Below are 912,901 nucleotides of genomic sequence, written 5' to 3'. Positions count from 1 at the left end.
CATGATCACCAGGTTAACATCATTGTCGGTGAGCACCTGATGCATTTCAGCGCCGTCGGTTGCCTCATAGACGACATAACCTTCCGCCTCAAAAATACTTTTGAGGGTGTTACGCGTGACCAGTTCGTCTTCAACGATAAGAATGTGTGGGGTCTGCATATTTCGCTACCTAAAATTTGCCAACAAATCGAAAACAGGGCGTACGCGGGTATTCAGGCTCGCTAAAAAGCGCGGTGAGTGGCGCTTAACCGTTGTACGAAATTATGTTCTTGATACACCATCTATCAACGTCAACAACAGTGTTAGCTCAGCCAGTCAGAATGAATATTGCCTGCCCCAGGAGAGAATCTTTTGGCGCATATCCTAACCGTATTAACAGCAACCTAACAGCACCAACAACAACCGATAAGCATAAAAACAACGCTTCGTTGACTTATATCAAATGCAATTGTAGCACGTTAACACTTATGTGAAAAACTTCTCTTGTAATGCCAGCTTAGCTCACAAAAAATATCAATTTCGCTACATTTTTACATTATGTATACGCAAATGATAATTGCACAGCGCCCGGTGCTATTAAGCTGATTAAAAACATCTTTAACCTTTTAATTTGCTTTAATGCCGCGTTGGCGCCCATTTCCGATGCATAAAGTTATTTATTAAAATTTAACATCGTTAACAACTTCTTTTCGGTTCTGGCAGGATCCCGGCGTCGGTAGCGGCGCGTGTTACTATAAGGCGCGATTTCTAAACACAGATGGAATAATGATGCGTTTTCCCCTCATTCTGGTTTCCCCCGCCCGGCCGGAAAATATCGGCGCAGCGGCGCGCGCCATGAAAACCATGGGCTTTAGCGAGCTGCGCATTGTCGCCAGCGACGCCTGGCAGGATCCCGCCGCCCGTCGCGTGGCGCACGGCGCTGGCGAGATCCTCGATAATCTGCGCACCTGTGCGACGCTGCAGGAGGCGCTGGCGGATATCGACTTCTCCGTGGCAACCACCGCGCGCAGCCGCGCAAAGTTCCGCTACTACGCCACGCCGCAGCAGGTCGAGACGCAGCTGCTGGAGAAGCGGCAGTGGGTCAACAGCATGGCGCTGGTCTTTGGGCGCGAGGATAGCGGCCTGACCAATGAAGAGCTGGAGCAGGTGGATCTGCTGACCGGCATCCCGATGGCGCAGGATTATCCCTCGCTCAACCTCGGTCAGGCGGTGATGGTCTACTGCTATCAGCTTGCCGCGCTCAATCGCGTGGCGCCGTCCGCCGCCGCGCCGGCCGACGCGCAGCAGCTGGACGCGCTGCGCCAGCGCTTCGAACGCCTGCTGCAGCGGCTTGAGGTCAGCGACGATCGCAAGATGGCTGACTGGATCGATCAGCGTATCGGCCTGCTGGAGCAGCGCGATAGCGCCATGCTGCATCGGCTGCTGCACGACGTAGAAAAAAAACTTATAGATAAATCTTCCTGAAAAAGCGGTTTTTGCAGCGGCTGATCGTACAAAGCAGGCAGCAGGCAAACGATCCGGCGAGAATTCCCCTGGCCAGCACGCAGCAGTGCGCAGCGGCGAGAAATTCGCCGCCGGACAAATTCGTTGACTTGACCGGCGCTTTGCTTTACTTCTGGAAGGCAGACAGACTTAAAAAGACAGACAGAAAAAATCTCAATGCGTAACTCAACCAGCCTGAACATCACCATTATTACCACCACCATTACCACCGGTAAGGGTGCGGGCTGACGCATACAGGAAAAAAAAGAAAAAGCCCGCACCTAAACAGTGCGGGCTTTTTTTTCGGCAAAAATTCAGGAGAGCTTTAACATGCGAGTGCTGAAATTTGGTGGGACCTCGGTAGCGAATGCGGAACGTTTTCTGCGTGTCGCTGACATTCTGGAAAGTAATGCGCAGCAGGGACAGGTTGCCACCGTACTCTCTGCACCAGCGAAGATCACCAACCACCTGGTGGCGATGATTGAGAAGACCATCAGCGGCCAGGACGCGCTGCCGAACATCCGCGACGCCGAGCGTATTTTCGACGAGCTGCTGCAGGGGCTGGCAGCGGCGCAGCCGGGCTTCGACTACGACGGCCAGAAAACCCGCGTCGATCTGGAGTTCGCGCAGCTGAAACAGGTGCTGCACGGCATCAGCCTGCTCGGCCAGTGCCCGGACAGCGTCAACGCCGCCATTATCTGCCGCGGCGAAAAGCTCTCTATTGCCATTATGGAAGCGCTGCTGCTGGCGCGCGGTCATGAGGTCACGGTGATCGATCCGGTAGAGAAACTGCTGGCCGTCGGCCACTATCTTGAATCGACCGTTGATATCGCCGAATCGACGCGCCGCATCGCCGCCAGCCAGATCCCACCGCAAAACATGATCCTGATGGCCGGCTTTACCGCAGGCAATGAGAAGGGCGAGCTGGTGGTGCTGGGCCGCAACGGCTCCGACTACTCCGCCGCGGTGCTGGCCGCCTGTCTGCGCGCCGACTGCTGCGAAATCTGGACCGATGTCGACGGCGTCTATACCTGCGATCCGCGCCAGGTGCCCGACGCGCGCCTGCTGAAGTCGATGTCCTATCAGGAGGCGATGGAACTCTCCTACTTCGGCGCCAAAGTGCTGCATCCGCGCACCATCGCGCCTATCGCCCAGTTCCAGATCCCGTGCCTGATTAAAAACACCGCCAACCCGCAGGCGCCCGGCACGCTGATCGGCGGCGAAAGCGAGCAGGATGAGAATCCGGTCAAAGGCATTACCAATCTCAACAATATGGCGATGTTCAACGTCTCCGGCCCCGGCATGAAAGGCATGGTCGGCATGGCGGCGCGCGTGTTCGCCGCCATGTCGCGCACCGGCATTTCCGTGGTGCTCATCACTCAGTCCTCCTCGGAATACAGCATCAGCTTCTGCGTGCCGCAGAATGAGCAGGCGCGCGCGCGCCGCGTGCTGGAAGAGGAGTTCTATCTGGAGCTGAAAGATGGCCTGCTCGATCCGCTGGAGGTGATGGAGCAGCTGGCGGTGATCTCGGTGGTCGGCGACGGCATGCGCACGCTGCGCGGCATCTCCGCCAAATTCTTCTCTGCGCTGGCGCGCGCCAATATCAATATCGTCGCCATCGCCCAGGGCTCCTCTGAGCGCTCGATCTCGGTGGTGGTCAGCAACGACGACGCCACCACCGGCGTGCGCGTGGTGCACCAGATGCTGTTTGCCACCGATCAGGTGATTGAGGTATTCGTGGTAGGCGTCGGCGGCGTCGGCGGCGCGCTGCTGGATCAGCTCTATCGCCAGCAGGCCTGGCTGAAGCAGAAGCATATCGATCTGCGCGTCTGCGGCATCGCCAACTCGCGCGCGCTGCTGACCAACGTGCACGGCATCGACCTGAGCAACTGGAAAGCGGCGCTGAGCGAAGCAAAAGAGCCGTTTGACCCCGCCCGTCTGAGCCGGCTGGTGAAAGAGTACCATATGCTTAACCCGGTGATCGTCGACTGCACCTCCAGCCAGACGGTGGCCGATCGCTACGCCGACTTCCTTGGCGACGGCTTCCACGTGGTGACGCCGAATAAAAAGGCCAACACCTCGTCATGGAACTACTACCAGCAGATGCGCGCCGCCGCCGCGAAGTCGCGCCGCAAATTCCTCTACGACACCAACGTTGGCGCGGGCCTGCCGGTGATTGAAAACCTGCAAAACCTGCTGAACGCCGGCGATGAGCTGATTAAATTCTCCGGTATCCTCTCCGGCTCGCTCTCCTTTATTTTCGGCAAGCTGGATGAAGGGGTGTCGCTCTCTGAGGCGACGAAGATGGCGCGTGAGATGGGCTTTACCGAGCCGGATCCGCGTGACGATCTCTCCGGCATGGATGTGGCGCGCAAGCTGCTGATCCTGGCGCGCGAAGCGGGCCATCAGCTGGAGCTAGGCGACATTGAGATCGAGCCGCTGTTGCCCGCCAGCCTGACGGAAATCGCCGACGTCGAGACCTTTATGCAGCGTTTGCCGGAGCTGGATAACGCCTTCGCCGCGCGCGTTGCCAGCGCGCGCGACGAGGGGAAAGTGTTACGCTTCGTCGGCGCGATTGAAGAGGGTGGCGTCTGCAAAGTGAAAATCGACGCGGTCGACGGCAACGATCCGCTCTATAAAGTGAAAAACGGCGAAAACGCGCTGGCGTTTTACAGCCGTTATTATCAGCCGATCCCGCTGGTGCTGCGCGGATACGGCGCGGGAAATGATGTGACGGCGGCGGGCGTTTTCGCCGATCTGCTGCGCACTCTGTCGTGGAAGTTGGGAGTTTGATGATGGTAAAAATTTACGCGCCGGCCTCGATTGGTAATGTCAGCGTCGGCTTTGATGTGCTGGGCGCGGCGGTGTCGCCGGTGGACGGCACGCTGCTGGGTGACTGCGTCTCGGTAGAGGCGGCGCCGCGCTTTTCGCTGCAGAACAGCGGACGCTTCGTCAGCAAGCTGCCGGACGATCCCAAAGAGAATATCGTTTACCAGTGCTGGCAGCGCTTTTGCGAGGCGATCGGCGAAGAGGTGCCGGTGGCGATGACGCTGGAAAAAAATATGCCGATCGGCTCTGGTCTCGGCTCCAGCGCTTGTTCGGTGGTGGCCGGCCTGATGGCGATGAACGAGTTTTGCGGCAGGCCGCTCAGCGATACGCAGCTGCTGACGCTGATGGGCGAGCTGGAAGGGCGCATTTCCGGCAGCGTGCACTATGACAACGTCGCGCCGTGCTTCCTCGGCGGCATTCAGCTGATGCTGGAAGAGAACGGCGTTATCAGCCAGCCGGTGCCGGGCTTCGACGACTGGCTGTGGGTAATGGCCTATCCCGGTATCAAGGTCTCTACCGCCGAAGCGCGCGCCATCCTGCCGGCGCAGTATCGCAAAGAGGATGTGATTAAGCATGGCCGCCTGCTGGCAGGCTTTATTCATGCCTGCCACACGCGCCAGCCGCTGCTGGCCGCTAAACTGATGCAGGATGTGATTGCTGAGCCTTACCGCACCCGACTGCTGCCGGGCTTTGCCGAAGCGCGTCAGGCCGCCGTGGATATCGGCGCGCTGGCCTGCGGCATTTCCGGCTCCGGCCCCACGCTTTTCGCCGTTTGCAATCAGATGGAAACGGCGCAGCGGATGGCAGACTGGCTGCGCCAGCACTATCTGCAGAATGATGAAGGCTTCGTCCATATTTGCCGCCTTGATACGGCTGGCGCACGTAAACTGGGATAACGCATGAAACTCTACAACCTTAAGGATCATAACGAGCAGGTGAGCTTTTCGCAGGCGGTGAAACAGGGCCTCGGATCGCAGCAGGGGCTTTTCTTCCCGCTGGAGCTGCCGGAATTCGAGCTGACCGACATCGACGCGATGCTGGAGATGGATTTCGTCAGCCGCAGCAGCAAAATTCTGTCTGCCTACATCGGCGACGAAATCGCGCCGCACCAGCTGGCCGAGCGTGTTAAAACTGCCTTCGCCTTCCCGGCGCCGGTGGTGAAGGTGAGCGACGATATCTCATGTCTGGAGCTGTTTCACGGCCCAACGCTGGCGTTTAAGGATTTCGGCGGCCGCTTTATGGCGCAGATGCTCTCCTACGTGTCAGGCGCGGACGAGCAGATCACTATTCTGACCGCGACCTCCGGCGACACCGGCGCGGCGGTGGCCCACGCTTTTTACGGCATGGAAAACGTGCGCGTGGTGATCCTCTATCCGCAGGGCAAAATCAGTCCGCTGCAGGAGAAGCTGTTCTGCACGCTGGGCGGCAATATCGAGACCATCGCCATCGACGGCGACTTCGACGCCTGTCAGGCGCTGGTAAAACAGGCGTTTGACGACGAGGAGCTGAAGAAGGCGATCGGCCTGAACTCCGCCAACTCCATCAATATCAGCCGCCTGCTGGCGCAGATCTGCTACTACTTCGAAGCGGTGGCGCAGCTGCCGCAGGAGAAACGCAATCAGCTGGTGGTGTCGGTGCCGAGCGGCAACTTCGGCGATCTCACTGCCGGCCTGCTGGCAAAATCGCTGGGGCTGCCGATTAAGCGTTTTATCGCCGCCACCAACGCCAACGACACCGTGCCGCGCTTTCTGCAGGGCGGCAGCTGGACGCCCAACGCCACGGTCGCCACGCTGTCGAACGCCATGGACGTCAGTCAGCCCAACAACTGGCCGCGCGTTGAGGAGCTGTTCCGCCGCAAAACCTGGCGTTTAACCGATCTTGCCTACGGCGCGGTCAGCGACGACACCACCGAAGCGACGATGCGCGAGCTGGCGGAAATCGGCTATATCTCCGAACCGCACGCGGCCATCGCCTATCGCTTGCTGCGCGATCAGCTGCAGGAAGGGGAGTTTGGTCTGTTCCTCGGCACGGCGCACCCGGCGAAGTTTAAGGAGAGCGTGGAAGCGATTCTGGGGCAGGCGCTGCCGCTGCCGCAGGAGCTGGCGGACCGCGCCGGGCTGCCGCTGCTGTCGCACACCATGCCGGCGGATTTCGCGCCGCTGCGCGCGTTTTTACTTAAGGCCTGACAAGGTGCTGACGCGGGTGACAAGGTCCGATCGCAAAGACGCAAAAATAGCCATCCATGGCGGCTCGGCTCGCGCAGTCCCTTGCGCGAGACGCTTTGCTCTTCGGCCCATGTCACCCGCGTTTTAAGTTTGCCAGTCGCCGGTCGGCCGCCCTGAGCGTTACTTCTGCTCGTAACGCTTAAACACCAGCTCGTTCTCGCTGCTGCTCGCCTCGTCATAGAAATAGCCGTCGACATCAAACCCTTTCAGCGCCTCAGGATCGGTCAGGCGATGCTGAATGATGTAGCGGCTCATCAGCCCGCGCGCCTTTTTGGCGTAGAAGCTGATCACCTTAAACGCGCCATTTTTCTCATCGAGGAACACCGGCTTCACCAGCCGCGCCTCTAGCTGCTTCGGCTTGATCGCCCGGAAATACTCGTCCGACGCCAGATTGATCAGCACCGCATCGCCCTGCGCGCGCAGCGCGTCGTTAAGCTGCTGCGTCAGCAGATCGCCCCAGAAGCTGTAGAGATCGTTGCCGGCCGGCGTGGCGAACTTAATGCCCATCTCCAGACGATAGGGCTGCATCAGGTCGAGCGGACGCAGCACGCCGTAGAGGCCAGAGAGCATGCGCAGATGCTGCTGCGCGAAGTCGAAATCCGCCTCGCTGAAGCTCTCCGCCTGCAGGCCGGTGTAGACGTCGCCCTTAAACGCCAGGATCGCCTGACGCGCGTTGTCCGGCGTGAACTCGGGCTGCCAGCTGTTAAAGCGTTCGGCGTTCAGCAGCGCCAGCTTGTCGCTGATGCTCATCAGCGAAGCGATTTGCGCCGGTGAGAGATCGCGCGCCACCTCGATCAGCTGCTGTGATTTTTCTAACAGCGCAGGCTGGGTAAAACGCTGGGTCGCCAGCGGGCTGCTAAAATCGAGCGTTTTGGCGGGTGAGATCACCATTAACATAGTCGCTTCCTCGTTTATCCCTTGTCGCTACAGGGAAGGGGCTAATAATCAGGCTGCCGAGTGTAGCAAAAAAGGCGCCGCGCGCGGCAAATCGCAGCCATTCGTTTGCGCTATCGTAAACGGCATCTGGCGACCTTGCGCCTCGGTTGCCGCATGATATTATCGCAACAGCCTTTTTCACCCTGACATTACACAAGAGACAAGAGACATGACGGACAAACTGACCTCCCTGCGTCAACTCACCACCGTTGTCGCCGACACCGGCGATATCGCAGCGATGAAGCTCTACCAGCCGCAAGATGCCACCACCAACCCTTCTCTGATCCTGAACGCCGCGCAGATCCCGGAATACCGCAAGCTGATCGACGAAGCGATTAGCTGGGCGCGCGAGCAGAACGGCAGCAAAGATGAGCTGATCTCGCTGGTGTCGGACAAACTGGCCGTCAACATCGGTCTGGAGATCCTGAAGCTGATCCCGGGCCGCATCTCCACCGAAGTCGACGCGCGTCTCTCTTACGACACCGAAGGCAGCATTGCCAAAGCGCGCAGCCTAATCAAACTCTACAACGACGCGGGCATCAGCAATGACCGTATCCTGATCAAGCTGGCGTCAACCTGGCAGGGCATCCGCGCGGCGGAGCAGCTGGAAAAAGAGGGCATCAACTGTAACCTGACGCTGCTCTTCTCCTTCGCCCAGGCACGCGCCTGCGCGGAAGCGGGCGTGTTCCTGATCTCCCCGTTCGTCGGCCGTATCCTCGACTGGTACAAAAACAACACTGACAAGAAAGAGTACGCGCCGCACGAAGATCCGGGCGTGGTGTCGGTGTCTGAAATCTACAGCTACTACAAGCAGCACGGCTATGAAACCGTGGTGATGGGCGCGAGCTTCCGTAACGTCGGCGAGATCCTCGAGCTGGCGGGCTGCGATCGCCTGACCATCTCTCCGGCGCTGCTGAAAGAGCTGGCGGAGAGCGAAGGCGCGGTTGAGCGCAAGCTGAGCTACAGCGGCGACGTCAAAGCGCGTCCGGCGAAAATGACCGAGTCGGAGTTCCTGTGGCAGCACAACCAGGATCCGATGGCGGTGGCGAAACTGGCGGAAGGCATCCGCAACTTCGCCGTCGACCAGGGCAAGCTTGAGAAAATGATCGCCGACCTGCTGTAATCTGTGGCCGTGGCGGCCTGGCCGCCACGGTTTTCGCTTTGCCCTACTTTCTATTATCCTTCCTGCTATTCCTCTTTTGTCTTACCGCTTTGCGGTCAACCCGGGTAACAACATCATGGATACTTTACGCATTGGCCTGATCTCCGTTTCCGATCGCGCCGCGAACGGCATTTATCAGGATCAGGGCATTCCGGCGCTGGAAGCCTGGCTAAGCCGCGCGCTGGCGACTCCTTTTACCACCGAAACCCGCCTGGTGCCGGACGAGCAGCCGCTGATCGAACAGGCGATCTGCGAGCTGGTGGACGAGCGCTTCTGTCATCTGGTGCTGACCACCGGCGGCACCGGTCCGGCGCGCCGCGACGTCACGCCCGACGCCACGCTGGCGGTCGCCGACCGCGAGATGCCGGGCTTTGGCGAGCAGATGCGCCAGATCAGCCTGCGGTTCGTGCCGACGGCGATTTTGTCGCGTCAGGTCGGGGTGATCCGCAAGCAGTCGCTGGTGATTAACCTGCCAGGCCAGCCAAAATCGATTCAGGAGACGCTGGAGGGGCTGAAGGATGGCGAAGGCAAGGTTTCGGTGCCGGGCATTTTCGCTGCCGTACCTTATTGTTTACAGCTGCTGGAAGGGCCCTACGTCGACACGCATCGCGACGTGGTAGCAGCTTTTCGCCCTAAAAGCGCGATAAAGGAGATAAATAACTAAAAATTCGTCATTTCAGGCATAGCCTCTGGCAGCGCTGGTGTAGTGAAAGATGGACGGTATAGTAAGCGTAAATTTACAACCGTCTCTTTGACTCTGGGAACCTCTACGCTCATGGATTCACCTGCTGCCCATCGCCTGAAAGGTCAGGATTATAAAACGCTGTCGCTGGCCGCGCTCGGCGGCGCGCTGGAGTTCTACGACTTTATTATCTTCGTGTTTTTCGCTGCGGTGATTGGCGAACGCTTCTTTCCGGCCGATATCCCTGACTGGCTGCGTCAGCTGCAAACCTTCGCCATTTTCGCCGCCGGCTATCTGGCGCGCCCGCTCGGCGGGCTGATTATGGCGCACTTCGGCGATAAGGTCGGGCGCAAGAAAATGTTCAGCCTGAGCATTCTGCTGATGGCGCTGCCGACGCTGGCGATGGGCCTGCTGCCGACCTATGAGACGGCGGGGATCGTCGCGCCGCTGCTGATGCTGCTGCTGCGCCTGCTGCAGGGCGCGGCGATTGGCGGCGAGGTGCCGGGCGCCTGGGTGTTCGTGGCGGAGCACGTGCCGGAAAAGCGCGTGGGTTTCGCCTGCGGCACGCTGACCGCGGGCCTGACGGCCGGCATCCTGCTCGGATCGCTGGTGGCGACCGCCATCAACAGCAGCATGACGCCGCAAACGGTCGCCAGCATCGGCTGGCGCATTCCTTTCTTTCTTGGCGGCCTGTTCGGCCTGCTGGCGATGTATCTGCGTCGCTGGCTGCATGAAACGCCGGTGTTTCAGGAGATGCAGCAGCGTAAGACGCTGGCCGACGCGCTGCCGTTGAAAACCGTCCTGACCCACCATAAAGGCGCTGTTCTGCTCTCGATGCTGCTCACCTGGCTGCTCTCTGCCTGTATCGTGGTGGTGATCCTGATGGCGCCGGCGCTGATGCAGAAGCAGCACGGCATCAGCGCGGCGCTGAGCCTGCAGGCTAACTGCCTGGCGACGGTGATGCTGCTGGTGGGCTGCGTGATCGCCGGCTGGCTGGTGGACTGGCTGGGCGCGGCGAAAACCTTAACCGGCGGCTCGCTGCTGCTGGCGGCTGCCAGCTGGCATTTCTTCGCCGCGCAGACGCCTGACGCCAGCAACCTGTTCTTCAACTATGGGCTGGCCGGACTGAGCGTCGGGGTGGTGGGCGTGGTGCCCTTTCTGATGGTGCGCGCCTTTCCGGCGGCGGTGCGTTTTACCGGCATCTCTTTTTCCTATAACGTCGCCTACGCCATTTTTGGCGGCCTGACGCCGATTTTCGTTACGCTGATCCTGCGCGTCACGCCGCTGGCGCCCGCCTGGTATGTGCTGGCGCTGGCGCTGATCGGTCTGCTGATCGGGGGATGGCTGCACTATGCCGAACGACAGGGCGCGCTGGCGAGCGAAACGCGCCTGTAACAGGCGCGCTGGCAGCGGTCAGTCGGCGGCGGGGCGCTTCTGCATTATCGCGGCGCGCTTCATCAGCGGCGCGGTCAGCAGATAGACGACACAGGCGACGATAATCGAGTTAAACACCGGCACGCCGCGCTCAACCAGCAGCCCGGTGGCGCCACCAGCCACGCTGGCGATCAGCGCGGGCCAGCCGATCGGCTGCGAAGAGGGCGGCAGCGCGTTGCTGTCGCGGCTCTGCGCCAGCGTCTGGCGGTCCGTCTTCAGCAGATAGTAATCCACAATCATTACCCCCAGCACCGGCGGGAAGATTACGCCCAGCAGTTCAAGAAAATCAACGAACCGGTCGAGAATGCCCAGCACCGAGCAGAGGGTGCCGAGAAAACCCAGCAGCAGCGTAATCACGCTGTAGCGCGGTTTAAAGCCGGTCAGCCCTTCCGTGGCGTTGGCGACCCCCAGCGTCGAGGAGTAGAGATTGAGATCGTTGACGCGCAGGGTAGAGAAGACCACGGCGAACAGCCCCAGCGTGGCGGTGGTCTGAGTAATGATGGCGATGATGTCGGCGGTGTGCAGCGCCTTCGCAATCAGGATGGCCAGCCCGTTGACGCCATATTCCCCTACCAGAATCGTCAGCAGGGTGATGGCGAAAACGTCTTTGCCGCTGCGGGAAAAACGCGTCAGATCCGGCGTCATCAGGCTGGCGAGAATGGCGCCGCCGATCACCATGGTAATGGCGGCGCTCAGGGTGATGGTCTCGCTAGCGGCGAGCGGCGGAAGGCTGTTTGCCGCCGGACCGTGAAACGCATGCCAGAAAATCCAGCCCATCAGCGCAATAAACAGCGGCACCGCGACGCGCGCGGTAAAGCGCAGCGCCTTAAAACCAAATGCCACCAGCAGCGTCAGCACGGCGCCTGACAGCGAGGCGGCCTGAGCGAAGCTCAGCCTGCCGTCCAGGGCGTAGCTCAGCGAACGGGCGAACACCGCGTTCTGGATGCCGAACCAGCCCAGCAGGCTGACGGCGACCAGCAGGCCGATCAGCACCGAGCCGTGACGGCCGAAGCCGCACCAGCGCGCCAGCAGCGTGCCGGATAAGCCTTCGCGCATGCCGGCGTAGCCGAGGGCGAAGGTGATAAAGCCAAACAGCAGGCTGGCGAGGGTAATGGCAGTAAAGGCGGCGCCGAGCGTCATGCCGTTGCCCAGCACGGCGCCGAGCATAAACTGATCGAGCGCGGTCAGCATACCCATATGCACAAGGGCGACGCTAAACAGCGAAAGCCTTTCGCCCGCAGGCACCCGGCTCAACGGGTAGTCATCAAATTTACTCACAACAGGTTTTCCTTACCGGTTTAAATAAAAGCGACGCCCTTGCTGAGCAGTTTCTCTGGCAGATAGTTCTCCAGCGACTCAGCGCGGCAGTATTGTTCGAACTGTTGCAGCGAGTGCACGCCCGCTTTCTGATAAAGGGTGGCGATGCGGTTGCCGATGGTTTTCACGCTGAGGTTATAGATGCGCGCGATCTCTTTTGCGCTAAAGCGGCGCAGCAGCAGAAAGATCACATCCAGTTCGGCGGGCGTGAAAAGGGGATGCTCAAGCTGCGTGGTGAGCACCGAGGTTTTGCGGGGATTGATAAAGTTAAGCGCGCCGATGTTGTCGAGCGGGCGCGCGTTCCAGATGCAGCCGAGGAACTGATTGCGGCTGTCGAACACCGGATATTTTTCGCTGACGAAAGGGGTCAGGTAATCTTTGCCATACCAGTAATGGGTCTCTATTACCGCTACGCTGCTTTTCAGGGCCCTGGCTTGTTCGTCGTGCTCGCAGAATTCATCGGCGCAGTCGCTCCAGCGCGTGGGAAATTCGTTATCTTTTTTCCCTTCCAGCGAATAGTTCTTCGGCGTAGCGGTATATAAGCGAGCCGCGGTATTCATATAAAGATGTTGTGAGGCCGCGTCTTTAAAACCCCACGGCGTCGGTAACAGATCCATCGTGGTGGCAAACGCGGCAAGAAAATCGTCGATACTGCGATATGGGCTGCCCATAACGCCTCGCTGAATGAAAGCAGGTTATAATCTTTTCGCCAGATAATAACGGGAAAAGCGCTGCGCATAGCCATCCTGTTCGCCGTAGACGCGATAGCCGAGTTTTTCGTAAAACCCGCGCGCCTGAAAGCTGAGGGTATCGACGACCGCCATATGGCAGCCGCGGCTGCGCGCCTCTTCTTCCGCCTGTTGCATCAGCTGACGCCCGGTGCCGTGCTGGCGATGCGCCTCATCTATCCATAAATAGTGAATATCCAGCGTGCCGAACCAGGTGTGCGCCAGCAGTCCGCCCTGAATATGCTGCTCATCATCATACAATATAACGTTCAGCGGCTTCATATTGATCTCGGCGAAGCGGCTATTATGCTGCCAGAGCTGCTGAATGATATATTCCTCAGCCTGAGGATCCTTAATATGGCTGACCTTTATTTCCATATAGCAATGTCCATATGATAAAAATATGAATAGAAAGAGGGGATTTTAATATTTCGGAATTTCCATTATTAGCATGGCGCCTGGCCGGGCGCAAGGGCAAATATTCCTCCTGCGGCGTCAGGCCGGTAATATTAAGATAGCGCCGGTTGTTTGACGAGCAGACAGGTTCGCTCGTTCGCCAACATCAGGGAAAACAGAAAATAAGTTCAGTTTGCAATAATAACGATAATATATTTTCCGCAGCCCGTTTACTGGGCCTGCAGGGTCACACAGCTTCCCGTTATACTGCGTTCGTCAGGCCGCCCTTTTCGCGGCCTTTTTCTTTGGGCGCGCCGCGACCACGCGTGCCTGCATCGCCGAATGCGCGGATCTGAAAAAAAATTTTCTTTTAACCCTTGATGCGCTTCGAAGCGGCCCCATTTAGTTGTCATCGAGCGTTGTGAGCCCGGGAAAAAAAGCGAGTAATGGCGGTTGAAAGCCAACAAAGCGCCCGCATTAAAGGTTCACAACCCAAATTGACAAAGAATTTAAGTGGGAGACGTTTAGATGGGTAAGATTATTGGTATTGACCTGGGTACAACCAACTCTTGTGTTGCGATCATGGACGGCGGTAAAGCGCGCGTGCTGGAGAATGCCGAGGGCGACCGCACCACGCCTTCAATTATTGCTTATACGCAGGATGGCGAAACTCTGGTGGGTCAACCGGCTAAACGTCAGGCGGTGACCAACCCGCAGAATACGCTGTTTGCTATCAAGCGTCTGATCGGCCGTCGTTTCCAGGACGAAGAAGTGCAGCGTGACATCAAAATCATGCCGTACAAAATCACCTCTTCCGACAACGGCGACGCCTGGCTGGAAGTGAAAGGCCAGAAAATGGCGCCGCCGCAGATCTCTGCGGAAGTGCTGAAAAAAATGAAGAAAACCGCTGAAGACTACCTCGGCGAGCCGGTGACCGAAGCGGTCATCACCGTTCCGGCCTACTTTAACGATGCGCAGCGTCAGGCGACCAAAGACGCCGGCCGTATCGCGGGTCTGGAAGTGAAACGTATCATCAACGAACCGACTGCAGCGGCGCTGGCCTACGGCCTGGATAAAGGTCAGGGCAACCGCACCATCGCGGTATACGACCTGGGCGGCGGTACCTTCGATATCTCTATTATCGAAATCGACGAAGTTGACGGCGAAAAAACCTTTGAAGTGCTGGCCACCAACGGTGATACCCACCTGGGCGGTGAAGACTTCGACAGCCGTCTGATCAACTATCTGGTCGCGGAATTCAAGAAAGATCAGGGCATCGATCTGCACAACGATCCGCTGGCGATGCAGCGTCTGAAAGAAGCCGCCGAGAAAGCGAAAATCGAGCTCTCCTCTGCGCAGCAGACCGACGTTAACCTGCCGTACATCACGGCGGACGCGACCGGTCCGAAACACCTGAACATCAAAGTGACCCGTGCGAAGCTCGAGTCTCTGGTAGAAGATCTGGTCAGCCGCTCTATCGAGCCGCTGAAAGTGGCGCTGCAGGATGCGGGACTCTCTGTGTCCGACATCAACGACGTCATCCTGGTGGGCGGTCAGACCCGTATGCCGATGGTGCAGTCCAAAGTGGCGGAGTTCTTCGGCAAAGAGCCGCGTAAAGACGTTAACCCGGACGAAGCGGTTGCTGTCGGCGCGGCAGTACAGGGCGGCGTGCTGGCAGGCGACGTGAAAGACGTGCTGCTGCTGGACGTGACCCCGCTGTCGCTGGGTATCGAAACCATGGGTGGCGTGATGACCTCGCTGATCAGCAAGAACACCACTATCCCGACCAAGCACAGCCAGGTCTTCTCTACCGCTGAAGACAACCAGTCTGCCGTGACCATTCACGTGCTGCAGGGTGAGCGTAAGCGCTCCAGCGATAACAAATCGCTGGGTCAGTTCAACCTGGACGGCATTCAGCCGGCGCCGCGCGGCATGCCGCAGATCGAAGTCACCTTCGATATCGATGCGGACGGCATCCTGCACGTTTCGGCGAAAGACAAGAACAGCGGCAAAGAGCAGAAGATCACCATTAAAGCCTCTTCCGGCCTGAACGAGGACGAGATCGAAAAAATGGTTCGCGACGCGGAAGCGAACGCTGAATCGGATCGTAAGTTCGAAGAGCTGGTGCAGACGCGCAACCAGGGCGACCAGATTGCGCACAGCACCCGTAAGCAGCTGGACGAAGCGGGCGATAAACTCTCCGCTGAGGACAAAGCGCCAATCGAGTCCGCGCTGAGCGAACTGGAAACCGCGCTGAAAGGCGAAGACAAAGAGGCGATCGACGCTAAAATGCAGGCCCTGATGCAGGTTTCCAGCAAGCTGATGGAAGCGGCACAGCAGCAGGGACAGGCAGGCGGCGCGGACGCAGCCGACGCTTCTGCGAAGAAAGATGACGACGTGGTCGACGCTGAATTCGAAGAAGTGAAAGACAACAAAAAATAATTGCCCCTGACCGGGCGCGACGGTTGGCCTGACAGCCGTTGAAACCAGCACGGGCGTAGGAGATCTCTCCACGCCCGTGCGAGCATGTTAAGGGCTAAAAATGGCGAAGAGTGACTACTACGAGATTTTAGGCGTCTCCAAATCCGCAGACGAACGTGAAATTAAAAAGGCGTATAAACGCCTGGCGATGAAATTTCACCCCGATCGCAATCCGGGTGATAAAGAGGCGGAAGCCAAATTCAAAGAGGTCAAGGAAGCCTACGAAATCCTGACCGACGCGCAGAAGCGCGCGGCCTACGATCAATATGGTCATGCGGCGTTTGAACAGGGCGGCATGGGCGGTGGCGGATTCGGCGGCGGCGGCTTTGGTGGCGGCGGCGCGGACTTCAGCGATATCTTTGGCGACGTCTTCGGCGACATCTTTGGCGGCGGTCGTCGTCAGCGCGCAGCGCGCGGCGCCGATTTACGCTACAACATGGAGCTGACGCTGGAAGAAGCGGTGCGCGGCGTGACCAAAGAGATCCGCATCCCGACGCTGCAGGAGTGTGAGGTTTGCCACGGCAGCGGCGCGAAATCAGGCACCCAGCCGCAGACCTGTCCTACCTGTCACGGCGCGGGCCAGGTGCAGATGCGCCAGGGTTTCTTCACCGTGCAGCAGGCCTGTCCGACCTGTCATGGTCGCGGCTCGGTGATTAAAGATCCGTGCAACGCCTGTCACGGCCACGGCCGCGTCGAGAAGTCGAAAACCCTGTCGGTGAAAATTCCCGCAGGCGTCGACACCGGCGACCGTATCCGTCTCAGCGGCGAAGGCGAAGCTGGCGAGCAGGGCGCGCCAGCGGGCGATCTCTACGTTCAGGTGTCGGTGAAGAAACACCCGATCTTCGAACGTGAAGATAACAACCTCTACTGCGAAGTGCCGATCAACTTTGCCATGGCGGCACTGGGCGGTGAGATCGAAGTGCCGACGCTGGATGGACGCGTGAAGCTGAAAGTCCCGGCGGAAACCCAGACCGGCAAGCTGTTCCGCATGCGCGGCAAAGGCGTGAAGTCGGTGCGCGGCGGCGCGGTTGGCGATCTGCTGTGCCGCGTGGTGGTGGAAACCCCGGTCAATCTGAACGAGAAGCAGAAAAAGCTGCTGCGCGATCTGGAAGAGAGCTTCGGCGGTCCGACTGGCGACAACAACAGCCCGCGTTCGAAAAGCTTTTTCGACGGCGTGAAAAAATTCTTCGACGACCTGACCCGCTAATGGTTATTCGGTGAAATAAAGCCAGCGCCTTGTCGCTGGCTTTTTTTTTGCCTGCTTTTAGCGCACAGCGCTTAAAGTTCCGTAAATACGTGTGTTACTAGCCGAATCGCTGTTTGTTAACCGTTATGATAGCCGCTGCTCTGGGATAGCACAGGTCAATCACTCAGGAGAAAATGTGAATATCAGGCTTAAAAAATGGCTACAGAACGATGCGACCAGCGGCATAGTGCTGATTGTCGCCGCCGCGCTGGCGATGTTCCTCGCGAACAGCGCCGCCACGCAGCAGGGCTATCAGAACCTGCTGGCGATACCGGTGGAATTCCGCTTCGGCGCGCTCGATATCAGTAAGAATCTGCTGCTGTGGATCAACGACGCGCTGATGGCGGTGTTCTTTCTGATGGTGGGATTAGAAGTAAAGCGCGAAATGGTAATGGGCGCGCTGGCAAAGCGTGAACAGGCGATCTTCCCGCTGATTGCCGCGCTGGGCGGCATGCTGGCGCCGGGCCTGCTGTTTCTGGCCTTTAACGGCGCGGACCCCGCTACGCGCAGCGGCTGGGCCATTCCCACCGCCACCGATATCGCTTTTGCCCTTGGCATCCTCGCGCTGCTCGGCAGCCGCGTGCCGCCAGCGCTAAAAATCTTCCTGATGGCGCTGGCGATCATCGACGATCTCGGCGCCATTGTGATTATCGCGCTGTTCTACACCAGCGATCTGTCGATAGCCGCGCTGGGCGTCGCCGCGCTGGCGATTGTGGTGCTGGCGGCGATGAATCTGCTGAACGTGCGCAACACCGGGCTCTATCTGCTGGTCGGCATGGTGCTCTGGACCGCCGTGTTGAAATCGGGCGTGCATGCGACGCTGGCGGGCGTGGTGGTGGGCTTTTTAATCCCGCTGAAGAAGCAGGAGGGCCACTCGCCGGCGATTCACCTGGAGCACGCGCTGCATCCCTGGGTGCGCTGGCTGATCCTGCCGCTGTTCGCCTTCGCCAATGCGGGCGTGTCGCTGGACGGCGTGCACGCGGCGGATATCGTTTCGCTGCTGCCGCTGGGCATTATGGTGGGACTGCTGATCGGCAAGCCGCTGGGGATCACGCTCTTCTGCTGGCTGGCGGTGAAGTTCAGGCTGGCGACGCTGCCGCACAATACCCGCCTGGCGGATATCGCCGCGGTCGGCGTGCTGTGCGGCATCGGCTTTACCATGTCGATCTTCATCGCCTCGCTCGCCTACGGTGAGAGCAATCCGCAGCTGATTACGCTGGCGAAGCTGGGCATTTTGCTGGGGTCGATTCTGTCGGCGGTGGCGGGCTATCTGATCCTGAGGCGACGTCTGGCGGCGTAACCAGGACGAAAAAAAACCGGCTAAGCGCCGGTTCTTTTTTACAAAGCGATGAACAAAGGCTTACGCCATTTTGTTGATCTGAGCAGTCAGGTTTGCTTTATGACGTGCAGCTTTGTTTTTGTGGATCAGACCTTTAGCAGCCTGACGGTCCACGATCGGTTGCATTTCGTTAAATGCGTTCTGCGCAGCAGCTTTGTCGCCAGCTGCGATCGCCGCGTATACTTTCTTCACGAAAGTACGCATCATAGAACGACGGCTCGCGTTATGCTTGCGACGTTTTTCAGATGTTACGGCGCGTTTCTTAGCTGATTTGATATTAGCCAAGGTCCAACTCCCAAATGTGTTCTATATGGACAAATCAAAGGCCGAGGACTATGCCTTTTGAGCCTTCTTTTGTCAATGGATTTGTGCAAATAAGCGTCGTTTTACAAACCACGCCCGGTTACGTAATTGATGGCGCAAGATTCTACCAGCTTCCCCTCGTCAGATACAGCCTTTCACAACAAAATTCTCACAGAGCCGCGCCGCGCGCGCCAGGCCCTGATAAATGGCGCGTTCTGCGCAGGAAAGGTGTGGCGACGGGTTAACCTTCGCCGCTTTCAAGGGTATAATCCGCCGATTTCCACCGGTTTGAGTCAGCCATGAAGTTTATCCGCGGTATTCATAATCTAAACGAGCAGCATCGCGGCTGCGTCCTGACCATTGGTAACTTCGACGGCGTGCATCGCGGCCATCAGGCGCTGATGGCGCGCCTGTGCGAAGAGGGACGAAAACGCCAGCTTCCGGTGATGGTGATGCTGTTTGAGCCGCAGCCGCTTGAGCTGTTCGCCGGAGACAAAGCCCCGGCGCGCCTGACGCGCCTGCGGGAAAAGCTGAAGTTCCTGGCGGAAGCGGGCGTCGATCGGGTGCTGTGCGTGCGCTTCGACCGCCGCTTTGCCGCGCAGTCGGCGCAGTGCTTTATCACCGATCTGCTGGTGGATAAGCTGGACGTCAAATACCTGGCGGTGGGGGATGATTTCCGCTTTGGCGCTGGTCGCCAGGGCGATTTCCTGTTATTACAGAAGGCCGGTGCCGAGTACGGCTTTGACGTTGTCAGCACCGAAACCTTCTGCGACGGCGGCAAGCGTATCAGCAGCACCGCCGTGCGTCAGGCGCTGGCCAGTGACGACTTAGCGCTGGCGCAAACGCTGCTGGGCCACCCTTTCAGTATCTCTGGCCGCGTCGTGCACGGCGATGCGCTGGGACGCACCATCGGTTTCCCCACCGCGAACCTTCCTTTGCGCCGCATCGTCTCGCCGGTGAAAGGCGTGTATGCGGTGGAGGTGCTCGGTCTGGGGGCGCCTGTTCCCGGCGTGGCGAATATCGGCACGCGACCAACGGTAAAAGGATTGCGCCAGCAGCTTGAAGTTCACCTGCTTGACATCAATATCAATCTGTATGGAAAGCACATTGATGTGGTGCTGAAGCATAAGATACGTAACGAGCAGCGCTTTGCCTCACTGGAGGCGTTGAAAGAACAAATTGCGAAAGATGTGGTAACCGCCCGGCGCTTCTTTGGGCTTTAACCCCGCAAAAAACGGAAACGAGAATCTGATGAGTGACTATAAATCTACCCTGAATTTGCCCGAAACGGGGTTCCCGATGCGCGGCGATCTTGCCAAACGCGAACCGGGAATGCTGCAACGCTGGTATGATGACAACCTGTACGGCATCATCCGCGAAGCCAAAAAAGGGAAAAAAACCTTTATTCTGCATGACGGCCCTCCCTATGCGAACGGCAGCATCCATATTGGTCACTCAGTTAACAAGATTCTGAAAGACATTATCGTCAAGTCGAAAGGCATGGCGGGCTTCGACTCGCCTTACGTGCCGGGCTGGGACTGCCACGGCCTGCCGATCGAGCATAAGGTCGAGCAGATGATCGGCAAGCCGGGCGAGAAGGTGACGCCGGCTGAGTTCCGCGAAGCGTGCCGCAAATACGCCGCCGAGCAGGTCGAAGGGCAGAAGGCGGACTTTATCCGTCTTGGCGTGCTGGGCGACTGGGATCGTCCCTACCTGACAATGAACTTCCAGACCGAAGCCAACATCATCCGCGCGCTGGGCAAAATCATCGGCAATGGCCACCTGCACAAGGGCGCGAAGCCGGTGCACTGGTGCCTGGACTGCCGTTCGGCGCTGGCGGAAGCGGAAGTGGAATACTACGACAAAACCTCGCCCTCTATCGACGTGATGTTTAACGCGGTAGACCGCGACGCGGTGCGCGCAAAATTCGGCGACGCGCCGGCTAACGGCCCGATCTCGTTGGTGATCTGGACCACGACGCCCTGGACCATGCCGGCCAACCGCGCCATCTCGCTGCATCCGGAGTTTGACTATCAGCTGGTGCAGATCGACGGCCGCGCGCTGATCCTGGCGAAAGAGCTGGTAGAGAGCGTGCTGAAGCGCGCCGGCGTCGCCGAGTGGACCGTGCTGGGCGAATGCAAAGGCGCGGCGCTGGAGCGTCTGACGTTCCAGCATCCTTTCCTGGTGAACATTCAGTCGCCGGTGGTGCTGGGCGAGCACGTAACGCTTGAAGCGGGTACCGGCGCCGTGCATACCGCGCCGGGCCACGGTCCGGACGACTATGTTATCGGCCAGAAATATGGCATTGAAGTGGCGAACCCGGTTGGTCCGGACGGCACCTATCTGCCAGGCACCTATCCGACGCTGGACGGTCTGAACGTCTTCAAGGCCAACGACGTCATCGTTGAGCTGCTGAAAGAGAAGGGCGCGCTGCTGCACGTGGAAAAACTGCTGCACAGCTACCCGCACTGCTGGCGTCACAAAACGCCGATCATCTTCCGCGCCACGCCGCAGTGGTTCATCAGCATGGATCAGAAAGGCCTGCGCGCGCAATCGCTGAAAGAGATCAAAGGCGTGCAGTGGATCCCGGACTGGGGCCAGGCGCGTATCGAAGCGATGGTGGCGAACCGTCCCGACTGGTGCATCTCGCGTCAGCGCACCTGGGGCGTGCCGATGGCGCTGTTCGTGCACAAAGAGACCGAGCAGCTGCATCCCGACACGCTGGCGCTGATGGAGAAAGTGGCGCAGCGCGTTGAGCAGGATGGTATTCAGGCGTGGTGGGATCTCGACCCGCGCGAGCTGATGGGCGATGACGCCGACAGCTACGTGAAGGTGCCGGATACGCTGGACGTCTGGTTCGACTCCGGCTCCACCAGCTATGCGGTGGTCGACGCGCGTCCGGAATTTGGCGGCCACACGCCCGATATGTATCTGGAAGGTTCCGACCAGCATCGCGGCTGGTTTATGTCCTCGCTGATGATCTCGACCGCGATGAAGGGCAAAGCGCCCTATCGCCAGGTGCTGACCCACGGCTTCACCGTCGATGGTCAGGGCCGCAAGATGTCCAAATCGATCGGCAACACCGTTTCGCCGCAGGACGTGATGAACAAGCTGGGCGCGGATATTCTGCGCCTGTGGGTCGCCTCGACCGACTATTCCGGCGAGATGGCGGTTTCCGACGAGATCCTGAAGCGCTCCGCCGACGCCTATCGTCGTATCCGCAACACCGCGCGCTTCCTGCTGGCGAACCTTAACGGCTTCAACCCGGAAACCGATAGGGTCAAGCCGGAAGAGATGGTGGTGGTGGATCGCTGGGCGGTCGGCCGCGCGCAGGCGGCGCAGGCGGATATCGTCGCCTCCTACGACAACTACGATTTCCACGAAGTTATCCAGCGCCTGATGCAGTTCTGCTCGGTGGAGATGGGCTCGTTCTATCTCGATATCATTAAAGATCGCCAGTACACCGCGAAACGCGACAGCCTGGCGCGTCGCAGCTGTCAGACCGCGCTGTGGCACATCGTCGAGGCGCTGGTGCGCTGGATGGCGCCGATCATGTCCTTTACCGCCGACGAAATCTGGGGCTATCTGCCAGGCGAGCGCGCGCAGTACGTCTTTACCGAAGAGTGGTATAGCGACCTGTTTGGTCTTTCGCAGGGCGAAGCGCTGAACGACGACTACTGGGCGGAGCTGCTGAAAGTGCGCGGCGAAGTCAACAAGGCGATCGAGCAGGCGCGCAGCGACAAGCGTATCGGCGGCGCGCTGGAAGCGACCGTCACGCTCTATGCGGACGCGGCGCTGGCGGCGAAGCTGCAGGCGCTGGGCGACGAGCTGCGCTTTGTGCTGCTGACCTCGGGCGCGACGGTGGCGGACTATGCGCTGGCAAGCGAAGAAGCGCAGCAGAGCGAGCTGGTGAAAGGTCTGAAAATCGCGCTGCACAAGGCAGAAGGCGAGAAATGCCCGCGCTGCTGGCACTACACTACTGACGTCGGCCAGAACCCGGAGCATCTTGCGGTGTGCGGTCGTTGTTACACCAACCTGGCCGGCAACGGCGAAGAGCGTAAATTTGCCTGATGCGTAAACCTATTCTCTCAACCGGCTTACGCTGGGTATGGCTGGTGCTGGCGGTGATCCTGATCGATTTCGCCAGCAAGCAGTGGGTGATGAACAACATGATGCTGCATGAAACGCAGCCGCTAATGCCGTTCTTCAACCTGTTCTACGCGCACAACTACGGCGCGGCGTTCAGCTTCCTGGCGGACAAAGGCGGCTGGCAGCGCTGGTTCTTCGCCGGCATCGCCATCGCCATCGTGGTGGCGCTGCTGGTGATGATGTACCGCAGCCGCGCCAGCCAGAAGATCGTTAATATCGCCTACGCGCTGATTATCGGCGGCGCGGCAGGCAACCTGTTCGATCGTGCTTATCACGGATTCGTAGTCGACTTTATCGACTTCTATATCGGTGACTGGCACTTCGCCACCTTTAATATCGCTGACTGCGGCATCTGTATCGGCGCCGCGTTAGTGGTGCTGGAGGGCTTTTTCAGCCCTTCCGGCAAACAGGCAAAACAAGGGTAAGTCATGACAGTCTCTGTAGAGCGCGACAGCGCGGTGCTGCTGCATTTCACGCTGAAGCTGGAGGATGGCTCCGTCGCGGAGTCTACCTCCGCCTCTGGCAAACCGGCGCTGTTCCGCCTCGGCGACGGCAGCCTTTCCGACGCGCTGGAGCAGGAGCTGCTGGGACTGAAGGCGGGCGACAAGCACGCCTTTACGCTGGCGCCGGAAGCGGCGTTCGGCGCCGTCAGCCCGGATCTGATCCAGTACTTCTCGCGCCGCGACTTTATTCACGCGGGCGAGCCGGAAATCGGCGCCATCATGCTGTTTACCGGCATGGGCGGCAGCGAGATGCCGGGCGTGATCCGCGAAATCTCCGGCGATTCCATCACGGTGGACTTTAACCATCCGCTGGCCGGTCATCAGGTTCATTTCGATATCGACGTGCTGGAAGTCAATCCGGTACTGGAGGCAAACGATGCAAATCCTGCTGGCTAACCCGCGCGGCTTCTGCGCCGGTGTCGATCGCGCCATCAGCATTGTCGAGCGTGCGCTGGAGATGTACGGCGCGCCGATCTACGTGCGCCATGAGGTGGTGCATAACCGCTACGTGGTCAACAGCCTGCGCGAGCGCGGCGCGATCTTTATCGAAGAGATCGGCGAAGTGCCGGATAACGCCATCCTGATTTTCTCGGCGCACGGCGTGTCGCAGGCGGTGCGCGCCGAAGCCAAAGCGCGCAGCCTGACCATGCTGTTCGACGCCACCTGTCCGCTGGTGACCAAGGTGCATATGGAAGTGGCGCGCGCCAGCCGTAAAGGCGTGGAGGCGATCCTGATCGGCCATGCGGGCCATCCCGAAGTCGAGGGCACCATGGGCCAGTACAGCAACCCGAACGGCGGCATGTATCTGGTGGAGTCGCCCGAGGACGTGTTTAAGCTGCAGGTAAAGGATGAGAGCAATCTCTGCTTTATGACGCAGACCACGCTGTCGGTTGACGACACCTCTGAGGTGATCGACGCGCTGCGCGCGCGGTTCCCGGCGATTATTGGCCCGCGCAAGGATGACATCTGCTACGCCACCACCAACCGTCAGGAAGCGGTGCGTGTGCTGGCGCGCGACGCGGAGGTGGTGCTGGTGGTCGGCTCGAAGAACTCGTCAAACTCCAATCGTCTGGCGGAGCTGGCGCAGCGCGCCGGCAAGCTGGCGAAGCTGATCGACTCGGCGGACGATATCCAGGAAGAGTGGGTGAAGGGCGTCGAGTGCATCGGCGTCACCGCAGGCGCTTCGGCGCCCGATATTCTGGTGCAGCAGGTGATCCAGCGGCTGCGCGAGCTGGGCGGCGACGCGGCGATCGAGCTGATTGGGCGCGAAGAGAATATCGTGTTCGAGGTGCCGAAAGAGCTGCGCGTCGAGGTACGCAACGTGCAGTAACCGCGCATTATCCCTTGCAGACAGGCCGACATCAGTCTTAATGCTTGTCAGTTAAAGTCATGTTCAGGTAAGGCCGCGTTTTTCTCAAAACGGCGGCCTTTGTTTTATGCGTGTGCCGGTGCGGGCCAGCGCGCCTCCTCTGCTGCCGGGTCGTCCTCGCGCCGCTGCGCGGTGCCTTCGGCTGCAACGTCGCGCCGGCCGGACCGTTCGGGTACGGCCATCCAGGCCTACCCGAACTGCCTGTCGCATCCCTGCGACCGGCTCCGGGCACAACGTCTCCGCCTCAGCGCTGCGAATAGCCCTCTACAGCAGAGGAGGCGCACTGGCCTTAGATACAGTGCCCTTTGCAATACCGCCTGCACGCTTATGCCCTTTCCAGCAGCGCACACGGAAGCTGGCCAGCAGGCTGGAGCCGCTCAGGGACGGGCATTTCGCAGCGCTGAACAGAGTGAGTCTGCCAGGAGAGCCCGCAGGGATGCGGGCGAAAGGTGGGGCTGGAACAGGGAGGTTCCATCCCCGCCGGTCCGTCAGGCAGACGAATGACGTGAAGGTACCGCGTCAGCGGCGCGAGGACCGCCAGTCCCTGAGCGGTACCAGACTGCGTTATCACCCCATGCTTAACTGACAAGCATTACGACATAAGTCGGCCTTTTTCATGGGCAAAAAGGTTGAGTTCCAGCCAGCGGAATTGCTTTTACTGATAATCACTAAGCGCTACCCTGAAATTCTAATTATCCCGCATTAGTAGTGGCGTGACTGTTAACTGACCGTTAACCTGATTGCGCTTTGCATGCATAGTTTTGTATCAGGAATGAATAAATATGAAGAATTACCGCATTGCCATCGTGGGCGCGCCGGGCCGTATGGGGCGTAATCTGATTGAGGCGACGCAGCAGGCGGAGGGCGTTGAACTCGGCGCCGCGCTGGTGCGTCCCGGATCTTCGCTGGTGGGCAGCGACGCAGGCGAGCTGGCCGGAACGGGCAAAAACGGGGTGATCATCACCGACGATTTACGCAGCGTGATGGATGATTTCGACGTGCTGGTGGATTTCACCCGTCCCGAAGGCACGCTGCACTATCTGGCGCTGTGCCGTGAATATAAAAAAGCGATGGTGATCGGCACCACCGGCTTCGATGAGGCGGGCAAAGCGGCTATTCAGGCGGCCTCGACCGAGATCCCCATCGTCTTTGCCGCTAATTTTAGCATCGGCGTCAACCTGGTGCTGAAGCTGCTGGAGAAGGCGGCGAAGGTAATGGGCGACTACGCCGATATCGAAATCGTCGAAGCGCACCATCGACACAAAGTCGATGCCCCTTCCGGCACCGCGCTGGCGATGGGCGAAGCGATCGCCGACGCCATGAACTGGAATTTAAACCAGCACGCCGTCTACGCGCGCGAAGGGCACACCGGCGAGCGTCAGCCGCAGACCATTGGTTTCGCCACGGTGCGCGCGGGTGATATCGTCGGCGAGCATACCGCGATGTTTGCGGATATCGGCGAGCGCGTTGAGATTACCCACAAGGCCTCAAGTCGTATGACCTTTGCAAAAGGCGCAGTTAAGTCTGCATTCTGGCTGAAAGAGAAGAAAAGCGGACTTTATGATATGCGAGATGTGCTGGATCTCTCGATGTTGTGAGTGTTGTGAACCATTGTGATGTGGTTATTTCAATCGGTAACAGATTGATTGAACAGGGCGATAGCGTTATCGCCCTTTATTTTTATCTAAAATAAGCCTTTGCTTGGTTAATTCATGCCAGGCTGGTAAAAGAATGATTTCTGGCTGCCGTTGCGGTTAAAAAAAGAGCTTTTTTGACCATTTGGTCAAAAATAGCAGCCTGCGGGCCGCACTTTTATTTTATTTCACCCAGGCAACCGTTTATTCCCGCCGCTAATCTCGCTTTTTTGCGACTTATTCCTGGTTTTATCCGTCAGTGACGCGAAAACAGCTAAAAAATCGTCTTGCAGGGTAGACAAGCCGCAGGGGGATCATTAGAATGCGCGCAATTTGCCAAAAATCGACCACTCAGGCGGTTTTTGCCTTGATTCAGGGCCAAATTTTGAATTAATATGCAAATATTGTGACTGTTTATTCCCTGGAGGATGTTTTGATTAAGTCAGCGCTCTTGGTTCTGGAAGACGGAACCCAATTCCACGGTCGGGCCATCGGGGCAACGGGATCGGCAGTGGGGGAGGTCGTTTTCAATACGTCAATGACCGGTTATCAAGAAATACTCACTGATCCCTCCTATTCCCGCCAGATCGTCACCCTCACTTATCCCCATATCGGCAATGTCGGCGTCAACGCCGCTGACGCAGAATCGACCCAAATTCACGCGCAAGGCCTGGTCATTCGCGACCTGCCGCTGATTGTCAGCAACTTCCGCAGCGAAGAGAGCCTGTCAGCCTACCTGCAGCGCAATAACGTGGTGGGCATCGCCGATATCGACACCCGCAAGCTGACGCGTCTGCTGCGTGAAAAAGGGGCGCAGAACGGCTGCATCATCGCGGGCGACAACCCGGACGCGGCGCTGGCGCTGCAGAAAGCGCAGGCGTTTCCGGGGCTGAAAGGGATGGATCTGGCGAAAGAGGTCACAACGGCGGAAACCTATAGCTGGCAGCAGGGCTCCTGGACGCTGAACGAGGGCCTGCCGCAGCCGAAGAGCGCGGAAGCGCTGCCGTACCACGTCGTGGCCTACGACTACGGCGTCAAGTTCAACATCTTCCGCATGCTGGTGGATCGCGGCTGTCGCCTGACGGTGGTGCCGGCGCAGACGCCTGCCGAAGAGGTGCTGAAGCTCAATCCAGACGGCATTTTCCTCTCCAACGGCCCAGGCGACCCGGAGCCGTGCGATTACGCCATCAGCGCCATTAAGGCGTTCCTCGACACCGACATCCCGGTGTTCGGCATCTGCCTCGGCCATCAGCTGCTGGCGCTGGCGAGCGGCGCGAAAACCGTGAAAATGAAGCTCGGCCACCACGGCGGCAACCATCCGGTGCAGGATCTCGACAACAATACGGTGATGATCACCGCGCAGAACCACGGCTTCGCCGTCGATGACGCCAGCCTGCCGGCAAATCTGCGCGTGACGCACATTTCACTGTTCGACAAAACGGTGCAGGGCATTCACCGCACCGACAAACCGGCGTTCAGCTTCCAGGGACATCCGGAAGCGAGTCCGGGTCCGCACGACGCCGCGCCGCTGTTCGATCACTTTATTGAACTGATCGACGCCTATCGTTCGAAAGCTAAGTAATCAGGAGCCTGAAAATGCCAAAACGTACTGATATAAAATCCATCCTGATCCTTGGCGCAGGCCCGATTGTTATCGGCCAGGCCTGTGAGTTCGACTACTCTGGCGCGCAGGCGTGTAAAGCGCTGCGCGAAGAGGGCTACCGCGTCATTCTGGTCAACTCTAATCCGGCGACCATCATGACCGACCCGGAAATGGCCGATGCGACCTATATCGAGCCGATTCACTGGGAAGTGGTGCGCAAAATTATTGAAAAAGAGCGTCCGGACGCGGTGCTGCCAACCATGGGCGGCCAGACGGCGCTGAACTGCGCGCTGGAGCTGGAGCGTCAGGGCGTGCTGGAAGAGTTCGGCGTCACCATGATTGGCGCCACCGCCGATGCCATCGATAAAGCAGAAGATCGTCGTCGCTTCGACGTGGCGATGAAAAGCATCGGACTGGATACGGCGCGTTCAGGCATCGCCCATACCATGGAAGAGGCGCTGGCCGTGGCGGAAGATGTCGGCTTCCCGTGCATTATCCGTCCCTCGTTCACCATGGGCGGCACCGGCGGCGGCATCGCCTACAACCGCGAAGAGTTTGAAGAGATCTGCGAGCGCGGTCTGGATCTCTCGCCGACCAACGAGCTGCTGATCGATGAGTCGCTGATTGGCTGGAAAGAGTATGAGATGGAGGTGGTGCGCGACAAGAACGACAACTGCATCATTGTCTGCTCTATCGAAAACTTTGACGCCATGGGCATCCACACCGGCGACTCCATTACCGTCGCCCCGGCGCAGACGCTGACCGATAAAGAGTATCAGATCATGCGTAACGCCTCGCTGGCGGTGCTGCGTGAAATCGGCGTGGAAACCGGCGGCTCTAACGTGCAGTTCTCGGTTAACCCGAAGGACGGGCGCCTGATCGTTATCGAGATGAACCCGCGCGTATCGCGCTCCTCGGCGCTCGCCTCTAAGGCGACCGGCTTCCCGATCGCCAAAGTGGCGGCCAAGCTGGCGGTCGGCTTTACCCTCGACGAGCTGATGAACGATATCACCGGCGGCCTGACCCCGGCGTCGTTCGAACCCTCAATCGACTACGTTGTCACCAAGATCCCGCGCTTTAACTTCGAGAAATTCGCCGGTGCCAACGACCGTCTCACCACGCAGATGAAGTCGGTAGGCGAAGTCATGGCGATTGGCCGCACCTTCCAGGAGTCGATGCAGAAAGCGCTGCGCGGTCTGGAAGTAGGCGCCAACGGCTTTGACCCGAAAGTGCATCTCGACGACGCCGACGCGCTGACCCGCATTCGCCGCGAGCTGAAAGATGCCGGCGCTGAGCGTATCTGGTACATCGCCGACGCGTTCCGTGCCGGCATGTCGGTCGACGGCGTCTTTAACCTGACCAACATCGACCGCTGGTTCCTGGTGCAGATCGAAGAGCTGGTGCGTCTGGAAGAGCAGGTGGCGCGCGAAGGCGTCAACGGCCTGAGCCAGCCGTTCCTGCGCGCGCTGAAGCGTAAAGGCTTTGCCGACGCGCGTCTGGCAGCGCTGGCGGGCGTCTCAGAAGGCGAGATCCGCAAGCTGCGTCAGCAGTACAACCTGCACCCGGTTTACAAGCGCGTCGACACCTGCGCCGCCGAGTTCGCCACCGATACCGCCTACATGTACTCCACCTATGAAGAGGAGTGCGAGGCGAACCCGAACCAGGATCGCGACAAGATCATGGTGCTGGGCGGCGGACCGAACCGTATCGGCCAGGGCATTGAGTTCGACTACTGCTGCGTGCACGCCGCGCTGGCGCTGCGCGAAGACGGCTTCGAAACCATTATGGTGAACTGCAACCCGGAAACCGTCTCCACCGACTACGACACCTCTGACCGTCTCTACTTTGAGCCGGTGACGCTGGAAGACGTGCTGGAGATCGTGCGCATCGAGCAGCCGAAAGGGGTAATCGTGCAGTACGGCGGTCAGACGCCGTTGAAGCTGGCGCGCGCGCTGGAAGCCGCGGGCGTGCCGGTTATCGGCACCAGCCCGGACGCCATTGACCGCGCTGAAGACCGCGAGCGCTTCCAGCAGGCGGTCGACCGCCTCAACCTGAAGCAGCCGGCTAACGCCACCGTCACCACGCTGGAGCAGGCGGTCGAGAAAGCGGCCAGCCTCGGCTATCCGCTGGTGGTGCGCCCCTCCTACGTGCTGGGCGGCCGCGCCATGGAGATCGTCTATGACGAGATCGACCTCAAGCGCTACTTCCAGACCGCCGTCTCCGTCTCTAACGACGCGCCGGTGCTGCTGGATCGCTTCCTGGACGACGCGGTGGAAGTGGACGTCGACGCCATCTGCGACGGCGAGCGCGTGCTGATTGGCGGCATCATGGAGCATATCGAGCAGGCTGGCGTGCACTCAGGCGACTCCGCCTGTTCGCTGCCGGCCTACACGCTGAGCCAGGAGATCCAGAACGTGATGCGCCAGCAGGTCGAGCGCCTGGCGTTCGAACTCAACGTGCGCGGCCTGATGAACGTGCAGTTCGCGGTGAAGGACAACGAGGTTTACCTGATTGAGGTCAACCCGCGCGCCGCCCGTACCGTGCCGTTTGTCTCCAAAGCCACCGGCGTACCGCTGGCGAAAGTCGCGGCGCGCGTGATGGCGGGCAAAACTCTGGCGGAGCAGGGCGTCACCAAAGAGGTGATCCCACCTTACTACTCGGTGAAAGAGGTGGTGCTGCCGTTTAACAAGTTCCAGGGCGTGGACCCAATCCTCGGCCCGGAAATGCGCTCCACCGGCGAAGTGATGGGCGTGGGACGCACCTTTGCCGAAGCCTTCTCTAAAGCGATGCTGGGCGCGCAGAGCAACATGAAGAAGAGCGGTCGCGCGCTGCTGTCGGTGCGCGAAGGGGACAAAAAGCGCATCGTCGATCTGGCGGCCAAGCTGCTGAAGTTCGGCTTTGAGCTGGACGCTACCCACGGCACCGCCGTGGTGCTGGGCGAGGCGGGTATCAATCCGCGTCTGGTGAATAAGGTGCACGAAGGTCGTCCGCATATTCAGGATCGCCTGAAGAACGGCGAATATACCTATATTGTCAACACCACCGCCGGCCGTCAGGCGATTGAAGACTCACGCGTCATCCGTCGCAGCGCGCTGCAGTATAAAGTGCACTACGACACTACGCTGAACGGCGGTTTCGCCACCGCCATGTCGCTGAATGCCGACCCGACAGAGCAGGTTATTTCCGTACAGGAAATGCACGCGCTGATTAACGGTTAATTTCGGTGCATAATTAAACGGCCCTGCGGGGCCGTTTTTTTTATTTTTTTAAACCGATCCTCAATAATAAATAACTAAAAACGATTAAAGTTTTGCAGGTTTGTCTTTAGGCTTAGCGCGGAATGCGGTAATTCTCATTTCCCCTAAAAACCGCACAAATTTATAAAGCGAAAGCGTATCGGCACGACGTAATATTTCGCCGCCTATTATTCCGGGCCAATCAGGAACCTATAAAAAAATGAAAATGCGTGCTTTCACACTGAGCGCCATCGCTGCATTAATGGCGGCTGCGCCATTTGCCAGCCAGGCCGAAATTACTCTGCTTAAACAAGATCCGCAGGCGGGCGATCCGCTGAGCCGACTGAACTTCACCGTTGGCGGCAGCATTCGTCCGCAGTTCGAACACCAGACCGGCGTCAACGACAAATCCTACAAGCGTAATGGCTTTGACGGCGGCACCCGTTTCCGCTTCGCCGCTGACTATTATCTGTTCGACGATATTAGCTGGGCGAGCTATTACGAAGTCGGCGTAAATATTCCCGCAGTATTCGACTGGGACAATCACTATAAAGATGGCGCGAACGACACCACGCGTCGCCAGCTTTACACCGGTCTGAAAAGCAAAACCTGGGGCGAAATCTATTTCGGCCAGCAGAACAGCGTATTCTATGATGTGGTCGGCGCGAAAACCGATATCTGGGATTACGACATGAAAGGCCAGGCGCCGGGCAACGGCATCAATGGCGACTACGACGGTTCATACCGCTCACGCAAACAGCTGAAGTATAAAAACAGCTTCGGCGCGGTCGACCTGTATGCCTCTTACCTGTTCAGCGACAACGAATACCTGCCGGGCAACGGCCTGCGCTACAAGCGCAAAGGCGGCGGCTCGCTGGGCGTGGATTATCACATCACCGACGACCTGACCTGGGGCACGGCGTGGAACTATACCCGCGCGGAGATGCGTAATCCGGGCAATGGCGACAGCGGCGACTACAACCAGAATATCTACGGCACCGCACTGAGCTGGAAGCCGGGCAACTGGACGCTCTCTGCTGGCGGCGGCTGGTATCAGAACTTCCTGCTGACCAAGCGCAGCAACGTCAACGACTACTTCGCCGACGACGCCTGGGGCCTGGAGTACTTCGCTGGCTATAAGATCCCGGTTAAGCAGTACGGCCTGAAAGCGATTCAGCCCTACGTGATGGGCGACCGTCTGGAGTACGTCAACGGTCGCAACTATCAGCGTATCGACAACGGCCTGGGTGTGACGCTGTTCCTCGACTACGGCTTCCGCGTCGATTACGAACACGTCTTTACCTCCAGCACCGACAACCTGGGCGATATCAACCTGGTGCGTCTGCGCTACGATTTCTAACGGTCTGAAGCGTGAAACGGCTCCTGCGGGAGCCGTTTTTTTTGGCCGACGCGCCGCAAATAAGCGCCGGTTTCCCGCCTTGTATCGGCTAACCGATTTTATCTGGCGGCTTGCGGGGTTGTGCCGGGAAAAAGCGGTTTAAAACTCTGCCCAACCCGCAAAAGGCGGTGGCAAAAGCCCTTTACGTAATAAGACTCTTCCCGCTATCGACGAAAGTTTCGCCTTTACGTATGATGGCGCCAATTTTTTACTGTGAGTCTCTTAACATGATTAGTCTGATCGCGGCATTAGCAGCGGATCGCGTCATTGGTATGGAAGGTGCCATGCCGTGGAACCTGCCTGCAGATTTGGCGTGGTTCAAACGCAACACCCTGAATAAACCGGTTATTATGGGTCGCCTGACCTTTGAATCCATCGGTCGTCCGCTGCCTGGACGGCTGAATATCGTCGTCAGCAGCCAGCCCGGCACGGCCGAAGGGGTCACCTGGGTGACGTCGCTGGATGACGCAATCGCCGCCGCTGGCGATGTGCCGGAGATCATGGTGATTGGCGGCGGGCGCATCTATGAGCAGATGCTCAAGCGCGCCGATCGTCTCTATCTCACCCATATCGATGCCGAAGTCGAAGGGGACACCCAGTTCCCGGACTACGAGCCGGATGAGTGGCAGTCGACCTTCAGCGAATTCCATGACGCTGACGAGCAGAACTCTCACAGCTACTGCTTCGAAATTCTCGATCGTCGCTAAGCACGAGAAAGTAAAAAGGCCTTGTCCGTGGACAAGGCCTTTTTTTATGCGTCGCTCAGGCGGACTGCTGCGGCGGCAGCGTTTCCGTCATCGACGGCTGGCGGCTGGACGGCTGGGTAAAGTAGCGCTGGCTTTCCCAGTGCAGCAGCGTCAGCACGCCGCCCCAGCAGCAGCCGGTATCCAGTCCGATCACGCCGGGCGGCGTGCCTTTGCCTTCCAGCGACGCCCAGTGGCCGAAGATTTGCGTGTAGCCTTCGGGCAGCCTGTTGGGAATGGCGAACCAGGGCTTCAGCGGCGGCGGCGCGGAATCGGGCGCCTCTTTGCAGATCATATCGAGCTGCCCGTTGGGAAAGCAGAGGCGCATGCGCGTCAGGGCGTTAGCGGAGAAGCGCAGGCGCGCCAGCCCGCTCAGCTCCGGCGTCCAGTTATTGGGCATGTCGCCATACATCGCGTCGAGAAACAGCGGGTAGCTGTCGCTAGAGAGCACCGCTTCCAGCTCGCGCGCGCAGGCTTGCGCCGTCTCCAGATCCCACTGCGGCGTGACGCCGGCGTGCGCCATCACCAGCTTCTTCTCTTCATCAACCTGCAACAGCGGCTGACGGCGCAGCCAGTTGATCAGCTCGTCGGCATCTTCTGCTTCCAGCAGCGGCGTCAGGCGATCCTTCGGCTTGTTGCGGCTAATGCCGGCAAAGACCGCCAGCAGATGCAGATCGTGATTGCCCAGCACCATACGCACGCTCTGGCCGAGGGATTTCACGTAGCGCAGCACCTCAAGCGAGCTCGGACCGCGCGCCACCAGATCGCCGGTCAGCCACAGCGTATCCTGTTCAGGCGAAAAATCGACCTGCTCCAGCAGCGCGCGCAGCTCATCGTAACAGCCGTGGATGTCGCCAATCAGATATGTGCTCATAGAGAAGTTATCCGCAATAAAAAACCGCGCCCGGCAGAGCCGGGCGAAGGGTAAAAAGATCAGTGTATATGGGTTTCCAGGGCGAGTCGGAACACCGGGATGTCGATGTTAAAGGTTTCACCCTCTTCATCCTGCATCACATAGTGGCCCTGCATGGTGCCCATCGGCGTTTCGATAATCGCGCCGCTGGTGTACTGAAATTCGCTGCCGGGCGCGATAAAGGGCTGCTCACCAACCACGCCTTCGCCCTGAACTTCGGTTTCGCGTCCGTTGCCGTTGGTGATCAGCCAGTAACGGCCCAGCAGTTGCACAGCGGTACGGCCCAGATTGCGGATGGTGATGGTATAAGCAAAGACGTAGCGCTCTTCTTCCGGCGAAGACTGAGAGGCGATATAGAGACTTTGTACCTGAATAGACATCCGGGCCGATTCACTCATGCATTACTCCAGCGGTTCAACGTTATGCGTCGCCAGCCAGTTGGCTAACTGACAGTATTGCGCCACCGACACGTTTTCCGCGCGGAGTCCTGCATCAATGCCCAGCTCATCCAGCGCGCCGACGGCGAACAGGTAGCCGAGGCTGTTGCGCAGCGTTTTGCGGCGCTTGCCGAACGCTTCGGTGGTGATGCGGCTCAGGACGCGAATATCGCTTACCGGATGCGGCGGCTCGACAAACGGCACCAGACGCACCACGGCCGAATCCACTTTAGGCGGCGGCGTAAAAGAGTGCGGCGGCACTTCCAGCACCGGGATCACCTGGCAGTAGTACTGCGCCATCACGCTGAGGCGGCCGTAGGCTTTGCTGCCAGGCCCGGCGACGAGGCGGTTGACCACCTCTTTCTGCAGCATGAAGTGCATATCTTTAATCGAACCAGTATAGCTGAAAAGGTGGAACATCAGCGGGGTCGAAATATTGTAGGGCAGGTTGCCAAATACGCGCAGCGGCTGCCCTTTTTCTTTGGCCAGCGCGGCGAAATCGAAGGTCATCGCATCCTGCTGATAGATCGTCAGCTTGGGGCCGAGGAACGGATGGGTCTGCAGACGCGCAGCCAGATCGCGGTCCAGCTCGACCACCGTTAAGGCGTCGAGGCGTTCGCCGACCGGTTCGGTCAGCGCGCCGAGGCCTGGGCCAATCTCCACCAGCGCTTCGCTGCGCTGCGGATGGATGGCGGAGACAATGCTGTCGATAATGTACTGATCGTTCAGGAAGTTCTGCCCGAAACGTTTACGGGCGTAGTGCCCCTGATGGACGCGATTATTCATTACTGCTCTTGATCATAGTGATGGCGAGGTTAAGCGCCGTAATAAAGCTGCCCGGCTCCGCCTGACCCAGACCGGCCAGTTCCAGCGCGGTGCCGTGGTCAACGGAGGTGCGGATAAAGGGCAGACCAAGCGTGATATTCACCGCGCGGCCAAACCCCTGAAATTTTAGCACCGGCAAACCCTGATCGTGATACATCGCCAGCACCGCATCGGCGTGCTGCAGATATTTCGGCTGGAACAGGGTGTCGGCGGGAAGCGGTCCGGTCAGCTGAATGCCCTGTTCGCGCAGGGAGTCGAGCGCCGGAATAATGGTATCGATCTCTTCGCGTCCCATATGGCCGCTTTCGCCCGCATGGGGATTTAGCCCGCAGACAAAGATATGCGGCTGCGCGATGGCGAACTTCTGCTGCAGGTCGCGGTGCAGAATGGTGATTACTTCGCGCAGGCTGGCGTGGGTAATCGCCGCAGAGACATCTTTCAGCGGCAGATGGGTGGTGGCCAGCGCCACGCGCAGTTCTTCGGTCGCCAGCATCATCACCACGCGATGACCGCCGGCGCGATCGGCAAAAAACTCGGTGTGGCCGGTAAAGGGGATGCCCGCATCGTTTATCACGCCTTTATGCACCGGTCCGGTGATCAGGGCGGCAAACTCGCCGTTCAGACAGCCGTCGCAGGCGCGCGCCAGCGTCGCCAGTACGTAGGGGCTGTTGGCCGGTTGAAGGACACCCGGCGTCACCGGCTGCGCGGTGTCGACGGGCAGCACCGTCAGCGTGCCCGCCTGCTGCGGCTGTGCCGCGACGCCAGGCTGATAGTCGCGCAGCGTCAGCGGCAGGCCGAGCAGGGCGGCGCGCTCGCGCAGCAGCTGCGGCGAGGCGCACACCACCAGTTCAACCGGCCAGCTCTGCTGAGCCAGTTGAATGGCGAGATCGGGACCAATCCCGGCGGGTTCGCCGGGGGTGATAACGACGCGAAAATTACTGCGCATTGCCGTCCAGAATCTTCACGTAGGCGCTGGCGCGCTGCTCCTGCATCCAGGTTTGCGCTTCTTCCGCAAACTTGCGGTTGAACAGCAGGCGATAGGCGCGCTCTTTTTGCGCCGCATCGGTCTTATCGACCTGGCGGGTGTCCAGCAACTGGATCAGGTGCCAGCCGAACGAAGAGTGAACCGGCTGGCTGGTCTGGCCTTTCTGCAGCTTCAGCAGCGCGTCGCGGAAGGCGGGATCGAACGCTTCCGGCGAAGACCAGCCCAGATCGCCGCCCTGGTTAGCGGAGCCTGGATCGTCAGAGAACTGTTTCGCCGCGGCGGCGAAGCTGGTTTTACCGCTGCGAATATCGGCGGCGATCTGTTCCAGCTTCGCGCGCGCCTGGTCGTCGGTGAGGATCGGCGACGGCTTCAGCAGAATATGGCGCGCGTGCACTTCGGTGACAGAGATGTTTTTGCTCTCGCCGCGCAGGTCGTTGACCTTCAGGATATGGAAGCCGACGCCGGAGCGGATCGGACCGACGATATCGCCTTTCTTCGCGGTGGAAAGCGCCTGGGCGAACAGGGTCGGCAGCTCTTCAATTTTGCCCCAGCCCATGTTGCCGCCTTTCAGCGCCTGTGGATCGGCGGAGTAGGTGACGGCCAGCTTGCCGAAATCTGCGCCGCCTTTCAGTTCGCCGACCAGCTGCTTAGCCAGCGCTTCCTGATCGTCGACCTGCTGCTGCGACGGGTTTTCCGGCAGCGGTAGCAGGATCTGGCTGACGTTGAGTTCGGTGCCCTGGCTGTTTTGCGCGCCGACCTGGGTGGCGAGCGTGTCGACTTCCTGCGGCAGAATGGTGACGCGACGACGAACTTCGTTGTTGCGCACCTCGGCGATCAGCATCTCTTTGCGGATCTGTCCGCGATAGTCGCTGTAGTTGACGCCGTCGTAGGCGAGACGGCTACGCAGCTGGTCGAGGCTCATATGGTTCTGCGCGGCGATATTGCCGATCGCCTGGTCGAGTTGCTGATCGTTGATCTGCAGGCCCGCTTTTTCGCCCATCTGCAGGATGATGTTGTCCATGATCTGGCGTTCAAGGATCTGGTGACGCAGGGTTTTGTCGTCCGGCAACTGCTGGCCAGCCTGTTGCGCCTGCGCCTTCACGGTGCGCAGCATATTATCTACGTCACTTTCGAGAACGACGCCGTTGTTAACAACGGCGGCGACTTTATCAACCACTTGTGGTGCTGCGAACGCGGTGTTGGCGGCGATCGCCACACCCAGAATCAGCATTCTCCAGTTCTTCATACTTTATCCATTGTTGTTTCCGCAGTGCGGGAATGACCAGTCAAACATCGCAACATCAGAAAGCGCGCTGGTAAGGGATAATGCCCTGACGCAGCATCTGGTCGGTGCCTAAGCCGTAACCGGAACTCAAACCACGCAGCTCAATGTTGAATGAGATTTGGTTGTCGTACTTACTGTCGTTATTTTCCCAACCGTTGATCTTGCGTTCGTAACCCACGCGGATCGCGTAGCAGCAAGAGCTGTACTGCAGACCAACTAGCTGCGAGGCCGGTTTTTTGTTGCGCGTATCGTAGTAATACGCGCCCACCACCGACCAGGCATCAGCAATCGGCCAGCTGGCGGTGCCGCCTACCTGAGAAATACCGTTTTTGTAGATCGGGTTGTTCACCAGATCGGAGTTGTTCAGCGCGCTGGCCACATATTCCGGGCTGCTGTAGCGGTAGCTCAGCTGCAGGACGCGGTCGGCATCGCGACGATACTCCAGGACGGTATTGCCCTGGGCGACGTTATTGAGACGGGTGTCATACTGCAGCCCGCCGCGCACGCCCCAGCGATCGCTCACTTTCCAGTAGGTGTCGCCGGCCCAAATCAGGCTGCCGGTGTCATCTTCTTTGTTGGTCTGGTTTACGCCGGTACGGGAAGGCGTAAACGAGTAGATTTGACCCACGGAAACGTTAAAACGTTCAACCAGATCCTGATCATAAATACGCGTGGTGACGCCGGTCGCCACTTCATTGGCGGACGCGATGCGATCCAGGCCGCTATAGGTACGGTCGCGGAACAGACCGGTGTAGTCGGTCTGTAGCAGCGTCGAGTCGTACGGATAGATATCGCTCTGGTTGCGATAGGGAATATAGAGGTACTGAACGCGCGGCTCCAGCGTCTGGGTATAGCCCTCCGCCCAGTCCATATCGCGATCGAAGACCAGACGGCCGTCGACCTTGAACTGCGGCATGGTGCGGTTTACCGAGCTTTTCAGCTGGCCGCTCTGGCTGTTGTCGGTGCCGGCTATATTCGCGTTGTAATACTCCAGCGAATCCTGCTGATAGTGCGTTGCCAGGAACTTCGCCTGGGTATCCAGGCTGGCCCAGCCGTTGGACAGCGGCAGATCGAGCGTCGGTTCGATATGCAAGCGCGTCGCTTCGGGATAGTTGTCGTTGACGTTGGTGAACTTCACCGCCTGCGCATAGATACGGCCGTCGAACGGACCCATATCGTTCTGGTAGAAGTTCAGGTCCAGCTGCGGCTGCGCGCGATAGACGTTGGTGTTGCTGGTGTCGCCGAAGACCTGGAAATCCCTGCTGGAGAGCGTGGCGTCCCAGTTGGTGTCGGCGTAGCCGATACTGAACTTCTGCGTCGCATAGCCGTCAGTCGAACTGTAATATTTCGAGTCGAGATCGTTGAAATAGTAAGGATCGCTGACCTTGGTGTAGTTGGCGTTGAAGCGCCAGTGCTGGTCATAGACGCCGGCGTGCTGCCAGTAGAAGAGCCAGCGGTCGTTGCTTTTATCCTCGGCGATGCCGCGCGCCGCTTTGTCTTTATCGTACTGATTATCAGACGGCAGATAGTCGAACTCCATCAGACCGGCGCCGAACTGCGTCAGATAGCGAAATTCGTTCTCGAGCTGCATGCCGCGCTTCGACATATAGTGCGGCGTAATGGTGGCATCCGCCTGCGGCGCGATGTTCCAGTAGTAGGGCAGAACAAATTCGAACCCTTTGCTGCTGCCATACTTCGCGTTCGGGATCAGGAAGCCGGAGCGGCGGCGATCGCCAATCGGCAGCTGCAGATAGGGGCTGTAGAAGATCGGCACCGCGCCGAGCTTAAAGCGCGCGTTCCAGATCTCCGCCACTTCTTCCTGGCGATCCTGGATCACTTCCGAGCCCACCACGCTCCAGCTGTTGTAGCCGGGCAGACAGGAGGTGAAGCTGCCGTTTTCCAGAATGGTGTAGCGGTTGTCAGCGCGCTGCTTCATCAGGTCGGCGTCGCCGCGGCCCTGACGGCCCACCATCTGGTAGTTGCCGTTCCAGACGTTGGTGTCTTTGGTATTCAGGTTGGACCAGGCTTTCGGACCTTTCAGGATGACCTGATTGTCGTCGTAGTGCACATTACCCAGCGCGTCGACGGTGCGAACCGGCGTGGTCTGCCCCTCTTGCTGGCGCTGATGCAGCTGCATCTCATCCGACTGCAGGCGGCTGTTGCCCTGCTGAACCTCTACATTGCCGGTGAATACCGCGTCGTCTGGATAGTTCCCTTTCGCCGCGTCGGAATGAATCGTCACCGGCAGCTGGTTCGTCTGGCCGGTGACCAGCGGACGATTATAGCTCGGTACGCCCAGCATACACTGCGACATAAGATCGTCGGCCAGAGCGGACTGGCTGGATATCGCTGCGCCAATCATGGTGGCCAGCAGGGTAGGTAGTCGTTTATTCATACGCGGTATCGAGAATTCCATGAAAACTGGCATCATGCCGACAATCGGCTCAGAGACTAACGTACTGCCCGGCGTTGTGCCAGTGTTAATCCGTGTCTGTCCGCGTTGCCGTTAGGCGCTGGGATAAATGACAGGTATGATAATGCAATTTTCAGCCGCAAGCATGGCGAATTGAGGAGTTTATGCGCTACTGGGGAAAAGTTATCGGGCTGGTGCTGGGGTTGCTTTCCGGCGCCGGTTTTTGGGGCATTGTATTCGGCCTGCTGATTGGCCATCTCGTTGACAAGGTGCGCAGTGCAAAAGGACAGGCCTGGTTTGCCAATAATCAAACCCGTCAGACGCTCTTTTTTCAGACCACGTTTCAGGTGATGGGCCACCTTACCAAATCAAAGGGGCGCGTGACCGAGGCCGATATTCAAATCGCTTCTTTATTAATGGATCGCATGCAGCTGCACGGCGACGCGCGCAGCGCGGCGCAGCGCGCCTTCCGCGAGGGCAAGCAGGGCGACTATCCGCTGCGCGCCAAGCTGCGCGAGCTGCGCAGCGCCTGTTTTGGCCGCTTCGATCTGATTCGGATGTTTCTGGAAATTCAGATACAGGCGGCGTTCGCCGACGGTTCGCTGCATCCCAACGAGCGTCAGGTGCTCTACGTCATCGCCGAAGAGCTGGGCATTTCGCGCGTTCAGTTCGATCAGTTTCTGCGCATGATGGAGGGCGGTCAGCAGTTTGGCGGCGGTCAGGGCGCAGGCTACGGCGGCTATCAGCAGGCGCAGCGCGGGCCGACGCTGGAGGATGCCTGCAGCGTGCTGGGCGTGAAGAGCAGCGATGACGCCACCACCATTAAACGCGCCTACCGCAAGCTGATGAGCGAGCATCATCCTGATAAGCTGGTGGCGAAAGGGCTGCCGCCGGAGATGATGGAGATGGCGAAGCAGAAGGCGCAGGAGATTCAGGCGGCGTACGATCTGATCCGCCGCGAGAAAGGCTTTAAGTAGCGGGCCCGCCCGCTTAAAAGTCCGCGGGCTGGCGGAAGGTCATGCTGTTGCCGAACGCCGGATGGGTGATGGTCAGCGACTCGGCATGTAGCAGCAGGCGCGGCGCGCGGGCTTTCGCCTCGGGATGGGCGTAAAAGCCGTCGCCTAAGATAGGATGGCCCAGCGCCAGCATATGCACGCGCAGCTGGTGCGAGCGGCCGGTGATCGGCTTCAGCGCCACGCGCGCGCTGTTGTCGTCCAGATACGCCAGCACTTCATATTCGGTCTGCGCCGCTTTGCCGGTTTCAAAGCAGACTTTCTGTTTCGGCCGGTTCGGCCAGTCGCAGATCAGCGGCAAATCGATGACCCCTTTTTCCGCCGCCGGATGGCCCCAGACGCGCGCCACGTAGCTTTTTGACGGCTCGCGCTCGCGGAACTGTCGCTTTAGCTCGCGCTCCGCCGCCTTGGTGAGCGCCACCACGATCACGCCGCTGGTGGCCATATCAAGGCGATGCACCGATTCCGCCTGCGGATAGTCGCGCTGCACGCGCGTCATCACGCTGTCTTTGTGCTCTTCCAGACGGCCAGGCACCGACAGCAGCCCGCTTGGCTTATTGACCACCATAATGTGCGCATCCTGATAGAGGATGTGCAGCCAGGGTTCGCGCGGCGGATTATAGGGTTCCATCATTTATTCGCTTTCTGTCTAAAGTAAAAGGGGCCAACGGCCCCGATAGATTACTGATGCGTCACCACGATCAGGCGCAGCGCGTCGAGACGCCAGTTCGCCTGGCTCAGACTCTCCAGCACCTGCTGACGGTTGCTCTCCAGCGCCTCGATCTCATCCTCGCGGATATTCGGGTTCACCGCTTTCAGCGCCTCCAGACGCGACAGCTCGGCGCCCAGCTTCTCGTCCGCTTCGGCGCGCGCCGCCGCGATCAGCGCCTGCGCTTCCGGCACCACTTTCTCTTCGGCCTGCACCAGAATGGCGTGCACATCCTGCTGCACCGCGTTGACCAGCTTGCTGCCGGTGTGGCGGTTCACCGCGTTAAGCTGGCGGTTGAAGCTCTCGAACTCCACCTTGCCCGCGAGGTTGGTGCCGTTGCGATCCAGCAGCATGCGGATCGGCGTCGGCGGCAGGAAGCGGGTCAGCTGCAGATGCTTCGGCGCCTGCGCCTCAACCACGTAGATCATCTCCACCAGCAGCGTGCCGACCGGCAGCGCCTTGTTTTTCAGCAGCGACAGCGCGCAGCTGCCGGTGTCGCCGGAGAGGATCAGATCCAGACCGTTGCGGATCAGCGGATGCTCCCAGGTGATGAACTGGGTATCTTCGCGCGACAGCGCCTGGTCGCGGTTAAAGGTGATGGTGCAGCCATCTTCCGGCAGCCCAGGGAAATCGGGCACCAGCATATGGTCGGACGGCGTCAGCACGATCAGGTTATCGCTACGATCCTCCTGATTAATGCCGACGATATCGAACAGGTTGAGCGCAAAGTTCACCAGCTCGGTGTCGTTGTCCTGCGCGGCGATCTCCGCCGCCAGCGCCTGCGCCGACTCGCCACCGTTGGAGTTCAGCTCCAGCAGGCGGTCGCGTCCGTTCTCCAGCTGCGCCTTCAGCGACTCGTGCTGCTTGCGGCAGTCGGCGATAAATTCATCCAGGCCTTCGCTGTTTTCCGGCGCGGCGAGGAAGTCGATCAGCGGCTGATGCACGCTGTCGTAGATGGTGCGGCCGGTCGGACAGGTGTGCTCGAAGGCGTCCAGCCCTTCGTGATACCAGCGCAGCAGCACCGCCTGGGCGGTTTTCTCCAGCCAGGGCACGAGGATTTGAATGTCGTGCGCCTGGCCGATGCGATCGAGACGGCCGATACGCTGCTCCAGCAGATCCGGATTAAACGGCAGATCGAACATCACCAGCCGGCTGGCGAACTGGAAGTTGCGTCCTTCTGAGCCGATCTCGGAGCAGAGCAGCACCTGTGCGCCGTTCTCTTCCGAGGCGAACCAGGCGGCGGCGCGGTCGCGTTCGATAATCGACAGCCCTTCATGGAACACCGCCGCGCGGATACCTTCACGCTCGCGCAGCACCTGCTCCAGCTGCAGCGCGGTGGCCGCTTTGGCGCAGATCACCAGCACCTTCTCTTTGCGATTGCTGGTCAGGTAGCCGAGCAGCCACTCGACGCGCGGATCGAAGTTCCACCAGGTGCCGGTGTCGCCTTCGAACTCCTGATAAATCTGCTCGGGGTAGAGCAGGTCGCGTGCGCGCTCCTCGGCGCTTTTGCGCGCGCCCATAATGCCGGAGACTTTGATCGCGGTCTGATACTGCGCGGGCAGCGGCAAGCGGATCTGATGCAGTTCGCGTTTCGGGAAGCCTTTCACGCCGTTGCGCGTGTTGCGGAACAGCACGCGGCTGGTGCCGTGGCGATCCATCAGCATGGCGATCAGCTCTTTGCGCGCGTCCAGCTTGCCGTCGCGATCGCTGTTGGCGACCTGCAGCAGCGGCTCGATATCCTGCTCGCCCACCAGGTCGTTGATGATGTTCATCTCATCCTGCGAGATGGCGTTGTCGGCCAGCAGCGAAGAGACCGCGTCGGCGACCGGACGATAGTGCTGCTGCTCGTCGACGAACTGCGCAAAGTCGTGGAAGCGGTTGGGATCGAGCAGGCGCAGACGGGCGAAATGGCTCTCCATGCCCAGCTGTTCCGGCGTCGCGGTCAGCAGCAGCACGCCGGGGATCTGCTCCGCCAGCTGCTCGATAACCGCATATTCGCGGCTCGGCGCGCCTTCGCTCCAGGCGAGATGGTGCGCTTCGTCGACCACCATCAGGTCCCACTCGGCGTCCGCCAGCTGCTCGAGGCGCTGCTTGTTGCGGCGCACGAAATCGAGCGAGCAGATAATTAACTGTTCGGTCTCAAAGGCGTTGTCGCTGTCGTGCTGCGCTTCGGCGTAGCGATCGTCGTCAAACAGCGCGAAACGCAGGTTAAAGCGGCGCAGCATCTCCACCAGCCACTGATGCTGCAGGGTTTCCGGCACGATGATCAGCACGCGCTCGGCGCGTCCGGCCAGCAGCTGCTGCTGGATAATCATGCCCGCCTCGATGGTTTTGCCGAGGCCCACTTCGTCCGCCAGCAGTACGCGCGGCGCGTGACGGCGGCCCACGTCGTGGGCGATATGCAGCTGGTGCGGGATCAGGTTGGTGCGCATGCCGCGCAGGCCGCTGACCGGCAGGCGATACTGGGCGCTCTGATATTTGCGCGCGCGAAAGCGCAGGGCGAAGCGATCCATGCGGTCGAGCTGGCCGGCGAACAGGCGATCCTGCGGTTTGCTGAACACCAGCTTGCTGTCGAGCATCACTTCCCGCAGCACGACGTCACTTTCTTCGGTATCAAGACGCGTGCCGATATAGGTCATCAGGTCATTTTCATTGCGGACTTCATCGACGCGCATTTGCCAGCCTTCGTGGCTGGTCACCGTATCGCCCGGATTAAAGATTACGCGGGTCACCGGGGAGTCGTTACGGGCGTACAGACGGTTTTCGCCTGTCGCCGGAAACAGCAGCGTAACCATGCGGGCGTCTGCCGCCACTACCGTACCCAGTCCCAGTTCACTTTCCGTATCACTAATCCAGCGTTGACCTAATGTAAAAACCATATCTTTTTAGCTCGAATTTTTAATGAATTTTTGGTGATGATCCCCGACCACAGGCAATACCTTTTCCCCAGACAAAGAGGCGTCTGGTCAGGTTATAAGAGCGGTGAGATGCAGGAAGGGCGCTATGGTACTGGAAGGCAGGCCGTTCGTCACCTGTCAAAAAAGCCCCAGCTGCCCAGTAATCAGTGTAGCAAAGTCGCCGTCGACGAAAGGCAAAATGCCGTCAGCCACCGGCTGCAGCTGCTTGCTGACGTAGTGATCGTAGTCCAGCGGCGTGACGCGCGCCTCCAGCGGCTCGGGGCCGGCCGTCGCCATTACGTAGCGAATGGAGCCGCCGTTCTGGTACTGCAGCGGCCGGTTCAGCTTGCGGTTCTGCTCGTCCGCCAGCCGCGCGGCGCGCACGTGCGGCGGCACGTTGCGCTCATAGTCGGCCAGCGGGCGGCGCAGCCGTTTTTTATACACCAGCTGGTCGTCCAGCTCGCCCGCCAGCAGGCGCGCCACGGTGTCGCGCACGTAATCCTGCCAGGGTTCGCCGCGAAAGATGCGGCCGTAGAGCGCCTGCTGAAACTGCTGCGCCAGCGGCGTCCAGTCGGTGCGCACCGACTCCAGCCCTTTGAACACCATGCGCTCGCTGGCGCCGTCGCGGATCAGCCCGGCGTAGCGCTTTTTACTGCCCTGTTCGGCGCCGCGAATGGTCGGCATCAGGAAGCGGCTGAAGTGGTTTTCATACTCCAGCTCCAGCGCGCTGGTCAGACCGTACTGCTGCTGCAGATGCTCGCGCCACCAGAGGTTGATCTGCTCCGCCAGCGCGCGGCCGATGGCGGCCGCCTCCGCCTCGCCGTGCGGCGCTTTCAGCCAGACGAAGGTTGAGTCGGTATCGCCGTAAATCACATCAAAGCCCTGCGCTTCAATGAGCTGGCGCGTCTGCTGCATAATGGCGTGGCCGCGCAGGGTGATTGAGGAGGCGAGGCGAGGATCGAAGAAGCGGCAGGCGCTGGTGCCAAGCACGCCGTAAAAGGCGTTCATGATGATCTTTAGCGCCTGCGACAGCGGCTGATTGCCCTGCTGTTTGGCCGCTTCGCGTCCCTGCCAGATCTGCTCAACAAGGGCGGGCAGACAGTGCGTTTGTCGCGAGAAGCGCGCCTCGCGGAAGCCAGGCACGGAATCGGCGTCGTCGGGATGCGCCAGCCCTTCCACCAGGCCAACCGGATCGATCAGGAAGCTGCGGATAATCGACGGATAGAGGCTTTTGTAGTCGAGCACCAGCACCGAGTCGTAGAGGCCGGGACGCGAATCCATCACATAGCCGCCTGGGCTCGCCTCCGGCGCGATCTCGCCGAGATTTGGCGCGACAAAGCCGGCGCGGTGCATGCGCGGAATATAAAGATGGTTAAAGGCCGCCACCGATCCGCCGTGACGATCCGCCGCCAAACCGTTCACCGACGCGCGCTCCAGCAGAAACGGCATAATCTCGGTTTTATGGAAGATGCGCGTGACCAGCTCGCAGTCTTTGAGGTTATAGCGCGCCAGCGCCGGCTTATCGTTGGCGAAGCGCCAGTTGATCTCCTCCATGCGGTGCCAGGGATTGTCGATCGCCTTGCCTTCGCCCAGCAGGGTTTGCGACACCGACTCAAGGCTAAAAGAGGGGAACATCCAGAAGGCGGATTTCAGCGCCTCGATGCCGTCGATAATCAGACGGCCCGGCGCGCCGGCGGCAAAGACGCCAGGCTTGAAGCCGTGCTCGCGCCACTCCAGCGGCGTATTCTGGCGGCCGAGGCGCAGCGGGATGCCGTAGCGATCGGCGTGCTTTTGCAGCACGCGCAGATCGAACTGAATGACGTTCCAGCCGATCAGCACGTCGGGATCGTGTTCGGCGAACCAGACGTTGAGCGCCTCCAGCAGCTGCGGGCGCGTATCGAGATAGGTCAGCTCGAAGTCGAGCGCGCTGGCGTCGCCGTTGGGCGGGCCCAGCATAAAGACCTGCCGCTGGCCGCAGCCCTCCAGCCCGATGCAGTAGAGTTCGCCGTGCTGGGTGGTTTCAATATCCAGCGACACCCACTTCAGCGGCGGACGGTAGTCGGGATGCGGCTTCAGGCGGGCGTTGACCAGCGCGTCGCCCTGCGGCTCGCCGCTGAACCAGACCGGCGCGGTGATAAAGCGCTCCATCAGGAAACGCTCCGGCGGCCGGATATCCGCTTCATAAACCGGAATACCCTGTTCGCGCAGCAGCTTCTCCAGCCGCTGCAGCTGGCGATGCTGGCGACAGTAGAGGCCGAATACCGGGCGGCGGCGAAAATCCCTCAGCGCCAGCGGCTGGAAGCGCACCTGGCGCTCGTCGCGCAGCAGCGCTTCCACCTGCGGCTGATAGTCGCGCGGAATAAAGGCCACCGCCTCCTGAGCGGGCAGCACCAGACGCTGCGCGCCGCTGTCGGTGGCCAGCCAGAAGATGATTTCAGTGCCCTGAGCGCTGTCGCGCCAGTGACGAGTAAGCAGGAATCCTGCGCGCGGCGTATTCACATCGGCTCCAGAGGAAAAAACAGCCAGAGTATATCATGGTTATTTATCCAGTGCGCGCGGGCGCGCTTTTGTCAATATCACCCTACAATTCTTACCTTGACGCTGCCGCGCCGCCTCTGGACAATCCAGCATCCGAAATCTGAGAAGGACGGTTATGGAAGCCTGGATTCAACATCTGTTTACGCAGTCGCTGGAGTACGCGCTGATCGCCGTTGCGCTGGTGACCTTTCTTGAATCGCTGGCCTTTGTCGGCCTGCTGCTGCCGGGCACCGTGATGATGGCGAGCCTGGGCGCGCTGGTGGGCAGCGGGCAGATTGGGCTCTATCCCGCCTGGGCGGCGGGCATTGTCGGTTGCCTGCTGGGCGACTGGCTCTCTTACGGCATCGGCTGGAAGTTTCAGGGGCCGCTGCACCGCTGGAAATACCTGCAAAAATACAAAGGGCTGCTGGATAAAACCGAGCACGCGCTGCATCAGCACAGCATGTTTACCATCCTGGTCGGGCGCTTTGTCGGGCCGACGCGTCCGCTGATCCCGCTGGCGGCGGGCATGCTCGAGCTGCCGGTGCGCAAATTTCTGCCGCCGAACCTGATCGGCTGCCTGCTGTGGCCGCCGCTCTATCTGCTGCCGGGCATTCTGGCGGGCGTGGCGATCGACGTGCCGAAGGACGCGCAGAGCGGCGCCTTTAAGTGGCTGCTGCTGCTGGTGGCGCTGCTGGTGTGGCTGGGCTGCTGGCTCGGCTGGCGCTGGTGGCGCAGCGGCAAAAGCCGCGACTGGGCGACGCCGTATCTGCCGCCTGCGCGCCTGCGCTGGCTGGCGCCGCTGGGCATGATCGTCGCGGTGGCCGCCTTCGCCGCCATCCAGTTCCATCCGATGATGCCGATGTTCCGTCGGCTGCTATGGCAGGTCTTTTTTGCCTGACGCGCGCGCGATGCCGAGCACCTCGGCTTCGCGCGTAGTGCCCGACAACAGCGCCTCGGTCGCGCCGTCCCAGTAGACGCGGCCGTCGACGATCACCAGACTGCGCGGCGCAATCTGCTGCGCATCCTCCAGGCTGTGCGACACCATCAACAGGGTGATCGCCCGCGCCTCGCAGACGCGCCGCACCAGCTGCAGCATCTCGTTACGCAGCGCCGGATCGAGCGCCGAAAAGGGCTCGTCGAGCAGCAGCACCGGGCGCTCGCGCAGCAGACAGCGCGCCAGCGCCGCGCGCTGCCGCTGACCGCCGGAGAGCTGGCCCGGCAGGCGCGTCAGCAGATCGCTTAACCCCACCTGATCGGCAATCTCCTCCAGCTGGCGCCGCTGCGCGGCGTTGAGCTTCAGCCCCGGATGCAGGCCCAGCGCCATATTCTGCTGCACGTTAAGGTGCGGAAACAGGTTGTTCTCCTGAAACAGCATCGACACCGGACGCTGCGACGGCACGCTGTGGGTGTGATCCGCGCCGTCGATGCGCAGCGCGCCCTGGCTGACCGGCAGAAAGCCGGCGATCAGGCTCAGCAGCGTGCTTTTGCCCGCGCCGCTTGGCCCCAGCACCGCCAGCCGTTCACCGCGCGCGGCGCTGAGGCTGAAACGCATCGGCAGATGTTGATAGAGATAGGTCAGATTAGTCAGTGTCAGCATGGCGGCCAGGAAGGGATTCCATCAGGGTAAACAGCAGCAAACAGAGCGCCAGCAGCAGCAGCGCGGTGACCGCGCCGTCTGCGCCGCGGTAGGCGCCGGTCTGCTGATAGAGGTAAAAGGGCAGGGTGCGGAAGTCGGCGCTGCCGAACAGTGCCACCACGCCGAAGTCGCCGATAGAGAGCACGCAGGCGAAGGCCAGCGCCTGCGCCAGCGGACGCTTCAGCGCGCGCAGTTCGATCAGCCGCAGCCGGTTCCAGCCGCTGACGCCCAGCGAGGCGCAGAGATGCGTATAGCGCTCGGCAAGATCGCGCATCGGATTTTCCAGCACCTTGAGCGCATAGGGCACGGCGAGCAGCGCGTTGGCGAAGATCACCAGCCCGTCGGGCGAGTCGGGCAGGCCGGTGGTGGCGTTGAACAGCAGAAAGAAGCCGGTCGCCAGCACGATGCCCGGCATCGCCAGGATCAGCATGCCGCTGGTTTCTATAAGCTGCGCAGGCAGCAGGCGCTGACGCAGGCGCAGCTCGCGGCTGCTCCACAGCAGCATCATGGTCAGCGTGACGCAGAGCACGCCGGCGCCGACAGCGATGCGCAGCGAGGTCAGGGTCGCCTGCCACAGCGCCGGCTGCGCCAGCGCGCCGCCCGACGCGCCGCGCAGCCCGTCAACCACCACCGCCAGCAGCGGCGGCAGCAGCAGCAAGAGGGCCAGCGTGATAATCAGCGCGTCGGCAAAGCGCGCGCGCCGCGAATCCTGCGGATCGCGCCAGCCGCGCAGCGGCGTGCTGCCCGCTGGGATCGCCTTGCTGAAGCGCTGGCTCAGCAGCACCAGCGTCAGGCAGAAGGCGAGCTGGATCAGCGCCAGCAGCGCGGCGCGGCCGGGATCGTAGTCGTAGCTCAGCGCCTGAAAGATCGCCAGCTCAACGGTGGTGGCCTGCGGGCCGCCGCCGAGCGACAGCACGGTGGCGAAGCTGGCGAAGCAGAGCATAAAAATCAGCGCGCCGGTCGGCAGCAGCTGACGGCGCAGCCAGGGCCACTCCAGCAGGTGGAACAGATGCCAGCCGCGCAGGCCGAGCTGGGCGGCGAGCTGACGCTGCTCGCCGGGAATGCTCTCCAGCGCCTGCAGCATCAGGCGCGTTGCCAGCGGCAGGTTGAAAAAAACGTGCGCCAGCAGAATGCCCTGTAGCCCATAGGGCGAAAAGCGGTAGTCAACGCCGAGCAGCTGGCAGAGCTGCGCCAGCCAGCCGACCCGGCCATAGACCGTCAGCAGGCCGAATACCGCCACCAGCACCGGCAGCACCAGCGTCATGGCGCAGAGGCGCAGCAGCAGCTGGCGGCCGGGAAAGCGGCGCCGGTAGAGCGCGCGCGCCAGCGGGATCGCCGGCAGCAGCGACAGCAGCGCGGAGAGCAGCGCCTGGGTAAAGGAGAAGCGCACCACATGGCGCAGATAGCTGTCGTGCAGCAGCCCACGCCAGTCGCCCGTCGGCGCGCTGAACCAGAGCGCGCCGAACGCCAGCAGCGCCACGGCGAGCAGCAGCAGCGCAGCAGCGCCGCCCGGCACCAGCCACAGCGGGATTAGCGGCTGACGGCGCGTTGCCATGCGCTAATCCAGCTGGCGCGCTGCTGCGCCACGTCCTGCGGGCTATAGTGCAGCGCGGTTTGCGGCACGCTCAGCGTCTGGAAACCGGCGGGCAGATCGCTTTTGATCACCGGATACATCCAGTTGCCGGTCGGGATGGCGTTCTGGAAGGCGGGCGTCAGCATAAACTGCATGAACTGCTGCGCCAGCTTCGGCTGCTTGCTGCTGGCGAGCTGCGCGGCGACTTCTACCTGCAGGTAGTGGCCTTCGGCGAACGGCGCGGCGGCGTAGTTCGCTTTCTTCTCTTCAATCAGGTGATAGGCGGGCGAGGTGGTGTAGCTCAGCACCAGATCCCCTTCGCCTTTCAGGAACAGTCCGTAGGCTTCGCTCCAGCCTTTGGTCACGGTGACGGTTTTCTGCGCCAGCTTCTGCCAGGCCTCGGGCGCCTTGTCGCCGTAGACCTTCTGCATCCAGAGCAGCAGGCCAAGGCCTGGGGTGCTGGTGCGCGGATCTTCATAGATGACACGCCACTTCTCCGGGCTTTCCACCAGTTCTTTCAGGCTGGTGGGCGGGTTTTTCAGGCGCGTTTTATCGTAGACGAAGGCGAAGTAGCCGTAGTCGAAGGGCACGAAGGTCTGATCCTGCCAGCCGCCTGGCAGCGTCAGGCTATGGAGATCGACCGTGCTTTTGGCGAACAGGCCGGTCTGCTGCGCCGCCTGCAGCAGATTGTTATCGAGGCCGAGCACCACGTCGGCCTTGCTGTTCTTGCCCTCCATGCGCACGCGGTTCAGCAGCGAGACGCCATCTTCCAGCGCCACATAGTTCAGCTCGCAGCCGCACTGCGCTTCAAACGCCTTTTTAACCGCCGGGCCGGGGCCCCATTCGGCGGAGAACGAGTCGTAGGTATAGACGGTCAGGGCAGGTTTGGCCGCCAGCGCCGGCACGGACAGCAATATCAGCAGAGGGAGAATCTGTTTAACCACTTTGCGCTCCAGGGGAGAGTTGTTATGAGTCGCAAAGGATCTGAGCGTAGCAGCCTCTCAAATCCCTACGTCGGTATTAACCGAATCAGGTTCGACGGGTTTATCTCAGCCTTTTGCAGGCACCCCGTTGAGAACGGCTCATTCTAGACATTTCGACGCCAGGGGGAAAGCGTCACAGCGTCGGCGGCGCGAACCAGGCGGATTTAAAGTCGAACCAGCCGAGGGTGTTAAGCCGCACGCCGCGCATGCTGCGCTGGCCTTCCAGCAGCAGCCAGTGATGGAACAGCGGATGCAAACCGCCCGCGTCCAGCAGCCGCTTGCTCCATTCGGCGAGCGGCAGCGCTTTGCGCCGCCAGCGCGCGGCGTCCTCTTCCCAGTCGAGCGGCAGACAGTGATGTAGCAGCGGGATCTCGTAGAGCTGGGCGAACAGCGCATACTCCAGCGGCAGAGTGAAGTTGACGCTGCCGAGCCAGACGTCGCTCTCCGCCTCGCCCTGATGCCAGGTTTCGTAGTCGACCTCGCGGGTAATCAGCTGCACCTGATGCTGCGCCAGCAGCGGACGCAGCGCGCTGGCGATGCCGTGATGTTCCACATGCTGGCTGTACCAGGTCAGCGTCAGGCGCTCCAGCCCCGCCGGCTTCTCCACCGGCGTCAGGTCGCGGCGGTGATGCCAGCGCGGCAGCAGGCCGTAGGCGGGATACCAGTAGCGCTGATAGCCCATCTCTGCATGGTTGAGCAGGGCGATGGGATTGAGCAAATAGCCGAGCCAGCGGCGGATGGCCGCGTCGCGACCTGTCGCGGAGCGCTGGTCGAACAAGAGGAAATAGCAGCCCTCTTCAAGGCGGCTCTCTTCTGATTTTTCATCCTCGCCGTCGCCCTGCAGCCGCACGCCGGAATAGACCAGCTCGTCGCTGATCTCCGGCAGCACCCAGATAGAGACGTCGTCGATCAGCGCGCGAAAGCCGAAGTAGTCGTCGAACGCTTCGATTTTCAGCTGGCTCTGCTGGTTGCGCACCACGCGATAGGGGCCAGTGCCGACGGGCTGGCGGGCAAAGTCGCGCATCTGCGGCCACTCGCGCGGCAGGATCATCGCGCTGACGCTGCCGAGCAGCCACGGCAGCCAGCTGTCCGGTTCGCTGAGGTGGATATCCAGCGTCCAGGGCGCGGGCGAATCAATCTCACGGATATGGGAGAAGAGCGGCTGCGGTCGCAGGCGCTCCAGGCTTGAAATCACGTCCGCCATCTCCAGCTCGCGGCCGTGGTGAAAGCGGATCGCCGGGCGCAGGTAGAAGCGCCAGTGCAGCGGCGAGATCGCCTGCCAGTGATGGGCGATATCCGCTTCGATTTCCCCGTTTTCCTCATTTATACGCGTCAGGCCGTTGAAAATTTGCCGCGCCAGATGGGTTTCCGAGCGACGCAGCGGCGAGCCAGGCAGCAGGTTGAGCAGCGGCCGGTAGTAGAGCACGCGCAAAATATGTTTGCCCTGACGAAAGCTGCGGCCAAGGTGGGCGCGGATCATCTGGCGCACCTCCGCCTTGTCGCCGACCAGCTGCACCAGCTGATCGATGCGATCCTGCGCCAGCAGATCTTCGGCGCGCTCCTGCTGCAGCGCCAGCCCGGTGTAGCAGAAGCTGAGCTGCGAGCGCTTGCCGCGTCCCGCCTCGGCCTGCCAGGTGAGCCAGCCCGCCTCCTGCATCGCATTGAGCAGGTTGCGCATATGGCGACGCGAACAGTGCAGCCGCTCGGCCAGCTCGCTCAGCGTGACCAGCTGGCTCTCGCCCTGACAGCTTTGCCACAGGCGGATGAACTGCTGCTTAAGGCGCGATGAGGACATAAAAGAGGAACTCCTTGTGAAAAGCGCTCAGTTTTTCCTGCCTCATATTACGGGCAAACTTAGCACTATTGGAAGAGCGGGAGGCATTCAGCACTGAATGGCGCTCGACCATGATGCCGCTGCGGCGGGATCTTTTCTGAGTAGGGTGCAATTACACCGCCAGCAGCGATTTTCTCTGCTGGCTTTTTTCTGTTGCGCTAGAATCCTTTCTCTTGTTTTTCCTGCTTTATCACCTGAAAGGGATGTCGCTATGAAGTCGCTGTTAACCCGGACGCGCCGTATCAATCCGGTCTTTCTCGCTTTTATGGCGGCCTCTTTTATGATCGGCGTCGCCGGCGCGCTGCAGGCGCCAACGCTGAGCCTGTTTCTGACGCGCGAGGTGCAGGCGCGCCCCTTCTGGGTCGGGCTGTTTTTCACCGTCAACGCCATTGCGGGCATTGCCGTCAGCATGCTGGTGGCGAAGCGCTCCGACAGCCGCGGCGATCGCCGCACGCTGATCCTCTTTTGCTGTGTGATGGCCTTTTGCAACGCGCTGCTGTTCGCCTTTACCCGCCACTATCTGACGCTGATCACCCTGGGCGTGCTGCTCTCGGCGCTGGCCAGCGTGTCAATGCCGCAGATCTTTGCGCTGGCGCGCGAGTATGCCGACCAGTCGGCGCGCGAAGCGGTGATGTTCAGTTCGGTGATGCGCGCGCAGCTGTCGCTCGCCTGGGTAATCGGTCCGCCGCTGTCGTTCGCCCTGGCGCTTAACTTCGGCTTCGTGACGCTGTTTCTGGTGGCGGCCGCGCTGTTTCTGGTCTGTATTGTGCTGATCAAATTCACCCTGCCGTCGGTGCCGCGCGCCCAGCCGCTGATGAGGAGCGGCGGCATGCCGCTGAGCGGCTGGCGCGACCGCGACGTGCGCCTACTGTTTATCGCCTCGGTGACGATGTGGACCTGCAACACCATGTATATCATCGATATGCCGCTCTACATCAGCGTGACGCTGGGGCTGCCGGAGAAGCTGGCGGGGCTGCTGATGGGCACCGCTGCCGGGCTGGAGATCCCGGTGATGCTGCTGGCCGGGCACTACGCGAAGCGCGTCGGCAAGCGCAATCTGATGCTGATCGCACTGGCGGCGGGCATTCTGTTTTATGCCGGGCTGGTGATGTTCGCCTCGCAGACCGCGCTGATGGCGCTGCAGCTGTTTAACGCGGTGTTTATCGGCATTATCGCCGGCATCGGCATGCTCTGGTTTCAGGATCTGATGCCGGGCAGGCCTGGGGCGGCGACCACGATGTTCACCAACTCGATTTCCACCGGGATGATTCTGGCAGGCGTGATTCAGGGCACGCTCAGCGAGCGCTTCGGGCATATTGCGGTGTACTGGCTGGCGCTGGGGCTGGCCGTCGCGGCGTTCGCCATGTCGGCGCGCGTGAAGAACGTATAAAAGAGAAGGGCGACGCGGTGGTCGCCCTTAAACAGGACCGGTGCTAACGAGGGTGGCATGGGCCGATCGCAAAGGCGCTCAAGGCATCCATGCTCGCTCGGCCCGCGACATCCCTGTCGCGGGACGCTTTGCTCTTCTGCCCATGCCACCCTCGTTTTGACTTTAGTGCTGTCTGGAAGTAAGCCTTAATTCAGAAACGCAGGCTGGCGCTGTTCGTAGTCGGTAATCGCCGCTTCGTGCTGCAGCGTCAGGCCGATGCTGTCGAGACCGTTCAGCATGCAGTGACGGCGGAAGCTGTCGATCTCAAACGAATAGACCTTGTCGCCCGCCGTCACCGTCTGCGCTTCCAGATCGACGGTAAAGCGGATGCCCGGCTGCGCCGCCACCAGCTGGAACATCTCGTCGACCTGCTCATCGCTGAGGCGCACCGGCAGCAGCTGGTTATTAAAACTGTTGCCGTAAAAAATGTCGGCGAAGCTCGGCGCAATCACCACGTGAAAACCGAAATCGGTCAGCGCCCAGGGCGCATGCTCGCGCGAGGAGCCGCAGCCGAAGTTTTCACGCGCCAGCAGAATGCTGGTGCCCTGAAATTCCGGCTTGTTCAGCACAAAGCTGGCGGTCGGCACGGTGCCAGCGTCATCGTCGAAACGCCAGTCGTGAAACAGGTGCGCGCCAAAGCCGGTGCGCGTCACCTTCTGCAGAAACTGTTTAGGAATAATGGCGTCGGTGTCGACGTTCGCCGCGTCCAGCGGGGCGACGATGCCGGTGTGCTGAGTAAATTTATTCGCCATGATCAAGCTCCTGTCAGTTCACGGATATCGGCAAAGTGGCCGGAAACAGCCGCTGCGGCGGCCATCGCCGGGCTAACCAGATGGGTGCGTCCGCCACGGCCCTGACGACCTTCAAAGTTACGGTTGCTGGTCGAGGCGCAGCGCTCGCCTGGATTCAGACGGTCATTATTCATCGCCAGACACATTGAGCAGCCCGGCAGGCGCCATTCGAAACCGGCTTCGAGGAAAATCTTGTCCAGACCTTCCGCTTCCGCCTGCGCTTTCACCGGACCGGAGCCTGGCACCACCATCGCCACCACGCCCGGCGCGACCTTGCGTCCTTTGGCGATGGCCGCTGCGGCGCGCAAATCTTCGATGCGCGAGTTGGTGCAGGAGCCGATAAACACCTTGTCGATCGCCACGTCGGTCAGGCGAATGCCCGGCTGCAGATTCATATAGGCCAGCGCCTTCTCGGCGGAGGCGCGCTCGACCGGATCGGCAAACGAGGCTGGATTGGGGATCAGCTGATCCACGGCGATCACCTGGCCCGGGTTGGTGCCCCAGGTCACCTGCGGCGCGATGTCGGCGGCGTTCAGCGTCACCACGGCGTCATAGTGCGCGCCTTCGTCCGACTTCAGGGTGCGCCAGTATTCCACCGCCTGCTCCCACTTCTCGCCCTGCGGCGCGAACTGACGACCTTTCAGGTAGTTAAAGGTGGTGTCGTCCGGCGCCACCAGGCCCGCTTTGGCGCCCATCTCGATAGCCATATTGCACAGCGTCATACGGCCTTCCATGCTCAGCGCTTCGATAGCCGGGCCGCAGAACTCCACTACGTGGCCGGTGCCGCCCGCGCTGCCGGTTTTACCGATAATCGCCAGCACGATATCTTTGGCGGTGATGCCCGTTGCGGCGTCGCCCAGCACTTCAATTTTCATGGTTTTGGCACGACCCTGCTTCAGCGTCTGGGTGGCGAAGACATGCTCCACTTCCGAGGTGCCGATGCCGAAGGCCAGCGAACCGAATGCGCCGTGGGTCGCGGTGTGCGAATCGCCGCAGACGATGGTCATGCCCGGCAGCGTCATGCCCTGCTCAGGCCCAATAACGTGCACGATGCCCTGGAACGGGTGGTTCAGGTCATAGAGCTGCACGCCGAACTCGGCGCAGTTCTTGATCAGCTCCTGCATCTGGATGCGCGCCATCTCGCCGGAGGCGTTGATGTCTTTGGTCTGGGTCGAGACGTTGTGATCCATGGTGGCGAAGGTCTTCGACGGCTGACGCACCTTGCGGCCGTGGGCGCGCAGACCGTCAAAGGCCTGCGGCGACGTCACCTCGTGGATCAGGTGACGATCGATATAGAGCAGCGGCGTCTCGTTGGGCGCTTCGTGAACGACATGTGCATCAAATAACTTCTGGTATAAAGTTTTCATTATTTTATTTTTCCTCGGCGATAAAGCGGGCAATGATGCTGCCCATCTCATCAGTGGAGACGGCAGGGCCGTCACCGGCCAAATCTCGGGTGCGATAGCCTTCTTCCAGCGCGCGGCTGATGGCGCGCTCGATGCTGTCGGCGGCGGCGTCGGCATTCAGGCTGTAGCGCAGCAGCAGCGACAGCGACAGGATCTGCGCCACCGGGTTAGCGATATTCTGCCCGGCGATGTCCGGCGCGGAGCCGCCTGCTGGCTCATACAGGCCAAAACCCTCTTCGTTCAGGCTGGCGGAGGGCAGCATGCCCATTGAGCCGGTGATCATCGCGCATTCGTCAGAGAGAATGTCGCCGAACAGATTGGAGCAGAGCAGCACGTCGAACTGCGACGGGTCTTTGATCAGCTGCATGGTGGCGTTGTCGATGTAGATATGGCTCAGCTGCACGTCGGGGTAATCTTTCGCCACTTCATTGACGATTTCGCGCCACATCACCGAGGTCTGCAGCACGTTGGCTTTGTCGACAGAGGTGACTTTATTGCGACGCTTGCGCGCCGACTCAAAGGCGATGCGGGCGATGCGCTCAATCTCAAAACGGTGGTAAACCTCGGTGTCGAAGGCGCGCTCGTGCGGACCGCTGCCTTCACGGCCTTTCGGCTGGCCGAAGTAAATGCCGCCGGTCAGCTCGCGCACGCACAGGATATCGAACCCTTTCGCGGCGATATCGGCGCGCAGCGGACAGAACGCTTCCAGACCCTGATAGAGCGCGGCCGGGCGCAGGTTGCTGAACAGTTTGAAATGCTTACGCAGCGGCAGCAGCGCGCCGCGCTCTGGCTGCGACGCGGGCGGCAGATGCTCCCATTTCGGACCGCCAACCGAGCCGAACAGAATGGCGTCGGCCTGCTCGCAGCCTGCGACGGTGGCAGGCGGCAGCGGTTCGCCGTGACGGTCGATGGCGATGCCGCCGACGTCATATTCGCTGGTGGTGATGCGCATATCAAAGCGGTGACGAATCGCGTCCAGCACCTTCATGGCCTGCGCCATCACTTCCGGGCCGATGCCGTCGCCAGGCAATACTGCGATATGAGAAGAGGTAGACATAGTTACACCGTTTCCTTCTGAAATTTGCGCTGCAGTTCTTTTTCAACTTCTTTGGCACGCCAGATATTGTTCAGGGCGTTCACCATCGCTTTGGCGGAGGACTCGACGATATCGGTCGCCAGGCCGACGCCGTGGAATTTGCGGCCGTTGTAGTTGACCACGATATCGACCTGGCCCAGCGCGTTCTCGCCGTGGCCTTTCGCCGTTAACTTGTAGTGCATCAGCTCAGCTTCAAAGCCGGTAATGCGGTTGATCGCCTGATAAACCGCGTCGACCGGACCGTTGCCGGTGGCGGCGTCCGCTTTGGTCTCTTCGCCGCAGCCCAGCTGCACCGAGGCAGTCGCCGTGACGCTGGTGCCGGTCTGCACGTTGAACTCGTTCAGCTGGAAATGCTCCGGCTCTTCATGCTGTTTGTTGATAAAGGCCAGCGCTTCCAGGTCGTAATCAAACACCTGGCCTTTTTTATCGGCCAGTTTCAGGAAGGCGTCATACAGCGCGTCCAGGCTGTAGTCGCTCTCTTTATAGCCCATCTCTTCCATACGATGTTTCACTGCGGCGCGGCCGGAACGCGAGGTCAGGTTCAGCTGGATTTTATGCAGGCCGATCGACTCCGGCGTCAGGATTTCATAGTTCTCGCGGTTCTTCAGCACGCCGTCCTGATGAATGCCGGAAGAGTGGGCGAAGGCGTTGGAGCCGACCACTGCCTTGTTGGCCGGGATCGGCATATTGCAGATCTGGCTCACCATCTGGCTGGTACGGTAAATTTCCTGATGCTGGATGTTGGTGTGCACGTTCAGGATCTGCTGGCGGGTTTTGATCGCCATGATCACCTCTTCCAGCGCGCAGTTGCCGGCGCGTTCGCCCAGGCCGTTCAGCGTGCCTTCGACCTGGCGCGCGCCGGCCTGCACGGCCGCCAGCGCGTTGCCGGTCGCCATGCCTAAATCGTCATGGGTGTGCACCGACAGGATCGCTTTGTCGATATTCGGCACACGGTTGATCAGCTGGCTGATGATGCTGGCGTACTCTCCGGGCAGGGTGTAACCCACGGTGTCAGGAATGTTGATGGTGGTGGCGCCGGCGTTGATCGCCGCTTCTACCACGCGACACAGGTCGTCGATCGGCGTGCGGCCGCCATCTTCGCAGGAAAATTCGACGTCGCTGGTATAGTTGCGCGCGCGCTTCACCATGTGCACCGCGCGTTCAATCACCTCAGGCAGGGTGCTGCGCAGTTTGGTGGCGATATGCATCGGCGAGGTGGCGATAAAGGTGTGGATACGATAGGCCTCCGCCACGCGCAGCGCTTCATAGGCGGCGTCGATATCTTTCTCGACGCAGCGCGCCAGTCCGCAGACCCGGCTGTTTTTAATGGTGCGCGCGATGGTCTGTACGGATTCGAAGTCGCCCGGCGATGAAACCGGAAAACCGACTTCCATCACGTCGACACCCATACGCTCCAGCGCCAGTGCGATCTGCAATTTTTCTTTCACACTCAGGCTGGCCTGTAATGCCTGCTCACCGTCGCGCAGAGTGGTATCGAAAATAATGACTTGCTGGCTCATCGTATTCATCCTTATGCGTTAACTTCACCGTGCAACGAGCATAAAAAAACCCGCGCAGGGCGCGGGTTTTTAACTTTCAGCAGGTTCGAATCAGTGTTTGATTCTGCCCACGAGTCTACCGCGCAAACTGAATGCGTTAAGTAGTAGACCGAGTAGGCGGAATGAATGAAACATGGATTCGAACCTCGTAAAATGTTGTGCTGCACATATTGGTACTGGAATCGGGTCGGGATGTCAACCATAAGTAAAAGGCTATTTTTGCCGGCGCATTAAGAAAAAAATCCTGTCATTTAGCGCTGCTCTGGTGAAACCGGCGAGGTTTGGCGACGCGCGCGGCGGCCAGCGTCGACCGCGACCGCAAAAGCGCAGGCTAAATATTTTATCTGTTTGAATTAAATGTGTTTATTTGATTGTTTTCACCTGATAGTAAAAAGCGTCGCGCGGTTTAGCGCGGAACAATATCGTGTGCTGGCTTTATTTCAGAGTTAATCACGCCAGAAATGAATCTCTCTGGCGGATTGTGAGCCAGCAGCAAAGAAATTAATTTTTTGTTATTTCTTATAACCCGCTAAAAATGTTTTCACCCCCAGCATTTTCTTCTACCTAAATCGCAGCGAATTAGATAAATCCTCGCGCAGATTTCTTATCGCGCAGAGCCTTTAAGGCCAGATTAGCGATAAGAGAGCCGTCTGACGTTTGCCTGCCAGGTTTTCTACGGTTATGGTAATCGACCAACTCTTAAAACAATCAACCAGACAGATTTCTCTGTATCTGGACAGCGTGAACCACCTTCGCTGTCTGCGCATAAACATAAGTTTTTGATATTAACTGGCGAATCAGAGCTGGATATCGGCGGCGCGCTGCAATGCGCAGGTTGCCGACCTCCGCTCCCCAAGCCTGGAGGCAGAAGATGGAGATGTTGTCAGGAGCCGAAATGGTCGTCCGTTCGTTAATCGATCAGGGCGTAAAGCAGGTGTTCGGTTATCCGGGCGGCGCGGTGCTGGATATTTACGACGCGCTGCAAACCGTGGGCGGAATTGATCACATACTGGTGCGCCACGAGCAGGGCGCCGTGCATATGGCCGACGGCCTGGCGCGCGCCACGGGCGAAGTCGGCGTGGTGCTGGTGACCTCGGGTCCCGGCGCGACCAACGCCATTACCGGGATCGCCACCGCCTATATGGACTCGATTCCGCTGGTGATCCTGTCGGGCCAGGTGCCTTCCTCGCTGATCGGCTACGACGCCTTTCAGGAGTGCGATATGGTGGGGATCTCCCGCCCGGTGGTGAAGCACAGTTTTCTGGTGAAGAGCACCGAAGAGATCCCGACGGTGCTGAAAAAAGCCTTCTGGCTGGCGGCCAGCGGGCGGCCAGGCCCGGTGGTTATCGATCTGCCGAAAGATATTCTCAATCCGGCCAACAAGCTACCCTACGTCTATCCGGACTCGGTGAGCATGCGCTCCTATAATCCGACCATTCAGGGGCATAAAGGACAGATCAAGCGCGCCTTAAACACGCTGCTGGCCGCGCACAAGCCGGTGATGTACGTTGGCGGCGGGGCGATCACCTCCTCATGCGAGGCGGAACTGCTGCAACTGGCTGAAACGCTGAACATCCCGGTGACCAGCTCGCTAATGGGGCTAGGGGCGTTTCCCGGCACCCATCGCCAGTCGGTGGGCATGCTCGGCATGCACGGCACCTATGAAGCCAATATGACGATGCACAACGCCGACCTGATCTTCGCTGTCGGCGTGCGCTTCGACGATCGCACCACCAACAATCTGGCCAAATATTGCCCGAACGCCACGGTGCTGCATATCGACATCGATCCGACCTCGATCTCGAAAACCGTCGCGGCGGACATTCCTATCGTCGGCGATGCGAAACAGACGCTGCAGCAGATGCTGGAGCTGCTGGCGCAGAGCGAGACAAAGCAGGAATTCGACAGCCTGCGCGACTGGTGGCAGAGCATCGAAGGCTGGCGCAGCCGTCAATGTCTGGCGTTCGACCGCAACAGCGACAAGATTAAGCCGCAGGCGGTGATCGAGACTATCTGGCGTCTGACCTATGGCGACGCGTATGTCACTTCGGATGTCGGTCAGCATCAGATGTTCGCGGCGCTCTACTATCCCTTTGATAAACCGCGCCGCTGGATCAACTCCGGCGGACTGGGCACCATGGGCTTCGGCCTGCCGGCCGCGCTGGGCGTCAAGATGGCGCTGCCGGAAGAGACGGTGATCTGCGTCACCGGCGACGGCAGCATCCAGATGAATATCCAGGAGCTCTCTACCGCGCTGCAGTACGATCTGCCGGTACTGGTGCTGAGCCTCAACAACCGCGTGCTCGGCATGGTGAAGCAGTGGCAGGATATGATCTATTCCGGCCGCCATTCGCAGTCTTATATGGAATCGCTGCCTGACTTCGTGCGCCTGGCCGAAGCGTACGGCCATGTCGGCATCGCGATTCAGCATCCTTCCGAACTGGAAGAGAAGCTGCAGCTGGCGCTGGACACGCTGGCGAAAGGGCGTCTGGTGTTCGTCGACGTTACCGTCGACGGCAGCGAGCACGTCTACCCAATGCAGATCCGCGGCGGGTCGATGGATGAGATGTGGTTGAGCAAAACGGAGAGGACTTAATTATGCGTCGTATTTTATCGGTTCTGCTGGAGAACGAATCCGGCGCATTGTCTCGCGTGGTGGGGCTGTTTTCCCAGCGCGGCTACAACATCGAGAGCCTGACCGTTGCGCCCACCGACGATCCAACGCTGTCGCGCATGACAATTCAGACCGTCGGCGACGAAAAAGTGCTGGAGCAGATTGAAAAGCAGCTGCACAAGCTGGTGGACGTGCTGCGCGTCAGTGAACTGGGGCAGGGCGCCTATGTCGAGCGCGAAATTATGCTGGTGAAGCTGCAGGCCACCGGCTATGGACGCGAAGAGGTGAAGCGCAGCGCTGAAATCTTCCGCGGTCAGATTATCGACGTGACGCCGACGCTGTACACGGTTCAGCTGGCGGGCACCAGCGACAAGCTCGACGCCTTCCTCAGTACGGTGCGTGAAGTAGCGGAAATCGTTGAAGTGGCGCGTTCCGGCATCGTCGGCGTGTCGCGCGGCGATCGCATTATGCGTTAATCACGCCAGGTGACTGTCTCTAACCCGGCGTAATGCCGGGTTTTTTTATTTTATGCGCTATGCAGGGATCGCTGTGAAAAGCGGTTGCTCGACGCACTATTCTGCTGTTAGATGTGACAAACGAGTTACCCTTAGCTTAGTTGCGGGCATCTGCCGCAGCTCGGCTTGCCGTGAAGTATGGAGTTATCGTGAAACTGGATGAAATCGCGCGTCTGGCAGGCGTGTCGCGCACCACGGCCAGTTATGTCATCAATGGCAAGGCGCGGCAGTATCGTGTCAGCGAAAAAACCGTCGAGAAAGTGATGGCGGTGGTGCGTGAACATAACTATCACCCTAATGCCGTGGCGGCGGGCCTGCGGGCCGGCCGCACGCGCTCTATCGGCCTGGTGATCCCCGATCTGGAGAACACCAGCTATACCCGCATCGCCAACTATCTGGAGCGGCAGGCGCGTCAGCGCGGCTATCAGCTGCTGATCGCCTGCTCGGAAGATCAGCCTGACAACGAGATGCGCTGTATCGAACATCTGCTGCAGCGTCAGGTGGATGCGATCATCGTCTCCACCTCGCTGCCGCCGGAGCATCCGTTCTATCAGCGCTGGATCCACGATCCGCTGCCGATTATCGCGCTGGACCGCGCGCTGGATCGTGAACACTTCACCAGCGTGGTTGGCGCCGATCAGGACGACTCTTTCACTCTGGCGGCTGAATTGCGTCAGCTTCCGGTGAAAAATGTGCTGTTTCTCGGCGCGCTGCCAGAGCTTTCCGTGAGTTTTCTGCGGGAAATGGGCTTCCGCGACGCCTGGAAAGCGGATCCGCGTCCTGTCGACTATATCTACTGCAACAGCTTCGAACGCACGGCGGCCGCGGCGCTGTTCGAAAAATATCTCGACGATCACGAGATGCCGGAGGCGCTTTTCACCACTTCGTTCGGCCTGCTGCAGGGCGTGATGGACGTGACGCTAAAACGTGACGGGCGCCTGCCAACCGACCTCGCGATCGCCACATTTGGCGACCACGAATTACTGGACTTTCTGGAGTGTCCGGTGCTGGCGGTTGGGCAGCGTCATCGCGACGTGGCGGAGCGCGTGCTGGAGTTAGTTCTGGCTTCGCTTGATGAACCGCGAAAACCGAAACCGGGATTAACCCGTATTCGACGTAATTTATTCCGTCGCGGTCAGCTGAGCCGCAAAGTTAAATAGCCAACAGGCAGCGACGCCGCTGCCCTTAAATTTTCTCGCATTAATGTTCGTCAATTTTTAGGGTAAAAAAGCGTAAATATGCGACACCTTACCTAACACATTAGCCGCGATGTGTTTGTAAAATGTCCAGATCTTGCGCTTGCTCACGGTGCTCGTCACGTAAGGTGCAGCGACGAGACGTTCAGAAATCCCCTAAAATGCAGCCCCTGTCTCAGAAACCGTGAAGAATATTCCCGCAGGCGGTCAGCTTTATTTTTAATCATTTTTTTAAGGCTTGCTGTTTTTATACCATTATTCATCAGGTTAATTTTTGAAATTGCCCTTTTCCCCGCTTTGTTGCTTTTCAATCAGCGAAATTACCCCTTGTAAATAGTTATATTCCCGCCGCGCTTCGGCTTGACAATGATTTCATCGCCTCCGTAAACTCGTGGCGTGGTAAAAAGTGGGATAAAGTGGTGAAAATGGGGAGCTGAGGGGAAGGCTGGCATGTTCCGTGGAGCAACGTTAGTCAATCTCGACAGCAAGGGGCGACTGGCCGTACCAACGCGCTATCGCGACCAGCTGATCGGGGAATCTCAAGGGCAGATGGTATGCACCATCGACCTTCATCAACCCTGCCTGCTCCTTTATCCCCTGCCCGAATGGGAAATCATTGAAAAAAAGCTGTCTCGCTTATCCAGCATGAACCCCGTCGAGCGTCGCGTTCAGCGACTGCTGTTAGGGCATGCCAGTGAGTGTCAGATGGATAACGCAGGCCGCTTACTGCTGGCGAATACCCTTCGTCAACACGCGCACCTGACGAAAGAAGTGATGCTGGTCGGCCAGTTCAACAAGTTTGAACTGTGGGATGAACAGACCTGGTATCAACAAGTTAAGGATGATATTGACGCAGAACAGTCGGCTCAGGAACCTTTATCTGAACGGTTGCAGGACTTGTCGCTATAGCTATGCAGGAAAATTTTAAACATACCACGGTGCTGCTGGACGAGGCGGTTAACGGCCTCAATATCAGGGAAGACGGCATCTACATCGACGGCACCTTTGGTCGCGGCGGACATTCGCGTTTGATTCTGTCGCAGCTGGGCGCGCAGGGACGGCTTATCGCCATCGATCGCGACCCGCAGGCTATCGCGGCCGCCGCCGAAATCACGGACCCGCGCTTCTCGATTGTGCATGGCCCTTTCTCCGCGCTGGCGGAGTATGTCGAGGCGCTGGAACTCAGCGGCAAAATTAACGGCATCCTGCTCGATTTAGGCGTCTCCTCGCCGCAGCTGGACGACGCGGAGCGCGGCTTCTCCTTTATGCGCGACGGACCGCTCGATATGCGTATGGATCCGACGCGCGGCCAGTCGGCGGCCGAGTGGCTGCTGCAGGCGGAAGAGGCGGATATCGCCTTTGTGCTGAAGACCTACGGCGAAGAGCGTTTCGCCAAACGCATCGCGCGCGCCATCGTTGAGCGCAATCGCGAGCAGCCGATGACGCGCACCAAAGAGCTGGCCGAAGTGATCGCCGCGGCGACGCCGGTGAAAGATAAATTCAAGCATCCGGCGACGCGCAGCTTTCAGGCGATCCGCATCTGGATCAACAGCGAGCTGGAAGAGATTGACACCGCGCTGAAAGGGGCGTTGTCGGCGCTGGCGCCGGAAGGGCGTCTGTCCGTCATCAGCTTCCACTCGCTGGAAGATCGCCTGGTGAAGCGTTTTATGCGCGACCAGAGCCGCGGCCCGCAGGTGCCGGCCGGCCTGCCGATGACTGAAGCGCAGCTGAAAGCGCTGGGCGGACGTCAGCTAAAGCTGCTCGGCAAAATGACGCCGGGCGAGGCGGAAGTGGCGGATAACCCGCGCGCGCGCAGTTCGGTATTGCGCATCGCTGAGAGAACCGACGCATGATCGGCAACGAACGTCACAGCCTGCCGGGCGTCATTGGTGGCGATCTGCTGCGCTTCGGCAAAATCCCGGTGATCCTGCTGATCGCCGTGCTGGTGTCGGCCGTGACGGTGGTCACCACGACGCACAAAACGCGTCTGCTGACCGCGCAGCGCGAGCAGCTGGTACTGGAGCGCGACGCGCTGGACATTGAATGGCGTAACCTGATCCTTGAAGAGAACGCGCTGGGCGATCATAGCCGGGTGGAGCGCATCGCCACCGAGAAGCTACAGCTGCAGCATGTTGATCCGTCACAGGAAAACATCGTGGTACAGAAATAAGGAACGCTAAATCGCAATGAGCGGCGCAAGCAAAACGCTGAAGGTGAGAAAACAGGAAGATAAAGCCAGCTTTGTAAGCTGGCGTTTTGCGTTGCTGTGCGGCTGTATTTTACTGGCGCTGGGCGGCCTGCTGTCGCGCGTCGCCTGGCTCCAGGTCATCAGCCCGGATAAGCTGGTGAAAGAGGGCGATCTGCGCTCTCTGCGCGTGCAGGCGATCCCAACCGCGCGCGGCATGATCAGCGATCGCGCCGGGCGTCCGCTGGCGGTCAGCGTGCCGGTCAACGCCATCTGGGCCGATCCGAAAGAGCTGCATGACGCGGGCGGCGTCACCCTCGACAGCCGCTGGAAAGCGCTCTCTGACGCGCTCTCTATCCCGCTCGATCAGCTGGCGACGCGCGTCAACGCCAACCCAAAAGGGCGCTTTATCTACCTGGCGCGCCAGGTCAGCCCCGCTATCAGCGACTACGTTAAAAAGCTCAAGCTGCCCGGCATCCATCTGCGCGAAGAGTCGCGCCGCTACTATCCGGCCGGTCAGGTGACCTCTCACCTGATCGGCTTTACTAATATCGACGGCCAGGGCATCGAAGGCATCGAGAAGAGCTTCGATAAGTGGCTGACCGGCGCGCCGGGCGAGCGTACGGTGCGTAAAGACCGCAACGGCCGCGTCATAGAAGATATCTCCTCTGTCGACAGCCGCGCCGCCCATAACCTGACGCTGAGCATCGACGAACGTCTGCAGGCGCTGGTCTATCGCGAACTCAATAACGCCGTCGCGTTCAACAAAGCTGAATCGGGCACGGCCGTGCTGGTGGACGTCAACACCGGCGAAGTGCTGGCGATGGCCAACAGCCCCGCCTACAACCCCAATAACCTCAGCAACACGCCGAAAGAGATGATGCGCAACCGCGCCATCACCGATATTTTCGAACCCGGCTCAACCGTGAAGCCGATGGTGGTGATGACGGCGCTGCAGCGCGGCGTGGTACGAGAGAACAGCGTCCTAAATACCGTGCCGTATCGCGTTAACGGTCATGAGATCAAAGACGTGGCGCGCTACAACGAACTGACCCTTACCGGGGTTCTGCAGAAGTCGAGTAACGTCGGTGTTTCACGACTGGCGTTAGCGATGCCCTCCTCAGCGCTGGTAGATACTTACGCGCGCTTTGGGTTGGGTAAACCGACCAATTTGGGGCTGGTCGGGGAAAGTAGTGGCTTATACCCTCAAAAACAACGGTGGTCTGACATAGAGAGGGCCACCTTCTCTTTCGGCTACGGGCTAATGGTAACGCCGTTACAGTTAGCGCGTGTCTACGCGACCATCGGCAGCTACGGCATTCATCGCCCGCTGTCGATCACCAAGGTCGATCCGCCCGTCGCGGGCGAGCGCGTTTTCCCGGAATCGCTGGTGAAAACCGTGGTGCATATGATGGAAAGCGTCGCGCTGCCAGGCGGCGGCGGCGTGAAAGCGGCGATTAAAGGCTACCGCATCGCGATCAAAACCGGCACGGCGAAAAAAGTCGGGCCGGACGGTCGTTACGTCAATAAATATATTGCTTACACCGCAGGCGTCGCGCCTGCCAGTCACCCTCGTTTTGCGCTGGTGGTGGTGATCAACGATCCCCAGGCCGGCAAATATTATGGCGGTGCGGTCTCCGCGCCGGTGTTCGGTGCCATCATGGGCGGCGTATTGCGCACCATGAACATCGAGCCGGACGCGTTGCCGACCAATGATAAAAACGAGCTGGCGACCAACAGAAGTGAGGAAAAAAGTGACAGATCGTAACCTGCGCGACCTGCTGGCCCCCTGGGTGCCAGGCGCGCCGGCGCGTCCCCTGGGAGACATGACACTGGACAGCCGTAAAGCGGCCGCCGGCGATCTGTTTGTGGCGGTCGCAGGCCACCACGCCGATGGACGGCGTTTTATTCCGCAGGCGATCGCGCAGGGCGTGGCTGCCGTGATTGCGGAAGCCGAAGGCGAAGCCAGCGATGGCGATATTCGCGAGATGCACGGCGTGCCGGTTATCTACCTGGCGCAGCTGCAGCAGCGGCTCTCCGCGCTGGCGGGACGTTTTTACGGCCAGCCGGGCGACAAACAGAAGCTGGTGGGCGTGACCGGCACCAACGGTAAAACCACCACGACGCAGCTGCTGGCGCAGTGGGCGCAGCTGCTGGGCGAAACCGGCGCGGTGATGGGCACGGTGGGCAATGGCCTGCTCGGACAGCTCAGCGCCACTGAAAATACCACTGGCTCGGCCGTCGACGTTCAGCATCTGCTGCACGAACTGGCGCAGCAGGGCGCGACGCTGACCGCGATGGAGGTCTCCTCCCACGGTCTGGTGCAGCACCGCGTGGCGGCGCTGCCGTTCGCCGCCGCGGTCTTTACCAACCTGAGCCGCGACCATCTCGACTATCACGGCGACATGCAGAGCTACGAATCGGCGAAAAAGCTGCTGTTCACCGAACATCAGGTCGGCGAAATGATCCTGAACGCCGATGACGAGGTGGGCCGCCGCTGGCTGGCAACGCTGCCCGACGCCGTCGCGGTGACCATGGAGAATAATCTCCAGCCGGGCTGCCACGGTCGCTGGGTGAAAGCCGAAGAGGTGACCTACCGCGACAACGGCGCGCATATTCGCTTTCGCTCCAGCTGGGGCGAAGGGGAGATTGAGAGTCGCCTGATGGGCGCCTTCAACGTCAGCAATCTGCTGCTCGCCTGCGCCACGCTGCTGGCGCTCGATTATCCGCTCGCCGATCTGGTGCGCACCGCGCCGCAGCTGCAGCCGGTGTGCGGCCGCATGGAAGTCTTCAGCGCGCCGGGCAAACCGACCGTGGTAGTGGATTACGCTCATACGCCGGACGCGCTGGAAAAAGCGCTGGAAGCCGCACGCCTGCACTGCAAAGGCAAGCTGTGGTGCCTGTTCGGCTGCGGCGGCGACCGTGATAAAGGCAAACGCCCGCTGATGGGCGCCATTGCCGAGCAGTTCGCCGACGTGGTGGTGATTACCGACGACAACCCGCGCAGCGAAGATCCGCAGGCTATCGTCAACGACATTCTGACCGGACTGCTTGAGCCGCATCGCGCGCGCGTCATGGCGGGTCGTGCGCAGGCGGTCACGCATGCCGTTTTGCAGGCGCAGCCTGACGACATCGTGCTGGTGGCGGGCAAAGGTCATGAAGATTATCAAATCGTGGGGCAGCGTCGTCTGGATTACTCCGACCGCGCCACGGTTGCCGCGTTATTAGGAGTCACGGCATGATCCCGGTTTCCCTTACCACTCTGGCTGAAATCAGCGGCGGCGCGCTGCACGGCAGCGACCTGACCCTGAACGACGTGACCACTGACACGCGCAAGGTGACGCAGGGCAGCCTGTTCGTCGCGCTGGTCGGCGAGCGCTTCGACGCCCATGACTTTGCCGCTGAGGCTATCGCCAGCGGCGCTCAGGCGCTGCTGGTGAGTAAGTATTTACCTGTCTCCGTGCCGCAGGTGGTGGTCGCCGACACGCGTATCGCCTTCGGCAAGCTGGCCGCCTGGGTGCGCCAGCAGGCGAAAGCGCGCGTGGTGGCGCTGACCGGCTCCTCCGGCAAAACCTCGGTCAAAGAGATGACCGCGGCCATTCTGCGCCAGTGCGGTGAGACGCTCTACACCGCGGGCAATCTCAACAACGACTTCGGCGTGCCGATGACGCTGCTGCGCCTGACGCCGCAGCATCAGTATGCGGTGATCGAGCTGGGCGCGAATCATCAGGGCGAGATCGCCTATACCACCGAGCTGACGCGTCCTGAGAGCGCGCTGGTGAATAACCTGGCGGCGGCGCATCTGGAAGGCTTCGGCTCGCTGGCGGGCGTGGCGAAGGCGAAAGGGGAGATCTTCAACGGTCTGCCGGCTAACGGCACCGCTATTCTTAACGCCGACAGCAACGACTGGCCGCACTGGCAGGCGAATCTGCACGGCAAACGCGTCTGGCGCTTTTCGCCGCAGGCCGCCGACAGCGACTTCGCCGCGCGCGATATCCGACTCAGCGTCGACGGCACCCATTTCACTATGCAAACGCCAGCGGGCGACATCGCCATTACGCTGCCGCTGCCGGGCCGCCACAATATCGCCAACGCGCTGGCCGCTGCGGCGCTGGCGCTCTCGGTGGATGCGCCGCTCAGCGCTATTCAAAGCGGCCTGAAAAACCTGCAGGCGGTGCCTGGCCGACTGTTCCCCATTCGCCTTGCCGAACATCAGCTGCTGCTTGACGACAGCTACAACGCCAACGTCGGCTCGATGACCGCCGCCGCGCAGGTGCTGGGCGAAATGCCTGGCTACCGCGTGATGGTGGTCGGTGATATGGCGGAGCTGGGCGAAGAGGCGGAGCAGTGTCATCGCGAAGTCGGCCTGGCGGCGAAAGCCGCAGGCGTCGATCGCGTGCTGAGCGTCGGCCTGCTGAGCGCGCTTATCAGCGAAAGCAGCGGCGTTGGCGAACATTTCAGCAACAAAACCGCGCTGACGGAACGTTTACGGACGCTGTTGTCCGAACATCGGGAATTAACCGTTTTGATTAAAGGTTCGCGGAGTGCTGCCATGGAGCAGGTCGTGCAGAACCTACAGGAGATGGGAACATGTTAGTCTGGCTGGCCGAACATCTGGTCGCTTTTTATTCCGGCTTCAACGTCTTTTCGTATTTGACGTTTCGCGCCATTGTCAGCCTGCTGACCGCGTTATTTATCTCTTTATGGATGGGGCCGCGCCTGATCGCCTGGCTGCAGAAGCTGCAGATCGGCCAGGTGGTGCGCAACGACGGCCCGGAGTCGCACTTCAGCAAGCGCGGCACGCCGACCATGGGCGGCATTATGATCCTCACCTCTATCACCGTGTCGGTGCTGATGTGGGCCTATCCTTCTAACCCCTATGTCTGGTGCGTGCTGGTGGTGCTGGTGGGCTTTGGCGTGATCGGCTTTGTCGACGACTACCGCAAAGTGGTGCGCAAAGACACCAAAGGGCTGATCGCGCGCTGGAAATATTTCTGGATGTCGGTGATCTCGCTGGGCGTGGCGTTCGCGCTCTACGCCGCCGGCAACGGCACGCCCGCCACGCAGCTGGTGGTGCCCTTCTTTAAAGACATCATGCCGCAGCTGGGGCTGTTTTACGTGGTGCTGGCCTACTTCGTGATTGTCGGCACCGGCAACGCGGTCAACCTGACCGACGGTCTTGACGGCCTGGCGATTATGCCGACCGTGTTTGTCGCGGCAGGCTTCGCGCTGGTCGCCTGGGCGACCGGCAACGTGAAGTTCGCTGAATACCTGCATATTCCCTATCTGCGCCACGCGGGCGAGCTGGTGATCGTCTGCACCGCCATCGTCGGGGCAGGGCTCGGCTTCCTGTGGTTCAACACCTATCCGGCGCAGGTCTTTATGGGCGACGTCGGATCGCTGGCGCTGGGCGGCGCGCTCGGCACGCTGGCGGTGCTGCTGCGTCAGGAGTTCCTGCTGGTGATCATGGGCGGCGTTTTTGTCGTTGAGACGCTGTCGGTGATCCTGCAGGTGGGATCGTTCAAGCTGCGCGGTCAGCGTATTTTCCGCATGGCGCCGATCCACCATCACTATGAACTGAAAGGCTGGCCGGAGCCGCGCGTCATCGTGCGCTTCTGGATTATTTCGCTGATGCTGGTGCTGATTGGCCTGGCTACGCTGAAGGTGCGCTAATTATGGCTGACTATCGGGGCAGAAAAGTCGTCATTATCGGGCTGGGCCTGACCGGTCTCTCCTGTGTTGATTTCTTTTTAGCGCAAGGCGTGACGCCGCGCGTGATGGATACCCGTGTGTCGCCGCCGGGGCTCGACAAGCTGCCTGCGCAGGTTGAGCGCTACACCGGCGGGCTGAACAGCGACTGGCTGCTGGCGGCGGATCTGATCGTTGCCAGCCCGGGCATGGCGCTGGCGCATCCCGCGCTCAGCGAGGCGGCGGACGCAGGCGTGGAGATCGTCGGCGACATCGAACTGTTCTGCCGCGAGGCACAGGCGCCGATCGTGGCGATCACCGGATCCAACGGTAAAAGCACGGTCACCACGTTAGTGGGCGAAATGGCGCGCGCCGCTGGCTGGCAGGTGGGCGTCGGCGGCAATATCGGTTTGCCGGCGCTGTCGCTGCTGAAGTCGCCCGCGCAGCTTTACGTGCTGGAGCTCTCCAGCTTCCAGCTGGAAACCACCTTTAGCCTGAAAGCGGCGGCGGCGACCATTCTCAACGTCACCGAAGATCATATGGATCGCTATCCGCTCGGCATGCAGCAGTATCGCGCCGCGAAGCTGCGCATCTATGAAAACGCGCGCGTCTGCGTGGTGAACGCCGACGATGGGATGACCATGCCGGTGCGCGGCGCCGACGCGCGCTGCGTCAGCTTCGGCGTCGATTTCGGCGACTACCACCTCAACCGCCAGCAGGGCGCGACCTGGCTGCGCGTGAAGGGTGAGAAGGTGCTGAACACCGATGAGATGAAGCTGGTGGGCCAGCATAACTACACCAACGCGCTGGCGGCACTGGCGCTGGCGGACGCCGTCGGGCTGCCGCGCGCCTCCAGCCTGGCGGCGCTGACCAGCTTTACCGGGCTGGCGCACCGTTTCCAGCTGGCGCACGAGGCCAACGGCGTTCGCTGGATCAACGACTCTAAAGCCACCAACGTCGGCAGCACCGAAGCGGCCCTGAACGGTCTGCAGGTGAACGGCCGACTCTGGCTGCTGCTGGGCGGCGACGGCAAATCCGCGGACTTCACTCCGCTGGCGCGCTACGTGCAGGACGAGAAGGTTCGTCTTTACTGCTTCGGCCGTGACGGCGACGCGCTGGCGGCGCTGCGCCCCGACAACGCCGTGCGCACCGAGACGATGGATCAGGCGATGGCGCTTATCGCGCCGCAGGTTCAGCCTGGCGATATGGTGCTGCTGTCACCCGCCTGCGCCAGCCTCGATCAGTTTCGCAATTTTGAACAGCGCGGCGACCGCTTCGCGCAGCTGGCGAAGGAGTTAGGCTGATGCGTATTCCTGGCGGCGGACTGATTGCCGGACTCTTCACCTTTATCGCCACGCGCCTGAAGGACTGGGTGATGGGCGCGCGCGAAAGCGACGACTCTGCGCTGGTGCTCTATGACCGCACGCTGCTGTGGCTCACCTTTGGCCTGGCGATCGTCGGCTTCGTGATGGTGACCTCGGCCTCGATGCCGGTCGGCCAGCGTCTCAACGACGATCCCTTCTACTTCGCCAAGCGCGACGCCTTTTATATTCTGCTGGGGCTCGGCATTGCGCTGGTCACGCTGCGCGTGCCGATGGATTTCTGGCAGCGCTACAGCAACGCAATGCTGCTGGCGACGGTGGTGATGCTGCTTATCGTGCTGGTGGTGGGCAGTTCGGTCAACGGCGCCTCGCGCTGGATCGCCCTCGGCCCGCTGCGTATTCAGCCTGCGGAGCTGTCGAAGCTGTCGCTCTTCTGCTATCTCGCCAGCTATCTGGTGCGAAAGGTGGAAGAGGTGCGCAACAACTTCTGGGGCTTCTGCAAACCGATGGGCGTGATGGTGGTGCTGGCAGTGCTGCTGCTGGCGCAGCCTGACCTCGGCACCGTGGTGGTGCTGTTCGTCACCACGCTGGCGATGCTCTTCCTGGCGGGCGCGAAGCTGTGGCAGTTCCTGGCGATCATCGGCTCCGGCATCTTCGCCGTGGTGCTGCTGATTATCGCCGAACCCTACCGTATGCGTCGCGTCACCTCGTTCTGGAATCCCTGGGAAGATCCCTTCGGCAGCGGTTACCAGCTGACCCAGTCGCTGATGGCCTTCGGCCGCGGCGAATTCTGGGGGCAGGGGCTCGGTAACTCGGTGCAAAAACTGGAGTATCTGCCGGAAGCGCACACCGACTTTATCTTCTCCATCATCGGCGAGGAACTGGGTTATATCGGTGTGGTTTTGGCTTTGTTGATGGTATTCTTCGTGGCTTTTCGTGCGATGTCGATTGGTCGCCGCGCACTGGAGATCGACCAGCGCTTTTCTGGCTTTCTCGCCTGCTCTATCGGCGTGTGGTTCAGCTTTCAGGCGCTGGTCAACGTCGGCGCGGCGGCGGGCATGCTGCCGACCAAAGGCCTGACGCTGCCGCTGATCAGTTACGGCGGCTCCAGTCTGCTGATTATGTCGACCGCCATCGTGTTTTTGCTGCGTATTGATTATGAAACGCGCCTGACCAAAGCGCAGGCGTTTACCCGAGGTGCCCGATGAGTGGGAAGCGTTTGATGGTGATGGCGGGCGGAACCGGCGGGCATGTTTTCCCCGGTCTGGCCGTTGCCCACTATCTGATGGAGCAGGGATGGCAGGTTCGCTGGCTCGGCACGGCCGACAGGATGGAAGCGGATCTGGTGCCGAAGCACGGCATCGACATTGAATTCATCCGCATTAGCGGGCTGCGCGGCAAAGGCGTTAAGGCGCTGCTGCTGGCGCCGATGCGTATTTTCAACGCCTGGCGGCAGGCGCGCGCCATTATGCGCGCCTGGCAGCCGGACGTGGTGCTGGGCATGGGCGGCTACGTGTCCGGTCCCGGCGGCCTGGCAGCCTGGAGCTGCGGCATCCCGGTGGTGCTGCACGAGCAGAACGGCATCGCCGGCCTGACCAACAAGTGGCTGGCAAAGATCGCCAGCAAGGTGATGCAGGCGTTTCCCGGCGCCTTTCCGCATGCGGACGTGGTGGGGAATCCGGTGCGCACCGACGTGCTGGCGCTGCCGCTGCCGGAGGCGCGTCTGACCAACCGCAGCGGTCCGATCCGCGTGCTGGTGGTCGGCGGCAGCCAGGGCGCGCGCGTGCTGAACCAGACGCTGCCGCAGGTGGCGGCCGCGCTGGGCGACAGCATTACGCTGTGGCATCAGACCGGCAAAGGCGCGCTGCAGGATGTGCTTAAGGCGTACCAGCAGGTCGGCCAGACGCAGCACAAGGTCACGGAGTTTATTGACGATATGGCCGCCGCCTACGCCTGGGCGGACGTGGTGGTTTGCCGCTCCGGCGCGCTGACCGTCAGCGAAATCGCCGCCGCCGGCCTGCCGGCGATTTTCGTGCCTTTTCAGCATAAAGATCGTCAGCAGTACTGGAATGCGCTGCCGCTGGAGAAAGCGGGCGCAGCCAAAATTTTTGAGCAGCCGCAGTTTACTGCGGATGCCGTGGCGGAGACGCTGCGCCGCTGGGATCGCCCAACGCTGTTGAGCATGGCGGAAAAAGCCCGCCAGGTGGCGATCCCCGATGCGACCGAACGGGTCGCGCGGGAAGTGGCGCGCGCCGCGAAATGAATAATCGGGTCAGCATGGCTGACCGGTGCCGCGAAGGGCACGCATTAAGATGACAGGTAACTGAGAACGATGAATACACAACAACTGGCAAAACTGCGCTCCATTGTGCCCGAGATGCGTCGCGTCCGGCACATTCACTTTGTCGGCATCGGCGGTGCTGGCATGGGCGGTATTGCCGAAGTGTTGGCGAATGAGGGTTACCACATCAGCGGCTCCGATCTGGCGCCGAACGCGGTAACGCAGCATCTGGCGGCGCTGGGCGCCACCATCTATTTCAACCATCGCCCGGAAAACGTCACCGACGCCAGCGTGGTGGTGGTCTCCAGCGCGGTGGCGCAGGACAACCCGGAACTGGTCGCGGCGCGCGAACAGCGTATTCCCGTGATCCGTCGCGCCGAAATGCTGGCGGAGCTGATGCGTTTTCGTCACGGCATCGCCATTGCCGGCACGCACGGCAAAACCACCACCACCGCGATGGTGTCGAGCATCTATGCCGAAGGCGGGCTCGATCCCACCTTCGTCAACGGCGGGCTGGTGAAGGCGGCGGGCACGCACGCGCGTCTCGGCAGCAGCCGCTACCTGATTGCGGAAGCGGACGAGAGCGACGCCTCTTTCCTGCATCTGCAGCCGATGGTGGCGGTGGTGACCAATATCGAAGCTGACCACATGGACACCTACCAGGGCGACTTCGAGAACCTGAAACAGACCTTTATCAATTTTCTGCACAACCTGCCGTTTTACGGTCGTGCGGTGATGTGCATCGACGACGTGGTGATCCGCGATCTGATCCCACGCGTGGGCCGTCACATCACCACCTACGGCTTCAGCGACGACGCCGACGTGCGCATTGAGCACTACGAGCAGCGCGGCGCGCAGGGGCACTTTACGCTGGTGCGTCACGACAGGCCGCGCCTGCAGGTGACGCTGAACGCGCCGGGCCGCCATAACGCGCTTAACGCCGCGGCGGCGGTGGCGGTGGCGAGCGAAGAGGGCATTGATGACAACGCCATCCTCGCCGCGCTGGAGAGCTTTCAGGGCACCGGACGCCGCTTCGACCTGCTGGGCGAATACCCGACCGAGCCGGTCAACGGCAATCCGGGCACGGCGATGCTGGTGGACGATTACGGCCATCATCCGACCGAGGTCGACGCCACCATCAAGGCGGCGCGCGCCGGCTGGCCGGATAAAAAACTGGTAATGGTGTTTCAGCCGCACCGCTACACGCGCACGCGCGATCTGTTCGACGACTTCGCCAACGTGCTGTCGCAGGTCGACGTCCTGCTGATGCTGGATGTCTACTCGGCGGGCGAAACGGCGATCCCCGGCGCGGACAGCCGTGCCTTGTGCCGCTCGATTCGCGGCCGCGGCAAGGTCGATCCGGTGCTGGTGCCGGAGCATGACGCGCTGCCGGAAATGCTGGCGCCGCTGCTGTCGGGCAACGACCTGATTCTGGTGCAGGGCGCGGGCAACGTCGGCAAAGTGGCGCGCAAGCTGGCGGAGTGCAAACTGCAGCCCGAGCGTAAAGCGGAGGATCGTCATGGCTAATAAAGTCGCCGTCCTGATGGGCGGCACCTCGGCGGAGCGCGACGTTTCGCTGATGTCCGGCAGCGCGGTGCTGGCCGGACTGCGCGAAGCCGGGATTAACGCGCACCCGATCGATACGCGCGACGTCTCGGTGCTGACGCTGAAAGAGCAGGGCTTCGACGCCGTGTTTATCGCGCTGCACGGGCGCGGCGGTGAAGATGGCACGCTGCAGGCAGTGCTGGAATTCTTACAGCTGCCCTATACCGGCAGCGGCGTGATGGCGTCGGCCATCACCATGGACAAGCTGCGCACCAAACTGCTGTGGCAGGGGCGTGGCCTGCCGTCAGGACGCTTTGTCTGGCTGACGCGTCAGCAGTATCAGGCGGGCCTGACGGCGGAAACGCGCGACGCCATTGCCGCGCTCGGCCTGCCGCTGTTCGTTAAGCCGAGCTGCGAAGGCTCCAGCGTCGGCATCAGCCGCGTCAACGCGGCGGAGGCATTGCCGGCCGCGCTGGACGAAGCCTTCCGTCATGACGACGACGTGCTGATCGAGGCGTTTCTTAGCGGCGCGGAGTACACGGTGGGCATTGTAGGCGATCAAATTCTGCCTGCAATACGCATTCAGACCGCCAGCGAGTTTTATGACTATGAAGCAAAATACATTTCTGACGATACTCAATACTTCTGCCCTGCAGGATTGAGCGCGGAACGAGAAGCGGAATTGCAGAGTCTGGTCTGGGATGCATGGCGTGCGCTGGGCTGTAGCGGATGGGGTCGCGTCGACGTGATGACCGACGGCGAGGGCAACTTCCAGCTGCTGGAGGTGAACACCTCGCCGGGTATGACCAGCCACAGCCTGGTGCCGATGGCGGCAAAGGAAGCGGGAATGCGCTTCTCCCAGCTGGTGGCGTGTATTCTGGAGCTGGCCGACTGATATGTCACAGGCGGCACTGAACGCACGGAACCGCGAACCCCAGGAGCGCACGCGCACGGGGCGCAGCAACGGGGCCAGACTTTTCGGCATCGTCTTTTTGCTGATGGTCATTGGCATTATGATTTTCGGCGGGCTGGTGGTGCTGAAGTGGATGAACGATGCGTCGCGCCTGCCGCTTTCCCGGCTGGTGGTGACGGGCGAAACCCACTACACCACGCACGATGATATTCGCCAGGCGATTCTGTCGCTGGGCGCGCCGGGCACCTTTATGTCGCAGGATGTCGACATTATCCAGCAGCAGATCGAACGGCTACCCTGGATTAAACAGGTCAGCGTGCGCAAGCAGTGGCCCGACGAGCTGAAGATCCATCTGGTGGAGTATGTGCCGGTGGCGCGCTGGAACGATCTCCATATGGTGGATGTGGACGGCGTCTCCTTCAGCGTGCCGGCCAGCCATATTGGCAAAGCGGCGATGCCGATGCTCTATGGACCAGAAGGCAGCGAGAAAGAGGTGTTGGCGGGTTACCACAGCATGAGCGACGTGCTGAAAGCCAACAAGTTTACCCTGAAGGTAGCGTCGATGACGGCGCGGCGGTCATGGCAGCTGGTCACCAGCGACGATGTGCGCATCGAACTGGGGCGCGGCGAGCCGATGAAACGTCTTAACCGATTTATTGAGCTCTATCCGGCGTTGCAGCAGCAGGGGCAGAACGAGCACAAACGTATCAGCTACGTCGATTTGCGGTACGACTCGGGCGCAGCCGTGGGCTGGACGCCGGAGCCGGTGGAGCTCCAGGACAGTAATCAGCAACAGAACCAGGCACAGGCTAAACAATGATCAAGGCAACGGACAGAAAACTGGTAGTTGGACTCGAAATTGGCACCGCGAAGGTTGCCGCCCTGGTTGGGGAAATTCTGCCCGATGGTATGGTCAACATTATCGGGGTGGGCAGCTGCCCGTCTCGTGGTATGGATAAAGGCGGCGTAAACGATCTGGAGTCGGTGGTGAAGTGCGTGCAGCGCGCCATCGACCAGGCCGAGCTGATGGCGGATTGCCAGATCTCCTCCGTCTATCTTGCCTTATCGGGCAAACATATCAGCTGTCAGAACGAAATCGGGATGGTTCCGATTTCCGAAGAGGAGGTGACTCAGGATGATGTGGAAAACGTCGTACACACTGCGAAATCAGTGCGCGTGCGTGACGAGCACCGCATCCTGCATGTTATTCCTCAGGAATACGCTATCGATTATCAGGAAGGCATTAAAAATCCGGTCGGTCTTTCCGGCGTGCGCATGCAGGCAAAAGTGCACCTGATCACATGTCACAACGATATGGCGAAAAATATCGTCAAAGCCGTTGAACGTTGCGGTCTGAAAGTTGACCAACTGATTTTTGCCGGCCTGGCGTCCAGTTTCGCCGTGCTGACGGAAGATGAACGTGAGCTTGGCGTCTGTGTTGTCGACGTCGGTGGCGGTACAATGGATATCGCGGTCTACACGGGCGGCGCGCTGCGCCACACTAAAGTGATCCCCTACGCGGGGAATGTGGTCACCAGCGATATCGCCTACGCTTTCGGCACGCCGCCGACCGACGCGGAGGCCATTAAGGTCCGCCACGGCTGCGCGCTGGGCTCTATCGTCGGCAAAGACGAAAATGTCGAAGTGCCGAGCGTAGGTGGGCGTCCACCGCGCAGTCTGCAGCGACAGACGCTGGCAGAGGTGATCGAGCCGCGTTACACCGAATTACTGAATCTGGTCAACGACGAGATTCTGCAGCTTCAGGAACAACTGCGTCAGCAGGGCGTTAAGCACCATCTGGCAGCCGGGATCGTGCTGACCGGGGGCGCGGCGCAGATTGAAGGGCTGGCCGCCTGCGCGCAGCGCGTTTTTCATACGCAGGTGCGTATCGGGCAGCCGCTCAATATCACAGGATTGACGGATTACGCGCAGGAACCTTATTACTCAACCGCAGTGGGACTGCTGCACTATGGCAAAGAGTCCCATATGAACGGCGATGCAGAGACGGAAAAACGCGCATCGGTGGGCAATTGGTTCAAGCGCATCAATAGCTGGTTGAAGAAAGAATTTTGATTTTAGAAAGGAGACCATGCTGGCACTGTTTATGGTCTCCAGGCGACAGGCACATAACGGAGAGAAATCATGTTTGAACCGATGGAATTAACCAATGACGCGGTGATTAAAGTCATCGGCGTCGGCGGTGGCGGCGGCAACGCCGTAGAGCACATGGTACGCGAGCGTATCGAAGGTGTGGAATTCTTCGCTGTGAACACCGACGCTCAGGCGTTGCGTAAAACAGCGGTTGGCCAGACGATCCAGATCGGTACCAATATCACTAAAGGTCTGGGCGCAGGGGCAAATCCGGAAGTGGGTCGGACCTCTGCAGAAGAAGATCGCGAAGCACTGCGTTCTGCGCTGGAGGGAGCAGACATGGTGTTTATCGCTGCGGGTATGGGCGGCGGTACCGGTACCGGCGCGGCACCTGTGGTGGCGGAAGTCGCTAAAGACCTGGGCATCCTGACCGTTGCGGTCGTGACCAAGCCGTTCAACTTCGAAGGCAAAAAGCGCATGGCCTTTGCCGAGCAGGGCATCGCCGAGCTGTCGAAGCACGTGGACTCGCTGATCACCATCCCGAACGACAAGCTGCTGAAAGTGCTGGGTCGCGGCATCTCTCTGCTCGACGCCTTTGGCGCGGCCAACGACGTGCTGAAAGGCGCGGTTCAGGGCATCGCCGAACTGATCACGCGTCCGGGCCTGATGAACGTCGACTTCGCCGACGTGCGCACCGTGATGTCTGAAATGGGCTACGCCATGATGGGTTCCGGCGTCGCCTGCGGTGAAGACCGCGCGGAAGAAGCGGCCGAAATGGCGATCTCCAGCCCGCTGCTGGAAGATATCGACCTCTCCGGCGCGCGCGGCGTGCTGGTCAACATCACGGCGGGCTTCGACCTGCGTCTGGATGAGTTCGAAACCGTGGGTAACACTATCCGCGCCTTCGCCTCTGACAACGCAACCGTGGTTATCGGCACCTCGCTGGATCCAGAAATGAATGACGAACTGCGCGTGACCGTGGTCGCCACCGGCATCGGCATGGATAAGCGTCCAGAAATCACCCTGGTCACCAACAAGCCAGCCAGCCAGCCAGTTATGGATCATCGCTACCAGCAGCACGGCATGTCGCCGCTGCCGCAGGAGCAGAAACCGGCAGCGAAAGTGGTCAACGACCAGAGCGCGCAGTCAAACAAAGAGCCCGATTACCTTGATATTCCAGCGTTTCTGCGTAAGCAGGCCGACTAGGAATAACCTGAGAATTGGGATTCTCCGCTCTTTGTGCTAAAGTGTTCGCCCGCCGGTAAAGTATACTGGCGGTCGGATGGGTAATATTGCGAGATAATACGATGATCAAACAAAGGACATTAAAACGTATTGTTCAGGCGACTGGCGTCGGTTTGCATACCGGCAAGAAAGTCACGCTGACATTACGCCCTGCGCCGGCGAATACCGGGGTCATCTATCGTCGCACTGACTTGAATCCACCGGTTGATTTCCCGGCTGATGCAAAATACGTGCGCGACACCATGCTGAGTACCTGCCTGGTGAATGATGAAGGCGTGCGTATTTCGACGGTTGAACACCTGAACGCCGCGCTGGCTGGCCTGGGTATCGACAACATTATTGTTGAAGTGGATGCGCCGGAAATCCCGATTATGGACGGCAGCGCCGCGCCCTTCATCTATCTGCTGATGGATGCAGGCATCGAACAGCTGAACAGCGCCAAGAAGTTCGTGCGCGTGAAACAGACTGTGCGCGTGGAAGATGGCGACAAGTGGGCCGAGATCAAGCCGTATAACGGTTTCTCTCTCGACTTCACCATCGACTTCAAGCATCCGGCGATCGACTCCAGCTCGCAGCGCTATCAGCTGAACTTCTCTGCCGACTCTTTTGTTCGTCAGATCAGCCGCGCCCGTACCTTCGGCTTTATGCGTGAAATCGAGTACCTGCAATCCAAAGGCCTGTGCCTGGGCGGTAGTCTGGATTGCGCCATTGGCCTCGACGATTTCCGCGTGCTGAATGAAGAAGGGCTGCGTTTTGAAGATGAATTTGTTCGTCACAAAATGCTCGACGCGATCGGCGACCTGTTTATGTGCGGCCACAATATTATCGGCGCGTTTACCGCGTTCAAATCAGGCCATGCACTGAACAACAAGCTGCTGCAGGCGGTTCTCGCTAAGCAGGAAGCCTGGGAATGGGCGACCTTCGAAGACGAAGCGCAACTGCCGCTGGCGTTCAAGGCACCGAATCTGGTTCTGGCTTAATTACCCCAGAACGTGAAACGGCTGGTTATGCTGACACCCCTCTCCGGTCAGCGGCGCCAGCCGTTTTTTATTGCCTCTCTTTCCGCCGCTAAAAATCTGCAAGCTGCCTCGCATTCATTTCTGCAACGTTGCTGAAACGCTGAACAAACAGGCGCGTTTTATTCCAGCACCACTTTAAACACTGATGTGGTCGTCCCACATTAGTGGTACTATCAGGCGCTCTGAAAAGCTGAGCGCCGCTGTTCAAAGACGAGCGGTAAACCCCTGACAACGACGCGATCGTTGATTCGCAATGGAAGAGTTGTGATCGGAATTTTTCTACGCTGGCGACAATTAGGCAGACGCTATTTCTGGCCTCATCTCCTGTTGGGGATGGTGGCGGCCAGCTTTGGCTTGCCTGTCTGCGCGCAGAGCGCGGAGCTTAACGCCTCATCCGAATCCTCTTCCAGCAGCCTGTTCGTCGGCAGCGCCGCGCGCTTCGACCAGCTAATCCGCCTGCAGGAAACGGCGCGGCGTCCCAGCTTTACTATCGATTACTGGCATCAGCATGCCATCCGCACCGTTATCCGCCATCTCTCCTTTACCCTGACGCCGCAGGCGGAAACGGCGGAAGCCCTGCCGCTGGCGGCGCATAAGCTGGCGCTGATCGATTCGCTTCAGGCGCTGCTCAACGCGCCTGGCGCTCTGCGTCAGCCGTCGCCACAGGCTGAGACGCCGCGCGATGCGCTGGCGCCTGCCACTTCGCTGACCAGCTGGCGCAGCAAAACCCATGCAATCCGCGCCGGACCGTCTACGCTGCTTGTCTGAAACACCGTTAAAATACCTTTATTTTATTATCGCAGCCCGCGTCAGGCGGCTGAATTGAGAAGTTTTTAATATGTTAATCAAACTGTTAACGAAAGTATTTGGCAGCAGCAACGATCGTACTCTGCGCCGTATGCGCAAAGCAGTAGACGTCATCAACAAGATGGAGCCGGATTTCGAGAAACTTTCAGACGATGAGCTGAAGGCGAAAACCGATGAGTTTCGCGAGCGCCTGAAAAAGGGCGAGACGCTGGAGAGCCTGATCCCGGAAGCGTTCGCCACCGTGCGTGAAGCGAGCAAGCGCGTCTTCGGCATGCGTCACTTCGACGTCCAGCTGATCGGCGGCATGGTGCTCAACGATCGCTGCATCGCCGAGATGCGTACCGGTGAAGGTAAAACCCTGACCGCCACCCTGCCAGCCTATCTCAACGCCCTGAGCGGCAAAGGCGTTCACGTGGTGACCGTCAACGACTATCTGGCGCAGCGCGATGCGGAAAATAACCGTCCGCTGTTCGAGTTCCTTGGCCTGAGCGTCGGCATTAACCTGCCGGGCATGCCCTCGGTGGCGAAGCGTGAAGCCTACGCGGCCGATATCACCTACGGCACCAACAACGAATATGGCTTCGACTACCTGCGCGATAACATGGCCTTCAGCCCGGAAGAGCGCGTACAGCGCAAGCTGAACTATGCGCTGGTGGATGAGGTGGACTCCATCCTGATCGATGAAGCGCGTACGCCGCTGATTATCTCCGGTCCGGCGGAAGACAGCTCCGAGATGTACACTAAGGTCAACAAAATCATCCCGAGCCTGGTGCGTCAGGAGAAAGAAGATTCCGACAATTTTCAGGGCGAAGGCGATTTCTGGGTCGACGAGAAAGCGCGTCAGGCGCATATGACCGAGCGCGGCCTGGTGAAGGTCGAAGAGCTGCTGGTGAGCCAGAACATCATGGAAGAGGGCGAGTCGCTCTACTCGCCGACCAACATCATGCTGATGCACCACGTGACCGCAGCGCTGCGCGCCCATGCGCTGTTTACCCGCGATGTGGACTACATCGTGAAAGATGGCGAAGTGGTGATCGTCGACGAACACACCGGCCGTACTATGCAGGGCCGCCGCTGGTCGGATGGTCTGCATCAGGCGATTGAAGCCAAAGAGGGCGTGGAGATCCAGAACGAGAACCAGACGCTGGCCTCCATCACCTTCCAGAACTACTTCCGTCTCTACGATAAGCTGGCCGGTATGACCGGTACGGCGGACACCGAGGCATTTGAGTTCAGCTCTATCTACAAACTCGACACCATCGTGGTGCCAACCAACCGTCCGATGGTGCGTAAAGATCTGCCCGATCTGGTCTATATGACCGAGAAAGAGAAGATCGACGCCATTATTGAAGATATTCGCGAGCGTACCGCCAACGGCCAGCCGGTGCTGGTGGGGACCATCTCCATTGAAAAATCGGAAGTGGTCTCTAACGAGCTGACGCGCGCGGGCATCAAGCACAACGTGCTGAACGCCAAATTCCACGCCCGCGAAGCGGATATCGTGGCGCAGGCGGGTCAGCCGGGTGCGGTTACCATCGCCACCAACATGGCAGGCCGCGGCACCGACATTATGCTGGGCGGCAGCTGGCACGCGGAAGTCGCCGAGCTGGAAGCGCCGACCGAGGCGCAGATCGAGGCGATCAAAGCGGCGTGGCAGCAGCGTCACGATGCGGTACTGGCATCGGGCGGCCTGCACATCATCGGCACCGAGCGCCACGAGTCGCGCCGTATCGATAACCAGCTGCGCGGTCGCGCCGGTCGTCAGGGCGACGCCGGTTCTTCGCGTTTCTATCTGTCGATGGAAGATGCGCTGATGCGTATTTTCGCCTCGGATCGCGTCTCTAACATGATGCGTAAACTGGGGATGAAGCCAGGGGAAGCGATTGAGCATCCGTGGGTGACCAAGGCGATTGCCAACGCGCAGCGCAAAGTTGAAAGCCGCAACTTCGATATCCGTAAGCAGCTGCTGGAGTATGACGACGTGGCGAACGACCAGCGTCGCGCCATCTACAGCCAGCGTAACGAACTGCTGGACGTCTCCGACGTGAGCGAAACCATCAACAGCATTCGCGAAGACGTGTTCAAAACCACCATCGACAGCTACATTCCGCCGCAGTCGCTGGAAGAGATGTGGGACGTGCCGGGCCTGGAAGAGCGCCTGCGCAACGACTTCGATCTCGATCTGCCGATCACCGAGTGGCTGGATAAAGAGCCGGATCTGCATGAAGAAACGCTGCGCGAGCGCATTATGACGCACGCCCGCGAAAGCTACGCCAGCAAAGAAGAGGTGGTCGGCGTCGAGATGATGCGCAACTTCGAAAAAGGCGTGATGCTGCAGACGCTGGACTCGCTGTGGAAAGAGCATCTGGCGGCGATGGACTACCTGCGTCAGGGCATCCACCTGCGCGGCTATGCGCAGAAAGATCCGAAGCAGGAGTACAAGCGCGAATCCTTTGCCATGTTCGCGGCGATGCTGGAGTCGCTGAAGTATGAAGTGGTCAGCACCCTGAGCAAGGTTCAGGTGCGCATGCCGGAAGAAGTCGAGGCGATGGAGCAGCAGCGTCGCGAAGAGGCGGAGCGTCTGGCGCAGCAGCAGCAGCTCAGCCACGTCGACGATGAAGCAGCGGCAGCGGCCTCGCTGGCGGCGCAGGGCGGCGAGCGTAAAGTGGGTCGCAACGATCCTTGCCCGTGCGGCTCCGGCAAAAAATATAAGCAGTGTCACGGTCGCCTGGCCTGACAAACCTGAGAAAAAGGAGCTTCGGCTCCTTTTTTCTTTCCCGCGGCGACAGATTAACTTTGCGCCGCCCATGCTTTAGAATCAGCGCTCATTTACCCATCCGACGTGGAACATATTTATGAAGCACCTGCAGGTTGCCGTAGGCATCATCCGTAACGCCGATAAACAGATCTTCCTGGCTCAGCGGCCAGCCTCGTCGCATATGGCGAATATGTGGGAGTTTCCTGGCGGCAAAATCGAAGCGGGCGAAAGCGCGGAAGAGGCGTTAACGCGCGAGCTACTGGAAGAGACCGGCATTGAGGTGACGCAGGCGACGGCAATCGGCGCGGCGGACCATACCTATGACGATCTGCGCGTCACGCTGAATTTCTTTCTGGTCGAGGGCTGGAAGGGCGAGCCGTGGGGACGTGAAGGTCAACCGCAGCGCTGGGTGGCGCAGCGCGCGCTGGTGGCGGAGGAGTTCCCGCCGGCTAACCATGCGCTGATTGCGCGCCTGGTCGCCGACGAGCTGTAACCTCAGGGGCGTGCGCCCCTGCTGTTAATGCTGCTCTTCGCTCCACTCGTCGCTGTCGCTCTGATCGCCCTCGCTGGGAATACGCTTCTCTTCATCCGCCCATTCGCCTAAATCAATCAGCTGGCAGCGCTTGCTGCAAAAAGGGCGCCACGGGCTGAGCTCATCCCAAATCACATCTTTGCCGCAGTGTGGACAGGGCACGGTAATCACTTCGTCTTGCATAGCTACCTCTAACAACAGGCCAGTTCAAAATTAAGTCGGGCAGGCACTTCGCCGCGTTCGCTGTCGAGCGGCAAAAAACGGATGGCATAACGACTTTTATGACCCGAAACCTGGGGATAAAGCGCGTCTTCCAGCTGCAGCTGCAGGCGTAGCAGATCGGCGCCTTCCGCATTGTCCTGATAAAAGCCGTTCAGGCTGGTCTGATGGCGAAACGCACCCGACTGACGGATCAGGTCGAGCACCATCGCCAGGCTCTGGTTGAGCGGCTCCAGCGTCTCCAGCCAGGCGGCGACGTGACTATCTCGCACCTCCTGCGGCTGATGCAGCCAGATATGCAGGCCTGGCAGATCGAAGCTGCAGCATCCGCCGGGAATGCTGAGGCGCTGGCGCACCAGCCCGATAAGGCGATCCTCACGCAGATGCTGACCCATGCGCGGCGCGGCGTTGAGCTGCACCGACTGCGCTCTGAGCTTCTCGCGCAGCGCGTCGACCAGCGCCATATCCACGCCGGGCACGTCGGCCCAGGCGCGCAGTTTCTGCTGCTGCCGCTCCAGCTCTTTCAGCAGTTCGGTGCGCATGTCGCCGCGCTCGAAAATATCCAGCAGTTCGCCGATGATGCGAAAAAAGGTCAGCGCTGACGACGTGCGGGTCACCGGCACGGTCTCATGCAGCTGCTGGATCAAAAACTCGACGCGCAGCCAGGTGCGCATTTTCTCATTCAGGGGATGTTCAAACAGAACGACTGTGCTCATAGCGTTAATCCTGTTGCGTTGCCGCCAGCGTCAGATAGCGCTGGTGCAGGGCGGCAACCTGCGGCAGCGCGTCTGCTGGCGCGCCGCTGTTATTAATAACGTCGTCGGCTACGGCGAGGCGCGCGCTGCGCGTCGCCTGAGCGGACAGAATATTTTTCGCCTGCTGAAGATCGATGCCGTCGCGCTGAATGGTGCGCGCAATCTGCGTCGCCTCATCGACGTCCACCACCAGCACGCGATCCGCCTGGCGCTGCAGGCCATTTTCCACCAGCAGCGGCACCACCCACAGTACGTAGGGCGCCGTGGTCAGCGCTTTAAGCTGCTGCGTGCGGGCGTTGATCAGGGGATGGAGCAGGTTATTCAGCCAGCTTTTTTCTTCGGGCGACTGGAAAATAATTTCTCTCAGTCGGGCGCGATTGAGCGCGCCTTGATCGGTCAGAATGTCGGGGCCGTGCCGCTCGACGATGCGCTGTAGCGCCGGCGATCCCGGCTCGACCACCTCGCGCGCGATGCGGTCCGCGTCGATGAGGGGCACACCAAGCGCCGCGAAAGCATTGGCAATCGTGCTTTTTCCACTGCCGATTCCACCGGTCAGCGCCACGGTATAGGGCATATCACTCTCTCAGGCGCGCATCACAGCAGGCAGGTCGAAGCGCGAAACTGTGTGCGCGATCACAATGAATATTCTCAGCTAAATTTATCGGATTGTAGCTTAAATAAAGTGAAATTCGCAGTCTTGTCGCGGCGCGTACGGCGCGTATGATGAGTTCACTGGAGCCGTGCGCGCTACCCGAACGGTGATTTGCTGCCACTTACCAGGACATATTTTGTATGCGTATTGAAGAAGATTTAAAGCTGGGTTTTAAAGACGTCTTGATCCGTCCGAAACGCTCCACGCTGAAAAGCCGCTCTCAGGTCGAACTTGAACGCAGCTTTACCTTTAAGCACTCAGGCCTGAACTGGCACGGCGTGCCGGTTATTGCCGCTAACATGGACACCGTCGGCACCTTCAGCATGGCGGAGGCGCTGGCCAGCTTCGACATTCTGACGGCGGTGCACAAGCACTACAGCGTGGAGGAGTGGCGCGCCTTTATCCAGCGCTCGTCGGTTGCAGTGCTACACCACATTATGGTGTCGACCGGCACCTCTGAAGCCGATCTGCAAAAGCTGACGGCGATTCTGGCGCTCTCCGCTGACCTCAAATTTATCTGTATCGACGTGGCGAACGGCTATTCCGAGCACTTTGTCACCTTCCTGCAGCGTGCGCGCGAGCTGTTTCCGGATCGCACTATCTGTGCAGGCAACGTGGTGACCGGCGAGATGGTGGAAGAGCTGATCCTCTCTGGCGCCGATATCGTTAAGGTTGGCATTGGGCCAGGCTCGGTCTGCACCACGCGCGTCAAAACCGGCGTCGGCTATCCCCAGCTCTCGGCGGTGATCGAGTGCGCGGATGCCGCACACGGTTTGGGCGGACAGATCGTCAGCGATGGCGGCTGCGCGGTGCCGGGCGATATCGCCAAGGCGTTCGGCGGCGGCGCCGATTTCGTGATGCTGGGCGGCATGCTGGCGGCGCACGATGAGTGCGAGGGCACCGTGGTCGAAGAGAACGGCGAGCAGTTTATGCTGTTTTATGGCATGAGTTCTGAATCGGCGATGAAGCGCCACGTCGGCGGCGTTGCACAGTACCGCGCGGCGGAAGGCAAGACGGTAAAACTGCCGCTGCGTGGGCCGGTGGAAGAGACGGCGCGCGACATTCTTGGCGGCCTGCGCTCAGCCTGCACCTATGTTGGCGCGGAGCGGCTGAAGGAGCTGACCAAGCGAACCACCTTTATCCGCGTTGCCGAGCAGGAAAACCGCGTTTTCAACCGCTAATCTGTTCTGCCATCAGGGTGCCTCGCGCACCCTAATGGATGGCGTCTCCCAGCCCAAATACCGGCAGATACATGGCGATCACCAGCGTGCCGACAATCGCGCCGATCACCACCATCATCGCCGGCTCCAGCGAGGCGGCAAGCGTATCGGCCAGCGCCAGGGTTTGCGCTTCGTGCCACTCCGCCAGGCGCGCCAGCATGGTATCCAGCGCGCCCGCCTCTTCCCCGACGTGCACCAGCTGCATACAGAGCGGCGTAAACAGCGGATGGTCTTGTAGCGCCAGATGCAGCGGCTGCCCCTGCGCGATATGACGCTGCAGCGCAACCAGGGCGTCGCGCCATAAGCGCGTCGTCAGCGTCGCCTCCGCCGCCTGCAGTCCCTGCAGCAGCGTAATGCCCGCCTGTTGCGTCAGCTGCAAAACGGCATAGATCTGGCTGAGCTGGCTGCCGCGCCACAGGTCGCAGAGCAGCGGCACGCGCAGCATCAGGCGCTGCTCCCACAATTGCCAGGCAGGCGAGCGTCGCCGCAGCGCTTGCCAGCCCGCCGCCGACAACGCCAGCAGGATAGCGAGCCAGCCACCCCAGCGCTGCAGCCCGGTTGACAGCGTCATCACCGCTGCCGTAAACGCGGGAAGCGGCGCATTGAACGAGGCGTAGACCGAGACGAACTCCGGCAGCACGAACAGCAGCATGCCGCCGCTGACGGCGATCGCCACCAGCAGAATAAACAGCGGATAGCGCAGCGCCTTCACCACCTTATTCCATAAATAACGCTGCCGCGCCTGCTGTTCGGCCAGCTGCGCGCAGCAGACGTCAAGCTGGCCGGTCAGCTCGCCGACCTGCATCAGGGCGCAGAAGAGCGGCGGGAAGATCTGCGGCCACTGGCCTAGCGCCTGCGAAAAAGGCACGCCGCTGACGACCCGCAGCCGCAGCGCGTGCAGCAGCAGGCGCCAGCCGGTATGCGGATGGCCCTGCGACAGCAGCGCCAGCCCTTGCGCCAGCGGCAGGCCCGCTTTCAGCAGCGTTGCCAGCTGCCGGACAAAATCGATCTTTTGCTGCCACTGCCAGTGGCGCGTGCGCCAGGTTCTGGCGCGTCGCCAGCTGACCGGCAGCAGATCCTGTTCAGCCAGCTGGCGCAGCACGCTCTCTTCATCCGCCGCCAGGCTCTCGCCCTCGTGCAGCTGCTGCTGACCGTCGACCGCCTGCCAGCGAAACAGGCTAAGCGTGGCCATCTTCCAGGCCCGTGACGCGCTGCATCTCCTCCAGCGACGTCTCGCCGCGGCTGACCGCCTCCAGCCCGGCGCTAAACAGCGTCCGCATGCCCTGTTTTTTCGCCAGCGCCAGCACGCTCTCGAGCGGCATCTCAGCGGCGATGGCGTTTTGCAGTTTCGCGCCCACCGGCAATATTTCAAACAGCGCCAGCCGCCCGAAATAGCCGGAAAAACAGTGATCGCAGCCGGGGGCGCGCCAGGTCTGCAGCGTGCCGGGCCAGATGTCCGGCGGAAAGTGCGCCACCGCCTGGGCGGGCTGACGGCAGTGAGGGCAAAGCCGCCGCACCAGCCGCTGCGCGACAATAAGCCGCAGCGCCGGGCCGAGCAGATAGCCGGGAATACCCATCTGACGCAGCCGCGTCAGGGTTTCCGCCGTGGAGTTAGTGTGCAGCGTCGAGAGCACCAGATGGCCGGTCTGCGCCGCTTTGACCGCTATCTCCGCCGTTTCCGCATCGCGGATTTCGCCCACCATAATAACGTCTGGATCCTGGCGCAGGAGGGCACGCAGCACGCGGTTGAAGTCGAGCCCGCATTTCGGGTTGATCTGCGTCTGGTTAATGCCAGCCAGCGGGATCTCCACCGGATCTTCCACGCTGCTGACGTTCATTTCCGGCCGGTTCAGCGTGCTCAGGCAGCTATAGAGCGTAAAGGTTTTGCCGCTGCCGGTCGGGCCGGTCACCAGGATAAGCCCCTGCGGCTGCGCCAGCGCGGCCGCCAGCAGGCGGCGCTGTGCGGCGGGCAAGCCCAGCTTATCCAGCGACAGAGTGCTGCTTTCGCTCTGCAGCAGGCGGATCACCGCTTTTTCACCATGCTGCACCGGCAGCGTGGAGAGCCGAAAAGCGGCGGGTTTCTCCTCCAGCGTCAGGGTAAACTGCCCGTCCTGGGGCAGCCGGCGCTCGGCGATATCCAGCCCGGCCAGAATTTTCAGCCTGGCGAGCAGCGCGGCGGGCGGCGCCTCGGTTAAGGCCGTAAAGGGCTGTAAAACGCCGTCGATGCGCAGCCGTATCCGCAGGCCGTCGCGCTGCGGTTCAATATGAATGTCGGAGGCGCGCCGGCGCAGCGCCTGGCGCAGCATCTGATCGACGGTTTCCACCGCCGATTCGGGCTGGAGGTCGCGCGGCGAGGACGCAGAGGCGCCGCCGTGCTGGTGAAGATCGAGCCGCGCCTGCGGCCAGCACTCCACCTCAATCTGACACTGGCTGGCGAACGCGAGCGCCTCGTGTAATCCCTCCGGCATCGGTTCCGCCACGGCGACGCGCAGCCGCGTCGCGTCATGATGCAGCAGGACGGCGCGGTAGCGCTGGCAGATGGCGTGGAGAGTGGCATCAGGCGTTGCCATTGTCGGCTCCTTTGTCGTCAAAGCGGAACTGTTCCAGACAGTTGTCGCGCAGGCTGCTGCTGCTGCTGGTACAGCTGCGCTGCCACTTCAGGCTGCCATCGCCGCTGTCCCACACCGGCGTCATTTCGACGCTCAGCCCGTTCAGGCTCTCCTGGCCGGTTAAGGTGATAGTGCCGTTGACGACGCTCAGCGCGGAGACATAACGCGAGCCTTTCGCCGGCGGTATCCCTTTCTCGCCCGCCTGACACGGCTCTGGACCGCCGCGCTCCATAGCGCACAGCTCGACGGCGGTTTTATAGGGCAGCATGGTTTGCAGCATATCGGTAAGCGCCGCGCGCTGGAGGTAGTTCTGATACGCCGGCAGACCAATGGCGCTGAGGATCGCCACGATCCCCACCACAATCATCAGCTCGACAAGGGTAAATCCCTGTTGATTCGTCATCTCGTTCTCCTCTCGGTAAACAGGAGAGGGCAGAGTAAAAAAGCGCAGAGGTGAAACCCAGCGGCGGATTTTAAGGCTGGAAAAGGCAACGCAGGAAAAAGGCGGGATTGCAGCGGGAACAACAACAAAGTGGAAGCGGGCGCGCAAAGCTGCCGTGCGCACGGCACGGCAGCTCGGTTCTACAGCGTGGTAAAGCGCATCGAGAGGTCGAGCGCGCGGACATGCTTGGTCAGCGCGCCGACAGAGACATAGTCGACGCCGGTTTGCGCAATCTGCGCCAGCGTCGCCTCGGTCACGTTGCCGGAGACCTCCAGCTGCGCGCGCCCCTGGGTACGCTGTACGGCGTCACGCATGTCGTCGAGGGTAAAGTTGTCCAGCATGACGATATCGGCGCCGGCGGCTAACGCCTGGTCCAGCTCCGCCAGTGATTCCACTTCTACTTCTACCGGTACATCCGGGTGCAGCCAGAACGCTTTTTCCACCGCCTGCTGAATCGAGCCGCTGGCGATAATATGGTTCTCTTTAATTAAAAAGGCGTCCGAGAGGCCGAGGCGATGGTTGGCACCGCCGCCGCACAGCACGGCATATTTCAGCGCCGTGCGCAGCCCCGGCACGGTTTTGCGCGTGTCCAGCAGCTGCGTATTACTGCCTTCCAGCAGCTTAACGTAGCGGCTGGTCTCGGTGGCGACGCCCGACAGCGTCTGCACAAAATTCAGCGCGGTGCGCTCTGCGGTCAGCAGGCAGCGAGAAGGGCCGCTGAGGGTAAACAGCGTTTGATCGGGCGACACGCGGTCGCCATCACTAACCTGCCAGCCCAGCGCTACATGGCCGCCAAGCTGGTTAAACACCTCTTCCACCCAGCGTTTACCACAGAAAACACCCGCTTCGCGCGTAATGACCTGCGCCTGCGCCTGGCTGTCAGCAGGCAGCAGTTGTGCAGTGATGTCGCGGTCGGCATCGATTTCGCCGCCGAGATCCTCCTGCAAAGCGCGGGCGACGGTGGCGGGAATATCCTGTTCAATGCGGGCAATCAGCGCCTTTCGGCGGCTGTCGGCATCATAACGGCGGGTTGGCATAGGGATTGCGCTCCAGATGGCCTGAACAAAGAGAGTGCCACAATAGATCGAAACCGGCGCGTTCGCCAGATGGAATGGCTATTTTGTTTAGTATCCTGAACATGGCGCGGGCGTTGCCACGCCTTCGCGGCATTAAGCTGCAAAAAATTATCATAAATCATGTTATTCTCAGCCCGACTCTGCCAGGGAAAAACAGTATGAAACTGCAACAGGGCTGGCTGACCGACATCCGTCAGGTGCCGTCGCCGCATTTTAATCAACGCCCCAGCGACGAGTCGCCCTCGCTGCTGGTGATCCACAATATCAGCCTGCCGCCGGGCGAATTCGGCGGGCCGTGGATCGATCGGCTGTTTACCGGCACCTTGCCGCCGGACGCGCATCCCTATTTCGCCGATATCGCCCATCTGCAGGTAGCGGCGCACTGCCTGATCCGCCGCGACGGCGAAATTGTGCAGTACGTCTCTTTCGACGATCGTGCCTGGCACGCTGGCGTTTCCTGCTATCAGGGGCGCGAAAACTGCAACGATTTTTCCATTGGCATTGAGCTCGAAGGCACCGACGAGCTGCCCTATACCGATGCGCAGTATCAGGCGCTGGCCACCGTCACGCAGCTGCTGCTGCAGCACTATCCCATTACGCCTTCACGCATTACCGGCCACAGCGATATCGCCCCGACGCGCAAAAGCGATCCGGGGCCCGCTTTTGACTGGCCGCACTATCAGCAACTGTTGGCGCAGACTTCATTTTGATTTCCCGGAGCGGGTATGACGTTGTTTTCCTTGTTACTGGTGTTAGGTTGGGAACGGCTGTTTAAACTGGGCGAGCACTGGCAGCTCGATCATCGGCTGGAGCCGCTGTTCCGCCGTCGCCGCCGTTTTTCGCTGCTGCGCACGCTGGGGATGACCCTGCTGGCGATGGCGATCGCCGCGCTGGTGATCTGGAGCCTGAAAGGCGTGCTGTTCGGCGTCGCGCAGCTGCTGCTGTGGATCCTGATCGGCCTGCTCTGCATCGGCGCCGGATCGGCGCGCCTGCACTATCACGCCTATCTGAAAGCGGCGAGCCATGACGATGTGGCGGCCCATCAGGCGATGGCGGCCGAGCTGACGCTGATCCACGGCGTGCCGGTGGAGTGCAGCGAACGCGAGTTTCTGCGCGAGCTGCAAAACGCGCTGATCTGGATTAACTTCCGCTTCTATCTGGCGCCGATGTTCTGGCTGGTGGTGGGCGGCCCATACGGGCCGGTGCTGCTGGTGGGCTACGCTTTTCTGCGCGCCTGGCAGAGCTGGCTGGCGAAGCATCAGTCGCCGCTGGCGCGCGCGCAGTCAGGCGTCGACGGCCTGCTGCACGTGGTCGACTGGATACCGGCGCGGCTGGCCGGCGTCGCCTATGCGCTGCTGGGTCACGGCGAAAAGGCGCTGCCCGCCTGGTTTGCCGCGCTGACCGATCGTCACCGTTCGCAGTATCAGGTGCTGACCAGCCTGGCGCAGTTTTCGCTGGAGCGCGATCCGCACATGGATAAAGTCGAAACGCCCCGCATCGCGGTGGCGCTGGCGAAACGCATCTCGCTGGTACTGGTTGTGGTGGTGGCGCTGCTGACCATTTACGGCACGCTGGTGTAATCCGCAGGCGGCACGCCGAAATCGGGCGTGCCGTCGTCGCGCCAGCTAAAGTTTTTCAGCCGCGTATGACGGTTAGGATCCCACAGCGGATCCCCTTCGATTTCCGTGTAGTTGCGGGCGTGATAGACCAGCAGGTCATCGCCGTTCTCATCCTGCGTAAAACAGTTGTGGCCCGGTCCGTACTGGTGATTATCCCAGTTTGAGGTAAAGACCGGCCGCGCCGATTTATGCCAGTTGGCGGGATTGAGCAGATCCTGCTCGTCGTCGATCGACAGCAGCCCCATGCAGTAGTTTTCGTCGGTGGCGCTGGCGGAATAGGTGACGAACAGCCGGTTGCCGTGCTTGATCACCGCCGGTCCCTCATTGACGCTAAAGCCAGCGCACTCCCACTCATACTCCGGCCGGCTCAGCATCGCCGGCGTGCCTTTCAGCGTCCAAGGATTAAGCAGCTCCGCCAGATAGAGGTTGGAGTTGCCTGGAATCGCCGGATCTTTCTGCGCCCACAGATACCAGTTTTTGCCCTGATGCACGAAGTGCGTGGCGTCGAGCGCGAAGCTGTCGAACTGGCTGAAGACCCGGCGCGGCGCCTGCCAGCGTCCGCTGAGCGGATCGGCGTCGTCGCACACCAGCGCGTACATGCGGTGCTGAAACAGGCCGTCTTTGATGTCGCGCGTCGGCGCGGCGGCGAAATAGATCACCCACTGGTCGTCGATGCGGTGCAGCTCCGGCGCCCAGATCAGCTCGCTGCAGGGGCCGGTTTCCGGCTTATGCCACACGGCGACCGGCTCGGCATGTCGCAGCCCCAGCAGCGTGCTGGCGCGACGCAGCTCCAGCCGGTCATAGGCGGGCACCGAGGCGATAAAGTAGTAGTGCTTCTCATGGCGCAGGATAAAGGGATCGGCCCGCTGTTCAATAAAAGGGTTCGGCCAGGCTGTGCTCATTTCGCTTCTCCGGGTTGGGTGACGGCGCCGTCGCGCTGACGAATATCATGCAGTTCGCGGAAGTTGGCGCGACGCAGCGCGAGATCGTCCTGAATGGTGCGCATCAGCGCGCGGTCCACCTTGAGCAGGCGCACAACGCCTGCGGTAATCAGATAGCCTACGCCAGGGATCACGGTGAACAGCAGCATAATGCCGTTCACCGCCTGCGGCGACTGCTGTTTCGCGCCCGCGTCGTAGCCGTAAATTGAGAGTAAAAAGCCGACCATCGCGCCCGCGACCGCCAGTCCCACCTTGAGGAAAAACAGGTTGCCGGAGAAGCTGATGCCGGTAATGCGCTTGCCGGTTTTCCACTCGCCGTAGTCATCGACGTCGGCCATCAGCGACCAGTGCAGCGGCGACGGGATCTGATGCAGGATGTTCAGCAGGAAGTAGGCGACGATCACCGCGACGGTGGCGTGGGGATCGATCCAGTAAAACCCGCAGGAGAAGAGGGCCAGCGCGATGTTGGTCCAGAAAAAGACCTTCAGCTTGCACCAGCGGTCGGTGAGCAGCTTCGCCAGCGTGCTGCCCAGCATCATGCCCACCACGCCGAGGCTGATAAACAGCGTGGCGAAGTGCGTGCTCTGGCCCATTACCCAGGTGACGTAGTACATGGTGGCGGCCATGCGGATAAAGCCGGGACAGACGTTGCAGAAGGTGAGCAGCAGAATGCGCACCCACTGGTCGTTTTTCCACACGTCGCGCAGGTCGTTTTTCAGGTCGTCATGGGTCGGTACCGCTGGCCGAATACGCTCGCGCACCATAGCGAAGCAGAAGAGAAACATCCCCAGCCCAATCAGCGCCAGCACGCTCATCGCCAGCTGATAGCCGCGCGCCTTGTCCGCGCCGCCGAACCACTCCGCCATCGGCAGCAGCGACAGCGAGAGGATCAGCGTGGCGATGCCAACCATAACAAAACGGTAGGACTGACAGGAGACGCGTTCGCCCGGATCGTTGGTGATCACGCCGCCGAGCGAACAGTAGGGGATATTGATGGCGGTATAGGTCAGCGACATCAGGAAATAGGTGATGAAAGCCCAAATCACTTTATTGTCGTAGCTCCAGTCCGGCGTGGTGAACATCAGCACGCTGAACAGCACGTAGGGCACCGACACCCACAGCAGCCAGGGACGGAAGCGGCCCCAGCGGCTCTGGGTGCGGTCAGCGATAGCGCCCATAATGGGATCGGTGACCGCATCCAGCACGCGCACCGAGAGCAGCAGCGTGCCCACCAGCGCAGGCGCCAGGCCAAAAACATCCGTATAAAAGTAATTAAGAAACAGCATGATGGCGCCGCCGATCATATTGCAGCCTGCATCGCCCATGCCGTAACCCAGCTTTTCGCGAAAAGAGAGGGCGGAATCCTTCATGGTGGTTATCCTGCGCGTTGGGTAAGAGCAGAGAATTATCGGTGCTGAATCAGCAGGATGGCTGGGAGCAAATAGTCAGTAAGATGGACAAAACAGGCGCGGCGGGAAAAGTGTGAGCTGGATCGAGAGGGAAAACAGCCCGCCGACCAGGTCGACGGGCTGAACGTCAGGCGCGCTGCGCCTTGTTTTTAACGGCGTAGCCGATGGCGAGGATAACCAGCCAGACCGGGATGAGCCAGACCGAGATCGCCATACCCGGCGTCATCAGCATAATCACCAGAATGGCCGCCATAAACGCCAGGCAGAGCCAGTTGCCGAAGGGGTAGAGCAGGGCTTTAAAGCGCGTTGTCACGCCCTGCTGATCTTTCTTACGGCGGAATTTCAGGTGCGCCATGCTGATCATCGCCCAGTTAATCACCAGCGCGGAGACCACCAGCGACATCAGCAGGCCAAAGGCATCGCCAGGCATCAGGTAGTTAATCAGCACGCAGAGCGCGGTCGCTGCGGCGGAAACCAGAATGGTGGCCACCGGCACACCGCGGCGGTCCACTTTCAGCAGCGCTTTCGGCGCGTTGCCCTGCTGCGCCAGGCCAAACAGCATACGGCTGTTGCAGTAAACGCAGCTGTTGTAGACCGATAGCGCGGCGGTCAGGATCACCACGTTCAGCGCGTTCGCCACCAGCGCGTCACCCAGCTCGTGGAAAATCAGCACGAAGGGGCTGGTGTCCGCGGTGACGCGCGTCCAGGGCATCAGCGACAGCAGCACCGCCAGCGAGCCGATATAGAAAATCAGGATGCGGTAGATCACCTGATTGGTGGCTTTGGGAATGCTCTGCTCCGGGTTATCCGCTTCTGCGGCGGTAATGCCGACCAGCTCCAGACCACCGAAAGAGAACATAATGATCGCCATCATCATCACCAGCCCGCTGAAGCCGTGCGGCAGAAAACCGCCCTGCGCCCAGAGGTTGGAGACGCTCGCCTGCGGGCCGCCTGTGCCGCTGAACAGCAGCCAGCCGCCGAACAGGATCATGCCGATAACCGCCACCACTTTGACGATTGAGAACCAGAACTCCATCTCGCCATAGACTTTGACGTTGGTCAGGTTGATGGCGTTGATCAGCACGAAGAACACGGCGGCGGTAATCCAGGTGGGCACGTCCGGCCACCAGAACTGAATATATTTGCCGACTGCGGTCAGCTCGGCCATCGCCACCAGCACGTAGAGCACCCAGTAGTTCCAGCCCGACGCGAAGCCGGCGAAGTTGCCCCAGTATTTGTAGGCGAAGTGGCTAAAGCTGCCGGCGACCGGCTCTTCGACCACCATCTCTCCCAGCTGACGCATAATCAGGAAGGCGATAAATCCGGCGATGGCGTAGCCGAGGATCACGCCCGGCCCGGCGGCCTGGATCACCGATGCGCTGCCCAGAAACAGGCCGGTACCTACCGCGCCGCCCAGCGCGATCAGCTGAATATGGCGGTTTTTCAACCCGCGCTTCAGCGTGTCGCCGTGCTGTTGTTCCATACAAACCTCATGTTGTTTTAATTCTTCTGTTGCAGCGCGATGGCTGTCAGGAAGTGGTTACAATAACGTACTGATTTATTTACGGTATCAGGCGCCTTCTCTGTCAGCGGATGCTACCCTGGCGACAAGAATAGTGATATGCGATGCGCTTTGCACCTGCTTTCGCTTTTCGTGCTAAGAAACAGCTGAAAAAGCATCGTCGCCGTCACACTGCCGCCTGCGCCTGTTCTGCCACGAATTAACGCGAAAGACGAATAAGGTTGTCTTATGGTCTGCTGGAGAGGTGCGCTTAACGCTGTGTAAGGTTTGGTAAAAGTAACGGGATTTAACACAGGGCGCGCGTGCTTGTTTCTGGTTTTCTGGCGGTGACTTAAGCGCGCGCAGCGCGCTGTATCACAAGGATTGTGACCGGCGTCATATAGACACAAGGTGAATACTTTGTTACTTTACGGCCAACTTTTTGGAATTGGTATTACCAATTTACTTCGGACAGCAGCTTGATAAGAAGGGAAGATGGCTTACAGTAAGATTCGCCAACCCAAGCTCTCTGATGCCATAGAGCAGCAGCTGGAATCTCTGATCATGGAAGGGACGCTACGTCCTGGCGAGAAGCTGCTTCCCGAACGTGAACTCGCTAAACAGTTCGATGTCTCACGTCCATCCCTTCGCGAAGCGATACAGCGTCTGGAAGCGAAAGGTTTGCTGCTGCGCCGTCAGGGCGGCGGCACTTTCGTCCAGCAGCATCTCTGGCAAAGCCTCAGCGATCCGCTCGTCAGCCTGCTTACCAAGCATCCGGAATCTCAGTTCGATCTGCTGGAAACGCGCCATGCCCTTGAGGGCATCGCGGCCTATTACGCGGCGCTGCGCGGCACGGAAGAGGATATCGAACGTATCCGCCACTGCCATGTGCAGATACAGCAGGCGCAGGAGAGCGGCGACCTCGACGCCGAGGCGAATGCAGTGATGCAGTATCAGATCGCTGTCACAGAAGCCGCCCATAATGTGGTGCTGCTGCATTTGCTGCGATCGATGGGGCCGATGCTGGAACAAAACGTTCGACAGAATTTTGAATTGCTCTACTCGCGCCGGGAAATGCTGGCGAAGGTGAGCGGTCACCGCGCCAGTATTTTCGAGGCGATTGTCGCTCGCGAGCCGGAACAGGCGCGCGAGGCTTCGCATCGTCACCTGGCGTTCATAGAGGAAATCTTGCTGGACAGAAGTCGGGAGCAAACTCGTCGTGAACGCTCCCTGCGTCGTTTACAGCAACGTAAGGAATAACGCGCGGCAACGAACGCGCGGACATTAACGACGGGCCTGTCTCCTTGTGCTTTGGCAGCAGAGTACAGGGAGACAGGCTCCTGACAATTCAACGTATTAGACACAGATAAGGAATACCCCCCATGTCAGAACGTTTACAGAATGACGTGGATCCGATCGAAACTCGTGACTGGCTACAGGCGATCGAATCGGTCATCCGTGAAGAAGGTGTTGAGCGTGCGCAGTATCTGATCGATCAGGTGCTGAGCGCGGCCCGCAAAGGCGGCGTTAAAGTGGCGGCAGGCGGTAACGCCGTCAGCAACTATATCAACTCTATTGCCGTTGAAGACGAGCCGGAGTATCCGGGCAACACGTCTCTGGAGCGTCGTATCCGTTCCGCGATCCGCTGGAACGCCATCGTATCGGTGCTGCGTGCCTCGAAGAAAGATCTGGAGCTGGGCGGTCATCTCTCCTCATTCCAGTCTTCCGCAACCATCTATGAAGTGTGCTTTAACCACTTCTTCCGCGCGCGCAGCGACAAAGACGGCGGCGATCTGGTTTACTTCCAGGGTCATATCTCTCCGGGTATCTACTCACGCGCCTTCCTGGAAGGCCGCCTGACCGAAGAGCAGATGAACAACTTCCGTCAGGAAGTGCACGGCAACGGCCTCTCATCTTATCCGCACCCGAAACTGATGCCGGACTTCTGGCAGTTCCCAACCGTTTCAATGGGTCTGGGTCCGTTGAACGCCATCTATCAGGCGAAGTTCCTGAAGTATCTGGAGCACCGCGGCCTGAAAGACACCTCTAACCAGACCGTTTACGCCTTCCTCGGCGACGGCGAGATGGACGAGCCGGAATCCAAAGGCGCGATCACCATCGCCACCCGCGAGAAGCTGGACAACCTGGTGTTCATCATCAACTGCAACCTGCAGCGTCTGGATGGACCGGTCACCGGCAACGGTAAGATCATCAACGAACTGGAAGGCATCTTCGCGGGCGCCGGCTGGAACGTGATCAAAGTGATCTGGGGCGGTCGCTGGGACGAGCTGCTGAAGAAAGACACCAGCGGCAAGCTGATCCAGTTGATGAACGAAACCGTTGACGGCGACTATCAGACCTTTAAATCCCGCGACGGCGCCTACGTGCGCGAGCACTTCTTCGGCAAATACCCGGAGACGGCGGAACTGGTCAAAGAGTGGTCAGACGAAGAGATCTTCGCCCTGAACCGCGGCGGCCACGATCCGAAGAAAATCTACGCGGCACTGAAGAAAGCGCAGGAGACCAAAGGTCAGCCGACGCTGATTCTGGCGCATACCATTAAAGGCTATGGTATGGGCGACACCGCGGAAGGCAAAAACATCGCGCACCAGGTCAAGAAGATGAACATGGATGGCGTTCGCTACATCCGCGATCGCTTCAACGTGCCGGTGGCCGACGAGAAAATCGAAGAGCTGCCGTACGTCACCTTCGAGAAAGGCTCCGAAGAGTACAACTACCTGCACGGCCAGCGCGAGAAGCTGGGCGGCTATCTGCCGACCCGTCAGGCGCAGTTCACTGAAAAACTGGAAATGCCGAAGCTGGAAGAGTTCAAGGCGCTGCTGGATGAGCAGAGCAAAGAGATCTCGACCACTATCGCCTTCGTGCGCGCCCTGAACGTGATGCTGAAAAACAAGTCGATCAAAGATCGTCTGGTGCCGATCCTCGCGGACGAAGCCCGCACCTTCGGTATGGAAGGTCTGTTCCGTCAGATCGGCATCTACAGCCCGAACGGTCAGCAGTACACGCCGCAGGACCGCGAGCAGGTTGCTTACTATAAAGAAGACGAGAAAGGCCAGATTCTGCAGGAAGGGATCAACGAGCTGGGCGCAGGTTCATCCTGGCTGGCGGCGGCGACCTCTTACAGCACCAACAACCTGCCGATGATTCCGTTCTACATCTACTACTCCATGTTCGGTTTCCAGCGTATCGGCGACCTGATGTGGCTGGCGGGCGATCAGCAGGCGCGCGGCTTCCTGGTCGGCGGCACCTCTGGCCGTACCACGCTGAACGGCGAAGGTCTGCAGCACGAAGATGGCCACAGCCATATTCAGTCGCTGACCATCCCGAACTGTATCTCTTACGATCCGGCGTACGCCTATGAAGTGGCGGTCATCATGCATGACGGTCTGGTGCGTATGTACGGCGAAGCGCAAGAGAACGTTTACTATTACATCACCACGCTGAACGAAAACTACCACATGCCAGCGATGCCGCAAGGCGCTGAAGAGGGTATCCGTAAGGGTATCTACAAGCTGGAAACCGTGGAAGGCAGCAAAGGCAAAGTGCAGCTGCTGGGCTCAGGCTCTATCCTGCGTCACGTGCGCGAAGCGGCGCAGATCCTGGCGACAGATTACGGCATCGGCTCCGACGTCTACAGCGTCACCTCGTTCACCGAACTGGCGCGCGACGGCCAGGACTGCGAGCGCTGGAACATGCTGCACCCGACCGAAGAAGCGCGCGTGCCGTACATCGCTCAGGTGATGAACGACGCGCCGGCGGTGGCATCGACCGACTACATGAAGCTGTTCGCTGAACAGGTTCGCAGCTATGTGCCAGCCAGCGACTACCGCGTGCTGGGCACCGACGGCTTCGGCCGCTCCGACAGCCGTGAGAACCTGCGTCACCACTTCGAAGTGGACGCCTCCTACGTGGTGGTGGCTGCGCTGGGCGAACTGGCTAAACGTGGCGAAATCGACAAGAAAGTGGTGGCGGACGCGATCGCTAAGTTCGACATCGATGCCGATAAAGTTAACCCGCGTCTGGCTTAAGAGGTAAGAGAGTAATGGCTACTGAAATTAAGGTACCGGATATCGGGTCTGATGAAGTTGAAGTCACCGAGATCCTGGTGAAGGTTGGCGACAAGGTGGAAGCCGAGCAGTCGCTGATCACCGTAGAAGGCGACAAAGCCTCTATGGAAGTCCCCTCGCCGCAGGCAGGCGTGGTGAAAGAGATCAAAATCGCGACCGGCGACAAAGTCGAAACCGGCTCGCTGATCATGATTTTTGACGCAGAGGGCGCGGCAGACGCGGCGCCAGCGGCGGAAGAGAAGAAAGCCGAAGTCGCTCCGGCGCCGGCGGCCGCCTCTACCGCAGCCAAAGAGGTTAACGTACCGGATATCGGCGGCGACGAAGTAGAAGTCACCGAGATCCTGGTGAAAGTCGGCGACAAAATCGAAGCCGAGCAGTCGCTGCTCGTGGTCGAAGGCGACAAAGCCTCAATGGAAGTGCCTGCGCCATTTGCGGGCACCGTCAAAGAGATCAAAATCGAAACCGGCGCGAAAGTCAGCACCGGCTCGCTGATCATGATCTTCGAAGCGGAAGGCGCAGCGCCGGCAGCGGCGGCGAAGCCGGAAGTGAAGGAAGCGGCGACCTCTGCACCGGCGGCAACCGCGGGCGCGAAAGAGGTCAACGTGCCGGATATCGGCGGCGACGAAGTGGAAGTCACCGAAGTGCTGGTGAAAGTCGGCGACAAAGTGGCAGCCGAGCAGTCGCTGATCGTGGTTGAAGGCGACAAAGCGTCAATGGAAGTGCCTGCGCCGTTCGCCGGCACCGTCAAAGAGCTGAAAGTCGCGACCGGCGATAAAGTGAGCACCGGCTCGCTGATCATGGTGTTCGAAGTGGAAGGCGCGGCGAAAGCCGAAGCGCCGAAGCAGGAAGCCGCGCCCGCGCAGGCACCGGCGAAAGCGGAAGCGCCTGCCGCGGCCGCCGCGCCGAAGGCTGACGCGAAAGGCGACTTCGCCGAGAACGACGCCTACGTGCACGCCACGCCGGTTATCCGTCGTCTGGCGCGCGAGTTCGGCGTTAACCTGGCGAAGGTCAAAGGCACCGGTCGCAAAGGCCGTATCCTGAAAGAAGACGTGCAGAGCTACGTGAAGGACGCGGTGAAACGCGCCGAAGCGGCACCTGCGGCCGCCGCCAGCGGCGGAAGCCTGCCAGGCCTGCTGCCGTGGCCGAAAGTGGACTTCAGCAAGTTCGGCGAAGTGGAAGAAGTCGAGCTGGGCCGCATCCAGAAAATCTCTGGCGCCAACCTGAGCCGTAACTGGGTGGTGATCCCGCACGTTACGCACTTCGACAAAACCGATATCACCGATCTCGAAGCGTTCCGCAAGCAGCAGAACGCCGAAGCGGAGAAGCGCAAGCTGGACGTGAAATTCACCCCGGTGGTGTTCATCATGAAAGCGGTCGCGGCCGCGCTGGAGCAGATGCCGCGCTTCAACAGCTCACTGTCGGAAGATGCGCAGCGCCTGACGCTGAAGAAGTACATCAACATCGGCGTGGCGGTCGATACGCCGAACGGCCTGGTGGTTCCGGTCTTTAAAGACGTGAACAAGAAAGGCATCACTGAGCTGTCTCGCGAGCTGATGGCGACCTCGAAGAAGGCGCGCGACGGCAAGCTGACCGCCAGCGACATGCAGGGCGGCTGCTTCACCATCTCCAGCCTGGGCGGCCTCGGCACCACGCACTTCGCGCCGATCGTCAACGCGCCGGAAGTGGCTATCCTCGGCGTCTCCAAGTCGGCGATGGAGCCGGTGTGGAACGGTAAAGAGTTCGTGCCGCGTCTGATGATGCCGATCTCGCTCTCCTTCGACCACCGCGTGATCGACGGAGCGGATGGTGCGCGTTTCATCACCATCATTGGCAATATGTTGTCCGATATTCGCCGTCTGGTGATGTAAGTACACTCAAGGCCGGCAATCGCCGGCCTTGTTGTAAAGATTCGTGGCATCGCGGTTTGCAGTTTATTAACAATTCTGTAAACTCTTGCGGTGAAAAATGTCCCGGTGGAGCAAAGGACATCGTGAGCCTGTTTCGTCAGGCGTAACTGACTCAGTCAGTTGTTGACGCCCAGCGCGCAGCACCCGCAGCGTACTTAAGATACGCGAGGCGTCGCGCACTGCCCGGATGCAAGTGGCCGACCAGCCTGATGAAAAACGCTCTACGTCTGACCCGCCGGATCACAACTAAGAGGTCATGATGAGTACAGAGATTAAAACCCAGGTCGTGGTACTTGGGGCTGGTCCTGCAGGTTACTCTGCAGCCTTCCGTTGCGCTGATTTAGGTCTGGAAACCGTACTGGTAGAGCGTTACAGCACCCTCGGCGGTGTCTGTCTGAACGTGGGCTGTATCCCGTCAAAAGCGCTGCTGCACGTTGCTAAAGTGATCGAAGAGGCGAAAGCCCTGGAAGAGCACGGCATCGTGTTTGGTCAGCCCTCTACGGACATCAACAAAGTCCGCACCTGGAAAGAAAAAGTCATTAACCAGCTGACCGGCGGCCTCGCAGGTATGGCGAAAGGGCGTAAAGTCAAAGTGGTTAACGGCCTGGGCAAATTCACCGGTGCCAATACTCTGGTTGTGGAAGGAGAAGGCGGCGCGACCACCATCAACTTCGACAACGCTATTATCGCGGCCGGCTCGCGTCCGATCACGCTGCCGTTTATTCCGCACGACGACCCGCGCGTGTGGGACTCTACCGATGCGCTGGAGCTGAAAGAAGTGCCGGAGCGCATGCTGGTGATGGGCGGCGGTATTATCGGTCTGGAAATGGGCACCGTTTACCACGCGCTGGGTTCGCAGATTGACGTGGTTGAGATGTTCGATCAGGTTATCCCGGCGGCTGATAAAGACGTGGTGAAAGTCTTCACCAAGCGTATCGCCAAACAGTTCAACCTGATGCTGGAAACTAAAGTCACCGCGGTCGAAGCCAAAGAAGACGGCATCTACGTGACGATGGAAGGCAAAAAAGCGCCGGCTGAACCGCAGCGTTACGACGCGGTGCTGGTGGCGATCGGCCGCGTGCCGAACGGTAAAGGTCTGGATGCGGGCAAAGCGGGCGTGGAAGTGGACGATCGCGGCTTTATCCGCGTCGACAAGCAGATGCGCACCAACGTGCCGCACATCTACGCTATCGGCGATATCGTCGGCCAGCCGATGCTGGCGCATAAAGGCGTGCACGAAGGCCACGTGGCGGCAGAAGTTATCGCCGGCATGAAGCACTACTTCGATCCGAAAGTGATCCCGTCTATCGCCTACACCGAGCCAGAAGTAGCATGGGTCGGCCTGACCGAGAAAGAAGCGAAAGAGAAGGGCATCAGCTACGAGACGGCAACCTTCCCGTGGGCAGCCTCTGGCCGCGCTATCGCCTCTGACTGCGCTGACGGCATGACCAAGCTGATCTTCGACAAAGAGACGCATCGCGTTATCGGCGGCGCGGTTGTCGGCACCAACGGCGGCGAGCTGCTGGGCGAAATCGGTCTGGCGATCGAGATGGGCTGCGACGCAGAAGATATCGCGCTGACTATCCACGCGCACCCGACGCTGCATGAGTCGGTTGGCCTGGCGGCTGAGATCTTCGAAGGCAGCATCACCGACCTGCCGAACGCGAAAGCGAAGAAGAAGTAAGTTTTTCGCTGTTCAGAGAAAGCCTCCGGAAGGGGGCTTTTTTTATGGGACCGCCAGTCGATAACCCATAACCCAGACAGCAACAGATGCAAATAATCGCATGCTAAAAGTTATACCTGCGCCGCAAAGGCTGCCGCGCCGCGCCTGTGCGTCCGCTATGCAAATCGCCGCTGTTGATCAAAGCGGCTCTGACACTATGCTCTCTCACCCCAGCTAGCCCAAAAACCGAAAAACCGCACTTTTTTACCCGGTTAATTATGTTGTGTTTTTGTAAACAGATTAACAAACAGCCTGAACCCTGCTATGCTGCCCCACGCGGAACCGGGCACCTTACCCTACTCATGGAATGCTGTTGTCACCAGGGTGCACCGGAAACCCATACAATGTGAGCGAGGAGAACGTCGTGCTAGTAGAATACCGTAAGCACGTTGCCGAGCGTGCTGCCCAGGGGATCGTACCTAAGCCGTTAGATGCTTCCCAGATGGCCGCGCTGGTTGAACTGCTGAAAAACCCGCCAGCGGGTGAAGAAGAATTCCTGACCGATCTGTTGGTCAACCGTGTCCCACCCGGCGTTGATGAAGCCGCCTACGTTAAAGCGGGTTTCCTTGCCGCAGTCGCTAAAGGCGAAACGACCTCTCCTCTGGTATCCCCCGAAAAAGCGATTGAACTGCTGGGCACCATGCAAGGCGGTTACAACATTCATCCGCTGATTGACGCGCTGGACGACGCGAAGCTGGCGCCGATTGCCGCCAAAGCGCTGTCGCACACGCTGCTGATGTTTGACAACTTCTACGACGTTGAAGAGAAAGCGAAAGCGGGCAATACCCATGCGCAGCAGGTAATGCAATCCTGGGCGAATGCCGAGTGGTACCTGTCACGCCCCGAGTTGGCAGAAAAAATCACCGTCACCGTGTTCAAAGTGACCGGCGAAACCAACACTGACGACCTCTCTCCGGCGCCGGATGCCTGGTCACGCCCGGATATTCCTCTGCACGCGCTGGCGATGCTAAAAAACGCCCGTGAAGGCATTCATCCGGATGAGCCGGGCAACGTCGGCCCGATCAAGCAGATTGAAGCGCTGCAGGCCAAAGGCTATCCGCTGGCTTACGTCGGTGACGTGGTCGGCACCGGCTCTTCCCGTAAATCCGCGACCAACTCCGTGCTGTGGTTCATGGGCGACGACATTCCGAACGTCCCGAACAAGAAAGGCGGCGGTCTGGTACTGGGCAGCAAAATCGCACCGATCTTCTTCAACACCATGGAAGATGCGGGCGCGCTGCCGATCGAAGTGGACGTGGGCGAGCTGAACATGGGCGACGTGATTGACGTCTACCCGTATAAAGGTGAAGTGCGCAACCACGAAACCGGCGAGCTGCTGGCCAGCTTTACCCTGAAAACCGACGTGCTGATCGACGAAGTGCGCGCCGGCGGCCGTATCCCGCTGATTATCGGTCGCGGCCTCACCAGCAAAGCGCGCGAATCGCTGGGCCTGCCGCACAGCGACGTGTTCCGTCAGGCGAAAGACGTGGCGGAAAGCGCACGCGGCTACTCGCTGGCGCAGAAAATGGTCGGTCGCGCCTGCGGCGTCGCGGGTGTTCGTCCGGGCGCGTACTGCGAACCGAAGATGACCTCGGTTGGCTCGCAGGACACCACCGGTCCGATGACGCGCGACGAGTTGAAAGATCTGGCGTGCCTTGGCTTCTCCGCCGATCTGGTGATGCAGTCGTTCTGCCACACCGCTGCCTATCCGAAGCCGGTCGACGTTAACACGCACCACACGCTGCCAGACTTTATTATGAACCGCGGCGGCGTTTCGCTGCGTCCGGGCGACGGCGTGATCCACTCGTGGCTGAACCGCATGCTGCTGCCGGACACCGTCGGCACCGGCGGCGACTCGCACACCCGCTTCCCGATCGGTATCTCGTTCCCGGCCGGCTCTGGTCTGGTGGCCTTCGCCGCCGCGACCGGCGTGATGCCGCTCGATATGCCGGAATCTGTGCTGGTGCGCTTTAAAGGCAAAATGCAGCCGGGTATCACCCTGCGCGATCTGGTGCACGCTATCCCGCTGTACGCCATCAAACAGGGTCTGCTGACCGTTGAGAAGAAAGGCAAAAAGAACATCTTCTCTGGCCGCATCCTGGAGATCGAAGGTCTGCCGGATCTGAAGGTCGAGCAGGCGTTCGAACTGACCGATGCCTCGGCCGAACGTTCAGCGGCGGGCTGCACCATCAAGCTGGATAAAGCGCCGATTATCGAATACCTCAGCTCCAACATCGTGCTGCTGAAGTGGATGATCGCAGAAGGCTACGGCGATCGCCGCACGCTGGAGCGTCGTATCCAGGGCATGGAAAAATGGCTGGCGGATCCGCAGCTGCTGGAAGCGGATGCCGACGCGGAGTACGCGGCGGTGATCGAGATCGATCTGGCGGACATTAAAGAGCCGATCCTTTGCGCGCCGAACGATCCAGACGACGCGCGTCTGCTCTCCGACGTGCAGGGCGAGAAGATCGACGAAGTGTTTATCGGTTCGTGCATGACCAACATTGGTCACTTCCGCGCGGCGGGTAAACTGCTCGACAGCCACAAAGGCCAGCTGCCGACCCGTCTGTGGGTGGCGCCGCCGACCAAGATGGACGCGGCGCAGCTGACCGAAGAGGGCTACTACAGCGTCTTCGGCAAGAGCGGCGCGCGCATCGAGATCCCGGGCTGTTCGCTCTGCATGGGTAACCAGGCGCGCGTACAGGACGGCGCGACGGTGGTCTCCACCTCGACCCGTAACTTCCCGAACCGTCTCGGCACCGGCGCCAACGTCTATCTGGCGTCGGCGGAACTGGCTGCGGTCTCTTCGCTGCTCGGCAAACTGCCGACGCCGGATGAGTACCAGCAGTTTATGGTGCAGGTGGATAAAACCGCCAGCGACACCTACCGCTACCTCAACTTTGATCAGCTGAATCAGTACACCGATAAAGCGGACAACGTGATTTTCCAGACAGCGGTCTGAGTTCTGCGCTAAAAACAAAGGGGCGATAATCGCCCCTTTTTCTTTTCTCGTTTCCCCGCAATAATGTCGCCCCGATCTCACATTAGCGTTGATGATGCGCACACACTCATTGGGTGCGGATCCACTCGCGTCATTAACCACAGGGTTACCCATGGAATACGAATTTTTACGCGACCTCACCGGGCAGGTGAAAGTCCGCATGTCGATGGATCATGAAGCGGTGGGCCACTGGTTCAACGAAGAAGTGAAAGAAAACCTGGCGCTGCTGGACGAAGTCGAAGCTGCGATGCGCGCAATCAAGGGCAGCGAGCGCCAGTGGCAGCGTATCGGCCACGAATATACGCTGTGGATGGACGATGAAGAGATCATGATCCGCGCCAACCATCTCGCCTTAGAGGATGACGGGCTGGAAGAGGGCATGAACTACTACGACGAAGAGAGCCTCTCTTTCTGCGGCGTTGAGGATTTTCTCGCCGTGATGAACGCCTACCGGCAGTTTTTGCAGGGGCGCTGAGTCAGGGCCATTCCCAGGGATTGAGCAGCTGCGCGCCCATGCCGGTAAAGTCCTTCAGGTTGCGCGTCACCAGCACCATATCGTGCTGCCAGGCGATCGCAGCGATTATGGCGTCATTTGCGGCGCGTTTATCCGGCACGTGCAGGCGTGCGCAGTAGCGCGCCGCGTCGACGTCGAAGGGAAGAATACGATCGTTAAACTCCCTCAGCACCGCCGTTTCAAACCACGTTCGCAGCCGGGCTGCCTGAGCAAGATCGCGGCGCGCCATCTGCGCGATGCCTTTCTCGATCTCCATAATGGTGATGACCGAAAGAAACATATCGCCGGCGTCGACGCTATCGGTCCAGGCGGAGACCGCAGGATCGATAGCGCGCGTACGCGCCTTGCGCAGTTCGGAAATCACGTTGGCGTCCAGCAAATATCTCATGAAAAATCGACGTCCCTGAAGCCCAGGTTGCCGCGTTCCGGCTCGAATTCAATTTCTGCCACGTCCGGCATCGCCAGCGCATCCTGAATATTGCGGCGCGTTCCGGTCAGCTTTTTATACGCCTCAAAGGTCAGCAGAACATGGGCGGGTTTGCCGCGATCGGTGATGTAGACCGGCCCTTCCTCCGCCGCTTTTTTGGCGTTCGACACCTGCTGGTTAAACTCTCTGCTCGACAGCGTGAAGATTTTCATCGCGCGCCTCCGCTTTTGTAGTGATGTTGCTACATTCTAGCAAGGGCTGCCGTTTTTTCAACCAGCGGGCAGCAAGAATATAGCGTCGCAAAAGGCGGTTAACGAATGTTTTGTTTAGGCTTTGCGTCGCGGCGCGCAAAAAGGCAAGCTGTGACCGACTTAAACATTACGGATGATCTTTATGCGTTTCATTACAACATGCATCACTATTACGTTTCTGCTGAATATGGTGGCCGCACAGGCGTCAGAGATGGATAACGCCCGCCTGGCGGCGGTCGCGCAGCAGGAAGAGCAGACGCTGAAGGCGCGTATCGGCGTCGCGGTGATCGACACCGGCGCGTCACAGGGCGCCAGCTACCGCGGCAACGAGCGTTTTCCGCTGAACAGTACTCATAAAGCGCTGCTGTGCGGCATGCTGCTTAACGAGCAGGAGAAAGGCAAACTGCGGCTTACAGAGCGCACCCAGTTCGATCGCGCCGCGCTGGTCACCTATTCGCCGGTTAGCGAAAAGTTTGTCGCGCCTGCCGATATGAGCTGGCAGCAGCTCTGCAGCGCGGCGATAAGCTACAGTGACAACACGGCGGCGAATCTGATTGCAGAAAAGCTGGGCGGACCGGCAGCGGTTACCCGGTTCTTCGCGCGCCTGGGCGACAAAGTCACGCGTCTGGATCGTCATGAGCCTGAGCTAAACAGCGCCATTCCCGGCGATGTGCGCGATACCACCACGCCGCTCGCCGTTAGCGAGACGCTGCGCAAGCTGACGCTGGGCGAGGTGCTGACGCCTGCGTCGCGCGCGCAGCTGCTGCAGTGGATGCATGATGACAAAGTGGCGGATGCGCTGCTGCGCTCGGTGTTACCGGCGGGATGGCGCATTGCCGACAAAACCGGCGCGGGCGAGTATGGATCGCGCTCGATCGTCAGCGTGGTGTGGCCGGAAAACGGCAAGCCGCTGATTGTGTCTGTCTATGTTACGCAAACAGAGGCAACGCTGGCGCAGAGCAACGCGGCGATTGCCCGCATCGGCAAGGCGATTTTCGCCGCCGTGCGTCAGTAGCAAAAAAGGCGCCTTATCCTCGGCGCCTTTTTTCAGCAACACCGTCAGACGCCGCTGGTTACCGCACGCGGCTCATGCACCTTCTCTTCATCGACGATCGGCTCCACTTTGCCCATCAGGAACAGGTAGTTGAGGATGCCGATCACCACCAGCACGGCGGAGAAGACCAGCGCCCAGGTGAAGTTGCCGGTGGCGCCGACAATCGCGCCGGTAATAATCGGGCCGACCGCGCCACCCATATTCGACACCGTGTTCTGCAAACCGGCGACGATCGAGACGCTGTTCTTCGGCGCGACATCGCCCGGCAGCGCCCAGACCTGCGAGGCGGCGACGGTGGTGCCTGACTTGGCGATACAGAGCAGCAGCACGGTCATAAACACCGATTCGGTAAAGGGCGCGAAGCCGATGCAGAGCGCCATCAGCAGGCCGATGGTCAGGAACAACTTGCGCGTGGCGGTCAGCGACAGCAGCTTTTTATGCACGATGCGATCCGACGCCCAGCCCGCCAGCACCTCGATCACCATGCCGCAGATCAGCGGCAGCGCGGCGACGAAGCCCATCTTGAGAAAGTCCATGCCTTTGTCTTTCACCAGATAGGTCGGCAGCCAGGTAATAAAGAAGTAAGAGGTGTAGTTAATGGTGAAAAAGCCGATGCACATCGCCCAGATGTTGCGGTAGCGCAGCAGCTTGTACCACTTCATTGGGCGCACGCCTTTCTCGCCGTGCTTCTGCGCCTGGCCGTCGCGGATCAGACGCACCTCGTTCCGATCGATCTTTTTATGATCTTCCGGGTTCTCGGCGTAGATAAAGTACCAGGCGATCACCCAGAACAGACCGATAGCGCCGATCACCAGGAAGGTAATGCGCCAGTCCACCATGGCGATCATCCAGACGATCAGCGGCATTGCCACCGCGCCGCCGAATTTCGAGGCGCTGTCAAACAGGCCTGAGACGGTGGCGCGTTCGCGATCCGGGAACCAGCGCGCGGCGATGCCCGCGTTGCTGGGATAGGCGGCCGCTTCGCCGACGCCCAGCGCCAGACGCAGCGCCAGCAGCGACTTAAAGCCGGTCGCCAGGCCCATCGCCATAGTGGCGATCGACCACCAGCCGACGGCGATGCCCAGCCCCTTTTTCTGGCCGAAGCGGTCGGCGAACCAGCCCGCCGGGATTTGCAGCAGCGCATAGGACCAGAAGAAGGCGGCCATAATCAGGCCCATCATCTCTGGGTTGATCTCCAGCTCGGTGATCAGATGCGGCGCGGCGGCGGAGAGCACGGTCCGGTCAATATAGTTAATGGCAACCGCCAGCCACATCAGGCCAGCGATCCACCAGCGAATTTTGGTCGAGCGCAGCGTAGGGTTCATCATTGTTTTCCACTCGAATCAGGTTGCAGGCGAGGGCGGCGCTTACGCCAGCCCGTTCATCACGTTGACCGGCCGCTCATGCTGTTGAACGCACTGCAGGATCTGCGATACGCAGCGTTCGCCGATGGCGCTGATGGCACCGTCGGTATAGCCGGCGATATGCGAGGTCGGGATAAAGTTGCTCAGGCTAAACAGCGGATGGGTGGTCAGCGGCTCCTGAACAAAGACGTCAGCCGCCGCGCCCGCAATCACGTTGTCCTGCAGCGCCTGGAAGAGATCCTCTTCATTCACCACGCCGCCGCGCGACACGTTGATCAAAAAGGCGCTTTTCTTCATGCGACGCAGGCGCGCGCCGTCGAACAGGTTGCGCGTCTGGTCGGTCAACGGCGTATGCAGGGTGATGAAATCGCTCTCTTCCGTCAGCCGATCGAGGCTGACGAAGGTGACGCCGTGCTCGGCGGCAAACGCCTCGTCGGGATAGAAATCAAAGGCGATGACGCGCATGTTGAAGCCTTTTGCGCGCAGCGCCACCTGCTTGCCGATATTGCCCAGCCCGATAATACCCAGGGTTTTGCCGTAGACGTCGGTGGCGAAAATGCGCGGCCAGCTTCCGGCGCGCGTTTCCGTCGCCGCCTGCGTCACCTGACGCGCGGCGTTGAGGATCAGCGCAAAGGCGAAGTCGGCGACGGCGTGCTTGTTGGCGTCCGGCACGTTGGTAACGTAGATGCCACGTGCGCGCGTGGCGTCAAGGTCGATATTGTCGACGCCGACACCGTGCTTGCAGACGATCTTCAGCTGCGGCGCCTGCGCCAGCAGCGCCTCGTTTACCTCGGTAAAGGCAACGATCATCGCCACCGTTTCCGGCAGGTGTGGCGCCAGCGCCTCAGGCGACGCGTCGGCGGGCAGGGTTACCAGCTCGAAGCCGTGCTGGTTGAGGATTTCAATCGGCGCCGCGTCATATTTTGCGAACGACGGCGAAGTGCAGATTACTTTCATCGCGTTTCCCGGTGTATAAGTCGAACAGGCAAGGGCAGCAACGGCTGCCCTGACGGCCATTACTTCAGGTACTGATTGACGACCTGACGGATTTTTTGCTCTTCGTCGGCGCTAAAGCGCACCGCGTAGCGGCTCTCGCCGACGTCGTAGCCGAGCAGCGCCACCGCTTTCTTCACCGCCGCCGGCGAGAAGCCGATGCTGTAAAGATCGGTGCGCAGGCCGGTCACGTTCTCCTGCGCCGCGCGCGAACCCTCGATATCGCCCGCGTTGAAGCGCGCCCAGATGGCGTTGATCTCATTTGGCGCGGCGTTGGCCAGACCGGAGATACAGGCGGAGCAGCCGTCGACGAAGCCCTGATGGATCAGCGAGTCGGGGCCGTTGAGCACGTCAAAGTTCTCGATGCCTTCCGCTGCCTTAATAAAGCCGCTCAGGCTCTCATAGCTGCCCGCCGAATCTTTGATGCCGATAATATTGGGATGCGACGCCAGCGCGCGCACGGTTTCCGGCTGCAGCGTGTTGCCGGTGCGCGCCGGAATGTTGTAGAGGAACAGCGGCACCTCAAGGGCGTCAGCCACCGTCTGGTAGTGGTAGATCAGCTCGTCCTGCTTGAGCGGCACAAAATAGGGAGTGATCACGGAAACGGCATCGACCCCCAGCTTCGCAATCTGTTTGCCGAGACGGATGGTCTCACGCGTCGAGATCTCGCCGATATGCGCCACGACCGGCGCGCGGCCGTTAACCTCATCGACGCAGGTTTCAGTCACCGCGACCTTCTCCTGCTCGTTCAGCACAAAGAATTCGCCGTTGGTGCCGCCGCAGAAGATGCCGTTGCCCGCATCCAGCTGGCGTTTTACCTGCTCGCGCTGGGCGGCCGGGTTAAAGGCGCCTTCCCGATCGAAACAGGTGACAATAGCGGTCAATACGCCGGTAATTTTCTGGCTCATACAATCCTCTTTATTCCTGGTGTGAAGGGAACAACGTCAGGTAGACGTCACGGACGTCATTCGCGCTGACGGCAGCGGGCACGTTCTTCATCAGACGCTGCACGTCGAGCGCCGCTTCCACTAAATAGGGCAGGTGATCCGGGCCGATGCCAAGCTCTTCAAGGCTGGCGGGCAGCCGCAGACGTTTAACCAGCGCGGTGAAGTAAGCCACCAGCGCGTGCGATTTCGCCTCGTCGTCCAGCGCGAGATCGGCGTCGGGCAGCAGATCGTAGGCCTGAGCGAATTTGCTCACCGCGGAGGGACGAACAAAGGTCATGCAGGGCGCCAGCAGAATGGCGTTGGCGACGCCGTGCGGCAGATGATATTTGCCACCCAGCGGATAGGACATGGCGTGCACCAGATGCGTGCCCGCGTGGGCGATGGCCGCGCCGCCGTAATAAGAGGCCCACAGCATATCCAGCCGCGCCTGCAGGTTATGTGGCTCGGCAACGGCGGTTTCGAGGCTGGCGAACAGCTTTTTCATGCCGATCAGCGCGTAGTTGTCGCTGACGGGATTCGACACCGTGGCGGTGAAGCATTCGATCAGATGGCACAGGGCGTCGATGCCGGTGGAAGAGGCGATATGCGCCGGCATGCTGGTGGTCAGCTCCGGCACCAGCGCCACGAAGTCGGGCAGCATTACCGGCGAGATAATGCCAACTTTGGTTTCGCGCTCCGGGATCGCCAGAATGGCGTTCGGCGTCGCTTCCGAGCCGGTGCCTGCGGTGGTCGGGATCAGCAGCGAGGTGGTGCGCGTCACCGGTTTTTCGCCCGCCAGCAGCGCCTCCAGCGACGGGGCGTGGTCGACGCAGAGCACCGACAGCAGCTTGGCGACATCCAGCACGCTGCCGCCGCCGACGCCAATCACCAGATCCACGTCACGCGTGGGCAGCGCCGCCAGGATTGCCGCGACGTCGTGCTGGCTCGGCTCTGGCGGCACGCTGTTGATCACGCTAACGCTGGCGATGTGCTGCTTCAGTTGGGCGATCAGCGCCTGCACCGCCGGAATGGTTTCAATATTCTTGTCGGTCACCAGCAGCGCGCTGGCCTTCTCTTTCAGCAGATAGCTAATGTCGTTCAGCGCCTGATAGCCGCTAATTACCGTGCTGTTGATGTTCATTTCATACCCTTATTACTGCGGTTCCAGACTGAATGATTGGTTTTGCTCACGTCAGTGCGATGTCTGTCACTTACTGTGCCTCAATTTATAGGGCATATTGATTTCGATTAATTTGATCTTGCTCACATATAATCAATCATGATTGAATATAATCATTCACAGCGGCACAGAGCCGAATCGGGAGAGAAAATGACGCAGAAGTCCTGGAAAACGCCGGTGATGGTGATCGCGGATGATTTTACCGGCGCCAACGACGCGGGCAGCGGACTGGCCCAGGCGGGGGCGCGCGTGCATGTGCTGTTCAGCAGCGAGACGCCGCTGGAGGCAGACGCCGCCGACGTCTGGGTGATCAGCACCGACAGCCGTGCCCTCAGCGCGCAAGAGGCGGCCGCGCGCACGGAAGCGGTGGTGCGTCGGCATCAGGCCTTTATTGCGCAGGGCTGGCTGTTTAAAAAGATCGACTCCACGCTGCGCGGCAACATCGGCGCAGAGGTGCGCGCCGCGCTGGCCGCCAGCGGCAAACAGCGGGCGCTGATTGTGCCTGCCGTGCCGCGGCTGGGGCGCGTCACGCTTGGCGGTGAAGTGCGGGTGAACGGCGTGCCGCTGCTCGAAACCGAATACGCCAGCGATCCGAAAACGCCGGTGATCAGCGCACGCGTCTTAACCCAGCTGGGGATCGACGGCAGTGAAATCGATCTCGCCACGCTGCGCAGCGATCGCTTTCCTGCGCGTCTGGCTGAGGCAGAGGGCGCGGTGGTGATCGATGCAGAGCACGAAAGCGATATCGCACGCATCCTGGCCGCTGCCGCGCAGCTTGACGACACCCCGCTGCTGGTCGGCGCAGCCGGTCTGAGCGACGCGCTCGGCGCGCAGCTTGCCGCACGTGACGCCGCGCCGGTGCTGGCGGCCATCGGATCGATGAGCGCCAGCGCGCAGCAGCAGATCGCCCGGCTGGCGGCACAGCGAGAGATTACGCTGGTGGAGGTGGATATCCGCCAGCTGTTTGACCTGCCGCGCTGGCCAGACGGCGAACAGTGGGCCGCGCAAGCCATCGCCGCGCTGCGCGACGGGCGTCATACGGTGCTCCGCACCTGTCAGCGCGCCGATCAGCGGCATGAGATCGACGCGCTTTGTCAGCAGCAGCAGATCACGCGTCAGCAGCTTGGTGAGGCGATTTGCCGGTTTTTAGGCGAGCTGATCCTGACCATCTGCCGCGCGCAGCGGCCTGCCGGGCTCTATCTTTCCGGCGGCGACGTGGCGATTGCGGTGGCGCAGGCGCTGGGCGCCAGCGGCTTTCAGATTCAGGGCATCGTGGCGGGCTGCGTGCCGCACGGCGTCCTGCTTAACAGTGAATTTACCCTGCCGGTGATGACCAAAGCGGGCGGTTTTGGCGACGAAAACACCCTGGTAGCAGCCATTCGTTTTATTGAGGAGAAGTCGAGTGAGTAAAATTATTGCGGTGACCATGGGCGATCCGGCGGGCATCAGCCCGGAGATCGTCATCAAAGCGCTGGCGGAAGGCGACCTTAACGGCGCGCCAGCGGTGGTGGTGGGATGCGCGGCGACGCTGCGTCGCATCCTTGCCCTGAATATTACGCCGCAGGTTGAGCTGCGCGTGCTGGATAGCGTAAAAGAGGCGCATTTTGCGCCGGGCATCATCAACGTGATCGATGAGCCGCTGGCCGATCCAGACACTCTGAAGCCCGGCGTGGTGCAGAAGCAGGCGGGCGATCTCGCCTGGCGCTGCGTTAAGCGCGCCACCGAGCTGGCGCTGGCGGGCGAAGTGCAGGCGATCGCCACCGCGCCGCTGAATAAAGAGGCGCTGCACTCGGCGGGTCATCTCTATCCCGGCCACACCGAACTGCTGGCGCATCTGACCGACACCAAAGATTACGCGATGGTGCTCTACACCGATAAGCTAAAGGTCATTCACGTCACCACCCATATCGCGTTGCGCAAATTCCTCGACACGCTGAACCAGACGCGCATTAAAACGGTGATCGGCATGGCGGACACCTTCCTGCGCCGCGTCGGCTTTGAAAAGCCGCGTATCGCGGTGGCGGGCGTCAACCCGCACGCCGGCGAAAACGGCCTGTTCGGCGACGAGGAGATCACCACCGTCGCGCCGGCGGTGAAGGCGATGAAGGAGCAGGGCATCGAGGTTTTCGGTCCCTGTCCGCCGGATACGGTGTTCCTGCAGTGTCAGGAAGGGCAGTATGATATTGTGGTGGCGATGTATCACGATCAGGGGCATATCCCGTTGAAACTTCTTGGTTTTTACGACGGTGTTAACATCACTGCCGGTTTGCCGTTTATCCGCACCTCTGCGGACCACGGTACCGCTTTTGATATCGCATGGACAGGAAAAGCGAAGTCTGAGAGCATGGCGATCTCCATTAAACTCGCGATGCAGCTAGCATAGGGAAATATGAAGGGACAAAGTCGCCTTGACCAGATTATGGACTATCTGAAAAGCCATAATCTGGTGACTGTTGATCAGCTGGTGAGTGCGATCTCCGCCTCGCCGGCAACCATTCGACGTGATTTGATTAAGCTGGATAAGGAAGGGGTGATTAGCCGTAGCCACGGCGGCGTCACGCTGAATCGCTTTATTCCGGCGCAGCCCACCACGCTGGAGAAGATGCAGCGCAATCTGGCGGAGAAGCAGGCGATTGCCCATCACGCCGCCACCTTTGTCCAGTCGGGTGACGCGGTGGTGCTGGACGCCGGCACCACCATGCTGGAGCTGGCGCGTCAGCTGACGCATCTGCCGCTGCGCGTGATCACCGCCGATCTGCATATCGCGCTGTTTCTGTCCGAATTCAAACAGATTGAAGTGACCATCATCGGCGGCCGCATCGACGACTCCAGCCAGTCCTGTATCGGCGAGCACGGGCGTCATCTGCTGCGCAGCATCAACCCCGATATCGCTTTCGTCAGCTGCAACTCCTGGAGCCTGGAGCGCGGCATTACCACGCCGACAGAAGAGAAGGCCGGGCTGAAGCGGGATCTGCTGGCAAATGCGGGGCGCCGTATCCTGCTGGCGGACAGCAGCAAATATGGCTCCTGGTCGCTGTTCTGCGCCGCGCCGGTGGATGAGCTGACCGATGTGGTGACCGACAGCCGCTTAGACGATGAGGTGTGCCGCACGCTGCGCGAGCGCGGCATTGCGCTGACGCTGACGGATTAGGTTTGCTGAACAGGCTGCGTCCTTTTTTCACTTGCTGGACTCAATAAGAGAGATGCGCGGAGAATATCGTGCGTCTGTTGGGTGTGGGTGGGGTTAAGCGCTGGCGCTGACACGTGCCATCCTACTTTTTTTTGCGAGAGTGAGAGGCATTTCCGCCTGGGCTTTTAGTCAGGAATACTTTTTCACACCCTTTTTTGGCGGTCGGATATAACTTATTGAAAAACAAGGCGTGGGAACATGTGCCAAATAAAAGGGTATAGCTTTAATATTGCTGTTTTTTATTGAGATATGAGTAGGTTAGTTTGGTAAGGTAGCAGTTCACTGACGTACAGGCAGCTTAGAAAAGCTGTGCGTGAAGCGCGGCCTGTGGTTCATGGTGCACTGCCGTACAGGCAGCTTAGAAATCAATCTCTTCCATTAGCACCCATAAACCTAAACTCCAATATAAAAAAGCGCGCGCCTGCCGTCATTATCTGGCATCGCGCGCTTAATAATCACACCGTCTTCAACCCCACTGCCGGGATATTGCGGCCGTAGTAAATCTCGCGCATCTCCTTCCACAGCAGGTCGGTAATCCGCTTATGCTCGGTCGGGCTGAGATCCTCCGGGCGGGTATTAAACAGGTAGTGCTTCAGATCGAACTCCTTCAGCAACATCTTGGTGTGAAAGATATTTTCCTGATAAACGTTTACGTCCACCATGTCATACATCGCCTTCATATCTTCCGACATAAAGTTCTGGATCGAATTAATCTCATGGTCGATAAAGTGTTTTACGCCGTTGACGTCGCGGGTAAAGCCGCGCACGCGATAGTCGACGGTGACAATATCGGACTCCAGCTGGTGGATCAGGTAGTTCAGCGCCTTCAGCGGAGAGATCACGCCGCAGGTGGAAACTTCGATATCGGCGCGGAAGGTGCAGAGGCCGCCTTCAGGATGGCTTTCCGGATAGGTGTGCACGCAAATATGGCTTTTATCGAGGTGCGCCACCACGGAATTAGGCAGCGGGCCGGGATGTTCCGAGTTGTCGATATCTTTGGGATCGATCGGCTCTTCGCTCACCAGAATGGTGACGCTGGCGCCCTGCGGTTCATAATCCTGGCGCGCGATATTCAGCACGTTCGCACCGATGATCGAGCAGGTCTCCGTCAGGATCTCCGTCAGACGATTGGCGTTGTACTGCTCGTCGATATAGGCGATATAGCCATCGCGCTCGGCTTCAGTATTCGCATAACAAATATCGTAAATACAAAAACTCAGGCTTTTGGTCAGGTTGTTGAAGCCATGCAGTTTAAGCTTTTGCAATTTGGTTCACCTCCTTATAAAGGGCGTTCAGCAGGTATTGCGGCAGCGCGAAACTGCCGACATGGATCGCTGGATTGTAGTAGCGGCACGGCAGGCCAGCCTCAGCGAAACGCGTCTGCAATGTGGCGAGATCGAGTTGACGCAGCGCCGCATTGTCGCTTGCCCAGGCGAAGGTCATAATGCCGCCGTAATAGGTGGGGATCGCCGCCTGATAAAAACTGACGTCGCTGAAATAGTGGCTCAGTTTGCGATGGCTGTTGACCGCCTCTTCCTGCTGCAGGAAGCAGACGCCGTTTTGCGCCACGAAAATTCCGCCGGGGTTCAGCGCCTTTTTACAGCCCACATAAAATTCCGAAGTGAACAGACTCTCGCCCGGACCGACAGGATCGGTGCAGTCGGAAATGATCACGTCGAATTTTTCCTGCGTCTGGCTGACGAAGTTTACGCCGTCGTCGATTACCAGATTGAGACGCGGATCGTTATACGCGCCCTGGCTATGGTTGGGGAGATATTGCTGGCAGAAGGTCACCACGCCGGCGTCAATCTCTACCATGGTAATGCTTTCCAGCTGCTGATGACGCGAAACCTCGCGCAGCATCGCGCCGTCGCCGCCGCCAATAATCAACACGCGCTTCGCCGCGCCGTGCGCCAGCAGCGGCACATGCGTCATCATTTCGTGATAGATGAATTCGTCGCGCTCGGTGGTCTGCACCACGCCGTCCAGCGCCATTACGCGGCCCATTTGCGCGTTTTCGAAGATGATCAAATCCTGATGCGCGGTCTTTTCCCGGTAAAGCTCGTTGTCGACCGTGAAATATTGTCCGAAACCGGCATGAAGGGTTTCATACCACATTTCTTTGTGCGCCATGGTGGGCTCCTCTCTGCTGACGTCGCCATGAAAAAGAGCGGCACATCATAACCAGGAGTGACCGTGCATGCACGGTCGAATGATCGGCAGAGAGGCGGGGCGCAGATTATTTAACGTAGGCGAGCAGGCTGAGGGAGTCACGCGCCAGCGACTTGCACTTCTTGTCGTTGGTGATGGCGATGCCGCTCAAATCTTTGTAGCTCGCTTCGCCGAGCGCCTTCATATTGTAGGTGGCGTAATTGCTCAAATCCCAGCGGTTCTGCTGGGCGAAAAACACCAGAGCTTTGCGGATTTGCGCATCAGGCAGGTCCTGATAGCCGCAATCATTTTTCAGATAAACGAACACCGCGGTGAGATCGGCCAGATCTTCTGCTTCGGATTCGCTCAGGGCAAAGCTGGTGGAGGAGAAGCCAAAGAGTCCTGCCAGTAACAGGATCCTGATGCTTTTCTTCATAATCATTCTCACTCATTAATCATCATGTGACGATAGCACAGAGTGACTGGCAGGATTCCGATTATTTTGCCGCTGCCGCCGGCGCCAGCACTTTTTTCAGGCGTTTCCGCTATCAAGGCTTGACCCTCCCGCAGGGGAAGGGTTTAGGCTGTAGGCTTCTTATCACACGGATGAATAAGCTATGCATCGTCGCCACTTTCTTAAACTGACCGCAGCGCTGAGCGCGGCCGGGGCGCTGCCGCTCTGGAGCCGCTCCCTGATGGCCGCCAGCCGTCCGCTGCTGCCGGTTCCTTCCCGGCTGGAGCCCGATCCGCGCGGGCAGATCCAGATCACCGCCATGACCGGCACCAGCCAGTGGCAGGGCAAGGATGTGCCGACATGGGGCTACAACGGCGCGCTGCTGGGGCCAGCCATCGTGCTGCGGCGCGGCAAACCGGCGACGGTCAATATCCTTAACCGACTGCCGGAAGCGACCACGCTGCACTGGCACGGGCTGGCGATCCCCGGCGACGTCGACGGCGGGCCGATGGCGCGTATCGAACCCGGTGCGACGCGACAGGTGAGTTTTACCCCGGATCAGCCCGCCGCCACCTGCTGGTTCCACCCGCATCTGCATGGCAAAACCGGGCATCAGGTGGCGCAGGGGCTGGCGGGGCTGATCCTACTGCAGGACGAGGAAACCGACAAGCTGCGGCTGCCGTCACAGTGGGGATCGGACGACGTGCCGCTGATTTTTCAGGACAAGCGACTGACGCAGGACGGCGGCCGCATTGACTACCAGCTCGACATCATGAGCGCCGCGGTAGGCTGGTTCGGCGACATGATGCTGACCAACGGCGTGCAGTATCCGCAGCAGGCGGTGCCGCGCGGCTGGCTGCGCCTGCGCCTGCTGAACGGCTGCAACGCGCGCTCGCTGCATATCGCCGCCAGCGACAACCGTCCGCTCTATGTGATCGGCAGCGACGGCGGCCTGCTGGCGGAGCCGGTCAAGGTCGCCTCGCTGCCGCTGCTGCCGGGCGAGCGCTTCGAGGTGATGGTCGATACCTCCGACGGCAAAAGCTTCGATATCGTCACGCTGCCGGTCGAGCAGATGGGCATGACGCTGGCACCGTTCGACCAGCCGCTGCCGCTGGTGCAGATCCTGCCGCTGCGCGTGATGGCGAGCGCCACGCTGCCGGATAGTCTGGTGACGCTGCCGCCGGTGCCCTCGGCGGAAGGCGCCAACGCGCGCTGGCTGCAGCTGATGATGGATCCGCAGCTCGATCAGCAGGGCATGGCCGCGCTGATGCAGCGCTACGGCGATAAAGCGATGGGCGCGTCGCACGGCGATCACGCCATGCCGTCAAACGGCGGCGACACCATGAATATGGCGGGCCACGATATGGCGGGGATGCATAGCGCGCACGGCGCAGGCTATGACTTCCACAACGGCAACAAGATCAACGGCCAGGCCTTTAACATGGCAAAGCCGATGTTCAACGTCACGCCCGGCCAGCTGGAAAAATGGACCATCTCTGGCGAAGGCGACAAGATGCTGCATCCTTTTCATATCCACGGCACGCAGTTCCGCATTCTGTCGGAAAACGGCAAGCCGCCTGCGCCGCACCGTCAGGGCTGGAAAGATATGGTCAATGTCGACGGCTGGCGCAGCGAAGTGCTGGTGCGCTTTGACCACCGCGCCGCCGCCGAACACGCCTATATGGCGCACTGCCATCTGCTGGAGCATGAAGACACCGGCATGATGCTGGGCTTCAGCGTCGGCTAATCAGGCCTGCGCCAGCGCCAGGCGAATGTCCTCTATCAGATCGCCGGCGTTCTCAATGCCGATGGAGAGGCGAATGGTGGCGTCGCTGATGCCGATGCGCTCTCTGACCGCCTCCGGCACGCCGGAATGGGTGGTGCTGCCGGGATGGCTGGCCAGCGACTCGGTGCCACCCAGGCTCACCGCCTGTTTAAACAGCGCCAGCGCGTTAAGGAAGCGGAACGCGGCGGGCTGTCCGCCGACGATATCGAACGAAAAGGTCGAGCCGGCGCCGCTACACTGCTGGCGGAAGGTGCGTCCTTCGGCGCTGTTTTCGTCGAGGTAGGGCAGCCACTGCAGCTTCGCCACCTTCTCATGGCCGCGTAAGAAGGCGGCCACCGCCTCGGCGTTCTGCCAGGCCTTCTCCATACGCAGCGACAGCGTCTCCAGCGAGCGGCCGATCATCCAGCTGGAGTGCGGATCGAGCTGGGTGCCGATGGCGCTGCGCAGCGAACGCACCTGGCTTATCAGCGCCTTGCTGCCCAGCGCCGCGCCGGCGATCAAATCGGAGTGGCCGCCGACATATTTGGTCAGCGAGTAGAGCGAGATATCGGCGCCAAAGTTCAGCGGACGCTGGAACAGCGGGCCGAGCAGCGTGTTGTCGCAGGCGACCACCGGGCGCGAACCCTGCTGCTGGCCGATCTCGTCGGCGATGCGCGCAATCAGCGCGATGTCCACCAGACTATTAGTGGGGTTGGCCGGGGTTTCAATCAGGATCAGCGCGACGCGGCCGAGGCTCAGCGCCTTCTGCGCGGCGGCGCGCACTTTCTCCTCATCGGTGCCGTCGCTGAAGCCCACCGGCTCGATATTCAGGTTGTGCAGGGTTTTGCTCAGCAGCGTCTCGGTGCCGCCGTAGAGCGGCTGCGAGTGCAGGATCACATCGCCGGGACGCGCAAAAGTCAGCAGCGTGGTGGAGATGGCCGACATGCCCGACGAGAAGAGGGCGCAGCTCTCCGCCTCTTCATAGATCGCCAGCCGATCTTCGACGATCTCGCTGTTGGGATGGTTGAAGCGCGAATAGACCAGGCCGCCGCTTTTGCCTTCCGGCGGCTCGCGACGTCCCGCCACGTAATCGAAGAAGTCGCGGCCCTCTTCGGCGCTGTTAAAGACAAAGGTTGAGGTCAGGAAGACGGGCGGTTTGACCGCGCCTTCCGACAGGCGCGGATCGTAGCCGTAGTTGAGCATCTGGGTTTCAGGATGCAGCTTGCGATCGCCAATATGGTTTTTTTTACTGGAGTTATGGGACATGGGATCTCCTGCTCAGGGCAGATGTAAGGTAAGGATATGTTGAGCACAGGCTAACACGTAGCGAATTGTTCTGTTAAAGGCCGGTAAGTTCTAAGTTTATACCTTCCGCTCACCCTGCGGTCGCCCGCGGCGTCGCGCTGCATCTCGCCGCGTCTGGCAAGCTGTGATACTCTCCTGCGAATCGCCCCGCTCAGGTCTGAGCGGGTTCTCTCTGTTCATCCGCTGCTGAGGATGAACGATCCCTTTAAAATCAACGAGAAGTACAGGTTTTGAAACATACTGTTGAAGTGATGATTTCCGAAGAGGCGATCGCGACGCGCATTGCCGAACTGGGTAAAGAGATTTCCGAGCGCTATCGCGACAGCGGCAGCGAGATGGTGCTGGTCGGGCTGCTGCGCGGCTCCTTTATGTTTATGGCCGATCTCTGCCGCGCCGTCGAGGTGCCCCACGAAGTCGATTTTATGACCGCCTCCAGCTATGGCAGCGGCATGTCCAGCTCGCGCGACGTGAAAATCCTTAAGGATCTCGACGAAGATATTCGCGGCAAAGATGTGCTGATTGTGGAAGATATCATCGACTCCGGCAACACGCTGAGCAAGGTGCGCGAGATCCTGCGCCTGCGCGAACCGAAGTCCCTTGCCATCTGCACGCTGCTGGATAAGCCCGAGCGACGCGAAGTCGAGGTGCAGGTGGAGTATGTCGGTTTCGCCATTCCTGACGAGTTCGTGGTCGGCTTCGGCATCGACTACGCCCAGCGCTATCGTCATCTGCCCTATATCGGCAAAGTGGTGCCGCTCGAATCCTGAGCCTGACCGCACAATCTTCCAAGGCTGACCGCGTCAGCCTGGTGTAGGCTGTGCTCCGATTCAGGAGTTCAGCCTTCACCTCCGCAAAAAAGTGCCCATCCAGGAAGATTTTACGCTCAGGGTGGCTCATCATAAGTAGCAACGTTGCGGCGACATCGCGTCAGCCAGCGGCTCGCTATGTCCATCGCGACACACCGACATTAAAACAGGATATGGATTCGGAATGACTTATGCACTGGAACTTTCCCGGCTGACCAAGACCTATTCCGGCGGCGTGCAGGCGCTGAAAGGCATAGATCTTAACGTCGAAGCCGGCGATTTTTATGCGCTGCTGGGACCAAACGGCGCGGGCAAATCGACCACCATCGGGATTATCAGTTCGCTGGTGAATAAATCAGGCGGCAGCGTGCGCGTGTTCGGCTACGACCTGGAGAAAGAGGTGGTCAACGCCAAACGCCAGCTGGGTCTGGTGCCGCAGGAGTTTAATTTCAACCCGTTCGAGACCGTGCTGCAGATCGTGGTTAACCAGGCGGGCTACTACGGCGTTGAGCGCCGCGACGCGCAGCAGCGCGCGGAGAAGTACCTGACGCAGCTCGATCTCTGGGGCAAGCGCAACGAGCGCGCGCGCATGCTCTCCGGCGGCATGAAGCGCCGTCTGATGATCGCGCGCGCGCTGATGCATGAGCCGAAGCTGCTGATCCTCGACGAACCGACGGCGGGAGTCGATATCGAGCTGCGCCGCTCGATGTGGACCTTCCTCAAAGAGCTGAACGAAAAGGGCACCACCATTATTCTGACCACGCACTATCTGGAAGAGGCGGAGATGCTGTGCCGCAACATCGGCATTATCCAGAGCGGCGAGCTGGTGGAGAACACCTCGATGAAGGGGCTGCTGGCCAAGCTGCAGTCGGAAACCTTTATTCTCGATCTCGCGCCGGGCAGCGCGCCGCCGACGCTGGAAGGGTTTCAGTATCGACTGGTGGATGGTGCGACGCTGGAAGTGGAAGTGATGCGCGAGCAGGGTCTGAACAGCGTGTTCGGCCAGCTCAGCGCGCAGGGCGTGCAGGTTCTGAGCATGCGTAATAAAGCGAACCGCCTGGAAGAGCTGTTTGTCAGCCTGGTGCAGGGCAAAGGAGTGAGAGCATGACGCATTTGTACTGGGTGGCGCTGAAGAGCATCTGGGCCAAAGAGATTAACCGTTTCGCCCGCATCTGGATCCAGACGCTGGTGCCGCCGGTGATCACCATGACGCTCTATTTTATTATTTTCGGCAATTTGATCGGCTCACGCATCGGCGATATGCACGGCTTTAGCTATATGCAGTTTATCGTGCCGGGTCTGATTATGATGGCGGTGATCACCAACGCCTACGCCAACGTCGCCTCGTCGTTCTTCAGCGCCAAGTTTCAGCGCAATATCGAAGAGCTGCTGGTGGCGCCGGTGCCGACGCATATCATTATCGCCGGCTATGTCGGCGGCGGCGTGGCGCGCGGTCTCTGCGTCGGGGTGCTGGTGACGGCGATTTCGCTGTTTTTCGTGCCGTTCCACGTCCACTCCTGGTCGATGGTGGCGCTGACGCTGCTGCTGACGGCGATCCTGTTTTCGCTGGCCGGGCTGCTGAACGCGGTGTTCGCCCGCACCTTTGACGACATCAGCCTGATCCCGACCTTCGTGCTGACGCCGCTGACCTATCTGGGCGGGGTATTCTACTCGCTGACGCTGCTGCCGCCGTTCTGGCAGGCGGTGTCAAAGCTGAATCCGATTGTTTATATGATCAGCGGTTTCCGCTTCGGCTTCCTCGGCATCAACGATGTGCCGCTGGTGTTTACCCTGTCGGTGCTGATCGCCTTTATCCTGGTGTTTTATATTCTGGTCTACACGCTGATCCAGCGCGGACGCGGCCTGCGCACCTGATAAAAAAAGCAGCCGGATGGCTGCTTTTTTTCAGACGGCTCAGTAGCCTGACAAGTGGGCGACGTGAACCGAAGAGCAAAGCGTCCCACGCCATGGAAGGCGTGGGCCGAGCGGGCAGGGATGCCGTCTTTTGCGTCTTTGCGATCGGTTCACGTCGCCCACGTAAGCACCTTACCCTCAGGCGACCTGCACCGGCAGCGCCTTCGCCAGACGCTTCATCTCGTTGTCACCCTCGAAATAGGCAACCTTCGGCTGCCACTGGCGCGCCTCTGCATCCTCTACCTGCACGTAAGAGCAGATAATCAGGATATCCCCTTCGCAGGCGCAGCGCGCGGCGGCGCCGTTCACCGAAATAATCTTCGATCCGCGTTCGGCGGCGATAGCGTAGGTAGAGAAACGCTGGCCGTTGGTGACGTTATAGATATCAATGGCTTCATACTGCAGGATGCCGGATGCGTCGAGGAAATCCTGATCGATGGCGCAGGAACCTTCATAGTGCAAATCCGCCTGGGTCACTTTCACGCGGTGCAGCTTGCCTTGTAAAACGGTACGAATCATAACCAGAAGACCTTGTTGTTCTGCCTGAAAACGACCCCGCTTACTGCGTCAGGTCGACCTGTTGATTATCAATAAGACGCGCCTTGCCCAGCCAGGCGGCCATCAGGATCACCGCGCGACGGCTCTCTACCGTCAGTGGCTCCAGCGTACTGGCGTCGCAAATCGCCAGCCCGTCCGGGCGCAACCCTTTCTCGCTAAGCTCCGCCTCGGCGGCCTCGATAATCTCTTCAATATGGCGTTCGCCGTTGGCAAGGCGCGCCGCCATGCCGTTCATCACCTGCGCCAGCACGGGCGCCAGCTGACGCTCTTCCGCGCTGAGATAGCCGTTGCGCGAGCTGAGGGCCAGACCATCTTTGGCACGCACCGTCGGCACGCCGACAATCTCGATATCGAATCCCATATCCGCCACCATTTTGCGGATAATCGCCAGCTGCTGAAAATCCTTTTCGCCGAAGCAGGCGATATCGGGCTGCACCAGATTAAACAGCTTGCTGACGATGGTGGCGACGCCGCGAAAATGGCCGGGACGGCTGGCGCCTTCCAGCAGCGACGAGAGGCCAGGCACCTCGACGAAGGTCTGGTTCTCCAGCCCCTGCGGATAGACTTCCGCAGGCGCCGGCGCGAACACCACGTCGACGCTGCGGCGATTTAGCTTCTCGCAATCCTCCTGCAGCGTGCGCGGATAGCGCGCCAGATCGTCGGGGCGATCGAACTGCATCGGGTTAACGAAAATAGAGACGACGACGATGTCGCCGCGTTCGCGCGCCTCGTCCACCAGCGTCAGATGACCGTCATGCAGATTGCCCATGGTCGGCACCAGCGCGATGCGTTTTCCTGCCTGCCGCCAGCGACGAATTTCACGGCGCAGCATCGGCAGCGTTTCAATGATCAGCACGGTAAGGCTCCCTTATTACTGGAAACTGTGTTCAGCCGCAGGATAGGTTCCCGCTTCGACTTCGGCGATATAGTGACGGATGGCGGCGCGGATGTCGCCCGCCTCGGCGAGAAAGTTTTTCGCGAATTTCGGGATATGGCCGCCGGTAATGCCGAAGGCGTCATGCATCACCAGAATCTGGCCGTCGGTGACGTTGCCCGCGCCGATGCCGATCACCGGAATGGTCAATGCCTGGGTGATGCGCTGCGCCAGCGAAACCGGCACGCACTCCAGCACCATCAGCTGCGCGCCTGCGGCTTCCAGCGCCAGCGCGTCGGCCAGCAGCCGTTCGGCGGCCGCCTCGTCGCGGCCCTGTACCTTATAGCCGCCGAAGATATTCACCGACTGCGGCGTCAGGCCAAGATGGCCGCACACCGGCACCGCGCGCTCGGTGAGCATGCGCACCGTCTCCGCCAGCCAGGCGCCGCCTTCAAGCTTCACCATATTGGCGCCGGCGCGCATCAGCTGCGCGGCGCTGTCGAAGGTTTGCTGCGGCGTGGCGTAGCTCATAAAGGGCAGGTCGGCCATCACCAGCGCCTGCGGCGCGCCGCGGCGCACGGCGGCGGTGTGATAGGCGATATCGGCGATGGTGACCGGCAGCGTCGACTCGTGGCCCTGCACGGTCATGCCGAGGGAATCACCGATCAGCATCACCTGAATGCCTTCGTCGGCGAACAGGCGGGCGAAGCTGAAATCGTAGGCGGTCAGGGTAGCGAACTTACGTCCGGCGGCTTTCCACTGACGCAGATGAGAAATAGTGGTGGGTTTCATTGCGCTCTCAACTCAGGTATTTCAGATGGGCGCAGTGTACTGGATAGCGCGGGAGAGCGGAATCTCCTGCGTATCAATCTGTGCGGCGTCAGCCGTGCCAGGGAGAGATGGCGCTGGCGTCGAGGCGCGCCAGCAGGTCGCGCAGCGGGCGGCCGTCTGGCAGCGTCACGTCGGGCGCAATGGCCAGCAGCGGCACCAGCATAAAGGCGCGGTTGTGCATATCGTAGTGCGGCACGGTCAGGCGCGGCGTGTTGATGATTTGCGCGCCGAACAGCAGGATATCGATATCGAGCGTGCGCGGTCCCCAGCGCTCCGCTTTGCGCACGCGGCCGTGCTCCAGCTCAATGCGCTGGGTGTGATCCAGCAGGGCTTCCGGCGTCAGCGCGGTCTCCAGCGCCACCGCCGCGTTCAGGTAATCCGGCTGATCCGGCGGACCGTAAGGCGGCGTGCGGTAGAAAGCGGAGGTGGCGACGCGCGCGGTGTCAGGCAGCGCGTCCAGCGCCCGCAGCGCTGCGTCGACCTGATGCAGCGGATCGGCAAGGTTGCTGCCGAGCGCCAGGTAGACGCGGGTCACGAGGCGTTCTGGCTGTCGCGGCGCGGCGCGGCGGGACGGCGGCGCGGACGACGCGTTTTGCGGCGCGGCGCCGGGTCGTCACCCAGCGTATTGAGCATGGTTTTCTGCTGGGTCGGCGCGGCAGCCTGGAACTCGCCCCACCAGTGGCTAAGGCGGATCAGCTCCGGGTTGTTCTCGACTTCAGCGCGCAGCGCCAGCAAATCGTAGGCGGCGCGGAACTTCGGATGCTCCATCAGCTTCCAGGCGCGTTTGCCGTGGCGGCGCGACATGCGCAGCTGCAGCTGCCAGATATCGCGGATCAGCGTGGTGATACGTTTCGGGATCGCCAGCGCGCGGCAGGCTTCATCCAGCGTATCGTTCATCGCCATGGCAAAGGCGTCGAAATAGGTCAGGCCGCTCTCTTGAGCAATGCGCTGCGCCGCTTCGAGCTGCGGATACCAGAACATCGCCGCGAACAGGAAGGCGGGATTGACGCGCATATCGTTATGGATGCGGGTGTCGGTGTTTTTCAGCACCTGCGCCACCATACGCTCCATAAAGCTGTCGCCCTCTTCGGTGAAGTTGCGCGTAATGGTGGGGAACAGCGGCTGGAACAGCTGGAATTCACGCAGCTTGATATAGGTGCTGTAGCCGTAGCCCGCCTGCAGCAGCTTCAGCGACTCTTCGAACAGGCGCGCCGGCGGAATGTCGCGCAGCAGCGTGGCGAGGCGCGGGATCGGCTCGGCGGTCTCTGCGGCGATCGACATCTCCAGCTTGGCGGCGAAGCGCACCACGCGCAGCATGCGCACCGGATCTTCGCGGTAGCGCGTTTCAGGATCGCCAATCAGGCGGATCACGCCCTGCTGCAGATCCTGCAGGCCGCCCACGTAGTCGCGCACCGTAAAGTCGGCGACGTTGTAGTAGAGGCTGTTAATGGTCAGGTCGCGACGCTGGGCGTCATCTTCGATGCTGCCGAAGATATTGTCGCGCAGCAGCATGCCGCTCTGGGCGCGCTGCGACTGATTGCGATCTTCTTCGGCATCCTCTTCGGCCTGATGATGGCCGCGGAAGGTGGCGACCTCAATCACTTCAGGGCCGAACATGACGTGCGCCAGACGGAAGCGACGCCCCACCAGACGGCAGTTGCGGAACAGCTTGCGCATTTGCTCTGGCGTGGCGTTGGTGGTGATGTCAAAGTCCTTGGGCTTTTTACCCAGCAGCAGGTCGCGAACGCCACCGCCCACCAGATAGGCTTCATAGCCTGCTTTGTTCAGGCGATAGAGTACCTTGAGGGCATTTTCGCTAATGTCTTTGCGCGAGATGTTATGGCTCTCACGAGGGATAATGGTCATCTGATGACGCTCAGCTTCAACCTCGACGGGCGCCTCCTCATCACGCATGAGGACTTTCCGGCAAAAATTAGCAACTCGGGTAAAAATGGGACACCTCGACAGCGACGTAAAGTGGTGTAAATAAAATCAGCGGCTAATCATAGCCTGTTGCGAATCATTTAGGAATGGTGTTGTCGGCTCTGCCGGTTTCAGGGCGTTCTCACGGGGTATCAAAGCGATATTCCACTGTGAGATGGCGCTTTCCAGCAGTTTCTCCTGCGTTTCGTCTTCCCATCCCGCCGCGACCGGCTGCCCGAGAAAGCGCAGCGCCTGCACCAGCAGCGGACGCGGGTCGCCTGCGGGCAGCGACGGCGCGTGATTCTGCTTCGACAGCTTATTGCTGTCGGCAGCGATCGCCAGCGGCAGATGCAGATATGCCGGCACCGGCCAGCCGAACTGCTGGTAGAGCGCGATCTGCCGCACCGTCGGCTCAATTAAGTCGGCGCCGCGCACGATCTCCGTGACGCCCTGAAAGTGATCGTCCACCACCACCGCCAGGTTATAGGCGAAGAGGCCGTCGCGACGATGAATAATAAAATCTTCCTGCGCCAGGCGCGCATCCACCGACAAATGACCGCGCAGCTGGTCGTCAAAGCTGAAAACCGGCGCATGCTGGCGCAAACGCAGCGCGGCGTTGTCCGCTGGCAGCTGGCGATCGCGGCAGTGGCCGTCGTAAAAGCCGCCGATCTGCTGGATGCGGCGACGCGTGCAGGTGCAGTAGTAGCTCTGGCGATGCGCCTGCAGCCAGGCGAGCGCCTCGCGGTAGGCTGCATGGCGCTGCGACTGCCACAAGACGTCGCCGTCCCAGTGCAGGCCATAGTGCTCCAGCTGATGCAGAATGCGCGTGGCGGCGCCGGCGACTTCACGCGGCGGATCGATATCCTCGATGCGCACCAGCCAGCGGCCGTGCTGCGCGCGCGCGCTAAGATAGCTGCCAAGGGCGGCAATCAGCGAGCCGAAATGCAGTTCGCCAGACGGAGAGGGGGCGAAACGCCCGATGCAGGGAAGCGTAGACATAGGCGGTAAAGTTCACCGCACAGCGGGGCGACAGCATGCTGTTCCGCAGTGCGGTGAGATCAGGCGTGGCCTTAGCCAGCCATCTGTTTCTCGCGGATTTCAGCCAGCGTTTTGCAGTCGATGCAGAGATCGGCGGTCGGACGCGCTTCGAGACGACGGATGCCGATCTCCACGCCGCAGGACTCGCAGTAGCCAAAGTCGTCATCTTCGACTTTCTTCAGCGTTTTCTCGATCTTCTTGATCAGCTTACGCTCGCGGTCGCGGTTACGCAGTTCGAGGCTGAATTCCTCTTCCTGCGCGGCGCGGTCAACCGGATCGGGGAAGTTCGCTGCTTCGTCCTGCATATGCGAGACGGTGCGGTCAACTTCATCACGCAGCTGATTGCGCCAGGCTTCCAGAATCTTGCGAAAATGTTGCAGCTGGGCTTCGTTCATATACTCTTCGCCCGGCTTCTCCTGGTATGGCTCCACCCCAGCGATGGCGAGAATACTCAGGGACGATGTTTTACGGTTTTGCCCTTCTTGCATGTTGTTTCTCCTGGATAACACGCACTATACCTTTTGTGGTTCAGCGACGGCGATGAGGCGTCAGGCGGTTGAGTGTAGTCAGTGCGCTACATTTTGCCTGGCAACTTTCGCCGCGTTGCCACAAATGGGTACATCGATCCCCCTACGGGGAAAAACAGGCCGCTATAAATAACAGAAGCAGTCAAGGTTGGCAATTATTGATGATCGCACCTTGACAAGCCTGTGAGGAACAGCGTATTTGGCGCCTCGCGTTAACCATTCATACCACAACAATTTGCAAAAGATATTACAAGGTTACGGTAACCGGCATTTTCAGAAACAGGCCTGCCGGCGATAAATCCGCGCGATACGCCAGGATCTCTACGCCATCCTGCTGCGCCTGGACCAGTTGGTCTGCGTAACGTGCGTCAATGTGGCGCGCGGGGGAAACGTCCTCAATCCCCGAGTGCAGAACCGCAAACAGCAAAACAGCCCGGTGGCCGGCAGCCGCGACGGCGCTTAGCTCGCGCAGGTGCTTCTGGCCTCGAACCGTCACCGCATCCGGAAAATAGCCTTTTCCTTGATGTAAAAGGGTCACGGACTTGACTTCAATATAGCAGTTGCGCCTGTCGGCTGCCTGAAGCAGAAAATCGATGCGGCTTTTCTCCGCGCCATATTTCACTTCCGCCTGGCAGCGTTGATAACCGGATAACGCCGGGATGAGATCCGCCGCCAGCGCCTCTTTCACCAGCTGGTTGGCGCGCAGCGTATTAACGCAGATCCAGTGGCCCTGCTGCGTTTCGGTCAGCTCCCAGCTGTGCGGGTATTTGCGCGTCAGGCTGTCCGAGGTGGAGTACCACACCCTGTCGCCCGGCGTGGCGCAGCCGGTCATGGCGCCGGTGTTGGCGCAGTGGATGGTCAGGGTTTCCCCTTCCGGCGTCACCACGTCGGCGAGGAAACGCTTATAGCGGGCAATCAGGCGGGCGGGCTTTAACGGCGGTGAAAACAGCATAGCGCTCCAGGGTCAGGTCAGCGGCCAGCTCGCCAGCGCCTGATAGCGCGTGCGGCCGCGCGCATAGTGCGACGAAAACAGCGAAAAGTGGTCGACGCGCAGGCGCCAGTGAAAGCCGCGCGGCGGCAGCGCGATGCGCGGCGCGGCGTCGCGCAGCAGCGTCACGTGCGGATGAAACGGCTGCGCGCTCTGGGCGCAGCCGTGACGCGCCGCCTGGGCGCGCAGCAGATCGGCGAGCTGCAGCAGGCCGCGCGGCGGCCGCTGACAGCCGAGCCACACCACGCCAGGGCGCGGCCAGTGTCCGGCGTCGTCCAGATCGAGATCGAAGGCGGGCTGTTCGATGCGCGCCGCCAGCTGCTGCAGCTTCTGTGCGGTCTCGCTTTTCACCTCGCCGAGAAAGGCGAGCGTCAGATGCAGGTTGGCCGCCGCGATGGGGCGACCGGCGTCGTCGGGAAAGCGATCGGCGCGCCAGCGCACCAGCTGCTGCTGCAGCGCGTCAGGCAGCCCGATGCCAAAAAACAGGCGTTGCGTCTCCATGGCGGTCTCCGGCAATCCTCGCGGATGAGTGCTACAATGCGCGCCATCTTAACACAGGCTGAACGGGAGTTTGCCGTGAGTGATTTACCGGTCAGCGCCGTGCTGCCCGACCTGCTTCAGGCGCTCGACGTCGCGCCGCAAATCCTGCTGGCGGCGCCAACCGGCGCGGGCAAATCAACCTGGCTGCCGCTGCAGCTGCTGCAACAGGCCAGTCTGCCGGGCCGCATTATTATGCTGGAGCCGCGTCGGCTGGCGGCGCGTAACGTGGCGCAGCGCCTGGCGGAGCAGCTTGGCGAGCAGCCCGGCGGCACCGTCGGCTATCGCATGCGCGGCGAAAACTGCGTCGGTCCCACTACCCGACTGGAAGTGGTGACGGAAGGGATGCTGACGCGCCAGCTGCAGCGCGACCCGGAACTCAGCGGCGTGTCGCTGGTGATCCTCGATGAGTTCCACGAGCGCAGCCTGCAGGCGGATCTGGCGCTGGCGCTGCTGCTCGACGTGCAGCAGGGGTTGCGGGACGATCTGAAAATTCTGCTGATGTCGGCGACGCTCGACAACGCGCGCCTCTCGGCGCTGCTGCCCGACGCGCCGCTGATCGTCTCCGAGGGCCGCAGCTTTCCCGTGACGCGGCGTTTCGCCTCGCTCAGCACCACGCTGCGCTTCGAAGAGGCGGTGGCGCGCGAAACGGCGCAGCTGCTGCGCGAAGAGAGCGGCTCGCTGCTGCTGTTTCTGCCCGGCGTGGCGGAAATCGAACGGGTGCGGCGCGAGCTGGAATCCCGCGTGGCGGAGGATGTCGACCTTACGCCGCTCTACGGCGCGCTGCCGCTGGCGGCGCAGCGCCGCGCCATCTTGCCCGCGCCGCCCGGCCGCCGCAAAGTGGTGCTCGCCACCAATATCGCCGAAACCAGCCTGACCATTGAAGGGATTCGGCTGGTGGTGGACAGCGCGCTGGAGCGCACCGCGCAGTTCGACGCGCGCAGCGGCGTGACGCGGCTGCTGACCCAGCGCATTAGCCAGGCGTCGATGACGCAGCGCGCTGGCCGCGCCGGACGACTGATGCCCGGCATCTGCCTGCATCTGATCCCCGAAGAGCAGGCGTCGCGCGCCGCCGCGCAGAGCGAGGCGGAAATGCTGCACAGCGATCTCGCCGCGCTCTGGATCGAGCTGCTGCAGTGGGGCTGCCGCCAGCCGGATCAGCTCACCTGGCTCGACGCGCCGCCGGAAAAACATCTGCACGCGGCGAGGCAGTTGCTCACGCAGCTTGGCGCGCTGGAAGAGAACGGTGGCCTGAGCGCGCTGGGACGCCGCATGGCACAGCTCGGCACCGATCCACGCCTCAGCGCCGTGCTCTGCGCCGCCGGACAGGACGCCGACGCGGTCGCCAGCGCCGCGCTGCTGGTGGCGATCCTTGAGGATCCGCCGCGCAGCGGCAGCCCGGACCTGCGCGACGCGCTGCACCGTCCGCAGCCGCAGTGGCAGCGGCGGGCGAAGCAGTGGCAGACGCGGCTCGGCGTCAGCGGCGGGCGCGTCGATGAAGATCGCTTTCCGGCACTGCTGGCGGCGGGCTTCGGCGACCGGCTGGCGCGGCGCCGCGACAATGGCGGCCGCTACCAGCTCGCCAACGGGCTGGGCGCGATGCTCGATGGGCAAGAGGGGCTGAACCGCTATGAATGGCTGATCGCGCCCGCGCTGCTGCAGGGCAGCGCGACGCCCGACGCGCGCATGCTGCTGGCGCTGCCGATCGATATTGACGCGCTGCGTCAGGCGATACCGGCGCTGGTCGAGGTGCGCGCCGAAGTGGAGTGGGACGAAGAGAAGGGCACGCTGCGCGCGCTGCGCCGCGAGCAGATCGGCGCGCTGGTGCTGAAGGCGCAGCCGATGGCGCGCCCGGAACCCGAGGTGCTGCACGCGGCGATGCTGCGCTGGATCGCGCAAAAAGGGCTGGCGGTGCTGGGCTGGAGCGAGGCGGCGCAGCAGCTGCGCGTGCGGCTGCAGTGCGCGGCGCAGTGGCTGCCGGAAGAGGGCTGGCCCGCGGTCGACGACGCGTCACTACTGGCGACGCTTGACCGCTGGCTGCTGCCTGAGATGGGCGCGGTGCGCGATCTCAAATCGCTGCAGGCGGTCAACCTTGTCAGCGCGCTATTACATTTGCTCACATGGTCACAACGTCAGCGGCTGGATAGTGCGCTGCCAACTCATTACACTGTGCCCACCGGAAGCCGGCTGCCGATTCGCTATCACGCCGATAAGCCGCCCGCGCTGGCGGTGCGCATTCAGGAGATGTTCGGCGAGGCGAGCAATCCTGCGGTGGCGGAAGGGCGCGTGCCGCTGGTGCTGGAGCTGTTGTCGCCCGCGCAGCGGCCGCTGCAGATCACCCGCGACCTGGCCGCCTTCTGGCGCGGCGCATACCCTGAAGTGCAGAAAGAGATGAAAGGGCGCTATCCCCGCCATCCCTGGCCTGACGATCCGGCCAGCGCCTTGCCCACAAGGCGCACGAAAAAATATTCCCCGCAAGGTTGAGCCCGCTGGATCGATTTAGGAGGGTTCCGCCATGCGGACGCGGTAAAAGTCGCTAGAGTATCGGCGCAGCCAACGTAATGCCTGGAGAATGAAACCAATGTCTGGGAACGATCGCGAACCCATTGGGCGCAAAGGAAAACAACCCAAGCCGCCGCGTAACGCTACGCGTCGGGGTCGCCGCAGGGATGAAGACGATTTTGAACAAGATGATTTTGACGATGAGGTCGAGGAGAAAGCGCCTGTGCCGCGTAAAAGTAAAGGAAAGCGTCCGCCGCGCGGGAAGCGCCGCTGGTTAGGCTGGTTGATCAAGCTGTTCCTCGTGTTTGTGGTGATTATGGCCGCCTGGGGCGTCTACCTCGACTCGGAGATCCGCGCCCGCATCGACGGCAAAGTGTGGCAGCTGCCCGCGACCGTCTACGGCCGCATGGTCAGCCTTGAGCCTGGCATGGCTTATAACAAGAAAGAGATGATCGCGCTGCTGGAAGGCACGCAGTATCGCGAGGTGTCGCGCATTACGCGTCCCGGCGAATTCTCGGTTAAAGGCAACACCATCGATCTGCTGCGCCGTCCGTTCGACTTCCCGGACAGCAAAGAGGGCCAGGTGCACGCGCAGATGGTGTTTGACGGCGACGAGCTGGGCGAGATTAAAAACCTCGACTCCGGCCGCGACTTCGGCTTCTTCCGCCTCGATCCGCGCCTGATCACCATGCTGCAGTCGCCGAACGGCGAACAGCGCCTGTTCGTGCCGCGCGCCGGCTTCCCGGATCTGCTGGTCGACACGCTGATCGCCACCGAAGACCGCCACTTCTACGAGCATGACGGCATTAGCCCCTACTCGATCGGCCGCGCCTTCCTCGCCAATATCACCGCCGGCAAAGCGGTGCAGGGCGGCAGTACGCTGACGCAGCAGCTGGTGAAAAACCTGTTCCTGACCAACGAGCGTTCGCTGTGGCGTAAAGCGCGCGAAGCCTATATGGCGGTCATTATGGACGCGCGCTACAGCAAGGATCGCATTCTGGAACTCTACCTGAACGAGGTTTACCTCGGCCAGGCGGGTAACGACCAGATCCGCGGCTTCCCGCTGGCGAGCCTCTACTACTTTGGCCGTCCGGTCGACGAGCTGAGCCTCGATCAGCAGGCGATGCTGGTGGGGATGGTGAAGGGCGCCTCGCTTTACAACCCGTGGCGTAATCCCAAGCTGGCGCTGGAGCGCCGTAACCTGGTGCTGCGTCTGCTGCAGCAGCAGAAGGTGATTGACCAGGAGCTGTACGACATGCTCTCGGCGCGTCCGCTCGGCGTGCAGCCGAAAGGCGGCGTGATCACCCCGCAGCCCGCCTTTATGCAGATGGTGCGCAGCGAGCTGCAGGCGAAGCTGGGCGACAAGGTCAAAGATCTTTCCGGCGTGAAGATCTTCACCACGCTCGATCCGGTGTCGCAGGATGCGGCGGAGAAGGCGGTGCTTGACGGCATTCCGGCGCTGAAAAAACAGCGCGGCCTGAAAGATCTGGAAACCGCGATGGTGGTGGTCGATCGCTTCAGCGGCGAAGTGCGCGCCATGGTCGGCGGCGCGGATCCGCAGTTCGCCGGCTATAACCGCGCGCTGCAGGCGCGTCGCTCTATCGGCTCGCTGGCGAAGCCGGCGACCTACCTGACCGCACTCAGCCAGCCGAACACCTATCGTCTTAACAGCTGGATCGCCGATGAGCCGATCGCGCTAAAACAGCCGAACGGCAGCGTCTGGAAGCCGATGAACGACGATCGTCGCTTCAGCGGCAAGGTGATGCTGGTGGACGCGCTGACCAACTCCATGAACGTGCCGACGGTTAACCTCGGCATGACGCTGGGACTGGACGCGGTGGTGGATACCTGGACCAAACTGGGCGTGCCGAAAGATCAGCTCAACCCGGTGCCCTCGATGCTGCTCGGTGCGCTTAACCTGACGCCGATCGAAGTGGCGCAGGCGTTCCAGTCGATTGCCAGCGGCGGCAACCGCGCTTCGCTGTCGGCGGTGCGCTCGGTAATTGCCGAAGACGGCAGCGTGCTTTACCAGAGCTATCCACAGGCGCAGCGCGTCGAGCCGGCGCAGGCCGCCTATCTGACGCTCTACACCATGCAGCAGGTTGCCGATCACGGCACGGCGCGTGCGCTGGGCGCGCGCTATCCGAAGGCGCATCTGGCGGGTAAAACCGGCACCACCAACGACCTGATCGACAGCTGGTTCGCCGGGGTTGACGGCAAGGAAGTCGCTATTACCTGGGTCGGCCGCGATAACAACCAGCCGAGCAAGCTCTACGGCGCCAGCGGCGCGATGCAGATCTATCGCCGCTACCTGGATAACCAGGCGCCGATGCCGCTGGTGCTGACGCCGCCGGAAGATGTCTCGATGATGAACGTCGACACCGCGGGCAACTTTGTCTGCGGCACCGGCAGCAGCACCTGGCGCTCGCTGCCGGTGTGGGCGCTCGATCCCGATGCGCTCTGTCAGCAGCAGCAGCAGCTGTTCCAGCAGCAGCAGCAACAACAGCAGCAGGAGATGCTGAACCAGCAGCAAAACCAGCAGCAGATGCAGCAGCAACCGCAGCAGCAGCCGGAGAAGAAAGAGGGCGACGGCGTCGCGGGCTGGATTAAAGATATGTTCGGCGGTAACTAAACCACCGGTTAAAAAGGGCGCTAAGGCGCCCTTTTTTTGTGCCCGATCAATACTGCGCGAATGCCCGCCAGACGGCGCTGCGCGCGGGATTATCGCTTGCGGAAAACGCGCAGTTTCGCCTAAAATCCATCCGGCATAATAATCATTCTCGTTTCCATTCGCCTGCCCACTACTTTATTCAAGAGACACTACTATGAATGCGCGAACGACTTTTCCTTGTTATCTGCGCGGCGCTTTTTCCCGCCGCCCGCTGGCTTTAAGCATTGCCGTAATTTTTGGCTCAGTAAGCGCCTCGGCGCTGGCTGAGGAGACGCTGGTGGTTTCCGCGGCAGGCGGCGCTGAGGCGGCGCAGGAGAGCGCATGGGGACCGGCGCCGACCATTGCCGCGAAAAAGAGCGCCACCGGCACCAAAACCGACACGCCGATTGAGAAAAACCCGCAGTCGGTGTCGGTGGTAACGCGCGAGGAGATGGAGACGCGGCAGATTGCCTCGGTGAAAGAGGCGTTTAACTACACGCCGGGCGTATTGACCGGCAACCGCGGCAGCTCCGGCGTTATCGACGCGCTGTCGATCCGGGGCTTTAGCGAAACCAACACCAACCAGTACCTTGACGGCCTGAAACTGCAGGGCGACAACTATTCCGAATTCGCCATCGATCCTTACTTCCTTGAGCGCGCCGAACTGCTGCGCGGGCCGGTGTCGGTGCTCTACGGCAAGAGCAATCCCGGCGGCGTAGTGGCGCTGGTAAGCAAGCGTCCGACGCAGGAGACGCTGCGCGAAGTGCAGTTCCAGATGGGCAGCGACAACCTCTTTTCCACCGGCTTCGATTTCGGTGGCGCGCTGGATGACGACGGCGTTTACAGCTATCGTCTGACCGGCCTCGCCCACAGCGCCGACGCGCAGCAGGAGATGAACAAAGAGAAGCGCTACACCATCGCGCCCGCCTTTAGCTGGCGTCCTGACGCCAACACCCGCATCGACCTGCTGACCTATTTCCAGAATGAGCCGCAAACCGGCTACTACGGCTGGCTGCCGCGTCAGGGCACGGTGGTGCCGATTACGCGCGCGGACGGCAGCGAATATAAGCTACCGACCAACTTCGACGAAGGCGAGCAGAGCAATAAGATCTCGCGCAATACCAAAATGATCGGCTACAGCGCCGAGCACAGCTTCAACGACACCTGGACGGTGCGTCAGAACCTGCGCTACGCCGATCTGCGCACTAACTACCGCAGCATCTACGGCAACGGCTTCGACGCGGCGACCCAGTCGATTACGCGCGGCTCGGCGGTGTCGGACGAGACGCTAAACCAGTTCGCCGTCGATACCCAGGCACAGGCGACATTCGCCACCGGCGCGCTGGATCATACGCTGCTGCTGGGCGTGGATTTCCAGCGCACGCGCAATGATATCAATGCGCAGTTTGGCTCGGCCAGTAGCCTGAACGCCATTGCTCCGCAGTATGGCGATGAGAGCGTCACGCCGTATGACCCGTATCAGCATCTCAATAAACAGCGCCAGACCGGCCTCTATGTTCAGGATCAGATGGAGTGGGACCGCTGGGTGCTGACGCTGGGCGGCCGCTACGATTACGCCATGACCTCGGTGTACGATCGCTATAACGGCACGCTGAGCCGCCAGAACGATCAGGCCTTTACCTGGCGCGGCGGGCTGAACTATGTATTCGACAACGGTATCGCCCCTTACTTCAGCTACAGCGAAGCCTTTATTCCTAATTCGGGTTCGACCTATGAAGGCCAGGCCTTCGATCCGTCGCGCGCTAAGCAGTATGAAGCGGGCGTGAAATATGTGCCGAAAGATCGTCCGATCACCATGACCGCTGCGGTTTATCAGCTGACGAAGACTAAAAACCTGACGGCGGATCCCGATACGGTAAACCATCCGTTCGCCAGCGTGCAGAGTGGCGAAATCCGTTCGCGCGGCGTCGAGCTGGAAGCCAAAGCGGCGGTAAACGCCAATATCGACCTGACGGCGTCCTACACCTACACCGACGCGGAGTACACCCACGACACGCAGCTGAAAGGCCGCACGCCGGTGCAGGTGCCGAAGCATATGGCGTCGCTGTGGGCGGACTATAGCTTCCATGAAACCGCGCTCTCTGGCGTCACCGTCGGCGCAGGCGTGCGCTACGTCGGGGAAAGCAAAGGGCTATACAGCACCGGCACGCAAACCAACCAGAACTTCGACGTTGCCGGTTACACCACGGTGGACGCGATGCTGAAATACGATCTTGGCCGTTTCGGCCTGCCGGGCTCCTCGGTGGGCGTCAACGTGAAAAACCTGTTTGACCGCGACTATGTCGCCAGCTGCTACCGCGACTACGCCTGCTACTGGGGCGCTGAGCGTCAAATCGTCGGCACCGCCACTTTCCGTTTCTGATGCAACCGGGCGCTGCGGCGCCCGTTTAACCTGGGATAACCATGCAGCCTCCGCACGACGCAGCCACTTTTACGCTGGAGGATGTCAGCTTTCACGTGCCCGGCCGCACGCTGCTGCATCCGCTCTCGCTCACCTTTCCGCCTGGCAAGGTTACCGCGCTTATCGGCCACAACGGCTCCGGCAAATCCACCCTGCTTAAGATGCTGGGCCGCCACCAGAACGCCAGCGAAGGCCGCGTGCTGCTTAACGGTAGTCCGGTCGAGGCGTGGAACGGCAAAGCCTTCGCGCGTGAGGTCGCCTATCTGCCGCAGCAGCTGCCCGCCGCCGAAGGCATGACGGTGCGCGAGCTGGTGGCGATTGGCCGCTATCCGTGGCACGGCGCGCTGGGCCGCTTTGGTCAGGAAGATCGCGTGCGGGTAGAGGAGGCGATCGCCCAGGTCGGGCTGAAGCCGCTGGCCGCGCGTCTGGTGGATAGCCTCTCCGGCGGCGAACGTCAGCGCGCCTGGCTGGCGATGCTGGTGGCGCAGAACAGCCGCTGCCTGCTGCTGGACGAGCCGACCTCGGCGCTGGATATCGCACATCAGGTTGAGGTGCTGGCGCTGATCCAGCGCCTCAGCCGCGAACGCGGCCTGACGGTGATCGCCGTGCTGCACGACATCAATATGGCGGCGCGCTATTGCGGCCATCTGGTGGCGCTGCGCGGCGGCGAAATGATCGCCGAAGGGGCGCCGGACGCCATTATGCAGGCCGAGGTGCTGGGCGCGATCTACGGCATTCCGATGGGCATCCTGCCGCATCCGCAGGGCGGCGCGCCGGTCAGCTTTGTCTACTAAGGACCCGATCATGGAAATCACTCGTCGTCGCCTGCTGGCGGCGCTGGCGCTGTCGCCGTGGCTGAGCGCCTGGCCGCTGCGCGCCGCGACCGCGCCCGAGCAGGCGCGCATTATCGCGCTGGAGTGGCTACCGACCGAACTGCTGCTGGCGCTCGGCGTCATGCCGCTGGCGGTCGCCGACACGCGCAACTACAACATCTGGGTCGGCGAGCCGCCGCTGCCGCCGCACACGCTGGACGTCGGCCTGCGCACTGAACCGAATCTTGAGCTGATGACGCAGCTGCAGCCGTCGCTGATCCTCTGCTCCAACGGCTACGGCCCGTCGCCGGATAAGCTGAGGCGCATCGCGCCGATCATGGGCTTCGACCTCAATCGCGGCGACGGCAGGCCGCTCTCTGCCGCGCGCGACTCGCTGCGTGCGCTGGCGGCGCGCATCGGCCGCGAAGCCGAAGCGGAGGCGCATCTGCAGATGCTGGATCGCGAGCTGGCCGCCGCGCGCCAGCGGCTGGCGCCCTGGGCCGCGCGTCCGATCCTGCTGATGTCGCTGATGGACAGCCGCCACGCGCTCGCCTTTGGCAAAAACAGTTTGTTTCTTGAGGTGATGGAGCATCTTGGCCTGACCAGTGCGTGGCAGGGCGAAACCAACTTCTGGGGCAGCGCGGTGATCGGCATCGAACGGCTGGCGCACCTGCGCGATGTCGAGGCGATCTGTTTCGATCACGACAACGACGCCGATATGGCGCAGCTGAGCCGCAGCCCGCTGTGGCAGGCGCTGCCGTTTGTTCGGGCCGGACGCTTTCAGCGCGTTCCGGCGGTGTGGTACTACGGCGCGACCCTGTCGGCGCTGCATTTTGTTCGCGTGCTGGAACGCGCGCTGGAGACGCGCTGATGCGCCATCGTTATTTCCCTGCCGCGCTGCTCAGCCTGCTGTTTCTACTGGCGCTGCTGCTGAGCCTGATTAATCTGCGCGCGGCGCTGCCGGCGGCACAGTGGCCGCAGGCGCTGCTGTCGCCGGATCTCGACAATATCGATCAGATGCTGTTTCACTACAGCCTGCTGCCGCGCCTTGGGCTGGCGCTGCTGGTCGGCGCCGGGCTCGGGCTGGCGGGGCTGCTGTTCCAGCAGACGCTGCGCAACCCGCTGGCGGAGCCGACCACGCTGGGCGTCTCCTCTGGTGCGCAGCTTGGCATCACCGTCGCCACGCTGTGGCAGCTGCCGGGCGGCGCGGCCACCACGCAGCTGGCGGCGCTGATCGGCGCGCTGGCGGTGGGCGCGGTGGTGTTCGGCATCGCCTGGGGCAAACGGCTGTCGCCGGTGACGCTGATCCTCTCCGGGCTGGTGCTGAGCCTCTACAGCGGCGCGGTGAACCAGATCTTCGCCATCTTCAATCACGACCAGCTGCAGACGATGTTTCTCTGGAGCACCGGCTCGCTGAACCAGATGGGCTGGGAGAACGTCAGCCTGCTGTGGCCGCGTCTGCTGCTCGCCTTTGCGCTGGCGCTGGCGCTGCTGCGTCCGCTGACGCTGATGGGGCTGGATGACGGCGTGGCGAAGAACCTCGGCATGGCGCTGACGCTGGCGCGCGTCGGCACGCTGGCGCTGGCGATTACGCTTAGCGCGCAGCTGGTGAGCGTGGCGGGCATTATCGGCTTTATCGGGCTCTTTGCGCCGCTGCTGGCGAAGCTGCTGGGCGCGCGTCGGCTGCTGAGCCGCATGCTGCTGGCGCCGCTAATCGGCGCGCTGCTGCTGTGGCTGGCGGATGCCTGCGTGCTGTGGCTGAGCGCGCACTGGCGCGAACTCTCTACCGGCACGCTGACCGCGCTGACCGGCGTGCCGCTGCTGCTCTGGCTGCTGCCGCGCCTGCGCACCGGCTCGGTGCCGCCCGCGCTTGATATGGGCGACAGGGTGCCGACGGAACGTCATGCGGTGCCGCGCTGGACGCTGCTGGGTCTGGCGCTGCTGGCGCTGCTGGTCTGGGCCGCGCTCGCCTTCGGCCGCGACGCGCACGGCTGGAACTGGTCGAGCGGCGATCTGTTACGCCAGCTGCTGCCGTGGCGCGCGCCGCGTCTGCTGGCGGCGCTGGCGGTGGGGCTGATGCTCGGCGTAGCCGGCTGTTTGATCCAGCGGCTGACCGGCAATCCGATGGCCAGCCCGGAAGTGCTGGGCATCAGCTCCGGCGCGGCGTTCGGCGTAGTGGTGATGCTGTTCTTTGTGCCGGGCGACGCGCTGGCGTTTCTGCTGCCGGCGGGCGCGCTCGGCGCGGCGGGAACGCTGCTGATTATTATGCTGGTGGCGAGCCGCGGCGGCTTTTCGCCGGAGCGTATGCTGCTGGCGGGCATGGCGCTTAACAGCGCGTTCGTCACGCTGCTGATGCTGCTGCTGGCAAGCGGCGATCCACGCATGGGCGGCCTGCTGAGCTGGATTTCCGGCTCGACCTACAACGTCAGCGAAAAGGCGGCGCTGCAGAGCGTCGGGCTGGCGCTGATCCTGTCGACGCTGGCGCCGCTCGCCAGCCGCTGGCTGACGCTGCTGCCGCTCGGTTCCGCCACGGCGCGCTCGGCGGGCATGGCGCTGAACGCCTCGCGTCTGGCGCTGCTGCTGCTGGCGGCCGCGCTGACCGCCGCGGCGACGCTGACGATTGGTCCGCTGAGCTTTGTCGGCTTAATGGCGCCGCATATTGCGCGCATGCTCGGTTTCCGCCGCGCGCTGCCGCAGATGGCGATGGCGGGGCTGTTCGGCGCAGGACTGATGCTGCTGGCCGACTGGTGCGGACGCATGCTGGCGTTTCCCGATCAGCTGCCAGCGGGACTGATGGCGACCTTTATCGGCGCGCCGTACTTTATCTGGCTGCTAAGACGCTCGCGGTAAAAAAAAGACCGGCAATATGCCGGTCTGAGGTTGTTGACTGCGAGCTCACGCGGATGACAGGGTCTGATTGCAAAGTCGCTCAAGGCCTCCCTGCTCGCTCGGCCCGCGTGGATACGCACCTCATTCCTGAGGTGCGCCCGTAAACGGGCCAACGCGCTGCGTTGTTCAAAAACGCTCCCGACGTTTTTGTCCTTGTCGCGGGACGCTTTGCTCTTCAGTCCCTGTCATCCGCTGTTTGACGGGGGAGCCGTCTGAATGAATAACGCGTTTACAGCTGCGCAAAACAGCGACGCGCGGCGTCGACGGTGCGGTCGATATCCTCGACGCTGTGCGCCAGCGACATAAAGCCCGCTTCGAAGGCGGAAGGCGCCAGGTAAACGCCTTCTTCCAGCATCAGATGGAAGAAACGCTTAAAGCGCTCGACGTCGCACTTCGTCACGTCGGCGTAGCAGGTCACGCTGTCAGCATCGGTGAAGAAAATGCCGAACATGCCGCCGACGTGATTCACCACCAGCGGGATATTTTCCGCCTGTGCCGCCGCCAGCAGACCCTGCGCCAGCTGCGTGGTGCGCTCGGTCAGCGTCTGATGGGTGCCCGGCTGGGCGATCTGCGTCAGGCAGGCGAAACCGGCTGCCATCGCGATCGGGTTGCCGGAAAGGGTGCCCGCCTGATAAACCGGACCGGTCGGCGCCAGCGCGTCCATCACCTCGCGGCGTCCGCCGAAGGCGCCCACCGGCATGCCGCCGCCGATGATCTTGCCGAGACAGGTCAGATCCGGCTTCACGTTGTAATACTCCTGTGCGCCGCCCAGCGCTACGCGGAAGCCGGTCATCACCTCGTCGATGATCAGCAGCGCGCCGAACTCGTCGCACAGCGCGCGCAGGCCCGGCAGAAAGTCCGGCAGCGGCGGAATGCAGTTCATATTGCCCGCCACCGGCTCGACGATAATACAGGCGATCTCTTCCGGGTACTGCTCGAAGGCGGCGCGCACTGAATCGAGATCGTTGTAGGTGCAGGTCAGAGTATGACGGGCGAAATCGGCCGGCACGCCAGGGGAGTTTGGCTGGCCCAGCGTCAGCGCGCCGGAGCCCGCTTTCACCAGCAGACAGTCGGCGTGACCGTGATAGCAGCCTTCAAACTTGATGATCTTGTCGCGGCGGGTAAAGCCGCGCGCCAGACGAATGGCGCTCATGGTCGCCTCGGTGCCGGAGTTCACCATGCGCACCATATCCATGCTCGGCACCAGCTCGCACACCAGCTGCGCCATCTTCACTTCCATTTCGGTGGGCGCGCCGAAGCTCAGGCCGCGTGCGGCGGCTTCAATCACCGCATTGCGGATCTCGGCATTGTTGTGGCCCAGCACCATCGGGCCCCATGAGCCAACGTAGTCGATATAGGCTTTGCCATCGGCGTCATACAGGTGGGCGCCGTCGGCGTGTTCGATGAACAGCGGCGTGCCGCCTACGCCGTTAAACGCGCGCACCGGCGAGTTAACGCCGCCGGGGATCAGACGCTGCGCTTCGGCAAACAGGTTTTCGGACTTACTCATTTATTCGGCTCCAGCGGTTCAGAAAAAAACTCGCGCCATTCTACGGGAAGAGCAGGGCATGACGAAAGGCCAGAAACGGCGCGCTATACTTACCTTAGCTGAAGGCCGGCGGCACGCAGTGCGAAGGGCAAAACTTGATTGCGCTAACGGGCTGGCAGATAATACGCCAATTGAGGTCGTTTTCTGACCTGGACGTTTACCGGAGTATAAGATGAGTGATGATGTTGCAGCACTGCCGTTACAGTTTACCGATGCGGCGGCCAGCAAGGTAAAAAACCTGATTGCCGACGAAGAGAATCCCGATCTGAAACTGCGCGTCTATATTACCGGCGGCGGATGCAGCGGCTTTCAGTACGGCTTCACCTTTGACGACAAAATGAATGACGGCGACATGACCATTGAGAAGCAGGGCGTGGCGCTGGTGGTCGATCCGATGAGCCTGCAGTATCTGGTCGGCGGCTCGGTGGACTACACCGAAGGCCTGGAAGGGTCACGTTTTATCGTCACCAACCCAAACGCCAAAACCACCTGCGGCTGCGGCTCCTCGTTCAGCATCTGATACAAAAAAGGCCGTCTTGCGACGGCCCTTTTTTTACCACTCGATCGTTATCAACTTCGCCGTTTCCCTACGCATCGCATCCTTCTCTAACAGACTTTCCGTCACGCGCGGCTGCGCGCTGGCGAGGCGACCGCAATCAATCTGCGGCATTGCCCGTTGCGGCTGGCTGTTAATTTCACAGCGCGAAAAGATCGTGAGCTGAACGCCAATCGTTCCCGTGGTCGACGCAGTCGCAAAAGGCGCGACGGCCGCGATCGCGATGGCCAGCAGCAAGGCTCTGGTCATGTATGATTCCTGGTGTAGTCAAAATGCGCGGGGCGCATAAAAGGACGCTGAGCTTACGTGGCGTCGGCGTCTCGTTTCTTGATTAACGGCAAAGTTAGCCGGATCTTTAATCGCTTTTTGCTGATTTATTGTTCCGGGTGCAGCGCAGCGCAGAGCTGCTTCGCCGCCAGCAGCATACGCGGACCGGGACGGCTGAGCCAGTCATCATTGATGGCGATAACCGGTACGTTGAGCTGCGGTTGCCAGAAGCGCGCGACGTTCTGCGCCTGGGCGGCGCTGCCGCCGATAATAATGGCCTGCGGATGGCGCATCAGCACCTGCTCGCGGCTGACCTGCGGCCAGCTGACGCGGCTGTCGGCAAAGATATTTTTGCCGGCGCACAGCGTGATGATGCTGTTTTGCAGGGTGTTGCGCGCGGCAGTAAACAGCGGCTGCTGGCCGAACTGAAGAAACACCGGCACGGGAGGCAGGGCGGCGTAGCGCGCGCGCAGGGCGTTTGCCTGCCGCTTCAGCTGCTGCGCGGCGTCGATCGCCTGCTGCGGCTGCGGGCTCCAGCGCTGCAGCGACGCCACGGCGTCCGCCATCTGCTCCAGCGAGTCCGGATCGATCCAGACGACGTTGACGCCGAACTGCCTGAGCTGATCGATCTGGCGCTGCGGGTTGCCGCCGCGCCAGGCGAGCACCACGTCCGGCTTCAGCGCCAGAATGCGCTCGACGTTAACGCCCTGCCAGTTGGCGACCTGCTCCAGCGCCTGCGCGGCGGGCGGATAGTCGGACCATGCGCTGACCGCTACCGGCGTAATGCCGGCGGCAAACGCCATTTCGGTGAGATGCGGGGAGAGGGTAATAACACGCGGCGCGGCGGCGAACAGGCTGCTGCAAAGCAGCAGCAGCCCGAGCAGCCAGCGGGGGTTAGCCACGCGCCAGACGCGCCAGCAGCTTCTCCACCAGCAGCGACGACTGCTGCGCCGCCACGGCGAGGAACTCTTCAAAGCTGAGATGCGACGCCTTGTCGGCCACGTCGGAGATGGCGCGCACCACGACGAATGGCACCTTGAACTGATGGCAGACGTGACCGATGGCGGTCGCCTCCATCTCCACGGCAATCGCCTGCGGGAAAGTCGCGCGGATGCGCGCCAGCGGCTCGGCGCCGTTGATAAAGGCGTCGCCGCTGACCACCAGACCGCGCACCGCGTTCAGGTTCAGCTCGCTGATGCACGCCTCTGCGGCGGCGATCAGCTGCGCGTCGGCGCGAAAGGCCGCCGGGCAGCCCGCCATCTGGCCTGGCTCGTAGCCAAAGGCGGTGACGTCGGCGTCATGGTAGCGCACTTCGTCAGAGACCACGATGTCGCCCACTGAGAGCGTCGGCGCCAGGCCGCCCGCCGAGCCGGTGTTGATCACCAGGTCCGGCTTGCACAGCTCCAGCAGCAGCGTGGTGCCGAGCGCCGCCGAGGTTTTACCGATGCCCGATTTCAGCAGAGCGACCTCAACGCCGTTAAGCGTGCCGGTGTAAATCTCGCAGCCGGCCAGCGTCAGGGTCTGGCGGTTCTCGATTTTGTCACGCAGCAGGGTCACTTCCTGCTCCATCGCGCCAATAATGCCTGCTTTCATAAATAGGTCTCGCTAATGTGGTGGAAGTGGTCGTAAAAATTAGGGCATAGTCTAGCATGGCTGGCAGGCGATTGATTCACGAAGGGGTAACGATGGCGACGGTTAATTTCAGGAAGAAGATCAGTTTCACCCGTCCTTATAACACGCGCAAAGATCCGGAAGGGGAATACTATATTACCCGCCACTTTGAGAGCGATCGCGGCCGTATTATCAACTCGGCGGCGATCCGCCGGCTGCAGCAAAAAACCCAGGTCTTTCCGCTGGAGCGCAACGCGGCGGTGCGCTCGCGCCTGACCCACTCGCTTGAGGTGCAGCAGACCGGACGCTATATCGCCAAAGAGATCCTGCAAACCCTGAAAAATCAGGGCGGACTGGCGCAGTACGGGCTGGATGAGATGGAAGGAGCGTTTGAAAGCCTGGTGGAGATGGCCTGCCTGCTGCACGACGTCGGCAATCCGCCGTTTGGCCACTTCGGTGAGGCCGCCATCAACGACTGGTTTGAAGAGCATCTTGCGCTGGAGCTGGTGGATCCGCTGGTGGCGGGCGTGGAAGGGGAGCAGCAGCGCGCCGATTTTAATCAGCTAAACGCGATGATCCGCCAGGACCTGTGCCATTTTGAAGGCAACGCGCAGGCGATCCGCATGGTGCATACGCTGCTGCAGCTGAATCTGAGCTACTCGCAGGTCGCGTGCATTTTGAAATATACCGCGCCCGCCTGGTGGCAGGGCGACAAGCCCGCGCAGTTTAGCGCGCTGATGAAAAAGCCCGGCTTTTATCTCTCTGAGCGCGACTATATTGCCGAGCTGCGCGCGGCCACCAGTCTGGAAGAGCATCATCGTTTTCCGCTGACCTATATTATGGAGGCGGCGGACGATATCTCCTACTGCATCGCCGATCTGGACGACGCGGTCGAAAAAGATATATTTAACATTGATGCGCTTTATGACTATTTATGTAAAAACTGGGGGCCGGTAAAAAATAACGACGCTTTCAGCCGAACGGTCGGCGATGCCTGGCGCGAAGCCTGTAACAAAAAGCGTCGCAGCAGAAGCGATCAGTTCTTTATGTCATTGCGCGTTAACGTCCAGAGCGTGCTGGTCAGCCATGCGGTAAAACGCTTTGTCGATAATTTACCCGCGATTTTTAACGGCGATTTTAATCATGCGCTATTAGAAGATGATGGTGAAGAGGGGCGTTTATTGCAGATGTTTAAAACGGTGGCGCGCCGTCATGTATTTAATCATGCCGAAGTAGAACAGCTGGAATTACAAGGTTATCGAGTCATTAAGGGATTGTTAGAAATATATCAACCACTGATGACATTGACCTTTGAAGCCTTTACCAGCCTGATTAATGACGATTTTCTGCGCGCGCATCCCATTGAAACCCGGCTGTTTCATAAGCTTTCCGGCAAACATCGCAAAGCCTATCAGCAAAAAATGCGCTCGCTGGTGGTGGAGCACAAATACCAGCGCCTGCTGTGGGAACGTTATTACCGCTTTCGTCTCATCCAGGACTATATTAGCGGCATGACCGATCTCTACGCCTGGGATGAGTACCGTCGCCTGATGGCGGTGGAATAACGCGAGTTTTGTAAAGAGCCAGAATAAATTTTTACCTTTAGCGCAAACTTTTGCTGGAACTTCGCGGTAAAAGATTAATCTCATAACTGACCACAGCAAGGGTCTGACGTTAATTACTGGATGAGACTCATACGAATGAAAAAAAACACCTTAACGTTGAGCGCGCTGGCGCTCAGTCTTGGCCTGGCGTTAAGCCCTGCCGCCGTTTTCGCCGCTGAATCCGCCTCTTCTACCAGCCAGCAGCTGCCAAGCCTGGCGCCGATGCTGGAAAAAGTGATGCCTTCGGTGGTCAGCATCAGTGTCGAAGGCAGCACCACGGTGAAAACGCCGCGTCTGCCGCAGCAGTTCCAGCAGTTCTTCGGCGATAATTCGCCGTTCTGCCAGGACGGTTCGCCTTTCCAGAGTTCGCCGATGTGTCAGGGCGGTGCGGGCGGCGGTGACGGCGCCAATACCCAACAGGAAAAATTCCGCGCGCTGGGCTCCGGCGTGGTGATTAACGCTGAGAAAGGCTATGTCGTCACCAACAACCACGTTGTCGACAACGCCACCAAAATTCAGGTGCAGCTCAGCGATGGCCGTCGCTACGACGGTAAGGTGATTGGCAAAGATCCCCGTTCCGATATTGCGCTGGTGCAGCTGATCGACGCGAAAAACCTGACGGCGATTAAAATCGCCGACTCCGACAATCTGCGCGTCGGCGACTACACCGTGGCGATCGGCAACCCGTACGGCCTGGGCGAAACCGTGACCTCGGGCATCGTGTCGGCGCTGGGACGCAGCGGCCTTAACGTCGAAAACTACGAAAACTTTATTCAGACCGATGCGGCGATTAACCGCGGCAACTCCGGCGGCGCGCTGGTGAACCTCAACGGCGAGCTGATCGGCATCAACACGGCGATCCTCGCGCCGGACGGCGGCAATATCGGCATCGGCTTCGCCATTCCGAGCAATATGGTGAAAAACCTTACCGGCCAGATGGTGGAGTTCGGCCAGGTGAAACGCGGCGAGCTGGGTATTCTTGGCGCTGAGCTGAACTCCGAGCTGGCGAAAGCGATGAAGGTTGACGCGCAGCGCGGCGCCTTTGTCAGCCAGGTGCTGCCGAACTCCGCCGCGGCGAAAGCGGGCGTGAAGGCGGGCGATGTGGTGGTGTCGATGAACGGCAAGCCGCTGAGCAGTTTTGCCGCGCTGCGTGCCGAAGTCGGCTCGCTGCCGATTGGCACCAAACTGCAGCTCGGCCTGCTGCGCGACGGCAAACCGGTTAGCGTCACCGTTGAGCTGCAGCAGAGCACCCAGGATAAAGTGCAATCGGCCACCATCTACACCGGCATTGAAGGCGCCGATCTCAGCAACGACAGCGGCAGCGACAAAGGCGTGCGCGTCGACAACGTGAACCCTGGCAGCGCGGCGGCGCGCATCGGCCTGAAAAAAGGCGATGTGATCCTCGGCGTCAACCAGCAGCGCGTCGCCAACCTCGGCGAGCTGCGTAAAATCCTCGACACCAAACCCTCGGTGCTGGCGCTGAACGTCAAGCGCGGCGACAGCAGCATCTATCTGCTGATGCAGTAACGCGTTTTATCCCTCAGGCGGACTGCGGTCCGCCTTTTTTTCGCCGCGGACAGAGTGTGACCCGCGCCGCAAAATCGGTAAATCCCGCCCTGGCTCTGTGCATTTGCACAATGCCTGGCTGCGCGGCCATGCGTATGCTGTAGCTTCCTCTCTCTGTCAGGATCAACAGATGGCAACCTATCATCTTGATGCGCGCCTTGCGCAGGATATCGTGGCGCGCACCATGAAGATTATTGACAGCAATGTCAACGTGATGGATGCGCGCGGCCGTATTATCGGCAGCGGCGATCGCGAGCGTATTGGCGAATTGCACGAAGGTGCGCTGCTGGTGCTGTCGCAGGGGCGCGTGGTGGACATCGACGAGGCGGTGGCGAAGCATCTGCACGGCGTGCGGCCGGGCATCAATCTGCCGCTGCGCATCGACGGTGAGATCGTCGGCGTCATTGGCCTCACCGGCGATCCGCTGGCGCTGCGCCACTACGGCGAGCTGGTCTGCATGACGGCGGAGATGATGCTGGAGCAGACCCGACTGCTGCATATGCTGGCGCAGGACAGCCGCCTGCGTGAGGAGCTGGTGCTCAATCTGATCCGCAGCGAGACCCTGACGCCGCAGCTGACCGAGTGGGCGCAGCGTCTCGGCATCGATCTGCATCAGCCGCGCGTGGTGGCGGTGGTAGAGGTGGACAGCGGGCAGCTCGGCGTCGACAGCGCCATGTCGGAGCTGCAGCAGCTGCAAACGCTGCTCACCACGCCAGAGCGCGACAACCTGATCGCCATTGTTTCCCTGACGGAGATGGTGGTGCTGAAGCCGGCGCTGAATGCGCACGGGCGCTACGATCAGGAGGATCACCGCAAGCGCGTTGACCAGTTATTACAGCGCATGAAGGAGAGCGGCCAGGTGCGGATGCGCATTGCGCTCGGCAACTATTTCACCGGGCCGGGCAGCATCGCGCGCTCCTATCGCACCGCGCGCACCACCATGATGGTCGGCAAGCAGCGCATGCCGGATCTGCGCAGCTATTTCTATCAGGATTTGGTGCTGCCGGTGCTGCTCGACAGCCTGCGCGGCGGCTGGCAGGCGAACGAGCTGGCGCGCCCGCTGGCGAAGCTGAAGAGCATGGATAACAACGGCCTGCTGCGGCGCACGCTGGTCGCCTGGTTTACCCACAATGTGCAGCCCAGCGCCACGGCGCGCGCGCTGTTTATTCACCGCAATACGCTGGAGTACCGGCTGAACCGCATTTCCGAGCTAACCGGGCTGAATCTCAGCCAGTTTGACGATCGCCTGCTGCTCTATGTGGCGCTGCAGCTGGACGAGCAGAGCTAGGGCAACAAAAAAGGCATGTAATGCTTGTCAGTTTAGCTTTGGAGATAACGCCGGCTGGGGCCCCTCAGGGGCTGGCGGTCCTCGCGCCGCTGACGCGGTACCTTCACGTCATTCGTCTGCCTGACGGACCGGCGGGGATGGAACATCCCTGTTCCAGCCCCACCTTTCGCCCGCCTCCCTGCGGGCTCACCTGGCAGACTCACTCTGTTCAGCGCTGCGAAATGCCAGACCCTGAGCGGCCCCAGCCTGCTGGCCAGCTTCCGTGTGCGCTGCTGGAAAGGGCCGCGGCCCGGCAGCAGAAAAGGTGCAGTGGCACTGGTGCCTTCTGTAGCAGGCAACACCAGGCGCGTTAGCGGTTATTGCGCGTCAGCTTGTCCAGATCGCCTTCAATCTCAGCAATTTTATTGGTCACCACGCTCTCCAGATGGCGCAGATCCGCCAGGATCTTACGCTTCAGATCCACTTCCACCTGATCGCGCTGGCAAATCTGATCCAGCTCGTCGATCACATAGCGCAGGTTAGGGCTGATCTCCTGCACCTCTTTGTATCCCTGATTAATGTTGTCGGCTACCACGGTCTTGCGCTGGCGCGGATATTTAAACTTCACGCTCTTGGCAAAGAACTCGCCTTTATCTTTGCGAAAGTAAATTTTCAGGATGTCGTTGTTGGCTTCCTGACGCAGGCTGTAGCGATCGATATCGTCGGGATTGTTAATGCCTAAGCTTTTGAGATTGTCATACATAGCGATTTTTCCACCAAAAAGAGAGAGGCGCGCAGCGGTGTTCACGGCACAAAAAATAACTGTAGACAACAAACGAGATGAACACGGCGCGACGGGAGATAACTGGCGCGGATTATGACCTGGGTAAAAAGTAAACGCACCTGTTAATTCGCCACGCGAATCAGGTCGGGATGAGGGGAAGTGTAAAGAAAAGATGACGGGCCGCAGCGGCCCGTCGAAAGGCGTTAGTCGATGGTGCGCAGCAGTTCGTTGATGCCCACTTTGCCGCGCGTTTTCGCGTCGACTTTCTTCACGATCACCGCGCAGTAGAGGCTGTAGCTGCCATCTTTCGACGGCAGGTTGCCGGAAACCACCACCGAGCCTGCCGGCACGCGGCCGTAGTGCACTTCACCGGTTTCACGGTCATAGATTTTGGTGCTCTGGCCGATATAGACGCCCATTGAGATCACCGCGCCTTCTTCCACGATCACGCCTTCCACGATCTCAGAACGCGCGCCGATAAAGCAGTTGTCTTCGATAATGGTCGGGTTGGCCTGCAGCGGCTCCAGCACGCCGCCGATGCCGACGCCGCCGGAGAGGTGCACGTTTTTACCGATCTGCGCGCAGGAGCCGACGGTCGCCCAGGTATCAACCATGCTGCCTTCGTCGACGTAAGCGCCGATATTGACATAGGAAGGCATCAGCACGGTATTGCGCGCGATGTAGGCGCCCTGGCGAACGGCGGCCGGCGGCACGACGCGGAAGCCGGCGGCTTTAAAGCGCGCGTCGTCCCAGCCGGCAAATTTCATCGGCACCTTGTCGTAAAAACGGGTTTCCGCGCCTTCCATCACCTGGTTGTCGTTGATGCGGAACGACAGCAGCACCGCCTTTTTCAGCCACTGATGCGTTACCCACTGGCCGTCGATCTTTTCAGATACGCGCAGCGCGCCGCTGTCCAGCTGAGCGATCACCTCGTTAATGGCTTCACGGGTCACGGTGTCCACGTTCGCTGGGGTGATCTCGGCGCGACGCTCGAAGGCCGCTTCAATAACGCTCTGTAACTGTTGCATAATTTTTTCCTGATCTCTCTGGTGCGTGTCGGGCCACATCCCGACAGCAAAAGTATGTAAATCGATTGCGGTCACACTTTATCGTTTGGATTAAGGGCTTCTGTCAACCGTTGTCGCAACGCTTTGCGCATTTCCGCATCAAGGGCGCGCCGCTCGCTGTTGGCGAGAATAAATAAATCCTCGACGCGTTCGCCAATGGTGCTGATGCGCGCGCCGTGCAGCGACACGCCCATATCGGCAAAGACTTCGCCGACGCGTGCCAGCAGGCCAGGCTGATCGAGCGCCACCAGCTCCAGATAGCTGCGGCGATCGGTATGGGTCGGCAAAAAGTTGACCTCGGTGTCGACGCTGAAGTGGCGCAGCTTCGCGGAGGCGCGGCGGGTGCGCGGCGGATTCCAGCTGGTCTGGGCTATCGCCTGCTCCAGCGCCTGGCGGATCATGGCGTGACGATCCGGTGCCAGCGGGCTGCCGTCCGGCTCCAGCACGATAAAGGTGTCCATCGCCATGCCGTCGCGGCTGGTGAAGATCTGCGCGTCGTGCACGCTGAGATTGCGGCGATCCAGTTCGCCCGCCACGGTGGCGAAGAGATAGGGGCGATCCGGGCTCCAGATAAAAATCTCGGTGCCGCCGCGCGTCGCCTGCGGGCTGACCAGCACCAGCGGCTGGCGCAGATCGTGCTCCATCAGATGGCGCGCGTGCCACGCCAGCTGGTTGGGCGTGTGGCGCAGAAAATAGTCGGCGCGGCAGCGGTTCCAGATATGGTGCAGTCGCTCTTCGTCGATATTGTCCATGCGCAGCAGCGCCAGCGCCTGCAGGCGGTGATGCCGCACGCGCTCGCGCAGATCCGGACTGTTCTCCATGCCGCGCCGCAGCTGCTTCTCGGTGGCGAAAAAGAGTTCGCGCAGCAGGCTCTGCTTCCAGCTGTTCCACAGGGTTTCGTTGGTGGCGCAGATATCGGCCACCGTCAGGCAGACCAGGTAACGCAGCCGGTTCTCGTTCTGCATCACCTCGGCGAACTGCTGTATCACGGTGGGATCCTGAATATCGCGGCGCTGCGCGGTCACCGACATCAGCAGATGATGGCGCACCAGCCAGGCGACCAGCTGCGTCTCGCGCGAGTTGAGGCCGTGCAGCTCGGCGAACTCCAGTGCGTCCTGCGCGCCGAGAATCGAGTGATCGCCGTGGCGCCCTTTGGCGATGTCGTGCAGCAGCGCCGCCATCAGCAGCAGCTCCTGCTGCGGCAGGCGCGGCCAGAGTTCGACGCAGAGCGGATGCATCGGGCGCGTCGCCTCGCTGGCGAAGCTCTCCAGCTTTTGCAGCACGCGAATGGTGTGCTCGTCGACGGTATAGGCGTGAAACAGGTCGAACTGCATCTGGCCAACGATATGCCCCCACAGCGGCGTATAGGCCCACAGCACGCTGTGGCGGTGCATCGGCAGCAGTGCGCGCTTCACCGCGCCGGGATGGCGCAGAATCGCCATAAACAGCTGGCGCGCCTCCGGGATCTGACACAGCGGCTGCTTGAGATGACGGCGCGCGTAGCGCAGCTGGCGCAGCGTGGTGGAGTAGATGCCGCGAATGTTTTCGTTGCGCACCATCACGTAGAACATGCGCAGGATCGCCTGCGGCTCGCGCTCGAACAGCGTTTCGTCGCGCAGGTCGATCAGGTTGCCGCGTAGCTGAAAGGTGTCGTCCAGCGGGCGCGGCTTTTCAGTGGTAGAGAGCGCCAGAATCGCTTCGTCGAACAGCTGCAGCAGCATCTGGTTAAGCTCGCCGATGCGGCGCGTGACGCGGAAGAAATCCTTCATCATGCGTTCGACCGGCTCGTTGCCTTCGCCCTGATAGTTGAGGCGCTGCGCGACGTTAAGCTGGCGATCGAACAGCAGCCGGTTGTCATAGCGCGTCAGCGTCAGGTGCAGGGCGAAGCGGATGCGCCAGAGAAACGCCTGGCACTCGTTAAGCTCGTTGCGCTCCGCCTCGGTAAGAAAGCCGAACCCGACCATTTCATCCAGCGTGGTGGCGCCGAAGTGGCGGCGCGCCACCCACTGCAGCGTATGAATATCGCGCAGGCCGCCTGGGCTGCTTTTGATATCGGGCTCCAGGTTGTAGCTGGTGCCGTGGTAGCGCTGATGGCGCGCCTGCTGCTCCTCGATCTTGGCGGCGTAGAAGGTGGCCGACGGCCAGAAGCCTTCGCTGAAGATGTTCTTCTGCATCTCGAGAAACAGCGCGACGTCGCCGGTCAGCATGCGCGACTCGATCAGGTTGGTGGCGACGGTCAGGTCGGCTAACCCTTCCAGCAAACACTCTTCCAGCGTGCGCACGCTGTGGCCCACTTCCAGCTTGAGATCCCACAGCAGCGTCAGCAGCTCGCTGGTTTGCTGCGCGTTGGCCTCGTCGAGCGCATCCCGGCTCAGGATCAAGATGTCGACGTCAGAGAGCGGATGCAGTTCGCCGCGGCCGTAGCCGCCCACCGCCACCAGCGCGATAGCGGGCTGCGCGTCGAAGCCGTAAAAGCGCCACAGCCGGCGCAGCAGCCGATCGATAAACAGGGTGCGCGCGTCAATCAGCGTTTCTGCCGATTCGCCAGCGTCGAACGCCGTGGAGAGAAAGGCGTTAAAGGTTTCCAGCTTCTGCTTCAGGGTGTCGCGGGTTAGCGCCGCGTCATCCCAGTGCGCCGGGGAGTCTTTCAGGCCGTCAATGACCTCATCCGTCAGGATCGCGCTCATACCGCTTCTCTCTTCTTGAGCCATAAAAAAACCGGCGCAGGGCCGGCTTTTTATCAGTGGGGGAGGATTACCCTTCGTTGACCAGCACCGCGTCGATGGTGTCATCGCTACGCAGGGTCAGGATTTCGCAGCCGTTATCGGTCACCACAATAGTATGCTCGTACTGCGCGGACAAGCTGCGATCTTTGGTTTTTACCGTCCAGCCATCTTTCATGGTGCGGATGCGGTAGTCGCCGGCGTTGACCATCGGCTCGACGGTAAAGGTCATGCCCGCCTGCAGCACCACGCCGCCGTCATCCGCGTCATAGTGCAGCACCTGCGGCTCTTCGTGGAAGCCTTTGCCGATGCCGTGGCCGCAGTACTCGCGCACCACGGAGAAGTCGTGAGATTCCACATACTTCTGGATAGCGCGGCCCAGCTCGCGCAGGCGGATGCCCGGCTTCACCAGACGCAGCGCCAGATAGAGGCTCTGCTGGGTGATCTGGCACAGGCGCTCGCCCTGGATGGTCGGCTTGCCGACGATAAACATCTTCGAGGTGTCGCCGTGGTACTCATCTTTGATCACGGTGACGTCGATGTTGATGATGTCGCCATCCTTCAGCAGGCGATCGTCGCTGGGAATGCCGTGACACACCACCTCGTTGACCGAGATGCAGACCGATTTCGGGAAGCCGTGATAGCCGAGGCAGGCGGAGATGGCGTGCTGCTCGTTGGTGATGTAATCGTGGCAGATGCGGTCCAGTTCGCCGGTTGACACGCCGGGTTTGACGTGCGGGGCGATCATCTCCAGCACCTCGGCGGCCAGGCGGCCGGCGACGCGCATTTTTTCGATTTCTTCAGGGGTTTTAATTGAAATTGCCATTAAATTAATCCGCAGTTGCCGAAAATTTCAGCAATAATGAACGATGTGCTGTCATGTTAGCAGCCGAAAACCAGGCAGCCAAACAGTTCGCGTCGCGCGGCCCTGCGCTGAACAAATTCTGGCTTCAGCAGCGGGGTTGTGGTATAAAGCGCGCCGACGATTCTCTGTCAGGCCGTTAAAGGTCGGCAAGAAACGCGAAAAACTCACTTTGTGTACTAAAACACACATGTATCGACACATACGCCGGGGTGCTTCGCAAGAGGTCGGTCGTATGGGATACATGGAGGCCCAACCCCAAACTTAATCTAGAGGTAATCATGGCAACTGTTTCCATGCGCGACATGCTCAAGGCTGGTGTTCACTTCGGTCACCAGACCCGTTACTGGAACCCGAAAATGAAGCCGTTCATCTTCGGTGCGCGTAACAAAGTTCACATCATCAACCTTGAGCAGACTGTACCGATGTTCAACAACGCTCTGGCTGAGCTGAACAAAATCTCTGCCCGTAAAGGCAAGATCCTGTTCGTCGGTACCAAGCGCGCTGCCAGCGAAGCGGTAAAAGAGTCTGCACTGAGCTGCGACCAGTTCTTCGTTAACCACCGCTGGCTGGGTGGTATGCTGACTAACTGGAAAACCGTTCGTCAGTCTATCAAACGTCTGAAAGATCTCGAGACTCAGTCTCAGGACGGCACCTTCGACAAACTGACCAAGAAAGAAGCGCTGATGCGCGGTCGCGAACTGGCCAAGCTGGAAAACAGCCTGGGCGGTATCAAAGACATGGGCGGTCTGCCGGACGCGCTGTTCGTTATCGATGCCGATCACGAGCACATTGCGATCAAAGAAGCAAACAACCTGGGTATCCCGGTATTTGCTATCGTTGATACCAACTCTGATCCAGACGGCGTTGACTTCGTTATCCCGGGTAACGACGATGCAATCCGTGCTGTAAGCCTGTACCTGACTGCCGTTGCCACTACCGTGCGCGAAGGCCGTTCACAGGATCTGGCTGAGCAGGCTGAAGAAGCGTCTTTAGAAAACGCTTAATAAGGTTCGCTCTGGCAAAGAGCCCTTAGACATCAGATGTAATCTGTTAAGGGGCCAGTCTTGGCCCCTTTATTTTATCTCCGTCTGTCACGCCTCCTTATCTGGCGGGCGGGACAGAGTAATTTTCCGCAACAGGTGCCCTGGTGCGCGAGCACAGGGGTACGAACCGAGGATTCTGGAATGGCTGAAATTACCGCTGCACTGGTAAAAGAACTGCGCGAGCGTACTGGCGCGGGCATGATGGACTGCAAAAAAGCGCTGACCGAAGCGAACGGCGACATCGAGCTGGCGATTGAGAACATGCGTAAGTCCGGCGCGATCAAAGCGGCGAAAAAAGCAGGCAACGTGGCTGCTGACGGCGTGATCAAAACCAAAATCGACGGCAACTACGGCGTGATCCTGGAAGTTAACTGCCAGACCGACTTCGTTGCGAAAGATGCCGGTTTCCAGGCCTTCGCTGACAAAGTGCTGGACGCGGCGACCGCTGAGCGCATCACCGACGTTGAAGCGCTGAAAGCCAAGTTCGAAGAAGAGCGCGTGGCGCTGGTCGCGAAAATCGGCGAGAACATCAACATCCGTCGTATCGCGGTGCTGGAAGGCGAGCAGCTGGGTTCATACCTGCACGGCGCGCGTATCGGCGTGCTGATCTCTGCGAAAGGCGCTAACGAAGAGCTGATCAAGCAGATCGCTATGCACGTTGCTGCCAGCAAGCCGGAATTCGTTAAGCCGGAAGACGTCTCTGCTGAAGTGGTTGAGAAAGAGTACCAGGTTCAGCTGGACATCGCGATGCAGTCTGGCAAGCCGAAAGAGATCGCAGAGAAGATGGTTGAAGGCCGCATGAAGAAATTCACCGGCGAAGTCTCTCTGACCGGTCAGGCTTTCGTTATCGATCCGAGCAAAACCGTTGGCCAGGCGCTGAAAGAGCAGGGCGCTGACGTCATCAACTTCATCCGCTTCGAAGTGGGTGAAGGCATTGAGAAAGTCGAAAGCGACTTCGCTGCTGAAGTAGCGGCAATGTCCAAACAGTCTTAATGCTGTAAAAGGAACCGCCAGAAGGCGGTTCTTTTTTGTCTGCTGCGCAAAGCAGACGCTTTTCAGTCTCATCCCAATAGTAATTTGCACTGGCTAAGCGGATGATCGATCAGATTTAATTTCTCCTTTTCAACTCTTCCAGGAAGAACCGACCATGGCGACCAACGCAAAACCTGTATATCAACGTATCCTGCTGAAACTGAGTGGCGAAGCACTGCAAGGTGCCGAAGGTTTTGGTATCGACGCGAGCGTGCTTGACCGCATGGCGCAAGAGGTGAAAGAACTGGTCGAGCTGGGCATTCAGGTGGGCGTGGTGATCGGCGGTGGCAACCTGTTCCGCGGCGCGGGCCTGGCGCAGGCGGGCATGAACCGCGTAGTCGGCGACCACATGGGCATGCTGGCGACCGTAATGAACGGCCTGGCGATGCGCGACGCACTGCACCGCGCCTATGTCAACGCGCGCCTGATGTCAGCTATCCCGCTGAACGGCGTGTGCGACAACTACAGCTGGGCGGAAGCGATCAGCCTGCTGCGCAACAACCGCGTGGTGATTTTCTCTGCCGGCACCGGCAACCCGTTCTTCACCACCGACTCGGCGGCCTGCCTGCGCGGCATCGAAATCGAAGCCGACGTGGTGCTGAAAGCCACCAAAGTCGATGGCGTCTATTCAGCTGACCCGGTGAAAAACCCGGATGCGACGCTGTACGATCAGCTCTCCTACGCCGAAGTGCTGGAAAAAGAGCTGAAAGTGATGGATCTGGCGGCCTTTACGCTGGCGCGTGACCACCAGCTGCCGATCCGCGTATTTAATATGAACAAACCTGGCGCGCTGCGTCGCGTGGTGATGGGTGAAAAAGAAGGCACCCTGATTACGCATTAATACCCGACGCAAGATAAAATAAGGTATATTCTGTCGGCGCGGTGAACGCCACCGCGCACCATTCAGGATTATCGCTCAACGGCGATACCGCTTCCGGCGCCGCCGGAATGGCCAGGTCAAACCGAATCCAAGGGTTTCAACGTGATTAACGACATCAAAAAAGATGCTGAAACGCGCATGGACAAATGCGTCGAAGCGTTTAAAAACACCATCAGCAAAGTGCGCACCGGTCGTGCTTCTCCTTCTCTGCTCGACGGTATCGTGGTCGAATACTACGGCACGCCGACGCCGCTGCGTCAGCTCGCGTCCGTGACGGTAGAAGACTCGCGCACGCTGAAAATCAACGTGTTCGACCGCTCAATGGGCCCGGCAGTGGAAAAAGCCATTATGGCTTCCGACCTCGGCCTGAACCCGAACTCAGCCGGCAGCGACATCCGCGTTCCGCTGCCTGCGCTGACCGAAGAGCGTCGTAAAGATCTGATCAAGATCGTGCGCGGCGAAGCCGAGCAGGGTCGCGTTTCCGTGCGCAACGTGCGCCGCGACGCCAACGACAAGATCAAAGCGTTGCTGAAAGACAAAGAGATCAGCGAAGACGACGAGCGTCGCACGCAGGACGAGATCCAGAAAATGACCGACGTGCGCATCAAAAACGTTGATGCGGCGCTGGCCGAAAAAGAGAAGGAGCTGATGGAGTTCTAATCCCGTCAGCTGCGCTCTATACTCAACCTCGTTGGGTATCAAACGCCGTTCAGAGCTGCGTTCATTGCGAATGCGCTCTGGCGGCGTTTTACATTATGCCTTCCGCGCTTGCGGAGTGATTCAGCGCCTTCACAGGGAGAGCGAAATGAAGCGATTAACCTTGCTGGGTTCCACCGGATCGATTGGCGCCAGCACGCTGGCGGTGGTGCGCGCCCATCCCGAGCTTTACCAGATCACCGCGCTGGTGGCCGGACAAAACGTCGCGCTGATGGCGGAGCAGTGCCAGACCTTCCAGCCGCGCTATGCCGCGATGGCAGACGAGGCGTCCGCGCAGGCGCTGCGTGAACGACTGAAAGCACTCAACGTGGCGACCGAAGTGCTCTCCGGCGTTCAGGCTGCCTGCGAGCTGGCCGCGCTGGACGAGGTCGATCAGGTGATGGCGGCGATCGTCGGCGCCTCGGGGCTGCTGCCGACGCTGGCGGCAATCCGCGCTGGCAAAAGTGTGCTGCTCGCCAATAAAGAGTCCCTTGTCACCTGCGGCCGTTTGTTTATGGAGGCGGTGCGTCACCATCAGGCGCAGCTGCTGCCCGTCGACAGCGAGCACAACGCCATTTTTCAGAGTTTGCCCGCTTCCATCCAGCATCAGTTAGGATACGCTGACCTGCGAGAAAATGGCATTGAGTCCATTATCCTTACGGGATCGGGTGGTCCTTTTCGTGACACGCCGCTGGCCGACCTCGCGACCATGTCGCCGGATCAGGCCTGCGCGCATCCGAACTGGTCGATGGGGCGTAAAATCTCCGTCGACTCGGCCACCATGATGAATAAAGGTCTCGAATACATTGAAGCCCGCTGGTTATTTAACGCCAGCGCAGCGCAAATGGAGGTGATCCTGCATCCGCAGTCGATGATCCACTCCATGGTGCGCTACTGCGACGGCAGCGTGCTGGCACAGCTCGGTTCACCGGATATGCGCACCCCCATTGCTCACTGCATGGCGTGGCCCGCGCGTATCACGGCAGGCGTGACGCCGCTGGACTTCACCCGCATGTCCGCGCTGACGTTCGCCGAACCCGACTTTGCCCGCTACCCTTGCCTGAAGCTGGCGATAGAAGCCTGCGAGGCGGGCCAGGCGGCGACCACTACGCTGAACGCGGCCAACGAGGTTGCGGTGGCGGCCTTTCTGGACAACCAGATTCGCTTTACCGACATCGCGGCGCTCAACAGCGAGGTGCTGGCGGCGCAGACGTTCGCAGAGCCAGAGTCCGTGGACGCCGTGCTGGATATCGACCGCGCCGCGCGCGCCCGAGCCACAGCGATGCTGCCGCGTTTCGCCTCCTCGCGTTAACGCGCGCCGCTATTTGTTCGCCTGTGGCGAAAATGGTATAGTCGCTCGCTCGCGTTTCCGGGTATAGCATCGTATCAGATGCGCCTCGCCCCTTTTTGGGCGAGAGAGTACCGGGCGCAATGTATTCAGAAACCACAGCATTTCTGACAACAGGAATTAATTACGCGTTATGTCGTCCAATAATCACAACAAAACCGATGACCAGCAGGGAACAGGCCCGCGTCACGTCGCTATCATCATGGATGGCAATGGTCGCTGGGCTAAAAATCAGGGAAAACTGCGTATTTCCGGCCATAAGGCGGGCGTAAAAGCGGTGCGCCGCTCCGTCAGCTTCGCCGTCAGCAACAATCTTGAAGCGCTGACGCTCTATGCCTTCAGCAGTGAAAACTGGAGCCGTCCGCCTCAGGAAGTGACGGCGCTGATGGAGCTGTTTGTCTGGGCGCTCGACAGTGAAGTGAAGAGCCTGCACAAGCACAACGTGCGTCTGCGCATTATCGGCGACGTGAGCCGTTTCAGTAACCGTATTCAGGAGCGTATTCGTCGCGCCGAGGAACTGACTCAGCAAAATAGTGGACTGACTCTCAATATTGCCGCGAACTATGGCGGACGTTGGGATATTATCCAGGGAGTAAAAAAACTCGCTGAGCAGGTTCAGGAAGGTTTGCTGCGTCCTGACCAGATCACCGAGGAGAACCTGTCTGCGCATCTCTGCATGCAGGGGCTGGCTCCAGTGGATTTAGTGATAAGGACCGGGGGAGAGCATCGGATTAGCAACTTCCTGCTGTGGCAGATCGCCTATGCTGAGTTTTATTTTACCGATGTTCTCTGGCCTGATTTTGATGAACACGTTTTTGAAGGTGCACTGAATGCATTCTCTCTGCGGGAGCGTCGTTTTGGCGGCGCTGCACCAGGCGGCGCCTGAGCAAACAGGGGGTAACCTTTGCTGAAGTCTCGTCTGATTACCGCGCTTATTCTTATTCCGCTGGTGATTGCTGCGCTTTTCTGGTTACCGCCTGTAGGTTTTGCGATGACGATGATCGTCATCTGCATGCTGGCCGCCTGGGAATGGGGTCAGTTTGCGGGCATGGCGTCGCGTCAGCAGCGCATCTGGCTCTCGGTTCTCTGCGGACTGCTGCTGTCAGCGATGCTTTTTACCCTTCCTCCTTATCAGCGCGACGTGCATCTGCCGCAGGTCGCCACGTCGCTCTGGGCGTCGCTGGCGTGGTGGATTGCCGCGCTGCTGCTGGTTCTGTCCTATCCCGCGTCGGCCGCGCTGTGGCGTCATTCGCGTCCGCTGCGTCTGCTGTTTGGCCTGCTTACGCTGGTTCCCTTTTTCTGGGGGATGGTGGCGCTGCGTCAGTATCACTACGACAGCGATCGCTTTGCCGGCTCCTGGTGGCTGCTGTTTGTGATGCTGCTGGTGTGGGGCGCGGATTCCGGTGCCTATATGTTCGGCCGACTGTTCGGCAAGCATAAGCTGGCGCCGAAAGTGTCGCCCGGCAAAACCTGGGAAGGCTTCTTTGGCGGACTGGTCTGTTCCGCGCTGATCGCCTGGCTGTTCGCCAGCCTTGCGCCGCTGAGCGTCTCTGCCGGCACGCTGGTTATCTGCGCCGTGCTGGCGACGCTCGCGTCGGTGCTGGGCGATTTAACGGAAAGCATGTTCAAACGCGAAGCGGGCATCAAAGACAGCGGCAACCTGATCCCCGGTCACGGCGGCATTCTCGATCGCATCGACAGCCTCACCGCTGCGGTGCCGGTTTTCGCCTGCTTGCTATTGCTGGTGTTCCGCACCCTCTGAGGACAGGCGTAGATGTTGAGTATATTGTGGAGTTTCGTCGCCTTTATCATCGCCCTCGGCGTGCTGATCACCGTTCACGAGTTTGGCCATTTCTGGGTGGCGCGCCGCTGCGGCGTGCGCGTTGAGCGCTTCTCGATTGGCTTCGGCAAGGCGCTCTGGCAGCGTCGCGATAAGCAGGGCACCGAATATGTCATCGCGCTGATCCCGCTCGGGGGCTATGTCAAAATGCTCGACGAGCGCGTGGAAAGCGTGCCCGCCGAACTGCGTCATCAGGCGTTTAACAACAAAGCCATCTGGCAGCGCGCGGCGATTATCGCCGCCGGTCCCGTCGCCAACTTCATCTTCGCCGTGTTCGCCTACTGGGTCGTGTTTATGCACGGCGTGCCTGGCGTGCGTCCGGTGGTCGGCGAAATAGTGAACGGTTCGGTGGCGGCGGAGGCGCAAATTGCCAGCGGAATGGAACTTAAAGCGGTAGACGGTATCGAAACGCCTGACTGGGATGCCGTGCGTATGGCGCTGATCGGCAAAATCGGTGACGCGCAAACGGTGCTGACCGTCTCGCGCTTCGGCGAAGAGGCGACGCAGCAGAAAGCGGTCGACCTGCGCAACTGGCAGTTCGAGCCAGACAAAGAGGATCCGGTTGTCGCGTTGGGCATTCGTCCGCGCGGGCCGCAAATCGAAACCACGCTGGCGGAGGTGCAGGCAAACTCACCCGCGAGCGTTGCCGGTTTGCAAGCGGGCGACAGGATCGTTAAAGTCGATGGTCAGCCGTTGACGCAATGGCAGGCTTTTGTCACGCAGGTGCGGGATAATCCCGGCACAGAGATGGTTCTGGACGTGGATCGCAACGGCGAAACGGTGCAGCTGCACCTGACGCCGGAAGCCAGACCAGGCGCGAAAGCAGAAGGTTTCGCCGGGGTGATCCCGCGCGTGATCCCGCTGCCGGAAGCCTATAAAACGGTAAGGCAGTATGGCGCGTTCGACGCTATTGGTGAGGCCAGCGCGAAGACCTGGCAACTGATGAAGCTGACGGTCTCCATGCTGGGCAAGTTAATTACCGGCGATGTGAAGCTGAACAACCTGAGCGGGCCGATTTCGATCGCGCAGGGCGCAGGTTTGTCAGCGGAATACGGGATGATTTACTACCTGATGTTTCTGGCGTTGATTAGCGTCAATCTCGGAATCATCAATCTCTTCCCACTGCCGGTGTTAGATGGTGGGCATTTGCTCTTTCTGGCGATCGAAAAGATCAAAGGTGGACCGGTGTCCGAGCGAGTTCAGGACTTCAGTTATCGCATTGGCTCAATCCTGCTGGTGTTGTTAATGGGGCTTGCACTTTTCAATGATTTCTCACGTCTGTAATCGCTGGAACGCAGACAGACGCGGGATGTGTTAGGAAAACGCATAATAACGATGGCGATGAAAAAGTTGCTCATAGCGTCGCTGCTGTTTAGCAGCGCCACCGTTTACGGTGCAGACGATTTCGTGGTGAAGGATATTCATTTCGAAGGGCTGCAGCGAGTCGCCGTCGGCGCGGCTCTGCTGAGCATGCCGGTACGAGTTGGCGATACGGTGAATGACGAAGATGTCAAAAACACCATTCGTTCCCTGTTCGCGACCGGCAACTTTGAGGATGTTCAGGTCCTGCGCGACGGAACCACGCTGATTGTTCAGGTTAAAGAACGTCCTACCATTGCCAGCATTACCTTTACCGGCAACAAAGCGGTGAAAGAGGATCAGCTCAAGCAGAACCTTGAGGCCTCTGGCGTGCGCGTAGGCGAAGCCCTGGACCGCACCACCCTCTCGTCGATCGAGAAAGGGCTGGAGGATTTCTACTACAGCGTGGGCAAATACACCGCCAACGTGAAGGCGGTGGTCACGCCGCTGCCGCGTAACCGCGTGGACCTGAAGCTGGTCTTCACTGAAGGCGTCTCCGCCAAAATTCAGCAGATCAACATCGTCGGCAATAAAGCCTTCAGCTCTGATGAGCTGATCTCCCGTTTCCAGCTGCGCGACGAAGTGCCGTGGTGGAACGTGGTCGGCGATCGCAAATATCAGAAGCAGAAACTGGCGGGCGACCTGGAAACCCTGCGCAGCTTCTACCTCGATCGCGGCTATGCGCGCTTCAATATCGATTCGACGCAGGTCAGCCTGACGCCGGATAAAAAAGGCATCTACATCACCGTTAACATCACCGAGGGCGATCAGTACAAAATCGCCGGCGTGATCGTCAACGGCAGCATGGCGGGCCACTCGGCAGAGATCGAACATCTGACGCAAATCCCATCGGGCGAGCTGTATAACGGCACCAAAGTCACCCAGATGGAAGATGACATCAAGAAGCTGCTGGGCCGCTACGGCTACGCCTATCCGCGCGTGATGACGCAGCCGGAGATCAACGACGCCGATAAAACGGTGAAGCTGCATATCAGCGTGGATGCCGGCAACCGTTACTACGTGCGTAAAGTGCGCTTTGAGGGCAATGACACCTCGAAAGACGCGGTGCTGCGCCGCGAAATGCGTCAGATGGAAGGCGCATGGCTGGGTAGCGACCTGGTCGAGCAGGGCAAAGAGCGCCTGAACCGTACCGGCTACTTTGAAACCGTGGACGTCGATACCCAGCGCGTATCGGGTTCGCCGGATCAGGTGGACGTGGTCTACAAGGTGAAAGAGCGCAACACCGGCACCTTTAACTTCGGCGTCGGCTACGGCACCGAAAGCGGCGTCAGCTTCCAGGTTGGCGTCACCCAGGATAACTGGCTGGGCACCGGCAACACGGTGAGCATCAGCGGCACCAAAAACGACTACCAGACCTATGCGGAATTCTCGCTGACCGATCCGTACTTTACGGTGGACGGCGTGAGCCTCGGCGGCCGCGTGTTCTACAACGACTTTAAAGCGGACGACGCGGATCTCTCCGACTACACCAACAAGAGTTATGGCGTAGACGGCACGCTCGGCTTCCCGGTCAACGAGAACAACACGCTGCGCGTCGGTCTGGGCTATGTGCATAACGACCTCTCCAACATGCAGCCGCAGGTGGCGATGTGGCGTTATCTCGACTCCGTTGGCAAGCCGCAGGAGCTGAACGACAAAGGCGACTTCTCCGCCGATGACTTCACCTTCAACTACGGCTGGACCTATAACACCCTCGATCGCGGCTTCTTCCCGACGGCGGGTAACCGTACCAACCTGAACGGCAAGGTCACCATTCCGGGCTCGGACAACAGCTTCTATAAAGCGACGCTGGACACGCAGCAGTACGTGCCGCTGAACCGCGATCGCACCTGGGTGCTGTTAGGCCGCGGCCGCGTCGGTTACGGCGACGGTCTGGGCGGCAAAGAGATGCCGTTCTACGAGAACTTCTATGCGGGCGGCTCCAGCACGGTGCGCGGTTTCCGCTCCAACACCATCGGTCCGAAAGCGGCTTACCTGAACGACGGCTCCTCAACCTGTACGCTGAGCGATCCGAACGGCATCTGTAAGTCGAGCGACGCGGTGGGCGGCAACGCGATGGCGGTGGCCAGCCTCGAGCTGATTACGCCGACGCCGTTCCTGAGCGAGAAGTACGCCAACTCGGTGCGCACCTCGCTGTTCGTCGATGCGGGCACCGTCTGGGACACCAAGTGGCAGAACACCGATGAAACCCGCGCTGCCGGCATCCCGGACTACAGCGATCCAAACAATATCCGCGTTTCAAGCGGTATCGCGCTGCAGTGGATGTCTCCGCTGGGACCGTTGGTCTTCTCCTATGCGCAGCCGGTCAAGAAAGTGGAAGGGGACAAATCAGAACAGTTCCAGTTTAACATTGGTAAAACCTGGTAAGGTTCTGAGCAAGGAAGCGTAAGCTGAAGTCTTGCTACCGAACCGCAGTCTCGATAGCGGTTCGGAGCAAACACTGTGTCGCTGACACAAACGTTGATGGTAAGGAGTTTATAGTGAAAAAGTTGTTGTGTGCCGCAGGACTGGGTCTTGCTTTAGCTGTTTCCGCAGGCGCTCAGGCTGCTGACAAAATCGCAGTGGTAAACGTGTCCAGCATTTTCCAACAGTTACCGCAGCGTGCGACCGTTGCTAAACAGCTGGAAAACGAGTTCAAGGGCCGTGCAACCGAGCTGCAGAGCCAGGAGCGCGACCTGCAGACCAAAATGCAGCGTCTGCAGCGTGACGGTTCAACCATGAAGGCCAGCGACCGCAGCCGCATGGAAAAAGACGTCATGTCGCAGCGCGAAGCCTTCTCCTCTAAAGCGCAGGCGTTTGAGCAGGACAACCGTCGTCGTCAGATGGAAGAGCGCAACAAGCTGCTGAGCCGTATTCAGGACGCCGTGAAGAAAGTGGCGAGCGATGAAGGTTATGACGTGGTGATCGACGCCAACGCCGTGGCTTACGCGGCTAACGCGAAAGACATTACCGCTGACGTGCTGAAACAGGTTAAATAATCGATGTCATCAATTCGACTGGCTGATTTAGCCCAGCAGTTGGATGCAGAATTGCACGGAGATGGCGACCTCGCCATCTCCGGCATTGCTTCTATGCAATCCGCCCAAACCGGCCAAATCACATTTCTTAGCAACAGCCGCTACCGCGAGCAGCTCGCCCAGTGTCAGGCATCGGCCGTGGTGCTGACGGAAGCGGATCTGGAGTGGTGTCACACGGCCGCGCTGGTGGTGAAGAATCCCTATCTGACCTATGCGCGCATGGCTCAGCTGCTGGATACCACCCCGCAGCCGGCGCAGAATATCGCGCCCAGCGCGGTGATCGATCCCCGCGCGACGCTGGGGCAGAACGTCTCGGTCGGCGCCAATGCGGTGATCGAATCGGACGTGGTGCTGGGCGACAACGTGGTGATTGGCGCGGGCTGCTTCGTCGGTAAAAAGACGCGCATCGGCAACAACAGCCGCCTGTGGGCCAACGTGACCATTTATCACGAAATCGAAATCGGTCAGGATTGTCTGATTCAGTCTGGCACCGTGATCGGCGCTGACGGCTTTGGCTACGCCAACGATCGCGGCAATTGGGTGAAAATCCCGCAGCTTGGCGCTGTTATTATCGGCGATCGGGTTGAAATCGGCGCCTGTACCACCATCGATCGTGGCGCGCTGGATAACACTCTGATCGGCAATGGTGTTATCATAGACAACCAGTGTCAGATCGCACACAACGTGGTTATTGGCGACAATACCGCGGTTGCGGGTGGTGTGATCATGGCGGGTAGTTTGAAAATTGGACGTTACTGTATGATTGGCGGTGCCAGCGTCATTAACGGCCATATGGAAATCTGTGACAAGGTGACCGTGACCGGAATGGGCATGGTGATGCGTCCTATCACAGAGCCTGGGGTATACTCCTCGGGCATTCCGCTACAACCCAACAAAACCTGGCGCAAAACTGCAGCGCTGGTGATGAACATCGATGACATGAGCAAGCGCTTAAAAGCCATCGAGCGGAAGGTCGGCAAAGACGACTAAACGCCATCCCACATGCGACCGGCTTGCTAATAAAAACTGCTAAGCAGGCAAGCCAGGCGCCATTGAACCGATTTCGGCCTGCGGAGGATCGTTTTGATCTGTGCAGGCCGTGTTATTGATGTCATCAGATTTTTAGGACAGGAAGAGTATTTTGACTACTGAAACTCATACTCTGAAAATTGAAGAAATTTTAGAGCTGCTGCCGCACCGCTACCCGTTTCTGCTGGTTGATCGCGTGCTGGAGTTTGAAGAGCACAAGTATCTGCGCGCGGTGAAGAACGTCTCCGTAAACGAACCGTTTTTCCAGGGGCACTTCCCTGGTAAACCGATTTTCCCAGGCGTTCTGATCCTCGAAGCGATGGCGCAGGCTACCGGCATCCTGGCGTTTAAAAGCGTCGGCAAGCTGGAGCCGGGCGAACTCTACTATTTCGCCGGCATCGACGAAGCCCGATTCAAGCGTCCGGTGGTACCGGGCGATCAAATGATCATGGAAGTGACTTTCGAGAAAACCCGCCGTGGTTTGACGCGCTTTAAAGGCGTTGCTACCGTTGACGGCAAGATTGTCTGTGAAGCGACCATGATGTGTGCCCGTAGCCGGGAGGCATAATCTGTGATTGATCCAACCGCCACCATCCATGCCAGTTCCGTCATCGAAGAGGGCGCCGTTATCGGCCCCAACGTGCATATCGGCCCGTTCTGCTTTATCGGCGCCCATGTCGAGATCGGTGAAGGCACGGTCCTGAAGTCGCATGTGGTTATCAACGGCCATACGCGCATCGGGAAAGATAACCAGATCTATCAGTTCGCCTCTATCGGCGAAGTGAACCAGGATCTCAAATACGCCGGCGAGCCGACGCGCGTTGAAGTAGGCGACCGCAACCGCATCCGCGAGAGCGTTACCATTCATCGCGGCACCGTGCAGGGCGGCGGCGTGACCACCATCGGCAGCGATAACCTGCTGATGGTGAACGCGCATATCGCCCATGACTGCGTGATCGGCAACCGCTGCATTTTCGCCAACAACGCCACGCTGGGCGGCCACGTCACCGTGGACGACTTTGCGATTATCGGCGGCATGACGGCGGTGCATCAGTGGTGCACTATCGGCGCGCACGTGATGGTGGGCGGGTGTTCAGGCGTGGCGCAGGATGTGCCGCCGTACGTTATCGCGCAGGGCAACCACGCGACGCCGTTCGGCATCAACATCGAAGGCCTGAAGCGCCGCGGCTTCAGCAAAGAGGCGCTGCACGCCATTCGCAACGCCTATAAAGTGCTCTACCGCAGCAATAAAACGCTGGACGAAGCGAAGCCGGAGATCGAAGCGCTGGCGAAGCAGCACAGCGAAGTGCAGCCCTTCTACGACTTCTTCGCCCGTTCAACGCGTGGGTTGATTCGTTAATTCATGTCAGTGCGTCCCCTTACGATAGCCCTGGTCGCCGGAGAAACCTCCGGCGATATTCTTGGCGCCGGCCTGATCCGCGCGCTCAAAGCGCGTCATCCCGATGCCCGATTCGTCGGCGTGGCTGGTCCGCGCATGCAGGCCGAAGGCTGCGAAGTCTGGTATGAGATGGAAGAGCTGGCGGTGATGGGCATCGTCGAAGTGCTGGGCCGTCTGCCGCGCCTGATGAAAATCGGCCGCGACCTGACGCAGCGCTTTACCGATCTCAGGCCCGACGTTTTCGTCGGCATCGACGCGCCCGATTTCAATATCCGGCTGGAAGGGCGGCTCAAGCGCAACAACATCCGCACCATTCACTACGTCAGTCCCTCGGTCTGGGCCTGGCGGCAAAAGCGCGTGTTTAAAATCGGCCGCAATACCGATCTGGTGCTCGCCTTCCTGCCGTTTGAAAAAGCCTTTTACGATCGCTTCAACGTGTCATGCCGCTTTATCGGCCATACCATGGCGGATGCGATGCCGCTGCAGCCGGACAAAGCGGCCGCGCGGCGCGAACTCGGCATTGCCGACGAGGCGATCTGCCTTGCGCTGCTGCCCGGCAGCCGCCATGCGGAAGTCGAGATGCTCAGCGCCGACTTTTTACGCGCGGCGCAGCTGCTGCGCGTGCGCTATCCGGCGCTGGAGATTGTGGTGCCGCTGGTCAATGCGAAACGTCGCGTGCAGTTCGAGCAGATCAAAGCCGAGGTTGCCCCAGAGCTGCCGATGCATCTGCTGGATGGCAGAGGGCGCGAGGCGATGATTGCGAGCGACGCCGCGATTCTGGCATCCGGCACCGCCGCGCTGGAGTGTATGCTGGCAAAATGTCCGATGGTGGTCGGCTACCGCATGAAGCCCTCAACCTTCTGGCTGGCGAAGCGGCTGGTGAAAACGCCTTACGTCTCGCTGCCGAACCTGCTGGCGGGACGCGAACTGGTGAAAGAGCTGCTGCAGGACGAGTGCGAACCGCACGCGCTGGCGGCGGCGCTCGATCCGCTGCTGCACGCCGGCCCAGAGCGCGATGCGCTGCTCGCGACCTTTAGCGAGCTGCATCAGCAGATCCGCTGGAACGCAGATGAACAGGCAGCGGACGCCGTACTGGAGATCGCCCATGGCTGAATTTATCTATCCCGCTGCCCGCCTGATCGCGGGCGTCGACGAAGTGGGCCGCGGCCCGCTGGTTGGCGCAGTGGTCACGGCAGCGGTGATCCTCGATCCCGCCAGGCCAATTCAGGGCCTTGCGGACTCGAAAAAACTGTCGGAAAAGCGCCGCCTGGCGTTATTCGACGAGATCAAGCAGAACGCGCTGGCGTGGAGCCTCGGCCGCGCCGAGCCGGACGAAATTGACCAGCTCAATATTTTGCACGCCACCATGCTGGCGATGCAGCGCGCGGTGGCGGGCCTGGCCCTGACGCCCGATTTCGTGCTGGTGGACGGCAACCGCTGCCCGGCGCTGCCGATGCCCTCGCAGGCGGTGGTGAAAGGCGACAGCCTGGTGGCTGAAATCAGCGCGGCGTCGATTATCGCCAAAGTAACGCGCGACCGCGAAATGGCGGCGCTGGATCGGCTGTTCCCGCAATATGGCTTCGCCCAGCATAAAGGCTATCCCACGGCGCTGCATATGGAAAAGCTGACGCAGCACGGCGCCACGCCGCATCATCGCCGCAGTTTTGCGCCGGTGCGCAACGCCCTGATCGACGCTGAAGTGCTGGCCGCTGGCCAGCCGGCACCGCTTTAATCGCCTGACGCTGTTTTAACCGGAAACCGATATGGCTGAACCCCGTTTTATACATCTGCGTGTCCACAGTGACTACTCCATGGTCGATGGTCTGGCGAAAACCGGGCCGCTGGTCAAAAAGGCGGCTGCGCTCGGCATGCCGGCTATCGCGATTACGGATTTCATGAACCTGTGCGGGCTGGTGCGCTTCTACGGCAGCGCGCACGGCGCGGGGATCAAACCGATTATCGGCGCGGACTTTAACGTCGCCAGCGAGCTGATGGGCGATGAGCTGACGCAGCTCACCGTGCTGGCCGCCAACAATACCGGCTATCAGAACCTGACGCTGCTGATCTCGCGCGCCTATCAGCGCGGCTACGGCATTGCCGGCCCGGTGATCGACCGCGACTGGCTGCTGGAGCTGGGCGAAGGCCTGATCCTGCTCTCCGGCGGCCGCTGCGGCGATGTCGGCCGCAGCCTGCTGCGCGGCAACAGCGCGCTGGTGGCGCAGTGCCTGAGCTTTTATCAGACCCATTTCCCCGATCGCTACTACCTTGAGCTGACGCGCACCGGCCGCGCCGACGAGGAGAGCTATCTGCATGCCGCAGTCGAACTCGCCATCGCCGAAGGCGTGCCGGTGGTCGCCACCAACGAGGTCTGTTTCCTCAATGAAGAGGATTTCGACGCCCATGAAATCCGCGTGGCGATCCATGGCGGCTACACGCTCGACGATCCCAAACGGCCGCGCAACTACAGCCCTCAGCAATATATGCGCAGCGAAGAGGAGATGTGCGAGCTGTTCTCGGACATCCCGGAAGCGCTGGAAAACAGCGTAGAGATTGCTAAGCGCTGCAACGTGACGGTGCGCCTCGGCGAATACTTCCTGCCGCAGTTCCCGACCGGCGACATGAGCACCGAAGATTTTCTGGTGATGAAGTCGCGCGAGGGGCTGGAAGAGCGCCTTGAGTTTCTCTTTCCCGATGCGGAAGAGCGCGCTCAGAAACGGCCGGAATATGACGAGCGTCTGGAGATCGAGCTTAACGTAATCAACCAGATGGGCTTCCCTGGCTACTTCCTGATCGTGATGGAGTTTATCCAGTGGTCGAAAGATAACGGCATTCCGGTCGGGCCGGGACGCGGCTCGGGCGCCGGCTCGCTGGTCGCCTACGCGCTGAAGATCACCGATCTCGATCCGCTGGAGTTCGACCTGCTGTTCGAACGCTTCCTTAACCCGGAGCGCGTCTCGATGCCTGACTTCGACGTCGACTTCTGTATGGAGAAGCGCGACCAGGTGATCGACCACGTCGCCGAGATGTACGGGCGCGAAGCGGTGTCGCAGATCATCACCTTCGGCACCATGGCGGCGAAAGCGGTGATCCGCGACGTCGGCCGCGTGCTCGGGCACCCCTACGGCTTCGTCGACCGCATCTCCAAACTGATCCCGCCCGATCCCGGCATGACGCTGGAAAAAGCCTTCGCCGTCGAGCCGCAGCTGCCGGAGATGTACGACGCGGACGAAGAGGTTAAGGCGCTGATCGACATGGCGCGCAAGCTGGAAGGCGTGACGCGCAACGCCGGCAAGCACGCCGGTGGCGTGGTGATCGCCCCGACGCAGATCACCGATTTCGCACCGCTCTACTGCGATGAAAACGGCAACCATCCGGTGACACAGTTCGATAAAAACGACGTCGAGTACGCCGGCCTGGTGAAGTTCGACTTCCTGGGGCTGCGCACCCTGACCATCATCGACTGGGCGCTGAAGATGATCAACCCGCGGCGGGAGAAGCAGGGCCTGCCGCCGATCGATATCGCCGCCATCCCGCTGGATGATAAAAAAAGCTTCGACATGCTGCAGCGCGCGGAAACCACGGCGGTGTTCCAGCTGGAATCGCGCGGCATGAAAGATCTGATCAAACGCCTGAAGCCGGACTGCTTCGAGGATATGATCGCGCTGGTGGCGCTGTTCCGTCCCGGCCCGCTGCAGTCGGGCATGGTGGATAACTTTATCGACCGTAAGCACGGCCGCGAGGCGATCTCCTATCCCGATATTCAGTGGCAGCACGAAAGCCTGAAGCCGGTGCTTGAACCCACCTACGGCATCATCCTCTATCAGGAGCAGGTGATGCAGATCGCTCAGGTGCTCTCTGGCTACACCCTGGGCGGCGCGGATATGCTGCGTCGCGCCATGGGTAAAAAGAAACCGGAAGAGATGGCCAAGCAGCGCTCGGTGTTTAAAGAGGGCGCGGAGAGTATGGGCATCGACGGCGAGCTGTCGATGAAGATCTTCGACCTGGTGGAGAAGTTCGCCGGCTACGGCTTCAACAAGTCGCACTCCGCCGCCTATGCGCTGGTCTCCTACCAGACGCTGTGGCTGAAGGCGCACTATCCGGCTGAGTTTATGGCGGCGGTGATGACCGCCGATATGGACAACACCGAGAAGGTGGTCGGCCTGGTGGATGAGTGCTGGCGCATGGGCCTGAAGGTGCTGCCGCCCGATATCAACTCCGGCCTCTACCAGTTTCACGTCAACGACGACAATGAGATCGTCTACGGCATCGGCGCCATCAAGGGCGTCGGCGAAGGCCCGATCGAGGCGATCCTCGAGGCGCGCAACCAGGACGGCTACTTCCGCGAGCTGTTCGATCTCTGCGCGCGCACCGACACCAAAAAGATCAACCGCCGCGTGATGGAGAAGCTGATCATGTCCGGCGCCTTCGATCGCCTCGGCCCGCATCGCGCGGCGCTGATGAGCTCGCTCGGCGACGCGCTGAAAGCGGCGGATCAGCACGCTAAAGCGGAGGCGATCGGCCAGGCCGACATGTTCGGCGTGCTGGCGGAAGAGCCAGAGCAGGTGGAGAAATCCTACGCCAGCGTCACGCCGTGGCCCGAGCAGGTGCAGCTGGACGGCGAGCGCGAAACGCTCGGCCTCTATCTCACCGGCCATCCGATCAATCAGTATCTGAAAGAGATCGAACGCTATGTAGGCGGCATGCGCCTGAAGGACATGCATCCTACCGAGCGTGGTAAAATTACCGTCGCCGCCGGTCTGGTGGTGGCGGCGCGCGTGATGGTGACCAAGCGCGGCAACCGAATTGGTATCTGTACTCTGGACGACCGTTCCGGCCGTCTGGAGGTGATGTTATTTACCGATGCGTTAGACAAATACCAGCAGCTGCTGGAGAAAGACCGTATCCTGATCGTCAGCGGACAGGTCAGCTTTGATGATTTTAGCGGCGGCCTTAAAATGACCGCCCGAGAAGTCATGGACATTGACGAAGCGCGCGAAAAATACGCGCGTGGACTTGCTATCTCGCTGACGGACAGGCAAATTGATGACCAGCTATTAAACCGGCTCCGCCAGTCCCTTGAGCCCCATCGCTCAGGGACGATTCCGGTGAATCTCTACTACCAGAGAGCCGACGCGCGAGCGAAGCTACGCTTTGGTGCAGCGTGGCGTATTTCGCCCAGCGATCGCCTGCTCAACGAGTTGCGCTCGTTGATAGGGTCGGAGCAGGTTGAACTGGAGTTTGACTAAAACAGGAACATTATGAGTCTTAATTACCTGGATTTTGAACAGCCAATCGCCGAACTTGAAGCGAAAATTGATTCGCTCACGTCGATTGGTCGTCAGGATGATAAACACATTAATCTGGACGAAGAAGTGCAGCGTCTGCGCGAGAAAAGCGTCGAGCTGACGCGCAAAATCTTCGCCGATTTAGGCGCATGGCAGGTCGCGCAGCTGGCGCGCCATCCGCTGCGTCCTTATACGCTGGACTATCTTCGCAACGCTTTTGACGACTTTGACGAGCTGGCTGGCGACCGCGCCTACGCCGACGACAAAGCGATCGTCGGCGGCATCGCCCGTCTCGACGGCCGCCCGGTGATGGTCATTGGTCATCAAAAAGGTCGCGAAACCAAAGAGAAAATCCGCCGCAACTTCGGCATGCCGGCGCCGGAAGGCTACCGTAAAGCGCTGCGTCTGATGGAGATGGCCGAGCGTTTTAAAATGCCGCTGATCACCTTTATCGACACGCCGGGCGCCTATCCGGGCGTTGGCGCGGAAGAGCGCGGCCAGTCGGAAGCGATCGCCCGCAACCTGCGTGAAATGTCCGGCCTGAAAATCCCGGTGATCTGCACCGTGATCGGCGAAGGCGGCTCAGGCGGCGCGCTGGCGATCGGCGTCGGCGACAAAGTGAATATGCTGCAGTACAGCACCTACTCGGTGATCTCGCCGGAAGGCTGCGCCTCGATTCTGTGGAAAAGCGCGGATAAAGCCCCGCTGGCGGCAGAAGCGATGGGCATCACGGCTAACCGTTTGAAAGAGCTGAAGCTGATCGACTCCATCATTCCGGAGCCGCTGGGCGGCGCGCATCGTCAGCCGGTGGATATGGCGCTGGCGCTGAAAAACCAGCTGCTGGCGGATCTCGCCGATCTCGACACCCTGAGCACCGAAGAGCTGCTCGACCGTCGCTATCAGCGTCTGATGAGCTATGGCTACGCGTAATCGCGCAGTAGCCTGAGAAAGCGGACTCCGGTCCGCTTTTTTTATGCCCGCGCGCGGCCGTCTGGACACAGAGAGGAGCATTCTGACAGCAGCCGACCGCCACTCTTCGCTATGCTTAGCAGTGCACATTAAAAGGGAGGTGCGCATTGAATATTCTGGCGATCATGGGCTCACACGGCGTTTTCTATAAAGACGAACCGCTGCGCGAGCTGGAGACGGCGCTGACGCAGCAGGGCTTTCAACCGGTTTACCCCAAAAATATCGACGACCTGCTGAAGCTGATAGAGCACAACCCGCGCGTCTGCGGCGTGATCTTCGACTGGGACGCGCACAACAGTCCGGCGCTGTGCGCCGACATCAACCAGCTCAACGAATACCTGCCGCTCTATGCCTTTATCAACACCCATTCGCAGATGGACGTCAGCATCAACGAGATGCGCATGGCGCTGCACTTCTTTGAATATGCGCTGAACGCCGCGGACGATATCGCGCTGCATATCCGCCAGTACACCGACGACTACATCGATCACATCACGCCGCCGCTGACCAAAGCGCTGTTTACCTATGTGAAAGAGGGGAAATATACCTTCTGCACGCCGGGCCACATGGGCGGCACCGCCTTTCAAAAAAGCCCGGTCGGCACGCTGTTCTACGACTTTTTCGGCGCCAACACCCTGAAGGCGGATATCTCTATCTCGGTCACCGAGCTGGGGTCGCTGCTCGATCACACCGGCCCGCATCTGGAGGCGGAAGAGTATGTGGCGCGCACCTTTGGCGCCGAGCAGAGCTACATGGTGACCAACGGCACCTCGACCTCGAATAAAATCGTCGGCATGTACGCCGCGCCGACGGGCAGCACGGTGTTGATCGACCGCAACTGCCACAAGTCGCTGACCCATCTGCTGATGATGAGCGATATCGTGCCGATCTGGCTGAAGCCGACGCGCAACGCGCTGGGCATTCTCGGCGGCATTCCGAAGCGGGAGTTTACCCGCGCCAGCATCGAGCAAAAAGTGGCGGCGACGCCGCGCGCCAGCTGGCCGGTGCACGCTGTGATCACCAACTCCACCTACGACGGCCTGCTCTACAACACGCAGTACATCAAGCAGACGCTGGAGGTGCCGTCGATCCATTTCGACTCCGCCTGGGTGCCCTATACCAACTTCCATCCCATCTATGCCGGCAAAAGCGGCATGAGCGGCGAGCGCACGCCTGGCAAGGTAATCTATGAAACCCAGTCGACCCACAAGCTGCTGGCTGCCTTCTCGCAGGCCTCGCTGATCCATATCAAAGGCGACTACGACGAGCACACCTTCAACGAAGCCTACATGATGCACACCACCACCTCGCCCAACTACGCGATTGTGTCGTCGATTGAAACCGCGGCGGCGATGCTGCGCGGCAATCCCGGCAGGCGGCTGATCAACCGCTCCGTCGAGCGCGCGCTGCATTTTCGCCGCGAGATCCAGCGGCTGCGCGAGGAGTCCGACAGCTGGTTCTTCGATATCTGGCAGCCGGAGCACGTCGATGAAGCGGAATGCTGGCCGATCCAGCCGGGCGAGGAAGCGTGGCACGGCTTTACCCAGGCGGACGCCGATCATATGTATCTCGATCCGATCAAGGTGACGATCCTGACGCCGGGCATGAGCGAGCTGGGCGAGATGGCGGATGAAGGGATCCCCGCGGCGCTGGTGGCAAAATTCCTCGACGAGCGCGGCATCGTGGTAGAGAAAACCGGCCCCTACAACCTGCTGTTTCTGTTTAGCATCGGCATCGACAAGACGCGGGCGATGAGCGTGCTGCGCGGCCTGACCGAGTTCAAGCGCGCCTACGATCTCAACCTGCGGGTCAAGAACATGCTGCCGGATCTCTACGCCGAAGATCCCGATTTCTACCGCAATATGCGCATCCAGACGCTGGCGCAGGGGATCCACCAGCTGATCCGCCAGCACGATCTGCCGCGCCTGATGCTGAAGGCGTTCGACGTGCTGCCGGAGATGAAGATGACGCCGCATCAGGCGTTTCAGCAGCAGGTGCAGGGCAAGGTGGAAACCGTGGATCTCAGGCAGCTGGTGGGCCGCGTCTCCGCCAATATGATCCTGCCTTATCCGCCTGGGGTGCCGCTGGTGATGCCGGGCGAGATGATCACCGAAGAGAGCCGCGCAGTGCTCGACTTCCTGCTGATGCTCTGCACCATCGGACGCCACTATCCCGGCTTTGAGACCGATATTCACGGCGCGACGCTGACGGAAGAGGGCGACTATCGCGTGCGCGTGCTGAAATAGGGGAAAAGGCAGCGGCTTCAGACAATTGCGCATTGCAAGCCGCTGCCGCACGCTTCAGGATAAGCAAAAAACCGTCATGGAGTCGTTATGCTGCAGTTATCTTCTGTCCACCACATCGCCGTTATCGCCACCGATTATGCGCGCAGTAAGGCCTTTTACTGCGACGTGCTCGGCTTTAGCCTGATGAGCGAGGTTTACCGCGAGGCGCGCGATTCGTGGAAAGGCGACCTGGCGCTGAACGGCCAGTACACCATCGAGCTGTTCTCTTTTCCTTCGCCGCCGGCGCGCGTCATTCATCCTGAAGCCTGCGGCCTGCGCCATCTCGCCTTTACCGTGCCGGACGTCGCGGCGGCGGTCGCCACGCTGGCGGAAAAAGGGGTGGTGTGCGAGCCGATCCGCATTGACGATCTGACCGGCAAGCAGTGCACCTTCTTTGCCGATCCAGATGGTTTGCCGCTGGAGCTTTATCAGGCGTAAAATAGCGCGCGCAGGGGCCGCATCCGGCGGCCCTGAATCTGGAACGCGTCATGTCTTTGTCTCATCTCGCCTCGCTGTTGCCCGCCGATGCCGCGCTGGTGGTGGCGTTCAGCGGCGGCCTCGATTCCACCGTATTGCTGCATCAGCTGCTGCGCTGGCAGCAGACGCACCCGCAAACGCGCCTGCGCGCGCTGCATGTTCATCATGGATTAAGCCCCAACGCCGATAGCTGGGCGGCGCACTGCATGGCGCTGTGCGCCGACTGGCAGCTGCGCTGCGAGGTGCTGCGCGTGCAGGTCGACGCGCGTGAGCAGGGCGTTGAGGGCGCGGCACGCGCGGCGCGCTACCAGGCGCTGACGGCGGCGATGCAGCCTGACGAGCTGCTGCTGACCGCGCAGCACCTCGACGACCAGTGCGAAACGCTGCTGCTGGCGCTGAAGCGCGGCAGCGGACCAGCCGGGCTGGCGGCGATGCCGCTGCGCCATACACGCTATGGCCGCGTGCTGCTGCGTCCGCTGCTCGGCCAGTCGCGCCAGCAGCTGGAAGCCTATGCGCGGCAGCATCAGCTGCGCTGGATAGAAGACGAAAGCAACCAGGACGCGCGCTACGACCGCAATTTTCTGCGCCAGCGCCTGCTGCCTGAGCTGCAGGCGCGCTGGCCGCACTTCGCTGAAGCCTGCGCGCGCAGCGCGGCGCTGTGCGGCGAGCAGGAGCAGCTGCTGGACGAGCTGCTGGCGGAGCAGCTAGCCGCGCTGACGCAGGCGGACGGCAGCCTCCATTTCCCGCCGCTTTTAACGATGAGCGAGACGCGCGCCAACGCGCTGCTGCGGCGCTGGATCGCCCGCCAGGGCGCGCCGATGGTGTCGCGCGCCGCGCTGCAGCGTCTGCGCCAGGAGGTGATGCTGAGCCGCGAGGACGCGCAGCCGCGCTTACGCTTTGGCGAGGCGGAGGCGCGCCGCTATCGCGATCGGCTTTACTGGGTGCCGCGCTGCGCGTCGCTAAAGGATCGGCTGCTGCCCTGGCCCGACCGGCGCGCGCCACTGCTGCTGCCGCAGCAGCTCGGCGTGCTGCTGGCGCACCGCGCGCCGTCGGCGCTGCGTCAGCCCGATGCGGATGAAGAGGTCAGCGTGCGTTTTCATGCGCAGGGCGAGGTGCATCTGGCCGGTCGCGCCGGGGGACGGGAGATAAAAAAAGTGTGGCAGGAACTGGCCATCCCGCCGTGGCAGCGCGAACGTATTCCGCTGATCTATTACAATCAGACGCTTGTCTGCGCGCCAGGCCTGTTCATTACCCGGCAGGGCGCCGCCGTTGACGAACACGGCTGGCAGGCGATCTGGCAAAAATAACGATAATGCTGGAGAGCAAAATGAAGAGAGTTATGGCCATGCTGTTGCTGGCGGCGGCGCTGCCGGCGCTGGCCGATGGCGATATCAACGCGGGCGCGCAGAAGTCCGCCGCCTGCACCGCCTGTCACGGCGCGCAGGGAAAAAGCAGCGTGCCGCTCTATCCCAACCTGGCGGGACAGAACGCCGCCTACCTGAACCATGCGCTGCAGGCGTACAAAAAAGGCGAGCGCAGCGGCGGACAGGCAGAGGTGATGAAGGCGTTTGTGGCGGGATTAAGCGATGAGGATATGGCGGATGTGTCGGCTTACTATGGGTCGCTAAAGCCGTAAGGGAAAGGGAAGGGGGCGGGAAAAATCCCGCCCGAGGCGTTGTCGTTACTCTTCGCTGACGACAACGGTGCCCAGCTCAGGATGGCTGAAGCTGGCGATGTGATCGAGGCGTAGCTCGCGCGTTTCACCAGAGAGATCGATCGTCAGGTATTCCACGTTTTTGCGTGAAACCATGTCGATGGCTTTCGCTTTCAGCGCCTCGCCGTTTTTCAGGGTCAGCTCAAGCGTCCAGTGTCTGGTGCAGGCGAGTTCGAGGTTGTCATAGTCATCGCAGTTGATGGGTCTGTAGGCTTCATTCGTCAACATAGTCGCTCACCAGTAAGTTTGCAGCGGCATAGGCTGCCTGTTCCCTGACAGAAGAGTTTAGCGCAGAATTAGCGGCAATATCATCGAGTGCCTGTAAAACGCAGCCGATCGCGTCGGGCACATATCCCAGATCGCCGCTGCCGATCTCGGCATACTTGCGACGAACCAATTCACAATATTTTTGCACGTTCACCTCCTCAGCAGAGCAAGAATACTCTGGTTGCCAGGAGGACTATATCACAGGCATTTCCAGGATTTCAGCCACGGCAAAGCAGGATCGCGTGGTCGAAAGCGGCTAAAGTGACAGAATACGCTGGTTAAGCAGCAGGAAACGCAAGCACAAAAGGTTAAGTCGATGAACGGGTTAAACAACGCATCAGGGTATCAGGTGACAAATGATTAAGGTTTCACGCACGATCGAACTGCCAGAGAGCGAGGTTGAGCTGAGCGCCATTCGCGCCCAGGGCGCTGGCGGCCAGCACGTTAATAAAACCAGCACCGCCATTCATCTGCGTTTCGATATCGCCACCTCGTCGCTGCCGCCGTTTCACAAGCAGCGCATGCTGGCGGCAAAGCACCATCTCATCACCCCGGAAGGCATGGTGATTATTAAAGCGCAGGAGTATCGCAGCCAGGAGATGAACCGCGAGGCGGCGGTGCAGCGGCTGGTGAATCTGATACAGGAGCTGACCCGCGTGGAGAAAGCCCGTCGCGCCACGCGGCCGACGCGCGCGTCGAAAGAGCGGCGGCTGGAGGGGAAAGCGCGGCGCAGCTCGACAAAATCGCTACGGGGAAAAGTGGTGTAAAAAAACGCCCCCGCAAGCGGGGGCGAGAGGACCATTACTTGTTGAGGGCCTTCAGCAGGAAGTCGACGATCTCGCTTTGCTTGATCATCTCTTTCTCGCCGGCGCGGCGCGCCTTGTACTCAATCTCTTCGTTATCGAGATTGCGGTCGCCGATAACGATGGTGTGCGGCACGCCAATCAGCTCCATATCGGCGAACATCACGCCCGGACGCTCTTTACGATCGTCGAGGATCACCTCGACGCCTTTCGCGCGCAGGGTGGTGTAAAGCTCTTCCGCCAGCTCTTTCACGCGGAAAGATTTGTGCATGTTCATTGGCAGGATCGCCACTTCGAACGGCGCCAGCGCCGCCGGCCAGATAATGCCGCGATCGTCGTGGTTCTGCTCAATCGCCGCTGCCACCACGCGCGTGATGCCGATGCCGTAGCAGCCCATGGTCATCACCTGGTTGCGGCCATCTTCGCCCTGAACCGCCGCTTTCATCGCTTCAGAGTATTTGGTGCCGAGCTGGAAAATATGGCCGACTTCAATACCGCGTTTGATCTGCAGCGTGCCTTTGCCATCCGGGCTCGGATCGCCTTCCACCACGTTGCGGATATCGGCAACGATCGCCTGCGGCAGATCGCGTTCCCAGTTAATGCCGACAAAGTGCTTGCCGTCGACGTTGGCGCCCGCGCTGAAGTCGCTCATCTTGTCGACGCTGCGATCGGCAATAATCGGCATCGCCAGACCGACCGGACCGAGCGAGCCTGGGCCTGCACCCACTTGAGCGCGGATCTCTTCCTCGGTGGCGAACACCAGCGGCGAGGCGACGACGTCGAGCTTCTCCGCTTTGATTTCGTTCAGCTCATGATCGCCGCGCACCAGCAGCGCCACCAGCGTATGGCCGCTCTCTTCGCTGGCTTTCACCATCAGCGTCTTCACGGTTTTCTCAATCGGCAGCTGGAACTGCTCGACCAGATCGGCAATGGTTTTGGCGTTCGGCGTGTCGATCTGCGTCATCGCCTGGGTCGGCTGCGGGCGATCGCCGGCCGGCGCCACCGCTTCGGCCATTTCAATGTTGGCGGCGTAGTCCGATTCGGTCGAGAAGATCACGTCATCTTCGCCGCTCTGCGCCAGCACCTGGAATTCGTGCGACGCGCTGCCGCCGATAGAGCCGGTATCCGCCTGCACCGCGCGGAAGTCGAGGCCCATGCGGCTAAAGCTGTTGCTGTAGGCGCGATACATCGCGTCGTAGGTTTCCTGCAGCGACTCCTGCGTGGTGTGGAAGGAGTAGGCGTCCTTCATGATGAACTCGCGCGAACGCATCACGCCGAAACGCGGGCGCACTTCATCGCGGAATTTGGTCTGGATCTGATAGAGGTTCAGCGGCAGCTGCTTGTAAGAACTCAGCTCGTTGCGGATCAGATCGGTCACCACTTCTTCATGCGTCGGGCCGAGCACGAAAGGGCGCTCGTGGCGATCGGCGATGCGCAGCAGCTCCGGGCCATACTGTTCCCAGCGACCGCTCTCCTGCCACAGATCGGCAGGCTGAACCACCGGCATGGAGATCTCAATCGCGCCCGCGTTGTTCATCTCTTCGCGCACGATGTTTTCGACTTTTTTCAGCACGCGTAAACCGGTCGGCAGCCAGGTATAGAGACCTGAAGCCAGTTTGCGGATCATCCCGGCGCGCAGCATCAGCTGGTGGCTGATCACTTCCGCGTCGGAGGGCGTCTCCTTCAGAGTGGAGAGCAAATATTGAGTAGTACGCATTGATTAAGATTCCAGTTAAACGGAAAGTCACTGACAAAAATGTGTTGGCGGCTAGTGTACCAGCGAGATCACGGGCCCAAAAGCGCGTTTTCACGCGGGTCGAGCGCGATGACTTCGGTGCCGGTGTCATCCACGCGCCAACGCACATTAAAATCGAGCAGCCAGACGGCATATTCCCGCGCCTGCGCGTCGCCTTTGCGGTAGGCGGGACGCGGATCCTGCGCCAGCACGTCGCGAATAAACCGCGCCAGATGGGGATAGCGCGACTGCTGCTGCGCCAGCTGCTGCTCAGCCTGCGGCGAGAAGCGCACCGGCATATCGGCGGCGGGCGCCTCCTGCGCGAACCCGGCGCGCGCCTGCGGCAGCGCCTCGGCAAAGGGGAGATAGGGCTTGATATCGACCACCGGCGTGCCGTCGACCAGATCCAGACTGCCGAGCTGCAGGATCACCTGATTTTTCTCGCAGCGGATGCCCTTCAGCTCGACCAGCGACATGCCGATGGGATTCGGGCGAAAGGTCGAACGGGTGGCGAACACGCCCATGCGCGCATTGCCGCCCAGGCGCGGCGGCCGCACCGTGGGACGCCAGCCGCCCGCCATGGTCTGATGAAACACGAACAGCACCCACAGATGGCTGAAGCTCTCCAGCCCGCGCACCGCCTCCGGCTGATTATAGGGCGCCGTCAGATGCAGTTCGCCCTGACCGTCCGGCACCAGGCCAGGCTGACGCGGAACGGCGAATTTCTCTCTCCACGGCGAACGGATCACGCCGATCTGCTCGAAGGCGAAGGCGCTCATTGATTCACTTTCAACGCCGATCCCTGACAGATCGCCTGACGATAGCAGCCCGGCGTGCTGCTGACGATTTCACACTTGTGCAGCAAAACGGCGTTGGCTTTCAGGTAGGAGGCTTTTACCTGCAGGCGCTTGCGTGCGGTGGCGAGGTTGGGCGGCGAATCCTGACGGCTGCTCTGGCAGTCGTCGCCAGCGACTTCGCCCAGGTCGCGGAACGGCTTGCTGACCAGGTCGGCGGCGTCGGTGTAGACTTTGACCGGTGCGGGACGCGGCGTCGGCTTACGCGCCGGCTCGCGGGATGGCTGCGAATGAACGGGTCCGCTGCTTATAGGGTGATATTCGTGAACGCACCCGGTCAGCATCAATGCCAACAAGCAGAGCGGTAATAAACGCATGGCAACATCCTCAAGGTTGTAAAAAGTGGCGTTATTGAAACAAGGACAAGGGGAAATAACAAGTCGCGCCGGGTGCGGCGCAAAAGAAAGGGCGGCTAAGCGCCGCCCTGACTGGAACCATTGGGAAAGGGATTACCAGCCTTTGACTGCGCCGCCGTTGAAGATCTTGTTCGCGGCTTCTGCCACTTCGTCAGACTGATAGGCCTGCACGAATTTCTTCACGTTTTCCGCGTCTTTGTTATCTTCGCGGCTGACGATCAGGTTCACGTAGGGTGAATCTTTGTCTTCGACGAAGATACCGTCTTTGGCCGGCGTCAGGCCGATCTGGCTGGCGTAGGTGGTGTTGATCACCGCTAGTGCGATCTGCTGGTCATCCAGCGAGCGCGGCAGCTGCGGCGCTTCCAGCTCGACGATCTTCAGGTTTTTCGGGTTCTCAACGATATCCAGCGAGGTCGGCAGCAGGCCAACGCCATCCTTCAGCTTGATCAGGCCCACTTTCTGCAGCAGCAGCAGCGAACGGCCGAGGTTGGTCGGATCGTTAGGAATAGCGACCTGCGCGCCGTTCTGCAGCTCGTCCAGCGATTTGATTTTTTTCGAGTAGCCCGCGATCGGATAAACAAAGGAGTTGCCGACCGGCACCAGCTTGTAGCCGCGATCTTTGATCTGCTGATCCAGATAAGGTTTGTGCTGGAAGGCGTTGGCGTCGATATCGCCTTTGCTCAGCGCTTCGTTCGGCAGCACGTAGTCGTTGAAGGTTACCAGTTCAACGTCGAGGCCATATTTATCCTTCGCCACTTTCTGCGCTGCTTCAGCAACCTGCTGCTCTGCGCCGACAATCACGCCCACTTTAATGTGGTTTGGATCTTTGGCTTTTTGATCGCATCCCGCCAGCGCAATCACGCCAAGCAGGGCACCCACAGCGGCAATCTTTTTGAATGTAAAAGTCATATCTCTTCCTTAATGGAGACGTAATGATATTGCTGACTTATTTATGGGACACGCCACGTACGATGCGGTCGCCACAAAACTGAATTAAATACACCAGAACCACCAGTAACACGAGCACCGTATTCATTACCGTGGCGTTATAGCCGATATAGCCGTACTGATAGCCAATCTGTCCCAGTCCGCCCGCGCCGACGGCGCCGCCCATAGCGGAGTAGCCCACCAGGGTAATCAGCGTGATGGTGGCGGCGTTGACCAGGCCTGGCAGCGCCTCCGGCAGCAGCACCTTGCGCACGATCTGCAGCGGCGTGGCGCCCATGGCGCGCGACGCTTCAATCAGGCCGGTTGGCAGCTCAAGCAGCGCATTCTCCACCATACGCGCGATAAACGGCGCGGCGCCGACGGTCAGCGGCACGATAGCCGCCTGCAGGCCGATAGAGGTGCCGACGATGGCGCGGGTAAAGGGGATCATCCATACCAGCAGAATAATGAAGGGGATAGAGCGGAAAATATTGACCAGCGCGGAGAGCACGCGATAGAGCGTTCTGTTCTCGCGGATCTGTCCCGGACGGGTAACGTAGAGCAACACGCCGACCGGCAGGCCCAGCACAAAGCCAAAGAAGCCGGAGACAAAGGTCATCATCAGCGTTTCCCAGACGCCGCGCGCCAGTAAAGCCATCATCGCCTCAGACATAACCCAGTACCTCTACTTTTACATGATTTTCTTGCAGCCACGCGATAGCGGCTTTGGCGTCGCTTTCCGCGCCGTCCATTTCTGCTAGCATAATGCCGAACTTCACGCCGCCGGCGTAATCCATCTGCGCGCTGATAATGTTGTTATTGACGTTAAAGCGGCGCGCAGCTTCCGAAAGCAGCGGCGCGTCAACGGATTTGCCGGTGAACTCGAGACGCAGCAGCGGCACGCGTTCGGCGGCGGGCTGCGGCGACAGGCGCTGCTGATAATCTTCTGGGATATCGAGGTGCAGCGTCGACTGAATAAACTGCTGCGCCAGCGGCGTTTTCGGATGGGAGAAGACTTCGCTGACGCTGTCTTTCTCGATCAGTTCGCCATTGCTGATCACCGCGACCTGATCGCAAATGCGCTTCACCACGTCCATCTCATGGGTGATCAGTAAAATGGTAAGGCCGAGACGACGGTTGATATCTTTCAGCAGCTCAAGGATAGAGCGGGTGGTAGCCGGATCGAGCGCGCTGGTGGCTTCGTCGCACAGCAGCACTTTCGGGTTGCTGGCCAGCGCGCGGGCGATGGCGACGCGCTGCTTCTGTCCGCCGGAGAGGTTGGCGGGCCAGGCGTCATGCTTATCGGCCAGGCCGACCAGCTCCAGTAATTCAGTGACGCGCTGCTTAATCTCGTCGCGCGACAGGCTGCCCAGCTCCAGCGGCAGCGCCACGTTACCGAAAACGGTGCGCGAGTTCATTAAGTTGAAGTGCTGGAAAATCATGCCGATTTGACGGCGCGCCTGCGTCAGCTGACGCTCGCTCAGCGCGGTCAGGTCGTGGCCATCGACCAGCACGCGGCCTGAGGTCGGGCGTTCCAGCAGGTTAACGCAGCGGATCAGCGTACTTTTACCTGCGCCAGACGAGCCAATCACGCCATAGATCTGTCCCGCCGGCACGTGCAGGCTAACGTCGGAGAGCGCCTGAATAGTACGTGAGCCTTGCTGGAACACTTTGGTAATATTTTCGAGTTTAATCATTAGTTTATTTATTATCGTCTTACGTTGTCCGTGGTGTGGAACCCTTCGCGCCGAACCAGAGTGCGAAAGCTGAGCGGATGTTAAGGCATCCAGACGTCTAAATCAATCAAAGTCATCTAAACTGCCATTCTCTCTTTTATTGCAATCATGCAATACTAGGCGGCAATTTTAGTAGCATCTTTAGTAGCAGGAGTTTCTCAGTGGCGAATAAAGTCCCGGCTGTTTTTCTTGATCGTGACGGCACCTTGAATGTCGATCACGGCTATGTCCATGAAATCGACAACTTCCAGTTTATCGACGGCACTATCGAGGCGCTGCAGGCGTTGAAGAAGATGGGATTCGCGCTGGTGGTCATTACCAATCAGTCCGGCATTGCCCGCGGTATGTTCACCGAAGATCAGTTTATGCAGCTGACCGAGTGGATGGACTGGTCGCTGGCGGACCGCGACGTCGATCTCGACGGCATCTATTTTTGTCCCCACTTGCCGGACGCGGCCGTTGAGGAGTATCGCCAGCAGTGCGACTGCCGTAAGCCTCAGCCCGGCATGCTGCTCTCGGCGCAGAAGCATCTTGATATCGATATGGCGGCTTCTTATATGGTGGGCGATAAAACGGAAGATATGCTGGCGGGCAAAGCGGCGGGCGTAGGCACCACGGTGCTGGTGCGCAGCGGTAAAGCGGTGACGGCGGAAGGGGAAGCGGCCGCTGACTGGGTGCTGGATAGCCTCGCCGACCTGCCTCAGGCAATTAAAAAGCGCTAAAAACGCGCGCTTTGCACAATATTCAGACGAACGACACAAAACTTTAAAAAAGCCTCTTGCGCTCTCTGAACGACTCCCTATAATGCGCCTCCATCGACACGGCACAACGGCTTACGAAATGTGGTGTTGAGGTGATGAAAATCACCGTCGGTTAAAGCGAAAATAAACGCTTGACTGACACAGAGAGTAGCGTAACATACGCCACCTCGCAGCAGCAGGCTCAGCCGCTGACTGCACCGCTCTTTAACAATTTATCAGACAATCTGTGTGGGCACTCGAGAGCAGATATCAAAGCCTCCGGGCTTAAAAAATATCAAGCCTCACGAGTGGACACATAATGACATTCATTATGACGTTTTACAGATGAGCACCGCTTAACTTGTTTAAGCAAATCAAACTTAAATTGAAGAGTTTGATCATGGCTCAGATTGAACGCTGGCGGCAGGCCTAACACATGCAAGTCGAACGGTAGCACAGAGAGCTTGCTCTTGGGTGACGAGTGGCGGACGGGTGAGTAATGTCTGGGAAACTGCCCGATGGAGGGGGATAACTACTGGAAACGGTAGCTAATACCGCATAACGTCGCAAGACCAAAGTGGGGGACCTTCGGGCCTCACACCATCGGATGTGCCCAGATGGGATTAGCTAGTAGGTGGGGTAACGGCTCACCTAGGCGACGATCCCTAGCTGGTCTGAGAGGATGACCAGCCACACTGGAACTGAGACACGGTCCAGACTCCTACGGGAGGCAGCAGTGGGGAATATTGCACAATGGGCGCAAGCCTGATGCAGCCATGCCGCGTGTATGAAGAAGGCCTTCGGGTTGTAAAGTACTTTCAGCGGGGAGGAAGGCGATGCGGTTAATAACCGCGTCGATTGACGTTACCCGCAGAAGAAGCACCGGCTAACTCCGTGCCAGCAGCCGCGGTAATACGGAGGGTGCAAGCGTTAATCGGAATTACTGGGCGTAAAGCGCACGCAGGCGGTCTGTCAAGTCGGATGTGAAATCCCCGGGCTTAACCTGGGAACTGCATTCGAAACTGGCAGGCTAGAGTCTTGTAGAGGGGGGTAGAATTCCAGGTGTAGCGGTGAAATGCGTAGAGATCTGGAGGAATACCGGTGGCGAAGGCGGCCCCCTGGACAAAGACTGACGCTCAGGTGCGAAAGCGTGGGGAGCAAACAGGATTAGATACCCTGGTAGTCCACGCCGTAAACGATGTCGACTTGGAGGCTGTTCCCTTGAGGAGTGGCTTCCGGAGCTAACGCGTTAAGTCGACCGCCTGGGGAGTACGGCCGCAAGGTTAAAACTCAAATGAATTGACGGGGGCCCGCACAAGCGGTGGAGCATGTGGTTTAATTCGATGCAACGCGAAGAACCTTACCTACTCTTGACATCCACGGAATTTGGCAGAGATGCCTTAGTGCCTTCGGGAACCGTGAGACAGGTGCTGCATGGCTGTCGTCAGCTCGTGTTGTGAAATGTTGGGTTAAGTCCCGCAACGAGCGCAACCCTTATCCTTTGTTGCCAGCGATTCGGTCGGGAACTCAAAGGAGACTGCCGGTGATAAACCGGAGGAAGGTGGGGATGACGTCAAGTCATCATGGCCCTTACGAGTAGGGCTACACACGTGCTACAATGGCGCATACAAAGAGAAGCGACCTCGCGAGAGCAAGCGGACCTCATAAAGTGCGTCGTAGTCCGGATCGGAGTCTGCAACTCGACTCCGTGAAGTCGGAATCGCTAGTAATCGTGGATCAGAATGCCACGGTGAATACGTTCCCGGGCCTTGTACACACCGCCCGTCACACCATGGGAGTGGGTTGCAAAAGAAGTAGGTAGCTTAACCTTCGGGAGGGCGCTTACCACTTTGTGATTCATGACTGGGGTGAAGTCGTAACAAGGTAACCGTAGGGGAACCTGCGGTTGGATCACCTCCTTACCTGAAGATACTGCCTTCGAAGTGCTCACACAGATTGTCTGATAGAAAGTAACGAGCAGAAAAACCTCTACAGGCTTGTAGCTCAGGTGGTTAGAGCGCACCCCTGATAAGGGTGAGGTCGGTGGTTCAAGTCCACTCAGGCCTACCAATTCGCACTCATGCTGCGTTATGTTTCCGTCTCGCATAGTTCACTATGCTTCGCGAAAACATGCCTTGCCTGAGCACGAATTCACGTTTCTCCTTAAGGGAAAGGTTGAGTGGTAGTAGACGGTCTCTGCAGTAACTGTATGGGGCTATAGCTCAGCTGGGAGAGCGCCTGCCTTGCACGCAGGAGGTCAGCGGTTCGATCCCGCTTAGCTCCACCATACTGTTTTCTGAAATAGTTCAGAGCGTACCGGAAACGGTGGGCTGTGAAGTATTATGCTCTTTAACAATCCGGAACAAGCTGAAAATTGAAACGACGCTTTGCGTTATTCCTCCGTAATAAGGAATAAAGGCAACGCGTTCGAGTCTCTCAATAATCACAACCGCGACGTCGCAAGACGCCTGTGGGTTGTGAGGTTAAGCGACTAAGCGTACACGGTGGATGCCCTGGCAGTCAGAGGCGATGAAGGACGTGCTAATCTGCGAAAAGCGCCGGCAAGGTGATATGAACCGCTACAGCCGGCGATGTCCGAATGGGGAAACCCAGTGTGTTTCGACACACTATCGCAACATGAATACATAGTGTTGCGAGGCGAACCGGGGGAACTGAAACATCTAAGTACCCCGAGGAAAAGAAATCAACCGAGATTCCCCCAGTAGCGGCGAGCGAACGGGGAGCAGCCCAGAGCCTGAATCAGCTTGTGTGTTAGTGGAAGCGTCTGGAAAGTCGCAGGGTACAGGGTGATACTCCCGTACACGAAAACACACAGGCTGTGAGCTCGATGAGTAGGGCGGGACACGTGGTATCCTGTCTGAATATGGGGGGACCATCCTCCAAGGCTAAATACTCCTGACTGACCGATAGTGAACCAGTACCGTGAGGGAAAGGCGAAAAGAACCCCGGCGAGGGGAGTGAAAAGAACCTGAAACCGTGTACGTACAAGCAGTGGGAGCCTCTTTTATGGGGTGACTGCGTACCTTTTGTATAATGGGTCAGCGACTTATATTCTGTAGCAAGGTTAACCGTATAGGGGAGCCGCAGGGAAACCGAGTCTTAACTGGGCGTTAAGTTGCAGGGTATAGACCCGAAACCCGGTGATCTAGCCATGGGCAGGTTGAAGGTTGGGTAACACTAACTGGAGGACCGAACCGACTAATGTTGAAAAATTAGCGGATGACCTGTGGCTGGGGGTGAAAGGCCAATCAAACCGGGAGATAGCTGGTTCTCCCCGAAAGCTATTTAGGTAGCGCCTCGTGAACTCATTCTCGGGGGTAGAGCACTGTTTCGGCTAGGGGGCCATCCCGGCTTACCAACCCGATGCAAACTGCGAATACCGAGAAATGTTATCACGGGAGACACACGGCGGGTGCTAACGTCCGTCGTGAAGAGGGAAACAACCCAGACCGCCAGCTAAGGTCCCAAAGTCATGGTTAAGTGGGAAACGATGTGGGAAGGCCCAGACAGCCAGGATGTTGGCTTAGAAGCAGCCATCATTTAAAGAAAGCGTAATAGCTCACTGGTCGAGTCGGCCTGCGCGGAAGATGTAACGGGGCTAAACCATGCACCGAAGCTGCGGCAGCAGTAGCGATACTGTTGGGTAGGGGAGCGTTCTGTAAGCCGTCGAAGGTGGCCTGTGAGGGCCGCTGGAGGTATCAGAAGTGCGAATGCTGACATAAGTAACGATAAAGCGGGTGAAAAGCCCGCTCGCCGGAAGACCAAGGGTTCCTGTCCAACGTTAATCGGGGCAGGGTGAGTCGACCCCTAAGGCGAGGCCGAAAGGCGTAGTCGATGGGAAACAGGTTAATATTCCTGTACTTGGTGTTGCTGCGAAGGGGGGACGGAGAAGGCTATGTTGGCCGGGCGACGGTTGTCCCGGTTTAAGCGTGTAGGCTGACTTTCCAGGCAAATCCGGAAAGTCAAGGCTGAGGCGTGACGACGAGGCACTACGGTGCTGAAGCAACAAATGCCCTGCTTCCAGGAAAAGCCTCTAAGCATCAGGCAACACGAAATCGTACCCCAAACCGACACAGGTGGTCAGGTAGAGAATACCAAGGCGCTTGAGAGAACTCGGGTGAAGGAACTAGGCAAAATGGTGCCGTAACTTCGGGAGAAGGCACGCTGGCGCGTAGGTGAGGGGACTTGCTCCCGGAGCCGAGGCCAGTCGAAGATACCAGCTGGCTGCAACTGTTTATTAAAAACACAGCACTGTGCAAACACGAAAGTGGACGTATACGGTGTGACGCCTGCCCGGTGCCGGAAGGTTAATTGATGGGGTTATCCGCAAGGAGAAGCTCTTGATCGAAGCCCCGGTAAACGGCGGCCGTAACTATAACGGTCCTAAGGTAGCGAAATTCCTTGTCGGGTAAGTTCCGACCTGCACGAATGGCGTAATGATGGCCAGGCTGTCTCCACCCGAGACTCAGTGAAATTGAAATCGCTGTGAAGATGCAGTGTACCCGCGGCAAGACGGAAAGACCCCGTGAACCTTTACTACAGCTTGACACTGAACACTGGTCCTTGATGTGTAGGATAGGTGGGAGGCTTCGAAGCGTGGACGCCAGTCTGCGTGGAGCCGTCCTTGAAATACCACCCTTTAATGGCTGGTGTTCTAACGTAGGCCCGTTATCCGGGCTGCGGACAGTGTCTGGTGGGTAGTTTGACTGGGGCGGTCTCCTCCCAAAGCGTAACGGAGGAGCACGAAGGTTGGCTAATCCTGGTCGGACATCAGGAGGTTAGTGCAATGGCATAAGCCAGCTTGACTGCGAGAGTGACGGCTCGAGCAGGTGCGAAAGCAGGTCATAGTGATCCGGTGGTTCTGAATGGAAGGGCCATCGCTCAACGGATAAAAGGTACTCCGGGGATAACAGGCTGATACCGCCCAAGAGTTCATATCGACGGCGGTGTTTGGCACCTCGATGTCGGCTCATCACATCCTGGGGCTGAAGTAGGTCCCAAGGGTACGGCTGTTCGCCGTTTAAAGTGGTACGCGAGCTGGGTTTAGAACGTCGTGAGACAGTTCGGTCCCTATCTGCCGTGGGCGCTGGAAAACTGAGGGGGGTTGCTCCTAGTACGAGAGGACCGGAGTGAACGCACCGCTGGTGTTCGGGTTGTCATGCCAATGGCACTGCCCGGTAGCTAAGTGCGGAAGAGATAAGTGCTGAAAGCATCTAAGCACGAAACTTGCCCCGAGATGAGTTTTCCCTGACCCCTTGAGGGTCCTGAAGGGACGTTGAAGACGACGACGTTGATAGGCCGGGTGTGTAAGCGCAGCGATGCGTTGAGCTAACCGGTACTAATGACCCGTGAGGCTTAACCTTACAACGCCAGAGGCGTTTTGTGAGACGCGAGATTTTCAGCTTGTTGACGGATACACCGTGCGGCCTTCGGGCGGTGCGGAAAACAGAATTTGCCTGGCGGCACTAGCGCGGCGGTCCCACCTGACCCCATGCCGAACTCAGAAGTGAAACGCCGTAGCGCCGATGGTAGTGTGGGGTCTCCCCATGCGAGAGTAGGGAACTGCCAGGCATCCAAATTGGTATGCACCCGCGAGGGTGACACCGGTTATCAGCGAGACCCCGCTGGTAGCAGCAGTATTCGGTGGTGCGGTAGTTCAGTCGGTTAGAATACCGGCCTGTCACGCCGGGGGTCGCGGGTTCGAGTCCCGTCCGCACCGCCACCTCATAGATAAGCCCTGACTGAAAAGTCAGGGCTTTTTCTTTTGCGTTAAAAAGCACTGTCAGCACACGATGATTCCGACAATTAAGAACAGCAATTGAAACCCCGGACTAAAATCCCTATAACAGAAAGGTGCAACGGGTACGGAAGAATTGGGCAATAACGTGCGAAAGAAAACTTATGCAATGCGATATGTCGCGGGACAACCGGTCGAACAGATCTTTCCGCCGGGCGCCATGCTACATCTCGGTCAGGCGCTCCCGCCTGGCGCGCCGCTGACGCCCGATGCGCACCTTAAAGTTCTGGTGTGGAATATCTTTAAACAGCAGCGCGCTGACTGGATGTCGGTATTACAGGGCTTCGGCAAAGATGCGCATCTGGTGCTGCTGCAAGAGGCGCAAACCACGCCGGAACTGGTGCAGTTTGCCACCAGCAACTATCTTGCCGCCGATCAGGTGCCCGCTTTTGTGCTGCCGCAGCACCCTTCAGGCGTGATGACGCTGGCCTCGGCCCATCCGGTCTACTGCTGCCCGCTACGCGAGCGAGAGCCGCTGCTGCGTCTGGCGAAATCTGCGCTGGTCACCGCCTATCCGCTGCCAACCGGCGAGATGCTCATGGTGGTCAATATCCATGCGGTCAATTTCAGCCTGGGCATTGATGTCTACAGCAAGCAGCTGGGACCGATAGGCGAGCAGATCGTGCATCACAACGGCCCGGTCATTATGGCGGGAGATTTCAACGCCTGGAGCCGTCAGCGCATCCATGCGCTCTACCGTTTTGCTCGCGAAATGGCGCTGAAAGAGGTGCGGTTCACCGACGATCATCGCCGCAAGGCGTTTGGCCGCCCGCTTGATTTCGTCTTCTACCGCGATATCAACGTCAGCAAGGCCTCAGTGCTGGTGACGCGCGCGTCGGACCATAACCCGCTGCTGGTTGAATTCAACGCCGCACGCTAAAGTCAGCGCGTCAGCAGGGCGATAGCGCGCACCGGCGACGCTGAGCCCTTCTCGATGCGCAGCGGCAGGGCGATAAAGGTGAAGCAGGGCGGCAGACGCGCCAGATTAGCCAGGTTTTCGATAATCAGCTTATCGTTGCCCAGCAGCAGCTGATGCACCGGGTTCGTTTCACTGCCGAAGGCGTCAAGCGACAGCGCATCCGTTCCGAATACGTTAACGCCTTTAGCAATCAGGCTGGCCGCGCCTTCAGCAGAAAGCCCAGGCCAGTCCGACAGAAAGGCGCCCTGGTCGGGGCGACGCGCCCATTTGGCATCCCAGCCGGTATGGAAGATAACGATATCGTCCTCACCAATGGCGCCATGCGCGCGCTCCCAGCGGCCAATCTCCTCAACGCCGAAGGTCGCCCTGGCAGCCACGTGGCGCACATCGATCAGCACGCCTCGACCAATTAGCTGACGCACATCCACCTGCTCAATCGTTTTGCCATCCGGTATAAAGTGAGAAGGGGAGTCGACGTGAGTGCCGCAGTGATCTCCCATAACCAGCTGACAGTTATAGTTGCCGTCTCCGCCCGCATAGCTTTCATTCTCGCCGAGTAAAAACGCAGGATGGGTCGGCCATACCGGCATCAGCGGCTGGTAAAGATGGTTCAGCTCGACGACGTCGCTGTTGCGTAATGCTGTCCAGAGTGCGGTCATCTTATCCTCGCTTAACGTTTACGGTTTCTTTAATCAGCAGCAGCGGCACACAGGAAAGCAGCAGCACCGCGACGATCACCGCATAGTGAATTCCGAATCCCCAGCTGTGAATAATCCAGCCGCTTACCGGCGCCACCAGAATGCCGGCAATCCCCACGGCGAGACCAATCATCAGGCCCATACTGGAGGCGGCGGCATGGGGCGCGGAATCGATCAGCAGCGCATAGGCGACAGGGTAGGGAGAGTTGCGAAACAGCCCCCAGAAAATCAGGATCCCCCAGGCCAGCGCGGCGGAATGGATAAAGGTGCAGAGCGCGCAGGCGACGATCCAGCCGGCAATGATAAAACCTAGCGACGATTTGCGTCCGCGCACGTCGGAGAAACTCCCCCACAGGATCTGTCCAATCCAGCCGGTAATGCCCGATGCGCCAGAAATAATCGCGGCGGTAGAGAGATCGAGCCCGACCTTGCGCGTCAGCTGCAGCGTCAGAAAGTTAGCAATGCCCATCTCCGCCCAGGTAAAGCCGAATACCAGCGCTATCGCCATCAGGCAGTTGCGATTTTTCAGGCAGCTAAAGGAAGAGGTCAGGCTGGACGACTGCGGCTGCGCCGCAATAGGGCGGGTGAGGCGATTATCATCGATCCAGCGGAATACCTTGTCGTGATTCTTTTTGGTGCCGAGCGCCAACTGCATCACCACAATGACCAGCCCGATCAGCGGAATAAACAGAAACGCCTGACGCCAGTCGCCAAACATCAGGATCGCGGCGATCAGCACCGGGCCAATAAACTGTCCCAGCGGAAAGCCGGTATGGTGGACGCCGATGGCGAACCCGCGATTCTCTTTTTGCCACCACTCTCCCAGCAGCGCCACGTTAATCGGCTCCGAGCCGCCGGTTCCCATACCCATAAAGACGCGCAGCAGCTGAAAGGCACTCAGCGTCTTGCAGAAGGCGGTGGCGACGCCGGAGACGATCTCCACCAGCACCGCCAGACACCAACTGTAGCAGCGGCGATAGCCGGTACCAATATAGTCAGACAGCAAACCGAACAGCACCGCGCCCGTCAGCGTGCCGATAAAGCTGAGCGAATTGATCCAGCCCGCCTCGACCTCACTAATATTGAAATCTTTCATAATGGCAGGCAGCAGCGTGGGCAGAATGATACGGTCAATGGAATTCATCAGTATTGCCAGCGTGGTGATCACCAGCATCCACCATGAAAGCGGATGGGCGCGCGGCAAAAAGCCGCGCTTCGCTGGAGGCGCGCTCTGCTGCTCCTCGCTCACCGGCTGCTGTGCTGTTTTTAACGGCTGATCCAGGCTATCGCTCATTACCTTACCCTGTCATGTTGGCCTCAAAGGCGAAAAGGGTGCCGCAGGCGGCATAGAGTAACCTTCGCGCAACCGCGCCAGAAGAAACATTTTGGCTACACGAAAATACAAGGTTGTTAACATGGATCGGCATTGTCTGCCATACAAGTATTTTGTGATTAATAATTGATCGCTGTCACGCGCTTTAACACGCAGGCTGTTGTGAAAGAGAAGGGGAAGAGAAGCGAACAGAAATGAAAAAGGCCAACAATTGTTGGCCTTTTCGACGCATCAGGTATCGGGCGATGCGCTATTATTTACAAAGAGCGTTAGCCTGTCGCCGGGCTGGATATCTTTAGTGCTGCTCAGGACCGTATTCCATCGCATCACGTCTTTGATATCAACGCCATGGCGGCGTGCAATGCTGGCAAGAGAATCACCTTTACGCACGCGATAGGTGATGCTGTTGCTATTATCAGCCAGGCTGGTGCCGCTGTCGCCGGCGGTCAGCGTCTGACCGGGACGAATGCTGGCGCCTTGCAGATGGTTCTGCTGTTTTAGCGTGGCTACGCTAACGCCCAGTTTGCTGGCGATGCCCGAAAGCGTATCGCCGCGTCGTACTTTATAGCTGCTGCCTGACGCGCTGTTTTTCGCCAGCTGCGTCGGCTGAACCGCTGCGATGTCGCCGGAAGCGAGCGAACTGCGCAGCTGCGCCACGTGGGACTTAGGCACTAAAATGTACTGTGGTCCGTTTGGCGCGGTGGCCCCTTTCTTATAGCCGGTATTGAAGCTCTTAAGCTTGCTGAGCGACATTCCCGCCATTTCGGCAGCCTGCGTTAACTGCATCTGCTGACCGACTTCGACACGCGCCAGCGCGCGGCTTTCGTCAGTGGTCGGCAGTTTAATACCGTAGCGCTTGTTGTTCTTGAGCAGCTCGCTTAAGGCCAACATTTTCGGCACGTAGACCGTGGTTTCGCGCGGCAGCGATAAATTCCAGAAGTCGGTCGGCTTACCGCGCGCCTTATTCTGTTTTATCGCTTTCAGCACACGCCCTTCACCGCTGTTATAGGCCGCGACGGTCAGTAACCAGTCGCCGTCAAACATCTTGTTCAGGCGTTGCATCATATCCAGCGCAACTTTGGTCGAGGCCACCACATCGCGGCGCCCGTCGTACCACTGGTTCTGTTTCAAACCATAATTTTTGCCCGTTGTTGCAACGATCTGCCAGATGCCGGCGGCATTGGCGGATGAGGTTGCATGGGGGTCAAAAGCGCTCTCCACTATGGGTAGCAGTACCAGTTCCATCGGCATTTTACGTTTATGTATCTGCTCGACTATCCAGTACATGTACGGCTCTGCCCGTAATGTTACATCGTGGAGATAGCTCTTATTTTTTAAGTACTTTTGTTTCTGTTCGCGGATCCGGCTGTTTTCCGGAATCCCCATCTTCAACTCGTCACTAATGAAACTCCAGAGATCGGTATCTTCTGCGAGGCCAGTTCCATCTTCCTGCCATCGCGGCGACAACATTCGATCACCGTACTTTCCATTTTCACCTTGACCAGCTGAAGACAGACTCTGGGCATGCTGTTCGGGGATATTGGCGTCATTCCGTGATGCCTGACATCCCACCAGCAAGACCGAGGCGAGTAATATCGCTTTAGCCTTCATGTGTGTGTCAATAGTTCGCTTAAAAGACGAGCAACTATACGTGACCCCCTGTCACAACACAACCCGTAAGATCAAAATTGGTCTTTCTTCTCACGTAACAGGGCAAATGGTTGCCATATATGCTCAGGTGTTAAATTTATGTTCAACGCCCTTTGTAAATCAGGGTCTTGCGTGCGGAGAAATAAATTTATTTGCCGTTCGTGCGCCAGTTTTGTGGGTAAAGTAATGCCATTTTTGGCACGTAAGTCCTTAATTTTCTGATATTCGGCCATAATTCCCGGGTCATGAGGCAGAATAGCCGCAGCAAACTTCAGGTTAGATAAAGTGTACTCATGCGCGCAGCAGACCAGTGTATCGCCGGAAAGCTGGTCAATCTTTTGAAAAGACTCATACATTTGCTCAGCGGTGCCCTCAAAAAGCCGTCCGCAGCCGCCTGAAAACATCGTGTCTCCACAGAAAAGATAAGGTGAACTGTAATATGAGATATGTCCTAAAGTATGACCAGGCGTGTGCAGCACGCTAAAGGTCAGGCCCAGCAAAGAGAAGGTGTCGCCTTCGCTGACGATCTCGGTTGCGCCCTTACTCTCGGTTTCCTGTGGACCGAAAACCGGGATCGCCGGGAATTTTTCCCGCAGGGTCGCCACACCGCCGACGTGATCCTGATGGTGGTGGGTTAATAAAATGGCGACGGGCGTCCAGCCGTTCGCGTAGACTTTTTCCAGCACCGGTTGCGCTTCGCCCGGATCGACAATCAGGCAGTTGCCCGCGTCGTCGTTCAGCGTCCAGATGTAGTTATCCTGCAGTGCAGGAATACTGGTAAGATTCATAATCACCTCTCGCAGGCCGTTAGAAAAGGAAGATGGTAAAGCATGAAGCCCGCTAAAACTCGCCAGATTCTGACCGCGCCGCACTCCTGGCGCGATATGCCGTGGGGAGACTATTTTCGCGACGCCCTGACTCAGCAACTCCAGCCTTACCTCGGAAAGCTATATGGCTTTCATATGCTTAAGATTGGCAACCTTAGTGCAGAAATCAATACCGAGCACTGCGCTATTTCGCATCAGGTGAATGTCGGCAGCGAAGGCGACCTGCTGCAGGTGCTGGCGCAGGCGACGCAGCTGCCGTTTGAGTCGAAGTCGATCGACGCCTGCCTGCTGGCGCATACGCTCGCCTGGAGCCAGGATCCGCACCGCGTGCTGCGCGAAGTGGATCGCGTGCTGATTGACGACGGCTGGATGATCATCAGCGGCTTCAACCCCTTTTCGCTGCTGGGCATCAGCAAAATGGTGCCCGGCATCCAGCGTAAAGCGCCGTGGAGCGGCCGCATGTTTAGCCAGATGCGCCTGCTGGACTGGCTAAACCTGCTTAATTACGAAGTGATGTTCCGCACCCGCTTTCAGGTGGTGCCCTGGCATCAGCAGGGCGGTAAGGTTATCAGCGCGCATCTGCCGGCGCTGGGCTGCCTGAATATCGTTGTGGCGCGCAAGCGCACTTTCCCGCTGACGCCGACCAAAGCGAAAAAGTCGCTGAGCAAGGCGCAGCTGCGTCCGGCGGTCAACGCCACGCGGCAGTTCCGTGCGAGCAACGATCAGGACGCGACCTGATAGCCGATATCCTCTGACTGCGGGCGCGACGCCGCGCTGCGCGCCAGCTCGTCGCAGCGCTCGTTTTCCGGATGGCCGGCGTGGCCTTTGACCCATTCCCACTGGATCTCATGCCCCGCCAGCGCGCTGTCGAGGCGCTGCCAGAGATCGACATTTTTCACCGGCTTTTTATCCGCGGTTTTCCAGCCGCGTTTTTTCCAGTTATGGATCCAGCTGGTAATGCCCTGGCGCACATACTGGCTGTCGGTGCTGAGCACCACATGGCACGGCTCTTTCAGCGCTTCCAGCGCCACGATTGCCGCCATCAGCTCCATACGGTTGTTGGTGGTGAGCCGATAGCCGGCGCTGAACAGCTTTTCGTGCTGACCGTAGCGCAGGATGGCACCGTAGCCGCCGGGACCGGGATTGCCGAGGCAGGATCCGTCGGTGAATATTTCTACCTGCTTGCGCATCTCTGGTAGACTCCCTTCTGATAAAAACGCCAAGTCTGACATAAAACGAATCCTATGAGCACTGCAAATAACCGCCAGATCGTTCTCGATACTGAAACCACCGGCATGAACATGATCGGTGTGCACTATGAAGGTCACCGCATCATTGAAATCGGTGCGGTGGAGGTGGTGAACCGTCGCCTGACCGGCAACAACTTCCATATGTATCTGCGACCCGATCGGCTGGTGGATCCAGAAGCGTTTGGCGTGCACGGCATCGCGGATGAGTTCCTGGCCGACAAGCCGACCTTTGCCGATATCGCCGATGAGTTCCTCGACTATATTCGCGGCGCCGAGCTGGTGATCCACAACGCCTCGTTCGATATCGGCTTTATGGACTACGAATTTTCCATGCTGAAGCGCGGCATTGAAAAGACGGAAACCTTCTGCCGCATCACCGATAGCCTGGCGATGGCGCGAAAAATGTTCCCCGGCAAGCGCAACAGCCTGGACGCGCTCTGCTCGCGCTACGAGATCGACAACAGCAAGCGAACGCTGCACGGCGCGCTGCTCGATGCGGAAATCCTGGCGGAAGTCTTCCTGACCATGACCGGCGGTCAGACGTCGCTGGCATTTTCGCTGGAGGGTGAGCGCTCGCAGCAGAACGCAGGCGAAACCATCCAGCGCATCGCGCGTCCCGCTTCCGCGCTGCGCGTGGTAGCGGCGTCGGACGAAGAGGTAATGGCGCATGAGTCGCGCCTCGACCTGGTGATGAAAAAGGGCGGCAGCTGTCTGTGGCGCGGCTGACAGGCGGTTTCGCCGGTTAAATCAGCGTTAAGCGTAAAAAAACAGCAAACGCGCGCGGCGGCGCTAAAAAGCGTTGACGGGGGTGCGGCAGCTCATTAATATGCGCCTCGTTCCCGACGGGGAACACAGCGCGGTGCGGTAGTTCAGTCGGTTAGAATACCGGCCTGTCACGCCGGGGGTCGCGGGTTCGAGTCCCGTCCGCACCGCCAACTCTTCAGAAAGGCCGATTCAGCAATGAATCGGCCTTTTGCTGTTTCCGCCCCTATTTTTCCTGCATTGCCACGCCGCCGGCGAAGCCGCGCGCCGCGTGCGTCTCGCGCTCATGACGCGCCAGATAGCGGTAGCATCCGCCGCCCAGCGCTGCGCCGATAAACCAGCTGAAGTTAGCGACCTCGTGCAGCGCGGGAATAAAGCTAATCAACAAGCCGATGGCGACCGATGGCAGCAGCGCGGCGATCGCCTTCGGGTTAAAGCCGCCGCGATACCAGTAGCGCCCCTGCGGCGTGGCATCGAACAGATCGTCGACAAACACGCGACTGCGCTTGATCAGATAGAAATCCGCCAGCAGGATGCCGAACAGCGGCCCGATAAAGGCGCCCAGCACGTCCAGCGTATAGTGGATCAGCTCCGGCGACTGAAACAGATTCCACGGCGTCAGCAGCACCGAGCCGACGGCGGCGATCATCCCGCCGGTGCGAAAGCTGATTTTCTGCGGCGAGCAGTTAGAGAAATCGAAGGCGGGCGAGACGAAGTTGGCTACGATATTGATGCCGATGGTGGCAGTGATCATGGTCAACAGCCCAATTGCCACCGCCAGATCGTTGCCGACCATGCTCACCGTCTCAATCGGATCGGTGATCATTTTGCCGAACAGCGACTGGGTGCCAGAGACGATCACCACCGTCACCACCGAGAAGAGCAAAAAGTTAAACGGCAGACCCCAGCGGTTGCCGCGGCGAATTTCGCCCATGCTTTTGCCGTAGCGCGAGAAGTCGCCGAAGTTAAGCAGCGGACCGGAAAAATAGGAGACCACCAGCGCGGTGGCGGTGATCATCTGCCAGCCCTGTTCTCCCGCCGTCAGCGACTTGCTCGCCAGGGTGAAGGAAATGCCATCGAAACCCGTCTTGTATACAATCCAGCCCGCCAGCGCCACCATCACCACATAAACAGCGGGGCCCGCCACGTCGATAAAGCGCTTGATGGCGGCCATGCCGTGCCAGAACACCATCGCCTGCAGCAGCCACATCACCCCAAAGCAACACCAGCCGAGCAGCGAAAGCCCCAGCCAGCTGGCGTGGGTCATCGACGCCAGTGACGGAAAGAATTTCAGCAGCACCAGCATCAGCGCATTCGCCGCCAGATAGGTCTGAATGCCATACCAGGCGAAGGCGATCAGACCGCGGATCACCGCCGGAATATTGGCGCCGAAGACGCCGAACGCCTGGCGGCAGATCACCGCATAGGGCACGCCCGCCATCTGGCTCGGCTTCGCCACCAGATTGGCGCAGATTTGCACAATGCAAATCCCCGCCAGCAGGCAAATCAGCACCTGCCAGCTCGCCAGCCCGAGGGTAAAAAAGCTGGCCGCCACCACGTAGCCGCCCATGCTGTGCACATCTGACATCCAGAAAGAGAAGATGTTGTACCAGCTCCAGTTTTGCTGGCGCGTCGGCGCCAGATCCGCATTAGTCAGCCGTGGGCTATAGCGCACCTCTGCGGAGGCAGAAGGGCTGTTAGATTGGTTTGGCATGAAACCTGCTCCTCATAACGACGTTTAGGGGTCAAAGCAACAGAGAGGCTGTTGCAGGATCCAGGCCAGAATCGAAATCTTGTATACAAAATTTTGCGTTCACGTATACGATGTGCGGAGAGAACGACCTGAGGGAGCCGATGATGAGAAGTGATACAGGCCACAGCATGGCCGTCGATGCCGGAGATAAAGACGAGCTTATCTACCAGGCGCTGATAGACGCCATTGTGGAGCATCAGCTGCCGCCGGGCAGCAAACTACCGGAAGAGGCGCTGGCGGAGGTGTTCGGCGTCAGCCGCACCGGCATTCGCAAAGTGCTGCAGCGCCTCGCCGCAGTGCAGATGGTGACGCTGTTGCCCAGGCGCGGTGCACAGGTGACCACGCCCGGCGTCGACGAAGCGCGCGATATCTTTCGCACCCGCGCGCTAATCGAGTGCGCCAATCTGCCGGCGGTGCTGGCGCATCTGCAGCCGCCGCATCTGGCGGCACTGACGCAGCGCATCGCGCAGGAGCAGCAGGCGCATGAGGATCGCGATGGCGCTGCGGCCATTCGCCTCTCTGCCGCCTTTCATATCGAACTGCAGGCGATTGCGGGCAACCAGGTGCTGACCGAGCTGGTGACGCGCCTGACGCAGCGCTCTTCGCTGGTGATCGCCGCCTGGGGCGCGCCCTGGCAGCAGGGCTGCCGCTGCGACGATCACGACCGGCTGGTGACCCATCTGCGCGAAGGCGATCTGGCGGCGCTCACCCAGGCGCTGCAGCACCACTTCGACCATATCGTCTCCAGCCTGCATTTTGAGCGCAGCGGCGAAACGCTGCCCGATTTCTCCCGGTTATTTGCCCGTCATAAAGAGGTGACATCATGAGCCAGATCCAGGTGATCAACCCCAACACCAGCCAGGCGATGACGGAAACCATCGGCGCGGCGGCGCGCGCGGCGGCGTCGCCAGGCACCGATATTATCGCGGTCTCGCCGTCGCAGGGCGTGCCCTCAATCGAGGGCCACTTCGACGAGGCTATCGCGGCGATTGGCGTGCTGGAGCAGGTTAAACGCGGCAGAGAGCAGGGCGTCAGCGGCCACGTCATCGCCTGCTTCGGCGATCCTGGCCTGCTGGCGGCGCGCGAACTGGCCACCGGGCCGGTGATCGGCATCGCCGAAGCGGCGATGCATACCGCGACGCTGGTGGCGACGCGCTTTTCTATTGTTACCACGCTGCCGCGCACGCTGATCATCGCGCGCCATCTGCTGCAGCAGTACGGCTTTACCCACCACTGCGCCGCGCTGCACGCCATCGATCTGCCGGTGCTGGCGCTGGAGGATGGTTCAGGCCTGGCGCAGGAAAAGGTGCGCGAAGAGTGTTTGCAGGCGAAGCAGCAGGATGGCAGCGGCGCGATTGTGCTGGGCTGCGGCGGCATGGCGACGCTGGCGCGCGAACTGACGCAGGAGCTGGGCATGCCGGTGATCGACGGCGTCAGTGCGGCGGTGAAGATGGTCGAGGCGCTGGTGGCGCTTGGCTTCGGCACCAGCAAGCATGGCGATCTCGCGCGGCCGATCGCCAAACTTCTCTCAGAGGCGTTTCAGCATCTAAACTAACCAAACCTTGCCTTAACCTCACAGGACTTTCTCAATGGATAGTGCAGAGAAGAAAGAGTACAGCTTCAACAAAAACTATCCGCGCGATCTGATCGGCTACGGCGCGACGCCGCCGCACGCCGCCTGGCCCAACAAGGCGCGGGTAGCGGTGCAGTTCGTGCTCAACTATGAAGAGGGCGCGGAGAACAACGTGCTGCACGGCGACGCCGGCTCCGAGCAGTTTCTTTCCGATATCATCGGCGCGGCAAGCTATCCCGATCGCCATATGTCGATGGATTCGCTGTATGAATATGGTTCGCGCGCCGGCTTCTGGCGCATTCACCGCGAGTTTCAGAAACGCGGCCTGCCGCTGACGGTGTTCGGCGTGGCGATGGCGCTGGCGCGTCATCCAGAAATTGTTGAGGCGATCAAACAGGCTGACTATGACGTGGTCAGTCACGGCTGGCGCTGGATCCACTATCAGGCGATGGACGCCAAAACCGAGCGCCAGCATATGCAGCAGGCGGTCGACGTGCTCACCGACCTGTTCGGCAAAGCGCCGACCGGCTGGTACACCGGACGCGACAGCCCTAACACGCGGCGGCTGGTGGTGGAGCAGGGCGGCTTCAGCTACGACAGCGATTACTACGGCGACGATCTGCCGTTCTGGACGCAGGTTACCCGTCAGGACGGCACGGTGAAGCCGCATCTGATCATCCCCTACACGCTGGAGTGCAACGATATGCGCTTCGCCACGCCGCAGGGCTTTAATACCGCCGAGCAGTTCTTCACCTACCTGCGCGACACCTTCGACGTGCTTTACGAAGAGGGCGAAACCCAGCCGAAGATGATGTCGGTGGGCATGCACTGCCGTTTGCTGGGACGACCGGGGAAATTCAAAGCCCTGCAGAACTTCCTTGATCATATCCAGCAGCATAGCGACGTCTGGATCTGCACGCGCCAGCAGATCGCCGATCACTGGATTGCCACCCATCCTGCGCCGCAACCCTGACAGCCAGACGCGCGGCTGCCGCCGCCGCGCGTCAGGGAAAACTGTAAGCGGTTATTGAGCAGGAAAATTAATGCATCCCCTCAACCGTTAGCCATTCGTGCGCGACGTAACCCCGCGTCTGGCGGCTTTTTTTAACAATGTTTAAATGAAATAAAAATATTTACGCAACAAAATTAATTAACCTGCGTGAGGTTCTGCACCGCTTAGCGCGCTGTTACATCTTGCCTGCCGCCGGGTTTGCGCTTTGCGCGTATAGATATTCCGGGTCAATCACGGAATAAGGAACCGCTTTGATGAGCAAACTCTCCAGAAGGCATTTTATGGCGTTCGCGGCCGGTGGCACAGTGGCGCTGGCGGCAGGCCAGGTGCACGCCCACGACGCCATCGCCTCATGGCCCGCCAACACGCCGCGCGATCCCGGCCCGCACGATGCCGCGCGCGAGGGGCAAAATCCCGATATCGTCAATCCGCCCGCCACCGACAGCGGCACGCTGCCCAACCTGCGCTTCTCGTTCAGCGACGCCCACGTGCGCAAGGGCAGCGGCGGCTGGACGCGTCAGGTGACGCAGCGCGAGCTGGGCATCTCCACTACCATCGCCGGTGTCGATATGCGCCTTAACGCCGGCGGCATCCGCGAGCTGCACTGGCATAAGGAGGGCGAATGGGCCTATATGACCTTCGGCAATGCGCGCGTGACCGCCTTTGACAGCGACGGCGGCTGGTTCGTTGACGATATCGGCGTCGGCGACCTCTGGTACTTTCCGCCGGGCATTCCGCATTCGATTCAGGGACTGGGGCCGGACGGCTGCGAGTTTTTGCTTGCCTTCGACAGCGGCGGCTTTGACGAAGACAGCACCTTCCTGCTGTCGGACTGGTTCAAACATATTCCGCCTGACATTCTGGCGAAAAACTTCAGCGTGCCGGTCTCAACCTTTGCAAAACTTCCGTCGCCGGACGATGAGTATATTTTCGCTGGCAAGGTGCCGGGTAGCCTGGCCTCGGACGCGATTCAGGGCGCGCCGAAATCGAAACGCCGCTTCACCCATCGTATGCTGGCGCAGGCGCCCATCAACGCGCCGGGCGGCACGGTGCGCATTACCGACTCTTCGACTTTTCCGGTGTCGAAAACCATTGCCGCCGCGCTGGTGGAGATTGCGCCAGGCGGCATGCGCGAACTGCACTGGCATCCCAATAACGACGAGTGGCAATACTATCTGGAAGGCGAGGGGCGCATGGGCGTGTTCGCCTCGTCGGGCCAGGCGAGAACCTTTGATTACCGGGCGGGCGACGTCGGCTATGTGCCTTTCGCCATGGGACACTATATCGAGAACACCGGCAGCGGGCCGCTGCGCTTTCTGGAGCTGTTCAAAAGCGATTACTACGCCGATATCTCCCTGAACCAGTGGCTTGCCAGCACGCCGCGCGAGCTGGTGGCGCAGCATCTGCAGCTCGACGAAACCTTTCTCTCAGCGCTGTCGCTGAAAAAAAATCCGGTCGTCAACTAGCCGGATGGGCTGGCCGCGCGCCAGCCCTGCGTATTATTCCGAATCCTCAACGTCGGCTAAAAGCGGCGGTTGTTCGCGCCAAATCAATCAGCGACAATCGCCGCTTCCATAATTTTTTCTTATGACTAAGCGTCGTGAACATGACTACATCGCCGCAGGCGAAAAGGAGAGGCGCGCTGCGCACGTTTCTTGCCCGCTTCTGGCCGCATCCGCTGCCGGTCGCGAAAAAACAGATAGTTATCGCCAGCGTCGGCGCCGGGTTTGGGCTGACCATCACCAGCCTGATCAGCCACTGGCTGCTGGGGCAGGTTAATCTCTGGTTTGTTGCGCCAATGGGCGCCTCTGCCGTGCTGCTGTTTGGCCTGCCCAACAGCCCGCTGGCCCAGCCCTGGTCGATTGTCGGCGGCAATATGGTGGCGGCGGCGATCGGCGTGACCGCCGCCATGACCATCCCCTATGCGCCGCTGGCCTGTGGCGTCGCCGCCTGCCTCGCCATCGCCGCGATGTTTCAGCTGCGCTGCCTGCATCCGCCCAGCGGCGCGGTGGCGCTAACCGCGATCCTCGGCGGCGGCAGCGTTCATCAGCTGGGCTACCACTATATTCTGACGCCGGTGCTGCTTAACTCCCTCTGCCTGGCGCTGCTGGCGATCCTCTTCAACAACCTGGCGGGGCGGCGCTATCCGCATCCGCTGGCCGCCACCGAGGCGAAGCCGGAGCCGGTCACGCTGGCGGTGCCGATTACCCGCGACGACCTGCATCAGGCGCTGGAAAGTGGCCAGCTGCTGGATATTGACGAAGACGATCTCCAGCAGCTGCTGCAGCAGGCTGAAACCATTGCGGCGCAGCGTCAGGCTAGCCTTCGCTCATCAAGCTGACCTGCGCGGCGACAATGCGCCAGCCCTGCGGCAGCCTGACCCAGCTCTGCTGCTGACGGCCGATTTTTGTCGTGCCGTCACGCGTGAACTCGGTGCTGCAAACCGCAAAGTCGTCGCCGAAGGTAGTGATAACGCTGTTGCGCAGGGTGCGCGCCAGCCCGGCGGCGGGACGCTGGGCGCGAAAGGCGCGGATCTGCTCGATGCCGTAGAGGTTCTCGCCCGCGCCGAGACGCACGGTGCGTTCGTCGTGCCAGAAGAGCGCGTCCAGCGTCTCGATATCATTGCTCACCAGCGCCTGCTCATAGCGATAAAAAGCGGCGGTCACCTCCGCCACCACGTGCGGCAGATTAATCTCTTCACTGTTCATTCGGTTTACCCAGAGAGGTTATACCCTGCTGCTCCAGCGCAAAGGCGACGCGCAGCGCAGCGGCTTCGTTAAAGGGCGCGGCGATCAGCTGTAGCCCAATCGGCAGACCGCTTTTCGTCGCCAGCGGCACGCTGCACACCGGCAGGCCGAGGAAGGAGATCGGCTGCGTCAGCATGCCCATACTGGCGCGCGTCGGCAGATGCGTGCCGTTGACCGCGATCGTTTCCTGGCCGATCAGCGGCGCGGCGCAGGGCGTCGCGGGGGCGATCAGCACGTCGAACCGACTGAACAGCGGCAGCACCTGCTGCTGAAAGTGGCGGCGGAAGCGCTGCGCCTGCACATACCAGGCGGCGGGCAGCATCGCGCCCGCCAGCAGCCGCTCGCGCGAGGCGGGTTCGAACCGCTCCGGCGAGGCGCGCAGCGCGGGCAGATAGTGGTTGCCGCCCTCGCAGGCGGTCAGGATAAAGGCCGCCGAGCGCGCCAGCTCCGCTTCCGGCAGCGTTACCTCATCCTGGATATCCAGCGCCCGCGCGGCCTGTGCCAGCGCGTCGCGCGCGTCGTCGTCGCACCAGGTAGAGAAAAAGCCGCCCAGCAGCGCACAGCGCTGGCCGCGCTCTTCCAGCCCGAGCTGCGCCGGATCGGCGGGGCGATTCGCCTGGAATGCGTCCTGCGGGTCATGCCCCTGCAGCATGTCATACACCAGCGCCAGATCCTCGACGCGGCGCGCGAAAGGGCCGATATGATCGAGGCTGGCGACAAAGGGATGGCTGCCGCTGCGCGACAGCCGGCCAAAGGTCGGCTTCAGGCCGAAGATGCCGCACAGCGACGCGGGCACGCGAATCGAGCCGTTGGTGTCGGTGCCGAGCGAGAAGTGCGCCAGCCCGGCCGCGACCGCCGCCGCAGAGCCGCCCGACGAGCCGCCGGCGACCCGCGTCATGTCATGCGGGTTGCGCGTGGCGCCGAAATGGCTGTTCTCGGTGGTGAATCCGTAGGCATAGGCGTCCATATTCAGCATGCCGGAGAGCAGCGCGCCGGCGCGGCTCAGGCGGCTGACCGCCCAGGCGTCCTGCGTCGCCGCCGGTCGATCCTGAAACAGGGCGGCGCCCGCCAGCGTGGTGTGGTCCGCCACGTCGAACAGGTTTTTCACCGCGTAGGGCACGCCCGCCAGCGGCGGCAGATCCTCGCCGCGTCGCCGCTGCGCGTCGATGGCGTCCGCCTCGCGCAGCATGCGTTCTGTGGTGATCTCGGTCCAGGCGTTAATCGCGCGCTGGCGCTCAATCCCTTGCAGGGTCAGCTGCGCCACCTCGCGCGCGCTGAGATCGCCGCGCTGAATCGCCTGCTGCAGCGCCTGGATAGAAAATTCGCTGAGGTTCATGGATGAAACACTCCCGCCACTTCCAGCCGGTCGTCAAGCGGGAAGGCCATCAGCGGCGCGGCCAGCGTGGCGATGCGCTCTAGCTGAATCACCAGTTCGGCGCGGCGCGCCTCGTCCAGCTCCAGCGCCAGCAGCTGCTCCATCTGCGCCAGATAGCGCGCCCAGTCTGTTGTCTGCTCCATCTTTTTTCTCCTGTCAGAAACCGCTCGCGCTGCCGTTGCTGCGCGGATCGCATGCGCCTTCCAGCATGCCGTTGTTGTGGCGCACGATGGCGCCGGCGTGTCCTACCGCTTCGCTGAAGTCGGGCAGCAGCTCGACCTCGTGCCCCAGCTGGCGCAGCCTGGCGACGCTCTCCGGCGCAAAGCGGCCCTCCAGCTTGAGCGAGTCGGAGGCGTTGCCCCAGGTGCGTCCCAGCAGCCAGCGCGGCGCGCTCACCGCCTGCTGCAGCGGCATGCCCTGAATCACATGGCGGGTAAAGATCGCCGCCTGGGTTTGCGGCTGGCCATCGCCGCCCATCGCGCCGTAAACCAGGGTGCGGCCATCTTTCAGGCGCGCGGCGGCGGGATTGAGGGTATGGAACGGCTGCTTGCCCGGCGCCAGCGCCAGCAGGTGATCTGCGTCGAGGCTGAAGGCCGCGCCGCGATTCTGCCAGGTAATCCCGGTGCCGGGGATCACCACGCCGCTGCCGAACTCGTGGTAGATGCTTTGAATAAAGGAGACGGCGAGGCCGCTGCTGTCCATCACGCCCATCCACACCGTGTCGCCGGGACCACGCCCGGTTCCCCAGGGCGCGGCCTGCGTCTCGCTCACCTGGCTCGCCAGCGTGGCGAAGTGATCCTGGGTCAGCAGCGACTGCGCCTCGCAGCGCATATCGCGCGGATCGGTGAGATGGGCGTCGCGCAGCGCAAAGGCTTTTTTCGTCGCCTCCACGATGCGGTGCACCGTCTGCGCTTCGTCAGCCTGCGCCATCGCCAGATGGTCGGTCACGCCGAGGATCGCCAGCGACACCAGCCCCTGCGTTGGCGGCGCGATATTCCACAGGTCGCCTTCGCTGTGCGCCACGTGCAGCGGCGTGCAGCGACGCGCGCGCTGCTGCTGCAGATCCGCCAGCGTCACCGGCATGCCGAGCGCCACCATTTCGCGCGCCAGATGGTTCGCCAGCTCGCCGCGATAAAAGCTGTCGAGGCCCTGCTCGCTCAGCAGGCTCAGCGTCTGCGCCAGCGCCGGCTGGGTAAAGCGGCTGCCGGGACGCGGCGCGTCGCCGTCCGGCAGAAAGGTGGCGGCGAAGCCGGGCTGATGCGCCAGCTCATGCTGCTTCGCGGTGGTGGCGGCCGCCTGCGAGGCGGTCACCGGAATACCGTCGGCGGCGTAGCGGATCGCGTCGCGCAGCAGGCGCGGCAGCGGCAGCGGCTCGCCGCCCAGCTCGCCGGAGAGCGTCAGCGCCTCCTGCCAGCCGCTGACCGTGCCGGCCACCGTCAGCGCGGCGGCCGGTCCGCGATGCGGAATGGCGCGTTCGCCGCGATAGAAATCGATAGTGGCCAGCGAGCCTGCCGCGCCGCTGGCGTCGATAGCAACCGGATCGCCGTTGGGCGGCAGCACCAGCCAGAAGCCGTCGCCGCCGAGACCGTTCATATGGGGATAGACCACGGCGATAGTGGCAGCGGCGGCGACCATCGCCTCAATCGCATTGCCGCCGTCGCGCAGCACCGCCAGCGCGCTCTCGCTCGCCAGGTGATGCGGCGCCACCGCCATGCCGAGCGGAGCCATATTGCTCTGGATCATAATCACTCTTTTCATCGGGTAGAGGAGGGAACTCTCAAGCAAGAGCCGTTCCAGTTTTTTGCGCGGGCGCGGTGCGGCGGTAACCTGGATCGAATTATGCTAGCTTCTGCTGAAACAAAAGTTACAGGACGACGCATGAAACAGCTTGATGAACGACTCAGAAGCCACTATCCGCAGCTGTCACCGCAGGAGCAGCGCATTGCGGATTTCGTCTTTGACCATTTCGACGATCTGATCAGCTATAACAGCGCCGAGCTGGCAAGGCTCAGCGGCGTGTCGAAGGCCACCGTCAGCCGCTTGTTCCGGCGGCTGGGCTACGACAAATATAAAGATATGCGCGACGAGCTGCGCACCCTGCGCCAGAGCGGCATGCCGCTGACCGACAATCGCGACGCGGTGCAGGGCAACACGCTGCTGGCGCGCCACTACAAGCAGGAGATGGCAAACCTGACGCAGTGGGTCAACACGCTCGACGCGCAGCAGTTTAGCGAGGCGGTGCAGCAGATGACGCAGGCGAAACGCATTTTCATTATCGGCATGCGCAACTCCTGGCCGCTGGCGCTGCACCTGCGCCAGCAGCTGCTGCAGGCGCGCCGCGACGTGATTATCCTGCCGCAGCCGGGACAGACGCTGGCGGAAGAGGTGGTGGATATCACCCCTGACGATATGGTGGTGGTGATGGCGTTTCGCCGCCGCACGCGCCTGATCCGACCGCTGATGCAGCTGCTGCAGCAGCGCCAGATCCCGCTGCTGATGCTGTGCGAGCCGCAGGCGCAGTCGGTGACTGGGCTGGCGCGCTGGCAGCTCTGCGCGCCGCTCGACAGCGTCTCCGCCTTCGACAGCTACGCCTCGGCGATGAGTTTGATTAACCTGCTGGCCAACGCGCTGCTGCATGAAATGCTGTCGCAGGGCCGCCAGCGCATTCATCAGATCGCCGATCTCTACCAGCAGCTGGACGAGCTGGAGCACCGCTAAAGAGCACCATTTTGGTGCTTTGCCTCATTATGATCTCTCGCTGCCGCCGCCGGGAAGCCGCCTGTAAGGCGAATAATCCCCTTTTTCCCGGCGCGCTTGCTAGCGCCGGGGTTGGCACATTAGTTGCAAATCACATAAACAAGAATCTTTTGTTTCAGGTCAACTTACCGGGGTGCATAATGAAAAAGACGTTAATGGCGGTCGCAGCGGCGGCGTTACTGATGGTTCAGACCGGCAGCGCGCTGGCGGATCAGCTGCAGGATATCGAGAAGCGCGGCGTGCTGCGCGTGGCGGTGCCGCAGGACTTTCCGCCGTTTGGATCGGTCGGCACCGATCTGCAGCCGCAGGGCTACGATATCGACACGGCGAAATACCTCGCGAAACAGATGAAACTTAAGTTGCAGCTGGTGCCGGTCACCAGCGCCAACCGCGTGCCCTATCTGCAAACCGATAAGGTCGATCTGGTGATCTCCAGCATGGGGAAAAACCCGGAGCGTGAAAAAGTGATCGACTTCAGCCGCGCCTATGCACCGTTCTTCCTCGGCGTCTTCGGCCCGAAAGGCGAGGCGTTGAAAGACGCGGCGGCGCTGAGCGGCAAGAGCATCGGCGTCACGCGCGGCGCGGTGGAAGATATGGTGCTGAGCAGCCTGGCGCCGAAAGAGGCGCAGGTGAAGCGCTACGAAGACAACAACACCACGCTGTCGGCCTACCTCTCTGGCCAGGTGCAGTACGTGGCGACCGGCAACCTGGTGGTGGCGGCGATTGCGCGGCAGAACCCGCAAAAAGCGCCGGTGGCGCAGTTTATGCTGAAGGATTCGCCCTGCTATATCGGCCTGAAAAAAGATGAGCCGGCGCTGAAGGCGAAGGTGGACGCGCTGATCGAGCAGGGCATCAAAGACGGCACGCTGAACAAGCTGTCGGAAGAGTGGCTGAAAGCGCCGCTGCCCGCCAGCCTCGGCGCATAAGGTCCAGCTATGCTCGGGCAACTTAACTTTCCTGCGCTCCTGCCCTACTGGCCGGAGCTGCTCGCCGGCCTGTGGGTCACGATTCAGCTGACGGTGCTGGCTACCGTCGGCGGCGTCGGGCTGGGGATCCTCGGTGCGGCGCTGCGCAGCGGCCAGCCGGGCTGGGCCAGTCGCCTCTGGGGGCTGTACGTGGAGATTATCCGCAACACCCCGTTCGTGGTGCAGCTCTTTTTTATCGTGTTCGGCCTGCCCAATCTGGGCCTGAAGCTGACGGCGGGCGAAGCGGCGCTGCTGGCGATGCTGATTAACCTCGGCGCCTACAGCACCGAAATTATCCGCGCCGGCATTCAGGTGACGCCGAAAGGGCAGTGGGAAGCGGGACGCGTGCTGGGGCTGACGCGCGCGCAAACCTTTCTGCGCGTGGTGCTGCCGCCATCGCTGCAGCGCATCTATCCGGCGCTAGTGAGCCAGTGCATTATCGTGATGCTCGGCTCGTCGGTGGTGTCGCAGGTCTCCTATGAAGAGCTGACCTTCGCCGCCAACCTGATCCAGTCGCGCACCTTTTTAAGCTTCGAGGTCTATCTGGTGACCACGCTGATCTATCTGCTGTTGTCGATCGCCATGCGCCAGGTGCTGCTGGCGGTGGGACGTAAATGGTTGGGAGCGCAGGCATGATGAGCACCTTTACCGACTGGGATATTCTGCGCAACCTGCTGCTGGCGGCGCGCTGGACGCTGCTGCTGTCGCTGACCGCCTTTGTCGGCGGCACGCTGGTGACGCTGCCGCTGCTCTTTCTGCGCCTGCTGCAGCGTAAGTGGCTGACGCGGCTGATCCGCGGCTACACCGAGCTGTTTCAGGGCACGCCGCTGCTGATGCAGCTGTTTCTCGCCTTTTTTGGTGTCGGGCTGTTCGGCATCGACGTCGCGCCCTGGACTGCGGCCTCGCTGGCGTTAACCTTCTACACCAGCGCCTTTCTGCTCGATATCTGGTTCGGCAGCATTCGCGCGCTGCCGAAAGGGCAGTGGGAGGCGTCGCGCTGCCTCGGCCTCAGCTTTGGCCAGACGCTGTGCCGGGTGATCGCGCCGCAGGCGATCCGCATCGCCATCGCGCCGACGGTGGGCTTCGCCGTACAGGTGATCAAAGGCACCGCGCTCGCCTCGATTATCGGCTTTATCGAACTGACCAAAGCCGGCACCATTTTGAACAACGTGACCTATCAGCCCTTTAAGGTGTTTGGCCTGGTCGCGCTGGGCTACTTCCTGATGTGTTATCCGCTGTCCCGCTACAGCCAGTATCTGGAGAAAAAATTCCATGCCGCTCATCACCATTAATCAGGTGCAGAAGTACTACGGCGATAATCACGTGCTGAAAGGCGTCGATCTCGATATCGAGATGGGCGAAGTGATCTCGATAATCGGCCGCAGTGGATCGGGCAAAAGCACGCTGCTGCGCTGCATGAACGGGCTGGAAGGCTATCAGGAAGGGAGCATCAAGCTGGGCGGCATGACCATCACCGACCGCGATTCTCAGGCGCGCGACATCAGCCGCTCGGTCGGCATGGTGTTCCAGAACTTCAACCTTTTTCCGCATATGACCGCGCTGGAAAACGTGATGCTGGCGCCGCGCCGCGTGCTGAAGAAAAGCGAGGCGGAGTGCCGCGCACTGGCGACGCAGATGCTGGAGAAAGTCGGCCTCGGCGAACGCCTCGACTACTCTCCGGCGAACCTCTCCGGCGGCCAGCAGCAGCGCGTCGCCATCGCCCGCGCGCTGGCGATGAACCCGAAGGTGCTGCTGTGCGACGAGATCACCTCGGCGCTTGACCCCGAACTGGTGGGCGAGGTGCTGAAAGTGCTGGAGCAGCTCGCCGCCGAAGGCATGACGCTGATCCTCGTCACCCATGAGATGAACTTCGCCCGCGACGTCGGCGACCGCGTGGTCTTTATGCATCAGGGGCGCGTCTGGGAGCAGGGCAGCAGCAAAACCCTGTTCGCCGCGCCGCAGACGCCGGAGCTGAAGCAGTTTATCTCCTCGGTGCGACTCTAATTTAGACAGGAAATCAACATGGAAAACCGCTACCCGCAAATCAATCCGCCGCAGCGTCTGCTGATGGGCCCTGGCCCGATCAACGCCGATCCGCGCGTGCTGCGCGCCATGTCCAGCCAGCTGATCGGCCAGTACGATCCGGCGATGACCCACTATATGAACGAGGTGATGGCGCTTTATCGCGGGGTCTTCCGCACCGAAAACCGCTGGACGCTGCTGATCGACGGCACCTCGCGCGCCGGGATCGAGGCGATCCTGCTGTCGGCGATCCGTCCTGGCGATCGGGTGCTGGTGCCGGTATTCGGCCGCTTTGGCCATCTGCTGTGTGAGATTGCCCGCCGCTGTCGCGCCGAGGTGCACACCATCGAGGTGCCCTGGGGCGAGGTGTTTACGCCGGATCAGATCGAGGACGCCATTAAGCGCGTGAAGCCGCGCCTGCTGCTGACGGTGCAGGGCGACACCTCGACCACCATGCTGCAGCCGCTGGCGGAGCTGGGCGCCATCTGCCAGAAGTACGGCGTGCTCTTCTACACCGACGCCACCGCGTCGCTCGGCGGCAACGCGCTGGAAACCGACGCCTGGGGGCTGGATGCGGTGTCGGCCGGGATGCAGAAATGCCTCGGCGGCCCCTCCGGCACCTCGCCGATCACCCTCAGCCCGCAGATGGAAGCGGCGATCCGCCGCCGCAAATGCGTGGAAGAGGGGATCCGCACCGCCGCGCATCAGGACGGCGACGAAGAGATGATCTACTCCAACTATTTCGATCTCGGCATGATCATGGACTACTGGGGGCCGGAGCGCCTTAACCACCATACCGAGGCGACCAGCGCGCTGTTCGGCGCGCGCGAGTGCGCGCGGCTGATCCTGCAGGAGGGCCTGGACGCAGGTATCGCGCGGCACAAGCTGCACGGCGAGGCGCTGCTGAAGGGCATTCAGGGCATGGGGCTGGAAACCTTCGGCGACCTGAAGCACAAGATGAACAACGTGCTCGGCGTGGTGATCCCGCAGGGCGTCAACGGCGACCAGGTGCGCGCGCTGATGCTGGAGGATTTCGGCATCGAGATCGGCACCTCATTCGGGCCGCTGCACGGCAAGGTATGGCGCATCGGTACCATGGGCTACAACGCGCGTAAAGATTGCGTGATGACCACGCTGGCGGCGCTGGAGGCGGTGCTGACGCACGTCGGCTTCCGCGCAACCCAGGGCGCGGCGATGCAGGCGGCCTGGGATCGCTACGGGAGCGAGGCATGATGATGAACGCCGTTGAGGCGCAGCTCGCCGCCGAACGGGTGATGGCGCGCTGTGACGCGCTGGCGGCGATCAGCGAATCGCCCGATCAGCTGACGCGCGTCTACCTCTCGCCGCAGCATCTGCGCGCCAACGCGCAGGTCGGCGAGTGGATGGCGCAGGCCGGCATGCGCGTCTGGCAGGATGAAGTCGGCAATATCTGCGGCCGCTACGACGGCGCAAGCGAGGGCGCGCCCGCGCTGCTGCTCGGCTCGCATCTCGATACGGTGCGCAACGCCGGTCGCTACGACGGCATGCTCGGCGTGCTGACCGCAATTGAAACCGTGCAGTGGCTGCATCAGAGGCGGCAGCGCCTGCCGCTGGCGGTGGAGATCGTCGGCTTCGGCGACGAAGAGGGCACGCGCTTCGGCATTACGCTGCTTGGCAGCCGCGGCATCGCCGGCAGCTGGCCAGAGAGCTGGACCACGCATCCAGACGGCAACGGCATCACCGTGGCGCAGGCGATGGCGGACGTGGGGCTGGACGCGGAAGCGATCCCGCGCGCGGCGCGTGACCTGAACGACATCGTCGCCTATCTTGAACTGCATATCGAACAGGGGCCCTGCCTGGAGCAGGAAGGGCTGGCGCTGGGTGTGGTCACCGCCATCAACGGCGCGCGCCGTCTTAGCTGCCGCTTCAGCGGCGAGGCGGGCCACGCGGGCACGGTGCCGATGGTCCACCGTAAAGACGCGCTGGCGGCGGCGGCGGAGTGGATGGTGTTTATCGAGGCGACCACGCGCGAGCAGGATCCGCAGCTGGTGGCCACGGTTGGCACGCTGAGCTGCGCGCCTGGTGCGGTCAACGTTATTCCTGGCGAGGTGACGCTGTCGCTCGACGTGCGCGGCCCGCAGGACCTGCCGCTGGAGCGGCTGCTGTCGAGCCTGCTGACTCAGGGCGAGGCGATCGCGCTGCGGCGCGGCCTGCGCTTCGAGGCGGAAGAGTATTACCGCATCAGCGCCACCGCCTGCGACAGCGATCTGCAGCAGGCGCTGAGCAGCGCGGTGGAGACGGTGCAGGGCCGCACGCTGGCGCTGCCGAGCGGCGCGGGCCATGACGCTATCGCCATCGCCGAGCGCTGGCCGGTCGGCATGCTGTTCGTGCGCAACGAACGCGGCATCAGCCACCATCCGGCGGAAGCGGTAATGACCGAGGACGTGGCGCTGGCGGTGCGCGCTTATCTGCACGCCGTGTGCCAGCTGGCGCAGCGAGGCGCGCCATGAACCTCGCGACCTTCAACGCGCTACCGGCGTCGGCGGCACAGGCGGCAATCGCCCACTGCGTGGCAATCCCGCGCTGGCAGCAGGCGCTGGCGGCCGCAAGGCCTTTCGCCTCGCTGGCGGCGCTGCTGGCGGAAGCGGAGCGGCTGACGCAGGCGTGGAGCCGCGACGATCTGGAGCAGGCGCTGCTGGCCCATCCGCGCATTGGCGAACGCGCCAGCGGCGCAGAGAAAGAGGCGGCACTGTCGCGGCAGGAGCAGTCCGCGATGGGCGACGCCGACGCGGCGCTGAAGCAGGCGATGCGGGCGGGCAATCAGGCCTATGAAGCGCGCTTCGGCCGCGTCTTCCTGATCCGCGCCAGCGGGCGCAGCGGCGAAGAGATGCTGGCGCAGCTTCAGCGTCGCCTGACACACGATGAACCCACTGAAACGCGCGAAGCGCTACAGCAGCTGCGGGAGATCACCCTGCTGCGTCTGAAGGAGAGACTGCTATGAGCACCATCACCACCCATATTCTCGACACCGCGCTGGGCAAACCGGCGGTCGGCGTCGCTATCTCCCTTGAGCAGAATAGCCCGGAGGGCTGGCTGCCGGTTGCCGACGGCGAGACGGACAGCGACGGGCGCATCGGCGACTTAACGCCGGAGCCGCTGACGCCGGGCCACTATCGCCTGACGGCCGAAATCGGCGACTACTTTGCCGCAGATGGCCGCGACGCGCTCTACGTCTCCGCGCAGATTGACTTCGTGATCGCCGCCGCGGGCAGCCATTTTCATCTGCCTTTTCTCATCTCGCCGTGGTCGTGGTCGACCTATCGCGGAAGCTAATTTTGAAAGCCTGCGGCTATCAAAACCGTTGGTGTATCCAGATAGTGTTTGGCGCAGTGTAACGCTATCGTAGCCGGGTAACCAAAAGCCAACGGAGCCGATAATGAGCACGCCCGAAGATAACAATAACGCCGCAGGTAAATGCCCTTTCCCTCATGGCGCGTCGCAAGAAAAAAATCAGAATGAGAGCGGCGCCGACGCCGGTAAATGTCCGTTTAACCACGGCGCCTCTGAAGAGAAAAGCGTGCTGGCGCGTGGCGCTGGCAGCGGCACCACCAACCGCGACTGGTGGCCTAACATGCTGCGCGTCGACCTGCTGAACCAGCACTCCAGCCGTTCCAATCCTCTCAGCGACGACTTCAACTACCGCGACGAATTCAGCAAGCTCGACTATTCGGCGCTGAAAGCGGACATTCGCGCGCTGCTGACTGACTCCCAATCCTGGTGGCCAGCCGACTGGGGCAGCTATATCGGCCTGTTTATCCGTATGGCATGGCACAGCGCAGGCACCTATCGCACCATCGACGGTCGCGGCGGCTCTGGCCGTGGTCAGCAGCGTTTCGCGCCGCTCAACTCCTGGCCGGACAACGTCAGCCTGGATAAAGCGCGTCGCCTGCTGTGGCCGGTGAAACAGAAGTATGGCCAGAAAATTTCCTGGGCCGATCTCTATATTCTCGCGGGCAACGTCTCGCTGGAAAACGCCGGCTTCCGCACCTTCGGCTTTGGTGCCGGACGTGAAGACGTGTGGGAACCGGATATGGATGTGGACTGGGGCCACGAGACCGAATGGCTGGCGCATCGTCATCCGGAAAGCCTCGCCAACGCGCCGCTCGGCGCCACCGAAATGGGCCTGATCTACGTCAACCCGGAAGGCCCGGAAGCGAGCGGCAACCCGGCCTCGGCCGCGCCAGCCATTCGCGCCACCTTTGGCAACATGGGCATGAACGACGAAGAGATCGTGGCGCTGATCGCCGGCGGCCATACGCTGGGTAAAACCCACGGCGCGGGCGCGGCCAGCCATCTTGATGTCGATCCGGAAGCCTCGCCGATTGAAGCGCAGGGCTTCGGCTGGCGCAGCAGCTACGGCAGCGGCGCAGGCGCAGACGCCATTACGTCGGGTCTGGAAGTGGTCTGGACGCAAACCCCGACCCAGTGGAGCAACTACTTCTTCGAGAACCTGTTCAAATATGAGTGGGTGCAGACGCACAGCCCGGCGGGCGCCATTCAGTTTGAGGCGAGCAACGCCGACGCGATTATTCCCGATCCGTTCGATCCAGAGAAAAAGCGCAAGCCGACCATGCTGGTGACCGACCTGACGCTGCGCTTCGACCCGGAGTTCGAAAAGATCTCCCGTCGCTTCCTTAACGATCCGCAGGCGTTTAACGAAGCCTTCGCCCGCGCCTGGTTCAAGCTGACCCACCGCGATATGGGGCCGAAAGCGCGCTACCTTGGCCCGGAAGTGCCGAAGGAAGATCTGCTGTGGCAGGATCCGCTGCCGGCGGCGATTTATCAGCCGAGCGAGAGCGACATCAGCGAGCTGAAGGCGAAAATCGCGGCATCTGGTCTGAGCGTCAGCCAGCTGGTTTCCGCTGCCTGGGCCTCTGCGTCGACCTTCCGCGGCGGCGACAAGCGCGGCGGCGCGAACGGTGCCCGTCTGGCGCTGGCGCCGCAGAGAGAGTGGGCGGTCAACGCCAGCGTGATCCGCGACGTGCTGCCGGTGCTGCAGGATATTCAGCACACCACAGGCAAAGCCTCGCTGGCGGACATTATCGTGCTGGCGGGCAACGTCGGTGTCGAAATGGCGGCCGCGGCGGCGGGCGTAGCGGTGCAGGTGCCCTTTACGCCGGGCCGCGTCGATGCGCGCCAGGATCAGACTGACGTCGACTCCTTTGCGCTGCTGCAGCCGCTGGCGGACGGTTTCCGCAACTATCGTCGTGTGCAGGGCGGTTCATCTACCGAAACCCTGCTGCTGGATAAAGCGCAGCAGCTGACCCTGAGCGCGCCGGAGTTGACGGTACTGCTGGGCGGTCTGCGCGTGCTGGGAACCAACTTCGACGGCAGCGACCGCGGCCTGTTCACCGAACGTCCCGGCGTGCTGAGCACCGACTTCTTCTCGAACCTGCTCGATATGCGTACCGCATGGCGCGCCACCGACGAGAGCGAGGAGCTGTTTGAAGGGCGCGACCGTCAGAGCGGCGAGGTGAAGTTCCACGCCACCCGCGCTGACCTGGTGTTTGGCTCAAATGCCATCCTGCGCGCGCTGGCGGAAGTTTACGCCAGCGGCGACGCCCACCAGAAGTTCGTTACCGACTTCGTGGCCGTCTGGACCAAAGTGATGAATCTGGATCGCTTCGATATCTAATCGGGTAAAAAAAGAGAAAGCCGCAGCCTGTCCGCTGCGGCTTTTTTTTGCCTGTTGCTAGCTCAGCGTAAAGGCATCGCCGTCGCGCCACGCCGGGAAGCGGGCGCGATAAGCATCCAGCGCCTCGCGCGACAGCGTCGCATCCAGCCGCGCCTGCGCACCGGGCTGGGCGGCGCTGAGGATCTCGCCCTGCGGCGAGATAATCTGGCTGTCGCCGCTGTAGTGATGCTGATTGCCGTCGCTGCCGACGCGGTTGCAGCCCGCGACATAGGCCTGATTCTCAATAGCGCGCGCCAGCAGCAGCGCCTGCCAGTGCAGGGCGCGCGGCGCCGGCCAGTTCGCCACGTAGAGCGCCAGATCGTAGTCGTCGCGGTTGCGGGAGAAGACCGGGAAGCGCAGGTCGTAGCAGATCTGCGGCAGGATGCGCCAGCCGCGCCACTGTAGCACCGCGCGCGTGTCGCCCGGCAGATAGTGATGATGCTCGTCCGCCATACGGAACAGGTGGCGCTTGTCATACTGATGCAGCGTGCCGTCCGGCTCCACCAGCAGGAAGCGATTCACCGCGCCTTTCTCGGTCTGGATCGCCGCGCTGCCGCCTACCAGCGCGTCGCTTGCCGCGGCGTGTTTATGCAGCCACTCCACCACCTGCGCCTGCGGCAGCGAGCGCTGCGCCGCCTCCATAGCGAAGCCGGTGGTGAACATCTCCGGCAGCAGGATCAGATCGCGGCCCGTAATGCCCTCAAGCACACCGTCGAAGTGGCGCAGGTTCGCCTCGCCGTCCATCCAGTGCAGGGTTTCCTGTAAAACCGTGATGTTTAAATCTGACATAAGCGCTCCGCAGCGGCGTCGAGCGTCGCCTCCTGTTTGGCGAAGCAGAGCCGGATCAGCTTATGCGGAAACGGCCCGGCGCAGAACACCGACAGCGGGATCGCCGCCACGCCCACCTCTTTTGTCAGCCACTGGCAGAAGCTGACGTCGTCGAGGTCGGAGATGGCGCTGTAGTCCGCCAGCAGAAAGTAGGTGCCTTCGCACGGCAGCACCTTGAAGCGGCTCCTCTCCAGCGCCTGCGCCAGCCGGTCACGGCGCGCGCGGTAAAAGGCGGAGAGTTCGCGGTAGTGCGCCGGCTCGTGGCGCAGCATATCGGCGATCGCCAGCTGGGCCGGGGTATTGACCGAGAAGGTCAGATACTGATGCACCTTGCGGATCTCGGCGCTGATAGCGGCGGGCGCAACGCTGTAGCCCACCTTCCAGCCGGTCATATGAAAGGTTTTGCCGAACGAGGAGACGGCGACGGCGCGCTGGCGCAGCTGCGGATGCGCCAGCACGCTGGCGTGGCCCGCCTCGTCGAAGCAGATATGCTCATAGACCTCGTCGCTCAGCACGTAGATCTCCTGGTCGGCGATCGCCTGCCACAGCGCGGCGAAATCGGCGCTGCGCCAGACGGTGGCAGAGGGGTTGTGCGGCGTATTGAGGATCACCAGGCGGGTTTTGCGGGAGAGCAGCGCGGCGAACGCCGTCCAGTCAACGCGAAAGCCCGGCGGCTGCAGCGCGATGCGTTTCAGCACGCCGCCCGACAGCTCCACGGCGGGCGCATAGCTGTCGTAGCTCGGGTCGAAGCAGATCACCTCGTCGCCCGGTCGCACCAGCGCGGTGATCGCCGCATAGAGCGCTTCGGTCGCGCCGGCGGTCACGGTGATGTCGCTGTTGACGTCGGGGCGATAGCCGTACAGCTCGGCGGTTTTCTCGGCGATCGCCTCGCGCAGCGGCAGCGCGCCGGTCATCGGCGCATACTGGTTCGCGCCCTCGCTAACGTGATGCGCCAGGCGCGCCTGCAGATAGCGCGGGCCGTCGAAATCGGGAAAGCCTTGTGACAGGTTGATGGCGTTATGCTGCTGCGCCAGTGCGCTCATCTGGGTAAAAATGGTGGTGCCGAGGGCGGGAAGCTTGCTCTCCGGCGTCAGGTTGGGCTGCGTCATGGTTAATGGCCTTAAGCGCGAATGTCATTGCGGAGTAACCCCTTGTTGAAGCCACTATAAACAGGATGTTAATATTTGGCAATCGAGACGCTTAGACGTCTAAAACCCACCTACAGGATGCCCGAAACGCTATGTCTGAACACTCTCCGCTCGACCAGCTGGTGGCGGCCTGCCACTGGATCGGCGCCAAAGGCTGGGCGCCCGCCACCGGCGGCAATATGTCGGTTCGCGAAGATGCCCGCTTCTGCCTGCTCAGCGAGTCGGGCAAGGATAAAGGCAGCCTGACGCGCGACGACTTTATTCAGGTGGAGATCGCCACCAGCCGCGCACCGTCCGGGCGCAAACCCTCGGCGGAAACCGGGCTGCACACGCTGATTTACCGGCTGTTTCCCGAAGCGGGCGCGGTGCTGCACACCCATACGGTCAACGCCACCGTGCTGTCACGCGTGGAAAAAGGCCGTGCGCTGCGGCTGGCGGGCTACGAGATGCAGAAGTCGCTGGCGGGCCAGCGCAGCCATCTCGACGCCGTGGCGATCCCGCTGTTCGATAACGACCAGGATATCGACGCGCTGGCGCGACGCATTGAGGCATACGCCGCGGAAACGCCGTTCCGCTACGGTTTTCTGCTGCGCGGCCACGGCTTAACCTGCTGGGGCCAGGACGTGAGCGAAGCGCGTCGCCATCTGGAAGGTCTGGAATTTTTATTTGAATGCGAACGTCAACGTCGCCTGCTGGAGGCCCAATGATCCGCGCCATTGTTACCGATATTGAAGGCACCACCAGCGATATTCGCTTTGTGCATGAGGTGCTTTTCCCCTACGCGCGCCAGCATCTCGCCGCGTTTATCCGCGCGCAGCAGCATCAGCCTGAGGTGGCCGCCGCGCTCGACGCGGTGCGCGCGGAGGCGCAGCAGCCCGACGCCGATCTCGCTGCGCTGACGCAGATCCTGCTGGGCTTTATGGATGAGGATCGTAAATCCACCGGCCTGAAAGCGCTGCAGGGGATGATCTGGCGCGACGGCTACGTCAACGGCCGTTTTACCGGCCATCTCTATCCTGACGTACTGCCCGCGCTGCGCGCCTGGCGCGAGCAGGGCATTCAGCTCTACGTCTATTCTTCCGGTTCGGTAGCGGCGCAAAAACTGTTATTTGGCTACAGTGATGAAGGTGATATTACGGACCTGTTTAGCGGCTATTTCGACACGCGCGTTGGCGCCAAGCGCGAGGTCGCTTCCTACCGCACTATCGCCGACCAAACCGGCCTGCCCGCTGAGCAGCTGCTGTTCCTCTCCGACATTCGTCAGGAGCTGGATGCGGCAGCGGAAGCCGGATGGAATACTGTGCAGTTAATTCGCGGCCCCGCAGACAGCGACAGCCGCCATCATCAGGTGAACACCTTTTCGGGAGTCGTTTTAGCATGAGTGCATTGACCATTTTTACCGATACCGAAGCCACGCTGCCGGTGTGGCACAGTACCGATGCGGAGATGATCCGCGAGCGGCTGAATGCAAAAAATGTGCGCTTTGAGCGCTGGGCGGCGGATCGCGACTTAGGCGACAATCCCCAGCCTGCCGACGTGATCGAGGCCTATCAGCACGCCATCGATCGGCTGGTGGCGGAGAAGGGCTATCAGAGCTGGGACGTGATCAGCATGCGCGCCGACCACCCGCAAAAAGAGACGCTGCGCGAGAAGTTTCTCTCCGAGCACACCCACGGCGAAGATGAGGTGCGGTTCTTTGTCGAAGGCGCGGGCCTGTTCTGCCTGCATCTCGACGGCCAGGTCTATCAGATCCTGTGTGAGAAAAACGATCTGATCTCGGTGCCGGCGGGCACGCCGCACTGGTTCGATATGGGATCCTCGCCGAACTTCACCGCCATCCGTATCTTCGATAATCAGGAGGGCTGGGTGGCGCACTTTACCGGCGACGCCATCGCCGACGCCTATCCGCGCCTGCCGTAATGCCATCAGGGCGCGCGTCGCGCGCCCGACTAAGGCTGAAACACGCCCGCCGCCACCGCTTCAGGCGTCACCACGCCGGTATCCAGCACCCAGCCGCTGATCAGCGCCGCAGGCGTCACGTCGAACGCCGGGTTGTAGACCTCCGCATTCTCCGGCGCCCACTGCACGCTGCCGAAGCTGCCCGCCACGGCGGTTACTTCGCTGGCGGCGCGCTGCTCGATAGGAATATCGCGGCCGCTGGCGCACTGGCGATCCAGCGTGGTGTGCGGCGCGGCGACGTAGAAGGGGATCTGATGGTAGCGCGCCAGCACCGCCAGGCTGTAGGTGCCGATTTTATTCGCCACGTCGCCGTTGGCCGCGATGCGGTCCGCGCCGACCCAGATGGCGTCGACCTGGCCGCTCGCCATCAGGCTGGCCGCCATCGAATCGGCGATCAGCCGATAGGGGATCGCCAGCTCGCCCAGCTCCCAGGCGGTTAACCGTCCGCCCTGCAGCAGCGGGCGCGTCTCATCCACCCAGACGCTCGCCACCTTGCCCTGCTGATGCGCGCGAGCAATGACCCCCAGCGCGGTGCCGACGCCCGCCGTCGCCAGCCCGCCGGTGTTGCAGTGGGTCAGCAGGCGGCTTTCGGGCTGCACCAGCGCGCTGCCCGCCTCGGCGATGCTGTCGCACAGCTGGCGATCTTCCTCTACCAGACGCAGCGCCTCCTGGCTGAGCGCGGCAACGAAATCGGGCTGCGCCAGCGCCAGCTTCATGCGGTCCAGGTTATTCATCAGGTTGACCGCCGTCGGACGCGCGGCGCGCAGCACCTCCAGCGCCTGGCTCAGCGCGTCGCGGCTGGCGCCCGCCTCGGCCAGCAGCGCCAGCAGCAGCGAGGCGGAAAGGCCAATCAGCGGCGCGCCGCGCACGCGCAGGGCGTGAATATGCCCAACCAGCTGCGCCACATCGTGCGCCGGCAGCCAGTTTTTTTGCTGCGGCAGCGCCTGCTGATCGAGGATCCAGAGCTGATTGTCACGAACCTGTAAGCTGGTGGTGCGGAGTGTTTGCATTGTCTGTGAAATCCCTGTTGCGTTGTTATTGCGTATTGTGCCAACATGCGGAACGGATGTATAGACGTCTGAACGGCTTGTTAGCCTGCCGTGGCGGGATTTTCGATTCAGAGACTTGTGTTGGAGAGAGGGCAATGTCGCAATACCGTACCTTCACCGCGGCGGACGCCGTTGAATATGCCCGCGCCTTTGGCGGCGTGGACGATCCCGCTGCGCTGGTCGAGGCGCAAGAGATTGGTGATGGCAATCTCAACCTGGTGTTTAAGATTTTCGATCGGCAGGGCCACAGCCGGGTTATCGTCAAGCAGGCGCTGCCTTACGTGCGCTGCGTCGGCGAGTCCTGGCCGCTGACGCTGGATCGCGCGCGGCTCGAGGCGCAAACCCTGGTCGAGCACTACAAATATTGTCCGCAGCACACCGTGAAGGTGACGCACTACGACGAGACGCTGGCGGTGATGGTGATGGAGGATCTCTCCAGCCACCGTATCTGGCGCGGCGAGCTGGTGAAGGGCGCGTACTATCCGCAGGCGGCGGCGCAGCTGGGCGAATATCTGGCGCAGACGCTGTTTCACACCTCTGATTTCGTGCTGCATCCGCATAAGAAAAAGGCGGAGGTGGCGCGCTTTATCAACCCGGAGATGTGCGAGATCACCGAAGATCTCTTCTTTAACGATCCCTATACCGACCACGAGCGCAACAGCTATCCGGCGGCGCTGGAGCCGCTGGTCGCCAGCCTGCGCGACGACGAGGCGCTGCGCGTCGCCGTCGCAGGGCTAAAGCACCGCTTTTTCGCCCACGCCGAAGCGCTGCTGCACGGCGATATTCACAGCGGCTCGATCTTCGTCGCCGACAACAGCCTGAAGGCGATCGACGCGGAGTTCGGCTATTTCGGTCCCATCGGTTTTGACGTCGGCACCGCGCTCGGCAACCTGCTGATCAACTACTGCGGTCTGCCGGGGCTGCTGGCCCCGCGCGAGGCGGCGGAAGGGCGCGAGCGTCGTCTTAACGACGTGCGCGAGGTGTGGAATACCTTTGCTGCGCGTTTCCTGGCGCTGGCGCAGGAGAAAACCACGGACGTGGCGCTGGCGTATCCCGGCTATGCGCAGGCGTTTCTGCGCAAGGTGTGGGCCGACACCATCGGCTACTGCGGCACCGAGCTGATCCGCCGCACCGTCGGCATGTCGCACGTGGCGGATATGAGGCTGATTAAGGATGAGGCGATGCGCACCGAGTGCATCCGCAGCTGCATTACGCTGGGACGCACGCTGATTCTGGCGGCGGATCATGTGGAGGATGCCGAGGCGCTGCTCGCGCGTATTCGGCAGGCAGGCTAAGGGTAATACGCGCCGGTTAACTCCGCGCGAACGCGGGTAGCATGGCCCGATCGCAAAGACGCAAAAAGCGGCATCCCTGCCAGCTCGGCCCACGCGTATACACCCCTCATCCCTGAGGGGCGCCCGTAAACGGGCCAACGCGCAGCGTTGTTCAAAAACGCTCCCGGCGTTTTTGTCCTTGTCGCGGGACGCTTTGCTCTTCGGTCCATGCTACCCGCTATCTGACTTTAGTGCGCGTTGTGGGTTAAAGCATACGTGCCTGTATCTTACGCCGCCTCGCTTTCCCGCGCCGCCTTCACCGCCGGCTGCTTCACCGGCACCGCCAGCGCATCCGCGGCAAACTCATCGACGTTAATGGCGCGCAGACGGCTCGCTTCGGCGCGCGTCAGCACCTCAGCCTCGGCGGCGTCAATCCAGCCCGCGCTCAGCGCCTGCTGTGCCAGCGCGTCCAGCCGGGTGAACGAGAAGTGCTGCTTCTGCTGTTTGCACAGGCGATCGTGGATCGCCTCCGCCGCCATCACCTCCTGCAACGCCTGCTCAAGCTGGCCCGCCGGATTATGCTCGCTCGGCGTCAGATACTGGCCGCGCCCCAGACGGGTACGGGTCGCGGAAGGAAGCTGCAGCAGCTTCGCCAGCTTGTGATCCAGCCGGTCGCTCGGCGCCGGGCAGTGCGTGCCGCCGGCAAAAATCATCATGCGCAGCGCGCCCGCCGCCAGCCGATTAGGGAAGTTGCGCAGCAGATCCTCAATCGCCTGCTCCGCCTGATGCAGCGCATCCTGCACGCTCCAGTGCACCAGCGGCAGATCGGCCTCGTGGCGTCCTTCGTCGTCATAGCGCTTCAGCGTCGCGGAGGCGAGATAGAGCTGGCTCAGCACATCGCCCAGACGCGCCGAAATACGCTCGCGTCGCTTCAGGCTGCCGCCCAGCACCGCCATCGAGACGTCAGACAGCAGCGCCAGGTTGGCGCTCAGGCGGTTGAGATGCTGGTAGTAGCGGCGCGTGGCGTCGCGCGTCGGCGCGGCGCTGCTGCGTCCCGCCGTCAGGCCGAGCCACAGGCTGCGCACCGCATTGCTGCCCACGTAGCCGATATGGCTGAACAGCGCGGCGTCAAAGGCATTGAGATCCTGGCTCGCCGCCGCCGCCATCTCTTTCAGCACGAACGGATGACAGCGGATCGCGCCCTGACCAAAGATAATCATGCTGCGCGTCAGAATATTGGCACCTTCCACCGTAATGGCGATCGGCGCGCCCTGATAGGCGCGGGCAAGGAAGTTATTGTTACCGAGCATAATGCCTTTACCGCCGGCGATATCCATGGCGTCCATAATGGCGCGCTGGCCGCGATGGGTGCAGTGATACTTCACAATTGCCGACAGCACTGCCGGTTTTTCCCCCTGCATAATGCCGGTGGTGATCAGCGTTGCCGCGGCGTCCATCACGTAGGCGTTGCCGGCGATGCGCGCCAGCGGCTCCTCAATGCCCTCCATCTTGCCGATAGAGACTTTGAACTGACGGCGAATATGCGCATAGGCGCCGGTGGCCAGCGCCACGCTCTTCAGGCTGCCGGTGGAGTTGGAGGGCAGGGTGATGCCGCGTCCCACTGACAAACACTCCACCAGCATCCGCCAGCCCTGGCCCGCCATCTGCGGCCCGCCGATAATAAAGTCGATCGGCACGAAAATATCCTTGCCGCGCGTCGGGCCGTTCTGGAACGGCACGTTAAGCGGGAAGTGACGCTTGCCGATTTCCACGCCCGGCGTGCTGGTGGGGATCAGCGCGCAGGTAATGCCCAGCGACTCGGTGTCGCCCAGCAGGCGATCGGGATCGGAGAGCTTAAAGGCGAGTCCCAGCACCGTCGCCACCGGCGCCAGCGTGATATAGCGTTTGTTCCAGGTCAGGCGCATGCCCAGCACCTGCTTGCCCTGCCACTCGCCCATGCAGACCACGCCGGTATCGGGGATGGCGCCGGCGTCGGAGCCCGCTTCAGGGCTGGTCAGGGCAAAACAGGGGATTTCGTCGCCGCGCGCCAGGCGCGGCAGATAGTGATCCTTCTGCTGGTCAGTGCCGTAGTGCTGCAGCAGTTCCCCGGGGCCGAGCGAGTTAGGCACGCCGACGGTAATCGCCAGAATGCCGGAGACGCCCGCCAGCTTTTGCAGCACGCGCGCCTGCGCGTAGGCGGAAAACTCGAGGCCGCCATACTCTTTCTTGATGATCATGGCGAAAAAGCGCTGCTCTTTCAAATAGGCCCACAGCTCCGGCGGCAGATCCGCCATCTCATGGGTGATGGCAAAGTCGTTGGCCATGCGGCACGCCTCTTCCACCGGGCCGTCGAGAAACGCCTGCTCTTGTGGCGTCAGGCGCGGCTGCGGATAGTTATGCAGCTTCTGCCAGTCCGGCTTGCCCTGAAACAGATCGCCTTCCCACCAGGTGGTGCCGGCGTCGATCGCCTCTTTCTCCGTGCGTGACATCGGCGGCATCACCTGTTGAAAACGCTGCAGCATCGGCTTTGAAAACAGCGAACGACGCATCGAAGCGAGGTTAAGCGGCAGCAGGATCAGCGCCAGCGGCAGCAGCAGCCAGGGCGTCCAGAGGTGCGCTGCGCTCCAGCCGGTGGTCCACAGCAGCAAAATCGCGCTGCTCGCCGCCAGGGAAACGCGGTGATAAAACAGGGCGCTGATGAGCACCAGCGTCGCAACGATCGACACAACCATCATAATCACGGCTCCGTAAGTAGTAAGAGGTCTGACCTGTTATGCTAGAGGTGTATGACAGCGGGCGATAATTATCAATTTGTTTACATCGCAATTACAACCTGACTCACAAAATCCCTGCGCCAGCGGCGCGGAAGAACCGCGCGGCGCGCGCTTTGCGGCAACCCGCCATTCCGTTAAACTTGTAGCGTCACTCTTTTACCTACAAGGACATCCCTATGTACCAGGACATCATTCGCTCCGAGCTGAATGAAGCAGCGGATACGCTTAATAACTTCCTCAGCGACGAAGCCAATATTCACGCGATTCAGCGCGCGGCGGTGCTGCTGGCCGACAGCTTTAAGGCGGGCGGAAAAGTGCTCTCCTGCGGCAACGGCGGCTCGCACTGCGACGCGATGCATTTTGCCGAAGAGCTGACCGGCCGCTATCGCGAAAACCGTCCGGGCTATCCGGCTATCGCCATCTCCGACGTCAGCCATCTCTCCTGCGTCAGCAACGACTTCGGCTACGACTACGTCTTTTCGCGCTATATCGAGGCGGTGGGGCGTCCGGGCGACGTGCTGCTGGGGCTGTCGACCTCCGGCAACTCGGCCAATATCATCAAGGCGATTGAGGCGGCGCGCGCGCAGGGCATGAAGGTGATCGCCCTGACCGGCAAAGATGGCGGCAAGATGGCGGGCTCGGCGGATATCGAGATCCGCGTGCCGCACTTCGGCTACGCCGACCGCATTCAGGAGATCCACATCAAAGTGATCCATATCCTGATGCTGCTGATTGAAAAAGAGATGGTGAAGTAAAGGCGCTGGCCGCCGGGCAGCAGGCTGGCGGCATTTCTGACTAAGGCGGTAGCTATGTGCGAATTGCTCGGGATGAGCGCTAACGTTCCAACCGATATCTGTTTCAGTTTTACCGGCCTGGTGCAGCGCGGCGGCGGAACCGGCCCGCATAAAGATGGCTGGGGCATCACCTTTTATGAAGATCGCGGATGCCGCACCTTTAAAGATCCGCTGCCGAGCTATAACTCGCCCATCGCGCGGCTGGTGCAGGAGTACCCCATCAAGTCCCATTCGGTGGTGGCGCATATTCGCCAGGCGAATCGCGGGCCGGTGTCGCTGGAAAACACCCATCCCTTTACCCGCGAGCTGTGGGGACGCAACTGGACCTACGCGCACAACGGCCAGCTAAAAGGCTATCGCCAGCTGGAAACCGGCCATTTTCGTCCGGTAGGCGAAACCGACAGCGAAAAGGCGTTCTGCTGGATCCTGCACAAGCTGGCGACGCGCTATCCGCGCACGCCCGCCAACTGGCCGGCGGTGTTTCGCTATGTGGCGGAGCTGGCGGGTGAGCTGCGGCAGAAAGGGGTGTTTAATATGCTGCTGTCGGACGGGCGCTATCTGATGGCCTTCTGCTCAACCAATCTCTACTGGATCACGCGCCGCGCGCCCTTTGGCAAAGCGCAGCTGCTCGATCAGGACGTCGAGATTGACTTCCAGCAGCACACCACCGCCAACGACGTGGTGACAGTGATCGCGACGCAGCCGCTGACGGGAAATGAAACCTGGCACCGGATTGTGCCAGGTGAGTGGGCGTTATTCTGCCTTGGTGAGCGCCAGGAATGATTTAGAGGCGGCTTCGGGATTGACGATAACCGGGCTGCTGTTCATCACATAGCTGCCGCTGGCGACGTTGACCGTCGGCGGCTGATGGTATTTCGCAAACCAGGCATAGCCCGGCTGCAGCTCGCGCCAGAAGCTGGCGTAGGTCGAGTAGCGGTGGCGCTGCATGTTGCTGTCGGTCATGCGGAACGGAAAGATGCTGATCTCAACCTGCGGCTGGCCGTTGCGCAGCGCCGCGTTGACGTAGGTGAAGATCTCATCCATATAGGCATCGGTCATGGCGTAGCAGCCGATCGATTTGCAGTTGCCATGGATCATCAGGTAGTTGCCGGTATAGGCGTGATCGCGATCGTACTGGTTAGGAAAGCCGACGTTGATGGCGCGATAAAAGCGGCTGTCTGGCTTCAGCTGGTTGAGCCTGACGCTGTAAAAGCCTTCCGGGCTTTTAAAATCCCCTTCGCGGCGTTTCGGACCGAGGCCGCCGGAAAAGTTACAGATGCGGTAGGTGTCGAGCAGGCGAAATTCGTTGCCGATTTTGCCGTACAGCTCCAGCGTGCGTTCTTCCTTAAAAATCTGAATATAAATCGGCGTGCCGAGTAACTGTTTCTTTAATTCTTTGCTTACCGGCGTCGACATCTGCTGCGTCGGCTCGGGAGTCATTGCCATGCTGAGGGCTGGCATCAAAATCATCGCAAACAGAAGTGCGATTTTGCCCATGCTGTGTGTACCTTGAGTGAGGAAGAACGGTGACGCGAGACGCGTCTCAGACTTGCATTATCGGAAAACTCCGCTACCGCAGCGCAACATTAGCATTGTCTGTTTTTTTATCAAGACGCCGCCGGGTAAATTCACGCTTTCCTCAAGGGTTGACGGCCAGAAATTTGTAAACTTTAGTGGCGGCAGAGAAGCGGGATCCGTCGCGCGCCTTTTGCGTCTGTACATCTATACAGTATCATTAGGGCAGACGAAACTCTGACGGCGAACCAGCGTGAAAATCATACATGTCGATATGGACTGCTTCTATGCAGCGGTGGAGATGCGCGACAACCCGGCGTTGCGCGATATCCCCATCGCCATTGGCGGCAGCCGTGAACGACGCGGCGTGATCAGCACGGCCAACTACCCGGCGCGCACCTTTGGCGTGCGCAGCGCGATGCCCACCGCGATGGCGCTGAAGCTTTGTCCGCACCTTAAGCTGCTGCCGGGGCGTTTCGACGCCTATAAAGAGGCCTCGCAGCAGATCCGCGACATTTTTCTGCGCTATACCCCGCTAATTGAACCGCTGTCGCTGGACGAAGCCTATCTCGACGTTACCGACAGCCCGCACTGTCACGGCTCCGCCACGCTGATCGCCCGCGACATTCGCGACACCATCCTGCGCGAAACCGGGCTGACCGCCTCGGCAGGGATCGCGCCGATTAAGTTTCTCGCCAAAATTGCCTCCGACCTTAACAAGCCGAACGGGCAGTACGTGATTACGCCGCAGGAGATGTCGGGCTTTTTGCTGTCGCTGCCGCTGGCGAAGATCCCCGGCGTCGGCAAAGTGGCGACAAAAAAGCTGGAGGAGATGGGGCTGCACACCTGCGCCGACGTGCAGAAAGCGGACGTGGCGCAGCTGCTCAAGCGCTTCGGCAAGTTCGGGCGCGTGCTCTGGGAGCGCAGCCACGGCATCGACGAGCGCGGCGTGGTGGTGGAGCGCGAGCGCAAGTCGGTTGGCGTCGAGCGCACGCTGGCGGAGGATATTCACAGCTGGGAGGCGTGCCTGGAGATTATCGACTTTCTCTATGCAGAGCTGGAGCGGCGGCTGACTCAGGTGCGGCCCGACCGGCAGATCGCGCGCCAGGGGGTGAAGCTCAAGTTCAACGATTTTCAGCTGACGACGCAGGAGCATATCTGGCCGGAGCTGAACAAAGAGGATTTGATCGCGGTGGCGCGCAAAACCTGGGACGAGCGGCGCGCCGGACGCGGCGTGCGGCTGGTGGGGCTGCACGTTACGCTGCTGGATCCGCAGCTTGAGCGGCAGCTGCTGCTGGGGCTGTAGCTGCAAACGAAACCTAATCGTTAGCTAACAGGCAACGCTAAAATCAAGGCGCTGCCAGCCTGGGCCGAAGAGCAAAGCGTCCCGCGGCAGGGATGCCGCGGGCCGAGCGCGCAGGGATGCCTTGAGCGACTTTGCGATCGGGCCAGGCTGGCAGCGCAAATACCTGACAAACAGCCTACGCCCACCTCACTAAACCCACTCGCAACAGCTGCTCACCCCCTTAAGGCGCCGGATAGGTATAGCGGCGGTGAATCGCCTCGATCCCTTCCAGCACGTCGGCGTCCAGCGTCAGGTTAAAGCTGTCGATATTGATCTTCAGCTGCTCCATCGTGGTGGCGCCCAGCAGGGTGCTGGCGACGAACGGCTGCTGACGCACATAGGCCAGCGCCATCTGCGACGGATCCAGCTGATGCTTCTGCGCCAGCGCCACGTAGGCCGCGATCGCCTGCTGCGACTGCTCGCCGCTGTAGCGCGTAAAGCGGCTAAACAGCGTATTGCGCGCGCCGGCCGGTTTCGCGCCGTTAAGATACTTGCCGCTCAGCGTGCCGAAGGCGAGGCTGGAGTAAGCCAGCAGCTCGACGCCTTCGTGCTGGCTGATTTCGGCCAGCCCCACTTCAAAACTGCGGTTCAGCAGGCTATAGGGATTCTGAATGGTCACGATGCGCGGCAGCTCGTGCTTCTCCGCCAGCTGCAGATAGCGCATCACGCCCCAGGCGGTTTCGTTCGACACGCCGATATAGCGGATCTTGCCGGCGCGCACCTGCTCGGTCAGCGCCTCCAGCGTCTCCAGCAGCGTCACCGGATTGGTCAGTTCGCTGTACTGATAGCCTAGCTTGCCAAAGTAGTTGGTCTGCCGCTGCGGCCAGTGCAGCTGATAAAGGTCGAGGTAGTCGGTATTGAGACGCTTCAGGCTGGCGTCCAGCGCCTCGCGGATATTCTTGCGGTCCAGCGCCTGATGCGGACGGATCGAGGCGTCGGCGCCGCGCACCGGCCCGGCCACCTTGCTGGCAAGGATCACCTTGTCGCGGCTGCCGCGCTTCTTCAGCCAGCTGCCGATGTACTGCTCTGTTAATCCCTGGGTTTCCGGACGCGGCGGCACGGGATACATCTCCGCGGTATCGATCAGGTTAATGCCGTTGGCGAGGGCGTAATCGAGCTGTTCATGGGCGTCGGCTTCGCTGTTCTGTTCACCAAACGTCATGGTTCCTAGCCCCAGCTGACTGACTTCCAGCGTGCTATGGGGGATACGGTGATAATGCATAGCCGTCTTCCTTATTCTTATGGAATGTAATGGTGTGTCCTGTGGGACTATAACGCGTGAATCAGCGGGGAAGGAAGTGGGGAAAATCGGGGAAATCACCTGTCCACGCAAATCGCCGGCCAGGTGACCTGAAATGGCACTTAACGCTCAATGATGGTCGACACCTCGTCGCCGTTGATTTGCACTTCATGACCGGACTGATCGGTGTATTTCACCAGGCCGGTTTCTTTATCGATGGTCGGCTTGCCTTCCGTCATGATCATCTGTCCATCTTTTGTCGCCATCACATAATCTGAACTGCACCCGCTCAGCGTTACGGCGGCAAAAATCAACACTGCTACGCCTGCCAACTCTTTCATCACGCTTATTCCTCTCACTCCCGTCAGCCAGTGGGCCGCGTCGCCAGCCAGGGGCGCGCAGCATTAACTGCAAAAAGTGTAGTAATAAATCGTTTTGACGCTTTGCGTTATCGCATGAATCTGAAAATAAACGGGCGGCCATAGCCGCCCTTGACTTTCTTACGCCCTGTTTTTCTTACTGCGCATCAGGTTCAGGCACTCAACCGCCATCGAGAAGAACATGGCGAAATAAATGTAACCTTTTGGTACATGCACCGCGAAGCTTTCGAGGATCAGGGTAAAGCCCACCAGAATCAGAAACGACAGCGCCAGCATTTTGATCGACGGATGACGATCGACGAACTCGCCGATGGCGCGCGCGGCGAACATCATCATCAGCACCGCAATCACCACCGCCGCCATCATAATAAACAGATGATCGGAGAGGCCAACGGCGGTGATCACTGAGTCGAGGCTGAAGATAATGTCCAGCAGCATGATCTGCACGATGGCGCCAAGAAAAGAGTGCACGTTGGTCTTGTGCTCCTCTTCGCCTCCTTCGATGGTTTCATGGATCTCCATGCTCGATTTCCACAGCAGGAACAGGCCGCCGCCCAGCAGGATCAGGTCGCGCCAGGAGAACGCGTGGTCGAACAGAGTAAACAGCGGATGGGTCAGACGCGCGACCCAGGCGATAGAGGCCAGCAGGCAAAGGCGCATCACCATCGCGCCCATCAGACCCAGACGGCGGGCGCTCGCCTGCTGATGTTTAGGCAGCTTAGCGACCACCAGCGATAAAAAGATAATATTATCAATGCCCAGAACCACTTCGAGGATGGTCAGCGTGCCCAGCGCCAGCCAGGCGTTGGGATCGGTTATCCACTCAAACATGCGCACTCTCAATGTTAAACGAAAAGTAAACGGCGATTATACGCATTCAATTCAAGGCACTTACAGTAAAAAATGGCGCGCCAGCAGCGGGGCGGTAAAGCTTTTCTTCAGATAAAAGCCGCGCGGCAGCGTCATAATGGGTTCGCCCTGCTCGCCGATACCCTCCGTCAGCGCCCGGCTGTTGGCGGCTTTGGGCCGGATCTGCAGCCAGGCGCCGTGGCGCGCGGTAATGCGCTCCACCTGGCCCAGTACGATCATATCCATCAGCTCTTCCCAGTCCTGACGCAGCATCCGCTCCTCCTCTTCATCCGGGCTCCACAGCAGCGGCGCGCCGACGCGACGCTGCGCCAGCGGAATAGCGCGGTCGCCCTCGACCGGGATCCACAGCACCCGCGCCAGCTTGTGGCGCACATGGCTGGTTTCCCAGGTAACGCCGCTATTGCCGGTCAGCGGCGCCACGCAAACAAAGGTGGTCTCCAGCGGTTTGCCCTGCGCGTCGATGGGAATGGTTTTGAGTTCGATGCCGAGATGCGCAAAATCCTGCTCCGCTTTGCTGCCCGCGCTGGCGCCGAGATAGCGCTCCAGCAGCATACCGACCCAGCCTTTATCGCGGCGCAGGTCGGCCGGGATCGGCAGATCGGCCCGCTGCGCCAGCGCGGCCAGCGTTTCGCCTGCCAGCGCATGAGCGCGCGCCAGCAGAATCGCTTCGTTTTCAGGCGGGGAGGGGAGCTGGGTCATGATGGCTACTCATCTGGTCAAAAAATAGACAGTTTTTTCCCGCAGAACGTTGTCCACAGCAGCACTGCAAGAAGGGAAAACGATAATAGCATGATTCATCATGCTTTTTTAACCACGACGCTTTTTCGCCGCTGACGGAATTCACGGGTTATCCCTGACTGTCGGCAACAATGAACAGGATCTTCGTCTGAGTTATCCACAGATCGGTGGGATAACCCGGCCGTAACAGGGTTACTGGTTCGATTTACAGCCTTGACTTTGGGCCTGATGCGGCTTTTCTGGTCACAGGCGACCAAGTTTACTCCATTGTCTGTGGATAAAAACGGCGTCGCTTGATCTTTAACCAGCTGCGAATTTTCTGGCGTCGGGAAAAGCTATTCAGGCGGCGGCATTCTGAATAAGAGTTGTTTAATCGCCTGTTTTACAATGATAAAAAACGGCATAGTGTGCATGGGGCCGGCAGAGCGCGGAAAAGTTTATTCAGCTAATTCCCGCGTTCTGCACAGCGCTATCCACAGAAAACGTGAATAAGATCGGCGCTTTATGCGCTTCATTGTTTATAACTCTGGATAACCCTGTGAGTTATCCAGGGCTAAGGCGGCGTTCTCCCCGCGAATCCAGTGGTTTACCGCCTGTAAGGAGTGTGAAACAATCAGGCTATTCAAATTTAGCTTTGAGGTAGTCCAGTGATCGATGATGATGGCTACCGCCCGAATGTTGGTATCGTAATCTGTAACAGGCAAGGACAAGTGTTGTGGGCCAGGCGCTTTGGACAGCACTCCTGGCAGTTTCCTCAGGGAGGCATCAATCCCGGTGAAACCGCCGAACAGGCGATGTATCGCGAACTGTTCGAAGAAGTGGGTTTACACCGTAAAGATGTTCGAATACTTGCATCTACCCGAAACTGGTTGCGCTACAAATTGCCAAAACGTTTGGTGCGTTGGGACACGAAGCCGGTCTGTATCGGCCAGAAACAAAAGTGGTTTCTTCTGCAGTTGATGAGCAGTGACGCGGATATCAATGTGCAACACAGCAGCACGCCGGAGTTCGACGGCTGGCGCTGGGTGAGCTTCTGGTATCCGGTGCGTCAGGTTGTCTCCTTTAAACGCGATGTCTATCGCCGCGTGATGAAGGAATTCGCTGGCGTGGTGATGTCGATGCAGGAGAGTGCAGGGCAGCAGCGCAGCGCGCCAGCCCATCGACGGAAAAGAGGATAGGCCACGCCCTTATGCTCACTCAGTTGCGCGAAATAGTCGAAAAGGTGGCGAGCGCGCCGCGTCTCAACGACGCGCTCGACATTCTGGTCAATGAGATCTGCCTGGCGATGGACACGGAAGTGTGCTCTGTTTACCTGGCGGATCACGATCACCATTGCTACTACCTGATGGCCACGCGCGGCCTGAAAAAACCGCGTGGCCGCACCGTTACGCTGGCGTTCGACGAAGGGATTGTCGGTTTGGTGGGACGTCTCGCCGAGCCGATCAACCTGGCGGATGCGCAAAGCCACCCCAGCTTCAAATATATTCCCGCGGTAAAGGAAGAGCGCTATCGCTCTTTCCTCGGCGTGCCGATCATCAGCCGCCGTCAGCTGCTGGGCGTGCTGGTGGTGCAGCAGCGCGAGCATCGCCAGTTCGACGAAAGCGAAGAGTCTTTCCTCGTCACGCTGGCGACACAGATGGCGACGCTGCTGTCGCAGTCGCAGCTCGGCCAGCTGTTCGGCCAGTTCCGCCAGACGCGGGTGCGCGCTATCGCCGCCGCGCCCGGCGTCGCCGTCGCGCCTGGCTGGGTCGATGAAACCCAGCCGCTGCTCGATCAGGTCTCCGCCGCCTCGACGCTCGACACCCAGCGCGAACGCGAACGGCTGGTGGTGGCGATGAGCGAAGCCGCCAGCGAATTTCGCCGCTTCAGCAAACGCTTCGCCGCCGGCGTGCAGAAAGAGAGCGCGGCAATCTTCGATCTCTACTCCCACCTGCTGACCGACGCCCGCCTGAAAAAAGATCTCTTTGCCGAGATCGAGCAGGGATCGGTTGCCGAATGGGCGGTCAAAAAGGTCATCGAAAAGTTCGCCGCCCAGTTCGCCAGCCTGAGCGATAACTACCTGCGCGAGCGCGCGGGCGACCTGCGCGTGCTCGGCCAGCGTCTCTTGTTCCACCTTGACGACTCGCTGGTCGGCACCAACGCCTGGCCGGAGCGCTTTGTGCTGGTGGCTGACGAGCTGACCGCCACCACGCTGGCAGAGCTGCCGCACGAGCGGCTGGCAGGCATCGTGGTGCGCGACGGCGCGGCCAACTCGCACGCCGCCATCCTGACGCGCGCCATGGGCATTCCCACGGTGATGGGCGCGGATATCCTGCCGGCGCAGCTTAATAAACGCCTGCTGATTGTCGACGGCTACCGCGGCGAACTGCTGATCGATCCCGAGCCGGTGCTGGTGCAAGAGTATCAGCGCCTGATCAGCGAAGAGAATGCGCTGAGCAAAATGGCAGAAGGAGTAGTCGATCAGCCCGGCGAGCTGAAAAGCGGCGAGCGCATTCAGGTGATGCTCAACGCCGGCCTCAGCCCGGAGCACGAGCAGACGCTCGACAGCTGGGTCGACGGCATTGGCCTCTACCGCACCGAAATTCCCTTTATGCTGCAGAGCGGCTTCCCCTCCGAAGAGGAGCAAGTGGCGCAGTATCAGGGCATGCTGCAGCTGTTTCACAACAAGCCGGTGACGCTGCGCACGCTCGACGTCGGCGCCGACAAGCAGCTGCCCTATATGCCGATCAGCGAAGAGAATCCCTGCCTTGGCTGGCGCGGTATTCGCCTGACGCTCGATCAGCCGGAGATTTTTCTGGTGCAGGTGCGCGCCATGCTGCGCGCCAACGCCGCCTCCGGCAACCTCAGCATTCTGCTGCCGATGATCAGCCATATCGACGAGATCGACGACGCGGTGCGCTTGATCCAGCGCGCCGGACGCGAAGTGGAAGAGATGCTGGGCTACGTTATTCCCAAACCGCGCGTCGGCGTGATGATCGAAGTGCCGTCGATGCTGTTTATGATCCCACACCTGCAGTCGCGCGTCGATTTCGTCTCGGTCGGCACCAACGACCTGACCCAGTATCTGATGGCGGTGGATCGCAACAACACGCGCGTCGCCAACCTGTACGATCCGCTGCATCCTGCGATGCTGCGCGCGCTGCAGGCGATCGCCACCGAAGCCCGTCTGGCGAATCTCGAACTCTGTTTATGTGGTGAAATGGCGGGCGATCCGATGTGCGTCGCGCTGCTGGTGGGGCTGGGCTATCACCACCTCAGCATGAACGGCAAGAACGTGCCGCGGGTAAAATACCTGCTGCGCCATCTGGATAAAGAAGAGACGCAAAAGCTGAGCGAGCAAGGTCTTGGCGCCCACACCGCGTCGGAAGTGCGCCATCTGGTGGCTGCCTTTATGGAGCGGCGCGGACTGGGCGGCCTGATCCGCGGCGGGCGCTAGGCGTTATCCTCGTTTACATTTACGCTGCTCTGTAAAAAACCAGGCTGTGCTATCATGCGCAGCCTTTTAACATATCCGCCTGGCGCCCCTTTTTCAGGGCTGAAAATTGAATGGTGAATGATGAATAACGGCTATATCGCATTTCCGCAGTTCGATCCGGTGATCTTCTCTGTCGGACCGGTTTCGCTGCACTGGTACGGACTGATGTACCTCGTCGGCTTTATTTTTGCCATGTGGCTGGCGGTGCGCCGCGCCAACAAACCCGGCAGCGGCTGGAAAAAAGAAGAGGTGGAAAACCTGCTCTATGCTGGTTTCCTCGGCGTCTTCCTCGGCGGCCGCATCGGCTACGTGCTGTTCTACAACCTGCCGCTGTTTCTGGACAATCCGCTCTACCTGTTTAAAGTCTGGGATGGCGGCATGTCGTTCCACGGCGGCCTGATCGGCGTTATCGTAGTGATGCTGATTTTCGCGCGCCGCACGAAGCGCACCTTTTTCCAGGTCTCCGACTTTATCGCGCCGCTGATCCCGTTCGGCCTCGGCGCCGGTCGTCTCGGTAACTTTATCAACGGCGAGCTGTGGGGCCGCGTGGCGCCTGACTTTAAATACGCCATGCTCTTCCCTGGCTCGCGCAGTGAAGATGTGGCGCTGGCGGTGAATAACCCGCGCTATCAGGAGCTGCTGAACAGCTACGGCGTGCTGCCGCGTCATCCCTCGCAGCTCTATGAGCTGATGCTGGAAGGGGTGGTGCTGTTTATTATTCTCAACCTGTTTATCCGCAAGCCGCGCCCGATGGGCAGCGTCTCGGGCCTGTTCCTGATAGGCTACGGCGCGTTTCGCATTATCGTGGAATTCTTCCGCCAGCCGGACGCGCAGCTCGGCCTGTTCGAAGGCGGCGTCAGCATGGGCCAGATCCTCTCTATTCCGATGATCCTGGCCGGCATTATTATGATGATCTGGGCGTATCGTCGTCGCCCGCAGCAGCAGACTCGTGAGGTAAAATGAAACAGTATCTGGACCTGATGCAACATGTGCTGAACCACGGCACGCCAAAATCGGATCGTACCGGCACCGGCACACTGTCGATTTTCGGCCACCAGATGCGTTTCAACCTGCAAGAGGGTTTTCCGCTGGTGACCACGAAAAAGGTGCACCTGCGCTCAATTATTCATGAGCTGCTGTGGTTCCTGAAGGGCGAAACCAATATCGGCTACCTGACCGAGAACAAGGTCACCATCTGGGACGAGTGGGCGGATGAAAACGGCGATCTCGGCCCGGTCTACGGCAAACAGTGGCGTAGCTGGGGCAACGCGCGCGGCGAAGAGATCGACCAGATAACAAAGGTGATCGAGCAGCTGAAGCGCGACCCCGACTCACGCCGCATTATCGTCTCGGCGTGGAACGTCGGCGAGCTGGACCAGATGGCGCTGGCGCCATGCCACGCCTTCTTCCAGTTCTACGTGGCGGACGGCAAGCTCTCCTGCCAGCTCTATCAGCGCTCCTGCGATATCTTCCTCGGCCTGCCGTTCAATATCGCCAGCTACGCGCTGCTGGTGCATATGGTGGCGCAGCAGTGCGATCTTCAGGTTGGCGATTTCGTCTGGACCGGCGGCGACACCCACCTCTACAGCAACCATCTGGAGCAGGCGCGCCTGCAGCTGACGCGCGAGCCGCGCGCGCTGCCGACGCTGGTGATCAAACGCAAGCCTGATTCTCTCTTCGACTATCGCTTCGAGGATTTCGAGATAGAAGGCTACGATCCTCATCCCGCCATCAAGGCGCCGGTCGCGGTATAACCTCGCGACCTGCAATCATCCAGCCCCGGCGTAGCCCTGCTCGCCGGGGCTTTTTTTATCCTTTTTCTGCGCGCGTTCTCGCACTCCTTTGCTGCCCGCTGTAACTCCCCTGTTTTTTACTGGAAAGCGGCGCGCACCGCTGGCTCGCGCCGCTGGCGGCGGCGGGCGCATCGCGGCAGAGTGGCGCGATGAAAAAAGAAACAGACCACGGCTTTACGCTGCCGGAGCTGCTGCTGGTGCTGGTTATCGTCGGCATGCTCAGCCTCGGCGCGCTCCACGGCTGGCAGCGCTGGCAGCAGCGACAGCAGCTGCGCGACACCGCGCAGCAGCTGCAGGGCTTTCTCCAGCGGCTGCGCGCCCAGGCGAACTGGCAGAACCAGGATCGCGCGCTGTGGCTGATAGCGGGCGATCGCTGGTGCCTCGGCAGCGGCGCAAAACCGGCGGCAGGCTGTGCACGCGGCAGCCGGCTACGGTTCGTGGCGCCTTATCCCGGCGTGAAGATGCTTAGCCTGCGCGGTGAGCCGGGCTTTTACGGCCGACGTAACGTGGCGAAAGCGGGCAGCCTGGCGTTCGGCAACGCCAGCGGCACGCTGCGGCTGGTCATTTCCGCCCGCGCGCGCATTCGCCTTTGTGAACCGGAGGAGCAGGGATGCGACTAGAAAACGCCGGGTTCAGCCTGCTGGAGATGCTGGTGGCGATGGCCCTCAGCGCGGTGCTGATGCTGAGCGCAGGGCGCTTCTTGCCGCTGCTGACAAGTGAAAACCTGCGTTTACTGCAGCGGGTTCAGCTGCGGGAAGAGCTGCAGCAGCTGATGCAAACGCTGGAAAAGGCGGTGCGCCGCGCCGGCTACTGCAACGGCGACTGCGGCGCCGGCGCGCTCAGCCTCTCCGCCGACTGCCTGCTGCTGCGCTGGGACGACAACAGCAACGGCAAATGGGAAGGCGTCGCGCACGCCGAAAGCGACTACTACGGCTTTCGCCTGCGGCAAAAGCAGCTGGAAACCCAGCGCGGCGTGGCGGCGTGCGGCGCAACCGGCTGGGAGCGGCTGACCGATCCCGCTTTTCTTGCTATTGAGCAGTTCAGCGTCGAACGCGCGGGCAGGCTGGTCAAACTGCGTCTGGTCGGGCGCGCCGGCAAGGCGCTGGAAACGCTGGAGAGCTGGGTAGAGGGCGAAAACCTGTGAATCAACACGGACACAGCGCGCTGGGCATGGTGCTGACCATCCTGCTCATCGGCAGCCTGACGCTGCACGCCAGCCGGGAGCGGCTGGAGCAGGGAATGTCGCTGGTGGCGGATGAGCGGCAGCACTATCGCGCTTTCTGGGCGGCGCAGTCGGCGCTGCAGTGGGGCCTGACGCTAAGCTGGCCAGAGACGCCGGGCTGTCAGCAGGAGCGGCAGCAGGGCTGGGAGAGCTGTTTACAGAAGGTAGACGATGAGCGGATGTTGCTTAAAGGCCGTGCGACGGCAGGCGAGCTGGCGCTATGGCGCTGGGTGGCGCAGGAGGGCGCGCGGCTCAGACCGCTGCCGCACGGCTGGATCGACTACTGCCCGCTGGCGACGGCGCAGGGCTGCCTGTGAGCAGCGCGGCTTTAGCCTGCCGGAGGTGCTGTTTGCACTGCTGCTGATGGCGACCAGCGTCAGCGCGCTGCTGCAGTATCATCGGGCGCTGACGCTGAGCTTTAGCCAGCAGTGGCAGCAGCGGGCCGCGGTGCGCGTCGCGGCGCAGCGCCTGATGGGTCACGACGTTGAGGGCTGGCGCGCCTCGCTGCAGCGCAGCGCCAGTGTCGCAGGCTGTACGCTGGAGCGCGTCGAGGTCAGCGGGCCGCATCAGGCGCACGCCGCGCTGACGCGTTTACGCTGCTGAGAGGCAAAAGAGCCCGGCGTACGCTGGGCATCCCCGACGATACGCGGTAGAGTGACCAGTCTGCCGCTTTGCCGCGCCAGAGAGTATCACCACAGGAGTTTGCATGTTTCACGTTTATCACTCAAACCAGCTCGATGTTCTGAAGATTCTCGCGGCAGCGGTGATAGAACATGACCCCCTCAGCGATCCTTTTTCCGCCGAAACCGTGCTGGTGCAGAGTCCCGGCATGGCGCAGTGGCTGCAAATGGAGCTGGCGCAAACGTTCGGCATCGCCGCCAATATCGACTTTCCGCTCCCCGCCTCGTTTATCTGGGATATGTTCGTGCGTGTGCTGCCGGAGATCCCTGCGGAGAGTGCCTTTACCAAAGCCAGCATGAGCTGGAAACTGATGCATCGCCTGCCGGAGCTGCTGACCCAGGAGGCGTTCCTCTCGCTGCGCCACTACCTGCACGACGACAGCGATAAGCGCAAGCTGTTCCAGCTCTGTTCCCGCGTCGCCGATCTCTTTGACCAGTATCTGGTCTATCGCGCCGACTGGCTGAACCGCTGGGAGCAAGGCGAGCTGGTGGAAGGATTAGGCGACGCGCAGCTGTGGCAGTCGGCGCTCTGGCGCGATCTGGTGGCCTACACCGAGGCGCTGGGCCAGCCGAAGTGGCACCGCGCCAACCTTTACGCGCGCTTTATTCATACGCTGGAGCGGGCCGAGCAGACGCCCGCCAGCCTGCCGAAGCGCGTTTTTATCTGCGGCATCTCCGCCTTGCCGCCGGTCTATCTGCAGGCGCTGCAGGCGCTGGGCCGCCATATCGATATTCATCTGCTGTTCACCAACCCCTGCCGCGATTACTGGGGCGATATTCAGGATTATGCCTTCCTGGCGAAGCTGCAGAGCCGCCAGCGTCGTCGCCTTGACAGCGACGAGGCGCGCGACCTGTTCAGCGATCCGCAGGAGGCGCCCGCGCGTTTTAACGCCGAAGGCGAACAGCAGCTCAGCAACCCGCTGCTCGCCTCCTGGGGCAAGCTGGGGCGTGACAACCTCTTTTTGCTGAGCCAGATGGACGAGGCGGATGACGTCGACGCCTTTGTCGAGGTCGAGGAAGATAACCTGCTGCACGCGATGCAGCACGACCTGCTGAATCTGCAGGACAGGGCGGTGCTGGGGCTGAACGCGGAGGAGCTGGCCTGGAGCGGCAACAAGCGTCTGCTCGATCCCGACGATCGTTCGATCAGCGTGCAGATCTGCCACAGCGCCCAGCGCGAGGTGGAAGTGCTGCAGGATCACCTGCTGGCGATGATGGAGGCGGATCCCTCGCTCAAGCCGCGCGATATTATCGTGATGGTGGCCGATATTGACAGCTACGCCCCCTTTATTCAGGCGGTCTTCGCCAACGCGCCCGCCGATCGCTATCTGCCGTTCTCGATCTCCGACCGCCGCGCCAGCCAGGCGCACCCGGCGATTTTCGCCTTCCTGAGCCTGCTGGCGCTGCCGGACAGCCGCTTCGCGGCCGAAGATGTGCTGGCGCTGCTGGAAGTGCCGGCGCTGGCGAACCGCTTCTCGGTGGATGAGAGCGGGCTGCGCCTGCTGCGTCGCTGGGTGGATGAGTCCGGCGTGCGCTGGGGGCTGGACGACGACAGCGCCGAGGCGCTGTCGCTGCCGGTTACGGGCCAGCACACCTGGCGCTTTGGCCTGGAGCGCATGCTGCTGGGCTATGCGATGGAGAGCCACCACGGCGACTGGCAGGGCATTTTGCCCTACGACGAGTCGAGCGGCCTGGTGGGCGAACTGGCCGGCCATCTGGCAGAGCTGCTGATGCGCCTCAACCACTGGCGCGCGCGGCTCAGCGAATCCCGTCCGCTGGAGGGCTGGCTGCCGCTCTGCCGCGAGATGATCAACGACTTTTTCCACGGCGACGCCGAAGCGGAAGCGGCGCTGCTGCTGGTGGAGGAGCAGTGGAAACAGCTGATCGAATATGGTCAGGCCGCGCGCTATCAGGCGGCGATCCCGGTGACGCTGCTGCGCGACGATCTGCGCGCGCGCCTCGATCAGCAGCGTATCAGCCAGCGCTTTCTCGCCGGACAGATTAACTTCTGCACGCTGATGCCGATGCGATCGATCCCGTTCCGCGTGGTCTGCCTGCTCGGCATGAACGACGGGGTGTATCCGCGCACGCTGCCGGCGCCGGGCTTTGACCTGATGCAGCAGCAGACGCGCAAAGGCGATCGCAGCCGACGCGACGACGACCGCTATCTGTTTCTCGAGGCGCTGCTGTCGGCGCAGGATAGGCTCTATATCAGCTATATCGGACGGGCTATTCAGGATAATACGGAACGCTATCCCTCGGTGCTGGTCACAGAGCTGCTGGATTATATCGGTCAGAGCTTCTGCCTGCCGGGCGACGAGGCGCAGGAGCTGGATGAGAGCGCGCAGCGCGTGCAGCGCCATATTCAGCATCTGCACAGCCGCATGCCGTTCGCGGCGGAGAACTTTCATCCGCAGTCGCGCTGCCACAGCTTTGCGCGTGAATGGCTGCCCGCCGCGCAGGGCAAAGGCGAGGCGCAGCCCGACTTTGTGCAGCCGCTGCCGCTGCCGGCGATTGAATCGGTCTCCTGCGAGCAGTTTCTGCGCTTCTGGCGTCATCCGGCGCGCGCCTGGTTTCATCAGCGGCTCGGCGTCACCTTCTGGCTGGAGGAGACCGAGCTGTCAGACAACGAGCCTTTCGCGCTCGACAGCCTGGAGCGCTACCAGATCAACGCCGAGCTGCTGAACGCGCTGGTAGAAGGCGAGGATACGCAGCGGCTTTTCGCCCTGCATCGCGCGGCGGGCAATTTGCCTTACGGCGCCTTCGGCGAGCTGTTCTGGCAGGCGCAGCAGGAGGAGATGCAGGAGGTGGCGGCGGCGGTCATCGACCAGCGCAGCGAAGGCGAGAGCTGGGAGGTCAATCTGCCGCTCGACGGCGTTGCGCTGACCGGCTGGCTGACCCAGGTGCAGCGCGACGGCCTGCTGCGTTGGCGTCCCGGCGTGCTCAATATGAACGACGGCCTGCTGCTCTGGCTGGAGCACCTGATTTACTGCGCGCTGGGCGGCAGCGGCGAAAGCCGCATGATGGGCAGAGAGAACAGCCGCTGGCGCTTCGCGGCGGTGGCGCAGCCAGAGGCGGAGGCGCTGCTGACGCGCTATATGCAGGGCTATAAGCAGGGCATGGCGCGCCCGCTGCTGCTGCTGAATAAAAGCGGCGGCGCCTGGCTGACGGCGAGTTATGACAAAAAAACGCGGCAGCTGCTGCTGGATGAAACGACGCAGGTCAAGGCGCGCAATCGCCTGCTGCAGGCCTGGACCGGCGGCTATCAGCAGGAGGGCGAGGGCGGCGATCCCTATCTGCAACGGCTGTGCCGGGTATTAAATGAAGAGCAGCTCAACGACATCGTTGAGGCCGCGCAGCGCTGGTATCTGCCGGTGCTGCAGGCTCACCTGGATGATGAATAGCAAGCGGTTCGACGAGATCTGACGCGTCAACGGCATATAACAAGGTTACGTCAGTTTGCACTATTTTCGGCTGCGTCTGCCTGGCAGCGCGGTTCCAAGGGTAACAGAAGGGGTTTACATGCGTAGATACGCTTGCTGGATAGCGGCGCTGATGCTGAGCCTGGCGACCTGCGCCTCGCTGGCGCAGGCGGCGACGGGCTGGGAGCCGATCAATGAAACCATTCGCAAAAGCGAAAAAGACCCGCGCCAGTATCAGGCGATAAAGCTGGCCAACGGCCTGACGGTATTGCTGGTTTCCGACGCGCAGGCGCCAAAATCGCTGGCGGCGCTCACGCTGCCGATCGGCTCGCTGGACGATCCGGACCAGCAGCTCGGCCTGGCGCACTTTCTCGAGCATATGGTGCTGATGGGATCGCAGCGCTATCCGCAGCCCGATAACCTGGCGGAGTTCCTGAAAAAGCATGGCGGCAGCCACAACGCCAGCACCGCCTCCTATCGCACCGCCTTCTACCTTGAGGTGGAAAACAGCGCGCTGGAGCCGGCGGTGGATCGTATGGCGGACGCCATTGCCGCGCCGCTGCTCGATCCGGTCAACGCCGATCGCGAACGCAACGCCGTCAACGCCGAGCTGACGATGGCGCGCTCGCGCGACGGTCTGCGTATGGCGCAGGTCGGCGCGGAGACGCTCAACCCGGCGCATCCCGGTTCGCGCTTCTCCGGCGGCAACCTCGATACGCTGAAGGATAAGCCGGACAGCAAACTGCTGGAGGCGCTCTCCACCTTCTACCATACCCACTACTCCGCCAATCTGATGAAGGCAGTGCTCTACAGCAATAAACCGCTGCCGGAGATGGCGCAGATCGCCGCTAACACCTTTGGGCGTATCGCGAACCACGACGCGACGGTTCCGGCTATCGACGCGCCGGTGGTGACCGAGGCGCAGCAGGGGATCATTATCCACTACGTGCCGGCGCAGCCGCGCAAGCAGCTGAAGATTGAGTTCCGCATCGCCAATAACAGCGATCGCTTCCGCAGCAAGAGCGATACGCTGATCGGCTACCTGATCGGCAACCGCAGCAAAAACACCCTGGCCGACTGGCTGCAAAAGCAGGGGCTGGCCGACGGCGTCAACGCCGGCGCCGATCCAGTGAGCGAACGCAGCAGCGGCGTGTTCGCCATCACCGCCTCGCTCACCGATAAAGGGCTGGCGCAGCGTGACGAAGTGGTGGCGGCGATCTTCAGCTATATCGCCATGCTGCGCGAGCAGGGCGTCGATAAACGCTATTTCGACGAAGTCTCCCACGTGCTGGCGCTCGATTTTCGCTATCCCTCTATCACGCGCGATATGGATTATATCGAGTGGCTGGCGGATACCATGCTGCGCGTGCCGGTGGAGCACACGCTGGACGCGCCTTATCTGGCCGATGAGTATGACGCCGCTGCCATCAAGGCGCGCCTCGACGAGATGACGCCGCAGCATGCGCGCATCTGGTACATCAGCCCGCAGGAGCCGCACAACAAAGAGGCCTACTTTGTTAACGCGCCCTATCAGGTCGATCGCATCAGCGAGCAGACCTTCGCCGACTGGCAGCAGCGCGCCAGCCAGATCCAGCTGGCGATGCCGACGCTGAACCCCTATATTCCTGACGACTTCACCCTGATCCCGTCGGACGGCAAAAGCTACAGCCATCCGGTCGCGCTGCCCAACGACGGCGGCATGCCGATCTACTGGATGCCGAGCCGCTATTACGCCAGCGAGCCGAAAGCCTCGGTGATGCTGGCGCTGCGCAATCAGGAAGCGATCAGCGACGCGCGCCAGCAGGTGCTGTTCGGCCTGAACGACTATCTCTCCAGCCTGGCGCTGGACGAGCTTAACTCGCAGGCGTCGGTGGGCGGCATCAGCTTCTCTACCAGCGAAAACGATGGGCTGGTGTTCAGCGCCAGTGGCTTTACCCAGCGGCTACCGACGCTGCTGAAAAAACTGGTGGAAGGCTATGCCACCTTCCAGCCGACGGCGCAGCAGCTGGAGCAGGCGAAATCCTGGTATCTGGATCAGCTGGACGCGGCGGACAAAGGCAAGGCGTTCGAGCTGGCGATCCAGCCGATGCAGATGCTGTCGCAGCTGCCCTATACGCAGCGCGAGACGCGCCGCGCGCTGGTGAAAGCGATTACCCTCGATGAGGCGGTGGCGTATCGCGACAATCTGATCCATCATGCGACCCCTGAACTGCTGGCGGTGGGCAACCTCAGCGCGGACAGCGTGATCCAGCTGGGTCGCGAGCTGAAGCAGCAGATGCAGACCCAGGGCACGCAGCTCTGGCGTAATAACTATGTCTCTTTCGCCAAACCGGTGAAGGCCAACCTGCAAAAAGCGGGCAGCAGCACCGACTCGGCGCTGGCGGCGCTCTATGTGCCGCTCGGCTATGGCGAATATCAGAGCATGGCCAACAGCTCGATGCTGAGCCAGATCGTGCAGCCCTGGTTCTACAATCAGCTGCGCACCGAAGAGCAGCTGGGCTATGCGGTGTTCGCTTTCCAGATGCCGGTCGGCCGTCAGTGGGGCATCGGCTTCCTGCTGCAGAGCAACAGCAAGCAGCCCGCCTACCTGCTGCAGCGCTATCAGGCCTTCTACCCGCAGGCGGAGAAGCGACTGCGCGCCATGCCGCAGAGCGACTTCGTTCAGTATCAGCAGGCGATGATCAACCAGCTGAAGCAGCGACCGCAAACCCTCGATGAAGAGGCGTCGCGCTACAGCCGCGACTTTGATCGCCAGAACTACGCCTTCGATACGCGGCAGAAAGTGATTGAGGAGATCCAGAAGCTGACGCCGGACGCGCTGGCGGACTTCTTCCATCGCGCCGTAATGCAGAAAGAGGGCATGGCGATGACCTCGCAGATTGCGGGCAACAGCGCCGACAAGCTGGCGTTCGCGCCGCTGCCCGGATGGAAAACCTGGAATGAGGTGGCGAAACTGCAGCAGTCGCTACCGGTTAAGAGTGAGACGCAATGAATTACCCTGAGTCGCTGAATCCTCTGACGCTGCCGCTGCGCGGCGAGCGTCTGATCGAGGCTTCGGCGGGCACCGGCAAAACCTTTACCATCGGCGTGCTCTACCTGCGCCTGCTGTTGGGGTTGGGCGGCGAAAACAGCTACAGCCGCCCGCTGTCGGTTGAAGAGATTCTGGTGGTGACCTTTACCGAGGCCGCCACCGCTGAACTGCGCGGGCGCATCCGCGAGAACATTCATGAGCTGCGGCTGGCGTGCGTGCGCGGCGCCAGCGGCAATCCGGTGCTGACGCAGCTGCTGGATCAGATTGATGATCTTTCGCAGGCCGCGGCGCTGCTGCTGGCGGCGGAGCGGCAGATGGACGAAGCGGCGATATTCACTATCCACGGCTTCTGCCAGCGCATGCTTAACCTGAACGCGTTCGAGTCGGGCATGCTGTTTGAGCAGGAGCTGATAGAAGATGAGGCGGCGCTGTTTAAGCAGGCGACGGCGGACTTCTGGCGGCGTCACTGCTATCCGCTGACGCTGGACGTCGCGCGCGCCATCGTCGCGGAGTGGAACGGGCCGGAGAGCCTGTTGACCACGCTTCGGCCCTGGCTGCAGGGGGAATCGCCGCGGCTGAAACGGCCGCCGGCCGACGACGAAACCCTGGCGACCCGGCATGCCGCTAATCTGGCGCGCATCGCGGCGATCAAGCAGCAGTGGCAGGCGGTCAGCGACGAAGTCGAAGGCATCGTCAGTCAGTCTGGCGTCGATAAGCGCAGCTACAGCAGCAAATACCTGCCGCTCTGGGTGGCGAAGGTCACGCAGTGGGCCAACAGCGACACCACCGACTATCTTTTTCCCAAAGAGCTGGAGCGTTTCGCCCAGGGCGTACTGCTGGAAAAAACCAAAAAGGGCGAGCCGCCGCAGCATCCGCTGTTTCAGGCGGTAGAGGCCTTCCTCGCCGAGCCGCTCTCCTTGCGCGATTTAATTATCGCCCGCGCGCTGGTGGAAGTGCGCGACGCGGTGCGCAAAGAGAAGCGGCTGCGCGCGCTGCTCGGCTTCGACGATCTGCTGAGCCGGCTCGACGAGGCGCTGCAGCAGCCGGGCGGCGCGCTGCTGGCCGACACCATTCGCGCTCGCTATCCGGTGGCGCTGATCGATGAGTTTCAGGACACCGATCCGCAGCAGTACCGCATTTTCCGCACGCTCTATCTCCGCCAGCCTGAGCTGGCGCTGCTGCTGATCGGCGATCCCAAGCAGGCGATCTACGCTTTTCGCGGCGCGGATATCTTTACCTATCTACGCGCCCGCAGCGAGGTCGCGGCCCACTATACGCTCGACACCAACTGGCGCTCGTCGCCCGGCATGGTGCAGAGCGTGAACCGCCTGTTCGCCCGCATGGATTCGCCGTTTCTCTTCTCGGCTATCCCGTTTCTGCCGGTGAAGCCCGCAGAGCCGAACCAGCAGCTGACGCTGGTGAAAGACGCCCAGCCGCAGGCGGCGCTGCGTTTCTGGCTGCAGCCCGGCGACGGCGTCGGCGTCAGCGACTATCAGCAGTTTATGGCGCAGCAGTGCGCCGCCGATATCAGCCGCTGGCTGGTGGCCGGACAGCAGGGTCGGGCGCTGCTGGGCAAAGGCGACGATTTGCGTCCCGTGCAAGCCTCCGATATCACCGTGCTGGTGCGCAGCCGCAACGAAGCGGGCCTGGTGCGCGACGCGCTCAACGGGCTGTCGATTCCGTCGGTTTACCTCTCCAACCGCGACAGCGTCTACACCACGCCGGAGGCGCGCGAGCTACTCTGGCTGCTGCAGGCGGTGCAGGCGCCGGAGCAGGAGCGGCTGCTGCGCAGCGCGCTGGCCACCTCTATCTTCGCCATCGACGCCGCCACGCTGGAAACCCTGAGTCAGAACGAGCGCGAGTGGGACGCGCTGGTCGAGCAGTTTGCCGCCTGGCAGCAGCTGTGGCATCAGCGCGGCGTGCTGCCGATGCTGCGCGACGTGATGAACCGGCGGCAGCTGGCGGAAAACATGCTGGCGTCGGAGAACGGCGAGCGCAGGCTCACCGATCTGATGCACCTCGGCGAGCTGCTGCAGGAGGCGTCGACCCAGCTCGACAGCCCCCATGCGCTGGTGCGCTTTCTCGCCCAGCAGATCGCCCGGCCCAACAGCCAGTCAGCGGAGCAGCAGCTGCGGCTGGAGAGCGATCGCCATCTGGTGCAGATCGTGACCATCCATAAATCCAAAGGGCTGCAGTATCCGCTGGTGTGGCTGCCGTTCGCCGCTGGCTTTCGCGAGGCGTCCAGCGCGCTCTACCACGACCGCGAGAGCTTTGCGACGCTGCTCGACGTGCAGGGCGACGAGCAGAGCATGGCGCTTGCCGAGCAGGAGCGGCTGGCGGAAGATTTGCGGCTGCTCTACGTCGCCCTGACGCGCTCGGTGTTTCACTGTAGCGTCGGCATCGCGCCGCTGTTCAAGGGCGCGCGCAAAAAAGAGGGCAACAGCGATCTGCATAAAAGCGCGCTGGGCTATCTGGTGCAGCGGGGAGAGGGCGGCGATGCCAGCCGCCTGCGCGCCTGCCTCGACACGCTGGCGGATGGCGATACTGACATCGTGAGCGACGATCTTATCCCCGGCGAAAACTGGCGCGAAAGGACCCCCCCCGACGAGGCGCTCAGCAGCCGCGAGGTGACGCGCGACCTGCGCGACGCCTGGCGCGTCACCAGCTACTCCGGGCTGCAGCAGCACAGCAGCTCGCCGCTGCTGGAGGCGATGCCCACTTTCGATATCGACGCCGCGGGCGAAGAGGGCGGCGAGGCGGAAAATCAGCTGACGCCGCACCACTTTCCGCGCGGCGCGGCGCCGGGCACCTTTCTGCACGGCCTGTTTGAGTCTATCGATTTCACCCGGCCGCCGGATCGGACGCTGCTGGAGACGCAGCTGGAACAGAACGGCTATGGGCAGCACTGGCTGCCGGTGCTGGAGGCCTGGATCGCGCGCGTGCTGCACACGCCGCTCAATAGCGACGGCCTGATGCTCGGCGCGCTGCAGAACCAGGACCGGCTGGTGGAGATGGCCTTTTATCTGCCGCTGGAGCGCATGCTTAATGCGGCACAGCTGGATGCGCTGATGCGCCAGCACGATGCGCTGTCGGCGCGCGCGCCGCGGCTGGAGTTCCATCAGGTGCAGGGGATGCTGAAAGGCTTTATCGATCTGGTGTTTCGCTGGAACGGTCAATATTATCTGCTGGATTACAAGTCCAACTGGCTAGGCGACAGCGAAGCGGCCTATACGCCGCAGGCGATGGCGCAGGCGATGGTCGATCACCGCTATGACCTGCAGTATCAGCTCTATACGCTGGCGCTGCATCGCTATCTGCAGCATCGCCTGCCGGGTTACGACTATCAGCGCCACTTTGGCGGCGTGTTTTATCTGTTTCTGCGCGGCGTCGACGGCAGTTCGCCGGAAAACGGCATCTTTACCGCGCGTCCTTCGGCTGAGTTTGTCGCCGGGCTGGACGCGCTGTTTCGCCGGGCGGAAGAGGAGGAAGTATGACGGAAATCATGCCATTGCTCGATCAGGCGGTTGAGAAGCGTCTGCTACGGCCGCTCGATCTGCAGTTTGCGCGGCTGCTGGCCGACCCGTCGCAGCCGGCGTGGCTGCTGGCGGCCGCCTGCGTCAGCGCCGAAGCGGGCGACGGCCATGTCTGCCTGCCGCTGACGCATCTGGAGGGCGAAAAACTCTTCGCCGGGCGTCACCCGGAGCTGGCGCAGGCGCTGTGGCGCGCGGCGGGCGCGCCGGCGTGCTGGAAAACCGCGCTGGCCGACTGGCCGGCGCTGAGCGACGGCGGCATCGCCACGCCGCTGGTGCTTAATCATGAGCGGCTCTACCTGCATCGCCTGTGGCAGAGCGAAGGTCAGGTGGCGCGCTTTTTCACGCTGCAGGCGGAGATGGCGGAGATGGATATCGCCGCCGCGCAAAACGTGCTGAGCGCGCTGTTTGGCGATGGTCCCGATGACTGGCAAAAAATCGCCGCGGCCGTGGCGCTGACGCGCAAAACGGCGGTGATCTCCGGCGGGCCCGGCACCGGCAAAACCACCACCGTGGCGAAGCTGCTGGCGGCGATGATCCGCCTGAGCCACAACAGCCTGCGCATTCAGCTGGCGGCGCCGACCGGCAAAGCGGCGGCGCGTCTGACCGAGTCGCTCGGGCAGGCGCTGCAGGCGCTGTCGGTCAGCGACGAGGAGCGGGCGCGTTTCCCCAGCGAAGCGACGACGCTGCATCGCCTGCTCGGCGCGCAGCCCGATACCCAGCGGCTGCGCTACCACGCCGCCAACCGGCTGCACCTTGATGTGCTGGTGGTGGACGAGGCGTCCATGGTCGATCTGTCGATGATGGCGAAGCTGATCGCGGCGCTGCCCGATCATGCGCGCGTTATTTTCCTTGGCGATCGCGATCAGCTGGCGTCGGTGGAAGCGGGCGCCGTGCTGGGCGATATTTGCCGCTGCGCCGAAGCGGGCTACAGCCTGGCGCGCGCGCAGCAGCTGGTGGCGCTGACGCAGTGTGCGCTGGACGGCGCGGATGACGCGCGCGCGCCCAACGTGCGCGACAGCATCTGCCTGCTGCGCAAGAGTTACCGCTTTGACGCCTCGTCAGGGATCGGACAGCTGGCGCGGGCGGTTAACCTGGGCGACGCGCGCGAAGTCGAGAAGGTGATTAACGCCGCCTTCGAAGATATCGATTTTCAGGCGTTGCAGAGCGGCGAGGCCTATCAGACCATGCTCGACGCCGTTGCGGAAGGCTACCGGCCTTTCCTGAAGCTGGTGCAGGCGCGCGCGCCGGTTGAGGAGATCCTGCTGGCGTTTAGCCGCTTTCAGCTGCTGTGCGCGCTGCGCGACGGGCCGTTTGGCGTGCAGGGGCTGAATCAGCGCATCGAGCAGCGTCTGGTGCAGCTGCAGCGCATTCGTCGTCCCGCCATCGGCAGCCGCTGGTATGCGGGACGGCCGGTGATGGTGACGCGCAACGACAGCGCGCTGGGGTTGTTTAACGGCGATATCGGCATTACGCTGCGCGACGCGGAAAATCAGCTCAAGGTCTTTTTCCCGCTGCCGGACGGCTCGGTCAAAGCGGTGCAGCCGAGTCGCCTGCCGCCGCACGATACCGCCTGGGCGATGACGGTGCATAAGTCGCAGGGATCGGAGTTCGAGCACACCGCGCTGGTGATGCCGGCCCAGTTCTCGCCGGTGCTGACGCGCGAGCTGGTCTACACCGCCATTACCCGCGCGCGCAAGCGGCTGACGCTCTACAGCGAACCTGCGGTGTTTCAGCGCGCGGTGCAGCTGCAAACCCAGCGCCGCAGCGGGCTGGTGGAAAGATTAAGTCTGGTATAAAGGACGCATCAGGAGCGAACGCGGCCGGCATGGGCCGTTACGCAAAGTCGCTTGCGCATCCTTGCCCGCTCGGCCTGCGCCATCCCTGGCGCAGGACGCTTTGCTCCACGGCCCATGCCGCCCGCGCATCAGCGACTGTGCTGTCTGGCCTGACTCAGGTCAGGTCCGCCATCAGCGACTGTGCTGTCTGGCCTGACTCAGGTCAGGTCCGCCATCAGCACCTTCGAGCGCCGCTGATAGTTGTACATCTGCTTTTTGCTCTCCGGCAGCGACTCAATATCCACCGGCGTAAAGCCGCGTTCCTGAAACCAGTGAATGCTGCGCGTCGTCAGCACGAACAGCTTCTCCAGCCCCATCTGCCGCGCCTGCAGCGCCACGCGCTGCAGCAGCATCTCGCCGCGCGACGAGCTGCGGTAGTCGGGATGCACCGCCACGCAGGCCATTTCGCCAATCTTCTCATCCATAAAGGGGTAGAGCGCTGCGCAGGCGATGGTGAGATTGTCGCGAATGATAATGGTGAACTTATCGATCTCCATCTCCAGCTGCTCGCGCGAGCGACGCACCAGAATACCCTGCTGCTCCAGCGGACGGATCAGCTCCAGAATGCCACCGATATCGTTAATGGTGGCGCGGCGGATCTGCTCGCTCGACTCCATCACGATCTGCGTGCCGATGCCGTCGCGTGAAAACAGCTCCTGCAGCAGCGCGCCATCTTCCTGATAGCTGATGAGATGACTGCGGCGCACGCCGCTGCGGCAGGCCTTAACCGCGCCGCGCAGGAAGCGCACCGTGCCGGAAAGATAGTCGCCGTCGCTCTCCATCTCGTCGATGCGCGCCTGCGCGTCGTTGGGAAACAGCTCAGAGATAATCGCGCCGTCGCGCCGGGTAACGCCCTGTTCAGAGCAGAAGCCGATCATCTTTTCCGCCTTCAGCTTGATCGCCAGCTGGGTGGCGACCTCTTCCGACGTCAGGTTAAAACTCTCGCCGGTGACGGAAACCGCTACCGGGCCGAGCAGTACAATCGCATTGTTATCCAGCTGACGATGGATCGCCTCTTCGTCGATGCGGCGAATTCGTCCGCTGTGACAGTAGTCGACGCCATCATCCACGCCGAGCGGCTGAGCGATAATAAAGTTGCCGCTCACCACGTTGATATGCGCGCCCTGCAGCGGCGTGTTGTTCAGGCTCATTGAGAGTCGCGCCGTGATATCCAGCTGCAGCCGTCCCGCCGCCTGCTTCACCAGCTCCAGCGACTGCGCGTCGGTCACGCGGGTGTACTTGTGGTAAACCGGCTCCAGCTGATGCGCGGCCAGGCTGGCGTCAATCTGCGGACGCGCGCCGTACACCACCACCAGACGAATGCCGAGGCTGTGCAGCAGACCGATATCGTTGACGATGCTGGAGAAATTCTGATGTTCGATGGCTTCGCCGCCCAGCATGATGACAAAGGTCTTGTCCCGATGGGCATTAATATAGGGAACGGTGTGGCGAAAACCCTGAACCAGCTCAGTACTACGTTCCTTCACGGCAAACCCTCAATGAATGTTTATTCGTAATTTCTGTATTTTTATTCTTTTAGCGCCTTTTTTGCAAGGATTAAACCTGACGTAAATTTACGTTTTTTTGGGTGCACTCGCTGCTAAGAGACTGCATTATTTAGCAATTCCTGAATGACTTCCCCAAAGTGATGGGCTAAAGTTTTCACCGCCGTTTATGAAGATGGCGGTTTTTTAGACAGAACAGAGCAGCTGGAGCGGCATGTCAGAATCAAATCCCCTGTTTTCCCGCAGAAGGCTCCTGCAGGGTAGCGGCGCACTACTGCTGCTGAGCGTCAGCCGCGCAGGCCTGGCAGCGAAAAACCATATCGTAGCGGTGCGCATCTGGCCCTCATCGACCTATTCACGTATGACGCTGGAGTCCAGCGTGCCGCTTCACTATAAGCAGTTTGCGCTCTCGCATCCGGATCGGCTGGTGGTCGACATCCAGAATATGCACCTCAACCCGGTGCTAAAGGGCGTCGATAAGCTGGTGCAGGTTAACGATCCCTTTATTAAAAGCGCGCGGGTCGGGCAGTTTGACGCCAGTACCGTGCGTATCGTGCTGGAGCTGAAGCGCAACGTCGCGCCGAAAACCTTTACCCTGGCGCCGGTGGCCGGGATCAAGCACCGGCTGGTGGTGGATCTCTATCCGAGCCAGGACACGGCTGAAGACGATCCGCTGCTGGCGCTGCTCAAGGATTACAACCAGGGCGACCTGGAGCGCAACGAGCCGGCGACTGCGCCGCTGCCCGGCAAGGCGGGGCGCGATCGGCCGATGATCATCATGATCGATCCGGGACATGGCGGCGAGGATCCCGGCGCGCACGGCAAATACAAAACGCGCGAAAAAGATATCGTGCTGAAGATGGGGCGGCGGCTTAAGGCGCTGATAGATAAAGAGCCGAATATGAAGGCCTATATGACGCGCAACGAAGATGTCTTTATTCCGCTGCGGGTGCGGGTGGCGAAAGCGCGCAAGCAGCGCGCCGATCTGTTTGTCTCGATCCACGCCGACGCCTTTACCAGCCGCAGCGCGCGCGGCTCCTCGGTGTTCGCGCTCTCCACCAAAGGCGCCACCTCGGCGGCGGCGCGCTTTCTGGCGCAGACGCAGAACGAGTCGGATCTGATCGGCGGCGTCAGCAAGAGCGGCGACCGCTACCTCGACCACACCATGTTCGACATGGTGCAGCGCCAGACCATTCACGACAGCCTGAACTTCGGTAAAGAGGTGCTGCATCGAATGGGGCGCATCAACCATCTGCACAAACGCACCGTCGACCAGGCGGGTTTCGCGGTGCTGAAGGCGCCCGATATTCCGTCGATTCTGGTGGAGACTGCCTTTATCAGCAACGTAGAAGAGGAGCGCAAGCTACGCACCAGCCGCTACCAGCAGCAGGTGGCCGAGGCAATTTTTCACGGCATAAAGGCTTACTTCGACAAGGGTGGGGCGCGACGCTAAAAGAGGCGGGGAGATGGCGCAGGCCGTCCCGCTTTCACAAGGCACAAAAACAAAAAAGCACCCTTTCAGGTGCTTAAATGTTGGTTGCGGGAGCCGGATTTGAACCGACGACCTTCGGGTTATGAGCCCGACGAGCTACCAGGCTGCTCCATCCCGCGTCCGTAGTGCGCATTGCGTCTTTTTTCACATTGTCTCTTCATCAGAAGAGTTGGTTGCGGGAGCCGGATTTGAACCGACGACCTTCGGGTTATGAGCCCGACGAGCTACCAGGCTGCTCCATCCCGCGTCCGTGGATGCGCACTATACCTCCTGGCGCCGATGATGCAACCCCTTTTTCGCGCGAAGCGCCAAATTAGGGATTGTTTGCTGAATATTTTCTCCATCTGGCTAAATATCGCACAGCCGCGCCTGCGGAAAGGGCAGGCCGATTTCAATCTGCCAGACGCTTTGCTATCGTCGCGGGGCGAACACTGATGAATAAAAGAGACGGCGATGAATAAAGGACACTGGGCGAAGTATGCACTGACGGGTGCACTGTTTGCGCTGCTGGCGGGTTGTAGCTCGAAACCGACCGATCGCGGGCAGCAGTATAAAGATGGCAAGCTGGAACAGCCGCTGGCGCTGGTTAACCAGCCGAATGCCAAAGGACGACCGGTCAACGGCAGAGATTTCGGCGAGCAGGTGCGGCAGATCCAGTCCGCCTCGTCCGCCCTCTATGGACGCCACACCGGCACCTATAGCGCGATTGAGAGCTGGCTGATGGCGGGCGCCGACACGCGCCAGCTGCGTCAGTTCGGCCTGAACGCCTTCCAGATGGAAGGCACCGATAACTACGGCAACGTGCAGTTTACCGGCTACTACACGCCGGTGGTGCAGGCGCGCTACACGCGCCAGGGGGAATTCCAGTACCCCATCTACCGCATGCCGCCGCGCAAGCGCGGGGCGAAGCTGCCGAGCCGCGCCTCTATCTATAGTGGCGGTCTGGATGAGCGCTACGTCATCGGCTGGAGCAATTCGCTGATCGATAATTTTATTATGGACGTGCAGGGCAGCGGCTACGTGGATTACGGCGACGGTCGGCCGATGACCTTCTTCGGCTACGGCGGCAAAAACGGCTGGGCCTATCACAGCATCGGTAAAGAGCTGATCGATCGCGGCGAGGTCAAGCGCGAAGATATGTCGATGCAGGCGATCCGCGACTGGGCGGCGTCCCACTCCGAACAGGAGGTGCGCGCGCTGCTGGAAACCAACCCGTCGTTCGTCTTCTTTAAGCCGGAACCCTATACGCCGGTGCGCGGCGCCAGCGCGGTGCCGCTGGTGGCGAAAGCCTCGGTGGCGTCAGACCGTTCGCTGATCCCGGCGGGCACCGCGCTGCTGGCGGAGGTGCCGCAGCTGAATGAAAAGGGCAAGTTCAACGGCAAATATGAGATGCGCCTGATGGTGGCGCTGGACGTCGGCGGGGCCATCAAGGGCCAGCATTTCGATATCTATCAGGGCATCGGGCCTGATGCGGCGCACCTGGCGGGCTTCTATAACCACTATGGCCGCGTCTGGGTGCTGAAAGCCGCGCCGGGCGCCGGGCAGCCGCTGTTCAGCAGCCCGCAAAACGGTGATAATGGCTCGCTGTTACTGGGTTCAAACTGATTTCTCTGCGGGCCGCACGGCCCGCACGTCGCAACAAGGTTGATTATGAGTGTGGTTAACGAGGCCTGGCGTCAGCGTTTTGGCGGCACGGCACGTCTCTATGGGCAGGATGCGCTGACGCGTTTCGCCGCGGCGCACTTCTGCGTTATCGGCATCGGCGGCGTGGGATCCTGGGCGGCGGAAGCGCTGGTGCGCACCGGCATCGGCAAAATTACCCTGATCGATATGGATGATGTCTGCATCACCAATACCAATCGCCAGATCCATGCGCTGAACGGCAACGTGGGCAAGGCGAAGACCGAGGTGATGGCCGAGCGGCTGCGCGCCATCAATCCCGACTGCGAGGTGATCTGCATCGACGACTTCATCACGCCGGACAACACCGCCGAGCTGATGGCAGCGGGCTATGACTACGTGATCGACGCCATCGACAGCGTGCGCCCCAAAGCGGCGCTGATCGCCTGGTGCCGCCGCAACAAGATCCCGTTGATCACCACCGGCGGCGCGGGCGGCCAGATCGATCCGACGCAGATTCAGGTCGCCGATCTGGCGAAGACGATTCAGGATCCGCTGGCAGCGAAGCTGCGCGAGCGGCTGAAGGCGCTTGGCGTAGTGAAAAACAGCAAAGGCAAGCTGGGCATCGACTGCGTCTTCTCAACCGAAGCGCTGATGTATCCGCAGCCGGACGGCAGCGTCTGCGCCGCGCGCAGCACCGCCGAAGGGCCGAAAAGAATGGACTGCGAAGCAGGGTTCGGCGCCGCCACCATGGTGACCGCCACCTTCGGTTTTGTCGCCGTTTCCCATGCGCTGAAGAAATATCTGGCGCGCGCGGCGCGTCAGGCGGCGTAACGACTCAGGGCTGCGCTGCGCGCGCGGCCTGCTGATGCACCGCCTCCGCCAGCGCCTTCAGGCCGCTGCTGCGCGAGGCGCTGAGCTGGGCGCGCAGGCCGAGTTCGTCAAACAGCCGCAGCGGATCGTCCGCCAGCAGCGCCTGCGGCGTTCGTCCTTCCACGGCGGTCAGCAGCACCGCCAGTAACCCCCGCACGATGCGACCTTCGCTGTCGCCGTAAAAGTGCAGCGTGCCGTCGTGGCGCAGCTGGCTGCCGAGCCAGACGCGGTTTTCGCAGCCGGTTAGCTCAATCTCCTGCGTTTTCAGCGCCTCCGGCAGCGCGGGCAGCTGACGGCTGAGCTGGATTAGCTGGCGATAGCGATCCTCCCACTGCTGGAAATGGGCGAATTTCTCTTTCAGCCCGACAAGGGTGATCAGATCGCCGAACGGGTGCGGACCCGCCAGGGTTTGACTCATGCTTCCTCCTCCGACAGCAGGTCGAGCGCGGTATAGATGGCGCGCGTCAGCGCATCCACATCCTGCAGATTATTATAGGGCGCGAACGAGACGCGCAGCGTGCCGCTCACGCCCAGCGCTGCCATCAGCGGCTGCGCGCAGTGCTGGCCCGCGCGCAGCGCGATGCCCTGTTCCGCCAGCAGCGTCACGATGTCGCTGTGGTGTACGCCGGCGAAATCGAACGCCAGCACGCTTGAGCGGCCAACGCGATAGCTGCGAAATCCCGGGAATTCGCCTAGCTGCTCTTCCGCCAGGCTGGCGAGCTGCTGGCTCCACATCTCCGCCTTGAGTCGGTCGTGCTGCTCAAGCCAGCTGAGCGCGGCGCTCAATCCCACCACGCCCGCCACGTTGGGCGTGCCGGCTTCAAAACGCCAGGGCGCGGGCTGCGGCGTAAAACCGTTGAAATCGACCTGGGTCAGCATCTTGCCGCCGCCTTGCCACGGCGTCATCTCCTCCAGCAGCTCGGCTTTGCCATACAGCGCGCCAATGCCGGTCGGGCCGTAGAGCTTGTGCGCGGAGAAGGCGTAGAAGTCGATATCGAGCGCCTGCACGTCGGGCGGGCAGTGCGCCACGCCCTGCGCGCCGTCCACCATCACTTTGGCGCCGACGCCGTGTGCCAGCGCGATCGCCTGCGCCAGATCGGGACAGCCGCCGGTAACGTTAGACATCTGCCCAACGGCCAGCAGGCGGGTGCGCGTATTAAGCAGCGACGGCAGCAGCGCGATATCGGGCAGGCGATCCGCGCCGATGGGCCACTTCACCACCTTTGCGCCGCGCGCCTGCGCCGCCATAAGCCAGGGCACCAGATTAGCGTGATGCTCCGCTTCGCTCACCACAATCTCGTCGCCCGCCTGCAGACGCGGCAGCAGCCAGCCGTTGGCAACCAGATTGATCGCCTCGGTGGTGCCGCGCGTCCAGACGATCTGGTGGCCATGCGCCGCATTCAGCAGGCGCGCCACCTGATCTCGCGCCTGCTCATAGCGTTCGGTGAGCTGGCGCGCCGCGCCGTACTGGCTGCGATGCACCGTGCCGGCGCTCAGGCTGTAAAACTGCTGGGCGGTGTCGATCACGACCTGCGGCTTAAGCGTTGTGGCGGCGCTGTCGAGATAAACGCCGGCGTCGCTCAGCGCCGGAAACTGCTGGCGAAATGAGGTGGGGTTGAATGCGGTCATGCTTTGTCTCGTCATACAAATAAAGTGGACCAGATCAAAAGCCTGGCTCTCTGCTGGCAAAGCTGTAAAAGCGCGTTATGCTGATTAATGCAAGGTTTAAACCAAAACCCGCACAAGGAGCAACCTTCTTTAGTCGATTTGACTACCGGTTAGCCAACGCGGGCGGTTTGATGCAATCAATCTGCAAGGAGATAGAAAATGAAAAAACTTTCAGCAGTGCTGGCCATCTGCGCCATGGCTTTTACTCTGGCCGCGTGTTCAAGCAATTATGTCATGCATACCAACGATGGTCGCACCATTGTTTCTGAAGGCAAGCCTTCCGTAGACAGCGACACCGGTATGATCAGCTATAAAGACGCTAACGGCAACAAGCAGCAGATCAACCGCGCTGACGTTAAAGAGATGGTCGAGATGCAGTAAGCGGCAATTCGCTGGCTGCAGGCAAAAAAAAGCACCGCAATTTGCGGTGCTATTCAAAATCACTATGGACAGACAGGGTAAATCTACAGGAATTAAAAGCTTGATCTGCAAGCGTCAGATCAAAATGCAAACACAACATCACGACCACAAGCCAAAAGCTCTCCGGAAATCTGCGAACTCACTCACAAATCCTGAAATCTTTTCGTTCCGGCTCAGGAAGTGCGGCAACTATAGGTATTTGCTGGAGCTTCCTCAACGGACAATTTATAATGCCTCGGATTACTAAAACTAATATGTGACCGCTTTTTATAAGCGCACGTGTTTTGCCCCTGATCCGAGCACGGAAAACCATGTCGAAACGCCTTCCTCCTCTTAATGCACTGCGCGTGTTTGATGCCGCGGCGCGTCATCTTAGCTTTACCAAAGCGGCTGAAGAGCTGTTTGTCACCCAGGCAGCTGTAAGCCATCAGATAAAGTCGCTGGAAGATTTTCTGGGGTTAAAGCTGTTTCGCCGGAGGAATCGTTCGCTTTTACTCACGGAAGAGGGGCAAAGCTACTATCTCGATATCAAAGAGATTTTCACCGCCCTGAACGATGCGACGCGCAAGCTGCAGGCGCGCAGCGCCAAAGGCGCCCTGACCGTGAGCCTGCTGCCCAGCTTCGCCATTCAGTGGCTGGTGCCGCGCCTCTCCAGCTTTAATATGGCTTATCCGGGCATCGACGTGCGCATCCAGGCGGTGGACCGCGACGAAGAGAAGCTGGCGGACGACGTCGACGTAGCGATCTTCTACGGCCGCGGCAACTGGCCGGGGCTGCGGGTGGAGAAACTCTATGCCGAGTATCTGCTGCCGGTCTGTTCGCCCGCGCTGATGACCGGCGATAACCCGTTGAAAACGCCGCTGGATCTGGCGCGCTTTACGCTGCTGCACGACGCCTCGCGCCGCGACTGGCAATCCTATATCCGCCAGCTAGGCTTGCAGCATATCAACGTGCAGCAGGGGCCGATTTTCAGCCACAGCGCCATGGTATTGCAGGCGGCGATCCACGGTCAGGGTGTCGCGCTGGCGAATAATGTGATGGCGCAGAGCGAGATTGAAGCCGGCCGCCTGATCTGTCCGTTTAACGATGTGTTAGTCAGTAAAAACGCTTTTTATCTGGTTTGTCATGACAGCCAGGCAGAACTGGGTAAAATAGCCGCCTTTCGACAGTGGATCCTCGCGAAAGCCGCCAGCGAACAAGAAAAATTTCGCTTTCGTTACGACCACTAAATTATTGATTTCTGTAGAGTGAAGTACAGATGCACCTTGAGGATAGTCAGATGTCCAGTCGTGCCATGTTTATCTTTGCCGCCATCAGCGGATTTTTGCTGGTGGCGTTTGGCGCTTTTGGCGCGCACGTATTAAGCCGCTCGCTCGGTCCGGCCGAAATGGCCTGGATCCACACCGGGCTGGAGTACCAGGCGTACCATACGCTGGCGGTGATCGGTTTAGGCGCGGCGATGCTGCGCCGCGCCAACCTCTGGTTTTACTGGAGCAGCGCATTTCTCGCCCTCGGCATCGTGCTGTTTAGCGGCAGCCTTTACTGTCTGGCGCTGTCGCATCTGAAGTTTTGGGTTTTTGTTACGCCGATCGGTGGGCTCTGCTTTCTGGTCGGCTGGTTCCTGATGTTGATTGGCGCGCTGCGTCTGAAACGAAAGGCAGATCGCCATGAATAAAGTTTTACTCTATTGCCGTCCTGGTTTTGAAAAAGAGTGCGCGGCGGAAATCGCGGCGCACGCCGCCGAGCGTGAGATCTATGGTTTCCCGCGGGTGAAAGAGAACAGCGGCTACGTGCTGTTCGAATGTTATCAGCACGAAGACGCCGATCGGCTGGCGCGCGAGCTGCCGTTTGAGACGCTGATCTTTGCCCGCCAGATGCTGGTGGTCGGCGAGCTGTTGAAAGACCTGCCGCCGGACGACCGCATTGCGCCAATCGTCGGCATGCTGACCGGCGTGGTGGAGAAGGGCGGCGAACTGCGCGTCGAGGTGCCAGACACCAACGAAGCGAAAGAGCTGACCAAATTCTGCCGCAAGTTCACCGTGCCGCTGCGCGCCAGCCTGCGCGACGCGGGGATCCTGCTCAACTATGAAAGCCCGAAGCGTCCGGTGGTGCACGTCTTCTTTATCGCGCCTGGCGCCTGCTATGTCGGCTATTCGGTGGTCGGCAACCATTCGCCGTTCTATATGGGCATTCCGCGCCTGAAGTTTCCGGCCGACGCGCCGAGCCGCTCGACCCTGAAGCTGGAAGAGGCGTTTCACGTCTTTATTCCTGCCGACGAGTGGGACGAGCGTCTGGCGGGCGGCATGCACGCGGTCGATCTCGGCGCCTGTCCCGGCGGCTGGACCTATCAGCTGGTAAAGCGCAGCATGTGGGTTTATGCGGTAGACAACGGCCCGATGGCGCCAAGCCTGATGGACACCGGGCAGGTAACGCACTGTCGCGAAGATGGCTTTAAGTTTCGCCCGACGCGCAACAACAACGACTGGCTGGTGTGCGACATGGTCGAGAAGCCGGTGCGCGTTGCCAGCCTGATGACCGAATGGCTGGTCAACGGCTGGTGCCGCGAAGCGATCTTCAACCTCAAGCTGCCGATGAAAAAGCGCTACGAAGAGGTGACGCAGAACCTGGCGATGATTGACGAGGCGCTGAAGGCGCAGGGCATCAACGCGCAGATCCGCGCCCGCCAGCTCTACCACGACCGCGAAGAGGTCACGGTGCATATTCGCCGCATCTGGGGCGCCATTCCAGGCCGCCGCGACGAACGCTAAGCGTCTCAGGCCGGGCGCTGCGCCGCCTGGCCTGCATACCGCAGCGTTTTTAAATTCCCCTGCAGCACCAAATCCTGCTTCAGCATCGCCACCTGTCGGCTGATTAAGGCGGACTCACGCCCGGCCTCCAGCTTCGCGCGCCACTTCTCCGGCACCTCATCAAGCTGCGCATAGATCGCCTCCAGCGAACCAAAGGTTTGCAGCAGCGTTTTCGCGCTTTTCGGGCCGATGCCCGCCACGCCGGGGATCTTGCTGCTGCTGATGCCGCACAGCCCCCAGTAGTCGGGCAGTCGCTGCGGCGCGACACCGAACTCACTTTCGATAAACGGCAGATCGAGCCAGCGCTTCTGAAAGTAGTCGCGAATGCGGATCTGCGGCGCCAGCAGCTGGCAATAGCCTTTATCGGTCGAGACGATGGTTGCCTGATGGCCCGCCTGCGCCATCTTGACCGCCAGCGTCGCCGCCAGGTCATCCGCTTCATCCGCCTCGGCGGTCCAGCAGCTGACGCCCACGCGGCGAAACGCCTCCTGCAGCGCGGGCAGCTCGGCCTGTAGATCCTCCGGCATTGGCGGCCGGCCGCTTTTATAGTCCGGCAGCAGCTGATGACGCCAGCCCTGGTGACGCTGTTCGCTGTCGAAAACCGCCACGACGTGCGTCGGCTGCGTATGCCCCAGCAGCTGGCGCAGCGCCGCGACGCAGCCCTCGACGCAGGGCGATCCCTGCACGGCGTGCAGACGGCGTATCAGATTAAGCGCGTCCACGATAAGAAGGTGAAATGACATAGGCTAAACGGCAGCCCGTGCGGGCTGCCTTCCTTGCGTTTATTTAATGATTTCGTAGCAGGGGATATAGGCGGTGCCCGGCAGCTTCATGCGGTGCTGGGCGACGAACCCCTGCAGCAGCTCATCCATGCGGCGCATAATGTCCGGCTCGCCGTGCAGTTTAAACGGGCCTTTTTCGCGGATTTCGCGGATGCCAATCTCTTTCACGTTGCCGGCGACGATGCCGGAGAAGGCGCGTCGCAGATCCGCCGCCAGCTGCTCTGCCGGCTGGCTGGTGTAGAGATTGAGGTTGGCCATGTTCTCATGGGTCGGCAGAAAGGGCTTCTGCAGGTCGGGCGAGATGCGAATCGACCAGTTGAAGCTGTAGGCGTCGCCGGTTTCCCGACGATACTCTTTCACCTGCGGCATCGCTTTTTTCATCAGGCGCGCCACTTCGGCGGCATCGTCAATAACGATGGTGTAGTGCTTGCGCGCCGCTTCGCCCAGCGTGTTGACGATAAAGTCGTCCAGCACGTGGAAGTAGTCAGCGCTCTCGCGCGGCCCGGTGAGGATCAGCGGCAGCACCTGCTCGTGGTTCTGCGGGTTCATCATGATCCCCAACAGGTAGAGCAGCTCTTCCGCCGTGCCGACGCCGCCTGGGAAGATAATGATGCCGTGCGCGATGCGCACGAACGCCTCCAGCCGCTTTTCGATATCCGGCATGATGATCAGTTCGTTCACCAGCGGATTCGGCGGCTCGGCGGCGATGATCGACGGCTCGGTCAGCCCAATAAAGCGGCTGTCGCGGTAGCGCTGCTGCGCATGACCCACCGCCGCGCCTTTCATCGGCGCCTCCATGACCCCCGGCCCACAGCCGGTGCAGATATTCAGCTCGCGCAGGCCGAGCTGGGTGCCGACGTTGCGGCAGTACTGATACTCCACCGCGTTAATCGAGTGACCGCCCCAGCAGACCACGGTGTTCGGGTACTCTCCGATGTGCAGCGCGCGGGCGTTGCGCAGAATAGAGAAAACCTGGTTGGTGATATGCGCCGAATCATCCGGCGGCGCCTCTTCCATCCCGGCAATCGCCAGCTGGCCGTTAACGAACAAAATGTCGCGCAGCACGGCGAACAGGTTGGCCTGCAGCGAGCGGATGATGCGCCCGTCGACAAAGGCCTCTTCCGGCGGATTGATCAGTTCCAGCTTAACGCCGCGCTCGCGGCGCAGCACATTGATGTCGAAATTCTCAAAGCGGGAAAGCAGTTCGTGGCTGCTGTCGGTCTGGCTGCCTGAATTCAAGACGGCGAGCGAGCAGTTGCGAAACAGCTGGTAAAGGTCGCTGCTCGCCGTGCGCTTGAGCATGTCGACTTCCAGCTGAGACAACAGATCCATCGAGCCAAGAGGGCTGATATGCGTAATCAAATGAACTCCTTTACACCCGCCTGGGTGACTGATGACACCGCTGTCGCGGTGGCGAAAATCCCTGGTCGGCAATCCTCCGATCGCCGCCTTCAACAGAGTGCCTTGTCGACCGCGAATGCTCAAGGGGAACGCAATCCCTGACGCGCAGGCTGCGAGAGGCCTCGCAAAGCTACTGGCGCACCAGTCGGGAAAAGCCGGGACGGAAGGGCACGTTGCTGCGCCAGGGATTAATATCCAGCCCGCCGCGGCGCGTGTAGCGCGCATAGACCGTCAGCTGCTCCGGGCGGCAGAAACGCAGCAGGTCGTTAAAGATGCGCTCCACGCACTGCTCGTGAAACTCATTATGCTGGCGGAAAGAGATCAGATAGCGCAGCAGCGCCTCGCGATCGATGCGCGGGCCTTTGTAGCGGATCATCACCGATCCCCAGTCAGGCTGGTTGGTGATCAAACAGTTGGATTTCAGCAGATGGCTGACCAGCGTCTCTTCAACCACCTCGCTGCCCGCCGCCTCGGCCAGATAGTCGGCATTAAAGCGGTAGTCGCTAATCTCAATATCCTGCTCGTCAATGCAGGAGCCGCTAAACTGACCGATAGGCTGGCCTTCCAGTTCGCTCAGACGGAACAGCGCCACGCTGACCTCGCCCTGCGCGCAGGCGCCGAGATCGCGCTCCAGCGTCTGGCGCACCTCGCCCCAGTCGGCGAAACGCGTCTGGTTAAAGCTGTTAAGGTAGAGCTTAAAGCTCTTCGACTCGATAAGATGTTCGCTGGTGGCGTTGAGCACTACCTCGCCCAGCGCGACCTGCGGCACGCCCTTGCTGTTAAGCCAGGAGAGTTCGTATAGCGTCCAGATATCCGCGCCGGTAAAGGGCAGCGAATCGGACTGCAGCCCCAGCGGCGTCCGGTTCAGACTGCGCGGCACCGCCTGCAGCAGGCTGGGATCGTATTTATCGTGGTAGGCTGTGGGTTTGCCCAGGGTCAGGCTGCTCAGCGCCTGATCCTTTTCATATAAAGACATAGCGGTTACCCGTGAGACAAAACAAAGTGGATCAGTGTAACCCATCAGACGTGAGAAAAAGAGTGATGCAACAGACTGTGGACGCCCTGCGCGAATTTACCGCCCGCTACTGCAATGCCTGGCAACAGCGCACCGGCCATGCGCCCGCCAGCCAGGCGCTTTTCGGCGTGCCGTCGCCCTGCATCGTCGCCACTCAGGCGGACGAAGTCTGGTGGCAGCCGCAGCCCTTTACCTTGCCCGCGACGCTGGAGGCGGTCGAGCGCGCGCTGGATCTTCAGCTGCAGCAGGATGTCGCCGCGTTTTACACCGCGCAGTTCGCCGGGGATATGGCGGCGCGCTTTGAGCAGCGCGAGCTGTCGCTGCTGCAGGTCTGGAGCGAAGAGGACTTTGTCCGGCTGCAGGAAAATTTAATCGGTCATTTGATTATGAAGCGCCGCCTGAAACAGACGCCGACGCTGTTTATCGCCGCCACCGAGTCAGAGCAGGAGATCGTCTCGCTCTGCAACCTGAGTGGCGAAATCATTCTCGAACAGCCTGGCAGCAAAAAGCGCGAGGTTTTAGCGCAAAACATTCAGATATTTCTTACGAATTTACAACCGGTTACTGGCTGATTTGCAGATATTGGCTGTCATTCTTGTGCGATATCTCTTACATACGTTGTGAGAGATTGGCATTTTAATTGAGAGCCATCCAGAAGTCTCCAATGTAAAAATATTGTGAATCATCGACTTAATGGCGATAGTCCTAAATTTGGTCTATAAACAAATAGCGTAACGCTTTTTAGTACCTTGTTTATTCAGCGGCCTCTGCCAGAATAGTCAGCAGTTGGCAGGAAGCCAGAGGATTAAAGATAGCGTCAGGATACGTCATGCCAGGAGGCGGGACCGTAACGGAGTTTACGTCACACGGAAGGCTTCAGGATGAAGCAGGATACTCAGGAGTGAGTCAGGGACACCTCCAGGAAGGAGAACGAGAGCCGCACATGATGGGTGGCGGGCCTGGATGCCAAAGGAATTATCAGGACGATAAGCGCAGGATGGCGCGCAGGAAAAGTTGTCACGGATGAGCAGGGAGCATCAGCGTAGCGGGAAAGCTGCAAACGAACCGGGAGCACTGTTTTAACAGTGCTCCCTTTTTTTGCGCCCGCGTCCGGCGGTGGTATGCTTGCCGCCCGAATTTACCGCTCGCTGGAGGTGGCGTATGACCCCTTTACTGTTACAACGGCTGGAGCAGCTCGAAACGCTGCTGCGCGATCATCAACACTGGCAGGAGACGCCCCCCTCCGCCAGCGCGCTCGCCAGCGATCAGCCTTTCTGCCTCGATACCCTGGAGCCGCTCGAGTGGCTCCAGTGGGTGCTGATCCCGCGCCTGCGGGCGCTTATCGCCGCGCAGCAGCCGCTGCCGCAAAACTTCGCCATCGCCCCCTATTTTGAAGTCGCGCTGACCGCCGCGACGCCAGGCCATGCGCCGATCCTGCGCAGCCTGACCCAGCTCGACGCGCTGTTTATGGACGATCGCGCCTGATGCTGGAGATTATCTATCAGGATGAGTGGCTGGTGGCGGTCAACAAGCCCGCCGGCTGGCTGGTGCACCGCAGCTGGCTGGATCGCAAAGAGAAAGTGGTGGTGATGCAGACGGTGCGTGACCAGATCGGCCAGCACGTCTTTACCGCGCATCGCCTCGACCGTCCCACCTCCGGCGTGCTGCTGATGGGCCTCTCCAGCGAGGTAGGGCGGCTGCTGTCGCAGCAGTTCGAACAGCATCAGATGCAGAAAACCTACCACGCGGTGACGCGCGGCTGGCTGCAGGAGAGCGGCACGCTCGACTATCCGCTGGTGGAAGAGCTGGACAAAATCGCCGATAAGTTCGCCACGCAAGCGCGCACCGCGCAGCCTGCGGTGACCGACTATCAGGCGCTGGCCTGGGCGGAAATGCCGGTGGCGATCGGCCGCTACGCCAGCGCGCGCTACAGCCTGCTGCAGCTCTCGCCGCGCACCGGCCGCAAGCATCAGCTGCGGCGCCATATGGCGCACCTGCGGCATCCGATTATCGGCGACACCACCCACGGCGATCTGCGGCAAAATCGCGGCGCGGCGCAGCAGTTCGGCGCCGATCGGCTGATGCTGCACGCCAGCAGCCTGGCGCTGACGCATCCCATCACCGGCGAGCCGCTGGTGATCCGCGCCGGGCTGGATGCGGTATGGCACCAGCTGGCGCAGCAGTTCGGCTGGCAGGCGGCGTTCGCCGCCGCGGGACTTGAGTTTGCCGCCGCGGCGGGCGAGGATAGCACTTCAGCTTAAGGAGCAGGCATATGGCGAAGATTGGCATTTTTGTAGGTACGGTATACGGCAACGCGCTGCTGGTGGCGGAAGAGGCGCAGCCGATTTTACAGGCGCAGGGGCATGAGGTCGCGCTCTATGACGATCCGACTCTGGCGCAGTGGCAAGGCTACGGCGGCGACGTGGCGCTGGTGATCACCTCGACCACCGGGCAGGGCAATTTTCCGGACAACATCGCCCGACTCTATCAGGATGTCAAAGATAAGCTGGGTTATCAGCCGACGCTGCGCTACGGCGTTATCGCGCTGGGCGACAGCAGCTACGACCACTTCTGCGGCGCGGGCAAAACCTTTGACGCGCTGCTGCAGGAGCAGAGCGCAACGCGCGTCGGCGAGGTGCTGCTGGTGGACGCCACCGAGCATCCCGAACCAGAGTCGGTCACCTCGCCGTGGGTGGAAGCCTGGGGCAAAGCGCTTTAAGCGCATCGCGCGCGGCGTGCCTGCCGCGCGCGTGGCGCATCAGGTCACCGGCGCCGGGTTGAACACCGCCAGCTGATTGCGAATGCCCCAGCGATCCGACCAGGTTTGCTGGCGGCCGCTGGCGATATCCAGAATCAGATGGAACAGCCGCCAGCCGACCTGTTCAATGGTCTCTTCGCCGGTGGCGATGGTGCCAGCGTTAATATCCATCAAATCGTGCCAGCGCTCGGCCAGCGCGTTGCGCGTCGCCATCTTGATCACCGGGATCGCCGCCAGTCCGTAAGGCGTGCCGCGTCCAGTGGTAAAAACCTGCAGCGTAATGCCCGACGCCATCTGCTGCGTGCCGCAGACAAAGTCGCTGGCGGGCGTCGCGGCGTAGATCAGCCCGCGCCGCGTCGGACGCTGGCCCGGCGACAGCACTTCGACAATCGGGCTGCGCCCCGACTTGGCGATCGATCCCAGCGCTTTTTCCACTACGTTCGCCAGCCCGCCTTTTTTATTGCCGGGCGAGGGGTTGGCGCTACGGTCGGTTTTACCCTGATCGAGATAGTCGTCATACCACGCCATCTCTTCCAGCAGCCGCTTGCCGACCGCTTCATCGATCACGCGCGGCGTCAGCAGGTGGATCGCATCGCGCACTTCGGTCACTTCCGAGAACATCACCGTGGCGCCGCAGCGCACCAGCAGATCGGAGGCGAAGCCCACCGCGGGGTTCGCCGTCACGCCGGAAAAGGCGTCGCTGCCGCCGCACTGCATGCCGACCATCAGCGCCGAGGCGGGGCAGGTTTCGCGCTGACGCTGATTGAGCCGCTCAAGGTGCCTTTTCGCCACGCTGAGGATCTCCTCCACCATGGCGCCAAAGCCGATATGGCGCTCATCCTGCAGCCGCACGATGTCATTATCATCCAGCGAAATCGCCTGCACGTCGTCGGTGCCGGTCAGCAGCCGTTCCGGCTGTAATTTTTCGCAGCCGAGGCTCACCACCATGATTTCGCCGCCGAAGTTGGCGTTGAGCGCCAGGTTGTGAATGGTGCGGATCGGCACCACCGCCGCCGGCGCGTTAATCGCCACGCCGCAGCCGTAAAGATGGTTCAGCGCCACCACGCCGTCGACGTTGGGATAGCGGGGCAGCAGATCGCGCTCAATAATCTGCACCACATAGTCCACTACGCCCGCGACGCAGTGCACGCTGGTGGTGATGCCAAGCAGGTTGCGCGTGCCGACGCTGCCGTCGGCGTTGCGGTAGCCTTCGAAGGTGTAGCCCTCCAGCGGCGGCAGAGCGGGCGGCACGTTGTTCGCCAGCGGCAGGCTGGCGAGCGGCGGCGCCTCGGGCAGCGCCACCAGCGACTCGTCAATCCAGCTGCCCTGGGCGATATCGCGCAGGGCATAGCCGATCACTTCGCCGTAGCGCAGAATAGCCGCACCCTGCGCAATGGCGGCCAGCGCGACTTTGTGTCCTTGCGGCACATGCTCCGTCAGCGTCAGCCCGTCGGGAAATTGTGTGCCGGCCGGCAATCCCTGGTTGTTGACCACGATTGCGACATTGTCGTTTTCATGGACTTTGATGCAGAGCGGCGGCTCTTTGGTCATGGGGTTCATCGCTCACCTTCCAGTCATGCGCCGTACGTGGCGGCGCGTTATCGTTCTCAGAGACGCACATCGAATTTGCCAGCTTTAGTATATGGAAGGGATTTGCCCGCCGCATTGTGCAACTGAACGGCATTAAGGCGAGAAATCACCGCTTTTTGGTTCGCTTTTCCAAAAGCAAGTGAAGAGTCTCACAAAGCGCCCGCCCGCTGCTTATTTCTTAAGCATTTTGATGCCAAAAAACCGGGTTCCGTGAAGCGCGCCGCAGTCGGCTGTGCAACTGCCATATAATCCCTGTGAATCAAAGGAAATTGTCAGGCGTTCTTCCAGTGCCTCCCGCTTTTGCCCTTCCTATACTGGCTTTCGTTATTCGACGTTAGGTTATTCGTCACGACGCACTATCGGTTTGCCCCTATAAAAAAATCGCCGTGTTTAACCCGACTTCTCTCTGATACCCAACGCGATGTGTATGCAGTCAGAGCGAATGTAGCGAACGCTATATTTCAGGAGTGCATCATGAATAGTTACAGCCAGACGGCGGAAGCGGTGCAGAAGCGCACCAACGCCCGCTACTGGATCGTGGTGATGCTGTTTATCGTCACCTCGTTCAACTACGGCGACCGCGCCACCATTTCCATCGCCGGTTCCGCCATGTCGAAAGATATCGGCCTCGACTCTGTCGGTCTGGGCTACATCTTCTCGGCGTTCTCCTGGGCCTACGTCATCGGGCAGATCCCCGGCGGCTGGCTGCTGGACCGCTTCGGCTCGAAACGCGTCTACTTCTGGAGCATCTTTACCTGGTCGCTCTTTACCCTGCTGCAGGGCTTCGTCGATATCTTCAGCGGCTTCGGCATCATCGTTTCGCTGTTTCTGCTGCGCTTTATGGTTGGCCTGGCGGAAGCGCCTTCCTTCCCGGGCAACAGCCGCATCGTGGCCGCCTGGTTCCCGGCGCAGGAGCGCGGCACCGCCGTGGCGATTTTCAACTCCGCGCAATATTTCGCCACGGTGATCTTTGCGCCGATTATGGGCTGGCTGGTGGCGGAAGTGGGCTGGGCGCACGTGTTCTGGTTTATGGGCGGTCTCGGCATCATTCTCAGCTTTATCTGGCTGAAGGTGATCCACGATCCCAACGACCATCCCGGCGTCAATAAAGCGGAGCTGGAGTATATGGCGCAGGGCGGCGCGCTGATCAATATGGATGCGAAAAAGGCGGAGCACAAAGTGAGCTGGAATGAGAAGTGGTTCCAGATCAAGCAGCTGCTCTCCTCGCGCATGATGCTGGGCATCTATCTCGGCCAGTACTGCGTCAACGCGCTGACCTACTTCTTTATCACCTGGTTCCCGGTCTATCTGGTGCAGGCGCGCGGCATGTCGATCCTGAAAGCGGGGATGATCGCCTCGATTCCGGCGGTGTGCGGCTTCCTTGGCGGCGTGCTCGGCGGCGTCATCTCCGACTACCTGATGCGAAAAACCGGCTCGCTCAATATCGCGCGTAAAACGCCGATCGTGCTCGGCATGCTGCTCTCTATCAGCATGGTGATGTGTAACTACAGCGACACGGAGTGGGTAGTGGTGTTCTTTATGGCGCTCGCCTTCTTCGGCAAAGGCATCGGCGCGCTGGGCTGGGCGGTGATGGCGGATACCGCGCCGAAAGAGATCAGCGGCCTGAGCGGCGGCCTGTTCAATATGTTCGGCAACCTCTCCGGCATCGTGACGCCTATCGCTATCGGCTACATCATCGCCACCAGCGGCTCGTTTGAAGGCGCGCTGATCTATGTCGGCATCCATGCGTTTGTCGCCGCGTTTAGCTTCCTGGTGATCGCGGGTGACATCAAACGTATCGAACTGAAGCACCGGACCTGAGGAGAGAGTATGAACACGCAAAGTTCACCGGTTATCACCGAGATGCAGGTGATCCCCGTCGCCGGATACGACAGCATGCTGCTGAATATCGGCGGCGCGCATAACGCCTGCTTTACTCGCAATATCGTGGTGCTGACCGACAGCGCCGGCCATACCGGCGTTGGCGAAGCGCCAGGCGGCGACACCATCTATCAGACGCTGGTAGAGGCGATCCCGCAGGTGAAAGGGCAGCAGGTGGCGCGCATGAACCGGCTGGTGCAGCAGGTGCACAAAGGCAACCAGACCGCCGATTTCGACACCTTCGGCAAAGGCGCCTGGACCTTTGAACTACGCGTCAACGCCGTGGCGGCGCTGGAGGCGGCGCTGCTCGATCTGCTCGGTCAGGCGCTTGGCGTGCCGGTGGCAGAGCTGCTCGGCCCCGGTCAGCAGCGCGACGAGGTGACGGTGCTGGGCTATCTCTTCTATATCGGCGACCGGGAAAAAACCGATCTGCCCTATCAGAGCGGCGAAAAAGGCAGCCATGACTGGTATCGCCTGCGTCATCAGCAGGCGCTGACGCCGGAGGCGGTGGTGCGGCTGGCCGAGGCGGCGCAGGACAAGTACGGCTTTAAAGATTTCAAACTCAAAGGCGGCGTGCTGCCGGGCGAGCAGGAGATCGCCTCCGCCGTGGCGCTCAAGAGGCGCTTCCCGGACGCGCGCATCACTGTCGATCCCAACGGCGCCTGGCATCTGGACGAGGCGATCCGCCTCTGTAAAGGCATGGGCGACGTGCTGACCTATGCAGAAGATCCGTGCGGTGCCGAGCAGGGCTATTCCGGGCGCGAGGTGATGGCGGAGTTCCGCCGCGCCACCGGGCTGCCGGTCGCCACCAATATGATCGCCACCAACTGGCGTGAGATGAACCACGCGGTGATGCTCAACGCGGTCGATATCCCGCTGGCCGATCCGCACTTCTGGACGCTGAGCGGCGCGGTGCGCGTGGCGCAGCTGTGCGACGACTGGGGGCTCACCTGGGGCTGTCACTCCAACAACCACTTCGATATTTCGCTGGCGATGTTTACCCACGTTGGCGCCGCCGCGCCGGGCAAACCGACCGCCATCGACACCCACTGGATCTGGCAAGAGGGCGATCAGCGTCTGACCAAACAGCCGCTGCAGATCCGCAACGGCAAAATCGCCGTGCCCGACGCGCCGGGTCTCGGCATTGAGCTGGACTGGGATCGGCTGCGCCAGGCCAACGACCTCTTTAAATCGCTGCCGGCGGGCGCGCGCAACGACGCCACCGCCATGCAGTATCTGGTTCCCGGTTGGACCTTCGACCGCAAGCGCCCGGCATTTGGCCGCGCCACAGTGTAAGGAGCAGGAAATGAGTTCGACACCGAAAGTCACAGCGATGCAGGTTATTCCGGTAGCCGGATATGACAGCATGTTGCTCAACCTGAGCGGCGCGCACGCGCCTTTTTTCACCCGCAACATCGTGATCATTAAGGACAATGCAGGCCATACCGGCGTCGGCGAAATTCCCGGCGGCGAGCGAATTCGTCAAACGCTGGAGGACGCGGCGTCGCTGGTGATCGGCAAAACGGTCGGCGAGTACAAAAACGTGCTCAGCCTGGTGCGCAGCACCTTCGCCGATCGCGATTCGTCAGGGCGCGGCAGCCAGACCTTTGACCTGCGCACCACCATCCACGTGGTGACCGGCATTGAGGCGGCGCTGCTCGACCTGTTAGGGCAGCACCTTCAGGTCAACGTCGCCACGCTGCTGGGCGACGGCCAGCAGCGCGACCGCGTCGAGATGCTCGGCTACCTGTTCTACATCGGCGATCGTAAGAAAACCGCGCTGCCTTACCAGAGTCAGGAAGATGAACGCTGCGACTGGTATCGCCTGCGCCACGAAGAGGCACTGACGCCGGACGCGGTGGTGCGGCTGGCCGAGGCGGCGTACGACAAGTACGGCTTTAACGACTTCAAGCTCAAGGGCGGCGTGCTGCGCGGCGGCGAAGAGGCGGAAGCGGTGACGGCGCTGGCAAAACGCTTCCCGGAGGCGCGTATTACCCTCGATCCCAATGGCGCCTGGTCGCTCAACGAGGCGATCCTGCTCGGCAAGCAGCTGAAAGGGGTGCTGGCCTACGCGGAAGATCCGTGCGGCGCAGAGCAGGGCTACTCCGGCCGCGAAGTGATGGCGGAGTTCCGCCGCGCCACCGGCCTGCCGACCGCCACCAATATGATCGCCACCGACTGGCGCCAGATGGGCCACACGCTGTCGCTGCAGTCGGTCGATATTCCGCTGGCCGACCCGCACTTCTGGACCATGCAGGGATCGGTGCGCGTGGCGCAGATGTGTCACGACTTCGGCCTCACCTGGGGCTCGCACTCCAACAACCACTTCGACGTCTCGCTGGCGATGTTCACCCACGTCGCGGCCGCCGCGCCGGGCGCCATTACCGCCATCGATACCCACTGGATCTGGCAGGAGGGCAATCAGCGCCTGACCAAAGAGCCGCTGCAAATTAAAGGCGGCATGGTGCAGGTGCCGCAGAAGCCAGGCCTCGGCGTCGAGCTGGATATGGATCAGGTGATGCAGGCCAACGCGCTCTATCAGAAACATGGGCTGGGCGCGCGCGACGATGCGCAGGCGATGCAGTTCCTCGTGCCGAACTGGACCTTCGACAATAAGCGTCCCTGTCTGGTGCGCTAACTTTTTCGCTCCCTGCGGGGAGCGGCTGTAACGGGAGAAGAGATGATGAGTAACAGAGCCTGGCCGAACGCCTTTCGCCAACGCCTGCTGGCGGGCGAAACCCTGATCGGCAGCTGGTGCGCGCTGGCGAACCCGATTACCACCGAAGTGCTCGGCCTGGCCGGTTTCGACTGGCTGGTGCTGGACGGCGAACACGCGCCCAACGATATCACTACCTTTGTGCCGCAGCTGATGGCGCTCAAGGGCAGCGTCAGCGCGCCGGTGGTGCGTCCGCCGTGCAACGAGCCGGTGATCATCAAGCGCCTGCTGGATATCGGCTTCTACAATTTCCTGATCCCGTTTGTGGAAACTGAAGAGGAAGCGGCGCGCGCCGTGGCGTCTACCCGCTATCCGCCCGCCGGCATCCGCGGCGTCTCGGTGTCGCACCGCAGCAACATGTACGGCACGCTGCCGGACTACAACAGCACGGTGAACGACAACATCACGCTGCTGGTGCAGATCGAGACCCAGCAGGCGGTGGACAATATCGACGCCATCGCGGCGGTTGAGGGCGTCGACGGCATCTTTGTCGGCCCGGGGGATCTCTCCGCCGCGCTCGGCTATCTCGGCCAGCCTGCTCACCCGGAAGTGCTGAAGGTGATCAAGCATGTGTTTGAGCGCGCGAAGGCGGCGGGCAAGCCGAGCGGCATTCTTGCGCCGGTGGAAGCAGACGCGCGCCGCTATCTGGAGTGGGGCGCCAGCTTCGTTGCCGTGGGCAGCGATTTAGGGGTCTTCCGCCACGCCACCCAGGCGCTGTGCGACAAATTCAAGCAGTAACTGACAGAGAGGAAAGGCAATGAAAATTGGATTTATCGGCCTCGGCATTATGGGCAAACCGATGAGTAAAAACCTGGTGAAAGCGGGTTACTCGCTGGTGGTTCGCGATCACAACGCCAGCAACGAAGCGGAATTAGTTGAGCTGGGCGCCACCGTGGCGACATCGCCGAAAGCGGTGGCGGAGCAGGTCGACGTGATTATTACCATGGTGCCTAACTCGCCGCAGGTGAAAGAGGTCTGCCTCGGCGAAAACGGCATTATCGACGGCGCGAAGCCGGGCCTGATCGTGATTGATATGAGTTCTATCGCGCCGCTCGCCAGCCGCGAAGTGCATGACGCACTGGCGGAGAAGGGCATCAGGATGCTCGATGCGCCGGTGAGCGGCGGCGAGCCGAAAGCGATCGAGGGCACGCTCTCCGTGATGGTGGGCGGCGACAAAGCGATCTTCGACCAGTGCTACGACATCATGAAGGCGATGGCGGGTTCGGTGGTGCACACCGGCGATATTGGCGCGGGCAACGTCACCAAGCTGGCGAATCAGGTGATCGTGGCGCTTAACATCGCGGCGATGTCGGAAGCGCTGTCGCTGGCGACCAAAGCGGGCGTCAATCCCGAACTGGTCTATCAGGCGATCCGCGGCGGGCTGGCGGGCAGCACCGTGCTCGACGCCAAAGCGCCGATGGTGCTGGATCGCAACTTCAAGCCGGGCTTCCGCATCGATTTGCACATCAAGGACCTGGCGAATGCGCTGGACACCTCGCACGGCATCGGCGCGCATCTGCCGCTCACCGCCGCGGTGATGGAGATGATGCAGGCGCTGCGCACCGACGGGCAGGGCAACGCCGACCACAGCGCGCTCGCCTGCTATTATGAAAAATTAGCCAAGGTTGAGATTACCCGTTAACGCTCTGCGGCGGTCCGGCGTGACCGCCGCCAGCGTCATCATGGATGATGAATCGTCCATCAACAGCGCCTGGATTGCCTATGAAAATCGTAATCGCACCGGATTCATACAAAGAGAGTTTATCCGCCTCAGGCGTGGCGTCGGCGATTGAAGCGGGATTCCGCGAGATCTTTCCTGACGCTACTTACGTGAAGATACCGGTGGCCGACGGCGGCGAAGGCACGGTCGAGGCGATGGTGGCGGCGACAGAGGGAAGTCTCGTCAATCTGCGCGTCACCGGGCCGCTCGGCGCGCCGGTCGATGCGTTCTACGGCCTTTCCGGCGACGCGCGCACCGCTTTTATCGAGATGGCGGCCGCCAGCGGGCTGGAGCTGGTGCCCGCCGCGCAGCGCGATCCCCTCACCACGACCTCCTTCGGCACCGGCGAACTGATCAAGAGCGCGCTGGACAAAGGGGTTGAGCATATCATTATCGGCATCGGCGGCAGTGCCACCAACGACGGCGGCGCGGGCATGATGCAGGCGCTGGGCGCGCGGCTGCTGGACGAGGGGGAACAAGAGATCGGCTTCGGCGGCGGCGCGCTGCCGGGGCTGGCGAAAATTGACATTAGCGGGCTGGACGCGCGCGTGCGGCAGTGCCGTTTCGAGGTGGCGTGCGACGTCACCAACCCGCTGACCGGTCGCGACGGCGCCTCGGCCATTTTCGGCCCGCAAAAAGGGGCGACCCCGGCGCTGGTGGAGCAGCTGGATCGCGCGCTGGCGCACTACGCGGCGATTATTCAGCGCGATCTCGACATCGACGTGCTGCATATTCCCGGCGGCGGCGCGGCAGGTGGCATGGGCGCGGCGCTGCACGCCTTCTGCCAGGCGGATCTGCGGCGCGGCATCGAGATCGTTACCGAGGCGCTGGGGCTGGCGGAGCAGGTCAAAGACGCGGCGCTGGTGATCACCGGCGAAGGGCGCATCGACAGCCAGAGCATCAACGGCAAGGTGCCGATTGGCGTGGCGCAGGTGGCGAAACAGTTCAACAAGCCGGTGATAGGCATTGCCGGCAGCCTGACGGCGGACGTTGGCGTGGTGCATCAGCACGGTCTGGATGCGGTGTTCAGCGTGCTCTACAGCATCTGCACGCTGGAAGAGGCGCTGGCCAACGCGGAAAACAACCTGCGGCTGGCGGCCAGGAATATCGCCGCGACGCTGAAGATGGGCGGCGCGATACGGTAAAAAAGCGGTCTTCAGGCTAATGCTTGTGGTGATAACGCAGGCTGGGGCCGCTCAGGGACTGGCGGTCCTCGCGCCGCTGACGCGGTCCCTTCACGCCATTCGTCTGCCTGACGGACCGGTGGGGATGGAACCTCCCTGTTCCAGCCCCACCTTTCGCCCGCATCCCTGCGGGCTCTCCTGACAGACTCACTCTGTTCAGCGCTGCGAAATGCCCGCCCCTGAGCGGCTCCAGCCTGCTGGCCAGCTTCCGTGTGCGCTGCTGAAAAGGACGGCAGCGTTTTTACTGCTGCAAAGGGCACCCTGTCTGAGGCCACCGCACCGGCACGCGCATAAAACAAAGGCCGCCATTTTAAGAAAATAGCGGCCTTACCTGAACATGACCTTAACTGACTGGCATTAGCCTTCAGGCCCTTGCTGTTTTATTTCTTATATTTCGCTTCCAGCGTGGCGAACCACGGCGCGACGAAATCGTTATTGCCGCCCCAGCCGGGCACGATCTTATTCAGCGACGCCACGTTAATCGCGCCCTGCTGACTGTTTAGCTGCTGCTGAGAGATAGAGGCGCCTTTAAAATCGTAGCTGGCGGGCGTCGCTTCACCGGCGATCTTGTTCGCCACCAGACGCATATTCACCGCGCCGATGGTTTTCGGATCGACCGCCACGGTCTGCACCCACGGGCTGTTCTTCTCGCGCATCAGCTGCAGATCCTGATTGGAAACGTCGATGCTGTAGAGTTTGATCTCGGTGCGGCCGTTCTCCTGCAGCGCCTTATAGGCACCCTGGCTAAAGGCGTCCCACGCGCCCCAGATCGCATCGATTTTGCCTTTCGGGTATTTGGCGAGGATGGCGCCAATCTTGTTGGCGGTGTCGCCCTGCACGTCAGAGGAGACCGCGCCAATCGACTCCAGCTGATGAATGCCTGGATTCTCCTTCAGCAGCTTCTCATACACCACCTGACGGCGCTCCATCGCCGGGAAACCGGCGACCCACAGCTTGACGATATTCGCCTTGCCGTTGAAGTCCTTGATCAGCTGGCCGAGCGACGACTGCGCCAGCGAGGCGTCATCCTGCGCGGTCACGGTCACGCCCGGGATCGGCGTATCGACCGGCGTGTCGAACACCGACACTTTAATGCCCGCGTCGGCGACGCGCTTCACCAGCCCGCTGGCGTAGGGCGCTTTGCCGTGCGACAGAATAATACCGTCATACTTCTGGCTGATCGCCTGATTAACGAAGTCCTGAAAGCGCGCGTCATCGCCGTTGCTGAGAAAGGTGCTGACCTTAAAGCCCAGCTTGCGGCCCTCCTGAATGGCGCCCGCGACAAACTGCGTGGTGTTGTCGTCAGAGCCCAGGTTGCGGATCACCGCGATGCGCACCGGCCCTTCATGACTGGCGATGGGCGCAGGCACCGGCGCCACGGTGTCGGCAAAGGCGCTGGCAGAAAGCAGGCTGAGGGTCAGCAGAGAAAGCGATATTTTTTCATTGTCATTTTCCAGGTTAATCAGCGTTAGCGGCGCTGAACGTAGGTCATCGCCAGTGCCAGAGCCAGCACCAGTCCTTTAATAATATCCATGGCGTAATAGGGAACAGAGAGCATCACCAGGCCGTTTTGCAGCACGCCGAGCAGCACCGCGCCCACCAGCGTGCCCAGCGCGTTAGGTTTGCCGGAGCCGGCCAGCGACAGGCCGATCCAGGCGGCGGCCACGGCGTCCATCAGGTAGCCGCCGCCGGCGTTAACCTGTGACGAGCCGATACGCGAGGCGAGCAGAATGCCGCCCAGTCCCGCCAGCAGCGAGGCGATAACGTAGGCCAGCACGCGGTAGCGCGTGGTGCGGATGCCGGAGAGGCGCGCCGCTTCCGGGTTGCCGCCCAGCGCATACATGCGGCGGCCGTGGGTGGTGAGCGACAGCGCCAGCTGCGCCGCCGCGGTCACCACCAGCATAATAATGACGATCACCGGCACCTGGCCGAGCAGGCCGAAGCCCGCCGGGATCGCGCCTTCCGCCATATCGCCGCTCGGCATCACCATATTTTCCGTGATCGAGCCGCCGAAGCTGTAGGTCATCGCCACGCCCTGGATAATAAACAGCGTGGCGAGGGTCGCCAGCATATCGGGGATGCGCAGGATCACGATCAGAAAGGCGTTGAACAGGCCGATCAGCGTACAGAGCGCCAGCGTCAGGGCAATCGCCTCGACGCTGTTCATGCCGTACCAGACAAACAGCGAAATCACCAGCGCGTTGGCCAGCGAGGCGGTGGAGCCAACCGACAGGTCGAAGCCGCCGACGGTCAGCGACACCGACACGCCCACGGCGATCACCGTCACGATGGCGATGGATCGCAGGATATTGATGATGTTGTTCGGCTCCAGAAAGCTGTCGGAGGCGAGGCCGAAACCGGCAATCAGGAGGGCGACGGTGATCAGCATGCCCCATTTATAGAGGAAATCGAACAGTCGGTGGCGCAGCGGTGTCGCTGCTGCGTTCAGGGTTATATCTTTGCTGCTCACGCAGGGGTTCCTCCAGTGGAATAAAGCAGAAGCGTCTCTTCGGTCGCGTCGCGGGCGTCCAGTTCGGCGACGATGCGCCCGTCCCACAGCACGCAAATGCGGTCGCACAGGCCAGTTAGCTCGGAAAACTCGCCAGAGGCGTAGATAATCCCTTTGCCTTCCTGCGCCAGATCGCCGATCAGGCGAAACAGTTCGGTTTTCGCCTTGATATCGACCCCTTTGGTCGGCTCATCGAAAATCAGCACGTCGGCCTGGCTGCGCAGCCACTTGCCGATGGCGACCTTTTGCTGGTTGCCGCCGGAGAGGCGACGCAGCGACTGGCCGGGGCCGGTGGTGCGCACGTTGAGGCGCTGGATCACCGCTTCTGCCCAGCGCCACGCCTGACGATGGCCGAACAGGCTCCAGCGCGAAAAGCTGTTGTCGGCGCTGACGCTGAGGTTCATCGCCACCGGTTCGTCAATAAAAATGCCCTCTTTGCGTCGCTCTTCCGGCACCAGCGCCATGCGTCGGCTCACCGAGTCGTGCGGCGAACGCGGCCGCCACGGCTTGCCGTGCAGCTCGCCGCGCGTTACGCGGCTTTTGCTGGCGCCGAACAGCGCCTTGCACAGCTCGGTTTTGCCGGCGCCCGCCAGTCCGGCGATGCCGAGGATCTCGCCCTGGTGCAGCCGCAGCGAAATATCCTGCAGCAGACGCTCGTCGTGCAGCCCCTCCACCGCCAGCAGCAGCGGCTGCGCGCGGGCAGGGCGGCGCGGCGGATAGATATCGGTCAGCGCATGGCCGAGCATCTTCTCAACGATCTGCTCGCCGCTCAGCGCCGCCATCGGACCGCTCTCGATCAGGCGACCGTCGCGCAGCACCGTCAGCCGGTCGCAAATCGCTTTCAGCTCATGGATGCGGTGCGAAATAAACACCACGCCGATGCCGCTGGCCTGCAGGCGGCGCACCACGGCGAACAGGCGCTCGCTCTCATGTTGATCGAGCGGCGCGGTGGGTTCGTCGAGGATGAGAAAACGGCAGTGGTGCGACAGCGCGCGCGCCAGCAAAATCTGCTGCTTCTCCGCCAGCGTGCAGCGCTCCACCAGCCGGTTAACGTCGATGTGGGCGTCGAGCTGCGCCAGCAGGGCGCGCGCCTGCTGGCGAATGGCGCCCCAGCGGAAGCCGTGCCCCGGCTGCGCCAGCCGATCCAGCAGAATGTTTTCCGCCACGCTCAGCTGCGGCACCAGCGCAACGTCTACCTCCTGCTGCACCAGATGAATGCCAAGCCGTTTCGCATCGCGCGGGCTGCGTATCGACACCGGCACGCCGTCGAGCAGGATCTCGCCGCTGTAGTGGCTGTGCGCGCCGGAAAGTACCGCCATCAGCGTCGACTTGCCCGCGCCGTTGGCGCCGGTCAGGGCGTGTACCGAGTGACCTTCCGCGACAAAATCGACCTGCGTCAACGCAGCGAATCCGCCGAATGCGAGTGAGATATTCCGCATCTCAAGGCGGTTTAACGCGCTCATTAGTTCAGGCTCCCCTGTGTCTGACTGGCCGCAATTTTTTCCTGAAGCATCAGGCGCGGCAACAGCCGAAAGCGCATAAGCTAGCACGAAATCTTATTAGCCATCCAGACATCTGGATTGTTTGGCGGCTAAAGCTGGCACGCCAGATAACGCTGGTGTTTTACAGCAGGGAATAAAAGGAAGGTGGTGTTTTATGCTGGGCGGAAGGGCAGAAATAAAAAAACCAGGCCGGAGCCTGGTTGAGGATGCAAAGGGGCGCTTATTTTGCCGGGATGGCGTTCAGCAGGGTGGTGAGCAGCTTCCAGTAAAGGCCGACGCTCTCGATATGCACCTGCTCGTCCGGCGAGTGCGGGCCGGTAATGGTTGGGCCGATAGAGACCATATCCATCTCTGGATAGGGCTTCTTGAACAGGCCGCACTCGAGACCGGCGTGGATCACCTGGATATTCGGCGTTTTGTCGAACAGCGCGATGTAGGTCTGACGCGTCAGCGCCATAATCGGCGAATTAGCATCAGGCTGCCAGCCCGGATAGCCACCTTTCGGTTTCGTCTGCGCGCCAGCCAGCTGGCCAAGCGAGGTCAGCATCTGCACCACGTAGTCGCGGCCGGTGTCGATCAGCGAACGGATCAGGCAGTTAATCTCCGCCTTGTCGTGATCCATGGTAACGACGCCGACGTTGAGCGAGGTTTCCACCACGCCTTTCGCCACGTCGGAGTTGCGGATCACGCCGTTCGGCGTGCTGTTCAGCAGGTTAAGGAAGCGGTCGCGGCTCTCGGCGCTCAGCGCCTCGCCCTGATGCGCCAGCGGCTCGGTGACGACGTTGATGTTCTTCTCTTTCACGCCGTGCTCGTTTTGCAGCGCCAGCAGGAAGTGCGCCGCGGCCGCTTTCAGCGCGTCGACTTTATGGCTCTCAACCGCCAGCGTGGCAAAGGCTTCGCGCGGGATGGCGTTGCGCAGCGTGCCGCCGGTGAAGTCAATCAGACGCAGATCCAGCTCTGCGGCGTGGGCGGCGAGGAAACGCGCCAGCAGCTTGTTGGCGTTGCCGAGACCCATATGGATATCTGCGCCGGAGTGGCCGCCGCGCAGCCCTTTCAGGGTCAGCTTCAGCGTTTCGAAGTCAGCCGGCACCGCTTCGCGCGTCAGCGGCAGGGTGGTGATAAAGTCGATGCCGCCCGCGCAGCCCATGTAGATCTCGCCTTCCTCTTCCGAGTCGGTGTTGATCAGGATCTCCGCCTGCAGCCAGTTCGGCTGCAGCCCAAAAGCGCCGTCCATGCCGGTCTCTTCGGTCATGGTGAGCAGTACCTCCAGCGGGCCGTGAGTCAGGCTGCTGTCGGCCAGCACCGCCAGCGCAGAGGCCATACCGATGCCGTTGTCGGCGCCCAGCGTGGTGCCGCGCGCCTTCACCCATTCGCCGTCGATGTAGGGCTGAATCGGATCTTTGGTGAAGTCATGGGCGGTGTCGTTGTTTTTCTGCGGCACCATATCGAGGTGCGCCTGCAGCGCCACCGGCGTGCGGTTTTCCATGCCGGCGGTGGCCGGTTTGCGGATCAGGATATTGCCGACCGCGTCGCGCTCGACCCAGAAACCCTGCTCTTTCGCCCAGCCAACGATATAGCTGGCCAGCGCTTCTTCATGAAAAGAGGGGTGCGGAATGGAGCAGATTTTGGCGAAGATATCCCACAGCGGTTGGGGAGAAAGCTGAGACAATTCAGACACGACAGGTCTCCTGTGTCAGTGCGCCGGCCAGGCCGAGGCGCGCGTGTTTCCGGTGAATGGTCGCCGTCAGCGGATCTGACGTGATGGGGCTGAGAATATCACTGTTAGCGCCGGGTGCGTACTCAGGCGCGCTAAAAAGCCGCAACCAGTGGTTCGGATGCTGGTTTTTAGCGCTGAGGATCCTTATAATCTCGCGCAACCTTTTTCCCGTTGCACATTTTTAAGCCGATTAAGTTGGCTGGGATCGCTATTCATGAGTGAGAAATACGTCGTTACCTGGGACATGCTGCAGATTCATGCCCGCAAACTGGCTCAGCGCCTGCTTCCTGTTGAACAGTGGAAAGGCATTATCGCGGTCAGCCGCGGCGGCCTGGTGCCTGCGTCGCTGCTGGCGCGCGAGCTGGGCATTCGCTATGTCGACACCGTCTGCATCTCCAGCTACGACCACGACCATCAGCGCGAGATGAAAGTGCTCAAGCGCGCGGAAGGCGACGGCGAAGGCTTTATCGTCATCGATGACCTGGTCGACACCGGCGGCACCGCGCAGGCGATCCGCGAAATGTATCCCAAAGCGCACTTCGTCACTATTTTCGCCAAGCCGGCAGGTCGCCCGCTGGTGGATGACTACGTGGTGGATATTCCGCAGAACACCTGGATCGAGCAGCCGTGGGACATGGGCGTGGTTTATATCCCGCCCATTGTGAAAGGCGCCTGATCTTTCGTGTTAACAACGCCCGGCTTGCCGGGCGTTGTGCTTTTTACGGCGGGTAGCATGGCCTGTAGAGCAAAGCGTCCTGCGCCAGGGATGGCGCAGGCCGAGCGGGCAAGGATGCCATCTTTTGCGTCTTTGCGGACAGGCCATGCTACCCGCCGCGCACTGCGCTCTTTTGCACCTCGCGCCGCTCCTGACCCTGCAGTACACTTAGCCACTGCCAGGCCGCCAGGAGAACCGAGCATGTCGAGCAAAAACCTCAGCGAAGAGCTATTCAAACCGCACTACAACTATCCCGAAACCTCGTCGCTGGTGCATCGCCAGCACCACGCCGCTGTCGATGTCGACGCGACGCTGGACGGCAGCAGCCAGCACGGCTGGTATCGCATGCTCAACAAGCTGATGTGGACGTGGCGCGGCGTGCCGCCGCAGGAGATCAGCGAGGTGCTGGCGCGTATCGCCATCAGCGATCAGCGGCACACCGACGACGCGCTGCTCGACACCGTGATCGGCTTTCGCAGCGGCAACTGGGCGTTCGAGTGGTCGAAGCAGGCGGGCCTCTGGCAGCAGCGTGCGCAGGAAGAGGGCGATGACAGCCTGGCGGGCGAGCACTGGCTGCACGCCTCGCACCTGTTCAGCCTCGCCGCCTATCCCTATATCAAAGGCGACGAGCTGGCGGATCAGGCGCAGACGCTGGCGAACCGCGCCTATGAAGAGGCGACGCGGCGTCTGCCCGGCGAACTCAAAGCGCTCAGCTTCACTATCGACGGCGGCAGCCCTATTACCGGCTTCCTGCATATGCCGCCCAACGCCTCGGCCCCGTATCCCACCGTGCTGCTGTGTGGCGGCCTCGACTCGCTGCAAAGCGACCATTATCGCCTGTTCCACGACTACCTTGCGCCGCGCGGCATCGCCATGCTGACGCTGGATATGCCCTCGGTGGGCTTCTCCGTAAAGTGGCGGCTCAACCAGGACACCAGCTTTCTGCATCAGCAGGTGCTGCGCCAGCTGGAGAATGTGGCCTGGGTCGATCACCGGCGCGTGGCGGCGTTCGGCTATCGCTTCGGCGCCAACGTCGCGGTGCGGCTCGCCTATCTGGAGGTGCCGCGTCTGCGTGCGGCGGCAACGCTCGGCCCGATGGTGCACAGCCTGCTGGCCAGCGCGCAGCAGCAGGACGCCATCCCCGATATGTATATGGATATGCTTGCCAGCCGCCTCGGCATGGCCTTTACCAGTGACAGCGCGCTGCGCACCGAGCTGAATCGATACTCGCTGAAGGTGCAGGGGCTGCTGGGTCGCCGCACGCCGACGCCGATGCTGGCGGGCTACTGGCCAGACGATCCTTTCGGCCCGGAAGAGGACGCGCGGCTGATCGCCAGCTCCTCCGCCGACGGCAAACTGCTGCCGATTGCCGCCAGACCGGCGCTGGCCAATTTCGAGCGCGCCCTGAATCAGGTTTGCGACTGGCTGGCAAAGCGGTTACAACAGTAGCTGGCAAATTACGTGCGGTTTGCTTTAATACTAACGGTCAAACTTATGGAGAATTAGCATGACGTTACCGAGTGGTCATCCCCGTAGTCGCCTGCTTAAGCGCTTCACCGAGCTGGGACCGTATATCCGCGAAGGGAAATGTGAAGAAACGCGGTTCTTTTTCGACTGCCTGGCCGCCTGCGTCAATGTTAAACCTGCGCCAGAAAGCCGCGAGTTCTGGGGCTGGTGGATGGAGCTGGAAGCGCATCAGGATCATTTTACCTATGTCTATCATATCGGCCTGTTCGATAAAGATGGTGACTGGTCCGTCGCAAACATTAAAGGTAAAGAGAATAACCAGAAGGTGGAAGAGACGCTGCGCAATTTCCACACGCGCCTGAAAGCGATGCTGCAGGAGTTGAATCTGGGGCTGACGCCCGCCAGCGGCTTCGACGAGCAGCCGGTAAAACTCAGCGCCTGACAACGGCAGGCATAGTCCGATGCGTTTCGGCTATGCCTGTTCTGCCTTATTTTTTCCTTCCCGTCATCGTCTCTTTTTCTTTATCACCTGATTCACCGCCGCGCTTTAATTCCCCCAAACATTTCGCCTGCTTATTTGATTATGGTTATTTACTAAACTCGAATTATAAAACCTTTGTAATCAACATGAGCAGGCAAAATAACCGGTCCAGCTAAAATAGAGTGCGGCACGGCATTATTCTTATTCTCATTTTATTGAGGCCGATCGCACTGACGATTTGTAGACGTTTTCTTAACGAAATGGTGTGATACCCGCCAGCGCGACCGCGTTTGTCGCGGCTTTTCTCCATTTGTTATCGCCAAAAAGAATGCCAACCCAGACACCTAAAAGTCTGGGTGGTCCTGCGCTGTCTCTCTGGAGGAAAACGTCTTGTTTAAATTAAACCCCATATTATTAAGCCTGGCTGCTGCGCCCGGGCTCTTTTTTCCGGTTACCTTTAGTCAGGCCGCTACGTTAAAACCTTTTTCGCCTTTATTAAATGACAATAAAGCGGGCGTATTTTGCGTTTGTAATGGATCGACGCAAACCCTGAGCGGTATTCAGCGTTTTCAGCCGGGCGAAGATGGCGGCGGATCCATTACCATCGGCCAATTATTAGGGAGCGGCAGAATTATTTCCGATGACAACGTCATCGGCGCCGATCGCCTGACATTCGGCGCGCAGAATTATGTGATTAACGTGCCTGACGCTAACGGCAGCGGAAATAATCAGCTGCAGGTCTACAATTCCGCCAGCATCAGCGCGCTGGCGTCGGTGACGCCTGAGAGCGAACTGCCCAACTATTACAACGTCAACGGCCAGCAGTATATCAACACCCGCGTGGCGCAGGTCAGCAACGGCACCATCAACGTCGATATCGGCGTCGACGGCGCGGCGACCAGCGCCGCCACCAACGGCTGGAGCATGGCAGCGAAACAGAGCCAGCTCTTCACCGCCAGCGGCAGCGGCGCAATGAACTGGCAGTCAGCCAACCGTATCGCCTTTACCGGATCCTACACCGAATACACCTACAACCTCGCGTACTGGGTGGACAATGTCGCCCAGTACAGCGGGCCGTTCAGCGTCACTACGCTGGACGGCAACAGCCGCGAATTCAACGTCGCCAGCCTGAACGATCTGCGGCAGTACAACGACTGGCTGATTACGCAGCTGCAGAGCGGCAACCTCAGCGCGGGCAGCTACAACGGCGAATTCAATAAGGCGCTGTCGCTCTACAGCGCGCCCATCGCCTATGTGATCGACGCCGATGAGTACTACGACGAGGTGACGCTGCCGGTGGGCGAGCGCGTGGTGCTGAGCGCCGACGGCCCTGGCGCCAGCGTCTCGGTGCAGAAGGGCGCCACGCTGGAGGTGGTCGACTCCGACGGCGGCGCGATGCGCGCCACCAACGGCGCGAAGGCCATCGTCGACGGCAAGCTGGCCGCCAGCGGCTCGGCGGCGCATGAAAACACGGCGCTACGGCTGGCGGGTGCCAGCGGCATCAACAACGGCGTGATTAACGGCGGCTTTTTCAATAACGCCGACGGCAGCGGCGTCGATCCGGCGACGCTGGGCTACAGCGGCAGCGCGGTGCTGGCAACCGACGGCAGCCGTTTCGTCAACAACGGCGTGCTGAACGTCGCCACGGCGCAAGGCGGCAGCGCGCTGCGGCTAAGCGACGCGCAGGGCATCAACAACGGCGCGATCAACGTCGGCGTAACGGACGCCTCCGGCGGCGCCAGCAGCAGCGGCGTGGTGCTCGACAGCAGCGGCGCCAGCTTTATCAACGGCGCGGGCGGGGTGATCTATGTCGGCCGCGCGCCGCAGAACAGCAAAAATGACGTCGCCGAGGATGTGGCGATCAACCAGAGCGGCGGCGTCAACGCCATTGCGCAGCTGTACAACTCCACCGTGATTAACGACGGTCGCATCGTGCTCGGCAGCAAGGTGCAAAACGCCGCCGCCATGCGCGTCGAAAGCGGCCCGGATGCGATCGCCCTGAACAACGGCACCATCGACCTCAACGGCCGCGCGCAGTTTCGTCCGGCGGAAAGCGTCGGCCTGCTGGCGATCAACGCCGGCAGCGGCGGGCTGGTGGGCAACAGCGGCACCATCAACCTGAACGGCGACGGCGGCACTGGCATCAAAGTTATCGCCAGCGACGGCGAGCGCGCCAGCGCCTTCTCCAGTGGGGCGATCAACGTCACCGGCCGCGCCGACACCCTCAACGGCAGCTTTAACACGGCGGTGTGGGTCAAGGGAGAAGGCAGCGGCAAGGCGTCTGCCACGCTGAGCGGCCCCATCGTCCTGCAGGGCTACGGCGCGGTCGGCATTCGCGCTGAGGGCGACGCGACGGTCGATCTTACCGCCGACGCGGTGCCGCAGCTCGGCGGCAACGGAGAGTATCAGATGGGCTTTCTGGCCATCGGACCGGATGCCAGAATCAACCTGCCCACGGCGGGCAACTACGCCACCGGCCCTGACGACTGGTACGCCACTATTTTCCGCTATCAGGACGGCGCGGACTTCGACGGCGCCGGGCTGACCATCGCGCCGGGCGCCGCCTTCTCCACCGGTATTGAAGCAGTGGGCGAAGGCTCGGTGGTCAACACCCACGGCGCGACTTTCAATATCGGCAACACCTCTACCGGCCTGCGCATCGAGGGCGGCGCGCAGGGCACTATCGACGCGGCGACGCAGCTTAACCTCAACGTCGGCGGCGCGACGGCGGCGGTGGTGGACGGCAACTACTACAACCTGACGCGCTACATCACCAACAGCTTCGACCATCCCTTCGCCTCAACGCTGGTCAACCACGCGAATATCAACGGTCAGAGCGGGCTGCAGGTCGGCCTGATTGCCCAGTACGGCGGCGCGCTAACCAACACCGGCGACATCAGCCTGCGCGGCGAACAGAGCTACGGCATCCAGGCGCTGGTCGGCGGCCAGGCCACCAGCAGCGGCAATATCAGCGTCAGCGACGGCGCGGTGGCGCTCTTTGCGGCGGGCTACGCCTTTGCCGATCCGCAAAGCAGCACCATCAGCAGCAGCGGCACGCTGAACGTGACGGCAGGCAGCGCGGACGGCTTTTTCCCCACCACCGGCTTGTACGCGACGGGCGATGCGGCGCGCATCGAGCAAGACGGCGTCATCAATCTCTATGGTGGTAACGCGCTGGCGGGCGAGGCGCTTTATGGCGGCGCGCTGGTGCTTGGCCAGCAGAGCAAGGTGGTGTTCCACGACCCCAACCAGACCGCTTATCGGGTGGTGGAGGGAGGCGGCACCATCTATGCGTACGGCAGTAATCAGGATGTCTCCACCGACGGCTCGACGCTCTACCAGCTGGGCGACGGCGCCATTCTCTCGCTGCAGCGGTTAGGGGAGGTCACCCTGAGCGGCGCCAACACCACCGGGGTGAAAATGTCCGGCAGCGCTACGCTGTATGACAATGAAACCTACTTCGTCAACGGCAAGGGCGCAGTGGCGCTGCGTGCCTCTAACGGCGCCTATGGCGATCTGGGCGACGTGTGGCTGAACGGCGACGAGACCATTGGCGCGATCAGCGAGAACGGCGACGGCGTGGTGTTCAGCAACCGCAATATCATCGGCAGCGGCAAAAACGTTACCGCGCTGCAGGCCTCCGGCGGGGCGACGGTGATGAACAACGGCACCATTATCCTTGACGGCGAAAACAGCACCGGCGCGCGGCTGCTGGACGGTGGCCGCCTGATCAACAACGTCTGGATCCATGTTGCCTCAGGCGTCGGCGTCGACGTCAGTCACGGCAGCGGCGTTTATCAAAGCTATAACGGCACGGTGCAGGTGGATGGCGGCATCGCCGGGGCGCGCGTCGGCGAAAGCGCCACGCTCAGCCTTGACGGCGATCAGCTGTTCCGCAGTGGCATCTGGACCAGCGGCGGCGCGGATGCGGTGCTGCTGGATCGCGGCGCGGCGGGGCTACAGGCGCGCGAAATCATTCTTAGCGCCGCGGGCGGCGGCAGCGCCATTAACAACCGCGCGGAAACCGCGAACATTGCGCTGGATAACGCCTATCTTATTCCCACCGACGGCGCGGGCATCCGCTCCGCCACCTCCTTCGACTATAACGGTAAGGCGACAATCGACGTGCAGGGCAGAGGCGTCGGCTATCTGTTCCAGCACGAAGATGGCTCCGCCACCGCCAACGATCTGGTGGTGCCGCCGGGCTATGCGATTATCGTCAACGGCAGCGGCGACGCCATTCGCGCCAACACCACCGGCCGCGTCTTCGCCGACGGCTTTATCGCCGTGGGCAGCGAAGCGGGCGGATCGGCGATTGTCACCCGCAGCGCCAGCGAGGTGATTAACCGCGGCACCATCGTCTCCTACAGCCGCGTGGCGCCGGTTATCGACCTGCGCGGCGGCCAGACGCTGTTTATTAACCAGGGCGATATCAGCGCCGAATACCCGGAAACGCCGATCGTGGCGGGCGGTGCCACCAATGACCAGCTGGCGTTTATCGGCGGCAGCGTCGTCGGTGAGATCGACACCGGCAACGGCAGCGACACCCTGGCGGTCACCGGCGGCACCCTTAACGGCAGCCTGACCATGGGCAGCGGCGAAAATAACCAGGCGCTGATCGAGAACGTCAGCCTGGCGAACACCCGCCATATCACCACCGCCGGCGGCGCGGGCAGCACGCTCAGCTTCAACAATATCGACGCCAGCGGCGGCTCCTTCAGCGGCGACGATCTCAGCAAAGGGGTCAACCTTGGCGCTGGCTGGAGCACGCTCAACTTCTACAAAACCAGGTGGACGCTGACCGATAACCTGAAGCTGGCGCACAGCACCATCAATATCGATCGCGACTCCACGCTGTTTGCCGGTAATAACGTCAATCCGCTGCTGTCGGGCGCGACCGATGACTCGCTGCTGGTGAACAACGCCGGCACGCTGGATCTCAGCAACGGCGGCGCGGCCAGTAATCTGCTGACCATCAACGGCACGCTGGCGTCGCTCGGCGGCACGCTGCGGCTGGCGACCCGGCTCAACGGCACAGGCGGGCAGAGCGACGCGCTGCGGGTAAACGGCGACGTCACCGGCACCACGCTGATTGACGATCGCGCCGTCGCCAGCCGTGGCGTCACGCAGAGCGACGCCAACGGCGACGGCGTAATCGACGGCGGCGAGGGCGTCTCGCTGGCGCAGGCTTCCGGCAGCGCCGGGGCCGACAGCTTCGCGCTGAAGGGCGGCTATCTCGCCGTCGGACCCTGGCAGTATGGTCTGTATGCGTTTGCGCCCGGCAGCAGCAGCGACGGATGGGATTACCGGCTCGCCAGCCGCTATATCTGCGAAGATGGCGCGCTCTGTCAGCCGCAGGCAGGCCGCGCGACCTCGGCGGCAGCGCGTCCGGCGCTGGCGCCGCAGGTGGCCTCTTATCTCTCCGCCCCGGTCGGTCTGGCCTATTACACCCAGGCGATCACCGACGATCTGCATAAGCGCCTTGGCGAACTGCGCGACGGTCAGCGCAGCGGCACGGGCGGCGAGCTGTTCCTGCGCTATCTTGGCTCAAACCTGACCTACAGGAGCAACCGCAGCTTTAGCGACTACGGCTTTGACGCCGACATCGACTACAGCGCGGTGCAGCTCGGCGGCAATCTGCTACAGCTGGACGGCGAGCGCGACAGCTTGCGCGGCGGCGTCGCCTATACGCGCGGCAACACGCGTATTCGCCCGCACGCGGCGGACGGCTACAGCTCCACCACCTTCGACAGCGACAGCGTTTCGTTCTACGGCACCTGGCAGCGCGACAGCGGCTTCTATCTTGACGGCTCGCTGAGCTGGAGCTGGCACCGCGGCGACACCGATATCGCGCGGCAAAAAGAGGTGGCGAAGCTGAAGGCTGACGGCTGGAGCGCCTCGCTGGAGTCGGGCTATCCCTTTGTCTTCGCCAACGGCCTCCGTCTGGAGCCGCAGGCGCAGCTCACCTGGATGCGTCTGAAGTTCGACGACGCCAGCGATAAGGATGGCGTCGACGTGGCGTTCGACGACGACGATCAGACTATCGGCCGCCTCGGCGCGCGGTTGGATCGCACCTGGCAGGATGACGCGCAGCGCGAATATACCCCTTATCTGCGCGCCAACTATTCTCGCGGCTGGGGCGGCGGGTCGAAGGTAAAAGTCGGCGCGGCGCAGAGCGATTTCAGCGAGGATTTCAACAGCGGCAGGTTCGGTCAGATGTGGGACGTCGGCATTGGTGGCACCACCCGCTTCCGCAGCGATGTTTCGCTCTATGCCGAGGCGGACTACCGCAAGGAGATCGACGGCAACGGCGCGAAGGGCTGGCGCTATAACGCCGGCGTGCGCTGGACGTTCTGAGTGGGAAGGTAAGAACCACCGTAAGGTGGTTCTTAAAGAAAAGGTGCAAAAGCGGATGGCATGGTCTGATCGCAAAGTCGCTCAAGGCATCCCTGCGCGCTCGTCCCGCGACATCCCTGTCGCGGGACGCTTTGCTCCTCAGACCATGCCATCCCCTTCTTGACTATGGAGCTGTATAAAGAAAGGGCCGCTGATGAGGCGGCCCTTGTTTATCAGACACATTGAGGGGAAAGCACTGTCGCCGTCGCGCATCGCGTCGCGGCGGCGTCAGATTTTTAGAACTGGTAGGTCATACCCACGGCAACCACGTCGTCGTTGTTCAGGCTCAGACGGTTGTCGTCGTCCAGCTGGTTGATTTTGTAATCCACGAACGCCGACATATTTTTGTTGAAGTAGTAGGTGGCGCCCACGTCGATATATTTCACCAGATCCGCGTCGCCGATGCCGTTTTCGATATCTTTGCCTTTGGTCTGCACGTAGCCGAGCGACGGACGCAGGCCGAAATCAAACTGATACTGCGCCACCAGCTCGATGTTCTGCGCTTTGTTCGCCGCGCCCGCAGCCGCCAGACCCGTGGCGCGGTCAGTGCCGCTGAACGGCGTCATGTTGCGCGTTTCGGTGTAGATTGCCGCCAGGTAAACGCTGTTGGCGTCATACTTGACGCCCGCGCCCCAGGAGTCCGCGCGGTCGCCCTGACCGTAGACGCGCGCCTGCTGCTGGTTGGTGCGGTCGGATGAGGTGATCGCCGACATCACGCTGATGCCGGTGTCGCCGATCGTGTAGCCCAGCGACGCGCCGTAGCCGTCGCCGTTCTGGCGGTTGATGTCGGTGCGTGAGTTGCCGCCGTTAGCGTCGTTGCGGCCCTGGTACTGCAGCGCAAAGCGCAGGCCGTCAACCAGACCGAAGAAGTTGTTGTTGCGGTAAGTCGCGACGCCGGTGGTGCGCTGCGTCATAAAGTTGTCGGAACGCGCCGTGCCGTCGCCGCCAAACTCCGGGAACACGTCGGTCCAGGCTTCGACGTCATAGAGCACGCCGTAGTTGCGGCCGTAGTCGATAGAGCCATACGGACCAAATTTCAGACCGGCAAAGCCCAGACGGGTTTTGTTGCCGCTGTTGGCGTCGGAGCCTTCAGAGTTGTTGACGTTATACTGGTATTCCCACTGGCCGTAACCGGTCATCAGGTCGTTGATCTGGGTCTGGCCCTTGAAGCCGATACGCACATAGGATTTGTCTCCATCCTGGCTGTCCGCGTCGCTCAGGTAGTGCATCGCTTTTACTTTGCCGTAGAAGTCCAGCTTGTTGCCGTCTTTGTTATACACTTCCGCCGCGTGAGCAGTAGAAGTCAGCGCCAGAGCAGATACCACCAATGCCAGTGTACTTTTCTTCATTTGCTATCAATCCCAATGAGTAAAATGTGTTATGCCCCTGAGAAGGGCTTATAAGACAGGGGACGTTTTACCGGGAGTTGATGAAGGTTTTATGACATTTTTTCGGGTTTCTTGTGATGTGCGAACTTTTGGTCTAGCGAATTGTCCGGGGAATTTCGCGCTTTTCCCCGGCGGAGAGTTGGCTTCGCTTGCGACTCCTGATAAAACGTCCCTTCGCAGAAATTTTTTCTTTTTTACTGAAACGGCAGGAAATATGAGCGGCAGTCAGACCCTGGTGGTCAAATTGGGTACCAGCGTCCTTACCGGCGGGTCACGCCGGTTAAATCGGGCGCATATGGTGGAGCTGGTTCGTCAGTGCGCGCAGCAGCACGCGGCGGGCCATCGCATCGTGATCGTCACCTCGGGCGCCATGGCGGCCGGACGCGAACACCTGGGCTACCCCGACCTGCCGCCTACCATCGCCTCAAAGCAGCTGCTGGCTGCGGTGGGGCAGAGCCGTTTAATTCAGCTGTGGGAACAGCTCTTTTCCATCTACGGCATCCATATCGGCCAGATGCTGCTGACCCGCGCCGACATGGAAGATCGCGAGCGTTTTCTCAACGCCCGCGACACCCTGCGCGCGCTGCTGGATAACCATATCGTGCCGGTGATCAACGAAAACGACGCGGTGGCCACGGCGGAGATCAAAGTCGGCGACAACGATAACCTGTCGGCGCTGGCGGCGATGCTGGGCGGCGCCGACAAGCTGCTGCTGCTGACCGACCAGCAGGGGCTGTTCACCGCCGATCCGCGCAGTAACCCGCAGGCGGAGCTGATTAGCGACGTGCATGAGATCAACGACGCGCTGCGCGCGCTGGCGGGCGACAGCGTCTCCGGCCTCGGCACCGGCGGCATGTCCACCAAGCTGCAGGCGGCCGACGTCGCCTGTCGCGCCGGCATCGACACCATTATCGCCGCGGGCAGTCGCCCAGACGTGATCGCCGACGTGATCGCCGGCAAGCCGGTCGGCACCCGTTTTCACGCCATGCAGACGCCGCTGGAGAACCGCAAGCGCTGGATCTTCGGCGCGCCGCCGGCAGGAGAAATCACGGTAGACGACGGCGCGCTGGCGGCGATGCTGGAGCGCGGCAGCTCGCTGCTGCCGAAAGGCATTCGCGAGGTAAGCGGCAACTTTTCACGCGGCGAGGTGATCCGCATTCGCAGCCTGCAGGGCCGCGATATCGCCCACGGCGTCTCGCGCTACAACAGCGACGCGCTGCGTATCATTGCTGGCCATCACAGCCAGCAGATCGGGGAGATCCTCGGCTATGAATACGGTCCGGTGGCCGTGCATCGCGACGATATGATCGTCAGTTAAGGAGCGTTCCAGTGCTTGAAGAAATGGGAAAAGCGGCGCGCGGCGCCGCATATAAACTGGCCGACCTGTCGACCGCTGAAAAAAACCTGGTGCTGCTCGCCATCGCCGATCGCCTTGACGCCGAGCGCGAGGCGATTCTGGCGGCTAACGAGCAGGATCTCGCCGATGCGCGCGCCAACGGCATGAGCGCCGCGCTGCTCGACCGTCTGACGCTCAACCCGCAGCGGCTGAGCGCCATCGCCGATGACGTGCGCAAGGTGTGCCAGCTCGCCGATCCGGTCGGCCAGCTGATTGACGGCGGCCAGCTCGACAGCGGCCTGCGCATCGAACGGCGCCGCGTTCCGCTCGGCGTGGTCGGCGTCATTTACGAGGCGCGCCCCAACGTCACGGTGGATGTCGCCAGCCTCTGCCTGAAAACCGGCAACGCGGCGATCCTGCGCGGCGGTAAAGAGACGTGGCGCACCAACGCGGCGACGGTGCGCGTCATCCAGAATGCGCTTCAGGCATATGGGCTGCCGGCGGCGGCGGTTCAGGCGATTGAAAACCCAGACCGCGAGCTGGTGAACCAGCTGCTGAAGCTGGATCGCTATGTCGATATGCTGATCCCGCGCGGCGGGGCAGGCCTGCACAAGCTGTGCCGCGAAAACTCCACCATTCCGGTGATCACCGGCGGTATCGGCGTCTGCCATATCTATCTCGACGAAACCATGGAGATCGCGCCAGCGCTGGAGGTGATCGTCAACGCCAAGAAACAGCGCCCGAGCGCCTGCAACTCGCTGGAAACCCTGCTGATCCATCGCGCCATCGCCGACCGCTTTTTACCGGCGTTCACGGCGCGCATGGCGCAGGAGGGGATCCCGCTGCACGCCGACGACAACCTGCTGGCGCGCCTTCAGGACGGTCCTGCCCAGGTCACGCCGGTAGAAGAGGGCGACTACGACGATGAGTGGCTGTCGCTGGATCTCAACGTCAAGCTGGTGGATGACATGGATGCGGCAATCGACCATATCCGCGCGCACGGCACCCAGCACTCCGACGCCATCCTGACGCGCAGCACGCAAAACGCCAGCCGCTTTGTGAAGCAGGTCGACTCCTCGGCGGTCTATGTCAACGCCAGCACGCGCTTTACCGACGGCGGCCAGTTTGGCCTCGGCGCGGAAGTGGCGGTCAGCACGCAAAAGCTGCACGCGCGCGGCCCGATGGGGCTGGAGGCGCTGACCACCTACAAATGGGTGGCGTGGGGCGACGATACGCTGCGCCCCTGATCGCGTTTTTATTTAACAAAAAGGGTGTCCGCGACGGGCGCCCTTTTTTTTGACGCCGTTTTTTCGAACCAGCTAATTTTGGAGTTTTCAGGCACCCCGCACGGCGCGCCTGGAGGCAACTATTTTTTCTGTAGGGCGGCCGCATGTTTTTTGCGCATTTTTCTACAGAACATTCCTGAAAGCCGCGCTGCGTCAGGCTGTAAAGGGTTTGAGACTGGCTGCGTGCCCTGCGAAGAAGATAATGATAATTAGCGCTGCTTTACAAAAGCAATTGGGTAGCAAACGGACGGTAATATAAAATGAACTGGTAGCAATAATGAAAATAACATTCAGTATCTCCTCTATGGCAGATTATTAACTAATGGTTAAAAAAGAGAGTACGAGACAAGCTTTTACTGCCAGGCTGATTGCCGCGTGCGAAAGCGCGGGAATTGTCGGACATGGACGAAACAAACAGGTTGCCAGAGCGTTACAGCAGTTGGGGTGCAAAATATCGACGCCGGGGGTCTGGAAGTGGTTTAACGCCCAGTCCATTCCCGATGACAATAATTTGCTGGCGCTAAGCCGTCTGCTGGGCGTACGCGTGGAGTGGCTGCAATATGGAATGGAGAAGCCTGCTGCGTCGCTGTCGCTCGACAGCCTCAACGCGCAGCGCAATGTCTTTCGTATTGAAAGCCTCGATATTGGGCAAAAGTCGGCGTCCGGGCTGCATACGCGCGACGAGTTCGTCGAAACCATCCACGCCATCGAGTATGGCGTCGATGAGGCGCGCGTGCTGTTCAACGGCCGTCCGGCAGAAAACATTCGCCTGATCGCCATCAACAGCGATTCGATGGTCGAGACCTTCGCGCCGCGCGATCAGCTGTTTGTGGATATCAGCGTGAAGATTTTCGACGGCGACGGCATCTACATTTTTACGCTGGATAATCAGCTCTATCTCAAGCGTCTGCAGCTGCAGCATAAAAAAATTGCTGTTATTTCAGACAATAAGCGTTACGAAACCTGGTATCTTAATCGGGAGGATGTCGACAGCATGCAGGTGGTGGCCAAAGTGATCCTGAGTCAGGCGCGTCACTACCAGATTTTGGGCTAAAGACCGGCTAAAAACCGGTCCGCGCCACCCTGTAGAAAAAAATAACTCAGCAAAATTCAAAAATTTAACCAATAGTAAATAAAAAATTAACTGTCAGTGTTTGATAAAGCATAAGAACAGGTTAATAATTTGAGCGTGGACCAACGAAGCACCTTACTCATGGACTGAGCCGCTCTTAAACAATCGAGGCGCTGCACAAGCGCGAATCAAACCATCCAAAGTCAGTGAACTTTGGGATGGGGTGGATGCGCACATGCAGCGTCGTCAGATGCCGCCTTTTTCTCCCTACTCGCGCTTAGCCTGGCTGTTATTACAGCCGGGGCACTGCGCCGTGAGCGTAAAACGCGGTATCCGGGACGGTTCGGCTTGCCGAAAACCCGCGCCTGCCACCCCATCGCCAAAGACTCATTCACAGGAGGAGTTATGGCGATAATACACTATGGCAAAAGCGTATTTGTTGGTAACGCCCGCACCCGCAGGCATCGGCGGCGCCAGCCGCTTAGCAGACTGAAGCTCAGCATCGACCAGGCGCTGGGCTGCGAACCCGAAACCCCCCCCTTACGTCGCGCTGAACGCATTGTTCAGCGCCCGGTGACCTCACGCGTCGATCGGGCGATAACATCGACACATGTAAACCGTTCAGAACCGGCAAGTTTTGACAACTGCTGCCTGCCGCACGTGCATATCTACGCCGTGCGCTGAACCTGCTCCTTTTCTTGCCTGACCCGCTTTACTTCACCTTTTTCTCCCGTTTCGTCTGGACGGGAATTCTCAACGCACTGTTTAGTCCCGCTGCAGGTTTCGCATGGGGTGACGCTGGGGTAATTCCTGGCACTGATCAGTGCGATTTAACTGTCGCTGTCGCATCGGGAAAACTTTCCCATGCCCGGAAAAGAGGAATGCTTATGAGCCAGATTATTGAAATTCTTAATTTTGAAGAGGGATATGTGGAAGCGCCCTATCTCGACACGCAGGGGTTTCCCACCGTGGCGGGCGGCATTCGCATCGGGCCGAAAGGCGCAGCGCTCAGCAACTACGTGTTCCGCGTGCCGCGTCAGGTAGGGGACGTCTGGAAGAAGTGCATCATTGAGGGCAAAGCGCAGCAGATGCAGAGTCGTCCGCTGCTGCAGCAGGCGCTGGCGAAGTGCAACGACGCGCGCAGTGACGTGCTCTACAGCATGGCGTATCAGCTGGGCGTCGACGGCCTGACCCTGTTTAAAAGCATGCTGAGCGCGGTAGCGGCGGAAAATTACGACAGCGCGGCCAACGCCATGCTGAACAGCCTGTGGGCGCGTCAGACGCCGGGTCGCGCCCGTCGTCACGCCGAAGTGATGCGCAGCGGCACCTACGACGTCTATCGGGGGCTGCTATGAAATGGCTGATTTTTATTATCGCCGTGCTGACGGTCATCGTCGTGCTGCTGATCATGCAGCGCTTTACCACGCTGGAGTTTGTGGCGCACGCGCGCCTGCTGTTTAAAACCTGGTCGGTCTGGCTGGCGTCGCTCGGTTCAATGCTCAGCGCCTGGGTGCAATCCTTTCCTTCGGCGTCGCTGGACGCGTGGAACACGCTGCCGGAAGACGTGAAGTCCATTCTTCCCCACAACTACCTCGGCATGATCGGCGCCTTTATGGTGGCGATGGGCGTGATCGCGCAGTTTGTGCGGCAGAAGAATCTGGTGCAGCAGAAGCAACAGTTAGAGGCGAAAAAACCATGAGTCTATTCACCGCATTGCTAAGCGGCGGCTGGCACTGGATCGCCGTCGTCGGCGCGCTGATTGCCGCGCTCGGCGCCAGCTACTTCGGCGGCAAAAAGATCGGCAAGGTGCAGCAGCAGGCCAAAGCCGATACGGAGAGCGCGCAGAAAGAGGCGGCGCAAACCGCCGCCGTCGCGCAGCAGCAACAACAGCATCGTGAGGAGGCAAGCCGTGTTGCAACCGAAAACAGCAATCTTGATGACGCTGCTGCTCGCGACAAGCTGCAGCAGTCGAAATACAACCAGCCCTGAGCCCGTGGCCGTCACCGATTCGGCCTGCGTGCTTTTTTCCCCGATTTACACCCACGGCGACGACGCGCAGCGCATAGACGTGCGCACCGTTCGCGCCATCAATACCCACAACGACATGTGGGACCAGCTCTGCGGCCAGCCGGCCAAACCTGAAAAACATTGATGCATCAAACCGTTAATATCCTGAGGAGGATACCATGATTGAAGTGAACTCTTTTGCCGAACTGCGTACCACCAAACCCGCAGCTGCAGGCCAGGTCGCCAGCCTGAACCGCTACTACGACAAGGACTCTACCTTCCGTGGCGGCGGTGACTTTATCGGCTATCTCGGCACCACCACGCTGGCAGATGACGGCGGCACCATCGCGGTGGGCGACGGCTTCTACTGGAAGCGCACCATCAACGATCCCGCCGAGCTGAACGTGCTGCACTTCGGCGCGAAAGGGGATGGCTACACCGACGACACCGCGGCTTTTATGCGCATGTACAACTGGACCAAAACCTGGAACGCCAACTGCGTCGCGCTGCCGGTGCGTTTCCCTGGCGGTAAGTTCCTGATCAAGCCTATCGATCTGAGCGCCACGGAAGCGACCTTCTTTGGCCTGCTCGGCGACGACTCGCCGCTCGGCTCGCTGCCGCGCACCACCATTATCTCCGATAAAACCGCCACGCCGGTGTTCAAGGTGAAAGCGCGCCGCACGGTGATCAGCGGGATGGCGTGGAACGGCCAGGCCAGCGCTGATACCGTGAAAAATACCGGCACCATCACCGCCGATCTGGTGAGCAATAACCAGCCGTTCTTTGAGAACACCTGTATCGAAGGGGAAACGGTGAATATTCACTGCTTCCGCGCGCAGAACACCGGCGGCACGGTGTTCAAGCTGCTGGATACGCTCGACAGTAAGTTTGACCAGATCTATACCCTCTACACCTATTCGCGCGTGTTTGATGTGGGCTGGTCAAACTCACCGAAAGGCGTCTGGGACCACTCAACGGCTATCGAGCTGTCCAACGCCAACTTCCAGACCGGCTACGGCGACGCCACGCTCTATATGCCGCGCGTGACCCAGGGGATCCTGCGTAACGTCTGGATCGAGCACACGCGTAACCCCGGCGATCTCTCCGACGGCGGCTGGACCATCGACACGCTGAACATTGAGGATTGCGGCAACCCGTTCAACCTCAACAATGCGCGCGTGGTGATGCGTCAGATCGGCCTGCAGTCGGGCGCCAGGATTTCGCAGGATGCCGCCAGCGGCCGCTGGCTCTCAACGTTCGAGTACGGTTATCGCCGCGATGAAAACCACGGCACCTTTATGACCGGCTCGCTGCGGGTAGGGTATTTCAGCGGTTATAAGGTCACTAACAACACCGACACCGAAAACTGGTATCGCCTGGGTCAGTTCTTTTTCCCCAACGCCAACCAGCAGTGGGTGATTGAGATGATCGGCAAAGGCGACGCCACCTCGCCATCCGCCACCGCCACCACGCCGGTGAATATGGTGGGGACCGGTAAAACCTGGATTAACCTGCAGCGGCTGGAAACCGTCTGGGCGGACGCCTGCCATATGGGGCAGCCGGCGGTGAAGGATATCCGTTACAGCCGCGTCGGCACCACCTACGCGGTGGTCTGGGTAAAGCTAGCCGCGAACAGTGGGGACACCATGTTCAACCTGCAATGTACCGGCCCGACGCGCTTCGATGCCGGTTCTTGCTCGCTGTTCCAGTCCGACATGTCGGTGGTGACGGACACCACTAAAATGGGGACGCTGAAACCGGCGGCACGCTTTGGCCTGCATAATGGACTGGCGGGTATCGGCGCCAACGAGAAAGGTGTACTTACGCTCGCGACGACCGCGGGTACGCCGACAAATAAAACCACGCCTTCGGGCTTTGTGCTGATCAATATCAATGGTACCGACCGCAAGGTTCCTTATTACGATTGATGAGAAGCACGTTTTTGGCGAGGCTGCGGCCTCGCCTTTTTTTGTTTCTGACGGCTGAACGCGCAGAGCGACGACGCGGCAGGGCGGTTTTGATGGTCAGATGACGAGAAAAGCAGCATCCGCGCGCTGCGGCTCTTGACGGAGGTGCCGCTTTTTTCTAACGTATTGCCCCGTAGTCCCCACCTATATGCCGGTGTAGCTCAGTTGGTAGAGCAGCGCATTCGTAATGCGAAGGTCGCAGGTTCGACTCCTGTTTCCGGCAATTCCTCGACAACGTCTTGTCAATCGCACAGATCCATCTTTGATGTCTATGCTTACCTTGCGAAATAGAGCCGACTTTAGGTTAGATAGGCTTCTCTGGCGGTTAAAAGTTAACGGTTTTCAGTTGCGAAAGACAAAACCTTATTTCAAGAGGGGGGTTGTTACCTCAATCTAAGGTCAGCTACGTTCGCGGATTCTCGATTGCCCGTCCAGTTCATTCCTCCCTTCACATTCTCCATCATTTCTTTATTTAGCGGTCTCATTACATTCTCATTTTTTGAGTAAAATTTATTTTTATCTATTCGCATCCGTTTGATTTAATTGATTTTATAACGTCATTAAACCGTTTTTTGTAGAGGATATCCCCCTGAAGAAGGGTGACATATTCATTGTTATTTTCATGAGGCAATGAATCAAGTTCTTTTGAGTTCAGTGCATAAAGTCCGCAGGCAGCGTAAAGTTTAGCTTCATTAGTGGAATTCTCACCTTTGAATATATTAATAAAGGTCTTTTCTGCCTTGCTATCTTTAATTATTTCCCGATATATTTTCTCACCATCACTGATTTTTCCAACGAATCCGTTCATTCCGATGGAAAAGTAACGCGTTTTCTCTAATTTTTCCTGTTGTGACAGGTGGGCAGACGCATAGGTTGCGCAGCTAAATGTCAATAACAACACAGTAAAGCTCCGTTTTATAAAGCTCATATAAGATTCCATTTTATCCAGGGGCATTAATTAAATTTCAAAATCTTTTAGTACAAGGCAGGAAAAATATAAATAACTAATAACCTGGTTTTGCCCTATTTTATATGATCTATATCAATGCTGGCGCATGGCCGACCTCGTGTCTACCGACCTAAACCTGACCTCTCCGCGCGGCAGAAAAGCGATGCATCCACCCCCTCCTCAGGTTAGATTAGCAAAATCAGTCTGTTAATCTATTTACTCACCACGACAGGATACGGATATGTTCGCTAAGCATTACGAGGTTGATGAAAACCATATCGATTTCCAGGGCATCGTCGATGGCCTCTACTACCCCTTCTATATGGAGTGGACGCGTCACGCCTATATGCGCGAGGCGCTCGGCATCGACATTGAAGAGGAGTTCAAGCAGGGACGGCTCTACATGGTGCTGGAGTACTCGCTGCGCTTCCGTAAAAGCCTGCAAAAGGGCGATCGTCTGGAGGTCACCTGTGCGCTGGAGGAGAACGAAAAGCGCAATCGGGTTAACTTTGTCCAGCAGATCAAAGTCGACGGCGTGGTGTATGCCGAAGCGACCTTCGTGGCCACCTGCCTGAGCAACGGCAGGCCGAGTATGCCGGACGCGGTGATGAACGCCCTGAATTCCCTGTAATATTTTGCGTGAAGGGCTGAGGCCAGCCCTTCACCTCTCTGCGCCGCGCCCGTGCCTGGTTTCTCTCTGTCCTGACGCCTCACCCAATTCCTAACCTGACACCCCACATTTACGCGACAGCGATCACATTAACCACGCTAAATTTTTCCCACTTTTTCGCCCTTTATTCGCTATTCTGCCTGTTTAATCTGGCATCAGAATTTAATAACATTCCGCTCTCAAGCTTAAGAGTGCATTACCGACGGCTAATAATTAAAAAGCGTGTCGCGAATAATCGATGATGAAGGCCGCTTAATGCAATAGCTGCATAAAGATGTTCCGCCCCTGAAATCACAGCGTTTTCTCTTTTTTTTCTCCAGGATAAATCCGAACGCGAAAAGCTATTTTTCGTCGATCGGCGAGGGCGCGCGACGTACGTAATAAAGCGTAGGTCAAGGTTATTTCTCATTGCCGGGATAATTCTTAATGTAAAGCGTAACGCCCGCTTATCCATCCATTCTGATGAGAAAACAGAGCGGTCATACGGAAATTCCGGTTTCACCTTCCCCCCATTGACGTAATAAAAGCGACACGTAATATCTCTTCATTCAATGCTGCTTTTTTCTTGAGTCTCTCGACCACCTTTCGGGGAAAAAGAAAAAACGCTCAAGCGATCCCGGTACTAAACGTTTATTGCGGTTATGGCTGCTTATTTTCCCGCAGCCGCAACAGGATTTTTCCAGAGGATTTATGGTGACGCTGAACAACCCGTTAATTAGCGTAATCGTGCCGGTGTATAACGCCGAAGAGTCGATTATTCGCTGCGTTGAGAGCGTGCTGGCGCAGCGGGTGCCGCGCGTCGAATTGATCCTGATTGACGACGGCTCCACCGACAGTTCGCCGCTGATGCTGGAGAGCTGGCGCGATCATCCGCAGGTGCGCATTATCACCCAGCGCAACGGCGGCGTTTCGTCGGCGCGTAACGCCGGCATTGCCGCGTCGCGCGGCAGCTGGCTGCGCTTTGTCGATGCGGACGATTTTCTGCCTGCCGACGCGCTCAGCCTCTGCCTGGCGCCGATCGATGAACACGTCGGGCTGATTGTCGGCGAGTCGCAGCACTTTACGCCGCTGGGCGAGCCGATTGCGCGCGCATTTCCCGCCGAGGCGCAGCGCGTGCTCAGCGCCCGCGACGCGGTGAACGATCTGCTCTATTTTCATCCGCGTCACGGCATCTGCGACAAACTCTTTAACGGCGAATTAATTCGCGCGCATCAGCTGCGCTTTAACGAACAGATCGCCAATTTCGAAGATCTGCTGTTTGTGATGCAGTATCTCAGCCTGCTCGACAGCCAGCGGGTGATTTGCATCAACAGCGTGATTTATCACTACGTTGAGTCGGAAAACTCTGCCACCCGCTCAGCGGTGCGGGAAAAACATTTCTCTTTCGCGCGCTCCTTTAGCGAAATGCAGCGGCTGCTGACGCGCAGCAACGATAAGTTTTTTTATTTCCTGCTGCTGAAGGTCTCTTCCGCCTATTTATATAAAGCGATTGCCTCGGGCGAATTTAATCGCGCCTTTATTAACGATCATATTCGCCGCTATCGTCAGGCGTTTAAATCCTATCTCTCGTCAGGCATGATCGTAAACGGCTGGAGTCTCTACTTCACGCTGTTTTTCTGTTCGCCGCGCCTGGTGTCGCAGCTGCGCAAGCTGGCGCAAAACGCGGCGCGCGGAGCCTTATCATGAAAGAGAAACTACAGAACTCGCTGTGGATGATTGCCGAAAAGATCATTGCGGTATTTGGCCTGATTTTCGTCACCTCATTCGTGGCGAAATATGTTGGGCCGACCACCTTCGGCATTATTTCCCTCTCGCTGCTGGTGTTTCAGTTTTTGCAGACGGTGGCCTATATGGGCAGCGACGTGATCCTGCTGAAACGGCTGTCGCAGAATAAAGGCTCCGGCATTCAGCTGATGCTCTCCGCGTCGGTGCTGATCTTTACCCTCTATCTGCTGCTGGCGTCGGCGGGCATGGCGATAATGCGTGAAGAGATGACCTCGCAGGCGCAGATTTTTATTATCGCCGCCGCCGTCGCCTGCCTTTTCTCCGCCATCGATTTGGTCAACGTCTTTAACGAGGCGATGCTGAATGCGAAGCTGAACGTGATTGCTAACGCCGTTGGCCTGATCGTCAGCCTCTCGATCCGCTTTGCTATCTCCTGGTTCGAGCTGGATCCCGCCTGGCTGGCGCTGCCGATCGTGCTGGCGACCTTTATTCCATTCGTGATCAAACTGGCGCTGTTCCGCCGCTATGAAGGAGCGATGCGCGCGCCGAGCCGTAAACAGCTGAAGGCCTATTCGCGCTATATGCTCGCCTCCGGCGGCACGCTGATCTTCTCGGTGATCGCGGTGGCGCTCTACACGCGCCTTAACCAGTTCAGCGTCAGCTACTTCCTCGGCGTCAAAGAGGCGGGCGTCTTCTCGGTGGCACTCACGCTCTCCGGCGCCTGGGTCTTTTTGCCCAACGCGCTGCTGGCGTCCTTCTATCCCGCCTTTTTCTCGGAGCGCGACCCAAAACGCGCCATCGTTAAAATCCAGCAGCTGCACCTGCTGGTGGTGGGGGTGTCGGCCATGGTGATCGCCGCCGTCGCGCTGCTGGCGCCGCCTTTTATTCACTATTTTTACGGCCCGGCCTACCAGGATGCGGTCGCACCCACGGTCTGGCTCTGTCTGGGCGCCATGTTCGGCCTGCTGAGCAGCGTCATGGACCGCTTTATCATCAAATACAACGGTTACGCCTATCTGGTGAAAAAAACCTTTTTCGTGCTGCTGATTTGCCTGGTGTCCTCTGCCGTGCTGGTGCCGCTCTATGGACTAACCGGCGCGGCCTTTAGCGTGATTTTGACCGAGCTGCTTTCGTTTACGCTGCTGAATTACTTTTTTGCCGCTCAACCGATGTTCACTATTCATCGCTCTTTTTTTAGTCCTAAAAAAATATGGTTTTTATTAAACGAAGCCAAAACCCTCAGATAGTTAAGAGGAATTAAAAATGATTCCAACACCAAAGTTCAGCATTATTATTCCCGCGTGGAATGCGCAGAAGACGCTGAGAAGAACCCTTATCAGCGTGCTGCAGCAAACCTGCGACGCCTGGGAAGTTATCGTGGTCAATGATGGCAGCACCGACAACACCGCCGCGCTGCTGGAGGAGTTTAGCTACCAGCCGAATATTCAGGTTATCCATCAGCCGAATAGCGGCGTCAGCGCGGCGCGTAATCGCGCACTGCAGCAGGCGCAAGGGGACTTTGTTCTGTTCCTCGACGCCGATGACTGGGTGGACGATCACTTCCTCGCCAGCTTTGCGCAGACGCTGGAAAACAGCCACGGCAGGCCGGTGGATTTAATCGTCGGTAATCTGGTGGACGATCGCATCGGCAGCATCCGTAAATATGGCTATTTTGCGGCGCAGGAGATGCCTTATCTGCTGGGCGAGCTGGAGATGAGCGACAACATCGGCTATCTGCACAACAAGTGCTACAGCCGACGCGTCATTGAGGCGAACGGGCTGCATTTCCTCGAAGGGATCTCCATGAGCGAGGATCTGCTGTTCAACCTGCGCTATTTCAACAGCATCACCAACTGTCAGGTGATTGACAGCGCCGCCTATCACTACGAAAACGTGATGGATTCGCTGTCAAAAAAGCGCGTGCAGTACAACGAACTCAAGGCGCGCAAGCAGTTCCTGACCGGGCTTTACGACACCATCATGCGTAAATATCAGCATCGCGACCTCGACTATTTTCTCAAAGGGGTGTCGAAGCGGGTGCTGGCGCTGGATATGCAGATTGTTACTTCGATGTATCACGACTCGTTTACGCACAACGAAATCTCGCGGGAAATTAATGAGATTAAGCGCGGAAAATATTCGAAAGGGATTTTTATCCTGCTGAACCGTAACGAAAAGCTGAAATACATTATTATGAACTTCAACAGCTTTACGGCTTACTACTGTCTTTACGCCCTGTATAAGGCGCGTGCTTTTTGATGGATGTGCTTCATCCGCTACACACCACCGGGTTCAAGGTTTCTGTGGTTTATCTGCGTTAAACCGCTCGGGCGGCCTGTACAAGGCCGCCCGATGCTGACCTACTGCGCCGGACGCAGCGCGCCGGTTTTAAACACGCTCATCGCCTGCGCCATGCGCTCTGCCTGATCCTGCAGCGCCTGCGAGGCCGCTGAGGCTTCCTGCACCAGCGCGGCGTTCTGCTGCGTCACCGCTTCCATCTGGGTGATCGCCATATTGATCTCGCTGATGCCGGTGCTCTGTTCGCTGCTGGCGATAGTGATTTCACTCATAATGCCCGCCACGCTCTTCACGCTGTTAACGACTTCACCAATGGTGGAGCCGGCGTGAGAAACCAGTCTGCTGCCTTCCTCTACCTTCGACACGGAATCCTCAATCAGCAGCTTGATCTCTTTCGCCGCCGACGCCGAGCGCTGCGCCAGGTTGCGCACTTCGCTCGCCACCACGGCGAAGCCGCGCCCCTGTTCGCCCGCGCGCGCCGCTTCGACGGCGGCGTTAAGCGACAGGATATTGGTCTGGAAGGCGATAGAGTCGATGACGCTGATGATATCGACGATTTTCTTCGACGACAGGGCGATGGCCTCCATCTTCACAATCACCTGTTCCATCACTTCGCCGCCTTCACGCGCCACGGCGGAGGTGTTCGCCACCAGCTGATTTGCTTCGCGCGCGTTGTCGGCGTTGTGCTTCACGGTTGAGGTCATCTGCTCCATCGCCGAGGCGGTCTCCTCCAGCGAACTGGCCTGCTGCTCGGTGCGCGTGGAGAGATCGAGGTTGCCGCTGGAGATCTGGTTCGAGGCGACGGCAATGGTATCGGAGCCGGTGCGCACTTCGGTGACGATGCTCAGCAAATTATCGTTCATCTGCTGCAGCGCGCGCATCAGTACGCCGGTTTCGTCGCGGCTGTCGATAGTGATTTTCGAGCTGAGATCGCCCGCGGCGACGCGTTCCGCCACCCCGACCGCTTCAGTCAGCGGACGCACGATAGAGCGGGTCAGGTAGACGCCCAGCAGAATCGAGGCGAGGATCGCCAGCGCGGCGCACGCCAGGGTGATAGTAATGGCGGTGCTGGCGGCGGCGACGATGCTCTGGCCTTCGCTGCGCAGCTGCGTATCCTGCGAGTTAGCGAACTTTTGCGCGCCCTCCAGGAAGGCGTTCTGCGACGGCGTCATGGTTTTCAGCGCGTAGACGCTGGCATTTTCGAAGTCGCCCGCTTTGACCAGCGCAATCAGCGCGGTTTTCGCGCTTTCAAACTGCTGGCCCGCCTCAATCAGCCCCTGAATCTTCTTTTTGCCGACGGCGGTAACCTGAATGTCGGCGATGCGGTGCATCGCGGTGTTGGTGCGCTGGGTCGCCTCATCCAGCTGCCCATAGCGTTTGAGGTTTCTGTCGGGATGGGTGGTGTCGATCACCAGACCGCGCAGAAATTTAATTTGATCGTTGACGCCGTCGCGCACGTCGAAGGCGAGGCGCACTTTGACATAACGGTCGTCGACGATGGCAGAAATGCCGCTGTTAATGCTCTGAATTTTGCTGACGGTGGTCACGCCGATGATGATCATCAGCACCACGACAATGCCAAAGGCGATGGCAAGCCGCGCACCGACCTTCATATTTTTTAAACTCCACATCACTCTTCTCCCCGCGTAGACATAAACGTTCCGCTGCAATAGTTAAGTTTTTAACGCCTGTTCCTTAGCTGCCTGTGCCGAACCCTTATGCCGCCAGTCGCGGCGTAAAATGAGAGCTGGCGCACAGGTTATCGGATGTTTCTGTTTTGACTTTAATTTTTTCCTGGCGTCAGCGGTGCCATCCGGCGGCGAAAAAGCGGTGTCAGGCAGAATACATTAGCCAGATAAGAGGTGGTGAGGCGCGAGGCGATCGACTGATTAATCTGGATAAGCGGTTGAAATAACGCCGTTAAGCCGCGGGCGAGCAGGGAAAAGCAAAGAGAGCAAAAGGCGGAAAAGAGAGAGGAAGCGCGCGACGGGCGTCGCGCGTTCAGCGTGGATCAGGGCGCTTTTTCCAGCACGCTGTGGATCACTGACGAAAGCTCGTTGATTTCGAACTTGGCGACGTAGCCGTCGGCACCGACTTTACGCACGTGATCTTCGTTGGCGCTGCCGGAGAGCGATGAGTGGATCACCACCGGAATGCGCTTCAGCGCCTCTTCGCGCTTGATATTGCGCGTCAGGGTAAAGCCGTCCATCTCCGGCATTTCGAGGTCGGTCAGCACCAGCGCAATCTTGTCGTGGATCGACTCGCCCGCCGCCTGCGCCGCGTCGCTCATCTCTTTGATCTTGATCCAGGCCTCCAGGCCGGTGTTATGCATTAACGCGGGGATGCCCATGCTTTTCAGGCCCTGCTCCAGCAGCTGACGCGCCACTTTCGAATCTTCCGCCACTATCGCCACCGCGCCAGGCTTCAGCTTGAAGTTGCGCACCGTTTCCGGCGTCGGCTCGACGCCGCGCACCGAGGGGATAACGTCATACAGGATCTGTTCGACGTCGAGCACCATCGCCAGGCTGTTGCTGCCTTTCTCGTCGTCCAGGCAGGCGATGCTGGTGATGTTGCGGCCGCCGATGCCCTTTTCAGCGGTATGCACCTGGCTCCAGTCGAGACGCACGATATTGTCCACCGACTCCACGGCGAACGCCTGGGTGTTGCGCGCATACTCGGTGACCAGCAGCAGGTTCAGGCCGGTTTCCGGCGTGCAGCCCGCTACCGCCGGCAGATCGATAACCGGAATAAACTGGCCGCGAATATTGGTCATGCCCAGCAGCGGCGAACGCATGCCTGCCGCGCGGGTGATCGGCTGCATCGGCACGATTTCGCGCAGCTTAAACACGTTGATGCCGAACAGCTCCGATTTGCCTTTTGCCTGATCGGTGCCCAGGCGGAACAGCAGCAGCTCAAAGCGGTTCGATAACGCCAGATTCGCTCTTTCATCTATCTCTTTTTGAAAATTATCCATCGTAGGCTCTGCCTTGCTGCCGCCTGTGGCGCGGCAAAAGTGGGTGATAATAAAGTTATCGGCACCACGGGCTAAAAAGTGAGAGAGAGCGGCGTAAAATTGATTGGCCAGGCGATTAGCGATTCTTGTGCCAGGCTTAACAGGTCACAACGGAAAAATTTCATTAAAGGAGCGCACCATGAAAAAAGTCATGACGTTTACGCTGTTAGCGTTGTTGAGCCTGCCGGCGCTGGCTGAAAAGGGCGGTTTTGAAGCAGGCGCCACGCCGCCGCCGCAGGAAAAACAGGACGCCGGCTATAAAGGGTCAGAAGACACCGGACAGACCCATATCAACCAGATCCGCGATTTTCGTCAGGACGGTTACGTGACGCTTGAAGGCTATATTCTGAAGAAAGAGCAGGGCGATAACTATCAGTTCCGCGACAGCACCGGCACCATCACCATTATCGCGCCGACCAAAACCTTTGGCGGCAAAACCTATAAAGCGGACGAGCAGGTGCGCGTCAGCGGCCGCGTGCACGGTAAAGGCGACAAAACGGTGCTGCACGTCACGCAGATTGACGAGCCGTAACCGGCAGCGATCGCCGACGCCTCTCTTTTGCGGCCCGCGCCTCTCCGGCGTGGGCCGCGTCATGATCCGCTCGCTTAATCCTTCAGCAGGATCGCCCGTACGCTTTTGCCCTTAATTTTGCCCTGCTTCAGCTTCACCAGCGTCGCTTTGGCTTCGCCTGCCGCGACGGCAACGTACGCATGGCTGGGGGTAATATCAATTTTGCCAATCTGGTCGGCGCGCATACCCGCTTCGCCGGTAAGGGCGCCGAGAATATCGCCGGGACGTATCTTCGCTTTGCGTCCGCCGTCGATGCAGAGGGTCATCATCGCCGCCGGCAGCGGCTGCCGTGCCCCTTTTTTCAGGGTGCTTGCCGCCAGCCAGTTGAGCGGCTGCTGCAGGAAATCCTCCAGCGCATGGGCGCGCGCCATCTCATCTGCTGCCACCAGGCTGACCGCGCTGCCCTGTTCGCCCGCGCGGCCGGTGCGGCCGATGCGGTGCACGTGCACTTCCGGATCCCACGCCAGCTGGTAGTTGACCACCATCGCCAGCGCTTTGATATCCAGCCCGCGCGCCGCCACGTCGGTTGCCACCAGCACGCGTCCGCTGCCGTTGGCGAAGCGGATCAGCACACGTTCGCGATCGCGCTGCTCAAGGTCGCCATGCAGCGCCAGCGCGCTGATATCCTGCTGGTTGAGCGCGGCGGCGACATCGTCGCATTCGCGTTTGGTGTTGCAGAACACCACGCAGGAGGCGGGCTGACGCTGCGCCAGCAGCGCCTGCAGCAGCGGCAGCTTTTCCTTCGGGCTCGCCTCGATAAATTCTTGCTCGATAGCCGGCAGCTCGCTGACCTCTTCCGTGGCGACATGCAGCGCGTCGCGCTGAAAGCGCGCGCTGAGCGACGCAATGCTCTCGGGCCAGGTGGCGGAGAAGAGCAGCGTCTGGCGGCTGGCGGGCGTGCGCGCCGCCACCGCTTCCATATCGTCGCGGAAGCCCATCTCCAGCATGCGATCCGCCTCGTCGAGCACCAGCGTGGCAAGCTGATCGAGCTTCAGGGTTTCGCGCTGCAGGTGATCGAGGATGCGGCCGGGCGTGCCGACCACGATATGCGGCGCATGAACCAGCGAGTCGCGCTGCGCGCTGATGGGCTGGCCGCCGCACAGGGTGAGGATTTTAATATTGCGGGTAAAGCGCGCCAGCTGACGCAGCACGTTGCTGACCTGATCCGCCAGCTCGCGCGTCGGGCAGAGCACCAGCGCCTGCGTGACGAAGCGGGTGCTGTCGATATGCTGCAGCAGGCCGATGCCGAACGCCGCCGTTTTGCCGCTGCCGGTTTTGGCCTGCGCCCGCACGTCGCGGCGCGCCAGGATCGCGGGCAGCGTGGCGGCCTGAACAGGGGTCATCTCGGTGTAACCCATATCGTTCAGGTTGGCGATTTGGCTGGCGGGAAGATCGGTAAGGGTGGTAAATGCGGTCACGGGCGGCCTCGGCGGCAAAAAGGTGGTAGAAAAAACGCGCGGCAAGTCTGGCAGAATGCGCGTCGCGCGGCAACCGCGGAAAAGGGTTACCTGAACGAAAGCTTCGCGCCGCAGGCGATTAGGAATAACCCGAAGATGCATGAGAATGGATGTTATCTTTTAATGTTTTCATCCCCGAGCGGACTTTTCGTGCAGTTTACCCACCTGAATAAGGGCCAGCGATAGCTGGATAAATAGCCGTCAGGTAAAGTTAATCTCTTTTAGTATCAGATAATTCCTTTTTTTCTCCTCCAGCAAAACAATTAACCATTAAAAAATCTCACACATGCAGCCGATAAAATAATCACGTTAATTGCTTTATATTTAGCGCGCCATACTTCTATTACAACGACAGTTTGAGGGTTTTCCATTGAGTAATATTGCCCAGGGATCACATGAAGATGTGCTGAAAATCGTTGGCCGCGCAGTCTTAACGCTGCATGTCCACGGTGAAAGCTTATCTGCTGACAAGGTTGTCTCAATGATCGGCTGCTACGCCGAAAACGCAGAACAGAACCAGCAGCCGTTGTTTGCGCTGGCGATGGAGATGATGACGGCGGAAAAGCTGGCGAAGAGCGCCTGACACCGCCGTCCGGTTGCACCAGGCCTCCTTCTGGAGGCTTTTTTATGGGCGCCGCATGCTGAATTGGTCCTACCAATCAAGGCGCGCTTTTCAGCGTATCTCACAGAAGCGCAAAAATTCCCGCCGTGCGGTTGTCTCTCCATAACAAATCATTAACTCTTTAACCCCATACCGACTTTACTTGCCTGTCTGGTCCGACCAAAACAGGCCAACCGCTTCTGGATGGCGCCATGATCGATCCCACCGCGTCTGCGGCCGAGCACCTGGCGGTGCGGCTGCGACGCTATATAGACCAGCACAAGCTGACGCCCGGCATGAAGCTGCCCGCCGAGCGCCAGCTCGCCGCCGAGCTGGGCGTGTCGCGCTCATCGCTGCGCGAGGCGATGCAGCAGCTGGCGAGCAGCGGCCTGCTGATCAGCCGGCGCGGCGGCGGCACCTGGCTGCGTCAGCAGCTGGCGCCCTGGGCGGAACAGCGCATCGTCGCGCCGGTGCGCCAGCTGCTGCAGGACGATCCCGACTACCGCTATGACATCCTCGAAGCGCGGCATGCGATAGAGGCGAGCACCGCCTGGTACGCGGCGCAGCGCGCCACCGAGGCGGACAAAGAGCGGCTGCGGCTCGCCTTTGACGCCACGCTGAAGCTGACGGAGCGTGACGATCCCGACCTCGCCGCGCAGGCTGACGTGCGCTTTCATCTCGCCATCGCCGAGGCGTCGCACAACCTGGTGCTGCTGCAGACCATGCGCGGCTTCTTTGAACTGCTGCAGTCCTCGGTGCTGCAGAGCCGACAGCGCATGTACAGCCAGCCGACCATTTTCGCCCGCCTCACCGAACAGCATCAGCGTCTGCTCGACGCCATTCTCGCCGGCGAGGCGGAAACGGCGCGGCGCACGGTGATGGAGCATCTCGGCTTTGTTCACGCCACCCTGAAAAGCCTGCATGAAGACGAGGCGCGCCAGGCGCGCAGCACGCGTCTGCCAGGCGATGACTCTCTTTAACCGCAAGGAAACCGACCTGTGATTATCTCCTCCGCCTCCGATTATCGCGCCGCCGCGCAGCGTATCCTGCCGCCGTTTCTTTTTCACTACATCGACGGCGGCGCCTACAGCGAGCGTACGCTGCGGCGCAACGTCGAGGATCTCGCCGACGTGGCGCTGCGCCAGCGCGTGCTGAAGAATATGTCCGAGCTGAGCCTGCAAACCCGGCTGTTCGACGAGACGCTGGCGATGCCGGTGGCGCTGGCGCCTGTCGGCCTGTGCGGCATGTATGCGCGACGCGGCGAGGTGCAGGCGGCGCGCGCGGCGGCGCTGAAGGGCATTCCCTTTACCCTCTCGACGGTCTCTGTCTGTCCGATTGAAGAGGTGGCGCCGGCGATCAACCGCCCGATGTGGTTTCAGCTCTACGTGCTGCGCGATCGCGGCTTTATGCGCAACGCGCTGGAGCGCGCCAAAGCCGCCGGCTGCTCGACGCTGGTGTTTACCGTCGATATGCCGACGCCCGGCGCGCGCTACCGCGACGCGCACTCCGGCATGAGCGGTCAGCACGCCGCGCTGCGCCGCTACTGGCAGGCGGCGACGCATCCGCAGTGGGCGTGGGACGTCGGCCTGCACGGTCGCCCGCACGACCTCGGCAATATCTCCACCTATCTCGGCAAACCCACCGGGCTGGAGGATTACATCGGCTGGCTGGCGAAGAATTTCGATCCCTCTATCGCCTGGCGCGATCTGGAGTGGATCCGCGAGTTCTGGGACGGCCCGATGGTGATCAAGGGGATCCTCGACCCTGAGGACGCGCGCGACGCGGTGCGTTTCGGCGCGGACGGTATCGTGGTCTCCAACCACGGCGGCCGCCAGCTGGACGGGGTGCTCTCCTCGGCGCGCGCGCTGCCCGCCATCGCCGATGCGGTAAAAGGGGATATCGCGATCCTCGCCGACAGCGGCATTCGCAACGGGCTGGACGTGGTGCGCATGATTGCGCTCGGCGCCGACAGCGTGCTGCTCGGTCGCGCTTACCTCTACGCGCTGGCGACGCACGGCCAGCGCGGCGTGGAAAATCTGCTCTCGCTGATTGAAAAAGAGATGCGCGTGGCGATGACCCTGACCGGGGCCAACAGCATCAGCGATATCACGCGCAGTTCGCTGGTGGAGGCCGGCGCGTTGTTCAATAGCGCAGCAGACGCGCCGCGTCCGCGTGCCGTTAGCTGAGCCTTGTCTATACTTACTCACTGTTCATCAACAGGAGGAATGCAATGACTATTCACAAGAAAGGATCGGCGCACTGGGAAGGCGATATCAAAGGTAAAGGCAGCGTCAGCACCGAGAGCGGCGTGCTGAGCCAGACCCCTTACGGCTTCAACACCCGCTTCGAAGGCGCAAAGGGCACCAACCCGGAAGAGCTGATCGGCGCGGCGCACGCCGCCTGTTTCTCGATGGCGCTGTCGCTGATGCTGGGCAATGCCGGCCATAAGCCAGAGAGCATCGATACCACGGCCGACGTCTCGCTGGACAAAAAAGGCGAGGGCTTCGCCATCACCAAAGTGGCGCTGACCAGCACCATCAGCCTGCCAGGCATCGACAGCGCTGCCTTTGACGACATTATTCAGAAGGCGAAAGCGGGCTGTCCGGTCTCTCAGGTGCTGAACGCCGAGATCACGCTCGACTATACCCTGAATAATTGATCCAGCAGGTCGCCCTGACGCGGCGACCGCGCTATGCTGGCTGATATCGGTTCGTGCGAACCGCACTGGATGCGCCCTGGGGCGCATCTTTTCTTTCTGCGGAAGGAGGGGAAGCGTGGCGAAATATCTGCCGGCAAAACGACACTGGAAAATGGTGCTGGTGCTGCTCCTTATTTGCGGCGCGTTGATGCTGATCCGCTGGGCGGCGATGATATGGGCCTGAAGGCGTGGATTTGCCGGCACAAGCTGGGCGTATTAGTGATGGTGGTGCTGGCGCTGGAGCTGATCCACTTTCTGCTGACCGCCTCCTGGCTGCCCTGGGTCGCTCACTGAAGCGCCTTACACATATTCACGCTCCTGCTCGCGCCGTTTCGCGCGCACGTCGCTGCGGGCGATGCGGTACGCTTTGCCCGGATCGCCGGCGACAAATTCAAAGGTCGGCGAATAGTAAAACGGCAGCCAGCCGCCGTAGCCGCTCTCCCACTCCCAGCGCACCGGACAGGGCCAGAGAATGCCGTCATACAACAAATAATAAACCCAGCGTCCAGTCGGACGACGGGGGCGTGGTGTTTTCATGGGGATCACAACGATAATAGTTTAAAACAGCTTATATTTTGAACGCTGATGGCGTCGGCTGCAACGTCTGAACCGCCTCTTTTTCACACAACAGCGTTAACAGGTCTGATTAACGATGGACTTCGCCGCACAGCAACACCACGCCAGGCCGGACTTTATGAATACGATCCGCCATGGTTTCGCAGGCCGCTTTGGTCGGGTAAATCCGCTCCGACACCGGCAGGGCATCGCAGGCATCGTGGCCGCAGGCGCTCACTAACAACACAAATCCAATCAACATGGCTCGACTCCTTTACACGGTCTCGTTGGCACGGACTGTGATGCTTATGGTCCTTTTTAACGATCCAGTATAGACAAAGGTGTCGGCGCGGCGTTATCAGCCCGAGCGGTAAATCACCTCAGGAGAAAAACCAGGCGGGCAGCAGGGCGATCAGATTGTTGAGCGTGTGCAGGAAAATCGGCAGTGCCAGGCTATTGCTGCGCAGGCGCGCATAGCAGAGCAGCAGGGAAAAAAGCGTCAGCGCCAGCAGGGTTTCCCAGTGCACATACTGGGTGTGCATCACCGCGAACAGCAGCGACGTCAGCAGCATACAGGCGAAGCGGCTGCGCGGCGCCCACAGCAAAAACGCCTGCAGCAGAAATCCGCGAAACAGCACCTCTTCAAACACCGGCGCCAGCAGCACGGCGGTCAGCAGCAGGATTAGCATCGAATTGCGACCCTGCTGCGCCTGCTCCACCAGCCAGCCTTCCGGCTGTAAAAACTGCGTCTGCGCCGCCATCAGCACAAACAGCACGAGGATAAACAGCAGCGTCTGGCGAATACGCAGCTCGCCCAGCGGCAAATCGTTGCGACGCTGGCAGTAGAAACGGTAGAGCGGGTAGATCACCGCGAATTCAAACAAACAGAGCACCGGCACTAGAAGACCGTCGTTACGCAGCACGCTGTAGTTGGGAAACAGCGTAATCAGCATCGTCACGAGGTAATAGACCACAAAGCTGCCGACGTAGAACAGCGTCAACGTTACTCTGTCGGGATTGGTGTTCATAGACGGCCCAGCCATTGAAGGAAAGCGCATAGTAGCAACGCGCCCGATCCCTGTCGAGGGAGGCGCGCGTACAAACTTAACGCAGGAAATTCCGCCTTCAGGCTAAAACCGCGCCGCCGCGCGCCGATAACGGCTTAAACCTGTTTCGGTCGTCGGCGCCTGGCCGCCGGAACGCATTTTACCGCTTTGCTGTGAGCGCCCCTGATGACTTTTGTTCCACCGGAATCGCCGTCGCGTCCGTTTACGCTGGCGGCTGAACATCGCACGCTGCGCACGACGCGCCGCAGCCTGCGTATTTTTTCGCTGCTGCTGGCGGGCGTGCTGCTGCTCTCTGTGCTGATGGTGATCGCCATCGCCCTGAGACAGGATCGCGACGCCACGGCGCACGATCGCCAGCTGCTGAGCCAGGCGTGGCAGGCGCGGCAGGATACCATGCTGACGGACGTGCGTGACTACGCCTTCTGGGGCGAGGCGTGGCGCAACCTGCACGTCACGTTGAATACGCGCTGGGCCTGGGACGAGGAGAATCTGGGACCGGGCCTCTATAAGGAGTATCACTACGAAGGGGTATTCGTGGTAGATGGCGCCGGCCGCACGCGCTACGCGGTGATCGACGGCAAACGCGCTGACCTGCCGCTGGAGGCCTGGCTCGGCGCGCAGAGCGCCGCGCTGCTGCGCGACGCGCGCCGGCTCGACAACGGGGCCCTGGCGCGCAACGCCGAGATCCAGCGGCAGCCGGCCATCGTGGTGGCGGCGCCCATCTCGATGGGCAAGGTGCCAGGCCTGCCCGCCGTGCCGGGGCCGCCGTCGGTGCTGGTGTTCGTTAACCTCTTCACCCCCGCCAAACTCGACGTGCTGGGCAAGATGCTCGACGTGCGCGCGCCGCGCGCCGCGCTGGACGCCCGCGACGCCCTGCAGCAGCCGCGTATGACGCTGGGGGTCAGGGAGGGCGCGTCAGTGGTGCTGCGCTGGCAGGCGAAGGATCCCGGTTCGCGCCTGCTGGCGCTGCTGCTGCCGATTCTGGCGGCGATGGCGCTGCTGACCGGCTGGATTACGCGGCGCGTCAGCCGCCATGCGCTGCATAACGCGGTGCTCTCCGATCGTCGCTTCGCAATGCTGACGGTTAGCCAGCAGGAGCTGGCGAACAGCGAAGCGCGCTTCCGCGATCTGGCCGAGGCCGCCTCGGACTGGATCTGGGAAACCGACGAGAAAGGGCGCCTTATCTATCTCTCTTCCCGCTTTCATCGCCTCACCGGCCATCAAATTGCCGACTGGACGGGCGAGCATATCGATCGCCTGCTGACCCATCCCAGCCATTCGCTGGTGGCCTGGCTGATGCGTCAGGAGGAGAACAGCTCCTCCGCGCCGCTGCGCTGTCAGTTTCTCAGCGCGCAGGGCGAACGGCGCATCGGCCATCTGGTGGCGAAAACCATCTGGCATAACGGCCGCCGCGCCGGCTTTCGCGGCACGGTGTCGGACATCACGCAGGGCATGGAGGCGGAGGCGCGCATCCAGTTTCTGTCGCGTCACGACGCGCTCACCGGGCTCTCCAACCGCATTCAGCTGCAGGAGTTCCTGACGCGTCATCTGGAGCCACCTCACCTGGCGTCGCCGCTGGCGATCGTCAGCCTCGATCTCGATCAGTTCAAACCGCTTAACGATCACTGGGGCCACGCGGCGGGCGATCAGGTGCTGAATCAGATGGCGCAGCGGCTGCAGCGCGGCGTCGGGGCGCACGAGCTGGCGGCGCGGCTGGGTGGCGACGATTTCGTGCTGGTGCTGCAAGAGGGCGACGCCGAGACGGTGGCGCACCGCTGCACCCGACTGCTGCATGAGGTGCAGCAGCCGATTTTCACCGGTCAGCATGCGCACTATCTGACGGCCAGCATCGGCATCGCCTGCGCGCCGCAGGACGCCAGCCATCCCGAGGCGCTGCTGCGCATGTCGGACATCGCCCTGAACGAAGCGCGTGCGGCGGGACGCAACCGCTGGGTCTGGTACGCCAACAATATGGCCAGCCAGCGCGACCACAAGCGCGATATGGCGCAGCGCATCGAGCAGGCGCTGCGCGACGACGAATTCACGCTGCACTACCAGCCGCGCTATCAGCTGCAAAGCGGCAGGCTGGCGGGTGCGGAGGCGCTGATCCGCTGGCAGCCCGCGGGCGGTCCGCCGATCCCGCCGGATCGGTTTATTCCGCTGGCCGAAGAGAATGGGCTGATCGTGGCGATCAGCGACTGGGTGCTGGCGCGCGCCTGCCGCGACGCCAGCGGCTGGGGCGCGGATCGCTACGTGTCGGTCAATATCTCGCCGGTGGAGTTTCGCACCACCGATCTGGTGGAGCGCGTGGCGCGCGCGCTGGCGAGCAGCGGGCTGCCGGCAACCAGGCTGGAGCTGGAGATCACGGAAAACGTCACCTTTGAACATCCGCAGCAGGCGCTGGAGGTGATGCAGGGGCTGCGCGCGCTGGGCGTGCGGCTGACGGTGGATGACTTCGGCACCGGCTATGCGGCACTCGGCTACCTGAAGACCTTCCCGTTTAACGGGCTGAAGATCGATCGCTCATGGATGAAGGATTTTCCCGAATCGCAGCAGGCGGAGTCGGTGGTGGCGGGCATTATCGCGCTGGCGCACGCCTTTGCGCTGACGATTACGGCGGAAGGCATTGAGACAGAAGCGCAGCTCGACCAGCTCAAGCGGCTCTCTTGCGAAGAGGGGCAGGGCTACTTTTTAGGGCGCCCGATGCCGCTGCTGGCCTTCGCTGCGCTTCTGGACAGCACATCTCATACCACACTGATTCGGGCTTAGCGCACTTTGACCGCCACGGCGGTCATCAGAACGGCAAAGCCCACAAAAATTGCCAGTTCCATCGTTTCCTCCTCAGAAAAGTCCTAATAATTTTAGTGGCTGCGCGCGGGGATTTTAGTCAGGACGTGCGATTTATCCTAAAAAATGCGGCCGGGATCGCCCATTATCACGGGATGGCCGCGCGGGTGAGGGGCCGAAAGGGGTGAAGCGCGCCGCCGGGCTTTGCTACTCTTGGAAGCAAACTCACCACGTTTATGAGGAGACAACGTGAAACATTACGGGAAAACGCTGCTGGCGCTAGGCGTGCTGGCCTTAACTGCCTGCCAGTCAGCCGGTAAACCTGACGCCGCCGCCGCGGGCGCGGATGCGCAAAACGACACCTGTGGCGCCTCGCAGTATCAGAGCTATGTCGGCAAGCCGCTCAGCGCCGTTAGCAGCCTGCGTTTCGACACGCCGGTGCGCGCCATTCCGTGGAACAGCGCGGTGACAATGGACTTTAATCTGCACCGCCTGAATTTCCTCGCGGATAAAAGCGACACTATCACCCAGGTTTACTGCGGCTGAGGCGTCATAAAAAAAGCGACCCATTGTCATGCGGCTGTCATCGCCGACAGCGAGGATAGATTGTGGATAACAGAGATTTCCTCGTCACTCTCAATATGCAATGCTCGTCTTGTTTATTCCCGCTTCGGCGGGAATTTTTTTGCCTATTCCTGCGCGCCCGTTTCCATTAATTGCGCCAGTAGCTGACGATAATTTTCCAGCCGACGCGCATCGCCTTCCACTTCCAGCCGCTGGATCACGCGCGCGATCACCGCTTTATTGGTCGCAGGCTGACCTGCCTCCATTAATTCACGCAGGATCACCGCCAGCAGATCGGACTCCTGCGGAGCATTCCAGGCGGGGCTGTTGAAATAGTCCACAATCGCACGGCTGGCACTGTTTTGAACTCTCATAACCACCTCTGCTAAAGCGACGGCGTAGCGATCACGAGGCGCGGGCGCAGCGTGAAGACTCAGCGTGATGTTAACTGTGAACCTCGCGACAGGATGCGGCGGAGGCGTTAGCGTGGCCAGGACGGCCCACCGACGTCAGCGAAAACTGGCGTTTTTTTAAACATACAACCGACATCAGAACTTGTCAGTAACAGGCTGACATATTTTTTCATCGCTGCTGACATTCTGCTGACTCGCCGCCGCTGCGGCGCTGAAAGCGGCTCAGGATCCACTGGCAAAAGGCGTTAACAGCCTATATGCGTCAGCAAAAAGCGCGTGGCGCAGCGGAAAACGGTTTTTTTCATTTCGTGCCATGTTTTGCCGCTCGGCGGCAAAAGGGCGTTGCTACACTGTCGCCTCCCTCTGTTATCGCCAGCTTGCTCATGCCACGCACAATAGAACCCTGGAAAATCAATCTTATCTCGGTCTGGTTCGGCTGTTTTTTTACCGGCCTGGCCATTAGCCAAATCATTCCTTTTCTGCCGCTCTATATCGAACAGCTGGGCATTTCCGGCGGCGACGCGCTCAGCCTCTGGTCAGGATTGACCTTCAGTATCACCTTTGTTGTTTCGGCCGCCGTCGCGCCGCTGTGGGGCAGCCTCGCCGATCGCAAAGGGCGCAAGCTGATGCTGCTGCGCGCGGCGTTCGGCATGGGGGTGGTGATCCTGCTGCAGGCGTTTGTCACTCAGGCCTGGCAGCTGCTGCTGCGCGCGCTGATGGGCTTAACCTCCGGCTATATTCCCAACGCCATGGCGCTGGTGGCGGCGCAGGTGCCGCGCGACCGCAGCGGCTGGGCGCTGAGCTGCGTCTCTACTGGCCAGATTGGCGGCGTGATCCTCGGCCCGATGCTCGGCGGTCTGCTGGCGGACTGGGTCGGCCTGCGCATGGTGTTTATCGTCACCGCCGCGCTGCTGCTGGTCAGCTTTCTGGTGACGCTGTTTTTGATTAAAGAGACCGGCTACACGCCGGTGAGCAAGAAAGACAAACTGAGCGGGCGCGAGGTTTTCGCCTCGCTCGATAATCCGAAGCTGATGCTCTGTCTGTTCGTCACCACCATGGTGATCCAGATGTGCAACGGCTCGGTTAACCCGATCCTGACGCTGTTTGTGCGCGAGCTGGCGCCGACGGCGGAGAATATCGCCTTTCTCAGCGGGGTGATCGCCGCGCTGCCGGGTATTTCAGCGCTGATCGCCGCGCCACGCCTTGGCAGGCTGGGCGACCGCATCGGCACCCAGCGCATTCTGCTGGCGACGATGGTGGTGTCGCTGCTGCTGCTGATCGCCATGTCGTTCGTCACCAGCGCCACCCAGCTTGGCGTGCTGCGCTTTCTGCTCGGCTTTGCCGACGGCGCGATGATGCCGGCGGTGCAGACGCTGCTGGTGCGCCACTCGCGCGACAATATCACCGGCCGCATCTTCGGCTATAACCAGTCCTTTATGTATCTCGGCAACGTCGCCGGCCCGCTGCTCGGCGCGGCGGTGTCGGCCGTAACCGGCTACCGCTGGGTCTTCTTCGCCACCGCGCTGGTGGTGCTGATCAACGTGGTGCTGCTAAAACGATTTTACCGTCGTCCGCGCACGGTGCTTGAGCCAAAAGGGAAAAGCGCAGCGCATAGCGCCAGCGACGCTGAGTCAACAGAAACTCGGCGCTGACGCTCGGGCTCCAGGAGTCGTCGCCGCCGACGCCCATATGCGCGGCGTCCAGATGAAGCCAGCAGCCCGGCTCCGCGCGCAGCAGATGACGGTGCGAGGTCGCGCGCAGCTGTTCGAGGCTGTAGCGGCCCAGCGCAAAGCTAAAGTCGCCGCCGATCCGCCAGTTTTCCACCTCCAGCCGCTGGGTGGCGCCGCGCAGGCCGTTTTCGCTCGGGAACACGTAGGGCGTATAGAGCGCGTCGAGCGGCAGCTGCCAGCGCGAAAACTGCGCCGCCAGCTGGCGGTCAGGGTAGTTCTCGTGCGGACCCAGCCCCAGCCAGGCGACCTGCTGCGGCGCGGCGGCAAGCTGACAGCGCAGGCCGATGCGCGCGGGCGCGGGCAGACCGGCGGCCTGTTCTACCTCAACCTCCAGCTGCATCTCGCCCTGCGCGTCGATGCGGTAGCGCTTGCGGCTGAGAAACGCCAGCCTGTTGTGCGCGTACCAGCCGTGCAGCACGTTGACCTGTACCGCGTCCGTCAGCGCCTCAGCGCTTAACTGCTCGACGCGGCTTGTCAGGGCGTCGTAGCCGGCCGCTTTCCAGCGCTCTGACCAGGCGTTGGCATCGACGCGCTCCGCTTCGCTGGTGCCAATATCATTATCCAGCGGCGCGCGAATAAAGCAGTCCTGCAGCGGCGACAGCAGCGTCGCCTGCGCATCTGTCATCCACTGCGTTAGCTCGCCGCTGCGGCGGCTAAACAGCCAGCGCTGGCCGCGATGGCGGATGACAACATGCTCGCTATCCTCCTCCAGCGTCGGCGGCTCGCCGCCGGCTGGCTGCGGCGGCAGCGCCAGCGCGGCGGGCAGCGGCCACTGATGCCAGGCGACGCGCCAGTCGGCAACCGACCAGGCGGTGGCGTCGCGCTGATGCACAGCGACGTTCAGCCAGCAGCTGCCCGTCAGATTCTCCACCGGCGGGATCACAATGCGCTGCGCGCCCTGCGGCGCGATATCCAGCGCAACCTCGCCCTGCGCCACCACCTCGCCCTGCTGCTCGACGCGCCAGCGCAGCACCTCGTTATCGCTGCGGCGGAACAGGAACTCGCTGCTGACGGTGAAGCACCAGGGATCGCCCGCGTCCGGCGCGAACTGAAAGAACTGCTGCGCGCGCTGCGCTTCAAACAGCGCCGGATGCGGCGTGCGGTCGGCAAACACCAGGCCGTTCATGCAGAACTGACGATCGTTGGGCTTATCGCCGAAATCGCCGCCGTAGGCCTGCCAGGGCGCGCCGTTGTCGTCGTAGCGCGTCAGGCTCTGGTCGACCCAGTCCCAGACAAAGCCGCCCTGCAGGCGCGGAAACTGGCGAAACGCCTGCCAGTATTTCGCAAAGCCGCCGAAGCTGTTGCCCATCGCGTGGGCGTATTCGCACAGGATCAGCGGCCGGTTTTCGCCAGGCAGGCCGATCCACTTCTTCAGTGACCATTTCGGCACGGCGGGGAAGGGCTGATCCTCGTCGACGCGCGCATACATCGGGCAGAGAATGTCGGTCGACGCGCTGTTGGCGCCGCCGCCCTCATACTGCACCGGACGCGTCGCGTCGGCGCTTTTCACCCAGCGGTAGAGCGCGTCATGGGTGCTGCCGTGTCCCGACTCGTTGCCCAGCGACCAGATAATAATGGAGCAGTGGTTGCGGTCGCGCTGCACCATGCGCGTCACGCGTTCGCTAAAGGCGGCGAACCAGCGCGGGTCGTCCGCCAGGCGGCTCATCGGCTGCATGCCGTGGGTTTCGATATTGGCTTCATCAACCACATAGAGGCCATAGCGGTCGCACAGCCGATACCAGAGCGGATGATTAGGGTAGTGCGAGCAGCGCACCGCGTTGAAGTTATGCTGCTTCATCAGTTCGATGTCGCGCCGCATCGTTGCCTCATCCACCACCTGGCCGTTCTCCGGGTGATGCTCGTGGCGGTTGACGCCGCGTATCAGCAGCGGCTGACCGTTCACACAGAGCAGGCCGTTTTCGATGGCGACGCGGCGGAAACCGACGTCATACGCTTCAACGTCCACCACCTCGCCCTGCGCGTCGAGCAGCGCCAGCGTGGCGCGATAGAGCGCAGGGGTTTCGGCGCTCCAGAGCGCGGGGGCGTCAACCGGCAGGCGCAGTTCGGCGCGTTCCGCATAGTGACCGCGCTCGTCGATGATCGCGCTGCCGAGCGGCTGTTCGAGGGCGCCGATGCGCGCGCCATCGCGCCACAGCGTCAGCCGCAAACGCTGCGTCGGCTGCGGCGCGGCGACGCGCACGCGCGCCACCAGCTCGGCGCTGCGGTACTCGGGGCTGAGCGGCGTCTCCAGCTGCACGTCGGCGAGGTGCGTCGTAGGTTTATGCAGCAGCGACACGTCGCGGAAGATGCCGCTCATGCGCCACATATCCTGATCTTCCAGCCAGGTGCCGTCGCTCCAGCGCAGCACCATCACCGCCAGCCGGTTGGCGCCGCGCGTCAGTGCGGGCGTCAGGTCGAACTCGGCGGGCAGGCGGCTGTCCTGCGAATAGCCGATCCAGCGGCCGTTGCACCAGAGATGGAAGGCGGAGTTGACGCCGTCGAAGATGATCCGCGTCTCGCCAGACGCCAGCCAGCTGTCGTCAACGGTGAATGTGAGCGAGTAACATCCGGTCGGGTTGTCGGCGGGAACCGCAGGCGGCGTCGCCGCAATAGGGTACTGAACGTTGGTATAAATGGGGGCATCATAGCCGTGCAGCTGCCAGTTAGCTGGCACGGGGAGGGTGTCGGCGTCGGGCAGGTCCTGCAGCAGCCAGCTGGCCGGCACCGCTTCTGGCTGGCTGAAGTAGCTAAAGCTCCACTGGCCGTTCAGGCAGCGCAGCGCCGGGGAAGGCTGCTCGTCGCGCGCCGCCGCCTCGCTGCGCCAGCTGGCGAACGGCGGATGCGCGTCAAGACGATGGTGGCCGGTGACCACCGGATTTTCCCAATCGCGGCGGGAAAGGATCTCATTCAGTGAAGCCTGCAACAGTGACATAGAAACGCCCTCAAAATGTATTGCGCTCACAATGCGTCTTTTGCCCTGCGCTGTAAAGAGGATCGGCGGCGTCAGCGGTGAATTTTGCGGCCCCGATCGGGTAGCAGACGCCGCCGGATGCGATTTTTTTGCCACTTTCGTGCCAGTAAATCGTTAAGCCTGGTATGCAATGGTTAATACCACGCGTAGTCAGAGAATTCTCTCTTGTCGCCTCTTTTGGCCGCTCATACACTCAGCGCGTTTTCCTTCACTCTGAGGTTGTTATGGTACGTATTGTCAAACTTGCCGCAGTCGTGGCGCTGGTCACCGCGCTGAGCGGTTGTCTTTTCCCGCCTCCGGGTGGTGGTGGCGGCTGGGGTGGCCCAGGTGGCGGCGGCGGCGGCTGGGGCGGCCACGGTCACGGATTTGCTGACCCGCGTTAATTCCCCCTCACGCTCTTTTATTCAGGGCGAAAAGGTTTACCGTCTCGCTTTATTAACGGCAAAACCTTTCGCCTGTTTTTACTCGCCGCCTTCTCTCCTTTTATTCGCCAAAATCCCGAGAAAAAAGAGCAGGAAAAGCGGTAATGCTGCCAACTTACTGATTTAGTGTATGATGGTGATTTTAAGGTGCTTGCGTGGCTTCCATTTCCATCAGATGTCCTTCCTGCTCCGCTACTGAAGGCGTGGTGCGTAACGGCAAAAGCACTGCCGGACATCAGCGCTATCTCTGCTCTCATTGCCGTAAAACATGGCAACTACAGTTCACTTACACCGCCTCTCAGCCCGGTACGCACCAGACAATCATTGATATGGCCATGAATGGCGTCGGATGTCGCGCCAGTGCACGCATTATGGGCATTGGCCTCAACACGGTTTTACGTCACTTAAAAAACTCAGGCCGCAGTCGGTAACCTCGCGCATACAACCGGGCAGTGATGTGATTGTCTGCGCTGAAATGGACGAACAGTGGGGCTACGTCGGTGCTAAGTCACGTCAGCGCTGGCTGTTTTACGCGTATGACAGGATACGGAGGACGGTTGTGGCGCACGTCTTCGGTGAACGCACTCTGGCCACACTGGAGCGTCTTCTGAGCCTGCTGTCGGCCTTTGAGGTCGTGGTATGGATGACGGATGGCTGGCCGCTGTACGAATCACGCCTGAAGGGAAAGCTGCACGTTATCAGCAAGCGTTACACTCAGCGCATTGAGCGACATAACCTGAATCTGAGACAACATCTGGCAAGGCTGGGACGGAAGTCACTGTCGTTCTCAAAATCGGTGGAGCTGCATGACAAGGTCATCGGGCATTATCTGAACATAAAACACTATCAGTAAGTTGGAGTCATTACCGGAAAAGCCGCTAAAAACGCTGTTGTTTTATTTTAGCGGGTGATAACTTCGCTCTTTATTTAGCCATGGGACAAGGGCATGAAGAACCTTATCGCAGAACTCCTGGTAAAACTGGCGGCAAAAGAAGAAGAGTCAAAAGAACTGGTGGCTCAGGTTGAGGCGCTGGAAATTATCGTTACCGCGATGCTGCGTAAGCTCGAGCCCGAACAACAGCACGCCATCGCCGCCGGTATCGATCACGCCATGCACAACGCGGGTGCCGATACCAGCAGCGAAGATGCGCTGCTGCTGCGCAACTACCTCGATAAACTTCTGAATCATCCACGCGTCTGATCGCTGCCGCAGTGCGATCGACACTGCAAATTCGTGCGAAATTTCACCGCTGCCTTTATCGCATGCCAGAATTAACGAGGTTAACTATCAGGGGAGTGCAGATGATGAAAGGGTATATAGCGGCTGTCGTGATGGCCGGTGTGCTGGCTGGCGGCATGAGCGTGGCGCAGGCGGCGGAGAAAACCGCGCAGCAGCAAAAAATGGCGCAGTGCAATCAGCACGCCAGCACGCAAAATCTCAAAGGCGACGCGCGTAAATCCTTTATGAGCGAATGCCTGAAAAAAGAGAGCAAGCTCTCCGGCATGACGCCGCAGCAGATGAAAATGAAAAGCTGCAACGGCGAGGCGGGCGATAAAAAGCTCAGCGGCGACGCGCGTAAAACTTTTATGAGCAGCTGCCTGAAAAAAGCCTGACCCCTGCGTCACACGGCCGCGCGCCGGCTGTGTGACGCTTCCTCTCGCGCCATTCACACTTGCTAAAACTTTAAACCGGCTGCTTAACAACGGCTTAGCTGCATTTCTGCTTTTCAGACGCAGGGTTCCGCTTTCCTTTGCCACACTTACTCTTTGTAGGGGTTTGCGCCTGCTCAGCTTGCGCATGTCAATAACGACCAACAAGGAGCCGCGTCATGAACTATCAGCCTGTTATCGCCTTAAACGATCTGCCCGATCGCCAGCCCACCAAAACCAAAATAGCCGACACTGAGATCCTGCTGGTGCGCGACGGGGAAAAGGTGCGCGCGTATCAGGCCAAATGTCCCCATGCGGGCGCGCCACTGGAGCAGGGCGCCCTGTGCGGCGATAAGCTGGTTTGTCCCTGGCACAAAGCGGTGTTCGCGCTGGAGGATGGCCATATGTGCGAACCGCTGGCGCTGGCCGATCTGAAGCAGTATCCGCTGCGCGTCGAGAATGGCATCGTGCAGGTCAACCCAAAAGCGATGTCATCTGCGACGCCCATCGGCAGCGGCGGCGAGGCGCCGGTCTATGCGGTGCTGGGCGGCGGCGCGGCAGGCAGCGCGGCAATCTGGACGCTGCGTCGTGAAGGCTTTAAAGGCAGGGTGGTGCTGGTGGAGCGCGAGCCGGAAGCACCCTACGACCGCACCGCACTGACGAAATTCGTGCCCGCCGGCAAGATGGATATCAAGGATGTGCCGCGCATCCTGAAAGAGGATATCCTGCAGCATGTCGACCGCGTGCAGGGCGAGGTGTCGCGTCTCGATACGCGCGAGCAGCGCATCCACTTCGCCGACGGCGAATCGCTGTTTTATGACAAGCTGCTGATCGCCTCCGGCGGCGCGCCGCAGCGTCCCGAGCTGCCCGGCAGCGATCTGGCGGGCGTGCACCTGCTGCGCTCGCTGAAGCAGGCGGACGACCTGCTGAAAGAGGTCGATCAGAGCCAGCAGCTGGTGATTATTGGCAACAGCTTTATCGGCATGGAGATGGCTTCCGCGCTGCGCAACCGCGACGTCGAGGTGACGGTGGTGGCGCGTCATCCGCTGCCCTTCGCGCGCCAGTTTGGCGAGCAGATAGGCCGCTATTTCCGCGATCTGCACGGCAGCAACGGCGTGCGCTTTGTCGATGGCGATCCGGCGGCGCTGGAAGGAGAGCATCACGTAACCTCGCTGCGTATGCAGGACGGCCAGCGTCTGAAAGCGGATGTGGTGCTGCTGGCGACCGGCATTCAGCCCGCCACTGGATTTATTCACGACCTGTCGCTGTGTGAGGATGGCAGCCTGCTCGCCGACAGCCAGCTGCGGGTCAGGGAGAACGTCTGGATCGCCGGGGATATTGCCAGCTACCTGACGCCGCAGGGACCGCTGCGCATCGAGCACTATCGCGTGGCGCATCAGCAGGGGCGCATTGCCGCCTTTAACATGCTCGACAAGCGCATGATGTACGACCGCGTGCCCTTTTTCTGGACCACCCATTTCGGCACGCGCTATGAGTATCTCGGCCATGCGGAAACGTGGGATGAGTACCGCTTAATCGGCTCGCTGGAGGAGAAAAAGTTTATTGCGCTCTATGGTCAGCAGGGCAAGCTGGCGGCGGTCTTCTCCTGCGGCATGTATACCCTGACGGCGGCGCTGGTGCTGGAGATGCAGCAGCCGATGACGATGGGGCAGGCGCTGGCGCGGGCAGAGAGCGGCCAGGCGTAGCGAGAGCGGGCGGAGCCTGGGCTCCGCCGCGCGCGTTACTTCTTGCTCAGCGCTTCGGACTTCGCCATGCACTGCTGCATCGCCTCGATCACCGCGGCGCGGAAGCCTTTCTCTTCCAGCACTTTGACCGCTTCGATGGTGGTGCCGCCGGGCGAACAGACCATATCCTTCAGCTCGCCGGGGTGTTTGCCGGTCTCCAGCACCATCTGCGCCGAGCCTTTCACCGCCTGCGCGGCGAACTGATAGGCCTGCGCGCGCGGCATGCCGCCGAGCACCGCGGCGTCCGCCATCGCTTCGATAAACATAAACACGTAGGCGGGCGCGGAGCCGCTGACGCCGACCACCGAGTGGATCAGATATTCGCTTACCACCGCCGCTTTGCCGAAGCTTTCAAAGATGGTCACCACCTCGTCGATCTCCGGCTGCTCGACCAGCGCGTTTGGCGTGACCGAGGTCATGCCCTCGTTAACCAGCGCCGGCGTATTCGGCATTACGCGCACGATTTTACGGTCGTGGCCCAGCGCCGTCGCCAGCGAGTCGAGCGTCACGCCGGCGGCGATGGACACCACCAGCGCCTCTTTTTTCAGCTGGTTCGCCAGATCTTTCAGCACTTTCAGGATCACGTTGGGTTTGACCGCGCCGAACAGGATATCTACCTCGCGCGCCAGCGCCTCGGCGCTTTCGGCGGCGTGGATGCCGTACTCGCGCGCCAGCGCCTCGTTGGCCTCCGCTTTGCGGTCAAATACCCAGATGTTCGCGGGTGCCACCTGGCCGCTTTTCACCAGTCCGCCGATAATGGCTTTGGCCATATTGCCGCCGCCGACAAACCCAATTTTCTTCTCCAGCATCGCCGTATCCTTTAAGAAAGTTCGAAAATCTTAACGCGTTAGCTTACTTCAGCCAGGATTAATAACAAGTCAGCGAAGAGGAACCTGCATGGAGGACAATGAAAATCAGAGCCGGCACTATCCGGTGAAAGAGAATATGCGATGGCAACGGATTGAGTGGCGCATTCAGCACGCCGGTTTTGCGCTGCTGCTGCTGATCGTCCTCGCCGGCGCGGCGGGGCTGTTTTCCAAGGGCTGGCTGAGCAATCAAAGCGTCACCAGTCCGGACAGGCGGCTGAGCGTCGACTACGAGCGCTTTGGCCGGCGCGAAAGCAATATGGATATGACGCTGCGGCTAAAACAGCTGCGCGGCGATTCGTACCAGCTTCAGCTGCGCGGCCCGCAGCTGGACAATATTCAGCTGCAAACGCTGCAGCCGCAGCCGGACGAGGCCTGGAGCACTGGCGACAGCCTGATGCTGCGCTGGCACCGGCGCGCCGATCAGCAGGAGGCGACGGTCTGGATCGGCACCCAGCCGCAGGATTTCGGCCGCTATCGCGTCACCGTCACGCTGGACGACGCCTCAAGCGTGCGCTTTAGCCAGTTTGTTTACCCTTAGGAGATCGACATGGAAACGGTTTTGCGCGCAGCCAGCATGTATCTGCTGTTAATGGTGGTGTTTAAAATCGCCGGACGCCGCACGCTGATGGAGATGACCTCGTTCGACCTGATCCTGCTGCTGATTATCAGCGAGGCGACGCAGCAGGCGCTGCTGGGGGATGACTTCTCCGTGACCGGCGCCGGGCTGACCATCGTTACGCTGATCGTGATCGATATTCTGTTCGGGGTGATGAAAACCCGCTTTCCGCGCATGGAGCGGCTGATCGACGGCTCTTCGCTGATTCTGGTGGAAGAGGGAAAACTGCTGCGCCAGCGGGCGAAGCGCGCCGGCATTGACGAAGAGGATATTCTGCAAAGCGCGCGCAGCACGCAGGGTCTGGAGCGGCTGGACCAAATAAAGTTTGCCATTCTGGAGAAGACCGGCAAGATCTCCATCATTCCCAAAGAGTAAGGAAAGAACATGGTTATCTGGGTTGATGCCGACGCCTGTCCCAACGTCATTAAAGAAGTGCTCTACCGCGCGGCGGACCGCACCCAAACGCAGGTGACCTTCGTCGCCAACCAGTCGCTGCGCGTGCCGCCGTCGCCCTGGCTGAAAACCCTGCGCGTGCCCGCCGGATTCGACGTGGCGGATAACGAAATCGTGAAGCGGGTAGAGGAGGGGGATCTGGTGATCACCGCTGATATTCCGCTGGCGGCGGAAGTGCTGGAGAAAGGCGGCGCGGCGCTTAATCCGCGCGGCGAGCGCTATTCGCCCGCCACCATTCGCGAAAAGCTCACTATGCGCGACTTTATGGACACCATGCGCGCCAGCGGCGTGCAGACAGGCGGTCCGGCGGCCATGAGCCCGCGAGACCGCCAGCAGTTTGCCAACGCGCTCGACAGCTGGCTGACGCAGCGTCGACGCTGAACTCAGACGAAGCTGTCGTCGTCGTCGTTGAAGTCGTTAAAGCTGTCGTTGCCGAGATCGTTGAAGTCGTTGTTGTCCGCGTAGTTGTTGTCCCACCCGTTGTTCTGGTCCAGGAAACCGCTGCCGCCGCTGTTAAAGGTGTCGAGATTGTCATCCACCTGCGGCAGCGGCGCGTCGGGCTCGTTGATAATATTGACGATCTCCTCCGGCTGCGAGTGGTGGAACAGGCTGGTGAGCATATCCGCCATCACCACGCCGCCGGCAACGCCGACCGCCGTTTGCAGCGCGCCGCCGAGGAAGCCGGTGCCGCGCGACGGCGCCGCCGGGGCAGTGTTGTACTGCGGCTGCTGCTGTTGCGGCTGCTGGGGGGCGTTGCTCCACGCCGACTGCTGCTGCGGCTGCTGAGGCTGTTGACGCGACCCGCCGCCGAACAGGCTCGACAGGAAGCCGCCGCTGCTCTGCTGTGGCTGCTGTTGCTGCTGCGCCACGCGGTTCTCCAGCTCGGTGATGCGCTCGTTGAGCTTTTTCATCGCGGCTTCCTGAATCAGAATTGCCTGCGCCATATAGTAAGGCGCGCCGGGCTGCTGCTGCAGATGCTCTTTAATCAGCTGTTCCGCCGCCGCGTCACGCGGGCCGGTCTGGCTCTCGGCCTGTTTCAGACGGCTGAACAAACCCTCAATCAGTTGGTGTTCCTGGCTATACATAATGGCTCTCCTGTTGCGATAAATAAGTATATGGGGGCGGGGCGCGACAAAGTAAAATCCGCCAGGTAAGCAAATGTTGCCGCCGCTTGATTTAACGCGATCTGCACGAAATGCGCAGGGTTAACCGGTTAAAAATAAAGGAATTAGCCACTAAAGTCCGAAAAGGATGCGCATTTCTTGCTTCGCGGGTGGAGGCGCCAGCGGTTTCCAGTTATCATGCGTCGCATTAGTAAGCGATACATCGTCTTATCGAGCCTGCAACGGCGGAGGAACTGCCCAGATGTCTCAACCCATTTACCTGATCGGCGCGCGCGGCTGCGGCAAAACCACCGTGGGCGAGGCCTTATCGCGCGCGCTGGGCTACGCCTTTCGCGACACCGATCACCATCTGCAGCTCAGCACGCAGCGCAGCGTGGCGCAGATTGTGGCGGATGAGGGTTGGGACGGTTTTCGCGCGCGCGAAACCGCGTCGCTGAAAGCCGTGACCGCCCCCGCCACGGTGATCGCCACCGGCGGCGGCATGGTGCTGGCGGAGCATAACCGTCGCTTTATGCGCGAGCATGGGCAGGTGATCTGGCTCAGCGCGCCATCGCATATTCTGGCGCAGCGGCTGGAGAGCCAGCCCGAAGCGGCGCAGCGTCCTACGCTGACCGGCCGTCCTATCGCCGAAGAGATGGGCGATATTCTGCGCCAGCGCGCGCACCTCTACCGCGACGCCGCCCATCATGAAGTCAACGCCATGCAGAGCCCGGAGCGGGTGGTTGACGACATCCTGCAGCAGCTTTCGCTGGCGCGCGCCAGCTAGCGGCCGCGCTTTTTCCTCAGAATTCTCCCGCTTTCCCGCCTGGGTTGCGCAGCCTGGCTATACTGATCCTCAGACGGGAATCGTCTCGTCGTGTGGAATACGATCAGCCAGGAGGGATTGAATATGCCGACCAGACCACCTTATCCACGTGAAGCGCGCGTCGTCACCGTCGAAAAAGGGCCGCCGGGCAGCACCGTGACATCATGGGAGTTACGCGCCGATCATCCATCGCCTAATACGTTAATTAGCGAGCATACGTCAGAAGCGGAAGCGCAGGATGCAAAAGTCCGTTATGAAGATGTGGAAAAAGAGTAGGGCGATCTCTCTGGCAAGGACGCCAGCCAGAATTTAATTTACTCTCTGCTGCGATTTGCTGTTATTAACTGCCTCTCGGCAGCGAAGCTGTTATCCATTCTGCTATTTCTCTTATCTCCCCTATAAAATCATTTCTCTCCGCCGCTGCTCCGGTTATTTGACTACGCCACAGGCTCACTGACAAAAATTGACGCTTGACCCATTTTCCCCCGCGCTTTAGTTTTAACCCATCGACGCAGGAACTCAGTTCCATATAGTGAAACTTTCATTATGACCACACTCGAAAACGCCGCCGCGGTGCTTAAGCTGTTTCAGCAAAAAGGCGTGACGCAGGGCAATCCCGGGCTGACGTTTACCGATGTCGTCGAAGCGTTGCGCCTGCCGAAAAGCACCGTGTCGCGTCTGCTGGCCACCATGGAAAGTCAGGGGATGCTGGAGCGCGATGCGGAGAGCCGCTGTTTTCATATCGGACGGGTGCTGCTGTCGGTCGCCGGACACTACCTCTCCGCGCCGCTGGTGGATAGCGCCGCGCCCGCCATGGCGCGGCTGGCGGATCAGACCGGCTGCATCGGCTATATCTCGCGCCTCGACGGACGCGATCTGGTGGTGATGCGCATGTTTCACGGGCGTCACTTTACCCAGCTGGTGACGCCGCCAGGCAGCCGTATGCTCGCCGCCGCCACCTCAACCGGGCGCGTGCTGCTGGCGCAGCTCAGCGAAGAGGAGGTGCGCCAGCGCTATCAGCCTGACTGGCAGCCGTTACCGCCGAACTCGCCGCAAACGCTCGATGCGCTCTGCGCGCAGCTGGCGGCGATCCGCCAGCAGGGCTGGTCGCTGGCGCGTAACGAAACGCTGCCCGGCATCAGTTCGCTGGCCGTCGCGCTGCATAATAAATTTCACGGCGATACGGTGGCGCTCTGCCTCTCGTTTCTCTCGCGAGAGGAGGCACCGGGCTATCCGCCCGCGCTGCTCGACGAATTACGCATCACGGCCCGCGACGTGGCCGAAAAATATGGCGCAACGCCAGACTGAATTCTCTTTTTTATCGGCGCAATACTTTCGCCACACCGGGAAAACACCAGGCCTTCGGGCCTGTTTATTCACACTCACGGACGAAATATAAAAACGACGTAAGCGAGCCTTATTCAGGCTCGCGAAGCGTCATTTCATTTCTACCGGCATTCCTGACGGGGACAGTATGGAGAAGGTTAATCCAGTAAAGCAGGCTGGCGTGGCGATTGTATTAATTGCCCTGTCTGTGGCGGGCGCCATTATTGGCGTGCAGCTTATTACCACTATTGGCGTGACGCCAAACACCTCTATTATCGGCGCGCTATTCGCGATGCTGCTGGCGCGTATTCCGCTGCAGGCCTTTCGCCGCTATCGCTCGATTGAAATTCAGAATCTCGCGCAGACCGCGATCTCTTCCGCTACCTTCGGCGCGGCGAACAGTTTGCTGATGCCGATCGCAGTGCCCTGGGCGCTGGGTCAGCCGCAGCTGGTGCTGCCGATGTTTTGCGGCGTCAGCGCCGCAATGCTGCTGGACGCTTATCTGCTCTACCGCCTGTTCGATACGCGTGTCTTTCCCGCCAGCAACGCCTGGCCGCCGGGCGTGGCCGCCGCCGAGGCGATTAAAGCGGGCGACCGGGGTGGCCGCCAGGCCTGGCTGCTGGCGGCGGGCATCGTCGGCGGCATCGTCGGCTCAATGCTGAAGATCCCGATGTCCGCCTTCGGCACCGCGTTTATCGGCAATATCTGGGCGCTGGGCATGCTGGGCGTCGGCTTTCTGGTGCGCGCCTATGCGCAACCGGTTGCCGGCATCGATATCAACGCGCTCTATCTGCCGCACGGCGTGATGGTCGGTGCGGGTCTGGTGGCGCTGATCCAGGTGGTGATGGTGATCCGCAGCCGCCGCCACGACGAGCAGAAGGTGAGCCGCGGCGGCAGCGAGGTGAAGCGCGCCCTCGGCCTCGGCGGCGTAGGCTACCTGATTATTTCGGCGCTGCTGGCGCTGGCGGGCGGGCTGTGGAGCGAAATGAGCCTGCCGATGCTGCTGCTGTTCGTGCTTTACGCCGCGTTCGCCGCTTTCGTCCATGAGCTGATCGTCGGCATCGCCGCGATGCACTCCGGCTGGTTTCCGGCGTTTGCAGTGGCGCTGATCACCCTGATCGTCGGCATCCTGATTGGCTTTCCACCGCTGGCGCTCTGCCTGCTGTGCGGCTTCACCGCCGCCACCGGGCCCGCCTTCGCCGATATGGGATACGATCTGAAAGCGGGCTTTATTCTGCGCGGCAACGGCGCGGATCTGCAGCAGGAGCTGTGGGGCCGTCGCATCCAGCTGATCGCCGCGATGATCGCCTTTCTGGTCTCTATTCCGGTGGTCTGGTTCGCCCATAACCTCTTCTTTGCGGAAAACCTGCTGCCGCCGGTGGCACGCGTCTACGCAAAAACCATTCAGGCGGGCGCGGAGCCGGGCATCGCCAGCAGCCTGCTGATGTGGGCGATCCCAGGCGCCATTATTCAGCTGATCGGCGGGCCGAAACGCCAGCTCGGCGTGCTGCTCGCCACCGGCCTGCTGATCAATAACGCCATGGCCGGCTGGGCGGTGGTGGTCGGCATTGCGCTGCGCATCGTGATTATCCGCGTATGGGGCGAGCGCGGCCGCTCGCCGATGGAGGTGATGGCGGCGGGCTTTATCGCCGGCGACGCGCTCTATAGCTTCTTTCACTCGCTGTTTGCCAGCGGTAAAAAATAAATAAGGGATCCCATGAGTCTGCAGCAGACGTTACAGGTATTTGAGTTATTCGACAGCGCGCTGGTCGACGGTCAGCAGGTAGTGGATCTGTTTGCCGCTTTCCCCGGCGTCACCGCCAGCGTGAAGCGCGTCAGCGGACCTAAAGGGCGCACCGACTTCGTGCGCATCGATATTCCGGGCGCGCAGGGCAAAGCGGGCGGCGGCAGCGCGCCGACGCTGGGCATTATCGGCCGTCTTGGCGGCATCGGCGCGCGTCCGACGCGCATCGGCATGGTGTCCGACGCCGACGGCGCCGTCGCGGCGGTGACCAGCGCGCTGAAGCTGGCGGTGATGCAGAGCAAAGGCGACGTGCTGGCGGGCGACGTGATCGTCACCACCCATATCTGCCCGGATGCGCCGACGCGCCCGCACGAGCCGGTGGATTTTATGGATTCGCCTATCGACGACGTCACCATGAACGATAATGAGGTGGTGCAGGAGGTGGACGCCATCCTGTCGATCGATACCACCAAAGGCAACCGCATTATCAACCACAAGGGATTTGCGCTGTCGCCTACGGTAAAAGAGGGCTATATCCTGCGCGTGTCGGAAGATCTGCTGCGCATTATGGAGATGACCACCGGCCGTCCGGCGGTGACCTTCCCGATTACCACCCAGGATATTACCCCTTACGGCAACGGCATTTATCACCTCAACAGCATTCTGCAGCCCTCAACCGCCACCGACGTGCCGGTGGTTGGCGTGGCGATCACCGCCGAGTCGGTGGTGCCGGGCTGCGGCACCGGCGCGAGCCACGAAGTGGATATCGCGGCGGCGGCGAAGTTTGCGGTGGAAGTGGCAAAAGAGTTTGGCCGCGAAACCTGCCGTTTCTACGACGCAGACGAGTATGCGCGTCTGCTGACGCTGTACGGCAGCCTGAGTCACCTGCGTAAACGAGACTAACGATGACGAAATCCCTGGTTACCCTGACCATTGGTCAGTCGCCGCGCAGCGATATTATGCCGTTGCTGACCGCTTACCTGCCCGACGAGCAGACCGATCATGTCGGCCTGCTGGATGGGCTGAGCGAGGCGGAGATCGCCGCGCGTTTCGCCCCTGACGAGCAGGACGGCGTGCTGGTGTCGCGTCTGCGCAACGGCACCCAGGTGCGGCTGGCGACGGCGAAGGTTGAGCAGGGGCTGCAGGCAAAAATCAACGCGCTGGAGGCGGAAGGCTACGACACCATCCTGCTGCTGTGCACCGGCGAGTTTGGCGCGCTGACGGCAAAAAGCGCGCTGCTGCTGGAGCCGGACCGCATTATTCCGCCGCTGGTCTCCGCCATTGTGCATGACCATCAGGTCGGCATCGTGGTGCCGGTCGCGGAGCAGATCCAGCAGCAGGCGAATAAGTGGCGCAATCTTCAGCGTCGGCCCTGTTTCGCCGTCGCCAGCCCCTATATTGCCGATAACGAGGCGCTGACCGACGCGGCGCTCTCGCTGCAGGAGCAGGGCGCGGACGTGGTGGTGCTGGACTGCGTCGGCTATAACCAGATGCATCGCGACTTTTTACAGAAGCTGCTCGGCATTCCGGTGCTGCTCTCCAACGTGCTGGTGGCCAAACTGGCCGCCGAACTGATTGTCTGATACCGGCGCGATCACAAACCAGGAGGCGAAGCTGCAATTCGCGTGACAGATCAGCGAGTTCGGCTCTACACTGCCAGCTACCTTAATGTGCTGTGAGGAAGTAACATGCTCAATGTTAGTGAGTATTTTGACGGAAAAGTGAAATCTATCGGTTTCGACAGTGCCAGCACCGGCCGCGCCAGCGTTGGCGTGATGGCGGAAGGCGAATACACCTTTGGCACGGCGCAGCCGGAAGAGATGACGGTAGTGAGCGGATCGCTGAAGGTGCTGCTGCCGGGCGAAACCGAGTGGCAATGGTTTGAAGCGGGCTCGGTGTTCAACGTGCCGGGCCACAGCGAGTTTCATCTGCAGGTGGGCGAGCCGAGTGCCTATCTCTGCCGTTACCTGAAAGACTAAAAAGAACGGGCCGCTAAGCGGCCCGTTGCGTTTCTGGGGATCCGAGCGCGGTTTGTTAACGCTGCGCTTCGCCGCCCAGCGCTTCCACCAGATTGCTGGTCAGCGCGGCGAGTTCGCCGGTCATCAGAATAAAGTCGGCGTCGAAACGCTGGGCGAAATCTTCACGATCGATATCGTCGTTCTGCTCGCGCAGCGTCTCGCTGAACTTCAGGCGCTTCAGCGAGCCGTCGTCCGCCAGCACGAACTGGATGCGCTCCTGCCAGTCGAGCGCCAGTTTGGTCACCTGTTTGCCCGCTTCGATATGGTTGGCGATCTCGTCGCACACCAGATCCTGCTTTTTACAGCGGATCACGCCGCCATCTTCGAGGATCGCCTTCAGCTCCGCTTCGTCCATCAGGGCGAAACCGGCGGGCAGATCGCCAGAGCGTACCCACTCGGTCAGCGTCAGCTCGATCGGCTTCTCCAGCGTCAGCGGCACTACCGGCAGCGAACCCAGGCTCTTGCGCAGCAGCGCCAGCGTGTCTTCCGCTTTTTTCGCGCTGGCGCAGTCGACCACGATCAGATTGTTGACGGTATCGATCCAGACAAAGGTCTGGCTGAGACGGCTAAAGGCGCGCGGCAGCAGGCTGTGCAGCACCTCATCCTTCAGGGAATCTTTCTCGGTTTTCTTCAGCTTGCGGCTCTGTTCCGCCTCCAGCTTGCCGATCTTCGCCTCCAGCGCCTGCTTGACCACCGGCGACGGCAGGATTTTTTCCTCTTTCCGCGCGCAAATCACGATCTGGCCGTTGTTGACGTGGGTCAGCGCGTCGCTGCGGTTGCCCATCGGCGACACCCAGCCGGTTTTACTCATATCCTGGCTGCCGCAGGGCGAAAAGGTGTAAGCCTCAAGCTGTTTTTCCATGTCGTCTGCGGAGAGCGGGATCTCCCGGTTCAGACGATAAACCATCATATTTTTAAACCACAACATCACAATTCCTTACCGGGCGCGCGATCTGGCGCACAAGTCGAGAGGTCAGCGCGCATGATAGCGAAACATCGCAGCGGTTTCATTGCCTTTCCCCGACGCCGCTCCTAATGTATCTCTCACCCTGCTGAATAATGAGGAATAAACCGTGCGTATAGGTATTGATTTGGGCGGCACCAAAGTCGAAGTGATCGCCCTGTCTGACGAGGGACTCGAGCTGTTTCGCCACCGCGTGGATACGCCGCGCGACGATTATGCTGCCACGGTGCAGGCCATTGCCGATCTGGTGCGGCTCGCCGAGGTGAAAACCGGCCAGACCGGCAGCGTCGGCGTCGGCATTCCCGGCACCATTTCGCCTTACGCGCACCGCGTCAAAAACGCCAACTCCACCTGGCTCAACGGCCAGCCGCTGGATCGCGATCTGGCGCAGGCGCTGCAGCGCGAGGTGCGCATCGCCAACGACGCCAACTGCCTGGCGGTTTCCGAGGCGGTGGACGGCGCGGGCGCGGGCCAGCCGCTGGTGTTCGCGGTGATCATCGGCACCGGATCGGGCGCGGGCGTGGCGATCAACGGCGAGGCGCGTATCGGCGGCAACGGCAACGCCGGCGAGTGGGGCCACAACCCGCTGCCGTGGATGGATGAAGAGGAGCTGCGCTACCGCGAAGAGGTGCCGTGCTACTGCGGGCAGAAGGGCTGCATCGAAACCTTTGTCTCCGGCACCGGCTTCGGCATCGACTACCGGCGGCTGAGCGGGCAGGCGCTGAAAGGCGCGGAGATCGCCCGGCTGATCGCGCAGCAGGATCCCATTGCCGAACAGGCGATGCAGCGCTACGAAACCCGGCTGGCGAAGTCGCTGGCGCAGGTGGTGAACCTGCTGGATCCCGATGCGATCGTGCTCGGCGGCGGCATGAGTAATAACGATCGTCTCTATCACACCGTGCCCGCGCTGATGAAGCAGTGGGTATTCGGCGGCGAGTGCGAAACGCCGGTGCTGAAAGCGAAACACGGCGATTCGAGCGGGGTGCGCGGCGCGGCCTGGCTCTGGCCGCTGAAACGTTAAGCCTGGTGCGTCACTGCCGCTGGCCGAAGGCGAATTGCCAGTCTTCCGGCACGCCGACCGGCGGCAGCGGCAGGTTGCGCGCGCTGCTCACCTGCTGCCAGGCGCGCAGGCAGAGCGCCTCGTCGCCTTCAGTGCGCAGCACGCTGTAGCCGCCGTCGGCGCGACGATGCGCGGAGACCAGGCAGCGCTGACTGGGATAACGCGGCGCGACCGTGCTGTTGAAGCTGTCGATCAGCTGCTGCTGCACCGCGTGCAGATAGCGGCACTGCGCGGCGTTGTCGTCGCGGCCGCAGGCCAGATCGCGCGGTGGTTGGGGTTGGCTGCTGCATCCTGCCAGCAGTATGCTGGCGAGCAGCAGCGCCATGCCTGTTTTCATTACGCCTCCTGAGCGCGGGGCAGTTCCAGTTTGCTGTAGCCCAGCCCGTTAATTTTGCGCACCCGGATCTGCACCGGAATACGCTCTTTCATCGCCTCGACGTGGCTGATGACGCCGATAGTTTTGCCGCTGGCGTTAAGCGCATCGAGCGCGTCCAGCGCGGTGTCGAGCGTTTCGGCGTCCAGCGTACCGAAGCCCTCGTCGAGAAACAAAGACTCTATACGGGTTTTCACGCTGACTAAATCTGAAAGCGCCAGCGCCAGCGCCAGACTGACCAGAAAACTTTCGCCGCCGGAGAGGGTGCGCGTATCGCGTGCAGCGTCCGCCTGCCAGGTATCGATCACGTCCAGCTCCAGCGCGTCGCTGGCGCGGCGCTGTAACAAATAGCGGCCGTGCAGCCGATCGAGCTGGCGGTTGGCGAGCGCCACCAGGTGATCCAGCGTCAGCCCCTGCGCGAAGCGGCGGAATTTATCGCCGCTGGCAGAGCCGATCAGATCGTTCAGCTGGCTCCACTGATCCAGCGCCACCTCGTCCTCTTCGATCTGCATCATCAGGCTTTGCTGCTGCTCACGCAGGCGCGCGTCGCTCTGCAGCTGCTGCTGCGCTTCCCCCTGCTGGCGCGCGTTGTCGCGCAGCGCCAGACGCAGCTGCTCAAGCTGCGCCGCCAGCGCGGCAGCGCTCTCGGTCGTCTCTTCGGGCTGGCTGCGCTGATGCGTCGCCCGACGCTGCTCCAGCTGCTGCTGCTGAGCCTGCAGGGCGTGTCGCTGCCGATCGCACTGCTGAAGCCGAGCGCGCAGCGCGCGCGCCTCCTCTTCATCCAGCAGCGCGGCGCGCAGGCTCGCTTCATCGCCGAAGCCGGCGGCGGCCAGCGCAGCGGCTAACTGCTGCTGCGCCGCGTCCAGCCTCTGGCCGAGGGTTTGCCGACGGGCGTCAAGCTCCGCTGCACGACCGGCCAGCTGGCTGAGTGCGCTGTGGGTATTCTGCTGCGCCTCCAGCGCGGCGGCCAGCGCGGCCTCCTGCTGCTGGATCTGCGCCTGCATCTGCCGCCGCGCCGCGGTGACGTCGTCTTCGCCAAACAGCGCCAGCCGCCTGTCGCGCTGCTGCGCCAGCGTCGTTTCGCTTTGCGCGCGCTGCTGCAGCAGCGCGTCAAGCCGCTGGCGCTCGCTCTCCACGCGCTGCTGCAGGCTAACGCACTGCGCCTCGGCGCGCGCCAGCTGCGGCTGCAGCTGGGCAAGCTGCTGCTCGCTCTCATTCCACTGCTGCCAGCGCTGCTGCTGCTGCTGCAGCCAGCCGTCGCGCGTTGCCGCGTCGGGCAGGGCGAGGCCGGCGTCGGCCAGCGCCTGACGCAGCGCATCGCTGCGCAGCCGCCAGTCGCTTTCCTCCTGCGCCAGACGCTGCGTCAGCGTTGTGGCGCGCTCCTGCAGGTTAGCGAGCGTTTGCTGGGCCAGCTGCCGCTGCTGCTGATGCCGCTGCAGCGCCTGCTGATGGCGCAGATGTTCATCTTTCGCCTGCTGGAGTAGACGCGCCGCCGCTTCCTGCTGGCGAACGCGCTGCTGCAGCGTCTGCTCTTCGCGGTTCTGCTGCTGCTGCCAGACGGCCAGCGCCGCGCTGTCGTCTGGGTCGAAGGTGAGCACCAGCTCACGCTGTAGCGCCTGCCACTGCTGGCTGAGCGCGTCAAGCTGCTGGGTTTCCGCCGCCAGTTCGTCGCGCAGCCGCTGCTGCTCGGTCTGCGCCTGTTTCAGCGCCTCGCCGGTTTTGATGCCCTCTTCGCGCAGCGCCTCGACGCGCTGCTCCTGCTCGGCCAGCCGCTGCTGATTCTCGCTCAGCGTCAGCGCGGCGTAGCGCGCGACCGCCGGATGCTGGCAGGAGCCGCACAGCGGGCAGGGCTGCTCCGGCTCGAGGCGCGCGCGCCAGGCGGAAAGATCGGCGATATGCTGCTCCAGCTCGCAGATCTTTTTAATATCGGCAAGGACGCTTTTTTCTCGCGCCCAGGCGGCGCGCAGTGCCTGCAGCGAGGCATCATCCTGCTGCAGACGCTTTTCCAGCGCGGCGAGGCGCTGCTGCCGCGCGCCGATATGCTGCTGCAGCGGCGCCCACTGCGAGGCGAGTACCGCCAGCTGCTGGCGCAGCGGGCGGCTGGCCTCGCTCTGCGCCAGGCTGGCCTGCAGCGCCTGCGGCGGATGCTGCTGCTCCAGATCGGCCAGCGCCTGTTGCGCCGTCTGCAGCGCACCTGCCGCCTGCTGCTCCGCATGGCTCAGCGGCTCGGCCTGCTGCGTCAGTTCGCTCAGCATCGCCTGCTGGCGGCTCAGCGCCTGCTGCTGCTGCTGCTGCGCTTCGCGCAGCGCCGCCAGCGCGCTTTCCCGCTGCGCCAGCTGGGCGAAACGCTCCTGCCACAGCGTCAGCGACGATCCCCACTGCGGCAGCGTGCCCTGATCGGCGCGCCAGCTCTGTAGCCGCGCCAGCGTGACCTGCAGCGCGTCGCGCTGGGCGCTGTCGTTGTGCAGCGCGCGCTCGCTTTGCGTCAGCGTCTGCTGCTGCTGTTCAGCCTCGCGCTGCTGCTGCTGCGCCTGGGCGAGCAGCGCGGCAATCTGCTGATCCAGCGGGATAATCTGTTCCGTCAGCAGCGTCTCCTGCTGCTGCTGCTGGCACAGCGCGGCGTCGCGCGCCGCCTGTAGGGTTTCGCGCTGCTGCTGGTCGCGCTGCGCCTGCTGTTCGGCGGCCAGCTGCTGCTGCGCCAGCTGCTGCTGGGTCTGCTGCAGCTGCTGCTGCTCCTGCAGCAGGCTGTCGCGCTGAAGCAGCCGGTCGCGCAGCTTCTCCGCCGGTTCGCTGCGCGCCAGCCGCTGGCGATCCGTTTCCGCATCGCGCCACGCCTGCTCCGCCGCCGCCAGCGCCGCCTGCGCCGCCTGTATCTCGCTCTCCAGCTGCTGCGCCTGCGTCAGCCACTGATGCTGCTGATGCAGCCTGCCGCTCTGCTGCGTCAGCGCCTGCTCCGCCTCGGTCAGCCCGGCCAGCTGTTGCTGCAGCGCCTCACGCGCGTCGGCGTCGAGCAGCGTCAGGGTGCCGGCGCGGCTGCGCAGGTTATCCAGCGCCAGCCGCGCCGCTTTGTGGCGCTCATAGATGGCGACGGAGATCTGGCCGTAGATTTCGGTGCCGGTCAGCTCCTCCAGCAGTTCGGCCCGTTCGCCCGGCTTTGCGTTGAGAAAGGCGGCGAACTGTCCCTGCGACAGCATCATTGAGCGGGTAAAGCGCTCGAAGTCGAGACCCGACAGCGACTCGATCAGCTTTAATTTGTCGTTAACCTTGTCGGCGAAAATTTTGTCGTCGACGCAGCGCGCCAGCTCGACGCGCGGTGCCTGCAATTTGCCGTCGGCGGCGCCGCGCGCGCGGTTCTGGCTCCAGAAGGCGCGCCAGGCTTCGCCTTTGATCTCGAACTCCACTTCAGCCAGGCATTCGGCGGTGTCGCGCGTCATCAGCCCGTTTTGCGTCTGCGACAGCACGCCGAGGCGCGGCGTCTGGTGATAGAGCGCCAGGCAGATGGCGTCGAGCAGGGTGGTTTTACCTGCACCGGTGGCGCCGGTAATAGCGAACAGGCCGTTGCTGGCGAACGGCTCGCTGCGAAAGTCGATAAACCATTCGCCTTTCAGCGCGTTAAGATTTTTGAAACGCAGCGTGAGAATTTTCATTCGCTCTCCTCCAGCGACGCGAGGGTGGCGCGGAACAGCTCGCTGAGGCGCGCATGCTCCGATTCTTCGATATCCTCCGCCAGCGCGATGCGGCGGGCGAAGACCTCTTCCACCTTCAGCTCGTTCAGGGTTTCGTTTTTCAGCTGCGCCAGGCTGTGCTGACGCTGTTCGCGGCTGCGGCGCAGCAGCAGCACCTCGACCGGCAGGTCGGCAGTTAGCGCCTCGACGCGGCGCTGCAGATCGCTGAGAAACTCCTGGGTGGTGACCTCAATATCGAGCCAGACCGCTTTCTCGCCCTGATGATCGGCGAAAGGCGCCAGCTGCGCTTCAATCTCCGCCAGCGAGCCTTTCAGCATCTTCATCGGCTGAAACAGGGGAACGGGCAGCGGCGTGACGGACTGCAGACCGGCGCTATCCAGCTCCAGCAAAAAGACGCTTTTCTCGCTGCCGAGTTCGTCGAAGCTGAGCGGGATGGGCGAGCCGCTGTAGCGGATATGATCGCTGTTGGCGACGCGCTGGGCGCGATGAATATGGCCGAGCGCCACGTAGTCGACCTCAGGAAACGCCGAGGCGGGAAAGGCGTCGAGGGTGCCGATATAGATATCGCGCACCGAATCGCTTTTGCTGACGCCGACGGTGGTGAGATGGCCGGTGGCGATCACCGGCAGCGCCAGCGGATGGGCGCGCGCCGCGTCGACGCTGCGCTGATAGTGCGCGGCGATCGCCTCCAGCAGGCTGAGCTGTTTTTCGCGGCCCGACTGGCCGGCGCGGCTGCGCAGAATATCGCGCGGCCGCAGATAGGGAATGGCGCACAGCAGCGCGCCCGGTTCGCCGGCGCGATCGCGCAGCAGCAGCAGGTTGTGATCCGCCTGCGGCGTGGTGATCACCTGGGTATTGAGGCAGGCGAGCAGGGCGCGCGACTCGTTAAGGGTCGCCACCGAGTCGTGGTTGCCCGCCAGCACCACCAGCTGACAGCCGGTCGGCTGCAGCGCCACCACGAAGCGGTTGAACAGCTCGCGCGCGTAGCTCGGCGGCGTGCCGCTATCAAACAGATCGCCTGCGACGATCAGCGCGTCGACCTGATGCGCCTCAATACGCGCCAGCAGCCAGTCGAGAAAGGCCTGGTGCTCGGCCGCCCGGCTTTTGTTATAGAAAAACTGACCGAGGTGCCAGTCCGCGGTGTGAATGATGCGCATAAAACTCCCTGACGAATCGGTTTGCCGGACGATTATACCGGCTATGGGGCAAAAGCGAAAAAAGCCGCGCCGGCGGTGATAAAGCGGTGTTAAAGCGCTGATTGAGCGGCTATGTTTTTCATAAAAGTGTCATAAATCTGACGCATAATGGCGCCGCATATAACGGTGACAGCGGTCACATCAGCAGGAGTTACAATGGCTAAGCGCATTTTGGTTGTGGAAGATGAAGCCCCTATCCGTGAAATGCTGTGTTTCGTTCTGGAGCAGAACGACTACCAGCCCATCGAGGCCGAGGATTATGACAGCGCGATAGGGAAACTGATTGAGCCCTGGCCAGATCTGATCCTGCTGGACTGGATGCTGCCAGGCGGCAGCGGCATTCAGTTTATCAAGCACCTGAAGCGCGAAGCGTTAACGCGCGATATCCCGGTGATGATGCTGACAGCGCGCGGCGAAGAGGAAGATCGCGTGCGCGGGCTGGAAGTGGGCGCGGACGACTATATTACCAAGCCCTTCTCGCCGAAAGAGCTGATGGCGCGCATCAAAGCGGTGATGCGCCGCATTTCGCCGATGGCGGTGGAAGAGGTGATCGAGATGCAGGGCCTGAGCCTGGATCCGTCGTCGCACCGCGTAATGTCGGAGTCGACGCCGCTGGAGATGGGGCCGACCGAATATAAGCTGCTGCACTTCTTTATGACCCATCCCGAGCGGGTTTACAGCCGCGAACAGCTGCTGAACCACGTCTGGGGTACCAATGTTTATGTGGAGGATCGCACCGTTGACGTGCATATCCGCCGCTTACGCAAGGCGCTGGAACTCTCCGGCCACGATCGCATGGTTCAAACCGTTCGCGGAACGGGGTATCGTTTCTCCGCCCGCTACTAAACGGAGTTGCCACCGTGCTGGAACGACTCTCCTGGAAGAGACTGCTCTCCGAGCTGGCGCTGGCCTGCCTGCCGGCGCTGATTATCGGACTGATTTTCGGCTATCTGCCCTGGCTGCTGCTGCTCAGTGTGCTGACGGTGCTGCTGTGGCACTTCTATAATCTGATGCGTCTGTCGCACTGGCTGTGGGTGGACCGCACCATGACGCCGCCCACCGGTCAGGCGAGCTGGGAGCCGCTGTTTTACGGCCTCTATCAGATGCAGCTGCGCAACCGGCGGCGGCGGCGCGAGCTGGGCAACCTGATCAAACGCTTTCGCAGCGGCGCCGAAACCCTGCCCGACGCGGTGGTGCTGACCACGGAAGAGGGCACTATATTCTGGTGCAACGGGCTGGCGCAGCAGCATCTCGGCCTGCGCTGGCCAGAAGACAACGGCCAGAACATCCTCAATTTGCTGCGCTACCCGGAATTCTCCCGCTATATTCGCCAGCGCGACTTCAATAAGCCCCTCACCCTGATCCTCAATAACCAGCACCATATGGAGTTCCGCGTAATGCCCTACAGCGAAGGGCAGTGGCTGATGGTGGCGCGCGACGTCACGCAAATGCATCAGCTGGAAGGGGCGCGGCGCAACTTCTTCGCCAACGTTAGCCACGAGCTGCGCACGCCGCTAACGGTGCTGCAGGGCTATCTGGAGATGATGAGCGACTCGGTGATGAACGAGCGCTCGCGCGGTAAAGCGCTGCAAACCATGCAGGAGCAGACGCGCCGCATGGACAGCCTGGTGCGCCAGCTGCTGACGCTGTCGCGCATCGAGGCCGCGCCGGCGATCGATATGAAAGAGACCGTGGATGTGCCGATGATGCTGCTGCTGCTGCAGCGCGAAGCGGAGACGCTAAGCGGCGGCCGTCATAGCATCCATTTTCATACCGACCCGCACCTCAAGGTGCTCGGCGACGACGATCAGCTGCGCAGCGCCCTCTCTAATCTGGTCTATAACGCGGTGAACCACACGCCTGAAGGCACGCGCATCGACATCAGCTGGCTGCGCAACCGTCAGGGCGCGCAGTTTAAGGTGTGCGATAACGGCCCAGGCATTCCCGCCGAGCATCTGCCGCGCCTGACCGAACGCTTCTACCGCGTGGATAAGGCGCGCTCGCGCGCCACCGGCGGCAGCGGGCTGGGGCTGGCAATCGTCAAGCACGCCCTCAGTCACCATAACGCGCGGCTGGAGATCACCAGCATTCCCGATAAAGAGACCTGTTTTACCTTTACGCTGCCGTCGAGGTTGATCGTCAGCGCGGGATTACAGGAGAATGCGGTCCATTAATCCTTAATGGAATCGGTTATGCGCGCCTTGCTGCTGTTGCTTTCTCTCTTCACGCCCGCCGTGGTTTCGGCGGCGCCGCAGCCCGAAATGCTGGCCGGCAACCTCAGCAGCGTCGGCTCCGACACGCTGGGCACGCTGATGATGCTGTGGAGCGAGGATTTCAGCGCGCGCGCGCCGGGGGTGAATCTGCAGGTGCAGGCCTCTGGCTCCTCGACCGCGCCCACTGCGCTGGCGGCGGGCGCGGCGCAGCTCGGCCCGATGAGCCGCCCGATGCAGGCGGAAGAGCGCCAGCTGTTTCAGGCGCGCTATGGCTATGCGCCGCTTGCCGTGCCGGTGGCGCTCGACGCGCTAGTGGTGGTTGTCAATCAGCGCAATCCGCTGACGCAGATCGCCGCGCGCCAGCTGGATGCGGTTTTCTCCATCACGCGCCTGTGCGGCGCCACGCAGCAGCCGACGCGCTGGGGCGATCTCGGCGTGCGTCAGCCCGACTGGGCGCGCCGTCCGCTGCAGCGCTACGGGCGCAACTCCGCCTCGGGCACCTGGGGCTTCTTTAAGCAGCAGGCGCTGTGCAACGGCGATTTCCGCGCCGACGTGGCGGAGTTTCCCGGCTCGGCCGCCGTGGTGCAGGCGGTTGCCGCCAACCCGCGCAGCATCGGCTACGCCAGCTTCGGCTTTCATCTCAGCGGCGTGAAGATGCTCGCCGTGGCCGACGCGCAGGGCGAGGCGGTGGCGCCGGACGCCGACTCTATCCGCAGCGGTCGCTATCCCTGGGCACGCCCGCTCTATCTTTACGTTAACAAAGCGCCGGGCAAACCGCTGCCGCCGCTGGTGGACGCCTTTCTGCATCAGGTGCTGTCGCCCCAGGGCCAGCAGCGCGTCAGCGAGGCGGGCTATCTGCCGCTCTCTTCCGCGCAGCGTGCGCAGGCATTGCAGGCTATTGAGGCGAAGTAAGCGCTAACATGAATTTATTTCATCTCCACTGAATTTTCTTCTGTTGCACACAGGGCGCGCCCGTGTCACTCTCAACGCAGACGTTTAGCCATCCAGATGGCTGCACATAACTTAGCGAAATTATCCCGCGACGTCACTAATCGTCAGGGTGCCAGGAGTAGAGATGACCACACAGACCGCCCCGTTCCGCACCGATACCGTCGGCAGTTTCCTGCGTCCAGCCGCCATTAAACACGCGCGCGAGCAGTATGCCGCCGGCCAGATCGACAAAGCCGCGCTGACCCGCATCGAAGACGAAGCGATTCGCGACGTGGTGAGCAAGCAGATCGCCAACGGCCTGCAGGTGGTGACCGACGGCGAGTTCCGCCGCGCCTGGTGGCACTTCGACTTTTTCGGCGGCCTGGAGGGCGTTGAGCTGTTCGAAGCCGATCAGGGCATTCAGTTCAACGGCGTGCAGACCAAAGCGCACGGCGTGCGCGTGGTGGGCAAGCTCGGCTTCCGCGATCACCCGATGCTGGAGCACTTCCGCTTTCTGCAGAGCGTCGCGGGCGACGCCGTGCCGAAGATGACCATTCCCAGCCCGAGCGTGCTGCATTTCCGCGGCGGTCGCAAGGTGATCGACGAGACGGTCTATCCCGATCTGGCGGCCTACTTCGACGACCTGGCGGAAACCTATAAAACGGCGATCAAAGCCTTTTACGACGCGGGCTGTCGCTATCTGCAGCTCGACGACACCGTCTGGGCCTACCTCTGCTCGGAAGATCAGAAACGTCAGATCCGCGAGCGCGGCGACGATCCCGAGCAGCTGGCGCAAACCTATGCTCGCGTGCTTAACAAGGCGCTGGAGGGCAAACCCGCCGATCTCACCGTGGGCCTGCACGTCTGTCGCGGCAACTTCCGCTCGACCTGGATTTCAGAAGGCGGCTATGAGCCGGTGGCGGAGATCCTGTTCGGCGGCGTCAATATCGACGCCTTCTTCCTCGAGTATGACAACGAGCGCTCGGGCGGTTTCGAACCGCTGCGCTTTATCAAGCCGGGCCATCAGAAAGTGGTGCTGGGCCTGGTGACCACCAAAAACGGCGAGCTGGAAGATCCGGCGCAGGTGAAGGCGCGCCTGCAGGAGGCGGCGAAATTCGTCAGCCTCGATCAGATCTGCCTCAGCCCGCAGTGCGGCTTCGCCTCTACCGAAGAGGGCAACAGCCTGAGCGAAGAGCAGCAGTGGGCGAAGATCCGTCTGGTGGTCGATATCGCTGGTCAGGTGTGGTAATGCTGTAAACTTGTGCAAACAGGCGCGTAAAACGCGCCTTTTGTGCATCAGGATGCGCACTTACGCTGAAATTTCTTACGCGCTGGAGAAAAAATAAGCACATCATCTGATGCCCTGCGGAGATATATCCGAGATATTCACTGGTTTTGCTCTGTTTTCCGTCATAACCTTCTGGTTTTCCGATCCCGTATTGCCTTTCTCCGCTATAAACGTTCTACTTACGGCCGTTGTCGTATCATCCCACTTGTGAACAGAACAAAAGCAGCTTAATTCACCTGCGCGACACGATTAAGGCAAGCACAATGCGCTGGCATCGTGCGCTAAGTCGTTGTCAACGCGCGGTCTGGGGACAACATAAACCCAACTTCCACCGCAACACTCGTTACAGGCAATACAGTTGTATGACACATCGTTTAACCTCGAAGGATATCCTCGCGCTGGGCTTTATGACGTTTGCCCTGTTTGTTGGCGCGGGTAACATTATTTTCCCACCGATGGTCGGTATTCAGTCAGGCGAACACGTCTGGACCGCCGCCATTGGCTTTCTGATCACCGCGGTTGGCCTGCCGGTGATGACCGTTATCGCGCTGGCGCGCGTCGGCGGCGGCATTGACGCGCTCAGCACGCCGATCGGCAAGGGTGCCGGCCTGCTGCTGGCTACCGTCTGCTATCTGGCGGTGGGTCCGCTGTTCGCCACGCCGCGCACCGCCACCGTGTCATTCGAGATGGGCATCGCGCCGCTGACCGGCGAAGGCGCGCTGCCGCTGTTTGTCTATAGCCTGATCTATTTCGTGCTGGTGATTGGCGTGTCGCTCTATCCGGGCAAGCTGCTCGATACCGTGGGCCACTTCCTTGCGCCGCTGAAGATCGTGGCGCTGACGGTGCTCGGCGTCGCGGCGCTGATCTGGCCGGCGGGCACCACCGCGCCCGCCACGGAAGATTATCAGCGCGCCGCCTTCTCCAGCGGCTTCGTCAACGGCTATCTGACCATGGATACGCTGGGCGCGCTGGTGTTTGGCATCGTGATCGTCAACGCGGCGCGCTCGCGCGGCGTTGAGAGCGCCAGCCTGCTGACCCGCTATACCATTCTGGCCGGCCTGATCGCCGGCGTCGGCCTGACGCTGGTCTACCTGAGCCTGTTTAAGCTCGGCAACGGCAGCGGGGCGCTGGTGGCGCAGAGCGCCAACGGCGCGGCGATCCTGCACGCCTACGTGCAGCAGACCTTTGGCGGCATGGGCAGCTTCTTCCTCGCGGCGCTGATTTTTGTCGCCTGCATGGTGACGGCGGTCGGCCTCACCTGCGCCTGTGCGGAATTTTTTGCGCAATACCTGCCGTTGTCGTATAAAGCACTGGTCTTTATTCTGGGTCTCTTCTCGATGGTGGTGTCAAACCTCGGTCTGAGCCATCTGATCCAGATTTCGATTCCGGTGCTGACGGCGATCTATCCGCCGTGCATCGTGCTGATTGTGCTGAGTTTCACCCTGAACTGGTGGAACAAAAGCAGCCGAGTGATTGCGCCGACCATGCTGGTCAGCCTGATTTTCGGCATTATCGACGGCGTGAAAACCACCGGTTTGAAAGATATGCTGCCGGCGTTTAGCCAGCATCTGCCGCTGGCGGATCAGGGACTCGCCTGGTTGCCGCCTTCGCTGGTGATGCTGCTGGTCGCGGCGATTGTGGATCGCGTGAAAGGACGCGAGCAGGTTACGGCTCACTCGTAACCGCCACAGCTGTTTACTCTGACCACGGGCTTGCCCGTGGTTTTTCTTTTCACAGGTACAGGTTGTTATGCAAGAAACCAATAAGCTCAAACGCGGACTGAGCACGCGCCACATCCGTTTTATGGCGCTGGGATCGGCGATTGGCACCGGACTGTTCTACGGGTCAGCGGATGCCATCAAGATGGCGGGGCCGAGCGTGCTGCTCGCCTATATTATCGGCGGCGCGGTGGCCTATATTATTATGCGCGCGCTGGGTGAGATGTCGGTAAATAACCCGCAGGCCAGCTCGTTTTCGCGCTACGCGCAGGATTATCTCGGGCCGCTGGCGGGCTATATCACCGGCTGGACCTACTGCTTCGAGATCCTGATCGTCGCCATCGCCGACGTCACCGCCTTCGGCATCTATATGGGCGTCTGGTTCCCGGAGGTGCCGCACTGGATATGGGTGCTGAGCGTGGTGCTGATTATCGGCGCGGTCAACCTGATGAGCGTGAAGGTGTTCGGCGAAGTAGAGTTCTGGTTCTCTTTCTTTAAGGTCGCCACCATCGTGGTGATGATTGTTGCCGGGTTCGCCATGATTATCTGGGGCATCGGCAACGGTGGTCAGCCGACCGGCATCCATAACCTGTGGAGCAACGGCGGCTTCTTCGCCCACGGCGTGGTCGGCATGCTGCTGTCGCTGCAGATGGTGATGTTCGCCTACGGCGGTATCGAGATTATCGGCATTACCGCCGGCGAAGCGAAAGATCCGGCGCAGTCGATTCCGCGCGCTATTAACTCGGTGCCGATGCGTATTCTGGTGTTTTACGTCGGCACGCTGTTCGTCATCATGTCGATTTATCCGTGGAACCAGGTCGGCACTGACGGCTCGCCTTTTGTCCTGACCTTCCAGCATCTCGGCATCGCCGCGGCAGCCTCGATCCTCAATTTCGTGGTGCTGACGGCGTCGCTGTCGGCGATCAACAGCGACGTGTTCGGCGTCGGCCGTATGCTGCACGGTATGGCGCAGCAGGGCCACGCGCCGAAGATGTTTATGAAGGTTTCCGCGCGCGGCATTCCGTGGGTGACGGTGGTGGTGATGATGGCGGCGATGCTGATCGCGGTCTATCTCAACTATCTGATGCCGGAGAAGGTGTTCCTGGTGATCGCCTCGCTGGCGACCTTCGCCACCGTCTGGGTGTGGATTATGATCCTGCTGTCGCAGATCGCCTTCCGCCGCAAGATCGGCAAAGAGGCGGCGAGCAAGCTGCAGTTCGCGGTGCCGGGCGGCATCTGGACCTCGTTGTTCGGCGTGCTGTTCCTCGCCTTTATCATCGCGCTGATCGGCTACTTCCCCGATACGCGGATTTCGCTCTATGTGGGGCTGGTGTGGATTGTGCTGCTGCTGGCGGGTTATAAGCTGGTGCGTAAGCCTTAATTTAGCTACGGCAAGGATTGTCTTTCCGCCTGAAGCGTCGTGCCAGCGCGGCAGGCATAGCCCGATCGCAAAGACGCAAAAAGCGGCATCCCTGCCAGCTCGGCCCGCGCCGTCCCTGGCGCGGGACGCTTTGCTCTTCGGGCTTTGCCTGTCGCGTATGGATTACGAGCCGTCTGTTTTAGTAGCCTACCAGCGGCTGCCCAGCGCGATTTCCACCCCTTGCGGGCTCAGATGGTTGTTATCGTAGTAGAGCGGCAGCCCTTGCCAGGTCACCAGACAGCCGCTGCGGTTGCATAAATTTTCCCGTAGCGACACCACGCGCACATCGCGCTGTTCATAGCCGCGCAGCAGCCGCGTCAGCGCATCTTCCGGCAGCGAATAGCGCGTGGTGCGTTCGTTCTGCGTCGGCAGGGTTTTCCAGTCGCTTAGCCACTGGCTCAGCTCGCGGCGCAGCGGCATATTGCGGTTGTTGCTGTAGCGCAGGGCATCCAGCGACAGCGACGGCGCGTCCTCTATCAGCACCACTTTTTTGCCCGCCTGCCGCAGCTGAGCGATGACTGCGTCCATGCCCTGTTTTAGGGCGCTGAGGTTATCTTTGTCAGGGTGGTTGATATCGCGATACCCGGCGCCGGGCAGAGTTTCAATGCCCGACGCCCAGAAGGCGGTCATAACCACTTCGCTGATGCGATCGCTCAAGAGTTCTTTCATCACCGCATCATTAAACGCCGCGCACTGCTTCGCGTGCGCGGGCTGCTGGTAGACCGCGCGCGTGACTCCCGCCGCCAGCAGCGGGCAGGTCGCTTTGGTGAGCTGATAGAGCGGTTTTTGCTGTGCCTCGGCGTAGCGCGCGACGGCGGTGCGCATCGCGGCGGCATGGCTGTCTCCCACCAGCGCGACGCCAGGACGGGAGGCGTCTGGCTGACAGCGTTTATCCTGCGACGGCAGGTTAGGGCCAGCATCGAGCAGGCAGGGATTGGTCTGGGCGGCGATTTTATAGGCTTCGCTGCTGATCACTTTGTCATTGACGCGCCAGGTCAGGCCGCCGCTGGCCCACAGGCCCACCATCGCCGCCGCCGCGGCCACCGACATTAAGCAGTAGGTAGGGATGACGCTGCGCGGCTTTCTGACCGGACGGCGGAACGGCTGTTCGACATAGCGCCATGAGAGCCAGGCGACGACCAGCGCAAGCGCGCTGACGCCCAGCCCCTGCGAGACGCTGATCGGGCCATCGCTGCAGATGCGCGCCAGCGCCAGCAGCGGCCAGTGCCACAGATACCAGGAGTAGGAGATTTTGCCGATAAAGCGCATCGGCGCATTTTCCAGCACCAGGCGGCTGAGCGCGCCGCGCGCCGCAATCAGCAGGCAGGCCGCCAGCACCGGCAGCAGCGCCAGATAGCCGGGAAAGGCGTCGCTTTTGTTGAGCGTCAGGGCGCAGTACGCCGTCAGCGCCAGTCCGGCGAGGGTAAAGAGGTTGGCCCAGCGACCGCTGAGCGGCTGCGGTTTCCACAGCGCCAGCATGACGCCCGCGCCCAGTTCCCAGGCGCGCGTCGGCAGCAGATAGAACGCCTGCGAGCTGTTTTGCGGCGTTAACCAGATGCAGCCCGCCAGCGACAGCAGGCTCAGCAGTAGCACCAGCCCCGCCATGGATCGGCGCAGCCAGGCCGCCAGCAACAAGACAAACGGCAGCGCGACATAAAATTGCTCTTCAATCCCCAGCGACCAGCTCATCAGCAGCGGATTTAAATCCGCCGAGGCGCTGAAATAATCGCTGCCCTTGAGCAGAATAATATTCGGCACCGAGAGAAAGACGCCGAAGCTGTATTTCGCTAGCTGGCCATATTCGAGCGGCGACAACAGGAAATAGCCGATAAACAGCAGGCTGAACAGCATCACCATCAGGGCAGGCGCGATGCGGCGAATGCGTCGCACATAGAACGAATAAAATGAGAACTGGCCGGACGCGATATCGCGGCTCAGGATGCCGCCGATCAGAAAGCCAGAGATAACAAAGAATATATCGACGCCCGCGTAGCCGCCGGGCAGGGCGCTGACGCCCGCGTGAAACAGCACCACCAGCAGGATGGCGACGGCGCGCAGGCCATCGATATCCGCACGATAACCCTGTATAGAGCGTGTTTTCATTATCGGATCCCCGAGTATCGATAAACGTATTGAATACCGCTTGTATCGTTAACGCGCCGCCAATAAAGAAATCGGCGAATCCAGTCGCCGAATTAAGCAAAAAAAACAAAAAAATAATAATAAAGGGATGATTGACGCCGTTATGTTACGTCAAAAAAGCGCGGTGAAATCATGCCGTCGCGAATATAGAAAAGTTCGCACCGACACTGAAAAAACAGTGCAGCAACGATTAAGAAAAAAAGGGCGACTGATTAGCCAGACTAAAGGCGGATTACGCGAGCAGGGCGCAGACGCGGAGAGCAGGCAGACTCTCCGCGTGGCAAACGCTTTTTAAGGGCAATGTCAGGCTTCGGCGACCGCATCCGGCCCGAGCAGCGCGTTAATTTGCGCATAGATCGCCGGGTTGGCCAGCAGCACCGGATTGCCGTTCTTCAGGCCGTCGTTGGCCAGATAATCGTTGACGACGCCGCCCGCCTCGCGCATCAGCACGATGCCCGGCAGGCTGTCCCAGGGGTTCATATGCGCCTCGTAGTAGCCGATCAGACGCCCCGCCGCCGCCCAGGCGGTGGTCAGCGCGCCGGAGCCGATGCGCACAAACATGCCGCCCTGCTCAAGCAGCCCCTGAATAACGCCCGCGGTCTGCGCGGCTGGCGTGCGGCTGGAGTTGCTGATGCCCAGCACGCCCTCGCTGAGATGCTGCGCGCCGTGCGCCTGCAGGCGCGTGTCGTTCATCCAGGCGCCGTGGCCGGCGCGGGCGTGAAACAGCTCCTGATGGTTTGGGTCGCACACCACGCCGATCAGCGCCTCGCCGTCGCACAGCACCGCCAGCGACACGCACCAGTTATGCAGGCCATTGAGGAAGCAGGCGGTGCCGTCGATGGGGTCGACCACCCAGACCCAGCGCGCGCCCTCGACCGCGCCGCCGCTCTCTTCGCCCAGCACCGCGTCGTCCGGGAAGCGCTCGGCGATCAGCGTCTTAATCAGCGCTTCTACGTTGCGGTCCGCCTCGCTGACCACATCCTGTAAATCCCGCTTGTGTTCCACCACCAGCTGCTGGCGCTGCTGATACCATGCATAGGCGCGGCTGGCGGCCGCACGGGCGATTTCGCACGCGTGGTGATAACGCGCGTCTGTTTCAGTTTGCGAAGCGGATGACATCCTTTCCCTCTTATGGTTTGTCACGCGGCTGAATCGATCATTCGCCGGAAATAGCGCGCCGCAGACGCGCTATTGATAAGCAGGGTTTCATTAAGCCGCAAATGGGCAGGGCTGGCAAGTCGGGAAAAGCTCAGAGCGTTTTGCTGGTCGCCAGCGCCATCAGGCGCGGATAGAAGCGGAAAAACAGCTGCTCCAGCTGGTCGTAGTGCGCGGTGAAATCGTGATAGGAGTCGCGCAGGGAGGCGAGACGCGGCCGGCGCTGCGCCATGCCGCTCAGCACGCGCGCCAGGCGCGCCGGTTCGGCGTAGTGTTCAAACCAGCGCTCGCGCCACATCACGGCGTTCAGCGCCTGAAAGCCCTCCGGCGTGCCCGCCAGCTGCGGCACGATGCGCTGTTCGGCAAAACGCGAGAAGGCCGGCAGCGAGAAATCCGGACAGAGGCTCTCCCAGTGGCGCGCGAGAAAGTGATCCCACACCACGTCGAGCGTAATCGGCGCCACGCGGCGCGTTTCCGCGCGAAACAGCGGACGCGCCTCCTGCACTTCGGGCAGGGCGTCGGTCATCGCGTCAAGACGACGATGCATCAGAATGCCGTCAGCGACCGGCGTCGGCCACTGCTGGTGCGGATTGCCGCGCACGAAATCCGCCAGCAGGTTGCCAAGCAGCGAGCTTTCGGCGAGGTGAGCGAGGTGAAGATGAGCGAGAAAGTTCATGCCGCATTATAGCCAGAAGTGCGAAGGCGCAGCCAGTTGTTCAGAATTGGCCGCTTTTCCGCTAAACTGTGCCGCCTGTTTTTATGCCTGAGTAAGAAGTTAGCCATGCGTGTCGCCGATTTTACGTTTGAGTTGCCTGAATCCCTTATCGCCCACTATCCGCAGGCGCAGCGCAGCGGTTGTCGCCTGCTGTCGCTGGACGGTCCGAGCGGGCAGCTGACGCACGGGGTGTTTACCGACGTGCTGGAGAAGCTGAATCCCGGCGATCTGCTGGTGTTTAACAATACGCGGGTGATCCCGGCGCGCGTCTTTGGCCGCAAGGCGAGCGGCGGCAAAATCGAAATGCTGGTGGAGCGCATGCTCGACGACAAGCGCGTGCTGGCGCACGTGCGCGCCTCTAAAGCGCCGAAGCCCGGCGCGCAGCTGCTGCTCGGCGATGACGAGAGCGTTAAGGCGACCATGGTGGCGCGCCACGACACCTTGTTCGAAATCGCCTTTGAAGACGACCGCGCGGTGCTGGATATTCTCAACAGCGTCGGCCATATGCCGCTGCCGCCCTATATCGATCGTCCCGACGAAGAGGCGGATCGCGAGCTCTATCAGACCGTCTACAGCGCCCGTCCTGGCGCAGTGGCGGCGCCCACCGCCGGTCTGCACTTCGACGAACCGCTGCTGGCGGCGCTGCGCGACAAGGGCGTCGAGATGGCGTTCGTTACGCTGCACGTCGGCGCGGGCACCTTTCAGCCGGTGCGCGTCGACAGCATCGAAGAGCATGTGATGCACTCTGAATATGCCGAAGTGCCGCAGGAGGTGGTCGACGCGGTGCTGGCGTGCAAAGCGCGCGGCAATAAAGTGGTCGCCGTCGGCACCACCTCGGTGCGTTCGCTGGAGAGCGCCGCGCAGGCGAGCAAAGAGGCGCTTATCGCGCCGTTCTTCGACGATACGCAGATTTTTATCTATCCCGGCTACCAGTATCAGGTGATTGACGCGCTGATCACCAATTTCCATCTGCCGGAATCGACCCTGATTATGCTGGTGTCCGCTTTTGCCGGCTATCAGCACACCATGGCGGCCTATCAGGCAGCGGTGGCGGAAGCCTATCGCTTCTTCAGCTACGGCGACGCCATGTTTATCACCAAAAATCCGCAGGCGCCGACGGAAAAAGTCGGCGGCTGATGACGTCCGGTTTACGGCGCTGCCGTAAACTGCTTGTTTAACCATCGCATCAGACTGTTTCTCTGATGGAGGCTTTGTGAAGTTTGAACTCGACACAACCGACGGGCGCGCGCGCCGTGGCCGTCTGATTTTCGATCGCGGCGTGGTGGAAACCCCGGCGTTTATGCCCGTGGGCACCTACGGCACGGTAAAAGGCATGACGCCGGAAGAGGTGCAGGAGACCGGCGCGCAGATTATCCTCGGCAACACCTTCCATCTCTGGCTGCGTCCTGGCCAGGAGATCATGAAGCTGCACGGCGACCTGCATGACTTTATGCAGTGGAAAGGGCCGATTCTGACCGACTCCGGCGGCTTCCAGGTGTTCAGCCTCGGCGATATTCGCAAGATCACCGAAGCGGGCGTGCACTTCCGCAACCCGATCAACGGCGATCCGATCTTCCTCGATCCCGAGAAGTCGATGGAGATCCAGTACGATCTGGGATCGGACATCGTGATGATCTTCGACGAGTGCACGCCATACCCGGCGGACTGGGACTACGCGAAGCGCTCGATGGAGATGTCGCTGCGCTGGGCACAACGCAGCCGCGATCGCTTCGACAGCCTGGGCAACAAGAACGCGCTCTTCGGCATTATCCAGGGCTCTGTTTACGAAGATTTACGTGATGTCTCAGTCAAAGGTCTGGTAGAGATTGGCTTTGATGGGTACGCTGTGGGCGGCCTGGCGGTCGGCGAGCCGAAAGAGGATATGCACCGCATCCTCGAGCACGTTTGTCCGCAGATCCCGCAGGATAAACCGCGTTATTTGATGGGCGTCGGCAAGCCGGAAGATCTGGTGGAAGGCGTACGTCGCGGCGTGGATATGTTTGACTGCGTGATGCCGACGCGCAACGCGCGCAACGGCCACCTGTTTGTGACCGACGGCGTGGTGAAAATCCGCAACGCGAAGCACAAAGACGACACCTCGCCGCTGGATGCGGAGTGTGATTGCTACACCTGTCGCAATTACAGCCGCGCCTACTTGCATCATCTTGATCGCTGTAACGAAATACTCGGCGCGCGCCTGAATACCATTCATAACCTGCGCTACTACCAGCGCCTGATGGCAGGTTTACGCCAGGCTATCGAAGAGGGTAAATTGGAGCGCTTTGTTAGCGAGTTCTACCAACGGACGGGCAAAGCGGTTCCGCCGTTAAACGTCTGATAATTCTATCAATGAGGGAAATTAAATGAGCTTTTTCATTTCTGACGCCGTGGCTGCCGCAGGTGCACCGTCGCAGGGAAGTCCGTATTCTCTGGTGATCATGCTGGTGGTGTTTGGCCTGATTTTTTACTTCATGATCCTGCGTCCGCAGCAGAAGCGTGCGAAAGAGCACAAAAAGCTGATGGAGTCTATCTCTAAAGGCGACGAAGTGCTGACCAGCGGTGGCCTGGTAGGCCGCGTCACTAAAGTTTCCGAGACGGGCTATGTCTCTATCGCCCTGAATGAAACCAACGAAGTGGTTATCAAACGTGATTTCGTGGCTGCCGTCCTGCCGAAAGGTACGATGAAGGCGCTCTAATATTTACTTCCCTAAGGGAACTGCCGTGTTAAATCGTTATCCTTTGTGGAAGTACGTGATGCTGGTCGTCGTGATTCTCGTCGGCCTGCTCTATGCGCTTCCCAACCTGTATGGTGAGGATCCGGCCGTTCAGATCACTGGCGCGCGCGGCGGCGCCGCCAGTGAGCAAACGTTGGATCAGATTCAAACCCTGTTAAAACAGGAAAATATCCAGAGCAAATCCCTCGCGCTGGAAAACGGCGCCATTCTGGCGCGCTTCGCCAATACGGATGTGCAGCTGCGCGCCCGTGAAGCGATTGTGAATAAGCTTGGCGAGAACTACGTCGTCGCGCTCAACCTCGCGCCGGCAACGCCGCGCTGGCTGAGTATGCTGGCGGCTGAGCCGATGAAGCTCGGTCTGGATCTGCGCGGTGGCGTGCACTTCCTGATGGAAGTGGATATGGACACCGCGCTGGGCAAGCTGCAGGAGCAGAATGCCGACAGCCTGCGCAGCGATCTGCGCGAAAAGAATATCCCCTATACCAACGTCAATAAAATCGCCAACTACGGCGTGGAAATCCGTTTCCGCGACGGCAGCAGCCGCGACGCGGCGATTAGCTGGCTCTCTGGCCGCCATCGCGACATGGTGATCTCCTCCAGCGGCAACGACGGCCTGCGTGCGGTGATGAGCGACGCGCGCCTCAGCGAAGCGCGTGAGTACGCCGTTCAGCAGAACATCACCATCCTGCGTAACCGCGTTAACCAGCTCGGCGTTGCCGAACCGCTGGTGCAGCGTCAGGGCACTGACCGCATCGTGGTTGAACTGCCGGGCATTCAGGATACCGCGCGCGCCAAAGAGATCCTCGGCGCTACAGCGACGCTGGAGTTCCGTCTGGTGAACACCACCGCCGATCCGACCGCCGCCGCCAACGGCCGCGTGCCGGGCGACTCAGAAGTGAAGCAGACGCGCGAAGGCCAGCCTGTTGTGCTCTACAAGCGCGTGATCCTGACCGGTGACCACATCACCGACTCGACCTCGAGCATGGACGAGTACAACCAGCCGCAGGTCAATATCTCCCTGGACGGCGCGGGCGGCAATATCATGTCGAACTTCACCAAGGACAATATCGGCAAGCCGATGGCGACCCTGTTCGTGGAGTATAAAGACAGCGGTAAGAAAGACGCCAACGGCCGCGCGGTGCTGGTGAAACAGGAAGAGGTGATTAACGTCGCCAATATCCAGTCTCGCCTCGGCAACAGCTTCCGCATCACCGGTATCAACAACCCGAACGAAGCGCGTCAGCTTTCGCTGCTGCTGCGTGCGGGCGCGCTGATTGCGCCGATTCAGATCGTGGAAGAGCGCACCATCGGCCCGACCATGGGCGCGCAGAATATCACCCAGGGGCTTGAAGCCTGCCTGTGGGGCCTGATCGCCTCGATTCTGTTTATGGTGGTGTTCTATAAAAAGTTCGGCCTGATCGCTACCAGCGCGCTGCTCTGCAACCTGGTGCTGATTGTCGGCATTATGTCGCTGCTGCCGGGCGCCACGCTCACCATGCCGGGCATCGCCGGTATCGTGCTGACGCTGGCGGTGGCGGTGGATGCGAACGTCTTGATCAACGAGCGTATCAAGGAAGAGCTGAGAAACGGCCGTTCCGTTCAGCAGGCGATCCATGAAGGCTACAAAGGCGCCTTCTCCAGTATCGTCGATGCGAACGTCACGACGCTGATCAAGGTCATCATCCTGTATGCGGTTGGTACCGGTTCAATTAAAGGCTTTGCGATCACCACCGCGATCGGTATCGCCACCTCGATGTTTACCGCGATCGTTGGAACGCGCGCCATCGTGAACCTGGTGTACGGCGGCAAACGCATCAACAAGCTGTCTATCTGAGGAGTGCGTTGTGGCACAGGAATACAATATTGAACAGCTGAACCACGGGCGTAAAGTCGTCGACTTTATGCGCTGGGACACGCTGGCGTTTATCATCTCGGGCCTGCTGATCGTGGCGTCCATCGCCATGATCTCGGTGCGCGGTTTCAACTGGGGTCTCGATTTTACCGGTGGTACGGTGATCGAGATCGCGCTGGAGAAACCGGCCGAGCTGGATACGCTGCGTGACGGGCTGGAAAAAGCGGGCTATGCCGATCCTATCGTGCAGAACTTCGGCAGCAGCCGCGACGTGATGGTGCGCATGGCGCCGCTGGACGGTCCGGCGGGCCAGGAGCTGGGCAACAAGATCATCACCATCATCAATCAGACCACGCAGCAGAACGCGACCGTGAAGCGCATTGAGTTCGTTGGCCCGAGCGTGGGCAACGACCTGGCGCAGGCGGGTGCGATGGCGCTGCTGGCGGCGCTGATTGCGATCCTGATCTATATCGGCATTCGCTTTGAATGGCGTCTGGCGCTCGGCACGGTGCTGGCGCTGGCGCACGACGTGATCATCACCTGCGGCATTTTGTCGCTGGCGCGCATCGAGATCGATTTGACCATCGTCGCCTCGCTGATGTCGGTGATCGGCTACTCGCTCAACGATAAGATCGTGGTTTCCGACCGTATTCGTGAGAACTTCCGCAAGATCCGCCGCGGCTCCTCTTACGATATCACCAACGTGTCGCTGACCCAGACGCTGAGCCGTACCCTGATCACCTCGCTGACCACGCTGGCGATGATCCTGATCCTGTTCATCTTCGGCGGCGCGCTGCTGAAAGGCTTCTCGCTGACGATGCTGATCGGCGTCACCATCGGCACCATCTCGTCGATTTATGTCTCTTCCGCGCTGGCGCTGAAGCTGGGCATGAAGCGCGAGCATATGCTGGTGCAGAAGGTCGAGAAAGAGGGCGCGGATCAGCCCTCTATCCTACCGTAACGCGCACGCGTGATAATAAAAAAGGGGCTGCCAGATGGCAGCCCCTTTTGTTTGGGCGCGTGGCTTACTGCGGCGGCGCGGCGGGCGCGTCGCCCACCACGTCATGCACGCGCACGAAGCCGATCTGCGACGGCGCAAAGCCGCTCAGACGCAGCGGCACGCTCACCGAGGCGCGCGGCAGCAGGGCGGCCGGCACCTCGATGGTCTGGCTTAGGCTGCTCGCTTCCAGCGGTTTGCCGGTGGCGGGATCCCGCTCGCCCCAGACCACGCGCGCCTGCAGCGCCGGCACCGGCTGGCTGCCGGTCGCGCTGAAGGTGAGCGTGGCGCGCGCGCCATTCGCTTCCGCCGTCGGGCGCGTCAGCGACAGCCGCAGCGTGCCAAGCTGGGTTTGCAGTTCGACCGGCGTGTTGGCCTGCGGCACCAGCCAGGCGCCCTGCGTCGAGTGGCTGTTGAGCTGCCCCTGGATTTCGATGGCGCCCGCCTGACTGGTCAGGTGACGCATCTGCTGATTCAGCTGGCTCACTTCCTGATGCAGCTGAGTCACTTTTGGGCTGCTGGGCGTCGAGCTACAGCCGCTCAACAGCGCCATCGCGCACGCCAGCGGCGCCCAAACCATCCTGATCATAAAGCCTTCCTTGTGCGTTATTTAGGAATACGTAATACCTGGCCTGGATAGATTTTATCAGGGTGCGTCAGCATGGGTTTATTGGCTTCGAAAATCTTGTTGTACTCGTTGGGGTTGCCGTACACGCTTTTCGAGATGGCGCTCAGGGTGTCGCCTTTCTTCACCGTATAGAACTCCGCTTCCGGTGCGTTGTCGGCGGTTTTAACCTGGTCATCGACTTTGGTGATGCCCGCGACGTTACCGGCCGCCACCAAAATTTTCTCTTTCAGCTCCTGAGAAATCCCGTCGCCGCTTACCGTGACGGTGTCGCCGTTAACCGCGACGTTGACCTTGTCGCTATCTGGCAGCCCGAGCTTGTCGATATGATCCTTCAGCTTTTTGCTGGCATCGTCGTGGCCGGACACCGCGTCCCACAGTTTTTCGCCTGCCTCTTTCACAAAGTTGAACAAACCCATAGATATCCTCCAGATGGTTAGGGTGTACGTCGCCTTTCTGACGACAACAGTAAGCATAGACATTTTCTCGCGTCCTCTCCTGCCGCAAGCCAAAAGGCACGCTTATACATTTTGTTGAAAACGCATTCGCGCTACACTGTATGGCTCATTTAGTTAGCGTCAGGAAACGTCATGCACTGCCCATTTTGCTCTGCTGTGGACACCAAAGTCATTGATTCTCGTCTGGTTAGTGAAGGCTCGTCCGTGCGCCGCCGCCGTCAGTGTCTGGTGTGCCACGAGCGCTTCACCACCTTTGAGGTGGCGGAGCTGGTGATGCCGCGGGTAGTGAAAAGCAATGACGTGCGCGAACCCTTTAACGAAGACAAGCTGAGCAGCGGCATGATGAAGGCGCTGGAGAAGCGCCCGGTCAGCGCCGATGCGGTCGAGAGCGCGGTAAACCATATCAAAACGCAGCTGCGCGCCACCGGCGAGCGCGAGATCCCCAGCAAGCTGATCGGCAATCTGGTGATGGACGAGCTGAAAAAGCTCGACAAGGTCGCCTATATCCGCTTCGCCTCGGTCTACCGCAGCTTTGAAGATATCCGCGATTTCGGCGCCGAGATTGCCAAGTTACAGGATTAACTATGACCGATGAACGCTATATGGCGCGCGCGCTGGAGCTGGCGCGGCGCGGCCGTTTTACCACCATGCCGAATCCTAACGTCGGCTGCGTTATCGTGCGCGACGGCGAAGTGGTGGGAGAGGGCTGGCATCAGCGCGCGGGCGAGCCGCACGCCGAGGTGCACGCGCTGCGAATGGCGGGCGAGAAGGCGCGCGGCGCCACCGCTTACGTCACGCTCGAGCCCTGCAGCCACCACGGCCGCACGCCGCCGTGCTGCGACGCGCTGATCGCCGCCGGCGTCAGCCGCGTCGTCGCGGCGATGCAGGATCCCAACCCGCAGGTCGCCGGCCGCGGCCTCTATCGGCTGCAGCAGGCGGGCATTGCGGTGAGCCACGGCCTGATGATGGCGGAAGCGGAGGCGCTGAATCGCGGCTTCCTGAAGCGGATGCGCACCGGTTTCCCCTGGGTGCAGCTCAAGCTCGGCGCCTCGCTGGATGGCCGCACTGCGATGGCCAGCGGCGAGAGCCAGTGGATCACCTCAGCCGCCGCGCGCCGCGACGTGCAGCGGCTGCGGGCGCAGAGCGCCGCGATCCTCAGCAGCAGCGCCACCGTGCTGGCGGACGATCCGTCGCTGACGGTGCGCTGGTCCGAGCTGGACGCGGAGACGCAATCGCTGCTCGACGAAGCGACGCTGCGCCAGCCGCTGCGCGTCATCGTCGACAGCCGCAATCGCGTCACGCCGCAGCACAAACTCATTTCCCAGCCGGGCGAAAGCTGGCTGATGCGCGCCGCGCCGGATGAGCAGCCCTGGCCGGCGAGCGTGACGCAGATCGGCGTGCCGCTGCGCGGCGAGCAGCTGGACCTGGTGGCGCTGATGATGCTGCTGGGTAAAAAGCAGGTGAACAGCCTGTGGGTGGAGGCGGGCGCGTCGCTGGCAGGCGCGCTGCTGCAGGCGGGCGTGGTAGACGAGCTGATCCTCTATCTGGCGCCGACGCTGCTGGGCGACGCCGCGCGCGGACTGTGCCAGCTCCCTGGCCTGCAACAACTGGCTGATGCGCCAGCCTTTTCATTTCGCGACGTGCGCCAGGTCGGCCCCGATCTGCGCCTGACGCTGACGCCGCGCTGAGCGCGGCGGAAAAGCGAGAGCACGCCGCCAAAGAGTGTGATAGAATCCGCCCCCCTGCGGGGCCATAACAAAACCCTGAAAGGATAAGTATGAAAGTTATCGAAGCTGCTGTTGCCACGCCTGAGGCCAATGTCGCCATCGTTATTGCGCGTTTTAACAACTTCATCAACGACAGCCTGCTGCACGGCGCGATCGATGCCCTGAAACGTATCGGTCAGGTGAAAGATGAAAACATCACCGTCGTCTGGGTGCCAGGCGCGTACGAACTGCCGCTGGCAGCCCGCGCGCTGGCGAACAGCGGCAAGCACGACGCCATCGTGGCGCTCGGCACCGTGATCCGCGGCGGCACCGCTCACTTTGAATATGTCGCCGGCGAAGCCAGCTCCGGCATCGCCAACGTCGCGATGACCAGCGAAATCCCGGTAACGTTCGGCGTGCTGACCACGGAAAATATCGAGCAGGCTATTGAGCGTGCCGGTACTAAAGCGGGTAACAAAGGTGCCGAAGCGGCCCTGACCGCACTCGAAATGATTAACGTATTGAAAGCCATCAAAGCCTGATTTTTGTAAGGGGAATTTTGTGAAACCTGCTGCTCGTCGCCGCGCCCGCGAGTGCGCCGTCCAGGCGCTCTACTCCTGGCAGTTGTCTAAGAATGACATTGCTGATGTGGAATACCAGTTTCTGGCGGAACAAGACGTCAAAGACGTCGACATTACCTATTTCCGCGAACTGCTGTCCGGTGTGGCGACCAACAGCGCGTATCTGGATGGGCTGATGAAACCTTACCTGTCGCGTCAGCTGGAAGAGCTGGGCCAGGTAGAAAAAGCAATCCTGCGTATTTCGCTGTTTGAACTGAGCAAGCGCGCTGACGTGCCCTATAAAGTGGCCATCAACGAAGGCATCGAGCTGGCGAAAGTGTTTGGCGCCGAAGACAGCCATAAGTTTGTCAACGGCGTGCTGGACAAAGCCGCTCCACAAATCAGACCCAATCGCAAATAAAGAAAAGGCCAGCTTGCTGGCCTTTTTTCTTCAGTAAGCGGAACGTAACCATGTCCTGTGGCGAATTCGAACTCATCGCACGCTATTTCAATCGCAGAACCCGCAGCCGCCGCGACGTCGAGACCGGCATCGGCGACGACTGCGCGCTGATGAGCGTGCCGGAGAAACAGACGCTGGCGATCAGCACCGATACGCTGGTGGCGGGCGTCCACTTTTTACGCGATATCCATCCTGCCGATCTCGGCTATAAAGCGCTGGCGGTCAACCTGAGCGACCTGGCGGCCATGGGCGCCGATCCGGCGTGGCTGACGCTGGCGCTGACCCTGCCGGAAGTCGACGAAGCCTGGCTGAAAGCCTTCAGCGAAAGCCTGTTTGAGCTGCTGGAGTATTACGATATGCAGCTGGTGGGCGGCGACACCACGCGCGGCCCGCTGAGCCTGACGCTGGGCATCCACGGCCTGGTGCCGCAGGGACGCGCGCTGAAACGTTCAGGCGCGAAGCCGGGCGACTGGATCTACGTCACCGGCACGCTGGGCGACAGCGCGGCGGGGCTGGCGCTGCTGCAGCATCATCGCCGCATCGACGATCCGGCGGTGCATGAGGTGCTGATCAAGCGTCATCTGCGCCCGATGCCGCGCATTTTGCAGGGGCAGGCGCTGCGCTCGCTCGCCTCGGCAGCCATCGACCTCTCCGACGGGCTGATTTCCGATCTCGGCCATATTCTTAAGGCCAGCGGCTGCGGCGCGCGGCTCAATCTGGAGGCGTTGCCGCTGTCGTCGGCGCTGCGCGACCATTTCGAGCCTGAGCAGGTGCTGCGCTGGGCGCTGAGCGGCGGCGAGGATTACGAACTCTGCTTTACCGTGCCGGAGATGAATCGCGGCGCGCTCGACGTCGCGCTGGGTCATCTCGGCGTGCCCTTTACCTGTATCGGCCAGCTGATGCCGGAAGCGGAAGGGCTGACGCTGCTGGAGCACAACAAACCGGTTACCTTCAGCCATAAAGGATTTGATCATTTTGACGCGAAATAAGGATGTGGCGAAGGGTCGCCTGCGGCTGAGCAATCCCTGGCATCTGCTCGCCACCGGCTTTGGCAGCGGCTTAAGCCCCTATGTGCCGGGCACCATGGGGTCGCTGGCGGCGATCCCCTTCTGGTGGCTGATGGCGCGGCTGCCGCAGGATCTCTATTCGCTGATCGTGCTGCTGGGCATTAGCATTGGCGTCTATATCTGCCACCGCACCGCCAAAGATATGGGCGTGCACGATCACGGCAGCATCGTCTGGGATGAGTTTATTGGCATGTGGATTACGCTAATGGCGATCCCGACCAACAGCTGGCAGTGGGTTCTGGCCGGTTTTGTGGTGTTCCGCATTTTCGATATGTGGAAGCCCTGGCCGATCCGCTGGTTCGATCGCAACGTGCACGGCGGCATGGGGATTATGGTGGACGATATTATCGCCGGCGTGATCTCGGCGGCGCTGCTGTATGCGGCAGGGGTGTGGCTGGCGGCCTGACTTTTGCTGGCGCGTGCTGAAACCTCTTTCAGCGCGCACTCTATCTTACAAGCGGGCGGCATGGGCAGAAGAGCAAAGCGTCCCGCGCCAGGGATGGCGCGGGCCGAGCGCGCAAGGGATGCCTTGAGCGACTTTGCGATCTGGCCATGCCGCCCGTGCAGGCACTTAATCCGCAGGCTACTATTCAAATCCCACTACTGGATGCGGCTGATAAACCGTCTCCAGCTCGGCAATCTCCTCGGCGCTTAGATCGACCTCCACCGCCTTTACCAGATCCGCCAGCTGCTCGGCGCGCGAGGCGCCGATAATCGGCGCGGTCACGGCCGGCTTATGCAGCAGCCAGGCGAGCGCCACCTGCGCGCGACTCACCCCTTTCTGCGCCGCAATCGCCTCGACGCGCTGCGCGATGGCCGCATCATTCTCTTCCGTGGCGCTGTAGAGCGTCTTGCCGAACTCGTCCGACACCGAGCGCGCGGTGGTTTCGCCCCACGGACGCGTCAGACGACCGCGCGCCAGCGGACTCCACGGCAGCACGGCGACATTCTCCGCCTGACAGAGCGGATGCATCTCGCGCTCCTCTTCGCGCTGAATCAGGTTGTACTGATCCTGCATGCTGACAAACGGCGCCCAGCCGTGCTGACGCTGGGTATAGAGCGCTTTGGCGAACTGCCAGGCGTACATGGAAGAGGCGCCGATATAGCGCGCTTTGCCCGCCTTCACCACGTCGCTTAACGCCTCCAGCGTCTCCTCCAGCGGCGTCTCGTAATCCCAGCGGTGGATCTGCAGCAGATCGACATACTCCATATCGAGACGCTTCAGGCTGTCGTCGATCGACTGCATGATATTGCTGCGCGACAGCCCCTGCGACAGATTGCTGAGCGGGAAGTAAACCTTAGTGGCGACCACGATCTCATCACGACGCGCATACGCCTTGAGCGCCCGGCCGACAATCTCCTCGCTGCTGCCGTCGGAGTAGCTGTTGGCGGTATCGAAAAAGTTAATGCCTGCGTCGAGCGCCTGCTGGATCAGCGGGCGGCTGCTCGCTTCCGGCAGCGTCCAGGCGTGACGGCCGCGGTCCGGTTCGCCAAAGGTCATACAGCCGAGACAGAGACGGGAAACCTGAAGATCGGTATTGCCTAACTGCGTGGTTTTCATGAAAGCTCCTGCTATGCATTAACAATCGGTTAAGCATAGCAGGAGAGCGGGGCAGGGAATTTACTCGGCGAGCCAGTCGCGGATCTGCTGCTGAATGCCTTGCGCATCCAGCTGATAGTCGTGACGCACCTCATCCTGCGTGCCCTGCGGGATAAACTCATCCGGCAGGCCCAGATTGAGCACCGGCACGCGCAGGCGCTTCGCCATCACCGTCTCGTTGACGCCGCTGCCCGCGCCGCCTTTGATCGCGCCTTCTTCCAGCGTCACCAGCGATTCGTGACTCTGCGCCAGCTCGGCAATCAGCGCCTCGTCGAGCGGCTTCACGAAGCGCATATCCACCAGCGTGGCGTTAAGCGCTTCCGCCGCTTCCGCCGCCGCCGGCAGCAGCGTGCCGAAGTTGAGGATCGCCAGCTTCTCGCCCTGGCGCTTCACCACGCCTTTGCCCAGCGGCAGGCTCTGCAGCGGCGTCAGCTCGACGCCGACCGCGTTGCCGCGCGGATAGCGCACCGCGCTCGGCCCATCCTGATAGTGATAGCCGGTGTAGAGCATCTGGCGACATTCGTTTTCGTCGCTCGGCGTCATGATCACCATCTCTGGCACGCAGCGCAGGAAGGCGAGATCGAACGCGCCCTGATGCGTCTGCCCGTCGGCGCCGACGATGCCGCCGCGATCGATAGCGAACAGCACCGGCAGCTTCTGGATCGCCACGTCGTGGATCAGCTGATCGTAGGCGCGCTGCAGAAAGGTCGAGTAGATCGCCACGATCGGCTTATAGCCGCCGATGGCCATGCCGGCGGCGAAGGTCACCGCATGCTGCTCGGCAATCGCCACGTCGAAATACTGCGACGGATAGCGGCGCGAAAACTCCACCATGCCAGAACCTTCGCGCATCGCCGGCGTCACCGCCATCAGCTTCGCGTCATCCTGCGCCATTTCGCACAGCCAGTTGCCGAAAATTTTCGAGTAGCTCGGCAGGCCTTCGGCGCTCTTGGGCAGCGCGCCGCTGGCGGGATCGAACTTCGGCACCGCGTGCCAGGCGATCGGATCCTCTTCGGCCGGCGCGTAGCCTTTGCCCTTTTTGGTCATGATATGCAGGAACTGTGGCCCTTTCAGGCTGCGCATGTTGTTCAGCGTGGCGACCAGCGTCAGCACGTCATGGCCGTCTACCGGGCCGATATAGTTAAAGCCCAGCTCCTCGAACAGCGTGCCCGGCACCACCATGCCTTTCAGATGCTCCTCGGTGCGCTTCACCAGCTCTTTGATCGGCGGCAGCCCGCCTAGCACGCGCTTGCCGCCTTCGCGCAGGCGCGAATAGGTCTTGCCGGAGAGGATCTGCGCCAGACGGTTATTCAGCGCGCCGACGTTCTCTGAGATCGACATCTCGTTGTCGTTAAGGATCACCAGCATATCGGGCTTGATGTCGCCCGCGTGGTTCATCGCCTCAAACGCCATGCCGGCGGTGATCGCGCCGTCGCCGATAATGCAGGCGGTGCGACGGCCCAGACCTTCGCGCTCCGCCGCCGCCGCCATGCCGAGACCGGCGCTGATCGACGTCGACGAGTGGCCGACGCTCAGCACGTCATATTCGCTCTCGCCGCGCCAGGGAAAGGGGTGCAGGCCATTTTTCTGACGAATGGTGCCGATGCGGTCGCGACGGCCGGTCAGGATTTTATGCGGATAGGCCTGATGACCGACATCCCACACCAGATGATCGAACGGCGTGTTGTAGACGTAATGCAGTGCGACGGTCAGCTCGACCACGCCCAGACCCGAGGCGAAATGGCCGCTGGAGCGGCTGACGCTGTCCAGCAGGTATTGACGCAGTTCGTCGCACAGCGCCGGCAGCGACTCTTTCGGCAGAGCGCGCAGCTCCTCAACGGTGCTGGCCTGCGCCAGTGTCGGGTATTTTGCAATATCAAAACTCATCAGAGACTCATTATGGAAGTTATTTGTCGCGTTCAATTATGAAGCTTGCCAGCGCCTGCAATGCTGTGGTGTCTAACGATTGCGCCGCAAGAATGTCCAGCGCGCTCAGCGCCTGCTGGTGAAGCTCTCTGGCTTTCGCGCGGGCGCTTTCCAGCCCAAGCAGCGACGGATAGGTGCTCTTGTCGAGATCCTGATCGGCACCCTGTTTTTTACCGGTTACCGCGCTGTCGCCGACCACATCCAGAATATCGTCCTGCACCTGAAACGCGAGGCCGATAGCGTCGGCATAGGTGTCCAGCGCGGGCAGCGCGGCGCGTCCGCGTTCGCCTGCCGCTAACGCGCCAAGGCGCACCGCGGCGCGGATCAGCGCCCCGGTTTTATGGCGGTGGATCTGCTCAAGCTGCGTCAGCCCGACGCGCTGGCCTTCCGCCGCCAGATCGAGCGCCTGACCGCCGCACATACCGGCGACGCCGCTGGCGCGCGCCAGCTCGGCGATCATCGCCACTCGACAGGCGTCGCTAACGCCCGGCATCGGCTCGTCGGCCAGAATAGAGAACGCCAGGGTTTGCAGCGCATCGCCCGCAAGGATCGCGGTATCTTCGCCATACTTAATATGACAGGTCGGCTGGCCGCGGCGTAACGCATCGTCATCCATCGCGGGCAGGTCGTCATGGATCAGAGAGTAGGCGTGAATGCATTCAACGGCGGCGGCGGGCGCGTCAAGGCTCGCCGCGTCGGCGCGCAGCATTTCGCCGGTGGCGTAGACCAGAAAAGGACGCAGGCGTTTACCGCCTAATAATGCCCCATAACGCATGGCATTAACCAGAGGAGAACTCTGAAAGGGCAGCGGCGCTAAAAAGCGCGACAGCGCCGCGTTTACGCGTTCCGGGTAAACGCTCAGCAGGTGAATAAAATCCATTAACTGTTTTCCGGCGTGAAGGCGCTGAGATCGGCGTCTTTATCGTCGCTGAGCAGAATGCGCACGCGCTGCTCCGCCTGTTGTAGGGTTTGTTGACCGTTGCGCGCCAGCTGGACGCCGCGCTCAAACTCATTCAGCGCCTCTTCCAGCGGCAGCTCGCCGCTCTCCAGTCGGCTGACGATCTGCTCCAGCTGCTGTAAGGAGGTTTCAAAACTGGCAGGCTGTTCGGCTTTTTTCGGCATATTCAGTGTCGACTCACGTGTAAGACTTTATCTCGTAATCGGTCATGGTAGCGGAGAGCGTTTGATTAGCAAAATAATCAATGTGACTGCGGTTGCAGAAGCAGTCATCTGACAAAGGTGATATACTCTCGCGCCTCGGATGCGGATGCGCCCTTTAGCCCGCAATATTTGTGATTTTACCAGCTAAGTGCTGCTCGCTCGCACTTATTTGCCCAACGAATTCGTGTCGCCATGAAGTTTATCATCAAGTTATTTCCTGAAATCACCATCAAAAGTCAGTCGGTGCGACTGCGCTTTATTAAAATTCTCACCAGCAATATCCGCAACGTGCTGAAAACCGTTGGCGAAGATATCGCCGTGGTGCGTCACTGGGATCACATTGAAGTGCGTTCCAAAGACGAAGGGCTGCGCGGCGTGATTGTCGATGAACTCACGCGCATTCCCGGTATTCATCACGTGCTGTCGGTGGAAGACCGCAGCTATACCAGCGTGCACGACATCTTCGAGCAGACGCTGGCGCTCTACGGCGACAGCCTGCAAAACAAAAGCTTCTGCGTGCGCGTTAAACGACGCGGTAAACATGAGTTTAGCTCGCAGGACGTAGAGCGCTACGTCGGCGGCGGGCTTAATCAGCATATCGCCAGCGCGAAGGTGCAGCTCAACAAGCCGGACGTCACCGTTCATCTCGAAATCGACGACGATCGCCTGATGCTGATCACCGGCCGCTACGAAGGGCTGGGCGGCTTCCCGATCGGCACCCAGGAAGATGTGCTGTCGCTGATCTCCGGCGGCTTCGACTCCGGTGTCTCCAGCTATATGCTGCTGCGCCGCGGCTGCCGCGTGCACTACTGCTTCTTTAACCTCGGCGGCGCGGCGCATGAAATCGGCGTGCGCCAGGTGGCGCACTATATCTGGAACCGCTTCGGCCGCTCCCATCGCGTGCGCTTTGTGGCGATCAACTTCGAGCCGGTAGTGGGCGAGATTCTGGAAAAAGTGGATGACGGCCAGATGGGCGTGGTGCTGAAGCGCATGATGGTGCGCGCGGCGTCAATGGTCGCCGAGCGCTACGGCGTGCAGGCGCTGGTAACCGGCGAAGCGCTGGGCCAGGTTTCCAGCCAGACGCTGACCAACCTGCGCCTGATCGACAACGCCTCCGACACCCTGATCCTGCGTCCGCTGATTTCGCACGATAAAGAGCACATCATCAAGGTGGCGCGCGAAATCGGCACCGAAGATTTCGCCAGCACCATGCCGGAATATTGCGGCGTGATCTCGAAAAGCCCGACGGTGAAAGCGGTGAAGGCGAAGATCGAGGCGGAAGAGCAGCATTTCGACTTCGCTATTCTGCAGCGCGTGGTGGAAGAGGCGAGCAACGTCGATATCCGCGACATCGCCGAGCAGGCCGAAGAGGAGGTGGTGGAAGTGGAAACCGTTGACTCGTTCGGCAGCGACGACGTGGTGCTCGATATTCGCGCCATCGACGAGCAGGAAGATAAGCCGCTGACGCTGCAGGGCACCGAGGTGAAATCGCTGCCGTTCTACAAGCTCAGCAGCCAGTTCGGCGATCTTGACCAGAGCAAAACCTGGCTGCTCTACTGCGACCGCGGCGTGATGAGCAAACTGCAGGCGCTCTACCTGCACGAGCAGGGCTTTAAAAACGTAAAGGTTTACCGTCCGTAAGCTGCGCGCGCCGTCGGCAACCCTCTCTGGGCGCTGCCGACGGCGCGCTGCGTGCTATTCGCTGTAATCGTAGATCCCCGGCGCCAGCACCAGCTGCGACGCCACTTCCGCCGCTTTCTCTTTGCCTGCCAGCAGATCGATTAGCTTGAGCGCGAAATCCATCGCCGTGCCTGGCCCCTGGCTGGTGAGCAGATTAACGCGCGGATCCCACACCACGCGCCGCTCCATCCACTTCTCCGCCGGAATGGTCTCTTTTAAGCCGGGAAATCCGGTCATATTGCCGACCGGGAAGAGATCGTGTGGCACCAGCACCGTGCCGGCCGCGGCGCAGATCGCCGCCACGATGCGGCCAGAGAGATGGCACTGGCGCACGGTTTCCACCAGCAGCGGGCTGTCGCGAAAGGTCTGCGCGCCTGTTAGCCCGCCCGGCAGTACGATGGCCGCGTAGTCGTTATCGGCCACCTCCACCAGCGGCGCGTCAGCCAGCAGGCGCACGCCGCGCGAACAGTGGATCTCACGCGTGCCGTCGCTCTCGACGCTGGCGGTGACCACTTGCAGGCCGCCGCGCACCAGCAGATCGATGGTGGTGACCGCTTCGGTCTCTTCACTGCCATGCGCGAGGCAAACCAGCACTGGCATGTTCGCGGTCATAATGGGACTCCTTGCGTTTAACTAACTCATAAAGCCGGATGTTTTCCGGCACAGCGATGCCCTGCGCGCGAGCGCGCCGCAGCAGAAAGCCGGTAATGTAGTCGATTTCGGTCAGGCGCTGCGCCCGCACGTCCTGCAGCATTGACGAGGTGTTGGCCGCCGTGGTCTCAATCACGTTGTAAACGATGTCTCGCAGGCTGTCGGCGGTAATGTGCTGGCCTTCGCGCTCCATCACCCAGCTCAGCTCCTGGCAGAGCAGATCGATCTGCTGCGGCCAGGCGCGCAGCGCGCCGTTCTGGCAGTCGTGCTCGACGGTGAGCGGATTGATGACGCAGTTAACCGCCAGCTTGCGCCAGCAGGCGGCGCCGATGTTGTCATGCCAGGCGACGTCCGGCAGCGCCGCGTGCAGAATATCGGCGAGATCGCTCCAGGCGGCGCTTTTCCGATTGGCCGGCCCGATATGGGTGATGCCGCTGGCAACATGCTTTATCACCGTGCCGTCACGCATCGCCGCGTGGGTGGTGATGCCGCGCAGCAGCGGCTGGCTGAGACCTTTTAGCTCATCCAGCGTGCCCATGCCGTTGTGCAGCAGCAACACTGGGCAATCGTCCGACAGCACGCTCTGCAGGTTGCGCACCGCGGGCGACACCTGCGGCGCCTTGAGCGTCACCAGCAGCAGCTGGCTGTCGGCCAGAAACAGCGGATCGTTGGCGATAAAGGTGTGGTTGCTCACCTTGCCCTGATAATCGATAACGTTAACGGAACAGTAGGGCTGCGGCACGCGCAGCCATCCCTGCACCTCATGGCCCTGGCGTGCAAGCGCGGCGAGCCAGATCTGGCCGATGGCGCCGCAACCCAACACGGTAATCTTCATACTGCCTCCCGCATCCGGGGTTGTCGTTTGTTCATACTACACAGCAATAAGTATAGCGTTGTGCGCAGCCTGATTTTGTTTAGTGCGGCAAGACGCGTATTATGCATGTCACTTTAGCGTCAGGAGAAGAAGAGATGCCATCTTTCGATATCGTTTCCGAAATCGACATGCAGGAAGTCCGCAACGCGGTCGAAAATGCCAACCGTGAATTAACGACCCGCTTCGATTTTCGTAACGTAAGCGCCAGTTTTGAGCTTAACGAAAAGAATGAAACCATCAAAGTCACCAGCGAATCTGATTTTCAGGTGAAACAGCTGGTGGATATGCTGCGTGAGAAGATGCTCAAGCGCGGCATTGAGGGCGCTGCCCTGGATATCCCGGAAGAGATCGAGCACAGCGGCAAGAGCTGGAGCGTCGATGCCAAAATGAAAAAGGGCATTGAGACAGAAGTGGCGAAGAAAATCGTCAAGCTGATCAAAGAGAGCAAGATCAAAGTGCAGACGCAGATTCAGGGCGAGTCGCTGCGCGTGACCGGCAAGTCGCGCGACGATCTGCAGAGCGCGATGGCGCTGGTGCGCGGCGGCAACCTCGGTCAGCCATTCCAGTTTAAAAACTTCCGCGACTGATCCCCCCTTTTAACGTGCGGCGTCCTGCGCGCCGCACGCTTTTCACCCAATCCTGCTCTACATCAACACGATGCACGGCAAAGTCGCGCACATTTCTTCAGAAGCCTGTCTACTGAGGAGACGAATCATGAAAACGATGAAAGCCGCCGTAGTGAAAGCCTTTGGTCAGCCGCTGGAGATTGAGCAGGTGCCGGTGCCGCAGGTCGGGCCGGGCCAGATCCTGGTGAAAATCGCCGCCACCGGCGTCTGCCATATCGATCTGCACGCGGCGGAGGGCGACTGGCCGGTCAAACCGACGCCGCCTTTTATTCCCGGCCATGAAGGCGTTGGCGAGGTGGTGGCCCTCGGGCCCAATGTGACCCATCTTCGCCTGGGCGATCGCGTTGGCGTTCCCTGGCTCTACTCGGCGTGCGGCCACTGCGAACACTGCCTGGAGAGCTGGGAGACGCTCTGTCTGAGCCAGCAAAACGCCGGCTACTCGGTTAACGGCAGCTTTGCCGAATATTGCCTCGCGGACGCGAATTATGTCGGCCTGCTGCCGGATAACCTTGAATACGCCGAGGTCGCGCCAATCCTCTGCGCCGGCGTCACCGTCTATAAGGGACTGAAGATGACCGATACCAAACCCGGTGACTGGGTGATGGTGTCCGGCATCGGCGGGCTGGGGCATCTGGCGATCCAGTATGCCGTGGCGATGGGGCGCAACGTCGCGGCGGTCGATATCGACGACGATAAACTGGCGTTCGCGCAGCGTCTCGGCGCCAGCGTGGTGGTTAACGCCCGCAAGGCGGATCCGGCGCAGGTCTGCCATACCGCCTTCGGCGGCGCGCATGGTGCGCTGGTGACCGCCGTTTCGCCCACGGCGTTTGAACAGGCGATCGGCACGCTGCGGCGCGGCGGCACCATGGTGCTGAACGGCCTGCCGCCCGGCAAATTCGATCTCTCTATCTTTGATATGGTGCTGGACGGTATCACCGTGCGCGGCTCAATTGTCGGCACGCGCAAAGATCTGCAGGAGGCGCTCGATTTTGCCGGCCAGCATAAGGTCAAGGCCAGCGTCGCCGTGGAGCCGCTGAGCAATATCAACGACATTTTCAACCGCATGCGCGCCGGTAAAATCGAGGGGCGCATCGTGGTGGATATGTCGCTCTGAGCGGCAAGGTAAAAAGCAAAAACCCGGCGCAGGCCGGGTTTTTTTATGCAGCGAACGCGCTTAGCTGCTGGCGAGCAGCGCCTCCAGCTCGGGACGGCTGGTGACCTTGCTGTCGATCTTGATATAGGCGCTTTTCTCTTCCGGCACGATCAGCACGGCTGAGACGCCCGGCTGCGCCTTCAGACGCTGTTCCAGATTCGGCACCGCCAGCGCGTTGTCGCTCAGCACGATGCGCAGGCTGCTGACGTAAGGCGGCTCCTGCATGGTCATGGCGACGAACAGCCAGATCGCGGCGACGATGGCGCCCACCAGAAACACGGTCTGCGCGTCAAAATGACCAAACACCCAGCCGCCGAGGCTGCCGCCAATCGCCACGCCGATAAACTGGCTGGTGGAGTAAAGCCCCATCGCCGTGCCTTTGTAGCCCGCCGGCGACTCTTTGCTCACCAGCGAAGGCAGAATCGCCTCCATCAGGTTGAAGGCGAAGAAGAAAAGCTGCACGCCGATCACCAGCGTCCAGAAGTGGCCTTCCGCGCCCCACAGCACAATCTCCGCGATCACGATCAGCCCGACGCAGGCGACAAAGACCCGCTTCATGCGGCGTTTCACCTCGGCGTAAATAATAAAGGGCACCACGCCGACAAAGGCGATCAGCATCGTGACCAGATAGATTTTCCAGTGCTCGGAGGCGGGCAGGCCCGCCTGCTCGAACTGGCCGGGCAGGGCGACGAAGCTGGACATTAGCAGGATATGCAGGCAGAGAATGCCGACGTTGAGTTTAATCAAACGTGAATTGCCGAGCACCTTGCGGAAGCTGCCTTTCACCATGCCCGATTCGCGATTCAGCACGTGGTTAGGAGCATTGGGCACCACCAGCAGGGTGATCACGATGCCCAGCGAGGCGAGGATAGCGATCATCCAGAACAGCGCGTGCAGGCCAAGCGCATGGGTAACGATTGGGCCGATGACCATTGCGATGGCGAAGGTGACGCCAAAGCTGATGCCAATAAAGGCCATCGCCTTGGTGCGATTCTGTTCACGGGTTAAATCAGAGAGCAGCGCCATCACGGCGGCGGCGATGGCGCCGGAACCCTGTAGCGCGCGGCCCAGAATAATGCCCCAGATCGAGCTGGTGGTGGCGGCGATAATACTGCCAAGAACGAACAGCAGCAGCCCACCGACGATCAGCGGTTTACGCCCGATGCGGTCGGAGAGCAGGCCGAAGGGGATTTGAAAAATCGCCTGCGCCAGACCGTAGATGCCGATCGCCAGGCCGATAAGCGTTTCACTTGCACCCTGAAGCGCCATGCCGTAGGTGGTTAACACCGGCAGGACCATAAACATGCCCAGCATTCGCAGGGAAAATACCGTACCCAAACCCCATGTGGCGCGTCGCTCCACCGGCGTCATTTTATTATCGTTCATTCCAACCTCTGTAAGTTTGCCGCATCTATTTTAGGGAGCAGGGGAGGGCGGGTAAAACAATAGTGTTTAAGAAGTGGTAACAAAAAGAAAGGGCGCGAAATCGCGCCCTTAGCATGCTATTGCCGTGCGGTTTTACCACACATAGGTCAGCAGATCTTTCGACGCCGGGGCCATGAAGTCGACCGACATCATCACGCTCAGCGCGGTGATGGCGACGATAGAGAAGACGAACAGCTTACGTGCCCAAACGCGATCGTTTGAGGTTTTGTAACCTGACAGCGCCATTCCCAGCCACCAGACGCTCACCGCCGCCGCGACGACCAGATATTTATAGCCCGCGTAGCCGCCCAGCGTCAGCATCAGCGTCGCGATCATAAACGCCAGAATGTAGAGCGTAATATGATTCTTCGCCACGGAGATGCCTTTCACCACCGGCAGAACCGGGATGTTGGCCGCCTGGTAATCTTTAAAGCGGAAGATGGCAATCGCGTAGGAGTGCGGCATCTGCCACAGGCTAAAGATCGCCAGCAGGATCAGCGCGCCGGCGTCGAACTGACCGGTGACGGCGCAGTAGCCAATCACCGGCGGCGCGGCGCCTGACAGGCTGCCAATCAGCGTCCCGTAAACTGAGTGACGCTTCATGTACAGGCTGTAAATACCGACGTAAACCACGAAGCCCATGACCGCCAGCCACATGGCCAGCGGATTGGCGCCAAAGTAGAGCAACGCAAAGCCAGCAATACCCAGCGCGGTAGCATAAATCAGGCTTACTTTCGCGGAGATGAGGCCTTTAACCAGCACTCGATTCCGGGTTCTCTCCATCTTCACGTCGATATCGCGGTCGATCACGTTGTTAAAAACACAACCTGAGGCGACAACCAGCGATACGCCGATCAGCGAGGCGAGGAACAGGGCGTAATCGATGCTGCCTTTCGAGGCCAGCAAAAATCCGCCGATCACAGAAATTAAATTCCCGAAAATAATTCCTGGTTTGGTTACTTGCAGGTATTGCTTAATCATTACGCGACTCTTTAGCGAACCATCATGTTGTAGTTGAGGTTCCACATAATCCACAGCGAGCCCACTACGACGATCAGAATAATGACCGCCGAGAAGACGATGGCCACCATGTTCCAGCCGCCTTCGGACTTGGTGTCCAGATGCAGGAAGTAGATCAGGTGAACAACGACCTGGATAACTGCGCAGGCAACGACAACGCCCAGCGTCATACCCTGGGATGACCCGCCGCTCATTACCATCCAGAACGGAATACCGGTCAGGATGACAGAGAGGATGAAGCCGATCATGTAGGACTTCACGCTGCTGTGCGGAACAACATTTCCGTTAGCTGAATGACTCATTACATGACCCCCATCAGATAGACAATGGTAAACACGCAGATCCACACCACATCCAGGAAGTGCCAGAACAGGCTCAGGCAGAGGATGCGCGTATGGTTAGTCGACGTCAGTCCACGTTTGGCGATCTGGAACATCAGCACCAGCATCCAGATCAGGCCGCAGGTCACGTGCAGACCGTGGGTGCCGACCAGCGTAAAGAAGCCAGACAGGAAGCCACTGCGGTTCGGGCCAAAGCCCTCTTCGATCAGATGATGGAACTCATAGATTTCCATGCAGATAAAGCCAAGACCGAACAGGAAAGTCAGCGCCAGCCAGCTGAGCACCGAGCTTTTCTTGTCGTGGTTCATGGCGATAACCGCCATGCCGTAGGTGATGGAGCTAAGCAGCAGCAGCGCTGTTTCGCCCAGCACGAACGGCAGTTCGAAGATATCTTTGCCTGACGGACCGCCGGCAGTGCTGTTGACCATGACTGCATAGGTCGCAAACAGGGTTGCGAAGATAATGCAGTCACTCATCAGGTAGATCCAGAAGCCAAAGACTTTATTGGCTCCTGCATCGTGATGCCCATGCTCCGCATGGGCGTCGTGGTGGTGTTTTGTCAGAGTTTCAGTTGACATTATTTCAGACCCGCTTTGCTGATATCGTCAAAGTGCTGCTTTTCGATCTTCTCAATCTCGGCAACCGGAACGTAGTAGTCCACGTCTTCGTCGAAGCTCTTCACAATCCAGGTCACGATCATGCCCAGGAAGGAAAGGCCAGCCAGCCACCAGATATGCCAGATTGCGGCAAAACCGAATACCGTTGCGAAGGCAGCGATCACGATAGCCGCGCCACTGTTCTTCGGCATATGAATCTCTTCATATTTCGCCGGCTGCTGATACGCTTCGCCTTTCTCTTTCATTTCCCAGAACGCGTCGCGCTCGTGGATATGCGGGATAGTAGCGAAGTTGTAGAACGGCGGCGGTGAAGAGGTTGCCCACTCCAGCGTACGGCCGCCCCACGGGTCACCGGTCAGATCGCGGTTCTGATGACGGTCACGCACAGAGACGTAGAACATGGTCAGCTGGCAGATGATGCCGCAGGCAATCAGGCCCGCACCCACAGCGGCAACAACCAGCAGCGAGTGGAACTGCGGATCGATATCCTGGCTCAGACGACGGGTCATACCCATGAAGCCCAGGATGTACAGCGGCATAAACGCAACGAAGAAGCCGATGATCCAGAACCAGAAGGCGCGTTTGCCCCAAGTCTCGTTCAGGGTAAAGCCGAAGGCTTTCGGGAACCAGTAGGTCACGCCGGCCATACAACCGAATACCACGCCGCCAATGATGACGTTATGGAAGTGCGCAATCAGGAACAGGCTGTTGTGCAGCACGAAATCCGCGCCCGGCACTGCCAGCAGAACACCGGTCATACCACCTACAGAGAAGGTGACCAGGAAGCCCACGGTCCACAGCATGGCAGAGTGCATCACGATGCGGCCCTGGTACATGGTGAACAGCCAGTTGAAGATTTTCACGCCGGTCGGAATCGCGATGATCATCGTCATGATGCCGAAGAAGGCGTTAACGTTCGCGCCCGCACCCATGGTGAAGAAGTGGTGCAGCCAAACGATGAACGACAGTACGGTAATGGCGATGGTTGCCCACACCAGTGAGGTGTAGCCAAACAGACGCTTTTTCGAGAAGGTCGCAGTGACTTCAGAGAAGACGCCAAACACCGGCAGCACCAGGATATACACTTCCGGGTGGCCCCAGACCCAGATCAGGTTGACGTACATCATCATGTTACCGCCCATTTCATTAGTAAAGAAATGGAAGCCGAGGTAACGGTCAAGCGTCAACAGCGCCAGGGTCACGGTCAGAACCGGGAACGCAGCGATGATCAGGACGTTGGTGCAAAGAGAAGCCCAGGTAAATACCGGCATTTTGAACAGGTCCATGCCCGGCGCACGCATCTTCAGAATGGTTACGAAGAAGTTGATGCCGGTCAGCGTGGTCCCGATACCGGAAAGCTGGAGACTCCAGATCCAGTAATCGACCCCGACGCCAGGACTGTACTCCGCGCCAGACAGCGGCGGATAGGCCAGCCAGCCGGTCTGTGCAAACTCGCCCACGCCCAGAGAAAGGTTAACCAGGATCACACCGACCGCGGTAAACCAGAAGCTCAGGTTGTTCAGGAACGGGAATGCCACGTCGCGCGCACCGATTTGCAGCGGTACCGCGATGTTCATCAGACCGACCACGAAAGGCATCGCCACGAAGAAGATCATAATCACGCCGTGCGCGGTAAAGATCTGGTCGTAGTGGTGCGGTGGAAGTATGCCGGCTTCCCCAGCGGAAGCCATGACTTGCTGGGTACGCATCATAATCGCATCGGCAAAGCCGCGCAGCAGCATGACGAACGCCATGATGATGTACATGATACCCAGTTTTTTGTGGTCGACGGAGGTGAGCCACTCCGACCACAGGTACTGCCATTTACCAAAATAGGTGAGGGCAGCGATGATTGCCAGACCACCAATGATGATCCCGGCAACCGTAACCATGATAATCGGCTCATGGTACGGCACTGCATCCAGTGTTAATTTTCCGAACATCGTATTATTCCTCGGCTCCCGCGGAAGCGGTGTGACTCATGTCCATGCCTTCGTGCTGCGACATGTCCATCTTCCCGTGGCTGGTCATGAACTTAGCGATGACTTGCTTGAACAGTTCAGGATTCGCTGAAGAGAAATATTCCACCGGATGATTTTCGCTTGGCACCGCCACTTTCTCGAAATCTTCCATTGTGGTCAGCGTGTTAGGCGCCGCTTTAACTTTGGCGACCCACTGCTGGAATTCCGCATCGTCCTTGGTTGCAATGGCTTTGAACTTCATACCAGAGAAACCGCGACCACTGAAGTTCGAAGAGATGCCGTCGAACGTTCCTGGCTCATTGGCGATCAGGTGCAGTTGGGTCTGCATGCCCGCCATGGCGTAAATCTGGCTGCCGAGCGTCGGAATAAAGAAGGAGTTCATCACGGAGTTGGAGGTAATTTTGAAGCTCACCGGCGTATTAGCCGGGAAAGCGATCTGGTTAACGGTCGCAATACCCTGTTCCGGGTAGATAAACAACCATTTCCAGTCCAGCGCCACAACCTGGATCTCAACCGGTTTCACGTCAGAGGCCAGCGGTTTGCTCGGCTCCAGCGCGTGGGTCGATTTCCATGTCAGCACGCCGAGGAAGAGAATGATCAGGATCGGAATGGTCCAGACCACGGCTTCCACTTTGTTAGAGTGTGACCAGTTAGGGCTGTACTTCGCTTCAGTGTTGGATGCACGATATTTCCATGCAAACATCACCGCCATCAAGATTGCCGGAATAACGACGATCATCATTAAGCCGAAGGCTGTCAGAATCAACGAACGTTGCTCAAGTGCAATCTGTCCCTTGGGATTTAACAACGCATTATCGCAGCCACTCATTAACAAAGTGCCTGCGATTAATGACAAAATCCCCAAACTTTTATTGTATTTCCTGAGTCTCATTTAACGACCTCAATGACAAAGGGCTTATTGTCGTTTAAGTGTGCGCGCATTTTACGGGAAGGTTTATGCAGTGTAAAGGCTTTGTTGAATAAATCAGATTTCGGGTAAGTCTCCCCCGTAGCGGGTTGTGTTTTCAGGCAATACGCACGCTTTCAGGCATACCTGCTTTCGTCATTTTGTTCAGCGCTCGTACCAGGGCCATAGCCTCTGCAACCTGACCATCGTAGTCACGCAGTGTCAGTGAACCCCCGAACAGCTGTTTTACCCGGTACATCGCCGTTTCCGCTATCGAGCGACGGTTGTAATCTGTTGTCCATTTCCACCGCGCATTACTCCCGGTCATTCGCTGATTAGCCACTGCACGGTTACGGTCTGCATATTCACCGGGCCAGTAACCCGCACCTTTTCGGGGAGGGATAAGCGCGCTGATTTTCTTACGCCGCAGTTCATCGTGACATAGCCGGGTATCGTAAGCGCCATCGGCGGCGGCTGACCTGATTTTCCGGTGGGTTTGCCGGATTAACCCGGGGAAGGCCTCTGAGTCCGTAACGTTGTTCAGCGACAGGTCAGCGCAGATGATTTCATGTGTTTTACTGTCAACGGCGAGATGCAGCTTACGCCAGATACGGCGGCGTTCCTGGCCATGCTTTTTGACTTTCCACTCGCCTTCACCGAAGACCTTCAGCCCGGTGGAATCAATTACCAGGTGTGCGATTTCACCCCGGGTGGGCGTTTTGAAACTGACATTAACCGACTTTGCCCGCCTGCTGACACAGCTGTAATCCGGGCAGCGTAGCGGAACGTTCATCAGAGAAAAAATGGAATCAATAAAGCCCTGCGCAGCGCGCAGGGTCAGCCTGAATACGCGTTTAATGACCAGCACAGTCGTGATGGCAAGGTCAGAATAGCGCTGAGGTCTGCCTCGTGAAGAAGGTGTTGCTGACTCATACCAGGCCTGAATAGCTTCATCATCCAGCCAGAAAGTTATGGAGCCACGGTTGATGAGGGCTTTATTGTAGGTGGGCCAGTTGGTGATTTTGAACTTTTGCTTTGCCACGGAACGGTCTGCGTTGTCGGGAAGATACGTGATCTGATCCTTCAACTCAGCAAAAGTTCGATTTATTCAACAAAGCCCAGTGTAAACCAGCATAAGGATGTGTCAGCAGCGTGTTGACACCTTTTGCTAAGGGTGTCACAGATGTTGCCTGGGGTGACAAATTATTAACTGCGACAAGCAGTTGGCACTAATATAACAAAAACCGATGAAAGTATCCTTAAAGAAATCAGGGAAAGAATAAACCTTACTTTTGGTGCTCAATTCTTTAACAAATCTGCATCATTTGTGTGATGAAAATTCTACAAAATAATTGCTCACCGGTTTTTAATATATTGGCTAAAAAAGCAATCGCGATCTTAATATTTTCAGGAAAATAACACGCGATGACAAAGTTTAACTTTTGCCGCCCGAAAAGGCGGCCTGATTTACTTTCCTGATGAAATCATACCTGATGTTAATTACCGCGGCTGGCGCGCCGCGGAGGCGCTGCGCTGCGCCAGCACGTCCAGCGTAACGCCGCCGCACACCGCCAGCGCCAGCAGCGCCATGCCCGCCTCAAACAGCCCGCCAGGCTGGCCCTCAAGCTGCCACCCTCCCAGCGCCTGACAGGCTAGCGCCGCCAGCCAGAGCGCAATAAGCGCGCCGCCCACGCAGAACAGGCGCGTCGTCCAGCGATAGGCGACGGCAAAGCGGGTGCGTGGGAAAAAACGCTCGCTTTTCTGCGCCGCATCAAGCGTGCTGCGGCACAGCAGCAGCAGCAGCAGGCCTGGCAGCGCCGCCAGCACGGTAAAGGCGTAGAAGGTCGGCCAGCCCCAGAGTTCCACCAGCCAGCCGGCCGCCGGGCCGACATAGACACGGCCCACCGCCGAGAGCGCCGAGAGCAGGGCGAACTGCGTCGCAGAGAAAGATTTGTTGCACAGGGTCATTAACAGCGCCACAAACGCCGCGGTGCCCATGCCGCCGCACAGATTCTCGACAAAGACGGCGCTGGCCATGCTCCATAAATGGTGCGGCGTCACCGCCAGCAGCCAGTAGGCGAAATTCGAGACCGCCTGCAGCACGCCAAAGATCAACAGGGCGCGGAACAGGCTCAGGCGCTGCATCAGCACGCCGCCGTAGAGCGCACCAATAATCGTCGCCAGCAGGCCGAGCGTTTTGTTGACCAGCCCGACGTCGCCGGCGTTGAAACCGACGCCGCGAATTAAAAAGGTGGTGGTGAGCGAGGCGGCGAAGGCGTCGCCGAGCTTATACAGCACGATCAGGGTGATGAGCAGCCAGGCGTTGTCGCGCTGGAAAAAATCCCGTAGCGGCAGCGAGACCGCGTCGCGCAGGGAGTGCGGCGGGGCCACGCGACTGTCGGGCTCTTTCGCCATCAGGGTAGCGATCAGCGCGGGCGCCATCAGCAGTGCCATCAGCCAGTAGGTCGTCTGCCAGCCGAGATAGCGATCCGCCAGCCACAGCGCCAGCCCGCCGGAGACCAGCATCGCCAGCCGATAGCCCAGCACGGTAATGGCCGCACCGCTGCCGCGCTCTTCCGGCGGCAGCACGTCGGTTTTCCACGCGTCGAAAACGATATCCTGCGAGGCGGAGCAGAAGGCGACCAGCACCGCCAGCGCGGCGAGCAGCGTCAGGTCGCGCCCTGGCTGCATAAAGCCCATCGCTACAATCCCGCCAATCAGCGCGATTTGCGTCAGCAGCAGCCAGCCGCGTCGTCGTCCGAGAAACGGCGGGGTAAAGCGGTCCATCACCGGCGACCAGAGAAATTTAAATACGTAGGCCTGACCGACCAGTGAAAAGAAGCCGATGGTCTTCAGGTCGACATTTTCCACCGTCATCCACGCCTGCAGCGTGCCGGCGGTGAGCGCCAGCGGCAATCCTGAAGCAAAGCCCAGCAGCAGTAACACGGCGGCATTTCGTTGGGTGAAGATACGGAGATAATGATTCATGCGGATCCTGAAGCAGTGCCCGGCAGCGCGCCGGGCACAGGGTGCGGCGGATTAGTGCGCGTTCTGCTTAATGAAGTTGTTGATGCTGGTGTCCTGCGCCATGTCGGCGATGACATCGCCCAGCGTCGAGTTCACCGCGTTGGTGATCTTGTCGTTGGTCGCGCTGAACGCGCCTTCTACGCTGTAGGTCTGGCGGTAGTTTTTCACCTGCTTATTGCCGTTTTTCGCGGTGGCGATAATCGAGATATCCGCTTTAGTGGTGATGCTGTAGCGCACATTGCCCTGGGTCACGTCGGCATAGAGGTTGTTCACCACGATCTGCAGATCGACCGCGCCGTCAGGACCGATCATATAACCGCGCGCGGTCATCTGCTTCTCCAGCACCTCCTGCAGCAGGAAGCGCAGGTCGCGCGATGGCGTCAGGGTCACCAGTTGACCGTCGCGATTCACTTTCGCCAGCGCCTGATCGCTGCGCTGATCGGCGCCGTTAATGCTGACGGTGACGCCCATCAGGCTCGGGTCCTGCTGTGGCAGCTCGATTTTAGGCTGAATGGTCAACGTATTGCTGTTAGTGGCGCAGCCGGCCAAAATGAACGCGGCCAGCAGGGGAAATAACAGTTTTTTCAACATGCTTCTTCTCGTTAATGTTGTGGGTTGGTTTGCAAAAACTGCGGCCATCATAGCACTGCGCGGCAGTGAAAAAAGCCCTGGCCGGGTGTAAATTCGCGGTAAACGCCTTTTTTATCCGCCTGCTCAAAGCGGCCTGTTGATCGCCTCTCTCGCTGCGCTATGATGCCGTCTGGCTTAGACAACCGCGGAAATATTTTCACACATTTGTGCGGTTGCGCCTGAAAAGCTACTAATATTTAACCAGATGGGGCACAGCGCTCGCCATTGAGGAAAAAACAATGATCCGCGAACAAATCGAAGAGAAGCTGCGCCTGGCTTTCCAGCCGGCACATCTGGAAGTGCATGACGAAAGCTACCGCCACAACGTGCCGGCAGGATCGGAGAGCCATTTTAAAGTGGTTATCGTCAGCGATCTGTTTGCTGGCCAGCGCTTTCTGGCGCGCCACCGCGCCATCTACGGCGAACTGGCCGCTGAGCTGGCGGGCAGCGTGCACGCGCTGGCGCTGCACACCTACACCCTCAAAGAGTGGGAAGGATTGCAGGATACCGTGCTGGCCTCCCCGAACTGCCGCGGCGCCGGCACCCTCGCCTGAATTCCCCTTTTCTAAAAACGGCCTGCGGGCCGTTTTTTTTCATTATTTAGCGATAAACGCGATCTCCGGCGCAAAAAAGCAGCAAAGCCGTTAAAAAGTGGTGAGTTTCCAGCCTCGACTCACCAGGACGATGCCGCTATAATGCGGCGTCTATTTTTCCGGAATGTCTTCGGGACGCTTCTGGTGACAGGGATCAGGTTCTCTTAATGGAAGCCGTCCCGGTTGTTGGATACGGCGCATTACACAATGTGTGGTGTCTGAAGTTGACCGAGCACGCGATTTTTTGAGGTAACAAGATGACAGTTTCAGTAGAAACCACTCAGGGTCTGGGCCGTCGCATTTCGATTACTGTCCCTGCTGACAGCATTGAAAGCGCAGTGAAGAAAGAACTGGTGGAAGTGGCGAAAAAAGTCCGTATCGATGGTTTCCGTAAAGGCAAAGTGCCGGCCAATATCATCGCACAGCGCTACGGCGCTTCTGTTCGTCAGGACGTGCTGGGCGAGCTGATGACGCGCAACTTCGTTGACGCCATCATCAAAGAAAAAATCAACCCGGCTGGCGCGCCGAACTACGTGCCGGGCGAGTACAAAGAAGGCGAAGACTTCACCTACGCGGTAGAGTTCGAAGTCTATCCGGAAGTTGAGCTGCAGGGTCTGGACAGCATCGAAGTGGAAAAACCACTGGTTGAAGTCACCGACGCTGACGTCGACGCCATGCTGGACACGCTGCGCAAGCAGCAGGCGAACTGGAAAGAGAGCGATGCAGCGGCAACCGCTGAAGATCGCGCGACCATCGACTTCTCTGGCTCTGTTGACGGCGAAGAGTTTGAAGGCGGCAAAGCCTCTGACTTCGTGCTGGCCATGGGCCAGGGCCGCATGATCCCGGGCTTCGAAGAGGGCATCGTCGGTCATAAAGCGGGCGAAACCTTCACTATCGACGTGAAATTCCCGGAAGACTACCACGCGGAAAACCTGAAAGGTAAAGACGCGAAGTTCGAGATCGTGCTGAAGAAAGTGGAAACGCGCGAGCTGCCGGAACTGACCGAAGAGTTCATCAAGCGTTTCGGCGTGGAAGATGGCTCAATTGAGGGTCTGCGCGCCGAAGTGCGTAAGAACATGGATCGCGAGCTGAAAGGCGCTATCCGTAACCGCGTGAAGACGCAGGCGATCGACGGTCTGGTGAAAGCCAACGAGATCGACGTCCCGACTGCCCTGATCGACAGCGAAATCGACGTGCTGCGTCGCCAGGCTGCGCAGCGCTTCGGCGGCAACGAGAAGCAAGCGCTGGAACTGCCGCGCGAGCTGTTCGAAGAGCAGGCGAAACGCCGCGTTATCGTCGGTCTGCTGCTGGGTGAAGTGATCCGCACTCACGAATTGAAAGCGGACGAAGCGCGCGTTAATGCGCTGATCGAAGAGATGGCGTCTGCCTACGAAGATCCGCAGGAAGTGATCGAGTTCTACAGCAAGAACAACGAGCTGATGAACAACATGCGCAACGTGGCGCTGGAAGAGCAGGCGGTTGAAGCCGTTCTGGAAAAAGCGAAAGTCACTGAGAAAGCGACCAGCTTCCAGGAACTGATGAATCAGACCTCTGCTGCCTGATCGCTGATTTAACCAGAAGTGCTGAGCCCGCGGCTGCAAAGTCGCGGGCTTTTTTGTTTTTGCGGCCTCAGCGTCGCTATTCGCCTAATAAAGCGGCAAATTATTCACGTTGCGCTTTTTCCCGGTTAGCGAATAGAGAAAAGGTTGTTATGCTTGAAACAGCAAGGCAGTATCCCCAGATTGAGGGAGTATGCACAAGAGAGTTAGACTGGCTGATTAACCGTCCTTGAAGGTGTCGGAAACGAAGCGGAGACGCGCGATGCGGGCTCGCTTCAGTGAAAATCGGTACAGAATGTTGCCAATGAACTATATCCAGGAGACGGTAATGTCATACAGTGGCGATCGTGAATTTACTGCGCCGCGCAATGCGCTGGTGCCCATGGTGGTTGAACAGACTTCGCGCGGCGAGCGTTCCTACGACATCTATTCCCGCCTGCTGAAAGAGCGCGTCATCTTCCTGACTGGTCAGGTTGAAGATCACATGGCCAATCTGATCGTGGCGCAGATGCTGTTTCTGGAAGCGGAAAACCCTGAGAAAGATATCTATCTCTACATTAACTCCCCTGGCGGCGTGATCACCGCGGGCATGTCGATCTACGACACCATGAAGTTCATCAAGCCTGACGTCAGCACCATTTGTATGGGCCAGGCCTGTTCAATGGGCGCGTTCCTGCTCACCGCCGGCACCAAAGGCAAGCGTTTCTGCCTGCCGAACTCGCGCGTGATGATCCACCAGCCGCTGGGCGGCTATCAGGGCCAGGCGACCGACATTGAAATTCATGCCAAAGAGATCCTGAAAGTGAAGCAGCGCATGAATGAGCTGATGGCGCAGCACACCGGCAAGTCGCTGGAAGAAATTGAGCGCGATACCGAGCGCGACCGTTTCCTCTCGGCGAGTGAAGCGGTAGAGTATGGTTTAGTCGACTCTGTCCTGACGCATCGTGAATAAGACTCATCTGCCCGGCTCCTTACGCTATAGTTACTGGGAAACGGGTTTGAGTTGAATGAATATTGGCCGTGTTCGCACGGCCTGCGCCGTACGCCAGTATGGCCTGAGAACAAGAAGAGGTTAACTGATGACAGATAAGCGCAAAGACGGTTCAGGGAAGTTGCTGTACTGCTCTTTTTGCGGCAAAAGCCAGCATGAAGTGCGTAAGCTGATTGCCGGGCCGTCAGTGTATATCTGCGACGAGTGTGTCGATCTGTGCAATGACATCATTCGCGAAGAGATTAAAGAAGTTGCCCCGCATCGCGAACGTAGCGCGCTGCCTACGCCGCACGAAATCCGCCATCACCTCGATGATTATGTTATCGGCCAGGAAAGGGCGAAAAAAGTGCTGGCGGTTGCGGTGTACAACCACTACAAGCGCCTGCGCAACGGCGATACCAGCAACGGCATTGAGCTGGGCAAAAGCAACATTCTGCTGATTGGTCCTACCGGTAGCGGTAAAACTCTGCTGGCGGAGACGCTGGCGCGCCTGCTGGACGTGCCGTTCACCATGGCCGACGCCACCACGCTGACCGAAGCGGGCTACGTGGGCGAAGACGTGGAGAACATCATCCAGAAGCTGCTGCAGAAGTGCGACTATGACGTGCAGAAAGCGCAGCGCGGCATCGTTTATATCGATGAGATCGATAAAATCTCGCGTAAATCGGACAACCCGTCCATTACGCGCGACGTTTCCGGCGAAGGCGTGCAGCAGGCGCTGCTGAAGCTGATCGAAGGCACCGTCGCGGCGGTTCCGCCGCAGGGCGGCCGTAAGCATCCGCAGCAGGAGTTTTTGCAGGTCGACACCTCGAAGATTCTGTTTATCTGCGGCGGCGCGTTTGCGGGTCTGGATAAAGTGATCTCCCAGCGCGTGGAAACCGGCTCCGGCATCGGCTTCGGCGCCACGGTGAAAGGCAAATCGCAGAAAGCGACTGAAGGCGAGCTGCTCTCTCAGGTTGAACCTGAAGATCTGATCAAATTCGGCCTGATCCCGGAATTTATCGGTCGTCTGCCGGTGGTCGCCACCCTCAGCGAGCTGAGTGAAGAGGCGCTGATCCAGATCCTGCGCGAGCCGAAGAACGCCCTGACCAAGCAGTACCAGGCGCTGTTCAACCTGGAAGGCGTCGAGCTGGAGTTCCGCGACGAAGCCCTGACCGCCATCGCCAAAAAAGCGATGTCGCGTAAGACCGGCGCGCGCGGCCTGCGCTCGATCGTTGAAGGCGCGCTGCTGGAAACCATGTACGATCTGCCTTCGATGGAAGACGTAGAAAAAGTGGTGATTGACGAGTCGGTTATCGACGGCCAGTCAGAGCCAATGCTGATCTACGGCAAGCACGAAGCCCAGGCGTCTGGCGAATAATTCACCACGCCAAGGGTGTTGAAATGATTAAAAAAGGGGAAAATTCTTTCCCCTTTTGTTTTTCTCGCTTTCATGCCGTTGAATGTCGAACGATCATCCCCATATACTCATAATCCTGTGGGTTTAACTGCACGTTCCTGCATTTGCGGTGCCCATCACCTGGCGGACACTAACTAAGAGAGAGCTCTATGAATCCTGAGCGTTCTGAACGCATTGAAATCCCCGTGTTGCCTCTGCGCGACGTGGTGGTTTATCCGCACATGGTAATTCCGTTGTTTGTTGGTCGGGAAAAATCGATTCGTTGCCTTGAAGCGGCGATGGATCATGACAAGAAGATCATGCTGGTTGCCCAGAAAGAGGCGTCAACGGATGAACCTGGCATTAACGATCTCTTCTCTGTAGGGACCGTAGCCTCTGTATTGCAGATGCTGAAACTGCCTGACGGCACAGTCAAAGTGCTGGTCGAAGGCCTGCAGCGCGCGCACATCACCACGCTGGCCGACAACGGCGACCACTTTACCGCGCAGGCGGAATACCTGATCTCGCCGGAAATCGAAGAGCGCGAGCAGGAAGTGCTGGTGCGCACGGCCATCAATCAGTTTGAAGGCTACATCAAGCTGAATAAAAAGATCCCGCCGGAAGTGCTGACTTCGCTGAACAATATCGACGACGCAGCGCGTCTGGCCGACACCGTGGCGGCGCATATGCCGCTGAAATTAGCGGATAAACAGTCGGTGCTTGAGATGTCGGACGTTAACGAACGTCTGGAATATCTGATGGCGATGATGGAGTCCGAAATCGATCTGCTGCAGGTTGAGAAGCGCATTCGCAACCGCGTGAAAAAGCAGATGGAGAAAAGCCAGCGCGAGTACTACCTGAATGAGCAGATGAAGGCCATTCAGAAAGAGCTGGGCGAAATGGACGACGTGCCGGACGAGTACGAAGCCCTGAAGCGCAAAATCGACGCGGCGAAAATGCCGGCCGAAGCGCGCGAAAAAGCAGAAGCCGAGCTGCAAAAATTAAAAATGATGTCGCCGATGTCCGCCGAAGCGACGGTGGTGCGCGGCTATATCGACTGGATGGTTCAGGTGCCGTGGAACGCGCGCAGCAAGGTGAAGAAAGACCTGCGCAAGGCCCAGGAGACGCTGGACACCGACCATTACGGCCTGGAGCGCGTCAAAGACCGCATCCTGGAATACCTCGCCGTACAGAGCCGCATCAGCAAAATCAAAGGCCCGATCCTCTGTCTGGTGGGGCCGCCGGGCGTGGGTAAAACCTCGCTGGGTCAGTCGATCGCCAAGGCGACCGGACGCAAATACGTGCGTATGGCGCTGGGCGGCGTGCGTGACGAAGCGGAAATTCGTGGTCACCGTCGCACCTACATCGGCTCGATGCCGGGCAAACTGATCCAGAAGATGGCGAAGGTCGGCGTGAAAAACCCGCTGTTCCTGCTGGATGAGATCGACAAAATGTCTTCTGATATGCGCGGCGATCCCGCTTCCGCGCTGCTGGAAGTGCTCGATCCCGAGCAGAACATCGCCTTTAACGATCACTACCTCGAAGTGGATTACGATCTCTCCGACGTGATGTTCGTGGCGACCTCTAACTCCATGAACATTCCGGCGCCGCTGCTGGATCGTATGGAGGTGATCCGCCTGTCGGGTTACACCGAGGATGAGAAGCTCAATATCGCCAAACAGCATCTGCTGCCGAAGCAGATTGAGCGTAACGCCCTGAAGGCGAGCGAAATTACCGCTGAAGACAGCGCCATCGTCGGCATCATTCGCTACTACACCCGCGAAGCGGGCGTGCGTAGCCTTGAGCGCGAACTGTCGAAGCTGTGCCGTAAAGCGGTGAAAACGCTGCTGCTGAATAAAGAGCAGAAGCACATCACCATTAACGGCGAAAACCTCAAGGATTTCCTGGGCGTGCAGCGCTTCGACTATGGCCGCGCCGAAAGCGAAAACCGCGTGGGTCAGGTAACCGGCCTGGCGTGGACGGAAGTGGGCGGCGATCTGCTGACCATCGAAACCGCCTGCGTGCCGGGTAAAGGCAAGCTGACCTACACCGGTTCGCTCGGTGAAGTGATGCAGGAGTCGATTCAGGCGGCGCTCACCGTGGTGCGCGCGCGCGCCGAGAAGCTCGGCATCAACGGCGACTTCTACGAGAAGCGCGACATCCACGTGCACGTGCCGGAAGGCGCGACGCCGAAAGATGGCCCGAGCGCCGGTATCGCGATGTGCACCGCGCTGGTCTCCTGTCTGACCGGCAACCCGGTGCGCTCTGACGTGGCGATGACCGGTGAGATCACGCTGCGCGGTCAGGTGCTGCCGATCGGCGGCCTGAAAGAGAAGCTGCTGGCGGCCCATCGCGGCGGCATTAAAGTGGTGCTGATCCCAGACGATAACAAACGCGATCTTGAAGAGATCCCGGCCAACGTGATCGCCGATCTGGAGATCCATCCGGTGAAGCGCATCGAGGAAGTGTTAGGCCTCGCGCTGGAAAATGCCCCTTACGGCATGCAGGTTGCGACCGCAAAATAGTGATTCGCGACATAAAGCATTAAAAAGCGAAGCTGGCAGGCGAATGAGCGCTTGCCAGCTTTTTTTAGTGCCGCTAATTTAGGGGGCTGCGGAAACAGCGATTAAGATGAATTCCGTTGTTTCGGCTCAACAGGCTTGATATAACGTGCTGCGCATTCGTATCCGGCAGGACGCGCGGATGTGAAGTGAAATAATTAAAAGAGGGGATGAAGAGAGTGAATAAGTCACAGTTGATCGACAAAATTGCTGCAGACGCTGACATTTCTAAAGCAGCAGCGGGACGTGTTTTAGACGCATTCACCAGTTCTGTTACCGACGCGCTGAAAGGCGGCGACGAAGTGGCGCTGGTGGGCTTTGGCACTTTCTCCGTACGCGAGCGTGCCGCACGTACCGGCCGCAATCCGCAGACTGGCAAAGAGATCACCATTGCTGCTGGCAAAGTACCGGGCTTCCGCGCCGGTAAAGCGCTGAAAGACGCTGTCAACGCATGACAACGCATCTGTCCGCAGAAGCATTTTCTTCCGTGGACTAGAGGACGGTTCATCCGTTCTCATGTAACATACGGGCACATCAAATTTGATGTGCCTTTTTTATTCGGATCCGGGGATAAATCGCGCTACGACTTGTCTCAACAGGAGTGAAGCTGCCAGGCTAAACGGCAGTTGCGTAACGGCCTTAATCCGACAGGCGTTGCGCCCGAGGTTTACATCCACACTACAGCGGAGCGTTGTCATACCATGATGGACAATTTACGCGCGGCGTCGAATCATGTCGTGCTCAAGGTTATTTTGGGGTTGATTATTCTCTCCTTCGTGCTGACCGGCGTTGGCAACTACCTTATCGGCGGCAGCGGCGATTATGCCGCCAAAGTGAACGGCCAGGAAATCAGCCGGGCGCAGTTAGATCAGGCGTTCAACAGCGAGCGCAGCCGCCAGCAGCAGATGCTGGGCGACCAGTTCTCACAGCTGGCTGGCAACGACGGCTTTATGCAGCAGATGCGCCAGCAGGCGCTGTCGCAGCTGGTGGACCAGGCGCTGCTCGATCAGTACATCAACGATCTCCATATCTCTATCAGCGACGATCAGGTAAAGCAGGCGATCTTCGCCCAGCAGGCGTTTCAGACCAATGGTAAATTCGACAACGCAAAATATAACGGCCTGCTGAGCAGCATGGGCTTCACCGCCGATCGCTATGCGGAAGCGCTGCGCAAACAGCTGGCGACCCAGCAGCTGATCAACGCCATCGCCAACACCGACTTTATGCTGAAAGGCGAAACCAGCAAGCTGGTAGAGCTGGTGTCGCAGAAGCGCGACATTCGTCAGGCGACCATCGACGTTAACGCGCTGGCGGCCAAACAAACCGCAACGCCCGACGAGATTGCCCAATATTATCAGCAGCATAAAAGCAACTTTATGGCACCGGAGCAGTTCCGCGTCAGCTATATCAAAATGGATGCCGCCAGCCTGCAGGCCAACGTCAGCGACGCGGATATTCAGAGCTGGTACGACCAACATAAAGCAGACTATACCCAGCCGCAGCGCAACCGCTACAGCGTGATCCAGACCAAAACCGAAGCGGACGCCGCTGCGGTGCTGGAACAGCTGAAGGGCGGCGCCGACTTTGCTGCGCTGGCGAAAAGCAAATCGATCGATCCCATCTCGGCGCGCAAAGGCGGCGACATGGGCTGGCTGGAGCCGGCCACCACGCCGGACGAGCTGAAAGAGGCGGGTCTGACGCAGAAAGGCCAGCTTTCCGGCGTGATCAAATCGTCGGTCGGCTTCCTGGTGGTGCGCCTGGATGATACCCAGCCGGAGCAGATTAAACCGCTGGCTGAGGTGCGTGACGCCGTGGCCGATAAAGCGAAGCAGGAGAAAGCGGTCGACGCCTTCTATCAGCAGCAGCAGAAGGTGAGCGAAGCGGCGAGCAACGACAACGAGTCGCTGGCCGGCGCGGCGCAGGCTTCAGGGCTGAAAGTGATTGAGACCGGCTGGTTCAGCCACGACAGCGTGCCGCCGGAGCTGAACTTCGATCCGGTGAAAAATGCGGTGTTCAACGGCGGTCTGACCGGCCAGAACGGCGCGCCGGGCAATAACTCCGACGTGATCACTGTAGATGGCGACCGCGCCTTTGTGCTGCGCATCAGCGAGCATAAACCCGAGGCGGTCAAACCGCTGGATGAGGTGAAAGCGCAGATCGCCGACACGCTGAAGCATGACAAAGCCGCACAGCAGGCGAAAGCTCAGGCAGAGAAGTTACTGGCCGATCTTAACGCCGGCAAGCTGGATGTGCTCAGCGCGGCCGGCCTGACGCTGAGCGCCAGCAAAACCGTGGATCGCAACAGCCAGGATCCGGTTGCCCAGACCGCCTTCAGCCTGCCGCAGCCCGCCGACAACAAAGCCTCATGGGGCGTCAGCGAAGATATGCAGGGCAACGTGGTGCTGGTGGCGCTGGACAAGGTCAACAGCGGCTCGCTGCCGCAGGCGCAGATCGACGAAATGGTCAAAGGCGTCACGCAGAATAACGCGCAGCTGGCTTTCGAAGCGCTGCTGGTTAACCTGCGCAAAGAGGCCAAAATTAAATATGGCGCGGCGGCGCAAATGCAGTAACGCTCGCAAAAATGTAGCAAGCATTGAAAACCGAAAAGGCCGCCTGCGCGGCCTTTTCCATTTCTGAAAGGCGCCTTTTGCCGCTGCGCCATCTCTCTGTCACGCTGTGCCTGCTGTTACACACATGGAGGAACACAGCATGACTAAATCACTTTTTCCCGCACTCTGCTTCACCCTGGCCCTGGGCGGCGCCCTCGGTTATCCCGCACTGTCGGCGGCGGAACCTGCCACTGACGCGCCGGCGGCGCAGGCCGCGCCACCCAGCCGCGAGCCGCTCAGCATTAATGACGCGAGCGCCGAGCAGCTGTCGGCGGCGATGAACGGCATCGGGCTGAAAAAGGCGCAGGCCATCGTCAGCTACCGCGAGCAGTACGGCCCTTTTACCGCCATTGAACAGCTGAAAGAGGTGCCAGGCATCGGCAATGCGCTGATTGAACGCAACGCCGATCGGCTGAAACTGTGAGCTAAGACGCAAGCCTGACGCTTTTGCCGCACGCGCGAGCTGCTTTTGCTACGCTGAAGAGGTCTTACCAGTGAGCCCTTTTGCAGCAGGAGATGTCAGGCATGCAGACCACCATTAAAGTTCGCGGCTATCACCTTGACGTGTATCAGCACGTTAACAATGCGCGCTATCTGGAGTTTCTTGAGGAGGCGCGCTGGCAGTGGCTCGAAGAGGCCGATGCCTTTAGCTGGCTGCAGCAGCAGCAGCTGGCGTTTGTGGTGGTGAACATCAATATCAACTATCGTCGCCCGGCGGTGCTGGGCGACGTGCTGGCGATCCACAGCGAAATGACGCAGCTGAACGGCAAAAGCGGCGTGATTACCCAGCGCGTGACGCTGGCGGGCAGCGACACCCTGGTGGCGGACGCGGCGCTAACCTTTGTCTGCATCGATCTGCGCACGCAGAAAGCGGTGGCGCTGGAGAGCGAGCTGCGCGCGCGGCTGGAAGCTTTCTCGACCTGAATCAGCGCCGCGTCAGCGAGACGCCGCGCTCAGGAGCAGAGGCAGGGCCAGGAGCAGGATCAGGCTAAACCGCTTTTGCTTTTCATCGCTGTCATCACGCCGTCGCGGTCGGCGAGATAGTCGTTCAGGCCGCGCGCGCGCAGATGACAGGCAGCGCATTCGCCGCAGCCGTCGCCCTTCACGCCGTTGTAGCAGGTCAGCGTCTCTTCGCGCACCAGCGTCAGGCTCTGCCAGTAATCGGCCAGCGCCCAGGTCTCCGCTTTATTCAGCCACATCAGCGGGGTCTCAAAACGCACCTCGCACGCCATCCCCAGTATGACCGCGTGGTTCAGCGCCTTGACGAATTCGTCGCGGCAGTCGGGATAGCCGGAAAAATCGGTTTCGCAGACGCCGGTGATCACCGCTTCCGCCTCTACCTGATAAGCGTAAACCGACGCCAGAGTGAGAAACAGAATATTGCGTCCCGGCACAAAGGTGCTCGGCAGGCCGCTGGCGGCGGGATCGTAAGAGGGAACGGGAATATTGTCGCGGGTCAGGCTGCTCACCGCCAGCTCGTTGAGCAGCGTCACGTCGAGTACCTTGTGCGCCCGCGCGCCCAGCTTTAACGCCAGCTCGCGCGCGACGTCGATCTCTTCGCGATGGCGCTGCCCGTAGTCAAAGGTGACGCAGTGCACTTCGTCATACTGCTGCAGTGCCTGGATCAGGCAGGTGGTGGAGTCTTGTCCACCGCTAAACACGACAACGGCTCGTTTCATCATAATGTCCTGGTCGAAAATTTTGCGTCTATGGTAATGGCTCTGCGCGCCGCTGAACAGCCTGACGCGGCGCGTCACACCGCCAGCGGCGGCGCCACCCAGGCGCGGCTGAAGTCAAACCAGCCCAGCGTGTTGAGCTGAATGCCCTCTACGCCCGGCGGCGCGAAAATTTGATAGCGATAGTTAAACAGCGGCAGCAGCAGACCGTCTTGCATCAATCGATGGTAGAGCTGATGCAGCGCGGCGCTGCGGGCCTCGCTTTCAGCCAGCTGCTGGATCGCCGACAGCTGCTGGCGAAGGGGACGGCTGTTTTCAGCGGGCCATAGCTGGTCAAGCTCCAGCCAGCTGGCCAGCGTAAAGATCGGCGCGTCGCCAATCAGCCGATCGCCCATCACCAGATCGGCCTGCGCCAGATCCTCTGTGCGCCGCCAGCTTTTGACGTCGTGAAAGGTCAGGGTCAGCTCGCAGCCTTCGGCGCGCAGCAGCTGGCGCAGCGCCTGCGCCATCTCATGCAGCTCCACCGGCAGCTGATAGTGCAGCGTCAGATGCGGCGGCAGCTGGCACGCCTCTTCCTCTTCAACCAAGGGCACCGGCCAGCCCGGCAGCAGCTCTTTACTCGGCGTGATTAATCCCTCTTCCAGCGGCAGCTGCGCCACGATGCCGCTTTGCTGCAGCAGGCGGAACAGGCGACGCGCCTGCGCCGGGCTAAAGCCGGCGCGCGGCCGACAGGCGAGGTAGCAGAAGCCGAGGCTGATGCTGCGGCTGACCGAGCGCAGCGACGCCAGATCCGCCGCGTCGCCGATGGCGATCTGCACCGGATGGCGGCAGCTGGTGCCCAGCGCGCGATCGAACAGCGTCGGGGTAATCCAGTACTCCACCGCCTGCATTAGCGGCAGCTGTAGGTGCCAGCGCGCATGGCTCTCGATACGCACCAGCTCGGGGGTAAAGTGCGCCAGCTTCCAGGCGCCGCTGCCGAGGCGCGGCTGCTGCGGATGGGGCAGCAGGCAGAGCTGATGCGCCAGCCGCCAGGGCAGCCAGTGGTCGCTGCTGCTGAGCTGAAAGCGCAGCGCCAGCGGGTGGGGCGCGTCGACGCGTTCAACCTGCGCCAGCAGGCGTCGCGCGCGATCGTCCTGCAGAATGCGCTGAAACTGCTCCACCAGCTGCGCGGCCTGAATCGGCTCGTCGCTGTGCCAGAACAGCTGCGGACGCAGCCAGAACAGCCAGACGCGCCCGTCGTCGCTGCAGTGCCAGTGATGGGCGAGGTCGCCCACCGGCTCATCCGCCTCGAAGCGCGTCAGGCCGGAAAAGAGCTGGCGCGCCAGATGCTGTTCGGCGCGTCCGCTGATCTGCAGCGGCGCCACCGATTCCAGCGGGCGATAGTAGGGGATGCGCAGCACCGGCGCGTCGTTTTGCCACTGGCCGCCCATCAGCGGGCGCAGCAGGTTAACCAGCCGATCCGGCGCCATATCCAGCAGCTGCAGCGCTTCGGCGGCGTTGCCCGCCTGCAACTGCGTCTGCAGCAGCTGTTGCCGCAGCTGCTCCGGGGTGCGCAGAAAGGTAAGCCGCCCGAGCTTTCCGCGCCCCGACTCTCCCTGCCAGTAGAGCCAGCCCGCCTGCTGCCACTGCGACAGCAGGGTGCGCAGATGGCGATCGCTGCAGAAGCAGCGGCTGGCCATCTCGGCCACGCAGGTCTGCTGGGGCGCGCCCTGGCTCTGCTGCCACAGGCGCTGAAACTGATTAAGGCGATTAAGCTGGCGCATCATAAACCCGGAAGCGTTTTCGAAAAGTATTCACTATTAGTTCCGGGATTACCAGGCGATAGTGAAGGCTGTTTTTTCAACGGGAGAGAGCAATGGCACGACTCGCCGCATTCGATATGGACGGCACGCTGCTGCTGCCCAGCCATCAGCTGGGTCAGCAGACGCTCGCCAGCCTGCTGGCGCTGCATCAGCGCGATGTGCATCTGGCGTTCGCCACCGGCCGGCATCTGCTGGAGATGCAGATCCTGCGCCAGCGCATCACGCTGCCCGCGTGGCTGATCACCGGCAACGGCACGCGCGTGCACGATCTGGAGGGGCATCTGCTGTTCGCCAGCGACCTTTCGCCGTCGGTGGCGGAGGAGGTGCTGCACAGCCGCTGGGAGAGCACGGCGACGGTGCACGTTTTCAACGACGACGGCTGGTTTACCGACGTGCCGGTGCCGCAGATGCTGCAGGCGCACGCGCTAAGCGGCTTCGGCTATCAGCTGCGCGACCTGAAAAGCTTTCCCGCGCACCAGGTGACAAAAATCTGCTTTGTCGACGATCACCACGCGCTCCTTCCGTTGCAAAGCCAGCTGGAGGCGGCGATCGGCGATCGCGCCACGATTTGCTTCTCGGCGTGGGACTGTCTGGAAGTGCTGCCGCTCAACTGCAACAAAGGCAGCGCGCTCGCCATGCTGTGTCAGCACCTTTCGCTGACGCTGGCGGAGTGTATGGCTTTCGGCGACGCCATGAACGACCGTGAAATGCTGTCGCTGGTGGGCAAAGGTTTTGTGATGGGCAACGCCATGAGCCAGCTCAAGTCCGCGCTGCCCCATTTGCCGGTTATCGGCCATTGCGAGACACAGGCGGTGTCTCACTATTTAGATCACTGGATGGCGACGCCGCACCTCGCGTATTCCCCCGAATGCTGAGGATTTCCGTGACGCGGACAGGAGGTCCGCGCTTTTATTCCAGCTCGCGCTGCCAGCGGCTGATATCGCCAAACTGCCGCGCCACCCAGCTTTCGTCATAGTAGCTGTCAGGATAGCGCTCGCCGCTGTCGCACATCAGCGTTACCAGCGATCCCTGTTCCCCCCGCGCCCGCATCCGTTTCGCTACCTGCATCATGCCCCAGAAGTTGGTGCCGGTAGAGGCGCCCGGTTTGCGGCCGATAATCTGCTCCAGTTTGCGCATCGCCGCGAGGGTCGCGCCGTCCGGCACTTTCATGATTTCGTCAATCACGTCCGGCATAAAAGAGGGCTCGACGCGCGGACGGCCGATGCCTTCGATCAGGCTGCCGCGCGGGCTGCGCAGCGTCGCGTCACGGCTGTGCCAGTAGTCGAAGAACACCGAGTGCTCGGGATCGACCACCAGCAGCCGGGTGGCGAAGCCCTGATAGCGAATATAGCGGCCCAGCGTTGCCGAGGTGCCGCCGGTGCCGGCGCTCATGATCAGGGTATGCGGCACCGGAAAGGGCTCGAGCGCCATCTGACGGAAAATGCTCTCCGCGATGTTATTATTGCCGCGCCAGTCGGTGGCGCGCTCGGCGTAGGTAAACTGATCCATAAAGTGACCGTCCAGCTCGCGCGCCAGCTGCGCCGAGGCGCTGTAAAGCTCGCAGGGATCGGCGACGAAGTGGCACTGCCCGCCGTAAAATTCGATCTGGGCGATTTTGCGCTTCGCGGTGCTCGCCGGCATTACGGCGATAAAGGGCAGGCCGAGCAGCTGGGCGAAATAGGCTTCCGACACCGCCGTGCTGCCGGAGGACGCCTCGATCACCGGCCGGTTCTCTTTAATCCAGCCGTTCGCCAGCCCGTAGAGAAACAGCGAGCGTGCCAGGCGATGCTTCAGGCTGCCGCTGGGATGGGTGCTCTCATCTTTCAGATAGAAGCTGATACCGGGATAATCCGCCAGGCGAAAGCGAATCAGGTGGGTTTCGGCGGAGCGCTGAAAGTCCGCGTTGATTTCATTAATGGCGTGGCGAGTCCAGTTACTCATGATGCGATTCCGGCAGAGAAGATGCGCTGATTGTAAGGCACGGGCAGGAAAAAGAGGTTGCTTTATCTTCGCTATAATGGCGCCATTGGAGAAAAAAATTCTCCCGGAGGAGCAAATGTTAGATAAAACTGACCGCCATCTGCTGGATCTGCTGCAGCGCGACTGCACGCTTTCGCTGCAGGCGCTGGCGGACGCCGTCAATCTGACCACCACGCCGTGCTGGAAGCGACTGAAAAAGCTGGAGGATGACGGTATCATCCGCGCACGCGTCGCGCTGCTCGATGCGGAAAAGCTCGGCCTGTCGCTCACCGCGTTTATGCTGGTGAAAACCCAGCAGCACAGCCGCGAATGGTATCAGCGCTTCGTCTCGGCGGTGCAGAGCATGCCGGAAGTGCTGGCGTTCTATCGTATGGCGGGCGAGTACGACTATCTGCTGCGCGTTCAGGTGGCGGATATGAAGCGTTATGACGATTTTTACAAACGTCTGGTCAACAGCGTGCCGGGCCTGATTGACGTCACCTCCAGCTTTGCCATGGAGGAGATCAAATACACCACGGCGCTGCCCGTTGCTCCCTGAAGCAAAAGAAAGAGAATAGCTTGTGCGATTATTCAGCCAGTTAAGTTGGTACTTTATTCGCGAGTGGCGGCGCTATCTGGGCGCGGTCACTCTGTTGATCATCATCGCGATCCTGCAGCTGCTGCCGCCGCATCTGGTGGGCGTGATCGTCGACGGCGTCACGCGCCACAGCATGAGCGGCAGCACCATTATGATGTGGATCGGCGTAATGCTGGCGACCGCCGTGGCGACCTATCTGCTGCGCTACGTCTGGCGCGTGCTGCTGTTCGGCGCCTCCTATCAGCTCGCCGTCGAGCTGCGCGAAGATTTCTATCGGCAGCTCAGCCGCCAGCACCCGGCGTTTTACCTGCGCCATCGCACCGGCGATCTGATCGCGCGCGCCACCAACGATGTCGACCGCGTGGTGTTCGCCGCAGGAGAAGGGGTGCTGACGCTAGTGGATTCGCTGGTGATGGGCTGCGTGGTGCTGCTGGTGATGAGCCTGCAGATCAGCTGGCAGCTGACGCTGCTGTCGCTGGTGCCGATGCCGATTATGGCGCTGTTTATCCACCGCTACGGCAACCAGCTGCACGATCGCTTCAAGCTGGCGCAGGCGGCTTTCTCCAGCCTGAACGATCAGACGCAGGAGAGCCTGACCAGCATCCGCATGATCAAGGCGTTCGGCCTTGAGTCGCACCAGTCTGAACAGTTCTCCGCCATTGCGCGCGACACCGGAGCGAAAAACCTGCGCGTGGCGCGCGTTGACGCCCGTTTTGACCCGACTATCTACATCGCCATCGGCCTCGCCAATCTGCTGGCAATCGGCGGCGGCAGCTGGATGGTCTGGCATCAACAGCTCACGCTCGGTCAGCTCACCAGCTTTGTGATGTACCTCGGCCTGATGATCTGGCCGATGCTGGCGCTGGCGTGGATGTTTAACATCGTCGAGCGCGGCAGCGCCGCCTGGAGCCGCATCGGCGCGCTGCTGGCGGAGGCGCCAGCGGTGCAGGATGGCGAGCAGGAGCTGCCCGCCGAAGCGGGAACGCTGCAGGCGGCTATCCGCGAGTTTCGCTATCCGGCCAGCGGCGCGCCGGTGCTGCGCAATCTGCGCTTTACGCTAAAACCGGGCCAGATGCTCGGCCTGTGCGGCCCGACCGGCAGTGGCAAAAGCACGCTGCTCAGCCTGCTGCAGCGCCACTTCGATATCGACAGCGGAGAGATCCGCTATCACGACGTGCCGCTGACGCAGCTGCGCATCGACAGCTGGCGCAGCCGCCTGGCGGTGGTCAGCCAGACGCCGTTTCTTTTCTCCGACAGCGTGGCGAGCAATATCGCGCTGGGCAGGCCTGGCGCCACGCAGGAGGCGATTGAGCGCGCGGCGACGCTGGCCTGCGTGCATGAGGATATCCTGCGGCTGCCGCAGGGCTATCAGACCGAAGTGGGCGAGCGCGGCGTGATGCTCTCCGGCGGACAGAAGCAGCGGATCGCTATTGCGCGCGCGCTGCTGCTCGACGCGGAGATCCTGATCCTCGACGACGCGCTATCGGCGGTCGACGGCCGCACCGAGCATGACATCCTGCACAACCTGCGTCAGTGGGGCAAAGGACGCACGCTGATCATCAGCGCGCATCGTCTGTCGGCGCTGACGGAGGCGAGCGAAATTCTGGTGCTGCAGCAGGGCGAAGTGGCTCAGCGTGGCGATCATGAGGCGCTGGCGGCCGAGCCGGGCTGGTATCGCGATATGTATCGCTATCAGCAGCTTGAGGCGGCGCTGGACGAAGACGAACCGGCAAAAGAGGCGCGCGATGGCGAAATCTAAACGCTTATGGCCGACGCTAAAGCGTCTGCTCGCCTACGGCAAGCCGTGGCGTAAATCGCTGAGCCTCGCGGTCGGCATGCTATGGATCGCCGCCGCGGCCGAAGTGACCGGGCCGGTGCTGGTCAGCTACTTTATCGACCAGCTGGTGGCAAAACATCAGATGCCGCTGGGCATTGTGGCGGGACTGGCGGTGAGCTTTATTCTGCTGCAGCTGCTGGCGGCGGGGCTGCACTATTTTCAGGCGCTGCTGTTTAACCGCGCGGCGATCGGCGTCGTGCAGCAGCTGCGCAGCGACGTGATGGACGCGGCGCTGCGTCAGCCGCTCAGCGCGTTCGACACTCAACCGGTGGGGCAGATTATTTCACGCGTCACCAACGACACCGAAGTGATTAAAGATCTCTACGTGACGGTGGTGGCGACGGTGCTGCGCAGCGCGGCGCTGATCGGCGCGATGATGGTGGCGATGTTTAGCCTCGACTGGCGCATGGCGCTGGTGGCGATGGCGATCTTTCCGCTGGTGCTGACGGTGATGCTGATTTATCAGCGCTACAGCACGCCGATCGCGCGTCGCGTGCGCAGCTATCTGGCGGATATCAATAACGGCTTCAACGAAGTGATCAACGGCATGAGCGTCATCCAGCAGTTTCGCCAGCAGGCGCGCTTCGGCGAGCGCATGAGCGAGGCCAGCCGTGCGCACTATCTGGCGCGCATGCAGACGCTGCGGCTCGACGGGTTTCTGCTGCGTCCGCTGCTTAGCCTGTTTTCAGCGATGATCCTCTGCGGTCTGCTGCTGCTGTTTAGCTTCTCCTCGCCGGGCATTTTCGAAGTCGGCGTGCTCTATGCGTTTATTACTTATCTCGGGCGCCTGAACGAACCGCTGATCGAACTCACCACGCAGCAGTCGATGCTGCAGCAGGCGGTGGTGTCGGGGGAACGTATTTTCGAGCTGATGGATGCGGCTCAGCAGCGCTACGGCGCCGACGATCGCCCGCTGGCGTCTGGCCGCATCGCGCTGCGGCACCTCAGCTTCGCCTATCGCGCCGATCGCAACGTGCTGAGCGATATCAACCTTGAGGTGCCGGCGCGCAGTTTTATCGCGCTGGTCGGGCATACCGGCAGCGGCAAAAGCACGCTCGCCAACCTGCTGATGGGCTACTACCCGGCGACGCACGGCGAGATATGCCTGGACGACCGGCCCATTAGCCAGCTCAGCCATCAGACGCTGCGCCGCGGCATCGCCATGGTGCAGCAGGATCCGGTGGTGCTGGCGGATAGCCTGCTGGCTAACGTGCGCCTTGGCCGCGATATCAGCGAAGAGGCGGTGTGGCAGGCGCTGGAGCGGGTGCAGCTGGCGTCGCTGGCGCGCGCCTTGCCCGATACCATCCATACGCGCCTGGGCGAGCAGGGCAACACGCTGTCGGTCGGGCAGAAGCAGCTGCTGGCGCTGGCGCGCGTGCTGGTGGAGATGCCACAGATCCTTATCCTCGACGAAGCGACCGCCAACATCGACTCCGGCACCGAGCAGGCGATTCAGCAGACGCTGCGCGCGCTGCGCCAGCACACCACGCTGGTGGTTATCGCTCATCGTCTGTCGACCATTACCGAGGCGGACACCATTCTGGTGCTGCATCGCGGTCAGGTGGTAGAGCAGGGCGATCACGCCGCGCTGCTGGCGCGGCAGGGACGCTACTGGCAGATGTATCAGCTGCAGCAGGCGGGTGATGAACTCGCGTCGGGCAAGGCGATCGCCGCCGTTGACTAGATTGCACCTTTTTTGCGCGCAATTATCAGAATGTTCTGTATCTGTGCACTTCTTTGAGGCCACCAGCACCAAAGAAGTGCAGTTTTTTAACCGCTACGCCTCGCTTTTCTGAGCAGCCGCTTTCGCTCTCCTGACCCGAGCCGTACTGCGCTGCTTTTACCTCTCTTTCTGTCCCTGTTTGTATTCCTGGCACAGCCTTTGCTTCTGTCTCTGCGTGTCTGACGCGACTCACTTGTCTACTACCCGGAGGGGATGCAATGAAGCTGGTTACCGTGGTCATCAAACCGTTCAAACTGGAGGATGTGCGCGAAGCCCTCTCCTCTATCGGCATTCAGGGGCTGACCGTCTCTGAAGTTAAAGGATTTGGCCGCCAGAAGGGCCATGCGGAACTCTATCGCGGCGCCGAGTACAGCGTGAACTTTCTGCCCAAGGTCAAAATCGATGTCGCCATCGCTGACGACCAGCTCGACGAGGTGGTGGATGTGATCAGCAAAGCGGCCTACACCGGCAAGATCGGTGACGGCAAAATTTTTGTCGCTGAGCTTCAGCGCGTTATCCGTATTCGCACCGGCGAGACCGACGAAGCAGCGCTGTAATTTCGGCTACGTAATCTGATGGGATGGAAAAAAATGAATAAAGCATTCACCTTGTTGGGCCTCATCAGCCTGGCGCTGGTACCGTCGCTGGCGATGGCTGCGCCTGCCGTTGCGGATAAGGCCGATAACGCATTTATGATGATTTGCACCGCGCTGGTGCTGTTTATGACGATTCCAGGGATCGCGCTGTTTTACGGCGGCTTAATCCGCGGCAAGAACGTGCTTTCGATGCTGACGCAGGTGGCGGTGACCTTTGCGCTGGTCTGCGTGCTGTGGATTATTTATGGCTATTCGCTGGCGTTCAGCGAAGGCAACGCCTTTTTCGGCAGCTTCCAGTGGGCGATGCTGAAAAACATCGAGCTGAAAGCAGTGATGGGCAGCTTCTATCAGTATATCCACGTGGCGTTCCAGGCATCGTTCGCCTGTATTACCGTGGGGCTGATCGTCGGCGCCATCGCCGAGCGTATTCGCTTCTCCGCCGTGCTGATTTTCGTTGGCGTGTGGGTCACGCTGGCCTATCTGCCGATTGCGCACATGGTCTGGGCGGGCGGTTTCCTGGCACAGGATGGGGCGCTGGACTTCGCCGGCGGCACGGTGGTGCATATCAACGCCGCGATCGCCGGCCTGGTGGGCGCCTATCTGGTGGGCAAGCGCGCCGGCTTTGGCAAAGAGGCGTTTAAACCGCACAACCTGCCGATGGTGTTTACCGGCACCGCGATCCTTTATGTCGGCTGGTTTGGCTTCAACGCCGGCTCCGCCTCCGCCGCTAATGAAATCGCCGCGCTGGCCTTCCTCAACACCGTGGTGGCGACCGCGGGCGCGGTGCTGTCATGGACCTTCGGTGAGTGGGCGGTGCGCGGCAAGCCGTCGCTGCTGGGCGCCTGTTCAGGTTTTATCGCGGGTCTGGTCGCGATCACCCCAGCCTGCGGCTACGTGGGTGTCGGCGGCGCGCTGATTATTGGTCTGGTGGGCGGTCTGGCTGGACTGTGGGGCGTTACCTCGCTGAAGAAAATGCTGCGCGTGGATGACCCGTGCGACGTCTTCGGCGTGCACGGCGTCTGCGGCATCGTCGGCTGTATCCTGACCGGCGTCTTCGCCTCCTCTTCGCTGGGCGGCGTCGGCTATGCTGAAGGCGTCACCATGGGCCATCAGGTCTGGGTGCAGCTGTTCAGCGTCGGCGTCACCATCGTCTGGTCGGCAGTGGTCGCCTTTATCGGCTTTAAGCTGGCGGATATGATTGTCGGTCTGCGCGTGCCGGAAGAGCAGGAGCGCGAAGGTCTGGACGTCAACAGCCACGGCGAGAACGCTTACAACCAGTAAGCCGTCGGGCAAAGAAGAGCAGTGCGCTAAATAATAACAACAGCAACAAGGGGCGATGATTCGCCCCTTTTTTTTGCCTGCGCGATCTTGCCTATTCGCTGCGCTGGCGCATGACCCCTTCCTGTACGGTAGAGGCGACCAGCACGCCCTGCTGGTTATAGAACTCGCCACGCACAAAGCCGCGTGCGCCGGAAGCGGAGGTGCTCACCACGCTGTAGAGCAGCCAGTCGCTGAAGTTGAACGGGCGGTGAAACCACATCGAGTGGTCGATGGTGGCGACCTGCATATCCGCTTCCAGAAAACCCTTGCCGTGCGGCTGTAGCGCGACCGGCAGGAAGTTGAGGTCAGAAGCGTAGCCCAGCAAATACTGATGAATGCGCAGATCGGCAGGCAGGCCGCCGTTGGCGCGGATCCACACCTGACGCACCGGCTCATCGACGCGGCCTTTTAGCGGGTTGTGGATCTGCACCGGGCGTATCTCCAGCGGCCGCTCGGCGATAAACTTCTCCCGCACCTTTTCCGGCAGCAGATGCGCCATCTTCTGCGCCAGATCCTGCTCCGAGGCCAGGATGTCCGGGCCGGGCACCTCGGGCATGGCATTCTGATGCTCGAAGCCGCTCTCCGGCGCCTGGAACGACGCGGTCATATAGAAAATCGGCTGGCCGTTCTGAATGGCGCTGACGCGGCGCGCGCTAAAGCTTTTGCCGTCGCGCAGGGTTTCCACGTTGTAAATAATCCCTTTCTTGCTGTCGCCCGGTCGCAGGAAGTAGCTGTGAAAAGAGTGGATGATGCGCGCTTCCGGCACGGTCTGTTTCGCTGCATAGAGCGCCTGACCCACTACCTGACCGCCAAACACCTGACGCAGTCCTAAATCCTCGCTCTGGCCACGAAACAGGCCCTCTTCCAGCTTTTCCAGATTTAATAAATTCAGCAGATTTTGCAGCGCCTGGCTCATAGTGCAATCCTCACAAAGTTAACCGGCTCAGTGTGAAAGATCCGACCAGTTGCCGTCAATCAAAGAGTGCGCCGGAGGGCGACAGGAAATATCTGCATTTTATGCCAGGATTAAGGACATAAGGCGAGTGAAACCCTGTACGAGACATTCGCAGCCGATAATCATAGTGATCAGATGGAGACGACATCAATGAAACTCTGGCAAGTGGTAAGTGGTATTACCTTAATTGCAGCCGCCGCCGGTTGTGCCGATCACAGCAAACCGGTTCCGGTGCCGACGCTGGGCGCCAGCGCAGCAGGGCAGCAGGCGGCTATCGCGCAGCCTAACGTAAGCGGTACGGTCTATATCCGTCAGCGTATCGCGCTGCCGCCAGACGCGGTGCTGACGGTGACGCTCTCCGACGCCTCGCTGTCGGATGCGCCGTCAAAAGTGCTGTCGCAGCGCGCCGTGCACACGCAGGGCAAGCAGGCACCGTTCCAGTTTGTCCTGCCGTTTAATCCGGCCGATATCCAGCCCAACGCGCGCATCTTGCTGAGCGCGGCGATTACCATCGACGGCAAGCTGGCGTTTATTACCGATGCCGTGAAGCCGGTGATCAATCAGGGCGGAACCAAAGCGGAGCTGCTGCTGGTGCCGGTGCCGCAAACCGCGCTGCTGACGCAGCCGGGCGCGGTCACTACCGTGCCGTCTACGTCACCGACCCAGGTGACGCCATCCTCTTCGGTGCCTGCGCCGACCAGCCTGTAATCGACTCGCAGCGGGGCGTCTTCGCCCCGCTTGTCAGGGTTGCCAGCGATAGCGTGCCAGCTCTACCTGTCCGCTGTCGCTTATCTCTATGCCTTCCTCCGCCAGCGCGTCGCGCTGCCGCAGCAGATCGTCGCCCTGTAGGGAGATGGTGCCGTGTCGGTTAATCACGCGATGCCAGGGAAGCTGGCTACCTGGCGGCAGACGGCGCAAAACGCCGCCGACCTGGCGCGCGGCGCGCGGTGAACCGGCAAGCCGCGCGATATCGCCATAGGTGGCGACTTTGCCAGCGGGAATAGCGGCAACGATGTGCCAGATGCGCTGCTGAAAACTCTCTTGCGGATCCATAGCGATGTCCCAGAAGCAAAATGCCACTGTAGCACAGAGAGAGGAGGCGCTGCGTTGATGTGCTGTTCAAGAAAACAACGGTCGCCCGGGCGGCGCTTGCAATTGGCCGGGCCTTCCCTGATAATGCCCCCGCCTTCGAAAGAGGGCTTGTCAATGGAGGCTCTGTTGGTCCTCCCGCAATGCTAACTTGTGAACTCGGTCAGGTCCGGAAGGAAGCAGCCGCAGCAGGTGACGCGTGTGCCGGGATGTGGCTGGCAGGGCCTCCACCACTTTCTCCCCGCCAAAAATCCTCAAGCGACGCTCATAACCGCCATTCCATGGCGAGTTACACATTTATCTGAAACAAAAAGGGCAGGTTGCAGCAAAGGGAGAAGCAAAACAGGCTATTAACGCACAAACTTCCATACCGAGCCGGGCACTTTGTCGTAAAGCTTATTCATCGTCAGTTCAGCCAGACGGTGATCGGCAGCTGAATAGAATACCGCCAGTTCATCATCAGAAAGTTCATACTTATTTTTTTCGATCACGCGCTCCAGCGTGTCGATTGAGCGGCAGCGTCTCAGCCGCATCAAATAATCGGTTTTCGTCAACATTTTATCGTTCATAAATAAACCGGTCTCATGTTTACCTAAATGGAGTGACTGGGTTGCTGAAGGTAAGCACACTCTTCGCTAAAAATATTAAATAAGCGCCGGGCGGAACGCTGCCACCGATTCAAATCTTGTGCATTGATACCGTAATTAGTAAACAGCATAAAGGTATCATCAAGATAGTCGTCGATTTGCGTAATCAGGGCTTCATCTTCAGCATGCTTTATTTTGTAATTCATCGTGAAAGAAGCGATGTGCTCAATCAAATCATTAAGCTGTAAATTGCTCTCTGAAGTCGGGTCGTTAACCCAGCCATGGTGGCTGTCGGTCAGCGTCGCCATACTTTCATCAAACAGGCTCTCACACAAGAATTTAAGCTGGGCAATATCATGCCGTTTCGGTGAGTACTCGTCCATCTTTTTCCCCTCCATAGCTTGCACGGATGCCGCAGCGCGGCGAGTTTAGGTTAAGCGGCCAGGAAGCGATGTTGAATAGCGGTCAGAGTGAAAGACACATTAAATATACGTCACAATCATTAGATTTGCTCACCTCAATTACCAAATATTACAATTCGTCAGCAGGGGAGGGTTGCTGGTTGTCAATCAGCTCGAACTCAACTCTGCCGGGAAAAACCTGAAACATAACCTGCTCTTCACGCGTAAATGTTTCGTTTAAATCCAGACAAGGACTAAATATATGACCGCTAAATTGATAAAGCATTTTAAAACGATTGCTGGCTAACTTTTCGACAGACTTTATTTTAAAACTCTCAGGAAGTAACTGCGCGTGGGGTGAATACCATTGCAGATCCCGGCCAGGGGCTGCGCTATTTTGGGAATATTCCGTTGGATAAACGCCGTTAATTCTGGGATGCCTGGGTTATCCCCATTGATATTGCTTTCGAGCTGTAGTGACATATCTTTTTCCGGCTCTCTGGATTGATAAACCGATCATTAGACTTATGCAACCACTTTGCAACAGGCAGAAAGACGGTAAAACCTGTCATTGTTATTCGTTTAGCCTTTTTTCTCGCCAAATCAGCGCAATGGCGTATCTCTGCTGCCAGCCGTTGCGGCCCGCTGATAACTTTTGAAACAGTTTGCTCTCGCCGCCCACCTGCAGATAAGGTAGTGTATTGTTATGTTATAACATATTGAGTGGATCATGAATCAAAGTGGAATGCTGCTTTCACTGGGTGGTCGGGTGGCGGTCGCGCTGCTGGTCATCGCGCTGCTGACGCTGGCGATGGTATGGGGAATGCGTGCGTGATGCGTTTTACCCAACTGCAGGCGGGTTATCAGAAGGTCGCGGTCACCCCGGAAATTAATGCTGAACTCATGGCGGGAAGCATGACGGCGCTAATCGGCGCCAACGGCAGCGGCAAGTCAACGCTGCTGAAAACCATCGCTGGCCTGCTGCGGCCGGTGGCCGGCGCGTGCGAGCTAAGTCTGCCGCGCAAAGCGATCGGCTGGATGCCGCAGCGCAGCGAGCTGGAGACGCGCTTTCCCTTAACTGTATTTGAGCTGGTGTCGATGGGCTGCTGGCCGCGCTGCGGCTGGTTTGGCGGCATCGACCGGCAGATGCGGCGCGAAATCCATGAGGCGCTGGAGGCGGTGCAGATGCAGACGTTCACCGGCGCGCAGCCCGCCACGCTGTCGGGCGGCCAGCTGCAGCGCGTGCTCTTTGCCCGCCTGCTGCTGCAGCGCAGTCCGCTCTGGCTGCTGGATGAGCCTTTCAACGGTATTGACGCGCAAACCGTGACGCTGCTGATGTCGATTCTGCAACGGCAGCAGCAGGCGGGCACCACGCTGCTGGTGGTGCTGCACGATCGGCCGCTGGTTGAGCGCTATTTCAGCGACGTGCTGTCGCTGGATGAGAGTCGGGATCGCCTCGCGTCCGTTTCGCTACGGCGCTTCGCATCATGACGCTTATTCAGCCGTTTATTGAGTTCGGTTTTATGCGTCGCGCGCTGGTGGCCTGTGTGGCGCTGGCCGTCAGCGCCACGCCGCTCGGCGTCTTCTTATCGCTGCGCCGTATGAGCCTGATTGGCGACGCGCTGTCGCACGCGGTGCTGCCGGGCGCCGCTATTGGCTATCTGATATCAGGGTTGTCGCTGGTGGCGATGGGCGTCGGCGGGCTGATCGCCGGGCTGGCGGTGGCGCTGCTCTCCGGTGCGGTCAGCCGCTACACGCCGCTAAAAGAGGACGCCAGCTTCGCCGGTTTCTATCTGGGATCGCTGGCGCTCGGGGTAACGCTGGTGTCGCTGCGCGGCTCCAGCGTCGATCTGCTGCACGTGCTGTTCGGCTCGCTGCTGGCGGTTGACAGCCCGGCGCTGCTGCTGGTCGGCGCCATCGCCGCCTTTACCCTGCTGATGCTGGCGACGATCTACCGGGCGCTGGTGATCGACGCCTTCGATCCCGACTTTCTGCGCGCCCAGGGCAGATGGAGCGCGCCACTGGTGCATGGTCTGTTCCTGATGCTGGTGGTGCTCAATCTGGTGGCGGGCTTTCAGGTGCTCGGCACGCTGATGTCGGTGGGGCTGATGATGCTGCCCGCCGCCAGCGCCCGTTTCTGGAGCCGTCATCTGGCCTGGATGCTGGCCATCGCCATGGCGCTGGCGATCGCCGCCGCGCTAATCGGCCTGATGCTCTCCTGGCGTTACTCACTGCCGGCCGGCCCGGCGGTGGTGCTGAGCGCCGCGCTGCTCTTTTTTCTTTCCATTCTGGCAGGACCGTGCGGCGGCATTCTCCGCCGCCATTAAACAGGGGTATATATGAAAAGGTTACCAGTAAGTCTGGCGATCGGCGCGCTGCTGATCAGCCCATTATCCATGGCGAACACCGTTAACGCCGTCGCAAGTTTTACCGTACTGGCGGATATCGTGAAGCAGGTCGGCGGTGAGCACGTGCAGGTGAAATCGCTGGTCGGGCCGGATGGCGATCCTCACACCTTTGAACCGACGCCGCAGGACAGCCAGGCGCTGGCGAAAGCGGACGTGGTGTTTGTCAGCGGCCTGGGGCTGGAGGGCTGGATGGATCGGCTGGTGAGCGCCTCCGGCTATAAAGGCCAGCCGGTGGTCGCCTCGCGCGGCGTCTCGACGCGCAGCATGGAGGAAGAGGGGAAAACCGTCACCGATCCGCACGCCTGGAACAGCATGCGCAACGGCGTCATTTACGCTACCAACGTGATGAATGCGCTGATCAAGGCTGACCCGCAGGATGGTGACGCCATTCGCCGCAGCGGCGAACACTATATTCAGCAGCTGCAGGCGCAGGACCGCTGGGCGGAAACCACCTTTGCGGCAATCCCGGTGGCGAAGCGCAAAGTGCTGACCAGCCATGACGCCTTTGGCTATTTTGGTCAGCGCTACGGCGTGGCCTTCCTGGCGCCGGTGGGCTTCTCTACCGAGGCGGAAGCCAGCGCCAGCACGGTAGGCGGACTGATCAAGCAGCTGCAGGCCGAGCATATCCACAGCTATTTTATCGAGAACCAGACCGATCCGCGCCTGGTGAAGCAGATCGCCAGCGCGACAGGCGCGCAGCCGGGCGGCGAACTCTATCCGGAAGCGCTGTCTCAGCCTTCCGGTCCGGCGCCGACCTATATCGCGGCGTTTCGCCATAACGTTGAGGCGATGGCCCACAGCATGCAATAAAAAAAGGCCGGGGAGTTCCCCGGCCAGCGATCACGACACGTCCTAACGTTTTTTCTTTCTTCCCTGCACCGCCTTGAAGCGCGGATTTGATTTGCAAATCACAAATACCCGTCCGTGACGACGAACGATCTTGCAGTCCTTGTGGCGTTTTTTTGCCGACGCCAGCGAGCTTAATACCTGCATCCTCATTCGCTCCCTTTTTTAAGAAAGCGGCCAAAGCGCTGATTAAAGCGCGCGGCGCTGCCCTCTTTAGTGAAATCTTTTTGCTTGCCGGTGTAGTAGACGTGGGAGGCGGAAGAGACGTCCAGCGTCACGTAGGGCAGGGTTTCACCTTCGAACTCGACGGTGCGCTCGGTTTTGATGGTGGAGCCGATTTTGAAATACTTATCGACGGTGGTGTCGTGGAACACGACCGGACGGTAAGCAGGATGAATGTTCGGTTTCATAACGCCTCGCAAATGTTATGTTATAAAGTAACATTATTGTGCGCCTCCTCTTTTGGAAATGCAACCCTGATCCATTCGCTGCCGCCGCCGCCATAAAAAAAGGCCGCTTGCGCGGCCTTTTGTCATTCAGCAAAAATCAGTGTTGATGGCTCTGTTCGGTCGGATGGCCTTTTTCCAGCTCCGCTTTGTTCTTGCCGAAGCGGCGGCGCACCACCACGAAGAACACCGGAACGAAGAAGATCGCCAGCGCGGTCGCCGTGACCATGCCGCCCATTACGCCGGTACCGACGGCGTTCTGCGCGCCGGAACCTGCGCCGGTGCTGATCGCCAGCGGCAACACGCCGAGGATAAAGGCGAGCGAGGTCATCAGGATCGGACGCAGACGCATACGACACGCCTCCAGCGTCGCTTCCACCAGACCTTTGCCCTCTTTCTCCATCAAATCCTTGGCGAATTCGACGATCAGGATGGCGTTCTTCGCCGACAGACCCACAGTGGTCAACAGGCCGACCACGAAGTAAACGTCGTTACTCAGTCCACGCAGCGTGGTGAAGATCAGCGCGCCGATGACCCCGAGCGGCACCACCAGCATCACCGAGAACGGAATTGACCAGCTCTCATAGAGCGCCGCCAGACAGAGGAAGACCACAATCAGCGAGATCGCATAGAGCGCAGGCGCCTGGTTGCCGGAGAGACGTTCCTGATAGGACATGCCGGTCCAGTCGTAGCCGATGCCCGCCGGCAGCTTCGACGCCAGCTCTTCCATCAGGTTCATGGCATCGCCGGAACTCTTGCCTGGCGCAGCCTGGCCCAGGATCTCCATTGACGGCAGACCGTTATAGCGCTCCAGACGCGGCGAGCCATACTGCCACTTCGCCGACGAGAAGGCGGAGAAGGGCACCATGGTACCGCTGCTGTTGCGCACATACCACTTGCTGATATCGTCCGGCAGCATACGGTCTTTGGCTTCGCCCATGACGTAGACCTTCTTCACGCGACCGCGATCGATAAAGTCATTAACGTAAGAGCCGCCCCAGGCCGAGCCGAGCGTGGTGTTGATATCGGAGAGCGAAACGCCGAGCGCCTGCGCTTTTTCCTGATCGATGGTCAGCTTGTACTGCGGCGTATCTTCCAGGCCGTTAGGACGCACGCCCACCAGCGTATCGCCGTGCTGCGCCACCATGCCCAGCAGCTGATTACGCGCCTCGGTTAGTTTTTCATGGCCGAGGTTGTTCTGGTCGATCAGCTCGAAGTCGAAGCCGGTGGCGTTACCCAGCTCGATAATCGCCGGCAGGTTGAACGGGAACACCATCGCATCTTTAATCTGGCCCAGCGCGCCCATGGCGCGACCGGCGATCGCCGGCACCTTCAGATCGCTGCTGCTGCGCTCATCCCAGGGTTTCAGGCTGACGAAGGCGATACCGGTGTTCTGACCGCGGCCGGAGAAGCCGAAGCCGTTCACGGTAAACACCGACTTCACGCTGTCCTTCTCTTTATTCAGGAAGTAGTCGGTGATCTGATCCATAACCTTCTGGGTACGCTCTTGCGTTGCGCCCGCAGGCAGCTGCGCCTGCGCGAGCAGCAGACCCTGATCCTCTTCCGGCAGGAACGAAGAGGGGAGGCGCAGGAACAGATAGGCCATACCCACCACGATCACCAGATAGATCACCAGATAGCGGCCGGTGCTGCGCACAATATGGCCGACGCTGTCGACGTAGTGGTTGGTGCTCTTGTCGAACAGGCGGTTAAACCAGCCGAAGAAGCCGGTGGTTTTGCCGTGATCGCCTTTCTTGATCGGCTTCAGCATCGTGGCGCAGAGCGCCGGCGTGAGGATCAACGCCACCAGCACCGACAGCGCCATCGCGGAAACGATGGTGATAGAGAACTGACGGTAGATCACGCCGGTGGATCCGCCGAAGAAGGCCATCGGGATAAATACCGCCGACAGCACCAGCGCGATACCCACCAGTGCGCCCTGAATCTGCTCCATCGAGCGCTTGGTCGCCTCTTTCGGCGGCAGGCCCTCTTCGGCCATCACGCGCTCGACGTTTTCCACCACCACGATGGCGTCATCCACCAGCAGGCCGATGGCGAGCACCATACCGAACATCGTCAGCGTGTTTATCGAGTAGCCGAAGGCGCTGATGATGGCGAAGGTGCCGAGCAGTACCACCGGCACCGCGATAGTCGGGATCAGCGTGGCGCGGAAGTTCTGCAGGAAGAGATACATTACCAGGAACACCAGCACGATCGCTTCGAACAGGGTTTTCACCACTTCGAAGATAGAGATCTTAACAAACGGCGTGGTGTCGTAAGGGTAAACCACCTTCAGGCCGGCCGGGAAGGTCGACTGCAGCTTGCCCAGCTCCGCCTTCACCGCATTGGCGGTGTCGAGCGCGTTTGCGCCGGTCGCCAGCTTGATGCCGATACCGGAAGCGGGTTTGCCGTTATAGCGCGCGATAACCTCATAGTTCTCGCCGCCCAGCTCGATCTTCGCCACGTCGCGCAGGCGAACCTGCGAGCCGTCGGTGTTCACCTTCAGCAGGATCTTGCCAAATTCGTCGGTCGAGGTCAGACGCGTCTGCGCGATGATCGAGGCGTTAAGCTGCTGGTTCGGCGCGGCAGGCGCGCCGCCGAGCTGGCCCGCTGCCACCTGGGCGTTCTGGGTGTTAATGGCGCTGATAACGTCAACCGGCGTCAGCTGATAGTTATTCAGCTTCGCCGGATCCATCCAGATACGCATCGCATACTGCGCGCCGAAAATCTGGGTGTCGCCCACGCCGGTGGTACGGCTGATGGGGTCCTTGATATTCGAGGCGACAAAGTCGGAGATGTCGTTCTGGGTCATGGAGCCGTCATCGCTGACGAAACCCGCCACCATCAGGAAGCTGCTGGAGGATTTCTGCACCTGAATACCCTGCTGCTGCACTTCCTGCGGCAGCAGCGGCATCGCCAGCTGCAGTTTGTTCTGCACCTGAACCTGCGCGATATCGGGATCGGTGCCGGATTCGAAGCTCAGGGTCAGCTGCAGGTTACCGGAAGAATCACTGTTTGATGAGAAGTACATCAGCCCATCAATACCGTTCATATTCTGTTCGATAACCTGCGTCACGGAGTCCTGCAGCGTTTTCGCATCGGCGCCCGGATAAGCGGCACGAATCTGCACCGCCGGTGGAGCAACGTTGGGATATTGCTCGATCGGCAGTTTAAGAATCGATAGCGCACCCGCCAGCATCACGATGATGGCGATTACCCACGCAAAGATGGGGCGATCGATAAAGAACTTAGCCATGTATCAACGGCTCCTGTTAAGACGAAGATTTTTCAGCCTGAGGCTGAGATTGCGCGTTGGCGTCAGATTTCTGCTCGGCGGAGACTTCCTGCGGCGTCACCTGCGCGCCCGGTTTGGCGCGCTGGGTGCCGACGCTGATCACGCGCTCGCCCGCTTTCAGACCCGAGGTCACCAGCCATTTGTCGCCGATCGCCTGTGAAGCGTTGACGCTGCGCACTTCCACCTTGTTGTCAGCGCCGACCACCATCACGGTCGCCTGACCGGTCGGGGTACGCGCGACAGCCTGCTGCGGAACCAGCAGCGCATTCGGGTTGGTGCCTTCTTCCAGACGCGCGCGGACGAACATGCCCGGCAGCAGTTTATGATCCGGGTTCGGCACGATAGCGCGCAGGGTGATAGAGCCGGTGGTTTCGTCAACCGTGACGTCCGAGAACTCCAGCGTGCCTTTTTGCGCCGACTCGCTGCCGTCCTGCATCAGCAGAGTCACGCTCGCTTTGCCGTCCACCTGCTTCAGCTGGCCAGATTCCAGCTCCGCGCGCAGACGCATAAACTCGTCGCTCGACTGGGTGACGTCGACATAGAGCGGGTCGAGCTGCTGCACAGTGGCCAGCGCGGTGGTCTGCCCACTCTGCACCAGCGCGCCTTCGGTGACGGACGATTTGCCGATGCGTCCGCTGATAGGCGAGGTCACTTTGGTATAGGCCAGATTGATACGGGCGGTTTCGACGTTCGCTTTCGCCACCTGCACGGCGGCGGCATTCTGCGCGGCGGTGGCCACGGCGTTGTCGTAATCCTGCTGGCTGATATATTTGGTGCCGAGCAGCGGCTTGTAACGGTTAACCGTCAGCTGCGCGATGCGCGCGTTGGCTTCCGCCTGCGCCAGATCGCCTTTCGCGCTGTCGTAGCTGGCCTGGTAGGTGGCGGGATCGATCTGATAAAGCGATTCGCCCGCTTTAATATCGCTGCCTTCCACGAAATTACGCTTCAGAATGATACCGGAAACCTGAGGACGCACTTCAGCCACACGATAGGCGGAGGTCCGGCCCGGCAGCTCCGTGGTGATCTTCAGGGGTTCGCTTTTAAGGGTGACAACCCCCACTTCCGGCGGGTGTTGCTGGGCGGCTTGTTGGGATTTATTATCATCACATCCTGTTAACACAAAGCTGCCTGAAAGCATCAGGACGGCCGCCAGAGGCGCTAATCCTCTGTTTTTATTCATAAATAAACCTCTAGTGTCCGATATCAATTGATCAATGGATCACAAACCGCTCAACCCATTGCTGCGCTAAAATCCGGGTCGTGCTATGGTACATACATTCACAAATGTATGTAAACTTGCCAGTTTGTAATAAAAGTCCCCTATGGCACGAAAAACCAAAGCCCAGGCCCTTGAAACGCGTCATCAAATTCTTGATGTGGCGCTTGCGTTATTCTCTCGCCAGGGCGTTTCAGCGACCTCGCTGGCAGATATTGCCGCGGCGGCCGGCGTTACGCGCGGCGCGATCTACTGGCACTTTAAAAATAAAGCCGATGTGTTACACGAAATATGGCTGCGCACCGACGCTGGGCTTGATGATGTGGAACTTGAGTATCAGACAAAATACCCCGGCGATCCACTCTCTGTCTTGCGCGCGATGCTGATCTATATCTTTGACGCCACAGCAAAGGATCCTCAGCGCCGCGCCCTGATGGAGATCATTTTCCATAAGTGCGAGTTCGTCGGCGAAATGGCCGCGCTGCAAAATATGCAGCAGAGCCTGCTCACCGAGTGCTATGACAAAATAGAAGATGTTTTGAAAGAGTGCATTGAGGCAGGGCAATTACCGGTGGCGCTCAACACCCGTCAGGCGGCGCTGCTGCTGCGCGGCTACGTCAACGGCATGATGGAGAGCTGGCTGTTTACGCCGGAAAGCTTCGACCTGGCGGCGGCCGCGCCGCAAATTGTCGAGGCCTTTATTGATATGCTGCGCCTGAGTCCGACGCTGACCGGAGCCCGCCAGGGCTACTGACCGGCGGCGCGCTTCTTCTCAAAATCGCGCTGCACAATCGCCAGCGCCGCCAGCACGGTCTCGGTGGGCAGACGGTTTTCCTCCAGCAGCTGGATCAAATCCACCGCCAGTTTCACCTCGTCAGGTGCGTTTTCCAGTGACATTGTCGCTCCTTATATGCGCAGTTTCGCCGCCACCAGCAGCGCGCCGGCAACGATTCCCCTTTCAGGCTCCTGAACGCGTGGCGCTAAGTATAGGCGTCAAAGGGCGTCGCCGCGCAGCGAAAGCGCCCAGCTTACTGCGCTGATCGCCTGGCGGCAGCGCGCCATGCGCCCCTCCAGCACCTCGAGATCCTGCTTCAGCTGCTGCTGCTGCGCCAGGCTCTCCGCCAGCGCCAGCCGCTGCTCGCGCTGGTCGATCATCGCCTGCAGCCGCCGTTCATATTCGCGATACTCTTCCAGCTTCTGCTGGCGCGGGCTGGCGATGGGCCGCTCGCGGCGTAGGCGCAGCTGCTGCGTGCTGGCTTCGCGCTGCAGGGCGGCGATCTGATTCACCAGCTTATCAGCCAGCCAGACGCGCTCTTGCGCATTGTCGCAGGCACAAAAGAGCTGCAGGTTGCGTTCCGTCTCCTGCAAATAGTCCGCCAGCCGCGTGCCGGTGGTGCTGAACAGCTGGCGATCGAAGCGCGGCGTGCGGCAGCGGCCGTCGGGATGCCGCGCAATCTGCGCCTGAAGCGCCGCCAGGCAGGCGGCGAGACGCTGTTGTGTGGTGGCGTCCGCCATCATCTTTTCCTTATCTGTGCTAACGTAGCGCGGAGGCAAAGGATCCAGGCAAGGCTATGCAACGTATTTTACTGCTCACTCTCGGCTGGCTCGCCATCATACTCGGCGCGCTGGGCATTGTATTACCATTATTACCCACCACGCCATTCGTGCTGCTGGCGGCCTGGTGTTTCGCCCGCTCGTCGCCGCATTTTCATCACTGGCTGCTGTGGCGTTCGCCGTTCGGCCGCTATCTGCGCCACTGGCAGCGTCATCGCGCCATGCCGCCGGGCGCGAAAGGGCGGGCGATTGCCGTGATGCTGGTGACGTTCGGCGTCTCGATCGGGTTGGTGAATATTCTGTGGGTGCGCGTCATGCTTAGCGTAATGCTCTGCGTTTTGCTGCTGATGATGTGGCGTATTCCTGTGGTGGCGGAATCGCCCGACGATCGCGCGCCGCCGCGATAAGGTTGCAATTAGCCGGGCATTTGCTTAGATTTGGGCATCTTCGTGCGTGGCTTCCCTTTTTTTACTCTCTGCGTCTGATTCATTTCGGAATCTGACGCTATGGAAGCTGCGCGATATAAAGTTTTTACCAGGCGTAACATTATGACCGCAACTGCGCAGCAGCTTGAATTCATTAAAGAGAGCATTAAAAGCATTCCGGATTACCCGAAACCCGGGATCCTCTTCCGCGACGTCACCAGCCTGCTGGAAGATCCGCAAGCCTACGCCGCGACCATCGCGCTGTTTGTCGAGCGCTATCGCGATCAAGGCATCACCAAAGTGGTGGGCACCGAAGCGCGCGGCTTCCTGTTCGGTGCGCCGGTGGCGCTGGCGTTAGGCGTCGGCTTTGTGCCGGTGCGCAAGCCAGGCAAGCTGCCGCGCGCCACCTTCAGCGAATCCTACGAGCTGGAATATGGCACCGATGCGCTCGAGCTGCATAAAGACGCCATCAAGCCCGGCGACGTGGTGCTGGTGGTGGACGATCTGCTGGCGACCGGCGGCACTATCGAAGCGACGGTCAAGCTGATCCGCCGCGCCGGCGGCGAAGTTAAAGACGCCGCCTTTGTGATCAATCTCTTCGATCTGACCGGCGAAACGCGCCTGAAAGCGCTGGGCGTCAACTGCTACAGCCTGGTCAACTTCCCCGGTCACTGAGTGACGATGGCCTCGCCGCGCGCGAGGCCAGCAAGTGATAGGCAACGCCCGCCGTCGCTGTTAAACTACTGCAACGATATACAGGGGTTGCAGCGCGTCTGCGCTCATCTTTCCAACCACATCCAGTGATCGAATCCACATGAGCTATCAGGTACTTGCGCGAAAATGGCGTCCCCAGGCGTTTGCTGACGTTGTCGGTCAGGAACATGTCCTGACTGCGCTGGCGAATGGACTGTCACTGGGACGCCTCCATCATGCTTATCTCTTCTCCGGCACGCGCGGCGTGGGCAAAACCACCATTGCGCGCCTGCTGGCGAAAGGCCTTAACTGCGAAACCGGCATCACCGCCACGCCGTGCGGGCAGTGCGACAACTGCCGCGAAATCGAACAGGGCCGCTTTGTCGATCTGATCGAGATTGACGCCGCCTCGCGCACCAAAGTCGAAGACACGCGCGACCTGCTGGACAACGTGCAGTACGCGCCGGCGCGCGGCCGCTTTAAGGTCTATCTGATCGACGAAGTGCATATGCTGTCGCGCCACAGCTTCAACGCGCTGCTGAAAACCCTGGAAGAGCCGCCGTCGCACGTTAAATTTCTGCTCGCCACCACCGATCCGCAAAAGCTGCCGGTCACCATCCTCTCCCGCTGCCTGCAGTTTCACCTCAAGGCGCTGGATGTCGAGCTGATCCGCAACCAGCTCGACTACGTGCTGCAGCAGGAGCAGATCGAGAGCGAGCCGCGCGCGCTGCAGCTGCTGGCGCGCGCCGCTGACGGCAGCATGCGCGACGCGCTCAGCCTGACCGATCAGGCCATCGCCATGGGGCAGGGCGTGGTTGGCAGCCACATCGTCAGCCAGATGCTCGGCACGCTGGACGACGAGCAGCCGCTGGGCCTGATCGAGGCGCTGGTGGACGGCAGCGGCGAACAGGTGATGACGCTGCTTAACCAGGCCGCCTCGCGCGGCGTCGAGTGGGAGGCGCTGCTGGTGGAGATGCTGCGTCTGCTGCACCGCATCGCCATGGTGCAGCTGCTGCCCGGCTCGATCAGCGACGAAGAAGAGAGCCACGCGCCGCGCCTGCGCGAGCTGGCGCGCGTGGTGCCGCCCGCTGACGTGCAGCTCTACTATCAGACGCTGCTGATGGGACGCAAAGATTTGCCGCTGGCGCCCGATCGCCGCATGGGCGTCGAAATGACCCTGCTGCGCGCGCTGGCGTTCCATCCGCACACGGCGATTGCCGAACCGGCCGCGCGTCCCACCCTGACGCCGCAGGCGGAGCCGTCCACCGCCGCACCGTCGCCGTCGCACGCCGTGGCGCCGCAGCAGCATGTCGCCGCCGCGCAGCCGCAGATGGCGCCGCCTGCGCCGCCGCCGGAACAGGTCGCGCCGCCGGTTGCCGCGCCGCCCGCCGCCGCGCCTGACGGCTCTTTTTCCGACACCACCAGCCAGCTCCTGCAGGCGCGCACTCAGCTGCTGCGTCAGGGGGCCAGCAAAGCAAAAAAGAGTGAGCCGGCAGCGTCTCTGACGCGGCCGGCCACCTCCGCGCTGGAGCGCCTGGCCTCGGTGACCGAACGCGCGCAGGCCGCGCGTCCGCGCGAGGCGACGCCAGCCAAAAAAGAGGCGTACCGCTGGAAGGCGCAGACCCCGGTCGAAGCGGCGCCGGAGCCGGTGGCGACGCCAAAAGCCTTGCGTTCGGCGCTTGAGCATGAGAAAACCCCTGAGCTGGCGGCGCGCCTGATGGAAGAGGCGCAGCAGCGCGATCCCTGGGCGGCGGAAATCGCCGCGCTGCCGCTGCCGAAGCTGGTGCAGCAGCTGGCGCTTAACGCCTGGAAAGAGCGCACGGAGCAGGGCGTTTGCCTGCACCTGCGATCCAGCCAGCGTCACCTGAACTCCGCCTCGGCGCAGCAGGTGCTGGCGGCCGCGCTAGGCGACGCCGCCGGCCAGACAGTTGAATTGACTATCATTGAAGATGATAATCCTGCGGTGTTGACGCCACTCGAGTGGCGGCAGGCCATTTACGAAGAGAAGCTGGCGCAGGCGCGTCAGTCTATCATTAGCGATACCCACATCCAGACGCTGCGTCGGTTCTTCGACGCCGATCTGGATGAAGAGAGTATCCGACCCGTTTGACCACGCTGCCGCTGTCTCCTGGATAGCGATGCGGCCTTAGCTGAGAGAGAAAACTATGTTTGGTAAAGGCGGACTGGGCAACCTGATGAAGCAGGCCCAGCAGATGCAAGACAAGATGGCCAAAGTCCAGGAAGAGATCGCCGCGCTGGAAGTGACCGGCGAATCGGGCGCGGGCCTGGTGAAAGTGACCATCAACGGCGCGCACAACTGCCGCCGCGTGGAGATCGACCCCAGCCTGCTGGAAGATGACAAAGATATGCTGGAAGATCTGGTCGCCGCTGCCTTTAACGACGCCGCGCGCCGCATCGACGAAACGCAGAAAGAGAAAATGGCCTCTGTTTCCGCCGGCATGCAGCTGCCGCCGGGCTTTAAGATGCCGTTCTGATGCAAACCAGTCCACTGCTTGAATCCCTGATGGAGGCGCTGCGCTGCCTGCCTGGCGTGGGGCCGAAGTCGGCGCAGCGCATGGCGTTTCAGCTGCTGCAGCGCGATCGCAGCGGTGGCATGCGGCTGGCGCAGGCGCTGACGCGCGCCATGTCCGAAATCGGCCACTGCGCCGACTGCCGCACCTTCACCGAGCAGGAGATCTGCACCATCTGCGCCAATCCGCGGCGTCAGCAGAACGGGCTGATCTGCGTGGTGGAGAGCCCGGCGGATATTCACGCCATCGAGCAGACCGGCCAGTTCGCCGGCCGCTACTTTGTGCTGATGGGCCATCTGTCGCCGCTTGACGGCATCGGCCCGCAGGACATCGGGCTGGATCGCCTTGAGCAGCGGCTGGAGAGCGAAAGCCTGAAAGAGGTGATCCTCGCCACCAACCCCACGGTGGAGGGCGAAGCGACCGCCAACTACATCGCCGAGCTGTGCGGCCAGTACGGCGTCGACGCCAGCCGCATCGCGCACGGCGTGCCGGTGGGCGGCGAGCTGGAGATGGTGGACGGCACCACGCTGTCGCACTCGCTGGCCGGACGTCACAAGATTACTTTCTGAACGCTTGCCGACGTCGTTCGCGACGTCGGCTTGAAATTCTCCGCACCATCCCCACATCAACCTCAACCTTCGTTCAACCTGATCCTGTTGAGGTAACAATGACCATGAAAGGACAAGAGACGCGTGGCTTTCAGTCAGAGGTAAAACAGCTTCTGCACCTGATGATCCATTCCCTCTATTCAAACAAAGAGATTTTCCTGCGCGAGCTGATTTCCAACGCCTCGGACGCCGCCGACAAGCTGCGCTTCCGCGCGCTGTCGGACGCCAGCCTGTATGAAGGCGACGGCGAGCTGCGCGTGCGTCTCTCTGTTGACAAGGACAAGCGCACCCTGACCCTGTCGGACAACGGTATCGGCATGCGTCGCGACGAGGTGATTGAGAACCTGGGCACCATCGCCAAATCGGGCACCAAATCCTTCCTCGAGTCGCTGGGCTCTGACCAGGCGAAAGACAGCCAGCTGATCGGCCAGTTCGGCGTCGGCTTCTACTCGGCGTTTATCGTCGCGGATAAAGTCTCGGTGCGCACCCGCGCGGCCGGCGCGGCGGCGGACGAAGGGGTGTTCTGGGAGTCGGCGGGCGAGGGCGAATACACCATCGCCGATATTACCAAAGCCGATCGCGGCACCGAGATCACGCTGCACCTGCGCGAAGGCGAAGATGAGTTCCTCGACGCCTGGCGCGTGCGCAGCATTATCGGCAAGTACTCCGATCACATCGCGCTGCCGGTTGAAATTGAAAGCAAAGACGAAGAGAACGACACCACCACCTGGGAGAAGATCAACAAAGCCCAGGCGCTGTGGACGCGCAACAAGTCTGAGATCAGCGACGAAGAGTACAACGAGTTTTACAAGCATATCGCGCACGACTTCAGCGACCCCGCTATCTGGAGCCACAACCGCGTCGAGGGCAAGCAGGAGTACACCAGCCTGCTCTATATTCCGTCGCGCGCGCCGTTCGATATGTGGAACCGCGACCATAAGCACGGCCTGAAGCTCTATGTGCAGCGCGTCTTTATTATGGATGACGCCGAGCAGTTTATGCCGAACTACCTGCGCTTCGTGCGCGGCCTGATCGACTCCAACGATCTGCCGCTCAACGTGTCGCGCGAGATCCTGCAGGACAGCCGCGTGACCCAGACCCTGCGCGCAGCGCTGACGAAGCGCACGCTGCAGATGCTGGAGAAGCTGGCCAAAGACGACGCCGAGAAATACCAGACCTTCTGGAAAGAGTTCGGCCTGGTGCTGAAAGAGGGCCCGGCGGAAGACAGCGCCAACCAGGAAGCGATCGCGAAGCTGCTGCGTTTCGCCTCGACGCACAGCGACAGTGCCGAGCAGACCGTGTCGCTGGAGGAGTACGTCAGCCGCATGGTGGAAGGTCAGGAGAAGATCTACTACATCACCGCCGACAGCTACGCCGCGGCGAAGAGCAGCCCGCATCTGGAGCTGTTCCGTAAGAAAGGCATCGAGGTGCTGCTGCTTTCCGATCGCATCGACGAGTGGATGATGAGCTACCTGACCGAGTTCGACGGCAAGGCGTTCCAGTCGGTGAGCAAGGCGGACGAGTCGCTGAGCAAGCTGGCGGACGAAGAGAGCGAAGAGCAGAAAGAGGCGGAGAAGGCGCTGGAGCCGTTCGTGGACCGCGTGAAAACCCTGCTGGGCGACCGCGTGAAAGAGGTGCGTCTGACGCATCGTCTGACCGATACCCCGGCGATTGTCACCACCGACGCCAATGAAATCAGCACTCAGATGGCGAAGCTGTTCGCGGCGGCGGGCCAGGCGGTGCCGGAAGTGAAGTATATCTTCGAGATCAACCCGGACCATCAGCTGGTGAAACGCGTGGCGGATACCCAGGATGAGGCGCGTTTCGGCGAATGGGTTGAGCTGCTGCTGGATCAGGCGCTGCTGGCCGAGCGCGGCACGCTGGACGATCCAAACCAGTTTATCCGTCGTATGAATCAGCTGCTGACCGCTTAAGCAACGGCTAATGTCTGGTTATTCCAGACGGCACCTTTGCTAAAACGCAGGTTGCGCTGACCGAAGAGCAAAGCGTCCCGCGACAAGGACAGAAACGCCGGGAGCGTTTTTGAACAACGCAAAGCGTTGGCCCGTTCACGGGCGCACCTCAGGGATGAGGTGCGTATCCGCGCGGGCCGAGCGACAGGGATGCGAATAGCGACTTTGCGATCGGTCAGCGCGACCTGCGTAAGCTCGCAACTACAGACATTAGGGCCGGTGCATATGCATCGGCCTTTTTTTACAGCGGTGCGGTCGCGGGTGGCATGGCCCGATCGCAAAGACGCAAAAAGCGGCATCCATGCCAGCTCGGCCTGCGCCGTCCCTGGCGCAGGACGCTTTGCTCTTCGGGCCATGCCACCCGCTCCTTGAGTTGGGTGCCCCTACTGCTGCGCCGCCTCGCGCAGCCAGTCGCGAAACAGCGTAATCTCCCCGTCGTTGCGGCGCGACTCCTTGGTCATCATCCAGGTGGCGCGGTTAACGCGCACAAAGCCGAGCGGGGCAATCAGCGATCCCTCTTCCAGCTCCTGGCGCACCAGCAGACGCGGCGCCACAATCACGCCCAGTCCGTTCTTCGCCGCCTGAATGCCGAGCGTCAGATTGTCAAAATGCTTGCCCGACCAGAAATTGCCGCGCACGTTGGCGGCCGTCGACCACTCCGCCCAGGCGTGCAGACGCGTATCGACATGCAGCAAGGGCAGGGCGGCGAAATCCTGCGCGCTGCGAAAGCGCGAGGCGAAAAGCGGCGCGCAGAGCGGCCCGAGATAGTCGTCGCTGATCAGCGTGGCGTCGATATCGCCATCCGGCGGCTGCTCAAAGCTGAGTATTAACACGTCAACATGCTCGCTGCGCAGCTGATCCAGCTCCAGCTGCGGCTGAAACTGCACCTCAATATCGGGATAGCGCTGGTAAAAGGTGCCGATGCGCGGGATCAGCCACTGCGACAGAAAGCTCGGCGCGCAGGAGACGTTGAGATGGTGACGCATGCCGGTGCGAATGCTGGCGCAGGTGGTGGAGAGCTCGCTAAACGCTTTCTGACAGCTGAGCAGCAGACGCTCGCCGTGTGAGGTTAACTTCACGCGTCCGTTGGTGCGCACAAAAAGCGGCTTGCCCATCCAGCTCTCCAGCTGGCGGATCTGGTGGCTCACGGCGCTGTGAGTGACGTGCAGGCGTTCGGCCGCCACGCTAAAGCTGCTATGTAACGCCGCCTGGTGAAAATGGTGCAGCGCCCTTAGCGGAGGTAGCCGGGTCATACTCATCCCCTGTGTAAAAACCTAACAGGGATTGTCAGTTTATATCATTTTAAAGTCCAGCCGCATTCCCCTAACCTTGCCCGCTGATTATGGCGGGTTGACTCGCAGGCAAAGCTATGCGTGGTCAGCATTTGCCGTCGTTCCGCCATCACCCGACCGATAACAAGAGAACCACAACGCGATGGCACTTCACCCCTGGGCCGATCGTCCTTCCGAGGCGCGAGACCGGTTACGTACCCTGTTGTCACGCCACTACCGGCTGGAGCAGTACGACTTGTTCTTCGCGCCTTCGCTACATGTGGCGCGCATCCTGCTGTCGCAGCTCTTTCTGCGCCAGGAGCAGGCGCGCAACCAGACGCGCTACGCCACCCATTTTCCGGTCACGGAACTCAATGTGCTGCCCGCCGTGCCGCTGATGGCGGGCAACATCAATTTCGTCGCGCATATCGAACTGCCTTACGGTCGGGTGCGGCCGCTGCACCTCTGCCAGCAGCAGGGCGTAGTCGACGTCAGCGAAAGCTTCGCCAGCGTGCTGCATGAAGAGGTGATCAACCACGCCCGGCTGTTTGTCGCGCGCCTCGATCGCCATGCCGATCTGCCCGGCGGACTGGTGCTGGTGGCGCTGCGCACCGCCGACTTCAGCACGCTGGTGCGCAGCGAGCTGCGGCTGTTCGAACAGGGGCTGCCGCTCGATACGCCGGTGCTGGCGGCGCTGGCCCGCAGCAAAGAGCAGGGCTGGCGGCCCTATAATCAGGCCAGCGTCGAGGCGATCTCCCTGAGCCTGCCGCTGCCGATCGCCTCCGGTCATCAGGCGGGCCTGCCGTTCGCCAGCTTCGCGCTGTCGCGGGCGCAGCTGGCGGCGCTGACCCCGGCCAGCGACGTGGAGCTGTGGCCGCAGCAGAGCTATCTGCTGGTGCGCGCCAGCCAGCGCGGCGGCGGCCGCAAACAGACCAACCTGACGCCGCAGATCGGCCGGCGCGTGCAGACGCTGTTCAACACCGGCGGCAAATCTGAAAAAGCGCGCTAGCCGCGCCCGCCCGCCGCACGATATGGAGAAACAGGCTGCCGCCGTCCGCACCTTTCTTGTGGAGAGCGGGTCATAATGGTATGGTCTTCGCCTTCTCAGATTGATCAATGCGATTCGCAAGGGGATTTACGCAATGCGTATTATTCTGCTCGGTGCTCCGGGCGCAGGTAAGGGCACTCAGGCTCAGTTCATCATGGAGAAATACGGCATTCCGCAAATCTCCACGGGCGATATGTTGCGTGCGGCGGTAAAAGCCGGCACCGAACTCGGCAATCAGGCGAAAGCCATCATGGACGCCGGTAAACTGGTCACTGACGAGCTGGTTATCGCGCTGGTGAAAGAGCGTATCGCACAGGAAGACTGCAAAAACGGTTTTCTGCTGGACGGTTTCCCGCGCACTATTCCGCAGGCGGACGCGATGAAAGAGGCCGGCATCAAAATTGACTGCGTGCTGGAGTTCGCCGTGCCGGATGAGCTGATCGTCGATCGCATCGTGGGCCGTCGCGTGCATGCGCCGTCGGGCCGCGTCTATCACGTTAAATACAATCCGCCGAAGGTGGAAGGTCAGGACGACGTGACCGGCGAAGCGCTGACCACGCGTAAAGACGATCAGGAAGAGACCGTGCGCAAGCGCCTGGTGGAATACCATCAGCTGACCGCGCCGCTGATCGCCTACTACAGCGAAGAAGCGGAAGCGGGCAACACCGCTTACCACAAAATCGACGGCACCCAGCCGGTCGCCGACGTCAGCAAACAGCTGGCGCGCATCCTCGGCTAACGCGCCTGGGGCTGGCAGTGCCAGCCCCTTTTGCAGTAATTGCTTTTCCCTCTCCCGGTTTCCGCTACAATTTCCCCTGTTTTCACGCATCCCCCGCTATCAAGGACTAACAATGAGGCAAGACAAGCCCGGCGTGTTACTGGTTAATTTAGGTACGCCAGACGCCCCGACCACAGCTGCTGTAAAGCGCTATCTGAAACAGTTTCTCAGCGATCCGCGCGTGGTCGATACGCCGCGCTGGCTCTGGTGGCCGATCCTTAACGGCGTCGTGCTGCCGTTTCGCTCGCCGCGCGTGTCGAAACTTTACGCCTCCGTCTGGATGGAAGGCGGCTCGCCGCTGATGGTTTACAGCAAGCAGCAGCGCGAGGCGCTGGCGGCGCGCGTCGACATGCCGGTCGAACTCGGCATGAGCTACGGTAATCCCAGCCTGCAGAGCGCGGTGGATAGCCTGATGGCGCAGGGCGTAACGCGCATGATCGTGCTGCCGCTCTATCCGCAGTTCTCCTGCTCCACGGTGGCGGCGGTCTGGGACGGCCTCTACAGCGCGTTTAAAAAGGCGCGCACCCTGCCGCATATCGACCTCATCCGCGACTACGCCGAACATCCGGCCTATATCGCCGCGCTGAAAGCGTCGGTAGAGCGCTCTTTTGCGACGCACGGCCAGCCGGATCTGCTGGTGCTCTCCTTTCACGGCATCCCGCAGCGCTTCGCCAACGAGGGCGACGACTACCCGCTGCGCTGCGCTGACACCACCGCGCTGCTGCAGCAGGCGCTCGGCCTGCGCGACGATCAGATTATGATGACCTTCCAGTCACGCTTCGGCCGCGAACCCTGGCTGCAGCCCTACACCGACGAAACCATGCAGGGCCTGGCGAAAAAGGGCATTAAGCATGTGCAGGTGATGAGCCCGGGCTTTTCGGCGGACTGCCTGGAAACGCTGGAGGAGATTAGCGAGCAGAACCGCGAATTCTTCCTGCACGGCGGCGGCGAGAAATTTGAGTATATTCCGGCGCTCAACGCCGATGCCGAACATATCGATATGATGGTGCAGCTGGTCAACGCGCGTCGTTAAAGCCGCGGCGGAGAATATGCTATTATCCTCCGCCTGTTTTTCTGACGGCACCCATCATGAAATTTCCCGGCAAACGCAAATCCAAACACTATTTCCCGGTTAGCGCCCGCGACCCGTTGCTCCATGCCGCCTCGCAGGAGGTGGAAGAGGGGAGCTGGGTGGTCGGCATCGATCAGACGCTGGTGGATATTGAAGCCAAAGTCGACGACGCCTTTCTGGTTCGCTACGGCCTGAGCGCCGGGCACTCGTTAGTGATCGCCGACGACGTTGCCGAAGCGCTCTATCACGAGCTCATGCGCGATAACCTGATCACCCATCAGTTTGCCGGCGGCACCATCGGCAACACGCTGCACAACTATTCGGTGCTGGCGGACGACCGCTCGGTGCTGCTGGGCGTGATGTGCAGCAATATTCAGATCGGCGGCTACGCCTATCGCTACCTCTGCAACACCTCCAGCCGCATGGATCTCAACTATCTGCAGGGCGTGGATGGCGCCATTGGCCGCTGCTTCACCCTGATTGGCGAGCAGGGCGAACGCACCTTCGCCATCAGCCCTGGGCAGATGAACCAGCTGCGCGCCGAAAGCATTCCCGAAGCGGTGATCGCCGGCGCCTCGGCGCTGGTGCTCACCTCTTACCTGGTGCGCTGCGGCGAAGGCGAGCCGATGCCGCAGGCCACGCTGCAGGCGATCGACTACGCGAAACGCCACAACGTGCCGGTGGTGCTGACGCTGGGCACCAAATATGTTATCGGCGACAACCCGCAGTTCTGGCGCGATTTCCTGCGCGAACACGTCACCATCCTGGCGATGAACGAAGAGGAAGCGCTGGCGCTGACCGGCGAATCAGATCCGCTGCTGGCGGCCGACAGGGCGCTGGAGTGGGTCGACCTGGTGCTCTGCACCGCCGGACCGACCGGCCTCTATATGGCGGGCTATACCGAAGAGGAATTTAAGCGTAAAACCAACCATCCGCTGCTGCCGGGCGCGATCGCGGAATTCAATCAGTATGAATTCAGCCGCGCCATGCGTCAGCAGGCGTGCCAGCAGCCGTGCCGCATCTTCTCCCATATCGCGCCCTATATGGGCGGGCCGGAGAAGATCATGAACACCAACGGCGCAGGCGATGGCGCACTGGCGGCGCTGCTGCATGACATCACGGCGAATAACTACCATCGGCAGAAGGTGCCGAACTCCAGCAAGCACGCGCGCGAGTACCTGACCTACTCCTCGCTGGCGCAGGTGTGCAAATACGCCAACCGCGTCAGCTATCAGGTGCTGAACCAGCATTCGCCGCGCCTGACGCGCGGCCTGCCGGAGCGTGAAGACAGTCTGGAAGAGTCCTACTGGGATCGCTAAGCAGGAAGCTGGCAAATCAGATCGGACACTCACGCACCACCGGACGTTCGGCGATCTCCGCCTCCAGCATACGCAGCATGCTGGAGGCGATTTCCCGTTCGCCCATCACCACGCGCGTTGCGCCGCGCGCCATGATGTACTCCACCTCGTCGTCATAGTGTGCGCGCGCAATAATCTCGATGTCGTTAAATTTCTCGCGCGCGGTGGTGACAATCTCGCCTGACTCGTAGCCGTTGGGAATAGTCAGCAGCAGCCAGCGCGCGCAGTCGAGCCGCGCCAGCTCCATGGTGTCGGCGCGCACTGCGTTGCCCAGCACCGCCCTGATGCCCTGCTCGCGCAGCGTCTCGACGCGGTCACGGGAGTTTTCCACCACCACGAAAGGCACATCCGCCTCCAGCAGCTTCTGTCCCAGCAGGCTGCCGACGCGGCCATAGCCGACGATTACCGCATGATGGCAGATATCCACCGGGATCTGTTTTTCCTCTTCGGTCGCCTCTTCCTGCGCCTGCTCCTGGCGGCTTTCGCTTTTCGCCAGGAAACGCTCCAGCAGGCTGAACAGGATAGGGTTGAGCATAATCGAGAGGATCGCCGCGGCCAGCACCAGGTTGCGTCCCTCGCTGCTGAGCAGATTAAGGGAGATGCCGAGCCCGGCCAGAATAAAGGCGAACTCGCCAATCTGCGCCAGGCTGACGGAGATGGTCAGCGCGGTGCGGCGCGAATGGCCCAGCAGCGTCACCAGCAGCCAGGCGGCGGCCGATTTGCCCAGCACCACAATCACCAGCGCGCCCAGCACCGCCAGCGGCTGCTCTACCAGAATCATCGGATCGAACAGCATGCCTACCGAGACAAAGAACAGCACGGCGAAGGCGTCGCGCAGCGGCAGGGTGTCGTGAGCGGCGCGGTGGCTCAGCTCCGACTCATTCAGCACCATCCCGGCGAAGAAGGCGCCGAGCGCGAAAGAGACGTCGAAAAACTCCACCGCGCCGAAGGCAATGCCGAGCGCCAGCGCCAGCACCGCGAGGGTAAAGAGTTCGCGCGAGCCGGTGGCGGCGCTTTTCGACAGGATCCACGGCACCACGCGACGGCCCACCACCATCATCAGCACCATAAAGGCGGCGACCTTGCCGATGGTCAGCAGCAGATCCCACGCCAGAAGCTGCGGGCTGGCGTTGCCCTGTTCCAGCATGCCGGCGATGGCGGGCAGCAGCACCAGCGTCAGCACCATCACCAGATCTTCGACAATCAGCCAGCCGATGGCGATCTGTCCGCGCTGGCTGTCAATCAGCTGACGCTCCTCCAGCGCGCGCAGCAGCACCACGGTGCTGGCGGTGGAGAGGCAGAGGCCAAACACTAGGCCGGTCATCAGCGACCAGCCCAGCCAGGCGGAGAGGCCCATTCCCAGCAGCGTGGCGACGGCGATTTGCGCCACGGCGCCGGGAATGGCGATGCTCTTTACCGCCATCAGATCCTTCAGTGAGAAGTGCAGGCCGACGCCGAACATCAGCAGGATGACGCCCAGCTCCGCCAGCTCCGGCGCCAGGTTAGTATCGGCGACAAAACCCGGCGTGAAGGGACCCGCCAGCACGCCCGCCAGCAGGTAGCCGACCAGCGGCGAAATGCGCAGGCGGTTTGCGATCATGCCAAGGAGAAACGCCAGGACCAGTCCCCCGACGATGGTGGTGATCAACGGTGTGGTGTGATGCATGCCTGTCTCCTTGTGTGCAAATGTGTCTGCCTGTAACAATTGAGTTTAAGATAAACAGCGTTTTTTCGCTGGTTTTTTTGCAGGATAATAAGAAAAAAGTTTGAAAATGAGAGGAAAGCGAGGTCGAAGGGCTATTTTATCGGGTTTTCGTTAACTGGAGGCGCTATCAGGCAAGTCAGCGAGGCGCATCATCACACTATGCTGCGGCAAAATAGCCGATGGATGCCCTCGATAAGGCAAGGTTGCGCGTAGAAAAAGGCAAAGGTAGCGTGGGCACGGCGTTGGATGCGATTTATAACAGAGATTATCTTTTGAAGATCAAGGTTAAAGCAATTTCAGGGCCAGCGATATCAGCGTTTCATCTTGAGTTAGCCTGCGGAATATGCGACACAGTGGGTCAGCATGCTGATACCACCCGGAACGGGCACTTCATACAATAAGGAGACAGGCTTTGCTGTTATCACGATGGGCCGCCACCGGCCTTGCGCTGCTGGCGCTGGCGCCCGCGCTTTCTCAGGCCGCCGAGGCGGATCGCACCTACCGCTTTAGCATTCTCCATACCAATGATGAGCACGGCCATTTCTGGTACAACGCGCAGGGCGAATATGGTCTGGCGGCGCAAAAAACGCTGATGGACACCCTGCGCTACGACGTGCAGGCCAAAGGCGGCGGGGCGCTGATCCTCTCGGCAGGCGACGTCAACACCGGGGTGCCGGAGTCCGACGAGCTGTCCGCCGAGCCTGATATTCGCGGCATGAACCTGATCGGCTATGACGCCATGGCGCTCGGCAATCATGAATTCGATAACCCGCTCGAGGTGCTGCGCCAGCAGGAGAGCTGGGCGCGCTTTCCTTTTCTCGCCGCCAACCTCTATCAGAAAAGCACCGGCGAGCGGCTGTTTAAGCCCTGGGCGATATTTAATCGCATGGGGCTGAAGATCGCCGTGCTGGGCCTCGCCACGCCTGATACCGCGAAGCGGGCGAATCCGGCGCACTTACGCGACGTAGAGTTCCGCGATCCCGTTAGCGAGACGGAAAAGGCGGTGGCGGAGCTGCGCGCCGGCGAAAAACCAGACGTGATCGTGGTGCTGAGCCATCTCGGCTATGACGACAACGGCGAACACGGCAGCAACGCGCCGGGCGACGTCACGCTGGCGCGCAGCCTGCCGCCCGGCACCGTGGCGATGATCGTCGGCGGCCACTCGCACGACACGCTGTGCATGGCGAAAGCCAACCAGCGGGAAAAAGCCTGGCAGCCGGGCGCGGCCTGCCAGCCGGACAAGCAGAACGGCGACTGGATTATGCAGGCCGGCAAGTGGGGCGAATATGTCGGCCGTGGCGATTTTACCTGGCGCAACGGCGAAGTGGCGCTGGAGTCCTACGCGCTGGTGCCGGTTAACCTCAAGCATCAGATTAAAAACGCCGACGGCAGCGAAACCTGGCTCACCTGGCAGCAGGAGATCCCGAAAAACACCGCCATGATGAAGCTGCTGATGCCTTATCAGAAGCGGGCCGAGGCGCGCCTGAATGTCAATGTCGGCAGCGCACAAGGGCAGTTCAACGGCGAGCGTGAACAGGTGCGTTTTACCCAGACCAATCTCGGCCAGCTGATTCTGCGCGCGCAGATGGCAAAAACCCAGGCGGATTTCGCCGTGATGAGCGGCGGCGGCATTCGCGCGTCGCTGCCCGTCGGCAAGCTGAGCTGGCGCGATCTGCTGCAGGTTCAGCCGTTCGGCAATCAGGTGGTGTCGGTGACGCTGACCGGCGCCGAGGTGAAAAAGTATCTCGACGTAGTGGCCAACATTAAACCGGACGCGGGCGGTTTCGCGCAGTTCGCGCGCGTTAGCCTGGTCGCGGACGGCAGCACGGTGAGCAATGTACGCATCAACGGCCAGCCGCTGCAGGAGAATAAAACCTACCGCTTAGCGACCAACAGCTTTAACGCGGCGGGCGGCGACGGCTATCCACGCATCGATACGCACGCGGGCTACCAGAATTCAGGCAGCATCGACGCCGAGGTGCTGCGCGATTACGTTAAAGCCCACTCGCCGCTGAAAGCCGCCGACTATGCGCCGACGGAGACGATTCATACGCTGACGGAGGCGGAGAAAAAGGCGCGCGATAAGCCGCACAAGCGCAGCTATCCGCAGATGATTCTGGCGTGGATCTGGCCATGGGGACGGGAAACGGCGCATAACGCGCCGTAAGGCTGGCGGGATGAGCTCGCGGGTAGTATGGCCCAATCGCAACGTTGCTCAAGGCATCCATGCGCGGGACGCTGTGCTCCTCGATCTATACGACCCGCTGTTGGCTATCGTAGCCGTCTGGGAAGTCAGGCCTCGCAGCCCTTACGTTCAACCCAGCGCGGGCGCAGCCTGTCCCAGGCCCAGTTGTAGGCCATGGTGTAGGGCAGGAAAAAGAGGAAAAACGCCACCTCCAGCAGCAGCGCCTGCCACAGCGAGATGCCGAGCATCCACGCAGCAATCGGCAGGCCGATCAAAATAAAGCCGCCTTCAAACAGCAGCGCGTGCAGGATGCGGATCAGCACGCCGCGATGCACCTTGTCCGGCGGACAGATCCTGTCAAATATCGCGTTGTAAATCATATTCCACAGCATCGCCACGGTAGAAAGCATGATCGCCAGCGCGCCCATCTCGAACAGCGGCTTCGCCATCGCCCAGGCTGCCAGCGGCGACACGGTCAGGATCGCCAGGGTTTCGAACCCCAGCGCATGTAGAAAACGTTCTTTCAGCGAACGGGTACGCATTGTTAACCTCCATCAGTCAGGCGGGCATTCTGGCAGCCTGCAGTGATAAGATAAAATGATGACCTATCGATAAAAGCGATGGATGAAGATGCGTTATTCCCCTGAATCACTGGAAGCCTTTGTGCAGACCGTCAGCAGCGGCTCTTTTTCTGCGGCGGCGCGCGCGCTGGGCAAAAGCCAGTCCACCATCAGCACGGCGGTTGCCGGACTGGAAGACGATCTCGGCGTGACGCTGTTCGATCGCCGCGGACGTCAGCCGATCCTGACCGATCAGGGCAGAGGCGTGCTGGCGCAGGTGCAGCAGATTCTGGCCGCCAGCGAACGGCTCGACGCGCTGGCGATCAGGCTGGCGCAGGGCGTCGAGCCGCGCCTGAGTTTTGCCGTCTCGGACTTCTGGCAAACCCAGCATCATGAACAGCTGCTAAAGCAGTTTGACGCACAGTTTCCGGAAATCGAGCTGGAGTGCATGATCGCGGAGGATGCCGACGTGCTGGATCTGCTGCAGGCGGGACGGGTGCATCTCGGCGTGGTGCGCGCGCAGCCGGCGCTGCCGCCCGATATCGCCGTGGCGCGGCTGCAGGTCAATGCGGAGATGGCGATCTATATTCATCGCGACCATCCGCTGGCGCAGCAGCCAGGGCTAACAGAAAGCGCGCTGGAGCAGGTGCGTCAGCTGCGGCTCAACACCTGGGTCGAGCCGAACGCGGTGGCGCCGCCGGGACGCGTCTGGTCAGCCCCGACCTATCTGCTGCTGCTGGAGATGGCGGAACAGGGGTTTGGCTGGAGCGTGCTGCCGCGCTGGCTGGTCACGCAGTTTGGTCATGAGGTGCTGCAGGAACTGGCGCTGCCGGGCTGGCCGCAGCATATTGCGGTAGAAGCGATCTGGTCACGGCGTAATCCGCCCGGGCCGGCGGGGCGCTGGATGATCGACCAGCTCTGCGCCCAGCCGCGCGCTTAGTCGCGCCGGGCGATATCCGCCAGCGTGGCGTCGAGCAGGCGCGCCAGATCCTGCGCCGCCAGTTCCAGATCCAGACCGCGCTTGCCGCCGGAGACGAAAATAGTGGCGAAGTCGGCGGCGGAGCGATCGATCACCGTCGGCAGGCGCTTTTTTTGCCCCAGCGGGCTGATGCCGCCCACCAGATAGCCGGTCACGCGCTGCGCCAGCTGGGGATCCGCCATATCCGCCTTTTTCGCGCCCAGCGCTTTCGCCACCTTTTTCAGATCGAGCTGGCTGGAGACAGGGGTCACCGCCACCGCCAGCTGCTTCGGCTCGCCGTTTAGCGCCACCAGCAGCGTTTTATAGACCTGGCGCGCGTCAAGGTTGAGTTTTCTTACCGCTTCGTCGCCAAAATTCGTTTCGGCGCTGTCATGGTCGTAAGGATGAAGCGTAAAGGCGACCTTTTGTTTTTCCAGCAGTTTTACAGCAGGCGTCATAAAAATCTCCTTATAAGAAAAATCTTATTCCTAAATTAAATAAATTAATGGTGGCGAAAGTTTGTGCTTTGCGCGAGAATTGGCTCCGCGCCGGCCGAAAGGCTGAGCGATAACCAAAATGATAAACAAATTCCTCTTTGAAGGGCCGATAGCAATACCGGCCTTCTTTTTTTATTGCTGTAGCAGCGTCGGCAGATTCTCTTCACCGTAGAGATGCAGCGCGCCCACCGCCACCACATAGCGTCCGGCCGGCAGGGCGCGCAGCCGATCGCGCCATTCCTTGTTGCGCCGGGCGATCAGCGTATCGTTCAGCGCCGAGCTAAAGGTTGAAGGCAGCGCGATGCGCGGCTGGCGCGGCGGCGCGTCAAGCCACCAGCTCACCATCATCTGCAGCAGCCGCGCGTTGGTATGCCAGTGCGTGAGCGTATCCTGCAGCAGCGCCATGCCGTCGTCCGGCAGGGATTTCAGCAGCGCGATTTGCACCTCCGCCCCCTCCAGCTCAATCACCGGTTTATTCAACTGCTTCGCCGCCTGCAGTAGCTGGTAGTCGATGCCGTAGCCGGGACGTAACCCCAGCCGCTGCGCCTGCTGCGCCTGCAGCATCAGCGCGATCTGCCAGGCGGGCAGGGTGTCGAACATCGTCGGCGACAGATGAAGTTCGCCGCATAGTGCCTCAAGACGCGAGCGGTCGTCAGCCGTCAGCCGCCTCTCCAGCGGCTCGCGCGGATCGATGTCGTCAAACGGTGAGCCGCCCTGAGTAATATCCGCCTCGACAATCAGCGCATCCGCCTTTTGCAGCTGCCGCAGCAGCCGCGCGGGCAGCGGCTGCATATCACGCGTGCCCATATGAATGCTGCCGACCAGATGCAGCAGACGATAGTCCAGCCGGATATCCTGGGCGGGCCAGCGATAGCTGGCGGGAAAGAGTCGGCCGATCAGCCCCTGCACACTGCGCCACATGCTGCCTGTCATTCCCTGTCCTTACTCAGTCAAAACGCCATGCTAGCGATTCCCGTCGCTGAAAAACAGGGCAATAGCGGCTATTGTCGCGGCCGCGGGCAAAAGCGCAGCAGCCGGTTGGCGTTGCCGACCACGGTAATCGAGGAGAGCGCCATCGCCGCGCCCGCCACCACCGGGCTGAGCAGCGCGCCGGTCAGCGGATAGAGCGCGCCCGCCGCCAGCGGAATGCCCAGGCTGTTATAGATAAACGCCCCCAGCAGGTTCTGACGAATATTGCGCAGCGTGGCGCTGGCCAGCGCCAGCGCGTCGGCGACGCTGTTGAGATCGGCGCGCATCAGGGTGATAGGCGCGGTTTCCACCGCGACGTCGCTGCCGCCGCCCATGGCGATGCCGACATCCGCCTGCGCCAGCGCCGGGGCGTCGTTAATGCCGTCGCCCACCATAGCGACGCGACGTCCCTGCTGCTGCAGCGCGGCGATGGTCTGCGCTTTCGCTTCCGGCAGCACGCCGGCAATCACCTCGTCGATGCCCGCTTCCTGCGCAATGGCGCGCGCGGTCTCTTCCCGGTCGCCGGTCAGCATCATCAGGCGGTAGCCCGCCTGACGCAGCCGCGCCAGCGCCGCTTTGCTCTCCGGCCGCAGCCGATCGCGCAGCGTAATCAGGCCAACGAGTTCGCCCTCTTGCGCCAGCAGCACCGGCGTGGCACCCTGACGCGACAGCCGCTCGATATCCGGCTGCGCCTGCTGCAGATCGACAGCGTTATCCTGCATCAGCGCCGCGTTGCCCAGCAGCAGCGCCTTGCCGTCGAGTATGCCGCTGACGCCTTTGCCGCGTATTGTACGAAATTGCGCTATCTCGCCGCTGCTCGCCGCACCTGCCGCCGCGACGATCGCCTGCGCCAGCGGATGACTGGCGTTTCGCTCCAGCGCGGCGGCGGCCTGCACCACCGCGTCGCGCGACCAGTCGCGCCACGTCAGCACCTCATCAAGCTGCGGCGCGCCGGCGGTGAGCGTGCCGGTTTTATCAAACACCAGCGTATCGATGCGGCTGGCGCGCTGCAGCGCGTCGGCGTCGCGCACCAGCACGCCTAATTCAGCGGCACGCCCGACACCCGCGATAATCGACATCGGCGTCGCTAGGCCCAGCGCGCAGGGGCAGGCGATAATCAGCACCGTGGTAGCGATCACCAGCGTGTAAGCGATCTGCGGCTGTGGACCGAACAGATACCAGATCGCCGCGCTGATCAGCGCGATGGCGACTACCACCGGCACAAACACCGCCGAAATGCGGTCGGCAAGGCGACCGACGTCGGGCTTGCTGCTTTGCGCCTGACTCACCAGATGGATAATGCGCGACAGCGCGGTGTGCTGGCCCGTTGCGCGCGCCACAAAGCGCACTGCGCCGTCCTGCACCAGCGTGCCGGCATAGACCTTGTCGCCGACGCGCTTGCCCTGCGGCACCGCCTCGCCGGTCAGCATCGCCTCGTCGAGCCACGCCTCGCCCTCGCTGATTTCGCCGTCCACCGGCACGCGATCGCCCGTGGTGAGGCGCAGCGTCATGCCCGGCTGCACCGCGCTGAGCGGTACCCGCATTTCGCCCTGTTCGCTGACGAGGCGCGCCTGCGCGGGCGTCAAATCGAGCAGCCGCTCAAGCGCTTTAGAGGAGCGCTGGCGCGCGCGCTGCTCCAGCGCGTGGCCGAGGTTAATCAGGCCGATAATCATTACGCTGGCTTCAAAATAGAGATGCCGCGCCTGCATCGGGAAAAAAGCGGGCCAGAGCGCGACGCTAATGGAGTAGATCCAGGCGGCGGCGGTGCCAAGCGCCACCAGCGTATCCATGGTGGCGCTGCCGTTGCGCAGGCTGCGCCAGGCGCTGCGATAAAAATGGCCGCCAGCCACCACCATAATCAGCAGCGTCGCCGCGCCGATGGCGAGCCACAGGCTGCGGTTGGCGTCGCTGAGCATCATATTGTCGCCGATCATGCCCCAGATCATCAGGGGCGCGCCGAACGTCAGCGCCAGCGCCGCCTGCCAGCTAAAGCGGCGCATCGCTTTGCGCGCGCTGCTCTGCTGTTTGTCGCGTCGCTCCTGTTCATCCTGCACCGGCTGAGCGTGGTAGCCGGCCGCGTCAACTGCCTCGACCAGCTGCTGCGCAGAGACGTCGCCCATTACCAGCGCGCTGCGTTCGCCGAGGTTGACGCGCGCCTGAGTCACGCCGGGCACCTTCTCCAGCGCTTTTTCCACCCGGCTGACGCAGCTGGCGCAGCTCATGCCGTCAATAAGCAGAAACTGCGCGTTTTCAGGCTGCTGTGCCGGTTGGGTTTCTGCCACCGTTGTCAGCGCCTCCGGCGGCGGCTCTGAAGCTGTCAACGGCTCAGGCTTTGGGTGGCTGTCGCCGTTCAGCGTGGCGTGATAGCCCGCCTCTTCCACAGTGGCAATCAGCGCGGCGGCGTCGGCGCTGCCTGTGACCTGCGCCTCCTGCTGGGTAACGCTGGCCTGTTCGACATCATCGCGCTGTTCAAGCGCCTCTTTAACGCGTTTAACGCAGTGGCCGCAGGAGAGACCTTCCAGCGCCAGAGAAATGGTTTGAGACATATCAGGCTCCTGTTGTGTTGCCGTTAACAATGCGAGCTTTTTATCACTCGTGTTACAGGCTAAACCTTCCATCAAGGGGAAGGTCAAACTATTTTTAAGAGCACGGGCCGCGATCGATTTTTTACCGGGAGAGCAGAGTGAACATCAGCGATGTGGCGAAAAAAACCGGGTTGACCAGCAAGGCGATCCGTTTCTATGAAGAGAAGGGCGTGGTGACGCCGCCACTGCGCAGCGACAACGGCTATCGCCGCTACAGCGCGCATCATCTTGATGAGCTAAATTTACTGCGCCAGGCGCGGCAGGTGGGCTTTACCCTCGATGAGTGTCGCGAGCTGGTGACGCTGTTCAACGATCCGACGCGTCACAGCGCCGACGTTAAGGCGCGCACGCTGCAAAAAGCAGCGGAGATCGCCGCCCATATCGACGAACTGCAGGCGATGCGCATGCGGCTGCTGGCGCTGGCCGAGGCCTGTCCCGGCGACGAGAGCGCAGAGTGCCCGATCATCAATAACCTGGCAGGCTGCTGCGGTCGTAAAGAGGGAAGGGCGGACTAGCGCAGCCTGATATGCAGCGTAATGCCCTCAATGCCCGTGACGATAACCCTGGCGCCTGCGGGCAGATCCTGGTCAGCCTGCACGCGCCAGCTGCTGTCGCCCAGCTTCACATGGCCGATGCCGTTCACCAGCGGCGCATCCAGCGTCAGCAGCGTGCCGATCAGCTGCGCGCCGCGCTGGTTAAGCGAATTGGGCTGCTGGCTGCGCTCGCGATGGCGCATCCAGCGATACCAGAGATAGACGCAGACCAGCGTCAACACGGCGAACAGCGAGCCCTGCGCCGTCCAGCTAAAGGGCGCCAGCCACTCCACCACGCCGACCAGCACCGCCGCGATGCCGCTCCACAGCAGGTAGCCGCTGGTGCCGAGCATCTCCGCCGCCAGCAGCAGGCCGCCCAGCGTCAGCCAGAACCAGTGCGGATGGGCGACGATCTCCATCAGCATCAGCGTGTCGACTCAGAGGAGGAGCCTTTCAGCAGCTCGCTGATGCCGGCAACCGATCCCAGCAGGCTACTGGCATCCAGCGGCATCATCACCACCTTGCTGTTGCTGGCTTCGCCGATTTTCTGCAGCGCGTCGGTGTATTTCTGCGCCACGAAGTAGTTCACCGCCTGGATATCGCCCGCGGCGATCGCTTCGGAGACCATTTTCGTCGCGGCGGCTTCTGCTTCCGCCTGGCGCTCGCGCGCCTCGGCCTGCAGAAACGCCGAGGTGCGTTCCCCTTCGGCTTTCAGGATGCGCGACTGCTTGTCGCCTTCGGCGCGCAGGATCGCCGCCTGACGCACCCCTTCCGCCGCCAGAATGTCGGCGCGCTTGGTGCGCTCCGCTTTCATCTGCGCGTTCATGGCGGCGATCAGCTCCTGCGGCGGCCGCACGTCGCGGATCTCGATGCGGGTGATCTTCACGCCCCAGGGATTGGTCGCCTCGTCGACGATATGCAGCAGCCGGGTGTTGATGTTATCGCGCTGCGACAGCATCTCATCCAGCTCCATGCCGCCGAGGACGGTGCGGATATTTGTCATGGTGAGATTGATGATCGCCAGCTCAAGGTTGCTGACCTCATAGGCGGCGCGCGCCGGATCCACCGCCTGAATAAAGCAGACGGCGTCGATGGTGACGTTGGCGTTGTCTTTGGAGATCACTTCCTGCGAGGGAATGTCGAGCACCCGTTCCATCATATTGATCTTGCGACCGATACGATCCATAAAGGGCACCACCAGGCTCAGGCCCGGTTGCAGCGTGCGGGTGTAGCGCCCGAAGCGCTCCACGGTCCACTGATAGCCCTGCGGCACGATTTTAACGCCCGCCCATACCGTGACCAGCGCCAGCACAATCAGCGCGGGAATGACTGTCAACATATAACCTCCAGATTGTTAGATAACGGGCCGAGTCGCTTCGGCCCGATGCCGCGGGGGCGACTCAGTAAAGCAGCGAGTAGAGCTGACGGCGATAGCGGGCGGCGAGTGCGTCGCCGGTGCCGAGCGCCGCCAGAATCTCCTGCAGCATTTTACGAACCTGACCCTCACCCGAATTTAAATCACGCTTCAGAAAGCCGAGCAGCAGCTCCAGCGCCTCTTCGTTGCGTCCGACCTGATGCAGCTGTAATGAGAGCTTAGCCGCCAGTTCTGCATTAGCCGGGTCGCGCTCCAGCTGCGCCTGCAGCTGCTGAATTTCCGGCGTATCCGCCGCCTGCTTCAGCAGATCGATCTGCGCCATCAGGCTCTGATAGCGCGTATCCTGATCCTGCAGCGGCACCTTCGCCAGCACCTCTTCCGCTTCATCGCTGCGGTTCAGGGTAATCAGCACCTCCGCCAGCAGGAAGCCGATTTCGCTCGCCTGCTGACTAAGCTGCCAGGCCTCTTTCAGCAGCGGCAGCGCCTCCAGCGGCTTGCCTTCGTCCATCAGCGCCAGCGCCTGCTGCGCTTTCAGCTCCTCTTCGCGCGGCAGCACTTTTTCCAGCAGCGCGCGGACCGCCTCTTCCGGCTGCGGCCCCTGGAAGCCGTCGACCGGCTGGCCGTTCTGGAACAGATAGACCGTGGGAATCGAACGCAGGCCAAACTGCGACGCCACCATCTGTTCTTTGTCGCAGTCGAGCTTCGCCAGAATAAACTGGCCGGCGTACTCCTGCGCCAGCCGCTCCAGCAGCGGCGTCAGCTGCTGGCAATGTTGGCTGCGATCCGACCAGAAATAGAACAGCACCGGGATCTGCATGGACTGTTCCAGCGTCTGATGCAGGTTGGATTCGTTGATGTCGATAATCGAAGCTTGTGGTGACATGACTAAGTCTCTTGGCAGAAAGTGTTTAAAGAATATGGGGCCAGACGGCCCCGCTTCAAGATGAATTCTCAGCGGCTGCTCAAAATGCGATCCAGCATCCAGCCCGGCAGCACTCTTTTCAGGATGCTCATCGCATGTGCGACCAGCGTCACCGGATAGCGCAGGCGCGGACGCGGGCTCTCCAGCGCGTGGTGCAGCTTGGGTAAAATCGCCTGCGGCGGCAGGGTGAAACGCGCGGCGATGCCGGGATTGCGCACCGGTTTGCCCGGCTCGCCCTGAGTGACGTTATCGGTAAAGCGGCTATGAATTGGGCCCGGCTCGATCAGGCTGACGCGCACGCCGCTGCCGCGCAGTTCAAGGCGCAGCGCGTCGCTCCAGGCTTCCAGCGCATATTTGCTGGCGGCGTAGGCGCCGCGGCCGGGCGTGGAGATCAGCCCCATCACCGAGCTGGTGTTGACGATACGCGCGTCGCCGCTCGCCTCCAGCGCTGGCAGCAGCCGCATCGTCAGCTGATGGGTGCCGAAAAAATTGGTGGAGAACTGCTTCTCCAGCTGCTGGCGCGACAGGGTGCGCAGCGGGCCGTAAAGGCCAAAGCCGCCGTTGTTGAACAGCGCGAACAGGCGATGATCCGTTAGCGCGAGGATCTCATCGGCCGCGCGGTCGATGCTTGCCGCGTCGTCGAGATCCAGCGCGACGCCGATAATGCCCTGTACGCGCATCTGCGCTACATCTTCCGCCTTGCGGCAGGCGGCGATCACCCGATAGCCGCGCGCCTGCAGATCCTGCGCCGCGACCAGCCCGATACCGCTGGAGCAGCCGGTGATGACAATGGTTTTTTGCATATCTTTACCCATAAAAAGCGCGCGCCCCGGTTACTCGTGCTTAACTAAGGGAGCCAGTTCTTTCGCCATCAGCTCGGCGATAAAGGGCTGCGCATCGGGGTTAGGATGAATGCCGTCCTGCTGCATCCATTCCGGTTTCAGATAGACCTGCTCCATAAAAAAGGGCACCAGAGGAATGTTGTACTGCTGTGCCAGTCTGGGATAGATCCCGCTGAACGCTTCCGTATAACGCCGCCCGTAATTGGCGGGCAGGCGAACCTGCATCAGCAGCGGTCTGGCGTTCGCCGCCTTCACGTCGTCGATGATCTTACGCAGATCCTGCTCGATTGCCTGCGGCGGAAAGCCGCGCAGTCCGTCGTTACCGCCCAGTTCGATTAACACCCACTGCGGCTGATGCTGTTTTAATAGCGCCGGTAAGCGCGCCAGCCCCTGCGCGGCGGTATCGCCGCTGATGCTGGCGTTTACCACCTCAGGCTGCTGCCAGCTGTTGTTCAGCAGGCTCGGCCAGGCCGCGCTGGCCGACATGCGATAGCCGGCGCTCAGGCTGTCGCCTAACACTAATAGGGTGCTCGCAGCGGAGACATGCGACACCAGCAGAAGAACGGAAAACAGGAAAGCGTAATGCCAGCGGAAAACATTCTTGAAGTTCATCATCTTACAAAGTCCGTCGGTCAGGGAGAGCATCAGTTGATCATCCTCACCGGAGTTGACTTCATTGTCAAACGGGCCGAGACCATTGCGCTGATCGGCGAGTCCGGCTCCGGCAAGTCGACGCTGCTGGGCATTCTGGCCGGGCTCGACGACGGCAGCAGCGGCGAGGTCAACCTGCTGGGGCAACCGCTGCATCAGCTCGATGAAGAGCAGCGCGCCGCGCTGCGGGCGACGCAGGTCGGCTTCGTGTTTCAGTCCTTTATGCTGGTGCCAACGCTCAATGCGCTGGAGAACGTGCAGCTGCCTGCGCTGCTGCGCGGCGAGAGCGACCGCCAGAGCCGCGAGCAGGCGCGCGAGCTGCTAACCCAGCTGGGGCTGGCCGAGCGTCTGTCCCATCTGCCCGCGCAGCTTTCCGGCGGCGAGCAGCAGCGCGTGGCGCTGGCGCGCGCCTTCAGCGGGCGTCCCGGCCTGCTGTTTGCCGACGAGCCGACCGGCAATCTGGACCGTAAAACCGGCGACCGCATCGCCGATCTGCTGTTTTCCCTCAACCGCGACTACGCCACCACGCTGATTCTGGTGACGCATGACGAGCAGCTGGCGGCGCGCTGCGACCGTCGCCTGCGGCTGCGCGACGGCAAAGTGTGGGAGGAGCAATGATCTGGCGCTGGTTCTGGCGCGAGTGGCGCTCGCCCTCGCTGTTGATCGTCTGGCTGGCGTTGACGCTGGCGGTGGCCTGCGTGCTGGCGCTCGGCGCCATCAGCGACCGCATGGAAAAAGGGCTGAGCCAGCAGAGCCGCGATTTTATGGCGGGCGACCGCACGCTGCGCAGCAGTTCGGCCGCGCCGGACGCCTGGCTGGCAAAAGCGAGCGAGGAGGGGCTGCGCGTTAGCGGTCAGCTTAGCTTTATGACCATGACCTTCGCCGGCGAGACGCCGCAGCTGGCGGCGGTCAAGGCGGTGGATAACCGCTACCCGATGTTCGGCGAGCTGCAGACTGAACCGCCGGGCCTGAAGCCGGCACCCGGCACCGCGTTGGCTGCGCCGCGGCTAATGGCGCTACTTAACCTCAAGGCGGGCGACCGGCTGGACGTCGGCGACGCCAGCTTGCGCATCGTTGGCGAAGTGATTCAGGAGCCGGACGGCGGCTTTAATCCGTTCCAGATGGCGCCGCGCCTGCTGATCAATCTTGAGGATGCGCCAAAGACCGGCGCGATCCAGCCCGGCAGCCGCCTGACCTGGCGCTATAAGTTCGCTGGCAATCCGCAGCAGCTGGCGCGCTACGACAGCTGGATCCAGCCGCAGCTAAAGGCGGATCAGCGCTGGATCAGCGTTGAGAATTCCGAAGACGCGCTGGGGCGCTCGATGCAGCGCGCCCAGCAGTTTCTGCTGCTCTCCGCCTTGCTGACGCTGCTGCTGGCGATCGCCGCCGTCGCGGTGGCGATGAGCCACTACTGCCGCAGCCGCTACGATCTGGTGGCGGTGCTGAAAACCCTGGGGGCGACCCGGCATGCGCTGCGGCGGCTGATTATCGGCCAGTGGCTGGCGGTGCTGCTGCTGGCGGCGCTGTGCGGCGGGGCGCTGGGGCTGGGCGTCGAGGCGCTGCTGATGCAGATGCTGAAGCCGGTGCTGCCGGCGACGCTGCCGCCCGCCAGCGGCTGGCCGTGGCTCTGGGCGATCGGCTCGCTGTTTGTGATTTCGCTGCTGGTGGGGCTTCGTCCCTATCGGCTGCTGCTGGCGACCCAGCCGCTGCGCGTGCTGCGCCGCGACGCGGTGGCCGATATCTGGCCGCTGAAGCGCTATCTTCCGGCGATGGGCGCGGTGGTGGTGGTGCTGCTGGCGCTGCTGGTGGGCGGCAGTAAAATGCTCTGGGCGCTGCTGGCGGGCGTGGCGGCGCTGGCGGGCGTGCTGGCGCTGCTGGGCTGGGGCGCGCTGTTGCTGCTGCGACGGCTGACGGTGCGCAGCCTGGCGATGCGGCTGGCGGTCAACCGGCTGCTGCGTCAGCCGGGCATGACGCTAAGCCAGCTGGCGGCGTTTTCCCTCTCCTTTATGCTGCTGGCGCTGCTGCTGGTGATGCGCGGCGATCTGCTGGATCGCTGGCAGCAGCAGCTGCCGCCGGACAGCCCTAACTATTTCCTGCTCAATATGACGCAGGAGCAGGTGCCGCAGGTGCGCGCTTTCCTCGCCGCGCATCAGGTAAAGCCGGAGACCTTCTATCCCGTGGCGCGCGTGCGTCTGACCTCTCTGAACGGCAAAGAGGCCGATCCAAAGCTGGATAACGCCCTGAACCGTGAGCTGAATCTGACGTGGATGCGCGAGCGGCCCGATCATAATCCGCTGGTGGCGGGCAGCTGGCCGCCGAAGGCCGGCGAGGTGTCGATGGAGGCGGAGCTGGCCGGTCGGCTGGGCGTGAAGCTGGGGGATACGCTGACCTTTACCGGCGACACCCAGGCGTTTAGCGCGACCATCAGCAGCCTGCGCAAGGTGGACTGGGAGAGTTTGCGGCCAAACTTCTTCTTTATTTTCCCGCCTGGCGCGCTGGATGCGCAGCCGCAAACCTGGCTGACCAGCTTCCGGCTGGAGAACGATGCGGCGCTGCTGGCGCAGCTTAACCGCGCCTTTCCCACGCTGAGCCTGCTGGATATTGGCAGCATTATGCGGCAGATCGGTCAGGTGCTGACGCAGGTGAGCCAGGCGCTGGAAATTATGGTGGTGCTGGTGACCTTCTGCGGCGTGCTGCTGCTGCTGGCGCAGATTCAGGTGGGGATGCGCCAGCGGCGTCAGGAGCTGGTGGTCTGCCGCACGCTGGGCGCCAGCAAAAAGCTGCTGCGCGCGACGCTGTGGTGCGAGTTCGCGCTGCTTGGCGTGGTCTCCGGCGTGGCGGCGGCGCTGGGCGCGGAAGCGGCGCTCTGGGCGCTGCAGCGCAAGATTTTCGATTTCCCGTGGCAGCCTGACTGGACGCTGTGGCTGGCGCTGCCGCTGAGCGGCGCGCTGCTGCTTTCGCTGTGCGGCGGCTGGCTGGGTGTGCGGCTACTGCGCGGCAAGGCGCTGTTCCGGCGCGCAGAAGGATTCTGAAGCTTACTGCAGGCCGCAATCAAAGCTTGCAAGCGGGTAACATGGACCGAAGAGCAAAGCGTCCCACGCCAGGGATGGCGTGGGCCGAGCTGGCAAGGATGCCGCTTTTTGCGTCTTTGCGATCGGGTCATGTTACCCGCGCTGGCACTTTATTAATAAACCTCGCGGGACATACTGCCTAATCAGAACTTCTCTACGGCCCAGGCGATGCCGCTGGCGTATTCCGGCGGCAGCATCGGCACCAGCGCCTCTAGCGCCGCCGTCAGCCGCGCGCTGTCGCTGTCGGTCAGGTTCAGATGGCCGACCTTGCGGCCAGGCCGCACCTCTTTATCGTACCAGTGCAGATGCACCAGCGGCTGCTGCAGCCAGTCGCTGTTCAGCGCGGTGCCGATCAGGTTCACCATCACCGACGGCGCGAACACCACCGGCTGCGGCAGCGGCAGACCCAGCACGGCGCGCAGGTGCAGTTCGAACTGGCTGATCGAGGCGCCGTTTTGCGTCCAGTGCCCGCTGTTGTGCACGCGCGGCGCCAGCTCATTGATCAGCAGGCCCTGCGGCGTCACGAAGCACTCCATCGCCATCACGCCGACATAGTTCAGCTCCTGCATAATGGCGCTGAGCATCGCTTCGGCCTGCGCCTGCTGCGCGGCATCCGCCTGCGGGAAGGCGACGCTGGTGCGCAGAATCCCCTCCTGATGCAGGTTGTGGGTCAGCGGGTAAAACACCGTGCGGCCATCCTGACCGCGCGCGCCCACCAGCGACACCTCGCCGAGAAAATTGATGCCCTGCTCGACGATGCACTCGCCGTAGCAGTCGTCCGGCAGCGCGTCGGTCTCATCCGCGCGCAGTCGCCACTGACCGCGGCCGTCATAGCCGCCGGTGCGGCGCTTAACGATCGCCAGCTCGCCCAGCGAGGCGAACACCTGCGGCCACTCGCTTTTCGCCGCCAGCAGCTGCCAGGGCGCGGTGGCGAGATGCAGCCGATCGAGCAGCTGCTTCTGCGTCAGGCGATCCGCCAGACGCGGGAAAATATCGCGGTTAACAAAGGCGGGATGCACCGCCAGCTCGCGCGTCAGCGCGGTCTCCGGCCAGCGCTCGATCTCGGCGGTGATCACGCTCTGCGCAATCGGCAGCGCCTCCGGCTCGGCGTCAAGGCCGACCGGGTAAACGGCAATGCCCAGCGGCTCGCCCGCCTGACGCAGCATGCGGCCCAGCTGGCCGTTGCCCAGTACGCAAACCGGCTTCATGCATCCTCCCGCGGGTCCGGGTTATTCAGCACCTCGTCGGTCTGCGCCTGACGCCAGGCGCCGAGGCGCGTCGCCAGCGCCGCGTCGTGGATCGCCAGAATCTGCGCCGCCAGCAGGCCGGCGTTGGCCGCGCCCGCTTTGCCGATCGCCAGGGTGCCGACCGGAATGCCGCGCGGCATCTGCACGATAGAGTAGAGGCTGTCGACGCCGCTCAGCGCCGCGCTCTGCACCGGCACGCCCAGCACCGGCACCAGCGTTTTCGCCGCCAGCATGCCCGGCAGATGCGCCGCGCCGCCCGCGCCCGCGATAATCACCTGATAGCCGTTATCCGCGGCCGTTTCGGCAAAGCTGAACAGTTTGTCCGGGGTGCGGTGCGCAGAGACCACTTCGACATGGAAGGGCACGTCCAGGCTGGTAAGGATCTCCGCAGCGAACTGCATGGTGGACCAGTCACTTCTGGAGCCCATTACAATAGCAATGCGGGCCGGGGCGGCGTTGGATGACATGCGGTCAACTCCTGTGAATAAACAAACGAACCTGGCCGGTCGGTCAGGTAAAGAAGGGCACAGAGAATAGCATGAGAAAGTCGGAAGGAAAACGGTTGCGTCGCCGCGATTCCGGCGCGTTCAGCGAGAATCTAAAAGTCGAATTCAATCAGGCTGACGCCGCTGGCGTCGAGCTGGATCATCGAGCCGCGCTGGTGCCACGCGCCCAGAACCGCGCGCTCGGCGGGCTGGCCCTGTAAGGCAAAACGGTGGATCGCCGGACGATGGGTGTGGCCGTGGATCATCAGGCTGACCTGCTGGCGCAGCATCGTTGCCTCAACCGCCTCGGCGTTAACGTCCATAATGGTCTGCGACTTATGCCTGTTTGCCTGTTTGCTGCCGTCGCGCATGCGCGCGGCGATGCGCTGGCGCAAAGCGAGCGGCAGGGCGAGAAACAGGCGCTGCAGCCAGCGCTGATGCACTTTGGCGCGAAAACGCTGATAGCCGACGTCGTCGGTGCAGAGCGTATCGCCGTGCAGGATCAGCACGCGATGGCCGTAGCGCGCCAGCACCTGCTCTTCCGGCAGCAGCGTCATGTTGCTGGCGCGGCCGTAAGCTTTGCCAAGCAGAAAGTCGCGGTTGCCATGGATAAAGAAGACCGGCACCGGCAGCGCACGCAGCGCGTCGGCGACCTGCTGATGCAGCGGATTGGGATCGTCGTCGCCGATCCAGGCTTCAAACAGATCGCCCAGGATATAGAGTGCGTCGCAGTGCACCGCTTCACGCGCCAGAAAATGCAGAAAACCGGCGGTGATCGCCGGTTCTTCCTGGCACAGATGCAGATCTGCGATAAACAGGGTGCGCGACATTACTCGCTGACGGTGACTTTCTGGATGACGACGTCATCTTTCGGTACGTCCTGGTGCATGCCGCTGCGGCCGGTAGAGACCGCTTTGATTTTCTCAACCACGTCCATACCTTCAACCACTTCAGCGAACACGCAGTAGCCCCAGCCCTGCAGGCTTTCGTCGCGAAAGTTCAGGAAGTCGTTGTCAGCAACGTTGATAAAGAACTGCGCGGTCGCGGAGTGCGGAGCAGAGGTGCGCGCCATCGCCAGGGTGCCGCGGGTGTTTTTCAGGCCGTTGTTCGCTTCGTTGCGAATTTCCGCTTTGGTGGCTTTCTGCTTCATGCCCGGCTCAAAACCGCCGCCCTGGATCATAAAGCCGTTGATAACACGGTGGAAAATGGTGTTGTCGTAAAAACCTTCACGGCAGTATTCGAGGAAGTTTTGCACGGTAGCAGGCGCTTTATCGTCGAAGGTTTTAATTACGATGTCGCCGTGGTTGGTCTGGAAGGTAACCATCATTCTCGTCCTGTAAAGGTTGTCGTCAGTCGTCTGGTCGTCGCAAAGCGCGCTGACCATTTTAGTCGACGCCTCTTATATCATAAATTCCAATGACGCGTCAGCACGCCCGCGGCGCTGTCGGCACGCTGCCGTCGCGCAAGCGCGAAAAATACGGCACAATAACTGAATAACCTGATAAAAGTGTTTACCGCACACGTCTAAACGGAACTGTTCAATGCTAAAGATTTATAACACCCTGAGTCGACAGAAAGAGGAATTTAAACCTATCCATGCTGGCGAAATCGGCATGTACGTGTGCGGTATCACGGTGTACGACCTCTGTCATATTGGCCACGGACGCACCTTCGTGGCATTCGACGTGGTGTCTCGCTACCTGCGCTACTGCGGCTATCGCCTGAACTACGTGCGCAACATCACCGATATTGACGACAAAATCATCAAGCGCGCCAATGAGAACGGCGAAAGCATCGAAACCCTGACCAACCGTATGATCGGCGAAATGCATAAAGATTTCGCCGCGCTGGGCATTCTGCCGCCGGATCAGGAGCCGCGCGCCACGCGTCATATCGCGGAGATTATCGAGCTGGTGGAGCGTCTGATCGCACGCGGTCACGCCTATGTCGCCGACAACGGCGACGTGATGTTCGACGTGCCGAGCGACGCCGATTACGGCGCGCTGTCGCGTCAGGATCTGGAGCAGCTGCAGGCCGGCGCACGCGTGGAAGTGGCCGAAGTGAAGCGCAACCCGATGGATTTCGTGCTGTGGAAAATGTCGAAAGCGGACGAACCGGCGTGGCCGTCGCCGTGGGGCAACGGGCGTCCGGGCTGGCATATCGAGTGCTCGGCGATGAACTGCAAACAGCTCGGCGCGCATTTCGATATTCACGGCGGCGGCTCGGATCTGATGTTCCCGCACCATGAGAATGAGATTGCCCAGTCGACCTGCGCCCACGACGGCCCGTACGTCAACTACTGGATGCACTCCGGCATGGTGATGGTAGATCGCGAGAAGATGTCGAAATCCCTCGGCAACTTCTTCACCGTGCGCGACGTGCTGCAGCACTACGACGCCGAAACGGTGCGCTACTTCCTGATGTCGGGCCACTACCGCAGCCAGCTTAACTACGGCGAAGAGAACCTGAACCAGGCGCGCGCGGCGCTGGAGCGTCTCTACACCGCGCTGCGTCACACCGACCCGAACGTCGCGGCGGCGGGCGGTGAAGCCTTTGACGCGCGCTTCCGCGCGGCGATGGACGACGACTTCAACACGCCGGAAGCCTACTCGGTGCTGTTCGACATGGCGCGCGAGGTTAATCGCCTGAAAGGCGAGAACAGCGATGCGGCCAACGCGCTGGCGGCGAAGCTGCGCGAAATTGCCAACGTGCTGGGCATTCTGCAGCAGGATCCCGAGCAGTTCCTGCAGAGCGGCGCGCAGAGCAACGCCGATGAAGTGGCTGAGATCGAGCACTGGGTGCAGGCACGCGCCGACGCGCGTAAAGAGAAAAACTGGGCGCAGGCTGACATCGCGCGCGACAAGCTCAACGAGCTGGGCGTGATTGTAGAGGATGGGCCGCAGGGCTCAACCTGGCGTCGTAAGTAACCTCAACGGAGAGGGCGCGCTGGCGCCCTTTTTTTATGCCGGTTGAAAAGATTGAGATCCAGGGTTTTCGTTCGGTGCGCCAGCTGTCGCTGACCCTGGGGCAGCTGAACGTCATCAGCGGCCCCAACGGCTGCGGCAAATCGAACCTCTATAAAGCGGTCAGGCTGCTGCACGACGCCGCCAGCGGGCGGCTTGCGGCGGCGCTGGCGGAAGAGGGCGGTATTCAGAAGGTCATGTGGGCGGGCGGCGATCGTCGCCACGATGCCAGACGCCTGACGCTGGCGGCGCAGATGGACGATCTCGACTATCAGCTCGACATCGGCTTTCCGGAACCGCTGGCTACCTCGCTGTTCAACCTCGACCCGCTGGTGAAAGAGGAGCGCATCTGGCTGAGCGGCCAGCGACGACGGCCCGCCTCCTGCATTATGCAGCGGCAAAACCAGACGGCGTTTCTGCATAACGTCGACGGCGAGCGCGTGGCCTATCCCGCGACGCTGCATCCCGAAGAGTCGCTGTTCGGCCAGCTGGGCGAGCCGCATCGCTATCCCGAGCTGTCGCAGCTGCGCGAACGGCTGCGCCAGTGGCGCTTCTATCATGAATTCGCCGTCTGGCCCGGATCGCCGATCCGCGCGCCGCAGACGGGTGTGCGATCCCCGGTGCTGGCGCATGACGGCAGCAACCTCGCCGCCGCCTGGGCGACTATCGTCGAGCGCGGCCATCATGAGCTGCTCTATGCGGTGACCGCGCAGGCGTTTCCCGACAGCGAGTTTCACGTTGAGGTGCAGAACGGCCGCTTTCAGATGCAGATGTCGCGGCGCGGGGTGCTGCGCCCGCTCGACAGCGTCGAGTTCTCGGACGGCACGCTGCGCTTTCTTTGCCTGGTGGTGGCGCTGCTCAGCCCAAGGCCGCCGCAGTTTATGGCGCTCAACGAGCCGGAGAACAGTCTGCATGAGGATTTATTGCCGGCGCTGGCGCACCTGATTGCCGAAGCGAGCCAGTTCTGTCAGCTCTGGATCACCAGCCATTCGCCGCGCCTCGCGCAGCTGATTGCGCAGCATGCGCCGGTGAATCATATTCGGCTGGAGCAGTATGAGGGCGAAACGCGAATCGCGGAGGAGTAGAGGTAGTCGCAGGGTGCTAACGCGCAAGAACTGGCCCGATCGCAAAGACGCAAAGACGGCATCCCTGCCAGCTCGTCCCGCGTCTTCCTTGACGCGGGACGCTTTGCTCTTCGGTCCAGTTCTTACGCTGGCTGACTTTGGTGGCGGGCCTGAAGCGTCCCGCAGGACGCCTCGTTTCAGGCGGTGACGGTGATGCGCTGTCCGGCGAATTCGACGGTCTGGCCGGCCAAAATTTTGCAGCGCTTGCGCGTTTCTACCGCGCCGTCGACGGTGACTTCGCCGTCGGCGATAACGATCTTCGCCTGCGCGCCGCTCTCTACCCAGCCTTCCAGCTTCAGCAGATCGCACAGGTCGACATGCGGGTGTTTACCCAGGGCAAAAGTCGCCATTATGCTTCCTCTTTATCATGGTAAGTTTCGCACGCGTGCAGCGTGTTTTCGATCAGCGTTGCGACGGTCATCGGCCCCACGCCGCCCGGCACCGGGGTGATGTAGGAGGCGCGCTCGGCAGCCGCGTCGAAATCAACGTCGCCCACCACTTTGCCGCTCTCCAGTCGGTTGATGCCGACGTCGATTACCACCGCGCCCGGCTTAATCCAGTCGCCCGGGATAAAACCGGGTTTACCGACCGCCACCACCAGCAGATCCGCGTGCTCGACGTGGTGACGCAGATCTTTGGTGAAGCGATGCGTTACGGTGGTGGTGCAGCCCGCCAGCAGCAGCTCCATGCTCATCGGACGGCCTACGATGTTGGACGCGCCAACCACCACGGCGTTCAGGCCGTAGGTATCGATATTGTAGCGCTCCAGCAGCGTGACGATGCCGCGCGGGGTACAGGGACGCAGCGTCGGCGCGCGCTGGCAGAGACGGCCAACGTTGTAGGGATGGAAGCCGTCGACGTCTTTATCGGGCGTAATGCGCTCCAGCACTTTGACGTTGTCGATGCCGGCCGGCAGCGGCAGCTGTACCAGAATGCCGTCGATCTCGTGGTCGTTATTGAGATCGTCAATCAGCTGCAGCAGCTCGGCTTCGCTGGTGGTGGCAGGCAGATCGTATGAGCGCGACACAAAGCCGACCTCATCGCAGGCGCGACGTTTGCTGCCGACATAGATTTGCGAAGCGGGGTTTTCACCTACCAGAACGACCGCCAGTCCCGGCGCGCGTTTACCGGCTGCCAGACGCTGCTTTACTTTTTCCGCAACCTCAAGGCGCACCTGCTGCGCAATCGTTTTACCGTCAATAATTTTTGCTGCCATCAGAGAGGAAATCCACTGTGTTGTGTTGAATCGGGGAAAGGCGCCTATTCTGTCAGAAGCGTGAGGCGCTGTCAGGTTCTGAATTATCGCGGGTTGTCTGATTCTTCGGCATACGCGTCGCACGGTCGGCCAAAAGCGTTGACTCGTTGAGGTCTCGCCGTATAATCCTCGCCATCCCCGTGCGCCCTTAGCTCAGCTGGATAGAGCACCGGCCTTCTAAGCCGTAGGTCACAGGTTCGAATCCTGTAGGGCGTGCCATTTTCACTTCTCCTGTCGTCTACTAAAGTCCACAAAATCCCAGTCAGTAAGCACCTTCCCGAGAATCTCGTTATCTCAACGTCTACTATCATCTATTGAAATCAACAATCATGTGGGGGTACATTTGGGGGTATAGTTCTGTTCAATGAGATGAGATACCCCCAAATTGAAACTTAATGCCCGCACAGTGGACACTTCAAAGGCCAAAGATAAAGCCTACAAGCTCTCTGACGGCGGCGGTCTTTACCTTCTCGTTAACACCAATGGCTCACGATACTGGCGCTTAAAGTACCGCGTTGCGGGAAAAGAAAAGCTGCTGGCGCTGGGGGTATATCCTGATGTCTCTCTGGCCGATGCCAGGGCGAAGCGTGATGAAGCAAAACGCACTTTAGCTGCTGGTGGTGATCCGGGTGAGGTTAAACAGACGGAAAAGCAGGCTAAGATTCTGGCGGTCAGTAACAGCTTCGAAGCACTGGCGATTGAATGGCATGAGCATAAGCGCCCTAACTGGTCACTGGGCTATGCCAGTGACATCCTGGAGTACCTGCAAAAAGATGTGTTCCCGTTTATCGGTAAACGTGCCATCGCAGAAATCAAAGCAGCAGAGATGCTGCTGGTGCTCAGAAAGATGGAGCAGCGTGGCGTTCTGGATAAATTGAAGAAAACACGTCAGGCTTGCCGCCAGATTTTTACCTACGCCGTCATCACCGGCAGGGCAGAGCATAACCCTGTTACCGATCTCGCCGGCGCACTAAAAGCGCCAAAGCAAAAGCATTTCCCTCATCCTCTCACCGAACAAATTGGCGGCTTCCTTCGCGCACTTAGTGAATACACTGGCAGCAAGGTTACACAAAATGCCACCCGGCTGTTGATGCTTACTGGCACACGCACGATTGAATTACGCGCCGCTGAATGGGCTGAATTCGATTTAGAGAAAGGCATCTGGCAGATACCTGCAGAACGTATGAAGATGCGCCGCCCTCATGTAGTGCCGCTTTCCATCCAGGCTAAATCTCTCCTTGAAGAAATTCACCAACTGACGGGAAGAGGTCGCTATGTGTTCCCCGGCCGCAACGATGCAGGGAAGACGATGAGCGAGGCCAGTATCAATCAGGTTATCAAACGAATCGGTTATGACGGTAAAGCTACCGGTCACGGCTTCAGACACACTATGAGCACCATTTTGCATGAGCAGGGCTACAACACTGCATGGATTGAAACGCAGCTGGCTCACGCAGATAAGAACAGTATTCGTGGCACCTACAACCATGCCCAGTATCTGGACGGACGTCGTGAAATGCTTCAGTGGTATGCCGACTATATGGATGCGCTGGAGAATGGCGAGAACGTGGTTCATGGCTCGTTTGGCAGAAGAGCATAACTGGATGAATAGACAGTGTTAGGTGACGATAGTAGACTTAAGTAGACGTATACAGAATAGGCTATGTCTAGGCTGATCCCCGAAGACCCGTACACCTCTACGGGCTGGCATAGTCGCCAAAAAAAGAGGCACGCGAGGTGGCGTATGACAAATCCAATCATTGAGTTAAAGGCCAAAAAGCAGCAGTTCATTAGCATCCGAGAGTTAATTATTAGAATCGAAAGTAAATTTCCTGATATGACTCGAGATCAAATTGCAAATTGGATAGTTATTAAATTGGATGAAGCTGAGCAATATGCTCCTCAGCTACTTATACAGGACTCCCGGGGTTTAACGAGAAGGCCGAGCCTTAGCGATCCGAGTTTCAACTCTTATGAGCTTCTTAATCAGGTAATGGTTAATCCTGATATGGATGAAGCGCCTTACGAAGGTTGGTCCCCATCAAGAACTAGCGAACTGGATTTGCATAATAGTAGCGAATCTATTTTTGATGACAACGTCCCATTTTGAGGGTGAAGAATGAATTCTTTCGACTTTGTGGGCTTCGATCGCTCTGAAATTGAGAAGCTTTTGGGTATTAACTTGCACGATAATTTAGATGAATATTCTTGGGCTCTAAAGAACACGCTTCCTAAGTGGATGGTCCCCTATTTATCTAGGGTTAATATCTCATTGGAACATGCGGCTTACTTTCTAGCAGATGAAAATCCAAATTTAGGCTTGAAAAGTGAAGCGCAGACAATAGTTAATTCATACAAAGACTCGCTATGGGATGCCGTGGATAGCGGTGAGCTAACTGCGAAAGATATAACACATTATGACAATTATGATCACGACCGCAGGGATTGTGTATTAATTCGAACTGAAGTTGAGTCTTGGGTAACAAAGCATAATTTTCATTGGCCTCTGCCTCTGGCACATAAAAAAACAGAAATAACACAGACATTAGAGACCAAATACCTTGATCAGTGGGGGGAGTTTCCTGGAAAGAACACGGCTCTCATGATGATTGCTGGCATGGCTTTAGCACTTGAGAAATCGAGTAAGTCCTTTAAGAATGGTGACAAGTTGAACAAGCTGGCAATAGCTCGTTCTGTGGCTCAAAACCTTGCAAGCCAGAATTATCAAGGAATAGTAGTGACCGATAAGCAAATGACAAATCTTATCAAAGAGGCTTTGGAAGTCATCCTCCCTGAAAGCGAGTAGTGTCCATTTCCAACCAAAAACTCGATGCGGGAACGATTTCTAAAGTCCCGCATTTGCAGACTTCTCATTTCCAAAATACTCAATAAAACCCTCATTAGTAGCTTGAACTTTCAAAAGAATACTTCCATTTTTCTTTTGGTAATTTCCACAATAAGCAGCCCGACTTTGATGAAATGAATCTCGTAAACCGCAATAGACGTTACGAGGTAAATATGTCTCAATCGCTAATTCGCTTATCAGAAGTTCAGCGCCGTACAGGCTATAGCAAGGCGTGGATTTATCGCCTGCTTAAAGAAAGTCGCTTTCCTCAATCTGTGAAAATTGGCTCACGCGCTATCGCTTTCGTCGAAAGTGAAGTTGATGACTGGATTAATCAGCGCATCGCTGAATCACGCGGTGAGGTGGCGTAATGGAAATGAAAAACCGCCCATCACAGGCGGCTAATCAGGGAGTTGGCACCTCTGATATTACGCCTGCCGCAATCATTAAGCCAATCCCAAAGAAGCACCGCGCCCGCGTCTATATGATGCGAACCGGAGTTAATGGTTTCACTGAGAACGAAATCCTCCGCTACTGCCGATTGTCTAGCGCCCGTAATTACGCGACTGAGCTGGAAAGAAGGCTTGATATTCGCCTGGAGCGCATTGACGAGCCTAATGGTGATGGCATCGGTAGCCACTTCCGTTACCGGATCACCTGCCGCGCTGACGTGATGCGAGTGATTCAACTCGTTAATAGCAATGCCGCTGCTGGTGGCTATACCGGCCTGTCTCAGCATGAGATTAACGACATTCTTTCCCTCTACCCGGATGCGTTCAGCGCCGCTTAACGGAGCCTGACAAATGAAAACTGAAAAAAGCAGATTAAATTCTGAGGCCGCCCCTCAGCCCACAACCAGCATCAGCGATATTTCAGGAAACGACTTTGCCACTATTGTCCCGGTTATTTCCGGCCAAATCGGTGGGCGTGAAACCAATATTGTAAGTGCAAAAGCTCTGCATAAAGCATTAGGCGTGGGTAATGACTTCTCTACCTGGGTAAAACTCCGCATTGATGAATATGGGTTTACCCTCGGTGCTGATTACGTGGTTTTTGATTCCTCAGATTTCAGGAATCAAAGTGCAAATATTGAGCAGGCCGAGCGCGGATGGGTCACGAAGCGCGGCGGTGATCGTCGCAGTAAGGATTACGGCCTTTCGCTTGGGATGGCAAAAGAAGTGGCTATGGTTGAGCGCAATGAGCAGGGCCGTGCCATACGCCGCTACTTCATCCAGTGTGAAGAGGCACTACAGCGCAGCGTGCCTGAGATTGCCGCACAGTATCGCCGCCAGCTTAAAGCCCGCCTGAGTGCCGCCAACATGTTTAAGCCTATGTGCGCCGCTCTGGATGTTGCCCGTGCAGAACAGGGGAAACAGACTTTATCCCGTCACTACAGCAACGAGAGCAACATGATCGCCCGTATTGTCTTGGGTGGCCTCACGGCTAAGCAGTGGGCGCAGGTAAATGGCGTTCAGGGCGAACCACGCGACGGCATGAATTCATCTCAGCTGAAGCACCTCACCTATCTCGAAAGCACCAACATCACGCTGATTGATATGGGCATGGCCTATGACCAGCGGAAAGCCGAACTGATGCGTCTGTCTCAGCGGTGGCTGGCTAAACGCCTGGAGGCAGCCCATGACTAAGCCCACCAGAAATCCAACCCCAAACGCTCGCTATCAGGACGCCAGCGGCGCGATGGTCACAGTACACAGCGTGCAATTTAATCGCGTGACGTTCTACCGAGACGGGTACTCATCGCCCTGCAAACAACCACTAGAGCGCTTTATGCGTGAGTTTACGGAGATAAAGCCATGATGGCCGTTCAGAGCAATGCTTACTCGCTGGCTGGCCTGTCACTACGCCCGGAGAACTTAGCCAAACTTAGCCAGTTGATGACAAATGATGACGTCAGCAACTTCACAAAACCTGACGCCTACTCAGCCAGTAATTTGGCTTTGTGCCTGACGATGCGTAAAGCCATGATGCGTAAGGCAGTGTCTTACACTGTCGGCAGCGCCTGTCACAAACACTTAAAAAACCGCTTGCCCTCTTTGCAATCTTCGGACTATCCTCAACCTGCACCGGCAAAATCCGGTGCCAGGATTGGCGTCCTGGCAAAGTACAAGGCGACACACGACGCGCCTAGCGTCTTTTTTTGTGTCCTCGCATCTGTTCACCCTTTTTTTAGCGATATGGTTATAATCCGTGTCGCTCACAAAGTAATGGTGGGCTGGATGGGGGCGGAGAAATCCGCGCCGGTTACCTTGTACGCCGGTTACGCCAACCCTGTTCAGCTCACCACCAGCGAAATTGGCGTTTCCGGTGGTGGGATCAAATCCCAGTACAAGGAGGCTGCCACCATGGCTACTACCCTCACCCAAACCACGCCCAAATTTGAGTTTCGTTTTCTGGCTCTGTCACGCGCTGACATGCAGGCCAAGCCTTGCCGCGTATCCGTTCAGGCCGTAAACGAGAAAGAAGCCCGCCGCGTTCTGGCACCACATTTCATCTTGTCATTAGCCGCACGCCTGCCAGTTCAGGAGGTGGCTCATGCATAACGACACCATTAAATCCCACACTGAAGATTTCAAGCGTACTCAGGCCATCATCGGTAATGAGAGCGCCCCGACGCCAAACACGCCTGAGAATATCTCTCGTGATCGCCTGCTGCGCGCTCAGGCCGGATTGCTCCACCTGCTGACTGTGGTAATCCCTCAGATTACGGACGAGGAGCAGCGCCGTGAGGTGTACCTGCTCGTAGATGGCATCCACAATCTGACTCGCTTTGAAGAATGTGATGCTGCGAGAGAGCGTCAGGCGCAGGAGGGAAAAGCATGAAACATCTCAACGTCGCTGTATCTAACAAGCACCCGCAGCCGGTTGCCGTTCTTACTCAGCAGCAATCGCCCCTCAGATCTGTGTCTATCGACATTCATAACGCTGACAAATACGCGAATCTGCTCGCTGAAATCTACAACGGCAGCGTGCACGCAGCCCTTATGGAGCATGATCCAAAAGCCGCAGTCCGCATCGCCACACTGTTTGCTGAGCTGTGCTCAACTACTGATCGGGCTGGTATGCGTATCGCCAGGCTATCCAGTCAGCTTGCTCATGGAGGTGCTATCTGATGGCTATTTCATTTGCTGATATTGACGGGCAAGCAGCCAATCTGAAGAAGGCTCGTGCCGTTCTCTCAATCCTTCTCGATACGATGCCTAGCACCGACATTAACGAGGATTACACCTGGCTCATCAATCTGGCGCACGACACCGTTCACGACACCATTGAGGCGCTTGAGGCGGCAGTAGATACCGAGCTGAAATCACGCGAAAAGGGGGCAAAGACAAAATCATGAGTAACGTCCTCAAATTCCCGAAAATGCCGGAGAAATCCGGCTCTTTCTCAGCAGAAGCGACTCCTGATGGTGTGCGCTGTGGCAACAGAGTTATTGGTTACTCATCAGCTATCCGCCAGCTGAATGACGGGCGCTTTGGTAACCCGCTCTCAGAGGGTTTTGGCGTGATTGCTGAGTTATCCCTGGCTGAAATTAACGGCTGGTTCAAACCCAGCCTGGAGCAGCAAGTAAGCGTCTGGCGCTGGATGGTGGCGGGCGTGTTTATCGTCGAGCAGATGAAGGCAAATGGCACAGTTGCGGTCAGCCAGAATGACGGCACAACGACTTATGCGGTGCGTTACGTGGGTGAGCACGGCGGCATTGTGGTTTATCCGACAACAGAGCGATTTTCACTGGCGCTCAACGTTGAAGAGCTGATGCTGAAAGACTTCACACATGATGATCCGTACCAGAAAGCGCTCATGCTTTACCAGTCAATGCTGGAACCGTCTGCAGATGGTGGCATGACTCTCTCTGCATGGGGACGCGACGGCATGGCCATGCTTCATGATGGCTTTATCGAGCTTCTCAATACTGAAGGCATTCCTGCCGCACCGACAGCGCATTAAAGGGGGAATCATGATGCTAATCACTAAAAACTTCCGACTTAATGCGCTGGCCAACCAGTATTCAGCGGCCATTTATAACCATGTCAGGCAGCTGAACGGGGGCGACTGGTTCCCGATGGAAATCAGCGGGCAGAGGATTGAGGTTGCCATTGTGGATGGTTCAGCCGGCATCAGGTTGCTGGTGGACAGCTATCTGCTGGAGCCAATGAAACGCGAATATCCTCACTGGGAAGGTATGGCATTCAACCTGCTAAGCCTTTGCCTGGACGGGAATGAACCGTCAGCGCAGGGTAAAAGCATCTGGCAGAGCATGATTGACGACATGAGCGCCTCTCTTTCAAAAGCCGAGGTGAGCTTCCATGCGTAATTACGACCTGATCCGCGAAACAACCAGCGCCGCAGCTGACCGCTGGCCGATGGTGCTCAGCCAGTTGGGGATTGATGTGCCACGCTCACCCCGCCAGCACGTGCCATGCCCGGCCTGTGGCGGTAAAGATCGCTTTCGCTTCGATGATAAAGGGCGCGGCAGCTTCTTCTGCAACCAGTGCGGCGCGGGTGATGGTTTAGACCTCATCCAAAAAGTTAATCAGTGCGGTACTGCTGAGGCCGCCCGCATGGCGGCTGATGTACTGGGTATTGATTACCGGGTGACTGAAATTGACCAGAAAGCAGCCAGCCAGAGAAGGCGGCAGCTTGATGAGCAGCGCCACCAGCATGAGCAGGAGCGCCAGAAGAAAGAGGCAGCAGAAGCAGAACAGCGGCGAGAGAATTTTGTAAGCCACTACCAGAGGCTCGCAGGACAAACCACGCCAGGCGAAAGCGAATACCTGATTGCCAAAGGACTTGATGGCTTCACTCTGTCATGCCTGCCCGATGGATCAATTCTTCTTCCGCTGGTGGATGAGTCCGGCGATGTGGCCGCAGCGCAGACCATCACGCCACAAGGTGAAAAGAAGGTGCTCTACGGCTCAGCCAAGCGCGGAGCGTGGCATTTTGTTAATCAGCCGCAGGAAGTGAAGGAAATTATTATCGCTGAAGGGCTTGCCACAACGCTCACAGCTCACCTGATACGCCCTGCAGCGCTCGCTGTCGTAGCTCTTGATGCCGGCAATCTGCCACCTGTTGCGGAAGCTATGCGTCAGCGGTACCCGGATGCCGCAATCATCATTGCCAGCGATAACGACTGGCATGAGCCTGGCGAGCTTAATGACCGCGGCAAACCAAAAGTGAATACCGGCAAGATATTCGCTGATAAAGCTGCCGAGGCCATCAATGGTTCGGTTTCCTTGCCGCCCACCAGCCATAAGGCCGACTGGGATGATTACCGCCAGCAGAATGGCCTTGAGAGCACCACAGCAGCATTTAACGAATCACTGTACCAACCGCAGGGGGAAAGCATGGTCGCTCAACTGGAAGTGATTGAAGGTGGCAAAGCAACAGCGCCTGATCGCGACGCGCTAAAGCCCCGGATTGAAAGCCGTCAGGATGGTGTGTACTGGGTTGAGCCAAACACCGATAAGCAGACAGGAGAAATCATTAACCGTGAAAGCTGGCTGTGCTCCCCTCTGCAGGTAGTCGGCACCGGTCGCGATGACAAAGACCAGTTTCTAATCCTCCGCTGGCAGGCATGGGGTTCAGAGAGTGAAACCACTCAAGCTATCCCGCTGGCTGACATTGGCGAGCGAGAAGGTTGGAGAACGCTCAAGGCTGGTGGCGTGAACGTGACCACCAAAAGCGGCCTGAGAGCAATTCTGGCGGACTGGCTACAGCGGAACGGGTCAAAGGAGGTCTGGAGAGTAGCGCATGCTACAGGGTGGCAGTGCGGCGCTTATATCATGCCTGACGGGGAGATCATCGGCGCGCCTGATAAGCCGGTACTGTTCAATGGCCGCAGTTCTGCCGCAGCCGGTTACACCTGCAGGGGAAGCGCAGAGAGCTGGCGTCAAAGCGTTGGAGCGCTGGCCGCCGGTAACTATTCGATGATGACAGGCGTTGCTGCTGCCCTAGCTGCCCCGCTGATTGGCTTGTCTGGTGCTGATGGCTTCGGTATCCACTTCTATGAGCAATCGAGCGCCGGCAAAACTACGACCGCGAATGTCGCCAGTAGTCTCTACGGCAACCCTGACCAGCTGCGACTGACATGGTACGGCACCGCTCTAGGGCTGGCTAATGAAGCTGCCGCCCACAATGATGCGCTGATGCCGCTGGATGAAGTGGGGCAAGGCGCTGATCCAGTTAGCGTCTCGCAGTCAGCTTATGCGCTTTTTAACGGCGTAGGGAAACTTCAGGGAGCCAAAGAAGGCGGTAACCGTGATCTGAAACGCTGGCGCACAGTGGCGATCAGCACCGGCGAGATGGATTTAGAAACCTTCATCGCTATGGCGGGTCGCAAAGCGAAGGCCGGGCAGTTGGTCAGGCTGCTGAATATCCCACTGAGTAAGGCTGTGAGATTCCACCAGCACGAGAACGGCAAGCAGCACGCCGATGCGCTGAAAGACGCTTATCAGAATCATCACGGGGCAGCAGGACGTGAATGGATCAAATGGTTAGCAGGCAATCAGCAACAGGCTACTGAGGCTGTCAGAGAAGCGGAGGCGCGCTGGCGAAGTCTTATCCCGGCAGAATACGGCGAGCAGGTACACCGCGTGGGCGCACGCTTTGCCATTCTTGAGGCTGCGTTACTGCTGGGCCGCGTTATCACTGGATGGGACGAGCAGACGTGCCGCGACGCCGTTCAGCACAGCTATAACGCCTGGGTGAGAGAGTTTGGCACCGGCAATAAAGAACATCAGCAGATCATCGCCCAGTGTGAAGCGTTTCTGAACTCCAATGGCTACAGCCGGTTTGCCCCTTTCCCGTATGACCCTCAGTCGATGCCAATCCGTGAGATGGCTGGCTATCGCGCCAGCGGCAACCATGACGATGACCCGATCGTCTTTTACACCTTCCCGGCAACGTTCGAGCAAGAGATAGCCAGTGGATTCAATCCCAAGCAGTTCGCCCGGGTGCTGGCAGAGAGCGGCATGCTGACACCACCGACCAGCGGCGGAGGCTTCCAGCGTAAGTCGCCCAGGATTAACAAGCGTCAGTACAACGTCTACGTGATCCAGTACCGGCCAGAGGATGAGGCACAGGAAGAGTAAGCCTCACATGTGAGGATTTTAGTGTTGGTTCAGTTGGTTCAGTTGGTTCAATCCTTTATTATCTTTGATTTATAAGGAAATTAAATTCAAAAGTGAACCAACACTGAACCAACAAAGGGCTGTTTTGAACCAACATACTCAGCGTAAAAACATTATTTTTCAGGTCGGCGCACATGGTAAGTGACAAAAAAGCAGAAGAACTTGAAGCGAAAGGTTTGCACAGAAGAGCAGCCTCTCGCTGGCTGGAGGTGTTCGACAATTGCGACACAGAAGTCGGGCGGGAGTGAATCAGATCCCGCCGCAATCAGTGTCTGGCGAAGCGTGTTCGCCCTGCTGTGCTTATTGACACCTTTGGCGATGTCACCAGAGCCGCAGGCGACACACAGCGCAGAATGGGGTTAGCCAAACCGGACGGCGAGGCCTTCAGGTTGAAAGATGAAGTGAGTTATCAATCAAGGAAGGTCGGAAAACAAAGTAAGTAACAACAATTGCAATGTTAATAATTATTGATAGGATGTTTCCGATTGCAATCAATGGAAATATAAAAAATGAAAAAGGTTTTGGCAGTGGCGCTTGGGGCGTTGTTACTTTCAGGATGTACTGTGCGTGTTGCTGATATGACTGTCGCAAGCACCAAAAACTACAATTTGAACGCAGCTAAGTTTGAGAAAGGTGCTCGCGTGACCGGCGAAGATAAAGCGCCAATCGTAATTTTCCCTTTAGGTATTCCGAACGTTAAAACGGCTATGGATCACGCTATTGAGAAAGATAAGTGTGCGGTTGGCTTGAGCGATGTGGTTATCTACCAGTTAAACCACGCCTTCCTCTTCGGCACATACGGTTTCCGTGTTGAGGGTACGCAAATTATCGACAAATCACAGATGGGATGTGAAAACCACATCTGATAGCAAGCCACCTTCGGGTGGTTTTTTTCTAGGGGGCAAGGAAATGAAAAAGTCTATTCTGGCATGTTTTATATCTGTGTTCATTTTGACAGGATGTGGTCCAAAAGAGCTTTCTGCGGAAGAGAAACAAAAAATAGAACAACTCAAGGTGGAGTTATCACAAACAGAAAGTGAGATTTCGTCTGCGAATGCCACCAATCAGAACTACTCTGGCGGGCTGATCAAGACGTTAATCAGCGCCAGAGTTGAGATTCTCAAAACAAACCAGGCGCTGATTAAGCAGCGAATTGATGCTATTGAGTCAGGCGCAAAAATAACAATGGATGTACCCGGAACAAAACCGGATGAGGTGGCGGCTGAGTCAGTTAAAAGCGAAATAGATGCGTTAAATGCTCAGATTTCTCAGGCTAAAGCAGAAGCCAACCAATATAGCGGTGGCCTGGTTCTTGCGATGAAACTGGCAGCAATCGCAACTCAGGAGCAAACCATGGCGATGCTTCAACAACGATATTTGTCAGCCAAGTATGGACTTGCTAACGCTATGCCATCTGATTTGAAGCAGAGCAACGTTGCTGAAGCAAAGCAAATCGAGAAGCCAGCCCAGGCTAGCAATAGCCAGCCATTGCTTCCGCCGGGAGATGGGCCATTTGGCCTGGAGTCAGGTTTAAGCAAAAAGAATATCGAAGATATGACCGGTGAAGAGCTTAAGCCTTATGATGGCGTGCCGAATCTCTACACGGTAAAATCGCCACCGAAAAAGAACGCTGAATTTGAGGGTTTTGGTCTACTCATTTCTCCAAAATCTGGCCTATGCCAAATTAGAGCGTTAGGTAAAAACATTGATACAGACAGCTATGGACTTGCGCTCCAGTCAAAATTCAAAGAGCTCTTAGATTCTCTATCTTCAATCTATGGCAAACCTAAAAGTACCGATTTTTTACTTTCAGGATCAATCTGGAAAGAACCTCAAGACTGGATGATGGCGCTGAACAAAAAGGAACGTTTCCTCTCAGCCCAATGGGAAGGATCGCCCGCAACACCTCTTAAAAACAAGCTTGCATCAGTATCTATGGAAGCAAGAGCCAATGGCTCTAGCGAGGGATATGTTTTCCTTCAGTATGACTTTGACAACATAGATGCCTGCAACGCAGAAATTGAAGAAGCTAAGAAAAGCTCGTTATAAACCTTTTTCTCTATATTGCTATATAAACGCTTATAAAATTCTGTAACCACACCTCGCTCCGGCGAGGTTTTTTATGAGCAAAATATTCGATCGAAACGATCAAATCATCATTTCATAAATCGGCATACAAATAGAGATCATTTCACTTTGTGCAATTATAATCACTGTATATTTATCAGGAGGTGGTTATGCAAAAGTGCACAGTAAAAACAGTCCTCATTAAAGTCGAACAGTATGAAGAACTCCGGAAATTACAGGAAAAAGAGCGAGCAAAATCCCCTCTAGGTGTTGCCCCAACAATTCACGTTATCGCTCGCGGCCTGATGGATAAGGCATTGGCTCAACTTGCTCAGGAGGCGTAATGGAACAATTACAACGCCTGGCCGAAGCTGTTGCGGACGCTTACCTCCATAATCGGCTCCGAGAGCATGGGAACACTCAGTTTTCGCATGACGGAAAAACAGGTGAAGTTCGCCGTGATTTACTGGCGTCCGGGCTAGTGGATAACTGCGTTTATGCTGCCCGAAATAGCGGCAAGGTCGATTATGAACGTGAAGCTTACTCGATGTTAATGGAAATGATCTCTCTGGATGGCAGAGAACATCAGATAACCAATTATGGCCTAAGTCTCATCGACAACATGCACCGTATCGCGCTCAAAAAAGCCGCGGCTCGCATTAATCATTGAGGGGCGTGAGATGGCCGAGTCATATAATGCTGGTGGAATTTATTACGAAGTCGATATTGAGCTGAAGAAGGCACTTGAAGACAGCGAACAGCTTAAACGAGAGCTGAAAGCATTAGGGGATAGTGCTAAAAATTCTGCTGGCGGCATCAAGGCGCTTGAGACACAGGCAAAAACCACCGCCACAGCGGTAAATCAGGCCACAAAAGCAGGGGGCGCTTTCCGCAGCCAGTTTCAGCAGGCTGGTTACCAGATCCAAGACTTCATCGTGCAGGTTCAGGGCGGGCAATCGGCACTAGTCGCTTTCAGTCAGCAGGGTTCTCAGTTGGCGGGAGCATTTGGCCCAGGCGGTGCGATTGTAGGCGCGGTGATTGCTTTAGGTACAGTAATCGCAGGTACGTTAATTACCGCTCTAAGCGGCGGTAAAAACGCAATGGATGCTCTCCGAGAAGCCGCTGACGCCATGGATAAGGTGATCACCATTTCACAAAATGGTGTGGCCGCGCTGTCAGATAAGTATGCAAACCTTGCCAGGGTTAACGCAGAAGTTGCCTCGCTGATGAGAAATCAGGTGCTGTTGGAATACAACCAGGCAATGACGAAGGTTTCAAAGACCATATCTGATACCACCAGCGAATTTTTCTCTTTCGGCGATACAGCCAAAGCCGCACTGTCTGGCGGCACAGTCAGTGTTAAGTTGCTTAGCACTATTCTTGACGCCGCTGAAGTCAAAACGAACAGCTTCACCGATGCTTTTAATCAGGTAAGCAAAAGCAGTATTGCGAACGAAGCGACCATATCGACATTTACGAACACCGTTGGGGCATTATCTTCCCGGCTGGGTATTACTGACCAGGCTGCCTTTGAATTGGCAAAGCAGTTGAACGACCTAAGCAAAAACCCGTCTCCTCAAGCCCTCCAAGCCTTAGCTCTTCGCCTGCAGGATATGACTTCATCCAGCAAGGATGGACAGGCGCAGATAACCGCTCTGGCTGGAAAGTTAGTAGATTTAGCTCGAGAAGCTGCGAATGCAAAATTCAATGTCGATAGCCTCAAGCGTACCACTGACAACCTTACTGATGGGCAGAAAAACCTGTTAAAGCAGGCAGAAAGAAACCTCTCGCTATCAAAACTTCAGGGCGAAGCTCGCGCCAGACTCGCAGCCCAATATGCTGCTGAAGATGCAGGATTTGCTAAAGACGACCCTCACGCCAAAAAGATGGAAGATGATGCGGTCGCCACTTATAAAAATTTAGAAGCAACGAAGCAGCTTAACTCTGAGCAGAAGAAATCAGCCGGCCAGGCATCCCGTAATGCTCAGGTACTGGAACAGTATCGGCAAAAGGCCGAGCTTTCTGCTGATTCGGTTGATGGACTATCCCGTGCTCAGGCAGTTCTTCAGGCACGTCAGAAACTGGTAAATCCTACACCAGCTCAAATAGCGCAGGTAGAGAAGGATGCTGGCGCAGCGTGGGATAAAGCCGCCGCAATACGCGCTCAAGCAGCAGCTATGAAGCTAATCCCGGAGCAGGCAGAGAACACTCGATACAAACAAGATGTTGCCGATCTCAAAACCGCCCTGGAACAAAAGACCATCACACAGAAGCAGCACGACACGGCTGCCGAGCAGATGGAGCAACAGCACCAGGTAAATTTAGCCCGAATAAGGGCCACGCAGAACGTCGGAGTTACCCCACTACAAGAAGCACAAGGCGCTATCGATCCTGTTCAGGCACTGGCTAATGAGAACGCCAAAAAGCTCGCGTTAATACAAGAGTTCGAAACCGCTAAAGGGCAAATCACCCTCAATGGTCTGGCATTAATGAATGCCGCTAACACGCAGTATGAGCAACAGCGCATCGCTGCTCAGTGGGAGATATACCGCAACCAGAGCGCCGCTAACAGCCTGCTGGCTGACGCGGTTGATTCTCTTCAAGGTGGCGCGACAAATGCCATTACCGGCCTTCTGAATGGCACTCAGAGCCTTAGTGAAGCATTCGCCAACATCGGAAGCACGATCCTTAACAGCGTTGTGAGTGGGCTGGTGGAGATGGGCCTACAGTATGTGAAAAACATGGTTATGGGGCAGGTGGCGGCATCAGCGGCACTTGGAGCAACAGCAACTCAGGCTACTGCCGCTGCGGGCATGTGGGGACCAGCAGCTGTGAGCGCCTCTATCGCCACTATGGGTACAGCCTCAACTGTTGGCACAACGGCCTACTCAACCGCATTGATGGCTTCCAAAGGGCTGGCAGTAGCTGGAGCCCGTGAGCATGGCGGGCCTGTTCTGGCTAACTCAATGTACCGGGTAGGTGAAGGCGGTAAGCCCGAAATCTTCAAGGCGTCTAACGGCAGCCAGTACATGATTCCGGGTGATAGCGGAAAGGTAATTAGTAATAAAGATATCGCCGGCGCTGGCGGCAACGCAGGTGTGAGCCTAGAGGTCAATTTCAACATCACTACCACTAACGGTATTGATGACGCCACGCAGAAGCAAATGATCCAACAGATGGAAATAGTTGCCCTGAAAGTAGCGCGAGAGCAAAGCACCCGGGATGGTGGCTTTCTTCAAAAGCGGATTAAGAAGTGATTAAGGGTTTCGCAGAGACGCGATCATGTTGAGTTTGGTCAAGGTAAAGCGGGTATGACAAAAAGCATAAGGTGGCAGACAGATGCCTGACAGCACGAAAGAACAGGCCAGCCGTGATAAAGGCGGCAAATGGAAGAAAGGCGCGTCGGGTAATCCAGGTGGCCGCAGCAGTAAAGCAGCTGAACTGCGCCGGGTTCTGGAAAGCGGTGCTGATGATGCTGTGAAAACTATCATGGACGCGGCTAAAGGAGGCGATATGGCTGCCTGCCGCCTCATCCTGGACAGAGTTGTGCCACCGAGTAAGCCGGTATATCAGCCGGTATCTTTTGAGCTGGACGACAGCGATTTACCCGCAGCGGCCCGTTCGGTGATTAAGGCGATAGCCGCGGGAGAACTGCCGGCCGACCAAGGGAAAATGATTCTGGATGGCCTGGCGAACATGGCGAAAATTATCGAAATTACAGAACTGGCTGAGCGTATCGCTGAGCTGGAGAAAACACAGGGGAACGGACAATGAGCCTGTTACGACGAATCGAAGCACTTGAGGCCACTATCGGAGCTCAGACCACCAGCAGCGGACCCGATGAAATCTGGCTGATTGGCGTCAGCCCGGACGGTTCCCGCGAGTGTGGTGGCGGCTGGGTGAAGGATAAGGGGCTTTTCCGTACCGCTACGGCTGAAGAAGCGCAGCGCCATAATCAGCTTGCACTGCCGGGTAATCATCATGGGTAGTCTACTGGCACGACTCAACCGGCTGGAAAAGGCCATGACGCCGAAAGATGGTGATGTACAGGTGATTTCAACCCTGATGGATGAGTTAGCCGGCAATGCCCCTTCAGGAGCATATGAGAAGGCCATGGAGCGCCTGTCAATGTGTGGGCATAACTTCCCGCAGTCATCAGAACTGCAAGCGTTGCTGGTGGGTAATAGCGATGAGCATTAAAGCCCGCCTGGCTGCGCTGGAGAAGGTTGTTAGAGATAAAGGCAGCAAATCTATTAATGGCCCACAGCCACCCGTCAGAGCGGACTACGCGCGCGAGAATGGCACGTTTGACCATGATGGTTACAGAGCAGTCGCAGACCATTGGAGCGTCGAGGTATTTGGCAAACCGCTGGCGCTGGCGGCCGAAGAGATTGCAGAAACTGAGGGTTTCTAACTGACATGACACCATTGAAAGAGATTGGCGAATGCCTGGTAATTGACGGCGATGATGAATACTTTTTCCGTCCATCCCTGATAGCTATGTCGAGTATTGGTGAGCCCGGAGAGATTGTTTCTACGTTCCACGCGCTACACAGCGACGCGGCAAAGCCATTACTGCGTCGTGCCTACGATGCTTATGGAGCTATTCCCCACTGGGTGATCGATCACGCCAGGCGACCTGAGTTTACCAAGCCAGCAATATATGCCGCTATGGATGTGTTAACCGCCTGCTGTAATCGTGACGCTTCACCGCTGGTGGGCGTATTGGTGCCGAGCAAAACCAAAAAGCGCACTTTCTTGTATCGCCCGGGAAAGATGCCCGCCGCAGACATTATTATCTTCGCGCATTCGCTGATGACGCACGGCATCATAGGCAAAGCCCAAGTGCGCCGGCTTCAGCGCCATGAGGGCGGGCAGACCACCAGCGAATTCAACGCATTCGAGTACATCAGCGCCGCTCGTAATCACTTTGGCATGAGCAGAAGTGAAGCAGAACAACTAACAATGACAGAGTTCACCATGCTGCTGGCCGCCAAGTATCCTGACCAGAAAGGATTTACGCGCGACGAATACGATAAAGTTGCTGATGACTATTTTGAAAGGAAAGCCAAAAGGCTTGGGAAAGTGGCGTAACCAAAATATACCACATTAGCCAGCGCTCAAAATGATTGTTGTTTTTTCTACACTCTTTAAGTATTTGGTACTAATCTGACATCTCCATTAATGAAAAAGGAGGTTGAAGTGAAAGACGGGATTTACAAAGTAAATTTTGATAGCAATCAAAATGACTACGGTGATGGAATCATCTCTGTAAGCGGCTCTTCGATTAATGGTGGCGATTATGTCTGCTATTATCAAGGGGTTATGATCGGTAACAAAGCTGATTTAAGAGTCGTCCGTCACAACAAACAAGTGACTACAGTTTTCGGTAACCTTGATAAGCTAGATTTGGATCTGTCTTTCACCGAAGGTCCCGTAGGCATCACATTTACAGGAAATGTGAAAGGGCAGCCTGAGCTTAAAATGGTAGGAACTATGACCTTTTTAGATGACTTAGTCTAAGTTGATGCTAACCGCCCTCAGAGGGCGGTTTTATTTTAGCCAAAGCGGCTGATACATTACATTCAATAATAAGAGCTAGCCGTAACAAATTTTATTTTTTGCTGAAGAAAATTCGATCAGAAAAAATACAGGCTAGTTTAATATTCAGTATAAAACGCCTATCCACAAAAACCATGGCCTTGTATAAAAACCATGGCAATGTTGAAAGCAGAATATAAAAAAAGATTAAAGAGGTAATTTAATCAGGATAATATATTAAGCTATCTCTTTCCAGTCTTCAGTTTGGAAAAGCTTATTTATCGAAGCCTGATCATAGCCATTAAGGCGGCTAACTATTTCATTTTTAATGGATTCGATTGATGTTGACCTAAAAGGCTCTGGAGATCTCCCATTGGGATAGGTGAATTCTAGTATATACCGAACATCTTTAGTGAACGTAATGTCGCGTGTTAGTTCAGTTCCGGGAGTATAATCTGCTACCCGAGTTATGAAAACTCGAGTTAAATTTTCAGCATGACCGATATTAAAAGATTTTTTAATTAACCCGGGCCGCCTGTCGATGTTTTTGCTCATGCAAATCTCCTTATGTTTAAGATGGTGTATATCGTCAAGAGTGAGCTTAGTTATGAATGTCGCATTGGCTTAAATTCTAAGCAAGAGAATGTTGTGAATCTACGCATCGAAAATTACCAATCTTAATGCGTTAACGGCGAGCCGTTGTACCGGCGTTCGCTTTACACTATACACTATCCGAAACGGAGTAGCGCAGGCCCCGCAGGCTAAAGAGCGCCACCGTCAGAGGATGATTGCGCCTGAATTTACTTGGAGGAGGCCTGCTGAAAGAAGAATAATCAAGCGTTAGCGGGTAAATGCTTATCGAGCGTCTCAATTAGTAAGACAGCTGCGTTCCCCAAAGAAGCAATATCTGAAATCTGGTGTGCTTGGAAGGTTGTTATCTCACCGAGATTCATGGTTAGGGAAACATCAAGACCATCGAGAACCAGCATAGACGTGGCATGGCTCTGTGAAGCTAATGCGAGGGCCAACTTCTCAATTATGCTTGAATCTGCATCGCTAATGGTCACCGCTAAAGATTCAGGATCAGAACCAATGCGCCTTACGTAGGTATATGAAAGGGCATTTCCCGTAATTGAATAGTGTTCCTGTGGATTGAATGGCGCTGAGGTTAGATCAAGCCTCAGCCATTCATTCTGCTTTGATAATTGATAGTTCCTGCGGTTTTTTTCAGCTTCCGCTTTGTCTAATCTGTAAAAGCTATAGCCAGCCAGAGCCAAGGCACTAATAAGCGATATCCCTCCTCCGCTTCCTACGCCGCCATGGTGTGAGCAAGCTCCCTGCATACCAATTGACGATGAGTGCCAGCCATCTGCACACCCACCTCCCAATAAATCTTTCATTCCAAAGAACACAGTAACAAACACAATACCTGGAACTAACCAAAAGCTTTTTTTCATTTTTCATCCATGCAACATCAACAAACCTAAAAGATCAGGCTACTCATTTCTGGGCATGGCCGCATCAACTTTCGCTTTATGGTCTGCCTGACGTTTCCATGCACTATAGATATCTTTATCCCAAGCTTTTCCCGCTTTAGTCTGATATCCGGCTTCATTAAGGCGTTCTGCAATGATACGACCATTATCAAAACCCTGACGGATGGTTTCCGAAGCAATACGGATCACTGCTTCCTCATTGTATGGCAAAGGTGGGATGCCTTGCTTCCCGCCAATCAGAGCTGCGGCAGCCAACTCCATTCGCTCTACCAGAGCCATCATGCGAGCGTCCGGATTACTCTCTGGCAGGCTCAGTTTCTGCCGGATGGCATCGACCAGCCAGGCGGTTTTATCTCCATCAGCAGCATTCACAGCGCCAATAAAAGCCTCGCTTAATTCAGCAGGCACACGGAAGGTAACGGACAGGGATTTTCTCATAACGCACCAGATAGAGGGAACAGGCGGCCATTTTACCACCGTAAGACAATGTAAGACATTAAAATGTGTTGGTTCAGATCGCACAGTTGTTGGTTCAATTCGGGGTTGTGTTGGTTCACTTTTTTAAAATTAATCCTTTTAAAACAATCATCTTTACAAATTGAACCAACTGAACTAACTGAACGACACGTTTTTATTTATTTGTATAGAGAGAAAAAACTACTTCCCTCCTACAATAAGAAAACGTCATTAGCAAAACTAATAATCGCCTCATCTTTGAGTTTGTCTGTCCTGATTGGGCTGTAGTACGCAAACTTCCCAGGCGTTCATTCTTCAGATTTCAGGCTATAGCGACATACCACACACGTCATGCCATTCCTGACCTCTCGGTGAGAGGACTTTGTCAGTAGCCCAAAAGATACCATCAGCTCCAGAGATCGGCGCACCGATTCACGCCTTATGGGGTTTTTGTATTCATCTGGCCCATGAAGCAAATATGAAATGCCATAAACATCATACGGTGGCGGTCCGATTATGTTGGCTATAGAGGTAAGTCTGGCGGGTTCAAAGTAGCTGAGTATGGTTTTCTTGTGTTTTGTCATATGCATTAGAAAAATCTCATGTAGCTCCGTGGTTAATCGCTCCTATACAGCTGCTTATGTTCTAATGTCATGAGCGAGCAGTATTGATTCCTGTAAATCTTCCTCAATTTACCCTGTCGAATTCACCTTCAATATAATTATCACTGCCATCACGATCACGCATTACCAGACACTGACCGATGAGCCCGTATCGGGAACAGTTACACCAGACACCTTTACCTGCCCCAGACTGCGTGCTGTCCTGCCGCTGCTCATAGCTGGTGATCTTCTCCAGCAGCCCATCGTTAACCATCGCCTCCAGCGTTCTCCTGGCTGATTCCATGTGATGCCGTGATTTAAATGAGTTCATGCCACTGAGAAGATATGCGACCCCGGATACATCAAACGGCGGCGCACCAATCGTACCAGTTACCCATTCGCGGTGTTCAGGATCAAAGAAGCTCAGTATCTCTTTTTTACGGCTGGTCATTCTCATGGCTGATCGGTTCCTTAATGTAGGAGAGATCTATCATACAATAAGGATTTCAGCTTATCGCGTTATGCAGTGAGTTGAATGCGCCTGTGGTGGATGAAAAACAGTCAAAATGAGGTGTCACAAAAACATTTGGGGGTATCTTTGGGGGTATGTGTGATTTTGAAACCTATAAATAATGTTATTAAACAATAGATTGTTTGTTATTATTCAATCCTGTAGGGGTGCCATTTTCTCTTCTTCTCCAGCCTGCTTCACGTTGCAAAATCGCCATTCCATCGCGTCGTTCTGATTTCCTGCTGTTCTTTACCCTATGCTTGTTTTAAAAATACGGCGTAAAGCCTGTAAAAGCGGTGTGCGGCCCATTTATAACACTCTCTGTTTCCCCCTTTCCCGCATAAAAAAACCGCCTTTCAGCGGTTTGCTTTTACGCTAGCCCTTAAACGGGATTGCGATATTCCTCAAAAGAGCGCGGTTTGGGATCGCCAGCTTTACGGTAGTCGTCGTCATTTTTCTGACGTTCCTTAATATACATCAGCGTTTCCTGCAGCTGTCGCTGTTCTTCTACCGGCATGGTATTAATCACGCCGCTATCCAGCAACGCCTGAATTTTATTGATAATTTCCACGGCAAAGCCGAGGAACTCGCTGTTGCTAAGAATTTCATTGCGATACACCTCGCTTACATCCTGCTGCGTTTCCAGACGCGCTTCCAGATCCTTTACCTGCACGGCATAGCTGTCGAGCTGGGCCTGAATATCATCCGGTACGCTGGCGCTATTTTCAGCCAGCGTCTTCAGCGCGTTAATCGTATCAATTGCCTGTTGAGCTAAATCTGAAGCAGTGGTCATATCGTCTTTCCTGTCAGGAATATGAAATAAGGAATGGAACAGGGCGTGTATAGCGATATCGCGACGACGATAATCAATATTTAAAGGCTCATCGGCTGCGCTCGATTCACTATAAGGGGAGTGTGGCATAGCGATTTTTTGCCGTCTTTGCCGGGCTGTTGTGCTGGCCGGTAACAAGATTTCAGGCATCCTGCCCGAGGAGTAAGGCAGCGGAAGAGCGAGGCAGGCCCTGCGCAGGATGACCGGCGCAGGGCCTGAAACAAAAGGGAAGCGCTACAGGCTCTCTGTTAAGCGCTGTGCCGCCAGAAAAGCGCTCAGCCGGTCGAGAAACATCTCCGGCCGTTCTTCCTGCGGCGAATGTCCGCAGGGCAGCGCCTCGCCGCTCACCTGCTGCGCCTTATCGCGCCAGGTGTCCACCACGTCATAGAGTTCTCCGACCGTTCCTTTTGCGCCCCACAGCAGCAACAGCGGACAGGCGATGCGACGGCTGTCCGCCGCGTCATCTTCCAGATCGACAGTCGCGGCGGCGCGATAATCTTCGCAAACCGCATGGATCATCTCGGGCTGCTGATAACAGCGCAGATAGTCGTTGAAAATCGCCTCCGGGGTGGCGTCAGGGGTTTTTAGCTGGCCGTCGAGATGCTTACGCAGAAAAAAGGCGGTGTTGTTGGCGATCAGGGTTTCAGGCAGCGGTGCGGGCTGGATCAGGAAAAACCACCAGAAATAGCGGGTGGCGAACGCTTTATCGGTCAGCGCATACATGGTGGCGGTGGGCGCAATATCGATAAACACGCAGCAGTTCAGCTGGTCGGCATGATCGCGCGCCAGGCGGTGGCCCACGCGACCGCCGCGATCGTGGCCGACAAACGCCACCTTGTCATAGCCCAGCGCGGATATCAGCAGGCTGATATCGTCCGCCATAACGCGCTTCGAATAGGGGCGATGACGCTCATCGCTGGCGGGTTTGTCGCTGTCGCCGTAGCCTCGCAGATCGGGCAGTATCACGCGATATTTTTCCGCCAGGCGCGGCGCGACCTTGCGCCAGGTAAGGTGGTTCTGAGGATGGCCATGAAGCAGTAGCAGCGGCGCGCCCTGGCCGCCCATCGCTACGCGCAGCGTAACGCCGTTGGGCAGCGTGACATCCTGCAGCTGGAATCCTGCAATAAAAGGCGACTCGCCACGTTCCACTATCGAGGACATTATCTTCTCCCTGCAGAGTCAGGATCATCGGTGGTGGCGCGTGCATATCGCCTGCGCCAGTCTACCTGCGTCGGATTGCCGGAAAAAGCGGCTGGCGCTGTCGGCCAGCGGGGCCGCGTGCATCGATCCGACGTTGGTCAGGATCGCCAGAGCGCAGTCCGCTTCTTCATACCACCATGCGCAGGCGCTAAAGCCCAGCACATTGCCGCCGTGTCCAGAAGCCGTGCCCCAGGCGCTATCGATGTTGAACAGGCTTAACCCCATCTTGTCGTTATCCGCCGGCAGCCAGCGCTGCATCTCCCGCATACTCTGCGCGCAGAGCAACCGCCCGTTTCTCAGGGCGAGCATAAACGTCATAAGATCCTGCGCGGTAGAAAGGATGCCGCCGGCGGCCCACTCTACCGAAAGGTTGCTGGCGGAGACATCGATCAGGCCGTCAGAAACGGGCTTCATATGCGGTGAGAGACCCGCGTTGCGCAAAAAGTCAGGGTCGAGCCGGTGGTAACGGCGCGCTATCTTGCGGCTGCCTGCAGGGCTATAGCCCTCAAGAAAGGTGTGCTGCAGCGCAAGCGGCTGAAAAATTCTCTGGTACAAAACCGCTTCCAGCTTGTTTTGCGTAATCGTCTCGATTAACAGACCCAGCAGGGTGAAATGGGTGTTGGAGTAGTGGAAGGCTTCTCCCGGCGCGAAGCGCGCGGGTTTGTCGCGGATATAATCGAGGTTTTCCACCGGACGCCACGTTTTTTCCGGCGTAAGACGCTGTCCACGCGCGTCGGCAATCCAGGCCGGTTCATCCTCCCAGCTTCGCATTCCGGCATAGTGCGACAGCAGTTGTCTGGTGGTCACGCGCTGCGCATTGGCGATCCCCGCGAGCCGCTTCGCCTCCAGCCAGCGTGAAACCGGCGCGTCGAGCGGTAACTGGCCCTCTTCGCAGAGCTGAAGCAGCAGCACGGCGATAAAGACTTTGGTGATACTGCCGATGCCAAACGCCATGTCTGGCGTGTTGTTGCGCTGCTTTTCCACGTCAGCATAGCCTACAGCGGCCTGCCAGATCGTTTCACTGCCTCTGCCGATGGCCATCGAAAGAGCAGGAAAACGGCTCTCTGTCTGCTGGGCAAGCAATGCATGCAAGGCGTGTTCAGGTAATAGCACGTTTTCTCCCGGTAGGATCGACTTGCGCGCAGCGCGCACGCAAATACGTCAGAAGAAAATAGTCAATCGCAGCAGTAAAGAGAAGGGGATTAAGCGCGAGCGCGGCGTTGAGAATAAAATCAACGCCGCGACTAAACTATTATGCGGTCTGCCACTCTTTTTCCACGTCCGCTTTCGACTTAGACAGAATAACTTTATTGTCGTCGACATCTTTTACCCAGCTGAACGGGATAATGTGATGTTTACCGCCCGCTTCCGGATCGCTTTTCGCCAGCTTAATTTTGTCATCGCCGTCAAAATGGTCAACAATACCAACGTGTTCACCGTTAGCGTCAACAACCTGAGCGTGATCTAAAACTTTTGATTTGTCTACCATAGTTCCTCCGTTAAAAATGCAACCTTTCGGTCTCGGGAATAATTCTGCTTCGTGACTCTTTAAGCGTGGCCGTTAAAAGCACATTCGGCAAGTTATTCACAAAATGAAATATCTGCTGTGTTTTTTACAGGCTTAAATAACGTTATCTGTTTTACGCGTTTATTCTGACGCGCGTATAGCCTAATTTAACGCCTGCGCCGCAGGTGCAGCAGGATAAAAATAAGTGAGGCGCGGCAAAGAGTCCTGCAATCGAGACGATTGCCTGTAAAATAGCGTGCTCTCACACAGTCTGGCAGGGCGCGACGCGATATGAAACCGATGACGTTAAACCTCGATCTTCACGATCTCTACGCTTTTCAGGCGCTGGCGACGTGCAAAAGCTTTAAGCTGGCCGCCGAAGCCGTGCACATTTCCCAGCCTGCGCTGAGTCGACGCATCGATAAGCTGGAAACCTCCCTGGGCGTAAAACTGTTTGAAAGAACCACGCGGCGCGTCAATCTCACCCTGGCGGGAAGAAGCTTTGCGCCCAGGGCGCAGCAGCTGCTCAGGGATTTAGAAAGCGCGCTTGCCGAAATCGGCGATATCAACCCGAACCGCGCCGGGCTGGTGACCGTGGCCTGCGTGCCGTCCGCCGCCTACTACTTTATGCCGACGGTGATTGCGCAATTTCAGACTCACTATCCGCGCGTGCGCATCAAACTGATCGACGCCAGCGCCGGCGAGGTTTACGACGCGGTGATCTCAGGAGAGGCAGATTTTGGCCTGAGCTTTACCGGTTCACCTCAGCCTGATATCCGTTTTTTACCGCTGGTGGATGAGGCCTATGTGGCCGTCTGTCCGCGTCAGCATCCGCTGGCAGAGAAGAAAAGCGTGACCTGGCGCGAGTTTTATCGCTATCCCTATGTCTGGCTCGACAAAACGTCCGGCAACCGCAATCTGCTCGACCAGGCGCTGGCGGGAATCGTTCCTGAGCGGGCCAGCGTCTGTGAGACGCGTCATGTCACCACGCTGCTGGGGATGGTGGAAGCGGGGCTGGGCATCGCCGCAGTGCCCTCAATGGCGATGCCGAAGTCGGGCCATCCTTTTTTGTCAGCGATAGCGCTGACGGAGCCGACCGTGCGCCGCACGGTCGGCATAGTGAAGCGCACCGGACAGGAACTGCCGCATCTTGCCGGTGAGCTGGAACAGATGATTATCGCGGCCAACGCCGCGGAAGGTCAGGCGCTCTGTCTGTGACCCTCTGGGCCAGGCCTGGCCGCGTGACGAGGACGGGCCTCCTGCTTATAAAGAAACAGGGTCGCCAGCAGCGCGCACACGGCGGCGAAGCTCATCCATAACCCTGGCGCGGCTTTGTCGCCGGTCACTTCAATCAGCGCCGTAGAGATCGCGGGCGTGAAACCGCCGAACAGCGCCGTGGCCAGGCTGTACGCCAGCGAAAATCCCGCCACCCTGACCGACACCGGCATGATTTCGGTTAACGCCGGGATCATGGCGCCGTTATACAGGCCGTAGATAAACGACAGCCAGAGCAGCACGCCCAGCATGGTGTAAAAGCTCGCATCGGCCGCCAGATATTTCAGGGCGGGGTAGGAGGTGGCGATAGCGATCAGCGCCATGGCGATCAGCACCGGCTTGCGGCCGATACGATCGGACAACGCTCCGCCAATCGGCAGCCAGATAAAGTTAGAGACCGCCACCAGCAAGGTTACCAGCAGGCTGTCCGATGCGCTTAACATCAGCACTTTTTTGCCGAAGGTCGGCGCGTAGACGGTAATGAGGTAAAACGCGGTTGTGGTCATCGCCACCATTAACATGCCGGCGATCACGATGCGCCAGTTGCCGAGCAGCGTACTGAATACCTGTTTCATCTCCGGATGCTGACGGCGTTCGCTAAAGGCTTGCGTCTCTTCAAGCTTGCGGCGCAGGAAAAAGATAAAGGGAACGATAAGGCAGCCGAAGACAAAGGGAATGCGCCAGCCCCATTCGCGAATAGTGCTCTCTTCCATTAATGCATTCAGCGCGAATCCCATCGCCGCCGCCACCATTATCGCCACCTGCTGACTGCCCGATTGCCAGCTGGTATAGAAGCCTTTTCTGCCCGGCGTGGCGATTTCAGACAGGTAAACCGAGACGCCGCCTAACTCCGCGCCCGCCGAAAAGCCCTGCAGCAGGCGTCCCAGCAGCACGATCAGCGGCGCCCAGTAGCCAATTGCCTCATAAGACGGGATCAATACGATAAGAAAGGTGCCCGTCGCCATAATCGAGAGCGTGACGATCAACCCTTTTCGTCTGCCGACTTTATCGATATAGGCACCCAGCACCACCGCGCCGATGGGCCGCATCAGAAAGCCGGCGCCAAAGGCGGCAAAGGTCATCATCAGCGAGGCGAATTCACTACTCGCCGGAAAGAAGGTGTGGGCGATATAGGTGGCGTAAAAGCCAAAAAGAAAAAAATCGAACTGCTCGAGAAAGTTTCCCGAGGTGACGCGCAAGATAGCGCCCGCGCGGGCGCGCAGCGTGTTAGCAGGTACAGAGGTTGTTTGCATAAAAGGCTCCAGCTGATACGTAATGTTAATGATTCATTACTTTGTTGTGATGCAAGACTGGAACAGGAAGGCGCAGTTAATAAGTGCTATTTCCGTATTGATTAATGCATAACACGCATCAATCTGCTCGCTGGATGCAGCGATCCCTGACAACGGCTGGCGCGCGGCGCCCAAAGCTCTGCGACAAGGCGCCGCCGCCGTTGATCAAATTCGTGACCGGCTTCATAGCGCGCGGGTTTTGTTGGCATCCCGGCCGCTCTCAGGCACACTACCCGCAGCTAAACTTACGCCTTACCGAGATTCTGTTCTCTCACCCAACTTTCTCGTGGGTCAGCCCAGCAGCGCGACCACCCACATCTTCGACACACCACAAGAGGAATTACCATGGCTACAGGCCCACTGAACGCAGACGAAATCGAGTGGATGGAAGACGTGTTGATGGAGCACGACAGCGAAGACGGCTTGATCGACATCAGCGAGCTGGACGGTCTTTTCACCGCCGCGCTCTCCAGTCCGTCGCCGCTGGCGCTGGACGCGCTGAAGCCGGTTATCTGGGGCGAAACCGCGCCGGAGTGGGACGATCCGGCAGACGAGCAGCGCTTTAATTCGCTGGCGGCGCAGATGATGAATGATATCGCCGAGCGCCTCAGCCGCTATCCGGAACAGTTTGAACCGTTGTTCGGCTACCGAGAGATGGACGGTCGCGAGCTGCTGGTGGTGGAAGAGTGGTGTTTCGGCTATATGACGGGCGTGGCGCTGGCGGAGTGGCCCGCGCTGCCTGCCGAGCTGCAGCCGTCGCTGCAGGCGATTGCGCTGCATGGCGACGTCGACGAGGTGGAAAAACTCGACGGCATGGATGAGATCGCCTATCTGCAAAGCACCGATGAGATTCAGCCGGCGGCGCTGCGCCTCTATAACCACTGGCATGGTAACACCAACGCGATTCACTAATAAGCAGGGCCGCTTACGCGGCCCTGAGTATGCCAGTGCGGGAGAGAGGGCAGGCATTAATGCCGTTTAGGAGAATTCAGCTTCCTGCGCTACTTCTCGACCGCCGCCTCGTCCGACAGCTTTTTCCCTTCTTCGATAAACTCTTCGTCAATCTCTTCAACATTATCGCGGTTATCCTTGCCCGACAGCAGGTTCCAGCAGGCGATAAACAGCGCGGCGATCAGCGGACCAATCACAAAACCGTTAATGCCGTAGATCTCCATGCCGCCTAAGGTGGCGATCAGGATCAGATAGTCAGGCATCTTGGTATCTTTGCCCACCAGCAGCGGACGCAGAATATTGTCCACCAGCCCGACGATCACCACAAAGAAGCCGACAAGGAATAGCCCTTTCCACAGCGCGCCGGTGGCGAAGAAAAATACCGCCGCTGGCACCCAGATAATCGCCGAACCCACCGCCGGGATCAGCGACAGGAAGGCCATCAGCGCGCCCCACAGCAGGCTGCCGTCGATATCCACGAACCAGAACGCCAGCCCGCCGAGAATGCCCTGCACCAGCGCCACCACCACCGTGCCTTTCACCGTGGCGCGCGAGACGGCGGCGAACTTCATAAACAGGTGATGCTTGACGTAGGTCGAGAGCGGCAGCGCCTCCAGGATGAGATGCACCAGGTAAGAGCCATCTTTCAGCAGGAAAAAGAGCAGGTAGAGCATAACGCCGAAGCCGACGGTAAAGGTAAAGGTCCCTTTGCCGATCAGGAAGACGCTGCCCGCCATGTACTGACCGCCTTTCAGCGCGAAAGAAGAGAGCTTCTGCTGGATCTGCGTCGCGTTATTCAGCTGATGCTCGGAGAGGAAGCTGCGCAGCCAGCCAGGCAGATGCTGCAGCAGATCGGCGAATACCGTCGGGAACTGCGCCGAATTAGTCTGCAGCTTGAGATAAACGGTGTTGATCTCGACCACCAGCGACGAGGCGATAATCGCCAGCGGCGTAAAGACGATCAGGCAGATAATCAGCAGCGTCACCAGCGACGCCAGGCCGTTGCGATCGCCCATCTTGTGGCGTAGCCAGGTTTTCAGTGGCGCAAAAATCACCGCCAGAATGGCAGCCCACAAAATAGGCGAGAAGTAGGGCGCCAGCACATCGAAAAACGCCACGGTGACTATCGCCAGGATCAGGATAAAGAAACCGAGTTTTAATCCTTTAACACGCATGCATAAGCCTCAGGGTTAAGTGTTGCGGATGAACTATAGAACGCCCGACGAGGTTTGTAATGCCGAACCGTGGTTTCGTTTAAAAATTTAAGCCAGCCGCGGGCGGCAAAGGCGGCGCTGCGTTGCGATAACGGATTTTGCCTGAAATATGCATGATTAACGCATGCTGGTTGAAGCCTGTCGTCAAGGTGTGTAAAAATCCTGCGCAATCGTTTACACCCGCTGCGGTTAGGCGAATTTTTGCTGCGGCCGTCACTCCGCGCTGCCGCTTCGCGGCGAAGCAGGGCGGCGCGGCAATCTGGCCGTCGACGCCACCTCACCGTCGACGGCGTTGACGTAATCAAGACAGGACGGGCAGATGAAAACCACGCAAACCGGCACGCTCACCGCGGCCGCAGAGGCGCCAGCAGAACGCGGCTGGCGCAAAACCGACACCATCTGGATGCTGGGACTCTACGGCACCGCTATCGGCGCAGGCGTGCTGTTTCTGCCGATTAATGCTGGCGTCGGCGGACTGCTGCCGCTGCTTGTTATGGCGCTGCTCGCCTTTCCGTTGACCTATTATTCCCATCGCGCGCTGACGCGCTTCGTGCTCTCCGGCAAGCAGGCAGGCGGCGATATCACCGATGTGGTCGAGGAGCACTTCGGCGCGGGCGCCGGCAAAATCATTACGCTGCTCTACTTCTTCGCCATCTTTCCTATTCTGCTGATGTACAGCGTGGCGATCACCAACACGGTAGAGAGCTTTATTACCCATCAGTTGGGGCTGGTCGCGCCGCCGCGCGTGCTGCTGTCGCTGATGCTGATTATCGGCCTGATGACGGTGGTGCGCTTCGGCGAACAGATGATCGTCAGGGCGATGAGTATCCTCGTTTTCCCGTTTGTCGCGGTGCTGATGCTGCTGGCGGTGTACCTGATCCCGCACTGGCACGGCGCGGCGTTGCATACCCTGTCTCTGCACCCCGACGGCGGCGGCAAAGGGCTGTGGATGACGCTGTGGCTGGCGATCCCGGTGATGGTGTTCTCGTTTAACCATTCGCCGATTATCTCCTCTTTCGCCGTGGCGAAGCGCGCGGAGTATGGCGACGACGCGGAGCGGAAATGCTCGCGCATTTTGGCCTGTTCCCACCTGCTGATGGTGGCGACGGTAATGTTCTTTGTCTTTAGCTGCGTGCTTAGCCTGTCGCCTGCGGACCTGGCGGCGGCGAAGGCGCAGAACATCTCGATTCTCTCTTATCTCGCCAACCACTTTCAGGTGCCGGTTATCGCCTGGCTCGGCCCGCTGATCGCCATTGTCGCCATCACCAAATCGTTCCTCGGCCACTATCTTGGCGCGCGCGAAGGCTTTAACGGGCTGGTGAATAAAATGCTGCACAGCCGCGGCAAAACCCTGGCGCCAGCCACGCTGAACCGCGCCACGGCGCTGTTTATGCTGCTCAGCACCTGGCTGGTGGCGAGCTGGAACCCCGGCATTCTCGATATGATCGAAACCCTGGGCGGGCCGGTCATCGCCATTATTCTGTTTCTGATGCCGATGTACGCCATTCATAAAGTGCCCGCGATGCGCAAATACAGCGGGCAGCTCAGTAATCTGTTTGTGGTGCTGATTGGGCTGGTGGCAATCTCCGCCATTTTCTACTCTCTGGTCAGCTAAGCCTGACGGCCCGTTAAGCGCGGGCCGTTTAGCTTTTGTTTGGTTTTCTTTGCTGGCCGCGTGCTACCGTTGTTGAGAATACGTATTAGTTACCTGAGATCCCTCGCATGAAAAAAACGCTTTTGCTGGCTGGGCTGCTGCTGTCGACGGCGTGCGGTGCCACGCAATACCCGCTGCAGGTCACCGATTTGGACGGCAACGTTATCCGACTCGACCACGAGCCGCAGCATCTGATCCTGCAGGATGGCCGCGACGTGCTGGCGCTGGCGCTGCTGGATCGCGACAATCCCTTTCAGCGCGTCGTCGCCTGGAACAATCTGCCGAAAAAGCAGGACACCCAGACCTGGGATCTGCTGAAGCAGCGCTGGCCGCAGGCGGCGAACATCGTTGATATGGGGTTCAACGATCAGGGGCAGGTCAATCTTGAGAGCGTGCTGGCGCAGAAGCCGGACCTGATGATCGCGCAGCTGCGCGCAAAGTCGGCGCTGCAGCAGTCCGGCGTGCTGGAGACGCTAAAGGGGCTGCATATTCCGGTGCTGTTTATCGATTATGAGCTGCATCCGAAAGAGAACACCGCGCGCAGCGTGGCGCTGCTGGGCAAGGTGCTGAACCGCGAGCAAGAGGCGAGTGACTACACCGCCTTCTATCAGCAGCGTTTACAGCAGCTTGATGCGGCCATCGCGCAGGTGGCGCAGAAGCCGACGGTGTTTATCGAACCGATCGCCGGCAACAGCGATAACTGCTGCTTTACCCACGGCCACAACGGCTGGGGCGGGCTGGTGGAAGCGGTGGGCGGAAAGAATATCGGATCCGCGCTGCTGCCGGGCAATGCGGGCTTCGTCTCGCTGGAGAAGATTATCGCCATGAAGCCAGACGTCTACATTATGACCGGCTCAAAGCGGCCGAATGCAGGCGTGCTGCCGTTCGGCTATAACATTCCCGCCCAGGCGCTGTCGGCCACCTTTAGCGGTCTGCTCAACCGCACCGGCCTTAGGCAGATCGCGCCGGTAGAGAAGGGCCGCGTCTATGGCGTCTACCACCATTTCTATAACCATCCCTATAACATCATCGGGATGGAGATCCTGGCGAAAGATCTCTACCCGCAAACGTTCGCCCGGCTGGATCCCACCGCTGACTTCCATACTATCGTGACGCACTTTACCCGTCTGCCGGACGCGCCCGTGACCCTGAGCTATCCCTGAACCCGCTGGCCGCGCGTTGACAAAACGCGCGGTTAATTTACCTTTTCACCGCGCCATCTTTCGCTACTCTTAAACCAGCTGCTTTTTATTTTGATTCCGATCTTTTTTCCCGCGTTCTAACGCCACTAGCGAAAAAGCTTGCCAAAACCCGAAAACGTGGTGAAATCCGCGCGTTTATTTCGCACCGGGCGTAATAAACCAGGCAACAGGGAGTGCAAATACAGACTATTAATTTGGGCAGCGCGGCGTGCCGCCAGAAAAGATGACGCTTTTCCGACGCCAGCGTGCTGCCATTTGGGCTTTGCCCGAGGTGTTTATGACTCCACATACGTTGGCCTCCACGCTGAACAAAAAATTTATCCTTGAGCCGGTGATCTCTCCAACCGGCGGCTTTGTCGGTTTTGAACTGCTGACACGCTATACGTCGGTGGCGGGTAAATCGCGCAACCCTTTTATGGTGATTGAAAATATGCCCTTCAGCGAGAAGCGCGATCTGCTGTTTGAGCAGCTGAACGCGCTGTCGCCGGCCGTCGCGCTGCTGGAGCAGCGGGGCTTATTCGTCAGTATTAATATCGATCGCGATATGGTGCGCATGGTGGAAGAGGATGCGCAGCTGAGCTGGCTGTTCAGCATCGCCAGCGTGCTGCGGCTGGAGGTGTCCGAGAATATCGATTTTTCGCACGATGTTGAGGCGCGTCAGGCGCTGCAGCAGCTCAAGGCGCGCGGCATGCACTTTTTCCTCGACGATCTCGGCACCGGCTTCGCCAATCTGGACGCGCTTTATACCGGCCTGTTCGACGCGGTGAAAATGGACAAACGCTTTTTCTGGGAACAAAAAGAGAAATCTATTTTTCCCGTGCTGATGGCGAATATTCAGCGCTACTGTCCGAAAATTATTGTTGAAGGAGTAGAAAATAAAGAAGATTTGGCGGCGCTGGAACATATTCCGCTTTACGGGCTGCAGGGCTACTATTTTCCTGCGCTGGAAATTGACGAGCTGCCTCAGCATTTAATCCAGGGCGACGCTACTATTTAAGCACCAAGCAGGGCGATTAAGGTCTTTTTTTCTTCGTGCCTTAACTATTCAGATTGTTATTATATTTTCGCGGGCGCAAGAAGTTAACGTCATAACCTGAAAAGCCCGCGAAAAAACGTAAAGAAAGCGAAAAGAGGCGGGTAAATGCGGGGTTTTTTTTCGCGGCGTAGCGCATATCAGCCCAGATGTGACGCCGTCTAGGCGCCGAATCGTTACACTCTTTTAGCGCTGAAATATTTAGCAGGCATATTAATAGCGAAAATAATTAATTCACCAGTCTGGTCAGACCCCAGACCTGTAAAATGCGCATGCGCTGCTGCGTACGTGGATATTTATCCGCTTTGTTCATTCACGCTGAAAATTAACCTCTGGTGTAAACTGACTAATAGAGAAATATCCTAATCTGCGCCATTAATTATGCCCAAACAGAATTATCAGTGTTAAGATAGCCGCTCAACACTGGTGATGTGGTGTTGTGTTCTCTAGTTTTTTTCCTTGATTTGGCAAGGATTAGCCGGTATTCGGTATTAAGGAATCCTATTCCCCCGATCGTTTACGGTCGGGTTTTTCATTTCTACGCCACTCTGTAACCGGCCCGTTTTAATAACCTCGTCTCGTCTCGCCTCCCGAACCGGCATTTTCGTTTTTTTTTGCCGCTGCCATATTCAGATCCAGCTCTCTCCACAATTTCTGCCGAGTGTTAAGGAAGCGCTAAGCAGAGTAATAGTCTGTAAGTTACCGATTTTTAAGAGTTTAGGAGATGCGGAGCGCCCCCCATATCACCGATAGTACATCTTAACGGCGCGACTCTCGCTGTTGCTACTGGAGGTTATGATGAAAAAAACAACATTACGCGTTATCGCGACTTTTATTGCATGCAGCTCACTGATTTCCACCGTCTCCTGGGCTGATGGCCCGGGCGATCATCACGGCCAGCCGTGGCAGCAGCATGGCGGCGATCGCCATGACGATCGTCACGACGACCGCGGTCGCGGTCCGCAGGGCCATGGACCGGATCGTGACCGCTTCGCCGGCGGCCCGCGCGGCGATCGCCATGACGATCGCGGCCGCGATCATTTTGCCTGGAACGGCCATGACTTCCGTCGCGGTCATCCGATGCCGCCGGAATATCGCGGCCCGCACTATCGGGTAGATGACTGGCGCGCTCGCCGCCTGCCAGAGCCGCCGCGCGGCGAATACTGGTCCTATATCGACGGTAACTACGTGCTGATTGCCGCCGCTACCGGTGTGATCACCTCGCTGATCCTCAGCAACGCCTTTAACTAAACCAGCCTCCGGGGCGGCGCAGGCCGCCCCTTTCTCTCTTCTTCCTGATAAAAACCGGCTGCGCCGATGCGCGCCTGTTCCTCTTTTTTTCACGCTCCCCAGGCTATGCTTTGCTTCTTTCCTTTCGCCTGATAAGGAGTCGCAATGACAGTGGTAAAAATGGTGGCGGTTGATATGGACGGCACCTTCCTTGATGACCAGAAGCAGTACGATCGGCCGCGCTTCATGCGTTGCTATGCAGAGATGAAGGCGCGCGGCATTAAATTCGTCGTCGCCAGCGGCAATCAGTACTACCAGCTGAAATCGTTCTTTCCGACCCTCGCCAGCGACATCGCCTTTGTGGCAGAGAATGGCGCCTGGGTGCTGGACGGCGAGCAGGAGCTGTTTTGCGGCGCCTTTTCCCGCACGGACGTCAATGCGGTGCTCGATACGCTGCAAAACGGCCACTATCCCGGGCTGCGTTATATTCTGTGCGGACGGGAAAGCGCCTACTACTTTAGTGGCGCCGTTGAGGAGCAGTGGCTGAAAAAAATGCGTCACTACTGCCATCGGTTAAAGGCGATTAACACGCTGGAAGAGACCGGCGACGACCGGCTGTTTAAATTCGCGCTTAATCTCTCCGACGACTACGTCGAGCCGCTGATGGCGGATATTCAGCGTCTGCATGCGGGCGCGGCGGCGGCCACCTCCAGCGGACACGGCTCGGTGGATCTGATTGTGCCGGGCCATCATAAAGCCAACGGGCTGAATATTCTGGCGCAGCGCTGGGGCATCGATCATCAGCAGGTGCTGGCGTTCGGCGACGGCGGCAACGACCTGGAAATGCTGAAACAGTCTGGCTTTAGCTTTGCGATGGCGAACGCGCCGCAGCGAGTCAAAGCGGCGGCGCGCTACGCTGCGCCCGCCAACAACGACGCGGGCGTGCTGCAGGTGATTGAGGCGATGCTGGCGGGCGAACCGCCGTTTGCCTGAACGCCGCGCTGGCGAGCTAGGGTGTAACCTGCCACGCCTGGGTCAGCATTGCGCGCATCGCCTGCTGGCTATAGCTCACCAGCGAATTTTTACTGTTGGCGCGCGCCAGAATCCATTCGACATCCGCCTCGCTCAGGGTTTGCGTCTCCTGCCAGAAAGGGACGATCGCCTGCTGCTGTAGCCAGCTTTTCAGGAAGCGCGCCGGCTGCGCGTCCGGCGTGGCGAACAGCTGCTGGTGCAACGCCTGCATCAGCTGCTGCTGCTGCGCATCGCGGCTCTCCGCCAGCTGCTCGAGGAACGGAAACAGCAGGCGGCCGCACACTTCGCCGTGGTGATAGGGTTTGATCGCGCCCAGCTCTCCTGCGAGGCCGTGAATGACGCCCAGCCCGGCGCTGCTCAGACAGACGCCGCCGAGCCAGGAGGCGAGCATCATCGCCTCGCGCGCCGCGTCGCCCTGCGCATCAGTGCGGTTCAGCGCAGGCCACGCCTGCACAAACTGACGCAGCCCGGTCAGCGCCAGCTCACGGCTAAACAGATTGCCTTTGCTGGAGAGATAGGCCTCAAAAAGATGGGTAAAGGCGTCGATGCCGCAGGTTGCCAGCACCTTATCAGGTGCGCCTTTCAGCAGATCCGCATCCAGAATCGCCACCTGCGGCACAAATACCGGATGGCGCAGCGACGCCTTCACTTTGATGTCGAGCTGATCGGTCACCACGGCGTTCTGCGTGGCTTCGCTGCCGGTGCCCGCCGTGGTCGGCACGGCGATCAGCGGCAGCGTCACCGCCTGCACCGGCGTATCGCCGACTTTTTCCAGATAGCGCGCCGTCGGCAGCGGATGCTGCATCATGGCGCTAAAGGCTTTGGCGCCATCCAGCACGCTGCCGCCGCCGATCGCCACCACACGATCGACATGGCCGCGCCAGCGTGTGACCCAGGCGTCAATCTCAGCCGGTGACGCTTCATGCGCGACGATTTCATAACCAATAATAAGATCGTTCAGGTCGCTTTTCAGCTGTGCATAGACAGGCCCGTTTAAAAACGAACGCCCGCAAAACAGCAGCGTGGGCTGAGGATCGGCGCGCAGCAGCGGCACCAGCTGACGGATGCTGCCGCGTCCAGAAAGGGTTCGTTGATTACTGTACAGCTCGATCAGATTCTCACTCACCGCGACATCCTTATGTAAAAAGGGAAAACAGGAGTGTAACCAAAAGCGGAAGCGCAACCGCGACAAACTTTCCTGTAACAGGGCGATGAAAAGTTGATCACCTTCGCAAAACAGAAATTCAGCGCAGGCGAGGAGGTGCTTTCCTGACGATGTTACCCTTAACATGTTACTGGTAACAGGTTGTGTCCGACTGTTAACCCGTTTTTCCGATGCTGTACCCAACGTCCGTTTCGGACCCACGATAACAACACGCTGCTGGCCGCTGGCCGGTCTGCAAGCTGGAGAACACCTATGCCATTACTTATTGTGGCGATCGGCGTGGCGTTGCTGCTGCTGCTGATGATTCGCTTCAAACTCAATGGATTCATCGCGCTGATACTGGTGGCGCTGGTGGTCGGCATGATGCAGGGCATGCCGGTCAATAAAGTTATTCTCTCGATTAAGAACGGCGTGGGCGGCACGCTCGGCAGCCTGGCGCTGATCATGGGATTCGGCGCCATGCTCGGCAAGCTGCTGGCGGACTGCGGCGGCGCGCAGCGCATCGCCACCACGCTGATTGACAAGTTCGGCAAGGAATATATCCAGTGGGCGCTGGTGCTGACCGGTTTTACCGTCGGTTTCGCGCTATTTTACGAGGTCGGTTTTGTGCTGATGCTGCCGCTGGTGTTCAGCGTCGCCGCCTCGGCGCGCGTGCCGCTGCTCTACGTCGGCGTGCCGATGGCGGCCGCGCTGTCGGTGACGCACGGCTTTCTGCCGCCGCATCCCGGCCCAACGGCGATTGCGACGCTGTTCAACGCCGATATGGGCAAAACCCTGCTGTGGGGCACGCTGCTCGGTATTCCGACGGTGATCCTCGCCGGACCGGTTTACGCCCGCTTCCTGAAAAAAATCGATAAACCGATCCCGCAGGGGCTCTATAACCCAAAAACCTTTAGCGAAGAAGAGATGCCGGGCTTCGGCGTCAGCGTCTGGACCGCGCTGGTGCCGGTGGTGCTGATGGCGCTGCGCGCGCTGGCGGAAATGGTGCTGCCGAAAGGGCACGCGCTGCTGCCTTACGCGGAGTTTTTCGGCGATCCGGTGATGGCGACGCTGATTTCGGTGCTGATCGCCATCTTTACCTTTGGCCTGAATCGCGGGCGCACCATGGATGAGGTGATGGGCACCATTACCGACTCGATAAAAATCATCGCCATGATGCTGCTGATTATCGGCGGCGGCGGGGCGTTTAAGCAGGTGCTGGTGGACAGCGGCGTCGATAAATATATCGCCGCGATGATGCAGGAGAGCAACGTCTCGCCGATCTTTATGGCCTGGTCAATCGCCGCTGTGCTGCGCATTGCGCTGGGTTCCGCCACCGTGGCGGCGATTACGGCGGGCGGCATCGTCGCGCCCCTGATTGCCAGCAGCGGCGCCAGCCCAGAATTGATGGTGATTGCAGTGGGCTCGGGCAGCGTGATCTTCTCCCACGTTAACGATCCGGGCTTCTGGCTGTTTAAAGAGTATTTTAACCTCACCATCGGCGAAACCATTCGCTCCTGGTCGGCGCTGGAGACCATTATCTCGGTGTGCGGGCTGGTGGGCTGTATGCTGCTGTCGTACGTGATTTAACCCATGCCGCCGGGCGCGCTGCCCGGCGGCGGATGTCAGCTGGCCTGCGCGCGAAACGCGGCCAGCTCCTCTTCGGGCATGCCCGCCTGCGTCGCCGCCAGGCAGATTTGCCGCCAGCTGTTGGCGTCCAGCGGGATCCCTTCGCGTTGGCGCAGCGCGCGGTTCATCTCTTCCCATTCTCCCGGCACCTGAATCGGCTCGCTGCCGCTCTGGGGCGATCGCTTTACCCAGTCCAGAAAAGCCTCTGCTTCCTCCTGCATCGCCGGCGCGTTGAACGCCTCCGGGTTGAGGATAATGGTGGTCATGCAGTTATAGATGGCGTCATGGCTGGCGAGTACCGTCTCTTCGTGGGTGGTGCGGCCGCCAGAGAGGGCGCCGCCGAGGATTTCGCACATCGTCGCCAGCGCGTAGCCTTTGTGCAGGCCAAACGGCAGCAGTGAGCCGTAGGGCGCTTCATGCATCACGCCAGGATGCTGCGTCGGCTGTCCCTGATGATCGATAAGATAACCCGGCGGCACATCGACCCCTTTGTTCCAGGCGACGCGTGTTTTGCCGAAGGCGATGCCGCTGGTGGCGAAATCAAGCAATAGCGGTTTGCCCTGGCGGCGCGGAAAGATGGCGCAGAAGGGATTAGTGCCGAAACGACGGTCGCTGCCGCCGAACGGCGCCACCATCGGATCGCCCATCACGTTAACGAAGTGAAAAGAGATAAATCCCGCCGCCGCGCACTGTTCGGCCCAGTGGCCGATACGGCCAATATGGTGCGAGTGATGCAGGCCGACCGCCGCAATACCGGTCTGCCGGGCGCGCGCGATGCCTTGCTGCATCGCCTCGAACGCGGCCACCTGACCAAATCCGCCACGGGCGTGAAAGGTCAGCACCGCGCCGGCGTCTTTTTCCAGCACCGGATGCTGATTAAGCTGCAGATGCCCCTGGCTAAACGAGGTCATGTAGCTGGGGATCATGCCGACGCCGTGGGAGTCGTGTCCGGCCAGATTGGCCGCCACCAGGTGATCTGCCACCAGGCGCGCCTCATCAGCATTGCTGCCGGCGTGCAGCCATATCGCCTGCACGAACGCATGCAGCTGCGTGGGGTGAATATGGGTGAGTTCACTCATCTTGCTCTTCTCCTTTTTGAGGGCACACGGCATCCTGCGGCTAAAAAACCGCCACGGCAAGCGCGGATGTCAAAAAGCGAGAAGGGCCACAATGCGTGGCCCAATGCAGGGGTTAATGCGGCTGTTCAAAGCCGGCTTTGACCATTTGCTCGCGCAGCGCGCGGGTAATTTCGCGATTACCGCCGGTGACGGGGTAGATCACATTGTTGACGACATCATCAAGGTAGTGCTCGTCGAACTCTTGCATGGTGAGCTGTGAACCGCCTTCATCGTTGATAGCGAAAGAGCCTTTGATGTGATCGCCAGCATTTTTCGCCTTAAGGCTGTAGCGTCCCATACTGGTATTTATTGTGCTCATAATCTCTCCTTATTACTCGTCTTACGTTGGTACGCGCAGAGGCCTACCTTTGCCGCTAAAAGTTTAGCGAGCAACAAGGGGAGAAACGAAGCGCAAGGCGGTTAAAAAAACAACAGCTGCGACCGGCGTCGCAGAAATTGCATCGGCCTCAGAGCGCAGCCGCGGATCACAGCGGAGAGGAACGGGCACCGGCAAAAACGCAGCGATAAGCTATACTCTTATCCTGAAACGTTTTTTTACTGGCAGAGGAACAAGGATATGAAAATAATTTTGTGGATTATCGCCATCATTTTCATCGTAGGGTTACTGACGCTGACTGGGGTATTTAAGCTCATCTTCTGAATTAACAGGGGCACCGCTCAGGTGCCCTTATTCGTCTCCTTCTTCACACGCGAAACCAGACAGCGGGTTATGGGATCAAGCGGCGTATTCGGCAACAGATCCCGCGCTGTGAGCTTTTTATGACAGCTGGCGCAGCGCGCGCCGTGAAAGTCTGCGTCTGATGAAGGTTCATGGGTAAACGTAAACTTTGCGCTGCCGCAGGCGGTACAGCGAATTTTCATCACCATGTGTATGCTCTCCTTGCCCGAAACGAACAGCAGGCATTCTAACAAATCCCTCCATAAAATTTATCAAAAATCCTAAACAATTAATGCGCGTTACCGTTTGGCTTTACTCATCTATTTCTTGTTAATTGCGCAGGGTGATGGTTTGCGGCTGGAAGCAGACTTGCATCTGGGCCAGCGACAGCATCGACCAGGCTGAATCCTTTACAGCTGGAGGTTATGACTGCCTGCCTAAGAAAATCCAGCATTTTACCCGCTCGTTTTAGCACCGTTTTAGTTGGGGTGGGCATAATAACGCTCAATATATAGGATTTTTCTTAACCCGACAGGCGCGACCTTTAAGGAGCGAGCCGGTCTGACCGCCGTCGATCAGTACAGGAAAACTGTTGTGAACCGGAAAACTCTGAGCGCCCTTGCCGGAGCGTGCTCCGCGCTTGTTCTCACCTGCTCCGCGCAGGCTGCGACGCTAAGCGACCATCTGCAAAACGGCTGGCAGACCTTCAGCGATAACGTGCAGCAAACCTGGCAGCAGCCGCAGCATAAAGATTTTTATCTGCCCGCTATCACCTGGCATAACCGCTGGACCTACGACGACGAGCATATCAATCGCTACAACGAGCGTCCCTGGGGCGCCGGCGGCGGTATCTCGCGCTATGACGACAAGGGCAACTGGCACGGCCTCTACCTGATGGCGTTTAAAGATTCGTTTAATAAGTGGGAGCCCTTTGGCGGTTACGGCTGGGAGGCAACCTGGCGTCCGCTGAGCGACCAGCGTTTTCACCTTGGTGCCGGCTACACCGCTGGGGTCACGGCGCGCCATAACTGGAGTTACGTTCCCGTGCCCGCGCTACTGCCGCTGGCGTCGGTGGGATACGGGCCAGTAAACTTCCAGATGACCTATATTCCCGGCACGCATAACAACGGCAACGTCTACTTCGCCTGGATGCGCTTTCAGTTTTAGCCCGGTGCCGTGAAGGTCAGGGGTAAGGAAGCGTAAAAAAGGGGAGATTTATCACTTTTTATTCAATTGGCGCTGGACAAATGTCACCGCAATTGCTGTACTAGACGCCGACACAGTTTAGTGTCCATTTTTCATGTAAAGGTAATATAGATGTCCAAGATCAAAGGTAACGTTAAGTGGTTTAATGAATCTAAAGGATTCGGTTTCATTACTCCAGAAGATGGCAGCAAAGACGTGTTCGTACACTTCTCTGCTATCCAGAGCAACGGTTTCAAAACCCTGGCTGAAGGCCAGCGCGTTGAGTTTGAAATCACCGAAGGCGCTAAAGGCCCATCTGCTGCTAACGTTATCAGCCTGTAAGTTAACAGTCAGAATTTCAAAAACCCGCCGCATGGCGGGTTTTTTTATGGCTGGAAAAAGGTGTAACACCCGCCGACCACGCTGCCTAACGCCAGCATCAGCGCCACGGCTTCCTCTATGCTGCGTGGGATCACAACGTTCATTTCACTCTCCTCGACCTGATGCGGTCATCCCAGCTTTACAGACGAAGATTAACGCCGCCTTAGTTTCCGATGACGAATTGATGACCTGCTTCAATCTGCGGCGTCAGTCACATAAAAGCCTCGTAACATTATTATAACAACCCTTACTTGCAGCTTTTTTCCCGGCGACGCTATATAACAGAGCGGCAGCATAATCTTCTTCAGGAGGCGGGATGAACATAAGGCAGGCACAGGCGAAAGACAGCTTTGCGCTCAGCGCGTTGCTGGCGGAATTAGGCTACGGCGGCACCGAAAGCTTTATTGGCAAACGTCTGGCGCAGCTCAGCAGCGATCCCGATGAGATGCTGCTGGTGGCGGAGCACGGCACCCAGGTGCTGGGATTTCTGTCGATGCATTTTATCCCGCAGCTGGCGCTGGCGGGTGACTTTGCCCGCATCAGCTATTTTTGCATCGCTGAAGGAGAACGCAGCAAAGGGGTCGGCCAGCAGCTGTTGCAACATGCCGAAGCGATGGCGGCGCAGCGCGGATGCGACCGGATGGAAGTGCACTGCCACGCCTCGCGGCTAAAGGCGAACCAGTTCTACCAGCGCGAAGGCTACGTCGAGTCGCCGCGCTATCACATCAAAGATCTGAGCTGAGCCTGGCCTCGCGCCCGGAGGCGATAGCCAGCGCGCTGGCCAGCATCTCCAGCTGCGTCTCCTGTAGGCAGGCGATACTGACGCGAATAAACTGCGTTGGCCCCAGCCGACAGCGCTCGCCCGGCAGGACAGCGATGCCGCGCGCCGCCAGGGTGATCATGGCGTACTGCTCCGACGCAACCGGAATGCAGATGCTCAGCCCGTCGCGCAGCGGCAGGGTCAGGCCGTGCGCCGCCAGCGCCGTCAGCATCTTTTCGCGCCGCTGTCGATAGATAGCGCGCGCGGCCACCACCTTCTCCTGCGTGGCGACATCCTGCAATAGCCAGGCGACGCTATCCTGCAAAATCCGACTGGTCCAGCTGACGCCAAAATTGCGCCACGCCTGAATGCGCCTCACCATCTCGGCGGTGGCAGAAAGCACCGCCAGACGCAGATCGGGGCCATAGGCTTTGGAAAACGAGCGGACGTGGAGCGTGCGCTCGGGAAAAAGCCTGCCGAGACTCCAGGCGGGCGCCGCAGAGAGATCGCCGATGCCGTCATCCTCGACAATCAGCGTGGTGCTCTGTGCCAGCGTCTCCGCCAGCGCGGCCTGACGCGCCGCGCTAATGCTGTTGCCGGTCGCGGAGTGGGTGCGCGGCTGGTAGATCACCATCACCGGCGACTTTTGCAGCAGCGCGGCGAGCATCTCTGGCAGCGGTCCCTCCTCGTCACACGCCAGCGGCAGGATCTCCGCGCCCACGTTATCCAGCATATCCAGCAGCCGCGTCGCGGTGGGATCTTCAATTACTACCCGATCGCCGGGGGAAACCAGCGTCTGCACCACCAGATTCATGGCGTCAAAGCCGCCGTCCGTCGCCAGAAAGGCTTCGGCGGCATAGGGCCAGCGCGGCTGAATCGCCGCCAGCAGCAGCGGCGAAATCGCCTCGCGCAGATAGCTATTGAGGTGAGGAGAGCGCAGCGCGGCCTGCAGGGCGGGCTGCAGATCGGGCAGCAGCGTGGGATCGGGCGCGGCCATTGCCAGGTCGGCGCGAATGTTATCGCCGTAGTTGCCGATTTTCTCAAAGCGGATAGGGCGCGGCATGACCGTATTGCCGGACACCCAGACGCCGCCGCGCCCTTTGCCCGCCAGCACCTTCTGCTTTTTTAGCTGCGCCCAGGCGGCCGAGACGGTTGCCGGACTGACGCCCAGCTGTTCCGCCAGATCGCGCACCGCCGGCATCTGCATGCCCACCGCAATTTTTCCCTCGCGGATCAGCGTAGAGGCGGCCAGTGCTATCCCCTTTACTGAACGCTCGGCGATGTGCTCGCTTAACCAGATTAGATCGACCGTTTGCGTCATAAGAAAATACTTTGTTCAGTAACAAATTAATGATTGTTCAGATAAGTATTCCCGAATTAGTATCAAATTCAAGCACTATTTGCTGAATAAATCATCGGCGCAGCAGGCGCCTCCTGAATATGGGGCAATCATGAGCAAACTACTCGTCAGACTGGCGGTGCGTGACTGGGACTACTTTACGCCGCTGGCGCTGGGCGACCTGAAACCAGACGGCTTTGAACTGGCTATCGACCGTGTCGGTACGCTGGTAGATAACCTGGCGACCAGCCCCGATTATGACGGCGGCGAAGTCTCCTTTAGCCGCTATGCGCAGGGCCGCGCCCGAGGCGACAGCAGCCTGCTGGGGCTGCCGCACTTTCTGATGCGCGGCTTTCGCCAGCGCTGCATTATCACCACCGCCGACAGTCCGCTGACCACCCCTGCGCAGCTCAAGGGCAAACGCATCGGCGTCACCGGCTGGCAGGACTCCGGCAACACCTGGACGCGCACCGTGCTGCGCGAGGCGGGGGTGGAGATAGACGATGCGTACTGGTTCGCCGGCCGCCTGACGGAGGCGCATCCCGTCGTCGATCGCCTGGCGGGCTTTGGCCGACCGGGGCATATTGAGGCCGCACCGGGCGAGCGCCCGCTGCTGGAGCTGCTGAAAGCAGGGGAGCTGGATGCGGTTTTCACCCCCTTTATGCCGGAGGGTTTCTTCCTGCCGGGCTCAGGGCTGCGCCAGCTTCAGGCCGATTTCTGGCAGGCGGAGCGCGACTACTTCAACCGCGTCGGCTATGTGCCGGGCATCCATATTCTGGCGCTGAAACCAGCGCTGGCCGAGGCGCATCCCTGGCTGCCGCAGGCGCTCAGTGCGCTTATCGACCGCTCCTGGCAGCTCTGGATGCAGAAGCGGGAGAAGTACGCCGACACCACGCCCTGGCTGCTGGACGATTTGCGACGCACCGCGCAGGAATTGCCCGCCAGCTGGAATCAAAACGGCTTTGAGGTTAACAAGAAGATGATTGCCGATTTTGCCGGTGAGCTTTACCAGCAGGGTCTGACAAAAACGCACCTGACGCCGGAAGCGATCTTCCCGGCGGCGAGCAAAGGGGAACTGTAATGAAAGTAGCGATGGGACAATTCGCGGTCAGCCGCGAATGGCAGGAAAACGCGGCTATCTGCCTCGACCTGATGGCGCGCGCCGAGGCGGGCGGCGCCGATCTGCTGGTGCTGCCGGAAGGCGTACTGGCGCGCGATATCGCCGATCCGGATCTGGTGCTGAAGGCGGCCCAGCCGCTGGACGGCCCCTTTCTGACGCAGCTGCTGGCGCAGAGCCAGGGCAGTGCGCTCACCACCATGATGAGCGTGCATGTGCCAGCCGACGGCGACAAGGCGCTGAACGTGCTGGTGGCGCTGCGCAACGGCGAGATTATCGCCGCCTATGAGAAGCTGCACCTCTACGATGCCTTCGCGATGCAGGAGTCGCAGCGCGTCAATCCTGGCAATGCGATCCCGCCGCTGGTGGAGGTCGCCGGAATGCAGGTCGGCCTGATGACCTGCTATGACGTGCGCTTCCCGGAGCTGGCGCGGCGTCTGGTGCTGGACGGCGCCGAGGTACTGGTGCTGCCCGCCGCCTGGGTAAAAGGACCGCTGAAAGAGATGCACTGGGAGCTGCTGACCACGGCGCGCGCGCTGGAGAACACCTGCTATATGGTGGCGGTAGGGGAGTGCGGTCCGCGCAATATCGGCAATAGCCTGGTGATCGATCCGCTCGGCGTCGCCATCGCCAAAGCGCCGGAATCGGCCGCGCTGGTCTTTGCCGACCTTGACCCGCAGCGCATCGCGTACGCGCGCAGCGTGCTGCCGGTGCTGGAAAATCGCCGCTTCGCCCGTCCGGAACTAAAAACAGAATAGGCACGCCTGGGAGACAAACCGTGAAAAAGAGTGCAACCGCCATCCTGCTGGCGCTTGGCCTGAGCGCCTCGCTGGCCCATGCCGCCGACGCGATTCCGACGCAAAAAGTCGATCAGGCGCTCCACGATCGCCTGCCCGACGCCATCAAAAAGTCGGGCAAGATGATCTCCGTGAACAACGGATCCTTTCCGCCCTATGAGATTGTCAACGGCCCGCACGCGATGGATGGCGCCTCTGCCGATCTCACCACGGCGCTGGGCCAGCTGCTGGGCGTCAGCATCGAGCATGCCACGGTCAGCGGCCTGTCGGGCGTGCTCTCCGGCATTAACTCCGACCGCTACCAGCTGGCTATCGGCCCGATAGGCGACTACCCGGACCGCCAGCAGAAGGTGGATTTCGTCGACTTTGTGCAGGAGTTTGTGGTGTTTGGCGTGCAGAAAGGCAACCCGCAAAAAATCAACGGGCTGGAGGATACCTGCGGCAAACGTATCGCGGTGATGGCGGCGGGCTCGGCGGAGCAGGTGATCCGCAAGCAGTCGGACGCCTGCGTGGCGGCGGGCAAGCCTGCGGTGGTGGTGCAATCCTTTACCGATCAGCCCTCCTCGATTCTGGCGGTGCGCTCAAAGCGCTCGGACGCCTTCTTCTCCTCGCAGGCGCCGCTGACATACTTTATCGAGCAGGCGAGTGGCCAGCTTGAGCTGGCGGGCAAGGGGCAGAAAAACGGCTTCGGCGATATTTTCCAGGGCACGGTGGTGCCGAAAGGATCGCCGCTGGGCCAGGTGGTGCTGGATGGCTATAAGGCGCTTTACCAAAACGGTACCTACGCCGCCATCATGAAAAAGTGGAAGCTGGACGGCAATATGATCGACGCGCCGGGTTTGAATCTGGCGAAGGGGGCAGCTAAATGAGTTCAGCTAACCACGATACACGAGCCACGGACAGGGCCGACGTGCAGCAGCGCGACGTGGCCTACGCCCGCAGTGCGCCCGCCTGGGGACGCTGGGTCTCCTGGGTTGTGGTGCTGATCGTCGCCTCGAATTTTCTCTGGCTGGTCGCCACCAATCCCAACTTCGAATGGAAGGTGGTGCTGCAGTGGTTTACCGAGGCCTCAGTGCTGAAGGGGCTAGAGATCACGCTCGGCCTAACCCTGGTGTCGATGATCCTTGGCACCCTGCTGGGACTGCTGATGGCGGTGTGGCGCCTGTCGGAAAATCGACTGCTGAGCGGCATCGCCAGCCTCTATATCTGGTTTTTCCGCGGCACGCCGCTGCTGGTGCAGCTTATCTTTTGGTACAACCTGTCGACGCTGTTTCCCACGCTGTCGCTGACGCTGCCCTGGACCTCGCTCACCTGGGCCAGCTGGAACACCAACGATCTGATCACGCCGCTGACGGCGGCGATCGCCGGGCTGGCGCTGAACGAAGCGGCCTATATGGCGGAGATTATTCGCGCCGGCCTGCTCTCAGTGGATAACGGCCAGGTCGAAACTACACAGGCGTTCGGCATGAGCCGCAGCCGCGCGCTGCGACGCATCATCATTCCTCAGGCGATGCGCGCCATTATTCCGCCCAGCGGCAACCAGCTGATCAGCATGATCAAGGCGACCTCGCTGGTCAGCGTCATTGCGATGGGCGATCTGCTCTATTCGGTGCAGGCGGTCTATAACCGCACGTTCGAAATCATTCCGATGCTGATGGTGGCGGTGATCTGGTATCTGTTGATCACCTCGATCCTCAACGTCGGCCAGTCGGCGATTGAACGCTACTATGCGCGCGGCACGCGCCGCACGGTCGACGTGGCGAAATCCCGGCCTGCCGCGCCGCTCTCTGGCGCACGCCTGATGCAGAAGGAGGATCTATGAGTGCTGTCGCACCGCTGGTGAGCGCGCGTAACGTGCATAAAAGTTACGGCCACAATGAAGTGTTGAAAGGGATCGATCTCGACGTTTTTCCCGGCGAAGTAGTGGTGATCCTCGGCCCGTCCGGCTCGGGTAAATCGACCTTTCTGCGCTGCATCAACCATCTCGAGGATATGAACGGCGGCTCGATAATGGTGGGCGATCAGCAGATTGGCTATGAGCTGAAAAAGGGCATCCTGCATCGGCTCTCGCCGCGCAAAATCGCGCATCAGCGACAGAAGATCGGCATGGTGTTCCAGCAGTTCAATCTCTACCCCCATATGACGGTGCTGCAGAACATTGTCGAGGCGCCGATTGGCGTGCATAAATTCCCGCGTCACGAAGCGATCGCCTATGCGCGCGCGCTGCTGGCGACGGTGGGCTTAAGCGACAAAGCGGACGCCTGGCCGCGTCATCTCTCCGGCGGCCAGCAGCAGCGCGTGGCCATCGCTCGCGCGCTGGCGATTAAGCCGACGCTGATGCTGTTCGACGAGCCGACCTCGGCGCTTGACCCTGAACTGGTAGGCGAAGTGCTGGCCACCATGCGCACGCTGGCGGATCAGGGGCTGACCATGATTGTGGTGACCCATGAGATCGGCTTCGCCAGAGAGGCGGCTGACCGGGTGGTGTTTATGGACGGCGGTGTGGTGGTAGAGCAGGGGCCGCCCGAGCAGGTGATTGCGGATCCGCAACATCCGCGCACCCAGGCCTTTCTTAGCCGTTTTATTTAACGAGGCGTAAACGATCTTACTCTGTTACAGAATCAAGTTGAGGTTGGCGCCGATCTGCGCGTAAATAGCGCTGTTCATTTTTCGCTTAGGTTGAAAGGTAAAGTATGGAAGGTATCAGTATTGCCAAACTGCTGATCATCGGTGCGCTTATCGTACTGCTTTTTGGCACCAACAAGTTACGTTCACTGGGTGGCGATCTGGGCTCCGCAATCAAAGGCTTCAAAAAAGCCATGAAAGATGAAGAACCCACCGCAGCCAAAACAACAGCTGAAGATGTTCCGGCAGAGCGCGTGACTCATAAAGAATAATGCGCGTGCGCGCGAGAGTAAATGTAACGATTTATTTCTCACGGACATAAAAAAACCAGACCTTTGCGTCTGGTTTTTTATTGCCTGAATGATGCGCAGCGGCTTACTTCACTTCCAGCCCTTTCGCCTGCATATCGGCGTGGTAGGAGGAGCGAACAAAGGGACCGCAGGCGGCATGGGTAAAGCCCATCGCCATTGCTTCTTCTTTCATCTCATCAAACTCGGCCGGGCTGACATAGCGCTGAACCGGCAGGTGGTGACGGCTCGGCTGCAGATACTGGCCCAGCGTCAGCATGGTGACGCCGTGACGGCGCAGATCGCGCATCACCTCGACAATTTCCGCGTTGGTTTCGCCGAGGCCGACCATCAGACCCGATTTGGTCGGGATATCGGGATGCGCCTCTTTAAAGCGCTCCAGCAGCTTCAGCGACCAGTCGTAGTTGGCGCCCGGGCGCACCTGACGATAAACGCGCGGCACGTTCTCAAGGTTGTGGTTGAAGACGTCCGGCGGCGTGGCGGTGAGGATCTCCAGCGCGCGATCCATACGGCCGCGGAAGTCGGGCACCAGGGTTTCGATTTTAATCGACGGGCTCTTTTCGCGGATAGCCGTGATGCAGTCGGCGAAGTGCTGCGCGCCGCCGTCTCGCAGGTCGTCGCGGTCCACCGAGGTGATCACCACATAGCGCAGCGCCATATCGGCGATGGTTTGCGCCAGCTTCAGCGGCTCGCCGGCGTCCGGCGCGTTAGGACGGCCGTGCGCCACGTCGCAGAACGGACAGCGGCGGGTGCAGATGGCGCCGAGGATCATAAAGGTCGCGGTGCCGTGGTTAAAGCATTCCGCCAGGTTAGGGCAGGAGGCCTCTTCGCACACCGAGTGCAGGCCGTTTTTACGCATCGCCGCCTTGATGCCCTGGATTCGGCTGGAATCCGCAGGCAGCTTGATTTTCATCCATTCGGGCTTGCGTAACAGTTCCTGGCGTTCGGTCACCACGGTTTTCACCGGGATCAGCGCCATTTTATCTGCGTCACGATATTTGACGCCGCGTTCCATCTGAATTGGTTTACTCATAAGTCTGCAGGTTCCGGTCGGATTGCGTGATGAGAGCTTTCGCCTTCAGGCCAGCGGTAAAGCTTTCAACTTTTTTTGATAAAATTTCAAAAATTATATCAGTTCCGCCAGGCAGAAGCAGCCATCCGGCGGCGGGGAAAGTTACAATTTTGTAAATTCGCATGCGCGGTTAAGGCAGCGGCGCGTTTTCTGCCGCCAGCCACTCTACTTCGGCGAAGCCCAGCAGGCGCGCAAAGGCGGCGACCAGCAGCGGCTGCACGTCGGCCAGGCTGACGCCGGGCTGAAACGCGCTCAGCTGCGTCATGCGCATGCCGGCGTAGCCGCAGGGATTGATGCGCAAAAAGGGGGTTAAATCCATCGCGACGTTGAGCGCCAGGCCGTGGAATGAGCAGCCTTTGCGGATGCGCAGGCCGAGCGAGCAGATCTTCTCCTCGCCGACATAGACGCCAGGCGCGTCGGGTCGCGCGCGCGCCTCGACGCCAAAGTGCGCCAGCGTAGCGATCACCGTCTCTTCCAGCGCCGTCACCAGCTGGCGCACGCCGATCTTGCGGCGCTTAACGTCAATCAGCACGTACATCACCTGCTGACCCGGCCCGTGATAGGTGACCTGGCCGCCGCGATCGCTCTGCACCACCGGAATATCGCCCGGCATCAGCAGATGCTCGGCCTTGCCGGCCTGACCCTGGGTAAAAACGGCGTGATGCTCCACCAGCCAGACTTCGTCGCGGCTGTCGCTGTGACGGCGATCGGTGAACTGATGCATGGCATCGGAGACGGGTTGCCAGTCGCGCTGGCCAAGCTGACGGATTAGAAGCGTATCTGCTGACAAAACGGCGGTCCGGTTAAGGGGAAAGGCTGAGTATAACGTCGGCAAAGGGCAAGACCAAGACCCTTTGCCGACGCCGGCACTTACAGCACCATGCGCACGATATCGATATTGCCCAGCTCTTCGTACAGGGTTTCCACCTGCTCAATGTGCGTGGCGTTAATGGTGATCGACACCGAGTGGTAGTTGCCTTTGCTGCTTGGCTTCACGTCGGGCGAATAGTCGCCTGGCGCATGGCGTTGCACCACTTCAACCACTTGATCAACCAGCTCCGGCTGCGCCAGACCCATCACTTTATAGGTAAAAGGGGTAGGGAATTCGAGCAGTTCATTCAGTTTGGTTTTCATATTGACTCCGGTGCATAAAAAACAGGCTCCCGCCGAAGCGGGAGCATTATCATAGCGTAGTTATGGTGACGGCGTGGCGATTTTTCAACCGCCAGGTCGGTTAGCCGAACCAGTGATGGAACATCAGTTTGATGTAATCGATGATACGGCTGAAGAATCCGCCTTCCTGTACTTCATTCAGCACCACCAGCGGGCGCTGCTCCACGGTTTTACCGTCGAGCTGGAAGTTGATGCTGCCCACCACCTGATTTTTCTGCAGCGGGGCGTGCAGTTCGCTGTTGTTCAGTACGTAGCTCGCTTTCAGATCTTTCATGCGGCCGCGCGGAATGGTGAGATAGGCGTCTTTCTCTACGCCGAGCTGCACGCGATCGCTGTTGCCGAACCAGACCGGCTCAGAGGCGAACTCTTTGCCCGCCTTCAGCGGCGCCACGGTTTCAAAGAAGCGGAAGCCCCAGGTGAGCAGCTTTTTGCTCTCGACTTCGCGGCCTTTGAAGGTGCGGCCGCCCAGCACCGCCGAGATCAGACGCATCTGGCCTTCGGTGGCGGAGGAGACGATGTTATAGCCCGCCGCTTCGGTATGGCCGGTTTTAATGCCGTCGACGTTAAGGCTGGTATCCCACAGCAGACCGTTACGGTTGGTCTGGCGGATGTTGTTAAAGGTAAACTCTTTCTCTTTATAGACCGAATATTCGTCCGGCACGTCGCGGATCAGCGCCTGACCGATCAGCGCCATGTCGCGCGCCGAGCTGTACTGGCCGTCCGCATCCAGGCCGTGCACCGTCTGGAAGTGGGTGTTCTGCAGGCCCAGCGCCTTGACGTAGTTGTTCATCAGGCCGACAAAGGCGTCCTGGCTGCCGGCGACGTAGTCCGCCATCGCCACGCAGGCGTCGTTGCCCGACTGCAGCACGATGCCGCGCGTCAGCTGCGACACCGGCACGCGGTCGCCAGGCTTCAGGAACATCAGCGAAGAGCCTTTGAACACCGGGTTGCCGGTCGCCCAGGCGTCTTTACCGACGGTGACAACGTCTTCCTGATGGATCTTGCCCGCTTTGACCGCCTGGCCAATCACGTAGCTGGTCATCATTTTGGTCAGGCTGGCGGGATCGCGGCGCGCATCCGCGTTCTTTTCGGCCAGCACTTTGCCTGAGTTGTAATCGATCAGAACATAGGCTTCCGCATCGATATCCGGCACGCCCGGGATCATGGTTTTGAGGTTGACGTCATCAGCAAGCGCTACATGGCTGAGCGAGAAAGCGATCAGTGATCCCACTGTCAGGCGTTTCAGGAAACGAGAAGATTTCAGCTGGTTCATGTTATGGACTACAACATCCGTGAAGTTAGGGTTAAAAAAAGTGACTCATCATAGCAAATGCCCTTTTTACAGGCATCTTGCTTCTGCCTTCGCTTGTTAACAGAGAGGTCCCGTCGCGTTACCGGCGCGCGCTGGTGATAAACGCCGCCTGGCCGTTTGCACTCAGGCGCTGCTGCAGCGCAGCGGCGTCGGCGCGGCTGCTAAAGCCGCCGAGCTGAATGCGATAGACGTTGTTGCCAGCGTTCTCGACCGAGCCAGGCACGCCATATTTCTGCCCGAGGCTTTTCGCCAGCTGCTGCGCACGCGCCGCGTCGTTGATGGCGCCAACCTGTACTACCCAGGCGCCGGCAGAGGCGGCAACCGGGCGGCTGGCGGCAGGCGCGGCCGCCGCAGGGGCGGCAATCACGGGCGCGGCAGCCGTCTGCGGCTCAGGCTCGCTGCCCTCCAGCACGCCGTTCGCCAGCGGCTGCGGCGCGCCAAGGAAGCCACTGCTGCTGACCGGCGCGCCCAGATTGCCGTTGCTCTGCAGCGTGCTGTTGTCCACGGCGCGGATATCCTGCGCCGGCACCGGCGCGGCAGCCGGTTCGCTGGCGCCGTTCATCACGCCGTTGCCGCCGAGATCGGGCCGTGCGGGCAGGGCGTAGCTCTGCTTCGCCACCGTGGTGCCGATGGTGCCGGGACCCGAGAGCGAGCCGTCCGGCGCCACCTGAATGTAATCGACGCGCACGCGGGTGTTGTTAGAGATGTTGAGGCGATCGCCCGCCGCACGCGACAGGTCGATAATGCGTCCCGGCATATAGGGGCCGCGATCGTTGACGCGCACCACAATCTGACGACCGTTCGCCAGGTTGGTGACGCGCACGTAGCTCGGCAGCGGCAGCGTCGGATGCGCCGCGCTCAGCGCGTCGGGATCGTAGCTCTCGCCCGTGGCGGTGCGCTTGCCCTGCGCTTCGTCGCCATACCAGGTGGCTAATCCCACTTCGCTGAAGTTCGAGGGATCTTTAACGATGCGATAAGATTTGCCGTTGGCGCTGTAATCCTGGCTGGTGGCGGGATTAATCGGCTCATATTTCGGCTCGACGCCCGGAATTTCCACCACCGGGCCGTTATAGGCCGGCTGCGGTGGCGCGCTGTTTTGCGTTTCCGGTGTGGTGGTACAGGCGGTCAAAACCAGTAGTGCCAGAGCAACGGCAGGCCATTCCTTACGCATGTGCAGCCTCTTAGACGCTTTTAGATAACATTTTTCTGTGGGTGTGGATCGACATCACGATGCCGAATCCCGCCATAAGCACGATCAGCGCCGAGCCGCCATAACTCACCAGCGGCAGCGGAACGCCAACCACCGGTAAGATACCACTTACCATGCCAATATTAACGAAAACATAGACAAACAAAATCAGCATTAATCCGCCCGCCATCACGCGGCCAAAGGTGGTCTGGGCGCGCGCGGCGATCACCAGACCGCGCAAGATCAGCAGCAGATAGAGCACCAGCAGGATCAGCACGCCCACCAGACCCAGCTCTTCGGCCAGCACGGCGAAGATAAAGTCGGTGTGGCGCTCCGGCAAAAACTCCAGCTGCGACTGGGTGCCGTGCAGCCAGCCTTTACCGCGCAGTCCGCCGGAGCCGATGGCGATTTTAGACTGAATAATATGGTAGCCCGCGCCGAGCGGATCGCTTTCCGGGTCGAGCAGCATCATCACGCGATCGCGCTGGTAGTCGTGCATCAGGAAGAACCAGAGCACCGGAATAAACGCCGCCACCAGCAGCACCGCCACGCCGATCAGCTTCCAGCTCATGCCGGAGAGAAACAGCACGAACAGCCCCGACGCGGCGATCAGGATCGCGGTGCCGAGGTCGGGCTGCGCCGCCACCAGCAGCGTCGGCATAAAGATCAGGATCAGCGCGATGCCGGTATTCTTTAAGGTCGGCGGACAGACGTCGCGGTTGATAAAGCGCGCCACCATCAGCGGCACGGCGATTTTGGCGATCTCCGAGGGCTGAAAGCGCACCACGCCGAGGTCGAGCCAGCGCTGCGCCCCTTTACTGATATGGCCGAAGGCGTCCACCGCGATCAGCAAGATGACGCAGATAATATAGAGATAGGGCGCCCAACCTTCGTAGACGCGCGGCGGCACCTGCGCCAGCACCAGCATCATCACCAGACCCATGGCGATCTGGCCGATTTTACGCTCCATCATGCCGGGATCTTGTCCGCTGGCGCTCCAGATCACGATGGCGCTGTAGGCGAGCAGCGCCAGGATCACCAGCATAAACAGCGGATCGATATGGATACGCGTCCAGATCGATCGTTTCTGCGGGCTATCGTTCATCGACATCGTTATTCACCTTCATAGCCAGGCGGCACAGGGGCCGCATCCGGCAGAGCCGTATTGTTATCGCCCAGCATAATGTGGTCGAGGATCTGTCTCATTACCGTGCCGACTGCCGGGCCCGCGCCGCCGTTTTCCAGAATCATGGTGACGGCGACGCGCGGTTTGTCGTAGGGCGCGAAGGCGGTCATCAGTTTATGGTCGCGCAGCCGCTCGGCAATTTTGTGCGCGTTGTAGGTCTCGTTCTCTTTCAGGCCGAAGACCTGCGCGGTGCCCGACTTGGCGGCAATTTTATAGGGCGCGTCGGCAAAGCTTTTATGAGCGGTGCCGTTAGCGCGGTTCGCCACGCCGTACATGCCGTCTTTGGCGATCTCCCAGTAGCCGGAGTGCACGTCACCGATCGGCTCGCCCGGCGGCTGGCGCCACGGCACCATGGTGCGGCCTTCGCGCGTGGCGCGCAGCAGGTGCGGCACTTTCACCACGCCGTCGTTAATCAGGATCATCATCGCCTTGTTCATTTGCAGCGGCGTTGCGGTCCAGTAGCCCTGGCCGATACCGACCGGGATGGTGTCGCCCTGATACCACGGCTTTTTAAAGCGCTTCATTTTCCAGTCGCGCGTCGGCATGTTGCCGGCGCTCTCCTGCGGCAGATCGATGCCGGTGCGATGGCCATAGCCAAATTTGTTCATCCACTCCGACAGGCGATCAATGCCCATGTCATAGGCCACCTGATAGAAGAAGGTGTCCGCCGACTCCTCCAGCGATTTGGTGACGTTAAGACGGCCGTGGCCCCATTTTTTCCAGTCGCGGTAGCGCTTTTCCGAGCCAGGCAGCTGCCACCAGCCGGGATCGAACAGGCTGGTGTTACGGTTTATTACGCCTGCGCTCAGCGCAGAAACCGCGACATAGGGCTTCACCGTCGACGCGGGCGGATAGGAGGCCTGAATGGCGCGGTTGTAGAGCGGACGGTTTTCGTCGCTCAGCAGCGCCCGGTAATCTTTACCTGAAATGCCGTCGACAAAAAGATTCGGATCGTAACTGGGTGTGGAGACCATCGCCAGGATTTCCCCGGTGCGCGGATCGCTCACCACCACCGCGGCGCGGCTGCCGGTCAGCAGGGTTTCGATATATTGCTGCAGCTTGAGATCGATGGTCAGCCAGATATCGCGTCCGGCCTGCGGCGACTGCTCGTGCAGCTGGCGGATCACGCGGCCGCGGTTGTTGACCTCGACCTCTTCATAGCCGGTGATGCCGTGCAGCACATCTTCGTAGTAGCTCTCGATGCCCAGCTTGCCGATATCGTGCGTCGCGGCGTAGTTGGGCCATTTGCCCTCTTTGTCGAGGCGCGCCACGTCGCGGTCGTTGATTTTAGAGACGTAGCCGACGACGTGCGTCAGGGTAGGGCCGTAGGGGTAGTAGCGGCGCTGATAGCCTTTGACCTCAACGCCGGGAAAGCGGTACTGATTGACGGCGAAGCGCGCCACCTGCACGTCGTTAAGGCCAATTTTGACCGGAATCGAGGTAAAGCGACGCGAGCGTTTACGCTCTTTGTCGAAGGCGTCGAGATCCTCGTCGGTAATGTCGAGCACCGGGCGCAGATCCTCGAGCGTTTGCTTGAGGTTGTCGACCTTCTCCGGCACCAGCTCCGCCTGATAGATGGTGCGGTTAAGCGCCAGCGCGGTGCCGTTGCGGTCGTAGATAATGCCGCGGCTCGGCGCCACCGGCACCAGCTTGATGCGGTTTTCGTTGGAGCGGGTACTGTAATCTTCAAAGCGCAGGATTTGCAGGTGGTAAAGATTGACCACCAGTACGCTGGAAAGCACCAGAATTCCGAAGAAAGCAATTAATGCCCGACGGACAAAGAGTTTCTGCTCGGCGCTGTAATCGCGAAAGGCGTTGCTTTGTAATTTCATCCGCTACTTAAAATGTCGGGGGTGGCCTTACCGGTTATTCACGATGATAAGGATGATTGGCGGTGATGCTCCAGGCGCGATAGAGGCTTTCGGCGACCAGCACGCGCACCAGCGGATGAGGCAGCGTCAACGCCGACAGCGACCAGCTCTGCTCGGCGGCGGCTTTGCAGGCGGGCGAGAGCCCTTCCGGACCGCCAATCAGCAGGCTGACATCGCGGCCATCCTGCTTCCAGCGCTCCAGCTGCTGCGCAAGCTGGGGCGTTTCCCACGGCTGGCCGGGAATATCCAGCGTGACGATGCGATTGCCTTTGCCGGTTGCGGCCAGCATCGCCTCGCCCTCTTTTTCGAGGATGCGCTTGATATCGGCGTTTTTCCCGCGTTTTCCCGCCGGGACTTCGACCAGCTCCAGCGGCATATCTTTGGGAAAACGACGCAGATATTCAGTGAAGCCGGTCTGCACCCAGTCGGGCATTTTGGTGCCTACGGCAACAAGCTGCAGTTTCACGCATCAGCTCCAGAGTTTTTCCAGCTCGTAAAGCTGGCGGCTCTCTTCCTGCATCACATGGACGATGACGTCGCCCAGATCGACCACCACCCAGTCAGCGGCGCTTTTACCGTCCACGCCGAGCGGCTTCAGGCCTGCGGCGCGCGACTCCTGCACCACGTGGTCGGCGATCGACGAGACGTGACGCGTGGAGGTGCCGGTACAGATGATCATGCAGTCGGTGATGCTGGATTTGCCCTGAACGTCGAGCGCAACGATATCCTGACCTTTAAGATCATCAATCTTATCAATAACGAACTCTTGGAGTGCTTTGCCTTGCAAAAGGTTCCCCTTCAATACGGATAGTGGCGGGCCGGCTGCTGGCCCCGATAGGGCAGCCAAAAAATTAAGCCGCGCAGTATAGCATGTCTTTGCCTGCGCGATATATGCCCGGATCGCGGTTATTTCAGGTAGAGGCCCGTGCGATCGATATAGTCGATCACCGCCGCCGGCAGCAGGCTGTCGCAGGAGAGCCCCGCGCGGCGGCGGCGGCGAATTTCCGTGGCGGAGATATCCACCAGCGGCGTATCGGCCAGCCAGATGGCGCCGGCGGGCTGCTGATGCAGCTGCGCCACGTCGCGCGCCAGATGGGTTTCCAGCCAGCGCTGCATCTCTGGCGACCCCATCTCAGCGGGATAGCCCGGACGCTTGCACACCAGCAGATGGGCGAACGACAGCAGATCCTGCCAGCGATGCCAGCCTGACAGGTTCAGCAGCGAATCCTGGCCAATGATAAACGCCAGCGGCTGCTGCGGGCCGCGCTCGGCGCGCAGCGCCTCCAGCGTCGCCACCGTCCACGACGGCGTGTCGCGCTGCAGTTCGCGCGTATCGATGGCGAACAGCGGCCGATCCTCAATGGCGCAGCGCAGCATCTCGACGCGCTGCGTCGGGCTGGCTTCTGGCTGCGGGCGATGCGGCGGCACGTTGTTCGGCAGCAGTAGCACGCGGGCCAAACCGGTCTGCTGCGCCAGCGCCTCCACCGGGCGTAAATGGCCGAAGTGCACCGGATCGAAGGTGCCGCCAAACAGGGCGTGAAGGTCAGACACTGGCAAAACTCGCAGGAAAGTGGCGATGACACAGCAGCAGCGACAGGGTTTCCAGCTGTGGCCAGATACGCTGCCCGTAATCCTGTTTCAGGGTTAGTTCGATCTGCGCCAGCAGGTGAATGGCGCGCTGCAGGCGAGCGGCGTCGAGGCGCTGCAGCGCCTCGGTAAACAGCGCGCGGCGGTTCTGCCAGATGCGCTGCTGATCCATTAAGGCGCGCAGCGGCTGCTGCGCCTGGTGGCGCTGCAGGTGCAGCAGCGTCAGCAGATCGCGCTGCAGAGTGCGCAGCAGGATCACCGGCTCGCTCTCCTCTTTTTCCAGCTGATGCAGAATATGCAGCGCGCGTTTGCTTTTGCCGGCTAACAGCGCGTCGACCCAGTGGAAAGGGGTGAAGTGCGCCGCGTCGCTGACCGCCTCTTCCACGCGCGGCAGCGTGAGCGTGCCGTCGGGCCAGAGCAGCGAGAGACGCTCCAGCGCCTGCGCCAGCGCCAGCAGGTTGCCTTCATAGCAGTAGCAGAGCAGCTGGATCGCCGCGTCGTCCACGGAGAGCTTCATGCTTTTCGCGCGCGCCGCGACCCAGCGCGGCAGCTGCGCCTGTTCCGGCGTCTGGCAGGGCACCAGCACGCCGTGCGCGGCCAGCGCCTTGAACCAGGCGCTGTTCTCCTGCGCTTTGGTCAGCTTCGCCATGCGGCAAAGCAGCAAAATATCGGGGTGCAGCAGGCTCGCCAGCTTGTTCAGCTGTTCGGCCATGGCGGCGTTGGGGCCGTTTTCCGGGAACTGCAGCGTCATGGTCTGGCGCTGGGCGAACAGGCTGAGCGACTGGCAGCTGGCAAACAGGCTTTCCCAGTCGGTCTGCGCGTCGAGGGTAAAGCTGAAGTGCTCTTCAAACCCCTGCGCGGCGGCGGCGGCGCGCACCGCGTCGGCGCTCTCCTGCAGCAGCAGCGGCTCGTTCCCGGCTAACAAATAACAGGCGCGCAGCCCCTCACGGAGCTGCGCGCCAAGTTGCTCAGGATAGATCCTGATCATTGCAGAGGCGTAGCGGAAGAGGAGGCTGCCGCGGGCACCGCAGGTTCGCTGGCCGACGCGGGCAGCGTCTCTTTGTGGTTCATCTGTGCCGCATGCACGGTCAGCAGCTTACGCACCAGCTGCTCTGCGGCGCGCTGGCGCATCTCCTGCACGATCATATCCTGCTCGGCATCTTTCGCCAGCGCCGCGTTCGGGTTGTCGAAGAACGAGCGATAGACCGTGGTGCTGATCGGGTAGAGGCCTTTGCCAGGCAGCAGCACCTGTGCCGACACGCTCATCATCAGCGAATATTCCGCCGTGGTACCGCTGATAAACACCGAGGCGGTATCACGACCCTGCACTTCGCCGCCGAGGCGCAGCGTAGGGATATCGGTGCGATTTTGCTTCGTATCTTCAACGATGGTGACGTTGTTGAGACGCAGCTGCTGACGCACCGTGCGGGCCAGCGGACCGTAAGGGTCGCCGCTGTTTACGATCAGGGTTTTCAGCTCGGTCGGCACCTGAGTGGTGCCGCGCGGATGGAAACCACAGCCAGCGGTGATGGTCACCGCCAGCAGGACAAACAGCCTGATAATCAGATGTCGCACAGTTCCTCCTGAACTTAACCTACGACCAGGTTAAGCAGTTTGCCGGGTACATAAATCACTTTGCGGATGGTGACGCCGTCAAGGTACTTCGCCACCAGGTGTTCCTGCGCCGCGCGAGCCTGAACCTGCTCCTGCGTCGCGTCGGCAGCCACGGTAATTTTACCACGGACTTTGCCGTTTACCTGTACCACCACCAGCAGCGACTCTTCTACCATCGCCGCGTCGTCCGCCACCGGCCAGTCGGCGTTGTCTACGCTGCCTTCGCCGCCCAGCTCCTGCCACAGCACATAGCTGGCGTGCGGGGTGAACGGATAGAGCATACGCACCACGGCCAGCAGCGCTTCCTGCATCAGCGCGCGATCCTGCTCGCTTTCCTGCGGCGCGCGCGCCAGTTTGTTCATCAGCTCCATAATCGCCGCGATGGCGGTGTTGAAGGTCTGACGACGGCCGATGTCATCGGAGACTTTGGCGATGGTTTTGTGCAGGTCGCGGCGCAGCGCTTTCTGCTCGTCGTTAAGGCTGCTGAGATCCAGCGGCGTGGTCGCGCCTTTCGCCGTGTGCTCGTAAGCGAGTTTCCACACGCGCTTCAGGAAGCGGTTGGCGCCTTCAACGCCTGACTCCTGCCACTCCAGCGTCATTTCCGCCGGCGAAGCGAACATCATAAACAGGCGCACCGTGTCGGCACCGTAGCGCTCGACCATCAGCTGCGGGTCGATGCCGTTGTTTTTCGACTTCGACATTTTGCTCATGCCGGCGTAGATCACCTCGCGGCCCTGATTATCGGTCGCCTTGATGATGCGGCCTTTCTCGTCGCGCTCGACGGTGACGTCAACCGGCGAAACCCAGTTGCGTTCGCCGTTGGCGCCGACGTAGTAGAAGGCGTCCGCCAGCACCATGCCCTGACACAGCAGGCGCTTCGCCGGCTCGTTCGAGGTCACCAGACCCGCGTCGCGCAGCAGCTTGTGATAGAAGCGGAAGTAGAGCAGGTGCATGATGGCGTGCTCGATACCGCCGACATACTGATCCACCGGCAGCCAGTAGTTGGCCGCCGCCGGATCCAGCATGCCTTCATCATAGTGGGTGCAGGTGTAGCGCGCGTAGTACCAGGAGGACTCCATAAAGGTGTCGAAGGTGTCGGTTTCACGCAGCGCCGGCTGGCCGTTAACGGTGGTTTTCGCCCACTCCGGGTCCGCTTTGATCGGGCTGGTAATGCCGTCCATCACCACATCTTCCGGCAGGATCACCGGCAGCTGCTCTTCCGGCGTCGGCATTACGGTGCCGTCTTCCAGCGTCACCATCGGGATCGGCGCGCCCCAGTAGCGCTGACGGGAAACGCCCCAGTCGCGCAGGCGGTAGTTGACCTTGCGCACGCCGACGCCTTTCGCAGCCAGCGCGTCGGCGATGGCGTTGAAGCCCGCTTCATGGCTCAGGCCGCTGAATTCGCCAGAGTTGAACAGGGTGCCTTTTTCGGTCATGGCGGCGGCGCTGACGTCCGGCTCGCTGCCGTCCTGGTTCAGCACCACCGGCACGATCGGCAGATCGTATTTGGTGGCGAACTCCCAGTCGCGCTGATCGTGCGCCGGCACCGCCATCACCGCACCGGTGCCATACTCCATCAGCACGAAGTTGGCGACCCACACCGGCACCTTATCGCCGGTCAGCGGATGGATGGCGAACAGGCCGGTAGCCATGCCTTTTTTCTCCATCGTCGCCATATCGGCTTCGGCCACTTTAGTGTTGCGGCATTCGGCGATAAAGTCAGCCAGCACCGGGTTGCCCATCGACGCCTGCAGCGCCAGCGGATGGCCAGCGGCGACCGCGACGTAGGTGGCGCCGAGGAAGGTGTCCGGGCGCGTGGTGTAAACGGTGACCTTCTCTTCGCTGTCGGCGACGTCAAAGGTGATCTCAACCCCTTCAGAGCGGCCGATCCAGTTGCGCTGCATGGTTTTGACCTGCTCAGGCCACTCTTCCAGCGTGTCGAGATCGTTGAGCAGCTCATCGGCATAGTCGGTGATTTTCACAAACCACTGCGGGATCTCTTTGCGCTCAACTTTGGTGTCGCAGCGCCAGCAGCAGCCGTCGATTACCTGCTCGTTGGCCAGCACCGTCTGATCGTTCGGGCACCAGTTCACCGCCGAGGTTTTTTTATAAACCAGGCCTTTCTCATACAGTTTGGTGAAGAACCACTGCTCCCAGCGGTAATATTCCGGCTTGCAGGTGGCCAGCTCGCGGCTCCAGTCATAGCCGAAGCCCAGCAGTTTCAGCTGGTTCTTCATGTATTCGATATTGTCGTAGGTCCAGGGAGCGGGCGCGGTGTTGTTTTTTACCGCGGCGCCTTCCGCCGGCAGGCCGAACGCATCCCAGCCGATCGGCTGCAGCACGTTTTTGCCGAGCATACGCTGGTAACGGGCGATGACGTCGCCGATGGTGTAGTTACGCACGTGGCCCATATGTAGGCGGCCGGAAGGATAGGGCAGCATGGAGAGGCAGTAATATTTCTCTTTGCTCTCATCTTCGGTCACTTTGAACGTTTGGTTCTCGTCCCAGTGTTGCTGGACGCGGGATTCTATCTCTTCCGGGCGGTATTGCTCTTGCATGGCAGCCTGTGGTCCTTAATGAATAACGCTTAGCTTACTTTAAGATCCGCATAGCATACCCATATGGCTGCCGGTCAACAACACTTCACCGCCCTGATGCGGCGATTTCTCGCGGAAGGCCGCATCCCTTTGCGCGATTCCGATCCGCTTTCCGAAACAACCAGGCAAGCGGCGCAAAGCGGCTAAACTTAAAGCTGGCTTATCGCGCAGAAAGGAGAACAAAATGAACAAAGTGGCGCAAATTTACCGTGAGTCCCTGGCCGCGCTGACCGAGCGTCTGCGCCACGGCGATCGGGATATCGACGCGCTGGTGACCGCGCGCCGTCAGCAGCTGATGGCGAGCGAGTCCGCAACGCCGGGCGAGATCGATCAGGCGCTGGCGGCGGTTCGCCGCGATTTAGAGGAGTTTGCACGCAGCTATCAGGAGGTGCATCAGCCAGAAAGCGTCAGCGATTCGCTGTTTATGCGCGTGATACGTGAGAGTCTGTGGAAAGAGCTGGCGGATATCACCGACAAGAGCCAGCTGGAGTGGCGCGAGGTGTTTCAGGATCTGCATCATCACGGCGTGTATCAGAGCGGCGAAGTGGTCGGGCTGGGCAATCTGGTGTGCGAGAAGTGTCACTTTACCCGCGCGATTTATACCCCAGAGACCTTAACGCGCTGTCCGGAGTGCGGACACGATCAGTTCCAGCGCCAGCCGTTTGAGCCCTAAGACGATGCGCGCGGGACGATTGTGCTCACGCGGATAAGATGGCCCGATTGCAAAGGCGTTCGGGCCATCCTCTCCACTTGCCAGGCGAATGCGCCGTCGTTCAGTGCTTAATGACGCGCGACGGGTTAATTAGTGCAGAATTTTGGCCAGAAAATCCTTCGCGCGATCCGACTGCGGATTATTAAAGAAGTCATCTTTACGCGTGTCTTCGATAATCTTCCCTTCATCCATAAAGATCACGCGGTTCGCCACTTTACGGGCGAAGCCCATTTCGTGCGTCACCACCATCATGGTCATGCCTTCCTGCGCCAGCTCTACCATCACGTCGAGCACTTCATTGATCATCTCCGGATCGAGCGCCGAGGTGGGCTCGTCGAACAGCATGGCGATAGGATCCATGCAGAGCGCGCGGGCGATCGCTACGCGCTGCTGCTGGCCGCCCGACAGCTGGCCGGGAAACTTCTGCGCATGCGCGGTCAGCCCGACGCGATCCAGCAGCTTCAGACCTTTATCCCGTGCAGCGGTCTTGTCGCGCTTCAGCACTTTCACCTGCGCCAGCACCAGGTTGTCGATGATGCTGAGGTGGGGAAACAGCTCGAAGTGCTGGAACACCATGCCAACCTTGCTGCGCAGCTGCGCTAGGTTGGTTTTCTTGTTATTCACCTCAGTGCCGTTCACCAGAATATTGCCCTGCTGAATCGGCTCCAGCCCGTTAACGGTCTTTATCAGGGTCGATTTGCCCGAGCCGGACGGCCCGCACACCACCACCACTTCCCCTTTCTGGACTTCGGTCGTGCAGTCGGTCAGCACCTGAAAGTGACCATACCACTTAGAAACGTTTTTCAGGTTAATCATTTAAACCGTCCTTTTTCTTTTTAGATAGCCGACCAACAATGACGCGCTCAGGCTGATAACGAAATAGACCAGACCGGCGAAGAGAACCATTTCCACCTGGGTGCCGTCGCGCTCGCCGATGGTCGAGGCGGTGCGGAAGAAGTCAGCCAGGCTCAGTACATACACCAGCGAGGTGTCCTGAAACAGCACGATGCCCTGCGTCAGCAGCAGCGGCACCATGGCGCGAAACGCCTGCGGCAGAATAATCAGCTGCATCGACTGCCAGTGCGTCATACCCAGCGCCAGCGCGGCGTTACCCTGTCCACGTGAGATACTGATGATGCCGGCACGAATAATTTCTGAGTAGTAGGCCGCTTCGAACAGCGAAAAAGCGACCATGGCTGAAATCAGTCGGATATCGGTTTTCGGCGACAGGCCCAGCACCTGCTGCAGGAAACTCGGCACCACCAGATAGAACCACAGCAGCACCATCACCAGCGGCACCGAGCGGAACAGGTTGACATAAATTTTGGCGAACCAGCTGATTGGCTTAAAGGTCGAGAGCCGCATCACCGCCAGCAGCGTGCCCCAGATAATGCCGAACACCACCGCGGTTACGGTGATCTTCAGCGTAATCACCATGCCGTTAAGCAGGTAGGGCAGGCTGGGAGGAATCGAACTCCAGTCAAACTCGTACATTATTTTCCTCCCAGATTACCCGGCAGGCGCACCTTGCGCTCCACCAGACTCATAATCAGCATGATCACCAGGTTAATGGCGATATAGGCCAGGGTAATCGCGGTAAACGACTCGTAGGCGTGCGCCGAATAGTCGAGCAGCTTGCCCGCCTGCGCCGCCATATCCACCAGACCGATGGTCGAGGCGATAGCGGAGTTTTTCACCAGGTTAAGCATTTCCGAGGTCATCGGCGGCACAATCACGCGGTAGGCGTTAGGCAGCAGCACGTAGCGATAGGTCTGCGGCAGGGTCAAACCCATCGCCAGACCGGCGTTCTTCTGCCCGCGCGGCAGCGACTGAATGGCGGCACGCACCTGCTCGCAGACGCGGGCGGCGGTAAACAGGCCGAGACAGATCACCGAGGCGGTAAAGAACTGGATATTGGGATCCAGCTCCGATTTAAACCACATGCCGAGCTTTTCGCCCACCAGCTCCGGCGCCACCAGATACCAGAAGAAGAACTGCACGATCAGCGGAATGTTGCGGAACAGCTCTACGTAGCAGGTGCCGATCGCCGCCAGCAAGCGGTTAGGCGCGGTACGCAGAATGCCAAATAAGGAACCTACAAAAAAGGCGATAATCCAGGCGCAGCAGGAGACCGCAATGGTCACCTGAAATCCGGACCACAGCCAGCCAAGGTAGGTCGTGTTGCCGAACGGGGCCTGTTCGAGAAAAATGCCCCAGTTCCAGTCGATACCCATAACGAGCTCCGGTAAAAAAGGGTAGCGAAGCTACCCTGAAGATTGATGAACGGCGTCTGTGTGGCCTGCTTCAGGGGAACGACCTGAGCAGGGTGTCTGTCCGCGCCGGGTTTTCAGCAATCGAGAGGGCAGCGAGGCCGCCCTTGTTGTCGTTGTTAGTTCAGTGCTTTGTCATTCGGCGTTTTAAACAGCGCCTGCATATCCGCTGACAGATCGAAGTTCAGGTTCAGGTTCTTCGGCGGGATCGGCTGTTTAAACCAGGTGTCGAACCACTTCGCCGCTTCGCCCGAGGTCTGCGCTTTGGCGATGGTGTCGTCTACCAGGGTTTTGAACTGCGGATCGTCTTTACGCAGCATACAGCCGTAGGCTTCTTTCGACTGCGGCGTGCCGAGGATCTCCCAGTTGTCCGGCTTCTTCGCCTTGGCGCGTTCGCCTGCCAGCAGGGCGTCATCCATCATAAAGGCAACGGCGCGGCCGGTTTCCAGCGTGCGGAACGAGTCGCCGTGATCTTTGGCGCTGATGATGCGCAGATCCATTTTCTTCTCGTCGTTCAGCTTATGCAGCAGCACTTCCGAGGTGGTGCCGGAGGTGACGACCACGGTTTTGCCTTTCAGGTCGTCGAAATCTTTGATGTCGCCGCCTTTTTTCACCAGCAGACGGGTGCCGATAACAAAAATGGTGTCGGAGAAGGCAGCCTGTTTCTGGCGCTCGAGGTTATTGGTGGTTGAGCCGCACTCAAAATCGTAGGTGCCGTTCTGCAGTAGCGGAATACGGTTCTGCGAGGTGATCGGGATCATCTTGACCTGCAGATCCGGCTTGTTCAGCTTCGCTTTAATGGCGTCCACGATGGCGTTGGAGTAAGCCTGCGAATAGCCGACGACTTTTTGCTGGTTGTCATAATAAGAAAAAGGAACAGAGGACTCGCGATGCCCCACGACGATAACGCCATTGTCGCTGATTTTTTTCAGGGTGCCGCCGAGATCTTCCGCCTGGGCCGCGCCCGCTGCTGCTACGCCTGCCAGCAAAAGCGATAATGCCACTTTGCGTATCTGCATGGTCCAACTCCTTCAAGAGATATTGCACAGAATATAAACTGCGCAGATGTGTGATGTTGTGTGTATTTCCTGCTGCTTTTTATGTTTTCCCGGCGGGTGAACGCGCTGAGAACAGGCTCTAACATAGCGGATTGTTAACGTTATGAAACGAAAAAGTTTCTCTTTTTGAGAAGTGTTCCGCACCAAATTGAGGCGTCTTTTCAGCGTTGCGCGCTAAAGGTGCGCCGCCTTGCCTTTTTACGGTGCAGTTCGCCCTGCGTTAACCGGTTGTGCCGCTAGCTTTGCCGGAAACGGTGTTACAGATAGCAAGCATCGTGCCAGTTAACCGGCATAGCAGAAAATGGGGGAAGAAGGCGGAAAAGCAGGCGGAAAATGGCGCAGCGGCGGCGAGAGGGTTCCCGCCGCCGATAAGAGACGTCAGGCTTTGCGACGCCACAGCGCCAGCAGCGCGGCGGCCAGCGTCAGCAGCCAGACCGGCCACAGGCCGGCATGAGCGTAGGGGGTTTCGCCGGTGGTCGGCGTCACCTTATCCAGCAGCACGTCACGGGTAAACTGCGGCAGGATTTTCTGCACCTCGCCCTGCGCATTCACCACGGCGGTGACGCCGTTGTTGGTGCTGCGCAGCAGCGGACGGCCCAGCTCCAGGGCGCGCATCCGCGCCATCTGGAAATGCTGCCACGGGCCGATTGAGTGGCCGAACCAGGCGTCGTTGGAGACGGTCAGCAGGAAATCGGTGTCGGGACGGAAGTTGGCGCGCACCTGCTCGCCCAGCACGATCTCATAGCAGATGGCGCTGGTGAGGCGATAGCCCGCCGCCTGCAGCTGCGGCTGCAGATAGCTGCCGCGGCTAAATGAGGACATCGGCAGATCGAAGAAGGGCGCCAGCGGACGCAGCAGGCTCTCCAGCGGCACGAACTCGCCAAAGGGCACCAGATGGTTTTTCTGGTAGCGGTTCATGCTCTGGTAGCTGTAGGGCGTCTTGCCGCCCAGCACGATCACCGAGTTGTAATCGTGATAGCGATTCTGCTCCAGACGGGAATCAACGATGCCGGTGATCAGCGCGCTGCCGCGCTGGCGCAGTTCGCTGTCCAGCGCGCGCAAAAACGGCTGCTGGTTGCTTTCCAGATCGGTGATTGCCGACTCGGGCCAGACGATCAGCGGCGCGTGACCCACCAGCGGCTGCGTCAGACCGTTATAGGCGCGCAGCGTGTTAAGCAGCTGCTGCGGATCCCACTTCATCGACTGCGGAATATTGCCCTGCACCAGCGCGACCTCGACGCTGCGCGTTGGCTGCGGCTGGGTCCAGTGGATATTACGCAGCGGCCAGGGCAGCGCCAGCAGCAGCAGCGCGGCGATGGCGCTCTTTGCGCTGCGCTGGTGAAGGGCAAACGCCAGCAGACCCGCGACCATCATCAGAATAAAGGTCAGGGTTTCCACGCCTGCCAGCGGCGCCAGGCCTTTCAGCGGGCCGTCGATCTGGCTGTAACCGAACTGCAGCCAGGGAAAGCCGGTCAGCACCCAGCCGCGCAGGAATTCGCTCAGCTGCCACAGCGCGGGCGCCGCCAGCACCAGACGCCACAGCGTGGCGCGCGGCCAGAAGCGGTTAAGCACGCCGGCGAACAGCGCCGGATAGAGCGACAGATAGGCCGCCAGCAGGATCACCAGAAACACGTTGACCGGGCCGGGCATGCCGCCGAAGGTGGCGATGCTGACGTAAACCCAGTTGACGCCGCTGCCGAACAGGCCGAAGCCCCAGGCGAAGCCGATGGCGGTGGCCTGACCGCTGCGACGATCCAGCGTCAGCAGCTGCAGGCCGCCCAGCGACAGCAGCGCGGCGGGCCAGAAATCATAGGGAGAGAAGGCGAGGGTGCCGAGGGCACCCGTTAACAGTGCCAGCAACAAACGTACCCGCTGGCGCGGGTAAAGTCGGGCCAAAGACATAGGGTTATTCGTCATCCAGTTGAGGTAACGGCGAATTGTCCGGAATTTTTACATGCACCTGGATGATGCGACGGCTGTCGGCCATGGCGACCTTGAAAAGATACCCGTCGATGTCAATACTCTCTCCCCGTCCGGGAAGGTGGCCGAATCCCTGCATGACCAGTCCGCCAATCGTGTCCACTTCTTCGTCGCTGAACTGCGTGCCGAACACCTCGTTGAAATCTTCAATCGGGGTCAGGGCGCGCACCGTATAGGTCTGACGGTTCAGCTGACGGATATCGCGATCTTCTTCGTCATCATATTCATCTTCGATTTCCCCGACGATCAGCTCAAGGATATCCTCAATCGTCACCAGGCCGGAGACGCCGCCGAATTCATCAATGACGATTGCCATATGGTAGCGCTGGGAACGAAACTCTTTCAGCATGCGGTCGACGCGCTTGCTCTCCGGCACCACAACCGCCGGGCGCAGCACTTTTTCCATGCTGAACGGCTCTGATTCGCTGCTCATAAACGGCAGCAAATCTTTCGCCATCAAAATGCCTTCTACATGATCTTTGTCTTCGCTGATCACCGGGAAGCGGGAGTGGGCGGATTCGATAATCACGTCCAGGCACTCGTCCAGCGTCTGGTTGCGCTTCAGGGTAATCATTTGCGAACGCGGGATCATGATGTCGCGCACGCGCTGCTCAGCAATATCCAGCACCCCTTCGAGCATGTCGCGGGTATCTTCGTCAATCAGCTCTTTTTGTTCGGAGTCGCGGATCAGCTCCAGTAGTTCGTCACGGTTTTGCGGTTCGCCGTGAAACAGTTGGTTGATAAGCAGGGAAAAGAATCCCTTTTTACTACTGGGTGCATCGCTGTTTTGAGAATGGTCGTCGCTCATGGCGTTATTTTAGAGATCTCTCTGGTGAGGGGATATCGCTGCCGGCGTCCTCGCCAGCAGCAGCGTAATCTGAGCCAGCGGCTCAGGCGTCTTCTTTTTCCGAAATGTACGGATCGGGATAACCAAGAGCAAGCATTATCTCCGTCTCCAGCGCTTCCATCTCTTCGGCTTCCTCATCTTCGATGTGGTCGTAGCCGAGCAGATGCAGGGTGCCGTGCACCACCATATGCGCCCAGTGCGCCTCAACGCTTTTCCCTTGCTCCTCCGCCTCTTGCTCAACCACCTGACGGCAAATAATCAGGTCGCCCAGCAGCGGCAGCTCAATGCCCGGCGGCGCTTCGAAGGGAAAAGAGAGCACGTTGGTCGGCTTGTCCTTGCCGCGATAAGTCAGATTAAGCTCATGGCTCTCCGCCTCGTCTACCAGGCGAATGGTGACTTCGCTCTCTGGCTGAAAAGGGGCGACCGCCGCGTCCAGCCAGCGCTGAAACGCGGCCTCGTCAGGCAGGCCGCCGGTCTGTTCGCAGGCGAGCTGCAAATCGAGAATCGCTACGCTCATTTAGGCTCCTGTGCCGCCAGCGCGTCGCGCTTGCGCTCTTCCGCAAGCTTGTCGCGACGTTTCTGATCCGCCTCTTCCCAGGCTTCATAGGCGGTGACGATACGCGCTACTACCGGGTGTCGCACCACGTCTTCGCTCTGGAAGAAGTTAAAGCTCAGCTCTTCCACCTCTGACAGCACCTCGATGGCGTGGCGCAGGCCCGATTTGGTGCTGCGCGGCAGGTCGATCTGCGTGACGTCGCCGGTGATCACCGCTTTGGAATTGAAGCCGATACGGGTCAGGAACATCTTCATCTGTTCGATGGTGGTGTTCTGACTCTCATCGAGGATCACAAAGGCGTCGTTGAGCGTGCGGCCGCGCATATAGGCGAGCGGCGCGACTTCGATAACGTTGCGCTCCATCAGCTTTTCCACGCGCTCGAAGCCGAGCATTTCAAACAGGGCGTCATAGAGCGGACGCAGGTAGGGATCGACCTTCTGGCTCAGGTCGCCAGGCAGGAAGCCGAGCTTTTCGCCCGCCTCTACCGCCGGACGCGTCAGCAGAATACGGCGGATCTCCTGGCGCTCCAGCGCATCCACCGCCGCCGCCACTGCGAGGTAGGTTTTACCCGTACCGGCCGGGCCGATGCCGAAGGTGATGTCGTGGTCGAGAATATTGGCGATGTACTGCGCCTGATTCGGCGTGCGCGGCTTGATAACGCCGCGCTTGGTCTGGATATGCACCGCTTTGCCGTAGTCCGGCACGCTGTCGGCGGTCTGCTCCAGCACCCGGCTCTCTTTAATCGCCAGATGGATCTGCTCCGGCTCGATGTCCGGAATGACGCCGCGCACCGGCGCGGTGTCGACATAGAGCGTGCGCAGAATATTTTCGGCGGCGTTAACGCAGAGGGCGCGGCCCACCAGCTTGAAGCTGTTGTCGCGACGGTTGATTTCAATGCCCAGACGACGCTCAAGCTGTTTCACGTTGTCGTCGAACGGACCGCACAGGCTCATCAGCCGGCGGTTATCAGCCGGTTCAAGGGCGATTTCACGAGTTTCGATATTCAAACGAATCCTTTGGGTCACTCAGGGCCAGTTGGAATGGGTGTCTGATGCCGGGTTGGCTAACGACGGCACTTAAAGGAATTATTTATGGCATGTCGCCAGGGCGCAAGCGTTGCTAAGGATATTTGGGCAGCGCCTCCAGAAACCAAGGGCGCGCAGAAGAAAAGGGCGGCAGCGCTGCACGCACTGCCGCAGAGGGAAACAGCTCTCAAGGCTGGAAGGTGCCGACGCCGATCTCGTTCTCTTTGCGCGTGCGCGCGATAACCGATGCCGGGCTTTCGACAATGCGCAGGCCCATCTCCTCCTCGGTGCGCACCACTTTGCCGCGCAGCGAGTTGGTGTAGACGTCGACGATTTCGACATCGACAAACTTGCCGATCATCTCTGGCGAACCTTCAAAGTTCACCACGCGGTTGGTTTCCGTACGGCCTGACAGCTCCATCACGTTTTTACGCGAGGTGCCTTCCACCAGGATGCGCTGCACGGTGCCGAGCATACGGCGGCTCCAGGCCATCGCCTGCTGGTTGATGCGATCCTGCAGGATGTAGAGGCGCTGTTTTTTCTCTTCTTCCGAAACGTCGTCCGGCAGATCCGCCGCCGGCGTGCCGGGGCGCGCGGAGTAGATAAAGCTGAAGCTCATGTCGAAGTTGACGTCGGCGATCAGCTTCATGGTCTGTTCGAAGTCCTGCTGGGTTTCGCCGGGGAAGCCGATGATGAAGTCGGAGCTGATTTGAATCTCCGGGCGCGCAGCGCGCAGCTTGCGGATAATCGCCTTGTACTCCAGCGCGGTGTGGGCGCGCTTCATTAGCGTCAGGATGCGATCCGCGCCGCTCTGCACCGGCAGATGCAGGAAGCTTACCAGCTCCGGCGTGTCGCGGTAGACCTCGATAATGTCGTCGGTGAATTCGATCGGATGGCTGGTGGTGAAGCGAATGCGGTCGATGCCGTCAATCGCGGCCACCAGGCGCAGCAGTTCGGCGAAGGTGCAGATTTCGCCGTCGAAGGTCGCGCCGCGATAGGCGTTGACGTTCTGTCCCAGCAGGTTCACTTCACGCACGCCCTGCGCCGCCAGCTGAGCGATCTCCAGCAGGATGTCGTCGCAGGGGCGGCTGACCTCTTCGCCGCGCGTGTAGGGCACCACGCAGAAGGTGCAGTATTTGTTGCAGCCTTCCATGATGGAGACGAACGCGGTCGGGCCTTCCGCGCGTGGTTCAGGCAGGCGGTCGAATTTTTCGATTTCCGGGAAGCTGATATCGACGATCGGACTTTTGCTGCCGCGCACGCTGTTGATCATTTCCGGCAGGCGATGCAGGGTCTGCGGGCCGAATACGATATCTACGTAGCTGGCGCGCTGGCGAATATGATCCCCTTCCTGCGACGCCACGCAGCCGCCGACACCGATAATCAAATCAGGGTTGCGCTCTTTCAGCGTTTTCCAGCGGCCCAGCTGGTGGAACACTTTCTCCTGCGCCTTCTCGCGAATGGAACAGGTGTTGAGCAGCAGAACGTCCGCCTCGTCAGCTTCCTCGGTCAGCGTGTAGCCGTGGGTGCTGTTCAGCAGGTCGGCCATCTTCGATGAATCATACTCATTCATCTGACAGCCCCAGGTTTTGATATGCAGTTTTTTCATTGTCGAACTAGCCATTGATTCAGTGCAGTGAGGTGCAGGGCGCGTATTGTAATGCTTTGACGCTGTTGTGACCAGCGCATAGCCGTCATACTTCCCGCGAGGGCGCGCAAAGTCTGAACATTATCCGCGCGCTGGCCGGGCTTTTCTGTCGGTCAGGCGTTTTTCCGGTACACTTTGCGCCAGTGAACCCGCCTCTGAGGCGGGCAGAGATCAGAAGGAGATGAGCAATGCAGGATAACCGCTTTAATGTGGTGGTGGTGGGCGGCGGCATGGTCGGCGCGGCGCTGGCGTGCAGTCTGGCGCTGCAGCGGTTTCGCGTCGCGGTGGTGGATCGCGCGGAGCCTGCGCCTTTCGACGCCAGCAGCGATCCCGACGTGCGTATCTCCGCCATTGGCAGCGCGTCGGTGGGGCTGCTGAAGCAGCTGGATGTCTGGCCGCGCGTCGAGGCGATGCGCTGCGCGCCCTATCGCAAGCTTGAGACCTGGGAGTGGCAGACGGCGCACGTCAGTTTCGACGCCGCGTCGCTGGGCCTGCCGGAGCTGGGCTTTATGGTTGAAAACAGCGTGCTGCAGCGCGCGCTGTGGGAGCGCATGGTGCAGCTCGATATTGCATTACGCTCTCCTGCGACGCTGGCCGATTTGAGGCAGGAGAATGGCGGCTGGCGGCTCGATTTAGGCGACGGCGAGGCGCTGCATACCCGGCTGGTGGTGGGCGCCGACGGCGCGAATTCGCAGGTGCGGCAGATGGCCGGCATCGGCATTGACGGCTGGAGCTATGCGCAGTCCTGTTTGCTGATTAGCGTAACCTGCGAGCATCCGGCGGGCGACGCCACCTGGCAGCAGTTTACGCCGCACGGCCCGCGCGCCTTTTTACCGCTGTATGACAACCGCGCCTCGCTGGTGTGGTATGACGCGCCGGCGCGCATCCGTCAGCTGCAGGCGATGGGACTGCCGCAGCTGGAGAAAGAGATTGCGGCGACGTTCCCGGCGCGGCTGGGGCGTTTTAAAGCGCATGCGGCGGGCGGTTTCCCGCTGGTGCGGCGGCATGCGCAGCGCTATGTATTGCCGGGGCTGGCGCTGATCGGCGATGCAGCGCACACCATTAATCCGCTGGCGGGGCAGGGCGTTAATCTGGGCTATCGCGACGTCGACACGCTGGTGGAGGTGCTGGTGGAGGCGCGCGGCAACGCGCAGGACTGGGCGTCGGAAAGTGTGCTGCGTCGTTATCAGTCGCAGCGTCGTCGGGATAATTTGCTGATGCAGAGTGGGATGGATCTGTTCTATTTCGCCTTTAGCAACCGGCTGCCGCCGCTGAAGTTCGCGCGTAATCTGGGGCTGATGGCCGCTGAGCGGTCGGGCGTGCTGAAGCGCAAGGTGCTGCGGTACGCGCTGGGGCTTTAGGCGCAGGCTGCGTCATAGCAAGCGTGGCTGCGGGGTCCGTGCGCGGCCGCAGAGTCTCTCCCCAATCGCAAAGTCGCTGTTCGTCATCCATGACCGCTCGGCCCGCGCAGATACGCACCTCATCCCTGAGGTGCGCCCGTAAACGGGCCAACGCGCTGCGTTGTTCAAAAACGCTCCCGGCGTTTTTGTCCTTGTCGCGGGACGCTTTGCTTTTTGGGGAGAGGCTCTGCAGCCAGTGAGCAGCAGCGTAGCTATGTGAAAAAATCACCAGACGACAAAAACAACAAAGCCCGCGAAAGCGGGCCTGTTGTCAATTTGGCTGGGGTGCAGGGATTCGAACCCCGGAATGCCGGAATCAGAATCCGGTGCCTTACCGCTTGGCGACACCCCAATAGTGTCTTTTCAAATTGTCTTTGTTTGGCTGGGGTACGAGGATTCGAACCTCGGAATGCCGGAATCAGAATCCGGTGCCTTACCGCTTGGCGATACCCCAATAATTTGGTGGCTACGACGGGATTTGAACCTGTGACCCCATCATTATGAGTGATGTGCTCTAACCAGCTGAGCTACGTAGCCAAATGTACTGCTTACTACACCCCGATGTGGCTGGGATACCTGGATTCGAACCAGGGAATGCCGGTATCAAAAACCGGTGCCTTACCGCTTGGCGATATCCCATCTGTCGACTCGTATCCACGAGAGCGCATCGGATTGGCTGGGGTACCTGGATTCGAACCAGGGAATGCCGGTATCAAAAACCGGTGCCTTACCGCTTGGCGATACCCCATCCGGCTGCCGAAGACTGAAATGGTGCGGGAGGCGAGACTTGAACTCGCACACCTTGCGGCGCCAGAACCTAAATCTGGTGCGTCTACCAATTTCGCCACTCCCGCAAAAAAGATGGTGGCTACGACGGGATTTGAACCTGTGACCCCATCATTATGAGTGATGTGCTCTAACCAGCTGAGCTACGTAGCCATCTTTTTTCGCGTTACCTTCATCGGCGTTGCGGGGCGCATTATGCGTATTGAGCTGTGGAGCGTCAACACATTTTTTGCCGATTTTCGCCTTCGCGCGCCTGTTTGTCTGGCTTGTAACCAGGCTGATGAATTATTCGGCAAATTTTGATCGTAACCACATCAAAGCTAAAAAAAAGGGCCCGTGCAAGGCCCATTTTGTTATCGCTTATTTTGCTTATTTATAAGCGGACTGATGCACGCCCACCGCGCGGCCAGAGGGATCGTCCATCGACTTAAACGCTTCGTCCCACTCAATCGCTTTGGCAGAGGAGCAGGCCACCGACGGACCGCCCGGCACGCACTCCGCCGCGCTCGGCAGCGGGAACAGCTCTTCAAAGATTTCGCGATAGAGGTAGCCCTCTTTCGACGCCGGCGTGTTGTACGGGAAGCGGAAGTGTGCGGTCGCCAGCTGCTGATCGCTGACCTGCTTCGCCGCGACCTCTTTCAGCGTGTCGATCCAGCTGTAGCCGACGCCGTCGGAGAACTGCTCTTTCTGGCGCCAGGCGACGCTTTCCGGCAGATAAGAGGAGAAGCATTCGCGCAGGATATGTTTCTCCATTTTGCCGTTGCTGCCGCACATCTTGTCCTGCGGGTTGATGCGCATCGCCACGTCGAGGAATTTTTTATCCAGGAACGGCACGCGCGCTTCCACGCCCCAGGCGGACATCGCTTTGTTGGCGCGCGCGCAGTCGTACATATGCAGCGCCAGCAGCTTGCGCACGTTCTCTTCGTGAAACTCTTTGGCGTTCGGCGCCTTATGGAAGTAGAGATAGCCGCCAAACACTTCGTCGGCGCCCTCGCCGGAGAGCACCATTTTAATGCCCATCGCCTTGATCTTACGCGACATCAGATACATCGGCGTCGAGGCGCGGATGGTGGTGACGTCGTAGGTTTCGATGTGGTAAATCACATCGCGGATCGCATCCAGCCCTTCCTGCACGGTGAAGTGGATTTCGTGATGGACGGTGCCGAGGTGCTCTGCCACAGATTTCGCCGCTTTCAAATCCGGCGAACCTTCCAGACCGACCGCGAAGGAGTGCAGCTGCGGCCACCAGGCGTCGCTTTTATCCTGATCTTCGACGCGTTTGGCGGCGAAGCGTTTGGTCACCGCCGAGATAATTGAGGAGTCGAGACCGCCAGAGAGCAGCACGCCATAGGGCACGTCTGACATCAGGTGGCTTTTTACCGATTCTTCCAGCGCGTGCTTCAGGCCCGCTGCATCGGTGGTGTTGTGCTCAACCGCGGCGTACTCCATCCAGTCGCGCTGCCAGTAGCGACGAATTTCGCCGTCGGTGCTGGAGAGATAGCTTCCCGGCGGGAACTCTTTAATTGAGCGGCACACCGGCACCAGCGCTTTCATTTCCGACGCGACATAGAGGTTGCCGTGTTCGTCGTTGCCCATATAGAGCGGGATGATGCCGATATGGTCGCGGCCGATCAGATACTGCTGCTTTGCGCTGTCCCACAGGATAAAGGCGAACATGCCCTGCAGGTCATCGAGGAAGTCGACCCCTTTTTCCTGATAGAGCGCCAGAATGACTTCGCAGTCAGAGCCGGTCTGGAACTGATAGCGATCGCTCAGCTCGGCGCGCAGCGCCTGATGGTTGTAGATCTCGCCGTTAACCGCCAGAACATGGGTGTGATCGGCGTTGTACAGCGGCTGGGCGCCGTTGTTGACGTCGACGATGGACAGACGCTCATGCGCAAGAATCGCTTTATCGTCAGCATAGACGCCAGACCAGTCCGGTCCGCGGTGACGCATCAGGCGAGAACTCTCCAGCGCTTTTTTACGCAGTTCAACTGGATCGCTTTTCAGATCCAACACACCAAAAATAGAACACATATTCTGACTCCTGAGCTCGCCTGTCGGCGATGTTATCGTTGCCTTGTCCGGCAGCCAGTGGCTGCGTGATGTATAAGAAAATGCGCTATTTCAGGCATGCAATGCAAGCATATTCACCTTTTGCTGATAAAAAGGATGTTGCTTAGGCCTTAATCTTGAATATCGTCTAATTAAAGACGTGTTTTATTGATGGATCGGCAATGAATGGCGGAAAGTGGTTAAGGGTTGAGCAGGAAAGGCGCGCCGCCTGAGAGCAGGCGGCGCAGGAAAGCGCGATTAAAACAGATCGATATCGGCGACGGACGGGTAGATCCAGTCAGGACGGAAGGGCATGGCGTCGATATCGCTCAGCTTCGAGACGCCAGAGAGCACCAGCACCGTCTCCAGGCCCGCCTGGAAGCCGGCCAGAATATCGGTGCGCAGGTTGTCGCCAACAATCACCGTCTCTTCCGAGTGCGCCTGCATCTTATTCAGCGCGGCGCGCATGATATAGGGGCTGGGTTTGCCGACGTAGAATGGACGACGGCCGGAAATTTTTTCAATCCCGGCGCAGAGCGCGCCGCAGGCAGGCACAAAGCCACGCGCGTGGGTATCGGGGTTGGTGGCGATAAAGCGCGCGCCGCTGGCGACGAAGAAGGCGGCCTTATGCATCATCTCCCAGTTAAACGAGCGCGTCTCGCCGACGATAACGAAATCGGGATTGACGTCGGTGATGGTAAAGCCCGCGTTATAGAGTTCGTGGATCAGCGCGCCTTCGCCAATCACATAGGCTTTTTTGCCCTCCTGGCGGCGCAGGAAGTCGGCGGTGGCCATCGCCGAGGTATAAAACACCGAGTCTGGCACCTCGACGCCGGCGTTGGCGAAACGGTTCGCCAGGTCCTGTGCCGTCTGCGAAGGGTAGTTGGTGAGCACCACCAGCGGCATCTTCTTATCCAGGATGCGCTGTAGGAACTCCTGCGCGCCGGGCACGGCGGTGTTGTCATGCATCAGCACGCCGTCAATATCGCAAATTACGCTTTTTATCGTCATAGAGTCAGTCCGGGTCGCGATTACTCTTCCAGTAGATGTTGCAGCAAAATGCCGTTAAGCATGGCGCGTTTCGCCAGGGCGAAGGCGCCTATCGCTGAACGATGATCAAGCTCGGAACGCACCACCGGCAGATTTTTGCGGAAGGCGTTGAGCGCTTGCGTGTTGATACAGCCCTCTATCGCCGGCAGCAGCACTTTTTCGGCGTCGGTGATCTCGCCCGCCAGCACCACTTTCTGCGGGTTAAACAGGTTGATGGCGATAGCGATCGCCTTGCCGAGATAGCGTCCGACATATTCGATCACTTCGCACGCCAGCGCGTCGCCCTGGTTGGCGGCTTTGCAAATCTGTGCCATCTGGCACGCCTCCTGCGTCAGTACGCTGGGATAACCCTGGCTCAGCAGATGGCGCACGCGGTTTTCAATGGCGCCGTTGGCGGCGATGGTTTCCAGGCAGCCGAAGTTGCCGCAGTGGCAGCGCTCACCCAGCGGGTCGACCTGAATATGGCCGATCTCGCCGACGTTGCCGTTGCTGCCAAGGAAGATATGACCGTTGGCAATGATGCCCGCGCCGGTGCCGCGATGCAGTCGCACCAGAATCGAGTCGGCGCAGTCGCGGCTTGCACCAAAGTAGTGCTCCGCCAGCGCCAGGCTGCGGATATCGTGGCCAACAAAGCTGGTGACGCGAAAGCGATTTTGCAGGCCGGCCACCAGCGGCCAGTGGCTGACGGCGATGTGCGGCATATAGCGGATAACGCCGTTGATTGGATCGACCAGGCCGGGCAGGATCACCGAAATGGCGATCAGCTCGCGGATTTTGCGCTGGTGCGCCTCGATAAAGCTGCCGATAGCGGCGAACAGCGCGTGCTCCAGCGTCTCCTGAGTCCGCTCCGGCAGGGCGTAATCTTCCTGCGCCAGCGATTTGCCGCTGAGGTCGAACAGCGTCAGGGTGGCGTCGTAGCGGCCGAGCCGCACGCCGATGGTGTGAAAATTACGGGTTTCGGTGACGATGGAAATGGCGCGGCGACCGCCGGTGGAAGCCTGTTGGTCCACCTCTTTGATCAGGCCGCGCTCAATAAGCTGGCGGGTAATTTTTGTGACGCTGGCGGGCGCAAGCTGGCTGAGTTCGGCAATCTGTATGCGCGAAATGGGACCTTGCTGATCGATTAGCCGGTAAACGGCCGCGCTGTTGAGTTGCTTGACAAGATCGACATTTCCTATTTGTGTCTGGCCGCCAGTGGTCATTCAGTGCTTACTCGCTCAGGACGTCGTCTCCGTTGACAAACGTCTTAATGATTTCAAAATCACGCGTAAAAACAGTGAGGTTGGCGACTTTTCCTGCTTCGACAGTGCCTAGCTGTTTGTCCACGCCCATTGCCTGCGCCGGGTAGAGCGTCGCCATGCGCAGCGCTTCATCCAGCGCGATGCCGACATGTTCGACGGCGTTGCGCACCGATTCAATCATGGTGATGGCGGAGCCGCTCAGCGTTCCATTCTCATCCACGCACAGGCCATTGCGATAGTATATTGTTTTGCCAGCGAAAATAAATTTATCAATCTGCGCGCCTGCGGGCGCGGTGGCGTCGGTGACCAGCACCAGCTTATCGCCTTTGATCCGTTTCGCGTTGCGTACGTTAGCGTAATGGACGTGTAAACCATCTGCAATAATGCCGCAGTATACATCAGGCGAATCAAACAGCGCACCGATCAGGCCAGGTTCGCGTCCAGCGAAGGTCGGCATGGCGTTATAGAGATGGGTGGCGAAGGTGACGCCGGCGCGGAAACCCGCTTTCGCTTCGTCGAAGGTGGCGTTGGAGTGGCCCGCCGAGACAATAATGCCCGCCTCGGTGAGCTGACGGATCACCGCGTCGCCGGCGTTTTCCGGCGCCAGCGTCACCTTGGTGATGACGTCGGCGTTATCGCACAGATAGCGCACCAGCGCCGGGTCGGGCAGGCGGATCAGATCGGGATTATGGGTGCCTTTTTTAGCTTTATTCAGCCACGGGCCTTCCAGATGCAGGCCGAGCGCCTGATTTTGATGCTGGCGCTTGTAGGCGCGCATGGTGTCGATGGCGCGCTTCATCAGCGCGTCGCTGCTGGTGATCAAGGTCGGCAGAAAGCTGGTGCAGCCCGATTTTTCATTGGCGCGCTGCATAATCTCCAGCGTCTCGACGCTCAGCGCGTCAATGTCGTCGTTAAACTGTACGCCGCCGCAGCCGTTGAGCTGTAAATCGATAAAGCCGGGAGCGATCAGCGCGCCGGAGACGTCGCGCAGCGCGATATCGGCAGGCAGCGCGTCGCGTGGACAGACACGCGCGATCAGCCCATCGGCGATAACCACCGCGTGGTTATCCAGAACTTCATGGCCGGTATAAATTCGGCCGTTTACTAATGCGTACATCGTGGTTCTCCCGGCTAAGCCCACCGCAGCGTAACGGCGGGCGTTTACAACATCGTCTTACACACCTTTCATATTTTCCGCTTCCATTTCGCGGAAATATTTCACGGTTTTCACTTTCAGTTCCATGGTAGCGGGCTCGTCGCACACCACCACCGATTTCGGATGCAGCTGCAGGCAGCTGATGGTCCACATATGGTTGACATTGCCTTCCACCGCCGCCTGCAGCGCCTGCGCTTTGACATGGCCGGTCACCAGAATCATCACCTCTTCGGCGTCCAGCAGCGTGCCGACGCCGACGGTCAGCGCATATTTCGGCACCTGATCGACGTCGCCGTTAAAGAAGCGCGAGTTGGCCACGCGGGTGTCGTGCGTCAGCGTTTTAATGCGGGTGCGTGAGGCCAGCGATGACGCGGGTTCGTTAAAGGCGATATGGCCGTCGTTGCCGACGCCGCCCATAAACAGGTGAATTTTACCCAGCGCACGGATCTTCTCTTCATACTGGCGACATTCTGCGTCAATATCTGGCGCATTGCCATTCAGAAGATTGATATTTTCTGGTTGAATATCAACGTGATCGAAAAAGTTGCGATACATAAAGCTGTGGTAGCTTTCCGGGTGCTCTTTCGGCAGGCCGACATACTCGTCCATGTTAAACGTTACAACATGCTTAAAGCTGACCTGGCCCGCTTTGTGCATCTCGATAAGATGCTTGTAGGCTTCCAGCGGCGTGCCGCCTGTCGGTAAACCCAGCACAAAAGGGCGGTCCGCCGTCGGGTTAAACGCATTGATGCGGTTGACGATATGGCGGGCTGCCCATTTGCCTACCTGTCCAGGCGTGGCCAAAGGAATAAGTCGCATGTTTCACCTCGTTCTGAAAAAAGAAAAGGGGGTAATGCAGTCATCGTTGCGGCTTCATCAGCGTGTAAGTTTCAGGCTGGTGCGTTGTACGATCGCTGCGTGCTGATATTTTTCATCATAAAATAAGTTGCTTTCGATCGCCAGTCGTCTCGATGATCATCCATGCTTTTTGGTGATAATTATCACAGAAGAGACGCGTATAATTTGCGAGGCGAATTAATTTATCATTACACTGCGCATCGTGAAGTGTAGTGTCTATCAACCCCTGCAGCTGACAATAAAAAGCACGCGGCGCAGGGCGACAAGCCAGTCTCATAGGGGGAAGGACAATGTTAGGTTACTTACAGAAGGTGGGCCGCGCGCTAATGGTGCCGGTGGCGGTTCTGCCAGCGGCGGCAATATTAATGGGGATCGGCTACTGGCTCGACCCAGACGCCTGGGGCGCGAGCAACGCGCTGGCGGCGCTGTTGATCAAGTCGGGCGCGGCAATTATTGAAAATATGTCGGTGCTGTTTGCAATCGGCGTGGCGTACGGCCTGTCAAAAGATAAAGATGGCGCCGCGGCGCTGACCGGCTACGTTGGTTTCCTGGTGGTCACTACGCTCTGCTCTCCAGCAGCGGTGTCGATGATCCAGAAAATACCACTGGATCAGGTGCCTGCCGCCTTCGGCAAAATCGAAAACCAGTTTGTCGGCATTATGGTGGGTATCCTGTCGGCGGAAGTCTATAACCGCTTCAGCCATGTCGAACTGCCAAAAGCATTGTCTTTCTTTAGCGGGCGACGCCTGGTCCCGATCCTCGTCTCTTTCCTGATGATCATTGTGGCCTTCATCCTGATGTATATCTGGCCGGTAATCTTTAACGCTCTGGTTAACTTCGGCGAACATATTCAGAAACTGGGTTCTGTCGGTGCAGGTATCTATGCCTTCTTTAACCGTCTGCTGATCCCGGTTGGCCTGCACCACGCACTGAACTCGGTGTTCTGGTTCGACGTGGCAGGCATCAACGATATTCCTAAATTCCTCGGCGGCGCGCAGTCTATCGCCAACGGCACCGGCATCGTCGGCATCACCGGTCGCTATCAGGCGGGCTTCTTCCCGATTATGATGTTCGGCCTGCCGGGCGCGGCGCTGGCAATCTACCACTGCGCGCGTCCGGAAAACCGCGTGAAAGTCGGCAGTATCATGCTGGCCGCGGCGTTTGCCGCCTTCTTCACCGGCATCACCGAGCCGCTGGAGTTCTCCTTTATGTTTGTGGCGCCGGTGCTCTATGTGATCCACGCGCTGCTGACCGGCATCTCGGTCTTTATCGCCGCCAGCATGCACTGGATTGCCGGTTTTGGCTTTAGCGCCGGGCTGGTGGATATGGTGCTGTCGAGCCGTAACCCGCTGGCGACCCACTGGTGGATGCTGATCCCGCAGGGCATCGTCTTCTTTGCCCTCTATTATGTGGTGTTCCGCTTCACCATTCAGAAGTTCAACCTGTTGACGCCGGGCCGCGAGCTGGCGGTAGCAGGCGATGAAAGCGACGGCTACGACGTCAACGTCGACCACACCGACAACGGCGAAAGCGCTACCGAATCGCTGGCGCGTCGCTATATCGGCGCGGTGGGCGGCTCCGACAACCTGACCGGCATCGACGCCTGTATCACCCGTCTGCGTCTGAACGTGAAAGACTCGGCGCAGGTCAACGAGTCGGTGGCGAAACGCCTCGGCGCCTCTGGCGTCATCCGCCTCAACAAGCAGAGCGTGCAGGTGATTGTCGGCACCCAGGCGGAGAGCATCGCCTCCGCCATGAAGAAAGTGTTGACCAAAGGACCGGTCGCCTCGGCGGGCAGTGCCCCGGCGGCGGCGCCAGTCGCGGTGAAGCCTCAGGCGGTGCCCGTCACCGCTAGCAAGACCCTCGCCACGCTGCTGGCGCCGGTCAGCGGCACGGTGGTGGCGCTGGAAGAGGTACCTGACGAAGCCTTCGCCAGCAAGGCGGTGGGTGAAGGACTGGCGATCCAGCCAACCGGCAAAAACGTGGTGGCGCCGATTGCGGGAACGGTGGTGAAAATCTTCGACACTAACCACGCATTCTGCCTGGAGACCGAGAGCGGCATTGAGATCGTGGTGCATATGGGCCTCGATACCGTGGCGCTGGGCGGCAAAGGCTTCAGCCGTCGGGTAGAAGAGGGCGCGACGGTAGCGGCGGGTGAGACGGTGCTGGAGATGGATCTCGATTTCCTTAACGCCAGCGCGCGCTCAATGATCAGTCCGGTGGTGGTCAGCAACAGCGAAGATTTCGCCGGGCTGACGCTGCTGGCGACCGGCACGGTGGTGGCGGGTGAAACCCCGCTTTACGAGGTAAAAGGCTAACGCCTTCTCTCCGTTGACGTAAAAAAAAGCAGGCAGGAAGCGATTCCTGCCTTTTTCGTTTTCGCGCCCTAACAAACCGGTTGTTTCCCTGCGACGCTTTGTGGATCATACTCCGTTACTTCGTGGTACACATCACCCGCTATACGTATTGAGGATTGAGAGATGAGTGAGGCTGAAGCCCGCCCAACTAACTTTATTCGTCAGATCATCGACGAAGATTTGGCGAGCGGCAAGCACAACAGCGTGCATACCCGTTTTCCGCCTGAGCCTAACGGCTACCTGCATATTGGCCATGCTAAATCCATCTGCCTGAACTTCGGCATCGCGCAGGATTATCAGGGTCAGTGCAATCTGCGTTTCGACGATACCAATCCGGTGAAAGAGGATATGGAGTTCGTGGAATCGATCAAGCGCGACGTGCAGTGGCTGGGCTTTGAGTGGAGTGGTAACGTTCGCTATTCCTCAGATTACTTCGATCAGCTTTATCACTACGCGGTTGAACTGATCAACAAAGGTCTGGCCTACGTCGACGAACTGACGCCGGAAGAGATCCGCGAATATCGCGGCACCCTGACCGCGCCGGGTAAAAACAGCCCGTACCGCGACCGCAGCGTGGAAGAGAACCTGGCGCTGTTTGAGAAGATGCGCAACGGCGAGTTCGCCGAGGGTAAAGCCTGCCTGCGCGCCAAAATCGATATGGCCTCCAGCTTTATTGTGATGCGCGATCCGGTGCTCTATCGCATCAAGTTCGCCGAGCATCACCAGACCGGCACAAAGTGGTGCATCTACCCGATGTACGACTTTACCCACTGTATCTCCGATGCGCTGGAAAACATCACCCATTCGCTCTGTACGCTGGAGTTTCAGGACAACCGCCGTCTCTATGACTGGGTGCTGGACAACATTACGATTCCGGTGCATCCGCGTCAGTATGAGTTCTCGCGTCTTAACCTTGAATATGCGGTGATGTCGAAGCGTAAGCTGACGCAGCTGGTGAGCGAAAAAGTGGTGGAAGGCTGGGACGATCCGCGCATGCTGACCGTGTCGGGCCTGCGCCGTCGCGGCTACACCGCTGCCTCTATCCGCGAGTTCTGCCGCCGCATCGGCGTGACGAAACAGGACAACGTGGTGGAGATGGCGTCGCTGGAGTCCTGCATTCGCGACGATCTCAACGAAAACGCGCCGCGCGCCATGGCGGTGCTGGATCCGCTGAAGGTGGTGATTGAAAACCTGCCGGCAGGCCATCATGAAACCATCACCATGCCGAACCATCCGAACAAGCCGGAGATGGGCACGCGCGATGTGCCTTTTGGACGCGAAGTCTGGATCGACCGCGCGGATTTCCGCGAGGAAGCCAACAAGCAGTACAAGCGACTGGTGCTGGGCAAAGAGGTGCGTCTGCGCAACGCCTATGTGATCCGCGCTGAGCGCGTTGCTAAAGATGAAGAGGGGAATATCACCTGCATCTACTGCACCTGCGACGTCGATACCCTGAGCAAAGATCCGGCTGACGGCCGCAAGGTGAAGGGCGTGATCCACTGGGTCTCTGCCGAACATGCGCTGCCGGCGGAATTCCGTCTTTACGATCGCCTGTTCAGCGTGCCGAACCCAGGCGCGGCGGAGGATTTCCTCACTACCATCAACCCTGACTCGCTGAGCATTCGTCAGGGATTCGTCGAGCCAGGCGTGCAGCATGCCAGCCCGGACGCGCCCTATCAGTTCGAGCGCGAAGGCTACTTCTGCGTCGACAGCCACTATTCTCGTCCGAACCAGCTGGTGTTTAACCGCACCGTGGGTCTGCGCGACACCTGGGCGAAAATCGGCGATTAAATTTTTGCGTTAACCGCATCATAAAATGATAACAGGGCGAGCAATCGCCCTTTTTTATGGCTGCCATAAGGGAACCGGCATGTTTTTATGCTACAGGCGATAATAATAACTTGTCGGACCAGTCTGGCAGTTATCTGAGTTAATGAAAATTAATCAATTTCCAGATGTGAATTTCATTTTTTCAGGTAGGCTATCCGCTCTCTAAAGAGGCTATGCGGGCAGATAAAGGATAACAAATGACGGCTCTTGGTCAGGAAGCAAAACACAGCGTGGTGGTTTTACATCAGCTGATCGAACGTATGTTTAACCAGCCGTCAGGCGAAGATGACACTTTCCACCTGCTGCTCTCCCATTTTCATCCCGATTTCCGCATGGTCACGCCGCAGGGCAGGCAGCTCGACCTGAATCAGACCGAAGAGCTGTTTCGTCAGCTGCAGGGGAAGCGCGAAGGCATGCGCATTGCCACCAGCGAACACGCGGTGATCTCGCAGCAAAAAGATGAGGTGACTATCCAGTATCGCGAACTGCAGATGATGAACGGCAGCGATCAAACGCGTATCGCGCTGGCGATCCTCGACTGCAGCACCTCCATTCCTCGCTGGCGCTACCTGCACGAAACCCTGGTCGCCTGACCGCCACCCATAAAAAAAGCCGGTATGCATACCGGCTTTTAGCATTACTGCATAGCACATATTACTGGTCGTGGAGCGTGTCGTCTTCGCGGCAATCGCCCAGCGCGCAGTGGCCATAGAGATAGAGGCTATGGTTGGTCAGCTTGATGCCGTGGCGGGTGGCGATGTCGCGCTGACGCGCTTCGATCGATTCGTCGCTGAACTCGATCACTTTACCGCAGTCGAGGCAGATCAGGTGATCGTGGTGATGCTGCTGGGTCAGTTCGAAAACCGATTTCCCGCCTTCAAAGTTGTGACGCGTCACAATGCCCGCATCGTCAAACTGGTTGAGTACGCGATAAACGGTCGCCAGACCAATCTCTTCGCCCATATCGATCAGGCGTTTATAAAGATCTTCCGCGCTGACGTGATGGCACTGAGGTTCCTGAAGCACTTCCAGAATTTTAAGTCTGGGCAGCGTGACTTTCAGGCCAGCCTTCTTTAATGCGGTGTTGTTGTCAGTCATGCGGATAGTGTCCTGTTACTTTGCTGGTTACTTGAGGCGCCTTGCCTTGAATGTCGTTCGGTGTCTATTCTCATTTGCGTCTCATTATAGAGGCGAAGCATTGAAATGAAAACCGAGGGAAACGCCTGAAATCAACACGGGCTGTAAGGAAATGCGTAACGGCGCCGGGCGGAGAAATGCAGGAGGTTCGTTATCATCTCGCTAACTTCCTGACCTCGCGGAAGAAATAAGCAGATAACCGATGTGGGTATTGTACAGAAACAGCGGTAAAAGTTAAAAATCTGTAGCTATTATTTCTATAGGAAAAACCTTTAACTCAATGTGAGCCAGCGCCCACATTGAGTATGTGGGTAATCAGGCTTCGATGATCGCCTGCAGCTGCAGCTCGTCATAGATCTGTTTTACCCAGGCGTCGACGCGCTGGCTGGTCAGCTCTGGCTGACGATCTTCATCGATGGCCAGGCCGAGGAAATGCTTGTCGTCCGCCAGGCCTTTAGAGGCTTCGAAGTGGTAGCCTTCGGTCGGCCAGTGACCGACGATTACCGCGCCGTTTGGCTCGATAATGTCGCGAATGGTGCCCATCGCGTCGCAGAAATATTCCGCGTAGTCTTCCTGGTCGCCGCAGCCGAAAAGCGCCACCAGCTTGCCGTTGAAGTCGATCTCCTCCAGCGTCGGGAAGAAATCGTCCCAGTCGCACTGCGCTTCGCCGTAATACCAGGTGGGAATGCCCAGCAGCAGGATGTCGAACGCTTCCAGATCTTCTTTCGTGCTTTTGGCAATGTCATGCACTTCCGCAACGTCTTTGCCCAGTTGTTTCTGGATCATTTTTGCAATGTTTTCGGTGTTGCCGGTATCGCTGCCGAAGAAGATGCCTACGATTGCCATGGGATCAATAACCTCTTAAATCCTGATAATGAGATGCATGCGCAGAGCGCACAATTAAGCGAATGATAGCAGAGCGGGCAACGGGGCGGAACTTGAAAAGGCGCGCCATTTGCTTCTGCGTGCGCTTTGCGCGGTTCAGTCCAGTTTGAGTTGCGCCAGCAGCATCTGTTCAATCAGTTCGCTGCGGCTGATATTGCGTTGCTCGGCCAGGGTGTTCAGCGCATCCACGGCTTCGCCGCTCATTTTGAGTTCGACACGGCGCAGCCCGCGCACTTTGTCGCGTTTTAGTTGATTGCGCTTATTGATGCGCAGCTGTTCATCACGCGAGAGCGGACTGGTTTTCGGTCGACCGGGACGACGCTCGTTTGCGAACAGATCCAGCGTGGTGCGGTCAGTGTGTTCTTTTGCCATGGCTTAGTAAAACTAGAGGCGCGAACAGGCGCGTTGATGACGATACAGGTGATTGCCGCGGCGAAAAACCGGCTGCGGCAAAATTTAGCGCGCCATCATACTCCAGCAGAAGTGATGACGCCAATGCAAAACCGCGAACGGCAAGCTTTTGCTTTTAAAGCGCAAAAAAGCGGCGAACGCTGCGCAATACCGCATCAGGTTTCTCGGCGTGCACCCAGTGTCCGGCGCCGCTGATAACGTAAGCGCTGGCGGCGGGAAACTGGCGCAGCAGCGCGTCACGGTACTGATTGTCGAGATAGGGCGACTCCCCGCCGCGAATAAACAGCGCCGGATGCGGCCAGGCCGGCACCGCTTCCCAGCCTGATAGTGTAGCGTAGTTTTCCCACAGCGCGGGCACGTTGAAGCGCCACTCGCCCTCCTGGAACGACTTGAGGATAAACTGAATCACGCCCTCTTCCTTTATATGGGCGCGCATCACCTGCGCGGCCTCGCTGCGCAGACGCACGCCCGCGTCGCTCACGGCGCGGATGGCGGCGAAGATCTCGTCATGGCGGCGCGTCTGATAGTCCACCGGCGCGATGTCGATCATTACCAGCCGTTCCAGGCGCTGCGGCGCCAGCGCGCTCATCGCCATGGCGATTTTTCCGCCCATGGAGTGGCCGATGACCGCGACGCGATCGATATGGTGCGCGTCCAGCGTGTCGAGCATATCCTGCGCCATGGCGCGATAGCTCATCTCATCGGCGCGCGGCGAGAGGCCGTGATTGCGCACGTCGACCTGAATCAGCGGCCCCGCATCCTTTAAGCCGCGCGCCAGCACGCCCAGGTTGTCCAGGCTGCCGAACAGGCCGTGAATAAGCAGGATGGGAAGGGAATCCGCAACAGATTGGTCAGTTTGCAAACGAGCATTTAAAATCATGGCAAAGTTCTTAAGATGGGGACCTCGGCTTAGGTTATCATGCTTTCACCTTTCCGGGCGCGCCGACAGGGCAGGCTTTAGGGCATATTCCGACTTTTGCCGTCAGAGCGTGCGAATGCTATCAGGCCGTCTGGATTTAACTTTATAATCCTTGTGTTAGAACCCGCCCGCTCAGCGACCGTCCGGCGTTTGCCGACGGCGATTTCCAGGCTGGCATGGTTCTGTCATAAGTCGAAACCGTACGGAAAAAGATGAAAACGATCGAAGTTGACGAAGACCTCTACCGCTATATCGCCAGCCACACGCAACATATCGGCGAGAGCGCCTCTGACATTTTACGGCGGATGCTAAAATTTAACGCCGGTCAAAGCGCGCCTGCGGCGGCCCCGCCGTTAGCCTCAGGTGATGCGGCGCAGAAGGCGATCCAGCCGGTGCGGGCGGAAAACCGTCCACAGGATCGCGTACGCGCCGTGCGTGAGCTGCTGCTGTCCGACGAATACGCCGAACAGAAGAAAGCGGTCAATCGCTTTATGATGATTCTGTCAACGCTCTATCGTCTTGATCCTTCAGCATTTGCTGAAGCCACTGCGTCGCTGCAGGGCCGTACTCGCGTCTATTTCGCGGGCGACGAGCAAACGCTGTTGCAAAATGGCACCCATACTAAGCCGAAGCACGTTCCCGGCACGCCGTACTGGGTGATCACCAATACCAATACCGGCCGTAAATGCAGCATGGTGGAACACATCATGGTCTCGATGCAGTTCCCGCAGGAGCTGGCAGAGAAAGTTTGCGGCACCATTTAAACTGAAGCGTCAGGGAGAAGCGCCAATGGCCAGTCACCCCCGTGCCGGGCAACCCGCCCAGCAGAGCGATTTGATTAACGTTGCACAGTTAACGTCACAGTATTATGTCCTGCAGCCCGACGTGGCGAACCCGGACCATGCGGTGAAATTCGGCACATCCGGCCATCGCGGCAGCGCAGGACGTCAAAGCTTTAACGAGCACCATATTCTGGCGATTGCGCAGGCGATTGCGGAAGAGCGCAAGAAAAACGGCATTACCGGACCTTGCTACGTCGGCAAAGATACGCACGCGCTCTCTGAGCCGGCGATCCTGTCGGTGCTGGAAGTGCTGGCTGCCAACGGCGTCGATGTCATTGTTCAGCAGGACAACGGCTATACGCCGACACCCGCTATCTCCAACGCCATCCTCGAGCATAACAAGCAGGGCGGGGCGCAGGCGGACGGCATTGTGATCACGCCGTCGCACAACCCGCCGGAAGATGGCGGCATCAAGTACAACCCGCCGAACGGCGGCCCGGCCGACACCAACGTCACCAAAGTGGTAGAAGATCGCGCCAATCAGCTGATCAAAGCGGGTCTGCAAGAGGTGAAACGCCTGCCGCTGGATCAGGCGTGGGCGAGCGGCCGCATCGTCGAAAAAGATCTGATCCAGCCGTACGTCGAAGGGCTGGCGCAGGTGATCGACTTCGCCGCTATCCAGAAAGCGGGCCTGAAGCTCGGCGTCGATCCGCTGGGCGGCTCCGGCATGGAATACTGGAAGCGCATCGCCGAGCACTACAATCTCGACCTGACCATCGTTAACGACGCCATCGACCAGACCTTCCGCTTTATGCATCTGGACAAAGATGGCGTGGTGCGCATGGACTGCTCGTCCGAGTGCGCTATGGCGGGTCTGCTGGCCTATAAAGACAAGTTCGACCTGGCGTTCGGCAACGACCCAGATTATGACCGTCACGGCATCGTGACGCCGTCAGGCCTGATGAACCCGAACCACTATCTGGCCGTTGCCATTAACTACCTGTTCCAGCATCGTCCGCAGTGGGGCAAAGAGGTCGCCGTCGGCAAAACGCTGGTGTCCAGCGCGATGATCGACCGCGTGGTCAACGACATCGGCCGTAAGCTGGTGGAAGTGCCGGTGGGCTTTAAGTGGTTCGTTGACGGCCTGTTCGACGGCAGCTTCGGCTTCGGCGGCGAAGAGAGCGCGGGCGCCTCTTTCCTGCGCTTCGACGGCTCTGCCTGGTCCACTGACAAAGACGGCATCATTCTCTGCCTGCTGGCGGCGGAAATCACCGCGGTCACCGGCAAGAACCCGCAGCAGCACTACGACGAGCTGGCTGAGCGCTTTGGCGCGCCGAGCTATAACCGTCTGCAGGCGCCAGCCACCTCAGCGCAGAAAGCGGCGCTGTCGAAGCTGTCACCGGAGATGGTCAGCGCTGACACGCTGGCGGGCGATCCGATCACCGCGCGTCTGACGGCGGCGCCGGGCAACGGTGCGTCCATCGGCGGTCTGAAGGTGATGACGGAAAACGGCTGGTTCGCCGCGCGTCCGTCAGGCACCGAAGACGCCTACAAAATCTACTGCGAGAGCTTCCTGGGTGCGGAACACCGCGCGCAGATCGAGAAAGAAGCGGTAGAGATTGTCAGCGAAGTGCTGAAAAACGCCTGATAACGTACTGGGCCGAGCGGGCGGCGATGCCGCGCGCGACGGTCCATGCCATCCGCGTCTGCACGATGACACAAGCATCAAGCGCCCATCGGGCGCTTTTTTTATGGCATAAAGCGGTAGCCGATGCCGGTTTCGGTCAGCAGATGCTTTGGCTGCGCCGGATCCGCCTCCAGCTTCTGGCGCAGATGCGCCATATAGATGCGCAGATAGTGGCTATGCTCTACCGCGTTCGGCCCCCAGACCTGGCTTAACAGCTGACGCTGGGTCAGCACCTTGCCGATATTATTCAGCAGCAGCGCCAGCAGACGAAACTCAATCGGCGTCAGGTGCACTTCATCTGCGCCGCGCATCACGCGCCGCGCCGCCAGATCGACGCTGACGTCGGCGAAGCGGATCACCGGCTCCGGCTGCTGGCCGGGATGACGGCGCAGCGCCACGCGCACGCGCGCCAGCAGCTCGCCGATGCCGAAAGGCTTAGTCAGATAATCATCCGCGCCAGCGTCGAGCGCGTCGATCTTATCCTGCTCATCCACGCGCGCTGACAGCACAATCACCGGCACGGCGCTCCACTGACGCACCTCACGAATAAAATCGCGTCCGTCGCCGTCGGGCAATCCCAGATCGAGGATCACCAGATCGGGCTTGCGCGTCGCCGCCTCAATCAGACCGCGCTGCAGCGTATCGGCGTCGAACACCTTCAGCGCTTCGCCCTCCAGCGCGAGGCGCACAAAGCGCCGAATCTCTTTCTCATCTTCAACGATTAAAACGGTGGCCACGCAGCGTTGCTCCATGCCGGAAAAATTGCCGCTACTGTAGCAGCAAAAGCAGGGGCTGCGTATGGATCATAAGATGATCATGCGTTTAACCATTCTGTAACTTCCTTTCACTATTCTTTGATCTAAGGGGGTTAAAGTGCAAAATAGTGGTCGGATGAGTAGCAAAATTACACAGGGCAGCGTAATATCTGAGCGAGATCACATTTCATCACGCTGCTGTAGAGGAGGCCACTGATGTACCAGAAATATCCTTTGTATAAAATCTTGCTGCGTCGCGCGCTGGTTGTCCTGCTGGGCGTCGGCGCGCTGCCGGTAATGCTGTTTCGCCAGGATCGCGCGCGTTTTTACAGTTACCTGCACCGCATGTGGTGCAAAACCAGCGCCAAGCCGGTCTGGCTGGCGCAAACCGAAGCCGCAGGCGGCCTGTTCTGGTAACCGGCTGGCGTCCTGAAACAAAGCCCGATGTTGCTATCGGGCTTTGTTGTTTTTGAAGCGGCATCACAGAGAAAAGCCCCTCCAGCACCGGGTTGAGGCTGTTATTCATCCGATTTTCAGCTACACTTAAACCTCTACAAGATTTCGGAGGTTGTACAAGTATGAGCGTAAAAATTCCGCTGGGTATCAGTGCCTGCCTGCTGGGAGAACAAGTGCGTTTTGACGGCGGCCACAAACGGCTGGCGTTCGCCGTCAACGAGCTTGCGCCCTTTGTACGTTTTGAACCCGTCTGCCCCGAAATGGCGATAGGCCTGCCGACGCCGCGTCCGGCGCTGCGCCTGGTGAAGCAGAGCGATGAAGCGATCCACCTCTGCTTCAGCAAAGAGGGCGGCAAGGAGATGACCGATCAGATGCGCGACTGGTCAGCCGAGCGGGTTAAATCGCTGCATCACCTGTGCGGCTATATTCTGTGCGCCAAGTCGCCCAGCTGCGGCATGGAGCGCGTGCGCGTCTACGAGCCGGACACCAACAACAACCGCAAAGCGGGGATGGGGTTATTTGCCGAGAAGCTCAAGGCGGAGATGCCCTGGCTGCCGATGGAAGAGGATGGCCGTCTGCACGATCCGGTGCTGCGCGAAAATTTTGTCGGCCGCATCTGCGCGCTGCACGAGTTTAATCAGATGTGGCAACGTGGCCTGACGCGCGCGCAGCTGATCGCCTTCCACAGCCGCTACAAGCTGCTGATGCTGGCGCATTCGCAGGAAAAATATCGCGAGCTGGGTCCGTTCGTCGCCTCAATGAGCCAGTGGGATTCGCTGGAAGCCTTTGCCTTTGAATATCGCAACCGCATGATGGCGCTGCTGTCGCAGCCGGCGTCGCGGCGCAACCACACCAACGTGCTGATGCATGCGCAGGGCTATTTCCGTCGTCAGCTCAGCTCGCCGCAGCGTCAGGAGCTGGCGGAGCTGATCGATCGCTACCGCTGCGGCGTGCAGCCGCTGCTGGCGCCGATCACCATGCTGAAGCACTACATGTCGCAGTATCCGCACCCCTGGCTGACGCAGCAGCGCTACTTTGATCCCTACCCGGAGGCGCTGCGCCTGCGCTACGGCCAGTAAGATGCGCACGCACCTGGTCTGGCTGCGCAATGACCTGCGCGTCAACGATAATCTGGCGCTCAATGCCGCCTGCCGCGATGCCGAGGCAAAGGTCATTGCGCTCTATATCGCCACGCCTGGGCAGTGGCGCCAGCACGACATGGCACCAAAACAGGCGGCCTTTATTTATGACAGCCTGCTGGAACTGCAGCAGGCGCTGGCCGATCGCGGCATCGAGCTGGTGACGCAGGCGTGCGACGATTTCGCCGCGTCGCTGGATATCCTCAGCGCCTTCTGCGAACAGCAGCAGGTCGACGCATTGTTCTACAACTACCAGTATGAGCTGAACGAGCGCCAGCGCGACGCCGAGGCGGAAAAACGCCTCGATAAAGCGGGCGTAGTCTGTCAGGGCTTTGACGACAGCCTGCTGCTGCCGCCGGGCAGCGTACAGACCGGCGACGGCAAGATGTACAAGGTCTACACCCCGTTCAGCAAAGCCTTTGTGCGCCGGCTGCAGCTCGCTATGCCGGCGTGCGTCGCCGCGCCGAAAGCGCGCAGCGGCGGGGCGCTTAAGTCGCCCGACGCGCCACAGCGCTTTGACTACCCGATAGAAGAGTATGATCGCGAGCGCTTCCCGCCGGGCGAAAGCGCGGCGCTGCAGCGCCTGCGCCACTTCGCCCAGCAGCCGATATGCGACTACCATCAGCAGCGCGATACCCCTTCCGTTGACGGCACCAGCCGCCTGTCGGTCTATCTCGCCACCGGCGTGCTGTCGCCGCGCCAGTGCCTGCATCGGGTGCTTAAAGAGCATCCGCGCGCGCTGGAGGAGAGCACGCTGTTTAGCTGGCTTAACGAACTGATCTGGCGCGAATTTTATCGCCATCTGATGGTGGCCTGGCCGGCGCTTTGTCGCCATCAGCCCTTTGTCGGCTGGACGCGCCGCGTAGACTGGCAGCGCAACGAGACGCACTTCGCCGCTTGGCAAGCGGGTAAAACCGGCTATCCCATTGTGGATGCGGCGATGCGACAGATGAACGCGCTGGGCTGGATGCACAACCGGCTGCGCATGATCACCGCCAGCTTTCTTGTCAAAGATCTGCTGATCGACTGGCACGAAGGCGAGCGCTACTTTATGCAAAAGCTGATCGACGGCGACCTGGCGGCGAACAACGGCGGCTGGCAGTGGGCGGCCTCGACCGGCGTCGATCCGGTGCCGTACTTCCGTATTTTCAATCCCACCATTCAGGGCGAACGGTTCGACAAGCAGGGCGCTTTTATTCGCCAGTGGCTGCCGGAGCTGAAAGAAGTGCCAGACAGCGACATCCATCAGCCGCAGCGCTGGGCGGAAAAAAACCACAAGAAACTCGATTATCCCGCGCCAATCGTGGAACATAAGCAGGCACGTAAAAAGACATTAGACGCCTTTGAGCGCGCGAAAAACGCAGCCTGAGGCGGCACGGAGCCGTTATGAATCACTACGAACTTGAAAATATCGTCAACCAGCAGCTTAACAGCAGCGCCTTTAGCGACTATGCGCCAAACGGCCTGCAGGTTGAGGGACGCGCCGAGATAAAAACCCTGATCACCGGCGTCACCGCCAGCCAGGCGCTGGTGGATGAGGCCGTGGCGCGCAACGCCGATGCGATCCTGGTGCATCACGGCTACTTCTGGAAAAGCGAGCCGGCGGTGATCACAGGCATGAAGCGCAACCGCCTGCGCGCGCTGCTGGCGAATGACATCAACCTCTATGGCTGGCATCTGCCGCTCGACGCGCACCCGCAGCTGGGCAACAACGCGCAGCTGGCGAAGCTGCTGGATATCGAGGTGAAAGGGGAAGTGCAGCCGCTGGTGTTCTGGGGCGAGCTGGCGACGCCGCTGAGCGGCGAGGCGCTGGCGCAGCGCATTGAACAGCGCCTGGGACGCACGCCGCTGCACTGCGGCGACCACGCCCCGGCGCAGATCCGTCGCGTCGCCTGGTGCAGCGGCGGCGGTCAGGGCTTTATCGACAGCGCGGCCGCGTTCGGCGTTGACGCCTACATCACCGGCGAAGTCTCAGAGCAGACCATCCACAGCGCGCGCGAGCAGGGCATTCACTTCTTCGCCGCCGGCCATCACGCCACCGAGCGCGGCGGCATTAAAGCGCTGGGCGAGTGGCTGGCCGAGCAGCACGGCCTCGACGTCACCTTTATCGATATTCCCAATCCCGCCTGATCGATCTCCCTCTTTGCGCCCTTCCGGGCGCAAATCTGTTGACACTTTTCTGCCACTTTCGCATAACTATTCGCTTTGTTCTGATAATCAGCAGCCGCAGCGCGCGTAGCGCAGCGGGAAAAGGGAGGTGGGATTTGCAACGAGCACGATGTTATCTGCTTGGCGAACAGGCGGTGGTGCTGGAGCTTGAACCACCGGTATCGCTGCAAAGCCAGCAGCGTATCTGGGGGCTGGCGCAGCGCCTGCAGCAGCATGAGCAGGTGGCGGAAGTCATTCCCGGCATGAACAACGTTACGCTGCTGCTGCGCGATCCGCAGCAGAGTCCGCTGGACGCGATTGAGCGACTGCAGCGCTGGTGGGAAGAGAGCGAGGCGCAGGAGATGGCGTCGCGCCTGGTGGAGATCCCGGTGGTGTATGGCAAAGAGGCGGGACCGGATCTGCAGGTGGTGGCCGAACACGCTGGCCTGACGCCGCAGCAGGTGGTTGAGCTGCACAGCAGCGTCGACTATGTGGTTTACTTCATCGGCTTTCAGCCGGGATTCCCCTATCTTGGCGGGCTCGACAGCCGCCTCCACACGCCGCGTCGCGCCGAGCCGCGCCTCAGCGTGCCGGCAGGCTCCGTCGGCATCGGCGGCAGCCAGACCGGCATCTACCCGCTCGCTACGCCCGGCGGCTGGCAGCTGCTGGGCCACACGCCCGTCGCGCTGTTCGATCCGCGCCAGCAGCCGCCGACGCTGCTGCGTCCCGGCGACAGTGTGCGTTTCGTGCCACAAAAGGAGGGCGTATGTTGAGGATATTACGCGCCGGCCTGGCGACCACTTTACAGGACAGCGGCCGCACCGGCTGGCGGCAGTTCGGCGTCAGCGTTGGCGGCGTGCTCGATCGGCCGGCGATGCGCACCGCTAACCTGCTGGTGGGCAACGATCCCGACAGCGCGGTGCTGGAGATCGTGCTGGGCCAGTTCAAGGCGGAATTTATGCGCGACGGCTGGTTCGCGCTGACCGGCGCGACCTGCGACGCCGAGCTGGACGATAAGCCGGTCTGGACCGGCTGGCGCCTGCCGGTGAAAAAAGGGCAGGTGCTTACGCTCTCTATGCCGCTGCACGGCATGCGCAGCTATCTGGCGATCCACGGCGGCTTCGACGTTGCGCCGGCGCTCGGCTCCGTCAGTACCGATCTCAAGGCGGGATTCGGCGGCTGGCAGGGACGCAAGCTGGAAGATGGCGACCGGCTGCCGCTCGGCAAGCCGACGCGCGCCTTCACCCGTAAAGCGGGCGTGCGCCAGCTGCTGTGGAGCAACCGCATCCGCGCGCTGCCGGGGCCGGAATACCATGAGTTCAGCCGCGAGGCGCAGATGGCCTTCTGGCGCACGCCCTGGATGCTGAGTCCGCAGAGCAACCGCATGGGCTACCGCCTGCAGGGGCCGGAGCTGAAGCGCGACACGCCGCGCGAGCTGCTGTCGCACGGGCTGGTGCCGGGCGTGGTGCAGGTGCCGCCGAACGGGCAGCCGATCGTGCTGATGGCCGACGCGCAGACCACCGGCGGCTATCCGCGCATCGCCTGCGTGATCGACGCCGATCTTTATCAGCTGGCGCAGATCCGTCTGGGCGAGCCAATTCACTTTATCCCGTGTTCGCTGCCGGTCGCCATGCAGGCCCGCATGCATCAGCAGCGCGCGCTGGACCACATGGCGTGGGGACTTGCTGATGAAAATTGATCTTAATGCCGACCTGGGCGAAGGCAGCGGCAGCGATCGCGCGCTGCTGCAGCTGGTCAGCTCGGCCAATATCGCCTGCGGCTTCCACGCTGGCGACGCAGAAACCATGCTGCAGTCGGTGCGCTGGGCGAAAGCCTTCGGCGTGGCGATCGGCGCGCACCCCAGCTTCCCGGATCGGGAAAACTTTGGCCGCACCGCGATGCAGCTGCCGCCGGAAACGGTCTATGCGCAGGTGATCTATCAGATCGGCGCGCTGAAAAACCTGGCGGAAAGCGAAGGCGAGCGGCTGGCGCACGTGAAGCCGCACGGCATGCTCTATAACCAGGCCGCCGCCGACGCCACGCTGGCGGACGCCATCGCCCGCGCGGTGAAGGCGGTCGACCCGCAGCTTATTCTGGTGGGGCTGGCGGGCAGCGAGTCGATTCGCGCCGCCGCCCATCACGGGCTGCGCACCCGCGAAGAGGTGTTCGCCGATCGCGGCTACCTCAGCAGCGGCGCGCTGGTGCCGCGCAGCCAGCCGGGCGCGATGATCGAAGAGGAAGATCGCGCCATTCAGCAAACCCTGACCATGGTTAAAGCGGGAAAAGTTGAAAGCATCAGCGGCGAGTGGGTCGCCGTGACGGCGCAAACCGTCTGCCTGCACGGCGACGGCGCGCACGCCTTGCTGTTCGCACAGCGCCTGCGCGAGCGCTTCGCCGCCGAGCAGATCGTTGTCACCAGCGCCTGATTTTTCTTTTTCGCCCGGCCTCGCAGCCGGGCTTTTCAACATAAGGGTCAACATGGATAACGTGATCAACCTCTGGCCGCTTCTGGGCATCGCGGCAATCGTCATCGGCTTTTTGCTGCGCTTCAATCCGGTTTTAGTGGTGATTGTTGCCGGCTTCGTCACCGGTTTTGCCGCGCTGATGCCGCTGGGCGACATTCTGGAAAAACTGGGTGCGGGCTTTCTTAATACGCGCAACCTGCCGCTGATCCTGCTGCTGCCGCTGGCGGTTATCGGCCTGCTGGAGCGGCACGGCCTGAAGGAGCGCGCGCAGGCCTGGATCGCGCAGATCAAAACCGCCACCGCTGGACGGCTGCTGATCGTCTATCTCTTTGTGCGTGAAATCACGGCGGCGCTCGGGCTGACCAGCCTCGGCGGGCATCCGCAGATGGTGCGGCCGCTGCTGGCGCCGATGGCCGAAGGCGCGACGGAAAACCGCTACGGCGAGGTGTCGCCAGAGGTGCGGCATCGTCTGCGCGCCATGTCGGCGGCGACGGACAACGTCGGGCTGTTTTTCGGCGAGGATATTTTCGTCGCCTTCGGCGCAATTATCTTTATGCATAATTTTATGCTGGAGTCGGCCAATATTCAGACCGAACCGCTGCATATCGCCGTCTGGGGTATTCCCACCGCCGTGGCGGCGTTTCTGATCCACTCGGCGCGCCTGGTGCGCCTCGACCGCAGGCTGGCGCGCGAGCTGCAAACGCTGAATCACGCCGCGCTGAACGCTAAAGGAGGCCGCTGATGTTTCAACAACAGTATCTGATGTGGCTGGCGGGCCTGATTCTGCTGGTGGTCGCCGTGCTCTCCTGGCGCGACAGCCATAATCCGCGCCGCTTCACCACCGGCCTGTTCTGGGCGCTCTACGGCCTGATTTTTCTGGTCGGCGACTGGACCACGCAGCTGATGAGCGCGCTCTTCGGCACCACAGAGCTGGGCACGCGCTATCTGCACATCGGCGTCGGCGTGCTGGTGGTGGCGATGGCGCTGATCGCTGGCTGCGGCGGCGTGCGCCTCGGACGCTACCATCAGCGCAGCGACGAGGAGAAGCAGGTGAGCGCCCGCCGCCTCGGCAACCGGCTTTTCCTGCCCGCGCTGGCGATCCCGGTGGTGACGGTGATCGGCGTGCTCGCCTTTAACCATATTCCCGGCCTGCAGGAAGCGGTATTCGGTGCAGGCAACCATGCAACGCTGGTGACGCTCTTCTCGATGATGATCGGCTGCCTGCTCGGCTGGCTGATCGCCCTGAAGCTTACGCATGAGAAGCCGGTGCAGTCGATGCAGGAGACGCGGCGTCTGCTGGATGCCATCGGCTGGGCCTTTATCCTGCCGCAAATTCTTGCCACGCTCGGCCTGCTGTTCACCAGCGCCGGCGTCGGCAGCGCCATTTCGCATCTTACCGAGAACTATCTGGCGGTGGACAACCGCTTTGTCGCCGTGACGGTCTACGCCGTCGGCATGGCGCTGCTGACCATGGTGATGGGCAACGCCTTCGCCGCGTTCCCGATTATTACCGCCGGCGTCGGCATTCCGATTCTGGTGCTGCAGCATCACGGCGATCCTGCGGTGATGGCGGCCATCGGCATGTTCTCGGGCTACTGCGGCACGCTGATGACGCCGATGGCGGCCAACTTCAACATTGTGCCCGCCGCGCTGCTGGAGCTGCCGGATCGCAACGCGGTGATCAAGGCTCAGGTGCCGACCGGTGTGCTACTGTTAATCGTTAACGTGTTTCTGCTCTATTTCCTGATGTTCCGGTGAGGTCAGTATGAAGACGGTATTAGTCACGGCGTTCGAGCCTTTCGGCGGCGAAACGATCAATCCCTCGTGGGAAGCGGTGCGCGCGCTCGAAGGCAAAACGATCGGCGGCGCGCGCATCGTGGCGCGTCAGCTGCCGGTGGTTTTTAGCGACGTGCTCGGCGTGCTCTATGCCGCCATGGATGAAGTCGAGCCCAATTTGATTCTCTCGGTCGGCCAGGCGGGCGGGCGCAGCGATATCACCGTCGAGCGCATCGGCATTAACGTCGATGACGCGCGCATCGCCGACAACGCCGGCCAGCAGCCGGTGGATGAGCCGATCGTGGCGGATGGCCCGGCGGGCTATTTCTCCACGCTGCCGATCAAGGCGATAGTGGCCGCGCTGCGTTCAGCGGGCATTCCCGCATCGGTGTCGCAAACCGCTGGCACCTTCACCTGCAACCGCGTGATGTACGGCCTGCTGCACCGGCTGCATGCGCAGGGCAATGGCGTGCGCGGCGGTTTCGTGCATATTCCCTACCTGCCGGAGCAGGCGGCGCAGCATCCCGGCGCGCCCAGTATGGCGCGCGAGAGCGTAATGCAGGCGCTGGAGATCGCCATTCGCGTCTCGCTGGAGACGGAAACGGACCTGAAAGTCGCCGGCGGCGCCACGCACTAAGAGGACCAGCATGCCTGAAGGACCGGAGATCCGCCGCGCGGCGGATCAGCTTGAAGAAGCCATTGTCGGCAAGCCGTTGACGGACGTCTGGTTTGCCTTTCCCGAACTAAAAACCTACGAGCCTGCGCTGCTGGGTGAGCAGGTCAACGCCATCGAGACGCGCGGCAAAGCGCTGCTGACGCACTTTTCCAACGGCCTGACGCTCTACAGCCATAATCAGCTGTACGGCCTCTGGCGCGTGGTGGAGAGCGGCACGGTGCCGGAAACCAAACGCCAACTGCGCGTGCGGCTGGCGGTCGCCGATCGCGCCATTCTGCTCTATAGCGCCTCGGATATTGAGCTGCTCAACGCCGAGTCGCTGGCGGCGCACCCGTTTCTCAATCGCGTCGGCCCCGACGTGCTCGACGCGCAGCTTGACGTGGCGACGGTGCGCGAGCGGCTGCTGTCGCCACGCTTTCGCCGCCGTCAGTTCAGCGGGCTGCTGCTCGATCAGGCGTTTCTGGCAGGGCTGGGCAACTATCTGCGCGTGGAGATCCTCTGGCAGGCGGGTCTGCTGGCGCAGCATCGCGCGCAGGATTTAACGGATGCGCAGCTTGACGTGCTTAGCGAGGCGCTGCTGGCGATACCGCGTCACTCCTACCGGATGCGCGGCACCATGAAGAAGTACCATCACGGCGCGGCGTTTCGCTTTGAGGTGTTTCACCGGCAGGGCAAAAAGTGCCGCCGCTGCGGTGAGATTATTCAGAAGGGAACCCTGTCGTCGCGGCCGTTTTACTGGTGTCCGGGTTGCCAGCACTGAGATAAATTAGAGCACGGTCCGCTGTCACAGACAGCTCAACTGTCAGGATGAGCGGGTAACCGGGCCCGAAGAGCAAAGCGTCCCACGGCAGGGACAAAAACGCCGGGAGCGTTTTTGAACAACGCAACGCGTTGGCCCGTTTACGGGCGCACCTCAGGGATGAGGTGCGTAATCGCGCGCGCCGAGCTGGCAAGGATGCCGTTTTTTGCGTCTTTGCGATCGGACCCGGTTACCTGCGACTGGCACCAGGCTTTCAGGCGACTGAAACCTGTTGCTCCTAATCATCACCGAACCTATAAAAAAAGCGGAGATTTCTCTCCGCTTTTTTATCGTCCAGGGCCTGAATTATTTCTTCAGCGCAGACGTAAACTCACGCTCGGTATAGCCGGTATAAAGCTGACGCGGACGCGCAATTTTCATGCCTTCGTCATGCATCTCTTTCCAGTGAGCGATCCAGCCGACGGTGCGCGCCATGGCGAAAATCACGGTGAACATTGAGGACGGAATCCCCATCGCTTTCAGAATAATGCCGGAGTAGAAATCGACGTTCGGGTAGAGTTTGCGCTCGATAAAGTAGGGGTCATTCAGCGCAATGTGCTCCAGCTCCATCGCCACTTCCAGCAGGTCATCCTTCATGCCCAGCTCGTTCAGCACTTCATGGCAGGTCTCACGCATCACGGTGGCGCGCGGGTCGTAGTTCTTGTAGACGCGGTGACCAAAGCCCATCAGGCGGAAAGAGTCGTTTTTGTCTTTCGCGCGACGCACAAATTCCGGAATATGCTCAACGGTGCTGATCTCTTCCAGCATACGCAGGGTCGCTTCGTTGGCGCCACCGTGCGCCGGTCCCCACAGCGAGGCGATGCCCGCGGCGATACAGGCGAACGGGTTAGCGCCGGACGAGCCCGCGGTGCGCACGGTAGAGGTCGAGGCGTTCTGCTCATGGTCGGCGTGCAGGATCAGAATACGGTCCATTGCGCGCTCCAGCACCGGGTTCACCTTATACTCTTCGCACGGGGTGGCGAACATCATATGCAGGAAATTGCCGGCGTAAGAGAGATCGTTGCGCGGATAAACGAAAGGCTGGCCGATAGAATATTTGTAACACATCGCCGCCATGGTCGGCATCTTCGACAGCAGACGGAACGCGGCGATTTCACGGTGACGCTCATTATTCACATCCAGCGAATCGTGGTAGAACGCCGCCAGCGCGCCGGTCACGCCGCACATCACCGCCATCGGGTGCGAGTCGCGACGGAAGCCGTGGAACAGACGGGTAATCTGCTCGTGGATCATGGTGTGGCGGGTCACTGTCTCGCGGAATTCTTCAAACTGCTGCTGCGTTGGCGCTTCGCCGTTCAGCAGGATATAGCACACTTCCAGATAGTTAGAGTGGGTCGCTAACTGGTCGATAGGAAAACCGCGATGCAGCAGAATGCCTTCATCGCCGTCGATAAAGGTGATTTTGGATTCGCAGGACGCTGTAGAGGTGAAACCCGGATCGAAGGTGAAAAGGCCACTGGAGCCCAGGGCGCGGACATCAACCACATCCTGCCCAAGCGTGCCTTTCAGCACATCCAGCTCAAGAGCCGTGTCATCTTGTAGGGTTAGCGTCACTTTTTTATCTGTCATTTTCGTCTCCATAGCGCCTTATGTAAGTATGGATCTTAGACACCTGAAAAGCGGTCATGTTGCGGTCGCCATTAACTTCACAATAACACTCTGCGGTAACAACGCGGGTGCAGGGTACAGAGTGAGAGGCGTGTCCCAGCAGGGAACGAGGCAGTCATGAAAATCTGCATATCGCGGTTGTTAAAGATCCGGTCTGGACATAACTTCCTGGTAATCAACAACCTGTTGTTTTAGGGTGCTCATAACCTGAATGTTACATAACTTGTGCTTAGGGGAAAGTGTATCCCCATAACTTTTGTGCATCACTGGGGTTTGATGCCCTAGTTTGTAACTGAATTGTTGAACTTTTGTCAAATCAGATAATTAAATTTGTATTAAATGTGAAATTCGTGAGTCGGATCACTGTTTCACCCAAATGTACCCAAAGAGATTGTAGGGTAATTGTAATAAGAATGTGATCGCCCTATACTGCCGCCAGGTCTCCGGAAACCCCCTGACACCAGGAGCCACCCAGCGTTTCTACCGCGTCAATTAACACTGGATGTTGCTGATTTGGTGACGGTTAAAGTCTGAACACACCTGTGATTCGACTCCGCCTCAGGGACCGGAGGAAGCAAAATAAAAAAGAGCTGTGTGGGCAAAACCGTGAAAAAACAAAGACCTGTCAACTTGGATCTCTCGACGATCCGGTTTCCCGTTACTGCAATATCGTCCATTCTCCACCGCGTTTCCGGCGTCATTACCTTTGTGGCTCTCGGTATCCTGCTCTGGTTGCTGGGCACATCTCTCTCTTCCCCGGAAGGTTTTCAGCACGCTGCCGCCATAATGGATAGCTTCTTCGTGAAGTTTATTCTGTGGGGCATTCTCACGGCGCTGGCATTCCACACCGTGGGCGGCATCCGTCATATGCTGATGGATTTTGGATACCTTGCTGAGACGCTGGCCATCGGCCGTCAATCCGCCTGGGTCTCCTTTGGCATTACTGTCGTGCTTTCAATCTTGGCTGGAGTTCTCGTATGGTAAGCAATGCATCCGCGTTGGGCCGTAGCGGCATTCAGGACTGGCTGCTGCTGCGTGCGTCGGCAATCCTCATCACGCTCTATATCCTTTACATCGTCGGCTTCATCGCCCTGACCGATACGCTGACCTATGATGTCTGGCGCGGCTTCTTCGCCTCGTCGTTCACCAAAGTCTTCACCCTGCTAACGCTGTTCTCGATTCTGATCCACGGCTGGATTGGAATGTGGCAGGTGCTGACCGATTACGTCAAGCATCTGGCCGTCCGCCTGATCCTGCAGATGGCGATCGTGGTCGCGCTGCTGTCGTATGCAATCTATGGAACTGTTGTGGTGTGGGGTGTGTAAATGAATTTGCCAGTCAGAGAATTTGATGCCGTGGTGATCGGCGCAGGCGGCGCAGGTATGCGCGCCGCACTGCAAATCTCCCAGTCGGGCCAGACCTGCGCCCTGCTATCAAAAGTGTTTCCGACCCGTTCCCACACCGTGTCCGCGCAGGGCGGTATCACCGTCGCGCTCGGCAACACCCATGAAGACAACTGGGAATGGCACATGTACGACACCGTCAAAGGTTCCGACTATATCGGCGACCAGGACGCGATCGAATATATGTGTAAAACCGGCCCGGAAGCGATTCTGGAGCTGGAGCATATGGGTCTGCCGTTCTCCCGTCTGGAGGATGGCCGCGTCTATCAGCGCCCGTTCGGCGGCCAGTCGAAAAACTTCGGCGGCGAGCAGGCGGCACGCACCGCGGCGGCGGCGGACCGTACCGGCCACGCGCTGCTGCACACGCTCTATCAGCAGAACCTGAAGAACAAAACCACCATCTTCTCCGAATGGTACGCGCTCGATCTGGTGAAAAACCAGGACGGCGCCATCGTCGGCTGCACCGCTATCTGCATTGAAACCGGCGAAACCGTCTACTTCAAAGCCAAAGCGACTATTCTGGCCACCGGCGGCGCAGGTCGTATCTACCAGTCCACCACCAACGCGCACATCAACACCGGTGACGGCGTCGGCATGGCGCTGCGCGCAGGCGTGCCGGTGCAGGACATGGAGATGTGGCAGTTCCACCCAACCGGCATTGCCGGCGCGGGCGTGCTGGTGACCGAAGGCTGCCGCGGCGAAGGCGGCTACCTGCTGAACAAACATGGCGAGCGCTTTATGGAGCGTTACGCGCCGAATGCCAAAGATCTGGCGGGCCGTGACGTCGTGGCGCGCTCGATGATGATCGAAATTCGCGAAGGCCGCGGCTGCGACGGCCCGTGGGGCCCGCACATCAAGCTGAAGCTCGACCACCTTGGCGCGGAGGTGCTGGAGTCGCGCCTGCCGGGCATCCTTGAGCTGTCGCGCACCTTTGCGCACGCCGATCCGGTTAAAGAGCCGATTCCGGTTATCCCGACCTGCCACTACATGATGGGCGGCATTCCGACCAAAGTGACCGGTCAGGCGCTGCGCGTTAACGCGCAGGGCGAAGATGAAGTGATCCCTGGCCTGTTCGCCGTCGGCGAAATCGCCTGTGTATCGGTGCACGGCGCCAACCGTCTCGGCGGCAACTCGCTGCTCGACCTGGTGGTGTTCGGCCGCGCGGCCGGCGTGCATCTGATGGAGTGCATCGAACAGCAGGGCCCGCTGCGCGACGCCACGCTGGAAGAGATCGACGCCGCCATGGCGCGCTTCAACCGCTGGGAAAACAACACCACCGGCGAAGACCCGGTCGAAATTCGTAAAGCGCTGCAGCGCTGCATGCAGAACAACTTCTCAGTATTCCGCGAAGGCGATGCGATGAAGCAGGGTCTGGCCGAGCTGAAACAGATTCGTGAGCGTCTGAAATCAGCCCGTCTGGATGACCGTTCACCGGACTTCAATACCCAGCGTATTGAGTGCCTGGAGCTGGATAACCTGATGGAAACGGCTTACGCCACGGCGGTCGCGGCTAACTTCCGCACCGAAAGCCGCGGCGCGCACAGTCGATTCGACTTCCCGGATCGCGATGATGAAAACTGGTTGTGCCACAGTCTCTACGTCCCCGAAACCGAGAGCATGACGCGCCGTGAGGTGAACATGCAGCCGAAACTGCGCGCGGCCTTCCCGCCGAAAGTGCGTACCTACTAATTGCGGAGACGATCATGAGACTCGAGTTTTCTATTTATCGCTACAATCCTGACGTCGACGCCGCGCCGCGCATGCAGGATTACACGCTGGAATCTGAAGACGGCCGCGACATGATGCTGCTGGACGCGCTCATCCGTCTGAAAGAGAAAGATCCGACGCTGGCGTTTCGTCGCTCCTGCCGTGAAGGCGTGTGCGGCTCCGACGGCCTCAATATGAACGGCAAAAACGGTCTGGCGTGTATCACGCCGGTCTCCGCGCTGGGCAACGGCACGAAGAAGATCGTTATCCGTCCGCTGCCGGGCCTGCCGGTGGTGCGCGACCTGGTCGTGGATATGGGGCAATTCTACGCGCAGTATGAGAAGATTAAGCCTTACCTGTTGAATAACGGAGAGAATCCGCCGGCGCGCGAGCATCTGCAGTCGCCTGCCGAGCGCGAGCATCTGGATGGTCTGTATGAGTGCATTCTCTGCGCCTGCTGCTCCACCTCGTGCCCGTCTTTCTGGTGGAACCCGGACAAGTTCGTCGGTCCGGCGGGTCTGCTGGCCGCCTATCGCTTCCTGATCGACAGCCGCGACACCGAAACTGAGGCGCGTCTCGACAACCTGAGCGACGCTTTCAGCGTTTTCCGCTGTCACAGCATCATGAACTGTGTGAGCGTCTGTCCGAAAGGACTCAACCCGACGCGCGCCATCGGCCACATCAAGTCGATGCTACTGCAACGGGGCGCGTAAAACAGTATCCGTCCGGGAACCTCAGGTTCCCGGCGTTTTACGGAAGCCTTGCTAAGCGCGGCAGCGCCACGCTTAGCAAGGTTCCCTTACGGGCAGGGCGCGTGTGAGCGCACAGGCTCGTATCGCTGAACTCACTACGGCAAACCGCGAAAGCGGCAACAAATGAAACCTCAAAAAAGCATAGTAATGCTTAAGGGATCACAATGCAGAACAGCGCGATGAAGCCCTGGCTGGACTCCTCCTGGCTGGCCGGCGCGAACCAGTCTTACATAGAGCAACTCTATGAGGAGTTCCTGACCGATCCGGACTCTGTCGATGCAGTGTGGCGCACGATGTTCCAACAGCTGCCGGGCACCGGCGTGAAACCGGAACAGTTTCACTCCACCACGCGCGAATACTTCCGTCGCCTGGCAAAAGATGCATCTCGTTACACCTCCACCGTCTCCGATCCGGCCGCCAATTCTAAGCAGGTTAAAGTCCTGCAGCTGATTAACGCCTTTCGTTTCCGCGGCCATCAGCATGCGAATCTCGACCCGCTTGGCCTGTGGAAGCAGGATCGCGTCGCCGACCTCGACCCCGCCTTTCACGATCTGACCGACGCCGATTTTCAGGAAAGCTTTAACGTAGGCTCTTTCGCCATCGGCAAAGAGACCATGAAGCTGGCTGACCTCTATGACGCGCTGCAGCAGACCTATTGCGGCTCCATTGGTGCAGAGTACATGCACATCAACAACACCGAAGAGAAGCGCTGGATCCAGCAGCGTCTGGAATCGGTGGCGGGCCGCGCAGCGTTCAGCAGCGAAGAGAAAAAAGGTTTCCTGAAAGAGCTGACCGCGGCAGAGGGGCTGGAAAAATACCTCGGCGCGAAATTCCCCGGCGCGAAACGCTTCTCGCTCGAGGGCGGCGACGCGCTGATCCCGATGCTGCGCGAAATGATCCGTCACGCCGGCAAGAGCGGCACGCGCGAAGTGGTGCTGGGTATGGCGCACCGCGGTCGCTTGAACGTGCTGATCAACGTGCTGGGCAAAAAGCCGCAGGATCTCTTCGACGAGTTCGCCGGCAAGCATAAAGATCACCTCGGCACCGGCGACGTGAAGTACCACATGGGCTTCTCGTCTGACGTCGAAACCGAAGGTGGCCTGGTGCACCTGGCGCTGGCGTTCAACCCGTCGCATCTGGAGATCGTCAGCCCGGTGGTGATGGGCTCGGTGCGCGCGCGTCTCGATCGCCTCGATTCGCCGGGCAGCAACCAGGTTCTGCCGATCACCATCCACGGCGACGCCGCGGTTATCGGCCAGGGCGTGGTGCAGGAAACCCTGAACATGTCGCAGGCGCGCGGCTACGAAGTTGGCGGCACGGTGCGCATCGTGATCAACAACCAGGTGGGCTTCACCACCTCTAACCCGCGTGACGCGCGCTCTACGCCATACTGCACCGATATCGGCAAAATGGTGCTGGCGCCGATTTTCCACGTCAACGCGGACGATCCGGAAGCGGTGGCCTTTGTCACGCGCCTGGCGCTCGACTACCGCAACACCTTCAAGCGCGACGTCTTTATCGACCTGGTTTGCTACCGTCGTCACGGCCACAACGAAGCCGACGAGCCGAGCGCGACCCAGCCGCTGATGTACCAGAAAATTAAAAAACATCCGACGCCGCGTAAGCTCTATGCCGATCGTCTGGCGGCAGAAGGCTCCGCCGGCGCGGAAGACGCCACTGAAATGGTCAACCTCTATCGCGACGCGCTGGACGCGGGCGAATGCGTGGTGCCAGAGTGGCGTCCGATGAGCCTGCACTCCTTTACCTGGTCGCCTTACCTCAACCATGAGTGGGATGAGAGCTACCCGGCGACCGTCGAGCCGAAACGTCTGCAGGAGCTGGCGCGCCGTATCAGCCAGATCCCGGAAGCGGTCGAGGTTCAGGCGCGCGTGGCGAAAATCTACAACGACCGCAAAGAGATGGCCGAAGGCAACAAGCCGTTCGACTGGGGCGGCGCGGAAAACCTGGCCTACGCCACGCTGGTGGATGAGGGCATTCCGGTGCGTCTCTCTGGCGAAGACTCCGGCCGCGGCACCTTCTTCCATCGTCATGCGGTGATCCATAACCAGGCCAACGGCTCGACCTACACGCCGCTGCACCATATTCACAACGGTCAGGGTCAGTTCAAGGTGTGGGACTCCGTGCTGTCGGAAGAGGCGGTGCTGGCGTTCGAATATGGCTACGCCACCGCCGAGCCGCGCACCCTGACCATCTGGGAAGCGCAGTTTGGCGACTTCGCCAACGGCGCGCAGGTGGTGATCGACCAGTTCATCAGCTCCGGCGAGCAGAAATGGGGCCGCATGTGTGGCCTGGTGATGCTGCTGCCGCACGGCTACGAAGGCCAGGGCCCGGAACACTCTTCGGCGCGTCTGGAGCGCTATCTGCAGCTCTGCGCCGAGCAGAATATGCAGGTGTGCGTGCCTTCCACGCCGGCGCAGGTTTACCACATGCTGCGTCGTCAGGCGCTGCGCGGGATGCGTCGTCCGCTGATCGTCATGTCGCCGAAGTCGCTGCTGCGTCATCCGCTGGCGATCTCCTCGCTGGACGAGCTGGCCAACGGCAGCTTCCAGCCGGCAATCGGCGAAGTCGACGCGCTCGATGCGCAGCAGGTGAAACGCGTGGTGCTCTGCTCCGGCAAGGTTTACTACGACCTGCTGGAACAGCGCCGCAAAAACGAGCAGACCGATGTCGCCATCGTGCGCATCGAACAGCTCTATCCGTTCCCGCACAAAGCGGTGCAGGACGCGTTAAAAGATTATGCCCATGTGCAGGATTTCGTCTGGTGTCAGGAAGAGCCGCTGAATCAGGGCGCATGGTATTGTAGCCAGCATCACTTCCGCGAAGTGGTTCCGTTTGGCGCCTCGCTGCGCTATGCGGGCCGTCCGGCTTCCGCTTCACCGGCTGTGGGCTATATGTCCGTACATCAACAACAGCAGCAAGACCTGGTTAATGACGCGCTGAACCTTGGTTAATTTAAAAGGAAAGATAATGAGTAGCGTAGATATTCTCGTTCCCGACCTGCCTGAATCCGTTGCCGATGCCACCGTGGCAACCTGGCACAAAAAACCAGGCGATGCGGTAAGCCGCGACGAAGTGCTGGTAGAGATCGAAACCGACAAAGTGGTGCTGGAAGTGCCAGCCCAGGCTGACGGCGTGCTGGAAGCCGTGCTGGAAGATGAAGGCGCGACCGTCACCTCGCGCCAGATTCTGGGCCGCCTGAAAGAGGGCAACAGCGCCGGCAAAGAGACCAGCGCCAAAGCAGACAGCAAAGAGTCGACCCCGGCGCAGCGCCAGACCGCCTCGCTGGAAGAAGAGAGCAACGATGCGCTGAGCCCGGCCATCCGTCGCCTGATTGCCGAGCACGATCTGGACGCGTCGCAGATTAAAGGCAGCGGCGTCGGCGGCCGTATCACGCGCGAAGATGTGGAAAAACATCTGGCGAACAAACCTGCCGCCGCGAAAGCCGCGCCGGCCGCCGCTGAAGCGGCGCCGCAGCAGGCCGTCGCTAACCGCAGCGAAAAACGCGTGCCGATGACCCGTCTGCGCAAGCGCGTGGCGGAGCGTCTGCTGGAAGCGAAGAACAGCACCGCGATGCTGACCACCTTCAACGAAGTGAACATGAAGCCGATCATGGATCTGCGCAAGCAGTACGGCGACTCATTTGAGAAGCGTCACGGCGTGCGTCTGGGCTTTATGTCTTTCTACCTGAAAGCGGTGGTTGAAGCGCTGAAGCGTTTCCCGGAAGTGAACGCCTCTATCGACGGCGAAGATGTGGTTTACCACAACTACTTCGACGTCAGCATCGCCGTCTCCACGCCGCGCGGCCTGGTGACCCCGGTGCTGAAAGATGTTGACGCGCTGAGCATGGCGGACATCGAGAAGAAAATCAAAGAGCTGGCGGTGAAAGGCCGCGACGGCAAGCTGACGGTCGACGAGCTGACCGGCGGCAACTTCACCATCACCAACGGCGGCGTCTTCGGCTCGCTGATGTCGACGCCGATCATCAACCCGCCGCAGAGCGCTATCCTGGGCATGCACGCCATCAAGGATCGTCCGATGGCGGTAAATGGTCAGGTGGTGGTGCTGCCGATGATGTATCTGGCGCTCTCCTACGATCACCGCCTGATCGACGGCCGCGAATCGGTCAGCTATCTGGTGGCGGTGAAAGAGCTGCTGGAAGATCCGGCGCGTCTGCTGCTGGACGTCTGATTTTCACCGGGCGCGCCGCGCAAGGCGCGCCCAACCTAATTACTCTTTTCAGACCTGAATGGATAGAACATCATGAACTTACACGAATACCAGGCGAAACAGCTGTTTGCACGGTATGGTATGCCGGCTCCGACCGGCTACGCCTGCACGACGCCACGCGAAGCGGAAGAAGCGGCCTCTAAAATTGGCGCCGGTCCGTGGGTAGTGAAATGTCAGGTTCATGCCGGTGGACGCGGTAAAGCGGGCGGCGTGAAAGTGGTGAACAGCAAGGAAGAGATCCGCGCTTTCGCTGAGCACTGGCTGGGCAAACGTCTGGTGACCTATCAAACTGACGCCGACGGCCAGCCGGTCAACCAGATCCTGGTGGAAGCGGCGACCGATATCGATCAGGAACTCTATCTGGGCGCGGTCGTCGATCGCGCAACCCGTCGCGTGGTCTTTATGGCCTCGACCGAAGGCGGCGTTGAGATTGAGAAAGTGGCGGAAGAGACCCCGCACCTGATCCACAAAATGGCGCTCGATCCGCTGACCGGCCCGCAGCCTTACCAGGGCCGCGAGCTGGCGTTTAAACTCGGCCTGACCGGCAAACAGGTCAGCCAGTTCACCAAAATCTTTATGGGCCTGGCGACGCTGTTCCTGGAGCGCGACCTGGCGCTGGTTGAGATCAACCCGCTGGTGATCACCAAACAGGGCGATCTGGTCTGCCTCGACGGCAAGCTGGGCGTGGACGGTAACGCGCTGTTCCGTCAGCCGGAGCTGCGCGAAATGCGCGATCCGAGCCAGGAAGACCCGCGCGAAGCGCACGCGACACAGTGGGAACTGAACTACGTGGCGCTGGAAGGCAACATCGGCTGTATGGTTAACGGCGCAGGCCTGGCGATGGGCACCATGGACATCGTTAAGCACCACGGCGGCCAGCCGGCTAACTTCCTCGACGTCGGCGGCGGCGCCACCAAAGAGCGCGTGACCGAAGCCTTTAAAATCATCCTCTCCGACGACGCGGTGAAAGCGGTATTCGTCAACATCTTCGGCGGCATCGTGCGCTGCGACCTGATTGCCGACGGCATCATCGGCGCGGTGGCTGAAGTGGGCGTCAACGTGCCGGTGGTGGTGCGTCTGGAAGGAAACAACGCTGAGCTGGGCGCACAGAAACTGGCGGACAGCGGACTGAATATCATTGCAGCAACCAGCCTGACCGACGCGGCACAGCGCGTTGTTGCGGCTGCGGAGGGGAAATAATGTCAATTCTGATCGACAAAAACACTAAAGTGATTTGCCAGGGTTTCACTGGCGGTCAGGGTACTTTCCACTCTGAGCAGGCGCTGGCATACGGCACCCAGCTGGTCGGCGGCGTGACGCCGGGCAAAGGCGGCACCACGCACCTGGGCCTGCCGGTGTTCAACACCGTGCGCGAAGCGGTAGAAGCGACCGGCGCAACGGCGACCGTGATCTACGTTCCGGCGCCGTTCTGCAAAGACGGCATCCTGGAAGCGATCGACGCGGGCATCAAGCTGATCATCACCATCACCGAAGGCATCCCGACGCTGGATATGCTGACCATCAAGGTGAAGCTGGACGAAGCGGGCGTGCGCATGATCGGACCGAACTGTCCGGGCGTGATCACCCCAGGCGAATGCAAAATCGGCATCATGCCGGGCCACATTCACCAGCCAGGCCGCGTCGGCATCGTGTCGCGTTCCGGCACCCTGACCTATGAAGCGGTGAAGCAGACCACGGACATCGGCTACGGCCAGTCCACCTGCGTCGGCATCGGCGGCGACCCGATCCCAGGCTCCAACTTCATCGACATCCTGAAAATGTTCCAGGATGACCCGCAGACCGAAGCGATCGTGATGATCGGCGAAATCGGCGGCAGCGCGGAAGAAGAGGCGGCGGCGTTCATTAAAGAGCACGTCACCAAACCGGTTGTCGGCTATATCGCGGGCGTTACCGCGCCGAAAGGCAAGCGTATGGGCCACGCAGGCGCCATCATCGCAGGCGGCAAAGGCACGGCGGACGAGAAGTTCGCGGCGCTGGAAGCGGCCGGCGTGAAAACCGTTCGCAGCCTGGCGGATATCGGCGACGCGGTAAAAGCGGTGCTGCCAGCTAAATAAGCGCGTTTCACACGCCATCAGCCACCTTTCGAGGTGGCTTTTTTTTGCCTGTCACAAAGCAAAAAGCGGCGTGAGGCGCCGCTATTTTTATGCTCTCTTTTGCTTATGAAGGTTAAAGAATATAAGGGGGAGGTAACTGTTTTCTTAATTAAGCAAACTGACTTTGACAACTAATTAACAATATTCTTTAGGCTACATATCTGGCGAATAAAAGCGTTAATTCAGATCAATAAACTTCGACATTTAACAAACTTTACCGCTGGCAAAGCCTAAGCCAACCGGTTTAAATTGCGCTGCATCAATTCAGTCGTTTCCAAAAACATCCAGGAGATTGTGCCAGGCGGCTATATAACCCCTGCCAGCGGCGCTTCTCTCTCGCCTGCCTGAACGCACTGAACTGATCGCTTTCGGGGAATTTTCACCACTGTTACTCGCTCACGTCGGGCCGCGGAGGAAGATGATCCGTCGGTAACAAAAACTGGAATCAATAATCAGTCGTTCCTGAATCTTACTCTGCGCATCACATCCTGTTGTTTGCCGTTGTTATTCGCAGAGCAAATTCATGCGAGGAGCAAGGAGTCATTAATGTTTGATATCGTCGAGCTGTCGCGTTTACAGTTTGCCTTAACGGCGATGTACCATTTCCTGTTTGTCCCGCTAACGCTCGGTATGGCGTTTCTGCTGGCGATCATGGAGACGGTCTACGTCCTGAGCGGCAAACAGATTTATAAAGATATGACCAAATTCTGGGGCAAGTTATTCGGCATTAACTTTGCGCTGGGCGTTGCTACCGGGCTGACCATGGAGTTTCAGTTCGGCACCAACTGGTCTTACTACTCTCACTACGTCGGCGACATCTTCGGTGCGCCGCTCGCCATTGAAGGGCTGATGGCGTTCTTCCTCGAATCCACCTTTGTCGGGCTGTTTTTCTTTGGCTGGGATCGCCTGGGCAAACGGCAGCATCTGGCGGTCACCTGGCTGGTGGCGCTCGGCTCCAACCTCTCCGCGCTCTGGATCCTGGTGGCGAACGGCTGGATGCAGAACCCTATCGCCTCCGAGTTCAACTACGAAACCATGCGCATGGAGATGCTGAGCTTCTCCGAGCTGGTGCTTAACCCGGTGGCGCAGGTGAAGTTCGTGCACACCGTCGCGGCGGGTTACACCACCGGCGCGATGTTTATCCTCGGCATCAGCGCCTGGTATCTGCTGAAAGGGCGTGACATCGCCTTCGCGAAACGCTCGTTCGCCATCGCCGCTAGCTTCGGCATGGCCGCGGTGCTGTCGGTGATTGTGCTCGGCGACGAGTCGGGCTACGAGATGGGCGACGTGCAGAAAACCAAGCTGGCCGCCATCGAAGCGGAGTGGGAGACCCAGCCCGCGCCGGCCGCCTTTACGCTGTTTGGCCTGCCGGATCAGGAGAAGCAGGAGAACGCCGACGCGGTGCAGATCCCCGGTCTGCTTGGCCTGATCGCCACGCGATCCATCGATACGCCGGTCACCGGCCTGAAAGATTTGATGGCGCAGCATGAGGTGCGCATCCGCAACGGCATGAAGGCCTATGCGCTGCTCAACCAGCTGCGCAGCGGCAGCGCGGATCCCGCGGTGCGCGACGCCTTCAACCAGAGCAAGCAGGATCTGGGCTACGGCCTGCTGCTGAAACGCTACACGCCGAACGTGGCGGACGCCACCGAGGCGCAGATCCAGCAGGCGGTAAAAGACTCCATTCCGCGCGTGGCGCCGCTCTACTTCGCCTTCCGCATTATGGTGCTGGCGGGCGTGCTGCTGCTGGGCATCATTACCTTCTCCTTCTGGAGCGTTATCCGCAATCGCGTCGGCAAACATCGCTGGCTGCTGAAAGCGGCGCTCTACGGCATACCGCTGCCGTGGATTGCCGTCGAAGCGGGCTGGTTCGTCGCCGAATATGGCCGTCAGCCCTGGGCGATCGGCGAAGTGCTGCCGACCTCGGTGGCCAACTCCTCGCTGACCGTGGGCGATCTGCTCTTTTCCATGCTGCTGATCTGCGGTCTCTACACGCTGTTCCTTGTGGCGGAAATGTATCTGATGTTTAAGTTCGCGCGTCTTGGTCCCAGCAGCCTGAAAACCGGACGCTATCACCATGAGCAGGTCGCGGCAGCGGCTGAGCCGGCACGCGGTTAAGGAGAGCAACCATGTTTGATTATGAAGTACTGCGCTTTGTCTGGTGGCTGCTGATCGGCATCCTGCTGGTGGGCTTCGCGGTGGCAGACGGCTTTGATATGGGCGTTGGCATGCTGACGCGCCTGATGGGGCGCAACGACACCGAGCGCCGCATTATGATCAACAGCATCGCGCCGCACTGGGACGGCAACCAGGTCTGGCTGATCACCGCCGGCGGCGCGCTGTTCGCCGCCTGGCCGATGGTCTATGCCGCCGCCTTCTCTGGCTTCTACGTGGCGATGATTCTGGTGCTGGCGTCGCTCTATTTTCGTCCGGTGGGTTTCGATTATCGTTCTAAAATTGAAGATATGCGCTGGCGCGGCATGTGGGACTGGGGCGTCTTTATCGGCAGCTTCGTGCCGCCGCTGGTCATCGGCGTGGCGTTCGGCAATCTGCTGCAGGGCGTGCCGTTTCGCGCGGATGAGTATCTACGCCTCGACTACACCGGCAACTTCTTTCAGCTGCTCAATCCGTTCGGGCTGCTGGCGGGGGTGATCAGCGTGGCGATGATCCTGACGCAGGGCGCGACCTATTTACAGATGCGCACCGTCGGCGAACTGCACGTGCGGTCGCGGGCCGTGGCGCAGATAGCGGCGCTGGTGATGATGGCTGGCTTCGCGCTGGCGGGCGTCTGGGTGAAATATGGCATCGACGGCTATGTGGTGACCAGCGCCATCGACCATCACGTGGCGTCGAACCCGCTGGGAAAAACCGTGGTGCGCGAGGCGGGCGCCTGGCTGGCGAACTTTAATCATCTGCCGGCGCTGTGGCTCTTCCCGCTGCTCGGCGTGGTGCTGCCGCTTCTGACGGTGCTGTTCTCGCGTGCGGAGAAGGGCGGCTGGGCGTTTGTCAGCTCATCGCTGACGCTGGCGTGCGTCATCATGACCGCCGGCATCGCGCTGTTTCCGTTCATTATGCCGTCGAGCATCGAACCCGGTATGAGCCTGACGATGTGGGACGCCACCTCGAGCCAGCGCACGCTGACGGTAATGACCTTCGCGGCGATGATTTTCGTGCCGATCATCCTGGCCTACACCAGCTGGTGCTACTACAAGATGTACGGGCGCATCACCAAAGAACATATCGAGCGCAATACGCACTCTCTCTACTGATTAAGGAGTTGACGCATGTGGTATTTTGCCTGGATCCTCGGCACGCTGCTGGCCTGCGCCTTTGGCATCATCACCGCGCTGGCGATTGAACATATCGAAGACAGCGCCGCGCAGGATGAGCACGCCTGATGCGCAAGCCGATTCGGACGTCATACCGTCTGATGGACAAAGGGCCTTTGCGGGCCCTTTCGCTCATCCTGGCGCTGATCGTCGCGGGCTGTTTGTTCTGGGATCCCTCGCGCTACGCCGCGCACACCAGCACGCTGTCGGTCTGGCAGGGGGTACTGGTGATCTGGGCGGTTTGCGCCGGGGTGATCCACGGCGTGGGCTTTCGTCCGCGCCGCACGCGCTGGCAGGCGCTCTTCTCGCCGTCGCTGGCCCTGATTGCGCTGCTGTTCGCCCTCTACTGGTTCTGGCGCTAGCCGCTCGCATCCGCCGCTGGCAGTGGAGTATTGTCAGCGGTCGGTCAAGATATCTGCCGCCAATCCTTCCAATTGTTTCCGTCTGATAATTATTTTCTCCTGGCTCTGGCATCCCATTCCCAACCCCAAATCTCTTGCGTATAGTAGCAACGTTTAAAAACGAGACCGGGATGTAGAGTGAGTACAACGCTGTTTCGCTGGCCGGTTCGGGTCTATTACGAAGATACCGACGCCGGTGGCGTGGTTTACCATGCCAGCTATATCGCTTTTTATGAACGAGCACGTACCGAAATGCTGCGTCAGCGCCATTTCAATCAGCACAGCCTGCTGGAGCAGCAGGTCGCTTTTGTGGTGCGGCGCATAACGGTGGACTATGTTTCGGCAGCACGTCTCGATGACCTTCTGGAGATCCAGAGCGAAGTCACCGCGATGACGCGCGCGACCATGACGTTTTCCCAGCGTATCGTGAATGCAGAAGGCAAGGTCCTGAATGAAGCAGAAGTCCTGATTGCCTGCATCAACCCACATCTTATGAAGCCGATTGCGCTTCCCAAGTCTATTGTCGCGGAGTTCAAGCAGTGACTGACATGAACGTTCTTGATTTGTTCCTGAAGGCGAGCCTTCTGGTCAAACTTATCATGTTGATTTTGATCGGCTTTTCCATTGCTTCCTGGGCCATCATTATTCAGCGCACCCGTATTTTGAATGCGGCGGGCCGCGAGGCGGAAGCGTTCGAGGACAAATTCTGGTCCGGCATCGAGCTGTCGCGCCTCTATCAGGAGAGCCAGGGCCGTCGCGAAGAGCTGAGCGGCTCCGAGCAGATCTTCTACGCCGGCTTTAAAGAGTTCGCACGCCTGCACCGCGCCAACAGCCACGCCCCTGAAGCGGTGGTGGAAGGCGCCAGCCGCGCAATGCGCATCTCGATGAACCGCGAGCTGGAGACGCTGGAGAACCATATTCCTTTCCTCGGCACCGTCGGCTCGATCAGCCCCTATATCGGCCTGTTCGGCACCGTCTGGGGCATCATGCACGCCTTTATCGCGCTGGGCGCGGTGAAGCAGGCGACGCTGCAGATGGTCGCGCCCGGCATCGCCGAAGCGCTGATCGCCACCGCGATCGGCCTGTTCGCCGCGATCCCGGCGGTCATGGCCTATAACCGACTGAACCAGCGCGTCAACAAGCTCGAGCAGGGCTACGACAACTTTATGGAAGAGTTCACGGCCATCCTGCACCGTCAGGCTTTCTCCAGCGAAAACGCGAAGTAAGCGGAGGTAACCATGGCCAGAGTACGTGGTCGCGGCCGCCGCGACCTGAAATCGGAAATCAACATCGTTCCGCTGCTCGACGTCCTGCTGGTGCTGCTGCTGATTTTTATGGCGACAGCGCCGATCATTACCCAGAGCGTAGAAGTGGATCTGCCAGACGCCACCGACTCGAAAACGGTCTCCAGCGACGATAACCCGCCGGTGATCGTCGAGGTCTCAGGCGTCGGCCAGTACAGCCTGGTGGTGGATCACGATCGTATGGAGCAGCTGCCGCCGGAACAGGTGGTGAGCGAGGCGCAGCGTCGCATTGAGGCGAATCCAAAAACCGTCTTCTTGATCGGCGGCGCGAAGGATGTGCCCTACGACGAAATTATTAAAGCGCTGAACCTGCTGCATCAGGCAGGCGTTAAATCTGTCGGTTTGATGACGCAGCCGATTTAAAGTCGAACCGTTTTTTGGGAACCGAGTGTGTCGAAGGCAACCGAGCAAAACGAGAAGTTAAAGCGCGCGATAATCATATCGGTGGCTCTGCACATCGTGCTGATCGCGCTGCTGGTCTGGAGCTCGTTTAACGAGAATATAGAGGCGAGCGGCGGTGGCGGGGGCAGCGATATCGACGCGGTCATGGTCGATCCGGGCGCCGTGGTCGAGCAGTACAATCGTCAGCAGAACCAGAAAAGCGACAGCCAGCGCGCCGAGCAGCAGCGTGAAAAACAGGCGCAGCAGCAGGCTGAAGAGCTGCAGCAGAAGCAGGCTGCCGAACAGCAGCGCCTGAAAGCGCTGGAGAAAGAGCGCCTGCAGGCGCAGGAAGCGGCGAAGGCGCAGGCTGAGCAGCAGAAACAGGCGGAAGCGGCGGCGAAAGCGGCGCAGGAGCAGCAGAAAGCGGCTGAGGCGGCCGCCGCACAGGCGAAGGCGGACGCGAAAGCAGAAGCCCAGGCGCAGGCGAAAGCGGCTGCCGAGGCGGCGCAGAAGGCGGAAGAGCAGGCGAAACAGGCCGCCGCCGACGCGAAGAAAAAGGCGGAAGAGCAGGCGAAAGCCGTGGCCGCCGCTGCCGCGAAAGCGAAAGCGGCGGCAGAGGCGAAGGCGAAGGCGGCGCAGGAGGCGAAAGCCAAAGCGGCCGAGGAAGCGAAAGAGAAAGCTGAAGCGGCCAAAGAGAAGGCGGCCGAAGAGGCGAAAGAAAAGGCTGAGGCGGCAAAAGAGAAGGCCGCTCAGGACGCGAAAGAGAAAGCCGAGGCGGCGAAAGCGAAAGCCACGCAGGAAGCGAAAGAGAAGGCGGAAGCCGCGAAAGAGAAAGCGGCGGCCGAGGCGAAAGCCAAAGCGGACGCGGCGGCGAAGGCGAAAGCGGCGGCCGACGCGAAGAAAAAAGCGGCGGCGGAAGCGGCGAAAAACAGCAGCGACGTTGACGATCTGCTGGGCGGCCTGACCTCTGGTAAGAATGCACCGAAAAGTGGCACCGCCGGCAACGCTGGCGGCGCGGCGGCAGGGCAGGGCAATCAGAAGAAAGCCGGTGCATCAGGCGCAGAGATTAACTCTTATCTGGGACAGGTTGTGGGGGCGATTCAGAGCCGCTTCTACGATGCTGACACTTTCAAAGGGAAAGAGTGTAACCTGCGTATCAAGCTGGCACCGGATGGTTTGCTGATTGACGTTAAATCGGAAGGTGGCGACCCGGCGTTATGCCAGGCAGCGATCACGGCGGCGAAGCAGGCGCGTATTCCTAAGCCGCCATCGCAGGCCGTGTATGAAGTGTTTAAAAACGCACCGATGCGTTTCAAACCGGAATAATGCAGTAACCCACGGCAGGTTGGACTAAGGTTAGCTTGCCGTACTTAACGAATACTCGTGTTTTTCAGGAACTGTGCGAATTATCATGAACTCAGGTTCAGGTAAGGGAGAAAAGATGAAGCAGGCACTTCGTGTAACCTTAGGTTTTTTTGTTCTGCTGTGGGCTGCGATGCTCCACGCAGAAGTACGCATTGAAATTACGCAGGGCGTCAACACCGCGCGCCCCATTGGTGTGGTGCCGTTTAAATGGGCGGGCTCAGGCGCGGCGCCTGAAGATGTTGGCGGCATTGTCTCTGCTGACCTGCGCAACAGCGGCAAATTCAACCCCATCGACCGTTCACGTCTGCCGCAGCAGCCGACCAGCGCGCAGGAAGTGCAGCCTGCCGCCTGGAGCGCGCTGGGTATCGACGCGGTGGTGGTCGGTCAGGTGACGCCTAATCCCGATGGCAGCTATCAAATCGCCTATCAGCTGGTGGACACCGGCGGCGCGCCGGGCACCGTTCTGGCGCAGAACTCCTACAAGGTCACCAAACAGTGGCTGCGCTACGCGGCGCACACCGCCAGTGACGAAGTGTTCGAGAAGCTGACCGGTATTAAAGGGGCGTTCCGCACCCGTATCGCCTATGTGGTGCAGACCAACGGCGGTCAGTTCCCGTATGAACTGCGTGTTTCAGACTACGATGGCTTTAACCAGTTTGTCGTTCACCGCTCGCCTCAGCCGCTGATGTCGCCGGCCTGGTCGCCAGACGGCAGCAAAGTGGCCTATGTGACCTTTGAAAGCGGTAAATCGGCGCTGGTGGTGCAGACGCTGTCAAACGGCGCCATCCGTCAGGTTGCCTCGTTCCCGCGCCACAACGGTGCGCCGTCCTTCTCGCCGGACGGCACCAAGCTGGCTTTCGCGCTGTCGAAAACCGGTAGCCTGAACCTCTATGTGATGGACCTGGCGTCTGGCCAGACCCGCCAAATCACCGACGGTCGCTACAACAGCACTGAGCCGAGCTGGTTCCCGGATAGCCAGACGCTGGCCTACACCTCGGATCAGGCTGGTGCGCCTCAGATTTATAAAATTGGTATCAACGGCGGTGCGCCACAGCGTATTACCTGGGAAGGAGCACAAAACCAGGACGCGGACGTCTCTGCCGATGGTAAAACCATGGTGATGATCAGCAGCGCCGGTGGCGCTCAGCATGTCGCCAAACAGGATCTGGTAACGGGAGCCGTTCAAACGTTAACGAGCACGTTCCTGGATGAATCGCCAAGTCTGGCGCCAAACGGCACGATGGTAATCTATAGCTCTACTCAGGGGATGGGTTCCGTGTTGCAGTTGGTATCAACAGATGGGCGTTTCAAAGCGCGTCTTCCGGCAACTGATGGACAGGTAAAATCGCCTGCCTGGTCGCCGTATCTGTAATGCATAGGTCCCCTGCGTAGCGGGGGGTTAAATGTATGATAATCAATATAACAGGATAAAAAAATGCAACTGAACAAAGTGCTGAAAGGGTTGATGCTGGCTCTGCCGGTTCTGGCTGTAGCCGCGTGTAGCTCACACAAAAACAACAACAACGACCAGACCGGCATGGGCGCAGACGGCGCTTACGGCAACGGCGCTGGCATGAACGGCAGCGGCAACGGCAACATGTCTTCTGACGAGCAGGCGCGTCTGCAGATGCAGCAGCTGCAGCAGAACAACATCGTTTACTTCGGCCTGGACAAATATGACGTCCAGTCTGATTACGCTCAGATGCTGGACCAGCATGCTGCTTTCCTGCGTAGCAACCCGTCATACAAAGTGACCATCGAAGGTCACGCGGATGAGCGCGGCACGCCGGAATACAACATCGCGCTGGGCGAGCGTCGTGCTAACGCCGTGAAGATGTACCTGCAGGGCAAAGGCGTGTCGGCTGACCAGATGTCTATCGTCTCTTACGGTAAAGAGAAACCGGCTGTGCTGGGTCATGACGAATCGGCTTACTCTAAAAACCGTCGTGCCGTTCTGGTCTACTAAGAGAATCACATGATTAGTAACTTCAGACTTCATCTGTTGAGTCTGTCGTTACTGGTTGGCGTAGCGGCCCCCTGGGCCGCTAATGCCCAGGCGTCAATCAGTAGCGTCGGCTCTGGCTCGGTCGAAGACCGTGTCACCACTCTTGAACGAATTTCTAACGCCCAGGCTCAGCTTCTGCAGCAACTGCAGCAGCAGATGAGCGACAACCAAAGCGATATCGACGCGCTGCGTGGGCAAATCCAGCAAAACAGCTATCAGCTAAATCAGGTGATCGAGCGGCAGAAGCAGCTCTATCAGCAGATCGACAGCCTGAGCAGCAGCGGCGCCAGCGGTGCGGCGCAAAGCGGCGCAGAGGCGCCAGCGGCATCCGCAGACGCGGGCGCGGCGGCAGGTGCAGCAGCAGCCTCGTCGGGCGCGCCGGTGCAGAGCGGCGACGCCAACAGCGACTACAACGCCGCGGTGGCGCTGATTCTGGAAAAGAAACAGTATGACCAGGCGATCGCCGCGCTGCAGGCGTGGGTGAAGCGCTATCCCGATTCAACCTACCAGCCGAACGCCAACTACTGGCTGGGACAGTTGAACTACAACAAAGGTAAAAAAGACGACGCGGCCTACTATTACGCCACCGTGGTCAAAAATTACCCGAAGTCGCCGAAGGCGTCTGAAGCGTTGCTAAAGGTTGGCGTCATCATGCAGGAGAAAAACGACACGGCGAAAGCCAAAGCGGTTTACCAGCAGGTGCTCAAACTTTACCCCAACACCGATTCAGCGAAACAGGCGCAAAAACGTCTCGACGGGCTGTAATTTGTGCAGCCAGCACCGGAATTTGCCTGATTTCTGGTCTGGCAGCATGAAAGGTAAGCAGTTGAACTCCCTTGCGGAAAATAAGGGTTGCGCTACCTCGGTAAATCAGTAATATATGCCGCCGTTGCCGGGACAGAATGCAAATGTGTCTGGCAAGCCTGAAGATGGGTCGTTAGCTCAGTTGGTAGAGCAGTTGACTTTTAATCAATTGGTCGCAGGTTCGAATCCTGCACGACCCACCATCTTCCCAGCGAACAGAGTACCCCTTCTGTTCCTGAGAAACTTCAGCACCGCTTCACAGCCTTAAGATGGGTCGTTAGCTCAGTTGGTAGAGCAGTTGACTTTTAATCAATTGGTCGCAGGTTCGAATCCTGCACGACCCACCATCTTTAACGCAGGCTTCAGGTTTGCGGGTTGTCAGCACCCAGCGGGTCGTTAGCTCAGTTGGTAGAGCAGTTGACTTTTAATCAATTGGTCGCAGGTTCGAATCCTGCACGACCCACCATTTCAAAAAGAAGCGCCCAATGGGCGCTTTTTTTGTTTCTGCGCTATGCCATTTCTTAAAGCCATTCCATTGTCACACTGGCGCGGGGTTAACGGGTCCGAAGAGCAAAGCGTCCGAGCCAGTGACAAAAACGCCGGGAGCGTTTTTGAACAACGCGCAGCGTTGGCCCGGAACGGGCGCACCTCAGGGATGAGGTGCGTAGCCGCGAGGCCGACCCACAGGGAAGTGGGCTTCCTTTGCGATCGCGCCCGCTCCTCCTGCACCCAGCACAATACCCGCCGCCATGATATTTCCGCGCGCCGTCACGACTTTTTCTTTGGCTTCACCACCGCCAGGCTCTCCCATATATGCATCACCGCATAGCTGCGCCACGGCCGCCACTGCTGCGAGCGCGCCTCCGCCTCGGCGGGCTTCAGACCGCCCAGATTATTACGGATGGCGATATCCTCTTTAGGAAAGGCATCCGGCCAGCGCAGGGCGCGCATCGCAATATAGTGCGCCGTCCAGGGGCCGATCCCCGGCAGCGCCACCAGCTGCTTCATCACCGACTCCGGCGACTGAGTGGCGTTAAAGCGCAGCGACTCCCCGGCGCACGCCTGCGCAAAGGCGATAATGGCGCGCGAGCGCGCGCTGACGATGCCCAGCGGCGCCACATCATCCACCGTCAGGCTGGCGATGCGATCCGGCCGCGCGGCGCAGCGCGTCAGATCGGTAAAGGGCGTCTCGCAGGGCTCGCCAAAGGCGGCGGCAAAACGGCTGCTCACCGTGGTCGCGGCCTTCACCGTCACCTGCTGGCCGATAATGGCGCGCACCCCAAGCTCAAACGCGTCGAACGCGCCCGGCACGCGCAGGCCGGGGCTGCGCGCCAGACTCGGCGCCAGCAGCGCATCCTGCGCCAGACGGGCGGCGATAAGCTGCGGCTGCGCGTTAAGGTCGAAAAGATCGCGCAGGCGACGCAGCAGCAGCGGCAGCACCGGGGTCAGCGAGGTGGAAAACTCAACCCGCAGCGCGTTCTTAGCCGGCAAATGCGACACGCTCACCCAGCCGCGGCAGCGGCCCAGCGCCACGGTGCGCCGATAGGCGCCATCCTGCACCGCCTCCACCTCCTTCATCAGATGCGTCTGCAAAAACGCCAGCATCGCCGCCCAGTCATACGGCGGGCGATAAACCAGCAGCAGCGTCGCGCTGTCGCCCGACTGCGCGTTGACCGCGGCGTCGACGCCCCGGCGCAGCGCGCTCGGCGTCATGCGATAGCGCGCCTGAAACACGTCGTTAAAGCGGCGCAGGCTGCGAAAGCCGCTGGCGTAGGCCACCTCCGTCACCGGCAGCCGCGTCTCCGTCAGCAGCTGCTTCGCCAGCAGCATACGGCGCGTCTGCCGCAGCTCCAGCGGCGACACCCCCAGCTCCTGCTGCACGATGCGGCGCAGCTGACGCAGGCTCATGCCGAACTCGGCGGCAATCGCCTCCAGCCCCTCGCGCTCCTCCAGCAGCCCCTCCTCAATGCGCTGAATCAGCCTGTCCGCCACGCGGTGAGGCTGATCGACCGGCGCGTTGCCGGGCGCCAGCTCGGGCCGACAGCGCAGGCAGGGGCGAAAGTGCGCCTTCTCCGCCGCTTCGGCGCTGGCGAAAAACAGACAGTTCTTCTGCTGCGGCGGCTTAACCGGGCAGATGGGGCGGCAGTAAATGCCGGTGGAGGTGACGCCAACGAAAAACACGCCGTCAAAACGGGTATCGCGCGAGGTCAGGGCCTGCCAGGCCGTTTCTGAATCAAACATAATCACTCCTGCAAATAAACAGAGCCTATACCCGGTTTGTGCTGCGCACTCGCTGTTTTCGGACAGCAAAGCAGTTTACCCTGATGACCGAAAACGGCCAGCGCGCCCGCGTCAACATGCAATAATGACCACGACCTCAAACAGGGAGAACGCATCATGTATCACTACACACTGATCTCCACGCCGGTGGGCGAACTGAAGCTGGTGGCGAGCGAGCGCGGGCTAACGGCCATCCTGTGGAAAAACGACGACCCGCAGGGCGCGCGCTTCCTGCCGCAAACCCGCGACGACGCGCATCCCGTTCTCATCGAAGCCGAGCGGCAGCTGCGCGAGTACTTCGCCGGCGAGCGCCGCCTCTTTGCGCTGCCGCTCGACTTCGTCGGCACCGAATTTCAGAAAAAAGTGTGGAACGCGCTGGTGGCGATCCCCTTCGGCGAAACGCGCAGCTACGGCGAAATCGCCCGGCAGATCGGCCATCCGCAGGCGGTGCGCGCGGTCGGCGCGGCGAACGGCAGAAATCCGCTCTCTATCGTCGCGCCGTGCCATCGCGTCATCGGCGCCAACGGCAAGCTGACCGGCTTTGCCGGCGGGCTGGAGGTTAAGGCCTTTCTGCTGGATCTGGAAATGCCGCGGCAGGCCGCCGTGCTGCCGCTGTTCGCCGACGAGCCCGCGCCGCCGCGCGCCTAAAAAAGAGCACGACACCGCCGCGCGTTTCCGCTATCGTGTTTAGCATATAAAACACGATGGCGGGATGAACGCCTGTTTTCGCCATCTGTAGCGATTTTCGTTCATTTGACAAAACGAGAGCGGTGTAATGAGTGCTTTATTCGAAACAGAACACGCGGCCTGGCCCTTTCCGGCGAAGCCCGCCCGGCTCAGCGACGATGAAAAGGCGTTTTACCGTCACAAAATCAAACAGCTGCTAAAAGCGCGCAACGCGGTTATCGTGGCGCACTACTACACCGATCCGGAAATTCAGGCGCTGGCGGAAGAGACCGGCGGCTGCGTGGCGGACTCGCTCGAAATGGCGCGCTTCGGCAGCAGCCATCCCGCCTCCACGCTGCTGGTGGCGGGGGTGCGTTTTATGGGCGAAACCGCCAAAATCCTCAGCCCGGAAAAAACCGTGCTGATGCCGACGCTGCAGGCGGAATGCTCCCTCGACCTCGGCTGCCCGATAGACGAATTCAGCGCCTTCTGTGACGCTCATCCCGACCGCACCGTGGTGGTCTACGCCAACACCTCGGCGGCGGTCAAGGCGCGCGCCGACTGGGTGGTCACCTCCAGCATCGCGGTCGAGCTGATCGACCACCTCGACAGCCTGGGTGAAAAAATCATCTGGGCGCCGGACCGCCATCTCGGCCGCTACGTCACGCAGAAAACCGGCGCCGACGTGCTCTGCTGGCAGGGCGCCTGCATCGTGCATGATGAATTCAAAACCCAGGCGCTGCTGCGCATGAAGGCGCTCTATCCCGACGCGGCGGTGCTGGTGCATCCGGAGTCGCCGCAGGCGGTGGTGGACCTCGCCGACGCGGTCGGATCCACCAGCCAGCTGATCCAGGCGGCGCAGCGGCTGCCGCATCCGCAGATGATCGTGGCGACCGACCGCGGCATCTTCTACAAAATGCAGCAGGCGGTGCCGGAAAAAACGCTGCTCGAAGCGCCGACCGCCGGCGAGGGCGCCACCTGCCGCAGCTGCGCGCACTGCCCGTGGATGGCGATGAACGGCCTGAAGGCGATCGCCGACGGGCTGGAGCAGGGCGGGGCGCAGCATGAAATAGAGGTTGATGCCGCGCTGCGCGAGGCGGCATTATTGCCGCTCGACCGCATGCTCGCTTTCGCAGCGGAACTCAAACTGAAGGTCAAAGGGAACGCCTGATGGATTTTTTCAGCACCAGCAACATCCTGGTCCATATTCCGCTTGGCGCGGGCGGCTACGATCTCTCGTGGATTGAAGCCATCGGCACGCTGGCGGGGCTGCTCTGCATCTGGCTCGCCAGCCTGGAAAAGGTGATCAACTACCCGTTCGGCCTGATCAACGTCACGCTGTTCGCCGCCATCTTCTTTCAGATCCAGCTCTACGCCAGCCTGCTGCTGCAGCTCTTCTTCTTTGTCGCCAATCTCTACGGCTGGTACGCGTGGAGCCGGCAGAGCGACGATCGCCAGGCGGCGCTGAAAATCCGCTGGCTGCCGCTGCCGAAGGCGCTGGGCTGGGGCGCGGTCTGCGTGGTGGCGATCGCGCTAATGACGCGCTATATCGACCCGGTATTCGCCTTCCTGACGCAGATCGCCGTGTCGCTGATGAACGCGCTCGGCCTGCAGGTGGCGATGCCGACGCTGCAGCCCGACGCCTTTCCGTTCTGGGACGCCAGCATGATGGTGCTCTCCATCGTGGCAATGATCCTGATGACGCGCAAATATGTCGAGAACTGGCTGCTGTGGGTGGTGATCGACGTCATCAGCGTGATGATCTTTGCGCGCCAGGGCGTCTACGCCATGGCGCTGGAGTATGTCATTCTGACGCTGATCGCCCTCAACGGCTCGCGCCTGTGGATAGCGAGCGCGCGCCAGCACGGCTCGCGCGCGCTGGCGCGTCAGTGATGATGCGCCTGTTCGCCGTGGTGGTGGTGGTGATGCGCCGTCGCTGAGCCGTCGCCGAGGCCCAGCTCGCAGTCGGGCGTGGCGCACGGCTGATACTCCATCTGCACCGTGGCGTGACCAATCTGATACTTCTGGTGCAGATAGCGGTGGATACGCTGCAGCAGCGCGTCGTGATCGTAGGGCGGGATCACATGCACATGCAGCGTCACCACCGGCTTTTCGCCCACCTGCCAGACGTGCACATGGTGCACGTTGCGCACCTCAGGAATATTCAGCGTCAGGTCGCGCGACAGCTTCTCCGCGTCGATCAGCAACGGCGCCCCTTCAAGCAGCTCATGCAGGCTCTCGCGCAGCAGCGACCAGGCGCTGCGCAGCACCAGCAGCGACACCAGCAGCGACAGAATCGGGTCAATGGGCGTCCAGCCGGTGTAGAGGATAATTAGCGCCGCCACAATCGCGCCCACCGAGCCGAGCAGATCGCCCATTACGTGCAGCGCGGCGGCGCGCACGTTGAGGTTCTTCTCTTCGCTGCCGTGGTGCAGCAGCCAGAACGACAGCATATTGGCCAGCAGGCCCGCCACGGCGATGCCGAGCATCAGCCCACCGGTCACCGGCTGCGGCTGGTAAAAGCGTCGCAGCGCCTCCCAGACGATCAGCGCGGTAATCGCCAGCAGGGCGATGGCGTTGACGAAGGCCGCCAGCGTGGTGAGGCGCAGCAGGCCGAAGGTATGACGTGCGTTGGGTTTGCGCTGGGCAAACTGCACCGCCAGCAGCGCCATCAGCAGCGCGGCGGCGTCGGTAAGCATATGCCCGGCGTCGGCAAGCAGCGCCAGCGAGCCGGAGATCCAGCCGCCGATCGCCTCTGCCAGCATAAAGATCGCCGTGACGGCAAAGGCGGCCGCGAGGCGTTTGCGATTGCCCGCCGGCGCGCTATGAGTGTGGTGATGAGCCATAAGAGTCCAGTTTTATCAGTAACCTGTTGGTGAGTAATAGTAGCAAATCCCATTCATCCGGCGCGTCCTGCTGCGCTTTGGCGCGATCCGCCAGCCGCTGGCTGAGGTCGGCACCCTGCTCCAGACCAATCAGCAGCCAGCTTCCCTTCATGCGGTGCGCCGCTTGCGCCAGCTGCGGCCAGTCGTGCGCCGCACGCGCCGTCGTGATGCGCGCCACGTCGCTGTTCAGCGCGTCGCGCAGGGTCTGGCTGAGGCGCGCGAGGAACTTCTCGCTCTTCTGCGCCAGCTGGCGCAGGTTGTCATCCAGCGCCGCCAGCGGATCCGGGTCGACATGCGCCAGCAGTGCGGCGAGATCGCCGAGCTGCACCGGCTTGATCAGCACGCGCTCGTTTGCCAGCAGCGGCAGGCTGAGCAGCTGCGCGTCGGCGGAGCAGATCACCCGCATCGCCGGTTTACCACGCTGGCGATCGCGGCGGCGCAGCAGGCGCAGCAGCAGCTGACCGTCAGGGCGCGGCATCATCTGATCGATAAACAGCAGATCGTAGGGCTGCGCCGCGTCGGCGCGCAGCAAGGCGCGCCCGTCGGCGAAGCAGTCCGCCTCGATGGCGAACTGCGCCAGCTGCTGCTGCAGCACCATCAGGTTGGCCGGATGATCGTCGACCACGGCGCAGCGCAGCGCGGCGTAGCGGGGCAGGGCGGCGCTCTCCTGCGGCGCGGCTTCGCACTGCTGCAGCGGCAGGCTCACCGTGACCTCAGTGCCTTCGCCGGGCTGCGAGCGCAGCGCGATGCTGCCACCCATGCGCTGCACGATCTCGCGGCAGATAAACAGGCCCAGTCCGCTGCCCTGCACCGACACCTTTTTGCCCGACGGCGCCTGATACCAGGGATCGAACAGCTTCGGCTGCTCGTCGGGCGGAATGCCGCTGCCGCTGTCGCGCACGGCGAAAATAAGCCGATCGGCGGCAACGGCCAGCGTCAGGCGGATCTCGCCGTGGGCGGTAAATTTGAGCGCGTTGGTCATCAGGTTGTTGATCACCTGCTGCAGGCGATCGGCGTCAATCAGCACGCTCTCCGGCAGCGGCGTCCGCGCGTCGACCCGCAGCGTCGGGCCCTCTGCGCGCATCAGCGGGTGATAGAACCGCTGCTGCTGCGCCAGCCACTCACGCAGCGCCAGCGGACGCGGCGTCAGAGCGAAACTGTTGCTCTCGATGCGCGCGTGATCCTGCAGGTCATTGAGCAGCGTCATCAGCGAGCGGGCGCTGCTGTAGACCAGCGCCAGGTTCGACGAGCGCGCCTTCTCCAGCTCCAGCAGGCCAAGAATTGCCTGCATCGGCGTGCGCAGCTCATGGCTGACGGTGGCGAGAAACTGGCTTTTCATCGCATTGGCGCGCTCCGCCTGCTGACGCTGCAGGCGCTCGCGACGCTGCTGCCAGTAGCGGCGCGCCAGCAGCACCAGCAGCACGACGATGGCGACGCCCGCCGCGGCGAGCACCAGCCGCGGCAGCGAGCGCATCGCCATCGCATTCCCCGGCTGCGGCGGCGTCAGCCAGCCGTCGCGCATCTGCCGCTGGGTATCAACGGGGATCTGCTGCAGCGCGCGGTTGATCAGCGGGCGCAGCAGCGGCTGGTCGGCGGCGACGCCCAGCGCGATCGGCCAGGCGATATCGCTGGCGGCAAAGGCGAGATGCAGGCTATCGTCGTAGCGCGCGGCGATGCGCCAGCGCGCCGACAGCACGTTATCGGCCAGCGCGTCGATCTGGCCGTTCGCCAGCGCCTCATACAGGCTGGCGCGATCGGCAAAGACCTGCGGCGTTACCTCAGTCGGCAGCAGCTGCGCCGCGACGTCGTCGCGCAGAATACCGACGCGTTTGCCCGCCAGGTCATGCCAGCGGCTGATGGCGGCATCGCGCTGGCTGTAGATGCCCCACAGCGCGCGCCACACCGGCAGCGTGGCGTTCTGCATCGCTTCGCCGTTCAGCGGCTGGGTGAGCCGCAGCATCGCCTGATGCTGCGCCAGCAGCGCGTCAGCCTGCTGCGGGCCGGCGACCCAGCGCGGCGCGAAGCGCATGCCGCTGCTCTGGGCGATGGCGTTAAGCAGATCGACGCTGTAGCCGCGCGCCGCGCCGCTGCTGTCGCGGTAGCTCCACGGGGCGTTGTCGCTCTCCGCCGCGTAGTAGATCACCGGATTGGCATCCAGCCACTGCCGCTCCGTCGCGCTCAGCATCAGGGTTTGCGTATCCTGATAGCGCGGCAGCGGCGCGCCCCAGCGCGACTGCAGATTGGTCACCAGTTCGGCGGGCAGCTGGCGCAGGCTCTGGTTGAGCCAGTCGATCAGCGCCGCGTCGCGGGCGAAGGCGCGCAGCGTCAGCTGGCCGACATCCAGATCCGAGGCGATCTGATAGATCTCGCCCTGCTGCAGCTGGCTGAGCAGGAAGCTGGCGCTGATCTCATCCGCCACCACATAGTCATTCTGCTGATTCAGCAGCGTAGAGAGCGCCTGCAGGTCGTTGCTGTAGGTGCGCCAGCGATGCTTTTGCGCCACCGCCGTGGGCAGCTGCGCCAGCGTCACGTCGCTGATGGCGAGCTGCGCGTTCTGGCTGTTAAACATTACGGCGCGCGCGTTGCGCTGGCTGCGATAGATGCGCAGCGGGCTGCTAAACCAGCTTTCGCTGTGCAGCACGCCCGCCGGCAGAGGATTGGGCAGCGCGCCAAGCGCGAAATCGATCTGGCTGCTTTGCAGCGCCGCGACAAGCTGCGCGCGATCGGCGAACAACTTCAGGGTAAAGCGGGCGCCGGTCAGCTGGTGCAGCGCCGCCAGCGCGTCGGCATCAAGGCCGTAAAGCTCGTCGCCGACGCGCATCGTCCAGGGGGCGTTGCTCTCCTCCAGCAGCCCGACGCGCAGGGTTTTGCCCTGCATCGCATCGGCGCCGTTGACCGGCATCATCATCGGCAGATCAAGGCCGCTGACCGGCCGAATCTCCGCCCAGCCTGGCAGCACGGTCAGGCAGAGCAGCAGCAGAAGCAGGCGCCTCACGGCTGCGCTTTCCACAGATCGGCCAGTTCCACCACCGAGCGCGCGCCGGTTTTTTCCAGAATATTCTTTTTATGGGTGCTGACGGTTTTATTGCTGATATGCAGCTGTTCGGCAATTTGCAGATTAGAGAGGCCGCTCGCCAGCAGCGCCAGCACCTGCTGCTCTTTGCTGGTGAGCGGCAGGGCAGGCGCGATCACCTCGGGGGGAAAGGCCTGCTGTCCGCCCAGCACGGCGAGGATAGCGCTCAGCAGCTGCTCCATACGCTGGCTTTTCACCACATAGCCCGCCGCGCCCAGCGCCTGCGCGCTGCGCAAATAGTGGCTGCTCTGCTGCGCCGAATAAATCAGCACCGGAATGGCGGGAAAGTGGATGTTAAGGCGCCGCAAGATCTCCAGCCCGTCGCCGTCCGGCAGGCCGATATCCAGCACAATGATGTCGGTGGGCTGCGTCAGCAGCTGGCGCGCCTGCTGTTCGCTGGCGGCGGAGCGTAAAAGGATGGGAAAGGGTGCCCGTTCGAGCGCGGCTTCCAGCGCCACTTCAACCAGCGGATGGTCGTCTATTAATAACAGCGAGGCCATGAACATTTCCTGACAGAATTCATGGCCTCAGCATAGCGGAAGTTAACGCAGAGAAAAATAATGGAGAGCCGAAGCTCTCCAGAAGATATTACTGCGAGGTGCCGTCAGTTTTGCGGTCGACCTTGCCGCCGCCCTCTTTAGTTTGCACCTTGCTGTTAATATTCGGGCATTTGCCATCTTTACACTGGCTATTCTGGTCCATTTCGTTGGCGGACATATTGCTGCTGCCGGTGCTGCCGCCGTTGGCCGCAGGATTGGTATTGGTATCGGTGTTATTGATTTTGCTGTTGTCGACGTTGTTTGGCGGCAAATTCTGTTTTGCGCCGCCTGCGGCCGCGCCTGCTTCCGCTGCCTGGTTAGCGGTGCCGTTGTTGTCGGCCAGTGCCGCGCCGCTACCTAAGGTCATTGCTGTCGTCAGAAAGATCATTGCAAACTTATTCATCATTATGCTCCTGTAATCAATGATAGCTGCTGTTTTAAACCCGATGCTGCCGTTTGACGCAAAGCGGTTCCGGCGAAATTTAATTTCACCCAAAGGTCGTCCGGAAGAGATAAATAATGTAAGCGAAGCGTTCCTCAGTGCTTACATGTAAAAGCCTAGCTGAGAACCCTATAAATGCAAATTTCACGCATGCATTTAAGCGGCGCCCTGAATTTACACTCCGCACGCAACGGGATAAATTGGTCAGGTTGCGCCCGACGCGCGTTGGGCCAGAAATTAATGGATGAGTTATGAATTACCAGAACGATGATTTACGCATTCGCGAGATTAAAGAGCTGCTGCCTCCCGTTGCGCTGCTGGAAAAATTCCCCGCCACCGATAGCGCCGCGCGCACCGTCGCGCAGGCCCGCGAGTCTGTTCACCAGATTTTGCAGGGCGAAGACGATCGCCTGCTGGTGGTGATTGGCCCCTGTTCGATTCACGATCCGCAGGCGGCGAAAGAGTACGCCGCGCGTCTGCTGACGCTGCGCGACGAGCTGAAAGGCGAGCTGGAAGTGGTGATGCGCGTCTATTTTGAAAAGCCGCGCACCACCGTGGGCTGGAAAGGGCTGATCAACGACCCCTATATGGACGGCAGCTTCCAGCTGAACGACGGCCTGCGTCTGGCGCGCCAGCTGCTGCTGGAGATCAACGACAGCGGTCTGCCGGCGGCGGGTGAGTTTCTCGATATGATTACGCCGCAGTATGTGGCGGATCTGATGAGCTGGGGCGCTATCGGCGCGCGCACCACCGAGTCGCAGGTGCATCGCGAGCTGGCGTCGGGGCTCTCCTGTCCGGTCGGCTTCAAGAACGGCACCGACGGCACCATTAAAGTGGCCATCGACGCCATCAACGCCGCCGGTTCGCCGCACTGCTTCCTGTCGGTCACCAAATATGGTCACTCGGCGATTGTCGAAACCAGCGGCAACGCGGACTGCCATATTATTCTGCGCGGCGGCAAAGAGCCGAACTACAGCGCGCAGCACGTCAGCGCGGTGAAAGCCGGGCTGGAGAAGGCGGGTCTGCCGCCGCAGGTGATGATCGACTTCAGCCACGCCAACAGCAGCAAGCAGTATCAAAAGCAGCTGGAAGTAGCGGACGACGTGGCGGCGCAGATTGCCGGCGGCGAGCGCGGCGTGATTGGCGTGATGATCGAAAGTCATCTGGTGGAAGGCAACCAGAGCCTGGAGAGCGGCGAGCCGCTGGTCTACGGCAAAAGCATCACCGACGCCTGCATCGGCTGGAACGACACCGACAAGGTGCTGCGCCAGCTGGCCGCCGCCGTGAAGCAGCGCCGCGGCTGATTAACAACGGCGGAGATGCTTGAAACGCGAATGGCATAAACCGAAGAGCAAAGCGTCACGCGCCAGGGACAAAAATGCCGGGAGCATTTTTGAACAACGCAGCGCGTTGGCCCGTTTACGGGCGCACCTCAGGGATGAGGTGCGTATCGGCGCGTGCCGAGCTGGCAGGGATGCCGTCTTTTGCGTCTTTGCGATCGGTTTATGCTGTTCGCGTCAGCGCCAAATCCGCAGCCATAAAAAAGGCCAGACAGTGTCTGGCCTTTTAACCTTTCAGCTCACGCTTACTTTGCTTTACCCTGGTTAGCGACGGCTGCGGCTTTCGCTGCGATCTCGTCGGCATCGCCCAGATAGTAGTGTTTGATCGGTTTGAAATTCTCGTCGAACTCATACACCAGCGGCACGCCGGTCGGGATGTTCAGCTCGAGGATCTCATTTTCGCTCATGTTGTCGAGGTATTTCACCAGCGCGCGCAGCGAGTTGCCGTGCGCAGCGATGATCACTTTCTCACCGCTCTTGATGCGCGGCAGAATGCTCTCGTTCCAGTATGGGATCACGCGATCGATGGTCAGCGCCAGGCTCTCGGTGGTCGGCAGCTGCTCAGCGCTCAGCTTCGCATAGCGCGGGTCGTGGCCAGGGAAACGCTCGTCGCCGCGATCCAGCTCCGGCGGGGTCACCGCGAAGCCGCGACGCCACTGTTTCACCTGATCGTCGCCATATTTGGCGGCGGTTTCCGCTTTGTCCAGACCCTGCAGCGCACCGTAGTGACGCTCGTTCAGGCGCCAGCATTTCTCAACCGGCAGCCAGGCCTGATCCAGCTCATCAAGAACGTTCCACAGGGTGTGAATGGCGCGTTTCAGCACGGAGGTGTAAGCAAAATCAAAGACGAAACCTTCTTTTTTCAGCAGCTGACCGGCTGCTTTGGCTTCGGTGCGACCTTTGTCAGAAAGATCCACGTCATACCATCCGGTAAAGCGGTTTTCCTGGTTCCACTGACTTTCGCCGTGGCGGACCAGAACCAGCTTAGTTACGGCCATAGTTAACTCCTTAACTCTTTGATGTTTCTACGATAATGGAAACCTTGCTGCAACCAACCCGACGCGCGCGCCCGGCGGCACATGGATAGCGCCATACCATAGCGGAAAACGGCGCAGGGTGTAAGCCTGTCGGCGACGCACTGCGCGTTTTTCAGCCGGCGGCTCAGCGCGGGGTAAAGCGGTAGCGCGTCACCGACTCCCAGCGCTCGCCCGGCTGCAGCCAGCATGACGGCTGCGGCCACTCGGGGTGATTGGGCGAATCGGGTAAATATTCGCTCTCCAGCGCAATGCCCTGGAAAGCAGTATAGCTTTCCTGTTCCCGCGCGCGCGTTCCCGCCAGATAGTTGCCGGTGTAGAACTGCAGCGCGGGCGCGGTGGTGGTCACGGTGAGCTGCAGTTCGCCGTCGGCGGACAGGAGCTGCGCGGCGGGCTGGCTGACGTCGCCGGCGCTGCTGAGCAGAAAGGCGTGATCGTAGCCTTTCACCGCCTGCTGATCGGCGTCGGCGAGGAAATCCTGCGCCACCGTTTTCGCCGCGCGAAAATCGAAGCTGGTGCCTGCCACCGCTTTCAGCGGCGCGTTGGGAATACCCTCGCTGTCGACAGGCAGATAGTGCTCGGCCAGCAGTTGTAAGCGATGCTGGCGCGCGTCGCCATGATGCGCGTCAAGGTTAAAGTAGGCGTGGTTGGTCAGGTTGACCGGACAGGGGCGATCGACCTCTGCCTGATAGCTGATCGACAGGCAGTTATCGTCGTCCAGCGTATAGCGCACCTGCGCCAGCAGATTGCCGGGATAGCCCTGGTCGCCGTCCGGCGAGTCGAGGCGGTAAACCACGCTGTTTTCGCTCTGGCTGACGATCTGCCAGCGGCGTTTGTCAAAGCCCTGCGGCCCGCCGTGCAGCTGGTGCTCGCCCTGATTCGCCGCCAGCGCGATCCCCTGCTGCGTCAGCGTCGCTTTATTGATGCGGTTGGCGTAGCGGCCGATGGTGGCGCCGAGATAGGCCTCCTGATGCAGATAGTCGGACGGCGTGGCGCAGCCGAGCAGCGCTTCACGCACGCTGCCGTCGCGCATCGGCACCCGCGCCGAGAGCCAGGTGGCGCCCCAGTCCATGAAAGTTGCCACCATGCCGCTGGCGTTGCGCAGCACGGTGATGCGCCACGGCTGACCGTCTGGCGCGTGTGAATTAACGTCGCTTAGCATTGGCCCGCTCCTTCTGAGGCGGTGCAGACGTAAAAGGTCTCTTTAATGCCGGTTTTCGCTTCATACTGCTCTGCCACCGCCGCTTTAACCCGATCGACCAAATCGAACGGCATCAGCGCCACCACGCAGCCGCCGAAGCCGCCGCCGGTCATGCGCACGCCGCCGCGATCGCCAATCTCCGCCTTAACGATCTCTACCAGCGCGTCAATCGGCGGCACGGTGATTTCGAAGTCGTCGCGCATCGAGGCGTGCGATTCCGCCATCAGCTCGCCCATGCGCTTCAGGTCGCCCCGGCTCAGCGCGTCGGCCGCCTCTACCGTGCGGGCGTTTTCGGTCAGCACGTGACGCACGCGTTTCGCCACCTGCGGATCCAGCTCATGCTCTACCGCTTTGAACTGGTTGATATCCACGTCGCGCAGCGCCGGCTGAGCAAAAAAGCGCGCGCCGGTTTCGCACTGCTCGCGGCGCGTGTTGTATTCGCTGCCCACCAGATTGCGGCGGAAGTTGGAGTTGATGATCACCACCGCGATCTCTTTCGGCATTGGCACCGGACGGGTGCCGAGGGTGCGGCAGTCAAGCAGCATGGCGTGATCTTTCTTGCCCAGCGCGGAGATCAGCTGGTCCATAATGCCGCAGTTGCAGCCGACAAACTGGTTCTCCGCCTCCTGGCCGTTAACCGCGATGGCCGCGCCGTCGAGCTTGAGATGATAGAGCTGCTGGAACACGGTGCCGACCGCCACTTCCAGTGACGCCGAGGAGCTCAGACCCGCGCCCTGCGGCACGTCGCCGGCGATCACCATATCGACGCCGCCGAAGCTGGCGTCGCGCTGCTGCAGATGCTTCACCACGCCGCGCACGTAGTTGGCCCACATCGGCTCTTTTACGCTGAGGATCGGCGCGTCGAGCGAGAAGCTGTCCTGCTGGTTGTCGTAATCCACCGCCACCACGCGCACCTGGCGATCGTCGCGCTTCGCGCAGGCGATAACGGTCTGGTAGTCGATGGCGCACGGCAGCACGAAGCCGTCGTTGTAGTCGGTGTGTTCACCAATCAGGTTAACGCGGCCCGGCGCCTGAATGGTGTGGGTCGGCGCATAGCCGAAGGACTCGGTGAAAATCTGCTGCGTGGTGGTTTTTAACATTATTCTGCCTCGCGGAAGTGAATATCGCTGACGGCGCGCAGGCGTTCCACCGCCTGTTCCGCCGTCAAGTCGCGTTGGGTTTCGGCCAGCATCTCGTAGCCGACCATAAATTTGCGCACCGTGGCTGAGCGCAGCAGCGGCGGATAGAAGTGGGCGTGCAGCTGCCAGTGATCGTTATCTTCGCCGTTAAACGGCGCGCCGTGCCAGCCCATGGAGTAGGGGAAAGAGCACTGGAACAGGTTGTCGTAGCGGCTGGTTAGCTGCTTAAGCGCCTTCGCCAGATCCGCGCTCTGCGACGGCGAGAGATCGGTGAGGCGTTTGATATGAGCTTTCGGCAGCAGCAGCGTCTCAAACGGCCATGCCGCCCACCAGGGCACCACCGCCAGCCAGTGTTCGGTCTCAACCACGGTGCGGCTGCCGTCGGCTAACTCGCGCGCGGCGTAGTCCACCAGCATCGGCGAGTGGTGCGCGGCGTAGTAGGCGCGCTGATGATCATCTTCGCGCTGCGCTTCGTTAGGCAGAAAGCTGTTGGCCCACACCTGACCGTGCGGATGAGGGTTGGAGCAGCCCATCGCCGCACCTTTGTTCTCAAACACCTGCACCCAGGGATAGTGCTGGCCGAGATCGGCGGTCTGCGCCTGCCAGGTTTTCACCACCTCTTCCAGCGCCGGCAGCGACATCTCCGGCAGGGTTTTGCTGTGGTCCGGCGAGAAGCAGATCACCCGGCTGGTGCCGCGCGCGCTTTCGCAGCGCATCAGCACGTCGCTGCTCTCTGGCGCTTCCGGCGTGTCGGTCATCAGCGCGGCGAAATCGTTGGTGAAAACGTAGGTGCCGGTGTAGTCAGGGTTCTTGTCGCCGGTGACGCGTGTGTTGCCGGCGCAGAGGAAACAGTCGGGATCGTGCGCCGGCAGTTTCTCCTGCGAAGGGGTTTCCTGCGCGCCTTGCCACGGACGTTTGGCACGGTGGGGCGAAACGAGGATCCACTGATCGATCAGCGGATTGTAACGGCGATGCGGATGATCGACCGGGTTAAATTTTTCCATGTTGAGTCCTGGTTAACGTCAAAAAGCCAGACCGGCAATGTTAAAAAGTAGCACATCAGCGCCCGTTAAAGCGTGATCAAGTCTGGATAAATGGAATCGTTTACACAAGCTGAAAAATCTTATTCAACGCCTTTTTATCGCTAAATATCACGATGAAAAAGCGATGCAATGGTAGCGGTTACATCTGGCGCGCGGCGAGGGAAGAGAGGACGCCGCCAGGCGGCGTCTCAGAGGTTAACGCAGGCGATCCTGCTGATAGCGGTAGCCTTCTGCGGTCGGCACAAAGCTCAACCGATGGGTGATGCACTGCGGGGCGTCTTCCGCATGGTGCGACACGAACAGCAGCTGGGTGCGGCCTTCGCCAATCAGGATATCGACGAAGCGACGCACCAGCTGGCGGTTGATGGGATCCAGCCCCTGCAGCGGTTCGTCGAGGATCAGCAGCGCGGGATGTTTCACCAGCGCGCGAGCAATCAGCACCAGCCGCTGCTGGCCCCAGGAGAGGCTATGGAAGGGCGCGTCGGCCAGCGCGTTATCCATGCCGAGCAGCGCCAGCCACTGCCGCGCCAGCGCCTTCTGCCGCTCCGACACCGCCTGATAGAGGCCGATAGAGTCGAAAAAGCCGGAGAGGATCACGGTGCGCACGTTGACGCTGACGCGATAGTCAAGGTGCAGGCTGCTGCTGACGTAGCCAATATGCTGTTTGATGTCCCAGATAGTTTCGCCGCTGCCGCGCCGGATGCCGAACAGCGTGAGATCGTTGCTGTAGCCCTGAGGATGATCGCCGGTCACCAGGCTCAGCAGGGTTGACTTGCCCGCGCCGTTCGGTCCGACGATCTGCCAGTGCTCGCCCGCGTTGACCTGCCAGCTCAGCCCGTCGATGATCGCCTTGTCGTTATAGGAGACCACACCGTTGCGCAGGCTGACGCGCGGCGTCTCTTCCGCCAGCGGCGGCAGCTGACCGGGAACGTCCGGTTCCGGCAGCGCCATGCCCTCCAGCTGCTCGCTGTGCGCCAGCTGCGCCACCAGCGCCTCCGCCAGAATCGCCTCGCGCGCGCCGACGTGGGTCAGGGTGCACTCGGCCAGCACGCCGACCTGCTGAATAAAAGCGGGGATGTCGTCAAAGCGATTGAGCACCAGCACCAGCGCAAAGCCGGGCTGCTGCAGGCTCGCCAGCGTCTCGGTCAGGCTGGCGCGCGAGGCGACGTCGAGGCCGTCGAAGGGTTCGTCGAGGATCAGCAGATCGGGCTGTTTCATCAGCGCCTGGCAGAGCAGCACCTTGCGCGTCTCGCCGGTAGAGAGGTATTTAAAGCGTCGCTCCAGCAGGTAGCCGATGGCGAACCGCTCCGCCAGCGCCTGCGCGCGCGCCTCATCCTTTATCTCATCCTGAATGATCTCTCGCGCGGTGCGGCCGGTATCGGTTTCGCCTTCGCTCAGCAGATCGGTGTTGTTGCGCTCCCATTCGTCGGCGACCAGCTTTTGCAGCTGCTCCAGCGACAGGCGCGTCGGACGGGCGAAACGGCTCTCGAACGCCCCGTGTTCCGGCGCCAGCTCGCCCGCCAGCGCGCGCGCCAGCGACGATTTGCCGCTGCCGTTGGCACCGACGAAGGCCCAGCTCTGGCCACCCGTCAGCCTTAAATCGTTCAGGTGGAGTAAACGGGTGTCGCTAAGGCGAAACGTGCCTTGCGAAATTTGCAATAATGCCATGATTTGTCCCACTTTACGCATCGAGTTACTGAGTTGTAACCAGAGCCGTCAGCGAAGTCAAATCATGGCGTGCCCCTTAGAGCAGCGTGGCGATAATCGCGTGTTCGGCATTGAAGCTGGCCGTCACGCTGTCGCCGGGCTGCAGATTGAGCTGCGCGACCTGCTGATTGAGCAGGGTGGCGCAGAGGGTTTCGCCGCTCGGCAGCGTCATCAGCACTTCGCTCATCTGCTCGCCAAGCTCAATCTGGCCGATCTGCGCGCGCAGCTGATTATCAGACTGCGACGCTTCGCGGCTCACCTGGATCCACGGCGCTTTGATCAACACCAGCACCTCTTTACCTGGCTCCAGCTGCAGGCGCTCGACGCTGCGCTGCGTCAGCGCGACGTTGATCTGGTTGGCGCCGTCGGCCAGCCGCAGCTGCAGATGCTGCACCACATGCTGGTCGTCATGGGCCACCACGGTGCCGAACAGCTGGTTGCGCGCGCTGGTCTGCAGCGAGACGCGGGCGATGGTCGCCAGCAGGCTGTCGAGCGGCACCGAGTCGTTTTGCAGCGCGTCAAACGCTTTTTGCTGGATTTGCTCCAGCAGATGAAACAGCTGAATAAGCCGCTCGCCGTAGCGCGTCAGCTGCGCGCCGCCGCCGCCTTTGCCACCGGTGGCGCGCTCGACCAGCGTTTCATCCGCCAGCTGGTTCATCTCGTTAATGGCGTCCCAGGCGCTTTTGTAGCTGATGCCCGCCAGCTTTGCGCCCTGGCTGATAGAGCCGGTTTCGCGAATGCGCTTCAGTAGCGCCATGCGGCGCGGATCGGCGAACAGCTTTTGCTGCAGCCGGATAGAGAGGGAAAGTTCAGCCTGCATAGCGGTGCTCCAGAACGGGGAAATATAGCGATCATAGCGGTGCCGGGCGTAAAAAGTAAAAGCACGAAAAGGGCAGTGCGTTTTTTTCCTCAGACGTTACAATCACTTTTTTGCTTTGCTGAGTGAGACTTCCATGCTGGAACTGTTAAAAAGCCTTGCTGTGGCGGTGATTATGGTGCCGGTGGTGATGGCGATTATGCTGGGCCTGATTTACGGTCTGGGCGAGGTGTTCAACGTCATCTCGAAATTCGGCCGCCGCGAGCACGCTTCACGCTCCACCCGCTGATTTTACGACGCCCGCCTGAGCGGGCGTTTTTATTTGCTTCTGCTCAACCTTCCTCTCTTTCTGCCGATAATTTTGTCACGCTCCCCGGAATCGCGTTGTATCATCGCCTATACAACGAAAGCAGGAGAAAAACCATGTCATTACTATCCACCCGCTGGGGCATTGCCGCCGCGCTGAGCGTCACGCTGGCCGGACAGGCCGTGGCCGCAGAAAAAGTCACCGTCTTCGCCGCCGCGTCGCTGACCAACGCGCTGCAGGAGATTGCAGCGCAGTATAAAAAGCACACCGACGTCGAGGTGGTGTCGTCGTTCGCCTCTTCCTCGACGCTGGCGCGCCAGATTGAGCAGGGCGCGCCCGCCGATCTCTTTATCTCTGCGGATCAGCAGTGGATGGACGATGCGGTGGCGAAAAAGAGCATGGATGACGCCACGCGCGTCACGCTGCTCGGCAACGAGCTGGTGCTGGTAGCGCCGCGTAGCGACAGCGCGAAACCGGTGACGCTGAATCAACAGACCGACTGGAAAAGCCTGCTGAAAGGCGAGCGGCTGGCGGTGGGCGATCCTGACCATGTGCCAGCCGGCATCTACGCCCAGGAAGCGCTGCAGAAGCTCGGCGCCTGGGAGACGGTTTCGCCGTCGCTGGCGCGCGCCAATAATGTCCGCGCCGCGCTGGCGCTGGTGGAGCGCAATGAAACCCCGTACGGCATCGTCTACGGCTCAGATGCGGTCGCCAGCGCAAAGGTGCAGGTGGTCGGCACCTTCCCGGCCGACAGCCATAAGCCGGTGGAGTACCCGATGGCGATAGTCAAAGAACATAACCGCGCCGCGGTGAAGGCGTTTTATGACTATCTGAAAGGGCCGGAAGCGGCCGCGGTGTTTAAACAGTACGGATTCTCCCCGAAAGCATGATACTCAGCGATCCCGAATGGCAGGCGGTTCTGCTTAGCCTGAAAGTCTCCAGCATCGCGGTACTGTTTAGCCTGCCGTTTGGCGTTCTGATGGCCTGGATCCTGGTGCGCTGCCGGTTTCCAGGCAAATCGCTGCTCGACAGCCTGATCCATCTGCCGCTGGTGCTGCCGCCGGTGGTGGTGGGCTATCTGCTGCTGATCGGTCTGGGGCGACGCGGCGTGATTGGCCAGGTTCTTTACGACTGGTTCGGCTTTAGCTTCGCCTTTAGCTGGCGCGGCGCGGCGCTCGCCTCAGCGGTGATCGCCTTTCCGCTGATGGTGCGCGCCATTCGGCTGGCGCTGGAAGCGGTCGATCCGCGGCTGGAGCAGGCGGCGCGCACGCTCGGCGCCGGGCGCTGGCGCGTTTTTTTCACCATCACGCTGCCCCTGACGCTGCCTGGGGTGATCGTCGGCACCGTGCTGGCCTTTGCCCGCTCGCTGGGCGAGTTCGGCGCCACCATTACCTTTGTTTCCAACATCCCGGACGAGACGCGCACGCTGCCGCTGGCGATGTTTACCCTGATTGAAACGCCAGGCGCCGAGGGCGCGGCGGCGCGGCTCTGCGCTATCGCCATCGCGCTGGCGTTGATCTCGCTGCTGATGTCCGAATGGCTGGCGCGCTGGGGCCGCAAAAGGATGGGTGCCTGATGCTAAAACTCAACTTCTCCCAGCGGCTGGGCGATCACCAGCTCGATATCGACGCGCAGATCCCGGCGAAGGGCATTACTGCGGTGTTCGGCGTCTCTGGCGCCGGCAAAACCTCGCTGATCAACGCCATCAGCGGACTGACGCAGCCGCAGCGCGGCACCATTTCGCTCAACAATCGCCTGCTGCTCGACGTGGAAAAGGGCGTGATGCTGCCGCCGGAAAAACGCCGCGTTGGCTATGTGTTTCAGGACGCGCGGCTGTTTCCGCACTATCGGGTGCGCGGCAACCTGCAGTACGGCATGGCGCCCACAATGAAAGCGCAGTTCGACGCGCTGGTGGCGCTGCTCGGGCTGGAAACGCTGCTGGATCGCTTTCCGCTGTCGCTGTCAGGCGGCGAAAAGCAGCGTGTCGCCATCGGTCGCGCGCTGCTGAGCGCCCCCGATATTCTGCTGATGGACGAGCCGCTCGCCTCGCTCGATCTGCCGCGCAAGCGTGAGCTGATGCCCTATCTGCAGAAGCTGGCGAAGCAGGTGGAGATCCCGCTGCTCTACGTCACGCACAGCCTGGATGAGATCCTGCAGCTGGCGGAGAACGTGCTGGTGCTCGATCGCGGCGGCGTAAAGGCGTTTGGCCCGCTAGAGAAGGTCTGGAGCAGCAGCGCGATGCGCCCCTGGCTGCCGGTGAACGAGCTGACCAGCGTGCTGCGCGTGCAGGTGCTGGAGCATCATCCCGACTACCCGATGAGCGCGCTGTCGCTGGGCGACCAGCATATCTGGGTAAGCCGGGTTAACTATCCGGTGAAAACCGCGCTGCGCATCCGCATCGCCTCGGCCGACGTCTCGCTGGCGCTGCAGCCGCCGCAGCACAGCTCGATACGCAATATCTTGCCGGCGCAGGTGGTGGAGCTGCTGGAGGTGGGCGATCAGATCGAGGTGCGTCTGCGCATCGGCGTCAGCGAACTCTGGGCGCGCATTTCGCCCTGGGCGCGGGATGAGCTGGGCATTCGGCCGGATCAGTGGCTCTATGCCCAGATTAAAAGCGTGTCGGTGAGCGCCTGACTACAGCAGCAGCTGCTCAATCACCTCGGCGATGCCCGGCTCCAGATTGGTGCCGATCACCCGGCTGGCGCGCGCCTTGATCGCCTCGTCGGCGTTGCCCATCGCCACGCCCAGCCCGACGGCTTCCAGCATGCTGAGATCGTTATAGTTGTCGCCGAAGGCGATCACATCCTGCATGCTGAGGCCGAGCGAGGCGACCCACTCCGCCAGCCGCTTGCCTTTGCTGTTGCCGGACTGCGCGATATCCACCTGATCGTGCCACGACCATTCGCACGCCAGCCCCAGCTCCGCTTCCACCTGCGTGGCGAACCGCTGCAGTTCATCGGTGTTTTCATGAGAGAGCGCAAACTTCCAGATGGCGTGCGCGTCGCGCGCCGCCTGCGCCAGGTTCGGCACCTGCACAAACCGTGGACGCTGATGCGGCGGCAGCGACTCCGCCCATTTCAGCGTGCGCGTGACGTGGCCGGTCGGGGTCTGATAGAGCATCGCGTCGTCCACGTAGAGCAAACCGTGAATGTGCTGGTCATCCAGCATCTCAATCACGCGCAGCGCCTGATCCTTGTCCAGCGGATCGGCCGCCAGCACCTTTTTCGCCTGATAATCATACAAATAGGTGCCGTTACAGCAGATTGCGGGTGTATCGAGTTCCAGCGCCTGATAAAAAGGGTGGATGGCGCAGTGGTGACGCCCGGTGACGATAGCCACCTTAACGCCCGCCTGCCGCGCGCGTTTCAGCGCCTCGATCGACTGCGGCAGGATGGTTTTAGCGGGCGTCAGCAGTGTGCCGTCGAGGTCGAGGGCGATTACGCGATAGCTCATGACTTATTCCGTCTGAAGGGATTAACGAGGCATCGAGTCTACACCCGGGCGCGGTGCTGAGACAAAAAGCAGGGCACAAATGATTCCGGCGCACCGTGGCAAAACAGGCTACAGTGAGCCACAGAGACACTACAGACAGGCTGCGAACAAGGAGAATGCATGAAACAAGTCGTTTATACCGCCAGTCCCGAGAGCCAGCAGATCCACGCGTGGCGGTTAGATGAAGAGGGCGCACTTTCGCTGTTGCAGGTGACGGACATCTCCGGCCAGGTTCAGCCGATGGTAGTCAGCCCGAAGAAAGATTTTCTCTACGTCGGCGTGCGCCCGAACTTCCGCGTGCTGGCGTTCCGCATTGCCGCCGACGGCACCCTGAGCGAAGCGGGCGACGCGCCGCTGCCGGGCAGCCCGACCCATATTTCCACCGATCGCGCCGGCCGCTTTCTGTTCTGCGGCTCCTATAACGACGCCTGCGTCAGCGTCAGCCCGATTGGCGAAGATGGCCTGCCGCAGGCGCCGACCCAGGTGATCCGCGAGCTGGACGGCTGCCACTCTGCCAATATCGATAACGCCAACCAGACGCTGTTCGTGCCGGCGCTGAAGCAGGATCGCATTTGCCTCTACGCCCTGAGCGCCGACGGCACCCTGACGCCGCGCCCGCAGGCGCAGGTAACCACGGTCGAGGGCGCAGGCCCGCGCCATATGGCGTTTCATCCCAACGGCAGCTACGCCTACTGCGTCAACGAGCTGGACAGTACCGTTGACGTCTGGGCGCTGAATAACGCGCACGGCGAGGTAGCGCGCGTGCAGTCGCTGGATATGATGCCGCCGGACTTTAACGAAACCCGCTGGGCAGCGGATATTCATCTGACGCCTGACGGCCGCTTCCTTTATGCCTGCGATCGCACCAGCAGCACGATTACGGTCTTCAGCGTCAGCGAAGATGGCGGCCTGCTCACCATCGAAGGCTATCAGCCGACGGAAACCCAGCCGCGCGGCTTCAATATCGACCATAGCGGCCGCTATCTGGTGGCGGCGGGGCAGAAATCGCACCATATCGAACTCTATCGCATCAGCGAGCCGCAGGGCCTGCTAACGCCGCTGGCGCGCTACGCGGTGGGCCAGGGCCCGATGTGGGTGGTGATCCATCAGCTGGATTAAAACGATGCGGGGCGGCGGCCCCGCACGCCTTTAGCATGAAGAAAAAAAACCGCACGCCCACCCCGCACGATGCTGCGTTCCGGCAGTTTCTCACCCATCCGGAAATCGCCCGCGATTTTATGCTAATCCACCTTCCGCCTGAACTGCGCGCCGTCTGCGATCTCAGTACGCTAAAGCTGGAGTCTGGCTCTTTTGTATCGCTGGTACACTATATTCTTCAGGCGGGGGAAACCTCGGACGCCAAAGCTTTTGTTCGCGAACTGGCACAGCGGATGCCGCAACAGGGGGACGAATTGATGACCATTGCAGAACAGCTTAAACAGGAAGGGATTGAAAAAGGCATCCAGCTTGGCCGTCAGGAAGGGCGCAACGAGGGCAAACTCGAAGTCGCTGGACGCCTGCTGAAGATGGGCATGCCCACAGATGCGGTACAGGAAGCCACGGGCCTGAGCGAGGCGGAGCTGGCGCAGATCCGCCATTAATCGCTGGCGTAGCGGCGCCGCCTTTCGCGCGCCGCTTTTACGCACCGTTACGAATAGTTCACCGTGATGCTGGCGCTCGCCAGCGCATGAAAATGCACGTTAAAGCCGACCATCGCGCCGCTCGCCTCGGCGTCCACCTCAATCGCCTCTACATCCAGCGCATGCACGGTAAAAATATAGCGATGGCTTTCGCCCTGCGGTGGTGCCGCGCCGCCGTAGCCCGCTTTGCCGAAATCGGTGCGCGTCTGCAGCGCGCCCGGCGGCAGCTGCGCCAGACCCGAGCCGGCGCCTTGCTCCAGCAGCGTTGTGCTGGGGGGAATATTTACCACCACCCAGTGCCACCAGCCGGAGCCGGTCGGCGCGTCAGGATCGTAACAGGTCACCACGAAGCTTTTGGTGCCTTCCGGCGCCTCATCCCACGCCAGATGCGGGGAGATATTGTCGCCCTGATAGCCCATCCCGTTAAACACCTGACGCTCCGGCATCTTGTCGCCGTCTTTAAAGTCATTGCTGAAAACGCGCATCTTCTCTCCTCGGTTGTCTAAACCTTCCGTATCAACGCCTTTCATCTTAGCGAAAAACGCAGGCGGTTCCAGCCGTTAGCGCTTGTCAGGCAAAATGCGCCTCAATGCTCAGCGCCTCGGCGATCGCCTGGGTCAGCTGGCGCAGCGCCTCCTGCGTGACAATATAGGGCGGCATCAGGTAGATCAGACGGCCAAAGGGACGGATCCAGACGCCGCGCTCGACGAAAAAGCGCTGCAGCGCAGCCATATTGACGGGACGATGCGTTTCAACCACACCAATCGCTCCCAGCACGCGCACGTCCGCCACCTGCGGCGCGGCGCGCAGCGGCAGAAGCTCGTCGCGCAGCTGCTGTTCTATCTGCGCCACCTGCTGCGGCCAGCGCCCTTCGTTGAGCAGCGCGAGGCTCTCCGCCGCGACGGCGCACGCCAGCGGGTTGCCCATAAAGGTCGGGCCGTGCATAAAGCAGCCCGCCGGGCTGTTGCTGATGGCGTCGGCGACGTGGCGCGTGGCGAGAGTCGCCGCCAGCGTCATCATGCCGCCGGTCAGCGCCTTGCCGACGCAGAGAATATCGGGCGTCACCTCGGCATGCTCGCAGGCGAAAAGTTTGCCGCTGCGGCCGAAGCCGGTGGCGATCTCGTCGGCGATCAGCAGCACGCCGTAGCGGTCGCAGCATTCGCGCACCCGCTGCAGGTAACGCGGGTGATAGAAACGCATCCCGCCCGCGCCCTGCACGATCGGCTCGAGGATCACCGCCGCCAGCCTGGGGTGATGCAACGCTATCAGGCGCACAAAATCATCCGCGTCGCGCTCGTCCCAGGGATCGTCAAAGCCGCACTGCGGCGCGGCGGCGAAGTGATGTTCCGGCAGATAACCGCGCCACAGGCTGTGCATCGAATTGTCGGGATCGCACACCGACATCGCGGCAAAGGTGTCGCCGTGATAGCCGCGCTGCAGCGTCAGGAACTGCTGACGCGTTTCGCCGCGCCCCAGCCAGTACTGCATCGCCATCTTCATCGCCACTTCCACCGCCACCGAACCGGAATCGGCGAGAAACACGCACTCCAGCGCGGCGGGGGTCATCGCCACCAGCTGGCGGCAGAGCGCGACCGCCGCCGGATGCGTAATGCCGCCGAACATCACATGCGACATCTGCGCCATTTGTTCCTGCAGCGCCTGGTTGAGACGCGGGTGGTTGTAGCCGTGGATCGCCGCCCACCAGGAGGACATGCCGTCCACCAGCTCGCGGCCGTCGGCCAGCTGCAGATGGATCCCCTGCGCGGCGACCACGGGATAGCAGGGCAGCGGATCGCGCATTGAGGTGTAGGGGTGCCAGATATGCTGGCGATCAAATTCGGCGTCCTGAAGGGTAAACATGGTAGTTGTAAACCAAAATAAAAAGATTTAGTTTACAAGTATAACCATGTTAACCGTCGGGATGAACCCCTTTTTTTGGAGTAAGCAATGGCACAACACTGGACGCTGGCGCAGGCGCAGGCGCTGTTTGATAAACCTTTTCTCGAGTTGATGTTTGAGGCGCAGCAGGTTCACCGCCAGCATTTCGACCCGCGTCAGGTTCAGGTCAGCACCCTGCTGTCGATCAAAACCGGCGCCTGCCCGGAGGATTGTAAATACTGTCCGCAGAGCGCGCGCTATAAAACCGGGCTGGAGTCAGAGCGGCTGATGGAGGTGCAGGAGGTGCTGGCGTCGGCGCGCAAGGCGAAAGCGGCGGGTTCCAGCCGTTTCTGCATGGGCGCAGCGTGGAAAAACCCCCACGATCGCGATATGCCCTATCTTGAGCAGATGGTGCAGGGCGTGAAGGCGCTGGGGATGGAAACCTGCATGACGCTCGGCACCCTCAGCGACAACCAGGCGCAGCGTCTGGCGGGCGCGGGACTCGATTTTTACAACCATAACCTCGACACCTCGCCGGAGTTTTACGGCAGCATTATCACCACGCGATCTTACCAGGAGCGGCTGGATACGCTCGGCAAAGTGCGCGGCGCAGGGATCAAAGTCTGCTCGGGCGGCATCGTCGGGCTGGGCGAAACCGTCAGCGACCGCGCCGGGCTGCTGGTGCAGCTGGCGAACCTGCCGACCCCGCCGGAGAGCGTGCCGATCAACATGCTGGTGAAGGTGAAAGGCACGCCGCTGGCGGACAACGACGACGTCGAGCCGTTCGATTTTATCCGCACCATCGCCGTGGCGCGCATCATGATGCCGACCTCGCACGTGCGCCTGTCGGCGGGCCGCGAGCAGATGAGCGAGCAGACCCAGGCGATGTGCTTTATGGCGGGCGCCAACTCCATTTTCTACGGCTGCAAGCTGCTGACCACGCCGAACCCGGAAGAAGATAAGGACCTGCTGCTGTTCCGCAAGCTGGGCCTTAACCCGGAGCATAGCCACACCGCGCACGGCGACAACGAGCAGCAGCAGCAGCTAAGCGAGCAGCTGCTACACGCCGACAGCGAACAGTTCTACAACGCGGCGCTGTAATGAGCTTCCCGGCCCGAATGGCGCAGGCGCTGGAAGCGCGCCGCGCCGCTGCTGGCTGGCGTCAGCGCCGCCTCGTCACGCACAACGACACCCGCACGCTGGAGGTGGAGGGAAAGCGCTACCGTCACTTCTCCAGCAACGACTACCTCGGCCTGAGCCAGCATCCGGCGGTGATCGCCGGCTGGCGTCAGGGCGCGCCCGGCGCCGGCGCGTCGGGCCACGTCACCGGCTACAGCCGCTGCCACGCCGAGCTGGAATCGCAGCTCGGCGACTGGCTCGGCTATTCGCGCGCGCTGCTGTTTATCTCCGGCTTTGCCGCCAACCAGGCGGTGGTGCATCTGCTGGCGCAGAAACAGGATCGCCTGCTCGCCGACCGGCTGGCGCACGCCTCGCTGCTGGACGCGGCGAGCCATACGCCCGCCGAGCTGCGTCGCTTTCACCATAACGACGTCGACAGCCTGACGCAGCGGCTGGCGTCGCCGTGTGACGGCGAAACGCTGGTGATCACCGAGGGCATCTTCAGCATGGATGGCGACAGCGCGCCGCTGGCGGCGATCGCCGCGGCCACCAAGCGCGCCGACGGCTGGCTGCTGGTGGATGACGCTCACGGCATCGGCGTAGTGGGCAAGCAGGGGCGCGGCAGCTGCTGGCAGCAGGATGTCAGGCCCGATCTGCTGGTGGTGACCTTCGGTAAAGCCTTCGGCGTTAGCGGCGCGGCGCTGCTGTGCGACGACGCCACCGCCGACTATTTTCTGCAGTTTTCCCGTCATCTTATCTACTCCACGGCGATGCCGCCCGCGCAGGCGAGCGCGCTGCTGGCGGCGCTGGGCGAAATACAGCGCGGCGACGCGCTGCGTCAGCGGCTCCAGGACAATATTCAGCGCTTTCGCGCCGGCGCGGCGGGCCTGCCCTGGTCGCTGATGCCCTCTGCCAGCGCGATCCAGCCGCTGATCGTCGGCGATAATCACGCCGCGCTGGCGCTGTCGCAGCGGCTGGCGCAGGCGGGCTGCTGGGTCAGCGCCATCCGTCCGCCTACCGTGCCGCCCGGCACCGCGCGGCTGCGCATCACCCTGACCGCCGCGCACCGGCCGGACGATATCGACGCACTGCTGGAGGCGCTGCATGACGCTACCGGTGAATAAAGCCGCGGTGGCGCGCGCCTTTGGCCGCGCGGCGGGCCACTACGAACAGCACGCCGAGCTGCAGCGCCGCTGCGGCGACGCGCTGCTGGCGCTGGCGCCGCCCACAACGCGCGGCAATCTGCTGGACGCGGGCTGCGGCACCGGCTGGTACAGCCGCCTGTGGCGCGAGCGCGGGCAGCGCGTGGTGGCGCTCGACCTCTCGCCGCAGATGCTGCAACAGGCGCGCCGCCTCGACGCGGCCAGCCTCTATCTGGCGGGCGATATTGACGCGCTGCCGCTGGCGAGCGGGAGCGTCGATCGGGTGTGGAGCAACCTGGCGGTGCAGTGGAGCAGCGATCTGCGCACCGCGCTGCAGCAGTTTGCCCGCGTGCTGCGTCCCGACGGCGTGATGCTTTTTTCGACCTTGCTGGCCGGTTCGCTGCAGGAGGTGCACGACGCCTGGCGGCCGCTGGGCGGCGGCGAGCACGCCAACCGCTTTTTAACCGAGGCGCAGGTGCGCGCGGCGGGCGCCGGGCTGAATTTACGGTTTATTCCGCAGACCCAGGTGATGCATTTTCCCAGCGCCCTGAGCGCGATGCGCTCGCTAAAAGGGATCGGCGCCACCCATCTGCACCAGGGACGGGACGGCGCGCCCTTGACGCGGCGGCGGCTGGCGCAGCTTGAGGCGCTGTGGCCGTACGACGCGCAGGGCTACCGCCTGACCTATCAACTGCTTTTTGGAGTCACACAACGATGAAATGGTTTATTACCGGCACCGACACCGAGGTCGGCAAAACCGTGGCGAGCGGCGCGCTGCTGCAGGCGGCAAACGCGGCGGGCTATCGCACCGCGGGCTATAAGCCGGTCGCCTCCGGCAGTGAAGAGACGCCGGAGGGGGTGCGCAACAGCGACGCGCTGGCGCTGCAGCGCTACAGCAGCGTGGCGCTGCGCTATGAGCAGGTGAACCCGCTGGCGTTTATCGAACCGACCTCGCCGCATATCGTCAGCGCGGAAGAGGGCAGGCCGATAGCGTTCGAGGCGCTGTCGCAGGGGCTGCGCGCGCTGGAGGCAGAGGCGGAATGGGTGCTGGTAGAGGGCGCAGGCGGCTGGTATACGCCGCTGTCGGAGACGCAAACCTTCGCCGACTGGGTGACGCAGGAGCAGCTGCCGGTGATCCTGGTAGTCGGCGTTAAGCTAGGCTGTATCAACCACGCGATGCTCACCGCCGACGCAGTGCTGGCGCGCGGCCTGCGGCTGGCGGGCTGGATCGCCAACGATATCGAGCCGCCGGGCAAGCGCCATCAGGCCTATATGGCGACGCTAAAACAGCGTATTCCCGCGCCGTTTCTCGGCGAGATCCCCTGGCTGCCGGATGCGGCGGCGCAGGCAGCGTGCGGCCGCTTCCTGACGCTGCCGGTTTGACTCTCAGCTCACCGTCAGCCACTTGTCGACGGTGACGTCGTCGAGCTGCGCCACGCGCCCCTGCGCCACGTTGCGGCCGCGGTGCAGCAGCAGAAAATAGTCGGCGACGCGGCGGATCAGCGACACGCGCTGCTCCAGCAGCAGAATGGTGAGGCCGTAATCGAGATTGAGGCGGCGGATCAGGTTGCCCATCTCCTCTTCCAGCCAGGGCGACATGCCGTCGGTTGGCTCGTCGAGGATCAGCAGCCTGGGACGCAGCACCAGCGCGCGCGCCAGCGCCAGCTGCTGCTGCTGGTCGACCGGCAGCTCGCCGCTGCGCTGCTGCCGCAGCGAATAGAGCGCGGGGAACAGGTCAAACACCATCTCAGGGATAACGTGCGATTTGTCCCCCTGGCCGCTGCCCGCCAGCAGGGCGATCAGCAGGTTATCCTCTACGCTCATCTGCGAAAAAATATGCCGCCCCTGCGGCACATAGCCGATGCCCATGCGCGCGCGCTGTTCGGCGGGCTGCAGCAGCAGATCGCGCGGCGGCGAGCCATCTTCCTGCCAGGTCATCGAGCCGCTGTTGATCGGCAGACGGCCCATAATACAGTTCACCAGCGTGGTTTTGCCCATGCCTGGGCGACCCAGCACGCCGGTACAGGTGCCGGGCGGCAGGTCGAGATCCACATCCCACAGGATATGGTTCTGCCCGTAAAACTGATTCACCGAACGTAAACTCAGCATCTGACTCTCCTCTTTCCAGATTTCGCCTGAATGCTTCCGCGCTTTGACGTATGGCAAACAAGTCTTCCACGGCGGCGCGCTCGCCCCGACATTTTCTCGCGGAAATACCCTGCAATTAGCGGGCCAGAATCGCCTTTCACTTAAACCGGCGCGGGCAGGCACGATTTACCGGTTATTGGTAAATGGTGCTTAACAATTGCCAGGGTTAATCAGGGCGCTGCACTTTCACGGTGCTAATGACTTAACGTTTCTGGTGCATTAGAGCAACAAACGGGCAGCCTGTTGAATTATGTCCTCTCTTGCAGGCGGAGGCGGCTGAGCAAAAAGCAGGCGGCAGGCTGAAAAAGCATAGCGGAGGTCGCCGTTTCTGGCAGGAATTTAAGCGGAAAAAATTTTTTTTCACGCGTGTGGCTTAACAACAAAAAATTATGCACAGCCGATGGGCAAAGGGCTGTGCTTAGTTATCCACTATTCCTGTGGATAACCTTGTGCATTAGACCGTGAAAACAGAGCGCAAGCGAGGAAATACGCGGCCTGGTTACATAATGCTGAGAAACTGGGCTTTTGACATAATTTTTTTAAAAACAACGAGTTATTAAAAAACAAGCCTGAGAATTATCCGCTGCGTAACCTGACTGAAATTTAATGACGCTCTCTTGACAAATGTTATAAATCCGCTCCGGCTGGGGATAACCTTGCGCAACGGCAAAAACCTTTTCTCCTGGTTACACCGGCTTAAGCGCGGCGCGGCCTGCGCACCTCACTTTGCCCGCTTACTGGTGGTTTATCCAGTATTATTTTCTGGCAAAATCGCCACGGCAGAGTAAAATGACTCGGCTACCCGCCGCATTCTTCAGCAGGAACCGCAAGTCATGAGTAAAGTCTTTAAACTAAATTCCGCCTTCCAGCCCTCCGGCGACCAGCCAGAGGCGATTCGTCGCCTCAAAGAGGGGCTGGAGGATGGTCTTGCCCATCAGACGCTGCTCGGCGTGACCGGCTCCGGCAAGACCTTTACCGTCGCCAACGTGATCGCCGATCTCAACCGGCCGGCGATGGTGCTGGCGCCCAACAAAACCCTGGCGGCGCAGCTCTATGGTGAGATGAAAGAGTTCTTCCCCGATAATGCGGTGGAGTTCTTCGTCTCCTATTACGACTACTATCAGCCGGAAGCCTATGTGCCCAGCTCCGACACCTTTATCGAAAAAGACGCCTCGGTAAACGAACATATCGAGCAGATGCGTCTGTCGGCCACCAAAGCGCTGCTGGAGCGCCGCGACGTTATCGTGGTGGCGTCGGTCTCTGCTATCTACGGCCTGGGCGACCCCGATCTCTATCTGAAAATGATGCTGCACCTGACGCGCGGCATGATTATCGACCAGCGCAGCATTCTGCGCCGTCTGGCGGAGCTGCAGTATGCGCGCAACGATCAGGCGTTTCAGCGCGGCACCTTCCGCGTGCGCGGCGAAGTGATCGATATTTTCCCGGCGGAGTCGGAAGATACCGCGCTGCGCGTCGAGCTGTTCGACGAAGAGGTCGAGCGGCTGTCGCTGTTCGACCCGCTGACCGGGCAAATCCTCTCTACCGTGCCGCGCTTTACCATCTATCCGAAAACCCACTACGTGACGCCGCGCGAACGTATTCTGCAGGCGATGGAAGATATCAAAGTCGAGCTGGCGGATCGCCGTCGCGTGCTGCTGGAGAACAATAAGCTGCTGGAAGAGCAGCGCCTGACGCAGCGCACCCAGTTCGATCTGGAGATGATGAACGAGCTGGGCTACTGCTCAGGCATCGAAAACTACTCGCGCTACCTCTCCGGGCGCGGGCCGGGCCAGCCGCCGCCGACGCTGTTCGACTACCTGCCCGCCGACGGGCTGCTGATCGTCGATGAATCGCACGTCACCATTCCGCAGATCGGCGGTATGTATAAAGGCGACCGCGCGCGCAAAGAGACGCTGGTGGAGTATGGCTTTCGCCTGCCTTCGGCCCTCGACAACCGTCCGATGAAATTCGAAGAGTTCGAGGCGCTGGCGCCGCAGACCATCTACGTTTCGGCGACGCCAGGCAACTACGAGCTGGAGAAATCGGGCGGCGAGGTGATCGATCAGGTGGTGCGCCCGACCGGCCTGCTCGATCCGCTGCTGGAGGTGCGTCCGGTGGCGACCCAGGTGGACGATCTGCTGTCGGAGATCCGCAAGCGCGTCGCCATCAACGAGCGCGTGCTGGTCACGACGCTCACCAAGCGCATGGCGGAAGATCTCACCGAATATCTCGAAGAGCACGGCGAGAAGGTGCGCTATCTCCACTCTGATATCGATACCGTCGAGCGTATGGAGATCATTCGCGATCTGCGTCTCGGCGAGTTTGACGTGCTGGTGGGGATCAACCTGCTGCGCGAAGGGTTAGATATGCCGGAAGTGTCGCTGGTGGCGATCCTCGACGCGGACAAAGAGGGCTTCCTGCGTTCTGAACGCTCGCTGATCCAGACCATCGGCCGCGCCGCGCGTAACGTCAACGGCAAGGCGATCCTCTACGCCGACAAGATCACCAACTCGATGGCGCGCGCCATCGAAGAGACCGAGCGTCGTCGCGAGAAGCAGCAGAAGTACAACGAGGAAAGGGGCATTGTGCCGCAGGGGCTCAACAAGAAGATCACCGATATCCTCGAGCTGGGTCAGAACGTTATCAAGACGCGCGGCAAGGCCAAAGCCAGCAGCCGCAGCGCCGCCGAGGCGGACGCCAGCTATCTGGCACTGACGCCGCAGGCGCTGCAGAAGAAGATCCACGAGCTGGAGACAGAGATGCAGCAGCACGCGCAAAACCTGGAGTTCGAAGAGGCGGCGAACGTGCGCGACAAGCTGCATCAGCTGCGCGAACTCTTTATCGCCGCCTCCTAGCGGCTTAGCTAAAGCGCTGGATGGCGTGCTCCAGCGCCACGCGCAGCAGCTGGCGGTCGTGACGATAGGGGATATCGGCGGCCTCCAGCGGTTCGCGCACGATCAGGCGATCTTCCATGCCAGCCGTGTCGGCGGAGGGGCTGACCACCACCGCGTCAACCACCCGCTTGCCGATATATTTCTCCATCATCGCCAGCTTATCCGCCACCGTCAGGCTGGCGGCGGCTGGACTCAGCTCGCGCCCCAGATTGCCGATAAACACCATGGTGGCAGGGGTGCGGCGCAGCGCGCGCGCCATCTCTTCCATCAGCAGGCTCGGCATCAGGCTGGTGTAGAAGCTGCCGGGGCCGATAAGGATCAGATCCGCTTCGGCGATCGCCTCCAGCGCTTCGCGCGTTGGCGCGACGTTGGGGTGCAGCATCAGCTCCTGCGGCGGCTGCTGCATGGCGTCGATGGCGGTTTCGCCGTAAACCATATTGCCTTCGCTGTCTAACGCCACCAGGTCCACCGGCTGCTCCGACATCGGGATCAAAAAGGCGTCGACCTTGAGCAGGTTGCGGATGATGTTTATCGCTTCCAGCGGGCGCACGCTCAGGTGATCCAGCGCCTTCAGCATCAGGTTGCCCAGGTTATGCCCGGCGAGTTCGCCGTTGCCGGCGAAGCGATACTCAAACATCGCCGAGGCGACGCTCGGCTCGGTGATCAGCTGATTAAGACAGTTGCGCATATCGCCCCAGGCGATGCCGCCCTCTGAGCGACGAATGCGTCCGGTAGAGCCGCCGTTGTCGGTGGTGGTGACGATGCCGGTCAGGCGCGAACCCAGCGGCGACAGCGCGGACATCACGCGTCCCAGGCCGTGTCCGCCGCCCAGCGCCACCACGCGATCGAGATCTGACAAAGTTCGGTTCATAGTTCCTCTTTACGCCCGCAGCCGACACGTCGTACCGGCGCTTTTTTAGCGGGCTATTTTAACCCTACTGCCGCGAAAATGCGGCGAAAATACGTTATGTATCAATATATATAGCGCACGTAGTGGATGGCAGAGCGGCAAAAATCGCGCTACCATTTGCCAACCCTGTCGTCCATGTGGATGACATACACTCAAAGCCTGAATGCCTAAGTCAAACGATAGGGGGTTCAGGCCGCAGCCGACGCGCTGCCAGGGTGCAGAAAGAAATGCCTGCATCTCCCGTACTTGGAAAAGGTGTTCTGGTGTCACAATTTACTGATGCATTTGCACGTCGGTTTTACTACCTGCGTCTCTCGGTGACGGATGTCTGTAACTTCCGCTGCACCTACTGCCTGCCCGACGGCTATAAACCGCAGGGCGTGCGCAACAAAAGCTTTCTCTCGCTCGATGAGATCCGACGCGTCACGCGCGCCTTCGCCGCGGCCGGCACCGAAAAGGTGCGTCTGACCGGCGGCGAGCCGTCGCTGCGTCGCGATTTTACCGACATTATCGCCGCCGTGCGGGAAAACCGCGCCATTCGCCAGATCGCCGTCACCACTAACGGCTATCGGCTGGCGCGCGACGTCGCCGCCTGGCGCGACGCCGGACTGACCGCGCTGAACGTCAGCGTAGACAGCCTCGACGCGCGCCAGTTCCACGCCATCACCGGTCAGGACAAATTCCATCAGGTGATGGCGGGCATCGACGCCGCCTTTGACGCCGGTTTCCAGCAGGTCAAAGTCAACAGCGTGCTGATGCGCGACCTCAACAGCCGCAGCCTGCATACCTTCCTGGAGTGGATCCGCACCCGCCCGATCCAGCTGCGTTTTATCGAGCTGATGGAGACGGGCGAGGGCGGCGCGCTGTTCCGCGATCAGCACGTTTCTGGCGCGGTGATCCGCGACCAGCTGGTGGCGCAGGGCTGGCAGCGCCGCGAACGCGGCCGCAGCGACGGCCCGGCGCAGGTATTCTGGCATCCTGACTATGTCGGCGAGATCGGCCTGATTATGCCCTATTCGCGCGACTTCTGCGCCAGCTGCAACCGTCTGCGCGTCTCGGCGCACGGCAATCTGCATCTCTGTCTGTTCGGCGACAGCGGCGTGTCGCTGCGCGATCTGCTGGTTTCCGACGATCAGCAGGCGGAGCTGCAGGCGCGCATCGCCCACAGCCTGGGTGAGAAGAAGCAGACGCACTTCCTGCACCAGGGCAATACCGGCATCACGCAGAACCTTTCCTTTATCGGCGGATAATCTCAGGAGCGAGACAATGGGCAAATCTACGGGTGAATTTATTCCGGTCAACCTGGCGGTGCTGACCGTCTCTGACCGACGCGACGCCAGCAGCGACACCTCTGGCGACTACCTGCGCGCCGCAGCGCACGAAGCCGGTCATGTGGTGGTGGATCACGCCATTGTCGGTGAAGATCGCTACCGCATTCGCGCCATCGTGTCGCGCTGGATCGCCAGCCTGGATGTGCAGGTGGTGGTGATCAACGGCGGCACGGGATTCAACGCGAAGAACATCACGCCAGAGGCGATTGAGCCGCTGTTCGATCGCAAAATAGAGGGTTTCGGCGAGCTGTTCCGTATGTTCTCCTGGGAGGATATCGGCGGCTCGACGCTGCAGTCGCGCGCCGTCGCCGGCATCGCCAACGGCACGCTGATCTTCGCCGTGCCGGGATCGACCAGCGCCTGCGAGAGCGCCTGGGAGCGCATTATCGCCGACCAGATCGACGCCCGCACCGGCCCCTGTAATTTCGTTTCACACTTAAAGAAGCTGTAAGCCATGCAACTGACCCATATTAACGCCGCGGGCGAAGCCCATATGGTCGACGTCTCGGCCAAAGCGGAAACGGTGCGCGAGGCGCGCGCGGAAGCGCTGGTGCTGATGGCCGCCGACACGCTGCAGATGATCGTCGACGGCAGCCACCACAAAGGCGACGTCTTCGCCACCGCGCGCATCGCTGGCATTCAGGCTGCCAAGCGCACCTGGGAGCTGATCCCGCTCTGCCATCCGCTGATGCTGAGCAAGGTCGAAGTCAACCTGGTCGCCGAGCCGGAACATCAGCGCGTGCGCATCACCTCGCTCTGCCGCCTGAGCGGCAAAACCGGCGTCGAGATGGAGGCGCTGACCGCCGCCTCGGTGGCGGCCCTGACCATCTACGACATGTGTAAAGCGGTGCAGAAAGATATCGTTATCGACCAGCTGCGTCTGCTGAGCAAAAGCGGCGGCAAGTCCGGCGATTTCCAGGCGGTGACCCATGATTAACGTGCTGTTTTTCGCCCAGGTGCGCGAGCTGGTAGGCACCAGCGCGCTGCAGATGCCCGAGACTTTCCCCGACGTGGCGACGCTGCGCGACGCGCTGGCGCAAAAAGGCGACCGCTGGGCGCTGGCGCTCGATTCCGGCAAGCTGCTGGCCGCCGTAAACCAGACGCTGGTGCCGATGTCGCATCCGCTGCAGGCGGGCGATGAAGTGGCCTTTTTCCCGCCGGTGACGGGAGGCTGAGATGGCAACGCAGATCCGCGTCGGCGCAGCGCCGTTCAGCATGGCCGACGAGTACGCCTGGCTCTCTACCTCCGACGCCGACGGCGCGGTGGTGACCTTTACCGGAAAAGTGCGCAATCACAACCTTGGCGACAGCGTCGCCGCGCTGACGCTCGAACACTATCCGGGCATGACGGAAAAGGCGCTGCAGGAGATTGTCGACGAGGCGCGCAGCCGCTGGCCGCTCCAGCGCGTCAGCGTGATCCACCGCATCGGCGAGCTGTTTCCCGGCGATGAGATCGTGTTTGTTGGCGTCACCAGCGCGCACCGCGGCAGCGCCTTCGCCGCCGCGGAGTTCATTATGGACTACCTGAAAACCCGCGCCCCGTTCTGGAAGCGCGAGGCCACCGAACAGGGCGATCGCTGGGTCGACGCCCGCGACAGCGACCATCAGGCCGCGCAGCGCTGGGATTAGGGCTTACTGAGCTGCTCCGCCGGGCCAAAATGGGTATGGCCGTGCGCATGCTCGCCGCCGCCAGAGACGCGTTTAAGCTGGATCACCTCGCCGCGCTGCCAGGCGTTGGCGCCCGGCAGCACCGGCTGCGTGACGATATCGGCGCGCGACGCCCGCACCTTGCGGCTGTCGATATCAAAGCGCTTGTCGCGATCGGCCAGCAGGCGGTTATCGAGCTGACCGTCGGCGGTAAAGCCCATCATCAGCGCCGGAATGCCGATCGGCAGCGTTTTATCGCGATCGGTGTGCCAGGTGTGCCAGGTTTTGCCGTAAGTGTTGGCAATGCGCGCCATCAGCGCATGATCCGCCGCCTGCGGCAGGCCCGGCGCGATCAGGGTGCCTGACTTCACCTCATATTCGTGGCTGTGCCACAGCTTTTTCTCCTCCGGCGGCAGCGTCTGATAGAGCCGCGCGCTGATAATGTACTCCACGCCCATCAGCCGCGCGTCTTTGGTATTGCCGTCGTAAATCACCGCCTGCATCACGTCATCGTTCAGCACCGTCACATAGTGGTGCGCCTCCATCTGGCCGTTCTGGTCACCGTTGTAGAAGTGAAAGCCGTCAAGGTAGGTGTTGATCGCCTCAATAGGCGGCCGCGACTGCAGCAGGTCGGCGCCGGTGGCGAGCGCTTTCATTTTGGCCGAGGTGGGCGCGCCGGGCGAGGCGACCTGCGCCGGCGTGTTGTTGGCGCCGCAGCCGCTGAGCAGGAGCGCCACTGCGGCGCCGATCCAGAGTTTTTGCATAACTATGTCCTTTTACGCGAGAAAAAGGGAGTCTGGCTGATAAACGCCGATTCGCAAGCGCGACGGCAAGGCGGGAATTTACGCCCTGTCTGATGGTTTGTCGGCGCGTCAGTGCTAAGGTAAGGGTTTGTTTTCCTGCAGGGAGCGCTCTCTCAGTGTCATTTTCGCTTAAACGTTTCTCGCTGCTCGCCGCGCTGGTGCTGGCGGGCTGTAGCACCAAAAAAACGCCCGAGGCGCCGGCGCGCCAGCCGGCCGACGTCAAGGCGCAGATCCAGCGTCTGCTGCCCGCCCACGTCAGCGACAAGCCGGGCTGGGCCACCGATATCTACACCGCGTTCCGCACCCAGCAGCTCGACCCCAGCGTCAGCAACCTGTGCGCCGCTATCGCCGTGGCGGATCAGGAGTCGAACTTCAGCGCCGAGGCGGCGGTGCCCGGCCTGCCGAAAATCGCCTGGGGCGAAATCGATCGCCGTGCGGCGAAGGTGCATGTGCCGGCGTTTGTGGTGCGCACCGCGCTGATGATTAAATCCTCAAACGGCGAAAGTTATGCGGCGCGGCTCGATAAGGTGCGTAGCGAAAAAGAGCTGAGCGCGATTTTCGACGATTTTATCGATATGGTGCCGATGGGGCAGACGCTGTTCGGCAACCTCAATCCGATTCACACCGGCGGCCCGATGCAGGTCAGCATCAGCTTCGCCGAAGCGCACGCCAAAGGCTATCCCTGGCCGATCGACGGCTCTATCCGCCGCGAGGTCTTTACCCGTCACGGCGGCATGTACTTCGGCATTATGCATCTGCTGGGCTACCCGGCGGACTACAGTAAACCGATCTACCGCTTCGCCGACTTTAACGCCGGCTGGTACGCCAGCCGCAACGCCGCGTTCCAGGCGGCGGTGGCGCGCGCTACCGGCATGAAGCTGGCGCTGGACGGCGATCTGATCCTCTATGGGTCGGACAAGGCGGGCGCGACGGAGCTGGCGGTGCGCACGCTGGCCAAGCAGATCGACATGAGCGACAGCGCCATCCGCCGCGACCTGGAGAAAGGGGAGCAGGCGAGCTTTAGCGACAGCACGCTGTGGAAGCAGGTCTTCGCGCTGGCGGATAAGATGGCCGGGCGGCCGCTGCCGCGCGAGATGCTGCCGGGCATCAAGCTGGAGAGCCCGAAAATCACCCGTAATCTCACCACGGCCTGGTTCGCCCAGCGCGTCGACAGCCGTTATCAGAGCTGCCTGTCGCGCCGCTGAGTGCGGCATTGTGGCGCAGTTAAGGCGTGCTGTGCCACACTTAAGCCTGTCCGTCGGTTTTCCGACGCCTTTTCACCAACATGAGGTGCATCATGGACCGATATCCACGCAATGACTCGCTCGTGCAGCCCGCCGCCACCGGCCTGCAGACTTTTATGGCCCAGGTTTACGGCTGGATGACCTGCGGCCTGCTGCTGACCGCCTTTGTCTCCTGGTATGCGGCCGGCAACGAGCGCATTATGTTCTTCATTTTCTCTAACCGGATGACCTTCTTCGGCCTGATTATCGCCCAGCTGGCGGTGGTGTTCGTGCTCTCGGGCATGGTGCATCGCCTGAGCGGCGCGCTGGCGACCGGACTGTTTATGCTCTATTCGGTGCTCACCGGGCTGACGATGGCCAGCATCTTCCTCGCCTACACCTACACCTCTATCGCCAGCACCTTCTTTGTGACGGCGGGAATGTTCGGCGCCATGAGCTTCTACGGCTACACCACCAAACGCGACCTGAGCCGCTTCGGCAGTCTGCTGTTTATGGCGCTAATCGGTATTGTGCTGGCGTCGCTGGTGAACTTCTGGCTGAAAAGCCCGGCGCTGATGTGGGCGATTACCTATATCGGCGTGGTGGTGTTTGTGGGTCTGACTGCCTATGACACCCAGCAGCTGCGCCAGATGGGCGAGCAGATCGACGTGCGCGACCGCGAATCGCTGCGCCGCTACTCCATCATGGGCGCGCTGAAGCTCTACCTCGACTTTATCAACCTGTTCCTGATGCTGCTGCGCATCTTCGGCAACCGCCGTTAACGAGAGGCCCCATCCCTGACAGGGGGATGGGGCGAATCTGCGTTACGCACTCTTCTGCAGTTTCTGTTCATTCTTCGCGCGAAGATGCTTCGCGCGACTCTCCAGCATCAGATAGAGCACCAGCGCCAGCAGCAGCGGCAGGATAAAGTAGAGCACGCGATAGGCGAGCAGCGCGGCGATAATGGTGCCGTGCGACGCGTGCTGCCCGCTCAGCAGCGCCAGGAACACCGCCTCCAGCACGCCGATGCCCGCCGGGATATGAATAATCACCCCTGCGATACTGCTAATCAGCAGCACGCCGAGCACGATGGGATAATCCACCTGACGCGCCAGCAGCAGCCAGATAATCGCGCCCATTACCAGCCAGTTAGCGGAGGAGACCGCGAACTGAAACAGCGCCATGCGCAGCGACGGCAGCTGCAGCGTCTGACGTCGAATGTTCCACTTGCGGCGCTTTGAAAAGGCGCAGGCCCAGAGAAAGACCGCCACCACCGCCAGCAGCACCACGCCGATAATGCGCAGTGTGGTCTCGCCGATAAACCAGCCGCCGGGGATCGGCACCATGCCCGCACTAAACACTATGCCCGCCAGCAGGATATAGCCGAGCCAGTTGGTGGCGATGCTGAGCGAGAAAATGCGCGTGATGGTGGCGCTGTCCAGTCCCAGTCGCGAATAGAGCCGGTAGCGCATCGCCACGCCGCCAACCCAGGTGCTGAGCGTCAGGTTAAAGGCGTAGCAGATAAACGACACCAGCATCACCTGGCGCTTCGCCAGCTTGTGGCCGCAGTAGGCGCGGCCGATCAGGTCGTAGCAGCCGTAGGTGAGGTAGCTGACGATCACCAGCGCCACGGCGCTCAATACCGCCAGGCGGTTATAGTTGACGATAACGTTGTAGACATCTTCCCAGTTGACCTTGCGGGCATAGACCACCAGCAGCACGATCACCGCGATAAAAAAGAGCCAGGTGAGCACCTTTTTTGCCAGCTTCCACTTAGGATGTTTTTCCGCCATCAGGATTTTGCCCCTTCATTGTCTGTTTCGACCCGGTCCTGCGTCTCCATTTCCGGCTGAACCGGCGGATCGACCTGCGCAATCAGCGGCGTATGCGCGGGCAGCCAGCCGGCGATCGCCGGGAAATGGCGTAAGAAGTGAAACACCACCACGCTTTTGGTCAGCTGCCACCAGTTGCGCGGCGGCAGCCGATCCTCCTGCACGCGCTGGCAATCTTTCGCCAGCAGCTGCTCCAGATTATTGCGCAGCGTCTGGTTGAAATCGCGATCGTAGATAATCAGGTTGGCTTCGAGGTTAAGCGACAAACTGAGCGGATCGAGGTTGCTGGAGCCGACGGTGGCCCACTGGCGATCCTGCACCGCCACTTTGCCGTGCAGCGGGCGGCGAATATATTCATAGACCTCGACGCCGGCATCCACCAGATAGTTGTAGAGCAGCTCCGCGCCAACCTTGACGATCGGCATATCGGGCTCGCCCTGCACGATCAGCCTGACCCGCACGCCGCGCTGCGCCGCGCTGCGCATCTCGCGCAGCAGACGGTAGCCGGGAAAAAAGTAGGCGTTGGCGATAATCACATCCTCTTTGGCGGTGCGCAGCATATCAAGATAGTGCTTTTCGATATCGTCGCGATGCTCATCGTTGTCGCGATAGACGAACAGCACCTGCGCGTTGCCGGGCGTGGCGTTGACGGCGGGGCGCTGGGATCGGCCGCCCCACCAGCGGCGCGTCACCGCTTCGCTGCCCATCGCCTCGCGCACGTAGCGGGTGATATCCGCCACGATGGGGCCTTTGACCTCGACGGCGTAGTCCTGCTTCGCCTCCGGTCCGTAGCTGGTGTTGTGCTCGGCGGAGAAGTTAATGCCGCCAACAAAGGCGATGGTGTCGTCCACCACCACGGTTTTACGGTGCAGGCGGCGGAAGACGTTGGTGCGCATCCCCATCACCAGCGGGCGCGGATCGTAATAGATGAAGCGCACGCCCTCCGCCGTCAGGCTGTTGACGAAGTTATCGGAGAGATCCGGCGAGCCATAGCCGTCTACCATCACCTCGATCTTCACGCCGCGCTGCGCGGCGGCCAGCAGCTCGCGGTGCAGCGCGTTGCCGACATCGTCCTCAAACAGGATAAAGGTTTCCAGCAGCACGCTGCGCTCGGCGCGCTGTATCGCGCCGAACACGCGCGGGAAAAATTGTTCGCCGTTCTCCAGCAGGCGCAGCTGATTGCCATCTCGCCATTCAAAATTCATAGGTGGATCTCCACGGCGAGCGGGGCGTGATCGGACAGGTGCGACCAGGGACGGCGCGGCAGCGCCCAGGGGTGACTGACGGTGGCGTTGCGCACGTAGATGCGATCGAGGCGTAACAGCGGAAAGCGCGCCGGAAAGGTGCGCGCCGGCCGGCCGTGCTTCATGCTAAACACCTCTTTTAGCCCCGCGCCGTGCTTCAGAATGCGGTTGGCGCGCAGCTGCCAGTCGTTGAAATCCCCGGCGACCACCAGCGGCGCGTCAGGCGGCAGCGAGGCGACCATCTCGCACATCATCTTCATCTGCGCGTGGCGGTGCGCCGCTTTCAGCCCGAGATGCACGCAGATAACGTGCAGCGTGCCGTGCGGTTCTGGCAGGGCGATCTGGCAGTGCAACATGCCGCGATTTTCACTTCCTGCAACAGAAATATCACGATTTTCATACTCCTGGATGGGAAAGCGTGACAAAATCGCGTTCCCATGGTGCCCCTCCGGATAGACGGCGTTGCGCCCGTAGGCGAAATCGTTCCACATGGTGTCGGCCAGAAACTCGTAGTGCGGCGTGCCAGGCCAGTTCTCATGGTGTAAAGGATGGATGGCATGCGTGCCCATCACCTCCTGCAAAAAGACGATATCCGCCGAGGTGGCGCGAACCGCTTCACGCAGTTCCGGCAGGATAAAGCGCCGGTTAAAGGTGGTAAATCCCTTGTGGGTATTGATCGTCAGGACTTTAAGGGAAAATCCTTGCTTAGTTTGTGGCATACTCTCGACGCACTCCTTTTCATCAGCAACAGAAGTAAAGTGTAGTCTTTGTCACAAACGGGTGCGGATGAGGATGGAAATTTAGGGCGTTGTCCGAAAATTGCTTTACAGTGAGGAAACCGTTTCCGGCCTGGGCCGGTTGCACTTGGGCGACCCGTTGGGTCTGCCAGGAGAAAAGAATGAAATGGTCTAATCGTGTTCAAATCATCACCGGACAAACCTGCGTGCATATCGCCATGCACGCGCTGGTGATCGCCGCGCTGGTCTGGGGCTGGCAGCACAAAGCCCTGACCGAAGTGTGCAGCACGCTGGTAGCCGCCTATGCCGTGGTGTTTATCGCCATGCTGGTCCTGCAGCGTAGTGTTCGTTTGCGTCGCATCGGTGATTATCTTGAAGAAGCGACCACCACTTACTACTTTGGCGCGGCGATGATGACGCTGTTTATCGTCTCGCGCTATGTCCACAACGCGTTGCTGATCGGCACGCTGGGCGTAGTGATGCTGGTGGGACCGGCGCTGGTTTCGCTGCTGGCGAAAGAGCCGCCAGGACGTATCCAGAAGAAACGCAGCTAACGCGCCGCGTTCGCCACAGGGCCACCTTCGGGTGGCCTTGTTGTTTGCGGCCTTCTCGCACCCTGCGGCGAAAGCTGCTACACTGCCTGCCTTACGCATCGTAGTTTGTGCCCTTTTCACACGTTAGCCCCCGGCTGGCGTCACTTTCCCCCCTGAAAACTACACCGTGAATCGCGGTCAGGGCGGACCGGAGTAACACACTTAATGTCTTTTGACTCTCTCGGCCTGAGTGCCGATATTTTGCGTGCGGTCGCTGAACAGGGCTACCGTGAACCTACGCCTATTCAGCGCCAGGCGATCCCTGTGGTGCTCTCCGGCCGCGATCTGCTGGCCAGCGCGCAAACCGGCACCGGCAAAACCGCTGGCTTTACGCTGCCGCTGCTGCAAAAACTTTCTACTCAGGCCGCATCGGGCCGCGGTCGCCGTCCGGTGCGCGCCCTGATCCTGACCCCGACGCGCGAACTGGCCGCCCAGATCGGCGAAAACGTGCGCGACTACAGTAAATACCTCGAGCTGCGTTCGCTGGTGGTGTTTGGCGGCGTCAGCATTAACCCGCAGATGATGAAGCTGCGCGGCGGCGTCGATATTCTGGTCGCCACGCCGGGCCGTCTGCTCGATCTGGAGCACCAGAACGCGGTCGATCTGTCGCAGATCGAAGTGCTGGTGCTGGACGAAGCGGATCGCATGCTCGATATGGGCTTTATTCACGACATCCGCCGCGTGCTGGCGAAGCTGCCGGCGAAGCGTCAGAACCTGCTTTTCTCGGCCACCTTCTCCGACGACATCAAAACCCTGGCGGAAAAACTGCTGCACAACCCGGAGCAGGTTGAAGTGGCGCGCCGCAACACAGCCTCTGAGCAGGTGTCGCAGCTGGTGCACTTCGTCGACAAAAAGCGCAAACGGGAACTGCTCTCACAGCTGATCGGCGAAGGCAACTGGCAGCAGGTGCTGGTGTTTACCCGCACCAAGCACGGCGCCAACCACCTGGCGGAACAGCTGAACAAAGATGGCATCACCGCGGCGGCGATCCACGGCAATAAAAGCCAGGGCGCCCGTACCCGCGCGCTGGCCGACTTTAAAACCGGCGCCATCCGCGTGCTGGTCGCCACCGATATCGCCGCGCGCGGTCTCGATATCGAAGAGCTGCCGCACGTGGTGAACTATGAACTGCCGAACGTGGCGGAAGATTACGTGCACCGCATCGGCCGTACCGGTCGCGCCGCCGCCACCGGCGCCGCGCTCTCGTTGGTCTGCGTCGACGAGCACAAGCTGCTGCGCGACATCGAGCGTCTGCTGAAGCGTGAGATCCCGCGTATGGCGGTGCCGGGCTACGAGCCGGATCCGAGCATCAAAGCGGAGCCGATTCAGAACGGTCGCGGACAGCAGCAGCAGCCGCGCGGTCGCGGTCGCGGACAGGGCGGCGCGCCGTCATCTGCACGTCCGCAGGGCGACAAACGTGCGCCGCAGCCGCGCCGTCAGGGCCAGCCTGCGCAGGGTGACAGGCCTGCGCGTCCGTCGCGTCGTCCGGCTGCGAAGAAAACCGGAACCGCGTAACGCCATGCGGGTGTTGCTTGCCCCGATGGAGGGCGTGCTGGATTCGCTGGTGCGCGAGCTGCTGAGCGAGGTCAACGACTACGACCTCTGCGTCACCGAGTTTTTGCGCGTGGTGGATCAGCTGCTGCCGGTAAAATCCTTTTACCGGCTCTGTCCCGAGCTGCACAACAGCAGCCGCACGCCATCCGGCACGCGGGTGCGTTTGCAGCTGCTCGGGCAGTATCCTGAATGGCTGGCGGAGAATGCGGCGCGCGCGGCGGAATTAGGCTCGTGGGGCGTCGATCTCAACTGCGGCTGTCCGTCGAAGCTGGTTAACGGCAGCGGCGGCGGCGCCACACTGCTGAAAGATCCGGAACTGATCTACCGCGGCGCGAAAGCGATGCGCGAGGCGGTGCCGGCGCATCTGCCGATCACGGTAAAAGTGCGGCTCGGCTGGGATTCCGGCGAGCGGCGCTTTGAAATCGCCGACGCGGTGCAGCAGGCGGGCGCCAGCGAGCTGGTGGTGCACGGCCGCACCAAAGAGGATGGCTACCGCGCCGAGGCGATCAACTGGCAGGCGATTGGTGAGATCCGCCAGCGGCTGCGTATTCCAGTGGTGGCGAACGGCGAGATCTGGGACTGGCAGAGTGCGCAGGCGTGCATGAACGCCACCGGCTGTGATGCGGTGATGATCGGTCGCGGCGCGCTTAACGTGCCAAATCTCAGTCGGGTGGTGAAGTATAACGAGGCGCCGATGGCCTGGCCCGACGTGGTGACGCTGCTGCAGAAATACGCGCGGCTGGAGAAGCAGGGCGACACCGGCCTCTACCACGTCGCGCGCATCAAGCAGTGGCTCGGCTACCTGCGCAAAGCCTATCCGCAGGCTGACGGCCTGTTCACCACTATCCGCACGCTGAAACACTCCTCTGCTATCGCCGAAGCGATTGACCAACAGGCGCTTTCGCTGGCCCTGTGACAAAAATTCAGGCGACCCGTTAGCAGGCTAAGCGTATAGTGAAAGCCATTTTTCACAACAAGCCAGCCTGCTATGTCTGATGTCGCGGTACTGACTAACGGTCAACTCAACAAACGCATTCTCTCTGTTCTGATCTTCACCTTCTTCTGCTATCTCTCTGTCGGGCTGCCGCTGGCGGTGCTGCCGGGCTTCGTGCATAACCAGCTCGGCTTCAGCTCCTTTATGGCGGGGCTGATCATCAGCCTGCAATATTTCGCCACGCTGCTGAGCCGTCCGCAGTCGGGCCGGCTGGCGGATCGTCTGGGGCCGAAGCGGGTGGTGATGCTCGGCACGCTGCTGTGCGGCATGAGCGGCGTGCTGACCATCGCCGCCGCGCTGTGCCGCGACTGGCCGTGGCTCAGCCTGCTGCTGCTGGCGATCGGCCGCCTGTTCCTCGGCGTCGGCGAAAGCTTTAGCAGCACCGGCTCCACGCTGTGGGGCATGAATATCGTCGGACCGCTGCAGACGGCGCGCGTCATCTCCTGGAACGGCGTCGCCACCTATCTGGCGATGGCGATCGGCGCGCCGCTCGGCGTGCTGCTCAATCAGGGGCTCGGCATCAGCGGCTTTGCCGGGCTGGTGGCGGTGATGGGCGTGGTGGGCTACCTGCTGGCGAGCCGCAAACCGGCGGTCGAGGTGAATCAGGGGCAGCGCATTCCCTTTCACCGCGTCTTTTCGCGCGTCTGGCTGTTCGGCCTGGCGCTCGGCTTCGGCACCATCGGCTTCGGCGTGATCTCGACCTTTATTACCCTCTATTTCGCCAGCCGCGACTGGAGCGGCGCCGCCTTCGCGCTGTCGCTGTTCAGCCTCGGCTTTGTGCTGTTTCGCCTGCTGTTCAGCCGCACCATTACGCGCTTCGGCGGGCTGCGCGTCGCGCTGCTCTCGTTTCTGCTGGAGTGCGCCGGGCTGCTGATTATCTGGCAGGCAGAAAGCAGCGTGCTGGTGGATCTCGGCGCGCTGCTGACCGGCTGCGGCTTCTCGCTGATTTTCCCGGCGCTGGGCGTGGAGGCGGTGAAGCAGGTCGAACGGCAGGATCAGGGCTCGGCGCTCGGCGTCTACTCGGCGTTTCTCGATTTGGGGCTCGGCCTGACCGGCCCGGTGGCGGGCTTGTTGATTGGCTACTGGGGCATGCAGTCGGTCTATCTGGCGGCGGCGATGATGGTGCTGGGCGCCTTCGCCATCACGCTGCGTCTGACGCAGCGCGACAGCGGCGCGGCATAGCGTCGCGCCGCCAGCGTCAGAACTGCGAGAACAGGGCGTAGAGCCCGGCGGCCAGCAGGACAGAGACCGGCAGCGTCAAAATCCACGCCATCGCCAGATTGCGCAGCGTGGCGAGCTGTAAACCCGAGCGGTTCGCCGCCATGCTGCCCGCCACGCCCGAGGAGAGCACGTGGGTGGTGGAGACCGGCAGGCCGAAGCTGTCCGCCGCGCCGATGGTCGCCATCGCCACCAGTTCGGCGCTGGCGCCCTGCGCATAGTTGAGGTGGGTTTTGCCGATGCGCTCGCCAACGGTGACCACAATGCGTCGCCAGCCCACCATGGTGCCAAGGCCGAGCGCAATCGCCACCACCACTTTCACCCACATCGGAATAAAGCGCGTGGCGCTGTCCAGCTCCTGCTTGATCGCCGTCAGATTGCGCTGCGTCTCTTCCGGCATCGCCACCTTATTCGCCTGAATATGCTTGATCGACTCCGAGGTCAGGTACATCTGGTTGCGGGTGTTGGAGACCGCCTGCGCCGGAATATTCTCCATCGAGCCGTAGCGGCGGATCTGATCGCTGATATCGCCCAGCGTCAGCGCCAGCGCGGGCAGCACGTTGGGGGTCATCTGGTTGCTGCGCACATAGTCGGTGAGCACGTCGCGCGCGGCGGGCTGCTGCGCGCTGGCAGGCTGCAATTGCAGCAGCTGGTTTTCCGTTACCTGCGCCAGCGCCGCCACGCGCGGGATCTGATCTGGCGGCAGCGAGCGGTTCAGCGCATAGGCGATCGGCATGGTGCCCACCAGAATCAGCATAATCAGCCCCATGCCTTTCTGGCCGTCGTTGGAGCCGTGGGCGAACGAGACGCCGGTGCAGGTGAGGATCAGCAGGCCGCGGATCCAGGCGGGCGGCGGCGCGTCGCTTTTTGGCGCCTCATAGAGGTCGCGGTTGCGGATAAACGCCTTCATTGCCAGCAGCAGCAGCGCGGCGCAGATAAAGCCCACCAGCGGCGAGAGGATCAGCGAGTAGCCGATCTTAATCGCCTGATCCCAGTCGACGCCGCTCATGCCGCTGCGGCCGTGCAGCAGCGCGTTGGCGACGCCGACGCCGATAATCGAGCCGATCAGCGTGTGGGATGAGGAGGAGGGCAGGCCCAAATACCAGGTGCCCAGGTTCCAGATAATGGCGGAGAAGAGCAGCGCATAGACCATGGCGAAGCCGCCGCCGCTGCCCGCCTGCAAAATCAGCTCCACCGGCAGCAGCGAGATAATGCCGAACGCCACCACGCCGCTGGAGAGCAGCACGCCGAGAAAGTTGCACAGCCCGGACCAGACCACCGCCACGCCGGGCGTCAGCGAGTGGGTGTAGATCACCGTCGCCACCGCGTTGGCGGTGTCGTGAAAGCCGTTAACGAACTCAAACCCGAGCGCGATCACCAGCGCCAGGCCCAGCAGCAAGAAGGGCACGTAGCTGGTGACCGGCGTGTCGGTCTCCTGCACGTCGCTGAACAGGTTGAAGCCGGCGAAAGAGAGTCCGGCAACCAGTAAAATCAGGAACAGCGGTCTGGAAAACCGGTTGCGCTTGCCCGCTAGATTGGGACGGCCGGCAACCGATGGGGATGACGATAAGCTGTTTTCGCTCATAAACACCTCGGTGGAGAGTGGCAGGCGCGCCCTGTTCGCGCCCATTACTGGCAAGGGATACGCGCTTTATATGACAGAACAATGAAGTGGCGCGGCCGTTGTCATTGTGCTGTCATCAGGCTGTAGCAGGCTGTGGATCTGGTCCGCTCTGATAGTTATGCCATCCATGGTGTTTGCCCCTGATAAATCCAGTTTTGACGACGACGTGGCGGGTTTGATCCACGGCTACCTGATCTCACCAGAGGCGCCGCCGCGCCGTCTCAACGCGCGCGACGCGGTGCAGATTGCCGCAGAGCCGCGCCGCGACGGCGAATTCCTCTGGCTGCATATCAACCTCAATCACGCCCGCGCCCAGCACTGGGTTCAGCGCCATTTTCAGGTTGATGAAGATTTCTTCGAAGAGATCCATTCCGCCTCGTCGCGCACTCGCCTGGCGGAGCAGGGCGAGGCGCTGCTGGCGATCCTCAACGACGTCACCTTTAGTCGGGAAGAGCCCGGTGCGCAGAACGCCACGCTGTGGATCTGGTGTCGTCGTCAGCTGCTGGTGAGCGCGCGCTACCGTCAGGTCGATATGATTGAACGGATGCACCAGCGCCTGCAGTCGTGCGCCTTTCGCAACGCTGAAGAGATGCTGCTCAGCCTGCTCGGCGAGCAGGAGCGCCAGCTGGAGCAGGTGGTGCGGCGCATCAGTTTGGCGGTGGATGCCATTGAGGAGCGGCTGCTCAGCCCGGCGATCAAGGCGAATCGCAGCGAGCTGGGGCAGCTGCGGCGTATGCTGCTGCGCATCCAGAGCCTGCTGGCGCCGGAACCGGCCGCACTGTTCCGCCTGCTGAATCGGCCGCCCGCCTGGCTGAACCGCGATACCCTGCGCGATCTGCGCGCGTTCACCGAGGAGTTCAGCGTGGTGCTGAACGACCTGGCCAGCCTGATGGAGCGCATTCGCCTGTTGCAGGAGGAGATTGCGGCGCGCCTGATGGAGCAGAGCAACCGCACGCTGTTTCTGTTAACCGCCATTACCGTGCTGGCGCTGCCGATCAATATCGTTGCCGGCTTCTTCGGCATGAACGTCGGCGGCGTGCCGCTGGCGGGCAACCCGCACGGCTTTGTTATCCTGGTGCTGGTGGTGCTCGCCTTTACCTGCGGCGCGGGCTGGCTGGCGCTGCGACGGCCGAAAAAGTAGCGCTGGTCGCGCGGCGAGACGCTAGCCAGCTCACAACTCCCGCTTTCGCCGGTCATCGCCCGCCGGTCGCCGTGCTAGTCTCTCTCCATGCCTCGCTTCCGCCGTGCTTGACGACAGGTTGTATGAAACGCCGATACCCTTTTCAGGTAAAACTCTTTCTCTCGCTGGTGCTGTTCTCCTGCCTGCTGCTGGCGCTGCAGGGCGTCATTCTGTTTCATTTTATCGACCGCCAGCTGCATCACGATTTAGGGCAGCGCGCGCGGGTGCAGGCGAGCGAAATCGCGCTGATGCCCGGGCTGGCGGAGAAGGTGGCGAGCCGCGACCTCGCCGCTATCGCCAGGCTAATCCAGCCGCTGCGCGATCAAAGCGACGCCAGCTATATCGTCATCGGCGACGTGCATCAGCAGCATCTCTACCACTCCGAATCGCCCGAGCGCCTTAATCTGCCGCTGATTGGCGGCGACAACGCAGAGGTGCTGCAGGGGAAGACCATTATTTCGGTGCGCAAAGGAGGCATCGGCGTCTCTCTGCGCAGCAAAGCGCCCATCTTCGACGCGCAGCATCAGGTGATCGGCATCGTCTCGGTGGGCTATCTCACCTCCTATATCGCCAATATCAACGTTAGCCTGCTGTGGCAGGCGAGCCTGTATGGGCTGGCGCTGCTATTGCTGCTGTTTCTTTTTTCGTGGATGTTTAGCCGCAACCTTAAAAAACAGATGTTCTGGCTGGAGCCGAAAGATATCGCGCTGCTGGTGCTGCAGCAGAAAGCGCTGCTAGAGGCGATGTATGAAGGGGTGTTCGCCGTCAACGCCGAGCGGCAGCTGATTTTGATCAACCGCGCCGCCAGAGAGCTGCTGGCTATCGATCGCAGCGAGAGCGAGCTGCTGGGCAAGCCGCTCGATGAGGTCATTCAGATCCATCCCGCCTTTCTCAGCCAGCCCGTCGGCGACGAGAGCGGTCGGCAGCACGATCGCATCACCGTGCTTAATCAGCGCCAGGTGATCGTCAATCGGGTGGCGATCGATCTGCAACCCGGCGAGCCCGGCGGCTGGGTGTGCAGCTTTCGCGATAAAAACGATATTAATACCCTGAGCAGCCAGCTTAGCCAGGTCAAACGCTATGCGGACAGCCTGCGCATTATGCGCCATGAGCAGCTTAACTGGACCGCCACGCTGGTGGGCCTGCTGCAGATGCAGCGTTACGACGACGCGATGCGCTACATTCAGGCGCAGTCCGCCGGGGCGCAGCAGGTGCTCGATTTTGTCTCGGCGCGCTTCACCTCGCCCGCGCTGTGCGGGCTGCTGCTGGGAAAATATGTCGGCGCGCGCGAGAAGGGCGTCGAGCTGAAATTCGACCCCGCCTGTCAGCTGAGCCGTCTGCCCGCCGCCATCAGCGAAACCGCGCTGATGTCGGTGGTGGGAAACGTGCTGGATAACGCCGTCGACGCCACGCTCAGCGTTAGCCGACCGGCGCCGCCGGTAGAACTCTATATTTCCGATCGCAACCACGAGCTGGTGATCGAGGTGGCCGATCAGGGCTGCGGCGTGGATGAGGCGTTAAAACCGCATCTGTTCGAGCAGGGCGTCACCAGCAAGCCCGCCCGCGACGACGATCTGCTCGGCGCGGAGCACGGCATCGGCCTCTATCTGGCGGCGAGCTATGTGCATCAGGCGGGCGGCAGTATCGAAATCGAAGAGAATTCGCCGCAGGGCACTATTTTCTCAGTGTTTATTCCGTTTCAGCCTCCCGCATCGACAGGGATCGCCCTATGAGCAACGCAAAAGCGCTTAATGTCGTGATTGTGGAAGATGAGCCGCATCTGGCCGATCTGCATCGCGAGTTTATCGAACACCATTTTCATCTGCGCGTGGTGGGCATTGCCGCCACGCTGGCGCAGGCGCGCCAGCTGATCGAACAGCATCAGCCGCGCCTGGTGCTGCTCGACAACTATCTGCCGGACGGCCAGGGCGTCAGCCTGATCGACGATCCGCTGCTGAAGCGCTTTGAATGCTCGGTGATTTTCATCACCGCTGCCAGCGACATGCAAACCTGCAGCCACGCGATGCGCAGTGGCGCGCTGGACTATCTGCTTAAGCCGGTGTTTTTTCATCGCCTGCGCGCCTCGCTGGAACGCTTTATGCTGCTGGTGCAGACGATGCGCCAGATGAAAAAGGTCGATCAGCACGCGCTGGACCGGCTGTTTAATTTGCCGGCCAGCGAGGCGCCGGCAGCGCCGTCGACCAAAGGCATCGAGTCGCTGACGCTGGAGCGGGTGAAGCGCGTCTTCAGCGAGGCGCCCGGCAGCAGCTGGTCGGTGGAGCAGGTGGTAGAAAGCGTCGGCATCAGCAAAACCACGGGACGCCGCTATCTGGAGTACTGCGTAGAGATCGGCTTTATCGGCGTGGAGATGCAGTACGGCAACATCGGCCACCCGCGGCGGCTCTATCGCAAAAGCGGGTGATCGGGCGCGGGCGAGGGCGCGGTTTTAATGGTGTTAATTGCCGAAAAACCGCCAATAATCACACTTCGCGAAGATAACGCTCCGCCACCTCTTGTCTCGCCAGAGCGATCGGCTATGTTGACCTTTAGTTCCCAAAGTGTAACTAAAAGGTTAAATATAATGTCGAACAGATCTTCTCTTTCTCTGGTAGCCGCGACCGTACTCTTCTCCTGCTCCGCCTTCTCTGCGCCGCCACAGGGCTATCCGGCGGACTATCAAAGCGTCATTGACGGCGCAACGAAAGAAGGCAAGGTGGTGATCTACTCTACTACCGACACCAAAGCCGCCGGGCCGCTGATTAAAGGGTTTGAGGCCGCCTATCCCGGCATCAAGGTTGAATACAACGATATGAACAGCACCGAGCTGTACAACCGTTTTATCAGCGAGCAGGCCTCGGGCGGCACCAGCGGCGACGTGGTGTGGAGTTCCTCTATGGACACCGGCCTGAAGCTGGCCACCGACTACGCGCAGGAGTATCAGTCTCCGGAGCTGCCGCAGCTGCCGAAGTGGGCGGTGTGGAAAAACAGGGCCTACGGCACCACCTACGAGCCGGTGGTGATCATCTATAACAAACGGCTGATCCCCGCCGGCGACGTGCCCGACTCGCACGCCGCGCTGGCAAAGCTGATCGCCAGCCAGACCGACAAATTCAAAAGCAAAGTCACCACCTACGATATTGAGAAATCGGGCCTCGGCTTTATGCTGTCGGTGCAGGATTCCAAAGCCGATCCGCACTACTTCACCACCCTGGCCGACGTGGCCAAAGGTGGCCTGGCGGTGCAGTCCTCTACCGGCACCATGATGGAAAGGGTGTCGTCCGGCGAAAACCTGATTGGCTTCAACATCCTCGGCTCCTACGCGGAGGCACGCGCCAAAACCGATCCGTCGCTGGGTATCGCCTATCCGAAGGATTATATGCTGGTGCTGTCGCGCGTCTCCTTTATCAGCCAGCAGGCGCAAAACAGCCATGCGGCGAAGCTGTGGCTCGACTACGTGCTCTCAGAGAAGGGGCAGAGCATCCTGGCGAACCAGTCTGACATCCCCTCGCTGCGCAACGATATCGAAGGCAAAAACGACATTGACGGCCTGACCAAAATGGCTGGCAACGCGCTGAAGCCGATCCGGGTGGACGAAACGCTGCTGGAGTATCTGCAGCCGAAAAAACGTCTCGATTACATCAAACAGTGGCGCGCGGCCGCCGGTAAATAACGGCAGTACGGAAGCGCGGCCCGCTGCGCCGCGCTTCTCTTTCTCTTGATTTCGCCATTCAGGGTCTCGATATGAGTGCATTGCGCAGAAAGTGGCAAAGCCTGCCGCGTGGCGTGGTGGTGCTGATAACCGCGCTGGTTATCTACGTTCCGCTGTCGTTTATTGTTATCCAGAGTTTTTTATCCGCGCCGTTTTTTGCGCCGTCGAAGGCGTGGAGCCTGGAGTCGTTTGAATTTATTTTTACCGATCCCGATTTTTATAAGGCGCTGAGAAGCGGCTTTATTCTCGCCTTTGGGCTGGTGGCGATCGCCATTCCGCTGGGCGGCATTCTGGCGTTCCTGATGGTGCGTACCGACTTACCAGGCAGGCGCATTATCGAGCCGCTGATCCTCGTGCCGATTTTCGTCTCGCCGATGGTGCTGGGGTTCGGCTATGTGGTGGCCGCCGGGCCGGTCGGCTTCTTTTCGCTCTGGGCGCAGTCTCTGCTCGGCTTCGTGCCGTGGAACATCTACGACATGTCGAGCATCGTGGTGATTGCCGGCCTGACGCACGTTCCTCACGCCTATCTCTATATCTCTTCGGCGCTGCGCAGCGTCGGCTCGGATGTGGAAGAGGCCGCGCGCATCGCCGGCGCCTCGCCGCTGCAGGTGATGACCGCGGTGAGCCTGCCGATGGTGCGTCCCTCAATTCTCTACGCCATCGTGCTGCTGTTTTTCCTCGGGCTGGAGGTGTTTGGCCTGATGCTGGTGCTGGGCGATCCAGAAGGCAACATGGTGCTCGCCACCTATCTCTATCAGCTGACCAATAAGCTCGGCACGCCTTCCTATCACCTGATGGCCGCGGTGGCGGTAGTGCTGATCTGCATCACCATCCCGCTGGTGATGCTGCAGCGTCGCCTGATGCGCACCGCCAACCGTTTCGTGACGCTAAAGGGCAAAGCCTCCCAGTCGCGCGCCCTGCCGCTGGGGAAATGGCGCTGGGTGGCGGGCGCGGTGGTGGCGTTCTGGCTGACGGTAACCATCGGCGTGCCGCTGATCGGCGTGGTGCTGCGCGCCTTTATCTCTAACTGGGGCGTCGGCGTTTCGCTGTGGGATGAGCTGTCGGTCAAAACCTTCCAGACCATCTGGGCACAGCCGAACCTGCTGCGCGCCATCGTCAACTCAATGGCGATCGGCGTCATCGGCGGCGCGCTGGCGGTGGGATGCTATCTGTTTATCGGCATCGCCATGCACCGTAAGCCCGACAACACCACGCGCTTTCTCGACTACAGCGTGCTGGTGCCGCGCGCGGTGCCGGGGCTGCTGGCGGGCCTGGCGTTTCTCTGGGTGTTTCTGTTCCTGCCGCTGTGGCTGGACAACGCGCTGAAGTCAGGCTGGCTCTCCGACTTCGCCTGGTCGCAGTGGCTGCGCGATAACCTGGTCGTCTGGCTGCGTTCGCTGCGCAGCACCATCTTCAGCGTCTGGCTCGCCTACACCGTGGTGTGGATGGCGTATGGCCTGCGGCTGATCTCCTCGACGCTGCTGCAGGTTGGGCCGGAGCTGGAGGAGGCGGCGCGCAGCACCGGCGCCACGCGCGGGCAGATTACGCGTCACGTTACCATTCCGCTCTCGCGCTACGGCCTGATTGGCTCTTGGCTGCTGATGTTTCTGATTTTTGAACGTGAATACTCTACCGGCGTTTACCTGCTTTCGCCCGGTACGGAAACCATCGGCTCGATGCTGGTTTCCCTGTGGGCGGCGGGCGCCATTGATATCGTCGCCGCGCTCTCTTTTATCAACATCCTGCTGGTGGTGGTCGGTCTGGGTATCGCCCTGCGATTCGGAGTTAAATTACATGACTGAGTTATCGGTAGAAGATCTGCATTTAACCTATGGCGACAACCCGGTGCTGAAAGGGGTCTCCATGAACCTGCAGCGCGGCGAGGTGGTTTCGCTGCTGGGCCCCTCCGGCAGCGGCAAAACCACGCTGCTGCGCGCCGTGGCCGGGCTGGAAAAACCGACGCAGGGCACCATCGTTATCGGCAAAAACCGGGTTTACGCCGGTACGCCGCGCAGCGAGATCCCGGCGGAAGAGCGTAATCTGGGGCTGGTGTTCCAGTCCTACGCGCTGTGGCCGCATAAAACGGTGTTCGAGAACGTGGCCTATCCGCTTAAGCTGCGCAAGGTGCCCTCGACGGAGATCGCGCAACGGGTGCAGGATGTGCTGAACCAGCTGGGGCTGGGCCATCTTGGCAAGCGCCATCCGCACCAGCTCTCCGGCGGACAGCAGCAGCGCGTTGCGATTGGCCGCGCGCTGGTCTATAACCCGCCGGTGATCCTGCTGGATGAGCCGCTGTCGAACCTCGACGCCAAACTGCGCGAAGAGGCGCGCGTCTTTCTGCGCGAGCTGATTATTAAACTCGGCCTCTCCGCGCTGATGGTCACGCACGATCAAAACGAGGCGATGGCGATTTCCGATCGCATCCTGCTGCTGAATAACGGCAGGATCGAGCAGCAGGGCACGCCGCAGGAGATGTACGGATCGCCTAAAACCCTCTTTACCGCCGAGTTTATGGGCAGCAACAACCGGCTGCACGGGAAAATCACCGAGCTGCGCGACGGCAACGCGCGCATCGAGGGTAAGGGCTGGACGCTGTGGGGCAAGGCGGGCGAAGGGGTGCAGCTCGGCCAGGAGGCCACGGCGGTGATCCGGGTCGAGCGCGTGAAGCTGGTAGAGGGGCCGGGCGAAAACCAGCTGGAACTGCCGCTGCTCACCAGCATGTACCTTGGCGATCGCTGGGAATACCTGTTCCGCACCGCGGGCGACGATTTCGTCATCCGCGCCTACGGCAGCGAGGTGCGCGATCCGCAGCACTGCCACCTGGCGCTGCCTGAAAACCATCTGTGGATCTTCCCCAAATCCTGATAGCGCGGGGCGGCGTCTGCCGCCCCCGCAACCGCTACGACTCGCAACATAGAGCGGACGCGGCAGTCAACTTGATGTACCTTGTTAGCCAGACTATCCCGGCAACACGATTTTTCTCTGACAGGTAACATCGACCATGGCTCTTATCCCCAAAAACTACGCGCGGCTGGAAAGCGGCTACCGTGAGAAGGCATTAAAAATCTATCCCTGGGTTTGCGGACGCTGCGCGCGTGAGTTTGTCTACTCCAACCTGCGCGAATTAACCGTGCATCATATCGACCATGACCATACCAACAACCCGGAAGATGGCAGCAACTGGGAGCTGCTGTGTCTCTATTGTCATGACCACGAGCACTCAAAATATACCGAAGCGGATCAGTACGGCACCCGCGTGGTGGCGGGAGAGGATGCGCAAAAAGAGGTGGGTGAAGCCACCTATAATCCGTTTGCCGATTTAAAGTCGATGCTGAATAAGAAGAAGTAACCAGGAGCGGCCTTGCCGGCCCACGTTTAGCGGCGATGAATTCAGAGCCGCTTAGCTTTTCAAACAAGAGGAGGTGTTATGCTGAGGACGCTTATTCACACCACCGGCGCGCTGCTGCTGGTCAGCCTGGCGGCGCCGGTTTTTGCCGCGACGGAGCGGGCTGCTTTACCGGGCAGCACCCTGGAGAACGGCGCAGAGATCTTCCAGATAAGCTGTCCGGATAATCCCCAGCAAACCACCCTCGATATGAACGCGTGCTATGGAGAGATGAAGGCGCAGGTGGAAGCCGTTAAGGGGCACTATCTGACGGCGATAAGGAAGCGCCTTGCCGAGAACGGCGATGAGCCGGCAGAACAAAGCCAGGAACAGCTGGCGGCGTTCGAGGCGGAAAATAACGCCTGGGACGCGCTGGAAGAGAAGGCCTCCGCCGCCACCGCAACCTACTGGCAAGGCGGCACTATTAGGGGCGTGATGGGCGCCGATCGCGCTATCCAGCTTATCGAGCTGCGCATCCATAACCAGTGGGATAACTGGCTGCGCTATCAGGACTCCACGCCCGCGCTGCTGCCCGAACCAAAATTTAAACAGGCTGGCCAGGCGCGAGGGTAGTCCGCCCGTAAAAAAGCCCGCTAATTGCGGGCTTTTTTTCAGCGAGATAACCTTATGACGGATTATCAGCGGCAGCGGGCTGCGGCTGCGGCGCCGCATTCGGGTCGACGACGTTCGCGCCCTGCGGCGTTACCGGCGTCATCGGCTCCTCTTTCGGCTGCGCGCCCGGCGCTTCCGGCACCTCGGTCGGTGCGGTCTGCACGCTGTCGGCAACGCCGTTGACTTTCGTCGGCATCCCGGTGCGGTTCTGAATCGCGGCGTTAACCTGATCCTGGCTGACGCTGGCGTCGGTGATCACTTTGGTCACTGCCGAAGTCAGGGTAATCGGCACCACTTCGCGCGAGTTAAACTGCTCTTCAGTGGTAGAGAGCGGGTTGTGCACCTCGACATAGCGCGAACCGTCCGGCTCCACCGTGGCCTTCACCGGCTGGTCGATAAACTGCACGCGCGTGCCGACCGGCACGTTTTCAAACAGCCATTTGATATCGTCGGCGCGCAGACGCACGCAGCCGTGGCTGACGCGCAGGCCGATGCCGAAATTGGCGTTGGTGCCGTGGATGGCGTAGAGACGACCGATATAGAGCGCGTAGAGGCCCATCGGGTTGTCCGGGCCAGCCGGGAAGACTTCCGGCAGGTTCTCGCCGCGCGAGGCGTACTCCGCGTGCATCGCTTTGGTCGGCGTCCAGGTCGGGCCCGCTTTCTTACGCTGCACTGAGGTGGTCCAGTTGATCGGGGTATCTTTGCCCAACTCGCCGATACCGATCGGCAGCACAACCACGGTTTTGGTGCCTTTCGGGTAATAGTAGAGGCGCATCTCCGCGCTGTTGATCACAATGCCTTCGCGCGGGGCGTCAGGCAGAATCAACTGCTGCGGAACGATCATTTTTTTGCCCGCCTGCGGCAGATAGACATCCATGCCAGGGTTGGCTTCCAGCATATTGCTGAGGCCCATCTGGTATTGCGCCGCAAAGGCTTCCAGCGGCAGCTTGTTATCCTGCGGGACGGTGATCTCAATATTTTGCCCAACCAGACGGCTGTTGGCGGCTGGTAAGGGGTAAACCACAGCGAAGGCGGACTGACTGAATGCAGCCAGCGCCAGAGCCATTGAAGCGAACGCGCGAATCATTTTCATATTTTACAAGTCGTTATGGCCTGTTAGCAGGCTTGTCAGTTTATCGAACCCGTACCGGTCAGCGTGACCGGCTGCACATTATATGGGCATTGTTTCGATGTTGTGAATCAGGATTTTAGCAGCCAGCGCAGACTTTAGGTATCCAGCTGTGTCATCGGGGCCGTCAGGGCTGCCATAAGGTCACCTCGCCGCTCAGTTTCCGGTTGAGAAAAAAGGCGGCGCTGATCAGCGCCAGGTGCGTCAGCGCCTGCGGCATATTGCCCAGCGCGCGGCCGTGGCTGTCAAACTCCTCAGCATACAGACCGAGCGGATTGGCGTAGCTCAGCAGCTTTTCAAACTCGAAATGCGCCTCATGGATGCGCCCGGCGCGCGCCAGACACTCCACATACCAGAAGGAACAGGCGCCGAACGATCCTTCCGAGCCGGTCAGGCCGTCGGCGGGCGTCTCGTCGATATTGTAGCGGCGCACCATGCCGTCGCTCACCAACTCACGCTTGATGGCGTCGAGCGTCGACAGCCATTCTGGATCGGTGGCGCCGACGAAGCGCACCAGCGGCATCAGCAGCATTGAGGCGTCGAGATAGTCGCCGTGACGCGTCGAGACAAAGTGGCCGCGCTCGGCGTTCCAGAAGTTTTGCCAGATATCGGCGCGGATCTCGCTGCGCGCGCTGTCCCAGCGGGCGTAGGGCATCGGCAGCGAGCGCTTCATGCCGAGACGCAGCGCGCGGTCCAGCGCCACCCAGCACATCAGGCGCGAGTGCAGAAAGTGCTCCGGCTCGCCGCGCATCTCCCAGATACCGGCGTCGGGCTGATTCCAGTTTTCGCATACCATGTCGATCATCTGCGCCACGTGCTGCCAGCCGCGCTCCGAGATCGCTTCGCCATACTTATTCGCCAGATAGACCGCATCCATCAGCTCGCCGTAAATATCGAGCTGCGTCTGCTGCCAGGCGTCGTTGCCGATGCGCACCGGCCGCGAGTCGGCGTAGCCGGAGAGGTTAAGCAGCTCGATTTCGTGCAGTTCGATGCCGCTGTCGAGACGGTACATCACCTGCAAACGCATCTCGTCATGATGGCTGTTCTCGACGCAGCGGCCGACCCAGCGGGTAAAGTGTTTCGCTTCGTCCACGTAGCCGAGGCGCATCAGCGCATACATGCTGAACGAGGCGTCGCGGATCCAGGAGGCGCGATAGTCCCAGTTGCGCTCGCCGCCCAGCTCTTCCGGCAGGCCGAAGGTGGCGGCGGCGGCAATAGAGCCGTGCTGGCTGGAGGTAAGCAGCTTCAGCGCCAGCGCCGAGCGCTGCACCATCTCCTGCCAGCGTCCGCTGTAGTTGCTTTTTTTGCTCCAGCGTCGCCAGTAGTTAATGGTTTCTTCAAAGCAGGTTTCGGTGGCGACGGCGCCGATGCGCGCGTCCTGCTGATTACTGAACTCGAACTCGACGTGCTCACCCGACTGGAGTTGAAAACGCGCCGTAGCAGCGTGCGCGTCGCAGCTCAGCGGCACCGTGGCGGCGAGGCGTAGCGTTGGCTGATCCTCGGCGTAAAAATCGACGCAGTCGCCTTCCGCCTGCGCGCGGGTCGAGGCGCGCGCGTAGTCGTGACGCGGTGCGCAGCGCATGGTGAACCAGGCGCTGCCGCGCACCATTTTGACGCGGCGGATCAGGCGCGGCTGTTTTTTCGCGTCGTCGCAGATCGGCATATAGTCGGTGATCTCCGCGACGCCTTCCTCGCCCAGCCAGCGCGTCTGGAGAATGTTGGTGTCGGGCAGATAGAGCTGCTGACGCCGCACGTTTTTCCACTCCGGCGCCAGCGAAAAGAGTCCCGCGTCGTCGCTGTCGAGCAGCGCGGCGAACACCGACGGGCTGTCGAGCGCCGGCCAGCAGAGATAATCGATGGTGCCGTCGTTCGCCACCAGCGCGCAGGTGCGCAGATCGCCAATGATGCCGTGATCTTCAATCGGGCGTTTTATCTTGCTCATCCTCATCTCCATAGCGGGCAATCTGTTAACTATAGACAAAGCGGCTCAGGAGGCGGCGGCTGGACAACCGCGGAGAGCTTCTATACTTCAGCTTACCCGACACCCTGAGGAAGCAACTATGACCACACCACAGACCAAAGTCGCCGTCGTCACCGCATCCGACTCCGGCATTGGCCGCGCCAGCGCCCTGATGCTGGCGGATCTGGGCTACGATCTCGGCATCACCTGGCGTTCCGACGAAGCGGGAGCGCAGGAGACCGCGCGCCTGGTGCGCGATAAGGGCCGCCGCGCCGAAATCATTCACCTCGATCTCGCCGATCCGCAAGAAGGTGGCCGCGCGCTCTCGGCGCTGATCGACAGGTTAGGGCGCATCGACGCGCTGGTGAACAACGCCGGCGCCAACGCCAAATCGCCCTTCCTCGAGACGCCGTTTGACGAGTGGCGCAAGGTGTTCAGCGTCGACGTCGACGGCGCCTTTGTGTGCGGCCAAATCGCCGCGCGCAAAATGGTGGAGCAGGGCGACGGCGGGCGCATCATCAATATTACCTCGGTGCATGAGCATACGCCGCTGCCGGACGCTGTCGCCTACACGGCGGCGAAGCACGCCATGGGCGGCCTGACCAAATCGATGGCCATCAGCCTGATCAAAGAGAATATTCTGGTGAATTCAGTGGCGCCCGGCGCCATTGCCACGCCGATGAACAACATGGGCGACGGCGACGCGCAGAAGATCAAGACGCCGGAAATCCCGATTGGGCGGCCCGGCGACGTGCGCGAGATCGCCAGCCTGGTTGCCTGGCTCTGCTCGGAGTGGGCCAGCTACACCACCGGACAATCTTTTATCGTCGACGGCGGCTTTATGCTGGCCAATCCGCAGTTCTACGGCGGGAAAGATATCTAACCGGCGCGGCGGGTGTTCCAGCGACGGATCACCCAACGCAGCGCAAAGGCGAAGATCACCGCCGCGACCAGCCACAGAATATGTTTCAGGTGCTGGTCGAGCTTGTGCAGCCAGGGGGCGATCATGCCGCCGGCAAAGTAGCCCAGGGCGACGAAGATGGTCGCCCAGATCGCTGCACCGACGATATTGAGCAGGAAAAACTTCATCGGCTTCAAGTGACTGGCGCCGATGATAATCGGGCCGATAATGCGAAAGCCGTACATAAAGCGCACGCCAATAACAAACAGGCTGGGATGACGCTGGATCAGGCGGTTCGCCTTGACCACTTTGTCCTGATGTTTTTTCAGCTTGCGCAGGATCTTTGTGCCGTAGCGACGGCCGATCCAGTAGAGCAGTTCATCGCCGATCACCCCGCCGGCCATCGCCGCCAGCACCACGCCGCCAAAATTCAGCAGCCCTTCATGCGCCGCGACGCCGCCCAGCAGGGTAAAGGTTTCGCCCTCGGCGATACAGCCGATCAGCATCGCCAGGTAGCCGTACTGCGTAATTAATCCATTGATATCGAAATGCAAAAGTGAACTCCCTGCTTTGTCCGCGATCTCTACATTCTATACCGCTTCGGCCAATCCTTCCGGCCGACGACGCGCGGCGCGACAATTTTTTGCCGATCGCCGGCGCGCTGGCTACAAAAGCAGCAACCCCGTTTATACTTCAGTGACGCTGCCTGAAAAATCGCTCGGCATGGATAAGGCGGCTTATCGCATCAGAGAGGTGATGATATGAACCATGTCTGGGGTCTTATGGCGCATCCCGATCGGGAGATGCGTGATATCAAGCAAGAGAACGAGAGCGTTTCGCACCACTACACCCACCACGTTCTGCTGATGGCAGCGATCCCGGTGATCTGCGCCTTTATCGGCACCACGCAGCTGGGCTGGAACCTGGGCGAAGGGCAATTTATTCAACTCAACCTGCTGACCGGCATTGCGCTCGGCGTCCTGTTTTACCTGATTATCTTAGGCGGCGTGGCGGTGATGGGGCGCGTGATCCACTGGATGGCGCGCGACTACCCGCAGCGGCCCAGCATACAGCGCTGCACCGTGTTTGCCGGCTATGTGGCGACGCCGCTGTTTTTAAGCGGCCTGGTGGCGCTTTATCCGCTGGTCTGGCTCTGCGTGCTGGTGGGCGCGCTGGCGCTGGTCTATACCGGCTATCTGCTCTATCTCGGCATTCCGCTGTTCCTGAATATCGACCGCGACGAAAGCCTGCGCTTCTCCGGCTCGACGCTGGCCATCGGCGTGCTGGTGTTTGAGGTGCTGCTGGCGCTGACCGTGGTGCTGTGGGGCTACGGGCCGCGACTCTTTTAACGCGCCGCTCAGCTCACCAGGCGTTCCGCCGGCTTAGCGTCGCGGAACGCTTTTTTTTAACGGTCGGAAACATTCTCACCAGGAAATTTCTTACGCTTCCGCGTATTATGCCCCTGCCAGCCTCCGCGTGATTGGCTTTGCGGCGGGCGGCCTGTGTCTGACACGGCGTACTGTCTTAATCGGTCTTTTTATAAGATGCCTGTAACCATTCGCTATTCACTGCTTTCGCTGGCGCTGCTGTTCGGCGGCCAGGCGGCCATTGCGCCCGCCCAGGCGGCAACCTCACTTTCTCAGCTGGCGCCGGTCGCCGAGCCGCAAATCGCCTCAGGCAGCGCGATGATTGTCGACCTTAATACGGGGAAAGTGCTTTTCTCCAGCCATCCCAACCGCGTTCGGCCTATCGCCTCGATCACCAAGCTGATGACGGTGATGGTGGCGCTGGATGCGAAGCAGTCGCTGGATGAGCCGATTTCGGTGGATATCAGCCACACGCCTGAGATGCGCGGCGTCTTCTCCCGCGTCAAACTCAACAGCGAAATCAGCCGCCGCAATATGATGCTGCTGGCGCTGATGTCGTCGGAGAACCGCGCGGCGGCCAGCCTGGCGCATCACTATCCCGGTGGCTACGACGCCTTTATTCGCGCCATGAACGCCAAAGCGCGTGCGCTGGGCATGACCCACACGCGCTACGTCGAGCCGACCGGCCTGTCGACGCAAAACGTCTCCAGCGCGGAGGATCTGGTTAAGCTGCTGCGCGCCACGCGCGACTATCCACTGCTTGGTCAGCTGAGCACCACCAAAGAAGAGACCGCCGTCTTTACCCATCCGAGCTATGCGCTGCCGTTCCGCAACACCAACCATCTGGTCTATAAAAATGACTGGCGCATTCAGCTGACCAAAACCGGCTACACCGACGAGGCGGGCCACTGCCTGGCGATGCGCACCACGATCAATAACCGGCCGGTGGCGCTGGTGGTGCTGGACGCGTTCGGCAAATATACCCATTTCGCCGACGCCAACCGTCTGCGCGACTGGCTGGAAACCGGCAAGGCTGCGCCGGTGCCGGCGGCGGCGCTGGCCTATAAAAAGCAGAAGGCGGGGCTGGTGGTGAATAACGTCCACGGCGCGGCGGTGGTCGAATAACCCTGTTACCGGCGTCCGCCCGCGCGGACGCCTTGTTTCACTCGCTGAGAACGGCCAGCATTCCTATAGTTTCCCGGTGCGCCTGGCCCTAAACTACGCGCCAATGCGATAACTGATCGCCTGAATTTGTGCTGGAATCCCACGCTTATGTATAGGTTACGCCTCTTTTTCCCGCTGCTGATGCTGTTGACGGCGGCGCTGTTCCCCGCCGTGAGTCAGGCAGACGACGCGGCAACCGATGCCGCGCAGCAAACCGACGCCGCGCCCAAAGTGAACGCGGCGGTTGAACTGCCGAAAATGCAGAAGGTCCTCGACAAGATCAAAGGTCAGGTGTCGGGGCAGACCAACGAAAACCAGCTGACGCAGCTGAATGAGATGGCGCTGGAGCTGTCGGGCAACGCCGATACGCTGGCGCAGGCGCTTCAGCCGCAGCGTCAGCAGCTCGACGCGCAGCTGGCGGTGCTGGGCCCGGCGCCCAAAGCAGACAGCGGCGTGAAAGAGACGCCGGAAGTGACGCGGAAACGCAGCTCGCTGGAGGCGCAGAAAAGCAAGCTGGACGATCAGATCAAGCAGGCGGACGGCATCAAAAACAGCGCGCTGATGCTTTCGTCGCAGATCACCAACCTGCGGCGCGATCTGATGAAAACCCAGCTGGCGCTTAACTCCGGCAGTATTCTCGGCCCGCGCTTCTGGGCGCCGCTGTTTGTGAAGCAGGATCTCGATAACGAGAAGATCGACGATTTTCTGCAGGACCTGAAAGACACCGCCGCGCTGTCGTGGGAGCCGGGCTACCGCTTCGGCACTATCGCCTGGCTGCTGGCGGCGATGCTGGTAATGACGCTGGGGCGCCGCTACAGCGAAGAGTTTCTTGCCTGGATCAGCATTCATAAGATGCCGGAAGGGCGGCTACGCCGCAGCTTCCTCGCCGCGGCCATCGCCCTGACCACGCTGGCGGCGGTGGTGCTGACCTTTAACTTCACCGCGCTGGCGTTCGCCCGCCGCGATGAGGTTTCCGGCGACGTGCAGGATTTTGTGGTCAGCCTGGTGAAGCTTAGCGTCTTCTGCGGCCTGATCGCCGGCCTCGGTCGCGCTTTTCTCTCGACGCGTCGCCCAAGCTGGCGTCTGCCCGCCATCTCTAACGAGGTTGCGCTGGCGCTGAAGCCGTTCCCGCCGATCACCGCCGCGCTGGTGTTTATCTTCCAGACGGTAGAGAACTTCAACTACACCGTCGGCACCAGCCTGAACACCACGATTTTCGCCAACGGCCTGACGGCGCTGCTGATCGGCAGCACCGCGCTGGCGATCAGCATGCGCACCAACCGCGTGCGGCGTCGCATGGTGCAGGAAGGGAGCGCGCCGGAGGTGCGCTCGACGCTGGTGGGGCTGATCCAGATGGCGCTGACGCTGACGGCGGTCGCCATTCTGCTGTCGCTGATCATCGGCTACGTCACCCTGGCGCGCTTCCTGAGCTACGAGGTGGTGTGGTGCGGCATTCTGTTCGGCTCGTTCTACTTCCTTAGCCATCTGGTTAACGACGGCTGCGAAAGCCTCTTTTCCGTCAACAGCCTGACCGGCCGACGCCTGCAGACCTCGCTCAATATCGACGAGCGCCACCTGCAGCAGGCGGCGACGCTGCTGGCGGCGCTGGGCAAAACCCTGCTGATCGGCTTTGTGGCGCTGGCGCTGCTTAACGGCACCTTCGCCTCGTCAACGCCGATTGAGCTGCTGCAGAAGGCGATCGAATTCTGGGGTGGCAAAGGGCTGGAGTCGCTCAATATCGTGCCGGCGCATATGGTCAACGCCATTATCTGTCTGGTGGTGGGCATCTATGTGCTGCGCGCCGTGCGCCGCTGGCTCGACAACGATTTCCTGCCGAAGACCACCATGGACGCCGGCATGCGCGTGTCGCTGGTGACGCTGTTCAGCAATATCGGCTATGTGCTGGTGATCCTGCTGACGCTGTCGATTATGGGCCTGCAGTGGAACAAGCTGGCGTGGATTGTCAGCGCGCTGTCGGTCGGTATCGGTTTTGGTTTGCAGGAGATTGTGAAGAACTTTATCTCCGGCCTGATCCTGCTGACCGAACGTCCGGTGAAGGTGGGCGATCTGGTGACCATCAGCGGCATCGAGGGAGATATTCGCCGCATCAACGTGCGCGCCACCGAGATCCAGCTGGGCGACAAGTCGACGGTGATCGTGCCGAACTCGCAGTTTATCTCGCAGAACGTGCGCAACGCCACCATGGGCAACGCGCAGGGCGTGGTGACGATTACGCTGACCTTCCCGCTCAATATCGATCCGGTGCGGGTGCGCGAGCTGCTGCTGGAGGTCTATAACGAGAACGAACGTATTCTCGACACGCCGGAGCCGTCGGTCTCTTTTAAGGATCTGACGTCGCAGGGCATTGTGTTGAGCGTCACCGGCAACGTCGCCAGCCAGCGCCAGATTTCCGGCGCGAAAAGCGACCTGCTGTTCGATATTCTGACGCGCCTGCGCAAAGAGGGCATCGTGCTGTCGACGCCGCAGACCATGATTATCGAGCGCCGCCAGCAGATGGCGGAGCAGGCGGCGGATCCGCTGCCTTAAGTCCGACGCGGATGACGGGATCTGACCGTCATCCGCATTGCCTGTCAGGATATCCTCACCTGAAAGCGGCGCTTTCTTACGCCTTCACTGCCCAGCCTTTCTGCTTGCTGGTTTTGCCAATCCCCGGATTAAACGTATTGGTCGGGTCGAGCTGGCGATAGAAGTCCGCCAGCTGCGGCTTCGCCCGATAGAGATGGCCGACGTTATGCTCCGCCGGATACTCCGCGCCGCGCGCCTCCAGAATCGCCAGCATCTGCGCCTTCAGCGCATGGGCGTCCACCCCTTTTTTCACAATGTAATCCTGATGGAAAACGTGGCAGAAAAAGTGGCCGTAATAGAGGCGATGGCTCAGCGACTGGGTAATCTCCGGCGGCAGGGTTTCAAACCAGTCGCGATCGTTGCGGCGCAGGGCAATATCGAGCGCCAGAATCTCTTCGACCTCGTCGGCGTGCACCGCGTGATAGCGCACCGCCGCGCCTGCCGCCGCGAAGCGATGCAGAAAGGCGTGCGCCCCTTCTTTGCCTTCGCACTCGAAAAACTCGCCGCCGCCTTCGCGGAAATAATCCTTCAGATAGTCGCGCGCCTCGTCGACGCCCGCGCCGGACATCTTCAGCAGCAGATGATGGGCATACTTATCGCGATACTGCTTCATGCGCGTCGGCAGATGCGCCGGGAACAGGGCGCTGAGGCGCTGCAGCAGGCGATCGGTAAAGTGCGGCTTCACAAAGCTCAGCTTCGCCAGCCAGCCGTCGACGCGGCCCTTTAGCGTGAAAAACAGCGGCATCTTGTCGGTGCCGAGTTTGTCGATCATCAGAAAGGTGTCTTTGCCATAGACTTCGGCGATGTCATAGATATCGCGATGCATATATTCGCCCGCCACCGGCAGGTGGGTAAAATGGGCGAGAATATGGCGGCGGATCTCGCTCAGCACCGCGGGATCGTTGGTGCCGATATAGAACACCTGCTGCTTCGGCTCGCAGGGGAAGGTATCCAGCCGCACCGCAAACACCGCCAGCTTGCCGGCACAGCCAGAGGCCTCGAACAGCCGACGCGCATCGGCGTTGAAGCGCGCCGGGGTATCGGCGTCGACGTGCCGCACGCGATCGGCGTAGTCGGGATCGGAAGCGTGACGTTCGTCGTGCTGCACATCCTCCGCGCGCCAGCGCTCGTCATCCAGCCGCCCCAGTATCTCTTCCGGCGAGGCGCCGAGATCGATGCCAAGATGGTTCACCAGCTTCAGCTTGCCCGTTTCATCCACCTGGGCGAACAGCGCCATCTCGCTGTAGGCGGGACCGCGTTTAATCAGCGAGCCGCCGGAGTTATTGCAGATGCCGCCCAGCACCGAGGCGCCGATGCAGGAGGAGCCGATCACCGAATGGGGTTCGCGATTGAGCGGCTTCAGCGTTTTCTCCAGCTGATACAGGGTGCTGCCTGGGAAGGCGAGCACCTGCCTGCCGTCGTCGATCAGCTGCAGCTTATCGAGCCGCCGCGTGCTGATAATCACCACCGGCCGATCGTAATCGCTGCCGCTGGGCGTCGATCCTTCCGTCAGGCCGGTGTTGGCCGCCTGCATCAGAATAATGGCGTCGGCGCTGACCAGCGTCTGCAGCAGCCGCCACAGCTCCAGCAGCGTGCCGGGAAACGCCACCGCCAGCGCGTCGCCCTCGCCGGAGCGAAAGCCTTTGCGGTAGCGGGCGGTCTGCGCCGGATCGGTGAGCAGATGGGAGGCGCCAACGTGGCGGCGCAGGTCGGCAAGTAAAGCGGAATGGATCATGTGCAACTCCCTTGTCATAACATGGCGACCTTACTGTAGCACGTCAGGGAAAAGCGGGGCGCAGTGTGACGCTGACGGCTACCTGCTATTCTCAACTTGTGGCACACTGCCGGCTGTTAATTCGATATTGCGCAGTTACTTAAGAGAACCCGACCTGATGAAATGGATTTACTCTGTTAGTCTCGCTGTCTCCCTCGCGCTGCAACCCGCGCTGGCTGAGGAGCTAATTGGCCCTCATCCGATGAACGCGCAGGCGCGCGACGCCTTTGTTAACCAACTGCTTAGCCAGATGACGCTGGATGAAAAAATAGGCCAGCTCAGGCTGATCAGCGTCGGGCCGGACAACCCGAAAGAAGCGATTCGCGACATGATCCACAAAGGGCAGGTCGGCGCCATCTTCAACACCGTAACGCGTCAGGATATTCGCGCCATGCAGGATCAGGTGATGCAGCTCAGCCGCCTGAAGATCCCGCTCTTTTTCGCCTATGACGTGGTGCACGGCCAGCGCACCATTTTCCCGATTCCCCTTGGCCTTGCGTCGAGCTGGGATCTGGACGCCGTCAGTACAGTCGGGCGCGTCTCCGCCTATGAAGCCGCCGACGACGGGCTGAATATGACCTGGGCGCCGATGGTGGACGTCAGCCGCGAGCCGCGCTGGGGCCGCATCTCCGAAGGGTTCGGCGAAGACACCTGGCTCTCCTCGCAGATGGGCAGCACCATGGTGAAGGCGATGCAGGGCAAAAGCGCCGCCGATCGCTATGCGGTAATGACCAGCGTCAAGCACTTCGCCGCCTATGGCGGCATTGAGGGCGGCCGCGACTACAACACGGTGGACATGAGTTCGCAGCGCCTGTTTCAGGACTATCTGCCGCCCTATAAAGCCTCGCTGGACGCGGGCAGCGGCGGCGTCATGGTGGCGCTTAACTCGCTCAACGGCGTGCCCGCCACCGCCGACGGCTGGCTGCTGAAAACGGTGCTGCGCGACGAGTGGAAATTTAAAGGCATCACCATCAGCGACCACGGCGCCATCAAAGAGCTGCTCAAGCACGGCGTGGCGAGCGATCCCGAGGATGCGGTGCGCGTCGCCCTGAAGTCGGGCATCGACATGAGCATGAGCGACGAGTACTACAGCAAATATCTGCCGGGGCTGGTGAAACGCGGTGCGGTAAGCATGGCGGAGATCGACGACGCGGCGCGTCATGTGCTCAACGTCAAATATGATATGGGGCTGTTTAACGATCCCTACAGCCATCTCGGTCCGAAGGAAAGCGACCCGCAGGACACCAATGCGGAAAGCCGTCTGCATCGCGCCGACGCGCGCGACGTGGCGCGCAAAAGCATTGTGCTGCTGAAAAACCGTCTGGAGACCCTGCCGCTGAAGCGCGCCGGTACCATCGCGCTGATTGGACCGCTGGCCGACAGCCAGCGCGACATCATGGGCAGCTGGTCGGCGGCGGGCGTGGCGAAACAGTCGGTGAGCCTGCTGCAGGGCATGCGCAACGCCACGGCGGGCAAAGCGACGCTGCTCTACGCCAAAGGTGCCAATATCAGCGACAACAAAGGCATTCAGGACTTCCTTAATCTCTACGAGCAGGCGGTGTCGGTCGACGCGCGCACGCCGCAGGCGATGATCGACGAGGCGGTGGAGAAGGCGAAGCAGGCGGACGTAGTGGTCGCAGCGGTCGGCGAAGCGCAGGGGATGGCGCATGAGGCCTCCAGCCGCAGCGAACTCACTATCCCGGCCAGTCAGCAGAAGCTGCTGGCGGCGCTGAAGGCCACCGGCAAGCCGCTGGTGATCGTGCTGATGAACGGGCGGCCGCTGACGCTGGTCAACGAAGATCGCATGGCGGACGCGCTGGTGGAGACCTGGTTCAGCGGAACGGAAGGCGGCAACGCCATTGCCGACGTGCTGTTCGGCGACTACAACCCGTCCGGCAAGCTGCCGATCACCTTCCCGCGCTCGGTGGGTCAGATCCCGCTCTACTACAACCATCTGCCGACCGGACGTCCCTATAACTACGCCAAGCCGAATAAATATACCTCGCACTACTATGATACGGTGAACGGCCCGCTCTACCCGTTTGGCTATGGGCTGAGCTACACCAGCTTCAGCGTCTCGCCGGTGAAAATGTCGGCGAAAACCATGCCGCGCAACGGCACGGTTGAGGCGAGCGTCACGGTGACCAACACCGGCGATCGCGACGGCGCGACGGTGGTGCAGATGTATCTTAACGATCCGGTCGCCTCTGTCAGTCGTCCGGTGCGCGACCTGCGCGGCTTTAAGCGCATTATGCTGAAAGCGGGCGAGTCGCAGACGGTCAGCTTTAAGATCGACGTGGACGCGCTAAAGTTCTGGAACCAGCAGATGCAGCAGGTGGCGGAGCCAGGCACGTTTAACGTGATGATTGGGCTGGATTCGGTACGCACCCAGCGCGCGCAGTTCGATTATCTGTAACCCCACACCCTGTCTTCTCCCGGCGCAGCCGCCGGGAGAACGAGGTCCCCGCTGTGAACACCATTCGCAATCGTATCCAGAATCAGGTTTTTCGCGTTAACGGTCTGGCGCTCAATGAATTCGACATCTCGCAGCCGCCAGGCGATCCCGGCCTGTTCGGCCCGGACAGCGTCATCTGGCGCGTGCACGGCGACTTTCCCTCAATGCTGTGCGGCGGCATCAGCGCCTTGCTGCTGCAGATGCTGCACCCTTCCGCGCTGGCGGGGGTCTGGGATCACTCTAACTTTCGCCAGGATATGCTCGGCCGCCTGCGCCGCACCAGTCAGTTCATCGCCGTCACCACCTTCGGCAATCGCCACGACGCCAGCCTGCTGATTGAACGGGTCAAAAAGATCCATCTGCGCGTCAGCGGCGTCGACAACTACGGCCAGCCCTATGCCGCCAGCGATCCACATCTGCTCACCTGGGTGCACGTCGCCGAAACCAGCGCCTTTCTCGCCGCCCATTTGCGCTTTAAAAATCCACGGCTCAGCCTGGCGGAGCAGGATCGCTACTATCAGGAGGCGGCGCTGATCGCCGAGGCGCTGGGGGCAACAGAGGTGCCGAAAAGCGTCGCGGCGGTAGCGCGCTATCTGCATGACATGCGCGGCGAGCTGCGCTTTGATGCGCGCACCGCCGAGGTGACGCGGCTGCTGCGCGAGGCGCCCGCGCCGACATGGCAGGCGAAACCGGCGATGCATGTGATGCTGAGATCAGGTATGGCGCTGCTGCCCGACTGGGCGCAGGCGATGTCGGGACAGCAGGTCAGTGCGCTGTCGCGCGCGCTGCTCGACGCCGAGATGCGGCTGCTGGCGAAAACCCTGCGCTGGTCGATTACGCGCGGCGCTTATCACCGCGCCATGCTGCGCATGGGACGGCAACCTTAACGTCTTCTTAACGGTTTACTGGCGTAAAGCAGGCGCCGCTGCAGCGCGGCTTAACCGCGCCGCGTGGCAAAAGATAACCCGGCGTTAAGTACGGAACTCATCGTGTGGCCGGGTATAGCTGCGCGGCCTGCGCGCCTGACGGCGCAGCGTCGCCTGGCGCTGCTGACAGTGGTGCGCCAGCACGCCGAGTCCGACGCCGATCGTTCCCAGCGACAGCAGACTCGGCCAGAGATCGGCGGGCAGCAGCGCCAGCGCCAGCAGGCCCAGCGCCATCAGCGCGATCGCCAGCGTCAGCGAGGTGTAGCGATAAAGAAGCAGGAGAAAAAGGGCAAGCAGCGCTAACTCGCGCCAGGAAAAATCGGGAACCAGCAGCATCATGCGCCTCCGATAAAAGAGATAACGCGACCATAGCATGGGGCGGCGGCGGAAAAACGCGAATAGCGTTTCACCCTCACGGCGGGCAATGGATTAGCGTTGCTGAGCGGTTGCGCGGCTTTTCGCGCCGCCTGCTTAACCGTTGCTTACTGCTGGAATCGGGCGTCGATCTGACTTTGAGAGTTTTACCCTTGTCTCACGTGGCGGCAGTGCGGATCCTGCTCTACTCTCGGGGAAATGGATCCCTAAGGCTTTGTCGAGGCGCTATGACTTACCAACCTCTGATTGCTGAGGTCCACAATCAGCAACATACACTGACGGCGATTGTCGAGCAGGATGCGCGCACCGCTTACTTTTACATCTGGCCGACGGATCTGTTCCGCAGTCAGTATGCGGTGCGCGGCTGCTGGCTGCGCAATCTGCTGCCGGCGCCGGCCCAGGAGGATCGCGAGGCGATGGAGCAGGGCATCGCGCCGCTGCTCAGCGCCGAGTTCTGCCGCACCCTTGAGGCGGAGCCGCCGCTCGATCCGGCGGGTCTGCAGGTGCTCTGGGAGCCGAGCGACGACGGCGCGGCGCTCTGGTACTACGGCCAGCTGCTGGCGGTGATCCCGGGCTGGAGCCTCTATCAGGAGAAACAGGTGAGCTTCTCCTCCGGCTGTATTAAACCAAACCGGCTCACCGCGCCGCTCGGTTCCGCCTCCACCAACGACTACTACGCGCGCGCCGAGCACCAGCGTCAGTTCTGGCGCGACTGGCATGACGGCAATGAGTGGGACCGCGTGCAGCAGGCGCTGCTGCAGCGCTATCAGGCGCAGTTTGGCGAGTCGGTGAAGTATTACGCTATCGATCAGGGCAGCTGGCCGCCGATGGCCATCTCCCAGCACTGGCATCAGGGCGTCTGGTATTTCCTTACGCTCGGCATGAGCATCCGTCCGATGCCGCAGGTCGACTACCTGTTCGACGAGCTGGCGCCGCAGTATCGCCGCATCGAGCTGGCGATGGCGGTGGACGGCGAGGTGATGACCGAGAGCAATGCAGTGCAGATGGCGAGCGCGCTGGCGGAATTCGCCCATCTGCCCTGGGCGCGCCTCACCTGGCTGGGCGAGGGCCACACGCTGGCGTCTGAAGTGGCGCCGGTCGGCTTCGAGAGTTTCCTGCTGGCGAACGCGCTGGCGGACGAGCGCGCGCAGTTTAGCCTGCCGAAGCGCGACGGCGATCGACCCAACCTGCTGTGGGCGACGCCCATCACCGAAGCGGAGCGCCTCTTCGCCCAGGCGGACGAGCTGGGCGGTCAGCAGCTGGCGGAGCGGCTACTGGCGGCGGGCAATAACCATATTTTCCGTCCGCGCCAGCAGGTGGTCGAGAGCGACATCTGACGGCGGCGCGCTGTTCAGGCAGCGCGCGAGTCAGTGGTGAGCAACTAAATAATTACCCCTGTCAACGAGTTGTTAAATTTGTGATCGCGCGCGCCTCAAGTTACCTCTGCCCGCGCCGTTAACCCTGATCAGGCAATCGCGCCGATTCTGCCAGGGGAAAGCAGATGCTTAAAACAACTCAATCCCGCTTCACCGCGGTTCTTGTTCTCTTTTTTCTCGTTCTGATGCTGATCACGGTCGTGGTGATCAAGCAGTTTATCGCGCCTCAGTTAACCGCTAACCAGAGCCAGCTGGTGCGCTACCAGGTCGACGCGCTGGCGACCGGCATCGTCGAGCAGATGAACCGCGTGCAGGCGCAGCAGCGCGCCATTACCGAGGCGGCGGGGGTAATGGAGAGCGCCACCATCGACGCCTTACTGCCGACGCTGGTGAACCAGTATCAGGACAGCAACGTCTTCGGCGGCGGCATCTGGCCGCTGCCTAATCGACGCGATGCGGCGAAAGAGAAAGACAGCAGCTTCTTTGCGCGCAACGCCAGCAACCAGCTGCAGGTCAACACCTACTGGAACTCCGACGCCGCCGACAAATACTGGGAGCAGCCCTGGTACAAAGACGGCATGGCCGCGCCAAAAGGGCAGTGCGCCTGGGCGAAAGCCTACCAGGACGCTGCCAGCCCGCAGCCGCGCACCAACTGCGCCATGGCGATCTATCGCGACGGCACCGTCTGGGGCGTCGCCACTATTGACGTCACGCTCGGCTTCTTCAACCATCTGGCGAAAGAGATGGGCGACGCCATTCAGGGCCGCGTGCTGATTGTCGAGGCGGACGGCAAAGTGGTGGGCAACGCCGCGCTGGTGGACGGCACGCCGAAGCTGGAAAACCTGAGCGATCTGCAGCTGCCGATGGCGGCGCCGCTGAAATCCCTGCTGGGCAGCGCCGGCAGCCAGCCGACGGAAACCACCTTCGACGGCGAGGATGGCGAACATACGCTGTTCCTGCAGGCGATCGCCGGCAGCCCCTGGTATCTCGCCAGCGACGTGCCAACCAGCCTGCTGACCGCGCAAACGCACAGCATGCTGACGCGTCTCGGCCTGGTGCAGATCCCGCTGGCGATCGTGCTGCTGCTGGTGCTGCTGGGCTTTATCCGCTCGATGATGCAGCGCCTTAACCTGCTGCATCGCAATATCGACGCGCTGGCGCAGGGCGGGGCCGATCTGACCCAGCGCTTGCCCGCCAGCAACAGCCCGGAATTCAACGCCGTGGCGCAGAGTTTCAACAACTTTATCAGCTATCTGCAGGGGCTGATGCGTCAGGTCGGCGACAGCGCGCTGGCGATTACCGCCGCCTCGCGTGAAATCGCCAGCGGCAACGCCAACCTCTCGTCACGCACCGAAGAGCAGGCCAGCTCGATCGTTGAAACCGCGGCCTCTATGGAGCAGCTGACCGGCACGGTGCGGCAGAACGCCGATAACGCCACCCACGCCAACCAGCTGGCGGGCAACGCGTCGCAGGTGGCGTCGCGCGGCACCGAGGTGGTGCGTCAGGTGGTGAGCACCATGGGCGAAATCCATCACTCCTCGCGCAAAGTGGTCGATATTATCAGCGTCATCGACAGCATCGCCTTCCAGACCAACATCCTCGCGCTCAACGCCGCGGTGGAGGCGGCGCGGGCGGGCGAGCAGGGCCGCGGCTTCGCGGTGGTCGCCTCGGAAGTGCGTAACCTGGCGCAGCGTTCCGCCAACTCGGCGCGCGAAATTAAAAAGCTGATCGAAGAGTCGGTGGCCAATATCGACGCCGGCAGCCAGCTGGTGGAGCAGGCGGGAGAAACCATGGACGAGCTAATGCAGGGCGTCAGCAGCGTGACGACGCTAATGAGCGAAATCATGTCCGCCAGCCGCGAGCAGAGCATGGGCATCGAGCAGGTCAACGTCGCCATCACCCAGCTCGACGGCACCACGCAGCAGAACGCCGCGCTGGTGGAGCAGGTCTCCGCCGCCGCCCAGGCGATGGAGGAGCAGAGCGTGCAGCTGGAGCAGGTGGTGCAAAGCTTCCGTCTGTAATCTTTACCCGGAGGGGCTCGCGCAGGCGGGCCCTTTTTTTTGCGGGAAACCGCACGAATTCACGCGGCATGAATCGGCTGGGATGTGCCAGAATAGTAGGAGTTATCTTAAGGAATCCCCATGTCTGCTATCGAAGTTATCCTCGTCGACCATCTCGATCGTCCCACCGGTAAAATGGAAAAGCTGGAAGTGCATGAGAAGGGATTGTTGCATCGCGCGGTGACGGTTTACGTGTTCAATTCGCGCGGCGAACTGCTGCTGCAGCGCCGCGCCAGCGGCAAATATCACTGCGGCGGTTTGTGGAGCAACACCACCTGCGGTCATCCTTATCCCGCCGAGCCGACCCAGCAGGCGGCAGAGCGCCGCTTGTATGAGGAAATGGGGCTGGAACTCTCGCTGACGCCGGTATTCGAGCTGAGCTATAACCTGCCGCTCAGTAACGGTCTCACCGAGCATGAGTATGGTCATGTCTATTTCGCCATCAGCGACGACCTGCCGACGCCGGATCCGCAAGAGGCGGACGACTGGCGCTATCTCTCGGTGAGCGACATCCAGCGCGCGATGCTGGAGGAGCCGCAGCAGTTCACCCCCTGGTTTCTCTACACTTTTCCGCGCATACCCGCCTATTTAAATGCGCTGAGTATGCCGGCGTAAAGAGAAATGGCCGCCCGATTGGGCGGCCATTTCTTTAACGTTCTGCAAAATCCTCCGCGTCCACATCGTAGCCCGACGGCTCCCAGCGGATCGCCAGCAGCGCCAGCAGTCCCGCCAGCGGCGCGAGGAAAATCACCCAGAACACGCCGGTGCCCAGCGCGGCAACCAGCACCGGAAACAGAAACAGCGACACCGTGGAGCTGCCGCGCATCAGCGTCTGGTTAAAGCCGACGCCGACGCCGCGCAGCGAAGTGGGATAGCTAAGCGAGGCGAAGGTCATGGTGTGCGACCCCGGTCCAAAGCCCTGACCGAACAGGAACAGCGCCAGCATAGCGATAGCGATAGCCGCCTCCTGGCCGCCCTCGGGACGCCCAATCAGCGCCAGGCCCAGCAGCGCCACGCACTGACAGGCGTAGCCCGCCACCGACATCTTCCACGCGCCGAGACGCGGCACCAGCCGCACCGCCAGCACGCCGCCGACAAAGGCGAACAGCAGATTAAGCGCCAGCGACACTAAAATAGTGGTCAGCATCGACTGGGCGAAAAAGCTGCTGATAATCACCGGCAGGCCAAACGCCACCGCGTTATAGGCGAAAGAAGAGGCGACGGAGGTAATGGTCGCCAGCAGCGTGCGGCGCAGGTAAACGCCCCGCAGCAGCGCGCCGTAATTGCGCCAGCTGGCGCGACGCGCGGGCTGAGGCGGCGTCGCCGCCGCATCCTCCGCCACCTGCGCGTTAATATTCCAGCCGCTGCGCAGAATCGCCGCCGCGCCGTTGAGATCGCCCTGATTCGCTGCCCACACCGGCGACTCGCTCATATAGCGGCTGCGGATGGCGATAATAATCAGCGCAGGCACCGCGCCGAAGCCGAGAATAAGCCGCCATAGCCAGCCGGTGTGGCTCTCCGGCAGCACCGCGTAGAGCAGCAGCACCAGCAGATAGGAGATGCTGATCGCCGCATACCAGGTGGGGCACCACATCGCCACGCTGGCCGCCTTATTGCCCTTGCCGCGCAGGCGGGAAAATTCGGCGAGAAACGCCATCGCCACCGGCAGATCGATGCCGACCCCCAGCCCCATCACAAAGCGCGCGCCGCCCAGCACATACTCGTTGGGCGCAAAGGCGCAGGCGAGCGCCGCCACCACGAAAAAGAACATATCCGCCATAAAAACCCGATAGCGGCCGATTTTATCGGTGAGATAGCCGCCGATCAGCGCGCCGACGATGGCGCCGAAGGTAATGGCGGAGGCGACCATGCCGGTGCCGGTCGGGGTCAGGTTGAACTCGCGCGCCACATCCTTGATGCCGAACGCCAGCGCGCCGAGATCGTAAGCGTCCAGAAACACGCCGCCCAGCGCGATCGCCACCACGATGCGCGCGTTGTTGCGCGCGCCGTCGCCGCTATTGATCAGGCGCGACACGTCCGCCGCGCTGCGGATCCACTGGGTTTCGCCGCCGGGCTGGCTCCCTGTCAACGCCACATGGGCGGAAGAAGAAGTAAGATCGGTCATGATGTTGTCTGTGATTATTGTGAGTGAACGGACAGCTTACCGTCCAGACGTCTGGACGTAAATTCTTTTCAGTTATAACCAGACCGATAACGGTATGAAAAAGTTGAGGCGCGACACTTCACGCTTCAGGCAATGTGTTACGCGATGCATGACGAAACGACTATTCTCTATAAGCACCTCACAAATAACCGAATTAAAGGAATACCTCATGGCAAGGTCTGGTTTTCTGGCATTGACGGCAGCCGCGCTGCTGCTGGCGACAGGCGCGGCGCAGGCCGCCGATCCCGTGCGCGTGGGTTCGAAAATCGATACGGAAGGTTCGCTGCTGGGCAATGTGATCCTGCAGGTGCTGGAGAAGCACGGCGTGAAAACGGTGAATAAAATCCAGCTCGGCACCACCCAGGTAGTGCGCGGCGCCATCACCGCGGGCGAACTCGATATCTATCCTGAATATACCGGCAACGGCGCCTTCTTCTTCAACGACGAAAAAGATGCTGCCTGGAAAAACGCGCGCCAGGGCTATGAGAAGGTGAAAAAGCTCGACGCCGATAAAAATCAGCTGGTGTGGCTGACGCCTGCGCCGGCGAACAACACCTGGACCATCGCGGTGCGCCAGGATGTGGCGCAGCAGAACCAGCTCAGCTCGCTGGAGGATCTCAGCCGCTACCTGAAAAAAGGTGGCACCTTCAAGCTGGCGGCCTCGGCGGAGTTTATCGAGCGCGGCGACGCCCTGCCGGCGTTTGAAAAAGCCTACGATTTCAAATTAACCCAGAGCCAGCTGCTCTCGCTGGCCGGCGGCGACACGGCGGTGACCATTAAGGCGGCGGCGCAGCAGACCTCCGGCGTCAACGCGGCGATGGCCTACGGCACCGACGGCCCGGTGGCGGCACTGGGCCTGCAAACCCTGAGCGATCCCAAAGGCGTGCAGCCGATCTATGCGCCGACGCCGGTGATCCGCGCGTCAGTGCTGAAAGCCTATCCCGACATCGACAGCTGGCTGAAGCCGGTTTTCAGCAAGCTGGATGAGAAAACCCTGCAGCAGCTGAACGCGAAAATCGCCGTCGAAGGCCAGGACGCCAGCAGCGTGGCGAGCGAATGGCTGCAGCAGCAGAAGCTGCTGTAAACCATGGCGCTATCGCGGGAAGCGATGCTGCCGGCGCGGCGGCAGCCGGTTGCGCTGCTGCTGCTGTTGCTGCTGAGTCTGGCGCTCTACTGGCTGCCGTTCCTGAGCTACGCCCCCAACCGGCTGGTCTCCGGCCAGCCGCTGATGCTCGGCCAGGCGGAGGACGCCGGCTGGCTGGCGCTGCCGCTGGCGGCGCTCTGGCTGCTGCTGTGGGCGCGGCCGTCACGCGTCTCGCTGGCGCTGATGCTGCTCGCCTGCGACGCGCTGCTGACCGGCATGATCTGGCTGAGCGGGCACGAGGCGGCGCGGCTGGCGGCGCAGGGCAGCGCGCTGGCGCGCACCAGCTTTGGCGGCGGGCTATGGCTGGCGTGCGGCGTCACGCTGCTGCTCGGCGCGGAGCTGGCGCGCAACCTGACGCGCAACAGCCTCTGGCGGCTGCTGCTTAATCTACAGATCTGGCTGCTGCCACTGCTGATGCTGTTTAGCGGCGAGCTGAACGCGCTGTCGCTGCTAAAAGAGTACGCCAACCGTCACGCGGTGTTCGACGCGGCGCTGGCGCGTCACCTGACGCTGCTCTGCGGCACCCTGCTGCCGGCGCTGCTGATCGGGCTGCCGCTCGGCGTGCTGCTGCACCGGCGTCCGGCGTGGCAGAGCGGCGTCTTCAGCGTGCTGAACGTTATCCAGACCGTGCCGTCGGTGGCGCTGTTCGGCCTGCTGATCGCACCTCTTGCCGGACTGGCGAAAACCTTTCCCTGGCTCGGCGCATGGGGCATCAGCGGCATCGGCATGGCGCCGGCGCTGATCGCGCTGACGCTCTACGCGCTGCTGCCGCTGGTACGCAGCGTGGTGGCCGGGTTGCAGCAGGTGCCGCGCGACGTGCGTGAAAGCGCGCGCGGCATGGGCATGAGCCCGCTGCAGCGCTTTTTCGCCGTCGACGTGCCGCTGGCGCTGCCGGTGTGGCTTGCCGGCCTGCGCGTGGTGGTGGTGCAGACGCTGGGCATGGCGGTGGTCGCCGCACTAATCGGCGCGGGCGGCTTCGGCGCCATTATTTTTCAGGGGCTGCTCAGCAGCGCGCTCGATCTGGTGCTGCTTGGCGTGATCCCGGTGATCGCACTGGCGGTTATCATCGACGCGCTGTTCCGCCTGCTGATTTCCCTGCTGGAGAGAACCCATGATTCACTTTAACGGCGTGAGTAAACATTTCGCCGGCAAGGCGGCGGTGAAAGATCTGACGCTGCAGATTGGCGAGGGCGAGTTCAGCGTGCTGCTCGGCACCTCCGGCTCCGGCAAATCGACCACGCTGAAGATGATCAACCGGCTGGTGGAGTTTGACGAAGGCGAGATCCTGTTCGCCGGCGAGTCGATCCGGCGGCTCGAGGCGCGCGACCTGCGTCGCCGCATGGGCTACGCCATTCAGTCGATCGGCCTGTTTCCCCACTGGACGGTGGAAAAAAATATCGCCACCGTGCCGGCGCTGCTCGGCTGGCCGAAAGCCCGCATTCGCGCGCGGGTAGAGGAGCTGCTGGCGCTGCTGGGACTGGACGCCCAGCTGGCGCGTCGCCTGCCGCATCAGCTCTCCGGCGGGCAGCAGCAGCGCGTTGGCGTGGCGCGCGCGCTGGCGGCCGATCCAGAGGTGCTGCTGATGGATGAGCCTTTCGGCGCGCTCGATCCGGTGACGCGCGGCGCGCTACAGCAGGAGATGCTGCGTATTCACCGTCTGTCGGGCCGCACCATCGTGCTGGTCACGCACGATATCGACGAGGCGCTGACGCTGGCGGACAACATCGTGCTGATGGACGACGGTGAAATCGTGCAGCAGGGCAAGCCCGCTGCGCTGCTGACCCAGCCGAAAAACAATTTTGTGCGCGACTTTTTTGGCAGAAGCGAGCTGGGCGTGCGCCTGCTGTCGCTGGGGCAGGTAGGCAACGCGGCGCGGCGCGGCGAATGGCTGGAAGGCGAGCCGCTGGCGGCCGCCCAGTCGCTGCGCGAGGCGCTGTCGCAGTTTATCGCGCAGCGCACCGACAAACTGCCGGTGGTGGATGAGCGTCAACAGCCGCTCGGCGTGCTCTACTTCAGCGATCTGCTGACGCTGCGCGAGGGACAATAATGCGCTGGCTGAAGGATCCGCTGCTGTGGCTGATTATCCTGTTTATTGCGCTGCTGGTCGGTTTGCCCTACAGCGGTCCGCTGTTCGCCTGGTGGTTCCCGGAGCAGGCGCGGCCGCTCTACCAGCAAGAGAGCTTTGTGCAGCTGGCGCTGGCGCATCTCTTTCTGGTGGTGACCGCCAGCACGCTGGCGCTGCTGGCGGGCGTTGGCAGCGGTGTGCTGGTCACGCGGCGCGCAGGACGGCGCTTTCGACCGCTGGTGGAGACCATCGTGGCGGCCGGGCAGACCGTTCCGCCGGTTGCGGTGCTGGCGATCGCCGTGCCGGTGATGGGATTCGGCGCCTGGCCTGCGGTCGCGGCGCTGTTTCTTTATGGCCTGCTGCCGATTTTGCAGGGCACGCTGGCCGGGCTGGACAGCGTGCCCGCCAGCAGCCGAGAGATCGCCGACGGCGTCGGCATGAGCCCCTGGCAGCGTTTATGGCAGGTCGAGCTGGCGCTGGCGGCGCCGGTGATTCTGGCAGGGGTACGGACGTCGGTGATTGTGAATATCGGCACGGCGGCGATCGCCTCGACCGTGGGCGCGGAGAGTCTCGGCTCGCCGGTAATCATCGGCCTGAGCGGCTTTAATACCGCCTATGTCATTCAGGGGGCGCTGCTGGTAGCGCTGCTGGCGATTGTCAGCGATCGCCTGTTTGAGCGCCTGCAGCGCCGGCTTAACGTGAGTGGAGAATAAGGGTGTAGCCGACCAGCATCAGCCCGCCGGTGCCGCCGACGGCCATAATGAAAAACAGCGTTGCGAAGAAGATTTTTTGCCAGTTCATGCGGAAACCTGATTAGAGCCTGAAAGGCGGGGATGATAACGCGGGCAGGGCGAGGCGAAAAGGGCCCTGCGTGCGTTTTACTGAAAGCGCGTTTCGTGCGCGCGAATGGTAAAACCCTGCTCCTGCCAGTGCGTCAGCTGCTCCTGCTGGCGACGGGTCAGTTTTTTGCCGGTCCAGACAAAAATGGTCTGGCCGGGAAAGAGTTCCGGCCGCGGCAGATCCAGCGGCTCCGCCAGCACGTCAAGCCGCCATCCCTCCTGCGAGAGACGCCAGGCTTCCAGCCAGATGCGGGTGCGATCTTCCACCGCCCAGCCGAGGATCAGCGCATCTTTACCCGCTTTTTTGCGGCTGGCGGCGAGACAGAAGGCGACGTAGTCGATAAGCGCGCCGTCCAGCAGGCTGCTCATCACGCGCGCGGTGTTTTGATCCAGCCCGAGCTTTTGCCGTACCGGCATAATAACGTGATCGATCAGGGCATCCACCGGATTTTCGCGTCCCAGCGTAGCGATTTTCGCCCGCAGCTTGGCCGGTCTGACGTGGCGCAGCACGCTCATCAGCTCTTCCTGAAGATTGACCCAACCGTCATGAACGTTAACGTTTTCGCCTTCAAGCAGCGCCTTGACTTTGCCCACCGGCACGCCGCTCTCGATCCAGCGTTTAATTTCTTCAATGCGCTGAACATCCTCGTCATCAAACTGACGATGTCCACCCTCAGAGCGTTGCGGCTTTAATAAGCCATAACGACGTTGCCACGCGCGCAGCGTGACTGGATTTATTCCACAGCGTTCGGCAACGTCGCCGATACTGTAAAAGGCCATAACTTCCCCAAACTTCCTGCAGCAATCCCATAACATTAACCAACAGGATCAACTTGTACAAATGTTTTTTAAGTGTACAAGTTGACCCTGGCGCGTATTTCACGCTTAATCTCATATGTGAGATAATTTTCCCATATGTGAGATGAAGCGGATGCTGATTGCAGAAACTGAACAACGCCTGGCGGCTCGCCTGGCGGAACTGCGCCTCCAGCGCGGCTGGTCGCTTGATGAGCTTGCCACGGCAACCGGCATCAGCCGGGCGTCATTGTCGCGTATTGAGCGCGGCGAAACCAGCCCTACGGCTGCGTTATTAAATCGTTTATGCGTCGCCTACGGTCTTACCATGTCACGGCTGCTAAGTGAAGTGGAAGAGGGCGTCGATCTGCTTTTGACGCCCGAGCAGCAGCCAGTATGGCGCGACGAGAGCAGCGGCTTCGTGCGGCGCAACGTTTCGCCGCCCGCCGCTCATTTTCGCGCGGAGCTGGTCGAAGGCCAGCTGCGTCCCGGTGCGCGCATCGACTACGACGCGCCGCCCGTGCAGGGGCTGGAGCAGCATATCTGGCTGCAGCAAGGCGGCCTGACCATCACCATGGACGGGCAGAGCTGGACGCTGCAAACCGGCGACTGCCTGCGTTTTCATCTCACAGGCCGCTCCGCGTTTGAGGCGCACCTCACCGACGGCGCGCGCTATCTACTGGTGGTATGCAAGCCATGACAAATTTTGCCTGGATAGATGTCGCGCAGGCGCGCCAGCGGCTGACCCAGCTGAGCGATCTGCTGCAGGCGTGCGTCGCGGACGGCGCCAGCATCGGCTTTACCGACCCGCAGGATCGCGCCGTGATAGAGCAGTTCTGGCGCCGTCGGGCGGCGAACCTCGTCAGCGGCGAGAGCGAGCTGCTTATCGCCTCTCAGCACGACGTTGTGGTCGGCTGCGTCATGCTCGGCGTCGGCAGTATGCCGAATGGCCGCCATCGCGCGGAGGTGAGCAAGCTGCTGGTGCATCCGCACGCGCGCCGACAGGGCATTGCGCGCCAGCTGATGCGGCTGGCCGAGCAGCGGGCGCAGGCGCTGGATAAAACGCTGCTGGTGCTCGACACCCGCAGCGGCGACGTCGCCACCGATCTTTATCTGTCGCTTGGCTGGCAGATCGCTGGTGCGATCCCCGGCTACGCCGAGTCGATTACCGGCGAACGAGAGGCGACGACGGTGATGTTTAAGCAGCTGGCTTGCCGGCTATGATTCAGGTGGCGCGTGAAAGCGCGGATCATCCCGATGCGCGCTGGCTGCTGGATCAGCTTTCCGACGCGCTGGCACGGCTGACCGGCAGCAGCGGCCGCGCCCGCTTTGATGCGGCGGAGATGATGATGCCGGGACGCCTGTTCGCCGTGGCGCGCAATGCGCAGCGGCAGCCGGTCGGGTGCGGCGCGTTCCGTCCGTTACAGCCTGGCGTGGCCGAACTTAAACGCATGTTCGCCTTGCCGGGGAGCCGCGGTGTCGGCGCGGCGCTGCTGACCTTCCTTGAGCAGCAGGCGCGACAGGCAGGCTACCAGCAGCTGTGGCTGGAAACGCGACGCGTAAACGGGCGTGCGCTGGCATTTTACGCGCGTCACGGCTATCAGCCGATTGCGTCGTTTGGCCCCTATGCCGCGATGCCGCAGGCGCAGTGCCTGGGCAAGCGGCTGGACGGTCAGGGCGAGGCATAGCTGACCGGCGTCACCGCCTGCTGGTCGATCTGCTGGCTTAACGCGCGCACGGCGCTTTTTAGCGGGCAGAGGGTGCCGACCGGCGTCACGCGACAGTCAGCCTGCCGCCACTCTTCGCGCAGCAGCGGATGCGCCGCATCGATCGGCTGCAGGCGGCGCAGCGCATCCAGACTCTGCGCCTGAAAATAGAGGCGCAGAAAGCGCTGGCTGCTGGCGTTGTCGCGCCAGCGCTCCAGCACCAGACTGCTACCGGGCGGAATATTGCCGCGCGTATAGCCGGGCAGCGTCCAGCTAAAGCCCATCAGGGTGCGCACCATGGCGATATTCGTGTCGTGCGCTACCAGCAGGAGCCAGCTCGCATTCGGCGCGGCATCCTCTCCCGCGATCTGTTTTAGCATGGCGTCGAGCAAAATTGAGCCGCGCTTCTGCGCGGTATAGAGCACATCGTTGCTGAGGTCGTAGTTCGCCGTCAGCAACGGCAGGATAGCGCCGATCTGCGAGGCGCGCGTGATGTTGCCCCAGGCGATCTGGCTGAGCGGCAGGTTTTCGCTCCAGCCGAGGCGCAGCGTCTCTGCCATGCTCGCCATGACGCTCAGCCCGGCGACATAGGGCTTACCGCTTTTGCTCTGGCGGATCTGCCAGGGCTGATCGAACAGCGCGCAGCGAGCCTCGGAGAGGCACACCGCCTGTTTCAACGCCTGAATGGCCGGCTGCAGCGCCCGCTGGCGCGCGGCCAGATCCCCTGCTGTCGCCGCGACCGCCGCGCGCTGCCGCGCGGGATCGGAGCGGGTCGCGGCAAAGGCGTCGGTCTGGAACAGCGGATCGTCATCGCCCGCCACGTGATGGATCGCGACGCCGCAGCCGGGGAAAGCGCCGTCAACCAGCGCCTCGGCGGTGGCGCGGGTACGCTGCAGCGGGCTGGCGCGCACATAAATGGTCTGTGGCTGCGGGCAGCCGGCGGTCAGCAAACCGAGCTGGCGATAATGGTCGCCTTCCCAGCGTCCCTTATTCACCACCGCCGCGTAGCCGTGGCCGGTCAGCTCGCCGTCGCGCGTGCGCCATATCGGCCAGGGGCGCTGCGTGGCGGCCTCCATCTCCCTGCGGTTGCCGGGCGTCGGCGGGCGAACGCCGTGGCGGCTTAGCTCCACCACCTTTTCCAGCTGATAGTCTGGCTGCGCGCTCGCCTGAGCGGCGAAAAACAGCAGCGCGAGAGCTGGAAACAGGCGCGCTACCTGCGTCATACGGGCAAAAGTCATCTCTCTTTCCTTATGAGAATGGCTGTGAGGGCACACCATAGCGCCGAAGCCGGGCCGCTGGCCAGGCGAAGAGGGTGTCGGTGCTGAATTCTACGAGGCGGCGCGAAAAAATGCGCCCTGAAGCTGACGCTGGCGGATTACTGTGTAAAAATACAGGCCATTTTCACCCGGCGGTAAACGACTATGGCCCTGACAGCAGCAATTAAAAGCCAGATAGCGCAGTGGTATAAGGCGCTACAGCAGCAGGTGCCGGACTTTATTCCCCGCGCGCCGCAGCGCCAGATGATCGCCGAAGTGGCGAAGTGCCTGGCGGGCAACGACGCGCGCCATCTGGCCATCGAAGCGCCAACCGGCGTCGGCAAAACCCTCTCTTATTTGATCCCCGGCATCGCCGCGAGCCGCGCCGAAGAGAAAACCCTAATCATCAGCACCGCCAATGTGGCGCTGCAGGATCAAATCTTCACTAAAGATCTGCCACTGCTGAAAAAGATCATTCCCGATCTGACCTTTACCGCCGCTTTCGGGCGCGGGCGCTACGTCTGTCCGCGCAACCTGGCGGCGCTGGCCGCCAGCGACGATCAGCAGGGCGATCTGCTGCTCTATCTTGACGACGAGGCGGTGAGCAGCACCAAAGAGGAGCAGACGCAGTGCGCGCGGCTGGAAAAATCGCTCGGCGGCTACGCCTGGGATGGTCTGCGCGACCACAGCGAGGAGAACATCAGCGACAGCCTGTGGCAGCGTCTCTCCACCGACAAGGCGAGCTGTCTCGGCTCCCACTGCCGCTGGTATCGCGAATGCCCCTTCTTCGTCGCTCGCCGTGAAATTGAGCAGGTTGACGTGGTGGTAGCGAACCACGCGCTGGTGATGGCGGCGATGGAAAATGAGTCGGTGCTGCCGCCGGCGAAACAGCTGATGCTGGTGCTGGACGAAGGGCATCATCTGCCGGATGTGGCGCGCGACGCGCTGGAGATGAGCGCGGACATCACGCCCGGCTGGAGCAGCCTGCAGCTCGATCTCTTCGTGCGGCTGGTAGAGGGCATTATGACGCAGATGCGCCCGAAATCACCGCCGCCGCTCAGCAACCCGGAGCGCCTTAAAGCGCACTGCGACGAGCTGCGCGAACTGCTGACCACGCTGAGCCAGGCGCTGAATCCGCTGCTGCCCGCCGATCATCAGCCAGGAGAATTTCGCTTTGTGCTGGGCGAGCTGCCAGAAGAGCTGCTGTCGCTCTGCGCGCGCCTGTTTAAGCTATGCGACGCGCTGCGCGGGCTGGCGGAGGGGCTCATCAACGCCCTGAGCGAGCAGACCGGCAGCGTCGATTTGATGCGCCTGCACCGCAATTTGCTGCAGCTTAACCGCCAGTTCGGCTGGTTTGAGTCCGTCAGCAAGCTGTGGCGGCTGGCGGCGATGCCGAAAGCCTCGGGCGCGCCAGTGTCCAAATGGATCAGCCGCGAGCTGCGCGAAGGCCAGCCGCATCTGCTGTTTCACTGCGCCGGCATTCGCGTCAGCGATCAGCTGGAGAAGCTGCTGTGGCGTAAAATTCCCCATGTGGTGGTGACCTCCGCCACGCTGCGCTCGCTTAACAGCTTCAGTCGCCTGCAGGAGATGTCGGGCCTCAATGAAAAAGCGGGCGATCGCTTTGTGGCGCTCGACTCGCCGTTCAATCATGTCGATCAGGGCAAGCTGGTGATCCCGCAGATGCGCTATGAGCCGCTGATGGCGACCGAGGCGGAGCATATCGCTGAGATGGCGGCTTTCTTCCGTCAACAGATGAAAACCGCAAAGCACAAAGGGGTGCTGGTGCTTTTTGCCAGCGGCCGTGCGATGCAGCAGTTTGTCGCGCAGCTGCCGGAGCTACGCCTCTCGATGCTGGTGCAGGGCGATCAGCCGCGCTCGCGCCTGGTGGATCTGCATCGCAAACGGGTGACGAAGGGCGAAACCAGCATTCTGATCGGCCTGCAGTCATTCGCGGAAGGGCTGGATTTGAAAGGCGACCTGCTGAGTCAGGTACATATTCATAAAATCGCTTTTCCGCCGGTGGACAGTCCGGTAATTTTGACCGAGGGCGAATGGCTGAAAAGCCTGAACCGCTATCCGTTTGAAGTGCAGAGCTTGCCCAGCGCCTCTTTTACACTGATTCAGCAGGTAGGCCGTCTGATCCGCAGCCATCAGTGCTACGGCGAAATCGTGATTTACGATCGCCGTTTGCTGAGCAAAGCCTATGGCAGCCGCTTGCTGGCCGCGCTGCCGGTGTTTCCCATCGAGCAGCCGGAAGCGCCCGCCGCGCTGAAAGTGAAACGCGCGCCGGCCCCGGCGGCCCATTCGCGCCGTCCCGTGCGTCGAGCAACGGCGAAGCGATAAACCCTGAACCTCTTTTGGCCGCCGTTCTGCGGCGGTCTCTGACCGGAAGCGAAGAATGGAACTGAATAAAGTGATTAAGGAGATCGGGCGCGGCAAAAACCACGCGCGCGATCTGGATCTTGCCACCGCGCAGGCGCTTTACGCGGCGATGCTGGCGGGCGAGGTGCCCGATCTGGAGCTGGGCGGCATCCTTATCGCGCTGCGCATCAAAGGCGAAGGCGAAGAGGAGATGCGCGGATTCTATCAGGCGATGCAGGCATGCATGATGCGGCTACAGGCACCCGCGCACCGTCCGCAGCCCATTGTCATCCCGAGCTACAACGGCGCGCGCCGCCAGGGCAACCTGACGCCGCTGCTGGCGCTGCTGCTGCATCGCCTGGGCTTTCCCGTGCTGGTGCACGGCGTCAGCGACGATGCGACGCGCGTCACCAGCGAGCAGGTGTTCGCCGCGCTTGGGATCGCGGCGGTGACGACGAGGCAGCAGGCGCAGGCGGCGCTCGACAGGGGCGACATCGCCTTTATCACTATCGATCATCTCTGTCCGCCGATGGCGAAACAGCTCTCGCTGCGCTGGCGCATGGGCGTGCGCAGCAGCGCGCATACGCTGGTGAAGCTGGCGACGCCGTTCGGCGAACGTGAAGCGCTGCGTCTCTCCAGCGTGTCGCATCCGGAATATGTGCCGCGCGTCGCGAAATTTTTTAGCGACATCGACGCGCCCGCTATTCTGCTGAACGGCACGGAGGGCGAGGTCTACGCCAGCCCGCTGCGCTGCCCGTCAATAAGCTTTATCGGCGGGGCGGAACGTGATGCGGAAGTGTGGGTAGAACGTCAGCCGGAAGTGGCGCTGGAACTGCCTGCCGATAAATCGGCGCAGGTGACCGCGCGCTGGAGCGAAGCGGTGCTCAATGGCGAGCGTCCGGTGCCGCAGGCGCTGCGCCTGCAACTCGCCTGCTGTTTGCGCGCCAGCGGGGAATGCGCGTCGCTGGAAGAGGCGCTGGCACGCCTGAGCGACGCGGGATTCTAGCTTAGTTTTGCGGCAGCGCCTGCTCGACCAGCCGCTGCCAGAATTCGACGCCCAGCGGGATCAGCGCGTCGTTAAAGTCATATTCGGCATTGTGCAGCGGCGCGGAAGGGGTGGCGCCATCGGCGCCCAGCCAGAAATAGGCGCCGGGACAGACATCCAGCATGCAGGCGAAATCTTCTGACGCCATCGAAGGATTGACCTGCCAGCGCACCGCATCGTCGCCCAGCATCTGGCGCGCCACCTCGCGCACCTGTTCAGCCGGTGCGGCGTGGTTGGCGGTGACCGGATAGCCGGGAAACCAGTGGATCTCGCCGCTGACGCCGAACGGGCGCGGCAGGGTAGAAACAAACTCTTCAATCAGACCGCGTACCCGGTTGCGTACGTCGGTCTGCAAACATCGCACCGTGCCGCGCAGCACCAGGGTTTCCGGGATGACGTTAATTGCCTCGCCGCCGTGGATCTGCGTCACGCTGACCACCGCCGAGGCGAGCGGCGACAGGCGACGCGAGGGAATGGTTTGCAGCGCCAGAATCAGCTCGGCGGCCACCACCATCGGATCGGCGCCGCTCTCCGGCATCGCCGCGTGGCAGCTCTTGCCGTTAAGGGTAATTTCAAACGAGTCGAGCGAGGCCATCATCGCGCCGGGATTGACCGCCAGCGAGCCGACCGGCATGCCTGGCCAGTTGTGCAGCGCATAGACTGCATCCATCGGGAAGCGCTGAAACAGCCCCTCTTCCACCATTTTGCGCGCGCCGCCCAGGTTCTCCTCGGCGGGCTGAAAGATAAAGTGCACCGTGCCGCGGAAGCGACGCGTCGCCGCCAGCTGCAGCGCCGCCGCCAGCAGGATGGCGGTATGTCCGTCATGGCCGCAGGCGTGCATCACGCCCTGACGCGTCGAGCGCCACTGCGGGCTGCCTTTTTCCGTGATGGGCAGCGCGTCCATATCCGCGCGCAGGCCAATGACGGGGCCTGCGCCATTGCGCAGCGTGCCCACCACGCCCGTGCCTGCCAGGCCGCGATGCACCTGTAATCCCGCCAGCTCCAGCTCCTGAGCAACCCGATCGCCTGTGTTGTGCTCCTGATAGCCGAGTTCCGGTTCGCGGTGAAACTGATGGCGCCACTGTTGGGCCTGGTCGAGCAGGGCAGGGGATAAGGTCATGCGAAATCGCGCTCCTGTAGTGATGAATCTCCACTGTAGTGGCAAGGCGCAGGCGCGTCTATCTTCCGCAGCGGGAATTTGGCTATAGGTCAGAACCAAAGGGAATAAGGGGCAGCAGACCGGCTGAGGGCGGTGCGGGGTAGCGGCCCCGCTTGCCTTTTGCGCGCAGCGCGCGGCTTTGAGTGGGTTTGCCTGCTGCGCAGGCGGCTCTGAGCGGGTTCCGTCCGCCAGACGGCAGGGAGTTTCAGCAGCGCCGCTGCTGGCGAGCGTGTTAAGGGGCTCGCCAGCCCCTTAACAATCCCGGCTTCCGGCAGCTTCCACGCCGCGCTGCGCGCGGTCCCTTCGTTGCTTACGTCGGCCGACGGACCGCGCGGATTCGACCTATTCGCCCCATCCCTGGGGCTCACCCCTTCGGGGCCAGCGCTTTGCGCGGTGCAAAAACGCTCCCGACGTTTTTGTCCTGTCTCATGCCGCGCTCTCGCCGACGTCCTGTCGGCTCGTCCTGGCCGCCGTGCGCGCCTCAGCGTGTCAGATGCCTCGACCACACCCCCGCCTGCAATTCCTCTGTTTTTTGTTAACGACTGCGTGGTCTAAAAGCAAAGTTCATGCTTACAGCAATGATGGTCGTCATGAAACAGATGAGCTTTGCAGCGGGGGTTGTGGGGGCGCTGGCCCGGGGCGCGGGAGCAGGGCCGGCGCCTACCGGCCCTGCTCGGTCGCCCGCAGCGGGCGAAATGAAACTGCCCGGCTGTCGGGCGAACGAAACCGGCACCTTAGCCCGCCTGCGCAGCAGGCAACCACCGAGCGGGACGGAACCCGCCGCCGCCCGCGCCCGGCCTGGCGCCCCTTACTTCATCATCGGTAAATTAAGCCCGTGCTCGGCCGCACAGGCCTGCGCGCTCGCATACCCGGCGTCCGCATGGCGCATAACGCCGGTGGCGGGATCGTTCCACAGCACGCGGCCCAGACGCTGGTCCGCCTGCTCGCTGCCGTCGCAGACAATCACCACGCCGGCATGCTGCGAAAAACCCATGCCAACGCCGCCGCCGTGGTGCAGGCTCACCCAGGTCGCGCCGCCCGCGGTGTTCAGCAGGGCGTTAAGCAGCGGCCAGTCGGACACCGCGTCGGAACCATCCTTCATCGACTCGGTTTCGCGGTTCGGCGAGGCGACAGAGCCGCAGTCGAGGTGGTCACGGCCAATCACAACCGGCGCCTTCAGCTCGCCGTTGCGCACCATCTCGTTGAACGCCAGCCCGGCCAGATGCCGCTCGCCCAGACCCAGCCAGCAGATGCGCGCCGGCAGTCCCTGAAAGGCGATGCGCTCCTGCGCCATATCGAGCCAGCGATGCAGGCTTTTATGCTGCGGAAACAGCGCTTTGAGCTTCGCGTCAGTTTTATAGATATCCTCTGGATCGCCCGACAGCGCCACCCAGCGGAACGGCCCTTTGCCCTCGCAGAACAGCGGACGAATATAGGCCGGCACAAAACCGGGGAAATCAAAGGCGTTATCTACGCCCTCATCCAGCGCCACCTGGCGAATATTGTTGCCGTAGTCCACCGTGGGAATGCCCATATGGCAGAAGTCAAGCATCGCCTGCACGTGCACCGCCATCGAGGCGCGCGCCGCCTTTTCCACCGCTTTCGGCGCGCTGGCGCGTTCAGCCTGCCAGCGCGCCACGTCCCAGCCAATCGGCAGATAGCCGTTCACCGGATCGTGCGCCGAGGTCTGATCGGTCACGATATCGGGCTTCAGGCCGCCCGCGCGGGCGCGTTTCACCATCTCCGGCAGGATCTCGGCGGCGTTGCCCAGCAGGCCGACGGAGATCGCCTGCTTCGCCTGCGTCGCCGCGTCAATTAGCTGCAGCGCTTCGTCCAGCGTATAGGCTTTATGGTCGACATAGCGGGTGCGCAGACGAAAGTCGATACGCGACTCCTGACACTCGATAGCCAGCACGCAGGCGCCCGCCAGCACGCCCGCCAGCGGCTGCGCGCCGCCCATACCGCCGAGACCGGCGGTCAGGATCCAGCGTCCGGCCAGATCGCCGTTATAGTGCTGGCGGCCCGCTTCGACGAAGGTTTCGTAGGTGCCCTGCACGATGCCCTGGGCGCCGATGTAGATCCAGGAGCCGGCGGTCATCTGGCCGTACATCATCAGCCCCGCCTTATCCAGCTCGTGAAAGTGATCCCAGTTGGCCCAGTGCGGCACCAGGTTTGAGTTCGCCAGCAGCACGCGCGGCGCGTCGGCGTGGGTACGAAAAACGCCCACCGGCTTGCCGGACTGGATCAGCAGGGTTTCGTCGGGCTGAAGCAGCTCCAGCGAGCGCAGGATCTGCTCAAAGCAGTCCCAGTTGCGCGCCGCCTTGCCGATGCCACCATACACCACCAGATCTTCCGGCCGCTCGGCCACGTCGGGATCGAGGTTATTCTGGATCATGCGCCACGCGGCTTCGATCAGCCAGTTGGCGCAGTGCAGCGTAGTGCCGTGCGGCGCACGCACTTCGCGCGCCACGGCCTGGGAGAGAGTTTCACTCATCGCGGATTCCTTATTCACCAGAAGAGACGGTCTGCTGGCTGGGCAGCAGCGCCGTGAGAAAGTCGGGCCAGTCGCAGCGGCTGGCCCAGAGACGCATGGCCTCGATATCGGGCGCCAGCAGGCGGTCTTCCTCAAGGAAAGCGACCTGCTGACGAATGCGGGCAATCTCCTGCTCAAGCTGCGCCGAGCTTTGCAGCGGACGGTGGAACTCAATGCCCTGCGCGGCGGCCATCGCTTCGATGCCGACCACCGCCGCGGTGTTAAAGCACATACTGCCGAGACGGCGCGCCGCATAGGTCGCCATTGAAACGTGATCTTCCTGGTTGGCAGAGGTCGGCAGGCTGTCGACGCTGCCTGGATGCGCCAGCGATTTATTCTCTGAGGCGAGGGCGGCGGCGGTGACCTGCGCAATCATAAAGCCGGAGTTAACGCCGCCGTCGCGCACCAGAAAAGGCGGCAGCCCCGACAGGCCGGTGTCGAGCAGCAGCGCCATGCGGCGCTCGGAAATGGCGCCGATTTCGGCGACGGCCAGCGCGATAATGTCGGCGGCGAAGGCCACCGGCTCGGCGTGGAAATTGCCACCGGAGATCACGTCGCCGCTGTCGCTGAACACCAGCGGGTTATCGGAGGCGGCGTTGGCTTCAATCTGCAGCACGCGCGCGGCGTGGGTGAGGTTATCGAGGCAGGCACCCATCACCTGCGGCACGCAGCGCACCGAGTAGGGATCCTGCACGCGGCCGCAGTTGACGTGCGAGCCGAGGATCTCGCTGCCTTCAACCAGCGCCGCTACCGCCGCGGCCACGGCGATCTGTCCGCGCTGGCCGCGCGCCTGATGAATGCGCGCGTCATAGGGTTTCAGCGAGCCTTTGATCGCCTCCAGCGACAGCGCGCCTGCTACCAGTCCGGCGGCCATCAGGTTTTCCGCCTCGAACAGGCCGCGCAGCGCCAGCGCGGTCGAGACCTGGGTGCCGTTCAGCAGCGCCAGGCCCTCTTTCGGGCCGAGCACGAAGGGTTCCAGCCCCACCGAGGCAAGCCCTTCACGCGCCGGCACCAGCGCGCCGTCGACGCGCACCTGACCTTCGCCCAGCAGCATTAGCGAGAGATGCGCCAGCGGCGCCAGATCGCCCGACGCGCCCACCGAGCCTTTTTCGGGAATGCAGGGCATCACGCCGGCGTTGAACAGCCGCAGCAGCGCCTCGATCAGCGCGATACGCACGCCGGAGTGGCCGCGCGCCAGGCTGATAATTTTCGTCGCCATCACCAGACGCGTCACGTTGTCGGGCAGCAGATCGCCCAGGCCGACGCTGTGCGACAGCACCAGGTTGCGCTGCAGATCCGCCAGGCGGCTGGCGGGGATTTGCGTCTGCGCCAGCTTGCCGAAACCGGTGTTGATGCCGTACACCACTCTGCCGGAGACGACGATATCGTCCACGGTTTGCTGCGCGCGCAGAATAGCCTCCTGCGCCCGCTCATCGAGCGTCAGCGTAACGCCGCCCTGATACACCCTGCGCAGCGCGGCAAGATCCACTTCACCGGGAACCAGGCGCATCGCCTGAGCTGAACCTGACATAGTCTACTCCTGTCTATACAAGTAAGCGCGTTAAGCAAAAACCCAAAACGGTTTTCCTCGGCGCAGCAAATAAAATCGAGTGAAACACAAGTGTCTATTCTTGTCTATACAACTGGCAAGCTATAAGCATTTGCTATGCCAGCGCGATCACAAATTACCGTGACGGGCATAGCGCGCTGGCAAGGCGAAGGCGGCTGCAGATGTATATACATTCGCGCCGCGAGACAGTAAACTTCAGGCACTATCGTGATAAGGAAATGAATATGGTTGAGCATTCGGCAATAGCGCAGCTGGCGGCCGCGATGAGCGATGAGCCGGCGCCCATCTACCAGCGCGTGAAGCAGGCGATTATCAGCCAGATCCGCGCGGGTAGCTGGAAGGCGAATCAGCGCGTGCCGTCCGAAAGCGAACTGGTCAACGAACTGGGCGTGAGCCGTATGACCATCAACCGCGCGCTGCGCGAACTCACCAGCGAGGGGTTTCTGGTGCGCATGCAGGGCGTCGGCACCTTCGTGGCGGAGATGAAAGGCTACACGGCGATGCTGGAAGTGCATAACATCGCCGATGAGATCGCCCAGCGCGGCCATCAGCACCGCTGTCAGATCCTGGCGATCGGTCAGAATAAAGCCGATCCCGAGCAGGCGGCGGTGCTCGGCTTAAGCACCGGGCAGACCATTTTCCATTCGCTGATGGTGCACTACGAAGATGACCTGCCGGTTCAGCTGGAGGATCGTCTGGTCAATCCGCAGGTGGCGCCCGACTATCTCAGCCAGGACTATCAGCAGTTTACCCCCTACACTTACTTGATGCGGGTCGCGCCGCTGACCGCCGGCGAGCATATTGTCGAGGCGGTGCTGCCGGATGCGCGCCAGCGCAAACATCTGTCGCTGGACGAGCATGAGCCCTGCCTGCTGATCCGGCGTCAGACCTGGAGCGACACCCGCATCGTGACCTATGCCCGTCTGCTCTATCCGGGATCGCGCTATAAGCTGCTGGGCCGCTTCAAGGGACACGGCTAAGGCGCGTCAGCAGCAGCCTGGCGTCCGGTGTTGCGGGCGTCAGCTGCGTCTCCTCATTGAGCCACCACACGCCTTCCGCAGCGCCCAGGCGTTCGCCGCTCGCCAGTTGCCACTCGCCTGCGATCGCCCAGGCGACGCCGTGCAGGCTGACGGCTGCCTGCTCCGTCACCGTGACCTGCGCCTGCCAGCTGTCGCGCCGCGTCATGATATTAAAATCCTCGCTTTCCCCCTGCAGCACGGCTTCGATCGCCCATTCGCCGGGGAAGCGCCAGGGCTGGAGCGGCTGCAGGAGGTGCACGCTGTCCGGCGCGCTCAGGCGCACCGCGTCGCCGCGCAGCAGGGTGATCACCCGCTCGATGCCGGGAAAGCGCGAAAAGGGGCCGTCGCAGGCGAGGGTAGCGATACTGGCGCGCCAGGCGAAATTTGCTTCGCCCGGCGGATAGCTGACGATCTCGCGCGTTTCACCGCCGCCGTTGCGCCAGCGGCTGACCGGGAGATCCGCGTAGCGGAAGCGCGTTCTCATCGCAGCGCCGCCATCGCCTGTTGAAACGCGGCGGCGCAGGCCTCTTCCGCGGCGTGACGTCCCGCCGCGATCACCGCGCGGCCCGCCACCCACACCTCGCGGATCTGCTCCCGCCGTCCGGCAAACAGCCATCGGTTGAGCAGCGCCGCGTCGTCGACGCCGCCGAGCCACTCATCCTGCGCCAGCACCAGCCAGTCGGCGCGTTTGCCCGGCGACAGCGCGCCGAGCGCGACGCCGCACGCCTGCGCGCCGCCCTGCGCTGCGCTGCGCCACAGCAGATCGCCCACCGACGGCTGCGCCGACGTGGCGATGCGGTTGCGGCGGCGATCGCGCAGCCGCTGGCCATACTCCAGCCAGCGCAGCTCCTCCTGCGCGCTGAGCGAAACGTGGCTGTCGGAGCCGATGCCCCAGCGCCCGCCCTGCGCGATAAACTCCACCGCCGGGAAAATGCCGTCGCCCAGGTTGGCTTCAGTGGTGGGGCAGAGGCCAGCCACCGCACGGCTGGCGGCGAGCTGCGTGATTTCGCGCGCGTCGAGATGCGTGGCGTGGATCAGGCACCAGCGCGCATCTACTTCGAAGCGGTTAAGTAACCACTCCACCGGGCGTTCGCCGCTCCAGGCGACGCAGTCCTTGACCTCTTTCTCCTGCTCGGCGACGTGAATATGCACCGGCAGCCCGCTGTCGCTGGCGTCCAGCGTTTCGCGCATCTGCGCCTCGCTGACCGCGCGCAGCGAGTGAAAGCAGAGGCCGCGATTGAGCAGCGGCTTACCGCGCAGGCTTGCCGCCAGCCGCTCCTGCTGGCGCAGATACGCCTCGGTTTGCTGAATAAAGCGTTTCTGCCCCGGCAGCGGCGGCTGCGCGCCGAAGCCGCTGTGGCTGTAGAGCACCGGCAGCAGCGTCTGGCCGATGCCGGCGATCTCCGCCGCCTGCATCAGCTGCTGCAGCATCGCGTCCTGGGCGTAGGGCGCGCCGCTGGCGTCATGATGCAGATAGTGAAACTCCGCCACCTGGGTATAGCCGCCTTTCAGCATCTCGATATAGAGATAGGCGGCGATGGCGCCGACCTGCTCCGGCGTCAGGCGCTGCACCATGCGATACATCAAATCGCGCCAGGTCCAGAAGCTATCCTGTGGATCGCCCGCCACCTCCGCCAGCCCCGCCATGGCGCGCTGGAAGGCGTGCGAATGCAGATTGGCGACAGCGGGGATCACCGCGCCCGGCAGGCGAACAGCATCCTGCGCGTCGCTGTCGGGCGTTACGCTCTCGATGATCCCGGCGTCGTTAACGGTGATACGCACCTGATGTCGCCAGCCGTCGGCCAGCAGCGCGCGTGGAGCAAAACAGGTTGCCATAGTTGATCCTCAGCGGATGTAGTTGTATATACATATACATACTTTAGCGGGCGGAGTAAATCGTCCATCGCAGGAGGAGAGGGTATGGCGGAGAGCGGAGAGATAGAGAGCCTGTGGCTGGGGGCCAATCTGGTCACCATGCGCGAAGGCAAATATCACATTATCGAAGATGGCGCGCTGGCGGTAGACGCCGGCAAGCTGGTCTGGGTAGGGCCGCGCGCAGAGATGCCCGCTTTTACGCCGCGCCATCAGCACCGCTTCGACGGCGGCATCGTGACGCCAGGGCTGATCGACTGCCATACCCATCTGGTGTTCGGCGGCGACCGCAGCGCGGAGTTCGAACAGCGTCTTAACGGTGTCAGCTACGCCGAGATCGCCGCGCAGGGCGGCGGCATTCTCTCCACGGTGCGCGCCACGCGCGCCGCCAGCGAAGAGGCGCTGGTGGCGTCGGCGCGCTGGCGGCTTAACCGGCTGCTGGCGGAAGGGGTCACCACGGTGGAGATTAAATCGGGCTACGGGCTGGATGAGGAGAGCGAGCTGCGCATGCTGAGCGCGATACGCCAGCTTGGCGCGAGTGTGCCGGCTGACGTGCTGGCGACCTGCCTGGCGGCGCACGCCTTTCCTCCGGAATTCAAACAGGATCCTGACGGCTGGGTCGACCTGATTTGCCAGCGCATCCTGCCGCAGGTAAAGGCCAACGGGCTGGCGGACGCGGTAGACGCCTTCTGCGAGCATCTCGCCTTCTCGCCGGCGCAGGTGGCGCGCGTGTTCGACAAGGCCGTCGAGCTGGGCCTGCCGGTGAAGCTACACGCCGAGCAGCTCTCCTCGCTGGGCGGCGCGCGGCTGGCGGCGCGCTACGGCGCCCTCTCCGCCGATCATCTGGAATACGCCACCGAAGAGGACGCGCGGGCGATGGGCGAGCAGGGCACGGTGGCGGTGCTGCTGCCCGGCGCTTTCTATCTGCTGCGCGAAACCCAGCGGCCGCCGGTGGCGCTGTTTCGTCAGCACGGCGTGCCGATGGCGCTGGCCAGCGACGCCAATCCCGGCACCTCGCCCGCGCTCTCGCTGCGCCTGATGCTCAATATGGGCTGCACGCTGTTCGGCATGACGCCGGAAGAGGCGCTGGCGGGCGTCACGCTCTGGGGCGCCAAAGCGCTGGGGCTGCAGAGAACGCACGGCTCGTTGGAGGCGGGCAAAGTGGCGAACTTCGTCCACTGGCCGCTGGCACGCCCGGCGGAACTGGTTTACTGGCTGGGCGGCGAGCTGCCCTGTACCGTTATCTATCGCGGAGATGCGCAATGACACCTTTTCACTTTACGCCGGGCAGCCTGCCGCTGCTGGTCAGCATTCCTCATGCCGGCACGCAGCTCACGCCAGAGGTGGACGCGGGGCTGAGCGAGGCGGCGCGCGGCCTGCCCGACACCGACTGGCATATTCCGCTGCTGTTCGATTTTGTGCGCGATCTCGGCGCCAGCGTGCTGATCGGCCACTATTCACGTTTCGTTATCGATCTTAATCGACCGCCGGACAATCAGCCGCTCTACGCCACCGCCACCACCGGCCTCTTTCCGGAAACCCTGTTCAACGGCTCGCCGACTTTTGCGCCGGGCAGCACGCCCACGGCGGCGCAGCGCGCAGGCTATCTCGCCGATATCTGGCAGCCCTATCATCAGCAGATCCAGCAGGAGCTGGCGCGCCTTAAGGCGGAGCACGGCTACGCGCTGCTGTTTGACGCCCACTCTATCGCCAGCGAGATACCGCGCCTGTTCGAAGGACGTCTGCCGGATCTGAATATCGGCACTAACGACGGCAAAAGCTGTCGCGCCGAGGTGACGCAGGGGCTGGAAGCGGTCTGCGCGGCGCAGAGCGACTACAGCTGGGTGGTGAACGGACGCTTTAAGGGCGGCTACATTACGCGTGCTTACGGTCAGCCGGCGGAGAACATTCAGGCGGTGCAGCTGGAGCTGGCGCAGCTCAACTATATGGACGAGACGCCGCCGTTCGCCTGGCGGCAGGAGCGGGCTTCAGCCCTGCAGAAGGTGCTGAAGCCGCTGGTGCAGCGTTTTATCGCCTGCGGTCACATCGCTTAACGACGGCGCGCGTCTGGGCGCATCAGGTCGAAGCGCTCGTTCTCGCTGATGCCGTAGTAGGCGCTCGGCCCGCCGGCGCGCAGGATCGGTTCGGCGCGCGCCGTCTGATAGATCCCCTCATCCAGCAGCGACTCGTCGATATGAATGGCGATCGCCTCACCCAGCACCAGCCAGCTGTCAATGGGATTGCCCTGGGCGTCCTGCAGCTGGATCAGCTGGGTCAGGCGGCACTCGAAGTTAACCGGGCTTTCCGCCACCAGGCTCGCCTTAACCTGCGAGGCGGCCAGCGGCGTCACGCCCGCCAGCACGAATTCATCCTGATCCGGCGGCACCGAGGCTGAACTCTCGTTCATCGCTTCCGCCAGCGGACGCGTTGCCAGGTTCCAGACGAACTCTTTGCTTTCGCTGATGTTGCGCACGCTGTCTTTCCAGCCGCTGCTGGCGAAGCCGATAATCGGCGGATGGTAGTTGAAGCAGTTGAAGAAGCTGTAAGGCGCCAGGTTGCGCTGGCCGGCGGCGGAAACTGAGCTGATCCAGCCAATGGGACGCGGCCCAATAATGGCGTTCAGCGGGTCGTGCGGCAGGCCATGACCGGCGCGCGGCTGGTAGGAGTAGCGTTTATGCGTCATCTTTTATCCCGTAGCGAAGAGTTAACAATATCTTAGCGCTACAGCATCGGCTGCATCGGGAAGAAATGCGTAAGCGGATTGTGCGACTTTATTTTCCCGGCGCTGCGGCGTATTGTACGCGCCTGCAAAACGGGAGACGCCATGAACAAGCCAGCCAGTAATCTTTTCCACGCCCGCAATCGCCATCAGGGCGAATATGACTTCGCCGCCTTGACCGCCGCGCATCCGCCGCTGGCGCCGAAAGTGCGGCCCAACGGCTACGGCGCGCAGTCGATCGATTTTGCCGACGCGGAAGCGGTGATGCTGCTGAACCAGGCGCTGCTGAAGCTGTTCTACGGGCTGGAGTGGCAGCTGGCGCCCGGCGCGCTCTGTCCGCCGGTGCCAGGCCGCGCCGACTATCTGCACTATCTGGCCGATCTGCTGGCGCTGGACAACCGCGGCGCGATCCCGATGGCGGATATTCTCGATATCGGCTGCGGCGCCAACTGCATCTATCCGCTAATCGGCCACGCCGAGTATGGCTGGCGTTTTACCGGCACCGATATCGACGAGGCGGCACTCAAGGCGGCTAACCGCATCGTGGCGGCCAATCCAGGCCTGCAGCGCAGCATTCGCCTGCGTCGCCAGAAAAATCCCGACGCGGTGCTGGCGGGCGTCATCAGCAAAAACGAGTTTTTCCATGCGGTGATCTGCAACCCGCCGTTCCACGCCTCGGCGGCGGAGGCGGCGGCCGGCTCGCAGCGCAAAGTGCGCAATCTGAAGCTGGAGAGCGCCACGCCGCTTAACTTCGGCGGCCAGCATAACGAGCTGTGGTGTGAAGGCGGTGAAAAAGCCTTTGTCGGCAAGATGATCGCCGAGAGCGCGACCCTGGCGCGCCAGTGCGTCTGGTTTACCTCGCTGGTGTCGCGCCGCGAGCACCTGCCGCTGCTGGAAAAACAGCTGCAGGCGCTCGACGCGGCGGAGGTGCGCGTGGTGAACATGGCGCAGGGCCAAAAGCAGAGCCGTTTCCTCGCCTGGAGCTTTATGCCCGCCGCGACGCGCGCGCAGCGGCTGGCGAAGTAGCTTTACTCCGGCGCCGGCAGCGCGGGCAGGGCCGCCGCGCTGGCCACGCTGGTGCCGGTTTGCATCACCTCTACCGTCTGGCGCGGCGCTTTTATTCCGGCTGCGTCGAAATGTTTCTTCACCATGCTGTCGAGCGCGAAGCGCACCGTCCACTGTTTCAGCGGCTGAGTGGTAAAGGAGACGCGCACGGTAAAGGCCTGATTGGTTAAGCCCACCAGCCCGGCGAAGTTTGGTTCGCCAATCACCATGCCGCGGATATCCGCATTCTCCAGCAGCTCGTTCACCGCCTCCTGCAGCACGCGATTAACACGATCGCTATCCTCGCCGCGCTCGACGTCATAGTTGGCGACGAAAGAGCCGATGCCGCGCACAAAGTTGGCGAAAGTGGTGATCGAAGACCAGGGAATAATGTGATAGGCGCCGGTATCCTGGCGCACGCCCACCGAACGAATCGACATCCGCTCTACCGTGCCGGTAATGGCGCCGATGGTCACCAGATCGCCGGTATTCATGCCGTTCTCAAACTGAATAAAGATGCCGGTGATAATATCCTTCACCAGCGTCTGCGAGCCGAACGACACCGCCAGACCGAGCGCGCCCGCGCCCGCCAGCAGCGGCGCGATATTGACGCCGATTTCCGACAGCAAAATCATAATGGTGATGGTGCTGATCACCACCGCCAGCGCGTTGCGGAACAGCGTCAGCAGGGTGCGGGTGCGGGCGCTCGGCATCGGGCGGCCGTGCGAGTCTGAGGCGAGACGGCTCTCGATCAGGCTCGCCAGCACCGTCCAGCCGATGGCCGACAGCAGCAGGATCATCACGATGCGGATCAGCACATCTACCATCTTCTCGCCGGCGCCCACCGTGAGCCAGTGCCAGAGATCGAACAGGTTCCAGGCGTTGAGCAGCAGCAGCAGCGTGGCGAACACGGTGATGATGCGCGCCAGCTTCAGCAGCGCCTTGACCCAGTCGTTGACGCGCTTTTGCAGCGCCGGATAGTTGCGGCGCAGATCGGGCGACAGGGTAATAGTCTTGCCGATCCAGCGCGTCAGGATGCCGGAGACAAAGGCGGCGATGCCGATAATCGCCAGCGTGCGCACCGAGGCGGACATCATAAATTTCAGGCTGTCACCGGGGTTAAAGATCGAGAGCAGAAACAGCGCGATAAAGTAGGCGCTCGCCAGCCAGTGCCACACCAGTGCGAAGGCGCGAATAAAAAAGGCGAAAAACGCCATGCTGCGATCCGATAGCTGCTGCAAGGCATGATGAATGCTGCGGCGGTTAGAGAAGATCAGCGTCAGCGCCCAGGCGGTCATGATCCCCATAATCGCCACGTTGACCAGCGCCGCGACCTGCACGTTGACCTGATTAGAGACAATCGGCACGATCACCAGCAGACCATAGCCGATAAGGCCGGAGAGCCAGCTTAGCCGCGTGTTCCAGTAGCGGGCGCGCCCGTCGCTGAGGTGGAAGAAGCGCAGATCGCTAAAGCCCGGACAGAAGATCAGGCGCAGCACCGCTTTGAAAAACTCGATCAGCGCGAAGGCGTTAAGAAACAGCCCCTGCTGGTAGGCGATGGTGCGGCTGTTGCCATGATAGTTGTCGCTGATAATCTGGCCGACAAACAGCGTCAGCGCCAGCAGCAGCAGGTCGATAACAAAGGCGCCGATAATCGCCACTGGCAGCTGCACCCAGTTGTGCTGCTCGCGGTTCTTCGCGCGTCCCCAGCGCCCCAGGCGGCGATAGAGCGGCGCGATCGCCTGACGCGTCAGCCAGTAAAAGGTGAACAGCGCCGCCGCCAGCACCACGAAGTGGCGCAGCGCGTTGAAAAAGGTGTCGGGATTAAAGGTTTTATGCGGCGCCTCGGCGATGTTGTCATGCAGCCGGACAAATTTTTCCGCCACGTTGCCGCCGAATTCGCGCGTCACGTCGGTCACGCCCTGCAGCACGGTTTTATCCTCATCCTCTTCGGCGGGCGGCGTCAGCGCTGGCGCACTGGTTTTCGCCGTCGCGCTGGCGGCGCCGCGCAGCTGGGCGATCAGCGCTTTGCGTGACTGGTCATCTTCCAGAATATTCGCCAGCGCGGCGTAGGCGGCTTTTTTCTCGTCGAGCGTCGGCTCGCTTTGCACGCCGCTGGACGATGACGATGACTGCTGCGCGGCGACCGCCGCCTGCGGCAGCGTGACGGCCGCCTGCGCTGCGGGCAGCATGCAGCAAAACATCAGGAACAGCGCGATCCCTTGTCGCAACAGGCGACAATATTTGTGGGCTGACGACATGGCTTTCTCCTTAGCAACCTCTGGCTCACAGGTGGAGAAGTATAGTCAGGCGTCAACCAGGCACGCGGTGAAAGGCATTAATCGTACGGTAGAGAAAGGCAGGCGGCCTGCCCTGTTGTAGAAGAAGAAAGCAACGGGCCGACAGGCGTCGGCCCGGAGGATCAGGAGACGTGCTGCAGGAACTCGCGCAGGCGATCGCTTGGCGGCTGGGTAATCAGCGCGTCGGGATCGCCATCTTCCGCGATGGTACCTTTGTCGATAAAGATCAGGCGCGAGGCGACTTTCTGCGCGAAGCCGACTTCGTGGGTGACGATGACCATGGTCATGCCTTCTTCCGCCAGATCCTGCATCACCTTCAGCACCTCGTGACGCAGTTCGGGATCGAGCGCCGAGGTCGGCTCATCGAACAGCATCATTTTCGGTTTCACCGCCAGCGCGCGGGCGATAGCGACGCGCTGCTGCTGGCCGCCGGAGAGTTCAGACGGGAAGTGGTGCGCGCGCTCGGCCAGGCCAACCTTCGCCAGCAGCTCGCGCGCCAGCTGGTGTGCGTCCGCTTTCTTTGCGCCGCGCACGCGGATCGGGCCGAACGCCACGTTATCCAGCGCGCTCATCTGCGGGAACAGGTGGAACTGCTGGAACACCATGCCCGCTTCCTGGCGGATCAAGCGCTCGTCGACTTTAGGATCGTTGACCTTCAGGCCGTCGACGATCAGCTCGCCGCTGCTGATCTCTTCCAGCTTGTTGATGCAGCGCAGCAGCGTCGATTTGCCCGAGCCGGACGGCCCGATAATCACCACCACTTCTCCCTGATTAATCTTCAGGTTGATGTCGTGCAGCACCTGGGTTGTGCCAAAGCTCTTGGAAACGTTTTTGAATTCAATCACAGGATTTTCATCCTTTTCTCAATACGGCGCAGCACAAAGCTCAACACCAGGGTAATAACGAGATAGATAATCGCCACGGCGCTCCAGATCTCCAGCGCGCGGAAGTTGCCGGCGATGATTTCCTGGCCCTGACGCGTCAGTTCCGCCACGCCGATAACGATAAACAGCGAGGTGTCTTTGATGCTGACGATCCACTGGTTGCCGAGCGGCGGCAGCATGCGACGCAGCGCCAGCGGCATAATCACGTAGCGCAGGGTTTCGCGACGCGACAGACCCAGCGCCAGGCCCGCTTCGCGGAAGCCTTTATTGATCGACAGCACCGCGCCGCGCGTGATCTCGGCGATATAGGCGCCGGAGTTGATCATAATGGTCACCACTGCGGCGGTGAAGGGATCGATACGCAGATCGGGAAACGCCATCGGCAGGGCGAAGTAGATAAACATCACCTGTACGACGATAGGGGTGCCGCGAATGATCTCGATAAAGACCAGCGCGAGATTATTGGCGATCCAGCCGCCGTAGGCGCGGGCGAAGCCGGCGACCAGGCCGATGATCAGTCCGCCGACCAGACCGAGCACCGAGATCAGCAGGGTCATTTTCGCGCCTTCAATTAGCACCGGCATAGCGGGCCAGATGACGCTCCAGTCAAACTCCATGGTGTGACTCCAGTTTTGTTGCGATGGAAAAAAGCAGGGAACGCGTCCCTGCCTAAAATAACGTCAGAATTTTATTATTTAGGTTCGCTGCCAAACCATTTTTTGTAGATCTGGTTATAGGTGCCGTTCTCTTTCAGGGTCTTCAGCGCGCCGTTCACTTTTTCACGCAGCTCGTCGCTGCCTTTCGGGAATGCGACGCCATACTGCTGCGCTTCGATAGAGTCGCCTACCGCTTTAAAACGGCCTTTGCCAGCGGTGTTGATGAAGTAAAGGATATTCGGCGTATCGTGCAGCACCGCGTCGGCGCGGTTGGTGCCCAGCTCCATATAGGCGTTGTCGATATTCGGGAACTGACGCAGGTCTTTGGTTTTGATATGCGCCTTCGCGTAATCGACCGAACCGGTGCCGCTCTTCACCGCCACCACTTTGCCGTTCAGATCGTTGATGCCTTTGATGTCGTTTTCGTTGTTGCGCACCATCACCAGCAGGCCGCTTTTGTAGTAGCCGTCAGAGAACTCGATCGCTTTTTTACGTTCGTCGGTAATGGTGATGCCCGCCAGCGCCAGGTCGATATTGCGCGTTTGCAGTGCAGGAATAATGCCGCTGAAGTCCATCGGCTTCAGGGTATAGTCCAGCTTCAGCTCTTTGGCGACGGCGTCCCAAAGGTCAACGTCAAAACCTACATACTTATCGCCCTGTTTGAACTCAAACGGCACGAAAGCGGTGTCGGTGGCGACGATCAGTTTTTTTTCTGCTGCGGTAGAAGAGAGAGAGAAGGCCAGCGCCAGCGCGGCCACAGAGACTTTAAACAGTGACTTCATCATTTTTCCTTATTACTGCCCGGCCCGAAAGCGGTGTTTTCAGCTTACCATATGAAAAAACTATGCCAACTTTTCATTTCAGCCAGAATCAACAGCTTAAACCACAAAGCTGACACGATTTTGCACGGGTAAAACCTTTTGCACCAAAAATGGGCACCATAATGGTGCGTAGTGAGTTTTTGGTGCAATCGCACCTTTGCATGCGGCAATAAGGGTGGGAAGAAGGGGAGTGCAGAAGTGTTATAGAGGTCAAAAAATCGTAATTTTTCTGTGATGCAGAAAGAAAAAAGGCGGGTCTCCCCGCCTGATAACGCTTTTCAGTTTTATTCGATGTTAGATTCGATAAACCACAGGAATTTGTCTAAATCGCGTGACGCCGCGGTAAAGATGTCAGCGGTGTCTTCATCTTTCACTTCGGAGATCGCTTTACGGGTGTCGTTGGCGACAATAGCGTAACGATCGGCCAGCGCCTTCAGGTGATCCTGCACGCTGTGAATGTTAAGCGGGTAGCTTTGCAGCGGCGTACGGTCGTTAACGACCTGGGTGGTGCCCAGCGCTACGCCGCCCAGCTGTACGACACGTTCAGCGATGGTGTCCTGATGATCGGTAATGGTGGTGCGGAAACCGTCCAGCATTTCATGTACGCCGATAAAATTCGCGCCGCGCATGTTCCAGTGCGCCTGCTTGGTGATCAGCGACAGATCGATAAATTCCACCACCAGACGGTTGAGCACTTCAATGGTGGCTTTTTTCTCGTCGTCAGCCACATCGTTACGGGTGTAAAGCAGATCGGAAGCGTTCGTTTTAACCAGTTTTGCGGTACTCATCGTATGAATCCTCTCTTTGATGGGTTGTCCTAATCAAGCATGGGAATAAGTATAGCAGCAGCTGGCGTGTTTGCAGTATTGAGCTTATCGATGGCTGAAATAGACAGCATTTACGGATAAGGCTTAAGCGTAAATATGGGCAGTGCATTAGCGGCGCCAGCAGATGCGCGGAATAAAGAACCCTATTAACAATCAGTTAAATCTGAAGATGCGGCAAAGTTAAACAGTATGTTTCAGAATAATAATACTAATGTGTATTGCTGGTTAAAATAAAGCCAGCGGGAGCCGGCGAATATTATCCGCCGGCGGCTAAAGCCGGCGGAATAGCTTATTGCGGCGGTGGCGTGTTTATTTCTACTTCTTTCAGCTGATTATTTTTGGGCTTTAGCGTCAGCGTCGCGCCAGCGGACGCCAGGATGATTGCCAGCAGGCCTGCGCACTGCTTCAGCGACAGCGTTTCCCCCAGGAACAGGATGCCCGACAGCGCGGCCACGGCGGGTTCAAGGCTCATCAGGGTGCCGAAAATGCGCGCCGGCAAACGGGTCAGCGCCACCATCTCCAGCGCGTAGGGAATGGCGCTGGAGAGCAGGGCGACCAGCAGCGCCACAGGGATCACGCTCCAGTGCCAGATGCCCGGCTCGGCGAAGGTCAGTCCCAGCGGCACGAAGATCACCGAGGCGATCAGCGACCCCATCGCCACCGTTGCCGGACCATGCTCCGCGCCTGCGCGCGGACCCGCCAGAATATAGAGCGCCCAGCAGGCACCCGCGCCGACCGCCAGCGCCGCGCCCAGCGGATCGATCGCCTTCATACTCTCGCCGAACGGTAGCAGGAACCACAGGCCGGCCACCGCCAGCACCACCCAGATTAGGTCCAGCAGGCGGCGCGTGCCCAGCAGCGCCAGCGTCAGGGGACCGGTGAACTCCAGCGCCACCGCTACGCCCAGCGGCACGGTACGCAGCGACAGATAAAACAGAAAGTTCATGCAGCCCAGCGCCAGGCCGTAGATCAGCAGGGGCAGGCGCTGTTCGCGCGTGAAGCGCAGCCGCCAGGGTTTGAAGATCGCGCACAGCATCAGCGTGCCGAGGCCGAGGCGCAGCGCGGTGATGCCGGTGGCACCTACGGCGGGGAACAGCGATTTCGCCAGCGACGCGCCGCCCTGCAGCGACAGCATGGCGATCAGCAGTACAGCGACCGACATAGCCGGGGCTGCGTTTTTATCGGAGAGAGAAAGAGACATCCTGTAAACGCGTCCTGATAGTCAACACAGAGGTAACAAAGGGTGCCAGTTTAATGGAAGCAAGGGGAAAAACAGAGAAGACATTCAGCAAAATCCGCTGGCGACTGCGCGAAATTTAACCCATTTCAGGGCCATTTACGTAAAGAAACGTCAGGTTTTTTTAGGATTTTACTTAAACGACAATTTTTATTGCTGGAAATTCATTGCAGTTTAATGACGCAAAATATAAGTAAAATGAATAACATAGGAAACTTCATTAACTTTCTGTTACACCAAACATTCTGTTAGACAATAATTTGCGGGCAGAGTTTCTTGCTGAGTTTTGTTATATTTTTAGCGTTGTCAGGAGAGAAGTATTATCACATTTGAGGTGGTTATGAAAAAAATTGCATGTCTTTCAGCACTGGCTTGTGTTCTGGCAGTTTCTGCGGGTTCCGCAATGGCGCAGAGCACAGTCACCGGCGGTTACGCTCAGTCCGACTATCAGGGCGTGGCTAACAAAGCGAACGGTTTCAACCTGAAATACCGTTACGAAGACGGCTCTAACCCGCTGGGTTGGATCGGTTCTTTCACCTACACCGAAAAAGATCGCACTGATTCTGGCGTGTACAACAAAGGCCAGTACTACGGCTTCACCGCAGGTCCGGCTTACCGTCTGAACGACTGGGCGAGCATCTACGGCGTAGTAGGTATCGGCTACGGCAAATTCCAGCAGAATGACACGGTTGTCCGTGACAAATCTGACTCCAGCGACGTGGGCTTCTCCTACGGTGCCGGTCTGCAGTTCAACCCGTACGAGCAGTTTGCTATCGACGTGGGTTACGAGCAGAGCCGTATCCGTAACGTCGACGTAGGTACCTGGATTGCTGGCGTAGGTTACAGCTTCTAAGTTCTTGCTTAGACCAGTTACAAAAAAAAACGGCCCTTCGCGGCCGTTTTTTTTATGCTTTTTGCGCGACAGCAGCTGCTAAAAAAGGCGCATAGCAAAACAGCCCTGACCGGAGAGGAGGGCTGTTAAGAAGCGCGAGCGCGTTAACCGCGCCAGATAAGATTAGGGCAGTTGCGGTTGGCGCGTTTGCTGCCGAGCAGTTTTTCAACCAGCATCAGGCGCAGTGAAAACGGGGAGCGGCTCAGCAGGCAAAGCCATGACTTCAGCGATGCGGATGAAGCCGGTGTTTCAGTCTGGAAGCATTTGCCGCACTCAAGGCAGCATTTCAGGGTGCTCATATCGACCTCCCAATCAGTAACGTCATAATAGCAGGCAGAGCCCGGCGACATACAGAAGAAACAGCAGTAATAACAGATAAGGATCCTGCACGATCGTTTCTCCATTGCCAGCGCGTTTGCCTACAATATCAACAAATATAGCACTGGCTATACCCTGTAGCCAATGCTATTTACGAAAAATTTGAGCTTCTTTGTGCCTGGTTTACAATGAGCGCAGCAAATCCGTCTCGCTGCGCGGGTACGGAGAATAATAAAGAGGAAGCTGAATGAGTCGTCGTGCCAAAACTGGGGTGTCCGCGCCGCAAGGACCCCTGAAAGATATCGAAGAGCATGTCGAAGGATTTCGACAGGTTCGCGAAGCGCATCGCCGCGAACTGATCGATGACTACGTTGAGTTGATCTCAGATTTAATCGGTGAATTTGGCGAAGCGCGCCAGGTGGATATGGCGGCGCGCCTGGGCGTTTCGCAGCCTACCGTGGCGAAAATGCTGAAGCGCCTCAGCAGCGGCGGGCTGGTTGAACAGGTTCCCTATCGCGGCGTGTTTTTAACCGCAGAAGGGGAGAAGCTGGCGGCGGAAAGTCGCGCCCGCCATCATATTGTCGAAACCTTTCTGCTCGCGCTCGGCATCAGCCCGGAAACCGCGCGTCGCGATTCTGAAGGCATCGAACATCACGTCAGTGATGAAACCCTGGCCGTATTTCAGAAATTCTACGAAAGCCGCAGTTAACCTCTGGATGGTGCACCATGTCGACCCTGCTGCGCTCTTTTTTGCACGATCGTCTTCTGCATCTGCTGCTGGCGCTCGGCGCGCTGCTGCTGCTGCTGGCGGACTTCCGTTGGCCGGATCTGCCTCGCGCGGTGGACTGGCACACCATCGTTACCCTGACGGGCCTGCTGCTGCTGACCAAAGGGCTGGAAACCAGCGGCTATTTTGATGTACTGGGCGCGCGGCTAATCGGCCGCTTCCGCCACGAGCGCGCGCTGGCGCTGTTTATGGTGCTGGCCGCGGCGCTGCTGTCGACCTTTCTCACCAACGACGTGGCGCTGTTTATCCTGGTGCCGCTCACCCTGACGCTGCGTAAGTTTTCACGCCTGCCGCTATCCCGATTGATCATCTTTGAGGCGCTGGCGGTTAACGCCGGCTCACTGCTGACCCCGGTCGGCAATCCGCAAAACATCCTGCTGTGGAGTCACGGTAAACTCAGCGTGGCGGGGTTTATCGCGCAGATGGCCCCGCTGGCGATCTGGCTGTTGTTGACGCTGCTGGCGCTGACGTGGTTCAGCTTTAAGCCGCGCGCCATTGAGAAGCATGGCAACGACGACGCGCGCCAGTGGCAGAAGCCGCTGTTCGCCCTTAGCGTGCTGCTCTACCTGGTGTTTGTCGCCGCGCTGGAGTGGCAGATGACCGGCTGGGCGCTGCTGCTGATTATTGGCTGCTACCTGCTGATGGCGCGCAGGGTGCTGACCACCATCGACTGGAGCCTGCTGGCGGTTTTTATCGCCATGTTTATCGACGTCTATCTGCTGACCCATCTGCCACTGGTGCAGCGTCACTTCGATGCGGTGGCGCATCTGGGCGACGGCGCCATTTATCTGCTGGCTATCGGGCTGTCGCAGGTGATCAGCAACGTGCCCGCCACCATCCTGCTGTTGCAGAAAATCCCGCCGTCCGAGCTTTTCGCCTGGGCGGTTAACATCGGCGGTTTCGGGCTGCTGCCGGGTTCCCTTGCCAACCTGATTGCGCTGCGCATGGCGCAGGATCGCCGGGTCTGGTGGCAGTTTCATCTCTTCTCGCTGCCGATGCTCGCCTGGTCGATGCTGAGCGGCTGGCTGCTGCTGCGCCTGCTGTCCTGACTTGCGCTGCGCTTAAAAAAATGTTGCAGGTCGTGCCTCTTTTGTCGGGAAAGGTCAAGAAACGCTGGAAAATGTCAGTTTTTTATCTACTGTTGATCTGACCTTTTATGCCCTGGAATTAGGGCGTTAGCCATGCGGAACTGACTATGAGCGAGAATGAGAAACGCGGATCCCATCAGGATGATGCAGAGAACGCGCAGCAGCCTGCTAATGACCAGTCTGAACAAAACAATAACGATGAGCCAGAACGCAAAAGGCCCGGCAAAAAACCGCTGATTATCCTCGCGATTGTGGTGGTAATCATGCTGATTGTCGGTTTCTGGTTCTGGTTCACCACCCGTAATCAGGAGACCACCGACGACGCCTTTACCGAAGGTGACGCGGTCACTATTGCCCCGAAAGCCTCTGGCTACGTGGTAAAGCTGCTGGTCAACGATAACCAGCGGGTGAAAAAGGGCGATCTGCTGGTAGAAATCGATCCAAGTGATACCCTGGCCCAGCGCGATCAGGCGAAAGCGCAGCTCGGGCTGGCGCAGGCGCAGCTGCATCAGGCACAGGCGCAGCTGGCGCTGTCGAAGGTGCAGTACCCGGCGCAGCGCGATCAGGCGCTGGCCGACCAGGCGAAAGCCCAGGCTAACCTGCTGAACGCGGAAGCGGACTATCGTCGTCAGCGCGGCGTCGACCCGCGTGCCACCAGCCAGCGCAATATCGATACCGCCGCCGCGCAGCTGCGCTCGGCTCAGGCGCAATTGCAGAGCGCCAAAGCGCAGGTGGAAGTCGCCTCGCAGGTGGCACTGCAGATCCGCCAGCAGGAAACCAACGTCGAGGCACGGCAGCAGCAGGTGGCGCAGGCGCAGGCGCAGCTCAACACCGCCGAACTGAACCTCTCTTATACCCAGGTGCGCGCGCCTTATGACGGCTTCGTCACCAAACGCAACGTCCAGCTCGGCACCCTGGTGCAGGCGGGCAGCTCGCTGTTTTCGCTGGTGTCGCCCGATATCTGGATCACCGCCAACTTTAAAGAGTCGCAGCTGGCGCGTATGAACCCAGGGGATAAAGTGGCGATCAGCGTCGACGCCTGGCCCGATATGCAGCTCGAAGGGCATGTCGACAGCATCCAGATGGGCTCCGGCTCACGCTTCTCAACCTTCCCGTCGGAGAACGCCACTGGCAACTACGTGAAGATCGTGCAGCGCGTGCCGGTGAAGATCGTCATCGATAAAGGTCTGGATCCCAACCATCCGCTGCCGCTCGGCCTGTCGGTGGAACCGAAGGTGACCGTGGAATGAGCCAGTCGCAGAGCTGGCAACCCTCCAGCAATCCCTGGCTGGTGGCGGTGACCGTCACGCTGGCGGTGTTTATGGAGATCCTGGACACCACCATCGTTAACGTGGCGCTGCCCCATATTGCCGGCTCGCTCTCATCCAGCTACGACGAATCCACCTGGGTGCTGACCTCTTATCTGGTGGCGAACGGCATCGTGCTGCCGATCTCCGCCTTCTTTAGCCGCCTCTTCGGCCGCAAGCAGTTCTTCCTGATCTGCATCGTGATGTTTACCATCTGCTCGTTCCTGTGCGGCATCGCCACCGAGCTGTGGCAAATCATCCTGTTCCGCGTGCTGCAGGGCTTTTTCGGCGGCGGCCTGCAGCCGGTGCAGCAGTCGGTGCTGCTTGACTACTTTAAGCCAGAGGATCGCGGCAAAGCGTTCGGCCTCTCCTCGATCGCCATCATCGTCGCGCCCGTTATCGGCCCGACGCTCGGCGGCTGGATCACCGATAACTACAGCTGGCGCTGGGTCTTCTTTATCAATATTCCGGTGGGCATTCTGACGGTGCTGGCGATCTACCAGCTGCTTGAAGATCCGCCGTGGGAGCGCAAGTGGGCGAAAGGGCGGCTGAAGATCGACTACATCGGCATTGGCCTGATCACCCTCGGCCTCGGCTGCCTGCAGGTGTTCCTCGACCGTGGCGAAGATGAAGACTGGTTCGCCTCGCACTTTATCGTGCTGTTCGCCACCCTGGCGCTGGTCGGCATCGTCGGGGCGATTTACTGGCTGATGTATGCACGCAAGCCGGTGGTGGATATTCTGGTGATGAAAGACCGCAACTTTTGGGTGTCTGGCCTGCTGATGGCGGGCATGGCGATGATCCTGTACGGCAGCTCGGTGGTTCTGCCGCAGCTGGCGCAGCAGGATCTCGGCTATACCGCCACCTGGTCGGGGCTGGTGCTGTCGCCGGGCGCGATCCTGATTGTGCTCACCATTCCGCTGGTGATCAACCTGATGCCGCGCATACAGACGCGCTACATCATCGCCTTCGGCTTCAGCTGTCTGGCGCTGGCGTTTTTCTACTCCTCGACCCTGACGCCGGATGTGGATTTTAAAACGTTGGTGCTGATGCGCAGCGCGCAGTCTATCGGGCTGGGCTTCCTGTTCGTGCCGCTGACCACCATCGCGTTCGTCACCATCCCGCAGCGCCTTAACGCCGACGCGTCGGCGCTGTTTACCATGTTCCGCAACGTGGCGGGCTCTATCGGCATTTCGCTGTCGACAGCGGCGATCACCGAGCGCGAGCAGGTGCGCTCGGCGCATATGGTGCACAACATGTCGCCGCTCAACGAGCCGTTCAATATCACCGTGCAGCACTGGGCGCAGGCGATCCGTGACTTCACTTCGGCGGTGGGCGATCCCGCGACGCTGGCGACCGGCCAGCTCTATCAGGAGATGGTGGCGCAGTCGCGCATCCTGGCATATATCGACGTTTTTTCGGGCCTGAGCATCGTCGCCCTGATCTTGATCCCATTTTGTTGGCTGCTGTCGCCGATTAAGAGCGAAGGCAGCGCAGGAGCACACTGACATGAAGGTTATCTCTACTCGTTCGCTGAGGCCGCTCAGCCTGCTGACGCTGGCGCTCTGGCTGGCGGGCTGCGCCGTCGGGCCCGATTATCAGGCGCCAAAACCGCAGCTGCCCGGCGGCTATCATCAGCTGGACGCGCAGCAGGCGTCGAAAACCGCGTCGGGCGCTGTCAATGCGCGCTGGTGGCAAACCTTTAACGATCCGCAGCTCAACAGCCTGATCGATCGCGCTATTGAAGGCAATCTGACGCTGCAGCAGGCGGTGTTGCGCATCGCGGGCGCGCGTCAGGAGCTGGCGCAGGCGCGCGGCGGCCTGTTTCCCAGCCTGAACGGCAGCGCCAAAGTCACGCGCCAGCAGCTGGGTCTGGAGGGGCTGCTCAAGGCGAATGGCGTCACCGACCAGCTCGACAGCGACACCGCCAGCCAGCTCAGCAGCCTGGAGCAGCCGGTCACGCTTTATCAGGGCAGCTTTGACGCCAGCTGGGAGCTGGATCTGTGGGGCAAAGTGCGCCGTCAGGTCGAGCTGGCAGACGCACAAACCCAGGCGGCCGTAGAGCAGCGCAATGACGCGCTGGTGTCGCTGGAAGCGGAAGTGGCGCGCGCCTACCTGCAGCTGCGCGGCGCGCAGGCCACGGTCGCCACACTGGAGCAGCAGATTGCCGTGGCGCAGCAAAGCTGGGAGCTGACCCAGAGCCAGCAGCGCAACGGCCTCGCGCCGCTGACCGATGTGGAAAACGCGCGCGCGCAGCTCAGTTCGCTGCAGGCGCAGCTGCCGCAGTATCAGTCGCAGGCGCGGCAGGCAATGAACGGTCTGGCGGTGCTGCTGGGCAAAACGCCGGGCGCGCTGGATAACGAGCTGTATGCGACGAAGCCGATGCCGGCGTTGCCGCAGATGGTGCCGGTCGGCATTCCCGCCACGCTGGCGCGGCGGCGTCCCGACATCCGCCAGGCAGAAGCGACGCTGCATGCCCAGACGGCGAATATCGGCGTCTCAGTGGCGCAGCTTTTCCCCAGCCTGTCGCTCACCGGACAGCTTGGCGTGCGCAATACCGACGTCAGCTACCTTGATAACTGGAGCAGCCACTTCTATTCCGTCGGCCCCTCGCTGTCGATCCCTGTTTTTCAGGGCGGCCGGCTGGTGTCGAGCGTGAAGCTGGCGCGCGCGCAGCAGGCCAGCGCGGCGCTCGACTATCGTCAGACAGTGCTGACGGCGCTGCAGGATGTTGAAAACGCGCTGGTAAGCTATCGCGCCGATCAGGCGCGCGTCACGGCGCTGGATGAAACCACCGGTTCGCTGCAGCGCGCCTTCGATCTGGCCAGCGACAGCTACCGCCAGGGCATCTCAACCTTTATCGACGTGCTGGACGCCCAGCGTCAGCTGGCACAGGCGCAGGAGCAGGCGACCCAGGCGCGCATGCAGAGCGCGCTCGATCTGGTGGCGCTCTACAAAGCGCTGGGCGGCGGCTGGGAGAACTACCAGAACGTCACGCTGCCGCAGTTCGACGTCTTCGGCCCGGCGACGCAGGCCAACTGAGTCTGCCGCAATAGCGGCTGCGGCAGGCGCCGCAGCCCGCTTGCTCGACGCTGCTCTTTTTCCGCTTCTTTCTATGAAATAAACATTCCTTTTTTCATTTTCTTTCGGATAAGAGAAAGAAGATAATCTCTGTACGTAAAGCGTTGCAGGGAATATTTGTGATCTGTCATACAAAATGAGGCGGAACATATGACTCACCGCGCAAAACTAATATTTCATATTTTGTTTACACGATAGAAATAATCTATTTTCACTGGACACCTGCACACCATCGGGAGAAGACATGTCCAGAGAACCCTACCTTACGCTGAATAAAGCCTCAGGGCCGAACAGCACCACCCGCACCGAGCCCTTCGTCAAAGTCATCGCCGTGGTCGCCACCCTGGGCGGCCTGCTGTTTGGTTACGACACCGGCGTGATTTCAGGTGCGCTGCTGTTTATGGGCCCCGAACTCAATCTGACGCCTTTTACGACAGGACTGGTCACCAGCAGTCTGCTGTTTGGCGCCGCGTTTGGCGCGCTTATCTCCGGTCATTTCGCGGCGGCGGCCGGACGTAAAAAAATTATTCTGGTACTCGCCATCATCTTTGCCATCGGCGCGCTGGGCACCTCGATGGCGCCGGATGTAGAGTGGATGATTTTCTTCCGTCTGGTGCTCGGCGTCGCGGTCGGCGGCGCAGCGGCGACCGTGCCGGTCTATATCGCGGAGATCGCGCCCGCCAACCGGCGCGGTCAGCTGGTGACGCTGCAGGAGCTGATGATCGTCTCCGGCCAGATGCTGGCCTATATCTCCAACGCCGGTTTTAACGCCGCGTGGGGCGGCGAAACCACCTGGCGCTGGATGCTGGCCGTGGCGACGCTGCCGGCGGTGCTGCTCTTTTTCGGCATGATGTTTATGCCCGATACGCCGCGCTGGTATGCGATGAAAGGACGTCTGGCCGAGGCGCGTAAGGTGCTGGAGCGCACCCGCGCCCGACAGGATGTGGAGTGGGAGCTGACGGAGATCGAAGAGACGCTGGCGGAAGAGGAGCAGCAGCGGCCGCGCCTGCGCGAGCTGCGCAAGCCCTGGCTGTTTAAGCTGTTCTTTATCGGCATGGGCATTGCGGTCATCCAGCAGCTGACCGGCGTCAATACCATTATGTATTACGCGCCGACTATGCTGAAGGCGGTCGGCATGGACGACAGCGCCGCGCTGTTCGCCACCATCGCCAACGGCGCCATCTCGGTGCTGATGACCTTTGTCGGCATCTGGCTGCTGGGCAAAATCGGCCGCCGCACCATGACGATGCTGGGCCAGTTTGGCTGCACCGCCTGTCTGGTCTTTATTGGCGCCGTCACCTTTTTTATGCCTGAAACTATTAACGGTGAACCCGATATGCTGCGCAGCTATATGGTGCTGCTTGGCATGCTGATGTTTTTGAGCTTTCAGCAGGGGGCATTATCGCCGGTCACCTGGCTGCTGCTGTCGGAAATATTCCCGACGCGCCTGCGCGGCATTTTTATGGGCGGCGCGGTGTTTGCCATGTGGATCGCCAACTTTCTTATTTCGCTGATGTTCCCGGTGCTGCTGGCGAGCGTCGGGCTGGCGGGCGCGTTCTTTATCTTTGCGCTGGTCGGCATTGCGGGCGCGATATTTGTAATAAAATGCGTACCGGAAACGCGTAACCGCAGTCTGGAGCAGATTGAACATTATCTGCATGAAACGCTCTCGCGCGATGCGGCGCCTGCTCACGAAGCACTTGGACGGCCGTTAAATAAAACTTCATAATAAAAGGTTATCAATTCGTTCCTGAGCCGGCTTAACCGCCGGCTTTTTTTTATCCATTTTTCGCGCTGCATCACCTTTTTCAGGCCATGCGCCTGCGATTCTTCGCAAACCAGACCATGCAGCGTCCATCAGGCACTATTTGCAAAACATAAAGTGTGAAGGCGTTTTATATCCACTTTTTTCCCGCATGCCACGCTATTAACCTGGGCGGCAGGCAATGAAAACGATTTCAGCTGCGCGTTTTTATCGCGGCGGTTGCTGTTAATTCATCGTTAATAATGCAGCCAGGATCGTCAGGTTTTTTGCTGAGAAAATTAACGCTTATGCTTCAGAATTTTCCGTAGACGAAAATTAATTTATTTTTTTATTTGAATTGGGTAATCTTGTCGCTACAGTTTTATTAAACCCCTTAGTCAAGGACATTGTAAAATGAGTGACGCATTTAAAGTTCTGAACAACATTCGCACATTGCGTGCTCAGGCGCGCGAACTGCCGTTGAGCGATCTGGAAGAAATTCTGGAGAAATTAACCGTCGTCGTCACAGAACGCCGCGAAGAAGTGGAAGCTGAAGAAGCGCAGAACCGCGAAAAAGAAGAAAAGCTCTCTAAATATCGCGAAATGCTGCTGGCCGATGGAATTGATCCGAATGAATTACTGGGCGCGCTGGAAACCGGTAAAAAACGCGCCAAGCGCGCGCCGCGTCCGGCCAAGTATTCCTACACCGACGAAAACGGCGAAGAAAAATCCTGGACCGGCCAGGGCCGTACTCCAGCGGCAATTAAAAAGGCGCTGGACGCCGGCAAAAGCCTCGACGATTTCCTGATCGGCTAAATTTACCTCATCCTTGCAAGCGGTAGCCGGTGACGTCACAGCCATCGGCTTTTTTATTTTTCCCCCGCCGCCAGCGGTTTGCCTCCGCCCGCACGCCTGGCGCTGGCATGCGTAAGGCGATGTCTGGCATAATGGCCGCCGTTTTTTCCTCCACTCAGCCATAAAGGTTAATGCCGTGTTAGTAAGCAGCAATATCACCATGCAGTTTGGCAGCAAGCCACTGTTCGAAAATATCTCCGTAAAATTTGGCGGGGGTAATCGTTACGGTTTAATCGGTGCAAACGGCAGCGGTAAATCCACCTTTATGAAAATCCTCGGCGGCGACCTGACGCCCACCGGCGGAAATGTCTCTTACGATCCCAATGAGCGCATCGGCAAGTTAAGACAGGACCAGTTTGCGTTTGAACAATATAGCGTGCTGGACACCGTCATCATGGGTCACCATGAATTGTGGGAAGTAAAGCAGGAGCGCGATCGCATATATGCGCTGCCGGAGATGAGCGAAGAGGAAGGCTATAAAGTGGCGGACCTCGAAGTGCTCTACGGTGAAATGGATGGTTACACCGCTGAGTCGCGCGCGGGCGAGTTACTGCTGGGCGTCGGTATTCCGGTTGAGCAGCATTATGGCCCGATGAGCGAAATTGCGCCGGGCTGGAAATTACGCGTGCTGCTGGCGCAGGCGTTATTTTCTAATCCCGATATTTTGTTGCTGGACGAACCGACCAACAACCTGGATATTGACACTATCCGCTGGCTTGAGCAGGTGCTGAACGAGCGTGAAAGCACCATGATCATCATTTCGCACGACCGCCACTTTTTGAATATGGTCTGCACACACATGGCAGATCTGGATTACGGCGAATTACGCGTTTATCCCGGCAATTATGACGAGTATATGACGGCGGCCACCCAGTCGCGCGAACGCTTATTAGCGGACAACGCCAAGAAAAAAGCGCAGATTGCCGAACTGCAGTCTTTTGTCAGCCGCTTTAGCGCCAACGCCTCTAAATCGCGTCAGGCGACCTCGCGCGCAAAACAAATTGATAAAATCAAGCTGGACGAAGTGAAAGCCTCGAGCCGTCAAAACCCCTTTATTCGTTTTGAGCAAGAGAAGAAACTGTTCCGTAATGCGCTGCAGGTGGAAGCATTACGTAAAGGTTTCGATAATGGCCCGCTGTTTAACAATCTTAACCTGCTGCTGGAAGTGGGCGAGAAGCTGGCGGTCATTGGCGCCAACGGTATTGGTAAAACCACCCTGTTGAAAACCCTGGTAGGGGAAATGGCTCCCGACAGCGGCAGCGTTAAATGGTCAGAAAATGCGCGCATCGGTTATTACGCGCAGGATCACGCCGCCGACTTCGCCGACGACCTCAGCGTCTTCGACTGGATGAGCCAGTGGAAGCAAGAGGGTGACGACGAGCAGGCGGTGCGCAGCATTCTGGGGCGTCTGCTGTTTAGCCATGATGACATCAAGAAACCGGCGAAGGTGCTGTCGGGCGGTGAAAAAGGACGCATGCTGTTCGGTAAGCTGATGATGCAGAAACCGAACATTCTCATCATGGATGAACCGACCAACCACCTGGATATGGAGTCGATCGAGTCGCTGAACATGGCGCTGGAGATGTACGAAGGCACGCTGATCTTCGTTTCCCATGACCGTGAGTTCGTCAGCTCGCTGGCGACGCGCGTGCTGGAGATCAAAGAGGACCGCGTGGTGGACTTCACCGGCAACTACGAAGACTATCTGCGCAGCCAGGGTATTTACTAAGGGCGGCAGATCCTTCTGACAGACGATGAAGAACGCTAATACGCGGGTGGCGTAGACCGAAGAGCAAAGCGTCCCGCGACATGGACAAAAACGCCGGGAGCGTTTTTGAACAACGCAACGCGTTGGCCCGTTTACGGGCGCACCTCAGGGATGAGGTGCGTATCCGCGCGGGCCGAGCGAGCAGGGATGCGTAAAGCGTCTTTGCGGTCGGTCTACGCCACCCGCGTTAACGCATGAACTAGCAGACGATAAAACGGGGGTAGCGCACGCTACCCCTGGTCATTGATGACCACAGACTTCGCAGTGCGCATCCTGCGCCACCTTCACGCTGCGGAACTCCGCGCTCATCGCATCATACATCAGCAGCCGCGACGTGGCGGGCGTGCCGAAGGCCGTCAGCACTTTAATCGCCTCCATTGCCTGCATCGCGCCGATCACCCCGACCAGCGGCGCCATCACCCCCGCCTCCACGCAGCTTAGCGTCTGCTCGCCAAACAGGCGGCTGATGCAGCGATAGCAGGGCGTGCCCGGCTGCCAGCTAAATACGCTAATCTGGCCCTCCATACGGATCGCCGCGCCGGAAACCAGCGGCACGCCACGCGCGCGACAGAGCCGGTTAAGCTGCTCGCGTATCTGCACGTTGTCGGTGCAGTCGAGCACCACCTGCTGCCCGGCGATCAGCGCCTCAAGTCCGGCATCGTCCAGCAGGCCGTTAACCGTTTCGATCTGCACATGGGGGTTTATTGCCGCCAGGCTCTCCGCCGCCGAGTCGACCTTGGCGCGGCCAATATCAGCGTCGTGATGCAGGATCTGTCGCTGCAAATTCGACAGGGCGACGGTATCAAAGTCGAGCAGCGTCAGCACGCCGACGCCCGCCGCCGCCAGGTAGGGCGACGCCGCGCAGCCCAGTCCGCCGAGGCCGACAATCAGCGCGCGGCTCGCCTTCAGCTTTTCCTGACCGTCGAAGTCAAAGCCGCGCAGTACGATCTGGCGGTTGTAGCGCAGCATCTCTTCATCACTGAGTTCCGGCAGCATTTACCCCTCCAGCAGCGCGTTAAACGGCTCAATCTCCACCCATTCGCCCGGCTCGACCGCGCCGCGATCGCGCTCCAGCACGATAAAGCAGTTGGCGGCAGCGAACGAGCTAAAGACGTGCGAACCCTGATGCCCGGTGCTGCTCACCTCCAGCTCGCCGTCCGCGCCGCGGCGCATGATGCCGCGCTGGAAGTCGAGGCGGCCAGGGGATTTCTTCAGGCGCGAGGCGGCGCGCGCGCGCAGGCGCGGCGGCAGCGGCGAGGCGTGCTGGCCGGTCAGGGCGGCGAGCAGCGGCTGCACCAGCTGATAGAAGGTGACGGCGGCCGACACCGGGTTGCCCGGCAGCCCGCAGAACCAGCTGCTGGCAAGACGGCCAAAGGCGAACGGCTTGCCCGGCTTAATAGCCAGCTTCCAGAAGGTGATCGCGCCCAGCTCATCCAGCATGGTTTTGGTGAAATCCGCTTCGCCCACCGACACGCCGCCGGTGCTGATCACCACATCGGCCTGACGATCCGCCTCTTCAAAGGCGCAGCGCAGCGCCTGCGGATCATCTTTGATAATGCCTAAATCGAGCACCTCACAGCCGAGCTTGTGCAGCATCAGCGAGACGGCAAAGCGGTTGGTGTCGTAAATCTGGCCCGGCGCCAGCGGCTGGCCCACCGGCTGCAGCTCATCGCCGGTGGAGAACACCGCTACGCGCAGCTTGCGCAGCACGCTGACCTCGGCGATGCCGAGCGAAGCAAGCAGCGGCAGCTCCGCCGCGCCGAGGCGCACGCCCGCCGCTAGCACCGGCTGGCCGCAGCGGATATCCTCGCCGATCAGGCGGATATTCTGTCCCGCCTGCACCGGCGCGTTAATCACAATGCCCCCGTCGACTTCGCGCGTCTCTTCCTGCATCACCACCGCTTCGCAGCCGGCCGGCACCGGCGCGCCGGTCATAATGCGCACCACGCTGCCCGGCGGCCAGTCGCCGCTGAAGGGGACACCAGCGAAGGCTTTGCCGGCGACGCTGAGCGGGCGATCGGGGTGAAGATCGGCCAGCCGCACGGCATAGCCGTCCATCGCGGAGTTGTCGAACGGCGGCACGTCAAGGGGCGAGGTGACCGGCAATGCGGTAATGCGGCCCGCGGCGTCGGCCAGCGGCACGCTAAGGCGATCGCGGAGAGGCTGAAGCTGCGCCAGCATTTTCGCCTGCGCTTCTTCCAGAGAGATGAGCCCTGCGGTAAAGCTTTCCATGGTAATAACAACCTGCGTGAAGAGAGTAGCTGCTTATTATGGTGCTAATCGCCAGCGGAGTCACATCTGCGCCGCGGCATAAGCCACAATAAAAGGTTATGGCGCTCGGGCGACATTCCGCTTTACAAGCCTTAACAGGCTTTCTATAGTCAAAAATCACTAAAATTGGCTGAAAACCATTTTAAATCAGTGTTTTCACTCCAGTAAAAGGACAGGGCAAGCGTTATGGTCAAAGCAGTCATCGCCATTCACGGTGGGGCGGGCGCCATTACGCGCTCGGCAATGAGCGCAGAAAAAGAGCAGGCGTATCGTCAGGCGCTGAGCGATATCCTCGCCGCCGGCCAGGCGATGCTGGCGCAGGGCGCCAGCGCGCTGGACGCGGTAACCGAGGCGGTGCGGCTGCTGGAGGAGTGCCCGCTGTTCAACGCCGGCAGGGGCGCGGTCTTTACCCATCAGGGCACGCATGAACTTGACGCCTGCGTAATGGATGGCCGCACGCTGGAGGCGGGCGCGGTGGCGGGCGTCTCGCGCCTGCGCAATCCGGTGCTGGCGGCGCGCAAAGTGCTGGAGGTGAGCCCGCACGTGCTTTTTATCGGCGCGGGCGCCGAACAGTTCGCGCGGGACAACGGGCTGGAAGAGGTTGAGCCCGATTTCTTTTCGACGCCAGAGCGCTGGGCGCAGCTGCAGCGCGCGCTGGCCAGCGACGAGACGCTGCTGGATCACGACGGCGCGGCGCAGCCGGACGATCCGCTCGATCCCGACCATAAATTCGGCACTGTCGGCGCGGTGGCGCTCGACGCCGAGGGCAACCTCGCCGCCGCGACGTCCACCGGCGGCATGACCAACAAGCAGGCGGGCCGCGTCGGCGATTCGCCGCTGCCGGGTGCCGGCTGCTACGCCAGCAACGACACGGTGGCGGTCTCCTGTACCGGCACCGGCGAAGTTTTTATTCGCACCCTGGCGGCCTACGATATCGCCGCGCAGATGCGCTACGGCGGTCACTCGCTGCAGCAGGCGTGCGTCAACGTCATCCACGACGCCATTCCCGAGCTGGGCGGCAGCGGCGGCCTAATCGCCGTCGACCGCTTCGGCAACGTTGCGCTGCCGTTCAACAGCGAAGGCATGTATCGCGGTGTGGCGCGCGTGGGCGAAGAGGTTGAGGTCGGCATCTACCGCGAAAGCTAAGGAGCAGGCATGACGCAGCAAATGGCGCCGGAGCAGGTGCTGGCAGTACGCAATCTCAACGTGCGCTTCAGCCATGAAGGGCGCGTGACGCAGGCGGTGCGCAACCTCTCGCTGGAGGTGCAGCGCGGCGAAACCCTGGCGATTGTCGGCGAATCCGGCTCTGGCAAATCGGTCACCTCGCTGGCGCTGATGCGGCTGATTGAGCAGGCGGGCGGCGAGGTCAGCGGCGATATCCTGCTGCGTCGCCGCAGCGGCGAGCTGCTGGACGTCTCGCGCGCCGCGCCAGGGGTGATGCGGCGCGTGCGCGGCGCCGATATGGCGATGATCTTCCAGGAGCCGATGACCTCGCTTAACCCGGTTTTCACCGTGGGCGAGCAGATCGCCGAATCGATCCGCCTGCATCAGGGAAAAAGCCACCAGCAGGCGCTGGCGGAAGCGCGCCGCATGCTCGATCTGGTGCGCATCCCTGAAGCGCAGGGCGTGCTGTCGCGCTATCCCCATCAGCTCTCCGGCGGCATGCGCCAGCGCGTGATGATCGCCATGGCGCTGTCGTGCCGGCCCGCGCTGCTGATCGCTGACGAGCCGACCACGGCGCTCGACGTCACTATTCAGGCGCAAATATTACAGCTGATCCGCGTGCTGCAAAAAGAGATGCAGATGGGGGTGATTTTTATCACCCACGATATGGGCGTGGTGGCGGAAATGGCAGACCGCGTCCAGGTGATGTATCGCGGCGACGTGGTGGAAAGCGCGCCGGTGCAGCAGCTGTTTGACGCGCCGCAGCAGCCCTATACCCGCGCGCTGCTGGCCGCAGTGCCGAAGCTCGGTGCCATGAGCGGCCAGCCGCTGCCCGCGCCTTTCCCGCTGCTGGGCGCCGACGCGCAGGCCGAGCCGGAAACGCCGCAGGACACGGTGCAGCGCGACAGAGCACCCATTTTACAGGTGCGCGATCTGGTGACGCGCTTCGATATCCGCGGCGGCCTGCTTAACCGCGTTAAACGCCGCGTGCACGCGGTGGAGAAGGTGAGCTTCGACCTCTACGCCGGCGAGACGCTGGCGCTGGTGGGCGAATCGGGCTGCGGCAAATCCACCACCGGCCGCTCGCTGCTACGGCTGGTGGCGAGCCAGGGCGGCACCATTACCTTTAACGGCCAGCGCATCGACCAGCTCGCCGGTTCGGCGCTGGCGCATCTGCGGCGCGACATTCAGTTTATTTTTCAGGATCCTTACGCCTCGCTCGATCCGCGCCTGACGGTGGGCTTCTCGATTATGGAGCCGCTGCTGGTGCACAAGGTGATGCCGCGCCGCGAGGCGGAGCAGCGCGTCGCCTGGCTGCTGGAAAAGGTCGGGCTGCTGCCGGAGCACGCGCAGCGCTATCCCCACGAATTTTCCGGTGGTCAGCGCCAGCGTATCTGCATCGCCCGCGCGCTGGCGCTCAACCCGAAAGTGGTGATCGCCGACGAGTCGGTGTCGGCGCTCGACGTCTCGATTCAGGCGCAGATCGTCAATCTGATGCTCGACCTGCAGCGCGAGTTCGGCATCGCCTTTTTGTTTATTTCGCATGATATGGCCGTGGTGGAGCGCATCAGCCATCGCGTGGCGGTGATGTACCTGGGACAGATCGTTGAAATGGGGCCGCGCCAGGCGGTGTTCGAACAGCCGCAGCACCCCTACACCCGCAAGCTGATGGCCGCCGTGCCGGTGGCGGATCCGACGCATCGCCGCCGCGAGCGCGCGCTGCTGGTGGATGAAATCCCCAGCGCGGTGCGCGCGCTGGGCGACGAACCGGAGGTCGCGCCGCTGATTGAGGTGGCGCCAGGCCACTTCGTCGCGCGCCATGCCATCAGCAGCACCTGATATCACACTCACACTAAGCAGGGACTACAGGAGAACCAGATGCACAACACAATGCGTAAAGGGCTACTGGCGGCAGGCGTGCTCAGCGCCATCACGGCGCTGCCCGCCTGGGCGGCGAAAGATGCGGTGATCGCCGTCGGCTCAAACTTCACCACGCTCGATCCTTACGACGCCAACGACACGCTGTCGCAGTCGGTGGCGAAATCCTTCTATCAGGGGCTGTTCGGCTTCGATAAAGAGATGAAGCTGACAAACGTGCTGGCGGAAAGCTATCAGGCGAGCCCGGACGGGCTGACCTACACCATCAAGCTGCGCCCGGGGATTAAATTTCAGGACGGCACGGATTTCAACGCCGAAGCGGTCAAGGTCAACCTGGAGCGCGCCAGCAATCCGGACAATCACCTGAAGCGCTACAACCTGTTCAAATATATCGCCACCACCGAGGCGGTCGATCCCACCACGGTGAAGATCACCCTGAAGCAGCCTTTTTCAGCCTTTATCAACAACCTGGCGCACCCGGCCGCGGTGATGATCTCCCCGACCGCGCTGAAAAAATATGGCAAGGAGATCGGCTTCCATCCGGTCGGCACCGGTCCCTATGAGCTGGTGACCTGGAACCAGACCGACTTTGTGAAGGTGAAGAAGTGGGACGGCTACTGGAAAAAGGGCTATCCGAAGCTCGATTCCATCACCTGGCGTCCGGTGGTCGACAACAACACCCGCGCCGCAATGCTGCAGACCGGCGAGGCGAACTTCGCCTTCCCGATCCCCTTCGAGCAGGCAAAACTGCTGGAGAAGAACGCGAAGCTGAAGGTGGTGACCTCGCCGTCGATTATGCAGCGCTATATCAGCCTGAACGTCACCCAGAAGCCGTTCGACAATCCGAAGGTGCGTGAGGCGCTGGAGTACGCCATCAACCGCGAGGCGCTGACCAAAGTCGCCTTTGCCGGCTACGCCACGCCGGCGACCGGCGTCGTGCCGCCCGCCATCGACTTTGCGCAAACATATCCGGCGATCCCCTACAATCCGGCCAAAGCGCGCGAGCTGCTGAAGGAAGCAGGTTATCCCAACGGCTTTGAAACCACGCTCTGGTCGTCGCACAACCACAGCACCGCGCAAAAAGTGCTGCAGTTTACCCAGCAGCAGCTGGCGCAGGTGGGCGTGAAGGTGAAGGTGACGGCGATGGACGCTGGTCAGCGCGCCGCCGAGGTGGAGAGCAAAGCACAGAAAGAGAGCGGCGTGCGCATGTTCTACACCGGCTGGTCCGCCTCGACCGGCGAAGCGGACTGGGCGCTGACGCCGCTGTTCGCCACCACCTCCTGGCCGCCCGCCATCTTCAACACCGCGTTCTACAGCAACCCGCAGGTTGATAAAGACCTGGCCGACGCGCTGAAAACCACGGACCGCGAGCGTAAAGCGAGCCTCTACAAAGACGCGCAGGATAAAATCTGGAACGATCATCCGTGGATCCCGCTGGTGGTGGAGCAGCTGGTTTCCGCCAACACCACCTCGCTGAGCGGCTTCTACGTCCAGCCGGACACCGGCTTCAATTTCGACGAGGCCGATCTGAAGTAACCCAACAGGCCAGCCCGTCTGGGCTGGCCGCCGCTGCGCAGGATTTCGCATGCTTAACTATTTTATAAAACGGCTGCTGGGGCTGATCCCCACGCTGCTGATTGTGGCGGTGCTGGTGTTCATGTTCGTTCACCTGCTGCCGGGCGATCCGGCGCGCCTGATTGCCGGTCAGGACGCGGACGCGACGGTGGTCGCGCTGGTGCGCCAGGAGCTGGGCCTGGATCAGCCGCTGCCGCAGCAGTTCTGGCACTTTATGCTCAACGCGCTGCAGGGCGATTTCGGTCAGTCGCTGGTGTCGAAGCGGCCGGTTGCCGACGAGATCGCCGCGCGCTTTATGCCCACGCTGTGGCTGACGCTGGCCAGTATGATCTGGGCGGTGGTGTTCGGCATGGCGATCGGCATCCTCTCTGCCGTCTGGCGCAACCGCTGGCCGGACCGTCTTGGCATGACGCTGGCGGTATCAGGCATCTCCTTTCCCGCTTTCGCCCTCGGCATGCTGCTGATGCAGGTGTTCTCGGTGGAACTCGGCTGGCTGCCGACAGTCGGCGCCGACAGCTGGCGACACTATATTCTGCCGTCGATTACGCTGGGCGCCGCGGTGGCGGCGGTGATGGCGCGCTTTACCCGCGCCTCCTTCGTTGAGGTGATGCAGGAGGATTATATGCGCACCGCGCGCGCCAAAGGGGTGCGCGAATCGCTGGTGGTGGTGAAACACGGCCTGCGCAACGCCATGATCCCGGTGGTCACCATGATGGGCCTGCAATTCGGCTTTCTGCTTGGCGGCTCCATCGTCGTCGAGGTGGTGTTTAACTGGCCGGGGCTGGGTCGTCTGCTGGTGGATTCGGTCGAGATGCGCGACTACCCGGTGATCCAGGCCGAAGTGCTGCTCTTTTCGCTGGAGTTCATCCTGATTAACCTGATTGTCGACCTGCTCTATGCGGCAATCAATCCCGCTATTCGCTACAGGTAAGGAGTCGCAATGAAAAACTGGCGACGTGAAGCGGCGCTGAAAAGCCTGCCGCTGACCACTGAAAATCGGGTTCGCACGCCCTGGAGCGAGTTCTGGCGACGTTTTCGCCGTCAGCCGGTGGCAGTGACGGCCGGGCTGTTCGTGCTGCTGCTGATCGTGGTGGCCTTTATCGCGCCGCTGATCGCCCCGTTCGACGCGGAAAACTACTTCGACTACGACCGGCTCAACGAAGGCCCCTCGGCGCTGCACTGGTTTGGTGTCGACTCGCTGGGGCGCGATATCTTTAGCCGCGTGCTGGTGGGCACGCGCATCTCGCTGATCGCCGGCTTCTTTTCCGTGGCCATCGGCGCGGCGATCGGCACGCTGTTCGGCCTGCTGGCGGGCTACTACGAAGGCGCCTGGGATCGCATTACCATGCGCGTCTGCGACGTGCTGTTTGCCTTTCCCGGCATTCTGCTGGCGATCGCCGTGGTGGCGATTATGGGCAGCGGCATGAGCAATGTGATCATCGCCGTGGCAATCTTTAGCATTCCGGCGTTTGCTCGCCTGGTGCGCGGCAACACGCTGGTGCTGAAGCATCAGACCTATATCGAGTCGGCGCGCAGCATCGGCGCCTCGGACGCCACCATCCTGCTGCGGCATATCCTGCCCGGCACGGTGTCGTCCATTGTGGTCTACTTCACTATGCGCATCGGCACCTCAATCATTACCGCCGCCAGCCTGTCGTTTCTCGGGCTGGGCGCGCAGCCGCCCACGCCGGAGTGGGGCGCGATGCTGAACGAGGCGCGCGCCGATATGGTGCTGGCGCCACACGTGGCGATTTTCCCCAGCCTGGCGATTTTCCTCACGGTTTTAGCATTTAATTTGCTTGGCGACGGGCTTCGCGACGCACTCGATCCTAAACTCAGGTCATGAAAAAATTCGACTACGAGCAAGACTTTAAAACCATCGACTTCCGCAAGCAGCCGGAGCGCTATCAGGTGGGCCGCGGCGAGCAGGGCGTGCTGATGGTGGAGCCCTATAAAAGCGAAATCCTGCCGCACTGGCGTTTTCGCACCGTGCCGATAGCGCAGGCCTCGGCGGCGAAGATCATGGAGCTGTTCGAGGCCTATCGCGCGCAGGATGATTTCGTTGGTATGGATATGGCGCGTAAATTCATTCAGATGGGCTACACCCGCGCGCGTCGCTACAGCAACCACAAGGGCGGACGCAAATATGACGCCGACGGCAATGAGCTGCCGCGCGGCGTCGACGAGGAGAAGGCCGCTGCGGCGGCCGTGTTCAAAGCCTACTGGGATCGCCTGCGTGAAGATGAGGATTATCTGGCACGCAAACAGGCGCACCAGAAGTTGTATGGCTAAACGCGGCGCGATTGACCGATAAAACGTGGGGTTTTTCAACCAGATAAAGGGCGCTTCCCTGTGCGGGAAAACCGCCTTTTCTTCGGTCCATTACGTAAATAAGTGCAAACGCCTTGGCCGGGCGTTTACCGGCTAACCTCGCGTTATCTCAGTAAAAAATCAAAAAAGCGCTTTCAGATGGAACCAGCCGGCGCGCACAACAGGGTTGAGTTTAGCGCGGCCTGGTGCTTAAATCCGACATTCAAATTTACTGTGAATTCAATAATAAGCAGATAACAAGGCAGCTGCGGACACCAGACGCCGCAGTCGACTATGTGGATAATGTGAGAGCGCAATGATGAAAGAGATCGTTAACGGATTTCTGAGTTTTCAACAGAATGTGTTTCCTGAAAGGAAGGATCTTTTCAAAAGCCTGGCGTCGAACCAAAATCCTAAAGCGCTGTTTATCTCCTGTTCCGACAGCCGCCTGGTGCCGGAGCTGGTGACGCAGCAGGAGCCGGGCCAGCTGTTCGTGATCCGCAACGCGGGCAATATCGTGCCGCCGTTTGGTCCTGAGCCGGGCGGCGTCTCCGCCACCATCGAATATGCGCTGATGGTGCTGGGCGTCAGCGAAATCATCATCTGCGGCCACTCCAACTGCGGCGCGATGAACGCTATCGCCTCCTGCCAGTGCATGGACACCATGCCGGCGGTTGAGCACTGGCTGCGCTACGCCGACGCGGCGAAAACCGTGGTGGAAGAGCGCGAGTTCGAAACGCCGGAAGCCAAGCTGAACGAGATGGTGAAAGAGAACGTTATCGCGCAGCTGAACAATATCAAGACGCATCCGTCCGTGGCGCTGGCGCTGCGTAAAGGCAAAGTGCGCCTGCACGGCTGGGTCTACGACATTGAGTCAGGCAAAATCATCGCCCTGACCGAAGGCGGCAAAAGCTTTATCTCTCTCTCCGATAACCCGGAAACCTGCTTCGAGTAATCCTCTCGCCCGCTGTGTCCACAGCGGGCGTTTTCTTTCCTTTTCTTCCGGCGCGTTCTCATTAGATTATCTAAGCTATTAACGTCCTGTTTCCACTTGAGAACTCACTATGCGCAAAATTTCCTTGTTGACCCTGTTAGCAGGCGCCGCGCTGCTGGCGGGATGTACCTCTCACGTTGCCGATAAACAGCACTATTCCGGTTTTATTCAGGATTACAGTCAGCTTAAACCCGCTTCCTCCGCCAGCGACCGACCGACGCTGCGCTGGATCTCGCCCGACTATCGCAGCAGCGACTACAGCTCGGTGGTCTATACGCCGGTGGTGTACTATCCGGCGGCAAAGCCTAACGCGCGCGTCAGCCAGCAGACGCTGGATCAGATCCGCAGCTACACCGACACGCGGCTGAAAGCGGCGATTGGCGAGCGTAAAAAGCTGGTGACGCAGCCTGGCCCGCGCACGCTGATCGTGCGCAGCGCCATCACCGGCGTCACGGCGGAAAACGAGGGCGTGCAGTTCTATGAGGTGGTGCCGGTCGCGGCGGTGATCGCCAGCACTATGGCGGCGACCGGGCACCGCACGCAGAACAGCGCGCTGTTCCTCGAAATCGAGGCGCGTGACGCCCAGACCGGCAAACCGCTGATCAAGGTGGTGCGCAAGGCGTTTGGCAAGCCGCTGAACAACAGCAGTGCGCCCATCACCTACGGCGACGTGAAAGGCGCCATTGACGAGACCGTCAGCGACGCTATGCACTTTAGCGCGCCCTGAGTCAGCGGGCACTGGCAGGGACGCCATCCTTAATCTTTTGTAAAGCCTGAACATTATCCCGTCGCGCTGGCTACCCTTAAGCTCATCCCCTGGCGACTGGAGCACTCTATGGCCCGACTCACTGCTGCGCTGCTACTCGGCGGCGCGCTCACGACGCTTCCCGCGCTGGCGGCGGAGGTGCAGGTTCAGGTTTTACAGGACAAACTCGATCATCCCTGGTCGGTGGCGTTTCTGCCGGACAATCAGACGCTGCTGATCACCGAGCGCAGCGGCCAGCTGCGCAGCTGGCAGCCGCAGAGTGGCCTGTCGCAGCCGATCGAAGGCGTGCCGAAACCGGCGGTGCGTCGCCAGGCGGGGCTGCTCGACGTGGTGCTGGCGCCGGATTTTGCGCAGAGCCGCCGCGTCTGGCTGAGCTATACCGAGGCCAACAGCCGCGGCGAGCTGGGCGCAGTGGTGGGCTACGGTCAGCTCAGCGCGGATAATCGCCGCCTGACCGGCTTTAAAACGGTGGTGCGCCAGACGCCGCAGCTGTCGGCGGGCAACAACCTCGGCACGCGCCTCGCCTTCGATGGCGACGGCTATCTCTATATCGTCTTCGGCGACAACTTCCACAGCAGCAGCGCGCAGGATCTCGACAAGCTCACCGGCAAAATCCTGCGGCTGAATCAGGACGGCAGCGTGCCGAAAGATAATCCATTCGTCAGCCGCAGCGGCGCGCGTCCTGAGATCTGGGCCTACGGCCTGCGCAATCCGCAGGGGCTGGCCTTCAATCCCTGGACGCAGCAGATGTGGGAGAGCGAGCATGGCCCGCGCGGCGGCGATGAGGTGAATATTCCGCAAAAGGGCAAAAATTACGGCTGGCCGCTGGCGACCTGGGGCATTGACTACAGCGGCAGTAAAGTGCCGGAGTCAAAGGGCACGCACGTGGCGGGAACGGAGCAGCCGGCGTTTTACTGGAAAGTCTCGCCAGCGGTTAGCGGCATGGCGTTTTACAACAGCGCCCGTTTTCCGCAGTGGAAACAGTCGCTGTTTATCGGCGCGCTGAAAGAGAAAAGCCTGATCCGCCTCAGCGTCAACGGCGATAAGGTGGTCGAGACGCAGCGCCTGCTGGGCGATCGCCACGAGCGCATCCGCGACGTGCGTCAGGGGCCGGACGGCTATCTCTATGTGCTCACCGATGAGGACAACGGCAAGCTGCTGAAGGTCGGGCTGGCCCAAGAGGCCAGCGCCGCACGCGGCTAATCAGCGCGCCCAGCGGCAGACCTCCCAGCCGCGCGCGAGCGCTTCCTGATGCAGCCGCGCGTCGGGGTTGATCACCAGCGCATGATCGGCCTGCGCCAGCAGTGGCAGGTCGTTCATGGAGTCGCTGTAGGCCCAGGTGCGATCAAACTGACTCTCCTGCTGCAGCGCGCGCCAGTCGGTCAGCCGCGTCACCTTGCCCTCTTTGTAGGTCAGGGTGCCGTAGGTCTGGCCGCTGTAGCGATCGTCCACCACTTCGACGCCAATCGCCAGCGCGCCGTGCGCGCCCAGGCGTTCGGCAATCGGCGCCACCAGATGCTCGCCGCTGGCGGAGCAAATCACCACTTTGTCGCCGCGCAGCTGATGCCACCCAATGCGGTCGCGCGCCTCTGGATAGACGCGCGGCAGGATGTCGCGCTGGATCCAGCGGCGCACCCAGCCCGCCACGGTCGGCGCCGCCAGCCCGGCCAGCGGCGAGAGCGTCAGCGCCATATACTCTTCCATCGCCAGGGTGCCGGCGTAGTACTGCGCCATCAGCGCCTGCTCTTCCGCCAGCAGCGTTTCCCGCGCGAAGCCCTGCGACACCAGCCAACGCAGCCACAGGCCAGTACTGTCGGCGCAGATGACGGTTTCGTCGAGGTCAAATACGGCTAAGTCCATGGTGCATCTCCTCAGTTGACTCCCATCAGCCTGGCAGAATTTTGTGACGGTCTTAACTCTTCTGCGAAAAATCGGAATTTAACCGGCTTTTCTCCACGCGCGCGCGGCGCGACACTGGTCAGCGCGTCCGGCTGGTGCCAGGGTTACTCTACTAAACTCTATAAAACTTTACGGTTGGGCGGTTTTTTTCATGCGCTGCAGAGGGTAGCGTTTTACTCTGTCGTTTTTTGCCTTAAAACCGCGATTTAACATGGAATTTCCTCGCATATGACAACTATTCGCTCTCCACGCCGCCTGCGGTACGCCGCCGCCTCGTTACTGCTGTTTGTCGCGCCCGCCGCGCTTGCCGTTGATGCCCCAGCGCCGCCTCAGGTTGAGGCCAAAGCCTGGATTCTGATGGATTACGCCAGCGGTAAGGTGCTGGCGGAAGGCAACGCGGACGATCGGCTCGATCCCGCCAGCCTGACCAAAATGATGACCAGCTATGTGGTCGGGCAGGCGCTGAAATCGGGCAAGATTAAGCGCGACGATATGGTGACCATCGGTCAGGACGCGTGGGCCACCGGCAATCCTAAGCTCAAGGGCTCGTCGCTGATGTTCCTTAAGCCTGGCGACCGCATTCCGGTGTCGGAGCTGAATAAAGGCATTGTCATCCAGTCCGGCAACGACGCCTGCATCGCGCTGGCCGACTATGTCGCCGGCAGTCAGGACGCCTTTATCGGCCTGATGAACAACTACGTGAAGGCGTTCGGGCTGAAAAACACCCACTTTATGACGGTGCACGGGCTGGATGCAGAAGGGCAGTACAGCACGGCGCGCGATATGGCGCTGATTGGCCAGGCGCTAATCCGCGACGTGCCGGAAGAGTATGCGCTGAATAAAGAGAAAGAGTTTACCTTTAACCATATTCGCCAGATGAACCGCAACCGGCTGCTGTGGAGCACCAATCTGCAGGTCGACGGCATCAAGACCGGCCACACCTCGGGTGCCGGCAACAATCTCGTGGCCTCCGCCACCGAGAATGATATGCGCTTGATCTCCGTGGTGCTCGGCACCGCCACCGACGCCGCGCGTTTTCGCGAGAGCGAGAAGCTGCTGACCTGGGGATTCCGCTTTTTCGAAACCGTGACGCCGATTAAGGCGGATAAGCCGTTCGCCCAGCAGCGCGTCTGGTTCGGCGATCGCAAAGAGGTCAATCTGGGTGTCGAGAAAGACGCCGCGCTGACGCTGCCGAAAGGGCAGATGAAGAACCTGAAGGCGAGCTATAACCTGACCACGCCGCAGCTTGAAGCGCCGTTAAAGAAAAATCAGGTGGTGGGCACCATCGACTTCCAGCTGGATGGCAAAACCATCGAACAGCGTCCGCTGGTGGTGATGGAGGAGGTGCCAGAAGGCAACTTCTTCAGCCGCATCGTCGATTTCGTGCTGATGCAGTTCCACTCGCTGTTCGGCAAGTGGTTTAGTTAAGGCTCGCGGGTACGCACCTCATCCCTGAGGTGCGTCTGTAAACAGGCCTTAATCCTGGATCCAGCCTTTGCGTATCGGCAGGGCGAACAGCGCGCGGTAAAGCGCGCTAAAGGTCGCCAGCATGCGCGCGCCGTAGCCCTGCCAGGCGAGATGCGACGCCAGACAGCCGAGCAGCCCCACCAGAAACCCGCCCAGCATATCCATCGGCCAGTGCACGCCAAGGTAAACACGCGACCAGGCGATGGCCGTGCCGAGCGCCATCAGGATCACGCCCGACCAGAGGCGATGCCAGAAAATAAACGCCAGCGCAAAGGTAAAAATGGTGGTGCCGTGATCGCTCGGGTAGGAGTCGTCAGGCGCATGATGCAGAAACTGATAGCCCAGCCCGATGGCGAACGGGCGCGGATGCGGAAACAGCTGGCCGACGCACCATGAGATGCTCAGCGCGTAAATCAGCGCCATGCCGGTTTTCAGCACCAGCACGCGCTGCGAGTGGACGCGATCGCGCGGACCCCACAGCCAGAGCGCGACAATCAGCAGCGGCACGATAGCGATCAGATCTTTGGCGATAAAGGTCGCCAGCGCCAGCAGCCAGGCGGGGGAATCCGGGGTGGCGTTGATCAGTAAAAACAGTGAGTGGTTAAGCGCTTCCATCGTGGTGTCAGTCTCCTCGTCATAAACCTGCGCCCGTCTACCGTTGCGCACAAAATGGCAATAAAAAGCCTATCCTGGCGGCATGGCCCGCCGGGGTATATAGCGTCGGTTCTTAAATGACACGCAGGTTGCAGAACGGTTTAAGTTCAGTGACGCTGCGCGCAGCCTTTGCCCGCTGCGACGCAGTAAACCGCAGGCATAAAAAAACCCGTCAGCAAAAAAGCTGGCGGGCTCCACAATTTGGGGATTTCAAAGAAAAGCAGTGGCACATATTCAGACTCAGCCTTAACAAAAAAGTTCTGGACTGAGTCAAAAAAATTTTATAAGGGCAAAATTGGCCAGATAATCACAATCAGCGTGCCGGCCAGCGTCAGCAGCACGTTGGCAATGGCGTAGGTGCCTGCGTAGCCGAGCGCCGGAATATTGCTGCGCGCCGTATCGCAGATAATCTCCATCGCCGGCGCGCAGGTGCGGGCGCCCATAATGGCGCCAAACAGCAGCGCGCGGTTCATGCGCAGCACGTAGGCGCCGAACAGATAGCAGATCACCACCGGCAGCAAACTTACCAGCAGGCCGCACAGCAGCATTAGCGCGCCTTCGCTGCCGAGCCCGTGATTGATGCCGCTGCCAGCGCTCAGGCCGACGCCCGCCATAAACACCATCAGCCCAAACTCCTTCACCATGGTCAGCGCCCCCTGCGGGATATAGCCGAAGGTCGGATGGTTGGCGCGCAGGAAGCCGAGCATAATGCCGGCGAACAGCAGCCCGGCGGCGTTGCCGATGCCGAAGCTAAAGTTGCTGAACTGGAAGGTAATCAGCCCGATCATCAGCCCGACAATAAAGAAGGCGCAGAACGCCAGCAGATCGGTTACCTGACTGTGAATGGCGATAAAGCCAATGCGGTCCGCCACGTTCTTCACGCGCTTCGCCTCGCCGCTGACCTGCAGGATATCGCCCTTGTGCAGCATAATGCTGTCGTCGATCGGCATCTCAATCTGGCTGCGGATCACCCGGTTCAGGAAGCAGCCGTGATCGGTCAGGTTCAGTTTGCTAAGGCGCTTGTTCACCGCGTTGTGGTTTTTCACCACAATCTCTTCTGTGACGATGCGCATATCGAGCAGATCGCGGTCAAAAACCTCTTTGCCGTTGCGGAAGCTGGCGTCGAGGCGCGCGTGGGCGTCGGGATAGCCCACCAGCGAAATATCGTCGCCCAGCTGCAACACCGCGTCGCCGTCCGGGCTGGCCAGAATGCCGTTGCGGCGAATACGCTCGATATAGCAGCCGGTCTGGCGGTAGATGCCCAGCTCGCGCAGATTCTTGCCGCCGCTCCACGCCACCAGCTCCGGGCCGACGCGATAGGCGCGGATCACCGGCAGAAAAACCTTGCGCTGGCTGTCGGCGTCGAGCCCGCGCTCGCGCGCGATCTGCTGCGCGCAGGTCGCCAAATCCTGATGCTGCAGGCGCGGCAGGTAGCGCGCGCCAAAAATTAAGCTCACCAGGCCCACCAGATAGGTGAGGGCATAGCCGAGAGAGAGATGATCCTGCATCAGCGCCAGCTGAGCGCGGTCGTTAATACTTTGCCGCAGCGTGTCGCCAGCGCCCACCAGCACCGGCGTCGAGGTCATCGACCCCGCCAGCATGCCCGCCGTCAGGCCGATATCCCAGCCGAACAGTTTGCCGAAGCCGAGCGCCAGCAGCAGCGCGCTGACCACCATCACCATCGCCAGCAGAAAATAGTTTTTTCCGTCGCGGAAGAAAATCGAAAAAAAGTTGGGACCCGCCTCTACGCCGACGCAAAAAATAAACAGCATAAAGCCCAGGCTCAGCGCGGCGGTATTAATCGCGAAGTGCTGCTGCCCGAGTAATAAAGAAACCACTAATACGCCGATGGAATTTCCTAACTGCACCGAACCCAGGCGTAATTTACCCAGACAGAGCCCGAGCGCTAAAACGACAAATAATAACAGAACGTCATTTCCGCTTAACAAATTTGCGACGTTTATGTTCACTGTTTAACTTCTTGTTTACGTGTAAGCTGTTGATGACAGGCCTGTTTTTCGCTATCTTGTGCAGGCCGCGCGGTGAGCCTGCTATTTACCCAAACAGGCCACTCTGAAACGGCAGACATTCTAATCATAAAAATCACCCTCAGCCATGCGCTGAAAACGTCATTCAGCCCCTGGCCTGTTTCATTTTATTTCCACCAGATCGCGGCAGGTTATTGTCATTGTGATAATTTTCAACAAGTGGGGTGATATGCCACAGCGTTCGCTGCGCTGGACGGGGGCAATGCTCGGCGTTGCGCTCTATAGTCTGGTGTTTATTTATGCTCATCGTTTCTGGCTGGTCGGCAATACGCCGCTGCGCGGCCAGCCTGAACTGCTGCTGTTTTTACTGCCTGGCGTGGTGATGGCGCTGCTGCATGCGGACAGCCCGCTAAAAAGCACGCTGCTGATGGCGCTGTGGGGCACGCTGCTCGGCGTGCTGCTGCTTAACAACGCGCTGCTGGCGCACACCAGCTGGCTGATGCTCTCCACCTGGAGCCTGAGCGCGCTCTTCTGGGCGGGCAGCGGCGCGCTGCTGGTGCGTCTGGCGCGGATCGTCTGGCGCTGACGCCAGAATAAAAAAACGGGCCGAAGCGGCCCGTTAGCTGTGCGTTGACGCCTTACGCGCCCAGATTCTCTTTGCTCCAGGCGGCGAAGTCGGTATAGCCGCCGATATGCTGCTCATCCACAAAAATCTGCGGCACGGTGCTTACCGGTTTGCCCGCGCTCTTTTCCAGATCCGCTTTGGTGATGCCTTCCGCCTGGATATCCACATACTGGTAGCTAAAGTCGTCGCGCTCGGCGCTGAGCTTGTCGGCCAGCTCTTTCGCACGCACGCAGTAGGGGCAGCCTGGACGACCAAAAATCACAGTAACCATGAAACGCTCCTTAATTCAGGTTCTACAATGTGACCCATGTCACATAAGTTCAGAACAGATGGTCAATATGATGCCCGCTCGAACCGCTTAAAGAAAGGGGGAAATGCCTGTTAGTCTGATGCGCGCCGCCTATGCAAGTTTGTGAAGCTTGACCATAATTAGCGGCCTGAACCCGGTGCGACCCAGGAGAACGCCATGACCCCACTGGCACGTTTACCCAAAGCTCTGCTGCTGATGGAGGCGCTCGGCGGCCTAATGGCGCTCTGCGCGCTGCTGCTGGCTAACCGCTGGCTACCGCTGCCCGCGCACCTCGACAGCAAGACGCTGGCGACCGCGCTGCTGATGGTGGGCATTCTGCTGATGCTGCCCGCCGCCTGGCTGATGATGTGGCGTACCGCCCGAGCCATGGCGCCGCAGCTGTTTGGTCGCACCACTAACAACAACAAGACTCGCCGGAGACCTTAATGACACCGACTATCGATCTATTGTGCAGCCACCGTTCCATTCGTGCCTTTACCGATCAGGCCATTAGCGCGGAACAGCGTGAGGCGATTATCGCCGCGGCGCAATCGGCGTCCACCTCCAGCTTTCTACAGTGCTCTTCTATTGTGCGCATTACCGATCCCGCGCTGCGTCAGCAGCTGGTTCAGCTGACCGGCGGCCAGCAGTGGGTCGCGGACGCGGCGGAATTCTGGGTGTTCTGCGCCGACTTCAACCGTCATCTGCAAATCTGCCCGGACGCGCAGCTGGGCCGCGCCGAGCAGCTGCTGCTCGGCTGCGTCGACACCGCGCTGATGGCGCAGAACGCCATGGTCGCCGCCGAATCGCTCGGCCTGGGCGGCGTCTTTATCGGCGGCATCCGCAACAATATCGCGCAGGTTACCGAGCTGCTTGGCCTGCCGAAATTCGTGCTGCCGCTGTTCGGCTTCTGCATCGGCTATCCCGACGCGGTGCCCGACGTTAAACCACGTCTGCCGCAGGCGATGCTGGTGCATGAGAACCGCTACCAGCCGGTCGATCCGCAGGTGCTGGCCGACTACGACAGCCGCACGGCGATCTACTACGAGCAGCGCGACAGCAATCAGCGCAGCGAAACCTGGAGCGAGCTGATCCAGCGCCTGATCGTCAAAGAGACGCGCCCATTTATGCTTGACTACCTGCATCAGCAGGGCTGGGCAACGCGCTAACCGGCACGAGGATCGATGATGAAAATCGCTATATTGTCGCGCGATCCGACGCTCTACTCCTGCCGCCGCTTATGCGAAGTGGGCGAGCGGCGCGGGCATGAGATTCAGGTCATCGATCCGCTCTCCTGCTACATGAACATCAATCCAGCGTCGCCGACGGTGCACTATCGCGGTGAACCGCTGGGCCATTTCGACGCGGTGATCCCGCGCATCGGCCCGGCCACTACCTTTTACGGCACTGCGGTGCTGCGCCAGTTCGAGATGTGCGGCAGCTATCCGCTCAACGAGTCGCTGGCGATCGCCCGTGCGCGCGATAAGCTGCGCTCGCTGCAGCTGCTGGCGCGTCAGGGGATCGATATGCCGGTAACCGGCTTCGCCTCGTCGCCGGACGACACTCAGGATCTGATCGCTATGGTGGGCGGCGCGCCGCTGGTGGTGAAGCTGGTGGAGGGCACGCAGGGCATCGGCGTGGTGCTGGCGGAGACACGCCAGGCGGCGGAGAGCGTCATTGACGCCTTTCGCGGCCTCAACGCCCATATTCTGGTGCAGGAGTTTATTCAGGAAGCGCAGGGACGCGACCTGCGCTGTCTGGTGATCGGCGACGAGGTGGTGGCGGCGATTGAGCGCGAGGCGAAAGAGGGCGATTTCCGCTCTAACCTGCATCGCGGCGGCACCGCGCGCGCGGTGGAGATCACCCCGCAGGAGCGCGATATGGCGGTGAAAGCGGCGACGACGCTGGGGCTGGCGGTTGCGGGCGTCGATATCCTGCGCGCCCGACGCGGGCCGCTGGTGATGGAGGTCAACGCCTCTCCTGGGCTGGAGGGGATCGAAACCACCACCGGCCTCGATATCGCCGCCCTGATGATCGGCTGGATTGAGCGCAACGCTTTGCCCGGCTTCACTCTTAAAACCGGCGGCTGACGCGCGCTTTTCAGCGGTTTTCGTAGCGTCCCGCCCTTTTTTTCCGTAAGCTTAGTCGCCTGTTTATTCACCCCTTGGGACACTACGATGGATTCTCTTGTCGTTCCGGATATCGACCTGTTGCGTCGCTGGCTGGATCAGCAAAATATCACCTGGTTCGAATGTGATGCCTGTCAGGCACTTCATCTGCCGCACATGCAAAATTTCGATGGGGTGTTTGACGCCAAAATCGATCTGGTCGACAACGTCATTCTCTTCTCCGCGCTGGCGGAGGTAAAGCCGACGGCGCTGATCCCGCTGGTCGGGGATCTGTCGCAGATCAACGCCAGCTCGCTGACGGTGAAAGCCTTTGTCGACATTCAGGATGATAATCTGCCAAAGCTGATTGTCTGCCAGTCCCTCGCAACCAGCGCCGGTCTGACCTTTGGCCAGTTCGCCAGCTTTATGAAGCAGAGCGAAGAGCAGGTTTCGATGGTGATCATGGAAGCGTTCGCCAATAATCTGCTGATGATGGGCGAAGAAGAAGAGCGCGCGCCGGTCAGCTTCAGCCATTCGCTGCTGCACTAAGCCCCCCCATTTTCCTGCTTTTTTAACTGCCGCTTTATGCGGCAGTTTCTATTTTTGCGCCGCCATTTTTTATTCTGCATTTCGCCCTTTACTGCCAGATATTTCTCGTGCTTTATGCCAATCCTGCCAGACCACATAGCACAAACATGCATAACCTGTCGCTAAAAGGCGTTTTTTACGCTGGGGTATGGCAGCGGCAGGGTCGGGGGGCTATTCTTGCGGGGCTGCATGAGACGTGGATCCGCAGCGCAGGTATCAGTTTTTACTATTAAACTCTCAGTGAATATTGATTCATTGTGTCCTTGAATTCGCGCACAGCTTGCCATGCAGGGATCCGCGTTGACCCGGTGGTGATGATCCGCTCAGGAGGAAATAAAAAGATGTCTATTCAAAAAAAATGGTTGTCAGGTGCGATTGCTGGCGTACTGATGGTCGCCTCTGCAGGCTCAATGGCGGAAGATAAAACGCTGCACGTTTATAACTGGTCAGATTATATCTCGGCGGACACCGTTCCCAATTTTGAGAAAGCGTCCGGCATTAAAGTGGTCTACGACGTGTTCGACTCCAACGAGGTGCTGGAAGGCAAACTGATGGCGGGCAGCACCGGCTACGACGTGGTGGTGCCATCCTCCAGCTTTCTGGCGCGTCAGCTGCAGTCCGGCGTGTTCCAGGAGCTGGACAAGAGCAAGCTGCCGAACTACAAAAACCTCGATCCTGAGCTGATGAAGAAGGTGGCGCAGCACGATCCCGACAATAAATACGCCATCCCTTACCTGTGGGGCACCACCGGCATCGGCTATAACGTCGACAAGGTGAAAGCCGCGCTGGGCACCGACGCGCCGGTCAACAGCTGGGATCTGGTGCTGAAGCCGGAAAACCTCGAGAAGCTGAAAAGCTGCGGCGTCTCCTTCCTCGACGCGCCGGAAGAGATTTTCGCCACCGTGCTTAACTATCTCGGCAAAGATCCTAACAGCAGCGACGCCAAAGACTACTCCGGCGCGGCGACCGATCTGCTGCTGAAGCTGCGCCCCAGCATTCGCTACTTCCACTCGTCGCAGTACATCAACGATCTGGCAAACGGCAACACCTGCGTCGCCATCGGCTGGTCGGGCGATATTCTGCAGGCGAAAAACCGTGCCGAGCAGGCGAAAAACGGCGTCCATCTCGCCTACAGCGTGCCGAAAGAGGGCGCGCTCGCCTTCTTCGACATGATGGCGATCCCGAAAGACGCGAAAAAACTCGACGCCGCCTATCAATGGCTGAACTACATCATGGATCCGAAAGTCATTGCCGACGTTTCCAACAAGATGTCCTACGCTAACGGTAACAAGGCATCGCTGCCGCTGATCAACGCTGACATCCGCAACAACCCGGGTATCTTCCCGACGCCGGAGGCGATGTCGAAGCTGTTCGTGCTGAAGGTGCAGGATCCGAAGCTGGATCGCGCGCGCACCCGTGCGTGGACGCGCGTAAAAAGCGGGAAATAAGCCGCGTTTAGCGCACCCGCACGTTAACAACCTGGAACAGAGGCGCTGCGCTGGCCTCTGTTTTCCTTTTTTTAGCGGCTGGCTCAGCCGTTCCGCGTAGACCGGAGTGAACTGTTAGTGAACGACGCGATCCCTCGTCCTCAACCTAAAACCGCAAAGGCGTTAACGCCGCTGCTGGAGATCCGCAATCTGACCAAATCGTTCGACGGCCAGCACGCCGTCGACGACGTCAGCCTCACCATCTATAAAGGCGAAATTTTCGCGCTGCTCGGCGCCTCCGGCTGCGGAAAATCGACCCTGCTGCGCATGCTGGCGGGCTTCGAGCCGCCGACCAGCGGCCAGATCGTGTTGGACGGCCAGGACCTCTCCCACGTGCCGCCTTATCAGCGTCCGGTCAATATGATGTTCCAGTCCTATGCGCTTTTTCCACATATGACGGTAGAGCAGAACATCGCCTTCGGCCTGAAGCAGGACAAACTGCCGAAGGGCGAGATCGCCGCGCGCGTGCAGGAGATGCTGGCGCTGGTGCATATGCAGGAGTTCGCGAAACGCAAGCCGCACCAGCTCTCCGGCGGCCAGCGTCAGCGCGTGGCGCTGGCGCGCAGCCTGGCGAAGCGGCCCAAGCTGCTGCTGCTCGACGAGCCGATGGGCGCGCTGGATAAAAAACTGCGCGACCGGATGCAGCTGGAAGTGGTGGATATCCTGGAGCGCGTCGGCGCCACCTGCGTGATGGTGACCCACGACCAGGAAGAGGCGATGACCATGGCGGGCCGCATCGCCATTATGAACCGCGGCAAATTCGTGCAGATCGGCGAGCCGGAAGAGATTTACGAGCACCCGACCACCGTCTACAGCGCGGAGTTTATCGGCTCGGTGAACGTCTTTAACGGCATGCTGCGCGAACGCCAGGAGGATGGTCTGGTGATCGACAGCCCCGGGCTGGTGCACCCGCTGAAGGTCGACTCCGACGTCTCGGTGCTGGATAACGTGCCGGTGCACGTCGCGCTGCGCCCGGAAAAAGTGATGCTGTGCGACGAGGTGCCGGCGGACGGCTACAACTTCGCCGTCGGCGAAGTGGTGCATATCGCCTATCTCGGCGATCTCTCCATCTTCCACGTGCGGCTGAAAAGCGGCCAGATGATCAGCGCCCAGCTGCAGAACGCCCATCGCTTCCGCAAAGGGCTGCCGACCTGGGGCGACGAAGTACGCCTCTGCTGGGATGTCGACAGCTGTGTGGTGCTGACGGCTTAAGGAGACGCAATGAGCCAACTTTTTCACTCCAGCAAGCCGGTGCGCGCGCGCCTGGCCGGCACGCCGCTGCAGCGCTGGGCGACGCGCATGAAAATGCGTCACGGCCGCAAGCTGGCGATCGCGCTGCCCTACGTCTGGCTGGTGCTCTTTTTCCTGCTGCCGTTTTTGATTGTGCTGAAGATCAGCTTTGCCGATATCGCGCGCGCCATTCCGCCCTATACCGAGCTGATTAGCTGGGCGGACGATCAGCTCAACATCGTGCTCAATCTCGGCAACTACCTGACGCTAACCGACGATCCGCTCTACGTGGACGCCTATCTGCAGTCGCTGAAGGTGGCGGCAGTTTCGACCCTGATCTGCCTGCTGGTGGGCTATCCGCTCGCCTGGGCGGTGGCGCACAGCAAACCTTCGATGCGCACCATTCTGCTGCTGCTGGTGATCCTGCCGTCGTGGACCTCGTTTCTGGTGCGCGTCTATGCCTGGATGGGGCTGCTGAACAACAACGGCATCCTGAACCGGTTTCTGATGTGGCTGGGCGTCATCGACCATCCGCTGGTGATCCTCTACACCAACACGGCGGTCTATATCGGCATCGTTTACTGCTATCTGCCCTTTATGGTGCTGCCGATCTACACCGCGCTGACGCGCATCGACTATTCGCTGGTGGAGGCCTCGCTCGATCTCGGTGCGAAGCCGCTGAAAACCTTTTTCAGCGTGATCGTGCCGCTGACCAAAGGGGGCATTATTGCCGGCTCGATGCTGGTGTTTATCCCGGCGGTAGGCGAATACGTGATCCCGGAACTGCTCGGCGGCCCGGACAGCATTATGATTGGCCGCATTCTGTGGCAGGAGTTCTTCAACAACCGCGACTGGCCGGTCGCCTCGGCGCTGGCGGTGATTATTCTGCTGATTTTGATCCTGCCAATCGTCTGGTTCCACAAGCATCAAAACCGTGAAATGGGAGAGAAGGAATGAACCAGCTGCCTGCGATCCGCTCGCCGTGGCGCACCGCCATTCTGGCGTGCGGCTTCCTGTTTCTCTATGCGCCGATGCTGCTGCTGGTGGTCTACTCCTTCAACAGCTCGCAGCTGGTGACGGTGTGGGAGCGCTTCTCGTTTCACTGGTATCGCGTGCTGTTTCAGGACAGCGCCATGCTCGACGCGGTGGGGCTGAGCCTGACCATCGCCGCGCTGAGCGCCACCATGGCGGTGGTGCTCGGCACCATGGCGGCGGTGGTGGTGGTGCGCTTTGGCCGCTTTCGCGGCCATACCGGCTTCGCCTTTATGCTCACCGCGCCGCTGGTGATGCCCGACGTGATCACCGGACTGTCGCTGCTGCTGCTGTTCGTCGCCATGGGTAACGCCTTCGGCTGGCCGAGCGATCGCGGCATGCTCACCATCTGGCTGGCGCACGTTACCTTCTGCACCGCCTATGTGGCGGTGGTGATCAACTCGCGCCTGCGCGAGCTGGATCGCTCGATTGAAGAGGCGGCAATGGATCTGGGCGCGACGCCGCTGAAGGTCTTCTTCGTGATCACCGTGCCGATGATTGCCCCGGCGATCGTCACCGGCTGGCTGCTCGCCTTTACGCTGTCGCTGGACGATCTGGTGATCGCCAGCTTCGTCACCGGACCGGGCGCCACCACCTTGCCGATGGCGATCTTCGCCACCGTGCGGCGCGGCGTGAACCCGGAGATCAACGCGTTGGCGTCGCTGATCCTGTTTGTCGTCGGGCTGGTGGGCTTTATCGCCTGGCGCTGGATGGCGCACGAAGAAAAACAGCGTATTCGCGATATTCAGAAAGCCAGACGTGGCTGAAATCCGTAACTTTTGCCACTATAAAGACGGGCGGATGGTGCCGCCCGTCTACGCGTGGTGACGGAGCCTGCCGATGTCGGAAACCCTGAAGAACAGCGATTTTATCTCTCTCGCGCCTGTACCGGTGACGGTGGCGGGCATCGCTATTATCGCCACGCGCTGTTTGAGCGTGCTGATGCTGGCCAACGAGCTGGGGCTTGAGGAGATTGCCAACTTCGTTCATCGCAGCGCTCAGGCCTGGGACTCTACCCTGATCTTTATCGCCAGCCAGCTGATCTTCTTTTATGAGTTGCGCTGCGCCTTTCTGCTGCTGCGCGGCAGCAACCGCGGGCGCTGGGGCTTTGCGGCGACGCAGCTGGTGGTGCTGCTCTATATGCTGCTGGCGTCGACCGGCGCCGTCTACCCGGAGATTTTCAGCATCAGCGGCGCCAGCAACGCACAAATCATCCATCATACCCTGATGCAAAAGCTGCCCGACCTGCTGGTGCTGGGGCTGCTGTTTGTCCCCGCCGGCAGCCGCGCATTTTTCCGTAAGCGGTGATACAATCGCGCTCCGCCCGACCTCCCACGATTATTACAGGCCTTACCCGATGCAATGCGCGCTCTATGACGCCGACCGCTGCCGTTCATGCCAGTGGCTGGAAAAACCCTATTCGCAACAGCTGCACGACAAACAGGCGCGGCTCGAAGCGCTGCTGGCGCAGCAGCCGGTTGGAGAGTGGCTGCCGCCGGTGACCTCGGCGCAGCAGGCGTTCCGCAACAAAGCGAAGATGGTGGTCAGCGGCAGCGTCGAACGTCCGGTGCTCGGCATGGTGCAGCGCGACGGCACGGCGGTGGATCTCAGCGCCTGTCCGCTCTATCCGGCCAGCTTCGCGCCAGTGTTCGCTGCCATCAGGCCCTTTATCGCCCGCGCGGGCCTGACGCCCTATAACGTGGCGCGCCGGCGCGGCGAGCTGAAGTTCCTGCTGCTGACCGAAAGCACCCAGGGCGGCATGATGCTGCGCTTTGTGCTGCGCTCGCGCGCGAAGCTGGATCAGCTGCGCGCCGCGCTGCCGTGGCTGCAGCAGCAGCTGCCGCAGCTTCAGGTGATCTCGGCCAATATTCAGCCGGTGCATATGGCGATTCTCGAAGGGGATGAGGAGATTGCGCTGACGCCGGCGCAGTCGCTGGCGGAGAGCTTTAACCAGGTGCCGCTCTGGATCCGGCCGCAAAGCTTTTTCCAGACTAACCCGCAGGTGGCCGCCGCGCTCTACGCCACGGCGCGCGACTGGGTGCATGCGCTGAACGTCGGCAGCATGTGGGATCTGTTTTGCGGCGTTGGCGGCTTCGGCCTGCACTGCGCCACGCCGCAGATGCAGCTGACCGGCATTGAGATCAGCGCCGAGGCGATCGCCTGCGCACAGCGCTCGGCGCAAATGCTGGGACTGGAGAAGGTGAACTTTGCCGCGCTCGACTCAACCGCTTTCGCCACCGGGCGCGACGCGGTGCCCGATCTGGTGCTGGTCAATCCGCCGCGGCGCGGCATCGGCGCCGCGCTGTGCGACTATCTCAGCCGCATGGCGCCGCAGACTATCCTCTACTCGAGCTGCAATCCCGAGAGCATGGCGCAGGATATCGCGCGGCTGGCGGCCTATCGCGTCACGCGCGTGCAGCTGTTCGACATGTTTCCGCACACCGCGCACTTTGAGGTGCTCTGCCTGCTGACGCGCCGTGGCGCGGAAAGAGAGGGTGGGCCAGCGTCCTGACAGCCTGAACTGAGGAGCGTGCAGAACCGGTCAGACTTTCGTCCGCTGGCCCATAATGGCGTTACTCAGGAAACCATTTTTGATTCAGCTGCTGCAGGGCGCCGTTGCTTTTCAGCGTCGCCAGCGCGTCGTTCAGACGGTCGCGCAGCGCCGCGTTGCCTTTGCGCACCGCAATGCCCAGACCGGTGCCGAAATAGGCCTTGTCGGTGACGTGCTCGCCCACCGGCGCTAAGTCGCTGTTGGTCTTCAGCCACTGATTGACCACGGCGGTGTCGCCGAATACGCCATCCAGGCGACCGTTTTTCATATCAAGAATCGCGTTTTGATAGCTGTCATAGGCGACGGTGGCGATCTCAGGATGCTTCTCCTGCAGATATTTCTGGTGGGTGGTGCCGTTCTCCACGCCAATACGTTTGCCCTTCAGCGCGGCGAAGTCGCTGAATTTACCCTTACGCGCAATCACCACGGCGGAGTTGGCGTAGTAAGGCTGGGTGAAGTCCACCTGTTTGCTGCGCTCGTCGGTGATATCCATGCCGGAGATCACCGCGTCGAAGCGGCGAAATTTCAGCGACGGGATCAGGCTGTCGAAGGCGTTGTTGGTGAAGGTGCACTCCGCTTTCAGCTGCTGACAGAGCGCTTTCGCCAGGTCGATATCGTAGCCGACGATTTGGTTATCGCGATCCAGCGATTCAAACGGGGGATAGGTCGCGGAAGAGGCGAAGCGGATTGTCTCCGCCGCGTGGGCGCTCATTGCCAGAGTCGCCAGCGCGGCGGCAAGGATCCATTTTTTCATTGTGTGACTCCTGAAAACCATGCCAGAGGCGGAACGGTTGACACGATGCCAGTAAATGAATCTTTATGCAATATTTGTGAGTAAAAAATTAAAAAGGCGAGCATTGCTCGCCTGGTTATTAACTTCTGCGCTCAAACGCGAGCGCGCGTCGCTCAATCAGCCGCATCATCAGCGTCAGCAGCCCGTTCACCACCAGATAGACCAGACCGGCCGCGGCGAACACCATTACGTCGTAGGTGCGGCCGTAGAGCAGCTGGCCGTGGCCCATCACTTCCATCAGCGTAATGGTGTAGGCGAGCGATGTGCCTTTGAATACCAGCACCACCTCGTTGGAATAGGAGGAGAGGGCACGCTTAAAGGCGTAGGGCAGCAGGATGCGCAGCGTATCTTTGCGGTTCATGCCCAGCGCGGCGCAGGATTGCCACTGGCCCGACGGGATGGCGCGCATCGCGCCGTAAAACAGCTGCGTGGTGTAGGCGGCGCTGTTGAGCGACAGCGCCAGCATGGCGCAGAGCCACGGCTGCGACAGCAGATGCCACAGCCAGGGAACGCTCTGCAGGCTGGGGAACTGGCCGGGGCCGTAGTAGATCAGGAAGATCTGCACCAGCAGCGGCGTGCCGGTAAACAGAGTGATATAGATCTTCACCAGCGGCGTGAGCAGCGGGGTTTTCAGCGACAGCACCACGGTGAACAGCAGCGCCAGCACCAGCGCCACCAGCAGCGACGCCAGCGTCAGCGTCAGGCTGGTATGTAACCCTTTAAGAATTTCAGGCAGGTAGCTCAGCATTAGCTCTCCCCTCGCTCGAAGCGGGTGGTGCGCAGCTCAATCCGACGCAGCACCGCCTGGCTCAGCAGCGTAATGACCAGATAGATCGCCGCGGCGATAAGAAACCAGGTAAAGGGCTCCTGCGTGCGGGTGGCGATGCTTTTGGTCTGCAGCATCAGATCGTTGACGCTGATCAGCGAGACCAGCGCGGTATCCTTCAGCAGCACCAGCCACTGGTTGCCAAGGCCCGGCAGCGCGTGGCGCCACATCTGCGGCATAATCAGGCGCAGAAAAATCGCCGATTTCTTCATGCCCAGCGCCTGGCCCGACTCCCACTGTCCCTGCGGCACCGCCTTGAGCGCGCCGCGCAGGGTTTGCGAGGCGTAGGCGGAGTAGAGGATCGCCAGCGCGATCACGCCGCACAGAAAGGGGCTGACGTCGAAGTTTTCGATCTGAACCTGCACCGGCAGCTGGAACAGGCCGAGATTCAGGGTAAAGCCGTCGGAGAGCAGCAGCAGCAGCTGCGAGGCGCCGAAATAGATAAACAGCACCACCAGGATTTCCGGCAGGCCGCGGATCAGGGTCACCAGCGCGGTGCCGATCCACGCCAGCGGCTTGATGCGCAGCGACTCCCAGCCGGCAAAAATCATCGCCAGCGCAAGGCCGGCGATCAGGGCGCAAATAGCGAGGCCGACGGTCATGCCGGCGGCGCTGGCGAGAGGATAGAACTCACTCATCGGTAATTACTGCTGGAACCATTTGCTGTAGATGGTTTTGTAGGTGCCGTCGGCCTTCACCTTCGCCAGCGCGGCGTTGAACTTCGCCTGCAGATCGCTGTTGCCCTGACGCACGGCGATGCCGAGGCCGGTGCCGAAGTAGGCTTTATCGGTGACCTTGTCGCCCACCGCCGCCAGATTCGCGTTCTGCTTCAGCCACTCGTTCACCACCGCCGTGTCGCCGAACACCGCGTCGATACGGCCGTTTTTCAGGTCCAGCACCGCGTTCTGGTAGCTGTCGTAGGGCACGGTGGTGATATCGCCATGCTGATCGTTCAGGTATTTCTGGTGCGTGGTGCCGTTCTGCACGCCGACGCGTTTGCCCTTGAGTGCAGCCACATCGGCCACTTTGCCTTTCTGGGCGATAAACAGCGCGGAGTTGTCATAGTAGGGCTGGCTAAACAGCACCTGTTTTTCACGCTCCGGCGTGATATCCATGCCGGCCATCACCGCGTCGAAGCGGCGGAACTTCAGGCTCGGGATCAGGCTGTCGAACGCCTGATTGGTAAAGGTGCAGGTCGCGTCCATCTCTTTACAGAGCGCGTTCGCCAGATCGACGTCAAAGCCCTGGATCTTGTTGCTGGAATCGACGAACTCGAACGGAGGATAGGAGGCTTCGGTGGCGAAACGAATAGTCTGCGCCGCCGACGCGCTCAGGCTCAGACCAGCAAGCAGTGCAGCAAGTACGATTTTTTTCATTGGGAGCTTCCTGACTTAATGCGAAAGATAATGTGCAAACGCCTCGGTTTGCGGCTGTGTAAATCGGCTGGCGTCGCCCTGTTCCACGATATGGCCGTTCTCCATATAGACCACGCGGCTGGCGGTCTTACGGGCGACTTCGACTTCGTGGGTGACGATCACCTGCGTAATATTGGTCTGGGCCAGCTCGCGGATAATGCTGACGATCTGCGCGGTGATTTCGGGATCGAGCGCGGCGGTCGGCTCGTCGAACAGCAGCACCTGCGGCTCCATCATCAGGGCGCGCGCGATGGCGACGCGCTGCTGCTGGCCGCCGGAAAGGTGCAGCGGGAAACGGTCGGCATAGGGCGTCAGGCGCAGGCGCTCCAGCAGCTTGTCGGCGCGGGCGCGCGCCTCGCTTTTGCTGAGGCCCAGCACGCGGCACGGCGCTTCGATCAGGTTCTGCACCACGGTGAGGTGCGGCCAGAGATTATATTGCTGAAACACCATACCGACATTTTGACGCAGTTCGCGAATGGCGGCGTCAGACGGCGTTTTGCTGAAGTCAAAATGGTTGCCGGCAATTTTCAGGCTGCCTGAGCGCGGCTGCTCCAGCAGGTTAAGCACGCGCAGGAGTGAGCTTTTTCCCGCGCCGCTTGGGCCGAGCAGCACCAGCGTTTCGCCTTGCGGGCAATCCAGATTGATGTCAAACAGCGCCTGATGGGCGCCGTAAAAGCAGTTAATCCCGTTTAGTTGAATACTCATGCGCAAATTTTGAATAGCCATTAGTGCCGCGAATCTTAACCGCACCAGAATAGTTATGCAAATGAAGTGGGTTAAAATTTATTAAACTGCAGCGAAACAGGTAAAGCGTAGCACAATATCGCGCCATTCCGCGCAGGTCGCCATGGGCAAAAAAACGCGCCGCTGGAGAGCGGCGCGCGTCAGGAAACAGGGGTTATTTTCTCGCCTGCTCCAGCGTCTGGCTCAGGGTGCCGCCGCCCGGATGGGGCCAGTCGGCGACGTAGCGCACGTCGTCCACCACCCAGCAGGTGCCTTCGCGGATCATCAGCACCTCATCCTGCCAGCTTTTGTTGTCGCGGCTCAGCTCGACGCGCAGCGGAATATTGCGTGCGTCGCGGTTGGGAATGGTGGAGCTGTCCGCCACGCTGGCGGCGGTCGGGCCCTGCGGCAGGCTGGAGAAGAGATCGCCGCTGCGCCACGCTGCCGAGGCGTTGCCGCTCTGGCTGCCGGCCTGCTGCAACGCCTGGTAGAGACGTTCGCTCAGGTAGGGGCGATATTTTGCCAGCTGATCGCTGCCGGGCAGGCCTGGGGTCGGCTGCTGAAGGCGCAGATCGTAAAACTGCTGCGCGACGCTGTCCGGGCCGCCGTCGACGCAGGGCGCGCTGCGGGGGCCGTTGTCCTTAATCACCGGCTCGACCGTGGTGCAGGCTGAGAGCAGCAGCGCGGTGGGGATCAGCAGCGCAAAGGCTTTGTTTCTCATCTCGATTTCCTTATTGTTCTCTGGCAAAGCGCTATTTTTAGCATAGAGTATAGCCGTGCTTTTTAGTTGAAAGAGCCTTGCACGCCATTTCATAGAAGGAGAGAGCGATGAAGTTTTCCACTACGCCCACCCTGGAAGGACACAGCATCAGCGACTACTGCGGCGTCGTCACCGGCGAGGCGATCCTCGGCGCTAATATCTTCCGCGACTTTTTTGCCGGTATTCGCGATGTGGTTGGCGGCCGCTCCGGCGCCTACGAGAAAGAGCTGCGCAAGGCGCGTGAAATCGCCTTCGAAGAGCTGGAAGCGCAGGCGAAATCGCTGGGCGCCAATGCGGTGGTCGGCATCGATATCGATTATGAAACCGTCGGCAAAGATGGCAGCATGCTGATGGTCAGCGTCTCCGGCACGGCGGTGATCCTGCGTTGAGGCGGCGGCTGGCGGCGCTGTCGCTGCTGCTGCTGGCGGGCTGCCACAGCGGGCTGGAGTCGCGGCAGGGCTACTGGGTCGATACGCAGCATCCCGCTTACGGCGCCAGGCCGCGTATCAAAACCCTCGTTATTCACTACACAGCCGAAGATTTTCCCTCGTCGCTGGCGACCCTGACCGATCGCGACGTCAGCGCCCACTATCTGATCCCGCGCCAGCCGCCGCAGCGCGCCGGCAAACAGGTGGTGTGGCAGCTGGTGCCGGAGGCGCAGCTCGCCTGGCATGCCGGCGCCAGCTACTGGCGCGGCGCGACGCATATCAACGACACCTCTATCGGCATCGAACTGGTGAATCGCGGCTATACGCGCACGCTAACCGGGCGCGACTGGCAGCCCTTTAGCGCGGCGCAGATCGCCGCGCTGATCCCGCTGCTGAAAGATATCACTCAGCGCTACGCCATCGCCCCGGTGCAGATCGTCGGCCACAGCGACATCGCGCCGCAGCGCAAACAGGATCCCGGTCCGCTGTTTCCCTGGCGCCAGCTGGCGCAGCAGGGCATCGGCGCCTGGCCAGAGGCAGCGCGCGTGCAGCACTACTTAGCGGGCCGCGCGGCGCAGGCTCCGGTTGAGACAGAAAAGCTGTTGTCGGCGCTGTCGCGCTACGGCTATGACGTGAGCGGTGCGACCACGCCGCGCCAGCAGCAGCAGCTGATCGCGGCGTTTCAGATGCATTTTCGTCCGGCGGACTATCGCGGTTTGCCGGACGCGGAAACCCTGGCGATCGCCAGGGCGCTGCTGGAGAGATACGGCGATTAACGCTGCAGGAAGGCTCTCCAGTGCGCCACCAGCTGCTCCAGCGCAGAACGATCGACATCCAGATGGGTAACGATGCGCGTCACCGGCCCGACGCTAAGCAGCACGTCGCGCTGGGCGAACCAGCTTTTTAGCGCCTCGACCTGCTCGGCGGGCACGCGCACAAACAGCATATTGGTCTGCTGATCCACCACCTCGACGCCCACCTGCTGCAGCTGCTGGCCCAGCCAGGCGGCGTTGTCGTGATCCTCTTTCAGCCGCGCCACGTTGTGCTGCAGCGCATAGAGGCCGGCCGCCGCCAGAATCCCCGCCTGGCGCATGCCGCCGCCGGTCATTTTGCGCCAGCGGCGCGCGCTGTCGATATAGGCTTCATCGCCGCACAGCAGCGAGCCCACCGGCGTGCCCAGCCCTTTCGACAGGCAGATGGTCAGGGTGTCGCAGTAGCGCGCGATCGCCTCCAGCGTGACGTTTTGCGCCACCACCGCGTTAAAGATGCGCGCGCCGTCAATATGCAGCGCCAGCTTGCGCTCGCGGCTCAATTCAAAGGCGCGAGCGAGATAGTCGAGCGGCAGCACCTTGCCGTGATGGGTATTTTCCAGGCTGAGCAGGCGGGTGCGCGCAAAGTGAATATCGTCCGGCTTGATGGCGGCCGCCACGACGTCGAGCGGCAGCGTGCCGTCTGCGGCGGCGAGGATTGGCTGTGGCTGGATGCTGCCCAGCACCGCCGCGCCGCCCGCCTCATATTTGTAGTTGTGCGCCTGCTGGCCGACGATATATTCGTCGCCGCGCTGGCAGTGGCTCAGCAGCGCCACCAGGTTGGCCTGGGTGCCGGTAGGGAAGAACAGCGCGGCCGCTTTGCCGCTGAGCCGCGCCGCTTCCGCCTCCAGCGCGATAACGGTGGGATCGTCGCGATAGACGTCGTCGCCGGTTTCGGCGGCCATCATCGCCTGCAACATCGCGGCGCTGGGCCGGGTTACGGTATCACTGCGTAGATCGATCACGTGGCTCTCCTGAGAAAAGAAAAGCGGGCGTAAACGCCCGAACAGACGGCACACAGGGTGAGGAGCGGATGGCGTGGCCCGAGGAGCAAAGCGTCCCGCGCCATGGACAAAAACGCCAGGAGCGTTTTTGAACAACGCAGCGCGTTGGCCCGTTTACGGGCGCACCTCAGGGATGAGGTGCGTATGCGCGCGGGCCGAGCTGGCAGGGATGCCGTTTTTTGCGTCTTTGCGATCGGGCCACGCTATCCGCGCAGGCACCTTGTCTCTATCTTCAGCGGACCCAGATGCCCGCTGGCCTGTTTCTCTTTTACCGCAGCCAGTTGGTTTTCGCCAGCTCTACCACTTCGTCGCCGCGACCATTCAGAATGGCACGCAGCATATAGAGGCTGAAGCCTTTCGCCTGCTCCATCTTGATCTGCGGCGGCATCGCCAGCTCCTCTTTGGCGGTGATGACGTCCACCAGCGCCGGGCCGGGATGGGCGAACGCCTGCTCCAGCGCGCCGTTGAGATCGGACGCTTTCTCAACGCGATACCCTTTGATGCCGCAGGCTTCGGCGATAGCGGCGAAGTCGGGATTATCCAGCTCAGTGCCGTCGGTAAGGTAGCCGCCCGCTTTCATTTCCATGGCGACAAAGCCCAGCACGCTGTTGTTGAAGATCACCAGCTTCACCGGCAGCTTGAGCTGCGCCAGGGTGATAAAGTCGCCCATCAGCATGCTGAAGCCGCCGTCGCCGCACAGCGCCACCACCTGACGCAGGCGGTCGAGCGCCTGCGCGCCGATCGCCTGCGGCATCGCATTGGCCATTGAGCCGTGATTAAAGGAGCCGAGCAGGCGACGGCGGCCGTTCATCTTCAGATAGCGCGCCGCCCAGACGGTGGGCGTGCCGACATCGCAGGTGAACACGGCGTCGTCGCTGGCGTAGTGGCTGATCTGCTGCGCCAGATACTGCGGATGGATCGCCTGTTTGTCGTTGGCGTTGGCCAGCTCGTCCAGCCCTTTGCGCGCGTCGGCGTAGTGCTCCAGCGCGCTGTCGAGATGATGACGGTCGCTTTTCTGCGCCAGCCGCGGCAGCGCCTGCAGCGTCGGCTTCACCGCGCCAACGTACGCCTGATCGACATGACAGTGCGCGCCCAGGCTGCCGGGATTGATATCGAGCTGAATGATTTTCGCTTTTTCGGGATAGAAGGCGCGATAGGGGAATTTAGTGCCGAGCAGCAGCAGCGTATCGGCATTCATCATGGCGTGATAGCCGGAAGAGAAGCCGATCAGGCCGGTCATGCCGACGTCATAGGGGTTGTCATACTCGATATGCTCTTTGCCGCGCAGCGCGTGGACGATAGGTGCCTTCAGCGTCTCCGCCAGCTGCACCACCTCGTCATGAGCGCCGGCGCAGCCGCTGCCGCACAGCAGCGTGATATTGCCCGCCTCGTTGAGGCTCTGCGCCAGCTGCGCCAGTTCCGCTTCCTGCGGCAGCACCTGCGGCAGCAGCGGCGGATACCACGCGGCGGTGGCGCTCTCTGGCGCCGGCTTCAGCGCCACGTCGCCCGGCAGCACGATCACGGAAACGCCGCGATTCAGGATCGCCTTGCGCATCGCGATGCCCAGCACCTGCGGCAGCTGCTCGGGACTGGAGACCAGCTCGCAGTAGTGGCTGCACTCGCGAAACAGCTCCTGCGGATGGGTTTCCTGAAAATAGCCGCTGCCGATTTCGCTGGAGGGAATATGGGCGGCGATCGCCAGCACCGGCACGCGGTTGCGGTGGCAGTCGAACAGGCCGTTGATCAGATGCAGGTTGCCCGGCCCGCACGAGCCGGCGCACACCGCCAGCTCGCCGCTGACGTGGGCCTCGGCGCCTGCGGCGAAGGCGGCAACCTCTTCATGGCGCGTCGGCATCCACTCGATGGTGCCCATGCGGTTCAGGCTGTCGCTCAGCCCGTTCAGGGAGTCGCCGGTGACTCCCCAGATGCGTTTCACGCCCGCGTTTTCCAGCGTTTTGGCGATCAGCGCCGCAACGGTCTGCTTCATTCTCTTCTCCTCTGGCTGCAAGCCATCGTCCCGATGGCGGACAAAAAGAGAAGCGTAGTCGAGGTTGCGCGCGCGCAGCCGTGAAAAAGTGCGCTGCGCCTCAGGCAGAGAAAAAGGCGATCAGCAGCGGCGCCAGCAGGCTCATCACAAAGCCGTGCACGATGGCCGCCGGCACGATCTCGTTGCCACCCGCGCGCTGCAGCACCGGCAGGGTGAAATCCATCGCCGTTGCGCCGCACAGGCCCAGTGCGCTGGAGCGGTGCCGGGCGATCAGCGCCGGGATCAGCATAATGGCGATCAGCTCGCGCAGCAGATCGTTGAAAAAGGCGGCGCTGCCGATCACCGGGCCGAACGCCTCGGTCATCAGGATGCCGGAAAGGGAATACCAGCCGAAGCCGCTGGCCAGCGCCAGGCCGGTTTTCAGCGGCAGCCCCAGCAGCGCGGCGGCAATCGCGCCGCCCAGCAGCGCGCTCAGCAGCACCACCAGCGACACCAGCATGCCGCGTCGGTTAAGCAGGATCTGGCGCAGCGTCATGCCGCTGCCGCGCAGCTGCACGCCCACCAGAAACAGCAGAAAGATCAGCGCGTACTCGCTGGCCGTCGACGCGTGGCGCAGCAAGGGGAACTGCGTCAGCCCCGCGAGGAAGCCCAGCACCACCACGCCGCACAGGGTCAGGGAGTCGAGCGCCATGCGCAGCCGCGACGGCAGCGCTTCCTGCTTATGCTGATGATGCCAGGGGCGTTTTTTTTCCAGCAGGCGCAGCGCCAGCAGATTACACAGCAGGATCGCCAGTGCGCTCACCAGCGCGATATGAAACACGCTAAGCAGATTGCGGCTAAGGTTATCGAGAAAGGCGAGGCTGATGCCCATAAAAAACAGGATGATGTAGACCATCCAGCCCAGCAGGCGATTAACGAGGCGTAACACGGCGGGCTGACGCAGCGGCAGCAGCCAGCCCAGCACCAGCGGCAGCAGAATGATAAGAAGTCCAGAGTACATAACGGATGCGTTTCCTTACAGAGAGTGGCGACACGCTAGCGAAAAAGCCTGAAGGAGTAAACACTTGTATCACCGCGGCCTGGCTGAACCTGAGGAGGGATGCCCATGATTCTGGAACATATCGAGATTACCGGCTTTCGCGGCATTAGCCATCTGTCGCTGCCGCTCACCCAGACCAACCTGCTGATCGGCGAAAACGCCTGGGGCAAATCGAGTTTGCTGGACGCCCTGAGCCTGCTGCTGGCGCCGCAGGAGACGCGCTACGCCTTTACCCGTCACGACTTTCACTTCACGCCCGGCAACGGCGCGGCCCCGACGCGGCGGCTGCAGATCGTGCTTCATTTCCGCGACGACGGCAGCGAGCAGGCAGACGCCTTCTCGCCGTTCTGGCAGCACGACGCGCAGGGCGCGCGGCGGCTCTACTTCAGCACCCGCGCACGGCTGCGTGACGACGGGGTCAGCGACTCGCGCCGCTTTTTGCGCGCGGACGGCGAGCTGTTGCCGCTGGCGGGCAGCGAAGCGGCCATCGGCGAGCTGGTGCGGCGGCATCCGGTGCTGCGGCTGCGCGACGCGCGCTTTAGCCGGCGGCTGCGCCATGATGAGCGCGAGGGCGATGCGCAGCGTGCGCTGGCGACGGATATCGCCAGCCTGACGCGCCAGCTGGCGTCGCAGCCGCATCAGCTTAGCGACGAGACGCTGCGCCAGGGCGTCGCGACGATGCAGCAGCTGATGGAGCACTACTTTCTGGTGCTGCAGCCTGCTGACGGCCAGGCGCAGCGCAGCGATCCGCAGAGGCGCGACGGCGCACACGGCTGGCGTGCGCTGGATCGGCTTAATCAGCTGATGGGCGAAACCGACTCGCGCAGTCGGCAGATTGTGCTGCTGCGTATGTTCGTGCTGCTGGCGCAGGCGCGCGGCGCGGCGGCGCTCTCGCCCGAGGCGCGGCCGCTGCTGCTGATCGAAGATCCCGAAACCCGGCTGCATCCGATTATGCTGTCGGTCACCTGGAATCTGCTGGAGCTGATGCCGCTGCAGAAAATCGCCACCACCAACTCCGGCGAGCTGCTGTCGCTGACGCCGGTGGAGAACGTCTGTCGGCTGGTGCGCGAACCCGCACGCGTCGCCGCCTGGCGCATCGGCCCTCAGGGGCTGAGCGCCGAAGAGAGCCGCCGCATCGGCTTTCATATTCGCGTCAATCGTCCCTCGGCGCTGTTCGCCCGCTGCTGGCTGCTGGTTGAGGGCGAAACCGAGGTGTGGATCATCAACGAGCTGGCGCGCCAGTGCGGCTACCACTTCGCGGCGGAAGGAGTAAAGGTGATCGAGTTCGCGCAGTCCGGCCTGAAGCCGCTGCTGAAGTTCGCCGCGCGCATGGGCATCGCCTGGCATGTGCTGACCGACGGCGACGACGCTGGCAACAAATATGTCGCCACGGCGCGCAGTCAGCTTCAGCCGCATGAGGAGAGCGACCACCATCTGACGCAGCTGCCGGCGCACGATATGGAACATTTCCTGTTCAGCGCCGGCTTCAAAGAGGTCTATTTGCAGATGGCGCACCTGCCGTTAAACGCGGCGATGAGCCCGAGGCGTATTATTACCCATGCCCTTCAGCACGCCTCCAAGCCGGAGCTGGCGATCGCCGTGGCGATGGCCGCCGCCGAGCGCGGCGAGCAGGCGATGCCGCCATTGATGCGCCAGATGTTTTCACGCGTGATGTGGCTGGCGCGCGGCAAGGCGGATTAACCGCACGTGCGCAATAAAATAAAATGCCAGCGACACGGCTGGCATTTTTTGGGGGAGCGTTCAGAATGGGGGAGTGCCGTTCAGGCGTGCTGCACAGCCTCCACCGGCACGATCAGACTGGCGTGATTGCCCTTGGGGCCTTGATGAACGTCAAACTGAACTTGTTGGCCGGCTTTTAATGTTCTGTAACCATCCATCTGAATCGTAGAGTAGTGCGCGAAGATATCTTCTCCGCCACCAATCGGACAGATAAAGCCGAAGCCCTTGGCGTTATTGAACCATTTAACAGTACCCGTCTCCATGCTTTTACTTCCCTCGCAAGACATTTTGATAATCAGGTGAGTAAATTAAAGCTGGGGTCGAGTTTGTTTAAAACTCAATCAGCTTGTGTCTGTAGAATGTAGAGAAAGGGCCCCTGGCGTCAAGCAAACCGCCGGAGAGCGCCGGCATAAAATCGTCAAAATTTGAGGCAGTTAACGCTATTGCAAATTTTGTGATGCAGGTCGCGTGCGGTTTTTTCGCTTAAAAACGCGGCGGCGGTGGGTCCCTTGACAGGCGTGTTAAACTCTACGTATGGACAGCTAATCGTCCGTATCGATGTGCAGAATTTCAACGGAACATTATGGCAAACACTAACGACTGGCTTAATTTTGAACACCTGGCCGAAGACAAAGCGAAAGAGGGGCTCCAGCCGCCCTCTATGTATAAAGTCATCCTGAACAATGACGATTATACGCCTATGGAATTTGTTATTGACGTTCTGCAAAAGTTCTTTTCTTATGATGTTGAACGTGCAACGCAACTGATGCTGAAAGTTCACTACCATGGAAAAGCGATCTGCGGTGTGTTTACCGCCGAAGTGGCGGAGACCAAAGTCGCCATGGTGAACAAGTACGCGCGGGAGAATCAGCATCCACTGCTGTGTACGCTAGAAAAAGCCTGAACTCGCCCTCATATCCTGGAGGTGAGGTTATCAGAGCGATAATTGGGGGAGGTGCCAAATGCTCAATCAAGAACTGGAACTCAGTTTAAACATGGCTTTCGCCAGAGCGCGTGAGCACCGTCATGAGTTTATGACCGTCGAGCATCTGTTGCTGGCATTGCTGAGCAACCCGTCGGCCAGAGAGGCACTGGAAGCCTGTACCGTCGATATTGCCGCGCTGCGGCAAGAACTCGAAGCTTTCATCGAACAAACCACACCGGTGCTGCCTGCCAGCGAAGGCGAGCGCGATACGCAACCGACGCTCTCTTTCCAGCGCGTGCTGCAGCGCGCGGTGTTTCATGTCCAGTCATCGGGCCGCAGCGAAGTTGCCGGCGCCAATGTGCTGGTCGCCATCTTCAGCGAGCAGGAGTCGCAGGCGGCTTATCTGCTGCGTAAACATGAAGTGAGCCGACTCGACGTGGTGAACTTCATCTCTCACGGCACGCGCAAAGACGAACCTGGTCAGGCGCCGCACAATGAGAATCCGGTCAACGAAGAGCAAGCAGGCGGGGAGGAACGTATGGAAAACTTCACCACCAATCTTAATCAGCTTGCTCGCGTCGGCGGAATCGATCCGCTGATTGGTCGCGACAAAGAGCTGGAGCGCACCATTCAGGTGCTGTGCCGTCGCCGTAAAAACAACCCGCTGCTGGTGGGCGAGTCGGGCGTCGGTAAAACCGCCATTGCGGAAGGGCTGGCCTGGCGTATCGTGCAGGGCGACGTGCCGGAAGTGATGAAGGATTGCACCATCTATTCGCTCGATATCGGCTCGCTGCTGGCGGGCACCAAATATCGCGGCGACTTTGAGAAGCGCTTCAAAGCGCTGCTGAAACAGCTGGAGCAGGACAACAGCAGCATCCTGTTTATCGATGAGATCCACACCATCATCGGCGCAGGCGCGGCGTCCGGCGGCCAGGTGGATGCGGCTAACCTGATCAAGCCGCTGCTCTCCAGCGGGAAAATCCGCGTGATGGGCTCAACCACCTATCAGGAGTTCAGCAATATCTTTGAGAAAGACCGCGCGCTGGCGCGTCGCTTCCAGAAGATCGACATTACTGAACCGACGCTGGATGAAACCGTGCAGATCCTGAACGGTCTCAAGCCGAAATATGAGGCGCACCACGACGTGCGTTACACCGCGAAAGCGGTGCGCGCCGCGGTGGAGCTGGCGGTGAAATATATCAACGACCGTCATCTGCCGGACAAGGCGATTGACGTCATCGACGAGGCGGGCGCACGCGCGCGTCTGATGCCGGCCAGCAAGCGCAAGAAAACCATCAACGTCTCCGATATCGAGACGGTGGTGGCGCGTATTGCGCGTATCCCCGAGAAGAGCGTATCGGCCACCGATCGCGACACGCTGAAAAATCTCGGCGACCGCCTGAAAATGCTGGTGTTCGGCCAGGATAACGCCATTGAAGCGCTGACCGAGGCGATCAAAATGAGCCGCGCCGGACTGGGCCAGGATCGCAAGCCGGTTGGTTCCTTCCTGTTCGCCGGCCCGACCGGCGTGGGGAAAACCGAGGTCACGGTGCAGCTGGCGAAAGCGCTGGGCATCGAGCTGCTGCGTTTCGATATGTCCGAATATATGGAGCGTCATACGGTCAGCCGTTTGATCGGCGCGCCTCCGGGCTACGTCGGGTTCGATCAGGGCGGCCTGCTGACCGATGCGGTGATCAAACATCCGCATGCGGTGGTGCTGCTCGACGAGATCGAAAAGGCGCACCCGGACGTCTTTAACCTGCTGCTGCAGGTGATGGACAACGGCATGCTGACGGACAACAACGGCCGTAAAGCGGACTTCCGCAACGTGGTGCTGGTGATGACCACCAACGCCGGCGTGCGTGAAACCGAGCGTAAGTCCATTGGCCTGATCCATCAGGACAACAGCACCGATGCGATGGAAGAGATCAAGAAGATCTTTACGCCGGAGTTCCGCAACCGTCTCGACAACATTATCTGGTTCCGCCACCTGTCACCGGAGGTGATCCATCAGGTTGTGGACAAGTTCATTGTCGAACTGCAGGCGCAGCTGGACGCCAAAGGCGTTTCGCTGGAGGTCAGCGACGAAGCGCGCGACTGGCTGGCGGAGAAGGGCTACGACAAGGCGATGGGCGCGCGTCCAATGGCGCGTACGGTGCAGGAAAACCTCAAAAAACCGCTGGCCAACGAACTGCTGTTTGGCTCGCTGGTGGATGGCGGATCGGTTTCGGTGGCGCTCGACAAAGAGAAGAACCAGCTGACCTACCACTTCCTCAGCGCGGAAAAACGCAAAACGGAAGGCACGGTTCACTGATTGCCGTAGAGTAGAAATAGAAAAGGCCAGATGCGAATCTGGCCTTTTTTTTCACCGCCGTTCAGGCGGCGAATACGAAGTGGAGCCGCTTAGCGACTACGGAAGACAATGCGGCCTTTGCTCAGGTCGTACGGGGTCAGCTCAACAGTCACTTTGTCGCCCGTCAGGATGCGGATATAGTTTTTACGCATTTTACCGGAGATATGAGCGGTAACCACGTGACCGTTTTCAAGTTCTACACGGAACATGGTGTTAGGTAACGTATCAAGTACGGTACCTTGCATTTCAATATTGTCTTCTTTGGCCATCGAATCCTCTGGGTGGACTAGCTTTCAGTGAACCGGCAAAATAATGCCGAATTCCACGATTTATGTAAAGAAACGTTGGCGATAAGGCCAACGCTTCGCCGTGCTTCGCGCGCGGAGCGCGAGCATCTCGGTTAAATTCGGGTGTTTATGTGACGTCTGCGGGGGATTAGCGGGCTAAGAATCTGCATCAGTCGGCGGTAACACGCGCTCATCTGAAACAGTTCCGGGAGTGCGTAGTGATTCCCAGCCTGGCAATTCCGGCTCGCCGTTGCGAAGCGCGGACGACATACCAAACGCGACTATTATACCACTTTTGCGCCTGATTGTGTGCAAAACATCTGCGCGGGCTTAAAAAAGGGTCTGGGTGCGCCAGCATCCGGCGCTGACGGGCTGCCAGGCAAGGGTTTGAACGTACTGCAAATAGTCGACGCGCGGAATTTCGCGCGCGCCCAGCGAGGCTGTATGCGGGTTTAAAACCTGGCAATCCACCAGCCTGCCCTGGTGTTTGATAAAATGCTGGCAAAAGACCCACAGTGCGGTTTTCGACGCGTTCTCCATGCGGCTGAACATCGACTCGCCGCAGAAAATCTGGCCCAGCGCCAGCCCATACATGCCGCCGACCAGCTGGCGATCCTGCCACACCTCGACCGAATGCGCATGCCCCAGCTCATACAGGCGCTGCCAGGCGCGCTTCACCTCAAAAGTGATCCAGGTGCCCTCCTGGCGACCGGTGGCGCAGCCTTCGACCACGTCGAAAAAGGCCTGATTCATGGTAACGCGAAACGGCGAACGCCGATGAAAGCGCGCCATACTGCGGCTGAGGTGAAACGTCTCCGGCAGCAGCACCGCGCGCGGATCGGGCGACCACCACAAAATGGGATCGCCCGGCGAGAACCAGGGAAAAATGCCGTGCTGGTAGGCGCTGAGCAGGCGGGCAGGGGAGAGATCGCCGCCCATCGCCAGCAGGCCGTTCGGCTCGCGCAGCGCCATCTCTGGCGGAGGAAAATGAAGGGATTCCCGTGACAGTTGCACCAGTCTCATCGCATCTCTACTCGCTCTATTTTCGCTAAGACTATAGCGCAAAGCGCTGCTGGAAATGCCAGTAGCGACCCGCTTTTGAGATTAATTCCTGATGGGTGCCCTGTTCAACGATTTGGCCATTTTCCATTACGCAGATGCGATCCAGCGCGTCCAGCCCGCTCAGTCGATGCGTCACCATAATCAGGGTCTTGCCCGCCGTGACCTGCTGCAACAGCGCCAGGATATGGCGCTCGGTGGTGGCGTCGAGCCCTTCGGTTGGCTCATCCAGCAGCCAGAGATCGCCGTCGTGCAGCAGCGCGCGCGCGATCGCCAGGCGGCGCAGCTCGCCGCCCGACAGCGGACGGCCGCCGTCGCCGAGCCAGGCGTTCAGCCCTTCGTCACCCTCCAGCAGGCGCGCCAGGCCGGTCTGACGCAGCACGTCGCTAAGCTGCGCGTCGCTGGCGTCGGGCCGCGCGATGCGTAGATTGTCGCGCAGCGTCTGGTTAAACAGATGCACGCGCTGAGTGACAACGCTGATGCGCTGCCGCAGCGAGCGCGCATCCCAGTCGCGCAGCGCGAGGTTTTGCAGCCTGATCGACCCGCTGTCGACCTCCCATGCGCGGGTCAGCAGCGCCAGCAAGGTCGATTTGCCGCAGCCGGTGGGGCCGAGCAGCGCCACGCGTTCGCCTGCGCGCACGCTCAGCGACAGCTGGTCCAGCACCGCATCCGGGCGCTGCGGATAGTGAAAGCTGACCTGGTCGATCGCCACCGCCAGACTGCCTGCGTCAGAGGTCGAGGCGGCGGGAAACGCCAGGGTGGGCGTCTGGTCGATAAGGGCGTTGACGCGCTCGGCGGCGGCGATCACCTGCGCCAGCGGCAGAAAGGCGCCGGCGACCGGCGCCAGTGCTTCAAACGCGGCCAGCGCGCAGAAGACCACCAGCGCGATGAGCGCGCCGGGCGACGCGTCGTGCGCCAGGCCACCTGCGCTTATCCACAGCAGCAGCGTCACGGTCGCGCCGCTCAGCAGCAGCAGCAGGCTTTGCGACAGCGCCTGTAAACGCTGCTGCTGGCGCTGCGCCGCCTGCCAGCGCCGCTCGTCAATGTCGAGCTGCTGACGCCAGCCGGCGGCAAGGCCGTAAAGCGTCAGCTCCGCCTGGCCGCTCAGCCACTGCATCAGCCGCAGGCGCCAGGCGGCGCCCTGCAGCGCAATGGCGCGTCCGGCCGGCGCGCCCAGGCGGTAAAACAGCGGCGGCATCGCCACCAGCGCCGCCAGCATCACGCCGCCCAGCACCAGCGCCAGCCGCACATCCACCAGGCCGATGCCCAGCGTCACCACGACAATCACCACGAACGCGCCCGCCAGCGGCGCGATCACCCGCAGATAGAGATGATCAAGCGTATCGACGTCGCTGACGAAGCGGTTAAGCAGATCGCCCTGACGAAATGCCGCCAGCTGGCCCGGCGCCAGCGCAATCAGGCGGCTGAAGGTAAAGACGCGCAGATGCTGCAGCACGCGGAAAGTGGCGTCATGGCTCACCAGCCGCTCGAAATAGCGCGCGGCGGTACGCGCGATGGCCGCGCCGCGCACGCCGGCGGCCGGCAGCATGTAGTTAAAGCTGTAGAGCCCGGCGAGCCCCGCCAGCGACGAAGCGGCCAGGAACCAGCCCGACAGCGCCAGCAGGCCGATACTGGCGAGCAGCGTGACGATGGCGAGCAGCACGCCGAGCAGCAGCCGCCAGGGATGGCGCCGGAACAGGCGCAGGAAAGGACGCAGTGCGGACATCAGCCGATCTCCCGTTGACGATGCGAAACCATCTGACGAAACGGGCCGGGCTCGGCGATCAATGCCTGCCAGCGGCCTTGCTGCGCCAGTTTGCCATCCTGCATCACCCAAATGGCGTCCCACTGCTGAAGCTGATCGAGTTGATGCGTGATCATCAGCGTGGTTTTCTGGCGCGACGCGGTGTCGAGCGCCTGCATCACATGCTGTTCGCTGCGGCTGTCGAGACTGGCGGCGGGCTCGTCCAGCAGCAGCAGGCGCGCCGGTTTATAGAGCGCGCGCGCCAGCGCGATGCGCTGCGCCTGGCCTACCGAGAGGCCGGCGCCGTCATCGCCGACACGCGAATCGATGCCGTCGGCCAGGCGCGGCAAAAACTCGCTCACGCCGCACGCCGCCAGCAGATCCTCGAGATCGGCGTGATGCGACGCGCCGCCCATCACAATGTTGTCGCGCAGTGTCTCGGCGGGCAACTGCGGATTCTGACCGAGCCAGGCGATGTGCTGATGCCAGGCTTCGCGGCGCATCTCGCGCAGCTCAACGCCGTTGACGCGCAGCGATCCCTGGTAGGGCAAAAAGCCGAGCAGCACGTTCATCAGTACGGTTTTGCCTGCGCCGCTCTCGCCCACCAGCGCGACGCGCTCGCCGGCCGCAAGGGTAAAGCTCAGCGGACCGCACAGGCTTTTTTTATCCACGCTGAGCGCAACGACATCCTGGGCGACGATAGCGATTGCCGCGTCGTCGGTCAGTACGGCCGAACCGGCTGGCTGCTCAGGTTCCGGACTTTCGCGCATAAAGCGTTCCAGGGCGTCCGCGCCGCCGATCGCCTGCGCTTTGGCGTGATAGAAGGTGCCGAGATCGCGCAGCGGCTGAAAAAACTCCGGCGCCAGCAGCAGGGCGACGAAGCCGGCAAACAGCGTCACGCCCTGACCATAGGCGCCGAAATGGAGTTCGCCGAGGTAGGAGAAGCCGAAGTAGACCGCGACCACCGCAATCGCCAGCGAGGCGAAAAACTCCAGCACGGCGGAGGAGAGAAAGGCGAGACGCAGCACCTCCATGGTGCGCTGGCGGAAGTCGGCGGTAGAGGTGGCGATGGCGGCGGTTTCCGCCTCGGCGCGGTGAAACAGACGCAGGGTTTCGCGTCCGCGCAGGCGATCGAGAAAGTCGCCGCTCAGGCGCGCCAGCGCCACGAAGTTGCGGCGGCTGGCGTCGGCCGCGCCCATGCCGACCAGCGCCATAAACAGCGGGATCAGCGGCGCGGTTGCCAGCAAAATCAGGCCAGCCGCCCAGTTCAGCGGAAACAGGGTCAGGAGAATGCACAAGGGGATCAGCGCCGCCAGCGTCATCTGCGGCAGATAGCGCGCGTAGTAGTCCTGCATCTCCTCGATCTGCTCCAGCAGCAGCGTCGCCCAGCTGCCCGCTGGTTTGCCGCGGATCCAGGCCGGACCCAGCGCGGAAAGGCGATCCAGCACCTGCTGACGCAGCGCCCGGCGAATCGCCTGACCGGCGTGAAAGCCCGCGATCTCGCGCGCATAGTTAAGCAGCGCGCGCAGCGCAAACAGCAGCAGCAGCAGCGAGAAGGGGAGAAGAAGCTCGCCGCGCGGCCGCTGATCCACAATCAGCGCCTGCAGCAGAAACGCCAGCAGCCAGGCCTGGGCGATAATCGCCAGCGCGCTGCCCAGCCCGCAGAGCGTCGTCAGCCGCAGCCAGCGGCCGCCAGACGCGCGTTGCTGGCGCAGCCAGCGGGTAAGTTCATGTTGCCGGGTTTTGTTCATGCGAGACCGTAAGCGTTGTCAGCGACCAACGAAAGGATAAAAGGCTTTCTCTTCAGGCGCACGAATCTAGCACGGCGGCATAAAAAAAGGCGACTGAAAAACAGTCGCCCTGAACAACTTAGATCAACAGATTAACAACTTACCGATCGTTTTTAACCAGCCCATCCAGATAACGCTCGGCGTCTAGCGCGGCCATGCAGCCGGTGCCGGCGGAGGTGATCGCCTGACGATAGATATGGTCCATGACGTCGCCCGCGGCGAAGACGCCAGGGATGCTGGTCTGGGTGGCGTTGCCATGCAGGCCAGACTGCACCTTGATATAGCCGTTTTCCAGCGCCAGCTGGCCGTCGAAAATCGCCGTGTTCGGGCTGTGGCCGATAGCGACGAACAGGCCCGCCACCTCCAGCGACTCGGTTTCCGCGTCGTTAAGCGTCGAGCGCAGCGTCAGGCCGGTAACGCCCATCTGGTCGCCGACCACCTCTTCCAGCGTGCGATGGGTGTGCAGCACGATATTGCCGCTGCGCACTTTTTCCATCAGGCGATCGATCAGGATCTTCTCTGCGCGGAAGCTGTCGCGACGGTGAATCAGATGCACCTCCGCCGCGATATTCGCCAGATAGAGCGCCTCTTCCACCGCGGTGTTGCCGCCGCCGATCACCGCCACTTTCTGGTTGCGATAGAAGAAGCCGTCGCAGGTGGCGCAGGCGGAAACGCCTTTGCCCTTAAACGCCTCTTCAGAAGGCAGCCCCAGATAACGCGCAGAGGCGCCGGTGGCAATAATCAGCGCGTCGGCGGTGTATTCGCCGCTGTCGCCGGTCAGGCGAAACGGGCGGTTCTGCAGATCGACGCTATGGATATGGTCGAAGATGATTTCAGTGTTGAATTTTTCGGCATGCTCGTGCATGCGCTCCATCAGCGAGGGACCAGTGAGATCGTGCGGGTCGCCGGGCCAGTTCTCTACCTCAGTTGTGGTGGTCAGCTGACCGCCTTTTTCGAGGCCGGTAATGAGTACCGGATTCAGGTTAGCGCGGGCAGCATAGACCGCTGCGGTATAACCCGCCGGGCCGGAGCCCAGAATGAGCAATTTACTGTGTTTGGCCGTACTCATATGATCCTCAGTTTCATCGGCTGACAACATGACCTGGGATTGTAGGGAATTTACCGAGGCAAAAAAAGGGCTGGAAAATTTTGTTTCCGATAGCTGCAAACGGCGTAGACGATAATACCGGTTTCTGCACGCCGTCTGCGCCAAAAGGGGGCAATAATCGGTTTTTACTGGTGCAGGAGAGGAAAAATACTCATTTAAAAACAGTAACCCAGCGGTCTGTCTGGCATCTTGTCCTGAATTTGGTCTTTTTACTTTGACAATCGCCTGCGCTTTTGCGAAAACAATGGCAGAAGCGAAGAAGAAGGAGGGAGTCAAAACAGGGTTTCGTCTCTTGTTTTGCCTTTTACACCGGATAAATTACAGCCTGACATGGGTAATGACGCATGATGTGGACAGACAACATGCGTCATGCGGATGGATGCGCGAGGGCGCACAGGCTCTGATTCTTCACTTCAATAATGCCTTGAACAGTGACCGTTTTCAGGGTGTGGCAGGTAAAGGGAAGGAATTAAGAGAGACAATAATAATGGTAGACAATAAGAAACGCCCCGGAAAAGATCTCGACAGAATCGACAGAAACATCCTGAACGAACTTCAGAAAGATGGTCGTATTTCCAACGTAGAGCTTTCCAAACGCGTAGGATTATCGCCTACGCCATGTCTTGAGCGTGTGCGTCGTCTGGAGCGTCAGGGTTTTATTCTTGGCTATACCGCGCAACTTAACCCGCACTATCTCGATGCGTCGCTGCTGGTTTTCGTTGAGATTACTCTGAATCGTGGCGCGCCGGATGTGTTTGAACAGTTTAACGCCGCTGTGCAAAAACTTGAGGAAACTCAAGAGTGTCACCTCGTTTCCGGTGACTTCGACTACCTGTTGAAAACGCGCGTGCCGGATATGTCCGCCTATCGTAAGCTGCTCGGCGAAACCCTGCTGCGCCTGCCGGGGGTCAACGACACCCGTACTTACGTGGTGATGGAAGAGGTCAAACAGAGCAATCGGCTGGTGATTAAAACCCGATAACGCAGCGCAGGTGCAAAACCTGTGATATTTCGATACACTCCTGTGAATTCATACAGGACCAGCGTCGGGCTTGCCCGACGCTGTTGCCTTCATAATTTACAGGCACCTGGAGAGTTCTCTTGAGCCAGGAATACACAGAAGACAAAGAAGTTTCGTTAAAACCGCTGAGCAGTGGACGCCGTCTGCTGGAAGCGTTGCTTATTCTCGTCTCACTTTTCGCCATCTACCTGATGGTTTCTCTCGTCAGCTTCAATCCTTCCGATCCAAGCTGGTCGCAGACCGCCTGGCACGAGCCGATCCACAATCTCGGCGGCGGCGTGGGCGCCTGGCTGGCGGATACGCTGCTGTTTATTTTCGGTGTGATGGCCTACGCCATTCCGCCGGTGATCATCGGCCTCTGCTGGATCGCCTTTCGCCAGCGCGATCGCCAGGATTACATCGACTATTTCGCTATCGGCCTGCGCCTGATCGGCGTGCTGGCGCTGGTGGTCACCACCTGCGGCCTGGCGGCGCTTAACGCCGACGATATCTGGTACTTCGCCTCCGGCGGCGTGATCGGCAGCCTGGTCAGCAGCGCGATTGCGCCCTGGTTCAGCCCGGCCACCGGCACGCTGGCGCTGCTGTTTGTCTGGGCGGCGGGCATTACGCTCTACACCGGCTGGTCATGGCTGACCATCGCCGAACGCATCGGCGGCGTGGTCATGGGCGTGCTGACCTTCGCCAGCAACCGCTCGCGTCGCGATGAGCCCTGGCACGAAGAGGATGAAGTCGAGTATGAGGACGCGCCGCGCGCCGTAACGGCCGCGCAGGACGAGCACGACGTGCTGCTCTCTTCGCCACGCGCCCATGCGCAGGCTGCTGCGCCGGTTGCCGACGATCCGCTGCTGGCAAAAGCGGCGGCGGCGACCGACGCCGCGCTGACCTCTGCCGTTGAAGCTGCAGGCGTCTCCGCGCCCGTCGCGCCGGCGCCGGTTGTCGAGGCCGGGCCAGCGCCGGTAGCCGTACCGGTTTCAGCGCCTGCCGCTTCTGCGCCACTTCAGCCCGCAGCGGCTATGCCCCAGCAGGTTGCCAGTACCGTTACTCCAGCGCCGCAGCAGGCTAGCAGCGTCGCTACCCCAGCACCGCAGCAGGTCACCAGCGCCTTTACGCCAGCGGTCGCTCAGCCAGAGCCGCCGGCTGCGCCTGCGCCGGTCGAACCGCCGCGTTATCACTTTGAAATGCCTCAGCAGACGTCTGAGCCCGCCTTCTCGCAATGGGAAGAGGACGACGGCCCGCAGATGGGCAACTGGCGCGACGCCGATATGGGCGCTGCGGCCACCGCTGGCGCGGCGACAGCCGCCGCCGCCGCGCAGGCCGCGACCACGCCGCTGTTCGACATCGCCCCGGAAGGGGATTTCAATCCGCAGGTGAAGCAGGGTATCGGTCCGGCGCTGCCACGTCCTAACCCGGTCAAACTGCCGACGCGCCGCGAACTCGCCTCATACGGCATTAAGCTGCCTTCACAGCGCATGGCGGAAGAGAAAGCCAAAGCGGAAGAGCAGCAGCGCGCCGACGCCGTTGCGCAGCCCGTTGACGCTGAGCCAGCATGGCAGGAAGAGGATGCTCAGGAGCAGGCGCAGCTGCGTGCCGCGTTCGCCAGCCAGCAGCAGCAGCGCTACGGCGAAAGCTGGCAGCCGCAGCAAGAAGAGCACGAAGAGGCGGCGGAACAGGCCGCGCTGGCGCAGCAGTTTGCCGCGCAGCAGCAGCAGCGCTACGGCGAAGAGCCGGAAGCGCAGGCGCCAGTCTTTAGTCTCGACACCTCTGCCGCGTTTGACTTCTCGCCGATGAAAGATCTGGTGGATGACGGCCCTAACGAGCCGCTGTTTACCATCGCCAGCGCGCCGGAGCCGGAAGCCCCGGCGGCGACGCATACGCCGTGGCAGCAGCCTGCGGAAGCGCCGGTGGCGCAGCCCGCTATGCCTGTGGCTGCGCCGTCGACGACCGCCGCTTACGGCTCCGCTGCGTCTGAACCCGCGGCTTACTCGCCCGCCGCGCCGACGCAGACTGCTGCGCCAGCGGCGTACGAGCGCGCCGCGCCGACGCAAACGCCTGCGGCTTATCAACCCGCTGCGTCAGTACAGACGCCTGCGCCCGTGGCTTATGAACCCGCTGCGCCAGCACAGACGCCTGCGCCTGCGGCTTACGAACCTGCTGCGGCAGTTCAGACCCCAGCCGCAGCCCAGCCGCAGCCCGGCTCGCTGGATAACAGCCTGATCCATCCCTTCCTGATGCGCCATAACCAGCCGCTGGAGAAACCCTCTACGCCGCTGCCGACGCTGGATCTGCTTACCTCGCCCCCTGCGGAAGAGGAGCCGGTCGACATGTTCGCCCTGGAGCAAACGGCGCGTCTGGTTGAAGCGCGCCTGGGCGACTATCGCGTCAAGGCGGAAGTGGTCGGCATCTCGCCTGGCCCGGTGATTACCCGCTTCGAGCTGGATCTGGCGCCTGGCGTCAAGGCCGCGCGCATCTCCAACCTGTCGCGCGATCTGGCGCGTTCGCTCTCCGCAGTGGCGGTGCGCGTGGTGGAGGTGATCCCTGGCAAACCTTATGTTGGCCTGGAACTGCCGAACAAGCATCGCCAGACGGTCTATCTGCGCGAGGTGCTGGACTGCGCCAAATTCCGCGATAACCCGTCGCCGCTCGCTGTGGTGCTGGGTAAAGATATCGCCGGTCAGCCGGTGGTCGCAGACCTGGCGAAGATGCCGCACCTGCTGGTGGCCGGTACCACCGGCTCCGGTAAGTCGGTCGGCGTCAACACCATGATCATCAGCATGCTCTATAAGGCGACGCCGGAAGAGGTGCGCTTTATTATGATCGACCCGAAAATGCTCGAGCTGTCGGTCTACGAAGGCATTCCGCATCTGCTGACCGAAGTGGTCACCGATATGAAAGACGCGGCCAACGCGCTGCGCTGGAGCGTCGGCGAGATGGAGCGTCGCTATAAGCTGATGTCTGCGCTGGGCGTGCGTAACCTGGCGGGCTACAACGAAAAAGTCGAGCAGGCGGAAGCGATGGGCCGTCCGATCCCCGATCCGTTCTGGAAACCGGGCGACAGTATGGATATGACGCCGCCGGTGCTGGAAAAACTGCCCTATATCGTGGTGCTGGTGGATGAGTTCGCCGACCTGATGATGGCGGTGGGCAAGAAAGTGGAAGAGCTAATTGCGCGTCTGGCGCAGAAGGCGCGCGCCGCGGGCATTCACCTGGTGCTGGCGACGCAGCGTCCCTCCGTGGATGTGATCACCGGCCTGATCAAGGCCAACATCCCGACGCGTATCGCCTTTACCGTGTCGAGCAAAATCGACTCGCGCACCATCCTCGACCAGGGCGGCGCCGAATCGCTGCTGGGGATGGGCGACATGCTCTACATGCCGCCGAACTCTTCTATGCCGGTGCGCGTGCATGGCGCCTTTGTTCGCGATCAGGAAGTGCATGCGGTGGTGCAGGACTGGAAAGCGCGCGGGCGTCCGCAGTACATTGAAAGCATTACCGCTGGCGAAGAGAGCGAAGGCGGCGGCGGCGGGCTGGAAGGCGACGAAGAGCTGGATCCGCTGTTCGATCAGGCGGTGGCCTTCGTGGTCGACAAGCGTCGCGCCTCGATTTCCGGCGTGCAGCGTCAGTTCCGCATCGGCTACAACCGCGCCGCGCGCATTATTGAGCAGATGGAAGCGCAGGGCATCGTCTCGGAGCCGGGTCACAACGGCAACCGCGAAGTGCTCTCGCCGCCGCCGCACGAGATGTAACGCGACACGCTTTGCAACAAACAATCATGGGCCAGTTTTCACTGGCCCATTGTTTATACGCGGTTTGCCCCCTATATCAGATAACGCTTTCGGGTTTTTCTCCTGGCTCAATGCCGGAACGGCGACCAGAATTAAAACGGGTTTCACTGGACAGAGATAAATAAGGAATTGAAGCGGATGAAATTAAACCTAATCGTGCCTGGCCTGTTGGCCGTTTTCGCATCAGCCAGCGTAATGGCGGACGCCTCCAGCGACCTGCAGCAGCGCCTGAATAAAGTGAATAGCTTCCACGCCAGCTTTAGCCAAAAAGTGACCGACAGCAATGGCGCCAACGTGCAGGAAGGCGAGGGCGAACTCTGGGTAAAACGCCCCAGCCTGTTTAACTGGCACATGACCGCCCCGGATGAGAGCGTGATCATCTCCGACGGCAAAAACCTGTGGTTCTATAACCCGTTCGTGGAACAGGCGAGCGTTAGCCTGCTGAAAAATGCCACCAGCAACACCCCGTTCATGCTGATTGCGCGCAACCAGCCGAGCGACTGGCAGCAGTACAACATCAAGCAGCAGGGCGACGCCTTTGAGCTGACGCCCAAAAACAGCGATGGCAATCTCAAGCAGTTCACTATCAACGTGACCTCTGCCGGCACCATCAACCAGTTCAGCGCCATTGAGCAGGATGGCCAGCGCAGCAGCTATCAGCTGAAGAGCCAGAAGAACGGCGCCATCAGCCCGGATAAATTTACCTTCACGCCGCCGAAAGGGGTGACGGTAGACGACCAGCGTCAGTGAGGTAAGCGTGGGTAATCTGTCTCTGGACTTTTCCTCTGAGGATTTTAAGCCGCTGGCGGCGCGTATGCGCCCCGAAACGCTTAAGCAGTACATTGGCCAGCAGCACCTGCTGGCGCCAGGCAAGCCTTTGCCTCGCGCTATCGAAGCTGGCCATCTTCACTCGATGATCCTCTGGGGACCGCCGGGCACAGGCAAAACCACGCTGGCGGAGATTATCGCGCGCTACGGCAATGCCGACGTCGAGCGTATCTCCGCCGTCACCTCCGGCGTTAAAGAGATCCGCGAGGCGATTGAGCGGGCGCGGCACAGCCGTCAGGTAGGGCGCCGCACCATCCTGTTCGTCGACGAAGTGCACCGCTTCAACAAAAGCCAGCAGGATGCGTTTTTACCGCATATCGAAGACGGCACCATCACCTTTATCGGCGCTACCACCGAGAACCCCTCGTTCGAGCTTAACTCCGCGCTGCTGTCGCGCGCGCGTGTCTACCTGCTGAAGTCGCTCACCACCGAGGATATCGAGCAGGTGCTCGATCAGGCGATGCAGGACAAGACGCGCGGCTACGGCGACAGTGATATTCTGCTGCCCGATAACACGCGCCGCATGATCGCCGAGCTGGTGAGCGGCGATGCGCGATGCGCGCTGAATACGCTGGAAATGATGGCGGATATGGCGGAGAGCAACGCGCAGGGCAAGCGCGAGCTGACGCCGCAGCTGCTGACCGAGGTCTCCGGCGAGCGCGCCGCGCGGTTTGACAACAAGGGCGACCGCTTTTACGACCTGATCTCCGCGCTGCACAAATCGGTGCGCGGCTCCGCCCCGGACGCCGCGCTCTACTGGTACGCGCGCATTATCACCGCCGGCGGCGATCCGCTCTATGTGGCGCGGCGCCTGCTGGCGATTGCCTCGGAGGATGTCGGCAACGCCGATCCGCGCGGCATGCAGGTGGCGATCGCCGCCTGGGACTGCTTTACCCGCGTCGGGCCCGCCGAGGGCGAACGTGCCATCGCGCAGGCGATCGTCTATCTTGCCTGCGCGCCGAAAAGCAACGCCGTCTATACCGCTTTTAAAGCGGCGATGCGCGATGCGCGCGAACATCCCGACTACGACGTGCCGGAGCATCTGCGCAACGCGCCGACCAGACTGATGAAAGAGATGGGACTGGGCAAAGAGTATCGCTACGCCCATGACGAAGATCACGCCTATGCGGCCGGTGAGGTCTATTTTCCGCCGGAAATGGCACAGACGCGCTACTACCAGCCGACCCAGCGCGGGCTGGAAGGCAAAATTGGTGAAAAGCTCGCCTGGCTGGCTGAACAGGATCAAAATAGCCCGACAAAACGCTACCGCTGAAACAGGCGTTACGGTAAGGTGAGCAAGGATTTCAATGCATTCCCGCGGGAGTGCATCCCTTCATTCTTTCAACCTTTTATTACACAGGATAAGCATGCTCGATCCCAATCTGCTGCGTAATGAGCCAGACGCAGTCGCAGAAAAACTGGCACGCCGAGGATTCAAACTGGATGTGGAAACGCTGCGCTCCCTCGAAGAGCGTCGTAAAGTGCTGCAGGTAGAAACCGAAAACCTGCAGGCAGAGCGCAACTCCCGATCCAAATCCATCGGTCAGGCCAAAGCACGTGGGGAAGACATCGAGCCGCTGCGTCAGGAAGTGAATGCGCTGGGCGAACGCCTGGATGCGGCCAAAGCGGAACTGGACGCCCTGCAAAACGACATTCGCGACTTCACGATGGCGCTGCCTAACCTGCCGGCAGACGATGTGCCGCTGGGCAAAGATGACAGCGAAAACCAGGAAGTCAGCCGCTGGGGCGAGCCGCGCCAGTTTGATTTTCCGGCGAAAGATCACGTCGAGCTGGGCGAAATGGCCAAAGGCCTCGACTTTGCCTCCGCCGTGAAGCTGACCGGCTCGCGCTTTGTGGTGATGCAGGGCCAGATCGCCCGTCTGCATCGCGCGCTGAGCCAGTTTATGATTGATCTGCATACCGAACAGCATGGTTATCTGGAAACCTACGTGCCTTACCTGGTCAACCACGCGACCCTGTACGGCACCGGTCAGCTGCCGAAATTTGGCGAAGACCTGTTCCATACCCGTCCGCTGGAAGAGGAGTCAGAGAGCAGCAACTATGCGCTGATCCCGACGGCGGAAGTGCCGCTGACCAACCTGGTGCGCGACGAGATTGTGGAAGAGGAGAGCCTGCCGATCAAACTGACCGCGCACACGCCATGCTTCCGTTCTGAAGCGGGCTCCTACGGTCGCGATACGCGCGGCCTGATCCGCATGCATCAGTTCGACAAGGTGGAGATGGTGCAGATCGTTGCGCCAGAAACCTCTATGGACGCGCTGGAAGAGCTGGTTGGCCACGCGGAGAAAGTGCTGCAGCTGCTTGATCTGCCGTACCGCAAGGTGCTGCTCTGCACCGGCGATATGGGCTTTGGCTCCACCAAGACATACGATCTGGAAGTGTGGCTGCCGGCGCAGAACACCTATCGCGAAATCTCTTCCTGCTCCAATATGTGGGATTTCCAGGCGCGCCGCATGCAGGCGCGCTGCCGCAGCAAAACCGACAAGAAGCCGCGTCTGGTGCACACCCTGAACGGCTCAGGTCTGGCGGTTGGCCGTACGCTGGTGGCGGTGCTGGAGAACTATCAGCAGGCTGACGGACGTATTCAGGTGCCGGAAGTGCTGCGCCCTTATATGAACGGCGTCGAGTTTATCGGCTGATTCAGATGCATTAAATAAAACCCGGAGCGATCCGGGTTTTTTTATGCCTGAAACCGGCAGCCGGCGAAAAGTTATCAGAAATAAATGTTATCGTCGCTCACTGTGGCGTCGCGCTTAAAAATCCTGTTTTTCATTAGGATAGCGCTAAAGGCCGTCCTGTTTGACACTTCTATAACCTACTGAAGATTAATAAATTAAATTATCCTGCAGCAAAATGTGCTGCGCCTTTTTTTTGTGCTTTTCCTTTATTTTCGCCGGTGGCAAACTGCGCGCAACTTCCTCTCTTCTCTTTGGTTTTATCCCTATGTCAACCTGGTCACGTCCCGTGGTGCTGCTGCTTTGCGGCCTGCTTTTGCTGACGGTCGCAATTGCTGTGCTCAATACGCTGGTTCCACTGTGGCTGACTCACGACGCGCTGGCTACCTGGCAGGTAGGCGTGGTGAGTTCCTCTTTTTATACCGGCAATCTGGCAGGCACGCTGATGGCGGGCGGGCTGATTAAGCATTACGGTTTCAACCGCAGCTACTATCTGGCGACAGCGATTTTCGCCGCGGCGACCGCCGGTTTGATTATGATGGATGGCTTCTGGGCCTGGTCGATACTGCGCTTTAGCGCCGGGATAGGCTGTGCGTTGATTTGGGTCGTAGTGGAGAGCGCGCTGCTCTGCAGCGGCACGGTACGCAACCGCGGGCAGCTGCTGGCCGCCTATATGATCGTTTACTATCTGGGCACCGTGGCGGGTCAGCTGCTGGTCAGCAAAGTCTCTACCGAGCTGTTTAGCGTGATTCCGTGGCTCACCGCGCTGATGATCTGCGCTATCCTGCCGCTGGTGTTCGTTAAGGTGACCGCTGCCAGCGAAGCGACCGACGCCGCGCCCGGTAAAATCTGGCCGATGCTGCGCCGTCGCAGCTCCAGGCTCGGCATTAACGGCTGTATTATTTCCGGCATCGTGCTGGGATCGCTCTATGGGCTGATGCCGCTTTATCTCTCTCATCAGGGCATGAGCGACGCCAACGTCGGCTACTGGATGGCGCTGCTGGTGAGCGCCGGCATCGTCGGACAGTGGCCGGTTGGCCGTCTCGCCGATCGCTTCGGCCGTTTGCTGGTGCTGCGCGTGCAGGTGTTTGTGGTGATTTTGGGCGCGCTGGCTATGCTGACCAACGCCGCAATGGCACCCGCGCTGTTTGTGCTGGGGCTGGCTGGCTTTACGCTCTATCCGGTGGCGATGTCATGGGCATGCGAGACCGTGGCGCATCATGAGCTGGTGGCGATGAATCAGGCGCTGCTGATGAGTTATACGCTGGGCAGTCTGGCGGGTCCGAGCATGACGGCGGTGCTGATGCAGAGCTATTCCGACCGCATTCTGTTTGTAATGATCGCCGGCGTGGCGCTGGTCTATCTGATGATGCTGCTGCGTAAAGCGGATCAGCAGGCGACGCCGGTGGCGCACGCCTGACGTCATAAAACTCGTTCTTTGACGCGAAAGGGCCAGTGCCTGCGTGGTTGGCTGGGCCAGATCGCAAAGTCGCTTAAGCATCCATGCACGCTCGGCCCGCGCCTTCCCTGGCGCGGGACGTTTTGCTCTTCTGGCCCAGCCAACCACTGCCTCACTCTGGGTGCGGTTATGTTAATACATCACATGATGACCGTAGCTGGCGAGAATGTTCTTCACGCGCTCCATGGTCTCTTTGGTCGGCGGATTCACGCCGTCAAGCTTGTACTCTTCGCCCATCGCAATCCATTTATGCTTGCCCAACTCATGATAGGGCAGTAGCTCAATCTTCTCGACGTTATCCATATCCCGGGTGAACTCGCCCAGCCGGTGCGCGGAATCATCGTCATCGGAATAGCCAGGCACCACCACGTATCGGATCCAGGTGCGTTTGCCTTTCTTCTGCAGGTAGCGGGCGAAGTCGAGCGTGCGGTGGTTGGAGACGCCGACCAGAATCTGATGCACCTCATCGTTGATCTGCTTCAGATCGAGCATCACCAGATCGGTGACCTCCAGCAGTTCGTCAATCACCGGATCGTAGCGGCGCACGAAACCGTTGGTGTCGAGACAGGTATGAATGCCTTCCGCCTTGCAGGCGCGGAACCAGTCGCGTACAAACTCGGCCTGTAAAATCGCTTCGCCGCCGGACGCGGTCACGCCGCCGCCAGAGGCGTTCATAAAATGGCGGTAGGAGACCACGTCCTTCATCAGCTCCTCGACGGTGATGGTTTTTCCGCCGTGCGTGTCCCAGGTGTCGCGGTTATGGCAGTAGAGGCAACGCATCAGACAGCCCTGAAAGAAGGTGATGAAACGGATGCCGGGACCGTCTACCGTCCCGCAGGATTCGAATGAGTGGATACGACCGATGCAAGACATTGCGATGTATTCTCCAGGTTAACCTGCCAGCAGGCGCACAATCTCTGTTGTGCTCGGTGATAAAGTCAGTTTTAACTGGTTCCTGCGCTGAGGAGCGCAGTTAAAACGGGCCTTAGAGAAAAGGCTCCCGAAGGAGCCTTGTGACAGCTCAGCGCATCAGGCTTACAGCGATTTGGTGAAAGTTCGCGTAATCACATCCTGCTGCTGCTCTTTGGTCAGCGAGTTAAAGCGCACCGCATAGCCAGAGACGCGAATGGTCAGCTGCGGATAGTTCTCAGGATGCTCCATTGCATCCAGCAGCATTTCGCGGTTCATCACGTTGACGTTGAGGTGCTGGCCGCCTTCAATGCTCGCTTCATGATGGAAATAACCATCCATCAAACCGGCAAGGTTGGTTTTACGCACGTCGTCGTCTTTACCTAGCGCGTTCGGCACGATTGAGAAGGTATAGGAGATACCGTCTTTCGCGTAGGCGAAGGGCAGTTTTGCCACCGAAGTCAGCGAGGCGACAGCGCCTTTCTGATCGCGGCCGTGCATCGGGTTGGCGCCTGGGCCAAAAGGCGCGCCGGCGCGACGACCATCCGGGGTATTACCAGTTTTCTTACCATAGACCACGTTAGAAGTAATGGTCAGTACTGACTGAGTCGGCACGGCGTTGCGATAGGTGGCGAGCTTCTGAATTTTCTTCATGAAACGTTCAACCAGGTCGCAGGCCAGGTCATCGACGCGCGGGTCATTATTACCAAACTGCGGATATTCGCCTTCGATTTCGAAGTCCACCGCCAGGCCGTCTTCGTCACGCACTGGTTTCACTTTGGCGTATTTGATCGCGGAAAGCGAGTCGGCAGCCACTGACAGACCGGCGATACCGCAGGCCATGGTGCGATAGACGTCGCGGTCGTGCAGCGCCATCAGCGAAGCTTCGTAGCTGTACTTGTCATGCATGTAGTGAATGATGTTCAGCGCGGTGACGTACTGCTTCGCCAGCCAGTCCATGAAGTGGTCCATGCGTGCCATCACGGTGTCGAAATCGAGCACGTCGTCCATTACCGGCGCCTCTTTCGGACCGACCTGCATTTTCATTTTTTCATCCATGCCGCCGTTGATTGCGTACAGCAGGGTTTTCGCCAGGTTGGCGCGCGCGCCGAAGAACTGCATCTGTTTACCGACAATCATCGGGCTGACGCAGCAGGCAATGGCGTAGTCGTCATTGTTGAAGTCGGGACGCATCAGATCGTCGTTCTCATACTGCAGAGACGAGGTGTCGATCGAGACTTTTGCCGCGTATTTTTTGAAGTTCACCGGCAGTTTTTCTGACCAGAGAATGGTCATGTTCGGCTCCGGCGACGGGCCCATGGTGTAAAGAGTATTCAGGAAGCGGAAGGTGCTTTTTGTCACCAGCGTGCGGCCATCGACGCCCATGCCCGCCAGCGATTCAGTAGCCCAGATCGGGTCGCCGGAGAAGAGTTCGTCATATTCCGGCGTACGCAGGAAGCGCACCATACGCAGTTTCATCACCAGATGGTCAATCAGCTCCTGCGCCTGCTCTTCGGTGAGTTTACCGGCCTGCATATCGCGTTCGATATAGATGTCGAGGAAGGTTGAAACGCGACCGAACGACATGGCGGCGCCGTTTTGTGATTTCACCGCGGCCAGGTAGCCGAAGTAGGTCCACTGCACCGCTTCCTGCGCGTTGGTTGCCGGGCCAGAGATATCGCAGCCATATTTCGCCGCCATCTCTTTAATCTGAGCAAGGGCGCGATGCTGTTCCGCAATCTCTTCGCGCAGACGGATAGTGGCTTCCAGATTGACGCCGTTTTCCAGGTCGCTCTGCAGCGAATTGAACTGCGCCAGTTTGTCCTGCATCAGGAAGTCGATGCCGTACAGGGCGACGCGGCGGTAGTCGCCGATGATGCGGCCACGACCATAGGCGTCCGGCAGACCGGTCAGCACGCCTGATTTACGGCAGCGCAGGATATCCTGGGTATAGACGTCGAACACGCCCTGGTTATGGGTTTTACGATACTCGGTGAAGATTTTTTTCAGCGCGGGATCCAGTTCGCGGCCATAAACCTTACAGGAGCCTTCCACCATTTTGATGCCGCCGAACGGAATAATGGCGCGTTTCAGCGGGGCTTCAGTCTGTAGGCCGACGATTTTTTCCAGCGATTGATTAATATAGCCGGCGTCGTGCGCGGTAATAGTCGACGCGAGATCGGTGTCGAAGTCGACGGGCGCATGGGTGCGGTTTTCAATTTTGATCCCTTCCAGTACGGCATTCCACAGCTTAGTGGTGGCGTCTGTGGCGCCTGCCAGGAAGGACTCATCGCCCTCATACGGGGTATAGTTCTTTTGAATGAAGTCGCGAACGTTTACGCTGTTCTGCCATTCGCCGTTGGCGAATCCTTCCCAGGCCGCAGCCTGTTTTGCATTCAGATCGGTCATGATATACCTGCCTTATCTAAGAAGACTTTATGTTGGCGCCGCCAGCTGCGCGGCGTCGGCCAGAAATGATTAGTGTGCGGTCGAACCGTTGCGTAAATAGATCACCCAGTAGGTCAGTCCGACCAGCAGCCCGCCGCCGATAATGTTGCCGATGGTCACCGGGATCAGGTTGTCGACGATAAAGTTAACGGGCGTCAGCGCCTGAAACTGGTCGGCGCTGGCGCCGGCGGCTTGCCAGAATGCCGGGCCGGAAAAGTCGCGGATCACGATAGCCAGCGGAATGAGAAACATATTGGCGATGCAGTGCTCAAAGCCGCTGGCGACAAACATGGCGACCGGCAGGATCATGGCGATGGTTTTATCCATCAGACTGTGGCCGGAATAGCTCATCCAGACCGCCAGACAGACCATCAGATTCGCCAGGATGCCAAGGCAGACCGCTTCGAGAAAGCTGTGGTGCATTTTGTGATCGGCGGTTTGCAGCACGTTAAGGCCCCAGGCGCCGTTCGCGGTCATATGCATGCCGCCGAACCAGATCAGCGCGACGAAAAAGAGCGCGCCGGCCAGGTTGCCGAAATAGACGTTGATCCAGTTGCGCATCAGCTGGCCCCAGGTGATGCGGCCGCTGGCTTTCGCCACCACAATCAGCACCGTCGAGGTAAAGAGGTCAGCGCCGCAGACCACCACCAGAATCAAGCCAAGAGAGAAGCAGAGGCCGCCGATCAGCTTCGCGACGCCGTAAGGCATGCCCGCACTGCCGGTGGTCGCCGTGATATAGAAGACAAACGCGATGGAAATGAAAACGCCGGCGTTGATGGCGAGAAAAAAGGTGGTCAGGGGATGTTTTGTGGCTTTGTAGACTCCAGCATCCTCCGCCACTTTGGCCATTGCGGCCGGTAATAACAGATTAAAAGGGTTGTCAGCTTTCACACTAACGCTCTCCAAAAGATGTCTGGAAAAATACTAACAAAGGAGTATAGGACAGGATTTGATCTGGATCATATTTGACCGGAAGGCAGCGGGTTGAGGCGAGAAATCGGCAGGCGGATTTTATTTAATTTGTTGATTTTAAATAAATAAATATATTTTAAATTTTATAATATTATTTTAACTGGTGTGCGGGAGATGACGCCGCTCTGTTAATTAAAATAATCAAACGCGATTTTATTGTTAAATAAAACCGGGGTATTATCCATCAATAAGCGTTAATAAAATGCCGCGGCTGGCGGATAAAAAAGGGCGCCAGCTGCGCTGACGCCCTTTTAAATGACTCTGCCTGCGGATAAAACAGCGGGAATTACGCTTTCCAGTAGCGGCGCTTCGCCGCCTGCAGTTTTTCATAGGCCTGCAGCAGCGCCTGATGCGCCGGGAAGGCGTTCAGGTCTTCATCCACGGCCTGCAGACCGTAGAACGGCGCTTCGCCGCTAATCGCCGCCGAAGCTGCTTCCAGCGTCTCCGCGCCATACATGCGCGTGAAGGCGTGGTGATACTGCAGCGGATCGCGCTCGTCTTCCATCGCCAGCAGCAGCAGCGTCTGCAGGCAGCGGTAGTAGTTGGCGCGCTCAGGCGAGAAGATCGACCCGTTGAACTCCATCGTCCACTCGGTCCAGATCAGCGCCTGATCGAGATCGCCGCCCGCCAGCGCCAGCATCGCTTTCAGCTCGCCGATGCGCAGCGTGTACCAGCCGTTATCTTTGCCGCTCGCCAGACCCAGCAGTTCGCGCACGCGGGTGAAGTCGTCGTGGCCTTCTTCATCCAGCTGCACAATGAGATCCAGATACTCTTCCGGATTCCAGTTGGTGGCAGGCAGCGCCAGCAGCGTCTCGCGCAGGCCAGCGCCCATGTTGTTGTTCGCCAGCAGCAGATCTTCCGCAGGATAGATATCGGACATGCCCGGCACGATAATGCGGCAGGCGTAGACGCCCAGATGATCGTAGTCGGCGATGTAGACCTCTTGATCCTCTTTGCGGAAGATTGCCATCAGGGTGGCGAACTCCTCTTGCGTGGTGCCGCTAAACGACCAGTCGACAAACGGATAGTCCGCTTTCTCTTTAAACAGATCCCAGGAGATAAGGCCGCTGGAGTCGATAAAGTGCGTCTCAAGGTTGGCGTGCTCGGCCACTTCTTCGTCATCAAACGTCGGCGGGGTAAAGACGTCAAGATCTTTCAGGCCACGGCCCTGCAGCAGCTCGGTCACGGTACGCTCAAGGGCGACACCGAAGTCGGGATGCGCGCCGAAAGAGGCGAAGCAGGTGCCGTTCTGCGGGTTGAACAGCACCACGCAAATTACCGGATAGTTGCCGCCCAGCGAGGCGTCGTAGGCGAAAATCGGGAAGCCTTCCGCCTCAAGGCGCGCGATCGCTTCCACCACGCCGGGATAGCGCTGCATCACGCTGTCGGGAATGGTCGGCAGGCTGATCGCTTCGGCGATGATGCGGTTTTTGATGTAGCGCTCAAACACCTCGGAGAGGCCCTGAACGCGTGCCTCGTTGGCGGTGTTGCCCGCCGACATGCCGTTAGAGACATAGAGGTTGCCGATGATATTCATCGGGATATAGACAGTTTGCTGGTCAGACTGACGGGTAAAGGGCAGGCCACAAATGCCGCGCTCGGCGTTACCGGACTGCAGATCCACCAGCTCTGGCGCGGTCAGCGCGTTGTCTGGATCGTAAAAGGCGCGCAGACGCGCATCGAGAATGCCTTCCGGCAGCGAGCCGTCCGCTGGCAGCGGGAACCACTTTTCATTGGGGTAATGCACGAAATCGCCGTTAGCGATCGATTTACCCAGCCAGAAATCAGCGAAAAAGTAGTTGGTTGAGAGGCGCTCGAAATATTCGCCCAGCGCCGAGGCCAGCGCGGCTTTCTTGCTGGCGCCTTTGCCGTTGGTAAAGCAGAGCGGGCAGTCGCGATCGCGAATATGCACCGACCAGACGTGGGGAACCGGATTCAGCCAGGAGGCCTCTTCAATATTAAAGCCCAGGTCGGTGAGCTTTTGCTGGAAGCGCGCGATGGAATCTTCCAGGGCCGCGTCTTTGCCGGGAATAAAGGTTTGCGTCATGAAACCGCTCTCTCATAGATAGTGGGCGTAAAGCGCGCAATGATACGGACTTTGCCGTTCTGGCGCTATGAAGACGGCATAAATTTCTCCGCGCCATTATCGCTAAAAGGCGCGAGAAATAACGGCCGTATCGCCATGCAAACGCGCTGCCTCACAAAATTTCGCTCTGCGTTGCATTTGTGACATAAGCTGCGGGGCGGCAGATTCAGAAAATGTGATCCCGTCCGGATTTATCATTGCAGGCGTCATAAGGCAGTGATAAAACCGGTAAGCAACGCATAACCGTTCTGGATAACTGTGGTGAGGGGAAATGACGCAGATTTATAATTTTAGTTCCGGTCCAGCGATGCTGCCGGTTGAAGTGCTCCGTCGTGCAGAACAAGAACTGACAAACTGGCACGGTCTGGGGACCTCCGTTATGGAGATCAGCCATCGCAGCAAAGAGTTTCTTAAGGTAGCGGAAGAGGCGGAGCAGGACTTACGCGATCTTCTGAAAATCCCGGCCAACTACAAAGTTTTATTCTGCCACGGCGGCGCGCGTGCGCAGTTTGCCGCCGTGCCGGGCAATCTGCTGGGCGAGGCGACCACGGCGGATTACGTCGACGGCGGCTACTGGGCGCACAGCGCCATTAAAGAAGCGGAAAAGTACTGCACGCCGCGCACGCTGGATGTAAAAACCACCCGCGACGGCAAGCGCGCCATTCTGCCGATGAGCCAGTGGGATCTGAGCAGCGACGCCGCCTACGTGCACTACTGCCCGAATGAAACCATCGACGGCATCGCCATCGATGAGCAGCCTGACTTCGGCGATAAGATCGTCGTGGCGGATCTCTCCTCTACCATTCTGTCGCGTCCGCTCGACATCAGCCGCTACGGCGTGATTTACGCCGGCGCGCAGAAAAACATCGGCCCGGCAGGGTTGACGATTGTCATCGTACGCGACGATCTGCTGGGCAAAGCGCGTCAGTCAGTGCCCTCTATCCTCGACTATCAGGTGCTGGCGGAGAACGACTCGATGTTCAATACGCCGCCTACCTTTGCCTGGTATCTTTCTGGCCTGGTGTTCAAATGGTTGAAAGAGAAGGGCGGCGTAGGCGAAATTGACAAGATCAATCAGGCCAAAGCCGATCTGCTCTACGGCTTAATCGATCAGAACCCCTTCTACCGCAACGACGTCGCGGTAGAGAACCGCTCGCGCATGAATGTGCCTTTCCAGCTGGCGGACGCCGCGCTGGACGCGCTCTTCCTGGAAGAGTCGTTCAAGGCGGGCCTGCATGCGCTGAAAGGCCATCGCGTGGTAGGCGGCATGCGCGCATCGATCTACAATGCGATGCCGCTGGAAGGCGTGAAAGCGCTGACCGACTTTATGGCTGACTTCGCTCGTCGTCACGGTTAAGCCTTCGCAGTAGCGTCGGCGCTCGCGCCGACTTCAGACCCCGTCTCGCGGCGGGGTTTTGTCCTTTTTTGGAGATTTGGTTTCACATGCAGGACTCCCTGACCTTACAACCCATCGCACGCGTTGACGGCACCGTTAATCTGCCGGGTTCAAAAAGCGTTTCTAACCGTGCGCTGCTGCTGGCGGCGCTGGCGAAAGGCACCACGCGTCTGACAAACCTGCTGGACAGCGACGATGTTAAGCACATGCTGAACGCCCTGAAGGCGTTGGGCGTCGATTTCACCCTCTCCGCCGATCGCACGCAGTGCGAAGTGGTCGGTCAGGCCGGTGCGCTGCGTGCGTCCCAGCCGCTGGAGCTGTTCCTCGGCAATGCCGGAACGGCGATGCGCCCGCTGGCGGCGGCGCTCTGCCTGGGCGAGCAGGATATCGTGCTGACCGGCGAGCCGCGTATGAAAGAGCGTCCTATCGGGCATCTGGTCGACGCGCTCCGTCAGGGCGGCGCGCAGATTGACTATCTGGAAAACAGCGATTACCCGCCGCTGCGCCTGAAAGGCGGCTTTACCGGCGGCGAAGTGAGCGTTGACGGCAGCGTCTCCAGCCAGTTCCTCACCGCGCTGCTGATGACCGCGCCGCTGGCGCAGCGCGACACGACGATCGCCATTAAAGGCGAGCTGGTGTCGAAGCCCTATATCGACATCACGCTGCACCTGATGCGCTGTTTTGGCGTCGAGGTAGAGAACCAGCACTACCAGCGCTTCCTGATTAAAGGCCAACAGCAGTATCAGTCGCCGGGCGACTATCTGGTCGAGGGCGACGCCTCTTCCGCCTCCTATTTCCTCGCCGCCGCCGCCATTAAAGGGGGAACCGTGCGGGTGACCGGCATTGGCCGCGACAGCGTGCAGGGCGATATCCGCTTTGCCGACGTGCTGGAGAAAATGGGCGCGCGCATCGAGTGGGGCAGTGATTATATCGCCTGTACCGCGGGCGAGCTGAACGCCATCGACATGGACATGAACCATATTCCCGACGCCGCGATGACCATCGCCACCACCGCGCTGTTCGCCAGGGGCACCACGCTGATGCGCAACATTTACAACTGGCGCGTTAAAGAGACGGACCGTCTGGCTGCGATGGCGACCGAGCTGCGCAAAGTCGGCGCGGAAGTGGAAGAGGGGCACGATTTTATCCGCATCACGCCGCCGGAAAAATTAACCCATGCCGAGATCGGCACCTACAACGATCACCGCATGGCGATGTGCTTCTCGCTGGTGGCGCTCTCCGATACGCCGGTGACCATCCTCGATCCTGGCTGTACCGCGAAAACCTTCCCTGATTATTTCCATCAGCTGGCGAAAATCAGCCACAACGCCTGATGGGCACTCTGCCGGAGAGGCGCGTTCTCCGGCATTCTCACTGCGTCTGGCCTTACCGGCCAAGAAATCGTCTGAATCTGCTGCAATTTTTAGCGATGTCTCCGCTAAAGGGTAACGCCGTTATCCTTGTCGGCGTATAATGCTACCCATTCTGAACAGCCTGAAGGCTGGACTATTACGCGCAGCAACAGGAGAGAATAATGACGGCAACGGCCCCGGTTATAACTGTCGATGGACCCAGCGGCGCAGGCAAAGGCACCCTGTGCAAAGCGATGGCGGAAGCGCTGCAGTGGCATCTGCTCGATTCCGGCGCCATCTATCGCGTTCTGGCGCTGGCTGCGCTGCATCATCAGGTGGATATCGAATCCGAAGAGGCGCTGGTGCCGCTGGCCGCGCATCTGGACGTGCGTTTCGTCTCGCAGGAAGGCGAACTGCAGGTGATCCTGGAGGGCGAAGAGGTGACAGGCGAAATCCGTACCCAGGAGGTCAGCAACACCGCGTCACGCGTTGCCGCCTTTCCTCGCGTGCGTGAGGCGCTGCTGCGTCGTCAGCGTGCCTTCCGCGATGAGCCTGGCCTTATCGCCGACGGCCGCGATATGGGCACCGTGGTTTTCCCCGACGCACCGGTAAAAATTTTCCTCGACGCCAGCCCGGAAGAGCGCGCCCAGCGCCGTATGCTACAGTTGCAGGAGAGCGGCTTTAGTGTTAACTTTGATCGCCTTTTAGCCGAGATAAAAGAACGTGATGACCGCGATCGTAACCGCGCCATTGCGCCTTTAGTCCCCGCCGCCGATGCGCTGGTTCTGGATTCTACGCAGTTATCCATCGAGCAAGTCATTGATCAGGCGCTGGAATATGCCCGCACTAAGCTGGGCATTTAATGTTTTCGGCCAAACAGAATTGCAGTAACCCTGTGCCAGGGAAAGCGCGCAGGGCATGTGAAACAACCCCATCCGACACTGACGTCAGGTGGACGTTAAATTGAAGAATCCTAAGATTATCAATATGACTGAATCTTTTGCTCAACTCTTTGAAGAGTCCCTGAAAGAAATCGAAACCCGCCCGGGTTCCATCGTTCGTGGCGTTGTTGTCTCTATCGACAAAGACGTCGTTCTGGTTGATGCGGGTCTGAAATCTGAATCTGCCATCCCGGCAGAGCAGTTCAAGAACGCAGCCGGCGAACTGGAAATCCAGGTTGGTGACGAAGTTGACGTTGCCCTGGATGCAGTGGAAGACGGCTTCGGTGAAACCCTGCTGTCCCGTGAGAAAGCTAAACGTCATGAAGCCTGGATCACGCTGGAAAAAGCTTACGAAGACGCTGAAACTGTTACCGGTGTTATCAACGGCAAAGTTAAAGGTGGCTTCACAGTTGAGCTGAACGGTATTCGTGCGTTCCTGCCAGGTTCACTGGTTGACGTGCGTCCGGTTCGCGACACGCTGCACCTGGAAGGCAAAGAGCTTGAATTCAAAGTAATCAAGCTTGATCAGAAACGTAACAACGTCGTGGTTTCACGCCGCGCGGTTATCGAATCTGAGAACAGCGCTGAGCGCGATCAGCTGCTGGAAAACCTGCAGGAAGGCATGGAAGTCAAAGGTATCGTTAAGAACCTCACTGACTACGGCGCATTCGTTGATCTGGGCGGCGTCGATGGCCTGCTGCACATCACCGACATGGCGTGGAAACGCGTTAAGCATCCGAGCGAAATCGTCAACGTGGGCGACGAAATCACTGTTAAAGTGCTGAAGTTCGACCGCGAGCGTACCCGTGTATCTCTGGGCCTGAAACAGCTGGGCGAAGATCCGTGGGTGGCTATCGCTAAACGCTATCCGGAAGGCACTCGCCTGACCGGTCGTGTGACCAACCTGACTGATTACGGCTGCTTCGTAGAAATCGAAGAAGGCGTTGAAGGTCTGGTGCACGTTTCTGAAATGGACTGGACCAACAAAAACATCCACCCGTCTAAAGTTGTTAACGTGGGCGACGTGGTTGAAGTTATGGTTCTGGACATCGACGAAGAGCGTCGTCGTATCTCCCTGGGCCTGAAGCAGTGCAAAGCCAACCCGTGGCAGCAGTTTGCTGAGACCCACAACAAGGGCGATCGCGTTGAAGGTAAAATCAAGTCAATCACTGACTTCGGTATCTTCATCGGCCTGGACGGCGGCATCGACGGTCTGGTTCACCTGTCTGACATCTCCTGGAACGCGACTGGCGAAGAAGCCGTTCGTGAGTACAAGAAAGGCGACGAAATCGCTGCCGTTGTACTGCAGGTTGACGCAGAGCGCGAGCGCATTTCTCTGGGCGTGAAACAGCTGGCTGAAGATCCGTTCAACAACTACATCACCCTGAACAAGAAAGGCGCCATCGTTACTGGTAAAGTAACGGCAGTTGACGCTAAAGGTGCTACAGTTGAACTGGCAGACGGCGTTGAAGGTTACCTGCGCGCTTCTGAAGCTTCACGTGACCGCGTTGAAGACGCAACTCTGGTTCTGAATGTTGGCGACGATGTTGAAGCTAAATTCACCGGCGTTGATCGTAAAAACCGCGTTGTTAGCCTGTCTGTTCGTGCGAAAGACGAAGCTGACGAAAAAGACGCTATCGCGACCGTGAACAACAAGCAGGAAGAAGGCAACTTCTCTAATGCTATGGCTGAAGCGTTCAAAGCAGCTAAAGGCGAGTAATCGACCTGAAGCAACCGGGCAGGGAAATCTGCCCGGTTACGGTAGCAGGCTGTCATACCTTTCCCACAAGGATTAACCGGAGGTTACATGACCAAGTCAGAACTGATTGAAAGACTTGCTGGCCAGCAGACTCATATTCCGGCGAAAGTCGTTGAGGATGCTGTAAAAGAGATGCTGGAGCACATGGCCACAACGCTGGCCCAGGGCGAACGCATTGAAATCCGGGGATTCGGCAGCTTTTCTTTGCATTACCGCGCACCGCGTACGGGTCGTAACCCGAAAACGGGCGATAAAGTGGAACTGGAAGGTAAATACGTTCCCCATTTTAAGCCGGGCAAAGAATTGCGAGACCGTGCAAACATTTACGGCTAAGCCGTAACCGAACGCAGAAACGACATCCCAGGATGTCGTTTTTTTTTGCCTGCGGTAACAGGCGAGTGCGCGCAAAAAAAACGGCATTCTCTCTGCAATATCCCTTTTTCTCTGCGAAGCGACGCGCAGACCGGTCATCCCGCCCCTGATCCAGCCTTGATTCATCCGCATACTGAGCCGGTTGAACAGGGATGGATACATCATGACAGTAACACTGTTTGCCAGTCTGGCGATTCTTGCGGCGCTGCCGCTGCTGTTGCTCCATCAGCTGCCGCCGCCGGCAGGCATCGTGGCCGTGGCCGTGGTCGGCATGCTGCTGCTGTGGGCAAACGCCGCTTGTCTGCGTGCGGCGGGCATTGCGCTGCTGCTGGTTGTCTGGATGCTGGGCGCCGCGCGCGCCAGCATCGACGAGACCGAGGCCGCCAGCGCCACGCCCGCCGCCTATAGCGTGCGCATCGATGAGGTCCGGGGCGACCGCCAGCAGATCAAAGTGCAACTCCTCAGACAGGAAGGGCGCTATCTGTTTCCGCCGCGTTTCGCCTGGCTGTCGCTGGGCGATCGCCAGGAGAGCTGGTGTCCGGGACAGCGCTGGCTGATGACCCTGACGCTGCGGCCGGTGCATGCCCAGCTCAATGAGGGTGAATTTGACGCTCAGCGCTTTGCGCTGGCGAACCATACATCACTGCGCGGCCGCATTCAGCGCTATCAGCCGGAATCGCTCGCCTGCAGCTGGCGCTGGCAGCGAATCATGCGCGATCTACCGGTTATTAATGCCCTTGAGCAGCGCGCGGTATTACAGGCACTGGCGTTTGGCGAACGCGCGGAAATGAGCGAGGCGCTGCGCCAGCTGCTGCGGGAAACCGGTACCGCGCATCTGATGGCGATTTCGGGCATGCATATCGCGCTCGCCGCCAGCAGCGGCTGGCTCATGGCGCGCGCCGTGCAGCTGGCTCTGCCAGCGCATCTGATCGGCTACCGCTTTCCGCTGCTGGCGAGCTGGCTGCTGGCGGCGCTCTATAGCTGGCTTTCCGGTAGCCACGCCCCGGCGCAGCGCGCGTTGATCGCCCTGACGCTGTGGGTGATCTTCCGCATCAAGGGCGCACAGCTCAGCGGCTGGCAGGTCTGGGCCTGCTGCGTCGGCGGCCTGCTGCTGTTCGATCCCTTAAACGTGCTGTCAGAGAGCTTCTGGCTCTCGGCGCTGGCGGTGGCCATGCTGCTGAGCTGGTATCACTGGTTTCCGCTGCCGGCGCGCTGCCGCCGCGGCCTGCGCTGGCTGCCGCTTCAGCTGTTTCATCTGCAGCTCGGGATGCTGCTGCTGATGGCGCCGCTTCAGGTGATGCTGTTTGAAGGCCTCAGCCTCTCGGCGCTGGCGGCGAATATGCTGGCGATACCGGCTATCTCTTTTGTCAGTGTGCCGCTGATTCTGCTGGCGCTGCTGATGCCGGGTGGCACGATCTGCAACACCTTATGGTGGTTGGCGGATCGCTCCGTGGCCTGGCTGATGGCGGCGCTGCAGGCCTTGCCGGCGGGATGGTGGGCCTTTTATGACGCCGGCACGCTGGCGCTGCTGCTGTGGGGCGGTCTGATCGTCTGGCGATGCGGCTGGTGTTACGCGGCGCCGGTTAACTGTCTGCTGCTGGCGCTGGCGCTAATAGTCTGGCGCTGGCCGCGCGAGGAGCCGGGCTGGCATATCGATATGCTGGATGTTGGCCAGGGGCTGAGCGTGGTTATCCGTCAGGGCAGAGAGGCGCTGCTCTACGACACCGGGCCGCGCTGGGAAAGCGGCGACGCCGGCACGCGCCACGTTATCCCGTGGCTGTTACGCAAGCGTCTGCGCCTTGACGCCGTGGTGCTGAGCCATCGTCATCTGGATCACAGCGGCGGCCTGTACGCCATCAGGCAACGCTGGCCGCATGTCCCGGTGCGCAGCGCCACGCGGGATCCCACTCATCTGCCCTGCGTGCGCGGCACGCGCTGGCGCTGGGGGCAGCTCAACGTCGAGGCGCTCTGGCCGCTTAAACGCTCCGACGTCAGCAACAATAACGACTCCTGCGTGTTGAGCGTGGATGACGGCACCACGCGCCTGCTGTTGATGGGCGATCTGGAGGCGTCGGCGGAGCGGCAGCTGGTGGCGCTGGAAAAGGCGCGCCTAAAAGCGGATATCATCCAGGTTCCGCATCACGGCAGCCGCACCTCATCGACGCCGCTGCTGCTGCGCAGCGTGGCGGGTAACATCGCCATCGCCTCCGCGTCGCGCTATAACGCCTGGCGCATGCCGGTGCCGGGCGTGGTGAAAAACTACCGCCGCGCGGGCTACAGCTGGCACGATACCGCGCAATCGGGTCAGATAAGCGTCGCTATTGACGGCAATAAAATCAGGATATCGGGCCTGAGAGAGCAAATTTTGCCCCGTTGGTACCATCAGTGGTTTGGCGTCAAACGGGAATCCAGGTAGAATGAGCGGCTATTTCAAACAGCGTGAATAAATAATGCATCAAGATAAAGATCTCTCAACGTGGCAGACATTTCGTCGACTCTGGCCGATGATCGCGCCGCATAAAGCGGGTTTATTCGTGGCCGCTGTGGCCCTGATACTGAACGCCGCCGGCGACACACTTATGCTCTCCCTGTTGAAGCCTTTACTGGATGATGGGTTTGGTAAAGCGGATAAATCGGTGCTGATCTGGATGCCACTGGCCGTTGTCGGCCTGATGCTGATCCGCGGCGTCACCAGCTATATTTCCAGCTACTGCATCTCCTGGGTTTCCGGCAACGTGGTGATGAACATGCGTCGTCGCCTCTTCAGCCATATGATGGGCATGCCGGTTTCCTTCTTCGACCAGCAGTCGACCGGCACGCTGCTGTCGCGCATTACCTATGACTCTGAGCAGGTCGCCTCCTCGTCATCCAGCGCGCTGGTTACCGTGGTTCGCGAAGGCGCGTCGATTATCGGCCTGTTTATCATGATGTTCTATTACAGCTGGCAGCTGTCGCTGATCCTGATTGTGCTGGCGCCCATCGTTTCGCTGGCGATTCGCTCGGTCTCCAAGCGCTTTCGCAGCATCAGCAAAACCATGCAGAACACCATGGGGCAGGTCACCACCAGCGCCGAGCAGATGCTGAAAGGCCATAAAGAAGTGCTAATCTTCGGCGGCCAGGAAGTGGAATCGGAACGCTTTGGCCGCGTCAGCAACCGCATGCGCCAGCAGGGCATGAAGCTGGTGTCAGCTTCCTCTATCTCCGATCCGATTATCCAGCTTATCGCCTCGCTGGCGCTGGCGTTCGTGCTTTATGCCGCCAGCTTCCCTAGCGTGATGGAGACGCTGACCGCAGGCACCATCACCGTGGTCTTTTCCTCGATGATCGCACTGATGCGTCCGCTGAAGTCCCTGACTAACGTCAACGCGCAGTTCCAGCGCGGCATGGCGGCGTGCCAGACGCTGTTCTCCATTCTCGACAGCGAGCAGGAAGTCGACACCGGCACGCGCGAAATCAAACGCGCCAAAGGTGACGTCGAGTTCCGCAACGTCACCTTTACCTATCCAGGCCGCGATACGCCGGCGCTGCGCGACATCAACCTGGCGCTGCCGGAGGGGAAAACCGTGGCGCTGGTCGGGCGTTCCGGCTCAGGCAAGTCGACGCTGGCCAGCCTGCTGACGCGTTTTTACGACATTCAGCAGGGTGAAATTCTGCTGGACGGCCATGACCTGCGCGAATACACGCTGCGTTCGCTGCGTAATCAGGTGGCGCTGGTCTCGCAGAACGTGCATCTGTTCAACGACACCATTGCCAACAATATCGCCTACGCGCGCAGCGAGCAGTACAGCCGTGAAGAGATTGAGCGCGCCGCCACCATGGCGCACGCGATGGACTTCATCAACAAAATGGATCACGGACTGGATACGGTGATTGGCGAAAACGGCGTGCTGCTCTCCGGCGGCCAGCGTCAGCGTATCGCCATCGCGCGCGCGCTGCTGCGTGACTGCCCGATCCTTATCCTTGACGAAGCGACCTCCGCGCTTGACACCGAATCGGAACGCGCGATCCAGTCTGCGCTGGATGAGCTGCAGAAAAACCGCACCTCGCTGGTGATCGCCCACCGCCTGTCGACTATCGAAAAAGCGGACGAAATCGTGGTGGTGGAAGATGGCCGTATCGTCGAGCGCGGCACCCATGCCGTTCTGCTTGAGCAGCGGGGCGCCTATGCTCAGCTGCATAAGATGCAGTTTGGGCAATGATTGAGCGCATCTGGAGTGGACGCTCGCCGCTGTGGCTGCTGTTGTGGCCGCTCAGCCTGATCTATGGCGCCGTCTCCTCCCTGATTCGCCTTAGCTACCAGCGCGGCTGGCGTAAAAGCTGGCGCGCGCCGGTGCCGATCGTGGTGGTTGGCAATCTCACCGCGGGCGGCAATGGCAAAACGCCCGTGGCGATCTGGCTGGTGCAGGCGCTGCAGCGCCGTGGGTTAAAGGTGGGCGTGGTGTCACGCGGCTACGGCGGCAAAGCAGAACGCTATCCGCTGCTGGTCAACGGCGACACGCCAACGGCTCAGGCGGGCGACGAGCCGGTGCTGATCGCCCAGCGCAGCGGCGCGCCGGTCGCGGTGGCGCCGAAACGCCGCGCGGCCGTCGAGGCGCTGCTCGCCAGCCAGCCGCTGGATCTTATCGTTACTGACGACGGGCTGCAGCACTATGCGCTGCAGCGCGATCGCGAAATTGTGGTGGTCGACGGCGCGCGCCGCTTCGGCAACGGCTGGTGGCTGCCGGCCGGGCCAATGCGCGAACGCGCGTCGCGGTTGCAGCAGGTCGACGCGGTGATCGTCAACGGCGGCGAGGCGCAGCCGGGTGAAATCGCGATGACGCTGCGGCCAGGCGAGGCGGTCAATCTGCTGAGCCAGAGGCGCGCGCCGCTCGCCGACCTGAACAACGTGGTGGCGATGGCCGGTATCGGCCATCCGCCGCGTTTTTTTGCCACCCTTAAGCAGCATGGCGTCACGCCGGTCAGCGAAATCGCTTTCGCCGATCACCACGCCTACAGCCAGCAGGAACTCGCTCAATTACTGACCGACGGGCAGATCCTGCTGATGACCGAAAAAGACGCGGTGAAGTGTCGAGGCTTCGCCCAGCCCAACTGGTGGTATCTGCCGGTAGAGGCTGAGCTGAGCGACGACGCAACGGCGCCGCTGCTGGATGATATTGAACGTCTGGCGCGGCATCACGCTAACGGGGCCGCCAGCTAACTTACGCCGAACGCAGGAAGGGAATGAACACAACGCTTTCGCTTTCGCTTCAACAGGCACGACATCTTCATCTGGCCGCGCAGGGCCTGCTGCGCGCGCCGTCAAAACGCGCCCGCTATCCCGATCTGCTCGCCGCCATCCGCCGCATGTCGCTGCTGCAAATCGACACCATCCAAGTTGTCGCGCGCAGTCCCTACCTGGTGCTGTTCAGCCGCCTCGGCAGCTATCCGCCTGTCTGGCTGGAACAGGCGCTGGCGCAGGGCGAACTGTTTGAGTACTGGGCGCACGAAGCCTGCTTTATTCCACGCGAAGACTACCGGCTGCTGCGCCACCGCATGCTTGAGCCGGAGCGCCTGGGCTGGAAATATAACGCCCAGTGGGTGCACGACCATCAGCAGGAGATCGCCGACCTGCTGCAGCATATCGCCGAGCAGGGGCCGGTGCGCGCCGCCGACTTCGCCAGCGGCGCCGATCACAAACCCGGCTGGTGGGCGTGGAAGCCGCACAAACGTCATCTGGAAAATCTGTTCAGCGCGGGCGAGCTGATGGTCAGCGAGCGGCGTAATTTTCAGCGAGTCTACGATCTGCGTTCGCGCCTGCTGCCCGAGTGGCAGGATGCGCTGCATGCCCTCAGCGAAGCGGACGCGAAGCGGGAGATGCTGCGCAACAGCGCGCGCAGCCTCGGCATTTTTCGCGCCGCCTGGCTGCCGGATTACTACCGTCTCAGGCGCGTGGCGCTGAAGCCCTACCTGGAAGAGGCGCAGCGCACGGGCGAGATTGTGCCCGTCACGGTAGCGGATCTGGGGGAGATGTGGCTGCACCGCGATCTGCTGCCGCTGCTTGACGCGCCGCTTAGCGCCACGCACAGCGCCATCCTGTCGCCGTTCGATCCGGTGGTGTGGGATCGGCGCCGCGCGCTGGAGCTGTTCCAGTTCGACTACCGGCTCGAGTGCTATACCCCAGAGGCAAAGCGCCAATATGGCTACTTCGTGCTGCCGGTGCTGCATCGCGGCGTCATCAAGGCGCGGCTGGATGCGCGCATGCAGCGGCAGGCGCGACGGCTGGTGGTGAAAAACTTCTGGCTGGAAGCGGACGTGCGCGTGACCGCCGCCTTCGTCAGGGATATTCGCCAGGCGATTAGCCGCTTTGCGGCATGGCAAAATGCGGAGAGCGTGCTGTTCGAACAGATGCCCGTCGCGCTGCGGGCGCACTGGCCCTCTGAGTGGGCGCTCAATTCCTGAGCTTTGCGGCTTGCGCCGCAGATTCGCGGCCGCTTTACGCGCACGCTGAGACCCTGCGCTATGGTATCCTTAGCGCCTTATGCAATCGGTCCGTGATGGAGGACATATGGATCACCGTTTACTCGAAATCGTTGCCTGCCCGGTATGCAACGGCAAGCTCTACTACAACAACGCACAGCAGGAGCTGATCTGTAAACCTGACGCGCTGGCGTTCCCGGTGCGCGACGGTATTCCGGTGCTGCTGGAAAACGAGGCGCGCACGCTCTCTGTTGAAGAGATCCATCCATGAGTTTCACGGCCATCGTTCCTGCGCGCTACGCGTCGACGCGTCTGCCTGGCAAACCGCTGGTTGATATCGCCGGAAAGCCGATGATTGTTCATGTGATGGAGCGCGCGCGCGCCTCTGGCGCCAGCCGCGTGATTGTCGCGACCGATCATCCCGACGTGAAAGCGGCGGTGGAGGCGGCAGGCGGCGAAGTCTGCATGACCCGCGCCGACCATCAGTCAGGCACCGAGCGGCTGGCTGAGGTGATTGAAACCTGCGGCTTCGCCGACGACGAGATTATCGTCAACGTGCAGGGTGATGAGCCGCTGATCCCGCCGGAGATCGTGCGGCAGGTGGCGGCCAATCTGGCTGGCGCGCAGGCGGGCATGGCGACGCTGGCGGTGCCGATCCATGACGCGGAAGAAGCGTTCAACCCCAACGCGGTGAAAGTGGTAATGGACGCGCAGGGCTATGCGCTCTATTTCTCTCGCGCCACCATTCCCTGGGATCGCGAGCGCTACGCCGCCTCCCGCGAGGAGATCGGCGACACGCTGCTGCGCCATATCGGCATTTACGCCTATCGCGCCGGGTTTATTCGTCGCTACGTCGCCTGGGTGCCGTGCCCGCTGGAGCGTATCGAACTGCTGGAGCAGCTGCGCGTGCTCTGGTACGGCGAAAAGATCCACGTCGCCGTGGCGGAAACCGTGCCGGGCGTCGGCGTCGATACCCCGGAAGATCTGGCGCGCGTGCGCGCCGCGCTGCAGGGCTAAAACGTCGGGGGCTCGCCCCCGGCGCTTTTTATTGATCTGTTTCCGTATCTTTGCCCGCTGAGGCCTCCAGGATGGTGTGATATTTTCCTTGAGGAGGATGCATGGAAAGTCTCAAATCTGAACTGTCGCTGGTGCTGGGTGAGACGGTCAGCCGGCTCGAAACCATCAGCGACCAGCCGCCGACGCGGCTTTATGCGCTCTACGATCGCCAGGACAAACCGATGCCGCTGGTGGCGAAATATTTTCGTCATCAGGGGCGCGCCGCGCTGGAAGCGAAAAAGCTGGCGCTGCTCGGGCACGAAGGGCTGATCGCCGTGCCGGCGGTCTACGGCCTGGTGCTGAGCCAGCAGCCGCCGGTGCATGAAATGCTGCTGATGGCGCGCCTCAACGGCGTCTCCGCCGAGGCGCCGACCCGCGATGGCGCCCGCTGGCAGCAGCTGTGCGAAGAGGTGGTGGAGGGATTGCTCGCCTGGCATCGCATCAGCAGCCACGGCCTGGTCGGCACCGTCGACAGCACGCAGCAAAACACCTGGCCCGCCTGGTTTCACCAGCGCGTGGAGGTGCTATGGGCCACGCTCAGCTATCTGCAGCCGCCCGCCTTCACCCTCGCCGATCGCCAGGTGCTGTTTCGCAGCCGCGAACAGCTGGCGCATCTCATGCGCGACGTCGACGATCCCTGCGTGATGCTGCACGGCAACCTCCGCCTGACCAGCATCGTTAAAAACGCGCGCAGCGATCAGCTGCTGGCGATGACCCAGCCTGGGTCGATATTATGGGCGCCGCGCGAATATGAGCTGATCCATTTCGGCGAAAGCCCGGCAGAAAGGGCGCTGATGCAGCACTATCTGCGCCGCGCGCCGGTTGCCGAAGGCTTCCTCTGGCGGCGCTGGCTCTACCAGCTGTGGGACTGCATCGACGGGCTGGTGCAGTATGGCGAATTCGATCGCGCGCGCTTTGATTACGCCCACGCTCAGCTACTGCCCTGGCTCGGCTGAGGGCGCGTCGCCGCCTTTCAGCCACTGCCACACGCTTCCCAGCGCCTCATAGGCGACGCGATCGCTGTGGCTGAGCCAGAGCGGCGAGGGAATGACGCGCTCCCATCCGTTAAGCGGCGAGGTTACCGCCAGCTGGTTAGCGGGCGCGGCGAACGGCGTTAAGCCTGCGGCATGGAAAAAATTGAGCGCGCGCGCCATATGGTTGGCGGATGTCACCAGCAGGAAAGGACGCTGGCCGACCAGGCCGCGCACCGCGCGCGCTTCCTCTTCGGTATCCTTCGGCCGATCCAGCAGCTGGATATGATCCTGCGGCACCCCCAGGCTCAGCGCCACCGAGGCCGCCACCTGCGCGTTGCTGACCGGATTGCTCCCAGCGGCGGCGCCGGTGAAAATCATCGTCGCCTGCGGATGACGTCGCCACTGACGCACCCCTTCGGCGACGCGCGGCAGGCTGTTGCCGATCAGATTCGAACTCGGCGCCCAGTCGGGATTAAAGGTGTAGCCGCCGCCCAGCACCACGATAAAATCAACCGGCTGCTCGCCGTTCCAGGTGGCGTAACGCGACTCCAGCGGCAGCAGCAGGCGATCGGCCACCGGCTGCAGGCTTAACAGCAGCAGCAGCGCCCAGCTCAGCGTCACTAAAATTTTGCCGCTTTTTTGCCAGCGGCTGAACCAAAGCAGCAAAATGCCCGCCGCCATCACCAGCAGCAGCAGCGGTAAAGGCATCAACAGGCCGCCCGCCACTTTTTTCAGCGCAAAAAACATCAAAAAAACTCCTTGTTGTCCGAAAAAACAGCAGCCGGAAAGGAAGAAGGGGATGAAAGGTTCATTCTTGTTGAGGCTGTGACAAAATAGCACAAGTCTGAGCGCAGCATACCGGAGCCCACGCCATGCAGGATCGTAACTTCGACGATCTCGCGGAAAAATTTTCGCAAAATATTTACGGCACCACCAAAGGGATGGTGCGTCAGGCGATCCTGTGGGATGAGCTAGAGGCGATCCTGCCGACGCTTGGCACGGATCCGCTACGCGTGCTCGACGCCGGCGGCGGGCTGGGGCAAATCTCCAGCGGGCTGGCGCAGCGCGGCCATCAGATCCTGCTGTGCGATCTCTCGGCGGAGATGCTGCGCCGCGCGCAGCAGCATGCCGACGCGCAGGATGTGAGCCACAACATGCAATTCAGACAAATCGCAGTCCAGCAGGTGGGCGAACATTTGGATACGCCGGTGGATCTGGTATTGTTTCACGCTGTGCTTGAGTGGGTCGCAGAGCCTGAAAAAGCGCTGCAGGCGCTGTTTGACGCCTTGCGGCCGGGCGGCGTGATGTCGCTGATGTTTTTTAACCGCCACAGCCTGGTGTTTCGCAACCTGACGCTGGGTAACTTCGGCTATCTGCGGGTCAATATGGCGAAGCAGAAGAAGCGCTCCCTGTCGCCGGACTACCCGCGCGATCCTGAAGATGTCTACCGCTGGCTTACCGCCTGCGGTTTCGACATCGAGCAGCGTACGGGCGTGCGCGTCTTCAGCGACTATATGAAAGCCCCGCCGGCAGACGGCGGCGGCGATGCGAGCATTCTTGAGATGGAGCGACGCTACTGTCGCCAGGAACCCTTTTTAAGCCTGGGACGTTACATTCACGTAACCGCGCGTAAACCAGGGCAGAAGGACGAACTATGAGTGAATTTTCCCAGACGGTACCCGAGCTGGTCAGCTGGGCGCGCAAGAACGATTTTTCCCTTGCGCTGCCGGTCGATCGTCTGGCCTTTTTGCTGGCCATTGCCACGCTAAACGGCGAGCGCATGGATGGCGAAATGAGTGAGGGCGAGCTGATCGACGCCTTTCAGCACGTCAGCAAAGCCTTTGAACAGACTCACGAAACCGTGGTGGTGCGCGCCAATAACGCCATCAACGACATGGTGCGCCAGCGGCTGATCAACCGTTTTACCAGCGAACTAACCGAAGGGCACGCCATCTACCGCCTGACGCCGCTGGCGATTGGCATCACCGACTACTACATCCGCCAGCGCGAGTTCTCGACGCTGCGCCTGTCGATGCAGCTGTCGATCGTGGCGGGCGAGCTAAAGCGCGCCGCCGATGCGGCGGAAGAGGATGGCGACGAGTTTCACTGGCACCGCAACGTCTTCGCGCCGCTGAAATATTCGGTGGCGGAGATTTTCGACAGCATCGATATGACGCAGCGCCTGATGGATGAACAGCAGCAGGCGGTGAAGAACGACATCGCCGAGCTGCTGAACAAAGACTGGCGCGCGGCGATCGCCAGCTGCGAAATGCTGCTGTCGGAAACCTCCGGCACGCTGCGCGAGCTGCAGGATACGCTGGAGGCGGCGGGCGACAAGCTGCAGGCCAATCTGCTGCGCATCCAGGACGCCACGCTGAGCAGCCCCGATCTCGGCTTCGTCGATAAGCTGGTGTTCGACCTGCAAAACAAGCTGGATCGCATTATCAGCTGGGGACAGCAGGCGATCGACCTGTGGATCGGCTATGACCGCCACGTGCATAAATTTATTCGTACCGCCATCGACATGGACAAGAACCGCGTCTTCGCGCAGCGTCTGCGTCAGTCGGTGCAGAACTACTTCGACCAGCCGTGGGTGCTGACCTACGCCAACGCCGATCGTCTCTTTGATATGCGCGACGAGGATCTCACGCTGCGCAACGACGAGGTGCTGGGCGAGCTGCCCGCCGAGCTGGAGTTTGAAGAGTTCAACGAAATCCGCGAACAGCTGGCGGCGATGATCGAAGAGGCGCTGCTGAGCTACAAATCGGAGCGCAAACCGCTCAACCTCGCCACGGTGATGCGCGACTATCTGGCCCAGTATCCGCGGGCGCGCCACTTTGACCTGGCGCGTATCGTCGTCGATCAGGCGGTGCGTCTCGGCGTGGCAGAAGCGGATTTAGCCGGCCTGCCCGCAGAGTGGCAGGCCATTAATGATTACGGAGCCAAGGTGCAGGCACATGTCATCGACAAATATTGAACAAGTGATGCCGCTTAAGCTGGCACAGGCACTGGCCAATCCGATTTTTCCCGCGCTCGACAGCCAGTTGCGCGCCGGCCGCCATATCGGCATCGAAGAGCTGGACCAGCACGCTTTTCTGATGGATTACCAGAGCTTTCTGGAAGAGTTTTACGCCCGCTACAACGTGGAGCTGATCCGCGCGCCAGAGGGCTTTTTCTATCTGCGTCCGCGCTCGACCACGCTGATCCCGCGCTCGGTGCTCTCTGAACTCGATATGATGGTCGGCAAGCTGCTTTGCTACCTCTATCTCAGCCCGGAACGCCTGGCGAACGAAGGCATCTTCACCCAGCAGGAGCTGTATGACGAGCTGCTGACGCTGGCTGACGAGAGCAAGCTGCTGAAGCTGGTGAACCAGCGTTCGACCGGATCCGATCTCGATCGCGCCAGGCTGCAGGAGAAAATGCGCGCCTCGCTGAGTCGACTGCGTCGCCTCGGCATGGTGTGGTTTATGGGCAACGACAGCAGCAAATTTCGCATCACCGAGTCGGTGTTCCGCTTTGGCGCCGACGTGCGCAGCGGCGACGATCCGCGCGAGGCGCAGCTGCGCCTGATCCGCGACGGCGAAGCGATGGCGCTCGACAGCGTCAGCGCGCCCCCCGAGCAGGATGAGAGCGACAGCGACGCGAGTGATAGCGCAGAGGAAGAACAGGCATGATTGAACGCGGTAAATTTCGTTCGCTGACGCTGATCAACTGGAACGGCTTTTTTGCCCGTACCTTTGATCTCGACGAACTGGTCACTACTTTATCGGGCGGCAACGGCGCGGGTAAATCCACCACCATGGCCGCCTTCGTCACGGCGCTGATCCCGGACCTGACGCTGCTGCACTTCCGCAACACCACGGAAGCGGGCGCCACCAGCGGTTCGCGCGACAAGGGGCTGCACGGCAAGCTGCGCGCCGGCGTCTGCTATGCGATGCTCGACGTCATCAATTCGCGCCATCAGCGCGTGGTGGCGGGTGTGCGTCTGCAGCAGGTCGCGGGGCGCGATAAAAAGGTCGATATCAAGCCGTTCAGCATTCACGGCCTGCCGCTGGAGAGCCAGCCGACCGATATGCTGACCGAGATCATGGGCAGCCGCCAGGCGCGCGTCTTGCCGCTGAGCGAAGTCAAAGAGCGCGTCGAAGCGCTGGACGGGGTGCAGTTCCGCCAGTTCAGCTCGGTCACCGACTACCACGCGATGATGTTCGAGCACGGCATCGTGCCGCGCCGCCTGCGCTCCGCCGGCGACCGCAGCAAATTCTACCGGCTGATTGAGGCGTCGCTCTACGGCGGCATCTCCAGCGCCATTACCCGCTCGCTGCGCGACTATCTGCTGCCGGAAAACAGCGGCGTGCGCAAAGCCTTCCAGGATATGGAAGCGGCGCTGCGCGAAAACCGCATGACGCTGGAGGCGATCCGCGTCACCCAGTCCGATCGCGATCTGTTCAAGCACCTGATCTCCGAAGCCACCAGCTATGTTTCGGCGGACTATATGCGCCACGCCAACGAGCGACGCATTCACCTCGACGACGCGCTGCAGCTGCGCCGCGATCTCTTCTCCAGCCGCAAGCAGCTGGCGTCGGAGCAGTATCGCCATATCGAGATGGCGCGCGAACTTGCCGAGCACGGCGGGGCGGAGAGCGATCTGGAAGCGGACTATCAGGCCGCCAGCGACCACCTCAATCTGGTGCAGACCGCGATGCGCCAGCAGGAAAAAATCGCGCGCTACGAAGCTGACCTCGACGAGCTGACTCACCGTCTGGAAGAGCAGAACGAAGTCGTGGCGGAAGCGCGCGAAGTGCAGGAAGAGAACGAAGCGCGCGCCGAGGCGGCGGAGCTGGAGGTCGACGAGCTGAAAAACCAGCTGGCTGATTTTCAGCAGGCGCTCGACGTGCAGCAAACGCGCGCCATTCAGTATCAGCAGGCGCTGCAGGCGCTGGAGCGCGCCCGTACGCTGTGCCAGCTGCCCGATTTAACCCTCGACAGCGCCGACGAGTGGCAGGCGCGCTTCCAGGCGACCGAAGAGGAAGCGACCGAAACCCTGCTGCGGCTGGAGCAAAAGCTGAGCGTGGCGGAAGCGGCGCACAGCCAGTTCGAGCAGGCGCTGGCGCTGGTCACCAGCATCGGCGGCGAGGTGCCGCGCCAGGAGGCGTGGCAAACCGGCCGCGAGCTGCTGCGCGACGCCGCCAATCAGCGCCACTACGCCGAGCAGCTCTCCTCGCTGCGCCTGCGCCTGAATGAGATGGAGCAGCGTCTGCGCGAGCAGCATGAGGCGGAACGTCTGCTGGCGGAGTTCTGCAAACGGCAGGGCGCGCACTATGACGCCGACGCGCTGGAAGGGCTGCACAGCGAGCTGGAAGCGCAGATCGAACAGCTCAACGCCAGCGTCTCCGACGCCGGTGAGCGCCGCATGGTGATGCGCCAGGAGCTGGAGTCGCTGCGCGAGCGCATCGCCGCGCTCACCGCGCGCGCGCCGCACTGGCTGGCGGCGCAGGAGATCCTGACGCAGCTTAGCGAGCAGACCGGCGAGGCGCTGGAAAACAGCCAGCAGATCACCGAATACATGCAGCAGCTGCTGGAGCGCGAGCGCGAAACCACAGTGGAGCGCGACGAGATCGCCGCGCGCAAACGCAGCGTCGAACGTAAAATTGAACGCCTTAGCCAGCCTGGCGGCGCGGAAGATGCGCGCCTGACGCAGCTGGCGGAACGCTTCGGCGGCGTGCTGCTCTCTGAAATTTACGACGACGTGACGCTGGAGGACGCGCCTTACTTCTCGGCGCTCTACGGCCCGTCGCGCCACGCTATTGTGGTGCCGGATCTGTCGCTGGTGCGCGAGCAGCTCGATGGTCTGGAAGAGTGCCCGGAAGATCTCTACCTGATCGAGGGCGATCCGCAGTCGTTCGACGACAGCGTCTTCGCCGTGGAAGAGCTGCAGAACGCGGTGGTGGTGAAAGTGGCGGAGCGTCAGTGGCGCTATTCTCGCTTTCCAAAAGTGCCGCTGTTCGGCCGCGCCGCGCGTGAAAATCAGCTGGAGCAGCTGCACATCGAGCGCGATCGCCTGGCGGAACGCTACGCCACGCTCTCGTTCGACGTGCAGAAAACGCAGCGTCTGCATCAGTCGTTCAGCCGTTTTATCGGCACGCATCTGGCGGTCGCCTTCGAGGAGGATCCCGAAGCGCAGATCCGCCAGTTCAACGCCCGCCGCACCGAGCTGGAGCGCGCGCTGGCGCAGCATGAAAGCGACAACCAGCAGCAGCGCCAGCAGTACGATCTGGCGAAAGAGGGCGTGGCGCAGCTTAACCGCCTGCTGCCGCGCGTCAATCTGCTGCTGGATGATACGCTGGCCGATCGCTGCGATGAAATCCGCGAGCAGGTCGAAGAGGCGCAGGACGCGGCGCGCTTCCTGCATCAGCACGGCGCTAAACTCACGAAGCTGGAATCGCTGATTAGCGTGCTGCAGAGCGATCCGGAACAGCATGAACAGCTGCAGGCGGACTATCAGCAGGCGCAGCAGCAGCAGCGCACGGCGCGTCAGCAGGCGTTCGCCCTGACCGAAGTGGTGCAGCGCCGCGCCCACTTCAGCTACGGCGACTCCGCCGGCATGCTGAACGGCAACAACGATCTCAGCGACAGGCTGCGTCGCCAGCTGGAGCAGGCCGAAGGCGAGCGCAGCCGCGCGCGTGAACGCCTGCGCGAGCATCGCGCGCAGCTGACGCAGTACAGCCAGGTGCTGGCGTCGCTGAAGAGTTCGCACGACACCAAACGCGACATGCTGAAAGAGCTGCTGCAGGAGATGCAGGATATCGGCGTGCACGCCGACGCCAGCGCGGAAGAGCGCGCCCGCATCCGCCGCGACGAGCTTTACGCCGCGCTGAGCCACAACCGCGCGCGCCGCAACCAGCTGGAAAAACAGCTTACCTTCTGCGAAGCGGAGATGGAGAACCTGCAGAAACGGCTGCGCGTACTGGAACGCGACTACCATCGCATTCGCGAGCAGGTGGTGAGCGCCAAAGCGGGCTGGTGCAGCGTGCTGCGTCTGGTGAAAGAGAACGGCGTCGAGCGACGCCTGCACCGCCGCGAGCTGGCCTACCTGAGCGGCGACGAGCTGCGCTCAATGTCGGATAAGGCGCTGGGCGCGCTGCGTCTGGCGGTGGCGGATAACGAACATCTGCGTGACGTGCTGCGCCTGTCCGAAGATCCGAAGCGCCCGGAGCGCAAGATCCAGTTCTTTATCGCCGTCTATCAGCATCTGCGCGAGCGCATCCGTCAGGACATCATCCGCACCGACGATCCGGTCGAGGCGATTGAGCAGATGGAGATTGAGCTGAACCGCCTGACCGAGGAGCTGACGGCGCGTGAGCAGACGCTGGCGATCAGCTCGCGCAGCGTCTCCAGTATCATTCGCAAAACCATTCAGCGCGAGCAGAACCGCATCCGTCAGCTGAACCAGGGGCTGCAGATGGTGAGCTTTGGCCAGGTGCGCAGCGTGCGGCTCAACGTCAACGTGCGCGAAGCCCACGCCACGCTGCTCGATACCCTGTCGGAAGAGCACGAGCAGCATCAGGACCTGTTCAACAGCAACCGCCTGACCTTCTCCGAGGCGCTGGCGAAACTCTATCAGCGCCTTAACCCGCAGATCGACATGGGCCAGCGCACGCCGCAGACCATTGGCGAAGAGCTGCTGGACTACCGCAACTATCTGGAGATGGAGGTTGAGGTTAACCGCGGCTCAGACGGCTGGCTGCGCGCCGAGAGCGGGGCGCTGTCGACCGGCGAGGCGATCGGCACCGGGATGTCGATTCTGGTGATGGTGGTGCAGAGCTGGGAAGAGGAGTCGCGCCGCCTGCGCGGCAAGGATATCTCTCCCTGCCGTCTGCTGTTCCTCGACGAAGCGGCGCGTCTCGATGCGCGCTCTATCGCCACGCTGTTCGAACTCTGCGAACGTCTGGAGATGCAGCTGGTGATCGCCGCGCCGGAGAACATCAGCCCGGAGAAAGGCACCACCTATAAACTGGTGCGTAAAGTGTTTAACAATACCGAGCACGTTCATGTTGTCGGCCTGCGCGGCTTCTCCGCCGACGCGACGCTGACGCGCAGCGGCAGCCCGGAACAGGCGGGCCTGGAAGCGGAAAACTCGCAGGTTTAATCTGTTCAAAAATTACCACATTGGGTAATCTGTAAACGGCATTTGTCCCCTGAGGCAAATGCCGTTTTTTATTTGTATACTCAGGAGACGAGTAACAGCCCAGTTGCAGCGGATCCAGGACACGCTGCGTGGTAAACAAATGAGGGGGCAGGGATGTTGCTGACCAATAAAACCAACAACTACGTTTTTTCACTGCTGGCGCTCGCGCTGGCCTTGACGCCGCTGCATCTGACGCAGGCGGCCGTTATTGCAGCCTTACCCGGTACGACACACGCGGCCATTTCAGTGAGCGACAGCCAGCAGCGTCTGCGTCAGGCGTTCGCCGGCAAAGAGCCGCCGTTCTATTTAGCCTCGCTGGCCACGCTCTATGCGGCGCATAACATGCAGCCGATGTGGCAGGATCGCGCGGCGGTGCAGCAGTTCCAGCAGCAGCTGGCGGAAGTGGCGATGTCGGGCGTGCAGCCGCAGTTTACCCGCTGGGTCGATCGTCTGACCGATCCCGCCATCAGCGGATTCGCACGCGACGTGGTGCTCAGCGACGCCATGCTCGGCTATCTGCAGTTTGTCTCCAGCGTGCCCACCCAGGGTGAAAGCTGGCTCTACAGCAACGTGCCCTACAAACTGGCGCAGCCGTCGCTGGCGGTGGTCAATCAGTGGCAGAAGGCGGTGCTCGCCGGGGCCTCCGCCTCTTTCGTCGCCTCGCTGGTGCCGCAGCATCCGCAATATGCGCCGATGCACGCCGCGCTGAAACAGCTGCTGGCCGACTCGCGGCCGTGGCCGCAGTTAAAAAATCGCGACACGCTGCGCCCCGGCCAGGTGAGTGACGACGTGCCCGCGCTGCGCGACATTTTACAGCGCACCGGCATGCTCTCCGCGCAGACCGCCGCGCCGACGCCAGCGGATGATGCGGTGCCCACCGAGCCGGTGCCGGTCAGTCAGAGCGCACAGCCTGCTGCGGTCAGTCCCTCGGCGGCCAGCGTCGGCGATCTCGCGCCGCAGACGCCGCAGGCCGCGGGCAACGTGCAGAACAGCGGCGCTGACGCAGGCGGCGATAAGGTCTATGACGCGGCGCTGGTGGAGGCGGTGAAACGCTTTCAGCAGTGGCAGGGGCTGGGTAGCGACGGCGCTATCGGCCCGCGTACCCGCGAATGGCTCAACGTGACGCCGCAGATGCGCGCCGCGCTGCTGGCGCTTAACATTCAGCGTCTGCGCCTGCTGCCGGATGATATGCATAACGGCATTATGGTCAATATCCCTAACTACTCACTGACCTACTACAACAACGGCAGCAAGATCCTTTCGTCGCGCGTTATCGTCGGCCGTCCCGATCGCAAGACGCCGCTGATGCGTAGCGCGCTCAATAACGTGGTGCTAAACCCGCCGTGGAACGTGCCGACCACGCTGGTGCGTCAGGATATCATTCCCAAGGTGAAGCAGGACCCAAGCTACCTCTATAAGCACGGCTATACGCTGCTCTCCGGCTGGAGCGCGGATGCGGAGGTGATCGACCCCAGCATGATCGACTGGAGCATGGTGTCGGCCTCCTCGTTCCCCTATCGCCTGCGTCAGGCGCCGGGCACCACTAACTCGCTGGGTCGCTACAAGTTCAACATGCCGAGTTCAGACGCCATCTATCTGCACGACACGCCGAACCACGGCCTGTTCCAGCGCGATATTCGCGCGCTCAGCTCAGGCTGCGTGCGCGTCAATAAAGCGTCGGAGCTGGCGGGGCTGCTGCTGCAGGATGCGGGCTGGAATGATTCGCGCATTTCTGACCAGTTAAAACAGGGTGATACGCGCTACGTGCCGATCCGGCATCGCATTCCGGTGAATTTGTATTATCTGACCGCCTGGGTTGCCGACGACGGCAAGCCGCAGTTCCGCACAGATATTTACAATTATGATAATACCGCGCGTTCCGGTAGTCAGGTGCTGGCGCGCGCCGGGCAGCTGCTGCTCTAATCCTTGATTTTCCAACTCTGTTACTTATCGCCCGGCGTGCGATAAGCCTTCCAGAATGGCGATCCCGGCTGGGATCGCCGCACAAACCTTTTTACGGCGGGTTGACGAGCCCCTGGCGGACGGTTATGGTTCGGCCTTGTGCGGTTTTTGCACATTTCGATGGCTTCAATCTCAGGTAACCGTTTTTCATGTCCAGTTTTAACTTAACACGTCGCAAATTGCTTCTTGGCGGAACGGCTGCGGCCGGGATGGCGCTACTGCCCAACGCAGCTATGGCCTCGCTTTCCACGTCACGTCCTCGGGTGCTGACGCTGAGCAATCTTCACACCGGTGAAACCCTTAAAACTGAGTTTTTTAATGGAAAAAGTTACGACAAGAGCGAACTGGCTCGTCTGAACCACTTTTTCCGTGATTATCGCGCCAATCTGACTAAAAGCATCGACCCGCATCTGTTCGATCAGATCTATCGACTGCAGGCGCTGCTGGAAACCCGTAAGCCGATTCAGCTGGTCTCTGGCTATCGCTCGCTGGCAACCAACAATATGCTGCGTGAAAGCGGTCCGGGCGTGGCGAAGCACAGCTACCACACCAAAGGGCAGGCGATGGATTTCCATATTGAAGGCATTGCGCTGAACAACATTCGCAAGGCGGCCTTAACAATGCGCGCCGGTGGTGTAGGATATTATCCTCGCAGCAACTTCGTTCATATTGATACCGGGCCGGTTCGGCACTGGTAACAACGCCGGCAACGCTGCGTGCGCCGGTCATGGAGCGTTATGAACTACCACATTATTCCCGTTACCGCCTTTGCGCAGAACTGTTCCGTTATCTGGTGCGAGGCGACGCGCGACGCCGCCCTGGTCGATCCCGGCGGCGATGCGGCGACCATTATTGAGACGCTCCAGCAGCTCAACCTTACCCCCACGCAAATTTTACTGACGCACGGCCACCTCGACCACGTAGGCGCGGCGGCGGAGCTGGCTGTGCACTTTCAGGTGCCTATCGTGGGTCCGCAGCAGCTGGATGCCTTCTGGCTGGAGGCGTTGCCGACCCAGAGCCGCATGTTCGGCCTGGCGGAGTGCGCGTCGTTCACACCGGATCGCTGGCTGGAAGAGGGGGATCGCGTTCAGGTCGGCGAGGTCACGCTGGAGATCCTGCACACGCCGGGCCATACTCCGGGCCATATCGTCTTCTTCGACCGGGCTGGCCGTCTGTTGATCTCCGGCGACGTGATTTTCCACGGCGGCGTAGGCCGCAGCGATTTCCCGCAGGGCAGCCATCAGGATTTAATCGCCTCGATCAAAGAGAAGCTGCTGCCGCTGGGCGACGACGTCACCTTTCTTCCCGGTCACGGCGCCATCTCGACGCTAGGACGCGAACGTATCAGCAACCCCTTTCTGCAATAAAAAAATGGGCCGTAATGGCCCATTTTTGTTAGCTGTTGCCGCGCTTACAGCACTGCAACAATCGCCTCGCACAGCGCCGACATATTATCCGGCGTCATACCCGCGACGTTCACGCGACCTGAATTGACCGCATAGATGGCGAACTCGTCACGCAGGCGAACGACCTGATCTTTGGTCAGGCCGCTGAAAGAGAACATGCCGTTCTGCTGGATGATAAAGCTGAAATCGCGCGTGGCGCCTTTTTCCGCCAGGGTGTTCACAAACAGCTGACGCATGCGCTGAATGCGCTGGCGCATATCGGTCAGCTCCTGCTCCCAGATGGTGCGCAGCGCCTGATTGCTCAGGATGGTGGCGACCACCGCCGCGCCGTGCGCCGGCGGGTTAGAGTAGTTGGCGCGGATGGTGTATTTCACCTGGCTAAAGGCGGTTTCTGCGGTTGCCGCATCGGCGGCGACCAGCGTAATCGCGCCGACGCGCTCGTTGTATAAGCCAAAGTTTTTCGAGTAAGAGCTGGCAACGATCAGCTCCTGATGCGAGGCGGCGAAAATACGCAGGCCCTCTGCGTCTTCATCCAGACCGCGCGCAAAGCCCTGATAGGCGAAGTCGAACAGCGGCAGCCAGCCTTTGGCCTGGGAGAGCTGCGCCAGCTGCTGCCACTGCTCCGCCGTTGGATCGATGCCGGTAGGGTTGTGGCAGCAGCCGTGGAACAGCACCACGTCGCCCGCTTTGGCCTCCTGCAGCGCGGCCAGCATGCCGTCGAAATCGAGCTGGTGCTGCTCCGCGTCGTAGTAAGCGTATTCGCACACTTCCAGACCAGCGGCGTTAAAGACGTTTTTATGGTTCGGCCAGCTCGGGTTGCTTACCCAGACGCGCTTAACGGCTGTCTGGGTGGCAAGGAAATCCGCCGCCACGCGCAGCGCACCGGTGCCGCCTGGGGTCTGCGCGGTGCGCGCGCGGCCAGCGGCGATCAGCGGGCTCTCTGCGCCAAACAGCAGCGCCTGGGTGCAGCGCGCAAAATCAGCCAGACCATCAATGCTGAGGTAGTTTTTGGTGGTTTCGTTTTCCAGCAGATACTGCTCGGCTTTTTTTACGCTGGTCAGCACCGGCGTATTGCCGGTTTCATCTTTATAAACGCCGATGCCAAGGTTGATTTTGTGCGGGCGGTCGTCGGCGCGAAACAGATCGGCCAGCCCAAGAATAGGATCGGCGGGTGCCGCAGAGATAGATTCAAACATGAGTCGTGTCCAGTAGCGTGAACTTTAACGAAATGAGCCTTCAGGTTAACGTCAGCGCTATGCCTTGCCAACCGTTTAGGAAAAAAATCGTCGCTCGCTGCGGGTCATACAGCAGGCTGATGGCTGCGAACGGGAGCGCGCCGTGGCGCCGCAGATTTCAGGCATAAAAAAACGGAGCCGAAGCTCCGTTTTTTCTGCGACAGGTAACTTAGAACTGGTAAACCAGGCCTACTGCTACGGTGTCGTCGGTGTTCAGACCCAGGCGGTTGTTGTCATCCAGCTGGTTGATCTGATAGTCAACATAGGTCGACATGTTTTTGTTGAAGTAGTAGGTTGCGCCCACGTCGATGTATTTGACCAGGTCAGCATCGCCCACGCCTTCGATGTCTTTGCCTTTAGACTGCACGTAGGCGATAGACGGACGCAGACCGAAGTCGAACTGATACTGTGCAACCAGCTCGATGTTCTGCGCTTTGTTGGCGAACGCAGTGGTGTTGCCAGTAGTGGTGGTCAGAGTGAACGGCGTAGAGTTACGGGTTTCACCGTAGTAAGCCGCCAGGTAGACATTGTTGGCGTCATATTTAACCGCGGTGCCCCAGTTTTCAGCGCGTTTGCCCTGGCCTACTACGTTGCCGGTGCCGTCAGCCACGCCAGCTGCCTGGCTGTCGGTGCGGTCGCTGCTGCTGTATGCGCCTACAACACCCAGGCCGATCGGCGAGGTGTAGGAGGTTGACAGGCCCCAGCCGTCGCCGTTTGAACGACGAATTTCGTCACGGTCGTTTTTGCCCTGATACTGCGCCGCGAAGTCCCAGCCATCAACCAGGCCGAAGAAGTTTTTGTTGCGGTAGGTCAGCAGACCGGTGCTACGACCGTTCATGAAGTTGTCTGAGTAGCCAGAGTCGCCACCGAATTCTGGCAGCATATCGGTCCAGCCGATGGCGTCATAAACTACGCCGTAGTTACGACCGTAGTCGATTGAGCCAGCGTCGCCGAATTTCAGACCGGCGAAGCCCAGACGGGTGCGGTTGCCGTCCTGTGCGTCAGAGCCTTCAGAGTTGTTCGCCTGAACGTTGTATTCCCACTGGCCGTATCCGGTCAGCTGGTCGTTAATCTGAGTTTCACCCTTGAAGCCGAAGCGAACGTAAGTGTTGTCGCCATCGTTGCCGTCATTATCAGAAAAATAGTGCAGACCAACAGCTTTGCCGTACAGGTCCAGCTTGTTGCCGTCTTTATTATAAATTTCTGCTGCGTTTGCTGCGCCGGCAGCTAACAGAGCAGGGATAACCACTGCAAGAATGTTGCGCTTCATCATTATTTATTACCCTCATTGGAGTTTATTCGGACACCTGCCACTGCCGTCAAGAAACCGTTACGGAACCCTGAGAGAAGTTTGGTGTCTTCCTGTGTCTGCACGCATCTTTCCATCCCACAGCAGGATATGCCACACTGAAAATGCTACTAAACTCGTAATCTGGTTTCTAAAAGAAAATTTGTATTACAAGATGTAAATATTGGGGAACTTTGTGAGAGAACTCAAAATTTACAAAAATAAAAAAAGGCCGGCAGGGCCGACCTCTTTATATATATGAATTTCTTATAATTAATGGATGATTTTAGAAACTCGCGTTGCGTGGGGTGCGTGGGAAAGGGATAACGTCCCTTACATTTTGTACGCCGGTGACATAGGCGATTAAACGTTCAAAGCCTAAACCAAAGCCTGAATGGGGCACAGTGCCGTAGCGACGCAGATCGCGATACCACCAGTAATCTTCTTTGTTCAGACCCATCTCTTCCAGACGCGCGTCCAGCACGTCGAGACGCTCTTCACGCTGGGAGCCGCCGATAATTTCGCCGATGCCCGGCGCCAGCACGTCCATCGCCGCCACGGTTTTGTTGTCTTCGTTAAGGCGCATATAGAACGCCTTAATGTCTTTCGGGTAGTTTTTCACCACCACCGGCGCTTTAAAGTGCTGCTCGGCCAGGTAGCGCTCATGCTCGGAGGAGAGATCGATGCCCCAGGAGACCGGGTTTTCAAAGCTCTGACCGCAGTTTTCCAGAATGGTGATGGCGTCGGTGTAGTCGACCTGCGCAAAATCGGTGGAGATAAAGCGCTGCAGACGCTCGACCGCCTCTTTATCCACGCGCTCGGCAAAGAACGCCATATCGTCGGCGCGTTCGTCCAGCACCGCTTTAAACACATATTTCAGCATCGCTTCGGCGAGCGCGGCGGCGTCATCGAGCGTGGCGAAGGCGATTTCCGGCTCCAGCATCCAGAACTCCGCCAGGTGACGGCTGGTATTGGAGTTTTCCGCGCGGAAGGTCGGGCCGAAGGTGTAGATTTTCGACAGGGCGCAGGCATAAGTTTCGCCGTTCAGCTGGCCGGATACGGTCAGGAACGCCTCTTTGCCGAAAAAGTCTTCATTGAAATCAACCGCGCCCTGCGGCGTGCGCGGCAGGTTTTCCAGATCCAGCGTCGAGACGCGGAACATCTCGCCGGCGCCTTCGGTGTCCGAGGCGGTGATCAGCGGCGTCGAGACCCAGAAATAGCCGTTCTCGTGGAAGAAGCGATGCAGCGCCTGCGCCAGCGTGTGGCGCACGCGCGCCACGGCGCCGATCAGGTTGGTGCGCGGACGCAGGTGCGCCACTTCGCGCAGGTATTCGATGCTGTGACGCTTCGCCGCCATCGGATAGGTGTCGGGATCGTCCACCCAGCCGGTGACCTCCACGCGGGTCGCCTGAATCTCAAACGCCTGGCCCTGGCCCGGCGAAGCCACCACGGTGCCGGTAACAATCACCGAGCAGCCGGTGGTCAGGTGCAGAACCTCGTCCTGATAATTATTCAGAGAACTATTCACAACGGCCTGAACGGGATTAAAGCAGGAACCGTCATAAACGGCGACGAAGGAAAGACCGGCTTTTGAATCTCTTCGGGTACGCACCCAACCACGTACGGTGACTTCGCTGTCCACCGCGACGCGACCGTGCAGTACGTCCGCTACAGGCACTACGCTCATAAATATCTCTCTATATAGAAGAAGTGAGTTGACATAATTCCCCCGGAAAGGGGTGTTGCTATGTTACTTGCGAGTCGCAAGGAAACAAGCAAAATCCGGCGGGACGGCAGATTTATTACAGAGAGAGCGGGGCGCGTCAACGCCCCGATAACGCGAGGATTAGCTGGCTTTTTTCACCAGCGGCAAATCAAAGGCTTTGCGCAGGGCTCTGACGAAGGCCTGATCCTGACAGATGGTTTTGCCGGGGCTGTCGGAGAGTTTCGCCACCGGCTTGCCGTTGCACTCCACCAGTTTAATCACGATATTGAGCGGCGTGACGCCGGGAATATCGCAGGTCAGGCGCGTGCCGATGCCAAAAACCACGTTGGTGCGCTGGCCGAAGTGGCGATAGAGCGCCAGCGCCTTGTCCAGGTTGAGGTTGTCGGAGAACACCAGCGTTTTGCTGTGCGGATCGATGCCCAGTTTTTCATAGTGAGCGAGCGCCTTTTCTCCCCATTCGACCGGGTCGCCGGAGTCGTGGCGCAGCCCCTGATAGCGGCTGGCGAAATTGACGCCGAAGTCGCGCAGGAAGGCGTCCATCGCGATGCAGTCGGTGAGCGCAATGCCGAGCTGATCGTCATACTCGTCGAGCCACGCCTGCAGCGCCGCGCGCTGGCTGTTGGCCAGCACCGGACTGATCTGCTGAAACGCCTGAAACCATTCATGCGCCTGGGTGCCAACCGGGGTTAACGCCAGGCGGCGCGCCAGATCGTAGTTGCTGGTGCCGATCAGCCAGGGGAAATCCTGCTTCAGCGTCGAAACGATGGCGTGCTGCACCTCGCGCGAGAAACGGCGGCGGGTGCCGAAATCCATCAGGCGAAAGCGCGACATATCGATGTCGGCAACGTCGCGGCGAAAGGTTTCCAGCTTCTGCTGCAGATGGTCGACCGCCTGCTGCGCACCGACCTGCGGCGAGCGGTAGCGATGCACCACTTCGCTGATCAGCGCCAGCAGCGGCACCTCCCACAGGATCACCTCGCGCCACGGCCCGGTGATGCGGATAGCGAGATGGCCGTCGCGGTTGCGCACCTGCACTTGTTCGGGGTTATAACGAAAATCGCGCAGCCAGTTAAGGTAGTCGGACTGGAAGAAGGGCAGGCCAGAGAGATAGCTGTATTCGTCATCGGTCAGCGCCAGCGTCTGCATGGCATTGATGGCCTCGCGGATCTCATTCGCGTAGAGACCGAGCAGATCGTCGCCGCGGCAGCGAAACTCAGCCGCCACCGTAACGTCGTGATAACGGTGAAAAACGGCTTGCTGCATATGAAGCTTATAGGCGTCAGTATCCAGCAGGGAAGTCAGTATCGGGGAAGCATGTCCTGTCATGGTGCGTTTCAGCATCCTGTTCGGCGGCGCAGAGCCCGGTGTGTAAAAGTCATAAAGACGCAGGAGTATAAATCAGTAACTGCGACCGATCACAGCATATTTCAAGCCCGCAGGTCGAGGTTAAATCGTGCCGTTGTTAATGAATTGTAGCTATTTATGCCGCGACATGCATTGTGCATGGCAAGCTAAAGGCAACGCGCTTAGACTTTGGCGGTAAACCTATAACAATGCGAGACGGAATATGACGCAACAGCCCCACATCAAATATCGCCACGACTATCGTGCGCCGGATTACACCATCACCGATATCGATCTGACCTTTGCGCTCGACGCCGCCGCGACGCGCGTCACCGCCGTTAGCCAGGTGAAACGACTCGGCGATGCGCAGGCTGAGCTGCGTCTCGATGGCGAAGCGTTAACCCTGATCGCCCTGGAGGTGGATGGCTCGCCCTGGAGCCACTATCGCCAGGAAGCGGGCGCGCTGGTGCTGAGCCAGCTGCCGGCGCAGTTTGAGCTGAAGATCGTCAACGATATCCATCCTGATAAAAACACCGCGCTGGAAGGACTCTATCAGTCAGGCGAGGCGCTCTGCACCCAGTGTGAAGCCGAAGGCTTCCGTCATATTACCTGGTATCTCGATCGCCCGGACGTGCTGGCGCGCTTCACCACCACTATTATCGCCGACGAGGCGCGCTACCCCTATCTGCTCTCTAACGGCAACCGCATCGACGGCGGCAAAGCGGAGCAGGGCAAGCACTGGGTGAAATGGCAGGATCCCTTCCCAAAACCCTGCTACCTCTTTGCGCTGGTGGCGGGCGATTTCGACGTGCTGCGCGACAGCTTCAAAACCCGCTCCGGGCGCGACGTGGCGCTGGAGATCTTCGTCGACCGCGGCAATCTGGATCGCGCCGACTGGGCGATGACCTCGCTGAAAAACAGCATGAAGTGGGATGAAGAGCGCTTCGGCCTGGAGTACGACCTCGACATCTTTATGATCGTCGCCGTGGACTTCTTCAATATGGGCGCGATGGAGAATAAAGGCCTGAACGTCTTTAACTCCAAATACGTGCTGGCGAAGGCGGAGACCGCCACCGACAAAGACTACCTCGGCATTGAGGCGGTGATCGGCCACGAATATTTCCATAACTGGACCGGGAACCGCGTCACCTGCCGCGACTGGTTCCAGCTCAGCCTGAAAGAGGGGCTGACGGTGTTCCGCGATCAGGAGTTCAGCTCCGATCTCGGCTCGCGTGCGGTCAACCGCATCGACAACGTCCGCGTGATGCGCGGCGCGCAGTTTGCCGAAGATGCCAGCCCGATGGCGCACCCGATCCGCCCGGATCAGGTGATGGAGATGAATAACTTCTACACCCTGACCGTATATGAAAAGGGATCGGAAGTGATCCGCATGATGCATACGCTGCTCGGTGAAGAGAACTTCCAGAAAGGCATGCAGCTCTACTTTGAGCGCCACGACGGCAGCGCGGCGACCTGCGACGATTTCGTGCAGGCGATGGAAGACGCCTCCAGTGTCGATCTGTCGCAGTTCCGCCGCTGGTACAGCCAGAGCGGCACGCCGGTGCTGTCGGTGCGCGACGACTATAACCCCGAGCTGGAGCAGTACACGCTGCACGTCACCCAACACACGCCGCCGACCGCCGATCAGAAAGAGAAGCTGCCGCTGCATATTCCGCTCGATATCGAGCTTTATGACAACGAAGGCAAGGTGATCCCGCTGCAGCACAACGGGCATCCGGTGCATCATGTGCTGAACGTGACTGAGGAGTTCCAGACCTTTATTTTCGACAACGTCTATTTCCAGCCGGTGCCGTCGCTGCTGCGTGAATTCTCCGCGCCGGTGAAGCTCGACTATAAGTGGAGCGACGCTCAGCTCACCTTCCTGATGCGCCACGCGCGCAATGACTTTGCGCGCTGGGATGCGGCGCAGAGCCTGCTGGCGACCTATATCCGTCTTAACGTGGCGCGCCATCAGCAGGGCCAGCCGCTGTCGCTGCCGCTGCACGTTGCCGACGCCTTCCGCGCGGTGCTGCTGGACGACGGGCGCGATCCGGCGCTGACCGCGCTGATCCTGACGCTGCCGAGCGAGAACGAGATCGCCGAGCTGTTCGACGTAATCGATCCGCTGGCGATTTCCGTGGTGCGTGAGGCACTGGTGCGCACGCTGGCCACCGAGCTGGCGGATGAGTTCTTCGCCGTGTACAACGCGAATCAGCAAGGGGAATACCGTATCGAGCATGAGGCGATGGGGCAGCGCGCGCTGAAGAATATCTGTCTGAGCTATCTGGCGTTCGGCGAAACCGCGCTGGCGGATAAGCTGGTGCAGACGCAGTATCACCAGGCGAACAATATGACGGACGCGCTGGCGGCGCTGGCGGCGTCGGTGGCGGCGCAGCTGCCGTGTCGCGGCGCGTTGCTGGCGCACTACGACGAGCGCTGGCATCGTGATGGACTGGTGATGGATAAGTGGCTGATGCTGCAGGCGACCAGCCCGTCGCCTGACGCCCTGCAAAAGGTGCGCGAGCTGCTGCATCACCGCTCGTTCACCATGAGCAACCCCAACCGCATCCGCGCACTGATTGGCGCTTTCGTTTCTGGCAACCCGGCGGCGTTCCACGCCAAAGACGGCAGCGGCTATCAGTTCCTGGTGGAGATGCTGACCGATCTCAACACCCGCAATCCGCAGGTGGCGGCGCGCATGATTGAGCCGCTGATCCGCCTGAAGCGCTACGACGCCGACCGTCAGGCGCTGATGCGTCAGGCGCTGGAGACGCTGCAGGGGCTGGATAAGCTGTCGGGCGATCTCTATGAGAAGATCACCCGCGCGCTGAACGCTTAAACGGCAAAGGCGGGTAAACCCCGCCTTTTTGTTAGCCTGGGGTGCTGACCCTGTTATCCGCGTATTATGCCAGGGTGCCGCTTGCCTTAGCGCTGCTGGGCGTAGCGCACCGGCTGCTCGCTTTCGCTGCGGCGCATCACGCGGTCCAGCACCTCCGCCTCCAGCTCCGCCAGCCGGGCCGAGCCGCGCCGCCGCGGACGCGGCAGGTCGACCATTAAATCCAGCCCAATCTGCCCCTCTTCAATTAGCAGCACCCGATCCGCCATCGCCACGGCTTCGCTGACGTCGTGCGTCACCAGCAGCACGGTAAAGTGATGCTGCTGCCATAGCGACTCGATTAAGCCCTGCATCTCGATACGCGTCAGCGCATCCAGCGCGCCAAGCGGCTCGTCGAGCAGCAGCAGGCCTGGACGGTGGATCAGCGCGCGCGCCAGCGCCACGCGCTGCTTTTGACCGCCGGAAAGCGCGGCGGGCCATTCGCTGGCGCGCTCCGCCAGCCCGACCGCCTCCAGCGCCTCGAGCGCCGCGCTGCGCCATGCGCGTCCCTTCAGACCGAGACCGACGTTGTCGATCACCCGCTTCCACGGCAGCAGACGCGCGTCCTGAAACATCAGGCGCGTATCGTCGCGCGCCGTCTGCAGCGGCGCGTTGCCCGCCAGCAGTTCGCCCTGCGTGGTCTGCTCCAGACCCGCCAGCAGACGCAGCAGCGTACTCTTGCCGCAGCCGCTGCGGCCGACCACCGCCACGAACTGGCCGGAAGGAATATGCAGATCGATATTATTCAGGATGGTGCGGCTGCCGTACTGCTTGCTGACGCCGTTGACGCCGACCGGCGTGCCGGCATTCAGCCGCGCCGGAGAGAGTGAAGTGCTCATGCGTTCTCCTCCTTCAGTTGCCAGGCCGGATGCCAGCGCAGCCAGACGCGCTCCAGCAGCAGCGCGGCGACGTCCGCCAGCTTGCCGAGCAGGGCGTAAAGAATAATGGCGACCACCACCACGTCGGTTTGCAGAAACTCACGCGCGTTCATCGCCAGATAGCCGATGCCCGAGTTGGCGGAAATGGTTTCGGCGACAATTAGCGTTAGCCACATCAGGCCGAGCGCGAAACGCACGCCGACCATAATCGAGGGCAGGGCGCCAGGCAAAATCACCTGAATAAACAGGCTCCAGCCGGAGAGACCATAGCTGCGCGCCATCTCCACCAGACCGCGATCGATATTGCGAATGCCGTGATAGGTATTGAGATAGATGGGAAACAGCGTGCCGAGCGCCACCAGAAAAATCTTCGCCGCTTCGTCAATGCCGAACCAGAGAATGACCAGCGGGATCAGCGCCAGATGCGGCACGTTGCGCAGCATCTGCACCGAGGTATCCAGCAGCCGTTCGCCCAGCCGCGAGGTGCCGGTGATCAGCCCCAGAATCAGCCCGATAGAGCCGCCGATGCTAAAGCCGATCAGCGCGCGCCAGCCGCTGATGGCAAGGTGCTGCCACAGCTCGCCGCTTGCCGCCAGATGCCAGAAGGTGATTACGATATTTTCCGGCGACGGCAGAATGCGCGTCGACAGCAGCCCGGTCTGGGAGGCGATCTGCCAGACCACCACCAGCAGCGCCGGGAAAACCCAGGGCACCAGCTGGTTGGCAATGCGTTTAGAGGTTTTCGCCATCTCTTTTTCCTCAGCTCTGCGACACTTTCTGCGGACGGAAATCGTTGGCGACGGTTTCGCCGAACGCCTGCACGTCGCGCGGTTGCGGGATAGACGGCACGTTGAGATCCAGATGCGGGAACAGCAGTTCGCCAACGCGATACGCCTCTTCCAGATGCGGATAGCCGGAGAGAATAAAGGTTTCGATGCCGAGATCGGCATACTCCTGCATGCGTGCGGCCACCGTCGGACCGTCGCCAACCAGCGCGGTGCCTGCGCCGCCGCGCACCAGACCGACGCCCGCCCACAGGTTAGGGCTAATCTCCAGCTGGTCGCGGCGTCCACTGTGCAGCGCCGCCATGCGCTGCTGGCCCACCGAGTCGGTGCGGGCGAACGCCGCCTGCGCTTTGGCGATGGTGGCGTCGTCGAGATGGGCGATCAGCCGATCGGCGGCGCGCCAGGCTTCCTCATTGGTTTCGCGCACGATCACGTGCAGGCGAATGCCGAAACGCACCTTGCGTCCCTGCGCTTCCGCCTTTGCGCGTACCTGATCGATCTTCTCTTTCACCAGCGCCGGCGGCTCGCCCCAGGTGAGATAAACGTCGACCTGCTCAGCGGCCAGCTCCTGCGCTGGCTCGGAAGAGCCGCCGAACCAGAGCGGCGGTCGCGGCTGCTGCACCGGATCGAACAGCAGACGCGCGCCGCGCACCTTAACGTGCTTGCCGTCGTAGTCGACCGTTTCCCCTTCCAGCACGCGCCGCCAGACGCGGGTAAATTCCGCTGACTCCACATAGCGCTCATGGTGATCGAGGAACACGCCGTCGCCCGCCAGCTCTTCCGGATCGCCGCCGGTCACCAGGTTGAACAGCGCGCGACCGTTGGAAAGACGATCCAGCGTTGCCGCCTGACGTGCCGCCTGAGTTGGCGAAATGACGCCAGGGCGCAGCGCCACCAGAAAGCGCAGGCGCTGCGTCACCGGGATCAGCGAGGCGGCGACCAGCCAGGCGTCTTCGCAGGAGCGGCCGGTCGGGATCAGCACGCCGCCGAAGCCCAGCCGGTCAGCGGCCTGCGCAATCTGCTGCAGATAGCCGTGGTCGACCGGACGCGCCCCTTCCGAGGTGCCGAGATAGTGTCCGTCGCCGTGCGTCGGGAGAAACCAGAATACGGATAAGCTCATTATTCACTCCTTACTGAAGAGGGGCGCTGGGATGCCAGATGCGATCGGCGATCGTCAGTTTCACCGGCACCAGATGACTGGCGTAAAACAGGTCGGCGGTATGCTGCTGCGCCGCTGCGGTTTGCGCGCTGACCGGCGTAATGCGGGTCGGCGGACGATGATCGAGGTAGCTGGCGAGCACCGGCTTCGGCAGGCCCATCGCGGCGGCGAGCAGTTCAATGCTCTGCTCGCGCTGGCTGAGCGTCAGCGCGTCCGCCTGGCTAAAGGTGTCCAGCACCTGCTGAACGAAGGCGCCGTTGCGCTCGGCGAACGAACGCGTCGCCAGATAGAAAGAGCCGGTCAGGTTAAGCTGGCTGCCGTCGGCCAGCACGCGCACGTTGCCCTGCTGCTGCGCGGCGGAGTAGTAGGGATCCCAGATCGCCCAGGCGTCCACGTCACCCTGCTGGAAAGCGGCGCGCGCGTCGGCAGGCGTCAGATAAACCGGCTGAATGTCCTTAAAGCTCAGCCCTTCGCGCTGCAGGGCGCGCAGCAGCAGGTTGTGCGAGCTGGAGCCTTTCTGAAACGCCACCTTTTTCCCTTTCAGATCGGCGACGCTGTGCAGCGCGCTGTTCTTCGCCACCAGGATCACCTCGGATTTCGGTTTAGGCGGCTCTGAGCCGACATAGAGCAGATCGGCGCCCGCCGCCTGGGCGAACAGCGGCGGAATGTCGCCGGTGCTGCCCAGGTCGATGCTGTCGACGTTTAACGCCTCCAGCATCTGCGGGCCGGCGGGAAACTCAATCCACTTGATAGTGGTATGAGGAAAACGCTGCTCCAGCAGCCGATGCGATTTCGCCAGCACCATGCTGACGGAGCCTTTCTGGTAGCCGATGCGGATCTGCGCGGGGGCGTCCGCCGCCAGGGTCTGCAGGCTGACAACGGCAAGGGCGGCGAGAAGCCAGCCGATCATCCTTTTCATCTCGGTTGCTTCCTTTTATACAGCCTGAGCCAGGGGTTTGTGATGGCGGGTCAGCGCCAGCCAGAACGCCTCAACCGCTTCATCCAGTCGGCGCGCCAGCGCCGGCTGTAGCTCCGGTTGACGATCGTACTGGGTAATCTGGTGATCTTCGGCGAATACGCCGTGCAGGATCTCCTGCGCCTTAAGGGCGTTCAGCACCGGCTTCAGGGCGTAGTCGACCGCGAGCATATGGGCGACGCTGCCGCCGCTGGCAAGCGGCAGGACCACTTTGTGCTCCAGCGCGCGTTCCGGCAGCAAATCGAGCAGCGTTTTCAGCGCGCCGGAAAAAGAGGCTTTATAGACCGGCGTCGCGACGATGACGCCTTCGGCGGCGAGCAGATCCTCGCGTAACGCCAGCAGCGCGGGGGCATCAAAACGCGCGTTGATAAGGTCGTCCGGCTGAAAGTTCTGAATATTCCACGGGATAACTTCAACGCCGCGCGCTTCCAGCGCGTGCTGGCAGAGGATCAGCAGCGAGGTCGAACGTGACGGGAAACGCGGGCTGCCCGCTAGCGTAATAACTCGCATCGTTACTCCTTATAACTGAAAGTTATTGATTAGCTATTGTTGAGAACTGATGCAGACATCCTGACAGAGCGATGAGGAGGGCTTAAATGATTTATCTGGCAATGGAAAGGCAAAATCCGCAAAAAGCACAGCATAGCTAATGAAAGCCGTGGCAGGCGCAGCGGCGGCAGAGTTACGAATAATCTTAAAAGGCGGGGTTAGATCCAGGGGGATAGTTTATAACGGCTAAATGAATAGCAGTGAAAGTATCGGGGAGGTTAAGCAGAAAAGAAAACGTCCTGGCGTGAAGGAAAAGAGGGAAATATGAATCCAGTTATTTTGACGCCGCGTTTAAGATTCGGGCGATTTACATCGGCAAAAGCCGCAGCCGATGGCCATCGCACTGCCTGTTTATCAGAATATCGCTATCTGCTGGCGCATTATTTGCGCGTCACAATCGCGATAAGATGATAATAACGTCATCACTGTGCAACGTTTTATGACGGTTGTTACCGTTAGCCGCGAGGCAATGCGCGCGGCAGAGGTTAATCCGCGTTAACTAATAGCGTCGCTTTTCATCAGATACTTTACTCAGAGTGATACGTTAAGCGCGCAGGGTCTGACTGAATAAATCACTGGCCCTGTTAATAGAAAAAATCTTCTGCTTATACTAATCCACCATGGAGAGGTTGGTTGTTTAAGCTTCGTTATTTTTTAGCGCATTGCTTTAACACAATTTTAAAAATTGTGTAACGCTCATGCCTTTTCTTCTAATTGACCCAGAGAAAGATGTATGGCAAAGACGCTATTATCAGTCATTATTCCCACTTATAACGTGGAAAACTATATTGTCGAATGTGTCGACTCCTTGTTGCGTCAGATTGACGCGCCGAATGAAATCATCATCGTCAACGACAGTTCTACCGACGGAACCCTGGCGCTGGTGCAGCAGCAATATGGCCATCTGCCACAGGTGCGTATTATCACCACCCCCAACGGCGGCGCGGGCAAAGCGCGCGACACCGGCATTGAGGCGGCGCAGGGCGAGTTTCTCTTTTTCTGCGATCCCGACGACATCGTGCCCGACGGCTTTTTCGCCGAGCTGCAGCAGGTGACTGACGCGCATCCCGAGGTTGATCTCTTCTGCTTCAGTTCGCAGATGTTCGAAGATGGCCAGCAGAGCGTTACCCGGCCCAAAGTACGTCATGAGCAGTTCGGCCTGCATTCGCCGCAGGAGGTGCTGGCGCGCCTGCTGAATAACGGCTCCTATACCTCCGCCGCCTGGAACTACGCGGTGAAAAAAAGCATCATCACTCAGCATCAGCTGCGCTTTGTCGACCGCGTGCATGAAGATCATAAATTTACGCTGTCGGTATTTGTTCACGCGCGCCACGCCTGGGTTAGCCAGCAGGTTTACTATCGCCAGCGCGTGCGCAGCGGCTCGTTAACCAATAGCCGCAAAAACGACGACTATTTTCTCCAGCGCTACAACGCCTTTATGCAGACCTACGGCATACTCAAGCATAATTTAGATCGGTCGCCGCTGAAAAGCGCGCTGGAAAAAGCCTATTTAATGCACTCTTTCCGCCTGATGATTTATTTGTCGCTCTATAACGGCACGCCGGTGCCAGAATATGTGATTAATGCGATTCGCTTTATGGGCGGCCAGTTCAAGCCCGCCAACGCGAAAGAGTGGCTGCTTATTAATCGCCCGCGCGTTTTTATCCTGCTGCAAAAATATAAAGTTACAAAAGAGCTAAAAAAGGCCGCCTGACCTTTTTACGCATTCTGGCTCGCCTGCCAGCCTGACGGACTCGCTCGCGGATAAAGCGTCGACGCCGGTCGACTTATCCGCGAAATGTCAGATTAAATCTGGCGCGCAGCGCCAGAGATAAATTTAAGACTATGTCTGGTAGGCAGGTCAGAGGATGTATGCCACGCTTGTGACCTCCGAGAAAATTGCCCAGATACAATCATACATATGTCAATAAAACGTAACGCGATCGCCAATTATGTCGGTCAGATTTACCTGACGCTGTCAGGCATTCTGGTCGTACCGCTTTATATTCAACATTTAGGGATGGAAGCTTACGGGCTGGTAGGATTTTTCTCGATTCTGTTAACCTGGCTTCAGCTGCTCGACGCCGGCGTATCCACCACGCTGATGCGCGAAGCGGCGCGCTACCGCGCCAACCAGGCGGAGTTTATCTGGTTCCCGGCGCTCTTTTCCGCCCTGTCGAAGTTCTTCCTGATCTCCACGCTGATTCTGGTGGTGATTGGCTGGCTGGCGACCCCGTGGATTGCCCATAACTGGCTGGACGCGCGCCATCTGCCTTCGGCGGATGTCACCCTTGCCGTCGCCATTATGGTGATCACGGCGGCGATCCGCTGGCGCACCAGCCCCTATCGCAGCGTGATTGTCGGCTTTGAGCATCAGGTGTGGCTCAACGGCGTCAACCTGGTCATCGTGACGCTACGCACCTTTGGCGCGGTGCTGGTGATCCAGCTCTTTTCCAATCCGGTGCTGAGCTTCTTTATCTGGCAGCTGGCGGTGTCGATTGCCGAGGCGGTCTGTTTGATTGCCAAATCTTACCAGCTGGTGCCCGCCGCCGCGCGTAAACAGAAGCACGAGAATTTAAAGACGGTCTTAAAGCCCTTTATTCGCTTCGCCCTGAGCGCCGCCTTTGCCAGCGCCATCTGGACCTTTATCTCGCAAATCGACCGTCTGGTGCTGTCGAAAACGCTGCCGCTGAGCGCCTACGGCTCCTTTACCGTGGTCGCCACCGCCGCGACCGGCATTATTCTGCTCAGCAGTCCGATTATGCAGGCGATCGTGCCGCGCATGACCGGCATCAAAACGCGCAAAGAGGGCGACGCCGAGTCTCTGACGCTCTATCGCTACACCACGCAGGCGGTGGCGATCTTTATGGCGCCGCTCAGCATCACCATCGCCATGTTCGCCACGCCGCTGCTGTGGGCCTGGACGCAGAACGCGCAGGTGGTCACCGATATGTCTTTCGTGCTGAGCCTCTATGCGCTCGGCAGCGGGGTGCAGGCAATTTGCGGTCTGCTGTACCATCTGCAGTACGTTAACGGCAACCTCAAGCTGCACCTGAAAGGCTTCTCCTGTTTCGCCGTGATCCTGGTGCCGCTGAATATCTGGGCGGCGATCCACTATGGCGCGCAGGGCACCGGCTGGCTCTGGCTGGGGCAGAACGTCTTCTATCTGGCGGGCTGGGCGTGGCTGGTGCACCGCCGCTTTGCGCCGGGCATCCACTTTACCTGGCTGACGCGCGACGTGCTGCTGATCTGGGCGGTGGCGGCGCTGATCGCCTGGCTCTGCAGCTTCCTGCCTATTGAGTGGAACCAGAACCGCTGGCTTAACCTGCTGTGGCTGGGGCTGATTGGCCTGGTGAACCTCGCGGTGTGCTGCATGCTGCACAGCCTGGTGATCAAACGTCTGCTGCCCGCGCGCAACAGAGGCTTTAACGTTGAGGAAAGAGAATGAGCACAAGGAACCCTGACAGCCGCGCCGCGACGATTACCGTTATCGTGCCTAACTGGAACTGCGCGCCCTGGCTGCCGGAGGCGATCGACTCGCTGCTGGGACAGTCCTCTCCGCCGGAGCAGGTGATCGTCATTGACGACGGCTCGACCGACGACAGCGTCGCCTTACTGGAGGCGCTGGCCGCCCGCCATCCGCAGCTGACGCTGCTGCGCGGCGAACGCGGCGGCGTCAGCGCGGCGCGCACCAAAGGGCTGGAGATTGCCCACGGCGACTTTATCTACTTTATGGACGCCGACGATTTCGTCGAAAAAGATCTCTTCGCCGACTTCCGCCGCACCCTGGCGCAGCATCCCGAGATGGAGATGTTCTGCTTCGGCGCGCGCATGTTTACCGATAAGCCGGTCGCCGAGCGTCAGTATGACCTGTTCCATCAGCGCCACGTCGACGCCGTCCTGCCCGGCGGCGCTGAGACGCTGCGCAGCATGATCCCGCACAGTTCGGCCCATCGCACGCTGTGGAGCAGCATCCTCTCACGCGATCTGATCGCACGCACCGGCGTGCAGTTTCTGCCGATCCAGAACCACGAAGATGCGCCCTATATGTTCGCGCTCTATATGTCGGCGCGGCAGATCGGCTTTACCCGCAAGAGCTACTACAACAAGCGCTTTATGCCTACCTCGCTGTCGCAGAGCAAGGCGACCTTCTCCTGGGTAGAGAACTACTATATTGCGCGACGCAGCAGCGAAAGCTTCCTGCGCGAGCAGGGCCTGCCGCCGGAAGAGAAGCTGCTGGATATCTACTATCAGCCGGTGATGTATGGCTGCCTGATTGAGATCCGCAAAAACAATATCGCAGTGCCCGCCGACTGGCATCCCACCATCGATCAGCTGGTGCGCAAGGTGACGGGCGAAAGCAAGCGTCTCAAACTGCTCTGGTACTATCCGACGCTCTACAGCGGCCTACAGGCGTGCCGCCGTCTGGCGCGCTATGCCAGCAAGCGCTGATCGCGATCAATAATCTCGTCCCGTCAATAATTTACTTTTGCGCCAGAGGCCTTTACCATTCTGGCGCACATTTTCCTGTGCACCCTGACAATTCATCGCTTCCGATCTCCAGGAGAGTGCATGCTTTATCCAATCGTCCGACCCGCTTTGTTTAAGCTCGATCCCGAGCGCGCCCACGAACTCACTTTTCAGCAGCTGCGTTTTATCAGCGGCACGCCGCTGGAGGCGCTGATCCGTCAGCGACTGCCTTCTCGTCCGGTCACCTGCATGGGGTTACGCTTTGACAACGCGCTGGGGCTGGCGGCCGGACTGGATAAGAATGCAGAGTGCATCGACGCCTTCGGCGCCATGGGCTTCGGCTTTGTCGAGGTCGGCACCGTCACGCCGCGCGCCCAGGCGGGCAACGACAAGCCGCGCATGTTCCGGCTGGTGGAGGCGGAGGGCATTATCAACCGCATGGGCTTCAACAATCTCGGCGTCGACCACCTGGTGGAGAATGTCAAAAAGGCGCGCTTCAACGGCGTTCTCGGCATTAATATCGGCAAGAATAAAGACACGGCGGTGGAAAACGGCAAAGAGGATTACCTGATCTGCATGGAAAAGGTGTACGCCCACGCCGGTTATATCGCGATAAATATCTCCTCGCCCAATACGCCGGGCCTGCGCTCGCTGCAATATGGCGAGGCGCTGGACGATCTTCTGGCGTCGATTAAAGCGAAACAGAAAGCGCTGGAGCAGCAGCATCTGAAATATGTTCCGGTGGCGGTAAAAATTGCGCCCGATCTTTCTGAAGAAGAATTAATACAAATTGCCGACAGTTTAGTGCGTCATAATATCGATGGCGTGATCGCCACCAACACCACGCTGGATCGCTCGCTGGTCAACGGCCTGAAATATGGCACCGAAAGCGGCGGCCTGAGCGGTCGTCCGGTGCAGTCGCGCAGCACGGCGGTGATCAAGCGGCTGGCGCAGGAGCTAGACGGCGCGCTGCCGATAATCGGCGTCGGCGGCATCGATTCATTAACCGCGGCGCGGGAAAAAATGGCTGCAGGCGCCTCGCTGGTGCAGATTTACTCCGGCTTTATTTATAAAGGGCCGGGATTAATAAAAGATATCGTGACCCATCTCTAAGACATTTCTAATAAAACGACGCCGGGGGGTTTATTTCTGACTTCGGCTCGTTTATATTTTTTCCCTGTTGTGCGTATTTTCAGCTTTTTACCCATAAACAGGGCTTCGCTGAGTCTGTGCAGAGAAACGCGGCGGTTAATGACGAGGCAAATTATGAAAATCAAACCTGACGATAACTGGCGCTGGTATTTTGACGCCGACCATGACCGCATGATGCTCGATCTGGCTGACGGTATGCTTTTCCGCTCTCGTTTTCCCCGCAAAATGTTGACGCCCGACGCTTTCAGCCAGAGCGGCTTCAGCGTTGACGACGCCGCGCTCTACTACACCTTCGAAGAACGCTGCCGGCAGTGTGCGCTAAGCGTCAATCAGCGCGCCGAGCTGACGCTCAATGCGCTGGTGGCCAGCCGCTTTCTCAAGCCGCTGATGCCGAAAAGCTGGCACTTCACCGCCTGGACCTGCGTGCTGCAGCCTGAGGCGGGGGATATGGTCGAGGTGACGCTGGCGGAGAACGGCGAGCAGGCGCGACTGCTGGCGGTCGAGAGCGGCGGCAACGCCACGCTCTGCCTGCTGGCCCAGCCTTCGCTGACGCTGGCGGGCAAACAGATGGTGCTGGGCGACGCCATTAAAATCATGAACGACCGCCTGGTGCCGCACCACGCCGACAGCGCACCGCGCTTCGCCTACGCGGTCTGACGGTTACGCCAGTTCGATATCCCCGGCCGGAATACAGCTGCAGCTCAAAATCGTGCCGTCTTCGCGAATGGCACTCTTCTTCAGCGGCCTGACGTCGCCTGACACCAGCGTCACTTTACAGCTGCCGCACAACCCCGCGCGGCAGGAGTAGGGGATCTTAAACCCCTGCATCTCCAGCTGCTCCAGCAGCACCTGCTGGTTGTCGCCCTGAAACTGCTGCCCCTGATACGCAATCGCCACCGTCGCCGCCGTTTGCTGCTGCGGCTTGAGGGTCTCCACCACCGCGCCGGGCCCATAGGCGCGCGGCGTATGGCGCGCCAGCACCTGCACCTCATCGCCGACGCGCACGATGCCGCTGCTGCGGGCAATAAGATTCAGGCCAAAGTCGATATCGCCGCTGCCATCCTGCGCGCTGCGGAACCTCTGCAGCGTGCTGAGCGGCTCGCCGTCGGGATGTTTGCGGCCGCTTTCGGTGCCGACGGTGGTAAAGACGCAGCGGCTGCACGGCTTCGGCACGTCAAATATCACGCCGCCGATCTGCACTGTCGCCCAGCTGTCCTCATCCCAGGCGGGCGCGCCGCTGACGATCAGGTTGGCGCGAAACTGCTCGGCGCGAACGCTGGCCGGGCAGCGCTGCTGCAGATCCTGCAGCGAGGCGTTATTGATCAGCAGAAAAGGGTAGCCGTCGGCGAACCCCAGCGGCACGGCGGTAAAGCGTTTCACCCGACGTGACGGCTGCGGGCCGACCCAGCGCAGCTGCACCGGGCGGGGGAAAAAGGTGCTCAGCCAGCGATTAACGGCGTCGGGTGCGATACGCGCGGTGAAGTGGTTGCCCCACACTTCGGTCGGCTGCTCCTGCGCGGCGAAATCGCAGAAGCGGATCATCGCCTGGCTGCCGTCGGGCGCCTGCAGAAACAGGCCATCAGTCAGCAGCGCCGGGGTAAAGCGCACCATCTCTGGATACTGACGCGCGGTAATAAAGGTGCCGTCCAGCTCCGTCACCATAAATATGCGGTCGAATGCCAGCCCGCTCTCCAGCACCTGCGCGTGAGAGAGGTGCAAACCGCGCATCGATTTGACCGGATGGATAAACAGACGGGACAGCGTAAGCATAAGAATCTCCAGAGAAACGGGCGGGCGCGACAAAAGAAGCTAACTTTATGATAGCTGGCGTCAGGACGCTATCCCCATGTGATCGATCGGGTTGCTGCGACAGGCGCGCGGCTTTCCAACAATGGCGCTGATTTAGGGTATAATGCGCAGCAATTTTCTCAAGAGTAATAGTGACGATATGAATTCTCTCTTTGCCAGTACGGCGCGTGGGCTCGAAGAGCTGTTGAAAAGTGAGCTGGACGCGCTGGGCGCGCAGGAACTGCAGGTGGTACAGGGAGGCGTTCACTTTGAAGCCGATGACCGCACGATGTACCAGAGTTTGCTGTGGAGCCGTCTGGCGTCGCGCATTTTGCTGCCGCTCGGCGAATTTAACGTTTACAGCGATCTCGATCTCTATATCGGCGCGCAGAGCATCGACTGGACCGAATTGTTCGGCAGCCAGCACACCTTTGTGGTGCACTTCAGCGGCACCAACGACTCGATCCGCAACAGCCAGTTTGGCGCGTTAAGGGTGAAAGACGCGATTGTCGACGCCTTTACCCGCCAGAATCTGCCGCGTCCCAATGTGGATCGCGAGCAGCCGGATATCCGCATCAACGTCTGGCTGAATAAAGATCGCGTCAGCATTGCGCTGGATCTGAGCGGCGACGCGCTGCATCAGCGCGGCTATCGCCAGCAGACCGGTCAGGCGCCGCTGAAAGAGAACCTGGCGGCGGCGATCGTGATGCGCTCCGGCTGGCAGTCGACCACGCCGCTGCTCGATCCGATGTGCGGCTCCGGCACGCTGCTGATTGAGGCGGCGCTGATCGCCTGCGATCGCGCGCCGGGCCTGCTGCGCGGGCGCTGGGGCTTTACCCACTGGCGTCAGCACAACGATGCGCTGTGGCGCGAGGTGAAAGGCGAGGCGCAGCAGCGCGCGCGCGCCGGCACCGCCGCTGCACAGGCGCGCTTCTTCGGCTACGACAGCGACGGCCGCGTGCTGGAGTGGGCGCAGGCCAACGCGCGCCGCGCCGGCGTCGCCGATCTCTTTACCTTCGCGCGTCAGGATGTGCTGCAGCTGAAAAATCCGCTGCCGGGCGAGCAGCGCGGCACCGTGCTGAGCAACCCGCCCTACGGCGAGCGTCTGGAGAGCGAACCGGCGCTGATCGCTCTGCACAGCCAGCTCGGCCGCATTATGAAACAGCACTTCGGCGGCTGGACGCTGTCGCTGTTCAGCGGTTCGCCAGAGCTGCTGAGCTGCCTGCAGCTGCGCGCGGAGCGCCAGTTCAAGGCGAAAAACGGCCCGATTGAGTGCGTGCAGAAAAACTACCAGCTGGCGGAAAACAGCAGCGAAAACGGCGGCCAGATCGCCGAAGACTACGCAAACCGCCTGCGGAAAAACCTGAAGAAACTGGAGAAGTGGGCGCGCCAGGAGGGCATCGCCTGCTATCGCCTCTATGACGCCGATCTGCCGGAGTATAACGTCGCCGTCGATCGCTACGGCGAGTGGGTAGTAGTGCAGGAGTACGCGCCGCCGAAAACCATCGACGCCGCCAAAGCGCGTCAGCGCCTGTTCGACGTTATCGGTGCCACGCTTAGCGTGCTGGAGCTGCCCGCCAACCGCCTGGTGCTGAAAACGCGCGAGCGGCAGAAAGGCAAGAGCCAGTATCAGAAGCTCGGTGAGAAGGGCGACTTCTTTGAGGTGCAGGAATTTAACGCGCGTCTGCTGGTCAACCTGACGGACTACCTGGACACCGGGCTGTTCCTCGATCACCGCATCGCGCGCCAGATGCTCGGCAAAATGAGCAAGGATAAAGATTTCCTCAACCTCTTCGCCTACACCGGCAGCGCCAGCGTGCACGCCGGGCTGGGCGGCGCGCGCAGCACCACCACGGTCGACATGTCGCGCACCTACCTGGAGTGGGCGGAGCGCAACCTGCGGCTGAACGGGCTGACCGGCCGCCAGCATCGTCTGATGCAGGCCGACTGCCTTGGCTGGCTGCGCGAAAGTAACGAAACGTTCGATCTGATCTTTATCGATCCGCCGACTTTCTCTAACTCTAAACGCATGGAAGAGGACTTCGACGTGCAGCGCGATCACATTATGTTGATGCGCAACCTGAAACGCCTGCTGCGCGCAGGCGGCACCGTAATGTTCTCCAACAACAAACGCGGCTTTAAAATGGATCTTGAGGGGCTGGCGTCGCTGGGCCTCAAGGCGCAGGACATTACCCAGAAAACCCTGTCGCAGGATTTTGCCCGTAACCGTCAAATTCACAACTGCTGGCTGATCACCCACGCTGGTAAGGAATAAGTTCAGATGTCATTAATCAGTATTCACGGCGCCTACCTCTCCTTCAGCGACGCGCCGCTGCTCGACAACACCGAGCTGCATATCGAAGAGAACGAACGCGTCTGTCTGGTCGGCCGTAACGGCGCCGGCAAGTCGACCCTGATGAAGATCATCAACGGCGAGCAGCCGCTGGACGATGGCCGCATCATCTTTGAGCAGGATCTGGTGGTGGCGCGTCTGCAGCAGGATCCGCCGCGCAATATTACCGGCTCGGTGTATGACTTCGTGGCGGAAGGGGTGGAAGAGCAGGCCGAGCACCTCAAGGCCTACCACGCCATTTCCCATGCGGTGATGCTCGATCCCAGCGAGAAAAACCTCAACGAGATGGGGCGCTTGCAGACCATTCTCGATCACCACAACCTGTGGCAGCTGGAGAGCCGTATCAACGACGTGCTGCAGCAGATCGGCCTGCAGCCGGATACCGAGCTGTCGTCGCTGTCGGGCGGCTGGCTGCGTAAAGCGGCGCTGGGCCGCGCGCTGGTCAGCAATCCGCGCGTGCTACTGCTCGACGAACCAACCAACCACCTCGATATCGAAACCATCGACTGGCTGGAAACCTTCCTGAAGACCTTTACCGGCAGCATCGTCTTTATCTCCCACGACCGTTCGTTTATCCGCAATATGGCGACGCGCATCGTCGACCTCGATCGCGGCAAGCTGGTCTCCTGGCCGGGCAACTACGACCTCTACCTGGAGGGGAAAGAGGAGGCGCTGCGCGTCGAAGAGATGCAGAACGCCGAGTTCGACCGCAAGCTGGCGCAGGAAGAGGTGTGGATCCGTCAGGGCATCAAGGCGCGCCGCACCCGTAACGAAGGCCGCGTGCGCGCGCTGAAAGCGCTGCGCCGCGAACGCTCCGAGCGCCGCGAGGTGATGGGCAAAGCGAATATGCAGGTGGGCGAGGCGTCGCGCTCCGGCAAAATCGTCTTCGAACTGGAGCACGTCAACTATGGCGTGGACGGCAAGACGCTGGTGCAGGACTTCTCCGCACAGGTGCAGCGCGGCGACAAAATTGGCCTGATCGGCCCGAACGGCTGCGGCAAAACCACGCTGCTGCGCCTGATGCTGCAGCAGCTGAAAGCCGACAGCGGCCGCGTGCACAGCGGCACCAAGCTGGAGGTCGCCTACTTCGATCAGCATCGCGCCGAGCTGGATCCCGACCGCACCGTGATGGATAACCTCGCCGAAGGCAAGCAGGAGGTGATGGTCAACGGCAAGCCGCGTCACGTGCTGGGCTACCTGCAGGACTTCCTGTTTCATCCGAAACGCGCCATGACGCCGGTGCGCGCCCTCTCCGGTGGCGAGCGCAACCGTCTGCTGCTGGCGCGTCTTTTCCTGCGTCCCAGCAACCTGATGATCCTCGATGAACCGACCAACGATCTTGACGTCGAAACCCTGGAGCTGCTGGAAGAGCTGATCGACGGCTATCAGGGCACGGTGCTGCTGGTAAGCCACGACCGTCAGTTCGTCGACAATACCGTGACCGAGTGCTGGATCTTCGAAGGCAACGGCGAAATCGGCAGCTTTGTCGGCGGCTATCATGACGCGCAGCAGCAGCGCGCGGCCTACAAACAGCAGAAGAGCGCCCAGGCGAGCAAGCCTGCTGCCGGGGCGAAACCGGCCGCAGAGAAAAACGAGGCCGGCAAACGCGGCGGCGCTAAGCTCAGCTACAACCTGACGCGCGAGCTGGAGCAGCTGCCGCAGAAGCTGGAGTCGCTGGAGGCGCGCATCGGCGAGCTGCAGGCGAAAATGAGCCATCCCGATTTCTTCAGCCAGCCGCACGACCAGACCCAGCCGGTGCTGGATGCGCTGGCGCAGACGGAGCAGGAGCTGGAAACGGCCTTCGCCCGCTGGGAAGAGCTGGAAGCGCTGAAAAACGGCGCATAAAGAAAAGGGAGTCGGGATGTGTTCAGCCGCTGAAAGTCAGGCGTGGATGCTCTGTCCACAGTGCGATTTAATGGTAAAACTGCCGGATGTGCCGCAGGGCAGCCGTGCGTCCTGCCCGCGCTGCCACTCGGTGCTGACCACCAACTGGCCCGAGCCGCGCAGGCGTCCGACCGGCTATGCGCTGGCGGCGCTGTTTATGCTGCTGCTGGCGAACCTGTTTCCCTTTATCACCATGAAGGTCGCGGGTCTCAGCAGCCAGATATCGCTGCTGCAGATCCCGAAAGTGATGGTGTCGGAGGACTACAGCAGTCTCGCCACGCTGTTTCTGGTGTTTGTGCAGGCGATCCCCGGCCTCTGTATGCTGACCATTATTCTGCTGGTCAACCGCATCAGGATGCCAGCCAGTCTGCGTCTCGGGCTGGCGCGCACGCTGTTTCAGCTGCGCAGTTGGGGCATGGCGGAGATCTTTATGGCCGGCGTGCTGGTCAGCTTCGTCAAGCTGATGGCCTATGGCGATATCGGTCTGGAGACCAGCTTCTGGCCCTGGTGTCTGTTCTGCCTGCTGCAGCTGCGCGCTTTCCAGTGTGTGGATCGCCGCTGGCTGTGGAACCAGATTGCGCCGATGCCGTCGCTGCCCCATGCGCCGGAAAAGGGCGTCAGTGGGCTGCAGCAGAATCTGCGCTCCTGTCCCTGCTGCACCGCCATTCTGCCTGCGCAGCAGCCCGACTGCCCGCGCTGCGGCGTTATCGCCGCGCCGCGCCGCAAACACAGCCTGCAATGGACGCTGGCGCTGCTCTTTACCTCGCTGATGATCTACATCCCCGCCAATTTGCTGCCGATTATGGTGACCGAAACCCTCGGCACGCCGTATCCGTCTAACATTATGGCGGGCGTGATCCTGCTCTGGAGCGACGGATCCTATCCGGTGGCGCTGGTGATCTTTATCGCCAGCATCATGGTGCCGTCGCTGAAAATGCTGGCGATTGGCTGGCTCTGCTGGAACGCCAGCGGACGCGGCCACCGCGACAGCGAAAGGATGCACCTGGTGTATGAAGTGGTCGAATTCGTTGGCCGCTGGTCGATGATCGACGTGTTTGTTATTGCCGTGCTCTCTGCGCTGGTGCGCATGGGGCAACTGATGAATGTTTATCCCGCGACGGGCGCGCTGCTGTTCGCGCTGGTGGTGATCCTGACCATGATCGCCGCCATGACCTTTGACCCGCGCCTGACCTGGGATCGCCTACGGGAACACACTACGAAGGAGCCGCGCCTTGACGGAAAGTAACCACGGCCATGCCAAAGTTGACCAGATAAAACGCTGGTCGCCGGTCTGGATTGTCCCCATCGTGACGCTGTTGATCGGCGGATGGATCCTGTTTTATCACTTTAGCCATCTCGGGCCGGAAGTGACCCTGATTACGGAAAACGCGGAAGGTATCGAAGCGGGTAAAACCACCATTAAAAGCCGCAGCGTCGATGTCGGCGTGGTGGAAAAAGCGGAGCTGACCGACGATCTGCACCACGTGGAGATTACCGCGCGGCTCAATTCCGGCATGGAAAAGCTGCTGCACGGCGACAGCGTGTTCTGGGTGGTGAAGCCGCAGATTGGCCGCGAAGGGGTCACTGGCCTCAACACGCTGCTTTCCGGCAACTATATCGAACTGCAGCCGGGCACCAAAGCGGAGCCGAAAGAGCAGTATCAGCTGCTGGACGCGCCGCCGCTGGCACCGCCTGACGCGAAAGGCATCCGCATTACCCTCGACAGCAAAAAAGCGGGGCAGCTGAACGCCGGCGATCCGGTGCTGTTCCGCGGCTACCGCGTCGGCAGCGTGGAAACCAGCACCTTCGATACCGACAAGCGCATGATGACCTATCAGCTGTTTATCGCCGCGCCCTACGATCGGCTGGTGACCACCAACGTGCGCTTCTGGAAAGACAGCGGCATCGCGGTGGATATGTCCGCCTCGGGCATGCGTGTCGAGATGGGATCGCTGACCACGCTGTTCAGCGGTGGCGTCAGCTTCGACGTGCCGGACGGCTGGGATTTAGGCCAGGCGGCGGCGAACCACGCCGACTATCATCTGTTCGACGATCAGCGCAGCATTCAGGATTCGCTCTACACCAATCACGTCGATTTCCTGATGTTCTTCACCGACTCGATTCGCGGCCTGCAGGTTGGCGCGCCGGTGGAGTTCCGCGGCATTCGTCTGGGAACCGTCTCACAGGTGCCGTTTATGACCGAAAGTGTCAATCAGGCGTTGAATAACGACTATCGCGTGCCGGTGCTGATCCGCATCGAGCCGGATCGCTTTACCGCCCGACTGGGTCAGGACTTTAATCTGGAGCAGCATCTGCAGGACGGTAAAAAACGCGGCCTGCGCGCCTCGCTGAAAACCGGCAACCTGCTCTCCGGCTCACTCTATATCGATCTCGACTTCTACGATAATGTGCCGGCCTATAAAGGCCCGAACAAAGTTGCCGGCTACGAGATCATTCCGACCACCAGCGGCGGCCTGAGCCAGATCCAGCAGAAACTGGTGGCGGCGCTCGATAAGATCAACGCCCTGCCGCTCAACAACGTGGTCACCGAGGCAACCGGCACCCTGAAAGAGAGCCAGCGCACGCTGCGTGAAATGCAGGGCACGCTGAAAAACCTCAATCAGATCACCGCCAGCCCGGCGATGAAAACCCTGCCGGAAGATATGCAGCAAACGCTGCGCGAACTGAATCGCAGCATGAAAGGGCTGCAACCGGGCTCTCCGGCTTACACTAAGCTGGTGGGCGATATGCAGCGACTCGATCAGGTACTGCGCGAACTGCAGCCGGTGTTGAAAACCCTCAACACCAAGAGCAACGCGCTGGTCTTTGAGGCCAAACCGGGTCAGGATCCCCAGCCAAAGAGGGCGAAACAGTGAGAAAAGGAGCCGTTTTGTGCGCCGCGCTGCTGTTAGGCGCGTGCAGCAGCACCATTGATAACACTTACTATCAGCTGCCGTCGAAACCGGCGGCGATGCAGGTGCGCACCGGCGGCGAGGCGCAGCCGCCGGCGCTGTGGGTGGAGCAGGTTGCGGTTCCCGATTATCTGGCGGGCAACGGGCTGGTTTATCAGACCAGCGACGTTAAATACGTTATCGCCGCCAATAATCTGTGGGCCAGCCCGCTCGATCAGCAGCTGCAGCAGACGCTGGTCGCCAACCTGAGCAAAGCGCTGCCGGGGCGGCTGGTCTCCGCCGCGCCGTTGGGCGAGAAGCATGACACCCTGAACGTCACGGTTACCGGTTTTCAGGGGCGCTACGACGGGCGCGCCGTGGTCAGCGGCGAATGGGTGCTGCAGCATAATGGCCATGTGGTGAAGCAGGGGTTCGATGTGGCGCTGCCGCAGAACGAAGATGGCTATGACGCGCTGGTGCGAACCCTGGCTATCGGCTGGCAGCAAACCGCGCAGCAGATTGCCAACGCGGCGATAACCACAGAATAAAATGCGCTAAAGATGTCCTCAAGCCCCTGGCGGCCGCAGCAATACGCAGCGAACGCCAGGGGCTTTTTTTTATTGCCGTCTCAAGGCGATAAGGTCATCAGCCGCTTTTTATGGCGCGACGTTGATGGCGATTTGACGGCAAAACGGTGACAGTGGTGTGAAATTTGCGCATTGACCTTTGCGGCCAGGGCAGGTAGAACTTAACTGTGGCTGGGCACTATTTCGCCACTCTATTTCTTTCCACCAGATTCCACAGACCTGATATGAGGAATACGGAGTATGAAGAGACAGAAACGAGACCGCCTTGAACGCGCTCATGCACGTGGCTACCAGGCCGGTATTACAGGACGCTCAAAAGAGATGTGTCCGTATCAGATGATTGAGGCTAAGTCTCACTGGTTGGGAGGTTGGCGACAAGCCATGGAGGACAGGGCGGTTACGGTGTAATCGACCGTCAGGAAAAGGAAGAAACCTCCGCAGCGGCGGAGGTTTTCATTTGCGCTATCAGAAAGCGCTGGCGTCTTTGAACAGACCGACTTTCAGATCGCTGGCAGAGTAAATCAGGTTGCCATCGACAAAGACTTCGCCATCGGCGACGCCCATCACCAGCTTGCGGTTAATGACGCGTTTGAAGTGAATGCGGTAGGTCACTTTCTTCGCCGTCGGCAGCACCTGGCCGGTGAATTTCACCTCGCCAACGCCCAGCGCGCGGCCTTTGCCTTCGCCGCCGAGCCAGCCCAGATAGAAGCCAACCAGCTGCCACATAGCGTCAAGGCCGAGGCAGCCTGGCATCACCGGATCGCCGATAAAGTGGCAGGCGAAAAACCATAAATCCGGATGGATATCCAGTTCAGCTTCCACGAAACCTTTATCGTATTTACCGCCGTCTTCGGTCATTTTGACCACGCGGTCCATCATTAACATGTTGCCTGACGGAAGCGGCGGTCCGTTCTCGCCAAACAGTTCACCGCGACCTGACGCAATCAGGTCCTCTTTGCTATAGGATTCGCGTTTATCAACCATGTTTTCAATAAGCCTTGTTTTAGTAGAGCACGAAGTTTAGCGAACAGCTGTACGCCGGGCAATTTAATCAGCGCTGGTTAAACCAGTTTAGCCAGCGAAGGGGCCAGGGACGGTGGCTCGCTTCCTGCTGATTCAGCTGAGCGATGCGATCCTGGATCCTGCGCAGCAGATCGTCAGCGTTCTCCTCTTCGCTGCGCCAGACGACGCCGGTCAGCAGCGGCAAGGCTTCCTCAGCGCGATCGATCGCCCAGATATGGAAGCGCCCCTGTTCGACGGCGTCCACCACCTCCTGGCTCAGACTCAGGTGGCGCACGTTGCTCATCGGGATAATGACGCCCTGCTGGCCAGTCAGCTCACGTTCGTTGCAGATAGTGAAGAAACCTTCAATCTTCTCGTTCAGGCCGCCCACTGGCTGCACGTTGCCAAACTGATCGACCGAACCGGTGACGGCGATCTGCTGATTGATCGGCTGGTTCGCCAGCGCGCTGATCAGGGCGCACAGCTCGGCCAGCGAGGCGCTGTCACCGTCCACCTCTGAGTAGGATTGCTCAAACACCAGCGACGCCGAGAAGGGCAGTTGCTGATCCAGCTCCAGCTCGGCGATCAGGTACGCCTGCATGATCATCATGCCTTTGGCGTGGATATTGCCGCCCAGCTCCGCTTTACGTTCGACGTCGGTAAATTCGCCGTCGCCAGGGTGAACCACGCAGGTGATGCGCGAAGGTTCGCCCCAGGGACGCGGGTGTCCGGGAAATTCCACCACGGAGAGGCCGTTGATTTGACCGACGACTTCGCCTTCGGTTTCAATCAGGATCTGTTTTAACAGGATTTCGTCACGCATGCGTTCGGCGAGGAACGCCTCGCGCCAGGTGCGCGCCTCAAGCGCGCTGGTCAGCGCCGCTTCGCTCAGCGTGGCTTCCTGCATCACCGCTTCGCGCATCTGGCGCAGCAGCCAGCGCGGACAGAGCGGCAGCACTTCCTGGTCGCCGGTGTAACGCACCGCTTCGCGGATCAGGGGCGGCCAGAAATCAGCCTGCGGCGCGGGCAGATCCGCCTGCAGCGCGACATCCTGCGCCCAGCGGCACCAGGCGAGCATATCCTCTTCATCGACCACCTGCATGTTCTCTTCGAACTCGGTATAGGTCGCCAGTTCATGCAGTTCAGGATCGCTCTCCTGAAACGTCGCCAGCGCGTCGCGATCGCCGCACAGCACCAGCTTCAGGCTGAGCGGCAGCGGCGGAATGGAAACCGGCAGAGGATGGCGTTCATCCGGCGACTGCCACTCGAGACGCCCCAGCTGAATCGCGCGTTTCAGGCGCAGCCAGAGCAGCGGCTGCGCCTGCAGCGTACGCAGCGACAGCACCAGCGTGCCGCCGTTGGCACGATGGATCAGGCCCGGCTCCAGCTGGAGACGATCGCGATGCAGGCGCACGCAGCCAAACAGCTGGTCGTTCTCAATCCATTCGGCAAAATGGACCTCGCCGCGGCCGGTAAAAGGATGCGAGGCATCGCCGGGCGGCTGAAGGGTGACGTTATCCGCGATGAGATGGTAGTGTCCGCCGAACAGGCCAGCGGGTTGGTCAGCAATACGCGCCATCTGGCGCGCAATCAGCGCCAGATAATCGCTGTTTTCCTGACTGCACACCAGCAGAAGGGGAAAGCCGTCGGTCTGGCTGGCGAGATAAGCCAGCGCATTGAGCAAACGCGGTTGTACCGCCGCCAGGCTATCGGTCTCTTCTTCCTCAATGCGGGAAAAAACAGATGCGTATTCGGTAATATTCGGCTGCAGGTCTTGCCAGGAAAGTTGAGAGCTGGTCAAAATAATCGCATTTGGTTGGTTAAAGAAAAGCGGGATTATACAGGAAAGCCCCTTGTTAAGCACTGCATGGTTCTGAATAACCCTGAGACAATCAACGCCTTTTCCTTGCTGCATCCGGCAGAAAAGCTGTTATTCTTGGTTTGTTACGCGGTCACGATGAGATTCCGATGAAATACCAACAACTCGAAAATCTTGAAAGTGGATGGAAATGGAAATACCTGGTGAAAAAACATCGGGAAGGTGAGCTGATCACACGTCACCTGGAACGGAGCGCTGCGCAGGCGGCCGTTGAAGAACTGCTTTCAATGGAGAATCGTCCGGTTGATGTCGCGGACTGGATCGCGCAACACATTCATCCGGAGCTGGACAATCGGCTTAAGCAGACGATTCGCGCGCGTCGCAAGCGTCACTTCAATGCCGAGCATCAGCATACGCGCAAGAAGTCGATCGACCTGGAGTATCTGGTCTGGCAACGGCTGGCCGGGCTGGCGCAGCGGCGCGCCTGCACACTGTCAGAAACCATCGTTCAGCTGATCGAAGATGCGGAGCGTAAAGAGAAATATGCCACGCAGATGTCGAGCCTGAAGCAGGATCTGCAGGCAATTCTGGGCAAATCCGACACGAGCGGCGAGTAGCCCGGCTCGGTCACTGGTAAACAGCAGCCATAAAAAAACCCCGCGTTGCGGGGTTTTTTCTTACGTCAGAACTTAAGCCTGCGGCTGAGTTACAACGTCTTTGATACCTTTCACGTCGATTTCTACGCGACGGTCCGGACCCAGGCAGTCGATCAGAGCCTGACGGCCTTTCACGCTGTCACAGGTGTTGCCGGTAACTGGGTTAGATTCGCCCATGCCACGTGCAGAGATCTTGTTAGACGGGATACCTTTAGAAACCAGGTAGTCAACCACGGACTGAGCGCGTTTCTCAGACAGTTTCTGGTTGTACTGGTCAGAACCGATGCGGTCGGTGAAGCCCAGAACCACGACTGAACCGTCTTTCGGATCCATTGAGCTCAGCTGGCTGTACAGCTGATCCAGAGCCTGCTGGCCTTCCGGCTTCAGGGTAGATTTGTTGAAGGTGAACAGCACGTCAGACTTCAGGGTGAAACGCTTGGTTTCAACAACTGGAGCCGGAGCCGGAGCCGGAGCAACTACCGGTGCAACTTCATCCTGACCGAAGCGGTATGAAACGCCTACGCTCAGCATGCCGTTGTCAGGACGAGCGCCAACGGTCTGCGCGTCACCGATGTTGTTAACCCACTGGTAGTCCAGACGGGTAGCCCAGTTCTGAGTCAGAGCGTATTCAACACCCACTGCTGCCAGCGGAGAAACACCGGTGTCGTGGTCGCTGATGCGGCCGTTGACTGCGTTGTTCTGAGTTGCGTCAGCACGCCATACCATACCACCCAGACGAGTGTAGATATCCAGATCGTCAGTGATCGGGTAGCTCAGTTTAGCAGCCAGCTGAACGCCTTGTGCTTTGAATGCGCCGTTGTTTACGGTGCCTTTGTTCGGCATACGGCCAAGCCAGTCGTAGCCCAGCTCGAAGCCCAGGTACGGGTTAGCCTGGTAACCCAGGAATGCACCAGCGCCAAGCTGAGATTCGTGAGTCGGGCCATTGTTGTTGCCATAACCGTTACCGTAGTAACCAGTATCATGGTACTGAGACCAGCCCAGTTTAGCACCGGTGTACCAGGTGTCATCTTTCGGAGCGGCCTGCGCTACGGTAGCGAAGCCAGCCAGTGCCACTGCAATTGCGATAGCTGTCTTTTTCATTTTGCGCCTCGTTATCATCCAAATAGGCAATGAGCAATAAGGGTTGCTCTTGGTTGTAATCCTTCGCCGGGTTAATACGCTCGCTTATGACTCTACCGATAAAAAACGGAGATTATTGAGCACCCTGGCGAGGTAAAGTCTACAACGAGATTGGAAACTTACAAGTATGATGTGAGGGGATGCTGCAAAAAAACAGGGCTTTATACACATATTCTCACATTTGACCCGGCCTTAATGCCGCCGCGTTTTTCAGCAAAACGCAGCTAAGCCATTGTCAAAGCTGGAAGGAAAAGAATCAGTGGTTTAGCCGAAACAAAAAAGGAAAAAGACCGGAGAAAAATCCTAATTTTACTTAATGAAACAAATCGGACTGAATTTTTAGTCCTTTCTCTGGTCCACGCGAAGCCGATGCGTTGCCGTTAGTGCGCATAATCAGTCCCAGCGCCTGTCCTTCTGCCGCCGCCTGCTCTAATTCACGACGCTCTTCTTCGTCCAGGTCATACGGGATCCACGCCAGCACCACGCTGTAATTGCCTGTACGCAAAGCCTTAATCATCGCTTCCACCGAGGTACAACGCTCGGAATCCGCCACGTGCATGCTCTTCTCCAGCGGCAGGCCAGACTGCTGCAGCCAGGCGCGGTTAAGCTTATGCGCCGGCGTCAGCCAGAGCTGCCAGCGTGACTCCTGGCTCAGCTGCTGTAGCAGCGGCAGCAACAACATCTGCATCATGCCCGGTTGTTCGCTGTAGCGCAGTTCTGTGATCCAGCCGCTGTGCTGCGACGGCGTAGAAGAAGAAACGTGACGGTGAGCAAAGCCTGCATTTTTAAAGTGTTGGGTGCGCATAAGGTAACCACTCAGCAATGGACTGTATGGATATACAGTAATGACTTCGTGGATAAAGATCAACCTCAAATTTGGAAAACGCCTCGCAAAAACTGCAGAAGGTCAGGCATCAGGGCAAGAATTAATTGAACCCGTAACCGATTTTTTCTATATCTCTAACGGGCTGATAGCAATGACTTTTTCGGTTAATTTCGCACAAGGAGAGCGTGCCATGAAAAAACAGCACCCTGTTGTAGAACGGTCCCGTCAACGCCTCGCCGCGTTAGGCGATATCGAGTCGCGCACCCAGTTCGGCGGCTATGCGCTGGCGGTCGAGAAGGTGGTATTCGCGCTGGTTAACGAGAATGCCCTCTATTTACGCGCCAGCGAAGCGCTGCAGGCGTATGTCGCGCAGCAACCCCTGCAGCCGCTGGTGTTTCGCAAGCGCGGCAGCGCCGTCAACCTTAACTACTACCGCGTCGACGAGGCGCTGTGGGACGATCCGCGTCAGCTGCTGGCGCTTTCCGCCGCCTCGCTGCACGCCGCGCGGCAGGACGTGCAGGCCAGGCAGGCACCGCGGCGGCTGAAAGATCTGCCCAACCTGAGCCTGCGCATGGAGCTGCTGCTGCACGAAGCGGGGGTGAAAAGCGTCCGGCATCTGGTGGAGCTGGGGGCGAAGCAGTGCTGGCTCAGGCTAAAGGCGATCAACCAGCATATCGGTTTTAAAACCCTGCTGGCGCTGGAAGGCGCCATCGAAGGGCGCCATGAAGCCACTCTGCCGCAGGCGGTCAGGGCGGAACTGAACGCGTGGTATCTTGAGACGCTCAAGCGCGCCGACAGCTAAGATTTCGCCAGCGTACGGCGCAGGCGGGCGATATCCGGCAGCAGCGCTACCAGCAAACCGAGCTGCTGTAGCACCAGCGGCGCGCGCGTCTCCGGGTTCGCAGCCATATCGCTGATGCGCTGCGTCAGGGCGTTCTGCATGGTTTCCGCTTCGCTGTCGCTCACCACGTCGGTTTGCAGCACATCTTCTACATAGCAGACCGTATCATCAAGCAGCGTCAGCAGCGCCGCGTCGCTGAGCCTGTCGCGATGCGCGCCCAGCGCGGAGATGTAGCTCAGGAAGGAGTGGTTCAGGCAGAGCAGCTGGAAAGCGGACTCTTTATGCTTCTGGTGAGTCCGCGACTCGCCGCTCATATTGGAAACCACGGACGCCAGCTCGGCGTCGGCGTTATGGGCGTCGCGACGCGCGATACGATAGGCCAGGCGATTATCTTTGCCCTGGTGATACTGCTCCATGATCGCATCGAGATAGCGGCAGTTGGCGTTCAGCGTGCGCGCGGCCACCGCCGGCAGCTGACGGAAGCGCCAGTCGGGCCAGATAAACGCCACCGCCAGCCAGGCGAGCGCGCACCCCAGCAGCGTGTCGACGATGCGCGGCAGCGCCACCTCAAATCCCTCTCCCAGCAGATTAAAGCAGAGCAGCACCAGCAGGGTAATGAACAGCGTCGCCTGCGCATACTGCACCTGACGAAACGCGAAAAACAGCACGCCGCTCACCACGATCAGCACCAGCTGCCCTTCGGTGGAGGGCACCAGCCAGAGCACCGGCAGTCCGATGGCGATGCCCGCCAGGGTGCCGCCGATACGCAGTGCCAGCCTGCGGCGCGTGGCGTTATAGTTCGGCTGACAAACGAACAGGCTGGTCAGCAGGATCCAGTAGCCGCGATCCAGGCCGGTGATCTGAATAAACCCGTAGCCGATACAGAGCACCACGGTCATGCGCACCGCATGGCGAAACAGCGCGGAGGCGGGCGTCATATGGCGGCTGAAGCGCAGACGGATGTCGCTCCAGCCGCTCAGCCCTTCCCGCGACAACCGGTTGTCGCCCGGCAGATTCTCGCTGGCCAGCGACTGCTCCGACTCAATAGAAGCGAGCTGCGCATCGATGGCGCGCAGGTTGCGCAGCAGCCAGAACAGCGGGCGCAGATGGGGTGCGTCGGGCTCGTTCTGCTGCAGCCGCTCCAGCGCGGTTTGCAGACGATCGAACGCGCGCTCGAAGCGGGCATCGTGCTCCCAGCGCTCACGCAGCAAAATGCACTGCGACAGCTGGCGGCACGCCTGCGCCTGCATATTCAGCAGACGCTGGAAGCGGAACAGGATCTCGTTGTAGCGCCAGTCGTCGCGCAGCAGATGGTATTGCAGATGCGACGAGCTGGCGCGCTCGTGGATATCCTGCGCCACAAAATAGTAGTGCAGGCTGCGGCGGGTGCTGCGCGATCCGCGGTCGCCGCGCAGCCGGCTTTGCAGCGTGGTTTTGGTTAAATTGAGCTGCGCCACCAGCTGGCTGTTGGCCATCGCGGTGCGGATCAGCGTCGCGTCATCCTGCGCGTCGCCGTCGGGATCGAACAGGTTGGCCTTGGCTTCAAGATACTGTGCCAGCTGCGCATAGCTGCCCGCCAGCTGCTCCTGCACCGGCCGTACCGGAAACATCAGATGGCCGAGCAGCGTCAGCAGGTTGTACCAGAGCGCGCCGACCAGCAGCAGGATCGGCTGCATATACCACTGGGAAAAGAGCCCGATGCCCAGCATGGTGTAGACCGCGATCAGCAGCGCGCCGAAGGCGATAGTGGCGTAGCGCTGGCCGAGTGCGCCCAGCAGAATAAAGCCCCAGGTCGACAGCGCCAGCCCGACCATAAACGCCAGCGGGTGAGGAAACAGCAGTTCGACCGAGACCGAGGCGATGCAAAAGCAGAGCAGGGTAATCAGCAGGTTGCGCAGGCGGCCGCTCAGACGATCGTCGAGATCGGCCAGCGCGGCGGCCACCACGCCGAGCGTCAGCGGAATGGTCCAGTCAATCTGCTGCAGCCACCAGGGCACCGCCGCGCAGCCGGTCAGCGCCAGAAAGATGCGCAGCAGGTAACGCCAGCTGCTGTTGAACAGGTAGTTGCGCCAGCCCGGCAAGGCTTTCGACATCATGGGGCGACCTCAGTAGCGACGGCGGGCGCTGGCTTCGCGCGCGGCGCGCGCCTCTTCGACCGACACCACGCGGCGGCCGACCGGCCAGAGCGCGATGGCGGCGATTTTAAAGTTGGCGATCCCCACGGGAATGCCGATGATGCTGATGCACTGCACAATCCCGGTGGTGATATGGGTGAGGCAGAGCCACCAGCCGAAGAAGATCAGCCAGAACAGATTCAAAAAGGTGCCGCCGGTATTGAGCAAGGCGCTTTTACTCTCCGGGCGCAGCAGGTCCACATGCACCGCCTCGTTGCCGTAGGGCACCAGAGAGAGCTTCATAATTTCCCAGCAGGAGCGCGTCAGCGGCAAGGTAAAGATCAGGACAATACTCACCAGCGTGGCGAACAGCCAGCACAGGGTGGTGATAAAGCCGCCGAGAATAAAATTGAGAATGTTCAACACTGTGCGCATGGCGTTCTTTTCCTTTTGCTTTCCGCAAGATGTGCCGCCAAGTTTAGCCTGTTTTAAGGCTGGAGCGGGCTTTGTTGAATAAATCGAACTTTTGCTGAGTTGAAGGATCAGATCACGTATCTTCCCGACAACGCAGACCGTTCCGTGGCAAAGCAAAAGTTCAAAATCACCAACTGGCCCACCTACAATAAAGCCCTCATCAACCGTGGCTCCATAACTTTCTGGCTGGATGATGAAGCTATTCAGGCCTGGTATGAGTCAGCAACACCTTCTTCACGAGGCAGACCTCAGCGCTATTCTGACCTTGCCATCACGACTGTGCTGGTCATTAAACGCGTATTCAGGCTGACCCTGCGCGCTGCGCAGGGCTTTATTGATTCCATTTTTTCTCTGATGAACGTTCCGCTACGCTGCCCGGATTACAGCTGTGTCAGCAGGCGGGCAAAGTCGGTTAATGTCAGTTTCAAAACGCCCACCCGGGGTGAAATCGCACACCTGGTAATTGATTCCACCGGGCTGAAGGTCTTCGGTGAAGGCGAGTGGAAAGTCAAAAAGCATGGCCAGGAACGCCGCCGTATCTGGCGTAAGCTGCATCTCGCCGTTGACAGTAAAACACATGAAATCATCTGCGCTGACCTGTCGCTGAACAACGTTACGGACTCAGAGGCCTTCCCCGGGTTAATCCGGCAAACCCACCGGAAAATCAGGTCAGCCGCCGCCGATGGCGCTTACGATACCCGGCTATGTCACGATGAACTGCGGCGTAAGAAAATCAGCGCGCTTATCCCTCCCCGAAAAGGTGCGGGTTACTGGCCCGGTGAATATGCAGACCGTAACCGTGCAGTGGCTAATCAGCGAATGACCGGGAGTAATGCGCGGTGGAAATGGACAACAGATTACAACCGTCGCTCGATAGCGGAAACGGCGATGTACCGGGTAAAACAGCTGTTCGGGGGTTCACTGACACTGCGTGACTACGATGGTCAGGTTGCAGAGGCTATGGCCCTGGTACGAGCGCTGAACAAAATGACGAAAGCAGGTATGCCTGAAAGCGTGCGTATTGCCTGAAAACACAACCCGCTACGGGGGAGACTTACCCGAAATCTGATTTATTCAACAAAGCCGCTGGAGCGCCAAGTGTCTGACAGGTAAACTGCCGATAATCTTTTCCCTGGTTCGACGGTGTGGACATGGAACTTAAAGCGACATCGATGGGCAAACGGCTTGCCCAGCATCCCTATAACCGGGTTCGCCTGCTGGCGGCTGGGGTAGAAGTCAGCGGTGACCGGCATGAATACCTGATCCCATTCAACGAACTGCTGAACATCAGCTGCAGGCGCGGCATGGTGTGGGGAGAGCTGGAGTTTCTGCTGCCAGACAGCAAGGTGGTGCGTCTGCACGGCACCGAATGGCAGGAGACGCAGCGCTTCTACCACTATCTGCTGCAGGCGTGGCAGACGTGGAGCGCGGAAATGAGCGCCATCTGCGTTGAGGTGTTAACCGAGCTGAAACAGGCGATCGACCGCTTCGGCGAACAGGATCGCTGGATCCCGCGCGGCGAGCTGCAGGCGCTGCGCGGGACGATAGCGAAACAGTTTGCGGCGCTGCCGTTGCCCCTGGCGCGGCTGGTGGAGTTTAGCGACTGCCGCGAGCCTTATCAGGTTTGCCAGCGCTGGCTGGAGCAGGGCGAGGCGGCGCTGCGTCAGCGCAATCGCGACTGGACGGCGCGCATGCTGGAACAACATCATGACTTCTTCGCCAGCGTAGAAACCTCGCCGCTCAACGCGTCGCAGTGCGAAGCGGTGGTTAACGGCGAAGACGCGGTGCTGGTGCTGGCCGGCGCCGGCAGCGGCAAAACCTCGGTGCTGGTGGCGCGCGCGGGCTGGCTGCTGCGGCGCAGGCTGGCCGCGCCCGAGCAAATACTGCTGCTGGCGTTTGGCCGCCAGGCGGCGGAAGAGATGAACGACCGCATCCAGGCGCGGCTCGGCGTCGCCGATATTCAGGCGCGCACCTTTCACGCGCTGGCGCTGCACATTATTCGTGAAGGCAGCAGCAAACAGCCGGTGGTCAGCAAGCTGGAAGGCGATACGGCGGCGCGTCACGCGCTGCTGATCGCCGCCTGGCGTCAGCAGTGCGACGAGAAGAAAGCGCAGGCGAACGGCTGGCGGCAGTGGCTGCGCGACGAGCTGGAATGGGAGCTGCCTGAAGGGCACTTCTGGCAGGACGACCGGCTGGCGAAGCGGCTGGCGTCGCGCCTCGATCGCTGGCTGGGGCTGATGCGCATGCACGGCGGCGCGCAGGCGGCGATGATCGCCGAGGTGCCGGAAGAGGTGCGCGAGCTGTTCAGCAAGCGGGTGAAGCTGATGGCACCGCTGCTAAAAGCCTGGAAAAGCGCGCTGAAAGAAGAGGGCGCGCTCGATTTTTCCGGGCTGATCCATCAGGCGATTGCCATTCTGGACAAAGGGCGTTTTATCAGCCCGTGGAAGCATATTCTGGTGGATGAGTTTCAGGATATCTCGCCGCAGCGCGCCGCGCTGCTGACGGCGCTGCGCCAGCAGAACGCGCGCACCACGCTGTTTGCCGTCGGAGATGACTGGCAGGCGATCTACCGCTTCAGCGGCGCGGAGATGAGCCTGACCACCGCCTTTCACCAGGCGTTCGGCGACGGTGACCGCTGCGTGCTGGACACCACCTACCGTTTCAACGATCGCATCGGTGATATCGCCAACCGCTTCGTCCAGCAAAACCCGCATCAGCTGCGCAAGCCGCTTAACAGCCTGACCAAAGGCACGAAGAAGGCGATCGGCCTGCTGCCACAGGAGCAGCTGGAGCCGCTGCTGAATAAGCTGAGCGGCTACGCCAGAGCGGATGAGCGCGTGCTGCTGCTGGCGCGCTATCACCATCTGCGCCCGGAGGTGCTCGATAAAGCCAAAACCCGCTGGCCGAAGCTCAATCTCGATTTTATGACCATCCACGCCAGCAAAGGGCATCAGGCGGACTTTGTTATCCTGCTGGGCCTGCAGACAGGCAAAGAGGGCTTCCCCGCGCCGGCGCGCGAATCGGTCATAGAGGAGGGGCTGCTGCCGCAGCCGGACGATTTTCCTGATGCAGAGGAGCGGCGTCTGGCTTACGTGGCGCTGACGCGCGCGCGTCAGCAGGTCTGGATGCTGTACGATCGCGAGCGGCCGTCGCCGTTTGTCGAACAGTTCCGCCAGCTCGGCGTGCCGCTGCTGCGAAAAGCCTGATTAGCTCAGGCGCGCCTGCAGATAGCGCTGATAGTCTGGAATGGCGATCTCCACCGTCTGCGCAAACAGCGGCGACTGAATAATAAAGTTAGCCGTGGCGCGGTTGGTGGCGACCGGGATATTCCAGACGGTGGCGAGACGCAGCAGCGCTTTGACGTCGGGATCGTGCGGCACCGCGTTAAGCGGATCCCAGAAGAAAATCAGCACGTCGATTTTTCCTTCAGCGATCAGCGCGCCGACCTGCTGATCGCCGCCCATCGGGCCGCTCAGCATAGCGTTCACCGTTAATCCGGTGTGGCGGTTAATCAGATTGCCGGTGGTGCCGGTGGCATAGAGGGTATGAGGTTCAAGCGAGGCCTGATTCTGTTTCACCCAGTCGAGCAGTGAAGCCTTACAGTGATCGTGCGCGACGAGCGCAATATGTTTGCTGAGGCCAAGCGTACGGACGGTCTGTTCCATTCAGGCTTCCTGGTAAAGTCGAGTGCGAAAAAGATGACCCGAGTTTACCCTGCGCCTTTCCCGGCTATCAACTTGTCCGTAGCAATTTGACCAGCGAGAGAAATTGCTGGCGGGTTGCCTGATCGAAGCGATGAAACCAGCGTTTAAGGGACGGCGACTGCGTCTCTTCGACCCAGACGAACTCCGCCTCGGCGGGCGATATCGCCGCCGCGTCGCTGACGGTGGCGAAATGGGGCACCGAGGCGGCCTGGCCGTTGCGGTTATAGAGGATCATCGCCTTTTCCATATCGCTCTCGGCGGAGACAGGCAGGCGATCGCGTTTACAGTCAATCTCTACGCCGCGTTCGTCAACCAGCTGGAAATTCAGGGTGCGATCGAAGTGGTGTCGCTCGCGGCGGTTCTCCAGCGCGGGCAGGCGGATGGCGATGGTTTTCACCTGCGCGTTAAAGGTGACGATCATCGGCACCGACTGATAGCGCAGCGAGGCATCTTTATGCGCGTCGCGCAGCTGCTCGACGCGAAACAGAAACTGATGTTGCCCGCGCTCCAGCTCCAGGCTGTCGGCGCCTTTCAACAGCGAGCCGGAAATCTTGCGCCCGTCCAGCACCAGCAGATCGATTTGCGGATCCAGCTTGAGCGTAATGGCCTGGCAGGTTGCCGAGACGAGGAGAACAATCAACCCCGTCACGACCAGAGAGAGTTTCATGTAGACTCCAGAATAGGGCGCAAGGATTTGTATGTAGCAAATTCTTACATTATGGCAGTAAATTTACATTTGAACATATTTTTTCGTGCGCCAGCGCAAAATATCTCTTTCTGGTCCGTCGCGTCGCGTCAGGACGCCGCTACATTTAACGCTGTGAAAAGAGGAAAGAAATATGAATGATCAAACTATTCGTGACGTGCTGACGCGCACGCAGCGCATCGCGCTGGTCGGCGCCAGCGATCGTCCCGATCGTCCCAGCTATGGCGTCATGAAATATCTGCTGGATCAGGGCTACGAGGTGATCCCGGTCAGCCCGAGGCTGGCCGGCAAAACCCTGCTGGGGCAGACGGCCTATGCCACGCTGGCAGAGGTGCCGGGCAAAATCGATATGGTGGACGTGTTTCGCAACTCGGAAGCGGCCTGGGGCGTGGCGCAAGAAGCCATTGCCGCGGGTGCGGATACGCTCTGGCTACAGCTGGGGGTAATAAACGAACAGGCCGCCGTGCTGGCGCAGGAGGCGGGTCTGACGGTGATTATGGATCGCTGTCCGAAGATGGAAATCCCGCGTCTGGGCATCACGCGGCAGTAAGCGATAAATCTCAGGCGGCGCTGGGTTGCCGCCTGCGATTAGTGGCGCAGGCGCGGCGCCTGCAGTTGCTGGCGAATGGACGCGGCCAGCTCATCCATTTCCGGCTGCTCCGGATGTTCGGCGCTGGTTTCGCCGGAAAGCTGGATCTCGGCGATATAGGTGTGCACCTGATCGCCTTCTTCATCTTCCATCACCACGTGATACCAGGGCGCGCTGCGCAGCGTTTCCGCCGCACCAACCTCGTCCAGCTTCGGCGTATCCAGCGAATACTCTGGATCGACGTCGACAATAACGCCCAGCACGCCTGACAGGCGGTGCCGGACCTGCTGACCAATACCAAATTTAGTGGCAATCATAGTGACCTCCGAAAAAACTGCCTCCTAATCAATATGGCGTCAGAAGGCGCTTTTTCAAGTCACACCACACGACATGCAAAACCTTTAAGATAAAGACCTTCAGGATAGCTGGCGATCACCGGGTGATCGGCCGCCTGGCGGAACTGCTCAATAAACTGCGCTTCGCGACCCGCATCCAGCGCGGCGTCGGCGACGATTTTCTGAAACAGCTCGGTCGCCATCAGGCCAGAGCAGGAGAAGGTCATCAGAATGCCGCCCGGGTTCAGCAGCTGCATCGCCAGCATATTGATATCTTTATAGCCGCGGCAGGCGCCCGCCAGCTGGTTTTTGTTTTCCACGAACTTCGGCGGATCCATCACGATCAGATCGAATTTTTCGCCGGCGTCGCGGTAGCGGCGCAGCAGCTTAAAGACGTCGTCGCGCACAAACTGGGCGCGCGACACGTCCAGCTGATTAAGTTCGACGTTCTGGCGCGCCACGTCGAGCGCCTCCTGCGAGGTGTCCACGCTGATCACTTCGCGACAGCCGCCCATCAGGGCCGAGACGGCAAAGCCGCCGGTGTAGGAGAAGCAGTTAAGCACGCGGGCGTCCTGCGCATAGCGACGCGTCGCCAGACGGCTGTCGCGCTGATCGAGGTAGTAGCCGGTTTTATGGCCGCCCTGGATATCGACCAGCAGCTTCATGCCATGTTCGGTAATCGGCAGCAGCGGCGGCGGGATTTCGCCGGTAACCGGGCCCTGCGTCAGCTCCAGCCCCTCTTTTTTACGCACCGCGACGTCGGAACGATCGTAGATCGCGCAGTGCGGAAAGCAGTGCTGCAGCGCAGAGAGAATGGCGGGACGCTGATACTCCGCGCCGGCGGAGAGCAGCTGCAGCACCAGAAAGTTACCGAAGCGATCGATGGTGACGCCGGGCAGGCCGTCCGACTCGCCGGCGATCAGGCGATAGCTGTCGAGACCGTCTTTCTGCGCCAGCCAGTCGCGCCACTGCCGCGCCTGTTCAAAACGGCGTTCGAAGAAGGCGATATCGATCGATTCATCCTGTTGCCAGCTCCAGACGCGGGCGCGAATTTGCGACTGCGGCGAATACGCCGCGCGCGCGAGAAATTTGCCGTTATGGTCACAGACGTCAACGGTTTCACCCAGTTGCGCTTTACCTTCGAGGCGCGCGACGGCACCGGAAAACACCCACGGATGGCGGCGGAGCAGGGATTTTTCACGTCCCTTAGCGAGAATCAATCGAACGGTCATAGTTTGCTATGCTTACCTGAAAAAATGAGGCGCCATTGTCGGGCGGAAAGCGGGAAAATGCAACGCGCAGCGGCAGGAGAGAGAGATGACAGCAGCCGGTTTTAAAATCTGGGTACACGGCAAGGTGCAGGGCGTGGGATTTCGCTACAGCACCCAGCAGCAGGCGTCGCAGCTTGGCGTGCTGGGTTACGCGCGTAATCTGGACGACGGCAGCGTCGAGGTGCTGGCGTGGGGCGAGCCGGAAAAGGTCGAGGCGCTCATCGCCTGGCTGAAGGCGGGCGGGCCACGCAGCGCGCGGGTCGATAAGGTATTCACCGAGCCGCATCAGCCGGCAGAGCCGCCGCGCCGCTTTACGACCGGCTGATCAGAGACACTTCGCCGGTTTCGGCAAACCAGCGATTTTCGTCGCCTGCTTTGCCGGGCCATCCGGGAAAAGGCGGAACAGATAGCGGCTGTTGCCTTTCTCTTCGCCATATTTTTGTGCCATCGCCTTCACCAGCATGCGAATGGCGGGTGAGGTGTTGTACTCCAGATAGAACGCGCGCACGAAACGCACCACTTCCCAGTGGGCGTCGCTCAGCGTAATGCCTTCCAGCCGGGCGATCGCTTCAGCCAGCGCTTCGCTCCAGTCGTCGCGGTTTTTCAGATAGCCTTCGCTATCGACCTCAATCTGTTTACCGTTGAATTCCACGTTTGCTCCTTACTGCCCGATACGGCGGCATTCTAGCAAATTGCGCCGTCAGAAAAAGCAAAACCCCGCCGAAGCGGGGTCAGGAGAGGCGAGCCTGAGTCAATCAGGGTCAGTCGTTGCGCGCGAAGCCCAGAATGCTCAGCAGGCTGATAAAGATATTGTAGAGCGAAACGTAGAGGCTGACGGTGGCGCGAATATAGTTGGTCTCGCCGCCGTGAATGATATTGCTGGTTTCCCACAGGATCGCGCCGGCGGAGAACAGAATAAACAGCGCGCTAATCGCCAGGTGCAGCGCAGGCAGCTGCAGAAACAGGTTGGCGATAACCGCCACCAGCAGCACCACAAAGCCCGCCATCATCATGCCGCCGAGGAAAGACATATCGCGGCGCGTGGTCAGCACGTAGGCCGAACAGCAGAAGAACACCAGCGCGGTGCCGCCTAACGCCAGCGCGATAACGTCGCCCATGCCAGCGGCTAAAAACGAGCTGAGGATCGGACCCAGGCAGTAGCCAAGGAAGCCGGTAAAGGCGAAGGCCGCCAGAATGCCCATTGGGCTGTCAGCCAGCTTGTGCGTCAGAAACATCAGGCCGTAAAAGCCGACCAGCATCAGGATCAGGCCGGGACCTGGCAGGCCCAGTACGGTGCTGGCGGTGGCGGTGACGGCGGAAAACGCCAGCGTCAGGCCGAGCAGGAAATAGGTGTTGCGCAGCACCTTATGGGTGCTGAGCAGGGATGTCCGGGAGGACGAGCTAATAATTCTGTCCATAATGCGCTCCTTTAGCAGAACACGAGGTTTGCGCTGAGAATACGCAGCGGCCACAAAACGGGAAAGGCGTTTTACCCTTCTTTACGCGATAAATCGCTGTTTCTCTGAGCGGAATGGCGATTTCGCCAACAAATAACGCCGTTTTGGCTGTTTTTCAGGCGAATGAATTAGTACGGGGTTTACATCCTTCAGGGGGATGTTTATAGTGCGCCTCATTGCGGAGGGGTGGCCGAGCGGCTTAAGGCAGCGGTCTTGAAAACCGCCGATGGGAAACCATCCGAGAGTTCGAATCTCTCCTCCTCCGCCACTTTCCTGCTCAGTCAGGAACAGGCAATACGGCAGCGACGTTTTGCCCGTGTGAAAAGCATTACCCCGGAGGGATGGCCGAGCGGCTTAAGGCAGCGGTCTTGAAAACCGCCGATGGGAAACCATCCGAGAGTTCGAATCTCTCTTCCTCCGCCACATCAGACAGGCCAGCACAATGTGCTGGCCTGTTGCTTTTCCGGCCTCCTGCTTTCCGACTCTTCTCCTCGTCAGCTCGCTTTCCGCTAACTTTGCTATAGTCCACACAGGGTTTTTGCAATCAGCGGGCGCTTTTCGCCGCCAGCTTGGGTTACACTGTGGGTCACTATGCTCTGCAGAGCTAATCGGTTGATAGCCAGAGTGTTTCTCTACTGAATAAATGGAATAGGCACAATGATCAAGAAACTGAGTCTTTGCGCACTGTCGGTTCTCGCCGCGCTGCCGATCGGCATGACGGCCCACGCGGCTGACGGCGACATGCAGCTGCAACAGGTACTGATGTTCAGCCGCCACAACCTGCGCGCGCCGCTGGCCGACAACGGCAGCGTACTGGAACAGTCGACGAAGAAAAGCTGGCCGCAGTGGAGCGTGCCGGGCGGACAGCTCACCACCAAAGGCGGCGTGCTGGAAGTCTATATGGGCAACTACACGCGTCAGTGGCTGGCGCAGCAGGGGCTGGTGCAAAACGGCAGCTGCCCGGACAGCAGCAATGTCTTTGTCTACGCCAACAGCCTGCAGCGCACCGTGGCGACGGCTCAGTTCTTTATTAACGGCGCTTTCCCGGGCTGCGATATCGCCGTGACGCATCAGGATGCCATGGGCACCATGGATCCAGTGTTTAATCCGGTGATCACCGACGACAGCGAAGCGTTTAATAAAAAAGCGCTGGCGGCGATGACGGCGGAAAACGAAAAGCTGGCGCTGAAGCCTGCGCTGCAGCAGCTGGATAAAATCGTCGATTACAAATCCGCGCCCGCCTGCAACAACAAAAAGCAGTGCGATCTGGCCAGCGGCGACAACGCCTTCAGTGCGGAAAACGGTAAAGAGCCGAACGTCAGTGGGCCGCTTAAAGTCGGCAACTCTCTGATGGACGCCTTTACGCTGCAATATTATGAAGGCTTCCCGCTTGAGCAGGTTGCCTGGGGCCAGATCAAAACGCCAGAGCAGTGGAAAGCGCTGTCGGCGATTAAAAACGGCTATCAGGACGCGCTGTTCACCAGCCCGGATGTCGCGCGCGAAGTCGCCGCGCCGCTGGTGGATTACATCCGCAGCCAGCTGGTGGATCAGGACAAAGCCAACGCGCCGAAAATCACCCTGATGGTGGGACACGATTCCAATATCGCCTCGCTGCTGAGCGCGCTGCAGGTCAAGCCTTATGAGCTGCCGGAGACCTGGGAAAATACCCCTATCGGCGGTCAGGTGGTGTTTGAGCGCTGGCACGATGCGAAAAACAACAAAGATCTGCTCAAGCTGGAGTACGTCTATCAGACCGCCGACCAGCTGCGCGACGGTGAGGTGCTGAGCCTGAAAAATCCGCCGAAGCGGGTGACGCTTCAGCTGGCGGGCTGTCCCACGGACGGCAACGGCTACTGCAGCTGGGAGCAGTTCACCCAGGCGCTGAACGGCGCGCTGCAGGGCACGCCGATGGCGCCGGCCGCGCAGCCGGTTGCCGCTGACGCCGTCAACGGCGAAGGCGAGAAGTCAGCGGATAAAGCCGCTGCCGACAAGGCCGCTGCGGATAAAGCGGCAGCCGACAAAGCCGCGGCTGAGAAAGCCGCCGCCGAAAAAGCTGCCGCGCAGAAGGCCGCTGAGGCGAAAGCCGCCGAAGAGAAGGCAAAAGCGGCCGAGGAGAAAGCGAAGGTTGAACGCGCCGCCGCGCAGAAGGCGGCCGCCGAGAAAGCAGCTGCTGATAAAGCGGCAGCGGACAAAGCTGACGCCGACAAACCTGCCGACGCGCCTGCGCAGAAGCCGGTGGAATCCGCGCAGAACAGCGACGCGAAACAGACCGTTACCCAGTAATTCGCCACAGATGAAAAACCCCGCCGCGGCGGGGTTTTTTTATGGCGCGGGCGCGTTAGCCCGCAATCACCACCAGTTTCTGGTTAGCGAACTCTTTAATACCCAGATCCGACAGCTCGCGGCCATAGCCGGAACGCTTCACGCCGCCGAACGGCAGCTCGGCGGCGGTATCGCTCTGCGAGTTGATAAACACCATGCCGGTTTCAATCGCCGAGGCGAGACGACGACCGCGCGCGCTGTCGCGCGTCCAGACCGAGCCGCCCAGGCCGTAGTGCGAGTCGTTCGCCAGCGCGACGGCGGCGTTGTCGTCGCCGACCACGTAGACCTGCGCCACCGGTCCGAAAAACTCTTCATAGTAAGCCGGATTGTCTGGCCGGATATCGGTCAAAATTGTCGGCTGGAAGTAGTTGCCAACGCCCTCGACCGGTTTGCCGCCGATCAGCAGCGTCGCGCCGTTGCGCACCGCCTCATCGACCTGTTTCGCCAGCCGGTCGCGCGCATCCTTAGAGGAGAGCGGGCCGAGCGTGGTCTGCTCGTCCAGCGGATCGCCCAGCCGTGCGGCCTTCAGCGCCGCGCTGAATTTGTCGATAAAGGCGCTGGCGATCTTTTCATGCAGAATAAAACGCTTGGCGGCGGTGCAGACCTGGCCGCAGTTGCTGAGGCGCGCCAGCGCCCCCTGACGCACCGCCTCGTCGATATCGGCGTCGTCCAGCACCACGAACACATCATTGCCGCCCAGCTCCAGCGTCGATTTCTTCAGGTATTTGCCTGCCTGCTGTGCCACCGCGCTGCCGGCGCGTTCCGAACCGGTCAGGGCGACGCCCTGCACGCGATCGTCGGCGATCAGCTCGGCGACCTGGTCGCTGCTGATAAACAGATTGGTCCAGGCGCCTTCCGGCGCGCCCGCTTCTTTTACCAGCTGTGCGAAGACGTCGGCACAGTGCGGCACGATATTGGCGTGTTTCGCCAGCACCGGATTGCCCAGCGCCAGATTAGGCGCCAGCACGCGCATCAGCTGGTAGTAAGGAAAGTTCCACGGCTCGACGGCCACCAGCACGCCGATGGGATGGTACTCTACCCAGGCCTCGCCCAGATCGCTGGGGTAGGGCTGCGGCTTCAGGATCGCCGCCGCATGCTCGGCGTAATAGCGTGCGATCTGCGCACAAATCTTCACTTCTCCACGGCTCTGACCAATCAGCTTGCCCATCTCTTTGCTGGCGATGGTGGCCAGCTCGTCAACCCGGCTTTCCATCAAATCCGCCAGCTTCGCCAGTACCTGCAGACGCGGCTCAATATCACCTTTGCTCCACGACGAGTGGAACAGGCGATCCGCCGTCTCCAGCGCCTGGCTTACCGCGGTGGCGTCGTGAGAAGGCCAGCTTTTCAGCAGCTGATTGTTGGCGGGGTTAATGCTCTGATAGGAAGACATAGATTCTCCTTGGTCAGTAAAAAAGGTGAGGCGGGAAATCCCGCCTCGCAATCAGATGTTTTTGCGCTCTACCGGCGTGTCGTCCCAGGTCAGGACATCGGCTTCTGTTTTGTCAAAAGCGCGAAACAGCACTTCATCGTTGCCCTGCTGACGCCAGATCTCCTCCGCCAGCTTCTCGTCGTAGTTCGCCACTTCGAAAATAGCCTCTGCGATCTCTGGAGAGGTGTGACGCAGCGTGGCCCATTCGCCCACGTGGTGTGCTTTCGCTTGATCGTTAGACATCATTTTCTCCTTAGTGAAACTTACCCTTTGAGTTTTACCGTCAGTCCGGCAACGTGCTCGCCCTGAAAGCGGGCGATATTCAGTTCGGCTTCTGTTGGCTGGCGCGAGCCGTCGCCTCCCGCCAGCGTGGTGGCGCCGTAAGGCGTGCCGCCGCGCGTCTGCGAGATGTCGAACAGCTCTTTGGTGCCGTAGCCAATCGGCACGATCACCATGCCGTGATGCGCCAGCGTGGTCCAGACCGAGGTAATGGTCAGCTCCTGACCGCCGCCGGTGCCGGTGGAGGTGAAGACGCTGGCAACCTTGCCAAACAGCGCGCCAGAGGCCCACAGGCCGCCGGTGCGGTCCCAGAAGGTGCGCATCTGGCCGGACATATTGCCAAAGCGCGTCGGCGTGCCGATAAGAATGGCGTCATACTGCGGCAGGATCTCCGGCGTCGCTTCCGGCGCCGTCTGGTCGGTTTTGCCGCCCACCTGAGCGAAACGCTCGGCATCCATGGTTTCCGGCACGCGCCGGATGTCGACTTCGACGCCGGAAACGCGGCGCGCGCCTTCGGCCACCGCATTCGCCATGGTTTCGATATGTCCATACATTGAGTAATAAAGCACCAGAATTCTGGCCATTGCGCTCTCCTCAGCCTGTGAAAACCTAAGCAGAAGTATAGAAGAGCTTTCCGGGCCTGCGGCGAGATCGCAAAATTTGCGCTTTTTCTGCTGCATTGCATTCAGGCGGCGACCTGCGCACAATGGCGCCCGTTGAATCACGGAAGGTGTGTTATGTCGGACGTTTCCCGCACGCTGGCGCTGCGCGTATCGCGCGAAGAGCTGGTGCTGATTTTGATTACCATGATCTGGGGCGGCACCTTTCTGGTGGTGCATCGCGCGATGGCCGTTTCAGGGCCGTTCTTCTTTGTCGGCCTGCGTTTCGCCACCGCCGCGCTGATCCTCGCCTGCATTTTTCGCCGCGCGCTGGCGGGCACCACGCGGCAGGAGCTGATCGCCGGCGCGCTGATCGGCCTGTCGATCGCCGGCGGCTACGGCCTGCAAACCTGGGGCATGCAGACCATCTCCAGCAGCCAGTCCGCGTTTCTCACCGCGCTCTATGTGCCGGTGGTGCCGCTGCTGCAGTGGCTGTTTCTGCGTCGTCCGCCGGGCCTGATGGCATGGTGCGGCATTCTGCTGGCCTTTCTCGGCCTGATGCTGGTGGCCGGGCCGCAGGATGGTCGGATTAGCCTCAATCAGGGAGAAATCGCGACGCTACTCAGCACGCTGGCGATCGCCGCCGAGATCATTCTGATTAGCCGTTTCGCCGGGCAGGTGGACGTGCGGCGCGTGACGCTGATTCAGCTGGCGGTCGCCTCGCTGTGCGCCTTTGCCCTGATGACGCCGAACGGCGAGTCGATTCCGCCGCTCAGTCCGACGCTGCTGCTGAGCGCGCTCGGCCTCGGCGCCGCCAGCGCGTTGATTCAGGTGACAATGAACTGGGCGCAGCGCAGCGTCTCGCCGACGCGCGCCACGGTGATCTACGCGGGCGAGCCGGTCTGGGCGGGCGTGGTCGGGCGACTCGCCGGCGAGCGGCTGCCAGCGGCCGCTATTCTCGGCGGCGCGCTGATCGTCTGCGGCGTTATCGTCAGCGAGCTAAAGCTGAGGCGCAAAAAAGCGGCGCCTGTCGCGCCGCGCGACTAGCTAGCCCTGCTGGCGCGCCGGACGCTCCGTCAGCGCCGCGCCGCGCCGCTGCAGAATGGCGTTAAGCAGGATGGCGCCGAAAGTGGCGGTGCCGATGCCGCCCAGCGTAAAGCTGCCGATCTTCAGCGAAAAATCGCCCGCGCCCAGCACCAGCGTGGTGGCGACCATAATCAGATTGCCGTTCTGGCTGAAGTCCACATGATTCTGCAGCCAGATGCGCGCCCCCGCCACCGCGATCAGGCCGAAGACCACAATCGAGGCGCCGCCGATCACCGGCGCGGGAATGGCGTGGATCAGCGCGCCGAACTTGGGCGAAAAACCGAGGATCAGGGCGATCGCCGCCGCCGCGACGAACGCCAGCGTCGAGTAGACTTTGGTTATCGCCATCACGCCGATATTCTCCGCGTAGGTGGTGACGCCGCTGCCGCCCATCGCGCCGGAGACCATCGTCGCCAGCCCGTCGCCGACAAAGGCGCGCCCCATCCAGGGATCGAGATTGCGGCCGGTCATGCCCGCCACGGCCTTCAGATGACCAAGGTTTTCTGCCACCAGAATAATTGCCACCGGCGCGATCATCACTATCGCCTGCAGATCGAAGCTGGGCGCGGTGGTGTGCGGCATGCCGAACCAGGCGGCCTGCGCCACGCCGCTGAAGTCCACCGGCTTGCCGAAGCCCAGCACGTTGGTCAGCAGGGCGTAAATCGCCCAGGCGACGATCAGCCCCACCAGAATCAGCAGGCGCTGCACCATGCCGTGGGTAAACACCGCCACCAGGCCGATGGCGAGCACCGTCATCACCGCCATCCAGCTGTCAAAGCCGGACGCCGCCACGCTGTGCACCGCAATCGGCGCAAGGTTAAGCCCGATCGCCATCACCACGGCGCCGGTCACCACCGGCGGCATCAGCCGCTCGATCCAGCGCGTGCCGACTTTCATCACCACCAGACCGATCAGCGTATAGAGCGCGCCGCAGGCGATAACCCCGCCGAGCGCGACGCTGAGATGCGGGTTGAGTCCCTGACCGTTAAAGCCGGTCACGGCGATCACCACGCCGACAAAGGCCGCGCTGGAGCCGAGATAGCTCGGCACGCGTCCGCCGGTGACGACAAAAAAGAGCAGGGTGCCGATGCCCGACACCAGAATCGCCAGATTGGGATCCAGCCCCATCAGCAGCGGCATCAGCACGGTAGCACCGAACATCGCCACCGCATGCTGTAAACCGAGGATCGCCGTTTGTCCAAAGGGCAGCGTCTCATCCGGGGCGATCAGCCCGCCGTCCGATACCGCCGACTTTTTACGCCATTGAGGAAACCAGGAACTCGCCATCGTTATCTCCAAAAAAAAGGGGGGGATCAGGCCGCGCAGGGCGGATTAGCGGGCATCCTGCCGCTGCAGGGGTAAATAACCGCGATCGAACCAGGCCAGCCCGTGCAGATTGTGGCTAACGGTCAGCGCCAGCACCTCGCAAAACAGCACGTCATGGGTGCCGACCTGTGCGATCTCGCTGATGCGGCAGTCGAACGAGGCCAGCGCGCCCTCCAGTCGCGGCGAACCTGTGGCGCCCGTGCGCCACTGCGCCGCCTGAAAGCGTGTCTCCATCGGCGTTTTGCCGCCGAACAGCGTCGAGATCGCCGCCTGATCGGCCGCCAGCGTATTGACGCAAAGCTGGCGGTTGGCGGTGAAAACGGACCATACCGAAGCCGAGCGGTTCAGGCAGACCAGCAGGGTCGGCGGGGTATCGGTGACGCTGCACACCGCCGAGGCGGTAAAGCCGGCGCGACCCGCCGGGCCGTCGGTGGTGATGATATTCACCGCGGCGCCAAGGCACGCCATGCCGTCGCGAAACGCCTGCTTCTCGACCCGTCCGATGTCAGGTAAAACAGAAAGGATGCTCATCGTTCTCTCCTCAGCTCGCCGCGCGCTGTGGCGCGGCCTCGCTCCTGTTAAGCCACTGCAGCAGCAGCGAATTGAAGCCTTCCGCGTCGGTCACGCTCATGGCGTGACCGCCCCAGCACATGGCGATCTGCTGCGCATTGGGCAGCGCGTCGGCCAGCTGCGCGTTGCAGCTCCAGGGTACCAGCAGGTCGTCCTGGCTGCAGATCGCCAGCACCGGCTGCGTAATGCGTGCGGCGTGAGCGGTAAAGTCGGCGCACATCAGGGCGTTCAGGCGGCGCAGCAGGTTATCGCGCCCCTGAAAATGGGCGATATGCGCCGCTTCCTCTTCGGCGAGACGCGTCTGATGCTGCGCCATCCACTCCGCCGGATAGAGAAACAGCGGCTGCGCGCGCACAAACGCCTCGACGCCGACGTGCAGCAGCAGATCCTGCCGCACCTGAAAACAGCGCCGCGTATGCGGATGCAGCCGCAGCCAGCCGTTGATCACCGCCACGCGCTCGACGCGCTCAGGGTAATCAAGCGCCAGCTGCAGCCCCACCAGCCCGCCGAGCGCATGGCCGATAACGCCAAAGCGCTCAATGCCGTGCTGCGTCAGCGCCTCTGCCAGCTCGGCCGCCATCATCGTCATCGAATAGTCAGCCGGCAGCGGCTGCGCGCTGCGGCCGGTGCCGCGCTGGTCGTAGCGCACCACGCGATAGCCGGCGTTCAGCGCCGCCAGCTGCGGCTGCCAGAAGCCCGTCACGCCGCCCAGGCCCGACGACAGCACCAGCGTCGGCGCCGCACTATCCTGACGACCCGTGATTTCCAGATGCATTACACCTCCCGCTGGCCGATATGCGCCACGCTGGCGATCTCCACCAGCGCGTCAGGCTTCACCAGACCGCACTGAATGCAGAAGCGCGCCGGCTTATCGCCGGGGAAATAGTCGGCGTAGACCTGATTGATCGCGGCGTAGTGCTGCCAGTCGGTGAGAAAAATCGAGTTGAAGGTGACGTCGTCGAGCGTGCCGCCCGCGGTTTCAATCACCGTTTTAATGGTTTCCAGTACGTGACGCGTCTGCGCGGCGGCGTCGCCAACGTGCACCACGTTGTTCTGTTTGTCGAACGGCAGGGTGCCGGAGACGTAAACCACGCCGTCGGCCAGCGTGCCGGGCACGAAAGGGGCGATCGGCGTCGTGGTGCCCGGTGGGATAATCACAGATTTCGGCATGGCATTACTCCTTATGGCCCTTCAGGCTTTCGCAAAAAACATCCACGCTGGAGACCCAGCCAAAAAAGGTTTCGATATTGAATATCGCCGCCTGCTGGGCGAACGCCGGGCCCGCCTGGTAAGTTGCGTCTTCCAGCACCACGCCGAAATACTCGAGGAAGAAGCCGTCGCGCAGCGTGGATTCGACGCAGACGTTGGTGGCGATGCCGGTGAAGATCAGATGACGAATGCCGCGGCTGCGCAGCATGCTGTCGAGCGGCGTGTTGAAAAAGCCGCTGTAGCGCGGTTTCGGCAGCACGATGTCGCCCGGCTGCGGCTGCAGCGCGTCTACCAGCGCATAGTCCCAGCCCCCTTTCGCCAGCAGCGAACCCTGCAGTTCAGGGCGCTTGCGCATGGTTTTCAGCGCGTTCGACTTATGAAAATTGGGCGAACCGGCGTCGCCCGCTTCGACATAGTCCGCGTCCCAGCCGTTCTGAAACCAGATAATCTGCACGCCCGCGGCGCGCGCGGCGGTGACGGCCTGATGGATCTTCTCAATTACCGGCGCGGTGGCGGAGACGTCGAATCCGGCCAGATCGAGGTAGCCGCCCGGCGTGGCGTAGGCGTTTTGCATATCCACCACGATCAGCGCACTTTGCGTCGGCGGGAAGGCGATCGCTTCCGGGCGCGCGGGCAGTTCAACCTGCGGCAGCGCAGGGGTGTGGGCGCAGTAAACGGTGCTCATCAGGCGACCTCTCTGTTGTCATTAATCTGGCTGCGGCACTGCATCAGCGGCTGAATATGCTGGCCGAAATCTTCGATGCCCTGCAGGAAGTCATCAAAGGTGAGCAGCACACCCTCGGCGCCCTCAACCAGCGCCACCTCGTCGAGCATGCGCGCCACGCTGGCGTAAGAGCCGACCAGCGTGCCCATATTGATATTGACGGCAGAGGTGGGGTCGGCCATCTGGCGCACGCTAGTGTCGCTGCCGGAGCGTTTGTCCTGCTGGCTCTGAGTGGTGAGCCAGGCGAGCGCCTCTTCGTCGGCGCCTGCTTTGTAGTGTTCCCACTTATCGCGCGCCGCTTCGTCGCTGTCGGCGGCGATAATCATAAACAGCACGTAGGAGCCGACGTCGCGGCCCGCCTTATCCGCCGCCTGCTTCATGCGCGCGGCGGTCGGCGCAAAGGCGGCCGGCGTGTTGACCCCTTTGCCGAAGCAGAAGTTGTAGTCGGCGTGCTGCGCGGAAAAGGCCATACCGGCGTCGCTCTGGCCGGCGCAGATCACCTTCATCGGACGCTGCGGCTGCGGGCTGACGCGGCAGTCGTTCATGGTGAAGAACTCCCCTTTAAAATCAGACTGGCCGCTGCCCCACAGATCGCGCAGCACGGTGACGTACTCCGTCAGGTAGTCGTAGCGGCGGCTGAAGTAGTCATCGCCCGGCCAGATGCCCATCTGCTCATATTCCGGCTTCTGCCAGCCGGTTACCAGGTTGACGCCGAAGCGGCCGCCGGAAATAGAGTCGATGGTCGAGGCCATGCGCGCCACGATGGCGGGCGGCAGCGTCAGGGTGGCGGCGGTGGCGTAGATTTCAATGCGCGAGGTGACGGCGGCCAGGCCGGCCATCAGGGTGAAGGATTCCAGATTGTGATCCCAGAACTCGGTTTTGCCGCCAAAGCCGCGCAGCTTGATCATCGAGAGCGCAAAATCAAAATGGTAATGCTCCGCGCGCTGCACGATCGCCTTATTCAGCTCGAAGGTCGGTTTGTAGTGCGGAGCGTGGGTGGAAATCAGCCAGCCGTTGTTACCAATCGGAATAAAAACGCCAATCTTCATGTCAAACCCTCTTTGTCAGGTAGTAAAAGATAGGGTGCGCAGCGCGGCATCCTGCTTCATCCCTGATGGCGGCGCTTGCTGACAAATTTGCAAAGGTTGTGCCACAAAATAAAAGATGATGATTAACAATTGGTTAAATAAAAGAGGCATCGAAAAACCAGAGCAACTGGTCCGTTTTGGACCAGTTGGTCAAAAAGCGCTGCACGTTTTGCAGGCAGTCTGAGCGAAAAAGGTGCAGCGGCGCGATTGGGCAGGGCGGAGCGGCTTTGCTATGATGCCAGTACGCTTAAGGAACGAGGCAACGCTGTGAAAACAGATGAAAAACAACCGACGCGTCGATCGCGCGCCACCGCGGCGAAACGCGCCGCCATTCTGGAGGCGGCGCTGGCGCTCTTCTCACAGTTTGGCATTCACGGCACGCGTCTGGATCAGGTCGCCGAGCGCGCCGACGTGTCGAAAACCAATCTGCTCTACTATTTCCCGTCGAAAGAGGCGCTCTACGTCGCGGTGCTGAAAGAGATCCTCGACGTCTGGCTGGCGCCGCTGCGCGCGCTGCAGCACGATATGGATCCGCTTAGCGCCATCCGTCGCTATATCCGCCTGAAGCTTGAAGTCTCGCGCGACCATCCGCAGGCGTCGCGTTTATTCTGTCTGGAGATGCTGCAGGGCGCGCCGCTGCTGAAAGGCGAACTGGCGGGCGACCTTAAACAGCTGGTGGATGACAAGGCGGCCATCGTCGAACGCTGGATCAATGAAGGGCGTCTGGCGGGCGTTCAGCCGCAGCACCTCTTTTTTATGCTGTGGGCCGCGACCCAGCACTACGCGGATTTCGCCAGCCAGGTCGAGGCGATTACCGGCCAGACGCTGAGCGATGCGCGCTTTTTTGATGAAACGGTCGAGAATGTCCAGCGCATGATTATCGAAGGCATTCGCGTGCGCTGATTTTCCGCGGCGGTCGCCGCCTGTTCTGCCCTGGAGTCACCGATGGATTCAGTTTCACAACTGCTGTTGGGCGCGTCGGTCAGCGTCGCGGTCATGGGGCGGCGCGTGCCGCTCTGGCAGGCGGCGGCGGTCGGCGCGGCGTGCGGCACCTTGCCCGATCTCGATGTGTTTATCGATCACGGCGATGCAATCCGCAATATGACGCTGCACCGCACCGAAAGCCATGCGCTGCTCTGGCTGACGCTGGCTTCGCCGCTGCTCGCCTGGCTTATCGCCGGACTGTTTCGGCGCGGCGTGCGCTGGCAGCAGTGGTGGCTGGCCATCTGGCTGGCGCTCATCACCCATCCGCTGCTGGATCTGATGACGGTCTACGGCACGCAGCTGGGCCTGCCGCTCACCGATCACCCCTTTGCCGTTGGCAGCATCTACATCGTCGATCCGCTCTATACGCTGCCGCTGCTGATCGGCCTTGCGGCGGCGTTTTGGCGCGGCGGCGCGGGCGGTTTGCGCTGGAATCGCGCCGGGCTGGCGCTCAGCACCCTCTATCTCGGCTGGAGTATGGCGATTCAGGGCGTGGCAGGCTGGCAGATTGCGCAGTCGCTGGCGCAGCAGCGCATGCCTGACGACAAGGTGCTGGTGACGCCCACCGCCTTTAATACCCTGGTGTGGCGCACGGTGATTATCGACGGCGATCGCTACGGCGAAGCTTACTGGTCGCTGCTGTCGCCGAGGCGGCCGCTGCAGATCAGCTGGCATGCGCGTCACACCGCGCTGTTCGCGCCGCTAAAGGGCAGCTGGCACGCCGAGCGCGTTGCCTGGTTTAGCCACGGTTTTTATGCGCTGCGCGAGCAGGCGGGGCAAATCACGATTGCCGACTTACGCATGGGGGAAGGGGAGAACTATACCTTTACCTTTGGGCTCGGCACGCCACAGGCGCCCGCCGCGCATCCTGAGCGGCTGCCTTCTACGCGGCCTGCGCTGGGGCAAAGCTTTAAGGCCATCTGGGAGCGGCTCTAAGCACGCTGTCGTCCCGGTCAGGCGACCGGGACGTTAACCTTTTACCGTGCGGCGCGACGGCGCAGCAGCCAGCCCATAGTCAGCATCACAAACCACAGCGGCGTCACCATCAGCGCCTGGCGGGTATCTTCCTGCAGGGTGAGCAGCACCAGCACAAAGGCGAAGAACGCCATCACCACCCAGCACATTACCTTGCCGAGCGGCATTTTGAAGCCTGAGGCGGCATGACGCTCTGGATACTTTTTACGGTAGGCCAGATAGCTGCAGAGAATAATGGTCCAGACGAACATAAACAGGATCGCCGACACCGTGGTCACCATGGTGAACACCGTCATCACGTCCGGGATCAGATAAATCAGCGCAACGCCCGCCAGCAGGCAGAGGCAGGAGAAGAACAAACCGGCGGTCGGCACCGCGCGCGCGGAGAGCTGACCAAAGGCGCGATGCGCCACGCCCTGTTGCGCCAGACCGTAGAGCATACGACTGGTAGAGAAGATGCCGCTGTTGGCGGAAGAGGCCGCCGAGGTCAACACCACGAAGTTAACGATGCTGGCTGCGGCGGGCAGGCCGATCAGCACAAACATCTCAACAAAGGGGCTGCGATCCGGCAGCACCTGAGTCCAGGGCGTCACCGCCATGATCACCATCAGCGCCAGCACGTAAAACATAATCACGCGCAGCGGAATGGCGTTGATGGCGCGCGGCAGCACCTTATGCGGATCGTGCGTTTCCGCCGCCGCGGTGCCCACCAGCTCAATGCCGACAAAGGCGAAAACCGCTATCTGGAATCCGGCGAAAAAGCCGCTCAGCCCTTTCGGGAACAGGCCGCCGTGATCCCAGATATTGCTCAGCGACGCGGTGCCGCCGCCAGGGGAGGGATAATGCAGGCTGACCAGCACCACGCCGGTCACAATCAGCGCCACGATGGCGACGATCTTGATAATGGCGAACCAGAACTCCATCTCGCCGAACATCTTCACCGTGGCAATATTAAGCGCCAGGAAAACAAACACGCAGAGCAGGGCGCTCATCCACACGGAAAAGCCAGGAAACCAGAGCTGGAAATAGGCGGAGATCGCCACCACGTCGGCGATGCCGGTCACCACCCAGCAGAACCAGTAGGTCCAGCCGGTAAAATAACCCGCCCAGGGCCCGAGCAGATCGGCGGCGAAATCGCTGAACGATTTATATTCCAGATTGGAGAGCAGCAGCTCGCCCATGGCGCGCATCACAAAAAACAGCATAAAGCCGATGATCATATAGACGAAAATGATCGAGGGGCCCGCCAGGCTGATGGTTTTACCGGAGCCCATAAACAGGCCGGTGCCGATGGCGCCGCCGATGGCGATAAGCTGAATGTGGCGGTTATGCAGATTACGCCGGAGCTTGTCAGGATTCTCCTGCGCAGCGGCGACTTCTTTTGTTTGATCAACCATAAAATTGTTATTCCTGTCTGGATGTTGTGTCAGCTCTGCTGGCTGTTTGTGGTGCCTGCCTGGAGGCAAGTTGGCATAAGATAGAGGAATAAGACAAAAGCCCGCTAATGGTTTTTGTCTAAACCTGGGCTTTACGTCTTAGTAACATGTCAGAAAATCTTTACGCGGCACAAACTTGCGGCACAACGCTGCTGTTTTAAACGAAATGCGCCGTTAACGGCGCTAAACCGGCGCGTAGCTTCTACACTTTTGTTCTCTAAATCAAGCTGCTGCGAGAGGGAGAATGCGCGCGATTATTTTGTTGCTGATACTGGCTGCGGCGGGCTGGTGGAGTCTGCCCTGGCTAAAACAGCATTTGCCGCCTCAGTTCAACCCTTTCACGCCGCTGGCGGTAACCGATCCGCCCGGCTGGATGACGCGCTACAAGCTTAAGCGGCTGGCGAACAACCCCGCGGCCTGTCTGGATGTGATGCGTCGCGCTCAGCAGGCGGGTTTCGTCACCTTTAGCCCACGGCCCGCCGTTACCGGCGCCTGTCCGCTGCCCGCTCCGCTGCGCATCCAGCGCTTCGGCAAGGTCAGCTTAAGCAGCAGCTTTCTCGCCAGCTGTCCGCTGGCGGTGGCCAGCACCATGTATGTGCTGCGCAGCCAGCAGCAGCTGGCGCAGCGGCAGCCCGGCGCCTCGCTGGCGCGCATCACCCATGTCGGCAGCTACGCCTGTCGCAATATCTATCACCGCGCCGAAGGACGGCTGAGCGAACACGCCAGCGCCGACGCCTGGGACGTGACGGGATTTCAGCTTGGCGACGGGCAAAGGCTGGAGGTAGGGAAAAACTGGACGCAGCCGGAAAATAAATCCCTGCTGCTGCGCCAGCTCTGGCAAGAGGGCTGTAATAATTTCGGCAATGCGCTTGGCCCGGATTATAACGCCGCGCACGCCAGCCATTTTCATTTCGGCATGCGCGGAACAGGCTACTGCCGCTAAATTACACCGCCGGGTTCAGGCCGCGCTTAATCAGGAAATGGTTGGCTGGCCAGGAAAATATAAATCCGGTCAGCATCGCCAGCTGCAACATAAACCAGAAGGCGGTGACCAGCGGGTTTATTTGTTGGTTAAGCACAAATTTCAGGGCCAGCCCCATAAAGAGGAAAATACCCGCCTGATAAACCAGCAGCGGAAAGGTTTCGGTGCGAAACGCTACCAGCAGGGCGCGCCAGACCGATAGCGCGTCGCGCTGTTTGATCGCCAGAAATTGTAAAAACAAGCCGCTAAACAGCGAAATAGCGAGACAAATAATCGCCTGCATCCATAATGGCGTCGCAAAATGGAAATGGTTGAGAAGAGTGATAATCGGAAGTGTAATCAGTTCGCTGAAGATACAGGCCGCCGCCGTTAATGAGGTGGTGATAAATATGGTTGGCCAGCCTGCGTAGCGGTGAATTTTTTGCGGCGCCAGCAGCGCTAATTTAAGCTGGCGGGAGGGTTTTCGCCCCAGATACCACCAGGCCAGCCAGCCGAAGAACGGCATGTAGAGGCCGGTAAGCGGCCAGATCAGGTTCATTATCCTGACGGGATGCGGATGGCGAAATATATCCTTCAGGATCATTAAAGCGGTACAGCCCCCCAGCAACAGAAAGGGTAATGCCAGCTGATTCAACATAGGGTCTCCCACCTGCAAATGTTAACGTGCGTCCGCCCGTTCGTCCGACGCAGCCAGCTAGCGCATGCCGTACGAAAGTCAGAAAAATGCAAAGGCTTGAGCTGTTAAGCGTAGCCCCGATTGCGTCGCGCTGACACGCGAAATCGATAAGCGAGGCGGCAAGAAGGTGCGCTAATTTCATTCACGGCTGGCACCCTTTCTTTAGAGTAGCTTAACTCTATGTTTACAAATAAATTACGAGTTATGCTAATTTTACTTAATGGCTATGCTAAATGGTGCTCAATGTATGGAAAATTTATTGTGTTGGTGATGATTGAATCTCTATCAGAAAAATCTTATTCTGTTTTTTTTGGCGCTATAATGCTGTGAATGAGATCACTTTTCGGGAAGCGCATGCGACAGGCTTTTAGTAAAACACGAACAACCGGACGTCACGTGGTTTTTACTTGCATATCTGTTTTTCTCAATAAAACTTTTTTCTCTTATAAATTTATTTTTTTGCAAATGAATAACCTCAATAACCAGACGCATCAGCGTGAGGATAACGCCGAGGCAATATGACTAACGACAATTATTTCGTCTGGCGCAGAGAGACGGAAAAACAATTTCAGGCTATCACTTCAACCGCGCAATTGAAGACGCTTATTCAGACGCTGGTGGTGTCATTAGGCTTCGATAGCTATTCCTTTTTGATTCAGCATCCTGTGCCTTTTACCCGTCCGCGCATTTTTTTGCACCACACTTATCCCAAAGCCTGGATGAAACGCTATGAGGAACAAAACTATTACGCCGTCGATCCGGTGTTATTGCTTTGCCAGCAGCCGGGACGAGGGCTGGAGTGGACGGATGACATCTTCACTGGGGCCGGGGATTTGTGGAAAGAGGCGCAGGAGTATGGGCTAATCAGCGGATTTTCCTGCTCCGCGATGGCGTCAAATCGCGCCATTGGTATATTATCTATAGCATCTCGCCTGGCAAGAAAGACGCAGCATTTGCACACCGAGCTGGAAGTGAAACTGCACTTTCTGGCGGAACTGAGCTTGCGCGCCCTGCAGCGCTTTTCAGATGATGCGCTGATGGTGCTAAAAAATGATTTCAGCCAGCGCGAGCTGGAGATTTTGAAATGGACCGCCGAAGGGAAAACCTCGGCTGAAATTTCGCTTATTTTGTCTATTTCGCAACACACGGTCAATTTTCACCAAAAAAATATGCAAAAGCGATTTAATGTTTCCAATAAAACGCAAATTGCCTGTTATGCGGCGGCAATTGGACTGATATAGAAAATGACAACTACTAATTTTAGTAGTTACGTTACCGGAGGCAGTTGTCTACCCTGCGCCGGAACGTTGCCAGGCTGGCGTAGCGTAAATCAGTGCAAACATGAGGATGTCAGGGGCGCATGATGAAAATAATTCAAACCCAGTTAAAGGATATGCCGTCCTCTCTGCTGGCCGAGTTAGGCAGCTACCGATATAGCGTATTTGCGCGTGGAGAAGGTTGGTCAATTCCGCCGCGTCTGAGCACGCCGGGCCAGGAGTATGATCGTTTCGATCGTTCGGACGTCACCTGGCTGCTGGCCTGGAACGCGCGCGATGGCATCAGCGGCTGCGCGCGTCTGATGCCGTGGCAGGAACCAACCCAAAACGAAGGGCTGGTGGTGCCGTTCAGTCATGAGAAGGTGTGGGAGATGTCGCGCTTCTCAGCGAAGCTGGAGCTGGATGCGGAACTGCCGTTCAACCTGTTGTGGCACGCCGTGCAGCTCGCCGAACTCAACGGCATGGAGTATTTGATCAGCTCGGCGACGCCGATGCTGGAGAAAATGTTTGAAGAGCATCAGGTGGCGTATGAGCCGCTTACCCCGGGCTTAATCCAGTCGGAAGACAACCTGTTTGCCATTCGTATCCCGGTCGAGCAGCCGGCGCTGGCGGAAAAATATCGCGGTACGCGCCGCTTTAGTCCTGAAGAGGTGCTGCCGTCGCTGGGCGTCTCGGTAAACTGGCAGTCGCACACCTGACGGCGCGCCCCCGCTGTAGCGGGGGCGAACGCATCACTGACGATACGCGGTTTTAATCTGCTTAATGGTGTTGCTGAACACTTCTGCCTGGGGTTTGTCGCCCAGCGTCTGCACGTAGCGCTCCATATTTATAATCACTTTACCGGCGTCCGCCTGGCCCATTCCTTTCAGAATCAGCGTAACCATCATCTTCAGGCAGGCTACCTCATCGGCCAGCTTCAGCGTGTCGTGCGAGGTGACGAATTCTTCATCGCTCATTGTAATCTCCTTGGGGGTGAATGATCGTGCCGGCATGTTCCGCGCAGCCGTGCGTGAGTATATCACATCACCGCTTTTCCCTGTAAAAGCGAAGCGTGACGGCGCTCGGCTCACAACCGGATATTATTTAATGTAGATGATGAATAATTTTCACAGGAGCGCGTCAACTCATTTATCCCGTAAAATAACTTTACGCGGCGTTATAATTTAACTGATTGAAAATAAATAACTAGTTATAAAAAACTTTCGCCTGAATTTTATCCATTCAACATATTTTTTGAACGAAAAGAAAAGCTTTGATGTAAATCATTGAATACGGTCTTACATTCAGCCCGTTGATGTTCATTACCCTGAAAAGCAGGTATCATGCGCGCATTCACTACTCGTTTTATTCCCCCTTTTTGCTTGCGGAGTGCTCCCCGTTGATCAGTGTTCTTCTTGTGGATGACCATGAACTGGTACGCACCGGTATTCGACGCATACTGGAAGATATGAAAGGTCTTGTGGTCGCGGGAGAGGCCTGTTGCGGCGAGGACGCGGTGAAATGGTGTCGCGCCCATCCGGTTGATGTGATCCTGATGGATATGAATATGCCCGGCATCGGCGGGCTGGAGGCGACGCGCAAAATCGTGCGCTTTAATCCCGACATCAAAATTATTATGCTGACCATCCACACCGAAAACCCGCTGCCCGCTAAAGTGATGCAGGCGGGCGCGGCGGGCTACCTCAGCAAAGGCGCCGCGCCGCAGGAGGTGGTGAACGCAATTCGTTCGGTGCACGCCGGTCAGCGCTACATCGCTTCAGATATCGCGCAGCAGATGGCGCTGAGCCAGATTGAGCCGCAAAAGGCAGAATCGCCCTTCAGCTGTTTGTCGGAAAGGGAATTGCAGATTATGCTGATGATCACCCGGGGGCAAAAGGTGACGGAAATTTCCGAGCAGCTCAATCTCAGTCCTAAAACCGTTAACAGCTACCGTTATCGCATGTTCAGCAAGCTAAACATCAGCGGTGACGTAGAGTTAACGCATCTGGCCATTCGACATGGCCTGTTCAATGCGGAGCCGTTAATCAGTAGTGAGTGAAGTTTTCGACGCCAAAGCCTTTCTCAGCACGGTGACCAGTCAGCCGGGCGTGTACCGCATGTACGATGCCTCGGACACCGTGATCTATGTAGGAAAAGCTAAAGATCTTAAAAAGCGCCTCAGCAGCTACTTTCGCAGCCACGTCGGCAGTCGAAAGACAGAGGTGCTGGTGAGCAACATCCATCATATAGACGTCACCGTCACGCATACCGAAACGGAAGCGCTGCTGCTTGAGCACAACTACATCAAGCTCTATCAGCCGCGCTACAACGTGCTGATGCGTGACGATAAGTCCTATCCGTTTATTTTTCTCAGCAGCGACGCCCATCCGCGCCTGGCCTATCATCGCGGCGCGAAACATGCCAAAGGCGAATATTTTGGCCCGTTCCCCAACGGCTACGCGGTGCGTGAAACTCTGGCGCTGATGCAGAAGGTGTTTCCGATTCGCCAGTGCGAAAACAGCGTCTACCGCAATCGCTCCCGACCCTGTCTGCAGTATCAGATTGGCCGCTGCCTCGGTCCCTGCGTCGCCGGTCTGGTGAGCGAAGAGGAGTATGCGCAGCAGACCGAGTATGTGCGGCTCTTTTTGTCCGGCAAGGACGATCAGGTGCTGAACATGCTGGTGAAGCGGATGGAAGAGGCGAGCGTCGGGCTGCGCTTTGAAGAGGCGGCGCGTCTGCGCGATCAGATTCAGGCGGTGCGCCGCATCACCGAAAAGCAGTTTGTCTCGAATCAGGGCGACGATCTCGATGTGATGGGCGTGGCCTACGACGCCGGTATGGCCTGTCTGCACGTGCTGTTTATTCGTCAGGGCAAGGTATTAGGCAGCCGCAGCTACTTTCCAAAAGTGCCGGCGGACACCGAGCTGGCGGAAGTGGTGCAGACCTTTGTCGGCCAGTTCTATCTGCAGGGCAGCGAAGCGCGCACCCTGCCGGGCGATATCCTGCTCGACTTCGACCTGCCGGAGCGCGAGCTGCTCTCCGCGTCGCTGAGCGAGCTGGCAGGGCGGCGCGTGGCTATCCAGAGCAAGCCGCGCGGCGATCGCGCGCGCTACCTCAAGCTGGCGCGCACCAACGCGGCAACGGCGCTCACCACGCGGCTGTCGCAGCACTCCACCATCCAGCAGCGGCTGGCGGCGCTGGCGCAGTTCCTCGAACTCGACAAAATTAACCGCATGGAGTGTTTCGACATCAGCCACACCATGGGCGAGCAGACCATCGCCTCCTGCGTGGTGTTCGACGCCAATGGCCCGCTGCGCAGCGACTACCGCCGCTACAATATCGACGGCATCACCCCTGGGGATGACTATGCGGCGATGAATCAGGTGCTGCGTCGCCGCTACGGCAAGGCGCTGGACGAGGATAAAATCCCCGACGTTATTCTCATCGATGGCGGCAAAGGCCAGCTGTCGCAGGCGAAGCAGGTGTTTGCTGAGCTGGAGGTAGAGTGGGACAAATCGCGGCCGATCCTGTTAGGGGTGGCGAAAGGCAGCGATCGTAAAGCGGGGCTGGAAACGCTGTTCTTCGAGGCGGAAGGCGAGGGCGTTTCACTGCCGCCAGACGCGCCTGCGCTGCACGTCATTCAGTATATTCGTGATGACGCTCACAATCATGCAATTTCGGGCCACCGTAAAAAACGGGCGAAAGTGAAGAACACCAGCGCGCTGGAGAGCATAGAAGGCATCGGTCCAAAACGTCGCCAGCAGCTGCTGAAGTACATGGGAGGCCTGCAACCGCTGATGAACGCAACGGTCGAGGAGATCGCCAATGTGCCTGGCATTTCGTTCGCGCTGGCCGAAAAAATATACCATTCGCTAAAACACTAGCATTGAAACAGGTGAGGCAATGTAGGAACATAGGGGAAATTCTACCCATTCCAGACAGTTACCGGCATATGCAATATAACATTCCGACGTGTCTCACCCTGTTTCGAGTCGTCCTGATCCCTTTTTTCGTGCTGGCTTTCTATCTGCCGTTCTACTGGGCGCCTTTCGCCGCCGCGCTGATCTTCGTGATCGCCGCCGTGACCGACTGGTTCGACGGCTTTCTGGCGCGCCGCTGGAAGCAAACCACGCGCTTCGGCGCCTTTCTCGATCCGGTAGCCGATAAGGTGATGGTGGCGATTGCGCTGGTGCTGGTGGCGGAATACTTTCATTCCTGGTGGATTACCCTGCCGGCCGCGACCATGATCGCGCGTGAGATTATTATCTCCGCGCTGCGCGAATGGATGGCGGAAATCGGCAAGCGCAGCAGCGTGGCGGTCTCCTGGATCGGCAAGGTGAAAACCACGGCGCAGATGCTGTCGCTGGTGGCGCTGCTGTGGCGTTACGACACCACCGTGGTCGCGGTGGGCGTGGTGGCGCTCTATATCGCCGCCGTGCTCACTTTCTGGTCAATGTTTCAGTATTTGAGCGCCGCGCGCGGGGATCTGCTCGATAGCTGATCGATGCGACTTAAAAAGCAGCAAACGGACGCATTGTGAGGATAATTCTGTTGACTCAATGCGTCAGGTCAGTAGAATGCATCGCATCGAACGGCAGCGAGGCTGTCAGAAGATAAAGAAAATCAGCAAGTTCCATCGGATTGCTGGCTAATGCGGGAATAGCTCAGTTGGTAGAGCACGACCTTGCCAAGGTCGGGGTCGCGAGTTCGAGTCTCGTTTCCCGCTCCAGATTTGCAGGTCAGGATAACCTGGCGGCACAGCGGATAAAGGCGCGTTGGCAGAGTGGCCATGCAGCGGATTGCAAATCCGTCCACCTCGGTTCGACTCCGGGACGCGCCTCCACTTTACACCCTGCCCGGGTGGTGAAATCGGTAGACACAAGGGATTTAAAATCCCTCGGCTTATGGTCGTGCGGGTTCAAGTCCCGCCCCGGGCACCATTTCTGTCTACCAGAAAAAACAAATTAAAACAAAGCAATATAAGCAATGTCGTGACCGCCTTCTGGGCGGTTTTTTTGTGCCTGCGCGCCAGAAAAAACCCGGTGTTAACCGGGTTTTTACCATTAAGACTGCGGCTGGCCAACCGGGCCTGAACCGAGCGTGCCGCCCGGCGACGACTGGCCGCTTGGCGCATGAGGACGGCCATCTGATTTAATCGCATTGCTGCGGTGCATACAGCCTGCCAGCGCCATGACCGCCAGCGTAATGCAGATCCCTTTTTTCACGTTGTTCATCGTTGCCACCTCATTCTCTGGTATTGAAAAGAAAGCATTAAAATGCAATGAAATTAAAGCGTAGCAGGCCGTGGCCAGCTCACCAGGGGGAAACTCCTGAATTTGCTTTTGCGCGGAAAGTTGACCCGCCTCTCATCTGCGCCAGCCTGAGGTGCAAAACCGCGCCTGATGCGTTACTTTCACGCCTCCGTCACGCGGCACGGGCCGCCGTCAAAAAGGAAACAAGATGCAGGGCGTCGTAAAATTTATCAAAGGCTGGCTGCTGTTTTCCCTGCTGTGGGGCCTGTTTATGTGGTTCTGCTTCTGGCAGAAAGAGGGAATGGAGACGGGGATGGTGGTGGTGAAAAGCCTCTACGCCGGCGTGATCTATCAGGCGCTGACGACGCTGGTGGCACGCTATAAAGCCCGCCGCCAGATCAAACCGCTGTGACAGCGATGCGGCGTCGACCGCATCGCTCAGCAAAAAACGCTTATTCAAATTTCCCGGTCAGGCGCTGATGAAAATCGCTGCTGCGGCTGTCTAGCCCAACAATGGTCACCTGCGCGCCGTGGCGCTGGTAGCGATACTCAATGCCGTCAAGGGCGGCCACCGATGAGGCATCCCAGATTTGCGCATGGGTGAGATCGATAGTGACCTGCGCAGGATCATGTCCGTAGTCGAAGTGCTCAAACAGATCGTTGCTGCTGGCGAAGAACAGCGGCCCGCGCACGGTGTAGCGCACCGATGTGCCGTCGGCGCTCAGCTCGCGCTCGGCATGGATCACATGCGCGATACGGCGCGCGAACAGCAGCATGGCGGCAATCACGCCCGCCAGCACGCCCAGCGCCAGGTTACCGGTCCACACCGTGACCCCAATCGTCAGGCCCATCACCAGCGTCTCTGACCAGGGCATCCGTTTTAGCGTGGCGGGCTGCAGGCTGTGCCAGTTCACCGTTTTCGCGGCAACGACCATCATAATGCCCGCCAGCACCACCATCGGAATTTGCGCCATCAGCGCGCTCAGGCCGGTGACCAGCAGCAGCAGCACCAGCCCGGCGACCACGGTTGAGACGCGGGTGCGCGCCTTGCCCAGTTCGACGTTGACGATGGTCTGACCGATCATGGCGCAGCCGGCGATGCCGCCGTAGAAGGCGGCGAAAATATTCGCCACGCCCAGGCCCCAGGATTCGCGTCGCTTGCTGGAGAGCGTGTCGGTGAGATCGTCAACCAGCTTGGCGGTCAGCAGCGACTCCATTAGCCCGACAAAGGCGATGCTGAGCGCCGTCGGCCAGACGATCTGCAGCGTCTGCCACGTCAGCGGGACCTGCAGCGCGTTCAGGCCGGGCAAACCGGCGCTCATCGGGCCTTCATCGCCCACGTTGGGCACGCGCCAGCCCAGCAGCAGCGCCACGGCGGTGACCACCACAATGGCGATCAGCGGCGAAGGCACGCTTTTCAGCACGCGCGGCAGCAGCAGGACAATCGCCAGCGTGACGGCGAACAGCAGCCACACCAGCGCGCTCTGGCCCCAGACGTGCGGCACCTGGGCAAAGAAGATCAGCACGCCCAGCGCGTTGACGAAGCCGAGCATCACTGAACGCGGAATATAGCGCATCATGCGTGCCAGGCCGGCAACGCCGAACAGGATCTGGATCACGCCGCCCAGCACCACCGCCGGCAGAATATATGCCACGCCGTGCGCATGCACCATCGGGCCAATCACCAGCGCCACCGAACCGGCCGCGGCGGTCACCATCGCCGGACGGCCGCCCAGCACCGACAGCGTCAGGCAGAGCACCACAGAGGCGACCAGGCTGACCTTCGGGTCAACGCCGGCGATCACCGAAAACGAGATCACTTCAGGGATAAGCGCCAGCGCGGTAATCACGCCGGCAAGGCACTCTCGGGTGAGCAGGGCAGGGGAGCGCAAAACGCGACCCACGCTCAGGTCGTTGTCCACGGCGTGATGCGCGGCAACGTCGTTGGGTTGACTCATACAGGTGCAGGCTCTTTTTTAATCATAGGTTCTCAGGGCAGGCCGGGAGAACAGGAAAGGATCAGGCTGAGAAGGGTACTGGTTAGCGAGGAAATTTGCCAGCGATCACAAAATGGCAGGGTGACTCCGTCCCTGGAGTCGGGCGCTACACCGACAAATCGTCAGGCGTTTTATGCACAACCAGCTCAAGCAGCTGACGGTAGATGTCGAGCGACACTCCATCCGTCTCCAGCTCCAGCCGGTGAATAAGCTTAGAGATAATGGCTTTATTGGTAACAGGCTTGCCCGCTTGCAAAATTTCAGCGACCACCAGGCCCAGCATTTCCATTTCGCTGGCTGCCGTATTAGCCGCGGTGTTGAAGTAGTCAGCAATCTCTTGATCGGTTTGTGGAACAGCGTTTTGCATGTGTCAGCCCTTAAAACAGCCCGAATCTCAGCTCGGATACCAGGACGATTGATGTTAAAAATCCCCTTACATGGACAGATGTAAAGGGTCCGAATCATATCGAAATAAAAAAGGACCTCTGAAGGTGGAAATCCACTGACACCTTCAGAGGCGACGCAAGCGCATCATTCGTTACGGAATCGTTACCCGATTCATGGGAGCTAAAGTTATACAAAGAAGGTGTACAGACACAAGGCAAAAGATAAGCTATTTGTGCTATCTGTTATAAAACAATGATATAAAACTGTACTGATTAGGATAAATCTGTACAGCTTTATTTGTACAGCCGGGCAATTTTCCCGCAGCAGGAAAAAAATCCGTGTTTCTTTCCTGCTATAACTTAGCTAAATAGCCTTAACGTTGAGGTGAGTTTTCGCACCGCTTGTTTCTCGCCGACCAGCGCCAGGCCCAGCAGGCGCCACGCTGGCGCCGGGATGGCGCGCATCGCCGCGCTAAACGCCGCATAGTCGGTGGTGGTTTGCCCCTGTTCAGGAAACAGCACAAGGTCACACGCCGTCTCCGCGCAGCGGGCGCGCAGGCGATCCATCTCTTCATGGCTTGCCGCCAGCACCGGAATGCCCAGCGGGATAAGGCCGGGAAAGCGGCGTTGTTCCGCATCCTGCAGCGCTTCGCCCACCAGCGCAGGATGGCGCTGGCCGAGGGTTAACGCGATCACCGCCGCGGCGTTGGCGGCTTTTCCCGGGGCGAGATCGGTGTGTAAAATCATGACGCAACGAGGGTCTTGCATAGCGCTTCTCCAGACAGAAAAGGCTATTGTGAACCGCGCCTCAGCCGGGGTCTGGAAGATTTGTGCAGGCCTGTTGATAGCGTGCCGGCGTCAGGTGACAGGCGCGCTTAAACCAGCGGCCGAGATGGCTCTGATCGGCGAAGCCGAGCGTGGCGGCGACATCGGCTGCGGCGCTGCCCGTCGCCAGCAGGCGACGCGCCTGCGAAAGGCGCCACTGCACCAGCCAGGCGTGGGGCGGCAATCCCCACTGCGCCTGAAACAGGCGCGAGAGGCGAAAACGATCGACCTTCAGCGCGTCCGCCATCGCCTGCAGGCCGGGATTAGAGGCGTGATGCGCGATCAGCCAGTCGCGCGCCTGCTGCGCCAGCAGCCGGTCGCGATCCGCCGGACGCACCTCGCTGCGCCACAGAGGATGCGCCTCCAGCTGCATAAACAGCCGGTCCAGCGTCGCCTCTTTGATCAACGCGGGATGATCGTGCCACAGCGCGTCGAAGCAGTGCCAGACGGCACAGGCGAGCTGTTTATCGTCGCGCAGCGTGGCGGCGAAATGCAGCTCGCCGTCGCCCTCGTGCGCTAACTGCTGGCGCAGCTGCGACGGCGACAGGTAGAGCATGCGATAGGTAAAGCCCTGCGCGTCCACCGCGTCGCCGTCGTGCAGCTCCTCTGGCTCCAGCATAAACACCGTGCCGGGACGGCTCTGATGCCGCTTGCGGCGCGAGTGAAACTGCTGGACCCCTTGCTCTGTGACGCCAATCAGGTAGCTGTCGTGCCAGTGGGGATCGTAGGCGTGGCCGGTGAAATGCGCGCGGATGGTCTCGATACCGCGCGTCGCGTCGCGGCGCAGATCTATCCAGTTGCTGTTGCGATCGGGCATGCTGCTCTCCGGTTGTGGCCGCAGTGAACGCTAATATGGCCTTAAAAAGCGTGCAGGCAGCACGTCTTTTTTTAACGCCATGTGCTATTTTCTTTAGCAATTTGCTCTGCGTATAATAACGCACTCATTTAGTTAGAACTCTAACAATTAGGTCGCTACGCTTTGACTCTCCACTATAAAACATTCACCCATTTGCTCTATCAGTCGGCGCACGCCTGGCGACTCGCCGTGGACCGTCATCTTAAACACAGTGGCCTGAGCATGAGCAGCTGGATGGCGATTGGCCTTATCGCCAGCGAAACGCGGCCGCTGACCCAGACGGAGCTGGCGCAGATGCTGGGTCTGGAAGACGCCAGCATGGTGCCGCTGATCGATCGTCTGGTGAAGCAGGAGCTGCTGTCGCGGGTGCAGCCGCCGGAAGATCGCCGCAAGCGGCATCTGGTGCTGACGGAAAAGGGCAACCAGGCGTTCGCCTTAGTGAAAAACGAGGCGGACGCGCTGCGCGCCGATCTGCTGGGCGATATCGATCCGCAGGCGCTGGCGACCACGGAGCAGGTGCTGCAACAGCTGCTGACGCGCATGGGAAATATGTAACGTGGCCAGACGCAACCCCTACGCGCAGCGCGAATGGTTGCCGCATGAAAAGCCGATGCTGCCGGGATCGCCCTCGACGCCGCTGCATTCGCCGCCGAAACGCATCGCCTTTGGCCTGATCGGCCTGCTGATCTCCCTGACCGGCGCGCTCAGCAACGCGCTGGTCACCGCCAATCTGACCAATCTGCAGGGTACCTTCGGCGCCTACTCAAACGAGATCGCCTGGCTGCCCGCGGTCTATGTGATGGGCAATATCTCCATCAACCTGCTGCTGGTGAAGTTTCGCCAGCAGTTCGGCCTGCGCGTCTTTACCGAGGCGTTTCTGGTGCTCTATGTGCTGGTGGCCTTTTTTCATCTTTTCGCCAACGATCTCAGCTCTGCGATTATTGTGCGCACCGCGCACGGCATGGCGGGCGCGGCGCTCAGCTCGCTGGGGATCTACTATCAGGTGCAGGCGTGGCCGGCGAAACACCGGCTGAAGGCGCTGGTGATTGGGCTTACCGTGTCGCAGTTCGCCATTCCGATGGCGCGGCTTTTTTCCACCGAGCTGCTGCAGCTGGAGGAGTGGCGCGGGCTCTACCTGTTTGAGCTGGGGCTGGCGATGATCGCGCTGGGCTGCGTGCTGGTGGTGAAGCTGCCGCCGGGCGACCGCATCAAAGCCTTTGAAAAACTGGATTTCGTCACCTTTATGCTGCTGGCGCCCGGTATGGCGCTGATCTGCGGCGTGCTGTCGCTGGGACGCATCGAGTGGTGGTTCACCACGCCCTGGCTCGGCGTCTGCCTCGCCATCGCGCTGGTGCTGATCGTCGCGGCGATCGTTATTGAGCACAACCGAAAAAATCCGCTGATCAACACGCGCTGGCTCAGCAGCGGCACGATGGTGCGCCTCGGCATCGTGATGATTATGATCCGCATCGTGCTGGCGGAGCAGAACACCGGCGCGGTGGGCTTTTTGCAGCAGCTGGGCCTGCTGAACGACCAGATGCGCGGCCTGTCGCTGGCGATTATCGGCGGCATGACGCTCGGCATCGCCACCAGCGCGCTGACCATCAAGCCTGCGCACCTGAACTGGCCGATCGTCACCTCGCTTGCGGTAATGATCGTCGCCTCGCTGATGGATGCGCAGGCCAGCCCGGTCACGCGGGCCAACAATATGTACCTCAGCCAGTTCCTGCTCGGCTTCAGCAGCACCTTTTTTATGGCGCCTGCCATGCTGATCGGCATCGGCAGCGTGGTGACGCAGCCGAAAAATCTGGTGAGCTTCGTGGTGCTGTTCGGCATGAGCCAGAACCTCGGCGGCCTGATCGGCTCCGCCATCCTTGGCACCTTTCAGGTCTGGCGCGAAAAATATCACTCCAGCCTGCTGGGGGATCAGCTGTCGCTGCTCGATCCCAACGTCACGGAGCGCCTGAGCCAGTACAGCGCGCTGTTCAGCAGTCAGCTGGGCGATCCGGTGCTGCAAAGCGCGCAAAGCACCAGCCAGCTGCAGGTGGTAGCGACGCTGCAGGCCAACGTGCTGGCCTATAACGATACCTATTTGCTGACGGCGGCGCTGGCGCTCATCACCCTGATGTGGGCGCTGTGGCGGCTTTCCCGTCAGCGCTACCTCAACTGGCGACAGGCGCGCTTTAATCTGATGGAACAGCGTCTGGCAGCCGCGTCACAAGAATCTATGGAGTCACGATGAGTCAGCAGGATGAACTACAGGTCGCGGAGCGCGAGCGCGCCAGCCGTCGGCGCATACTCTCTATCGCCGCAGGCAGCGGCATCGTTATTCTCGGCGTGCTGATTATTCTCTACGCCTGGCAGCTCTGGCCGTTTACCAGCGCCATTCAGAGCACCGAGAACGCCTATGTGCGCGGCCAGGTGACCTTTATCAGCCCGCAGGTCAGCGGCTATCTCACCTCGGTGGAGGTGGTTGATCTTCAGCCGGTGCAGAAAGGGCAGCTGCTGATGACCATCGATGACCGCATCTATCGCCAGCGCGTGCATCAGGCGCAGGCGCAGCTGGCGATGAAGCAGGCGGCGCTCAGCAATAATCTGCAGCAGCGCCGCAGCGCGGAAGCTACCATCGCCAGCAATAAGGCCGCGCTGGAAAACGCCAAAGCGCAGGCGCAGAAAGGGGGCTTTGACCTGAAGCGCGTGGAAAATCTCGCCGCAGACGGTTCGCTCTCGGTGCGTGAGCGCGACGCGGCGCGCGCCGCCAATGCGCAGGCGCAGGCGGCGGTGCGCCAGGCGGAGGCGCAGGTGGCGGTGGCGCAGCAGAATCTGCAAACCGTCATCGTCAACCGCGCTTCGCTGGAAGGGGATGTTGCCAGCGCGCAGGCGGCGCTGGAGCTGGCGCAGATTGACCTGGCGAACACGCGTATCGTCGCGCCGGATGCCGGTCAGCTCGGCCAGCTGTCGGTGCGCAAAGGCGCCTACGTTACGGCGGGCACGCGACTCACCTCGGTGGTGCCGGACCATAAGTGGATTATCGCCAATATGAAAGAGACGCAGCTGGCGGCTATCCGTCCGGGGCTGCCGGCGACCTTTCGCGTCGATGCGCTCAACGGCAAACGCTTCAGCGGCCACGTGGAGTTTATCTCGCCGGCCGCCGGTTCGGAGTTCAGCGCGATTTCGCCGGATAACGCCACTGGCAACTTCGTTAAAATTGCCCAGCGTATTCCGGTGCGCATCGCCATTGACGCAGAAGATATGCGCGAGCTGCGGCCCGGCATGTCGGTTGAGGTCAGCATCGACACCGCCGCGCAGCCGCGCGACAAGGCGGTGGAGTAATGCGTCGGCTGCTACTCGCCAGCCTGACGGCGCTGACGCTGGCCGGCTGCGCCACCGAGGTAGAGAAAGCGCCAGCGTCGCTGCCGATCCCGCCGCAGTGGCGTAATCAGGTCGGCCCGGCGGCCGCGCCGGAAGCGGAGTGGTGGCGCGCCTTCGGCGACGACAACCTCAACCGGCTGGTGACGCAGGCGCTGCGCAATAACCTCGATATTCTGGCCGCGCGTTCGCGCGTCGAGCAGTATCGCGCCCAGCTGCGCGCGGCGCAGGGCGACAATTTCCCGACGCTAAGCGCCGGCGTTGGGGTAACGCACCAGCGCACGCTGTCGTCGGTAACCGGTCAGCCCTATGAGAACGCGGTGTATCAGGGACTGCTGCAGGCCAGCTACGATGTCGATCTCTGGGGGGCACGTAGCAGCAGCATCGCCGCCAGCGAGGCGTCGCTCGAGGCGCAGCGCGCGGCGGCCGCGGCGGCAGAACTCACCGTCGCCAGTTCGGTAGCGTCAGGCTATCTGAGCCTGGTGGCGCTGGACGAGCAGCTGCGCGTCACCGAGGCGACGCTGGCCACGCGCGGCAACTCGCTCCAGCTGGCGCAGCGGCAGTTCGAGACCGGCTACAGCTCGCGGCTGGAATGGATGCAGGCGGCCTCGGAGTTTCAAACCGCGAAAGCGCAGGTGCCGCAGCTGAAGCACCAAATTGCCCAGCAGGAGAACGCGCTGAGCATTCTGGTGGGGATGAACCCGCGCGAGATCGCGCGGCGCCCGCAGTTCAACCAGATTATGCCGCAGCAGATGCCGCAGCTGCTGCCGTCGCAGCTGCTGAACCGGCGTCCCGATATCGTGCAGGCGCAGCGCCTGCTGCTGGCGGCCGACGCCACGCTCGCCTCTTCGCAGGCGAAGCTGCTGCCGTCGCTGAACCTCACCGCCAGCGGCACCCTGCAAAGCAGCGAGCTGCATCAGCTGATCGACGATCCGTTCCGCCTCTGGAGCATCGGCGGCAGCGTGCTGGCGCCGCTGCTGAACCGCGAAGCGCTGACGGCGCAGGTCGATGTATCGATGGCGTCGCGCAATCAGGCGCTCTACAGCTACGAAAAGGTGGTGCGCAACGCCTTCTCCGAGGTCAACGATGCGATAGACGCGATTCAGCAAGGGCAGACGCAGCTGGCGGAGCTGCAAAAGCAGGAGGAGTATGTGTCGGAGGCGCTACGCATCGCCCGCAACCGCTATCAGAACGGCTACGCCTCCTATCTTGATGAACTGGACGCGCAGCGCACGCTTTTCAGCACCCAGTTGAATCTGGTCTCGGTGAAAAACGACCTGCTGCTGGCGCAGATTGCGCTTTATCGCGCGCTGGGTGGCGGCTGGCAGGGGCGCTAGCGGCGCGCCGCTAGCAGTAAATTTTGCCATCATTCCATTAATAAACGGCCGCTTCCCTGGCATACTTTTGCTTACAGCTCTTTACATAAAATGATAACATAGCGCCCTTTCGAACGTGCCTGAGCTGAAAAGTGTGGATCGATACGATACACGCTCAGGACGCGTATGGAGATTTCCGCCTGGCTGAAACAGGCATAACAGGGATAAACCATGACTAAGCGTTCTCTTATTGTAATGACTATTGCGGCCACGTTATTAACAGGCTGCGCGCGTACCGCGCCCGTGCACAATGTCGATCAGTCGCTAAACCAGCGCTACTCTGACAGTGAGATGAAAACCGCCATTATCGAGGCGGGCCTCGGCCGCAAATGGATCATGACGCCTGTAGCACCCGGCGTGATTAACGGTCGCTATGCGCAGCGCGAATTTGTTGCCAATATCCGCGTTACCTATACGGCGCAAAGTTATTCTATTCAGTATGTCAGCAGCCAAAACCTGAAAGCCAGCAACGGGAAAATTCATGCCAATTACAATCGCTGGGTGAATAACCTCGACCAGGATATTCAATTGCGTCTGGCGGCGCAGGCGCTGAAATAAGCGTGCGCCCGGCGGTGCCGGGCATTTTACTAAAGAATCATTGATGTTTGTCGATAGTATTCTCGCGGCTTTCTTACTCTTCTGACCTGTCAGAGCGATGCGAGGAAACGCGAAAACGCACCGTTTTCAACCAGGACAGCCTGACGCTGGCTTCGCAAGATACAAGATAAGAACGCAGTTATGAATTTGGCATATTCGCTTGTTGCATGGCAGGCGCTGGCGCCGGGACTGGACAGTCGAGATGTCTGGCAACGCTGGGCGCAGCATCCTCCTGTTTTAGATCCAACCCTTCCTGTGGCCAAACCGCAATTTTTGCCGATGATGACGGCGCGACGCCTGAGCGGCGGCAGCCGGGCGGCCGTTGAATGCGGTCTCGCCTTGCTGGCACGCCAGCATGTTGACGCGGTGGTGTTTACCAGCCGCCATGGCGAACTGGAACGCAATCTACGTATTCTGACGGCGCTGGCGGACGAGCAGGCACTTTCGCCCACGGATTTTGCCATGTCAGTACATAATTCAGCGGTGGGCAGCCTGACGATCGCCGCGCAACAGCCGCTGGTGTCGACCTCTGTCTCGGCGGGCATCGACTCCTTTCAGCAGGGCCTTATCGAAGTCACCGCGCTGCACCAGGCGGGATACCAGCAAGTAATGCTGGTAGATTTTGATGGCGCGGTGCCGGATTACTATCGTCCCTGGCTGCCCGCGCACGTCGGGCAAACGCCTTATGCGGTCGGACTGGTGCTTGGCGCGGGTGAGTCGTTGCGCTGTCGCGCATGTCCGCAGATTGGCACGCCGTCCGATGTGCTGCCTCAGAGCCTGGCATTTTTGCACAGCATGTTAAGCGATGCGGCTGAATTTACCCTGCCAGGCGAGCGCATGAGCTGGCGATGGGAGAGGGGCCATGGCTGATTCCTCTCTGATTTTGCGTCGTCGACTCAGCGTTAACTATTACTGGCGGCTGGTGATGACCGCCGTCAGCTTCAGCCTGTTCAGCGTTGGCGGCCTGCTGCTGTCGCTTATCTGGTTCAACCTACTGCTGCTTATTCAGCGGAATACCCTGCAACGTCGCGCGCTGGCGCGCCGCAGCATTGCCTGGAGCTTCCGCTGCTTTCTGCGCTTCTGCCGCTTTGTCGGGGTGTATGACTATCGCATTATCGGCGCGGAGCTGCTGCGGCAGGACAGGGGATGTTTGATTGTCGCCAACCATCCTTCGCTTATCGACTATGTCATGATCGCCTCGGTATTGCCGGAGATGGACTGCCTGGTGAAGGCTGATCTTCAGCGCAACTTTTTTTTCCGCGGCGTGATACGCGCGGCGGATTATCTGATCAACAGCGAAGCGGAAACGCTACTGCCCGACAGCCAGCAGCGCCTGGCGCGCGGCGAAACCATTTTGATCTTCCCGGAAGGGACGCGCACACGCTACGGCGAGGCGCTTAAGCTGCAGCGGGGCGCCGCCAATATCGCGGTGCGCGCGGGCTGCGGGCTGCGCGTCGTTCACATTAGCTGCACGCAGCGTATGCTCGACAAGCAGAGCCGCTGGTATCAAATTCCGCCGGTTAAGCCCCTGTTTACCGTGCGCGTACAGGCGCAAATCAGCAGCCAGCCTTTTCGCGCCGCCAGCGAAGATGCGCAGCCTCTGGCGGCGCGTCGTCTGACCCGCTATCTGCAGCAGGCGCTGGTACCCCACGAAGAAGACGTTTGACGGAAATATAATGGACGCACTTATCAACACCCTTAAACAGATGATCATTGAGACGCTCAATCTCGAAGAGATCACGCCCGACGATATTGAAACCGATGCGCCGCTCTTTGGCGAAGGCCTGGGGCTGGACTCTATCGATGCGCTTGAACTGGGTCTGGCGGTCAAAAACCGCTACGGCGTGGCGCTTTCTGCAGAAAGCGAGACGCTGCGCGCGCACTTTTTCTCTGTCGCCACGCTGGCGGCATTTATTAATCAGCAACAGGCGTAAGCGCCAGGAGCCAACCTGTGATGAATAAAGACGAAATTTACCAGGAGGTCGCGTCGTTGCTGACCAGCCTGTTTGAAACCGATCCGGCGGCGATCCGCCCGGAGGCACGGTTATATGAAGACCTGGAGCTTGACAGCATCGACGCAGTCGACATGGTGGTGCACCTGCAAAAGCGAACCGGGCGTAAGATCAAGCCAGAAACCTTTCGCTCCGTGCGTACCGTGCAGGATGTCGTGGATGCGGTAGAGCAGCTGATGCGAGAGAGCGCCTGAGCCGATGGGCGTTGCCGCGCTGCGTCTGCTGAACGGCCTGTCGCTGCTGATGTGGCCATTTATCGTGCTGCTGGCAGCGACGCATCCGCAGTGGCAGTGGCTGTTCTGGCCGCTCAGCGCGCTGTTTGCGCTGCGCGCGTGGATGCTGCGTGGCGCCACCACCGATATGGGCCGGCTCGGCGTCAGGCTGGCGCTGTTTGGCGCCATTTTTGCCTTGAGCGCCGGCGCGCTGCGCAGCTTCCATCTGCTGCTGTGGTATCCAGTGCTGGTGAATCTGCTGCTACTGATGCTGTTCGCCGGGTCGCTGCGCGGCTCAATGCCGCTGGTGGAGCGCATCGCGCGCCTGCGCGAACCCGATTTGTCGCCGCAGGGCATCGTCTACACGCGGCGCGTCACCCAGCTCTGGTCGCTGTTTTTCCTCTGTAATGGCGGCGTCGCCGCCGCGACCTGTCTGGCAGGAAATCTGCACTGGTGGACGCTATGGAACGGCGGCGTCAGCTATCTGCTGACAGGCTTGCTGATGGCGGGAGAGTGGCTGGTGCGGCAGCGTATCAGACAGGAAACATGAAGATATTACCGGTCAGCTTATGGCTTCACGCGCCAGAGGCCGAGGTTGCCTTTCGCGGCGACCGGCCGCTGATGCGCAGCACGCTGCGGCGGCAGGTCGCCGCGCTCGCCACGCGCCTTGCCGCCGCGCCGGGAAAACGCTGGGCGCTCTGTTTCGACGACAGCTATCGCTTTTGCGTGGCGCTGCTGGCGGCCTGGTATGCCGGCAAGACGCCGGTTATTCCCGGCCACTGTCGCGCCCGGCCGCTGGAGGAGATGCGCGCGGCGCTGGACGGCGTGGTCAGCGATATGCCGCTAGACATTACCCTGCCGCATCTGCTGTGGCGCGAGGACGAAAGCAGCGACGCGCTGCCGCCGCTGCCCGACGATGCTGCGCTGGTACTGTTTACCTCCGGCTCGACCGGCGTGCCGCGCGCCGTGCACAAGCCGCTGGCGGTGATGGAGCGCGAGACGCAATGGCTGGCCGAACGCTGGGGCGAGCAGGCGACGGCGTGCCGGTTTATCGCCTCTGTCAGCCATCAGCACCTGTATGGCCTGAGCTTTCGTCTGTTTCTGCCCATGGCGCTGTCGCGGCCGTTTGCGGCACAGCAGATCGTTTACAGCGAGCAGCTGACGCAGCTGGCACGCCATGCGCCTTACGCGTTTATTAGCAGTCCCGCTTTTTTACGTCGTCTTGATGCGCCGCTCGCCGCGCCGCCGTGTGCGCTGGTTATTTCCGCCGGCGGCGCGCTGGAAGAGGAGGCTGCGCGCAGCGCACAGCAGGCGCTGGGCTGCTGCGTCAACGAAATCTACGGCAGCACGGAAACTGGCGTAATCGCCTGGCGTCAGCGCGACGGCGACGCTGGCGACTGGCGCGCGTTTCCTGCGGTGCATCTGGAGAAAACCGCGACCGATCGCTGGCATGTGCGCTCAGCATTGATCCCCGACCCTGGCGGCTGGCCGCTTGACGATCGTCTGGTGATGAGCGCCGTGGGGCGCTTTCAGCTGGCGGGGCGTCACGATCGCGTGGTGAAAATCGAAGAGAAACGCGTTTCGCTAAGCGAAGTCGAGCGTCGGGTTATGGCGCTGCCGGGCGTCATCGACGCCGCCGCACTGACGATAACGCGCGGAGGCCGCTGCGCCGTCGCCGTGGTGGTCCAGCTTGACGCGCCGCCGCCCGCTGCCGAGCTTAGTCGGCTAAAAAGAGGCTGGCGCGGACAGCTTCATCCCTGGCTGGAGCCGGTAGCGCTACCGCGCTACTGGCGCGTCGTGGAGAGCATTCCCGTCACCAGCCAGAGCAAACGCGCCTGGACACAAATTGAGGAGCTTTTTCATGTTGCCGGTTGAACGTAGCTGCGAAGTCAGCGGCTCGCAGGCTCTGTTACATTTTCAGGTTGAAGCTGACCTCTTTTGGTTTCAGGGTCATTTCCCCACGTTGACGATTCTGCCCGGCGTGGCGCAGCTCGACTGGGTGATGCATTATGCAACCACCTTGCTGACGCCTGGTAGAGTCTTTAGTGCGCTGGAAAACATTAAGTTTCAACAGCCGGTGCCGCCGGGTTCGCATCTTCAGCTTGAACTCGAGTGGAATGAAAGCACATCCCGCATCAGCTTCCGCTACCTGCTGCTGCGTGACGGCGAGCGGCTTACCGCCAGCAGCGGGAAGATTTTGTTGTGCTGAACGCCGACTTTTCCCCCTGCGTGGTGATCCCCTGTTATAACCACGGCGCAACCATGGCGTCGGTGCTGGCGCGCCTGGCGCCTTTCGCCCTGCCGGTTATCGTCGTGGATGACGGCAGCGATCTCTCGACGCAGCAACAGCTGGCACAGCTTCACGCGGAAGATCTCCATATTCTGCGCTTGCCCGTCAATCAGGGCAAAGGCGCGGCGGTGATCGCTGGGCTGCAGGCAGCGCGACAAAAAGGGTACACCCATGCCCTGCAGCTCGACGCCGACGGTCAGCACGCTATTGAAGATGTGCCTCAGCTGTTAGAGGAGGCGCGACGCTATCCCGACAGCCTGATCTCGGGTCGCCCTCGTTATGACGACTCGGTGCCGAAAGCGCGGCTTTACGGACGTTATATCACCCACTTTTGGGTGTGGGTGGAGACGTTGTCGTTTTCGATCAAAGACAGCATGTGCGGCTTCCGCGTCTACCCTCTGACGCCAACGCTGGTGCTGTGCGATCGGCGCGCCATTGGCCAGCGGATGGACTTCGATACCGAGATTATGGTGCGGCTTTACTGGCAGGGCACCCCGAGCCGGTTTCTTGACACACGCGTCACCTATCCCGAAGCAGGGCTCTCCCATTTTGACGCGCTGCGGGACAATTTGCGCATCTCATGGATGCATACCCGACTTTTTTTCGGCATGTTGCCACGCATCCCCAGGCTGCTGGCGATGCGTAAGCAGCAGGCGCACTGGTCTGGCGAGCCAGAACGGCGCGGTCAGGCCGGGCTGCGTTTTATGCTGGCGCTATGGCGTTATGGCGGGCGTTTGCCTTTTACGCTGTTGCTCTGGCCTGTGGTGGCGGTCTACTGGCTGACGGGACGAAACGCGCGTCGCGCGTCGCAGGCATATCTGCAGCGCATCGCCGCCTGCGCACAGCGCCGTCACGTTACGCTTTCGCAACCGCTTAACAGCTACCGCCACTTTTTGCGCTTCGCCGAGGCGATGCTGGACAAGGTGGCCAGCTGGCGCGGCGAGCTGCGCTGGGGCAAAGAGATCGACTTCGCCCCTGGCGCTGAGGCGGCAATCCGCCAGGCGGAAGGAAAAGGGCAGCTGATCCTGGCCTCTCATCTTGGCGATATTGAAGCCTGCCGCGCCATGGCGCAGCAGGTGAGCGGGCTGGTGATCAATGCGCTGGTGTTTACCGACAACGCGCAGCGTTTTCGCGCGGTACTGGAAACCATCGCGCCGCACGCCGGCGTGAACCTGATGCCGGTATCGGACATCGGGCCGGACACCGCTATTTTGCTGCAGCAAAAAATAGATGCAGGCGAATGGGTGGCGATTGTCGGCGATCGCACCGCGGTGCACCGTCAGCGCGGCGGCGAGCCGCGCGTGGTCTGGAGCGAATTTCTTGGTCAGCCCGCCCCGTTTCCTCAAGGACCTTTTGTGCTGGCGTCAGCGCTGCGCTGTCCCGTTATGCTGATGTTCGCGCTGCGTGAGCAGGGAAAGCTGCGCGTCTACTGCGAGCCTTTCGCCGATCCGCTGCGGTTGCCGCGCGCGACGCGTCAGCAGGCGCTGCAGGCGACGGTAGACCGATATGCGCAACGGCTGGAAGCCTACGCACTGAAGGCGCCGCTCGACTGGTTTAATTTTTTCGATTTCTGGACGCTGCCTGAAAATCCGGCGCGCCGCGAGGAGTCCTCTGATGAATAACAATCTGCACGCCGTCGAGGTGACGATGACGGTCTCTTTCCACGACTGCGATCCGATGGGCGTGGTCTGGCACGGCCACTACTTTCGCTTTTTCGAACAGGCGCGTGAAGCGCTGCTGCGCCAGGTTGGCTACAGCTACGCTGAAATGGCCGCCAGCGGCTATGTCTGGCCGGTGGTCGATACCCACGTCAAATACCGCCAGCCGCTGCGCTGCGAAGAGGTCATCCGCGTTTGCGCGCGCATCACGGAATATGAGAATCGTCTGCGCATCGACTATGAGGTCAGAAACGCCGCGGGGCAGGTGACCACGCGCGCCCACACGCTGCAGGTGGCGGTGCGTCAGCAGACGCAAGAGATCTGCTTTGTTTCGCCTGACGTTCTGCTGGAAAAACTGGGAGTGAAGGGATGTTGAAATATCTGCTCGCCGCGCTGCTGCTGGCGACCCATGCCGCCAGCGCGGTCACGCTGGCGCAGCTGCAACAGCGGTTCGCCAGCCAGCCGGTAATACGCGCCGATTTTACTCAGACGCGTCAGATTGCCGGCATGGCGCAGCCGCTAACCTCGCGCGGCGAGCTGCTGATTGCCCAGCAGCAGGGCCTCTGGTGGCATCAGCGCGCGCCTTTCTCCATGACGCTGCTGCTGGACGATAAGCGCATGGTCCAGACCCTGAACGGCCAGCCGCCGCAGGTGGTCACCGCTGAGGCCAACCCGCAGATGTTTCAGTTCAATCACCTGCTGCGCGCGCTGTTTGAAGCGGACGCGCGCGTGCTGCAGGAGAACTTTACCCTCGATTTTCAGGCAAAGGGCGACGCGCGCTGGACGCTGGCCCTGACGCCAAAGGCGCCGCCGCTGAATAAAATTTTCACGCGTATCGATTTAGCCGGCGACACCTTCCTGCAGCAAATCGATCTGAAGGATACGCAGGGCGATCGCACCCATATTGAACTCAGCAATACGCGTACCCAGCCGCCGCAGCTCAGCGCCGAGGAGCGCGCGCGCTTTGCCCCGTAACGCACGCCTGCTGGCGGGCCTCTGGCTGGCTCTCTGCGTCGCGCTGGCGGTCGCCCTGGCGCTGCTGCTGCCGCGCAGCCCGCTTAACAGCAGCGTACTGGCGCTGCTGCCGCAGCAGACGCTGGGCGCCGCGCCGGCTGAGCTGCAGCAGGGGTTTATGCAGCGTCTCGATCGCCAGCTGGTGTGGCTGGTCAAGGCGGACGGCGACAGCGGCAGAGAGGCGGCCATCTGGTGGCAGGCGCAGCTGCAGGCGCTGCCAGAGCTGAAAGCGGTAGAGGGCGTGCTGGATGAGAAGCGCCAGAGCGAGTGGGGGCGCTTCGCCTGGTCCCATCGCAACGGCCTGATTGACGACGCCACGCGCGAACGGTTGCGCACTCAGACCCAGGCCGACTGGATACTCGCGCAGCTTTTCTCCGCCTTTGCCGGCGTCAGCAGCAAAGAGATACAGGGCGATCCGCTAATGCTGACGCGCGGTTCTCAACTCGCTCTGCAGCAAAATGCCGATCGTATGGTGCTGCGCGACGGCTGGCTGACGGTGGAAGGAAGCGAGGGCGCGCGCTGGTATTTTCTGCACGGCGAGCTGGCGAACAACGCCTTCAGTATCAAAGAGAATCATGCGCTGGTGGCGCGGCTGCAGGCGCTTGAACGGCAGATGAAAGCACGCTGGCCGGGCGCGCAGCTGCTGACGCGCGGCACCGTGCTGTTCAGCGACGACGCCAGCCAGCGGGCGCAGCGGGATATGGAAACGCTGGGCGCGGCGACGCTCGGCGGCGTCGTGCTACTGGTGCTTCTGGTCTTCCGTTCGCTCCGCCCGCTGCTGCTCTGCATCTTCTCGGTTGCCATTGGCGCGATGGCCGGCGCCACGGCAACGCTGCTGCTTTTCGGCGAACTGCATCTGATGACGCTGGTGATGAGTCTTAGCATCGTCGGCATCTCGGCAGACTATACGCTTTACTACCTGACGGAGCGCATGGTGCATGGCGCGCACGCCTCGCCGTGGGAGAGTCTGCGCAAAGTGCGCGGCACACTGCTGCTGGCGTTGGGCACCACGGCGATCGCCTGGCTGCTGATGCTGCTGGCGCCGTTTCCCGGCCTGCGCCAGCTGGCGGTATTTGCCGCCAGCGGCCTGACAGCCTCCTGCCTGACGGTGATTCTGCTCTATCCCTGGCTAGTGCGCGGGCTGCCTGTGCGTCCCGTGCCGATGATGGTCTGGCTGGCGCGCTGGCTGGCGGCATGGCGCCGTAACCGCATTCTGCGCGTCGGGCTGCCGCTGGGCCTGTTGATCTACGCCATGCTGGGCGTCAGCCAGCTGCGCGTCGATGACGATATTGCGAAATTGCAAAGCGCGCCGCAGGCGTTGCTGGCGCAGGACCGTCAGATCGCGGCGCTGACCGGGCAGCGGGCTGATCAGACCTGGTTTGTGGTCTGGGGCGACACGCCAGAGCAGGCGCTGCAGCGGCTGGCGAAGCTGTCGCCTGCGCTGCAGCAGGCGAAGCGGTCAGGCTGGCTGGAGACGGCGCGCATTCTGCCGCTCCGTTCGCTGCGGCAACAGCGCGAAGACGCGGCGCTGCTGGGCGAGATGGCGCCGCAGATCGTCGCCAGGCTGCAACAGGCGGGCATTACCTTGCCGGTGCCCTCTGTCGACCCGATGCTCGTTACGCCGCAGGACTGGCTCGCCAGTCCGCTTAGCGCAGGCTGGCGGCTGCTCTGGCTGTCGCTGCCGGATGGGCGTAGCGGCGTGCTGGTCCCGGTGAGCGGCGTGCATAACAGCGAGGCGCTGCGACATCTGGCCGAACAGCAACCGGGCGTCAGCTGGGTTAATCGCAAGGCGACCTACGATGCCCTGTTCAGCTTCTGGCGTAAGCTGCTGAGTAGCCTGCTGGCGCTGGCGCTGTTGTTCATCGCGCTGAGCTATGTGCTGCGCCTGGGGTTCACGGCGGGCTTGCGCAGCGTCGTGCCGTCTGCGCTGTCGCTGGCGGCGGCGCTCGCAACGCTTGGCTGGAGCGGCGCATCGCTCAATCTTTTCGCGCTGCTAGCGCTGATTCTGGTGCTCGGCATCGGCATCAATTACACCCTGTTTTTCAGCAATCCAGACGGCACACCGCTGACTTCGCTGCTGGCGGTGTCGCTGGCGATGATCACGACCTTGCTGACGCTGGGGATGCTGGTCTTTAGCAGCACCCGTGCAATATCCAGTTTCGGCGTGGTGCTGTGCAGCGGCATTTTCAGTGCCTTTTTACTGTCGCCGCTGGCGCTGCGTCCATCCAAATCGAGGAAAAGATAATGTGGCGAGTCGTCCTGCTGTTTTTATCGGCTTTAACGCTGAGCGGTTGCGTCAGTCAGGCGCCAGATAGCGCGCGACCGACTGCCTGGCTCAGGCCAGGCGTACGCGTTACGCTGCCGCCGCCGGGCATCACGCCGGCGTTTCAGCAACAGCAGCTGCTGACCGGCGAGGTCGGCGGCAAAAGCGAGTCGCTGCTGGTGCTGTTAAGCGCAGACGGCGAAAAAATCGAACTGGCGGGATTATCCTCGGTAGGTATTCGCTTGTTTCGCGTCACCTACGACGCGCAGGGGATCCATAGCCAGCAGCTGATGCCGTTGCCTCATCTGCCGCCCGCCAGCCAGGTGCTGGCGGACGTCATGCTCAGCCAGTGGCCAGTCGCGGTGTGGCAGCACGAGCTGCCGCCCGGCTGGACGCTGAAGGATGTGGGCATGACGCGCCTGCTGCACGACGCGCAGGGCGACATCGTCACCGAAATCGACTATCTGCAACGCGGCGGCCAGCGCGAACCGGTCAGCATCCGACAGCGCGCGTTCGGCTACCTGATACGTATTCAACATCTGGATGCATCATGATTTACATTTCCGCTTTTGGCATGCTCAGCGCCCTGGGCAACGATTTAGCCACCATCGCGCACAATCTGGTGCGCGGCGTCGCGCCAGGCATGCAGCCGCGCGACGGCTGGCTGAGCGGGGGACGACGCTGCTGGCTTGGCGCGGTAGAGGGCAAGCTGCCGCCAGTGCCGTCGCATCTGGCGGCGCACAACACGCGTAACAATCAATTGCTGCTGGCGGCGCTGGCGCAGTTTCGCCCGGCACTGGATGCGGCGGTGGCGAGATACGGTGCCGGACGCGTGGCGATTGTGCTCGGCACCAGTACCTCTGGGGTCGACGAGGGCGATCGTCAGAGACGCGCGCCCTATAGCGGCTACCACTACCAGATGCAGGAGCTGGGCGATCCGTCGCGCTTCCTGGCGAACTATCTGCAGCTTAACGGCCCGGCCTACACCATTTCTACCGCCTGTTCGTCGAGCGCACGGGCCATCATCAGCGGCCAGCGGCTGATTGCCGCCGGACTGGCGGATGTGGCACTGGTTGGGGGCGCAGACTCGCTGAGCCGCATGCCGGTCAACGGGTTTGACAGTCTGGCGTCGCTCTCCAGACAACGCTGCACGCCGTTTAGCCGCGATCGCGACGGCATCTCCATCGGCGAAGGCGCCGCGTTGATGCTGCTGACGCGCGAGCCGCAGCCGCTGGCGCTGCTGGGCGTCGGCGAGTCGTCAGACGCCTGGCATATGTCGGCGCCGCATCCCGAAGGCGAGGGCGCGCAGCGCGCCATGGAGATGGCGCTGAGCAGCGCGGGCCTGACGGCGCAGGAAGTGGGCTATATCAACCTGCACGGCACGGCGACGCCGCTTAACGATCAAATTGAGTCAAAGGTGGTGCATCGCCTGTTTGGCGATCGGGTTCCTTCCAGCTCTACCAAACATCTTACCGGACATACGCTGGGCGCGGCGGGCGTGATTGAGGCGGCTATCGCCGCGTTGATTCTGCGCGAGGATTTGCTGTTGCCGGCGCAGGACTTCTCCACGGCGGCGCAGGATGAGAGCCTGCCCGCCTGCGGGCTGTTGCTGGCGCCGCAGCCGCTGCAAAAGCCGGTGATCGCCTCCAATTCCTTTGCGTTTGGCGGCAACAACAGCTGCCTGATTTTAGGACGGACATGATGAGTAAAACGCTTAACGCCCGCGACTATTTGCCGCATCAGACGCCGATGATTTTAGTTGATCGCGTCATTGCCGTTGATGACGAGAGCGTTCATTGTCAGGTGTCTACTGCGCCTGATGGCGTGCTTGCGCCTTTCCTGAACGCGCAGGGCGAGCTACCAGCCTGGTTTGGCGTCGAGATCATGGCACAAACCGTCGGGGTCTGGTCTGGCTGGCACGCCAGACGCGCAGGCGCACAAAAAATTCAGCCCGGCATGCTGCTGGGCGGGCGAAACTGGCGCGCGACAGCAGCCACCTTTCCCGCTGCGAGCACGCTGGATATCCGGCTGCGCCTGCTGATGCGTGACGATCGCATGGGCAGTTTCGAGGGCGATATCTGCCACGGCGATCGCCTGCTCGCCAGCGGCAGACTGAATACCTATCAACCTAATGAACACGAGTTACAACAGCTGATGTCACAAGGAAAACAACCATGACGCGCTCCGTACTGGTTACTGGCGCAAGTAAAGGAATCGGCCGCGCCATCGCGCTGCGGCTGGCGCAGGACGGCTTTCAGGTCGCAGTGCATTTTAACCGCGACCGCGATGGCGCCGGGCAGACTCTGGCGCATATCCAGGCCGTGGGCGGCAGCGCACGGCTGCTGGGTTTCGACGTGTCGGATCGTGCCGCAACGCGCGCCGCGCTGGAACAGGATATGCAGGTGCATGGCGCCTATTACGGCGTGGTCAGCAACGCAGGCATCACGCGTGACGCTGCCTTCCCGGCACTGACCGACAGCGAATGGGACAGCGTTATCCATACCAATCTCGACAGCTTTTACAATGTGATCCAGCCCTGTGTGATGCCGATGATCGGCCTGCGCCAGGGCGGACGCATTATTACGCTCTCGTCCGTTTCCGGCATCGCGGGCAACCGAGGACAGGTCAACTATAGCGCAGCGAAAGCGGGCATCATTGGCGCCACTAAGGCGCTGGCGATCGAGCTGGCGAAACGCAAAATCACTGTAAACTGCATCGCGCCCGGCCTGGTGGATACCGGCATGGAAGGGCTGGAACCGCATGTGGTCGAGGAGGCGCTAAAAATCGTGCCGATGAAGCGTATGGGCGCGGCAGAAGAGGTGGCCGGACTGGCAAGCTATCTGATGTCTGATATTGCGGGTTATGTAACACGCCAGGTTATTTCTATCAATGGAGGTATGCTGTGACGCGTCGTGTGGTAGTCACCGGAATGGGCGGCGTCACGGCGTTCGGCGAACAGTGGCAGGAGATAGCGACGCAGCTGCGCGCGGGTAAAAACGCGGTGCGCCGCATGCCGGAATGGCAGGTTTACGACGGCCTTCACACGCTGCTGGGCGCGCCCGTCGATCGCTTCACGCCGCCGACGCACTATACCCGAAAGCGTATTCGCTCTATGGGGCGCGTCTCGCTGCTGGCGACGCGCGCCACCGAACTGGCGCTGGAGCAGGCAGGACTGATCGACCACCCCGCGTTAGTCAGCGGCGAAACCGGTATCGCCTATGGCTCCTCAACCGGTAGCACCGGTCCGGTCAGTGAATTCGCCACCATGCTGACTGAAAAGCATACCAATAACATTACCGGCACCACATATGTGCAGATGATGCCGCACACCACAGCGGTCAATGCCGGCCTGTTTTTCGGGCTACGCGGGCGTGTTATTCCCACTTCCAGCGCCTGTACGTCAGGCAGCCAGGCTATCGGCTATGCCTGGGAGGCCATCCGCCATGGCTACCAAAACGTAATGGTGGCGGGCGGGGCGGAAGAGCTTTGTCCTTCGGAAGCGGCGGTGTTCGATACTCTGTTCGCCACCAGTCAACGCAACGATGCGCCCAACAGCTCGCCTGCGCCGTTCGATCAGCAGCGCGATGGCCTGGTTATCGGCGAAGGCGCCGGCACGTTGATTCTTGAAGCTTTAGAGCACGCACAGGCGCGCGGCGCGACAATTTATGCCGAGCTGGTGGGATTCCATACCAATTGCGATGCGGCGCACATTACGCAGCCGCAGCGCGAAACCATGCAAATCTGTATCGAGCGCGCGTTACAGAGCGCGGGCCTGACGCCGCAGCAGATCGGCTATATCAGCGCGCACGGCACCGCCACCGATCGCGGCGATATCGCGGAAAGCCAGGCCACGGCGGCGGTGTTCGGCAGCGGCACGCCGATTTCCTCGCTGAAAAGCTATTTCGGCCATACGCTGGGCGCCTGCGGCGCGCTGGAGGCGTGGATGAGCATTGAGATGATGCGCGAAGGCTGGTTCGCGCCGACGCTGAATCTGCAGCAGCCAGCGGCCGAGTGCGGCGAACTGGACTACATCATGGGCGAGCCGCGGCAACTGGAAACGGATTATATCCAGTCAAATAACTTTGCCTTTGGCGGCATTAATACCTCGCTGATCTTTAAGCGCTGGCGCGGCGTCTGACGCCGCTTTGCGCAGCCCTGCCTGCAGGCGCAGACGGGGCTGCGATCTCCTCTTGTTTATCGTTCCTGACTTTCCCGCCCGTCAATACGTAAGATTTCGCTTGCATTAAAGGCGAGGCTGCGCATAATCGCAAACCGCAATAATAATGATTATCAATAACCTTCGTATTAGGGATCGACTATGCGCCGTTCGCTTTCTTCCCACGGATGTAAACCGACGCTGCTGGCCTTGCTGGTCAGCACCGGTTGTTTGCCAGTGATGGCTGCGACTACCAACACCAGTAACACCGATTTAACCACCAGCAACAGCGAGCAGACGCTGACCGTAACCGCTGCGCCGCAAAGCGATTTTAAGCCCGGCGGCGACCAGCTGGTGCCTGCTTACCTTGACGGTCAGGTGGCGCATGGCGGCCGTCTCGGCATGCTGGGCGAGCAAAACGCCATGGACGTGCCGTTTAACGTCATCGGCTTTACCTCGAAAATGATTCAGGATCAGCAGGCGAAAACCATCGCCGACGTGGTGAAAAACGACGCGGGCGTGCAGAACGTGAAGGGCTACGGCAACTTTGCCGAGAGCTATCGCATTCGCGGCTTTGAGCTTGACGGCGATGACATGACCTACGGCGGTTTGCCAGGCGTGGTGCCGCGTCAGGTCATGGACGCTTCGCTGGTGGAGCGCGTGGAGATTTTCAAAGGCGCGAACAGCCTGCTGAACGGCGCGGCCAGCTCCGGCGTGGGCGGCCTTATTAACCTGGAGCCTAAGCATGCAGAGGATCTGCCGCTGACCCGCGTCGGCGTGGATTACACCTCTGATTCCCAGATCGGCTCGAGTATCGATACCGGACGTCGCTTTGGTGATAATAATCAGTTCGGCGTACGCCTGAATGCGATTCATCGCGAAGGCGAAACCGGCGTGGATGGCGAAAAGAAAAGAACCACGGCGGCCTCTATTGGCCTGGACTATCGCGGCGATCGCCTGCGCACCTCGCTGGATGTCGGCTACCAGAAAAAAACCTTCCATGACGGCCTGCAGGGCGTCAACATCAGCGGCGTCGATTTTATTCCTGCCGTGCCGTCGAATTCCCATAACTACAGTCAGAAATGGGTCTACAGCGATATGGAGTCAGAGTTCGGTATCGCAAAGGCCGAATATGACCTGACCGACAACTGGACCGCCTATGCCGGGCTGGGCGCGCAGCATGCGCATGAAACCGGCAACTACGGCACGCCGAAGCTGACCAACAGCGACGGCGACGCGACCATCAGCACCTTCAACACCAACCGCATTCAGGACAACATGAGCGGTATGGCGGGCGTGCGCGGCAATTTCACCACCGGTTTTGTCACCCATAAGGTCAACGTCGGCTACTCCGCGCTTACCACCAACGCGAAAAACGCCTACAACATGTCGCTGACCGGGGTCGCCACCAATATTTACCACACCGGCGATCTGGATGCGCCGTCGCCCAACTACGCCGGCGGTAAATTCTCCGATCCGCTGACCACCGCCCGCTCACGCACGCAAGGCTATCTGCTGAGCGACACGCTGGGCTTCTTTGATGATTCGGTGCTGCTGACGCTGGGCGCGCGCCATCAAAAAGTGGTGGTACGCAACTACAACTACAACACCGGCGCCGAAGATACCTCATCGCGCTACACCAACAGCCGCTGGATGCCGACCTACGGCCTGGTGTATAAGCCCTGGCAGAGCATCTCGCTCTATGCCAACCATACCGAAGCGCTTCAGCCGGGCGAGGTGGCACCGAACAACAGCACGGTTACCAATCCGGGCGCTATCACCGGCATCGCCCACTCAAAACAGAATGAAGTGGGCGTCAAGGCTGACTTCGGCCGCGTGGGCGGCTCGCTGTCGCTGTTTGATATCCGCAAGCCTTCCGGCATCATCAACGCGTCCGGCGCCTACGCGATGGACGGCGAAGAGCGCCACCGCGGCATGGAAACCAATATTTTTGGCGAGCCTGTGCTGGGTCTGCGCCTTAACGCCAGCGCCACCTGGCTCAATCCAGAAATGGAAAAAACGGAAAACGGCACCTATGACGGCAAGCAGGCGATCGGCGTGCCGCGCTATAACTACGCGCTGGGCGCCGAGTATGACATCAAGCCGCTGGAAGGCCTGACGGCGACCGCGCTGCTGAATCATTCAGGTTCACAGTGGGCCGATTCTGCCAATACCAAAAAGATCGACAGCTATACCACGCTGGATGTGGGGATGCGCTACCGTATGAAGCTCAACCAGAATGATATGGTCTGGCGCGTCGCGGTCGAAAACGTGACCAATGAGAAATACTGGGCCAATGTCGACAGCACCGGCACCTACCTGGCGCAGGGCGACGGACGTACCCTAAAAGTCGGCGTCAGCTACGACTTTTAATGCATCAACGGGGCGCGCAATGCGCCCCGTCTCTTTTGCTGCAAGAAAACGCTGGCGGGCCGGTGGCTTTCGATTACACTGGTCGGCGCCGCAAGCCTGCGGCGATCCCCGTTTTCTGTTGAGAATGTATGCTCCCACCGTCACCGCACGATCCGCAAGATGAGCCCCTTCGCCAGTCGCTGGACGACGCGCACTTCGCCATCGTGGTGCTTGCGGTGACCTCCGTTACGCTTATAATCGTCGTCCTGATGGTGACGCTCTGGATGAGCTAAAGCGAACGGCAGGACGTTCAGAAGGAGAAAGTATGGAGTCGCGAGATGACAAACTGATCGCCATTATCGGCCTGCTGGCGGCCTGCCTGATTGGCGTGGTGTTCCTCTTCGCCATGACCTGGCTTACCGATGTTCGCCATCCCGCCGATCCCTCGCTTGAAGTTCAGAGCTGCACACCGAAAAAGCCACCGGTTCACCGCAGCTGAAATTTTGTCTGAAATTTAATCTGCTGGCTGCGCAGCACCAGCGCCAGCCCTTCGTGCAGCGTGCGGTTGCCGTTGGGATCGCCCAGCCCAAACAGCGCGCCTGGCGAGCGGCGGTCGTCCGCCCAGGCGGGATACTCCACCACCGGATAGAGCGAAATTCCCTCCAGCCCAATTCCCTGATCCAGCGCCAGCATCGCCTCTTCGCTGACGTGCTGCAGCCAGGCGGCGCGCGCGTCGCCTTCCGCGCCGGTTTCCGCCAGCAGCAGCGGACGCTGGTAGCGCTGCCAGCACTGCGCCAGCAGGCGATGCAGCGGCTGGCGCAGCGGATGGGCCGCGGGCATCGGCTCGCCGGGAAAGAACCAGTGATTATCGGGATAGTAGTTCAGGCCGAGGATATCCAGACAGTCTTCACTGCCGCCCAGTTCGCTGTCGATGCGGCCCGCCAGCATATCCCATGCTTCGAACTGCGCCTGGTGCTGCGCGTCGGCGTAGGGTTTACTGTCGAGGTTGTGCGGATCGCTGGCGATCTGCACCAGCGGATCGGTCAGCACGAAGCGCGCCTCAGGATAGACGTCGCGGATGGCGTGGATCGCCGCCAGCGACGCGCGCACCAGCTGGCGCTTTAGCTCTTTGCCCCGGTTGGCGACGTGGGGATTGAACCAGGCGACGTCGGCGCCGGCCCAGGCCCAGAACGAAATCTGATTGACCGGGGTGAAAAAGGGCTGGGTGATGCCTTCATCGCGCATCACCTGCGCCATCGCGCGGGCGAATCGGGCGAAATGATCGATAAACGCGGCCTTCCAGATGTTAAGGTGATCGGGATAGCCGAAGTGCGCCAGCTCCCAGATAATCTGCATCTCATGCTGCTTCGCCGCGCGCACCATTGGCAAAAAGCTGCTCCAGTCGTAGCGGTCCGGCTCTTTTTCAATCAGATACCAGCGCGCGCCGTCGCGCGCCGTCTGCAGGCGCTGCGCCGCCAGCGCGGCGTAATCCTTCTCCAGCAGCATATCGTGGCCGCTGCTGATCACCATGTCGAGCCGCTTGCCAGGCGTGCGGCAGGCGGTAGAGCAGGGAAAGCTGCCCTGAAAAAAGGTGTTAAACAGCTGGGGATGGTGGCGCTGAAGCCGGGATGAATCTGACGTCATGGTCCGCTCCTCTGGCTGGCCGGTCGCGATAGTCTGGCTAAGTCTAGTTGAAAAGTGCGGCAGTTGGCCGCTCTCGGACTCCGCGTATAGCCATATTCGGCGAAGCGTTAAATAATAAGAGCGTGTCGATTATCCAGGGAACCCCAATGACCGAAGCGTTAAACCTGTCGCCTGACCTCTCCGACGTCAGCTGGCTCGAGGAGATTGTCGGCCCGCGCAGCGCGCGCCATCCGGGGCTGAGCGGCATTCACCCGCTGGCCGACGGGCTGGACGCCTTCGCCGCGCGCTATCTGCTGATGGGCAAGGCGGAGCGCACGCTCGATGTGCAGTACTATATCTGGCAGAACGATATGTCGGGACGACTGCTGTTCAGCGCGCTGCTGGAGGCAGCGGGGCGCGGCGTGAAGGTGCGGCTGCTGCTCGACGACAACAATACGCCGGGCCTGGACGACACCCTGGCGCGGCTCGATCGCCATCCGAACATTACCGTTAAGCTGTTTAATCCCTTCTCCTTCCGCACCCTGCGCGCGCTGGGCTATCTCTCTGATTTCGCCCGGCTCAACCGACGCATGCACAATAAAAGCTTCACCGTGGACGGCGTGGCGACCATCGTCGGCGGCCGCAACGTCGGCGACGAATATTTTGCCACCGGCAGCGAACCGCTGTTCGCCGATCTCGACGTGCTGGCCATCGGCCCGGTGGTCGCCGAGGTGTCGAACGATTTCGAGCGCTACTGGCAGAGCAAGCCGGTGGCGCCGCTGAAAAGCGTGCTGGACGAGAGCGAGCAGCAGGATGGCTCGGTGGCGCTGCCGCCCGACTGGCGCGACAGCGAGGCGGTGCAGCGCTATCTGGCGCGCCTGGAAAGCTCGCATTTCGTTAGCCAGCTGGAGCAGGGCACGCTGCGCATGACCTGGGCGAAGGCGCGTCTGCTGAGCGACGACCCGCGCAAGGGGCTGGGGCGGGCGAAGCGCAAAAGCCTGCTGCCGCAGCGCATGCTGGAGGTGATCGGCGCGCCGCAGCGGCAGTTCGATATTATCTCCGCCTATTTCGTGCCGACGCGCGCCGGCGTCGCCCAGCTGCTGGCGCTGAAGCGGCGCGGGGTAAAAATTGCCATCCTTACCAACTCGCTGGCGGCTAACGACGTCTCGGTGGTGCACGCCGGCTACGCCAAATGGCGCAAAAAGCTGCTGCGGCGCGGCATTGAACTGTATGAGCTAAAGCCGCAGTCCGGCGTGCCGGACGCGCCGCACGATCGCGGCCTGACCGGTAACTCCGGCTCCAGCCTGCACGCCAAAACCTTTACCGTCGATCAGGAGACGCTGTTTATCGGCTCCTTTAACTTCGATCCGCGCTCGGCGGTGCTGAATACCGAAATGGGGCTGGTGATCGAGAGCGAAGCGCTGGCGCGCCAGACCCATCAGCGTTTTAGCGCGGCGATGCGCAATCGCGCCTGGGCGCTGCGCCTCGATAAGTGGGGACGCGTCAACTGGGTGGAGTACGCCGGCGAGGCGCGGGAGATCGTGCACAAGCATGAGCCGCGCTGTACCTGGGTGCAGCGCCTGCTGGTGCGGCTGGTGTGGCGGCTGCCGATCGAGTGGCTGCTGTAGCTGCAAAGGGCGCAGCTTCTGCTGCGCCCCCGATGCGCTATTTTTTCTGCGCTTTGCCGGAAAACAGAAAGCGCAGCAGCGGAATACGCAGGTGGATCTCATACAGCAGGAACGCCACGCCGAACACCAGCGCCAGCCCGACGAAAAAGCCCAGCGTGTTGTTGCCGATCAGCGGCGTAATAAAGATGCCGTACAGCAGCGTCAGCGGATGGTGCACCAGGTAGATAAACAGCGAGGCGTTGACCAGGTACATAATGCGCGGCGAGTGAGAGTTAAGCATGCGATGGCCGAAGCTGAAGCAGACATTGAGCATGCAGAGCCCCATCAGCGTGGTGATTAACGCATCCAGCTCATAGAGCCAGCCGTCGCCGCTGCTGTAGCGCTGGTTAAGGCTGTAGGCGATAAACACCAGAATCGCGCCGAAGCACATCACCGGATTAAAGCGCACAAACAGCTGCTTGAGGGCAGGGTGCTTCCACGCCAGCGCGCCGAGCATAAAGAACGGCAAAAACAGCAGCGTCTGCATCACCATAATGCTGAACAGGCCATCCATCAGCAGCGCGGGGAAAAAGGTGAACACCGCGCGGCGGAAAATATCCCACAGCAGCGCATAGCCCATGATCCCCAGCGTGACCTTGCCCCAGCCGATGCGGCTGTAGTCGAGGCGATGCTGCTGCCGACGCAGCCAGTTAAAGGTCACCATGCCCAGCGCCGTGAGGATCACCAGCACCACGAGGAACCACAGATGGGAGATCAGCTCCCACATCAGGTTATTGAACTTGCCGTAAAGCGTCAGGCTGTCCCAGTTGGCCAGCTTGTCCGACAGCGCGCGCAGCATAAAAAACTGCGGCAGGGTGATCAGCGGCACGGCGGTCAGCAGCGGAATGCCGACACGCTCCATGCGCACCTTGAGCCAGCGCTGCGGCTCATAGCGCAGGTAGAGCATGTAGGAGAAATAGCCGGAGATAACAAAAAAGACCTGCATACGGAAGGCGTGAATAAAATCGTTCAGCACCGTCAGCCAGAGCGACGCCTCCTGGCTGTTGACCGCCCATTTCTGCGTGGAATAGATGAGGGAAACGTGAAACGGCACCCCCAACAACATCAGATAGGCCCGAATTGAATCGAGGAAATATTCACGTTCAGGTTTTGCTGTGCTCATAACGTCCCATTATGTTCGCTGTTTGGCCAGTTTCGCCCTGAAACCGGAGTATACCGGGGTGAAATTCTACCCGCAGTAAACAGGGTATACTATCAGTTGATTCTGGAACGTTTAATTGTCCTAAAAGCGGGGCGCTTGCTGACGAAACCACGGAACAATCTTTTGGATATGCTGTCGGAAAACCGAATAATCCTTTAAGATAAATGGGTTTGTACTTAGCACACGAAAGGGGGGGGATGTGCTGATTAAAGTGGAAAATAAAGGCGGGCTGATGAAGATGCGCTGGGTTGGCGCGGCAGTTCTGCTGGCGTTGTACGCCAATAATAGCTGGGCGTTTAACCTTGATGATGTCGCCAAACAGGCGAAAACGCTGGCAGGGAAAAGTTTTGAAGCGCCTAAGAGCAATTTACCCTCTCAGTTTCGTGAAATGAAATTTGCTGACTATCAGCAGATCCAGTTTAACCACGATAAAGCGTACTGGGGCAAACTGCGTACGCCGTTCAAACTTGAGTTTTACCATCAGGGCATGTATTTCGACACGCCGGTAAAAATCAACGAGGTCGCGGCTAACGCGGTGCGCGAGATCAAATACAGCCCTGACTATTTCAACTTCGGCAACGTCAAGCACGACGCCGATGCGGTGAAAAACTTAGGGTTCGCCGGTTTTAAAGTGCTTTATCCGCTTAATAAGCGGGACAAAGACGACGAAATCACCAGCTTCCTCGGCGCCAGCTACTTCCGCGTCATCGGCGGCGATCAGGTTTACGGTCTCTCTGCGCGCGGCCTCGCCATCGACACGGCGCTGCCGTCCGGCGAAGAGTTCCCGCGCTTTAAAGAGTTCTGGATCGCGCGTCCGAAGCCGCAGGATAAACAGCTGGTGATCTACGCGCTGCTCGACTCGCCGCGCGCCACGGGCGCCTATCGCTTTACCGTACATCCGGGCAAAGAGACCACCGTCGACGTGCAGTCGAAGGTCTATCTGCGCGATAAAGTCGGCAAACTGGGCGTCGCGCCGCTGACCAGCATGTTCCTGTTTGGCGCCAACCAGCCGTCGCCGGTGACCAACTTCCGTCCGGAGCTGCATGACTCTGACGGGCTGTCGATTCACAGCGGCAACGGCGAATGGATCTGGCGGCCGCTCAATAATCCGCGCCATCTGGCGGTGAGCACCTACACCATCGAAAGCCCGAAAGGCTTTGGCCTGCTGCAGCGCAGCCGCGACTTCAGCCGCTATCAGGATCTTGACGACCGTTACGACATGCGTCCGAGCGGCTGGGTTGAACCGCAGGGCGACTGGGGCAAAGGCCGCGTCGAGCTGGTGGAGATCCCGACCGCAGACGAAACCAACGACAACATCGTTGCCTTCTGGACGCCGGAAAACCTGCCGGATCCAGGCAAAGAGATGAGCTTCAGCTATCGCCTGCACTTTACGCGCGACGAAAGCCAGCTCCACTCTGACGACGTCGCGTGGGTGAAAAACACGCTGCGCTCGGCGGGCGACGTCAAGCAGTCGAATCTGGTGCGTCAGCCGGACGGCTCGATCGCCTTTACCATCGATTTCGTGGGTAAAGCGATGAGCGAGATGCCGGACAACAGCCAGGTCGCGCCGCAGGTGAGCGTGGGCGACAACGGCGAAGTGGTTGAGCAGAGCGTGCGCTATAACCCGGTCACCAAAGGCTGGCGTCTGGTGCTGCGTCTGCGCGTCAAAGATAACAAACAGCCTACCGAAATGCGCGCCGCGCTGGTTAGCGGCGACAAGACATTGACGGAAACCTGGAGCTATCAGTTACCTGCCAATGAATAATCCGACATTGATCCCTAAAAACTACGTGGAAGCCCTGCCGCTGGATGCGGCAGGGAAGGCCCGGTTAAGCGCCTCGCTGCAGCACGCCGAGGCGTTTCACTTCATCCACGAGACGCTTGGCCAGGATGTCGCCGCCAGCGATCGTCCCGACGACGCACCGCTTAAGTCGGTTTCTGCCCGCGTCAAAATGGCGTGGCCGGATTCGCTGGCCGACGGCGCGCAGTTCGGCAAGGATTACCTTGACCGCACCACGCTGAAGGCGATGCCGAAGGTGAAGCGCTCGCTGATGTTCCCGGAAGCCTGGCGCACCAACCCGCTGGTGCGCGCCTGGCGTTCGCTGCGCGGCGAAAAACTGACGCATCGCTACGCCACGGCGGAAGAGCAGCGCGCCGAGGAGAAGTGGCGTCACGTCGGCTCCATTCGCCGCTACGTGCTGCTGATCCTCACCGTGTTCCAGACCGTTATCGCCACCTGGTACATGAAAACCATCCTGCCTTATCAGGGCTGGACGCTGCTCGACCCGATGGAGATGCTTAACCAGAACTGGCAGCAGTCGGTGATGCAGATCCTGCCTTACGTGCTGCAGACCGGGATCCTGTTCCTGTTCGCGATCCTCTTCTGCTGGGTCTCGGCGGGCTTCTGGACCGCGCTGATGGGCTTCCTGCAGCTGTTGATCGGCCGCGACAAGTACAGCATCTCTTACTCGACGGTGGGCGACGAAGCGCTGAATCCCGAGCACCGCACCGCGCTGATCATGCCGATCTGCAACGAAGACGTGGAACGCGTTTTCGCCGGCCTGCGCGCGACCTGGGAATCGGTGGTGCGCACCGGCAACGCAGACCATTTCGACGTCTACGTGCTGAGCGACAGCTACGATCCCGATATCGCCATTGCCGAGCAGAAAGCCTGGATGGAGCTGGTGCGCGACGTGGGCGGCGCAGGTAAGATTTTCTACCGCCGTCGCCGTCGTCGCGTGAAGCGTAAAAGCGGCAACATCGACGACTTCTGCCGTCGCTGGGGCAGCAACTACAGCTACATGGTGGTGCTGGATGCGGACAGCGTGATGAGCGGCGAGTGCCTCACCGGTCTGGTGCGCATGATGGAAGCGAACCCGAACGCCGGGATTATCCAGTCGTCGCCGAAGGCGTCGGGCATGGATACGCTCTACGCGCGCTGTCAGCAGTTTGCCACGCGCGTATACGGTCCGCTCTTCACCGCTGGTTTGCACTTCTGGCAGCTGGGCGAGTCGCACTACTGGGGACACAACGCCATTATCCGCGTGAAGCCCTTTATCGAGCACTGCGCGCTGGCGCCGCTGCCGGGTGAAGGCTCCTTTGCCGGGTCGATTCTATCGCACGACTTCGTCGAAGCCGCGCTGATGCGTCGCGCCGGCTGGGGCGTCTGGATCGCCTACGATCTGCCGGGCTCCTATGAAGAGCTGCCGCCGAACCTGCTGGACGAGCTGAAGCGCGACCGCCGCTGGTGTCACGGCAACCTGATGAACTTCCGCCTGTTCCTGGTGAAAGGGATGCACCCGGTGCACCGTGCGGTGTTTCTGACTGGCGTGATGTCCTATCTTTCGGCGCCGCTCTGGTTTATGTTCCTGGCGCTCTCCACCGCGCTGCAGGTGGTGCACACGCTAATGGAGCCGACCTACTTCCTGCAGCCGAGGCAGCTCTTCCCGGTCTGGCCGCAGTGGCGTCCTGAACTGGCGATCGCGCTGTTCTCGACCACCCTGGTGCTGCTGTTCCTGCCGAAGCTGCTCAGCGTGGTGCTGATCTGCTTCAAGGGCGCGAAACCGTACGGTGGTGCGTTCCGGCTGTTTATTTCCCTGCTGCTGGAGATGCTCTTCTCTGTGCTGCTGGCACCGGTGCGCATGCTATTCCACACCGTGTTTGTGGTCAGCGCCTTCCTGGGCTGGGAAGTGGTATGGAACTCGCCGCAGCGCGACGACGACGCCACGCCGTGGAGCGAAGCCTTCCGTCGTCACGGCTCGCAGATGCTGCTAGGCATCGTCTGGGCGGTTGGCATGGGCGTGCTGGATCTTAACTTCCTCTGGTGGCTATCGCCGATCGTCTTCTCGCTGATCCTCTCGCCGTTTGTCTCGGTGATGTCGAGCCGCGCCACGGTCGGGATGAAAAGTCGACGCGCGAAGCTGTTCCTGATCCCGGAAGAGTATGAGCCGCCGAAAGAGCTGGTGGACACCGATCGCTATCTGCAGCTCAACCGCGAGCGCGCGCTGAAGCATGGCTTTATGCATGCGCTGTTCCATCCGGCGTTTAACGCGCTGGCCACCGCGCTGGCGACGTCGCGTCACAGACAGAGCCAGCTGCTGGACTACGCGCGCGACCGCCGCGTCGACCAGGCGCTCAGCGACGTGCCAGAGAAGCTGAACCGCGAACAGCGGCTGCAGCTGATCAGCGACCCGGTGGTGCTGGCGCGCGTGCACTCGCGCCTGTGGGAAAACAGCGACAAGTATCATCAGTGGGTTGAGAGCTACCAGAAGCTCGCGCTTAATCCGCTGGCGTTACCGCCGCAGACACGTTAAGGTTCGATAAGATAAAGCGGCAGCAATGCCGCTTTTTTTATGAATGCGGTTTTAACGCTGTCATTACATTTTACTGGCGTAAAAGCGCGTTAAAAGCCGGGCGGTATTGATTACAATAGCCGCTGTTTGAATTAGGTATCGCGTGTGAAGAGTGTGCTGAAAATAACGGTTGTCGCGCTGATGGCGCTATTATTGAGCGGATGCGGCAGCATTATTAGCCGCGCCGTGCCCGGACAGGGACACGGCAACCAGTACTATCCTGGCGTGCAGTGGGATGTGCGCGACGGTGCGTGGCGCGTTATTACCATCCTCGATCTGCCGCTGTCGCTGGTTGTGGACACCCTGCTGCTGCCGGTGGATGCCCAGCACGGCCCCTACGAGTAGTTACAGCAGGCGGTCAGACTCGCTGTTGTCATCTTCCCACTCCTGCGCCGCCGCTTCGCCCTCTTCGCTGTCGAGGGGAGGCTCAAGCTGGAACTCACCTTCATCCCATTCGTGCAGGGTGTTTTCAGCTAACCACTCCTGACGCAGCTCAACTTCATCGAAATCGCCGTCAAAAATGGCCTGCGCCGCCTCGCCGCTGCGGATCGGCAGACATTCGCCGCTTTCGCCTTCATCTTCAAAGAATTCCGCCTGCCACATAATATCGCCATCCTGCATCACATACTTCTGCAGGCCGAACTGACTCACGCTGACATCCTCTTCCTCGATGTCGGGATGATCGGCGAGAAACTCTTCACGTGCAGCATCAATGGCTTCCTCTAAGGTACTGAACATGCTCATCACTTTTCTCCTTGCCTGATTAACGGGATGTAGGAGAAGGATAGACGAAATTTTTCAGGGGAAAGGAGAAAAAGAGGGGCGGGAGAGAAAGTCGTCCCGCCGCCGCCGGTCAGAGCGATTTCTGCGGGAAGTGCAGCACCGGCCGCACCGTTTCACGGATAACCGGCGCAGAGTAGCGAATGCAACATTTAATACAGGGTTTGACCTTTTTAAAGTTAATTCGCGCAATAGATAACGCCTGATTCAGGTTATATAACGTACCGATAAAAACCATGTCGTTTTTATCCGGCATACGCTTACACTCTTTGCGGTGTAAATAATGATAATTCTCCTGATCGGTACTGATTGTCACGTAGTAATAGATGCCTTTATTCATTTTATGTTCCTGCTAGAGATTTGCTGTGTGTAATCTTTTTATATTTTTAGAAGGACGGTGAAATAACTAACTTTCACGGTCGAAATTACCGAGGTATGTCTGGGTTTACAAATTCCATAAAGGTATAACGCCGTAATTTAAATTGCATAATGAGTATATGTGACGCGCTTAATAAGACAATGCCTTGTAAAATAAGTTAATTTTACTGCATACATAAGCTAAAGCAAAGAATTGTCAATGAATAAATAAGAAAAGGCCTGGAATCAATATAAATCAGGGCCAATTAAGATAAACCTCAAACATTAATTTCGCAGCCTGTTATTTCTCTTGTTCCGGCCTCTGTTCCTGTTTTCGCCTTAATTAATGTAGCCGCCGTAAACATTTAATAAAGATCGGTAATCGTTATCAGACACGCTTGAGTTTAGGCTGGCCTTTTTAGCCAATAATACAAGATATAACTCTTTAAAAACAAGGTGTTATAGAGGTTATTCTCATGGCGTAAGGGTAAGCGGCAGTGATGCTTATCGCCGGCGAGCAGAGCGCCGCTCGCCGGCAAAAGGTTAATAACGTGAGGGCTCGCCTTCGGGGCGGGTTTTAAAGCGACGGTGCAGCCACATATATTGTTCCGGCGCCAGCAGGACGCCTTCTTCCACCACTTTATTCATCGCGGCGGCGGTGGCGACGTCGCTGTCGAGCGGCATCTGCTCGCTGACGTCCGGTAAAATCAGCATTTGATAGCCGCGGCCGTGCGGCAGGCGGCGCGGCACAAAGGGCACCACGTGCGGCTTGCCGCTGCGGATCAGCAGATAGGTGCCGACCGTGGTCGCGGCTTTCTCCACCGCGAAAAAGGGAACGAAGACGCTGCTGCGCGGGCCATAGTCGTGGTCAGGCGCGTACCAGATGATATCGCCGTTTTTCAGCGCGCGGATCATGCCCTTCAGGTCTTTGCGATCCAGCATGCTTTTGTTGGATCGCATGCGACCCCAGGTTTGCAGCCAGTCGATCAGCTTGTTGTCGTTGGGACGATAAACGCCGATGCCGGGGTTATAGATGCCGAAAATACGCGCGCCCAGCTCCAGCGTCAGAAAGTGCATGCCGATCAGCAGCACGCCGCGCTGCTCATCTTTCGCTTTTTGAATATGCTCAAGGCCTGACACGTCGAACCACTTCTTGATGCGCCAGTCGGGCCAGAACCACGCCATGCCGGTTTCAATCAGTCCCATGCCTACCGACTCGAAGTTATGCTTGACCATCGCCTCACGTTCGCTGCTGGGCATATCGGGGAAGCAGAGTTCCAGATTGCGCTGGGCGATGGCGACGCGGCGCTTTAAGAAGCGCATGGCGATACGGCCTAAACCGCAGCCGAGCACATAGAGCAGCGGATAGGGCAGCAGCACCAGCAGGTAGAGGAACGCGATGCCCAGCCAGGTCAGCCAGTAACGGGGATGCAGAAGTTCTCGGGAAAATTGCGGCAGTTGAGTCATAGGAAAAAGCTTATCCTGCGTAATGCGCCTGATGGCGCCAATATCTCGTTGATTTTCCCCTATTGTGCCAGCTTTTCTTCTGCGCTGAAATAAACGCGGGTGGATTGCGCAGGCGACGAATTGAAAATCCGCCGCTCCACAGGTGGGATAAAAAGCCGCGTCAGATCAATTTTCTTTGCATCCTGACGCATTGCTGTATCATGTGCGGCGCAATTTTTATCCCCAACAGGAACGAACACCATGCCAGTGTTACACAACCTTGTTAACAATAAAGAGCTGAAGGCGCGCATGCTGGCGGAGACCGAACCGCGCACCACCGTCTCATTCTACAAATATTTTCACATCGCCGACCCCAAAGCCTTTCGCGACGCGCTCTATCTCGGCCTGACTGAACACAAGGTGTTTGGTCGCGTTTACGTGGCCAAAGAGGGCATTAACGCGCAGATCAGCGTGCCGGCCAGCCGCTATGAGCAGATGAAAGCGTTTCTCTACGGCTTTGATCCCGCGCTGGACAACCTGCGCATGAATATCGCCCTCGACGACGACGGGAAATCCTTCTGGGTGCTGCGCCTCAAGGTGCGCGACCGCATCGTAGCGGACGGCATTGAAGATGAGAGCTTTGACGCCAGCGATGTCGGCACCTATCTGAAGGCGGCGGACGTCAACGCGATGCTCGACGATCCCGATGCGGTGTTTGTCGATATGCGTAACCACTACGAATATGAAGTGGGTCGTTTTGACAATGCGATGGAGATCCCGGCCGATACCTTCCGCGATCAGCTGCCGATGGCGGTCGAGATGCTGCAGGAGCAGAAAGATAAAAAAATCGTGATGTACTGCACCGGCGGCATTCGCTGCGAAAAGGCGAGCGCCTGGATGCGGCACAACGGTTTCGACGATGTCTATCATGTAGAAGGCGGCATTATCGAATATGCGCGTCGCGCGCGTGAACAGGGATTGCCGGTGCGTTTCAAAGGCAAAAACTTTGTGTTCGACGAGCGTATGGGCGAGCGTATCTCTGATGACGTGCTGTCGCAGTGTCATCAGTGCGGCGCGCCGTGCGACACCCACACCAACTGCGTCAACGACGGCTGTCATCTGCTGTTTATTCAGTGTCCGAGCTGCGCCGAGAAGTTTCACAACTGCTGCAGCCCGCTCTGTATGGAAGAGTCGCAGCTGTCGCCGGAAGAGCAGCGCGCGCGCCGCGCCGGTCGCGAAAACGGTAACAAAATTTTCAACAAGTCGCGTGGGCGCCTGACGATGGCGATCCCGTCGCCGGATAAAGAGTAACGCGTTGAGCCTGACGCCGGTGCGTCAGGCTTTTTGCGTTTAGCGGTCGAAGCGGGAGAGTGAGAAAGGCGCGAGGTCGAACGAGAAAGGTTTATCGAGCGCGAACTCCGTCGCCAGCTCGCCCAGCACGCTGGCGAACTTAAAGCCGTGGCCGCTCAGCCCGGTGATAATCAAACGATTCGGCTCATTCGGCAGCGTATCGATAATAAAATCTTCGTCGGGGCTGATGTCATAGCTGCACGCCTCGCCGTGCAGACAGACGCCGACTCCTGGCAGGAATTTCCGCAAAAAGGCAAAAGCGTCGCTGCCATCTTCGGCGTAGCTGCCGAAGGGTTTGCGATCGTCCGGTGCCGTCATCGGCTGACCGCCGTCGTGGCGCCCCAGCTTTAACGCGTTATTGTCCGCCGGGAAGCCGTAGAACTGGCTGCCGTTCTCCATCTCAACCGTAAAGCCGGGAAACTGATTGTTTTCGCTGTAGCGCCCGTCTGCCTGATACCAGGCGAAGACTTTGCGCGTCGGCTTCAGCGGCAGATTGGGCACCAGCTGGCCGACCCAGGTGCCGGCGCTGATCAGCAGCTTGCGCGCGCGGAAGGTGCCATCCGCCGTCACCACCTGCTGCAGATCGCCGTCGCGGCCAATGTGCGACACGCCGCAGTTAAACAGCTGCGCGCAGCCCGCCCGTTCGGCGAGGGCGATCCAGCTGCGCACCGCCTGCTCGCACTTCAGATAGCCCGACTGCGGTTCAAACACGCCGATATAGCCGTCCGGCACGGCAATCTGCGGCCAGCGCTGACGCACCTCGTCCGCCTGCAGCACCTGTATGTCCAGCTTCCAGGCCTGCGCGCTCTCAATGACGTTGCGAATAAACTCCGAGTGAACGGGCGCGAGGTTAATAATGCCGCTGCGGTGCATAATGCGTTCGCCGGCCAGCTGCTCCAGCTCATCCCACAGCGTCTGCGCGCGCAGCACCAGCGGAACATAGCGTTCGCCTTCGCCGTAGGCGTGACGGATCAGGCGCGTTTCGCCGTGATGCGCGCCCTGGGTATGCGGCGGATGGGCGGAATCGATCATCAGCACCGACAGGCCAGCCTGGGTGGCGTAAAAGCCCGCGGCGGCGCCGACGGAGCCGCTGCCCACCACAATCAGATCATAAATCATTGAAGGGTAAACTCCTGAAAGCCGTAACACGCCCAGCAGCATACCAGAATCAGAAATGAAAAAGGCACCCCTGAGGGTGCCCGTTTATCTGGCTGAGGCTAATGTTTGGACTGGTAACGTTCCATCTGCTCAGCCGATTCGATCTTGGCAATGCCAGCTTCAAGAATCGAGATAAATTGCCTTGCCACGTCTGTTGTCAGCCAGTAGGTTGGTCCGACGTCTGCTTCTTCTTCTTTTTGATCCTGCGAGGAGAGCGAATGTAAGCGGATCATCATGGCGTCGTAGCTGTCTACGGTACTGATATCCCAGCCCACCAGCGGGTGAGTCTGAATAACGTCTTTATTTCTGTCCATTATAACCTCCTTATTACTCGTTAAACGAAGTGCATGATGAGGTTCAATGCGGCTTTTTTATCCAGTAGCGAGACAATTATAACAGAAAATATGTGATCTCCGATTAAAAAATGCGGCGAACAAAAAGTGAGCGAAATAATCGGCGTTAAAAAGGGCGTTCAAAAAAATAAAATGCCTGACGCATCAGGCAGTTTTTTCCGGCGCCAAAATCAGGCCACAGGATCGGCAGGCTGTGCGCCGGGATGCTTTTGTAACACCTGCGCCAGACGAGCGAAGTGCTGCTGCAGATGTTCATCATGATTCTGGTTTTGCGCTTCAAGCGTCAGGTGATGCACCATCAGCTGAGCGGCACGCTCGTCCAGGCAGAAGGTCAGGCTGGAAAACGCGCTTTCCAGCACCGTCAGGCGACGTTGCTGCTCGGCGATCAGCGCCAGCAGTTCGCCGAAGGTCATGGCCTCTTCCGGATTGTCTGTCATCATTTCGTCTCACCTCCTGTTAAGCATAACGAGCGCAAGAATAGGCGATTGATCGATCAGAGTCTAGATGCAGGAAAATGTTCTGGCGAGGGGGGAGAGTGATAAAAAAGCCGGATGGCGACACCCGGCAAAAACTGCGCAGTGGCGGTTAATCGGTAACAAACCAGTCGTCAGCGCTCTCCCAGGTTTCCTGCAGGATATCGCTGACCCGATCGCGCGTCTCTTTACCGCCGCCCAGCACGCTGAGCTGGTTTGCGGTGGCATAGCGCACTTTGACGTGGTTCTGGCCGTCGGGAAATTCTTCATCGAGACGGCGGGAAAGTTCTGCCGTCAGCGCCTCCATGGCGCCAGACGGAAGCGGGGACGTTTTGGCAACGGTAATTTCAACACGCATAGCAGCCTCCGGATTAGATACTGTATATATCTACAGTATAATTGCGCCGGAGGCAAGCGAAAGCGCAGATTAGATTTTCACGCGCCAGTTTAGCGTCTCGCCGGCAAGGAAAGGCACCAGCGCGTGTTCGCCCATGCTGATGCGCTCCTCCACCTTCCAGGGTTCGCGCACCAGAGTGACGGAGCCCTCGTTGAGCGGCAGGCCGTAAAAGCGCGGGCCGTTCTCTGAACAGAACGCCTCGAAATGCTGCAGCGCGTCCAGCTCCTCGAAGACGGTGGCGTAGGCGGGCAGCGAGGTCGGTGCGTTGAATACGCCTGCGCAGCCGCAGCTCGCCTCTTTCAGGTGACGCAGATGCGGCGCGGTATCGGTGCCGAGGAAGAAGCGTGGATGGCCGCTGGCGACCACCTTGCGCAGCGCCTCCTGATGCACGTTGCGCTTCAGGATCGGCAGGCAGTAGAGATGCGGACGCACGCCGCCGACCAGCATATGGTTGCGGTTGAACATCAGGTGCTGAGGCGTAATGGTGGCGCCGAGCTTGTCATTACCTGCCTCGACATACTGCGCAGCCTCCTGGGTGGTGATGTGCTCGAAGACGATCTTCAGCTCTGGATACTGTTTGCGCAGCGGCTCCATGACCGTTTCGATAAAGCGCGCCTCGCGGTCGAAAATATCGATGTCGGCGTGGGTCACTTCGCCGTGGATCAGCAGCGGCATGCCGATCTTCTGCATGCGCTCCAGCACGCTGCTGATGGCGGTGATACTGGTGACGCCGTGGCTGGAGTTGGTGGTGGCGTGCGCCGGGTAGAGTTTCGCCGCGGTAAACACGCCAGCGCTAAAGCCCTGTTCGATTTCGTCAGGATCGAGCGAGTCGGTAAGGTAGCAGGTCATCAGCGGCGTAAACGCGTGTTCCGCCGGCAGCGCGGCCAGAATGCGATCGCGGTAGGCGACGGCGGCGGCGACGCTGGTAACCGGCGGCACCAGGTTGGGCATCACGATGGCACGTCCGTTAACCGCGCTGGTGTAAGGCAGGACCGTTTTAAGCATCGCGTCGTCGCGCAGATGGATATGCCAGTCGTCAGGGCGGCGGATAGTGAGTTGTTGAGGCTGTGCAGTCATCAGTGAAGCTCCGGCTTGTCAGGAAACGTAGAGGCGCGTTTTGGCCGGGTACAAAGCATAAGGTGTCGGGCAACCGTTTGCACTTCTTTTCTTACAGGGAAGGGGAAAAGGACAGCGGGCACGGCTCCAGACCGCAGATGAGCTTACAGCGCGGGTGACATGGACCGAAGAGCAAAGCGTCCCGCGCAAGGGACAAAAACGCCTGGAGCGTTTTTGAACAACGCAGAGCGTTGGCCCGTTTACGGGCGTACCTCAGGGAGGAGGTGCGTATCCACGCGGGCCGAGCCGCCAGGGATGGCGCTTTTGCGTCTTTGCGATCGGGCCATGTCACCCACGCCTGCACCTTGTTACTGCGTAAACGGAATCACCAGCTGGCCTGGCTCGACCTTCAATCCTTTAGCGAATTTCTTCGCCAGCGCCTCGCCTTTGCTGCGATCGGTGCTCAGCACCCAGGCGGGCTTTTGATCAAAGTAGCTTTTCAGCGACTGATTAAGATAGGGCGTCAGGCTTTTCATTACCGCGGCCATCTTCTCCGGCTGCACCTGGGCGTCGACGATCTCCAGATCGCGCAGGAAGACCGCGCCCTGCTGCGCGTCAAACACCGGCCGCGCCTTCATCTTCAGCTGCATATCCGCCTCCTGCGGGCCGAACAGCGAGGTGACGTTGATTTTCGCCTTGCCGGTCAGCGTAACGCGGTCCGGCTCCTCGCGACCGATCTGGCTACTGAGATCGGTTAACAGAATATGGGCGTTCACCAGACCGGCGACGCCAATATCTTTTTCATAGTTGTTGTGCTTCGCCAGCGCCTGATTCACTTCCTGCTCGCTGATGGTGTACTGCGTGAGCTGATTGCAGCCGCTAACCAGCACGGCGAAAAACAGGGCCGACAGCCCAAGAAATACCTTTTTCATCTTGTCCTCATCCAGATGGGTGCTTATGCAGCGCATAGGGTGCCTGAATGCGGAAAGGGTGTCATTAAGAAGGCGATGAGAAACGCAGGCGCGCCTCTCATCGCATCGCGTCAGATGGCGATAGAGGAGAGCAGGTTGACCTGCGTCTGTTTCGCCATATTGTCGCGGTAGTCTGCGACGCGGCTCGGCCAGTCGATGCCGGCCACCAGCGTCAGCGAGCGCAGCAGCGGGAAGAGATGAATATCATCTTCCGACAGCTCGCCGTTGACCGCATTCGGCTTGACGATCAGCTTGTCGAGCTGGCGCAGATCGTCGCTGACGTTTTTGATCAGGCCGGGCGCATGACGCTTCAGCTCGGCGAAGTCGCCGATCGCCGCCTCTTTTTTGCTGCGGAAGTAGCTGCGCGCCTCTGGCGTGGCAAATTCGGCAAACGCGGCGTCAGCGATGCGCGGCAGCAGCAGCTTGTTAATGTAGCTATTGGTATGGCGCAGCCAGTCGCTGATAGCCGGATTGGCCTTGCCGGTCAGCAAAGGTTCGCCGTCGCTTTTATCGATCAGACGCACAATATCGAGGCTCTCCGGCATCGCGCTGCCGTCATCTTTTTGCAAAATGGGCGCCATTTTCTGACCCACCAGCTTTTTCGGCGTCGCTTCGTCGTCGTTAAGCATCACGATCAGCTCGACCGGCAGGTTTTTCAGGCCAAAAATCATGCGCGCTTTGACGCAAAAGGGGCAGTGGTCGTAGATGTAGAGTTTCATCCCGGTCTCCTTTGGTGTTCAGAGTGACGGGCGTCACCCTGAATGAGGACGTGCCGGAAGTATGGAAGAGATTCAGGCCCAGGGCAAACCCGAGCCGGGCGCGAACGGCGAGGGGCCAGCGCCCATCAAGACGTTTCCGCCTGAGCGTTAACGAATATTTTACCGAAGCAGAGGCGACGGTTATAGTGAAAGCCATGTGACTGGCCCCGCTTTCTCTAAGCCTCAGATTTCAGGAGTCATGATGTTTGGCTATCGTTCTGCCGCGCCCAGGGTGCGATTGACCACCGACAGGCTGGTGGTTCGTCTGGTCCATGAGCGCGACGCCTGGCGGCTGGCGGATTACTACGCCGAAAACCGCACCTTCTTAAAACCCTGGGAGCCGGTGCGCGATGAGAGCCACTGCTATCCCTCTGGCTGGCAGGCGCGTCTGGGTCTGATCACCGATATGCATAAAAGCGGTTCCGCCTATTACTTTGTCCTGATGGATCCCGAAGAAAGCGAAATTCGCGGCGTGGCCAACTTCAGCAACGTGCTGCGCGGCTCGTTTCACGCCTGCTACCTCGGCTACTCGCTGGGCGAGAAGTGGCAGGGGCAGGGACTGATGTTTGAGGCGCTGCAGAGCGCAATTCGCTATATGCAGCGTCAGCAGCACATCCACCGCATCATGGCGAACTATATGCCGCATAACCAGCGCAGCGGCGACCTGCTGGCGCGCCTCGGCTTCGAGAAAGAGGGTTATGCGAAAGATTATCTGTTGATTGACGGTCGCTGGCAGGATCACGTGCTGACCGCGCTCACCAGCCAGGAGTGGACGCCGGATCGGCGTGGCTAATAAGGAGATCAAAATGAAAATGGCGCTTTCGCCGCTGGCGTTGCGTATTCTCGGCTGCCTGCTGGAAAAGCAGGTCACCACGCCGGAGCAGTATCCGCTGTCGTTAAACGCGGTGGTCACCGCCTGCAATCAGAAGTCGAACCGCGAGCCGGTGATGAACCTGAGCGAAAGCGAGGTGCAGGACGAGCTGGATCGACTGGTGAAAAGTCATCTGGCGACCGCTAACAGCGGCTTCGGCCAGCGCGTGGCGAAGTATGAGCAGCGCTTCTGCAACTCGACCTTTGGCAACCTGCAGCTCAGCAGCCCCGAGGTGGCGGTGCTGACGCTGCTGTTTCTGCGCGGCGCGCAAACGCCAGGCGAACTGCGCACGCGCAGCGGCCGGCTGCACGAGTTCGCCGACGTGGCGGAAGTAGAAGCGACGCTGGCCGATCTGGCCGAGCGTGAGATGGTGGCGCGCCTGCCGCGCGAGCCGGGCAAGCGCGAGAGCCGCTACGTCCACCTGTTTGGCGACGAGACGGCGGCGGCCGCCGAGGAGACGCCGCTGGAGGATAACAGCGATCTCAGCGCGCGCGTCGCCGTGCTGGAGCAGTCGCTTGCTGCGCTACAGGCGCTGGTGCAGTCGCTACTGCATAAAGGAGGCTGAGATGCGTTTACGTATCGGCGTCGTCGGGCTGGGATCGATCGCGCAGAAGGCCTGGCTGCCGGTTCTGACGCAGGCGGAAAGCTGGACGCTGGCGGGCGCGTTTTCCCCGGACCAGCAGAAGGCGAAAGCGGTGTGCGACAGCTACCGCATGGCCTGTTTTTCCTCCCTGAACGCGCTGGCCGACGCCTGCGACGCGGTGTTTGTCCACAGCAGCACCGCGACCCACTATGAAATCGTGAACGCGCTGCTGCTGGCGGGAAAAGATGTGCTGGTCGACAAGCCGCTGGCGGAGACGCTGGATCAGGCCGAGGCGCTGGTGGCGCTGGCGGAGAAGCGCGGACGCCGCCTGATGGTCGGCTTTAACCGCCGCTTCGCGCCGCGTTATCAGCAGCTGCGGCTGGCGATGCCGCAGGCCGCCAGCCTGCGTCTGGAGAAGCACCGCAGTGACAGCGTCGGTCCGCGCGATCTGCGCTTTACGCTGCTGGACGACTATCTGCACGTGGTGGATACCGCGCTGTGGCTGGCGGGCGGCCGCGCGACGCCGCGTCATGGCCATATCAGCACCAGCGAACGCGGCGAAATGCTTTATGCCGAGCACCACTTCGCCGCCGGCGCGCTGCAGATCGCTACCAGCATGCATCGCCGCGCCGGCAGCCAGCGCGAGCGCGCCAGCCTGATCGGCGACGGTTGCTGCATCGACGTGCTGGAGATGCGCGACTGGCAGGAAGAGCGCGGCGACGGCGTGCGCTTCGATCCGCCGCCCGCCTTGCAGAGCCATCTGACCCAGCGCGGCTTTAGCGGCGCGGCGCACCATTTTATCCAGTGTGTGCAAAATCAGACGATGCCTGAAACAGGCGGCGAACAGGCGCTGCTGGCGCAGCGCGTGGTAGAAAAACTGTGGCGCGAGGCGGAAAGGGAATAACGCCTTGTAACACTCCGCGCTGGTCATTTCCCGCCGTGACAGTAGACTATCGCCGGGCGCCGTTGGGCGCCCGCGCTAAGTAGCTCATTTTGCCGACTCTTTTCAGGACGCGCGCCAATTATGAATCTGTTGAAATCGCTGGCAGCGGTCAGTTCCATGACCCTGTTTTCCCGCGTATTGGGTTTTGCCCGTGACGCCATCGTGGCGCGGGTGTTCGGCGCCGGGATGGCCACGGACGCCTTCTTCGTCGCTTTTAAACTGCCTAACCTGCTGCGGCGTATTTTCGCCGAGGGCGCCTTTTCCCAGGCTTTCGTGCCGATCCTCGCCGAGTACAAGAGCAAGCAGGGCGAAGAGGCGACGCGGCTGTTTATCGCCTATGTCTCGGGGCTGCTGACGCTGGCGCTGGCGCTGGTGACGGTGGCGGGCATGGTCGCCGCGCCCTGGGTGATACTGGTGACCGCGCCTGGCTTTGCCGACACCGCCGACAAGTTCGCGCTCACCAGCGCGCTGCTGCGCGTCACCTTTCCCTATATTTTGCTGATTTCGCTGGCATCGCTGGCGGGGGCAATACTCAATACCTGGAACCGCTTCTCGGTGCCCGCGTTTGCGCCCACGCTGCTGAATATCAGCATGATCGGTTTTGCGCTCTTCGCTGCGCCGCACTTCCATCCGCCGGTGATGGCGCTGGCGTGGGCGGTGGTAGCGGGCGGCGTGCTGCAGCTCTTCTATCAGCTGCCGCACCTGAAGAAGATCGGCATGCTGGTGCTGCCGCGTCTTAACCTCAAGGATGCGGGAGTCTGGCGCGTGATGCGTCAGATGGGGCCGGCGATCCTCGGCGTCTCCGTCAGCCAGATTTCGCTGATCATCAATACCATTTTCGCCTCGTTTCTCGTCTCCGGCTCGGTCTCCTGGATGTATTACGCCGATCGTCTGATGGAGTTCCCGTCGGGCGTGCTGGGCGTGGCGCTCGGCACTATCCTGCTGCCGTCGCTGGCGAAGAGCTTTTCCAGCGGCAACCAAGACGAGTACTCGCGTCTGATGGACTGGGGCTTGCGCCTCTGTTTCCTGCTGGCGCTGCCGAGCGCGGTGGCGCTGGGCATTCTTTCCGGCCCGCTGACCATCGCGCTGTTTCAGTACGGCAAGTTCACCGCCTTTGACGCCCTGATGACGCAGCGGGCGCTGATTGCCTACTCCGTCGGGCTGATGGGACTGATCGTGGTAAAAGTGCTGGCGCCGGGCTTCTATTCACGTCAGGACATCAAGACGCCGGTGAAGATCGCCATGATTACCCTGCTGATGACGCAGCTGATGAACCTGGCGTTTATTGGCCCGCTGAAGCATGCTGGTCTGTCGCTCTCTATCGGCCTGGCGGCCTGCCTGAACGCTTCGCTGCTCTACTGGCAGCTGCGCAAGCAGCGTATTTTCCAGCCGCAGCCGGGCTGGGCGAGCTTTTTGCTGCGTCTGCTAATTGCGGTGGTGGTGATGGCGGCGGCGCTGGTGGGCATTCTCTGGCTGATGCCGGCGTGGGAACAGGGCGCGATGGTCTGGCGTCTGGTGCGGCTGGCGGCGGTCTGCGCGGTCGGCGGCGGCGCCTACTTCCTGACGCTGGGGCTGCTCGGCTTCCGCCCGCGCGATTTCGCGCGCCGGGCGCACGCGTAGCAGCAAAAATCTCGCCTTCTAGCGTAATGCTTGTTAGTTAAGCCCATGTTCAGGTAAGGCCGCCATTTTCTCTAAATGGCGGCCTTTTCATTTACGAGTGTGAGACTGCTGGTGCGGGCCACTGCACCTCCTCTGCTGCCGGGCCGTCCTCGCGCCGCTTCGCGGTGCCTTCGGCTGCAACGTCGTGCCGACCGGACCGTTCGGGTACGGCCATCCAGGCCTACCCGAACTGCCTGTCGCATCCCTGCGACCGGCTCCTGACACAACGTTTCCGCCTCAGCGCTGCGAATAGCCCTCTACAGCAGAGGAGGCGCGGTGGCCTTAGACAGGGTGCCCTTTGCAGCAATAAAAACGCTACCGTCCTTTTTTAACAGCGCACACGGAAGCTTGCCAGCAGGCTGGGGCCGCTCAGGGGCGGGCATTTCGCAGCGCTGAACAGAGTGAGGCTGCCAGGAGAGCCTGCAGGGATGCGGGCGAAAGGTGGGGCTGGAACAGGGATGTTCCATCCCCGCCGGTCCGTCAGGCAGGCGAATGGCGTGAAGGTACCGCGTCAGCGGCGCGAGGACCGCCAGCCCCTGAGCGGCCCCAGACTGCTTGATCACCACAGGCTTAACTGACAAGCATTATGCCTTCTGGCGGTTTTTTTATGCCTTCCGGCTGAGTGTCGCCTGGCCTTTGCCTAGCCCGTCCGGGCCGTAAAACGCCTGCGTCTGATGCGGCTTAAGCACGGTCAGCGCCTCTTCGGTAAAGCGGATCTGCTGATTGAGCAGCAGACCGTTATGAATATTGGCGTCGTTCAGGCGGCGCGTCATCTGGCCGATACTCTGCCAGCGGCGCGTCATATCACTGTGACCCGCATAAGGCGCCTGGGTACCGAGCTGTCGCTCGGTGCTGCGGCGCATCTCGTCCAGATAGCTCAGCGTCGCCAGCAGCGCGCCTTTATCTTCGGTGATGCGCTGCAGCAGATTGCTGTTAATCTTGCCGGCGGCCAGTTGATGCTGCTCCTCGTCGAGAACGTTCGACAGCGAGGAGAGCACCTCCTGCATCTTATCTAATGTGGTCAACAGGTTGCTCATGGGGATTAGTTACCCTCTAAATACGCCTTAGTGTCGGCAATCAGCGCGTCGGCGATCTTGCCGGTATCCATTTTCAGTTCGCCATTGCGAATGGCGGTTTTCAGTTGTTCAACGCGCGCCACGTTGATGTCCTGGCTGCCCGGCTGGGTCAGCTGCGACTGCGCGTTGCTCAGGCTTACCTGGGCCGCTGCGGGCGTGGTTGCCGTGGTGCTCGACGCCTGACGCGTTTTACCGGCGGCGGACTCGTTGCTTTCGCGGGTCTGCACGGTAGCGACGGGCTTCAGGGGTTGCGTTCTGTCGATGCTCATATTCGGGCTCCTGTACGGTCAGGGGAAACTGCCACCTGAATCAGAATAGCGTAATCGCTTAGTTGATTTCTCTATCGGCAGAACAACAGCGTTCTTTAGCGCCTTATAGCGATATCAGAATATTCCCATCCGCATCGACTTTTCCGCTCACCACCTGACCGTTGCCCATGCGCACGCGCACCGACTGCGCCAGGATGGCGTTGTTTAATGCCTTGCCTTCGCCGCTGGCGTTAAAGCCCTCGCCGCTGGCGATCACCATCACGCTCTGACCCGCCTTCACGCGCCACGGCTGGCGCATCATCGACAGCGTTACCGGCTGGCCTGGCGCGATATCGCGCAGTACCACGGCGTCCGCTACCGACGACGCGTCAAACAGCGCGCGGGCGGGCAGGGTGTCGAGACGGCCGCTCTGCAGACGAAAATCGTCGGCGCTGACGGTCGAGCCGCGCGCCAGCAGACGCGTCGCCACCAGATACTGGCCGGTCACCTGCACCTGCACCTGCAGAAAGCGTCGCGTATCGCCGCAGGTGGCGGCCACGCTCATCGCGCCCCACAGGCGGCTGTTGCCGGGCAGCGAAAACTGCGGCGCGTCGCAGGCCGGCCACTGCGCCTGCGGCGTTTTAATCTCAACCGTCATGCCCGCTGCATGCTGCGCGTCGCGGGCCTGAAAAAAGCCCGTCAGCTGGGCGGAAAGATCGGCGGCGGCGGGCAGGGCGACCAGCGCCAGCAGGCCGGCCAACAGGGCGGTAATGTTACGCATCAAAAGACTCCTTGCTGCTAATGGCGACGAGTCTACTCGCGCCGCGACAAAATCAAGACCAAAAATAGGCGCCTTTTTTAACGTTATTCAGACGATAGCCCTTGCTTTTTCCCACTTAAGCTGTCCGCTCGAAATTCTCATTCGCGGAGGAAGCATGCTCGACAAACTGGATGCTGCGCTGCAGTTCGGCACCGAAGCTCTCAACCTGCGTGCGCAACGTCAGGAGATTCTGGCGTCTAACATTGCCAACGCCGATACCCCAGGCTATCAGGCGCGGGATATCGACTTTGCCAGCGAGCTGAGTCGGGTCATGAAGAACGGCCGCGCCGAAGGCAGCGGCATGGCGCTGAAAGTCACCTCGCCGCGCCATATCGAGGCGCAGGTCAATTCGGCGGCGTCAGCGGATCTGCTCTATCGCATTCCCGATCAGCCTGCCGCCGACGGCAACACCGTCGACATGGATCGCGAACGTACCCAGTTCGCGGACAACAGTCTGAAGTATCAGACCGATCTCACCCTCATCAGCAGCCAGATCAAGGGCATGATGAGCGTGTTACAAGGGCAATAAACATGGCATTGCTGAATA

At 60.4% G+C, this 912,901-nt stretch carries 843 protein-coding genes, 23 tRNA genes, 3 rRNA genes, 1 other RNA gene, 1 pseudogene, 2 riboswitches and 2 other annotated features (2 of these 875 only partly in view); of the genes and pseudogenes, 526 read left to right on the top strand and 345 right to left on the bottom strand.

Features of this window, described 5'->3' with window-relative positions; all coding sequences use genetic code 11:
- A protein-coding gene (gene arcA, locus MC269_RS15705; RefSeq protein WP_081138737.1) for a two-component system response regulator ArcA crosses the window boundary here: on the bottom strand, positions 1-159 show its 5' end (the start). 558 nt of this gene lie to the left of the window's left edge; 159 of the gene's 717 nt are visible here — the first part of the coding sequence; the start codon lies at positions 157-159; its stop codon lies beyond the left edge, outside the window.
- A gap of 609 nt (positions 160-768) precedes the next feature.
- Between arcA and MC269_RS15700 the strand changes: the two genes are divergently transcribed.
- The 5 genes from MC269_RS15700 to thrC all read left to right on the top strand — a co-directional run bounded on the left by MC269_RS15700 (position 769) and on the right by thrC (position 6,497).
- Positions 769-1,464 carry a tRNA/rRNA methyltransferase gene (locus MC269_RS15700; RefSeq protein WP_239952966.1) on the top strand — a complete coding sequence of 232 codons (696 nt, stop codon included), beginning with the start codon at positions 769-771 and terminating at the stop codon, positions 1,462-1,464.
- Between the two features lie 195 nt (positions 1,465-1,659).
- On the top strand, positions 1,660-1,731 hold the full coding sequence (gene thrL / locus MC269_RS18880) for a thr operon leader peptide (RefSeq protein ID WP_127908399.1): 72 nt from the start codon (positions 1,660-1,662) through the stop codon (positions 1,729-1,731).
- Positions 1,670-1,787, top strand: a sequence feature (Thr leader region). It overlaps the preceding gene by 62 nt.
- Before the next feature lie 25 nt (positions 1,788-1,812).
- Positions 1,813-4,275, top strand: a complete 2,463-nt coding sequence (gene thrA / locus MC269_RS15695) for a bifunctional aspartate kinase/homoserine dehydrogenase I (protein WP_239952965.1) — start codon at positions 1,813-1,815, stop codon at positions 4,273-4,275.
- Positions 4,276-4,277: 2 nt separating this feature from the next.
- Positions 4,278-5,207 (top strand): homoserine kinase, encoded by a 930-nt coding sequence (gene thrB, locus MC269_RS15690; protein ID WP_239955134.1) that lies wholly within the window; start codon positions 4,278-4,280, stop codon positions 5,205-5,207.
- Positions 5,208-5,210: 3 nt separating this feature from the next.
- Positions 5,211-6,497, top strand: a complete 1,287-nt coding sequence (gene thrC, locus MC269_RS15685; RefSeq protein WP_239952964.1) for a threonine synthase — start codon at positions 5,211-5,213, stop codon at positions 6,495-6,497.
- 159 nt (positions 6,498-6,656) lie between these two features.
- Here thrC and yaaA read toward each other — a convergent pair whose 3' ends face one another.
- Complete coding sequence (yaaA, locus tag MC269_RS15680; RefSeq protein WP_239952963.1) at positions 6,657-7,433, bottom strand: peroxide stress protein YaaA; 777 nt, start codon at positions 7,431-7,433, stop codon at positions 6,657-6,659.
- A gap of 208 nt (positions 7,434-7,641) precedes the next feature.
- Here yaaA and tal point away from each other — a divergent pair, with 208 nt between their 5' ends.
- The 3 genes from tal (at position 7,642) to MC269_RS15665 (ending at position 10,711) form a co-directional block, all read left to right on the top strand.
- Entirely contained in the window at positions 7,642-8,595 is a 954-nt protein-coding gene (gene tal / locus MC269_RS15675; protein ID WP_081138725.1) for a transaldolase, read from the top strand.
- A 115-nt stretch (positions 8,596-8,710) separates the two neighbouring features.
- On the top strand, positions 8,711-9,298 hold the full coding sequence (gene mog, locus MC269_RS15670) for a molybdopterin adenylyltransferase (RefSeq protein WP_239952962.1): 588 nt from the start codon (positions 8,711-8,713) through the stop codon (positions 9,296-9,298).
- A 111-nt stretch (positions 9,299-9,409) separates the two neighbouring features.
- Entirely contained in the window at positions 9,410-10,711 is a 1,302-nt protein-coding gene (locus MC269_RS15665; protein ID WP_239952961.1) for an MFS transporter, read from the top strand.
- 18 nt (positions 10,712-10,729) lie between these two features.
- Here MC269_RS15665 and MC269_RS15660 read toward each other — a convergent pair whose 3' ends face one another.
- Genes MC269_RS15660 through MC269_RS15650 form a run of 3 tightly spaced genes read right to left on the bottom strand, consistent with a single transcriptional unit; the run spans position 10,730 to position 13,173 of the window.
- A complete protein-coding gene (locus tag MC269_RS15660; RefSeq protein WP_239952960.1) occupies positions 10,730-12,028 on the bottom strand; it encodes a cytosine permease in 1,299 nt (432 codons plus the stop codon).
- A 20-nt stretch (positions 12,029-12,048) separates the two neighbouring features.
- On the bottom strand, positions 12,049-12,738 hold the full coding sequence (locus MC269_RS15655) for a PAS and helix-turn-helix domain-containing protein (protein WP_239952959.1): 690 nt from the start codon (positions 12,736-12,738) through the stop codon (positions 12,049-12,051).
- Positions 12,739-12,762: 24 nt separating this feature from the next.
- Positions 12,763-13,173, bottom strand: coding sequence for an N-acetyltransferase (locus MC269_RS15650; protein WP_081138710.1), 411 nt, complete (start codon positions 13,171-13,173; stop codon positions 12,763-12,765).
- Positions 13,174-13,719: 546 nt separating this feature from the next.
- Between MC269_RS15650 and dnaK the strand changes: the two genes are divergently transcribed.
- The 3 genes from dnaK (at position 13,720) to nhaA (ending at position 18,218) form a co-directional block, all read left to right on the top strand.
- Positions 13,720-15,633 carry a molecular chaperone DnaK gene (gene dnaK / locus MC269_RS15645; RefSeq protein ID WP_081138707.1) on the top strand — a complete coding sequence of 638 codons (1,914 nt, stop codon included), beginning with the start codon at positions 13,720-13,722 and terminating at the stop codon, positions 15,631-15,633.
- A gap of 100 nt (positions 15,634-15,733) precedes the next feature.
- Positions 15,734-16,879: a molecular chaperone DnaJ gene (dnaJ, locus tag MC269_RS15640; RefSeq protein ID WP_239952958.1), complete on the top strand. Its 1,146-nt coding sequence runs from the start codon at positions 15,734-15,736 to the stop codon at positions 16,877-16,879.
- Between the two features lie 175 nt (positions 16,880-17,054).
- A complete protein-coding gene (gene nhaA / locus MC269_RS15635; RefSeq protein WP_239952957.1) occupies positions 17,055-18,218 on the top strand; it encodes a Na+/H+ antiporter NhaA in 1,164 nt (387 codons plus the stop codon).
- A 60-nt stretch (positions 18,219-18,278) separates the two neighbouring features.
- Here nhaA and rpsT read toward each other — a convergent pair whose 3' ends face one another.
- The gene (gene rpsT, locus MC269_RS15630; protein ID WP_033749434.1) at positions 18,279-18,542 is read right to left on the bottom strand and encodes a 30S ribosomal protein S20; all 264 of its coding nucleotides are present in this window, start codon (positions 18,540-18,542) and stop codon (positions 18,279-18,281) included.
- Between the two features lie 317 nt (positions 18,543-18,859).
- On the opposite strand from rpsT, the gene ribF reads away from it, so the two are divergent.
- From ribF to folA, 10 genes are all read left to right on the top strand, one after another.
- Positions 18,860-19,783, top strand: coding sequence for a bifunctional riboflavin kinase/FAD synthetase (ribF, locus tag MC269_RS15625; RefSeq protein ID WP_081138698.1), 924 nt, complete (start codon positions 18,860-18,862; stop codon positions 19,781-19,783).
- Between the two features lie 28 nt (positions 19,784-19,811).
- Positions 19,812-22,631, top strand: coding sequence for an isoleucine--tRNA ligase (gene ileS / locus MC269_RS15620; RefSeq protein ID WP_239952956.1), 2,820 nt, complete (start codon positions 19,812-19,814; stop codon positions 22,629-22,631).
- On the top strand, positions 22,631-23,134 hold the full coding sequence (gene lspA, locus MC269_RS15615; RefSeq protein ID WP_239952955.1) for a signal peptidase II: 504 nt from the start codon (positions 22,631-22,633) through the stop codon (positions 23,132-23,134). The genes ileS and lspA overlap by 1 nt, the downstream gene beginning before the upstream one ends.
- 3 nt (positions 23,135-23,137) lie before the next feature.
- The gene (gene fkpB / locus MC269_RS15610; protein ID WP_239952954.1) at positions 23,138-23,608 is read left to right on the top strand and encodes an FKBP-type peptidyl-prolyl cis-trans isomerase; all 471 of its coding nucleotides are present in this window, start codon (positions 23,138-23,140) and stop codon (positions 23,606-23,608) included.
- Positions 23,589-24,542 carry a 4-hydroxy-3-methylbut-2-enyl diphosphate reductase gene (gene ispH, locus MC269_RS15605; RefSeq protein ID WP_081138690.1) on the top strand — a complete coding sequence of 318 codons (954 nt, stop codon included), beginning with the start codon at positions 23,589-23,591 and terminating at the stop codon, positions 24,540-24,542. Before fkpB ends, ispH begins: the two co-directional genes overlap by 20 nt.
- A gap of 821 nt (positions 24,543-25,363) precedes the next feature.
- The gene (gene dapB, locus MC269_RS15600; RefSeq protein ID WP_239952953.1) at positions 25,364-26,179 is read left to right on the top strand and encodes a 4-hydroxy-tetrahydrodipicolinate reductase; all 816 of its coding nucleotides are present in this window, start codon (positions 25,364-25,366) and stop codon (positions 26,177-26,179) included.
- Between the two features lie 469 nt (positions 26,180-26,648).
- Positions 26,649-27,797, top strand: coding sequence for a glutamine-hydrolyzing carbamoyl-phosphate synthase small subunit (gene carA / locus MC269_RS15595; RefSeq protein ID WP_081138685.1), 1,149 nt, complete (start codon positions 26,649-26,651; stop codon positions 27,795-27,797).
- 14 nt (positions 27,798-27,811) lie between these two features.
- Positions 27,812-31,036, top strand: coding sequence for a carbamoyl-phosphate synthase large subunit (gene carB / locus MC269_RS15590; protein ID WP_239952952.1), 3,225 nt, complete (start codon positions 27,812-27,814; stop codon positions 31,034-31,036).
- Between the two features lie 238 nt (positions 31,037-31,274).
- On the top strand, positions 31,275-32,414 hold the full coding sequence (locus MC269_RS15585; protein ID WP_239952951.1) for a porin: 1,140 nt from the start codon (positions 31,275-31,277) through the stop codon (positions 32,412-32,414).
- A 266-nt stretch (positions 32,415-32,680) separates the two neighbouring features.
- On the top strand, positions 32,681-33,160 hold the full coding sequence (gene folA, locus MC269_RS15580) for a type 3 dihydrofolate reductase (protein ID WP_239952950.1): 480 nt from the start codon (positions 32,681-32,683) through the stop codon (positions 33,158-33,160).
- 55 nt (positions 33,161-33,215) lie between these two features.
- Here the strand turns inward: folA and apaH are convergent, their stop codons facing one another.
- Genes apaH through lptD form a run of 6 tightly spaced genes read right to left on the bottom strand, consistent with a single transcriptional unit; the run spans position 33,216 to position 40,036 of the window.
- A complete protein-coding gene (apaH, locus tag MC269_RS15575; RefSeq protein ID WP_239952949.1) occupies positions 33,216-34,070 on the bottom strand; it encodes a bis(5'-nucleosyl)-tetraphosphatase (symmetrical) ApaH in 855 nt (284 codons plus the stop codon).
- Between the two features lie 59 nt (positions 34,071-34,129).
- On the bottom strand, positions 34,130-34,507 hold the full coding sequence (apaG, locus tag MC269_RS15570) for a Co2+/Mg2+ efflux protein ApaG (protein WP_081138672.1): 378 nt from the start codon (positions 34,505-34,507) through the stop codon (positions 34,130-34,132).
- A 3-nt stretch (positions 34,508-34,510) separates the two neighbouring features.
- A complete protein-coding gene (rsmA, locus tag MC269_RS15565; RefSeq protein ID WP_239952948.1) occupies positions 34,511-35,332 on the bottom strand; it encodes a 16S rRNA (adenine(1518)-N(6)/adenine(1519)-N(6))-dimethyltransferase RsmA in 822 nt (273 codons plus the stop codon).
- Entirely contained in the window at positions 35,325-36,317 is a 993-nt protein-coding gene (pdxA, locus tag MC269_RS15560; protein ID WP_081138667.1) for a 4-hydroxythreonine-4-phosphate dehydrogenase PdxA, read from the bottom strand. Before pdxA ends, rsmA begins: the two co-directional genes overlap by 8 nt.
- Positions 36,307-37,602, bottom strand: coding sequence for a peptidylprolyl isomerase SurA (gene surA, locus MC269_RS15555; protein ID WP_081138664.1), 1,296 nt, complete (start codon positions 37,600-37,602; stop codon positions 36,307-36,309). The genes pdxA and surA overlap by 11 nt, the downstream gene beginning before the upstream one ends.
- A gap of 55 nt (positions 37,603-37,657) precedes the next feature.
- Entirely contained in the window at positions 37,658-40,036 is a 2,379-nt protein-coding gene (lptD, locus tag MC269_RS15550) for an LPS assembly protein LptD (protein ID WP_239952947.1), read from the bottom strand.
- 182 nt (positions 40,037-40,218) lie between these two features.
- Here lptD and djlA point away from each other — a divergent pair, with 182 nt between their 5' ends.
- Entirely contained in the window at positions 40,219-41,031 is an 813-nt protein-coding gene (gene djlA / locus MC269_RS15545) for a co-chaperone DjlA (protein WP_081138659.1), read from the top strand.
- A 13-nt stretch (positions 41,032-41,044) separates the two neighbouring features.
- On the opposite strand, the gene rluA is transcribed toward djlA, so the two are convergent.
- The 3 genes from rluA to polB all read right to left on the bottom strand — a co-directional run bounded on the left by rluA (position 41,045) and on the right by polB (position 47,172).
- Positions 41,045-41,698, bottom strand: a complete 654-nt coding sequence (rluA, locus tag MC269_RS15540; protein ID WP_371824385.1) for a bifunctional tRNA pseudouridine(32) synthase/23S rRNA pseudouridine(746) synthase RluA — start codon at positions 41,696-41,698, stop codon at positions 41,045-41,047.
- Between the two features lie 50 nt (positions 41,699-41,748).
- A complete protein-coding gene (rapA, locus tag MC269_RS15535) occupies positions 41,749-44,655 on the bottom strand; it encodes an RNA polymerase-associated protein RapA (protein ID WP_081138654.1) in 2,907 nt (968 codons plus the stop codon).
- A gap of 156 nt (positions 44,656-44,811) precedes the next feature.
- Positions 44,812-47,172: a DNA polymerase II gene (polB, locus tag MC269_RS15530; protein WP_239952946.1), complete on the bottom strand. Its 2,361-nt coding sequence runs from the start codon at positions 47,170-47,172 to the stop codon at positions 44,812-44,814.
- 154 nt (positions 47,173-47,326) lie between these two features.
- Between polB and MC269_RS15525 the strand changes: the two genes are divergently transcribed.
- The gene (locus MC269_RS15525) at positions 47,327-48,091 is read left to right on the top strand and encodes a DedA family protein (protein ID WP_081138648.1); all 765 of its coding nucleotides are present in this window, start codon (positions 47,327-47,329) and stop codon (positions 48,089-48,091) included.
- Here the strand turns inward: MC269_RS15525 and thiQ are convergent.
- From thiQ to sgrR, 4 genes are all read right to left on the bottom strand, one after another.
- A complete protein-coding gene (thiQ, locus tag MC269_RS15520) occupies positions 48,068-48,790 on the bottom strand; it encodes a thiamine ABC transporter ATP-binding protein ThiQ (RefSeq protein ID WP_239952945.1) in 723 nt (240 codons plus the stop codon). The genes MC269_RS15525 and thiQ overlap by 24 nt on opposite strands.
- Positions 48,774-50,384, bottom strand: coding sequence for a thiamine/thiamine pyrophosphate ABC transporter permease ThiP (gene thiP / locus MC269_RS15515; protein WP_239952944.1), 1,611 nt, complete (start codon positions 50,382-50,384; stop codon positions 48,774-48,776). Before thiP ends, thiQ begins: the two co-directional genes overlap by 17 nt.
- A complete protein-coding gene (gene thiB / locus MC269_RS15510; RefSeq protein ID WP_239952943.1) occupies positions 50,360-51,346 on the bottom strand; it encodes a thiamine ABC transporter substrate binding subunit in 987 nt (328 codons plus the stop codon). Before thiB ends, thiP begins: the two co-directional genes overlap by 25 nt.
- A gap of 44 nt (positions 51,347-51,390) precedes the next feature.
- Positions 51,391-51,483, bottom strand: a riboswitch (TPP riboswitch).
- Between the two features lie 35 nt (positions 51,484-51,518).
- Positions 51,519-53,180: an HTH-type transcriptional regulator SgrR gene (gene sgrR / locus MC269_RS15505; protein ID WP_239952942.1), complete on the bottom strand. Its 1,662-nt coding sequence runs from the start codon at positions 53,178-53,180 to the stop codon at positions 51,519-51,521.
- Between the two features lie 250 nt (positions 53,181-53,430).
- Here sgrR and MC269_RS15500 point away from each other — a divergent pair, with 250 nt between their 5' ends.
- Positions 53,431-54,609 carry an MFS transporter gene (locus tag MC269_RS15500; RefSeq protein WP_239952941.1) on the top strand — a complete coding sequence of 393 codons (1,179 nt, stop codon included), beginning with the start codon at positions 53,431-53,433 and terminating at the stop codon, positions 54,607-54,609.
- Positions 54,610-54,794: 185 nt separating this feature from the next.
- On the opposite strand, the gene leuD is transcribed toward MC269_RS15500, so the two are convergent.
- The 5 genes from leuD to leuL all read right to left on the bottom strand — a co-directional run bounded on the left by leuD (position 54,795) and on the right by leuL (position 59,635).
- Positions 54,795-55,400 carry a 3-isopropylmalate dehydratase small subunit gene (gene leuD / locus MC269_RS15495; RefSeq protein ID WP_081138633.1) on the bottom strand — a complete coding sequence of 202 codons (606 nt, stop codon included), beginning with the start codon at positions 55,398-55,400 and terminating at the stop codon, positions 54,795-54,797.
- A 2-nt stretch (positions 55,401-55,402) separates the two neighbouring features.
- On the bottom strand, positions 55,403-56,806 hold the full coding sequence (gene leuC, locus MC269_RS15490) for a 3-isopropylmalate dehydratase large subunit (RefSeq protein ID WP_239952940.1): 1,404 nt from the start codon (positions 56,804-56,806) through the stop codon (positions 55,403-55,405).
- Between the two features lie 4 nt (positions 56,807-56,810).
- A complete protein-coding gene (leuB, locus tag MC269_RS15485) occupies positions 56,811-57,902 on the bottom strand; it encodes a 3-isopropylmalate dehydrogenase (protein WP_081138628.1) in 1,092 nt (363 codons plus the stop codon).
- A gap of 2 nt (positions 57,903-57,904) precedes the next feature.
- Positions 57,905-59,461, bottom strand: coding sequence for a 2-isopropylmalate synthase (gene leuA, locus MC269_RS15480; protein ID WP_239952939.1), 1,557 nt, complete (start codon positions 59,459-59,461; stop codon positions 57,905-57,907).
- A 90-nt stretch (positions 59,462-59,551) separates the two neighbouring features.
- A complete protein-coding gene (gene leuL, locus MC269_RS18875) occupies positions 59,552-59,635 on the bottom strand; it encodes a leu operon leader peptide (protein ID WP_127908400.1) in 84 nt (27 codons plus the stop codon).
- A gap of 736 nt (positions 59,636-60,371) precedes the next feature.
- Between leuL and ilvI the strand changes: the two genes are divergently transcribed.
- The 22 genes from ilvI to mutT all read left to right on the top strand — a co-directional run bounded on the left by ilvI (position 60,372) and on the right by mutT (position 86,172).
- Positions 60,372-62,096, top strand: a complete 1,725-nt coding sequence (gene ilvI, locus MC269_RS15475; protein WP_239952938.1) for an acetolactate synthase 3 large subunit — start codon at positions 60,372-60,374, stop codon at positions 62,094-62,096.
- Positions 62,097-62,098: 2 nt separating this feature from the next.
- Complete coding sequence (ilvN, locus tag MC269_RS15470) at positions 62,099-62,590, top strand: acetolactate synthase small subunit (protein WP_081138620.1); 492 nt, start codon at positions 62,099-62,101, stop codon at positions 62,588-62,590.
- Between the two features lie 188 nt (positions 62,591-62,778).
- Positions 62,779-63,789, top strand: coding sequence for a catabolite repressor/activator (gene cra / locus MC269_RS15465; RefSeq protein WP_239952937.1), 1,011 nt, complete (start codon positions 62,779-62,781; stop codon positions 63,787-63,789).
- Between the two features lie 486 nt (positions 63,790-64,275).
- On the top strand, positions 64,276-64,734 hold the full coding sequence (mraZ, locus tag MC269_RS15460) for a division/cell wall cluster transcriptional repressor MraZ (RefSeq protein WP_239952936.1): 459 nt from the start codon (positions 64,276-64,278) through the stop codon (positions 64,732-64,734).
- A 2-nt stretch (positions 64,735-64,736) separates the two neighbouring features.
- The gene (gene rsmH, locus MC269_RS15455) at positions 64,737-65,678 is read left to right on the top strand and encodes a 16S rRNA (cytosine(1402)-N(4))-methyltransferase RsmH (protein WP_239952935.1); all 942 of its coding nucleotides are present in this window, start codon (positions 64,737-64,739) and stop codon (positions 65,676-65,678) included.
- A complete protein-coding gene (gene ftsL, locus MC269_RS15450) occupies positions 65,675-65,995 on the top strand; it encodes a cell division protein FtsL (RefSeq protein WP_081138610.1) in 321 nt (106 codons plus the stop codon). The genes rsmH and ftsL overlap by 4 nt, the downstream gene beginning before the upstream one ends.
- Before the next feature lie 16 nt (positions 65,996-66,011).
- Complete coding sequence (locus MC269_RS15445) at positions 66,012-67,778, top strand: peptidoglycan glycosyltransferase FtsI (RefSeq protein ID WP_239952934.1); 1,767 nt, start codon at positions 66,012-66,014, stop codon at positions 67,776-67,778.
- Positions 67,765-69,252, top strand: coding sequence for a UDP-N-acetylmuramoyl-L-alanyl-D-glutamate--2,6-diaminopimelate ligase (gene murE / locus MC269_RS15440; RefSeq protein WP_239952933.1), 1,488 nt, complete (start codon positions 67,765-67,767; stop codon positions 69,250-69,252). Before MC269_RS15445 ends, murE begins: the two co-directional genes overlap by 14 nt.
- Positions 69,249-70,607, top strand: coding sequence for a UDP-N-acetylmuramoyl-tripeptide--D-alanyl-D-alanine ligase (gene murF, locus MC269_RS15435; RefSeq protein ID WP_239952932.1), 1,359 nt, complete (start codon positions 69,249-69,251; stop codon positions 70,605-70,607). The genes murE and murF overlap by 4 nt, the downstream gene beginning before the upstream one ends.
- A complete protein-coding gene (mraY, locus tag MC269_RS15430) occupies positions 70,601-71,683 on the top strand; it encodes a phospho-N-acetylmuramoyl-pentapeptide-transferase (RefSeq protein ID WP_081138594.1) in 1,083 nt (360 codons plus the stop codon). Before murF ends, mraY begins: the two co-directional genes overlap by 7 nt.
- Before the next feature lie 2 nt (positions 71,684-71,685).
- Positions 71,686-73,002: a UDP-N-acetylmuramoyl-L-alanine--D-glutamate ligase gene (murD, locus tag MC269_RS15425; protein ID WP_081138592.1), complete on the top strand. Its 1,317-nt coding sequence runs from the start codon at positions 71,686-71,688 to the stop codon at positions 73,000-73,002.
- Positions 73,002-74,228 carry a cell division protein FtsW gene (gene ftsW, locus MC269_RS15420; RefSeq protein ID WP_239952931.1) on the top strand — a complete coding sequence of 409 codons (1,227 nt, stop codon included), beginning with the start codon at positions 73,002-73,004 and terminating at the stop codon, positions 74,226-74,228. Before murD ends, ftsW begins: the two co-directional genes overlap by 1 nt.
- Complete coding sequence (murG, locus tag MC269_RS15415) at positions 74,225-75,283, top strand: undecaprenyldiphospho-muramoylpentapeptide beta-N-acetylglucosaminyltransferase (RefSeq protein ID WP_239952930.1); 1,059 nt, start codon at positions 74,225-74,227, stop codon at positions 75,281-75,283. The genes ftsW and murG overlap by 4 nt, the downstream gene beginning before the upstream one ends.
- A 69-nt stretch (positions 75,284-75,352) precedes the next feature.
- Positions 75,353-76,828, top strand: coding sequence for a UDP-N-acetylmuramate--L-alanine ligase (gene murC, locus MC269_RS15410; protein WP_239952929.1), 1,476 nt, complete (start codon positions 75,353-75,355; stop codon positions 76,826-76,828).
- On the top strand, positions 76,821-77,741 hold the full coding sequence (locus tag MC269_RS15405; protein WP_239952928.1) for a D-alanine--D-alanine ligase: 921 nt from the start codon (positions 76,821-76,823) through the stop codon (positions 77,739-77,741). The genes murC and MC269_RS15405 overlap by 8 nt, the downstream gene beginning before the upstream one ends.
- A gap of 1 nt (position 77,742) precedes the next feature.
- On the top strand, positions 77,743-78,579 hold the full coding sequence (ftsQ, locus tag MC269_RS15400; RefSeq protein WP_239952927.1) for a cell division protein FtsQ: 837 nt from the start codon (positions 77,743-77,745) through the stop codon (positions 78,577-78,579).
- Entirely contained in the window at positions 78,576-79,832 is a 1,257-nt protein-coding gene (gene ftsA, locus MC269_RS15395; protein ID WP_033749492.1) for a cell division protein FtsA, read from the top strand. Before ftsQ ends, ftsA begins: the two co-directional genes overlap by 4 nt.
- Positions 79,833-79,901: 69 nt before the next feature.
- Positions 79,902-81,056, top strand: a complete 1,155-nt coding sequence (gene ftsZ, locus MC269_RS15390; protein ID WP_120455726.1) for a cell division protein FtsZ — start codon at positions 79,902-79,904, stop codon at positions 81,054-81,056.
- Between the two features lie 101 nt (positions 81,057-81,157).
- Positions 81,158-82,075, top strand: coding sequence for a UDP-3-O-acyl-N-acetylglucosamine deacetylase (gene lpxC, locus MC269_RS15385; protein ID WP_239952926.1), 918 nt, complete (start codon positions 81,158-81,160; stop codon positions 82,073-82,075).
- Between the two features lie 303 nt (positions 82,076-82,378).
- Positions 82,379-82,882, top strand: a complete 504-nt coding sequence (gene secM, locus MC269_RS15380) for a secA translation cis-regulator SecM (protein ID WP_239952925.1) — start codon at positions 82,379-82,381, stop codon at positions 82,880-82,882.
- A 70-nt stretch (positions 82,883-82,952) separates the two neighbouring features.
- Positions 82,953-85,658 carry a preprotein translocase subunit SecA gene (gene secA / locus MC269_RS15375; protein ID WP_239952924.1) on the top strand — a complete coding sequence of 902 codons (2,706 nt, stop codon included), beginning with the start codon at positions 82,953-82,955 and terminating at the stop codon, positions 85,656-85,658.
- A 118-nt stretch (positions 85,659-85,776) separates the two neighbouring features.
- Complete coding sequence (gene mutT / locus MC269_RS15370; protein WP_081138577.1) at positions 85,777-86,172, top strand: 8-oxo-dGTP diphosphatase MutT; 396 nt, start codon at positions 85,777-85,779, stop codon at positions 86,170-86,172.
- Between the two features lie 24 nt (positions 86,173-86,196).
- Here the strand turns inward: mutT and yacG are convergent, their stop codons facing one another.
- Genes yacG through coaE form a run of 3 tightly spaced genes read right to left on the bottom strand, consistent with a single transcriptional unit; the run spans position 86,197 to position 87,759 of the window.
- On the bottom strand, positions 86,197-86,394 hold the full coding sequence (yacG, locus tag MC269_RS15365) for a DNA gyrase inhibitor YacG (RefSeq protein WP_081138575.1): 198 nt from the start codon (positions 86,392-86,394) through the stop codon (positions 86,197-86,199).
- 8 nt (positions 86,395-86,402) lie between these two features.
- Positions 86,403-87,146, bottom strand: coding sequence for a cell division protein ZapD (gene zapD / locus MC269_RS15360; protein ID WP_239952923.1), 744 nt, complete (start codon positions 87,144-87,146; stop codon positions 86,403-86,405).
- A gap of 4 nt (positions 87,147-87,150) precedes the next feature.
- Positions 87,151-87,759: a dephospho-CoA kinase gene (gene coaE / locus MC269_RS15355; RefSeq protein ID WP_081138570.1), complete on the bottom strand. Its 609-nt coding sequence runs from the start codon at positions 87,757-87,759 to the stop codon at positions 87,151-87,153.
- Between the two features lie 218 nt (positions 87,760-87,977).
- On the opposite strand from coaE, the gene MC269_RS15350 reads away from it, so the two are divergent.
- A complete protein-coding gene (locus MC269_RS15350; protein WP_081138567.1) occupies positions 87,978-89,018 on the top strand; it encodes a GMP reductase in 1,041 nt (346 codons plus the stop codon).
- A 31-nt stretch (positions 89,019-89,049) separates the two neighbouring features.
- Here the strand turns inward: MC269_RS15350 and hofC are convergent, their stop codons facing one another.
- The 4 genes from hofC to nadC all read right to left on the bottom strand — a co-directional run bounded on the left by hofC (position 89,050) and on the right by nadC (position 93,145).
- A complete protein-coding gene (gene hofC, locus MC269_RS15345) occupies positions 89,050-90,249 on the bottom strand; it encodes a protein transport protein HofC (RefSeq protein WP_239952922.1) in 1,200 nt (399 codons plus the stop codon).
- Positions 90,236-91,627 carry a type II secretion system protein GspE gene (gene gspE, locus MC269_RS15340; RefSeq protein WP_239952921.1) on the bottom strand — a complete coding sequence of 464 codons (1,392 nt, stop codon included), beginning with the start codon at positions 91,625-91,627 and terminating at the stop codon, positions 90,236-90,238. Before gspE ends, hofC begins: the two co-directional genes overlap by 14 nt.
- Positions 91,614-92,069, bottom strand: coding sequence for a prepilin peptidase-dependent pilin (gene ppdD / locus MC269_RS15335; protein ID WP_239952920.1), 456 nt, complete (start codon positions 92,067-92,069; stop codon positions 91,614-91,616). The genes gspE and ppdD overlap by 14 nt, the downstream gene beginning before the upstream one ends.
- A gap of 179 nt (positions 92,070-92,248) precedes the next feature.
- Positions 92,249-93,145, bottom strand: coding sequence for a carboxylating nicotinate-nucleotide diphosphorylase (gene nadC, locus MC269_RS15330; RefSeq protein WP_239952919.1), 897 nt, complete (start codon positions 93,143-93,145; stop codon positions 92,249-92,251).
- A gap of 197 nt (positions 93,146-93,342) precedes the next feature.
- On the opposite strand from nadC, the gene ampD reads away from it, so the two are divergent.
- Positions 93,343-93,894 carry a 1,6-anhydro-N-acetylmuramyl-L-alanine amidase AmpD gene (gene ampD, locus MC269_RS15325; protein ID WP_239952918.1) on the top strand — a complete coding sequence of 184 codons (552 nt, stop codon included), beginning with the start codon at positions 93,343-93,345 and terminating at the stop codon, positions 93,892-93,894.
- 15 nt (positions 93,895-93,909) lie between these two features.
- On the top strand, positions 93,910-94,764 hold the full coding sequence (gene ampE, locus MC269_RS15320; protein WP_239952917.1) for a beta-lactamase regulator AmpE: 855 nt from the start codon (positions 93,910-93,912) through the stop codon (positions 94,762-94,764).
- On the opposite strand, the gene MC269_RS15315 is transcribed toward ampE, so the two are convergent.
- The 3 genes from MC269_RS15315 to aroP all read right to left on the bottom strand — a co-directional run bounded on the left by MC269_RS15315 (position 94,746) and on the right by aroP (position 98,636).
- Entirely contained in the window at positions 94,746-95,705 is a 960-nt protein-coding gene (locus tag MC269_RS15315; RefSeq protein WP_239952916.1) for a family 43 glycosylhydrolase, read from the bottom strand. The genes ampE and MC269_RS15315 overlap by 19 nt on opposite strands.
- The gene (locus MC269_RS15310) at positions 95,702-97,114 is read right to left on the bottom strand and encodes a glycoside-pentoside-hexuronide (GPH):cation symporter (RefSeq protein WP_239952915.1); all 1,413 of its coding nucleotides are present in this window, start codon (positions 97,112-97,114) and stop codon (positions 95,702-95,704) included. The genes MC269_RS15315 and MC269_RS15310 overlap by 4 nt, the downstream gene beginning before the upstream one ends.
- Positions 97,115-97,280: 166 nt before the next feature.
- Positions 97,281-98,636 (bottom strand): aromatic amino acid transporter AroP, encoded by a 1,356-nt coding sequence (gene aroP, locus MC269_RS15305; RefSeq protein WP_081138544.1) that lies wholly within the window; start codon positions 98,634-98,636, stop codon positions 97,281-97,283.
- Positions 98,637-99,149: 513 nt separating this feature from the next.
- Between aroP and pdhR the strand changes: the two genes are divergently transcribed.
- The 6 genes from pdhR to yacL all read left to right on the top strand — a co-directional run bounded on the left by pdhR (position 99,150) and on the right by yacL (position 109,848).
- Entirely contained in the window at positions 99,150-99,914 is a 765-nt protein-coding gene (gene pdhR, locus MC269_RS15300; protein WP_081138542.1) for a pyruvate dehydrogenase complex transcriptional repressor PdhR, read from the top strand.
- A 122-nt stretch (positions 99,915-100,036) separates the two neighbouring features.
- On the top strand, positions 100,037-102,703 hold the full coding sequence (gene aceE / locus MC269_RS15295; RefSeq protein WP_081138539.1) for a pyruvate dehydrogenase (acetyl-transferring), homodimeric type: 2,667 nt from the start codon (positions 100,037-100,039) through the stop codon (positions 102,701-102,703).
- A 14-nt stretch (positions 102,704-102,717) separates the two neighbouring features.
- The gene (gene aceF / locus MC269_RS15290; RefSeq protein ID WP_239952914.1) at positions 102,718-104,610 is read left to right on the top strand and encodes a pyruvate dehydrogenase complex dihydrolipoyllysine-residue acetyltransferase; all 1,893 of its coding nucleotides are present in this window, start codon (positions 102,718-102,720) and stop codon (positions 104,608-104,610) included.
- A gap of 298 nt (positions 104,611-104,908) precedes the next feature.
- Positions 104,909-106,333, top strand: a complete 1,425-nt coding sequence (gene lpdA, locus MC269_RS15285; RefSeq protein WP_239952913.1) for a dihydrolipoyl dehydrogenase — start codon at positions 104,909-104,911, stop codon at positions 106,331-106,333.
- Between the two features lie 403 nt (positions 106,334-106,736).
- Entirely contained in the window at positions 106,737-109,334 is a 2,598-nt protein-coding gene (gene acnB, locus MC269_RS15280; RefSeq protein WP_239952912.1) for a bifunctional aconitate hydratase 2/2-methylisocitrate dehydratase, read from the top strand.
- A 151-nt stretch (positions 109,335-109,485) separates the two neighbouring features.
- Positions 109,486-109,848 (top strand): protein YacL, encoded by a 363-nt coding sequence (gene yacL / locus MC269_RS15275; RefSeq protein ID WP_081138527.1) that lies wholly within the window; start codon positions 109,486-109,488, stop codon positions 109,846-109,848.
- A gap of 1 nt (position 109,849) precedes the next feature.
- Here yacL and MC269_RS15270 read toward each other — a convergent pair whose 3' ends face one another.
- Together MC269_RS15270 and MC269_RS15265 are read right to left on the bottom strand one after the other, a co-directional pair.
- The gene (locus MC269_RS15270) at positions 109,850-110,275 is read right to left on the bottom strand and encodes a type II toxin-antitoxin system VapC family toxin (RefSeq protein WP_239952911.1); all 426 of its coding nucleotides are present in this window, start codon (positions 110,273-110,275) and stop codon (positions 109,850-109,852) included.
- On the bottom strand, positions 110,272-110,526 hold the full coding sequence (locus MC269_RS15265) for a type II toxin-antitoxin system Phd/YefM family antitoxin (protein ID WP_239952910.1): 255 nt from the start codon (positions 110,524-110,526) through the stop codon (positions 110,272-110,274). The genes MC269_RS15270 and MC269_RS15265 overlap by 4 nt, the downstream gene beginning before the upstream one ends.
- A gap of 250 nt (positions 110,527-110,776) precedes the next feature.
- On the opposite strand from MC269_RS15265, the gene bla reads away from it, so the two are divergent.
- Positions 110,777-111,580: a class A beta-lactamase gene (bla, locus tag MC269_RS15260; RefSeq protein ID WP_239952909.1), complete on the top strand. Its 804-nt coding sequence runs from the start codon at positions 110,777-110,779 to the stop codon at positions 111,578-111,580.
- A 44-nt stretch (positions 111,581-111,624) separates the two neighbouring features.
- Here the strand turns inward: bla and MC269_RS15255 are convergent, their stop codons facing one another.
- Genes MC269_RS15255 through MC269_RS15240 form a run of 4 tightly spaced genes read right to left on the bottom strand, consistent with a single transcriptional unit; the run spans position 111,625 to position 116,043 of the window.
- Positions 111,625-112,944 carry an MFS transporter gene (locus MC269_RS15255; RefSeq protein ID WP_239955133.1) on the bottom strand — a complete coding sequence of 440 codons (1,320 nt, stop codon included), beginning with the start codon at positions 112,942-112,944 and terminating at the stop codon, positions 111,625-111,627.
- A 42-nt stretch (positions 112,945-112,986) separates the two neighbouring features.
- Positions 112,987-113,940, bottom strand: a complete 954-nt coding sequence (locus tag MC269_RS15250; RefSeq protein WP_239952908.1) for a phosphoglycerate dehydrogenase — start codon at positions 113,938-113,940, stop codon at positions 112,987-112,989.
- A gap of 59 nt (positions 113,941-113,999) precedes the next feature.
- Positions 114,000-114,884 carry a dihydrodipicolinate synthase family protein gene (locus MC269_RS15245; RefSeq protein ID WP_081138514.1) on the bottom strand — a complete coding sequence of 295 codons (885 nt, stop codon included), beginning with the start codon at positions 114,882-114,884 and terminating at the stop codon, positions 114,000-114,002.
- Between the two features lie 10 nt (positions 114,885-114,894).
- Positions 114,895-116,043: an iron-containing alcohol dehydrogenase gene (locus tag MC269_RS15240; RefSeq protein WP_239952907.1), complete on the bottom strand. Its 1,149-nt coding sequence runs from the start codon at positions 116,041-116,043 to the stop codon at positions 114,895-114,897.
- A gap of 189 nt (positions 116,044-116,232) precedes the next feature.
- Here MC269_RS15240 and MC269_RS15235 point away from each other — a divergent pair, with 189 nt between their 5' ends.
- Genes MC269_RS15235 through MC269_RS15225 form a run of 3 tightly spaced genes read left to right on the top strand, consistent with a single transcriptional unit; the run spans position 116,233 to position 119,233 of the window.
- Entirely contained in the window at positions 116,233-117,492 is a 1,260-nt protein-coding gene (locus tag MC269_RS15235) for a four-carbon acid sugar kinase family protein (RefSeq protein ID WP_239952906.1), read from the top strand.
- The gene (locus tag MC269_RS15230) at positions 117,485-118,465 is read left to right on the top strand and encodes a D-threonate 4-phosphate dehydrogenase (RefSeq protein WP_239952905.1); all 981 of its coding nucleotides are present in this window, start codon (positions 117,485-117,487) and stop codon (positions 118,463-118,465) included. The genes MC269_RS15235 and MC269_RS15230 overlap by 8 nt, the downstream gene beginning before the upstream one ends.
- Positions 118,466-118,471: 6 nt before the next feature.
- Positions 118,472-119,233: a DeoR/GlpR family DNA-binding transcription regulator gene (locus MC269_RS15225; protein ID WP_239952904.1), complete on the top strand. Its 762-nt coding sequence runs from the start codon at positions 118,472-118,474 to the stop codon at positions 119,231-119,233.
- A gap of 494 nt (positions 119,234-119,727) precedes the next feature.
- Here MC269_RS15225 and speD read toward each other — a convergent pair whose 3' ends face one another.
- From speD to MC269_RS15210, 3 genes are all read right to left on the bottom strand, one after another.
- A complete protein-coding gene (gene speD / locus MC269_RS15220) occupies positions 119,728-120,537 on the bottom strand; it encodes an adenosylmethionine decarboxylase (RefSeq protein WP_239952903.1) in 810 nt (269 codons plus the stop codon).
- Positions 120,524-121,405: a polyamine aminopropyltransferase gene (speE, locus tag MC269_RS15215; protein WP_239952902.1), complete on the bottom strand. Its 882-nt coding sequence runs from the start codon at positions 121,403-121,405 to the stop codon at positions 120,524-120,526. Before speE ends, speD begins: the two co-directional genes overlap by 14 nt.
- Before the next feature lie 106 nt (positions 121,406-121,511).
- Positions 121,512-121,859 carry a YacC family pilotin-like protein gene (locus MC269_RS15210; RefSeq protein WP_081138496.1) on the bottom strand — a complete coding sequence of 116 codons (348 nt, stop codon included), beginning with the start codon at positions 121,857-121,859 and terminating at the stop codon, positions 121,512-121,514.
- 181 nt (positions 121,860-122,040) lie between these two features.
- Between MC269_RS15210 and cueO the strand changes: the two genes are divergently transcribed.
- Positions 122,041-123,624, top strand: a complete 1,584-nt coding sequence (gene cueO, locus MC269_RS15205; protein ID WP_239952901.1) for a multicopper oxidase CueO — start codon at positions 122,041-122,043, stop codon at positions 123,622-123,624.
- Here cueO and MC269_RS15200 read toward each other — a convergent pair whose 3' ends face one another.
- Positions 123,625-124,908, bottom strand: coding sequence for a cystathionine gamma-synthase family protein (locus MC269_RS15200; RefSeq protein ID WP_239952900.1), 1,284 nt, complete (start codon positions 124,906-124,908; stop codon positions 123,625-123,627).
- Between the two features lie 269 nt (positions 124,909-125,177).
- On the opposite strand from MC269_RS15200, the gene hpt reads away from it, so the two are divergent.
- The 3 genes from hpt to MC269_RS15185 all read left to right on the top strand — a co-directional run bounded on the left by hpt (position 125,178) and on the right by MC269_RS15185 (position 127,628).
- A complete protein-coding gene (gene hpt, locus MC269_RS15195) occupies positions 125,178-125,714 on the top strand; it encodes a hypoxanthine phosphoribosyltransferase (RefSeq protein ID WP_081138488.1) in 537 nt (178 codons plus the stop codon).
- Positions 125,715-125,937: 223 nt separating this feature from the next.
- Entirely contained in the window at positions 125,938-126,861 is a 924-nt protein-coding gene (locus tag MC269_RS15190) for an ABC transporter ATP-binding protein (protein ID WP_081138485.1), read from the top strand.
- A complete protein-coding gene (locus tag MC269_RS15185; RefSeq protein ID WP_081138483.1) occupies positions 126,858-127,628 on the top strand; it encodes an ABC transporter permease in 771 nt (256 codons plus the stop codon). Before MC269_RS15190 ends, MC269_RS15185 begins: the two co-directional genes overlap by 4 nt.
- A 177-nt stretch (positions 127,629-127,805) precedes the next feature.
- Here the strand turns inward: MC269_RS15185 and panD are convergent, their stop codons facing one another.
- The 9 genes from panD to thpR form a co-directional block, all read right to left on the bottom strand.
- Entirely contained in the window at positions 127,806-128,186 is a 381-nt protein-coding gene (gene panD / locus MC269_RS15180; RefSeq protein ID WP_033793535.1) for an aspartate 1-decarboxylase, read from the bottom strand.
- 40 nt (positions 128,187-128,226) lie between these two features.
- Entirely contained in the window at positions 128,227-129,081 is an 855-nt protein-coding gene (gene panC, locus MC269_RS15175; protein WP_081138480.1) for a pantoate--beta-alanine ligase, read from the bottom strand.
- A gap of 15 nt (positions 129,082-129,096) precedes the next feature.
- Positions 129,097-129,891: a 3-methyl-2-oxobutanoate hydroxymethyltransferase gene (gene panB / locus MC269_RS15170; RefSeq protein ID WP_239952899.1), complete on the bottom strand. Its 795-nt coding sequence runs from the start codon at positions 129,889-129,891 to the stop codon at positions 129,097-129,099.
- An 88-nt stretch (positions 129,892-129,979) separates the two neighbouring features.
- The gene (folK, locus tag MC269_RS15165; RefSeq protein ID WP_239952898.1) at positions 129,980-130,465 is read right to left on the bottom strand and encodes a 2-amino-4-hydroxy-6-hydroxymethyldihydropteridine diphosphokinase; all 486 of its coding nucleotides are present in this window, start codon (positions 130,463-130,465) and stop codon (positions 129,980-129,982) included.
- On the bottom strand, positions 130,462-131,883 hold the full coding sequence (gene pcnB / locus MC269_RS15160; RefSeq protein WP_239955132.1) for a polynucleotide adenylyltransferase PcnB: 1,422 nt from the start codon (positions 131,881-131,883) through the stop codon (positions 130,462-130,464). Before pcnB ends, folK begins: the two co-directional genes overlap by 4 nt.
- 39 nt (positions 131,884-131,922) lie before the next feature.
- Positions 131,923-132,852 (bottom strand): tRNA glutamyl-Q(34) synthetase GluQRS, encoded by a 930-nt coding sequence (gluQRS, locus tag MC269_RS15155; protein ID WP_239952897.1) that lies wholly within the window; start codon positions 132,850-132,852, stop codon positions 131,923-131,925.
- Between the two features lie 71 nt (positions 132,853-132,923).
- Positions 132,924-133,379 (bottom strand): RNA polymerase-binding protein DksA, encoded by a 456-nt coding sequence (gene dksA / locus MC269_RS15150; protein WP_033749555.1) that lies wholly within the window; start codon positions 133,377-133,379, stop codon positions 132,924-132,926.
- A 286-nt stretch (positions 133,380-133,665) separates the two neighbouring features.
- Positions 133,666-134,370 (bottom strand): DNA/RNA nuclease SfsA, encoded by a 705-nt coding sequence (gene sfsA / locus MC269_RS15145; protein ID WP_239952896.1) that lies wholly within the window; start codon positions 134,368-134,370, stop codon positions 133,666-133,668.
- A 12-nt stretch (positions 134,371-134,382) separates the two neighbouring features.
- The gene (gene thpR, locus MC269_RS15140; protein WP_239952895.1) at positions 134,383-134,907 is read right to left on the bottom strand and encodes an RNA 2',3'-cyclic phosphodiesterase; all 525 of its coding nucleotides are present in this window, start codon (positions 134,905-134,907) and stop codon (positions 134,383-134,385) included.
- 36 nt (positions 134,908-134,943) lie between these two features.
- Here thpR and hrpB point away from each other — a divergent pair, with 36 nt between their 5' ends.
- The 6 genes from hrpB to fhuB all read left to right on the top strand — a co-directional run bounded on the left by hrpB (position 134,944) and on the right by fhuB (position 146,179).
- Entirely contained in the window at positions 134,944-137,427 is a 2,484-nt protein-coding gene (gene hrpB / locus MC269_RS15135; protein WP_239952894.1) for an ATP-dependent helicase HrpB, read from the top strand.
- A gap of 97 nt (positions 137,428-137,524) precedes the next feature.
- Positions 137,525-140,077 (top strand): bifunctional glycosyl transferase/transpeptidase, encoded by a 2,553-nt coding sequence (mrcB, locus tag MC269_RS15130; protein ID WP_081138463.1) that lies wholly within the window; start codon positions 137,525-137,527, stop codon positions 140,075-140,077.
- A 193-nt stretch (positions 140,078-140,270) separates the two neighbouring features.
- On the top strand, positions 140,271-142,478 hold the full coding sequence (gene fhuA / locus MC269_RS15125) for a ferrichrome porin FhuA (protein ID WP_239952893.1): 2,208 nt from the start codon (positions 140,271-140,273) through the stop codon (positions 142,476-142,478).
- 41 nt (positions 142,479-142,519) lie between these two features.
- Positions 142,520-143,311 carry a Fe3+-hydroxamate ABC transporter ATP-binding protein FhuC gene (gene fhuC / locus MC269_RS15120; RefSeq protein ID WP_239952892.1) on the top strand — a complete coding sequence of 264 codons (792 nt, stop codon included), beginning with the start codon at positions 142,520-142,522 and terminating at the stop codon, positions 143,309-143,311.
- A 10-nt stretch (positions 143,312-143,321) separates the two neighbouring features.
- Positions 143,322-144,200 (top strand): Fe(3+)-hydroxamate ABC transporter substrate-binding protein FhuD, encoded by an 879-nt coding sequence (gene fhuD, locus MC269_RS15115; protein ID WP_371824346.1) that lies wholly within the window; start codon positions 143,322-143,324, stop codon positions 144,198-144,200.
- Positions 144,200-146,179: a Fe(3+)-hydroxamate ABC transporter permease FhuB gene (fhuB, locus tag MC269_RS15110; protein ID WP_239952891.1), complete on the top strand. Its 1,980-nt coding sequence runs from the start codon at positions 144,200-144,202 to the stop codon at positions 146,177-146,179. The genes fhuD and fhuB overlap by 1 nt, the downstream gene beginning before the upstream one ends.
- 268 nt (positions 146,180-146,447) lie before the next feature.
- Here the strand turns inward: fhuB and hemL are convergent, their stop codons facing one another.
- Entirely contained in the window at positions 146,448-147,728 is a 1,281-nt protein-coding gene (gene hemL / locus MC269_RS15105; RefSeq protein ID WP_081138454.1) for a glutamate-1-semialdehyde 2,1-aminomutase, read from the bottom strand.
- Between the two features lie 211 nt (positions 147,729-147,939).
- Here hemL and erpA point away from each other — a divergent pair, with 211 nt between their 5' ends.
- Complete coding sequence (erpA, locus tag MC269_RS15100) at positions 147,940-148,287, top strand: iron-sulfur cluster insertion protein ErpA (RefSeq protein ID WP_033749565.1); 348 nt, start codon at positions 147,940-147,942, stop codon at positions 148,285-148,287.
- Positions 148,288-148,320: 33 nt separating this feature from the next.
- Here the strand turns inward: erpA and MC269_RS15095 are convergent, their stop codons facing one another.
- From MC269_RS15095 to mtnN, 3 genes are all read right to left on the bottom strand, one after another.
- Positions 148,321-148,572, bottom strand: a complete 252-nt coding sequence (locus MC269_RS15095) for a hypothetical protein (protein WP_239952890.1) — start codon at positions 148,570-148,572, stop codon at positions 148,321-148,323.
- 125 nt (positions 148,573-148,697) lie between these two features.
- On the bottom strand, positions 148,698-149,492 hold the full coding sequence (btuF, locus tag MC269_RS15090) for a vitamin B12 ABC transporter substrate-binding protein BtuF (protein ID WP_239952889.1): 795 nt from the start codon (positions 149,490-149,492) through the stop codon (positions 148,698-148,700).
- Positions 149,485-150,183 carry a 5'-methylthioadenosine/S-adenosylhomocysteine nucleosidase gene (gene mtnN / locus MC269_RS15085; RefSeq protein WP_081138446.1) on the bottom strand — a complete coding sequence of 233 codons (699 nt, stop codon included), beginning with the start codon at positions 150,181-150,183 and terminating at the stop codon, positions 149,485-149,487. Before mtnN ends, btuF begins: the two co-directional genes overlap by 8 nt.
- A 92-nt stretch (positions 150,184-150,275) precedes the next feature.
- Between mtnN and dgt the strand changes: the two genes are divergently transcribed.
- The 3 genes from dgt to MC269_RS15070 all read left to right on the top strand — a co-directional run bounded on the left by dgt (position 150,276) and on the right by MC269_RS15070 (position 154,659).
- A complete protein-coding gene (dgt, locus tag MC269_RS15080; protein WP_081138444.1) occupies positions 150,276-151,766 on the top strand; it encodes a dGTPase in 1,491 nt (496 codons plus the stop codon).
- A 135-nt stretch (positions 151,767-151,901) separates the two neighbouring features.
- Positions 151,902-153,332 (top strand): serine endoprotease DegP, encoded by a 1,431-nt coding sequence (gene degP / locus MC269_RS15075; RefSeq protein WP_239952888.1) that lies wholly within the window; start codon positions 151,902-151,904, stop codon positions 153,330-153,332.
- A gap of 169 nt (positions 153,333-153,501) precedes the next feature.
- Positions 153,502-154,659, top strand: a complete 1,158-nt coding sequence (locus MC269_RS15070) for a CdaR family transcriptional regulator (protein ID WP_239952887.1) — start codon at positions 153,502-153,504, stop codon at positions 154,657-154,659.
- A 349-nt stretch (positions 154,660-155,008) separates the two neighbouring features.
- On the opposite strand, the gene MC269_RS15065 is transcribed toward MC269_RS15070, so the two are convergent.
- The 4 genes from MC269_RS15065 to map all read right to left on the bottom strand — a co-directional run bounded on the left by MC269_RS15065 (position 155,009) and on the right by map (position 160,038).
- The gene (locus MC269_RS15065) at positions 155,009-155,401 is read right to left on the bottom strand and encodes a DUF3461 family protein (protein ID WP_033749575.1); all 393 of its coding nucleotides are present in this window, start codon (positions 155,399-155,401) and stop codon (positions 155,009-155,011) included.
- A gap of 224 nt (positions 155,402-155,625) precedes the next feature.
- Positions 155,626-156,450: a 2,3,4,5-tetrahydropyridine-2,6-dicarboxylate N-succinyltransferase gene (gene dapD / locus MC269_RS15060; protein ID WP_081138435.1), complete on the bottom strand. Its 825-nt coding sequence runs from the start codon at positions 156,448-156,450 to the stop codon at positions 155,626-155,628.
- A gap of 71 nt (positions 156,451-156,521) precedes the next feature.
- Entirely contained in the window at positions 156,522-159,176 is a 2,655-nt protein-coding gene (gene glnD / locus MC269_RS15055; protein WP_239955130.1) for a bifunctional uridylyltransferase/uridylyl-removing protein GlnD, read from the bottom strand.
- Positions 159,177-159,243: 67 nt separating this feature from the next.
- Positions 159,244-160,038, bottom strand: coding sequence for a type I methionyl aminopeptidase (gene map, locus MC269_RS15050; RefSeq protein WP_081138430.1), 795 nt, complete (start codon positions 160,036-160,038; stop codon positions 159,244-159,246).
- Positions 160,039-160,355: 317 nt separating this feature from the next.
- Here map and rpsB point away from each other — a divergent pair, with 317 nt between their 5' ends.
- The 21 genes from rpsB to MC269_RS14945 all read left to right on the top strand — a co-directional run bounded on the left by rpsB (position 160,356) and on the right by MC269_RS14945 (position 184,393).
- Positions 160,356-161,081, top strand: coding sequence for a 30S ribosomal protein S2 (gene rpsB / locus MC269_RS15045; RefSeq protein WP_143806260.1), 726 nt, complete (start codon positions 160,356-160,358; stop codon positions 161,079-161,081).
- Between the two features lie 180 nt (positions 161,082-161,261).
- Entirely contained in the window at positions 161,262-162,113 is an 852-nt protein-coding gene (gene tsf / locus MC269_RS15040) for a translation elongation factor Ts (RefSeq protein WP_081138428.1), read from the top strand.
- A gap of 154 nt (positions 162,114-162,267) precedes the next feature.
- Positions 162,268-162,993, top strand: coding sequence for a UMP kinase (pyrH, locus tag MC269_RS15035; RefSeq protein WP_033793563.1), 726 nt, complete (start codon positions 162,268-162,270; stop codon positions 162,991-162,993).
- A 141-nt stretch (positions 162,994-163,134) separates the two neighbouring features.
- Positions 163,135-163,692: a ribosome recycling factor gene (gene frr / locus MC269_RS15030; protein WP_239952886.1), complete on the top strand. Its 558-nt coding sequence runs from the start codon at positions 163,135-163,137 to the stop codon at positions 163,690-163,692.
- Between the two features lie 145 nt (positions 163,693-163,837).
- Positions 163,838-165,040 (top strand): 1-deoxy-D-xylulose-5-phosphate reductoisomerase, encoded by a 1,203-nt coding sequence (ispC, locus tag MC269_RS15025; RefSeq protein ID WP_239952885.1) that lies wholly within the window; start codon positions 163,838-163,840, stop codon positions 165,038-165,040.
- A 169-nt stretch (positions 165,041-165,209) separates the two neighbouring features.
- Entirely contained in the window at positions 165,210-165,962 is a 753-nt protein-coding gene (ispU, locus tag MC269_RS15020; protein ID WP_033793566.1) for a (2E,6E)-farnesyl-diphosphate-specific ditrans,polycis-undecaprenyl-diphosphate synthase, read from the top strand.
- Between the two features lie 18 nt (positions 165,963-165,980).
- Positions 165,981-166,838 carry a phosphatidate cytidylyltransferase gene (gene cdsA / locus MC269_RS15015; protein WP_081138421.1) on the top strand — a complete coding sequence of 286 codons (858 nt, stop codon included), beginning with the start codon at positions 165,981-165,983 and terminating at the stop codon, positions 166,836-166,838.
- Positions 166,839-166,850: 12 nt separating this feature from the next.
- Positions 166,851-168,200 (top strand): sigma E protease regulator RseP, encoded by a 1,350-nt coding sequence (rseP, locus tag MC269_RS15010; RefSeq protein ID WP_081138419.1) that lies wholly within the window; start codon positions 166,851-166,853, stop codon positions 168,198-168,200.
- 51 nt (positions 168,201-168,251) lie between these two features.
- Entirely contained in the window at positions 168,252-170,663 is a 2,412-nt protein-coding gene (bamA, locus tag MC269_RS15005) for an outer membrane protein assembly factor BamA (protein ID WP_239952884.1), read from the top strand.
- 113 nt (positions 170,664-170,776) lie between these two features.
- Complete coding sequence (gene skp, locus MC269_RS15000; RefSeq protein WP_033749591.1) at positions 170,777-171,274, top strand: molecular chaperone Skp; 498 nt, start codon at positions 170,777-170,779, stop codon at positions 171,272-171,274.
- Between the two features lie 3 nt (positions 171,275-171,277).
- The gene (gene lpxD, locus MC269_RS14995) at positions 171,278-172,303 is read left to right on the top strand and encodes a UDP-3-O-(3-hydroxymyristoyl)glucosamine N-acyltransferase (protein WP_081138415.1); all 1,026 of its coding nucleotides are present in this window, start codon (positions 171,278-171,280) and stop codon (positions 172,301-172,303) included.
- A 151-nt stretch (positions 172,304-172,454) separates the two neighbouring features.
- A complete protein-coding gene (gene fabZ / locus MC269_RS14990; protein ID WP_013507953.1) occupies positions 172,455-172,910 on the top strand; it encodes a 3-hydroxyacyl-ACP dehydratase FabZ in 456 nt (151 codons plus the stop codon).
- Positions 172,911-172,913: 3 nt separating this feature from the next.
- Positions 172,914-173,702, top strand: coding sequence for an acyl-ACP--UDP-N-acetylglucosamine O-acyltransferase (gene lpxA, locus MC269_RS14985; RefSeq protein WP_081138413.1), 789 nt, complete (start codon positions 172,914-172,916; stop codon positions 173,700-173,702).
- Positions 173,703-173,705: 3 nt separating this feature from the next.
- Positions 173,706-174,854 carry a lipid-A-disaccharide synthase gene (gene lpxB, locus MC269_RS14980; protein ID WP_239952883.1) on the top strand — a complete coding sequence of 383 codons (1,149 nt, stop codon included), beginning with the start codon at positions 173,706-173,708 and terminating at the stop codon, positions 174,852-174,854.
- Positions 174,847-175,473, top strand: coding sequence for a ribonuclease HII (gene rnhB / locus MC269_RS14975; protein ID WP_239952882.1), 627 nt, complete (start codon positions 174,847-174,849; stop codon positions 175,471-175,473). Before lpxB ends, rnhB begins: the two co-directional genes overlap by 8 nt.
- 31 nt (positions 175,474-175,504) lie before the next feature.
- Complete coding sequence (gene dnaE / locus MC269_RS14970; protein ID WP_239952881.1) at positions 175,505-178,987, top strand: DNA polymerase III subunit alpha; 3,483 nt, start codon at positions 175,505-175,507, stop codon at positions 178,985-178,987.
- Positions 178,988-178,999: 12 nt separating this feature from the next.
- Positions 179,000-179,956 (top strand): acetyl-CoA carboxylase carboxyl transferase subunit alpha, encoded by a 957-nt coding sequence (gene accA / locus MC269_RS14965; RefSeq protein WP_081138405.1) that lies wholly within the window; start codon positions 179,000-179,002, stop codon positions 179,954-179,956.
- Positions 179,957-180,102: 146 nt separating this feature from the next.
- Positions 180,103-182,241 carry a lysine decarboxylase LdcC gene (locus tag MC269_RS14960; RefSeq protein WP_239952880.1) on the top strand — a complete coding sequence of 713 codons (2,139 nt, stop codon included), beginning with the start codon at positions 180,103-180,105 and terminating at the stop codon, positions 182,239-182,241.
- A gap of 87 nt (positions 182,242-182,328) precedes the next feature.
- Positions 182,329-182,718 (top strand): VOC family protein, encoded by a 390-nt coding sequence (locus MC269_RS14955; protein WP_239952879.1) that lies wholly within the window; start codon positions 182,329-182,331, stop codon positions 182,716-182,718.
- A gap of 50 nt (positions 182,719-182,768) precedes the next feature.
- A complete protein-coding gene (gene tilS / locus MC269_RS14950) occupies positions 182,769-184,064 on the top strand; it encodes a tRNA lysidine(34) synthetase TilS (RefSeq protein ID WP_239952878.1) in 1,296 nt (431 codons plus the stop codon).
- A gap of 20 nt (positions 184,065-184,084) precedes the next feature.
- Positions 184,085-184,393: a cytochrome c gene (locus tag MC269_RS14945; protein ID WP_239952877.1), complete on the top strand. Its 309-nt coding sequence runs from the start codon at positions 184,085-184,087 to the stop codon at positions 184,391-184,393.
- A gap of 45 nt (positions 184,394-184,438) precedes the next feature.
- On the opposite strand, the gene rof is transcribed toward MC269_RS14945, so the two are convergent.
- Positions 184,439-184,699 (bottom strand): Rho-binding antiterminator, encoded by a 261-nt coding sequence (rof, locus tag MC269_RS14940; RefSeq protein ID WP_081138397.1) that lies wholly within the window; start codon positions 184,697-184,699, stop codon positions 184,439-184,441.
- Entirely contained in the window at positions 184,686-184,886 is a 201-nt protein-coding gene (locus tag MC269_RS14935; RefSeq protein ID WP_239955129.1) for a YaeP family protein, read from the bottom strand. Before MC269_RS14935 ends, rof begins: the two co-directional genes overlap by 14 nt.
- A 208-nt stretch (positions 184,887-185,094) precedes the next feature.
- On the opposite strand from MC269_RS14935, the gene arfB reads away from it, so the two are divergent.
- Complete coding sequence (arfB, locus tag MC269_RS14930) at positions 185,095-185,505, top strand: alternative ribosome rescue aminoacyl-tRNA hydrolase ArfB (RefSeq protein WP_081138393.1); 411 nt, start codon at positions 185,095-185,097, stop codon at positions 185,503-185,505.
- Positions 185,506-185,539: 34 nt separating this feature from the next.
- Here the strand turns inward: arfB and proS are convergent, their stop codons facing one another.
- From proS to metN, 6 genes are all read right to left on the bottom strand, one after another.
- A complete protein-coding gene (gene proS / locus MC269_RS14925; RefSeq protein ID WP_239952876.1) occupies positions 185,540-187,258 on the bottom strand; it encodes a proline--tRNA ligase in 1,719 nt (572 codons plus the stop codon).
- A 68-nt stretch (positions 187,259-187,326) separates the two neighbouring features.
- Positions 187,327-188,055, bottom strand: a complete 729-nt coding sequence (gene tsaA / locus MC269_RS14920) for a tRNA (N6-threonylcarbamoyladenosine(37)-N6)-methyltransferase TrmO (protein WP_239952875.1) — start codon at positions 188,053-188,055, stop codon at positions 187,327-187,329.
- Entirely contained in the window at positions 188,052-188,447 is a 396-nt protein-coding gene (gene rcsF, locus MC269_RS14915; RefSeq protein ID WP_081138387.1) for an Rcs stress response system protein RcsF, read from the bottom strand. The genes tsaA and rcsF overlap by 4 nt, the downstream gene beginning before the upstream one ends.
- A gap of 132 nt (positions 188,448-188,579) precedes the next feature.
- Positions 188,580-189,395, bottom strand: coding sequence for a MetQ/NlpA family lipoprotein (locus MC269_RS14910; protein ID WP_081138385.1), 816 nt, complete (start codon positions 189,393-189,395; stop codon positions 188,580-188,582).
- A gap of 37 nt (positions 189,396-189,432) precedes the next feature.
- On the bottom strand, positions 189,433-190,086 hold the full coding sequence (locus tag MC269_RS14905) for a methionine ABC transporter permease MetI (protein WP_081138383.1): 654 nt from the start codon (positions 190,084-190,086) through the stop codon (positions 189,433-189,435).
- The gene (metN, locus tag MC269_RS14900) at positions 190,079-191,110 is read right to left on the bottom strand and encodes a methionine ABC transporter ATP-binding protein MetN (protein ID WP_081138381.1); all 1,032 of its coding nucleotides are present in this window, start codon (positions 191,108-191,110) and stop codon (positions 190,079-190,081) included. The genes MC269_RS14905 and metN overlap by 8 nt, the downstream gene beginning before the upstream one ends.
- 200 nt (positions 191,111-191,310) lie before the next feature.
- Between metN and gmhB the strand changes: the two genes are divergently transcribed.
- The 8 genes from gmhB (at position 191,311) to MC269_RS14860 (ending at position 198,587) form a co-directional block, all read left to right on the top strand.
- On the top strand, positions 191,311-191,871 hold the full coding sequence (gmhB, locus tag MC269_RS14895; protein WP_239952874.1) for a D-glycero-beta-D-manno-heptose 1,7-bisphosphate 7-phosphatase: 561 nt from the start codon (positions 191,311-191,313) through the stop codon (positions 191,869-191,871).
- A gap of 400 nt (positions 191,872-192,271) precedes the next feature.
- Positions 192,272-193,811 (top strand): 16S ribosomal RNA (locus tag MC269_RS14890).
- Positions 193,812-193,882: 71 nt separating this feature from the next.
- A tRNA-Ile gene (locus tag MC269_RS14885) sits at positions 193,883-193,959 on the top strand.
- 141 nt (positions 193,960-194,100) lie between these two features.
- Positions 194,101-194,176 (top strand) — tRNA-Ala (locus MC269_RS14880).
- Between the two features lie 194 nt (positions 194,177-194,370).
- Positions 194,371-197,273, top strand: a 23S ribosomal RNA gene (locus tag MC269_RS14875).
- 92 nt (positions 197,274-197,365) lie between these two features.
- Positions 197,366-197,481, top strand: a 5S ribosomal RNA gene (rrf, locus tag MC269_RS14870).
- Together the 16S, 23S and 5S rRNA genes with 3 tRNA genes alongside form the textbook arrangement of a ribosomal RNA operon.
- Before the next feature lie 74 nt (positions 197,482-197,555).
- A tRNA-Asp gene (locus tag MC269_RS14865) sits at positions 197,556-197,632 on the top strand.
- A 163-nt stretch (positions 197,633-197,795) separates the two neighbouring features.
- The gene (locus MC269_RS14860) at positions 197,796-198,587 is read left to right on the top strand and encodes an endonuclease/exonuclease/phosphatase family protein (RefSeq protein ID WP_081141283.1); all 792 of its coding nucleotides are present in this window, start codon (positions 197,796-197,798) and stop codon (positions 198,585-198,587) included.
- A gap of 2 nt (positions 198,588-198,589) precedes the next feature.
- On the opposite strand, the gene MC269_RS14855 is transcribed toward MC269_RS14860, so the two are convergent.
- The 4 genes from MC269_RS14855 to gloB form a co-directional block, all read right to left on the bottom strand.
- Positions 198,590-199,285 carry a cyclase family protein gene (locus MC269_RS14855; RefSeq protein WP_239952873.1) on the bottom strand — a complete coding sequence of 232 codons (696 nt, stop codon included), beginning with the start codon at positions 199,283-199,285 and terminating at the stop codon, positions 198,590-198,592.
- A 1-nt stretch (position 199,286) separates the two neighbouring features.
- Positions 199,287-200,618, bottom strand: a complete 1,332-nt coding sequence (locus MC269_RS14850) for an MFS transporter (RefSeq protein ID WP_239952872.1) — start codon at positions 200,616-200,618, stop codon at positions 199,287-199,289.
- A gap of 270 nt (positions 200,619-200,888) precedes the next feature.
- The gene (mltD, locus tag MC269_RS14845; protein WP_239952871.1) at positions 200,889-202,268 is read right to left on the bottom strand and encodes a murein transglycosylase D; all 1,380 of its coding nucleotides are present in this window, start codon (positions 202,266-202,268) and stop codon (positions 200,889-200,891) included.
- Between the two features lie 71 nt (positions 202,269-202,339).
- A complete protein-coding gene (gloB, locus tag MC269_RS14840) occupies positions 202,340-203,095 on the bottom strand; it encodes a hydroxyacylglutathione hydrolase (protein ID WP_239952870.1) in 756 nt (251 codons plus the stop codon).
- Positions 203,096-203,137: 42 nt separating this feature from the next.
- On the opposite strand from gloB, the gene MC269_RS14835 reads away from it, so the two are divergent.
- Positions 203,138-203,872: a class I SAM-dependent methyltransferase gene (locus MC269_RS14835; protein ID WP_239952869.1), complete on the top strand. Its 735-nt coding sequence runs from the start codon at positions 203,138-203,140 to the stop codon at positions 203,870-203,872.
- Here MC269_RS14835 and rnhA read toward each other — a convergent pair.
- Positions 203,857-204,324 carry a ribonuclease HI gene (gene rnhA, locus MC269_RS14830; RefSeq protein ID WP_081141257.1) on the bottom strand — a complete coding sequence of 156 codons (468 nt, stop codon included), beginning with the start codon at positions 204,322-204,324 and terminating at the stop codon, positions 203,857-203,859. The two genes, MC269_RS14835 and rnhA, sit on opposite strands and share 16 nt — an antisense overlap.
- Before the next feature lie 54 nt (positions 204,325-204,378).
- Between rnhA and dnaQ the strand changes: the two genes are divergently transcribed.
- Both dnaQ and MC269_RS14820 read left to right on the top strand, forming a co-directional pair.
- Positions 204,379-205,110 (top strand): DNA polymerase III subunit epsilon, encoded by a 732-nt coding sequence (gene dnaQ, locus MC269_RS14825; RefSeq protein ID WP_081141254.1) that lies wholly within the window; start codon positions 204,379-204,381, stop codon positions 205,108-205,110.
- A gap of 132 nt (positions 205,111-205,242) precedes the next feature.
- A tRNA-Asp gene (locus MC269_RS14820) sits at positions 205,243-205,319 on the top strand.
- 53 nt (positions 205,320-205,372) lie between these two features.
- Here the strand turns inward: MC269_RS14820 and MC269_RS14815 are convergent.
- The gene (locus MC269_RS14815; protein WP_239952868.1) at positions 205,373-206,860 is read right to left on the bottom strand and encodes an NCS1 family nucleobase:cation symporter-1; all 1,488 of its coding nucleotides are present in this window, start codon (positions 206,858-206,860) and stop codon (positions 205,373-205,375) included.
- Positions 206,861-207,003: 143 nt separating this feature from the next.
- Here MC269_RS14815 and MC269_RS14810 point away from each other — a divergent pair, with 143 nt between their 5' ends.
- From MC269_RS14810 to MC269_RS14790, 5 genes are all read left to right on the top strand, one after another.
- Entirely contained in the window at positions 207,004-207,726 is a 723-nt protein-coding gene (locus MC269_RS14810) for a GntR family transcriptional regulator (RefSeq protein WP_239952867.1), read from the top strand.
- Complete coding sequence (gene hpxA / locus MC269_RS14805) at positions 207,723-208,454, top strand: allantoin racemase (RefSeq protein ID WP_239952866.1); 732 nt, start codon at positions 207,723-207,725, stop codon at positions 208,452-208,454. The genes MC269_RS14810 and hpxA overlap by 4 nt, the downstream gene beginning before the upstream one ends.
- 34 nt (positions 208,455-208,488) lie before the next feature.
- On the top strand, positions 208,489-209,445 hold the full coding sequence (gene puuE / locus MC269_RS14800; RefSeq protein ID WP_081141242.1) for an allantoinase PuuE: 957 nt from the start codon (positions 208,489-208,491) through the stop codon (positions 209,443-209,445).
- 293 nt (positions 209,446-209,738) lie between these two features.
- Complete coding sequence (locus MC269_RS14795) at positions 209,739-210,950, top strand: cupin domain-containing protein (RefSeq protein ID WP_239952865.1); 1,212 nt, start codon at positions 209,739-209,741, stop codon at positions 210,948-210,950.
- 140 nt (positions 210,951-211,090) lie between these two features.
- Positions 211,091-211,825 (top strand): HPP family protein, encoded by a 735-nt coding sequence (locus tag MC269_RS14790; protein ID WP_239952864.1) that lies wholly within the window; start codon positions 211,091-211,093, stop codon positions 211,823-211,825.
- Here MC269_RS14790 and hpxZ read toward each other — a convergent pair.
- From hpxZ to MC269_RS14770, 4 genes are read right to left on the bottom strand one after another with little or no spacing between them, the layout of a single operon-like run.
- Positions 211,803-212,192, bottom strand: a complete 390-nt coding sequence (gene hpxZ, locus MC269_RS14785) for an oxalurate catabolism protein HpxZ (protein ID WP_239952863.1) — start codon at positions 212,190-212,192, stop codon at positions 211,803-211,805. The two genes, MC269_RS14790 and hpxZ, sit on opposite strands and share 23 nt — an antisense overlap.
- On the bottom strand, positions 212,182-213,567 hold the full coding sequence (locus MC269_RS14780; protein ID WP_239952862.1) for an AtzE family amidohydrolase: 1,386 nt from the start codon (positions 213,565-213,567) through the stop codon (positions 212,182-212,184). Before MC269_RS14780 ends, hpxZ begins: the two co-directional genes overlap by 11 nt.
- Complete coding sequence (gene hpxX, locus MC269_RS14775) at positions 213,564-213,749, bottom strand: oxalurate catabolism protein HpxX (protein WP_239952861.1); 186 nt, start codon at positions 213,747-213,749, stop codon at positions 213,564-213,566. Before hpxX ends, MC269_RS14780 begins: the two co-directional genes overlap by 4 nt.
- 13 nt (positions 213,750-213,762) lie before the next feature.
- Positions 213,763-215,349, bottom strand: a complete 1,587-nt coding sequence (locus tag MC269_RS14770) for a gamma-glutamyltransferase family protein (protein WP_239952860.1) — start codon at positions 215,347-215,349, stop codon at positions 213,763-213,765.
- Positions 215,350-215,484: 135 nt separating this feature from the next.
- Here MC269_RS14770 and hpxU point away from each other — a divergent pair, with 135 nt between their 5' ends.
- The 10 genes from hpxU (at position 215,485) to katG (ending at position 225,024) form a co-directional block, all read left to right on the top strand.
- The gene (hpxU, locus tag MC269_RS14765; RefSeq protein WP_239952859.1) at positions 215,485-216,324 is read left to right on the top strand and encodes a MurR/RpiR family transcriptional regulator HpxU; all 840 of its coding nucleotides are present in this window, start codon (positions 215,485-215,487) and stop codon (positions 216,322-216,324) included.
- Positions 216,325-216,503: 179 nt separating this feature from the next.
- Positions 216,504-217,289: a transporter substrate-binding domain-containing protein gene (locus MC269_RS14760; protein ID WP_239952858.1), complete on the top strand. Its 786-nt coding sequence runs from the start codon at positions 216,504-216,506 to the stop codon at positions 217,287-217,289.
- A 9-nt stretch (positions 217,290-217,298) separates the two neighbouring features.
- Positions 217,299-217,964 carry an amino acid ABC transporter permease gene (locus tag MC269_RS14755; RefSeq protein WP_239952857.1) on the top strand — a complete coding sequence of 222 codons (666 nt, stop codon included), beginning with the start codon at positions 217,299-217,301 and terminating at the stop codon, positions 217,962-217,964.
- Positions 217,964-218,620, top strand: a complete 657-nt coding sequence (locus MC269_RS14750) for an amino acid ABC transporter permease (RefSeq protein ID WP_081141223.1) — start codon at positions 217,964-217,966, stop codon at positions 218,618-218,620. Before MC269_RS14755 ends, MC269_RS14750 begins: the two co-directional genes overlap by 1 nt.
- Positions 218,601-219,332, top strand: coding sequence for an amino acid ABC transporter ATP-binding protein (locus MC269_RS14745; protein ID WP_033752862.1), 732 nt, complete (start codon positions 218,601-218,603; stop codon positions 219,330-219,332). Before MC269_RS14750 ends, MC269_RS14745 begins: the two co-directional genes overlap by 20 nt.
- 18 nt (positions 219,333-219,350) lie before the next feature.
- Positions 219,351-220,583, top strand: a complete 1,233-nt coding sequence (locus MC269_RS14740) for an alanine--glyoxylate aminotransferase family protein (RefSeq protein ID WP_081141222.1) — start codon at positions 219,351-219,353, stop codon at positions 220,581-220,583.
- On the top strand, positions 220,580-221,839 hold the full coding sequence (gene hpxK / locus MC269_RS14735) for an allantoate amidohydrolase (RefSeq protein WP_239952856.1): 1,260 nt from the start codon (positions 220,580-220,582) through the stop codon (positions 221,837-221,839). The genes MC269_RS14740 and hpxK overlap by 4 nt, the downstream gene beginning before the upstream one ends.
- Positions 221,836-222,330, top strand: coding sequence for a 2-oxo-4-hydroxy-4-carboxy-5-ureidoimidazoline decarboxylase (gene uraD / locus MC269_RS14730; RefSeq protein WP_239952855.1), 495 nt, complete (start codon positions 221,836-221,838; stop codon positions 222,328-222,330). Before hpxK ends, uraD begins: the two co-directional genes overlap by 4 nt.
- Positions 222,327-222,662 (top strand): hydroxyisourate hydrolase, encoded by a 336-nt coding sequence (gene uraH, locus MC269_RS14725; protein WP_081141219.1) that lies wholly within the window; start codon positions 222,327-222,329, stop codon positions 222,660-222,662. Before uraD ends, uraH begins: the two co-directional genes overlap by 4 nt.
- A gap of 103 nt (positions 222,663-222,765) precedes the next feature.
- Positions 222,766-225,024 carry a catalase/peroxidase HPI gene (gene katG / locus MC269_RS14720; protein WP_239952854.1) on the top strand — a complete coding sequence of 753 codons (2,259 nt, stop codon included), beginning with the start codon at positions 222,766-222,768 and terminating at the stop codon, positions 225,022-225,024.
- Positions 225,025-225,081: 57 nt separating this feature from the next.
- On the opposite strand, the gene MC269_RS14715 is transcribed toward katG, so the two are convergent.
- Both MC269_RS14715 and MC269_RS14710 read right to left on the bottom strand, forming a co-directional pair.
- Complete coding sequence (locus MC269_RS14715) at positions 225,082-225,852, bottom strand: amidohydrolase (RefSeq protein WP_239952853.1); 771 nt, start codon at positions 225,850-225,852, stop codon at positions 225,082-225,084.
- The gene (locus tag MC269_RS14710; RefSeq protein ID WP_239952852.1) at positions 225,840-227,000 is read right to left on the bottom strand and encodes a pyridoxal phosphate-dependent aminotransferase; all 1,161 of its coding nucleotides are present in this window, start codon (positions 226,998-227,000) and stop codon (positions 225,840-225,842) included. The genes MC269_RS14715 and MC269_RS14710 overlap by 13 nt, the downstream gene beginning before the upstream one ends.
- A gap of 131 nt (positions 227,001-227,131) precedes the next feature.
- Here MC269_RS14710 and MC269_RS14705 point away from each other — a divergent pair, with 131 nt between their 5' ends.
- Genes MC269_RS14705 through MC269_RS14695 form a run of 3 tightly spaced genes read left to right on the top strand, consistent with a single transcriptional unit; the run spans position 227,132 to position 228,959 of the window.
- Positions 227,132-227,746 (top strand): methylthioribulose 1-phosphate dehydratase, encoded by a 615-nt coding sequence (locus MC269_RS14705; protein WP_239952851.1) that lies wholly within the window; start codon positions 227,132-227,134, stop codon positions 227,744-227,746.
- Entirely contained in the window at positions 227,743-228,420 is a 678-nt protein-coding gene (gene mtnC / locus MC269_RS14700) for an acireductone synthase (protein WP_239952850.1), read from the top strand. The genes MC269_RS14705 and mtnC overlap by 4 nt, the downstream gene beginning before the upstream one ends.
- On the top strand, positions 228,417-228,959 hold the full coding sequence (locus tag MC269_RS14695; protein WP_081141213.1) for an acireductone dioxygenase: 543 nt from the start codon (positions 228,417-228,419) through the stop codon (positions 228,957-228,959). The genes mtnC and MC269_RS14695 overlap by 4 nt, the downstream gene beginning before the upstream one ends.
- A 29-nt stretch (positions 228,960-228,988) precedes the next feature.
- Here MC269_RS14695 and mtnA read toward each other — a convergent pair whose 3' ends face one another.
- The gene (gene mtnA / locus MC269_RS14690) at positions 228,989-230,008 is read right to left on the bottom strand and encodes an S-methyl-5-thioribose-1-phosphate isomerase (protein ID WP_239952849.1); all 1,020 of its coding nucleotides are present in this window, start codon (positions 230,006-230,008) and stop codon (positions 228,989-228,991) included.
- 134 nt (positions 230,009-230,142) lie between these two features.
- Here mtnA and mtnK point away from each other — a divergent pair, with 134 nt between their 5' ends.
- Positions 230,143-231,342, top strand: a complete 1,200-nt coding sequence (gene mtnK, locus MC269_RS14685) for an S-methyl-5-thioribose kinase (protein ID WP_239952848.1) — start codon at positions 230,143-230,145, stop codon at positions 231,340-231,342.
- A gap of 266 nt (positions 231,343-231,608) precedes the next feature.
- On the opposite strand, the gene fadE is transcribed toward mtnK, so the two are convergent.
- Entirely contained in the window at positions 231,609-234,056 is a 2,448-nt protein-coding gene (gene fadE / locus MC269_RS14680) for an acyl-CoA dehydrogenase FadE (protein ID WP_239952847.1), read from the bottom strand.
- Between the two features lie 215 nt (positions 234,057-234,271).
- Here fadE and lpcA point away from each other — a divergent pair, with 215 nt between their 5' ends.
- Together lpcA and MC269_RS14670 are read left to right on the top strand one after the other, a co-directional pair.
- Entirely contained in the window at positions 234,272-234,850 is a 579-nt protein-coding gene (gene lpcA / locus MC269_RS14675; protein WP_081141209.1) for a D-sedoheptulose 7-phosphate isomerase, read from the top strand.
- Positions 234,851-234,904: 54 nt separating this feature from the next.
- Positions 234,905-235,672 carry a class II glutamine amidotransferase gene (locus MC269_RS14670; protein ID WP_239952846.1) on the top strand — a complete coding sequence of 256 codons (768 nt, stop codon included), beginning with the start codon at positions 234,905-234,907 and terminating at the stop codon, positions 235,670-235,672.
- Here MC269_RS14670 and dpaA read toward each other — a convergent pair.
- Positions 235,643-236,386, bottom strand: a complete 744-nt coding sequence (gene dpaA, locus MC269_RS14665) for a peptidoglycan meso-diaminopimelic acid protein amidase (RefSeq protein WP_081141207.1) — start codon at positions 236,384-236,386, stop codon at positions 235,643-235,645. The two genes, MC269_RS14670 and dpaA, sit on opposite strands and share 30 nt — an antisense overlap.
- Before the next feature lie 292 nt (positions 236,387-236,678).
- Between dpaA and dinB the strand changes: the two genes are divergently transcribed.
- Entirely contained in the window at positions 236,679-237,710 is a 1,032-nt protein-coding gene (dinB, locus tag MC269_RS14660) for a DNA polymerase IV (protein WP_081141206.1), read from the top strand.
- Positions 237,711-237,930: 220 nt separating this feature from the next.
- Here dinB and MC269_RS14655 read toward each other — a convergent pair whose 3' ends face one another.
- The 4 genes from MC269_RS14655 to mutH all read right to left on the bottom strand — a co-directional run bounded on the left by MC269_RS14655 (position 237,931) and on the right by mutH (position 240,938).
- Positions 237,931-238,971, bottom strand: a complete 1,041-nt coding sequence (locus MC269_RS14655) for an NADP(H)-dependent aldo-keto reductase (RefSeq protein ID WP_239952845.1) — start codon at positions 238,969-238,971, stop codon at positions 237,931-237,933.
- A 140-nt stretch (positions 238,972-239,111) separates the two neighbouring features.
- Positions 239,112-239,330 carry a YgdI/YgdR family lipoprotein gene (locus tag MC269_RS14650; protein ID WP_081141204.1) on the bottom strand — a complete coding sequence of 73 codons (219 nt, stop codon included), beginning with the start codon at positions 239,328-239,330 and terminating at the stop codon, positions 239,112-239,114.
- 159 nt (positions 239,331-239,489) lie between these two features.
- Positions 239,490-240,200: a TerC family protein gene (locus MC269_RS14645; RefSeq protein WP_081141203.1), complete on the bottom strand. Its 711-nt coding sequence runs from the start codon at positions 240,198-240,200 to the stop codon at positions 239,490-239,492.
- Positions 240,201-240,260: 60 nt separating this feature from the next.
- Complete coding sequence (mutH, locus tag MC269_RS14640) at positions 240,261-240,938, bottom strand: DNA mismatch repair endonuclease MutH (protein ID WP_239952844.1); 678 nt, start codon at positions 240,936-240,938, stop codon at positions 240,261-240,263.
- 686 nt (positions 240,939-241,624) lie between these two features.
- On the opposite strand from mutH, the gene rppH reads away from it, so the two are divergent.
- The 12 genes from rppH (at position 241,625) to recD (ending at position 259,929) form a co-directional block, all read left to right on the top strand.
- A complete protein-coding gene (gene rppH, locus MC269_RS14635; RefSeq protein WP_033752842.1) occupies positions 241,625-242,155 on the top strand; it encodes an RNA pyrophosphohydrolase in 531 nt (176 codons plus the stop codon).
- Positions 242,156-242,166: 11 nt separating this feature from the next.
- Positions 242,167-244,413: a phosphoenolpyruvate--protein phosphotransferase gene (gene ptsP, locus MC269_RS14630; protein WP_239952843.1), complete on the top strand. Its 2,247-nt coding sequence runs from the start codon at positions 242,167-242,169 to the stop codon at positions 244,411-244,413.
- Positions 244,414-244,533: 120 nt separating this feature from the next.
- Complete coding sequence (gene lgt, locus MC269_RS14625; RefSeq protein ID WP_239955128.1) at positions 244,534-245,415, top strand: prolipoprotein diacylglyceryl transferase; 882 nt, start codon at positions 244,534-244,536, stop codon at positions 245,413-245,415.
- Positions 245,412-246,206 carry a thymidylate synthase gene (thyA, locus tag MC269_RS14620; RefSeq protein ID WP_239952842.1) on the top strand — a complete coding sequence of 265 codons (795 nt, stop codon included), beginning with the start codon at positions 245,412-245,414 and terminating at the stop codon, positions 246,204-246,206. The genes lgt and thyA overlap by 4 nt, the downstream gene beginning before the upstream one ends.
- Positions 246,207-246,394: 188 nt before the next feature.
- Positions 246,395-246,865 carry a prepilin peptidase-dependent protein gene (locus MC269_RS14615; protein WP_239952841.1) on the top strand — a complete coding sequence of 157 codons (471 nt, stop codon included), beginning with the start codon at positions 246,395-246,397 and terminating at the stop codon, positions 246,863-246,865.
- Positions 246,856-247,389, top strand: a complete 534-nt coding sequence (locus tag MC269_RS14610; RefSeq protein WP_239952840.1) for a prepilin peptidase-dependent protein — start codon at positions 246,856-246,858, stop codon at positions 247,387-247,389. Before MC269_RS14615 ends, MC269_RS14610 begins: the two co-directional genes overlap by 10 nt.
- Entirely contained in the window at positions 247,386-247,784 is a 399-nt protein-coding gene (locus MC269_RS14605) for a DUF2509 family protein (RefSeq protein ID WP_239952839.1), read from the top strand. Before MC269_RS14610 ends, MC269_RS14605 begins: the two co-directional genes overlap by 4 nt.
- 25 nt (positions 247,785-247,809) lie before the next feature.
- Positions 247,810-248,070, top strand: a complete 261-nt coding sequence (locus MC269_RS14600) for a prepilin-type N-terminal cleavage/methylation domain-containing protein (RefSeq protein WP_236722753.1) — start codon at positions 247,810-247,812, stop codon at positions 248,068-248,070.
- A 103-nt stretch (positions 248,071-248,173) separates the two neighbouring features.
- On the top strand, positions 248,174-251,551 hold the full coding sequence (gene recC, locus MC269_RS14595; RefSeq protein WP_239952838.1) for an exodeoxyribonuclease V subunit gamma: 3,378 nt from the start codon (positions 248,174-248,176) through the stop codon (positions 251,549-251,551).
- 118 nt (positions 251,552-251,669) lie between these two features.
- Positions 251,670-254,561: a pitrilysin gene (gene ptrA / locus MC269_RS14590; RefSeq protein WP_239952837.1), complete on the top strand. Its 2,892-nt coding sequence runs from the start codon at positions 251,670-251,672 to the stop codon at positions 254,559-254,561.
- On the top strand, positions 254,558-258,094 hold the full coding sequence (recB, locus tag MC269_RS14585) for an exodeoxyribonuclease V subunit beta (RefSeq protein ID WP_239952836.1): 3,537 nt from the start codon (positions 254,558-254,560) through the stop codon (positions 258,092-258,094). The genes ptrA and recB overlap by 4 nt, the downstream gene beginning before the upstream one ends.
- Entirely contained in the window at positions 258,091-259,929 is a 1,839-nt protein-coding gene (gene recD / locus MC269_RS14580) for an exodeoxyribonuclease V subunit alpha (protein WP_239952835.1), read from the top strand. The genes recB and recD overlap by 4 nt, the downstream gene beginning before the upstream one ends.
- A 197-nt stretch (positions 259,930-260,126) precedes the next feature.
- Here recD and argA read toward each other — a convergent pair whose 3' ends face one another.
- Complete coding sequence (gene argA / locus MC269_RS14575) at positions 260,127-261,455, bottom strand: amino-acid N-acetyltransferase (protein ID WP_081141193.1); 1,329 nt, start codon at positions 261,453-261,455, stop codon at positions 260,127-260,129.
- Positions 261,456-261,687: 232 nt separating this feature from the next.
- On the opposite strand from argA, the gene amiC reads away from it, so the two are divergent.
- On the top strand, positions 261,688-262,926 hold the full coding sequence (amiC, locus tag MC269_RS14570) for an N-acetylmuramoyl-L-alanine amidase AmiC (protein WP_081141192.1): 1,239 nt from the start codon (positions 261,688-261,690) through the stop codon (positions 262,924-262,926).
- A gap of 81 nt (positions 262,927-263,007) precedes the next feature.
- On the opposite strand, the gene MC269_RS14565 is transcribed toward amiC, so the two are convergent.
- A tRNA-Met gene (locus tag MC269_RS14565) sits at positions 263,008-263,084 on the bottom strand.
- 51 nt (positions 263,085-263,135) lie between these two features.
- Positions 263,136-263,212 (bottom strand) — tRNA-Met (locus MC269_RS14560).
- 206 nt (positions 263,213-263,418) lie between these two features.
- Here MC269_RS14560 and mltA point away from each other — a divergent pair.
- Both mltA and tcdA read left to right on the top strand, forming a co-directional pair.
- Positions 263,419-264,570, top strand: coding sequence for a murein transglycosylase A (gene mltA, locus MC269_RS14555; protein ID WP_081141191.1), 1,152 nt, complete (start codon positions 263,419-263,421; stop codon positions 264,568-264,570).
- Between the two features lie 45 nt (positions 264,571-264,615).
- Positions 264,616-265,419, top strand: a complete 804-nt coding sequence (tcdA, locus tag MC269_RS14550; RefSeq protein ID WP_081141190.1) for a tRNA cyclic N6-threonylcarbamoyladenosine(37) synthase TcdA — start codon at positions 264,616-264,618, stop codon at positions 265,417-265,419.
- A gap of 4 nt (positions 265,420-265,423) precedes the next feature.
- Here the strand turns inward: tcdA and csdE are convergent, their stop codons facing one another.
- Both csdE and csdA read right to left on the bottom strand, forming a co-directional pair.
- The gene (gene csdE / locus MC269_RS14545; RefSeq protein ID WP_239952834.1) at positions 265,424-265,876 is read right to left on the bottom strand and encodes a cysteine desulfurase sulfur acceptor subunit CsdE; all 453 of its coding nucleotides are present in this window, start codon (positions 265,874-265,876) and stop codon (positions 265,424-265,426) included.
- The gene (csdA, locus tag MC269_RS14540; RefSeq protein ID WP_239952833.1) at positions 265,873-267,087 is read right to left on the bottom strand and encodes a cysteine desulfurase CsdA; all 1,215 of its coding nucleotides are present in this window, start codon (positions 267,085-267,087) and stop codon (positions 265,873-265,875) included. Before csdA ends, csdE begins: the two co-directional genes overlap by 4 nt.
- A 198-nt stretch (positions 267,088-267,285) precedes the next feature.
- Here csdA and MC269_RS14535 point away from each other — a divergent pair, with 198 nt between their 5' ends.
- The 4 genes from MC269_RS14535 (at position 267,286) to rlmM (ending at position 270,314) form a co-directional block, all read left to right on the top strand.
- Positions 267,286-267,507, top strand: a complete 222-nt coding sequence (locus MC269_RS14535) for a YgdI/YgdR family lipoprotein (RefSeq protein ID WP_081141187.1) — start codon at positions 267,286-267,288, stop codon at positions 267,505-267,507.
- A gap of 350 nt (positions 267,508-267,857) precedes the next feature.
- A complete protein-coding gene (locus MC269_RS14530; RefSeq protein WP_081141186.1) occupies positions 267,858-268,775 on the top strand; it encodes a transcriptional regulator GcvA in 918 nt (305 codons plus the stop codon).
- 50 nt (positions 268,776-268,825) lie between these two features.
- Positions 268,826-269,221: a DUF423 domain-containing protein gene (locus MC269_RS14525; protein ID WP_081141185.1), complete on the top strand. Its 396-nt coding sequence runs from the start codon at positions 268,826-268,828 to the stop codon at positions 269,219-269,221.
- Positions 269,214-270,314: a 23S rRNA (cytidine(2498)-2'-O)-methyltransferase RlmM gene (gene rlmM, locus MC269_RS14520; protein WP_239952832.1), complete on the top strand. Its 1,101-nt coding sequence runs from the start codon at positions 269,214-269,216 to the stop codon at positions 270,312-270,314. The genes MC269_RS14525 and rlmM overlap by 8 nt, the downstream gene beginning before the upstream one ends.
- A 5-nt stretch (positions 270,315-270,319) precedes the next feature.
- Here rlmM and xni read toward each other — a convergent pair whose 3' ends face one another.
- From xni to queF, 3 genes are all read right to left on the bottom strand, one after another.
- Complete coding sequence (gene xni, locus MC269_RS14515) at positions 270,320-271,096, bottom strand: flap endonuclease Xni (RefSeq protein ID WP_239952831.1); 777 nt, start codon at positions 271,094-271,096, stop codon at positions 270,320-270,322.
- A 39-nt stretch (positions 271,097-271,135) separates the two neighbouring features.
- Positions 271,136-272,497 carry a nucleotide 5'-monophosphate nucleosidase PpnN gene (ppnN, locus tag MC269_RS14510; RefSeq protein WP_081141182.1) on the bottom strand — a complete coding sequence of 454 codons (1,362 nt, stop codon included), beginning with the start codon at positions 272,495-272,497 and terminating at the stop codon, positions 271,136-271,138.
- A 169-nt stretch (positions 272,498-272,666) separates the two neighbouring features.
- On the bottom strand, positions 272,667-273,512 hold the full coding sequence (queF, locus tag MC269_RS14505) for an NADPH-dependent 7-cyano-7-deazaguanine reductase QueF (protein ID WP_239952830.1): 846 nt from the start codon (positions 273,510-273,512) through the stop codon (positions 272,667-272,669).
- Positions 273,513-273,574: 62 nt separating this feature from the next.
- Here queF and syd point away from each other — a divergent pair, with 62 nt between their 5' ends.
- The 4 genes from syd (at position 273,575) to MC269_RS14485 (ending at position 276,270) form a co-directional block, all read left to right on the top strand.
- Positions 273,575-274,123 carry a SecY-interacting protein gene (gene syd, locus MC269_RS14500; protein WP_239952829.1) on the top strand — a complete coding sequence of 183 codons (549 nt, stop codon included), beginning with the start codon at positions 273,575-273,577 and terminating at the stop codon, positions 274,121-274,123.
- Between the two features lie 589 nt (positions 274,124-274,712).
- Positions 274,713-275,036 carry a YqcC family protein gene (locus MC269_RS14495; protein WP_239952828.1) on the top strand — a complete coding sequence of 108 codons (324 nt, stop codon included), beginning with the start codon at positions 274,713-274,715 and terminating at the stop codon, positions 275,034-275,036.
- A complete protein-coding gene (gene truC / locus MC269_RS14490; RefSeq protein WP_239952827.1) occupies positions 275,036-275,812 on the top strand; it encodes a tRNA pseudouridine(65) synthase TruC in 777 nt (258 codons plus the stop codon). The genes MC269_RS14495 and truC overlap by 1 nt, the downstream gene beginning before the upstream one ends.
- An 11-nt stretch (positions 275,813-275,823) precedes the next feature.
- A complete protein-coding gene (locus MC269_RS14485) occupies positions 275,824-276,270 on the top strand; it encodes a flavodoxin (protein ID WP_081141177.1) in 447 nt (148 codons plus the stop codon).
- Between the two features lie 39 nt (positions 276,271-276,309).
- Here MC269_RS14485 and garD read toward each other — a convergent pair whose 3' ends face one another.
- Positions 276,310-277,869, bottom strand: coding sequence for a galactarate dehydratase (gene garD, locus MC269_RS14480; protein WP_239952826.1), 1,560 nt, complete (start codon positions 277,867-277,869; stop codon positions 276,310-276,312).
- Positions 277,870-278,373: 504 nt separating this feature from the next.
- On the opposite strand from garD, the gene MC269_RS14475 reads away from it, so the two are divergent.
- The 6 genes from MC269_RS14475 to MC269_RS14450 all read left to right on the top strand — a co-directional run bounded on the left by MC269_RS14475 (position 278,374) and on the right by MC269_RS14450 (position 285,361).
- On the top strand, positions 278,374-279,720 hold the full coding sequence (locus tag MC269_RS14475; RefSeq protein ID WP_081141175.1) for an MFS transporter: 1,347 nt from the start codon (positions 278,374-278,376) through the stop codon (positions 279,718-279,720).
- A 9-nt stretch (positions 279,721-279,729) separates the two neighbouring features.
- Entirely contained in the window at positions 279,730-281,076 is a 1,347-nt protein-coding gene (locus tag MC269_RS14470) for a glucarate dehydratase family protein (protein ID WP_239952825.1), read from the top strand.
- Between the two features lie 10 nt (positions 281,077-281,086).
- The gene (gene gudD / locus MC269_RS14465; RefSeq protein ID WP_081141173.1) at positions 281,087-282,418 is read left to right on the top strand and encodes a glucarate dehydratase; all 1,332 of its coding nucleotides are present in this window, start codon (positions 281,087-281,089) and stop codon (positions 282,416-282,418) included.
- A gap of 45 nt (positions 282,419-282,463) precedes the next feature.
- The gene (gene garL, locus MC269_RS14460; RefSeq protein ID WP_239955126.1) at positions 282,464-283,234 is read left to right on the top strand and encodes a 2-dehydro-3-deoxyglucarate aldolase; all 771 of its coding nucleotides are present in this window, start codon (positions 282,464-282,466) and stop codon (positions 283,232-283,234) included.
- A 19-nt stretch (positions 283,235-283,253) separates the two neighbouring features.
- Positions 283,254-284,138 carry a 2-hydroxy-3-oxopropionate reductase gene (gene garR / locus MC269_RS14455; protein ID WP_081141171.1) on the top strand — a complete coding sequence of 295 codons (885 nt, stop codon included), beginning with the start codon at positions 283,254-283,256 and terminating at the stop codon, positions 284,136-284,138.
- An 80-nt stretch (positions 284,139-284,218) separates the two neighbouring features.
- The gene (locus tag MC269_RS14450; protein WP_239952824.1) at positions 284,219-285,361 is read left to right on the top strand and encodes a glycerate kinase; all 1,143 of its coding nucleotides are present in this window, start codon (positions 284,219-284,221) and stop codon (positions 285,359-285,361) included.
- Positions 285,362-285,780: 419 nt separating this feature from the next.
- Here MC269_RS14450 and MC269_RS14445 read toward each other — a convergent pair whose 3' ends face one another.
- From MC269_RS14445 to pepD, 4 genes are all read right to left on the bottom strand, one after another.
- On the bottom strand, positions 285,781-286,857 hold the full coding sequence (locus MC269_RS14445) for a sugar ABC transporter substrate-binding protein (RefSeq protein ID WP_239955124.1): 1,077 nt from the start codon (positions 286,855-286,857) through the stop codon (positions 285,781-285,783).
- An 11-nt stretch (positions 286,858-286,868) separates the two neighbouring features.
- The gene (locus MC269_RS14440; protein WP_239952823.1) at positions 286,869-287,870 is read right to left on the bottom strand and encodes an ABC transporter permease; all 1,002 of its coding nucleotides are present in this window, start codon (positions 287,868-287,870) and stop codon (positions 286,869-286,871) included.
- Entirely contained in the window at positions 287,867-289,372 is a 1,506-nt protein-coding gene (locus MC269_RS14435) for a sugar ABC transporter ATP-binding protein (RefSeq protein ID WP_239952822.1), read from the bottom strand. The genes MC269_RS14440 and MC269_RS14435 overlap by 4 nt, the downstream gene beginning before the upstream one ends.
- A 259-nt stretch (positions 289,373-289,631) precedes the next feature.
- Positions 289,632-291,089, bottom strand: coding sequence for a beta-Ala-His dipeptidase (gene pepD, locus MC269_RS14430; RefSeq protein WP_239952821.1), 1,458 nt, complete (start codon positions 291,087-291,089; stop codon positions 289,632-289,634).
- Between the two features lie 253 nt (positions 291,090-291,342).
- Here pepD and gpt point away from each other — a divergent pair, with 253 nt between their 5' ends.
- The 4 genes from gpt to MC269_RS14410 all read left to right on the top strand — a co-directional run bounded on the left by gpt (position 291,343) and on the right by MC269_RS14410 (position 300,148).
- Positions 291,343-291,804 carry a xanthine phosphoribosyltransferase gene (gene gpt, locus MC269_RS14425; RefSeq protein WP_081141165.1) on the top strand — a complete coding sequence of 154 codons (462 nt, stop codon included), beginning with the start codon at positions 291,343-291,345 and terminating at the stop codon, positions 291,802-291,804.
- Positions 291,805-292,044: 240 nt separating this feature from the next.
- On the top strand, positions 292,045-293,292 hold the full coding sequence (frsA, locus tag MC269_RS14420; protein ID WP_239952820.1) for an esterase FrsA: 1,248 nt from the start codon (positions 292,045-292,047) through the stop codon (positions 293,290-293,292).
- A 58-nt stretch (positions 293,293-293,350) separates the two neighbouring features.
- The gene (gene crl, locus MC269_RS14415; protein WP_081141163.1) at positions 293,351-293,752 is read left to right on the top strand and encodes a sigma factor-binding protein Crl; all 402 of its coding nucleotides are present in this window, start codon (positions 293,351-293,353) and stop codon (positions 293,750-293,752) included.
- Positions 293,753-294,181: 429 nt separating this feature from the next.
- Positions 294,182-300,148: an autotransporter outer membrane beta-barrel domain-containing protein gene (locus tag MC269_RS14410; protein WP_239952819.1), complete on the top strand. Its 5,967-nt coding sequence runs from the start codon at positions 294,182-294,184 to the stop codon at positions 300,146-300,148.
- A 275-nt stretch (positions 300,149-300,423) separates the two neighbouring features.
- Here MC269_RS14410 and ompC read toward each other — a convergent pair whose 3' ends face one another.
- On the bottom strand, positions 300,424-301,536 hold the full coding sequence (gene ompC, locus MC269_RS14405; RefSeq protein WP_081139165.1) for a porin OmpC: 1,113 nt from the start codon (positions 301,534-301,536) through the stop codon (positions 300,424-300,426).
- A gap of 253 nt (positions 301,537-301,789) precedes the next feature.
- Here ompC and proB point away from each other — a divergent pair, with 253 nt between their 5' ends.
- The 10 genes from proB (at position 301,790) to MC269_RS14360 (ending at position 309,466) form a co-directional block, all read left to right on the top strand.
- Positions 301,790-302,893, top strand: a complete 1,104-nt coding sequence (gene proB, locus MC269_RS14400) for a glutamate 5-kinase (RefSeq protein ID WP_239952818.1) — start codon at positions 301,790-301,792, stop codon at positions 302,891-302,893.
- An 11-nt stretch (positions 302,894-302,904) separates the two neighbouring features.
- Complete coding sequence (gene proA / locus MC269_RS14395) at positions 302,905-304,158, top strand: glutamate-5-semialdehyde dehydrogenase (RefSeq protein ID WP_239952817.1); 1,254 nt, start codon at positions 302,905-302,907, stop codon at positions 304,156-304,158.
- A gap of 361 nt (positions 304,159-304,519) precedes the next feature.
- Positions 304,520-305,251 carry a S24 family peptidase gene (locus tag MC269_RS14390; RefSeq protein ID WP_371824345.1) on the top strand — a complete coding sequence of 244 codons (732 nt, stop codon included), beginning with the start codon at positions 304,520-304,522 and terminating at the stop codon, positions 305,249-305,251.
- A 423-nt stretch (positions 305,252-305,674) separates the two neighbouring features.
- Positions 305,675-305,953 (top strand): hypothetical protein, encoded by a 279-nt coding sequence (locus MC269_RS18870; RefSeq protein ID WP_371824344.1) that lies wholly within the window; start codon positions 305,675-305,677, stop codon positions 305,951-305,953.
- Between the two features lie 203 nt (positions 305,954-306,156).
- Positions 306,157-306,624, top strand: a complete 468-nt coding sequence (locus MC269_RS14385; RefSeq protein ID WP_239952815.1) for a glycoside hydrolase family protein — start codon at positions 306,157-306,159, stop codon at positions 306,622-306,624.
- Positions 306,621-306,968, top strand: coding sequence for a hypothetical protein (locus MC269_RS14380; protein WP_239952814.1), 348 nt, complete (start codon positions 306,621-306,623; stop codon positions 306,966-306,968). The genes MC269_RS14385 and MC269_RS14380 overlap by 4 nt, the downstream gene beginning before the upstream one ends.
- A complete protein-coding gene (locus MC269_RS14375; protein ID WP_239952813.1) occupies positions 306,965-307,258 on the top strand; it encodes a hypothetical protein in 294 nt (97 codons plus the stop codon). Before MC269_RS14380 ends, MC269_RS14375 begins: the two co-directional genes overlap by 4 nt.
- A gap of 4 nt (positions 307,259-307,262) precedes the next feature.
- On the top strand, positions 307,263-307,421 hold the full coding sequence (locus tag MC269_RS14370; RefSeq protein ID WP_158083428.1) for a hypothetical protein: 159 nt from the start codon (positions 307,263-307,265) through the stop codon (positions 307,419-307,421).
- A 34-nt stretch (positions 307,422-307,455) separates the two neighbouring features.
- Entirely contained in the window at positions 307,456-309,204 is a 1,749-nt protein-coding gene (locus tag MC269_RS14365; RefSeq protein WP_081139181.1) for a glycosyl hydrolase family 28-related protein, read from the top strand.
- 189 nt (positions 309,205-309,393) lie between these two features.
- Positions 309,394-309,466, top strand: a tRNA-Thr gene (locus MC269_RS14360).
- 297 nt (positions 309,467-309,763) lie between these two features.
- On the opposite strand, the gene mchS3 is transcribed toward MC269_RS14360, so the two are convergent.
- The gene (gene mchS3, locus MC269_RS14355; RefSeq protein WP_239952812.1) at positions 309,764-310,183 is read right to left on the bottom strand and encodes an MchS3 family protein; all 420 of its coding nucleotides are present in this window, start codon (positions 310,181-310,183) and stop codon (positions 309,764-309,766) included.
- Positions 310,184-310,433: 250 nt separating this feature from the next.
- On the opposite strand from mchS3, the gene MC269_RS14350 reads away from it, so the two are divergent.
- From MC269_RS14350 to MC269_RS14335, 4 genes are all read left to right on the top strand, one after another.
- Positions 310,434-310,823 (top strand): thioesterase family protein, encoded by a 390-nt coding sequence (locus tag MC269_RS14350; protein WP_239952811.1) that lies wholly within the window; start codon positions 310,434-310,436, stop codon positions 310,821-310,823.
- A gap of 729 nt (positions 310,824-311,552) precedes the next feature.
- Positions 311,553-312,548, top strand: coding sequence for a glycosyltransferase (locus MC269_RS14345; protein WP_239952810.1), 996 nt, complete (start codon positions 311,553-311,555; stop codon positions 312,546-312,548).
- Positions 312,545-313,834: an oligosaccharide flippase family protein gene (locus MC269_RS14340; RefSeq protein WP_239952809.1), complete on the top strand. Its 1,290-nt coding sequence runs from the start codon at positions 312,545-312,547 to the stop codon at positions 313,832-313,834. Before MC269_RS14345 ends, MC269_RS14340 begins: the two co-directional genes overlap by 4 nt.
- Before the next feature lie 16 nt (positions 313,835-313,850).
- The gene (locus tag MC269_RS14335) at positions 313,851-314,846 is read left to right on the top strand and encodes a glycosyltransferase family 2 protein (protein ID WP_239952808.1); all 996 of its coding nucleotides are present in this window, start codon (positions 313,851-313,853) and stop codon (positions 314,844-314,846) included.
- A gap of 101 nt (positions 314,847-314,947) precedes the next feature.
- Here the strand turns inward: MC269_RS14335 and MC269_RS14330 are convergent, their stop codons facing one another.
- Positions 314,948-316,516, bottom strand: a complete 1,569-nt coding sequence (locus MC269_RS14330; protein WP_239952807.1) for a methyl-accepting chemotaxis protein — start codon at positions 316,514-316,516, stop codon at positions 314,948-314,950.
- A gap of 380 nt (positions 316,517-316,896) precedes the next feature.
- Positions 316,897-317,859, bottom strand: coding sequence for a chemotaxis protein (locus tag MC269_RS14325; RefSeq protein ID WP_081139200.1), 963 nt, complete (start codon positions 317,857-317,859; stop codon positions 316,897-316,899).
- A 178-nt stretch (positions 317,860-318,037) separates the two neighbouring features.
- Between MC269_RS14325 and MC269_RS14320 the strand changes: the two genes are divergently transcribed.
- On the top strand, positions 318,038-318,430 hold the full coding sequence (locus tag MC269_RS14320; RefSeq protein WP_239952806.1) for a YgiW/YdeI family stress tolerance OB fold protein: 393 nt from the start codon (positions 318,038-318,040) through the stop codon (positions 318,428-318,430).
- A gap of 74 nt (positions 318,431-318,504) precedes the next feature.
- Here MC269_RS14320 and dbpA read toward each other — a convergent pair whose 3' ends face one another.
- Positions 318,505-319,887 (bottom strand): ATP-dependent RNA helicase DbpA, encoded by a 1,383-nt coding sequence (gene dbpA, locus MC269_RS14315; RefSeq protein ID WP_239952805.1) that lies wholly within the window; start codon positions 319,885-319,887, stop codon positions 318,505-318,507.
- Between the two features lie 852 nt (positions 319,888-320,739).
- Between dbpA and lldR the strand changes: the two genes are divergently transcribed.
- The 4 genes from lldR to yniD all read left to right on the top strand — a co-directional run bounded on the left by lldR (position 320,740) and on the right by yniD (position 323,409).
- Positions 320,740-321,507 (top strand): transcriptional regulator LldR, encoded by a 768-nt coding sequence (gene lldR / locus MC269_RS14310; protein ID WP_239952804.1) that lies wholly within the window; start codon positions 320,740-320,742, stop codon positions 321,505-321,507.
- Positions 321,508-321,525: 18 nt separating this feature from the next.
- Entirely contained in the window at positions 321,526-322,713 is a 1,188-nt protein-coding gene (lldD, locus tag MC269_RS14305; protein ID WP_239952803.1) for an FMN-dependent L-lactate dehydrogenase LldD, read from the top strand.
- Between the two features lie 44 nt (positions 322,714-322,757).
- A complete protein-coding gene (locus MC269_RS14300) occupies positions 322,758-323,186 on the top strand; it encodes an OsmC family protein (protein WP_081139213.1) in 429 nt (142 codons plus the stop codon).
- Positions 323,187-323,301: 115 nt separating this feature from the next.
- The gene (gene yniD / locus MC269_RS14295; RefSeq protein ID WP_094078500.1) at positions 323,302-323,409 is read left to right on the top strand and encodes a small membrane protein YniD; all 108 of its coding nucleotides are present in this window, start codon (positions 323,302-323,304) and stop codon (positions 323,407-323,409) included.
- A 116-nt stretch (positions 323,410-323,525) separates the two neighbouring features.
- Here yniD and MC269_RS14290 read toward each other — a convergent pair whose 3' ends face one another.
- From MC269_RS14290 to MC269_RS14280, 3 genes are all read right to left on the bottom strand, one after another.
- Positions 323,526-323,762 carry a hypothetical protein gene (locus tag MC269_RS14290; RefSeq protein WP_081139216.1) on the bottom strand — a complete coding sequence of 79 codons (237 nt, stop codon included), beginning with the start codon at positions 323,760-323,762 and terminating at the stop codon, positions 323,526-323,528.
- 109 nt (positions 323,763-323,871) lie between these two features.
- Positions 323,872-324,042, bottom strand: coding sequence for a hypothetical protein (locus MC269_RS14285; protein WP_094078501.1), 171 nt, complete (start codon positions 324,040-324,042; stop codon positions 323,872-323,874).
- A gap of 118 nt (positions 324,043-324,160) precedes the next feature.
- Positions 324,161-324,808 carry a CPBP family intramembrane glutamic endopeptidase gene (locus tag MC269_RS14280; protein ID WP_081139219.1) on the bottom strand — a complete coding sequence of 216 codons (648 nt, stop codon included), beginning with the start codon at positions 324,806-324,808 and terminating at the stop codon, positions 324,161-324,163.
- 204 nt (positions 324,809-325,012) lie between these two features.
- On the opposite strand from MC269_RS14280, the gene MC269_RS14275 reads away from it, so the two are divergent.
- Positions 325,013-327,616: an EAL domain-containing protein gene (locus MC269_RS14275; RefSeq protein ID WP_239952802.1), complete on the top strand. Its 2,604-nt coding sequence runs from the start codon at positions 325,013-325,015 to the stop codon at positions 327,614-327,616.
- Positions 327,617-327,883: 267 nt separating this feature from the next.
- A complete protein-coding gene (locus MC269_RS14270; protein ID WP_239952801.1) occupies positions 327,884-328,180 on the top strand; it encodes an I78 family peptidase inhibitor in 297 nt (98 codons plus the stop codon).
- Between the two features lie 143 nt (positions 328,181-328,323).
- On the opposite strand, the gene MC269_RS14265 is transcribed toward MC269_RS14270, so the two are convergent.
- On the bottom strand, positions 328,324-328,572 hold the full coding sequence (locus MC269_RS14265; protein ID WP_081139228.1) for a biofilm development regulator YmgB/AriR family protein: 249 nt from the start codon (positions 328,570-328,572) through the stop codon (positions 328,324-328,326).
- 422 nt (positions 328,573-328,994) lie between these two features.
- On the opposite strand from MC269_RS14265, the gene MC269_RS14260 reads away from it, so the two are divergent.
- The gene (locus tag MC269_RS14260; protein ID WP_305802677.1) at positions 328,995-330,263 is read left to right on the top strand and encodes a multidrug efflux MFS transporter; all 1,269 of its coding nucleotides are present in this window, start codon (positions 328,995-328,997) and stop codon (positions 330,261-330,263) included.
- Here MC269_RS14260 and MC269_RS14255 read toward each other — a convergent pair.
- Positions 330,148-333,273, bottom strand: coding sequence for a beta-galactosidase (locus MC269_RS14255; RefSeq protein WP_239952800.1), 3,126 nt, complete (start codon positions 333,271-333,273; stop codon positions 330,148-330,150). The two genes, MC269_RS14260 and MC269_RS14255, sit on opposite strands and share 116 nt — an antisense overlap.
- A 616-nt stretch (positions 333,274-333,889) precedes the next feature.
- Here MC269_RS14255 and MC269_RS14250 point away from each other — a divergent pair.
- From MC269_RS14250 to MC269_RS14235, 4 genes are all read left to right on the top strand, one after another.
- Positions 333,890-334,587, top strand: a protein-coding gene (locus tag MC269_RS14250; protein ID WP_239952247.1) for an IS1 family transposase whose coding sequence is annotated in 2 segments (ribosomal slippage) — positions 333,890-334,139 and positions 334,139-334,587 — 699 coding nt in all. Because the reading frame shifts where the segments join, the coding sequence is not laid out codon by codon here.
- A gap of 93 nt (positions 334,588-334,680) precedes the next feature.
- Positions 334,681-334,935 (top strand): anti-adapter protein IraP, encoded by a 255-nt coding sequence (gene iraP, locus MC269_RS14245; RefSeq protein WP_239952799.1) that lies wholly within the window; start codon positions 334,681-334,683, stop codon positions 334,933-334,935.
- A 104-nt stretch (positions 334,936-335,039) separates the two neighbouring features.
- Positions 335,040-335,348, top strand: coding sequence for a PsiF family protein (locus tag MC269_RS14240; protein WP_239955122.1), 309 nt, complete (start codon positions 335,040-335,042; stop codon positions 335,346-335,348).
- A 215-nt stretch (positions 335,349-335,563) separates the two neighbouring features.
- On the top strand, positions 335,564-337,090 hold the full coding sequence (locus MC269_RS14235) for an FAD-dependent oxidoreductase (RefSeq protein ID WP_239952798.1): 1,527 nt from the start codon (positions 335,564-335,566) through the stop codon (positions 337,088-337,090).
- 35 nt (positions 337,091-337,125) lie between these two features.
- Here the strand turns inward: MC269_RS14235 and proC are convergent, their stop codons facing one another.
- On the bottom strand, positions 337,126-337,938 hold the full coding sequence (gene proC, locus MC269_RS14230; RefSeq protein WP_239952797.1) for a pyrroline-5-carboxylate reductase: 813 nt from the start codon (positions 337,936-337,938) through the stop codon (positions 337,126-337,128).
- A gap of 88 nt (positions 337,939-338,026) precedes the next feature.
- On the opposite strand from proC, the gene MC269_RS14225 reads away from it, so the two are divergent.
- Genes MC269_RS14225 through MC269_RS14215 form a run of 3 tightly spaced genes read left to right on the top strand, consistent with a single transcriptional unit; the run spans position 338,027 to position 339,448 of the window.
- A complete protein-coding gene (locus MC269_RS14225) occupies positions 338,027-338,536 on the top strand; it encodes a hypothetical protein (protein ID WP_239952796.1) in 510 nt (169 codons plus the stop codon).
- Positions 338,537-338,545: 9 nt separating this feature from the next.
- Positions 338,546-338,989: a DUF421 domain-containing protein gene (locus MC269_RS14220; protein WP_081139243.1), complete on the top strand. Its 444-nt coding sequence runs from the start codon at positions 338,546-338,548 to the stop codon at positions 338,987-338,989.
- 9 nt (positions 338,990-338,998) lie between these two features.
- The gene (locus MC269_RS14215; protein ID WP_081139246.1) at positions 338,999-339,448 is read left to right on the top strand and encodes a YaiI/YqxD family protein; all 450 of its coding nucleotides are present in this window, start codon (positions 338,999-339,001) and stop codon (positions 339,446-339,448) included.
- Between the two features lie 2 nt (positions 339,449-339,450).
- On the opposite strand, the gene MC269_RS14210 is transcribed toward MC269_RS14215, so the two are convergent.
- Positions 339,451-340,152 carry a DUF2076 domain-containing protein gene (locus tag MC269_RS14210; protein ID WP_239952795.1) on the bottom strand — a complete coding sequence of 234 codons (702 nt, stop codon included), beginning with the start codon at positions 340,150-340,152 and terminating at the stop codon, positions 339,451-339,453.
- Positions 340,153-340,432: 280 nt separating this feature from the next.
- On the opposite strand from MC269_RS14210, the gene aroL reads away from it, so the two are divergent.
- The 7 genes from aroL to ppnP all read left to right on the top strand — a co-directional run bounded on the left by aroL (position 340,433) and on the right by ppnP (position 346,045).
- The gene (aroL, locus tag MC269_RS14205) at positions 340,433-340,957 is read left to right on the top strand and encodes a shikimate kinase AroL (protein WP_081139252.1); all 525 of its coding nucleotides are present in this window, start codon (positions 340,433-340,435) and stop codon (positions 340,955-340,957) included.
- Positions 340,958-341,080: 123 nt separating this feature from the next.
- On the top strand, positions 341,081-341,272 hold the full coding sequence (locus tag MC269_RS14200) for a YaiA family protein (RefSeq protein ID WP_033752762.1): 192 nt from the start codon (positions 341,081-341,083) through the stop codon (positions 341,270-341,272).
- Positions 341,273-341,542: 270 nt separating this feature from the next.
- Positions 341,543-342,304, top strand: a complete 762-nt coding sequence (locus tag MC269_RS14195; protein WP_081139255.1) for an IclR family transcriptional regulator — start codon at positions 341,543-341,545, stop codon at positions 342,302-342,304.
- Between the two features lie 166 nt (positions 342,305-342,470).
- Positions 342,471-344,027, top strand: coding sequence for an OPT/YSL family transporter (locus MC269_RS14190; RefSeq protein WP_239952794.1), 1,557 nt, complete (start codon positions 342,471-342,473; stop codon positions 344,025-344,027).
- Positions 344,028-344,039: 12 nt separating this feature from the next.
- Positions 344,040-344,969 (top strand): DUF1177 domain-containing protein, encoded by a 930-nt coding sequence (locus MC269_RS14185; RefSeq protein ID WP_239952793.1) that lies wholly within the window; start codon positions 344,040-344,042, stop codon positions 344,967-344,969.
- A gap of 2 nt (positions 344,970-344,971) precedes the next feature.
- The gene (locus MC269_RS14180) at positions 344,972-345,649 is read left to right on the top strand and encodes an AroM family protein (RefSeq protein WP_081139264.1); all 678 of its coding nucleotides are present in this window, start codon (positions 344,972-344,974) and stop codon (positions 345,647-345,649) included.
- 105 nt (positions 345,650-345,754) lie between these two features.
- Positions 345,755-346,045, top strand: coding sequence for a pyrimidine/purine nucleoside phosphorylase (gene ppnP / locus MC269_RS14175; RefSeq protein WP_239952792.1), 291 nt, complete (start codon positions 345,755-345,757; stop codon positions 346,043-346,045).
- A gap of 55 nt (positions 346,046-346,100) precedes the next feature.
- Here the strand turns inward: ppnP and rdgC are convergent, their stop codons facing one another.
- Entirely contained in the window at positions 346,101-347,012 is a 912-nt protein-coding gene (rdgC, locus tag MC269_RS14170; RefSeq protein WP_081139269.1) for a recombination-associated protein RdgC, read from the bottom strand.
- Between the two features lie 145 nt (positions 347,013-347,157).
- On the opposite strand from rdgC, the gene mak reads away from it, so the two are divergent.
- A complete protein-coding gene (mak, locus tag MC269_RS14165) occupies positions 347,158-348,069 on the top strand; it encodes a fructokinase (RefSeq protein ID WP_239952791.1) in 912 nt (303 codons plus the stop codon).
- Between the two features lie 10 nt (positions 348,070-348,079).
- On the opposite strand, the gene MC269_RS14160 is transcribed toward mak, so the two are convergent.
- From MC269_RS14160 to sbcD, 3 genes are read right to left on the bottom strand one after another with little or no spacing between them, the layout of a single operon-like run.
- Positions 348,080-348,445 (bottom strand): cell envelope biogenesis protein TolA, encoded by a 366-nt coding sequence (locus MC269_RS14160; protein ID WP_239952790.1) that lies wholly within the window; start codon positions 348,443-348,445, stop codon positions 348,080-348,082.
- Complete coding sequence (locus MC269_RS14155) at positions 348,445-352,128, bottom strand: AAA family ATPase (protein WP_239952789.1); 3,684 nt, start codon at positions 352,126-352,128, stop codon at positions 348,445-348,447. Before MC269_RS14155 ends, MC269_RS14160 begins: the two co-directional genes overlap by 1 nt.
- Positions 352,125-353,324, bottom strand: a complete 1,200-nt coding sequence (gene sbcD / locus MC269_RS14150; RefSeq protein ID WP_239952788.1) for an exonuclease subunit SbcD — start codon at positions 353,322-353,324, stop codon at positions 352,125-352,127. The genes MC269_RS14155 and sbcD overlap by 4 nt, the downstream gene beginning before the upstream one ends.
- Before the next feature lie 195 nt (positions 353,325-353,519).
- On the opposite strand from sbcD, the gene phoB reads away from it, so the two are divergent.
- The 6 genes from phoB (at position 353,520) to proY (ending at position 360,893) form a co-directional block, all read left to right on the top strand.
- Positions 353,520-354,209, top strand: coding sequence for a phosphate response regulator transcription factor PhoB (phoB, locus tag MC269_RS14145; RefSeq protein WP_081139275.1), 690 nt, complete (start codon positions 353,520-353,522; stop codon positions 354,207-354,209).
- A 14-nt stretch (positions 354,210-354,223) separates the two neighbouring features.
- On the top strand, positions 354,224-355,537 hold the full coding sequence (gene phoR, locus MC269_RS14140) for a phosphate regulon sensor histidine kinase PhoR (RefSeq protein ID WP_239952787.1): 1,314 nt from the start codon (positions 354,224-354,226) through the stop codon (positions 355,535-355,537).
- An 18-nt stretch (positions 355,538-355,555) separates the two neighbouring features.
- The gene (locus MC269_RS14135; RefSeq protein WP_081139419.1) at positions 355,556-356,488 is read left to right on the top strand and encodes a PstS family phosphate ABC transporter substrate-binding protein; all 933 of its coding nucleotides are present in this window, start codon (positions 355,556-355,558) and stop codon (positions 356,486-356,488) included.
- A gap of 163 nt (positions 356,489-356,651) precedes the next feature.
- On the top strand, positions 356,652-357,755 hold the full coding sequence (locus MC269_RS14130; RefSeq protein WP_239952786.1) for a cobalamin-independent methionine synthase II family protein: 1,104 nt from the start codon (positions 356,652-356,654) through the stop codon (positions 357,753-357,755).
- Between the two features lie 401 nt (positions 357,756-358,156).
- On the top strand, positions 358,157-359,476 hold the full coding sequence (gene brnQ, locus MC269_RS14125) for a branched-chain amino acid transporter carrier protein BrnQ (RefSeq protein ID WP_239952785.1): 1,320 nt from the start codon (positions 358,157-358,159) through the stop codon (positions 359,474-359,476).
- 67 nt (positions 359,477-359,543) lie between these two features.
- The gene (proY, locus tag MC269_RS14120) at positions 359,544-360,893 is read left to right on the top strand and encodes a proline-specific permease ProY (protein ID WP_239952784.1); all 1,350 of its coding nucleotides are present in this window, start codon (positions 359,544-359,546) and stop codon (positions 360,891-360,893) included.
- A gap of 186 nt (positions 360,894-361,079) precedes the next feature.
- On the opposite strand, the gene MC269_RS14115 is transcribed toward proY, so the two are convergent.
- The 3 genes from MC269_RS14115 to MC269_RS14105 all read right to left on the bottom strand — a co-directional run bounded on the left by MC269_RS14115 (position 361,080) and on the right by MC269_RS14105 (position 364,905).
- The gene (locus MC269_RS14115; protein WP_239952783.1) at positions 361,080-363,035 is read right to left on the bottom strand and encodes an acyltransferase family protein; all 1,956 of its coding nucleotides are present in this window, start codon (positions 363,033-363,035) and stop codon (positions 361,080-361,082) included.
- A gap of 342 nt (positions 363,036-363,377) precedes the next feature.
- On the bottom strand, positions 363,378-364,193 hold the full coding sequence (locus tag MC269_RS14110) for an inositol monophosphatase family protein (protein ID WP_239952782.1): 816 nt from the start codon (positions 364,191-364,193) through the stop codon (positions 363,378-363,380).
- Positions 364,194-364,323: 130 nt separating this feature from the next.
- The gene (locus tag MC269_RS14105; protein ID WP_239952781.1) at positions 364,324-364,905 is read right to left on the bottom strand and encodes an ACP phosphodiesterase; all 582 of its coding nucleotides are present in this window, start codon (positions 364,903-364,905) and stop codon (positions 364,324-364,326) included.
- A 105-nt stretch (positions 364,906-365,010) separates the two neighbouring features.
- Between MC269_RS14105 and queA the strand changes: the two genes are divergently transcribed.
- The 5 genes from queA (at position 365,011) to secF (ending at position 370,492) form a co-directional block, all read left to right on the top strand.
- Positions 365,011-366,081, top strand: coding sequence for a tRNA preQ1(34) S-adenosylmethionine ribosyltransferase-isomerase QueA (gene queA / locus MC269_RS14100; RefSeq protein ID WP_081139283.1), 1,071 nt, complete (start codon positions 365,011-365,013; stop codon positions 366,079-366,081).
- Positions 366,082-366,157: 76 nt separating this feature from the next.
- Positions 366,158-367,282, top strand: coding sequence for a tRNA guanosine(34) transglycosylase Tgt (gene tgt, locus MC269_RS14095; RefSeq protein WP_239952780.1), 1,125 nt, complete (start codon positions 366,158-366,160; stop codon positions 367,280-367,282).
- Between the two features lie 25 nt (positions 367,283-367,307).
- Positions 367,308-367,640, top strand: coding sequence for a preprotein translocase subunit YajC (gene yajC, locus MC269_RS14090; RefSeq protein ID WP_081139285.1), 333 nt, complete (start codon positions 367,308-367,310; stop codon positions 367,638-367,640).
- A 25-nt stretch (positions 367,641-367,665) separates the two neighbouring features.
- Positions 367,666-369,513: a protein translocase subunit SecD gene (gene secD / locus MC269_RS14085; RefSeq protein ID WP_239952779.1), complete on the top strand. Its 1,848-nt coding sequence runs from the start codon at positions 367,666-367,668 to the stop codon at positions 369,511-369,513.
- A gap of 10 nt (positions 369,514-369,523) precedes the next feature.
- Positions 369,524-370,492 (top strand): protein translocase subunit SecF, encoded by a 969-nt coding sequence (gene secF, locus MC269_RS14080; protein ID WP_081139287.1) that lies wholly within the window; start codon positions 369,524-369,526, stop codon positions 370,490-370,492.
- Positions 370,493-370,556: 64 nt separating this feature from the next.
- On the opposite strand, the gene MC269_RS14075 is transcribed toward secF, so the two are convergent.
- Together MC269_RS14075 and lysM are read right to left on the bottom strand one after the other, a co-directional pair.
- Positions 370,557-371,117: a DUF3251 domain-containing protein gene (locus tag MC269_RS14075; RefSeq protein WP_081139288.1), complete on the bottom strand. Its 561-nt coding sequence runs from the start codon at positions 371,115-371,117 to the stop codon at positions 370,557-370,559.
- Positions 371,118-371,134: 17 nt separating this feature from the next.
- A complete protein-coding gene (lysM, locus tag MC269_RS14070; protein ID WP_081139289.1) occupies positions 371,135-371,572 on the bottom strand; it encodes a peptidoglycan-binding protein LysM in 438 nt (145 codons plus the stop codon).
- A gap of 171 nt (positions 371,573-371,743) precedes the next feature.
- Between lysM and nrdR the strand changes: the two genes are divergently transcribed.
- The 6 genes from nrdR (at position 371,744) to pgpA (ending at position 375,810) form a co-directional block, all read left to right on the top strand.
- Entirely contained in the window at positions 371,744-372,193 is a 450-nt protein-coding gene (nrdR, locus tag MC269_RS14065; RefSeq protein ID WP_120451265.1) for a transcriptional regulator NrdR, read from the top strand.
- Positions 372,194-372,195: 2 nt separating this feature from the next.
- Positions 372,196-373,299, top strand: coding sequence for a bifunctional diaminohydroxyphosphoribosylaminopyrimidine deaminase/5-amino-6-(5-phosphoribosylamino)uracil reductase RibD (gene ribD, locus MC269_RS14060; protein WP_239952778.1), 1,104 nt, complete (start codon positions 372,196-372,198; stop codon positions 373,297-373,299).
- A gap of 89 nt (positions 373,300-373,388) precedes the next feature.
- Complete coding sequence (gene ribE / locus MC269_RS14055) at positions 373,389-373,859, top strand: 6,7-dimethyl-8-ribityllumazine synthase (protein ID WP_033752735.1); 471 nt, start codon at positions 373,389-373,391, stop codon at positions 373,857-373,859.
- Between the two features lie 19 nt (positions 373,860-373,878).
- On the top strand, positions 373,879-374,298 hold the full coding sequence (nusB, locus tag MC269_RS14050; RefSeq protein WP_081139291.1) for a transcription antitermination factor NusB: 420 nt from the start codon (positions 373,879-373,881) through the stop codon (positions 374,296-374,298).
- Between the two features lie 50 nt (positions 374,299-374,348).
- Positions 374,349-375,326: a thiamine-phosphate kinase gene (thiL, locus tag MC269_RS14045; protein ID WP_239952777.1), complete on the top strand. Its 978-nt coding sequence runs from the start codon at positions 374,349-374,351 to the stop codon at positions 375,324-375,326.
- Positions 375,304-375,810: a phosphatidylglycerophosphatase A gene (gene pgpA, locus MC269_RS14040; RefSeq protein ID WP_371824343.1), complete on the top strand. Its 507-nt coding sequence runs from the start codon at positions 375,304-375,306 to the stop codon at positions 375,808-375,810. Before thiL ends, pgpA begins: the two co-directional genes overlap by 23 nt.
- 180 nt (positions 375,811-375,990) lie before the next feature.
- Here the strand turns inward: pgpA and MC269_RS14035 are convergent, their stop codons facing one another.
- From MC269_RS14035 to xseB, 4 genes are read right to left on the bottom strand one after another with little or no spacing between them, the layout of a single operon-like run.
- Positions 375,991-376,965 carry an aldo/keto reductase gene (locus MC269_RS14035; protein WP_081139294.1) on the bottom strand — a complete coding sequence of 325 codons (975 nt, stop codon included), beginning with the start codon at positions 376,963-376,965 and terminating at the stop codon, positions 375,991-375,993.
- A 60-nt stretch (positions 376,966-377,025) separates the two neighbouring features.
- Entirely contained in the window at positions 377,026-378,891 is a 1,866-nt protein-coding gene (dxs, locus tag MC269_RS14030; RefSeq protein WP_239952775.1) for a 1-deoxy-D-xylulose-5-phosphate synthase, read from the bottom strand.
- A gap of 19 nt (positions 378,892-378,910) precedes the next feature.
- A complete protein-coding gene (gene ispA / locus MC269_RS14025) occupies positions 378,911-379,810 on the bottom strand; it encodes a (2E,6E)-farnesyl diphosphate synthase (RefSeq protein WP_239952774.1) in 900 nt (299 codons plus the stop codon).
- A complete protein-coding gene (gene xseB, locus MC269_RS14020) occupies positions 379,810-380,052 on the bottom strand; it encodes an exodeoxyribonuclease VII small subunit (RefSeq protein ID WP_081139297.1) in 243 nt (80 codons plus the stop codon). Before xseB ends, ispA begins: the two co-directional genes overlap by 1 nt.
- Before the next feature lie 231 nt (positions 380,053-380,283).
- Here xseB and thiI point away from each other — a divergent pair, with 231 nt between their 5' ends.
- Positions 380,284-381,732, top strand: a complete 1,449-nt coding sequence (gene thiI, locus MC269_RS14015) for a tRNA uracil 4-sulfurtransferase ThiI (RefSeq protein ID WP_081139298.1) — start codon at positions 380,284-380,286, stop codon at positions 381,730-381,732.
- A 54-nt stretch (positions 381,733-381,786) separates the two neighbouring features.
- Here the strand turns inward: thiI and yajL are convergent, their stop codons facing one another.
- Both yajL and panE read right to left on the bottom strand, forming a co-directional pair.
- Positions 381,787-382,383 carry a protein deglycase YajL gene (yajL, locus tag MC269_RS14010; protein WP_081139299.1) on the bottom strand — a complete coding sequence of 199 codons (597 nt, stop codon included), beginning with the start codon at positions 382,381-382,383 and terminating at the stop codon, positions 381,787-381,789.
- Positions 382,337-383,257: a 2-dehydropantoate 2-reductase gene (gene panE, locus MC269_RS14005; protein WP_239952773.1), complete on the bottom strand. Its 921-nt coding sequence runs from the start codon at positions 383,255-383,257 to the stop codon at positions 382,337-382,339. The genes yajL and panE overlap by 47 nt, the downstream gene beginning before the upstream one ends.
- 134 nt (positions 383,258-383,391) lie before the next feature.
- Here panE and MC269_RS14000 point away from each other — a divergent pair, with 134 nt between their 5' ends.
- Both MC269_RS14000 and adhP read left to right on the top strand, forming a co-directional pair.
- Entirely contained in the window at positions 383,392-383,883 is a 492-nt protein-coding gene (locus MC269_RS14000) for a YajQ family cyclic di-GMP-binding protein (protein ID WP_081139301.1), read from the top strand.
- 127 nt (positions 383,884-384,010) lie between these two features.
- Positions 384,011-385,036 carry an alcohol dehydrogenase AdhP gene (adhP, locus tag MC269_RS13995; protein WP_239952772.1) on the top strand — a complete coding sequence of 342 codons (1,026 nt, stop codon included), beginning with the start codon at positions 384,011-384,013 and terminating at the stop codon, positions 385,034-385,036.
- Between the two features lie 60 nt (positions 385,037-385,096).
- Here adhP and MC269_RS13990 read toward each other — a convergent pair whose 3' ends face one another.
- From MC269_RS13990 to MC269_RS13950, 9 genes are all read right to left on the bottom strand, one after another.
- Positions 385,097-386,461: an MFS transporter gene (locus MC269_RS13990; protein WP_081139303.1), complete on the bottom strand. Its 1,365-nt coding sequence runs from the start codon at positions 386,459-386,461 to the stop codon at positions 385,097-385,099.
- 132 nt (positions 386,462-386,593) lie between these two features.
- Positions 386,594-387,481 (bottom strand): heme o synthase, encoded by an 888-nt coding sequence (cyoE, locus tag MC269_RS13985; protein WP_081139304.1) that lies wholly within the window; start codon positions 387,479-387,481, stop codon positions 386,594-386,596.
- An 11-nt stretch (positions 387,482-387,492) separates the two neighbouring features.
- The gene (locus tag MC269_RS13980) at positions 387,493-387,822 is read right to left on the bottom strand and encodes a cytochrome o ubiquinol oxidase subunit IV (RefSeq protein WP_081139305.1); all 330 of its coding nucleotides are present in this window, start codon (positions 387,820-387,822) and stop codon (positions 387,493-387,495) included.
- Positions 387,822-388,439 carry a cytochrome o ubiquinol oxidase subunit III gene (locus MC269_RS13975; RefSeq protein WP_081139306.1) on the bottom strand — a complete coding sequence of 206 codons (618 nt, stop codon included), beginning with the start codon at positions 388,437-388,439 and terminating at the stop codon, positions 387,822-387,824. Before MC269_RS13975 ends, MC269_RS13980 begins: the two co-directional genes overlap by 1 nt.
- Complete coding sequence (gene cyoB, locus MC269_RS13970) at positions 388,439-390,421, bottom strand: cytochrome o ubiquinol oxidase subunit I (RefSeq protein WP_081139307.1); 1,983 nt, start codon at positions 390,419-390,421, stop codon at positions 388,439-388,441. Before cyoB ends, MC269_RS13975 begins: the two co-directional genes overlap by 1 nt.
- 4 nt (positions 390,422-390,425) lie before the next feature.
- A complete protein-coding gene (gene cyoA, locus MC269_RS13965; RefSeq protein ID WP_081139308.1) occupies positions 390,426-391,352 on the bottom strand; it encodes a cytochrome o ubiquinol oxidase subunit II in 927 nt (308 codons plus the stop codon).
- 133 nt (positions 391,353-391,485) lie between these two features.
- The gene (locus MC269_RS13960; protein WP_000654812.1) at positions 391,486-392,454 is read right to left on the bottom strand and encodes an IS5-like element IS903B family transposase; all 969 of its coding nucleotides are present in this window, start codon (positions 392,452-392,454) and stop codon (positions 391,486-391,488) included.
- A 413-nt stretch (positions 392,455-392,867) separates the two neighbouring features.
- Positions 392,868-394,355 carry a muropeptide MFS transporter AmpG gene (gene ampG / locus MC269_RS13955; RefSeq protein WP_239952771.1) on the bottom strand — a complete coding sequence of 496 codons (1,488 nt, stop codon included), beginning with the start codon at positions 394,353-394,355 and terminating at the stop codon, positions 392,868-392,870.
- A gap of 51 nt (positions 394,356-394,406) precedes the next feature.
- The gene (locus MC269_RS13950) at positions 394,407-394,985 is read right to left on the bottom strand and encodes a lipoprotein (protein WP_081139310.1); all 579 of its coding nucleotides are present in this window, start codon (positions 394,983-394,985) and stop codon (positions 394,407-394,409) included.
- A gap of 278 nt (positions 394,986-395,263) precedes the next feature.
- Here MC269_RS13950 and bolA point away from each other — a divergent pair, with 278 nt between their 5' ends.
- The 9 genes from bolA (at position 395,264) to MC269_RS13905 (ending at position 405,639) form a co-directional block, all read left to right on the top strand.
- Positions 395,264-395,578, top strand: a complete 315-nt coding sequence (bolA, locus tag MC269_RS13945; protein WP_120451287.1) for a transcriptional regulator BolA — start codon at positions 395,264-395,266, stop codon at positions 395,576-395,578.
- Between the two features lie 296 nt (positions 395,579-395,874).
- Positions 395,875-397,179: a trigger factor gene (tig, locus tag MC269_RS13940; RefSeq protein ID WP_239952770.1), complete on the top strand. Its 1,305-nt coding sequence runs from the start codon at positions 395,875-395,877 to the stop codon at positions 397,177-397,179.
- 325 nt (positions 397,180-397,504) lie between these two features.
- A complete protein-coding gene (gene clpP, locus MC269_RS13935) occupies positions 397,505-398,128 on the top strand; it encodes an ATP-dependent Clp endopeptidase proteolytic subunit ClpP (protein ID WP_033788807.1) in 624 nt (207 codons plus the stop codon).
- 127 nt (positions 398,129-398,255) lie between these two features.
- On the top strand, positions 398,256-399,527 hold the full coding sequence (gene clpX / locus MC269_RS13930; protein WP_081139313.1) for an ATP-dependent protease ATP-binding subunit ClpX: 1,272 nt from the start codon (positions 398,256-398,258) through the stop codon (positions 399,525-399,527).
- 188 nt (positions 399,528-399,715) lie between these two features.
- The gene (lon, locus tag MC269_RS13925; protein ID WP_239952769.1) at positions 399,716-402,070 is read left to right on the top strand and encodes an endopeptidase La; all 2,355 of its coding nucleotides are present in this window, start codon (positions 399,716-399,718) and stop codon (positions 402,068-402,070) included.
- A 215-nt stretch (positions 402,071-402,285) separates the two neighbouring features.
- Complete coding sequence (gene hupB / locus MC269_RS13920; protein WP_081139420.1) at positions 402,286-402,561, top strand: nucleoid-associated protein HU-beta; 276 nt, start codon at positions 402,286-402,288, stop codon at positions 402,559-402,561.
- A 246-nt stretch (positions 402,562-402,807) separates the two neighbouring features.
- Entirely contained in the window at positions 402,808-404,676 is a 1,869-nt protein-coding gene (gene ppiD / locus MC269_RS13915) for a peptidylprolyl isomerase (RefSeq protein ID WP_239952768.1), read from the top strand.
- Positions 404,677-404,815: 139 nt separating this feature from the next.
- A complete protein-coding gene (locus MC269_RS13910; protein ID WP_239952767.1) occupies positions 404,816-405,139 on the top strand; it encodes a helix-hairpin-helix domain-containing protein in 324 nt (107 codons plus the stop codon).
- 101 nt (positions 405,140-405,240) lie between these two features.
- Positions 405,241-405,639: a YbgC/FadM family acyl-CoA thioesterase gene (locus MC269_RS13905; RefSeq protein ID WP_239952766.1), complete on the top strand. Its 399-nt coding sequence runs from the start codon at positions 405,241-405,243 to the stop codon at positions 405,637-405,639.
- 59 nt (positions 405,640-405,698) lie between these two features.
- Here MC269_RS13905 and queC read toward each other — a convergent pair whose 3' ends face one another.
- A complete protein-coding gene (gene queC, locus MC269_RS13900) occupies positions 405,699-406,394 on the bottom strand; it encodes a 7-cyano-7-deazaguanine synthase QueC (protein WP_239955120.1) in 696 nt (231 codons plus the stop codon).
- A 74-nt stretch (positions 406,395-406,468) separates the two neighbouring features.
- The gene (locus tag MC269_RS13895; protein WP_239952765.1) at positions 406,469-408,154 is read right to left on the bottom strand and encodes an SgrR family transcriptional regulator; all 1,686 of its coding nucleotides are present in this window, start codon (positions 408,152-408,154) and stop codon (positions 406,469-406,471) included.
- 92 nt (positions 408,155-408,246) lie between these two features.
- On the opposite strand from MC269_RS13895, the gene cof reads away from it, so the two are divergent.
- Positions 408,247-409,068: an HMP-PP phosphatase gene (gene cof, locus MC269_RS13890; protein ID WP_239952764.1), complete on the top strand. Its 822-nt coding sequence runs from the start codon at positions 408,247-408,249 to the stop codon at positions 409,066-409,068.
- 34 nt (positions 409,069-409,102) lie between these two features.
- Here cof and MC269_RS13885 read toward each other — a convergent pair whose 3' ends face one another.
- Positions 409,103-410,134: a PLP-dependent cysteine synthase family protein gene (locus MC269_RS13885; protein ID WP_239952763.1), complete on the bottom strand. Its 1,032-nt coding sequence runs from the start codon at positions 410,132-410,134 to the stop codon at positions 409,103-409,105.
- A 115-nt stretch (positions 410,135-410,249) separates the two neighbouring features.
- Here MC269_RS13885 and MC269_RS13880 point away from each other — a divergent pair, with 115 nt between their 5' ends.
- From MC269_RS13880 to amtB, 5 genes are all read left to right on the top strand, one after another.
- Complete coding sequence (locus MC269_RS13880; RefSeq protein WP_081139320.1) at positions 410,250-410,711, top strand: Lrp/AsnC family transcriptional regulator; 462 nt, start codon at positions 410,250-410,252, stop codon at positions 410,709-410,711.
- A 22-nt stretch (positions 410,712-410,733) separates the two neighbouring features.
- Positions 410,734-412,509, top strand: coding sequence for a SmdA family multidrug ABC transporter permease/ATP-binding protein (locus tag MC269_RS13875; RefSeq protein ID WP_239952762.1), 1,776 nt, complete (start codon positions 410,734-410,736; stop codon positions 412,507-412,509).
- Positions 412,496-414,271 carry a SmdB family multidrug efflux ABC transporter permease/ATP-binding protein gene (locus MC269_RS13870; RefSeq protein ID WP_081139322.1) on the top strand — a complete coding sequence of 592 codons (1,776 nt, stop codon included), beginning with the start codon at positions 412,496-412,498 and terminating at the stop codon, positions 414,269-414,271. The genes MC269_RS13875 and MC269_RS13870 overlap by 14 nt, the downstream gene beginning before the upstream one ends.
- 257 nt (positions 414,272-414,528) lie before the next feature.
- Positions 414,529-414,867 carry a P-II family nitrogen regulator gene (gene glnK, locus MC269_RS13865; protein WP_033752690.1) on the top strand — a complete coding sequence of 113 codons (339 nt, stop codon included), beginning with the start codon at positions 414,529-414,531 and terminating at the stop codon, positions 414,865-414,867.
- 33 nt (positions 414,868-414,900) lie between these two features.
- On the top strand, positions 414,901-416,187 hold the full coding sequence (gene amtB, locus MC269_RS13860) for an ammonium transporter AmtB (protein ID WP_081139323.1): 1,287 nt from the start codon (positions 414,901-414,903) through the stop codon (positions 416,185-416,187).
- 91 nt (positions 416,188-416,278) lie between these two features.
- Here amtB and tesB read toward each other — a convergent pair whose 3' ends face one another.
- Positions 416,279-417,142: an acyl-CoA thioesterase II gene (tesB, locus tag MC269_RS13855; protein ID WP_239952761.1), complete on the bottom strand. Its 864-nt coding sequence runs from the start codon at positions 417,140-417,142 to the stop codon at positions 416,279-416,281.
- 189 nt (positions 417,143-417,331) lie between these two features.
- Here tesB and MC269_RS13850 point away from each other — a divergent pair, with 189 nt between their 5' ends.
- A complete protein-coding gene (locus MC269_RS13850; RefSeq protein WP_239952760.1) occupies positions 417,332-417,889 on the top strand; it encodes a YbaY family lipoprotein in 558 nt (185 codons plus the stop codon).
- A 33-nt stretch (positions 417,890-417,922) separates the two neighbouring features.
- On the opposite strand, the gene MC269_RS13845 is transcribed toward MC269_RS13850, so the two are convergent.
- Entirely contained in the window at positions 417,923-418,234 is a 312-nt protein-coding gene (locus MC269_RS13845; protein ID WP_239952759.1) for an MGMT family protein, read from the bottom strand.
- 163 nt (positions 418,235-418,397) lie between these two features.
- On the opposite strand from MC269_RS13845, the gene ffs reads away from it, so the two are divergent.
- Positions 418,398-418,494: signal recognition particle sRNA small type (gene ffs / locus MC269_RS13840), an RNA gene on the top strand.
- A 126-nt stretch (positions 418,495-418,620) separates the two neighbouring features.
- On the opposite strand, the gene MC269_RS13835 is transcribed toward ffs, so the two are convergent.
- From MC269_RS13835 to MC269_RS13825, 3 genes are all read right to left on the bottom strand, one after another.
- Positions 418,621-418,839, bottom strand: a complete 219-nt coding sequence (locus MC269_RS13835) for an HHA domain-containing protein (RefSeq protein ID WP_081139327.1) — start codon at positions 418,837-418,839, stop codon at positions 418,621-418,623.
- Positions 418,840-418,862: 23 nt separating this feature from the next.
- Positions 418,863-419,240, bottom strand: coding sequence for an Hha toxicity modulator TomB (gene tomB, locus MC269_RS13830; protein WP_081139328.1), 378 nt, complete (start codon positions 419,238-419,240; stop codon positions 418,863-418,865).
- Between the two features lie 339 nt (positions 419,241-419,579).
- Complete coding sequence (locus MC269_RS13825; RefSeq protein WP_239952758.1) at positions 419,580-419,741, bottom strand: hypothetical protein; 162 nt, start codon at positions 419,739-419,741, stop codon at positions 419,580-419,582.
- Positions 419,742-420,089: 348 nt separating this feature from the next.
- On the opposite strand from MC269_RS13825, the gene MC269_RS13820 reads away from it, so the two are divergent.
- The 3 genes from MC269_RS13820 to MC269_RS13810 are packed head-to-tail and all read left to right on the top strand — an operon-like array spanning position 420,090 to position 422,476.
- On the top strand, positions 420,090-420,749 hold the full coding sequence (locus MC269_RS13820) for a metal ABC transporter ATP-binding protein (RefSeq protein ID WP_239952757.1): 660 nt from the start codon (positions 420,090-420,092) through the stop codon (positions 420,747-420,749).
- Positions 420,746-421,585, top strand: a complete 840-nt coding sequence (locus tag MC269_RS13815; protein ID WP_081139331.1) for a metal ABC transporter permease — start codon at positions 420,746-420,748, stop codon at positions 421,583-421,585. The genes MC269_RS13820 and MC269_RS13815 overlap by 4 nt, the downstream gene beginning before the upstream one ends.
- A 12-nt stretch (positions 421,586-421,597) precedes the next feature.
- Positions 421,598-422,476, top strand: coding sequence for a metal ABC transporter substrate-binding protein (locus MC269_RS13810; RefSeq protein ID WP_081139332.1), 879 nt, complete (start codon positions 421,598-421,600; stop codon positions 422,474-422,476).
- A gap of 42 nt (positions 422,477-422,518) precedes the next feature.
- Here the strand turns inward: MC269_RS13810 and ykgO are convergent, their stop codons facing one another.
- From ykgO to MC269_RS13790, 4 genes are all read right to left on the bottom strand, one after another.
- A complete protein-coding gene (ykgO, locus tag MC269_RS13805; RefSeq protein WP_071997379.1) occupies positions 422,519-422,659 on the bottom strand; it encodes a type B 50S ribosomal protein L36 in 141 nt (46 codons plus the stop codon).
- 2 nt (positions 422,660-422,661) lie between these two features.
- Positions 422,662-422,922, bottom strand: a complete 261-nt coding sequence (locus tag MC269_RS13800; protein WP_239952756.1) for a type B 50S ribosomal protein L31 — start codon at positions 422,920-422,922, stop codon at positions 422,662-422,664.
- Positions 422,923-423,058: 136 nt separating this feature from the next.
- A complete protein-coding gene (locus MC269_RS13795) occupies positions 423,059-426,214 on the bottom strand; it encodes a multidrug efflux RND transporter permease subunit AcrB (protein ID WP_081139334.1) in 3,156 nt (1,051 codons plus the stop codon).
- Positions 426,215-426,230: 16 nt separating this feature from the next.
- On the bottom strand, positions 426,231-427,433 hold the full coding sequence (locus tag MC269_RS13790; RefSeq protein WP_081139335.1) for an efflux RND transporter periplasmic adaptor subunit: 1,203 nt from the start codon (positions 427,431-427,433) through the stop codon (positions 426,231-426,233).
- 142 nt (positions 427,434-427,575) lie between these two features.
- Between MC269_RS13790 and acrR the strand changes: the two genes are divergently transcribed.
- Positions 427,576-428,223 carry a multidrug efflux transporter transcriptional repressor AcrR gene (gene acrR, locus MC269_RS13785; protein WP_081139336.1) on the top strand — a complete coding sequence of 216 codons (648 nt, stop codon included), beginning with the start codon at positions 427,576-427,578 and terminating at the stop codon, positions 428,221-428,223.
- Here the strand turns inward: acrR and rsmS are convergent.
- A complete protein-coding gene (gene rsmS, locus MC269_RS13780; RefSeq protein WP_081139337.1) occupies positions 428,217-428,366 on the bottom strand; it encodes a pleiotropic regulatory protein RsmS in 150 nt (49 codons plus the stop codon). The two genes, acrR and rsmS, sit on opposite strands and share 7 nt — an antisense overlap.
- Before the next feature lie 96 nt (positions 428,367-428,462).
- Positions 428,463-428,984 (bottom strand): primosomal replication protein PriC, encoded by a 522-nt coding sequence (gene priC / locus MC269_RS13775; RefSeq protein ID WP_239955119.1) that lies wholly within the window; start codon positions 428,982-428,984, stop codon positions 428,463-428,465.
- 56 nt (positions 428,985-429,040) lie between these two features.
- Between priC and MC269_RS13770 the strand changes: the two genes are divergently transcribed.
- The 6 genes from MC269_RS13770 (at position 429,041) to htpG (ending at position 435,214) form a co-directional block, all read left to right on the top strand.
- On the top strand, positions 429,041-429,430 hold the full coding sequence (locus tag MC269_RS13770; protein WP_239952755.1) for a DUF454 family protein: 390 nt from the start codon (positions 429,041-429,043) through the stop codon (positions 429,428-429,430).
- 141 nt (positions 429,431-429,571) lie between these two features.
- Positions 429,572-430,123, top strand: coding sequence for an adenine phosphoribosyltransferase (apt, locus tag MC269_RS13765; protein ID WP_081139340.1), 552 nt, complete (start codon positions 429,572-429,574; stop codon positions 430,121-430,123).
- Positions 430,124-430,262: 139 nt separating this feature from the next.
- Positions 430,263-432,251 carry a DNA polymerase III subunit gamma/tau gene (dnaX, locus tag MC269_RS13760; protein WP_239952754.1) on the top strand — a complete coding sequence of 663 codons (1,989 nt, stop codon included), beginning with the start codon at positions 430,263-430,265 and terminating at the stop codon, positions 432,249-432,251.
- Positions 431,599-431,660: a sequence feature (DnaX frameshifting element), on the top strand. It overlaps the preceding gene by 62 nt.
- Positions 432,252-432,306: 55 nt before the next feature.
- Positions 432,307-432,636 (top strand): YbaB/EbfC family nucleoid-associated protein, encoded by a 330-nt coding sequence (locus MC269_RS13755; protein ID WP_081139342.1) that lies wholly within the window; start codon positions 432,307-432,309, stop codon positions 432,634-432,636.
- Complete coding sequence (gene recR / locus MC269_RS13750; RefSeq protein ID WP_081139343.1) at positions 432,636-433,241, top strand: recombination mediator RecR; 606 nt, start codon at positions 432,636-432,638, stop codon at positions 433,239-433,241. The genes MC269_RS13755 and recR overlap by 1 nt, the downstream gene beginning before the upstream one ends.
- A gap of 98 nt (positions 433,242-433,339) precedes the next feature.
- Positions 433,340-435,214 (top strand): molecular chaperone HtpG, encoded by a 1,875-nt coding sequence (htpG, locus tag MC269_RS13745; protein WP_081139344.1) that lies wholly within the window; start codon positions 433,340-433,342, stop codon positions 435,212-435,214.
- A gap of 422 nt (positions 435,215-435,636) precedes the next feature.
- Here the strand turns inward: htpG and MC269_RS13740 are convergent, their stop codons facing one another.
- Positions 435,637-436,506 carry a LysR substrate-binding domain-containing protein gene (locus MC269_RS13740; RefSeq protein WP_081139345.1) on the bottom strand — a complete coding sequence of 290 codons (870 nt, stop codon included), beginning with the start codon at positions 436,504-436,506 and terminating at the stop codon, positions 435,637-435,639.
- Between the two features lie 181 nt (positions 436,507-436,687).
- On the opposite strand from MC269_RS13740, the gene MC269_RS13735 reads away from it, so the two are divergent.
- The 4 genes from MC269_RS13735 to MC269_RS13720 all read left to right on the top strand — a co-directional run bounded on the left by MC269_RS13735 (position 436,688) and on the right by MC269_RS13720 (position 440,741).
- Complete coding sequence (locus tag MC269_RS13735; protein WP_239952753.1) at positions 436,688-437,533, top strand: DUF6024 family protein; 846 nt, start codon at positions 436,688-436,690, stop codon at positions 437,531-437,533.
- Positions 437,534-437,666: 133 nt separating this feature from the next.
- Positions 437,667-438,311 (top strand): adenylate kinase, encoded by a 645-nt coding sequence (gene adk / locus MC269_RS13730; RefSeq protein WP_081139347.1) that lies wholly within the window; start codon positions 437,667-437,669, stop codon positions 438,309-438,311.
- 112 nt (positions 438,312-438,423) lie between these two features.
- Positions 438,424-439,383 (top strand): ferrochelatase, encoded by a 960-nt coding sequence (gene hemH / locus MC269_RS13725; RefSeq protein ID WP_239952752.1) that lies wholly within the window; start codon positions 438,424-438,426, stop codon positions 439,381-439,383.
- Between the two features lie 56 nt (positions 439,384-439,439).
- Entirely contained in the window at positions 439,440-440,741 is a 1,302-nt protein-coding gene (locus MC269_RS13720) for an inosine/guanosine kinase (protein ID WP_239952751.1), read from the top strand.
- A gap of 16 nt (positions 440,742-440,757) precedes the next feature.
- Here MC269_RS13720 and ybaL read toward each other — a convergent pair whose 3' ends face one another.
- On the bottom strand, positions 440,758-442,446 hold the full coding sequence (gene ybaL, locus MC269_RS13715; protein ID WP_239952750.1) for a YbaL family putative K(+) efflux transporter: 1,689 nt from the start codon (positions 442,444-442,446) through the stop codon (positions 440,758-440,760).
- 451 nt (positions 442,447-442,897) lie between these two features.
- Here ybaL and ushA point away from each other — a divergent pair, with 451 nt between their 5' ends.
- Positions 442,898-444,652 (top strand): bifunctional UDP-sugar hydrolase/5'-nucleotidase UshA, encoded by a 1,755-nt coding sequence (gene ushA, locus MC269_RS13710; RefSeq protein ID WP_239952749.1) that lies wholly within the window; start codon positions 442,898-442,900, stop codon positions 444,650-444,652.
- 125 nt (positions 444,653-444,777) lie between these two features.
- Here the strand turns inward: ushA and MC269_RS13705 are convergent, their stop codons facing one another.
- On the bottom strand, positions 444,778-445,212 hold the full coding sequence (locus tag MC269_RS13705) for a multidrug/biocide efflux PACE transporter (protein WP_239952748.1): 435 nt from the start codon (positions 445,210-445,212) through the stop codon (positions 444,778-444,780).
- Positions 445,213-445,300: 88 nt separating this feature from the next.
- Between MC269_RS13705 and MC269_RS13700 the strand changes: the two genes are divergently transcribed.
- The gene (locus MC269_RS13700; protein ID WP_239952747.1) at positions 445,301-446,170 is read left to right on the top strand and encodes a LysR family transcriptional regulator; all 870 of its coding nucleotides are present in this window, start codon (positions 445,301-445,303) and stop codon (positions 446,168-446,170) included.
- Here MC269_RS13700 and ybaK read toward each other — a convergent pair.
- From ybaK to copA, 3 genes are all read right to left on the bottom strand, one after another.
- Positions 446,167-446,646 (bottom strand): Cys-tRNA(Pro)/Cys-tRNA(Cys) deacylase YbaK, encoded by a 480-nt coding sequence (ybaK, locus tag MC269_RS13695; RefSeq protein ID WP_239952746.1) that lies wholly within the window; start codon positions 446,644-446,646, stop codon positions 446,167-446,169. The two genes, MC269_RS13700 and ybaK, sit on opposite strands and share 4 nt — an antisense overlap.
- A 171-nt stretch (positions 446,647-446,817) precedes the next feature.
- Entirely contained in the window at positions 446,818-447,618 is an 801-nt protein-coding gene (locus tag MC269_RS13690) for a TraB/GumN family protein (RefSeq protein WP_239952745.1), read from the bottom strand.
- A gap of 68 nt (positions 447,619-447,686) precedes the next feature.
- Complete coding sequence (copA, locus tag MC269_RS13685; protein WP_239952744.1) at positions 447,687-450,200, bottom strand: copper-exporting P-type ATPase CopA; 2,514 nt, start codon at positions 450,198-450,200, stop codon at positions 447,687-447,689.
- Positions 450,201-450,337: 137 nt separating this feature from the next.
- Here copA and cueR point away from each other — a divergent pair, with 137 nt between their 5' ends.
- Positions 450,338-450,754: a Cu(I)-responsive transcriptional regulator gene (gene cueR, locus MC269_RS13680; protein ID WP_239952743.1), complete on the top strand. Its 417-nt coding sequence runs from the start codon at positions 450,338-450,340 to the stop codon at positions 450,752-450,754.
- Here cueR and MC269_RS13675 read toward each other — a convergent pair.
- The 5 genes from MC269_RS13675 to tesA form a co-directional block, all read right to left on the bottom strand.
- Entirely contained in the window at positions 450,751-451,197 is a 447-nt protein-coding gene (locus MC269_RS13675; RefSeq protein WP_239952742.1) for an NfeD family protein, read from the bottom strand. The two genes, cueR and MC269_RS13675, sit on opposite strands and share 4 nt — an antisense overlap.
- The gene (locus tag MC269_RS13670; RefSeq protein WP_239952741.1) at positions 451,197-452,111 is read right to left on the bottom strand and encodes an SPFH domain-containing protein; all 915 of its coding nucleotides are present in this window, start codon (positions 452,109-452,111) and stop codon (positions 451,197-451,199) included. Before MC269_RS13670 ends, MC269_RS13675 begins: the two co-directional genes overlap by 1 nt.
- A 61-nt stretch (positions 452,112-452,172) precedes the next feature.
- Positions 452,173-453,030 (bottom strand): co-chaperone YbbN, encoded by an 858-nt coding sequence (locus MC269_RS13665; protein WP_239952740.1) that lies wholly within the window; start codon positions 453,028-453,030, stop codon positions 452,173-452,175.
- A gap of 68 nt (positions 453,031-453,098) precedes the next feature.
- On the bottom strand, positions 453,099-453,872 hold the full coding sequence (locus tag MC269_RS13660) for an SDR family oxidoreductase (protein WP_239952739.1): 774 nt from the start codon (positions 453,870-453,872) through the stop codon (positions 453,099-453,101).
- Between the two features lie 30 nt (positions 453,873-453,902).
- The gene (gene tesA / locus MC269_RS13655) at positions 453,903-454,526 is read right to left on the bottom strand and encodes a multifunctional acyl-CoA thioesterase I/protease I/lysophospholipase L1 (protein WP_174580897.1); all 624 of its coding nucleotides are present in this window, start codon (positions 454,524-454,526) and stop codon (positions 453,903-453,905) included.
- Here tesA and ybbA point away from each other — a divergent pair.
- On the top strand, positions 454,494-455,180 hold the full coding sequence (ybbA, locus tag MC269_RS13650) for a putative ABC transporter ATP-binding protein YbbA (protein ID WP_081139361.1): 687 nt from the start codon (positions 454,494-454,496) through the stop codon (positions 455,178-455,180). The two genes, tesA and ybbA, sit on opposite strands and share 33 nt — an antisense overlap.
- Positions 455,177-457,594, top strand: a complete 2,418-nt coding sequence (gene ybbP / locus MC269_RS13645) for a putative ABC transporter permease subunit YbbP (protein ID WP_239952738.1) — start codon at positions 455,177-455,179, stop codon at positions 457,592-457,594. Before ybbA ends, ybbP begins: the two co-directional genes overlap by 4 nt.
- A 182-nt stretch (positions 457,595-457,776) precedes the next feature.
- Here ybbP and purK read toward each other — a convergent pair whose 3' ends face one another.
- The 4 genes from purK to ppiB form a co-directional block, all read right to left on the bottom strand.
- Positions 457,777-458,841: a 5-(carboxyamino)imidazole ribonucleotide synthase gene (gene purK / locus MC269_RS13640; protein WP_239952737.1), complete on the bottom strand. Its 1,065-nt coding sequence runs from the start codon at positions 458,839-458,841 to the stop codon at positions 457,777-457,779.
- On the bottom strand, positions 458,838-459,347 hold the full coding sequence (purE, locus tag MC269_RS13635; RefSeq protein ID WP_081139364.1) for a 5-(carboxyamino)imidazole ribonucleotide mutase: 510 nt from the start codon (positions 459,345-459,347) through the stop codon (positions 458,838-458,840). The genes purK and purE overlap by 4 nt, the downstream gene beginning before the upstream one ends.
- A 131-nt stretch (positions 459,348-459,478) precedes the next feature.
- Entirely contained in the window at positions 459,479-460,195 is a 717-nt protein-coding gene (gene lpxH / locus MC269_RS13630) for a UDP-2,3-diacylglucosamine diphosphatase (RefSeq protein WP_239952736.1), read from the bottom strand.
- On the bottom strand, positions 460,195-460,689 hold the full coding sequence (gene ppiB / locus MC269_RS13625) for a peptidylprolyl isomerase B (RefSeq protein WP_081139425.1): 495 nt from the start codon (positions 460,687-460,689) through the stop codon (positions 460,195-460,197). The genes lpxH and ppiB overlap by 1 nt, the downstream gene beginning before the upstream one ends.
- Positions 460,690-460,906: 217 nt before the next feature.
- Here ppiB and cysS point away from each other — a divergent pair, with 217 nt between their 5' ends.
- Both cysS and MC269_RS13615 read left to right on the top strand, forming a co-directional pair.
- The gene (cysS, locus tag MC269_RS13620; RefSeq protein WP_239952735.1) at positions 460,907-462,292 is read left to right on the top strand and encodes a cysteine--tRNA ligase; all 1,386 of its coding nucleotides are present in this window, start codon (positions 460,907-460,909) and stop codon (positions 462,290-462,292) included.
- 35 nt (positions 462,293-462,327) lie between these two features.
- Complete coding sequence (locus MC269_RS13615; protein WP_239952734.1) at positions 462,328-463,413, top strand: AAA family ATPase; 1,086 nt, start codon at positions 462,328-462,330, stop codon at positions 463,411-463,413.
- Positions 463,414-463,589: 176 nt separating this feature from the next.
- Here MC269_RS13615 and ybcJ read toward each other — a convergent pair whose 3' ends face one another.
- The gene (ybcJ, locus tag MC269_RS13610; protein ID WP_081139368.1) at positions 463,590-463,802 is read right to left on the bottom strand and encodes a ribosome-associated protein YbcJ; all 213 of its coding nucleotides are present in this window, start codon (positions 463,800-463,802) and stop codon (positions 463,590-463,592) included.
- Positions 463,802-464,668, bottom strand: a complete 867-nt coding sequence (folD, locus tag MC269_RS13605; RefSeq protein ID WP_081139369.1) for a bifunctional methylenetetrahydrofolate dehydrogenase/methenyltetrahydrofolate cyclohydrolase FolD — start codon at positions 464,666-464,668, stop codon at positions 463,802-463,804. Before folD ends, ybcJ begins: the two co-directional genes overlap by 1 nt.
- A gap of 181 nt (positions 464,669-464,849) precedes the next feature.
- Between folD and MC269_RS13600 the strand changes: the two genes are divergently transcribed.
- From MC269_RS13600 to MC269_RS13470, 27 genes and pseudogenes are all read left to right on the top strand, one after another.
- A tRNA-Arg gene (locus tag MC269_RS13600) sits at positions 464,850-464,926 on the top strand.
- 166 nt (positions 464,927-465,092) lie between these two features.
- The gene (locus tag MC269_RS13595; protein WP_239952733.1) at positions 465,093-466,307 is read left to right on the top strand and encodes an integrase arm-type DNA-binding domain-containing protein; all 1,215 of its coding nucleotides are present in this window, start codon (positions 465,093-465,095) and stop codon (positions 466,305-466,307) included.
- A 144-nt stretch (positions 466,308-466,451) separates the two neighbouring features.
- Positions 466,452-466,817 (top strand): hypothetical protein, encoded by a 366-nt coding sequence (locus tag MC269_RS13590; protein WP_239952732.1) that lies wholly within the window; start codon positions 466,452-466,454, stop codon positions 466,815-466,817.
- 9 nt (positions 466,818-466,826) lie between these two features.
- Positions 466,827-467,513, top strand: coding sequence for a hypothetical protein (locus tag MC269_RS13585; RefSeq protein ID WP_239952731.1), 687 nt, complete (start codon positions 466,827-466,829; stop codon positions 467,511-467,513).
- A gap of 212 nt (positions 467,514-467,725) precedes the next feature.
- Positions 467,726-467,923 (top strand): AlpA family transcriptional regulator, encoded by a 198-nt coding sequence (locus tag MC269_RS13580; RefSeq protein WP_239952730.1) that lies wholly within the window; start codon positions 467,726-467,728, stop codon positions 467,921-467,923.
- The gene (locus tag MC269_RS13575) at positions 467,923-468,342 is read left to right on the top strand and encodes a hypothetical protein (protein WP_239952729.1); all 420 of its coding nucleotides are present in this window, start codon (positions 467,923-467,925) and stop codon (positions 468,340-468,342) included. Before MC269_RS13580 ends, MC269_RS13575 begins: the two co-directional genes overlap by 1 nt.
- 13 nt (positions 468,343-468,355) lie before the next feature.
- A complete protein-coding gene (locus MC269_RS13570; protein WP_239952728.1) occupies positions 468,356-469,198 on the top strand; it encodes an antA/AntB antirepressor family protein in 843 nt (280 codons plus the stop codon).
- Positions 469,191-469,370 (top strand): DUF4222 domain-containing protein, encoded by a 180-nt coding sequence (locus tag MC269_RS13565; RefSeq protein ID WP_239952727.1) that lies wholly within the window; start codon positions 469,191-469,193, stop codon positions 469,368-469,370. Before MC269_RS13570 ends, MC269_RS13565 begins: the two co-directional genes overlap by 8 nt.
- Positions 469,367-470,113: a host cell division inhibitor Icd-like protein gene (locus MC269_RS13560; protein ID WP_239952726.1), complete on the top strand. Its 747-nt coding sequence runs from the start codon at positions 469,367-469,369 to the stop codon at positions 470,111-470,113. Before MC269_RS13565 ends, MC269_RS13560 begins: the two co-directional genes overlap by 4 nt.
- Positions 470,106-470,393: a transcriptional regulator gene (locus tag MC269_RS13555; protein ID WP_239952725.1), complete on the top strand. Its 288-nt coding sequence runs from the start codon at positions 470,106-470,108 to the stop codon at positions 470,391-470,393. Before MC269_RS13560 ends, MC269_RS13555 begins: the two co-directional genes overlap by 8 nt.
- Positions 470,390-470,683 carry a hypothetical protein gene (locus MC269_RS13550; protein WP_239952724.1) on the top strand — a complete coding sequence of 98 codons (294 nt, stop codon included), beginning with the start codon at positions 470,390-470,392 and terminating at the stop codon, positions 470,681-470,683. Before MC269_RS13555 ends, MC269_RS13550 begins: the two co-directional genes overlap by 4 nt.
- On the top strand, positions 470,683-470,910 hold the full coding sequence (locus tag MC269_RS13545) for a hypothetical protein (protein WP_239952723.1): 228 nt from the start codon (positions 470,683-470,685) through the stop codon (positions 470,908-470,910). The genes MC269_RS13550 and MC269_RS13545 overlap by 1 nt, the downstream gene beginning before the upstream one ends.
- Entirely contained in the window at positions 470,907-471,518 is a 612-nt protein-coding gene (locus MC269_RS13540; protein WP_239952722.1) for a hypothetical protein, read from the top strand. The genes MC269_RS13545 and MC269_RS13540 overlap by 4 nt, the downstream gene beginning before the upstream one ends.
- Positions 471,519-471,528: 10 nt before the next feature.
- Positions 471,529-471,885: a hypothetical protein gene (locus tag MC269_RS13535; RefSeq protein WP_239952721.1), complete on the top strand. Its 357-nt coding sequence runs from the start codon at positions 471,529-471,531 to the stop codon at positions 471,883-471,885.
- Positions 471,878-474,661: a TOPRIM and DUF927 domain-containing protein gene (locus MC269_RS13530; RefSeq protein ID WP_239952720.1), complete on the top strand. Its 2,784-nt coding sequence runs from the start codon at positions 471,878-471,880 to the stop codon at positions 474,659-474,661. The genes MC269_RS13535 and MC269_RS13530 overlap by 8 nt, the downstream gene beginning before the upstream one ends.
- A 173-nt stretch (positions 474,662-474,834) precedes the next feature.
- Positions 474,835-475,143, top strand: a pseudogene (locus tag MC269_RS13525) (PerC family transcriptional regulator).
- Positions 475,144-475,209: 66 nt separating this feature from the next.
- On the top strand, positions 475,210-475,566 hold the full coding sequence (locus MC269_RS13520; protein ID WP_033752613.1) for a hypothetical protein: 357 nt from the start codon (positions 475,210-475,212) through the stop codon (positions 475,564-475,566).
- Positions 475,567-475,609: 43 nt separating this feature from the next.
- Positions 475,610-476,749, top strand: a complete 1,140-nt coding sequence (locus tag MC269_RS13515; RefSeq protein WP_239955118.1) for a hypothetical protein — start codon at positions 475,610-475,612, stop codon at positions 476,747-476,749.
- A 188-nt stretch (positions 476,750-476,937) separates the two neighbouring features.
- Complete coding sequence (locus MC269_RS13510) at positions 476,938-477,111, top strand: hypothetical protein (protein WP_167626699.1); 174 nt, start codon at positions 476,938-476,940, stop codon at positions 477,109-477,111.
- Positions 477,111-477,437 (top strand): hypothetical protein, encoded by a 327-nt coding sequence (locus MC269_RS13505; protein WP_239952719.1) that lies wholly within the window; start codon positions 477,111-477,113, stop codon positions 477,435-477,437. Before MC269_RS13510 ends, MC269_RS13505 begins: the two co-directional genes overlap by 1 nt.
- Positions 477,438-477,447: 10 nt before the next feature.
- Positions 477,448-480,024 (top strand): tail protein (tape measure), encoded by a 2,577-nt coding sequence (locus tag MC269_RS13500; protein ID WP_239952718.1) that lies wholly within the window; start codon positions 477,448-477,450, stop codon positions 480,022-480,024.
- Between the two features lie 82 nt (positions 480,025-480,106).
- Positions 480,107-480,541 (top strand): hypothetical protein, encoded by a 435-nt coding sequence (locus MC269_RS13495; protein ID WP_239952717.1) that lies wholly within the window; start codon positions 480,107-480,109, stop codon positions 480,539-480,541.
- On the top strand, positions 480,538-480,756 hold the full coding sequence (locus MC269_RS13490) for a hypothetical protein (protein WP_239952716.1): 219 nt from the start codon (positions 480,538-480,540) through the stop codon (positions 480,754-480,756). The genes MC269_RS13495 and MC269_RS13490 overlap by 4 nt, the downstream gene beginning before the upstream one ends.
- Positions 480,749-480,967 carry a hypothetical protein gene (locus MC269_RS13485; protein WP_239952715.1) on the top strand — a complete coding sequence of 73 codons (219 nt, stop codon included), beginning with the start codon at positions 480,749-480,751 and terminating at the stop codon, positions 480,965-480,967. The genes MC269_RS13490 and MC269_RS13485 overlap by 8 nt, the downstream gene beginning before the upstream one ends.
- Positions 480,957-481,181 carry a hypothetical protein gene (locus MC269_RS13480; RefSeq protein ID WP_239952714.1) on the top strand — a complete coding sequence of 75 codons (225 nt, stop codon included), beginning with the start codon at positions 480,957-480,959 and terminating at the stop codon, positions 481,179-481,181. The genes MC269_RS13485 and MC269_RS13480 overlap by 11 nt, the downstream gene beginning before the upstream one ends.
- A gap of 5 nt (positions 481,182-481,186) precedes the next feature.
- Complete coding sequence (locus MC269_RS13475) at positions 481,187-481,861, top strand: DUF6246 family protein (protein ID WP_239952713.1); 675 nt, start codon at positions 481,187-481,189, stop codon at positions 481,859-481,861.
- Between the two features lie 108 nt (positions 481,862-481,969).
- Positions 481,970-482,290: a GrlR family regulatory protein gene (locus MC269_RS13470; RefSeq protein ID WP_239952712.1), complete on the top strand. Its 321-nt coding sequence runs from the start codon at positions 481,970-481,972 to the stop codon at positions 482,288-482,290.
- Between the two features lie 255 nt (positions 482,291-482,545).
- Here MC269_RS13470 and MC269_RS13465 read toward each other — a convergent pair whose 3' ends face one another.
- From MC269_RS13465 to MC269_RS13430, 8 genes are all read right to left on the bottom strand, one after another.
- On the bottom strand, positions 482,546-482,863 hold the full coding sequence (locus MC269_RS13465) for a hypothetical protein (RefSeq protein ID WP_239952711.1): 318 nt from the start codon (positions 482,861-482,863) through the stop codon (positions 482,546-482,548).
- Positions 482,864-483,141: 278 nt separating this feature from the next.
- On the bottom strand, positions 483,142-483,765 hold the full coding sequence (locus MC269_RS13460; RefSeq protein WP_239952710.1) for a hypothetical protein: 624 nt from the start codon (positions 483,763-483,765) through the stop codon (positions 483,142-483,144).
- Positions 483,766-483,804: 39 nt separating this feature from the next.
- On the bottom strand, positions 483,805-484,242 hold the full coding sequence (locus MC269_RS13455; protein WP_125312052.1) for a hypothetical protein: 438 nt from the start codon (positions 484,240-484,242) through the stop codon (positions 483,805-483,807).
- 705 nt (positions 484,243-484,947) lie between these two features.
- Complete coding sequence (locus MC269_RS13450) at positions 484,948-485,319, bottom strand: hypothetical protein (RefSeq protein WP_125312051.1); 372 nt, start codon at positions 485,317-485,319, stop codon at positions 484,948-484,950.
- 436 nt (positions 485,320-485,755) lie between these two features.
- Entirely contained in the window at positions 485,756-486,343 is a 588-nt protein-coding gene (locus tag MC269_RS13445; protein WP_239952709.1) for a hypothetical protein, read from the bottom strand.
- Positions 486,344-486,439: 96 nt separating this feature from the next.
- Positions 486,440-487,366 (bottom strand): alpha/beta fold hydrolase, encoded by a 927-nt coding sequence (locus MC269_RS13440; RefSeq protein WP_239952708.1) that lies wholly within the window; start codon positions 487,364-487,366, stop codon positions 486,440-486,442.
- 24 nt (positions 487,367-487,390) lie between these two features.
- Entirely contained in the window at positions 487,391-488,557 is a 1,167-nt protein-coding gene (locus MC269_RS13435; protein WP_239952707.1) for a serine hydrolase, read from the bottom strand.
- 100 nt (positions 488,558-488,657) lie between these two features.
- Positions 488,658-488,894 (bottom strand): DUF2171 domain-containing protein, encoded by a 237-nt coding sequence (locus tag MC269_RS13430; protein ID WP_081139373.1) that lies wholly within the window; start codon positions 488,892-488,894, stop codon positions 488,658-488,660.
- A 318-nt stretch (positions 488,895-489,212) separates the two neighbouring features.
- Between MC269_RS13430 and MC269_RS13425 the strand changes: the two genes are divergently transcribed.
- Entirely contained in the window at positions 489,213-490,130 is a 918-nt protein-coding gene (locus MC269_RS13425) for a LysR family transcriptional regulator (RefSeq protein ID WP_081139426.1), read from the top strand.
- Here MC269_RS13425 and MC269_RS13420 read toward each other — a convergent pair.
- The gene (locus MC269_RS13420; RefSeq protein WP_239952706.1) at positions 490,112-491,440 is read right to left on the bottom strand and encodes an MFS transporter; all 1,329 of its coding nucleotides are present in this window, start codon (positions 491,438-491,440) and stop codon (positions 490,112-490,114) included. The two genes, MC269_RS13425 and MC269_RS13420, sit on opposite strands and share 19 nt — an antisense overlap.
- A 384-nt stretch (positions 491,441-491,824) precedes the next feature.
- Between MC269_RS13420 and MC269_RS13415 the strand changes: the two genes are divergently transcribed.
- Positions 491,825-492,391 (top strand): UPF0149 family protein, encoded by a 567-nt coding sequence (locus MC269_RS13415; RefSeq protein WP_239952705.1) that lies wholly within the window; start codon positions 491,825-491,827, stop codon positions 492,389-492,391.
- Between the two features lie 89 nt (positions 492,392-492,480).
- On the opposite strand, the gene MC269_RS13410 is transcribed toward MC269_RS13415, so the two are convergent.
- Positions 492,481-493,605, bottom strand: coding sequence for an AI-2E family transporter (locus MC269_RS13410; protein ID WP_239952704.1), 1,125 nt, complete (start codon positions 493,603-493,605; stop codon positions 492,481-492,483).
- A 358-nt stretch (positions 493,606-493,963) separates the two neighbouring features.
- On the opposite strand from MC269_RS13410, the gene MC269_RS13405 reads away from it, so the two are divergent.
- The 5 genes from MC269_RS13405 (at position 493,964) to MC269_RS13385 (ending at position 499,756) form a co-directional block, all read left to right on the top strand.
- Complete coding sequence (locus MC269_RS13405; RefSeq protein ID WP_081139377.1) at positions 493,964-495,259, top strand: HAAAP family serine/threonine permease; 1,296 nt, start codon at positions 493,964-493,966, stop codon at positions 495,257-495,259.
- Between the two features lie 107 nt (positions 495,260-495,366).
- A complete protein-coding gene (locus tag MC269_RS13400) occupies positions 495,367-496,461 on the top strand; it encodes an ABC transporter substrate-binding protein (RefSeq protein WP_239952703.1) in 1,095 nt (364 codons plus the stop codon).
- A gap of 316 nt (positions 496,462-496,777) precedes the next feature.
- The gene (locus MC269_RS13395) at positions 496,778-497,497 is read left to right on the top strand and encodes an EAL domain-containing protein (RefSeq protein WP_239952702.1); all 720 of its coding nucleotides are present in this window, start codon (positions 496,778-496,780) and stop codon (positions 497,495-497,497) included.
- An 834-nt stretch (positions 497,498-498,331) separates the two neighbouring features.
- Complete coding sequence (locus MC269_RS13390) at positions 498,332-498,784, top strand: RcnB family protein (RefSeq protein WP_081139380.1); 453 nt, start codon at positions 498,332-498,334, stop codon at positions 498,782-498,784.
- Positions 498,785-498,928: 144 nt separating this feature from the next.
- Positions 498,929-499,756 carry a Cof-type HAD-IIB family hydrolase gene (locus MC269_RS13385; RefSeq protein WP_239952701.1) on the top strand — a complete coding sequence of 276 codons (828 nt, stop codon included), beginning with the start codon at positions 498,929-498,931 and terminating at the stop codon, positions 499,754-499,756.
- A 16-nt stretch (positions 499,757-499,772) separates the two neighbouring features.
- Here MC269_RS13385 and MC269_RS13380 read toward each other — a convergent pair whose 3' ends face one another.
- Positions 499,773-500,921, bottom strand: a complete 1,149-nt coding sequence (locus tag MC269_RS13380; protein WP_239952700.1) for an iron-containing alcohol dehydrogenase — start codon at positions 500,919-500,921, stop codon at positions 499,773-499,775.
- Positions 500,922-501,212: 291 nt separating this feature from the next.
- Here MC269_RS13380 and gntT point away from each other — a divergent pair, with 291 nt between their 5' ends.
- Positions 501,213-502,529, top strand: coding sequence for a gluconate transporter (gene gntT / locus MC269_RS13375; protein WP_081139383.1), 1,317 nt, complete (start codon positions 501,213-501,215; stop codon positions 502,527-502,529).
- A gap of 35 nt (positions 502,530-502,564) precedes the next feature.
- On the opposite strand, the gene MC269_RS13370 is transcribed toward gntT, so the two are convergent.
- A complete protein-coding gene (locus MC269_RS13370) occupies positions 502,565-503,647 on the bottom strand; it encodes a malate/lactate/ureidoglycolate dehydrogenase (protein WP_239952699.1) in 1,083 nt (360 codons plus the stop codon).
- Positions 503,648-503,759: 112 nt separating this feature from the next.
- The gene (locus tag MC269_RS13365) at positions 503,760-504,005 is read right to left on the bottom strand and encodes a hypothetical protein (protein WP_081139385.1); all 246 of its coding nucleotides are present in this window, start codon (positions 504,003-504,005) and stop codon (positions 503,760-503,762) included.
- 954 nt (positions 504,006-504,959) lie between these two features.
- Between MC269_RS13365 and pagP the strand changes: the two genes are divergently transcribed.
- The 3 genes from pagP to MC269_RS13350 all read left to right on the top strand — a co-directional run bounded on the left by pagP (position 504,960) and on the right by MC269_RS13350 (position 506,673).
- Positions 504,960-505,532: a lipid IV(A) palmitoyltransferase PagP gene (gene pagP / locus MC269_RS13360; RefSeq protein ID WP_239952698.1), complete on the top strand. Its 573-nt coding sequence runs from the start codon at positions 504,960-504,962 to the stop codon at positions 505,530-505,532.
- Positions 505,533-505,682: 150 nt separating this feature from the next.
- Entirely contained in the window at positions 505,683-505,892 is a 210-nt protein-coding gene (cspE, locus tag MC269_RS13355) for a transcription antiterminator/RNA stability regulator CspE (protein WP_033751857.1), read from the top strand.
- A gap of 355 nt (positions 505,893-506,247) precedes the next feature.
- Complete coding sequence (locus MC269_RS13350) at positions 506,248-506,673, top strand: GNAT family N-acetyltransferase (RefSeq protein ID WP_081139388.1); 426 nt, start codon at positions 506,248-506,250, stop codon at positions 506,671-506,673.
- Here MC269_RS13350 and MC269_RS13345 read toward each other — a convergent pair.
- Positions 506,657-508,012 (bottom strand): aminotransferase class I/II-fold pyridoxal phosphate-dependent enzyme, encoded by a 1,356-nt coding sequence (locus MC269_RS13345; protein WP_239952697.1) that lies wholly within the window; start codon positions 508,010-508,012, stop codon positions 506,657-506,659. The two genes, MC269_RS13350 and MC269_RS13345, sit on opposite strands and share 17 nt — an antisense overlap.
- A 130-nt stretch (positions 508,013-508,142) precedes the next feature.
- Between MC269_RS13345 and MC269_RS13340 the strand changes: the two genes are divergently transcribed.
- The 6 genes from MC269_RS13340 (at position 508,143) to tatE (ending at position 512,841) form a co-directional block, all read left to right on the top strand.
- A complete protein-coding gene (locus MC269_RS13340; RefSeq protein WP_239952696.1) occupies positions 508,143-509,111 on the top strand; it encodes a nitrate ABC transporter substrate-binding protein in 969 nt (322 codons plus the stop codon).
- Positions 509,111-509,905 carry a deaminated glutathione amidase gene (locus MC269_RS13335; RefSeq protein ID WP_239952695.1) on the top strand — a complete coding sequence of 265 codons (795 nt, stop codon included), beginning with the start codon at positions 509,111-509,113 and terminating at the stop codon, positions 509,903-509,905. The genes MC269_RS13340 and MC269_RS13335 overlap by 1 nt, the downstream gene beginning before the upstream one ends.
- Before the next feature lie 20 nt (positions 509,906-509,925).
- On the top strand, positions 509,926-510,813 hold the full coding sequence (locus tag MC269_RS13330; protein ID WP_239952694.1) for an ABC transporter substrate-binding protein: 888 nt from the start codon (positions 509,926-509,928) through the stop codon (positions 510,811-510,813).
- Positions 510,810-511,766: an amino acid ABC transporter permease gene (locus MC269_RS13325; RefSeq protein ID WP_239952693.1), complete on the top strand. Its 957-nt coding sequence runs from the start codon at positions 510,810-510,812 to the stop codon at positions 511,764-511,766. Before MC269_RS13330 ends, MC269_RS13325 begins: the two co-directional genes overlap by 4 nt.
- The gene (locus MC269_RS13320; RefSeq protein ID WP_239952692.1) at positions 511,763-512,533 is read left to right on the top strand and encodes an amino acid ABC transporter ATP-binding protein; all 771 of its coding nucleotides are present in this window, start codon (positions 511,763-511,765) and stop codon (positions 512,531-512,533) included. The genes MC269_RS13325 and MC269_RS13320 overlap by 4 nt, the downstream gene beginning before the upstream one ends.
- A 104-nt stretch (positions 512,534-512,637) precedes the next feature.
- Entirely contained in the window at positions 512,638-512,841 is a 204-nt protein-coding gene (gene tatE, locus MC269_RS13315; RefSeq protein WP_081139395.1) for a twin-arginine translocase subunit TatE, read from the top strand.
- Positions 512,842-512,944: 103 nt separating this feature from the next.
- On the opposite strand, the gene lipA is transcribed toward tatE, so the two are convergent.
- From lipA to leuS, 13 genes are all read right to left on the bottom strand, one after another.
- Positions 512,945-513,910, bottom strand: a complete 966-nt coding sequence (gene lipA / locus MC269_RS13310; protein ID WP_081139396.1) for a lipoyl synthase — start codon at positions 513,908-513,910, stop codon at positions 512,945-512,947.
- 169 nt (positions 513,911-514,079) lie between these two features.
- On the bottom strand, positions 514,080-514,739 hold the full coding sequence (lipB, locus tag MC269_RS13305) for a lipoyl(octanoyl) transferase LipB (protein WP_081139397.1): 660 nt from the start codon (positions 514,737-514,739) through the stop codon (positions 514,080-514,082).
- An 80-nt stretch (positions 514,740-514,819) separates the two neighbouring features.
- Positions 514,820-515,083 (bottom strand): DUF493 family protein YbeD, encoded by a 264-nt coding sequence (ybeD, locus tag MC269_RS13300; RefSeq protein WP_033751835.1) that lies wholly within the window; start codon positions 515,081-515,083, stop codon positions 514,820-514,822.
- Positions 515,084-515,183: 100 nt separating this feature from the next.
- Positions 515,184-516,395 (bottom strand): D-alanyl-D-alanine carboxypeptidase DacA, encoded by a 1,212-nt coding sequence (gene dacA / locus MC269_RS13295; RefSeq protein WP_081139398.1) that lies wholly within the window; start codon positions 516,393-516,395, stop codon positions 515,184-515,186.
- A 118-nt stretch (positions 516,396-516,513) separates the two neighbouring features.
- Entirely contained in the window at positions 516,514-517,605 is a 1,092-nt protein-coding gene (gene rlpA / locus MC269_RS13290; protein WP_239952691.1) for an endolytic peptidoglycan transglycosylase RlpA, read from the bottom strand.
- A 10-nt stretch (positions 517,606-517,615) separates the two neighbouring features.
- Positions 517,616-518,728, bottom strand: a complete 1,113-nt coding sequence (mrdB, locus tag MC269_RS13285) for a peptidoglycan glycosyltransferase MrdB (RefSeq protein ID WP_048783134.1) — start codon at positions 518,726-518,728, stop codon at positions 517,616-517,618.
- An 8-nt stretch (positions 518,729-518,736) separates the two neighbouring features.
- Positions 518,737-520,641 (bottom strand): peptidoglycan DD-transpeptidase MrdA, encoded by a 1,905-nt coding sequence (gene mrdA, locus MC269_RS13280; protein WP_081139400.1) that lies wholly within the window; start codon positions 520,639-520,641, stop codon positions 518,737-518,739.
- A gap of 34 nt (positions 520,642-520,675) precedes the next feature.
- Entirely contained in the window at positions 520,676-521,146 is a 471-nt protein-coding gene (rlmH, locus tag MC269_RS13275; RefSeq protein WP_081139401.1) for a 23S rRNA (pseudouridine(1915)-N(3))-methyltransferase RlmH, read from the bottom strand.
- Positions 521,147-521,149: 3 nt separating this feature from the next.
- The gene (rsfS, locus tag MC269_RS13270) at positions 521,150-521,467 is read right to left on the bottom strand and encodes a ribosome silencing factor (RefSeq protein ID WP_081139402.1); all 318 of its coding nucleotides are present in this window, start codon (positions 521,465-521,467) and stop codon (positions 521,150-521,152) included.
- A 119-nt stretch (positions 521,468-521,586) separates the two neighbouring features.
- A complete protein-coding gene (gene nadD, locus MC269_RS13265) occupies positions 521,587-522,231 on the bottom strand; it encodes a nicotinate-nucleotide adenylyltransferase (protein WP_239952690.1) in 645 nt (214 codons plus the stop codon).
- Positions 522,224-523,255 carry a DNA polymerase III subunit delta gene (gene holA, locus MC269_RS13260; RefSeq protein WP_239952689.1) on the bottom strand — a complete coding sequence of 344 codons (1,032 nt, stop codon included), beginning with the start codon at positions 523,253-523,255 and terminating at the stop codon, positions 522,224-522,226. The genes nadD and holA overlap by 8 nt, the downstream gene beginning before the upstream one ends.
- Positions 523,252-523,842, bottom strand: a complete 591-nt coding sequence (lptE, locus tag MC269_RS13255; protein ID WP_081139405.1) for an LPS assembly lipoprotein LptE — start codon at positions 523,840-523,842, stop codon at positions 523,252-523,254. The genes holA and lptE overlap by 4 nt, the downstream gene beginning before the upstream one ends.
- A gap of 14 nt (positions 523,843-523,856) precedes the next feature.
- Positions 523,857-526,439 carry a leucine--tRNA ligase gene (gene leuS / locus MC269_RS13250; protein ID WP_239952688.1) on the bottom strand — a complete coding sequence of 861 codons (2,583 nt, stop codon included), beginning with the start codon at positions 526,437-526,439 and terminating at the stop codon, positions 523,857-523,859.
- 223 nt (positions 526,440-526,662) lie between these two features.
- Between leuS and MC269_RS13245 the strand changes: the two genes are divergently transcribed.
- Positions 526,663-527,151, top strand: coding sequence for a zinc ribbon-containing protein (locus tag MC269_RS13245; protein ID WP_081139407.1), 489 nt, complete (start codon positions 526,663-526,665; stop codon positions 527,149-527,151).
- A gap of 129 nt (positions 527,152-527,280) precedes the next feature.
- Here the strand turns inward: MC269_RS13245 and MC269_RS13240 are convergent, their stop codons facing one another.
- The 9 genes from MC269_RS13240 to miaB all read right to left on the bottom strand — a co-directional run bounded on the left by MC269_RS13240 (position 527,281) and on the right by miaB (position 536,550).
- Positions 527,281-528,006, bottom strand: coding sequence for an amino acid ABC transporter ATP-binding protein (locus MC269_RS13240; protein ID WP_239952687.1), 726 nt, complete (start codon positions 528,004-528,006; stop codon positions 527,281-527,283).
- Positions 528,007-528,684, bottom strand: a complete 678-nt coding sequence (gltK, locus tag MC269_RS13235) for a glutamate/aspartate ABC transporter permease GltK (RefSeq protein ID WP_094078502.1) — start codon at positions 528,682-528,684, stop codon at positions 528,007-528,009.
- Positions 528,684-529,424, bottom strand: coding sequence for an amino acid ABC transporter permease (locus MC269_RS13230; RefSeq protein ID WP_239952686.1), 741 nt, complete (start codon positions 529,422-529,424; stop codon positions 528,684-528,686). The genes gltK and MC269_RS13230 overlap by 1 nt, the downstream gene beginning before the upstream one ends.
- Positions 529,425-529,579: 155 nt before the next feature.
- Positions 529,580-530,479: a glutamate/aspartate ABC transporter substrate-binding protein gene (locus tag MC269_RS13225; RefSeq protein ID WP_081139409.1), complete on the bottom strand. Its 900-nt coding sequence runs from the start codon at positions 530,477-530,479 to the stop codon at positions 529,580-529,582.
- 417 nt (positions 530,480-530,896) lie between these two features.
- Positions 530,897-532,420: an apolipoprotein N-acyltransferase gene (gene lnt, locus MC269_RS13220; RefSeq protein ID WP_239952685.1), complete on the bottom strand. Its 1,524-nt coding sequence runs from the start codon at positions 532,418-532,420 to the stop codon at positions 530,897-530,899.
- Between the two features lie 4 nt (positions 532,421-532,424).
- A complete protein-coding gene (gene corC, locus MC269_RS13215) occupies positions 532,425-533,306 on the bottom strand; it encodes a CNNM family magnesium/cobalt transport protein CorC (protein WP_081139411.1) in 882 nt (293 codons plus the stop codon).
- Positions 533,307-533,388: 82 nt separating this feature from the next.
- Entirely contained in the window at positions 533,389-533,862 is a 474-nt protein-coding gene (gene ybeY / locus MC269_RS13210; protein WP_081139412.1) for an rRNA maturation RNase YbeY, read from the bottom strand.
- Positions 533,859-534,908, bottom strand: a complete 1,050-nt coding sequence (locus tag MC269_RS13205) for a PhoH family protein (RefSeq protein ID WP_081139413.1) — start codon at positions 534,906-534,908, stop codon at positions 533,859-533,861. Before MC269_RS13205 ends, ybeY begins: the two co-directional genes overlap by 4 nt.
- A 205-nt stretch (positions 534,909-535,113) precedes the next feature.
- On the bottom strand, positions 535,114-536,550 hold the full coding sequence (gene miaB, locus MC269_RS13200; protein WP_081139414.1) for a tRNA (N6-isopentenyl adenosine(37)-C2)-methylthiotransferase MiaB: 1,437 nt from the start codon (positions 536,548-536,550) through the stop codon (positions 535,114-535,116).
- Positions 536,551-536,762: 212 nt separating this feature from the next.
- On the opposite strand from miaB, the gene ubiF reads away from it, so the two are divergent.
- Positions 536,763-537,935, top strand: a complete 1,173-nt coding sequence (gene ubiF, locus MC269_RS13195; RefSeq protein ID WP_239952684.1) for a 3-demethoxyubiquinol 3-hydroxylase — start codon at positions 536,763-536,765, stop codon at positions 537,933-537,935.
- 316 nt (positions 537,936-538,251) lie between these two features.
- Here the strand turns inward: ubiF and MC269_RS13190 are convergent.
- The 12 genes from MC269_RS13190 to nagB form a co-directional block, all read right to left on the bottom strand.
- Positions 538,252-538,326 (bottom strand) — tRNA-Gln (locus MC269_RS13190).
- A gap of 27 nt (positions 538,327-538,353) precedes the next feature.
- Positions 538,354-538,428: transfer RNA gene (locus MC269_RS13185), tRNA-Gln, on the bottom strand.
- Positions 538,429-538,434: 6 nt separating this feature from the next.
- Positions 538,435-538,511 (bottom strand) — tRNA-Met (locus tag MC269_RS13180).
- A 27-nt stretch (positions 538,512-538,538) separates the two neighbouring features.
- Positions 538,539-538,613, bottom strand: a tRNA-Gln gene (locus MC269_RS13175).
- Between the two features lie 34 nt (positions 538,614-538,647).
- A tRNA-Gln gene (locus MC269_RS13170) sits at positions 538,648-538,722 on the bottom strand.
- A gap of 21 nt (positions 538,723-538,743) precedes the next feature.
- Positions 538,744-538,828: transfer RNA gene (locus MC269_RS13165), tRNA-Leu, on the bottom strand.
- 8 nt (positions 538,829-538,836) lie between these two features.
- Positions 538,837-538,913 (bottom strand) — tRNA-Met (locus MC269_RS13160).
- A 216-nt stretch (positions 538,914-539,129) separates the two neighbouring features.
- Positions 539,130-540,797, bottom strand: a complete 1,668-nt coding sequence (gene asnB, locus MC269_RS13155; protein WP_081136347.1) for an asparagine synthase B — start codon at positions 540,795-540,797, stop codon at positions 539,130-539,132.
- Positions 540,798-541,073: 276 nt separating this feature from the next.
- A complete protein-coding gene (locus MC269_RS13150) occupies positions 541,074-541,826 on the bottom strand; it encodes an HAD-IIA family hydrolase (protein WP_239952683.1) in 753 nt (250 codons plus the stop codon).
- A 20-nt stretch (positions 541,827-541,846) separates the two neighbouring features.
- Complete coding sequence (locus MC269_RS13145; protein ID WP_081136343.1) at positions 541,847-543,067, bottom strand: N-acetylglucosamine repressor; 1,221 nt, start codon at positions 543,065-543,067, stop codon at positions 541,847-541,849.
- A gap of 7 nt (positions 543,068-543,074) precedes the next feature.
- Positions 543,075-544,223 (bottom strand): N-acetylglucosamine-6-phosphate deacetylase, encoded by a 1,149-nt coding sequence (nagA, locus tag MC269_RS13140; RefSeq protein WP_081136341.1) that lies wholly within the window; start codon positions 544,221-544,223, stop codon positions 543,075-543,077.
- A 57-nt stretch (positions 544,224-544,280) separates the two neighbouring features.
- A complete protein-coding gene (gene nagB, locus MC269_RS13135; protein ID WP_081136339.1) occupies positions 544,281-545,081 on the bottom strand; it encodes a glucosamine-6-phosphate deaminase in 801 nt (266 codons plus the stop codon).
- Positions 545,082-545,410: 329 nt separating this feature from the next.
- On the opposite strand from nagB, the gene nagE reads away from it, so the two are divergent.
- The 3 genes from nagE to MC269_RS13120 all read left to right on the top strand — a co-directional run bounded on the left by nagE (position 545,411) and on the right by MC269_RS13120 (position 549,900).
- Positions 545,411-547,438, top strand: a complete 2,028-nt coding sequence (gene nagE, locus MC269_RS13130) for an N-acetylglucosamine-specific PTS transporter subunit IIBC (protein WP_239952682.1) — start codon at positions 545,411-545,413, stop codon at positions 547,436-547,438.
- 162 nt (positions 547,439-547,600) lie between these two features.
- Positions 547,601-549,268, top strand: coding sequence for a glutamine--tRNA ligase (gene glnS / locus MC269_RS13125; protein WP_239952681.1), 1,668 nt, complete (start codon positions 547,601-547,603; stop codon positions 549,266-549,268).
- Positions 549,269-549,504: 236 nt separating this feature from the next.
- Positions 549,505-549,900, top strand: a complete 396-nt coding sequence (locus tag MC269_RS13120) for a hypothetical protein (RefSeq protein ID WP_081136333.1) — start codon at positions 549,505-549,507, stop codon at positions 549,898-549,900.
- Between the two features lie 61 nt (positions 549,901-549,961).
- Here MC269_RS13120 and fur read toward each other — a convergent pair whose 3' ends face one another.
- The 4 genes from fur to ybfF all read right to left on the bottom strand — a co-directional run bounded on the left by fur (position 549,962) and on the right by ybfF (position 552,620).
- Complete coding sequence (gene fur, locus MC269_RS13115) at positions 549,962-550,405, bottom strand: ferric iron uptake transcriptional regulator (RefSeq protein WP_081136331.1); 444 nt, start codon at positions 550,403-550,405, stop codon at positions 549,962-549,964.
- Between the two features lie 354 nt (positions 550,406-550,759).
- Complete coding sequence (gene fldA / locus MC269_RS13110) at positions 550,760-551,290, bottom strand: flavodoxin FldA (protein ID WP_081136329.1); 531 nt, start codon at positions 551,288-551,290, stop codon at positions 550,760-550,762.
- A gap of 135 nt (positions 551,291-551,425) precedes the next feature.
- The gene (gene ybfE / locus MC269_RS13105) at positions 551,426-551,701 is read right to left on the bottom strand and encodes a LexA regulated protein (RefSeq protein WP_081136327.1); all 276 of its coding nucleotides are present in this window, start codon (positions 551,699-551,701) and stop codon (positions 551,426-551,428) included.
- 154 nt (positions 551,702-551,855) lie between these two features.
- On the bottom strand, positions 551,856-552,620 hold the full coding sequence (ybfF, locus tag MC269_RS13100) for an esterase (RefSeq protein ID WP_239952680.1): 765 nt from the start codon (positions 552,618-552,620) through the stop codon (positions 551,856-551,858).
- 251 nt (positions 552,621-552,871) lie between these two features.
- On the opposite strand from ybfF, the gene seqA reads away from it, so the two are divergent.
- Both seqA and pgm read left to right on the top strand, forming a co-directional pair.
- On the top strand, positions 552,872-553,423 hold the full coding sequence (gene seqA / locus MC269_RS13095; protein WP_081136323.1) for a replication initiation negative regulator SeqA: 552 nt from the start codon (positions 552,872-552,874) through the stop codon (positions 553,421-553,423).
- Positions 553,424-553,448: 25 nt separating this feature from the next.
- Positions 553,449-555,089 carry a phosphoglucomutase (alpha-D-glucose-1,6-bisphosphate-dependent) gene (gene pgm, locus MC269_RS13090; RefSeq protein WP_081136321.1) on the top strand — a complete coding sequence of 547 codons (1,641 nt, stop codon included), beginning with the start codon at positions 553,449-553,451 and terminating at the stop codon, positions 555,087-555,089.
- Positions 555,090-555,190: 101 nt separating this feature from the next.
- Here the strand turns inward: pgm and kdpE are convergent, their stop codons facing one another.
- Complete coding sequence (gene kdpE, locus MC269_RS13085) at positions 555,191-555,865, bottom strand: two-component system response regulator KdpE (protein ID WP_239952679.1); 675 nt, start codon at positions 555,863-555,865, stop codon at positions 555,191-555,193.
- A 234-nt stretch (positions 555,866-556,099) separates the two neighbouring features.
- On the opposite strand from kdpE, the gene MC269_RS13080 reads away from it, so the two are divergent.
- The 11 genes from MC269_RS13080 (at position 556,100) to nei (ending at position 565,303) form a co-directional block, all read left to right on the top strand.
- Complete coding sequence (locus tag MC269_RS13080) at positions 556,100-556,300, top strand: DUF2517 family protein (protein WP_239952678.1); 201 nt, start codon at positions 556,100-556,102, stop codon at positions 556,298-556,300.
- 161 nt (positions 556,301-556,461) lie between these two features.
- The gene (locus MC269_RS13075; protein WP_081136317.1) at positions 556,462-557,418 is read left to right on the top strand and encodes a 2-thiouracil desulfurase family protein; all 957 of its coding nucleotides are present in this window, start codon (positions 556,462-556,464) and stop codon (positions 557,416-557,418) included.
- Position 557,419: 1 nt separating this feature from the next.
- Positions 557,420-558,847 (top strand): deoxyribodipyrimidine photo-lyase, encoded by a 1,428-nt coding sequence (gene phrB / locus MC269_RS13070; protein ID WP_239952677.1) that lies wholly within the window; start codon positions 557,420-557,422, stop codon positions 558,845-558,847.
- Between the two features lie 17 nt (positions 558,848-558,864).
- Entirely contained in the window at positions 558,865-559,608 is a 744-nt protein-coding gene (locus MC269_RS13065; protein WP_239952676.1) for a type 2 GTP cyclohydrolase I, read from the top strand.
- Positions 559,609-559,742: 134 nt separating this feature from the next.
- Complete coding sequence (gene pxpB, locus MC269_RS13060) at positions 559,743-560,399, top strand: 5-oxoprolinase subunit PxpB (protein ID WP_239952675.1); 657 nt, start codon at positions 559,743-559,745, stop codon at positions 560,397-560,399.
- Positions 560,393-561,325: a 5-oxoprolinase subunit PxpC gene (gene pxpC / locus MC269_RS13055; RefSeq protein ID WP_239952674.1), complete on the top strand. Its 933-nt coding sequence runs from the start codon at positions 560,393-560,395 to the stop codon at positions 561,323-561,325. Before pxpB ends, pxpC begins: the two co-directional genes overlap by 7 nt.
- On the top strand, positions 561,315-562,052 hold the full coding sequence (pxpA, locus tag MC269_RS13050) for a 5-oxoprolinase subunit PxpA (protein ID WP_239952673.1): 738 nt from the start codon (positions 561,315-561,317) through the stop codon (positions 562,050-562,052). The genes pxpC and pxpA overlap by 11 nt, the downstream gene beginning before the upstream one ends.
- Positions 562,053-562,104: 52 nt before the next feature.
- Positions 562,105-562,833: a DUF969 domain-containing protein gene (locus MC269_RS13045; RefSeq protein ID WP_239952672.1), complete on the top strand. Its 729-nt coding sequence runs from the start codon at positions 562,105-562,107 to the stop codon at positions 562,831-562,833.
- On the top strand, positions 562,833-563,849 hold the full coding sequence (locus tag MC269_RS13040; protein ID WP_081136297.1) for a DUF979 domain-containing protein: 1,017 nt from the start codon (positions 562,833-562,835) through the stop codon (positions 563,847-563,849). The genes MC269_RS13045 and MC269_RS13040 overlap by 1 nt, the downstream gene beginning before the upstream one ends.
- Before the next feature lie 7 nt (positions 563,850-563,856).
- Positions 563,857-564,504, top strand: coding sequence for a pyroglutamyl-peptidase I (gene pcp / locus MC269_RS13035; RefSeq protein ID WP_239952671.1), 648 nt, complete (start codon positions 563,857-563,859; stop codon positions 564,502-564,504).
- A 10-nt stretch (positions 564,505-564,514) separates the two neighbouring features.
- Positions 564,515-565,303: an endonuclease VIII gene (gene nei / locus MC269_RS13030; protein WP_239952670.1), complete on the top strand. Its 789-nt coding sequence runs from the start codon at positions 564,515-564,517 to the stop codon at positions 565,301-565,303.
- 345 nt (positions 565,304-565,648) lie between these two features.
- Here nei and MC269_RS13025 read toward each other — a convergent pair whose 3' ends face one another.
- Complete coding sequence (locus MC269_RS13025) at positions 565,649-566,932, bottom strand: citrate synthase (RefSeq protein ID WP_239952669.1); 1,284 nt, start codon at positions 566,930-566,932, stop codon at positions 565,649-565,651.
- Between the two features lie 633 nt (positions 566,933-567,565).
- Between MC269_RS13025 and sdhC the strand changes: the two genes are divergently transcribed.
- The 22 genes from sdhC (at position 567,566) to MC269_RS12915 (ending at position 587,250) form a co-directional block, all read left to right on the top strand.
- Positions 567,566-567,955 carry a succinate dehydrogenase cytochrome b556 subunit gene (gene sdhC / locus MC269_RS13020; protein ID WP_081136285.1) on the top strand — a complete coding sequence of 130 codons (390 nt, stop codon included), beginning with the start codon at positions 567,566-567,568 and terminating at the stop codon, positions 567,953-567,955.
- A complete protein-coding gene (gene sdhD, locus MC269_RS13015) occupies positions 567,949-568,296 on the top strand; it encodes a succinate dehydrogenase membrane anchor subunit (protein WP_081136283.1) in 348 nt (115 codons plus the stop codon). Before sdhC ends, sdhD begins: the two co-directional genes overlap by 7 nt.
- Entirely contained in the window at positions 568,297-570,063 is a 1,767-nt protein-coding gene (sdhA, locus tag MC269_RS13010) for a succinate dehydrogenase flavoprotein subunit (protein WP_081136280.1), read from the top strand. It abuts the gene before it with no gap.
- Between the two features lie 14 nt (positions 570,064-570,077).
- Complete coding sequence (locus MC269_RS13005; RefSeq protein WP_081136277.1) at positions 570,078-570,794, top strand: succinate dehydrogenase iron-sulfur subunit; 717 nt, start codon at positions 570,078-570,080, stop codon at positions 570,792-570,794.
- Between the two features lie 203 nt (positions 570,795-570,997).
- On the top strand, positions 570,998-573,805 hold the full coding sequence (gene sucA / locus MC269_RS13000) for a 2-oxoglutarate dehydrogenase E1 component (protein WP_239952668.1): 2,808 nt from the start codon (positions 570,998-571,000) through the stop codon (positions 573,803-573,805).
- A gap of 16 nt (positions 573,806-573,821) precedes the next feature.
- Positions 573,822-575,042, top strand: a complete 1,221-nt coding sequence (gene odhB / locus MC269_RS12995; RefSeq protein WP_239952667.1) for a 2-oxoglutarate dehydrogenase complex dihydrolipoyllysine-residue succinyltransferase — start codon at positions 573,822-573,824, stop codon at positions 575,040-575,042.
- A 72-nt stretch (positions 575,043-575,114) separates the two neighbouring features.
- The gene (sucC, locus tag MC269_RS12990) at positions 575,115-576,281 is read left to right on the top strand and encodes an ADP-forming succinate--CoA ligase subunit beta (RefSeq protein ID WP_033751700.1); all 1,167 of its coding nucleotides are present in this window, start codon (positions 575,115-575,117) and stop codon (positions 576,279-576,281) included.
- Positions 576,281-577,156 carry a succinate--CoA ligase subunit alpha gene (gene sucD / locus MC269_RS12985; RefSeq protein WP_033751698.1) on the top strand — a complete coding sequence of 292 codons (876 nt, stop codon included), beginning with the start codon at positions 576,281-576,283 and terminating at the stop codon, positions 577,154-577,156. Before sucC ends, sucD begins: the two co-directional genes overlap by 1 nt.
- 585 nt (positions 577,157-577,741) lie before the next feature.
- Entirely contained in the window at positions 577,742-579,313 is a 1,572-nt protein-coding gene (cydA, locus tag MC269_RS12980) for a cytochrome ubiquinol oxidase subunit I (protein ID WP_239952666.1), read from the top strand.
- An 11-nt stretch (positions 579,314-579,324) separates the two neighbouring features.
- Positions 579,325-580,464, top strand: a complete 1,140-nt coding sequence (gene cydB / locus MC269_RS12975) for a cytochrome d ubiquinol oxidase subunit II (RefSeq protein WP_239952665.1) — start codon at positions 579,325-579,327, stop codon at positions 580,462-580,464.
- Positions 580,465-580,479: 15 nt separating this feature from the next.
- Entirely contained in the window at positions 580,480-580,593 is a 114-nt protein-coding gene (cydX, locus tag MC269_RS12970; protein WP_239952664.1) for a cytochrome bd-I oxidase subunit CydX, read from the top strand.
- Complete coding sequence (ybgE, locus tag MC269_RS12965) at positions 580,593-580,886, top strand: cyd operon protein YbgE (protein ID WP_239952663.1); 294 nt, start codon at positions 580,593-580,595, stop codon at positions 580,884-580,886. Before cydX ends, ybgE begins: the two co-directional genes overlap by 1 nt.
- Before the next feature lie 177 nt (positions 580,887-581,063).
- The gene (gene ybgC, locus MC269_RS12960) at positions 581,064-581,468 is read left to right on the top strand and encodes a tol-pal system-associated acyl-CoA thioesterase (RefSeq protein WP_239952662.1); all 405 of its coding nucleotides are present in this window, start codon (positions 581,064-581,066) and stop codon (positions 581,466-581,468) included.
- On the top strand, positions 581,465-582,151 hold the full coding sequence (gene tolQ / locus MC269_RS12955; RefSeq protein WP_239952661.1) for a Tol-Pal system protein TolQ: 687 nt from the start codon (positions 581,465-581,467) through the stop codon (positions 582,149-582,151). The genes ybgC and tolQ overlap by 4 nt, the downstream gene beginning before the upstream one ends.
- 12 nt (positions 582,152-582,163) lie before the next feature.
- Entirely contained in the window at positions 582,164-582,592 is a 429-nt protein-coding gene (tolR, locus tag MC269_RS12950; protein WP_033751683.1) for a colicin uptake protein TolR, read from the top strand.
- 27 nt (positions 582,593-582,619) lie between these two features.
- Positions 582,620-583,936 carry a cell envelope integrity protein TolA gene (tolA, locus tag MC269_RS12945; RefSeq protein ID WP_239952660.1) on the top strand — a complete coding sequence of 439 codons (1,317 nt, stop codon included), beginning with the start codon at positions 582,620-582,622 and terminating at the stop codon, positions 583,934-583,936.
- A gap of 115 nt (positions 583,937-584,051) precedes the next feature.
- Positions 584,052-585,347, top strand: coding sequence for a Tol-Pal system beta propeller repeat protein TolB (tolB, locus tag MC269_RS12940; protein ID WP_081136257.1), 1,296 nt, complete (start codon positions 584,052-584,054; stop codon positions 585,345-585,347).
- Between the two features lie 63 nt (positions 585,348-585,410).
- Positions 585,411-585,941, top strand: coding sequence for a peptidoglycan-associated lipoprotein Pal (gene pal / locus MC269_RS12935; RefSeq protein WP_081136255.1), 531 nt, complete (start codon positions 585,411-585,413; stop codon positions 585,939-585,941).
- A gap of 9 nt (positions 585,942-585,950) precedes the next feature.
- A complete protein-coding gene (gene cpoB, locus MC269_RS12930) occupies positions 585,951-586,745 on the top strand; it encodes a cell division protein CpoB (protein ID WP_239952659.1) in 795 nt (264 codons plus the stop codon).
- A gap of 166 nt (positions 586,746-586,911) precedes the next feature.
- A tRNA-Lys gene (locus tag MC269_RS12925) sits at positions 586,912-586,987 on the top strand.
- Positions 586,988-587,055: 68 nt separating this feature from the next.
- Positions 587,056-587,131 (top strand) — tRNA-Lys (locus MC269_RS12920).
- Positions 587,132-587,174: 43 nt separating this feature from the next.
- Positions 587,175-587,250 (top strand) — tRNA-Lys (locus tag MC269_RS12915).
- Between the two features lie 302 nt (positions 587,251-587,552).
- Here the strand turns inward: MC269_RS12915 and MC269_RS12910 are convergent.
- The gene (locus tag MC269_RS12910; protein ID WP_239952658.1) at positions 587,553-589,025 is read right to left on the bottom strand and encodes an AlkA N-terminal domain-containing protein; all 1,473 of its coding nucleotides are present in this window, start codon (positions 589,023-589,025) and stop codon (positions 587,553-587,555) included.
- Positions 589,026-589,181: 156 nt separating this feature from the next.
- Here MC269_RS12910 and MC269_RS12905 point away from each other — a divergent pair, with 156 nt between their 5' ends.
- The 3 genes from MC269_RS12905 (at position 589,182) to pnuC (ending at position 591,623) form a co-directional block, all read left to right on the top strand.
- Positions 589,182-589,712, top strand: coding sequence for a methylated-DNA--[protein]-cysteine S-methyltransferase (locus MC269_RS12905; RefSeq protein WP_239952657.1), 531 nt, complete (start codon positions 589,182-589,184; stop codon positions 589,710-589,712).
- A 127-nt stretch (positions 589,713-589,839) separates the two neighbouring features.
- Positions 589,840-590,901: a quinolinate synthase NadA gene (nadA, locus tag MC269_RS12900; protein ID WP_081136246.1), complete on the top strand. Its 1,062-nt coding sequence runs from the start codon at positions 589,840-589,842 to the stop codon at positions 590,899-590,901.
- Entirely contained in the window at positions 590,901-591,623 is a 723-nt protein-coding gene (pnuC, locus tag MC269_RS12895; RefSeq protein ID WP_081136243.1) for a nicotinamide riboside transporter PnuC, read from the top strand. The genes nadA and pnuC overlap by 1 nt, the downstream gene beginning before the upstream one ends.
- Here the strand turns inward: pnuC and zitB are convergent.
- From zitB to MC269_RS12875, 4 genes are all read right to left on the bottom strand, one after another.
- On the bottom strand, positions 591,617-592,576 hold the full coding sequence (gene zitB, locus MC269_RS12890) for a CDF family zinc transporter ZitB (protein WP_239952656.1): 960 nt from the start codon (positions 592,574-592,576) through the stop codon (positions 591,617-591,619). The genes pnuC and zitB overlap by 7 nt on opposite strands.
- A complete protein-coding gene (locus MC269_RS12885) occupies positions 592,554-595,625 on the bottom strand; it encodes an ATP-binding protein (protein ID WP_239952655.1) in 3,072 nt (1,023 codons plus the stop codon). The genes zitB and MC269_RS12885 overlap by 23 nt, the downstream gene beginning before the upstream one ends.
- Positions 595,607-596,188, bottom strand: coding sequence for a response regulator transcription factor (locus tag MC269_RS12880; RefSeq protein WP_239952654.1), 582 nt, complete (start codon positions 596,186-596,188; stop codon positions 595,607-595,609). The genes MC269_RS12885 and MC269_RS12880 overlap by 19 nt, the downstream gene beginning before the upstream one ends.
- An 88-nt stretch (positions 596,189-596,276) precedes the next feature.
- On the bottom strand, positions 596,277-596,633 hold the full coding sequence (locus MC269_RS12875) for a YbgS-like family protein (RefSeq protein WP_239955117.1): 357 nt from the start codon (positions 596,631-596,633) through the stop codon (positions 596,277-596,279).
- A 287-nt stretch (positions 596,634-596,920) separates the two neighbouring features.
- On the opposite strand from MC269_RS12875, the gene aroG reads away from it, so the two are divergent.
- The gene (gene aroG / locus MC269_RS12870) at positions 596,921-597,973 is read left to right on the top strand and encodes a 3-deoxy-7-phosphoheptulonate synthase AroG (protein WP_239952653.1); all 1,053 of its coding nucleotides are present in this window, start codon (positions 596,921-596,923) and stop codon (positions 597,971-597,973) included.
- A 281-nt stretch (positions 597,974-598,254) separates the two neighbouring features.
- On the opposite strand, the gene gpmA is transcribed toward aroG, so the two are convergent.
- The 6 genes from gpmA to modE form a co-directional block, all read right to left on the bottom strand.
- Complete coding sequence (gene gpmA, locus MC269_RS12865; protein WP_239952652.1) at positions 598,255-599,007, bottom strand: 2,3-diphosphoglycerate-dependent phosphoglycerate mutase; 753 nt, start codon at positions 599,005-599,007, stop codon at positions 598,255-598,257.
- A gap of 163 nt (positions 599,008-599,170) precedes the next feature.
- The gene (galM, locus tag MC269_RS12860; protein WP_239952651.1) at positions 599,171-600,205 is read right to left on the bottom strand and encodes a galactose-1-epimerase; all 1,035 of its coding nucleotides are present in this window, start codon (positions 600,203-600,205) and stop codon (positions 599,171-599,173) included.
- Positions 600,199-601,347, bottom strand: coding sequence for a galactokinase (gene galK / locus MC269_RS12855; RefSeq protein ID WP_371824384.1), 1,149 nt, complete (start codon positions 601,345-601,347; stop codon positions 600,199-600,201). Before galK ends, galM begins: the two co-directional genes overlap by 7 nt.
- On the bottom strand, positions 601,344-602,387 hold the full coding sequence (gene galT, locus MC269_RS12850; protein WP_239952649.1) for a galactose-1-phosphate uridylyltransferase: 1,044 nt from the start codon (positions 602,385-602,387) through the stop codon (positions 601,344-601,346). The genes galK and galT overlap by 4 nt, the downstream gene beginning before the upstream one ends.
- Before the next feature lie 234 nt (positions 602,388-602,621).
- The gene (gene modF / locus MC269_RS12845) at positions 602,622-604,094 is read right to left on the bottom strand and encodes a molybdate ABC transporter ATP-binding protein ModF (RefSeq protein WP_239952648.1); all 1,473 of its coding nucleotides are present in this window, start codon (positions 604,092-604,094) and stop codon (positions 602,622-602,624) included.
- Between the two features lie 76 nt (positions 604,095-604,170).
- Positions 604,171-604,953, bottom strand: coding sequence for a molybdenum-dependent transcriptional regulator (modE, locus tag MC269_RS12840; protein WP_239952647.1), 783 nt, complete (start codon positions 604,951-604,953; stop codon positions 604,171-604,173).
- Positions 604,954-605,086: 133 nt separating this feature from the next.
- Here modE and MC269_RS12835 point away from each other — a divergent pair, with 133 nt between their 5' ends.
- The 4 genes from MC269_RS12835 to modC all read left to right on the top strand — a co-directional run bounded on the left by MC269_RS12835 (position 605,087) and on the right by modC (position 607,891).
- A complete protein-coding gene (locus tag MC269_RS12835) occupies positions 605,087-605,239 on the top strand; it encodes an AcrZ family multidrug efflux pump-associated protein (protein WP_033751635.1) in 153 nt (50 codons plus the stop codon).
- 134 nt (positions 605,240-605,373) lie between these two features.
- A complete protein-coding gene (gene modA, locus MC269_RS12830; protein ID WP_239952646.1) occupies positions 605,374-606,147 on the top strand; it encodes a molybdate ABC transporter substrate-binding protein in 774 nt (257 codons plus the stop codon).
- Positions 606,144-606,833 carry a molybdate ABC transporter permease subunit gene (gene modB / locus MC269_RS12825; protein ID WP_239952645.1) on the top strand — a complete coding sequence of 230 codons (690 nt, stop codon included), beginning with the start codon at positions 606,144-606,146 and terminating at the stop codon, positions 606,831-606,833. The genes modA and modB overlap by 4 nt, the downstream gene beginning before the upstream one ends.
- Complete coding sequence (gene modC / locus MC269_RS12820; protein ID WP_239952644.1) at positions 606,833-607,891, top strand: molybdenum ABC transporter ATP-binding protein ModC; 1,059 nt, start codon at positions 606,833-606,835, stop codon at positions 607,889-607,891. The genes modB and modC overlap by 1 nt, the downstream gene beginning before the upstream one ends.
- Here the strand turns inward: modC and MC269_RS12815 are convergent, their stop codons facing one another.
- Positions 607,892-608,710, bottom strand: a complete 819-nt coding sequence (locus tag MC269_RS12815; protein ID WP_239952643.1) for a pyridoxal phosphatase — start codon at positions 608,708-608,710, stop codon at positions 607,892-607,894. It abuts the gene before it with no gap.
- 159 nt (positions 608,711-608,869) lie between these two features.
- On the opposite strand from MC269_RS12815, the gene pgl reads away from it, so the two are divergent.
- On the top strand, positions 608,870-609,868 hold the full coding sequence (pgl, locus tag MC269_RS12810) for a 6-phosphogluconolactonase (protein WP_239952642.1): 999 nt from the start codon (positions 608,870-608,872) through the stop codon (positions 609,866-609,868).
- Positions 609,869-609,903: 35 nt separating this feature from the next.
- Complete coding sequence (locus MC269_RS12805; RefSeq protein WP_239952641.1) at positions 609,904-610,350, top strand: Rpn family recombination-promoting nuclease/putative transposase; 447 nt, start codon at positions 609,904-609,906, stop codon at positions 610,348-610,350.
- A gap of 47 nt (positions 610,351-610,397) precedes the next feature.
- On the opposite strand, the gene MC269_RS12800 is transcribed toward MC269_RS12805, so the two are convergent.
- Both MC269_RS12800 and bioA read right to left on the bottom strand, forming a co-directional pair.
- Entirely contained in the window at positions 610,398-610,874 is a 477-nt protein-coding gene (locus MC269_RS12800; protein WP_239952640.1) for a kinase inhibitor, read from the bottom strand.
- An 85-nt stretch (positions 610,875-610,959) separates the two neighbouring features.
- Complete coding sequence (bioA, locus tag MC269_RS12795) at positions 610,960-612,249, bottom strand: adenosylmethionine--8-amino-7-oxononanoate transaminase (protein WP_239952639.1); 1,290 nt, start codon at positions 612,247-612,249, stop codon at positions 610,960-610,962.
- Between the two features lie 87 nt (positions 612,250-612,336).
- Between bioA and bioB the strand changes: the two genes are divergently transcribed.
- Genes bioB through bioD form a run of 4 tightly spaced genes read left to right on the top strand, consistent with a single transcriptional unit; the run spans position 612,337 to position 615,911 of the window.
- Complete coding sequence (gene bioB / locus MC269_RS12790; RefSeq protein WP_081136201.1) at positions 612,337-613,368, top strand: biotin synthase BioB; 1,032 nt, start codon at positions 612,337-612,339, stop codon at positions 613,366-613,368.
- A complete protein-coding gene (gene bioF, locus MC269_RS12785) occupies positions 613,368-614,510 on the top strand; it encodes an 8-amino-7-oxononanoate synthase (RefSeq protein ID WP_239952638.1) in 1,143 nt (380 codons plus the stop codon). Before bioB ends, bioF begins: the two co-directional genes overlap by 1 nt.
- Positions 614,491-615,246 carry a malonyl-ACP O-methyltransferase BioC gene (gene bioC, locus MC269_RS12780; protein ID WP_239952637.1) on the top strand — a complete coding sequence of 252 codons (756 nt, stop codon included), beginning with the start codon at positions 614,491-614,493 and terminating at the stop codon, positions 615,244-615,246. The genes bioF and bioC overlap by 20 nt, the downstream gene beginning before the upstream one ends.
- Positions 615,243-615,911 carry a dethiobiotin synthase gene (gene bioD, locus MC269_RS12775; protein ID WP_239952636.1) on the top strand — a complete coding sequence of 223 codons (669 nt, stop codon included), beginning with the start codon at positions 615,243-615,245 and terminating at the stop codon, positions 615,909-615,911. The genes bioC and bioD overlap by 4 nt, the downstream gene beginning before the upstream one ends.
- A 3-nt stretch (positions 615,912-615,914) precedes the next feature.
- Here bioD and MC269_RS12770 read toward each other — a convergent pair whose 3' ends face one another.
- Positions 615,915-616,637 carry an ABC transporter ATP-binding protein gene (locus MC269_RS12770; RefSeq protein WP_239952635.1) on the bottom strand — a complete coding sequence of 241 codons (723 nt, stop codon included), beginning with the start codon at positions 616,635-616,637 and terminating at the stop codon, positions 615,915-615,917.
- A gap of 872 nt (positions 616,638-617,509) precedes the next feature.
- Here MC269_RS12770 and uvrB point away from each other — a divergent pair.
- A complete protein-coding gene (gene uvrB / locus MC269_RS12765) occupies positions 617,510-619,531 on the top strand; it encodes an excinuclease ABC subunit UvrB (RefSeq protein WP_239952634.1) in 2,022 nt (673 codons plus the stop codon).
- A 4-nt stretch (positions 619,532-619,535) separates the two neighbouring features.
- Here uvrB and yvcK read toward each other — a convergent pair whose 3' ends face one another.
- A complete protein-coding gene (gene yvcK, locus MC269_RS12760; protein WP_239952633.1) occupies positions 619,536-620,441 on the bottom strand; it encodes a uridine diphosphate-N-acetylglucosamine-binding protein YvcK in 906 nt (301 codons plus the stop codon).
- 176 nt (positions 620,442-620,617) lie between these two features.
- Positions 620,618-620,754, top strand: a riboswitch (molybdenum cofactor riboswitch).
- On the opposite strand from yvcK, the gene moaA reads away from it, so the two are divergent.
- The 5 genes from moaA (at position 620,744) to moaE (ending at position 623,440) form a co-directional block, all read left to right on the top strand.
- Positions 620,744-621,730, top strand: coding sequence for a GTP 3',8-cyclase MoaA (gene moaA, locus MC269_RS12755; RefSeq protein WP_081136183.1), 987 nt, complete (start codon positions 620,744-620,746; stop codon positions 621,728-621,730). (Overlaps the previous riboswitch by 11 nt.)
- Before the next feature lie 16 nt (positions 621,731-621,746).
- Entirely contained in the window at positions 621,747-622,262 is a 516-nt protein-coding gene (gene moaB, locus MC269_RS12750) for a molybdenum cofactor biosynthesis protein B (protein WP_081136180.1), read from the top strand.
- Positions 622,263-622,265: 3 nt separating this feature from the next.
- Complete coding sequence (gene moaC / locus MC269_RS12745; RefSeq protein ID WP_081136177.1) at positions 622,266-622,748, top strand: cyclic pyranopterin monophosphate synthase MoaC; 483 nt, start codon at positions 622,266-622,268, stop codon at positions 622,746-622,748.
- On the top strand, positions 622,741-622,986 hold the full coding sequence (gene moaD, locus MC269_RS12740; RefSeq protein WP_239952632.1) for a molybdopterin synthase sulfur carrier subunit: 246 nt from the start codon (positions 622,741-622,743) through the stop codon (positions 622,984-622,986). Before moaC ends, moaD begins: the two co-directional genes overlap by 8 nt.
- Before the next feature lies 1 nt (position 622,987).
- Positions 622,988-623,440 (top strand): molybdopterin synthase catalytic subunit MoaE, encoded by a 453-nt coding sequence (moaE, locus tag MC269_RS12735; protein WP_239952631.1) that lies wholly within the window; start codon positions 622,988-622,990, stop codon positions 623,438-623,440.
- On the opposite strand, the gene MC269_RS12730 is transcribed toward moaE, so the two are convergent.
- Positions 623,437-624,222, bottom strand: a complete 786-nt coding sequence (locus MC269_RS12730) for an OBAP family protein (protein ID WP_239952630.1) — start codon at positions 624,220-624,222, stop codon at positions 623,437-623,439. The two genes, moaE and MC269_RS12730, sit on opposite strands and share 4 nt — an antisense overlap.
- Positions 624,223-624,377: 155 nt before the next feature.
- On the opposite strand from MC269_RS12730, the gene MC269_RS12725 reads away from it, so the two are divergent.
- Entirely contained in the window at positions 624,378-625,466 is a 1,089-nt protein-coding gene (locus MC269_RS12725) for a DUF1615 domain-containing protein (protein WP_371824342.1), read from the top strand.
- Between the two features lie 92 nt (positions 625,467-625,558).
- Positions 625,559-626,266 (top strand): Bax inhibitor-1/YccA family protein, encoded by a 708-nt coding sequence (locus tag MC269_RS12720; protein ID WP_081136162.1) that lies wholly within the window; start codon positions 625,559-625,561, stop codon positions 626,264-626,266.
- Between the two features lie 42 nt (positions 626,267-626,308).
- On the opposite strand, the gene MC269_RS12715 is transcribed toward MC269_RS12720, so the two are convergent.
- Genes MC269_RS12715 through MC269_RS12705 form a run of 3 tightly spaced genes read right to left on the bottom strand, consistent with a single transcriptional unit; the run spans position 626,309 to position 629,279 of the window.
- Entirely contained in the window at positions 626,309-627,277 is a 969-nt protein-coding gene (locus MC269_RS12715) for a lysylphosphatidylglycerol synthase domain-containing protein (RefSeq protein WP_239952628.1), read from the bottom strand.
- A complete protein-coding gene (clsB, locus tag MC269_RS12710; RefSeq protein ID WP_239952627.1) occupies positions 627,277-628,521 on the bottom strand; it encodes a cardiolipin synthase ClsB in 1,245 nt (414 codons plus the stop codon). Before clsB ends, MC269_RS12715 begins: the two co-directional genes overlap by 1 nt.
- Entirely contained in the window at positions 628,518-629,279 is a 762-nt protein-coding gene (locus MC269_RS12705) for an endonuclease/exonuclease/phosphatase family protein (RefSeq protein WP_081136153.1), read from the bottom strand. Before MC269_RS12705 ends, clsB begins: the two co-directional genes overlap by 4 nt.
- A 179-nt stretch (positions 629,280-629,458) precedes the next feature.
- Here MC269_RS12705 and MC269_RS12700 point away from each other — a divergent pair, with 179 nt between their 5' ends.
- The 4 genes from MC269_RS12700 to MC269_RS12685 all read left to right on the top strand — a co-directional run bounded on the left by MC269_RS12700 (position 629,459) and on the right by MC269_RS12685 (position 633,620).
- Positions 629,459-629,851, top strand: coding sequence for a YbhQ family protein (locus MC269_RS12700; RefSeq protein WP_081136150.1), 393 nt, complete (start codon positions 629,459-629,461; stop codon positions 629,849-629,851).
- 204 nt (positions 629,852-630,055) lie between these two features.
- Positions 630,056-631,405, top strand: a complete 1,350-nt coding sequence (gene rhlE / locus MC269_RS12695) for an ATP-dependent RNA helicase RhlE (protein WP_081136148.1) — start codon at positions 630,056-630,058, stop codon at positions 631,403-631,405.
- 4 nt (positions 631,406-631,409) lie between these two features.
- Positions 631,410-632,360 (top strand): tRNA dihydrouridine(16) synthase DusC, encoded by a 951-nt coding sequence (gene dusC, locus MC269_RS12690; RefSeq protein ID WP_239952626.1) that lies wholly within the window; start codon positions 631,410-631,412, stop codon positions 632,358-632,360.
- Between the two features lie 72 nt (positions 632,361-632,432).
- Positions 632,433-633,620, top strand: coding sequence for an MFS transporter (locus tag MC269_RS12685; protein WP_239952625.1), 1,188 nt, complete (start codon positions 632,433-632,435; stop codon positions 633,618-633,620).
- Positions 633,621-633,636: 16 nt separating this feature from the next.
- Here the strand turns inward: MC269_RS12685 and MC269_RS12680 are convergent, their stop codons facing one another.
- The gene (locus tag MC269_RS12680; RefSeq protein WP_239952624.1) at positions 633,637-635,241 is read right to left on the bottom strand and encodes an inorganic phosphate transporter; all 1,605 of its coding nucleotides are present in this window, start codon (positions 635,239-635,241) and stop codon (positions 633,637-633,639) included.
- Between the two features lie 166 nt (positions 635,242-635,407).
- Here MC269_RS12680 and MC269_RS12675 point away from each other — a divergent pair, with 166 nt between their 5' ends.
- The 8 genes from MC269_RS12675 (at position 635,408) to MC269_RS12640 (ending at position 644,127) form a co-directional block, all read left to right on the top strand.
- Positions 635,408-636,421 carry a transporter gene (locus MC269_RS12675; RefSeq protein ID WP_239952623.1) on the top strand — a complete coding sequence of 338 codons (1,014 nt, stop codon included), beginning with the start codon at positions 635,408-635,410 and terminating at the stop codon, positions 636,419-636,421.
- 122 nt (positions 636,422-636,543) lie between these two features.
- Entirely contained in the window at positions 636,544-638,193 is a 1,650-nt protein-coding gene (locus MC269_RS12670) for a sensor histidine kinase (protein ID WP_239952622.1), read from the top strand.
- Positions 638,190-638,882 (top strand): response regulator, encoded by a 693-nt coding sequence (locus tag MC269_RS12665; RefSeq protein ID WP_081136135.1) that lies wholly within the window; start codon positions 638,190-638,192, stop codon positions 638,880-638,882. Before MC269_RS12670 ends, MC269_RS12665 begins: the two co-directional genes overlap by 4 nt.
- A gap of 159 nt (positions 638,883-639,041) precedes the next feature.
- On the top strand, positions 639,042-640,130 hold the full coding sequence (locus MC269_RS12660) for an ABC transporter substrate-binding protein (protein ID WP_239952621.1): 1,089 nt from the start codon (positions 639,042-639,044) through the stop codon (positions 640,128-640,130).
- A 71-nt stretch (positions 640,131-640,201) separates the two neighbouring features.
- A complete protein-coding gene (locus tag MC269_RS12655; RefSeq protein WP_239952620.1) occupies positions 640,202-641,971 on the top strand; it encodes an iron ABC transporter permease in 1,770 nt (589 codons plus the stop codon).
- Positions 641,964-643,034: an ABC transporter ATP-binding protein gene (locus MC269_RS12650; RefSeq protein ID WP_239952619.1), complete on the top strand. Its 1,071-nt coding sequence runs from the start codon at positions 641,964-641,966 to the stop codon at positions 643,032-643,034. Before MC269_RS12655 ends, MC269_RS12650 begins: the two co-directional genes overlap by 8 nt.
- A 136-nt stretch (positions 643,035-643,170) precedes the next feature.
- Positions 643,171-643,518 carry an HNH nuclease YajD gene (yajD, locus tag MC269_RS12645; protein WP_081136124.1) on the top strand — a complete coding sequence of 116 codons (348 nt, stop codon included), beginning with the start codon at positions 643,171-643,173 and terminating at the stop codon, positions 643,516-643,518.
- Between the two features lie 78 nt (positions 643,519-643,596).
- Complete coding sequence (locus MC269_RS12640) at positions 643,597-644,127, top strand: lysozyme inhibitor LprI family protein (protein WP_239952618.1); 531 nt, start codon at positions 643,597-643,599, stop codon at positions 644,125-644,127.
- 52 nt (positions 644,128-644,179) lie between these two features.
- Here MC269_RS12640 and MC269_RS12635 read toward each other — a convergent pair whose 3' ends face one another.
- Positions 644,180-645,259 (bottom strand): L,D-transpeptidase family protein, encoded by a 1,080-nt coding sequence (locus MC269_RS12635; RefSeq protein ID WP_239952617.1) that lies wholly within the window; start codon positions 645,257-645,259, stop codon positions 644,180-644,182.
- A gap of 163 nt (positions 645,260-645,422) precedes the next feature.
- Positions 645,423-647,237: a glycoside hydrolase family 15 protein gene (locus MC269_RS12630; RefSeq protein WP_239952616.1), complete on the bottom strand. Its 1,815-nt coding sequence runs from the start codon at positions 647,235-647,237 to the stop codon at positions 645,423-645,425.
- Positions 647,238-647,355: 118 nt separating this feature from the next.
- On the opposite strand from MC269_RS12630, the gene MC269_RS12625 reads away from it, so the two are divergent.
- Positions 647,356-648,138 carry an SDR family oxidoreductase gene (locus MC269_RS12625; protein ID WP_081136115.1) on the top strand — a complete coding sequence of 261 codons (783 nt, stop codon included), beginning with the start codon at positions 647,356-647,358 and terminating at the stop codon, positions 648,136-648,138.
- Here MC269_RS12625 and MC269_RS12620 read toward each other — a convergent pair.
- The gene (locus MC269_RS12620) at positions 648,135-648,710 is read right to left on the bottom strand and encodes a DedA family protein (RefSeq protein WP_081136113.1); all 576 of its coding nucleotides are present in this window, start codon (positions 648,708-648,710) and stop codon (positions 648,135-648,137) included. The genes MC269_RS12625 and MC269_RS12620 overlap by 4 nt on opposite strands.
- A 207-nt stretch (positions 648,711-648,917) precedes the next feature.
- Here MC269_RS12620 and MC269_RS12615 point away from each other — a divergent pair, with 207 nt between their 5' ends.
- From MC269_RS12615 to MC269_RS12605, 3 genes are all read left to right on the top strand, one after another.
- Entirely contained in the window at positions 648,918-649,505 is a 588-nt protein-coding gene (locus MC269_RS12615; RefSeq protein WP_081136111.1) for a Yip1 family protein, read from the top strand.
- Between the two features lie 195 nt (positions 649,506-649,700).
- Positions 649,701-650,648, top strand: coding sequence for a D-alanyl-D-alanine endopeptidase (gene pbpG / locus MC269_RS12610; RefSeq protein ID WP_239952615.1), 948 nt, complete (start codon positions 649,701-649,703; stop codon positions 650,646-650,648).
- A 147-nt stretch (positions 650,649-650,795) separates the two neighbouring features.
- Positions 650,796-653,234, top strand: coding sequence for a DUF3772 domain-containing protein (locus tag MC269_RS12605; RefSeq protein WP_239952614.1), 2,439 nt, complete (start codon positions 650,796-650,798; stop codon positions 653,232-653,234).
- 76 nt (positions 653,235-653,310) lie between these two features.
- Here MC269_RS12605 and dld read toward each other — a convergent pair whose 3' ends face one another.
- Entirely contained in the window at positions 653,311-655,008 is a 1,698-nt protein-coding gene (gene dld / locus MC269_RS12600) for a D-lactate dehydrogenase (RefSeq protein ID WP_239952613.1), read from the bottom strand.
- Between the two features lie 157 nt (positions 655,009-655,165).
- Here dld and bglX point away from each other — a divergent pair, with 157 nt between their 5' ends.
- Together bglX and MC269_RS12590 are read left to right on the top strand one after the other, a co-directional pair.
- A complete protein-coding gene (gene bglX, locus MC269_RS12595) occupies positions 655,166-657,463 on the top strand; it encodes a beta-glucosidase BglX (RefSeq protein ID WP_239952612.1) in 2,298 nt (765 codons plus the stop codon).
- 53 nt (positions 657,464-657,516) lie between these two features.
- On the top strand, positions 657,517-658,389 hold the full coding sequence (locus MC269_RS12590) for an oxygenase MpaB family protein (protein WP_239952611.1): 873 nt from the start codon (positions 657,517-657,519) through the stop codon (positions 658,387-658,389).
- Positions 658,390-658,473: 84 nt separating this feature from the next.
- Here MC269_RS12590 and MC269_RS12585 read toward each other — a convergent pair whose 3' ends face one another.
- Positions 658,474-658,767: a hypothetical protein gene (locus tag MC269_RS12585; protein WP_239952610.1), complete on the bottom strand. Its 294-nt coding sequence runs from the start codon at positions 658,765-658,767 to the stop codon at positions 658,474-658,476.
- Between the two features lie 263 nt (positions 658,768-659,030).
- On the opposite strand from MC269_RS12585, the gene MC269_RS12580 reads away from it, so the two are divergent.
- From MC269_RS12580 to idi, 3 genes are all read left to right on the top strand, one after another.
- Positions 659,031-660,140 carry a suppressor of fused domain protein gene (locus MC269_RS12580; protein ID WP_239952609.1) on the top strand — a complete coding sequence of 370 codons (1,110 nt, stop codon included), beginning with the start codon at positions 659,031-659,033 and terminating at the stop codon, positions 660,138-660,140.
- Between the two features lie 164 nt (positions 660,141-660,304).
- Positions 660,305-662,200, top strand: a complete 1,896-nt coding sequence (locus tag MC269_RS12575; RefSeq protein ID WP_239952608.1) for a methyl-accepting chemotaxis protein — start codon at positions 660,305-660,307, stop codon at positions 662,198-662,200.
- Positions 662,201-662,320: 120 nt separating this feature from the next.
- Positions 662,321-662,854: an isopentenyl-diphosphate Delta-isomerase gene (gene idi, locus MC269_RS12570; protein ID WP_081136084.1), complete on the top strand. Its 534-nt coding sequence runs from the start codon at positions 662,321-662,323 to the stop codon at positions 662,852-662,854.
- A gap of 34 nt (positions 662,855-662,888) precedes the next feature.
- On the opposite strand, the gene MC269_RS12565 is transcribed toward idi, so the two are convergent.
- Positions 662,889-664,364, bottom strand: a complete 1,476-nt coding sequence (locus MC269_RS12565) for an MFS transporter (protein ID WP_239952607.1) — start codon at positions 664,362-664,364, stop codon at positions 662,889-662,891.
- Between the two features lie 208 nt (positions 664,365-664,572).
- On the opposite strand from MC269_RS12565, the gene MC269_RS12560 reads away from it, so the two are divergent.
- Genes MC269_RS12560 through MC269_RS12545 form a run of 4 tightly spaced genes read left to right on the top strand, consistent with a single transcriptional unit; the run spans position 664,573 to position 668,325 of the window.
- Positions 664,573-665,487 (top strand): ABC transporter substrate-binding protein, encoded by a 915-nt coding sequence (locus MC269_RS12560; protein ID WP_081136078.1) that lies wholly within the window; start codon positions 664,573-664,575, stop codon positions 665,485-665,487.
- Between the two features lie 3 nt (positions 665,488-665,490).
- Positions 665,491-666,672 (top strand): ABC transporter permease, encoded by a 1,182-nt coding sequence (locus MC269_RS12555; RefSeq protein ID WP_081136075.1) that lies wholly within the window; start codon positions 665,491-665,493, stop codon positions 666,670-666,672.
- On the top strand, positions 666,659-667,594 hold the full coding sequence (locus MC269_RS12550; RefSeq protein WP_239952606.1) for an ABC transporter ATP-binding protein: 936 nt from the start codon (positions 666,659-666,661) through the stop codon (positions 667,592-667,594). The genes MC269_RS12555 and MC269_RS12550 overlap by 14 nt, the downstream gene beginning before the upstream one ends.
- On the top strand, positions 667,594-668,325 hold the full coding sequence (locus MC269_RS12545; protein ID WP_239952605.1) for an ABC transporter permease: 732 nt from the start codon (positions 667,594-667,596) through the stop codon (positions 668,323-668,325). The genes MC269_RS12550 and MC269_RS12545 overlap by 1 nt, the downstream gene beginning before the upstream one ends.
- 165 nt (positions 668,326-668,490) lie before the next feature.
- On the opposite strand, the gene MC269_RS12540 is transcribed toward MC269_RS12545, so the two are convergent.
- Positions 668,491-669,231 (bottom strand): MerR family transcriptional regulator, encoded by a 741-nt coding sequence (locus MC269_RS12540; RefSeq protein ID WP_081136066.1) that lies wholly within the window; start codon positions 669,229-669,231, stop codon positions 668,491-668,493.
- A gap of 151 nt (positions 669,232-669,382) precedes the next feature.
- Here MC269_RS12540 and MC269_RS12535 point away from each other — a divergent pair, with 151 nt between their 5' ends.
- Genes MC269_RS12535 through MC269_RS12525 form a run of 3 tightly spaced genes read left to right on the top strand, consistent with a single transcriptional unit; the run spans position 669,383 to position 670,934 of the window.
- Complete coding sequence (locus tag MC269_RS12535; RefSeq protein WP_081136064.1) at positions 669,383-669,946, top strand: helix-turn-helix domain-containing protein; 564 nt, start codon at positions 669,383-669,385, stop codon at positions 669,944-669,946.
- Positions 669,943-670,470 (top strand): GNAT family N-acetyltransferase, encoded by a 528-nt coding sequence (locus tag MC269_RS12530; protein WP_239952604.1) that lies wholly within the window; start codon positions 669,943-669,945, stop codon positions 670,468-670,470. The genes MC269_RS12535 and MC269_RS12530 overlap by 4 nt, the downstream gene beginning before the upstream one ends.
- On the top strand, positions 670,467-670,934 hold the full coding sequence (locus MC269_RS12525) for a GNAT family N-acetyltransferase (RefSeq protein ID WP_239955116.1): 468 nt from the start codon (positions 670,467-670,469) through the stop codon (positions 670,932-670,934). The genes MC269_RS12530 and MC269_RS12525 overlap by 4 nt, the downstream gene beginning before the upstream one ends.
- Here the strand turns inward: MC269_RS12525 and MC269_RS12520 are convergent.
- Positions 670,919-672,190, bottom strand: coding sequence for a histidine-type phosphatase (locus MC269_RS12520; protein ID WP_239952603.1), 1,272 nt, complete (start codon positions 672,188-672,190; stop codon positions 670,919-670,921). The two genes, MC269_RS12525 and MC269_RS12520, sit on opposite strands and share 16 nt — an antisense overlap.
- Before the next feature lie 183 nt (positions 672,191-672,373).
- Between MC269_RS12520 and dinG the strand changes: the two genes are divergently transcribed.
- Together dinG and ybiB are read left to right on the top strand one after the other, a co-directional pair.
- The gene (dinG, locus tag MC269_RS12515) at positions 672,374-674,551 is read left to right on the top strand and encodes an ATP-dependent DNA helicase DinG (protein WP_239952602.1); all 2,178 of its coding nucleotides are present in this window, start codon (positions 672,374-672,376) and stop codon (positions 674,549-674,551) included.
- Between the two features lie 55 nt (positions 674,552-674,606).
- Positions 674,607-675,575, top strand: coding sequence for a DNA-binding protein YbiB (gene ybiB / locus MC269_RS12510; RefSeq protein WP_239952601.1), 969 nt, complete (start codon positions 674,607-674,609; stop codon positions 675,573-675,575).
- 1 nt (position 675,576) lies between these two features.
- Here ybiB and MC269_RS12505 read toward each other — a convergent pair whose 3' ends face one another.
- From MC269_RS12505 to hutH, 3 genes are all read right to left on the bottom strand, one after another.
- Positions 675,577-676,734 (bottom strand): M20 aminoacylase family protein, encoded by a 1,158-nt coding sequence (locus tag MC269_RS12505; RefSeq protein ID WP_239952600.1) that lies wholly within the window; start codon positions 676,732-676,734, stop codon positions 675,577-675,579.
- Positions 676,735-677,581: 847 nt separating this feature from the next.
- Positions 677,582-679,267, bottom strand: a complete 1,686-nt coding sequence (hutU, locus tag MC269_RS12500) for a urocanate hydratase (RefSeq protein WP_239952599.1) — start codon at positions 679,265-679,267, stop codon at positions 677,582-677,584.
- 10 nt (positions 679,268-679,277) lie between these two features.
- Entirely contained in the window at positions 679,278-680,837 is a 1,560-nt protein-coding gene (hutH, locus tag MC269_RS12495; RefSeq protein WP_239952598.1) for a histidine ammonia-lyase, read from the bottom strand.
- A gap of 263 nt (positions 680,838-681,100) precedes the next feature.
- On the opposite strand from hutH, the gene hutC reads away from it, so the two are divergent.
- Entirely contained in the window at positions 681,101-681,856 is a 756-nt protein-coding gene (gene hutC, locus MC269_RS12490) for a histidine utilization repressor (RefSeq protein ID WP_081136044.1), read from the top strand.
- Here the strand turns inward: hutC and MC269_RS12485 are convergent.
- Together MC269_RS12485 and MC269_RS12480 are read right to left on the bottom strand one after the other, a co-directional pair.
- Positions 681,840-682,379: a HutD family protein gene (locus MC269_RS12485; protein WP_239952597.1), complete on the bottom strand. Its 540-nt coding sequence runs from the start codon at positions 682,377-682,379 to the stop codon at positions 681,840-681,842. The genes hutC and MC269_RS12485 overlap by 17 nt on opposite strands.
- Complete coding sequence (locus MC269_RS12480; protein WP_239952596.1) at positions 682,376-683,731, bottom strand: formimidoylglutamate deiminase; 1,356 nt, start codon at positions 683,729-683,731, stop codon at positions 682,376-682,378. The genes MC269_RS12485 and MC269_RS12480 overlap by 4 nt, the downstream gene beginning before the upstream one ends.
- A gap of 84 nt (positions 683,732-683,815) precedes the next feature.
- Here MC269_RS12480 and hutI point away from each other — a divergent pair, with 84 nt between their 5' ends.
- Positions 683,816-685,033 (top strand): imidazolonepropionase, encoded by a 1,218-nt coding sequence (gene hutI, locus MC269_RS12475; RefSeq protein WP_239952595.1) that lies wholly within the window; start codon positions 683,816-683,818, stop codon positions 685,031-685,033.
- On the top strand, positions 685,030-685,821 hold the full coding sequence (gene hutG / locus MC269_RS12470; protein WP_081136029.1) for an N-formylglutamate deformylase: 792 nt from the start codon (positions 685,030-685,032) through the stop codon (positions 685,819-685,821). Before hutI ends, hutG begins: the two co-directional genes overlap by 4 nt.
- Here the strand turns inward: hutG and MC269_RS12465 are convergent.
- Positions 685,818-686,450, bottom strand: coding sequence for a flavin reductase family protein (locus tag MC269_RS12465; RefSeq protein WP_239952594.1), 633 nt, complete (start codon positions 686,448-686,450; stop codon positions 685,818-685,820). The two genes, hutG and MC269_RS12465, sit on opposite strands and share 4 nt — an antisense overlap.
- 141 nt (positions 686,451-686,591) lie before the next feature.
- On the opposite strand from MC269_RS12465, the gene rlmF reads away from it, so the two are divergent.
- Positions 686,592-687,512, top strand: coding sequence for a 23S rRNA (adenine(1618)-N(6))-methyltransferase RlmF (gene rlmF, locus MC269_RS12460; protein ID WP_239952593.1), 921 nt, complete (start codon positions 686,592-686,594; stop codon positions 687,510-687,512).
- Positions 687,513-687,514: 2 nt separating this feature from the next.
- On the opposite strand, the gene ybiO is transcribed toward rlmF, so the two are convergent.
- From ybiO to rhtA, 6 genes are all read right to left on the bottom strand, one after another.
- On the bottom strand, positions 687,515-689,791 hold the full coding sequence (ybiO, locus tag MC269_RS12455) for a mechanosensitive channel protein (RefSeq protein ID WP_371824341.1): 2,277 nt from the start codon (positions 689,789-689,791) through the stop codon (positions 687,515-687,517).
- A gap of 161 nt (positions 689,792-689,952) precedes the next feature.
- The gene (gene glnQ / locus MC269_RS12450; protein ID WP_081136020.1) at positions 689,953-690,675 is read right to left on the bottom strand and encodes a glutamine ABC transporter ATP-binding protein GlnQ; all 723 of its coding nucleotides are present in this window, start codon (positions 690,673-690,675) and stop codon (positions 689,953-689,955) included.
- Positions 690,672-691,331, bottom strand: a complete 660-nt coding sequence (glnP, locus tag MC269_RS12445; protein ID WP_081136017.1) for a glutamine ABC transporter permease GlnP — start codon at positions 691,329-691,331, stop codon at positions 690,672-690,674. The genes glnQ and glnP overlap by 4 nt, the downstream gene beginning before the upstream one ends.
- A 74-nt stretch (positions 691,332-691,405) precedes the next feature.
- The gene (gene glnH / locus MC269_RS12440) at positions 691,406-692,152 is read right to left on the bottom strand and encodes a glutamine ABC transporter substrate-binding protein GlnH (protein WP_239952592.1); all 747 of its coding nucleotides are present in this window, start codon (positions 692,150-692,152) and stop codon (positions 691,406-691,408) included.
- Between the two features lie 323 nt (positions 692,153-692,475).
- Complete coding sequence (gene dps / locus MC269_RS12435; RefSeq protein WP_081136014.1) at positions 692,476-692,979, bottom strand: DNA starvation/stationary phase protection protein Dps; 504 nt, start codon at positions 692,977-692,979, stop codon at positions 692,476-692,478.
- Positions 692,980-693,307: 328 nt separating this feature from the next.
- Positions 693,308-694,219, bottom strand: a complete 912-nt coding sequence (gene rhtA / locus MC269_RS12430; RefSeq protein WP_239952591.1) for a threonine/homoserine exporter RhtA — start codon at positions 694,217-694,219, stop codon at positions 693,308-693,310.
- Between the two features lie 376 nt (positions 694,220-694,595).
- On the opposite strand from rhtA, the gene ompX reads away from it, so the two are divergent.
- Positions 694,596-695,108: an outer membrane protein OmpX gene (gene ompX / locus MC269_RS12425; protein WP_081136008.1), complete on the top strand. Its 513-nt coding sequence runs from the start codon at positions 694,596-694,598 to the stop codon at positions 695,106-695,108.
- 143 nt (positions 695,109-695,251) lie between these two features.
- Here the strand turns inward: ompX and MC269_RS12420 are convergent, their stop codons facing one another.
- The gene (locus tag MC269_RS12420; RefSeq protein ID WP_081136367.1) at positions 695,252-695,446 is read right to left on the bottom strand and encodes a hypothetical protein; all 195 of its coding nucleotides are present in this window, start codon (positions 695,444-695,446) and stop codon (positions 695,252-695,254) included.
- A gap of 266 nt (positions 695,447-695,712) precedes the next feature.
- On the opposite strand from MC269_RS12420, the gene mntR reads away from it, so the two are divergent.
- From mntR to MC269_RS12380, 8 genes are all read left to right on the top strand, one after another.
- Positions 695,713-696,174 carry a manganese-binding transcriptional regulator MntR gene (mntR, locus tag MC269_RS12415; RefSeq protein ID WP_081136005.1) on the top strand — a complete coding sequence of 154 codons (462 nt, stop codon included), beginning with the start codon at positions 695,713-695,715 and terminating at the stop codon, positions 696,172-696,174.
- A gap of 17 nt (positions 696,175-696,191) precedes the next feature.
- Complete coding sequence (locus MC269_RS12410; protein WP_239952590.1) at positions 696,192-697,301, top strand: SLC13 family permease; 1,110 nt, start codon at positions 696,192-696,194, stop codon at positions 697,299-697,301.
- 146 nt (positions 697,302-697,447) lie between these two features.
- The gene (locus MC269_RS12405) at positions 697,448-698,590 is read left to right on the top strand and encodes an HlyD family secretion protein (protein ID WP_239952589.1); all 1,143 of its coding nucleotides are present in this window, start codon (positions 697,448-697,450) and stop codon (positions 698,588-698,590) included.
- Positions 698,587-700,155 (top strand): DHA2 family efflux MFS transporter permease subunit, encoded by a 1,569-nt coding sequence (locus MC269_RS12400; RefSeq protein ID WP_081135997.1) that lies wholly within the window; start codon positions 698,587-698,589, stop codon positions 700,153-700,155. Before MC269_RS12405 ends, MC269_RS12400 begins: the two co-directional genes overlap by 4 nt.
- 1 nt (position 700,156) lies before the next feature.
- Positions 700,157-701,689 (top strand): efflux transporter outer membrane subunit, encoded by a 1,533-nt coding sequence (locus tag MC269_RS12395; RefSeq protein WP_239952588.1) that lies wholly within the window; start codon positions 700,157-700,159, stop codon positions 701,687-701,689.
- 283 nt (positions 701,690-701,972) lie between these two features.
- Positions 701,973-703,457: a sugar porter family MFS transporter gene (locus tag MC269_RS12390; RefSeq protein ID WP_081135995.1), complete on the top strand. Its 1,485-nt coding sequence runs from the start codon at positions 701,973-701,975 to the stop codon at positions 703,455-703,457.
- Between the two features lie 429 nt (positions 703,458-703,886).
- Complete coding sequence (locus MC269_RS12385; protein WP_081135993.1) at positions 703,887-704,288, top strand: H-NS family nucleoid-associated regulatory protein; 402 nt, start codon at positions 703,887-703,889, stop codon at positions 704,286-704,288.
- A 175-nt stretch (positions 704,289-704,463) separates the two neighbouring features.
- On the top strand, positions 704,464-706,056 hold the full coding sequence (locus tag MC269_RS12380; protein WP_081135991.1) for an ABC-F family ATPase: 1,593 nt from the start codon (positions 704,464-704,466) through the stop codon (positions 706,054-706,056).
- A gap of 279 nt (positions 706,057-706,335) precedes the next feature.
- On the opposite strand, the gene moeB is transcribed toward MC269_RS12380, so the two are convergent.
- Both moeB and moeA read right to left on the bottom strand, forming a co-directional pair.
- Entirely contained in the window at positions 706,336-707,091 is a 756-nt protein-coding gene (gene moeB, locus MC269_RS12375) for a molybdopterin-synthase adenylyltransferase MoeB (RefSeq protein WP_239952587.1), read from the bottom strand.
- The gene (moeA, locus tag MC269_RS12370) at positions 707,092-708,327 is read right to left on the bottom strand and encodes a molybdopterin molybdotransferase MoeA (protein WP_305802674.1); all 1,236 of its coding nucleotides are present in this window, start codon (positions 708,325-708,327) and stop codon (positions 707,092-707,094) included.
- 225 nt (positions 708,328-708,552) lie between these two features.
- Between moeA and MC269_RS12365 the strand changes: the two genes are divergently transcribed.
- The 9 genes from MC269_RS12365 to MC269_RS12325 all read left to right on the top strand — a co-directional run bounded on the left by MC269_RS12365 (position 708,553) and on the right by MC269_RS12325 (position 718,256).
- Positions 708,553-709,512, top strand: coding sequence for an isoaspartyl peptidase/L-asparaginase family protein (locus MC269_RS12365; RefSeq protein ID WP_239952586.1), 960 nt, complete (start codon positions 708,553-708,555; stop codon positions 709,510-709,512).
- A gap of 9 nt (positions 709,513-709,521) precedes the next feature.
- Entirely contained in the window at positions 709,522-711,369 is a 1,848-nt protein-coding gene (gene gsiA, locus MC269_RS12360; RefSeq protein WP_239952585.1) for a glutathione ABC transporter ATP-binding protein GsiA, read from the top strand.
- A gap of 39 nt (positions 711,370-711,408) precedes the next feature.
- Positions 711,409-712,944: a glutathione ABC transporter substrate-binding protein GsiB gene (gene gsiB / locus MC269_RS12355; protein ID WP_239952584.1), complete on the top strand. Its 1,536-nt coding sequence runs from the start codon at positions 711,409-711,411 to the stop codon at positions 712,942-712,944.
- 49 nt (positions 712,945-712,993) lie between these two features.
- Positions 712,994-713,914 carry a glutathione ABC transporter permease GsiC gene (gene gsiC / locus MC269_RS12350; protein ID WP_081135979.1) on the top strand — a complete coding sequence of 307 codons (921 nt, stop codon included), beginning with the start codon at positions 712,994-712,996 and terminating at the stop codon, positions 713,912-713,914.
- A gap of 9 nt (positions 713,915-713,923) precedes the next feature.
- Positions 713,924-714,829, top strand: a complete 906-nt coding sequence (gene gsiD / locus MC269_RS12345) for a glutathione ABC transporter permease GsiD (RefSeq protein ID WP_081135977.1) — start codon at positions 713,924-713,926, stop codon at positions 714,827-714,829.
- The gene (locus MC269_RS12340) at positions 714,826-715,275 is read left to right on the top strand and encodes a DUF4385 domain-containing protein (protein ID WP_081135975.1); all 450 of its coding nucleotides are present in this window, start codon (positions 714,826-714,828) and stop codon (positions 715,273-715,275) included. The genes gsiD and MC269_RS12340 overlap by 4 nt, the downstream gene beginning before the upstream one ends.
- A 337-nt stretch (positions 715,276-715,612) precedes the next feature.
- Entirely contained in the window at positions 715,613-716,248 is a 636-nt protein-coding gene (locus tag MC269_RS12335) for a carbonic anhydrase (protein ID WP_081136363.1), read from the top strand.
- Positions 716,249-716,357: 109 nt separating this feature from the next.
- The gene (locus MC269_RS12330; RefSeq protein ID WP_239952583.1) at positions 716,358-717,014 is read left to right on the top strand and encodes a DUF3313 domain-containing protein; all 657 of its coding nucleotides are present in this window, start codon (positions 716,358-716,360) and stop codon (positions 717,012-717,014) included.
- A gap of 108 nt (positions 717,015-717,122) precedes the next feature.
- Entirely contained in the window at positions 717,123-718,256 is a 1,134-nt protein-coding gene (locus tag MC269_RS12325; protein ID WP_239952582.1) for a PQQ-dependent sugar dehydrogenase, read from the top strand.
- Here MC269_RS12325 and MC269_RS12320 read toward each other — a convergent pair whose 3' ends face one another.
- Positions 718,257-718,913 (bottom strand): HAD family phosphatase, encoded by a 657-nt coding sequence (locus tag MC269_RS12320; RefSeq protein WP_081135969.1) that lies wholly within the window; start codon positions 718,911-718,913, stop codon positions 718,257-718,259.
- A 267-nt stretch (positions 718,914-719,180) separates the two neighbouring features.
- On the opposite strand from MC269_RS12320, the gene MC269_RS12315 reads away from it, so the two are divergent.
- Entirely contained in the window at positions 719,181-720,380 is a 1,200-nt protein-coding gene (locus MC269_RS12315) for a serine hydrolase (RefSeq protein WP_239952581.1), read from the top strand.
- Positions 720,381-720,428: 48 nt separating this feature from the next.
- Here the strand turns inward: MC269_RS12315 and ybjG are convergent, their stop codons facing one another.
- Together ybjG and MC269_RS12305 are read right to left on the bottom strand one after the other, a co-directional pair.
- The gene (ybjG, locus tag MC269_RS12310; protein ID WP_239952580.1) at positions 720,429-721,034 is read right to left on the bottom strand and encodes an undecaprenyl-diphosphate phosphatase; all 606 of its coding nucleotides are present in this window, start codon (positions 721,032-721,034) and stop codon (positions 720,429-720,431) included.
- Between the two features lie 320 nt (positions 721,035-721,354).
- Complete coding sequence (locus tag MC269_RS12305) at positions 721,355-723,043, bottom strand: aspartate:alanine antiporter (protein ID WP_239952579.1); 1,689 nt, start codon at positions 723,041-723,043, stop codon at positions 721,355-721,357.
- 247 nt (positions 723,044-723,290) lie between these two features.
- On the opposite strand from MC269_RS12305, the gene ybjM reads away from it, so the two are divergent.
- Positions 723,291-723,647, top strand: a complete 357-nt coding sequence (gene ybjM, locus MC269_RS12300) for an inner membrane protein YbjM (RefSeq protein WP_239952578.1) — start codon at positions 723,291-723,293, stop codon at positions 723,645-723,647.
- A 52-nt stretch (positions 723,648-723,699) separates the two neighbouring features.
- On the opposite strand, the gene MC269_RS12295 is transcribed toward ybjM, so the two are convergent.
- Positions 723,700-723,957 carry a GrxA family glutaredoxin gene (locus MC269_RS12295; RefSeq protein WP_081135959.1) on the bottom strand — a complete coding sequence of 86 codons (258 nt, stop codon included), beginning with the start codon at positions 723,955-723,957 and terminating at the stop codon, positions 723,700-723,702.
- 195 nt (positions 723,958-724,152) lie between these two features.
- On the opposite strand from MC269_RS12295, the gene MC269_RS12290 reads away from it, so the two are divergent.
- The 10 genes from MC269_RS12290 to rlmC all read left to right on the top strand — a co-directional run bounded on the left by MC269_RS12290 (position 724,153) and on the right by rlmC (position 732,932).
- Entirely contained in the window at positions 724,153-724,422 is a 270-nt protein-coding gene (locus MC269_RS12290) for a DUF1418 family protein (RefSeq protein ID WP_081135957.1), read from the top strand.
- Complete coding sequence (nfsA, locus tag MC269_RS12285) at positions 724,422-725,144, top strand: oxygen-insensitive NADPH nitroreductase (protein ID WP_081135955.1); 723 nt, start codon at positions 724,422-724,424, stop codon at positions 725,142-725,144. The genes MC269_RS12290 and nfsA overlap by 1 nt, the downstream gene beginning before the upstream one ends.
- Before the next feature lie 18 nt (positions 725,145-725,162).
- On the top strand, positions 725,163-726,065 hold the full coding sequence (gene rimK, locus MC269_RS12280; protein ID WP_239955113.1) for a 30S ribosomal protein S6--L-glutamate ligase: 903 nt from the start codon (positions 725,163-725,165) through the stop codon (positions 726,063-726,065).
- Positions 726,066-726,152: 87 nt separating this feature from the next.
- Positions 726,153-726,632 carry a YbjN domain-containing protein gene (locus MC269_RS12275; protein WP_033789230.1) on the top strand — a complete coding sequence of 160 codons (480 nt, stop codon included), beginning with the start codon at positions 726,153-726,155 and terminating at the stop codon, positions 726,630-726,632.
- Positions 726,633-727,012: 380 nt separating this feature from the next.
- Positions 727,013-728,119, top strand: a complete 1,107-nt coding sequence (potF, locus tag MC269_RS12270; protein ID WP_239952577.1) for a spermidine/putrescine ABC transporter substrate-binding protein PotF — start codon at positions 727,013-727,015, stop codon at positions 728,117-728,119.
- Between the two features lie 117 nt (positions 728,120-728,236).
- Complete coding sequence (potG, locus tag MC269_RS12265; RefSeq protein ID WP_094078471.1) at positions 728,237-729,370, top strand: putrescine ABC transporter ATP-binding subunit PotG; 1,134 nt, start codon at positions 728,237-728,239, stop codon at positions 729,368-729,370.
- A gap of 9 nt (positions 729,371-729,379) precedes the next feature.
- Positions 729,380-730,345: a putrescine ABC transporter permease PotH gene (gene potH, locus MC269_RS12260; protein WP_081135949.1), complete on the top strand. Its 966-nt coding sequence runs from the start codon at positions 729,380-729,382 to the stop codon at positions 730,343-730,345.
- On the top strand, positions 730,342-731,187 hold the full coding sequence (gene potI, locus MC269_RS12255) for a putrescine ABC transporter permease PotI (protein ID WP_081135947.1): 846 nt from the start codon (positions 730,342-730,344) through the stop codon (positions 731,185-731,187). Before potH ends, potI begins: the two co-directional genes overlap by 4 nt.
- Before the next feature lie 73 nt (positions 731,188-731,260).
- Positions 731,261-731,728: a YbjO family protein gene (locus tag MC269_RS12250; protein WP_081135945.1), complete on the top strand. Its 468-nt coding sequence runs from the start codon at positions 731,261-731,263 to the stop codon at positions 731,726-731,728.
- A 49-nt stretch (positions 731,729-731,777) separates the two neighbouring features.
- Complete coding sequence (gene rlmC / locus MC269_RS12245) at positions 731,778-732,932, top strand: 23S rRNA (uracil(747)-C(5))-methyltransferase RlmC (RefSeq protein WP_239952576.1); 1,155 nt, start codon at positions 731,778-731,780, stop codon at positions 732,930-732,932.
- A 61-nt stretch (positions 732,933-732,993) separates the two neighbouring features.
- Here the strand turns inward: rlmC and MC269_RS12240 are convergent, their stop codons facing one another.
- The 6 genes from MC269_RS12240 to MC269_RS12215 form a co-directional block, all read right to left on the bottom strand.
- Complete coding sequence (locus MC269_RS12240; RefSeq protein WP_239952575.1) at positions 732,994-733,725, bottom strand: arginine ABC transporter substrate-binding protein; 732 nt, start codon at positions 733,723-733,725, stop codon at positions 732,994-732,996.
- A gap of 118 nt (positions 733,726-733,843) precedes the next feature.
- Complete coding sequence (artM, locus tag MC269_RS12235) at positions 733,844-734,512, bottom strand: arginine ABC transporter permease ArtM (RefSeq protein ID WP_033751357.1); 669 nt, start codon at positions 734,510-734,512, stop codon at positions 733,844-733,846.
- On the bottom strand, positions 734,512-735,228 hold the full coding sequence (gene artQ, locus MC269_RS12230) for an arginine ABC transporter permease ArtQ (protein ID WP_239952574.1): 717 nt from the start codon (positions 735,226-735,228) through the stop codon (positions 734,512-734,514). The genes artM and artQ overlap by 1 nt, the downstream gene beginning before the upstream one ends.
- Before the next feature lie 6 nt (positions 735,229-735,234).
- Positions 735,235-735,966, bottom strand: coding sequence for an arginine ABC transporter substrate-binding protein (gene artJ / locus MC269_RS12225; RefSeq protein ID WP_081135937.1), 732 nt, complete (start codon positions 735,964-735,966; stop codon positions 735,235-735,237).
- Positions 735,967-735,981: 15 nt separating this feature from the next.
- Complete coding sequence (gene artP, locus MC269_RS12220; RefSeq protein ID WP_239952573.1) at positions 735,982-736,710, bottom strand: arginine ABC transporter ATP-binding protein ArtP; 729 nt, start codon at positions 736,708-736,710, stop codon at positions 735,982-735,984.
- 193 nt (positions 736,711-736,903) lie between these two features.
- Positions 736,904-737,449 (bottom strand): lipoprotein, encoded by a 546-nt coding sequence (locus MC269_RS12215; protein WP_081135933.1) that lies wholly within the window; start codon positions 737,447-737,449, stop codon positions 736,904-736,906.
- A 107-nt stretch (positions 737,450-737,556) separates the two neighbouring features.
- Here MC269_RS12215 and MC269_RS12210 point away from each other — a divergent pair, with 107 nt between their 5' ends.
- Both MC269_RS12210 and MC269_RS12205 read left to right on the top strand, forming a co-directional pair.
- Positions 737,557-737,877 (top strand): heavy metal-binding domain-containing protein, encoded by a 321-nt coding sequence (locus MC269_RS12210; RefSeq protein ID WP_081135931.1) that lies wholly within the window; start codon positions 737,557-737,559, stop codon positions 737,875-737,877.
- On the top strand, positions 737,874-738,692 hold the full coding sequence (locus MC269_RS12205) for an N-acetylmuramoyl-L-alanine amidase (protein WP_239952572.1): 819 nt from the start codon (positions 737,874-737,876) through the stop codon (positions 738,690-738,692). The genes MC269_RS12210 and MC269_RS12205 overlap by 4 nt, the downstream gene beginning before the upstream one ends.
- On the opposite strand, the gene ltaE is transcribed toward MC269_RS12205, so the two are convergent.
- The 3 genes from ltaE to MC269_RS12190 form a co-directional block, all read right to left on the bottom strand.
- On the bottom strand, positions 738,689-739,690 hold the full coding sequence (gene ltaE, locus MC269_RS12200) for a low-specificity L-threonine aldolase (protein WP_239952571.1): 1,002 nt from the start codon (positions 739,688-739,690) through the stop codon (positions 738,689-738,691). The genes MC269_RS12205 and ltaE overlap by 4 nt on opposite strands.
- A gap of 307 nt (positions 739,691-739,997) precedes the next feature.
- Positions 739,998-741,716, bottom strand: a complete 1,719-nt coding sequence (poxB, locus tag MC269_RS12195) for a ubiquinone-dependent pyruvate dehydrogenase (RefSeq protein WP_239952570.1) — start codon at positions 741,714-741,716, stop codon at positions 739,998-740,000.
- Positions 741,717-741,816: 100 nt separating this feature from the next.
- Positions 741,817-742,716 (bottom strand): lysine exporter LysO family protein, encoded by a 900-nt coding sequence (locus tag MC269_RS12190; RefSeq protein ID WP_239952569.1) that lies wholly within the window; start codon positions 742,714-742,716, stop codon positions 741,817-741,819.
- 105 nt (positions 742,717-742,821) lie between these two features.
- On the opposite strand from MC269_RS12190, the gene MC269_RS12185 reads away from it, so the two are divergent.
- On the top strand, positions 742,822-744,456 hold the full coding sequence (locus tag MC269_RS12185) for an ATP-dependent endonuclease (RefSeq protein ID WP_239952568.1): 1,635 nt from the start codon (positions 742,822-742,824) through the stop codon (positions 744,454-744,456).
- A gap of 80 nt (positions 744,457-744,536) precedes the next feature.
- On the opposite strand, the gene cspD is transcribed toward MC269_RS12185, so the two are convergent.
- Positions 744,537-744,758 carry a cold shock-like protein CspD gene (cspD, locus tag MC269_RS12180; protein WP_081135917.1) on the bottom strand — a complete coding sequence of 74 codons (222 nt, stop codon included), beginning with the start codon at positions 744,756-744,758 and terminating at the stop codon, positions 744,537-744,539.
- A gap of 320 nt (positions 744,759-745,078) precedes the next feature.
- Between cspD and clpS the strand changes: the two genes are divergently transcribed.
- On the top strand, positions 745,079-745,399 hold the full coding sequence (clpS, locus tag MC269_RS12175) for an ATP-dependent Clp protease adapter ClpS (protein ID WP_033751321.1): 321 nt from the start codon (positions 745,079-745,081) through the stop codon (positions 745,397-745,399).
- A 58-nt stretch (positions 745,400-745,457) separates the two neighbouring features.
- A complete protein-coding gene (clpA, locus tag MC269_RS12170; protein WP_081135915.1) occupies positions 745,458-747,734 on the top strand; it encodes an ATP-dependent Clp protease ATP-binding subunit ClpA in 2,277 nt (758 codons plus the stop codon).
- Positions 747,735-747,823: 89 nt separating this feature from the next.
- Here the strand turns inward: clpA and infA are convergent, their stop codons facing one another.
- From infA to trxB, 5 genes are all read right to left on the bottom strand, one after another.
- Positions 747,824-748,042 carry a translation initiation factor IF-1 gene (gene infA / locus MC269_RS12165; RefSeq protein WP_002211347.1) on the bottom strand — a complete coding sequence of 73 codons (219 nt, stop codon included), beginning with the start codon at positions 748,040-748,042 and terminating at the stop codon, positions 747,824-747,826.
- Between the two features lie 348 nt (positions 748,043-748,390).
- On the bottom strand, positions 748,391-749,083 hold the full coding sequence (gene aat, locus MC269_RS12160) for a leucyl/phenylalanyl-tRNA--protein transferase (protein ID WP_239952567.1): 693 nt from the start codon (positions 749,081-749,083) through the stop codon (positions 748,391-748,393).
- Positions 749,084-749,114: 31 nt separating this feature from the next.
- A complete protein-coding gene (gene cydC, locus MC269_RS12155) occupies positions 749,115-750,845 on the bottom strand; it encodes a cysteine/glutathione ABC transporter ATP-binding protein/permease CydC (RefSeq protein WP_239952566.1) in 1,731 nt (576 codons plus the stop codon).
- The gene (gene cydD / locus MC269_RS12150) at positions 750,845-752,614 is read right to left on the bottom strand and encodes a cysteine/glutathione ABC transporter permease/ATP-binding protein CydD (protein WP_239952565.1); all 1,770 of its coding nucleotides are present in this window, start codon (positions 752,612-752,614) and stop codon (positions 750,845-750,847) included. Before cydD ends, cydC begins: the two co-directional genes overlap by 1 nt.
- Positions 752,615-752,753: 139 nt before the next feature.
- Positions 752,754-753,722, bottom strand: coding sequence for a thioredoxin-disulfide reductase (gene trxB, locus MC269_RS12145; RefSeq protein WP_081135901.1), 969 nt, complete (start codon positions 753,720-753,722; stop codon positions 752,754-752,756).
- 526 nt (positions 753,723-754,248) lie between these two features.
- On the opposite strand from trxB, the gene lrp reads away from it, so the two are divergent.
- The 6 genes from lrp (at position 754,249) to MC269_RS12115 (ending at position 763,508) form a co-directional block, all read left to right on the top strand.
- A complete protein-coding gene (gene lrp, locus MC269_RS12140; RefSeq protein WP_006118610.1) occupies positions 754,249-754,743 on the top strand; it encodes a leucine-responsive transcriptional regulator Lrp in 495 nt (164 codons plus the stop codon).
- Between the two features lie 119 nt (positions 754,744-754,862).
- A complete protein-coding gene (locus tag MC269_RS12135; RefSeq protein WP_239952564.1) occupies positions 754,863-758,525 on the top strand; it encodes a DNA translocase FtsK 4TM domain-containing protein in 3,663 nt (1,220 codons plus the stop codon).
- A gap of 177 nt (positions 758,526-758,702) precedes the next feature.
- Positions 758,703-759,314 carry an outer membrane lipoprotein chaperone LolA gene (lolA, locus tag MC269_RS12130; RefSeq protein WP_239952563.1) on the top strand — a complete coding sequence of 204 codons (612 nt, stop codon included), beginning with the start codon at positions 758,703-758,705 and terminating at the stop codon, positions 759,312-759,314.
- Positions 759,315-759,321: 7 nt separating this feature from the next.
- On the top strand, positions 759,322-760,665 hold the full coding sequence (locus MC269_RS12125; RefSeq protein ID WP_239952562.1) for a replication-associated recombination protein A: 1,344 nt from the start codon (positions 759,322-759,324) through the stop codon (positions 760,663-760,665).
- Positions 760,666-760,759: 94 nt separating this feature from the next.
- The gene (gene serS, locus MC269_RS12120; RefSeq protein WP_239952561.1) at positions 760,760-762,052 is read left to right on the top strand and encodes a serine--tRNA ligase; all 1,293 of its coding nucleotides are present in this window, start codon (positions 760,760-760,762) and stop codon (positions 762,050-762,052) included.
- Positions 762,053-762,356: 304 nt separating this feature from the next.
- Positions 762,357-763,508 (top strand): MFS transporter, encoded by a 1,152-nt coding sequence (locus MC269_RS12115; protein ID WP_239952560.1) that lies wholly within the window; start codon positions 762,357-762,359, stop codon positions 763,506-763,508.
- A 171-nt stretch (positions 763,509-763,679) separates the two neighbouring features.
- On the opposite strand, the gene pflA is transcribed toward MC269_RS12115, so the two are convergent.
- From pflA to ycaO, 4 genes are all read right to left on the bottom strand, one after another.
- Positions 763,680-764,420, bottom strand: a complete 741-nt coding sequence (pflA, locus tag MC269_RS12110; protein WP_081135886.1) for a pyruvate formate lyase 1-activating protein — start codon at positions 764,418-764,420, stop codon at positions 763,680-763,682.
- Positions 764,421-764,582: 162 nt separating this feature from the next.
- Positions 764,583-766,865, bottom strand: coding sequence for a formate C-acetyltransferase (gene pflB / locus MC269_RS12105; protein WP_239952559.1), 2,283 nt, complete (start codon positions 766,863-766,865; stop codon positions 764,583-764,585).
- A 69-nt stretch (positions 766,866-766,934) separates the two neighbouring features.
- Entirely contained in the window at positions 766,935-767,795 is an 861-nt protein-coding gene (gene focA / locus MC269_RS12100) for a formate transporter FocA (RefSeq protein WP_239952558.1), read from the bottom strand.
- A 367-nt stretch (positions 767,796-768,162) separates the two neighbouring features.
- The gene (gene ycaO, locus MC269_RS12095) at positions 768,163-769,923 is read right to left on the bottom strand and encodes a 30S ribosomal protein S12 methylthiotransferase accessory factor YcaO (RefSeq protein WP_239952557.1); all 1,761 of its coding nucleotides are present in this window, start codon (positions 769,921-769,923) and stop codon (positions 768,163-768,165) included.
- A gap of 310 nt (positions 769,924-770,233) precedes the next feature.
- Here ycaO and serC point away from each other — a divergent pair, with 310 nt between their 5' ends.
- From serC to MC269_RS12035, 12 genes are all read left to right on the top strand, one after another.
- Positions 770,234-771,319, top strand: a complete 1,086-nt coding sequence (serC, locus tag MC269_RS12090; protein WP_081135875.1) for a 3-phosphoserine/phosphohydroxythreonine transaminase — start codon at positions 770,234-770,236, stop codon at positions 771,317-771,319.
- 86 nt (positions 771,320-771,405) lie between these two features.
- On the top strand, positions 771,406-772,692 hold the full coding sequence (aroA, locus tag MC269_RS12085; RefSeq protein ID WP_239952556.1) for a 3-phosphoshikimate 1-carboxyvinyltransferase: 1,287 nt from the start codon (positions 771,406-771,408) through the stop codon (positions 772,690-772,692).
- A 200-nt stretch (positions 772,693-772,892) separates the two neighbouring features.
- Positions 772,893-773,573, top strand: a complete 681-nt coding sequence (gene cmk, locus MC269_RS12080) for a (d)CMP kinase (RefSeq protein ID WP_081135869.1) — start codon at positions 772,893-772,895, stop codon at positions 773,571-773,573.
- A 124-nt stretch (positions 773,574-773,697) separates the two neighbouring features.
- Positions 773,698-775,371 (top strand): 30S ribosomal protein S1, encoded by a 1,674-nt coding sequence (gene rpsA, locus MC269_RS12075; RefSeq protein WP_081136357.1) that lies wholly within the window; start codon positions 773,698-773,700, stop codon positions 775,369-775,371.
- 87 nt (positions 775,372-775,458) lie between these two features.
- Complete coding sequence (gene ihfB / locus MC269_RS12070) at positions 775,459-775,743, top strand: integration host factor subunit beta (RefSeq protein WP_033751281.1); 285 nt, start codon at positions 775,459-775,461, stop codon at positions 775,741-775,743.
- 202 nt (positions 775,744-775,945) lie between these two features.
- Complete coding sequence (locus MC269_RS12065) at positions 775,946-778,198, top strand: DNA internalization-related competence protein ComEC/Rec2 (protein ID WP_239952555.1); 2,253 nt, start codon at positions 775,946-775,948, stop codon at positions 778,196-778,198.
- A gap of 34 nt (positions 778,199-778,232) precedes the next feature.
- Positions 778,233-779,981 (top strand): lipid A ABC transporter ATP-binding protein/permease MsbA, encoded by a 1,749-nt coding sequence (gene msbA, locus MC269_RS12060; RefSeq protein ID WP_239952554.1) that lies wholly within the window; start codon positions 778,233-778,235, stop codon positions 779,979-779,981.
- Entirely contained in the window at positions 779,978-780,979 is a 1,002-nt protein-coding gene (lpxK, locus tag MC269_RS12055) for a tetraacyldisaccharide 4'-kinase (protein ID WP_239952553.1), read from the top strand. Before msbA ends, lpxK begins: the two co-directional genes overlap by 4 nt.
- A 23-nt stretch (positions 780,980-781,002) precedes the next feature.
- Complete coding sequence (locus MC269_RS12050; protein ID WP_239952552.1) at positions 781,003-782,220, top strand: winged helix-turn-helix domain-containing protein; 1,218 nt, start codon at positions 781,003-781,005, stop codon at positions 782,218-782,220.
- Positions 782,221-782,326: 106 nt separating this feature from the next.
- Positions 782,327-782,509 (top strand): Trm112 family protein, encoded by a 183-nt coding sequence (locus MC269_RS12045; protein ID WP_081135850.1) that lies wholly within the window; start codon positions 782,327-782,329, stop codon positions 782,507-782,509.
- Positions 782,506-783,255 (top strand): 3-deoxy-manno-octulosonate cytidylyltransferase, encoded by a 750-nt coding sequence (gene kdsB / locus MC269_RS12040; RefSeq protein ID WP_239952551.1) that lies wholly within the window; start codon positions 782,506-782,508, stop codon positions 783,253-783,255. The genes MC269_RS12045 and kdsB overlap by 4 nt, the downstream gene beginning before the upstream one ends.
- 101 nt (positions 783,256-783,356) lie before the next feature.
- Entirely contained in the window at positions 783,357-784,250 is an 894-nt protein-coding gene (locus tag MC269_RS12035) for a hypothetical protein (protein ID WP_239952550.1), read from the top strand.
- On the opposite strand, the gene elyC is transcribed toward MC269_RS12035, so the two are convergent.
- Positions 784,230-785,015 carry an envelope biogenesis factor ElyC gene (elyC, locus tag MC269_RS12030; RefSeq protein ID WP_239952549.1) on the bottom strand — a complete coding sequence of 262 codons (786 nt, stop codon included), beginning with the start codon at positions 785,013-785,015 and terminating at the stop codon, positions 784,230-784,232. The two genes, MC269_RS12035 and elyC, sit on opposite strands and share 21 nt — an antisense overlap.
- A 125-nt stretch (positions 785,016-785,140) precedes the next feature.
- Between elyC and cmoM the strand changes: the two genes are divergently transcribed.
- The 7 genes from cmoM (at position 785,141) to MC269_RS11995 (ending at position 795,782) form a co-directional block, all read left to right on the top strand.
- Positions 785,141-785,926 (top strand): tRNA uridine 5-oxyacetic acid(34) methyltransferase CmoM, encoded by a 786-nt coding sequence (cmoM, locus tag MC269_RS12025; RefSeq protein ID WP_239952548.1) that lies wholly within the window; start codon positions 785,141-785,143, stop codon positions 785,924-785,926.
- Positions 785,923-787,245: a chromosome partition protein MukF gene (gene mukF, locus MC269_RS12020; protein ID WP_239952547.1), complete on the top strand. Its 1,323-nt coding sequence runs from the start codon at positions 785,923-785,925 to the stop codon at positions 787,243-787,245. Before cmoM ends, mukF begins: the two co-directional genes overlap by 4 nt.
- Positions 787,226-787,942, top strand: coding sequence for a chromosome partition protein MukE (gene mukE, locus MC269_RS12015; protein WP_239952546.1), 717 nt, complete (start codon positions 787,226-787,228; stop codon positions 787,940-787,942). Before mukF ends, mukE begins: the two co-directional genes overlap by 20 nt.
- Entirely contained in the window at positions 787,939-792,414 is a 4,476-nt protein-coding gene (gene mukB / locus MC269_RS12010) for a chromosome partition protein MukB (RefSeq protein WP_239952545.1), read from the top strand. Before mukE ends, mukB begins: the two co-directional genes overlap by 4 nt.
- Positions 792,415-792,567: 153 nt before the next feature.
- The gene (ldtD, locus tag MC269_RS12005; RefSeq protein WP_239952544.1) at positions 792,568-794,376 is read left to right on the top strand and encodes a L,D-transpeptidase; all 1,809 of its coding nucleotides are present in this window, start codon (positions 792,568-792,570) and stop codon (positions 794,374-794,376) included.
- Between the two features lie 188 nt (positions 794,377-794,564).
- Positions 794,565-795,113, top strand: a complete 549-nt coding sequence (locus MC269_RS12000) for a YcbK family protein (RefSeq protein ID WP_081135811.1) — start codon at positions 794,565-794,567, stop codon at positions 795,111-795,113.
- Between the two features lie 39 nt (positions 795,114-795,152).
- A complete protein-coding gene (locus MC269_RS11995; protein ID WP_239952543.1) occupies positions 795,153-795,782 on the top strand; it encodes an MBL fold metallo-hydrolase in 630 nt (209 codons plus the stop codon).
- A 44-nt stretch (positions 795,783-795,826) separates the two neighbouring features.
- Here the strand turns inward: MC269_RS11995 and MC269_RS11990 are convergent, their stop codons facing one another.
- From MC269_RS11990 to pncB, 4 genes are all read right to left on the bottom strand, one after another.
- Positions 795,827-797,017 carry an amino acid aminotransferase gene (locus MC269_RS11990; protein ID WP_081135802.1) on the bottom strand — a complete coding sequence of 397 codons (1,191 nt, stop codon included), beginning with the start codon at positions 797,015-797,017 and terminating at the stop codon, positions 795,827-795,829.
- A gap of 208 nt (positions 797,018-797,225) precedes the next feature.
- Complete coding sequence (gene ompF / locus MC269_RS11985; protein ID WP_305802663.1) at positions 797,226-798,329, bottom strand: porin OmpF; 1,104 nt, start codon at positions 798,327-798,329, stop codon at positions 797,226-797,228.
- A 301-nt stretch (positions 798,330-798,630) separates the two neighbouring features.
- Positions 798,631-800,031, bottom strand: coding sequence for an asparagine--tRNA ligase (gene asnS / locus MC269_RS11980; RefSeq protein WP_081135793.1), 1,401 nt, complete (start codon positions 800,029-800,031; stop codon positions 798,631-798,633).
- 159 nt (positions 800,032-800,190) lie between these two features.
- Positions 800,191-801,396, bottom strand: a complete 1,206-nt coding sequence (pncB, locus tag MC269_RS11975; protein ID WP_239952542.1) for a nicotinate phosphoribosyltransferase — start codon at positions 801,394-801,396, stop codon at positions 800,191-800,193.
- A 241-nt stretch (positions 801,397-801,637) separates the two neighbouring features.
- Between pncB and pepN the strand changes: the two genes are divergently transcribed.
- Positions 801,638-804,253 carry an aminopeptidase N gene (gene pepN / locus MC269_RS11970; RefSeq protein WP_081135784.1) on the top strand — a complete coding sequence of 872 codons (2,616 nt, stop codon included), beginning with the start codon at positions 801,638-801,640 and terminating at the stop codon, positions 804,251-804,253.
- A gap of 86 nt (positions 804,254-804,339) precedes the next feature.
- Here pepN and ssuB read toward each other — a convergent pair whose 3' ends face one another.
- The 5 genes from ssuB to ssuE are packed head-to-tail and all read right to left on the bottom strand — an operon-like array spanning position 804,340 to position 808,597.
- Positions 804,340-805,128, bottom strand: a complete 789-nt coding sequence (ssuB, locus tag MC269_RS11965) for an aliphatic sulfonates ABC transporter ATP-binding protein (RefSeq protein WP_239952541.1) — start codon at positions 805,126-805,128, stop codon at positions 804,340-804,342.
- A complete protein-coding gene (gene ssuC, locus MC269_RS11960; protein ID WP_239952540.1) occupies positions 805,125-805,916 on the bottom strand; it encodes an aliphatic sulfonate ABC transporter permease SsuC in 792 nt (263 codons plus the stop codon). Before ssuC ends, ssuB begins: the two co-directional genes overlap by 4 nt.
- A gap of 10 nt (positions 805,917-805,926) precedes the next feature.
- Positions 805,927-807,072: an FMNH2-dependent alkanesulfonate monooxygenase gene (gene ssuD, locus MC269_RS11955; RefSeq protein ID WP_081135773.1), complete on the bottom strand. Its 1,146-nt coding sequence runs from the start codon at positions 807,070-807,072 to the stop codon at positions 805,927-805,929.
- Positions 807,073-807,082: 10 nt separating this feature from the next.
- Entirely contained in the window at positions 807,083-808,030 is a 948-nt protein-coding gene (locus tag MC269_RS11950; protein ID WP_081135769.1) for a sulfonate ABC transporter substrate-binding protein, read from the bottom strand.
- Between the two features lie 15 nt (positions 808,031-808,045).
- Positions 808,046-808,597 carry an NADPH-dependent FMN reductase gene (ssuE, locus tag MC269_RS11945; RefSeq protein WP_239952539.1) on the bottom strand — a complete coding sequence of 184 codons (552 nt, stop codon included), beginning with the start codon at positions 808,595-808,597 and terminating at the stop codon, positions 808,046-808,048.
- A gap of 303 nt (positions 808,598-808,900) precedes the next feature.
- Between ssuE and MC269_RS11940 the strand changes: the two genes are divergently transcribed.
- The 6 genes from MC269_RS11940 (at position 808,901) to MC269_RS11915 (ending at position 814,915) form a co-directional block, all read left to right on the top strand.
- Positions 808,901-809,047, top strand: coding sequence for a hypothetical protein (locus tag MC269_RS11940; RefSeq protein WP_239952538.1), 147 nt, complete (start codon positions 808,901-808,903; stop codon positions 809,045-809,047).
- A 322-nt stretch (positions 809,048-809,369) separates the two neighbouring features.
- Positions 809,370-810,350 (top strand): glycosyltransferase, encoded by a 981-nt coding sequence (locus MC269_RS11935; protein WP_239952537.1) that lies wholly within the window; start codon positions 809,370-809,372, stop codon positions 810,348-810,350.
- Positions 810,351-810,557: 207 nt separating this feature from the next.
- On the top strand, positions 810,558-812,084 hold the full coding sequence (locus MC269_RS11930) for a lipopolysaccharide biosynthesis protein (RefSeq protein ID WP_239952536.1): 1,527 nt from the start codon (positions 810,558-810,560) through the stop codon (positions 812,082-812,084).
- The gene (locus MC269_RS11925) at positions 812,081-813,088 is read left to right on the top strand and encodes a glycosyltransferase family A protein (RefSeq protein WP_239952535.1); all 1,008 of its coding nucleotides are present in this window, start codon (positions 812,081-812,083) and stop codon (positions 813,086-813,088) included. Before MC269_RS11930 ends, MC269_RS11925 begins: the two co-directional genes overlap by 4 nt.
- 120 nt (positions 813,089-813,208) lie before the next feature.
- Positions 813,209-814,219 (top strand): quinone-dependent dihydroorotate dehydrogenase, encoded by a 1,011-nt coding sequence (pyrD, locus tag MC269_RS11920; protein ID WP_081135747.1) that lies wholly within the window; start codon positions 813,209-813,211, stop codon positions 814,217-814,219.
- Between the two features lie 153 nt (positions 814,220-814,372).
- Entirely contained in the window at positions 814,373-814,915 is a 543-nt protein-coding gene (locus tag MC269_RS11915; RefSeq protein ID WP_081135743.1) for a cell division protein ZapC, read from the top strand.
- A gap of 3 nt (positions 814,916-814,918) precedes the next feature.
- On the opposite strand, the gene MC269_RS11910 is transcribed toward MC269_RS11915, so the two are convergent.
- Positions 814,919-816,028 carry a YcbX family protein gene (locus MC269_RS11910; RefSeq protein WP_239952534.1) on the bottom strand — a complete coding sequence of 370 codons (1,110 nt, stop codon included), beginning with the start codon at positions 816,026-816,028 and terminating at the stop codon, positions 814,919-814,921.
- 178 nt (positions 816,029-816,206) lie between these two features.
- Between MC269_RS11910 and rlmKL the strand changes: the two genes are divergently transcribed.
- From rlmKL to rmf, 6 genes are all read left to right on the top strand, one after another.
- On the top strand, positions 816,207-818,321 hold the full coding sequence (gene rlmKL, locus MC269_RS11905) for a bifunctional 23S rRNA (guanine(2069)-N(7))-methyltransferase RlmK/23S rRNA (guanine(2445)-N(2))-methyltransferase RlmL (protein ID WP_239952533.1): 2,115 nt from the start codon (positions 816,207-816,209) through the stop codon (positions 818,319-818,321).
- A 6-nt stretch (positions 818,322-818,327) separates the two neighbouring features.
- The gene (locus MC269_RS11900; RefSeq protein ID WP_239952532.1) at positions 818,328-820,244 is read left to right on the top strand and encodes an ABC transporter ATP-binding protein; all 1,917 of its coding nucleotides are present in this window, start codon (positions 818,328-818,330) and stop codon (positions 820,242-820,244) included.
- A gap of 16 nt (positions 820,245-820,260) precedes the next feature.
- Positions 820,261-821,529, top strand: coding sequence for a membrane integrity-associated transporter subunit PqiA (pqiA, locus tag MC269_RS11895; protein WP_239952531.1), 1,269 nt, complete (start codon positions 820,261-820,263; stop codon positions 821,527-821,529).
- Complete coding sequence (pqiB, locus tag MC269_RS11890) at positions 821,516-823,159, top strand: intermembrane transport protein PqiB (RefSeq protein ID WP_239952530.1); 1,644 nt, start codon at positions 821,516-821,518, stop codon at positions 823,157-823,159. The genes pqiA and pqiB overlap by 14 nt, the downstream gene beginning before the upstream one ends.
- Positions 823,156-823,722, top strand: coding sequence for a membrane integrity-associated transporter subunit PqiC (pqiC, locus tag MC269_RS11885; RefSeq protein WP_081135718.1), 567 nt, complete (start codon positions 823,156-823,158; stop codon positions 823,720-823,722). Before pqiB ends, pqiC begins: the two co-directional genes overlap by 4 nt.
- Before the next feature lie 279 nt (positions 823,723-824,001).
- A complete protein-coding gene (rmf, locus tag MC269_RS11880) occupies positions 824,002-824,169 on the top strand; it encodes a ribosome modulation factor (RefSeq protein ID WP_072010433.1) in 168 nt (55 codons plus the stop codon).
- 57 nt (positions 824,170-824,226) lie between these two features.
- On the opposite strand, the gene fabA is transcribed toward rmf, so the two are convergent.
- Positions 824,227-824,745 carry a bifunctional 3-hydroxydecanoyl-ACP dehydratase/trans-2-decenoyl-ACP isomerase gene (fabA, locus tag MC269_RS11875; RefSeq protein WP_081135713.1) on the bottom strand — a complete coding sequence of 173 codons (519 nt, stop codon included), beginning with the start codon at positions 824,743-824,745 and terminating at the stop codon, positions 824,227-824,229.
- 67 nt (positions 824,746-824,812) lie between these two features.
- On the bottom strand, positions 824,813-826,678 hold the full coding sequence (locus tag MC269_RS11870; protein WP_239952529.1) for a Lon protease family protein: 1,866 nt from the start codon (positions 826,676-826,678) through the stop codon (positions 824,813-824,815).
- Positions 826,679-826,731: 53 nt separating this feature from the next.
- On the opposite strand from MC269_RS11870, the gene matP reads away from it, so the two are divergent.
- Positions 826,732-827,199 carry a macrodomain Ter protein MatP gene (matP, locus tag MC269_RS11865; RefSeq protein ID WP_143806239.1) on the top strand — a complete coding sequence of 156 codons (468 nt, stop codon included), beginning with the start codon at positions 826,732-826,734 and terminating at the stop codon, positions 827,197-827,199.
- A 72-nt stretch (positions 827,200-827,271) separates the two neighbouring features.
- Here matP and ompA read toward each other — a convergent pair whose 3' ends face one another.
- Both ompA and sulA read right to left on the bottom strand, forming a co-directional pair.
- Positions 827,272-828,339 carry a porin OmpA gene (gene ompA, locus MC269_RS11860; RefSeq protein WP_239952528.1) on the bottom strand — a complete coding sequence of 356 codons (1,068 nt, stop codon included), beginning with the start codon at positions 828,337-828,339 and terminating at the stop codon, positions 827,272-827,274.
- Positions 828,340-828,691: 352 nt separating this feature from the next.
- Entirely contained in the window at positions 828,692-829,183 is a 492-nt protein-coding gene (gene sulA / locus MC269_RS11855; protein ID WP_081135694.1) for an SOS-induced cell division inhibitor SulA, read from the bottom strand.
- Between the two features lie 211 nt (positions 829,184-829,394).
- Between sulA and MC269_RS11850 the strand changes: the two genes are divergently transcribed.
- The gene (locus MC269_RS11850; RefSeq protein ID WP_239952527.1) at positions 829,395-830,006 is read left to right on the top strand and encodes a TfoX/Sxy family DNA transformation protein; all 612 of its coding nucleotides are present in this window, start codon (positions 829,395-829,397) and stop codon (positions 830,004-830,006) included.
- Here the strand turns inward: MC269_RS11850 and yccS are convergent.
- Positions 830,003-832,141, bottom strand: a complete 2,139-nt coding sequence (gene yccS / locus MC269_RS11845) for a YccS family putative transporter (protein WP_239952526.1) — start codon at positions 832,139-832,141, stop codon at positions 830,003-830,005. The two genes, MC269_RS11850 and yccS, sit on opposite strands and share 4 nt — an antisense overlap.
- A 9-nt stretch (positions 832,142-832,150) precedes the next feature.
- Complete coding sequence (locus tag MC269_RS11840) at positions 832,151-832,594, bottom strand: YccF domain-containing protein (protein ID WP_239952525.1); 444 nt, start codon at positions 832,592-832,594, stop codon at positions 832,151-832,153.
- Between the two features lie 99 nt (positions 832,595-832,693).
- Between MC269_RS11840 and MC269_RS11835 the strand changes: the two genes are divergently transcribed.
- Both MC269_RS11835 and helD read left to right on the top strand, forming a co-directional pair.
- Complete coding sequence (locus MC269_RS11835) at positions 832,694-833,662, top strand: IS5-like element IS903B family transposase (RefSeq protein WP_000654812.1); 969 nt, start codon at positions 832,694-832,696, stop codon at positions 833,660-833,662.
- A gap of 122 nt (positions 833,663-833,784) precedes the next feature.
- Positions 833,785-835,839 carry a DNA helicase IV gene (gene helD, locus MC269_RS11830; RefSeq protein WP_239952524.1) on the top strand — a complete coding sequence of 685 codons (2,055 nt, stop codon included), beginning with the start codon at positions 833,785-833,787 and terminating at the stop codon, positions 835,837-835,839.
- Here helD and mgsA read toward each other — a convergent pair whose 3' ends face one another.
- Positions 835,840-836,298 (bottom strand): methylglyoxal synthase, encoded by a 459-nt coding sequence (gene mgsA / locus MC269_RS11825; RefSeq protein WP_239952523.1) that lies wholly within the window; start codon positions 836,296-836,298, stop codon positions 835,840-835,842. It abuts the gene before it with no gap.
- A 67-nt stretch (positions 836,299-836,365) separates the two neighbouring features.
- On the bottom strand, positions 836,366-837,004 hold the full coding sequence (locus tag MC269_RS11820; RefSeq protein WP_239952522.1) for a DUF2057 family protein: 639 nt from the start codon (positions 837,002-837,004) through the stop codon (positions 836,366-836,368).
- Positions 837,005-837,176: 172 nt separating this feature from the next.
- On the opposite strand from MC269_RS11820, the gene MC269_RS11815 reads away from it, so the two are divergent.
- The gene (locus MC269_RS11815; RefSeq protein ID WP_239952521.1) at positions 837,177-837,593 is read left to right on the top strand and encodes a CoA-binding protein; all 417 of its coding nucleotides are present in this window, start codon (positions 837,177-837,179) and stop codon (positions 837,591-837,593) included.
- Positions 837,594-837,631: 38 nt separating this feature from the next.
- Here the strand turns inward: MC269_RS11815 and hspQ are convergent, their stop codons facing one another.
- Positions 837,632-837,949 carry a heat shock protein HspQ gene (gene hspQ, locus MC269_RS11810; protein WP_081135665.1) on the bottom strand — a complete coding sequence of 106 codons (318 nt, stop codon included), beginning with the start codon at positions 837,947-837,949 and terminating at the stop codon, positions 837,632-837,634.
- 59 nt (positions 837,950-838,008) lie between these two features.
- Positions 838,009-839,199: a 23S rRNA (cytosine(1962)-C(5))-methyltransferase RlmI gene (rlmI, locus tag MC269_RS11805; protein ID WP_239952520.1), complete on the bottom strand. Its 1,191-nt coding sequence runs from the start codon at positions 839,197-839,199 to the stop codon at positions 838,009-838,011.
- Positions 839,200-839,284: 85 nt separating this feature from the next.
- Here rlmI and yccX point away from each other — a divergent pair, with 85 nt between their 5' ends.
- Complete coding sequence (gene yccX, locus MC269_RS11800; RefSeq protein WP_081135657.1) at positions 839,285-839,563, top strand: acylphosphatase; 279 nt, start codon at positions 839,285-839,287, stop codon at positions 839,561-839,563.
- On the opposite strand, the gene tusE is transcribed toward yccX, so the two are convergent.
- Together tusE and yccA are read right to left on the bottom strand one after the other, a co-directional pair.
- Positions 839,564-839,890, bottom strand: a complete 327-nt coding sequence (gene tusE / locus MC269_RS11795) for a sulfurtransferase TusE (protein ID WP_239952519.1) — start codon at positions 839,888-839,890, stop codon at positions 839,564-839,566.
- Positions 839,891-839,999: 109 nt separating this feature from the next.
- Positions 840,000-840,656, bottom strand: a complete 657-nt coding sequence (gene yccA / locus MC269_RS11790) for an FtsH protease modulator YccA (protein ID WP_239952518.1) — start codon at positions 840,654-840,656, stop codon at positions 840,000-840,002.
- Between the two features lie 219 nt (positions 840,657-840,875).
- Between yccA and MC269_RS11785 the strand changes: the two genes are divergently transcribed.
- The 3 genes from MC269_RS11785 to agp all read left to right on the top strand — a co-directional run bounded on the left by MC269_RS11785 (position 840,876) and on the right by agp (position 842,978).
- Positions 840,876-840,963, top strand: a tRNA-Ser gene (locus MC269_RS11785).
- A gap of 67 nt (positions 840,964-841,030) precedes the next feature.
- Positions 841,031-841,118: transfer RNA gene (locus MC269_RS11780), tRNA-Ser, on the top strand.
- Positions 841,119-841,352: 234 nt separating this feature from the next.
- A complete protein-coding gene (gene agp, locus MC269_RS11775; protein ID WP_239952517.1) occupies positions 841,353-842,978 on the top strand; it encodes a bifunctional glucose-1-phosphatase/inositol phosphatase in 1,626 nt (541 codons plus the stop codon).
- Positions 842,979-843,033: 55 nt separating this feature from the next.
- On the opposite strand, the gene MC269_RS11770 is transcribed toward agp, so the two are convergent.
- The 3 genes from MC269_RS11770 to wrbA are packed head-to-tail and all read right to left on the bottom strand — an operon-like array spanning position 843,034 to position 845,309.
- Positions 843,034-844,407 (bottom strand): NAD-dependent succinate-semialdehyde dehydrogenase, encoded by a 1,374-nt coding sequence (locus MC269_RS11770; RefSeq protein ID WP_239952516.1) that lies wholly within the window; start codon positions 844,405-844,407, stop codon positions 843,034-843,036.
- A gap of 51 nt (positions 844,408-844,458) precedes the next feature.
- Positions 844,459-844,689 (bottom strand): YccJ family protein, encoded by a 231-nt coding sequence (locus MC269_RS11765; protein WP_033751138.1) that lies wholly within the window; start codon positions 844,687-844,689, stop codon positions 844,459-844,461.
- A gap of 20 nt (positions 844,690-844,709) precedes the next feature.
- Positions 844,710-845,309: an NAD(P)H:quinone oxidoreductase gene (gene wrbA / locus MC269_RS11760; protein WP_081135630.1), complete on the bottom strand. Its 600-nt coding sequence runs from the start codon at positions 845,307-845,309 to the stop codon at positions 844,710-844,712.
- Between the two features lie 153 nt (positions 845,310-845,462).
- On the opposite strand from wrbA, the gene MC269_RS11755 reads away from it, so the two are divergent.
- Positions 845,463-846,371: a DMT family transporter gene (locus MC269_RS11755; RefSeq protein ID WP_239952515.1), complete on the top strand. Its 909-nt coding sequence runs from the start codon at positions 845,463-845,465 to the stop codon at positions 846,369-846,371.
- On the opposite strand, the gene rutG is transcribed toward MC269_RS11755, so the two are convergent.
- From rutG to rutA, 6 genes are read right to left on the bottom strand one after another with little or no spacing between them, the layout of a single operon-like run.
- The gene (gene rutG, locus MC269_RS11750) at positions 846,372-847,697 is read right to left on the bottom strand and encodes a pyrimidine utilization transport protein G (protein ID WP_081135622.1); all 1,326 of its coding nucleotides are present in this window, start codon (positions 847,695-847,697) and stop codon (positions 846,372-846,374) included.
- Between the two features lie 45 nt (positions 847,698-847,742).
- Positions 847,743-848,267 carry an NADH-dependent FMN reductase RutF gene (rutF, locus tag MC269_RS11745; RefSeq protein WP_371824340.1) on the bottom strand — a complete coding sequence of 175 codons (525 nt, stop codon included), beginning with the start codon at positions 848,265-848,267 and terminating at the stop codon, positions 847,743-847,745.
- 10 nt (positions 848,268-848,277) lie between these two features.
- A complete protein-coding gene (rutD, locus tag MC269_RS11740) occupies positions 848,278-849,081 on the bottom strand; it encodes a pyrimidine utilization protein D (RefSeq protein ID WP_239952514.1) in 804 nt (267 codons plus the stop codon).
- On the bottom strand, positions 849,081-849,476 hold the full coding sequence (gene rutC / locus MC269_RS11735) for a pyrimidine utilization protein C (protein ID WP_239952513.1): 396 nt from the start codon (positions 849,474-849,476) through the stop codon (positions 849,081-849,083). The genes rutD and rutC overlap by 1 nt, the downstream gene beginning before the upstream one ends.
- Before the next feature lie 4 nt (positions 849,477-849,480).
- Entirely contained in the window at positions 849,481-850,200 is a 720-nt protein-coding gene (gene rutB / locus MC269_RS11730) for a pyrimidine utilization protein B (protein WP_239952512.1), read from the bottom strand.
- Positions 850,200-851,288 carry a pyrimidine utilization protein A gene (gene rutA / locus MC269_RS11725; RefSeq protein WP_239952511.1) on the bottom strand — a complete coding sequence of 363 codons (1,089 nt, stop codon included), beginning with the start codon at positions 851,286-851,288 and terminating at the stop codon, positions 850,200-850,202. The genes rutB and rutA overlap by 1 nt, the downstream gene beginning before the upstream one ends.
- Before the next feature lie 306 nt (positions 851,289-851,594).
- Here rutA and rutR point away from each other — a divergent pair, with 306 nt between their 5' ends.
- Together rutR and MC269_RS11715 are read left to right on the top strand one after the other, a co-directional pair.
- Positions 851,595-852,230, top strand: a complete 636-nt coding sequence (rutR, locus tag MC269_RS11720; RefSeq protein ID WP_081135598.1) for an HTH-type transcriptional regulator RutR — start codon at positions 851,595-851,597, stop codon at positions 852,228-852,230.
- Between the two features lie 42 nt (positions 852,231-852,272).
- Positions 852,273-853,247, top strand: a complete 975-nt coding sequence (locus MC269_RS11715) for a metal-dependent hydrolase (RefSeq protein WP_239952510.1) — start codon at positions 852,273-852,275, stop codon at positions 853,245-853,247.
- Positions 853,248-853,288: 41 nt separating this feature from the next.
- Here the strand turns inward: MC269_RS11715 and cycA are convergent, their stop codons facing one another.
- The gene (cycA, locus tag MC269_RS11710) at positions 853,289-854,683 is read right to left on the bottom strand and encodes a D-serine/D-alanine/glycine transporter (RefSeq protein ID WP_081135592.1); all 1,395 of its coding nucleotides are present in this window, start codon (positions 854,681-854,683) and stop codon (positions 853,289-853,291) included.
- 283 nt (positions 854,684-854,966) lie between these two features.
- Between cycA and MC269_RS11705 the strand changes: the two genes are divergently transcribed.
- Positions 854,967-855,665 (top strand): extensin family protein, encoded by a 699-nt coding sequence (locus MC269_RS11705; RefSeq protein ID WP_081135584.1) that lies wholly within the window; start codon positions 854,967-854,969, stop codon positions 855,663-855,665.
- Position 855,666: 1 nt separating this feature from the next.
- Here the strand turns inward: MC269_RS11705 and MC269_RS11700 are convergent, their stop codons facing one another.
- Positions 855,667-856,341 (bottom strand): DUF4396 domain-containing protein, encoded by a 675-nt coding sequence (locus MC269_RS11700; protein WP_239952509.1) that lies wholly within the window; start codon positions 856,339-856,341, stop codon positions 855,667-855,669.
- 557 nt (positions 856,342-856,898) lie between these two features.
- Between MC269_RS11700 and sdiA the strand changes: the two genes are divergently transcribed.
- Positions 856,899-857,621 (top strand): transcriptional regulator SdiA, encoded by a 723-nt coding sequence (sdiA, locus tag MC269_RS11695; RefSeq protein ID WP_081135573.1) that lies wholly within the window; start codon positions 856,899-856,901, stop codon positions 857,619-857,621.
- A gap of 122 nt (positions 857,622-857,743) precedes the next feature.
- Positions 857,744-858,355, top strand: a complete 612-nt coding sequence (locus tag MC269_RS11690; RefSeq protein ID WP_081135569.1) for an acyl-homoserine-lactone synthase — start codon at positions 857,744-857,746, stop codon at positions 858,353-858,355.
- A 33-nt stretch (positions 858,356-858,388) separates the two neighbouring features.
- Here MC269_RS11690 and MC269_RS11685 read toward each other — a convergent pair whose 3' ends face one another.
- A complete protein-coding gene (locus MC269_RS11685; RefSeq protein ID WP_033751095.1) occupies positions 858,389-858,613 on the bottom strand; it encodes a DUF2594 family protein in 225 nt (74 codons plus the stop codon).
- Positions 858,614-859,035: 422 nt separating this feature from the next.
- Between MC269_RS11685 and uvrY the strand changes: the two genes are divergently transcribed.
- The 6 genes from uvrY to MC269_RS11655 all read left to right on the top strand — a co-directional run bounded on the left by uvrY (position 859,036) and on the right by MC269_RS11655 (position 862,576).
- A complete protein-coding gene (uvrY, locus tag MC269_RS11680) occupies positions 859,036-859,695 on the top strand; it encodes a UvrY/SirA/GacA family response regulator transcription factor (protein ID WP_081135564.1) in 660 nt (219 codons plus the stop codon).
- Complete coding sequence (gene uvrC / locus MC269_RS11675; RefSeq protein ID WP_239952508.1) at positions 859,688-861,520, top strand: excinuclease ABC subunit UvrC; 1,833 nt, start codon at positions 859,688-859,690, stop codon at positions 861,518-861,520. Before uvrY ends, uvrC begins: the two co-directional genes overlap by 8 nt.
- Positions 861,521-861,588: 68 nt before the next feature.
- On the top strand, positions 861,589-862,137 hold the full coding sequence (gene pgsA, locus MC269_RS11670) for a CDP-diacylglycerol--glycerol-3-phosphate 3-phosphatidyltransferase (RefSeq protein ID WP_081135556.1): 549 nt from the start codon (positions 861,589-861,591) through the stop codon (positions 862,135-862,137).
- Between the two features lie 152 nt (positions 862,138-862,289).
- Positions 862,290-862,365: transfer RNA gene (locus tag MC269_RS11665), tRNA-Gly, on the top strand.
- 40 nt (positions 862,366-862,405) lie between these two features.
- Positions 862,406-862,479, top strand: a tRNA-Cys gene (locus MC269_RS11660).
- 11 nt (positions 862,480-862,490) lie between these two features.
- Positions 862,491-862,576: transfer RNA gene (locus MC269_RS11655), tRNA-Leu, on the top strand.
- A gap of 123 nt (positions 862,577-862,699) precedes the next feature.
- Here MC269_RS11655 and MC269_RS11650 read toward each other — a convergent pair.
- Entirely contained in the window at positions 862,700-862,870 is a 171-nt protein-coding gene (locus tag MC269_RS11650; protein WP_239952507.1) for a hypothetical protein, read from the bottom strand.
- A gap of 226 nt (positions 862,871-863,096) precedes the next feature.
- Here MC269_RS11650 and MC269_RS11645 point away from each other — a divergent pair, with 226 nt between their 5' ends.
- Positions 863,097-863,300 (top strand): DUF6404 family protein, encoded by a 204-nt coding sequence (locus MC269_RS11645; protein WP_239952506.1) that lies wholly within the window; start codon positions 863,097-863,099, stop codon positions 863,298-863,300.
- Between the two features lie 40 nt (positions 863,301-863,340).
- Here MC269_RS11645 and MC269_RS11640 read toward each other — a convergent pair whose 3' ends face one another.
- The 4 genes from MC269_RS11640 to MC269_RS11625 form a co-directional block, all read right to left on the bottom strand.
- A complete protein-coding gene (locus tag MC269_RS11640; RefSeq protein WP_239952505.1) occupies positions 863,341-864,846 on the bottom strand; it encodes a SulP family inorganic anion transporter in 1,506 nt (501 codons plus the stop codon).
- A 145-nt stretch (positions 864,847-864,991) separates the two neighbouring features.
- Positions 864,992-865,252, bottom strand: a complete 261-nt coding sequence (locus tag MC269_RS11635) for a biofilm/acid-resistance regulator YmgB/AriR (protein WP_081135519.1) — start codon at positions 865,250-865,252, stop codon at positions 864,992-864,994.
- 379 nt (positions 865,253-865,631) lie between these two features.
- Positions 865,632-866,039: a DUF2000 domain-containing protein gene (locus MC269_RS11630; RefSeq protein ID WP_239952504.1), complete on the bottom strand. Its 408-nt coding sequence runs from the start codon at positions 866,037-866,039 to the stop codon at positions 865,632-865,634.
- A 40-nt stretch (positions 866,040-866,079) separates the two neighbouring features.
- Entirely contained in the window at positions 866,080-866,913 is an 834-nt protein-coding gene (locus MC269_RS11625) for an AraC family transcriptional regulator (protein WP_239952503.1), read from the bottom strand.
- 162 nt (positions 866,914-867,075) lie between these two features.
- On the opposite strand from MC269_RS11625, the gene MC269_RS11620 reads away from it, so the two are divergent.
- The 24 genes from MC269_RS11620 to MC269_RS11505 all read left to right on the top strand — a co-directional run bounded on the left by MC269_RS11620 (position 867,076) and on the right by MC269_RS11505 (position 888,750).
- Positions 867,076-867,507, top strand: coding sequence for a MarR family winged helix-turn-helix transcriptional regulator (locus MC269_RS11620; RefSeq protein WP_239952502.1), 432 nt, complete (start codon positions 867,076-867,078; stop codon positions 867,505-867,507).
- A gap of 1 nt (position 867,508) precedes the next feature.
- Positions 867,509-869,194, top strand: coding sequence for an MFS transporter (locus MC269_RS11615; protein WP_239952501.1), 1,686 nt, complete (start codon positions 867,509-867,511; stop codon positions 869,192-869,194).
- Entirely contained in the window at positions 869,191-870,285 is a 1,095-nt protein-coding gene (locus MC269_RS11610; RefSeq protein WP_239952500.1) for an HlyD family secretion protein, read from the top strand. The genes MC269_RS11615 and MC269_RS11610 overlap by 4 nt, the downstream gene beginning before the upstream one ends.
- The gene (locus MC269_RS11605; RefSeq protein ID WP_239952499.1) at positions 870,285-871,658 is read left to right on the top strand and encodes an efflux transporter outer membrane subunit; all 1,374 of its coding nucleotides are present in this window, start codon (positions 870,285-870,287) and stop codon (positions 871,656-871,658) included. Before MC269_RS11610 ends, MC269_RS11605 begins: the two co-directional genes overlap by 1 nt.
- Positions 871,659-871,868: 210 nt before the next feature.
- A complete protein-coding gene (locus tag MC269_RS11600; protein ID WP_239952498.1) occupies positions 871,869-872,255 on the top strand; it encodes a hypothetical protein in 387 nt (128 codons plus the stop codon).
- A 180-nt stretch (positions 872,256-872,435) separates the two neighbouring features.
- Positions 872,436-873,164, top strand: coding sequence for a beta-ketoacyl synthase chain length factor (locus MC269_RS11595; protein WP_239952497.1), 729 nt, complete (start codon positions 872,436-872,438; stop codon positions 873,162-873,164).
- The gene (locus MC269_RS11590) at positions 873,157-873,960 is read left to right on the top strand and encodes a 1-acyl-sn-glycerol-3-phosphate acyltransferase (protein WP_239952496.1); all 804 of its coding nucleotides are present in this window, start codon (positions 873,157-873,159) and stop codon (positions 873,958-873,960) included. Before MC269_RS11595 ends, MC269_RS11590 begins: the two co-directional genes overlap by 8 nt.
- Before the next feature lie 10 nt (positions 873,961-873,970).
- Positions 873,971-874,228, top strand: coding sequence for a phosphopantetheine-binding protein (locus tag MC269_RS11585; protein ID WP_239952495.1), 258 nt, complete (start codon positions 873,971-873,973; stop codon positions 874,226-874,228).
- 20 nt (positions 874,229-874,248) lie between these two features.
- Positions 874,249-874,500, top strand: a complete 252-nt coding sequence (locus MC269_RS11580) for an acyl carrier protein (RefSeq protein ID WP_371824339.1) — start codon at positions 874,249-874,251, stop codon at positions 874,498-874,500.
- Positions 874,501-874,504: 4 nt separating this feature from the next.
- The gene (locus MC269_RS11575; RefSeq protein WP_239952493.1) at positions 874,505-875,068 is read left to right on the top strand and encodes a hypothetical protein; all 564 of its coding nucleotides are present in this window, start codon (positions 874,505-874,507) and stop codon (positions 875,066-875,068) included.
- Positions 875,065-876,393 (top strand): AMP-binding protein, encoded by a 1,329-nt coding sequence (locus MC269_RS11570; protein ID WP_239952492.1) that lies wholly within the window; start codon positions 875,065-875,067, stop codon positions 876,391-876,393. The genes MC269_RS11575 and MC269_RS11570 overlap by 4 nt, the downstream gene beginning before the upstream one ends.
- Positions 876,380-876,727 carry a hydroxymyristoyl-ACP dehydratase gene (locus tag MC269_RS11565; RefSeq protein ID WP_239952491.1) on the top strand — a complete coding sequence of 116 codons (348 nt, stop codon included), beginning with the start codon at positions 876,380-876,382 and terminating at the stop codon, positions 876,725-876,727. Before MC269_RS11570 ends, MC269_RS11565 begins: the two co-directional genes overlap by 14 nt.
- Positions 876,721-878,430, top strand: a complete 1,710-nt coding sequence (locus tag MC269_RS11560; protein ID WP_239952490.1) for a glycosyltransferase — start codon at positions 876,721-876,723, stop codon at positions 878,428-878,430. Before MC269_RS11565 ends, MC269_RS11560 begins: the two co-directional genes overlap by 7 nt.
- Positions 878,423-878,842, top strand: a complete 420-nt coding sequence (locus tag MC269_RS11555) for a thioesterase family protein (RefSeq protein ID WP_239952489.1) — start codon at positions 878,423-878,425, stop codon at positions 878,840-878,842. Before MC269_RS11560 ends, MC269_RS11555 begins: the two co-directional genes overlap by 8 nt.
- Positions 878,836-879,441, top strand: a complete 606-nt coding sequence (locus MC269_RS11550; protein WP_239952488.1) for an outer membrane lipoprotein carrier protein LolA — start codon at positions 878,836-878,838, stop codon at positions 879,439-879,441. The genes MC269_RS11555 and MC269_RS11550 overlap by 7 nt, the downstream gene beginning before the upstream one ends.
- Positions 879,431-881,725, top strand: coding sequence for an MMPL family transporter (locus MC269_RS11545; protein WP_239952487.1), 2,295 nt, complete (start codon positions 879,431-879,433; stop codon positions 881,723-881,725). Before MC269_RS11550 ends, MC269_RS11545 begins: the two co-directional genes overlap by 11 nt.
- Positions 881,725-882,297: a DUF3261 domain-containing protein gene (locus tag MC269_RS11540; RefSeq protein WP_239952486.1), complete on the top strand. Its 573-nt coding sequence runs from the start codon at positions 881,725-881,727 to the stop codon at positions 882,295-882,297. The genes MC269_RS11545 and MC269_RS11540 overlap by 1 nt, the downstream gene beginning before the upstream one ends.
- Positions 882,294-883,445, top strand: coding sequence for a beta-ketoacyl-[acyl-carrier-protein] synthase family protein (locus tag MC269_RS11535; protein WP_239952485.1), 1,152 nt, complete (start codon positions 882,294-882,296; stop codon positions 883,443-883,445). The genes MC269_RS11540 and MC269_RS11535 overlap by 4 nt, the downstream gene beginning before the upstream one ends.
- Entirely contained in the window at positions 883,445-883,921 is a 477-nt protein-coding gene (locus tag MC269_RS11530; RefSeq protein WP_371824383.1) for a 3-hydroxy-fatty acyl-ACP dehydratase, read from the top strand. The genes MC269_RS11535 and MC269_RS11530 overlap by 1 nt, the downstream gene beginning before the upstream one ends.
- The gene (locus MC269_RS11525) at positions 883,918-884,649 is read left to right on the top strand and encodes a 3-ketoacyl-ACP reductase FabG2 (protein WP_239952483.1); all 732 of its coding nucleotides are present in this window, start codon (positions 883,918-883,920) and stop codon (positions 884,647-884,649) included. Before MC269_RS11530 ends, MC269_RS11525 begins: the two co-directional genes overlap by 4 nt.
- Complete coding sequence (locus tag MC269_RS11520; protein ID WP_239952482.1) at positions 884,646-885,881, top strand: beta-ketoacyl-ACP synthase; 1,236 nt, start codon at positions 884,646-884,648, stop codon at positions 885,879-885,881. The genes MC269_RS11525 and MC269_RS11520 overlap by 4 nt, the downstream gene beginning before the upstream one ends.
- 180 nt (positions 885,882-886,061) lie before the next feature.
- Positions 886,062-888,272, top strand: a complete 2,211-nt coding sequence (locus MC269_RS11515; RefSeq protein ID WP_239952481.1) for a TonB-dependent siderophore receptor — start codon at positions 886,062-886,064, stop codon at positions 888,270-888,272.
- 128 nt (positions 888,273-888,400) lie between these two features.
- Positions 888,401-888,544, top strand: a complete 144-nt coding sequence (locus MC269_RS11510; protein WP_167376549.1) for a hypothetical protein — start codon at positions 888,401-888,403, stop codon at positions 888,542-888,544.
- Positions 888,545-888,576: 32 nt separating this feature from the next.
- Positions 888,577-888,750: a hypothetical protein gene (locus MC269_RS11505; RefSeq protein ID WP_167376548.1), complete on the top strand. Its 174-nt coding sequence runs from the start codon at positions 888,577-888,579 to the stop codon at positions 888,748-888,750.
- Here MC269_RS11505 and MC269_RS11500 read toward each other — a convergent pair.
- Entirely contained in the window at positions 888,738-889,895 is a 1,158-nt protein-coding gene (locus MC269_RS11500; RefSeq protein WP_239952480.1) for a beta-glucosidase, read from the bottom strand. The two genes, MC269_RS11505 and MC269_RS11500, sit on opposite strands and share 13 nt — an antisense overlap.
- A gap of 146 nt (positions 889,896-890,041) precedes the next feature.
- Between MC269_RS11500 and MC269_RS11495 the strand changes: the two genes are divergently transcribed.
- Positions 890,042-891,502, top strand: coding sequence for a phospholipase D family protein (locus MC269_RS11495; RefSeq protein WP_239952479.1), 1,461 nt, complete (start codon positions 890,042-890,044; stop codon positions 891,500-891,502).
- A gap of 37 nt (positions 891,503-891,539) precedes the next feature.
- Here the strand turns inward: MC269_RS11495 and mdoC are convergent, their stop codons facing one another.
- Complete coding sequence (mdoC, locus tag MC269_RS11490) at positions 891,540-892,664, bottom strand: glucans biosynthesis protein MdoC (protein ID WP_239952478.1); 1,125 nt, start codon at positions 892,662-892,664, stop codon at positions 891,540-891,542.
- Positions 892,665-892,932: 268 nt separating this feature from the next.
- Between mdoC and MC269_RS11485 the strand changes: the two genes are divergently transcribed.
- The 3 genes from MC269_RS11485 (at position 892,933) to MC269_RS11475 (ending at position 897,400) form a co-directional block, all read left to right on the top strand.
- Entirely contained in the window at positions 892,933-894,468 is a 1,536-nt protein-coding gene (locus tag MC269_RS11485) for a glucan biosynthesis protein G (RefSeq protein ID WP_174580886.1), read from the top strand.
- Positions 894,461-897,016 carry a glucans biosynthesis glucosyltransferase MdoH gene (gene mdoH, locus MC269_RS11480; RefSeq protein WP_239952477.1) on the top strand — a complete coding sequence of 852 codons (2,556 nt, stop codon included), beginning with the start codon at positions 894,461-894,463 and terminating at the stop codon, positions 897,014-897,016. Before MC269_RS11485 ends, mdoH begins: the two co-directional genes overlap by 8 nt.
- 180 nt (positions 897,017-897,196) lie before the next feature.
- A complete protein-coding gene (locus tag MC269_RS11475) occupies positions 897,197-897,400 on the top strand; it encodes a YceK/YidQ family lipoprotein (RefSeq protein WP_371824382.1) in 204 nt (67 codons plus the stop codon).
- Here the strand turns inward: MC269_RS11475 and MC269_RS11470 are convergent, their stop codons facing one another.
- The 4 genes from MC269_RS11470 to MC269_RS18785 all read right to left on the bottom strand — a co-directional run bounded on the left by MC269_RS11470 (position 897,401) and on the right by MC269_RS18785 (position 899,850).
- Positions 897,401-897,799 (bottom strand): MysB family protein, encoded by a 399-nt coding sequence (locus tag MC269_RS11470; RefSeq protein ID WP_081135385.1) that lies wholly within the window; start codon positions 897,797-897,799, stop codon positions 897,401-897,403.
- Between the two features lie 109 nt (positions 897,800-897,908).
- Positions 897,909-898,175, bottom strand: a complete 267-nt coding sequence (locus MC269_RS11465) for a hypothetical protein (protein WP_081135381.1) — start codon at positions 898,173-898,175, stop codon at positions 897,909-897,911.
- A gap of 560 nt (positions 898,176-898,735) precedes the next feature.
- Positions 898,736-899,659 (bottom strand): Kdo(2)-lipid IV(A) acyltransferase, encoded by a 924-nt coding sequence (locus MC269_RS11460; RefSeq protein WP_239952475.1) that lies wholly within the window; start codon positions 899,657-899,659, stop codon positions 898,736-898,738.
- Between the two features lie 59 nt (positions 899,660-899,718).
- Positions 899,719-899,850, bottom strand: coding sequence for a hypothetical protein (locus MC269_RS18785; protein ID WP_256461754.1), 132 nt, complete (start codon positions 899,848-899,850; stop codon positions 899,719-899,721).
- A 49-nt stretch (positions 899,851-899,899) separates the two neighbouring features.
- On the opposite strand from MC269_RS18785, the gene MC269_RS11455 reads away from it, so the two are divergent.
- A complete protein-coding gene (locus MC269_RS11455; protein ID WP_239952474.1) occupies positions 899,900-900,949 on the top strand; it encodes a rhodanese-related sulfurtransferase in 1,050 nt (349 codons plus the stop codon).
- 39 nt (positions 900,950-900,988) lie between these two features.
- Here the strand turns inward: MC269_RS11455 and solA are convergent, their stop codons facing one another.
- The 7 genes from solA to grxB all read right to left on the bottom strand — a co-directional run bounded on the left by solA (position 900,989) and on the right by grxB (position 906,115).
- Positions 900,989-902,107 (bottom strand): N-methyl-L-tryptophan oxidase, encoded by a 1,119-nt coding sequence (solA, locus tag MC269_RS11450; protein WP_239952473.1) that lies wholly within the window; start codon positions 902,105-902,107, stop codon positions 900,989-900,991.
- Positions 902,108-902,205: 98 nt separating this feature from the next.
- Positions 902,206-902,460, bottom strand: a complete 255-nt coding sequence (gene bssS / locus MC269_RS11445; RefSeq protein WP_081135362.1) for a biofilm formation regulator BssS — start codon at positions 902,458-902,460, stop codon at positions 902,206-902,208.
- A gap of 209 nt (positions 902,461-902,669) precedes the next feature.
- Positions 902,670-902,939, bottom strand: a complete 270-nt coding sequence (locus MC269_RS11440) for a hypothetical protein (protein ID WP_081135357.1) — start codon at positions 902,937-902,939, stop codon at positions 902,670-902,672.
- Between the two features lie 145 nt (positions 902,940-903,084).
- On the bottom strand, positions 903,085-903,330 hold the full coding sequence (gene dinI / locus MC269_RS11435) for a DNA damage-inducible protein I (RefSeq protein ID WP_081135352.1): 246 nt from the start codon (positions 903,328-903,330) through the stop codon (positions 903,085-903,087).
- Between the two features lie 69 nt (positions 903,331-903,399).
- Entirely contained in the window at positions 903,400-904,446 is a 1,047-nt protein-coding gene (gene pyrC, locus MC269_RS11430) for a dihydroorotase (protein ID WP_239952472.1), read from the bottom strand.
- Positions 904,447-904,793: 347 nt separating this feature from the next.
- The gene (locus tag MC269_RS11425) at positions 904,794-905,357 is read right to left on the bottom strand and encodes a lipoprotein (protein ID WP_081136351.1); all 564 of its coding nucleotides are present in this window, start codon (positions 905,355-905,357) and stop codon (positions 904,794-904,796) included.
- Between the two features lie 110 nt (positions 905,358-905,467).
- Positions 905,468-906,115 carry a glutaredoxin 2 gene (gene grxB, locus MC269_RS11420; protein WP_239952471.1) on the bottom strand — a complete coding sequence of 216 codons (648 nt, stop codon included), beginning with the start codon at positions 906,113-906,115 and terminating at the stop codon, positions 905,468-905,470.
- Between the two features lie 241 nt (positions 906,116-906,356).
- Here grxB and rimJ point away from each other — a divergent pair, with 241 nt between their 5' ends.
- The 4 genes from rimJ to murJ all read left to right on the top strand — a co-directional run bounded on the left by rimJ (position 906,357) and on the right by murJ (position 910,171).
- Positions 906,357-906,947, top strand: coding sequence for a ribosomal protein S5-alanine N-acetyltransferase (rimJ, locus tag MC269_RS11415; RefSeq protein WP_239952470.1), 591 nt, complete (start codon positions 906,357-906,359; stop codon positions 906,945-906,947).
- A gap of 13 nt (positions 906,948-906,960) precedes the next feature.
- On the top strand, positions 906,961-907,590 hold the full coding sequence (locus MC269_RS11410; RefSeq protein WP_239952469.1) for a YceH family protein: 630 nt from the start codon (positions 906,961-906,963) through the stop codon (positions 907,588-907,590).
- Position 907,591: 1 nt separating this feature from the next.
- Positions 907,592-908,512, top strand: coding sequence for a Gfo/Idh/MocA family protein (locus tag MC269_RS11405; RefSeq protein WP_239952468.1), 921 nt, complete (start codon positions 907,592-907,594; stop codon positions 908,510-908,512).
- A 120-nt stretch (positions 908,513-908,632) separates the two neighbouring features.
- Positions 908,633-910,171 carry a murein biosynthesis integral membrane protein MurJ gene (murJ, locus tag MC269_RS11400; RefSeq protein WP_239952467.1) on the top strand — a complete coding sequence of 513 codons (1,539 nt, stop codon included), beginning with the start codon at positions 908,633-908,635 and terminating at the stop codon, positions 910,169-910,171.
- Between the two features lie 644 nt (positions 910,172-910,815).
- Here the strand turns inward: murJ and flgN are convergent.
- The 3 genes from flgN to flgA all read right to left on the bottom strand — a co-directional run bounded on the left by flgN (position 910,816) and on the right by flgA (position 912,315).
- Positions 910,816-911,247, bottom strand: a complete 432-nt coding sequence (flgN, locus tag MC269_RS11395) for a flagellar export chaperone FlgN (RefSeq protein ID WP_239952466.1) — start codon at positions 911,245-911,247, stop codon at positions 910,816-910,818.
- Positions 911,248-911,252: 5 nt separating this feature from the next.
- Positions 911,253-911,555, bottom strand: a complete 303-nt coding sequence (gene flgM / locus MC269_RS11390) for a flagellar biosynthesis anti-sigma factor FlgM (protein WP_081141005.1) — start codon at positions 911,553-911,555, stop codon at positions 911,253-911,255.
- Between the two features lie 103 nt (positions 911,556-911,658).
- The gene (flgA, locus tag MC269_RS11385) at positions 911,659-912,315 is read right to left on the bottom strand and encodes a flagellar basal body P-ring formation chaperone FlgA (protein ID WP_081141006.1); all 657 of its coding nucleotides are present in this window, start codon (positions 912,313-912,315) and stop codon (positions 911,659-911,661) included.
- 154 nt (positions 912,316-912,469) lie between these two features.
- On the opposite strand from flgA, the gene flgB reads away from it, so the two are divergent.
- Positions 912,470-912,883 (top strand): flagellar basal body rod protein FlgB, encoded by a 414-nt coding sequence (flgB, locus tag MC269_RS11380; RefSeq protein ID WP_081141007.1) that lies wholly within the window; start codon positions 912,470-912,472, stop codon positions 912,881-912,883.
- A gap of 2 nt (positions 912,884-912,885) precedes the next feature.
- Positions 912,886-912,901: the 5' portion of a flagellar basal body rod protein FlgC gene (gene flgC / locus MC269_RS11375; protein ID WP_033789486.1), read on the top strand. The gene runs 389 nt beyond the window's last position; 16 of the gene's 405 nt are visible here — the first part of the coding sequence; its start codon is at positions 912,886-912,888; the stop codon falls past the right edge of the window.

Origin of the sequence: Pantoea sp. Z09, assembly GCF_022394795.1 — a bacterium.
Taxonomy (GTDB): domain Bacteria; phylum Pseudomonadota; class Gammaproteobacteria; order Enterobacterales; family Enterobacteriaceae; genus Pantoea; species Pantoea latae.
The sequence above is the reverse complement of the archived record's forward strand: the minus strand, read 5'-3'. Positions and strand labels throughout refer to the sequence as shown.

What these genes read in the sequence shown, in the direction of transcription:
- MC269_RS15700 (WP_239952966.1), top strand. Translation starts at nt 769, where the DNA reads ATGCGTTTTCCCCTCATTCTGGTTTCCCCCGCCCGGCCGGAAAATATC.
- thrA (WP_239952965.1), top strand. Translation starts at nt 1,813, where the DNA reads ATGCGAGTGCTGAAATTTGGTGGGACCTCGGTAGCGAATGCGGAACGT.
- thrB (WP_239955134.1), top strand. Translation starts at nt 4,278, where the DNA reads ATGGTAAAAATTTACGCGCCGGCCTCGATTGGTAATGTCAGCGTCGGC.
- thrC (WP_239952964.1), top strand. Translation starts at nt 5,211, where the DNA reads ATGAAACTCTACAACCTTAAGGATCATAACGAGCAGGTGAGCTTTTCG.
- yaaA (WP_239952963.1), bottom strand. Translation starts at nt 7,433, where the DNA reads ATGTTAATGGTGATCTCACCCGCCAAAACGCTCGATTTTAGCAGCCCG.
- tal (WP_081138725.1), top strand. Translation starts at nt 7,642, where the DNA reads ATGACGGACAAACTGACCTCCCTGCGTCAACTCACCACCGTTGTCGCC.
- mog (WP_239952962.1), top strand. Translation starts at nt 8,711, where the DNA reads ATGGATACTTTACGCATTGGCCTGATCTCCGTTTCCGATCGCGCCGCG.
- MC269_RS15665 (WP_239952961.1), top strand. Translation starts at nt 9,410, where the DNA reads ATGGATTCACCTGCTGCCCATCGCCTGAAAGGTCAGGATTATAAAACG.
- MC269_RS15655 (WP_239952959.1), bottom strand. Translation starts at nt 12,738, where the DNA reads ATGGGCAGCCCATATCGCAGTATCGACGATTTTCTTGCCGCGTTTGCC.
- MC269_RS15650 (WP_081138710.1), bottom strand. Translation starts at nt 13,173, where the DNA reads ATGGAAATAAAGGTCAGCCATATTAAGGATCCTCAGGCTGAGGAATAT.
- dnaK (WP_081138707.1), top strand. Translation starts at nt 13,720, where the DNA reads ATGGGTAAGATTATTGGTATTGACCTGGGTACAACCAACTCTTGTGTT.
- dnaJ (WP_239952958.1), top strand. Translation starts at nt 15,734, where the DNA reads ATGGCGAAGAGTGACTACTACGAGATTTTAGGCGTCTCCAAATCCGCA.
- ribF (WP_081138698.1), top strand. Translation starts at nt 18,860, where the DNA reads ATGAAGTTTATCCGCGGTATTCATAATCTAAACGAGCAGCATCGCGGC.
- ileS (WP_239952956.1), top strand. Translation starts at nt 19,812, where the DNA reads ATGAGTGACTATAAATCTACCCTGAATTTGCCCGAAACGGGGTTCCCG.
- lspA (WP_239952955.1), top strand. Translation starts at nt 22,631, where the DNA reads ATGCGTAAACCTATTCTCTCAACCGGCTTACGCTGGGTATGGCTGGTG.
- fkpB (WP_239952954.1), top strand. Translation starts at nt 23,138, where the DNA reads ATGACAGTCTCTGTAGAGCGCGACAGCGCGGTGCTGCTGCATTTCACG.
- ispH (WP_081138690.1), top strand. Translation starts at nt 23,589, where the DNA reads ATGCAAATCCTGCTGGCTAACCCGCGCGGCTTCTGCGCCGGTGTCGAT.
- dapB (WP_239952953.1), top strand. Translation starts at nt 25,364, where the DNA reads ATGAAGAATTACCGCATTGCCATCGTGGGCGCGCCGGGCCGTATGGGG.
- carB (WP_239952952.1), top strand. Translation starts at nt 27,812, where the DNA reads ATGCCAAAACGTACTGATATAAAATCCATCCTGATCCTTGGCGCAGGC.
- MC269_RS15585 (WP_239952951.1), top strand. Translation starts at nt 31,275, where the DNA reads ATGAAAATGCGTGCTTTCACACTGAGCGCCATCGCTGCATTAATGGCG.
- folA (WP_239952950.1), top strand. Translation starts at nt 32,681, where the DNA reads ATGATTAGTCTGATCGCGGCATTAGCAGCGGATCGCGTCATTGGTATG.
- apaH (WP_239952949.1), bottom strand. Translation starts at nt 34,070, where the DNA reads ATGAGCACATATCTGATTGGCGACATCCACGGCTGTTACGATGAGCTG.
- apaG (WP_081138672.1), bottom strand. Translation starts at nt 34,507, where the DNA reads ATGAGTGAATCGGCCCGGATGTCTATTCAGGTACAAAGTCTCTATATC.
- rsmA (WP_239952948.1), bottom strand. Translation starts at nt 35,332, where the DNA reads ATGAATAATCGCGTCCATCAGGGGCACTACGCCCGTAAACGTTTCGGG.
- pdxA (WP_081138667.1), bottom strand. Translation starts at nt 36,317, where the DNA reads ATGCGCAGTAATTTTCGCGTCGTTATCACCCCCGGCGAACCCGCCGGG.
- surA (WP_081138664.1), bottom strand. Translation starts at nt 37,602, where the DNA reads ATGAAGAACTGGAGAATGCTGATTCTGGGTGTGGCGATCGCCGCCAAC.
- lptD (WP_239952947.1), bottom strand. Translation starts at nt 40,036, where the DNA reads ATGAATAAACGACTACCTACCCTGCTGGCCACCATGATTGGCGCAGCG.
- djlA (WP_081138659.1), top strand. Translation starts at nt 40,219, where the DNA reads ATGCGCTACTGGGGAAAAGTTATCGGGCTGGTGCTGGGGTTGCTTTCC.
- rluA (WP_371824385.1), bottom strand. Translation starts at nt 41,698, where the DNA reads ATGGAACCCTATAATCCGCCGCGCGAACCCTGGCTGCACATCCTCTAT.
- rapA (WP_081138654.1), bottom strand. Translation starts at nt 44,655, where the DNA reads ATGGTTTTTACATTAGGTCAACGCTGGATTAGTGATACGGAAAGTGAA.
- MC269_RS15525 (WP_081138648.1), top strand. Translation starts at nt 47,327, where the DNA reads ATGGAAGCCTGGATTCAACATCTGTTTACGCAGTCGCTGGAGTACGCG.
- thiQ (WP_239952945.1), bottom strand. Translation starts at nt 48,790, where the DNA reads ATGCTGACACTGACTAATCTGACCTATCTCTATCAACATCTGCCGATG.
- thiP (WP_239952944.1), bottom strand. Translation starts at nt 50,384, where the DNA reads ATGGCAACGCGCCGTCAGCCGCTAATCCCGCTGTGGCTGGTGCCGGGC.
- sgrR (WP_239952942.1), bottom strand. Translation starts at nt 53,180, where the DNA reads ATGTCCTCATCGCGCCTTAAGCAGCAGTTCATCCGCCTGTGGCAAAGC.
- MC269_RS15500 (WP_239952941.1), top strand. Translation starts at nt 53,431, where the DNA reads ATGAAGTCGCTGTTAACCCGGACGCGCCGTATCAATCCGGTCTTTCTC.
- leuD (WP_081138633.1), bottom strand. Translation starts at nt 55,400, where the DNA reads ATGGCGAATAAATTTACTCAGCACACCGGCATCGTCGCCCCGCTGGAC.
- leuC (WP_239952940.1), bottom strand. Translation starts at nt 56,806, where the DNA reads ATGAAAACTTTATACCAGAAGTTATTTGATGCACATGTCGTTCACGAA.
- leuB (WP_081138628.1), bottom strand. Translation starts at nt 57,902, where the DNA reads ATGTCTACCTCTTCTCATATCGCAGTATTGCCTGGCGACGGCATCGGC.
- leuA (WP_239952939.1), bottom strand. Translation starts at nt 59,461, where the DNA reads ATGAGCCAGCAAGTCATTATTTTCGATACCACTCTGCGCGACGGTGAG.
- leuL (WP_127908400.1), bottom strand. Translation starts at nt 59,635, where the DNA reads ATGTTTCATTCATTCCGCCTACTCGGTCTACTACTTAACGCATTCAGT.
- ilvI (WP_239952938.1), top strand. Translation starts at nt 60,372, where the DNA reads ATGGAGATGTTGTCAGGAGCCGAAATGGTCGTCCGTTCGTTAATCGAT.
- ilvN (WP_081138620.1), top strand. Translation starts at nt 62,099, where the DNA reads ATGCGTCGTATTTTATCGGTTCTGCTGGAGAACGAATCCGGCGCATTG.
- mraZ (WP_239952936.1), top strand. Translation starts at nt 64,276, where the DNA reads ATGTTCCGTGGAGCAACGTTAGTCAATCTCGACAGCAAGGGGCGACTG.
- rsmH (WP_239952935.1), top strand. Translation starts at nt 64,737, where the DNA reads ATGCAGGAAAATTTTAAACATACCACGGTGCTGCTGGACGAGGCGGTT.
- ftsL (WP_081138610.1), top strand. Translation starts at nt 65,675, where the DNA reads ATGATCGGCAACGAACGTCACAGCCTGCCGGGCGTCATTGGTGGCGAT.
- MC269_RS15445 (WP_239952934.1), top strand. Translation starts at nt 66,012, where the DNA reads ATGAGCGGCGCAAGCAAAACGCTGAAGGTGAGAAAACAGGAAGATAAA.
- murF (WP_239952932.1), top strand. Translation starts at nt 69,249, where the DNA reads ATGATCCCGGTTTCCCTTACCACTCTGGCTGAAATCAGCGGCGGCGCG.
- mraY (WP_081138594.1), top strand. Translation starts at nt 70,601, where the DNA reads ATGTTAGTCTGGCTGGCCGAACATCTGGTCGCTTTTTATTCCGGCTTC.
- murD (WP_081138592.1), top strand. Translation starts at nt 71,686, where the DNA reads ATGGCTGACTATCGGGGCAGAAAAGTCGTCATTATCGGGCTGGGCCTG.
- ftsW (WP_239952931.1), top strand. Translation starts at nt 73,002, where the DNA reads ATGCGTATTCCTGGCGGCGGACTGATTGCCGGACTCTTCACCTTTATC.
- murG (WP_239952930.1), top strand. Translation starts at nt 74,225, where the DNA reads ATGAGTGGGAAGCGTTTGATGGTGATGGCGGGCGGAACCGGCGGGCAT.
- murC (WP_239952929.1), top strand. Translation starts at nt 75,353, where the DNA reads ATGAATACACAACAACTGGCAAAACTGCGCTCCATTGTGCCCGAGATG.
- MC269_RS15405 (WP_239952928.1), top strand. Translation starts at nt 76,821, where the DNA reads ATGGCTAATAAAGTCGCCGTCCTGATGGGCGGCACCTCGGCGGAGCGC.
- ftsQ (WP_239952927.1), top strand. Translation starts at nt 77,743, where the DNA reads ATGTCACAGGCGGCACTGAACGCACGGAACCGCGAACCCCAGGAGCGC.
- ftsA (WP_033749492.1), top strand. Translation starts at nt 78,576, where the DNA reads ATGATCAAGGCAACGGACAGAAAACTGGTAGTTGGACTCGAAATTGGC.
- ftsZ (WP_120455726.1), top strand. Translation starts at nt 79,902, where the DNA reads ATGTTTGAACCGATGGAATTAACCAATGACGCGGTGATTAAAGTCATC.
- lpxC (WP_239952926.1), top strand. Translation starts at nt 81,158, where the DNA reads ATGATCAAACAAAGGACATTAAAACGTATTGTTCAGGCGACTGGCGTC.
- secA (WP_239952924.1), top strand. Translation starts at nt 82,953, where the DNA reads ATGTTAATCAAACTGTTAACGAAAGTATTTGGCAGCAGCAACGATCGT.
- mutT (WP_081138577.1), top strand. Translation starts at nt 85,777, where the DNA reads ATGAAGCACCTGCAGGTTGCCGTAGGCATCATCCGTAACGCCGATAAA.
- yacG (WP_081138575.1), bottom strand. Translation starts at nt 86,394, where the DNA reads ATGCAAGACGAAGTGATTACCGTGCCCTGTCCACACTGCGGCAAAGAT.
- zapD (WP_239952923.1), bottom strand. Translation starts at nt 87,146, where the DNA reads ATGAGCACAGTCGTTCTGTTTGAACATCCCCTGAATGAGAAAATGCGC.
- coaE (WP_081138570.1), bottom strand. Translation starts at nt 87,759, where the DNA reads ATGCCCTATACCGTGGCGCTGACCGGTGGAATCGGCAGTGGAAAAAGC.
- MC269_RS15350 (WP_081138567.1), top strand. Translation starts at nt 87,978, where the DNA reads ATGCGTATTGAAGAAGATTTAAAGCTGGGTTTTAAAGACGTCTTGATC.
- hofC (WP_239952922.1), bottom strand. Translation starts at nt 90,249, where the DNA reads ATGGCCACGCTTAGCCTGTTTCGCTGGCAGGCGGTCGACGGTCAGCAG.
- gspE (WP_239952921.1), bottom strand. Translation starts at nt 91,627, where the DNA reads ATGGCAACGCCTGATGCCACTCTCCACGCCATCTGCCAGCGCTACCGC.
- ppdD (WP_239952920.1), bottom strand. Translation starts at nt 92,069, where the DNA reads ATGACGAATCAACAGGGATTTACCCTTGTCGAGCTGATGATTGTGGTG.
- nadC (WP_239952919.1), bottom strand. Translation starts at nt 93,145, where the DNA reads ATGCCAACCCGCCGTTATGATGCCGACAGCCGCCGAAAGGCGCTGATT.
- ampD (WP_239952918.1), top strand. Translation starts at nt 93,343, where the DNA reads ATGAAACTGCAACAGGGCTGGCTGACCGACATCCGTCAGGTGCCGTCG.
- ampE (WP_239952917.1), top strand. Translation starts at nt 93,910, where the DNA reads ATGACGTTGTTTTCCTTGTTACTGGTGTTAGGTTGGGAACGGCTGTTT.
- MC269_RS15315 (WP_239952916.1), bottom strand. Translation starts at nt 95,705, where the DNA reads ATGAGCACAGCCTGGCCGAACCCTTTTATTGAACAGCGGGCCGATCCC.
- MC269_RS15310 (WP_239952915.1), bottom strand. Translation starts at nt 97,114, where the DNA reads ATGAAGGATTCCGCCCTCTCTTTTCGCGAAAAGCTGGGTTACGGCATG.
- aroP (WP_081138544.1), bottom strand. Translation starts at nt 98,636, where the DNA reads ATGGAACAACAGCACGGCGACACGCTGAAGCGCGGGTTGAAAAACCGC.
- pdhR (WP_081138542.1), top strand. Translation starts at nt 99,150, where the DNA reads ATGGCTTACAGTAAGATTCGCCAACCCAAGCTCTCTGATGCCATAGAG.
- aceE (WP_081138539.1), top strand. Translation starts at nt 100,037, where the DNA reads ATGTCAGAACGTTTACAGAATGACGTGGATCCGATCGAAACTCGTGAC.
- aceF (WP_239952914.1), top strand. Translation starts at nt 102,718, where the DNA reads ATGGCTACTGAAATTAAGGTACCGGATATCGGGTCTGATGAAGTTGAA.
- lpdA (WP_239952913.1), top strand. Translation starts at nt 104,909, where the DNA reads ATGAGTACAGAGATTAAAACCCAGGTCGTGGTACTTGGGGCTGGTCCT.
- yacL (WP_081138527.1), top strand. Translation starts at nt 109,486, where the DNA reads ATGGAATACGAATTTTTACGCGACCTCACCGGGCAGGTGAAAGTCCGC.
- MC269_RS15270 (WP_239952911.1), bottom strand. Translation starts at nt 110,275, where the DNA reads ATGAGATATTTGCTGGACGCCAACGTGATTTCCGAACTGCGCAAGGCG.
- MC269_RS15265 (WP_239952910.1), bottom strand. Translation starts at nt 110,526, where the DNA reads ATGAAAATCTTCACGCTGTCGAGCAGAGAGTTTAACCAGCAGGTGTCG.
- bla (WP_239952909.1), top strand. Translation starts at nt 110,777, where the DNA reads ATGGATAACGCCCGCCTGGCGGCGGTCGCGCAGCAGGAAGAGCAGACG.
- MC269_RS15255 (WP_239955133.1), bottom strand. Translation starts at nt 112,944, where the DNA reads ATGAACCCTACGCTGCGCTCGACCAAAATTCGCTGGTGGATCGCTGGC.
- MC269_RS15250 (WP_239952908.1), bottom strand. Translation starts at nt 113,940, where the DNA reads ATGAAAGTAATCTGCACTTCGCCGTCGTTCGCAAAATATGACGCGGCG.
- MC269_RS15245 (WP_081138514.1), bottom strand. Translation starts at nt 114,884, where the DNA reads ATGAGCCAGAAAATTACCGGCGTATTGACCGCTATTGTCACCTGTTTC.
- MC269_RS15240 (WP_239952907.1), bottom strand. Translation starts at nt 116,043, where the DNA reads ATGAACATCAACAGCACGGTAATTAGCGGCTATCAGGCGCTGAACGAC.
- MC269_RS15235 (WP_239952906.1), top strand. Translation starts at nt 116,233, where the DNA reads ATGACGCAGAAGTCCTGGAAAACGCCGGTGATGGTGATCGCGGATGAT.
- MC269_RS15225 (WP_239952904.1), top strand. Translation starts at nt 118,472, where the DNA reads ATGAAGGGACAAAGTCGCCTTGACCAGATTATGGACTATCTGAAAAGC.
- speE (WP_239952902.1), bottom strand. Translation starts at nt 121,405, where the DNA reads ATGGCGCACAAAGAAATGTGGTATGAAACCCTTCATGCCGGTTTCGGA.
- MC269_RS15210 (WP_081138496.1), bottom strand. Translation starts at nt 121,859, where the DNA reads ATGAAGAAAAGCATCAGGATCCTGTTACTGGCAGGACTCTTTGGCTTC.
- cueO (WP_239952901.1), top strand. Translation starts at nt 122,041, where the DNA reads ATGCATCGTCGCCACTTTCTTAAACTGACCGCAGCGCTGAGCGCGGCC.
- MC269_RS15200 (WP_239952900.1), bottom strand. Translation starts at nt 124,908, where the DNA reads ATGTCCCATAACTCCAGTAAAAAAAACCATATTGGCGATCGCAAGCTG.
- MC269_RS15190 (WP_081138485.1), top strand. Translation starts at nt 125,938, where the DNA reads ATGACTTATGCACTGGAACTTTCCCGGCTGACCAAGACCTATTCCGGC.
- MC269_RS15185 (WP_081138483.1), top strand. Translation starts at nt 126,858, where the DNA reads ATGACGCATTTGTACTGGGTGGCGCTGAAGAGCATCTGGGCCAAAGAG.
- panD (WP_033793535.1), bottom strand. Translation starts at nt 128,186, where the DNA reads ATGATTCGTACCGTTTTACAAGGCAAGCTGCACCGCGTGAAAGTGACC.
- panB (WP_239952899.1), bottom strand. Translation starts at nt 129,891, where the DNA reads ATGAAACCCACCACTATTTCTCATCTGCGTCAGTGGAAAGCCGCCGGA.
- gluQRS (WP_239952897.1), bottom strand. Translation starts at nt 132,852, where the DNA reads ATGTCTACGCTTCCCTGCATCGGGCGTTTCGCCCCCTCTCCGTCTGGC.
- dksA (WP_033749555.1), bottom strand. Translation starts at nt 133,379, where the DNA reads ATGCAAGAAGGGCAAAACCGTAAAACATCGTCCCTGAGTATTCTCGCC.
- sfsA (WP_239952896.1), bottom strand. Translation starts at nt 134,370, where the DNA reads ATGCTGTTTTCACCGCCGTTAAAGCCCGCCCGCCTGATTGCCCGCTAT.
- thpR (WP_239952895.1), bottom strand. Translation starts at nt 134,907, where the DNA reads ATGGAGACGCAACGCCTGTTTTTTGGCATCGGGCTGCCTGACGCGCTG.
- hrpB (WP_239952894.1), top strand. Translation starts at nt 134,944, where the DNA reads ATGCGCGCCATCTTAACACAGGCTGAACGGGAGTTTGCCGTGAGTGAT.
- mrcB (WP_081138463.1), top strand. Translation starts at nt 137,525, where the DNA reads ATGTCTGGGAACGATCGCGAACCCATTGGGCGCAAAGGAAAACAACCC.
- fhuA (WP_239952893.1), top strand. Translation starts at nt 140,271, where the DNA reads ATGAATGCGCGAACGACTTTTCCTTGTTATCTGCGCGGCGCTTTTTCC.
- fhuC (WP_239952892.1), top strand. Translation starts at nt 142,520, where the DNA reads ATGCAGCCTCCGCACGACGCAGCCACTTTTACGCTGGAGGATGTCAGC.
- fhuD (WP_371824346.1), top strand. Translation starts at nt 143,322, where the DNA reads ATGGAAATCACTCGTCGTCGCCTGCTGGCGGCGCTGGCGCTGTCGCCG.
- fhuB (WP_239952891.1), top strand. Translation starts at nt 144,200, where the DNA reads ATGCGCCATCGTTATTTCCCTGCCGCGCTGCTCAGCCTGCTGTTTCTA.
- hemL (WP_081138454.1), bottom strand. Translation starts at nt 147,728, where the DNA reads ATGAGTAAGTCCGAAAACCTGTTTGCCGAAGCGCAGCGTCTGATCCCC.
- erpA (WP_033749565.1), top strand. Translation starts at nt 147,940, where the DNA reads ATGAGTGATGATGTTGCAGCACTGCCGTTACAGTTTACCGATGCGGCG.
- MC269_RS15095 (WP_239952890.1), bottom strand. Translation starts at nt 148,572, where the DNA reads ATGACCAGAGCCTTGCTGCTGGCCATCGCGATCGCGGCCGTCGCGCCT.
- mtnN (WP_081138446.1), bottom strand. Translation starts at nt 150,183, where the DNA reads ATGAAAGCAGGCATTATTGGCGCGATGGAGCAGGAAGTGACCCTGCTG.
- dgt (WP_081138444.1), top strand. Translation starts at nt 150,276, where the DNA reads ATGGCGACGGTTAATTTCAGGAAGAAGATCAGTTTCACCCGTCCTTAT.
- degP (WP_239952888.1), top strand. Translation starts at nt 151,902, where the DNA reads ATGAAAAAAAACACCTTAACGTTGAGCGCGCTGGCGCTCAGTCTTGGC.
- MC269_RS15070 (WP_239952887.1), top strand. Translation starts at nt 153,502, where the DNA reads ATGGCAACCTATCATCTTGATGCGCGCCTTGCGCAGGATATCGTGGCG.
- MC269_RS15065 (WP_033749575.1), bottom strand. Translation starts at nt 155,401, where the DNA reads ATGTATGACAATCTCAAAAGCTTAGGCATTAACAATCCCGACGATATC.
- dapD (WP_081138435.1), bottom strand. Translation starts at nt 156,450, where the DNA reads ATGCAACAGTTACAGAGCGTTATTGAAGCGGCCTTCGAGCGTCGCGCC.
- glnD (WP_239955130.1), bottom strand. Translation starts at nt 159,176, where the DNA reads ATGAGCGCGATCCTGACGGATGAGGTCATTGACGGCCTGAAAGACTCC.
- map (WP_081138430.1), bottom strand. Translation starts at nt 160,038, where the DNA reads ATGGCAATTTCAATTAAAACCCCTGAAGAAATCGAAAAAATGCGCGTC.
- rpsB (WP_143806260.1), top strand. Translation starts at nt 160,356, where the DNA reads ATGGCAACTGTTTCCATGCGCGACATGCTCAAGGCTGGTGTTCACTTC.
- tsf (WP_081138428.1), top strand. Translation starts at nt 161,262, where the DNA reads ATGGCTGAAATTACCGCTGCACTGGTAAAAGAACTGCGCGAGCGTACT.
- pyrH (WP_033793563.1), top strand. Translation starts at nt 162,268, where the DNA reads ATGGCGACCAACGCAAAACCTGTATATCAACGTATCCTGCTGAAACTG.
- ispC (WP_239952885.1), top strand. Translation starts at nt 163,838, where the DNA reads ATGAAGCGATTAACCTTGCTGGGTTCCACCGGATCGATTGGCGCCAGC.
- ispU (WP_033793566.1), top strand. Translation starts at nt 165,210, where the DNA reads ATGTCGTCCAATAATCACAACAAAACCGATGACCAGCAGGGAACAGGC.
- rseP (WP_081138419.1), top strand. Translation starts at nt 166,851, where the DNA reads ATGTTGAGTATATTGTGGAGTTTCGTCGCCTTTATCATCGCCCTCGGC.
- bamA (WP_239952884.1), top strand. Translation starts at nt 168,252, where the DNA reads ATGGCGATGAAAAAGTTGCTCATAGCGTCGCTGCTGTTTAGCAGCGCC.
- lpxD (WP_081138415.1), top strand. Translation starts at nt 171,278, where the DNA reads ATGTCATCAATTCGACTGGCTGATTTAGCCCAGCAGTTGGATGCAGAA.
- lpxB (WP_239952883.1), top strand. Translation starts at nt 173,706, where the DNA reads ATGTCAGTGCGTCCCCTTACGATAGCCCTGGTCGCCGGAGAAACCTCC.
- rnhB (WP_239952882.1), top strand. Translation starts at nt 174,847, where the DNA reads ATGGCTGAATTTATCTATCCCGCTGCCCGCCTGATCGCGGGCGTCGAC.
- dnaE (WP_239952881.1), top strand. Translation starts at nt 175,505, where the DNA reads ATGGCTGAACCCCGTTTTATACATCTGCGTGTCCACAGTGACTACTCC.
- accA (WP_081138405.1), top strand. Translation starts at nt 179,000, where the DNA reads ATGAGTCTTAATTACCTGGATTTTGAACAGCCAATCGCCGAACTTGAA.
- MC269_RS14955 (WP_239952879.1), top strand. Translation starts at nt 182,329, where the DNA reads ATGCTGCAGTTATCTTCTGTCCACCACATCGCCGTTATCGCCACCGAT.
- tilS (WP_239952878.1), top strand. Translation starts at nt 182,769, where the DNA reads ATGTCTTTGTCTCATCTCGCCTCGCTGTTGCCCGCCGATGCCGCGCTG.
- MC269_RS14945 (WP_239952877.1), top strand. Translation starts at nt 184,085, where the DNA reads ATGAAGAGAGTTATGGCCATGCTGTTGCTGGCGGCGGCGCTGCCGGCG.
- rof (WP_081138397.1), bottom strand. Translation starts at nt 184,699, where the DNA reads ATGTTGACGAATGAAGCCTACAGACCCATCAACTGCGATGACTATGAC.
- arfB (WP_081138393.1), top strand. Translation starts at nt 185,095, where the DNA reads ATGATTAAGGTTTCACGCACGATCGAACTGCCAGAGAGCGAGGTTGAG.
- proS (WP_239952876.1), bottom strand. Translation starts at nt 187,258, where the DNA reads ATGCGTACTACTCAATATTTGCTCTCCACTCTGAAGGAGACGCCCTCC.
- tsaA (WP_239952875.1), bottom strand. Translation starts at nt 188,055, where the DNA reads ATGAGCGCCTTCGCCTTCGAGCAGATCGGCGTGATCCGTTCGCCGTGG.
- rcsF (WP_081138387.1), bottom strand. Translation starts at nt 188,447, where the DNA reads ATGCGTTTATTACCGCTCTGCTTGTTGGCATTGATGCTGACCGGGTGC.
- MC269_RS14910 (WP_081138385.1), bottom strand. Translation starts at nt 189,395, where the DNA reads ATGACTTTTACATTCAAAAAGATTGCCGCTGTGGGTGCCCTGCTTGGC.
- MC269_RS14905 (WP_081138383.1), bottom strand. Translation starts at nt 190,086, where the DNA reads ATGTCTGAGGCGATGATGGCTTTACTGGCGCGCGGCGTCTGGGAAACG.
- metN (WP_081138381.1), bottom strand. Translation starts at nt 191,110, where the DNA reads ATGATTAAACTCGAAAATATTACCAAAGTGTTCCAGCAAGGCTCACGT.
- MC269_RS14855 (WP_239952873.1), bottom strand. Translation starts at nt 199,285, where the DNA reads ATGACCGCACTCTGGACAGCATTACGCAACAGCGACGTCGTCGAGCTG.
- MC269_RS14850 (WP_239952872.1), bottom strand. Translation starts at nt 200,618, where the DNA reads ATGAGCGATAGCCTGGATCAGCCGTTAAAAACAGCACAGCAGCCGGTG.
- mltD (WP_239952871.1), bottom strand. Translation starts at nt 202,268, where the DNA reads ATGAAGGCTAAAGCGATATTACTCGCCTCGGTCTTGCTGGTGGGATGT.
- gloB (WP_239952870.1), bottom strand. Translation starts at nt 203,095, where the DNA reads ATGAATCTTACCAGTATTCCTGCACTGCAGGATAACTACATCTGGACG.
- MC269_RS14835 (WP_239952869.1), top strand. Translation starts at nt 203,138, where the DNA reads ATGAAGCCCGCTAAAACTCGCCAGATTCTGACCGCGCCGCACTCCTGG.
- rnhA (WP_081141257.1), bottom strand. Translation starts at nt 204,324, where the DNA reads ATGCGCAAGCAGGTAGAAATATTCACCGACGGATCCTGCCTCGGCAAT.
- dnaQ (WP_081141254.1), top strand. Translation starts at nt 204,379, where the DNA reads ATGAGCACTGCAAATAACCGCCAGATCGTTCTCGATACTGAAACCACC.
- MC269_RS14815 (WP_239952868.1), bottom strand. Translation starts at nt 206,860, where the DNA reads ATGCCAAACCAATCTAACAGCCCTTCTGCCTCCGCAGAGGTGCGCTAT.
- MC269_RS14810 (WP_239952867.1), top strand. Translation starts at nt 207,004, where the DNA reads ATGAGAAGTGATACAGGCCACAGCATGGCCGTCGATGCCGGAGATAAA.
- hpxA (WP_239952866.1), top strand. Translation starts at nt 207,723, where the DNA reads ATGAGCCAGATCCAGGTGATCAACCCCAACACCAGCCAGGCGATGACG.
- puuE (WP_081141242.1), top strand. Translation starts at nt 208,489, where the DNA reads ATGGATAGTGCAGAGAAGAAAGAGTACAGCTTCAACAAAAACTATCCG.
- MC269_RS14795 (WP_239952865.1), top strand. Translation starts at nt 209,739, where the DNA reads ATGAGCAAACTCTCCAGAAGGCATTTTATGGCGTTCGCGGCCGGTGGC.
- MC269_RS14790 (WP_239952864.1), top strand. Translation starts at nt 211,091, where the DNA reads ATGACTACATCGCCGCAGGCGAAAAGGAGAGGCGCGCTGCGCACGTTT.
- hpxZ (WP_239952863.1), bottom strand. Translation starts at nt 212,192, where the DNA reads ATGAACAGTGAAGAGATTAATCTGCCGCACGTGGTGGCGGAGGTGACC.
- MC269_RS14780 (WP_239952862.1), bottom strand. Translation starts at nt 213,567, where the DNA reads ATGAACCTCAGCGAATTTTCTATCCAGGCGCTGCAGCAGGCGATTCAG.
- hpxX (WP_239952861.1), bottom strand. Translation starts at nt 213,749, where the DNA reads ATGGAGCAGACAACAGACTGGGCGCGCTATCTGGCGCAGATGGAGCAG.
- MC269_RS14770 (WP_239952860.1), bottom strand. Translation starts at nt 215,349, where the DNA reads ATGATCCAGAGCAATATGGCTCCGCTCGGCATGGCGGTGGCGCCGCAT.
- hpxU (WP_239952859.1), top strand. Translation starts at nt 215,485, where the DNA reads ATGAAACAGCTTGATGAACGACTCAGAAGCCACTATCCGCAGCTGTCA.
- MC269_RS14760 (WP_239952858.1), top strand. Translation starts at nt 216,504, where the DNA reads ATGAAAAAGACGTTAATGGCGGTCGCAGCGGCGGCGTTACTGATGGTT.
- MC269_RS14755 (WP_239952857.1), top strand. Translation starts at nt 217,299, where the DNA reads ATGCTCGGGCAACTTAACTTTCCTGCGCTCCTGCCCTACTGGCCGGAG.
- MC269_RS14750 (WP_081141223.1), top strand. Translation starts at nt 217,964, where the DNA reads ATGAGCACCTTTACCGACTGGGATATTCTGCGCAACCTGCTGCTGGCG.
- MC269_RS14745 (WP_033752862.1), top strand. Translation starts at nt 218,601, where the DNA reads ATGCCGCTCATCACCATTAATCAGGTGCAGAAGTACTACGGCGATAAT.
- MC269_RS14740 (WP_081141222.1), top strand. Translation starts at nt 219,351, where the DNA reads ATGGAAAACCGCTACCCGCAAATCAATCCGCCGCAGCGTCTGCTGATG.
- hpxK (WP_239952856.1), top strand. Translation starts at nt 220,580, where the DNA reads ATGATGATGAACGCCGTTGAGGCGCAGCTCGCCGCCGAACGGGTGATG.
- uraD (WP_239952855.1), top strand. Translation starts at nt 221,836, where the DNA reads ATGAACCTCGCGACCTTCAACGCGCTACCGGCGTCGGCGGCACAGGCG.
- uraH (WP_081141219.1), top strand. Translation starts at nt 222,327, where the DNA reads ATGAGCACCATCACCACCCATATTCTCGACACCGCGCTGGGCAAACCG.
- katG (WP_239952854.1), top strand. Translation starts at nt 222,766, where the DNA reads ATGAGCACGCCCGAAGATAACAATAACGCCGCAGGTAAATGCCCTTTC.
- MC269_RS14715 (WP_239952853.1), bottom strand. Translation starts at nt 225,852, where the DNA reads ATGTCAGATTTAAACATCACGGTTTTACAGGAAACCCTGCACTGGATG.
- MC269_RS14710 (WP_239952852.1), bottom strand. Translation starts at nt 227,000, where the DNA reads ATGACGCAGCCCAACCTGACGCCGGAGAGCAAGCTTCCCGCCCTCGGC.
- MC269_RS14705 (WP_239952851.1), top strand. Translation starts at nt 227,132, where the DNA reads ATGTCTGAACACTCTCCGCTCGACCAGCTGGTGGCGGCCTGCCACTGG.
- mtnC (WP_239952850.1), top strand. Translation starts at nt 227,743, where the DNA reads ATGATCCGCGCCATTGTTACCGATATTGAAGGCACCACCAGCGATATT.
- MC269_RS14695 (WP_081141213.1), top strand. Translation starts at nt 228,417, where the DNA reads ATGAGTGCATTGACCATTTTTACCGATACCGAAGCCACGCTGCCGGTG.
- mtnA (WP_239952849.1), bottom strand. Translation starts at nt 230,008, where the DNA reads ATGCAAACACTCCGCACCACCAGCTTACAGGTTCGTGACAATCAGCTC.
- mtnK (WP_239952848.1), top strand. Translation starts at nt 230,143, where the DNA reads ATGTCGCAATACCGTACCTTCACCGCGGCGGACGCCGTTGAATATGCC.
- fadE (WP_239952847.1), bottom strand. Translation starts at nt 234,056, where the DNA reads ATGATGGTTGTGTCGATCGTTGCGACGCTGGTGCTCATCAGCGCCCTG.
- lpcA (WP_081141209.1), top strand. Translation starts at nt 234,272, where the DNA reads ATGTACCAGGACATCATTCGCTCCGAGCTGAATGAAGCAGCGGATACG.
- MC269_RS14670 (WP_239952846.1), top strand. Translation starts at nt 234,905, where the DNA reads ATGTGCGAATTGCTCGGGATGAGCGCTAACGTTCCAACCGATATCTGT.
- dpaA (WP_081141207.1), bottom strand. Translation starts at nt 236,386, where the DNA reads ATGGGCAAAATCGCACTTCTGTTTGCGATGATTTTGATGCCAGCCCTC.
- dinB (WP_081141206.1), top strand. Translation starts at nt 236,679, where the DNA reads ATGGACTGCTTCTATGCAGCGGTGGAGATGCGCGACAACCCGGCGTTG.
- MC269_RS14655 (WP_239952845.1), bottom strand. Translation starts at nt 238,971, where the DNA reads ATGCATTATCACCGTATCCCCCATAGCACGCTGGAAGTCAGTCAGCTG.
- MC269_RS14650 (WP_081141204.1), bottom strand. Translation starts at nt 239,330, where the DNA reads ATGAAAGAGTTGGCAGGCGTAGCAGTGTTGATTTTTGCCGCCGTAACG.
- MC269_RS14645 (WP_081141203.1), bottom strand. Translation starts at nt 240,200, where the DNA reads ATGTTTGAGTGGATAACCGATCCCAACGCCTGGCTGGCGCTGGGCACG.
- mutH (WP_239952844.1), bottom strand. Translation starts at nt 240,938, where the DNA reads ATGACCCAGCTCCCCTCCCCGCCTGAAAACGAAGCGATTCTGCTGGCG.
- ptsP (WP_239952843.1), top strand. Translation starts at nt 242,167, where the DNA reads ATGCTCACTCAGTTGCGCGAAATAGTCGAAAAGGTGGCGAGCGCGCCG.
- lgt (WP_239955128.1), top strand. Translation starts at nt 244,534, where the DNA reads ATGAATAACGGCTATATCGCATTTCCGCAGTTCGATCCGGTGATCTTC.
- thyA (WP_239952842.1), top strand. Translation starts at nt 245,412, where the DNA reads ATGAAACAGTATCTGGACCTGATGCAACATGTGCTGAACCACGGCACG.
- MC269_RS14615 (WP_239952841.1), top strand. Translation starts at nt 246,395, where the DNA reads ATGAAAAAAGAAACAGACCACGGCTTTACGCTGCCGGAGCTGCTGCTG.
- MC269_RS14610 (WP_239952840.1), top strand. Translation starts at nt 246,856, where the DNA reads ATGCGACTAGAAAACGCCGGGTTCAGCCTGCTGGAGATGCTGGTGGCG.
- recC (WP_239952838.1), top strand. Translation starts at nt 248,174, where the DNA reads ATGTTTCACGTTTATCACTCAAACCAGCTCGATGTTCTGAAGATTCTC.
- ptrA (WP_239952837.1), top strand. Translation starts at nt 251,670, where the DNA reads ATGCGTAGATACGCTTGCTGGATAGCGGCGCTGATGCTGAGCCTGGCG.
- recB (WP_239952836.1), top strand. Translation starts at nt 254,558, where the DNA reads ATGAATTACCCTGAGTCGCTGAATCCTCTGACGCTGCCGCTGCGCGGC.
- recD (WP_239952835.1), top strand. Translation starts at nt 258,091, where the DNA reads ATGACGGAAATCATGCCATTGCTCGATCAGGCGGTTGAGAAGCGTCTG.
- amiC (WP_081141192.1), top strand. Translation starts at nt 261,688, where the DNA reads ATGTCAGAATCAAATCCCCTGTTTTCCCGCAGAAGGCTCCTGCAGGGT.
- mltA (WP_081141191.1), top strand. Translation starts at nt 263,419, where the DNA reads ATGAATAAAGGACACTGGGCGAAGTATGCACTGACGGGTGCACTGTTT.
- tcdA (WP_081141190.1), top strand. Translation starts at nt 264,616, where the DNA reads ATGAGTGTGGTTAACGAGGCCTGGCGTCAGCGTTTTGGCGGCACGGCA.
- csdE (WP_239952834.1), bottom strand. Translation starts at nt 265,876, where the DNA reads ATGAGTCAAACCCTGGCGGGTCCGCACCCGTTCGGCGATCTGATCACC.
- csdA (WP_239952833.1), bottom strand. Translation starts at nt 267,087, where the DNA reads ATGACCGCATTCAACCCCACCTCATTTCGCCAGCAGTTTCCGGCGCTG.
- MC269_RS14535 (WP_081141187.1), top strand. Translation starts at nt 267,286, where the DNA reads ATGAAAAAACTTTCAGCAGTGCTGGCCATCTGCGCCATGGCTTTTACT.
- MC269_RS14530 (WP_081141186.1), top strand. Translation starts at nt 267,858, where the DNA reads ATGTCGAAACGCCTTCCTCCTCTTAATGCACTGCGCGTGTTTGATGCC.
- MC269_RS14525 (WP_081141185.1), top strand. Translation starts at nt 268,826, where the DNA reads ATGTCCAGTCGTGCCATGTTTATCTTTGCCGCCATCAGCGGATTTTTG.
- rlmM (WP_239952832.1), top strand. Translation starts at nt 269,214, where the DNA reads ATGAATAAAGTTTTACTCTATTGCCGTCCTGGTTTTGAAAAAGAGTGC.
- xni (WP_239952831.1), bottom strand. Translation starts at nt 271,096, where the DNA reads ATGTCATTTCACCTTCTTATCGTGGACGCGCTTAATCTGATACGCCGT.
- queF (WP_239952830.1), bottom strand. Translation starts at nt 273,512, where the DNA reads ATGTCTTTATATGAAAAGGATCAGGCGCTGAGCAGCCTGACCCTGGGC.
- MC269_RS14495 (WP_239952828.1), top strand. Translation starts at nt 274,713, where the DNA reads ATGACCCCTTTACTGTTACAACGGCTGGAGCAGCTCGAAACGCTGCTG.
- truC (WP_239952827.1), top strand. Translation starts at nt 275,036, where the DNA reads ATGCTGGAGATTATCTATCAGGATGAGTGGCTGGTGGCGGTCAACAAG.
- MC269_RS14485 (WP_081141177.1), top strand. Translation starts at nt 275,824, where the DNA reads ATGGCGAAGATTGGCATTTTTGTAGGTACGGTATACGGCAACGCGCTG.
- garD (WP_239952826.1), bottom strand. Translation starts at nt 277,869, where the DNA reads ATGAACCCCATGACCAAAGAGCCGCCGCTCTGCATCAAAGTCCATGAA.
- MC269_RS14475 (WP_081141175.1), top strand. Translation starts at nt 278,374, where the DNA reads ATGAATAGTTACAGCCAGACGGCGGAAGCGGTGCAGAAGCGCACCAAC.
- MC269_RS14470 (WP_239952825.1), top strand. Translation starts at nt 279,730, where the DNA reads ATGAACACGCAAAGTTCACCGGTTATCACCGAGATGCAGGTGATCCCC.
- gudD (WP_081141173.1), top strand. Translation starts at nt 281,087, where the DNA reads ATGAGTTCGACACCGAAAGTCACAGCGATGCAGGTTATTCCGGTAGCC.
- garL (WP_239955126.1), top strand. Translation starts at nt 282,464, where the DNA reads ATGAGTAACAGAGCCTGGCCGAACGCCTTTCGCCAACGCCTGCTGGCG.
- garR (WP_081141171.1), top strand. Translation starts at nt 283,254, where the DNA reads ATGAAAATTGGATTTATCGGCCTCGGCATTATGGGCAAACCGATGAGT.
- MC269_RS14450 (WP_239952824.1), top strand. Translation starts at nt 284,219, where the DNA reads ATGAAAATCGTAATCGCACCGGATTCATACAAAGAGAGTTTATCCGCC.
- MC269_RS14435 (WP_239952822.1), bottom strand. Translation starts at nt 289,372, where the DNA reads ATGAGCGCGTTAAACCGCCTTGAGATGCGGAATATCTCACTCGCATTC.
- gpt (WP_081141165.1), top strand. Translation starts at nt 291,343, where the DNA reads ATGAGTGAGAAATACGTCGTTACCTGGGACATGCTGCAGATTCATGCC.
- frsA (WP_239952820.1), top strand. Translation starts at nt 292,045, where the DNA reads ATGTCGAGCAAAAACCTCAGCGAAGAGCTATTCAAACCGCACTACAAC.
- crl (WP_081141163.1), top strand. Translation starts at nt 293,351, where the DNA reads ATGACGTTACCGAGTGGTCATCCCCGTAGTCGCCTGCTTAAGCGCTTC.
- ompC (WP_081139165.1), bottom strand. Translation starts at nt 301,536, where the DNA reads ATGAAGAAAAGTACACTGGCATTGGTGGTATCTGCTCTGGCGCTGACT.
- proB (WP_239952818.1), top strand. Translation starts at nt 301,790, where the DNA reads ATGAGCGGCAGTCAGACCCTGGTGGTCAAATTGGGTACCAGCGTCCTT.
- MC269_RS14390 (WP_371824345.1), top strand. Translation starts at nt 304,520, where the DNA reads ATGGTTAAAAAAGAGAGTACGAGACAAGCTTTTACTGCCAGGCTGATT.
- MC269_RS18870 (WP_371824344.1), top strand. Translation starts at nt 305,675, where the DNA reads ATGGCGATAATACACTATGGCAAAAGCGTATTTGTTGGTAACGCCCGC.
- MC269_RS14385 (WP_239952815.1), top strand. Translation starts at nt 306,157, where the DNA reads ATGAGCCAGATTATTGAAATTCTTAATTTTGAAGAGGGATATGTGGAA.
- MC269_RS14380 (WP_239952814.1), top strand. Translation starts at nt 306,621, where the DNA reads ATGAAATGGCTGATTTTTATTATCGCCGTGCTGACGGTCATCGTCGTG.
- MC269_RS14375 (WP_239952813.1), top strand. Translation starts at nt 306,965, where the DNA reads ATGAGTCTATTCACCGCATTGCTAAGCGGCGGCTGGCACTGGATCGCC.
- MC269_RS14365 (WP_081139181.1), top strand. Translation starts at nt 307,456, where the DNA reads ATGATTGAAGTGAACTCTTTTGCCGAACTGCGTACCACCAAACCCGCA.
- mchS3 (WP_239952812.1), bottom strand. Translation starts at nt 310,183, where the DNA reads ATGGAATCTTATATGAGCTTTATAAAACGGAGCTTTACTGTGTTGTTA.
- MC269_RS14350 (WP_239952811.1), top strand. Translation starts at nt 310,434, where the DNA reads ATGTTCGCTAAGCATTACGAGGTTGATGAAAACCATATCGATTTCCAG.
- MC269_RS14345 (WP_239952810.1), top strand. Translation starts at nt 311,553, where the DNA reads ATGGTGACGCTGAACAACCCGTTAATTAGCGTAATCGTGCCGGTGTAT.
- MC269_RS14340 (WP_239952809.1), top strand. Translation starts at nt 312,545, where the DNA reads ATGAAAGAGAAACTACAGAACTCGCTGTGGATGATTGCCGAAAAGATC.
- MC269_RS14335 (WP_239952808.1), top strand. Translation starts at nt 313,851, where the DNA reads ATGATTCCAACACCAAAGTTCAGCATTATTATTCCCGCGTGGAATGCG.
- MC269_RS14330 (WP_239952807.1), bottom strand. Translation starts at nt 316,516, where the DNA reads ATGTGGAGTTTAAAAAATATGAAGGTCGGTGCGCGGCTTGCCATCGCC.
- MC269_RS14325 (WP_081139200.1), bottom strand. Translation starts at nt 317,859, where the DNA reads ATGGATAATTTTCAAAAAGAGATAGATGAAAGAGCGAATCTGGCGTTA.
- MC269_RS14320 (WP_239952806.1), top strand. Translation starts at nt 318,038, where the DNA reads ATGAAAAAAGTCATGACGTTTACGCTGTTAGCGTTGTTGAGCCTGCCG.
- lldR (WP_239952804.1), top strand. Translation starts at nt 320,740, where the DNA reads ATGATCGATCCCACCGCGTCTGCGGCCGAGCACCTGGCGGTGCGGCTG.
- MC269_RS14300 (WP_081139213.1), top strand. Translation starts at nt 322,758, where the DNA reads ATGACTATTCACAAGAAAGGATCGGCGCACTGGGAAGGCGATATCAAA.
- MC269_RS14290 (WP_081139216.1), bottom strand. Translation starts at nt 323,762, where the DNA reads ATGAAAACACCACGCCCCCGTCGTCCGACTGGACGCTGGGTTTATTAT.
- MC269_RS14285 (WP_094078501.1), bottom strand. Translation starts at nt 324,042, where the DNA reads ATGTTGATTGGATTTGTGTTGTTAGTGAGCGCCTGCGGCCACGATGCC.
- MC269_RS14280 (WP_081139219.1), bottom strand. Translation starts at nt 324,808, where the DNA reads ATGAACACCAATCCCGACAGAGTAACGTTGACGCTGTTCTACGTCGGC.
- MC269_RS14275 (WP_239952802.1), top strand. Translation starts at nt 325,013, where the DNA reads ATGACTTTTGTTCCACCGGAATCGCCGTCGCGTCCGTTTACGCTGGCG.
- MC269_RS14265 (WP_081139228.1), bottom strand. Translation starts at nt 328,572, where the DNA reads ATGAGAGTTCAAAACAGTGCCAGCCGTGCGATTGTGGACTATTTCAAC.
- MC269_RS14260 (WP_305802677.1), top strand. Translation starts at nt 328,995, where the DNA reads ATGCCACGCACAATAGAACCCTGGAAAATCAATCTTATCTCGGTCTGG.
- MC269_RS14255 (WP_239952800.1), bottom strand. Translation starts at nt 333,273, where the DNA reads ATGTCACTGTTGCAGGCTTCACTGAATGAGATCCTTTCCCGCCGCGAT.
- iraP (WP_239952799.1), top strand. Translation starts at nt 334,681, where the DNA reads ATGAAGAACCTTATCGCAGAACTCCTGGTAAAACTGGCGGCAAAAGAA.
- MC269_RS14240 (WP_239955122.1), top strand. Translation starts at nt 335,040, where the DNA reads ATGAAAGGGTATATAGCGGCTGTCGTGATGGCCGGTGTGCTGGCTGGC.
- MC269_RS14235 (WP_239952798.1), top strand. Translation starts at nt 335,564, where the DNA reads ATGAACTATCAGCCTGTTATCGCCTTAAACGATCTGCCCGATCGCCAG.
- proC (WP_239952797.1), bottom strand. Translation starts at nt 337,938, where the DNA reads ATGCTGGAGAAGAAAATTGGGTTTGTCGGCGGCGGCAATATGGCCAAA.
- MC269_RS14225 (WP_239952796.1), top strand. Translation starts at nt 338,027, where the DNA reads ATGGAGGACAATGAAAATCAGAGCCGGCACTATCCGGTGAAAGAGAAT.
- MC269_RS14220 (WP_081139243.1), top strand. Translation starts at nt 338,546, where the DNA reads ATGGAAACGGTTTTGCGCGCAGCCAGCATGTATCTGCTGTTAATGGTG.
- MC269_RS14215 (WP_081139246.1), top strand. Translation starts at nt 338,999, where the DNA reads ATGGTTATCTGGGTTGATGCCGACGCCTGTCCCAACGTCATTAAAGAA.
- MC269_RS14210 (WP_239952795.1), bottom strand. Translation starts at nt 340,152, where the DNA reads ATGTATAGCCAGGAACACCAACTGATTGAGGGTTTGTTCAGCCGTCTG.
- aroL (WP_081139252.1), top strand. Translation starts at nt 340,433, where the DNA reads ATGTCTCAACCCATTTACCTGATCGGCGCGCGCGGCTGCGGCAAAACC.
- MC269_RS14200 (WP_033752762.1), top strand. Translation starts at nt 341,081, where the DNA reads ATGCCGACCAGACCACCTTATCCACGTGAAGCGCGCGTCGTCACCGTC.
- MC269_RS14195 (WP_081139255.1), top strand. Translation starts at nt 341,543, where the DNA reads ATGACCACACTCGAAAACGCCGCCGCGGTGCTTAAGCTGTTTCAGCAA.
- MC269_RS14190 (WP_239952794.1), top strand. Translation starts at nt 342,471, where the DNA reads ATGGAGAAGGTTAATCCAGTAAAGCAGGCTGGCGTGGCGATTGTATTA.
- MC269_RS14185 (WP_239952793.1), top strand. Translation starts at nt 344,040, where the DNA reads ATGAGTCTGCAGCAGACGTTACAGGTATTTGAGTTATTCGACAGCGCG.
- MC269_RS14180 (WP_081139264.1), top strand. Translation starts at nt 344,972, where the DNA reads ATGACGAAATCCCTGGTTACCCTGACCATTGGTCAGTCGCCGCGCAGC.
- ppnP (WP_239952792.1), top strand. Translation starts at nt 345,755, where the DNA reads ATGCTCAATGTTAGTGAGTATTTTGACGGAAAAGTGAAATCTATCGGT.
- rdgC (WP_081139269.1), bottom strand. Translation starts at nt 347,012, where the DNA reads ATGTTGTGGTTTAAAAATATGATGGTTTATCGTCTGAACCGGGAGATC.
- MC269_RS14160 (WP_239952790.1), bottom strand. Translation starts at nt 348,445, where the DNA reads ATGAAAACAGGCATGGCGCTGCTGCTCGCCAGCATACTGCTGGCAGGA.
- MC269_RS14155 (WP_239952789.1), bottom strand. Translation starts at nt 352,128, where the DNA reads ATGAAAATTCTCACGCTGCGTTTCAAAAATCTTAACGCGCTGAAAGGC.
- sbcD (WP_239952788.1), bottom strand. Translation starts at nt 353,324, where the DNA reads ATGCGCATCATTCACACCGCGGACTGGCACCTCGGTCAGTTTTTCTAT.
- phoB (WP_081139275.1), top strand. Translation starts at nt 353,520, where the DNA reads ATGGCTAAGCGCATTTTGGTTGTGGAAGATGAAGCCCCTATCCGTGAA.
- MC269_RS14135 (WP_081139419.1), top strand. Translation starts at nt 355,556, where the DNA reads ATGCGCGCCTTGCTGCTGTTGCTTTCTCTCTTCACGCCCGCCGTGGTT.
- MC269_RS14130 (WP_239952786.1), top strand. Translation starts at nt 356,652, where the DNA reads ATGACCACACAGACCGCCCCGTTCCGCACCGATACCGTCGGCAGTTTC.
- brnQ (WP_239952785.1), top strand. Translation starts at nt 358,157, where the DNA reads ATGACACATCGTTTAACCTCGAAGGATATCCTCGCGCTGGGCTTTATG.
- proY (WP_239952784.1), top strand. Translation starts at nt 359,544, where the DNA reads ATGCAAGAAACCAATAAGCTCAAACGCGGACTGAGCACGCGCCACATC.
- MC269_RS14115 (WP_239952783.1), bottom strand. Translation starts at nt 363,035, where the DNA reads ATGAAAACACGCTCTATACAGGGTTATCGTGCGGATATCGATGGCCTG.
- MC269_RS14110 (WP_239952782.1), bottom strand. Translation starts at nt 364,193, where the DNA reads ATGTCATCCGCTTCGCAAACTGAAACAGACGCGCGTTATCACCACGCG.
- MC269_RS14105 (WP_239952781.1), bottom strand. Translation starts at nt 364,905, where the DNA reads ATGAACTTTCTCGCTCATCTTCACCTCGCTCACCTCGCCGAAAGCTCG.
- queA (WP_081139283.1), top strand. Translation starts at nt 365,011, where the DNA reads ATGCGTGTCGCCGATTTTACGTTTGAGTTGCCTGAATCCCTTATCGCC.
- yajC (WP_081139285.1), top strand. Translation starts at nt 367,308, where the DNA reads ATGAGCTTTTTCATTTCTGACGCCGTGGCTGCCGCAGGTGCACCGTCG.
- MC269_RS14075 (WP_081139288.1), bottom strand. Translation starts at nt 371,117, where the DNA reads ATGATCAGGATGGTTTGGGCGCCGCTGGCGTGCGCGATGGCGCTGTTG.
- lysM (WP_081139289.1), bottom strand. Translation starts at nt 371,572, where the DNA reads ATGGGTTTGTTCAACTTTGTGAAAGAGGCAGGCGAAAAACTGTGGGAC.
- nrdR (WP_120451265.1), top strand. Translation starts at nt 371,744, where the DNA reads ATGCACTGCCCATTTTGCTCTGCTGTGGACACCAAAGTCATTGATTCT.
- ribD (WP_239952778.1), top strand. Translation starts at nt 372,196, where the DNA reads ATGACCGATGAACGCTATATGGCGCGCGCGCTGGAGCTGGCGCGGCGC.
- ribE (WP_033752735.1), top strand. Translation starts at nt 373,389, where the DNA reads ATGAAAGTTATCGAAGCTGCTGTTGCCACGCCTGAGGCCAATGTCGCC.
- thiL (WP_239952777.1), top strand. Translation starts at nt 374,349, where the DNA reads ATGTCCTGTGGCGAATTCGAACTCATCGCACGCTATTTCAATCGCAGA.
- MC269_RS14035 (WP_081139294.1), bottom strand. Translation starts at nt 376,965, where the DNA reads ATGAAAACCACGCAGTTAGGCAATACCGATCTTCAGGTTTCCCGTCTC.
- dxs (WP_239952775.1), bottom strand. Translation starts at nt 378,891, where the DNA reads ATGAGTTTTGATATTGCAAAATACCCGACACTGGCGCAGGCCAGCACC.
- ispA (WP_239952774.1), bottom strand. Translation starts at nt 379,810, where the DNA reads ATGGATTTTATTCACCTGCTGAGCGTTTACCCGGAACGCGTAAACGCG.
- xseB (WP_081139297.1), bottom strand. Translation starts at nt 380,052, where the DNA reads ATGCCGAAAAAAGCCGAACAGCCTGCCAGTTTTGAAACCTCCTTACAG.
- thiI (WP_081139298.1), top strand. Translation starts at nt 380,284, where the DNA reads ATGAAGTTTATCATCAAGTTATTTCCTGAAATCACCATCAAAAGTCAG.
- yajL (WP_081139299.1), bottom strand. Translation starts at nt 382,383, where the DNA reads ATGACCGCGAACATGCCAGTGCTGGTTTGCCTCGCGCATGGCAGTGAA.
- panE (WP_239952773.1), bottom strand. Translation starts at nt 383,257, where the DNA reads ATGAAGATTACCGTGTTGGGTTGCGGCGCCATCGGCCAGATCTGGCTC.
- MC269_RS14000 (WP_081139301.1), top strand. Translation starts at nt 383,392, where the DNA reads ATGCCATCTTTCGATATCGTTTCCGAAATCGACATGCAGGAAGTCCGC.
- adhP (WP_239952772.1), top strand. Translation starts at nt 384,011, where the DNA reads ATGAAAACGATGAAAGCCGCCGTAGTGAAAGCCTTTGGTCAGCCGCTG.
- MC269_RS13990 (WP_081139303.1), bottom strand. Translation starts at nt 386,461, where the DNA reads ATGAACGATAATAAAATGACGCCGGTGGAGCGACGCGCCACATGGGGT.
- cyoE (WP_081139304.1), bottom strand. Translation starts at nt 387,481, where the DNA reads ATGATTAAGCAATACCTGCAAGTAACCAAACCAGGAATTATTTTCGGG.
- MC269_RS13980 (WP_081139305.1), bottom strand. Translation starts at nt 387,822, where the DNA reads ATGAGTCATTCAGCTAACGGAAATGTTGTTCCGCACAGCAGCGTGAAG.
- MC269_RS13975 (WP_081139306.1), bottom strand. Translation starts at nt 388,439, where the DNA reads ATGTCAACTGAAACTCTGACAAAACACCACCACGACGCCCATGCGGAG.
- cyoB (WP_081139307.1), bottom strand. Translation starts at nt 390,421, where the DNA reads ATGTTCGGAAAATTAACACTGGATGCAGTGCCGTACCATGAGCCGATT.
- cyoA (WP_081139308.1), bottom strand. Translation starts at nt 391,352, where the DNA reads ATGAGACTCAGGAAATACAATAAAAGTTTGGGGATTTTGTCATTAATC.
- ampG (WP_239952771.1), bottom strand. Translation starts at nt 394,355, where the DNA reads ATGAATCATTATCTCCGTATCTTCACCCAACGAAATGCCGCCGTGTTA.
- MC269_RS13950 (WP_081139310.1), bottom strand. Translation starts at nt 394,985, where the DNA reads ATGTTGAAAAAACTGTTATTTCCCCTGCTGGCCGCGTTCATTTTGGCC.
- bolA (WP_120451287.1), top strand. Translation starts at nt 395,264, where the DNA reads ATGATCCGCGAACAAATCGAAGAGAAGCTGCGCCTGGCTTTCCAGCCG.
- tig (WP_239952770.1), top strand. Translation starts at nt 395,875, where the DNA reads ATGACAGTTTCAGTAGAAACCACTCAGGGTCTGGGCCGTCGCATTTCG.
- clpP (WP_033788807.1), top strand. Translation starts at nt 397,505, where the DNA reads ATGTCATACAGTGGCGATCGTGAATTTACTGCGCCGCGCAATGCGCTG.
- clpX (WP_081139313.1), top strand. Translation starts at nt 398,256, where the DNA reads ATGACAGATAAGCGCAAAGACGGTTCAGGGAAGTTGCTGTACTGCTCT.
- lon (WP_239952769.1), top strand. Translation starts at nt 399,716, where the DNA reads ATGAATCCTGAGCGTTCTGAACGCATTGAAATCCCCGTGTTGCCTCTG.
- ppiD (WP_239952768.1), top strand. Translation starts at nt 402,808, where the DNA reads ATGATGGACAATTTACGCGCGGCGTCGAATCATGTCGTGCTCAAGGTT.
- MC269_RS13910 (WP_239952767.1), top strand. Translation starts at nt 404,816, where the DNA reads ATGACTAAATCACTTTTTCCCGCACTCTGCTTCACCCTGGCCCTGGGC.
- MC269_RS13905 (WP_239952766.1), top strand. Translation starts at nt 405,241, where the DNA reads ATGCAGACCACCATTAAAGTTCGCGGCTATCACCTTGACGTGTATCAG.
- queC (WP_239955120.1), bottom strand. Translation starts at nt 406,394, where the DNA reads ATGAAACGAGCCGTTGTCGTGTTTAGCGGTGGACAAGACTCCACCACC.
- MC269_RS13895 (WP_239952765.1), bottom strand. Translation starts at nt 408,154, where the DNA reads ATGCGCCAGCTTAATCGCCTTAATCAGTTTCAGCGCCTGTGGCAGCAG.
- cof (WP_239952764.1), top strand. Translation starts at nt 408,247, where the DNA reads ATGGCACGACTCGCCGCATTCGATATGGACGGCACGCTGCTGCTGCCC.
- MC269_RS13885 (WP_239952763.1), bottom strand. Translation starts at nt 410,134, where the DNA reads ATGAGTAACTGGACTCGCCACGCCATTAATGAAATCAACGCGGACTTT.
- MC269_RS13880 (WP_081139320.1), top strand. Translation starts at nt 410,250, where the DNA reads ATGTTAGATAAAACTGACCGCCATCTGCTGGATCTGCTGCAGCGCGAC.
- MC269_RS13870 (WP_081139322.1), top strand. Translation starts at nt 412,496, where the DNA reads ATGGCGAAATCTAAACGCTTATGGCCGACGCTAAAGCGTCTGCTCGCC.
- glnK (WP_033752690.1), top strand. Translation starts at nt 414,529, where the DNA reads ATGAAGCTGGTTACCGTGGTCATCAAACCGTTCAAACTGGAGGATGTG.
- amtB (WP_081139323.1), top strand. Translation starts at nt 414,901, where the DNA reads ATGAATAAAGCATTCACCTTGTTGGGCCTCATCAGCCTGGCGCTGGTA.
- tesB (WP_239952761.1), bottom strand. Translation starts at nt 417,142, where the DNA reads ATGAGCCAGGCGCTGCAAAATCTGCTGAATTTATTAAATCTGGAAAAG.
- MC269_RS13850 (WP_239952760.1), top strand. Translation starts at nt 417,332, where the DNA reads ATGAAACTCTGGCAAGTGGTAAGTGGTATTACCTTAATTGCAGCCGCC.
- MC269_RS13845 (WP_239952759.1), bottom strand. Translation starts at nt 418,234, where the DNA reads ATGGATCCGCAAGAGAGTTTTCAGCAGCGCATCTGGCACATCGTTGCC.
- MC269_RS13835 (WP_081139327.1), bottom strand. Translation starts at nt 418,839, where the DNA reads ATGAACGATAAAATGTTGACGAAAACCGATTATTTGATGCGGCTGAGA.
- tomB (WP_081139328.1), bottom strand. Translation starts at nt 419,240, where the DNA reads ATGGACGAGTACTCACCGAAACGGCATGATATTGCCCAGCTTAAATTC.
- MC269_RS13825 (WP_239952758.1), bottom strand. Translation starts at nt 419,741, where the DNA reads ATGTCACTACAGCTCGAAAGCAATATCAATGGGGATAACCCAGGCATC.
- MC269_RS13815 (WP_081139331.1), top strand. Translation starts at nt 420,746, where the DNA reads ATGACGCTTATTCAGCCGTTTATTGAGTTCGGTTTTATGCGTCGCGCG.
- MC269_RS13810 (WP_081139332.1), top strand. Translation starts at nt 421,598, where the DNA reads ATGAAAAGGTTACCAGTAAGTCTGGCGATCGGCGCGCTGCTGATCAGC.
- ykgO (WP_071997379.1), bottom strand. Translation starts at nt 422,659, where the DNA reads ATGCAGGTATTAAGCTCGCTGGCGTCGGCAAAAAAACGCCACAAGGAC.
- MC269_RS13800 (WP_239952756.1), bottom strand. Translation starts at nt 422,922, where the DNA reads ATGAAACCGAACATTCATCCTGCTTACCGTCCGGTCGTGTTCCACGAC.
- MC269_RS13795 (WP_081139334.1), bottom strand. Translation starts at nt 426,214, where the DNA reads ATGGCTAAGTTCTTTATCGATCGCCCCATCTTTGCGTGGGTAATCGCC.
- MC269_RS13790 (WP_081139335.1), bottom strand. Translation starts at nt 427,433, where the DNA reads ATGAATAAAAACAGAGGATTAGCGCCTCTGGCGGCCGTCCTGATGCTT.
- acrR (WP_081139336.1), top strand. Translation starts at nt 427,576, where the DNA reads ATGGCACGAAAAACCAAAGCCCAGGCCCTTGAAACGCGTCATCAAATT.
- rsmS (WP_081139337.1), bottom strand. Translation starts at nt 428,366, where the DNA reads ATGTCACTGGAAAACGCACCTGACGAGGTGAAACTGGCGGTGGATTTG.
- priC (WP_239955119.1), bottom strand. Translation starts at nt 428,984, where the DNA reads ATGGCGGACGCCACCACACAACAGCGTCTCGCCGCCTGCCTGGCGGCG.
- MC269_RS13770 (WP_239952755.1), top strand. Translation starts at nt 429,041, where the DNA reads ATGCAACGTATTTTACTGCTCACTCTCGGCTGGCTCGCCATCATACTC.
- apt (WP_081139340.1), top strand. Translation starts at nt 429,572, where the DNA reads ATGACCGCAACTGCGCAGCAGCTTGAATTCATTAAAGAGAGCATTAAA.
- dnaX (WP_239952754.1), top strand. Translation starts at nt 430,263, where the DNA reads ATGAGCTATCAGGTACTTGCGCGAAAATGGCGTCCCCAGGCGTTTGCT.
- MC269_RS13755 (WP_081139342.1), top strand. Translation starts at nt 432,307, where the DNA reads ATGTTTGGTAAAGGCGGACTGGGCAACCTGATGAAGCAGGCCCAGCAG.
- recR (WP_081139343.1), top strand. Translation starts at nt 432,636, where the DNA reads ATGCAAACCAGTCCACTGCTTGAATCCCTGATGGAGGCGCTGCGCTGC.
- htpG (WP_081139344.1), top strand. Translation starts at nt 433,340, where the DNA reads ATGACCATGAAAGGACAAGAGACGCGTGGCTTTCAGTCAGAGGTAAAA.
- MC269_RS13740 (WP_081139345.1), bottom strand. Translation starts at nt 436,506, where the DNA reads ATGACCCGGCTACCTCCGCTAAGGGCGCTGCACCATTTTCACCAGGCG.
- MC269_RS13735 (WP_239952753.1), top strand. Translation starts at nt 436,688, where the DNA reads ATGGCACTTCACCCCTGGGCCGATCGTCCTTCCGAGGCGCGAGACCGG.
- adk (WP_081139347.1), top strand. Translation starts at nt 437,667, where the DNA reads ATGCGTATTATTCTGCTCGGTGCTCCGGGCGCAGGTAAGGGCACTCAG.
- hemH (WP_239952752.1), top strand. Translation starts at nt 438,424, where the DNA reads ATGAGGCAAGACAAGCCCGGCGTGTTACTGGTTAATTTAGGTACGCCA.
- MC269_RS13720 (WP_239952751.1), top strand. Translation starts at nt 439,440, where the DNA reads ATGAAATTTCCCGGCAAACGCAAATCCAAACACTATTTCCCGGTTAGC.
- ybaL (WP_239952750.1), bottom strand. Translation starts at nt 442,446, where the DNA reads ATGCATCACACCACACCGTTGATCACCACCATCGTCGGGGGACTGGTC.
- MC269_RS13705 (WP_239952748.1), bottom strand. Translation starts at nt 445,212, where the DNA reads ATGCGTACCCGTTCGCTGAAAGAACGTTTTCTACATGCGCTGGGGTTC.
- MC269_RS13700 (WP_239952747.1), top strand. Translation starts at nt 445,301, where the DNA reads ATGCGTTATTCCCCTGAATCACTGGAAGCCTTTGTGCAGACCGTCAGC.
- ybaK (WP_239952746.1), bottom strand. Translation starts at nt 446,646, where the DNA reads ATGACGCCTGCTGTAAAACTGCTGGAAAAACAAAAGGTCGCCTTTACG.
- MC269_RS13690 (WP_239952745.1), bottom strand. Translation starts at nt 447,618, where the DNA reads ATGACAGGCAGCATGTGGCGCAGTGTGCAGGGGCTGATCGGCCGACTC.
- copA (WP_239952744.1), bottom strand. Translation starts at nt 450,200, where the DNA reads ATGTCTCAAACCATTTCTCTGGCGCTGGAAGGTCTCTCCTGCGGCCAC.
- MC269_RS13675 (WP_239952742.1), bottom strand. Translation starts at nt 451,197, where the DNA reads ATGCTGATGGAGATCGTCGCCCATCCGCACTGGTTCTGGCTGACGCTG.
- MC269_RS13670 (WP_239952741.1), bottom strand. Translation starts at nt 452,111, where the DNA reads ATGTTGACAGTCATTCCCGCGCTGATTGTGCTGGCGCTGGTCACGGTA.
- MC269_RS13665 (WP_239952740.1), bottom strand. Translation starts at nt 453,030, where the DNA reads ATGTCACCACAAGCTTCGATTATCGACATCAACGAATCCAACCTGCAT.
- MC269_RS13660 (WP_239952739.1), bottom strand. Translation starts at nt 453,872, where the DNA reads ATGCAAAAAACCATTGTCATCACCGGCTGCTCCAGCGGTATCGGGCTG.
- ybbA (WP_081139361.1), top strand. Translation starts at nt 454,494, where the DNA reads ATGCCAGCGGAAAACATTCTTGAAGTTCATCATCTTACAAAGTCCGTC.
- tesA (WP_174580897.1), bottom strand. Translation starts at nt 454,526, where the DNA reads ATGATGAACTTCAAGAATGTTTTCCGCTGGCATTACGCTTTCCTGTTT.
- ybbP (WP_239952738.1), top strand. Translation starts at nt 455,177, where the DNA reads ATGATCTGGCGCTGGTTCTGGCGCGAGTGGCGCTCGCCCTCGCTGTTG.
- purK (WP_239952737.1), bottom strand. Translation starts at nt 458,841, where the DNA reads ATGAAGCCGGTTTGCGTACTGGGCAACGGCCAGCTGGGCCGCATGCTG.
- purE (WP_081139364.1), bottom strand. Translation starts at nt 459,347, where the DNA reads ATGTCATCCAACGCCGCCCCGGCCCGCATTGCTATTGTAATGGGCTCC.
- lpxH (WP_239952736.1), bottom strand. Translation starts at nt 460,195, where the DNA reads ATGTCGCGCACCCTGTTTATCGCAGATCTGCATCTGTGCCAGGAAGAA.
- ppiB (WP_081139425.1), bottom strand. Translation starts at nt 460,689, where the DNA reads ATGGTTACCTTCCAGACCAACCACGGCGACATCGTAATTAAAACCTTC.
- cysS (WP_239952735.1), top strand. Translation starts at nt 460,907, where the DNA reads ATGCTAAAGATTTATAACACCCTGAGTCGACAGAAAGAGGAATTTAAA.
- MC269_RS13615 (WP_239952734.1), top strand. Translation starts at nt 462,328, where the DNA reads ATGCCGGTTGAAAAGATTGAGATCCAGGGTTTTCGTTCGGTGCGCCAG.
- ybcJ (WP_081139368.1), bottom strand. Translation starts at nt 463,802, where the DNA reads ATGGCGACTTTTGCCCTGGGTAAACACCCGCATGTCGACCTGTGCGAT.
- folD (WP_081139369.1), bottom strand. Translation starts at nt 464,668, where the DNA reads ATGGCAGCAAAAATTATTGACGGTAAAACGATTGCGCAGCAGGTGCGC.
- MC269_RS13590 (WP_239952732.1), top strand. Translation starts at nt 466,452, where the DNA reads ATGACAAATCCAATCATTGAGTTAAAGGCCAAAAAGCAGCAGTTCATT.
- MC269_RS13585 (WP_239952731.1), top strand. Translation starts at nt 466,827, where the DNA reads ATGAATTCTTTCGACTTTGTGGGCTTCGATCGCTCTGAAATTGAGAAG.
- MC269_RS13580 (WP_239952730.1), top strand. Translation starts at nt 467,726, where the DNA reads ATGTCTCAATCGCTAATTCGCTTATCAGAAGTTCAGCGCCGTACAGGC.
- MC269_RS13575 (WP_239952729.1), top strand. Translation starts at nt 467,923, where the DNA reads ATGGAAATGAAAAACCGCCCATCACAGGCGGCTAATCAGGGAGTTGGC.
- MC269_RS13570 (WP_239952728.1), top strand. Translation starts at nt 468,356, where the DNA reads ATGAAAACTGAAAAAAGCAGATTAAATTCTGAGGCCGCCCCTCAGCCC.
- MC269_RS13565 (WP_239952727.1), top strand. Translation starts at nt 469,191, where the DNA reads ATGACTAAGCCCACCAGAAATCCAACCCCAAACGCTCGCTATCAGGAC.
- MC269_RS13560 (WP_239952726.1), top strand. Translation starts at nt 469,367, where the DNA reads ATGATGGCCGTTCAGAGCAATGCTTACTCGCTGGCTGGCCTGTCACTA.
- MC269_RS13555 (WP_239952725.1), top strand. Translation starts at nt 470,106, where the DNA reads ATGCATAACGACACCATTAAATCCCACACTGAAGATTTCAAGCGTACT.
- MC269_RS13550 (WP_239952724.1), top strand. Translation starts at nt 470,390, where the DNA reads ATGAAACATCTCAACGTCGCTGTATCTAACAAGCACCCGCAGCCGGTT.
- MC269_RS13545 (WP_239952723.1), top strand. Translation starts at nt 470,683, where the DNA reads ATGGCTATTTCATTTGCTGATATTGACGGGCAAGCAGCCAATCTGAAG.
- MC269_RS13540 (WP_239952722.1), top strand. Translation starts at nt 470,907, where the DNA reads ATGAGTAACGTCCTCAAATTCCCGAAAATGCCGGAGAAATCCGGCTCT.
- MC269_RS13535 (WP_239952721.1), top strand. Translation starts at nt 471,529, where the DNA reads ATGATGCTAATCACTAAAAACTTCCGACTTAATGCGCTGGCCAACCAG.
- MC269_RS13530 (WP_239952720.1), top strand. Translation starts at nt 471,878, where the DNA reads ATGCGTAATTACGACCTGATCCGCGAAACAACCAGCGCCGCAGCTGAC.
- MC269_RS13520 (WP_033752613.1), top strand. Translation starts at nt 475,210, where the DNA reads ATGAAAAAGGTTTTGGCAGTGGCGCTTGGGGCGTTGTTACTTTCAGGA.
- MC269_RS13515 (WP_239955118.1), top strand. Translation starts at nt 475,610, where the DNA reads ATGAAAAAGTCTATTCTGGCATGTTTTATATCTGTGTTCATTTTGACA.
- MC269_RS13510 (WP_167626699.1), top strand. Translation starts at nt 476,938, where the DNA reads ATGCAAAAGTGCACAGTAAAAACAGTCCTCATTAAAGTCGAACAGTAT.
- MC269_RS13505 (WP_239952719.1), top strand. Translation starts at nt 477,111, where the DNA reads ATGGAACAATTACAACGCCTGGCCGAAGCTGTTGCGGACGCTTACCTC.
- MC269_RS13500 (WP_239952718.1), top strand. Translation starts at nt 477,448, where the DNA reads ATGGCCGAGTCATATAATGCTGGTGGAATTTATTACGAAGTCGATATT.
- MC269_RS13495 (WP_239952717.1), top strand. Translation starts at nt 480,107, where the DNA reads ATGCCTGACAGCACGAAAGAACAGGCCAGCCGTGATAAAGGCGGCAAA.
- MC269_RS13490 (WP_239952716.1), top strand. Translation starts at nt 480,538, where the DNA reads ATGAGCCTGTTACGACGAATCGAAGCACTTGAGGCCACTATCGGAGCT.
- MC269_RS13485 (WP_239952715.1), top strand. Translation starts at nt 480,749, where the DNA reads ATGGGTAGTCTACTGGCACGACTCAACCGGCTGGAAAAGGCCATGACG.
- MC269_RS13480 (WP_239952714.1), top strand. Translation starts at nt 480,957, where the DNA reads ATGAGCATTAAAGCCCGCCTGGCTGCGCTGGAGAAGGTTGTTAGAGAT.
- MC269_RS13475 (WP_239952713.1), top strand. Translation starts at nt 481,187, where the DNA reads ATGACACCATTGAAAGAGATTGGCGAATGCCTGGTAATTGACGGCGAT.
- MC269_RS13465 (WP_239952711.1), bottom strand. Translation starts at nt 482,863, where the DNA reads ATGAGCAAAAACATCGACAGGCGGCCCGGGTTAATTAAAAAATCTTTT.
- MC269_RS13460 (WP_239952710.1), bottom strand. Translation starts at nt 483,765, where the DNA reads ATGAAAAAAAGCTTTTGGTTAGTTCCAGGTATTGTGTTTGTTACTGTG.
- MC269_RS13455 (WP_125312052.1), bottom strand. Translation starts at nt 484,242, where the DNA reads ATGAGAAAATCCCTGTCCGTTACCTTCCGTGTGCCTGCTGAATTAAGC.
- MC269_RS13450 (WP_125312051.1), bottom strand. Translation starts at nt 485,319, where the DNA reads ATGAGAATGACCAGCCGTAAAAAAGAGATACTGAGCTTCTTTGATCCT.
- MC269_RS13440 (WP_239952708.1), bottom strand. Translation starts at nt 487,366, where the DNA reads ATGTCCTCGATAGTGGAACGTGGCGAGTCGCCTTTTATTGCAGGATTC.
- MC269_RS13430 (WP_081139373.1), bottom strand. Translation starts at nt 488,894, where the DNA reads ATGGTAGACAAATCAAAAGTTTTAGATCACGCTCAGGTTGTTGACGCT.
- MC269_RS13425 (WP_081139426.1), top strand. Translation starts at nt 489,213, where the DNA reads ATGACGTTAAACCTCGATCTTCACGATCTCTACGCTTTTCAGGCGCTG.
- MC269_RS13420 (WP_239952706.1), bottom strand. Translation starts at nt 491,440, where the DNA reads ATGCAAACAACCTCTGTACCTGCTAACACGCTGCGCGCCCGCGCGGGC.
- MC269_RS13415 (WP_239952705.1), top strand. Translation starts at nt 491,825, where the DNA reads ATGGCTACAGGCCCACTGAACGCAGACGAAATCGAGTGGATGGAAGAC.
- MC269_RS13410 (WP_239952704.1), bottom strand. Translation starts at nt 493,605, where the DNA reads ATGCGTGTTAAAGGATTAAAACTCGGTTTCTTTATCCTGATCCTGGCG.
- MC269_RS13405 (WP_081139377.1), top strand. Translation starts at nt 493,964, where the DNA reads ATGAAAACCACGCAAACCGGCACGCTCACCGCGGCCGCAGAGGCGCCA.
- MC269_RS13400 (WP_239952703.1), top strand. Translation starts at nt 495,367, where the DNA reads ATGAAAAAAACGCTTTTGCTGGCTGGGCTGCTGCTGTCGACGGCGTGC.
- MC269_RS13395 (WP_239952702.1), top strand. Translation starts at nt 496,778, where the DNA reads ATGACTCCACATACGTTGGCCTCCACGCTGAACAAAAAATTTATCCTT.
- MC269_RS13390 (WP_081139380.1), top strand. Translation starts at nt 498,332, where the DNA reads ATGAAAAAAACAACATTACGCGTTATCGCGACTTTTATTGCATGCAGC.
- MC269_RS13385 (WP_239952701.1), top strand. Translation starts at nt 498,929, where the DNA reads ATGACAGTGGTAAAAATGGTGGCGGTTGATATGGACGGCACCTTCCTT.
- gntT (WP_081139383.1), top strand. Translation starts at nt 501,213, where the DNA reads ATGCCATTACTTATTGTGGCGATCGGCGTGGCGTTGCTGCTGCTGCTG.
- MC269_RS13370 (WP_239952699.1), bottom strand. Translation starts at nt 503,647, where the DNA reads ATGAGTGAACTCACCCATATTCACCCCACGCAGCTGCATGCGTTCGTG.
- MC269_RS13365 (WP_081139385.1), bottom strand. Translation starts at nt 504,005, where the DNA reads ATGAGCACAATAAATACCAGTATGGGACGCTACAGCCTTAAGGCGAAA.
- cspE (WP_033751857.1), top strand. Translation starts at nt 505,683, where the DNA reads ATGTCCAAGATCAAAGGTAACGTTAAGTGGTTTAATGAATCTAAAGGA.
- MC269_RS13350 (WP_081139388.1), top strand. Translation starts at nt 506,248, where the DNA reads ATGAACATAAGGCAGGCACAGGCGAAAGACAGCTTTGCGCTCAGCGCG.
- MC269_RS13345 (WP_239952697.1), bottom strand. Translation starts at nt 508,012, where the DNA reads ATGACGCAAACGGTCGATCTAATCTGGTTAAGCGAGCACATCGCCGAG.
- MC269_RS13340 (WP_239952696.1), top strand. Translation starts at nt 508,143, where the DNA reads ATGAGCAAACTACTCGTCAGACTGGCGGTGCGTGACTGGGACTACTTT.
- MC269_RS13335 (WP_239952695.1), top strand. Translation starts at nt 509,111, where the DNA reads ATGAAAGTAGCGATGGGACAATTCGCGGTCAGCCGCGAATGGCAGGAA.
- MC269_RS13325 (WP_239952693.1), top strand. Translation starts at nt 510,810, where the DNA reads ATGAGTTCAGCTAACCACGATACACGAGCCACGGACAGGGCCGACGTG.
- MC269_RS13320 (WP_239952692.1), top strand. Translation starts at nt 511,763, where the DNA reads ATGAGTGCTGTCGCACCGCTGGTGAGCGCGCGTAACGTGCATAAAAGT.
- tatE (WP_081139395.1), top strand. Translation starts at nt 512,638, where the DNA reads ATGGAAGGTATCAGTATTGCCAAACTGCTGATCATCGGTGCGCTTATC.
- lipA (WP_081139396.1), bottom strand. Translation starts at nt 513,910, where the DNA reads ATGAGTAAACCAATTCAGATGGAACGCGGCGTCAAATATCGTGACGCA.
- ybeD (WP_033751835.1), bottom strand. Translation starts at nt 515,083, where the DNA reads ATGAAAACCAAACTGAATGAACTGCTCGAATTCCCTACCCCTTTTACC.
- dacA (WP_081139398.1), bottom strand. Translation starts at nt 516,395, where the DNA reads ATGAACCAGCTGAAATCTTCTCGTTTCCTGAAACGCCTGACAGTGGGA.
- rlpA (WP_239952691.1), bottom strand. Translation starts at nt 517,605, where the DNA reads ATGCGTAAGGAATGGCCTGCCGTTGCTCTGGCACTACTGGTTTTGACC.
- mrdB (WP_048783134.1), bottom strand. Translation starts at nt 518,728, where the DNA reads ATGAACGATAGCCCGCAGAAACGATCGATCTGGACGCGTATCCATATC.
- mrdA (WP_081139400.1), bottom strand. Translation starts at nt 520,641, where the DNA reads ATGAAATTACAAAGCAACGCCTTTCGCGATTACAGCGCCGAGCAGAAA.
- holA (WP_239952689.1), bottom strand. Translation starts at nt 523,255, where the DNA reads ATGATCAGGATCTATCCTGAGCAACTTGGCGCGCAGCTCCGTGAGGGG.
- leuS (WP_239952688.1), bottom strand. Translation starts at nt 526,439, where the DNA reads ATGCAAGAGCAATACCGCCCGGAAGAGATAGAATCCCGCGTCCAGCAA.
- MC269_RS13245 (WP_081139407.1), top strand. Translation starts at nt 526,663, where the DNA reads ATGAACAAAGTGGCGCAAATTTACCGTGAGTCCCTGGCCGCGCTGACC.
- MC269_RS13240 (WP_239952687.1), bottom strand. Translation starts at nt 528,006, where the DNA reads ATGATTAACCTGAAAAACGTTTCTAAGTGGTATGGTCACTTTCAGGTG.
- gltK (WP_094078502.1), bottom strand. Translation starts at nt 528,684, where the DNA reads ATGTACGAGTTTGACTGGAGTTCGATTCCTCCCAGCCTGCCCTACCTG.
- MC269_RS13230 (WP_239952686.1), bottom strand. Translation starts at nt 529,424, where the DNA reads ATGGGTATCGACTGGAACTGGGGCATTTTTCTCGAACAGGCCCCGTTC.
- MC269_RS13225 (WP_081139409.1), bottom strand. Translation starts at nt 530,479, where the DNA reads ATGCAGATACGCAAAGTGGCATTATCGCTTTTGCTGGCAGGCGTAGCA.
- lnt (WP_239952685.1), bottom strand. Translation starts at nt 532,420, where the DNA reads ATGTCTTTGGCCCGACTTTACCCGCGCCAGCGGGTACGTTTGTTGCTG.
- corC (WP_081139411.1), bottom strand. Translation starts at nt 533,306, where the DNA reads ATGAGCGACGACCATTCTCAAAACAGCGATGCACCCAGTAGTAAAAAG.
- ybeY (WP_081139412.1), bottom strand. Translation starts at nt 533,862, where the DNA reads ATGAGCGTAGCGATTCTCGATTTGCAGCTCGCCTGCGAACAGACCGGC.
- miaB (WP_081139414.1), bottom strand. Translation starts at nt 536,550, where the DNA reads ATGGCTAGTTCGACAATGAAAAAACTGCATATCAAAACCTGGGGCTGT.
- ubiF (WP_239952684.1), top strand. Translation starts at nt 536,763, where the DNA reads ATGCAGGATAACCGCTTTAATGTGGTGGTGGTGGGCGGCGGCATGGTC.
- asnB (WP_081136347.1), bottom strand. Translation starts at nt 540,797, where the DNA reads ATGTGTTCTATTTTTGGTGTGTTGGATCTGAAAAGCGATCCAGTTGAA.
- MC269_RS13150 (WP_239952683.1), bottom strand. Translation starts at nt 541,826, where the DNA reads ATGACGATAAAAAGCGTAATTTGCGATATTGACGGCGTGCTGATGCAT.
- MC269_RS13145 (WP_081136343.1), bottom strand. Translation starts at nt 543,067, where the DNA reads ATGACCACTGGCGGCCAGACACAAATAGGAAATGTCGATCTTGTCAAG.
- nagA (WP_081136341.1), bottom strand. Translation starts at nt 544,223, where the DNA reads ATGTACGCATTAGTAAACGGCCGAATTTATACCGGCCATGAAGTTCTG.
- nagB (WP_081136339.1), bottom strand. Translation starts at nt 545,081, where the DNA reads ATGCGACTTATTCCTTTGGCCACGCCTGGACAGGTAGGCAAATGGGCA.
- nagE (WP_239952682.1), top strand. Translation starts at nt 545,411, where the DNA reads ATGTTAGGTTACTTACAGAAGGTGGGCCGCGCGCTAATGGTGCCGGTG.
- glnS (WP_239952681.1), top strand. Translation starts at nt 547,601, where the DNA reads ATGAGTGAGGCTGAAGCCCGCCCAACTAACTTTATTCGTCAGATCATC.
- MC269_RS13120 (WP_081136333.1), top strand. Translation starts at nt 549,505, where the DNA reads ATGACGGCTCTTGGTCAGGAAGCAAAACACAGCGTGGTGGTTTTACAT.
- fur (WP_081136331.1), bottom strand. Translation starts at nt 550,405, where the DNA reads ATGACTGACAACAACACCGCATTAAAGAAGGCTGGCCTGAAAGTCACG.
- fldA (WP_081136329.1), bottom strand. Translation starts at nt 551,290, where the DNA reads ATGGCAATCGTAGGCATCTTCTTCGGCAGCGATACCGGCAACACCGAA.
- ybfE (WP_081136327.1), bottom strand. Translation starts at nt 551,701, where the DNA reads ATGGCAAAAGAACACACTGACCGCACCACGCTGGATCTGTTCGCAAAC.
- ybfF (WP_239952680.1), bottom strand. Translation starts at nt 552,620, where the DNA reads ATGATTTTAAATGCTCGTTTGCAAACTGACCAATCTGTTGCGGATTCC.
- seqA (WP_081136323.1), top strand. Translation starts at nt 552,872, where the DNA reads ATGAAAACGATCGAAGTTGACGAAGACCTCTACCGCTATATCGCCAGC.
- pgm (WP_081136321.1), top strand. Translation starts at nt 553,449, where the DNA reads ATGGCCAGTCACCCCCGTGCCGGGCAACCCGCCCAGCAGAGCGATTTG.
- MC269_RS13080 (WP_239952678.1), top strand. Translation starts at nt 556,100, where the DNA reads ATGTACCAGAAATATCCTTTGTATAAAATCTTGCTGCGTCGCGCGCTG.
- MC269_RS13075 (WP_081136317.1), top strand. Translation starts at nt 556,462, where the DNA reads ATGAGCGTAAAAATTCCGCTGGGTATCAGTGCCTGCCTGCTGGGAGAA.
- phrB (WP_239952677.1), top strand. Translation starts at nt 557,420, where the DNA reads ATGCGCACGCACCTGGTCTGGCTGCGCAATGACCTGCGCGTCAACGAT.
- MC269_RS13065 (WP_239952676.1), top strand. Translation starts at nt 558,865, where the DNA reads ATGAATCACTACGAACTTGAAAATATCGTCAACCAGCAGCTTAACAGC.
- pxpC (WP_239952674.1), top strand. Translation starts at nt 560,393, where the DNA reads ATGTTGAGGATATTACGCGCCGGCCTGGCGACCACTTTACAGGACAGC.
- pxpA (WP_239952673.1), top strand. Translation starts at nt 561,315, where the DNA reads ATGAAAATTGATCTTAATGCCGACCTGGGCGAAGGCAGCGGCAGCGAT.
- MC269_RS13045 (WP_239952672.1), top strand. Translation starts at nt 562,105, where the DNA reads ATGGATAACGTGATCAACCTCTGGCCGCTTCTGGGCATCGCGGCAATC.
- MC269_RS13040 (WP_081136297.1), top strand. Translation starts at nt 562,833, where the DNA reads ATGTTTCAACAACAGTATCTGATGTGGCTGGCGGGCCTGATTCTGCTG.
- pcp (WP_239952671.1), top strand. Translation starts at nt 563,857, where the DNA reads ATGAAGACGGTATTAGTCACGGCGTTCGAGCCTTTCGGCGGCGAAACG.
- nei (WP_239952670.1), top strand. Translation starts at nt 564,515, where the DNA reads ATGCCTGAAGGACCGGAGATCCGCCGCGCGGCGGATCAGCTTGAAGAA.
- MC269_RS13025 (WP_239952669.1), bottom strand. Translation starts at nt 566,932, where the DNA reads ATGACAGATAAAAAAGTGACGCTAACCCTACAAGATGACACGGCTCTT.
- sdhD (WP_081136283.1), top strand. Translation starts at nt 567,949, where the DNA reads ATGGTAAGCAATGCATCCGCGTTGGGCCGTAGCGGCATTCAGGACTGG.
- sdhA (WP_081136280.1), top strand. Translation starts at nt 568,297, where the DNA reads ATGAATTTGCCAGTCAGAGAATTTGATGCCGTGGTGATCGGCGCAGGC.
- MC269_RS13005 (WP_081136277.1), top strand. Translation starts at nt 570,078, where the DNA reads ATGAGACTCGAGTTTTCTATTTATCGCTACAATCCTGACGTCGACGCC.
- sucA (WP_239952668.1), top strand. Translation starts at nt 570,998, where the DNA reads ATGCAGAACAGCGCGATGAAGCCCTGGCTGGACTCCTCCTGGCTGGCC.
- odhB (WP_239952667.1), top strand. Translation starts at nt 573,822, where the DNA reads ATGAGTAGCGTAGATATTCTCGTTCCCGACCTGCCTGAATCCGTTGCC.
- sucC (WP_033751700.1), top strand. Translation starts at nt 575,115, where the DNA reads ATGAACTTACACGAATACCAGGCGAAACAGCTGTTTGCACGGTATGGT.
- sucD (WP_033751698.1), top strand. Translation starts at nt 576,281, where the DNA reads ATGTCAATTCTGATCGACAAAAACACTAAAGTGATTTGCCAGGGTTTC.
- cydA (WP_239952666.1), top strand. Translation starts at nt 577,742, where the DNA reads ATGTTTGATATCGTCGAGCTGTCGCGTTTACAGTTTGCCTTAACGGCG.
- cydB (WP_239952665.1), top strand. Translation starts at nt 579,325, where the DNA reads ATGTTTGATTATGAAGTACTGCGCTTTGTCTGGTGGCTGCTGATCGGC.
- cydX (WP_239952664.1), top strand. Translation starts at nt 580,480, where the DNA reads ATGTGGTATTTTGCCTGGATCCTCGGCACGCTGCTGGCCTGCGCCTTT.
- ybgE (WP_239952663.1), top strand. Translation starts at nt 580,593, where the DNA reads ATGCGCAAGCCGATTCGGACGTCATACCGTCTGATGGACAAAGGGCCT.
- tolR (WP_033751683.1), top strand. Translation starts at nt 582,164, where the DNA reads ATGGCCAGAGTACGTGGTCGCGGCCGCCGCGACCTGAAATCGGAAATC.
- tolB (WP_081136257.1), top strand. Translation starts at nt 584,052, where the DNA reads ATGAAGCAGGCACTTCGTGTAACCTTAGGTTTTTTTGTTCTGCTGTGG.
- pal (WP_081136255.1), top strand. Translation starts at nt 585,411, where the DNA reads ATGCAACTGAACAAAGTGCTGAAAGGGTTGATGCTGGCTCTGCCGGTT.
- cpoB (WP_239952659.1), top strand. Translation starts at nt 585,951, where the DNA reads ATGATTAGTAACTTCAGACTTCATCTGTTGAGTCTGTCGTTACTGGTT.
- MC269_RS12910 (WP_239952658.1), bottom strand. Translation starts at nt 589,025, where the DNA reads ATGTTTGATTCAGAAACGGCCTGGCAGGCCCTGACCTCGCGCGATACC.
- MC269_RS12905 (WP_239952657.1), top strand. Translation starts at nt 589,182, where the DNA reads ATGTATCACTACACACTGATCTCCACGCCGGTGGGCGAACTGAAGCTG.
- nadA (WP_081136246.1), top strand. Translation starts at nt 589,840, where the DNA reads ATGAGTGCTTTATTCGAAACAGAACACGCGGCCTGGCCCTTTCCGGCG.
- pnuC (WP_081136243.1), top strand. Translation starts at nt 590,901, where the DNA reads ATGGATTTTTTCAGCACCAGCAACATCCTGGTCCATATTCCGCTTGGC.
- zitB (WP_239952656.1), bottom strand. Translation starts at nt 592,576, where the DNA reads ATGGCTCATCACCACACTCATAGCGCGCCGGCGGGCAATCGCAAACGC.
- MC269_RS12880 (WP_239952654.1), bottom strand. Translation starts at nt 596,188, where the DNA reads ATGGCCTCGCTGTTATTAATAGACGACCATCCGCTGGTTGAAGTGGCG.
- MC269_RS12875 (WP_239955117.1), bottom strand. Translation starts at nt 596,633, where the DNA reads ATGATGAATAAGTTTGCAATGATCTTTCTGACGACAGCAATGACCTTA.
- aroG (WP_239952653.1), top strand. Translation starts at nt 596,921, where the DNA reads ATGAATTACCAGAACGATGATTTACGCATTCGCGAGATTAAAGAGCTG.
- gpmA (WP_239952652.1), bottom strand. Translation starts at nt 599,007, where the DNA reads ATGGCCGTAACTAAGCTGGTTCTGGTCCGCCACGGCGAAAGTCAGTGG.
- galM (WP_239952651.1), bottom strand. Translation starts at nt 600,205, where the DNA reads ATGCTAAGCGACGTTAATTCACACGCGCCAGACGGTCAGCCGTGGCGC.
- galT (WP_239952649.1), bottom strand. Translation starts at nt 602,387, where the DNA reads ATGGAAAAATTTAACCCGGTCGATCATCCGCATCGCCGTTACAATCCG.
- modF (WP_239952648.1), bottom strand. Translation starts at nt 604,094, where the DNA reads ATGGCATTATTGCAAATTTCGCAAGGCACGTTTCGCCTTAGCGACACC.
- modE (WP_239952647.1), bottom strand. Translation starts at nt 604,953, where the DNA reads ATGCAGGCTGAACTTTCCCTCTCTATCCGGCTGCAGCAAAAGCTGTTC.
- MC269_RS12835 (WP_033751635.1), top strand. Translation starts at nt 605,087, where the DNA reads ATGCTGGAACTGTTAAAAAGCCTTGCTGTGGCGGTGATTATGGTGCCG.
- modA (WP_239952646.1), top strand. Translation starts at nt 605,374, where the DNA reads ATGTCATTACTATCCACCCGCTGGGGCATTGCCGCCGCGCTGAGCGTC.
- modB (WP_239952645.1), top strand. Translation starts at nt 606,144, where the DNA reads ATGATACTCAGCGATCCCGAATGGCAGGCGGTTCTGCTTAGCCTGAAA.
- modC (WP_239952644.1), top strand. Translation starts at nt 606,833, where the DNA reads ATGCTAAAACTCAACTTCTCCCAGCGGCTGGGCGATCACCAGCTCGAT.
- MC269_RS12815 (WP_239952643.1), bottom strand. Translation starts at nt 608,710, where the DNA reads ATGAGCTATCGCGTAATCGCCCTCGACCTCGACGGCACACTGCTGACG.
- pgl (WP_239952642.1), top strand. Translation starts at nt 608,870, where the DNA reads ATGAAACAAGTCGTTTATACCGCCAGTCCCGAGAGCCAGCAGATCCAC.
- MC269_RS12805 (WP_239952641.1), top strand. Translation starts at nt 609,904, where the DNA reads ATGAAGAAAAAAAACCGCACGCCCACCCCGCACGATGCTGCGTTCCGG.
- MC269_RS12800 (WP_239952640.1), bottom strand. Translation starts at nt 610,874, where the DNA reads ATGCGCGTTTTCAGCAATGACTTTAAAGACGGCGACAAGATGCCGGAG.
- bioA (WP_239952639.1), bottom strand. Translation starts at nt 612,249, where the DNA reads ATGTTTACCCTTCAGGACGCCGAATTTGATCGCCAGCATATCTGGCAC.
- bioB (WP_081136201.1), top strand. Translation starts at nt 612,337, where the DNA reads ATGGCACAACACTGGACGCTGGCGCAGGCGCAGGCGCTGTTTGATAAA.
- bioF (WP_239952638.1), top strand. Translation starts at nt 613,368, where the DNA reads ATGAGCTTCCCGGCCCGAATGGCGCAGGCGCTGGAAGCGCGCCGCGCC.
- bioC (WP_239952637.1), top strand. Translation starts at nt 614,491, where the DNA reads ATGACGCTACCGGTGAATAAAGCCGCGGTGGCGCGCGCCTTTGGCCGC.
- bioD (WP_239952636.1), top strand. Translation starts at nt 615,243, where the DNA reads ATGAAATGGTTTATTACCGGCACCGACACCGAGGTCGGCAAAACCGTG.
- MC269_RS12770 (WP_239952635.1), bottom strand. Translation starts at nt 616,637, where the DNA reads ATGCTGAGTTTACGTTCGGTGAATCAGTTTTACGGGCAGAACCATATC.
- uvrB (WP_239952634.1), top strand. Translation starts at nt 617,510, where the DNA reads ATGAGTAAAGTCTTTAAACTAAATTCCGCCTTCCAGCCCTCCGGCGAC.
- yvcK (WP_239952633.1), bottom strand. Translation starts at nt 620,441, where the DNA reads ATGAACCGAACTTTGTCAGATCTCGATCGCGTGGTGGCGCTGGGCGGC.
- moaB (WP_081136180.1), top strand. Translation starts at nt 621,747, where the DNA reads ATGGGCAAATCTACGGGTGAATTTATTCCGGTCAACCTGGCGGTGCTG.
- moaC (WP_081136177.1), top strand. Translation starts at nt 622,266, where the DNA reads ATGCAACTGACCCATATTAACGCCGCGGGCGAAGCCCATATGGTCGAC.
- moaD (WP_239952632.1), top strand. Translation starts at nt 622,741, where the DNA reads ATGATTAACGTGCTGTTTTTCGCCCAGGTGCGCGAGCTGGTAGGCACC.
- moaE (WP_239952631.1), top strand. Translation starts at nt 622,988, where the DNA reads ATGGCAACGCAGATCCGCGTCGGCGCAGCGCCGTTCAGCATGGCCGAC.
- MC269_RS12730 (WP_239952630.1), bottom strand. Translation starts at nt 624,222, where the DNA reads ATGCAAAAACTCTGGATCGGCGCCGCAGTGGCGCTCCTGCTCAGCGGC.
- MC269_RS12720 (WP_081136162.1), top strand. Translation starts at nt 625,559, where the DNA reads ATGGACCGATATCCACGCAATGACTCGCTCGTGCAGCCCGCCGCCACC.
- MC269_RS12715 (WP_239952628.1), bottom strand. Translation starts at nt 627,277, where the DNA reads ATGGCGGAAAAACATCCTAAGTGGAAGCTGGCAAAAAAGGTGCTCACC.
- clsB (WP_239952627.1), bottom strand. Translation starts at nt 628,521, where the DNA reads ATGAATTTTGAATGGCGAGATGGCAATCAGCTGCGCCTGCTGGAGAAC.
- MC269_RS12705 (WP_081136153.1), bottom strand. Translation starts at nt 629,279, where the DNA reads ATGCCACAAACTAAGCAAGGATTTTCCCTTAAAGTCCTGACGATCAAT.
- MC269_RS12700 (WP_081136150.1), top strand. Translation starts at nt 629,459, where the DNA reads ATGAAATGGTCTAATCGTGTTCAAATCATCACCGGACAAACCTGCGTG.
- rhlE (WP_081136148.1), top strand. Translation starts at nt 630,056, where the DNA reads ATGTCTTTTGACTCTCTCGGCCTGAGTGCCGATATTTTGCGTGCGGTC.
- dusC (WP_239952626.1), top strand. Translation starts at nt 631,410, where the DNA reads ATGCGGGTGTTGCTTGCCCCGATGGAGGGCGTGCTGGATTCGCTGGTG.
- MC269_RS12685 (WP_239952625.1), top strand. Translation starts at nt 632,433, where the DNA reads ATGTCTGATGTCGCGGTACTGACTAACGGTCAACTCAACAAACGCATT.
- MC269_RS12680 (WP_239952624.1), bottom strand. Translation starts at nt 635,241, where the DNA reads ATGAGCGAAAACAGCTTATCGTCATCCCCATCGGTTGCCGGCCGTCCC.
- MC269_RS12675 (WP_239952623.1), top strand. Translation starts at nt 635,408, where the DNA reads ATGGTGTTTGCCCCTGATAAATCCAGTTTTGACGACGACGTGGCGGGT.
- MC269_RS12670 (WP_239952622.1), top strand. Translation starts at nt 636,544, where the DNA reads ATGAAACGCCGATACCCTTTTCAGGTAAAACTCTTTCTCTCGCTGGTG.
- MC269_RS12665 (WP_081136135.1), top strand. Translation starts at nt 638,190, where the DNA reads ATGAGCAACGCAAAAGCGCTTAATGTCGTGATTGTGGAAGATGAGCCG.
- MC269_RS12660 (WP_239952621.1), top strand. Translation starts at nt 639,042, where the DNA reads ATGTCGAACAGATCTTCTCTTTCTCTGGTAGCCGCGACCGTACTCTTC.
- MC269_RS12655 (WP_239952620.1), top strand. Translation starts at nt 640,202, where the DNA reads ATGAGTGCATTGCGCAGAAAGTGGCAAAGCCTGCCGCGTGGCGTGGTG.
- MC269_RS12650 (WP_239952619.1), top strand. Translation starts at nt 641,964, where the DNA reads ATGACTGAGTTATCGGTAGAAGATCTGCATTTAACCTATGGCGACAAC.
- yajD (WP_081136124.1), top strand. Translation starts at nt 643,171, where the DNA reads ATGGCTCTTATCCCCAAAAACTACGCGCGGCTGGAAAGCGGCTACCGT.
- MC269_RS12640 (WP_239952618.1), top strand. Translation starts at nt 643,597, where the DNA reads ATGCTGAGGACGCTTATTCACACCACCGGCGCGCTGCTGCTGGTCAGC.
- MC269_RS12635 (WP_239952617.1), bottom strand. Translation starts at nt 645,259, where the DNA reads ATGAAAATGATTCGCGCGTTCGCTTCAATGGCTCTGGCGCTGGCTGCA.
- MC269_RS12630 (WP_239952616.1), bottom strand. Translation starts at nt 647,237, where the DNA reads ATGAGCAAGATAAAACGCCCGATTGAAGATCACGGCATCATTGGCGAT.
- MC269_RS12625 (WP_081136115.1), top strand. Translation starts at nt 647,356, where the DNA reads ATGACCACACCACAGACCAAAGTCGCCGTCGTCACCGCATCCGACTCC.
- MC269_RS12615 (WP_081136111.1), top strand. Translation starts at nt 648,918, where the DNA reads ATGAACCATGTCTGGGGTCTTATGGCGCATCCCGATCGGGAGATGCGT.
- pbpG (WP_239952615.1), top strand. Translation starts at nt 649,701, where the DNA reads ATGCCTGTAACCATTCGCTATTCACTGCTTTCGCTGGCGCTGCTGTTC.
- MC269_RS12605 (WP_239952614.1), top strand. Translation starts at nt 650,796, where the DNA reads ATGTATAGGTTACGCCTCTTTTTCCCGCTGCTGATGCTGTTGACGGCG.
- dld (WP_239952613.1), bottom strand. Translation starts at nt 655,008, where the DNA reads ATGATCCATTCCGCTTTACTTGCCGACCTGCGCCGCCACGTTGGCGCC.
- bglX (WP_239952612.1), top strand. Translation starts at nt 655,166, where the DNA reads ATGAAATGGATTTACTCTGTTAGTCTCGCTGTCTCCCTCGCGCTGCAA.
- MC269_RS12585 (WP_239952610.1), bottom strand. Translation starts at nt 658,767, where the DNA reads ATGATGCTGCTGGTTCCCGATTTTTCCTGGCGCGAGTTAGCGCTGCTT.
- MC269_RS12580 (WP_239952609.1), top strand. Translation starts at nt 659,031, where the DNA reads ATGACTTACCAACCTCTGATTGCTGAGGTCCACAATCAGCAACATACA.
- MC269_RS12575 (WP_239952608.1), top strand. Translation starts at nt 660,305, where the DNA reads ATGCTTAAAACAACTCAATCCCGCTTCACCGCGGTTCTTGTTCTCTTT.
- idi (WP_081136084.1), top strand. Translation starts at nt 662,321, where the DNA reads ATGTCTGCTATCGAAGTTATCCTCGTCGACCATCTCGATCGTCCCACC.
- MC269_RS12565 (WP_239952607.1), bottom strand. Translation starts at nt 664,364, where the DNA reads ATGACCGATCTTACTTCTTCTTCCGCCCATGTGGCGTTGACAGGGAGC.
- MC269_RS12560 (WP_081136078.1), top strand. Translation starts at nt 664,573, where the DNA reads ATGGCAAGGTCTGGTTTTCTGGCATTGACGGCAGCCGCGCTGCTGCTG.
- MC269_RS12555 (WP_081136075.1), top strand. Translation starts at nt 665,491, where the DNA reads ATGGCGCTATCGCGGGAAGCGATGCTGCCGGCGCGGCGGCAGCCGGTT.
- MC269_RS12550 (WP_239952606.1), top strand. Translation starts at nt 666,659, where the DNA reads ATGATTCACTTTAACGGCGTGAGTAAACATTTCGCCGGCAAGGCGGCG.
- MC269_RS12545 (WP_239952605.1), top strand. Translation starts at nt 667,594, where the DNA reads ATGCGCTGGCTGAAGGATCCGCTGCTGTGGCTGATTATCCTGTTTATT.
- MC269_RS12540 (WP_081136066.1), bottom strand. Translation starts at nt 669,231, where the DNA reads ATGGCCTTTTACAGTATCGGCGACGTTGCCGAACGCTGTGGAATAAAT.
- MC269_RS12535 (WP_081136064.1), top strand. Translation starts at nt 669,383, where the DNA reads ATGCTGATTGCAGAAACTGAACAACGCCTGGCGGCTCGCCTGGCGGAA.
- MC269_RS12530 (WP_239952604.1), top strand. Translation starts at nt 669,943, where the DNA reads ATGACAAATTTTGCCTGGATAGATGTCGCGCAGGCGCGCCAGCGGCTG.
- MC269_RS12525 (WP_239955116.1), top strand. Translation starts at nt 670,467, where the DNA reads ATGATTCAGGTGGCGCGTGAAAGCGCGGATCATCCCGATGCGCGCTGG.
- MC269_RS12520 (WP_239952603.1), bottom strand. Translation starts at nt 672,190, where the DNA reads ATGACTTTTGCCCGTATGACGCAGGTAGCGCGCCTGTTTCCAGCTCTC.
- dinG (WP_239952602.1), top strand. Translation starts at nt 672,374, where the DNA reads ATGGCCCTGACAGCAGCAATTAAAAGCCAGATAGCGCAGTGGTATAAG.
- ybiB (WP_239952601.1), top strand. Translation starts at nt 674,607, where the DNA reads ATGGAACTGAATAAAGTGATTAAGGAGATCGGGCGCGGCAAAAACCAC.
- MC269_RS12505 (WP_239952600.1), bottom strand. Translation starts at nt 676,734, where the DNA reads ATGACCTTATCCCCTGCCCTGCTCGACCAGGCCCAACAGTGGCGCCAT.
- hutU (WP_239952599.1), bottom strand. Translation starts at nt 679,267, where the DNA reads ATGAGTGAAACTCTCTCCCAGGCCGTGGCGCGCGAAGTGCGTGCGCCG.
- hutH (WP_239952598.1), bottom strand. Translation starts at nt 680,837, where the DNA reads ATGTCAGGTTCAGCTCAGGCGATGCGCCTGGTTCCCGGTGAAGTGGAT.
- hutC (WP_081136044.1), top strand. Translation starts at nt 681,101, where the DNA reads ATGGTTGAGCATTCGGCAATAGCGCAGCTGGCGGCCGCGATGAGCGAT.
- MC269_RS12485 (WP_239952597.1), bottom strand. Translation starts at nt 682,379, where the DNA reads ATGAGAACGCGCTTCCGCTACGCGGATCTCCCGGTCAGCCGCTGGCGC.
- MC269_RS12480 (WP_239952596.1), bottom strand. Translation starts at nt 683,731, where the DNA reads ATGGCAACCTGTTTTGCTCCACGCGCGCTGCTGGCCGACGGCTGGCGA.
- hutI (WP_239952595.1), top strand. Translation starts at nt 683,816, where the DNA reads ATGGCGGAGAGCGGAGAGATAGAGAGCCTGTGGCTGGGGGCCAATCTG.
- hutG (WP_081136029.1), top strand. Translation starts at nt 685,030, where the DNA reads ATGACACCTTTTCACTTTACGCCGGGCAGCCTGCCGCTGCTGGTCAGC.
- MC269_RS12465 (WP_239952594.1), bottom strand. Translation starts at nt 686,450, where the DNA reads ATGACGCATAAACGCTACTCCTACCAGCCGCGCGCCGGTCATGGCCTG.
- rlmF (WP_239952593.1), top strand. Translation starts at nt 686,592, where the DNA reads ATGAACAAGCCAGCCAGTAATCTTTTCCACGCCCGCAATCGCCATCAG.
- ybiO (WP_371824341.1), bottom strand. Translation starts at nt 689,791, where the DNA reads ATGTCGTCAGCCCACAAATATTGTCGCCTGTTGCGACAAGGGATCGCG.
- glnP (WP_081136017.1), bottom strand. Translation starts at nt 691,331, where the DNA reads ATGGAGTTTGACTGGAGCGTCATCTGGCCCGCTATGCCGGTGCTAATT.
- glnH (WP_239952592.1), bottom strand. Translation starts at nt 692,152, where the DNA reads ATGAAGTCACTGTTTAAAGTCTCTGTGGCCGCGCTGGCGCTGGCCTTC.
- dps (WP_081136014.1), bottom strand. Translation starts at nt 692,979, where the DNA reads ATGAGTACCGCAAAACTGGTTAAAACGAACGCTTCCGATCTGCTTTAC.
- rhtA (WP_239952591.1), bottom strand. Translation starts at nt 694,219, where the DNA reads ATGTCTCTTTCTCTCTCCGATAAAAACGCAGCCCCGGCTATGTCGGTC.
- ompX (WP_081136008.1), top strand. Translation starts at nt 694,596, where the DNA reads ATGAAAAAAATTGCATGTCTTTCAGCACTGGCTTGTGTTCTGGCAGTT.
- MC269_RS12420 (WP_081136367.1), bottom strand. Translation starts at nt 695,446, where the DNA reads ATGAGCACCCTGAAATGCTGCCTTGAGTGCGGCAAATGCTTCCAGACT.
- mntR (WP_081136005.1), top strand. Translation starts at nt 695,713, where the DNA reads ATGAGTCGTCGTGCCAAAACTGGGGTGTCCGCGCCGCAAGGACCCCTG.
- MC269_RS12410 (WP_239952590.1), top strand. Translation starts at nt 696,192, where the DNA reads ATGTCGACCCTGCTGCGCTCTTTTTTGCACGATCGTCTTCTGCATCTG.
- MC269_RS12405 (WP_239952589.1), top strand. Translation starts at nt 697,448, where the DNA reads ATGAGCGAGAATGAGAAACGCGGATCCCATCAGGATGATGCAGAGAAC.
- MC269_RS12400 (WP_081135997.1), top strand. Translation starts at nt 698,587, where the DNA reads ATGAGCCAGTCGCAGAGCTGGCAACCCTCCAGCAATCCCTGGCTGGTG.
- MC269_RS12395 (WP_239952588.1), top strand. Translation starts at nt 700,157, where the DNA reads ATGAAGGTTATCTCTACTCGTTCGCTGAGGCCGCTCAGCCTGCTGACG.
- MC269_RS12390 (WP_081135995.1), top strand. Translation starts at nt 701,973, where the DNA reads ATGTCCAGAGAACCCTACCTTACGCTGAATAAAGCCTCAGGGCCGAAC.
- MC269_RS12385 (WP_081135993.1), top strand. Translation starts at nt 703,887, where the DNA reads ATGAGTGACGCATTTAAAGTTCTGAACAACATTCGCACATTGCGTGCT.
- moeB (WP_239952587.1), bottom strand. Translation starts at nt 707,091, where the DNA reads ATGCTGCCGGAACTCAGTGATGAAGAGATGCTGCGCTACAACCGCCAG.
- moeA (WP_305802674.1), bottom strand. Translation starts at nt 708,327, where the DNA reads ATGGAAAGCTTTACCGCAGGGCTCATCTCTCTGGAAGAAGCGCAGGCG.
- MC269_RS12365 (WP_239952586.1), top strand. Translation starts at nt 708,553, where the DNA reads ATGGTCAAAGCAGTCATCGCCATTCACGGTGGGGCGGGCGCCATTACG.
- gsiA (WP_239952585.1), top strand. Translation starts at nt 709,522, where the DNA reads ATGACGCAGCAAATGGCGCCGGAGCAGGTGCTGGCAGTACGCAATCTC.
- gsiB (WP_239952584.1), top strand. Translation starts at nt 711,409, where the DNA reads ATGCACAACACAATGCGTAAAGGGCTACTGGCGGCAGGCGTGCTCAGC.
- gsiC (WP_081135979.1), top strand. Translation starts at nt 712,994, where the DNA reads ATGCTTAACTATTTTATAAAACGGCTGCTGGGGCTGATCCCCACGCTG.
- gsiD (WP_081135977.1), top strand. Translation starts at nt 713,924, where the DNA reads ATGAAAAACTGGCGACGTGAAGCGGCGCTGAAAAGCCTGCCGCTGACC.
- MC269_RS12340 (WP_081135975.1), top strand. Translation starts at nt 714,826, where the DNA reads ATGAAAAAATTCGACTACGAGCAAGACTTTAAAACCATCGACTTCCGC.
- MC269_RS12335 (WP_081136363.1), top strand. Translation starts at nt 715,613, where the DNA reads ATGAAAGAGATCGTTAACGGATTTCTGAGTTTTCAACAGAATGTGTTT.
- MC269_RS12330 (WP_239952583.1), top strand. Translation starts at nt 716,358, where the DNA reads ATGCGCAAAATTTCCTTGTTGACCCTGTTAGCAGGCGCCGCGCTGCTG.
- MC269_RS12325 (WP_239952582.1), top strand. Translation starts at nt 717,123, where the DNA reads ATGGCCCGACTCACTGCTGCGCTGCTACTCGGCGGCGCGCTCACGACG.
- MC269_RS12320 (WP_081135969.1), bottom strand. Translation starts at nt 718,913, where the DNA reads ATGGACTTAGCCGTATTTGACCTCGACGAAACCGTCATCTGCGCCGAC.
- MC269_RS12315 (WP_239952581.1), top strand. Translation starts at nt 719,181, where the DNA reads ATGACAACTATTCGCTCTCCACGCCGCCTGCGGTACGCCGCCGCCTCG.
- ybjG (WP_239952580.1), bottom strand. Translation starts at nt 721,034, where the DNA reads ATGGAAGCGCTTAACCACTCACTGTTTTTACTGATCAACGCCACCCCG.
- ybjM (WP_239952578.1), top strand. Translation starts at nt 723,291, where the DNA reads ATGCCACAGCGTTCGCTGCGCTGGACGGGGGCAATGCTCGGCGTTGCG.
- MC269_RS12295 (WP_081135959.1), bottom strand. Translation starts at nt 723,957, where the DNA reads ATGGTTACTGTGATTTTTGGTCGTCCAGGCTGCCCCTACTGCGTGCGT.
- MC269_RS12290 (WP_081135957.1), top strand. Translation starts at nt 724,153, where the DNA reads ATGACCCCACTGGCACGTTTACCCAAAGCTCTGCTGCTGATGGAGGCG.
- nfsA (WP_081135955.1), top strand. Translation starts at nt 724,422, where the DNA reads ATGACACCGACTATCGATCTATTGTGCAGCCACCGTTCCATTCGTGCC.
- rimK (WP_239955113.1), top strand. Translation starts at nt 725,163, where the DNA reads ATGAAAATCGCTATATTGTCGCGCGATCCGACGCTCTACTCCTGCCGC.
- MC269_RS12275 (WP_033789230.1), top strand. Translation starts at nt 726,153, where the DNA reads ATGGATTCTCTTGTCGTTCCGGATATCGACCTGTTGCGTCGCTGGCTG.
- potF (WP_239952577.1), top strand. Translation starts at nt 727,013, where the DNA reads ATGTCTATTCAAAAAAAATGGTTGTCAGGTGCGATTGCTGGCGTACTG.
- potH (WP_081135949.1), top strand. Translation starts at nt 729,380, where the DNA reads ATGAGCCAACTTTTTCACTCCAGCAAGCCGGTGCGCGCGCGCCTGGCC.
- potI (WP_081135947.1), top strand. Translation starts at nt 730,342, where the DNA reads ATGAACCAGCTGCCTGCGATCCGCTCGCCGTGGCGCACCGCCATTCTG.
- MC269_RS12250 (WP_081135945.1), top strand. Translation starts at nt 731,261, where the DNA reads ATGTCGGAAACCCTGAAGAACAGCGATTTTATCTCTCTCGCGCCTGTA.
- rlmC (WP_239952576.1), top strand. Translation starts at nt 731,778, where the DNA reads ATGCAATGCGCGCTCTATGACGCCGACCGCTGCCGTTCATGCCAGTGG.
- MC269_RS12240 (WP_239952575.1), bottom strand. Translation starts at nt 733,725, where the DNA reads ATGAAAAAATGGATCCTTGCCGCCGCGCTGGCGACTCTGGCAATGAGC.
- artM (WP_033751357.1), bottom strand. Translation starts at nt 734,512, where the DNA reads ATGCTGAGCTACCTGCCTGAAATTCTTAAAGGGTTACATACCAGCCTG.
- artQ (WP_239952574.1), bottom strand. Translation starts at nt 735,228, where the DNA reads ATGAGTGAGTTCTATCCTCTCGCCAGCGCCGCCGGCATGACCGTCGGC.
- artJ (WP_081135937.1), bottom strand. Translation starts at nt 735,966, where the DNA reads ATGAAAAAAATCGTACTTGCTGCACTGCTTGCTGGTCTGAGCCTGAGC.
- artP (WP_239952573.1), bottom strand. Translation starts at nt 736,710, where the DNA reads ATGAGTATTCAACTAAACGGGATTAACTGCTTTTACGGCGCCCATCAG.
- MC269_RS12215 (WP_081135933.1), bottom strand. Translation starts at nt 737,449, where the DNA reads ATGAGAAACAAAGCCTTTGCGCTGCTGATCCCCACCGCGCTGCTGCTC.
- MC269_RS12210 (WP_081135931.1), top strand. Translation starts at nt 737,557, where the DNA reads ATGAAGTTTTCCACTACGCCCACCCTGGAAGGACACAGCATCAGCGAC.
- poxB (WP_239952570.1), bottom strand. Translation starts at nt 741,716, where the DNA reads ATGAAGCAGACCGTTGCGGCGCTGATCGCCAAAACGCTGGAAAACGCG.
- MC269_RS12190 (WP_239952569.1), bottom strand. Translation starts at nt 742,716, where the DNA reads ATGTACTCTGGACTTCTTATCATTCTGCTGCCGCTGGTGCTGGGCTGG.
- MC269_RS12185 (WP_239952568.1), top strand. Translation starts at nt 742,822, where the DNA reads ATGATTCTGGAACATATCGAGATTACCGGCTTTCGCGGCATTAGCCAT.
- cspD (WP_081135917.1), bottom strand. Translation starts at nt 744,758, where the DNA reads ATGGAGACGGGTACTGTTAAATGGTTCAATAACGCCAAGGGCTTCGGC.
- clpS (WP_033751321.1), top strand. Translation starts at nt 745,079, where the DNA reads ATGGCAAACACTAACGACTGGCTTAATTTTGAACACCTGGCCGAAGAC.
- clpA (WP_081135915.1), top strand. Translation starts at nt 745,458, where the DNA reads ATGCTCAATCAAGAACTGGAACTCAGTTTAAACATGGCTTTCGCCAGA.
- infA (WP_002211347.1), bottom strand. Translation starts at nt 748,042, where the DNA reads ATGGCCAAAGAAGACAATATTGAAATGCAAGGTACCGTACTTGATACG.
- aat (WP_239952567.1), bottom strand. Translation starts at nt 749,083, where the DNA reads ATGAGACTGGTGCAACTGTCACGGGAATCCCTTCATTTTCCTCCGCCA.
- cydC (WP_239952566.1), bottom strand. Translation starts at nt 750,845, where the DNA reads ATGTCCGCACTGCGTCCTTTCCTGCGCCTGTTCCGGCGCCATCCCTGG.
- cydD (WP_239952565.1), bottom strand. Translation starts at nt 752,614, where the DNA reads ATGAACAAAACCCGGCAACATGAACTTACCCGCTGGCTGCGCCAGCAA.
- trxB (WP_081135901.1), bottom strand. Translation starts at nt 753,722, where the DNA reads ATGAGTACGGCCAAACACAGTAAATTGCTCATTCTGGGCTCCGGCCCG.
- lrp (WP_006118610.1), top strand. Translation starts at nt 754,249, where the DNA reads ATGGTAGACAATAAGAAACGCCCCGGAAAAGATCTCGACAGAATCGAC.
- lolA (WP_239952563.1), top strand. Translation starts at nt 758,703, where the DNA reads ATGAAATTAAACCTAATCGTGCCTGGCCTGTTGGCCGTTTTCGCATCA.
- serS (WP_239952561.1), top strand. Translation starts at nt 760,760, where the DNA reads ATGCTCGATCCCAATCTGCTGCGTAATGAGCCAGACGCAGTCGCAGAA.
- MC269_RS12115 (WP_239952560.1), top strand. Translation starts at nt 762,357, where the DNA reads ATGTCAACCTGGTCACGTCCCGTGGTGCTGCTGCTTTGCGGCCTGCTT.
- pflA (WP_081135886.1), bottom strand. Translation starts at nt 764,420, where the DNA reads ATGTCTTGCATCGGTCGTATCCACTCATTCGAATCCTGCGGGACGGTA.
- pflB (WP_239952559.1), bottom strand. Translation starts at nt 766,865, where the DNA reads ATGACCGATCTGAATGCAAAACAGGCTGCGGCCTGGGAAGGATTCGCC.
- ycaO (WP_239952557.1), bottom strand. Translation starts at nt 769,923, where the DNA reads ATGACGCAAACCTTTATTCCCGGCAAAGACGCGGCCCTGGAAGATTCC.
- serC (WP_081135875.1), top strand. Translation starts at nt 770,234, where the DNA reads ATGACGCAGATTTATAATTTTAGTTCCGGTCCAGCGATGCTGCCGGTT.
- aroA (WP_239952556.1), top strand. Translation starts at nt 771,406, where the DNA reads ATGCAGGACTCCCTGACCTTACAACCCATCGCACGCGTTGACGGCACC.
- cmk (WP_081135869.1), top strand. Translation starts at nt 772,893, where the DNA reads ATGACGGCAACGGCCCCGGTTATAACTGTCGATGGACCCAGCGGCGCA.
- rpsA (WP_081136357.1), top strand. Translation starts at nt 773,698, where the DNA reads ATGACTGAATCTTTTGCTCAACTCTTTGAAGAGTCCCTGAAAGAAATC.
- ihfB (WP_033751281.1), top strand. Translation starts at nt 775,459, where the DNA reads ATGACCAAGTCAGAACTGATTGAAAGACTTGCTGGCCAGCAGACTCAT.
- MC269_RS12065 (WP_239952555.1), top strand. Translation starts at nt 775,946, where the DNA reads ATGACAGTAACACTGTTTGCCAGTCTGGCGATTCTTGCGGCGCTGCCG.
- msbA (WP_239952554.1), top strand. Translation starts at nt 778,233, where the DNA reads ATGCATCAAGATAAAGATCTCTCAACGTGGCAGACATTTCGTCGACTC.
- lpxK (WP_239952553.1), top strand. Translation starts at nt 779,978, where the DNA reads ATGATTGAGCGCATCTGGAGTGGACGCTCGCCGCTGTGGCTGCTGTTG.
- MC269_RS12050 (WP_239952552.1), top strand. Translation starts at nt 781,003, where the DNA reads ATGAACACAACGCTTTCGCTTTCGCTTCAACAGGCACGACATCTTCAT.
- MC269_RS12045 (WP_081135850.1), top strand. Translation starts at nt 782,327, where the DNA reads ATGGATCACCGTTTACTCGAAATCGTTGCCTGCCCGGTATGCAACGGC.
- kdsB (WP_239952551.1), top strand. Translation starts at nt 782,506, where the DNA reads ATGAGTTTCACGGCCATCGTTCCTGCGCGCTACGCGTCGACGCGTCTG.
- MC269_RS12035 (WP_239952550.1), top strand. Translation starts at nt 783,357, where the DNA reads ATGGAAAGTCTCAAATCTGAACTGTCGCTGGTGCTGGGTGAGACGGTC.
- elyC (WP_239952549.1), bottom strand. Translation starts at nt 785,015, where the DNA reads ATGTTTTTTGCGCTGAAAAAAGTGGCGGGCGGCCTGTTGATGCCTTTA.
- cmoM (WP_239952548.1), top strand. Translation starts at nt 785,141, where the DNA reads ATGCAGGATCGTAACTTCGACGATCTCGCGGAAAAATTTTCGCAAAAT.
- mukF (WP_239952547.1), top strand. Translation starts at nt 785,923, where the DNA reads ATGAGTGAATTTTCCCAGACGGTACCCGAGCTGGTCAGCTGGGCGCGC.
- mukE (WP_239952546.1), top strand. Translation starts at nt 787,226, where the DNA reads ATGTCATCGACAAATATTGAACAAGTGATGCCGCTTAAGCTGGCACAG.
- mukB (WP_239952545.1), top strand. Translation starts at nt 787,939, where the DNA reads ATGATTGAACGCGGTAAATTTCGTTCGCTGACGCTGATCAACTGGAAC.
- ldtD (WP_239952544.1), top strand. Translation starts at nt 792,568, where the DNA reads ATGTTGCTGACCAATAAAACCAACAACTACGTTTTTTCACTGCTGGCG.
- MC269_RS12000 (WP_081135811.1), top strand. Translation starts at nt 794,565, where the DNA reads ATGTCCAGTTTTAACTTAACACGTCGCAAATTGCTTCTTGGCGGAACG.
- MC269_RS11995 (WP_239952543.1), top strand. Translation starts at nt 795,153, where the DNA reads ATGAACTACCACATTATTCCCGTTACCGCCTTTGCGCAGAACTGTTCC.
- MC269_RS11990 (WP_081135802.1), bottom strand. Translation starts at nt 797,017, where the DNA reads ATGTTTGAATCTATCTCTGCGGCACCCGCCGATCCTATTCTTGGGCTG.
- ompF (WP_305802663.1), bottom strand. Translation starts at nt 798,329, where the DNA reads ATGATGAAGCGCAACATTCTTGCAGTGGTTATCCCTGCTCTGTTAGCT.
- asnS (WP_081135793.1), bottom strand. Translation starts at nt 800,031, where the DNA reads ATGAGCGTAGTGCCTGTAGCGGACGTACTGCACGGTCGCGTCGCGGTG.
- pncB (WP_239952542.1), bottom strand. Translation starts at nt 801,396, where the DNA reads ATGACAGGACATGCTTCCCCGATACTGACTTCCCTGCTGGATACTGAC.
- pepN (WP_081135784.1), top strand. Translation starts at nt 801,638, where the DNA reads ATGACGCAACAGCCCCACATCAAATATCGCCACGACTATCGTGCGCCG.
- ssuB (WP_239952541.1), bottom strand. Translation starts at nt 805,128, where the DNA reads ATGAGCACTTCACTCTCTCCGGCGCGGCTGAATGCCGGCACGCCGGTC.
- ssuC (WP_239952540.1), bottom strand. Translation starts at nt 805,916, where the DNA reads ATGGCGAAAACCTCTAAACGCATTGCCAACCAGCTGGTGCCCTGGGTT.
- ssuD (WP_081135773.1), bottom strand. Translation starts at nt 807,072, where the DNA reads ATGAGCTTATCCGTATTCTGGTTTCTCCCGACGCACGGCGACGGACAC.
- MC269_RS11950 (WP_081135769.1), bottom strand. Translation starts at nt 808,030, where the DNA reads ATGAAAAGGATGATCGGCTGGCTTCTCGCCGCCCTTGCCGTTGTCAGC.
- ssuE (WP_239952539.1), bottom strand. Translation starts at nt 808,597, where the DNA reads ATGCGAGTTATTACGCTAGCGGGCAGCCCGCGTTTCCCGTCACGTTCG.
- MC269_RS11940 (WP_239952538.1), top strand. Translation starts at nt 808,901, where the DNA reads ATGAATCCAGTTATTTTGACGCCGCGTTTAAGATTCGGGCGATTTACA.
- MC269_RS11935 (WP_239952537.1), top strand. Translation starts at nt 809,370, where the DNA reads ATGGCAAAGACGCTATTATCAGTCATTATTCCCACTTATAACGTGGAA.
- MC269_RS11930 (WP_239952536.1), top strand. Translation starts at nt 810,558, where the DNA reads ATGTCAATAAAACGTAACGCGATCGCCAATTATGTCGGTCAGATTTAC.
- MC269_RS11925 (WP_239952535.1), top strand. Translation starts at nt 812,081, where the DNA reads ATGAGCACAAGGAACCCTGACAGCCGCGCCGCGACGATTACCGTTATC.
- pyrD (WP_081135747.1), top strand. Translation starts at nt 813,209, where the DNA reads ATGCTTTATCCAATCGTCCGACCCGCTTTGTTTAAGCTCGATCCCGAG.
- MC269_RS11915 (WP_081135743.1), top strand. Translation starts at nt 814,373, where the DNA reads ATGAAAATCAAACCTGACGATAACTGGCGCTGGTATTTTGACGCCGAC.
- MC269_RS11910 (WP_239952534.1), bottom strand. Translation starts at nt 816,028, where the DNA reads ATGCTTACGCTGTCCCGTCTGTTTATCCATCCGGTCAAATCGATGCGC.
- rlmKL (WP_239952533.1), top strand. Translation starts at nt 816,207, where the DNA reads ATGAATTCTCTCTTTGCCAGTACGGCGCGTGGGCTCGAAGAGCTGTTG.
- MC269_RS11900 (WP_239952532.1), top strand. Translation starts at nt 818,328, where the DNA reads ATGTCATTAATCAGTATTCACGGCGCCTACCTCTCCTTCAGCGACGCG.
- pqiA (WP_239952531.1), top strand. Translation starts at nt 820,261, where the DNA reads ATGTGTTCAGCCGCTGAAAGTCAGGCGTGGATGCTCTGTCCACAGTGC.
- rmf (WP_072010433.1), top strand. Translation starts at nt 824,002, where the DNA reads ATGAAGAGACAGAAACGAGACCGCCTTGAACGCGCTCATGCACGTGGC.
- fabA (WP_081135713.1), bottom strand. Translation starts at nt 824,745, where the DNA reads ATGGTTGATAAACGCGAATCCTATAGCAAAGAGGACCTGATTGCGTCA.
- MC269_RS11870 (WP_239952529.1), bottom strand. Translation starts at nt 826,678, where the DNA reads ATGCAGCAAGGAAAAGGCGTTGATTGTCTCAGGGTTATTCAGAACCAT.
- matP (WP_143806239.1), top strand. Translation starts at nt 826,732, where the DNA reads ATGAAATACCAACAACTCGAAAATCTTGAAAGTGGATGGAAATGGAAA.
- ompA (WP_239952528.1), bottom strand. Translation starts at nt 828,339, where the DNA reads ATGAAAAAGACAGCTATCGCAATTGCAGTGGCACTGGCTGGCTTCGCT.
- sulA (WP_081135694.1), bottom strand. Translation starts at nt 829,183, where the DNA reads ATGCGCACCCAACACTTTAAAAATGCAGGCTTTGCTCACCGTCACGTT.
- MC269_RS11850 (WP_239952527.1), top strand. Translation starts at nt 829,395, where the DNA reads ATGAAAAAACAGCACCCTGTTGTAGAACGGTCCCGTCAACGCCTCGCC.
- yccS (WP_239952526.1), bottom strand. Translation starts at nt 832,141, where the DNA reads ATGATGTCGAAAGCCTTGCCGGGCTGGCGCAACTACCTGTTCAACAGC.
- MC269_RS11840 (WP_239952525.1), bottom strand. Translation starts at nt 832,594, where the DNA reads ATGCGCACAGTGTTGAACATTCTCAATTTTATTCTCGGCGGCTTTATC.
- helD (WP_239952524.1), top strand. Translation starts at nt 833,785, where the DNA reads ATGGAACTTAAAGCGACATCGATGGGCAAACGGCTTGCCCAGCATCCC.
- mgsA (WP_239952523.1), bottom strand. Translation starts at nt 836,298, where the DNA reads ATGGAACAGACCGTCCGTACGCTTGGCCTCAGCAAACATATTGCGCTC.
- MC269_RS11820 (WP_239952522.1), bottom strand. Translation starts at nt 837,004, where the DNA reads ATGAAACTCTCTCTGGTCGTGACGGGGTTGATTGTTCTCCTCGTCTCG.
- MC269_RS11815 (WP_239952521.1), top strand. Translation starts at nt 837,177, where the DNA reads ATGAATGATCAAACTATTCGTGACGTGCTGACGCGCACGCAGCGCATC.
- hspQ (WP_081135665.1), bottom strand. Translation starts at nt 837,949, where the DNA reads ATGATTGCCACTAAATTTGGTATTGGTCAGCAGGTCCGGCACCGCCTG.
- rlmI (WP_239952520.1), bottom strand. Translation starts at nt 839,199, where the DNA reads ATGACCGTTCGATTGATTCTCGCTAAGGGACGTGAAAAATCCCTGCTC.
- yccX (WP_081135657.1), top strand. Translation starts at nt 839,285, where the DNA reads ATGACAGCAGCCGGTTTTAAAATCTGGGTACACGGCAAGGTGCAGGGC.
- yccA (WP_239952518.1), bottom strand. Translation starts at nt 840,656, where the DNA reads ATGGACAGAATTATTAGCTCGTCCTCCCGGACATCCCTGCTCAGCACC.
- agp (WP_239952517.1), top strand. Translation starts at nt 841,353, where the DNA reads ATGATCAAGAAACTGAGTCTTTGCGCACTGTCGGTTCTCGCCGCGCTG.
- MC269_RS11770 (WP_239952516.1), bottom strand. Translation starts at nt 844,407, where the DNA reads ATGTCTTCCTATCAGAGCATTAACCCCGCCAACAATCAGCTGCTGAAA.
- MC269_RS11765 (WP_033751138.1), bottom strand. Translation starts at nt 844,689, where the DNA reads ATGTCTAACGATCAAGCGAAAGCACACCACGTGGGCGAATGGGCCACG.
- wrbA (WP_081135630.1), bottom strand. Translation starts at nt 845,309, where the DNA reads ATGGCCAGAATTCTGGTGCTTTATTACTCAATGTATGGACATATCGAA.
- MC269_RS11755 (WP_239952515.1), top strand. Translation starts at nt 845,463, where the DNA reads ATGTCGGACGTTTCCCGCACGCTGGCGCTGCGCGTATCGCGCGAAGAG.
- rutG (WP_081135622.1), bottom strand. Translation starts at nt 847,697, where the DNA reads ATGGCGAGTTCCTGGTTTCCTCAATGGCGTAAAAAGTCGGCGGTATCG.
- rutF (WP_371824340.1), bottom strand. Translation starts at nt 848,267, where the DNA reads ATGAGCATCCTTTCTGTTTTACCTGACATCGGACGGGTCGAGAAGCAG.
- rutD (WP_239952514.1), bottom strand. Translation starts at nt 849,081, where the DNA reads ATGCATCTGGAAATCACGGGTCGTCAGGATAGTGCGGCGCCGACGCTG.
- rutC (WP_239952513.1), bottom strand. Translation starts at nt 849,476, where the DNA reads ATGCCGAAATCTGTGATTATCCCACCGGGCACCACGACGCCGATCGCC.
- rutB (WP_239952512.1), bottom strand. Translation starts at nt 850,200, where the DNA reads ATGAGCACCGTTTACTGCGCCCACACCCCTGCGCTGCCGCAGGTTGAA.
- rutA (WP_239952511.1), bottom strand. Translation starts at nt 851,288, where the DNA reads ATGAAGATTGGCGTTTTTATTCCGATTGGTAACAACGGCTGGCTGATT.
- MC269_RS11715 (WP_239952510.1), top strand. Translation starts at nt 852,273, where the DNA reads ATGGATTCAGTTTCACAACTGCTGTTGGGCGCGTCGGTCAGCGTCGCG.
- cycA (WP_081135592.1), bottom strand. Translation starts at nt 854,683, where the DNA reads ATGGTTGATCAAACAAAAGAAGTCGCCGCTGCGCAGGAGAATCCTGAC.
- MC269_RS11705 (WP_081135584.1), top strand. Translation starts at nt 854,967, where the DNA reads ATGCGCGCGATTATTTTGTTGCTGATACTGGCTGCGGCGGGCTGGTGG.
- MC269_RS11700 (WP_239952509.1), bottom strand. Translation starts at nt 856,341, where the DNA reads ATGTTGAATCAGCTGGCATTACCCTTTCTGTTGCTGGGGGGCTGTACC.
- sdiA (WP_081135573.1), top strand. Translation starts at nt 856,899, where the DNA reads ATGACTAACGACAATTATTTCGTCTGGCGCAGAGAGACGGAAAAACAA.
- MC269_RS11690 (WP_081135569.1), top strand. Translation starts at nt 857,744, where the DNA reads ATGAAAATAATTCAAACCCAGTTAAAGGATATGCCGTCCTCTCTGCTG.
- MC269_RS11685 (WP_033751095.1), bottom strand. Translation starts at nt 858,613, where the DNA reads ATGAGCGATGAAGAATTCGTCACCTCGCACGACACGCTGAAGCTGGCC.
- pgsA (WP_081135556.1), top strand. Translation starts at nt 861,589, where the DNA reads ATGCAATATAACATTCCGACGTGTCTCACCCTGTTTCGAGTCGTCCTG.
- MC269_RS11650 (WP_239952507.1), bottom strand. Translation starts at nt 862,870, where the DNA reads ATGAACAACGTGAAAAAAGGGATCTGCATTACGCTGGCGGTCATGGCG.
- MC269_RS11645 (WP_239952506.1), top strand. Translation starts at nt 863,097, where the DNA reads ATGCAGGGCGTCGTAAAATTTATCAAAGGCTGGCTGCTGTTTTCCCTG.
- MC269_RS11640 (WP_239952505.1), bottom strand. Translation starts at nt 864,846, where the DNA reads ATGAGTCAACCCAACGACGTTGCCGCGCATCACGCCGTGGACAACGAC.
- MC269_RS11635 (WP_081135519.1), bottom strand. Translation starts at nt 865,252, where the DNA reads ATGCAAAACGCTGTTCCACAAACCGATCAAGAGATTGCTGACTACTTC.
- MC269_RS11630 (WP_239952504.1), bottom strand. Translation starts at nt 866,039, where the DNA reads ATGCAAGACCCTCGTTGCGTCATGATTTTACACACCGATCTCGCCCCG.
- MC269_RS11625 (WP_239952503.1), bottom strand. Translation starts at nt 866,913, where the DNA reads ATGCCCGATCGCAACAGCAACTGGATAGATCTGCGCCGCGACGCGACG.
- MC269_RS11610 (WP_239952500.1), top strand. Translation starts at nt 869,191, where the DNA reads ATGAGTCAGCAGGATGAACTACAGGTCGCGGAGCGCGAGCGCGCCAGC.
- MC269_RS11605 (WP_239952499.1), top strand. Translation starts at nt 870,285, where the DNA reads ATGCGTCGGCTGCTACTCGCCAGCCTGACGGCGCTGACGCTGGCCGGC.
- MC269_RS11600 (WP_239952498.1), top strand. Translation starts at nt 871,869, where the DNA reads ATGACTAAGCGTTCTCTTATTGTAATGACTATTGCGGCCACGTTATTA.
- MC269_RS11595 (WP_239952497.1), top strand. Translation starts at nt 872,436, where the DNA reads ATGAATTTGGCATATTCGCTTGTTGCATGGCAGGCGCTGGCGCCGGGA.
- MC269_RS11590 (WP_239952496.1), top strand. Translation starts at nt 873,157, where the DNA reads ATGGCTGATTCCTCTCTGATTTTGCGTCGTCGACTCAGCGTTAACTAT.
- MC269_RS11585 (WP_239952495.1), top strand. Translation starts at nt 873,971, where the DNA reads ATGGACGCACTTATCAACACCCTTAAACAGATGATCATTGAGACGCTC.
- MC269_RS11580 (WP_371824339.1), top strand. Translation starts at nt 874,249, where the DNA reads ATGAATAAAGACGAAATTTACCAGGAGGTCGCGTCGTTGCTGACCAGC.
- MC269_RS11575 (WP_239952493.1), top strand. Translation starts at nt 874,505, where the DNA reads ATGGGCGTTGCCGCGCTGCGTCTGCTGAACGGCCTGTCGCTGCTGATG.
- MC269_RS11570 (WP_239952492.1), top strand. Translation starts at nt 875,065, where the DNA reads ATGAAGATATTACCGGTCAGCTTATGGCTTCACGCGCCAGAGGCCGAG.
- MC269_RS11565 (WP_239952491.1), top strand. Translation starts at nt 876,380, where the DNA reads ATGTTGCCGGTTGAACGTAGCTGCGAAGTCAGCGGCTCGCAGGCTCTG.
- MC269_RS11555 (WP_239952489.1), top strand. Translation starts at nt 878,423, where the DNA reads ATGAATAACAATCTGCACGCCGTCGAGGTGACGATGACGGTCTCTTTC.
- MC269_RS11550 (WP_239952488.1), top strand. Translation starts at nt 878,836, where the DNA reads ATGTTGAAATATCTGCTCGCCGCGCTGCTGCTGGCGACCCATGCCGCC.
- MC269_RS11540 (WP_239952486.1), top strand. Translation starts at nt 881,725, where the DNA reads ATGTGGCGAGTCGTCCTGCTGTTTTTATCGGCTTTAACGCTGAGCGGT.
- MC269_RS11535 (WP_239952485.1), top strand. Translation starts at nt 882,294, where the DNA reads ATGATTTACATTTCCGCTTTTGGCATGCTCAGCGCCCTGGGCAACGAT.
- MC269_RS11530 (WP_371824383.1), top strand. Translation starts at nt 883,445, where the DNA reads ATGAGTAAAACGCTTAACGCCCGCGACTATTTGCCGCATCAGACGCCG.
- MC269_RS11525 (WP_239952483.1), top strand. Translation starts at nt 883,918, where the DNA reads ATGACGCGCTCCGTACTGGTTACTGGCGCAAGTAAAGGAATCGGCCGC.
- MC269_RS11515 (WP_239952481.1), top strand. Translation starts at nt 886,062, where the DNA reads ATGCGCCGTTCGCTTTCTTCCCACGGATGTAAACCGACGCTGCTGGCC.
- MC269_RS11510 (WP_167376549.1), top strand. Translation starts at nt 888,401, where the DNA reads ATGCTCCCACCGTCACCGCACGATCCGCAAGATGAGCCCCTTCGCCAG.
- MC269_RS11505 (WP_167376548.1), top strand. Translation starts at nt 888,577, where the DNA reads ATGGAGTCGCGAGATGACAAACTGATCGCCATTATCGGCCTGCTGGCG.
- MC269_RS11500 (WP_239952480.1), bottom strand. Translation starts at nt 889,895, where the DNA reads ATGACGTCAGATTCATCCCGGCTTCAGCGCCACCATCCCCAGCTGTTT.
- MC269_RS11495 (WP_239952479.1), top strand. Translation starts at nt 890,042, where the DNA reads ATGACCGAAGCGTTAAACCTGTCGCCTGACCTCTCCGACGTCAGCTGG.
- mdoC (WP_239952478.1), bottom strand. Translation starts at nt 892,664, where the DNA reads ATGAGCACAGCAAAACCTGAACGTGAATATTTCCTCGATTCAATTCGG.
- mdoH (WP_239952477.1), top strand. Translation starts at nt 894,461, where the DNA reads ATGAATAATCCGACATTGATCCCTAAAAACTACGTGGAAGCCCTGCCG.
- MC269_RS11475 (WP_371824382.1), top strand. Translation starts at nt 897,197, where the DNA reads ATGGCGCTATTATTGAGCGGATGCGGCAGCATTATTAGCCGCGCCGTG.
- MC269_RS11470 (WP_081135385.1), bottom strand. Translation starts at nt 897,799, where the DNA reads ATGAGCATGTTCAGTACCTTAGAGGAAGCCATTGATGCTGCACGTGAA.
- MC269_RS11465 (WP_081135381.1), bottom strand. Translation starts at nt 898,175, where the DNA reads ATGAATAAAGGCATCTATTACTACGTGACAATCAGTACCGATCAGGAG.
- MC269_RS11460 (WP_239952475.1), bottom strand. Translation starts at nt 899,659, where the DNA reads ATGACTCAACTGCCGCAATTTTCCCGAGAACTTCTGCATCCCCGTTAC.
- MC269_RS18785 (WP_256461754.1), bottom strand. Translation starts at nt 899,850, where the DNA reads ATGCGTCAGGATGCAAAGAAAATTGATCTGACGCGGCTTTTTATCCCA.
- MC269_RS11455 (WP_239952474.1), top strand. Translation starts at nt 899,900, where the DNA reads ATGCCAGTGTTACACAACCTTGTTAACAATAAAGAGCTGAAGGCGCGC.
- solA (WP_239952473.1), bottom strand. Translation starts at nt 902,107, where the DNA reads ATGATTTATGATCTGATTGTGGTGGGCAGCGGCTCCGTCGGCGCCGCC.
- bssS (WP_081135362.1), bottom strand. Translation starts at nt 902,460, where the DNA reads ATGGACAGAAATAAAGACGTTATTCAGACTCACCCGCTGGTGGGCTGG.
- MC269_RS11440 (WP_081135357.1), bottom strand. Translation starts at nt 902,939, where the DNA reads ATGATGACAGACAATCCGGAAGAGGCCATGACCTTCGGCGAACTGCTG.
- dinI (WP_081135352.1), bottom strand. Translation starts at nt 903,330, where the DNA reads ATGCGTGTTGAAATTACCGTTGCCAAAACGTCCCCGCTTCCGTCTGGC.
- pyrC (WP_239952472.1), bottom strand. Translation starts at nt 904,446, where the DNA reads ATGACTGCACAGCCTCAACAACTCACTATCCGCCGCCCTGACGACTGG.
- MC269_RS11425 (WP_081136351.1), bottom strand. Translation starts at nt 905,357, where the DNA reads ATGAAAAAGGTATTTCTTGGGCTGTCGGCCCTGTTTTTCGCCGTGCTG.
- grxB (WP_239952471.1), bottom strand. Translation starts at nt 906,115, where the DNA reads ATGAAACTCTACATCTACGACCACTGCCCCTTTTGCGTCAAAGCGCGC.
- rimJ (WP_239952470.1), top strand. Translation starts at nt 906,357, where the DNA reads ATGTTTGGCTATCGTTCTGCCGCGCCCAGGGTGCGATTGACCACCGAC.
- MC269_RS11410 (WP_239952469.1), top strand. Translation starts at nt 906,961, where the DNA reads ATGAAAATGGCGCTTTCGCCGCTGGCGTTGCGTATTCTCGGCTGCCTG.
- MC269_RS11405 (WP_239952468.1), top strand. Translation starts at nt 907,592, where the DNA reads ATGCGTTTACGTATCGGCGTCGTCGGGCTGGGATCGATCGCGCAGAAG.
- murJ (WP_239952467.1), top strand. Translation starts at nt 908,633, where the DNA reads ATGAATCTGTTGAAATCGCTGGCAGCGGTCAGTTCCATGACCCTGTTT.
- flgN (WP_239952466.1), bottom strand. Translation starts at nt 911,247, where the DNA reads ATGAGCAACCTGTTGACCACATTAGATAAGATGCAGGAGGTGCTCTCC.
- flgM (WP_081141005.1), bottom strand. Translation starts at nt 911,555, where the DNA reads ATGAGCATCGACAGAACGCAACCCCTGAAGCCCGTCGCTACCGTGCAG.
- flgA (WP_081141006.1), bottom strand. Translation starts at nt 912,315, where the DNA reads ATGCGTAACATTACCGCCCTGTTGGCCGGCCTGCTGGCGCTGGTCGCC.
- flgB (WP_081141007.1), top strand. Translation starts at nt 912,470, where the DNA reads ATGCTCGACAAACTGGATGCTGCGCTGCAGTTCGGCACCGAAGCTCTC.